This window comes from Mucilaginibacter sp. dw_454 (assembly GCF_018449775.1).
Taxonomy (GTDB): Bacteria; Bacteroidota; Bacteroidia; order Sphingobacteriales; family Sphingobacteriaceae; genus Mucilaginibacter.
In genome coordinates this window covers 921,853-1,572,097 of the sequence record NZ_JAAVVB010000001.1, presented here as the reverse complement: position 1 = coordinate 1,572,097, position 650,245 = coordinate 921,853, and the positions used below count along the sequence as shown (strand labels likewise).

Genomic DNA, 650,245 nt, shown 5'->3' with positions numbered 1-650,245 from the left:
TGCCCGCGATGACGTGTTGGGGAAAGAGGGCAATCTAATTTAAGCTCACCGATCCGTCATCGTGAGCGAGGAACGAGCGTGACGATCTCTTACCGCGCGATTAAAGATAGCGCGCCGGAGATCGCCACGCTATGTTCGCGATGACGTGTTGGGGAAAGATGGCAATGCAATTTAAGCTCACCGATCCGTCATCGTGAGCGAGGAACGAGCGTGACTGATCTCTTAATTATCGAAAAAGACACCCGAAAATGTGGGATAACCGGGATCTTTATATCCCTCATAGAAAAAGCGCGTCAGTCGAAATTGAACGTGTCCGGTTAGTGTGTAGTTGAGGTAAACACCACTGTCAAAGTTTGAAATCACATTAGATTGCAATACCTTCTTCGTGTTCGGGTCTATGACATCAACCAGCATTTGCCGGTGTTGATGCTGCCAATCTAAAATATAAAGGGTTACCTTTTTCTGTAAGTGACGACTTAAGTTTATATCAATAAGTTCATGAAGTATAGCTGTATTACCTGCAGCGACACGGTTATATTTTTTCGGAGACGTATACAGGGCGCGATCGTCTGCCGGCATTGAGGCCCAGGTTTCTAAATTACTGCCGATGTATCTGAGGTTTATTTGCGATGTTAACCTGCGCTGTCCGCCGGCTATATCATAACCCTTTTTGCCGTAGCTGCCAACCCAATTGCCTTTGGTTTTTCTATCCGCACCGTTAAAAGCTACCATTCCTGAAACGGGGAGCTGATAAATAGTGCGGATATGATTTATAGCTGTTCCATGAGGCACTATACTCAGGCAATCGCCGGCATTCATTTTTAAAGTTATGGAATGATCTTTTATAGATCTGCTTGTTTCTTGAAGTAAAACGGTGTCGGGCTTAATTAAATAAATATCTGCGGTGCCAACCTTGTTCCAGCTTTTAGGAAACACCCAGGTACGCATTTTCCCACTTAGCGAGTAACACATTATTTCAGGATGATCAAGCCAGTAAACCGGCATAAAAACATCATAGCCTGATTTGATGAGATGCCCGTTCTGTGTGATAGTTTGCAGGCTGTCTTTATAACTGCTTACGATATTATCAGAAAAATAGGCTGTATAAGCGTCCTTGTCGACCGTGTATTTTTCGCGCAGCAAACGGTTGAGGTTAAAGTAGGCGAGGGTATGATGCGCAAACTCGCGCTGCGCCCTTTCCGGAAAGTGTTGAAATTGGATATCTTCAAATTGCACACTGCTGCCAAAAACCTGCAGAGTCGGTTTGATATCTAACCGTTGCCCTAATAATTTGTCATGCGCAATATCGCGGCCGCCGCACATTAAATAGGGCGGTATTTCCATGGGATTAATGCCTAAAGAGTATTCACCCCAATCCCAGGTAATGCCTTGCGATAAATACCCATACAATTGCTTGTCACCATACTCGGCAATTAGCTGAATGCTGTACTTGTTTTTTAAATAAAGCGCTATTTTTTTGATGATGTTGCGCTGCCCGTCGCTGGTGTGGTTGAAATATGGGCTAGCCGGATATTGCGTGATGTTATCAAAATAGAGTACGCCGGTTTCTTGTAACTGCGGAAAGGCTTTGATTAATGCATCAATCCGTTGTTTGCCAATACCGGTATTCCATTCGTTTACCAGATCGACAAAATAGCTTTGCCTGCCCCACCATTTTTGCCCTTTTACGAAAGACCCGTCCTTATCTTTGCAGATAAGATTATTTTTGGCGTATAGGTTCCATTCGGGGCTTTCCATATAAGCATCAAACGGGTTAACGTGAAAGGTACAATGGGTATGATATTTAGCCGCCTCTCTCATCAGCCAGTCTAGTGCCGGTTTTCCTTTTAGTCTGCCCGGTGCAAAAAGTGTGCTGTCTGCCGGTAACCACCAGGGATATTGATGGTCATGCCCATCTTGCTGATAACCCCCGAATATTACGATTTTGGGTAGCCCGCGGGTAATGTTATCCAATTGCCTGATATATTTTAATACAGCACTCAGGTCGAGATTAGATACCTGATCGGGCGTGGCACAGCGCAACATCACCTTGTAGGTCATGGTTTGCGATAGGTCTTTACCAAAAGGATATGCCGTCGGAAGTTCCTGCGCAGAAATCGCGTTAGCTAATAGTAATGAGGCCAGAAGGGTAAATAAGTATCTCATAGAAAAGCCTATCTAAATTAAGTCTTTTTAGGAAATGTTTTTAATGTGTTTTTTTACTGCCCAGGCCCTTGAAGGTATTGCAACAATAAGTGTTTTAAAGGGATTTTAAATGTTTATAAGAAAGTTGTTGGTGATAACACCAACAACGGCGGGGATGCGACAAATAGAAAGTGTTTAGATGTTTCACTCCATTTGGTCAAAGAGTCAAATAAGTTATTTAATTAACTTATTTTAAGGCAATTACATGATTTATGGAGCTTTTAGGGCTTGTTTCATTTTGTTTCACTAAATTTTCGCAAATATCTGTATGATAGATATTTACAATAAAATGATGTTTCATCTGTTACACATCCGCGTGAAACAAAACAGCGCTATTAACCAGTGCTTATTGAGGCAAAATGGTATTGCGGTTGCGTAGCCAATGATCGGCAATAACCAGGGCGGCCATAGCTTCAACAATAGGCACCGCGCGCGGTACTACACAAGGGTCATGGCGGCCTTTGCCCGAGATCTCGGCAGCATTGCCTTCGCTATCGATAGTAGCCTGGTTTTGCATGATGGTGGCAACCGGTTTAAAGGCTACTTTAAAATCAATAGGCATGCCATTGCTGATACCGCCTTGTATGCCACCCGAGTAGTTGGTAATGGTACTGATGTCACCCAAGTGCGACTTAACAAAGATGTCGTTATGCTCAGAGCCACGCATTTCGCTACCTTCAAAACCCGAGCCGAACTCGAAGCCATGTACCGCATTAATGCTTAGCATCGCTTTGCCTAAATCGGCGTGCAGCTTATCAAACACAGGCTCGCCTAAACCAACGGGGCAGTTCAATATATGGCAGCTTACCTTGCCGCCTACAGTATCGCCATCCTTACGGACAGAGTCGATAAAGTCTATCATTTCTTCGGCTGTCGCCGGATCGGCGCAACGTACAATGTTTTGCTCACGGTCGTCGATAAACTGTTGGGCGCTTTTGATCTCCACGTTTGGTGCGTTGATCTTGCCTACGCTGCTCACGTGTGCTACAATCTCGATACCCTGGGTCTTCAACAGCAATTTCGCCAATGCTCCGGCTGCTACGCGAGCCGCAGTCTCACGAGCTGATGAACGGCCGCCGCCACGGTGGTCGCGAATACCGTACTTAGTGTGATAGGTATAGTCGGCATGCGAGGGACGGAACACATCTGTATTGTGGCTGTAATCCTTACTGCGCTGGTCCTCATTCGGGATCAGCATCATGATAGGAGTACCGGTAGTCTTACCTTCAAACACACCTGAAAGGATGCGCACGGTGTCGCTCTCCTTACGCTGTGTGGTGATCTTAGATTGGCCGGGCTTGCGTTTATCCAGCTCAGACTGTATATAGTCAAGGTCAACCGGTAACTGCGACGGGCAACCGTCAATAATTACGCCTATAGCCTCGCCATGCGATTCGCCAAATGTGGTTATCCTGAATAATTGTCCGAATGAATTGCCTGCCATCTCTTAATGAGTGAGTTGTGAATGAGTGAATAAAGATTACATCGTCGCTAACAACAAGCACGACGACGCAATCCTTTTGTTTTTATATGTCTTTTACTTCAAAGCCTATCTTTTCCAGATCGGTCCAGAAAGCCGGGTATGATTTCTCTACCACCGGGGCGTCTTCAATTTCCAATTCAGGAATGATCAATGCCAACGGCGCAAAGGCCATAGCCATACGATGATCGTCATACGTATGGATGAACATGCGTTCGGGGATAAACTTGCCGCTACAGTCAAGGGTGTAGGTTTCGTTCTCCTCGATCAGCTTAACGCCCATCTTGGCAAGCTCGTTCTGTAAAGCTGCTATACGGTCGGTTTCTTTGATCTTCAACGTCTCCAGACCGGTAAAGCTTGCTTCATGACCCAGTGCAGCACACACCACAACAATGGTTTGCGCCAGGTCAGGGCATTTCTTTAAATCGAATTGCTTACGAACTATCGGTTTCTGCTCTTTTACCAGATGTACACCACCATCTCTAAATTGAGAGGTGATACCGAAGTTAGCCATGATCTCGGTGATCACGCTATCGCCTTGTAAGCTGTATGGGGTTAAGCCGTGCAAAAACAGATCAGCTTTATCGGCCAATGCAGCTATTGAATACCAGTATGAGGCAGCGCTCCAATCAGGCTCAACCGGTAAAACGGTTTCCTTAAACTCCTGGTTAGGTATGCTGATCACGTTGCCATTCCATTCGTGCTTTATACCTGCTTGTTCCAGCATACCCAGGGTCATTTCTACATAAGGGCGAGAGGTTAGATCTCCTTCAATATGTACTTCCAGACCCATTGGCAGTTTAGGTGCTATCAGCAACAAAGCAGTAATATACTGGCTGCTGATATTGCCTTTAATGCTGATTTTATCGGTACTCTGCTGAATGTTGCCTTTGATACGGATAGGAGGGTAACCATCGTTCTCCTCATAACTGATCTCGGCTCCTAGCGTGCGCAAAGCATCAACCAAAATACCTATCGGGCGTTGTTTCATGCGCTCGCTGCCAGTTAGTACTACCTCTTCGTCTTGCAACGTATAGTAAGCCGTTAAAAAGCGCATAGCGGTACCGGCAGGGCCAATATTTACTACCTTATGTTCAACATGGTGCGTAATAGGCTGCGATTCATAACCTACAGTTTGCAGCGTTATACCTAATACCTTTTGTAAGGTAACGGTGTCGGCTGCGTCTGAGATGTTTTCAACACGCACCCTGGCGCCACTTAAAGCTTCAATCACCAGCGCACGATTGCACTCGCTTTTTGAGCCGGTTAAGTGAATCTCGCCTATGGCTTGCTTGTCCTTCTTAGTAAGCAGAATATTCTGACTCATTGTTTGATTAAACGTGGGTAAGTTTCTCTGCTTGCTGACCTGCTGCCTGACCTTCGTTCATGATCTCAGTTTGCTTGCGGATAGACTCTGTGTGCAATAACTCTAATAATCTTTCGGTAAAGTCTGGGCTTAATTTAAGCGCTTTACCGTAGTTAATGCGTTTGTTTAAGATCTCGTCCCAACGGTTAACCTGTAAAATGGTGATGTTGTTGTCTTTTTTGTATTTACCAATTTGCTCGGCAATTTGCATACGCTCAGCAATTTTCTGGATCAACAGGTCATCAATTTTGTCGATGTTGTTACGTAGCTCGGTCAGTTTGTCGTTAACCTGCGCGTTAGTGGTTTCGGGTTTACGTAAAGTAAGGTGATCGATTAAATCAACTAATGCAGCCGGAGTTACTTGCTGTTTAGCATCTGTCCAGGCAACGCTTGGGTCAATGTGCGACTCGATCATCAAACCTTGCATATCCAAATCCAAAGCTTTTTGAGACACATAGCCAATCAGGTCACGGTTACCAGAAATGTGGCTCGGATCGCAAATTAATGGCAAGTGTGGTGCTAAAGTTTTCAGGTGGATAGCGATATCCCACATTGGCTCATTACGGAACGCTGATTTTTCGTAAGATGAGAAACCGCGGTGGATAGCGGCCAATTTAGTAATACCTGCGTTATTGATACGCTCGATAGCACCAATCCATAATGAAATATCAGGGTTAACCGGGTTTTTAATCATTACGGGTACGTCAACACCTTTTAAAGCGTCAGCAATTTCTTGTACGGTAAAAGGGTTAGCGGTTGAACGGGCACCTACCCATAAAATATCAACGCCTGCAGCTAAAGCTTCTTCAACATGTTTTGCAGTTGCAACTTCAACAGCGGTTGGTAAACCGGTTTCGGCCTTAGCGCGTTTTAACCACTCTAAGCCAATGCTGCCAATACCTTCAAACTCGCCCGGACGGGTACGTGGTTTCCATATACCAGCACGTAATGCAGTAACGCGCCCCGTGTTTTTTAATAAATGAGCGGTAGCTACTAACTGATCTTCAGTTTCTGCGCTGCATGGGCCTGCAATTAATAGTGGCTCTTTAGTTGCTGTTATCCAAGAATTTAATGGTTGGATGTTTAAATTAAGTTTCATTTTGTTGTTGTTATAATATCTTGACTTATTTAGTGTTTTTTGCCAGCTTTTTGATGCTGATATATTTACGCTCGGGTTTTGAGGGCGATGTTTTTACGATTTGTTCTGGCGTTGGTTCTTCTTCATGGCGTTTATATTCGCCCAGGATGTTAAAGTTGTGGGTGTATTTTAAGATCTGCTTTACCGCGCTGTCGTATTGCTTGGTTTCTTCCCATTCCACGTCTACATAAAAATTGTATTCGTTACGTTTACCTAATACCGGCATTGATTGGATCTTACTCATGTTAACGCCCTGATTGGCAAATATGTTAAGAACCTTAGCCAAGGCACCCACCTGGTTACTCACCTGGAAACATAATGAAGCTTTATTGGCCGGCGCTTTTACTACGTTTTCGTGCGCAGTTAAGATCAAAAAGCGGGTAAAGTTTTTCTTGTTGGATTCGATGCGGCGCTCGATGATATCCAGCCCGTAAAGTTTTGCAGCTAAGGTATTGGCTATAGCGACAGTGTCGGTCAGTTTCTCATCTGCGATGCGTTTGGCACAGGCTGCCGTATCTACACTCTCTACAATTTTCAGGTGCGGAAACTCGTCAAAGAAATCAATACACTGGCGAATGGCGATAGGGTGCGAGGTTACGTACTTGATCTGCTCGAATGTTACACCCGGCAAAGCCATCAAATGCAGTTGGATAGGCAAGTAGATCTCGCCAATTACCGGAAAGTTATAGTTTAATAACAAGGAGTAGTTTGGTAATATACTGCCTGCAATGCTATTCTCTATCGCCATTACCACATAATCGGCCTGGTTATTTTCCAGCGCGTCAAATGTCTGTTTAAAAGAGTTACATTCAATAGTCTGGATGTTTTCTCCAAAGTATTTCAAGGCGGCCTCTTCGTGGAACGAAGCGCGGATGCCTTGTATGGCAACTCTTGGTTTTTCTTTCTTCATAATGCTATTAAAGCAAAAAGTCCCGGTTTTTTATGCCGGGACTTTTCAGTTTCTTTATATGTTGTTAATGCATATCAGTCCCGGCTCTCACTGTTAAAGTAAAAGTAGTAGCCATAAAAATATGCAGCGTTTAATTTCATGTGTTTGTTAATTCTGCCGTAAAAATAGAACTAATAATCTACTTTGTCAATAGAATATTTTAATTATTTGAAAATAATTGGGTCGAAACAAATTTTATACGGCGAATTTGATTTTTGTGATAGTTTATTTGGTTTAGGCTGCCGCAGATCCGGACCGTGGCATATGTTTTAGTTTATTAGTTTCCATTAGTCGCCGCTGCTCGGCCAACTTGCGCTGCATAACCCGCGCGGTTTGCGTGCTGCCGTCATGGCTCCATCCGGGTGGATAAAAAAAGTATCTCAATTTGTTTTTAAAGCCCGGCGCATGTTTAACATCGTGCAGCAAAGCTTTCCATTCGTGAAACAGCACATTTACCGGCCCCATATCATCGGGTTGATGGGTTAACCCATATTTGATCTCCTCCTTTTCATCCTCATCTTTAAATGTGCCGAACAGCCTGTCCCAAATAATAAATACCATCCCCATGTTTTTATCCAGGTAAGGCAGGTTTGATGCGTGATGAACGCGGTGCTGAGATGGCGTTACAAAAACATAACTGTACCACTTAGGCAAGTTAATTTTATATTGGGTATGAACCAGGTTGCCGTAAAGTTGGGTTACTAAATAAGCAAACAATATATCTAAAGCTGTGAAACCTATTAAAGCCAACGGAAGGTAGAAAAATACGCGGTACAGCGGTTCAAATACTGTAGACCGAAAGCCGGTAGTCAAATTAAAATGATCTGAAGAGTGATGCGTAACGTGCATAGCCCAAAACACACGGCAATAATGCCCGGTGTAGTGCAATATCCAATACAAAAGATCCTGCACAACAATCAGTGTAAACCAGTAAATTATAGTGTTTGTTATTTGAAATAATCTGAAATGATAAACAAAATCCAGTATAAAGAAAGTGCTGGTTTTAACACCAAGATTAATCAGGAAGGCCAGCGATGTAAGGTAGATGTTGATAAAGGTATCGCGCGTTTGATAGTATTTGCGGTCTTCCCGATAGCTTAACGCCAATTCTACCAGCGTTAATATCGCCAATAAACTTACCAGAATTACTACCGCTTTATCGCGCAGATCTAAATGCCACATTAATCACGACAATGCCGGATATAGCGACGTTGTCGTGATTAATAACAGTAAACAGGAATTTACGTTTTTATTTTTTTTACTTTGGATGAATGTAAGGCGCTATAAATTAGCGTAGTAATTTAAGCCTTCAATTAACTCTTCTTCGGTACAGATGTTATCAATAACAAACTGACCAATCTTGCTTAATAATGTGCAGTTGATCTTGCCGTTTTGGTTCTTTTTATCCTTCAGCATATATTCTATAAGGGTTGCAGTATCAATTCCTTTCAGCTCATATCTTGGATAAAGATCCATCAGTACTTCAGTGATCTCGGCTAATTCAGCCGCGCTAAGGCCTATTTTTTTATGCGATAAATAAGCTTCGCAGATCATGCCGATAGCAATAGCTTCGCCATGTGACAAAGAATTCTCATCATTAATCAAAGAATATGTTTCAACCGCGTGACCAATGGTATGGCCAAAGTTTAATGATTTGCGGATATTCTTTTCATGCGGATCTTCAAGTACTACTTTGTTTTTGATAGCTACCGATTTGTAAACCAACGCGGCTGAAGGGATTGTAAGATCGCTCGCCTTCAGTTCATTCCAGTAAGCAGCATCGCAGATCAGGCCATGTTTAAGCATTTCAGCGGTACCCGAAAGGATTTGACGAGCAGGAAGAGTTTTTAAAAATTCGTCCTCAATAAATACCGCTTTTGGCTGGGTAAAGGTGCCTATGATGTTTTTAATGCTGTCAATATCGATACCTGTTTTACCGCCTACCGAAGCATCAACCTGCGAAAGCAGGGTAGTAGGTACGTGTACAAAGTCAATACCGCGTTTAAAGGTCGAGGCAGCAAAGCCGCCCAGGTCACTAATTACGCCACCGCCCAGGTTAATTAATAAACTTTGACGATCGGCACCAAAATCAATCAGCATTTTCCAAACGCCTATGCAAAAATCAATGTCTTTACTTTCTTCGCCGGCGTTTATCTCAATAATATCAAAGTTTTCAGGATTGCCCAGACGCTCTCTTAATAAAGGCAGGCAATGTTGAGCGGTATTTTCATCGGTTAAAACAAAAAAACGCGAGTAATGTCCGTTTTCAATGAAACTGGCTAAATGGCCCAGGCTGTTTTCAAAATATATATTGTAATTATTGCTCTCTAGGGTATCCATAACATCAATTGTGCAGATATCGGTATTTAATACTGTACTCATAAATTAAATTATTTTTATTGTGTTACCGGCAAATTCAACTATGTCGCCTTTTTTTACTTTCAGACGTTTTCTATAATCAACCTCGCCATTGTATTTTACTTCGCCCTGATCCACAACTATTTGTGCCTCGCCGCCGGTTGCAACCAGGTGTGTAGCCTTTAATAATTGGATCATCGGGATGTAATCGCCGGTAACTTTAAACTCTATCATCAGGCGGCAAAAATAAACTATTCGCAGAATATTGAGTTATGTTCCTATCATTTTATAATTTTGTAGCACGCTAATGATTCATGGCTAACCGTGTTATTGGTTTTGCGAGTGGCAAAAACGTGAATCGTCAAATATAACTATGACTCAAAAACACAGCTTGTCTTTTGAGAATACGGAGATTGCTTTCCGTCATTCGTCAAATGCTGATCTAAAACGTGCCTACTGGCTTTTCAAAATCATCAACGTTAATTTCCTGGTGCAAGTTGGCCCGCCAATTACCAATTTTGCGGTAAAGATTGGTTTGCCTATCAAAGGTTTGATCAAAGCCACCATCTTCAGCCATTTTTGCGGTGGCGAAACTATCCGCGAATGCGAACATACCATTAAGACTTTAGAGCGCGGTGGGGTAGGCACTATCCTGGATTATTCTGTAGAAGGCGAAGATGATGAGCATGTTTTTGATGAAACCTGCGAAGAGATTATCCGCACCATAAAACGTGCAAATAAAGATAAAGCAATTCCCATCACGGTATTTAAAGTAACCGGCGTAGGTCGTTTCGGATTGCTGGAAAAACTAGATGCTAAACAAAAGCTGAGTTCGGCCGAAAAAGAAGAATGGGAAAAAGTTAAAAATCGCGTTTTGGCGATATGTGAAAAAGCGCATTCGGTAGGTGTACCGGTAATGATCGATGCCGAAGAAACCTGGATACAGGATACCATTGATATGCTGGCGCTGGATATGATGCGTCAATTCAATACAGAAAAAGCAATTATTTATAATACTTATCAGCTTTATCGCCACGATAAACTGGCATCAATCAAAAGCGATACCGAAGTAGCTATCAAAGAGAAGTTTATACTGGGAGCCAAGCTGGTACGTGGTGCATATATGGAAAAGGAGCGTAAACGTGCCGAAGAAAAAGGCTATCCATCGCCCATACAACCTACCAAAGAAGCCAGCGACCGCGACTTTAACCAGGCTTTAAATTATTGTACCGATCACATAGATCAAATAGCTTTTGTAGCCGGTACCCATAACGAAGACAGCTGCCGGTTATTGACCGAATTGATGGACTCCAAAAAAATTGACCATAAACATCCGCACGTTTATTTTGCACAACTGCTGGGTATGAGCGATAACCTAAGCTTTAATCTGGCCGATGCTGATTATCACGTAGCTAAATATGTTCCGTACGGGCCGATAAAAGCGGTGTTACCATATCTGTTTCGCCGTGCGCAGGAGAATACTGCCATTGCCGGCCAAATGAGCCGTGAGTTAGGCCTGATTGTTAAAGAAAGAAAACGCCGCAAGATCTAAGTTAAAAACGAATTACATCTGTATCAGCCGGCGTATAACCGAGTAATCGGCTTATGGTTAATATTTGTCCTTTGTGATGAAATTCGTGCGTAATAGTGTGCGTAAATAGCTGTAAAGGAGTAACGGTTATTTGCTCTGTGTATCGGGGCAAGGTTTCTGTCATTGACTTTGTGTAATCTGCCCTATAGCGTTCTAAGAAATCTGCAACAATTTGATCTATTTGTTTAAAGATGTCTTGTATTTCGGCTATGTTTTTGATGGATATACTGTCAAAAAAAGGCATATCGCTACTTTTATCCAATTGAGTTAGCCAATGCACGTAAGTGTTGGCACAATGCCCCATCAATCGAAGGACAGTATTGTCATTAAATTCAGGCACCCTTTTTTGTAAATCAGCCTCGGAGATCGTTTTACAATAATCCAAAAGCGCACCACGTGCACCTTTTATTTCTTCGTACTGAGCGGCTAACAACTGTTGCATATTACAGTAAGCCGTTAGTTTTAAAATAATCCTGGATATTGTCTGGCGCAGTCATCAGGTAGGTTTGCAGGCCCAATTTTTTGGCCGTTTCCAGATGCTGCGGGCTGTCGTCTATAAATAAAGTCTCGGTAGGATTAAGGTTGTTTTCGTGTAAAACCTGTTCAAATATCTCGGCATCAGGCTTGCGTTTACCCATCAGGTGAGAATAATAAGTTTTCTCAAATAAACCAGAGTTGTCATCTATATTGTATTCGCGCTTCAAATAATCATGCACATAGTCATAATGGATAGCGTTGATATTGCTGAGCAGGAAGGTGCGATATTTATGATTTAATTGCAGCAGTAATTCATGGTTTCCTTTGGGGATACCGACGAAAATTGCGTTCCAGGCATCGTCAATTTGTTGATCTGTTAGCTCTGGTTTGTGAGTTAACTCACGTATGCGGTCGCGAAAAACTGACGGTGTGATCTCGCCACGTTCCAGAGCGTTAAATACATCGTCTTGTTTACGATGTCCGTAAAACTCGTCGGCATTGTCAATGCCCAGGGCTTTCCATGCATCGGCCACTTGTTGGAAATTTATGTAGAAAATTACGTTGCCGTAATCAAAAATGATGTTCTTTATTGGGTTCATATACCTTCAGTGATTGCTTTCATTTTAGCCAGTCCGGTTTTGGCTACTTGTAAGGCGTCTTGTTTATAATAGGTTTCGTTAAATACTTCGAGTGATAGCACAATAGGTTTTTCGGGGTTTTTGATTAGCTGTAGCATTTGTTTTAAAGGTGCTATGCCATCACCCGGATAAACCCTATCGGGCTCAGATATTTTGTTGGGGGAGATACCTGTGGGGTAATCATTGATATGAAACACCTCGATAGCACTCTTGCCTACAAATGGAAGGCTCTCCAAACTCGATTCGCCTTTGTAGATATGAAACGCGTCTAGCAATATCAACGCATTTTTATGGCCGCTGGCTGCGGCCACATATAGCACCTGACTTATGGTTTTAAGATTATGCGATCCTCCCCACATCTCAGCCATAGGAATAACACCGCTACGATTACCCAGCTCAAGAATAGCGCGGTATCTTTCCGTTATAACATCCAGGTCAATAACTGGCAGGCCCGTGGCGCCTGACGGAGGAGCAGCAATACGATGACAGCCGATTTTGGCTAATAAATCCATCTGCCGTTCTAATTGTGACAGGGCGTCTTTGCGCTTTTCTTCGTCATCAACAATCCATTCTGCGAAGCCAATGGCATTTTCAACGGTTACACCCAAACCCTCAATGACTTTTTTAGCTTCGATGGTTGAGCCGCCATTTTGTAAAAACACCTGGAAGGTATCTAACCAAATCTCGACGGATGTGAAACCGGCGGCTGCAGCAGTTTGAATTTCTTTGATAAATCCCAGCTTTTGCCCGCGAATGGTGCTCATATTCAATGAATACTTAAACGCCTGATTAGGTTTCTTAGAAACGTTCATGCCCGAAGTTTTGCTGTTAAGCAGGGCGGCACCTGCTGTTAACCCTAAAGTTTGCAAGGCCCGCCTGCGGTTTTGTGAAGATTGATTCATGTTGGCAAATAGTGCTTTTGGCTGTACTGTCACCAAAAATATGCTATTTAAATTAAAATAAGCCTTTGCAAATGTTTGCGAAAAATTGTAACATTGCAGCCTGAAATTTAACAAGATTTCTGCGCGCCTATAGCTCAGTTGGTTAGAGTAGAAGACTCATAATCTTTTGGTCCCTGGTTCGAGCCCAGGTGGGCGCACGGGTAAATTAAGCAGCTACATTGAAAATGTAGCTGCTTTTTTCGTTTGGTACGAAATAGGTATGGCTTTCAAGGATTCATAATCGGGTAGTTTTTTCTGGTGAAATTTAGCAGACAATTTTCGTCCTATCGATCATTTTATATTCGATTACTGATTAATTTCTACAATAACACCCATCCATGAATTACCGCTTTTATGAAATAAATTACTTGATTGTTCTCACAAAGAACCCTTGTTAAAATAATGTAGATTTGTGAAAACTTAACATTTATTTAAAAATACATTTTTGATGAAGGTCAAAGACGAAATTACGGACAAATTTAATGTGGCTATGCTTAGCCTGGTTCAAGCTATTAAAAGAGAAACGGAAAACTGTGGGAAAGCTTGCGGCGGGCTTAATGAAAAAGAGCTGGTTATTGTGTATTTAGTAGGTCAAAAGGAAAGTATAAAAATGAGTGAGATTGCTGCAAATATCGATGCCCCTATGAGTACACTTACAAACATAGTAGACAAACTTGTAGAAAAAAAAATCCTATCAAGAGGACATTCCAGCGAAGATAGACGTGTCATAAATGTATTTCTGGATTCTATGGGAAAAACGGCCTATAAAACAATTATTAATCAGAATAAAAAATTGTCCGAAAGTTTCTTATCGCAATTTGATGACAAAACACAAGGCCTTGTTATAAAGCACATACACGTTTTGGCTTCTTCTTTAAATAATACATAAAAGTTTTTTTGTTTAATTGTTTCGATATTCGTAATATTGTAATGTCGAACTAAAAAGATGGCCCCAAAACGGGCCTTTTTTTAGTCTCATTAGTTCCATATTGGTAATATTCTAATATGGTATTAATTTACTGTGGCTCGTATTACCGTAATTAAATTAAACACAATTATATACGATTACTTCAAAAGGATAAAAAATGAACGATAGCATATTAATAACCGGAGCAAATGCTGGACTTGGGAAAGAAGCTGCCCGACAGTTAGCATTAAAAAAAGAAACAAAAAAAGTAATTCTTTTCTGCAGAAATCAAGTGAAAGCCGAGGCTGCAAAAAAGGACCTTGAGGCGCAAACTGGGAGAGAGATTTTTGAAATAATTATTGGAGATGTTTCGGATGCAAATTCCGTAAGAAAAGCAGTAGAAAAAATAAAGGAACCTATTGATGCAGTGATATTAAATGCGGGTGGAGTAATTGGCAAAACGGCTTCGAAAATTACTCCCTCCGGTATGAATGAGTTAGCTGCTACAAATATTTTAGGTAATGTAATTTTAGTGGAAGAATTAATCAAACGTGATTTATTAAAAAAAGCAGTACTATCAGTAAGTGCGGAAGCTGTACCCGGCGTAACGATGCTCGGAATGAAACCGGTTGCCATGAAGACTTCTTCTGCAGATGATTTTGCTGCTGTTTTTGATGGATCATATTTTGGTGAAAAGTTTGAAGCAATTCAAGCATACGGATATGTCAAATATGCATTGACAATGTGGACCTTATCAATGGCGAGAAAATATCCTGACCTTAAATTTGTTGTCATGAGTCCCGGGAACACCGGCGGTACCAATGCACCAGATAGTTTGCCTCCGGCAATGAAATTTATGTTGAAGTATTTGATGATGCCTATTGTATTTCCATTGCTTGGAGAAATGGTGCATACGTTGGAAGTAGGTGCAAAACGCTTTGTAGATGGCATTTCGGATGAGCGATTCAAAAGTGGCGTTTTTTATGCAAGTAAAGAAGGTAAATTATCAGGAGAGGTGGTTGACCAAAGCACTTTTTACACTGATTTGAAAAATACTTCATTTCAGGACAATGCGGATGCGGCAATTCACCGTTTCATAAAATAAGATTGAAGAAAATCAAATCCAAAGATCAACAGCAACTTTGATTTCGATAAGGCTATGCCAAAAGACCCGTCTTTATTTTATTCATGAGCATACGGATCGGGATAGCCTGGTATTAGGCACACATTTCAGTACACCAAGCGGAGGGTATATGGCCAGAGATGGTGATACATGGCGCTTTGTTCAAAAACAAAAAAAACAAATATGCAAATTAGAAGAATCATCACAGGAGAAGCTAAAATTGGCGTGGCTACCACGATAGATACCATCGACACAGAAACAATTGACTTCGTTACCAATATTTGGGGATTTGACAGGGTTCCCAACCTGCCGCTAAGGTCAGAAGAAGTACTGGGTGAATATAAAAAAATGGGGATGTTTGGCCCGCTTGGCGGTATCAGAGTAGATCTCTATACGCTTCCCCCTGAAACGGGAGACGGCCCCGCGGAACTTAGAGGTGCAAATAGCATTGACATGGGAACACCGGGAATGGTTCTCGGGAAAGAAGGTGACGGAATGCACCGCACCGACAGCATTGATTTTTCCATCGTAATCGATGGCGAACCGACCGTTGCGTATCCCGGCGAAGATGGACAGGTACACGAACTTACGTTAAAAACCGGCGATTTGATAGTACACAACGGCACCTTCCATAGCTGGCATAATCGCTCTGCAAAAGATTTTACTATTCTTTTTGTGGTACTCGCCGCTGAGCGTAAGACGGCTTGAAAACTATGAAAAAACATAAAGGCAGAGTTGGTGTCATTAAGTCAGTACTCATCGCAAAGAATTGAAGTCAAGGTTGAATTGAGTAAGGCCTGCACCAGGGAATTAATTGATGGCGGTACCATCGTCGTACAATTTAATAATGGTGGAAATGTCACCTTTTTGCATTGTATATACCCCGTTATTGGCTGAAGCGAAGAACCAATTATTAGAGAAACCGTACATGGTCGCGATGGCGAGGCGGTCGCCCTTGCTAACGCTTAATTGTTCCGAAACATTGCCTGATTGCTGATTTGAGGCAATAATACGTTTGTCGTTGGGTTGGGTAATACATAAACAGCTTTAATACCTGGCTTGCCTCTCAGCTAACAGTGGGTCCACTGTTTAATCAAAAAAAACAATTTAAAAGCAGAAAAGCCATCATTAACGATGGCTTTTCGTATGATAAAATAAGTATCAATTTTTCTTGATGAATTTAGCCAGGTATTTACCGGCATCGGCGTATGATTCTGTGATCCTGGTTCCGGCATCGTAATCATCACCACCAAAGGTACGGCCCGGTGCTTTTTCTATCGAAATAGTTGCTATCACTTTACTTGGATCAGCAGTTTCAACAATCGTTGCTTCTCCATTAATCTCGGCGTTATGGCGGCTGATGTAAACGTTGTATCCAGCTTCGGTAAATGAGGTGTGGAAGATAATGGTGTACTTAGCATCTTTCTTCTCAGACATCAAGCTGTACTTCAAGAACAGGTCGATGAATTTAGGCTCATAGCGCGCTGAGCGGTCGTTTACCCATGCTTCGGCCCATCTGTCGCCCTTGCCATCTTGTTTTGCATTGTATTCTGCTTTTTTCTTGTCTATGTAGTCTTGTCCGTTCTCGAACTTGCCAATAGCCATATTGTCGTAAGTAAATTTAAAAGCAACTGACGATTCATTTTTTAAAGGTGATGGGTCGCCGTCAACAAGCTTTATTTTTTGAGCATTAGCCACTGTGGCGAAAGAAAGGAAGGCAAGCATTGCTGCCCCGGTAATTAACATTTTCATTTATGATTTTGGGGTTTAGATAAAACACTTAAATATATATAATTTTTTAAAACCAAAGTGTTTATGAATCAAAATATGCGACATATATCGTAGTGACCTTACCAATCCCGACATTAATAGATCCTTAATTCCTGGTGTAATAGTTATCAATAACAATATCGATATCGCCGCTTTTCTGTGTATAATGCAGCGTCAAGTTATTCGAATCGAGTTTTGTTATCGTCATTACTAAGGCACCCGTTTGGGTGTTTTCTGAAGTGAGAATCAGATCAGATCCTGATAGAATATAAGTGTAATTACTTGCTGCAATCCAATAAGGAATAGCCACACCGCTTCTTGGATCAATGCTGGCAGCTGCATAAATAGTTGCTTTATTGTCTTGCGTAAATTCAATGCTGTCATAAGCATTCAGATAAGGCGCGGTAGTTGTAGGGGTTGACGTTAGGGTCTCATCGGTTACAACGCCGTTAACGGTTTGTACAGTGTGCAGTTTTACTTCCTTCCATTTGCCCAATAAATTATTTTTAGATACGGTAAGGCCACCGTCTAAACGCGAACCTGGTCCTGATTTCTGGCAGGCTGATAAGCCGAAAACAAATGCCGCAATAATTGCTAGTGTGTAGTGCTGTTTCATAACTTGTAATGTTTTTTTTAGTAATACGAGTCTGCAATAGATAGTGCTACATCAGGTAGAAATTATTTAAGGTTACAAAAAGGAAAAGCCCCGCCAAAGCAAAGTTACTTCTAGTCTAAATCAATATAAACCAGTTGATTATAAATATTAAGTTTAAGCAAATGGTAACCGCCGGATTTTAAATTTGCTATCCACCTACGTATAGAGGGTATTCGGTTTTTGCTTTTCGGCTTTTACTGATATCGATCTGCTGCGTAATGAATTTTTCATCCGCAGAGGTAACTCCTGACAAATTTCCCGTCCCGGGCTTAGTTATCCAGCCGTTGCCACCCCATTGAAAATTATTGTCACCGTATCCAGACCGGTTTGAGCTTAAACAATAGGCGCCTGAGATAACAGAAAGCGTTTGTGCACACCGAAGCCATTGAGTGACTGATCCCAGACCTGTAGCCCGCGGACACAACAGAATATCAATCCCTTGTTTACCATATTGCCGGGCATATTCTGTGAACCACATTTCTGTACATAACAAAACTCCAATATTTATCCCGCCAATTTCCAGTATTTCAAAGATCTTGTCCGGGTCGGCATTAAACCAGGTTTCTTCCCAAAAATGGTCTTCTTCCGGAAAAAAGCATTTTGTGTGAAGTTTATGATGACCAACACCACGCTCATACACATAAGCAGTATTGAAGAGTTTATCAGCGTTAATGACGGGTTTGGAATAGACAGTGTAGGTTACTTTAAGCTGCTCTATTTCTTTAAGCCAGCGTTCGTGTTTATTTACGCTTTGTTTTTTTGCAGCTTCGGTAACTTCTTTTTCGGAAGCTATCCACTTACAAAACGGCATTTCGGGCAATAGCAATAAATCTGGCTTATAAGTTTTAAGGTGGATCTTAAGTTTGCTCCAGTCTTCGATAAATTGAAGCTCATTATCGCTTAGTTCGCATATGGTTACTTTCATCATATGTGCGTTTAATACAGCAATTGTTCAAAAAAGGCCCCAATGTTATTCGCCTCGTCATTAAAATGGATCTCCAGGATCCAGTGCCTGTCGTTACCCTGCGGATCTTTAGCAAACATATCCTGATGATTGTCCGGGTGGATATCCAATCCTAAATCATCCGGGCCAAGTTGTTCATGCGGATAGGGGCCTACAATATGCCCCGCTATCCCGCCGCCAAAAGTATAGCCATACTGGGCAGCCATATTATTAATGTAACTGTAAAATTCAGACCCGGTAAGGCGGGTTTGCTTGCTGTACCATGCATTTGCCAATTGCCAGGCATCCTCTACATCCTCTTTGAGTTTAAGCATTGCGGGGTTGTCTCCAAGAACATAAGATCTGCCCAGATCAGCTTCCCAACCATTAACTATAGGTCCAAAATCAAGTATCACCATATCATTGTGTTGGATAACCGCATCCGGCGGATTGCCGCCATAAGGCTGCATCGTATTTATACCGGCACGGACAATTTTTTTATGCCAGAATTCTTCTATATCAAAAACTTCGCTGGCAACTTTAACCACTTCATCATTGAGCTGTTTTTCTGTTTTTCCGGGGACAATCAATTGCAATCCTTCGATGGTTTTAAATAGTTCTTTCGCCTTATTTTCGGCGTCTGTTAGGTTTTGTCTGGTATTATTCATGGATGGATTTTAGGCAATATGATCAGGTGTCTTTTAGCAAAGAAAACGAATGCTATTAATAATAAAAAATACTTAATTTGTATTGATTTATATCAAAATATACATAAATGGATACCCGGACATTAGAGAATTTTATCAAGCTTGCCGAAACGTTGCACTTTACCAAAACCTCTGAGCAGGTGTTTATGGCACAGCCCGCATTGAGCAGGCAGATCAGTCAGTTAGAAAAATCTATAGGAGCAGAGCTATTTAAAAGGAATAAGCGTAACGTGTCGCTCACAAAGGCAGGTGTTTATTTTAAACAGGCAGCACAACAAACACTCGATCAGTTAAATTATGCCACCAACCGGGCAAAGCAAATTCACAACGGAGAAGCAGGAGAGATCAGGATAGGATATACCCATTCTATTGTACAATCTATTTTGCCGAGGATTATCAAAGAGCTGCGTGCCGAATTCCCTGATGTGAAAACCGTTCTACGCGAGATGAATAACTATGAGCAATACCGTGATCTAGCCGAACAAAAAATTGATATAGGTTTTGCCACTAACCCTATTGTTCCTGAAAATCTAAAAAGCAAGGTGTTTTTTAAGGATGTTTTTGTCGTTGTACTGCCGGTAGGCCATCCCTTGTTAAAGGCTTCGTCTTTTAATATTAATGCCTTGGCAAACGAAGCATTTATTTTGCCCCATGAGGTAGACAGCAGCGATTATTTGTATGCTATAGAATCTATTTGCCTTGACGCGGGATTTTTGCCTAATGTCGTTCATCATACCTCATCAGTAAGTTCGGCACTAAAGTTGGTCGAAGCGGGTTTAGGTGTAACTATTGAGCCTAAAGCTTCCCTGGCTGGCCAAAGTCTGGCTATCAGATATGTGGAGTTGGATAACATTCCGCAGAAAGTGCATTCAACCATATTGTGGAACGACAATACCCAGACCGACCACCTACCCATTTTAAACCTGATCAAGAAGATCATTAATATCTAAACTGCTATTAAGCGCAAATGTAAAGGGGTGACATCGCGGCCTCTGGCACATCCACCATATTCAGACAAAATACATCAGACTACCTTTTTATTTAACCAAATCAATTTAAATCATTGTAAAAAAAATTTCATTAAAAATTATATTTTTGTACTAACTTATCCTGTTTGAAATGTTGACCTAAACGGAGCCTATGCGCAAAATTTACTCTATTATTTATGCAATAATAATTGCCTTTATATTTCTTGCAAATAACGTTTACGCCCAGGCGCCTGTATTTACTTACCCGGATACGTTGAGGTTTAGTACTGGCCAGACCATAAATCCGCCGATAGCCCCTACTGGTGTTTCAGGGCTTCAGCCATCTACCACAAACTATTCGCTTACCAGTAATTTAGCAGGTAGTGGTTTTTATGGACATAAAGATACGCTAGCTGCCTTCGCTTCATTTACAAATCCGGTAGGGATAGCTAAATTTAATGGTATTATTTACGTTGCCGATGCTAATTCAAATTGCATACGCAAAATCCAAAATGGCCTAGTAACTACTTTCGCCGGCTCTGTAAACGGAGATAAAGGCGGCAAAAACGGACAGGATACCGCCGCAAGATTTAATTATCCTACCAGTGTAGCCGTTGATGCAGATGGGAATGTTTACGTAACAGATTTTTTGAATAGCCTGATCAGAAAAATAACACCACAGGGCTTTGTCAGTACTTTTGCGGGCGATCAAAATAACGGATACCTGGATGCGAGGGGGAAAACGGCAAAATTCAATTTACCTTATGCTATCTGCACAGACGTTAATAATAACTATTTATGGGTTGCCGATACCTACAACCAACGGATCAGAAAAATATCGCTATCAGATACTACGGTTACTACAGCCGCAGGAACCTATGCTATAGGCGCAAAGGATGGCTCGACAGATTCGGCGACCTTTAACGTGCCGAAGGGAATTACCATGGATAGATCGGGCATGCTGTATATTACGGAAGAAGCCAATAATACGGTTCGTAAATTTAATCCTTCAACGCGGATGGTTAGCACTTTTGCAAAAAGCACGCTGGTTAAGCCTATAGGGGTAGCTGTCGATATTATTGGCAACGTTTACGTGTCGTGCGAAGAGAAGTTTGGAATATATAAATTTGGCCCTGACGGCAAACTAGCAGATTCAACACGGTATCCCGCATTCTCAGGAGGCAATTTAAAGGGTTATGCCGACGGTACAGATACTTTAGCTAAGTATAGTGGCAATATGGGGTTGTTTTTCGATCAGCAGCCAAACAACCTTATAGTGAGCGATCCCGGGTCAGATCATATAAGGCAGGTTTCTCTTAACGGCTATAGCATTTATCCGCGACTCCCGGATGGACTAATCTTTAACAATGGGGCAATATCAGGTACGCCTACCACTATCTCGCCGGCAAAAAATTATATCATTGACGGCTATAGCGTCCCTTCCAAAGGTAGTTTTACTACAAACCTGGCCGTGGTTGCCGGCCAACAGGTTATTACATTTAACCCTCCGCCGGCCTATACTTATGGGGATAAAGATACTGTCGTGACTGTCACCAGTAATTCTGCTGCACAGATCATTTTGAGCAGCGATAACCCTAAAGTGGCTACGATTGTTAAAAATAAAATTCATATTGTAGGCGCAGGTGTTACCAATATAACCGCCAGTCAACCGGCAAATGCCAACTTCGCAGCTGCTACCCCGGTAACGCAACCGCTAACAATAAACAAAGCCAAATTATCAGCGTCCGTATATCGTTATTACAAAACACTGGGAAAAGATAACCCGAATTTCACCATTTATTACTACGGATATGTTAATGGTGATACCACGTCGGTTTTGAAAACATTGCCAACTGCAACTACAACTGCAGTAACCGATTCGCCTTTAGGCGATTATCCGATTACGGTAAGTGGCGGCTCTGCAGACAATTATAGTTTTACGTATAACCCCGGCACTTTAACTGTTATCCCTACACCGGTAATAACATCCACCGGTGCCACCTCTATTGCCAAAGGCGACTCTGTATTGCTTACAATTACCCCATCAAGCGGATACGCTTTGCAGTGGTATTTTAACGGATCGGCTATTAAGGAAGCTACGTCTGCTACTTATTACGCCAAGGAGGTGGGTACTTACACGGCGTCGATATCCATCAATGGCTATACATTTACTTCGCTGTATATCCCGCTAAATGTTCAATTGGTATTACCTGCTGATAACTTTTCGATAAAAGCAACCAGCGTATCTTGTAAAGGCGATAACGATGGTTCTATAGCAATAACGGCTAAGCAATCACTCAAATACGAAGCTACGGTAACAATTAACGGCGTAACTACGCAATATCCTTTTACAAACAGTTGGGCCTTGAACAACCTATCGCCGGGAAACTATTCTGTTTGTATAGGCGTTGACAACGAGTTGTTTAATCAATGTTACCAACTAACGGTTACAGAGCCTAAAGATCTCTCAGTTTATTCAGTCGTTAATAAATCATCCAATACCATCAATCTGCAGTTGGACGGCGGTTCATCGTTCAATATCAATTTAAACGATAAGATATATACCACCGACAAGAATGAGATAAGCTTGCCACTAGTAGCAGGGATTAACAAACTGGTGATAACTACCGATAAACTGTGCCAGGGGGTGATCGAAAAAAATATTGATATGACCGGCATTACCGCGCCTTATCCAAATCCGTTTACAGATATTTTAAATGTAAATGTAGGCAGCGGTTTGGTTAGCAACCTTAAAGTAGATGTAGTAAACGTAATTAACGGAAAATCGGTTTATACAGACCTGTTAACCAATAAATCAGGCGTATTGCAGTTTGACCTGTCGGGTATAGCCGGTGGAGTATATTACTTCAATCTGAATTTAGATAACAGAAAGCTGGGCTATAAAATCATCAAGAAATAATGAAAAAGATTATAGGGCTATTGCTCATAACTGCAATGATTGCCGGCTGCAAAAAAAGCACTACCAACCCAGGTGGTGGTAATGGCTCTGGCACAGGTAATGGACCGGGGGCTGCTACTTTGCTAACGCCGGCTAAAGATGAAATCTGCACCACTGGATCAGTAGTTTCTGATACGGTGAGTACGATCTCTTTTACCTGGAACGCTGTGGCCAAAGCTAATACTTACGATTTGACCATCACAAACCTGCTGACGCAGAAAGCTACTACTCAAACGATTTCGAGCACACAGGCCACCGCAAATTTAAGCAGGAATACACCTTACTCATGGTATGTAACTTCAAAGATATCGGGTAAATCAGGCTCCTCTAAAAGCGATGTTTGGAAGTTTTATAACGCGGGCAGCGGTATAGTTACCTACGCACCGTATCCGGCCCAGATAGTAGCACCAACCTATGGCCAGATCATGACCAATGCCGGCGGTAAAGTGAGCCTGAAATGGACCGGAAGTGTAGCCAGTGGAAAACTGGTTGGTTACAATGTTTATTTCGGCCCTTCAAACAATCCAGACTTGTTCAGAGCTAATATCACCGATAATTTTTTGAATGATATTTCAGTAAGCGCAAATACTACTTACTACTGGCACATAATTACCGTCGACTCCAACGGCAATAGTTCAGACTCTGGGTTATATAATTTCTTTGTACAATAAGCATTAGTGATTACACTTTATTTTGGATTAACAATGTCCATCCCGAAGGCTTGCGCGGCTTTTTGATTTTTGAAATCCTCAAATAATCAATATAGCGTCTAAAAGTCTCATAATCTTCTTCCCTGCGCTATAACTGTCGACAGTTGTTACCATATGGTCTATGCTTTTGTCTGTTTGGTCTATTGCGTTTTTTAAGATCAATCTATATCATCTTCTTTGTTTAGACAAAACTTCGGCAATAATAAATGTTTTGGAAAACGTGCTGGTTCTGGGAGTACTCGTGGTTTGTGTTGTTGCCCGGTTTCTGTTGGTCAACCGTAAGGATAAGTTGTCTTGAGGCTTAACACCGGCAGACAAATTGAATGTGATTACCGATAGAAATAATCCGCTGTATGAGAAATAATAATGTGATAGTCATTGAGAATACATTAACCACTTCGGGTCGCGGTATGACCCAAAAACGACGTTTACTTTGCCAGGCTTTCTTTTTATTGGACGACCCCACCGATGCAGAATCTTTCTGGATACATTTAAAAACTGCGGGGATAGCGGTTAGCCGGGCGCAGGTTTATAAAACCTTAAGTTTGTTGGCCGATTACGGTTTTGCAGAACGCCGGCGCGATGACCAGAAAAGAGTTAATTACTTTAAACCGGTTTAAAAGCCATCAGCTCCAGTTGCTGATGAATTTATTAAACGCCTCGCGATACTGCTCAGAAACCGGGATCATCATTTTTTCTATATAGACCGCGTTACGGGTGACAGCAGTAATTTTGTCTAACGATACAATATACGATTTGTGTATCCGCAAAAACTTGCCCTGCGGCAGTTTTTCTTCCAAAGCTTTCAAGGTGATAAGCGACAATAAGCTTTTATCCGTATCAGCTAAATGAAACTTGGCGTAGTCTTTTAATCCCTCGATATACAAAATGTTATTACAAGCGATTTTTACCGTCTGAAACTCCACTTTCAGGTAAATGTAATCCTCAATTGCAGGTGTCGTTATATTTTGGATTATAGCCTTTGGTTGGCTTAGCTTAAGCGCTTTATTGGCGGCCCGCATAAAATCCTCATAACTAAAAGGCTTTAGTAAATAATCAATTACATCAAGCTTATAACCTTCAAGGGCAAATTGCTCAAATGCGGTAGTAAATACGATCATTGGTGCTTTACCTGCGTTACGCCCGGATAAAATACGCGCCAATTCGATGCCGCTTAAGTCGGGCATTTGTACGTCAAGGAATAATACATCAACTTCATTCTCGCCCAGGTAGCGCAGTGTTTCAATGGCATTATTGAACCTGGCCGATAAGTTCAAGAATGGCGTTTGCCCTATGTAATGGCATAAAAGGTCGAGTGCCGGTGGTTCATCGTCCACCGCTATACATTTTAGCGTCATGATTTTAATATTAATCTAACCTCAAATTCGGCCAAATTGTTGACGCCCGTTGTTAATTCATACCTCCCAGGATATAGAAGATCAAGGCGACGGGTGGTATTTGCAATGCCTATGCCATTGCTTTCATCCTCGCTGGCGCGTTTGTTTTGATAGATGGTGTTTTTTACCAGCAATTCAATTAGTCCCTGCTGTTGCGTTATGCGGATGAGGATTGAACCCTCATCTATGCCGCTAACCCCATGTTTAAAAGCGTTTTCAACAAAAGGTAAAAATAGCATGGGTGCAACAGTTTCATTCCCCGTTTGCTGTGGCAACTCCAATTGTATGCTGGTTTTATTGCTAATTCGCAATTTCATCAGCTCAGTGTATTCGCTGATGAAAGCAATCTCTTTGGCTAAAGGCGCTTGTCCGCCTGCCGCTTCGTACAGCACATAACGCATCATTTTTGAAAGATTGGTAATAGCTGTACGAGCTACGTTCCCGTCAGATAATGTGTAAGCGTAAATATTATTAAGTGTATTAAAGAAAAAGTGCGGATTAATTTGCGCCTTCAATATGGCTAATTCGGCGCTTATCTTTTCCTGCTCAAGCCGTTGGCGCAATGCCACTTCCTGCTGCCATTTTTGTATAAAACTGATGGTGATACCAAGACCAACCATTAAAGTATTTATGCCAGGTACAAAGATATCAAAAAAAACCCCATGCGGTGGATGTCCCCCGTGGTTAAAAGGGGGCATGCCCGGCCGATGCGGTAAGACAGAAAAAAAAGCGTTTAAGTTAAATACAGATGTAATCAGGCTGTTGAGTGATGTTACTGCGCCAATAAGAAAGACAGCCGATGTCCCATACCACAAAACTTGCTCTTTAAATAGCAAACGCGGTATTAATACATATAGGTTAATGTAAAATACTACTATCAGAATAATAAATAAAACGGTTTGCCTGATCCAAAAGCTTTTGGGAATGTGCTCGCCCCAGTCTGATGGATGATTATACAGTACGCCCACCGCCAGGATAAGCCAGCAAAGTAAATGAACCAGTATAAAGACATTGTTTTTTCGGAATAAACCCATAAAGGCTAATTAGTATACAAGGATAAAGATAAGTATTGAGACCATATCAGTATATCGGCAACATGCCAGGCCTGATCGACTATTCTCAAGTTTTAACCGACCAAAACATATCTGTACGGTTTAAGTGCTCAAACACAGGCAATAACACTTAATCGTCGACAGGTTTTTACAAATGGTCTATCGCTTTTTTTTAGGTAGAATAAGCATTGTTTATTTGAGCTATCATATTTTATAACATGTACAAACTCAATCAATACATAACCATAGTAATGCTTTTGTTCGCCCCGACAGCGTTGGCACAGCAAGCACATACCATCACCGGATTGGTTAAAGATACCACGGGCGTAACGGTTCCCGGAGCTACTGTTACCTTGTTAACGGGTAAGGATAGTGTTTCGTTAGGTACCAATGCTAATGGTGGCTTTACCATTAAGGGCGTGCCTGTAAATAGTTTTACTTTGCATGTTTACGCTATTGGTTATGCCGGATATACATTTAATTACAATGTCAATGCAGCCGAAGCAGCCATCACACTTGAGCCAATAGTATTGCATATCGATTCGAAATTGTTGAACACGGTACAGATCACTGGCGTCAACCCTGTAAAACTTAAAGAAGACACGATAGAATTTAATGCCAGTGCTTACAAAGTGCAGGATGGTGCACCGGTAGAGGATGTGCTTAAAAAACTCCCCGGTGTTGATGTCGACAAAGATGGCAATGTAACCGCCCAGGGTAAAACGGTAACCAAGGTGCGTGTAAACGGTAAAGATTTTTTTAATGGCGATGTTAAAACCGCCACACAGAATCTGCCTGCCAACATTGTGCAAAATATCCAGATCATTGACGACTATGGCGATCAGGCCAACCTAACCGGTCTCAAAACCGGCGACCCCGAAAAGGTGCTGAACATTACCATTCGTGCAGATAAAAACTACGGCTACTTTGGCCAGGTAAATGCAGGCGATGGTGCCGACGCGCAAAATAGCATCCTTGGTAAAAATGAAGCTAACCGATATATAGCATCCGGTACCTTATTTAAATTTAATGGCAATCAGCAATTGGCGGTGCTTACTAATTTTAATAATGCCAATGTTAACCTGTTCTCGTTTGGCGGCGGCGGCCCCAGAGGTGGGGGTCCCGGTGGGGGTGGTGGGCCTGGCGGTGGTGGCCCGGGCGGGCCTGGTAATACATCCAATAATAACGGTATTACTACCAATCGTTCGGCTGGTTTAAACTATCGTGATCAATGGGGTAAAAAGATCTCGGTTTATGGCAGCTACAGTTTTTCGGACAATACGGTCAACACTATTAGTTCAACCATTCAGAATAACACCTCACTAACCTCGCCAAGTATTAATAACTACAGCAGCAATCAAACAGACAGTAAACTGAATCATCGTTTTAATTTCAATATGGAGTATAAAATTGATGATTATAACTATTTGAAAGTATCGCCTACGTTTAGTTATACAGGGGTAAACACCAGTCAATATCAGACCAGCTTGTTAACGCGTGATAATGCACTGATCAGCAATTATAACCTCAATGCTACACTCAATTCCACATCGCCAACAGTTGGTACAAATGTGCTTTACAATCACAAATTTGGCACTACCGGGCGTAATGTCACGGTCAATTTAAGCGGTGGATCTACCTCGCTTACACAAACGCAGAATCCTATATATACTTATCTAACCGGTGCTCAAAGCGCGCCGGCCAATCAGCTGATTCAGACTAATGTTAAACTGGATAGTGTGGGTGCGGCGCTGTCATACATGGAACCATTGAGCAAACGATCATTTATCGAACTAAACTATGCCTACCATTACGGTCATACTACATCAGATAAAACAACAGATACACTTACTGCCGGCGGCACACGCAACCGCTATGACTTGTTAAGCAATGATTATGCCTTTGATTTTATTACTAACAAGGTTGGGCTTAACTATCGCTTTATCGAGAAAAAATATAACTATACGCTGGGTGTAGGTATACAGCCAGCGTTATTGAGCGGGCATTCTGCAACTACAGGGGTAGATACCAGGGTTACCACAGTAAACTTTGCACCGACGGCACGCTTTGTTTATAACATGTCGCGCAGCCAGTCGTTCACGTTTAATTACAGCGGCGCAAGTAACCAGCCCACTTATAGTGAACTGCAGCCGGTTACTGATTTTTCCAATAGCCTTTACCCTATACAGGGCAATCCAAATCTGAAACCTGAGTTTAATAACAACTTGAACATTAGGTATAATCAGTTTGATTTTGAGTCGGGTAACGTATTATTTGCCAACCTTGGGTTTACGCAAACCGATAATAAGATTGTAGCCAACACCATCACTTACCCACAAGTATACACCCCCGATAGTAAATTAGCCGGTACCATCCTCACCAAATATCAAAATGCGGTGGGGTATTATATGGCTTCGGGTAATTATTTCTATGCTAAACCATGGGAAGAGCGCAGATACACTTTATTCTTTAATGGCAATGTTAACTACAGCAACAACATATCTTATATCAGTAACGTGGCGCCTGATAACTACGGGCTATCGACAGAAAAAAACTTAGCCAAAAGCCTGAGTCTAACCCAGGGGCTTAAATTTCGAACCGACATAACCAACGTGATTGACGCCGAGCTGAATGGCAGTTATGGGGTTACCCGCACCAATAATTCACTTACGCAAAATAACATCGATAACAATTTCCGTACGGCGACCTTAGGCGCCAACGGTAAAAACTATTTTGGCACCTGGACATTGAGTTATGATTATACTAAAACGCTGTACTATGGCTATACAGGTTCTACTAATCCCAATATCCTGAATGCCTATGTCGAAAAGAAATTCCTGAAACAGAATATTGCAGCTTTGCGCTTGTCGGCGTTTGATATGTTTAACCAAAATACCGGTTTTACAACCAGCCAAAGTGGAAGTTATATTACTCAAACACAAAGTAACCGCCTTGGCCGTTATTTCTTACTGACGTTTACGCTTCGGCTGCAAAAGTTTGCGGGACAAAAGCCGAATCCTGATGGTTTCCGCGGACCTGGTGGTCCGGGCGGCCCTCCGCCGGGTGGCGGCTTTGGCGGCGGACCGGGATAAAATCAAAAAGATTTATTCATACAGGATTGATGATTTATTAATGTGAATATCGCATAATTGCTTTTGAGAATGCATACACTCCTTGCAAAAAGAGATTGTTGCTTTATTTATCTTAACTACAGGCTATTATCTTGTTTTGGTTGTTCCAGAAGTAATAATGGTTTAATGAGAGCAAAATCATGTCAATCAATAAAATCTTATTTACAACCGGCCTGATACTGTTTAGCTACGGCTTTTTGAAGGCCCAGGATCTACCAGCAATTGAGCAGCATCGCGTAAAATTGCCTAACGGTTGGTCGCTTACACCAGTAGGTAAAAGTTTGCCACTTGGCGACCTGCCTTTAAATATCGCGGTAAGCAAAAACCGAAAATACGCTGCTGTTACCAATAACGGAGAAAGCACCCAGACCATCCAGTTGTTGGACGCGCAAAATGATACCCAATTGGATAGTGTGGTTATCAGCAAAGCCTGGGGCGGTTTAGTTTTTAGTGCTGATGAAAAATCGCTTTACGCGTCAGGTGGAGATAATAATTGGATCATCCGCTACGCGATAACCAACAACAAACTCATCTCGGCCGATACCATTAAACTTGGGCCGGCCTGGACAAAAAAAGTTAATTCGTTGATCTCGCCAACAGGTTTGGCGCTCGATGATAAAAAAGGCATCCTCTACGTAGTTACCAAGCAAGATAACAGCCTGTACCTGATAGACCTGAAAACCAAAAGTATTCAGCAAAAAATTGATTTAGGAACAGAAGCTTATACATGCTTGCTGTCGCCAGATCAATCTAAATTATATATCAGCCTTTGGGGTGCTGATAAGGTAGCGGTTTTTGATACCAAAGAGAATAAACTGGTCAACGCTATCGCTGTAGGCGATAACCCCAATGATCTTTGCCTTTCTCACAACGGAAGGTTCCTGTACGTTGCCAATGCTAATGATAACACGGTTTCTGTGATTGACTTGCCGAATGCTAAAGTGTTAGAGACGCTAAACACTGCTGTGCGCCCAACGATGTTGAGCGGTACTACTAGTAATTCGGTTGCTTTAAGTAAAGATGATAAGACGCTTTACATTGCCAATGCCGACAATAATTGCCTCGCTGTTTTTAATGTCAGTAAACCGGGAGCAAGCCAATCGCTGGGTTTTGTGCCTACGGGTTGGTACCCAAGTGTGGTGCGCATGATTGGTAATAAACTATATGTAGCCAATGGTAAAGGTTTTTCATCACTTCCTAACCCGCATGGGCCTAACCCGGTTGATAAAAAACAGATCGTATTACTACATGGTGGCGACCCGGGTAAGTCTGCACCGGCGCAATACATCGGCGGTGGTTTATTAATGGGGACCTTAAGTATCATTCAGGTGCCAACAGACAAAGAGCTTGCACTTTATTCGCAAGCTGTTTATCACAACACACCTTTTCGTACCGAGCAGGAAATGACGGCTGGCGGTGAAGCCAATAATCCTATTCCTGGTAAGGTGGGTGATGCATCACCGATCAAACACGTTTTCTATATCATCCAGGAAAACCGTACTTATGACCAGGTCCTGTCAGACATCCCGAAAGGAAATGGCGATACCAGCCTGTTGTTGTTTGGCAGAAACATTACACCCAACCACCATGCATTGGCCGAGAACTTTGTTTTGCTGGATAATTTTTATGTAGATGGCGAGGTAAGTGCCGACGGACATAACTGGAGCATGGGCGCCTATGCTACCGATTATATGGAGAAAAACTGGCCTACCAGCTACGGCGGCCGTGGCCCCGGGGCCACGGGAGAAACCAGCCGCAATAAACTGTATATCTGGGATCAGGCCGATCGTTTTAAAGTAAGTTTTCGTACTTATGGCGAGTTTGTAAATGCTAATAACACGGCGCAGATACCGGTGCTGAAAGACCATTTTCCTAAATCATACCCAACTCATGACCTGCGCGACCCGGATACCATGCGTTACCACGCCTGGGAGCACGATTTCGATTCGCTGATGAGCAAAAACACGGTGCCGCAACTGATGACTATCCGTATGCTGTCTGACCATACTGAGGGCACCACCGCAGGCCGCCCGACACCTTTTGCGCACGTAGCTGATAACGACCTGGCAGTTGGTATGCTGATTGATCACTTAAGCCACACGCCACTGTGGGAAAATAGTGTGGTATTTGTAGTGGAGGATGATGCGCAAAATGGCCCCGACCATGTGGATGCGCACCGCTCGCCCGCTTATATTGCTGGTGGATTGGTGAAGCGTAATTTTGTAGATCATACCATGTATTCTACCTCGTCGGTATTGCGCACCATTGAGTTGATATTAGGCTTACCACCAATGACACAATATGATGCCGCTGCAACGCCCATGTGGAATAGTTTTACCAGTAAGCTGGATGCTGCGCCATTTAAAAGTTTCCCATCTAACATTAATTTAAAAGAAGTTAATCCCAAAGGGACTAAGCTGGCAGCAATGGCCAAAGGTTTGGATTTCTCGGGTGTTGACAAGGTGCCTGATCAGATCATGAACTCCATGCTATGGAAAGCTATCAGAGGCGAAAATTCGACAGTACCGACTCCCGTTAGGGCTGCTTTTGTTAAAGCTGTACAGAAAGCCGATGATGACGACTAGCCGAACCTAATAACTATAAACGAATGCCCGGTACCAACCAGGCATTTGTTGTTTATGACCAATATTTACTTAACCGACCCGAGAGCCAAACGGTTTGTATCGATCTATTGAGCGTATTCTTTCAATATATAAACCCAGGCTTTTTTACCGGAGCTAAGTGTGACCGCAACACGTGCATAGTCATCTACCTCATAAGCATCGGCTTTAAGTAATTCCGCGGGCGTGATTTCAAATACCACGCCTTCGACCTTATCCTCACGATTAGCTGAAGGAATAGCCACGGGATGAAAACGCTGCTCGCTTTGCGCTAAAACGGCCTCGTCGGTAATCTCAACCTGAGACAAGCTATAACCAATCAACGCATCTTTATCGCCTTTTAAAATCCGGCCGAAAGAGCTTAACTGAACTTTTTCTAATTGAAGCGTGCCATACGAAAAGAGAAATTCTGTCATGGGTTTATTGATTCTACGTTGGTATAGCGAAAATATACAGTATTCAATAATCATTATCAATTTACTTCATAAATTTTGGAAAAGGATTTGTTTTAACGGTGATTTGATCTATCTTTGAATCATCAGATGATATGATGAATAATATAATCACCAAACGATCGCTTGCTGACGAGGTCGCTTCGAAGTTACAACAGCAAATCTTACTGGGAAAGTACAAGCCAAACGAAAAACTCCCTATAGAGCCTGAGTTGATGAAAAGCTTTGGCGTTGGCCGCTCCTCTATCCGCGAAGCGATAAAAATATTGGTAAACCAGGGCTTGTTACGTGTACAGCAAGGGCTGGGTACTTTTGTCGAAGGGAATGGTAACAGCCGGGAGCCGCTTAATCTGCGTCTAAAACGGGCAGATATGGAAGAGCTGGATGAAGTGCGCCAGCTGTTGGAGATGAAAATTGCCGAAAAGGCGGCAACTAACCGCACAGAGGAGGACATTGAGAAGATTGGCCATTGGCTGAAAATTCGTAAAGCAAACGCCGTAGCCGGGCAGCTGGAAGCCTGTATTGAAGCTGACATTGAGTTTCACACCGCTATTGCCGAAGCATCAAAAAACGAAGTATTGGCCGATTTATACAAGGCGGTTTCTGTACACGTAAAGAATGGTTTTTATGCCATTTATAATGATACATCGATCTTTAAAGACTCGCAAGCCTTACACGAGCAAATGCTGAAATGTATTATTAACGGCGATGCAAAAAAAGCCTGGCACACTGCCGCACGGATTATCGGCCACGTATCACAATAAGCATAACAATTTAATCCTTATCTCTGATAAGACTATTACTATGAAAACAACCACTATAGACCCACAAGTTAAAACCGTCGCGAAGCAAACCGTTTACAGCATCTTGTTTACCATTAGCTTTACGCACTTGCTTAACGATATGATGCAGTCGGTTATTCCGGCTATCTATCCGCTCATTAAACAAAACTTCCACCTTACGTTTACACAGGTTGGGTTAATCACTTTTACTTTTCAGCTAACTGCATCGTTGTTACAGCCTTTTGTTGGTCAATACACAGATAAAACGCCGCGGCCTTATTCGCTAACCATTGGCATGGCTTTTACATTGTTAGGGTTAGTTGCGGTATCATTAGCCACTAGTTTTTATACTATACTTCTTTCGGTTAGTTTAATTGGCTTGGGGTCGTCGGTTTTTCATCCGGAGTCATCGCGCGTTGCGCATTTGGCGTCGGGTGGCAAAAAAGGTTTGGCGCAATCTATATTTCAATTAGGCGGTAATGCCGGTAGCGCTATTGGTCCATTATTAGCCGCGTTGGTTGTAATGCCTTACGGGCAAAAAAATATCATGTGGTTTGCGCTTGCTGCTGTACTGGCAATGTTGGTGTTGTGGCGCGTGGGTAACTGGTACAAAGGGCACCTGGCGTTAAGAGCTAAGAGTCCGGTTGCTAACGTTGGCAGCTTGCATCCATCGCTTTCTAAGAAAAAGGTTATTTGGGCCATGGCCATTTTGCTGGCGTTGATATTCTCCAAATATTTTTACCTGGCCAGCATGACCAGTTATTTTACATTTTATTTAATTGGCAAGTTCCATTTATCGGTGCAGCAATCGCAGCTATACCTGTTTGCCTTCCTGGCTGCGGTGGCTGCGGGTACTGTACTGGGTGGCCCACTTGGCGACCGCTTTGGACGCAAATATGTAATTTGGTTCTCCATATTAGGTGCAGCGCCGTTTACGTTAATGCTGCCCTATGTAGGGCTGTTTTGGACCGGTATACTGGCGGTTATTATCGGCCTGATCATCTCCTCAGCATTTTCGGCTATTTTGGTTTATGCTACCGAGCTGGTGCCTGGTAAAGTAGGGATGATTTCGGGACTATTCTTTGGTTTTGCTTTTGGCATGGGCGGGCTTGGCTCGGCTTTATTAGGCAAACTAGCGGATATGACGAGTATTGATTATGTATACAAAGTCTGCGCGTTTTTACCGCTGATAGGTATTGTGACCGGCTTGTTGCCCAATATAGAACCGAAGAGGACTAAGCAGTAAATTGAACAGCCGGGCCTTCCTTTTTATTGGTCCGGCTTAAAACTCGTCGGCCGTCGACCGGCTCTCGGCAAATGGTGAACTATATAATTTCATTATTTTTTCTGTGAGATGGATGGTAAATGTCCATTCGGAGGTTTGATCGGGCTTGTAGGTCCTTACATCTTCACAACCGAAAGTAAAGCTAATGTCCAACACTATTCTGAAACTGCCTTTGTGAGTGGTTGTGTCGTATTTTATTCTGTCGAATACCATGCTCGTAACATCGGGAGATCCGCCCCATTTAAATTCGCGCTGCAATTCGTAGGCTAGTTTCTGGTAATTGTCTGTAGCTGGTTGAAACAGTTCGCCTAATAACTGGTCGATATTGACGTCGGTGTGATTTAACAGATTTACCTGGTTATTATTAAGTGCGATGTCCAGCGTTTCCATGCTTTAAAGGTCGATGATTTTTACCTCTTAAAACAATGCCTGCCGCCTAATAGTTGGATACTTTGAGTATAATATCGATTTAAAAAGTAAATTTGGCTAAGCAACCACTACCGCAATGAATTATCAGCAATTACTGGAAGACGTAAGGGAATATGTCTTAAACTATTTTAAGACGCATCATGACGACGATTTGCTGTATCACGATTTGCAGCACACCAAAGACGTGGTAAGCTCGGCTACCATGATAGCCAACCATTACCAGCTAAGTGATGAGGACTTCTTTATAGTGCTTGCTGCAGCCTGGTTTCATGATACCGGTTACTTTGTTGATAAAGCCGGGCATGAAGCTGCCGGCGCCAATAACGCTGCCGAATTCTTAAAAACTAAAGGTGTTGACGCAGCGGTTATTGAGAAAATAGATGGCTGTATACTGGCTACCAAAATGCCACAGTCGCCAAAAGGATTATTACAGGAGATATTGTGCGATGCTGACCTGTATCACTTAGGTACCAACAACTTTTTAGATAAAAGTAAAGAACTGCGTAAAGAGATAGAGAAGGGTAAACAGATAGAGATTGATAAAACCGTATGGCGTCAAAAAAATATAGAGCTGCTCGAATCGCATACGTATTTTACAGATTATGCCCGGCTCTTGCTGGCGGATAAACAAGAAAAGAATCTGCGTAAGCTTAAAGAAAAACAAGATGAGGTGATAATCGGCGCGACCGAAGAGCCGCAAAAAGAAACCCCTCAAAAAGAAGAGAAGCCGGAAGAACAGAAAGTCGGAAAAGAAGAAAAAAAGAAGAAAAAGGAAAAGCCTGACAAAGGTATCGAAACCATGTTCCGGATTACGTCGGGCAATAACCAGAAATTAAGTAGTATGGCAGACAATAAGGCACATATCCTGATCACGGTTAATTCGATTATCCTTTCGGCCATTATCAGTTTAGTGTTGCGCAGGTTGGAAGAAAATGGTTTCCTGGCTATCCCAAGCTTTATATTACTGGCTATCAGCGTAGCGTCAATGACCTTTTCTATATTAGCTACGCGCCCTAACATACCGGCGGGCACTTTTACTCAGCAGGATATTGATGACAAAAAGGTAAACCTGCTGTTTTTCGGCAACTTTTATAAAATGGACCTGCAGCAATACACGGCAGGTATGTTAAAAGTGATGGACGACAGCAATTTTCTATACGGAACGCTCATTAAAGATGTGTATTCGCAGGGAGTGGTGTTGGGAAAGAAATATCGGCTGCTGCACATAGCTTATAATATTTTCATGTTCGGGTTGATTATTGCTGTGGTGGCGTTTATCGTTTCGTCCGTATTTCATGACCGTGGGGCTGTTGTAAAACACTAATATGGCTTATTCTTATTCTGACAGAGATTTAAGCTGGTTAACCTTTAATGGCCGGATACTTGAATTGGCCTCAAAGGCTGATACACCCCTAATGGAGCGTATTAACTTCCTGGCTATATTCTCATCTAATCTTGATGAGTTTTATCGCGTGCGCATGCCCGTATTGCAGGCTATGGACAAGTTGGGCAAGCTCAATGCACCCAATAAAGCGGTTGACGATGTGCTTGAAGAGGCACAAGAGTTGATCATAGCGCAGCAACAGCAATATGGTGAAGTTTTATCGGGGCAGGTTGTGCCGGCTTTAAAGGAGCATAATGTTCACCTGCTGGTTAATCAGTCTTTGCCTAAAGCTTTAACAGATAAGGTAGAAGACTATTATTTTGCGCAGGTAATGGCTTTTCTAAACCCCGTTGAACTTAAGGCAGACAAAGAATTCTTCCCCGAAAACAATGAACTGTATTTTCTGGTGATATTGGATGACGCTGAAGGCAAAGAAAGACTGATGGTGGTTAACATTCCGTCAGACGAATTGCCGAGATTTTATAAGATCGAAGAAAAGGACAGCACCTATGTGTTATTTATAGATGATATTATCCGGTATAATTTGGATAAGCTGTTTGCAGGCAAAAGTGTAAAGGGCTGTTATTCGTTCAAGATTACACGCGACGCCGAAATGGATTTAAAGGATGAGTATCCCGGCGATCTGTCTGTACAAATTGAAAAACAATTGCTAAAGCGTGATCTGGGCATTGCCACCCGTTTCCTTCATCAGCCGGGTATACCTTTGCGGGTATTGCATGCCATTTGCGATAACTGGAACATTGAATCGTCAAGCCTGGTAGAAGGTGGCAATTATCATAATTTGAAAGATCTGTTCACGTTCCCGGTTAATCTGCCTGGTGAGCGGTATGAAAAATGGCCATCGATACATAATCGCCTGGATGCTAATGAATCTATATTTGATCAGATAGAACAGAAAGATCTGATTATTAATACGCCTTATCAATCTTACAACACCATCCTGCGTTTCTTCAACACTGCTGCGTTAGACGACAATGTCGAGGAAATCTACATCACGGTTTACCGCGTCGCTCACGATTCGCGCATTGCCAATGCTTTGATCAACGCAGCATCCGCAGGAAAAAAAGTGACAGTGATGATTGAGCTTAAAGCTCGCTTTGATGAAGCTAATAATATCAAATGGGCCAATCGCCTAAAAGCTGCCGGCGCTACTATTATTTATAGTGTTACCGCGTTGAAAGTACATGCTAAAGTAGCGTTGGTAAAGCGTAAAGTAAATGGCCGCTCCAAATACTACGGTTTATTGGCCACCGGTAATTTTAATGAAAACACCGCGGCCTTTTACACCGACCATATCCTGATTACCGCTAATAAGGACCTGCTGCGCGAAGTAGAAATGTTGTTTATTTTCCTGGCACGCCGCGAAAAGCCATCGTCGCCTGATTTGATCAGGTTTGAGCATCTGTTGGTGGCCCAGTTTAACTTGCAGCAACGTTTTCTGGAAATGATAGACCGGGAGATAGAAAATGCTAAAAAAGGCCTGCCGGCATCTATCATCATCAAGCTCAATAACCTGGAGGAGCATGTGCTTATTAATAAGCTTTATGATGCCTCGCAGGCGGGTGTAAAGGTTTCAATGTTGGTACGTAGCATTTGCTGCCTTATACCAGGAGTTGAGGGCATGAGCGAGAATATCACCATCAAACGAATTGTAGACCGCTACCTGGAGCATGGGCGCGCTTTTATATTTCATAACAATGGTAACCCCGAGGTATATTTAGGTTCGGCAGATTGGATGAATCGAAATATCTACCGCCGTATTGAGGTTTGTTTTCCCGTGTACGATGGGCAAATTAAACAGCAAATAACAGGTATCATTAACCTGCAATTGCAAGACAACGTACAAGCGGTTATGCTTGACGAACATATTCGCAACATACCCGTTAAAATAACAAAGCCTGTTGTGCAATCACAGCAAGCTATTTATCAATATTTAAGTAAACTGGCATGAAAAACACACGCGGGATCATTCTGATATTATCGGTATTGTTAACAGTGTTTGTGGCCTTGTCCTGTATTGATAAAAGGACTTTTACTAGTCCGCCTGGGTATGACTTGAACAATCCCGTTAAATATTTCATGACCGATAATTTGACGGAGATCTCTGGAATTGCCTTTCGTCACGGCAAACCCGATTCTATTTATGCTGAGCAGGACGAAGAAGGCAAAGTGTACTACTTCAAATTGGGCGATAAAAAGCCTGCTCACTCCAGGTTTGGCAAGCCAGGCGATTTTGAGGATATCGCTATTTTGAATGACCAGGTTGTTATGCTGCGCAGTGATGGCGTGCTATTTGTGTTTCCGTTTAACCAGGTGCGCAGCGCAGAAATATTAGCTGTGCAAAAATTAAACGATATACTGCCAACAGGCGAGTATGAAGGTTTATTTGCAGACGAAAGATCAAATCAGCTCTATGTGCTTTGTAAGCATTGCAATGTAGATAACACCAGGAAAACCAATACCGGTTACATATTTAGGGTAGCTCATGATGGTTCTGTCAAGCAATCGGGACAATTTGTTGTCAGCGTGAAAGATATCGAGGCTAAATTAGATGGCAGTAAGATCGCTTTTCATCCATCGGCTTTCGCTAAAAATCAAAATACCAATGAGTGGTATATTGTGTCATCGGTTAATAAAATAATTGTGGTGACAGATGCAAATTTCAAAGTGAAAAATGTTTACCCGATAGATCCGGCGCTGTTTATACAGCCCGAAGGCATCGCCTTTGATAACCAGAATAATCTTTATATTAGTAATGAGGGAAGTAAGACTGCGGCGGGGACTATCTATAAATTTAACTACAAAAAATAGCCTATGCGCCTGTACAGATACTTTATTGCTATTTTCATTACCGCATTATCATTGCAATCTTTCGCACAAAAAAGAACAGATAGTATAACCATTGCTGTCGATCCTGATTACGCCAAGGTAACCAAGACCCATAAATTTTTATTGGGCGATAATTACCGCCAGCTTTGGGCCACACCGGTCACCATGAAAATTTTCCGCCTTGAAAAAGAAAAAGGCGGATTGAAGATCTTACAGCCCGGTGGTGGTATGCAAACCAAATCACTGCGTCTGCAAGATTCAAGCGGGCAGGAGTGGGTATTGCGCACGGTGCAAAAATTTCCTGCCCGTGTATTGCCGAAAACGCTGCGAGAAACCATAGCCAAAGACATTGTGCAGGATCAGATCACGGCCGAGCATCCTTTTGGCTCGCTAACGGTGCCCGCACTTGCCGAAGCTTTGGGTGTACCGCACGCTCATCCCCAGATTGTTTATGTGCCTGATGACCCTGCGCTGGGTAAGTATCGGAAAGACTATGCAAACCAGGTGTTTTTATTTGAAGAGCGCGAGCCGTTGGATGCCAGTAAAACAGATAACACCGACAAGGCGCAAGATAAATTACAAGATGATAATGATAATAGGGTAGACCAAAAACTGGTGCTGCGTGCCAGATTGTTAGATATGTTGCTGGGCGATTGGGACAGGCACGAAGACCAATGGCGCTGGCAACGCGATAAAACCGACACCGGCATTGTTTACAAGCCTGTGCCGCGCGATAGAGATCAGGTTTATTATTATTCAACAGGATTACTGCCCTGGGTGGTTTCAAGATATTTGCTGATGGCTAAATTTCAGGACTATCATGAGCGTATTCGCTCTATTAATCGCTGGAATCTGAATGCGCGTAACTTCGATCGTTACTTTTTAAATGGGCTTAATCAGCAGGATTGGGAAGAACAGATAGCTTATGTGCAGAAAACTTTAACAGACGATTTGATTGATAAAGCCATGCGCCAAATGCCTCCGGTTATGTATCGCGAGAGCGGCCAGGTGATTAAACGTAAGCTAATTGCACGTAGAAATGTGTTGATGGAGCAAGGTTTAAAATACTATCGTTTCTTGTCAGGCACAGTATCGATAAGCACTTCAGAAAAGCATGAAAACTTTAGCATTACCAACTTACCGGGCGGGCAGGTAGCCGTTAAGGTCAATAAGATCAAAAAAACGGGTAAAGAAGAACAGACTATTTATGAACGCACTTTTGACCCAAGTGTAACTAAAGAGATCAGGCTGTATGGCATGGGTGGCCCTGATGTGTTTAATATTCATGGTGCAGCGCATTCGCCCATAACCGTCAGGATGATTGGCGATGATAAGAAGGATGAGTTTGTTGCCGATAAAGACATCAAAGGAAAAGGTAACCGCTATATCTATGATGTCCCTAAAATAAAAACAGATTTGCCTAAGGGCCAGGCACGTATCAATATTTCTGGCGATACTTCAGTGACTAATTTTCATCGCCTGGGTTATAAATACAATTTTTTAGAGCCTTTGCCACTAATTAGCTATAGTAAGGATTATGGGGTGGTACTAATTGCCAATTTGGTTTATGAAAAACAAGGGTTTGGTAAAGAGCCTTATGCGTTTCGGCAGACACTGAAAATTAGCTATGGCTTTGGAGTAAGCTCGTTGGCGCTAAACTATACCGGCGATTTTAAACAGGTTATACAAAAAAACGACCTGATAATTAATGTGCTGAGCAAAGGGCCTAATTATAACAGCTATTTCTTTGGAGTTGGCAATAATACCCAGTTTATAGATGCGGGCGATAAACGCATAGAATACTATCGGAATGTTTACAACTATTTAAATGCCGACGTTAGGTTAAAGCATAAGTATGACGATTGGACTGTAACCGCAGGCGTAGCCGGTCAATATTATAATGGCGATAACGGCGATAACAATGGCCGTTATTTGAGTGATTACGGCGCTGTACATCCGGCAGAAAACGTTTTTGCAGGCCAGGGTAATGCCGGCCTGGTAGCTGGTTTTAGCTTTGACACCCGCGACAAAGGCAGCATCACCCCGCACCGCGGTGTTTACTGGAACACCAATTTTACTGCCATGAAGGCGCTTAACCCCAATGCGAGCGATTACGGGCAGGTGCAATCAGAGTTTAGCTTTTTGCTTAACCCCGGACGTGACTCTGTACTGGTATTTGGGGATAGGGTTGGTGGCGGCACTACTTTGGGCAACGCGGCCTTTTATCAGCAATTAAAATTAGGTGGTAGCGATAATTTGCGTGGTTTTTACACCTGGCGCTTTACCGGCAAGACGATGCTGTTTAATAACTTCGAGGTACGTTTGAAACTGGCAGACTTTGCATCATATCTTTTACCCGGTACACTCGGACTGATTGGTTTTGACGATGTGGGTAGGGTATGGACACCGGGCGAAATATCCAATATCTGGCACAACGGCGCAGGTGGCGGTTTTTATTTTCAGCCCGCGCAATTAATCTCGATACAGGGTGTGGTAGGTTTCTCTAACGAAGGGGTATACCCTTACATTTCTGCCGGTTTTAGGTTTTAGGCAAATGCTTGTATAGTTTGCTGTAGTCTATTGTATGGTCTTTTTGAATGTCTCGTGTATGGATCAAACCTACACGCAGTGCTTTCAATCCGGCTACGCCTTGCAACTCTTCTACCTCAAAATGCTCTACGTCATCATTTAAAACGCCTGCATTTTGCAGTATGGAGATGTAGTGTTCGTATTCCTTTCGTTCTTCAGCTTTAGCGTATACTATAGTTATTTTACCCTGTTTGGTAATACGTTCGCGAGTGCCTTTGATCATGGCTTTATCAATACGCTTTTTAATTACCTCGTAACGGATATTGTAGGCACCATCTACATCAAAATGTTTTTCATGCATCCTGAACCGGATAGCAAGCGGCGTGCTGAATACCAGGATCAGTGACGTTACACCCAATTGGTAAGGCAGCATGCTTTTTAAATTATACTGCTCAACTTCCATTTCGGCTATTACCCGTAATTGCCATAAACGAAGGCGGTGCAAATCACTCGGCGTAAAAGGCCTGCTTGGAGCTATGGTTTGGCCGATATAGATATTATGCTCAACCCCATCAGTTTTAAAGCGTTCATAGTAATGGGGGTAAAACTCCTGGATCTCTGCCTGGCGCATATCAATAATAGTGGCCAGTTTTTGGTTGATCAACGACAAGGTTTTATCGTAGTTGCGACGATAATTATGATAGTCGCCGGTAAAAGTGTCTGTCTGGCTAAAATACTTCTCAATCTTGCTCTTGAGTTTTGGCGTGCCCTTAATCTCTTTTAATATAGGGTGGATATTCTCTTCAATATAATGTTGTATAAACTGCTCTGTATCTGCCCTGAAATTGGTTTTTAAATCGATAACAAAGTTTTTCAGATCGTCCAGCTTCTCATTTTTCACCGGCTTTTTATCAGCTTTGGCCAATGATGTCAGTATCGATATCAGCTCGTTTAACTGATTGGTTAAATCATTACAAACACTCAAATTACGGGTGGCCGATGACTCGCTGATATCTACTTGCCCATACAACGGAAACACCTCTTTAAACTTTATTTCTTTAAGTTGATAGGTTAAACCCTTGCCGGCACATTCAAGAAAGTTTTGCGCCTCACGTCTGAATTTCCAGTAAACGCTGGGATGCAGGGTAGTATAATGTTGCTGAATAACGGACCGAACCCTATCCTGCAATTCATGCATCTTCCGGTCTATAGTATCAACCAAAAACGGCATTACTATATCCAATTTATTGGCGGTTACACTATTCAACTCACGTATCCGTGGCGACACCAGCTCTATGATGCCCAACAAAACATTGTCTTTAACTACAGGAGCCAATATAAAGCTGTTGATGCCTTGCTTTTTTAAATGCTCGCCCAGCGAGTTGCCGCGCTCCTGTTTAATATACTTAGACACATCACTAACCGCGAAGTAGGTATGATCTTTAACAATGCATTCGTAGGATTCGCCGCAAAGCAAGCGCTCTCCGTCATGAGCTTCCTGGTAAGGCACCAAAAAGCTGTGAATCCCTGGTCCGAATCGTGAATTAACAAACTTGCCCTCGTTAGTATCATATAGCGTAAAACCCATGCGCATATCAGCAATACCATACATCGACCTGAAAACGGTAATCAGATTTTCTTTGATATCCGGACTTGTATAACTGCCCAGTAAATTGCTTTTTAAGGTAGATAACGCATTTTCAACAGTAACATCAATCAACGTCATCAATCCAAAACCTTTGACAACGTAGCTGTTCACCGGAAATTTCTCTTTCCAAAGGTCTACATTATCATAATTGTCCATTAATTCATCAATGTCTGCCTTAGATAATTTCGGTGCTTTGTCTGTAGTTAAAACTTCTAAAAAATCGCCGTTATACAAAATGCGGTAATGGCGCATCACACCATCGGCCGTTGGGATGTCGTAAAACATCGGTCGGGTAAAATCAAGCTTAGTGCCGTAAAGCCGGTTAAGAATAATGCAGCAGCTTAATATATAGAGATGTGTGTCGTCAAAATCGCGAATAGCAAATTGAAATTCGGCTCCAGCATCGGCTAATATCTTTTTAAAGCGAGCCGTTTGATTAAAGCTCAGCCCCATATACGGAATGCTTACTGCTTTAATTTCATTATTAGCTAAAGCCTGGGGGAAGAGGTCTGACAGCAGATCGGCGATCAAATCTGCATTATGCGTAATTTGTTGTATGCTGGTGATGCCTTTATCTAATTCAGGATGTTTTTCTATACGAGCCAGTAATTCCTTTGCGCGCTCTGCCTTGTAACCCTTATCGGTAATTACAGCTTGCTTCAAGCCTTCAACAACTTTATAGAAAGAAAGCTCGAGACTGAAAGGTTTATCGGTGTACTGGGTAAACATATATAGTTAATATAAGGCTAATTTATTACAATATATAACGTTGTGGTAATACTGCCGGTTTTTCTGACAATTTGATGTTGACATTTTTACATTCAACTTTATAATGTCTATTTAGCTTTCAAGAACGACATAGACAAAGCCGAACCTACGCCAAAAGCCGCCCCGGCGGCAACATCACTAGGGTAGTGCACCCCCAAATACATCCGTGAATAACTAACAGAACCGGCCCACAAAAACGCCGGCGCAATAACATACCATTTAGGGTAAGCCATGGATAATGCCGTAGCCGTAGCTATAGTAGTAGACGCATGCCCCGAAGGAAACGAAGTACTACCCGCACGGTACACCGGTACGATATTGATGTTTTGAATAAAGGGCCGCGGGCGCTTTACAATATGCTTGAGCAAAAGCATTACACCGTACGAAAGCGCCGTGCTGCTGGCTACGAATGCTGCATTTTCTCGCATGCCTTTGTCGTTGTTAATGGTACCTGCAACCAGTAGTCCGGCAGGTACGCCAATATCGCCATATCTATAAGTGTTTGATAGGAACAAGAAGATACCTGTTTTTTCGGGCGTGCGCTGGTTTTGGATATCAATCATGATATCATCATCCGTTTTTTGGATCCATTGCGCAAAACAGGCACTAGTGCTTGCCAGCAGTAACAACGTAACAATAAATGATTGGATGACCCGTATCGGCATAATTTTATTTAACTATAAACCCGAATTTTTTATACACAGCTTTAGCCTCGGGGCTGATCATAAAATCAAGAAAATCTTTGGCGGCTTGCTGGTGCGGCGCAGTTTTTAATGAGGCCGCTACGTAATTGGCGATAACATTGTCGCTGGCCGGTATCTCAACCAAATCAATAGGGTGGCCAATCATCTGCTGATAATAAACCTCGGTATACCAAACAGGGCCTGCGTCGCTGTTGTCGTATAAAATGCGCATCGGCGTTTCGCGGTGGTGTATTTTGGTTAGATAAGTGCTGCCATCTTTTACTTTGTCTTCCATAATAGCATCCTGCAATTGCTTGCCGCCCGCCTTATTGTAAGCCTCCATGATTTGTGCGCCGATGCCTTCGGTTTGTAAGTTAGGCATGCTTACGCGAACGTCTTTTTTACCCAGATCGGCCAAACCTTTTATTTGTTTGGGATTATCTTTTTTTACCATGATGGCCAGTTTATTACTGGCATAAGGCTCGGTGCGGCTAAACATATCCGGTGTTTTTTCTATTGCACTTTTACCTGCAGTATAAATATCCGGTTTTAAAGTGATGCGCATATTGCCGATAGCAACGCTACCTACCTCAATTTGTTTGGCCAGGATGCCCGGCGGCAAGGTTTCGGCAAATACGCGCTGATACTGCGGATATTTAGCTTTAAAAGCAGCCAACAATTGGTCGACTGCCATAAACTGGTTACCGGCAAAGAAAATTACCAGTTGCGGGTCATTAATATCTCCATAAAGATCAGGCACATTATCAATGCCTTGAACAGTAAATTGCAATTTACTATCGGGTGGGGTATTCCACGGTGGGTCGAAACTATGATCCTGCGCATTGGCAGTAATTACAGTAATTAATAAAAGCAGGCCAAGGGTGGCTGTTAGTTTTAGTTTATACATAGATATTGAATTATAGAATAACCAAATGTAGGGATCAAAACAGATAAATAGGGAAGAAATACCCTGGTATTTAATGCTGATGTATTTTACGCCAATATATTATTGGATTAACTGATTTATTCTATCTGAATTTCAATTATTAAATAATTAATGCCAAAATCATTTATAATTTAGACAATAACATAAAATATTATAAGGCGGCAATCTGCTTTCTTTGATAATTAACCAATGTATAGCTAACCGTTAGCTAACCGTCTTTTAATCAAAGCACAAGCATTTATATTAAATTTATGATATCAAAAAAACTATCATTAGTACTGGCTCTGTTTTTAATAAGTTTTTCGACAACATTTGCTCAAAATGGCGGTGTAGCCGAAGTAAATACTAAAAGCGAACATTTAAAGAAACTACAGCAGCAATTTATTGATCTGCGTTTCGGCATGTTTATCCATTTTAACATACCTACCTATGAGGATGCCGATTGGCCTGATCCGGAGGCGTCGCCGTCGGACTTTAACCCAACCAAATTAGATTGCGACCAGTGGGCAAAAGCGGCGAAATCTGCCAACATGACTTACGGTTGTTTAACCACAAAACACCATAGCGGTTTCTGTATTTGGGACACCAAAAGTACCGCTTATAACGTGATGAATAGTCCGTTACATCGCGATGTGGTAAAGGAATATGTTGACGCTTTCAGAAAGAACGGCCTGAAGGTGATGCTGTATTACTCTATATTAGACACACACCACAAACTGCGCCCTAACCAGATCCAGCCGAGCCATATAGAAATGGTTAAACAGCAAATTACCGAGTTGTTGACCAAATATGGCAAGATAGAAGCTCTGATCATTGACGGATGGGATGCACCATGGTCAAGAATTTCTTATGACGATGTGCCTTTTGAAGATATTTACAACCTGGTTAAAAAGCTACAGCCTGATTGTTTGTTAATGGACCTTAACGGCGCAAAATATCCAAAACTGGGTTTATACTATACAGACATCAAAACTTACGAAATGGGTGCGGGTCAGCGTATGGAAGCGGGCAGCAACACCATGCCTGCCTTAGCTTGCTTGCCTATTCAAAGCGCATGGTTCTGGAAAACAGATTTCCCGACCACTCCTGTTAAAACTGCCGCCAGCCTGGTTAATGATTATCTGAATAAATTAAATAGCGATCGTTGTAACTTCATCCTGAACGTAGCGCCAAACCGCGATGGTCAGTTTGACGCCAACGCCATTGCCGAGTTAAAAGAGATTGGTAAGATCTGGAGAAACGAAGGCCCTTTGGCTGCGCTACCTGATAACGAAGCACCTATCATTTCATCGAACCTTGCCAAAAATATGCCGGCAAACTCAAGCTGGAGCGATGATAGCGAGATCTCTGATTTTGCAAATGACGATAACTTTGGCAGTTCATGGGTGTCTAACCCACGCGTTAAAGAACCATGGTATGAGGTAAGCTTTAAACGCGAAACCGCACTGAATACTATTGTTATTGCCGAACACAGGTCAAACATCAACAAATATCTGTTAGAGTATTACGCCGACGGTTCATGGAAACCTATTTTAGAAGGTAACAAAACCAATAATATTAAGATACACCGTTTTACCCGTATCTGGGCCAATAAGGTTAGGATAAAAATATTGGGTTCAGAAAAACAACCTTCAATAGCCGAGTTCGAAGTATATAACGAGCAACGTTAATTTAATGTTAACCAGCTGGTCTGGTATTAAATAAAAAAGTAACAGGTTAAAAGTGAATAACAATTACGTTATTTGCTTTTAACCTGTTTTGTTTACAAGGCTATTTGAACCAAATGCGAATTTTTTGTTGTATTATTATTTTGCTGGCATCGCTAAGTGTTAGCGCCCAGGAAAGAAAGATTCCTGCCGGTGACGCCGGGAAACAAATCAGATATGGGGAGGATCTGATAGCACATACAGCATATTATCTTGGCCCTAAAGGTAAAGTGGGTCATTTGGCTAACGGGATGAATTGCCAGAATTGCCATAATAACGCAGGTACCAAATTTTACGGATTGAATCTGAAAGCCACTGCGGCAAATTATCCGCAATATATGCCGCGCACCAGTAGCGTACTATCCATTGCCGGCCGCATTAACGGATGTATGCAACGCAGTTTAAACGGTAAACCCTTAGATACCACCAGCCATGAAATGAAAGCAATGATAGCCTACATTAAATGGTTAGGATATGGCGTACCCAAAGGTCAAAAACCTGAAGGAAGCAGCGTTTTAAAGCTGACTTATATGGATAAAGCTGCCGACCCGGTTATGGGCCAGGGCGTATTTGTAAAAAAATGCCAGGTTTGCCATGGTACAAATGGACTGGGGCAACTGGCCGCTGATAAGATAGCTTACACTTTCCCGCCGCTTTGGGGTATGGATAGTTATAATGATGGTGCCGGTTTGTACCGCATCACTACTTTTGCAGCCTTTGTAAAGAGCAATATGCCATTTGGTACCACGTACAAAAAACCGCAGTTAACTGACGAAGAAGCCTGGGACGTTGCCGCCTTTATCAATTCGCAGCCGCGGCCGCATTTTGATCAAAGTGCCGATTGGAAAGACTTTACTAAAAAGCCGATCGATTTTCCGTTTGGGCCGTACGCAGATAGTTTTGGTGAGCGGCAACATAAATTTGGCCCATATCAGCCTATTGCAGACGCGCAAAAATTAAACACAAAAAAATCATAACTTTAAATTATAAAACATCAATTATGAAAATTGTATTCAAATACTTTCTTGTTCTGGCAGTTGTTGCTTTGGTAAAGCCGGCACTCGCTCAAAAAACCGACGCTGATTTTAAAGGAGCCACCGCCGATAAAGCGCATTATAAAGCGCTATATTTTGTTGACGATACCGCATCTGCAAAAATTAAAATGACTTTGCGTAATATCGATAACGCACTGGAGGATCCGCGCATTAAGGGGAAAGTAGAGGTTGAATTGGTTGCATTTGCAGGTGGTTACACTATGTTCCTGAAATCTAACCCATACGAAAAAGCTTTGTTAGCGCTGCAAAAAAAAGGTGTGATACTGGCAGAATGCAGCAATACCATCAGAGAGCGTAATATTGATAAAAGCACTTTGTTTGATTTTATAGGTTATGTACCAAGTGGTAACGGCGAGATCATTATCCGTGGTAATGATGGCTGGGCGATAGTGCATCCATAAAACAAAACGTTTATGAAGAAATTAGTTTTATTGGCTGCGCTTTTAACAAGTGCGGCCTTTGTTTTTGCACAAGATATCAAAGGGAACTACGCCATCAAGAATGTACAGACCGGTATGCTGCTGCGCGTAAAAGACGCCAACTCAAAAAACGGCACGCCACTGGTGGCCTATTATCCCGAAAATTGGAAATGCATGACCTGGAGCTTTAAAAAAACCGAAGTCAATACTTACCAGTTGCAAAACCTGTTAACCAATAAAACTTTTCAGCCTATTGGATCTGTAGCAGCTAATACGGCTTTTGATGAACAACCGCTGGTCCCCGGCGATGGTAAACAGCAATATGAATTTATTGCGGTTAAGAAAGATACCTATATGATTAAATTAAAAGGAACCGATTTGTATGTAACGCCTGCAGATGGCAAAGGTTCGGTTAACTCAGCTATTGTTTTGGCATCCAAACGTAATACTCCCGACCAACTTTGGAATATTTATGAGCAGGCGCCTACCATGTAATAAAACACCGTGGATTAGTAAGTATACCAAAACCCTCTCTTCGCCTTCGGCGTAAAGAGGGTTATTAAATGGGCGTTACCTCAATAAATCAAAACTCAGAATGACTAAAGGTTTTTTGAATCTTCCGAACATCTATGCTCTACTCATCAGTTTTTCTCACTGATTTATTTCTAATAAAGATCAAGGCCATCAAGGCTCCCAAATAACCAAGCCCGGCAGATATCTGCATAATATTGGCGTAAGCGTCAATAAACCCCTGGTGATAATATTGGGTAACCTGTTGTTTATTGGCGACAACCGCAGCAGGCACTTTAGCATTACCCAGATTATTAGCTTGTTGCACTATGAGCTGTTTGTCTTTTGCATTGAAGGGCGACTTTTGCAAATCGCGCTGTAAAGCACCCGAGAAAAACAGTACCGCTAATGCCCCAAATATCGCGTTAGCAAAAACGCCCGAAATACGTGTCATAGCATTATTGATGCCCGATGCCGTACCCGAAAAATGATCATTTACCGATGCCATAACTGCCGCAGTTAATGGGGCCACAGTAAATGACATCCCCAAACCTAAAACAATCACGCCCGGGAAAAAAGTAGTCCAATAGTCTGACGGCCCTGTAGTTTGTTTTACGAATGATAGGATAAGTAAACCGGTACCGGCTAAGGCCGGCCCCCCAATCAAAAACAATCTTGGGCCGTGCCTGTCTGCTAAACCACCGGCAAAACGTGCTATGGTAATCATCAATACGGTAAAAGGCAAAAACGTTAGGCCTGATTGTAACTGACTATAACCCTGCACCTGTACCAAATTGAGCGAAAGGAACAACATACCGGCACCTAAACCGGCATACAGAAAAAATGTCAATAAATTGGCTCCGCTAAATGTGCTGTTTTGAAATAGCTTCAATGGCATCATTGGGTTAGTGCTTTTTATTTCGATGATAATAAATATCACTAGAAATGCCAGCCCGGTTATTAATGAGCCATAAGCTTGCACATTGGCCAGGCCAACTGCCGGTACCCGCAAAAACCCAAATGTTATTAAGGCTAACGCCAAAGCTATAGTAATTGCTCCCGGGAAATCAAGATTGCCTTTGCTGTCCTCGTCCTTGATCTCATGTACCTTAAAAGTCAGCATAACCAGCGCTAAAACGCCAATAGGTACATTAATAAAGAAGATATAGCGCCACAATCCTGCATCGGCTAAGGCTCCACCTAAAATTGGCCCGCCCATGGTTACCACCGTTGTAAAAGCCGACCACGTGCCAATAGCTTTCCCGCGTTCTTTAGCATTAATGGACGATGAGATGAGTGATAAGCTGCCAGGGATCATTAACGCGCCGCCAATGCCTTGCAACACCCGGCAAATTACCAACATTAAGACATTGTTTGATAAACCGCAAGCCGCTGATCCCAAAATGAAAATAAAAATGCCAACCATGAAGATTTTCTTGCGGCCTAGTTTGTCGCCCATAGCACCGCCAATTAAAATCAAAGAAGCCAGCATGAGCAAGTAGGCGTTAAGAATCCAAAACAGATCAGCACCGCTTGCTCTTAACCCTTGTTGTAAAGCAGGCATTACCACGTTAAGCGCCGTTGCATCGATAAACGCCATAGACGATGCCAATATGGTCGACGCCATGATCCATTTGCCTGCCGGGCTTTTTAATGCTACTGTTGCCATAGTGTTGTAACAGGCTAGTTTTTAATTAAGTTTAGCCCGCAGAGAATAAAAAAAGCGAACTTTTTGTCGGTCCGCTTATATAAAGTTAATGCTTTTTAATGTTTGTACTGCCGCAACTCTGTTTTTAAATCGTGTATCTGCTCCTGGGCCTGCCTGTTTTCCAGGAAATAATAAATAGCGGCAATCAAAAATATCTTGCCTAATATAAAGACGCCCGCAAATACCCAACGCCAGGCTTTATGTAATCGCATCTGATTAGAGAAAGCCTCAATCTCTATAAACTGATTACTGCGGTCATTATCAAATCTGCGGTAGTCGCTTTCACGATGCCTGGTAGCCGGGGCCGGATCTTCCGTTTCAATTAATGCGTTTATCTCATCTTCAATACGGGTAAGCATACCTGGTGGCGGCACCATAGCCATGTTTTGAGCTACGCGCTCAAAATCGGTTTCTATTTGAAACAGTGCATCGGCTATTTCGGGATATTGATTTTTTAGCCGAAGCAACTGGTGGGTTTCTTCTGCCGAAGCCGAACCTAATACATACGACTCCAAAACGCCGCTCTCTATGTATTCTTTAATGTTCATGCGATTTCCTTATAATAGCAAAAGCCTCTTTTAATAATTGTTTAATATGTTTTTCGGGCCGGTTTATTTCTTCGGCAAGCTGCGTAGTGGTTTTGTTGCTGTAATAAATATTGCAGAAAACCAGCTTTTGCTCATCGGTCATGCGGTCAAGATATAGATTAGGTAGCGTTGCCGGTGTATCGCCGGCAGGAACTTCGTAACCATCTATAGCTTTATGAAATGCAGTTAATTCGTTTTTTGCAAAACGCTGTAATTGGCACCATATGTTAATTTCATCCCAGTTAACGTCATTGAAATTTTTGGCTATGCTGCTAAAAGTTTTTACCAGGTAGTCTTCGGCTATTTTATGGTCTTTTACCACCTCAAAAATATAGCCTAATAACATACCTGCATAAGCATCATATAAAGTATGTGTACTTAGCGGTTTTGCTCGTAATAAAGCGTGATTCTGTTTCACCATTCTAAATTTCTTATATAGAAATCCGCCCAAAAGTTTCCATAGGTAAACAGAACTATAAAAGTATAAAAACTTGCGCTAATTTGATGAAAGATTTTTTGCGCACTTTACTTGACTGTTTAAGGGTTGTTGCATGTCGAAAAAATAGCTCATCAAATAGATTTTTGTCTTTAAACAGATAAGCGTTAACTTGCATTTATAAACCTGCCCTGGCTTAAACCTCTATCATTCTGCACTATTTTAAATATTCGCTTATGAGAAACCAATTTTATTTAATCCTGATTGCTGTGTTATTAAGCCCCCCTTTATATGCGCAAAATAAAGTTCGATTTATTAAACATATTATCACCAAAGATTTTATATCGGAAGGTGTTGCTGTTGGCGACGTTAACCACGACGGTAAATTGGATATTATTGCAGGCACTTGTTGGTTCGAGGCGCCAAATTGGACGCGTCATGAAATTGCGCTGACACCAGTCTTGAAGCCGGGAACAGAATATAGCAACTCGTTTTTAGATTATAGTATAGATGTAAACCTGGATGGCTGGGTAGATCAGGTGGTGGTTGGCTATCCCGGTACACCGGCGTACTGGTATGAAAATCCGAAAGGGAAATCCGGATACTGGCAAAAGCACAACATTATGGATAAAGTAGGGGTGGGGAATGAGTCGCCTAATTTTGTGGATGTAGACGGCGACGGACGGGTAGATATTTTATGTGCCGATATCAATGCCAAACAAATAGTTTGGCTAAGTGCGCCAACTAAAAAAGGAGATACTACCTGGGCGCGTTATCCCATAAGTGCAATTAATGCGCCGGCGACAGACCGCTACTCGCATGGCTTGGGTTTGGGCGATATTAATAAGGATGGCCGCAAAGATGTGATTGTAAAAGAAGGCTGGTGGGAAGCTCCTGTCGATCGTAAACAACCCAACTGGGTGTTTCACCCCGCTAACTTTGGCGAAGATTGTTCTGAGATGTATGTGATGGATGTAGATGGTGATGGGCTAAATGACGTAATAAGTGCCTCGGCGCATAAGTATGGTATCTGGTGGTATCAGCAGGGCAAAGATGAGCAAGGCAACACAACGTGGACAAAGCACGAGATTGATAAATCGTTTTCAGAAACACATGGGGTTGCTTTGGTGGATATTAACAATGACGGTCATCCGGACATTGTAACCGGAAAACGCTGGTTTGCCCATAATGACACAGATACAGGCTCGCATGAATCTGCTGTTTTATACTGGTTTGAGTTTACACCGGGTAAAGCGCCTTACTTCATCGCCCACCAAATAGATAACGATTCTGGTGTTGGCTTGCACGTTGTTGTGCAGGATATGAATAAGGATAAGCTGAATGACATTGTGATATCTAATAAAAAAGGTGTATTTTATTTCGAAAACACACGTTAATTAATAAATCCGCCTTTTATGACCTTGACCCGTAAAAAAGCTTACCGCCGCATTGAGATAGTCCGCATCATCATGATCTTGGTTGGCATTGCCAGTGCAGCCTTTGGGTTGAAAGGATTCTTAATCCCTAACGAGTTTATAGATGGCGGTGTTACCGGGATATCTCTGCTCATAAGCTCGATAACCGGCTGGCCCATTTCTATACTGATCTTAGTGATTAATATTCCGTTTGTCTTTTTAGGCTATAAAAAGATAGATAAGTTATTCGCGCTCAAAACATCGATAGCTATTATATTATTGTCGCTAGTGTTATACTTCGTCAGCTTCCCGATGGTTACGCATGATAAATTACTCACTGCAGTTTTCGGGGGATTGTTTTTAGGCACAGGCATTGGCCTGGCTATGCGTGGCGGCAGCGTGATTGACGGTACCGAGCTGTTAGCTGTTTATATTAACCCAAGATCGCCTTTATCAATAGGGCAGATCATCCTGGTGATCAACATCTTTATTTTTGGCATTGCCGCTTTCTTTTTAGGTATTGAGTCGGCCTTGTATTCTATCTTGACTTACCTGGCGGCTACGCAAACTATCAATTACATAGTACAGGGTTTTGACGAGTTTACCTCGGTCACTATCGTGTCGCCCAAAAGCGAGCTGATTAAAAACGTCATTATGCGACACCTGCATAGGGGCGTTACGGTGTACAAAGGCGAGCGCGGTTTTGGCAAAACAGAGATTGGAGAGAAAAACGTAGACATTATCGTCACCGTTATCACGCGGTTAGAGGTGCAGCGCCTGGTTGCCAGTGTGCAGCAGATCGACCCAACGGCTTTCATCGTAACCAACTCTGTTTCGGAAGTGAAAGGTGGATTGATTAAACGTCGTGCATTAGATCACTAAAACGCCCATTTTATTGCAATTTTCATAATAAAAATTTGGCATAGGTGGTTTTTAACTATGATTCGCGGCGTTTTAAATAATTTCGATGTATTTTATCAAAAATAAGTCTATTTTTCGGATATTTTGTCAGTATTTGGCAGCTATGTCAGTCAGATGACAAATTGGCGTAAAATATTTTTTATTTTATTAAGACAATATCATGAAAGTGTTTAACATCGATTTTTTGCGCGAAATTGAAAAATAGTTCGTTTTTTTTGATGTTTTATCACTCGAAGAGCGCAATTTATCGTTTTTAGCCTCTCGAAAATCACAAAAAATGGAAATGTCAGTGTTTTTTAGACCGTTTTCTACTTTTTAGTCAAAAAATATTTTTTTGTTTTTCTTACACCCTGATATTTTTATTCCCGGTTTTAAAAGGCAGACAATATTTTGACAAACTTTAATAATTATTAGTGATTTTTTTAAATAGATGATTTCAAAATTCTGGTTTTTGAGGTCGAAACAGTCGATTTTTTTTGTGGCATATTTTGTGACCAAGAGCCGGTATAAAAGAATGCAGTCGCCTCAATAAAGTCGGTTGTTTTCTGGAAAAGACATTTAATCATTTAACAAACATTAAACACAAATCATTATGTTAGTAGTACTAGAAGTTGTCGCATTAATCGCTGCTATTATTGTTCCTTTGGCTTACCAAGCTAAAAAAGCTGAGTCAAGAAGAGCAAACTAATAAAGTACGGTTTACCGTCCTAAAACAAAAAGGGATAGCGCGCATGCTATCCCTTTTTGTTTGCCTTATATTTTGGGTAACAATTGTAATACAGATTGGATAGCTGAAATATAAAAAACGGCGTTTTAGTACTAAAATGCTGTGTTTTATACCGGAGAACGCATATTTTAATTAAAATATTAAATTTTTACTTGCATTTGTGCCATCGATTGCACAACTTTGATTGTCTATTGACAATGTAGTCTTATTGATTACCTTTGTTAAGCGTCTGTTTATAGCTGAGGGGGTTAAACTTCTTTAGACTTTAACAGTCGTATTTAAACAAGTAATCAATTTTACACATACACACAATACCACAATGAAGAAGATCGCAATCTTAACTACCCTTGTATTTGCAATGTTTGCTGCAAACTCATCATTTGCGCAAACTGTTGTAAAGAAAACTACTAAAAAAACTACCGTAGTTAAAAAAACCACCCCTGCAGCCGGCAAAGTTAGCGCCGCCACATTGGAAGAAGGAAAACAATTATTAGCAAAAAACGATTGTTTAAGCTGCCATAAAGAAGATGTTAAAATTGTAGGCCCCGCTTACAAAGACGTAGCAAAAAAATATCCTGCAACTGCAGTTAATTACGAAAAATTAACGCAGAAAGTAATTGCCGGCGGTAGTGGTGTTTGGGGCGATGTGCCAATGGCTGCTCACCCATCTGTACCACCAGCTGACGTTAAAAAAATGGTACAATATATTTTATCGCTTAAATAGGCTAAAATATTACCTCAGGTTACTGATACGTGAGTAACCCATAACAGAGCATACCAGCCGGTATAGCAATCCATATTGTTAATATAGATTACTATACCGGCTTTTTAATTTATAACCAGTTATACCTAAACAAAATATTATAAAAATGCTTGTTAATGCCTTGTTTAAGGTGGTTATAGGCTATGCTATGTTAGAGTTTTAATGTTTAACCCTTAATTATGAAGAAAAATTACAAAGGTATTTTAATTGTTGTATCGGCTGCGGCGGTATTGTTTTACACTTGTAAATCGGTACAAAAGTATGTTGCCCAGTACCCGGTACAGCGCGATGCTTCGGGCAGGATTTTGGTTGATATGCATCCTGATCCAACTCCAAAATCTCCGATTGAGGAGATGAAACGTATCTACGTACCACCGGGTTATCACTTGCAACTGGTAGCCAGCGAACCGATGGTAAGCCAGCCTGTAGCCATTGCCTGGGATGGCGACGGCCGCATGTATGTTGCCGAATTAAATACCTACATGCTCGACGTTAATGGCAGCCATGAGCATGAACGCACCTGTAAGATCAAACTATTAGAAGATACTAACGGCGACGGCGTCATGGATAAAATGACCGTATTTGCCGATAGCCTGATGCTGCCGCGTACTTTACAGCCGCTGGATCATGGCCGTTTACTGGTTAGCCAAACCTGGACAAACAGCGTATTCTGTTTTCAGGATACCAATGGCGACGGCGTGGCCGACAAAAAATGGCTGGCTTATGAGAATAATGGCACCAACACCAATAACCTGGAGCACCAAAAAAGTGGTTTGATCTGGAACCTGGACAACCGACTGTATTTAACTTACGACCCAGTGAGATACACTGTAAAGGGCGATAAGGTTATTCCGGATACCTTAATTGAAGGGACTGCCGGCCAATGGGGTATGGGCAATGATGATTATGGTCGTTTATTCTATTCATCTGCTGGTGGCGAAGATCCTGCTTACATGTATCAACAAAATGTGCATTACGGCCAGTTTGATTTTAATGACAGATATGATGCTGATTTTGTACCGGTTTGGCCAATTGTTACTACGCCAGATGTGCAAGGTGGTTTCGGTCGCCTGCGTTTTCCGGATAGTACGCTGAATCACTTTACTGCAAGTAATGGTCAGTCTATTTATCGCGGCGATAAATTACCTGCCGATATGCGCGGTGACCTATTTATCTGCGAGCCGGTGGGTCGTTTGATTCGCAGAGCAAAAGTCAATGACAACAATGGCAAGATCACCATCCGCAACGCTTACGATAAATCGGAGTTTTTAGCTTCTACGGATCTTAACTTCCGCCCGGTTAATACCATTACTGGTCCCGATGGCTGTATGTACATCGTAGATATGTATCACGGTATTATCCAGGAGAGTGAATGGACTAAAGCCGACAGCTACCTGCGTCCAAAAATCCAGCAAAAAGGATTGCAAAATAACGTTGGTCGCGGCCGGATCTTCCGCCTGGTGCATGACGATTTTAAATTAGACAAAGAAAAACCACACCTGCTGGAAGAAACCAGCGCGCAACTGGTTGATCATTTAAACAGCATGAACGGCTGGTACAGAGATAACGCGCAAAAGCTATTAGTGCTTAGAGGCGATAAATCTGTCGTGCCTGCTTTAAGAACTTTAGCCGTAAATGGCGGTCAGCTGGCACGTATTCATGCTTTATGGACAATGAATGGGTTAGATGCGATGGACGAAGAAACCTTTGCTATCGCCCTGAAAGATAAAGACCCCGAAGTGCGTAAAACCACCGTTTGGATAGGCGAGGACTTCATGAAAAAAGATAGCCACGCTATTGATCTGCTGGAAAAAATGAACAACGACCCAAGTGCCGATGTACGTTTCCAACTATTGTTGACCATGCGCTTTGTTAATTCAGACAAATCAAAAGCTATCATAGCCGGGCTGATCAAAAATTATCCGGATGACCCGGCATTGCAGGGATCGCAACGGGTTTATGAAAATAAGATCAGGGCGAGAGCAGAACAACTGGCGCGTGAGAAAATGATGAGCGAGCAGGGTGCCAGGCTGGTGACACAAGGTGCAGTGATATTTAAACAATTGTGCTTTACCTGTCATGGCAACGATGGTAAAGGTATCCGCACCGGAGGGCAGGCATTTACTGCCCCGCCACTGGCAGGGAATCCTGACGTAAACGGTAACTCGCCGGATAGAATTATCAGGGTGCTGTTATATGGTTTACAGGGCCCTATCAGGGGTACTACCTATAACGATGCTATGCCGGCGTTGGGCAGCAATACTAACGAGTATATAGCATCGGTATTAAGTTATATTCGTAGCGATTTTGGTAACAAAGGCAATATTGTACTGCCAACCGACGTGCAAAAGGTAAGAGATGCCACCGCAGGCAGAACCAAAAGCTATACCATGGACGAGCTGATGAATACCAGATCGGTGTTAGGAAGGTAGTTATTTATCAATACATTGTAAAAGGGAGTTGTATATATACAATTCCCTTTTTTTATGAGTTATAATTGAACACAATTATCACAATAACTTGTTAGACAATCATGAATACCGAAGAACTTAAACAAACAGCCGACGCGCTGATGGCAGGCGACAAAGGCTTACTGGCAATGGACGAAAGTCTGAACACTTGCAATAAACGCTTTAAAGAAGCAGGTCTCCCCCAAACAGAAGAATATCGGCGCAAATATCGCCAGCTAATTGTTACCACGCCTGGTTTGGCAGAGAGCATTAGCGGGGCCATTTTGTTTGACGAAACCATTTATCAATCTACTGATGATGGGGTTTTGTTTATAGATGTATTAAAGAAAGCGGGTATTATTCCCGGTATTAAGGTGGATGAAGGTACCACTGCCATGCCAGGCTCGCCTGACGAAAAAATAACTAATGGTTTGGAGGGACTAGATATCAGGCTTAACAACTACTATGGCCTGGGCGCCCGTTTTGCCAAATGGCGCGCAGTAATGACCATCGGTAAAAATTTACCTACAGAAGCTAACATACAAGCTAATACAGAGGCGCTGGCAAAATATGCCCGCCTGTGCCAGGAGGATGATATCGTACCAATAGTTGAACCCGAGGTTTTAATGGACGGCGATCATACCATTGAGCGTTGTTATGAGGTAACGGAAAATGCTATCAAAGAGTTGTTCAAGCAGTTAGAAAAACAAGGCGTATATCTGCCAGGCCTGATCTTGAAACCAAATATGGTTATTGCCGGTAAAGACAATCACCATAAAAATAGTACCGACGAGGTTGCCAGCGCGACGGTTAAATGTTTACTGGCTAATGTGCCGCATGAGGTTGCCGGCGTAGCTTTTTTATCAGGCGGACAAACACCGCAGGAAGCTACCAGACATTTGCACGAGATGCACGTAAAGTTTGGTAAAGAATTGCCATGGCCGTTAACCTTCTCATTTGCCCGCGCCATACAACAACCCGCTTTGGACATCTGGAAAGGCAAAGACAAAAATGTAAAAGCCGCACAGGATATGTTAGCTTTTAGAGCCAGTATGGATAGCGCAGCCCGTGCCGGCCGTTATAGTGTTGATTTGGATAGATACCCCGTATTATGAAAAAACTGATTGTATTTGACCTGGATGGCACGCTGGCCGAAAGTAAAGCGGCTATCGACAAGGAAATGATAAAAATATTGAATGCCCTGATTGATGTTACCAAAGTAGCCATCATATCGGGTGGAGATTGGCCGCAGTTTGAAAAACAGGTGCTGTCGCATTTAACTAACAAAAAGAAGTTTAAAAACCTGTCGATATTGCCTACCTGTGGTACTAAATACTATCAATATAAATCTGGCTGGAAAAAAATATATTCTGAGGATTTTACAGCTGGCGAAAAGAAAAAGATCATTAGCTGCTTAAATGCTGCGGTAGAGGATCAAGGGTTTAAGCCCGAAAAAACCTGGGGTGAACAAATTGAAGATCGCGGCAGCCAGATCACTTATTCTGCCCTGGGGCAAGAAGCCCCGCTGGACGCCAAGAAAAAATGGGACCCTGGTTTTGCAAAACGTAAAAAAATCCAGGCTGTATTAGCCAAAACTATTCCGGAGTTTTCGGTAAACCTCGGCGGTACAACATCGGTAGATATTACCAAACCGGGTATTGACAAGGCCTACGGTATTAAAAAGCTACGCGAGATCCTTGACATTAAGAAAAAGGAAATGATTTTTATTGGCGATGCAATATTCCCGGGCGGTAATGATTATCCTGCTATGGAAGCTGGTGTAGCGTCTATTTGTATTAAAGATCCCAACGAAACCAAACGGGTTATTCAAGGTATTATAGCTTGCCTGGATAAGACCGGCAAATACGATAATGCCTTTTAATCGATAATTCAAACAATCTGATAGTTTCAAACTTTATACAGAAACAGCATACCTATGACTAACAGACTCATTGGCATATTCTTGATCGCAATAGGCATTATCATGATAGCCTGGACCGGATTTACCTATACCAAAAAAGAAAAAGTGCTTGACGCAGGCCCCATTCAAATATCTGCTGATAAGCAGCACACTGTAAACTGGCCACCTTATTTGGGTGGCATTTTAATAGTTGGCGGCATTGTTGTAATTGCTACTGCTAAAAAATCAAACTAATTTCTGAGATGGTAAAGGTTAAAAAAGAAGGGGTGTTGCTTAGTACTACAGATTTTGAGTTTGAAAATGAAGGGGTACTGAATCCGGCGGTTGTGCGCGAGGGCGATACGCTGCACTTATTATATCGCGCGGTGCGCAAAGGAAATTTCTCGAGTATAGGTTATGCCAAACTGGAAGGGCCGCTAAAGGTTGTCGACCGGATGATCTCGCCGCTGCTGGCTCCGGATAACGACTACGAAAAGCATGGTATGGAGGACCCGCGCCTGGTTAAGATTGATGATACCTACTATTTATCCTACATAGCTTTTGATGGTAAAGACGCATTAGGTGCGCTTGCTACTTCTAAAGATCTGGTACATTTTGAAAAGAAAGGTATCATTGTGCCGCAGTTGAAGTGCGGGGAGTTTGATGACCTGGCTAAACAAAACAATAATGATATTATATCCCGTTATCGCCAGGACTATAGTTCCCCGGATACTATTATTATGGATAAGGATGTTGTCTTTTTCCCACGACGGATTAATGGTAAACTAACCTTTATGCATCGCATTAAACCCGATATCCAGTTGGTATCGGTTGATAGCCTGGATGAACTGACCGAAGAATTTTGGGATGATTATGTGACTAATCTGGGAGAAAATGTAATGCTCACGCCAAAAAACCTACATGAACTAAGTTATGTAGGAGCAGGTTGTCCGCCTGTTGAAACTGAGCATGGTTGGCTGGTTATTTATCACGGGGTACAGCATTTTGATACCGGTTACCAATATAATGCTTGTGCGGCCCTGTTTGATCTGGATGATCCACGCAAGGAAATAGCACGCTTGCCGTATGCTTTATTTCAGCCAGATCAACCTTTTGAATTGGCCGGCGATGTAGATAATGTTTGTTTCCCTACAGGGACAGCGGTGTTTGACGATACCCTGTACATTTACTATGGCGCCGGCGATGATGTGATTGCCACGGCTTCGGTTAGTTTAAAGGAATTGGCTGATGAATTACTGACCTTTAAGCCTACGCAAACGATAGCGTAAATTACCGCGTTTAAAGTTGATAGAACAGGTTATAAAAAGTATAATTGCCTTACGCAAATTATAACCTGATGAAGGACTTTCTCGACGATGACTTTTTGCTGGAAAGCAAAACTGCCCAAAAGCTATATCATGACTATGCCAAATCAATGCCTATCATTGATTACCATTGCCATTTACCGCCCGACGAGATAGCTGCCGATAAACAATTTGCCAACCTTACCCGCATCTGGCTAAACGGCGACCATTATAAATGGCGCGCCATGCGCGCCAATGGCGTCAATGAAGCCTACATTACCGGAGACAAAAGCGATTGGGAAAAGTTTGAGAAATGGGCCGCCACGGTACCTTACACTTTGCGTAATCCCCTTTATCATTGGACACACCTGGAGTTGCAACGTTATTTTGGAATTAAGGAGATCCTGTCGCCAACCACAGCCAGAAAGATCTACGACGAGTGTGCTGAAAAACTGCAGTCGCCGGAGTATAGTGTGCGTGGTTTGCTGAAGAAGTTTAAAGTTGAGGTAGTGGGTACAACTGATGATCCGCTGGATAGCCTGGAGCATCACCAAAAAATCAAGCAGGATGATTTTGGGGTAAAGGTACTGCCATCGTTCAGACCGGATAAGGCCATGAATCCGGATAATTTGGAAACCCTAAACGCTTACATCAATCAACTTGAAAAAGTAACCAATATAAAAATTGATGACTATGACAGTTACCTGTCGGCCTTAAAAAATCGCCATGATTATTTCGCGGCCAATGGCAGCAAATTATCAGACCATGGTTTGGATCATATATATGCTGTTGACTATACTGAAAATGAAATTAACTGCATTTTCTTAAAAATAAGAGCAAATACCCCACTTTTAAATGAAGAAAACCTGAAATTTAGGTCGGCATTGTTATATCAATTCGCATTATGGGATCATGAAAAGGGCTGGGTGCAGCAATACCATCTGGGTGCCCTGCGCAACAACAATACCCGCGGCCTGGCAACCTTAGGTCCGGATACCGGCTGGGATTCTATTGGCGATTTTAACCATGGCAAGGCGTTATCAAGGTTTTTAGATAAGCTTGATACTGATAACCGCCTGGCTAAGACCATCATCTACAACAGCAACCCTGTGAACAATGATCTGTTCGCAGCGATGACCGGTAATTTTAATGACGGGTCGGTAGCAGGGAAGATCCAATTTGGCTCAGGCTGGTGGTTTATGGATCAAAAAAACGGGATGATAGATCAGATTAACTCGCTGTCTAACATAGGTTTACTGAGCAGGATGGTGGGTATGCTGACGGATTCGCGCAGCTTTATGTCGTTTCCAAGGCATGAATATTTCCGCAGGATCTTGTGCAATTTATTGGCGACAGACATTGAGAATGGCGAATTACCAAATGATCTGGAGTGGACCGGTAAGATAATCCAGGATATCTGCTATAATAATGCTCGTGAGTATTTTGGGTTTTACGAGTAAAATTAAACGGGGATTTTAACTACCAGCTTCTTAATCAGCTCTTTGCCAATCATCGGGGCATGGACATCTTCAGGAAAAAAAATCACGAATTGACCGTTATTTAGCGAGAAGTAGGTATCGGGCTCGTCGCTGTAAAACATATAGTCTTTCTCAGGATTATAAGGAACTTCGATAACCTGGCAGTCGGCACGCGGTTTCCAACCCATGGTTTCGTTACCGTGTATTAGTACCTGAATATCAATGTTTTGATTGTGGCACTCAAACGTTTTGGTTGTGGCTTCCACTTTTTTACCCTGGTCATTCGATATAATTACGCGGATACCATCAGCTAATTCAATTACACCATTTTCAAGCGCAGTTAGGTTAGTCGAATTAAGATATTCAAAAGCAGTTTGAAAACTTCTGTGCAGGTTATAATAACGCTGTGCGTTTCGTAAAGTATCGATGATCATGGTGTTATCGTTGTATTTTTCCCGATCGGTTTCCCTTAACTAAATCCTCAACTTCGGCTAGGGTGGCATGGTTCATATCGCCGGGGATAGTGTGTTTTAGCGCTGATGCTGCCACGCCAAATTCGGCGGCATCACTTGGTTTCATCCCTTTAATAAGGCCATAAATCAGTCCGCTGGCAAATGAATCACCCGCACCTACACGGTCCACAATGCGTACGTCATATTGCGCAGTTCGGTAAAGTTCGTTGCCATCGTAGATCAGGGCGCTGATGCTGTTATCAGATGCACTATGGCTCTCGCGCAAGCCTGAAGCGATGTATTTAAATCCGTATTTCTCTTTCAGCTGTTTAAAGACGGTAAGGTAATCCGCTGATTTTAGTTCATCCAGGTTAACGTCCGTATCGCCGGAATGGAAACCCAATGTAGCGTCAGGGCCTATACAAACGTCAACATATTGACACAGTTCACTTAGTACCTCGCGGGCTTTTTCTGTACTCCATAGTTTTTTACGGTAGTTCAGATCCAAACTGGTGGTGATACCTTTCGCTTTGGCGGCTTTTAAGGCAGCCAGCGTTAAAGCTGCCGTACTGTTGCTCAAAGCAGGAGTAATCCCCGAAGTATGGAACCATGCCGCATCAGTAAATATCTCATTAAAATCAAAATCGCTTGCCTCAGCTTCGGTAATCGAAGCATCGGCACGATCATAAATAACTTGCGATGATCGCATGGAAACGCCTGGTTCCAGAAAATAAAGACCTAAACGTTTACCACCACGGGCCATGAATTGTGTGTCAACACCATACCTACGCAAATGATTAAGTGCAGCTTGCCCCAATGCATTATCCGGTAATTTGCTGAAGAATATCCCTTGCATGCCATAGTTGCAAAGCGCCGCCGCTACATTAGCTTCGCCGCCACCGTAGGTGATATCAAAGCTTTCGGTTTGTACAAAACGTTTGTTGCCGGGTGTCGACAACCGCATCATGATCTCGCCGAAGGTTACAATTTTTTTTGACATCGAATAGGTAATTGGTATAACGGTATACAGCCAAATGTACACTAAAGCAAATTAATTAAGAAAGCTTTTGCTCTAAAATCAGCGACATCGTTTGCATGACAATTGTCACCTGTTTTGATTATTCTTTTCTACTTTTACACCATGGACAAAAAAGCCAGCATATTAAAGCTGATACCCGAGCAAGGCATCCTCCCGCTATATTTTAATAAGGATGAAGACGTAAGTGTGAATGTATTGCACGCCTTATATGCAGCCGGTATTAAAACAATCGAATACACTAACCGCGGCGAGGCTGCCTTGAAAAATTTTGCTAAACTACGCCAGGTTTGCGATAATGAGTTGAACGGAATGTATTTAGGTGTGGGTACGATAAAGAATGGTACCAGCGCAAAGGCTTTTATTGATGCAGGTGCTGATTATATCATTAGTCCGGGTTTAGTGGAAGACGCGATTGAAGTGGCAGATAAAAACAACGTACTATGGCTGCCGGGGTGTATGACACCAACCGAAATAATCAAAGCCGAGCAATTAGGTGCTAAAATTATCAAGTTATTTCCCGGCAATATTCTGGGTCCGGCATTTATGTCGAGCATTAAAACGTTGTTTCCTAACTTAATATTTATGCCTACCGGTGGTGTTGAATTAACGGCCGAAAGTATTGGCGGCTGGTTCAAAGCAGGTGTTTGTGCTGTAGGTATGGGTAGCCAGTTAATCAGTAACGCGGTTATGGATGGCGGAAAATATGCAGAATTAACCGAAGCCACTAAACAGGCGATAGCAATAGTAAATTCAAGCAGATAAGCAGATGTCGGAACAAGCTAATAACCCACTGCACGGCAAAACGTTAGAGACGATATTGACTGACTTGGTAGCCAAATATGGCTGGCCTGAGTTGGGCTATCGTATCCGCATTAATTGTTTTTTGGAAGATCCAAGTATATCGTCAAGCCTTAAGTTTTTGAGGAAAACGCCCTGGGCCAGGAAGAAGGTGGAAGACTTGTATGTGAGGGGGAAATAAACGGAACTAATCTGTCATTCTGAGCGAAGCGAAGAATCTTATACGAGCGAAATAGCAAATTATACAAGATCCTTCGCTGTGCTCAGGATGACAAGTTGGAAAAAATTAAACTTTTTTAGGCGGCAATTCAAAAGCTACTGCTTCATGCTCAAAATGTCCTCTGTGAGAACCATCGCAGAATGGTTTATTAGCTGAAAGACCGCAGCGGCAAATAGAAACTACAGTACGGCCTTGTAAGCCGTAGTTATTGCCTTGCATATCTACAATCTCAAAATCGCCTTCTATCTTTACTGATCCGTTATTATTAATGGTAAGTTTTGTGCTCATATCAATATTTGTGTTTCAACAAATATAATTGATGTGAACGGGGTTCCATCAACAGATTGTTATTCAGAATCTATCTTAGTTTGTTGGTAAGATTTTGTTTTACAGTACTATACCACTCGTCTTTCAATATACTAAGAATGATCGAATCGCGGCGGGTACCATCGGCAAGCGGCATATGGTTCCTGATCACACCTTCTACCGTACATCCGATACTTTTCATGGCAGCTTTGCTGCGTTCATTTCTGTTGTCTGCCCTGAACTCTACACGTTCTGCGCCCAATGTTTCAAATGCAAAAGTTAAAAGCAGTAGTTTACAGTGTTTATTTACCCCGGTACCACGAAAGTCTTTACCGTACCAGGTGTAGCCCAGTTGCAAAGCATCATTCTTTACCTGGATATCATAAAAACGGGTGCTTCCTGCATAACGATTTGTGGTTTTGTCGAAAACAACAAAAGGGTATTCCTTGCCGGCGGCGCGTTCAGCCAACGCCTCATCGATATAAGTCTTTAAAGCCGCTTCGCCTGCGGCAGATTTTGACGAGTAGTCCCAAGTCTCGGGTTCGTTGAGCGAGATGGGTAAAAGGTGAAAATAGTCCTCTTTTTGTAGCGGTTTCAGTTGTATAACGTCATCTTCAAGTATATAGTCTTGATTTTGGTCGAAATTCAGGCCCATTTTTATTTTTTTAAAATTTAAAAGATTTTATTGTCACAATCGTCTTTAATCTCATTGATATTTAAGACAATTGCACAATATTTGAACAAAGAAACACAGATGCCACCAGAAAAACCTCAAACCGATCAAAAAAAACCGCCTGGCATTTTTAGCCTGCTTAAACCATACGGCGGTTTGGTAGCTTTGCTTTTACTCTTTGCCTTGCTCAGTAATAGTATAAACTTGTTGTTACCTAAAATAATATCGAAAGGCATTGATGCTTACACGCACCATGCTTTTGATATCAGGCACATAGTGATGGAATTTAGCGGTGCCATAGTGCTAATCTTTATATTTGCTTACCTGCAAAGCATCATTCAAACCTACGCTTCAGAGCGTGTGGCGCGCGACTTACGTACCCGTCTGTCCGACAAAATATCCCGCCAAAGTCATGCTTTTATTGAGCAGGCAAATTCGTCGAAACTGTTAACCAATTTAACTGCCGATACTGACTCTATTAAAATGTTCGTATCGCAAGCTATTGTGTCTATAGCTTCGTCGGCATTTATCATTATTGGCGCAAGTATTTTGTTATTGAGTATCAATTGGAAGCTGGCACTGACGGTTATTGCCATCATCCCAATAATAGGCGGTACATTTTTTTACGTGTTGAAAAAAGTAAGGGCGCTGTTTATTGAGAGCCGCCAGGTTATTGACTGGTTGAATAAGATCATCAATGAAAGTATCTTAGGTGCGGCATTGATTCGTGTTATTAACTCACAACAATTAGAAACCACTAAGTTCTTAGAAGCTAATACCAGGGCTCGCGATTTTGGCTTGTCTATTCTTAAATTATTCTCCGGCTTGATCCCTATTATTACTTTCACAGCCAACTTATCGGTGTTGTGTATACTGACCTTGGGTGGGCATTACGTTATTAACGGCTCGATGAGCTTAGGCGACTTTGCCGCTTTTAACAGTTATCTGTCGATGTTGATTTTCCCGATACTCATTATAGGCTTTATGAGCAATATCATAGCACAAGCAACCGCATCGTATACCCGTATCAGTATGATCCTAAACGCGCCCGATATGAAAGACGATGGTACTATAACTAGTTCAATAAAAGGGGACATTGAGGTAAAAGACATCACCATCAAATACGGACAAAAACCGGTATTGAAAGAGGTATCGTTATCTATTAAAGCCGGAACAAAAATTGCCATCATTGGCCCCACCGCAGCAGGTAAAACTCAATTGCTTTATTTACTTACCGGCTTGATCAATGCCGATAGCGGATCGGTGGAGTTTGATGGTAAAACCATCGGCAGTTACAATAGCGAAGCATTTCACAGCCAGGTAGGTTTTGTGTTTCAGGATAGTATCATATTTAATATGAGCATCCGTGAGAATATCGCGTTTAGCGATACCGTAACAAATGAATCGTTAGAAAAAGCTATTGAAACGGCCGAGTTAAAAGATTTTATAGGCAGCTTACCAGACGGGTTGAGCACCATAGTTTCAGAGCGTGGTTCTAGTTTATCGGGCGGCCAAAAACAGCGTATTATGCTGGCAAGGGCTCTTGCCGTAAATCCAAAAGTTTTATTGTTGGATGATTTTACCGCGCGTGTTGACGCTAATACAGAGAAAAAGATACTGGCCAATGTGCAGCTCAATTATCCAGATCTGACATTACTATCGGTAACGCAAAAAATTGCTGCTATTGAGCATTATGACCAGGTTGTACTTTTAATGCAGGGCGAGATCATTGCCCATGGCTCACATCAACACTTGATGGAAACCAGCCCGGAGTATGTGCAAATTTTTAATTCACAACAAAGCACCAGCAACTATGAATTATAATTTGAACAAACTCACAGGGCAGGCCGAGAAATCATCGAACTTATCTGCACTGAAAAAGTTGCTGCAACTGATTTCGCATGAGCGGCCGACATTAATGTTGGCTACCGTAATTATATTAATTAACTCTACGCTCAATTTACTGGGCCCGCTTATTATTGGCCGCACCATAGACCATTATGTGATGCCTAAACACTACCAGGGCGTTATATACTGGGCATCTGTACTATTGTGTATGTATCTGGTGGCTTTATTGACCAGTTACCTGCAAACCAAAATGATGGGCGGTGTAGGGCAGCGTATGTTGTTTACCTTACGGAATGCAATTTTCAACAAGCTGCAGCTATTGCCGGTTGATTTCTTTAACCAAAATAAGGCCGGCGATCTGATATCGCGTGTAAATAACGACACTGATAAGCTGAACCAGTTTTTCTCGCAGTCGCTGGTGCAATTCATCGGTAGTATTGCTACCATGACCGGGGCAGGTGTATTTTTGCTGCTCATCCATATCCAACTGGGCCTGGCCGCAATAGCACCTATGGGTTTGATATTGATCTTTACCATGTTGGTATCGCCCTGGGTAAAACGCACCAACGCCAAGAGTTTAAAAAGCGTGGGTGGCATGAGTGCCGAGATCCAGGAAAGCCTGAATAATTTCAAGGTGATCATCGCCTTTAATCGTAGGGATTATTTCAGACAGCGGTTCGACACTGCCAATCAGGATAATTATAAAACCGCCATCAGCGCGGGCTTGGCCAACAATATATTCATGCCGGTTTATAGTTTGGGCGCCAGTATGGCACAATTGATTGTGCTGGTTTACGGCGTTTATTTGATTGGTAATGATTTTTCTGTTGGCTTATTGATCGCTTATTTGTCTTACGTAACACTTTTTTATAATCCATTAAGGCAATTGGCCGCGCTTTGGGCCAACTTTCAGACCGCAATGGCAGCATGGGACAGGATCTCGCAGATACTGGGTTTAGATTCTAACCTGGTTAATATTGAAGACAATCATGCCGGCGATGCCGAAACCTTATTAGAATTTAAAAATGTGCATTTTGGCTATGCTGACGACAATGAGATCTTACACAATGTAAGCTTTAAAATGGAGCGTGGCAAAACGTACGCGCTGGTTGGCCCAACAGGCGGCGGTAAAACTACTACAGCATCGCTGATTGCGCGTTTATACGATCCAAATAGAGGTGAAGTGCTCTTAAATGGTAAGGATATCAGAAGTTATGATGCGATGGAACGTTCTAAAAAGATCGGTTTTATTTTGCAGGAACCATTCCTATTTACGGGTACCGTGCGTGAGAATATTTTGTATGGTAACGAGGCTTATAAAGAATATACCAATGAGCAGATGAAACAGGTTATTCATGACGCTAACCTGGGTACTTTGTTGGCTATTTTTGAGAATGGTTTAGATACGCCGGTTACATCAGGAGGCGATAGCATTAGTTTAGGACAAAAGCAGTTGATTGCTTTTATGCGAGCCGTATTACGTAACCCTGAATTGTTAATATTGGACGAAGCCACAGCAAACATCGATACTATAACAGAAAAGCTTTTGGGCGACATTTTGAATAAACTACCGGAAACTACGACCCGTGTAATTATAGCGCACCGTCTAAATACTATTGAAAACGCAGACGAAATTTATTTCGTTAACTCGGGCGAGGTGAGTCGAGCCGGTTCGTTAAACGACGCAATGGATATGCTGCTGAAGGGTAAACGGGTTAGCTAACTAAATCGCCTATTTCTGTTTTAGTGAGATTTTTTGGTAGTGTAACCATAAACTTAGAACCAATGTTTGGTGACGATTGAACCTGTATGGTGCCGTTGTGTTTTTCGATAATACCAAACACTATGGATAAACCAAGACCTGTGCCTTCGCCAACATTTTTTGTAGTATAGAATGGCTCAAAAATACGTTGCTTAACCTCGTTAGTCATACCTATACCCGTATCCATGATCTCGATGGTGATGTGATCCGGAAAATCGTGGGTATAGATGGTAATGCTTTCATTACGGTGCTCTGTTTTCGCAACAATTGCTTGTATACTGTTATTAATCAGGTTAAGCAAAGCCTGGTTGATCTTGCCCGAGTAACAATTTAACAGTTCAAGGTTATTTAATACCGGTTTAACCTCGATATAGTAGGGTATGGCACTGCGCAGAATAACCAATGTGCTTAATATAGCGGTATTGATATTGGTTGGTGTTAATGCAAGTTCATCTATACGGCTAAAGGTGCGCAAACTTTGTACAATCTCTGCGGTTCGGTTAGCGCCCTCTTCAATGCCATTCAGTAATGAATGTATCTCTTCCTTCAAGAAATCAGAGTTAATTTTATGTTTGAATTTTTTTGCATCAACAAGTAATGCTTTATTATCAGGATCATTGGCTGCTGTCTCGAATTTGCCCAGTAATTCAATCAGTTCATCAAGGTCAAGCCGTAACGGATTAACATTGGCACTTACGAAGTTGATAGGATTGTTGATCTCGTGAGCCACGCCTGCGGTCAGCACACCTAATGAAGCCATCTTCTCCGTTTCCACCAATTGGATTTGCGCCGATTTTAGATTATCTATAGTAACAGATAAACTCTGGTTAGTTTGGATCAGTTCCTGCGTTCGGTCTTTTACTTTATTTTCAAGAAAAATATTCTGTTCGGTTATTAAACGTTCGTTTTCTTTGGCAATGGCCAGCGCTGCAAGTTGAGATTCGGTATTTTGACGGCGGTAAAAATTGATCTGATCGGCCAATGCAACCGAGAATAATATCAGCTCGGTAATGGCGCTATAAACAACAATATTTGCTGTGAAATAATTATAAGGTACTATACCGTAATTGCGCGATATGGAGATAAGGATAGCCAGCAAAAACAGCCCCCAACCCATTATGAAAAACTTAGCCGGATTAAATCCTTTAGCGTATAAAATGGCAACCAATATAATTAAACTAATAGAGGTCATAAAAATCGCCACTGTGATTAGGTTGTAAGCGATCTGAGTATATCCGTAAAGCGTGGCTAGTAGCGGCAAGGTATATAACACATACAGAAACTGATAAAAGCGGTAGTATGGCCGCTTAACGTTAACCTTAAATCGCAAAAATTTGCCGGCAAACATCAACAATGAATAGCCAAAGCATATGCGCATTATAGGTGTTATATAGTTTTTTAACAATTCCAGGTTATCAGAGAATAAGTTATTACCAAACCCTAAGAGTAAAGCTTGCGTCGCCCCCAAAAACACGATGTAAACACTGTAATATAAGTAGTTTTTGTCGCCTACAATTACAAACAGCATCAGGTTGTATAGCGCCATGATGGTGAACATGCCCATTATTGCGCCATTCACAAGGTTTTCAATTCCCCGGCGGGTGATAAACAGATCAGCACTGCTTAATTGGATAGGGATAACTGTAGTGGCAACACTCTTTACGCGGGCAAATAAGGTAATGGATGAGTCGGGTTCAAGCGGCGCATTAACCAGCGTTATACTTTGCGCCAGCAAATTCGAATTGTTTCCGGGATCTTTTGATGACAAGTGCCTTAGGTGGTGGGATACAATTTTATTACTGTCAACCGTAGTTTCTACGAAATACACGTCAAACTCGTCTATTACAGTTTTACTAATGGTAATTGGAATATTTGATTGACTGCTACCGTTTTTTATAGTAAACTTTAGCCAGGTAATAGGTTTGGTATATTCTAACCGGGGAAACTGATCTTTAAGTCGGTGAAAATTATGGTTATTAATGATGTCTCTGGCCAGGATTTTATTAGATGGATCTTCTAATTCCAGGAAATAGCGGTTAGTTAAGTATCGGCTTTCATCGTCGTGTATGACTAATGTGTCAGTTTTTTGTGCAAAAGCGCTAACAATTTGCATTAGACAACAACAGATTAATAATATTTTTTTCATTTTTACAAATACGACCGATTCAGGTATTTTAAAATAAAAATGCGCAGAAATTCAATATCTCGTGCATCTTTAAACTAAATTATAAACAATCTAAAAACCGATAAACTTTATTATGGCAATAGGTGTACTTTACATTGACGACGAAGTTAATAATTTAAACAGTTTTAAAGCCGCCTTCAGGCGCGATTTTGAAATATTCACAGCCAGCTCGGCTAAAGAAGGACGCAAAATATTGGATAGCCAGGAAATAGGCGTGATCATCACAGACCAGCGCATGCCCGGAATGACGGGTATCGAATTTTTAGAGTCTATATTGCCAATTTATCCGGACACCATCCGCATTTTGTTAACAGGTTTTTCTGATATTAATGCCGTTATGGATGCTATTAACCGCGGCCAGGTTTATAAATATCTGGTAAAACCATGGCAAAATGACGAGCTTAAAATGTATATAGAAAACGCATTAGAGATTTATAATCTGCGTAAAGAAAATAAAGAACTTGCACGCAAATTACATGCAGCTTATGCAGAGCTTGACGCTTTCGGAAAACCACGGGCCTAAATAAGGCAACCGCCATAGTGATTGCTAACGTATATTTACATACCAATACAGCTAAATATACGTTAGCTAGAAAATCATATACAAATTGAAGAAGGCATTTTATAAAATAGTAATCCTCCTGTTGCTAATAGTAAATGCCAATACGTATGCTCAAAGTAATAAAGGCACCGAGTTTTGGACCGCTTTTATGGCACATAACAACGGTGTAACTTCCTCGGCGCCTGCCGAAATGGTGTTGTATATAACTTCAGACATTTCGACCAGCGGTTCGGTTGAAATAGGAGGGGCGCCGTTTAAAACCTTTACTGTAACAGCCAACCAGGTAACTTTTGTTCAAATACCTACCACTGCCTATATGAATGGCTTTGGTAAATTTACCAATACAGGTATACATATTACTTCGGTAGCGCCTATAGCGGTTTATGCACATATATATGCCATGAACGCATCAGGCGCAACTTTGCTCTTGCCGGTTAACGCTATGGGTAAGGATTATCTATCGCTTAATTACACGCAAATATCAAATGCCCCCCCGACAAATCCCGCGTATTCAACTTTTGATATCATAGCTACCGAGGATAATACGACTGTGGCTATCACGCCCGCTGCCCCCCTTTTAGATGGCAGCGCCGCTAATGTTACTTTTAACATAAGCCTGAATAAAGGCCAGGTTTACCAGGTATTAGCTAATACAGATCTTACCGGCAGCAAAATACAATCCAAAAGTACCAACACAGGCACCTGTAAAAAAATAGCCGTTTTTTCGGGTAGTACCCGTATCGGTATTGGCTGCGATTATAACATCGGAAATAATTTTAGTTCTGATAATTTATTTCAGCAGGTTTATCCAACCTCAACCTGGGGTAAGAACTATATTGCTGCACCGTTAAAGGCACGCCCATATGATGTTTACCGGATTATTTTAAGCGACCTGGCTACCAACGTAACTTTAAATGGTAACCCAATACCGCTAACCTCTTTTACCAACGGTTTGTATTATGAGTTTCAGTCGACAATTGCCAATAATATTTCTGCAGATAAACCTATCCAGGTGGTTCAATACTCGCCTACGCAAAATCAACAGCTGAATTGTACAGTTGGTAACGGCGATATTGGCGATCCGGAGATGATATATCTAAGCCCTATCGAGCAGGGTCTTACGCATGTAACATTTTATGCTACCGGATATTATAAAATACTGCAAAGCTATGTAAATGTGATAATGCCTACGACCGGGGTTTCGTCTTTTAAGCTGGATGGGGTCGATTATTCCAGAAATTTCGTTCCTATACCAAACTCAACTTATTCATATGCGCAGCTTGCCATTAGCTCGGGCCCGCAATCAAACGGTAATACAGCGTCAGTTACTTCAGGTACACATAATTTAGATGCCGCTGTGCCCTTTAATGCTATTGCATATGGTTTCGGCAGTACAGAATCATACGGTTACGCCGCGGGTGCAAACTTGCAAGACTTTACAGAATCTGTTAGTCTGGAGAATCCTTTAAACGCTACCGTAGCTCAAGCAGCTGGGTGTAGCAATGTTAGCTATAAAGCTCAGGTTACTATTCCCTATCCAACTACAAGCATTGCCTGGTATATTGATGGTGTGAATGTATTTACAGATAACAACCCGGTTATAAAATCTACTACAACAGGTAAGGACAATAAGCCTTTATATGTGTATGAATATAGCGCTCCTGTAAATTTTACCGTGGGCAATCACACAATTAAGGCAACAGTTTTTGATCCTGTGGCTGACGTGTGCGGATCTAATCAGGATATCGAAAATGATTTTACTGTTACCGCGCCCCCCCCTGCAGATTTTATAGTAGCGCCTACCGATTGCCTGGGCGATTCGACAGCGTTTAAAGACAATACCACGTATGCCAGCGGCGAAACAGCCAGCGCCTGGTTGTGGGATTTTGGTGATAATACAACCTCTTCTTTACAAAATCCTTTGCATAAGTATGCCTCGGTTGGAGATTACCCTGTGCGCTTGACGGTTACAGACAACAACGGCTGTACTGATATTTCGGCACCTAAAAATGTACACGTAATAACCAAGCCGGTTGCGAATTTTAATCCGTCATCGCCTGATTGCCCGGGGCAGACAATCACCTTTACCAATACCTCGACTGCAGCAGACGGTACCATTACTACGGCTGTTTGGGATTTTGGAGATAAGACACCAATAACTACAACAAACACACAGCCTGTCACTCATACTTATGCGACGCCCGGCAACTATATGGTTAAACTAGTGGTAACTACTGATGTCGGTTGTACCAGCGATACGCTGAGTAAAACTGTAACCGTAAATCCGCTGCCCGTTGCTAGTTTTACGGTCCCTGATGTTTGCCTGGGCGATGGTTTTGCCAGCTTTATTGACAGCAGTTCAATAGCAGACCATACTGAGACCGATTTCACTTATCTGTGGGATTTTGGCGATCCAAATTCGTCTGTGACTAATAATCAATCGACTTTAAAAAATCCAAAACACGCTTACCTTACCGTAGGGAAATATACCGCTACACTTACTGTAACATCAAAATACGGCTGCTCAGCCACAGCACAAAACACATTTACGGTAAATGGATCAAATCCAAAAGCTGTATTTGCGCCTGAAAGCACCTGTAGCGGAGACGATATTGTGTTTGATGATCGGTCTATAGTTGACGCCTATAACATTACCAAAGTAGTTTGGTATTTTGATATAAAGGGACAGCCTAATGTGGCTGAAACCTATGCGGACGCCGCTATTCATGCAGATCATAAGTACACACACAAGTATCCTGCATTTAACACTCCAGCTCAACAGCCTATTGATGTTGCATTGGTGGTATATTCGGGTCAAACCTGTAAAGACTCCTTAATACAAACTGTTTATCTTAATGCAAAGCCCCTGATAGGTCTATCAGCTAATAATAACACCATCAACACAGCCAGCGTTACGCCAGACACCGTTACGATGTGTTATGCCGATACACCAATACAGATAACAGAAAACAAAGGAGTATATACAGGTACAGGTGTATTTAGCGGTGCAGGTATTTCGTCTTCCGGTTTGTTTGATCCGCAAAAGGCTGGCGTGGGTAACTCGACAATTAACTATTTATTTACTGCATCGTCTACAGGTTGTACCGATTCTTTAACCTTTGTCGCCAGGGTAAACCCTACTCCTGTAATTAACTTACCCACTGCATACACAATGCTTGAAGGAACAGAACTTACCCTAAGGCCGGTGGTTACTATTGCCGGCACGGGCAACCTAACTTATAAGTGGACACCGCTTACCGGCCTCAGTGCCGATAATGTTGCTACTCCTATAGCTAATCCGTCAACTGATACTCAATATGCACTAACTGTTACATCAGATAAAGGTTGCTCTACTACAATACAAACCACTGTAAAGGTTTTAAAGCTGCCGATTGTGCCCAATGCGTTTACACCCAATGGTGATGGTATTAACGATACCTGGGAGATTAAATACCTGGATACTTATCCAAATGCCACTGTTGAAGTGTTTAACCGTTATGGCACCAAAGTATATTACTCTAACGGTTATGGCGTGCCCTGGAATGGTAAATCCAATGGAGGTGATTTACCCGTAGGTACTTATTATTATATTATAAACCCTAACAGTGGCCGTAAACCTTTAACCGGTTATTTAAGTATTATAAGATAAGTGGCTGTTAAATGATTGTTGCGTTACTTTGAATGTTTACAATCTTAACTTTATAGAGAATTTAATCAGTTTGGACTTAATAACAATTATTAAAGTGTTTAGATATGCATTTAGCCCACGGCTTTATGTCACTGCACTTTGTTTGCTGTTGAGTTTTAAGGTAGTATGGGCACAAAATCTTCAAACCAGTCAAATTGTAGATAATGGCAGCCCTACAATTGCTATTCAATTTTCAAGCGGCGGTTGTTCTTATCAATGGACCAATGATAACCCCCAAATAGGCTTGGGCGCAAATGGATTGGGTGACATACCATCTTTTACTGCAGTAAATACCGGGACCAAACCTATTGTCGCTCACATAGTTGCACATTCAACGTCTGATGGCTTTGCTTATATCGCCAATTCTGGCTCAGATAATGTTACGGTAATCAATACTTCAACTCACGCATTCGTTGCCGATATTTCTGTCGGCAACCAGCCCTGGGGGGTATCAGTTAGCAATGATGGCAGAAGGGTTTACGTGGTAAATTCTAACAATAGTTCAGGGAGGGCTCCGGCTGGCTCTGTTTCTGTCATAGACGCTACGAGTAACAAAGTTATTTCAACCTTTTCTGTCGGCAGTAACGCAGTATCGGTAGTAGCAAATCCAAATGGCAAGTGGGCTTACGTTACCAATGAAAGCAGTAATAGTATTTCTGTAATTGATGTGGTAAACGATGTCGTCATGTCTTCTATAGTGGGAATTATTACCCCAACCGGAATAGCTATAAACAGCAATGGTACGCGCCTTTATGTCACCGCCGAGAGTAACACCGCAACGAGTATTTTATATGTGATTGATACTTCAAATAACCAGGTGATACAAACAGTTCAGATTAGTTTGAGGCCAACGGGTATAGCAGTAAGCCCGGACGGAAGTAAGATATACATTACCAATGGCAATAGAAGCTCTATATCTGTTGTTGACGCTGCAACTTATACTGTTAATACTGTTGCCGTTAATTTTAGCCCCTATGCCTTAGCGGTTTCGCCGGCAGGTGATAAGGTTTATGTGACCCATCCAAGTTCAAATCAAATTTCAATAGTTAATACCGCAGATAATTCATTTCACACCATAATACTGCCGTGTAGCCCTAATGGAATATCTGTAAGTCCGAATGGTAAAGAGGTTTATGTAGCTTGTCAAAATCCTGACAATGTATATGTAATCGACACACAAACCGAAACCATATTGCCCCCAATAGCAACCACCGGCTCATCGGCCATTTCAATCGGCAATTTTGTATCTGCGGGGATAGGTTGCAGTACAGTTCCTATCTCGTTTGATATAACAGTGAATCCATCACCCAATATTAATGATCCTGGAACGGTTGCCGCTTCGTCTGCTCATTACGGTGCATCGTCAACCTCGCAGGTAATTAATGTGTCGGGTAATGGCCTAAAAGCTGGCATTACCGTTACCGCGCCACCAGGTTTTGAAGTTAGTAAAGATGACATTACCTTCACCTCGACTTTGTTGGTCGGTGCCGCAGGCGACACAACTGCAACTCAGGTTTTTGTACGCCTTAAAGGTAATGTTGACGTAGCAATCTACAATGGGAATATTCAACTGACGAGCCCCGGCGCAACGGCTATTAATGTACCTGTCGAAGGTACTGTGCTCACTACGCAATTAAATATTACTGCTGATAATAAAACCAAATTTTTGGGCGATCCAATTCCTGTTTTAACGGCCAGTTATACCGGTTTTGTAAATGGCGATACCCCGGCTAAATTATCTACCCTGCCGCAAATAACTACTACTGCAGTAGCTTCTTCACCCATAGGTAAGTATCCTATCACTGTGAGCGGCGCTATTGATAAAAATTACATAATAGTTTATCTTCCTGGTGTACTCGAGGTTGTTACCGGAGATATTAGCACGCCCAATGCATTTACGCCGAATGGAGATGGTATTAATGATACCTGGGATATTAAAAATCTTAATTTATATACCTCATGCACGGTAGAGGTATTGAATAGATACGGGCAGAAAGTATTCTACACCACCGGCTACCCTAAACCCTGGAATGGCACTGAAAATGGCGGCGACTTACCTGTGGGTACTTATTATTATATCATTAAATTAAAGCCAGACTCGCGCCCGCTAACTGGTTATTTAAGTATTATTCGATGATATTGTTATAAATCGATATAAAATAGTAGTATTTGTTTTGCGGTAATTAAGTAAATTAGAGGCTCTTTATAGACCTTGAGATACAACTTAAACTGCGGCGCTTGTAAGTGGTTAAGGGGCTTTGTGCTTTTTGCCGTGACCGCGTTGTGTTTGTTTTTGCCGGTAAAGTTAGCGGCGCAGAGTGGCCAGACAGTAGTGAATGGGAGTTTTACCACAACCATTAAGATGCCTGCCACGGGCTGCAGTTTTCAATGGAGCCACAAAAATACATCAATAGGTTTAGCACAGGCACAAGGTACCGGCGACATCTTGCCTTTTAAAGCTATCAACAATACAGCCAGACCTATTATTGACACTGTGACTATTACCAGTATACCTGAACATCAGTTTGCTTATGTAGGCAACTCGGCAGCACAAACACTCTCAGTTATAAACCTGGTTGACAATAGTATTGTGACCACATTGCCAATTAACTCGAATGTTTATGGTACGGTTATAACTCCCGATGACAAAACGGTTTACACCGCCAGCGAAGACCTGGACTTTATCACAGTGTTCGACGCTGTTCATAATGTAGTAGACCATACCATTAGTTTACCAAAACCTCCGGGAGCAGGGCCTGCTACCCCGGCCGCAGCCTGGGGTATAGCGCTTAGTAAAGACGATAAATACCTATATGCGACAAATACCACCGGACATTGCTGGTATGCCATCAATCTACAAACTGAACAGGTTACAGTACTAACTCCTATACCTTATGGTTTTACAAGTAGTACAAACCAGAATATTGGCGATATTTATACCTTACTGGTAAGTGATGATGGTACTAAGATTTATAGCAACTTAGGCGTTTATGATATTGCCACAAACGCAATCGTAGATACTACGGGGCTTTGGAATGGCTATGATATGGTTTATAGTCCGGATCATTCAAAAATCTATACTACAAACCGGCCTGATGCAATCCAGGCGGGGTTAGATATCGTTAACAACGTACGCGTTTATGACGTGGCGTCGCGAACTTATTCTACCTTTCAAATAAACGCTAAAGGAGGTTTCGGTAATTTGGCTATAAGCCCGGATGGTAAAACGCTATATGCAGACAACTTTTTTTACGATAATGTTTCTGTGATAGACTTGACAAGTCAGTCGCTTAAAGGTAATATTTCAACCGGTGACGCTCATAGAGGTATTGCGGCGGGCCTGGGAGGAAGTAGATTTTATGTGATTAACGCAAATGGTGGCGTTGTTGTTTTTGACACCAAAACCTTACAGATTACCGGAAAAAAGATTCTGGCAGGCGGAACTAAACTTGGTTTTGGAAAGTTTACTACTACCGGAACTTGTTATGGCGAACCAACTACTTATATTATTACTGTCGAACCAACCCCACCAACCATAAACGCATCAGGAACCTTGCCCATGATGCAGACGGTTTATGGCACGCCATCGGTTTCGGCAAGTATCACCGTTTCTGGTACAAATGTATCCGAAGGTGTTTTAGTTAGCCCACCTGATGGTTTTGAAGTAAGCATTGACAACACAGTCTTTAGCAATACTATCACGGTAAACCCAATTGGGGATGGTGTCCCGCCGACACAGATCTATATACGCCTTAAGGCCAATTCGCCCGCAAAAGATTATCCGCCGGGTGATGTAGTAATAAGTAGTGCCGGCAATGTAACAGGGAGTGTGAGAATTGCTACGGCACCAAGCCAGATTGCCCCGGCGCAACTTGCTATTTCGTCAAAAAATATCAATAAAACCTACGGTAAAATATTAACCGTTAATGCAGACAGTACTAATTTTGTAGCTGTCGGCCTTCAAAATGGCGATGTGGTGAGTTTTATTACGATGACTTTTGCTAGCGGTGGTGCGGCGACAGATCCGGTGAGAACTTACCCTGGTTCGGCAAGCCCATCTGCTGCGTCTGGCACCACCTTTCTGGCAAGTAACTATATAATCACGTACAAAAATAGTGACCTGGCAGTTGTGCCGGCGCCCTTAACTATAATTGCCGATAATAAGAGCCGTGTTTATGACGACCCCAATCCGCCGCTTACCTTAACTTATAAAGGCTTTGTAAACGGTGAAGATGCCAGCCAGTTAAGTACTTTGCCCTCGCTTACCACACCAGCTACCATTTTATCGGCGGTAGGTAAATATCCTATTATTGCCGCAGGGGCCATAGCTGCTAACTATGTCATGGCCTACGTTGAAGGTGTGTTTACAATAATGCCCCGCCCGCTTATTTTAACAAATGCTATCACCCCTAACAGCGACGGTATAAACGACACCTGGGAAATTAAAGCAATAGGTCAATATCCCAACTGTGTGGTAGAGATCATGAATCGCTATGGGCAACAGGTGTTTTATTCGGTAGGGTATGGCAAGCCCTGGGATGGTAGATTTAAGGGGAATACATTGCCTGCGGGTACATATTATTATGTGATAAGCCTTGGTAAGGGCCTCAAACCCGTATCTGGCTATTTGGCGCTGATAAAATAGCTTGTGGTTGTAAATGGAAAAAGCCAGGAACAAATATTTATTTACTGTGATATAGGAGATTAAGGCAGAAAGATTATATTCGTTAATTAATTATAGTTTTATAAAATAAAATCTATTTTAAACCAGTTATTTATCGATAATTATTGATTAATCGGTAGAGATTTGTGTGTAATACGTGGCCTGAATTTTCGATGAAGAGAAATCTACTTTTATTGGTGTTTTTTATAGTCACAATTGAAACGGCTACTGCACAACAATTGCCGCAATATACCCAATACGTATTCAATAATATTTTATTAAATCCGGCAGTTACGGGTATAGAAAATTATACCGACGCCAAACTAGGTTATCGTGCCCAGTGGACAGGCTTAAACGGTGCACCAGTAACCAGTTTTTTATCTGTAAATGCACCTATCGGCACTGATTTCACCGAGGGTGACGCAACCTCATTTCCAGGTGGGGGAGGCGTTAATCCATCAAGCAGGCTTTACACACAAAATTACCAGGCTTCGGCACCGCATCATGGCATTGGCTTTACATTGGTTACAGACAAAGCCGGCCCAATTACCCAAACAAACATAGCGGTAGATTATGCTTATCATATCGGCTTAGCGCCGCGTTTAAATCTTGCTTTGGGTGTTGCTGCGGGCTTTAATCATGTAAGTTTAAATACCTCAGAAATAACGTTAGCTACTCCACTCGATCCTGCGATAGCCAATGGCAATAACAGCCAATGGAAACCTGATTTGGGCATAGGTACCTGGTTATATGCTGCTGATTTTTATGTGGGTTTATCTGTGCAGCAATTGCTAAAGCAAAACCTGTATTTCAGTACATCTACTACACAGCTTGATGTGAGTAAAACTGTGCCGCATTACTTTCTCACAGCAGGTACCAAGGTTTATTTATCTGATGATATAACATTGTTGCCTTCCTTTCTGATTAAAGAAATCCAGCCTGTACCATTAACTTATGATCTTAACTTAAAAGCTTCGTTTCAGGATAAGTTCTGGTTAGGTGGATCATACCGCCATAACGATTCATTCGGTATCCTTGCCGGTTTTAACCTGAGCTCATTTATCAACGTGGGTTATTCATATGATATTACTACTTCGTCATTAAACACAGTAAGTAACGGCACTCATGAAATTGTGATTGGTTTGTTACTTAATAACAGATATAAAGTTACTTGCCCTCAACACTGATTTTAATATAGAGCCAAGAGTTTAGAAACAAGAATTAAGATAAAGTAAAAGCCCTTTAGTGTTAACTAAAGGGCTTTGTTATTTATGAAAATACAGCCTCTTGATTCTCGACTCTTAAACCTACAGTTCTTTCCTCAGCCTTGCTACAGGGATATTCATCTGCTCACGGTATTTGGCTACCGTACGGCGGGCTATGTTGTAGCCGGCATCTTTCAGTATCTCGGTTAGTTTTTCGTCGGCCAGGGGATGGCGTTTGTCTTCTTTTCCAATGTGCTCTTCAAGGATCTTCTTAACCTCTTTATTTGATACTTCTTCGCCGCTTTCGGTTTGGATAGCTTCAGAGAAGAAAGACTTTAAAAGGTAGGTGCCATGCTCTGTTTGAACGTACTTTGAATTTGCAACGCGCGATACTGTCGAAATATCCATGCCTATCTTATCGGCAATGTCTTTCAATATCATCGGTTTTAAGTTCTTGTCATCGCCGGTTAAAAAGAAATCGTACTGGTAATGCATAATGGCATTCATGGTCTTCAGCAGGGTTTGCTGGCGCTGCTTAATAGCATCGATAAACCACTTTGCCGAGTCGAGCTTTTGCTTTACAAACTGTACTGCTTCTTTTAACTTTTTATCTTTTTGCGATGCTTTATCGTAGTGCTGAAACATCTCCTGGTATGAGCGGCTTACACGCAGCTCAGGAGCATTCTTTGAATTCAAAGTTAATATCAGTACACCATCGCTATTCTTGATATGGAAATCAGGAATAACCTGCATCTGCTTGGTATTTACTTCATTCGAGTCACCCGGTTTCGGGTTAAGCTTCAGGATCTCATTCACCACACCACGCAATTCAATCGAGGTCATGTTTAATGATTTTTCCAGTTTGTCGTAGTGCTTGCGGGTAAACTCTTCCAGGTAATGCTCAACTACCAAAATAGCTTTGACGATAATAGGATCATTAATGTCCTTGCGGCGCAGTTGTATTAGCAGGCATTCCTGCAGGCTGCGTGCGCCAATGCCGGGAGGGTCAAAGCTTTGAATCAGCTTTAGCATATCCTCAACCTCCTCATCCTCGGCCATTACGTTTTGCGAAAATGCCAGGTCGTCGGTAAGTGATGTAATAGGGCGGCGCAGATAACCATCGTCATCCAAACTGCCTATAATCTGGTTGGCTATTTTGAAGTCTTTGTCAGACATGGGTAACATATCTAACTGAGCCTGCAGCATCTCGAAAAACGAGCTTTGTACGGCAAAAGGTATCTCTTTACGATCGTCCTCGTCCTCGCCATTCTGGTCATAGCGCGATCCGTAGTCGTTTACGTTATCTTCCTGCAGGTAATCGTCAATATTAAACTCATCTGCCTCGCCGCGTTCCTCATCGTTATTGTAATTGTCTTCGTCGGGGTCGCGGTCGGGATATTGTTCTTCGGGTTCGTTAAGGTTGGTTAAGCTCAAATCCTCCAAAGCCGGGTTCTCTTCCAGCTCTTCTTTAATCCGTGTATCTAAAGACACGGTAGGCACCTGCAGCAGCTTGATAAATTGTATCTGCTGGGGCGATAGCTTTTGTAGTAGTTTTTGTTGAAGGTTTTGTTTAAGCATAAATCAGATACAGGGCAAATCTACATCAATTACCCATAAATTAAAACTGTTTATTATGAAAGCGGTTTTACCATAAATACCTAAAAGCAACATTTGTTTGGACGAGTCAATAATTTTATGATAACTTTAACTTATAACTTTAAAACTATGGCTATTGTAAAAGAATTTAAAGAGTTTGCCATGCGTGGCAACGTGGTTGACCTGGCAGTTGCTGTTGTAATTGGTGCTGCTTTTGGCAAGATTGTAAGCTCACTGGTTGATGATATCATCACCCCGGCTATACTTAAACCTGCCCTGACCGCAGCACATTTGACCAACCTGTCTCAATTGGTAATACCCGGCACGGCTATTAAGTACGGTAACTTCCTGTCGCAGTGTATATCATTCATCATAGTGGCGATTGCCTTGTTTGCCATAATTCTGGCTATTAATGCCACTAAGAAGAAAGAAGAAGTTGCCCCGGTATCCGCACCTGAACCAACAAAAGAAGAACTATTACTTACAGAGATACGCGACTTGTTAGCGAAGAAATAATAAAGAACCACCGGTGTGGTGATCCACGCGAGAATGTGGATCAATTGGATCAGATTTAAAAGACAAATATCTGACAATTAGATAATTGAATAAAAATTATTAATAGTTGGATCACTTTGGATCAGTTTTTATGACTTTTAAGTCATTTTTGGATCACTTGATTTCTGCCTTTTCAACGATGCTTAAATTTTTTTTAACAACATTTAAGAGATTTTTAAAAAGCAATCAAAACTTATCAACGTGCCGCTGATAAGTTTTTTTAAAACTCTGTTTGAAAAACTAAAAAATTACGCTACATTTGCGCTCTTGTTTTTTAAAAACAAATAGAATAAAAAGTCATGAAAAGAACGTTCCAGCCTTCTCAAAGAAAAAGAAGAAATAAACACGGTTTCCGTGAGCGCATGTCAACAGCTAACGGCAGAAGAATATTAGCTGCAAGAAGAGCTAAAGGCAGAAAAAGACTAACAGTGTCAAGCGAAGGTCGCCACAAAGCATAGATATTTGGTTACTTGCTCTCTTGTTTTTCAAGGGGTTTGAACCTGTTTTAACTTACGGTTCATAATTAGTAGCTATGTACACCTTTACAAAAGAAGAACGGTTATGCAATAAAAGGCTCATTGATGGGCTTTTTCATGGCGGTTCTTCTTTTTTATGTTACCCCTTCAAAGCCTCCTGGCAGGCTGCAACGCAGCCGCAAAAGTTTCCCGTACAAATAGTTTTCTCAGTTTCAAAAAGGCGATTTAAACACGCGGTTGATCGTAATCTGATCAAACGCCGCATACGCGAAGCTTACCGTTTAAATAAACAAGCTCAACTTTATACTCCGCTTATTGATGCCGGCAAGCAAATTATATTATCGGTAGGTTATATTGGCAAAGAAATTGCCGATTATGATTTGATGGAAAAGAAAATGCTGAAACTTTTAATTCAGCTTAGTACTGATGTGATAAAATGAATGCATTGATACGCTCATTCAAGGCGCTTATAGGTGCTTTCTTTGTTTTGCTGATACGCATCTATCAATATTTTATATCGCCGCTTACAGGGGCTTCTTGCCGTTATACGCCAACCTGCTCGCAATATGGGGTAGAGGCTATAAAAAAACATGGTGCCTTTAAAGGCGGATGGTTAACTTTGAAACGCATTGCCAGCTGTAATCCCTGGGGTGGGCACGGTCATGATCCGGTGCCTTAAGTACAATTTATAAAATGAGTATTATTCTTCAAATAGAAACTGCGACAACCGTTTGCTCCGTATCGTTAGCAAAAAATGGCGAGACTATAGCCGTAAAGCAATTAAATGAGCGTAATATCCACGCCGGGGTAATTACTTTGTTTGTAGAGGAATTGGTAAGTAGTAGCGGTTTAACGTATGCCCATATTGATGCGGTTGCCGTAAGCAGTGGACCGGGATCTTACACGGGTTTACGCATAGGGGTATCTACAGCTAAAGGGCTTTGTTTTGCGTTAGATAAGCCTTTGATTGCGATAGAGACCCTGGAGTCGATGGCCCATGGTATATTAGCCGAAACCTGCGTTGCCCCTGATGTTTTGCTATGCCCCATGATTGATGCGCGCCGGATGGAAGTTTATACCGCTTTATTTGATGCTAACGGAAGCGTAGTGAAACCAACATCGGCAGAAATAATTGACGAGCATAGTTTTAGCGAACAATTATTAGCGCACAAAATATTGTTTTTTGGAGATGGCGCCGAGAAATGCCGGTCAACTTTGGGCGATAATCCTAACGCGATATTCAATACTGAATTTTCAAACTCTGCCACTTACCTTAACAACAAAGCGCTACAAAAATATGCTGCCGCGCAATTTGAAGATATGGCCTACTTCGAGCCATTTTACCTGAAAGATTTCCTGGTAACGCAAAAAAAGGTTTAGTAGTTAGGGTCTTTTTTGCCGAACATACCATCCCAGATCTTGCCAAAAAATCCTTTATCGCCGGCCGGGCCTATTCTGCTCGAGTTCATCCTGCGCTCTATTAGTTGTCCAAATTTAAATGACACACCAATATAGAAGTCTAAACCCGTAAAACTCGTTGCCGGTGTTTTGAGTTGAGATTTATTATCTAAAGTTCCTTGGGTAGCTGTATGAATAAAATTTACTGTACTTAGCAAACGCTCGCTACCTATAAAAAATTCAGAATTTTCAGACTTGCTCATGTATTGAAAACCCAGGTTGGCCGCCTTTAACTCGTCATAAGTTGTAGTAAGCGCTATGCTGCGGGTACCAAATTGCAGCGGCGCAACCAGGGCCGCCGTAAAGCCATTATAAAAAAGCTCTTTAGAACCTATTAGTGTTGGCGAAAATTTGAGATAGCCATCGTCATTAAGCCACCATGTTTTGTTAATGCTTAATTCCAGCAATCCATTGGTAGGGCTAACAAAGCTCTTATTTTTGTTGGAGCCGGTGGTTAAGCTGTCAAGACTATGTGTAATAATGTCTTCGCGTTGGGCACTCGAAAAGTTATTGATTAAGGTGCTGCCGCTAAAAGTGGAAATGTACGATTTACCTGACCAACGTATAAAGCCAAGATTCTTGATGTTGCCCTGCCATTTAAAACCGCTTTCATCTAAATAAGTGGTGCCAATACTAACTGATGCGCCCGGATTAGTTAAAAACGGGAAAGCTTTTTCTGCAGTTGATTCGCCTTTTTGATTACTTGCATAATTGGTGCCCGATAAATATAACATTGCCTGATCTGCGTTCTTATTAAATGTAACACTCGACTGATCTATGTCGATTTTACGATAGGCGAGACCCGCCAGCGCGCTAAATTTAAAACCGATTGCCAAACGCCTGGTAACTTGCTCGCGGTAAGTGAAACTTAGCTGATGATAAGCCTGGTAACTTAAATTATCATTGAATACATTGGCATAACTGTTGGCCGGAAAATTGGTAGTCCCATTAAAAAAGGCTATAGATTCGTCAGTAGCAGTACCACGCGCTTCTGCCCGGGTATTTAGTGATACCCCCATTTCCTGGTCGCCGTCTTCGCTGGTAAAAACCTTTAACATAATGGTGTAAACATTGGCGTTAACGTTAAAACGGTTGTAAGCGTGCTGGCCTGTTACCAGGTTAGCGGTATTATAATAGTTATTGAACAAGCGGGTCTTTAAAGCTTCCTGGCCATTGCCGGTAAGTAACAGATTAGCATCGAAGTTTGGTATAAGAAAGTTAAAAGCAAACTGCTTTGTTGTGTCAGGGATAAAAGCGCGTTGCGACGGATTCTCGAACGAATCGTATAATGAACCTGTATTGTATTGTGCAAACCGTTGCCCAAAAACCTTAATCGTAGCTAGAAAAAGGAGGCAGACAAGTAGACTTTTTTTCATTTAATATTAATAAGCTAACAGGGGGTATACTTTTTTAAAGATAAAACTCCAAATCAATTTAAGCTAAAATAAAATCAATTTTTGTTTTAGAGTTAAATATGTAACCAGGTATGATTATTTTACTGTTTTTGTAGCAACGGAGTCGGGTTGATTCAAACTCATGCAAAAGCTGGTGTAAAAGTTTTTGTTTGACGAAATTAACTGATATGATGCTCCGTAAAAATTCTTCCAGCCGGTTTCGTCGGTTTTAAAGTCGTGATAGAAATCATCAGCCAGGTCGCGCTCCAAAATAGGTTGCGCGTTTTTAAAGTTGATGTACCAGCTAACATTACTACGCTCGGCCAGCAAATCGGCAAACTGATTGTATTGCTTAGATTTACTTTGTAGTTTTTGGTTGAAGTAGTAATCGTGATAACTGCTCAGTTCTGATTGGCTGTTAGCTAAAACAAGATAGTTGTCTACCACCATAAACCAGGGGCGATTAAAAAGGCTAAATGCATCGCCCAACAAAAAGAAAGGTAGCTTGCGGTAGTTAACCTGGCCAATTTCGTCGGTAGTCATGGTGCTGATATTCTTCATTATGGGTTTAAAGGCCGAGCCATCTTTTAAACTCACAATGGCATATTTCTCCATGTATTTGGTAGTTACTACAGCAAATTCCTGACCTAAAGATTGGTTGAACTCCGTAATTAAATTAACACCTGTCTCAGACTTAATCCTTGCGAAGATGGAGTCCTTCTCGGTTTGCATTTTGGCTTTGGTGTACCAGGCAGACAAATCAGACTTAAACTTTATTGGATCTGACATCGAAAAGCAAATGCTATAAGCCGTAGTCGAGGGGAAGATATCTTTCAAATTATTGGCGACAGGTTGCTGGTTAGTAAACAGGTTAAGGTAACTGGTTGGCTGGTCGGTTTCAATATTCGAAAAACCGGTAAATAGCAAAGCATCACTTTTGAAATTTAAATTGAGGGCTGCCAGGGCCGGAAACAGCTTAAAGCATTTAAAAATATCAGTATTCTGATTATTAAACAACACCGCAAAAAATGGATTTAAATTGTGGTAATTGATATATAAATTAGCCAATGAGTTAGTGTTTTGCTGTTCAGGCAGGGCCATGAAAGCTTTATTGTCTTTCGGGGCGATGTATTTTGCGCTCAGTTCAATTAAGTCCTTGGAGAAACTGCCTGTGTAGATACCGTCCTCCTTGTTCAATAAATAAAAACGTTTTTTCAAAATGGAGGAGTAGATCACATAACCTTTTTTGCCATTAAAAGTGGTAGGCGTAACCACCAGGCCTTTGTTGGTTTTAACGGTTAATTGATCAATATCGTCGGGATTGAAATTCTTGATAGCTGCGGTAGTAATGAGCAAGCCGATTGATTTATCGGCCATGGGATGCAGCGAGATAAAAGCATTTTGCCCGTTAAAGAATTTTTGTAGTACCGGGTCCTTAAATAGCTGGTCGTGCAGGGTATCCAGTTCGCCCAATTGTTCATGGCCAATAACGGCAGCAAATAGCTTGTTGCCGTTAAAAATATCATAAAAGCTGTCGTCGTTATTAAACTCAAAAACCAGCGCCGCGTTGTCCGGAATGGTACGCATGGTTTGGGTGGTATGCAACCCCGGTGTATTTAAATTCCTGAAATAAACGACTGTGATGCCGGCCGTTGCCAGTACCAAAAGTGTTGTGATAACAATTAGTCGCTTCATTGTAATTAGATTACGGTGCAAGTTAGATTTTTAGCACCATCCATTCAAGTAATAGTTTCAATTGGTTAACTTAGCCTTCTGAATAATATGAATAAATCTATCGTTATTACCGCAGCATTATTCGGCATGATTGCCGTGATAGCCGGCGCCTTTGGGGCACACGGATTGAAAACAATGATAGCTCCCGATCAACTGCAGATCTGGCACACCGCGGTGGAGTATAATTTTTACCACGTTTTTGCTTTATTATTCTTATCGGTACTGGCTAAAAATAAAACCAGTTGGACAACAGCTGCCTATTATTTGTTTACGTTTGGTATTGTCTTTTTTTCAGGATCATTATACCTGTTAGCCTGTCGGGATATTTTAAATTTAAAGGCCAGCGTTATTGGCCCTATAACACCGATTGGTGGTTTGTTATTTATAGGCGGATGGGCATCGCTTGCTGTTGCCGCTTCTAAGAGTAAATAATGATGCTTGAATTTACCGAGGGCCAACATATAGACAGGAAGACGCTTTTTGTTGAAGTAGTTTTGCCGCTGGCGATAGCTAAAAACTATACCTATAGGGTGCCGTACGAGCTGAATAATGTAATTGCTATCGGCAAGCGTGTGGTAGTGCAGTTTGGTAAAAGCAAGTTGTATACGGCCGTAGTATCAGCTATTAACGAGTATCCGCCAGAAAAATATGAAGCCAAATATTTATTGGAGATATTAGACGATCGACCGGTGGTGACCAATCATCAACTGCAATTCTGGAAGTGGCTGGGCGATTATTACATGTGTTACGATGGCGAGGTGATGAACGCAGCCCTGCCATCGGCCCTTAAACTTGCCAGTGAAACTAGGATTGTGCTCAATAAAGAATTTGAGTATGATAAATCTATATTGCACGACAAGGAATTTTTGATTGTTGAAGCTTTAGAGATCCAGCCTGAACTGACCATTAGCGATATCTCTAAACTGCTAAGCCAAAAAACGGTAATGCCGTTGCTGAAAGGTTTATTCGAAAAGAATATCATCAATATATCTGAAGAAGTAAGCGACCGTTATAAACCACGCAAACGCACTTTTCTGACTCTTAATCCGGTTTATCAAAACCAGGAAAACCTGAAAGAGCTATTTGGTATATTAGAAAAGCGGGCACCCAAACAAGCCGACGCGGTTTTGGCCTACATGAAACTGGCCCGTCACCAAAAAACCATTTCCAAAAATGAACTGGTAGAAGAGAGCGGCGCCGGCGCATCGAGCATTAATTCTCTGATAGAAAAAGAAGTATTTATAGCCGAAGAGCGCAATGTAAGTCGCCTTTTTTATGAGGAAGAATTTCTGGATGCCAATTTTAAATTAAGCGAACACCAGCAAACGACTTTAGATACCGTTAAAGCGCAGTTTACGCAAAAGGATGTGGTGTTGCTACATGGTGTTACTTCGTCTGGCAAAACACAGATCTATATCAGGCTAATTGAACAGGCTATAGCGCAGGGAAAACAAGTGTTATACCTGTTGCCGGAGATTGCACTGACTACTCACGTTATAGAAAGATTGCGCCAATATTTCGGAGCCAATATAGGTGTCTATCACTCACGGTTTAATGATAACGAGCGGGTAGAAGTTTGGCAAAAGGTATTGAACAATGAGTATAAAGTAGTGCTCGGCGCACGCTCGTCAGTGTTTTTGCCATTTGCTGATCTGGGTTTAATTATTGTAGACGAGGAGCACGAGACGTCCTACAAACAATTTGACCCGGCTCCGCGCTATAATGCGCGCGATGCGGCAATCTTCCTGGCTAATTTGCATGGGGGTAAAGTGCTATTAGGGTCGGCTACTCCATCTTTTGAAAGCTACTTTAATGCACGTACACACAAGTATGGCTTTGCTGAATTAACCGAACGCTATGGCGGTGTAGAACTGCCGACTATTGAGGTAGTAAGCATAGCAGAAGAAACAAAGAAGAAAACTATCCAATCACATTTTACCAGCGTTTTAATGGCCGATATGCAGACCGCACTCGCCAATAAAGAGCAGGTGATCCTGTTTCAAAACCGCAGGGGCTATGCGCCAGTGCTTTTATGCAAGATCTGCGCCTACACGCCAAAGTGTATCAACTGCGATGTTAGCCTTACCTTTCATAAACATACCGGCAAGCTGCATTGCCATTATTGCGGCTATAAGGAAGACTCGCCTTCTATTTGCCCGGCTTGTGGCTCAACACAATTGGAATATCGTGGTTTTGGTACCGAGAAGGTAGAAGATGAATTGAGCCTGCTTTTGCCTGAGGCACGTCTGGCACGCATGGACCTGGATACCACGCGTTCGCGTAACTCGCTTCAAAATATTCTGAATGACCTGGAAGAGAAGAAGATTGATGTGCTAATAGGCACCCAAATGGTAGCCAAAGGACTTGACTTTGCAGATGTGACTGTCATCGGTATCATTAGCGCTGATAGCCTGCTTAAATATCCAGACTATCGTGCCAACGAGCGTAGTTTCCAGATGTTGGCCCAGGTTAGCGGCAGGGCAGGGCGTCGCGGCAAGCAAGGGAAGGTGGTTATTCAAACTTACGACCCTACACACCGGGTGATCAAACAGGTAATAGAAAACAACTATAGCGACCTTTATTTTACCGAGATGGAAGAGCGAAAGGCTTTTCATTATCCGCCATTTTACCGTATCATCAACCTGGATATAAAACACAAGGACCCAGAGATCTTATATAACCAGGCCACCTACCTGGGCAAAGAATTGCGCCAGCATTTTGGTGAGGACCGGGTTGTTGGTCCGCAGGTACCGTTGGTTAGCCGGATCCGCAATTACTATATTCAGTCCATCATGCTCAAGTTTGAAAAAGATGGGGTATCTATTAATAAGGTTAAGACAACTATTCGCGATATCATCACCCAGTTTCAGACTACAAAGTTGAGCAAGGGTAGTATCGTGCAGCCTGATGTGGACCCGTACTAAAGTGCTATTAACTGAGCCTCGAAAATAGGTGCAAAACGAAATTCATTCACACTATGCGAGTTGTATAAGATTTCTCCTCGTAACTCGTTGAATTAACAAAAATCACCGAATTTTAGTATAATTTAGTGCCAGTAAATCGTGTCATGGCATATAAATACGTTGATAATTACCGCGAGCAAGGCGCCCGCAAAAAACTGGTCGAGGAGTTAAGAAAAAAGGGGATTGAAGACGAGCCTGTTTTACAAGCCATAAGCAAAGTTACACGCCATTATTTTTTTGATGAAACTTTCTGGAACCAGGCTTACAAAGACATCGCCTTCCCAATAGGCGAGGGGCAAACTATCTCGCAGCCCTACACGGTAGCTTATCAAACAGAATTGCTCCATATTAAAAAAGGTGATAAGGTATTGGAGATTGGTACCGGTTGTGGTTATCAAACTTGTGTGCTGATGGAAGTAGGCGCCAAGGTTTTTACTATCGAGCGCCAGGAGAAACTTTTTGAACGCACCCGAAGTCTACTACCCCGAATGGGCTACAAGGCTCATTTCTTTTTAGGCGACGGCTCAAAAGGTATCGCCAGCCATGCGCCTTACGACAAGATCATTGTTACCGCAGGTGCACCTACGGTGCCTGAAACATTATTGGGCCAATTAAATATAGGTGGTACACTGGTTATTCCGGTAGGCGACGAAAAATCGCAACAAATGGTAACCATTCTTAAAACAAGCGCACATGATTATGAGCGCCATGTATTAGATACTTTTAGGTTTGTACCTTTGGTGGGGGAACGGGCCTGGTAGAAAAACCCTAAATACCAGATTTGTCATTCTTCGCTATGCTCAGAATGACAAGTAATTTTTAGGAAATCCGAAATTCGATATCAAATTACCTTTTCAACGCCCTGTCAATCTCCACTTTAGTGTCGCGCTCTTTAAGGGTTTCGCGTTTATCGAAAGTCTTTTTACCCTGTGCCAGCGCTATCTCTAGTTTAGCAAAGCCGCGTTCGCTGATGAAAATTGCTAATGGCACAATGGTCAGTCCTTTCTCTTCACCTCGGGTTAGTAGCTTTTTAAGCTCTTTTTTGTTGAGAAGCAGCACGCGGTCGCGCTTGGCTTCGTGGTTGTAAAATGAGCCGAAAGTATATTCAGAAATATGTAGGTTGCGCACATAAAGTTGCCCGCTGATGAACGTGCAAAACGCGTCATTAAGGTTGGCTTTACCACTACGGATTGATTTGATCTCAGTCCCCAGCAGTTTTAGCCCGGCAGTATATTTGTCCAGGATAGTATATTCAAAATATGCTTTTTTATTCTTGATGTAAATCTTTTCTTCGGCCATTGCGGTGCAAATTTACGCAAAATGCATTTATTTCTGCGCCTTAACTACCAGTACCGGGATATTAACCATATGGCGTACTTTGTTTACGGTAGTGCCAAATATTAAATCCTTTAAAGCTTTGTGGCCATGCGAACCCATCACCATAAAATCAATTTGTTGGCTTTTAACAATGTCGGCAATTGCGCTTGCAGCAGTACCGTAGCCAATTTTTGCTTCGGCTTTATATCCTAATTTATGTATAGCGGCTACATATTGGTCCAAATTGTCTACGTCGCTTTGGGTTTCGTGGTCCATAGCCTGGTCGCCATAGTAGCGTGCTCCGGCAGTTTCAACCACATGGATCAATATATAATTAGCCTTCTTGCCACCCTGCATAATGGCGTGCCGAATGGCATTGGTGTCGTTTTCAGAAAAATCGATGCTAACGCCAATGGTATTGTAAACCACCGCTTCCAGGTTGTCTATTTCGCTCGCTATACCATGCGGTATGTAAGTGGGCACATCAGCATGTTTGAACAATAGTGGACGCAGGAAAACATATAACAACAACAATGCTATACCAATTACTACAGGTATCACCAATACGTACATCCAAAAAGCAGTATCAGGCGAAATCGCCGCCCATTCTTTTATCTGCTCGTAAATCAGTTTAACATTCAGTGCGATAATTAGCCCCGCAGCTAACCAGGCGAAGAATTTGACTTGAGTGCTGATGGCAAAGCTGCCCATCTTTTTCTTGTCAGATGTAAAATGAATCAATGGGATAACCGCGAAACCTAACTGTAAGCTCAAAACCACCTGACTTAAAATTAGTAGGTTACTCAAGCCATCCTGCCCCGCGTAAATAATGGTGAATACAGCCGGTACAATAGCCAATACACGGGTTAACAACCGGCGTAACCAAGGCTCAATGCGCAGGTTGATATGCCCCTCCATGATGATCTGGCCTGCAAGCGTACCTGTAATGGTCGAGCTTTGCCCTGCGGCTATCAGCGCAATAGCGAATAATACCGGAGCCGTGCGGCCAAAAATATGTTCGAGCAATTTGTAGGCGTCCTGTATCTCAGCAATATGAAAATAGCCATTCTTGAAAAACGCACTTGCCGCCAGGATCAATATAGCAGCGTTTACCAGAAAGGCCAGGTTAAGCGCTATTACGGTATCGAATAAATTGAACCGGATAGCGGTTTTTAAACCTTTATCTGTCCGCGTAATTTGTCGGGTTTGTACCAGGGACGAGTGCAGGTAAAGATTATGCGGCATAACTGTCGCACCAATAATGCCTATGGCTATATATAAGGAGTTGCCTGTTAAATTATGCGGAATAAAACCTAAAGCAACCTCTTTCACGTCGGGGGTTACTATAAACATCTCCACCAGGAAAGATAAGCCAACAATAAAAATCATTGATATGATAAACCCTTCCAGTTTACGCATGCCTTTATTCATCAGGAAGAGCATGAGTAACGTATCGGTAATAGTTAAGGATACCCCCCATATTAACGGCAGATGGAACAGCAGGTTTAAACCAATGGCCATGCCAATGATCTCGGCCAGGTCGCACGCGATAATTGCTATCTGCGCCAATATATAAAGACACAGGTTGACAAAACGCGGGTAAGTGATCTTTGATGCCTGCGCCAAATCCAGTCCGCGCACAATGCCTAAACGTGCCGATAGCGATTGTAGTAATAAAGCAATGAGGTTTGAGGCGAAAAGCACCCAGATCAGTTTATAACCAAAAGCACTGCCGCCGGCAATATCCGTGGCCCAATTGCCGGGGTCCATGTAACCAACGCTAACCAGGTAAGCCGGGCCTATAAAAGCCAGGATCTTTTTCCAACCGGTTTTATTTTCGGTAGATACCGAGCCGTGCACATTTCCTAATGATTCGTTAAATCCGCCGCTCATATCGCTACCAGTAAATTTTTAGCCACATCGCGGCTTATGTGAATGGCGATTGTTTCAACTTGTAATATCATAGAGTTATCGTATGCTATAATGTCTGTAATTTTTATTTTTTTGCCGATGATGAGCTGTTGTTTGTCCAGGTACTGTAAAAAACCGGGCGAATGGTCGCGCACTCCTGAAATAATACCCGCCTCGTTTAATTTTAAAGATGCCACCGGTATTAATTCATGCTTTTTAAAATTTCCGTCGCGGTCTGGTATCGGGTCGCCATGCGGATCATGTTTCGGATAATCCATAAACTTATCCAGGCGATCAACCAGCTCTACCGACGAAATGTGTTCCAACTCTTCGGCCATCTCATGTACCTCATCCCACTTAAAATTTAGCTTTTCTACCAAAAAGTATTCCCAAAGTCGGTGACGGCGAATAATTTGTAAAGCGATTTTTTCGCCAACGGCAGTAAGCGTAACTCCCTGATACCGCTCATAGTTGATCAGCTCCTTATCGGCCAACTTTTTCAACATATCTGTAACCGATGCTGCTTTGGTGCATAGTGCTGCAGCTATCTGGTTGGTACTCACGTTTAAATCATTTAACGAGAGGTGATAAATGGCTTTTAAATAATTTTCTTCGGCTAGTGTATTCATTTAAACAAATCTAATCGTTTTTTTAGACTTGTCTAAAAATTTGGAAATAAAAAATAATATTTTACGATTATTGTTTTGGAAAAATATAATTTTGTATTTTGTTTAAAATTATCGACGTAGTTATGGCTGCAGAACTGGACAGGATTGACCTGCAAATACTTAAAACCTTACAAGAGAACGGAAGAATCACTAATCTTCAGCTTTCGACAGAGATCGGATTATCGCCGGCGCCAACGCTTGAACGCGTGCGTAAACTGGAAAATGCCGAATATATAAAGAGCTATCATGCTCTGGTAGACGAGGAAAAACTTGGCCTGGGCATTAAAACCTTTATACAGATATCGCTTGATTTTCATCAGAAAGATACCATCCACACTTTTATTGCCGAGATAAAAAAGATCAAGGAAGTAACCGAGTGCCACCACGTAACCGGCCAGTGCGACTTTTTACTGAAAGTTTATGTGCGCGACATTAAATCGTATGAGCAACTGATCATGGAAAAGATCAGCCGCATCAGTGTGGTTAAAACTTTCCAAACGATGATGATCATGTCGACCAGTAAAAAAGAACCTATAGTGCCGTTGGAATACTAATTAGTGCCAGGTGAATGTGTTAGGGTGATATGAACAATTTGTTATATTAATGTGATTAACGCCAAGTTGATTTACCAATGTGTTATATTAGTATGATTATTTTTTACCTAAATAATAAAGCAATGCAAATCAAGAAAATTGTAGTCAGAATAGTTTTAGCTTGTATCATCATTTCGGCTTTAGAACACTGGCCAGATATTAAACAAGGCGTAGTTGCCGGTTTTAATGATGGCCTTTCATCAGCTAGTAAATAATCAGCATCAATTCAAAACATTCATTAACCACTCATTAAACTAATGTATCTGCCAGTCAATCGGTTTTTCACCGTGCTCTTTCAGGTAGGTATTGGTTTTTGAAAACGGTTTAGAGCCAAAGAACCCGCCATGGCTAACAGCCATAGGTGAGGGGTGCGTTGATTTGATGACCAAATGTTTGCTGTTATCTATCAGTGTCGCTTTTGATTGCGCGTAAGCTCCCCATAGGATAAACACTACGTGTTCCTTTTTGTCTGATATGGTTTTGATAACCGTGTCTGTAAATTGTTCCCAACCTTTTTTCTGGTGAGAGCCGGCATTGGCAGCCTGCACGGTTAATGTAGCGTTCAATAGTAACACGCCTTGTTCGGCCCATTCGGTCAGATCGCCGGTTTGAGGTATAGTAAAGCCGGGAATATCTGTGGCCAGCTCTTTGTAAATGTTTTGTAGCGATGGAGGTGTACGGATACCTTTTTGCACAGAAAAAGATAAACCGTGTGCCTGGTTGGCGCCATGATATGGGTCTTGTCCCAATATCACCACTTTAACTTCATCAAATGGCGTTTTAGCAAAAGCGTTAAAAATATCTGAGTTTTTTGGGTAGATGATTTTGCCGGTCTGCTTTTCGTCTTTTAAAAATTGACGCAGCTTAAGCATGTAATCTTTATCAAATTCGGTATGTAAAACCTTAAGCCATGATGGCTCTAAATCAATTGCCATAAATATTTCTGAAATGTTGATTAAGAGTACAAATAAACGGATATTTGCAATCAATTTATAGGATAACAAATTATGTCAAATATAGTTCGGCTAATTATAGCCTGCGTTTTTTTGGGTGGTGCGGTTGCACTTTGCGCCTTTGGTTTTTGGGGTTGGGGGATTTTGGTGTTGTTGCTCGGCGGTATCATCCTGTTATCGTTCTTCTTTAATGAGAATATGATCATTGCCCAATACTTCTTGCGTAAAGAGCAATCAGACAAAGCAGAAGCATGGTTAGGTAAAGTAAACGATTACGAAAAGCAATTACATAAAAATCAGCATGGCTATTATAATTTACTTATCGGTTTGATCGAGTCGCGCAAAGCACCGTTAAAATCAGAAAAATATTTTAAGAAAGCATTGCAGCTGGGCATGACCATGTCGCACAATACCGCATTGGCTAAAATAAGCCTGGCAGGTATAGCAATGGCTAAGCGTAATAAGCGCGAAGCAACTATGTACTTACAGGAGGCTACAAAAGACGATAAGAATAAACTGCTGACGGAACAGATTAAAATGATGAAACAGCAGATGGCCCAAATGGACAAACAGGTAATTAAGGGCGGATATCGCCAACAATTCTAAGGAATAAAATAATAGGCTTTAAAACAATTGTTTTAAAGCCTATTTGTCGTCAAGCGAACTGAAATAATCAGGTTCTGACTGGTGGCTCTGATTATAGCTGATGTTTCTGTCGGGCGTCGAGAAGCTATCTTCTGAAGGATTAGCAACTTCAACAATCTTCAATAAACTTCTGATAAATGACAAGTTGAAATTTGACCTGTTCAATTTTATCAAGTATTCGCTTTCTGTAATTTCTAATATTGAATTAGTCATGACTCTTGCATATAATGTGTGTATGTAAATGTACGTAACACATCAAATGCCAAAGTTTCCAGCATTTTATTATTATATTAAAGAATTGTTAATAACGATTGTGGAAAATCGTTAATTGAACGTAGAAACGCAATATTTTGCGCCTTTTTGCTGTCTTGCCATTTTAGACGCAAGATATTGCGTCTCTACATTATGCTATTCAAACCAAGCCATAACAACCTCTTTGGCCGGCATGGTAATTTCAAGTTTTAGCTTTTTACGCATACCCCCCAAATCATTAAATACCTTGTTCGGATTTGCAGCCTTTAATTCATCAACCGTATTGAAGCCCATTTTATTTAATACCTGCACCCATTCGGCCGGTACGCCAATTTTTACAAAGTCATCGGCTGTTGCTACTTTGGCTTTCTTTTCAGGGCGCATTTGTGGGAAGAATAATACTTCTTGTATCGTACTCTGGTTAGTCAATAACATTACCAAACGGTCTATCCCGATACCTAAACCCGATGTTGGCGGCATACCATATTCTAAGGCACGTAAAAAGTCGTCATCCATCGCCATAGCTTCGTCATCACCACGGCCAGCCAGGATCAATTGTTCCTCTAGCCGTTCACGTTGATCAATGGGGTCATTTAACTCTGAATAAGCGTTGGCAATTTCTTTGCCATTTACAAATAATTCAAAGCGTTCAACCAAACCGTCTTTAGTACGATGCTTTTTAGCCAGCGGCGTCATTTCGATAGGGTAGTCGGTAATGAAGGTTGGCTGGATCAGGTTAGCTTCTACCTTAGCGCTGAAGATCTCGTCGATCAGCTTGCCTTTTCCCATTGTGGTATCAACCTCAATTTTAAGATCATTACAAACCTCGCGTAGGCCGGTTTCATCCATTGCCGAAACATCTATGCCTGTATATTTTTGGATGGACTCATACATGCTCAAACGAGTGTATGGGCCTGCAAAGTTGATCTCGTTAGCCCCTACCTGTACAGCGGCAATACCATGTACGGCACGAGCCACTTGCTCCAGGCAGTCTTCAACCATAGCCATCATCCAGATATAATCTTTATAGGCTACGTATATTTCCATAGCGGTAAACTCCGGGTTATGCGTACGGTCCATGCCCTCGTTACGGAACATTTTGCCAAACTCATAAACACCGTCAAAACCGGCTACTATTAAACGTTTTAAATATAACTCGTTAGCGATACGCAAAAATAGCGGCATATCCAACGTGTTATGGTGCGTAGCAAACGGACGCGCCGCCGCGCCACCATGCACAGGTTGCAAAATCGGCGTTTCTACTTCCATCCAGCCTTGTGCGTTAAAGTAATTGCGCATAGCGCTAATCACTTTTGATCTTTTAATAAAGATCTGTTTGTATTCCGGGTTAACTGTTAAATCAACATAGCGCTGACGGTAACGCATTTCAGGGTCAGTAAATCCATCGTGGATATTACCGTCCTCATCGCGTTTAACAACAGGTAGCGGCTTTAATGATTTTGAAAGAATAGTCAACTCTTGTACGTGTACAGAGATCTCGCCAGTTTGAGTCAAGAAAACGTAGCCTTTAATGCCCATGTAGTCGCCAATATCCAGCAATTTTTTAAATACGGTATTGTATAAGGTTTTATCCTCGTCAGGGCAAATATCGTCTCGTTTGATGTAGACCTGCATCCGGCCTGTGCTGTCCTGAATTTCGGCAAATGATGCACTGCCCATAATACGGCGGGTCATGATCCGGCCGGCAATAGTTACCTGTTTATAAGTATCCGGGTTAGCTGCGAAATTATCGGTTATGTCCTGCGCAAAATCAGTAACCTTAAATTCCTCGGCAGGATATGGATCAATGCCCAGGGCACGTAATTGTTGTAATGATTCGCGGCGTATAATTTCCTGTTCGGATAGTGCAATACTCATGTTTTTGTAACGATATTTTATTGAAGCTGCAAAAATAGGATTTTTTTGGGTTGCGCGTTAGGATAAGCTTAACATTTACCGAGATAGCTTACAGGACAGACACAGACAGTTAGACTTAAGAATGTATTTATCTTGCCCCACCAATTATTACCAACCCAATGAACCGAATACTTTTTACGATTGTTTTTGTAGCGCTATGCGTTGTTAATGTTAAAGCACAGGATGCTTTACTAGCCGGATTTAAAAACCCGCCACCCTCTGCCAGGGCACGTACCTGGTGGCACTGGATAGACGGTAACATCACTAAACAAGGCATCACCGCCGACCTGGAAGCCATGAAACGCGTGGGTATCCAGGAAGCACAGATCTTTAACGTAGGACAGGGATATCCCGATGGCCCGGCGACTTACATGACCCCAAAATGGCTGGAGCTTTTTAAGTTCGCTGTTACAGAAGCGCACCGGTTGGGGATGCAGTTGGCATTTCACAATGGTCCGGGTTGGTCATCAAGCGGAGGGCCGTGGGTAAAACCTGAAAATGCTATGCAGACTGTAGTTTATAGTCAAATTTTGGTTCAGGGAGGCAGCGCTATTCATCAGGTGTTGACGCAGCCGGCAACTAAGTTTAACTATTATAAAGACATTGCTGTGCTGGCTTTCCCGACCCCTAAAAGCAATAAGAGGATAGACTTGCTGCCAATTAAATCCTTATCGGGCAATGACTTTAAAACACATTTAGACCCGAGTGATAAGATAATTGCTGTAGACGCAATCATCAGCAAAAAAGACATAATTGACTTGACATCTAAAATGTCGTCAGACGGCACATTAAACTGGACAGCCCCCGCCGGCGATTGGACGATCATCCGTTTTGGCCATACGCCAAATGGAAATGAAAATCACCCTTCAGAAAAAGGGGGAGCAGGACTCGAAATTGACAAAATGAGCCGCAAAGCAGCTGATGCTTACTGGGCCGACGGTATAAAACCTATTCTGGATTATGTCGGTCCACTGGTTGGCAATACGTTGAATAACTGTTTGATAGATAGCTATGAAGTGGGTTGCAATAACTGGACAGAAGGTTTTAATACCGAGTTTAAAAAGCGCCGGGGTTATGATTGTCTGAGCTATTTACCTGCGCTGGCTGGTTACTATGTAGAGAGTGGCGAAGTATCTGAGCGTTTTCTGTGGGATTTCCGCCGAACGATTGGCGACTTGTTTGCTGATAACTACTACGGCTACTTTGCCCAACTGTGCCATAAAAATAAAATGAAGTTTTCTACCGAGCCCTATGGCGGCCCTTACGAATCAATGCAGGTAGGCGCGCCGGCCGATGTGGTAATGGGCGAGTTCTGGCTACCGGGTGGCGATTATGCGGAGTCGGCAAGAATGGCGGCGTCTGTAGCGCACGTTAATGGCAACTCCATTGTAGGTGCAGAATCATTTACCAGCATTGGTGGATGGATCAACCACCCCGCAACCATGAAGCCACTCGGCGATAAAATGTGGACAGAAGGCATTAACCGCTTTATCTTTCACAGCTATCCGCTTCAACCTTATAATATTGCGCCCGGCGTCACCTTTCATCAATGGGGTGTAGAAATGAGCCGCCTGAATACCTGGTGGGAGCAAAGTAAAGCCTATATGAGCTACCTGGGCCGATCACAGTTTTTATTGCAACAGGGAAGAAGCACGGCCGATGTTTTGGTTTTCAACGATGAATCTTCGCCCAACGATGCTATTTTAAGAAACGATATTAAAAGACTGGGCTATGATTATGACCAGATTGGTCCCGACGAGTTAGCTCGACTTACGGTTAAGAATGGCAAGATTTATAATCATGCCGGGTTAGCCTACCGTTTATTAGTGCTACCTAAAAGCATGTGGGCAAGGCCGCAATTGCTAATCAAGCTTAAAGATTTGGTTGCTTCCGGTGCAACCATCATCGGCTCTAAACCTACTAAATCGCCAAGTTTGCAAGGTTACCCTGCCAGCGACGCACAAGTTACCCAGCTTGCTGATGAATTATGGAGCGGTAAGATCTCGACCGATCTCTCAGTAGCCCATGCACTTGCCAAGCAACATTTAGTTCCTGATTTTTCTGGTGGCATTACAGGGTCTGATCTTAATTTCATCCACCGCACGGTTGGTAATGACGATATTTACTTTATTTCTAATCCACAAACTAATACAAGAGAAGAAGTGTGCAGATTCAGGGTGTCGGGAAAGAAACCTCAACTTTGGAATTCGGAGACCGGTAAAGTTGAAGATGTTTTAGTTTGGCGAAAGGGGGCAGGCAATACCACGGATATCCCGATGTCTTTTAATACTAACGGATCTGTTTTTGTGATCTTTCGTGGTGCGAAGGCCCCATCATCATATCATATCGCTAACGCGAAAATTACGTTAGACCGTCCACAGCAACAGCCTTTGCCTGATTTGCATATTATTAAAGCAGAGTACGGCACCTTTCTGCCGGAGGGAATTGCTGACGTGACTGATACCTTGACTAAAGCTGCTAAAAATGACGGACTTCATATAGTAGCTAATAATGCCCTTTCGTCCGGCGACCCTGCTTTTGGATCAGTAAAAGAGTTACGGATGGATTATGAGTTAGGCGGCCAGCGGCATCAATTAAGTGTTTTAGAAAATCAGCATTTGGATTTGCCATTTAACGGCCAGCAATTTAAGTTGATCAGGGCGCTTTATGGCAGATTCTTACCTGACATGATAGGCGTGCCACCAAAATATCCAATTTATGATGTCACCGGCAAAGTGAATGACCTGGTTTTGGCAAATACATTGGTGTTTGCTGTTAACGACCAGTTGTTTGATACTCCGCCTGCTGAGAAGGGAATTAAGCACGAGTTGCACATGGCTTATTATGCCAATGGAGAAACAAAGACCGTTGTGGCAAAGACGGGAAATATCGCTCATTTAGAAAGAGATATTCCGCAACCAAAACTGGATTATAACAATGGTACACCTGAATGGGTTACGCCATATGCCGGCAAAGTAACTTACAAAACCGCCGGGGGATCAAATAAGACGGCAGCAGTTGCATTTGTGCCGCAGCCTATCGAACTGTCTGGCCCCTGGGAGTTGACCTTCCCTAAAAATACAGGCGCTCCGGCAAAAGCTACTTTTCCTAAGCTTATTTCATGGCCAACTTCCGACGACGAGGGTATCAAATATTTTTCGGGAACAGCGACTTATAAAAAGCAATTCATTTTAACTGCAGATGCATTTAAGACAGGTAATTCACTCGAGTTAGATCTGGGCAGCGTAAGTGTTATAGCCGAAGTAATTGTAAACGGAAAGAACTTGGGTGTGTTATGGAAAATCCCTTTCAGGATTGATTTGACAGGTGCGGTACATGCCGGTAAAAATGATATCGAGATCAGCGTGACCAACTTATGGAGAAACCGACTAGTGGGAGATGCAAAGATGCCTTCGGATGTAAAATATAATGGATCTGTTATAGCTGAGTGGCCTAACTGGGTAGACAGTACAGGGAAGCGTGATTCTAAACGCACCACCTTTGTCACGTTTAATCATTGGGATGAAAAGTCACCTTTGCAGCAATCAGGATTAATAGGTCCGGTTATAATAAGGTCATATCAGCATGTGAAATTGACGAAGTAAAGATCTTTAAGCTAACTTTGGGTAATGTATTTTACCGAAACAGAGGCTATAATAGCTAAACATGGTTTGGTGCCCGATTTAATTACCGGCAGCACCATGTTTAGCATTAACAAGGCGCATTGCAGTGTGATGTATAAGCGCACTGATTTTTTGGTGCCGCATCGTAAAGATTATTATTTCTGGGCCTTTGTAAAGGATGGCGCTAATAAGCATTGGATAGACGATAAACAATACACACTTAAGCCGGATACTTTTTATTTTACCATACCACACCAGGTACATTTAAAAGAAGATGCTAAGCCGTTTACGGGCATTGTGCTTGGTTTTACAGATGAATTTCTGTCGCTCGAAGAAAACTCGATGCTGCGCCAGTTGCCTGTTATTCAGAATCCGGATAATGGTCATGAGCTAAATTTGAGCGATGCTGATGTGGCCTTTATAGGCGACATGCTGGAAAAGATCTATATCGAAAACGCCAACAATAATAACTGGCAACACAGCATGTTGATGAGTTACATGCGGGTATTGATGATCTACCTAAGCCGCCTGTATGTAGAGCAATTTAGTAACATAGATACGGCGCCTGAACGTGTCTTACTGAAAAAGTATTTGAGCAAAATTGAAGAAAATTATATTCAGTATCATGAAGTTACCGCTTATGCCGATATGCTCAATATATCTGCCGGGCATTTAAGCGAGGTGGTGAAGGAGCAAAGTGGTAAGTCGGCCATTACACATATTCATGACCGGCTCATCATGGAAGCCAAACGTTTACTTTTTCACACCGATTCTTCAATTAAAGAAATAGCTTTTGCGTTAGGATTTGAGGATGCATCCTACTTTAACCGTTTCTTCAAACGCATCGTAAATGATACGCCGGTGGCTTACCGTACCACTGTCCGCGAAATGTACCATTGAAACCTTTAGGAGTGCAGTTGTGTTGATTTTAGGTAAGATACTTTTGTATCAAATAAAACACGAAATGAAAAAAGTACTCATAACAGGAGCCAATAAAAGCATTGGCTTTGAAACCGCCAGACAATTATTACAAAAAGGATATTTTGTTTACCTGGGCAGCCGCAGCCTTGAAAACGGCGTGGAAGCCGTAGCTAAACTAAAGGCCGAAGGTTTGAATAATGTGGAACCCATCCAGATCGATGTAGGCAATCTGGAATCGGTAATTAATGCCGCCAGCCAAATTAAAGAATTGGATGTTCTGATTAACAACGCCGGTATTTTAGGTGGTATGCAGCAAACACCATCTACCACGCCTTTATCAACCATTAGAGAAGTTTTTGATACTAATTTCTTTGGTGCGATAAGCGTTGTTCAAGCCTTTATAGATAAGCTGAAAGAATCGCCTGAACCAAGAATTGTAAATGTAACATCAGGTCTGGGGTCATTAACCTTACACAGTAACCTGAATTGGAAATATTACAATGTTAAGGGCGCGGCTTATGGTCCGTCTAAAACAGCGCTGAACGCCTATACGGTACATTTGGCTTATGAACTGCGCGATACCACTTTTAAAGTAAACGCTGTTGATCCCGGCTATACTAAAACCGACTTTAACCATCATAACGGCCCCGGATCTGTTGAAGACGCAGCCGCCATTGTAGTGAAATACGCAACTATTGGTGCCGATGGTCCTACCGGAAAATACTTTAGTAACGATATAGAGGCTACTAATCAGGAAAGCCCCTGGTAGTATTTTTATACTGCGTTCTGTTTGATACCTTTGTGGTATGAACGTTAAGGTTATTGCCTTTGATGCTGACGATACACTTTGGGTAAATGAGCCCTATTTCAGGCAGTCTGAAGAAGCTTTTTGCACGTTGCTGGAAGAATATCTTCCACGCCACGAACTGGAGCGAGAGCTGCTTAAAATTGAAATAGCCAACCTGGGGTTGTATGGCTACGGCATCAAAGGCTTTATACTTTCTATGATTGAAACGGCTATGACCGTTACCAATAACATGATATCGACCAAAACCATTGGCGAGATCATTGATTTGGGTAAACAGATGCTGAACCAGCCCATAGAGTTATTGGATGGAGTAGAGGATGTTCTTAAAACGCTGAAAGGCAAATATCGCCTGGTGGTTGCCACCAAAGGCGACTTGCTTGATCAAGAACGTAAACTACGCAAATCAAATCTAACCGGTTATTTTCACCATGTAGAAGTAATGTCTGAAAAGGACGATGCCAATTACCTCAAACTCATCAAACATCTTGACATCCGCCCCAGCGAACTGCTTATGGTGGGTAATTCGTTAAAAAGCGATGTACTGCCCGTACTCAACATTGGCGGCTATGCCATTCACGTACCATACCACATTACCTGGGCCCACGAAGAAATTGAGCAAAGTATTGATAGTGGGATGTTTAGAAGTGTAGAAAGTATTAAGGATATTCTGGGGTTTGTATAGCTACCGCGCTAACAGACTGTCTAACACTCTGGTTTTCTTTAAAGTGTCAATAAAGTTTTGAGTAAAGTACTGCGAGCCACCGCGGTTTAGATGAACGGTGTTGTAAAAATATTTTTGGTTATAACTTATTGGGTGATTACTATAGTCAAAAAACGGGATACGATACTTAGTTACTAATGATTTGAAAACCGACATTATCTCGGCCCGGTTTTTAACCAAAGTTCTACCGCCTATGTACTCTGGCGTATTTACAAAAATCAACTTAATGTTACGCCTTCTGCAATCAATAATAAACTGATCAAAGTTTTTTACCATATCGCTGTCAATGCCAAATTTAAAATTAGCCATTTTTACCTTTTCAGCTGCCAGGTCTTGCTCCCATGTCCCATCGGTTGCGCGGTAGCCTTTTATTCTGGCGACATGCTCCGGTCGTCTGTGCCTAAATATTGAAATAGCATTCCTAAGAACATCATGCTGGCCGTAATATCTTTTAAAAGGTATTACAAAGTCAGCAGCATCGTAAGGCGATTTATGTTTGCAGACTTGCATCATGTCCCAATCCCAAAGCATATAGGGCAATATTTGAGTTGGCATAAACATATAATTTATTTTGTTAAACATAGCCAGGTCTATCGATTGTATAATAACCTTCGGCTGCCGGTTATATTTCAATAGCACTTTGCATCGCAGGCCCTGTATGTCAAAGTTGTTGCCATCATCACCAATATTATAAACCGATGTGTTGAGTTCACGGCTCATCTTATCGGCATCAAAGTGCACCAGCGCCCTTGAACTGCCGTTTATAATGATGTCAGAATTTATCCGGCCGTTATAAATATCATTCCACACCGGAATCTCATCAGCTGCAAATGTTAAACTCTTTTTTAGGTTAGTACTAATAAACACATCAAGCAAGATGCCCGTTATTAAAGGCAGCGCCAGGAAGATTATCAAATTGCGTAGGTACTTTCTCATTTAAAATTGAAAGTAAATGAAGTTTTGCCCCGTGGTCGAAAAAAAGAATACGGTAAAAATTATAAAATAATAAAATGCCCACTGTGCGGCACGTGGCCAGGTCTTAACTATGGCTAATCCGTAATCATATGTTCTGCTTTTCCATTCTAATACCAGCATCCCAATAATGAAAATAGTAAAAGAATACGACAACCTTATCGGTTTTTCAAGCAATGAGGTCGTAAATAACCGATGAATAAATTGGACTGCATTGGCAATAGAATCAGACCTGAAAAAGATAAACGAAAATGCAACCAGGCAAAACGTTAGCAATATGTTTTTAAACTCAACTAATGATGGCCAATTTTTTACACCCGGTTTTTTTGTTTTATTAACAGTACCATTTAAAACAAGCGGAATGAAATATAGGCCGTGCAACAAACCAAATATGATAAAGGTCCAATTGGCGCCATGCCATGCGCCTATTACCGTCAAATTGATTAAAACGCTCAAAATTAAACCAACTTTACCATAATCTCTAAAATGAATGCTTAGCGGAGTGAAGACATATTCTGTGAACCATTTGGTTAATGATATGTGCCACCTACGCCAAAAATCGGCAATGTTTTGAGCGAAAAAAGGAAAGTTAAAATTTTGAGTTACTTTAAATCCAAGCAGGCGCGCTAAGCCAATAGCAATATCAGAGTAGCCTGAAAAATCGGCATATATCTGAATGGGGTATAATATTGCCGCTATTAATAACGTGCTGCTATTACTGGCGAAATAAGTTTTATAAATGCCATCTGTGTAGAAGGCTATATTATCGGCAATGGCAGACTTTTTAAACAAGCCCCATAATATTTGCCGCGTTGCATCAACCGCTTCTGTATATATGAAATTTCTTTTTGCCGCTAGCTGAGGAATGAGCGTTTTGGCTTTGTCAATAGGGCCGGCAAGCAGGCAGGGAAAGAAAGCAATGAAGGAAAAGAAGATGACCCAGTTTTCAGTTGGTTCAAGTTTGCCTTTGCCAATGTCAAGAATGTAATTTAAAGCCCTGAATGTGTAAAAGCTTATACCAAGTGGTAATAGGATATTTAATGTATGGGGATCTGCATGAAGGCCAATTTTGGACAATATGGCAACAGCAGATTCAATGAAGAAGTTTACATATTTAAAAAAAAGCAGGGAGCCAACATTGGCAATTATACCAATGTTTATATAGACTTTTTTCAAGCGCGGAGAAGAGGCTCTGTAAGCATATTTGCCCACCAGAAAATTAACCAGTGAGCTGCCAGCTAAAAGTGCTAAAAAGCGCCAGTCCCACCAGCAATAAAATACATAACTGGCAAAAAGCAGCAATAGGTTTTGCAGCCGCAAATTGTTCTTAAACGCCAACCAGTACAGTAGGAAGAAAGTAGCAAAAAATGCAAGGAAAATTGAAGAAGTGAATAGCATCTTTTACCTCGGGCAATATTAAAGTTGATTGTACAAATTACATATTTTAAGACTTCGTCCGCCTATCTGCCGCGCGTAATTAGTCGGCTTCTGCTTCTCCTGCATACATGTCATCAATAAAACCGGCGTATTTTTTTTCTATGACTTTGCGTTTTGGTTTCATAGTAGGGGTGATCTCGCCATCGTCCATACTGAAAGGCTTACGCTTTACCTTGAAGTTTTTGATGCGCTCGAATTTGGCCAATTCATTAGATAGTTTACGAATATCCTGGTTCAGCCAATCGCGTACGTCTTTATTATCAATAAACGGATCTGTCTCCTCAAAGAAATCTTCTGTAAAGCCAAATTGCTCTTGCAGCGCCTCTTTTGCCGGGATAATAATGGCGGTGATGTATTCGCGTTTATCGCCCAATAAAAACACGCCTTCAATTTTAGGGCTTTTCAAGTAGGTGTTCTCTACCGGAGTAGGGTAGATGTTTTTACCATATGCATTAACCAGCATGTTTTTTAATCGATCGGTGATTTGCAGGTTGCCTTTAAAGTATCGACCGATATCCCCGGTGTGCAGCCAGCCGTCTTTGTCGATAGTAGCGGCTGTCTCTTCGGGTTTGTTTAAATAGCCTTTCATTACGCAGTGACCGCGTACAATAATTTCGCCCTCTTCTGATTGAAAGCTTTCTTTGAAGGATTCGTGCGTTTGTATGGTGTAAATTTCTTTAGTATCGACATTTTGTATAGCCACCTCGATACCCGGCACAATACGGCCAACAGTACCGTAAATCTGACGATGAACTTCTGTTACCGACATTACCGGCGATGTCTCAGTCAGGCCAAAGCCTTCCAATACTTTAATGCCCAGATCGCCAAAAAACTCGCCGATATTTTTAGGTAAAGCGCCACCGCCTGATAACATGATCTTTAAATTACCACCGGTACGTTCTTTTATCTTGCTAAACACCAGTTTCTCTGCAAGTGCATGTTGCGCATTCAATATCGGACCTGATTTTTTGCCGTCTTCGTTGGCTATGCGATGTTTCTTTCCAATCTCTAAGGCCCATAAAAAGATCTTGGGTTTTAGCCCGCCGCCACTGGTGCCATTTTTCATGGCGCGATCATGGATGCGCTCTAATAGGCGAGGGACACAGTTCATGACATTTGGCTTAACCTCGCCCATGTTTTTGGCTAATAGCTCCAGGCTTTGCGCAAAAGCAATTTTAGAACCCGCATATAAGCACACATGGTAAGTTGCAGTACGCTCAAAAACATGCGATAATGGCAGGAAGGACAGGAAAGTGTCTGTCTTCTCGATAATCGGGATCTGAATTAAACAAACTTTTACGTTTTCTACCAAATTATGATGCGTTAACATCACGCCCTTGGGCGTACCGGTGGTACCTGACGTATAGATCAAACAAGAAAGATCAGATGGTAAAATAGCTTCACGCGCGCTGTTAATGGCAGATTGATGTTTGCCAACCAATGTGCCGCCAATTTGAATCAACTCTTTAAATCCAATTACGCCGGCATTAAGGGCCTGTTTCTCTAAATATTTTTCAAAATCATCAAAAGCTGGGATAATTCGAATCAGATCGGGGCAGTTATTGGCCACTTTTAATACTTTCCTAAACAGGAAGGGATTACCGCAAATGATGGTGCGCGCACCTGAGTCATTCAAAATATATTCAATCTCGGTTTCTGAGAGCGTAGGATAGATAGAAGTATTTACCCCACCCACTTGCTGCAGTGCCTGGTCATAATAAATATAATCAGGACCGTTCTCCATGATTAGGGCCAATCGGTCGCCTTTTTGTATGCCGATATCAATAAACCAGGCCGAAATTGCGTCTATCTTTTCCAACGCTTCGCGGTAAGTAATATCAATCCAGTTATCACCAACTTTATGGCTCAAAAACGTGTTGGTATCCGGGTGGATGTTTTGTACTATATAACGGATTAAACTGGGTACGGTGCTGCGCTCGGTAGCTGATGTCATTGTATTATATTGATTGATTGCTGTAGCAAAACTACTTTATTTTTTCAAATGGAAAAGCACTCAATCAGTTTGTGATTCTTCGCTATGCTCAGAATTATAAATACGTACAAACAGAAAAGGCGCTGATTCAGCGCCTTTTCTGTTTGTACAGTATAATAGCCTATACCGAGAAACTCTCGCCGCAACCGCAGGTGCGTGTTGCATTAGGATTATGGAAGTTAAAGCCTTTACCGTTTAATCCGTCAGAAAAATCAAGCTCAGTACCTGCCAGGTACAAGAATGACTTCATGTCCAAAGCCATGCGTACACCTTTGTCCTCGAAAAATTGGTCGCCCTTTTTTTCTTCGTTATCAAAGTCAAGATTATAAGATAACCCCGAGCATCCGCCGCCCTGTACAGAAACCCTCAGGAAATAAGAGGCATCAAGCCCCGTATCGCGCATAAGGTCTTCTACTTTACTTTTCGCTTTATCAGTTACAGTTACCATTTTTTGTTAGAATCAAGAGTCGAGATACAAGAATCAAGACAGGAAAATAAAAATCAAGATTAAAAAACAAGCCAAATCTCTTGGCTCTTGAATCTTGATTCTTGTCTCTATTTAGTGGTGCGATTTTTCGCTTTCTATTGCTTCCATGCCATTTTTAACACGGAAATCATTGATCGCTGCTTTAATTGCATCCTCTGCCAAAACAGAGCAGTGAATTTTTACCGGTGGCAATGCTAATTCTTCAACAATATCCATGTTGTCAATTTTCATTGCGTCATCAATAGTTTTACCTTTTAACCATTCGGTTGCCAAGGATGAAGAAGCAATAGCCGAACCGCAGCCAAAAGTTTTAAATTTAGCATCGGTGATGATGTTGTCATCGCCAACCTCAATTTGCAAACGCATTACGTCGCCGCACTCTGGGGCGCCAACCAGGCCGGTACCTACCTTATGACTAGCTTTGTCTAAGGTACCAACGTTACGTGGGTTGGTGTAATGATCAATTACTTTATCTGAATATGCCATTTCTTGTGTTGTTTAATATTTGTTTTACGTAGTACGTTTAACGTTATACGTGTTTTTTTTATAATTTATTCAACGTAAAACGTATAACGTCCTACGTATAACTTATTTAGTGTTCTGCCCACTCAATTGAGTCCAGGTCAATGCCCTCTTTAAACATCTCCCAAAGCGGCGACAAATCACGCAGGTGGTTCACTGCAGTTTTAGTCACCTCAACAGCGTAGTCAACTTCTTCTTCGGTAGTAAATCTGCCTAAACCAAAACGTATCGAAGAGTGTGCCAAATCATCAGACAAGCCTAAGCTTTTTAATACATATGATGGTTCTAATGACGCTGATGTACAAGCAGATCCTGATGATACCGCTAAATCTTTCATCGCCATCATCAAACCTTCGCCTTCAACATATTTAAAGCTGATGTTGGCTACATGTGGTAAGCGGTGTTCAACATTGCCGTTTACGTAGCTTTCCTCTAAAACGGTTAATGCTGCTTGCAGTTTATCACGAAGTGCAGATAAGCGTTTTGCTTCGCTTTCCATTTCCTGGCCGCAAAGTTCGCAAGCTTTACCTAAACCAACAATACCCGGAACGTTCAACGTACCAGAACGCATACCGCGCTCATGGCCGCCACCGTCCATTTGGGCAGTAACTTTAACACGTGGTCCTTTACGGCGTACGTATAATGCGCCAACGCCTTTTGGTCCGTATATTTTATGTGCCGATAAAGCTAACAGGTCAATGCCATCAGCGTTAACATCAACAGGTATCTTACCAACTGCCTGTACAGCATCAGTCATAAACAAAGCGCCGTATTTGTGGGCAATGGCCGATATTTCTTTGATAGGTTGTATAACACCAATCTCGTTATTACCATACATTACAGAAACCAGGATGGTTTCGTTAGTCATGGCAGCTTCTAAAACAGCAAGATCAACCAAGCCGTCTTCTTTAACCGGCAAGTAAGTAACCTTGCCACCTAATTTCTCAACGTGTTTACAAGCGTCTAAAACAGCTTTATGCTCGGTAACCGTAGTAATGATGTGGTTGCCTTTTTCTTTATACATCTCAAACACGCCTTTGATAGCCAGGTTGTCTGACTCGGTAGCGCCTGATGTAAAGATGATCTCTTTCTCGCTTGCGCCAATCAATTTGGCCACTTGCTCGCGGGCGTAGTCAACACCTTCTTCTGCTACCCAGCCAAACGGATGGTTACGGCTGGCGGCATTACCAAACTTTGTAGTAAAGTAAGGCAACATAGCTTCCAGTACCCTTGGGTCCATTGGTGTTGTAGCGTTATTATCGAGATAAATTGGGATGTTCATATCTAAATGTATTAATAGTACAAAGATATGCAAACATTTTTATTTAAGATCACCTAACATAGGGTTAAACCGTCATCTTAAACTAATAATTTGAGCTTTTCATGATTTGTGAAATACATTTTCAAATTATGTACGTTATTTCAATAAAAACGGACGCCTCCGGCTTTTTTAATAAACAGTTCGCCTTATTCTTAAAATTATCGTAATTTTAAGTCGTCACGCTAATGATAATGGCAACAATAAAACAAACTACCTAAGTGTATGGATATCAGCTATAATAAAGATATTGGCACAAAACAAAAAGCCCTTGCCATCAACCTCGACCCCGAAATATACGGCTCATTTGCCGAAATAGGCGCCGGACAAGAGGTAGCCGCCAACTTTTTCAAAGCCGGAGCATCATCAGGAACCATTGCTAAAACTATGTCGGCTTATGATATGACCGTGTCTGACGCCATATACGGAGAGCTCAAAGTTAAACGCTATGTAAGCGAATCCAGGCTCATGGCTATGCTTGAGCATGAATATGGCCTGGTTATAGAAAGGCTTGCTAAGCAACGCGGCGACAATACAACTTTTTTCGCTTTCTCTGACACGGTATCTACCCTTAACTATCATAAAACTAATGAGGCTCATGGTTGGATGGGGCTGCGTTTCCAACTGGAACCAAACGGCGCTTTTAACGATGTGATTATCCACGTTAAATTGTTGGATAACGACAGTAACCAGCAACAGCAAGCTGTTGGGGTATTGGGTACCAACTTGATTTATGCCTGCTTTTACTATCACGCTACGCCAAATATCTTTCTACTGTCGTTGATGGACGAACTTTCAAAAGACAGGATCCAGATTGATATGATCCGTTTTGAAGGACCAAATTTTGAGAAGGTGGATAACCGTTTGATGAGCTTGCATTTGGTGAAGTATGGTTTCTCTGACGCGGCACTTTTTGGACCCGATGGCGAAAATCAGCAACCATCAGAAGCATTATATAAAAAGCACATTGTGGTTATCCGCGGCCGGTTCCGCCCGCTGATAAATGTACATACAGATATGTTGAACACCGGCGTTAAGCAGTTTAAAGCCGAAGCCGATGTAGACAAAAAGAATGTAGCGGTAATTTGCGAGCTAACCCTTCAGGCACTGAAAGAGCGTAATGCCGACGAGAGCGCCGAGATTGACGAAAAAGATTTCCTGGATAGGGTAGATATTCTTTGCTCATTGGGGCAAACGGTATTGATCTCTAACTTTCACGAATATTATAAATTGGTGGCTTACCTTTCAAAGATCACCCCGCTTAAAATGGGGGTGGTATTAGGCTATCCCAACTTAGAATACATTTTCTCTGAAGAACATTACAAAGACTTGCCGGGTGGTATTTTAGAATCATTCGCTACACTGTTTAGTCGTAACGTCAAGCTGTTTATTTACCCTACCTTGCGTAATGGTGTAATTATGAACTGCCTGCGCTTTTATCCGCCACCGCATTTAATAGACTTATACCGATACCTGATCGCTAATAACAAGATAGAAGATATCAGCAATTACAACGAAACCAACCTGCACGTACAGACCGACATTGTATTGCAACTTATCAAGCAAGGTGTCACCGGTTGGGAGCAGTATGTACCTGCCGAGGTTGCAGAGATCATCAGAAAACGTTGCCTGTTTGGTTATCCATGCGAGGTGCCGACTGATCATCAGTTGGAAGAGCCAAAAGACGAAAAAGCGATAAATTAACTGTCATTGCGAGCGAAGCGCGGCAATCGCGAATTTTGCATATTTGCTTTGCCTCCCTGCGATTGCCACGCTTCGCTCGCAATTGACAACCTGGTTTTTATATATTTGGTCATGAACAAAATTGAACATATAGGCATTGCCGTTCGCGACCTAAAAGCCGCAGGCGACCTGTATGAACAATTACTGAATACCAAAATCTACAAAACCGAAGAGGTAGCAACCGAAAGCGTCAAAACTGCATTCCTCCAGACCGGACCTAATAAAATAGAACTGCTTGAGGCGTTATCTGCAGATAGTCCCATTGCTAAATTCATCGACAAAAAAGGCGAAGGCATACACCACATTGCTTTTGAGGTAGACGATATCAAAGCCGAAATGGCGCGACTAAAAGCCCTGGGTTTTGTTTTATTAAGCGATGCGCCTAAACCGGGTGCAGACAATAAACTGGTTTGTTTTGTGCATCCAAAGAGCGCAGGTGGGGTTTTGGTGGAGTTGGTGCAGGAAATTAGATAACAGCAAGCACCTGCGTTAGTGATAGCAGCGGATACCGGCCTCGAGCCTAAGGCCTTGCGGCGTATAAGCGGATAGCACGGTCCGCCTAAAGGCGGAAACGCCATAATCTAAAACTAATAAGCCAACCCATAATCAATTATTTTTGATATTCTTCACCCCTTGTTAATAAAAAAATAAAATCCCCTTTTTACTTTTGAATTTTATCACTACATTTGCACCTCTTTTATAAGAAAGAAGAAGAGAATTAACACGATGAAAAAAGATCTGCATCCATCAAACTATAGATTAGTTGTATTTAAAGACATGTCAAACGACTATTCTTTTATCACTAAATCATGCATCGACACCCGCGAAACTGTAAAGTGGGAAGACGGTAACGAATATCCATTGGTAAAATTAGAGATTTCTCATACGTCACACCCTTTCTATACCGGTAAAATGAAACTGGTTGATACTGCGGGTCGTATTGATAAATTCCGTACTCGTTACAACAAGAACTAATAGCTTGTTGATAAAATATTTACAAGTCCCGGCTTTGCAGTCGGGACTTTTTTTATTTTTGCGCCATGGCAATCATCCTTTTTGACGATAACGCACATCAAAGTCTTCTGCCGTTAACTTATACCCGCCCCGTAGCCGACCTGCGTATTGGGATATTAACTATTGCCGAGAAGTGGGCGAAATACTTAAATGCCGACTATTCCTTCCAGACGCAAGCTTATTTGCAAGCTAAGTTTAAACTTAAAATTGGTGTTGATGATTTGTATATCAACGGCGCGGTTTGCCCTGATGAAGCTTTGTTAGAAGCTATTAGCGGGTTAAAAACCGGAGATGCATTGAAGCAAGGCGATTTTCTGATTGCTGCAAGAGCGCCTATTGATAGTGATTTTAGCTCGGTTATTAACCATGATCCCTTCTTTATCAGTCTAAAGCATCCCGAAGATATTTTTAGCAAGAACGATATTGAGTTGCGTAAGGATTTTAGGTTACTTACCAAAGGCCGCACCAGCGCTACAATAAGCAGCACTAATACCATTTTAGGCACAGATTTCTTCGCCGAAGATAGCGCTACCGCGGAATGTTCCACTTTTAACACCACTAACGGCCCAATTTATTTAGGCGAAAACACCAGTGTTTGGGAAGGTACCCATATCCGTGGTTCTTTTGCGCTGTGCAATAACTCACAGATAAAGATGGGCGCCAAAATTTACGGCGGTACCACCATCGGGCCGTTTTGCCGTGTGGGTGGCGAGATCAGCAATTCGGTGATCTGGGGTTATTCCTCAAAGGGCCATGAAGGCTATTTAGGTAACTCTGTACTGGGCGAATGGTGCAATATAGGTGCCGATAGCAACAACTCCAACCTTAAAAATAATTACGCCGAAGTAAAACTGTGGGATTATACCACGCAACGTTTCCGTAAAACTGGCCTGCAATTTTGCGGCTTGATCATGGCCGACCACGCTAAATGCGGCATCAACACCATGTTTAATACAGGTACGGTAGTAGGCGTAAGCGCTAATGTGTTTGGCGCAGGTTATCCGCGTAATTTTATACCTGATTTTGCCTGGGGCGGCGCGCAGGGTTTTGAAACATATTCTTTAAAAAAGATGTTCGAAACCGAAATGCTGGTTTACCCTCGTCGTGAAGATCGTGTGTTTGACGAAGTGGAGCAGGAAATAGTGAGAGCGATATTTGAATTGACAGCGCCTTATAGAGGCGTATTTTAGTTAAGTTCATGGATCATGGATAATAGTTCATGGTCATTATATAAGTTAAAAATTATTAAACAATCATGGACCATTAACTATGGACCATGAACCAATAACAATCCATCATGAGAAAAAAAATTGTTGCCGGAAACTGGAAAATGAATCTGGATTATAACGAAGGATTATCCTTGTTTTCTGAAGTTGTAAATATGGTTAAAGACGAAGCTACCGGTACACAGGAAGTTGTAGTTTGCAGTCCGTTTATTCACCTGCATAGCCTGGTGCAACTGGCTAAAGGTTCGGCAAAAGTATCAATAGGTGCACAAAATGCGCACCAGGCAGAAAGCGGTGCTTATACAGGCGAAGTATCTGCTAAACAAATTAAATCTGTAGGTGCTGCTTACGTTATTTTAGGCCACTCAGAGCGTCGCCAGTATTTTGGGGAAACCAATGCGCTGTTGGCTAAAAAAACCGACACAGCGTTAGCTAATGACCTGAAACCAATCTTCTGCATCGGCGAGACTTTACAAAAGCGCGAAGCAAACCAGTATTTCGATATTATCAAATCGCAATTAGTTGAAGGCGTATTTCATTTGGATGCTGTACAATTCAGCAAACTGGTATTAGCTTACGAACCTGTTTGGGCCATTGGTACAGGCGTAACTGCAACTTCGGACCAGGCACAAGAGATTCATGCTTTTATCCGTAAGGAGATCGCTGCTAAATATGACCAATTGGTTGCCGATGCTACGACTATTCTTTATGGTGGTAGCTGTAATCCTAAAAACGCACACGAATTATTTGCTCAGCCTGATATTGACGGCGGCCTGATTGGCGGCGCATCATTAAAATCTCGAGATTTTACAGATATAATTAAAGCTTTTAACTAAAAGCGTTGTTATAGGGGGTAAGTATGTTTAAATATTTGGTTAAAATAATACTGCCCCCTTTATTTGCCTTCTGGTCATTCGCCGTATTGATCAAATTCAGCCCGTACTTTCACCATGTAGATACAGGGAGCCTGGGTGAAGACTCTATCGACGGATTAATATCCTACTATAAAATATTTGCGCCCGGGCAAATTGCTATTGCCTTACTTACCCAGATATTGATTGGTGTGCCGTTATGGCGTAAGATTGTGGCTAGCCGTGCAGCCGCTATCAGTATATTTTCTGTTTTGGTAATAGTTTGTGCGATATTTGCTTTTGGATTGGCCCGGATCATTTGGGACCCGGCGACCGGAAAAAGGCAGCTTATTGACATTGGTTGCTTTATGACTGCTGTGCAATTATATTACTGGACAGTTGACTTTTTGATATTGTACCTGTTAGACTGGAAATTAATCAGCGATCGGAAAGCGGAGTCTAAAAGTAAAACCGAAAAAGAATCATGAATTATTACGAAGTACTTTTCACTACCATACCTACCGAAGATTATCAGCAGGACCTTTTAATTAATGCCCTGGGCGATATTGGTTTTGATACTTTTGAGGAAACCGAACTTGGATTTAAGGCTTATATCCCCGAAATAAATTTCAATAAAGATCAACTGGAGGAGACTTTGGAGCCGTATGTTGATATGTTTACTTTTAGCTATGAGGTAACACTTATCCCCCAAAAAAACTGGAACGAGGTATGGGAAAGTAACTTTGAACCAATAGCCATTGGTGACAAAGTTTTTGTACGCGCTACTTTTCATGAGCCACGCCCGCAGTTTGATTATGAAATAGTGATAGACCCTAAAATGGCTTTTGGCACAGGCCATCATCAAACTACGGCAATGGTTTTGCAATTGATGCTAGAGAATGGCTTCGTTGGCAAAAAGGTGTTAGACATGGGTTGCGGTACCGGGATACTGGCTATCATGGCTGCTAAATTGGGCGCTGCGGATATTATGGCCATTGACTATGATCAGATATGTTATGACAGCACCATTGAGAATGCACAATTAAATAATGTAGCTAACATCACCGCTGGCTGCGGATCAAAAGAGGCCATCCCAAATGAGTTGTACGACACGATTCTGGCTAATATCAACCGCAATATTTTGATAGATCAAATGCCACGTTATGCAGAGGTATTGAAGCCTGAAGGCGAGATCTATTTTAGCGGATTTTATGAAACACCGGATTTGGATATCATTACAGAAGAAGCTCGTAAACACGGCCTGAAATACATTACCCATAAAAAAGACAGTGAATGGGTGGCGGCTAAATTTGTAAAATAACCTACCCTGTCATGCCGAACTTGTTTCGGCATCCCACGCGCTAAGTAATCGAGGTTGTTATTCCTGTATGATGGATGCCGAAACAAGTTCGGCATGACTTTAACTATCCTTTTGGTCACAAGTCTACACAAGTTGACTGATAGCAAAACTCTATTTATATTTATGTGTTTTATTTGACACAGTACAATCGATTACCAATTACCTTTGTATTGTTATTGACTTTATTACCTAAATGGTCAAAACGACATATAAATTAAATTTCTACTGCTATGAGAACCTATCTTGTACCTATCGACTTTTCGCAAGCCTCTATAAATGCTGCCGAATTTGCCGCAAAACTGAGCGAACAAACTCTTGTTGAACACATTGTTTTATTAAACGCCTACTACGTATCGCCTCTTGAAACTATGCTGCCTAACCCGGATATGGTGCAGCTAATGGAAGAAGAGGTTGAGCATGAGGTGGCAGATCGGATCAAAAAGCTAGAGCATTTAAAGCATAAGTTGAAGGCGCAGGTAAGGGAGGGGGTAGAGATAAGCGTTCACTTAAATCGTTCGCACTTGCTGCGTGCAGTGGTAGAGAATGTCAGTGTTAAAAATGCGGACCTGGTAATTCTGGGAAGTAAAGGCAATACCAGTAAAACAGATACCAAAATTGGTGGCCACGTAATCAGTATCTCTAAAGCCAGCCCTGTGCCGGTAATAGTAGTACCGCCACAATATCATTTTGAAACAATAACCAGGGTAGTAGTTGCGTGCGACTTCGATAAGGTTAAAGAAACTGTCCCATTAGACTCGTTGAAACGCTTACTGGATAAAAAGAAGTTTGAGCTGCTGGTAGTTAATATTGACAAAGAATCAAAACATCTATCTGGCGATGCTGGGCGTAAAGCCGAAGAGACGGCTTTGTATCAAATGTTAAAGCCATATCAACCCACATACAGTTATGTAAATAACCCCAATATCATTAGCGGCATTCTGCATTTCGCTACAGATAATGATGCGCAATTGGTGATTGCACTACCCCATAAGTACAGTTTCTTCCAATCATTATTGCATGATAGCGTGTCGCAGCAATTGGCCGAAAGTGCGGCTGTGCCGGTGCTTTTATTGAAAGAATAAATCTTTGATAAGACAAGCGTTTTTGCGTTTATTTGCATCATGAGGGTACATTTTATAGCTATAGGTGGTGCGGCCATGCACAACCTGGCCATTGCGCTGCATAAAAACGGATTTGAAGTGACGGGTTCTGACGATGTGTTGTTCGAGCCATCTGTATCGCGTTTGGCTAAGTATGGCATTTTACCAAAAGAGAATGGCTGGTATCCCGAAAAAATAACTAAGGATCTGGATGCTATCATCCTGGGTATGCATGCGCGCATAGATAACCCGGAATTGGTGAAAGCGCAAGAACTCGGCATTAAAGTGTATTCATATCCTGAATACGTTTATGAGCAATCTAAAGATAAGCTACGGGTAGTGATAGGTGGCAGCCACGGCAAAACCACTATCACCTCGATGATCCTGCATGCGTTGCAAGAAGCCGGAAAAGATTTTGATTACCTGGTAGGGGCGCAACTGGAAGGTTTTGAAACGATGGTTAAGCTCACCAAAGATGCACCAATAATGGTTATAGAGGGCGATGAATACTTAGCTTCGCCGATAGACAGACGACCGAAGTTTCACTTATATAAGGCAAATATTGGTGTGATTAGTGGGATAGCCTGGGATCATATCAATGTGTTCCCAACTTTCAAAAGTTATATAGATCAGTTTAAAATATTTATTGAGACCATACAATCCGGTGGTACTTTAATTTATAGTAAAACCGACGCTGTTTTAGATGAGGTTGTGGCCGATGATAGCTCAAATGTTCATAAAGAACCTTACAGCTTACCTGAATTTACGATAGAAAACGGCGTTACAACTATCTTGTCGGACGGTAATAAATACGAGCTTCAGGTTTTTGGCGAACACAACCTGCTCAACATGCAGGCAGCACGCCTGGTATGCGAAAAATTGGGTATTAGTAAGGCTGATTTTTACCAGTCTATCACCACTTTTAAAGGGGCAGCACGCCGCCTGGAGTTGGTTGGCAAGAGTGATACGGCTACTATTTTTAAAGACTTTGCACATTCGCCATCTAAACTTGAAGCTACTATTCACGCGGTAAAAGCGCAATTTCCAGACAGGAAATTGATTGCTTGTATAGAGTTGCATACCTTCAGCAGTTTAAATAAAGATTTCCTTGCAGAATATGCCGGTACAATGGACGAGGCCGATGAGGCTATTGTGTTTATTGACAAGAAAACATTCGAGCAAAAGAAAATGGAGCCTTACCGGGCAAAGGTGGTAAAAGAGGCTTTTGCTAAAGCTAATTTGACGTTTTTTAACGATCCGAAATTGCTTTTGGCGCAATTAGAAAGCGCCAAATTAAGTAACGCGAGCTTGCTGATGATGAGCTCCGGCAACTTTGGAGGCATTGATTTACTTGAACTTAAAAATAAAATATTACTATAATTGTTGTAAATAAAAAAATATTAGTAACTTTATTAACTATTGAGAAATCCTTACCCCCAAAACGTTAGACCCTAAATGAAGTCACTAGGAAAAAAAATCAGACTACTACGTCACCAGAAAGCCTGGAGCCAGGAGGACGTTGCAAAAAGATTAGATATTTCTATCCCTGCTTTTTCTAAAATAGAAACCGGCATTACTGATATTAACTTATCGCGCTTAGAGCAAATTTCAAATTTGTTTGAAATGTCTGTAGTTCAATTGCTTACTTTTAACGATCATGAGCAAGAACAAAAATTTGTTAATGAGCTTGATGTGGTTAATAAGAAGTTGACAGACAGAGAGATAGAAATAATCGAATTGCAGAAAAAAGTTATTGAACTTTTTGAAGAATTAAGACACAATAAGGCTACAGCATAAGCTGTCAAACCTTAATAGCTGTATATAAAAAAGGCTTATGAATACAACCTGTAGTTGTGTCTGTAAGCCTTTTTGTCATTTATTATTCTGAACTCCCTCTTCAAAAATGTAACGCATAGTTAAATGACGATGCGCAAAAGTAGCCCCCATTGATTGATGCAGAGCCAACATTTTGTCATTAAAATCGCCTACCCACGATAGTTCCATCACCTCATATTGTTTACGAGGTAGAACATAGTCTTTTAACTTGGTGAAAATTGCAGACTCTAAGCCATGGTTTTGCAGGTGCTGTTTTGTGCCCATAACAATGGCGCGCATACGTTTCACACCTTTCCAACGGTAGTATAAAAATTTAAGTTTGCCTATCAGGTTTAGCTTACCTTTAAGCGATTTGATCATCTGGTTGGCATCTGGCAGTACCACTAAAAACGAAGCAGGTTCGCCATTTACATAGGCAAACCAAATCAATTTTTCGTCCATAATGGCTTTCATTTTAGTAAAGCTTTCCAGTACGGTATTGTAATTAATAGGTACAAAGTTTTCAAAATCTCTCCAGGCGTCGTTATAGATCTCAATAAAATCAGCTGCAAATTTTTCTATTTCTGAGGCTTTAAGATGTTTAAATTCATATCCCGGCTTCTGCGCAACCCATCTGGCAATTTTTTCAAAACGATCTGGAAAAGGTACAGCAGCATACAAGTGATTGGTGATCTGTTCATACATCACTTTGAAACCATAATCGTCAAAAAACTTTTTGTAATAGGGCGGATGATAATTCATTCCGTATGACGGTTGCGAAAATCCTTCAGACAACAATCCCCAGAAAGTATCATTCTCGCCAAAATTAATCGGACCATCCATTGCCTGCATCCCCTTCTCTTTGAGCCAGTTTTTAGCGGTATTAAACAATAAAAAAGCTGCTTTTTCATTTTCAATACACTCAAAAAAACCAATGCCGCCGGTAGGTTGTTCGTAATTGAACGCTTTTTTTTCGTTAATAAAAGCTGCTATGCGGCCAATCAATTTTCCATTATCATCTTTCAAAATCCAGCGGGTACATTTGCCAAATTGGTGAAAGTTATTTTTCTGCGGATCAAAAACGGCCTCAATATCATTATCTAATGGACAAACCCAGTTATCTTCATTTTGATAGATAACGCGGGCTACATCCAAAAAATATTTTTTAGATGCTTTGTCTTTAACTTCTGTAAGTGTCATGCAGGAATATAAAAAAAGCACCCAAGAAATGGTTCCGGGTGCTTTTGTAAGTTGTTATATATCAATTAATTAATAATCGTCATCGTCATCATCGTCATCACCATAATTTTCAAAGCCCAGGTCATCTAAAGGGCCATCAAAATCTTCGTCTTCATCAACAACCTTTTTCTTAGGCGTTGTTTCCAAATCATCATCATCGTCTTCTGCATCCGTTGATTTTGGAATGTTCTTGTCTGCATTTTTTCTTGGCGCTCCCATGGGGTGAAAATGTTTTTATAAATAAATTTAGGATAATGCTTAAACTAAGTTAAATTTTTGTTACTAATGCTATTGGTTAACAATAGTAAAAATAACTAAAAATCATTTTTAAAGAAAAAACATTTAATTTTTTATTCCTGCTGCTCACCAATAGTCGATGAGTTGTCTGTAAGTTCTTTTATATGAGGTAATTCGGCTATATTGTTTATTCCAAAATAGTCCATAAAAAGGGCGCTGGTACCATATAATATTGGTTTACCTACCGCGTCCGACTTCCCATTTATTGCGATTAACTCCTTTTCGAGCAGTTTTTGTATGGAATAGTCGCAGTTTACACCACGGATTTGCTCTACATCGGTTTTAGTAACAGGCTGCTTGTAGGCAATGATGGCAAGGGTCTCCAATGCGGCTTGGCTCAATTTCTTTTTAGAGCGTTGTAATTGCAATAAACTTATTACCGGATGATAACTTTTTTTAGTTAAAAACTGGTAACCATTGTTGATATGTACCAGTTCTATAGCAAAATTATCCCCTGCATATTTCTGTTTGATATTTGCTATACATGCATCTACCTCAGGTTGCCCAAAATCGCGCTCAAAAGTAGCCTGAAGGCAATATAATATCTCTTCAACACGTATGCTTTGCTCTGAAGCAAAAACAAGCGCCTCTATATATAATTCAGGATTTTCCATTGGAAGGTAAAGTTAATATTCCCGTAACGTGTAACAACTTTATTTTATAAATCATCGCAATCTGATCTTATCTACTCCAATCACAAATTAAGTTAGAAGCTAGTTAATCGTTTTAGGAATTTATTTTTTTACATGGCATGCTTGTTGTAACCGCAGTGCTGTAACCGAAATTATAAAAATATCAATTATTCGACGAATTATTAATAGAGTTTCAATAATTCCTGTCAGGAATGATAAGATTTTGAAAAAATGAAAACCAAGGCAAGCAAGGCTGGCGTAGGTTAAAAAAGAAGACCGATAAACTAAACACTTCGATAAACAGAAAACACTTCTAAAAAATTATTTATGAAAACAGAAAATCAACTTGAAAGTGCTAACGTGAATATGGCCCGTCGGTCGTTCTTACGTTACGCAGGAGCTGGTGTAGCCGCTGTAGGCGTGTTAACCGCAGCTTCTTGTAGCAAGAACCATGATTACATCCCGCCAAACACAACTGCTGGCGTTGATCTTGGTGCAACCGGCGATTTAGCTATCTTAAACTATGCTTACGCACTTGAGCAATTAGAGGCGGCATTTTATATTAACGTCGCCGCGCATATGTACACCGGCGCTTCTGCCGACGAAATTGCGTTGCTGACAGACATTCGTGACCATGAGGTTGCTCACCGCGAGTTCTTTAAAACCGCTTTAGGTACCAATGCTATCAAAGCACTTACTCCAAACTTTAGTGCTATTGATTTCAGTAGTCGCGCAAAAGTTTTGGCAGCTGCTCAAGCTTTTGAAGACACAGGGGTAGCCGCTTACAATGGTGCGGGTTACCTGATTAAAGACGCAGGCTATTTATTGTTAGCCGGCAAAATTGTTTCGGTTGAGGCTCGTCATGCTTCGTATATCCGCAACCTGGTTAACCCGGGTAGCTTTGCAGATACCACTATACTTGATGCAAACGGCATGGACGTAGCAAAAACTATTGCCCAGGTATTGCCAATTGCAAACACTTACCTTACTACCAAAGTAAGCGCATCTAATTATGGTTACGTAGCATCTTAAAAACAGACAGTCATGAATTTACTTGGAATAATAGAAGAAATAGAAAAAGCTGATCCTGAATTTCAGGACAGAATAAGCCCGCGTCGTGCGGCTATAAAAAATATCACAAGCTTTGGTTCAAAAGTAGCTGTTGCTGCCATGCCATTTGCTTTTAGCACATTATTAAAAAAGGCTTATGGTCAAACTGCCACGCCTTCTGTAAATGATGTATTAAACTATGCTTTAAAATTAGAGTTTCTTGAATCTGCATTTTACAATGCCGGTGTTGCTTCAAACATTAGTTTCTCTGCATCAGAAAAAGCTTATTTAGTTACCATTCAGGGTCACGAAAATGCACACGTTAGTTTTTTGCAGAGCGTTTTAGGTTCTGCAGCAGTTGCACAAAGCACACAAGGTACCAATGGTACTTATGACTTCACCGCAGGTGGGACTTTTGGAAATGTGTTAACTAACGCAGATACTTATTTTGCAGTAGCTCAAGCTTTTGAAGATACTGGTGTACGTGCTTATAAAGGCCAGGCTGGTTTCTTATTAGGCAATAAAGTAGTATTAACCGCTGCGCTGGACATTCACTCAGTTGAAGCACGTCACGCATCGGCCATTCGCCAGGTACGTAGAGCCAGAGGTTCAGCTACAACTAAACCATGGATTGTTGGCGCTAATGATACCGGTATTGCTGCTGTAAATGGCAACTATGCGGGCGAGGATAACGTTGTACAAGGTGGTGTAACTATAACTAACTTGGCGGGCGTAAGTGGTAATGTATCGTTAAATGCAGCTACTGCCTGCTTTGACGAGCCATTAACTTCTGCACAGGTTGTTGCTTTAGTTGCTCCGTTTGGCGTTAAGTAAACAATAAATATTAATCCTATGATTAAAGCGCGCCGGCATTGCCGGTGCGCTTTTTTGTTTGGATGTTATTACATTTATAGGCGATATGAAAAGTACATCCTATAAATCAGGTCCTTTCTTTACGTTATTATTAGGCCTGGTGATATTTGGCCTAACAGTGAACGGCCAAACAACGCATACCCTTACCGGCAACAGTGGTAAAAGCATTGAAGCTTATGGCATTAAGCAAGAGATTATGGGTACCTGGATGGGCCGCAATACCTGGAAAGATATTGCAGATGCTAACTGGGTGTGGGCCAAAGAAAGTGGTGTGCCGGCATGGCGCACTGATCATTTTGACCGGCCCATTGATGTCGGCGTACCACTAATTCCGACAGACGGTAAAGGCGATTATAATAGCTATTTAAAAGAAATTATCTCAGGGTCGCAAGATAGTACGTTTCTGTCATTGGGAAAAAAACTGGCAAAATACGGCCCCAGTTTAGTTTACGCCCGTTTATGGTGGGAATTTAACATGAGCCCCGTAAAGCAGGATGCCAGCCTATTTATAGCTGCCTGGCGCAGAGCCGTGCCTTTAATAAAGCAAGGTTTTACAATAGGTGCAGTTAAAGGCCAGTCTGTAAATATAGTATGGTGCGTAAACGCCGGTACGCCCAATCCGCTGCCATTTTACCCGGGGGATGATGTGGTTGATGTTATAGGATCAGACACTTACGGACAGATTTGGGGCGATACTGATCCGACAGAAGAACAAATGCTGAATAAAATTGAGAATGGCCTGTATATGTTGAAATGGCAAGCTAACTTTGCTAATCAGCATAAAAAACCAACCTGTATAGGCGAATTTGGAAACGTCGCTTCAAAAGGTAATAAAACTAACGAATTACACGGAGTAGGCGACAGTCCGCAATATATTGATGCTATTTACGACTGGATAAAGACCTGCAAATATGGCTGCCAATATGTTTGCTACTTTAATTTACCCGACGGAGGAGTAGGGCAAACGCTTGATCAAACACCACTCGCGCTAAAAGAATTAAAGCTCAGAGCCGGAAAGCCGGATTGAATCAACCTTTAATAATTAATTACCTGTTCTTCTAATTGCGCAGGCGTATCACGCCATTCGTATTTTTGGGTACGTAATTGTGGCTCAAATCCCGCAGCGCGGATGGAGTCCTGGATACCTTTAGCCGTAAAACGGTGCGGTGCACCTGCTGCGGACACTACATTTTCCTCGATCATGATCGAGCCAAAATCATTAGCGCCGGCATTCAAACAAATCTGTGCAACTTGTTTACCAACTGTTAGCCATGAAGCCTGGATGTTCTTAATATTAGGCAACATAATTCGGCTTAAAGCAATCATACGGATATACTCATCGCCGGTAACATTATTAGTAATACCACGAACTTTACGCAATAAGGTACCATCATCCTGGAATGGCCACGGAATAAAGGCTATGAATCCATGATTACCTTCCGGTTTTTCTGATTGTACCTGGCGGATCCAAACTAAATGCTCAAAACGCTCTTCCAAAGTTTCTACGTGTCCAAACATCATGGTTGCCGATGTAGGCAGGTTAAGTTTGTGCGCAGCACGCATAACGTCCAGCCATTCCTGACCGCCACATTTTCCTTTTGAAATCAGTCGGCGGACACGGTCGTTCAATATCTCGGCACCTGCCCCCGGTAGTGAGTCTAAGCCCGAAGTTTGCATAGCACGCAATACATCAATATGGCTCATGTTTTCCAGCTTTGCCACGTGTGCAATCTCCGGCGGACCTAAAGAGTGTAGTTTTAATTTAGGATACAGATCTTTTAATTGCTTAAACAGATTAGTATAAAATTGCAAACCCAGATCAGGATGGTGACCGCCCTGTAATAAAAGCTGATCGCCGCCTAAACGGAAAGTTTCTTCGATCTTGGTTTTATATGTTTCGATATCGGTAATGTAGCTGTCCTCGTGGCCGGGGCGACGAAAGAAATTACAAAACTTACAATTGGCTATGCAAACATTGGTAGTATTAACATTACGGTCTATCTGCCAGGTTACTTTGCCATGGGGCACCTGCTTTTTACGCAACTCGTTCGCCACATACATCAAATCGGCAGTGGGCGCGTTGTGATACAGGTAAACACCCTCTTCAATACTCAAAAATTCAAACCGCGAAGCGCGCTGTAACAGATCGGCAGTATTCATACAACAAATATAGGTATTATGTAGGTAAACGTTTATGGATTACCCCGGAGGAACATCTTCTGTTTGTAAAAAAAGAGGCATTTAAACTTACGAAGTTTTTAAAACTTCGTAAGTTTAATAAGTAGCTGATTCTATGCTAGCACTTTCCCCTTTTCCAACTTTAAAACCTTCGTCACACTATCCGGTATTTCATGCTGATAATGGGTTACATAAATCAATGTAACTTCACTTAATCCGCAAATCGTATCCACCAGATTTTTAAAATGCTGCTGCTGATGCGCGTCCATTCCCTGGCAAGGCTCATCAAATATTAATAAAGGTGGGTTTTTAATTAATGCCCTGGCCAGTAAGCATAAACGCTGGGCGCTGGCCGGTATGTTTTTTAACAGCGTACGTGCATATTTATCAATCTCCAAAGCTTTCATCCAACGCAAAGCAACTTCGGCCCGTTCTTTATTGCTTGGGCGAAATAAGCCTAAAGTGTCATAATACCCTGATTCGATTACCTGCAAACAGCTATTGTCAGTAGGGAAATACTGATGCAGCTCGGGCGATACAAAGCCTATTTTCTTCTTGATATCCCAAATGCTTTCGCCGCTGCCACGTTTTTTGTCAAATAGCAAAATATCGTTGGCATATGCTTGCGGGTTATCGCCATTAATTAAGCTTAATAAGGTTGATTTGCCGGCACCGTTATGGCCCAACAATGCCCAGCGCTCGCCGGGATTAACATGCCAGTCAACATCGTTCAAGATCAAATTATCGCCATACTTAACATTTACGTTTTTCATGGCGATGATTTGCCGGTAGTGAGCAGATGTTTTATGATCGCTCAATAGCGATTTAAGTTCTGCTTTGTCAATATGGTCATCCTCCTGCAACCCTACCAGTTGCGGCGTGAAATTAGCTTTGACAACGCTGTGTATAATAGCACAGTTTTTTAACACGGCTACGTTAGTAATAGCATCCGGTATTTCATAGGGCGATGTGGCCATAATAACCGTAATACCCGACTCGGTTATCTCCCGAATAATATCATTAAACTCCTGCCTGGTTTGCACGTCAAGCCCGGTTAGGGGGCTATCCAATAACAACAGCGCAGGGTTTTTCATTAGCGCGGCGGCTATGCGCAGGCGTTTTGTTTCGCCATTGGATAATTTGATCAACTGTTTTTTACTTAACTGATCGAGCTTTAACGTTGTTACTATTTTATCGAAATGCCAGTACAAGTTTGGTTGTGGGGCAGGTTTAATAGTATGCAGGTATTCTTCAACAGTTAAAGCGTCCTCACTATCCATAGAATTGTAGCGTTGCTGGTAGTAAAAGTCGCCGGTATTGCTCAGATTTTTAAAATGGTGCTTAGCCTCCACCATCGCCATTAATTTATGATGAGTGAGGCGATCCGGGTTGTCGGGTTGATTTTGCAGATAATCCTCGAAAAAATGATACCGCACCTCGCCACCCGTAGCATTTAAATTGCCGGCAATGGTTTGCAGTAAGGCACTTTTACCGGAGCCGCTTTCGCCAACCAAAGCCCAGTGTTGGCCTTTGTCGACAGTAAAGTTCAGATCGTTAAACAATACATTATTTAAAAACCTTACAGTAACATGATTGGCAGAATAGATAGGTAATGTCATGGCTGGTAAAATTAGCCATACATATTAATAAGGGCAATTTATCAGGTAATATTTAAGCAATTTTCTGTTTACTAACCGTGGTTCAGGCAATCTTTTAATCGCTCCAAAACAAACTAAAGCAATTACATATTGTATATACTTTACAAACATTTAACCTATGAAAAAAATTAACATTTTACTTGTCCTGCTGGCAATGGTTGTCTTGAGCGGATGTTCTGTAATTACCGGAATTTTTAAAGCCGGTGTATTTGTTGGCATATTAGCCGTTGTGGTGGTGGTTGGTATAATTATCTGGATATTTTCTATGCTTTTTGGCGGTGGAAAATAATTTACTTTTTTTGAAATAATATTTCTTAGTTATTGATTCTTGGCCCGCTTTTGGTTATACACCATTTACATAAATACCAAAAGAAAATGGAAAACAATAAAGCAACTATCGAAACATTAAATGACCTTGTTCAGATCAACAACGATAGAATTAAAGGTTATGAGAACGCAATTAAAGAAACCAAAGAAGGCGGTAATGAGTCTGATTTGATTTCTGTATTTGAGAATAAAATTTTAGAAAGCCAGCAATTAAAATCAACGCTGACAGAAGAGATTCAGGTATTAGGTGGTGATGAAGCTCAAGATACCTCGATTAGCGGTACCATACACCGTACCTGGCTGGAAGTTAAGGCAGCTTTTACCGGGCATAGCGAGAAAAGTATTTTGGAAGAATGCGAGTTTGGCGAAGATGCTATCAAGAAGGCTTACCAATCGGCAATAGATGAAGAAAATCTACCCGCTTATATTCGCGATATTTTAAATGATCAAAAAGCTATTATTGATCAGTCACATGATGAGATCAAAGCCTTGCGAGATTCTGTTGAGCAACACTAAACAGCGAAAACGCTATTAAACAAAAAAGCCTCCTGAAAATCGGGAGGCTTTTTTGTTTTCTGTAAAAAAGATTACAGTAAAAAAGACTACATTTTTTTAGTAGTATCTTTTTTAGTAGTGTCTGTTTTAACAGTAGTATCTTTTTTAGAAGTGTCAGTTTTAACTGTAGTGTCAGTTTTAACTGAATCAGTAGTAGCAGTGCTTGAACCTTTGCAAGCAACGAAAGAAGCCATAACTAAAGCGATAGCTGCGAATTTGAATGAATTTTTCATGTTAATTTTTTAAAAAGTGACTATATAGTTTTTCTATTAATACAATAAACAGTAAAAGGTAACCCACTATTTGCAAAATAATTGGTTACCCTTTGCTAAAAAACTAATAATCAGCTATAAATACTGCAAAAATTATTTTTTAATGGTGTCTTTCTTTACTGCTGTTGTGGCTGGTTTTGCGGTATCTTGCTTGGCAGAATCAACTTTTACCAGGTCTGGTTTGGTTGAATCAACCTTCGTCGAATCAGGTCCTGAAGCATTGGTAGCTTTTGGCGGGGTGCATGCAATTAGACCAGCAGCGATAACTATTATCACGGCTCCGGTTTTTAATAAGTTTTTCATTTTGTAGGTTTTAAAATGTTTGTACAGATTAATACCTTAAATCATAAAAAGGTAACCCGGCATAGCCCTGCAACAAAAAAAAGGACAACCAAACGGCTGTCCTTTTTTATTTTAATATTATATTAATGAGTTATTTTTTCTTCTTAGTCTCAGTAGACTGCGAGGTGGTAGTGGTGGTGGTAGTTTTTACGCTAGTGTCCTTTTTTAAAGAATCCGGTGTCATAGAATTTGTATCCTTTTTGGTAGTGTCGGTTGTTTTAACGCTGGTCGATGAATCGGTCTTTACTGAGTCGACATTGGCAGAACCTTTACCTTTACAAGCTGCGAATGATAATGTTATGGCCAAAGCCAGCAATCCGTTTTTTACTGTGTTTTTCATGATCGTTCAATTATTTGTGAGTATCAAATTAAAATATTTAAGGTAATATACACATTAAGTATGCCAATTGATTATTTGCTTAATGTTTAACAGCTTGCAAATGAAAACGTTAATATATTAACCGCTAATTAAAGGGTAAATAGTAAAGCGCTATGCGTATTATTATTTATTTTTAGATTTTGTTATCGTAATGGGTTACTATTTGGCGATAATGGTATTAAGTAATGAATATACAGAGTGAGTAAACAGCTAAAAGATTCAACGCCTACAGACAGCGAAGTTATTCTTGGTATTTTAAATAATTCGGAAGCGGCACTAAAAAAGTTATATACAGCCTACTTTCCGATGGTATTGCAGCTTATTATTAATAATAACGGTAATGCAGACGATGCCAAGGATATTTATCAGGAGGCGATAATAGTTCTTTATAATAAGGTAAAAGCAGGCGATTTTGAGTTGAGCAGTAAGTTGAAGACTTACATTTATTCAATATGCCGCAGGCTTTGGTTAAAAAGGCTAACCCAAATTAACCGCTATGGTGGCGATATTCGTGATTTTCAGGAATTTTTGCCAATAGAGGAAGAAGAGGTTGAGCAACATAACGACCGTAATATACAGTTTACCAAAATGGAGAGCGCGCTAAAGCTTTTGGGCGAACCCTGCAAAACCATTATGGAAGACTTTTATATACATGACAGATCAATGCAGGATATCTGCGAACGTTTTGGTTATACTAATGCAGACAACGCCAAAACGCAAAAATATAAGTGCCTGCAAAGGCTGAAGAAATTGTTTTTTCAGCAAAAGTAAGAAGGAGTAAGAAAATGAGTGATAATCAGCTTTTAGAAACAATTGAACGATACCTTAACGGCGAAATGAAAGCCGATGAGCGTAAGAAATTTGAATTGCTGCGGAAAGAAGATGCCGGGGTAGACAGTAAGGTTGTCGAACACAAGCTTTTTGTAAGCCTGCTAAAGCAATATGGCGAACGTGTTGAACTGGAAAGCCGCTTAAATGCTATCCATGACGAGATTGATGTCCATACTTTGAAAGAAGACCTGATGATCCACCCGATGTGGGTTGTACAGTTTTGGCGCCAGCACCATTCAAAAATATCGGTTGCAGCTTCAATCGGTATTATTGCATTTTTATCGGCAATGTGGTTTAGCGGTAAGTTGAATAATAATACCAATTCAGAAATTGTTGGCCTGAAAAATAAGGTGAACAGGCTAGAGGGTTCAATCAATATTCAGAGCCGTTCTATTAACGCCATCAAGTCTGAAAAAAATAAAACAACAACTGATAAATACACTACCAGCGCTACCGGTTTTGCTATTACATCTGACGGTTTGATTGCTACCAATTATCACGTAGTTGAAGGCGCTGATGCTGTATCTGTACAAAATGCCGACGGTACTACTTACAAAGCCGAGGTATTGTATACTGAACCACAACATGATATAGCGATTTTGAAAATTACCGATAAGACATTCACCAAATTAGGGGCTTTACCATACACATTTAAAAGAGCAGACGGCACGATGGCCGAGCAGATCTCGACCTATGGGTATCCTGGTGGATATGCGGCTTATTTGCCTGGTTCATTGTCGTCATTGTACGGCGAAAACGGCGACACGCTGCATTATAAAATTACTATGCCTATTAACTTTGGTAATAGCGGTGGCCCACTTTGGGACAGTAAAGGCAATATAATTGGTATTACAGATTCAAAAGAAGCACATTCTGAAGGCGAGCATTTTGCCATCAAAGCAAAATACTTAATGGATGCGGTTAAAAACATCCCTGCCGATTCGCTGGAAGATAAAGTAGTGTTAAACAAAAAGAATACACTAGCCGGTTTATCTGAACCGCAAAAAACAGCAAAAACCAAGAACTTTGTATTTATGGTTAAGGTTTATTAACCGGTAAATATACCATCTACCTATGGACGAGAAAAGGCGCTTAATAGCGCCTTTCTTGTTTTATAAGTTTTCTGTCTTTGCGAGCGAAGCGTGGCAATCGTACGCTGCAAAGTTCGCGATTGCCACGCTTCGCTCGCAATGACAATGTGATTTTACCTATCCACCTCACCCAACACAAAATCAATACTACCCACAATAGCAATTAAGTCGGCTATCATAACCCCTTTGGCTATTTCTGGTAATACAGACAAATTATTAAAGCTAGGCGCACGTACTTTAGCCCGGAAGGGTACTTCTGAACGTGGATCGGTATGCATAAAGTAAAAGCCTAATTCGCCTTTAGCACCTTCGCAACGCACATAGTAATCTTGTGGTTTTGATGTGAGTTTTCGTGGTAATTTAGCACGGGGGTCAAAATCAGCAGTGCGTTTTAATTCATTTTGGAGGCGATCCAGGCATTGCTCCATGATCTTGATAGATTGCGCTATCTCGTCTATCCGTACTTTATATCGATCCCAGCAATCACCAACGGTACCCATTTCGCCTTTGCCTACCGGGATCTCAAAATCCAGTTCGGGGTAAACAGAGTAGCCATCAATACGACGCAAATCCCATTTTAAACCTGAGCCACGCAACATTGGGCCGGAGCAGCCGTAATTAATAGCGACATCGCGAGGCAGCACCCCGACATTGGCAGTACGGCTTATAAAGATTTGGTTATCGGTAAGCAACTGATTTAACTCAACCATCTTAGGTTTAAAGTAGTCTATAAACTCACGGCAGCGCTCTTCGAAGCCAACAGGCAAATCATAAAACAATCCGCCAACCCATATATAGTTGTACAGCATGCGTGAGCCCGAAGCCCATTCCAGCATACCCATGATATGTTCGCGGTCTTTAAATAACCATAGGAAAGGCGTGAAGGCCCCGATATCGATGCCATAAGTACCCACAGCGATTAGGTGCGAAGCAATACGGTTCATCTCGCAAACCAATACGCGGATATATTCTACTCTTTTTGGAATGTCTTTATCAATACCCAACATGCGCTCAACGCCCATTACCCAGGCATGGCTGTTATTCATAGAAGCCAGGTAATCCAGCCGGTCTGTAAATGGAATGGTTTGCTGGTAAGTCAATGACTCGGCATGTTTCTCGAAACAGCGATGCAGGTAACCCATATGCGGGATAACCTCTTTAACAATCTCGCCATCGGTAATCAACTCCAGCCGTAAAACACCATGCGTAGACGGGTGCTGCGGCCCCATATTCAAGACCATGTCCTCAACGCTTGCGTTGGCTATTTTCTGGTGGTAATTGTCTAATGCAGTGTTCAATGTTATTCTTATTTGTCATTGCGAGGAGAAACGACGAAGCAATCGCAAGGATGCAATATTTGCGATTGCCACGCTACGCTCGCAATGACATTTTAATCAAAAATCAATCTTAATACCCTTATAATATTCTGCTGTTTTGTAATCTTTTCTCAATGGATAGCCTTCCCAGTCATCGGGCAATAAAATGCGACGAAGATCAGGATGTCCCTCAAAGAATATCCCGACCAGGTCATAAGCTTCACGTTCATGCCAGTCGGCCGTACGGTAAACGGATGTTATGCTTTTAAATACAGGTTCAGCTTCTTCGCGGTTGTGCGCTTTGCTGATCTTTAACGTTAACTGTAATTGATACGGCATAGATGCCAGGTGATAAACTACACCAAAGCGACCGTCCTCAACTCCGTAATCAACCCCTGTTAAACACGAAAGGAAATCAAAGTAAGTGGTCGGATTATTACGCACTTCCAGGCAGACATCAACAATACTGTCGGGGGCTATCAGCAACGCGGGTTGCAAACCGCCGGTTTCTTCGCCTTCAATAACGTCGGCGCCAAACTTGTCAATCAGTAATTGTTTAATCTCTGCAAACATCATGGCGCTAACCTAACTTTTTTCCAGGTTTTGTTATCAATTTTTTTGTAGACAATACGGTCATGTAAGCGGCTGCGACGGCCCTGCCAAAACTCAATCAAACGTGGCTTTAATACATAGCCACCCCAGTAAGATGGTTTAGGCACTTCTTTGTCGGTATATTCCGCCTCCAGTTCGCTCATTTTGCTTTCCAGTTCATCACGACTTGGTATTTCCTGGCTTTGCGGCGATGCTAATGCACCAATCTGGCTCAGTTTAGGGCGTGAATGAAAATATTTATCAGATTGCTCTTTGCTCAATTTTTCAATAATGCCTTCAATACGCACCTGGCGCTCCAGCTCTACCCAATGAAACACAATGGCAGCGTTAGGATTCTTACCTAACTCTTTACCTTTACGACTCAGGTAATTGGTATAAAAAGCAAAACCGTTATCATCAAAACCTTTTAATAAAACTATACGGGCAGAAGGGCGGCCATCTGCTGTAGCTGTTGCCAGTGTCATGGCATTTGGCTCTGGTACTTTAGCTTCAACAGCCTCGTTAAACCACTTATCAAACTGCTTTATAGGGTCGGCTTTGGTATCATTTTCCGATAGGGTAGCAGCGCTGTAGTCCTGTCGTAAGTTTTGTAATTCTTCTTTATTCATCTACTGCAAACTTACAAATTAATTATACCGTAAATAGTTAATATTGTATTTCGTAATTGCAGGTTGAACATATTTTACTTTAACTTGTTAATTAAATTATAACCTAAGAATACGTCTATGTTAAATTCTATCGCAGCCGCCGCAGGGCGGTTACTCATATCGGAGCCATTTATGATGGACCCTAACTTTAAACGCTCCGTTATCCTGCTCACAGAATATGCAGAAAGTGGCGCCATGGGCTTTATCTTGAATCATCAAAGCGAGTATATGCTGGGCGACGTGCTGCCGGATATTTCTTATTCAGAAATCCCAGTTTACGTAGGCGGGCCTGTGGCAGCTAATACTTTACATTTTATACATTGTGTACCTGATAAGATAGAGGGTGGAATAGAAATTTGTGAGGGTGTTTTTTGGGGTGGCGATTTTGAAACAATAAAAGAGCTGATCAATACCTACCAGTTAAACGAAAACGAGGTTAAGTTTTTTATGGGATATTCAGGCTGGACGCCAAGCCAATTAGATGAAGAGTTAAAAGAAAACAGCTGGATAGTTGCCGAACGATGCAGCGCAGAAACGCTATTTGTAGGCAGCGAGCATAATATGTGGAAAGAGGTGGTAATTAGCTTAGGTAACCGTTATGCGCATATTGCTAACTTTCCTGAAAATCCGCAACTGAATTAAATTTGTTAGTGATTACCGGTCGGGGCACCTATAACAATATTTTCATTTTTAGTTTTGCCGGTATCAAGTCTTATTGGTCTCGGAGTGCGTTTAATCGGGATATAAGGTATCTTTATATTGTATTCAACCATTTTCTTATTGGCATCTGTTAAACTTGCCATCGGGCTCAGATGGTTGTTTACCAAAACTTTAGCCAGCATATCTATGCCACGCCCGGCGCCATACATATCGTCCGGCCTCGTTTGATTAGCGTTTTGTTTCAATTGAGATACCCATTCGTCGGTCACCTTTTGTACCATAGGTTTGTCTGCGTCTAATAAGTCAGGGTATTTTATCAATTGGTCAAATTTTTGTTTAGCATACCAGGTAGAAAAGTATTTGCCGGAAAAAGAGGTGTCGGGAAATGCAGATTTGATTTCATCTAATGACTTATATCGGTCGGTAAGGTCTGACCATACATATAGATAATCGTTTTTAGCAAAACGTAAAGCAAATACATCAAAAACAGGCCGTCTGGCGCTTTTTATATAGATAAGAAAATAATCACCTTTTTTTTCTTCGGAAACGATCTTGAAAGAGTGATGGTCTTCAGTATTTGAGGATTTACTTTTAAAAAAAGTAATAGAATCAGCAGTTACCGTTACCTCAGAAACCCATCTGTTGGATGAAGGCGTATAATAATGAACATTTTTAAGTGGTACGGATAGCTTTTGTGCTAAGCAAATATTAACACTAAACAAAGCCAGTATCAGTAAAAGTAGCTTGCTCATGATTTGATGTTTATTTTCCGGTCTTCATCTCTTCTGCCGATTCTTCTACTTTTTTCTTCAAGCTTTCTTTAAAAGCGATGAGGTTTTTAACCACTTGCTCGTCAGCGGTTGAAATGATCTGCGCAGCCAATATACCTGCATTTTTAGCCGCATTTAAAGCTACGGTAGCAACCGGAATGCCATTGGGCATTTGCAGGATAGACAGGATAGAATCCCAACCATCAATAGAATTGCTTGATTTAACCGGCACACCAATAACCGGTAAATGCGTTAACGAGGCTACCATACCCGGTAAATGTGCCGCACCACCTGCACCGGCGATGATCACCTTAATTCCACGGCCTGCAGCTTCGCGGGCGTAAGTAAACATACGGTCGGGCGTACGGTGGGCCGACACGACTGTGATTTCGTAATCGACACCTAATTCATTTAACACGTCGGCGGCATCCTGCATAACCGGAAGATCCGATTTGCTGCCCATGATGATTCCTATTTTGGGTTGGCTCATAATTTTATTGTCTGTTGTCATTGCGAGGAGGAACGACGAAGCAATCGCAAGGATGCAATATTCGCGGTTGCCGCGCTACGCTCGCAATGACATAGTTTATTAACTAACGACTTTCAACGTATTCTGCACATAACGTGCCTTTTCTATCGCCTTATCTCTGTCACTATCCACCACCGTCACATGACCCATTTTACGAAAAGGCTTAGTAAGCGCCTTGCCATATAAATGTACATATACACCAGGGCATTTTAATATTTTTTCAATTCCCTGGTAAACGGCCGGGCCTTCGTAGCCAGGTTCGCCCAATACGTTGACCATTACGGCATTGCCAATACAAGAGGTATCGCCCAAAGGTTGGTTAAAGATAGCACGCAAGTGCTGTTCAAATTGTGATACTACATTCCCTTCAATGCTTTGGTGGCCGCTATTGTGCGGACGTGGCGCTAACTCATTTACCAATATCTTTCCATCTTTAGTCAAGAACATTTCTACGGCCAGTATACCAATGATCTTCAGATCCTCAGCTATTTTTCGCGCTATCTGCTCTGCTTCTGCTTGTATTTCTGCGGATAGGGTAGACGGCGAGATCAAAAACTCCACCAGGTTAACCTGCGGATTGAATTCCATTTCCACCAATGGGAAAGTAGCAACTTCGCCATTTTCGTTGCGGGCCACAATTACACTGATCTCTTTTTCAAAATCAATCAAATGTTCTATCAGGCTTGGTTCGGTGAAGGCGTTAGCCAATGTATTTTCATCAGCCACTTTATAAACACCACGGCCATCGTAGCCATCGCGTCTTAACTTTTGGATATATGGATAAGTAAAACCGCTTTGTTTTAACTCATCAATCGAACCAATAACTTTAAATGGTGCAGTCGGGATATCGTTCTCTTTGAAAAACTGCTTTTGCAGGCCCTTATCTTGTATCAGTCGAATGATTCTCGGTTGGGGATAAATCAATACGCCTTCGCGTTCCAGTTGCTCTAAAGCGTCTACATTAACCTTTTCAATCTCTATAGTCAGTAAATCCACCTTCTTGCCGAATTTGTAAACGGTTTCATAGTCGCCTAACGAGCCAACTACAAATTCATCACATAATTTGCGGCAAGGAGCCTCGCGGTCAGGATCAAGTATTTTAACCGTGACGTTGTAATTAATGGCTTGCTGAATGAGCATACGGCCGAGTTGTCCGCCGCCTAAAATTCCGAGTTTAAGATCTCCGTAAAATGCTTTCATTTTGTAAATGCAAGTTTACCCCAAATTCTTCAAAAATGAATAATGAATTTTGGTTTTGTGAGCGGAGTGGTTATAAGTACAAAGTAAACTGCAGGTAGATGATAGTTATAGAATCTTTAATTTCTTAGCTGCCACCAGCACCACCGGCAATCCAAAACAAATCATCAAAACTATTGCATTGATAATGATGCTTGACGGTTTGCTGGGAAACTTACCGATATGGCTCATCGGTACCACAATTAAATTCATAATTATCCAGGTAAACGTGCCGTACAGTGCGGCCAACACATATTTATTTTTAATTACCGATATACAGGCGGGATAAGCGATGTAAAATATAGCAGTAAACAAATAAGCGAAGCAATAATGAAACAAAATACCAAACACAATCATTTCAGGTCCGCCGGCAAAAGCTGCTTTGCCAAACAATGCGCTCGAAATATATCTGAAAATAACCTCCGGACCCAGCTTTAAGTTAAGCAATATAGCCGATGTAGCGTCCAGGGTGCCGGTTAACAGGCCAAGCCAGAGTATGGTTGTTAAAGCGTTGCTTTTGAGTGGTTTAGTTGAGGTCATAAATCAAATATAAAAATATTTGATTTGTTTAGCCTGCTATTAAATGTTCAGCCTCAATCTTTTTTTGCAGTTCAATAATGGCACCTATCAGCGCCTCTGGACGTGGAGGACAGCCTTGCACGTAAATATCTACCGGGATAACCCGGTCGACACCTTTCACTACATGATACCCATGCTGCCAGTAAGGGCCGCCACAATTAGAGCATGAACCCATAGAGATGACATATTTAGGCTCGGGCATTTGTTCGTATAATCGTTTAATACGTTCGGCCATTTTAAAAGTAACGGTACCGGCAATGATGATCACATCGGCCTGGCGAGCCGAAGGGCGTGGAAACACACCTAATCGGTCCATATCGTAAGTCGAAGCATAAGACCCCATCATTTCTATAGCGCAGCAAGCAATGCCAAAACCCATGGGCCATAATGATGATAAACGCGACCAGTTTAACAAGTCGTTTAGCTTGGTAACCATTACGCTACCACCTTCGCTATTGATATCGTTACTCATCGACTGGTTTTTTAAAGGTTGGCTTGAACATCGGTTTACGTATCGGTACTGTTTCTGTAGAAGCAGTTACCGGTGTGGTGGCTGCTGCAGTTTGCAACAAAGGCTCAGCTGAAAACGCTTTTACTTTAAATACGCTTTGGCTGGCGTTTAATTGATCATATAACGATGCAGGAATGCTGGTATTTGTTGTTGGTACCGTCGGTTTTGGTTTGATCCAGTCCAGATCGCCTTTTACCCAAACGTAAACCAAGCCCAATATCAGGATGCCTAAAAATATAAACATTTCGATTAATGAGAACCAGCCCCAACGCGCATCTGCAGCTATCAATTTGTGGTTTCCAAACACAGTAGCCCATGGAAAAACGAATACCATCTCTACATCAAACAACAAAAACACCAACGCAATTACGTAAAAGCGGGAGTTGAATGGTAGCCAGGCGCTACCGGTTGGTTCTTCACCGCATTCGTATGAGGTTAGCTTTTCAGAGGTCGGATTGTGAGGGGCGATCAACCTGTTCATGAAAAACATCAGGCCAACGAAGATTATTCCTGTAATTAGGAATATAAGTATCTTGCCAAATTCTGATATTTGCGGAACATCAACCATGGCAGCAAATTTAATAAAACAAACAGATTTTGATGCCATAATTATTGGCGGCGGCGCTTGCGGGCTAATGTGCGCGGTACAAGCCGGTTTTTTAGGCAAGCGCACACTCTTATTGGAGAAGAACGAAAAGGTAGGCGCTAAGATTTTAATAAGCGGCGGTGGACGGTGTAATTATACTAATCTATACGCTTCGCCAAAGCAGTTTATCTCACAAAATGAACACTTTAGCAAGAGTGCATTTGCGCAGTGGACTGTAGACGATACCATCAGTTTCTTTGAGACGTATGGCATTATCGGCAAAGAAAAAACGCTGGGTCAGTTATTTCCGCAAAGCGATAAAGCAAAAGATGTAGTCAATGTTTTTACAGAACTATGTCATGACCTGGGTCAGGAGATTCGCACAGACGCTGATGTTAAAAGTATAGAGCAAACTCCCGATGGCTTCGCGGTTACTTATGAATGCAATGGAAAAGCAGTCACTCTAAATACTCCAAAGGTTGTGATTGCGGCAGGCGGACTGCCCATACAGAAAATGGGCGCCACTGATTTCGGCCTACGTATTGCCCGTAAATTTGGATTGAAAATAGTGGATACTGCGCCGGCCTTAGTGCCGCTCACCATCACCGGTAAAGACCAGCAATGGTATGAACAGCTATCTGGCAATAGTATCTTCTGCCGGGTTTGGAACGACAGAGCCAGTTTTGAGGAGAATATTTTGTTTACTCATTGGGGTTTAAGCGGACCGGCTATCCTCCAAATATCATCTTACTGGCGGCCTGGCGAGTCGATTTTTATTGATTTATTGCCCAATCAAAATATCATTGAATTAATCCAAATAGAGCGCGAAGAAAATGGCAAAAAGACTTTGTTGAATTTTCTCGCAGGATCGTACACCCGGAAATTTGCAGAAGCCCTAAATGGTTATTTGCCGGTAGAGAAAAACCTGGCATCCTTAAGCAAGGCGGATTTGGAAGCCATCAACAACCTGATCCATCATTTTAAAGTTAAGCCAGCCGGCGACAAAGGTTATGACAAAGCGGAAGTAATGCGTGGTGGTGTATCGACCGGCGAACTCTCGTCAAAATCTTTAGAAGCCAAACAAGTGCCTGGCTTGTTTTTTGGCGGCGAGTGTGTTGATATTACAGGTTGGTTGGGTGGATATAATTTCCAATGGGCCTGGGCCAGCGGTTTCGTTATCGCTCAGAATATTTAAATTTTAATGTTCTATGTGAAATGTCAAATGGAACATTACTTTTGTAACAGGTTTGTTACTATTGTGGTAAAATGACCTTTCCGGTAGCCTTATGCTGGTTTTACACGCAACCTTTTACAATAACATATTTAACTAATACCGGTGTTAACCGGTTATTACAAGACAGGGCCACTGATGTTTTTCCCCAAACTCATCAGAAATGGCTTATCATTATTAATGATTAGGCCAGGCCCGCCTTGTAATACTTAAATTAGATTATTGGTAATGAGTTTTTAATACACGATAGCCGCAAGTACGCTTCTGAAAAATATAACCTGTCTAATATTTTGAAATAATTGTAATATTGTCGACTGTGAGCAACAAGAAAGTTATCTATTTAACGGGCTACCAATGGCTTTGGGTACTGTACATAGCAGTAGCTGCCTACACCTGCGTTTTTAAATATTCGCGTGGGATAGATAATAACTACAAAATTTTCAGAGCGTCTTATTTCCACGCTCGGCAAGAAAAAGATATGTATGCAAGCTATCCGCAAGAGTACGGCGATCTGTATTATTATGGGCCGGTTTTCCCGCTGGTTATTGCGCCATCGGCTTTGTTGCCGCATGCCTGGGGCTTTTTGTTGTGGGAGGTAGCTAATGCTGTGGCATTGCTACTCGCTATTAATTTATTGCCATTTACTACACGACAGAAAAGCCAACTGCTATTGCTCTGCGCTATCGAATATGCCAACTCAGTGTTTTACATGCAGTTTAATCCGGCCATAACTGCTATGATATTGCTCAGTTTTACATTGGTTGAGCGCGGGAAAGACCAATGGGCAACTTTGTTTATTGTGTTGGGTTTTATGATTAAGCTCTATCCAATAATAGGGCTTACGTTCTTCTTGTTCTCGCGCAATAAAGGCAAGTTTGTATTGTGGACAGCTATTTGGTCTATAGTTTTATTCGTCGCTCCGCTGATTTTATATAGCCCGGGTTATATGATCAATTCTTACCATCAGTGGCTGGTGGCGGTGCACAGCAAAGTTGGTTTAAATGCCTATTTTGACTCGCCGCAGGATATTTGCGTAATGGGTGTGGTACGAAGATTAACCCACAATATCAACATACCTAACGGTCCGTTTTTGGTTGCCGGGGCTTTGCTGTTTCTTACCCCGCTATTAAGATTTAGCCAATACAAGTCATTTAAATTCCGTGCTCAAATATTAGCATCTGCTTTAATTTTGGTAGTGATATTCAGTACCGGTGCCGAGCATCCAACTTACATTATAGCCGTTACAGGTGTATTTATCTGGATGCTGATACAAGACAAACCGTATTCAACCACAAATATCATTTTACTGGTACTGGTACTTGTTATAACCGGGCTGGGGTTAACAGATGCCGTACCGAAGTTCATTCGTGAGCCTTATATCGCTAAATACTCTATGAAAGCCTGGCCGGTAATTGTGATCTGGGTGAAGATAGTTTATGAGTTGCTGTTCAATAACTTCGTAGCCGAGAAATCAAAGATCGATCAGCAATACGAACGTTTAAAGAATAAAGACTGGTTAGTGAGTATCAGCTGATCCTATTTCTGCGCATCCCCTGCAATCACTTGATTATAATAAGCTATTAACTTATCCATATCGTGCGGACCAAATTTCTTGGTTTGGATCTTCTCCACCACATCAGGCTCGTCGCCCATGATTTCACTCATTACATCGATGAAGTTTTGCTCGGTAATGGGTTTCATGCCTGCAGTATTGGCGCCAAAATAATATACGGATTTACCGCTTTTTCCATGACCACCACCGCCAATAGGAATAGATATACCACCGCCAAGCCCACCACCGAAGCCGCCTGTGCCGCCGCCGCCGGCTACACCTAAACCAATGCCCGGTTGAAAGCCCGACCCGCCACCACTACCCGCGCCGCCTTTGGCCTCGAATAAGCGCAATGGACCATCTACAGCTACACGTACAAAATCAAGATCGTTCTTGGCCCAGCCCATTGGTGGGGCTGCTGCCACAATAAAGCTATCGCGGCTTGCTACAAACGATCGCAGATCACTGGCGCTAAGCTTGATTGTTTCGGCTTTGGCATCTTCTTTATATTCAATAAAGCCTTCATCTTTTATTGGCCCTTTGCCACCCGGGTTGATGCGGATTAATCCGGCATTTTTCGTTCCTTTAACATCGTAAAAGTAGCCTGGTTGCCACGATTGTGATTTTGCTGTTATACACAACAGCATACAGCATAAAATGATTAAAATTGGGCGCTTCATAGATATAAAACACAAATAACGCAATTTTACGACATTTAATATGACTACTGTTGATTTACGCAGCGATACCGTTACCAAACCCACACCGGGGATGCTGGAGGCCATGTTTAGCGCCAAAGTAGGTGACGACGTTTTCGGTGAGGATGAAACCATAAACGCATTGGAGGAGAAAGCTGCCGCTCTATTCGGTATGGAAGCCGGCATCTTCTGCCCATCAGGCACCATGACTAACCAGATAGCCATTAAGTGCTTTACCCAGCCCTTAGACGAGCTGATTGCCGACCAAACCGCACACGTGTACCGCTACGAGGGTGGAGGCATTGCATTCAACTCGGGTGTATCGACAAGGTTACTAAATGGCTATCGGGGGATACTGACTGCTGACATGATCGAACCCGAGATCAACGCCGAAAACATACACTACCCGCATACCAGCCTGGTGGTATTAGAGAATACGGTAAACAAAGGCGGCGGCGCCTGCTACACTTTAGAACAGATTAATCCCATTGCCAACCTTTGCCAACAGCGCGGGCTCAAGCTCCACCTGGACGGTGCCCGCATCTTCAATGCGCTGACTGCTACCGGCGATAAAGCCGCCGACTACGGCCAATACTTTAACGGTATCTCGGTATGCTTATCTAAGGGCTTGGGTGCACCTGTAGGCTCGGTGCTGTTAGCCGATAAAGAAACCATCAAATACGCACGCCGTATCCGCAAGGTATTGGGTGGTGGCATGAGGCAGGCGGGTTTCCTGGCTGCTGCGGGGATCTACGCGTTAGATCATCATATAGAACGGTTAAAGATAGACCATGCTCACGCCCAGATCCTGGCCGAAGCTTTGGCTAACTCGGCGGCAGTGACTAACGTGTTGCCGGTCGAAACCAACATTATCCTATTCGATACCATTGAGCCTGCCGGGGCGGTGCTAAGCAAACTGGCCGCCCACCGTATCCAGGCTATGTCGACAGATAAGCACCGCATCCGTTTTGTGCTGCATTTGGATGTGCACCCCGAACAAGTGGAACATGTGGTTAACGTTATTGCCACATTGTAGAGACGCAATATTTTGCGCCTCCGCCCAGGCCATCTCAAAAGCCCTGCGCTGTTTCGCGCGTATATGCAACAGAGATAAAAAGTGAAACAAGGTTTTGATGCAATTGATTGACAATAAGCATTTTAAGTAATTTTAGTGAAACAGAATGAAACAATAAAAATGACTTTTAAGTCTGATTTTGTTTCACTGCTGAAACGGAAACACAACGGTCTTAAATAAAAAAGAGACGCAAAATATTGCGTCTCTACAAACATTCGTACGGCAGTCTTCCGTCAACCAATGACTATTTAACCAGCCTGTCGCCCATTTGCCTTTCAACCATCCAGCCCGGATATTCTTTAGGTAAAGCGCTTATTTCGTCGATTTTTTTCAGTTCATCAGCAGATAATTCAAGCTTAATTGATTTTAAATTATCGTTTAACTGATCAATGGTCTTAGCACCAATAATGGTACTGGTAATGCCTTTTTGCAAACGCACCCAGGCTAAAGCCACCTGCGCTACCGACGCATTATGAGCCTTGCCGACATCGCCCAAAACGTCAATAATATCATACGCCTTCTCCTTGTTTATCGGCGGGAAGTCGAATTTATCACGGCGCGAATCGCCTGCGCTTTCGTTGTTACGGGTATATTTTCCTGACAAGAAACCGCCAGCCAACGGGCTCCATGGAAAAATAGCCAGGTTTTGATCTTCGGCCAAAGGCACAATTTCGCGCTCAATATCACGTCCCGACAGGGAATAAAAATATTGCAAACCTACAAACTTGTTCCAGCCATGTTTTTCTGAGATACCCAGGGCCTTCATGACCATCCAGGCAGGCCAGTTGCAAATAGCAACATAACGCACCTTGCCGGTTAGTACAATATCATTCAGCGCGCGTACGGTTTCTTCAATTGGTGTAAACAAGTCGACACCGTGAACATACAATAAATCAATATGATCCAGCTTCAAACGTTTTAAACTGGCATCAACCGATTGGAAAATGTTAAAACGGCTCAGGCCCACATCATTTACATCTTTACTCATGCGCCCACGCACCTTGGTGGCAATTACCAGGTTGTTCCGGTTAAGCCCAAGGTCAATAATGGATTGTCCCAACAGTTCTTCCGATTTGCCGTACGAGTAAACGTTGGCCGTATCAATAAAGTTAATGCCGGCATCAACTACTGTTTTCATCATTTGGTTAGCCTCGTCTTGCTGCACTCGGCCAATATTGCCCCAAATGCCTTCTTCGCTGCCGCCAAAGGTCATGGTGCCAAAACATATTTCAGAAACCAGCACGCCGGTATTGCCTAAAAAATTGTATTTCATAAAAGTAGATTGGTTTGTTGTGAGTTAAACCATAAAATTGAGCATTGTATTTAAATAAAAGCGTCAGGGTAGGGTAAAAAGGCTGGTTAGTCAGTATTATTTCTGTGATGATTGTAGAGACGCAAAATATGGCGTCTTAACGTTCGAAATTTATTACCCGTCGCTTCGAAGACGCAAAATATTGCGTCTCTGCGTTTAGAAAATTATGGCGTTCCCGCTGGTAGAAGCGGGCCAGGCTGTACATTCATACGCCTGCAAGGCCTTAGTCACAGGCCGGTATCCATTTCCATCCTTAACGCGGGGGACTCACCCCGCCAACGCTACGCTGGGCGACCCTCTCTTCGCCTTTGGCGGAAAGAGGGTGGTAAATTTGAAATATTGAACAATGTAGATAGACTTACGAAGTTTTTGAAACTTCGTAAGTCTTCTTCACCCTCTTTACCGCTTGCGGAAGAGAGGGTGATCCAGCGAAGCGCAGATTGGGCGAGTCCTACGCGCCAGGTAAAAGCCCTGCTTAAACTACAAAATTGAACGAGTTTTATTTTAAGTGATTTTTATTATTTGGGCATTTTTTTATTGATCAAACTGTAACGCTTTATAACTTTTTACGTCCTGTTTTCATAAATAAACCGATAACCCGCCCCACGGGCGTTAAAAACCACCATCATGATCAAAAACTACTTAAAAATTGCATGGCGCAATGTTATCAAACATAAAGGTTATGCAGCTATCAACATTATAGGTTTGTCTGTTGGTGTATGCTCATGCATTGTTATATACCTCATAACCAGTTTTGAATTTAGTTATGATAGGTTTCACCCGGATAATAACCGTATTTATCACCTGGTAGCAAGTGAGCGCGACCAGCAGGGGCATCTGGATTATATAGGAGGGATGATGAATCCACTACCGGCTACTATGCGCACCGAATTGACGGGTTTTGAAACTGTAGCTACATTTCACAATTATTACGCCGGCGTTGTTGTGCCAAACGGTAGTAACGAGCCAAAGAGATTTTCTGAAGCAAAACGCGGCGAGCAAACATCGCCCATTATTATTACCGGGCCGCAATATTTTAATATTTTTCAATACCAGTGGCTGCAGGGTAATCCTGGCACTGCGTTAACCGAACCTTTTAGCGTAGTGCTTTCTGAGCATGAGGCGCGGCGCTATTTTGGCAATCAGCCGCTCGAAAATATCATCGGCAAGGTCATTTTTTATAAAGACGTTTACCTGAATGATTCTTTACGCGTAAGTGTAACAGGCATTGTAAAAGATTGGGAGAAAAATACCGATCTTGGTTTTAAAGATTTTATTTCATTGGCTAGTGTAAATCATAGCTTTTTAAAGGACGAGATCAGGCTTGATCATTGGGGTAACTGGAACCCAAACGGACAGGCTTTTGTAAAGCTGGCGAAAGGTGTGACTGCCGCACAGATAGAAAAGCAATTTCCTGCATTTGTTACCAGGCATGTACCGCCGTATCCCGGCCATCAGGACATTTTATCACTCCAGCCTTTGGCCGATCTGCATTTTAACAGTCTTTACCGTGATCTTTATTCGCGTAAGGCTAGTTTGCCGGTTCTGTATGGTTTAATGGCGATAGCTGTGATTATCCTCATTATTGCTGCCATCAATTTTATTAACCTGGCTACCGCCCAATCATTAAACCGTGCCAAAGAGGTAGGTGTACGTAAAGTGCTGGGGAGTAGCCGCGCAAGCCTGTTTGTTCAATTCTTTACAGAAACGTTGATCATAACTTTTGCTGCAGTTGTGGTATCTGCACTGATGGTTTTTCCAATCATTGCATTGTTTGGCCATATTATCCCGGCAGGTGTATCGTTTAGCCTGTTCAAACCTTCGGTGCTGATCTTTTTGTTCCTCATTACCATAATTACCGCATTGCTCGCGGGTTTTTATCCTGCTCATGTATTGGCTTCCTATAGCCCGGTATCGAGTCTTAAAGGTCAGGCCAGTTCCGGCTCGGGGCAAACGGGTTTTCTTAGAAAAAGCCTTATCGTGTTTCAGTTTACGGTATCTATGATTTTTATTGTTTGTACCGTAATTATTGGCAGGCAAATGCATTTTATACTGAACAAAGATCTTGGTTTTAATAAAGATGCCATTATTACTTACCACACCCGTTTTAATAGCCCCGCCAACCAACTGGAGGTATTTATGCAGAAAATTAAGCAGATACCTGGCGTGCAGCAAGTAAGCGTACATACAGAAACGCCGGGCGCAAAAGATCATTCGCATACCCATATCGATCTGGCCGATTTACAGGTGCCCGCTTCGTATGAACTGGGAGACGCTAACTATATATCGCTATTTGGACTTAAACTGGTTGCCGGGCGCAACATTATGCCGTCTGACACCATTGCGGAGTTTTTAATAAACGAAAAAGCGGCCCAGGCGATGGGCTTTAACAACCCCGCGAAAGCTATCGGTAAAATGGTAGCTACTGGTATAAATGATAAAAAGGGGCGTATAGTAGGTGTGCTGAAAGATTTTAATGCTACCTCATTGCACGAGGCCATAATACCCTTCTTTTTTACCTCCGACAGGCAAAGCGAACACGCTGTCAGTATACAGATCAGTGGTACAGGTGCAATTAATAATTTCACCACAGCTATAGAAAAAATAAATAGCGACTGGAAAAACGTTTACAATGGCGAACCGGCAGACTATAGTTTTTTTGACGATACCATTGCGGCACTTTACGCTACTGAACAAAAAACCTCGCAACTGATAAATACAGCCATGACTGTTGCCGTTCTTATTTCATGCCTTGGCCTGCTTGGTTTGGCCGCGTTTACAGCAAAGCAACGTGTTAAAGAGATTGGTATTCGTAAGGTATTAGGCGCCACTGCGGCCAACATAGCGCTATTACTAACCAAAGATTTTTTGCGCCCCGTTATCTTGTCCATTCTGGTAGCCTCGCCCTTGGCATATTACTTTATGTACCGCTGGCTGGAGGGTTTTGCCTACCGGATAAATATCAGCATATGGATGTTTGTCTCTGCGGGCTTTGGCGCAATTGTAATAGCTATTATCACGGTTAGTTTTCAATCTGTTAAGGCGGCTATTGCCAATCCCGCGCAGAGTTTAAAAGAGAAATAAGTGTTTAATTATAACATTAGCTTAGACTTACGAAGTTTTTAAAACTTCGTAAGTCTGTTTCGTGCTGATAAAAATAACCCTCTTTCCGCCAAAGGCGAAGAGAGGGTCGCCTAGCGTAGCGTCGGCGGGGTGAGTCCCTACGCGCCAAGTAAAAGCCTTGCCTCAAAGCAACTTATCACCGGCAATTTCCGTAATTTAGTGCATTGATTAAACCTGTTACAATTGCACAAAAAACTACTCGTCCTGGTATTGGGACTAACGGCTATTGCCCTTAAATCCGCCCATGCGCAAGGCGATGGATTTATTCAGAAAAACAGGCTGGGTTTTGTTACCGGTATAGGTAACCAATACCTTGGCCAATTGGTAGGTGGCGGCAGTAAAGGCTTTAACGTGGCCAATAATTACTACTACCACGTTACTTTTTATGAGCTGGAGTATTATCGCACCCTAAAAAAGAAAAGATCAACAGAATGGGATATTTTGGTGCAGCCGCAATACAATACTAACCGGTATGGCATGTACCCAACTTCGGTATCGGCCGATTTTTTGAGTGGTTATGAATATGGAATAAACCTGGGTTTACTGTACCGGAAGAACTTGACCAGTCTGCCTCTTAACGTGTATGCGTCGTTAAGCACTGGCCCGCATTATGCATCGGGCACGCCGCACAGGCAAATGAGCGGCTTTTTGTTCTCTGACAATCTTTTTGCCGGAGCCAATTTGAAACTCTACAGAAATATTTATGCCGATGTACGATTGGGTTTGAGGCACATGAGTAATGCGGGCACCAGGCTGCCTAACGCGGGTGTAAATACGCTGGCGTTGAAAGAAGGGTTTGTGGTAGGGTTTTGAGAGAAGTCCCGTGTAATCCACAGGTATAATCAATTCATTTCTTTCAAAATTCCATCAATTACAGCTGGGTCTACATTCTGTGCTTTGGCTATTTCTGCAAGTAATTTAGTTTGCGCCTTTGTTGTTTTTGTTCTTGCAGATAGGTTGTTAATTATAAAGAAGGCTAAAAAGAGCAAGATAGTAGGTGCCATTATAGCAAACATTTGCAATGAAGGATTCATGGTTGGTAAGATTTAAGTGAACAGAGTAGCTCTGTATTTATCGGCTAATCTACTCATCTTATTCCAGATAATTTGAGTTAGTTAATGTCGCGCGGAGCACTCACCCCGCCGACGCTGCGCTGGGTAACCCTCTCTTCCGCAAGCGGGAAAGAGGGTTGGCAGTATAAAAATATCGAACATCGAATTTTAAATAACGAATGATGAAGGGAGTTACTTCGATATTCGACATTCAGAATTCATTATTCGATATTGAAAAAAGACCCTCTTTCCGCCGAAGGTGAAGAGAGGGTGGTCGAGCGAAGCAAAGACCGGGTGAGTCCCCCACCAGAAAGGTTGTCGATCCCTCAAACTAATCTTCTGCATATCCGTTGTTACCCCCATGGACAGATTGGTAAAAAAGCTCGAAAAAATTGGCCGCGACCCCGAGGTTACTGCAAAAGCTGTGGGACTACGTTATGTAGCCGACTCAACACCCGGCTACACCCGCAAAAAAGCGGGCAGCGGCTGGACCTATGTTGACGCGAAGGGCAAGACAGTTAAAGACAAAGAACTCATAACCCGGTTTAATAAACTGGTGATACCACCGGCTTATACCAATGTCTGGATTGCACCTTTCGAGAATGCACACCTGCAATTTACAGGCACAGATGCCGCAGGCCGCAAACAATACCGCTACCATGCCGAATGGAACAAAATCCGCAATCAATCCAAATACCATCGGTTGCAAGCTTTCGCCTCGCATTTGCCGGATATCCGTAAACAAGTAGACAAGGACCTGTCGCGGCATGATCTTGACCATGAAAAAGTAGTAGCGTTAGTAGTACGATTAATGGAGCTAACCAGCATTAGGGTTGGAAACGAAGCGTATAAAAAATTATATGGTTCTTTCGGGCTAACTACGCTGCAAGACCGCCATGTAAAAATTGAAGGATCGAAGCTCAATTTTGAGTTTAAAGGCAAGAAAGGGGTGTTCCATAAAATCTCGCTGCAAAGCCGTAAACTGGCCCGCTTGGTAAAACAATGCCGTGATATCCCCGGTAAGGAATTGTTTCAATATTATAACCACGATGGTAGCCGCTGTTCAATAGGCTCTGGCGATATCAATACTTATTTAAAGGACATCACCGGTGAAGATTTTACCGCCAAAGATTTCAGAACCTGGGCGGGCAGCGTGAGTGCTCTGTACGCATTCAAAGAAGCAGGCGAGTTTGATACGATAACCGAGTGTAAAAAGAAGATAGTAAGCGTGCTGGATGAAGTTGCCATTAACCTGGGTAATACCCGCACAGTCTGCAAGAAATATTATGTGCACCCCACCATCATTAAAAGTTATGAAGAGGGACACTTGTTCAATTATATTAAGGAATTGGATGAAGATAAAGACGTTAAAGCCGCCGAATTGAATTTGGCCGAAAAGGCATTATTGGAGATTTTAGATAAAGAGAAATTAGCAGAAGCAAGCTAGATATACATACTTGTCATTGCGAGCGGAGCGCGGCAATCGCAAGAATGCAAAGTTCGCGATTGCCGCGCTCCGCTCGCAATGACATAAGAATTTATTTACTGCGCTTTCTTCGTCGTAATAGACAAATCCCGCTTTGCGGTATCTTTCGATGCTCTGTTAATGTCGATAATTTGAATCTTTTCTAAGATAGAAGGCTGCAGTTTTTTTAAGTCATCTGCTGTTGCGTCTTTGCCGTTAATCATCACTTTACGGATCATCACAGGCGGATGCACCACGGCACCGTCCGGGAATCCATCAGCATGAATCATCAGTCTACTTTTATCGTCATCGGCGCTGGCTCCACGTCGCTTAAAGGTTACGTATGTAGGCATCTTCGCGGCAGAATCAAGATGCCTCGTCGGCCAGTCGCCGGGGAAACCTTCATCATGGTCCTTGTCACTTTTTAGCCTGATAGCAAAGATCCGTTTACCTGGCTGTTTGTCGGGTTGATAATTAGCAACAACTTTAATGGTGTCTATATTTAGGTTAGGCTTTAATGCTTTAAATTCTTCCCCGGTTATGTGCCGTCCATTTATAATATAGGCGGTAGGCCGTCCGGACGACTGGCTAACTTCAAACGTTTGGTTCCTTTTAGCGGTCGAATCGTTTTTAAATTGAATAGTCATTCCCAAAGGTCCTTGCCCGGCGGTATCTGTAACTTGAACAATCAATTTATGAATTAATTTCTTTTTAACTTTTTCTGCAGGCCTGGTGGCAACCAAAGTCACCATGTTATGTACTGACGTACTGATGGTTTTATAGGCAACCTTACTCTTTTTAACAATCTCTGCCTTTGTCACGCCAAAAATGCCCAGACAAATCAAAACGGCTGGTACCAGCAAAGCATAACGCGTAAGGTTTATGTTTGATGAACGCCGGGCATTCATCATCCTGATCCGTTTTTTTAGCGTCGAGAAATTAAAATGATTAGTGATGTTGGGCGAGGTATTGGCGCCCAGACTTACGTTTAACAAGCTATATTGATAGGCTTTGCTATCGATGCCTTTTTGCAAAATCTTACGGTCGGTTATAAACTCTATATTTTCGCTTACGGCTTTTTTCATCAGCCAAATTCCCGGATTGAACCAGTAAAATATAACGCTGATCTCGGCCAGTAAAATATCAAGGGTATGCCATTCATTGACGTGGATCTGTTCGTGCTGCAGGATGCTTTTCAAGTCGCCTGTTTCAATGTTATCCGGGTTAATGAATATGCTTTGCCAAAAAGAGAAGGGACTGATATTGGCTGCCGTTATTCGTACTTTATATTGCTGCACCGTACCAGGTTTTGATGAACGATAGACCTTATAAAGTGATATCAGCTGAATTAATAATCGCGCAGCAAAAATAGCGGCTCCTGCCCAAAATATCATAGCTGCCCAATGCCAGTACACTGCGTGCCCGGCCAGTTTTTCGGCAGGAGCTTTCCAGTTTAGGGCCACCTGCTGTGCAGGTATGGCCAGCCTCTTAAAAGGCTGTAAGAGCTTATTAATATCAATAAAAGGATAAGCCGATGAAAACAAGATACCCAACACCAAATAAAAGCGGTTAAGCGTATAGAAAGTAAGCTTGCGCAGCACCAGGTAATAGCCCAGGCAAAAAATGAGTAGCGCAATATTTATTTTAAGCAAGAAAACAAATAAGGCAGGCATGGCGCTCAGGATTTAGGATTTTCGATGAGGTTGATGATCTCTTTCAGCTCGCTGGCGCTGATCTTTTTGTCTTTAACAAAAAAGGCCACCAAATTTTTATAAGAGTTTTCGAAGTAATCGTTCACAAAGCCATTCATGAAACGCTTTTTATATTCTTCTTCTTTAATGGCCGCTTTATAACGGAAAGAATTACCTATCTTTTTGCTGGTGACAAACTCCTTACGCTCCAGGTTTTTGACGGTTGACGCCAGGGTGGTGTAAGGAGGTTTTGGTTCGGCCATCGCATCTAAAAAATCTTTGATATAACCCTCGCTGCATTGCCATACCGCTTGCATAGCTTCTTCTTCCTGAACTGATAATTTCTCCATGAGTTTACGATGTTTTCGTAAATCTACGAATCATTCGTAATTAAACAAATTTATTTTGACAGATGTAGCCAACAAATGGGTTAATTAACATATTTTAACGCCATGGCTATAACAACTACCGTAATAACCGGCGCAACATCGGGCATTGGCGAGGCTACTGCCTTTGCGCTGGCAGAGAAAAAGCATGCTTTATATCTGCTGGTACGCGATATAAAAAAAGGAGAGGAGCTCAAGCAGCGTATTACCACTACTACAGGTAATCAGGCTATTAATGTTGTTTACTGCGATTTGACTGACCTGGCATCAGTAGCCGCTGCGGCTACTGAGTTAAAGGCCAAACTATTTAATATCCAGGTGCTGATCAATAACGCCGGCGGTATGTTCAGCGATTTTGAGTTGACTAAAGACGGCTTTGAAAAAACGTTTCAATCCAATCATCTAGGGCACTTCTTACTCACCACGCAACTGCTGCCACTTTTGGAAAAGGGGCATGCCCGCATTATCAATGTAAGCTCAGACATGCATAAAATGAGCAAGTCTGATTTTGATAACCTGCAAAAAGAAGAAAAATACTCCAGCGCGAAAGCTTATGCCAATAGCAAGCTGTTTAATATTTATTTCACCAAATCACTGGCAGAACGGTATGGCACTAAAGGGATAACCGCCTTTGCCTTGCATCCGGGCGTGGTTAAGACAAACTTCAATGCTAAGATAACGGGTATCTGGAAATTGATTTTTTCGATTGTTACGCCCTTTATGATCACGCCCGGAAAAGGTGCGCAAACCTCTATCTATTTGGCCACCGCACCTAAGTTAGATTCAAAAAGCGGAACTTATTTTGTTAAGCAAAAACAAGTTAAACCTGCCTCTGTTGCTAATGATGAGACGGCGCGCAATAAGCTATGGGATTTAAGCGAGCAATTCATAGCTAAATTTAAAGCCTGATTGGTAAATATTTGTTGGAACATTCAAAACTATCCCCTACTTTAGTGACTTAAATATGACAAACATGCATTTTAACAAAAAACTACTGATACCCATTGTATTGATCTCAGGTGTAATTTCCCTGGCATCGATGACGCTTGTTAATAAACAACCTATTCAAGAGCGCGTTGACCCACCGGTTACTAATTTGAAAGTATTGCCAAAACACTTAACTTTTAAACAGGTAGATCATATTATGGATAACTGGGCAGCGTCATTAGGGGTTAGATGCGGCTTTTGTCATGAACCAAATGCAAACGGTAAAGGCATGGACTTTGCCAGCGACAAAAAACCAGAGAAACAAATGGCCCGCGAAATGTACCAGATGGCAGCCAAGCTGAATAAAAAATATTTTAAAGGCGAGAAAGACTCTATAGGTGTAGCTAAATTGGGTAGTGTAAACTGTTACACTTGTCACCAGGGTGTTGCACATTTAGAAGCAGCAACCTGGCCTGTACGTAAACACAATATGATGCCTCCTCCGGGAGCGCCAAAACCGCAAGGCACGTCGGACAGCACGAAACACTAAGCATTATAAAAAATTAAAGCCTTACAGCTAATCTGTAAGGCTTTTTTGTTTGATAATTATTTTGTGAATGAATATCCTGTATTGATAAGGGCTTGATCTGCGCGCGATGGCTGACGACTATTAGCCTCGCGGCAAGTATTTGTACCGGGCGATAGCATCATATAACACTTGGTGCAAATAATAAATGCAATAAAAACTGCTACTATAAGCAACTGAAAATCTTCTTTGGTTTTGATTTTTGTATCCAGCCAAAGTAGGAAGCCTGGTTTTTTATACATGTTAGGTGTACATTAGGTTTAGGTATTTAACGAATATAATGCATTAAGGTTTTTGCTGTGAACAGAATATTAAATAAATATTACCAAAATCATAAAACCAGGGGTTGTTAAAATTTATAATGATTAAGTGAGCGTTTAATCAAATCTGTTACATTTGTTAGGGATGCAAAAAATATTGATAGCCAATCGTGGCGAAATAGCTTTACGGGTAATGCGCTCTGCGCGCGAAATGGGCATAAAAACCGTTGCAGTTTATTCGGCTGCTGACAGGGATGCTCTTCATGTGCGTTATGCCGATGAAGCTGTTTTTATTGGTGAAGCGCCATCTAACCAGTCATACCTGGTAGGGCAGAAGATCATTGATGCCTGCAAACTTACCGGCGCCGAAGGCATACATCCCGGCTATGGTTTTTTAAGCGAAAACGCCGCCTTTGCACGCCAGGTGCGTGAAGCCGGTCTGATCCTGATCGGTCCATCGCCCGAGGCTATGGAGGTTATGGGTAATAAGCTTTCGGCCAAAGCAGCGGCCATGAAATACAACATACCGATGGTGCCGGGCACCGAGGAAGCTATTACAGACATCGGCGAAGCAAAAAAACGTGCGGTGGAAGTTGGCTTTCCTATCCTGATCAAAGCTGCAGCAGGCGGCGGGGGTAAGGGCATGCGCATAGTTGATACCGTGGCCGATTTTGAAGAACAAATGCAGCTGGCCGTATCAGAAGCCACATCGGCTTTTGGCGATGGTTCTGTTTTTATTGAGCGATATGTATCGTCGCCCAAACATATTGAGATCCAGGTGCTGGGCGATACGCACGGCAATATTGTGCACCTGTTCGAGCGCGATTGCTCGGTGCAGCGTCGCCACCAAAAGGTGATTGAAGAAGCGCCGTCAAGCGTATTAACACCAGCAATCCGCGAAGCCATGGGTAAGTGCGCCGTTGACGTAGCACGGTCTGTAAATTACACCGGCGCCGGAACAGTTGAATTTATCATGGACGATCAGCTCAATTTTTATTTCCTGGAAATGAACACTCGCTTACAGGTAGAGCACCCGGTAACTGAGCTGATAACCGGCATAGACCTGGTAAAGGAGCAAATTAAAATCGCCCGCGGCGAAGCCATCCAATTTAAACAAGAAGATCTGACCATCATTGGCCACGCGGTTGAGCTGCGTGTTTATGCCGAGGACCCTGCTAATAATTTCCTGCCGGATATTGGTACGCTTCAAACTTACGTAACACCAAAAGGGCCTGGCATACGTGTTGACGATGGCTTTGAACAAGGCATGGAGATCCCGATCTATTACGACCCGATGATAGCCAAACTGATTGCTTACGGCAGCACCCGCGAGGAAGCTATTGAACGCATGATCCGCGCCATCGACGAATACCATATCACCGGCATCACTACTACATTAGGTTTCGGCAAGTTTGTAATGGAGCACGAAGCTTTCAGAACCGGTAATTTTGATACCCACTTTGTAAAGAAATATTTTACGCCCGAAGTACTCCAGCAGGATAACAAAGATGAGGCGATGATTGCTGCGTTAGTGATGCAGCAATTGTTAAACGCTACCAAAACCACCTTAGATAATGCGCCCGACGCATCTTCAAACTGGGTGAAAAACCGAAGCAAATTTCAGAACTGAAATATTCTTTTCGACTCGCAATATATAGATATTGGGCCATCCTCAGATACTTTTATGGACAGACCAAATTTAGATGCAGATAAGGAAGCTTGACTCCTCCCACCTCCCTGATGCGTTGGGTCATTGTGGTCTATTTTAATTATATCCCCACAAGATATAATGTTTCCAGATTTTGAAATAGTCGTTAATCCATCTGACGACAAAATTCCTAATAACAAATGTTTCTTAGAAATATTATTAATGTTCTTATTTACAAAGGTTTCACGTAGCGCTTTGCCTAGTTTGGTGTTGTCAATTTTACCAATAACTTCTGGTAAATTATTCTCATTCCTTGGAATCAAAATTACTGAACCTAATCTCAATTCTGATAAAGCTATAATATAGTTTATCAAAATTTTAGAATTTTGCTGATCTATATCAAACGATTTAAGAATATCTTCAATGATTGAAAAGTCTTGTATTCTCCAATGATTCTCACTCCATTTAAGAGTAGTATTATTAGGCAATATAATCTTGACATCGTTATTAATTCCCACGTAAGATATCCATCTTCTAGATGCTACGCTTTTATCAACCAAACTGTCGATATGTTGATGATTAAGTCTTTCGACTATGTTATATTTTTTAGGATCTTTTAAAGATAATATCCCTTGTACTGCTAGATGATTATCCACTACAAAAAAACTGTTTTTGCCGTCAACATACCTGTAGGATGCAGGACTGTCGAAAAAATCTGGTGTAACTTCAAACTTATCACCAAATTCTTCAAAATCAAAAACTTCCGTATCGAGTCTTTTTAAATAGGTAATTATTTCGTTTGTGTATATAAAGCCCGACGTACATATTCCTTTTTCATATCTCTTGAATGTCAAGTTCTGAAGTAAGAAAATTATATTGGCGATAGTGCTATAACGCTTTGATAGCTTTCTCCTCAAGTACTTTGCGATCAATAGAGTTTCAAATGAAAGTTTAATCGCTAACCTCAATTGCGAATTCACAAAATCTGATTCATCATCGTCATAAAAACTTTGAAGAATTTCTGGTACTTGTTTCAATAAAGTAATTTCATTTGAGGTGAATTTTAGGTCTCGTTGGGCAATAACAAGATAAATGAAATTGTCGCCATCTTTAATTGACTTAAACCAAATTAAAAAATCATTTTTGTGGTTAATGTATCCTGCTTTTTTTTCGATATTCCCCCTATAATTGTACTGTTCTACTAACTCAGATGAAGTAAGTCTTATGCTTTTTGTGCTACTGTAAGGAAAAATATTTTTTAAAGAAATTTCTATGCCTTCAAGCTTTTGATTTTTCATTTTGATGAGTTATAGATCAATTATAATCATTTTAAAATGAAAATTAATTCGTCGATCAAAGCAATTTGAGCAGTATTGATCTTTAGTTTGGCACCATCAATACTAAACCAACCTGCCCGATCAATCTCCGGAAAACTGGCCATTTTACCAGATTTTGGCGGCCACTCCATTTCAAATAAATTACTGGTGATCGTGTCGGCATCAATATCACCTTCAGCCGCCCAGGCATGCACGGTCTTACCGCTTTTTTGTTTGATGGGCGATAGTTTGATAAATTTCTCTGCCTGTAGTTGCCCACCAGTTTCTTCGGCAAATTCGCGTTTGGCTGCATTCAGCGGATCTTCGTCGGTTAAGAATTCGCCTTTGGGTATCGACCAATAACCATCGTCCTTATTCTTAAAAAATGGTCCGCCCGGATGAACCAGGAAAATCTCGATCTGTTTATTTATGTTGCGGTATAGTAAAATTCCCGCGCTTTGGTTAGAGATATGCATACGTGATTAGATAAACCTTATTTAATATATTTAGTTTTGTAATGCAATCTATCAAGCAATATGTTTACAGGAATCATAGAAACACTGGGTAAAATTACCCATTTACACGCCGATCAGGGCAATCTGCACATCACGGTCGAGTCGGCGATATCAAATGAGTTAAAAATCGATCAATCTGTGGCGCATAACGGCGTTTGCCTGACCGTTGTAGCCGTGGAGGATGGTAAGCATACCGTTACAGCTATTGAAGAAACCCTGAATAAAACCAGTCTGGGCCATTTAAAAGAAGGCGAACCAGTTAACCTGGAACGCTGCATGCAAATGAATGCACGCCTGGATGGGCACATTGTACAGGGCCACGTAGATCAAACAGCCACCTGCACCCAATTTAAAGCGCTTGAGGGTAGTTGGGAGTATACTTTTGAATATGAAGCCGCCATTGGCAACGTAACGGTTGAAAAAGGCTCTATTTGCGTTAATGGTATCAGCCTTACTGTGGTTAACTCGCAAGCCAATAGTTTTTCGGTAGCTATCATTCCATACACCTACGAGCACACCAATTTGCATAATGTGCGTGTGGGTACCGTTGTGAATCTTGAATTTGATATTATTGGGAAGTACGTTGCAAGGTTGATGAATAGATAGACTGGTTAGATTAGGAGGCTCCTATGGAGCCGGGACAGTATATGCTTTTACTACAAACAGTATGCTCCTACGGAGCACTTATGGAGAAATTGGACGTTTATCATTTAATCTACAGCTATTGGCTCCATAGGAGCCTCGTGTTTGTAGAAAAATAATCACAAATAATTTGCTCCATAGGAGCACCCTAACTCACATACCGCCCAATCCAGCAATCCGCTGACTGGCATAATCTAAATAAGCCTGTTCGTTTCTACCCGGTTTGGTTGCCACATATTTTTTGAAGTACTTTAGTGCATTATGGTGGTCCTTTAACTTGATATCATACAGCGTCGCCATAAAATAATAAGTAAGCGGACTATCATTATACAACAATGCTTTTTGATAAGCTGCCAAAGCTTTCTTTAACTGGCCAATGGTTTCGTAACTATCGGCCATCTCACTATAATAAATAGCGGTAGACGGCGAGATGCTTAGTTTTACAGCTTTACCAAAATACAGGATCGCGTTTTTCTGGTCTTTTAATTCTTTGTAACAGGCGGCGGTGAAATAGCAAGTTGTTTCATCCTGATTAGTCTCTGGTAAAGCCAAAAATGTTTCTATGCCGCACTCATATTGTTTAAGCTGATAATAAGCTATGCCTAGTTTAGTTACGGTAGATACGGCTGCATCGCCCAATTGCAATAACTGTTCGCCGGTTTTAACGCAGGCTGTCCATTTTTTTTGTGCCGAATTTAAGCGAAGCAAACTTTGTAGTAGGTAAACATTCTCCGGGTCGGCAGCTAATGCCTGGTTAACTACTTTTTCGGCAGGTGGCAATGAATCCAGTTTGACGTAAAGATCACTGAGGTCTGACGCCACATCAAATTCAGTAGGGTCTAGCTTATTGGCTTTTTTAAGGTAGTTTAATTGTGCAGCTATAGCTGCTCTACCGGCGCTTATTGTAGCCAGCTGTTTATAAGCCTGAAAATTGGTACTGTCCTTTAAAATGTATTTTTGGTAGTAAATAGCCGCTTTTGCCGAGTTACCGCGGCGCAGGCTAATCCCCGCGATATTATATAATGCAGACAAGCTAGTGGTATCGGTATCATAAACCCGTTGATAGTAGTTTTCAGCATTGGGCAGCTTGCCAGCCATGGATGCAGTATAGGCCAAATTAGCAAGTTCTTTAGTGTTGGTTACAGGTTCGGCATAAACGGTCTTTAAATAGCTTAAAGCCTCATTAAACTGCTGATTCTGGTAGTATTGTAGTAGCAAGTCGTTATCTGTTTTGCGGGCTTGCTGAGCCTGCGCAAAAAGGCTTATCGACAGAAAAAATAATAGGACAAATAGCGTAGATTTCATGTAACTAATTTATTAGTTTATTAAACTAAAGTATTAGTTATAAATCATAAATCCAAATTCGGAACGGTTTTTGGTTGATGTTATCAAATAAACATAAAAACTTAACCTATGGATACGTTAAAAAAATTTGGATTGATGGAAAAGATCGTTCATGAATTGGAAGATCTTAAAAATAGCCAACAGGCAATTATTACAAAGCTTACCAAAATAGAAGTGGACAATATTGATCTTGGCGATAAGCGTTTGGAAAAGGAGCTGCCAGACATGCATCAGCGTGTATCAGACAACCTGGATACAATTGCAGGGCTGCTGGAAGATTTTGCTTCGCAAACCGACACCTTCAGCAATAAAAACAATATCACTGCCCTGAAAGAGCAGGAAGCTTTAAAAGCTTAACTAAAAAGGCCCCATAATTTATGGGGCCTTTTGTTTTTATCTAAAGTACTGTAAAATAACCTATATAGGTTATTGTTTTGTAGTGGGCTATGGTTAGCTCTAACCTGGCGCTACCATCCAGCTCCAGGTAGTAAACATACTTTTCAATTTTGCTGCTATCCTGCGGCTTAATGGTGATAACTGCATTACCTTTTTTCTTTTCTTTCGCTTCATAAGTATATGCAGTTGCCGAAAATTTAGTAGGATTCTCCTCAGTGCTATTTACAATGTTATTGGTTTCAACTCCTTCTGAACTAGACTTGCCAAAGTAGGGCAGGTAAGACACCACAGAATCTGGGGTCAACAATGCCGAATACACTGCGCTTAAAGTCATACGATTGGCCTTGGTTGGCGCAGAACTCATCAAGCCGCCGCTGCGATTTTCCTCTGCACTCAACTCGGCAGTTGTAGCTTTAAAGCGAAATTTCTTGTCATCGGCCATTTTTTTGATATCAGCGGCCGAAAATGGTTGTTGTTGGGCTTGTGCGATGTTGATACCTGTAACAACGAGTAATAATAGTAGTAAGCGTAAGCGTTTCATGTTTAAGATTTAGTTAACTGACGCAAAATACAATGCCTGGTTTATTTATCAAAAAAAAAGCCCCATAATTTATGGAGCCTTTTTTTCTATTGTGCACTAAAAGTGCCTGCGTATTTTATAACCTTATAATTATCTATTGTGCCCTCTAACTTAGCTGTGCCGTTAGTACTCAAAACAAAAACATAACTGGTAAGTTTTCCGGTTTTGGGCGTGATTTTTACAGTTACGTCGCCATTTTTCTTTTGTTTTGTCGAATAATCATAGCCGGCACTGGTAGATTTTGTCGGTGCGTCAAGCGTTACCTGTGAGCTGGTTGCCTGGTCGGTTACTGTTTCCGTCTTGTCATAATAAGGCAAATATGACGTTACAGAATCCGGCTTTACAGATACTGTAAAACCGTCTGCCAATACTTTATGAAGGTCTTCTGTCTTGTCAGAAGTAACAGCACTGGTGGTGCCACTAATATCCGGTGGTAAATTAGCCTCTTTAGCAATAAATTTAAATTTCTTGTCGTCGGCTATTTTTTTGACATCTGCGGCAGAAAGGGTTTGCGCATAAGTAACATTGATGCCGGCTATTACGAATAATAGTAATAATAAATGTTTCATGGTTTTAGATCTAAAGGGGTTTATAATTACAATTCTATAAAATTACAAATCAAGTTGACTATCTGTTTGTAAATTTATTGTTATTTTTATTAGAAACGAGTAATCACAAGATAGTTATGACCTTACCCGAAATAATGACCGATCTGCAACAACATGGCAGCGAAAGTATTAAAAAGATATTATTAAAGCATGGTGTTAAAGAGCCGTTCTTTGGTGTAAAGGTTGAGCATTTAAAAACTATCCAGAAAAAAGTAAAAACCAATTACCAACTCGCTAAGGACCTGTATGCCACCGGTAATGCCGACGCCATGTATTTAGCAGGCTTAATTGCTGATGATAAGCAAATGAGCCAAACCGACCTGCAAACGTGGGTGCAAGGAGCTACGTCAAATAATATTGCCGATTACACCGTGCCCTGGGTAGCTGCCGAAGGTAATTATGGGTATGAGTTAGCTTTGGGCTGGATAGACAGCGACGAAGAGTACATCGCATCGGCGGGATGGTTTACGTTAACTAACCTGGTAACGCTGAAGCCTGATAGCGAATTGGACGTTGAAGGACTTAGAAGTTTATTAAACAGGGTAGAAGCTACCATTCACACCTCGCCCAATCGCATACGTTCGGGGATGAATTTATTTGTGATATGTGTTGGCAGCTATGTAAACCCATTAAGCGACGAAGCTATTGCGATTGCAAAAAGAATAGGCCCCGTTACGATTATTAAAGAGGGTACAGCTTGCAAAGTACCTTTTGCGCCTGATTACATTGAGAAAACTAAAGCCAGGGGGAGTTTAAGTAAAAAGAAAAAAACGGTAAAGTGTTAACGCCTTACCGTTTCCAGATATCTTTTTAAGCAGCTATTAATCTACTTTATCATTAATGCTTTTGCCCTTCATGGCTGTGTTAATAGCCTGATCCATTAAACGCTCGGCAAAGGGGCGGGTAAACTCGTTTACTTCGTCAATTTGTTTCAGTATCGCATCTTTATCGCCGTTGGCTAATATATCTTTCAAATCAGCAATGTACTGTTGGGTTGCGGTAACTTCATCAGCCGATAAGTAACTTCCATTCTTAGCCAAAAAACGCTCGATAGTGTATACCATTTGCTCGCCTTCGGTACGTGCCTCTATCAGCATGCGCGCATTTACATCGTCTTTAGCGTGAGTAATGCTGTCCATCAGCATTTGCTCAACCTGGTCGTCGGTGATGCCATAGGTTGGTTTTACATCAACCTCTTGTTTAACACCCGAGCGTAACTCAATAGCCTGTATCTTTAATATACCGTCGGCATTCAGCAAAAAGTTAATATCTACTTTAGGGAAGCCGGCCGGCATAGCGGGGATTCCCTTTAGTTCAAATTCGGCCAGTTTACGGTTTTCTTTGATCAGGTCGCGCTCGCCCTGGTAAACGGCAATCTTCATGTTTACCTGGCCATCTTTCGAGGTAGTATATTGTCTGCCAGCCTTGGTAGGCACTTTACTATTACGTGGGATGATGACATCCATTAAACCACCCATAGTTTCAATACCTAAAGAAAGCGGGGTAACATCCAGCAACAAAATATCTTTACGGTTGCCGGCTAAAATATCAGCCTGGATAGCAGCGCCTAAAGCCACCACCTCGTCCGGATTCACATCATCGTGCACGGGACGTTTAAAGAAACCGGCCACCATTTTTTTAACCAACGCGGTACGGGTTGAGCCGCCTACCATTACAACCTCATCAATCTGATCGATGGTTAGTTTGGCATCGCGTAGCGCATTTTCGCAGGCGGTTATGGTTTGCTGTACCTTAGGTAATATTAGTTGCTCAAAGGTATCGCGGTCAAGCGTACACCAAATATCACCCAGTTGCTCATTGAATAAGCTTTGGTGACTGAGTGCTTTCTTAGCTTCTTCAGCTTTTAAACGCAACGCCTGGGCCAATTCGTGATTAGCGATCAGTTGGGCCTTGTCCAGTTTGTTTTTCTCTATCCAGTAATCCACAATAGCGCGGTCAAAATCATCGCCGCCTAAAAAGGTATCGCCATTGGTTGACAGTACTTCAAAAATGCCGTTTTGGATTTGCAGGATGGATACATCGAACGTACCGCCCCCCAAATCATATACTGCAATAGTCTTAGTTTCTTCCGGATTTAAGCCGATGCCGTAAGCCAGACTGGCAGCGGTAGGCTCGTTTACTATGCGTAAAACATCCAATCCGGCCAGTTTACCTGCATCGCGGGTAGCCTGTCGCTGCGAGTCGTTAAAATAGGCAGGCACTGTAATTACCGCACGGTTAACCGGGGTTTTCAAAGCATGCTCGGCGCGGGCTTTTAATTCTTTCAAGATCAAACCCGATAATTCAATAGGCGTATAAAATTTATCGCCCACATTGATCTTCACCAGGCTTTCGCTATCATCATCAATAACTTTATAGCTAAAAAAGTCTTTGTAGTTTTCAATATCTTTATAGCTACGGCCCAATAATCTTTTAACAGAGAATATGGTGTTTTGCGGATCTGTTATCAAAAAATCTTTAGCTTCATTACCTACGGTAACATCGCCGGTAGGCCCAAAATGTACTATTGATGGTACCAGTACACCCTTGCCTGCATCATTAATTACTTGCGCATCTTTATCCGGATTTATAAAGGCCACCAACGAGTTGGTAGTACCCAGGTCAATACCTACAATGATCTCTTCTTTTTGCAAAGAGCCGGTTGCCAGATTGATAGAAATTTTAGCCATTACTTATTATAATAAATAAAGGGCAAATGTAGTTAGTTTTGATGCACAGTATGTCATGTTATTGTGAATTGAATATTTGTTTATTACTTTGCTCAACATTCGCGTTAATGCTGATTATAAAAACCAATCCGAAAATACTTTTACTGACAATACTACTGAGCGTGGCTACGCTTGCCCGTGCCCAGGAGTTTGGCGGTAATCCGCCATCTATCAGATGGAAGCAGGTAAATACACCGGCTGCCAAAGTTATCTTTCCTGCGGGGATGGATTCTATCGGATCAAGGGTGGCAGATATCATCAGCCGGATCAATCCTGCAGTGAAGCCTACCATTGGTTATAAACAAAGGCAGGTAAGCATACTGCTGCAAAATCAAACCACAGTGTCCAACGCTTATGTGGGTTTAGCGCCTTTTAGAAGCGAGTTTTATTTAACACCCGATCAGAATAGTTTCGAGATAGGCAGCTTGCCCTGGGCAGATCAGCTGGCTATCCACGAATTCAGGCATGTGCAGCAATACAACAACTTTAATGTGGGCCTGTCAAAAGCGCTGCACACCGTGTTTGGCGAAGGCGGCCAGGCCTTGGGTAATGACATAGCAATACCCAACTGGTTTTTTGAGGGCGATGCTGTTTTTAACGAAACCCATGTAAGCCAGCAGGGCAGGGGCCGCATACCTTATTTTTATAACGGTTATCGTGCGTTGTGGGCCGCTGATAAAAATTATAGCTGGATGAAGTTGCGTAATGGGTCATTGGTTGATTACATACCCGACTGGTACCCCATGGGCTACATGATGGTATCCTACGGCCGCGAAAAATACGGCGACGACTTTTGGAAAAATGTAACACATGACGCTGCATCATATCGTGGGCTTTTCTTCCCGATGCAAAATGGTATTAAGCGCTATTCAGGTCAAAATTTTGACCAGTTTACCAAAGCGGGTTTTGATCACTTTAAATCCATTTATGATAAAGATGAGCAGAACAAAGATAACAGCCCTTACGCCAGCCAGGAGTATCCCGCTTTTGTTGATGATAACACCATTGTCTATGTTAAAAGTACTTTCAAAGATCTAACACAATTTGTTATTAGCACCAATGGTGTTGAACGTAAGATCGGTACCCGCGCCGTATCGCTGGATAACTATTTTGATTACAGTAATGGTAAAATTGTTTATCCGTCGTTGCGCTCAGATGTACGTTGGGGATATCGTGATTTTAGCGAGTTGCGCTTATTAGATGTAAAAACCGGCGAGGAAAAGGTGCTAACACACCGCAGCAAATACTTCTCGCCGTCGTTGAATAAAGACGGCAGCCAGGTTGTTGCAGTTAAGGTAGATCCGTATGGTTCAAACAAGCTAGAGATACTGAGCGCTGAGGATGGTAAAGTGATTGCGGCTATTCCTAACCCGAAAAACTATTTCTTTACTTATCCAAAGTTTTACAACGAGACTCAGCTTGTAGCGCCCATTCGCGATACACAGGGTAAAATGAGCCTGGGGTTGATAGATATTAAGTCGGGAGATATTAAACCGCTATTGGCCTTTTCTTTCCAGCCTATAGCATTTCCAACCGTGCGCGGCGATATGGTTTATTTCTCGGCTACTTCCGGGGTTAACGACCGTTTGTTTGCGATGAACGTTACCACCGGAAAACTATATGCCACAGATCAAACCGGGTTGAATAAATACCAGCCAACAGTTACTGATAACAAACTTGCCTGGGTAGAATTTACGGCCTATGGCTATAAAATTAAGCAAGCAGATAATGCAACCGGCAAATGGACCGCTATAGAGACAAACAAGATCCCTGGTGGATTATCGGCATTTAATATCTCAAGTTTAGCGCGAGATACTTCTGCTGATTTATTACCAACTATCCCGAATAAACCGCAGCCGGTTACCAATTACAACAAGGCTTATCATTTATTCAATTTTCACAGCCTGACGCCTGATTTTAGTGACCCGAACTATACCGTAACGTTAGAAGGGGAGAACGTGTTGAACACTTTTCAATCTGAGATTGCGTTTAATTATAACCGCGACGAAGGCTATAAAGAATTTGGTTTCGCCGCTGCCTATGGTGGGTTGTATCCTTATATTATTGGTGGATTTGATTACACGCTTGATCGCCGTGCGTTTTATCAAGGCGTTAATATCTTTTGGAATGAAAGCGATGTGTATGCCGGCTTACAGCTGCCGCTTAATTTTAGCTCGGGCAGAAATCTGACCGGCTTAACATTTTCGTCATCGGTGCACTTTGCGGCTACTTCTTTCCAGGATACTTACCAGAAAATATTTGATATTTCTTATAGTTATTTAGATAACTCCATCATCTTTAACAATCACATCCAACAAGCACAGCAAAATATCTATCCTCGTTTTGGCGAGACTATATCATTAAACTATAAAGCCGCAATAAGTAGTTTAACTGCTACCCAAGCCACCGCGGTAGGAACTTTATACCTGCCGGGCTTGTCTACCAATCATAACCTGATCTTAACTGGTGCGTACCAGATCAAAGGGCAGGAAAACGTGATTAGTTACTCTAATGATTTTCCGTTTAGCCGGGGCTATACTGCCGAGAATTTGCATAAAATGGATAAAGCAGGCGCAGATTATCATTTCCCTATAGCGTATCCGGATGCAGGCGTAGCCAATACGGTTTATTTTATGCGGATAAGAGGTGATGTGTTTTTTGATTATACCCGGGGCAATTTTTACGTGAGTAACACTGCTTTGCAAAGCGCAGATTTTAAATCAGTAGGCGGAACTTTGTATTTTGATACTAAATGGTTTAATCAGCAATCGCTCACTTTTGGCGTACGCTACAGCCATTTGCTGGACCGTGATTTGTTTGGCGGTGCCGGACCTAACGTGGTGGAGCTAGTTTTACCGGTGACTTTCTTTTAACGATTTAACGCTTCGTTTACTTTTGCAATAACACTCCTTACGCGCTCTGCATCAGTAACCTCTATAGCATATTCGTCGCCAATGGTGCTACCCATGATAATATGGTCATTAGCGTATTGCATTTTGCTTTGAACGCGCGATTGTAGTGTGCCATGGATTTCGTGCACGCCGGTAAAAAGAACCAGGTCGGCGGCGTTTATTTCTGTTAAGCCGCTGCCTGCCATAATGGAGATACGGCCATTGGCTTGTTTAACCAATTCTGCAATGGTGCGAGATCCTTCTACGGCTGTACTTTTACCACCCGAGGTTAAGATTCGCTCAAAACCCAATTCAATGATATCTTCTAGCGCTTGCGAATAATCGGCACACATATCAAACGCGCGGTGAAAGGTTGCACCAAGGCCTGCTTTTGTCGCCATTTGTACTAATGTCCGGTTACGTTCCTTATCTACGGTTCCATCGGCTTTCAATATTCCCGTTACAATGCCATCGCAGCCCGCATTAATGCAGTATTGCACGTCAGTTATCATCGTTTCAAACTCTATATCATCGTACAAAAAATCAGCGCCACGCGGACGGATCAATATATATAATTTGATGTTTAACAATTTGCGTGCTACGGTAATTTGCCCGGGCGAGGGGGTTGTACCTCCGGCATACAGGTTATCGCATAATTCAACACGTACAGCGCCGCCTTCCTGGGCAGCTAATGCCGAAGTAATTGAATTAGCACATACTTCAAGAGCGACCATGATAAATTGGGGGTTAATTACCAGGTAAATATAAATTATTGGTAAAATACTAATCTTTTACCGTTTCGTAAAAATATTTTCCCGGGATGATCAAATCTTGTTTGTTGGCATCGCAAACGGCAAAAGTAAAACCTTTATGCAGTGCGTAAGCGCCATATTCGCCTTTTTTGTTGATGGCTAAAAATCCAACCTGTATCTCTTTTACCGTGTCCGGTTTCCGTTTAATAATACGATGGCAAGCTTCTTTACAAGCATCCTGCGGGCTATAGCCCTGGCGCATCAGTTCAACCACCAGAAAGCTGCCTACATTGCGGATCACTTCTTCGCCTACACCAGTTGATGTAGCGCCGCCAACTTCGTTGTCTACATACAGCCCCGCACCAATAATAGGGCTGTCGCCAACCCGGCCATGCATTTTCCAGGCCATACCGCTGGTAGTACAAGCGCCTGATATATTCCCTTTAGCATCAATAGCCAGCATGCCTATGGTATCGTGATTAGACTTACCGCCCGGCATCTCGTTTTCTATATTCATTACCGGCTTATACTCATGTTTTACCAGCCATTTCTTCCAGGCTTTTTCTGATTCCGGTGTCAATAATTTTTCTTTTTTAAAGCCTTGCTCAATAGCAAATTGCCTGGCGCCGTCGCCCACCAGTAAAACATGTGGCGTTTTTTCCATTACCGCACGCGCTACCGATATGGGGTGTGCTATATCTTCCATACCGGCTACGGCTCCACAATTGCCCTGCTCATCCATAATGCAAGCATCAAGGGTAACATGCCCGTCTCTGTCAGGATAACCGGCGCGGCCCACGCTGTGGTTTTTCATATCAGCCTCGGGGATTCTTGCACCGGCTTCAACAGCATCTAATGACCGGCCACCTTTTGATAAAATTTTCCAGGCTCCCTGGTTAGCGGCTACACCAAAATCCCAGGTTGATATTACGATAGGAAAGTTCGCAGCTGCAGATTTGCTTAAAACCTTTTTAGCTATAGCTGATGCTGACAGCGCGGTTAATGATGCGCTAATGGATGATACTTTGATGAATTTTCGGCGGTTGTACATTTAGGCAATATAAAAAATAGGATTTAAAGTTTTAGAGTTACAATAAAGGCTAAGGCAGAGGCTAATCTGCGTCTTTGTCCTGAGATAGGATCTCCCGGCATTTTTCCAGATCGCGCTCAAATACTTTTATTTTGTAAGCGCCCAGGGCATCGGTATATAAAGGATAAATGTTTGTGGCGTTTTCGTCCATAAAGCATTGTATACCGGCGGTTTGCAGTTTGCCTAATGCAAACTCTGCCTGCATAAAGTCCATGAAGGTATCCAGCGTTACTATTTTGTCTTCCATTGGTGAGGTTATATTTATCCCAATATAAGCAGGATTTTTGATTTGACGATGTATAGCATTGCTGCTCTGCTCAAAGTTGGTCGGAAATTAAACTACGCCGTTAGCTTTTTCCTCGCCCTGTTTAAAATTTGCGCCACAGTGTTTGCAGATCCACGTTCTTTCCAGATAGACCGGGTACGCACCAAGAAATAACGTAGAAATAGCGATAGAAAGCCAATTACGGGTAGCCGGAGCCGGGCCGTAAAAAACATCAGTCGACTGGCAAACAGGGCAGGTGGTGAGCGAAACATTTTCAACAGCTATAACTTCCTCGCCCAGCACTTGCCGGCACAATTCAAGGTCATGCTCAAATACTTTGATCTTAATGCCGCCCATGGCCTGGTTGTAAAATGGATTGGCAGACATCACGTTGTCATCGGCAATAAAACATTGGATGTCGTTAGCTTTCAGGCGACCGAGGATGATTTCAGCCTCCATTAAATCGTAATAAGAGCTTAAGGTTACTATCTTATCTTGCATAGGTATGAGATAATTTATCCAAATGTACGCAGGTTTTTTTAATTTGGCATTATGAACCGCATCGACCGTATATCTGCTATTTTGATCCAACTACAATCGCGTAGAGTGGTAAAAGCGTCTGATATTGCCGAGCGTTTTAATATCAGCCTGCGTACGGTTTACCGCGATGTGAAGACTTTGGAAGAAGCAGGTATACCCTTGATAGGCGAGGCCGGCGTAGGCTACTCCATCATGGATGGCTATCGTTTACCGCCGGTTATGTTTACTAAAGAAGAGGCTACAGCCTTTTTGACCGCCGAGAAATTTGTAGAAACTTTAACCGATGCCTCCACCGCCGCGCAATATAAATCGGCCATGTATAAAGTGCGCGCTATACTTAAGACTGCCGAGAAGGATATGCTGGAAAGTATGGACGGCAGGATAGAGGTAGTAAAAAGTATGAACATGCCCGAAATGGCAGGGGCAGATCACATTCAGCCTATTTTGCAGGCTATCTCGCAGAAAAAAGTATTGTCGCTTAATTATTTTGCCCAGCATAGCCAGGAACATACCAAACGCTTTGTAGAACCTGTAGGGATATTTTTTATGAGCGGGGCCTGGCACTTGATTGCCTATTGCCGTTTACGAAAAGCTTATCGCGATTTTAGGATAGACCGTGTTAAAAACCTGGCCACTATTGATGAACATTATACCGACGAGCATCCATCGCTAAAAGATTACATCGCCCAAAAAACAAAAGAGAAAGAATTGGATGCCGTAGTGATTTTGGTTGATAAAGACATTCATTCGCACCTGGAAAGCCAAAAATATTATAGTGGTTTTATCTCTGAAAAGCGAATTGGAGACACTATAGAAATGACTTTCTTAACCGCCTCGATGGAGGGTTTTGCCCACTGGTACATGATGTTTGGCGAAAGCGCCGAGATTATTTCGCCCGATAGCCTGCACGACCGCGTGCGCGAGATCACCGAAAAACTAATGCAGCGCAATTTTTCTATAAGCTACTGACATAGGGCTGTCAATAAGGGCACTAATTTTGTGTTATTAAACATTAATAGCATGGAAACAAATACCCGATATTGGATAACCGTAGTATCAAAAGATCATTTAGTTAATGGCATTGCCGGTGGCTTTATGCAAGCTAACCATGGCAAGGCTGGTCCGCTTAAGCGCATACAGAAGAACGACTGGATTATATTTTATTCTCCTAAACAAACTTACGCAGGCAGTGTACCCTGCCAGGCATTTACGGCAATTGGCCGCGCTGTTGACGACGACGTTTATCAGCATAAAATGAGCGAAGATTTTGTGCCCTACAGGCGCAATGTAGAGTTTTATCAATGCCGGGATACGCCCATTGCACCATTAGTAAACGACCTTGATTTTATCACCAATAAAAAATCATGGGGATATCCTTTCCGTGTAGGCTTTTTCGAGATACAGGCAGATGATTTTGAACTGATTAGGTTCGAGATGATTAAATACCCGTTGGCAACACTAAATAATAATCAAATTATAATTAAATCAACCTGTTATGACAAACATCAATTTGAAAACATCGCTCGTTATTAACGCCCCGGCGGCATTGGTTTGGAAAGCATTAACCGACCCTGAAATTGTTAAACAATACTTTTTTGGAACTCACCAGCAATCAGACTGGCAAGTTGGGAGCGATATTACCTGGACCGGCGAATGGGAAGGAAAAACCTATCAGGATCATGGTAAGATTCTGGAAATTACTCCCGGAAGCTACGTGAAATACAGTTATTGGAGTACCATGAGCGGTACCGAAGACAAGCCCGAAAACTATCAGTTTGTTAGTTACAAACTAGGTGAAAACGAGCGCGTCACCACATTAGAAATAAGCCAGGAAAATGTGAAAGACGAAGCTGCTAAAGAGCACTCAGAATCTAACTGGCAATATATTTTTGGTAAAATGAAAGAAATGGTAGAGGGTGGTGAAGTGAAGTAATAAAGTTATCATTGCGAGCGTAGCGTGGCAATCGCACGGAGAAAAGCTTAAACGCGTGCGATTGCCACGCTACGCTCGCAATGACAATAGATTAGCTACCGCTCAAAACTCAAACGCTTACCACTAATATCACTCACCAATTTACCATCGCTCCAGGCCAGGTTGCCTGATACAATGGTATGTTTAACTGATGAGCGGAAAGTAGTCCCCTCAAACGGACTCCAGCCGCATTTGTAAAGGATGTTGTCTTTTTGAACCTGCCACGGTTTATTTAAGTCGGCCAATACGAGGTCGGCAAAATAGCCCTCGCGAATGAAGCCGCGTTTCTCTATCTGAAAGCAGGTGGCAACATTATGCGCCATCTTTTCGGCAATCTGCTCTAACGTTATTTTGCCGTGATGGTACAACTCCAGCATAGCTACCAACGCATGTTGCACCAATGGTCCGCCGGATGGGGCTTGCAGGTAGGGGAGTGCCTTTTCTTCAATGGTATGCGGAGCGTGGTCTGTGGCAATAACATCAATGCGGCCGTCTAATACCGCTTTTAAAATACCATCGCGGTCATGCTCAGTTTTCACCGCCGGGTTCCATTTAATCAGGTTGCCTTTGGTTTCATAATCTTTATTGCTGAACCATAAGTGATGCACGCAAGCCTCGGCAGTAATGCGTTTATCTTTTAATGGCGTAGTGTTTTCAAAAAGATGTGTTTCTTTTTCGGTAGATATATGCAGAATATGCAGGCGTGTATTATACTTTTTCGCTAACGCGACAGCCATTGATGACGATAAATAACAGGCTTCCTCACTGCGAATTTTTGGGTGTAATCGTACCGGGATATTATCGCCCAGTAATTGCTTAAAATGCGCCAGGTTGCTTTGGATGGTCGCTTCGTCCTCACAATGAGTGGCAATCAACATGGGTGATTGCGAGAACAAATGTTCTAAAGTAACCGGATTATCAACCAGCATATTCCCGGTTGATGAGCCCATGAAAACTTTGATACCACAGACATTTTTTTCGTCGGTACGCAAAACTTCATCCAGGTTGTTGTTAGATGCACCCATGAAGAAAGAGTAATTAGCGAGCGAGTTTTGTGCGGCTATCTGGTATTTATCTTCCAGTAATTCTTGGGTCAGTGCATTAGGCACCGTATTGGGCATCTCCATAAAAGAAGTAATGCCCCCCGCCACCGCCGCACGAGATTCGGAATGAATATTAGCCTTATGTGTCAGCCCCGGCTCGCGGAAATGAACCTGGTCGTCAATAGCGCCGGGGAACAGATATAGCCCCTCGGCATTGATCACTTTATCGGCTTGTGCATCAATATTTGGCGCTATCTTTTCGATTAGGCCATCCTTTACCAATATGTCGGCTACAAATTGCTTATGCTCGTTAACTATAGTTGCTGCTTTGATGAGGATGGATGCCATGTTACAAATATATAAATGCTCTACCTTTTATCTAACTCAAAAATATCCGGATACGCTAATGCCGCTTTCAAAATAAAATTCAAAGAGTCAGTTACCCAGATTTCGCCATTGATGGCCATCTTCAAAACCTCGGGAGCGGGTTTGGTTATGATCTGTATGTCTTCGGTAGTGTCCAATTTTTGTGTTGAATTAAACTCAGCATCAAACAAAATAAAACCATAGGTTACCTGGTTAAGCTTAGTGGGGTTGTTGGCAATCTTTCCTAAAGAGATCAATTGATCGGTAGATGCTTTAACGCCGGTCTCTTCTTCCAACTCGTTTACTGCCGACTCTAATATGGATTTGTTTTTTTGCTGTATACCACCGGGCAGCTCAATCAGCACCTGCCCCAGAGCGTGTTTGTACTGTTTTACCAATATCACTTCTTTGTTTTTAGTTACTGCAAGCACCTGTGCTACGTCTCCCAGGGGAGAGTAATAATAGTCGTCAATAATAGTACCGTTAGCCAGTTTAACGGTATGCTTTACCAGCGGGAACCATGGACTTGGTGATATATCTTCTTCTTTAATTAAGGTCCATTTTTGTATTTCTCTATCTGCCTGCATCGGGGTAAAAATAGAGGTTTTGTAATCAATATTGCTATAGTAAAAAAGCTTTCGGCTTTAACCTTTCGCCTTTCGCCTCAAAGAAACCTATCTTTGCGGCATGGCAGCAACCTTTGAGGATTTTAAATTTAACCGGCAAATTTTAAATGCCATTGCCGATGCCGGCTACACCGAACCCACGCCCGTACAGCTAAAAGCTATGCCGCCAATTTTGAACGGGCAGGATGTTATGGGTATTGCGCAAACAGGTACCGGTAAAACCGCGGCCTATGTATTACCTATCATAATGCGGCTAAAATATGCACAGGGCGACCACGCCCGTGCGCTTATTATAGCGCCAACCCGCGAGCTGGCGATGCAGATTGAGGAGAATGTAAAAGCGTACGCTAAATATACTGATTTGCGTATGGTTTCTGTTTACGGTGGCCTTGGCCCTAAAACACAGATAGAAAATATCAACAAGGGTGTAGATATCATTGTGGCAACGCCGGGCCGTTTCATGGACATCTATTTGGCAGGCCATATCGTTACTAAAACTTTACAGGTATTAGTTCTGGATGAGGCGGACAAGATGATGGATATGGGCTTTATGCCGCAAATCAATCGCATACTGGAAGTAGTACCTGTTAAAAGACAGAACCTGCTGTTCTCTGCTACGATGTCTGATAAGATACATCAGTTATCGGGTAATTTTTTGGAGTTTCCTACGGTGATAGAAGTTACCCCGCAGGCTACTCCGGCACAGACTGTTGAGCAGAAGGTTTTTCATGTACCCAACATGAAAACCAAGATCAATCTGCTGCGCGAATTATTGAAAGATGAAGGCGACATTACTAAGCTAATGATATTCTGCAAAACCCGCACCGCGGCAGAGGACGTTTACAAATTTTTGTTACGCAAATTTGGTGAGGGCGAGGTGAGAGTATTACACGCAAATAAAGGGCAAAACACGCGCATTAACTCCATGAACGCCTTTAAGAATGATGACGTAAAGATTCTTGTAGCAACCGACGTGGCATCGCGCGGTATTGATGTGAGTGATGTAAGCCACGTGATAAACTTTGATGTGCCTGTAGTCATTGAAGACTATGTGCACCGTATTGGTCGCACCGGCAGGGCATTGCAATCGGGCACTGCTATCACTTTTTGTAATCCGGCTGAGGAATATTACCTCAATAAAATACAGAAGTTGATTCGCCAGACTATCCCTGTTTTCGCTATTCCTGCAGAAGTTTTTATAGAAGAAACACCGTACGAAGAACGCCAGGATCAGGCCAAAGAGGTCGATATGCAAAAACGCCGCGATGACCCCGACTTTAAAGGTGCCTTCCATGAAAAGAAAACTTTGAATCAGCGCAAGAAATTTGATGCCGAAAAAGCAAAGCGCGTAGGGCAGGTAGGTCAGGTTAAAAAATTTAAACCTAGAAATTTTAAAAAGAAACATTAAAATACAACAGCTTGTCATTTCGAGCGGCAGCGAGAAATCTATACATATGCTGATTACTGTTCTGTGTATAGATCTCTCCCTACGATCGAGATGACAAATAGAATAGAGATTTCAATCATAATGAAAATAAAAATTACCCCGCTAAATTTTGCCACTGCCTTTTTCCTGTTTCTTTGCGTATATACCTGGATATACGGTGCGGCCGTTACCGGCCTGAAATATCCGCATTTGAGTGGCGCCATCAGTCTTATTTTTCTGCTATTTGCTTTTGTAGTGTCATTTATGGATATAATGTTCCGTAATTTCTTTCCAGACACCAAAAAGTTATGGCTCATTGAGCTAAGCTTTATAACTTTGGCCGCTATAATATTTTTAATTGTTAAATAACATTCAATGAAAACCGCCGAGATAAAAGTTACCGTACAACTTGACGACAATAACGTTCCTGAAAGCTTGCTTTGGGAATCAACAGATTCTGACAACAAAGAGGCGGTGCCTGTAAAATCAATGATGCTGGCCCTTTGGGATCATAACTATAAAAATGCTATGCGTATTGATCTTTGGACAAAAGACATGTCTGTCGACGAAATGAAGATTTTCTTCTTTCAAACCCTGATGACCATGGGCGACAGCTTTTTGCGCGCTACGGGCGAGAAAAATATCATCGAGGACCTGCGCGACTATTGCGACCACTTCGCCGAGAAAATGCAAATCCCAAGAACCTAATATTACGCTATGCGCTTACCCTCATTAGTATCGTTTATAGGCTTTGTGCTATTAATGGCCGGTACCTGGTGCCCGTTATTGCGCCCGTTCCATTTGTTTAATATGGATGTATATGACCTTAACCGTCCGTATGGTATGGTTATCCTGTTGATCTCTGTAGTAGGCATTTTAGGAGTGATACTAACCCGCGTACAGTTGGTGCGCTTAACCGGCTGGATTTCGTTAGTGTTGGTGTTCGCATTATTTGTAGCAGCTTACCTGAAAGTGCATACCAGCTTTAGTTTTTTGCCCTTCAAATCTATAGCCGGTTTTTTAACCAGCCAGATCAAATTTAAGTGGGGATGGTATTTATTATTCGTCGGTCCGATTCTTGCTCTGGCCGGTTCAATGGTGAAAACCTCAAAATATTCGCGTTAGCTCTAATTGTTAATAAACAGCGTCAACAATAATCAAATTGCGCTGTTTTAACATCTTTGGCTTTTAAATCAGCAAAACTTTTTTTACATATTTGTAAACCAAACTATCTATAGATGCTCAAATTGTCTTTTAGGAACCAGGTATTGGCCGGCTTTGGCGTTTCCATAATACTGGTATTTGTTGTCGGATTTTTATCCTTTAATAGCATCACTCAGTTAGAGGATGATACCGTAATGGTTGATCATACTCAAAAGGTGATCAAGACATCCAATAATTTATTGCAAATGTTAATAGATGCCGAAACCGGCATGCGTGGCTTTGCAGCAACCGCTAAGCCGACCTTTTTAGAGCCATATAATGCGGCTTTACCTAACATTCATACAGACCTGGAAGACCTGCGTAGTTTAATTCCGGATAATTCTATACAGGTAAAAAGGGTAGAAGCGCTAACCCAACTGGTAAACTCACAACTGAATGTGTTGAAAGACAATATTGAATTGCGTAATACCAAGGGTTTAGATTACATGGTGCAAAACAGTACACTGGCTGCCGGGAAACATAATATGGATTCTATTCGCCGGGTGCTGACCCAAGTGGAAGAAACAGAGAATATTCTGCTTGCCACGCGCAAGGCCAGCTCTGAGAAGGCATCAACCAACGCAATTGTTTTTATTGCAGTAGGTTGCGCAATATTCCTGGTGATTATTTTAATGCTGTTTTACTATATCCAGAAAACATTTGCCGAGCAGAAAAAGATCGAAGACGAAATAAAAATCACCAACATAGAGCTGGAAAATGTATTGGCCGAAAACGAGTCTCAAAACTGGCTGCTAACAGGTACCGGTTTATTGAATGAGAAAATGCAGGGCCAGCAAAGCGAAAAAGAGTTGACCGAAAATATTTTAGCAGAGGTAGCAAATTATACGCGCGCATTAACCGGAACCATTTATTTATATAATGATAAAGAAACACGCCTGGATTTATACGCCACTTATGCTTTCTCTAATTTAACGTTTATAAAAAATACCGTAGCATTGGGCGAAGGTTGGATAGGAGAGGTTGCGCGTAGCGGTAAGTCGGTAGTAGTGAAGGGGAAACTTAACGATAAACTGGAACTGCAGTCGTCTATATTATTAGATGGTAACATAGAAAGTTTTATCCTGCCGTTCTTTTTCGACAAAAAATTGAAAGGCGTGATGGAGGTTGGCTATCGCGATGGAATTAACGACCAGATCAAAGATTACCTGACATTGATTGGTAACGACATCGGCATCTCTGTAAATACCGCACAGGCCCGTACTATCATGCATGAACTGTTTGAAGAAACACAACAGCAAGCAGAAGAATTGGCTGCGCAACAAGAAGAAATGCGCGTTACTAATGAAGAACTGATGAACAAAACGGAAATGTTGGAAGCATCAGAAGAAGAATTGCGTGTACAACAAGAAGAGTTGCGTACCATCAATACCGAACTGGAAGAAAAAGCCAGTTTACTGGAAGAAAAGAACCAGGCTATTGAAGAGGCCCGCGCGGCCATCAATGCCAAGGTAGAAGAGCTTGAAACTACCGGTAAATATAAATCAGAGTTTTTGGCTAACATGAGCCATGAGCTGCGGACACCGTTGAATAGCATCCTGGTGTTGGCGCGGATTTTAAAAGACAATAAACCGGCTAATCTATCAGAAGATCAGATTAAATATGCCAGCGTAATATTTAACGCAGGTAACGATTTGCTGACACTGATTAACGATATTCTGGACTTGTCTAAAATAGAATCGGGCAAGCTGGATATGCAGAACGAGGATATTAAAATTTCAGAGATCCTTGCCGATATGGAAAGCCTGTTTGCCGAAGTTGCAGCTCATAAACAGATTCGCTTTACTACCAGTATTCAAAACTCGCCAGAAACTATCTTTACCGATAAAGTAAGAGTTGAGCAAGTGATTAAGAACTTGTTATCAAATGCGTTTAAATTTACGCCGGAGCACGGTGCCATCGCTATTAACGTTGAGCCTGGCAGATCTCCCGAGACGATTAGCTTCGCTATAAAAGATACCGGTATTGGTATCCCTGCTGATAAACAAAAGATCATTTTTGAAGCTTTCCAACAAGCAGACGGATCCACCAGTCGCAAGTATGGAGGCACAGGTTTAGGCTTATCTATCAGCCGCGAACTGGCAGCATTGCTAGGTGGTGCTATTACTTTAAGAAGTAAGCAGGGCGAGGGCAGCGAGTTTATCCTGACCATCCCGCTACAGGCTAAAGCTGTGGAAGTTGCTGGAGATGACACCGTTCCGACTGTTGAAGGTTTTAAACCTACACCTACCTTTAAACCACTACCTAAAGCGGTGAAGAAACATGACCGGGACCCGTTAGTGGTTATTGTGGAGGACGATAAGAACTTCGCTACCATTCTGCAAGATTACTCGCGGGATCATGGTTATAAATCAGTGATTGTAAACGAAGGAACCAATGCGGTGCAAATTATTAAAGAGAATCTGCCCGATGCGGTGATATTAGATATTATGCTGCCCGGCAAAGACGGTTGGCAGATACTAAAAGAACTGAAACAGGATACTGAAACTGCCGATATCCCGGTTCACTTAATGTCGGCGGGCGACGCTACCGCTAACCGCGTGCGTAAAGAAGGTGCCATCAGCTTCCTGAAAAAGCCGATAGATACCGGTACGTTGGATAAATTATTTGGCGATATCATGGCCAATAGCGGTACTCAATTTAAACAGATATTATTGGTTGAAGATCATAAAGCGCAAAGCCAGGCTTTGAAAGACATGATGCAAGCTAATGGTATTACGGTAGATCAGGCTTTTGATGGCGAGTCGGCTTTCCGCATGCTGCATAATAATGATTACCAATGCGTAATTCTGGACCTTAATTTGCCTGATATTTCCGGATTGGATTTATTGGATAAAATTAAAGAGGTTGAGCGTTTTTCATCATTGCCGGTAATTGTCAATACTGCTATGGAGTTAGACAAAACATCAGTTAGCCGTTTGATGAAATATGCAAATGCAATGGTGGTTAAAACAAATAAATCGTCTGATAGGTTAATTGACGAAGTGAATCTGTTTTTAAATAAAATTAGTACTACAAGCCCTCAACAGGGAAATACAACAGCGAAGATTATGTCTAAAGGCAGCGAAGGAGTTAAAGGCAAAAAAGTATTAATAGTTGATGATGATATGCGTAATATTTTTGCATTAAGCAGTGCTTTGCAGAGTTACGATATGGTTGTTGAAATTGCCAACGATGGTGAAGAGGCTTTAGAAAAACTGCATGAAATACCTGATGTTGATATTGTACTAATGGATATCATGATGCCTAAAATGGATGGTTATGAAGCCACCCGTGCTATACGCAAACAAGGTAAATGGGCGCGCTTGCCGGTTATTGCTTTAACCGCAAAAGCCATGAAGGACGATAGAGAGAAATGTATTGAGGCTGGAGCTAACGACTATATAACCAAACCGGTTGATATGGACCGTTTAATAGCTTTAATGCAATTATGGTTAGATAAGTAATATGCATGTTGCCGCCGAGACTATAACTACCCCACAAATAACCGAGATCATAGACCTGGTAAAGAAAATTTACGGCTTTGATTTTAGCAGTTATACCAAGGCCTCGTTAAAGCGCAGGGTTACACGCATTATGCAGTTAAAGAGGCTGCAGTTTTACGACCTGAAACATGTATTGGTAAATGATAAGGGTTTCTTTCAGCATTTTCTGGAAGAAGTTACGGTGAACGTTACCGAAATGTTTCGTGATCCATCGTTTTACCGGGCTTTTAATGAACAGGTAATTCCCTATTTATCATCATATCAACACACTAAGATCTGGTGTGCCGGCTGCTCATCCGGCGAAGAAGCTTATTCATTAGCCATATTGCTGAATCAGGCCGGCCTCCGCAAAAAAGCATTTATCTACGGTACTGATATCAATACCGAATGCCTGAAAGAGGCCCGGAAAGGTATTTATAGCCTGCGTAAAATAAAAAGCTACGCAGAAAACTACCAGATGGCGGGTTTGGCAGGGTCAATAACAGATCACTTCACTATTATGTATGATGCAGCATCAATACATGCCGAATTGAAACAAAATACTTTATTTTCCGTACATAACCTGGTATCAGATAATGTGTTTAACGAGTTTCAACTGATAAGTTGCCGTAACGTATTTATCTATTTTGAAATAGAATTACAGGAAAGGATTCTTGATCTTTTTTATAAAAGCCTTGCCCCGCTTGGTTTTTTATGTTTAGGTTCAAAAGAAACTATCCGTTCTGACAGTTTCAGGAAAAAGTTTAAGGTTATCAACCAAAAAGAAAATATATACCAAAAAATTGGCTCTTGACCCATATATCATAGAACGCTGGCGCAAATCTGATTTGTTGTTGCTGGGTGGCTCTGCAGGTTCGTTTAAGCCGATTTACAGCGCTGTAAAAGCGTTTCCCAAAAACCTCGATAAAGCAGTACTGATTGTCATCCACCGAAAAAAAAATTTTTTTAGCGAAATAGAAAAACTGTTTGCAGAAAGTAGCCGTATGTCACTCAGGGAAGTTAGTGACAAAGACGTAATTAAGAACAATACAGTTTACATTGCGCCGGCAAACTACCATACCCTAATTGAGAAAGACAGATCTTTTAGTTTAGACGTGTCTGATGCTGTATGGTATTCAAAACCATCAATTGATGTAGCTTTCGATAGCGCTTCTGATATATATTGCGAAAAATGTACTGCGGTGCTGTTTTCAGGAGCTAACCCGGATGGAGCAGAAGGATTGTTTAAATTGCGCAAAAACGGAGCGCTTACTATAGCGCAAAATCCGTTGGAGGCTGAAATGCCTGAAATGCCGCAATCTGCAATTAACATGGAAGCTGCGCAGTACGTGCTGAATACTAAAGAAATACTGGAACTTTTTCAACTATAATTTTTTTCAAGACCCCTAACTGATTATAATGCCGACCCCCATTAATGTTCTTATAGTTGATGACCGCCAGGAGAATATCATAGCGCTTGAGGCACTGTTGGATCGAAACGATATTAAGATATTTTCTACTACATCTCCTAATGATGCGCTTAAAATAGCTTGGGAAAACAATATTGCCATAGCTTTAGTTGATGTTCAAATGCCAGAAATGGACGGCTTTGAGTTTGTGGAGATGTTGAAATCAAACCCGCGTACCAAAGATATCCTGGTGTTGTTTGTTACCGCAATATCAAAAGAAACCCGCTATGCTGTAAAAGGATTAGGTGTAGGTGCAGTAGATTATTTATATAAACCGCTTGATCCGTATATAACATCGGCCAAGGTTGACTCATTTATACAGCTGGCCCGTGCGCAGGCAGACTTAAAGTTGAAAAACGAAGAGCTGGAAAATTATGCCATGGTGGTTAAAAACTCGGCTGATATTATTTGTACGGTTGATGCTGAAACTTTGCGCATAAAAACTATTAATCCTGCCGTGGAAACTATTTTAGGCTACCGGCAGACGGAGCTTATCGGTAAAAGTATTGTCGACCGTGTAGTTGACGAAGATAGAGCGACTTTTCGTAAACGACTTGGCGATATCCTTAAAGAAAACTTAACCATGTCGGTTTTAGATTGCCAGTTTGCAACGTTTTCTAAAAATCCTATCTCGGTTGAGTGTCGCGTGGCTTATCGCAACAAAATGTTGTTTTTTAATATCAACGATGTCTCACCGCAAAAAAGTTACGAAAACCAGCTGATTAAATCTAAGGAAGCGGCCGAAATTGGAAAAAAAGCTAAAGAAACGTTCCTGGCTAACATGAGCCATGAGCTACGTACGCCCATCAATGGTATTATAGGTATAACATCGCTCCTGCGTAAAACGCCGCTTACAGATCAGCAAAACGGTATGGTAGATATGTTGGATGTATCGTCGCAATCTTTGTTGGGGGTAATTAACGACGTTTTAGATATCTCTAAAATAGATGCTGGTAAATTCAGCATCATCCGCTCTCCAAAGAAAATCAGAGACCTGGTACAGTCTGCTTACAGGTTGCTGAAGTTTAAAGCAGACGAAGAGCACATTGAATTTTTCTTGCACGTAGATAACGAGATTCCGGAATACCTGATAGTCGACTCATTAAGGTTAAATCAAATCTTAATGAATTTACTGAGTAACGCCATCAAGTTTACCAAACGTGGTCATGTAAAGTTAAATGTGACACAATTAGCTAAAGAATCAGATAAAGTTAAGCTGCAATTTATTGTTGAAGATACAGGCATAGGCATACCCAAACATCGCCTTAATGATATTTTTGAATCATTTGAACAGGCTGACGATGATACGGCTAACAAATATGGCGGCACAGGCCTGGGTTTGGCTATTGTTAAAAAATTGATTGAGTTAAAAGGCGGCGAACTAACCGTCGACAGCCGCATCGGGAAGGGTAGCATATTTACGTTTACCAACTGGTATACCGTTGCTGCTAAGCCTGCAGAAGAGGCGGTAAAGAAGGCCACAAGCGAACTTGCACCATTTGAAGGTATTAGTATTTTGGTAGCTGAAGATAACCTGGTAAACCAATTTATGCTTTCAAAAATACTTAACGACTGGAAAGTAAAAGTTGAAATGGTGAATAACGGCCATAAGGTTTTGGATAAGCTTAAAGAAAATAACTACGACCTGATATTGATGGATACCCACATGCCTGAAATGAATGGTTACCAGGCAGCCCGCAAAATCAGGATTGATTTTGAAGAGCCTAAGCGCAGTATCCCAATCATTTCGCTATCGGCGGCTACGTTTGATCATGAACAACAAGAGGCTTTGGCATCAGGTATGAACGATGTGTTGTCGAAACCCTTCGTCCCGGCGCAGCTACATGAAAAAATGGAAAGATTATTGAGCCGAATCTAAAGCTAAAATTCAAGCCTGGTCTGGCCAATACCGGCTACTTTAGCTTCGTGCTCCAGTAGCCATTTTTTACGCCACAGTCCGCCTGCATAGCCGGTAAGGCTTCCGTTCGATCCGATTACACGGTGACAGGGTACAACTACCCACAGATTGTTCCGGCCATTGGCAGCTGCAATAGCACGTATGGCCAATGGGCTGTTCATGCGTAAAGATTGCTCGTTGTAGCTGATGGTTTTGCCGTATTCAATCTTTAATAATTCCTGCCAAACCTGCTGTTGGAAATCAGACCCGGACTGTTTTATCGGCAGGTCAAAATCACGCCGCGTGCCCGCAAAATATTCATCAAACTGCTTTGCAATTTCTTGAAGTAGAGGCGATGATGGTTCTGTAGCTTCGCGCTCCTCATCCAAAATATGTACCCGGCTAATAAAACCATCGTCCTCTGCAATCATGGCAATGCCTACCGGCGTTTTGTAATACATTACTGGCATACGGTAAATTTAAGGCTCTTTTTCGCTAATCGGCAATTTAAGACGCGCTAATTACTATTTTTACACCGATGAAACTTTTTGACCAAACGTGGGAGCTTTTTAAAAAAGAAGTAGTGCTGGAGTGGCGTTCAAAATACGCTTTCAACGGTGTATTGCTTTACGTGGTTTCAACAGTGTTTATTTGCTACATCTCATTTACGCTTACACCGGGCTTCGAAAAAAGCGATGGTTATAAAGTTGTATGGAATGTTTTATTCTGGATCATTATTTTGTTTGCATCCGTAAATGCTATAGCCAAAAGTTTTTTGCAGGAAAGTAAGAGCCGGTTGCTTTATTATTATTCCATAGCCAGCCCGCAAGCCATCATTTTATCAAAAACTATTTACAATATTTTACTGATGTCATTGCTCAGCATCCTGGCGCTGATAGTATATCTGCTGTTCTTCACCAATACCATCGGCGATCCGCTGTTTTACTTCCTGGTGGTAATATTGGGTAGTTTAAGTTTTTCGACAGTATTTACTATGATATCGGCCATTGCGTCAAAAGCAGGTAATAACGGCACACTGATGGCTATATTAAGTTTTCCGGTTATCATCCCCGTTATTTTGATTTTGATCCGCCTGAGTAAACATGCTATGGATGGCCTTGATCGTAGTTCAAGTTATGGCGATATAGGCGCGCTGTGTGCCATTAATGTCATTGTTATGGCAACAGCTTTGCTACTGTTTCCGTTTTTATGGCGAGATTGATAATACCTTACGCTACCATGCGTTAATTACATTTTAAAACTAGCTGATGAAATTGTTGAGGATATTTTTGTTGATGATGATGCCCGCTATAAGCTGGGCGCAAAGTGTTACTATTACCGGTAAAATAACAGCTGCAGATACCAAAGCTGCGGTAGCAGGCGCGAGCGTGTTTTTAAGCAACTCGTCATTCGGTACCTCAACCACCAAAGATGGTACCTTTATTTTGAACGGCTTAAAGCAGGGGCAGTATAACCTGGTAGTTAGCTCTGTAGGGTATGAAGATCAGGTACAGGTGGTATCTATCAATGATGCGGCAGTTACTTTGAATGTTGAACTCCAGCCAAAAGTAAATGAACTGAAAGAGGTTACTATATCCACCATGTCAAAGTCAGACAAAAGGGAAGCCCTTGAACAGTTTAAGCAAGACTTTATTGGTACCGATGCCAATGCTGCCGACTGTAAAATATTGAACCCTGATGTGTTAAATTTTGCTTATCATCAAAATAAAACTGTACTGGAAGCTTATGCAGACCAATTCCTGGTGATAGAGAATCATGCGTTAGGCTATCGAATAAAATTTCTGCTTAAAAATTTCAGAAGCGAGTTGCAGTTGGGAAATGTAGCCTATGCCGGCAGCCAGGTTTTTGAAGAAATGAAAGCCAGCAAATGGCAGCAAAAGAAATGGCAGCAAAAACGCGATGAAGCCTATTACGGCTCGGCCATGCATTTTTATAGATCGTTATTTAAGGATAGCCTGGAAGAAGGCGGTTATCGGATTTATAATCTATCGCGCGACGTAAATGAATTTAGGCCGACAGATAGCGAGATTGAGGCGCATATAGCCAAAGCAAGACAGCTGAGTCCGGATTCGCTGAAATTTTGGAACGCAGCAGCCCGGAGTTCGCGCTATGCCAATCAAAAATTTCACGGCCGGTTTAACGTAAAGGATATTCTGAAATCAACCGTCAATCCAAACTTAAAGGAGTTGACATTCCCCAACCATCTGTACGTGGTTTACACCAAAAAATGGGAGGTGAATTATTATAAAGAAGTTTACCGCAGCCCCGGCGATTTGAACTATCAGACCACTATTGTGAGTTTGATCAATGATAACCGTTCTGTAATGATCGACAAAAACGGAACTGTAGTTGGCAAGAGCCCGTCGTATGAAGGATCGTGGTCGCAAGCGCGCCTGTCGGTGTTGTTACCGGTAGATTATACACCCTATAGCACCCAAGACCAGTTCCTGGAAAGCCAGACATTAAAACGAGATTAAAATCGCGGGTATTTAACATATTTTAATACCCACCTGCAATATAATTTAACTGTAAATGTTTTAATTAGCGGTTTAAAGCCACAGTACAGTTTCCTATGCGATTTTTACGTTTACTGCTTTTTTGTTTTTTACTTCCCGTTGCTGCGTTGGCGCAAGACATAACCATTAGCGGTAAGGTGGTAACCAAGGCGTCAAAATCGCCGGTACAACGTGCCAGTGTGTTTTTAAGCAACTCATCTTTCGGTACTATTTCAGGGCCTGATGGCTCGTACGAGCTTACTCGTCTAAGGCCCGGGCAGTATACCCTGGTAGTTACTGCCGTAGGCTTTGAAGATTTTACCAAAAAGATACAGGTGGGCGAGGAGCCGGTTACAGTTGAGGTAGAATTAGAACCCAAAGTAATTCAGCTGCGCGAGGTTATCATTTCAACCACAGCCAAAGCCGATTGGCGACGCAATTTTGAACAGTTTAAAAAGGATTTTATAGGAGCCGACGCCAATGCCAAATTGTGTACTATACTAAATCCTGAAGCACTTTATTTTACTTATCATAAAAGAGCATTAACCCTTGAGGCCGAGACCGACAGGTTCCTGGTAATTGATAACCTGGCGCTGGGCTATCGCGTAAAATTTTTATTGAAAGGTTTTAAGAGTGATGGTATTGCCGAGATCATCACTTATGGCGGTGAGCGTTTGTTTGAGGAGTTGCCCGGATCAAAAGCGCAGAAAAAAATATGGGATAAGGCTCGCGATGATTCATATTATGGTTCGGCTATGCATTTTTATCGTTCGCTATATACCGATAAACTGGCCGAAGAGGGGTTTGAATTACATCATTTAACCCGCTATCTAAATCCGGACCGCCCTACTGATGAAGTACTGCGCCAACGGATAAGCAGGTTTAAAGATCTGCGTAAAATAGATTCGGCTAACCATTATATCGAGCTGGCCAATATGTCTAAGTATTATATGGACAAGCTCACCCAAACACCATATGCTTCATTTGAGCTGCTGCGCACCACCCAAACACCGGGAATTTTTGCCATTACCTGCCCAAATTATTTGTATGTAATGTATACTAAAAAACGCGATGAGACTAACTATAAAGATATTTTCCGTCCGTTGGATATGCCTAACTATGAGACCAGTGTGATAACATTTACCAGTACTCCGCCTGTTGCTTATTTCGACAAGAACGGTATTGTAGTTAATGGCGAACCTCTTTATGAAGGCACCTGGAGCCAAAGTCGTCTATCGCAACTTTTGCCGGTTGACTACGTGCCTACCGAAAAACGTTAGTATCGTTTGACACTATTTGGTTTCTCAACGCAAATAATACTACATTTGCCCTACCGATCAATATGAAATTTATATACCAAACCTGGTGGAAAGTACTGGCAGTTTTACTGGTTCTTTCAACGCTTATAACCGGCCTGATATTACCTGTACCCAGGTTACCGATTTTGCATGAAACAATACGTAATCTTTATTTTCACGTGCCCATGTGGATGGGTATGCTTTCGGTGTTTACCATATCGGTATACTTTAGCATAAAATATTTAAAGACAGGCAAAGAAGAGTACGACCTTGCTGCAGTTGAGTGCGTGAATACCGGTTTAGCGTTTTTTACCTTAGGATTGCTAACTGGTATGCTTTGGGCCAAATATGCCTGGGGCGAGTTTTGGAGTGGCGACCCCAAACAAAACAGTGCTGCTATTGCCTTTTTATTGTATTGTGCTTATCTGGTTTTAAGAAACTCGATTGATGAAGAGCAAAAACGCGCTAAGATCTCGGCTATCTATAACATCTTCGCTTTCCCGGTAATGATAGTGCTGATATTTGTTTTGCCGAGACTTACAGATTCATTGCATCCCGGCAGTGGCGGTAATCCTGCTTTTGGAAGGTATGATTTGGATAACGGCATGAAGGTGGCTTTTTACCCCGCTATGTTGGGATGGAGTTTTATAGCCATTTGGATAGCTACTTTGCGTTACCGCATCCGTTTAATTGAGAATAAGAGAAACAACATAAACTAATGAAAAGATCACTCATCGTCATATTATTCCTGCTGTCATTTGTAAGCGCATTCGCGCAGCAACCTAATCAAATTGAAATGGCTGACACATTCCGCAGCTCCGGAAAAATTTATGTGGTTATAGCTACCATAGTCATAATTTTCATCGGATTAGCCATCTATTTATTCTCTATCGATCGCCGATTGAAAAAAATAGAAAAAGATAAATAACTGTTGAAAACAAGCTATTGTTGTTTAAACATAGTTTTTGTACTATTGTTAAAATAGGTATACGGTACACGTATATAATAAATTGCGATTTTGATAAAATATATCTCAAATTTGCGTCGTTTATTAACAAATTCATATTTCATCAACAATACTTATGGCTACAAATAATTCAGCCGCTAATCAGGACACACACTTCTTTGCCGATGTATGCAGCAACTTCGATTATGCAGCACAGTTTACTACGCACGACGCCGGTTTATTAGACCAAATCAAATCATGTAACAGTGTTTACCGTTTCCGCTTCCCTATCCGTCGCGGCAATGGTTTTGAAGTGATCGATGCATGGCGTGTAGAGCACTCTCATCATCAATCGCCAACTAAAGGCGGTATCCGCTACAGCGAAATGGTGAACGAGGACGAGGTGATGGCGCTTGCCGCACTAATGACCTACAAATGCGCTATTGTTAACGTACCCTTTGGCGGCGCAAAAGGCGGTATCAAAATCAATCCTAAAAATTATACCGTCCAGGAATTGGAGAATATTACCCGCCGTTACACGGTGGAGCTAATCAAGAAAAACTTTATAGGCCCCAGCATTGATGTACCTGCGCCAGATTACGGCAGCGGCGAACGCGAAATGAGCTGGATTGCTGATACCTATGCCACCATGAATCCGGGCCAATTGGATGCTATGGGTGCCGTAACCGGTAAACCAATAGCACTACACGGTATAGCCGGCCGTCGCGAAGCTACAGGCAGGGGAGTAGCTATTGCTGCCCGTGAATGTGTAACGGTTGCAGAGGATATGCAAAAAATAGGTTTAACACCAGGCATATCTGGTAAAAGGGTAATTGTACAGGGCCTGGGTAATGTGGGCTATTATTCTGCTAAGTTTTTGGGCGAGTTTGGCGCTACGATAGTAGGGCTATGCGAGTTTGAAGGCGCTATTTACAATGAGGATGGCCTGGACGTTGAGGCCGTTTTTCAACACCGTAAATCAACAGGTTCTATCCTGGGGTATGCAGGCGCTAAGAAAGAGTTTAAAAACACCATGGAAGGCTTGGAACAGCCTTGCGATATCCTTGTACCGGCGGCTTTAGAGAACCAGCTTACCGTAGCTAACATCCGCAACATCAAAGCAAAAATTATTGTTGAAGGTGCAAACGGCCCAACCAGCCCGGAAGCCGAAACCATATTTTACGAAATGGGCGGTATTGTAGTGCCGGATATGTATGCAAACGCGGGCGGTGTAACCGTATCTTATTTCGAGTGGTTAAAGAACCTGTCTCACGTGGCATTTGGCCGCATTAACCGCAGGTTTGAAGAAAATACCAATCTTAATATGGTAAACATGGTTGAGGGCCTTACAGGGGTTGCTTTAACGCCTATACAGCGCGCTACCATAGTTAAAGGTGCATCTGAGTTAGAACTGGTTAACTCGGGCTTAGAGGATACCATGATCCGCTCATACCATGAGATCCGCGAAATATATAGAAACAATGAAAAGATTGACGGTATGCGCACCGCAGCTTTAGTTGGGGTGATTAATAAAATTGCAGTGTCATATCAGAATCTGGGTATTTGGCCGTAAGCCAGCCCAAAGAAAATAATGCAAAGGCAGGCCAATTTGGTCTGCCTTTTTTTGTTGGATGATATAGCATTCTGTAAATTAACAGGTTGATGTTTGCTAAGGCAACGATTTTTTGTTGGCCCACGTAATCATGATAATGATTACAACCTAAGATTTACGGATCTTTTTATTTAAAACCAGTGTTTAAACCCCTGCTGCTGATATTATTGCTGCTCAGTGCGCGTGCCTTCGCTCAATTACCACCTAACGTGGGCTTTGAAGACGGCTCTTTTAATGGCTGGATCTGTGAAGACGGGACGGTAGATGCCAACGGCGAACTGCACTTAAGCAGTCATGGCCCTATACGTACCCGGCACACGTTGTTTAGCAAGGCAAACGACTCTGGTAAACTGGATAGATATGGCGGTTTCCCTGTTCTGTGCCCAAACGGCAGCAACTATTCTATGCGGCTGGGAAACGATAGCGTAAACGCGCAATGCGAAGCCATAAGTTTTACTTTTAAGGTTCCCGATTCTGCAAATTTGGTGCCTTATGTGGTTACGTTTAACTATGCCGTAGTACTACAAAATCCAAATCATATGTCGTTCCAGCAACCCCGGTTTGTAGCGCATATATTTGACGAACAGGATAAAGTGTATATACCTTGCCCGGCGTTTGATTTTATAGCTGCCGATACCTTGCCCGGATTTAAACTGTCCAAAGTTCCTGCGGCAAACAGCAGGAGTGCAGGAACAGACTCCGCAACCATTTATTATAAAGATTGGTCGGCAGTTACCATCAATTTGCATGGTTATGCGGGCAAGTTTATGACTTTGCAGTTTACCACCCAGGATTGCGTGGAAGGGGGGCATTTTGGCTACGCTTATCTTGATATTGATGAAGGTTTGTCTACCGGCCCAATCACCGGAAATACCTATTGCGATTCAACCCAACCCGTAGTTCTACAAGGCCCCCGCGGATTTGCAGATTATCAATGGCTTACCGGCGATCTGTCCAAATCATTAGGAAGCGGCCCGCTTTTAAGTATTTACCCGCCGCCGCCAGATAATACGCAGTACGCGGTAAGAATAATTCCTTTCCCCGGCCAGGGCTGCGATGATATTTTGTATACCACTGTGAATCAGATTCATGACGGCTTGACTTTAAAAACTGTAGATACACTATATGGTTGTCCCGAAACAGGAGTAGATCTTACTCCGCAGGCAGTAACGGCAGGCAGTAGTCCGGGGTTTACATTAAACTATTTTACTGAAATATCAGAGAAGACCCACGTGCGCGACTCGACCAAAGTGGTTTTGCCCGGCAACTATTACATTCGTGGTACCACGCCCAATGGCTGCCCGCATACTGCACAGGTATATGTTAAATTAACGGCGCCTGTACTAAACACTACCGACCCGGCGCCGGCACGTTATCCTGCCACTGTCGATCTTACATCAACATTTGCAGCTCAGCACAATAATACTTACACCTATTTTAAAGATCCGGACGCTACCATCCCGCTAAATAACTACACAAAAATTAGCCAAAGTGGCAGCTATTACATTAAAGCAATAAGTGATATGGGCTGCGAAATAGTGAAAGGCGTAAATGTGCAAGTGTTGCCGCCGCTGCCTTATGTGGTTACGGCCCCCAATGTCTTTACACCCAATAACGACGGTGTTAATGATGTTTTTAGTTTGCATATAGAGGGTTTTGTGCAGTTTAACAGTCTGAATATATACAACAGGTACGGGCAACTCATGCACCTCTCCAAATCAAAAGCCGATTTATGGGACGGTAATTTTAACGGCAAGCCCCTTCCGGCAGGTACTTATTATTGGTTGTTTGACGGACTAGACACGTATTATAATCAAAAGATCACCAAAAGCGGATCAATATCCATAATCCGGTAATTGTTTAGATAGATTCTAAATAGTATATATCGATAGTAATAAACGTTATTACCTGTACGTTTTGTATTTTTGCACAATTAAGTTCAAGAAGATAAACCGTAAATGAAAAAAACATCCATATTTGGTCTTGTCGTTATCGCAATTGCAATTGCGGTAATTATTAGTGTTTACTCAAATTCAAGTACTTACGGCTCATTTAAAGATGCGCAAAATACCACAAGCGAGCTGCACGTTGTAGGCCACCTGAATAAATCAAAGCAGTTGATCTATGACGCAACTAAAGACGCTAACTATTTTTCTTTTTACATGAAAGATAATAAGGGACAGGAGTGTAAAGTGGTTTTCATAGGTAGTAAACCACAGGATTTTGAACGCTCAGAGCAAATTGTTTTAACCGGCCAGATGAAAGGCAGTGAGTTTCACGCAAATCATATTTTAATGAAATGTCCGTCGAAATACAAAAACGACCAAGTAGATATTACCGAGGCCAAAAGTAAGCAGGCCAGCATATAACATAAACTCACTTAATGGATACAGCTTTTAAAGGCGAACACCTTTTACCGGGCCACCTTGGCCAGTTCTTTACAATTTTGGCATTTGGCTCGGCCCTGTTTGCGGCAATAAGCTATTATTTTGCAGCTACCAATCCTACCGATACTTCATGGAAACGCCTGGGCCGTATAGGTACCATTACTAACATGTTTTCGGTAATTGGCATTGGCACTTGCTTATACTACGTTATCTTAAATCACCTTTTTGAGTATAATTATGCTTCAGAGCACTCGTCGCGTGCTTTGCCTATCCACTTCATCATTTCAAGTTTTTGGGATGGGCAGGAAGGGAGTTTCTGGTTATGGAACTTCTGGCAAGGCGTTATAAGCTGCGTTTTGGTTCGGAAAGCAAAATCATGGGAAGCACCGGTGTTAACCGTTATTGCGTTATCGCAAGCCGTGTTAGCTACTATGCTGATAGGCGTAGACATCTTCGGTGCACGCATTGGTTCGTCACCATTTATTTTATTGCGTGAAGCTATTGATCTTAAGAGTGCACCAATTTTTATCGGAAATCCGGAAGCATACCACCATTACCTGGCTTATATTAAAGATGGTAACGGCATGAACCCCCTGTTGGAGAACTATTGGATGGTCATACATCCGCCAACGCTGTTCCTGGGTTTTGCATCAATGGTGGTACCATTTGCTTACGCGATTGCCGGTCTTTGGCAAAAACGTTATAAAGAATGGGTATCTGCCGCGCTTCCGTACGCTTTATTTGCAATGATGATATTGGGTACCGGCATTATCATGGGTGCGTTCTGGGCCTACGAGTCTTTAAGCTTTGGCGGTTTCTGGGCTTGGGACCCGGTAGAGAATGCTTCGATTATCCCCTGGTTAATATTAGTTGGCGCAGTGCACGTAATGATCGTTTACAAAAATACCGGCCATTCCTATATTACTACAACTATTTTGGTATTAGCCAGCTTTGTGTTGGTATTATATGCTTCATTCCTTACCCGCAGTGGTATTTTAGGCGACACCTCTGTACACGCTTTTACCGATGCCGGTTTGTTCTGGCATCTGGTGGCCGACGTAGTAATCTTTTTGGTAATAGCAGTTGTTTTGCTGGTGATACGCTGGAAAGAGTTGCCTAAGACCACCAAAGACGAAGAAACCTATTCCCGCGAATTCTGGATGTTTGTGGGTGCTATATTTTTGTGCCTGTCGTGTTTCCACCTGGTGGTGGTGTCATCTATCCCGGTATGGAATGCCATATTCGGCACCAAACTGGCTCCGCCGACTGATCCGGTAAAACATTATAACATTGTACAAGCCTCGTTTGCGGTGGTGGTTACATTGTTAACCGGTTTCACCCAATTCCTGAAATATAAAAAGACCGACAGCGTAAAATTCTTTATATCTACGCTGGTTTACCTGGTAATAGCCGTATTGATTACTATACCGGTTATCTATTTTACCGGCGCTATCAAACTACAGTTTGTATTTATAATGATCATGGTTGGCGCTATTTATTCCATCCTGGCTAACGGTAAAGTATTAATTGATGCTTTAAAAGGTAAGTTTAAACTGGCAGGCTCGGCAGTAGCGCATATTGGTTTTGGCTTAATTATGGTTGGTGCTTTGATCTCGGCCGGAACGAGCGAAATAATCTCTGTAAATAATACCGGCGAGCAGTTTACAGAAGAGTTTGTGCGGGCAAAAAATAATCCACGCGAGAACCTGCTGATGTATAAAAACACCCCCATCAAAATGGGTAAGTATACAGTAACTTATGTAGGCGACTCGGTATCCGCTCCTGATCATTTCTTCAAGGTTGATTACAAGGTGGTTGATGCAAGCGGTAAGGTTACAGAACATTTTATACTGAAACCAAACGCGCAAGCCAACCCCAAAATGGGGTTGATCGCATCGCCGGATACCAAGCATTATTTGTTTAGCGATTTATATACCCATATTACCTGGTCGAACAATATTTCTGTTGATGACGCATCAGCCGCCGATGGGCATACCGAAGCCGACGATGATAAAAAATACGAAGCGCCGATTCCTTACGAGGTTAAGGTTGGCGATACCCTTCATTTTAGAGAAGGCTATGCAATACTAACCAGCCTTGGTAAAGTGGATAAAGTACAAGATATCGCTCTGACTGATAAAGACGTTGCAATTGGTGCTAAATTGAAGGTAGTATCGCACGATAAAACTTACGAGGTAGAGCCTGTTTATATGATCCGCAGCAATAACGCGTTTGATTTTGCCCGCAAGGTTGACGATGCTGGCGTGAAATTCCGTTTTAGCCAGGTATTGCCTAAAAAAGGTAAAGTAGAGATCACCGTTTTCCAACAGCCTGAAAGCGCCAAAAAATGGATTGTAATGCGTGCCATACAGTTCCCTGATATTAACTTCCTGTGGTCTGGTACCATTATTATGGTGATAGGTATTTTACTGTCGATATTTAGAAGGAATAAGGAGTTGAAAGTAAACTAAGTTTGTCATTGCGAGCAAAGCGAAGCAATCGCGAACTTTGCATCACCGAATTGCTTACTTGAGATTGCCACGCTACGCTCGCAATGACAGCAATAAATAAGGTCTATGCGCATCACCATCATCGGTTCAGGCAATGTAGCCACACACCTGGCTGCCGCGTTTAAAAACGCGGGACACCGGATTGTGCAGGTATACAGCCGCGATGCGCAGCATGCGGCACTACTCGCTTATCACGTAAAAGCTGAACCTGTTAGTGACCTTACTCAAATTGATCCCGAAACAGACCTGTTTGTTATCTCTATAAAAGACGACGCTATTGGCCCGGTTGCCGAACAATTGGCATCGTACAACAAACTGATGGTACACACCTCCGGCGCTACCCATATGTATGCTTTACAAGCGTACGCTGAAAATGTGGGTGTATTCTATCCCCTGCAAACCTTTAGCAAGACCCGCGAGATAGATTTCAGGGATGTGCCCTTGTGTATTGAAGCAGCTAATGCAGACATCGCCAAAGAACTAACCGAACTGGCGCAAACCATCAGCAATAACGTTTACACTGTCGATAGTGCTCAGCGTAAAATATTGCACCTGGCGGCGGTATTCGCCTGCAACTTTCCTAACTATTTATATAACATCGCGCAGCAATTATTGGCGCAGCATGATTTGGATTTTAATCTCATCCGTCCGTTAATTCTGGAAACTGCCGAGAAGGCGATGACTTCATTGCCCGGCAATGTACAGACCGGCCCTGCGGTACGTAATGACCAAACTACCATGGATAATCACCTGGCTTTGCTGCAAAATCAACCTGATTTACAGCAGCTATATACTTTGTTAAGTCAGGGTATTATCAAAATGGATATTGACCCGCCCGCAGACAAGTAATTTTGTTACTTTTGCGCAAATGAATATTTTTAAAGTAAAGATAAACTTTGAAGAGGCGGGCCATGAATCGGTTGAACTGCCGATAGCCGAAGGCGAGTCTGTATTGGATGTTTGCCTTGATAATGGCATTGAACTGCAGCACAATTGTGGAGGCGTTTGCGGATGCAGTACCTGCCATATCTACGTGAATAAAGGCGGAGACAACGTGCAGGAGATATCTGACAAAGAAGAAGATTTTATTGACCGTGCAGTTAATCCGCATATTAACTCAAGATTGGGTTGCCAATGCGTTATGATTGATGGTAACATCGAAATCACATTGCCGGATCAAACACAGTTTTTGGGTCACTAGTAGGTTGTACGTACTACGTTATACGTTGTACGTTTCTTTTATAAAATTTATATAACGTACTACGTAAAACGTATAACGTAAAACAAAAATAATGACAGACGATAAATTTGCACTTCCGATACACTGGAACGATCATGAGGACATTGCCATGTCGCTTTACGAGAAATTTGGTGATGACTTTGGCGAGTCGAAAATATACCGCATCCGTTTTACAGATCTGTTAGAATGGATACTGACGCTGCCAAACTTTGCCGGCACCCGCGAGCAATCAACCGAAGGCCACCTGGAGCAAATCCAATCGGCCTGGGTTTATGAGTGGCGCGATAATCAATAATAATCTTTGTAATTACCTTTAAAATTGGTGTAATCCTTCCAATGGAAACATTTCTAAGCAAGTTAAAAGATATTACCACCTTTATTTTTGATGTAGACGGTGTGTTGACCGACGGCTCTGTGTTTGTAACAGAAACCGGCGAGCAAAGCCGCGCTTTTAATATTAAAGACGGGTATGCTTTGCAGTTGGCTGTTAAATGTGGTTATAACGTTTGTGCCATATCTGGCAGCCGCTCAAAAACTGCTATCTATCGCTTAAATAGCCTGGGTATTAAGGATGTGTTTATTGGTGCACACGATAAGGTAAGCAAGTTTAAAGATTACCTGGAATCAAAACATATCCTGCCAAACAATGTGCTTTACATGGGTGATGATATTCCCGATCTGGGTGTCATGAAATTGGTGGGCCTACCCGTTTGCCCTGCCGATGCCTGCGAAGAGATTAAAGCAGTTAGCCAATATGTATCTCCGTTTGGTGGCGGTAAAGGCTGCGCCCGCGACATCATTGAAAAAGTGCTGAAAGTTCAGGACAAATGGATGAGCGCGGAGTCTTATAGCTGGTAGTTAATAAGCTATCACCGCACTCATAGCCAGGTCCGTGCCAAAGGGCATAAAGTAAGTATAAGGTTTCCATTCCCGTTTAAAATTCTGTGCCCATATGTTTAACGTTGGCCCGGTGGTTGCTGCTATGCCTATAAGGGGATGATAATTAAGCTCGCGTGTTTGCTTACCTTCCTGATCAACACTTACACTGTAACCTGCATTGTAAAAATCGCGCATCCACTCAACCGCTACAAAAAAAGTTTTATGCGGTACTACTATTTTATATTTTTTCAGGTCTACGGTTATTTGGCTGCCTACTATTTTGCTAATCTCTATCGTTTTGTTGCAAAGGTCATGGCCGGGGCCATGTGTAATTGGATCGATGTCGTATATGCGCATCCTGAATTTAACCTTGTCCAGGTGAACAGATGGCATCCAGGTATAATCTGTTGTATCCATTGCAAAAGCAAGCCTGTTCAGCTTAACGCTTTTTAAAACTACGCCGGGCTTACTTGCATAAAATTGCTGGGCTAACTGCAAATATTCAAATTTTGCTGTGGTAGTGTTTACGCCGGCAAAATGTACTATATCTCTTTTCAGGTAATCGTTAAGCAGCGTGTCGGCATTATATTTTATTGATGTATTAGTTGATGCATCTTCATGCCTGGCTAAACGGATGGTATCCCTTCCGTTTAATTGCTCTAACAGCAGTTTTTCTGGTCTGTAGTTTTGCGCATAAAATATTACGGTGTCGCGCAGTACAGCCAAATCGCCAGGAATGATAAATATGCCATCTTTTTCGGTATTGATAGATAGCTTCGCTCTGACTAAAGTTACTGATGCAGATGGCACCGGCTTGCCACTCAAACTATCTACTATTTGAAACTTGTTCATTTTTTGCTGAGCAGTAACTCTTAAAGTTAGCAGGCAGATTATCGCCGTTAAAATATTTTTCATGGCTGGCTGTTAATACTGGATGGTTGCCGATAGCGCAAGTTCGTTTTTATAAATCTGCCTGTCCAGTTGCCATTGGTTATTAATCCTGGTGTATAACAAAGCGTGCACCCTGGTGTCATCTTCATTATCATAACCTATTAAAAATGGTTGATAGCTTATGTGATACTCGGACACATCATTCAATAGCTGGAAACCTCGTTTTGTTGTTTTAGCAACTTTGGGGGCTCTGTTTACTTCAATGATCTCGTTGTAGGGATTTATTAGCCATTCAATAGCTATAAAAAAGTCTTTGGACGGAATTCTTACTTTATCATTAGTAAGGTCAATGTTCACCCATAACGCGTTGTCGGTAAGCGATATGGTTTTGGTAAATATGATCTTGCCCGGTGCATGGGTCAGGCTGTCCTGCGTCATAATATGCAGCAGAAAAGTGGTGAACTTGTTACGAACCGAATAGCTTGGACTAGTGGGCAAGTCCTGTCGCCCAAGGCTGATATTTAATAAGAGTACATTATCTTTAGGTGCCTTAAATAATTTTGCCAGGACCGTGGTTGTTTTAACCACTTCGGTACTGTGATGATAAAACCTTGCGCTAACAGGCTTTAAATCAGCATAGCCAAATTTGTCTAATACAATATTTTTAAGTTTCCTTTTATTAGTTATATCAACTTCATTAAGCCGGGTGTTACTAGCCTCAAGCGCAATAAACATTTGCGATTGATAAGCCGAAACCGGCAATTTAATTGTTTTATAACCGACGGAGCTAAACTGTAAGGTATCATCGGGTAAAGGCTTTTCTGACGATAGTTCGAAATAGCCCTGTGCGTTGGTTGCTGTACCGATTTTTTCTTTTAAAAGTAATACGTTGACGTTAGGTATCCAATCCTCGGTTATCTTGTTAATAACCTGCCCGTCGTATACCTTTTGGGCGAAAGATAACGCAGGTAAAAGTAAGATTACAACTAATAAAATGTGACGATAGGTTAGGCTTACCATAACACTAAGCTATTTGTAATCCATCAGTCCAACAATGACTTATAAGTAAGGAATTATAATGAATTTTAATTCCGGTTATTTGCTTTTGGCTCTCGGTAAAACGGCTTATTTTAGTGGCGTATACGTATTGATATCAAATGAAAAACTTTCCACCCATTATATTAGCCTCCAAATCGCCACGCAGGCAAGAACTGTTAAAGTTAATGGATCTTGATTTTAAGATCGTATTGAAGGAAGTCGACGAATCTTACCCTGATAATTTAACACCCGAGGAGATTGCGGTTTACATAGCCCAAAAAAAAGCTACCGCTTTTGACGAATCGGTAAGCGAAGATGAATTAGTGCTTACTGCCGATACGATTGTAAGTATTGATGGCCATATTTTGGGTAAACCCGAATCAGAACAACATGCTATTGAAATGCTGCAAATGCTGTCGGGTAAAGTGCACCAGGTTATAACCGGGGTTTGCCTGTTTTACAAGCAACAATACCATAGTTTTTATGATGTGTCTGATGTTACCTTTAGGACGCTTACAGACGAAGAGATTATTAACTACGTAACCAAATACAAACCCATGGACAAAGCCGGCTCGTACGGTATCCAGGAATGGTTAGGGGTAACGTCCATCGTAAAGATTAATGGCTCATACACCAATGTAGTTGGCTTACCAACTGAGAAGTTGTACCAAGCGCTATTGAAAATGCAGGATTAATTATTGTCTATCCCAAAAAATCAGGTGATCCAAAAAAGACACATAAGTCAGGAAAAGTGATCCAAACTGATCCAACTATTAAAATAGTTTTCTTTTAATCTTTTGATTTTTAATTGGTTGTGTTTTTAAGGTGATCCAAGTGATCCACACACTCGCGTGGATCACTCGATGGCCATCACTCCACTTTTAAAGTGTTATTCTTCCTGTCCATATCAGGCAAAGCATTGTCCGGATCTATCGTAACCGATTCGGCAGCGCTGGTGGTATTGATAGTGAACGTAGTTGCCTTGTTCTGTAACCACGTTTCAACCGGCAGGTACATGCGTTGCTTGCTGCCATTCTTTAGCTTCACTTCAACCGTAAATGGCATAGCCATAGGTTCTTTATTGACTATGGTGACTTCAACGCCATTCTCCGGGCCGCCATTAGCATAATGCGCTTTGGTGATAGCCAGGTCTAAACTATAGTTATTGTAGTACCAACCGCGCCAAAACCAGCCCAGGTCCTCACCGGCGCCGTTCTCTATAGAGCGGAAGAAGTCATCGGGGCGTGGATGCTTATAGGCCCATTGATGGATATAGTTCTTGAATGCATAATCAAACCGCTCTTTGCCGATGATCTGCTCACGTAGCAAAATCAAACCAAAGGCAGGCTTAAAGTAAGTTATAGGGTGGCGATACTTCTCGGAAATGGCGTCAGGTGCGGTCATAATAGTGGGCGCTTCCGGGTCGCTGATGATGGGTGCGATTTCATCTGCGGGGTAACCACCGCCCGGCGCGTACTCACTGTCGCGTTTAGGGGCATATTCGCCTTTATTAAAGGCATCAGAGGCGTATACATCAATAAACGTATTAAAACCTTCGTCCATCCAGGCGTAACGACGCTCATTGCTGCCCACAATCATCGGGAACCAGTTATGGCCAATCTCATGCGCGGTTACCCAGAATAACTCCTTGCTTTTGTCGGTAATGCCATCAAACAATATCCCCGGGTACTCCATGCCACCGGCAATACCGGCCTCGTTAACCGCACAGGGGTAAGGGTAGGTAAACCATTTGGCCGAGAAGTACTCGATAGCGCCTTTCAAATACTCAGTCGATCTGCCCCATGCGTCGGTACCTGCGCTCTCAACCGGGTAAACAGACATAGAGAGCGACTTCTTGCCACCCGGCAGGTTTATCCTTGCTGCGTCCCACACGTAGGCCTTAGAGGCTCCAAATGCCACATCGCGGGTGTTAGACATCTTGAAGTGCCAGGTCAATGTGCCTTTATTTACCGGTCGCGATGAAGCTTGTGTAACCTCCTCAGGTGTGCGGATCATAATGGTTTTATCACTGTTATGGGCAGCGTTGTAGCGGCTCAGTTGTTTGGCGGTTAACACCTCAGTGGGATTTACCAATTCGCCAGATCCGGCTACGATCATATCAGAGGGCACAGTAACACTATAGTCAATATCGCCATACTCGCAGTAAAACTCGCCACTACCTAAGAAGGGTAAGGTGTCCCAGCCTTGCGAATCGTCATAAACACACATGCGCGGGAACCACTGTGCGATCTCGTAGATCTTGCCGTTTTTAGTGTCTGTGTAGTCTGTCCGGCTGCCAAATGCACCAGGTATGGTATAATGATATTTGATGAGCAGGTTGATCTTACCACCGTAAGCAGCAAGCGCTATTGGCAGGCGGATCTGCATGCGGGTATCTGTAACTACATAGTTAGCTATCTCGGTTTTGCCGTTTAGCACAATACTAACCGACTCTAATTGATAGCCGGTAGTATGATCGGCAGCCTTTGGCTGATTACCGGTGACGAAGTTAGAGCGTGCGTCTTTCTTATAAGTGTTCTGATCCAGTTGTAGCCATAGGTATTGTAAATTGTCTGGGCTGTTGTTGGTATAGGTAACATTCTCTGTGGCAGATAGTGTTTTACTTACTGTATCGATATTGGCTTTGAGCAGGTAATCGGCACGGTTTTGCCAGTACTTAGGGCCGGGTTCGCCATTAACCGAATGGAACTCATTACCCTTTTCGGTATGGAACGCAGGTGCGAATAAATTGGATGGGATATAGTTAGATGCTTCAGCATCTGTATTGTGTTCTTTCTTTTGCGCTTGCGCTATAACAGCGAACAATAGGGCAGTGCCTGCTAACAGGGGTTTGAGTTTCATGCGTATCAGTTAAGGATAGCAAGATACAAAAATTAGGCGCCTGCTTAAAGCGTTTATTACTGCGAGTCCATCATTTCGGCCAAAACACCTTCTTTCAACGAATAAGTGGACATACAAGCATTTTGAATACCCAGCCGCTGAATAATAAAGCGCGTAATCAAAGATGCAACCACAATCATATCCACACGGATAGGAACAATGCCTTCGTTATTTTTTCTATCATCGTGCGATGATGTGATCAACGTTTCAATTAGCGTCAGCAAGTCGTCTGTTTCAAAATCGTAATTTTTAAGCTGAAGGTCGAAACTGCCGCCTTTTTTGCGTTCGGTTAATTCGGCAAAAGTCTCAAATGCGCCTGATGAGCCAATTAGCGCGCTTACCGGGTATTTTGCGGCCACGGCAATTAGTGTTGTTAAATGTTCTTCAAGATAGGAGTTTAGCGCATGGATGGAATCCTGTGGGATAGGGTCGGTACGATGGAACTTGTCCATCAGTCTTGCTGCCCCAATTTCAAAGCTTTGCTTCCAAAGAATGCTATACTGGTTGCCCAAAATAAACTCGACGCTGCCGCCACCAATATCCATAATCAGTGTTGTTTGGCCAGACATGCCGCCAGCCAACTTTACACCTCTGTAAATATATTCTGCTTCCTGTTCGCCGTCAATCAATTCTATATTGATGCCGGTTTTATCAGCTACGTCATCAATAAATTGCTGTCCATTAGATGCATTGCGCAATGCCGAGGTTGCTATGGCTTTTACATCTTGAATGTTGTACTTGCGGATCTCAGTATGAAACTTCTGCATAGAAGCTATCCCGCGATCGTACGAGGCTTGCTGGATAATCCCTTTGTTGATACCGCCCTCGCCCAGTTTTACCGAATCATGTTGGTGTACCAGAGCTTCATAATCAGACGCGCTGCCTTCGGCAATTAAGAGGTGGAATGTGTTGGTGCCGAGGTCCATCACGGCGATGCGTTTGCTCATTGGGCTTAGTTAAATGTTTTTCAGCTTAAAAATACCAAACTATAAACGTTATCGAACCTAAAATGTGTGGCTGCGAAGTAAATATTTATTAATCAAAATTGGTATGTTTATGAGCCAATTATCCCGTTTATGAAAATAAGATCGTTTTTGCTGCTTGTTGCTTTTTGCTTCGCGATGAATGCTTTAGCTCAAAAGCGCACTAAGCCGGTTAACATTATTTTTGACAGCGACATTGGCCCAGATTATGATGATGTAGGCGCGATAACAATTTTACATGCATTGGCAGATAAAGGAGAAGCCAATATTCTGGCTACCATGGCAAGTAATCGTTATGAAGGTATCGCTGCAGTATTGAATGTATTTAACACGTACTTTAAACGCCCCGATCTGCCCATTGGCGTAGCCGGACAAAAGGCCGTAAACGCACGCGACGGCCAGCATTGGACAGATACTATACTAGCCAGATATCCGCATACAATAAAAACCAATGCCGATGCCTGGGATGCCGTCAAGCTTTACCGTAAAATCCTTGCCGCGCAACCCGACCATAGCGTTACCATAGTAACCATAGGCTTTTTAACCAATATCTCTGATTTGTTAAATTCATCTGCTGATGAGTATTCTAAACTGAGTGGCAAAGAGCTTATTCAGAAAAAGGTAAAACAATTGGTAAGTATGGCCGGCCGGTTTCCATCCGGGAATGAGTTTAACGTGATCATGGATGCCCCGGCCGCTAATAACGTTTTTCAAAACATCGACATTTCAATAATATATAGTGGATTTGAGATAGGAGAGAAGATTAAAGTGGGCTTGCCGCTGATAAACGATGCGTCGATTAAAAACAGTCCGGTAAAAGATGTATTCAGTATAGCCATGTCGAAATCAAAAGACGATGCCGGTGGCCGCATGAGTTGGGATGAAACCGCTGTATTGGTCGCCATTAAAGGTTCAGAACCTTATTATGATCTTTACCCGGGAAAAATGGCACCACTTGCTGCTGACGGTAAAAATACTTGGGATGATAATGGTAAAGGGCAGGCGTATCTGACCGAGAAAATAGATCATCAGCAAGTGCAGGATTTGATTAATCAGTTGATTATGCATCAGCCTAAGAAATAATCCGTATAAACAAAAAAGGCTCAGAATTCTACAATCATGAGCCTTTAACCTTTTTGCTTTCGCCTTTCAGCTTTTATTCAAAATATTCTTTCATCCGCTCAAAGAAACTCTTTTCGTTTTTGCCCGGGTTGGGCTTAAAGTTAGGCGAATTTTGCAGTTTCTCTAACAGCGCACGTTCTTCGTTGCTTAGTGCTTTTGGCGTCCAGATGTTGATGTGGATCAATTGATCGCCACGATGATAGGAGTTAACCTCTGGTACACCTTTGCCTTTTAAGCGCAGTATTTTACCGCCTTGCGTTCCGGGATCTATTTTGATCTTGGCTTTACCGTCGATAGTCGGTACTTCAACGCTGGTACCTAAGGCTGCATCAATAAAGGTAATGTGCAGATCATAAATCACGTTGTTACCGTCACGTTTTAAAGTTTCATGCGGGATCTCTTCGATCAGAATGATCAGATCGCCTGGCATGCCACCACGTGGGGCAGCGTTACCCTTTCCGCTCATGCTCAGTTGCATGCCTTCGCTTACACCGGCAGGTACGTTTATGCTGATGGTTTCTTCGCCGCGTACAACGCCGTCGCCATGGCAAACACTACATTTAGAGGTGATCACACTGCCTTCGCCATTACAGGTAGGGCAGGTGCTGGTAGTTTGCATCTGGCCCAGGATGGTGTTGGTTACACGCCTAACGGCGCCCTGTCCACCGCAGGTTTTACAGGTTTGGAAAGATGATTTATCCTTAGCGCCACTGCCGTCGCAGGTTTTACAGATGATCTGTTTGTTAACCTTTATTTTCTTTTCGGTGCCGTTGGCAATTTCTTCCAATGTCAGTTTTACTTTGATGCGCAAATTGCTGCCACGTGCCACTCTGCGGCCACCGCTCTGGCGACCGCCGCCGCCACCAAAGAAACCATCAAACGGACTGCCACCGCCAAAAATGTCGCCAAACTGACTGAATATGTCTTCCATATTCATGCCTGCGCCACCATAACCAGCACCACCACTATTTGCAGAATGCGCATTAGCTGCATGGCCAAACTGGTTGTAACGCTGACGTTTTTCCGGATTACTTAAAACCTCGTAAGCTTCGGCCGCTTCCTTAAATTTTTCTTCAGCCTCTTTATCGCCCTCGTTTTTATCCGGGTGATACTTAATGGCCATTTTACGATAGGCTTTCTTGATCTCGTCGGCATCTGCACCTTTTGCTACGCCCAGGACATCATAATAATCTCTTTTTGACATTTTTATTTTAATGAGTGAATTAGTGATTGAGAGAATTAGTGAATGTCACTGATGCTCATCACTATTGTCAGTTTTACTATATATCGAAAATGAATGACGCGAATTTTTATTCACTCAATCACTCATTCCATCATTCAATAATTAATTACGCTCCTACAATTACCTTAGCAAAGCGGATAACTTTATCGTTAAGATAATAACCTTTTTCCATTTCATCAATCACCTTACCCTTCAAGTCTTCGGTAGGGGCAGGTATGTTGGTGATGGCTTCGTGCAGGTCGGCATCAAACGGGGTTCCTATTGATTCCATCGCTTGTAAACCTTTTTGAGTAAGCGTGTTCTTTAACTTATTTTGTATCAGGATAACGCCCTCTCTTACCGGTGCAACTTCGGTTGCATTCTCGGTAGCTTTCAGTGCACGTTCAAAATCGTCCAGCACAGGTAATAATGCAGTAATTACATCTTTTCCCTCAGTTTTGCGGGCTTCTTCACGCTCTTTGATGGTGCGGCGTCTAAAGTTATCAAACTCGGCATACAAGCGCAGGTATTTATCATTAGCTAATGACAATTCTTCTTTCAAAAGGTCCTCTGCCGATTTTTCATCGATAGCGGTTTGTGCTCCTTCAGCAGATTCATTGTCAATATTATTTATATCCTCCGCGTTTTCCGGAGATTCGGTCTTTTTTTTCTTCAACATATCGTTAAAATTCATAGCTAATAGTGCCAATCAAGTACCTTGCCATTGCCGCAAAGGCGACAAGCTGACAGCGAAATAATTTTTTTCTTGAAGTTATGGCATAAAAGCCGCAGCTCTGACACTGACAGCTGTTTGTTGCCAATAAAGGTGATAGCCTACGCTATCTGCGCATCCTCCAAAACCTTACCATTCTCGCATTTAATAATGCGCGATGGGAAAGTACGGATGATGTGATAATCGTGCGTTGCAACCACTACCGCAGTGCCCGATTGACTGATCTGTTTCAGCAGCAGTACAATTTCTTCAGAAGTATCCGGATCAAGATTACCGGTAGGCTCATCGGCCAGTATTATTTCAGGATCATTCAACAGCGCACGGGCGATAACCACACGTTGCTGCTCGCCGCCTGATATTTCGTGTGGCATTTTTTTAAGTTTTGAACGCAGTCCAACTTTTTCCAGCACGTCCAATGTACGTTCTGCAATTAACTTAGGGTCTGTCCAACCTGTGGCGCGCATTACAAATTGTAAATTTTGCTCAATGGTACGATCTGTTAATAGTTGAAAATCCTGGAAAACGATCCCTAGCTTGCGACGCAAAAACGGAATATCCTTATCAACAAGTCTGTCTAGCTCATAACCGCAGGCATGGCCGGTGCCCGATCTAACAGGCAAATCGCCATAAATAACTTTTAGTAAACTACTTTTACCAGAACCGGTTTGGCCAATAAGCCATACAAAATCACCCTTGTCTATATGCAGGTTAACGTGCGATAGCACCAGGTGTTTTTGTTGAAATATATCAACATTATTGAGTTTAATAATGGAGTTTCCTATCATGGTTTTATATATCTAATTTCAAGATCTGTCCAAAAGGCAGGTCTTTAATAACGTTCATTATATATTCGGCTTTGTCTGTTAACCCAACCTTGTCTAATGACTTTTCAGGGCGATCTACTCTAAAGTAAGCCAACAGCGTAAATTTGTCATCGCGAAGCTGTACATAATCAGGTATTTTGGCAACGCCTTTAACTTTTATAATATACATTTTGTTAGCTGAAAGCTTAAGGCATAAAGCCGAAAGTTTACCGCATCAAATTTATCTTTTTTTAAACTTAAACGCTTACAATTTCCAAAATAAGCTTTTAGCTTTGGTCTTTAAGCTTTGAGCTTAGTAAGGAAATCCATCGTATCTATACCGTCTGCATAATCCCAAAGTTTGGGTTGCTGACTTTGCCCAACTTCAACAACCTGACTATCTACCTGCAATGTCGCTTTGCTAACAACACATTGTATGTTTTCGCTTTGCGTATTAATTAATTGCTCAACATCGGCAAGATTATCGTAGTAATTATAAAATACCACTGCCAATGGCGATGCGATGGCATCGTTCTCTTTTAGTAATAAAAAACCGTTATCTAAATGCTGTTCGCTGCCTACAAGGTAAATGGATTTATTGTAGCCGTAATTGTTGGCGTATTTATTATGATTCCCGATATCATTATAAGACTCAATTGCTTCAAAAAAAGTAGCAATGTTATAATCCTTAGGGAATAATAATTTTGATACGTTACGGCATCCTAAGCCAAAATAATCGAAAATGTCATGCCCTAATTGATGCAACTCTTCGGTAGTTTCGGCCCCGGTAAGCACCGCCAGGCTGTTTCGGTTTTTTCTGATGATGTTTGGTACTTTGCCAAAATAATAATCAAAATAACGCGATGTATTATTACTGCCGGTAGCTATCACTGCGTCAAATTCTGTTAATCGTTCAACAAAACTAAAGCGGTTGGCAAAACTACCATCAATAGCAACTAACTTGTTTAATACCGCTTTAATTAAGCGGGCATCTTGCGATGATGACTTAATTAGCGCCTCATTGCCGGTAGCCAAAACACACAGTACGTCATGAAAACCAACTAAAGGGATATTGCCTGCCAGTATCAGCCCGATTTTTTTTGGCGATGTGTTTTTAGTGAGATCGTATTTATGGAGCCAGGTGGTCAGGTCGGCTTCATTTAAACTTTGACCAATGGATTTAACGGCCTGCTCCACGTTTTCGGGCGTGAACCATGGATTGTGGATATGTTCGGTTTGAATAAGGTGATTGAGTTCTTGGTCAGGATTTTGTAGTTGCCTGCCCAACTCGGTAAGGGTATTGATTAGTTGTGCTATTTTGATTTTTGACATATATATGGTAAGTAATCAAACTCTCGATTTCTTTTTTTGTTATATTTGCAAGAATTTGTTAATAAGACAAAGGTAATTGAGAATATAAGATTATTTTAAAAATATGGCTATTATAATCACCGACGAATGCATTAACTGTGGGGCCTGCGAACCAGAGTGCCCAAATAATGCTATTTACGATGCTGGTGCAGCCTGGCGTTTTTCTGACGGTACAGGTTTAAGAGGTGTTATTGATTTTGGCGATGGTGTTACTTTAAACGCTGAAGAAACACAAGCTGCTTTGTCTGACGATATTTATTATATAGTACCCGATAAATGTACCGAGTGTGTTGGTTTTCATGACGAACCACAATGTGCCGCTGTTTGCCCGGTTGATTGCTGTGTAGACGACGAAAATGTGCGCGAAAGCCGTGAAGAATTGTTAGCCAAAAAGGATTGGCTGCATATCAACGAATAATATTTCCTCAGTAATATTTACTGATAAAAGGGGATACATGAATAATGTGTTCCCTTTTTTTATTGTGAAACATTTAACCAAACTTTGCGTACAAACACGCTCATATAACCTTAAAATGGAATACGGAATTTGCAATTTAGCTGTTGTACCCTTACGCGCTGAGCCTAATGAGCGTAGTGAGCAAGTATCGCAGGTTTTATTTGGCGAAGCATTTGAGATTTTGGAGTGGAAGGAGGGGTGGGCCCAAATTGTTACCGCTGCCGATGATTATAAAGGATGGATAAATCGCTTACAGTTTATTATGCTGGGCCATTTAAATTATCAGCATTTACAACAACATCAACCAAAATTAACCTATAAAGCAATTACCCAAGCCTGGAAAATCAAAGATAACAGTGTTTTATACCTGCCTGCCGGAAGCTCGCTTTCGTTTTTAAATGGTACTACTTGCTACCTCGAAAAAGAGAAATTTGAGATCATTGGGCAGATAGGCCAGAACGAAAGTATTGACCTGGTGGCTAAATCATTCATCAACTCGCCTTACTTATGGGGCGGGCGCACGCATTTTGGCATAGATTGCTCTGGGTTTACACAGACGGTGTTTAAGCTTAAGGGCTATCAGTTAAAGCGGGATGCCAGTATGCAAGCAGAACAAGGTAAGCTTGTCGAATCATTATCGTCGGCCCTGGTAGGAGATCTGGCTTTCTTTGAAAATGAGAAAGGTAAAATAACTCATGTGGGTATGCTGCTTAACCGCGAGCATATTATTCATGCTTCAGGCAAGGTTAAGATCGATTTAATTGACGAAAAAGGTATTTATTCGGAAGAACAAAGCCGTTACACTCATAAACTGGCTTCTATAAAGCGGATTTTTTAACAAATCCGCTTTTGTTTTTTTACAGCTTAACAAACTTGGTTTGTCCCTGTAGTTTATTATCTGTCAGGTTTACTATTTGTATCACATAAGTTCCCGGCAAAAAGTCTGATATGTTGGTTTGTAAATATGAGCTTGATGATTTCATCTGCTTAATCAATCTGCCTGAGCTGTTTGATATCATGATACTATAGGAGTTGTTTTCAACATCGTCACCACTCATCTTGATGCTTATTGTAGTGGTGGCTGGGTTTGGATAAATGGAGATGTTGCCGGCCAACGTACTTGTTACAGCCTCAGCATAATTTAAACTCAAAATACTTGAATAACTAATGGTGTTTAGCACCAAATCTTGCAACTTAACTTTGTAATAGTTAATTCCTTTGTCAGGTGTAATATCTGTATAAGCATAATCGCCACTGCCATTTGATGAAAGCTGACCAATTTGGTTAAAGCTTTTTCCATCTACACTTTTCTCGATCGAAAATGTAAATGTTGTGCCCTCGTTTTCGGTACGCCAGCTAACTTGTGCACCCTGTATTGTTTTGACTGCAGTAACGCTTAAAGTATGCATCATAGCCGCCGGGTTTAACCGTACCAAAACGCTAAAACGACCGCTGCCGAAAGTAGCAGCGTTACTTTTATCTATGTCAAAATCGTAATTGCTGTTATGCTTCAAGTCTAATGAGTCTTTGGTGAAACTATCCATCAGCCATATATCATATGCGTTTGGCATGTTTTGAATGTTTTCCAGGTTTAAATGATATCGGCCACTGGCAGTTGCATCTACTAATAAACGCATCTGTTGCTGGCCGGCAGTTGGCAACTTAATCCGTTTGATAGATGTTGCAACACTATCGCTTGACATAATCGATAAACTTACCTGGGCACCATTGCCATTCAGGTCTTCGGCATCATCAGCATCGCTAAACGCGGCGGGAGTGTTATTGTTGAAAACCAACACTGCGTTATCTGTGTTAATGCTGTCTTTTGCCAGTTTAAAACTTAACATGGAAAGCGCAGGAGTTGAATTCGCGCTTGTTGAAGCGCTGGAAAAAGCCTGCATGTTATTCGCGGGCGCACTCATAATATGGTTAATATTTGTCGATAGCGGTTGAGTGCCGGTTTTTGCGGTTTCTCTGAAAGATAATGAGCGGCCCCGGGTATTGGCTTTAATGAAAAAGCCCTGGCCGCTGGCTATCATGTTAGTGGCATCGCCATTACCTACGCTAGTGCCGGGTTTTATCGTCGAAATAGTATCTGCCGAGGTGGATATTGTTTTAGACTGCATATAAGTTTCATATTGCTTATTGGTTGGGTTATATACCCAGATCTTTCCAACAGTATCAATAGGGGCCGGAAAACCTCCTCCGTAAATCGACGAATTGGTGCCCTGCCTGTTAAATTTCTCAAAATTTATCGTTGAAGGGTAAGGGTTGCCAACAAACACAAATCCACGAATGGCCGAATTGTTTACGTTAGACGCAGATGTAAAAGAAAACCCCGACGGGCTGCTGTACCATTGTGTCACGTCAATGGCGCCCGTATTTAATTGCCCGGTTTGCGTAAAAATAACATCTTCCGGGTAGTCATAAGGCGCGACTGTTTTCGAGCCGGTTTGTGTGGTGTTATTAGTTTTGTTCCCTCTAAAGAAAAACAGAAAACCATTGCCCACGGGTAGCTGTAAGGTAGTGTCGACGGTGTTGGTTATATTTAGCCTTGTTTGTGTGCCGATAACATTGGCGGTATTTATATTGGCTATACCTTTCCAATTGCCGGTGGTGAAATTGGTACTGCTGGTGGAGATATCCTCACGATATAAATATAAAGTTGGGTTTCCTGTAATATTAAATCCACCGCCTGCAGCGCCCGAAACATAGGCGCTATCCAATAAATATCGTAAATCAAAATATTTAACTCCTCCGCTGGTAACCGTATAAACCGGCGACGACATTAAACGATAGCCACGCTTTGAAAGGTCTGTGGGGCTGCTGCCCTTAATAAAGCGTTGTGATTTAACATTGCCGGTTATCGAGGCGGTGCGGGGCATTGCCGCTACGCTAGCTGTACCGGCCGAGGTCGACATGAGTGTTAAAAGGCCATTGGTTGTTAACGACGTTGATGAGCTCATGGTCAAAATCCCGGTACTGCCAACCGCAAAGTTACCGGTTGCTATATTTTTAGTACCTGTGCCTTGAAATACCACGTTGTTGAAAATAACCCCGGTACCGCCGTGCGACCCATTGTCTGTTAATGATTGTGCGCCGGTTGCTCTGAAACGTACGGTACCGCTATTACTGGTAGCATCAATAAAAGCGCCCGACGACACCCAATTGCCCCCTACATCCACATAGCCGGATTGTACTGTTTTAGGGCTCGCGCCGCTGATAGTTAGGTGTTGATAAAGGCTGGGTAAAGTATCTAGCTTCGATGTAGTGGTAGAGTATATGGTTTGTGTGGCAGTGCTTATGTTGCCATTGTATATGGTATAACACGCGCCCGCACCTGACCCGTAAAAATCAATAAACCCACCGGCGGCTACGCTTACTGAACCGCCAATACTAAGAGTGCATATTGTACCGGCCGTTGTATTGACTGCCGGGTTAACCAACAACTGCGCCGAATTAGCTACCGCCGGGAAACTCTTTGTAATTATCAATACCGTTGTAGTGAATGCGCCATCATTAACATAATTTGAATTAGTTGTTGAGATGTTTCCGGTAACACTTAAGGTGCCGTTAAGTAAATTTAGCAGTACATTATTGACGTTTGCTATAGGATTGCTGTTAACAATACCAGTGGCTGATGTAGTGTTAAATGTCAGATTGCCGCCAATGATAAAGCTTTGCAAAGCAAGATTTATCGTTGTAAGATTAGTTATGTTAGCACCAAGAAGAAAAGAAGGCGCAGAAGGTGCTGTGCTGTCGCCGGCTAAAAAAGATCCCATACAATTAATGGTGCCTAAGCCAAGGATATTTATAGCTGCAGTAGAGTTATTGTATTCAATTGTAATGTTACCTGTTACCGTTAAGGTATAACCGCTGTTGACAACAAGTCCACCATTAGTGGTAGCAACGCCGAATATTAAATTTCCTATTGAAGGGTTAAAAACGGTGGCTGTGACGGTGCTATTATCGATAATTGGATAGTTAGCTGCAGTATATGCGTTTACTCCAATTTGTACAATATCTCCAGCTGCTGGCACACCATTATCCCAATTTGCTAAGTTGAACCAGTTATGTACATCGGTGCCGCCTAAGAGTCCGCTACCGGTACCAGTCCAGTTGGTGGTTTTAGCCTTACTCTGTAATGTCATCAACAAAATAGCCAGTGCCAAAATCAAAAATCCTCTCATGTCGTACAACTAGGTAAAATTATTTATTATGAAGTAAATTTATTTCACTCCTTTTGGTTGTACGGTAATTTATTTATTAATGTTTACATTTTAAAAAGATGAACAAGAGTGAACAGAATGAGTTGTGCAGAACATAATAAATGCCTGTAAATCAACTATTAAGAATAGGAAATTTAAGTATTGCTTAAAAAGCTATATCCCAGATAATGACGCGTTTATCGTCACCGGTAGAAAGGAGTTGGCTGTTATGCCAGGTTAGTTTATTAACTGAAAGGAAATGTGTTTCGTAACCTTTTTCACGACTGATAACTTTGTATAATTTGAAATCATCGGCCCCCCAAAGCTTGATGGTTTTGTCCATACTAGCCGTAGCAAAGTAAGGCCTGTCGGGGTGAAAGGATATGTGGTTTACGGCAAAGAGATGTGCCGGTATATTCGTTATTAATTCGAAAGTGGTAGTGTCCCAAATCTTAACCTGGGCATCGCGAGATCCGGTAACCAGGTAACTACCATCTGGCGAATACTGTGTTGAAAAGACAGCCATAGAATGTCCGCTCAAAGTGCCGATATGCGTGTAGTCTTCGAGATCGTATACTTGAATGTTGCTATCGCGGCAACCAAAAGCTACCTGTTTTTCATTTGGCGATATACTGATGGCACGCACGGTATCCGCAGAAATTTTGATGGTATGAACCAATTGCAGTGTATCCATATTCCAAATGGATACACTGCCATCCTCTGATGCAACAAGCAATTCTTTTTTACTATTTACCGATTTAATATCGAACACCGGTTTGCGATGATGCCTTAACCCGGGTAATAATTGCTGTTTGATGAAGTCGAATATCAGCACCTCTCCATTGCGCAAGCCGGTAAACATGAACGGATAATCTTCAGGGCAATGAATTGCGTAAACAGAAGAAATTACCGGAAACATTACTTTGATGAATGAGTTAGTCTTCAAACTCCACTCAACAACTCCTTTATCATTTCCGCCGGTAAACAAAATATCCGGTTTTTGCGATAAAGTTAAAGCGAAAATAGGGTTGCTGTGTCCGGTAAGTTCGGCGGCTTTCTGTACGGTAATCATCGGCGCAAATATAAAATAAAAAGCCCTCCGATGATCCGGAAGGCTCTTTGATGATTGGTTGTTTGATAATTAATTTTGAGTTGAAAATTTAATATGCTGGCCTAAATAGCCACCTTTTGCGGTAGTAAGGCCACTGTCAAGATGAAAAACGTCTGATTTAGTAATTGTACCGCCATAAGCATTTTTAGATCTGTAGGTGTGCGCTATCTCGTACTCACCGTGATATTCTTGAGGATATGACTGCCCATCAACTATTTTAACTGTGTCTTTTAGCTTTAATAATTGACTAAAGCTTACACTTTCATAACTGTCAGGGTCTTTAAGGCTGTCTTTTACAGCTTGTGCCACAGCCGCATGAGCCCGGTCTTCTTTGGTCGGCTTGTGGCATGCGATTGCAAACATGCCAATAACTGCAATAAGGAATAAATATTTCATAGTGTTTATTTTTTGGTTAAGTCAAGTTACAAAAAAAATAAACACAACAACTTATTTATGTCTTTGCTCTAAATTTTTAGCTATAGTTTCTAAGTTTAAATTTTTCTCGCGCAGTAAAACCAAAAGATGAAACACTAAATCAGATGCTTCATTGATCAGATCGGTTTCTGTTTCAGCAAGAGCAGCTATCACAGTTTCAACACCTTCTTCACCGACTTTTTGGGCGATTTTGTTCAGGCCTTTTTTGCGCAGCTTGTTCACGTACGATCCTTCTACAGGGTTTGCATAACGATCGGCAATAATATTTTCCAGCTCCAGGATGAAATTCTGGTTGTATTCGGTATTGAAACAAGTCCGTGAACCGGTATGACAGGTGGGGCCGTCAGGTTTTACCTTGATCAGCAAAGTGTCATTGTCGCAATCAATATCTATAGATTTAACGTGCAAAAAGTTATTGCTGGTTTCCCCCTTGGTCCACAGGCGTTGTTTTGAACGCGAGAAGAAAGTTACAATATTATCCTGAACGGTTTTATTGTAAGCCTCCTGGTTCATGTAACCCAGCATTAAAACCTCCAGGGTTTGTTCGTCTTGTATAACAACCGGCACTAAGCCGTCTGTTTTGTTAAAGTCTATATTCATATAGTTTATTATATTGTCATTGCGAGGAGGTACGACGAAGCAATCGCGAACTTTCTCATTGCGATTGCCACGCTACGCCCGCAATGACAGGTTTTTGTTATTCTAACTCAATCTAACCTCAATCCCCCGATTCTGCAAAATACCTTTCAAATCAGGAATCAAAATCTCTCCATAATGAAATACCGATGCAGCTAAAGCAGCATCTACGTTAGTGCGCTCAAATACATCAACAAAATGTTCAACAGAACCTGCACCGCCCGAGGCGATAACCGGAATATTCACCGCATCATTAACAATCTTTAACAAGCTATTATCAAAGCCAGCCTTGGTACCGTCGTGATCCATTGAGGTTAATAATATTTCACCTGCGCCGCGGCTCTCGGCTTCTTTGATCCAGTTTAAAGTTTCTTTTTCTGTTGGGATGCGGCCACCGTTTAAATGAACGATGTTTTTGCCATTATTCAAACGGGTATCTACAGCTATTACCACAAACTGTACACCAAAAGCTTTAGCCAATTCATCAATTAAAGCCGGGTTGCGCACCGCTGCCGAGTTAATCGAGATCTTATCTGCACCTGCGTTTAGAAGCGCGTCGGCATCGGCAATCTCATTGATTCCGCCGCCTATGGTAAACGGTATGCTAATCTGCCTGGCTACCGACTTTACTAGCTCCACCATCGTTTTACGGCGCTCGTGCGTAGCCGTAATATCTAGAAAAACCAACTCGTCGGCTCCCTGGCGCGAATAGTTCCAGGCTAGTTCCACCGGGTCGCCGGCATCGCGCAGATCTACGAAGTTTACGCCTTTTACCGTGCGGCCGTCTTTAACGTCTAAGCAGGGTATGATTCTTTTACTTAACATAAATCTTTAACAATACGTCATTGCGAGGAACGAAGCAATCTCTACAACAGACAGTCATTGTGCACATTGATTAGCGAATGCAGAGATTGCTTCGTTCCTCGCAATGACGGTTTAATATTTAATTTTATATAGACATTAATGATTCCAAATTCCAATTCTTAACTTCCTCAATCGTAATCCGACCCTCATAAATAGCTTTACCCACTACTACTGACTCAACTTTAAGTTTAGCAAGTTCATCAATATCTGCCATAGAACTTACGCCGCCTGAAGCAATTAATTTAATAAACGGCGAATGATCAAGCAACTTGGCATACAACTCTACACCTGCACCGCCCAGTTTCCCGTCTTTATTAATATCGGTACATAAAAAACGGAAAAAACCTAATCCAAGGCAGCGGTCAACATAGTCCATCAGCTTAATCGGCGAGCTTTCCATCCAGCCTGAGTATTTGATTACTTCGTCCAGTACATCGATAGCGATTACCACGTTGTCTGAACATTTATCCCGACCGCAAATAGCTTTGCTCAATTCGTCCAGAAACATTGGGTTGGTGATTGCCTGGGTACCTACAATAACGCGGGCCACGCCTGCACCAATCAGCTCTTTTACTTTTTCAATGCTACGGATACCGCCGCCATACTGCACCTGCATATCTGTTTTGCGGATCACATCAAACAGATATTCCTGGTTCGAGAAGTCGTTTTTGGCGCCATTCAGATCTATAATGTGAATCAGATTGGTGCCGTTAGACTGGTAACGCTCTATCATCTCCTCCAGCGTAACATCATAACTGGTTACTTGCTGATAGTCGCCTTCGCGAAGGCGAACTACTTTTTTGTCAAGGATATCTATAGCAGGGATTATATACATGTCTTTATATTTTTGAGAAATTTTTTAATAATACTTCACCATAATTGCCTGACTTTTCCGGGTGAAACTGCACCCCATAAAAATTGTCCTGCCAAATTGATGCCGAAAATTTCGTACTGTAGTCTGTCGCAGCTAAAGTATAAACATCGTCATACTCAATAAAGTATGAATGTACAAAGTAAAAATGTGAACCAACCGGGATATCTGTAAATAGCAGATTATCTTTTTGTGAAAAAACTCTGTTCCATCCGGTATGTGGTACTTTATGTTCGGGATCGGCGGTGAATTTTAAGGTTTTAATAGGGAAGATGCCCAACATATCTGAGTCGCCTTCTTCAGAATAAGAAGTTAATAGCTGCATGCCCACGCAGATACCTAAAGTAGGTTTGTTTTGGGCTTTAATAGCCGGTACCAAACCTGATGCAGTTAATTTATCCATAGCCGCACCTGCATGACCAACGCCCGGGATAATAAAATGGTCATATTGCGCCATATCGGCTTCGGTAAACACCATGCCGTAGGGAATCTCCAGCCTGTCTAAGGCCGAAGTAAGTGAGAATATATTGCCTGCGCCGTAGCGGATTATTCCAATCATTTTCTATCAATTTGTTGTCATTGCGAGCGATAGCGTGGCAATCGCAAGGAGAAAGGTTAAACGCGTACAATTGCTTCGTCGTTTCTCCTCGCAATGACAAATCTGTTACAACATCCCTTTTGTTGAAGGTAAGACCATTTTATTGGCATCCCGTTTAACGGCCATTTTTATGGCCTTTGCGAAAGCTTTAAAAATGGCTTCAATTTTATGATGCTCGTTCTGCCCTTCGGCTTTTACATTCAGGTTTGCTTTTGCCGCGTCGCTGAATGATTTGAAGAAATGGTAGAACATTTCGGTTGGTACATCGCCAACTTTTTCGCGTTTAAACTCGGCATCCCAAACTAGCCAGTTGCGGCCGCCAAAATCAATGGCCACCTGTGCCAGGCAATCGTCCATTGGCAAGCAAAAGCCGTAACGTTCTATACCTTTTTTATTACCTAAGGCAGAAGCAAATACTTCACCCAAAGCTATACCGGTATCTTCTATAGTATGGTGCTCATCTATATGCAAATCGCCTTTAGTGGTAATTTCCAGGTCGACGCTGCCGTGACGTGCAATCTGATCTAACATGTGATCAAAAAAGTGCAGACCGGTAGATACTTTAGCTTCACCGGTGCCGTCCAGGTTTATTTTTACGTAGATGTCGGTTTCTTTAGTGACGCGTTTGCCTTCAAAAACGCGCTCACCCAATTTTAGAAACTCATAGATCTTTTTCCAGTCCGTTGTTTCTAAAGCAACCACACCTTCAATATCTGTATTGTTTTGTGCTTCATTACCACCCAGGTTAGCGTGATTATTCAACCAGATAGCTTTCGCACCTAAGTTCTTAGCCAGTAGCACATCATTTTTACGATCGCCGATGGTAAAAGAATCCTTTAGATCATATTTCTCCGTATCGAAGTATTGCGTCAACAAAGCAGTGCCTGGTTTACGGGTAGGGGCGTTATCCTTAGCCCAGGTACGATCTATAACGATGTTCGAGAATTTTACGCCCTCGTTCTCAAATGTCTTTAATATAAAGTTATGTACCGGCCAAAATGTGTCCTCGGGATACGCCGCTGTGCCCAAACCGTCCTGGTTTGTAACCATGACAAGTTCGTAGTCCAACTCAGTTGCAATCTTTGACATATACTCAATAGCACCTTGATAAAATTCAAGTTTTTCAAATGAGTCTATTTGCTCATCGGCAGGCTCCTTGATCAGGGTGCCATCTCGGTCGACAAAAAGTATTTTGATCAGATTGCTCATTTGTATTGCTTTAAAGTATCAATCAAGATTTCGTTTTCGGCAGGTGTGCCAACCGTAATGCGAAGGCTGCCCTCGCAAAGATCAATTTTTGAACGGTCGCGCACAATTATGCCTCGTTGCACTAGGAAATTGTAAATGCCTTTTGGGTCGGTAGTTTTTACCAGGATAAAGTTGGCATCGCTTGGATAGATATCTAAGACGATATCAAGGTCTTTTAAGCTCAATACCAGTCTATCGCGTTGAGCTAAAGTTTCTTTGATCCAACCATTAACCTGATCCACATTCGCCAAAGCTTTTAAAGCCAGTTGTTGCGATGCTTCATTGATATTATAAGGTGGTTTAACTTTATTCATCACCTCAATGATCTCTTCGCTGGCGAAAGCCATGCCTACACGTAAACCCGCTAAACCCCAGGCTTTTGAAAGCGTTTGCAGTACCACCAAATTTGAATATTCCGTTAACTCCTGTATAAATGTTTTCTGGCGACTGAAGTTGATATAAGCTTCGTCAACCACCACTAAACCATCAAAATTAGCCAGCAGTGTTTCTATATCATCGCGGTTGATAGAGTTACCGGTAGGGTTATTGGGCGAGCAGATAAAGATGAGCTTGGTATGTTCGTCTATGGCTTCTGATATAGCATCCAGATTTAGTTGATACTCTCTGGTTAACGGCACTTTTTTAGTTTGAATATCATTGATATTGGCCGATACCTCGTACATGCCATAAGTTGGCGGTACCAGGATGACATTATCAACTCCCGGGTTACAAAAGCTGCGGAACAGAATGTCAATAGCTTCGTCGCTGCCGTTGCCTAAAAAAATGTTGCGTGCCGGTACACCCTTGATCTCGCTTAAACGCATTTTTACGTTGTATTGCAACGGATCGGGATAGCGGTTGTATTGATCTTCCAGCGGCGAACCGAACGCGTTCTCGTTAGCGTCCAGGTACACACTGGCCTCGCCCTGAAACTCATCGCGTGCCGAAGAGTAAGGGGTGAGGTTTTTTATATTTTCTCTGAGTATGTTATTGATGTTGAACATTGTTGTTTACTTTTAATTTCCACCCCGTCATTGCGAGGGACGAAGCAATCTCTACACATGCTTATCGGCTTTGCAAATTCACCACTTGCCGCTTCAGAGATTGCCACGCTACGCTCGCAATGACGTGGCGGCGGGCTTATTATTTATCCTTTTAACCTTACACTAACCGCATTTTTATGCGCATGCAAACCTTCCATGTCAGCCAGTATCTCTACGTACGGACCGATATTTTGAATCCCCTCAGGTGTAATAAACTGAAACGTAATTTTCTTCACAAATGAATCTACCGATACACCCGAATAAGCACGAGAATATGAGCTGGTTGGGAGGGTGTGATTAGTGCCTGATGCATAGTCGCCTGCGCTCTCCGGAGTTAAATTTCCGAGGAAAACAGAGCCCGCATTAATTATTTCAGGAGCGATATGCTCCCAGTCTTTAATAGCCAAAATCAAGTGCTCTGGTGCATAGGCGTTGCTAAACGCCATAGCTTCGGCAATTGATTTAGTGATAACCACATACGAGTTAGCCAATGCCTGACGTACAATTTCTGCACGGGGCAATACCGCGGTTTGTTTTTCAACTTCGGCTAAAGTCGCTTCAACAATATGTGCCGATGTAGTAACCAGAATAGATTGGCTATCAATACCGTGCTCTGCCTGCGCCAATAAATCGGCAGCAACAAATTCCGGACGTGAAGTTTCATCGGCAATTACCAATACTTCCGACGGGCCTGCGGGCATATCAATAGCTGTAGTAGTGGTTGACTGAATAATAGTTTTAGCCTTGGTTACGAACTGGTTACCCGGCCCAAAAATTTTATCAACTCTGCTGATGGTTTGTGTGCCATAAGCCATGGCTGCTATTGCCTGAGCACCACCCACCATGTATATCTTATCGATACCTAATATCAAGGCCACGTAAGCTATGAAGGCGTTTACTTTGCCGTTTTTTTGCGGCGGCGAACAAACCACAATTTCGTGGCAGCCCGCTATTCTAGCCGGTACACCCAACATCAGGAAAGTACTCGGTAAAACTGCAGTTCCGCCAGGTATGTACAAACCTACTTTTTCAATCGGCCTCAATTCGCGCCAGCAGGTAACGCCGGGCATGGTTTCTACCTTGTCTTCGGCTTTTAATTGGGTTTGATGGAATTTATAAATGTTAGCATAAGCGATATCTAACGCGGCCTTTTGCTCCGGGGCTATTGCAGATGCAATTTCCTCCAGCTCGGCTCTGTCCAGGTAAAGCTTATTCAGGGTTACCTTGTCAAATTTTTCGGCATAGTCAAATAGTGCCCGGTCGCCATGCTGTTGTACGGTTGCCAGCACTTCTTCAACTATCGTGCGAATCTCATTAGCCGGGTCAACGTTGCGTTGTACCAGTTTGGCTATGGATTCTTTATCAAGATTTGAATAATTGTATATCCTCATAAAGCCCCCTCTAAATCTCCTCCGCCAGTTGGCGGAGAGACTTTTGATTTTGCGGTTTACCAACTCCTCTATTAAGCCCTCCTTACCGGGTAGGGTTTGGGTAGGGTTGGCCTATAATATTATCTTCTCAATCGGCATTACTACAATGCCTTGCGCGCCGGCTTGTTTAAGCTGGCTTATCCTATCCCAAAAATCGCGCTCCGGGATTACGGTATGTACAGCAACCCAACCTTCTTCGGCTAATGGCAGTACCGATGGGCTTTTAACACCCGGTAGCAAAGCCAATACGCCCGGCAGATTGTTTTTCTCAACGTTCAGCACAACGTACTTAGTTTCCTTAGCACGTAATACCGATTGAATGCGTTGAATCAATTCCTGTACCAAGTCATTGTTTTCGCTACCTTTCGAGCCTATTAAGATAGCCTCTGATGCCATTACATCGGCAAAAGGTTTCAATCCGTTGCTTTTTAAAGTGCCGCCGGTTGACACCAGATCGCAAATCGCATCGCTCAAACCTAAGCCCGGAGAGATCTCTACCGAACCAGAAATGGTGCGGATATCTGCATGGATATTTTGTTTTTGCAAGAATTTACCCAGGATAACCGGGTAGGTAGTAGCTATAGAGCGGCCTTCCAGATCGCCTAATTCTTTAATATCGCTATTGTTTGTTATCGCGATTTTTAGTGAGCATTTGCCAAAGCCTAAGCGTTGCAGATAACTTACAGTCACCTCTGTTTCTTCAATCACGTTTTCGCCAACTATGCCCAGATCGGCAATGCCGTCTTGTACATATTCAGGAATATCGTCATCGCGCAGAAAAAGAATTTCTAACGGAAAATTAGAAACAGGAGATATCAGCGAGCTTTTGTAATTTTCGAAATTAAGGCCGCAATTTTTTAACAATTCAACGGACTTTTCGTTGAGTCGACCCGATTTTTGGATCGCTATTTTAAGTGTTTTCACAAAAAGGTTTGTTTAAGAAACTATAATAAAAATTATAAACGGGGGTTGTTATTTCGCGTAGAAACATACATTATCTTACATCACCAAACGGTGATGATGCAATTGAAGATGATGTAAGTTGTTAAGTCCCATTTTTATATAGTATAACTATAGATAAGCGATGCAAATATAGGCAGTTGTTTGTAAAATCAAAATTATATAGCAAATCGGTAGACTATTGCCTAATGATTTACGTTCTCGCCTGTATACTCATACACCGCTCCATCCGGATAGCTATACAGTAATTTAAGTTTTTCTTGCTTTTGGATATCATTGATATTCAAAAGCTCTTTGTTATTATCCAGGGCTTTGAACCATATATAATAATAATGCTTCACCTTAAAAAAGTCATCAATAGTTTTCTTGAAGAAATGATGCGGCACCAACGTTGATGACATCCCTGTAAAGAAATAGACCGCCTCATTAGCATCACTATAAATAGGTACGCCTTCTTTAAAAATATGTTTATGCGCAATTAATGATTCAATAAAAGGTGATTTATTCCAGCTGTCGTCAGAGTAACCCGGCACACCATAATCCATCTCGTCGTCATAACGCTGGTAATCTATCTGGTAAGTGAAATACTCAAAAGCAAGCATCGCCACAATAGCTAAGCCGGATAACACGTATTTTGACTTACCCTTAACCCTTTGCAAAACATCAGGCACCCAACTGGTACAGGATATCACTAAAGGAATAAACATGGGCGAAAGCAACCTGCTGTTCAACGTTTCAAAGCGCGAAAACGTAGCGATAAGGATGATAAATAAACCGTAAACAACCGTATAGACTATAATGATATTCTCATAACTGTTTATTTGCCCCTTGATGGTTTTAAATATCAGGATGCCGATCAATGAGAATAGAATAAAAATCGTGATCGGTATGGCATAATGATCGGCAAAAGTGCCTAAAGCGCCCCAGTCATTAAACACCGTACCCACATAGTACATGTTTTCGCTTAGTGGGGTGATAGATGGTTCGCGGGTGCCCGTGCTTAGTCCGGCGGAAAGGCGGTTATGTACCAGGTTGATCACCACAAATGATATCGACAGAAGGCAGAATAAAGCTATGTGTTTAATCTTTCTTTTAGTCGGCAGTTTGGTGTCTAACAATAGCATTAGCGCACCGGTGCCTATCAGCGTAATGCCGGCGTAACGGGTGATACAGGCCAATGCTGCTACCAATGCAGTAAGCAGTAGCCTGGTAGTTGTTTGTTTTTGCAGGTAATGGTGATAGTTCAAGATAAACAACATCACCAGAAAAATAAACAATGTCTCCGACCATAAAAAACTATAGATCTGCAACAAGGCAGGGCTTAATATAATAGCTGCTAAGATCAACCATTTGTAGATCCTTGAATGCGTGATGAACTTAGCAAGCATCCAGCCGGTAATTAATATAACCCCGGCAAATAGACACGAGTTAATTACACTCCCCGCCGTAAACGGATCAACCCGGGTAATAAACTGTATCACCGCCAAAAAAAACGGATAAAACACAGGGAAGAAAACCAAAGGTGTTTCGTTAAACGTCATGAGCGACCAGTGAGCCTGGATATTGGTGGCCGTACTGGCGTACATGATCGAATCGGGCGAAATACCAACCCCGCTGTATTTTGTAAACAGATGAATTGCGTAAAAGCCGATAGCCGCGGCTATTATGGTGTCCAGATGTCTGAGTAAGCGGGATTGTTGCATAGTTTTTCTATCGTTTTCTTGTCATTGCGAGCGTAGCGCGGCAATCGTGAATATTGCATCCTTGTGATTGCTTCGTCATTCCTCCTCGCAATAACAAAAATGGAGGTGTTTTTAGTCTATCAAATCCAGCACTGTACTAATCGGCTGGTCACTATCTATTAATATGCCTTTTACACCTGCGGCGGTACCTGCTTCCACATCACGCTCACGGTCTCCTATAAAATAAGATTGCGCCGGATCAAGATCATATTTCTCTATGCCTTGCAACAATAATCCCGGTTTTGGTTTACGGCAATCGCAGTCGCCGGTAAAGTTGGGGTGGTGCGGGCAGTAAAAAAAGTCTGTTAGTTCAACACCATGTTCGTGGTAAGTTTCTTTTAATAGTTTGTGCATTTTGGCTAACTCGTCCTCGGTATACCAACCTTTGGCCAGGCCTCCCTGGTTAGTTGCTACTAATAACAAATAGCCTTTATCCTGCAATGTTTTTAAGGCATCAAAATTATCAAGGATATGAAAGTCCTCTACCCGGCGTACGTAGTCGCCCATTTCGCGATTCAAAACTCCATCACGATCTAAAAACACAGCTTTATTTTTTGCAGACATTAATTCTAAATTTCGGGCTAAATTACAAAATGAAAATTTAATGGTTTTGTTTGTGGTCAACACACATAGCCGGTATTATAAATGATGCCTTGTTAATGATGTAATAACATCGGCTATCAATAGCTCTTTCAAACTGTCTTTCACTAAAATAGCGGATATACTATTTTGACCCTCTTTATAATCTCTAATTAAAGAATAAAATAACGAATAAAACCAATAAAGCCTAATTACATTTTGTTATACACTGATAAATGAAATGCTATTTTGTTTACCGCAGCGTTTAATTACTATTTAAAGTGTATATGATATAGGTCATTCAATTTGCGATATTTTAACTGAAATAATCCGTTTTTTATTAAATTCAAAATTAATATACATATTATCTGTCACTTTTTACTATAATCCCAAAAATTAATAATTATATCGCAAAAAAACTTTTGATTTTGTAATTTCGTGGTTACAACACTTATAAACCCGTTTGTATAGCGATGGATCAGAACGATAGCACAGGACAGGGTCTTTACAGGCCGGAATTTGAACACGACTCTTGCGGAACCGGTTTTATTACCAATATAGATGGTCATAAAACCTACCAGATAATTGATGACGCCTTAACCATGTTAGAGAACATGGAACACCGCGGCGCCTGCGGTTGCGACCCCGATTCGGGCGACGGTGCAGGTATATTGATTCAAATACCGCATGAGTTTTTTATGGAGGAATGCTCTAACCTGGAGATAAGCCTGCCTGAGCCTGGAGAATATGGCGTGGGTATGATTTTTTTCCCTAAAGAGTCGCCGCTTAAAAAAGCTTGCCGCATGGCAATTGATAATGCCATCGAAAAATTAGGTCTGCATAAATTAGGTTATCGTAAATTAACCGTTGATAACACTGTAATTGGTGAAACAGCGCGCAGTGCCGAACCGGATGTTGAGCAGGTTTTTATTGCCCGCCCACACCATATTACTACTGATGAAGATTTTGAACGTAAACTTTACGTTTTAAGAAGATACATTAACAAAACCATTACCGAAACTATTCCGGGTGCACGTAACGATTTCTATTTTCCGTCGTTATCATGCAAAACCATTATCTATAAAGGCCAGTTAACTACTTTCCAGGTTCGCCAGTATTATGCAGATCTGAATGATCCGCGCATGGCGTCCGGTATGGCAGTTATTCACTCTCGCTTCTCAACCAATACTTTCCCATCATGGAAACTGGCTCAGCCTTTCCGTATGATTGCGCATAATGGCGAGATCAATACCTTAACGGGTAACTTAAACTGGTTCTACTCAGGCTTAAAATCATACGCTTCTTCTTATTTTACTAATGAGGAGATGGAAATGTTATTACCTGTGGTAGATAACAATCAGTCAGACTCTGCCTGTTTAGATAATATTATAGAGATACTACAACATACCGGCCGCTCATTACCACACGTAATGATGATGCTGATACCTGAAGCCTGGGACGGCAACGAGCAAATGGACCCGGTTAAAAAAGCATTCTACGAGTTTCACGCAACTTTGATGGAGCCATGGGATGGACCTGCCGCGGTTAGTTTTACCGATGGCAAACTGGTAGGCGCCGTTTTAGACAGAAATGGTTTGCGCCCGTTACGTTACACTATAACTAATGATGGCCGTGTTATAGCCGCTTCAGAAACAGGTGTTTTAAAGATCGATGAGTCAACTGTGGTAAGTAAGGGCCGTTTACAGCCGGGTAAAATGTTGTTGATTGACACAGAGCACGGTGTTATTATTACCGACGAAGAAATTAAACAACAAGTAGCCTCACGCCAGCCTTATGACCGTTGGTTGGAGAACTACAAAATAAAACTGGAAGACCTGCAAGAGCCGCGTTTAGCATTTGCTAACCTGAGTCCTGATTCGGTTTTCCGTTACCAGCAGGTATTTGGTTATACCCGCGAGGATATCGATACCATTATCAAGCCAATGGCTTTAGATGGTAAAGAGCCAATTGGCTCTATGGGTACCGATGTGCCTTTAGCTATCCTGTCAGACAAACCGCAGCATTTATCAAGTTACTTTAAGCAATTCTTTGCGCAGGTAACCAATCCGCCTATCGACCCGATTCGTGAGCGTATGGTAATGAGCCTGGCTACCTTTATAGGTAACAACGGTAATTTGCTGGATGAGGATAAAATGCACTGCCATTGTGTGACGTTGAAACACCCGATCCTTAAAAATCATCAGCTAGAAAAACTGCGCAGTATTGATACCGGTATGTTCCATGCCAAGACGCTGCAAACTTATTTTAATGCCGATGGTAACCCGGGTTCATTACAAAAAGGTATAGAGCGTATTTGCCGTTATGCAGAAGATGCAGTTGCAGATGGTTTTGAAGTATTAATTCTTTCTGACCGTGCATTAGATTCTGAGCATGCGCCAATTCCATCATTATTAGCAGTATCGGCCGTACATCACCACTTAATTAAAAAAGGATTACGTGGTGCGGTAGGTATTGTTGCCGAAGCCGGCGACGTTTGGGAAGTACACCATTTTGCATGTCTACTGGCATTTGGTGCTACAGCCATTAACCCGTACATGGCCCAGGCTACCATTGAAACTTTAAAAGACGGCGGTATTTTAGATACCCAGCTGGATAAGAAATACTTGTTAAAAAACTATGTAAAATCTGTGAATGATGGTTTGTTGAAGATCTTCTCAAAAATGGGTATCTCTACTTTACAATCATACCACGGGTCGCAAGTATTTGAGATTTTAGGCTTAAACAAAGCTGTAGTTGATAAATACTTCTGCGGCGCTGTTACCCGTATAGGCGGTTTGGGCCTGGATGAGATAGCTCGCGAAGCATTATGTAAACATAAAATTGGTTTCGGCGCTCAAGCCGAAAATCGTTTATTGCCGGAAGGTGGTATTTACCAGTGGAAACGCCGTGGCGAAGAACACTTGTTTAACCCAACTACCGTGCACTTATTACAGCACGCTACCCGTAGTAACGATTATAACACTTATAAAAACTATGCTAAAGCCATTAATGAGCAAAGCGAGAAACATTATACCATACGTGGCCTGTTAGATTTTGCGCACCATCGCGAAGCAATATCTATTGATGAGGTTGAGCCGGCAGAAAACATCATGAAGCGTTTTGCTACCGGTGCCATGTCATTTGGTTCGATATCGCACGAGGCGCACAGTACCATGGCTATTGCTATGAACCGTATTGGCGGCCGTAGTAACACCGGCGAGGGTGGTGAAGACGAAATGCGTTACATCCCGCTTCCAAATGGCGATTCAATGCGCTCTTCAATTAAACAAGTGGCATCGGGCCGTTTTGGGGTAACCTCAAATTACCTGACCAATGCCGACGAGTTACAGATAAAAATGGCGCAAGGTGCTAAACCTGGCGAAGGTGGACAGCTGCCGGGCCATAAGGTAGACGATTGGATCGCAAGAACCCGTCACTCAACCCCAGGTGTAGGTTTGATCTCTCCGCCGCCGCACCACGATATTTATTCTATCGAGGATTTGGCCCAGCTGATCTTCGACCTTAAAAATGCTAACCGCCAGGCACGTATCAACGTTAAGTTAGTATCAAAAGCGGGTGTAGGTACCATTGCTGCGGGTGTTGCTAAAGCACATGCCGATGTAATTTTGATCGCCGGCTATGACGGTGGCACAGGCGCATCGCCTATAAGCTCGGTAAAACATGCCGGCTTACCTTGGGAACTTGGTTTGGCCGAAGCACATCAAACACTGGTACGCAACAAATTACGTAGTCGTGTGGTATTACAAACAGACGGTCAGTTAAAAACCGGTCGAGATTTGGCTATTGCTGCTTTAATGGGAGCAGAGGAGTGGGGTGTAGCTACTGCGGCACTGGTTGCAGGCGGTTGTATCATGATGCGTAAGTGTCACTTAAATACCTGCCCGGTAGGTGTTGCTACGCAAGACGAAGAATTAAGAAAGTTATTTACAGGTAAACCAGAACATATTGTAAACCTGTTCAAATTCATGGCCGAAGAACTTCGTGAGATCATGGCCGAGTTAGGTTTCCGTACTATCAATGAAATGGTAGGTCGTGTTCAGTTCCTGAAAGTAAAAGATGGCTTAAAAAACTGGAAAGCTAAGAAAGTTGATCTTTCAGGTATACTGCATCCGGTTACCAACGCTAAAGATATGACGCTGTACAACAGCGAATCTCAGGATCATGGCATGGATGCTATTATCGATTGGAAATTATGGGAAGATGCAAAACCAGCATTAGCCGATAAAACCCCGGTATTTGGTGCTTACGATGTAATTAATACAGATCGTACTATTGGTGCCTTGTTATCAAACGAGATTTCTAAGATATACGGCTCGGCCGGATTACCTGATAATACCATCAACTATAAATTCAAAGGCTCTGCCGGACAAAGCTTTGGCGCTTTTGCTGCCAAAGGTATTTCTTTCGAACTGGAAGGCGAGGGTAATGACTATGTAGGTAAAGGTTTATCTGGTGCGCAGCTGGCTGTTTATCCGGCTACCGAAGCTAAGTTTGTGGCCGAGGATAATATTATCATTGGTAACGTTGCGCTTTATGGCGCTACCGCCGGCGAACTGTTTGTTAACGGCATGGCAGGCGAGCGTTTCGCGGTGCGCAACTCGGGAGCTACTACCGTTGTTGAGGGTATTGGCGACCACGGTTGCGAGTACATGACCGGCGGCCGTGCATTGATCTTAGGAAAAACCGGGCGTAACTTTGCTGCAGGTATGAGCGGCGGTATAGCCTGGGTGTATGACGTTGACGGAAGCTTTGAAGAGAATTGCAACAAAGAAATGGTTGATCTTGACCCGCTTTCTACAAAAGACGAGGAAGAGATTCTGACCTTATTGCGTAAGCACGTTGCTTTAACCAAAAGTAAACTGGCTCAAAACATCGTTAAAAACTGGAATGAAGCATCAACCAAGTTTATCAAGGTGTTCCCGAGAGAGTATAAAAAAGTAATTGAGAAATTAGAATATCAAACTATCAGCAAATAATTTAGATGGGAAAAGTAACAGGATTTCAGGAGTATGACAGGAAAATGCCTGAAAAATTAGCGCCTGCAGAACGTGTAAAAAACTACAACGAATTTGAGAGTTTGTATACTGACGAGGAGTTAAATAAACAATCTGCCCGCTGCATGGATTGCGGTATTCCGTTTTGCCACTCAGGTTGCCCGTTGGGCAACATTATCCCTGAGTTTAACGACGCTGTATACAACAAGAAATGGGAAGAAGCGTATCAGATCTTATCGTCGACTAATAATTTCCCTGAATTTACCGGCCGGATCTGTCCGGCTCCTTGCGAGTCGGCTTGTGTACTGGGTATTCACAGACCACCGGTGGCTATCGAGGAGATCGAAAAACATATCATCGAAATAGCTTATCAAAAAAATCTGGTTAAACCGACTGCTCCATTAGTGAAAAGCGGTAAAAAGGTTGCAGTGGTTGGTTCTGGGCCTGCTGGTTTGGCTGCTGCTGCTCAGTTGGTAAAAGCCGGTCACGAGGTAACTGTTTTTGAACGCGATGATAAAGTTGGCGGCTTATTACGTTACGGTATCCCTGACTTTAAGCTGGAAAAAACGGTGATAGATCGTCGTTTAGAAGTAATGGAAAAAGATGGCGTTATATTTAAAACCAACGTTGAAGTAGGTAAAGACATAGCTGCTGATGAACTTGTACGTAACCACGACGCAGTAGTTTTGGCAGGAGGATCAACCATTCCCCGCGATCTGCCTATCCCGGGCCGTGAACTTAAAGGTATCCACTTCGCGATGGATTTTCTGAAACAACAAAATAAACGTGTAGGTAACTCGCCAATTAAAGTTGAAGAGATCATAGCTACAGGCAAAGATGTAGTGGTTATCGGCGGTGGCGACACCGGTTCTGACTGCGTAGGTACCTCAAATCGCCAGAAAGCAAACTCCATTAAACAGTTTGAGGTGATGTTTCAACCGCCAGAGAAACGTACACCACACATGCCTTGGCCAACATACCCTATGGTATTGAAAACTACAACCTCGCACGAGGAAGGTGTTGAGCGCCATTGGGGTATCAATACTAAAGAATTTTTAGGCGACGAAAGCGGTAACCTGCGTGCTTTACGGATAGCTGATGTTAGCTGGGAAACTGATTTCTTAGGTCGACCGGTTAAATTTGCAGAAGTTGAAGGTTCTGAGCGCGAAATACCCTGCCAACGGGTATTCCTGGCAATGGGCTTCCTGAATCCGCAATACGTAGGTATGTTGGAAAGCCTGGGTGTAGAGGTTGATGCACGTAAAAACGTGAATGCTAAAGAAGGCGTTTACCGCACCAACGTAAGCAAAGTATTTGCAGCAGGCGATATGCGCCGCGGGCAATCACTGGTTGTTTGGGCTATATCAGAAGGCCGCGAATGCGCCCGCAAGGTTGACGAGTTCCTGATGGGGCATTCAAACCTGGAAAGCAAAGATTCTGTAAATCAGTTTGAACAGGTGTTTACGGTGTAAAGCTTATCAAGTAATAATAAAAGCCCCGCTGAAAATCAGTGGGGCTTTTTGTTTGACAAGTGGTCTAGTAACGGGCAAATATAAAAAAAGCCGTCATTGCGAGCGTAGCGTGGCAATCTCTACACGATAGGTGGCAAAGCGTTCAGAGATCGTCACGCTCGTACCTCGCTCACGATGACGGAGGGACTATGATTCACTTCTCACTCGGATTCTTCTTCCCCTCATTCAATTTCTCCACCATCTTCACTAACCGTTCCTGCTGCGTTTTTTCTTGTTTGGCAGATAAGATCCAAAGCACATATTCCTTTTTATTGCTGTAGGACAGGTTTTGGTAAAAATCCATAGCAATGCGTTCTTTTTCCAGGGTATCAGATATAATAGGCGGGAGTTTTACATGTTTATTATCGACATCGATATATTCGGCAAACTCATTATTGCGGATGTTATCATTACGGCCTTCCGAAGTTTTAATCAAAGCCTCAGGGCGAAAACGCAGGCTGGTCCACAAGTTATCAATCGCTGCCGACGCTACGGGTTTTAGTCCGTAGGGTTTGGTTACTTGCCAGCCACTCATCATTTCTAAATCTGTAGTAATGCCCTTGTTCTTTTTCGGGTAAATCACCCATAAAACGGCATCGTGCTTTAAAGAGGGCATTACGATTTTTAGGGTTTCCGTAAGTTCCGCCGTGTCTTTTACAAATAGTTGCGTACCGTCAAAGGTTCCTTCCGGCTTAAACAAAAGTTCAATCCCATCAGGCAAAGGTTCCAGCCGGCTCAAATAAGTATCCGGGGCGTTGAATAGCAGCCAGCGAGTGCCGGCTTTCATTTGTAGTTTTTTGGCGAGTGGACTCATTGGTTGATAGATAATAGTTCATGGTTTATAGTGACATAATGGCTATGAACCATGAACCAACAACTATGAACCAATAGCCAATTTAGCAAAGAAATCCCACAACACAATACCCGCCGAAACCACAATATTAAATGAATGCTTGGTGCCAAACTGTGGGATCTCAATACAGGTATCAATGATCTCCATCACCTCGTCGCTCACCCCATTAACCTCGTTACCGAAAATTAAGGCATACTTAGCATTTTTATCTGGTGTAAATCCGTTGAGCATTACGCTGTCCTCCGCCTGCTCAATGGCAATGATCTGGTAGCCATCTGCACGAAGTTTTTTAATAGCTTTTACAGCATCTTCATGATAGCTCCAGTTAATAGATGCTGTAGCGCCCAAGGCTGTCTTCTCAATCTCGCGATGCGGAGGCTGAGCAGTAATGCCACATAAAATAACTTGTTCTACTGCAAAACCATCCGAAGTACGAAATATCGAACCAATGTTGTGCATGCTGCGCACACTGTCCAGCACCACGGCCACAGGCAATTTATCCTGAGCTTTAAACTCTGATACCGAGGCACGGTTAAGTTCGTCTAATTTTAGTTTACGCACGTTGCGGTAGAGATTGGTGATTAGTGATCGGAGATTAGTTTTGTGCGATGTGTTTGTTATAGACTTACGAAGTCTCCAAAGACTTCGTAAGTCTGATCAGGCATGCTATTAAGCTTCGCTGGTAACTAACAAAGTTCCTACACCATCGCCAATTAATGATTGATATACAGATGGTGCGTAGCCAATTTTATCAGTGTAAAAAACTTCTAATTCTTTGCTGAAAGCATCGAATGCGTTTGCTTTAACCAAAGCAATGGCGCAACCACCGAAACCGGCGCCGGTCATACGTGCTCCGGCTACGTTAGGGTTGGTTTTAGCATATTCTACTACCGCGTCAAGCTCTTTACCGCTAACCTCGTATAAATCACGCAATGAATCGTGCGAGCCGTACATGAGCTTGCCAAACTCGGCCAGGTTGTTAGCTGCTAAAGCGTCGGCCGCCAATTTAACACGATCATTTTCTTCAACAACGTGCTGTGCGCGTTTCCGAACAACCTCGTCGGTGATCAAGTGTTTATATTTAGCAAAAGTCGCCGAGTCGATGTCGCACAAGTAATCAATGCTCAGCTCTTTGTTTAAGTCTTTCAAAGCGGTTTGACACTCTTCAACACGCTCATTGTATTTGGATTCAACCAGTTTGCGCGATTTATTGGTATTGATAATAGCCAGCACATGATTACCAAGATTGCTATTTACAATATCATATTCCAACGTATCGCAGTTCAGCACTATGGCTTTATCTTTTTCGCCAAAGGCTACTGCAAACTGATCCATGATACCACAGTTCAGACCCATAAAGTTATTTTCGACCGACTTAGCGATTTTCACCAACGTCAACTTATCATAACCGGCATTAAATAACTCGTTCAACGCAAAGCTGGTAACTACTTCAATAGAAGCAGATGAAGACAGGCCCGCGCCGATAGGGATATCGCCAAAAAATAACATATCCAACCCTGTGATTTTATGACTATCACGGGTAAAATGTTCTATTACACCCAGCGGGAAATTGAACCAGCCGTCGCCGTCTTTTTGGTAGCTGTCTTGAACCGGCACGGTTGGGTTCTCATCAAAATTTAAACTTCTGAAACGAAATACATTATCTTCATTCGGGCTGATTAACAAATAGGTGCCAAATGTAATGGCCGCAGGCATTACAAGGCCGCCATTGTAATCAATATGCTCGCCGATAAGATTTACCCTGCCCGGTGAGAAATAGGCGTGTTGAGCCTCTTTATGATATATTTCGTTAAATTTTTGTTGAAGTTGATGTTTCATTTTCAGGCATTTTAATTGGTTTGGCAAATATTGTAAATATTACACTATTAGTCTTAATATTGATGGTAATAATTGTCAAAATATTAAACAGATTTAACATCGGCTTGTTCCATTAATTATACATAAACTAAATCTCAAAACCATGAACCAATACCTGATTACCGCATACGATCATACCGACGAAGGCGCTTTTGAGCGCCGAATGGGCGTACGCCCGCATCATCTTGATGGTGTCCGCGAACTAATAGCAACAAATAATTACCTAATAGGCGGCGCTATGCTTAACGAAGAAGGGAAAATGATAGGCTCGACCATGATACTACAATTTGAAAACGAAGAAGAGCTGGATGCCTGGCAACAAGGCGAGCCATACATCACCCAAAAGATCTGGGAATCGGTAGATATTAAGCCATTTAAAGTGGCTCAGGTTTAATTATTCTACCTAAGAACCTTGTTGATTTTAGGTTGTAACACTACCTCTATTAAATAAGCAAGGCCCAAGAGCAGTATTATTTTAAAAGGTAGCTCTATAGCCAACGGCAGGTGAAGGTTTGACTGCACCAAAATAGGATAGTGGAGTATGTAAATACTATAAGAAATGGGTGCAATCAGAGCAAACGGCTTCAAGACCCGGAGTACTTGTTTTAAGACCGATGTAAAATAAACAGATAGCAGCATACACAGAAATGCAAAGCCAAAATGCCTTAATACCAGGTAAGGATATACGCCTGGTTGGATGAAATGTTGTTGCCTATAGTTGTAAAAAGCCGGCACGGCCAATAATAGAATGACCATTGCGTAATAAAAGAACAACGTTTTTACCTGTGACTTGCCGGTGCCATTTATAAAATATATGGCCAATTCAAGCCCGCTCCACCAAATCATAAAATAGGCAAACACCAAAAAGATATGGTTAGGGAAAAGTACATAGATCAGCAAGTTTAATATGGAAACCATACCGACAATATGAGCTCTATTTGCGCGCTTAGCAATAATGGGGAATATAAGCGGGAACAGTAAGTAAAACACCCATTCATAAGAAAGCGACCATAAAGGTGTATTACCTAAAAAAGGCTCGACTATATTGCCGGGTTTACCAAGCCCGAAATCTTGCAGCATGAATAAATTACCCAATAATTCTTTGATCGAAAAGTAGCCGCCAACTAGCACCACAGAAACAAGCATGGCGCAAATCAACGGGAAATAGATTCTTCTGAAACGTTTGATAAAATATTCGCGAAGTGTTTCGTTTTTCTTTTCGAACGAATAAAAAATCACAAAGCCGGATAAAATAAAGAAAATGATCACAGCCTCCTGCCCAAACTTAAATAGTACCCCCAGGTACGCAGGTGTATTTTTTAAACTCAGGACGCAATGTCCAACAGCTACATAAAAGCTTGCAAAACCTCTGAGAGATTCTAGTATGGTTATTTTCTTCACTTAAAATGATAGCGAATAGCTAATGTACCTATTTCCCGATAAATATAAAGTCCATAAAAAAAGCCCCGCAATGCGCAGAGCTTTTTTTCATGTTATTTTTTTGATATTGTCCCGGTGGATAGATTGACTATGTAAGAGGTACGGTCTAAGATTATAAGCGCCTTGTTATTACCTTCGAAAGTTATATTGCCACTGTAAGTAAATGTCCCTTTTTTTGTATTGCCGTTTATACTTACAGTACCCGTGCCGTTGTCAATAATAGCTTGCGTGGCCGGGGTGAATTTTGCTATAACAATATTATTTAAATTGATGTTAATGATGGTTGTGCCATTAAGTGTGGTATCTGCCTTTAATTTGAATGTGCCGGTAGAACTGTATTGCACGTTCATGGTATAATTGGGCGATGTTTTGATTAATCCGGTTACGTTAGTAACGGATGTTATAGCCGTTGTAGTCAACAATTTATCATTCTCATAAAATCCGGTAAACGATAAGTCGCTGGTGACATTGTCCGGGTGATGATTGTCGTCGCAATTAAGCTGACTTATAATTTTATGTTTGAAATAGTAAGTGGTAGCGGCGTTAGGCAAACTTTTGCGTATAACCGAATCAATACGCGCTACACCACAACCTTTATTGGATATATAAGCTAATTGAGAATAATTTGAAATATCATTTGAAAAAGCTGCAAAACCATCAGATCCGGATGAAAGCGCCCCACTAATCATCTGTGCTGATTCCTCGCTGCTGATTGGTTGGGGTATAGGCGGAGGTGTTTTTGCCTCTTTTTTACAAGCTATAACGCCTATACAAAGAATTATAATTATGAATTTAAGGGGGTTGTTCATAATACCGGTGCCGAATATTCTTTAAAGCTAAATATTTTTTCAGTTAAATGCTATGTAATGAAGCGAATTTTTGACTGCATCGATCAACAAAAAAAGGGATAACAAGATGCTATCCCTTTTTTATCCGAAATATCTCTATTAAGCAGGCGATATGGTATCCAGCTCCTTAATATCATTATCAGATAATTGAATATTCGTTGTTTTCATATTTTCTTCCAGGTGTTCAACGCTTGATGTGCCCGGAATTAACAGGATGTTATCTGCATGGTTCAATAACCAGCTTAAAGCAACCTGGTGTACTGTGGCTCCATACTTGTCAGCTACAGTTTTCAGCTTATCCTGGGCAGCTACGTTACCTGCATTTAGCGGAAACCATGGTATAAATGCTATGCCTTGTTCTTTACAATAATTGAGCACCGGCTCCCATTTACGGTTGTCAACGCTGTACATGTTTTGTACCGATACTACATCAAAATAATTCTGAGCATCTTTAATATCCTCGACACTTACTTCAGATAAGCCAATGTGTTTTACCTTGCCGGTTTGCTGTGCTTCCTGTAAAAACTCGAAGGTTAGTTCGGCCGGTACTTTAGGGTCTATGCGGTGCAGTTGGTAAAGATCTATTTGATCAAGCTTTAATCGCTTTAAACTTCCATCCAAAGCTTTCCTTAAATGATCAGGATGCCCATTTACCGGCCATTGATCGGGTCCGGTACGCTCTAGTCCGCCTTTGGTGGCTATGACCAATCCATTAGCGTAAGGATGCAAAGCCTCGGCAATTAGCTCTTCCGAAACATTTGGGCCGTAGCTGTCAGCGGTATCAATAAAGTTTACACCTAGTTCAACAGCGCGTTTCAACACGCGAATAGATTCGTCATGATCTTTTGGTGGACCCCAGATACCCTTGCCGGTGATGCGCATAGCGCCATATCCAAGGCGATTAACGGTTAAATCGCCACCTATTGTAAGTGTTTTGTTGTAAGACATAGCTTTTACTTTGTTGTTAGTTAGATAACAGCCAAGTTAGATGAATGGTTTTTGCAAATGCTGGGTTAAGCGTCATTTTAGATGACAACCATATAAAATAAAAAACTGTCATTGCGAGCGGAGCGTGGCAATCGCAAGGAAGCAATATTCGCGATTGCCACGCTTCGCTCGCAATGACAGATAGAATGAATTATGTTACCTCACCGTATACCGATACACCGTACGCCCTATATTCCCTTTATCGTCAATGCCCTCAACAATAGCGCGGTAGGTACCGGTGCCGTCGGCGTTAAAAAAGTCAAATTTGGCGGTGCCGGTATCTTTATCAGTTACCAGTTTAGGGTTCCAATAAATGGTGGTGCGTAAATCGCCACCCAGTACACCGGTTTTAGTGGCATCATACTTTGGCGAGTAAAATTCGCGGGTCATGTAATATCCCTTAGGGGTAAAGTTTACAGCGCTGTATTGCGGGGTTAGCAACTCCTGCAATAATTTTTTATCCAATGGTTTTTTCTCTGCTTTTTTACTGCTGATAACTAGTACACCGGCAGTGTTATCCATTCTGTTCAACCCGCTCAAACCATCGTTATTATAAATTTCTATCTGGTCAATAGTAGCCGGATCAACGCTTTGCAACCTTAAATAATCGGTTACATTGCCATCCAGGTATATGGCCACCTCTGTTTTGTTACCTGTATTGTAGTTACGCGTGATGTAGAATTTATCATTATCCCAGGTTATGCCCGGCAGCTGGCCCTTTATACAGTCGTAAAGGGTAGGGCAGCCTGAAAGGCGAGAACCATCAAAAACATGATCAGGAATAGCACCCAATCCTATTAAAAATGGAAAATCGGCATGACTCTGTTTTTTTGGTTCCGTTTTTTCTTTAATCACCACCTCTTTCAAGTTGTGCGAGTTGTCGTTTATTCTTTTGTCGTTGAGCAGGTAATTGGTCATCGCCGTATCGATATTTGCTATCTCATCCGGTGCGGTAACGCTTGGTACTGGTGGCTGCGGGGTAACATTGTTTACAATAATCAGCATGTTATTGCCATTGGTATTGCCGCGTGCATTAACTACAGCTTTTGCCGAATCCGGGAAGTAAAGTTTTGGTATAATAAACTCGCCATCTCTATTAGTATTTACGGTTGATGATATCCGCATATTCTGTATGTAGAAGTTTACGATACCATTAGGTACCGGCATACCGGATGCGGTACGAAGCGTGCCTGAAACTGCGATACCATCTTCGGGCGAGTATTTAATGGTTGGCGTTTTGTTAGCTAAAATATCGCTAAAGGTAACACGGCGATAACCTTGGGTAAGCATTAGCACATCCAGGTCGGCGGCGGTTTTAGCGCTGGTATTGGTAAAATAATAATTTGGCTTCTCTATATATCCTTTTAACTCAGACGTTAGTAATAGGTTAGTTAAAATGGTGGTTTCGGCAGTTTCATTGTATGGAACCTTGGTGTCATCAATTACCGTTACCGAAAGGTTTGCCAGGGCCGGAGTACCCGCAGGTGTTTTAGCCGTAACATTAAAAGGCACCTGATCGCGGGTACCATAAGTGGTTTTTGGCGTGCTCAGACTTATCTTTAACTGATCATTACGTTGTATAAAAAGCACCCGCTCGGTTAAAGCATCGCTACCCAAAAATACAGTGAATTTAGCTACACCAGATGGAAACTTTGATTTTGGTATGGTAATGTCATACGTTTTACTGGCTAACGCCGTTTGCCCGGCATAACATACCACCTGGCCCGATTGCCCTAACAAGGTAAGGCGCTTATTTCTATTGATAGCAAAAAAGGCGTCGCTGACGTTCATCGTCACGATAACTTTTTCCGGATCGGTGTTGTTAATGCCTATGCCCATCCCATTGTCTTTTACGGCCGGTAAATCATAAACGGTTTGTTGCCCACCAGGGAAAACTACATTGGCTTTATAGGTTTTGCCCGATGCCGGGGTGAACTCAAATACGCCCATACCTAAGTGCTGGGTAGTTAAACTGGCTACGGTTGCGCCACTGTTATCAGTAACTGTCCCGGTAATATCTATGCCTAACCCATCAGGTTTTACAGCTTTAAAACCTACTTTTGATTTGATACCGTTAATCAGATTTCCGCCTTCCGGAAAAAATTGCACATCAACAGGCGAGGCTGTGTTTCTAAGCGTGAATGACCGGTTAATGGTGTTGTTATTGATATCAAGATCAGCAAATAAAGTAGCCGTTTTCAGGTCTGATATTTTATTAGTAGTAAAACTCACGTTGATATTGCCCTTAGCGTCGGTGATGCCTCTGCCTTTAGCTATATTATCATCCTCGGTGTTGCTTTGTGCGCGCCAGCTAAATTTACGCCCTGCATAATCACGATTATCAACCGTAGTATAATGTATCACCGCGTCAATCTTTGCTGAACCATTTTTTAGTATCTGACTGGAAAGTTGAATGGTGCTGTAGACATTTTTATCTATCTTATCCATCAAAGTGCCCACCGGTATAGTTTTATTAAAATAATACTCGGGGTCGAAATTGCGCATCCAGTTAGTGTAAGCCTGTACGTGGTAATTACCTTCTTTAAAACTTTGCTGAAGTAATTTAATGTCGCCATAACCCATGCCATCGGTAACAGGTAATTTCATGCGTTGTACTACCGAATCGCGGGCATTTAAAACGTCTACATAAACAACCTTGCTCAGTGCGGTTGGCAAATGTTTGTTTTTGGTCATGTCATCATTTATGGTAACATCCATGGTAATATAAGCTTTAAACCAAATGGTGTCGCCAACAGCGTAGTATGGTTTATCAAAATGCAGGTAAACTTTCTCGAAGGGATAGTCGCCGTTATATTTTATGGTTTTGGTAACGATGGTTTGCGCACTTATAGTATCAGATTGTGAAAAGGCCGACAGGCTAATGGCAATAAATGAAAATAGTAGTGTAGTAAATTTTTTAAGATTCATTACTGTGTTTCAAGGTATGTAAAAGATGGATAAATATATCTATTTATGCACTAGTATAGCAAGGCATATGCTACTTTAACATTTTTTTACAATTGGTAGTATAAAGGGCGTTAGTTTGTATTGTAACAAACGCATTATATAGCTGTTATTGCCACAACAAAATAAAAATATGGGAATTGAAATTGAACGTAAGTTTTTGGTTGATCATAAAAAATGGCAAGCGCTCAATAAGCCCGCCGGCACGAAATTACGACAGGGTTATATAGTTGACGATCAGACCAGGACCGTACGCTTACGTATAGCTGGTGATAACGCCTGGCTAACCTTTAAAGGCGGTACCCAGGGAATAAGCCGCACCGAATATGAATATGATATACCAGTAGGTGACGCTGCAGAATTATTTGAGCAGTTTGTAAAATCAGGCCTTGAAAAAACGCGTTATTGCATAACCTATGCAGACAAACTTTGGGAGGTTGATGTTTTTGAAGGCGATAACAACGGCTTAATAGTAGCCGAAATAGAATTGGATAGTGAAGATGAGCAATTTGAACTACCGCCCTGGATAGGCGAAGAGGTAAGCGACGATCCGAGGTATTACAACTCGAGCTTGTCTGTACGGCCTTTCAAAACCTGGTAAAATAAATAAGGCAGCCTCGTAGATACGGGACTGCCTTATTTATTTACAACGGCCTTAGCCGGTTGTTTTTTTACCAGCCACTGCCTTTTTTAGCAGCGCCGCTAGCGATATGACCTTCAGCCGTAGCTTTGCTCATAATTGCAGCCATTTTGTTGCCTGCCGCGTCAGCGCCGGTAGCAATGTATCTGCCAGATTTTACGTCAATAGTAGGATCTACCATTGGTACGTTTTTAGTTTTGGTTTTTACTGAATAAGCGGTAATGCCGCCACTTGTAGGTGTTGCCATGATAAGTTTTTAATTGTTTAAAAAAGTTAACCTTTGTTAGGTGTGAATTGTTTCCACAAACATAGTTTACTTTTATTAAGTAGTATATAAATGTTAAAAAAAATTATAGTCTAAAATGTTGATAAGTGGCCATTTTAAGGCCTTTTTTCTGTTTTTGTGGAAAACTTATTAAGCTCATTGCTATTGACAGACCCTTTTTTTAGCCAATACTTGATTATAGAAGTAAAAGTTAAATATTTAACTTAGTGTAAACAAATCATACAATTACAACTTACAGCTATATATGGGCAGAAGAGACAGCAGCATTACATACCTTATACTAGGCTTATATGCATTAATGATTAACTGGTACTACAACCACTCCATCATATTATTAATACTGTGCTACATTTTCTGGCCGGTGTATTTAATATATGAGCTGCTAACAGGCGGCCTGTCACATGGCATGTGGAAACACATACCGTGGAGCTACTTTAATTAAATATTAGCCTACTGGTATTTACAAAGGTATGAGACCTGGCCTTCTGCCTTTACTTTGAATGATGTATTGGCAGCAACCTTAAATGATTGGCCATTGGTGTAGCTTTTCCATTTTGTTTCTCCCGGCAACAGGGCAATGAGTTCGCCTTCAATTACGGTCATGGTTTCAGGGGTGGCAGTGCCAAATTCGTACTCGCCGGTTTCAATTACGCCGATGGTAGATTTACCGTCAGCAGCAGTATAAGCAAGCGACTTAACCGCGCCGCCAAAATATTCGTTTACGTTTATCATTGTCTTGATTTTTTGTGGCCGAAGATGATAAAAATAAAAATATCGGCATCCGAAAAATTAAAATAATTCGGTGTGCCGATATTGAATTTCAATAAGCTTAAACTACTTTATAGCGCCAAATGCCGCGAAGTAAGAGTTTTTGTGCAAAATCTCTATACTTTTAAAGCCTACCTTTTTTAACAAGTCGGTTTGGAAATTGATGGAGCGTGGAGTATCCTCATGCGCCACATAGTCCAATACCTTTTGGCGATACTCCGGCCCGCCAAGCGTATCCAGGTAATCGCTGTAGCGTTTATAGAATAGCTCCTCCAGTGGCTTTGTGTCGTGAGTGATTAAATCAGAGATCCAGAAACTGCCACCCGGGCGCAAAGCTTGATATATTTTGGTAAACACATGCTCCCAATCGGCATCGTCGCGTAAATGATGTAACGTAGCGGCAGCCAAAACAATATCCAGGCTATTATCGGCCAAATTTAAATTACGCATATCATCCTGGATGATGGTAACCTGTCCGTTAGTTTGTGGCTTAACCCGTTGTTGGGCGCGCTCCAGCATGGGGAGGCTTAAATCGTTCAAAGTGCAGTTTAAGTTGCTAACTTTAGATAACATCTTTAACGTATAGTTACCGGCGCCGCAGCCAATGTCCAACAGGTCTGTAGCATTAGGGTTTACATATTTGGCAGCCTCTGTGCAAAGTTCTAAAGTTAGCGGAGCATCAATGGTGGTGGCCTGGCCGGTCTCTAAATTCGAGAAACGCTCTACATCATTATCAAAACGTGTTCTGATCTCGTCGTTGGTAGATTTTTTAGAATAATCAATACTCATAGGTTGTGTTATTAGTTTGTGATTTGTCAAAGCTATCCGTTTTTACAATATTTGAAAAATATCAATTTTATCAATTATTGATATCTATAAAGTATCATTGAGTATGGAAATCAGACACCTGCAATATTTTAAAGCCGTAGCCCAGCACCTGCATTTCAGAAACGCGGCTGCCAGCCTGTTTATTTCGCAACCCCCGCTAAGCAGGCAAATCAAGGAGCTGGAAGATGAGCTTGGTGTGCAGCTGTTTGCGCGAAATAACAAACGCGTTGCATTGACCGAGGCCGGGAAATATTTCCTTTCATCAGTTGATTCAATCTTTGCTCAATTAGAAGAAAGCAAGAACATGGCCCGCCAAATACACCGGGCTGCTGATAGTGGCGAACTCAAAATTGGTTACATTAGCTCAGTGTACCAACCTTACCTGGCCGAAATATTGAAAGCCTTACGTATCGAGTTTCCTTACATCAAAACCAACCTGTATGAACGCCCCACCGTTAAACAGATAGAAGCATTGGAACAAGGACAACTGGACGTGGGTATTTTACGGGCGCCGGTACAATCAGAACACCTAATGGTTAAGACTTTGTTTTTTGATCCGTTTATGGTAGTTATCCCGGCAACAGGCAGTAAAAAATACAACCGGCAAGAGTTAACAGAATTCTTGAAAGACAAGCCTTTCATCTTTTTTAATAAGGAATACGCGCCCCAGTATCACAGCAAATTGGTTGAAATATGCCACAGGATGGGGTTTAAACCCGAAATTACACACGAGGTTAATAATGTTCACTCTATAGTACAACTGGTAGAAGCCGGATTGGGGGTATCTATTTTGCCATCGTCGCTTAAACAGCAGTATGCCAATTTACAGCTCACATTTATAAATTTAACCGATATACCTGTAAACAGCGAGGTGGTTTTAGCCTATAAAAAATCAAACCTCAGCAGTGCGCTTAAATGGTTTATTCAAAATTACCAGGGAAAATAATGTTACCGGCGTATGGTGCGTATAAACATCATTACAGCTATAAATATTACTGCAAGGTAAACTAGTTTCATAGATTTATAAAGGCCGATAATTGCCGGCCAACAAAAATAAAAAAGCCCGGTAATGCTACCGGGCTTTACTGTTATAAAAAATTAGTTATTTCTGTAATAATACGGTGGCCTGCAAATCGGCCTGTAGGGTGCCAGATAAATAAATGGTGTAAATATGGCCGGCTTCGATAGCAGTTGTTATATGTATTAGTTCTGTAGTAGTACCGGTAGAAAGCGCCGAAAAGGTAGTGGCCGGATCGGCATTAAAATAATCTGAATTTACCGCAAGCGATAATTTACTGGCCAGAGTGGCGCCACCAGCAACTGCAAAATCAACAGCAGTTGGCACACCTGGGTTTAAATTGATAAACCGCACACGTGCCTTGCCTGTTGCGGGCGCACTTAAATCGTCTTGCATGGCTACAGTAGTTCCGCCAAAATAAAATATGCTGTAATATAAGCCGGGCTGCGGTGTAATGGTAAACGCGGTTAAATTAACACCGTTCGAAGCTGTTTTAAAAGCAGCCGGATGATCGCCGCTGCTCACAGAAACGTAAGCAGAACTTTGCGTATAAGCCAGGGGCGTTGTAGTTTCTTTAGTAGCATCTACGTAAAAATCAAAAGGCGAGTCGGCCTCTGATGCATTGGTTACTTGTACATAAGAAGTACCGGTAACTTCATTTTTTTTACTGCATGACGTTGCGCCCAATAACAAAAATGCTAAGGCAGAAAATAACTTGGTGGTTGTTTTAAAAGTCAAAGTTTTGTTCATAATTGGATAATAAAAGGCAATTATACAAAGATTAGCTATGTTTTAAGTTTATATTTTATAGCAGGATTTTATTAAACGATGATAAAGTGTAACAGAAATGCCCGCTATAATGGCTTATAACGGGCATTCTTTATCAATATTGCGTATAGTTCTGTATCAAAACGTGATAAGAGAGCGTGGCTGGTGTTGCACCCGAAATATATACGGTATAAACACGGGTAGCTTCTACTGTCATAGGGATGCTTAAAGCTACCGCTGGTGTGCCTGCCAGGTATACCGAAAACCTGGTATTTGCATTGACACTGCTATAAGCCGAAGCTGTTTTGTAAGCCAGGCCGCTAACCATTTTGGCCGAGTCTGTTATGCCAATATCAACCGCCGAATTTATGCCGGAACTTAGGTTAACAAAGCGGATTCTTGCTTTAGCCGAATCTGGAGTAGTACGGTCATCGGGTATTACAAGAGTCGATTTATCATCAACATAAAATGCAGTGTAATACTTTCCGGCAACACTGGTTAACGTAGCCGAACTATTTACGCCGCCACTACCGGTACTTTTAAATGACAACTGATTGGTGCCTGCTTTTACGCCAACGTATTCTGTAGATGCCGTGTAAGGCAAAGGGCTGGTAGTGAGTTTATTGTTGTCGGCATAAAAATTCAGCGAGTCAGAACCTTCGGCGGCATTTACAGCCAACACAAAGGCTGAAGCAGTCGGGGCGGCGGCACTATCGTCTTTTTTAGAACAAGAGTTTAGGCAAGCTGCAAATAATAACGCAGCAGAGGCCAATAACAGTTTTGGGGCAGTGTAATTGATGTTTGTTTTCATAGTAATTTAATGTTAGATAGATTTTACAGATAACATTAAATATAGCTGCGGGTTTTATAAATTATTTTTAGACGATAATTTTATGCTTGTTGCGATAAAATAACTTGCTTTAAAGAACTAGTAATGAGCTTTTTCTAATTTCATCGAAACATAAGCGGGCCAATTCTATTATTGATTGAAATGGCAACGATTAAGAAAACTATTTACGCAGCGCTTTTGGCCAACTTGTTAATAGCTGTTACCAAATTTGTTGCCGGTACTATAAGCCGCAGCGCGGCTATGATGGCCGAGGGCGTACATTCGGCAGTCGACACCGTAAACCAATTACTGTTGTTGCTGGGGATTAGCCTGAGTAAGAAAAAGCCGGACAAGTATCATCCGCTGGGTTATGGTAAAGAGCTGTATTTCTGGTCGTTTGTGGTATCGATATTGATATTTGGTTTGGGCGGTGGTTTATCCATATACCAGGGTGTTACCCATATTTTGCAACCGGTTGCCCTGGGCGATCCTAAGTGGAGCTACATTGTATTAGCTATATCCGTTGTTTTTGAAGGGACGTCACTAATTATAGCTGCTATTGAGTTTAATAAGCTGCGCGATGGACAAACCTGGTGGGATGCCATCATCAACAGTAAAGACCCATCAACTTTTTTGGTTTTGTTTGAGGATAGCGCGGCGGTAATTGGTTTATCCATAGCGGCCCTGTTTTTATACCTGAGCCATCATCTGCATAAACCTTATTTAGATGGCGTAGCTTCACTTTTGATTGGTATTATATTAGTCATAGTGTCTTTAATTCTTGCGCGCGAAAGCCGCAGCCTGCTGATGGGTGAGGGGATCAGGAAGAACACAAAGAAGCGAATACATGAAATTGTAGAGCGTGACCCGGCAGTAATGGACTTGATGCACCTGATGTCCACCTATCAGTCGCCCGACGAAATCCTGATGATGCTGATCATTGCTTTTAAGCCTGACCTGGACACAGCCGAGATCAATGAAGCCATAGACCGCATTCGCGAGCAGATCAAACAAGAATTTGGCCGTATTCGTTTTGTAATTATTCAGCCTGATGTTTTTGAGGATGAGGTTAATCCGGATGTGCAGAATTATATATAACGTGTGCTTGCGCTAAGTTGTCTCGCTGGGTATTACCTTGCTTTTGGGTATCTTAACAAAAGCCGTCATTGCGCGGCCACTACGCAATCTCTACAACAGACAGTCATCGTGCACATTGATTAGCAAGTGTAGAGATTGCTTCGTTCCTCGCAATGACGCGTGGTTGATTAGCGCTAAATATCCCCGCCGTTGTTCGGGTTGTCACCACAGGTGTTAGGAAGACTCAAAAAAAACCTTTTGTCATTCTGAACGGAGTGAAGAATCTTATATAATTGGTAGGCACCACTATACTTTACGGCGTTTATATCGCACGTATAAGATTTTTCGCTATGCTCAAAATGACAAAAATAGATCTTCCGAACACCTGTGGTGTTGGCACTAACAACATAAAACGCTTAAACATCAGCCAACTCAACCCAAACCGGCGCATGATCGCTTGTTTTCTCCCAACCACGCACATGCTTATCAACCCCGGCGGCCAGCAAACGTTTATCAACTTCAGGACTCAATAAAAAATGATCAATCCTTAATCCGGCGTTACGGCCGTAGGCATTCCTGAAGTAATCAAAAAAAGTATAAATGATTTCATTGGGATAGAGCTTGCGCAGTGCATCGGTCCACCCTTGCGCTACCAGGCGATGGAAGGCCTCGCGTGTTTCAGGGCGAAAGAGGGCATCGTCCAGCCAGCGCTCGGGTTTGTAAACGTCCAGTTCAGTCGGCATTACGTTATAGTCGCCCGTTAATACTACCGGGATACCGCGGGCCAGCAAACCTTCCGCATGGCTGATGAATCGCTCGAACCATTGTAATTTATAATCGAACTTTGGCCCGGGAGCAGGGTTGCCATTAGGTAAATACAAACAGCCTATGACAATGTCGTTTACCAACGCTTCAATATAACGGCTATGCAGATCTTCCGGGTCGCCGGGCAAACCGCGTTTCAATTCTTTGATTTCGCCTTTGGCTAAAACAGCCACGCCGTTCCAGCTTTTCTGGCCATGCCATATGGCGTTATATCCCGCATCAATAATAGCTTGCTCCGGAAATTTCTCTTGCGGAGCTTTCAGTTCCTGCAGGCAAACCACATCGGGTTGCGTTTCTTCTAACCAGCGTAATAATACCGGCAGGCGGCCATTTACACCGTTAACATTGTAGGTAGCTATTTTCATGATTTAAACTTATAAAAATAACTCTACGTGTTCAAGTTTGTTTCACCAGATAAAATTGGCACGATAAAATTGAAACAAAAAATGACTTTTAAGTATTTTTTAGTGTTTCATTTTGTTTCACTTATTTTTATTAACTATTTAATAGTCAATATTTTAAGCGGAAATACTGTTTCACTTGTTTCATTTGGCATACACTCACGTGAAACAACACTATCCACATAGCTGTAAATTTTCAACAATCCTGCTAAAGCCGGGCTAATGCTTTAACTTTACCCATCACTTAAAAAGGAGTAAACCGCTTGTCAAAGATCGCTACCAAAGAAACACCCTTAATGCAGCAGTATAATACCATTAAGGCCAAGTACCCTGGCGCTTTGCTGCTGTTTCGCGTTGGCGACTTCTACGAGACCTTTGGCGAGGACGCCATTAAGGCTGCAGGCATTCTGGGTATCACCCTGACCCGCAGAGCCAATGGCGCTGCTACGCATATTGAATTAGCAGGCTTCCCGCATCATTCGCTGGATACCTACTTGCCTAAATTGGTGCGCGCCGGGCAGCGGGTAGCTATTTGTGACCAACTGGAAGATCCCAAGAGCACCAAGACCATCGTAAAACGTGGGGTCACCGAATTGGTTACGCCGGGTGTAGCTACTAACGACAACATCCTTAATCAAAAGAGCAATAACTACCTGGCATCGCTGTATTACGAGAAAAGCAGCATCGGCATAGCGTTGATTGATATTTCGACAGGTGAGTTCTTAACCGCCCAGGGAAATAGCGACTATATAGACAAACTATTACAAGGCTTTACACCAAGCGAGGTGATCTACCCTAAAAGCCGCCAATCCGAGTTTAAAGACGATCACGGTGACCGGTACTACACCTATACCTTAGATGAGTGGCCATATAGTGGCGATTACGCTTATGAGACCTTGTTGAAGCACTTCGGCGTTAAATCGTTAAAAGGCTTTGGTATTGATAAGTTGAACCTGGGCATTGTAGCTGCCGGTGTGGCATTGCATTATCTGAACGAGACAGAACACCGCAATCTGCAGCATATCTCAGCTATCAGCAGGATAGAAGAGGACAGATACCTATGGCTGGATCGTTTTAGTGTCCGCAACCTGGAACTGATAGGCTCGGCCAATGAGAATGCACATACGCTGGTTGACGTATTGGATCAAACCTGCTCACCCATGGGTGCGCGCTTGCTGCGTCGATGGATAGTGATGCCGCTTAAAGAGCTTAAACCTATCAACGATCGCTTAGGCGTAGTTGAATATCTGATCAACGAGGAAGAGCTGCGTGAGGACCTGCAGCAACACATCCGCCAGATTGGTGACCTGGAGCGCCTGATCTCAAAGATTGGCCTGCAGAAGGCTAACCCACGCGAGGTTTGCCAGTTGAAGAAGGCTTTGATAGCTATTGAAACTATTAAGAAACTATGTGAGGGGTCAGGTAGTCAACCATTAAAAGCTATTGGCGAACAGTTGAATCCATGCACAACCATCTCTGACAAGATAGCCCGCGAACTGCATCCTGAGCCGCCGGTAATGCTGGTTAAAGGTTCTGTAATGAACGATGGAATCAGCGAAGAGCTGGACAGGCTGCGTAAGATAGCCTTCGGCGGTAAGGGCTACCTGATAGAGATTCAAAAACGCGAAGCGGAGAGCACGGGTATACCATCGTTGAAAGTATCGTTCAATAATGTGTTTGGCTATTATTTGGAGGTTACCCATAGTCATAGGGAAAAGGTACCAAGCGACTGGATCCGCAAGCAAACACTGGTTAACGCCGAGCGCTACATTACCCCCGAACTTAAGGAATACGAAGAACAGATCCTAGGCGCTGAAGAGAAGATCCTGGCTTTAGAAACCAAGCTATATAACGACCTGCTTTATGCCCTTGCCGAGTATATCAAGCCCATTCAGTTGAATGCGCAGCTGGTAGCCCGATTGGATGTGTTACTGAATTTCGCTACCATATCTATTAAAAACTACTATGTTAAGCCTGAAATCAACGAGAGCAGGATCATCGATATTAAAGGCGGACGTCACCCGGTAATAGAGAAGACATTGCCGCAGGGCGAGGACTATATCACTAATGATGTTTTCCTGGATTCTGAAACACAACAAATCATCATCATCACCGGCCCCAATATGGCGGGTAAGTCGGCTCTGTTAAGGCAGACCGGTTTGATAGTTCTCATGGGGCAGATGGGTTGTTTCGTGCCGGCTAAATCGGCATCGATAGGCTTAGTGGACAAGATCTTTACCAGGGTAGGAGCATCGGATAACTTGTCATCGGGCGAATCGACTTTTATGGTGGAGATGAATGAAACGGCGAGTATCCTCAATAACTTGTCAGACCGCAGTTTGATCTTACTGGATGAGATTGGCCGCGGTACATCAACCTATGATGGGATCTCTATTGCCTGGTCAATAGCTGAATATCTGCATAATCATCCTACAGCAAAAGCCAAGACGCTGTTTGCTACCCACTACCATGAGCTGAATGAGTTAAGCAATACCTTCAACCGCATCAAGAACTTTAACGTTACAGTTAAGGAGATTGGCCATCAAATCATCTTCTTGCGTAAGCTGGTGCCGGGTGGCAGCGAGCATAGTTTTGGTATCCACGTGGCTAAGTTAGCAGGTATGCCACCCAAAGTGTTGAGCCGCGCTAATGAAATACTCAGGAAACTGGAAAACGAACGCACTGGTGGCGAGCATATCAAAGAAAGTATCCGCAAAGTGCAAAAGCAGGCCGTGCAGATGCAAATGTTCAGTATCGACGATCCGGTATTGGTGAAAATCAGAGATAACCTGAATAACCTCGACGTAAACACCCTAACCCCGGTAGAGGCTCTGATGAAGCTTGACGAGATCCAACGTTTGATCAAAGGCTAGTCGTTTCGTGCGTCCAAATGTGGATATGTTAACAATATGCACAATCAGCATGGCCTTATGCCGTTTAAATTTACGGTATGAATGCAAACGGCTACCTAAAACATAGTTTTATTCTGATCATCAGCAGCCTGGTGCTTTCAGCGTGCCATGCCAAAAAAGCGGTATTGAAAGGTGAACCCGGGGAGATCGTCCAACCTCAAGCAAGCATAGCCGATAAGTACTCTCAATTGATGGGGGTAAAGAAAGATGATATCACCAATGGTCGCCTTTACAATTTCGTCGAACTATGGGCCGGCGTTCCTTATAAATTTGGCGGACTTGATAAGGACGGTGTTGATTGTTCGGGCCTGGCTTTATTGCTTGAAAAAGAGGTGTATGGCATTACTTTGCCCCGCATTACCTGGCAGCAGGTGGCAATAATCAAACGCAAATATGAAGAGGACTTAAAAGAGGGTGATCTGGTGTTTTTTGATTTCGACGGTAAACAGTTTAGCCATGTAGGCGTATATTTGCAGAATGGTTACATGGTTCATGCCAGTTCAACCAAAGGAGTGATTGTGGTGCCTTTGCATGGAGCTATGTACAAATATTTCTCGCGCGCAGGGTCTATTAATGTTGATTCATTAAACCAAGTGTCTGCTCAAAAGGTTGATTAATCAGACTCTTCTTTTTTCCTGGCCTCTGCTTCTTTGCGCTTTTTAATAGTATTTCTGGTTGTTGGTATTTTAAACCTGTTATTTTTGGCGTAATTATACAGATGAGACATAACAAGGCCGCGGTTGCTGCTTTGGGGATAGTAATGTTGCTTTAACTTATCCATAATAAAACCAAATATCCCACCCACAATCATTGGTGTTATAAAAGGTAGTTTAAAGAAATTAAGAAAGCCCAAAACCACTAAAAAAGCAGGAGCCAGAAATAGGCTTATTTGGGTTACCTTCCATTCCAGTTCATTTTCGAGATTAGAAGTGTGTACGCACAACTGCTCGCGATTACGCAGCAGATACCAGGCTATTAGTGAGTGTATAAATACTGTTAATAAAAACACAGCTATATAGAGCTCAAACCCCCATGCGCTTTGCACAGGAAGCGATGTGAAATCTTTAAATTGACCCAAGGTAAACTCGCTAAGCCATGTTGAGATAGCAAAAGGGAATAAGGTTATTGAAAAAAGAAAAGCAAGATTGAGTACCAATAAATTGCGGTCATAATCTTTTAAATAGCGGAAGAGCTTTAAATGCGCCATCCAAAACCGACCTACCAGCATAAAAGTAATGAAATAAGCAATCAAGCGTATAGCGATCTGTTTAAAAGCATAATATGAGCTGCGTAGATCAGCATTCTTTAAACCTTCAGGCAACTTGATATCCAACACCATAATAGTAAGGATAATAGCAAATACGGCATCGGTAAACAAGATGACCCTCTCCAATTGAAATTCTTTCTTTATTTCTTCTTCCTCGTTTATGTGCATAAGCTAAATATAAAATGATAATTTTGTACCCAATATGTCAAAGCAGGACTACTCTTTCTGGACAAAATACAAAAGATTTGCGGGCACCGAAATTTTACTTTACGTAATTATGGTGTTGGGCATTATATTAGGGATATGGATCTTTAGTTAGTTTTTTTAACTAATGATACGCTATAGTTGTCAGACTCAGCAACCTCCCTGAAAAAATCGACAAACTCATCATACGTTTCTTTACTGTAAATACCGTCAATGACTTTTATTTTGCGCTTATAATGAAGCTGATTATTATTGAGTGTAACAGTGGCATCGTAAGTACAAAAAGGTTTGCTCAAATGAATATCAAGCGGATTTTTTTCAAACTTATAACCTTTAGGTAAATTAAAAACAATATCATCCTCATCAACAGAACCTTCGTTAATATAAACCGGGGTCGAGCGATTTCTTAGTTCACGGAAATCGCTTCTAAACCTGTTTGCCGGATTTACCAGGAAACTTAAACTATTGCTATTTAACGCTGCATACTCGTGCGCCGAAAATTTAAGATCTTCTATAATACTGGGTTGAATTGATTTATGTTCATTGAAAGTTAAGCTCTCAATTTCCATGTCGTTGATAGGATACAGATGTTTGATCTCTTTTGACCGTTCAAGTGGTGAGCTGTTAATCATATATACACGATTGTCGTATTGTTCACCATCAAAAACTGTTTGCATAGTGCCCTCCAGGTCTCCGGTCTCATCAATCTTAAGCTCTGCTTTACAGACCTGACTATTCAAGTCTGCCTGATATTTGGGTGTGTGTAGTAGTTTGCCTCCCTCTGGTGTGCATGCCAACACCAGTCGGTCGTCAGTAAACTTGCTCAAAAATCCGAAAGGGATCTGCTGACTAGTGCACTCAAGCCAGGTTGTGTCATTTTTAAAAGGGAGGCATAAAATAATATGATCGCCCTGGTTCATGCTGGCAAAATCAGGCATCATGCTCACTTTGGGTTCGCCTGCTTCAACAACGCAGTACCATGAATCTATACCCGCTGCCTTTAACATGGCTTGAGTATAATTTACCAATGCTTTACAATCGCCATAATTTAGGCGGTCTACATCTGCAGCAAGCATGGGTTGATATCCGCCTATACCGACTTGTATACTTACATAACGAGTTTTACCCTGCATATACTCGTACACTTTTTTGGCTTTTTCTTTTGGATCTGTCATACCAGCAGTCAGAGCCTTCACGTGTGCCAAGGTGGTTTCTGGTAGTTCTTCACGCCCGGTTAAGAGCTTTTCGTAGATCCATTTGCCTAAACTTTCCCAATCAGCATAGCTTCCGGTTATCCCGTTATAAAAAAAGTCTTGTGCAGCAATATTTACGCTGCTTAAATAGGTGTTTTTATCGGGGCTGAAAGGCTCTTTTCTAATTGCCTTTAAATTAGCTACTTCCCATATGTACGTTTTTAACCCGTTTTCTGCATCAATATGTACTTTTTGAGGCATGTTTAATTCTTTATACCGAATATTTAAATCAGAATTACACATTAGTTTGAATGAACTTTTTTGAACAGACAAACCGTTTCCTTCATTTGGTTGCCAGCCCGCAATATTAAGCGACTGTTTTGAACGCAACTCATATTCGTAGGCAATAGTGTAGGGATAGTCAGTAATTGAAGGTTGATAATATTTCATCCTGGTATCCTCATATAACGAAATATCGTCTATTGCAGCTACGTCTTCTAAGTTACTGGTGCTTAGTTTACCTGTTACAGCCCCAAAGCTATTGTAAATTACGCCCTTAAAATCGCGCAGACTTTCATTTTTATCGGTAGTCCAGGCCAGATTTACCAAATCGTCGCCATTTTTATTTAATACCGTGATGGCACCTTTAACATGCCTGATAACATTGCTGGCAGATTTTATCTCCACCGTAGTTTGCTGGTCTCTTATCACAGCGCTTGCATAAGGCAAAAGTTCTTTCGGTATCAAAGAAACATCATAGTTGGCTTGTGCCTGGGCAAAAACACTAAACAAACACAGTGCAAAAAATAACAACACTTGTTTCATATCTTTTTCTTAAATATCATTTCAGTTTTTTCTGAAAGGATCATTTTATTATATAATTCTTTTAAATACGGATATTCTAAAGAGCCATATACAGATTTGGTAAATTTGGTGACATGAGATAACGAAAAGGAGTTATCGCTTTCTGTATAATCAACCGCAAAAGCGCCACCTGCCGCAGGCAAAGCAAATTGTTCATCCTTTGGCGGGTTTTCAATGGTATAACCCTCCGGTAAATGCAGGTTTAATATAATTCTGTCTTCTGACGGCATTCCCCAGTCAACAGAATAACTTCTTTCTTTTAGTTTAAAAGGGTTGGTTGTTATCTTGTTGAATATAAACGGGTTGAAGCTTAGTTTTTGATGATCGAGACTTTTATAAGCATCTATTTCAACTTCGTAAACTTCACTTATGGGCTTATCTAAGCTATCAACATTCGTAACATCTGCTTTTTTTATTTTGATCTTGGTCCATCGGTTATCCAAATCTTCGACATACTCATCAATTGAATTGAATTTTTTGATCGCTTTTCGTGTAATGTAAGCCTGGTAGCCTCTGGAGTAACGGGTAATTGTGCCGGTTAGTTTGCCATTATCTGTCAAAGTTAAGTTCAAAATTGTTGTAGAACTTTGAATACTTGGCGCTTTTATTTCCATCCAGTAAGAAGGCTTATTAATTGGCATTACCCGTCCCTGATCGTTTAAACAACGCAGTGGCAGCATTCCAAAAGATAGTAGCGGGTCTGTAGCGTCTAGTAAATAAGTTTTGTTTCCGATATCTGCCCTTACTATAACATAATTAAACTCAGTAATAACGGGATAAAATTTGTTAATGACCCCATGCGCCCGGGTGGATATCAATACCGGCTCTGCATTTATACCCGCCGACCATAATGCAGATACCAACGCCAGGTTAACGTCGCCCGAGTTGCCGGTATGTTTCTCGAGTGCGTCTCGCAAGCCTGTTGTGCCGAAATCGTCAGCCTCATTCCATTTTATGCTTTTTTGAATGTAGGCGTATATTTTTTTCGCTTTGTCCATACTGTCTGTAACGCCTTGAATTATCGGGAGTATTCGTTCTTTCAGAAGATCCTTATGCTTTATCTGGCCCCCGAAATAATCGTTGTGTTTTAATATATCGTCTACGTCTTTCCATTCTTTGGCAATTTTGTTGTGCGCTCCGTTGCTGGGGTCTGTAAATTCATTTAACTCAAAACGTAAAGCTGCTATGAAATTACGAGGAGATGTCATATAATCTTCCACAATAAAAGCCGGAATATTGCTCATGCCGTAAACAAAATGAGAGCAATCTGCTTTGGATCCAAAAATGTTCATGCATTCCTGGTCTATAGTTCCTTCCTTTTTATCGAAATCGAGTGCGCCTACTTTCAAAGCGCTAAACGCCCAAAAACCAGGGATATGGGTTTCATAAACCGACTTTATTTTGGGGATATCGCTTTGAAAGAGCCACTCATGGAAATTCTGAAAATACGGGCTGGTTACTGTGTATTTATATTCAATAACACAGCCTTTGTGAAGCGCCGGCATAGTAAACTTAACTAATGTATGGTTTGTTGTTTCCTTAATAGTGAATATTTGTGCAGGTGTAAGTTCTGCAGACTGCATTCTGCCGGCGTCGTCTTTGTACACGGTTACACCTTGTATATCAGTAATATCTTCTTCTTCACTTTTACCAATGTACAGAGGCACTTGTACGTTACCCTTATCAAAACCCTCGTTATCAAAAAGCTTTATTTTGATATGATAGGTATATACCAACCGCACATTGCTATTATTCACAAAAACCAGTGCAGCGTCGCCATGCTCATTTAATACAACAGCATGTGCAGACGAATCTCTGGCATAGGCAGGCATATTCAATTCTGCCAGAGAGACATTGTTATAGGTAAAATCTTGAGCATGAGTTATATTTAAAAACAAGGTAGTAAAGAGTAGTAGTAGCAATAGCCTTTTGGTGATGTTGGTCATTTCGGTTGTTTAATAACCGAAAGATAAATTTTTTTTAGCGAAAGAAATATTACAGATATAAATTTATTCTGTCGTTTTTTTTAGACTTTTGCAACCTGAACTACGCTGATAAATAAATCATGAAATTAAACTTAAAGCGCCCATTGGCTTTCTTTGATCTGGAAGCTACCGGTATAAATATTGGTGTCGATCGTATTGTCGAGATATCAATAATCAAATTGCATCCGGATGGGAGCGAAGAGGTTAAAACTTGGCGCGTAAATCCGGAAATGCCTATTCCTTTGGAGTCGTCTTTGATACATGGCATATATGATGAGCATATTCAAAATGAAAGCACCTTTGGAGCGTTGGCACCTTTAGTGGCTGAGTTTTTAGCAAATAGTGATTTGGCCGGTTTCAATTCCAATAAATTTGATATACCCATGTTGATGGAAGAATTCCTACGCGTAGGGGTTGACTTTGATTTGGATGATCGTAAGTTTGTAGATGTGCAAAACATCTTTCACCAAATGGAGCAGCGCACACTAAAGGCGGCTTACCAGTTTTATTGCCAGAAAGATATCATTAATGCACATTCTGCAGAATCAGATACTCGTGCAACCATGGAGGTGTTGTTAGCACAGGTTGAGCGTTACGAAAATAAAGAGTGGGAAGATAAAAAGGGAAACCGCAGCATACCGGTGGTTAACCATGTAGAAGGTTTACATAAATTCACTAACCTTAATCGCCCGGTAGATTTTGCCGGACGTATGGCCTTTAATGATGCAGGCGAAGAGGTGTTTAATTTCGGCAAACATAAAGGCAAGCGCGTCGAGGATGTGTTTAACATCGAACCAAGTTATTATTCATGGATGATGCAGGGCGATTTCCCTTTGTATACTAAACGCAAACTGGAAAGTATTTACAAACGCTGGAACGATAAGCGCAAAACAGAGCGTCAACAACAACCGGCACAGCCTAAACCGGCCGTACCTGCACCAAAAGCCGAAGAAGCTAAACCGACGCAACAAAAGCCTTATCAAAAACTGAATAATCAGCAACAGTTATTCAAGAAACCAGAAGAACCCGCCAAGCCGGTTAATGAAGATATGTTAAAACTATTGGCCGATAAGTTCAAGAAAGGATAAAAAGCGATCAATCTATCCTTTTCAGAAAATCGATATTTCTTTTCAGGCCGTTAAACTTGGTACGTTTAACGGCCGAGTTTTTAAACACTTTTTGGAAAACGTCTTCGGTGATTTCCCGAAGGTCATTATTATTCAGACCAAGGAGTTCCGGGTGAGGGTTAAATGCCGGCTCGCTGTGGATCACCGAGAATTTGTTCCATGGGCAAACGTCCTGGCAGATATCACAGCCAAACATCCAGTTATTCATTTTGCCCTTAAATTCCTGCGGTAGCTCATCTTTAAGCTCGATGGTAAGATAAGAGATACATCGGCTGCCATCAACCACGTAAGGGCCTACAATGGCATCTGTAGGGCAGGCATCAATACAGCGGGTGCAGGTGCCGCAATGGTCGGCGGTGGGTTCAACGTCGTATTCTAATTCAATATCTACAATCAGTTCTGCTAAAAAGAAAAACGAACCTGTTTTTTGATTAATGAGATTGCTGTTTTTACCTATCCAGCCCAGACCGGCTTTTTTGGCCCAGGCTTTATCCAGCACAGGGGCCGAGTCTACAAATGCCCGGCCGCCAACTTCGCCTATTTTTTCATTAATAGTGTCTAATAGTTGCTTCAGCTTGTCTTTGATGACAGTATGATAATCCTGCCCGTAAGCGTATTTGGATATTTTGGGTGCAGATGGATCGAGCTGTGCATTTTCGGTATAGTAGTTTAATCCCATGGAGATTACCGACTTGGCGCCATCCACAAGTAAGCGAGGGTCAAGGCGTTTATCGAAATGGTTCTCCATGTAGCGCATCTTACCATGCATGTTTTTATTGAGCCATGACTCCAATCGGGGAGCTTCATCCTCCAGAAATTCTGCTTTTGCGATGCCACAAAACAGAAAGCCTAGTTTTTTGGCTTCGTCTTTGATAAGTTTACTATATGCCGATTTGCTTTGCTGCATCGCTACAAAGATAATACAAATACAAACAGGCTATTGCATCAGAATAAAACGTCGATTTAAGTAAACACTACGTTATGGAAACCACCGAAATTAAAAACCCAAAAGACGAGCAGATCACCAATGCGGACTCTGCTGTAACCAATAAAGACGGAGACAATGATCTGGAACAAGGTACACCGTCTCACAGTGAGCAGGATGTTGATGAGCAACCGACAACATTTGATCTGTCTACAGAAAATAATGGCGACCCAACCGTTCAAAAGCCCGAAGATGAAGATCCCTCAAATAAAGGTAAAGGACCGAAAGGGGAGAATTTATAATCCGAATAAATCAGATTTGTCATCCTGCGCATAGCGAAGGATCTTATACACGCAATAATTGAGCATAGTCAGGTTGTCATTCTATAAGATTCTTCGCTATGCTCAAAATGACAAAAAACAAAAGCCGCTTAGATATCTAAGCGGCTTTTGTTTTTTCATATAACAGATTAAAAACTGGTTCTAACAGCTTTAGCCAATGTTTTTGTGCTCCAGTAGCCACTGTCTAAAATCCTTCTAATAGTCATCAACGGATCATTAGGGTCACGTTTCTCAGCTAATTGGAAAGCTATTTTAAAGCCGCGTTTGTGCAGTTCAGGAAAGCCCGATTTATTCCAGATACCAAACGGATAAGCAAAGTAGTCAATCTTTTTACCGGTGATCTCTTCCAGTTTCTTGGTTGGCTTATCCAGTTGGATTACCCAATCGTCCTTTTTAGGATTTGGGTCATGCTTGTACTTACTGGTCATGTGGTGATCCCAGGTGTGGCTACCAATGACGTTACCGGCATCAGACAATGCTTTAACCTGCTCTTTAGTCATATAATGCGGGCGACCTAATGATACGGTCATCACAAAATAAACTGCTTTAAAACCATATTTTTTCAACTCAGGCGCTGCGATGGTGTACTGATCTTCATCAGTATCATCGAAAGTCAACATGATTGGCTTTTTTGGCAAAGCTGCGCCTGTAGTTAGGTAGGCATATAACTGATCTGGCAAGATGGTGTGATAACCGCTATCGGCCAACATTTTGATATGCTCTTTGAAAGCAGCTATTTGAACGATATAATCTTTAGCGTTCTTAGAGTCTTTCGGGCGCCAGTCGCGTATTTGATGCCAACATACCACAGGCACTTGCTTGCGCGCCATGATAGCCGCATTGTTTTGCGCGTTAACGCCCAGGTTAAATAGTAAACAGAAGGATAGTAAAGCAATAATTTGTTTGAACATTGGCCAGGGTATTAAATGAAATAAAAAAGACTTACGAAGTGATGTAACCCCGTAAGCCTATAGTTTGTTTTTATTAAGGTTGCAAAACTATGCGCTTGCCCTCCTGGATAGATCTTTTAGCGGCATCCAGTATTTCCATGGCAATCATGTTGTACGGCAATGATGCCTGATCTCCTTCGCCAGAGATTTCGCCTCTTAGTACGGCAGTTAGGTAAACCAATGGATCATTGTTTGGAGCTGGGATAGGTTTAGCCTCGTGTATTAAAGTGAATTTAGTTTCCTCTTTAGGGGTTCTAAGCTGAACACGTTGGCCATTAAAGGCATGGATAACACCTGTTTCGCCCCATACTTCCATATCTTTGATGTTAAGTGCCCAGTTCCATGATGCTTCAATAGAAGCAGTAGCAGTAGGGTATTCAACTAATATAGTAGCATCATCTTCAACTTTAGGATAAACCTGTGGTTTGTAATGTTTAGCGATGGCCGTTACCGCAATAGGGCGCTGGCCGTGCATTAACCACGTAGCCAGATCGGCACCATAGCAACCAAAATCGTTTAGCGCGCCTGCTCCGTTTAAAACCGGGTCAGTTAACCAGGCCAAAAATTCAGGACTGCAGCCAATCTCTTTCGGTCCGCTGTGGCCATCTCGAATAACCATACGGCGAATTTTGCCAATGCTATCCTGGCCAACCATATCATGAATGTATTGGAATGACGGATACCAGGTGGTTTCATAATTAACCAATACTTTGATTTTGTATTTGTTAGCCAGAACCTCAATACGTTTTGCCTGTTCTAATGTAGCCGCCAAAGGCTTCTCAACCATTACCGGGATATGCAATGGCGCGCAAACTTCAACAATATCAACATGCTTAGCAACCGCGTTATAACCCAACATTACGTCAGGCTTAGTTGCTTTGATCATTTTGTGTACATCATTGAAGTAAAGCGAGTCGGGCAGTTTATAACGTTTTTTATATTTCTCCCATAGCTCACGGCTTGGCTCGTAAACGCCTACTACGTTAGCTTTGCCGCTTTTCATATAGTTGAAAAAGCCCAGGATGTGGTCGTGGTTTAAGCCGTAGATGCCTAGTCTTAAACGTTTATCTTGCGCATTGGCACTTATAGCCAACGTGGCTAATAATCCTAATAAAACAACCTTATTTAAAAGGCCTGAAATTCTATTTCTCATTTGACATTGAATAAGGGAAGCTTGAAGGTTTTGTTCCTCTTTGCATGTTAGGTTTATCAGACATTACGTAGTTTAAAACGGCGCCTTTTGATAAATCAGCATGATTAAGGTAGTTTAAGTCGTATGGTTTGCCGTTAACAGTAAGCGATTGTACATAAATGTTTTGATCGCTATTGTTAGGTGCATTGATCACAATTTTCTTTCCATTATCTAGAGTTACAATCATGTTTTTAAACAACGGTGTACCTAAAGCGTATTGCGAACTGGTAGGGCAAACAGAGTAGAAGCCCATAGCAGAAAATATGTACCATGCAGAAGTTTGACCGTTGTCCTCGTCTCCGCAATAGCCATCAGGTGTAGCTTTGTATAATTTAGCCATAGCGTCACGCACGTGGAATTGAGTTTTCCAAGGCTCACCGGCCCAATCATATAAGTAAAGCATATGCTGGATAGGTTGGTTACCATGAGCATACTGGCCCATGTTCATGATCTGCATCTCGCGAATTTCATGGATAACACCGCCATAATAGCTGTCATCAAAAACAGGTGGAATGATGAAGATCGAATCCAGTTTAGTTACAAACTGCTTGCGACCGCCTTCCAGGTTAATCATACCCTGGATATCGTGTAAAGCTGCCCAGCTGTAGTGCCATGCATTACCCTCAGTAAAGGCATCGCCCCATTTCAACGGGTTGAACGGTTTAACCCATGATCCGTCTTTGTTTCTGCCTTGCATTAAACCAATATCCTTGTTATAAACGTTACGGAAGTTTTGGCTTCTTTTTTTGTAGATATCAATCTCTGAAGCTGGTTTGCCTAAAGCTTTACCTAATTTGTAAATGGCAAAGTCATCATAAGCGTACTCTAAAGTACGGGCAGCGTTTTCGTTGATTTTAACATCATAAGGTACATAACCTAAAGTATTATAGTACTCAACACCGCGACGACCGGTGGCGTTCGGGCCTTCGTTGTTTGCACCATGTTTAACGGCTTCCCAAAGGGTGTTGATATCGTAACCACGCAAACCTTTCAGGTAAGCATCAGCAACGATAGAAGCAGAGTTATTACCAATCATACAATCAGAATAACCCGGGCTTGACCACTCGGGCAACCAGCCGCCTTCTTTGTAATCGTTTACTAAACCAGCCTGCATTTGCTGGTCAATTGAAGGGTAAACCAGGTTCAGGAATGGATATAAAGCTCTGAAAGTATCCCAAAAACCGGTACCGGCAAATTTATACCCTGGCATTACTTCGCCGTTTTGCGCGCTCCAGTGAACTATTTTGTTTGATGCATCAATCTCGTACATTTTATTCGGGAAGAACAACATGCGGTACAGAGATGAGTAGAAGGTACGAACCTGGTCTATCGAACCGCCAGACACCGCAATTTTGCTTAAGGTTTTGTTCCAGATGGCACGGCCTTTTAGAGCGGTTTCTTCAAAGCTATCATGACCTATCTCTCTTTTTAAGTTTGTTTCGGCTTGTTCTAAGCTGATGAAAGATGAAGCAACTTTTAAATGAACAACCTCACCTCTTTTGGTTGCGAAACCTATAGCAGCTAAAGCATGCTTAACATTGACTTCCAAGCCTGGTTGTAAAGTAGTGATTTCCTCACGGTTTCTGCCTTTACGTTCGCCCTCAGTCCCGCTGTAGGTGCGTGACAGCGTGAATGGTTTATCAATGTAGATAACAAAGTAATTTTTAAAGTTTTTCAAATCATTACTAGAGTTTTGAGTTGAATAACCCACGATTTTGTTTTCTTCAGGGATAATTTTGATATAAGAACCATTGTTGAAAGCATCAACCACAACAAAGGAGCTGTCGCATTTAGGGAAAGTAATTTTAAACTGTGCAGCACGCTCGGTAGGAGCAACCTCGGTAGTTACATCATGATCAGCTAAATAAACGCTGTAATAGTATGGTTTTGAAATCTCCGCTTTGTGAGAGAACCAGCTGGCGCGCTCATTTTGACCAACAACCAGGTGTTTGGTTACCGGCATGATAGAGAACATACCATAATCATTCATCCATGGTGAAGGCTGGTGCGTTTGTTTGAACCCTTGAATTTTGTGAGCATCGTAAGTATAAGCCCAGCCATCGCCGTTAGGGCCGGTTTGCGGACTCCAGAAGTTCATGCCCCATGGCAACGCAGTACAAGGGTAAGTGTTGCCGTTTGAAAGGTCGGGCCTTGAATCGGTACCCATCAGCGGGTTAACCCAATCAACCGGGTTGGTTACAGTACCAACCTGTTGGGCAAAAGCGTGACCGCAAACCAATACTAAAGCTAAAAGAAATATACGTTTCATAATTTGGTTTAATAGTTTAAACTATGGTGTTTATTATTTGTAATTTGAGTGTTAACAGATTAATTGTGATGGCAATAGTAGCAATAAAAACTTAAAATAAGGAAGGATTTCCCCCTAGTTTTATTTTGCCTAAATGCTTGTAAGCGCTTTCGGTGGCTTCGCGTCCACGGGCAGTTCTCATCAGGAACCCTTCCTGTATCAAAAATGGTTCATAAACCTCTTCTATGGTGCCTTCATCCTCGCCAACAGCGGTGGCAATAGTTTTCAAACCAACCGGGCCGCCTTTAAATTTATCAATAATGGTGGTGAGGATTTTATTATCCATTTCGTCCAAACCGTGCTCATCAACATTTAAGGCATTTAGTGCGTATTTTGCTATAGCCGTATCAATATTGCCATCGCCTTTTATTTGGGCAAAATCGCGGGTACGGCGCAACAATGCATTGGCTATACGCGGCGTGCCACGGCTACGGCGTGCAATTTCATAAGCGCCTTCATCACTTATCGGCGTTTTTAATATAGATGCTGATCTGAGTACAATCGTGGTTAACAATTTTGCATCATAGTACTCCAGACGTGAGTTGATACCAAAACGGGCACGTAATGGTGCCGTTAACAACCCTGAGCGGGTAGTAGCGCCAACTAAGGTGAATGGATTAAGCGAGATCTGTACCGAGCGTGCATTAGGCCCGCTTTCCAGCATGATGTCGATCTTGAAATCCTCCATAGCAGAATACAAGTATTCTTCAACCAGCGGACTTAAGCGATGGATCTCGTCGATGAATAAAATATCGCCCGTTTCCAGGTTAGTTAGTAAACCGGCCAAATCGCCTGGTTTATCCAGTACCGGGCCTGAGGTTATCTTAATTCCAACGCCCATCTCATTAGCAATGATATGCGATAAGGTAGTCTTACCCAGGCCTGGAGGGCCGTGTAGCAAAACGTGATCAAGCGCTTCGCCGCGTTGGCGGGCGGCCTGTACAAATATTCTTAAGTTCTCTAGTATTTTAAACTGGCCGGTAAAGTCTTCAAAAGCCTGCGGGCGTAATACTTTCTCAATATCACGCTCGGCTGGCGACAGGCGTTCACCGTCAGGATCAAGATTTTCATTCATTAGTGTAAAATTAGAAATTTTACGGAGATTGGATGTTGGTAGTTAGAGATTAGTTATTGCGAAACGGCTAACTAATCATCCCTCGGGATATTTTCTGAACATCGCGTTAAAGCGCATAGTCAACACGCCAAGGATAGCTTCTTTAAAAATGCCTTTCGACATTTTGGATGTTCCTGCCGTTCGGTCAGTAAATATGATAGGCACCTCGGTAACCTGGAACCCATGTTTTACCGCAGTATATTTCATTTCTATCTGAAAGGCATACCCTACAAACTTAACCTTGTTTAACTCAATGGTCTCCAGAACCTTACGCTTGTAACACATAAAGCCTGCTGTAAAGTCCTGTATGTTTACACCGGTGATAAAACGTACGTATACTGACGCGAAGTAGCTCATCAGCACACGGCTCATTGGCCAGTTAACCACGTTTACGCCTTTAATATAGCGTGAACCAACGGCAACATCGGCGCCTTGAATACAAGCTTCACGCAGACGGATCAGATCTTCCGGGTTATGCGAAAAATCAGCATCCATCTCAAAAATATAATCATAGTTGTGCTCAATTGCCCAGCCAAAACCATGGATATAGGCCGTGCCAAGTCCTTGTTTACCTTCGCGTTCAACTAAAAAAAGATTGTCGGGATAGGTGTTTTGCAAACTTTTAACAATAAGCTGGGTCCCATCGGGCGAGCCATCGTCAATAATAAGTACATGAAAATCAAACGGTAAAGAAAATACTTTGCGAATCATTCGCTCAATGTTTTCCTTTTCGTTATAGGTAGGTATGATGACTATGCTATCGGGCACGTATAAAAATGTGTTTTTCTTATTTAAATAGTCTGCTAAAATAGATTATCTGACACAAAAAAGAGCAGGCAATATTAAATTAATTACCCGCTCTTCTGTAAAGCATGTTAAATATTTTTGTGTTACAGGTTATTAGTCTGCGCAATAACTTCGTCTACTTCGGCTTCCGGGTGTTCAATATAGCTACGCTCTTTTAAACGCGGAGCTATAAATAAATAGATAACTAAAAATGCCGTGCAAATCCCAACAAATAACCAATAATAGCTGGCTCCATGGAACTGGGCGAAAAATCCGCCTGAAGCAATGTTACCGTTTATCAATGCATCAAATAGATTACCGGCAGCTACTGTTAATAACCAGATGGCACTCATTGTGCCTTTCATTGATTTTGGCGCCTGGGTATAAGCATATTCCAAACCGGTGATAGAAACCAACACCTCGGCTGCCGACAGTACTACGTAAGCGAAAATCTGCCACCATACAGATGGGTGTTGACCAGCATCAACACCCTGTTGTACAAAGGCGATGATTACAAATGACAAAGCAGTTAAAGCTAAACCAGCACCTAAACGGCGTAACGGTGTTGTTTTAATGCCGATTCTATCTAAAAAAGGATAGATGAAATAAGTAAACAGTGGGATAAACGATAAAAGGAAGATAGGATTAGCTGTTTGAACCTGGCCTGCCAATACAGTAAAGCTGGTAAAGCCTAAGTTGATATGCCTGTCTAACTTTTCGGCCTGTAAAACCCACTCAGATAAGTTCTGATCCCACATGGCCCAAAATATCGGCGCGAAAATAAATACTGCCATTACACGGTAAACAGCTTTTACACCTTCAACTTTTTCTGAGTTATACTCGCCTTTAGCTGCATCTAACCATGATTGGCCTTTTTGTTTTTTACTTTGATTAAATAGCGCATACACCGAAATAAAAACAAAGTTATTTTTATTGACACCTCCCGGTGGAACGCGTACGTATTTTTTGCGACCTAAAAAGAAAATAATAGTAGCTAAAGCCATTAACAAGCCCGGAATACCGAATGCCCATTTTGGACCCCAAACCTCGTAAACCCATGGGATTAATACAGTAGAGATTACTGAACCGGCATTAATGCTAAAATAAAACCAGCCGTACACTTTTGATAGTAAAACCTGATTTGATTTATCAAACTGATCGCCAACGTTAGCTGATACGCAAGACTTAATACCACCGGCACCAATAGCAATCAAAATCAGGCCCATGATAAAACCATTCAGGTTTTTATCAAAGAGTGCCAGGCAAAGGTGGCCGATACAATATACTATAGAAATGTAAAGGATAATACGATATTTCCCGGTAAACCAGTCGGCCACTAAACCACCAATAAATGGCAGCGTATAGGCCAGCGTTACGAAAAAGTGCGTGCTTTGGTTAGCTTTTGCTTCGGCTACAGTTTGCAGCGCCGGATTAAGCGTTGGATTGAAAAATTGGGCAACTAAAAATGTGGCAAGGATAGAACGCATGCCGTAAAAGCTAAAGCGCTCTGCGGCCTCATTTCCAATGATATACGGAATACTTCGCGGATATTTCGCTTCCGTAGTAACAGCAGCAGCTGTTAATGTTGTTTCAGACATAAGATCAGTTTAATTTGGTCTAAAATACTATTATTCTATTAAATAAAAATTATAGGCAGAAGTATTATTGATTTTGCAGATTACTGCACCTTCTTTTTAATGGGTTGTGTAGTTTTAGGTCTTTGGGTTAGTTTAGGGTCTACGTAGGTTTCGTCCTGCTCGTTAGGTACGTTACGCATATCCAGATTATCCTGGTACACCCATTCGCCCTCTTTTAATTTATAGCCGTTGTAGCTCAAATCGGGGCCATATGTTTCTGGTTTATCTTTAGATTTTTTATCAGGCGCAACCAGGTTATCAAAAACAATTAAGTGTTGAGACGGAATATACCTTAGCAGCATAGACGTTTGTCTTGCGTATTGAAATACCACACGCTTACGTTTTTTGCCATTGCCATTAAATACCGGCATGCCAAATACAGGTTTATCATTCTGGAATGAAAGCACCTCTATTACTTTTTTGGTCGATTTATCGTTATTGCCTTTCCAGCCCAGCATCACGTAATATGGGCGAGGGGCACTCACCGGGATAATAGTATAGTATTGTGCGCCAAACCAGGTATGAACATCGCTCACGGTATCTTCTGCATTTTTGATTAGCGGCGTATAATCTTCCAGACCATATAGCTTTAGTGGGCCGGATGTTTTCATTTGTATGGCACCATAAAAACGATAGCTGCCATCGTCGTTAGCGACATGCCAACTAAAAAATCTGAATTTATCGTCGGGCGATTTGGTGAGGGTTATGGTCTTAACAGAATCAAAAGGAAAATCAAATGAGTGAGGAACCTTAAGCGCGGTAACCAACGTTTTGATAAACTGGTAATTGGCGTTTTTTCGGGCGAGGTCATTACCGTCATTAATAAAAGTGTTCCCTAAATGTTTTAAGCTATCCTGGTAAAAACTGAGTTGTTTTATGCCTTCTGCGTCTATCTGTTGTGCAAAGACCCTGGTAGCCAAGGCTATCAGAAAAAATGCGAGGATCGATCTTCTTATCACCATCAAAATATTAATACCAGGTGCCGTAAATATATGCGATTTTATCCTTTAACGTAAATTTTCGATAACAATTGCACTTGCCCCGCCGCCTCCGTTACAGATGCCGGCAGCGCCGTATTTACCTTTGTTTTGATCGAGTACACTCAGTAAGGTAACCACAATTCGAGCACCAGACGCTCCAAGCGGATGCCCCAAAGAGACTGCGCCGCCGTTAACATTTACTTTTGCAGGAGCTAACTTTAACTCACGATTATTGGCTATAGACACTACCGAAAAAGCTTCATTGATCTCATAAAAATCAATATCGCTGCCTGACAGTCCCGCGCGATGTAGCGCCAGCGGAATAGCTTTTGATGGGGCTGTGGTAAACCATTCGGGTGCCAGTTGTGCATCGGCATAACTGATTATTTTAGCCAGAGGCTTGATACCTAACTCATCAGCTTTTTCGCGGCTCATTAATACCAGTGCCGCAGCGCCATCATTTAAGCTTGAAGCATTGGCGGCGGTAACTGTACCATCTTTTTGAAATACGGGTTTTAGCGTGGGGATCTTATCGAATTTAACCGTGGCCGGTTCTTCATCGTCATTAACTAAAGTAACCTCGCCTTTTTTGTTTTTGATTTCGACAGGCGTTATCTCCGCCACGAACTTGCCGCTGCTTTGCGAGGCGATTGATCTTTTATAAGATTCGATAGCATAAGCGTCCTGATCTTCGCGACTGATATTGCATTCGGTAGCACAAAGTTCGGCTGCCGAACCCATGTGGTAGTTGTTGTAAACGTCCCAAAGGCCATCTTCGACTAAACCATCAATTAATAAGTCATTACCTAATTTATACCCGGTGCGGGCTTTTGCAAGATAGTAGGGCACGTTGCTCATGCTCTCCATGCCGCCGGCAACTACTATATCGTTTTGGCCAGTGGCAATGCTTTGCGCGGCCAGCATAATGGCTTTCATGCCTGATGCACAAACTTTATTAACGGTAGTTGCAGGTAAATAGGGCAGGCCTGCAAATATGGCTGCCTGCGTTGCCGGTGCCTGGCCCAAATTGGCCGACAGCACATTTCCCATAAATACTTCCTGAACTTGCTCCGGCTTTAAGCCTGATTTTTGAACGGCTGACTGAATAGCTATGGCACCTAATTGTGTCGCACTAAAACTGGCTAGCGCTCCACCAAAACTGCCGATAGGTGTACGTGTGGCTGATACGATTACTACTTCTCTCATAAAATAGATTTGATAGTGCAAATCTACTTATTTTATTTCGACAAATGCTATGCTTGCATAGTATTTGTTAGACCTCTTTTTTCTTCTTAGCCGGTTTTTTACGGGCAAGCAAAGCCTGTTGCAGCAGGTATTCGATCTGGCCGTTGGTGCTTCTAAATTCATCAGCGGCCCAGGTTTCAATCTCCTTCAGCATATCGGGGTTTACCCTTAATATAAATGCTTTCTTTTCGGCCATAATTAAATACCTGCAGAGGCTGCCTGTGCTTGTTTGATCAATATAAAGTTTACACCTATTAACGTTAGCAGCGCTAATGGCAGTTTGGTTTTAACGGCATTTGGATCAAATTTTATTTTGAATGGTTTATGCAGCCTGCCGCAATTGTTTATCTCGATATAGTCTCCATTTTGGTCGTCGGTCCAGAACATCTTTCTTGAAAAAAAACCTTTGCCCTTTTTTAGTAATGTAGTCAGGCCGTTATTCATCTCTAAGGCAACGCGAGTTTCCCAGCCGTTTTTCTTGTAACTGCCTATGACTTCGCCATTGTTTTGATTGATGATCTCGACTGTTTTGCCAAAAAAGCCTTTAGGTTTTACCATAAACTTAGCATCGGCGGTTTCAATATTTTTAGTTCTTGTAAATGCGCCGGCGCAACTTATGCGGCCATAGTCAAACTGGCCATCGGTTAAAGTGTAAACGGGCTTGAACCAACCTTTACGTGCTACATAAAGCTCGGTGGTTCTCAGCATATCAATGTCTCTGTAATTGCTCATAATTTAAAATGATTAACGTGCCGCACGGCGGCCTCTTCTATAAACAGAAAGGTGCATCCCCAAAAATATTAATAAAGGAATAACTGTAGCGGGCGCCTGGGTTTGCTCTATATAAACGTCGTTATCTAACCCAAACGGAAAGTTATTTTCCAAGGTGATCAACCTTCCATACCCCTCAGCCTCCCAAATATATTGTCGCGAAAAAATGGATGGACGACGGAATATGGATCTAAAACCACTTTTTAAATTCAAAGTATAAATACGGCTAAAAAACTCCCGCTCTGCCAGGCCTATCATAGCTCCTGTTTCGTCCATAATGCTAATGGTCTTCGAGAAAAACAAATGGCTATCAAACAGCCATTTATGCGCTGCGGTGTAAGCCGTAGCCTGGCGCCGGGTAAACCACCGGTAACTTAATGCGCCGTATAGTCCGTTGCCATCTGTAAGTTCGTAATCGGGGTTAAATAAGCCTTGTCTTACAAATCGTAAGTGTGGGGTATCTTTAATACATAGTTCTTTAAACATGGCTTAGTGATATAATGTACCGGTGTTAACTATTGGGCTCACGCTTCTGTCGCCACATAATACAACCAGTAAATTACTTACCATGGCTGCTTTGCGTTCTTCGTCCAGTTCTACAATATCTTTTTCTGATAGTTTATTCAGCGCCATTTCAACCATGCCCACTGCACCTTCAACAATTAAGCGGCGGGCCGATATAATGGCCGATGCCTGTTGTCTTTGTAGCATGGTATGCGCAATCTCAGGCGCATAGGCCAGATGAGAAATGCGGGCCTCCAAAACTTCTATACCTGCACGATCAAGGCGTTCATTTAATTCTTTCTCTAATAATACACTAACCTGCTCGGCGCCGCCGCGCAGCGTGATGCTGGCGCTTTCGTCTTCAATATGATCATATGGGAAAGTATTTGCCAGGTGACGTACGGCCGCTTCGCTTTGGATGTTTACATATTGCAGATAATTTTCTACCGCGAACATTGCGCTTGCTGTGTTTTTTATCTGCCAAACTATAACCGCGGCAATCTCAATGGGATTGCCTACAGCGTCGTTTACTTTTAACTGCTGGCCATTAAGGTTAAATGCTTTTAATGACACCTTCTTTTTAGCGGTGAACGGGTTAACCCAGAAAAAGCCGTCTTCTTTAACAGTGCCTACATATTTACCAAACAGGGTAAGCACTTTGGCTTCGTTAGGGTTTACAATGATTAGCCCGGGAAGTACTAATATAAAATCTATCAAACCTAAAATAACCGCAGTGGCGGGCATCTGCGATACGCCGCAATAAGCGGTTATTGTTAATAAAATTAAAAAGGTTACTAAGGTTAAATAACCTGATGGCGGGTTAATAATTTTTTCAGTATTCATGACAGTTTTTGATTTTAAAATGATATCACAAAGATATCAAAACAGTTTTCATAAAAACAATAAAAAAGAAGGATAGTATAAAATATATTATTTTTGAAGCTTAATTCAATAAATGGCCACGCTATCATCCTCACGCCAAAAGGCATTATTGCGCAAATACGCCCGTAACGTTAAGTTTTTAATGATGGTGGTGAGTACCTGCCTGATAGTTTATTCGCTGCCAAAACAGGCCAAGTTTACCTACGAAATTGAGAAAGGGCGTATCTGGAATCAGAAAGACCTGATCTCGCCTTATAATTTTGCCATTTTAAAAACGCCTGCCGAAATACAGAACGATCACAAAAACGCGCTGGCCAGCACCACACAATTATATCAGCTAGATACCAACCTGGCGCAACGGCAATTAGACGGATTGAAAAATGATTTCGAGTTTAAATGGCGGAATGCAGGAATAAATGAAAATAAAAAATCTGCCTATATGCAGGTAGGTCAAAGCTTGTTAAAGCAGATTTATGACAGAGGCGTTGTTTCTCTTAATTCCAAATACCAGCAAACACAGGCTTATTCGCTCACTATATTGCAGGGAAATGTTTCCACAGAAAAAAACACGGCCGATCTTTTTACTAAAGAATCTGCATTAGCTTTCTGTAACCAGGTATTGAACAGGCGCACCGACATCGACAAGACCTTTCTGCTTGATTTACTGCAAAATCGCATACAAAGCAATATTATTTATGATGACAAGCTAACTGCGCGATTAGAGACAGAGGTGTTAGAAAATATTTCGCTTACGCGTGGCATGGTGCAGAAAGGTGATGTAATCATAGCCAAAGGATCGGTGGTGAACGATGATGTCTATCAAAAACTAATATCTTATAAAAAAGCATTTGAAGACAACGCCCGCATTAACGGTAATCCCAGACTAGTATTAGCTGGTCAGTTTCTTTTGGTTGCGATAACTATAGCGTTGCTGATGATCTTTCTTTACTTGTTCAGGAAAGATATCTATGCCGATAACCGGCTGGTAAGTTTGATTTTGCTGGTAATAACTGCCATGCTGTTTACACTTTCCATGGCTATAAAGCTACAGCTACCCAATTTGTATTATATACCTTATTGTATCGTACCTATCATCATCCGGATACTGTTTGATACACGTTTGGCGCTGAACATTCATATGCTGGTGGTGCTGATTGCCGGTTTCTTTGTACCTAATAGTTTTGAGTTTGCCTACTTTGAGATAACAGCGGGCATGGTATCCATCTACAGCATAAAAAACCTGGTTCGCCGCGAGCAGTTCCTGATTTCTGCAGTCATTATCACATTTACCTACTTTGTTTCTTTCCTAGGGATACAGTTGATCAAAGAAGGTAGTTTGGTTGATATTGATTGGGTGAATTTTATTCCGTTTGTGGTGAGCGTGCTGCTTACTTTATTAGCTTATCCTTTAATTTATTTGTTTGAAAAGATCTTTGCTATCACATCTGATATTACCCTTATCGAACTAACAAACACCAACGCGCCGCTACTGCGCGAAATGGCTTTTTCCGCTCCCGGAACATTCCAGCACTCGTTGCAGGTAGCTAATTTGGCTGAAAATGCTATTTATGCCATTGGTGGTAATGCATTATTGGTTAGGGCAGGAGCATTGTATCATGATATCGGTAAAATGGAGAACCCATTATTTTTCGTGGAGAACCAGAACTCGGGCTTTAACCCGCATGATAAGGTTACTTACGAGGAAAGTGCACAGATCATCATCCGCCACGTATCTAAAGGGATTGAGATGGCGCAGAAGGCCAATATTCCCGAAATAGTAATCGACTTTATACGTACCCACCACGGCAACACCAGGGTAGATTATTTCTATCAATCATTTCTGAAAAATTTCCCTGAAAAAATAGTTAATGAGAACACTTTTAGGTACCCGGGGCCTATTCCTTTCTCGAAAGAAGCCGGTGTTTTGATGCTGGCCGACTCGGTAGAGGCTGCTTCTCGCTCATTAAAAGCGCCCGACGAAAAATCGATCAGCGCCCTGGTAGATCGTATTGTGAAATATAAACTGGATCAGAACCAATTGAAAGACTGCGATATAACCCTAAAAGATATCGAAACCATTAAAGCCATTTTTAAGCGCATGCTAATGAGTATTTACCACGTGCGAATAGATTATTAATTTTTTTTTGATGGCATAACCTAATTACTATATTTGCAGTCCCTGAAAAAAGGGATATTTCTTTTAAAAACACGGTGAGGTGCCTGAGAGGCCGAAAGGATCAGTTTGCTAAACTGACGTACGGGAAACTGTACCGAGGGTTCGAATCCCTCCCTCACCGCCAGGAAATATTTTAAATTAGAAAAGCCCGTAATTCAAAAATTACGGGCTTTTCTGTTTCGTTATTTCTAATAAAACTTTGGCAGCGGATTAAGTTTTACATTTTGCCTTTGATGCCAATAAGGATATATCGGATCACGGTCACTGGCTGCGTCCAGTTTTTTAATCTGATCGGTGGTTAAATTCCATCCAACAGCAGCCAGGTTTTGCTTTAACTGCTCTTCATTGCGGGCACCAATTATCAGGTTGACAACCGTAGGGCGTTGTAGTAGCCAGTTTAATGATACCTGTGCAACGGTTTTGCCTGTTTCTTCGGCTACTTCATCCAGGGCGTCTACGATATTGTATAGATGATCAAAATCTGTCGCTGGTCCATGCGAACCACCCTGACTTAATCGATTATCCTGAGGCAATTCAACACCCCGTCTGAATTTTCCGCTTAACCGGCCTGATGATAAGGGACTCCAAACAATGGTACTCACCTGTTCTTTTTCGCCAAGTGGCATTAGTTCCCATTCAAATTCTCTGTCCAATAAGGAATAATAAGCCTGATGTGCCACGTAACGCGCCCAACCATACCTTTCTGAGACTGACAAAGATTTCATTAAATGCCAGCCCGAGAAATTAGAACAAGCTATATAGCGTATTTTTCCAGCGCTGATTAAGTCGTCAAGTGCATGCAATGTTTCTTCAACTGGTGTATTACCGTCAAAACCGTGCATATGGTAAATGTCAATATGATCAACACCCAACCTGCGTAAGCTATTCTCGCATTCTTTAACAAGATTGTAGCGCGAAGAGCCAACATCATTGGGATTGTCACTCATAGGGAAGGTAGCCTTGGTTGATATCAGAACTTTATCATGCAATCCCTTTATGGCCTGACCCAAAATTTCTTCAGAAACACCGCGTGAGTATACATTGGCTGTATCAAAAAGTGTTACACCTGCGTCAAGGCAAAGGTTTACAAGGCGTGTTGCTTCGTTAACATCTGTACTACCCCAGGCTTTAAAAAACTCGTTGCCGCCCCCAAAAGTAGCCGTGCCGAAACTTAGTACCGGTACAAAAAAACCCGAGGCGCCTAGTTGTCTGTATTCCATAGTTTTTTGTTTTTTAGTTATAAAGCAAATGTAAGGGCCGGGTAACTAGTCGTTTTCATAGTAGTGTCATTTATTGTTCACTGTGTTAGATCTGAATCATGGTTTAAAAAGAAATAATTTAAGATGCATTATGAGGTTATAGAATACCAAAAATTAGTAGTTTCGCCCTTTTAGGCATTTATGTTGACAGTAGAAAAAATCGGCGGTACCTCCATGAGCGCATTAAGCCAGGTACTTGACAATATTGTTTTTTATGGCCGCTCGGGCGACGCACTTTATAACCGAGTGTTTGTGGTTTCTGCCTTTTCTGGCGTGACCAATGTGTTGTTAGAAAACAAGAAAACAAAAGCACCCGGTGTATATCAAAAATTGGCGGATGGCGCAGATTACCGCACTACTTTGCTGGACGTTGCAACTTTTTTAAAAGAGCTTAACACCAATTATAGCGAGCTTGGGCTGGACGTAGTTAAAGCAGACGAAGTAGTAGACCGCACTATTGCTGAAATACTACGTTACCTTGATAGTGCCACCACCATGCTGGCCTCGGGTTATTTAAATGAAGGTATATTATTGGCAGTAAGAGAAATATTGGCTTCGATAGGAGAGAGCCATTCGGCTTACGTTTTAGCCGATATATTGACAAAGCGTGGTGTTAATACGCATCTGATAGACCTGGCCGGGTTGCAAGACAATAGGGTGATGACTATTAATGAGCGCATTACCGATGCATTTGCAGGCATTGATTTGGCTTCGTCTGTTTGTATCGTCACCGGCTATGCTAAGGGAACAGAAGGAATTATGCGCGAATTTGACCGTGGGTATTCTGAAGTGACCTTTAGTAAAATTGCCGAGATACTGCGACCACAGGAAGCTATTATTCATAAAGAATATCACCTATCTACTGCCGACCCTGGCCTGGTAGGTATTGAAAATGTTAAACCTGTAGGCAATACTAATTATGATATTGCAGATCAGCTGGCAGACGTGGGAATGGAAGCTATTCATCCTAAAGCGGCTAAGCCGTTGGAAATGGCAGGCGTTCAGCTACGCATCAAAAATACCTTTGAACCCGCGCATCCCGGTACTTTAATCAGTAAAGGTTATATCTCAAAAGTTAAAAGGGTAGAGGTAATTACGGGGACCGACCAGCAATTATTAATTGATATTTACGATCCTTTAATGACCGGCAATGTAGGCAGCGATTTAAAGATCATGCAGTGTTTTTTTGATCATGATACCAGTTATACCTTTAAAGTCACCAGCGCTAACAGCATCAGCATTGTTATTTGGGAAAATGACCTAAAACCAGAACTAATTGACGATTTGAAACAATACTTTGAAAAAGTAACTACAGAACCCGTAGCCATGGTTTGTTTATTGGGTACCAATATGGATCAACCGGGCTTACTGGCTAAAGCTACTGCCGCATTAGCTAAAGCTGATATCAATATCGTAAGTGCCGGCATTGCCAAAGGTAAAGTGAATATCCAGTTTTTGATCGCAAGGGAAGATTTTCAAAAAGCTATCATCTCCTTAAATAAAGAGATTGGCTAAAATCAACAGGTTTAAACAGCGCTTCATTATTGCTATATTGTCGAAGCGTTTCTGGCTCAATGCAAAAGTTTATAAACTGTAACAATATAAGCCGGGAGTGCGAAATAATACGATGACGAGATTAAAGAATGTAAATAAGAGCTGGTTAATTACGCTGCTGCTGGTTATTGCAGCAACGCTTACCAGTAAGGCACAGTTAAATCCGTTTCAGTCGTTTTATTTTCAAAATCCATATCTGTATAACCCCGCCGCGGCAGGCATGTCGCCAGAGTTGAACATTGACATGGGCTACCGGCAGCAATGGAGCGGTTTTCCGGGGACGCCAAAAACCGGCGTATTTACGGCAGATTTTCAACCTACAGAAAGAGTGGGTTTAGGCGTTAATGTAAATGACGATCAGGCTGGTCTCATGAGGCAGACACGCGCTATGATTACTTACGCCTATCATTTGCCATTAGGCGAAAATAGCCAGCAGCTACACTTTGGACTATCGGTAGGGGTTAATGATGGCAGGATAAACTACGCGGCGGTTAACGGCGATGTAACCGACAGCCAGATAGCCCAATATAATCAATTAAAGGCTTATGTAGATGGCGATTTTGGTTTGGCTTATACAAATAACAAGTTGTATATAGGCGCTGCCATACCTAATCTTAAATCGGCTTTCTTTAAAACCTCTGATACGCGTTTTGATGCCGATAGATTACTGTTTGTAGCAGTTTCCAGTTATAAAATTCCGCTACAGGGAGATAATAGTAGTTTTATGCTGGAACCTTTGGCCGGTTACAGAATTGTAAAAGATTACAACGGTATTTTCGATGCAGGCTTTAACTTTAGCGTGAATAATTATGGCTTATACCTGCAAAGCATTTATCATACCAGCAAAAGCCTGGGTATAGGTTTTGGATTAGATCAAGGCTCTTATGCCATTAACTTAGCCTATAATCTTGAGACTGGTGGCCTGTCGCAATATACTGAGGGCGAATTTGAATTAGGGTTAAAAGTCAGGCTGTTCAAAAAAGAATAGCCTTTAACGGTCATCGTATCCACCGGGCTTCTTAAGATTTTAAAACTACATCCTTATTTTTCTCCATTTCGTCGACTAAAACGGCCTTAGCGTCTATACTTCAAAATTTAATCGTTTACAAATAGTAGGTTCGCACAATCAAGTCAAGACATTGACTCTGTGATAAGGTTTAGGTTTGCTCCGGGTAGTGGTACCCGGAGCTTTTTTTTGCCTGTTAGTTATTGATAATCTGCGCTGTTAAATTTCTGATCTAGCCACGCTATATGGGCGGTAAGAAACGTTTTTAAGTAATTCACCTCATCCTGGTAGGACATGCCTACATATACTTCTAAGTAAGATTGATGGCCAATAATTTGCCACTTTGTAAAGTTTTTTACCTCAGAAACTGCCAGTTGGTTGGCAAGTGCATCAACAACAGTAGGTAATGTGGAAACCTTACCTTTCATTTGATTCCACCGGCTCCTGATTTTTTGCCTGAAAGTTTGATCCAGCATTAGGCGGTTTATCCAGGTTTGAGGGCCGAATGCCGAGGTTAGCATCAATCCGTTTACCTGATCGCCCAAGCGATTATCATTATTTGCAGCCTTATCGTAATCCCAATTAGGGCCGGTATAAATATGATCGTCATTACGCTTTTTAAATAGATAGGTACTTCTGAATACGTCAGGGTTACCAATAATCTCACTTACCAGGTAATAGTCTACATATGTATCTACATCAAAATATTTGCAATAGCCATTTGTTGGGTCGGCAAAATTATCGGCAAACATAGCGTCTTCCAGTTTCTGGAAATGATTGCTGATATAATCCTTTTGCTGCTGGTTGATAACATCATCATCCGGATACTCAATATCAAACCCCATTTGCCTTGTGGTATAAAAGTATACCGGCGAGCCGTTGGCAAACAGATCCTCCTCAATCATATAGCCGCCAGAAAGATCCGGAAGTGTGGTAGTAGTGGCATCCTGATCTTCTACATCCACCAATCCCGGCCCCTGTTTAACTTCCTGCGTGATTTGATAATTGCCGCGATATTCGCCATTCAAATAAAGCTCTACAAATCTTGACGCAGGCGTAAACTGGCGTCCAAATGTTCTGCTTAAGGTAAATGCCAACTCATTTCGCATTAAGCTCTTGTCGGCATAATTAGCCAGTAGTATCCAGTTTTTACCTTCGGGCATCCCCAGCATACTGGTTTTTTTATCAAGCTTTAGTTTATAAGGTTTTTTAGGCATGTCAAACCAGGTTGAATTACCGTGGCCCTTTATTTGGGTTTTGCCGTTATAGCCCACCTTGGTAAAATTGCTCACCACCTTTACTGTTCCGGTGATATAGTCGTCTTTACTGGTTATAGCTGCGCCGCCGTCTGTGGTAATGTAGATGGAAGATATACCATTGTCGGTTACTTTAACAACGTAGCTTCTGCTGCTTTTATCCGCAGCCGTAACTGTGTAAGTAAGTGGTGTAGTAAAGTTATTTGTTGTGATATTGCTTTCTTGTATAGTGCCATTTATGGTTACCTGAGCACCCGTAAAGCTAAATTGCGGGATCAATGCGTTTACATTAGCAGTGCTGGCGAAAACAGGCGCATAAATAGTGTCACCTTTGATTTCGCCCACAACATCATCTGTGAATACGTGGTTGTAAGCAACCTTGAAAATGAATGAGGTAATTTCTTTATCTGAAGATAGGACAGCCGCAGGGGCGGTTGTTTTGATTTTGTTCTGATCTTTTTTACATGATGCAGACGCCGCCAGCGCTAATGCAATTGCAATAACTTGAGCATAGCTTTTGGCTTGCCTCAGTAACAAAGAAATGGACATAGTTTTATAATTGGTAATACAAGATACGCAGTATTTTGATATTTCTTAACATTAAGATAATATAGAGCGGTCGAAAATTCGACTTTTAAACGAAATATAGAGAACAAAAAAAGCATGATTACCTAAATAATCATGCTTTTTAAATATGGTGTTATTACCCGTTATTGTTTTGATTTCAATGCTTGAGCGATTGCCTTTTGGGCCAGTGGTTCCATTACTTTATAACCTGCAAGCGTAGGGTGCACGCCGTCTTTAGACAACTCGGTTGGTAAGCCACGATTAGCGTCGGCCATTGCCGTAAAGTAGTCCAGGTAAACAAAGTTATTTTTTGCTGCATAGTCTTTTAATAAGTCATTTAGTGCCTTTACTTTCTCTTTAGGGTCGATAGACGGTCTCCACGGGAAAGCAGCAGCAGGTGTTACTGATGATAAGATTACTTTGATTTTGTTAGCACGAGCCAGTTCTGCCATGGATACAATGTTGCCAAATATCTCATCCAGCTTTTCAGGGCCGTTGTTCTCGGCGATATCATTAATACCCGCCAATATAACCACTGCGTCAGGTTTAAGGTTGATTACATCCTCGCGGAATCTTACCAGCATCTGGCCGGTAGTTTGCCCGCTGATACCGCGGTCTATATAGTTATTGCTTTTGAAAAAGGTCGAATCGTTGTTAACCCAAAAGTCGGTGATCGAGTCGCCCATATAAACAACACGTTTTGAGCCTTTCACAGGCTCTGGTACCTGGCTATTGGCCTGCTCATAACGCCGAATACCCGGCCAGTCTTTGTTTTGTGCCATGGCAGATGCCGACAGCAGTAACAGTGTAGGTATAATTAGTTTGGTTTTCATGTTGCCAATTTAAATAATAAATTTTGAGATATGCAAAGCCTTGCCTTTCAGTAGCTCAACGTGCTTTTACAATTAGTGTGTTCAATTAAGTATAAATGAGTAGTTTTATTGGCTGAAAGATGGAACTTAGAACTGTAAATGTTATCAGATATGTTACACCGTTGCGCGAGGGTGGCTCGTTACCTGCCATTGCCGAAGCGGATGACGAATTTCTGTACGTGCTGAAATTTCGTGGAGCGGGACAAGGGGTAAAAGCATTAATTGCCGAGCTGATTGGCGGCGAACTTTCGCGGGTTCTCGGGTTAAAGATCCCTGAGCTGGTATTTGCTAACCTGGATGAAGCCTTCGGCCGTACTGAGCCAGATGAAGAGATCCAGGATTTGTTAAAAGCGAGCGTTGGTTTGAATTTAGCCTTGCATTATCTTTCGGGCGCCATTACTTTCGATCCGGCAGTTACAAAGGTTGATACCAAGCTGGCATCGCAAATAGTTTGGCTGGATTGCCTGTTAACTAACGTGGACCGTACACCACGTAATACCAATATGCTGATGTGGCATAATGAGTTATGGTTAATAGATCATGGCGCGGCATTATACTTTCACCACTCGTGGGATAATTGGAAAGAGCAAGCTGTGCGCCCGTTTGTACAAGTGAAGGATCATGTACTATTGATGTCGGCAACCGAATTGGAAACAGTTGATATCGAGTTTAAAGCCATTATCAATGAAAAATTAATTCGCGATATCACCGCTTTGATACCCGACGAATGGTTAGGCGAGGATGCGGAAACTGCTGCTGAACGTCGGGAAGTTTATGTGCAATTCTTATTGCTGCGGATAGCATCGTCACAGAATTTTATAAATGAAACAAATCATGCCAGGGAAACACGTTTTTGAGTACGCCGTAGTACGCGTTGTGCCCAGGGTTGAACGCGAAGAGTTTATGAATGTAGGCGTAGTGCTATATTGCAAGAAGCTTAATTTTTTACAAGCCATTATCACCGTAAATGAGCAGCGCATTTGCTGTTTCACTAATCATGACGAGGCTCAAAATATAAAAGCAAATTTACGTGCTTTTGAATTGATCTGCCATGGAAACGCAGAAGGCGGACCGATAGCTCAATTAGATGAAGCCTCGCGTTTTAGATGGTTAACAGCAACGCGTAGTACGGTAGTTCAAGCCTCTAAAGTACACCCGGGACTAAGCGCAGACCCTCAGCAAACTCTGGTCAAGTTACACGAGCAGCTGGTACTTTAATTTTTTTATCATTCTGAACATAGCGAAGAATCTATAAACTATGCAAATGCCGCTCGGCAGATTCTTCGCTATGCTCAGAATGACTGGTGTTATTATTTAGCCACTCTGACCTTAATTACCAACTTCTTCACTTTATCATACCCATCCACATGGATGCCCGGTCTGTGAGCGTTTTGCGGAAACATGATATATAATGTGCTCGGATCTTCGATATAATATTCGCCCTTAATGCTATTGACATCATAATTTTCGACGTCTTTAGTATCGTCATAAGGGTTGGTCACTTTGGCCATTGCGGGGTTCATCACACCTATCTTTTCGCGTCCGCTAATTACCAGGTGCAGGTCGATATATTTATGATGCGCTTCCCAACCTGTTTTGTCCAGATCTTTCGTTGGGCCATCAGCTACTGTAGCAAAAACGTTATCACCGTCTATAATATGCTTGCCAATTGAAAGTGTATCCAGCTTAGTATTGGTAATAAAAGCAAAAGCTTCATCCCAATATTTTTTATTGGCCTGATATTGTTTGGTAAATTCTACATTATCCAGTCCCGCATATAGTTTGAGCTTAAATCCACTTCTCCACTCGCCTTTATTAACCCAGGCTTTGGCTTTACTTTCGCTCATCTGTGCAGATGCATGAGTATTGATAAAGCATACGAGAACTAAAAAGGCAATAATAATCTTGCTGATTGATTTCATATCGATATAATTTGGTACGCAATAGTGCGCAGGTATAATCGGCTTGTTATTCAATATTACAAGTATTTGGTCGTAAATCCAGCCACTCACTTAAAAAAGTAGCTCCCTGCATCGATTGCGTAAAAATATAGTGGTATCAGGTTTTTTATTAAGCTATTAATTGTAAAATTGCCATTGTAACCAAAATCTAAATATCTTGAGATCTATCTACGCTGTACATCCGGAGGATTTTAAATCTTATCCAACCGCCAAAATGCGCGAGCGCTTTTTGCTGGATGATATTGTAAAGCCTAATCAAATCAATTGCGTTTATACACATTATGATCGGATGATTGTGGGTGGTGCTAGTCCGGTAGATCAAAAATTAGAGTTGCCCAATTATCCAAACCTAAAAGCTGATTACTTTTTACAGCGCCGAGAAATGGGCATTATTAACGTCGGGGGCGATGGCGAGGTTACTGTAGACGGAACAACTCATCAGGTAAATAAATTAGATTGTTTGTACATAGGCAAAGACGCGAAAAGTGTGCAGTTTGCAAGTATAGATAAAAACAAATCTGCGGTGTTTTATATCCTTTCGTGTCCCGCGCATGCCAACTATCCAACCATACTGATGAGCCATGCCGAAGCCGTTAAAGTCGAAGCCGGTCATTCATCGACAGCCAATAAGCGCACAATTAACAAATACATTCATGCCGATGGCATTCAAAGCTGCCAACTGGTAATGGGCCTAACTATGTTAGCTGAAGGCAGCGTTTGGAATACCATGCCCCCTCATGTTCATGATAGACGTATGGAAGCCTATTTTTACTTTGACATTCCCGATGGGCAGCGCGTATTTCATTACATGGGCGAAAGTGACGAGACGCTGCATATCATCTTGAAAAATTATGATGCAGTGGTTTCTCCGCCCTGGAGTATTCATTCAGGCAGTGGCACTGCCAGCTATAGTTTTATATGGGGCATGGCCGGCGAGAACCTGGATTATACCGACATGGACCTGATTAACATTACTGATTTAAAATAACATATACTGTGAAAAACAACTTCTCATTAAAAGATAAAGTAATTGTAGTTACCGGTGGCACCGGCATTTTAGGTAAAGCCTTTGTAGAAGGCATTGCCACCGCAGGTGGTACTGTGGGGATATTGGGCCGCAATGAACAGGTAGCTGAAGAACGTGCTGCAGCCATCAACGCAAACGGCGGCAAAGCTATCGCCCTAATTGCTGATGCGCTCGATGAAGACGCCCTGGTTGCTGCAAAAGATAGAGTAATCGCTGCTTATGGCCGCATAGATGGTTTGGTAAATGCGGCTGGAGGTAATATGCCTGAAGGTGTTATACTGCCAGATCAGGATATTTTTAAAATGAACCTGGCCGGTATGCGTAAAGTGACCGAACTCAACCTTTGGGGAACTATTGTACCTACTCAAATATTCGGCGAGGCTATTGTTCAAACTGCCGGTAAAGGAAGCATCGTCAACATATCGTCCATGAACTCGAAACGCGCAGTTACCCGGGTTTTAGGCTATAACATGGGTAAAGCGGCAATGGATTGCTATAACCAATGGTTTGCGGTTGAGCTGGCTAACCGTTACGGCGATGCCATCCGGATGAACGCTTTAGCTCCCGGTTTCTTCCTAACTGAGCAAAATCGGAACCTGCTGACAAAGCCTGAAGGGGGCTATACAGACAGAGGAGAGCGTGTGATTAGGAATACTCCTTTTAAACGTTTTGGTGACCCTGAGGAACTTATTGGTGCTCTGGTATGGTTGTTAAGTGATGCATCTAAGTTCGTAACCGGATCAATGATTACGGTTGACGGTGGATTTTCGATTTTTAGCGGAGTATAATACCACCCCTTAAATATATGTACTATATTGTACCGGCTTAGGCCAAACCATTATAACCAATTATGAAAACAACTCCGCCTGGTAATTATCGCTGGATAATTTGCGCCTTGTTATTTTTTGCTACGACTATTAATTACCTTGACCGGCAGATTATAGGCTTGCTTAAACCTGTGCTGTCCGAGAAATTTCATTGGTCTGAAATTGATTACAAAAATATTGTCAAAGCTTTCCAGGCTTCCTACGCCATTGGTTTGCTATTGTTTGGTCGTGTGGTTGATAAGATTGGTACTAAACTGGGCTATACCGTTTCTATTGTCATTTGGAGTGTAGCCGCTATGATGCACGCCTTGGTAAAGACTACATTAGGCTTCGGCGTTGTACGCGCCGGTTTAGGTTTAGGCGAGGCAGGTAATTTCCCGTCGGCAATTAAAGTAGTGGCCGAGTGGTTCCCCAAAAAGGAGCGGGCAACAGCTACAGGCATATTTAACTCGGGCGCTAATATTGGTGCAGTGGTGGCGCCTATTATGGTGCCGTTTATTTTAGGCGTTTATGGCTGGCAAATGGCGTTTATAATCACTGGAGCTATAGGCTTTATCTGGCTTATTTTTTGGCTGATATTTTATGAGATCCCAACCCGGCAAAAAAAGCTATCGGCCGAAGAGTTCGAATTTATCCATAGCGATATTGATGAAGTAATTGCGCCGTCTGCAGAAGAAAAACCGGTAGCGTGGAAACAATTACTAAAATTTAAACAAACCTGGGTTTTTATATTCGGCAAAATGCTAACCGATCCTGTTTGGTGGTTCTTTTTGTTCTGGTTGCCATCTTATTTTCAGAGCACGTTTAAATTAGATTTAAGTAAGCCCAGCTTGCCGCTCGTTATTGTTTATTCGGCGTCAACGATCGGTAGTATCGGTGGTGGCTATCTTTCATCTTACTTTATTAAAAAGGGCTGGCCGGTGTTTAAAGCACGTAAAGTGGCCATGTTAATATTTGCGTTATGTGTGGTACCCATTGTTTTTGCAAGGTATGCGATGACCATATGGCAAGCCGTAGCGCTTATTAGCCTTGCTGTGGCAGCTCATCAAGCCTGGAGTGCTAACATCTTCACTACGGCTTCAGATATGTTCCCTAAAAGAGCTATAAGCTCTATAGTGGGTATTGGTAGTATGGCAGGTGCGCTAGGAGGCTTTTTCTTTCCAGACTTTATTGGCTACATCCTGCAGAGCAATAAAGATGCAGGGCATATCCTGGTTGGCTATAACATTATTTTTGCAACCTGCGGAGGTGCCTACTTGCTGGCCTGGGCCATTATGCATTTCCTGGTGCCTAAAATGGAGCGGGTTAACTTAGCCAAATAAGTATGAGAAGGTTAGTGGTTTTAATAACGCTATTTTTTTTGCAGATCGCTCCGGCAACGTTTGCACAGACGGTAACACTCGATTATTACTTTAACCACGAAACACACAAAACCAACAAAGGTACAGAGCGCTTTCATTACTTATGGACTGACGATAAGGACTCGGGCTTTAGTATTTGGGGCGATATTTTTAAGGCGGATGGTTTTAAACTGGATACCTTAAGCGTTGCACCAACTATTGATAATCTGCGCAACACTGCTGTATATATCATTGTTGATCCGGATACAAAAAAAGAAACCGCCAAGCCCAATTATATTCAAAATAAAGACGCTGACGAAATTGCTGCATGGGTAAAAACGGGCGGTGTTTTGGTGCTAATGGCTAATGACAGTGCCAATGTCGAACTACCTCATTTTAACATCTTGACAGCTAAATTTGGCCTGCATTTTAACAATGACCTGCAAAATCATGTGGTAGATGACAAACATTTTAGCGATGGTATAGGTTTACCGGTAGATAAAACCATATTCCCATCGGCACCAAAACTGTTTTTAAAAGATGTATGCAGCATTGGTGTAACTAACCCCGATGCTAAAGCTGTAATTAAATCGGCTGATGGAAAAGCTGATATCGCTGTAATAGTTAAATACGGAAAAGGGGTAGTATTTGCCGTTGGCGATCCGTGGCTATACAACGAATATACAAATGGGCGATTACCATCAGCCTATGAAAATGACGTGGCGGCAAAAGAATTTACTACCTGGCTCAAGAAACAAACCAAAAGATAATCAATTATTAACAACTTAAATTAACAACATGAAATTACAATTTATTGCGGGCCTGTTACCTGTTGTGCTTGTAGCGGCGGCATGTAACTCGTCGTCAACAAAATCAACCGTGGACAGTGTTAAAACCGATTCAGTAGCAAAAACAGATACTTCTACTAAAAAGACGGCTTTTTATGTCATTAAAAACAAGAATAATGTAAAGGCTGTATTTACCAATTACGGTGGGCGTATAGTTAGTTTGTTTGTGCCGGATAAAAAAGGAAACACTATAGACGTGGTAACCGGCTTTAAAACGGTGGACGAGTACAGAAAATCAACCGAGCCTTACTTTGGTGCTACTATTGGCAGATACGGCAACCGTATTGCTAAAGGCAAGTTTACGCTAGACGGCAAACCGGTAACGCTAACCATTAATAATGGCCCTAACACGCTGCATGGTGGCAAAGCAGGTTTCCAGAATGTGGTATTTGATGCCAAACAGCTTGATGATCACACTATCCAGTTTAGCTATCTTGCTAAAGACATGGAAGGTGGCTTCCCCGGTAACCTGAATGTGAAGGTTACTTACAGCATCAATGATCAAGACGAACTGCATATGGACTACGAAGCTACAACCGATAAAACTACGGTATGTAACCTCACCAATCATGCTTTCTTTAATCTGAATGGGGAGGGTAGTGGTACCATCTTAAATCACCTGGTACAGATCATGGCGGAAAAATATACCCCGGTTGACTCGACGCTGATCCCGACAGGTAAATTGGAACCGGTAGCTGGTACTCCGTTTGATTTTACCAAACCTACCACCATAGGCGCACGCATTAATACCGTTAACGAGCAATTGAAAAACGGTAAAGGTTATGATCATAACTTTGTTTTAAGCGGCACACAGGCCGGCAAATTTAGCCACGCAGCTACTGTAGTAGGCGACAAAAGCGGCATTGTTATGGATGTGTTCACACAAGAGCCGGGTTTACAGTTTTACAGTGGTAACTTTATGTTGAGTAAAAACACTTTTAAAGGCGGTAAGAAAGACGATTTCAGAACTGCTTTTGCTATGGAAACTCAGCATTTTCCTGATTCACCAAACGAGCCATCGTTCCCTACCACAACCTTAAAACCGGGCGAGACTTATAAGACATCGTCATACTACAAATTTTCTGTTGTGAAATAACCGAAATTTTGACAATAAAAGCGAAGGCCTGCTCCGACAATCGGGGCAGGCCTTCGCTTTTATATGCTCAGCAGTAAATATTACTGGTAAATAAAACTACCATCGCCTCGTCGTTGCATATTCTTGCCATTTTGTTGTGGCCGGCCTCCCCATTTTTGCAGGTTAAGACGCAGACCAACCAGGAAGTAACGACTGTTTGTATTGGATATAGTACTGATCTGCCCTCCAGCTATAGGTTGTTGCAAGATGAAGTTATTTTGATGAAACACATCAAATACATCAAAGGTAAACACCAGGTTTCTTTTTTCAAGGAATTCTTTCTGAAAGCCCATGTTAACTACAAAAGGGTTGGTGCTGTTTTTAACACCAGATACAAAATTTTTACTGGCGCTATAGTTGATCTGGTAGGTCTGTTTGAAATAAAACTTGCCATCAATAGCCAATCTGGCGGTTGAATATTGTGTACCCAGGGCCTCGTCTATTGAGCTAAAACCACGTGTTAAGGTATAGCCTACATAAGGGTTTACTTCGATATTGTCATTCGGATTTATCCTTGGGCCAAAACGGTTGTCAAATGACCAGGTGTCCTGGTGGAAAACCTGGTTGTTTTCTTCGGCAGTTGCATGGTTGTAATTTACACTTCCGTTCAAAGCCAGGTTGTATCTCCTGTCATCCAGCTGTTTCGAGATACTATAGCCGGTGCCCCATGCATAAGAACCGTCCAGGTTAAGATATTGCACCAAGGTATAATAGTTCTTAGGGTCGGTTGGGATTTGAAGACGCAGGTTGTTAGTAGCAATTTTATGCGTGTATAGATTCAGATATCCATTAAGGCTGATGTTAAACCTCGAATTTGCCAGATAATTATTGTACGATCCGTTCAGCGAGTGGTTAAAGCCAGGATCAAGATTAGGATTACCTACAATAACATTTAATGGATTAGACCGGTCTGTAAATGGCTGGATCTGGCTAAAATCAGGATCTATGTTGGCGCCGTTATAATTTAATTGGATACGTTGTGTGCGAGACCATGAATAAGAAAAGCGGAATGCCGGTATAACTTTAAAGCTATGACGCGACGTAGATGCGTTTTCAAAAGTATTGTCATTAAGCTTGGTGCCGGTAAGCTGATAGTCTATAGCTGTAGCTCCGATAGACATATTGACCTTCTTGCCATCCAAACGGTAATTAGCTGTATACCTTGACTGGGTTATGGAGAAATTATATTGATTGCCTAAATCTGGTCTTGGAATTAAATTACCCAGAGGATCCACCTCGGTCTGGGTAGAGATTGCAGAGTTGGCAGAATTTGACCAGCTCCCGCTGAACTCCAATAAAGACACCAAACTCAAAGGTTCGGTATAAGTAGCAGAACTCGAAACTGATGTGTTTTCATTATGCCGGTTAATTAATAAATGGACTGTCGAGTCTTCCAGAGGCAAATGGTTGTTTAAAGTGCTGTCTGCGTAATAACGATAGTATTTGTTGGTATTACTGTTAGATGAGTTGTCGCTATGCGAAACGTTGAAGTTAACAGAAATGTTTCTCTTCGGCTTTCTGAATAAGTGAACGTATAGCGCACTGGTACCATAATTCTTGCCTGAATTAGTATTGCTGCTAACACCGCCACTAAAAACATGGCGAAAATTGGTTACACCTTCTGAATTACTGTAATCATCAATCTCATTACGCTGATAGTTGTTTGAACTAGATGAATTTGATACACCAAAAGATGGATTTACCTGGACAAAGTTCAAACTATCAGCCTGTATATCTATTTGAAAGTGTCCGTTTTGGCCATTGCTGGTGCTGGTATTGCTACCCTGTTGATCGAAATATTGCGGTCCCCCAAACAAACTATCACTCTTTGCTGTGACAAAATTACCAAATTGATGATTGATGGAATTATTGTTACTATACCAATACCCGTAGCTGGTATTTACCTGCACCTTCTTGCTTAATTGGTCGCGATAGCTTACAGAAGGCGAACCGCTGTCGGTAGTGCCCGGGTTACCGCCACCAATGCCGTCGACTGTGCTTTTGGCATTGCCAATTACACTCATTACCTGGTTGCCGTCAATTCGTTCGACAGACAAATTTGCATTGTAACGGCCGTTATTGCCGTACTGATCTGTGGTGCGCCCGGTTATGCCGACTGACCTGTCTGGCTTTGTTGTAATGTTCAGTATCTTTTCAGGCAATCCTGTCTTGATACCCGTACGTGCCGCTTGCTCGCCGTAATCGTCAACGATCTGTATTTTCTCAACGATGTCGGCCGGCAGGTTCTTGATGGCTTGGGCCACACTACCACCGGCAAACTCTTTACCATTTAGTTTCGCTCTTACTACTGCTTCGCCCTGGTGAATTAGAGAGCCGTCAGAACCAACTTCCATGCCCTCCATTTTTTTGAGTAATTCATCGATCGTAGAATTTGCCCTTACTTTATAGTCAGACGCGCGATATTCAACAGTATCTGTTTTGTATGTTACGCTGGGTGTGCCGTTAATTTTTACTTCATTAAGTTGATTGGTTTCGTCTTTTAAAGTGATGGGGTCTAAGACAATTTTTTTGGCAATATCGCTATTGAGGTATTTCTTTATAAAAGTAACCGAACCTATACTAGATACCGTTAGGCTAAATGTAGCCCGCTTAACATCTCTGATAACAAATACACCATCCTCATTTGTAGAAGTTTTTATCGTATCAACCGCCGATTTTAAAGTAATTAACGCACCCGGAAGCGTTTCGCCTTTCTCGTCTTTCACCACGCCACTTACTTCGCGGGTAGGCAAAGGAGGGGGCAAAGGCTTAGTTTGGGCCGATGATTTGCCGTAAACAGATAGTATAATAGTAAGTAGCAGTAGAAATTTCTTCATATTAAATTAGTAGGTATAAGTTTTAGTTCTGGAGTAATTATGGCTTAGCCAAAGTGTATTTACCCCAAAAATCAGTAGGTGTAAGCATGTCCTCGTAATCGATATTGGTACCGCCTCCCTGACCACCACGACCGCCGCCGCCTCTGCCACCACGACCACCGCCGCCACCACCAAACCCGCCACCGTTTGGTAAAGGCAAACCGTTAAGTACAATGTGGTAAGCAAATTCTTTTGACTGATCTGCCGACAGGCCCAAAGCCTTAAGCGGAATAGCTATTTCGATGGTAATGGCATCAGCACTGTCATAACCAACCGCCGATTTGATGCTGTATTCGTTGTAGATCGAAATCAGGGTATCGGTAATATCTTTAAAACCCAATACCTTGATCTCTTTTGCTGCGTCGATAAATTGCTTATGTGCATCGGCCAGCATGGCTTTTTTTGCAGAGTCTGTTAAGTTAGATCTGTCGCCGCCAAAGCCGCCGCGCCTGTTACCACGGCCGCCGCCACCTGCACGGTTTACTACGGGGTAGGTAAGGCTATATGCGTTTTTGTCGTTCTTTTTGTCGGCAGTATTAATCAGAATATTGATACCACCGGCCTGTATTTTGGCTATATTGGTAATATCGCTTGATTTAGCTATCAGATATAAATATTTATCGTCGTTAGCCAAAGTGTAGTATAATTTAACGGCTTTGTTATAAGCCTGAAAGTTATCCTTCCACTCAGAAATATTGCCGTCAACTTTAACTCCGGGAGCGGCTAAAACACTGCCTTCCTGAACGGTTTTTAATTTATCCTGTGCATGTAACTGAATAGCAGTTAAAACGGCAAAAAATGATAGCAGAACAATCTTTTTCATATTTATCCCTATTTAATATAGGTTTAACGGCGAAATTACGCCGAAGTTTAATCAATATCACAATGTCATATAAATGTTGCTTAACATGTCATATGATTGTTGCACAAACCCTTGTTAAAACAGGTATATACATGATGTAAGAAATATAACCTTTTGATTTAGTGGAAGGTTAGAAAAAAGTCGAAAATCTTTTTAAAAAAGATTTGCAGGGGTGATTTTTAATCCTACCTTTGCAACCCCGATCGGGATGTAGCGTAGCCCGGTATCGCGCCACATTTGGGATGTGGAGGCCGCAGGTTCGAATCCTGCCATCCCGACTAAAAGCGATACCAAAGCAAAAGCCCTTAAATCTGATGATTTAAGGGCTTTTTGTTTATATCAGAATTTTGATGTGCACACTTAAAAATCAATACGATAAGTTAATACCGGCAGAATGCCGATCCATTTGTCTTTTTCTACAATACGTTTGCTGGGATTATAAAATAAACCGGTATTGTTTTGCCGATTAAGCAGATTCTGGATATCCAATAGCAGATAGTGCGCTACTTTTTTTCCATTGATACGATAGCTTGCCGAGAAATCTACCCGTATATAAGGGTCGGCTGTTAGTGTGTTGATTTTGGTCTCGTCGATAACCTGCTCGTCTAAACGCAGTGATTCTGCCAGGTTAATAGGCGAATATTTGCGGCCGCCGGCTAAAATTACTTTACCATTCAACCCAAACAAATTCTTTTTGTCTTTACTTACTGCCCATTCTTTACCTGCAACCGCGTTAACAACCACATGACTGTCAAAAGTTGTATGGAACTCCTGGCCGCTCAAGCTTTTGAATTTAGAATCGAAAAGAGATGTGGTGGCCATAAAATAATAACCTTTGCTCAACGATTTCTCCAATGAAAACTCTATGCCATAGTTTTTACCGGTACCTTTATTTACCAATGATGTATAATCTGCTGCACCAATGCCTGTATCATCAAGTACATTAAGTAGTGAGAAGTTACTATTCGGATCTGAGGAAACGGGAACGTCATACAAATGCTGGTAATAGACCTCGGTTTTAAACTTTAGATGTCCTGAAAAAAATTTCTCATAGCCTATCACCGCTTGTTCTGATTTAGTAGGACGCAAGCCACTATTGGTAACAACTGATGAGTTAGGCAGTGTAGCAAAATAATAAGACAATGATTCTAAACGGCTATAAGCACCTGCCGCTAAAGATAGATTTTGGGTGTTACCTAACTGGTAATTTAACCCTAAACATGGCTCGAACGACCAACTATTACTTAAACTAAAGTAATTAGTGTGTGCGCCGGCATTTAATGTTAAACCGTTGTCAAAATCGTACTTGTCTTCTATAAATGCGTCGAAGGTATGGGCGTTACCACTTTGGTTGAGCAATTGCTGCAATGATCGGGTTTCTTGTTTATATTCCTGGTCGTACAGGTTATAGTTAAGATAACTGGCATTTATACCTACGCGTATATTGCTGGCATCTGTGGCGTGATAGTTTAAAGTGCCCGCATATCTTATGGTGCTGTTGATATAAGTAGCGTTCTGCACCGTACTTGGTTGGTAAGCATGGGTTAAGGTATCGCTAAGCTCGCGGCTCTGGTCGCGGCTGTAAGATATGATGTTAGTAAGATATAGTTTACTGTTAGCAATATAAACGTGTTTAAGCCCTGCGCTGCCGGCGCCATATTTGCTCAGGAAATCGTCGCCATCGCTGCGTTCCTTCCACTTTGTAAAGTCGTGTTTGGCGTTTACATCAACAGAGCTTAATCCACCAATACCAAATATCGAGAAAGTACCGGCCGATTGGGTGGGAAATACAAAGTTAAAGGAGAGATCCTGATACTTAGGCACACCGTCTGAACCAAGTAATCCCGTTTTTTGAAGTAGATCCAACGAAGAGTACCTATAACTAATTAAATATGAAGCACTGCCCCCTTTTTTAAACGGCCCTTCTGTTGTTATGCCTGCGCCTAAAAGACCTATACTTAAAGAGGTTTCATTCTTATCGGTATTGCCTTTTCTGAATTTAAGGTCGAAAACGCCCGATGTGGCGTTACTATATTCCGCAGGCATAGCCCCGGTATAAAAATCTGAGGTACTAAGCAACGCAGAGTTGAGCATACTGATACTGCCGCCCGCAGCGCCCGCATTGCTGAAATGATTGGGATTAATAATTTCAATTCCCTCCAGCCGCCATTGCAGGCTTTTTGGCGAATTACCCCGCACCACAATTTCATTGTTGTCGCCACCGGCCACCACGCCGGCAAAACTTTGCGCCATACGTGCCGGATCAAAAAAGCCGCCTGCGTAACGATTAGTTTCTTCGGGCGAGAAAGACCGCGCGCTGCTCAAGGCCATATTATTAACAGGGCGTTTGTCTCTGCCCGCACCGACGGAAACTTCGTGCAATTGTTTGCTTTGAGGTTCCAGTTCAACGTTTACCTCGGTCTCCTTGCCGGTAGTTACAAGTACTTCGGTCAATACCACCGTTTGATAGCCTGGGTACGATACTTCCAGGATATGCCGCCCCACGGGCACATCAGATATTTTATATACACCCTCGACATTTGTAGTGCTGGCTTTTATCGGATCGACAGAACTTATTTTAACGGTGACGCCGGGCATTGCCAGCTTCGTGCTTTTATCGGTAACAATACCTTTAATGGTTTGTGTAAAGCCCGGGGAAGCCAGCGTTTGATTTTGTGTGAAACCTCTTAAAGGCTGAATGAAAATGAGTAATAATGCGAGATATACAAACTGTTTCATGTGTTATTTTTCACATAAGACACGCTTGTTATGATTGACCCTGAGTAGAAAAGGAAAAAACTAAATCAGCTGCAATCAACAGTAAGAAAACGGAGGATTATTTATCAGATCATTTTGCGGGCTGATAATCTTTCCAAAGCCATTCCAGCGCCTCGGGCAGTGTTTGCTTTCTTACTTTACCATCAACATGCCCGGCGTTACGGGCAAAAATAAACTGGTATTGATAGTTTTTATCAGCAAGCACTTTTGCCATATTTTCATTTGCCAAAACCCAGTCATGCATATCATCGCGCATGATGTTTGGGTTGTAAAGGTCCTGATCGCCTACCTCCATCCAGATCCGCAAGGGTTTTGGGCGAGTGTTAGGGATAATGCTGTCATGAAAGCCCCAGGCACCATGGGGTGTTTTCTTGTTGTAGGGCCATTGCTGGTTAATGTAGGTACCAGAATAGGTAAGCACGCGATGATACCACCCGGGATGATACCATGCCATGATCAACGCGCATGACCCGCCAGAACTGCCTCCCATGGTTGCACGGCCATTAGGATCTTTAGTTAGCTTAACCTGGCATTTACTTTCTACCAGTGGCAATATTTCTTTTTCTACAAATTCTGCATATACGCCATTCATCGTATCGTATTCCAACCCTCTTTCGCTGCCTTGTGCATCGCCGCTGCCGTTACCTATAGAAATGGCAATCATTGCCGGTACTTTGCCTTCAGCAATCAAATTGTCCAATACCGTAAAAAGTAAATTGTCCGGGCCATCGGCACCAATTATGAAGGGTGCCGCATTGCCGGTAACATATTGTTTTGGAACGTACACGGCTATCTGACGAGTGTACGACGCGGGGTGGCTGGTAGTAACGATTAGTTTAGCAGGTTCGGTCGGATCTGGTGTGCCAAACGTTTTAGGTTCGCGGGCAATGCCGGGGTAAATTTTGCTGTCCTTTGAATCTACAGTAAAGCGATATATAGTACCCTGCGGTACATTTGGCTGAATAATTGACTCTGGTGCCGGATCATGTTTGGGGCCAATAATAAAGTTTCCGTTGGTGCTGGGTGAAGGATTGGTTCCGTCCGCTAATTCCGTCGCCGATACATAACCTGGCGTGTGCGGGTCGCGAATTGGTATCTGGGCCATAACTGGATTTATACACAACAGCATTTGAAACAACACGCCCAACAATAGGGTGCGATTAATTAGGTTAGTTGATTTCATTTATTTCGGTTTTAAAAAGATGCTGGTTACATCGTTTTTTAAATTTAGTATTTATGAGCGCATCTAACAAATTAATCCTCAAGCGTTCTTGTTAATTATCCTCTTCGGGTGTTTCTTTTAATTCATCTTCTTTTTTGCCTTTACCCAAATGTATTTTAGGATTATCCTGTGTGCCGGTAATATTCATGGGGATGCCTATAATACCTAATGGCGGCAACCCGAGCCTGAATTGAATATTGATATTTTTAGCAAAATCTACCTGCCCGCTAAACCTTACCCGGAAGCCGGCTACCCGTATTTTGGTTTGCTCAATAGTAATGATGTTATTGGCAATAGTAGTTTTAATATCTATTTGCGATACGCCGGGGTTGTTAGCAATGCTATCGTGTTTGGTTTGGCTGCCAATAGCATTAAGCATTTTAAAGCCATGCATTTTTATAGCTTTTGCCGATAGAACGCCACCACCTTTTAACGACGAATATACAGGCTGCATATTGCTGTTTAATTGCCCGCTTAGCTTGTAATCTAATGACACCAAACCTTCGGCATTACCAGCTGCAGATGCCATATCATGAAATAGCTTTACCTGGTTATAAGCCTTTTTGATATCAAAATCTTTGGCATTGATATGGTACGTAAAAAATGCTTTTTTGGGTGAGATGCTGGTATAATCCGCATCCATACTAACAGGCGCACCAATAAGGTTAAACCCGGTTTGTTTTAGGCTGATGCTTCCATTGTTGATAATCATCTGTCCTTTGGAATTATTGATCACTAAGCCATTATATTTTACCGCCTTTACATCGGCAGTAAAGCTGAGATTCAGGTTTTTGGGCACGATGATTACGCCTGATGGTGAGCTGGCCGAGGTATGATTAACAGGTTTAGTTGTTGGCGAAGGGCTGGCAAAAGCCATAAAATCGTCAACCGTAATTTGATTGCTGGTTAATTTAAAATCGCCTTTGAGGGTTGACGAGGGTTTCGTGGCGTAATCAATAACGTTAGATAGTGCGCCATTTAAAACTATTTGCGAGCTGCCATAGTTGGCAGTAAAACTATCAAATTGCATTTTATCCTGGTTAAAGCTAAACGCGCCTTTTGTTATTAAAAACGGTTTCGGGAAAAGCTCAGATGTTAACGCGATATTATTTACAGTTAAGGAACCCGAGTTAGACAGCTTATCATACCGGCCTGCCTGCGCATCGCTTTGTTTTCCTTTTAATGCCAGGTTAGCGGCAATGGTTCCCCTTGCATTATAACCTTTAACAGCAAATACTTTGTAAATTTTACCAATGTTTATTGTTCCCTGCGAGGTAACGGCATACTCCAGATCATTAAAGTTTTGTAGCCGCGCCTTTAATGAAAAAGGTTCGCCCTCAAACCTGAATGATATCGGTTTTATAAAAACCTTTAAGCCACTTAACGATGCAGTATTGTTGGTTATCGCTGTGCTAACCTGTATGTTTTCAATTGGGTGCGGGTAGTATTTAGTTTTTATCGAGCCATTTTTTAGCAGGATATTGGCGACTACAGCCGGATACTTCTTGTGAGTCGGGAGATATTTCCCTTTAACTTTTACGTCAGCATCCAGATCTCCTTTTAAATCAATGCTATCAACAGGATAAAATTGGCGCAGCTCGGCTAAATGAAACTTTGCTTGTAGCCGCGCATCTACCGGCATATTGGCAGCATTAGCCAATTTAAAATAGCCTTTTATATAGTTATCCAAGGCGGTGGCGTTGATATTATCCATGGCCACGCTGATATGTTTATAATTGTTATCCGGACAATTGGCCGTTAGGTTAAAGCTAATGTTATTGATAGACTGGGGCAAATTGGCATATTTAAAATAACCGTTCTTAAATGACGATTGGATCGAAAATTTTGGAATGCTGGTAATAACCGTGTCTATCTTTTTGCGGAGCCCAGTTTTTGTTATACCCGTTGCATATTTACCTTGGGCCAGTAAATGCAGGGCGTATCTACCTTTAACGCTAAAGGGTTTAATACCCATGGCGCTGTTCCATTTTTCCAGATCAATTTCTGTATTTACTTTGGCATAAATAACAGGCTCTTTAATACCCTTTACCCGTATAACCGAACTGAAGTAATCTTTGCCAATGTTAAAGTAGCTCGAATCTATACTCACATATAAGCTATCCGGATTAAGCCCCGGCACCTTTGCCTGGAAATTAAGGAACAAATGACTAATAGGCGAAGCCGATTTTTTATAAGAGATAAAGCCATTACGGACTTTTAAACTCATAAGTAAATTAGGTTTCAAGTTATCTTTGACAACGTATTTGCCCGTAAGCGCAATTTTTATATTGCCATCCCCATCTACATCTGTTTGCTCTAATAGTTTTTGATAGGCTGCCGGTATAGCGGTTACAATATCACCAAGATCGCTTTGGTGCGAATCGATCTTAAAGTCCATATCGTAACCATCCTTAATAAATGCAAATCGACCGGTAAACTGCACCGGTAGCTGGTTTATCATCAGGTTGTTTTTCTGGAAAATAAACTCCAGCGATTTGGTGTTGATCTTGGTTACCAGGTCGGCATTTACCTTTTTGGATATGATATAGGGCTGTTTGGCATAAATAAAATCAAGCGACTGTATATCGGTATGCGTATGCAAATCAAAAATATCTTTGGTAAGATCGCCACTGCCGCTATAATTAAAACCAGAGGCAATGACTTTCATTGGTAATGATTCGTCATTGTAAACCAATCTGCTTTTTTCAACCAAAATCTGATCAATACCTAACGATGTCTGCCCGGTATCGGCCGCTGCGATATTTTGTTGTTTTTTCGCTTTGTAAACATTGTAATTTGCCTTGCCGGCGCTATCAACCTGTATATTAATGAGTGCCTGGTCAAGATATATTTTGTTGATGTTTATTTTGCTGTGTAACAATGAGGAAAGGTCGATACCCAGAGAAAGCTCTTTGGCTGATATTAATGTGTCTTTCTCAAACGGTGCGCTCCCTTTTAAATTAACATCATATAGCGTCAAGGTAAGTAGTGGAAAGCGTTTAAAAAAAGACAAATGCGTGCCCGAAAAAGAAATATGGCCGTTGATGCTATCATTGGCCCAACTTTGAATCTTTTTTGTAAAGGTTTGCGGGAAAAGGTAAGGTAACAAAAACATGAGCAGCAGTAGGCTACCTATGATAATGCCAGAAATTTTCAGCGTTTTTAATAGTATTCGTTTAACAGAGAATTGCATCGGCTACAAGGTTGGTTAATAGCCCAAAATTAAGAAAATTTAGCTTAGCCTTAGGTGTGCCTTGCCCATAATGAATCAGTGAGTCATCAACTTTCTCATTTTGCCTACTAAATTCCTCATTTATGCTACAAGTAGCCATTGGCATCTGCTCACCTTTGTGGTGTTATTTATTTAAAATATACAATCATGACACAACAAAATAATTCAAGTAGCAGTAAGGTTTGGTTCATCACCGGAGCTTCCCGAGGCTTTGGCCGCGTTTGGGCAGAGGCCGCGTTAAAACGTGGCGATAAAGTTGCAGCAACCGCACGGCAGCTAAGCAGTATAGCTGATCTTAATGAAAGGTATGGTGAAAACGTATTAACCTTAGCCTTAGACGTCACTAATGCCGAACAAGCAAGAGCGGCTGTCGAACATGCTCATGTCCATTTTGGAAGGCTTGATATTGTATTGAATAATGCAGGCTATTCATTAGTGGGTACTATTGAAGAAGCGAGTGCGGTTGATGTCCGGGCGCTTTACGAAACCAATATTTTCGGCACCCTGGCCGTTATACAAGCAGCGTTGCCATTATTGAGAGAGCAAGGCGGGGGGCACATCCTGGGTACATCTAGTGGTCTTGGCCACGTAACAATGCCCGTTATTGGCTATTACGCTTCTTCTAAGTGGGCGTTCGAAGCTATTCACGAAGCATTGGCTGCAGAGGTTGCGCAATTTGGTATCAAAGTAACTATTATTGAACCCGGCGCTTACGCTACCGAATTCGGCAGTCAAGATTCTTTAAAATTTGCACCGGGTCTTGAAATTTACGAAGATTTTAAAACGCAGTTTGTTAATCGTTTAAGAGATTTAGAGCGGGGGGATCCGGATGCAACACCTCAGGCACTATTCCAAATTGTTGATGCTGAGAATCCGCCGTTACGGTTTAATTTAGGAAAACATAACTTAGACTGGGTGCGCTCGGCTTACAACGAGCGTTTAGCAATCTGGGAAGCTTGGCAAGCCGTGTCAGAATCGGCACAAGGCGAACCAAAGTAATCTGTCGGTAAAACAATTAATGATAACCGGTAAATTAAACTTTATCGGTTATTATTGTAATGAAGCATTATGAAAAAAGACGAAAATAGTCCCCCGAAATTCGAATCGTTATCAGACGCTCATCGGGCATTTGGTTTCCCCAAACCGCTACATCCTTTGATCAGTTTGATCTCCGATAGGAGCGAGCGGCTGGAGATAACCCGGCCAAAGGGGCGCCATGTACTTAATTTCTATAAAATATCGTATCGTCCAAAGTTTAGCGGCAAATTAAAGTATGGGCAAGATTATTACGACTTTGATGAAGGTGGGTTGTTGTTTGCAGCTCCTAATCAAATAGTTGGCGGTAATAGCGAAGAGGATGAAGTAGACTGCTCACAGGTTACACTATTAATTCATCCGGATTTTTTGTTGAATTATCCTTTGGCTAAAAAGATCAAACAATATGGCTTTTTCTCATATGCCGCTAACGAAGCCCTGCATCTTTCAGAAAATGAAAAAGCCACTATTATGTCTATTTTCAAGATCATTGAAGATGAATTGAATAGCAGGATAGATGATTTTAGCCAGGATATTGTTATATCACAGATAGAATTATTACTCAATTATGCCAACCGGTTTTATAAACGCCAATTTATTACCCGTAAGTCCGTAAGCAGCGGTTTGTTGCAAGAATTAGAGGAGATTTTAAACCAGTATTTTGGAGATGAAAAATCGCTAAGCCAGGGAACCCCAACGGTTCAATACCTGTCAGAACATCTGAATATTTCTCCAAGTTATTTAAGCGATATGCTGCGTTCGTTAACCGGGCAAAATGCACAGCAGCATATCCATAACCGGTTGATTGAAAAAGCGAAAGAACAATTGTCTACAACTGGTTTGTCCGTAAGCGAAATTGCTTATCAATTAGGCTTTGAGCATCCGCAATCATTCAGTAAGTTGTTTAAGACAAAGACAAATTTCTCGCCGTTAGAATTTCGTCGATCTTTTAACTGACAGTGTCGAAATTTTTATTGAATAATTGTAAAAATGACCGCTAAAGAAACGCATTCATTCAATGATATGTTACCTTTAGGCATTATAAAGAAAATAACATGAATACTGAAAAAGCCATTTTAGCAGGCGGTTGCTTTTGGGGAGTAGAAGAATTAATTAGACATCAACCAGGCGTAATATCTACCGTGGTAGGATATACCGGTGGCGATGTTAAAAACGCTACTTACCGTAATCACGGAACACATGCAGAGGGGATAGAAATTGTTTTTGATCCTGAACAATTATCTTATCGTAAACTTCTGGAATATTTTTTCCAGATCCATGACCCAACTACCAGGAACAGACAAGGTAATGATATCGGCACCTCTTATCGCTCGGCTATTTTTTATTTAAGTGATAACCAACGCGAAACAGCTCAAGCTCTGATAGCAGAAATGGATGCCTCCGGCGTGTGGCCAGGCAAAATCGTAACAGAAGTTGTGCCGGCGGGCGATTTTTGGAGTGCAGAAGTTGAGCACCAGGATTATTTGCAAAAAAATCCATACGGGTATACTTGTCACTTTGAAAGACCTGACTGGAAACTATAACTGCCGGGCTTTCTTCGTAACTCTAAGTGCAAGCAGTTGAAAGCGAGCTAACGTTTGGGGTACGCGTTTAACGGGCGTAAGCAAATAACGAAACCATCAGCGAGTACTTTAATCGGATGAATCCGTAGCCTACACACTTTTTATCCTTGCGATAATTTGTACCTTGGACCTACCAAGTCCAATCTAGATGAAGCCTGTTTTCGTGTTTGTTATTTTAGTTCTATTTGTCCCGGCGATTGCTTTTGGTAAATCGCCGGCTACAAAAATTAAAGATCTTAAATGTGAATATCTTTCAAACCCTACGGCAATTGAAAGCCAGCACCCTATACTTAGCTGGCAATTGGTTTCGGCTGGTAATGATGTAAACCAAAAAGCTTATCGAATTATAGTCGCCAGCAGCAATGCTTTATTATCGCTAAATATTGGCGACTATTGGGATAGTAAAGTCGTGCATTCCTCTAACTCTACCCAGGTTACTTATCAGGGCAGAGCGCTGCCATCCAGAAAAAAACTATATTGGAAAGTAATGATCTGGGACAACAAGAATGTCGCGTCCAACTGGAGTACGACTGTCTCATGGTCGATGGGCCTGTTACAAGCAGCCGACTGGAAAGCCAAATGGATCGGCGCTATGACAGATCCTTGCCCTGATTCGGCTATAACCTTTCCCGCGCCTTATTTTCGCAAAGAATTTATTGTCGGCAAAAAAATAAAACAAGCAACGGTTTATGTGAGTGGCTTAGGTTTTTATGAATTATACATTAACGGCAAAAAGATAGGCGACCAGGTACTGGCTCCTGCAGTCACCAATTACGATCAGCGATCGCTTAAAAAACTGCTTTACCCTTACAACGACCAATCTACCCCGCGGGTACTGTACAACACCTTTGATGTTACAGAAAACATTATCCAACAAAATAACGTCGTTAGCATATTGCTGGGTAACGGCTGGTACAATCAGCGCGACCGTACCGTTGAGGGTAGAATGTGGTACGATGTGCCAAAGCTAATCTTTCAATTGGAAATCCAATATGACGATGGAACTACCCGCATTATATCTTCTGATGACAGTTGGAAAACCAACACCGGGCCACTAATAAAAGACGGTATTTTTACTGGTGAAAAGTATGACGCCCGGTTAGCGCTTGGTAATTGGGACAAACCGGGTTATAATGATACTAAATGGCAATCGGCTATAATAGTTAGGCCTCCTGTTGGTGCTTTGCATCCGCAACTGGCGCCTTTTGATAAAATTGCACGCACCTTAAAGCCAACTTTCGACGGTAAGTTACACGATTCTGTTTACCTATATCATTTAGATGAAACGGTTGCAGGATGGGCATCTGTTAATGTTAGTGGTGCCGCAGGCGGCCACATCAAAATACGCTATGTAAGTGAAGAAGGCGATGATTATGGGCAGTATGATAGTTACACGTTAAAAGGGCAGGGAACAGAAACCTGGGAACCCAAATTTACCTGGCATGCTTTTAGAAAAATAGAGATCACAGCTAAAAATGTGATTCTTGACGCCGAAAGCGTCGAGGTGAAAGATGTACATACGGATGTGTCGCAAAATGGAAGTTTTGAATGTTCAAATCCGTTCTTCAATAAAATCAACGAGGCTTATTTAAGGACACAAAAGGCAAACCTGCACGGCAGCCTGAGCAGTGATTGTCCGCACCGTGAAAGATTAGGCTATACAGGCGATGGGCAAGTGGCTATGGAAAGCGCACTGTTATCGTTTAACATGCCGCAGTTTTACCGCAAATGGTTTAATGATATGGACGATGCCCGGAATAAAAAGACCGGCTTTGTTACACATACCGCGCCGTTTGCGGGCGGCGGTGGCGGCCCTGCCTGGGGATCGGCCTATGTAATTATGCCGTGGTTGTACTTTTCTTATTATGGCGATACCGCAGTATTAAGGCAGCACTACGCTGGCATGAAACAATGGGTGGAGTATCTGCAAACCCGGACCGATAAGAATGGCATGATATCGCACGAAGAACCAAAAGGCTGGTGTCTTGGCGATTGGTGTACGCCAGACCATATACAGCTTCCTGAACCTTTGGTTAATACCGCATATTTCTATCACGTTGTTGATTTGATGAGCAAGGTTGCTGCGGTATTAGGGAAAGATAACGACCGAGCAAAATTTGAGAATCTTGCCCGGCAGATTCAAGCAAATTTTAATAAAGCCTGGTATAACACCTCAACCAAAACTTATTGGGAGGGCCGGCAGGGTGCAGATGTATTCGCCCTTGCTTTTGGATTGGTGCCAAAGGAGAATTATAACCTGGTTTTTAACTCATTGCTTAATCACCTTCAAAAAATCAATTATCATTTTGATACCGGCATCCTGGCGACGCCGCTATTGTTAAAAGTGCTGTCAGAAAATGATCGCGACGATATTGCCTACAAAATAATGAATCAAAAAGATGCACCGGGTTTTGGTTATCTGCTGGATAGTAAAAACAGTACGTTATGGGAGTCATGGAATGGGAGCGGATCGCATACCCACCCCATGTTTGGTAGTGTGGTGGAATGGTTTTACACAGCCCTCGGAGGAATTAAACCTGATGAAAACGGCGCCGGCTTTAAACATTTTATTATTGAACCGCATATTATTAAAGATCTTTCTTATTGTAAATCTTCTTACAATAGCTTATTCGGTAAAATACGTTCAGAATGGCATTTGAATAAAAACGGCAATTTAGAGATACTGATTGAAGTACCACAAAATACATCTGCTAGTTTTATTTTCCCAAATCATAAAACGAAGATAAAAGATAGGGCTGGCATGACTATTTTAGGTAGATCCGCTGAATTACAGGCAGGGCTTTATCAATTTGAGGTGCTATAAAACTGACAATCTCATGCAAAAGTTCGTAAAATACATTGTTCTGTCTTTATTATTTCAGGTAATACTGCCAAGATCGTCATTTTCGCAAAAATGGGCAGGGCCAACGTTTAAAGAATTTTCTGGTGTGAATAAAATGGATGCCAGTGATCCGTTCTTTTCTAACGGCATTGTTGGTTGGGAGCGTCCGTTTGGTATTTTTATTAATAAGATTCAGCCGTCGCGCGGCGTGTGGAATGCCAATTATGTGGCTAAGTTCCAAAAAGAGGCTCTTGATTTACAGAAAACTGGTTCGGCATTTTTACCTGAACTGCTTTATATGGGTTGGGCTGGACAAGATCTGCACAACACCGACCGTAGCGCCCCCGCTGTTGAATCTGACTGGACAGATTACGTAGCTTATGTGGTAGATAACTTACATAAAGCGCCTTATAACCTGCAATATTTTCAGATCTGGAACGAGGCCGTACCAAGCCCAAAAGGATGGGATGTTGATTTTACCGAAAAAGGATTTTTCTACGACGGTAATTTTGATGATTATATCAACAAGATCCATTTACCGGCATCTAAAATTATCCGCGATGCAGGTGGCAAAGTGGTGTATGGCGGTTATCCCGGCTGCAAATATACTTCGCCCGAAAATTTTGTTAAGATCATGAACCACTATAATGCCTGGGGTAATGTTGATGTGATTGATCTGCATTATTTTCATTGGTGGGATCTGGACTATATCCGCAAGGCAGCTATTGCCGCTGGTTATCCAAACCTGGCTTACTGGCAAACAGAGTGGGGTTATACCACTAATCCTATAGCTATTTCGTCCGAGTATCCCTTCGCGATTTACTGGGCACTTACCAGCGGCCTTTGGAATGCTCCGGATAAGTTTAAATACTTTTATTACAGCGGTTATTATACTCCTGACGCGGGCGACGAAATACCGGCACACAAAAAAGGCCTGTATGACGGTAAAACACTTACTGCTCATGGGCTAATCCTTAAAAACATGGCTCAGCTTCTTGGCGGCGGTATTTTATCTGCAATTACAGGTTTAAAGGCAACCGGCTTGTCAGGTAAACACAGTTCAGTAGTAGGATTTAAAGTGGGTGCCTTAAAAGCTACCATAGCTATCGGACTTGACTCTGCCGACTATGCAGCTTCCAATACGACGACACTTTCTATACCAATCCCCAAGTCAAAAATCGTAAAAGCCGAGCGGGTAGATTTGGATGGCAGTAACATTGTTGATATAACCGGCGCGCTTAAGGCTAAAGATACCACGCACAGCAATCTAATCGTCTCCACCAAAGAAATACCCGGTTCAAATGCCGATAAGTGGAACGCAGGCGCGCACGGCGAATCTGATCTTGCGGTCTTTTACGTAAGATTAACTATTGCAGGTAGTTATAGTAAAAAATAATACTTCATGAAGCAAATCTTCTGCTTTACTACTTCCTTGATTATCATCTAATAAATTCTATTATATCGTTGATTTTCAATTACATAGGTTAACGAAATTGTTACTTGCTATTCATTTAGTTTTTTCCACTTTTGTGTCTCCCCTATTTGAGCAACCGGTCTTCTCATACATTTTGGCATTCCGGCTAAAACTATCACAATCGCATTTTATCACATTGACATCCTTTACCGGGTGTGGAATATCTTTTTTTTATGGGAATAATCCGCCGCTCTTTATCAGCATTCGGACTGCTTTTTTTCGCATTGACCACTTATGCCCAAAATGGGGGCACCGGGACACCTGCAAACGGTGAGGTCCGGGATACTACTTATAAGATAGGTGGAGAAGTCTTATCACTCAGACAATGTATCGACTATGCTATGCTGCATCAGCCGGCATTAAATAAATCATTGATCAGTACGCAAATTGCAGGAGAAACCAATGCAGTTAATTTAGCGCCATGGCTACCGCAAGTTAGCGCCAGCGGGAGTTTGATACATTACATTCAACAACCGGGCAATGGTGCTGTCGTTGCCAGTACCGGCAGTACTACGGGCACCACCACAACCGCGTCATCAACCCGTACAAGCATAAGCAATTCATTTGTACCGGGTGTTCAGGTATCGCAAGCCATATTTAGCCCCGAGCTTTTATATGCTTCGCACACCGCTCCGTTGCTGCTTCAGGCGTCTAAACAGGTTACAGATAGTACTAAGATCTTCCTGGTTACATCGGTAACAAAATCATTTTATAATCTTTTACTGACGCTGCAACAAATTGGTGTGTTAAAAGAAGATACAGCGCGCTTAGGTAAAAACGTAACAGATGCCTACCATCAGTACAAAGGCGGTATTGTAGATGAAACAGATTACGAGGAAGCTAGTATTTCGCTTAACAACTCCAAAGCCCAATTAAAAGAAGCGCAGGAAAATATTATCCCGCAATATGCGGCTCTAAAGCAGCTAATTGGTTACCCGGTTAATCAGCAATTTAATGTTGCTTTTGATACGCTGCGTATGAAAAGCGATATCAACATGGATACGCTACAGCAATTACAGTTTGAAAAACGCATAGAGTTTCAACAATTAAATACGCAAAAGGCTTTGCAAGATCAATTGCTACATTATTACAATACACAATATTTACCAACGCTGTCTGCTTTTTTTAACTATAATTTAGAGTTTCAGAATAATCGCGCCAGCGACCTGTTTCAAAACTCGTACCCAAGCTCATTAGTCGGGCTGTCATTTAGCATACCTATTTTTACAGGTTTTGCGCGCGTACATAATGTAAAAAAGGCCCAATTACAAGAACAACTGATTGACTGGGATAGGATAGATCTGAAATCGCAGATCAACAAAGAGTATACAACCGCTCTAGCTACTTATAAAAGCAATCGCTATAATTTAGAGTTGTTACAGAAAAACGTAACCATGGCTTCGCGCACGTACTTTGTAGTGACCTTACAGTATAAACAAGGTATTGTGCCTTACCTGAATGTTATAACTGCCGAATCTAATTTGGTAACCTCAAAAGTAAATTACATCAACGCATTGTTCCAGGTGCTGTCAAGTAAAATAGACCTGGAAAAATCGATGGGAAACATCACCTATTAATCCACCGCAACAACAACCGCTTCTCCATGAATAGAGCCCAATTAAGTATCGTTTTTATCAGCTGCATTGCTTTGGCAGCATGTAGTAAAAAGCAGGCGCCGGATAACCCCGAGATACCTGTTAATTTGATGAAAGTTAAAGCAAAACGTGTTTTTTATTTTGATAAGTATCCGTCAACCACGGCAGCTTTAAGCCAGGTAGCGTTATTACCGCAGGTACAGGGTGCTATTACCGGGATCTATTTTATTGAGGGCAGCCATGTAAGCAAAGGGCAAAAATTGTATGAGATAGATAAACGAATTTACCAGGCAGCCTACGATCAGGCTGTGGCCAACTTACAAGTGGTTAAGGGCAACCTGGATCAGGCTAAGCAAGATGCTGATAGGTATGAGTATCTTAATAAATATAACGCGGTAGCTAAACAACAGTATGATCATGCCATGATCACCTATCAAAACGCCAAAAACCAGGTAACCGCGTCAGAAGAGATGGTTAAAACCGCTAAAACAAATTTAAACTACGCAGTTGTTTATGCGCCTTTTAGTGGCACCATTGGTTTTAGCCAGGTTAAATTAGGGAATGTGGTATCAACAGGTTCAACGGTGTTAAATACAATATCTACAGAAGACCCAATGGCAGTCGATTTTGTGATCAACGAAAAACAATTACCTCATTTTGAACAATTACAAAGCGGCAAGGGTAAAAATGTAGACTCATTATTTACCATCATGCTGCCTGATAACTCTTTGTATCCGGCAATCGGAAAAATTTCGGTGATTGATCGTGCGGTTGACTCGCAAACCGGGTCTATCAGGGTGCGTTTAGTATTCCCGAATCCTAAAAATGTATTAAGAGCCGGTATGAGTTGCGTTGTACGGGTTCATAATCAGGACACAGAACCACAATTAGTGGTGCCTAATAAAGCGGTTGTAGAGCAAATGGGAGAATACTTTGTATTTATAGCTAAAGACACCATTATCAGTAATCCTAAAGCTAAAACAGATACCGGCAGAACTAAGAAAGAGCTGGTGGCGCTGCAAAGAAAAGTGATGCCGGGCCAAACCATTGGCGGCAACGTGGTAATTAAAAGTGGTATTAGCGAAGGCGACAAACTAGTAGTGGATGGTGTGCAGTCGCTTCATGACGGTTCACAGATAACTACAAAGAACAAAGTTGCACCGGGTGCTGGTGGTAAAGGTGGTAAATAATTTAACATAGGCGGATAGCTTTTTTGATGATGATAATGTATGATTGCTAATACCTTTATAAAACGGCCCATAACCGCCATTGTAATATCTATTGTATTGGTTATAACCGGTACGGTGTGTATACTGCTTTTACCTATAGATCAATATCCGGATATAACGCCACCTGTTGTACAGGTTAATGGCCAGTTTACCGGCGCCGACGCCCAAACCGTTGAGCAAACCGTAGCTACGCCCATAGAAGAACAGGTTAACGGTACGCCGGGCATGGAATACATGCAAAGCAATAGCACCAATAACGGCTTGATGAGCATGAACGTTACCTTTAAAATAGGTACCGACATTGACGTTGCCGCGCTTGACGTGCAGAACCGGGTGAGTATCGCCACCCCTTTATTACCGGCAGTAGTAAGCCGGTTGGGTTTAACAGTACGTGCCGTAAACCCCAGCATGCTCATGATGGTGGCTATTTATGCACCAAAAAGCACGCATAATATTACGTTTTTAGATAACTACACTAATATATTTATTCAGGATGCTTTATTAAGGGTACCCGGGGTTGGCAGCATCAATCGATTTACTGATGATTTTAGTATGCGGATCTGGATGGACCCACAAAAAATGGCCTCTTACAGTTTAACACCATCGGATGTTATTGCGGCTTTGAATGCACAAAACGTCCAGGTAGCCGCAGGTACGGCAGGTGTGCCGCCACAAGCCAGCAGCCAAACTTATGAGTTGGGTATATTGGTGAACGGCAGGCTCAGTAAAGTGTCTGAATTTCAAAATATCATCGTTAAAACTATCCCATCAACCGGTGCTTTAGTGTATCTGAAAGACGTTGCGCGGGTTGAGTTAGGCAAGTTCACCTTCTCCAGTAATTCGTTTGTCGACGGACACAGGGCTTCTTACCTGCAAATTTACCAGGCGCCGGGTAGTAACGCGTTGGAAACTGCCAAAGGTATTTATGACGAATTAGCCAAGCTAAAGGAAACCTTCCCCGCCGACGTGGAATACAGTGTGCCGTTTGAATCGGTAACGGTAGTGAAAGTTTCTATGCAGGATGTGGTGGGTACTTTATTAAAGACATTGGGTTTGGTAGCATTAGTAGTGTTCGTGTTCCTGCAAACCTGGCGATCTACTTTGATCCCGGTATTAGCTATCCCGGTATCCATTTTTGGTACGTTTTGTTTCTTTGTGCCGTTAGGCTTCACCATAAACACACTAACTATGTTCGGTTTTGTGCTGGCGATAGGTATCGTGGTGGACGATGCCATTATTGTGGTTGAGGCGGTACAGCATTATATAGATCATGATAACATGTCGCCCAAAGAGGCTACGTATCAGGCTATGAAGGATATTTCGGCGCCTGTTATTGCGATTGCGCTGATTTTGGCCGCGGTGTTTGTGCCGGTAGGTTTTATTCCAGGTATCGTAGGGCGTTTATATCAGCAGTTCGCTATCACCATTGCTATTTCGGTGATGATCTCTGCGTTTATTGCGCTGTCATTAACGCCGGCTTTGTGTACACTGCTCCTAAAACCAACAGATCCAAATCGTAAACAAAACTTCCTGGACAAAGGCTTTGCGAAATTTAATGCCTGGTTTGACCGTATTACGGCACGTTATACCGAAGGCGTAAGAAAAAGTATTAAGGCCTCTAAATATGTGGTGATATTACTGCTCTGTCTTTGTATTGGCACTTACTTTTTGTTCCAGGGCAAGCCTTCTGGTTTCATCCCGTCAGAAGATGATGGAAACCTATACGTAACGTTCCAGTTGCCACCGGCTTCATCAACCGCAGCATCTGTTGATGTAATGGCGAAACTAATGAAGGTGGTTTCTACAACTCCGGGGGTAGCTCACTATGCAGCGCTGTCGGGTTTAAATGTGGTAACTAATGCCAGCAACTCTAATAACGGTACTATATACTGTCAGCTAGCACCCTGGGACGAACGCGGTACCACGAGCGAGCAAGTGCCTGGTATTATTGGTGTGTTGCAAAAAAGGATCAAAGACGCAGGTATCAACAATGCCGATGTTGAGGTGATTCAACCATCACCTTTACCGGGTGTTGGATCAACCGTAGGTTTTAGCATGCAAATTGAGCAGCGCAGCACAACGGATGATGTTCACGCTTTTGAAAAGGTGGTCAATAAGTTTGTCGCGGCAGCAAATAAAAATCCGGCCATCACTAAAGCTTTTAGCTTTTTTACCGCGCATACGCCCAACTTTAATTTGAATGTTGACAGGGAGAAGTGCGAAAAAATGGGCGTAAATGTTGCCGATGTATTCACAACCATTCAGGCTTACATGGGTAGTTTATATATTAATGATTTTACCACCTACAACCGTACTTTCCACGTGGTGGTGCAGGCTGATACCGCGTTCCGCACCGATATCTCCGAGATGAATAAGTATTACGTGCGCAACCAGGCCGGAACAATGGTGCCACTGGGTACGCTCATCAGTTATACGCCAACCGAGGCTGCGCCGCTGATATCCCACTTTAACATTTTCCGTACGGCCGAGATTGATGGTTCGTCTGCCGCAGGCTATAGCAGTACAGATGCGCTAAAAGCCCTGCAAGAGGTAGCTGCCAAAAACCTGCCTGAAGGCTATACCTACGAGTTTTCGGGGTTAAGTTATGAAGAGGTAAAAGCCGGATCAACGACGATATACATATTCTTATTCTCCATCACCTTTGTGTTTTTATTCCTGGCTGCTTTGTACGAGAGTTGGTCCGTGCCATTCTCCGTATTATTAGCTGTACCGGTAGGCGCCTTCGGGGCGATATTGGCGCTATTCTGTGTGCCGAGTTTAACTAATAACGTTTATGCGCAGATAGGTTTGATCACACTGATCGGTCTCGCGGCTAAAAACGCGATCTTGATTGTAGAATTTGCCAAAGTGCGGGTAGACCGGGGTGAAGACCTGATCAAATCTACACTCGACGCGGTAAGTCTGCGTCTGCGCCCAATCATCATGACTTCGCTGGCTTTTATATTAGGGGTGTTACCGCTGGTTCTGGCAACAGGTGCCGGTGCAGTAGCTCGTAGAACCATAGGTTTTACCGTATTGGGTGGTATGCTGGCCGCTTCTACGCTGGCGATATTTATTGTGCCGGTATTGTATGTGATCATTACCAGGTTATCATACGGAAAAGAGAAATTAGAATATCTCAAAAAACATCATCACCAATTGATGGACAAAGAAAAGAAAATTGAAGCGCAGAATATAGATCCTGAGTTGGAATATGAATTGAAGAAATCGCGTGAAATGGGCAAAGCCGGAGAATAAATATGATCGCTAATACATTTATAAAACGGCCGGTAACTGCAATCGTCATATCTGTTGTACTTAGTATATCAGGTATCATTTGCCTGGTTAATTTGGCTGTCGACCAGTATCCTAATATATCGCCGCCAAGTGTATCGGTAAATGGCTCATATACCGGTGCAGATGCGCAGACTGTCGAACAAACTGTGGCTACGCCTATTGAAGAGCAGGTTAACGGTACACCGGGTATGGAGTACATGCAAAGCACCAGCACCAATAGTGGCGGTATGAGTATCCGGGTGACATTTAATATCGGTACCAACGTACATATTGCTGCGCTAAACGTACAAAACCGTGTTGGCATTGCTTCGCCTTTATTGCCCTCTGTGGTGAGTAAATTAGGCTTAACAGTGCGTGCCAGTAACCCAGATCAGTTGATGTTGGTGGCTATATATTCGCCAAAGAAAACGCATGGTATAACCTTTTTAGATAACTATACCAGCACCTTTATTGAGGATGCCATTTTGCGCGTTCCGGGCGTGGGGGACGTGAGTGCACGTACAGATAACTTTAGTATGCGTGTCTGGATGAATCCGGATAAGATGGCTTCGTACAGCTTAACACCTGCTGATGTTGTTACGGCACTTAACTCGCAAAACGTATATGTTGCTGCAGGTTCCGTAGGTGCGCCGCCGCAACCATCGTCGCAGGCTTTTGAGACCGGTATTCTGGTAAACGGTATGTTAAACAAGCCGAAGGAATATGAAGACATTATTGTCAAAACTATCCCCGCTACCGGGCAAATAGTTCATTTAAAAGATGTGGCCAGGGTTGAGTTAGGTAAATTTACTTTTTCAAGTAATGCATTTGTAGATGGCAATCGTGCCTCAACTATTCAGATCTATCAATCGCCCGGAAGTAACGCCTTGCAAACGGCGGACAATGTTTACAAAGCACTGGCCCAATTAAAAAAATCCTTTCCTGCTGATGTCGATTATGTAGTGCCGTTCGAGTCGGTAACTATCATCAAGGTATCTATGGACGAGGTGGTGGGGACGCTGTTAAAAGCGTTGGGTCTGGTTGCTGTGGTTGTGTTTTTGTTCCTGCAAAACTGGCGTTCAACACTTATTCCGATTCTGGCTATCCCGGTATCTATTCTGGCAACATTTTGCTTGTTCATTCCGCTTGGTTTTACCATTAACACACTAACCATGTTTGGTTTTGTGCTGGCCATAGGTATTGTGGTTGATGATGCCATCATTGTCGTCGAGGCGGTGCAGCATTATATTGATGATAAAGGTATGTCGCCCAAAGAGGCTACTTACCATGCTATGAAAGAGATTTCCGCACCGGTTATTGCTATTGCGCTCATTTTAGCGTCGGTGTTTGTGCCGGTTGGTTTTATACCGGGGATTGTGGGGCGGTTGTACCAACAGTTTGCTATCACAATAGCTATATCGGTGATGTTCTCGGCGTTTATTGCGTTGTCATTAACACCAGCTCTTTGTACTTTGCTATTGCGCCCAAGCAAACCTTTCAACGAAAAATCTAACTGGCTGGATAAGTTTTTCCACTGGTTTAATGGTTTGTTTGACAAACTAACGGCTCGCTATACCAATGGGGTAAGAAAAAGTATCAAAGGGGCCAGATTCATTGTTATTATATTGGTTTGTATCTGCGCGGGTACTTACATCCTGTTTAAATTAAAACCTTCAGGATTTGTGCCTGCAGAAGATGGCGGGCGTTTGTACGTAACCTATCAGCTGCCAGAGTCGTCTGCAACCATACAATCGGTTAATGTAATGAGTAAGCTGATGAAGATTGTGGCCTCAACACCCGGCATACAGCATTACACCGCAATTTCAGGCTTTAATATTCTGAATGGTGGCGCCAACTCAAATAACGGCTCTATGTTTTGTATGCTAACGCCATGGGATGATCGTAAAACGCCACAAACCCGGGTGCCTGGCATCATGGACGTTATCAAAAAACGGATTGCAAAAGCAGGTATAAAAAATGCCAACGTTGTTGTGGCCCAGCCACCGCCGTTAAGAGGTATTGGACAGGCTGCAGGTTTCAGTATGCAAGTTGAAGAGGGGAGCTCGACCGATGATATTTATGCTTTTGAAAAAGCGGTAAAAAAGTTCGTAGCGGCATTAAAGGCAAATCCGGCAACAGCAACTGCTTATAGCTATTTTTCTGCGCATACCCCAAGTTATGAACTGAATGTAGACCGTGCCAAGTGCGAAAAATTAGGTGTTAATATTTCTGATGTGTTTTCGACCATGCAGGCTTACATGGGCAGTTTATTTACCAATAACTTTACGCTTTATAACCGTACCTATCACGTAGTGGTACAGGCCGATACCGCTTACCGTGCATTAATATCCAATATGGATAAATACTATGTGCGTAACTCGGCAGGGGAGATGTTGCCATTAAGTGCTGTTATTAGTTATAAACCCACCGTTGCCGCCCCACTGATTACGCACTTTAACTTGTTCCGTTCGGCACAGGTTGACGGCGCCATACCGACGGGCTATAGCAGCGGCGAAGCTATAGACGCTATAAAGCAAATTGCTGCTAAAACGCTGCCGCGCGGTTATACTTATGAGTTTTCGGGACTAAGTTATGAGGAAATTAAGGCAGGATCCATTACGGTTTATATTTTCCTTTTCTCCATCATATTTGTGTTCTTGTTCCTGGCGGCATTGTATGAGAGTTGGTCGGTGCCTTTTTCTGTAATGCTCGCAGTGCCTATTAGTGCTTTTGGCGCCATAGTAGCGCTCACGGCAGCGCCAGGCATTACCAATAACGTTTACGCGCAGATAGGGCTTATTACACTCATCGGCCTCTCTGCCAAAAATGCTATTCTGATTGTGGAATTTGCCAAGCTGCGGGTAGACAGGGGAGAAGAGCTTATCAAATCAACCCTTGAAGCTGTTCGCTTGCGTTTGCGGCCAATTGTAATGACCTCGATGGCATTTATACTTGGTGTATTGCCACTGGCTCTGGCAACCGGTGCGGGCGCCGAATCGCGGAATACCATCGGGGTAACAGTTTTGGGTGGGATGATCGCGTCGTCTACTATATCTATTTTTATTGTGCCGGTGTTGTTTGTATTGTTTACCCGTTTCTCGTACGGTAAAAAACAATTGGCCTACTTGCAGGCGCATCATGAAGAATTGATGGAAAAAGCAAAACGTGTTGAAGAACAAAATATCGACCCTGAATTAGAGTATGATATAGCCCAGGCTAAAGCAGATAATGAGGCTGCTAAAAGCAAACATGCCGGTAAATAATAAAACCCCTGTTTATCATAGCTTATGAAACATGTGCAATTGATCTCGCAGAAATTAAATCAGATTAATAATCTGTATAAAAAGATTTTGGTCAAAGAGTTATCGGCTATGGACCTTGATCAGCATTTCGAAGTGCTATTGATATTGGCTACCCATGACGAACCGCTTACGCAGAATAAGCTGGCCAGTCTTTTACAAAAAGATAAATCGCGCATAGTAAACATTATTGTTTACCTGGAGCAACGTAACATGGTTTATACCGTGCGTAATCCGGCCGACAGGCGTGAGCATTACGTTTACCTATCATCATCGGCCCGGGATTCTGTGCAACATATTACACATACCATTGAAAAGATAAACCACTTAGCCGAGGCAGGTATTGATTATGAAAAACTATCTGCTTTTTTTGAGGTGTCTGAACTAATGCAAGAAAATTTACAGAAAGTAAATGCCGGTCGTTAACGAGTAAATGCCCATTAATTATTTTACTATCGGTAGCGAAAAATAGAAAGTTGAGCCTTTGCCACTTTCGCTTTCAACCCATATTTCTCCATCATGCCTGTGAATGATCTCCGCGCTTAAATAAAGCCCTATCCCAAAGCCGGATATATGCTGTGTGTGCGATGTTTTTACCCGGTAATACCGATCAAAAACTTTCGGCAGATCATCAGCTTTAATACCCATTCCCTGGTCTTTAATGCTCACATGTACCTGGTTACCCAATAAAAGACATTTTACCGATATCTCTTTACCTCTGGGCGAGTATTTAACTGCATTACTTAACAGGTTAGAAATTACCGACCCAATTTTGTCGCGGTCGGCATGTATTACCACATCGTTGCCAACTAATAGTTCTATCGAGTGCGAGGATACCGTTAACTCGTGTTCGGCAACAACTTCTTTTAATAACTTCTCTAAATGAAAATCCGTCTTTTCAATCAGTATTTTTCCTGATTCCAGGCGTGATATATTTAAAAAGCCATTGATCAGGCCATTCATTTTTTTGACCTGTGTATTGGCCTTGGTCATAGCATCTTTCAAAAAACTATCGTTGCTATGTTTTAGTTTTAGCCCCGCTACCTGTATAATGGCGCTAAGCGATGTAAGCGGCGTTTTTAACTCGTGACTAGCCATCCCAATAAAACCATCTTTTTGCTGCTGTAGCTGTTTGCCAACCTCCAATTCAGCTTCCAGCCGTTTTTTAATATCTAATAACTCTGCTTCGCTTTGCTCTATTTTTTGACGTGCTAATACCTGTTCGGTTACATTTACAGAAATAGCCAGTATCCCTAAAATAGCGCCGTTATTATTTATGTAAGGCTGATATACAAAGTTTTGATAGACAATATCTTCTTTACCATACCGCATCAGCGTAACAGGTTGTTCACTCGCCATGAATGGTACACCTGTTTGATATACGGTTTTCATTACTTGCTCCAGGCCCTGTTCGCGGGCATCAGGCAACGCATCAAAAACGGGTTTGTTAATTACATCAGCATAAGACTTACCCCAAATTTCAACCATGGCATCATTCGCCAATTCAATGATATGATTTGGGCCGGTTAAAAGACACATCGCAACAGGTGCCTGCGCTATCATATCGCGGAAGTTCTCTTCGCTTTGTTCAACTTTATGTTTGGCGATGTTTAGGTCGGTAACATCGGCAGCGGTATTCATCACACCATAAACCCGGCCATCGCCATCAAACAATGGGGTAAAACTATAATTGAAATAGACGGGTTGTAAAACGCCATCCACCACTAGATCTACACGCTGGTTTCTTGCATGAAATGGTTTTCCGGTGTCATATACAGTTGTCAGCTTCTCGTAAATGCCCTGGGTATCTAATTCAGGCAGCAAGTCCATGTAGCTATAGCCAATCACATTTTCTCCCTTTCCCCAAACCTCAAGCATGGTCTGATTAGCTAACGCGATCTTCATTTCGCTACCCAAATAAACGCTGATGGGAAATGGCGCGCTTTCAACTATTGCACGCACTTGCTGTTCACTAACCGATAGCTTGTCCACGGTTTCTGATAACTCTTCATTGGTAGCTGCAAGTTCTTCGTTAACAGAAGCAAGCTCTTCATTAGCTGCAGCAAGCTCCTCATTGGTCGAAGCCAGTTCTTCATTAGCCGCAGCAAGATCCTCGTTAATTACTTGCAGTTCTTCTTCATTGGCTTCTAATAAGCGTCGTGACACAACTTTTTCCGTTACGTCGTTAGACATTACCAAAACGCCAATGCGTTGCCCCTTATTGTCTGTTAAAGGCTGATAACTGTAGTCAACATAAGTAGTGCTGATCGTCCCATCAGGCAGCTCCAAATTTACTTCGCCTTCATTTACAACAACGGTTTCGCCGGTTGCCAGTACATGCCTCAGTTGCCCGGGAAAGGGTTGATCGACTAGCTCGGGCAATACCTCTAACAGTGGTTTGCCAAAAGTTTGTGCCTTTGTTTTTTTCCAGTAGGCAAGGTTACTTGGATTAGTGCGTTCAATAACAAGGTCAGGGCCAATCAGTATAGTTATGGCTGCAGGTAAGAGATCTATCACCTGGTCCAGTTTCGCTTCGCTATCCTCAGTTTTCCTTCGCTCTAAAACCGACTCTGTTACGTCAAAGCCAATAGTTATCACGCCATTAATATTACCATCCGCATCATAAAGCGGCTCATAGACAAAATTAACGAAAACGGTTTCCAATCCACTATTTCGCGATAGCTCAACAGCTAGTTCGCTGGCGGCAAAACTATTGCCATTTATATAAACATCATCTAATAAAGCTTGTATTCCCTGCTCCTTTAGCTCGGGCATTGCCGCCAATATCGGCTTCTGATTTACCTCATCAGTTTTGCGGCCCCATAGTTCAAGCGCCCGGTTATTTACTGTTTCAACTACGTAATCCGTGCCGCGAAATATAGCCATAGCAACAGGCGCCTGGCTAATAACCGAACGCAGGCTACTTTCGGTTTCTCTTAATTTATTTTGATTTTGAGCATTCAATGCCAAAGCATCTCTAAGCTCCTCGTTTACGTCGCTTAAAGTGTTTAAAGCGCCAATTTTTGCTGTGGTTTCCACGCAAACAACCAATATGCCGGCTACAACGCCATTATCGTCTTTAATAGGGCTATAAGAAAAATCGAAATAACAATCTTCGGTTCGGCCATTTCTATCTAACGGCACCATGAAATTAGGAAAGCCAAACGTTTGCCCGTCCATAACGCCGGCAAACATGGGTCCAATGGTATCCCAAATCTCTGCATAAGTTACTTTGGCACTTTCGCCTACAGCCTGCGGATGCTTGGTTTCGCCGTTGATGGGCCGAAACTGATCATTGTAAAGCTGTAAATACTCTTGCCCCCAGCAAATAAGCACCGGTAAAGCAGAGCTGAACATCATGCTCACCGAATATTTTAAAGCTGAGGGCCAGCTTTCGGGTTGTCCTAAAAGATGCGTTGACCAATCAATAGACCGGATCAATTCTCCCATCTCGCCGCCGCCTTGTAAAAAATAGGGTATAGATTGGTTAGCGTTATTTACAGGCATAGTAAATGGCAATCATTGTTAGTGGCTTAAAGATAGATGTTATTCAGCAAAAATGTAAACCCCAATTCGTTAGTAATTGTTTGAAGTAAAACACCGCTTTTTATTAATGTTATGCAACTGATTTGACCCAAGGCCATTTTAGAAAAAAAAGAAATAATTTATACTTACTACTTTAGCGGGTATGGAAATTGTCTCGCATACTAAAAATGGCATTCAGGTAGCTGAAGTTGTATCCAATGAAATTATTATTGCTACTATCGACGATGGAGGGCAACTACTCAATGATCTATACTACCAGGGCTTTGATTATATTATAATCCTGGCATCGCAACTTAATCCTGATTTTTTTGAATTGAAAACGGGCATGGCTGGAGAGATCCTTCAAAAATTTTCAAACAGACGTGTCAGACTAGCGATTGTGGGCGACTTCGATAACCTGGAGAGCAAAAGCATGAGGGACTTTATTTTTGAAAGTAATAAAGGCAAGCTCATCAGTTTTGTTGATTCTGTAGATAGCGCTTTGCGCCGATAAGCTACTTCGACAATAGCATATTGTATCTTTATTGATATTTTTTTGGTAACAAAGGTTTATTTGCTTTGATTTGTGCAATCGATTACCAAATAAACCGAAATGAAATGTAAATTACTCGCATTGTGCTTGTTAGTACTTGCTGCTGTAAATAGCTATGGCCAAAACAAACACAGTAAAACGACCTTATACCCTTCTTATAAAGGTTTAATCATGGCGGGCTACCAGGGATGGTTCAGGGCCGCCGGTGATGGCAGTAATCAAAAAAACTATGTTTATGGTACTGACGGCAATTCGGGCATAGACATGTGGCCTGATGTAACCGAGTATGAAAAGACCTACGATACACCGTTTAAATTAGCTAACGGACAAGCTGCCAAATTTTTCAGCTCAGCAGATAAAAGTACTGTCGATCTGCATTTTAAATGGATGCAGCAATATGGTGTAGATGGTGTATTTGTGCAGCGTTTTTTTGGCAATGCTAAAAAAGAAAATCATACGCCAAATGGTACGGTGGTAATTCGTAACGCATTCGAGGCCGCATCAAAATACAAACGCGCCATAGCTGTGATGTACGATCTGTCTGGATTGGCAGCATCGGGCGAAGATTGCTCGGCTATTATTGAAGATTGGAAATACCTGGTTGATGAATTAAAAGTAACTAACCAGGAAGGTGCAAAAACTTACCTGCACGAAAATGGCAAACCTGTGATTGCTATTTGGGGTGTTGGATTTCCTGATCGTCCCTATAACACGCGTAACATTGGTTTAGAACGCCTAATTGATTTCCTGAAAAATGATCCGGTTTATGGCGGCTGTGCCGTGATGTTGGGCGTACCTAATTCATGGCGCACCTTGCGTGCCGATTGTTTACCTGACCCATACCTGCATGATATTATTAAGCAATGCGATATTGTGCTGCCATGGAGCGTGCAACGTTATTCGCCGCTGTTGCATAACGATATGGATCGCTATCGCGACGACATAATTGATGATATGAAATGGTGCCGCGAAAATAATGTTGAATATGTGCCTTGTGTTTATCCTGGCTTTAGCTGGCATAATTTAAGCCGACGCGAATTTCCTGATGATGTTAAACCCGTAGGTTCCATTCCCCGCGAGGGCGGACGCTTTTATTGGCAGATGTTATCTACCGCAATGAAAGCGGGCGCGCAAATGATCTACGTGGCTATGTTTGATGAAGTTAACGAGGGAACTGCTATATTTAAGGTAACCGATAATCCGCCGGTAACAGCGCCAGGTTCTCAAACTCAATTTGTAAATTTAGATGGTAAGCCATCTGACCTATATTTGAAGCTAACCGGCGAAGCCTCGAAGATGTTGCGCAAGGAAAAGCCTCTGGTTTTTAAAACTCCTCAATTTGACACCAATTAAAATCTATAAATATGAAAGTAAGATCAATGAATTTTAAAAGTGTTTTTAATGCGATTGGCCTGTTGGCTATTTGCATTTTGCTGAATACCACCACCGCGTTAGCCAAACCTAAACCAAAGATCCTGGTGTTTAGTAAAACAAAGGGTTTTCACCATTCATCTATAGCTGTGGGCAATACCGCGATTATAAAGTTAGGTGCCGAAAATAATTTCGATATGGATACCACCACCGATGCCTCAAAGTTCACTTTAGATAACCTGAAGCAATACTCGGCTATTGTTTTCCTGAGCACCACAGGTTTGAGTAACCAGTTATTTACCGAAGACCAAAAAACTGCCCTCATGAAATATATGGAGCAGGGTGGGGGCTACATGGGCATTCATGCTGCTACTGATTGCTGTTACGACTGGCAATGGTATGGAAATATGTCTGGCGCTTACTTTAAGGGGCATCCTGCACAACAGGATGCTGTTATAGATGTGGTTGATGCTTCAACCATTGCTACCAGTTTTTTACCAAAAGAATGGAAACGCAAAGACGAGTGGTATTCGTTTAAATGGATGGCTACTGATTTGCATGTAATATTAAAGATTGACGAAAGCAGTTATCAACAACCTAATCTGCAAATGGGCGATCACCCGATGGCATGGTACCATACTTATGATGGCGGCCGGGCTTTCTACACCGAACTGGGCCATACCGACGAATCATATGCTGATCCACTGTATTTGAAGCATATTCTGGGTGGGATACAGTATGCAGCGGGTATTAAGAAAATTAATAAATAAGGTAATTGGGTCTTTTTACTCCGTTACGTCATTGCGAGCGTAGCGTGGCAATCTCTTTAAAAGCGACAATAATCGCTTTGCCAGAGATCGTCACGCTCGTACCTAGCTCACGATGACGAGGTGAGGAACACCCCAGAACCGTATGTAGAGACGCAATATTTTGCGTCTCTTTTTGCATATGCTATTTATAATTGGACGGATCAACATCAATAGCCGACGGAGGCGCATCCTGAACCCTGGCACCCCAGGCCTTGTTAGGGCGATCACCCATTTGCAGAACCAAGGTGCCGCCGTTTAACAGGTCAGTATGTTTAAACCAGGGTTTATCCAGTATCTTTCCATTTAATGTGGCTTTTTGGATGTACACGTTGGTTTTAGAATTGTTAACGGCTTTAATAGTAAATGTTTTCCCTGAAGGCAGCTTGATGCTTGTTTGATTAAAGCTAGGGCTGCCGATATTATAGACCGGGATGCCTGGTGTAACCGGGAAGAATCCCATCATAGACAAAACAACAAGGGATGTAGTGCCGCCGCCATCCTCATCACCGGGAATGCCGAATACGTTATCCGGGTACCAGGTATCCATTAACATACGGATGCGTTTCTGCGTTTTCCAGGGAGCGCCAAGGTAGTTGTACAGGTAGGGGATATGATAGCTCGGCTCGTTACCCATCACAAACTGCCCCACCAAGCCAGAAGCATCCGGCTGATTCAGCCAGAACAGGAACTTAGGCAAGCTGAGATCTTCTCTAAAAAGCTGATCGAGTTTGGCTTCCGCTTTAGGGCGCCCACCCATCTTTTCAAACAAACCTTTCAGATCATGCTTAGGTGTCCAGTTATAGGTGTATGAGTTGTTTTCGGTTACATACTCGCGACCCAGTAGTTTGGTGTTGTACGGATAGATCCAGTTACCTTCTTTATCCTTTGGCCAAACGAACCCCTCTTTTGCATTATAAACATTGGCATAATTGCCGGCACGTTTCAAAAACAAAGCTTTATCCTGCGGGTAACCAGCCGGCGTAGCCAGTTGCGCTATCTCCCAATCACATATACTCCATTCTAAAGTTATTGAGACGCCCTCATTGCCACGGCCCTCCCACCATTTATCCATATCTACGCCGTCTTTGCTGCCGCGCTCTTCGGGATGCGTGGAGTAGAGGTAGCCATGGGTATTATAAAACGAATCAATAGCGGTTGCCGGGCCATTTCTCCAAGGCAGCAGTGTGCCCTGCAAAGAGTTCTTCTTCAAACCTTCATAAGCGGTCTTTACATCAAAGCGCAAACCTTTGCTCCAGGCATCGGCCATCCATGAGGCTGCGTGGTTACCGGTCATGGCAGGCCAGTCGCCCGTTGCCAGCGCAAAAGCCGGCATCCAGCCGCTTTGTTGGTACATGGTGATGTAGGAGTTGATCTTCTGTGTCTCTTTCTTAGGGTCGAGAATAGTATGTAGCGGCTCGTCGGCTATATACATGTCCCAAATCCAGTTATCTACAAAGAACGGCTCTTTGCTTTGGTGAATCTTGTGGTCGTACGCGCTGTAGTACTGTCCGTATTCATTGATATCCACCATACGTTCGTAGGTACGGTAAAACGAGGTGTAGAACGTCCGCTTTTGCGCTGTGGTGCCGCCCTGTACGCTGATCTGATTGAGCTTCTGGTTCCAGATAGTTTTCGCTTTCTCTTTGACAAGGTTAAAATCCCAGTCAGGTATTTCTGTGTAAAGGTTGGCTTTAGCATGTTCAATGCTGATGTAAGAAATGGCATATTTAAACTTTACCGCCTTGCTGTCAAATTTAGCCAGCAGATGTTTCTTCTCGCTATCATTCTGATAAATGATCTTGCTGATATCCTGATTGGCTTCCGCGTAAAAATAAGCCTTAAAGCCAGATATGTCCTCGGTACCGGTAATCACTCTTTTGTCTTGTTGCTCAACCACGCCCGAGCCACCGTTTAAGCCTATCCGCAGGTAATTATTCTCATCGCCGCTAAACGTAGCTTGGAAGAACCCGCTTTTGGCCGATGTTGTAAATTCTAATACCGTTCCATTATCTTCTTCTTCAGCCTGGTAATAATAGGGCGTTGATTTTTCTGAAGCAATGGTAAAACGTTTACTCCAAAAGCTATCATCGGGTTTACCCTTTAAAGGCAGAAACGAAAATGCATACTCTGTACGATGGGACACCACGCAAAGTGGGAAGAACATGATCTGGTCGTCTAGTTGATCTTGCTTGAACGGGAAGATTCGCAGCATAGAGTTAGGCAGATGCACGGTTTGCCGCGTAGGCTGTAATACAATGCCCGAACCACCGATGGTTGGATCAACATAATCTAAAGGAGATAATGAACTTACTTTCTTTTGCTGCGCGATGGCGCTCATCGACAGAAATAAAATGGCAGATGCTGCTAGTAGATACTTCTTCATCATCTTACCATTTATTATTTAAGTAAAGCGAGTTACCATCACTTGGCGGGGTGTCGTCAGCGGCGGCTCCCCAACTTTTGTTAGGACGGCTGCCCATTTTGAAATTGATGGTTGCGCCGTTAACCAGATCAGTGTGGGTAAACCACGGCTTATTCAATACTGCTCCATTCAGTGTTGCGCTTAGGATATACTTATTATCAGCCGAACTATTTGCCGCGTTAATGGTAAATACTTTGCCATTCGGCAGGTTGATGGTCACCTTAGTAAAAACAGGGCTGCCCACATTATAAACCGGGATACCTGCCGTAACCGGAAAGAAGCCCATCATAGAAAACACCACGAAAGAGGTCATGCCGCCACCGTCTTCATCGCCGGGAATGCCAAATAGGTTGTCGGTATACCAGGTATTCAGTAACATACGGATGCGTTTCTGGGTTTTCCATGGTGCACCCATGTAATTATAAAGGTAGGGGATATGGAAGCTAGGCTCGTTACCCATCACAAATTGTCCAACCAAGCCTGAAGCATCCGGCTGCGTTTTCCAGAAAATGAATTTGGCTGTGCCTAAATCCTCACGGAATAGCTGGTCAAGTTTGGCCTCGGCTTGTTTGGTGCCACCCATTAAGTTAAATAAGCCTTTAAAATCGTGCTTAACCACCCAGTTATAGGTATAGGCATTGTTTTCGGTAAAAAACTCTCGACCGGCAGATTTTGGGTCCATATTTTCTATCCACTTGCCATCTTTATCCTTGGCCCACATAAAGCCTTTGTCTTTCCTGAAAACGTTTTGATAGTTCTTTGATCGCGATAGGAAAAGCTTTTCGTCGTCAGGCTTATTCAATTCAGCCGCCAGGCGACCTATGTTCCAGTCGCTATAACTATTCTCTAAAGTAACGGATACCGCCTGTCGCTTCTCCCAAACGTTCTCTACCTGTGGTACGGTTTCAGGCTCGCCATAATGCAGGCCGGGCATGTAGCCGTGTTTGTTATAAAATGAATCAAGTACGGTGGCCGGACCATTATTCCAGGGCAGGAGCGTAGCGTCAAGCGAATTTTTACGCAAACTTTCATAAGCGGTCTTCAAATCAAAATTACGCAGGCCTTTAAACCAGGCATCAGCCATCCATGAGGCGGCGTGGTTACCGGTCATGGCCGGCCAATCGCCAAATATTAATGCAAACGATGGCATCCAACCACTTTGTTGGTACATATCGATATATGAATTAATCTTGTCTTGCTCTTTGTCTGGGTCAAGTATCATATGCAGGGGACCCAAAGCAATATAAGTATCCCAGATCCAGTTGTCCACAAAAAATGGCCGGTTGCTTTGATGCACCTGGTGATCATAAGCGCTATAATATTTACCGTGCTCATTGATATCTACCATCCGCTCATAACAGCGATAAAGCGAGGTATAGAAAACGCGCTTTTGAGCTAAAGTGCCACCTTCAACATTAATTTGAGACATTACTTTGTTCCACTCATTATAAGCAGTAGTTTTTACCTTGTTAAAATCCCAGCCGGGAATTTCGGCATGCAAGTTTTCTTTGGCTTGTTCGATGCTGATGTAAGAAATAGCATATTTAAATCTAACATGCTGTGATACTTTAATGAGCACATTTTTGGTTTTGTTTATAGCTTCGGTCAGGTCGCCATCTGTCTCTGCATAGAAATAAGCTTTCATCCCTCTAAAAACTTCCGAACCAGTTAGTTTGCGCCTGTCGGCCAAAGTAATTTGTCCATCCTCATTCAAAATGCCCATGCGCAGATAATTGTCTGTACTCTTTTTGAAAGAGATTTTGAAAAAGCCGCTTTTCTCAGATGGCGTAAACTCTATTAAATTGCCTTCATCTCCCAATTCTGATTTATAGTAATATGGTGTAAGTGTTTCGTAGTTATATACTTGCTTCTTATCCCAAAGAGCATTTGGATTGCCTCCGCTTATTGGCATAAAACTGAATAAAGAAACCACGCGATGCGATGCTATGGTTAAAGGAAAATACGAGATCTGATCATCCAATGCATCATGCCTAACCGGGAATACCCTGATAAGTTGATTAGGTAACTGTACAGTAGGTCTGGTAGGCTCCAGTATCAATCCCACTCCGCCAATAGATGGATCGACGTAACTCAGGTTTGATTTTTTTTGCTGTGCGATCACACCTGTATTCAGCAATAATAAACAGGCAAAAACTGCTTTAAAGTTTTTCATCTGGTATTTTTTAATTTTAGGATAATTGGTAAGAGCTTGCCGCCCGGCAGACTTGATTTAAGATTAAGTCCGCCATAAATATAGAACAAAAATTATTATCTTGTATATACAACTTAAAGCTCGAGGGCTTATTCTTATTATTGAAGATACAATTAAATCTGTAAGCGTACATCTTTATTAACCAGTATTATGTTGTCTTTTTGGCGATGTTGAGTAATACTATTTGTAGGTGATTTATAACGTTACAAAACTCAAATGCCAATATTGTATCAAAATTGGCTATTTAAGGAGAGTTTTCTATCAGCCATTGTTCTTTCTTTGTATTAACATTATAAACCAATCTTATAATCCTTATTTAAACGATGAAAAAGTTACTTTTTATCCTGGCTGCCGCTTTGGTGGCGTTTAACTGCCGCGCACAGCAAGGCGAAAAATTTAATGGCCTGGATATGAACCTGGGCAATTTGTCAAAAGTATCAGACGCACAATCGCGCTCTATCAGTCCTGAAAATTTTACCGGCGAAAAAGGTAAAGGTGGCATGGCCGACCCTGAAAAAGATAAAGGCAAACGCAATGTGGCCAACGCGTCAGGCGCAGCCCGCGAATTGGGCCAGGGATGGAAAGTTAACCCATACATATTAATTAAACCAGGCGAAACCATCACAATTGCCGAAATGGAAGGCCCGGGTGCTATTCAACATATCTGGATGACACCAACCGGTAACTGGCGTTTGTCTATCGTACGTATTTATTGGGATGACGAAACTACGCCGTCTGTCGAAGCTCCGGTTGGTGCATTCTTTGGCATGGGTTGGAACCAGTATGCACCTATAAATTCGTTACCGGTGACAGTAAACCCAGGCAGCGCATTTAACTGCTATTGGAAAATGCCTTTCCGCAAAAAATGTAAAATTACTATGCAGAATATGGACGACCGCGAGATGAGCCTGTATTATTCTGTAAACTATACCTTAACTAAAGTTGGTGCTGACGAAGCTTACTTCCATGCTCAATTCAGAAAATCTACACCAAATGATCATTCTGTTTATACCATTTTAGATGGTGTAAAAGGCAAAGGTCAGTATGTAGGCGTTTACATGGGTTTTGATATCAATAACAACGGCTGGTGGGGCGAAGGCGAGATCAAGTTTTACCTGGATGGCGACTCTAAATTTGCGACTATAGTAGGTACAGGTACCGAGGATTATTTCTGTGGATCATACGATTTCGATACTCGTCGCCGCTTACCAACGAGCAACGAGGAGGTTAATTATACCGAATTTTCTACTGCGTACACAGGTTTACCGCAGGTAATCAGGGGCGATGGCCATTACAATATCAGGCAGCGTTTTGGCTTATATCGTTGGCACATCCAGGACCCTATTCGTTTTGACAAAGACTTGAAAGTTACTATCCAGGACCTGGGTTGGAAATCCGGCGGGAGATATTTACAACAGCACTCTGATATTATTTCGGTTGCGTTCTGGTATCAACAAGGTCCAAATGGAGAAATTCCGAAACTGCCATCAAAAGACGAGTTAGAGATCAACTAATCATCAACTCCAAAATTTAGCTGATATGAAAAACGGATCAGGTCGCCGCGGATTTCTAAGGAATTTAGGTGTTGGCGGGGCAGCGGCATTTTTGCCGATTGGCCGCTTGAAAGCCGCGGAGAAAACCTCGACAGAAGAAAAGTCCTTGCCCGTTGTTCTGCCAGGAAAACGTGCGTACAATACGCCCTATAACGGAATGCATTTAAATCGCGTAGCATTCCCGATTGGAGGTATAGGTGCTGGTATGTTCTGTTTGGAAGGTACAGGTGCTATATCGCACATGTCGGTACGTAATAATCCGGATGTGTTTAATGAGCCGGCGATGTTCGCGGCCATTAGTATTAAAGGGCTGGTTAACGGAGCCAAAGTTTTAGAGGCCAAAGTTCCTGCCTGGAAAAAATTTGGTAATCATGATGCCGGTTTAGGTGGTACTGGTGGTGCTACATGGGGATTGGCTCGTTTTGAGTCGGCTGAGTTTAACGCACGATTCCCATTTGCTGATATTACTTTGATTGATAAGGATATTCCTTTACACGTCGACATAAAAGGCTGGAGTCCTTTTGTTCCACCTGATGCGGACAGTGCGAGTTTACCTGTTGGCGGATTAGAATATCACTTTAAAAATAACAGTGGTAAAACGCAAGATTGTGTCTTCTCTTACAGCAGCCGCAACTTTATGGAGCAACCGGATACCAAAAACTCCATTAAATCTATAAAGAACGGTTTCGCGCTTTCAGCTGACGGCACCCAAAAAGATCCACAAAAACAGGGCGATTTTGCTATTTGCACCAATGACCCGGCAACACTTGTTGACCATTGTTGGTTCAGGGGAGGATGGTTCGATGGCTTGACGATGGCCTGGAAATCTATTCAAAACAGTGAGCTAAAAAACAATCCGCCGGTAGGCGCTAATGCACCGGGTGCATCGTTGTTTGTACCATTTAGCCTGAAGCCAGGGGAGGAGAAGACCATTCACTTGATGATGGCTTGGTATGTGCCCAATACCAAACTACGTATGGGCGAGGTTGACCCATCGGATAGAGCGCGGGTTGATGCCGATCCGCTTTTGCAATTCCATAAACCCTGGTATAGCAGCAAATTCAAAAATATTGAAGATGTAGCTGAATATTGGACTGATAATTACAGCGATCTCCGCAAAAAGACCAAACTATTCACGGATACATTCTATAAAAGCACCTTACCGCCAGAGGTTACCGAAGCAATTGCCGCAAACCTAACCATATTAAAATCGCCCACAGTAATGCGTCAGTATGATGGAAGGTTTTGGAACTGGGAGGGAACCGGCGATAACTGGGGAAGTTGCCATGGCTCATGCACCCACGTGTGGAACTACGCGCAGGCGGTTTCGCATTTGTTTCCGTCCTTAGAGCGCAGCTTGCGCGATACTGAATTTTATGAAAGTCAGAATGAAGAAGGACACCAGATGTTTCGCTCAAACCTACCCATAACCAAGGTGGTACACAACTTTCACGCAGCATCGGATGGGCAACTCGGCGGTATTATGAAAGTACATCGCGAATGGCGCATCAGTGGCGATACAGAATGGTTGAAGTCGATCTATCCGAAAGTACAAGCCAGCCTGGATTACTGTAGCAAAACCTGGGACCCGAAAGGAAACGGCGTTGTACAGGAACCACACCACAATACTTACGATATTGAGTTTTGGGGGCCAACAGGCTTTGCAACAAGTTTTTATTTAGGCGCACTAAACGCATTTATTACCATGAGTAAAGCTTTAGGTAAAGATGTGTCTGGATACGAGACGTTGTACGCGAAAGGTAAAAAGTACATGGAAAGCGAGCTGTACAACGGCGAGTATTTCCAACAAAAAATAGAATGGAAAGAGTTACAGGCTCCTGATCCCGCTAAAGCACAATCATATGCTACCGGGTATCAGCCAGAGGCTAAAATAATATTGGAGAAAGAAGGTCCTAAATATCAATATGGCACTGGTGTGTTATCTGACGGTGTAATGGGTGGATGGCTATCAAGAATGTGCGGTTTAGGTGATCCATTGGATCAGCAAAAAACCAGGAACCATTTAACATCCGTACATCGCTATAATTTTAAAACCAGTCTGCACGAACATTCCAATCCGCAGCGGCCTACTTATGCTATTGGCGATGAAGGCGGTTTACTGCTTTGTTCATGGCCAAAAGGCGGCATGCTTTCGTTGCCATTTGTATACAGCAACGAGGTATGGACTGGCATTGAGTACCAGGTTGCATCGCATTTAATGTTGATGGGCGAAGTTCAAAAAGGCCTGGATATTGTACGTGCTTGTCGTGATAGATACAATGGCGAAGTACGAAATCCATTTAATGAGTACGAATGCGGTCACTGGTACGCACGGGCTATGTCAAGTTATGGCATGATCGAGGGGCTTACCGGCGTACGCTATGACGCGATAGATAAGGAACTGCATATCGATTCACGGATTGGTGATTTTACGAGCTTTCTTTCAACAGCAACAGGTTTTGGTACGGTGACATTGAAAGCAGGTGTGCCGCGTTTGGATGTGGCTTATGGTAAAATCCCGGTGAATAAAGTCATTGTTTCGGGCATGACAAAAAACTTGGGATAATATCCCTTTAATACTTATGAAAATTACAGGAAAACAAATTATTGGATACTCAAATGCCGACGGTGCTACGGACAATTTTAAAAGTTCGATAGCGATGAAAGATAATTCAGGTCAGTACATGTTTAGTGAAGCGACAGCCGCTAATATAGATGAAGCTGCAAAGAAAGCTGATGCTGCATTCAGAACGTATAAATTACTGCCAGTTGCCGATAGAGTTAATTTCTTGGAGGCCATAGCTGCCGAGATCAATAACATCCGCGAAACGCTGGTGCCTGTCGCTATGCAGGAAACACACTTGCCCCAGCCACGTTTAAATGGCGAAATAGACAGAACTATAGGGCAGATTAACCTATTCGCGAACTTGTTAAAAGAAGGCTCATGGGTAAACGCGATAATTGATAAAGCAATGCCCGAACGCCAGCCTTTGCCGAAACCGCAGATTTGCCAGATGCAACGTCCTTTGGGGCCGGTCGCCGTTTTCGGTGCAAGTAATTTTCCATTCGCTTTCTCGGTTGCTGGTGGCGATACCATATCGGCTTTAGCAGCCGGATGTCCGGTGGTTTACAAAGCGCATTTTGGCCACCCGGTGACGTCAGAGCTGGTAGGCAACTGTATTATCGAGGCTGCAAAAAAAACAGGTATGCCTGATGGCGTTTTCTCCTTGATCCAAGGCAAAACAATTGAAAGTGGCCAGGCACTAGTTAAGCATCCGTTAATCAAGGCACTTGGTTTTACGGGATCATTACGCGGTGGCAGAGCTTTGTTCGATCTGGCTGCACAACGGCCGGAACCGATCCCAGTTTATGCCGAAATGGGTAGTGTAAACCCCGTGTTTTTATTGCCTGGAAAACTGAACGAAGACCCGGAAAGCTTAGCCAAATCTTTGGTGGCGTCTAACACGTTAGGCGTAGGACAATTCTGTACCAATCCCGGTATTATTTTAATGGTTAAAAGTGAGAGCGCAGATAAATTCTTAACGCAATATGCTGAATCATTATCTGGCGCGAATGGCGGTTTAATGCTAACCGATGCTATCTACGGTGCCTATTGTAAGAGTATCACTGAATTAGAATCCTTTCCATCGCTAAAATTATTGGGTAAAGGAATAGCTGATGCCAATCAGGCCACACCGCAGGCATTTACAGTTTCCGGTACTGATTTTCTAAAAGATCAATCCTTGTTTGAAGAACATTTTGGCCCGATGGCTCTGCTTGTAATAGCCGATAATGTCCTGCAATTATTAACCATAGCAGGGAATATTCCGGGTCAACTGACTACTAGTGTTTGGGCCAACGCCAACGACGTATCGGCTCACAAAGAATTATTTGATATCCTGGAGGAAAAAGTCGGCCGCGTGATGATCAACAATGTCCCAACAGGGGTAGAAGTTACGCACGCTATGCAACACGGCGGGCCTTATCCGGCAACCACCGACAGCCGTACCACGTCTGTCGGGTCACAGGCTATTTATCGTTTTGTTAGGCCGGTGAGTTATCAGAATTTTCCGCAAGAATTACTACCGCCGGAGTTACAGAATGGTAATCCATTGAATATTTGGCGTAAGGTAGACGGGCAATTGACTAAAGAGGTACTAGCTTAAATTTTAATGATGCAAACTACAACTTTAAAAATACATCCTAAAGATAATATCGAAGTGGCGTTGGTTGATTTGAAGGCCGGGGACATGATATTATCAGAAGATAAGCAGATTGCTTTGCTAGGTGATGTAGCCGCTAAACATAAATTTGCACTGCAGGATCTTAACCCGGGCGATGATGTGTTAATGTATGGTGTATTGGTAGGTAGAGCCGTATTGCCGATAACAACCGGCGAACCGGTAACTACCCAAAATATAAAACATGCCTCGGGCGACTACGAACTACGCGAGCGCAAGACGGACTGGCTGATGCCTGATCTGTCTGCCTGGAAGGACCGTACTTTTATGGGCTACCATCGTGCTGATGGTTCGGTTGGCGTAGCCAATCACTGGTTGGTGATTCCATTGGTTTTTTGCGAGAACAGGAATGTACAGGTTATACAAGATGCTTTTGCGAAGGAATTAGGTTATCAAACGGATACTTCGCCGGAGCGTGACCATATAAAACAATTGGTAGAATTATACCGATCAGGAAAAAATGCGGATGAAATTTTGGCCGCGGATCTGAACGGTGTTGCTAGTTTGAAAGCTAAAGATCAAAAGTTGTTTTCCAATGTTGATGGCATCAAATTTCTGAATCATTCTTTGGGCTGCGCAGGGATAAAAGAAGATACGCGCGGACTATGCGGTTTATTAGCCGGATACATTACGCATGCTAATGTGGCCGGCGCTACCGTGCTAAGCCTTGGTTGCCAAAATGCGCAGATCGACATGTTGAAAGAAGAAATCTATAAACGTGATCCTTCTTTCTCCAAGCCGTTGTACCTGTTAGAGCAACAACAAATAGGGAGTGAAACCGAATTGCTGAATCAGGCTATTAAAAAGACGTTTACAGGCTTAATCGAAGCCAACAAAAATACCCGTAAATCAGCACCGCTAAGTAAGCTTTGTGTAGGATTGGAATGTGGCGGCTCGGATGGTTTTTCGGGGATCTCAGCTAATCCATCATTGGGCCATGTGTCTGATATTATAGTAGGACTGGGCGGATCGGTAATTCTTTCTGAGTTTCCTGAATTATGTGGTGTTGAGCAAGAATTAAGTGATCGATGTATTGACGATGAAACAGCAGGCAGATTTATCCACCTGATGCGTTCTTACTATGATAAAGCTAAGGCTTTGGGTTCAGGCTTTGATTCAAATCCGTCTGCAGGCAATGTGCGCGATGGTTTGATAACGGACGCGATTAAATCAGCAGGTGCAGCAAAAAAAGGTGGTACATCGCCAGTGGCAGATGTGTTGGATTATCCCGAAAAGGTTAGAAAACCGGGCTTAACACTATTGTGTACGCCGGGCAGTGATGTGGAATCGACCACTGCCGAAGTTGGCTCGGGTGCAACCATCGTGGTATTTACTACGGGATTAGGAACGCCTACCGGTAATCCTATTACGCCGGTTGTTAAGGTATCTACTAATACTAAACTATACAACAAAATGACCGATATCATCGATATAGACGCTGGTACTGTGATTAGTGGCGATGAAAGTATAAATGAGGCTGGCGAGCGCATTTTGGAACATATTATCCGTGTAGCCAGCGGCGAAGAAAAGGCTAAGGCAGTAACGGGCGGTCACGACGATTTTATACCATGGAAAAGAGGTATTTCTCTTTAAAATAAACCAATACGCATGAAACTATACAAAACAACAAAAGGGATTTTTTTACAAAACGACGGATCAGTTTATAAATTGGATTACCAATGGGATGAACTGATTAACCGCGACGGACTGTATACGTTTTTGGCCGCAGTATATCATTTGGCCACAAAAGTTACCAATGCTAATTGGCAGGATGGTTTATTGCCGCCGATAGAAAACCAGGAGATTTGGGCAGCAGGAGTAACCTACCTGCAAAGCCGCGATGCAAGGGTAGAAGAGTCTCAATCATCAGGTGGGTCTGATCTATACAAGCGAGTTTATGATGCTGAGCGCCCGGAAATCTTTTTTAAGTCAACAGCGGCGCGTACGGTTGGTCATGGTCAATTGATCAGTATTCGTAAAGATTCAACCTGGAACGTGCCAGAGCCGGAGCTTACACTTTTCATTAACAGCAACGGCGATATTCAGGGTTATACTGTTGGTAACGATATGAGCTCACGCAGTATTGAAGGCGAGAATGCCCTTTATCTGCCGCAGGCGAAAACTTATGATAAAAGCGCAGGTATTGGGCCATGTTTAACTGTAATGGCTACAGCAATAAGCAAGGAGACAATTATAAGTATTACTATAAAGCGTGATGATGTGACGGTTTATTCAGACAATACGCCATTGTCAAGAATGAAGCGTTCGCTCGAAGAATTAGCCGGCTTTCTGTTCAGAGAGTTGAGTTTCCCTAACGGCGCTTTCCTCATGACGGGTACATGCCTGGTGCCACCTAATGATTTTACATTGGCTCCGGGCGATGTTGTTGAGATAACTATCGATGGTATCGGGACTTTGAGCAACACGGTCGCCTATAATTAATTGCCAAATTTTAATAATCACCATATAAATCAAAAATGATGAGCAGTATTTTGAAATTGAACCATGCAGTAATCGCCGTTGTTGCACTTTTAGCGTCTTGTCAGTCAAACACAAAAAAAGAAACCGCAAGCAGCGACACTACGGCTAAATACGCCAAAGGAACTTACGGCTATGATCTTGATTTCCTGAAAAAGAACGATAGTGTAATAGTGTTAAAAAGTGCAGATGGAGCGGCGCAAATTATAGTTTCGGCAAAATACCAGGCCAAGGTATTTACGTCGACTGCCGATGGTTTGAATGGACGCAGCTTTGGTTGGATCAACTACAAAACCTTTAAAGCAGATACCGATTCTCACATGAACGCTTACGGCAGCGAAAACCGTTTATGGTTGGGCCCCGAGGGTGGTAAATTTTCCTTATTCTTTAAACCCGGTGCCAAGATGGCTTTCCCGGATTGGCATACACCTAAAGCTTTTGATACCGAAAGTTGGAAAGTGGTATCTGCCAATGATAAAAAGGTGGCTATGAGTAAGGATATGGATCTGTTGAACTATGCAGGTACCCAGCTGAAAATTAAAGTCGACCGTGATATTACTCTGCTGGATAATGCAGCTATTGAAAGTGCTTTAGGCATCAAACTAGCACCCGAAACAAAAGCGGTAGGTTTCCAGGCGGATAATACGCTAACTAATACCAGCAAAATAGAGTGGACACAAACAACCGGCGCACCATGTATGTGGAATCTGGACATGTTTACACCATCGCCTAAAGTGGTGATCATTATTCCTTACAACAACGCCAAAACCGAGAAGGTAGCAACCACAGATTACTTCGGGCAGATACCTGCGGATAGAATAGTCTACAAAAACAATGTGTTGTTTTTTAAAGCTGATGGCAAATCGCGCGGTAAATTGGGTATCACACCAAAAAGGGCCATGCCCGTTATTGGTAGCTATGATGCTACTAACAATGTACTAACCATCGCTAAATTTGATATAGACAATAACGGGCTGTTCCTGAACCAGGAATGGCGTACAGACCGTGCCCCGTTAAGTGGTGATGCCGTGAATGCTTATAATGATGGTCCGCTTGCTGATGGTACCCAGATGGGGCCGTTTTATGAAATTGAGAGTGTGTCGCCAGCGGCATTTCTAAAACCGGGCGGTAAGTTACAGCATCAACACAAAGTATTCCATTTTACCGGTGATAAAGTGGCTTTGAATTCAATTGCACTAAAAGTGTTAGGTGTAACATTAGCCGATGTAGAATCTGTGTTTAAATAACACAGATTCTATTTACAAATGCATAACGTGCACTGTATACGATTTGGCGTACTGTAATGGTGTGATTTTTAATAGTGATTTGAATTGCCTGTTAAAGTTGGAGAGGTTATTGAATCCGCATTCATAACAGATCTGCGATACTGATTTTTGATTCTCTATGAGCAATTTACAGGCATAGCCTATTCGGATCTCCAGTAAGAATTGCCAGTAGGTTTTAAGTGTGCGCGTTTTAAAATAACGACAAAAGGAGTTGGGGCTTAGGCTCGCGGCTTCGGCAGCTTCTTTGATAGAGATGTTGTTTTTGAAGTTATTGAAGGTATAAGTGTAGATCAGGTTGATCTTGTCTGTGGTGGTGAGATCATATGTTTTGTTAAAACCGGGAGTTGCCAGAAGCGTGTATTCGCCGCTGCGGCTAACCACGTCTAATATCCCCAGCAAAAACTCAATACGTTTAGGGCCGGTTACGTACAGGTTGTCTTCCATAGCTTTGATCACATAATCGCGGGTGATGCCTGTTATCTGAATACCACGTTTGGATAGATCGAGCATCTCTTTAATTAATCGTAATTCAGGCAATTGCATGAATCCCACTCCCCAGAAATCATCCCTGAAGTGTATGGCTATGGCTTCAATATTCAGTGTCGGGATGTTCTTAAAGTAGATAGAATCGCTGCGCCACATGTGAGGTAAATTTGAACCGAGCAGAATCAGATCCCCGTCTTCAAATGGAGCCATGCTGTCGCCAACCAGCCTGATGCCTGTACCCTTCCGGATATAGGTAAGCTCAATTTCAGGGTGATAATGCCAGTGATTGTACAAGAAAGGATAAATGTCTTCCCTTATGCTAAACGAGTTATTACCACTGTCAACTTTCCTTAATATCGGTTTCATATGAACAATTGTTTAGTTACCATCCGGATGAAACAGTTGCGGCCACCACACTGCATAAAATGAATGCTGTGTTCCGTTGCCGGCCGATGCATAGTCACATAAAGTAATATCGACAGGTCCCTTTGGCACTTCAGTATATGACTCAGGAATGAACCTGGCTTTGCACAACAGCAGGATGTCATCGTTGGTATTATCAGGTAAGTTGGTAAGATCAATATATCCGTTCTTGTCGGCCACCGGCCTTAAAACAGCAGTTAGTGCTGTGCTTTCAAAACGAGTATCCCGAGCTAAAACCAACGGCCCCCGTACAATAGCAGCACTTTGGAAGGAAGTGCCTGTTTGAACTACACGGCCACGCATATCCACCTCTAAAGTGATCTTGTCGCCGGTTTTCCAGGTACGCTTGATTTTAGCGTATGAGCCTGGCTGCAACCCATTTATCTCGGTACCGTTTACAATGAGTTTGCTTTTAGCGCTCCAGGCAGGGATACGGGTACTGATAGTCATATCTTCCGGCTTTGGCAGGTTAATATCGATATTAACTACGCCTGTTTTTGGATAGTCGGTATGTTGTGTCAAAGTAACGGCTTGTCCTTTAGGCGATGTTAACTTATAGCTACCATCAGCAAAATAATTGACTTGTAAGCCGCCTGCCGTTTCCATTGCCATAAACAACGGGATAGCGAACAAACCTCGCGGGCCGCTGGCTATGCAGCAATTTAGTCCCATACCACATTGCTCGCTGCCAGGCAAGCGCTCACCATTAAGCGGCGTGTATTTGGCCCACTCGGCACCATGTTGGCTCATTGATCCTAATAGCGCGTTATAGTAAGTGCGTTCGGCTTCGTCGGCGTATTTGGCTTCGCCGGTAAGACGGAGCAGTTGTTGGGTGAGTTTGAGCCAGGTTATCGTAACACAGGTTTCCTGGAAATGGTTGATTGGCGTGTTCTCCAACGCTTTGCCGCCAAACCACATTTCGGTAGATGCACCTGAGCCTACAATATCTATTTCGGTTCTTTTAATGTTGGCCCAGGTGTCTTCAACTGCATGCTTATAAGTTTCGTTACCTGTGATGCGGTATAGCTCCAGCAAACCTTCATAGCACGACATCATTTCATATGCCTTTTGTCCCTGCTCCGGGCTGTACCAATTTTTAGGCTTTGGGAAGCGCTGAGCCACGTTGATATTAGCCTTACTAATCAAATGCGGACCTTCGGGCGTTTCCCATTGACGGACGATCTCCTGTGCGAAGTCCAGATACTTCTTATTACCCGTATGATTATACAGCAAGCAGATCGGCTCTAGCACCGATGATGCAGCCATTCCCCTATAATTACCTTTGGTTACGATGATGCCGTCCTTCTTATTGAGGTCGTCGATCAGGTTATCAGCTATCCGGCTGGCGGCTGTGAGGCTCTTTTTGTCTTTGGTGAGGTCGTAGTAAGCTAACAGACCCAGCATGCAGTACTTGCGTCCCCAGATATCCCAGCCCTCAAGGCGATGTTCGGCAGCGTAGTTGCCTATGTAGCCATCAGATGTTTGCGTAGCCAGCAGACCCGCGACCGCATGATTCATCGTTGCCTTTAACCTGGGATCGGGATTGTATTTATAGGCCAATGCAAGCGAAGTAAACCACTTGCCCCAAAACTCGCTTTGCCATAGGGTGGTTTCGGTGCGGTTCTCCAGCTTGAAGGGTGCTATGAGTCGGTCTACATCCTGGGCCAGCAGGCGATTATCTATATCTTCGCTTAGTTTAGTAGCCAGGAATCCGTTTAGATGCACCGATTCGGCGGGCGAAAGCGCGTCTGTAATAGCAGGTTTTACAACCTGTCCGAAGCTGTTGAAACTAAAGCATAGCCAACACCATATCGCACCAAATAATACCTTTGACCTGTACATAGCTAATTATTGATTGGTTAACTTAGGTAATGCAAATATTACCGCTAAATTTATCATTATTATAGATAATGAGCTAATTTAAGTCAATATTTGGTAGCCAATTAATCAACCCAAACTATGAAAGGTACACTATTTATCATCCTATTGCTGGCTTGCTGCTTATCAGTGTATGCCCAGCAGCCGGCAGATAATAACCATATTCGCGGTCGCTTTCAGGTAGGCGATGTTACTACCGACCCCGGCGTGCACGACCCTGTAATGGCTAAAGAAGGCGATACCTATTACGTTTACTATACCGGTGGTGGCATACAGGTTTGGGCATCGAAGGATATGAAGACCTGGACTAAGCTACCCTCCGTCTTCTCGGTAGCGCCGGCCTGGGTGGCGCAGCGGCTGCCAAGCTTTAAAGGATTGGGCTTCTGGGCGCCAGACCTGAGCTTTCATAACGGCCAGTGGTATCTGTACTATGCTACTTCCATATTTGGCAAGAACACCTCGGTGATAGGCATTGCCACCAACAAGACCCTCGACCCCAAATCTAAAGACTATAAATGGGTGGATGGCGGCATGGTCATACAATCGGTAACCGGGCGTGATGACTGGAACGCCATAGACCCCAATCTGGCTATTGACGAGAATGGTACTGCATGGCTGGTCTTTGGTTCGCACTGGGACGGTTTGAAGCTGGTTAGGCTAAACCCCGATCTGAAGACTATTGCCGAACCACAAGAGTGGCACACTATAGCCAGCCGACCGCGTGATTACAAATACACGGACGCTGAAGCGGGAAACGGTGAGATAGAGGCGCCATTCATATTCAAGAAAGGCGACTATTACTACCTCTTTGCTTCATGGGATGCCTGTTGCTCGGGGATACATAGCACTTATAACATTAGGATCGGCCGCTCAAAGAAGATAACCGGGCCATACCTGGATAAGGACGGCGTGGACATGGCAAAGGGTGGCGGCAGCCTGGTTTTGGGCGGCGATACGGGAGTTAACAAAACCTTCTATGCCCGGGGGCATAACTCGGTAGAGACATTTGATGGTGTGGATTACATGGCGTACCATGCCTATACAACCACCTACGAACGACTGGAAATTAACCAACTCGACTGGGTAGATGGCTGGCCGGTAGTGAAAAAATAGGCTCTTTGGCAGTCTGTGTTTTGTTTCACGTGTGTGTGCAACAGATGAAACAAGTGAAACAATATATTTAGATAAAATATTGATATTTAAATAGTTGTAATTTTTTAGTGAAACAGAATGAAACAGTAAAAATGACTTTTAGGTCTTTTTTTGTTTCACATACTCGCTCAAACTTACACACACTCCGCCACGTCATCCTGAGCGTAGCGTGAGGATATCTATACAAGCGATCCGGAGATCGTCACGCTCGTACCTCGCTCACGATGACGTGGCGGGGAGAACGGCACACTTATTCCTCATCAGCTGATTATTTTAACATAAAACGCCGTTAAAAACATTTAACGGCGTTTTATTTCTATAATAAGCTATTAATTCTATTTTACTTTTTCAAAGTTAACCCAAGCTACGCCGATATCGCCTTTGGCCGTGCGCGACGATTTGACGAATACAAAGTATAAGTCATGCTTGCCTTGCGGTGCACTTATTGGGGTGCTTTGTGCTACGTAGCTTTTTGGATCGGCAGTTGGCGTAAAGTCGAAGGTGCTGATCAACGCACCGTCGGCCGAGTCTGCATGAACTTCAATTTTACCCTCCAGCCCTTTTGAGCGATAATAATAGGTCAATTGACCGATATCTTTCAGGTCAGCGTCTTTTAACATAAAGTAAGCATTGTTTTGCGATGCAAAAACGCCATTGTCCACATGTTCAATATTGTCGAATTTATCGGCAGTTTGCGTTAATACTTTAGCCGGGCGAAGTACTATCGACTCGGTAGTGGTCAACGGTGTAATAGCGCCGCCTTTATCGGTGTACGATGCAGTCAGGATATATCTGCCGCCATCATGGTTAGCCACGTGATCTTTCAATGCTACGTTGCCTACGGTAGGTAACGAGGTTTCGGCTTTAACGTCGCTCAACGTTAGAATGTATTTTACGATTTCAGAAGCATCGTCTTTGCTCAATTGCGGGTGCGCACTCATGGCATGTTCGCCCCAATTGCCATTACCGCCTTTAATGATTTTGTTTGATAGCTTATCTACCGCATCCTTGTCGTCTTTATAACGTTTTGCCACATCAACAAACGCAGGCCCCAATACTTTAGTATTAACTGCGTGACAGGCTTTACAATCGCTTTTAGCCATTAAAGATTTACCATAGTTATATGTAGGGGCGATGTGTTGGTGACCCATCAGATTCTGGCCATTCTCCACACGGGCTATATAGTTCAAATTAACTTTCGCACGTTTCAGGTCTATCACTTTGTCCTCGCGATCTTTAATTGCTACGTTATAGTCCAGCGTTTGCTCGCCGGGGAAGAAGAAACTGCTGTTTTCTGTGGTCGTAATAGCAACATCCGGTAAGGTATTGCCTACTTTAATGATCTTGCTATCGGTCGAGCTGGTACCTGCAGCATCGGTAACTTTTAAAGTGATCTTATAAACACCATTCTTGCGGAACGTGTAAACCGGTTTTTCGGCAGTCGAGAATACGGTTTTGCCGTTTAAGATCCATTTGTAACGCAGTTTATCGCCCGAATCATAATCAAAACTTTTCTGATCAAGCGCAACTTTATAAGGGATCAAACCAATGGTATCCTGTGTGGCTATCTTAGCTACGGGCGGTCGGTTTCCTCCATTATAATCTACACGCACCAGGCGGGCATCCGGGTTATCCAGTCCGTAGGCCGAACCATACTCTAATACATAGAAGGAGCCATCCGGTCCAAATTTCATATCAATTGGTCTGCGGAAATCGCCATTGCTTTCCATCAACTGGTCCAGGTTTTTAAAACTCAGATCATCATTCATACGCACACCGAAGATCCAGCTGCGCATATAATCGCCCACAAATAAAACTTTGTCATAATAAGCGGGGAACTTTGTTTTTGATTGCAAAGCCGGGTTGTAATGATAAACCGGGCCGCCAATGATACAGCGTCCGCCTTTACCCAATTCAGGAAATTCGGGCGAAGTATCGTAAGGAAACCAAACCAAAGCTTTTTGTGCCGGAGGCAAAATATTTAAGCCGGTGTTGTTTGGCGATGCATTTTCGGGTGCGTTAACGTCATACAGATCGCCGACTACTTTGGTAGTGAAATCGTATTTATTGTAGGGTTTATTGTCGCCCACAAAATAGGGCCAGCCATAGTTACCGGCTTTTTTGGCCTGGTTAATTTCGTCATAGCCACGCGGACCCTGTTTGCCATTATCGCCGGCATCCGGGCCAACTTCGCCCCAATAAAGGGTAGAGGTGGCTTTGTCTACCGAGATTCGGTATGGATTGCGGCAACCCATTACAAAAATTTCGGGACGGGTTTGAGCTGTTCCTTTCGGAAATAAATTACCCGCCGGAATGGTGTAAGTACCATTGGCTTCAGGGTGGATGCGCAACACTTTACCGCGAAGATCATTGGTGTTACCTGCCGAGCGCTCTGCGTCAAAGGTCTGGCGGTTTGCACGACGATCAATAGGGGCATAGCCTTCCGACTCGAACGGAACGGTGTTGTCGCCTGTTGACAGGTATAAATTTTTGTTTTTATCCCAATCTATACCACCGCCAGAGTGTGCGCTGACCTCGGCATCTAACGGAACATCCAGCAAATCTTTTTCAGACTCCAGGTTAAGTACATTGGTTTTGCTGATGGTAAAACGCGAAAGCCGGTTAACCAAACCATCGCCTTTAGCAGTTGAGTAATAAAAATAGATATAGCTGTTGGTGGAAAAATCAGGATCAATGGTCATACCCAGCATTCCCTGTAAAATCTTGTCTACCGCCTTAACATCAAACTTGCGCACTAATGTGGTTTGTTTGTTTGACGGGGTGTAAACGTAAAAATTACCCGCGCGCTCCACAAAGAATACCCGGCCATCCTGTGCCACGGCCAGTTCCATTGGCTCGTTCAAATCGTTAGACAGGATGGTTTTTACAAAGCGATTATCTTCCGGCTTTTTCAAAGCTGCGACGCTGGTTCTCGTCGTCTTTTTGTTGGCCGGCTTGCCGGGATGAACAGTATCAAAGGCAAATAGTCCTGCCGAAACGGAAGCTGCTAAACAAGCGGTAATTGCCGCTTTAAAGTATTTTACATTACGCATGAAAGATTTCTTTTTAGGTTGAACAGATCAACTTAGGTTATTATTTACAAGTCTAACATTTTAGCTGTTAACATGCTATTAAAGTTTGCGTAATATTTTCAACACAGGCAGGGTGGGGGCTGTCGTGTGGTTTGCGCGGCGAAGACTCACCCGGTCTACGCTTCGCTGGACCACCCTCTCTTCCGCAAGCGGCAAAGAGGGTAAATCTTCTGTTTGTCATCCTGAACAAAGTGAAGGATCCTATACGCTCTGATAAGATTCTTCGCTACGCTCAGAATGACAATTTCTTTTTATTAAACAACCCTCTTTCCGCCAAAGGCGAAGAGAGGGTCGACGAGTGAAACGACGTCGGGGTGAGTCCGCGCGGACAGGTTAACTTATTATTTATACGAACTCAATTTATACTGAAACGTCAGCATAAAATAGCGTCTTAAAATCTGTTGCTCTGAGGTAATAAGAGAATTGTTAGACGCGTATCTGTAAATACTAACGTTTTGGTCAAAAAGGTCATAAACCGATAATTTAAACTGCCCGCGATCTTTCTTTAAGAACATAAACGTTGTGGCCAGATCTACAATATTGCTTGATTGCTGGAAGCCCTGGCCTACCTGTGGGCGATAGTTGTAACTATACTTAGCATCAAAAATAAAATGAGCGGGCCAGCTCAGGCTCAGATCTGTGCCAACAGTGTGCGTTAACAAATTAACAGCTGCGTAATTAACCCCCTTATATTGGGTTGACTGAATGCCGAACTGATAATTGGTATTAAAAGAAAGCAGTGAACTGTAATTGAAATTTACGGTTGGCGAGGCACTAAAATTATAATTGGTTTGTGTCCCCTTATCTGTATTTAATATAAAGTCTGACCTGCGAATATCACCGTTAAAATTAGTGTTAAAATTAATTTGCCATTTTTGTCGCTGCTTAAACTGCTTGCTAAAACCAAACCCAAAATCACTTCGCACGCTACTACCTTCGTTTAAGGTAGTGCTTGAATTAACACCCACGCTGTCTATGGTGGTTTTTGTTATCCGCACATTATCAGCTAAATAAAGATTACCATAAAAATTGAAACCCACTTGCTTATCATTATAATAATGGTAATAGTTTACGTGCATCTCGCTCACTTTATTGGCCTGTAAATTGGGGTTGCCGGTAACCCGGTAAAACGCATTATAAACCCTGGTAGTAGGTAGCAGGTCGTCTATAGTAGGCAGGTCATAAGATTGGCTGTACCGGGCAGAGAAACCTTTAATGTTTAACTCGAAGGATGGAAATAGCAGCTGATATTTTTTGTTGATGTTGCGTACCGTATCAATATTAAAGAAATTGGTTACGTTCTGGATCTCCAGATCTATCGCAGCTTTGATATTAATATCGTCTGTAAATTTATAAGTAAATATCGGTTTGATATTTTGCACAAACCAGTGCCTAACCAGGTTTTTACTTAGCGTGTCATTAAACAAACTGTATTGCCCACTGCCCGGGTTTTTCTCAAAAACATTGGCTCTGCCGGCTATGACCAGGTATCTGGTGTTGGTATTTAATTCGACAATAATTTTTTTAGTTATTGGATGATAGAAACCAACTGTTAAACCAAAAGTATTGTTTACGCTACCGTCATCTTCATGCCTGTCTAACAATTGCGATGGAACGGACGAAACGAACGATCTGATATCCTGTAAAGAGTAGTTGTAGGGGCTGTCGTGGCTCAATGTTAATGAATGATTGACAGTTATGGACGTACCTTTATGCCCCAATTTGCGGTAAAACATAAAGTTATGGTTAAAGTTGTTACCGCTTGAATTGCTGGTTTGGCTGCTGTTACTAAAATTTATTGACCCTTGTAAATTAGCCGAATTGCCGGTGTAAATATAGGAGGATGGGTTTGTTTGAAAACTAAAATTTGGCGTATACAATATACGCATGTTAGTGTCAGGCTTCCAATCTATTGCGGCAGTTAAAGCTTGTTTCCTGCTGTCATAATTGGCGGTGCCCTCTCCCTTGTTATCAATTACGGTCTGATCTGTGGTTTGCAACACTTCGTTTTTAGCGTTGTATAAAGTATTGGTACCGGTATAAAAGTAGGTTAGGTTCATGCGCAGCTTGGTACCATAATCGTTATTAATATTTACGCCTCCAGAGATAACGCTTTGGATACCACCGCCCCAGTTTTGCCCGCCAAAAGTGCCATCATTAACCTGCCCGCCCTGCGAGCGGCCAAAACCACCCATGGTATACAATTCGTCATTAGAAAAGCCGGTTGAGTTAAGGTTGTTTGACAAGCCTATTAAACTAACCTGCAGCGTGTCACGAAAGTTGCTTAAAATGCCGCCTATTTCGTGCCTGTCGCGCGTGCCCACGCCACCATAAACTTTTCCCAGCGTACTTCTTTTGATCTTGCTTTTCATTTTAAGGTTAATCACCTTACCAACTTCGCGGTCGCTTAATCTATGGTCGGGGTCGTCTTCGCGGTCATCGTAAATCTGGATCTTGTCCAGCATGTCGGCATCCAGGTTTTTGGTAGCTACTTTGGTGTCGTTACCAAAAAAACGCTTGCCATCAATCAATAGCCTGTTTACACTTTTGCCGTTAAACATAATGCTGCCGTCGGCATTAACCTGTACACCAGGCAGCAAGCGCAGCAGATCCTCAACCACGGCATTGGGCCGGGTTTTAAAAGCTTCGGCAGTAAATTCGATGGTATCTTTTTTAACAGCGACGGCTGTGCGCTCGCCTTTTATTACTATCTCTTTTAAACTTCTGGGGTTTAGGCTTATTTGCCCCAGATCTGTTATAACGTTCGATTGAAGTTTGAGCGTTTTTCTAAATGTACCATATTGCATGATCGAGATTACCACCCTGTTGCTGATATCAATAGGTAAAGAGGTCAATTTAAAAGAGCCGTCTTTTTGGCTCAAGGTGTATGACACTAACGAAGTGTCTTTAGAATTGACTACGGCAATAGTGGCATGTTCAATAGGTGCTTTAGATACTGAGTCAATGATCAAGCCCTTAATGGAGCCGCGCTGTGCCAATGCTGAAAAAGAAAACAGCACCAGTAATAGCACTGAAAAAGAAAGTTTGCTCATAAGGTAACATCCGCACAAAACGGATTTAGGTAAATGTGTTAAGGTATTTGTTTAATGGTGAGCTAAAAGTATTTAATAAGATCGACAAAACCGCGTTAAAATATGTTAAAACGCGGTTTTAGGTGTTAAATCACTAACCAAAGAGTTTGTCATCTCGAATGACAGTGAGAGATCCATACACATGCTAAGCAATCGTGAATGTCGATGTATAGATTTCTCACTGTCGTTCGAAATGACATGTTTATTTGGGGACTTTCTATCTCTTAATAGTACTGATCTTATAAGAAAACGTCAACAGAAAATAGCGTTTCAATATTTCATTTTCGCCGCTGGTAATAGCATTGTTTGAAGCATACCGGTAAACCGATGTGTTTTGATTCAAAAGATCATAAACGGATAATTTAAACTGTGCACGGTTTTGTTTCAGGAACATCACCGTTTCTGCCAGGTTTAATACGTTTGAGCTTTTTGAAAAACCATCAGGGATCTGCGGATTATACCGGTACTGATATTGCGCGTCGAAAATTAGACCTTTGGGCCAGTTTATCGAGGTTATGGTAGTTACGTTGTGAGACAAAGTATTTACCGATGCATAATCTACACCTTTGTATTGAGTTATTTGATCGTTGATACGATATACCAGGTTTAAATTAACGATTGATTTGTAACTAACACCGATGTTTTGCGCGTCGCTGATATAATAATCATGCTGGGTGCCGTTATCGCCGTTAAAATAAAATGATTGCTGGCTGTAAGAAGCAAACATCGAATTGTATAAACTAAATTGCCAGATCTTTGATTTTTTGAATTGCTTGCCTTTGCCTGCATTGCCGTTTATGTACCAGCCTCCGTTTTTATTGGTGTAGGTGGATGTGACGAAACCGTTATCGTCTTTAGTAGATACCTGGACAATGTTATTGGTATTAACCGAAGCGTTAAGCCTTAAATTGGTATACGTTTGCTTATCGGCAACATAATTAAAATAGTTAAAGTTTAAATGATGCTCATGCATTGGCGTTAAATTCGGATTCCCCGTAACGGTAGACAACTGGCTGATTTGTTGCGTTATAGGCTGGATTTGGCCAACCGTAGGCGGCATAGCCATTTCGTAGTAACCGAAAGAGTAATGGTCGGCATCATACCTTACTGACGGGAACAGGTAATTATATTGGTTAGACGAATTTGGCGTGCTTGAATGATAGTTATCGTTAATGTTTTGCAGTTCCAGATCAAGGCCTACTTTAAGCGTTGAGTGTTTAAAGGTATATTTCAGCGTGTTTCTGAAATTTTCTATAAAATGATTTCTGACGATGTTGCTGCTTTGATCATCCAGGAAATCATCATAGTTACCTGCCGGGTCCTTGTCATAGGTTGATAATTTGCTTGCTGTTTGATAATAACGGGATTGTGCAAACATCTCGTCACTTATTCTATGGCTAAACGGATAGTTTAAGGTTACTGAAAGATCATTAACATAATAGTTGCCAATGGTAGTAGAATACCTGTCAAGTAATGAAGACGGAACCGCGGATACAAAAGACTCTAAATCATTATAGTTAAAATCATCAGACCCTGAGTTTTTAAAATCTAAAGTGTGAACTATCGTGATGGACGAGCCAGGCTTTTTAAGCTTATTATAATAGATCAGGTAATCTGTAAACTCATTGATCTGGCTGATGCTTGAGGTTTTGGTAAACAGGTTACTTATCTGAGGCGTCTGGGTATTGAATGAATTGGTTATTCCGTTGGCATCGCTACTGGTAGGTGAGATATCCAACTTGAAATTGAGCCTGAGGCTATGCGAGGTATCCGGTTTCCATTCTATCAAACCGCTGGTAGAATGTCTGTCTTGCCGCAACTGGCTGATATTGTTGTTCTGAGTAGTTAATACCGTTTGATCAAGGTTTTGATCGTTGCGCGTTTTGATGTTATAATCCTTTACATAATTGTAGTATAAATACGACAGGTTTACTTTAAATTTTTCGCCGTAATCGTTATTGATATTGATCCCCGCCGATCGCATGCGCTCTATACCGCCATCTCCGTTGCCGCCAAATGTACCGTCGTATTGCGCGCTGCCTCCAGATCGGCTAAACCCCCCGGCACCGGATAGTTCGGCCTGCGAAAAGCCCGTCCGGGTTAAGTTATTGGTCAGGCCCAAAACGCTTACCTGTAAGGTATCTCTAAAATTGCCGATCAAACCACCTGCCTCATACCGCCCGCGCGTGCCTTCGCCGGCGTAAACCCTGCCAATAGTACTTTTCTTAACCTTCTTTTTCATTTTTAGGTTAATGATCTTGCCAACTTCCAAATCTGTTAATTTATGGTCTGGGTCCTCTTCGCGGTCGTCGTATACCTGTACTTTATCTACCAGCTCGGCATCCAGATTTTTGGTGGCGATGGTAGGGTCGGAGCCAAAGAAGCGCTTGCCGTCAATTAAAACTTTACTTACCTCTTTGCCGTTAACCAAAATGGTACCATCTACGTTAACCTGCACACCCGGAAGTAATTTTAGCAGGTCTTCAACAACGGCATTTGGCCGGGTTTTAAAAGCCTCGGTATTAAATTCTAAAGTGTCTTTTTTGATGATGATCGGCGTTCGTTCGCCTTTAACCACTACCTCTCTTAGCGTCCTGATGTTTAAGAATATTGCCCCCATGTTTTTGACTTCGTTAGGCTTAAATAGGATAGATTGCCTGAAAGTACCATAGCCCATGGCCGATATGATCAATCTGGTCTCTATGCCTGATGGCAGGCCCGAAAGCTTAAAATCGCCGTTTCCTAGCGTTAGCGTGTAAGAGATTAACGATGTGTCTTTGGCGTTGACTATCGCTACAGTGGCATGTTCTATCGGCGCTTTTGAGACAGAATCGATGATTTTTCCGCTGACAGATGATTTGTTTTGAGCAACTGCTGTAAATGAGGAGATTAAAAGGAGGGTACAAACAAATAGTTTGCTTATACTAAACGTAAAGGTAGTACGCATTAATTGTGAGGTTTAGAACTGGTTAACAATTGTGATTTGGCTAAACTAAAGAAATAGTTTTTAATATTTACTATCGAAAATGTTAAATAATGCAAATTAGTTGCTTTTTTATTTCACCGGCAAAAGAAGCTATTAGTCTGGTTGCTGGCTACTCAAATCGCGATTTGACTATTGTTTGTAAGTAACATTTTTAACATAATAAAATACAAGTCACACTATCGCTATATTTGAATACAAACCAATTAGCTTGTATTATATTTTTCAGGTTTACTCTTAAGTCGTAAAATCCTGATGAATGTTACATTTTACTGAAGACTTTATTTTATGAGAAACCAGGCAAAAAACATTTTCAATGTAGTGGTAATGATTTTACTTGCCGCCACTGCAAGCAAAGCGCAAACCGTTCCCGACAACACAAAATACGTTAATACTTTCGTCGGCACCGAGGCAGTGTCCGACTATAAATTGTTGGGTTATGTGCCGCCTAAAAACTGGCGGCCATGGTCGGGGTTAACTTTTCCGGGTAGTTCCTTACCAAACGCTATGGTGCAGGTTAGCCCCATGACAAAGTATCAGCCGGCGGGAGCAGGGTATGAATACGAAGATTCCACCATCGTATCGTTCACCCATACTAACAAGGGCCATTGGAACTTTGGCAATGTACCTGTGTTGCCTATGTCAAAGCCGGGAGAGGTGTTTGGCTCCAAATTCTCTCATAAAAATGAAAGCTCATCGCCGGGGTATTACCAGGTTTACTTGGATGATTATGGCGTGAATGTACAACTTACATCGACTTTAAGATGTGCCTACTATAAATTCGACTATAAAGACAGTCATGATAGGCAAATCTTATTCGATCTTTCAAAAGCACTGAGTCGTGTTAGCAGCTGGGAAATATCCCAGGATGGCAATCATGCGGTTAAAGGTTTTCAGGGAGGCGAGAATATCTATTTCTATGCAGTGTTCAGCTCGGAGATCAAGAGTTTACAAACTACCCATAAAACGGTTACTCATACAACTGAAAGAGGCACTACTACTAACAATGCCGCGGGGGAAGCCATTGTTCACTTATCAGATGATGGGAAACAGCCTGTTTACCTAAAGATCGGTTTCTCATTTGTAAGTACCGATAACGCCAAAATGAACCTGGAAAAAGAGGTTGGCGCTAAATCATTCGATAGGGTCAGGAAAGCAGCGCACGATACCTGGCAAAACCTGCTGTCGACTATACAGGTAAAAGGTGGCACAACCAAACAAAAAACCATGCTGTACTCATGCCTGTACCGCTCTTTCCTGTGGCCGGTTTTGCGCAGCGATGTTAATGGCGATTTTACAGACATAGACCATAAGGTAGTAAATACAGGTATTAACTATTATACTGAACCATCGCTTTGGGACACCTATCGCAATAAAGACGTGCTGTTGGAACTGGTATCGCCAAACGTTACGTTAAATGTGATCAAGTCATTAGAAGACAAGGGCGATAAAACTGGTTATATCCCAACCTTTTTTCATGGCGATCATGGCGCGTCGTCAATAGCCGGCGCTTACCTGCGTGGGATAGATGGCTTTGATATTAAGGACACTTACAAGATCTTACTAAACAACGCCAATACGCCGCCGACTGCTTCAAGCCGTGGCGGAAGACAGTATTTGGACGAGTATCTGCAAAAAGGCTATATCTCTGATCCCGAAATTGAGCATGCGATAGAAACCGCTAAAGGCAGGGCCGGGGTATCTAAAACCTTAGAGTATTCGTATGATGATTACTCCATAGCACAGATCGCCAAGAAACTAGGTGATACCGCCAATTACCGCATCCTGATGGCTCGTTCTAAAAACTATAAAAACGTATTCGATAAGTCGACTAATTTTATGCGCGGCCGTACACCTGACGGCGGTTGGATCCAAAATTTTAATCCCCAATATCCTTACTACGAATGGCAGTTTCGTGAGGCCAATGCCTGGCAGGTATCGTTCTTTGCACCGCATGACATGCCGGGTTTAATTGCGCTGTATGGCGGACCGAAACAATTTGAAGCTAAACTGGATTCGTTTTTCACCACACCGTGGAATCCGCATTACATTGCCCGTAACGTAGAAACCTTTATTGGGCAATATTGCCAGGGTAACCAGCCCGACCATGAAGCGCCGTTTTCTTATACGTTGATAGGCAAGCCCGCTAAAACCCAACAGGTGTTGGATAACATCATGAACAATCTGTATGGTATGGGTCCGCGCGGTATAGAGCTGGCCGGTATGGATGATGCGGGCGAGATGTCGGCGTGGTTTGTGTTTAGCTCGTTGGGGCTGTATCCGTTGTCGCCAACCGATCCTAAATATCTCGTTACCGCGCCGCTGTTTGACGAAGTTAAATGGCGAACCAGTAACGGCAAGTATATCACTATATCAAAACCCGGAAAGGGCAGGGGGATTACTTCTATTAAAGTAAATGGTAAGGTTAATAAAGGTTATTACGTATCGCATGATTTGTTTAAGAATGGTGGGACGGTGTTGATTGCGACTAAGTAAAATATATCAATTACTGTCATTGCGAGCGATAGCGCGGCAATCGCGAACTTTACTCATCACGTCGTTTTAAGCGAGTTACGAGCGTGACGATCTCCGGGGCGCTTCATTAGCTTACCGCTCGTTTAGCGCTCAATTGCCGCTAAGGCTGTTACTTTTCCTTGATGAAAAGTAACCAAAAATCAAGTCACACGCAAGGCTTCTTTGCGCTCTTGGCCTTTGCCCTGCAAATCAGGTAAAACCTGGGCAGGGGCCTGTTGCCGCCGGTTATCGCACCTGGGCCTGCGCTTCAGGCAACATTCCCGACAGCCCTGCAGCCGCACAAGGCCACCATTGTTTTACCCGCTTTCACCTGAAGCTCTGCGTCTGACGTCCCGGTGCTATTGAAGATACTGCTAACATTGTAGACTCAAAAAAGCGCGCAATGGCCTGTCAGCAAACCGGGCCTGGGAGTCTGGCCTTGTGGAGGGAAGGTTTTTGCTGACTTTATTTATTCACTGTGTTTATTTTTGGTGTGAATGAGATCGCTACGCTTAGTATTTGGTTCTTTTTCATCTAAGGAAAAAGAACTAGGCCCAGCGGCCATGGGCGCTATAAAAGCGATTAGCGTCCAGTGCAGCTAGCTTATTATCAATGAAAGTCCTCCAAGCTCTGCTTCCCCCTAAAACTATAAAACAAATAAAACAGCGCGGGCAAAATAAACAAACTACCAATAAGCAGTGCGATACCTAGAGTATCAATCGTACCAGCAGTGGCATGATCAGAAAGCACCGATAAGTTCCGGCCATTCTTACCCATAATAAAATTAGGATAATGCGTATACCCAACCGATAGCAGAATCATACTTACCTGGAATGCGGCAAAGATCCGGGGTAGTTGTTTGTGGCCCCGGCTTACGGTTATCCAAAGCAATACTAAAGAAACAGAGGCTGCGATAACCGCAGTTAAACTCACCCGGTTCCCAAAAATCCAATGCGCCATATGGATATTCAATGTTTCGGCGGCCAGGAAAACCAGTCCGCCGCAAAAGAAAGCAATAGCATTTAGCACTTTAGCTTTTTTGATAAAGCGTTTTACATCAAATTCATCAGTCGCTTCGCCTATGAGGTAGATCGCCGCCAGGAACCCGCAGAGCGCGACGGTAAATAAACCAACCGCAATAGAGAAATAATTAAACCAGCTATAAACGTACGCCGTTAAAAAGTCAGTTGCCGCAAAATCAATTTGCCGCGATATGGCACTGCCTGCAATGATCCCCAAAAACAAAGGCGTTAAAAAGCTGGAATAGACAAAAATATTATTGTACAAAGCTTGCGTACGCTCGCCTTTTATCGCGTCGTAATTACGGAAGGCAAATGCCGTCCCCCGAGCAATTATTCCCATCAACATAGCCAATAACGGGATATGCAAGTAAGTACACATGTTGCTGTAGATGTCAGGAAAACCCACGAACAGAATTACTACTGCAATAATGAGCCACATGTGGTTCGCTTCCCAAATAGGGCCGATGGCCTGGTACATGGTAGCGCGGGTGCGGTGCTTGTTATTATCCGATGTGAAAAGCTCTATGATCCCCGCGCCAAAATCGGCACCGCCCAATAAAAAGTAAAGCAGTATGGCGAAGAATAAGAAGAGTATGACTACAGTCAGCATATCGGCACTAATTATTTTTTAACATCATAAATTTCGGGCACCATTTTAATTTGTCTTTGCAGTAAAAATATAACCGCCAGGCTCAGCGTAAAGTAGACAAAGCTAAACAGGTAAAACGAGTATTGGATACCTGGCATCGGTGTAACGGCATCAGCAGTACGCATCACATCCTGGATGATCCAGGGCTGGCGGCCAACTTCGGTAACCGTCCATCCCGCTTCTAAAGCAATAAATCCCAGAGGTGTGGCATAAATAAACAATTTAAGGAACCAACTTTTATTAAACCACTCGCGCTTTTTCCATACAGCAATGAAATACAAGATACCGATGAGCATCATCACCATACCAAAGCCAACCATAATCTGGAAAGCGTAATGCGTAACGGGTACGTTAGGTTGATCTTTAACCGGGATCTGATCGAGCCCCTTAACCTCCTGTTTAAAATTATCATGCACCAGAAAGCTTAATACACCAGGTAACTCTACACCATAATTTACTTTTTTGGCAACGGTATCCGGTATGCCACCAATTACCAACGGCGCATAGGTCTGCGTGTGAAAATAGGCCTCCATAGCGGCCAATTTTGCCGGTTGACGACGTGCAGCATGCTTGGCAGATATATCGCCGCTTAAGGGCTGTAAAATGGCGGCCACTGCGCCAAACACAATGGCTATCCTGAAAGCCTTGGTATGAAATTCTACATTTTGTTTCCGATAGATCATTAAGGCGTGGATACCCGCTACTGCAAAACCGGTTGCCGAGAAAGCTGCTATCGTCATGTGCAGGGCTTCAGAAAACCAGGCGCCGTTAAACATGGCTTTCATGGGGCTGATATTAAGGTATTGGCCATTCATATAATCAAACCCCGACGGGCTGTTCATCCAGGAATTTGCAGATACCACCAATATGCCCGATAAGATGCCGCTTACACCCACCATTACGCCGGTTGCCCAGTGAAACCATTTGTTAAAGCGGTTCCAGCCGTAAAGAAAGAACCCTAAGGCTATCGCCTCAATAAAAAATGCGACGCCTTCCAACGAAAATGGCATACCAAATATCGGCCCGGCATGGATCATAAACCTGGGCCAAAGCAATCCCAGTTCGAATGACAACATGGTGCCCGACACGGCGCCGGTGGCGAAGAAAATAGCCACGCCCTTGCTCCAGGCCTGGGTTACGTTTTTATAAACCGGGTTTTGGGTTTTGATGTATTTATAATGCGATATGGCCATAAAAACCGGCATCACCATACCTATACAAGAGTAGATGATGTGAAAACCCAGCGAAAGGGCCATTTGCGATCTGGCGGCTAAAAAGTCATTCATGTTTTTGCGATAAACAAGATGCTCAAAGATAAAGGCTTATCGATAACAGATATTAAATAACAAAAAAATATCTGTTATACATATTGATTTTAAATTGATAATAAGTGAGATAGGATATTTGTGTGTGGGGTAACTTTGCTGATTTTGCTGATGAGTATACATAAGTTGTCATTGCGAGCGAGGGACGAGCGTGGCAATCGCAAGGATGCAATATTCGCGATTGCCACGCTACGCTCGCAATGACAAATAATTAAAGGGACAGCAAAGACCGGGTGAGTCCCTGCTGTAACCTTTTCTCACGTTTGGTGTCTAAACCTTTGATTATCCACGCTTAAAAATTATCTTTAGCTTTTGCACATTTATTCAACAACATGAAATTCAACAAAGCCTTTTTTCTGATGCTGTTAACGGGTGCCGCGTTAACAGGTCGCGCACAGACAACAGACACAACCCATTCAAAGTACGATCAGCATAAAGTATTTACGCCGCTGTTTTACCAGCAAAATGGTAACCAGTTTCGTACCGCTGGCGGTGCGCCAAGCGCAAAATACTGGCAAAACCGTGCCGACTATAAAATAAACGTAACATTGGATACCGTAAAGCATCGTGTTAGCGGTTCGGTAAATATTACTTATACCAATAACAGCCCTGACGGCTTGCCGTTTTTATGGTTACAGGTAGATCAGAATATCTACCGCGAAGATTCTCGCGCACAAGCTACCAGCCCTGTTACGGGCGGCAGGTTTGTTAATGCAACCCATACACAAGGCGATGAGATCAAAGGCGTATACGTGATAACTAACGGTAAGGCCGAGAAGGTAGATTACCTAGTTACCGACACGCGCTTGCAAATCAAACTGAAAGACTCGCTGAAAGCCAATGGCAAAAAAATCGATATTAAGATTGATTACGGTTTTGATGTACCCGAGTATGGTACCGACCGTATGGGCCGTATAAAAACCAAAAACGGCTGGGTATATGAAATTGCACAATGGTACCCGCGCATGGAAGTTTATGACGACATCACCGGTTGGAACACTATTCCGTACATGGGCGCGTCTGAGTTTTACTTAGAGTACGGCGATATCGACTATACAGTAACCGCGCCTGCGGGATTAATTGTCGGAGGTTCGGGCATACTTTTAAACCCAACCGAAGTATTATCGGCAACTGCTTTAAAAAGATTAGCAGAGGCTCGCAACAGTGATAAAACAGTAAGCATTCGCGATTCAATTGATATCGCCAGCAAAACGTCGTACCCAAACAGGCCTACTTTAACCTGGCATTTCTTGTGTAAAAACACTCGCGATGTAGCTTGGGCAGCGTCAAAAGCATTTATTTGGGACGCGGCGCGTATAAACTTGCCTAGTGGTAAAAAAGCCCTGGCTCAATCCATTTATCCTATAGAGGTTACTGGCCAAAAAGCCTGGAGCCGTTCAACCGAATATGTTAAAAATTGTATCGAACTATACTCGCAGGAGTGGTTTGAATATACTTACCCGGTAGCTACCAATGTGGCGGGTATTGTAGGTGGTATGGAGTATCCGGGTATTGTTTTCTGCGGATGGAAAGCGCAAACCGGCGAACTGTGGGAAGTAACCAACCATGAGTTTGGTCACAACTGGTTCCCGATGATTGTAGGATCGAACGAACGTAAATACGCCTGGATGGATGAGGGTTTTAATACTTTCATTAATAAGGTAGATACCAAAGTATTTAATAATGGTGAATACTTTGAAAAACAGGACGTACAACGCGAAGCCCCGGGTATGTTTACTCCTGATGCAGACCCAATCATGACTACACCGGATGTTATCCAGCCGGATTACCTGGGTTATGCAGCTTACGAAAAACCTGCACTGGGTCTGAAAATATTGCGCGACCAGATTTTGGGCCAGGAACGGTTTGATTATGCTTTCAAAACCTACATTAAACGCTGGGCTTTTAAACACCCAACGCCGTGGGATTTCTTCCATACGATGGACAATGCATCGGGCGAGGACCTGAGCTGGTTCTGGAACGAATGGTTCATGGGCACTAAATCGCTTGATCAATCGGTGAAAGCTATTGATTATAACGATGGAGATCCTTCAAAAGGATCGTTGATCACGATTGAAAACCTGGGCGAAATGGCGCTGCCGGTAACTGCCTTGATTAAAGAAGAAAATGGTAAGACCAGCACCGTGAAACTTCCTGCCGAGATTTGGCAGCGCGGTGGCACCTGGACGTTCCCATACAATTCAACTTCAAAAATATTGGTGGTGACACTTGATCCTGATCATGAATTGCCGGATACTAATCCTGAAAATAACTCGCTTACCGGTCAAACCGTAGACAAGAGTGTAACGGCAGCGTCTGTAATTAAAAATTATATTGATGCCATAGGCGGCGCTGATAAAGTGAAAGCTATTAAAGATCTGAGCATTGGCGCGACAACTACGTTACAAGGCACTACCTTACAGATAACTAATAAATTTAAAGGCCCTGATAAATTTGATTTTGCCGCTATCGCACCGGCCTATAATAACTTTATGCTGATCCGCGTAAAAGGTAACACAGATAGCGTGAGTTTGGTACAACAAAACAATGCCGTTCCTACACCGAAGGATTATCAGCATTTATTGGTTTACCGTTTTGGTTTCTTCCGCGAATTGAATTATGACAAACAAGGTTATGCCTTGTCTTTGGATAGCAGGGTACATGTAGTTGGCGATAAACTGGCTTACCTGGTAATTGCTACACAGCCCGATGGTGTAAAAGTGGACGAGTTCTTTGATACCAAAACTGGTTTGAAAATAAAACAGGTAACTGAGTCGCCAAATGCATCAGCTGCAGAATTTGATGATTATCGTGAAGTATCGGGTGTTAAAATCCCTTATGAAACTAAGACATTGTTATTAGGTTCGCCTGTCGACATGAAAGTAACCAATGCAACAGCAAATACCGGTTTATCTAACGACGATTTTAAATAGTCTTCAGATATACTGATGGAATTTACAGTAAAAAGGGGCCGCTACACGCGGCCCCTTTTTTTGTTATAAAATGTTTAATTTTAACTAAAACTAAAACCGGTTATGAAAGATACACGTCGCGAATTTTTACAGAAAGTTGGGGTGTCGGCTGTTGCCTTGCAGTTGGCTTCGGTTACCACCTGGGCCAAAAATGCGAAGGCAGAGCCTGTTTATGATGGCCCTGTCCTTCGCGTAGCTATTTTAGGCTTAGGCTCTTACGCTACACGTGTTGCCGAGGCTATGCAAGGCTGTACTAAAGCCAAATTAGTGGGGCTGATCAGCGGTACGCCCGATAAATTGGCCAAATGGCAGGCTAAGTATAATATCCCGGCAAAAAACTGCTACAACTACCAAAACTTCGATGATATTAAACATAACCCGGATATAGACGCGGTGTATGTCATTACACCCAACGCGCTCCATCCTGATTTTGTGATTCGTACGGCTAAAGCAGGCAAGCACGCCATTAGCGAGAAACCAATGGCGGCCAACGTTCAGCAAGCCGAGTCGATGATAGCCGCCTGCAAGCAAGCAGGAGTGAAGCTATTGGTAGGTTACCGCATGCACTTTGAACCGAAGACGCTGGAGGTGATCCGCATGCGGAAGGAAGGCGAACTAGGCAAAATTCAATTCTTCCAGGGCCTGTGCGGTTTCAGAATAGGCGACCCGAAACAATGGCGTTTAAATAAAGAGTTATCGGGCGGCGGTTCAATGATGGATATTGGTATCTATGCCGTTAACGGTTCGCGCTACATGACCGGCGAAGAACCGATTTGGGTGACTGCGCAGGAAACTAAAACAGATCCCGTAAAATTTAAAGATGGTATAGATGAAACTATCCAGTTTCAATTTGGCTTTCCAAGCGGCGCCACGGCCTCTTGCCTATCAACCTATATGCAGAATAACCTGGATAAGTTTTTCCTGAACGGCGAACATGGCTATGCCGAAATGCAGCCCTCAACTAATTACGGCCCGATCATGGGGCATACTAACCAGGGCGAGCTGACACAACCCACCACTGTGCATCAGGCCGTGCAAATGGACGAATTTTCGGAAATTATTTTTCATGATAAACAACCACCTGTGCCGGTAGATGGTTATGAAGCGATAAAAGATTTGAAGATTATAGCCGCAGTTTATGAAGCTGCTAAAACAGGCAAAAAAGTGAGTATAAGTGTGTAGTTGTTTTGTTGCGATGACACAGTAAATTTTTGATAACATTTTTTCGGCAGATGCGTTTAAAATATAACTATCACCTATAAAGCTTATGATACTATTTGCATACGCGGGCAACATGAACGTGGAGAAGTTTGCAAAGACAGTTCCCTCTGCAAAGAAAATTGGTATTGCCAAATTGCCCGGTTATAATTTTGCTTTTAACAGCACCGGCGAAGATGAGTCGGCCAAGGCAAATGTGGTAAAGTCGTTTGATCTGGATGCTATGGTATGGGGTTTGCTGATTGAACTGGATGACGAAGAGCGCTCCAACTTTCATGACCCCACCTGGAGTTCGGTATTGAAACTGGAACCTGTGCTTTGTTTTGATTTGGCAGATAACATTTACCACGCCGAGGTTTTTGTAACGCAACCGCATGCCATCACCACCCATTTATTGCCTTATGACTGGTATCACACCAAAATATTAAAACTGGCTATAGCTGCAGGTTTACCCGAACCGTACATCGCCCAGATAAAAATAATGCCTTGCAAGGTAGATGCAGATGAGAAACGCCGTGAGCGGCGGTTAAAGAATTTATAAAACAAGAAAGGCTGTATCATTGATACAGCCTTTCTTGTTAAGGGATATTGTAGCTTAGATTAGGTTGCTGTCTGCTAATACCTGGTTCATGGCGCGTACCGCGTCGGCGCTTTTGTTAAAGCTGGCTTGCTCGTCGTCGGTTAATTTAAAGTCGACGATTTTTTCCCATCCGTTTTTGCCTAATACAACCGGCACAACTAATGAAATATCTTTTTGGCCGTACTCGCCATCTAACGCAACACCGCAAGAAATCAGTTTTTTCTGGTCGCGTACAATAGACTCAACCATAAAGGCAGTACCTGCACCCGGTGCGTACCATGCAGAAGTTCCAATCAGTTTAGTTAAAGTGGCACCGCCAACCATGGTATCGGCTACCACTTTATCTTGTTGTTCTTTGCTCAGGAATTGTGTAACCGGGATGCTGTTCCAGGTAGCATGATTGATCAATGGGATCATGGTTGTATCACCGTGGCCACCTATAACTACCGCGTTCAGATCGGCAGGAGAGCAGCCTAATTCCTGGCTCAGGTAATATTTAAACCGTGCAGAGTCTAACGCGCCGCCCATGCCAATAACTTTATTTTTAGGCAAGCCTGATGATTTTAAAGTTAAATAGTTCATGGTATCCATTGGGTTTGAAACCACAATGATGATGGTATTTGGCGAGTGTTTTAAAATATTCTCGGTAACGCTTTTTACAATACCTGCGTTTACACCAATCAGTTCTTCGCGGGTCATGCCTGGTTTACGTGGCAGGCCTGATGTAATGACAACTACTTCAGAATCGGCAGTGGCAGCGTAATCATTGGTAACGCCTTTTATTTTGGTATCAAACTCCAGCAGGGCAGAGGTTTGCATCATATCGATAGCTTTACCTTCGGCAAAACCTTCGCGGATATCCAACAAAATTAATTCTTCGGCTAATTCTTTTCTTGCGATGTTATCCGCACATGTAGCGCCAACGGCTCCGGCACCAACAACTGTTATTTTCATAGTATTTAATTTATATGAGATGGGATTCAAAAATCGAACGCAATTTTAAGAAAAAAATATAAAACATCGTCGTAACAATGTTAAAATGCGGTTAGCTGCAGGTTATTATTAAATTTTTAATTAATAAATGATGTTTTTACTAAATCAACTTATAAACAGGACGGGATATTATTTAAAAGGCTAATTTTTTAAATAAATAGGCAAAATGTGATTATTTGTATTTTTTATGACAATGTTTTAATGTTTTTGATGTAGATAAATGATTTTTATGTAACAATTTTCATTTTTTTAAACTTTTTTTGATAAAATTTGTAAAAAAGCGAATTAATAATATAAATTTGCTCAACAAACGTAATCGTTGCGATTAAAATCAAATTCTGAATCAAACTTTATAAAATTAATTTAAAACATGGCAACTAAACTCGAGTACATTTGGCTTGACGGATACAAACCAACCCAAAGCCTGCGTAGCAAAACAAAAATCGTTAAAAGTTTTAGCGGTAAAGTAGAAGATCTTGAAAACTGGAGCTTTGACGGTTCATCAACTGAGCAAGCACCTGGTGGTTCTTCTGATTGTATCTTAAAACCTGTTTTTACTTGTCCTGATCCGCAAAGAAAAGACGCGTACTTAGTAATGTGCGAAGTATTGGATTCAAAAGGTCAGCCACATGAGTCAAACGGCCGTGCTTTAATTCAGGATGATGATAACGATTTCTGGTTTGGTTTCGAGCAAGAATATTTCCTGTGGGATCCTAATACCAACAAACCGCTTGGTTTCCCGGCTGCTGGTTACCCTGCACCACAAGGCCCTTACTACTGTTCAGTAGGTGCTAACAATGCATACGGTCGTGAGATTGTTGAAGAACATTTAGACGTATGTTTAGAAGCAGGCTTAAATGTTGAAGGTATCAATGCTGAAGTTGCTGCCGGTCAGTGGGAATTCCAGATTTTTGCTAAAGGTGCTAAAGAAGCTGGTGACCAAATCTGGGTTGCACGTTATTTATTAGAAAGAATAGGCGAGAAATTTGGTGTGTCAATCAACTGGCATTGCAAACCGCTTGGTCAATTAGACTGGAACGGTTCTGGTATGCACGCTAACTTCTCAAATACATTATTACGTACTGCTAACAGCGAAGCTAAATTTAAAGCTGTTTGCGAGGCCTTCCGCCCTGCAGTTGCTGAGTGTATAGCTGTTTATGGTGCTGATAACGATCAGCGCTTAACCGGTAAACACGAAACCGCTTCAATTCATGACTTTAGCTATGGTGTATCTGACCGTGGCGCTTCTATCCGTATCCCACTTTATGCAGTTGACCACAACTGGAGCGGTTACCTGGAAGATCGTCGTCCAAACTCTGCTGCAGATCCATATAAAGTTGCTGCAGTAATTATCAAAACTGTAAAAACTGCTAAAGTTTAATTTTAGCTAAACAGATATAGAAAGCGATGGGTGTAAGGCTCATCGCTTTTTTTGTTTTAAGGTTTTTGTCATTGCGAGCGCAGCGTGGCAATCGCACGCGTTAAAACTGTCCTCCTTGCGATTGCCGCGCTACGCTCGCAATGACAGACTTATTATTTTGTTTTTAGATAATCTAAATAATCTCCCGACTCAATCAAATATAACCCCTCTACAGACCGGTTATACAAATAAATCCAACAGAGTATCACGCCTTGCTCTGTTTCTATTGGCAAAGCTTCCCGCACAAATAGGTAAGGCAGCTCTTCGCCTTCGCCGTAACCTTCGTAGGGGTCAAGATATTTCAAAACCGCATCGGCATCATGCAAACGGTAAACTGTCCCTGAAATATCGTAGTTATTTTCCTCTTCGATCACCAGGGCAGGGTAATGCCCCACGTCATATAACTTGCCCTTTATTTTACCCGGACAATAAAAGGTGGAGTTGCCGGTTAGATACCTGGCAAACTCATTATCAGCAATTAACAGAGTGCCATAAACAAACAATAAATCATTTGTCATTTTTATATTCAGTTTTTTGGGATACGATAGTTATCTTGCTTAAAATTGTTTGATCTTTTACCTACCATGAACGAACAGCAGCTAACAGCCTACATACACGAAAACAATATACAAAAAATAAAATATGCCTTTGCCGATATCGACGGGATTTTACGCGGAAAGATCATCCACACCAAAAAATTCCTCGATGGCCTGCAAAGTGGCTATGGCTTTTGTGATGTAGTATTTGGCTGGGACAGCGCAGATGTTTGTTATGACGATGTAAAAGTGACGGGTTGGCACACTGGCTACCCGGATAAAGCTTGCCATGTTGATTTGTCGACTTTCCGTACAGTGCCGTGGCAAGATAATATTCCTTTTTTTCTGGGTGATTTTAGTGATGCAGATGGTAATGGATTGGCCGCTTGCCCAAGATCATTGTTAAAACGCATTACCAAAGAATGTGCGGACCTTGGTTTTTACCCCGAGTTTGCACAAGAGTTTGAGTGGTTTAATTTCAGAGAGACGTCGCAATCTTTACAAGATAAACATTTTGCTAACCTGCAACCCTTAACGCCGGGTATGTTTGGTTACTCTATACTTCGCCTGTCAGAAAATAGTGCTTTTTGCGATGACCTGGTAAGCCTGCTTGATAAATTTAATATCCCGCTGGAGGGCTTCCATACCGAAACCGGCCCTGGTGTTTATGAAGCGGCATTAATGCATACCCATGTTATTGAAGCTGCCGACAGAGCTGTTTTATTCAAAACTGCTGTCAAAGAGATAGCCTATAAGCATGGCATCATCGCTAATTTTATGGCCAAATGGAACGAGAGCCTGCCCGGTTGCGGCGGACACGTACATCAAAGCCTTTGGAATAAAGATCAAACCGACAACTTGTTTTATGATGCTAACGATGTTAATAAAATGAGCGAGTTGCATAAGCAATATCTGGCCGGCCAGCTTTATTGTTTGCCACATATATTGCCCATGTATGCGCCTACCATTAATAGCTATAAACGCCTGATTGAAGGCGCCTGGGCACCTACTACCATTACCTGGTCGGTAGAGAATCGTACGACGGCTTTTCGCGTAGTGAACTCGTCAAAAGGATATACCCGTTTAGAAACCCGTATACCGGGTGCTGACACCAACCCTTATTTGGTGATGGCGGCCGCGTTAGCCTCGGGCTTGTACGGTATTAAAAATAAATTGAAGCTAGACGTTCCGCAGACAGTAGGCAACGGCTATCAGAATAAAACTAACGGAACCATTCAGCCTAATTTGTACGAGGCTGCTACTGACATGCAAAAATCGGCCATAGCCAAAGAAATTTTAGGTGCCGATTTTGTTGAGCATTTTACGCAAACCCGTTTGTGGGAATGGCGCCAATTTGCCAAAAGCGTTACCGATTGGGAACTGAAAAGATATTTTGAGATAATATAAACCATTATATTTTTTCATTTGCTTTTCGCTGGCCATCTGTATAAAATAAAAATGTGGCGCTTTGTAATTCATTTCTGTTATATCTTTGCCGTCCGTTGATTTTATAAACCAGATGGACTATTCTTTTATAATTACAAAAGCCTGGGAAGGGTATGATGCTTCAAAACGAATAAAAAGTATTGAAGATATCAGTGCGATGGTGTCGACAAACCGGGTTTTCAGGGTAACGTTTGACGATGATGATATCATTATAGCCAAGCTGTCGCTTTTTGGTAAATACGAGCATTTTAAAGAAGATCATCGCATAATCCATGCGTTATCTAACAACTTACTATATCCGTTCGAGAATTTTTTGGCTAAATCGCTGCTTAAAAATAACCGGGTCTATATATTCCGTTACAAACATGGCAAGGACGATGCATGGGTGGTGTTTTATAATCCAACCCGCATTATGAACCGTATGCCGCGCCGTTTGGACGAGGAGCACATCCGCAAACTGGGCCAGCAGGTAGGTAAGTTTCATAAAGCCTGTGGTCGTATAAAAAATGTTTTGCCTAAATCGTCAAAAACGCTGCGCACCGATATATACTCGCTGATGCACCAGTTGGAGATCAACGAAAAAGATTTCGGCACAGCCATGCAGGTTGATTTTCTAAAATATCATTGTGAGACGTTTCTGCGTAATCGCTCTAAATACAATATGAGCTCGTTCGAGATCATTCCGGTGTTTATCGATTGGAACATCGGCAATTTCTCGGTAGACCAAAACTTGAATCTGTACTCACGCTGGGACTACGACTGGTTCAGGATGAGCTACCGGATATTGGACTTTTATTTCCTGAGCAGGGTAGTGTCTGATATCGGCGACCGGACGGTGTTTAGTTACGGTATCAATACCCTGATGGAAGATCGTTTTATTATCTTTCTCAAGGAATATCATCAGGTAAACCCTTTAACAGCTAACGAGGTCAGATTTTTGAAAGAGGCATATCGGTTTTTTATCTTAAATTATGTGATCAAAGAAGGCAGTCATTTTTTTAGTGGGCAATATACGCGTAAGCTACAAGCCGAAGCTTTTGATAACTACCTGCCGTCGGTAGACAGAGATTTTAATGCCGATAAAATAATTGATGCTTTGAACTTAAAATAATCACCCCAACTGGTTAAATGGAACGTATCGAGAACTTTAAGACTATTATAGATAAGTATAACGTTATTTTTTTCGATGCATTTGGGGTACTTAAAAACTATCACGGGCTGGTTCCTGATATTGCAAATACCTTCGAGTATTTGAAGGAGCAAGGCAAAGAATACTACATCGTTACCAATGATGCTTCGCGCAGCCCGGTGCAATTGGCCGGCTCATATCATAAGGCGGGTTTACATGCTATAACGCCTGATAGAATCATATCCTCAGGTATGTTAACTAAGGAATATCTGTATTTGAAAGTATATGATGGTATTGTGGCTTACCTGGGTACCGAGAACTCGGCACATTATATTGAAAGTTTAGGTTTGCACCCTATGCCGGTGAGGGACGTTAACGAAAGTAACATCGATCAGGTAAACGCACTTTTGTTTTTGGACGACGAAGGTTTTGACTGGGCAAACGACCTGAATATTGCTCTTAATTTACTAAGAAAACGTACCATACCGGCTATCGTAGCTAATACTGACGATACTTACCCGGACACTGCAAGCAATGTGTCAATCGCGATAGGCGGTTTGGCCAATATGCTGGAGTCTATCGTAGGTAAAAGTTTTATCAGATTTGGTAAGCCCGATTCGCAGATGTTTATGTTTGCTTATGATTTGATTCGTGAATATCGCCCCATCAGTAAAAAAGAGATAGTAATGGTTGGCGATACCCTGCACACTGATATTTTGGGTGGCAACAAATTTGGCTTAGATACCGTATTGGTGCTTTCTGGAAACACGTTACCGCAGGACGCTGATAACCGTATAGCAGCAACGGGCATCGTCCCGACTTATATCTGTGATACAGCGGTGGTGAAAAAAGATATTTAGCATACAACAATGGTTTACAATCCTACAGCTATAAAGATACCTGATGCATCGAACTTTAACCGCGAGGTAGAAGGACGGCCGGTTAAGCTCTATTATCTAAAAAACAATGCAGACATGCAGGTTGTGGTGAGCAATTTTGGCGCTCACTTAATAGGTGCCTGGCTGCCCGACAAATATGGTAAGCTAACCAGCGTTATTTTAGGTTTTGATAATTTTGAAGGGTTAGCTTCTCAGACAAGTTATTACGGATCTACTGTCGGCCGTTATGCTAATAGAATAGCCAAAGGCAAATTTACTTTAGATGGGCAGAAATATAGCTTACCCATCAACAACGGGCCTAATAGTCTGCATGGCGGAGTAGATAATTTCAGCGTAAGGGTATGGGATGCCCTACAAGTTGACGATCAAACTGTCGAACTGGAATTGGTTTCTAAAGATGGCGAAGAAGGATATGCCGGCAATCTAAAAGTCAAATTGTCCTACACGTTGACTGATAGCAACGAGATTGTTATCAGTTATGAAGCCACTACCGATAAAACCACTGTTGTCAACTTAACCAATCACTCGTATTTTAATTTGAATGGTGAGGGTAATGGCGATGTATTAAATCATTTAATGCAGATAGCGGCCGACAAGTACACGCCGGTTGATAATAGCTGCATCCCTACCGGCGAAATAGCATGGGTAAAAGACACTCCGCTGGATTTTAGCCAACCTGAGCGGATTGGTAAACGCATCAGCGCAGATCATCCTCAAATAAAAATTGGTTATGGTTACGATCATAATTACGTCCTAAATAATCACGAAGCGCATTTGCCGGTAGCTACAGTTATCGGCGACCAAACCGGCATTAAACTGGAAGTATTTACAGATCAACCCGGAATGCAATTTTATTCTGGCAATTATATGTCCGGGGCCAGCGCATTAAGAGGTGGCTTTATAGATACGCCGCGCACTGGGTTTGCTTTGGAAACGCAGCATTTCCCCGATTCTCCGAATCGACCTGATTTCCCGTCGACGGTGTTAAAACCCGGCGAGGTTTACCAAACTCAAACTATCTACAAACTTTCTGTATAGGCTGTCATCTTTTTAAATCAAATAAAGGGCTGATGTGTTAACTTTATATCTTCACAAAAAAAGATATAATTGCTGGTAGATAATCACGGTAGAAAAATTAGTTACATGCGCCTGGCGGTGACTGACAAATGCAATTTGCGTTGCTTTTATTGTATGCCCGAGGATGGTCTTGACTGGCTGTCGCGAACCGAACTGATGAGCTATGAAGAAATGCAGCGCGCTTGCGACCTGCTGGTAAATATGGGTATCGATAAGATTCGTATAACCGGCGGCGAGCCTTTTGTGCGTAAGGATATCATGCAATTGCTTACCGGCATTTCCCAAATCAACGGCTTAAAAGAACTGAGCATTACCACCAATGGTGTGTTAACCGCACCCCATGTTGCGGAGATGAAGGCTATGGGGATAAGATCAGTTAACCTGAGTTTGGATACTTTAGATGCAGGCCGCTTTTTTGCCATTACCCGTCGCGATGAATTTGCCGCTGTGATGAATACGCTGGATGAATTGCTGAAGCACGATTTTGAAGTGAAAATAAACTCCGTAGTGATGGACGGCAAGAATACGCAGGATATCCTGCCGATGGTGGCCTTAACCAAAGATCTACCGGTTAGCGTGCGTTTTATTGAAGAAATGCCCTTTAACGGCGATGGCCATGCTTACAAGGGATTACAATGGGATTATTTACGGATCTTGAACGAGATTGAAACCCATTATCCAACGATACAGAAGTTGGACGATGATCTTTATTCTACCTCGTATAATTATCAAATTCAGGGTCATAAAGGAAGTGTGGGCATTATAGCAGCTTATTCGCGCACCTTTTGTGGTAGCTGCAATCGCATAAGGATTACGCCACAGGGGACTTTGAAAAATTGTCTTTATGATGACGGTATATTGAACATTAAAGATCTGATGCGAAGTGGAATTACCGACGCAGAATTGAGGAAGAATTTACTAAATGCCTTTAGTCACCGCGCAGCAGATGGTTGGGAGGCAGAGCGCTTGCGACATGAGCAAACTAATGTTCATGAATCAATGGCCACCATTGGCGGATAAAAAATACACACATATGATCACGGTTCAACAAGCCGAAAAACTGATATTGGAGAATACCCGCGATTATGGGGCTGAGATAGTTTTGTTTGACGAAGCTTTAGGGCGGGTGCTGGCCGAAGAAATCAAAACCGACCGCGACTTGCCTCCTTTCAATCGGGTAACGATGGATGGTATAGCTATTAAACATGCTGCTATCGCCCAAAACATAAAAACCTTTAAGATCAAAGCCACCCAAGCCGCCGGCAACGCGCCTATCGAAATTAATGCTGACGACGAGTGTATTGAGATAATGACAGGGGCTGCATTGCCTGAATCGTTAGATACAGTAATTCGTTATGAAGATGTGGAGATAAAAGACGGCGTAGCGACTTTATTGACTGACAACATCGCCCAAGGTCAAAACCTGCATTTAAAAGGTACGGATAAATTAAAGGGCGAAGTAATTCTAAAACCCGGAACGATGATAACTCCGGCTATTATTAGCCTGGTAGCATCGGTAGGAGAAACAGAGCTGCGTGTTAAACGTATTCCAAGAGTAGTCATTCTTTCTTCCGGAGATGAGTTGGTGGAAGTTTCCGCTACACCATCGCCATACCAGATCAGGCGGTCAAATAGCTACATGCTGCAAGCAATATTAGCAAAGCAGGGCATTAAAGGTGCGGTCAGGCATATTCCTGATAATGAAGAAATCATCAAACAACAACTGGGTTTGTGCTTGCAGAATTATGATGTGATCTTGTTGAGTGGGGGTATTTCCATGGGGAAGTTTGATTACATCCCAAAGGCATTGAAAGATTTGCAGGTAGAGCAGGTGTTTCATAAAGTACAACAGCGTCCGGGCAAACCGTTTTGGTTTGGCAAGCACGAAAACGGGGTGGTAGTATTTGCTTTTCCGGGTAATCCGGCTGCGTCGTTTATGTGTATGCAGCGGTACTTTATCCCGTGGTTAAATGCTTCGTTAGGTATCCAACCTAAAGAGCCGATGTACGGCGTATTGGGCGAGGATTTTACTTTTGAACCAGCGTTAGAATACTATTTACAGGTTAAATTGAATTACAGTAATAGCGGTCAGTTAATTGCTACGCCCTTAGCTGGAAATGGTTCGGGCGATTTTGCTAACTTAGCAGAAACAGAAGCTTTTATGGAGCTGCCGCCAGATAAAGCAGAATTTAAAAAAGGCGAGGTATACAAAATATGGCCCTTTGTCTGATCGTATATCGCAAACAAAATAGTAACCAGTGATGACAAACAATATCGAAGAAAAATCTACTCAAACGTTTTCTCATTTAGATAAAATGGGTAAGGCAACTATGGTTGATGTTTCTGAAAAGATGGCGACCAAACGCACTGCCATCGCGCAGAGTATTGTATACTTGCCTGATTCGGTTTTGGCTCAGCTGACAGATGGTGACCTACAAACCAAAAAGGGTTCGGTGTTTCAAACGGCTATCATCGCCGGTATTATGGCGGCTAAGAAAACGGGTGATCTGATTCCGCTTTGTCATCCGCTGGGATTGGATAATTGCCAAATCGATATTCAAGTCGACAATAATAATGAGGTTGTAATTAATTGCACAGCAACAATCACCGCTAAAACCGGCATCGAGATGGAAGCGCTGGTAGGGGCTAGTATATCGGCCTTGACCATTTACGACATGTGTAAGGCGCTGAGCCATGACATTGTGATTAAAGAAACAAAGCTGATTGAAAAAACAGGAGGTAAACGTGATTTCAAAAGAGCATAAAAAACACGCTAAGCTGGCACGTCCGGACATCGGTCATTTTAGCCGGAATGAGTGGGCTATTTTAGGTGCGCCGTGTATCAATATTAAACTGCTGGCAGCAGATGTGATTGCCGCGCTGTCGCCGCAATACAAATGCGCTTATGCGGATAGCACACATAATGATGAAGAGGTTTTACCGCCCGGTCGACTGGCAAATGGAGCGACCTTAGAATATACCGATCAGATCAATAATCACCAGTTCAACTTTGATTTAGGACTAAAATCCATCAATTTCAGGCAGCAATTTGCCGATGCCGACCTGGTGCTGGTGAATGGCAACCATCAGCCGGCCAAAGCGCAAGTCGTCATCATATATCAAAATAAAATGGCCTCGCTGCAAAAGCGGGTTTCGCAATTGACAAATGTAGAGTTAGTCTTGCTGGCTGACTCATCGGTTGAAATATTCGACTTTATTAAAGAAGCTGTTCCTAACTGGGAGCAATTGCCTGTTTACCGGTTGGATGAAACAGATAAGATTATCGACTTTTTCAAGACCAAAATGCAGGAAGCCAAACCTGTTTTAAACGGATTGGTACTGGCGGGCGGCCAAAGCCTGCGTATGGGTACCGATAAGGGAAAACTGAACTGGTACGGCAAAGAACAACGATATTATATGGCCGACTTGTTAAAGCAGCACTGCGATGATGTCTTTATTTCCTGCCGTTCAGATCAGCATACAGAAATAACGGCCGACTATAAAACACTACCTGATACATTTACAGATCTGGGGCCTTTTGGTGCGATCTTGTCTGCATTTCGCGAAAAGCCGGATAGTGGGTGGTTGGTTGTAGCCTGCGATATGCCTTTGCTGGACGCTGATGTCTTTAATCATTTAATAAGCAATCGGGATATTTCGAAATTGGCGACAGCTTATGAGAGCGCTACCGACGGTTTTCCTGAACCATTGATCACTATTTGGGAGCCGAAAAGTTACCCGGTATTACTGGCTTTCCTTGCGCAGGGTTATTCTTGCCCGCGTAAAGTTTTAATCAATAGCGATACGCACCTGCTTAAACCAGTAAATGCTGAGGTATTGACCAATGTTAACACTGCCGAGGATTACGAAAAAATTAAACGACAGATTCACCAGAAAATAGCTGCCACACAAGAATGAATGACGATTGGTTAAGATACAGTTGCCAGGTGGCTTTACCGGGCTTTGGTGAGGTTGGGCAACAGCGTTTGCAGCAGGCTAAGGTGTTGGTGATAGGCGCGGGAGGATTGGGTTGTCCGGTTGCGCAATACCTTGCAGCCGCGGGTATTGGCAATTTGGGGATAGCTGATTTTGATGTAGTGTCGCTAACCAATTTGCACAGGCAGATCTTATTTATGCCGGATGACGCAGGCAAAAAGAAGGCGGTAATTGCTGCCGAGAAGCTGCAAAGACAAAATCCACAGGTAAAAGTGATTGCGCTCGATGTGCAAATCAATTCAGGAAATGTAATGGAGATTATTCAGCCCTACGATTTAGTGGTTGACTGTACCGATAACTTCGAAACCCGCTACCTGGTTAATGATGCTTGTGTGATAGCCGGTAAACCGATAGTGTACGGCGCTATTTATCAGTTTGAAGGGCAGGCAGCGGTTTGGAATATTACCAGTGCCGGCGGTAGTAAATCGCCTAATTATCGTGATCTGTTTCCTCAGGTTGACGCTACTCAAATACCCAATTGCGCCGATGGCGGAGTTATACCAACGCTTGCGGGAATTATTGGCTGTATTCAGGCCAATGAAGTGATTAAATATATTACCCAAACTGGTGATTTGCTGGTCGGAAAAGTGATGATATTTGACGCGCTGAGTTTGCAAAGCCGTATTATTAAAATTGGTAAAATTACAAATACCAATATTCAATCACTGGTTCAGACAACAGCAGCTGAAACCCTAACGGTGGCCGATGTTAAACAAAGATTGGCGGATAATACTTTAGAATTGGTTGATGTCCGGACCGACCAGGAGCGTGACGAGATCCATATAGGCGGTATACATTTTGAAGTGGATGAGATCGACGAAAATATGGATTACCTCACCAATCCAAAAGTTAAAGTATTGTACTGTTCATCGGGTAAAAGGAGCGGTGACGCTGTAAAGCAGATCAAACAAAAAGCACCTGATGCCAAAGTATATTCATTAGCAGGTGGTTTAAAAGCCTGGTTCGAATATAAAGATTAGGGATGCGCTGCTACCCAAACTTCGCCATCTTCAAAAATCTCTTTTTTCCAGATAGGTACTGTTTGTTTTAGGGTATCGATGATATAACGGCATGCTTCAAAAGCGGCGTCGCGATGTGCCGCTGCTACGGCGATAATAACCGGGATTTCGCCAATTTGTAAAACGCCTGTTCGATGATGGATCAGTATTCTTTGTGCCGGCCATTTCTCAAAAGCTTGTTGGGCTATCTTTTCCAATTCGCTGATGGCCATTTTCTCGTAAGCCTCAAATTCTAAACGCAGAATAGCTTTTCCTTTAGTGGCATTGCGTACAGTACCAATAAAAATATCAATGCCACCGCACTCTGGCGACATTACCCAGCCAATGCACTCTTGCGCATTTAACGTAATCGGTAATATTTGGATATTGGTATTCATAGTTTAACCGCCGCTTACGGGTGGGATAATAGCAATCTCGTCGCGCTCATGCACCGTGTCCCCGTCAAGCGCGTATTCGTTATTAACGGCTACCATATAGGTGGCCAGTTTTTTTAGCCGGGGATATTGTTTTTCCAGTAGATATTTCAGGTTTGAAACCGTCGCGTCATTGGTCATTTCTACCTTGACAGCTGAGGCCTCAAAAATATCTTTAGCAATGCCAAATGCCAGTATATTGATCTTCATAATATATAAACGCAAATATGCGAGAAAGATTTGTTAGAAAGGAAACAATAAAAATTAGCAGTTGTTAAATATTTATGTCTTCAAAATCAACCATAAAGCTCCCGGTAACCAAAGTGTACGCTACGCTCTGCACTGATATGGCTGATGAGTTAGCGGTTGAAGAGCCGTTAGAAATTCGTTTAGTACACGGCGCGCCGCCTGAGCGTCGCATCCAGAATATATCAGTAACTATGCGCACCCCCGGCAATGACCCGGAATTGGCAGCCGGTTTTTTGTTTACAGAGGGCATTATTTCCAAAGTTAGTGATATCGACCAAATCAATCATACTGCTACGGTTTGTTCAGAAAACCGCGAGAATGTAATAACCGTGACTTTAAAAGAAGATATCGTTCCTCAGCTTAAAAATATGGAGCGTAATTTTTACACTACCTCTAGCTGTGGTGTCTGCGGTAAAGGATCTATCGATGCCATCCGTACGGTTAGTATTTATGGGGATGTAGAGGATCATATCCTCATCGATTCAGAAATATTACATAGTCTGCCAGACACCTTATCACATCATCAAGATGTTTTTTCTATAACCGGCGGCTTGCATGCTTGCGCTTTATTTAGCACATCTGGCAATTTGCTCATGGTACGCGAAGACGTGGGGCGTCACAACGCTTTGGATAAACTAATTGGCACGGCTCTAAATCATGGCTTATTGCCGCTAACTGATAACGTATTGCTCTTAAGCGGGCGTGCAAGTTTTGAGTTGGTACAAAAGGCAGCCATGGCCGGCATTTGCGTCATTGCTGCGGTTGGTGCGCCGTCAAGCCTCGCCGTTGAGTTGGCAACTGAGTTTAACATTACGCTCATTGGTTTTCTGCGGAATCATCGCTTTAATATTTATACAGCGCCACATCGTGTGGTGTTACAATCTAATAAAATTGCTAATTCGCCTTTTAAACATATACATAACCATTAAATATCTACCCCTATGAATACATATGTCCTTAAAATTATGATCATGCAGCAGTCTGGCACCGATAAATTCGGTTATCAAAACGAAGACGGCGAGTTGCAGTTATTTATAGAAGAGGAACTGTCTAATCCTAATACAGCCGCAGGCAAGGCCGAGGTATCCAGAAAATAATATGAGTAAGATAAAAGATCTTCCATCGGCAGAGAATCCTGAAGAGTTAACGGATTTAAAAGTAACCGACCCCAAAACCTGGGCCGCCGGTATCCCGGCCGTTGTGGCCGCTATGGACGATGTTTTAAAAGAAGCTGGCCCCGTGCGCGGAATGGAGGCTTTGTACCATATGAACAAAAAGGGCGGCTTTGATTGCTCAAGCTGTGCCTGGCCAGATCCGGATGATGACCGGTCGCCCATAGCAGAATATTGCGAGAACGGCGCTAAAGCACTGGCCGAAGAAGCCACCACTAAAAAGTTGACCGGCGAATTTTTCGCGCAAAATACAGTGGCTGATCTTGCTAAGCTAAATGATTACGAGATAGGCAAAAAAGGCCGTATTGCAGAGCCGGTTTACTTGCCCAAAGGCGGCACCCATTATCAACCTATTAGCTGGGATGATGCTTTTAAAAAGATAGCCCAACATTTAAATGGTTTGGATTCACCAAATGAAGCCGCGTTCTATACCTCGGGTCGTACCAGTAATGAAGCTTCGTTTACCTACCAACTGTTTGTGCGGGAGTTTGGTACCAATAACATGCCCGATTGCTCTAATATGTGTCACGAATCTACCAGCGTTGCACTGGCGGAGATGATCGGGATAGGGAAGGGCACTGTTACGCTGAATGATTTTTACGAGACAGATGTGATCATTATCATGGGTCAAAACCCCGGCACTAATCACCCACGGATGCTGACCGCTTTGGAGAAGGCAAAAGATAACGGCTCAAAGATCATCGCTATTAACCCATTGATGGAAGCAGGACTGATGGGGTTCCGAAATCCGCAACAAGTAAAAGGCGTGCTGGGCATAACCACGCAACTGGCTGATGTATATCTCCAGATAAAAATAAATGGCGATATGGCTGCACTAATGGCTATTGAAAAGCTTTTGTATGACGAAGAAGTAAAGGCACCGGGTACTGTTTTCGACCAGGAGTTTATTAAATATAACACCATAGGCTATACTGATTTATTGCATCATGTTCAGCAACATGATGTGAAGGCTTTGGCTTTAGCAGCAGGGGTGCCAATAAGGCAATTACGAGAAGCTGCCGATCTGCTTAAAAATAAAAAGCGCATCATCATCTGTTGGGCCATGGGTATTACTCAACACCAAAATGGCGTGGCTACCATCAAAGAGATTCTGAACCTCACTTTACTGAAGGGCGCTATCGGCAAACCAGGCGCGGGTTTGTGCCCGGTGCGTGGTCATAGTAACGTGCAAGGAAATCGTACCATGATGATCTGGGATAAACCCAAGCCCGAGCAATTGGATGCTTTGAAGAAGTTCTACGGGTTCGAGCCACCGCGCGAGCATGGTTATGACGTGGTTGAAAGTATTACTGCCATGAACGAAGGCAAGCTGAAAGTTTTCTTTGCTATGGGCGGTAATTTTTTATCGGCTACGCCGGATACTACTTATACTGCCGAAGGGATGCGAAAAATGAAGTTGACTGTCAATGTGTCGACTAAGTTAAACCGCGGTCACCTGGTACATGGCGAGGAATCTTTGATACTGCCTACACTGGCCCGAAGTGATAAAGATATAGTGGGTGGCGAGGAGCAATTCATCAGTTGCGAAAACTCGATGGGGGTGATGCAGATGTCTAAAGGCATCCTCGACCCGGTATCAGATAGATTATTGAACGAAAATACCATTGTATGCCGGCTGGCTAAAGCTACGCTTGGTGAACGGTCGGTCATTGACTGGGATAAGTTCGAGAAAAGTTATGATGCTATCCGCGATGATATTGAAAAAGTTATCCCGGGTTTTGATGACTATAACAAACGTGTCCGCAAGCCAGGCGGATTTTATCTGCCCAACGCGCCACGCATCGGCAAGTTCAAAACCGAAAAATATGGAGATAAGGTAGCGTTTACCATTAACCAATTGCCCAACCATCAATTGGCTGATGGTGAATATATGATGACCACCATTCGTAGTCACGACCAATTTAATACCACCATTTATGGTATGGAAGACCGTTACCGCGGTATCCATAATGAGCGCCGGGTGATCTTTATGAACCGTAAAGACATCCGCGAAGCGGGATTTAAAGAAGGCGAGTTGGTAGATCTGTACAATACCCATGGCGATAAAGAGCGCGTAGCCCGATTGTTTATTGTAGTACCTTACAACATCCCCGAAAAAAATACGGCTACCTATTACCCCGAAACCAATGTACTGGTACCTATTGACAGCGTTGCTAAACAAAGCAATACGCCTACCTCAAAACTGGTGTTTATTAAAATCAAAAAGCATCAGCCAAAAGTTAACTGAGTTTGCCGGTATTGGCTAAATAAAAATTTATTGCTGATTATCAGGCAAATATAAAATATTCTAATAAAGTATATTAAATATATAGACTTAATAGTATATTTGTATTGTAATTGAAAAATAGCGATATGAAAAGCACACAAACAACACTGCAAATTTTCATCCTTTCTGACCGACAGACCAGGGGATTGCGAATGTGTTGTTACTAATCATCGTATCCTACATCTATCAAAACATAAATTATTAATTTTCAATTCAGTACAAAATGTCATCAACTACCAATAAATATCCGTTTTTCGATCTGTCAGAGTTAAATATCGAAAACGAGTTTAATCATACCTATGAAAAGTTAAAACCGGTTAAAACGGGTAATTTGATACCGGATGTAAATTTGGTGACAGATTATAAACGCTGGCGTAACTTTTACAATGGCGCACCTACAAACGGCCCGGTTTCATTAAAACATTTATATGGCCGGCCGCTTACTATAGCGTTTTACTCAACCCATTGGGGCGATAGGGGTATCGAGCAGTTAAAAAGATTGAATGAGATCCAGAACGAGATCAAGGCTAACGGTGGTAATTTATTGGTGTTAACCGATGGTGCTGATCGTGAAGCATTGGCCAGGATTACCTGGGAGCATAGTTTAACGCTTAATTTCTATTATGATAACGATAATAAGATAGCAAGTAAATTCAGAGTTTATTCAGAAAAAGATCCAACCTGGAATACTTACGCAGGTATTGACTTCAATATTCCATTGCTATCGGTTTATGTGATTGATACCGAAAGACATATTACGTATCACTATATAGACCGCGATTTGGAAACTAATTTCAGAACGGACGATTTGTTGACAGCGATCTATGAGTCGTCATTAGCTAACGTCCGCAAAAAATCCGCATAACAAAAAGAGACTATTTGGTTTGGTTTACAGTTGAAAAGTAAAGCCGCTCATCGCAAGGATAAGCGGCTCTTTTCATTTTAGTACCTGCGGTAGTGACGTACACCATGTGAATAATAGTAATGACGTCTATGAACATGTCTGCCGTGTGCTACTACCACAACTCTGCCTCGCGGCGGCGGTGGCGGCCCTCCTAAATGGAGGTTTATGTGTGGCAGCGGCGGATGCGGCGGACGTGGTGGCGGAGGCGGTAGCCTGATCTGCGCCTGTGCTACTGCAAACATAGCCGCTGTAAATAGCGCAACTAATAATACCTTGATTGTTTTCATAATGTTGTGATTGTTAGATAATGCCAATTAAAGGATTGTTTAATCTTATAACTACAAATAACACAAACAGTTTTAAAAAACCAGAGAGTTAAAATAAACGTTGTTTGGTTTAATTGGTTATAAATTAAATTCTACCTATGCGCTACCTGCTTTTTATGTTGCTATCATTTGGATTTTTTAAAGCATCTGCCCGGTATCCCGGCAAGCTGATAAAAGGGGATATGATGGTTGACAACAACAAACGATCTTTTTTAACTTACATACCAACCAGTGTGGTTGATAAACCGGCATTGGTCATTTCATTGCATGGTGGTTTCGCCAGCCCTAAAGGTATGTTTCGCCTGGCCAACTTCAAGCCGGTGGCCGAACGCGAAAAATTTATTGTGGTTTGCCCGGCTTCAAAGCATTTTTGGCATGATGGGGCTGATCTGCATGGTATTGATGATGTAAAGTTTATTGATCAACTGATCAGCTATATGATTAAGACTTACCATGTTGACCCGGATAGAGTATACATTACCGGGATCTCGAACGGTGGCTTCATGACCACCCGCCTGATTTGCCAATTACATAATCGCTTCGCCGCCGCTGCAGTTGTGGCAGCTACGCTGGATGTTGGCGCAGGTTATGATCTGGAAAAGCCGATACCTGTAATTTACATGCATGGTACAACAGACCCTATTGTATCTTTTAACGGCGGAAAGGTGTTTGGCCGAGCTATTTATTCGCATAAAGCTGTCGTTGATAAATGGATAACTATGGATAATTGCAGTAAAGAACCACAAGTAACTAATATTCCTGACAAGGCAGGCGACGGTACCAGCATCCTTAAAGAAGAATACATCAATCATACCACAGGCTTTAAAGTGATAAGCTATACCATTAACAACGGTGGCCACACCTGGCCGGATGGCAGGCAGTATCTCCCCAAATTTATCATCGGCAAAACAACCCGTAACCTGAACGCCTGCGACGAGATCTGGAACTTTTTTAAGCAGTATAAGCTAGCTCAGCAATAGAGTGTCATGCTGAGGCACTCGAAGCATGAGGGCAAAGGCCTAAACGTATACCACCCCGCGCTCACCCTTCGAGAGCCTCAGGGTGACAGCCCATCTTTGTTACGTTCGAAATGACAAACGCGTAATTTTTCGTTTCTTTGCTATCTATGAGCATTACTATCGGCGCCGATAACTTAAAAGCCATCCAGGAGCAAAAGCTGCAAGAACTACTGAAGCATGTAAGTCTAAATTCTCCTTTTTATCGCGAGCTGTTTGTTCAGCACCAGATCGACATTAACAGCATTAAAACACTGGACGATCTAAAACGCATCCCTACCACGCATAAAGAAGACCTGCAGCAACGCAATAACGATTTTATCTGCGTGCCCCAAGATCAGATTATTGAATATGCGTCAACATCAGGTACTTTGGGTAGCCCGGTTACAATTGGGCTTACAGAAAATGATCTGAACCGCTTGACATTAAACGAATACAACTCTTTTATTTGTGCCGATGGTAGTAGTGAAGATATATACCAGTTGATGCTGACGCTTGACAGGCAGTTTATGGCGGGGATAGCTTATTACTCAGGTCTGCGTAAGTTAGGGGCGGGCATCATTCGCCTCGGTCCGGGAGTCCCCTCGCTGCAATTAGAGACCATACAGCGATTAAAGCCTACAGCGATAGTAGCAGTGCCATCATTTATTTTAAAGCTGATACAAGCCGCAAAAGACCATAATATCGATCTTAGTCAAACGTCGGTAAAGAAAGCTATCTGTATAGGCGAGAATATCCGCAATACCGATTTCTCCTTAAATATTCTGGGTAAAAAAATCACAGAGGCCTGGGATATCAAATTGTACTCCACTTACGCTTCGACAGAAATGCAAACCGCATTTACGGAATGCACCGAAGGTCATGGCGGCCACCTGCAAGCCGAGCTGGTAATACTTGAACTTTTAGACGAGGATAACAATCCTGTGCAGGCAAACACTCCAGGCGAAATAACCATAACCACGCTGGGTGTTGAAGGTATGCCGCTACTACGTTACAAAACAGGCGACATCTGCATGTATTTTGACGAACCATGCGCCTGCGGCCGCAACACGCTTCGCTTATCGCCTATCATTGGCCGCAAAAAGCAGATGATCAAATTTAAAGGTACTACGCTTTATCCACCAGCTATGTTTGATCTTTTAAATGAGATGGAAGAGGTGTTGGATTATGTGGTCGAAGTTTACTCGAACGAGATAGGGATGGATGAAGTGCTATTACATCTGCTGCCATTGGATAATAGCAAAGCCAGCGACAACCGTATCCGTGCGTACTTGCAGGCCAGATTAAGGGTTAGTCCGCATGTTAGTTATGTCAGTGCCGAGCAGATCCAAAAAATGCAGTTCCCGGAAGGAATGCGTAAGCCGGTGAAGTTTATTGATAAGCGGGTGTAACCCGCCTTGTCATGCTGAGCATAGCCAAGGATCTTATACGCCACGCCTATAAAATTTGATAAGATTCTTGGCTATGCTCAGCATGACAATTTTGTTTATCTAAATCAAATGCCGCTCTTAAAACCAATCAAACTCTTTTTGATATAGATCCTTACCTCATAATCCGTCATCTTCTTAATAACATAGGCAGTCGGCCGGTATCTCTCCATAAAGTCTGACAGAGAATCATCTTTTAAATTGGTTATTTGAGTAACCAGTGTTTTATTGAAGCGGCTATCTATGTACTTATCGTTCTCGTCTTTAACTAGCGTTTTCTTGAATTTGTACTCCCTGCTGTGCTTATAGGTAATAGCGCGCACCAATTGCGACGGGATAATGGCAATCCCCGGTAAGGGTATTAGCCCGGGAGTAATACCAACTTTCACAACATCGCTAAACTTTGGCGCTGCCGAATTGAAGCTTTTTGCGAACTCTCTGCGTGTTGCCAATGAGTCTGCCAGCCGATCTCTTTGTCCCGAGATATTTACTTCTTTCAATTGAATGGCCTGCTTATCTAAAGCGATGATTAAAGTAGCATTGGCCGTTGGTATAGGGATTTGATATAATTTATAACCTTGCATAGTTACATGTATAGTATCGCCAGGTATTTTAACGGCTATAGTAAATTGCCCATGAAAGTCGCTCAGTACGGTTGCTTTTGACGAGGTGATTAGTGCCCCGCTGATTAATCTGCCGCTTTGTTTGTCGGTTATGATGCCGTTTATTTGCTGGCCGTAAGCGTCAACGCAAATAAATAAAGCCACTATAGCTAAAAGGCTGCGCATGCGTTATAAGGTTTGATAGTCAAATCCTTACAAACATAAACAGGCGCCGGTGTTTTTAAAATGGCTTTAACATCTTTTAACTTACCGATCCGTTCTCTCAATCGTTATACTCATCCTTACCCCAACTGATTACCAACCGCTGATAACTAACCACTATTTTATATATTTGTCATCCATGAACGGCAAACTATTAAGCTGGATCTGGGTTTAAGAGATTGTTTATTAATATTAGCCTATGATAACTGTTGGACAGGATGTCCTTTCTTTAGCAGACTTTAACGATATCGTGTTTAACCATAAACCGGTTACTTTATCACCCTCAGCTTTAACAAATATTGAAACCAACTTTAAGTTCCTTCAGAACTTTTCGTCTAATAAACTAATTTACGGCATTAATACCGGTTTTGGCCCTATGGCGCAATACAAGGTGAGCGAAGAGAATTTACTGCAACTGCAGTATAATTTGATCCGCAGCCATAGCTCGGGCAGCGGTAATTTGTTAAGCCCGTTACAGGCTAAAGCATTAATGATAGCCCGTCTGAATAGTCTGATCCAGGGATTTTCTGGGGTGCATACCGATATAGTTGAATTACTGCAAGAACTGATCAACCAAAATGTAACCCCTTGTGTATTTGATCATGGTGGTGTAGGCGCAAGCGGCGATTTGGTGCAATTGGCACATCTGGGCCTGGTATTGATAGGCGAGGGTGAAGTGATTTATGAAGGAAGCATTCAACCAACTGCCGACGTTTTCAAAAGACTAAACATAAAGCCATTGTCAATCCATATACGTGAGGGTTTGGCTACTATCAACGGTACCTCGGCTATGACGGGTATTGGTATGGTTAACGTTATCCAGGCGCATAAACTGCTGGAATGGTCGGCTATGTTTTCGGCTATGACTAATGAGATCGTGCAGGCTTATGACGATCATTATTCGCACGAGCTGAATATTGTTAAACATCATAAAGGTCAAAATAAAATTGCTGCCATGTTGCGCGATATTTTATCAGGCAGTAAAATGATCCGTAGCCGTACAGACCATTTATACCACCCGGGCAATATCGATCAGGAAGTATTTGAAGATAAAGTGCAGGAATACTATTCATTACGCTGTGTAACTCAAGTACTAGGTCCTATCCTGGACACCATCTCGCAGGCAGAAGAAGTATTGGTGAACGAGTTAAATTCGGTTAATGATAACCCGGTCATTGATCACGTAAATCAAAACGTATTCCACGGAGGTAATTTTCACGGTGACTATGTGTCGCTGGAAATGGATAAACTGAAGATTGCAATCACCAAGCTGTCAATGCTTTCTGAGCGTCAGTTAAATTACCTGCTAAACGATAAGCTGAACTTAAAATTCCCGCCGTTTGTAAACCTGGGTGTATTAGGTTTTAACTTTGGGATGCAGGGCGTGCAGTTCACCGCTACATCCACTGTAGCCGAGAATCAGACACTGTCGTTCCCGATGTATGTGCACAGTATCCCTAACAATAATGATAACCAGGATATTGTGAGCATGGGCTGTAATGCAGCTTTAATGACATCAAGGGTGATAGATAATTCGTTCAGTGTATTGGCCATTCAGTTAATGACCATTTTGCAGGCTATTGATTACCTGAATTGCCAGGATAAGCTGGCATCTGCTACGCTGGCTGTTTATAAAGAAGTTAGAGCTATCTTCCCTAAGTTTATTGAGGATGCGCCGAGGTATAAGGATATAGAGAAAGTAAAGCAATTTTTGGCCGCCGGCAAACCGAAGGTGGGCTAATTAACGTTGGTTTATATTCATGATAGCAGGAGAAAGTATATTATCGTTAATTCCTCAGAAACCGCCGTTTGTAATGGTGGGCGAATTACTGTTTGCTGACGATAATATAACCCGCACCAATTTTACTATAACGGCTGATAATTTGTTTGTGATTAACGGCGAGTTTAGCGAAGCCGGCCTGATGGAAAACATGGCGCAAACCGCCGCTGCCGGCTCGGGTAATATGGCGCGTATAGAAAACCGCCCGGTAGCTAATGGGTATATAGGCCAGGTTAAAAACTTTGAGATTTACAGCTTGCCAAAAGTCGGGGACGTGTTATTTACTGAAGTGAAGACAGAGGTACAGGTTTTTGATGCAGGTATAGTATCAGGCAAAATATGGTGTAACGATGTGGAGGTAGCGCAATGCGAAATGAAAATATTCATCAATCAATAATGCCTGCGGTATATATCGTTGCCGATAATATTTATTCGCCGATAGGCACCACTACTAGCCAAAACTTCGAGCGAATTAAACAAGGCATTTCGGGGATACAAAAACATTCAAATAAAACTATTTCTGATACTGATTTTCAGGCTTCTTTGTTTAACTATAAAGAAAATGAAGAATTTAACACATTGTCAAACAGTAAGTTTGAGCGTTTACTTATAGCATCTGTAGAAGCGGCCTTGAAAGACGCTGGCGTTGATGTCACCAGTGAAAAAACAATCCTTATCGTATCTACAACCAAAGGAAATGTCAGTTTACTGGAAACTAATCCCAATGATGCCGGTCTAAAAAATCGGGTCGCTTTACATACATCAGCTAAAATTGTTGCTCGTCATTTCGGTTTTGTCAATCAGCCTTTGGTGGTTTCAAATGCCTGCATCTCGGGCATCATGGCGATATTAACCGGAGTCCGTTTGTTGCAATCGGGCAGATATGAAACCGCCGTTGTGGTTGGGGCAGATGAGATCAGTAAGTTTGTATTGTCGGGTTTTCAGTCATTCAATGCTATTAGCGAAGAGCCTTGTAAACCGTTTGATCAAAACCGCACCGGGATAACGCTTGGTGAAGGAGCTGCTACCATCGTATTGTCTACCGACGTTAAATACGCCGATAGGATCAAGGTTTTAGGCGGGGCTGTATCAAACGATGCCAATCATATTTCGGCGCCTTCACGGACAGGGGAAGAGCTTTCTGAAGCAATTGACCGGACGCTAAGCATGGCCGGATTAAAGCCGGAAGATATAGACCTCATATCGGCACACGGCACAGCAACCAGCTACAATGATGAAATGGAGGCTAAGGCCATTGCCCTGGCTGGGCTTGAAACCGTGCCAACAAATAGTTTAAAAGGTTATTATGGTCACACCCTGGGGGCGGCAGGATTAATAGAATCAATCATTTCTATTCAATCGATCAAACAAAATATCATACTGCCTACTTTAGGTTTTGAAACATTGGGAGTGAGCAACCCTATAAATATCTGCACTACCTTAACCACCAAAAGAATGAAGACCTGCCTAAAAACAGCTTCGGGTTTTGGTGGATGTAATGCAGTAGTTTTGTTCAGTAAATAAGTAATTTAATTACTGCCATACTGGCATTTTATAAAATATAAGTGATTTATAATCAAATATTTAAATACTTGCATATAAATAATTACATAACATCAAATGTTACCATCTCTAAAAACGTGGTTTATCACAATGAGCGCCCTGTTTTTGAAAACAGTGGTGTTGAGTTACCGGCGTTTTTATTATCAGTTTACCAGCATTTTGAGCTTGCTTATTCTAAGTTTCACAAAATGGATAGCCTGAGTAAACTGGGTTGGCTGGCTACCGAAGTTTTGCTAAAGGACGCCGGCATCAAACAATACCAGCCGCAGCAGGTTGGTTTGGTATTGAGCAATGCCAATGCAAGTTTGGATAGCGATCAAAAGTATATGCAGAGTGTGGCTGACATTCCGAGCCCGGCATTGTTTGTTTACACCTTGCCAAATATCATGATTGGCGAGATCTGCATCCGTAACAATTTTAAAGGCGAAGACGCATTTTTTATATTTGAAAAGTTTGATGCAGCATTTATTGAGCAGTACGTAGCTCAGCTGCTTGATACCAACGTTTTAGAAGCCTGCATTTGCGGTTGGGTTGATGTGCTGAATGACGATTATAAATCGGTATTGTTTTTAGTTGAGAAAGCTGAAAAAGCCGGGGCAATTCCTTTCTCTGCAAAGAACCTGGATACCATATTTGATAACCTGATAATTGATAAGATATAAATGAGTTCACCGGTGTATGTTGCAGGAGTAGGAGTTATTACCGCGATAGGTAATAATGTTGCCGAACATCTGGCCGCTTTCCAAAATTACGAGGCGGGCATGGGCGATATTACCTTGTTCAACACCAGGCATAAAGGTATACTACCTGTAGCCGAGGTTAAGCTGGACAACGAAACCCTGGCAGCAATGGCCGGAATCTCTCCCAAGCTAAGTCGCACTAAAATGTTGGGCCTGATAGCCGCCCGCGAAGCATTGAATGATGCAGCGATTCCTGACCTTTCTCAATTGCGTACGGGTTTTGTGTCGGCTAATACGGTTGGCGGTATGGATAAAAGCGAAGATTTTTTTGTCGACTTCCTGGCGGATAACAACAAGGGTAAACTGCGTAATGTGTTTGACCACGAATGTGGCAGCATTACAGAAATTGTTGCTGATGAATTAGGCATCACTGATTACCTGACTACCATCAGCACCGCCTGTTCGTCATCTGCTAACGCGATATTTTATGGGGCAAGATTAATCAGGAATGATATTTTGGATGTGGTGATTGCCGGCGGTTGCGATGCCTTGGCTAAATTCACACTGAATGGTTTTAATACGCTGATGATCCTGGATAAAGAATATTGCCGCCCTTTTGACGATACCCGCGAAGGGCTAAACCTGGGGGAAGGTGCAGGCTACGTGGTAATGGTATCAGACAAAGTAGCTAAAACGCTAAATAAGCCGCTCTACTGTACTTTAAGTGGTTATAACAACAGTAATGACGCTTACCATCAAACGGCCTCTTCACCGGATGGTACAGGCTCTTATATGGCTATGCAGGGCGCTTTGAACAAGGCCGGTTTGCAAACCACAGATATCAGCTATATTAATTTACATGGAACCGGTACTCCAAACAACGATAGCGCTGAGGGAACAGCAATAAAACGCCTGTTTGAACCAAACTACCCGCCAATGAGTTCCACCAAATCATTTACCGGGCATACATTGGGTGCCAGCGGTGGGGTTGAGGCTGTATTTTCAGTTTTGTCTGTTAAACATGGTTTGATCTATCCTAATCTTCGTTTTAAAACACAGATGCAGGAGCTACCTTTCAAACCCGAAACTGAATACCTGAAATACCAGCCACTGAAAAATGTGTTATCAAATTCGTTTGGTTTTGGCGGCAATTGTACATCGTTAATATTTTCGGCTGTTTAATTTATGAAGGCCTATATCCGCTCGACAGCCGCAATAACCGCTCAGAAAACATTTGGCGATGTTCCGTTTTTAACGGAATTAACCGAATATAACGGTACACGTTTAACCGCCATCGAACCCGATTATAAAGAATACGTCGACCCTAAAATGGCACGCCGTATGAGCCGTATGGTTAAAATGGGTATTACTGCAGCGTTACAATGCCTGCAGGATGGACAAATAGAGATGCCTGACGCAATTATTACCGGCACAGCTTTAGGCTGCCAGGAAGATACAATAGCTTTTCTAACCAGAATTATTGAGTTAGATGAAGAAATGCTGCCACCCACAGCATTCATTCAATCAACACATAATACCGTAACGGCGCAGATAGCTTTATCGTTAAAGTGCCACGGCTATAACAATACCTTTGTTCACAAAGGGGTATCTTTTGAAAGCAGCCTGCTGGATGCCATGATGCTTTTGAATGAAGGCGACGCTAATCAAGTCCTGGTGGGTGGCACCGAAGAAATGACTGACACCGCTTTCAAGGTTTTGACCCGTTTAGGATTGTATAAACGCTGGCCATTGTCAAATGCCGATCTTTACAAAACCAGATCAAACGGTACTATTGGCGGCGAAGGGTCTATATTCTTTTTACTAAATCACCAACCATCGCCGGACAACCTGGCGGAATTAATAGCTACAAAAACGTTTTATAAACCTAAAACCACAGCCGATGTTGAATTAAACATCAGGGAGTTTTTAACTGTTAACGCGATAAACATTGAAGAGATCGATCTGGTTATTACCGGGAAAAATGGAGATACTAAAAACGATGAGGTTTACGAAAATGTGATACCTAACTTCTTTGCCAATAATTCAATGGCTAAGTATAAGCATCTGTGCGGAGAATACCCGGTATCTACATCATTTGCGTTATGGCTAGCTGCAAACATTGTTAAAAGGGGCGAAGTGCCTGCCTTGGTTGCTGATGGTGAAATAAAGATTTCATCGCCTAAAAAAATATTGATCTATAATCACTACCAAAACAGTTATCATTCATTGATGCTGGTATCTGCCTGTTAATTCAATTATGCTTAAAGAACCCCTGCTTAAAATACAATCGCTAATACATCATGAGGGCCGGATAGACGCCGAACTACAAGTAGATCGGCACAGCGAAATATTGGCAGTTCACTTTCCAGGCCAGCCTGTTGTGCCCGGCGCTTGTATGCTGCAAATTGTAAAAGAGATCCTGGCCGATACCCTGAAAACTGAGTTACGTTTGGTGCGTGCCGACAACATTAAGTTTCTTTCGTTGGTTGAGCCATCTGTCAGTATACTACAGCTAAACATTACTTACAAGCAAACCGACAACGATTTTAGAGTAACTGCATCGTTGTTTAATGGCGAAACAACTTATATGAAATTGCAGGGGATTTTTACGCTGAGATAGTCCAAGACGCAAAATATTGCGTCTCTACACGGAGCGAGCACGTTCGCATAAATTATCAATAAACAAAAAGAGACGCTATTTGCGTCTCTCTATAAATCATTTTAGAATATCTCTACTTAGTTCTGTGTTCGATGATATAATCGGCCATGGTATCAATATCAACCAAAGCTTTGCGGCCCTCTTTTGGATCGCGTATGTCTATACCGTATTCTTTTTTAAGTAGAACGATTAGTTCTAACGAGTCGATAGAATCTAAGCCTAAACCGTCACCAAACAACAGATCTTTGTCCCTGATATCGGCAGGCGTAAGGTCGGTCAGGTTTAAAAACTGTATGATCTGTGCTTTTAGTTGTTCTTTTAAGGCTTCTTTTTCCATAAGGTAATTATATCAAATTTTTTCGTTTCAATCCTAAATAAGTTACTATTTGGATAATTACGGTAATAATAAACAAAGAGCCGATATTGTTTAGCACATCGCTTAATTTACCGTTTTGTAAAAATAAACTGTAGTAAGCCTCAAGGCACCAGTGCATGGGCGAGATGTTGGTCAGCGTTTTAGCAATGCCCTGCATAGCAAAGCTCGGCACCATTAAACCACCGATACAAGCCAGTATCACGATAGAGATAGCCCCAAAACCATTAGATTGCTCTTGCGTATTGGCAAACACGCCAACGCAGATAGAATAACTAACCGCACACCAGCCACAAACCAACGTCACCAGGAACAAGGCAAACAGATCTGATGGTAGGTTAAGCGGCGGCAAGCCGATTACCGGAAAAAAACAGATCCCGATAGAAAATATAATGACAGCTTGTATAAGCGTTACCACTAAATAGGTGAGTTGTTTAGATAGTAAACCTACCAGGTAATTAGTAGGCAAGGTTTTCAGACGAATAAAGCTACCACTTACTTTTTCCCTAACCACACTACCACCCAATGACATGATCACGAAGAACATAGCAAAGATTGTCCAGGCAGGCACGTTATGCTGCGATGCATTTGGCGTAGTACGGGTGCCGTCTTTTGAGGTTGGCAGCATATTGATGGTAGTGCTGCTATTCAACATCTCATTTTCCAGGCTTTTAGGCAATTCTTTTTCGTTCGAGTCATAATAAAGCGTCCGCAGCGTTTGGCGCGTCTGTACAATCTGTAAAGCGCTTTGGATAGCGCCCTGGATGGAGAATCGAAGTTGTTCCTGCAAGACAGGGTTGTAATATAAGTTTAAGGCGCTCAGACTCACCGCTGGTTTAGGTGTGCCGGCTTTAACACTATCTGCCTGGCCGCTAAAGGCCGCCATGGCTTTGTCAGAAGCATTTTTAGCTTTTTCATTAACTACCTTCGAAAAATCGGAAGGGATAACCACACCCAGTAAAGCGTCTTTACTCTCCATGTCGCTTGCTATGGCGGCGGCCTTGTCTTTGCTAGTTTGTGTCACGGTAAACATGCCTATCTTATTGACAGATTCGATAAACTGCGTACTTGCCTTACCTGTATCTGTATTGCAGATTACGATAGGTAACTTGTTCTTATTGACCAGTTGAAAAGTGCTGTTTTGAATGCTGGTAACCACAACCACCAAAATGATCGGCATCACGAACATCAACGAGATGCCCACCTTGTCGCGCAACAGGATACGAATGTCTTTTTTGATGGAGATCCAGAGTTTAAACATTAGTTGCGGTAGGCTTTGCCCGTTAGATTAATGAATAATTCCTCTAGACTTTCGTGGTTATGCGCCTTTAACACATCATCAATATGTCCCTGGGTAATGATCTTACCTTCGTCAATCATGGCAATCTCCTCACATAAATCTTCAGCCTCATTTAATTGGTGCGATGTATAGATAAGCGTTGTGCCGGTTTTATTGAGTTCCAACAAATAGTTAATAATAGCCGTACGGGTCTGCACATCTACGCCAACAGTTGGTTCATCTAAAAACAAAACCTGCGGGTTATGGACAACACCAATAGCCAGGTTTACTCTGCGCTTCATCCCGCCCGAGAATTTCTCCACTGGTTTGTTGCGAACATCCTCTAAACCCAAAATCTGTAAAAGCTCGTTTGTGCGGTCGGTAATTTCTTTTTGGGACAGCCCGGCCCAGGCACCAAAGAATTCCAGGTTTTCGGCAGGGGAGAGCTCATGGTAAAAGGAGAAGTCTTGTGGTACAAAACCGAAAAGCTTATTTACTTCTTTGTTTTGTTCGCCGGTTTCTTTACCCAATAGTTTGATGCTGCCATCGGTTACTGATAATACGCCGGTCATGAGATTCATTAAGGTGGTTTTACCCGCACCGTTTGGCCCGAACAGCCCGAAGCGGGTGCCCTTTGCAACCTGCAAATTCAGATCAGCAAACGACACCTTATCGTTATCCGGATAACGAAAGCCCATGTGTTCTATATTGATAGCCAACGCACCGGTTATTGCCATTTTATATTTTTTAGTGCCACAAAGGCTTTTCTTTCTATCTCTGCAATTTGCAACAGGTAATCACCCATCACATTAAAATCTTCCTGACTGCCCAGGCGGCCTTTGTATATGCCTGCAGCCTGGATAGCGCCCTCCCTCCATAAATCGCCGGAAGCGGTAAATTGTGCTGAGATCCCTAACAGATCATCATTAGGGATATAGGCATGTGCCTCTTGCAAAAAAGCACCGTAAATATATCTAAAACCACCGCCGCCTGTACCAATTTCTTCCTGCATACGCACCAGTTGTGCCAGGTATGAACCAGCTTCTTTTTGTCCTAGCTTATTACGCCATTTTTTGATCTTCTTGCCCGTATACGTAATTCCGTTTACCCCGGCTACCGGCCCCATTAGTGGCGATATCATGTTAAATACATTCCTTTTAATGCCGCTTTTAATAGCCGAAACCATCTGCTCGTCGGTAACCGGTTTGCTTTCCTTGGGATAATATAATTGTCCGTTAGGAGCAAGAGCACCTTTGGCAAATCGCACGCGTTCAAGTTCATAGGCAGACATTATGTTTGTACCTTCCATTACGGGGTCGCTCACCATATAGTTGCCATCCTCGGTACCAAAAACAATCAAGTTGTGGGCATTAAAGTGGAAGCGGTATTCTTTTGGAAAATATGGCAGATAATAAACACCCACTTGGCAACCTACCGGGTTGCCCTCGGCCAAACAATCATTCAAGAATTTTTCAGCCGCTTCTTTCGAACTAAACTTTTTACGGACAATCGGGATATCTAACGCCTTGCAAACTCTTTTAAAGATTAAGCCCGGCATACTGCGGAACGCTATTACCGGCCCGTTATTTATTTTGAGGAAGGGAATGTAGACAAAGAATAAACCCGCGCCAATGCCAAAGGCCAAAGGCTCGGTAATTTGCTTAACTCCGCTATTTTTTAACAAGCCTACGGTTACGCCGTTTTCGCAGTGCGCGGCCTGTATGTGGTTAAAGTCAAGCTTCATTAATAGTCATGGTTTTTAAATCGGCCAGGCTCAGGTTGAATGCCTCAGCATACTTTTTTAGTTTTTGTTCGGGCAGGCTATTAAAAACATCGGGTTTTAAGTGCCGTTTTACCTGCCATTGCCAAAAGCCTGTATAGCCGGCCAGTATTTCTATATCCATCAAAGATTTTTCCATGAAGAACAGGATAGGGCTGGCCTCTTTATTTAATACTTTTTGTTTTGCTGTCGCGATGCGTTCTTCGACGTTTTGCCAGGCCGTATCCAGCGCGGTTGTTTTAACGTCCCAGCCGTTACTCAATTCGGTGGTGTATTTGCCATTCTCGTCAGTAGCGTAGCAAACCTCTTTGGTTATTTTGCCCAAAGCGCCTAGGTCCTGCGGAACGTCTTCTTTTTTCATTGTTAAACCACTGTTAACATCGCGTACATATAAGAGAAACGCGAACTTTCAGGAACCAACAATAAGATCTTTTCACCTTTTTTCAAGCGGCCGCTATGGAACAATTCATCTATCATCAAATAAACTGACGCCGCACCCACATTACCTACGGTATATAAGTTGATGAACCATTTTTCGTAAGGGATGCCGCCGCCGTAGATCTCCACCAGATCATAAATTTTACTGCGAAAGAAATTACTGGAGATATGCGGTAAAAAATGGTCGATGTCTTTAGCGGACAATCCTTTTTTATCAAAGATCTCTTTTATCTTTTTACCACCAAGCGGTACGATATTGTCGCTCAATAAATTAATATCCTGCTTAACACTGAAGATTGACTTGGTCATGATCTCTTCCGGCGTATAGTCCATAAAACCTTTCAGGGTTCCATCAGGCTGCTTATCGGCACCCATGTACATACAGGTTTCCATTTCGTTGGCGTATGAAACACCTTCAATCCAGTCTATCCGTAAGCTCAGGCCTTCTTGATTAGGTTCGTCGCTTAATTGAAATGCCGATGCGCCATCAGACAACATCCAGCGTAAAAAATCTTTTTGAAAAGCGATGAACGGATTATCGGTCAGCTCTTTTAGTTTCTGTGCTTCTTCTTCAAATACGTCAGACACCAACAAACCCGAAAAACGTTCAGAACCCGTAGCAACAGCAGATTTGATCTCGCCTGCTTTAATGGCGAGATAGGCAAATTTTAATGAATGCATACCCGCGCAGCAAACGCCTGATGGCGATACGACTTCAATAGGGCCAATCTCTGGCAACCAACCGTGCGTCATTACGCCATGCGACGGCATCATTTGGTCTGGAGATGAGGTACCGCATGAAAGCAGTTCTACCTCATCCATTTTTTTAGGATTGTTCTTAAATAATTCTTTAACTGCCAGGGCAGTCATTTGGGCATTGGTATGTGTTGGTTTGCCACCTTTGCTCAAAGCATAGTACCGGTTGGTAATACCATTATTGCGTAGTACAATGCTTTTTGATTTAGACGGTTTGTCGTTAATGTAGCCCAGGTACAATTCCATGTCCTCGTTAGGTACAGGCTCGTTAGGGAGAAATTTAGATGTATTAGTAATATAAACGGACATACCGGTTAATTTAAATTTAAATAATATTGTTTCTTAGCCTTAATACGTTTAGGCGAAGTGAATCTGAATAAAATACCATCCAGGGTTATCAATATAGGGGCACCCACAAAAAAAGCAATTAACAGGTAATATTTATAAGCCCTTATCCAGGGTAATTTATTTTTTCTTTTAGCTATAAAATTAGCCCAGGCCTTAAAGATCTTGCTGGCCGTACTTTCAATAATCATGAGGTTATAATTCAATACCACAGCTTTATTAGCGTCAAGTTCTGCTTGCAGTCCGTCCCAGTTGTTATCCAGTAAATGAGGGATAACACTTTCGCCAAAAACCCTGGTGTGTTTTATATCCGCATCTGAAACACCGGGAGGGGGGAAAATGTTTAGATAACTGTCTTTTTTTCCATGCAGCATCCAATGGAAAATAGTTACGAAACTTACCGGATTAGGGTGAGTGTCGACCAAAGCAATGTTACCCACCATGTTGGCTTCCGCAGCGCGTAGTAATTTTTTAACCCTTACAAATGCGCTAAGCCACATATTACGTGCGCCGGTAGCGGTGATAACGGGCGTATCTTTCAACACTTCCCTCATCTGTTCGGTCTGCATCAGCGAGTTGAACGGTATGCTGGGAGATAAGAACCAGGCTTGATAACCCAATACAATCAAATCATATTTTTTCTCTTTCAATTTGAAAGGTTGCAGTTCCGCCGGAACATCCAGTTGGCAATCAGGCATCACACTAAAAAAAGTATCGGCTGTCCAGGGGAAGTTAGGCTCATTAACTAAACGTACCCGCACCTTTTCAACCTCAATACCTTCATCAATCAATGGTTGCGTAAAGTTGTCAATGATTTCGCCCAACTGGCCCGACTGCGAATAATATATAGCTAATACCTTTTTACTCATTAGTACAGGGTTAGTTAAGATCGCTTGCTATTAGCACTTTCGATTTTTTCGAATAGTCCTTTATGGCGTTTTGTACTGCGGGTGATAAGTTTTTATAAGCCTTTATAATGATCTGTTTGTCCGCTTCAATATCCTTATTGTACTTAACTATTTTAGGGGCGTGTTCCTGGATAGCTAAACGAAGAAAGTGGTATTCGACATTATCTTTATCTGCCGATATAGCCGGATCAAACTTGATACGGCCGGCCTTGAAAAATTTTAAACGTTGCGAGGGTAGCTTAACTAAACTGGCTTTGCGCATAAGCAGCGCACCGGTGTAGCCCTCTTTTTCTGGCGATGAAGAGTTGACCACTATATCCATCTCTTTTTCAACTTCATCTAAATTACCCCGGTCCATCACCTCGTAAAAGGCAGCTTTATCCAGTTTTTGCTGTATGTTTTTACTCAGAACAACCGCACCCGGCAACAGTAGCAGCAAGGCAAATATTATTCTTGTTTTCATATTTAGTTTATTCGATGTCAGTTGTCACAAATATAGCCAATAATACCATTTTGCCTAATTAAGTGTGCGGCACAAGCTATAAAATTCCAAGAATTCCGTTACTTTTAGACTTTGATATTTACGAAAGTTAAGTGTATTCTAACAATAAACAATTTGACAATAGCTGGGCGCTCATTTTAGGCGGATCAAGCGGGTTTGGACTGGCAGCGGTAGAGAAATTGACAAGCCATGGCATGAATGTGGCGGTGCTTTATCGTGAAACTGCCGCCGCTGAAAGAGCATTAAAAGAGCGGTTTGCCGAGTTAGCATTCGATAATCAAGTAAACATTACCGCACACAATATTAATGCGCTCGACAACGCTGCGCGAATTGCGTTTGTTGAAGAGTTTTCACAAAATAAAAAAGGTAAGGTTAAGCTGCTGTTGCATTCAATCGCCCGCGGCAATTTAAAGCCGTTGATTAATGAGGGTGAAAAAGAAGCTTTAACGCAACAGGATATTCAATTAACCACCTACGCAATGGCCACTAGTATGCTGGATTGGACGAAGGAATTGATTGCTGCCGGCTTATTTCATACTGATGGACGTATCATTGGCTTAACCAGCGAAGGCTCAGATAAATATTGGGAAGGCTATGCCGCGGTAGCTATCGCCAAGGCATCGCTGGAGAGTTTGACTACTTATATGGCCGTCGAACTGGCAAAATATGGTTTGAAAACTAACCTGATTTTAGCTGGAATTACAGCTACGCCATCGTTAAAACGTATACCTGACAGCGAACGGTTAATTCAACATGCCATTGCCAGAAATCCATCCGGAAGAATTACAAAACCAGAAGACGTTGCAAACGTTATATACCTGCTTTGTACAGATGAGGCTGCCTGGATAAACGGCACAATAATACGGGTTGATGGTGGCGAGAATTGCAGGTAACCCCTCCCAACCCTCCCCGAGGGGGAGGACTTTGAATTAATGGTTATTATTGTTGAATTTTTAAAAAGTCTCCCCTTTGGGGAGATTTAGAGGGGTTAAATGAACGATATATTAAAATATTTACCTTACAAATCTTCTTTCCTGTTTGTTGATAATATTACCGCGCTGGACGAAAACGGCGTAACCGGTAATCATACGCTCAAACCGGACGCTTTTTTTTATGAGGATCATTTTCCGGATAATCCTGTTACTCCTGGTGTAATCATCACAGAGGTCATGGCGCAGATTGGTTTGGTGGTTTTGGGTATTTATTTAATGTTGGACGGAAAACCTCATGAAGGCGCGGTGATGCATGCGGATTCATTCCCTTTATTAACGTCAACCAATGTTGATTTTTTTAAAATGGTATTGCCCGGCGAAAAGGTGACTGTAAATTCAAAAAAACAATATTTTCGTTTTGGTAAGTTGAAATGTTTGGTAGAGATGCATAACGCGGATGGCGATTTGGTGGCAAAAGGCGTATTTTCAGGCATCATAAAAAATGCCGTTAAATTATAGATTTAAGAATGGGTAACCGCGTTGTAATTACAGGACTGGGCGTAGTAGCGCCAAACGGGCTGAATATTCCTGATTTTTTGCATGCTATACAAAATGGTATATCTGGCATCCGTTTCGTCCCAGAATATGAGGACTTGAAATTTAATTGCCAGGTTAGCGGTACCCCCGAGTTTGAGTGGGAGCAGTTGCGTAACTATATCAGCGAAACCAGCCTGTATGGTTTAAAGGGTAAGGGTATAGCCTATGGCATTAAAGCAGCTTTAGATGCCTGGATGGATGCCGGTAATGAGATCATTAGCCAGGATACCCTTTGGGAAACAGGCTGCGTATTTGGCAGCAGTGTTGCCGATACCGATGTGATTAAAAACGCTATCAATAGGGTCGATGCCCGCGAATCGAAGAAATTAGGCTCGCGTGTGGTGGAACAAATTATGAATAGTGGTGTTACTGCCTATATATCTGGCCGTTTGGGATTAGGAAATAAGATCATTAATAACTCTGCGGCCTGTGCTACCGGTACGCAATCTATATTAATGGGTTATGAGTACATCAAGTTCGGCATGGCCAAACGTATGGTAGTGGGTAGCTGTGAGTTTGTAGACCGTTATGTTTTTGGCGGATTTGATTCTATGCGCGTATTGTCGCGTAAATATAATGATCAGCCAGCGCGCGCATCACGACCAATGAGTGCTACTGCCGGTGGTTTTGTTCCCGGTTCGGGAGCGGGAGCATTGATTTTAGAAGATCTGGATTTTGCATTAGCCAGGGGCGCTAAAATTTATGGCGAATTAAAAGGCGGCTCAACTAACTCTGGTGGACAGAAAAACGGCGGCAGTATGACAGCGCCGGGTCCGGAAGGAGTAATACGTTGTATTCGTGAAGCGATAACTGACGCAAATATCGACGCCAGCGAAATAGATCTGGTAAGCGGCCATTTGACAGCCACCATTGCCGATAGACTGGAAGTTCAGAACTGGGTAAAGGCTTTAGGGCGTGAAGGAGATGATTTTCCGATGGTAAATTCGTTGAAGTCGATGGTGGGGCATTCATTGAGTGCCGCCGGCTCTATTGAAACAGTTGCGGCAGTTTTGCAATTAAAACATAACTTTGTACACCCTAATTTGAATTTAGAAGACCCAATTCCGGAAATTTTAGATATAATTGGGGAAAAGAATTTGCCTACAACAAGAGTAGACAAGGAGATTAATACTGTTGCAAAAGCCAATTTTGGTTTTGGTGATGTTAACAGTTGCTTAATAATCTCGAAATATAAGAACGACTGATGGATAGAAAAGAGATTTTAATTGAATTAAAAAAAGTACTGACCCCTTACACAGAAAACAAAGAAATGCTGGACGGGATCAATGAGCAAACAGACCTAATAAAAGATTTGAAAATCAACTCGGCTAACCTGGTTGATATCATTATAGATGCCGAAGCCCAATACAATATTGAGATAGATTTTGATGCTGCCGAGAAAATGTACAACGTTGGGAATTGTATTGATGTAATTTCCGAAAAAATCAATAAGCCTGCGTGATAAGCGCGGGCAATGATATTGTCGCATTAAAAGCTGTTGATCAACAGCGAACTCAGAGTCACGCATTCTACTCTAAATTCATCACCCCTGCAGAGTTTGGCCTTCATAATCTCGACGAAATTACTTTAGTGAATTTTGTCTGGTTGCTTTGGTCTGCAAAAGAGTCTGCCTATAAATATTTGAAGCGTAATAATCCTGATTTGATATTTGCTCCGGCTAAACTGACCGTGCAAAAATTAAGCATCCTTAATACTTCAAAAAAAGGGGAGAATGCACATCACCTTTATAAGGGCGAAATCGGGGAGGGAGACATGGTGCTACCTTTTCTTTCAACAATAAATGACGATTTTATTGCCACCGTTATTGATCAAGGCGATGTGCAATGGGCGGTTAAACAGATTGATAATTCTGATCATAAAAGCCAATCAAAAGCCGTCAGAAGCTTTTTATTAGACGGTTTAAAAATTTCTGACGTTTTAATCGAGAAGCATCCGGCCGGCTATCCTATTTTGATAAAAGATGGGCGGGAATTAGACATTGCCGTTTCCTTTGCCCATCATGATAGTTACATATCCTATTGCTATCAAATTCCGAAATAAAAATTAATTCTGCATTTTTACGGCATGCTACCTGTTTCTATTCGCCACTATTTGTTATTTGTTCCAATTGCTGTCGGTTTCTGTGCCTGCAAACTGGATGATCCTATCCAAAACAAAATATCATTTGAAAAGGTAAAGGGCATTAACTATACCGAGGTTCGCCGCAGCTTTGATAGTGGTTTGATATTTAATAAAGATGGCTACCAACTGGCGACTATCTGGAGAGTGATGTTCTTTTCGGACACGGCAGCCAATGTTTATAATCCCGATAAAAAGATCTTCCTGAAATTTAACGTGACACTGGATCATGACTCGATATTTAATATATCAGGTACGTGGTTAAAAGCGATGCATGTAAGCAAGGATAGCCTGGTATTCCAGGTATTGAAGGTTGAAGGTAAAACAGTTTATTATGTTAAATCGAACGTGTATATGACTTTATATGCGGATAAATACATCGCCGACAAACACACTACGGTAGAAGAGTTACGTAAACCTTTAAAACGTGATAGTGCCTACATTATCAAACGTACCGCCGCGATCGATCTCAAACCTGATAGCTTTTTTGCGGCACGGCAACCGGTAAAATTCATTAGTACAACCACACGCGCCACGGTGGTAAAAGAGACTGTAGATGCAGATGCGATGAATAAATGGGATAATTCGGAAGAATATATGTTCCCGGAGTACACTGTCCGCATCAATAAAGCCTATGAAAATTTTTCTTATTCCATCTGGGCCACGGTTGATACCCAAGGGCAGATCCGTTATCAGAAATCTATGACTTATGTGTTTCCGGAGTTTGTTAAATCAACAGATCACACCATACGGGCTATTCTGGATGGTTATATCAAAGCATATTTTAAGGTAATTCCCGGCACTACGCTAGGTATTGTGCATAACAGCGCTATAGCGCTCAACATTATCGGTACAAAAAAATAAAAGCGGAAAGGCTTTTGGCCCTCCCGCTTTCAAAAAAAAACTACAATTAATTATTTCTTTACTGCAGGTTTTGCAGGTGCCTTTGCAGCTGGTTTAACCGGCGCTTTTGCAGCTATCGGTTTAGCAGCGGGTGCTTTTGTGGCGGGCTTCGCAACTGCTTTGGTTGCAGGCTTAGCAGCCGGTTTAGCAACAGGTGCAGCCTTAACAGCTGCAGTTGGCGTTTTAGCTACGCTAACCGGAGCGGCCTTTTTAACAGGCGCTTTAGCAGTTTTGTCGTTGGTTGCTTTTGATAATTTCTTAGCCAAAGTTTTAGCTGCTTTTTCTATAGCTTTTTCTGCTTTTTTGAAGCCAGGGCCAATTTCGCCTACAATGGTTTTTATTTGAGCTGCAATTTTATTACTTAATTCGTTCTTCAAAGCCTTTTTGGCTTTTTTTACGTCGGAGCTGGTTTTGGTTTTTTTCATATGCTGGTACGAAGTCTATAAATTATATTGATTTTGATTTTGCAAAGTTAAGTTAATACAATATGTGTTTAATATTATCTTTATGTTAACAAATATTTGAATATTAAGGTGTTAATTAATTTTACTTAACTTAAGTGTATTGAATATCAATTACTTAATTAAGGTTTAAAAGTTTACAATCATACCCACTTGCTTGCCGTCAAACGTAACCGGGTTCTTCAATAAAAACGTCTTAGTTTATTTCCTGTCTTCCGCTCTGACATATATATGGTAGCATCGAAAAGTAATAGAAAGGCGCCTTGCATTATAATTGCAGAGCCATAACCTTTTGATTGATCGGAGTTTTTCATATTACCGCGATGCTTTAGATAAATCCCCGTACCTATATAAACCAAATCCAAACCACCATTTATCAGGAAGATGTTTTCAATCTTACGTTGTTCGGCCAGGCTTTCCTGTGTTGTGTAGGTTTTGTTCTTATCATGAATGGTACCTACATAACCAGCTAACGCCACGCCCAAGTTAGCCAAATTCCAGATAGTGTTCATCTGGTGAAAGTATTTGGTAGTTCCATTAGCGGTAGCCCAGCCAATGCCGCCAACAGTGATATTTGCCGCCGCCCAGCTCCCCAATAGCTGCATACCTGTATTTTTGATATGGTTACGATCAAAATTTAGCATTTGCAGACTGTCTTGCGCAAAACAGTTAAAGCTGATGACAATAAATGCCAATAGCAGGAGTTTTTTCATCATATGATAAACTTTGAATAAATAGCTTTGTTTGTTATTAATTTTAAGTAAAGTTAGTGTTAGTTAAATGTTGTTAACAAAATTATTGTTGGTAAAATAGCTTTTAACAGATTATTTGCTTAGTTTTGAAGTGTTAAATTAACTGTATCAGAATATAATTCGCTAAACCAGTAATTTTGCCAATTAAGGTAAGGCTATTGGATATTATTTATCTCATAAAGAATACTCAAATGACTATTGGCGTTCCAAAGGAAATTAAAAACAACGAAAACCGTGTAGCCCTAACCCCTGCGGGTGTTGAAGCATTAGTTGCTGCCGGCCACAAAGTATCAGTACAAAAAACAGCAGGCGAGGGTTCAGGCTTTACCGATGCAAGCTACGCAAAAGCCGGCGCAAATTTAGTTGACACTGCTGCCGAAGCCTGGAGCGCCGAAATGGTGATGAAGGTTAAAGAACCTATCGAAATTGAGTTTCAGTATTTCCGTGAGGATTTGGTATTATTTACCTATTTACACCTGGCTGCTGAGCCCAAGTTAACTGATGCTTTATTAAAAAGTAAAATTACCGCAATAGCTTACGAAACCATTCAATTACCAAATGGGCAATTGCCATTGCTTACCCCAATGAGCGAGGTAGCCGGTAGAATGTCTGTACAGGTAGGGGCCAACTTTTTAGAGAAACCTAACGGTGGTAAAGGTGTATTATTAAGTGGTGTGCCGGGTGTGCGCCGCGCTAAGGTTGCTATTATTGGTGGTGGGATTGCTGGTACCAACGCCGCAAAGATTGCCGTAGGCTTAGGTGCCGAGGTAACTATCATTGATAATAACCTGCACAGACTGCGTGAACTAGATGACATTTTTGGTTACCAGGTATCTACACTGGCGTCAAATGCTACTACGATAGCCGATACGGTTAAAAACTCTGACCTGGTAATTGGCGCTGTATTAATCCCGGGTGCTAAATCGCCCAAATTGGTTACAGCGGCTATGGTTGCCGAAATGGAGCCGGGATCAGTAATTGTCGACATAGCGATTGACCAGGGCGGTATGTTTGAAACTGCCGACCACGCTACAACTCATGATAACCCTGTGTATGTAAAACATGGTGTGTTACATTACTCGGTAGGTAATATGCCGGGTGCAGTAGCGCATACTTCAACCTTTGCCTTAACCAATGCTACTTTAGGTTATGCTTTACAGATAGCCAATAAAGGTTATGCAAAAGCATTTGCTGATAATCCGGCTTTATTGAAAGGCTTAAATATTTACAAAGGTACGGTAGCTTACAAAGCCGTTGCCGATGCCTACAAATATGATTTTGTTGAAGCTGAATTTTAAAAATTAACATTTTTGATAATAAAAAAGGCCGCGGTGTAAAATGCGGCCTTTTTTGTGTCTGTTTTTTTGAACAACGAGAGACTAAGTTGTAAGCTCAATAACATTGGCGCCAACTTTCGAAAAATACCATATTTTCAATTGGATCACAGTAATAGGTCAATCGACTACCTGTCGTTTCAATCTATTTCAAAAAACCTTGCAAATTTTTTAATTTTTGAGCTTAATCTTTTAGTCTATGATCAGTGTGTCCAGTTGTTAATATTTGAACCTAACTGTGATGAATTTGGGACATTGTTAAAATATAAAACTTTTTAGTTTAATGTTTTCCTACATAAATCAACTCATTTATAGGTATTTGTGCTGTGCATAACGCCAATTTCAATTCGGCATCTTTTTTGGTTAAAATAAATGTTGACCAAAAGAAAAACGTTATGTTAATCATTATATCACAAATAATATTATTGTTAGTAGCCGTTGCTTTGCCGCTTAGACACAAAAGAATTCGCTTAAGGAAAAATCAACCCAGAGCTTTCTACCGAATAGATACTGACACCACACATGCAAATTACGCCGTTAACGAGTTCGGATTCCTTGAAAAGATAAACCGTGTTAGTCCGGCTAATCAAAAGCCTGAGATGGAGAATTGAAGGTGACGCTGTGCCTAAATGGTTAAGTTATTCATAGGCTCGATATTAGGAATCTGCCATTTGTATATCACGATTATTTTGCGGTAATTCGATATACCAATTCGCAATCCTAATAATCGTTTAAATGAACCACCTTTCTACTACAGACTACGTTGTATTTCTTATTTATTTTATTGTAGTGTCGGGCTACGGGTATTGGGTTTACCGCAGTAAAAAAAGCGCAAACGTTGATACCAAAGATTACTTCCTGGCGCAGGGATCATTAACGTGGTGGGCCATCGGTGCTTCCATCATCGCTTCAAACATATCTTCAGAACATTTTATAGCGATGTCTGGCTCCGGTTTTGCCATGGGGTTGGCTATCTCCAGTTATGAATGGATGGCGGCGGCTACACTCATCATTGTAGCGGTTTTTTTTCTGCCCATCTATATCAAAAACAAAATATATACTATGCCGCAGTTTTTATCTACCCGGTATAATGATACTGTGAGTGGCGTTATGGCTGTGTTTTGGTTGCTGATCTACATTTTCGTTAATCTAACGTCAATATTTTTTTTAGGTGCGCTGGCCATCGAAACTATAACCGGGATATCTTTTAATATATGCGTTATCGCGTTAGCTATTTTCTCGGCTATTATCACTCTAGGTGGGATGAAGGTAATTGGCTACACCGACGTTATCCAGGTATTTGTATTGGTGATGGGCGGATTGGTAACTTGTTACATGGCGCTTCATTTGGTATCGGATAAGTTAGGTGCAAAGACTGTACTGGGTGCACTGCCCATCTTAAGAGATCAGGCTTCAGATCACTTTCATATGATATTTCACAAAGGGGATAAGTATTATGATGACCTGCCTGGTGTAGCCGTGTTAGCGGGTGGTTTATGGATCAATAATTTAAACTACTGGGGTTGTAATCAATACATTGTACAGCGCGCTTTAGGCGCCGATTTAAAGACGGGCCGCAGCGGTTTGATCTTCGCCGCTTTTCTCAAATTGTTGATCCCCGTAATCGTTGTTATTCCGGGTATAGCGGCTTATGTACTTTATCAGCACGGCTACTTCCATACTGAGATGCTTGATAATGGCGTGTTGAAACCAGATCATGCTTACCCTACGTTAATGAATCTTTTACCATCCGGATTAAAAGGCCTTGCCTTCGCCGCGCTTACTGCAGCTATAGTTGCATCGCTGGCAGGTAAGAGCAACAGTATCGCCACCATCTTTACGCTGGATGTATTCAAAAAGCACATCGATAAAAATGCCAGCGAACGCAAGCTGGTTAACGTAGGACGCATTACCGTCGTTGTTGCATCTATCATAGCCATGAGCATAGCGCCAACGTTGCGCACGTTCGATCAGGTATATCAGTTTATACAAGAGTATGTAGGTTTTATATCGCCGGGTATCTTTACTATATTTTTCCTGGGCTTTTTCTGGAAACGTACTACTTCAAGGGCTGCCTTGATCACTGCTATTATCACTATCCCGCTTTCTGTGATATTTAAATATCTGCCACAAATAAGTGGTGGGTATTTTGAGCCGATTCCTTTTCTGCACCGCATGACCTGGGTTTTTGCTATTGTAATGGTGCTCACAATTGTCGTAACTTTATTAGACCCGCAGAGTAAGCATAACAAACAAGCGTTGGAAGTTGACAGCAGTATGTTTAAGGTAACGCCCGGTTTCATTGTTGCTTCAATTGCTATATGCGGTATACTAACCGCTCTTTATACTGTATTTTGGTAAACCAATTAAAACAAAACAGATATGGAAAATCTAAATGAAAAAGACCATTCGCCACTTGCGAATTTGGATGTTTGGGAAGATGATGTTTTGCAAAGATATCCCGAGACGGGGCCGACTAAAAAGAAAGAAGAGTTTAGAAATTATGATTCGCCCGAAATTGATGGCGTGCGTGAGTTTTATCGTCTCAATCATAAATACCAGACTTACGATAACGTACTAGCCAAAAAATCTAATTTTTTAAAGTTTGATAAAATGGAAATGCCATGGTGGAAAGCCATGGAATATTTGAATACGCTGGTTGATGATTCTGACCCTGATATCTCCTTAGACCAACTTCAGCATCTATTGCAAACCGCCGAAGCCATTCGTGCTGACGGTTATCCGGATTGGTTCATTTTAACCGGATTTATACATGACTTAGGCAAAGTGCTTTGCCTGTTTGGCGAGCCGCAATGGAACGTGGTAGGAGATACCTTCCCGGTTGGTTGTGCTTTTTCTGACAAGATAGTCTATCCTGAATTTTTTGCCGCTAACCCGGATATCTACGACGAACGTTTTAATACCAAATATGGCGTTTACTCACACAAATGCGGATTAGACAAGGTGCAAATGTCTTGGGGGCATGATGAGTACCTGTATCAGATCACCAAAGACCATTTGCCTGAGCCTGCGCTGTACATGATTCGGTATCATTCTTTCTACTCGCAACACCGTGAACATGCTTATGAGCATTTACTGGATGCGCACGACAGGGATATGTTTGAGTGGGTAGATAAATTTAATCCTTACGATCTATACTCAAAAAGCCCCAAGGTGCCAGTGGTGTCAGAATTGAAACCTTACTACGAGGACTTAATAGCCAAATACCTGCCGGCTACGGTGAAATTATAAAATTGTAACAAAGAGCCTTTCAGCAATGAAGGGCTCTTTGTGTTTTAATACGTGTTATCTATGAAACTGAAAATCCGTCTCTCTTTCTTATTGGTTTTGTTTGTATTGGCTGCAAATGCACAAAACAAGCCGCGCGATCTCTATTCAGACACCTGGGTAGCAACAGATGCGCTTGGCAGAATCATGCCGACGATTGATTTGGTAGGCCCGGTTAAAAAAGATCATAAAAGGGTAGTAGGTATATTTTATATTACCTGGCACAGCGATAACCTGTCTAAAATGAAATCCCCATATTCTGCTGATGTAAGTAAGGTGCTGGCGGCAGATTCAAACGCACGGTTGGACGCTAAAAATCCGCAATGGAAAGAAGGTTCCTATCACTGGGGTGAGCCGGAGATGGGATACTTTTTAAGTCGCGATGAATATGTTATCCGTAAGGATATGTCGATGTTAAGTGACGCTGGTGTTGATGTTTTGATATTCGACGTAACCAACGCCGTACGCTACTGGGACGAATGGGACACCATTTTTACCGTGATGGAGAAGATGAAAGCTGAAGGTAACAAAGTGCCGCAGATTTGCTTTTGGGCATTTAACGGGCCGGTTATCACCGTAGTGCAGGACCTGTATGATAAGATCTATAAAATCAATAAGTATAAAGATCTTTGGTTTTATTGGGATGGAAAGCCTTTGCTATTATACAACGCTACGCCACAAACCAAGGATGCTACCGGCAATGTACAGGCAAATCCAAATCCACATTATGACGAAGCAGCATTAACCGATAAAAGCAACCCCCACTATGGCAATAAAGATTACACTCAAAAGCTTTACACCGACTATACGCAAGAGGTTAAAAACTTTTTCACTGCTCGCGGCATGTGGTGGGGCTATTATAAATGGGGCGGTAAACGCTATGTAGGCACCGAGGATCATTGGAGCTTTGGTTTTGATCTGGGTGATAAGAAAGTACGCAATCTACCGCCTGATAGTTTGATGGCCACGCACAATGGTCATCGCGAAGAAATGGCGGTAACACCGGCACAGCACCCGGCAAGTATGGTAGGTAAATCATGGTCGCGGGCTAACCAGGAGCCTCAATTGAACGGACATGATCTACCGGTAACTACTTATGTTCCCTGGTTAAAAAAGACAGTAGTAAATCCCCAAGGTTACGGCATATATTTTCAGGAACGTTGGGATGAAGCGTTGAAAGCTGATCCGGAGTTTCTGTACCTGAACGATTGGAACGAATGGACCGCAGGCAAGTATCAGCCGGAGGCAGGCCAGACTTTCGACTTTATGCGACGCAAGAATTCTTATTTTTTTGTCGATCAATACAATGCAGAGTTTAACCGCAGCATTCAACCCATGAAGGGAGGTTATACCGACAATTATTATATGCAAATGGCCGAGAATATCAGAAGGTATAAAGGTGCCCGGCCCGTGCCTGAATTGAAGGGTTTAACCCATATCAGGATCGATGGGGATTTTAATGATTGGGACGCTATTAAGACCGAATATCGGGATACCAGGGGAGATGTGGCTCATCGTGATTATAACGGCTATGGTGGCTTGCATTACCGTGATACATCGGGCCGTAATGATATCGTAACTTGTAAGGTAGCCGTAGCTAATGACGATATTTATTTTTATGCTGAAACGGATCAGCGCCTAACTCCATCAACCGGAAAAAACTGGATGCTGTTATTGATTGATGCTGATAAAAACTCAAACACAGGCTGGTACGGCTATGACTTTATGGTCAATAAGAAGGTCATCGATGCCAAAACAACCACGCTAATGCGTTACGACGCCAAAGCTCCGGGCGACCATTGGGTAACCGCAGCCAAGGTTGATTATCGCTACGCGGGGAATAAGTTAGAAGTAGCTATCCCTAGGTCATTGCTCAAGCTAGTCGGTAAGACACTGACTTTTGATTATCATTGGTGCGATAATCCGGAGGATTTGATCGATCCGATCTCACTAAGTACCAGTGGCGACAGTGCGCCTAACCGCAGGTTTAATTACCGGGTGATCTGGAAAAATTGATTGGAAGAATAAAGACGAGACAACCGGGGCTTTTAAACTTGCGTAATGCTTACAGAGAGATTTCCCAAACATTAAAACTTAACCACAGTTATTTACAAAACATCTAATAACACACAACATGAAACTTAAATTCATCCTGACCCTACTTGTATCAATAGGGTTATTATCTGCAAAAGCGCAACGCCCTGCACCCGATCATGAAACTACCAAAGGCGGCGAGCTAACCATCCAGCCCATTAACCATGCTACTATGGCGCTAACTTATCAGCATAAAACTATTGTTACAGACCCTGTTGGTGGCGCCGATGCTTTTAAAGGCATTGAGGCACCCGATATGATCATCATTACCGATATTCACCCTGATCACCTGGATCCTAAAACTATCGAAGCGATCAACACCAAACACGCTGTAATAGTTGTTCCGCAAGCTGTTGCTGATAAGTTGCCGGCTGCCGATAAAACTAACCTGGTCATTTTAAAAAATGGCGAGAGCGCTGCTAAACTGGGTATCTCCATTGCTGCTATCCCAATGTACAACTTGCCGGAGTCACCAACTGCGTTTCATACTAAGGGTAGAGGCAATGGTTACGTACTAACTATTGGCAGCAAGAAGGTTTATATCTCTGGGGACACGTCGGACATTCCGGAGATGCGCGCATTGAAGGGTATTGACATTGCCTTTGTTTGTATGAACCTGCCGTATACCATGGATGTGAAGACCGCAGCCAGTGGCGTATTGGCATTTAAACCAAAGATAGTTTACCCATATCACTACAAGGGGCAGGACATCAACGAGTTTAAGAAACTGGTAAATGCCGGCAATAAGAATATCGAAGTAAGATTGAGAGATTGGTACGCTAAATAAGACATTCATTGTATAGCTATATGACAAAGACCCGGCATCTGCCGGGTTTTTTGTTTTTAAATAATCGGCAGGTAATGCCACGTTAATATTTTATCTTGTCCTTTGATTTAAAAATCAAAACTGATTATGGAAAGAAGATCGGCTCTGAAGAATCTGGGGGGCTTATTACTGGTGCCATCGTTAACTCTTGGCGCCACCAAGGCTAAACCTAAGCGTGTTTTACGGGTGGCACATATTACAGATGTACACCTGAAAGACAAGTTTGATGCACCTGCAAAGTTTGCCAAATGCCTGCACCACTTGCAGCAGCAAAACCCTAAACCAGATCTGATCCTGAATGGCGGCGACCTGGTGTTTGATATGAATAAAGAGAACCTGAGCACCATCGACGCGCAATGGAATTTGGTGACTAACCTTTATAAATCTGAATGCAGCATACCTACGCACCCTTGCCTGGGTAATCATGATATATGGTGGAGCGAGAATAGCAAAGGGCAGGCTACCTACGGTAAACAATATGCGCTTGATCGCTTAAAGCTGGCTAAGCCTTATTATAGCTTCACTCAGGCAGGCTGGAAGTTTATTGTTTTGGACAGCGTCCACCTGGATATTGACGGCACTTGGTACATTGGTAAACTGGGCGACGAGCAGTTTGCCTGGCTGGAGAGCGAACTAAAAGCAACCGACCCTAACACGCCGATATTGATCATGTCGCATATCCCTATCCTGACAGCTACCAATTTAGTGGACGACGGCGTCGTGAACCGCTGGGTAATGTATGGTGGCGATATGCATACTGATGCCGCTCAGCTTATTCGCCTGTTCTATCAGCATCCCGATGTAAAGCTATGCCTGAGCGGCCATATCCACTTGCGCGAGCGTTTGTTGTATAATAACGTAACCTATATCTGTAACGGTGCCGTAAGCGGAGCGTGGTGGGAGGGTAACAAGCACGAAACTGCGCCCGGCTATGGGTTGATCGACCTTTATGCTGATGGTAGCTTTGAAGAGCAATACATAAATTATCTGGGATAAGTATCCAAGTGATCCACGAGAGAATGTGGATCAATTGGATCACCGTAAAAATTCAAATATTTGATAATCAAATAACTATGAGTAAACTACTTTAATAGTGGATCACTTTGGATCACTTTTTCTGACTTTTAAGTCTTTTTTGGATCGCCCCGATTCTTGTGGAATATCCGGAAATATCGCCCCAAATAAATTTCACAAAGACTTGTCACTGTAACAACGTTGGTACTTAAAGCATGATATGTTAACTTGTGCTTTAAGCTAAATTTACTTTCCGCAAGCAAATTCGTGATATGGAAAACCGTAGAGAATTTTTAAAGAAGGCCGGCCTTTTATCGGGTGGTGCCGCTATGATCAATATGCTGCCGCCTGTTATTCAGAAGGCGATGGCGATTAACCCGGCGCCAGGCAGTACTTTTTATGATGCCGAGCATATCGTTTTCCTGATGCAGGAAAATCGTGCATTCGATCATCAGTTGGGCATGCTGCAAGGGGTGCGTGGTTTTAATGATCCGCGGGCCATTAATCTGCCTGATAAAAATAAAGTTTGGTTACAAACAGATGAGCACGGAAATACCTATGGGCCGTTCCACCTGGACAGAAAACAAACCAAAATAGCCTGGATGGGTTCGTTGCCGCACAACTGGGCCAACCAGACTGATGCCATGAACATGGGCAAGTATGACAACTGGTTAAAGGTTAAAAAATCTGGTAATAAGGATTATCGCAATATGCCTTTAACCCTTGGCTATGGCGACCGCTCTGATTTTCCGTTTTATTATTCACTCGCGGATGCTTTTACCGTGTGCGATCAGAATTTTTGCTCCAGTATTACCGGTACGCATTCTAATCGCCATTACTGGATGACCGGAACCGTGCGCGAAAAGAATACACCCGATGGTCTTGCACACTTATGGAACATTACCCAATATAATTACCCGGAACTGAAATGGAAAACCTATCCGGAGCAGTTGGAAGAAAACGGCATATCCTGGAAAGTTTATCAGAATGAACTAACCATGGCCTATCCGTTAAAAGGTCAGAAAGAGGCTTTGTTAGGTAATTTCGGTACGAACGTGCTGGAATACTTCGACCAGTATAATGTACGCTTACACGAGGGTGGTTTAGCAGGTTTGCAGGATGGTAAAGAAGATCTGCAAAAGCAAATAGCCGAGTTGGAACAACGGACAGGCGATCCGAGAGCCTCGCAAAAAGCCATTGCCGCCAGAAGGCTGCTGGCCAGCGTAGAGGCTGCACAACAAAAATACACGCAGGAGAAATTTGACAGCCTGCCTGAGCAAAGTAAAAACATTCATACCAAGGCATTTAGCATCAATAGCGCCGACCCTGATTTTCATGACCTGGAAACGCTGCAATATAATGATAACGGCACTGAGCGTAGTTTAAACGCCCCTAAAGGTGATGTTTTCCATCAGTTTAGAGAAGATGTTAAAAACGATAAGTTGCCTACGGTTTCATGGTTGATGCCGCCGGGTAACTTCTCTGATCATCCGGGCGAGCCATGGTTTGGCCCTTGGTACGTAAGTGAAGCAATGGAGATATTGTTGGAGAATCCAGAAGTTTGGAAAAAGACGATTTTTATTTTGACTTACGATGAGAATGACGGTTTCTTTGACCACGTTCCGCCGTTTATAGTTCCTGATCCTTATAAAAATGATGCGGGCAAGGTTTCTAAAGATATCGATGCGAAACTGGATTTTGTGCTGCGCAATCAGCAACATAATCCTTCTGAAGATCCTAAAAATATCCGCGAGGCATCGATGGGTTTAGGTTACCGTGTACCAATGATCATCTGCTCGCCATGGACGCGTGGTGGTTTTGTTAACTCGGAGGTTTTTGACCATACCTCATCGCTGCAATTCATCGAAAACTTTATTGAGAAAAAGACCGGCAAAAAAATCGCCGGAGAGAACATTACCCAATGGCGCCGTACCATTTGCGGCGATCTGACTTCGGCTTTCAGGCCATACAATGGCGAAAAAATAGAAAAACCGGTGTTTTTGGATAAGGATAAGTTTATGGAGGACATTCACCAGGCTCAATTTAAACAGGTGCCTGATAACTTCAAGAAACTAAACAGCGACGAGATAGCAAAGATCAATACAGATCACCGTAATTCGCCCGATTTCCCTCAGCAGGAAAAAGGAATACGCCCGGCTTGTGCTTTGCCTTACGAACTGTATACAGACGGTCAGTTTAATAAAGCTAAAAATGCATACGAGCTAACCTTCAAAGCGGGTAACAATGTCTTCGGTAAAAAAGCTGCCGGCTCGGCATTTAAGGTCTATGCCATGAATCCTTTTAAAGGCGAAACATTACGTGCCTGGGATTATAGCGCGTCTGCCGGTGATACGCTACAGGACGAATGGACATTGAATGATTTTGAGAATGGAAATTACCATTTACGCGTATACGGACCCAATGGCTTTTACCGTGAGTTAATGGGTAACGGCAATAACCCGCTCATTACCGTTAGTTGCGATTATGAACGCAGGGCTTTTAAGTTAACCGGTAATGTAATTGTAAAAGTAACCAATCATGACAGTCAGCCTCATACGGTTTTGTTAACAGACAACAGTTATGGTACCACAGAGCAAACCAAAACAGTTGCGCAAGGTGGAAGCATCATATTTTCGCAAAACCTGGAAAAATCATTTAACTGGTATGACGTCAGCCTAAAGGTAAACGGACATAACGATTTTGAAGAGCGCTTTGCAGGTAGGGTAGAGACAGGGTCGGTTACAAAGACAGACCCATTAATGGGTGGGGTGGTTTAAATCACTGATACAACCACTTAAAAGCGTTAAATATAGCGGGGTGCCCTATGGTAGCATGATCTTCCTGGGGCAGATAATCAAAATAGATCGCTACGTTTTTGCCTGGTAAGTTTTTGAGTTTTTCGGCAAGCAGATTGGCGTCTACCTCCATGATATGCGGCTGTTCACTTGGGCTTAGGCCCTCCTTGCCAACTCCGATATAAACCCGAATAGGTTTTTGTATCGATGCTGCTTTTAACGAAAGGAGAGAGCCATTATCCCACCAAAGGCTGGGACTGATGATAAGGTAATGATCAAATAGCGGCGGATTTTTCAGTAAAATCTCAGTAGCCAATAAACCGCCTAGTGACTCGCCGATTAACGTTTTTTGTTTGTTTACCGGGTAATTTTTTTGGATGTACGGTTGAAGTTCTTTTTCTAAAAATGCTATAAAATTACCTGAATGTCCTGCTTTTGGATAAGTAGTTTTCTCTTTTTTAACTGAAGTAGGGTAAGTGAAATCCCGCAGCCTGTCTACGTTAACAATGCCTACTACGATGGATTTAGGTACGCGTTTTATCCACGGGAAACTATCAAACTGAACCAAACCCGTCACGTGGATAAAATCTTCATCCAAGCCACCATCTAACAAATAGATTACTGAATAACGAGTTGTGTCTCCGGAATGATAACCTTCGGGCAGGTAGATATTCAATCTACGGGTTTCGCCTAGTTCTTTTGAATATAGTTGTACTGTTTCGCCCAAAGTTATTGGGGTGTGTTGCGCATAGGTAAAGTTGGCTATGAAGAATAACAGAATGGTCAATAATGGGCGGTTCATTTAACAAATATAAAAACCTTAAAAATAAAAAAGCCCATTCTCAAAAGAGAAAGGGCTATGAGCGAAAGACGAGATTCGAACTCGCGACCCCGACCTTGGCAAGGTCGTGCTCTACCAACTGAGCTACTTTCGCGTTGGGGTTGCAAATATAGGGAGATTTATATTTTGTGCAAGTGGAAAATGTATTTCGATTGATCGTTCTATAATTGCCTGACTTTTGTCGCAAAACGACCTATCTAAGTCTCGTTTGTACATCTTGATTTCCAATGTACTACACTACCTTTGACATATCAAGCTCAACAAAATGACAAACGAAGAAAAGATTAGAACGCTCATTGAAAATTGGGCGCTGGCCGTAAGAAACAAAGATATCGACGGAATACTGGCATATCACGCTGACGATATAGTGATGTATGATGTACCTGCGCCTTTCCAGTCGGTTGGGACAGAGGCTTACCGTAAAACATGGGATATTTTTTTCAAGTATACCAAACCAGGAGTATTTGATATCGATGAGTTGCATATTATCGCAGACGAGCATATTGCATTTTGTTATGCGACTATGAAATGTTCAGACAGTGCTGATACCGGGGACTATGTTGAATTGCCATTCAGATTGACCATCGGCCTGAAAAAAATAGTCGACCAGTGGATAATCATTCACGAACATCACTCTATACCTGCGAATTAATTTACTCAACTTTTGGGTAAATTCTTCTGCGTTATGGGGAATGTGTTTCTCTTTTAAGGATAAAGTCCATGCCTGTTAACTAAAAGCTTTAGTTGGATTGCTTTTTGATTAACCGTCGTTGTGGTTATACTATGCGGGTGGCATAGTCAACCAACGAATACGACTGTGAAACCGATCTGCACAATTATACTTCTGCTGCTATTAACAAGCTGTGTAAAAACCGGTATTGCACCGGCTTCTTCAAAACCCAGCACACCAACTATCACAGCCGACTCCTTAAGCGTTAACACCATTACCCCCCACGCTGACACAATAAATACTTACGATTGGTATAACGGTACAAAAGGCACCGCTTTAATACAGGTTACCTGTACCGACTGTAACGCCATAGCAACTATTGGTAATACTACTGCACCATTTTTATTTAATGCGCAAGGGGTGGGGCGGCTTAAATACACCCCGTCACCAGGTTTGTCTATTTACATAGCAGTATGTCCGAGCAACGCCAAAGCATTTAAAGCTGAGATTTTTGACGCGGCAAATGCTGCATTATATAGTTATACTGGTGTGGGCGGGAATTGGAGTGATACTTTTGTTATTCAATAAATAGCGTACAGCCCTAACCTGTTTAGTTAGCTTTCCCGTGCTGTTATCGACGTTGTCACCCAAATACGATACACGTGCAAATTTGTCCTGATAATTGTAGAGCGGATTTTGGCAAAATATGAAGAGAAAAATTCAGATAATAAATGTGACGAATAACTGTAGTTTTCCTTTTGAACACCACAATTTTTAGTTTAATAAATGTTATTGGATTTGAATTTTTCTACATTTTCATTGCGGCCATATCATCATTACCATTTTTAAAGATCGCCTCACTATTCAATAAATATACACCATTGGTTACGACAACATCACCCGCATTTAAACCCCATAGTACCTGCACATAACTTTGGTTTCCCGAACCCGGTTTGATCATTTTGGGTGAAAAGCTGCCGTCTGAATTTTTGACCCATACCTTGCTGCCTTTGCTATCGGTCAGGATAGCAGAAGCCGGTACAGCTAAAGAACGGACACCGTTTCCGCCAATGGAAATATAAGCCAGCATACCTGGCCGGATCAATCCCTGCGGATTGGGGATGCTTACCCTTATTAAATCCACTTTGGAGGCTTCAGATAATTCGGGGTTGACAAATTCTATTTTACCATTGATCAATGCGCCGTTTAAATCAGGAAAAGAAACACTTACCAGGTCATTTTCTTTATAGATCCCGGCATCACTGGCGTACAATTGTGCTTCTATCCACAAATTATTTAGCGCCTGTGTTTTTAATATAGTCATACCCTCAGTTACATAATCACCTTCGTGAACCGAAATATCGCTAACCGTGCCACCAACTTTACTCAATACGGTTGTCGTGGCCGATACTTTGCCAGAAGCAGCCAGGTTTTTAATCTGTGCAGGAGACAAACCCCATAACTGTAGCTTATTTTCAGCCGAACTGATCAGTTGGCCGTAATCTACATCAGGGTTATGCAACACCTTTTGTTGCTGTTTGGCCAATAGGTATTCCTTTTCGGCTTCCTGCAAATCTTCACTATAAATGGAATAAACAGGTTGTCCTACGGCTATTTTTTCGCCGACTGTCCTTACAAATAATTGCTGTACCCGCCCGGCTATTCTTGCACTTAATTCGGCTGCCGTATTTTCATTGGTAGTTACCGTGCCAGTCAGCGTTTTTTCGTTGCCGGTATTTTCATTTCTAACGGTATCTGTTTGGATATTCGCTAACTGAAGCTGAGTTGCCGTTAGAGTTATCTTATCGGAATTGATGCCGCTTGTACCCGTAAGTTCCACCTTAATTAGTTTCATGCCGCAAATGGGGCAATTGCCGGGCTTTTCCTCATGAACCTGGGGGTGCATAGAGCAGGTATAATAAGCTTTACTTTGCTTTATGGCTACCTGCTGCGGCTTTTGCTTGCAGGCAGCAATCCCTAAAATTAAGAGTAGTACTAATATTTTCAATTTATTCATGGCTTTGCGTTTTAATAAAGCTTTCGCTGTCTGTTAAATATTGGGCGTTCGATGCCAGGCTATCGGTACCAGCTAAACCCTTTGTAATTTGTATTTGTGTGCCATTTACTAAACCTGTATTAACCTGGTGTGCCTGGTAGACCGCGCCCTTTTTTAGCCATACGATTTGTGTCCGGCCCAAATCAACCAATGCAGATCGCGGTATCCATAGCCCCTTTGTTCGCCCGGTTTGTATTTCGGCTTTGACCAGGCTGTTTACTTTCAAGGTATGCTCCATATTGTCTACATAAACCCGGATACTCGTTGTCTTATCACCATCCTGTAAAACAGGTTCTATAAAATTAACCTTTCCATTTAGTATTTTTCCCGGCATATCCGGTAGGGTGATTTTTACCGGCTGGTTTAATTTTAAAGCGGCGATACCAGACCGGTCAATTTTGATGATGGCCCAAAGCTTATGCGGGTTAACTACATTAAATAAAGTTTGTCCTTTTTCAACATACATACCCTCTTTGATCGCTAAGGGCAGGTTATTGGCAAAATCCGAAGCGGCCTTTTGATCTGAACTGCCACCCATCTGGCTGTGCGCTACATCATGCACGTGGCCGTCATAAGGGCTGTAAACTGGCAGGCTGTAAAACGGCTTCCCTGTTTTAATTAGCCGGTTGATCTGTTCACCCGTCATTCCTTGTAACATTAATTTTTGCATGGCCGCATTGAATAAGGCGGTTTCCCGGATTGAATTTTTGCTGATAAAAATTAAGTCTTGCTGCGCGGTAACAAGTTCCGGACTATAAACATCAAAGATACGCTGCCCCTGACGTATCTCCTGGAAAGCATATTTGATATAAAGCTTTTCAATACGCCCTGAAAAACGGGATGCGATGTTGTTAAATGTCCGTGTGTCAAAATCCAGAAAGCCATCTGCAGAGATACTGGCTGTTATTTCCTTTTGTTCAGGTACAATAGCTTTAACCGTGGAAATAACCGAAGAATTAACCGGCTGTAAAACGGTATTCAAACTAATGCCCGCGCCCTCACTGGCCTGGCCTGATTTTTTAACAAGTGTCATGCCGCAAATGGGGCAGCTACCCGGATGATCTTCCAGTATCTGCGGGTGCATGGGGCAGGTATATCTTACCCCGCTTTTTGCCTGAACGGCAATAGGCGCTGGTTTTGGGCTCGAGCAGGCGCTGAGGACTGCGATAAATGTCACCAGGATAACTTTAATTGCTTTCATATTCCCTTTCATAAACTACCTGTAAGGTTAACAATTCCTGCAAGCGGTCTAAAGCTTCCATACGCACCATTTGTAAACTTTTGATGCCATCCAAAACGGAAGGTAAGTCCCCGGTATTTTGGTCGTATGCCAGCAAGGCCGTTTTATAACCGTTTTGCAAAGCAGGTATGATGTTTTGATCGTAGTTTTTTAACTGCCTTTTCTTACTGCTCATATCTGTTCGCAATCCAGCCAGTTTACCTTGTGCCTGGTTTAGTATATCCAGCTTCTTTTGCTGTAGTTCTTCCACTTCGTAGCGGATGCCTTTCAGATTGGCCTTGTATTCTTTTGAGGCCCAGGGAACAATGGGGATCGTTACGGAACCCATCAAAATATATTGATTGGCATACCCGCCATAGCTTTGCATATGCGCCGCCTGTATCCCAAAATCAGGTTTGCGTTTGGCATACTCCATTTGTGCATTTAACTGCTGCAAGTTGATATTCCGGTTAATCCCTTTAATATCGCTTCGGGCATTGGCAAGGGTAGAAGTGTCTGTCATAACTGTTTCGTATTCCTTTAATACATAGCTGGTATCTACCAAAAAGGCCGTCTGCTTATCTCGGTTCATTAAGGTGTTTAGCGTAATATTCTTTTGGTCGATCTCATTCTTGATTTGCTCACGGGTATTATCCAGTTCAAATAATTCTGCTTTGGCCTTATAAATATTGGGCAATTTTTCCTTGCCATAGGTCAGCCGGATATTGGCATCTTTGAGCATGTATTCCAGCAGGCCTTGCGTATGCTGTAACAGCGCCAGTTTTTTTTCCAATACCACACGTTCGTAATAGTATTGCTTAGCCTGGGCGATGAGTTGATTTTTAAGGTAGTTCTTATCTTCCTTTGTTACGTTTGATAAGCCTTTCATATAATCTTCTTTAGCCTTTAGTTTGGCCGGGTTAGTAAACATTTGTTCTGCCTGTATCATAAATGCACCGCCATTTGGACTAAGTTGATAAGGAACCTGGTACTGGCCGGCGCTTAGCTTTGGCACATCCAAACTTTTCGCCCCGGTTGCGTAGGCATCCTGGGCGCGGGCCTTTGCATCAAACGCCATTAAAGCAGGGTTAGCGCCAACACGGGCTAAAACGCTGTCTAAAGGCAGGCGCTGTGCTTTGGCAAAACTAGCCACGCATAGCATTGCTGTTAATATAATCTGATATTTTTTCATTATTCCTTTACCTCCAATACTTCCAGCTTACCATGTTTTTTGAGTTCGTACTCTTTCACCATCAAAAAGATGAGCGGTGTAACTAATAAAATATGGGTGGAAGAAGTTAATACTCCGCCTATCATCGGCAGTACAATAGGCAGCATTACATCACTGCCTGTGCCGGTTGCCCATAGCACCGGCACCAAACCAAACAGGGCGACACAAACCGTCATGAGTTTTGGCCGCAAGCGTTTTACGGCGCCGTTAATTACATAAACACGTAAATCTTCTTTTGTAATCGTTTTTCTTGAATTACCCTTTAAAGCGACTAACTGATGCATGGCATCGTTCAGGTAGATAACCATCACTATACCCGTTTCTACAGCGATACCGAATAAGGCGATAAAACCGACCGCAACGGCAACTGATAAATGCACCCCGAAGAAATAAACCATATACGCACCGCCTATTAAAGCAAACGGTATAGAGATGAGGCTGAAAAATGCTTCGCGGATAGAATGAAATGCGAAATATAAACAGATGAATATGATGATGAGTACAATGGGCAGGATCAGTTTTAAAGTTCTTTCCGCCCTAATCAGGTTTTCATATTGGCCGCTCCATTCCACATAATAGCCTTTTGGCAATGTTTTAATCATGCTGCTGATCCTGTCCTGCGCCTCCTTAACCGTACTGCCCAAATCACGGTTGCGAACATTAAATAATACTGTTCCCCGTAACAAAGCATTTTCTGACTGTATCATGGCCGGGCCATCACTGATCTTGATATCGGCAACCGATGATAAGGGTATGGGGCCGTTGTTAGTTGTTTGCACTAAGGTGCCTTTGATCGCATCCAGGTTATTCCGGTAATCTTGTGCGAAACGCACATTTATACTAAATCGCTGCCTGCCCTCAATGGTTTTGGTTAGGTTCATACCGCCCAAAGCGCTTTCTACCACTTCGTTTACATCATCCACGCTTAAACCGTAACGGCCAATGGCATCCTTATTTACCTGAATATCCAAGTACTTGCCGCCTGTTATCGGGTCAACATATAGGTCTTTTACCCCGTTTATTCCTTGCAAGGACATTTTCATTTGGGTAGCTAAAGCATTGATCGTATCCAGATTTTGGCCGTAAACTTTCAATCCTACATCGGTACGGATACCTGTGGATAACATATTAATGCGGTTAATGATCGGCTGTGTCCAACCATTCACTACGCCGGGTATTTGCAGCTTGGCGTTCAACTCATTGATAATATCTTCCTTCCTGATACCCTTGCGCCATTCGTCTTTTGGTTTCAACAGGATAATGGTTTCCGTCATACTAATGGGCGAATTATCCGTAGCCGTATTCGCCCGGCCCGCTTTACCTAAAACACTTTTTACTTCGGGTATGCTTTTGATGATCTTATCCTGTACCTGCAATAACTGTTTGGCCTGGGCATTGGATACATCCGGTTGGGTAACAGGCATAAACAGGATAGTTCCTTCATCCAACGGCGGCATAAACTCACTGCCTAAAGAAAGCAGTAGGGGTATGCTGATCAATAAGGCAACGATATTAATGACGATGGTAGTTTTACGCCAGGTCACACACCAGTTAAGTATAGGCCGGTATATTTTTTCCAGTCCCCGGTTAAGTGGGTTATGGTCGTCTGTGCGTAGTTTCCCTTTTAGGAAAAAAGAGATCAGCACCGGTGCCAGCGTTACCGCAAGGATGGCATCAATGGCCAGTATAAACGTTTTTGTCCAGGCTAATGGCCCAAACAGCTTGCCTTCTTGTCCTTCCAGTAAAAACACCGGCAGGAAGGAAGCGACAATAATGAGTGTTGAGAAGAACACGCCACGGCCAACCTGCTTGCAGGATGCCTCTATGATTTTAATTCGTTCTGCTGTGGTCATGGCTTTTCTTTTTGTTGTGCTATAGATAAGTTCCTATGCGAGTTTTCAACCATGACGATGCCATTATCTACAATGACGCCAATGGCTAAAGCAATGCCCGTTAATGACATGATATTTGAACTGATACCAAAAGCGTTAAGCAAAATAAAGCTGGCTGCTATGGTAATGGGTATTTGAATAATAATGCTTAAAGCACTGCGCCAGCTAAATAAGAACAGGATAACGATAATGGATACCGTTATCATTTCTTCGATGAGCGTGTGCTTGACCGAATTAACCGCACTTTCGATGAGTTCGCTACGGTCATAAGCAATATTAAAGCTAACACCAGCAGGCAGACCTTTTTGAATATCTGCCATTTTATCCTTGACGGCATGGATCACCTTATCCGCATTTTCGCCAAAGCGCACCACTACGATGCCACCGACCGCTTCGCCGTCACCGTTGCGGTCAAAGATGCCCAGGCGCTCATCGCCGCCCATTTGTACGGCAGCCACATTTTTTATTTTAACCGGAATGGAGTTAATTACCGCAATTGGTATATTTTCGACATCGCCTAAACTTTTGATATAACCCAGGCCGCGAACAATATAGCCGGTGCCGTTCATTTCAAACTTGCGCCCGCCGACATCATTGTTATTGCTCTTAACTGCTTTCAGTACCTGCGCTAAGGGTATGTTATAATAATTAAGCTTATGCGGGTCGATGGTGACCTGGTATTGTTTTTCAAAGCCGCCAAACGAAGCTACTTCACTGACACCGGGAACGGTTTGCAGGCCCAATTTTACATACCAATCCTGTAAGGCACGTTGCTCACCCAAATCCATGCCCTTGGCATCTAAAGTGTACCATAACACGTGGCCTACACCTGTACCATCCGGGCCCAATGTTGGCGTGATGCTCTCGGGCAATAAACGTTGTGCATAGTTCAACCGTTCCAGTACCCGGCTTCGCGCCCAATACAGATCGGCTTTATCATCAAAAACGATATAAATAAAGCTCATTCCAAACATGGAAGTCGCCCGAATGGCTTTTACTTTGGGGATGCCTTGCAGGTTGCTCACCAACGGGTAGGTTACCTGGTCTTCCATGATCTGCGGGCTGCGCCCTTGCCATTCGGTAAATACGATCACCTGATTATCCGACAAATCGGGTATGGCATCAATCGGGTTTTCTTTAACCGCGTAAGCGCCCCAGGCAAATAGGGCAATAGCGGTCAGCAGCACGATATACCTGTTTTTTAACGACAGGCTAATAAGTTGATTAATCATCTTAATGTGTTTAATCAGCCCCCACCATTGACAGGGGCTGATAGGTTTTACATTTTCATGGGTTCAGCTTTCTTCTTCACCGGCTTTTTTTCGACCAGCGTCATACCACATTTTGGGCATTTGCCTGGTTTGTCGCTAATCACTTCCGGGTGCATGGTACAAGTGTATTGTATTTTTGCAACAGGTTTTACCTTTTTTGTTTTGGTAGTATCAGAAACGGGATTGGTTGAATGCGCAGCAAAAACTGTCGCGGCAGAAAACAGGATGGCAACAGCCATCAGCATTACTTTTTTCATGTTGTTAAAAATTGAAAATGAATAAATAACATAGGCAAAAACCTATGCGTGAATTATGAATTAAGATGGATTACAGAGGAAAATATAGCCGATACAGAAATGTTGGCTATAAACTACAGGTCAGATCCTGTAGGCGCAGTTTAAAGTATAGATCGGTATAGCAGGGTTCCCCGGCGGGGCATTGGCCTGATAACCAGTGGGACTATCTTGTTCGGTAAGAATGCTAACCGTAGCCTGGTAAGCAGGTATCGGTAATATAGCAAGAATGGACGGACTTAAAACGGTAGTATTGAACGTAACATGGCTATCTTTTATCTTGAAGCTTTTGGTTTCGTGCTTGCAGCAATTATCCTTATCGGTATGATCTGCCGAAGCATAGGCCAGCGTAACTGAAGTGAGTTTACCGCAGCAATAAAAACGGTTTACCCCGATACCCACAAGGGATAAGAGATAAATGACCGTTAGAAATAGGAGCGTGGTGCGTTTCACAAATCGAAGATAAGTATTAATTAAAAATAATTTTTCATGCAAGCTCCAGGTGCCAATATTTTACTTTCAATAGACATTCGTTGATCGCAACCACTACCGCACTCACGGTCAGTATAGGTCTGAAGGTAGCTAATAGAAAACCCCCTTCACAATTACGCAAAGAGGGTTTCGTTATTTTTACAGTAAAGTTGAGTAGTACTCAGCTTTTTTGTACTCAGAGCGGGAATCGAACCCGCACTCCTTTAACGGGAACAGGATTTTAAGTCCTGCGTGTCTACCAGTTCCACCATCTGAGCAGGTGTATAACCTTTTAACAATTAATCCCTTTCATTGCTGAAAGGGATTAGAGCGAAAGACGAGATTCGAACTCGCGACCCCGACCTTGGCAAGGTCGTGCTCTACCAACTGAGCTACTTTCGCATTGGTATATTTCTTTCCGTTTGGGCTTTAGCATTGCTGCTTTTTGCGTTGCGGAGTGCAAATATAGACAGAAAACAGCGGGATGCAAGATTTTTTTGAATATTTTTATAACTCGCTGGCTTTCAAAACATCCGCTATGATATCACTTTCATAACCACGCCCCATAGCGTATTGCTGAAGTTTGTAGCTGCGTTTAAATGCATCTTTTTCGGCTGTCGTTTTCGCTTTTTTGGCTAAAATATTAGTTAGCATATCGATATAGGCATCGGCATCTATTAATGTGAGCGCTTTTTTTATCAACACATCGGGCACGCGTTTAAACTTAAGTCCTTGTTTGATCTTGATCTTTCCCCAACCTTTTTGACGAAACTTACCCACCGCATAAGCTTTAGCAAAGCGTTCCTCATTTAAAAAACCGGCAGAAATCAATTCCGATATAGTAGCCTCGACCGCGTCTGGCCACAAACCCCAATCGTATAACTTATCCCGCACTTCCTGCTGTGCGCGCTCCTGGTAGGCACAGTAATGTTCGGCTTTGGCGAGGGCTTCTTTTGGGTCGGATATTTTTTTCTTTTGAGGGGTGTCCATCTAAAACCAAAGTTGTTAAAAATTCTTCTATTGACAGAAATATAAGCAATTTAGTACCCATGCTAAGCAATCAATACGCAATTACAGAAGTTAAGCAAATCATTAATGCCGATGGAGAGATCATCAGCGACGATATGGTCAGTATCCTATTGACAGATAGCCGCAAGATCAATACCGGCTCAGAAGGCCTTTTTTTTGCCTTGAGCGGACGGCGCAATGGTCACGAGTTTATTGCCGAGGCCTTTGCCGCCGGGGTACGTAATTTTGTGGTAAAAGAAGGTCCGGAGATCAAACTCCCCGGTGCCAATTTTTTGATTGTTTATGATGTATTGGAAGCCCTGCAAACTCTAACCCGTCATCACCGAGAACGTTTTAATTTACAGGTGATTGGCATTACCGGCAGCAACGGCAAAACCATAGTAAAAGAATGGTTGTACCAGTTAATGGCTGCCGATAAAAATATCGTACGTAACCCTAAAAGCTATAATTCGCAAATTGGTGTACCGCTATCGGTTTGGCAGATCAATGAGAAAAGCGATCTGGGCATATTCGAAGCCGGGATCTCATTACCCGGCGAGATGGACAGACTTGAAGCCATTATCAAACCAGGCATCGGCGTGTTAACCCACTTAGGTACAGCGCACGACGAAGGTTTTGAAAATACTCGTGCAAAAGTTTTGGAAAAACTGAGGCTCTTTAAACATTGCTCGCTGCTGATCCACAACTACGATCAGTTGATCGACTACCCAAAGGACATCCCGGCAACTACGCGCTTTACCTGGAGCCGCAACTTTAAACAGGTAGACCTGTATGTTTTCAGCGAGACCATTATCAAGAAAAATTACTACCTGCGTGCGCAATACAAAGGAGAAGAGATTGAGTGCTTGATACCATTCCTCGATCAGGCATCGGTCGAAAATGCCATCATTTGCTGGGCAACATTGCTGGCTCTTGGTTATTCGCCTGCCGATACGGATAAACGCCTGGAGCGCCTGAATCCGGTAAGCATGCGTCTGGAGTTAAAGACGGGTATTAATGATTGCTCAGTAATTGACGATACCTATAACTCTGATATCCATTCCCTGGAGATAGCGCTCGACTTTCTAAATCAGCAAAATCAGCATAACAAAAAGACGCTGATCTTATCAGAAATCTACCAGTCGGGTTTGCAGGAAGATGCGTTGTATAAGCAGGTTGCTACATTGGTCAAATCAAAGAAAGTTGACAAGTTTATTGGTGTAGGCAAGGCCCTGGTAAAGCATCAGGATTACTTTGATATCTCCGAAAAATACTTTTATGCCGATACTACAGAACTGCTCAATAATCTGCTAACCGTAGGCTTTAAGAGCGAAACGATATTAATCAAAGGATCACGGAGTTTTGAGTTTGAGCGGGTGAGCCGTGCGCTGGTACAAAAAACGCATGAAACGGTGATGGAGATTAACCTTAACGCCATGCTCAATAACCTGAACTATTATAAGTCACAGCTAAAACCCGGGGTTAAGCTAATGGCGATGGTCAAAGCTTTTAGTTATGGCAGCGGCACTTTCGAGTTGGCTAATGTATTGCAATATAATAAGGTGGATTATCTGGCGGTGGCTTATACTGATGAAGGCGTCGGTCTGCGTCAGGCGGGTATCAGCATGCCTATTATGGTGATGAACGCCGAGCAATCGGCTTTTGATAAATTAACCGAATATAAGTTAGAACCTGTGTTATATAGCTTTGGTTTGTATGACGACTTTATCAAATACGTACAGCAAAACGATATTGTAAATTACCCCGTGCATTTAAAAGTCGATACAGGTATGCGTCGCCTGGGTTTTGAGCCTTTGGATGTTGAGCTGCTTTGCGATTTATTAGAAGAGAATAAGTTTGTGCGAATTGTATCTATTTATTCGCATCTCGCAGCAAGCGAGGCATCGGAGCATGATGAATTTACACAGAGCCAAATTGATAAATTTGAAAAAGCGACTAAAGAGATTGAAGATTGCCTTGGCTATAGCGTGATCAAGCATATCTTAAACACATCCGGTATAACCCGCTGGCATGCAGCGCAGTTTGATATGGTGAGACTGGGCATAGGACTGTATGGTATCGACGCTGCTGTTCCGGCTGACAATGCAGCGTTGCAGCCTATCACTACTTTAAAAACAAGCGTGTCGCAGGTGAAAAAGATCGTCGCGGGAGAGACTGTGGGCTATGGTCGTAAAGGCGTGATGCAGCGCGACGGTAGAATAGCCACCGTACGTATTGGTTATGCCGACGGCTATTTGCGTGCGTTTGGTAATGGAGTAGGCAAAATGTATGTTAATGGCGTGATGGCGCCAACAATAGGCAACATAGCCATGGATATGTGTATGATTGATGTAACCGATACCGACGCCAAAGAGGGGGATGAGGTGGTTGTTTTTAACGACCAGCATCGCATTGAAGATTTGGCAACCCAGATTGGCACCATTCCGTATGAAATATTAACTAATATTTCGCAGCGCGTAAAAAGGGTGTATTTTTACGAATAAGATTTTTGCTGCTCATTATGAAAAGTTTAGCCCGTGCCCTCTTAAATTATTTCTTTAAAGGATTGATCGTCGTAGTGCCGATCGGGGCGGCGGCGTTTTTGATTTTCTGGGCGGTATCAAGCATTGATGGTGCGCTGAATCTTAGCGATGTTTTATGGACAGATAGCCACGGCAAGCCCTTACATATTCCTGGCTTAGGCATCCTCAATGTATTGGTAATTATTATGATTGCCGGTATTTTGGTTACCAATGTCATTACCGATCCTATTAAACGCTGGACAAAACGCTGGCTTAACCGTTTGCCTTTCTTTAATTTTCTTTATTCATCCATAAAAGATCTGACAGAAGCTTTTGTAGGCGACGAAAAGAAATTCAGCGAAGCGGTTATTGTTGAAGTGAATGAATTTGGCTTAAAAAAGATTGGCTTCCTGGTGCAAAAAGATCTGAATAGCTTGGGCCTGCCGGGCGAGGTTGCTGTTTATTTTCCATATTCATACTCGTTTGCGGGGCAGGTGGTTATTGTGGCTAAAGATAAAGTTAAGCCGATTGATAAAAACGCTGCCGATATGATGAAGTTTGTAATATCAGGTGGTGTGAGTGGGCTTGACTGATTTTGCTTTTTTAACCGGCTTCCTGAAATTTTTTATAGCCAAAAAAACACTGATCAGCATCAATACAGCTGCCAGTAAATATGGCGCACCCGGAAAATAAGCATCAGAGCCTTTTTTGGTAAAGAAGAAAAATACATAACTAAACACAAGCGGCCCGATGATAAGGCTGATGCTGTTTAAAATGGCAAATGCTCCCTGTAATTCACCTTGCTCATTTTTAGCTACTTCATCGCTGGCTATGCTTTGTAAAGCAGGGCCAGACAAACCGCCGAGACAATAAGGTATCATACACAAATAAAGCATCCATCCTTTACCGGCTATTGCAATTAGCGCTAAACCAATAGCGTAAAATATTAATCCTGCTATTATATTTTTTTTCTGGCCGAATTTAGGTATCGTATATCGTATCAAGCCTGCCTGTATCCCGAATAAAACCAAACCGATAAATAATCCCAGTGTACCTACACTTGCCGGTGTCCAGTCAAATTTTTCGTAAATAAAAGTTGATAACAAGTACTCAACAGCCTTTTGAGCTATATAAATAATAGCTGTAGCAGTTAATAAACCTGCAAGAGCAGGTTCTTTTTTATAAATGCGTTGTAAAGATAGGAGTGGGTTGGCACGGTTCCATTCAAATTTTCTCCTGTTTTCCTTAGATAGTGATTCGGGCAGCACAAATAATCCGTATAAAGCATTACCTAAAGCAAAAGCGGCTGCGGCCATAAAGGGTAACCTGATATTGATGGCAAAAAGATACGCTCCTAAAGCAATTCCGAATATCAACCCGATGGCTGAAGCTGCACCAACAAGGCCGAAATTAGCCGTGCGTTTATTGCCGGTGCTGATATCGGCAATATAAGCAGTCGCAGTAGACGTGCTTGCACCACAAATACCCGCTATGATACGGCCAACAAATAGCCAGGCTATCGTAGGTGCAAAGGCCATAACCGCATAATCCAGGCCGAATCCAAATAAAGAGATCAGTAAAATTGGCCGGCGGCCGTAACGGTCACTAAGGTTACCCATGATGCTGGCAAATATCAGCTGCATAGAAGCATAAACAAAAGTAAGCCAGCCAATATACTCGGAAGCCTTGTTCACATTGATGTGGCCCAGGGTTTGAAGCAATTTAGGTAATACAGGGATAATGATGCCCAACCCCAGTACATCAACAAAAATGGTAATGAAAATAAAACCCAGCGCTGCCGACCGTTTAGTTGTTGTTACGTTTTTAGTTAATTTCTTTAAAGGTGATAGCTTGTCGGGCATAGATGTGTTTTAGTACGAATTAGAAGTTTGTATAACCAATAAATTTAATTTGTGTTTCTTTTAAAACTTCTCACTGCTAGCAGCACACTTAACAACATTAAAAATGAACCTAGTATAAACGGGGCACCAGGCAAATACAACGGCGTACCAGCCTTGGTAAACTTATAAAAAAGATAGGTCATTATCCATGGTCCAAATATGGCGCTTAAGCTTGCCAGGCTGGTCAATGCACCCTGTAGTTCGCCTTGTTCGTTGGCCGGTACCTGCTCTGTCATAATCCCCTGTAATGCCGGGCCGGCAATGCCTCCTAAGGCATACGGAATCATAAAGGCAAACATCATCCAGCCTTTAGTAGCGAAGGCAAATAACAGCAAACCTATAGCGTAAAAAGATAAACCGATCCATATACTGCGTTGCTGCCCCAATTTAGGTATGGCTATACGGATTAATCCGCCCTGAACTGCAGCTATTGTTAGTCCTACAAAACCTAAAGAATAACCTACCCAGGCCTCGTTCCATTTAAACTTGGTCATGGTGTAAAACGTCCAAACACTCTGTACAGACTGCGCTGCAAAGTATACCAGGAATAACGATGCTGCTAATCCTAATACGGCGGGATATTTGTTTAACTGCAATAATGAACCTAGCGGATTAGCGCGTCGTAACTCAAACGGGCGACGATGTGCTTTATCTAACGATTCGGGCAATACAAAATAGCCGTAAGTTGCATTTAATAATGCTAAAACTGCTGCCGCAATAAATGGCAGATGCGTGCTGTATTTGCCCAAGATCCCACCAATTACCGGGCCTACAATAAATCCCAAACCAAAAGCAACGCCAATCATCCCGAAATTTTGTGCGCGTTTTTCTGGCGTACTCACGTCGGCAATATAAGCCGATGCAGTAGTAAAGCTGGCGCCCGTTATGCCGGCAATAGCCCGGCCTAAAAACAGCCAGCCAATGCTTGGCGCAAAAGCTAAAAACATATAATCAATACCGAACCCTAGTAATGAACCTAACAAAACCGGGCGACGGCCATACTTATCGCTTAAATTACCCAGCACCGGTGCAAATATAAATTGCATAACAGCATAGGCTAACGTAAGCAAACCAGCATAGCGCGAGGCATCGCTTAAGTTACCATGAATAAGTGTTTGGATGAGTTTAGGTAATACCGGGATAATGATCCCTAAGCCAGTTACGTCAATCAATAAGGTTACAAAAATAAAGCCCAAAGCGGCTTGCTTTTTTGATTTTACAGGTTGGTCCATCTTTGCAAAATAAATAAAACTATGCTGAAAAGCCTGTTAAATAATTATTAAATCTTTTTGCGGGCGATAATATGTTTTGTGTAAATTAGTGTTTATAAACTCCTTATCTCATTAAACCTATGAAAAAGTTAAGCGTACTAATAGTTGGCGCAAGTTTATTTTGCATGCAGCAGGTAATAGCGCAAAGTACCCCGGAATTGATTACTAATCAGCCTGCACCGGTTTTTCAGCTGAAAGATATGGAAGGGAAGACTGTTTCCTTAGACGATTATAAAGGCAAAGTAGTAGTGGTCGATTTTTGGGCCACCTGGTGTGGGCCGTGCAAAATGTCGTTTCCGGGCATGCAAATGGCTTTGGATAGGTATAAAGATGATAAAGACGTGCAATTTTTATTTATAGATACCCGTGAAAAAACGGCAGATTATAAAGATCTGGCTAAAAGCTTCCTGGCTGAAAATCATTATACCTTTAAGGTGATTTTTGATGAGAACGGTGCCGATGGTGTTCAAAACAAGTTTATAAAAATCTATAAAGTCCCCGGTATCCCCACTAAGTTTATTATTGATCGTGACGGGATAGTGAGGTTTGAGCGGATTGGCTATATGTCTGGCATGAGCAACGAAGACCTGGCTAATGAAGTGGCCGAAATGATTGAGAAAGCTAAAAAGCCTGCAGAAGCAGAAGGTGATACAACGGCTAAAGGTAAATAAATACACCTAATATTAACCAAAAGCGTCATTGCAGATAATCCAATGACGCTTTTTGGTTGTGCCAACTTGCTTAGAAATTCGGTTTCAATACATATTTCTCGTAGAAACGGAAGATATGCTCAACAGCTTCTTCGGCAGTATCAACTACGCGATATAAATTCAAATCATCTGGATGGATATTATGTTCCTGGTTCAACATTTTCTCGGTGATCCAGTTAAATAAACCGCTCCAGTATTCAACGCCAACAAATACAATAGGGAAGCGGGCTATCTTACCGGTTTGAATCAGGGTGATTGCTTCAAATGATTCATCCAGCGTTCCGAAACCACCGGGTAATACGATAAAGCCTTGCGAATATTTCATGAACATTACCTTGCGGATGAAGAAGTAATCAAACTCCAATACCTTATCGCGGTCGATGTATTTGTTGTGGAACTGCTCAAACGGTAATTCAATATTTAAACCTACAGATTTGCCACCGGCTTCGTAGGCTCCTTTATTGGCAGCTTCCATGATACCCGGTCCACCGCCTGATATTACGCCATAACCACGCTCTGTAAGCAAGCGGGCGGTGTCTTCTGCCAGTTTATAGTAAGGGTTATCGTTCTTAGTACGTGCCGATCCGAAGATAGAAACACATGGACCTATCTTGGCCAGTTTCTCAAAGCCGTCTACAAACTCGGCCATTATTTTAAATATCTGCCAGGAATCGGTTACTTTAATTTCCTGCCAGTCTTTATTATCAAACGCGTGTCTTATTTTTTCTTCACCAGTCATTATCTTATCTTAAAAGTATTATAATTAAGCAATTGCTGCTTTTGTTTTAGTTGTTGATGTAAGCAGTAATCCTGCAAATGTAATTAATCCGTTCACCAGGATAAGCTCATTGTCAAATGTGTATCCAAAAAGTTGCGCCGAGTGTGTACTCAGGTAAAAGCATATCGCCGGAGATATAACGCAAATGAATGGCACAAGCTTATCTCTAACCTGTCTGCCACCCCAAAATATCCCGAACGAATAAAGACCCAGTAAAGGCCCGTAAGTGTAGGATGCAACTTTAAATATCGCGCTAACTACTGCATCATTGTTTATCGCGTTAAAAACAATGATGGTTAAAAACATCGCGCCAGAAAAAGCTATGTGGACGTAATGTCGTACGTTTACCATTTTTTTACTATTAACATCTTTGCCCTTGTTAAAGTTCAGGAAATCTACACAAAACGAGGTGGTTAAAGCTGTCAGGGCCGAGTCGGTTGTGGCAAAGGTAGCAGCTGTTAATCCTAACATAAAAACAATAGCCGGCACAATACCCAGATATTTTAGAGCGATGGTTGGATATAAGTAATCTGTTTTAACAGGTACGGTAATGCCATTTTTGGTAGCATACAAATAGAGCAATGCACCTACACTCAAAAAGAAAATATTAATCACCACAAAAACAGCAGTAAAGCTGAACATATTCTTTTGCGCTTCGCGGATGTTCGACAAGCTTAGATTTTTCTGCATCAGGTCCTGATCAAGCCCGGTCATGCCCACCGTAATGAACAAACCACCAATAAACTGCTTGGTTATGTGGAAATGACTCGTCATGAAATTGTTAAAGAAAAAGATCTTGGAGTAGCTGCTGTTTTTGATTGCGTCGGCCGCTTCAAAAACATTCATATGCATACTGCGACAAATGAAGAATATCGACAGGAAAACAGAAGACACCAGGAACAGTGTTTGCAAGCTATCAGTGATGATAATGGTTTTCAAGCCACCTCTAAAGGTATAGGCCCATATCAGCAGTAAACAAATTAGAACCGTAACCGCGAAGGGGATACCGTAGCTATCAAAAATAAACCGCTGCAAAACAATTACTACCAGATACAATCTAAACGCAGAACCAATTATCCGGCTGATCAAGAAAATGCCCGCGGCAGTTTTATAACTCCAGGTGCCTAAAGCGTGTTCAATATAGCTGTAAATAGAAGTCAGCTTCATGCGGTAATACAATGGCAATAGTACCGTGGCTATGATGATAAATCCTGCTGCATTACCCAATATAAATTGAAAATACTCAAACTGATCACCACTTGGAGCGCCAACCTTACCCGGAACGGATATAAATGTTACCCCACTTAAAGCAGTTCCAATCATCCCGAAGGCTACAAGGTACCATTTAGAGTTACGGTTAGCTACAAAGAAGGTATCATTGTCTGATGATTTGCGCGACGTGAGCCACGATATAACCAATAACACGAGGAAATAACCAATAATGAAGGATAATAATACTCCTGGTGACATTTATTTAAGTTTACATCCCCACGCGTCATTGCGAGGAACGAAGCAATCTCTACACTTGCTATTCGAATCTATTAACTAATTGCGCAGAGATTGCTTCGTTCCTCGCAATGACGATTTGTGTAGGCAATCGCAAATGTATTACGGCGATTTACCTATTATTTTTTAAATTCGCAATATGAACTTTTCGTCGAAGCTGTTGGAGAATGCGGTAGCAGAATTTGCAAAATTACCGGGTGTGGGTCAGAAAACGGCTTTGCGTTTGGTGCTGCACCTGCTTAACCAGGACAAGGAAGAAGTACAAAAGTTTAGCAGCGCTATAACCAAATTGCGTAACGAGATCCGCTTTTGCGAAACCTGCCATAATATTTCCGACCTGCCAGTTTGCGAAATTTGCTCGTCGCACAAGCGCGATCATAGCCTGATCTGTGTAGTTGAGGATACGCGCGATGTGATGGCTATTGAAAACACCAGTCAGTATAACGGCGTATATCATGTGTTAGGTGGGTTAATTTCGCCAATGGATGGCGTAGGCCCATCTGATTTGCAGGTAGATTCATTAGTTGAGCGCTTAAAAAATGATGAAGTTAAAGAAGTTATCTTCGCGTTAAGCGCTACCATGGAAGGCGACACTACCATTTTCTATCTGCACAAAAGATTAAAACAATTCAACATTAGTATCTCAACAATAGCCCGTGGCATAGCCTTTGGAGGAGAATTGGAGTACGTAGACGAGATCACCTTAGGTCGGTCTATTGCTACACGTGTTCCGTATGAAAATTCTTTATCCAGGTAAGTATGAAACTATCGGTAATTGTAGTTAATCACAACCGCTGTGATTTGCTGAAACTTGCGCTAAATTCTTTAATTAAAGCCACCAATGGCCTTGATTGTGAGTTGATTATAGTTGACAATGCATCGACAGATAACTCTGTTGAAATGCTTCATGCTGATTACCCGGATATCAGATTGGTTGCCAATACCATAAACGAAGGCGTGGCAAAAGCTGGTAATCAGGGCATTGAGGTGTCCAGAGGAGAGTATATTTTACTGGTCAATGCGGATACTATTTGCGGCAAAGATACTTTAGCTAAAGTGTTGGAGTTTATGGATCTGCATAAAGATGCCAGTGGATTAAGCGTCAGAATGTTAGGTGCACAGGGAAGCTTCATTCCCGAGTCAAATAGAGGTTTGACAAAATCGTGGATAACTTTCTTTAAACTAATAGGTTTCGCCAAGAATTTTCAAAAGACCCGTCTTTCAGACCGTAATCATAAAGCCTGGGTAGAAGAGTTTCAAACTTCTGAGATTGATATCCTGAATGATGGCTTTATGCTGATCCGTAAATCTGTTTTGAGCGATGTTGGTTTATTTGACGAACGCTTTATACAATACGGACATAATATCGATTTGTCATACCGTATGCGTTTAGCCGGCTTCAAAAATTTCTACTTCCCAAAAACATATATCATTAACTTAAAAAGCGGTGATACCCCTAAATTTAGCTGGCACTACATAAAGAATTTTTATGGCGCTATGCTTATCTTCGCGGCCAAGTACCTGTTCAGATTGCCTGAAATAACTATAGAAGGCATGCAGGTTTACCCGGCTGCTTATGAAGTTGAACAATAAGATCGTTATTATAACCGGCGCCTCATCAGGCATAGGTAAATCATTAGCTCATGAATTTGCCCGTAGAGGTGCTAACCTGGTGTTGGCTGCAAGGCAATACGTTACTTTGTGCGAGCTGGCACAAGAGTTGCAGGATAAATACCAGATCAAAGCCCTCGCTGTGCAATGCGACGTTACTGTCGAGAATGATTGCGCCCATCTGGTCAATCAAGCTAAATTAACTTTCGGAAAAATTGACATCCTGATCAATAACGCGGGTATCTCTATGCGTGCCTTATTTAAGGATGTAGATGTACAGGTGTTAAAAACCTTAATGGACGTTAATTTTTGGGGTATGGTGTATTGCACCAAATACGCCTTGCCTGAAATTATCCAAACACAGGGATCAATAGTGGGTGTATCATCTATAGCCGGCTACAAAGGTTTGCCGGGCCGCACCGGTTACTCGGCATCTAAATTTGCCATGAATGGTTTCCTGGATTCATTAAGAGTGGAGAACTTAAAGACCGGCGTTCACGTAATGACGGCCTGCCCGGGTTTTACTGCTTCAAACATCCGCAACACGGCTTTAAATAAAGACGGTAACCAACAGGGCGAGAGTTCTTTACATGAGGAGAAAATGATGACCTCTGAAGAAGTTGCAAAAATAATTGCCGATGGGGTAGAGAAACGCGGGCGTACACTCATCATGACCGGGCAGGGCAAATTGACTGTATTGCTTAGCAAAATTATCCCGGCTATTTTAGATAAGCTGGTGTATAATGTGTTTACCAAAGAGAAAGATCCGCTGTTGAAATAGTTTATAACTCTATCAGCTCGTGATCATCTATCTTATCCAAATTCAACAGTAGTTTACCTTCTTCATCACGGTCGAACGCCGGTTTAAATTTGGCGCCCCAAACCATTTCATCATGCATGTATGAGGTTCGGGAGTGCACCGTTTGCGAAAAGGTATCGTCAAAAGCTTTTAGCAATACTGCAAAGGTGGCGCCTGTTTCTTTCAGGTTTTCCAGTGTAATATCTCTCAAGGGGCTATTATCATCCAGCGGGTGTACTATAGTCCAGCTTAGGGTGAGGATACTTACTTTCTTGCGTTCCAGATCCAGGGATACAAAGCGGCGTTCAAGTTTGCCGTTCACATCTTCGTTATAAGAGAAGATCAACTCCATATTCAGGTCTATCAACGTATTGCGGCGCAAGTTGGTTAGTCTGAACATCAAAGCTTTACCTCCCTGATAAGGCGCCACTAATAAATGTTGACTGTATTTGATCTTGGCCGATGGTTTTGAAAAACGCCCGTATAATAAACCTGTAGCTAAAGCGAAAGCCAATAAACCCATCATCGATTCAAAAGCTGCAACCGTATTCGCAGCCATACCATGCGGACTAATATGCCCATAACCTACAGTAGATATAGTTTGCGCCGAGAAGAAGAACGCATCCATGAATTGATGAAAAAAATCGGCGCCAGAAGTGCCATCCAAAGTGCCAGGCCCAAGCGATACATAGATAAAAGCAAATCCGATGTTGGCTATTAAGTACCCTGTAAGCACTATCAGCCAAAACTTAAACCAGTTCATAGTGATTAAAGAATGGTAAGTATTGGCGGTATTAAAAAAAGGCAAACCTTTACGATTTACGTTGATAGACCCATCCTGGTTAATAAGGCGCTGGTTAACAACGGCCTTGGTGCCAAAGCCAAGATCATCTTCCGGGTTAAATTTGCTTTTGTGTATCACCATTTTTTGTTAGTAAGGGGTTGATTAAACAACTTTTTGTAAAAATATTATTCTGCTTGCTTTTAGAAAAAACTATTTCCATATTTGCGCCGTAATGATTGCTAAAATTTCAAATAACTGGTGGTGGCTTAACGATTAAATCGTAAGGCAAACTCCTGTTATAAAAAAATAATATTTAAAAAGGGTTGCCGTGTGGTAACCCTTTTTTGTTATAAGCTTTTACGGTCATTAACCAATAAAATCCCACACGGGGCAAATATGAAACAAATACTTAATCATCTTTTCGAAAACAAAACCCTCACCCGCGAGCAGGCTAAAGATATCCTGACGCTTATCTCGCAGGGCATGTACAACAATTCGCAGATCACGGCTTTCATGACGGCTTACTGTATGCGTACCATTACGGTTACCGAGTTGGAAGGCTTCAGAGATGCTATGTTAGAACTATGCCTGTCGGTTGACTTGGGTACTGACGAACTGATTGACCTTTGCGGCACCGGTGGCGATGGTAAAGATACTTTTAATATCTCAACTCTGGCTTCGTTTGTTGTTGCCGGGGCGGGGTACCAGGTAGCTAAACACGGTAACTACGGTGTGTCTTCAGGTTGCGGGTCGTCAAATGTAATGGAGTATTTAGGCTATCAATTTACTAATGATATCGATAAGCTGAAAAGAAACCTGGACGAGGCTAACATCTGCTTTTTGCACGCGCCTTTGTTTCACCCGGCTATGAAGACCGTAGCGCCTATCCGCCGGGAACTGGGCGTGAAAACCTTCTTCAATATGTTGGGTCCAATGGTTAATCCGGCGAAGCCGAAAAATCAATTAGTGGGTGTTTATAATTTAGAGCTGGCGCGGATGTATGCTTACCTATACCAACGCTCTGATAAAAAATATACCATTCTGAATGCGTTGGAAGGTTATGACGAGATTTCATTAACCTGCGATTTCAAAACTTTTACCCCGCAAGGTGAAAAAGTAAACAGAATTAAAGAACTGGGATTTGAGAGAGTAGATCCCCTGGCTATAGCAGGCGGCTCTACTGTTGATGAATCGGCAGGTATATTTATGCAAGTATTGACTGGCGAAGCTACCACTGCGCAAAGCAATGTGGTGCTGGCTAATGCGGCGTTGGCCATTCAAACCATTAACCCGCAGAAAATATTTGCTGATTGTTTTTATGAAGCCGAGGAAGCTTTGCTGAGCAAAAAAGCGCTGCAGAGTTTTAAAGCCCTTATAGGTAACTAAGATGAAAATAAAGGTTTGCGGATTAAAATATTCTGATAATATTAAAGCCGTTGAGGAACTGGGCCCGCATTACATGGGCTTTATCTTCTATAACCGCACGCCGCGTTTTGTGGCCGATATTGACGCAGATGTTTTGACTGCTATTCCATCATCAATCATAAAAACCGGTGTTTTTGTTAATGAAAGCGTGGAGCGGATCGATGAACTGATAGAGCAATATGATTTTGGCGCTGTGCAGTTACATGGCAGTGAGTTGCCGGAATTTGTTGCCCACTTTAAGGACAAGGTGCAGGTACTAAAAGCTTTTGGGTTGAATGAGGGTTTCGACTTTGAAGTGCTGAAGGGTTATGTGGGTAAAGTTGACTACTTTTTGTTCGATACAAAAACTGATATACATGGCGGCTCGGGCAAAACCTTTAACTGGGACATCCTGAATAAATATAAACTAGACGTACCATTTTTTTTAAGCGGCGGTTTAGGTTTAGATAATTTGGATCAGATCAGTAAGATCACGCATCCGCAGTTTTATGGGGTAGACCTGAATAGTAAATTTGAGCTTGAACCCGGGTTAAAAGATATAGACAAACTAAAACAGGCTTTTAGCCTGTTCAAACAAGATAACACGCATGAAATACGGAGTTAACGAACAAGGATATTATGGCGATTTTGGTGGCGCTTACGTGCCCGAAATGTTGTACCCAAATGTTGAAGAGTTAAGGCAGCAATATTTAACAATCCTGAATGATCCGGATTTTAAAGCCGAGTTTAATCAGCTTTTAAAAGATTATGTAGGCAGGCCCTCGCCGTTGTATTATGCCAAGCGCTATTCCGAAAAATACGGCGCTAATATTTTCTTAAAGCGCGAAGATCTGAATCATACTGGTTCGCATAAAATTAATAACGCTATTGGCCAGATCTTATTAGCTCAGCGTTTAGGTAAAAAACGGATTATCGCGGAAACAGGTGCCGGTCAGCATGGTGTGGCTACGGCTACTGTCTGTGCGCTTAAAGGCATCGAATGCGTAGTCTATATGGGCGAGGTGGACATGGAGCGCCAGGCGCCTAATGTGGCCCGTATGAAAATGCTGGGCGCAAAAGTGGTTCCGGCCATGTCTGGCAGCAGAACGCTTAAAGATGCCACTAATGAGGCGCTACGCGATTGGATAGCTAACCCGGTTGATACGCATTATATTATTGGTTCTGTAGTAGGGCCATATCCTTACCCCGATATGGTGGCACGCTTTCAATCCATCATATCGTTCGAAACAAAAAAACAATTGTTTGAGCATACCGGTAAAGAATTACCAGAATATGTAATGGCTTGTGTTGGTGGCGGCAGTAATGCTATGGGTATGTTTTATCATTTTTTGGACGATGAAAGTGTGAGACTTATAGCTGTTGAAGCTGCAGGCAAAGGGGTTAATAGCGGGCATTCTGCGGCAACAACTTTCCTGGGCAAGGAAGGTGTGTTACATGGTAGCCGCACGATTTTGATGCAAACAGAGGATGGACAAGTGGTTGAACCTTATTCTATCTCAGCAGGGTTGGATTATCCGGGCATTGGCCCGCAACATGCGCACTTGTACAAAATTAAACGAGCCGAATATGCCAGTGTTACCGATGACGAAGCTTTGCAAGCCGGTTTATTGTGTTGCCAATTAGAAGGGATTATTCCGGCTATTGAGTCTGCTCACGCTTTAGCTCAATTAGAGAAAATGAAATTTAAAAAGGACGATAATGTGGTGATTTGCCTTTCAGGACGAGGCGATAAGGATTTGAACACTTATATTAAATATTTTAATTACTAAATAGTCCATGGTTCATGGGTGATGGTTCATAGCAACTTGTCACCATGAACTATGAGCTATGAACCATCAAATAATATGAACAGGCTTAACCAACTTTTTGCTACCAAAGGGAATAATTTACTGTCGATATATTATACGGCAGGGTATCCAGAACTGAATTCGACGCTGGATATAGCCGAAGCTTTAGAGAAAGCTGGTGTTGATTTTCTGGAAATAGGGTTCCCTTATTCAGACCCTGTAGCGGATGGGCCAACCATTCAAAATAGCTCACAACAAGCGCTGGATAGTGGCATGACGTTGAAGGTTTTGTTCGAACAGCTAAAAGATCTGCGGAAACGCATTAGTATTCCAATTTTATTAATGGGTTATGTTAACCCGATAATGCAGTACGGTGTGGAGCGTTTTTGCAAACAAGCCGCAGAGGTAGGAGTAGACGGTGTTATTGTGCCAGACCTGCCTATTTATGAATATGAAACTATATATGCTAAGTATTTTAAGGGCAATAACCTAAGCAATATATTCCTGATTACGCCACAAACTTCACCGGATCGGATCAGCAAGATTGATGATTTGAGTAATAGCTTTATTTACCTTTTATCGTCGTCGTCAATAACCGGGGGGAGCTTAAATGTGTCTGATAGCATTGAAGCTTATTACACCCGTGTTAAAGCTATGAACTTAAAAAATCCAACTATCATTGGTTTCGGCATCTCTGACAACGCAACGTTTACCAAAGCTTGCCAGTATGCCAACGGCGCCATAGTCGGCAGTAAATTCGTCAAGTTATTGGAAGAAGATAACTATCTGGAAAAGATTCCGGCATTTGTGCAATCAATCCGCCCGATTTACTAAAAATTTCCAAGATGTTTGCTTATTAAATCAAGTGAATTTAACCTTTAGATATTTTTAAAAATATTTCTGGATTTTTTTGCTCTATAGTATAACTCCGCTTTAGAGTATCAGTATTTTATTTATTTTTCTACTCAATAGTTCCATGATAGAGCTTTTGGACCATTGGAAAATAAAGAAATACTCCGTTCATGATTTTTTCTGCCCTGAGAAACAAACTCAAAGACACATCCATAGCGCGCAAATTGTATTTTACAATAAGCATCATGGCAGTGTTGGTGTCCATCGAGTTAAGCACGCTGTGGTTCTCGGTAAATACGTTGTCTGCGGTACGGTCTTACGTAGAAGGCGAGGGTCTGTGGTCTAAGGCTCAAAAAGATGCCGTATATCATCTGCGGATCTATACTTTCTCTCATGATGAAAAAGACTACCAGGATTTTCTTGATTTTTTAAAAGTTCCGCTTGGCGACAGAAAAGCGCGGTTGGAATTAGCCAAACCAGAGCCAGACTTTGCGACAGCCCGCCAGGGTTTTATTGAGGGGCGCAATCACCCAGATGATGTAGACGGTATGATTAAACTCATCAGGCGCTTTCATGATGTTTATTACATTCATAGGGCCTTTGTTATTTGGGGCCAGGCCGAAAGCAAAATGGAGCAGCTCATCCCATTAGGCGAAAAGCTTCATGTAATGATCAGTTCGAAATCTGCTTCGCAAGCAGATATTAACAAAGTATTAACGCAAACCGAGTTTATCAATCGCAAACTAACTAAACTGGAAGACGATTTTTCGTTTACGCTGGGCGAGGGATCGCGCTGGTTAGAGAATATAGTATTACGTATACTGTTGGCATTGTCTTTAACTATCGGTACTACCAGTATTTTGATAACAGTATCCGTTAGTCGCGGTATTGAAAAAGGACTAAAAGCCATTATAGACGGGGCGGCTTTGATACGAAAGGGTTTATTTGGTACCCGCGTTCAGGTATATTCAAAAGACGAAATTGGTGTGTTAGCCACAGCTTTTAATGAAATGACCATCACTCTCGAATATAACATGATGGACTTGAAAAATGCCGAGGATAACTTAATCAAAGAGCGCGACAGGGCAGAGGCATCAGAGAAAGTGAAACAGCTCTTTCTGGCTAACATGAGCCATGAAATACGCACACCTATGAATGCCATTCTGGGTTTTGCCAGGCTGCTGGAAGAGGCGCTTACCGATAAAGAGTTACTGGAGTATATTCATATCATCATCAAATCCGGCGATGATTTGCTGGTGATTCTGAATGATATCCTTGACTTTTCGCGCATAGAAGCCGGCAAAGTTAATTTTGAACAACAGCCATTTAGTTTGAAATCTACTGTAGATTCTATTTTGCTCATGATGGAATCAAAAGCGCAGCAGAAGAATCTCAGGATCAAGTCAAATATTGATCAAGTCATCCCCAAAATACTAATAGGCGACTCGGTAAGGCTAAGTCAAATTATGCTAAATCTGGTATCAAATGCTATTAAGTTTTCTGATAATGGCGAGATTGATATTGCGATAACCATGGTAGATGAAAACAGCCAAAATTTAATAATCGACTTTGTGATCAAAGATACCGGCATAGGTATCCCATTGGAGATGCAGGGTAAAATCTTTGAGAGTTTTGAACAGGCTACTACGGATACTATAAGGAAATTTGGTGGTACCGGGCTAGGATTAAGCATAGCCAAGCAGCTAGTAGAAATGCAGGATGGTAAGATATTCGTAAAAAGCGAACCTAACAAGGGGTCTGAATTTTATTTTAGGTTACCGTTTTTGAAAGAAAAATCACGTATCTCCAAAAATAACGTAGCCGTTAATAATGGCGGCATTTTAGAAAAAAGTGGAAAAGGTGTTAAAGTGTTAGTGGTTGAGGATAATACCATTAATCAAATGTTGATAGTAAAGGTTTTGCAAAAACGCGATTTTGAAATAGATGTTGCCGAAAACGGAGTTGTAGCGCTTAACAGATATAAAAACAAAGATTACAATATTATACTAATGGACCTGCAAATGCCAGAAATGGACGGTTATGAAACAACCCGTCGTATCAGAAGCATGGAAGCCCCTAAAAAAGATACACCAATTATGGCTATGACGGCCCATACTATAAAAGGCGAACGAGAACGTTGTTTAGCAATAGGGATGAATGACTACGTTCCAAAGCCATTTAACGTTGCCGAGTTGTTGGAAAAGATATTTGAACTGGTTAAATAAGTATCATAAATACATCTCAAGCTCACCTTTACCTTCGCGAATGATTTCGAAATCGCCAGCGGTACAATCAACCACTGTTGATGCCACGTTATCTCCATAACCACCGTCAATTACTATATCTACCAGGTCCTGGTATTTTTCGTAGATCAATTCGGGGTCGGTTGAATATTCAATAATATCATCCTCATCGCGAATAGAAGTTGATACAATTGGATTGCCTAGTTCTTTTACAATACAGCGGGCTATATCATTGTCTGGAACACGGATACCTACCGTTTTTTTGTTGGAGCTTAAAAGCTTGGGTACGTTATGACTGGCATTAAATATGAAGGTAAACGGCCCTGGCAATGCCTTTTTTAATACCCTGAAGGTAGTATTATCAATGGGTTTAATGTAATCTGATATATGGCTCAGATCGTAACAGATGAAAGAAAAATTAGCCTTCTCGGGTTTAATGTTCCTGATCTTACAAATAGCTTCAATTGCCCTATGGTTAGTAATGTCGCAACCTAAACCATAAACGGTATCAGTAGGGTAGATAATGAGTCCGCCTTTACGCAGCACTTCCACAACCTGCTCAATGGCTTTAGGGTTTGGATTTTCAGGGTAGATTTTCAGTAACATATTCAGTAAAGATAAAGAAAGTCAAACTGTCACAAATAATTTAGGGCTGACAGTTTAACCATCAACCCTAATAAATATAAATCGTTTGAGAAACGTTAGGAGTTGGCGACTAATTAACTAATCTCCAATCACTAATCTCTAACTTATGCTTGTTTAGCAAATTGAACGTTGATGATCAATTTAATGTCCTCGCCTAAAACGATAGAGCCAGCTTCGGTTACACCATCCCAGGTTAAACCGAAATCTTTACGATTGATTTTGCCTGTTACTTCAAAACCAGCTTTAGTGTTACCATAAAAATCTGCAGCAGAACCACCGTGCTCAGCGTCAAGTGTTACAGATTTGGTAATGCCTTTTATAGTTAAATCACCAACTAATGTTGAACCGTCGTATGAAGTTGATTTGAAAGTAATTTTTGGAAATTGCGCCGCATCAAAGAAGTCGCCGGCTTTTAAATGCTCATCGCGTTGTGATTGATTCGTATCTAAGCTATCTACGTCAAGAGAAAAGTTAGCTGAAGCACCAGTGAAATCGTCGTTTTCTGTTTCCAGGTCGCCTTCAAAAGTTCTGAATGAACCGGTTACAGTAGAAATAACTAAGTGTTTTACTTTAAATTGTACTTCTGAGTGCATTGGGTCTAAAACCCATTTTGTTGTTGCCATGATTTTGATTGTTTTAAATTATGAGACAAATATAAATACAATAGATGTTTAAACATGTAATTAAATTGTAATTATTCTGTCTTTTTAAATTGGTTCTTATTTTAAACTGCTTTAGGGGGGGCTTTGTTTGGACAAGATATAACAAAAAAGGGGCGTAATGCCCCTTTTTGAATAATATAACAGTGAGTTGATGTTAGGCTAAAACTTGCTTAACAATCTCTGCAGCTTCTTTTAACTGTATGGCAGAAAATACTTTCAAGCCCGAATTATCAATCAGTTCTTTAGCTTCTTTAGCGTTAGTGCCTTGTAAACGTACAATGATTGGAACCGGGATATTACCTATTTCTTTGTAAGCGTCAATAACGCCTTGCGCTACACGGTCGCAACGAACAATACCGCCGAAGATGTTAATCAGGATAGCTTTTACGTTTGGATCGCTCAGGATGATGTTAAAACCCGCTTTAACAGTTTGTGCATTAGCAGTACCGCCAACATCCAAAAAGTTAGCAGGCTCGCCGCCGGCCAATTTAATAATATCCATGGTAGCCATAGCTAAACCAGCACCGTTAACCATACAGCCCACGTTACCATCAAGCTTTACATAGTTAAGGTTTGATTTACCGGCTTCAACCTCGGTCGGGTCTTCCTCATTAGTATCGCGCATTACTGCGTAATCCGGGTGACGATATAAGGCATTATCATCCAGGTTAACTTTAGCATCAACGGCCAATATCTTATTGTCGGATGTTTTTAATACCGGGTTAATCTCAAACATAGATGAATCGGTAGCATCATATGCTTTATATAACGCGGCGATAAATTTGGTCATGTCTTTAAATGCGTCACCCGATAAGCCCAGGTTAAATGCAATTTTTCGGGTTTGAAAACCCTGCAGACCAACTTTAGGATCAATTTCTTCTTTAAAGATCAAGTGTGGAGTGTGCTCGGCAACTTCTTCGATATCCATACCACCTTCAGTAGAATACATGATGATATTACGGCCCTTAGCACGATCAAGCAATACACTGATGTAAAATTCTTTGGTTTCGCTTTCGCCGGGATAATAAACATCCTGCGCAACTAATATTTTACGTACCAGTTTACCTTCAGGGCCGGTTTGTGGGGTAATTAGTTGCATACCTAAAATGTCGGTAGCTCTTTGTTTAACCTCGTCCAAATTTTTGGCCAGCTTAACGCCTCCGCCTTTACCACGGCCACCCGCATGTATTTGTGCTTTAACTACAACCCAGCTTGAGTTGTAATCTTCCTTTAATTTTTGGGCCGCTTCAACAGCTTGTTCTGGAGTGTCGGCAACAATGCCTTCCTGAACCCTAACACCAAAACTTTTTAATATCTGTTTTCCCTGGTATTCGTGAATATTCATATATAGTTTCTTCGAAGATTTGCGGTAAATCTACAGATTTTGTTTTGAATGTTGGTGTATAGTAACCAGAGATTAGCGATTAGTTTTACGTTGGTTTGATAAAAATTATGATACAATCGATAATAGGGCTTGATTTGATAATCGTTAACAACAAAAACGTCATTAATCACTAATCTCTGATCTCTAATTACTATTTTTACCGCATGCTCAAAGCAACAGCAATCAATAAATCGTACGGCCAGCTTCAAATATTAAAAGGGGTTGATTTCGAGGTGCAAAAAGGGGAGATAGTTACTATTGTGGGTGCCTCTGGCGCTGGCAAAAGCACGTTACTTAATATCCTGGGTACATTGGATAAACCTGATACAGGGCAATTGTTTATTAATGACGTAGAGTTAAATCGCTTGAGCAATAAAAGTTTAAGCAATTTTCGCAACCGCGAAATCGGCTTTATATTCCAATTTCACCACTTGCTTGCCGAGTTTGATGCGCTGGAAAATGTATGTATTCCGGCCTTTATTGCAGGAACCCCGCGGCAGGAAGCAGCGGACAAGGCAACCGAGCTTTTAGAGTTATTAGGGCTTGGTCATCGTCTCCACCATAAACCCAACACACTTTCTGGCGGTGAACAGCAACGTGTAGCGGTAGCACGGGCATTGATTAATAACCCTGCATTAATATTTGCTGATGAACCATCAGGTAATTTGGACTCAACAAATGCGCGCGAACTGCATGAGCTATTTGGTAAGCTGCGCGATGAGTTTAATCAAACCTTTGTAATTGTAACACATAATGAGGATCTAGCCAATATATCAGACCGTAAGGTGGTGATGATGGATGGCTTAATAGTGCAATAATTTGAGCATTCTGATAACGTCGGCTATGTCGGCCGGGGCGCATAGCCTTAAAAATCAACTAGGCGATAACGAGATTGTTTTGGGCGATTATCATGATCTGCCCCAATTTATGTTATCGTCAGGTAATTTAATTCAATTACCAAATCCGCAATCTGTATCATATCCCCACCAAATGCTTGCTCTTTGTCTGGACAACTCTATTGATGTAGTCTACGTACTTGATAATGAAGAAGCCGATCAATTAATTGAAGCAAAACAATTGTTTGCCGAGTACGAAATACAAATTATTACCAATGAAATATAACGAGTTAGACCAGCATAAAACCGCTTTTATTTTTGAATTGGATAATGTGATCTACCCTGAAAAAGATTACCTGTTTCAGGTATATTACTTGTTTGCCAGCATGATAGAATATACAGAGTTGTTTGATGCTAAGGTAATGACAGATCTGATGGTAAATACGTTTCTTACAGAAGGCAAAGAAAAAATATTTGACAAGCTAAAAGAGAAATTTGCGATAGATGAAAAATACCGAATAAACTTTCAGCAGCTGATGCTGACGGCTAAACTTCCGCTCAAATTGTTAATCTATCAAGCTGTGCTTGATTTGTTGCAGGATATTGTGGTCGATCGCAAAAAAATCTTTATTGTAACCAATGGTAACCCAGCATTACAATTAAATAAGATCAAACAAACTGAGTGGCATGGCTTAGAAAAATATTTAATTTGTTATTTTGCGGAAGAAACGTCGCCTATGCCTGAACCCGATGTTATTCATCAATTGTTAAAAGACCACAAATTAGAACGAAGAGAGATAGTAATGATCGGTGAATCAGAGGATAGTAAACGCTGTGCCGAAGCCGCCGGCGTTGATTATTTTAACGTAGGTGAAATTATATAAAGGTTTAAATACAACAACATTAACCATTGTAGCGTTTTAAAAAATAATATTAGCGAACATGAAAAAAACAATACTGGCAGTATTATTAGCGTCAGCATTTTTTGCGGCTTGTAAAAAAGATAAAAACAATAATGGCGGTGGGCCGCCAAAAACCGGATCGACATTGGATTTTATTAAAGATTCGGTGTATTTGTACGCCAAAGAAGATTATTACTGGTATAGTACTATCCCGGCTTACAATTCTTTTAACCCCAGGTCTTTCACTGGGAGTACTGACCTTGCAGCGTTAACCAATGAAGTAAATGCTATTTCTCAAACCAACAGCTTTGAATATTACGCACCCTCTCCGGGAGAGGCGAAATATTCTTTTATTGACCAAGGTGAGGTATCAACCGAACTGAACGGAACCAATAGCAATTTTGGGTTCAGTCCGCTTTATAATGATGTGAATGATTTACGCGTGAAATATGTTTACACGGGGTCGCCTGCGGATCTGGCCGGTGTGAAACGTGGTTATAAAATTGTTACCATAAACGGAAATTCTTCTTTTAGTTACGATGGAGCCACCGGTACCAATACTAACTTTGTAATTAATGCGCTGTTAAACAGCAGCACTGTCACCATGACCTTGCAAAAGCCTGATCTTTCAACGCTTCAGGTTACATTAAACGCCGCCGATTACACTACTAACCCGGTAATTACTTACAAAGCTATACCGCTTACAAATGGTAAGGTAGTAGGATATATGGTTTTTAACACCTTTACATCTGACGATAATGCCGACCCGAAATTAGATCAGGCTTTTAATTACTTCCAATCACAGGGGGTAACAGATCTGGTGGTAGATCTACGTTATAATGGTGGCGGTTTTGTTTCAACAGCCGAATATATTGACAATTACATTGTGCCTGCTGCTAAAAACAACACTACTATGTACAGCTATTATTTCAATGATATCTTAGCTAACAATAAAGAAACTCTTTTAGCTCACCAGGTTAGGCGCGACCCAACTTCAAACCAATTGTATAACCTGGCACAGATCAATTACTCGGTAGCTTCAAACACCGAGAAATTTACCAAGAAAGGCTCACTTAATTTAAGTCGTGTATTTTTTATTGTCACTGGCTCAACCGCATCAGCGGCCGAGTTAACTATTAACAACTTGCGGCCGCATTTAGATGTGCAGTTAATAGGCACCACAACTTATGGTAAGCCGGTTGGCTTCTTTGATATCGATATTAATAAATACCAACTTTATATTCCTGAGTTTTCAACCAAAAATTCGGCAGCCCAAGGCGATTATTATTCTGGCATGACGCCTGGAACGAGCGATTTCCCCGGGATAAAAGACTATGACGATGTAACCAAAGAATTTGGTGACACCACCGAAACTTTGTTGCACCACGCAATTACCTATGTAAACAAGGGTACTTATAGTTATACAGCACAAAAAGTACAGGGATTAGGCGCACAAAAAACTTTCTCGATAGATCAGGCTAACAATGCAGCCATGGCGCTGGACGGCAAGAAGTTTAAAGGGATGGTTTATAACAAAAAGAAATAAAAGAAAATTTCAATCGGAATGGGGGACTTAGGTCCCCTTTTTTGTTTGCAGGCAGTTAATCTGCTAGCTCGCGCAAATCAACCGGTACAACTCGTGAAATACCTTGTTCAACCATAGTTACGCCGTAAATAACATCGGTGCTGGCAATAGTTCGTTTATTGTGCGACACAATGATGAACTGTGACTCCTGAGAAAACTTGCGGATGATATTATTGAACTTATCAATATTGGTATCGTCCAATGGCGCATCAACCTCGTCAAAAATACAGAATGGCGCAGGCTTTAACAGATAAAGCGAGAATAGGATAGCGGTAGCTGTTAAAGTTTTTTCACCGCCTGATAGTTGATTAATTGATAACGGGCGTTTGCCTTTAGGCTTAGCAATAATATCAATGTCCGACTCCAAAGGATGCCCCGGGTCTAACAAGATCAAATCGCATGAATCTTCTTCGTTAAACAACGAGCGGAATACTTTGATAAAATTCTCGCGAACCTGGGTAAAGGCAAACATAAATTTTTCGCGCGCAGTATCATCAATCTCCTGTATGGTAGCCATTAATGATGCTTTGGCTTCGCCCAAATCTTTCTTTTGATTTTGGATGAATTCATAGCGCTCATTCATTTCTTTATACGCCTCGACAGCCATAGGGTTAATAGCGCCAAAATCATCCAACTGATTTTTGAGTTTATCGGTACGGTCGCGTAGTTGCTGTTCATTTTCATCGCCGGCAATTTCTGTCTCGGGCAGATCATTGATATCTACATTAAACTCTACCGATAGGCGTTCCTTTAAAGCATTAAGTTCGATGCGCAAATTATTACGTTTATCTTTCAGCTCATTTTCAATAACCTCAGCCTGGTCTTTTTTACGACGCAGGGTGGTTATAGCTTCTTCCGTTTCGGTTATCTTACCGCGTAGTTTATAATATTCCTGCTCCGCCTCCTGCGTGGCCTTTTCCAGCTCTTCCTTTTGGCTATACATTTCCAGTAGGCCATCGTCCGAGGTATCTGATTGTTGCAGATTTTCTTGTATAGCTGCTTTTACCTTTTCCAGCTCGCTTGCGTTTTGTTTAATTCGGCCCTCCAAACTATCTTGTTGGGTGAAACGGTAGTCGAGATCTTTATTAAGACCGGATACCTTATTTTGTTGTTGATGAAAACGAATATTCTCCTGGTTATACGCGTTTGACTGGACATTAACCATTTCGTTCAATTCATTAAACTCACCTTGTTTTTCGGTCAATAAATCAGCCTGGCGTTCTTTCTTTTCTTTTAATTCAACCAACAAAGGCTGTAGCGTTGCCATTTCTTCTTTTATGCCGGCTATTTTTTGGGCAATATCGTCCTTGCGGTTAAGGCTGTTTTCAATGAAAGTTTCGTATTGTTCCTGGCGGGTTTTTACGGTAATTAATTCGGTGTTCAAGAGATTGAGTTCGGCCTGCTTCTGGGCAATATCTTGCGCCTTACCGGCAGCTTTAAGCGATGCCGATTGCGTCTGTAATTCGTTCGATCGTGTTTTAAGCTCGAATAATTCCAGCTCCAATTTTTTGATCTCTTTAGCCAGATTCTCCAGATTTTTTGCGCGACCAATTCGTTTGCCTTCAAACAAACCAACCGATCCACCAGCCATAGTATATCTCGACTTGTTGAATTTGCCGCTTTGCGCTATCAATACCAAGCCTTCGGAAAGGGTGGTGTTATTGAGGTCGTTTTCATCATTAACCAGGTAAACATTCTTTAGCAAATGATCTACCAATGGCTGGTATTTTTTATCAACTTCAACCACGTTAAGTGCAGGTATACGGCCGCTAACATCTTCTTCTTTAAAGGGTAACGAAACAGGCTCGGCATAATTGCCCAGAATAAAAAACTGAGCCCTCCCTCGTGATGAATTGCTGAGCAAATTAACTGCCTTAATGGCTTCATCATAAGTGTCCACTACATAGTGGTTCATTAAAGGCTCCAGGTAATTTTCAATAGCTATGCGATACTGTTCACGGCAAAAAAGCACATCGCTAAACAACGGCACATTCTTTGCCCATTCATGATTGTTTTTCAGGAAACGAATAGATTCGGGGAAACCTTCCAGATTATCCACCAAGCTTTTGGTTAGGTTATATTCGTTTTGCTTGGCATCCAGCTTGCGGCTTTCGGTAATGATGGTTTCTTTAACCATTTCCGCTTCGCTCTCAATAGTACCTAGCCGTTCCTGTAATTCGTTTTCGCGCTTTACTTCCTGCTCATGTTCGCCTTGTAAAGTTTCAACGCGACTTTGCAAATCAGCAACTACATCATTAAAATGCGAAAGCTCAACCTTCTTATTGGTAGCATCTTCCATATTGCGCTGACTTTCCTGCTCCAATGCTTGTTCCTGTATTTGCAGGATATCGATATCTTTCTCGGCTTTATAAGCTTGGTTTTGCAGATTGTTATTGGTAGTCACCAATTCATTCAACGAGTTGCGCGCGCTTGATTGCTGTAAACGCAATTCATCCACCATTAATTTTAGGTCGGCTACCTTGGTGCTTATGGTATCCAGGTTTTCTTCTTCCTGGGCTTTTTCTTCGTTAAGGCGTTTAATATTGTAGAGGACGTGATTAAGCTGATTACGATCGCGTTCCAGTTCTTCGGTTAAACGACTCTCTTTATCTTGTTGAAATTTTAGGTGTTCGTTCTTAATCTTCTTCTCGCTCTCATAAGCGCGAATTTTAGATACAAATTCGTTAGTAGCCTTTTGTTGTACCGATAGATTTTTCTCTTTGGTTATACTATCCAGTTTTTCCTGCTGCAAAGCGGCTTCCAGCGTATCCATTTGCGTTACTACACCAGATTTTTCTTCGCGCTGTTTCAGTTCCTGATCCTCAATGGTAGCTAACGAAGTACCAAAAGCTGCAATCTTGAACGATGCCAGTTTAATGCTCAGTGTTTTATATTCATCTTTAAGCCGGTAATAGCGCTCGGTTTTCTTAGCCTGATTCTCAAGCATTTTCAGGTTTTTCTGAATCTCGAATAACAAGTCCTCTACACGCTCTAAATCGGCTTCGGTTTCTTTCAGTTTATTGAAAGTCTGTTTTTTGCGCAGTTTATATTTAGAAATGCCCGAAGCCTCCTCAAATAAGTTGCGGCGCGAACCCTCTTTATTAGAGATGATCTCTTCGATCATTCTTAGCTCGATAATGGCGTATGAGTCTGAACCTATGCCGGTATCCAGGAAAAGGTCGGTAATGTCCTTTAAACGGCATTGTACGTCATTAAGCCTATATTCGCTATCGCCGCTGCGATAAAGTTTACGCGTAAGTGTAACCTGCGAATAATCAGTAGGGAGGATGTTTTTGGTGTTGTCGAAAGTAAGTGATACCTCCGCCAGGTTGGCGGCTTTACGGCTTTTGGTGCCGTTAAAGATTACGTTATCCATCTTCTCCGAGCGCAGCATTCGGGTACTCTGCTCACCCAATACCCAACGTATGGCATCGACCACGTTCGACTTACCGCAACCATTGGGCCCAACAATAGCTGTAACACCCTCATTAAAATTAATGGTGATCTTATCGCCAAAGCTCTTAAAGCCCTTGATTTCTAACTGTGTAAGTTGCATTTAAACCTAGTATCCCTGCGTAAATTCGAGAGTTCAAAATAATCATAAAATTTTGAATTAACCAAGGGAGCTTAAAGCTAAAAGACAAAAGCAAAAAGCTTTATTCGCCGGTAAAATTTACAGCTATTCAAAACAAAAAAATAGCTTTATGCTTTTAGCTTTAATCTTTTAGCTCAACAATATGAAAATAGCAGTATTTGGCGCAAGCGGCCGCATTGGCAGCCGCATAGTTCAGGAAGCATTAAACAGGGGGCATGATGTCACCGCCATAGTTCGTCATCCGCAAGATTATACCTTGCTCCACGATCATCTTAAAGTAGCCAAGGGCAATTTGTTCGATAGACAAGATGTAGAAACCGGTGCCTTTGACCAAGATGCTGTAGTGTGCGCTTATAGCAACACACGCGGCGCACCAGCATCAACTATAGCCGAGCTGCCGATACCGCTGATAAAAGGCTTAAAACAGGCTCAGGTTAAACGATTGATCGTGGTAGGTGGTGCAGGGAGTTTGGAAGTAGCGCCTGGAACTCAATTGGTAGATACACCCAATTTTCCGGTTGAGTATAAATCAGTCTCTTTGGCACATCGCGATGCGTTGAAATTATATCAAAATGAAAAAGAGCTGGATTGGACCTACATTAGCCCCGCCGCAGAAATAGCGCCCGGCGAACGTACCGGAAAATTCAGGTTAGGTGGAACTAAGTTATTAAGTGATGAGGCCGGCAAAAGTTTTATAACCATGGAAGACTACGCGATTGCGGTGGTAGATGAAATTGAAAACCCAACGCATATCAGAGAACAGATGACGGTGGCTTATTAAGCGATAGAACATTGTCATTGCGAGGAGGAACGACGAAGCAATCGCACGCTGCAAGTTCGCGATTGCCGCGCTACGCTCGCAATGACATAAAATTAAAGGTAAATCTCGCCCTTCAAATAAGTAACGGCTTTGCCGCTCATCAAAACACGTTCGCCTTGTAGCTCACACCATAGTTCGCCTTTACGAGCTGATATCTGGTAGGCGTGCAATTTGTTTTTGCCCAGCACTTTCGCCCAATAAGGAATCAAATTACAATGTGCTGAGCCAGTAACCGGATCTTCCGGAATACCCGCGCCGGGAGCAAAAAAACGTGATACAAAATCAACATCCTTGCCACGTGCAGTCACAATTACACCAACGGTGTCCAGTTTAGATAAGGCATAAAAATCAGGATTAATCTCACTTATCTCATGTTCAGAATCATAAACTACAAAGAAATCTCTTGAGCGGTAAATGCCTATCGGCGGGATGCCGCCTAATGCTTCCACCAGCCCGTTGGGTTCTTCTATAGCAATAGGAGGGCGAGATGGGAAGTCTAAGGTGTATTTATCTTTGGTGCGTGTTACAGTAAGTGTGCCCGATTTAACGGTTTCAAAATGGATTACGTCGCCGGCAAACCCCAACTCGGTAAATAAAATATGTGCCGATGCCAAAGTAGCATGGCCGCAAAGATCTATCTCATATTCGGGGGTGAACCAGCGTAATAAATAGCCTGTTTGGTTCTTTACAAAAAATGCAGTCTCGGCGAGATTATTCTCGGCGGCAATTTTTTGCATCAATTCGTCTGGCAGCCATTCGGTAAGGGGACAAACAGCAGCAGGGTTTCCGCCAAAAAGCTGATCGGTAAAGGCATCGGCCTGGTAAATAGGGATAGTCATGATCTTATCTATTTGATTGATACCACTAAGGTAGCGGTAAGTTACCAAATCGTCAACGTAGCGGAGCAATTTCTCGGTAGGAGAGGTGTAAAAACAAAAAAGCCTCCGATGAATTACCGGAAGCTTTTTTGTTAGGTTTGGTTAACCTAAGTATGATTTCAGAATTTTACTTCTGCTGGTATGTCTTAAACGTTGCAGTGCTTTGTCTTTAATTTGACGAACACGCTCGCGGGTTAAGTTAAATTTTTCACCGATTTCTTCTAATGAAAGCGGGTGATTTGTGCCTAAACCAAAGAACAATACAATGATCTCGCGCTCACGCTCAGTCAAGGTAGATAATGAACGTTTGATCTCTTCTGATAAAGACTCGTTAATTAATATAGAATCGGTATTTGGCTCAGAGTTTTCTAATACGTCTAACAGTGTATTTTCTTCACCTTGTACAAAGGGCGCATCCATGGATACGTGACGACCTGAATTGCTAAGGGTGTCAGATATTTTATCAACGGTAGTTTCAAGCATATCAGCTAACTCTTCCGGAGAAGGTTCGCGTTCATATTCTTGTTCTAGTTTTGAAAATGCTTTGCTGATCTTGCTTAATGAACCTACCTGGTTTAAAGGTAAACGCACTATACGAGATTGCTCTGCTATAGCCTGTAATATTGATTGACGGATCCACCAAACGGCGTATGAAATGAATTTGAAACCTTTAGTTTCGTCAAAGCGTTTCGCAGCTTTAATCAAACCAAGGTTGCCCTCGTTTATTAAATCGCCCAACGTAAGGCCCTGATTTTGGTATTGTTTTGCAACCGATACAACAAAACGGAGGTTGGTTTTAGTTAAACGCTCTAAAGCTGCCTGGTCGCCCTCTCTGATTTTTTGTGCTAAAATTACTTCTTCTTCGGCTGTTATTAGGTCAACTTTACCAATTTCGTGAAGGTATTTATCAAGTGATTGAGATTCACGGTTGGTAATGGATTGTGTTATTTTGAGTTGTCTCATTTATTTAATTAACCTCGATTCGTAGTTTGAGAATTGAACGTGCAAAGGTACAAAAAAGTTTGCCTATATTTTAGTATAAAAAAAAGAATATATATTATTCATTTTCAGCTATTAATTGCATGGTTTTTGTGGTGTGGTTTATACATCATTTAACTTAAAAGTTTCTCCCAAACGTATTCCTTTCTCGGTTTGCTGAAGTGTACAACACTCGTTAAGAGCATCGTGTTCAAGGAACAATATATAATTTTTATTTAAAGCTTCCTCTAAAAATAGTTTTTTTTCTTGCAAAGTTTGTAGTGGAAACATATCATAAGCCATAACATAGGGCAGAGGTAAATGCCCTACAGATGGCAGCAGATCTGCCATATATAATATTTGTTTGCCTTTGTGATTTATTAACGGTAACATCATTGATTCGGTATGTCCGTAAACATATTTTACAGCTATATCTTCACTGAATTTTATATTTTGGTAAGTGTCAATAAACTTTAGCTGCCCGCTTTCCTGTATCGGCAATATGTTTTCTTTTAAAAATGATGCTTTCTCACGTGCGTTAGGGTTCACTGCCCAGTCCCAGTGCTTCTCGTTGCTCCAATAGGCTGCATTTTTAAATGCAGGCACCAGTTTGTCGCTTTGTCTAACAATGGCCCCGCCAACATGATCAAAATGCAGGTGCGTTAAAAACACATCAGTTATATCGTCGCGATGAAACCCAAGCTTTGCAAGCGAGCTATCCATCGTCGCATCGCCATGTAAATAATAGTGGCTAAAAAATTTTTCGTCCTGCTTGTTGCCAATGCCAGTGTCTATCAAAGTAAGTCGTTTACCATCCTCAATCAACAAACAGCGCATGGCCCAGGTGCAAAGATTATTGGCATCTGCCGGGTTGGTTTTGCTCCAGATAGTTTTAGGTACCACACCGAACATAGCGCCGCCATCAAGTTTGAAAAATCCGGTATCTATAGAGTAGAGGTTCATTTGGTTAATTCAAAAGTAAAAATTAAAAAGTCAAAACTGTAGTGTAGGTCGAACGAAAGTTTAAATCCAAAAATATTATAATAAAAAAGCCGGCTGCTGATAGGTGACCGGCTTTTTGAATTTTTACTTTTAATTTGTTTAGTTACAAGTGGATGCATTCGCCGTAAGCTTCGGCAGCAGCTTCCATGATGGCCTCGCTCATGGTAGGATGAGGGTGTACGGTTTTAATGATGTCGTGACCGGTAGTTTCCAATTTACGGGCAGTTACTGCTTCTGCAATCATTTCGGTAACATTATTACCAATCATGTGCGCGCCTAAAAACTCGCCGTATTTCGCATCAAATATCAATTTAACAAAACCATCTTTAGCGCCAGATGCACTTGCTTTGCCTGATGCAGAGAATGGAAACTTGCCTACTTTAATTTCGTAACCTGCCTCTTTCGCAGCTTTTTCGGTATAACCAACAGATGCAATTTCCGGGCTGCAGTATGTGCAACCGGGGATGTTATTATAGTCAAGCGGTTCTGGTTTAAGGCCCGCAATTTTTTCGACACAAATAATACCTTCTGCTGACGCTACGTGAGCTAGCGCCTGACCCTTAACAATATCGCCGATAGCGTAAACCCCCTCAACGTTGGTGCGATAGAAATCATCAACCACAACTTTGCCACGATCTGTTGTTACGCCATTTTCTTCCAGGCCAATACCTTCTATATTGGTTGAGATACCTACAGCCGACAGAACGATCTCTGCTTCCAGAATTTCAGTGCCGGTGGCAGTTTTTACTGTTACTTTACAACCTTCGCCGCTGGTATCAACCGATTCAACGTTAGAGCCGGTCATGATATTGATACCTTGCTTTTTAAGGATACGGCCCAGTGTTTTTGATACCTCCTCATCCTCCAACGGTACTACATTATCAAGATATTCAACAACAGTAACTTTGGTGCCAATTGAGTTATAGAAGTAGGCAAACTCAATACCTATAGCGCCCGAGCCAACAACAATCATAGTGGCAGGTTTTTTAGGCAAGATCATAGCCTGGCGGTAACCGATAACTTTTTTGAAATCTTGCTTAAGGTTTGGCAATTCGCGCGAGCGACCGCCTGTAGCCAATATAATGTGTTTGGCTTTATATTCTTTTACACCATCGTTGGTTCTTACTTCAACAACGCCCTTACTTTTTAATTTTCCCGTGCCGGTTATAACGTCAATCTTGTTTTTCTTCATTAAAAACTGAACGCCTTTGCTCATGCCATCTGCAACTCCACGGCTTCTTTTAATAACAGATTCAAAATCCACTTCGCCACCGCTAACATTAATGCCATATTCTTTAGCATGATTAAGATATTCAAAAACCTGCGCACTCTTTAAAAGAGCTTTGGTTGGGATACACCCCCAGTTAAGGCAAATGCCGCCCAATGATTCTTTTTCAACTACCGCGGTTTTTAAACCAAGCTGGGAAGCGCGGATTGCAGCAACATAGCCGCCCGGGCCAGACCCTATAACAATTACATCGTAGTCCATAGTGTAGTTAATTCTTGTTTTATTTTTTTAGAAAGCCAAAGCTAAGTAAAAGCGCTGAAAGCTGAAAACTGCATCGTTTTATTTACATCATTTAAGTGCCATATAACAACTATAAACCCTATAAATTATATAGGTTAACTGTAAAGAAATTGTTAATCAGGCAATTGTGATTTTTGAACTCATTGTATCAAGTAATTTACATTCGAGGTAATAAATTCTTAAAATGTTGATAAATAAATAAAAAAACGCCTTAATTGTTAACATGGAGTTAACATATTGAATGATATCAAGCGATATATTTGTCCCTGCAATTTTTTAGTTAAAACAAATTCAAAAACAAAAACAACGTATGAGGAAGCTTTTACTTATTCTATTCATCTGCCTCTTTACTTCAGGCGCAGTCCTGGCACAGAACGGCAGGGTGGTAACAGGCAAGTTGCTTGATGCACAAACCAAGGAGCCACTGATTGGCGCCTCTGTAATTATTAAAGGTACCACCAATGGTACAACTACATCGCTTGACGGTACCTTCAAAATACGTGTGCCCGAGGGGAGCCAGGTATTGGTTCTTAGCTATGTCAGCTATCTCACCCAAGAGGTAACAGTAGAATCTGGGAGTCAGAACGTTGGCGAAATATCACTTAAAACCAACGATGGCGCGATGAAAGAGGTTACTATCATCGGCGATAAAGCTATTGACAGGAAGACACCTATCGCAGTTTCAACTATTGGCCAGGTAACTATCGAAGAAAAAGGCGCAGGCCTTGAGTTTCCGGAATTATTGACCAGCACACCTGGTGTTATGGCAACGAAAACCGGCGGTGGTTATGGCGATTCGAGGATCAGTATCCGGGGTTTCCAAAACAACAACGTAGCGATGTTGCTTAATGGTATGCCTGCAAATGACCCTGAAACTGGTCACCTTTACTGGAGCGATTATGCTGGTATAGTAGACGTAACTACATCAATGCAAGTACAACGTGGTCTTGGTGCTTCTAAAGTAGCCGTTCCATCATTAGGTGGTACTATCAATATTACTACCCGTAGTACAGACGTTAAAGAAGAAGGAACTGTATCACAAACTATTGGTAATAATGGTGCTTCAAAAACCGCATTATATTATTCAACCGGTTTGAGTGATAAGGGATGGGCCAGTTCAATATTGCTTTCTAAAGCACAAGGCCAAATGTATGCTGAAGGTTTGAATTATTCTGGTTACAGCTATTTCTTTAACCTTTCCAAGATCATATCTCCAAACCAAACGCTGTCATTAACCGTTATGGGTGCGACCCAATCTCACGGCCAACGTTACTCATTTTTACCTATTCAAACATATCGTTCTGCTCCACAAGGCATCAAATATAACCCGGATTGGGGCTATTTGAATGGCCAGTACGTAAGCGGTGAGGCTAACAATTATAATAAGCCTATCGCTATGCTGAATTATAACTGGAATATCAGCGATAATTCACAGTTTGCATCTACTCTGTATGGATCTTATGGTCAAGGTAATGCAACCTATCTTAGCAATGGTACAATAACTGCTAAGGCACCGACAGCTACTACACCTCTTGTAGTTACCTCAAATCAACCACGTACCGGTGATCCGATCTATTCGCCAATTGATTTTAATGCGATTGAAAGAGCAAACGCGGCAAGCGTTAACGGTGCTTCTAGCGCCTGGTTGTTGGCCAACTCTAACGATCACAAATGGGTAGGGGATCTTTCTACCTTCAAACACAAATTTGGTAATAACATAGACCTGTTGGCAGGTGCAGATTTAAGATATTATACCGTTGAGCATTACTATAAAGTTGCCGACCTGTTGGGTGGTAACTATATTACTGATGCTGCGAACGTTAACGGCACCAGTAATTTAATTACTACCGGCGAGAAATATAATCGTGATTACCGTTACAATATCGCTTCAGAAGGTTTATTCTTACAAACTGAATACACCAAAGATGATTTATCAGCTTTTGTTTCGGTAGCAGGTACCAACACAGGTGATAAAAAGATTGACTATTTTGATTTCAAAACTGGTAGTGCTGCTGCGTCAACCAAGTGGGTTAATTTCCTGGGTTACCAAGCTAAAGGCGGCGCTAACTATAATCTGGACAGCCATAATAATGTTTTCGCAAACGTAGGTTACCTGGAAAGAGCTCCTTTGGTGGCAACGATATTTACGGCTGCTACAGGTCCGTCGGCAAATCAAATTAACGATAATTCTAAACCCGAGAAATTGCTTAGTTATGAGGTGGGCTATGGCTTTAGAAGCTCAGAATTTACAGCAAATATTAACCTGTATCGTTCAACCTACAAAGATCGTTCTTATGTAACTTCTCAAACCAACCCGGATGCCTCAGTTACCTCCATTAACGTAACCGGTATAAATGAATTACACCAGGGTATAGAGTTTGATGGTGTTTATCGCCCTATAAAAGAAATTAACATTAAAGGTATGTTGTCTCTTGGCGATTGGTATTATACCAACAATACCGGTCAGGCTAGCGCACAAAGCGACGTTGCCGGAAGTAAAGTAGTTACTGCCAGCGCACTTTTGCTTAAAGGCATTAAAGTAGGCGACGCCGCTCAGACCACCGCCTATTTAGGTATAGATGGTCAGGTATTACCTAAATTAAAATTGGGTGTTGATTGGAACTATTATGGTAACTACAATGCTTCTTTTAACTATATAAATATTACCAATGCAAATTTACATCCGTGGGAAGTACCTAACTACTACCTTTTCAACGTAAACGCGGTGTACAGATTTAAATTTGCCGGATGCGATGCATCTTTAATCGGTAACGTTTACAATTTATTGAATACTACCTATATTTCTGATGCTTATGATCCGAATGCGAGCGGCAATCCTAACGTTTTAGCAGGAGGCAGTGCCGGTGTTTACTATGGCTTTGGCAGAACATATGCTATTGGTGTAAAAGTTAAGTTTTAAGACAATTTAAAATATTATTATGAAAAAGATTTTTAATTATGTGATGGCGTTTGCTGCTGCTGCTACTGTATTTAGCGCATGCAAGCCTATGGACAAAACCTATAGCGAGCTAGGTCCAATTCCTCCTCCAACGGTTAAAACCGTTACCCCACCAACAATAGCATCAATTACACTTGGTGCTACTGATTATTCAAAACTGTCGCCTGCTATTGGTGCAAGCACTCAAGACTTCTTTGCAGGTACTGCAGCAGCTTTTGCTAATATTCCAACCATTTTAACCGCAGAGTTTCCGGCTGCAGTAACTGGCTCGCAAATTACAGTAACTTACGCCACATCGCCAGTAGTGCCAACGCTTAAGCTGGCAGATTCATTAAACGCCGATGTAGCTCACACGTTACAAACAACACCTACAAACGATTACGTTTTTCCGGCTGTTGCTGGCACTAGTATTACAGCAAATAACTTTAGTGACTTTACTGCCACAGCTGTACTTAACTATTTGGCTTATACATATAAAACCTATCAAACGCCATTACAAAATAACTCTATCCGTGTACTTACTTACGTGTATTTTGAAAGCGGTGCCACACCATCAAGCGGCACTACAGTAACCAATGCGTTTTTATTTACGACTGCCAATGGTTGGCAAAAAATCTATTGTGTTAGCCCTGCTCAGTATGCATCTGTTAACCGCGGTACCAATAACTGGTTCCTGGCAAGTGACGTTGCAAGCAGCACCACTTTGCCTTCGTACTTTAACGCTTTCTTAAAAGCCGATGCTTCTGTAATGGCGTCAATTCATGTCGGTGACGTTATTAATGTAAGTTACAAATATCTTACGACCTATCAGCGCGTAATGCCTATGGCTTATGACGGTACTAATTTTGTTGTTTCAAATACCACTGCAACAAACCTGTTTACGCTTTCTAACGGTATTTGGACCGGTCAGCTTGATAACACCGTAAACTATACCCTGGCCGCTGGTGATTATGCTAAAATTGGTGACAATGCTGCCACTGATCCTGGAGTATTAGCAGGTGCTACAGCTATTAAAAACATGGTTTCTAACACTGACTTTACATTGAATAGCGCCACCGCTACCAGCCGTTGGTCTGATACACAAATTGCTAATAGTTTGATATTTATCTTGAAAACTAATTATACTGCTCCATCTGCTAACCAAAAATTCCTGGTTACGTTTAAAGCATATAGTCAATATACCACTGAAACTTATACGTTTATCTACGATGCTACAAAAACCGCGTTTGTATATCAGCCGGCATCGGATCCTGCAAAATACACCCTTACAGGTGACGACTATGCAGCTATAGGGGCGGACAATAGCACTGGCGCAACACCAGCTGCAATGACTAACTTAGGCAGCTTTGGTGACTTCAGCTTGTCTGGCGCCAGCGCATGGAGTCAGCCACAAATCAACGCAGGTATTGCTAACGTACTTAAAACAAGATATGGTACTACTGCTACTGCTGGCCAGGCCGTTGCTGTAACTTATGCTTATTACAGTGGCTCTAACCAGTTAACTAGCCTTACCTTTAAATTTGATGGCACTAAATGGGCTACTCAATAATTTTTAAAGATTAAACTACTTTTATAAAAAAGGCCTCCTGTTCTACTTAGGAGGCCTTTTTTTTGTGAGCGTAAAATCTCAAACGCTATGTCTGACAAACATAAGACACCGGTTATATAAGAGGCAACCAGTGAGCGTGATTAATTATAAAGGGGATTAAAAAGTATATAAAACAAAAGCCGCCAACTTATCGGGCGGCTTTTATCTTATAAAAAGAATGTCGTTTAAAATCTATCCTTCGTAAAAATCTGCTAATGCTCCAAAATAGTTGTCATTCCAGCCATCCACCATATCTTCATAAGCTTCGTCAGGGATGTTTGTATGCCTTAATTCTACTGAGGTTCCTGCTTTATCGGAGTGCAGTTTAATGGTAACTATCGACTCTTCCGGCTGACCCTCAAAATACCATTGCTGTACGATTTTTTTATCGGTTTCAAACTCAATGTTTTTGCCTACAATGGCACCATCCCACATCGAAAATTCTGAGCCCTGTTCTGTCGACATTTCAGCTGGTTCGCCTGTCCATAATTGGATGGTTAACGGATTGGTAAGCGCCAGGTAAACAGACTCTGGCGATTCTGGTATGATATAGTATTTTTTATAATCTTTCACCTGCGCAAGTTAGGCATTTACCGGGCCAATTGGCAATACTGTTTTGCCATAAACCTCATTTAGTATTTGTGCAATACCCGTATAAATAGCAGATGCGCCGCAAATAATACCTTCAAAACCGGCTAATTTGCTGATGCTTTTATTACCTGTAGCGTCGCCAATGGCCAATAAAGCAAATAATATAACCAATGAGCCGAAGACAACCTGCAGGGCCCTGTTTAATTTAAGGGTGCCAAAAAACAGCAACAGGGTAAATAAACCCCATATTGCCAGATAGGAGGCCATAGCTATTTCGTTCGGAGCGGCAACCCAACCTAATTTAGGCATCACAATCAGGCCTACTAATGACAGCCAGAAGAAACCGTATGATGTAAAAGCAGTTAACCCAAAGGTATTGTTCTTTTTAGCTTCAATAACACCGGCAATTACCTGCGCCAGTCCGCCATAAAAAATACCCATCGCCAGTATCATTGAGTTCATTTCAAAAACTCCGGCATTGTGAAGGTTTAGCAAAACGGTAGTCATCCCAAAGGCGCATAGCCCCAGCGGTGCAGGATTGGCAATGCCATCCTTAACAGGTGCAATAGTTGTCATAAAGTACTTGGTTTTAATTGGTTTGTTAATGCAATTTAAACCATTTATAATCATTTGCAAATATTAAAACCGATTTTTGGGTTTGACGTTTAACCATCAACATGCAGAAACTAGTATTGATAAGACACGGCGAAAGTATTTGGAACCAGGAAAACAGATTTACAGGCTGGACGGATGTTGATCTGGATGCCGAAGGATATGAACAAGCCAGACAAGCAGGGCAAATCCTTAAAAAGTATGGCTATAATTTTGATGCTGGCTACACCTCGGTTTTAAAACGATCCATTAAAACACTGCATATCATATTAGAAGAGTTGGACCATTTATGGATACCTATACACAAGTCGTGGCGCCTAAATGAGCGTTTTTACGGCTCACTGCAAGGTTTGAATAAACAAGGCGCCATAGACAGATACGGCGCTGACCAGGTACAACGCTGGCGTCGCGACCCAAATGAAGACCCGCCGCCGATAGCCAAAACAGATGCACGTTATCCTGGTCATGATCTTCGCTATAAAGACCTTACTGAAGCGCAACTGCCGGTTACAGAAAACCTGAGCCAAACAATGGATAGAGTGTTACCCATTTGGAACGATGAGATTATACCCGCTTTGAAAGATCAGCAGAAAATTATTATCTGCGCGCACGGCAATAGTTTGCGCGCATTAATAAAATACATTGACAATCTTAATGATGCGGATGTAACCAAACTAGAAATACCTACGGCCGTACCATTAGTATATGAGTTGGATGAGCAGCTTAATCGGGTTAAACATTATTATTTGCGAGATAAGTAACTTGTTTGTTACGATGTGTTAGGGCGTTTGTAATGTGACGATGGCGAATTACTTTAGCAAGCTTAAGCTGCATACGTCAAATGAAAAAACTAACCGCCTTATTATTCCTTATTTTTTCGTTGCTTACTGTTTCCTTATTTGCCCAAAGTAGCGATGAGCGTGCTGTTGCAGGTCAGGTAGAGGCTTTACGTAAAGCCATGATAGCAGGGGATAAAGCCGTTTTAAACGATGTTTTAGCCGATCAGCTAAGTTACGGACAGTTTTTTGGGCCTGTAAACAATAAGGGCCAGTTTATTGACGCGCTGGTAAGCGGCCAGATAGCATTCACCCGTATTGATTTGAAAGATCAGCGTATAGTTGTGGACGGCAACACAGCGGTTGTGCGACACAAGTTTATAGCCGATACTAACGATAAGGGTAAAATAAACAATATTACTATTGGGGTTATGCAGGTCTGGAAAAAGATCAATAACAAATGGCAGCTTTATGCCCGCCAGGGTTATAAATTATAAATCTCTTACTTAATCCTCGCTTTTATACAAATCGCCCGCCTTTACTGCTGAAAGTTTAATGCCTTTTATCATGGCAGAGCTGAAGCCGTTATGCTCCATCTCATTTAATCCGGCAATGGTACAGCCTTTTGGCGATGTAACCTTATCAATTTCCTGTTCGGGGTGAGATCGTAATTGTAACAGAAGGTTAGCCGCGCCTTTGGCTGTTTGAGCGGCCATTTTAAGCGCATCATGCGCATGAAAACCAATTTCTGTGCCTCCTTGTGACGCTGCCCTAACTGAACGTAGAAAGAAGGCAATACCACAAGCACAAAGCGCTGTAGCTGCCGTCATTAATTCTTCGTTGATCTGGATAGTGACACCAACAGTATCAAATAGTGATTTTACCAGATTTACATTCTTGGTGCTGCCATTATCCGTGGCTATGCAAGTCATAGAATCGCCAATAGCGATGGCTGTATTAGGCATAGCGCGGATAACCTGCACATTCATTTCCAGTTGCTCACGAATGTCATTGCAACTAACGCCGGATATAACCGAAACTAAAAATTGTTTCTCTGATTTTATAGCCGGTTTAATCTCTTCCAGTAATTTATTTAGCTGTTGGGGTAGTACCGCAAGAATAACGATGTCAGCCTTTTTTGCGGCTTTTACATTTTGGTTGGTAACCTGGTAGCCCGCGGCCGCATAGTCGTCCAGCGCGTCAAGGTTGCGGCGTGTTAATGTTATTTGAGCAGGTTTGCAGATACCTGATTTTACCAGGCCCTTGGCTAATGATAAACCTATATTTCCGCTGCCTAAAATAGCGATATGTTGTTGCGAATTCATATTGTCTTGCTTAATCGTGTTCCAAATGGCTTACCGCTTTTCAGTTCGCCCAGATCGTTTGAGTGGCCAATTACCACGGCCTTAACACCACAAGCTATTGCTGTAAAAGCGTTCTCGAGTTTAGGCAGCATGCCACTGTGAATAATTTGTTTTGTTTTTAATTCCTCGTACCTAACCGGGTCAATATCTCTGATGATGGAGTCGTCATCATTAACGTCCATCAATACACCCTTTTTCTCAAAGCAATATATTAGTGTTGTATCAAATGATGACGATAACGAAACCGCTAAAGCAGAGGCAATAGTATCGGCATTGGTATTTAAAAGCTGGCCCTCGCCATCGTGTGTTAAAGCACAGAAAGCAGGAGTGAAGCCCGCTTCCAGCAACCGGCCAATTCCTTCGGCATCAACCGAGTTATCATCGATATCGCCCACAAAGCCATAATCAATAGTTTTTACCGGGCGCTTTTTGGTGCGAATAAAATTACCATCGGCTCCGGTTAATCCGATAGCATTAGTGCCGAAACGCTGTAGTTGTGCGACGATGTTTTTGTTGATCAGCCCTCCATAAACCATGGTAACTACACGCAGAGTTTCTATATCAGTTATCCGGCGGCCATCAACCAGTTTGGCCTCAATTCCAAGGGTTTCTGAAAGTTGAGTTGCTACTTTACCACCTCCATGTACCAATATTTTATATCCGTCGAACTCGGTAAAATCCTTCAAAAAATGGTGTAGATTTTCTGAATTATCTATAACATTTCCGCCAATTTTAATAATATGTAAGGATTTCATGCTCAAATAGTCATAATTCGATACAAAATTAACGAATTATTGGGCAAAAAGCCGCTTATCTGATAAGTTTTCAGTCAAAAAAAAGACAGTTATAACTAAAAATGGTAAAAACATTGGGTAAGTCATATAAATCACCCTGTTTACATGAGCTATATCAGATGGTTTTATTTTGCCAAAAAGTCATTGATAATTTTGAATTCTTTCTCTGGCTCTTCTATCTGCGGGTTATGTCCTGATCTCTCAAATAGTACAAACTGCGCTTGCGGGCAATACTCTTTAAACTTAATCGCCATCCATGGTACTGCAACGCGGTCATAACGGCCTGTTACTATCAGTACCGGCATTTTCAGGTCTTTTAATTGTTTCCGATAGTCGAATGTGCCAATGTCGCTGCCTACAATAAAATCGCCATCCTTACCAACCATCTGGTAGTAAAGTTTAGCATTATAAGCGTTAGGGTAGGGTTTGCTTCCACGTGTGGCAAATTTGTCCGGATTATAGGCATACAAAAATCCGTAAGGTACCTTGCTATAAGCCTCCTGGTGTATTGGGTCGCTTGATACTGCTCCCTGCTCACGGATTTTCATCAGCTCATCCCAAACCTCTGGGTAGCTGTTTTTAATCTCGCGGTTTGAGCTGTCGTCATTTTCCTGCCACATCACAAAACTGTGAAAGGTATCCGCCAATATCAGGTGACTTAGATGTTCGCCATATTTAACGGCGTAGCCTTGAGCCACCACGCCACCGTAAGAGTGTCCCAGGATGGTTATTTTATCCAGCTTTAGTGCCTTACGTAAACCTTCCAGGTCTTCAATATCCCGCGCCAAAGTATACTCGGACACTTTTTTTGCTGTGTCTGATTTACCTCGTCCAAAGGCATCAAAATATATTAGCTGATGATGACCGTCGGCCAGTGGGTCAAAGCTGCGCAAACCAACGTGTGCACCACCAGGGCCACCGGAAATGAAGATGATAGGGTCGCCTTCGCCAACCGTTACCACCCATAATTTGGCACCATTAATGTTAAGGTATTTGCCATCGGTCCAGCTGTCAACTTTTTTAATTTGACCTTGAACGAATGCTGCCATAAATAGCAGCGGTAAAGTGTAAAGAAAAATTTTTTTCATGCCGATTTTACATAAGAGCTAAAAATAACAAATACACTTTACATATTTTAGCAAGCACTTAATCATTTAGCACGAGTCTGTCATCTTTATATATGGAGCAAGAAAATAAAAGTAAGCCAAGGGTAGTTATTATCGGCGGTGGTTTTGGCGGATTACAATTAGCAAAGAAGTTAAAGAACGCCCCTGTTGAGGTGCTGATGCTTGATAAACATAATTACCACACGTTTCAACCGTTGCTTTACCAGGTGGCTATGGGTGCTATCCCGGCTGATTCTATTGCGTTTCCTATCCGCAGGATATTTACTTATCAGGATAACTTTAGCTTCAATTTGGCTAATGTCGAGAAGATAAATCCAGAATCGAATACTATCAATACCAGCATAGGTGATGTCCATTATGATTATTTGGTGATAGCCACCGGATCAAACACTAATTTTTTTGGTAACAAAGATCTGGAAACCTGCACCATGCCGATGAAGAATGTACCCGAAGCACTTAATCTTCGCGGATTAACATTGCAGCATTTGGAAAAGGCGTTAATCACTCAAGATAAAGCCGAACGCGACGCGCTAATGACTTTTGTGGTAGTTGGCGGCGGGCCTACCGGTGTTGAACTGGCCGGTGCCTTAGGTGAAATGCGTCACCTGATATTAGAAAAAGATTACCACGGGCTGAGTAAGCAGGATATGAAAGTTTACCTGGTGGAGGGTAAAGACCGGTTACTGGCTGCCATGTCTGACGGTGCATCGCGCAAAGCCAAGCAGTTTTTGGCTGCTAACGATGTAATTATATACAATAGCGTTCACGTTCAAAGCTACAATGGGCATACCTTGAAAATTGATGACGGCATGGTGCTGCAAACGCGTAATGTATTTTGGGCGGCAGGTGTTATGGGAGAGGTGCCCGAAGGCATGCAGAATGTCAAACTGGCGCGCGGTTCGCGTATTGAAACAGATGATATTAACCGTGTAAAAGGCTATGAAAACATATTCGCCATAGGCGATGTGTCGGCAATTATTAGCGAAGAATATCCTAATGGACATCCCGGTGTTGCGCCGGCAGCAATACAGCAGGGTGCCTGGCTGGCTAAAAACTTAACGCACCTGGTTAACAATCAACCAACCGAGCCATTTGTATATCGTGATAAAGGTACGCTGGCTACCATTGGCCGCAACAAAGCCGTGGCAGATTTAGGTAAATTACATTTCCAGGGATTTTTTGCGTGGTTGTTGTGGGGCTTTGTACATATTCTGTCGCTGGCGGGTTTTTCTAACAAGAGTTCGGTTATTTTAACCTGGATGATTAACTACTTTACCAAGAATAGCGATAACAGGCTCATTATACGTAGTTTTAACCGTGCCACCCGAACGGTGGAGCCTGAAAAATAAACCTGTTAATTGCCGGTAGCCTAATGGATTTGTTTTCGATTATTGCTTTATTAGTTATTGTAAGCGCTTTTTACTCTTACATCAACGCCCGTTTTGTTAAACTGCCTGGCACCATTGGCATTGTAACCATAGCCGTTGTAGCGTCCATTATCACCATTTTTATTGATAGTGTTGATCCCAACACAGCCCATTATTTGACATTGCTGGCAAAGCACATTAATTTCTCAAGTACGGTGCTCAATATTATGTTGGGTTTTCTGCTCTTCTCCAGCTCATTTACACTAAATACACGTCGGCTTAAAAAAGAGATGCGACCGGTATTTATACTGAGTACTATCGGTGTAATTATTTCTACGGTGGTTTTCGGTTGGTTATTTTATTGGATCACTAACCTCTTCGGTATCCACATACCATTAGTTTATTGCTTATTGTTTGGTGCACTGATCTCACCTACAGACCCGGTAGCAGTTGGCGCCATTATCAAAAACTCAAGATTGCCCGTTAATTTGGAGACTATCATATCAGGCGAGTCGTTGTTTAACGATGGGATAGGATTGGTGTTGTTTATCACTATATTGGAATTTATCGACTCTGGTAATGATAAACTGGATTTGGCAAAAACAGTAGTACTATTTGTAAAAGAGGTTTTTGGCGGGATAATTTTAGGCGCATTCCTGGGCTTTATCGCTTTCAGGCTGATGAAAAGTATTACCGATTTTCAAACTATTGTATTGGTATCGGTAGCGTTGGTAATGAGTATATCTGTTGTTGCCGCTTATATGCATTTTTCTATCCCGCTGGCTGTAGTTACTGCTGGACTGTTTGCAGGAAATCGGAGTATTAATCTTGATAGTTCTGAGCATTCGCACCAGTCGCTTGAAAAATTTTGGGAGTTGATTGATGAAATGCTGAATACTATTCTTTTTGTGATGATAGGTTTGCAGATGATCAATTTACCCTACCTGAACAATTATTGGCTGATAGGTAGTATCGGCATAGCTGCTATACTGATAGCGCGATGGATCAGCATTTTAACTCCGTTGGTGTTCTTTAAGAAAATTGTACACACCAACCTTAAAAACATCAACATACTTACCTGGGCAGGTTTGCGGGGTGGTATCTCTATAGCTTTGGCGCTATCATTACCTTATAGCCCTTACCGACACGTTATATTGGCTGCCAGCTATTTTATCGTTATATTTTCGGTAATTGTGCAGGGGCTGACGTTGAACCGTGTGATTGCCGCGTCTATACCCGAAGAGAAAGCTACTTAGACATGTAGTCGGCAATAGCTTTAGCTGCCCAATCCTGACTAGCGCTTAGATCTGCGATGATGCGCTCTTTCTCTATATCGCTTCTGTTCTGGCTCAATTTTTTCTTACCCTGTAGTTCTGTAACTATGATTTCAAAACCGGTGATGCCTTTCATCATCTTTAATTTATAATCTTCCGACAATCCGTTCCATTGTTTCAGGTAATCATCTTCATAAAAGCGAATGGTCTGCTCGAGTAGCTTTGCTTTTTCTTCCGCACTTTCAATTAATGTTGCTTTGCCATACGCATGTACCGAAATGTAATTCCACGTTGGTACACTTCGCTCACTCTCGTAATGTTTGGGTGAGATATAGGCGTGTGGTTCGGTAAAGATAACCAAGGGATTGCCATCAAGCAATTCTTTAACCTGCGGATTGATTTTAGCGAAATGCGAAGTCAGGATGATCTGCTCATCGCGCAGCGAAACAACAAAAGGCAAATGTGTTGCCGATGGAATCCCGTTCTTTACCGTAACAATAGTAGCAAAACTATAGTGTTGCATAAAACTAACGGCTTCCTGCTTATCATCCAATAAATTGATCTTAGGGGTATACATAGCGCTATTGCAACCGCTCCAGCATCTGCTTTAATACAGCTTGCGCAGCCCATACACGATTAGCAGCCTCATGTACAACAATTGAGCTTGGGCCGTCTAAAACCTCGGCAGACAGCTCCAAATCGCGGCGTACAGGCAGGCAATGCATTACTTTAGCTTTGTTGGTGATCTTTAGTCTGTCGTTAGTAAGCATCCAGTCTTCGTTACCTCCAAATATTTGCCCATAAGGCTCAAAAGCCGACCAGTTTTTTACGTAAATAAAATCTGCATCTGCAAGGGCTTCGTCTTGACTTTGGGTGATTGTAGCGCCGTGAGTAAAATCAGTACTCAATTCATAACCGGCAGGGTGCGCGATCACAAAATCAACGTCGGCTTTACACATCCATTCGGCAAATGAATTTGGTACTGCCTGAGGTAATGGTTTTATGTGCGGAGCCCAGGTTAACACCACTTTTGGGCGCTGACGGGTCTTTAATTCTTCAATAGTAATCAAATCGGCCAGGCTTTGTAAAGGGTGGCGGGTGGCTGATTCCAAACTCACCACCGGAACACCGCAAAACTCAACAAACTTATTAAAGATCACTTCGGTATAATCTTCTTCACGGTCGGTCAAGCCCGGAAAAGAACGTACACCCAATATATCAACATACTGACCCATAACACCGGCAGCCTCGCGGATATGCTCGACAGTCGCGCCGTTCATTACCACATTATCGCGCAGCTCTAAGGCCCAGCCTTCTTTATCGATGTTTAACACCATGACATTCATGCCCAGGTTAAGAGCAGCTTTTTGGGTGCTCATGCGGGTACGTAAGCTTGGATTAAGAAATACCAATCCTAAAGTTTTGTTTTTACCCAGATGCTGATGCGCGTACGGGTTCTTTTTAAGTTCCAGGCCCTCGGCAACAAGTGCGTTTATATCGGTTACGTCGTTTACGGAAGAAAATAGTTTCATGGTCTCAATATATCGTTTGTCATTTCGAAACGTAGTGAGAAATCTTATGCAAGCGACTTGATATAAGATTTCTCCCGTTGGACGAAATGACAGTATTTATTTCTTATTTCAATACAGCATTAAAAGCCTCTAAAAATTGATCAGCATGTGCTTTAGTTAAATTTAAAGCAGGCAACAGCCTGATCACATTTGGTTTAGCTTCGCCGGTAAAGATATGATGTTTAAATAATAAGTCTTTTTTAGCATTAGCATATTCAGCAGGTAAATCAATGCCGATCATTAAACCACGTCCTCTAACTTCGGTAACCTGTTTAAACTTCTTTAACTCTTCAATTAAATAACCACCCACTTCAGCAGCGTTTTGCATCAAGTTATGTTGTTCAATAACTTCCAACACAGCTAAAGCCGCCGCGCAAGCTAAATGATTACCGCCAAAAGTAGTACCCAGCATGCCGTAGACAGCATGGAATTTTGGAGCGATGCTGATTGCACCAATGGGGAAGCCATTGCCCATGCCCTTAGCCATGGTGTAAATGTCTGCATCAACACCAGCAAAATCGTGCGAATAGAACTTACCTGTACGGCCGTAACCGCATTGTACCGAATCTGCAATAAATACCGCGTTATGTGTGTCGCAGAGCGATCTGATCTTTTGCAGGAAGCTTTCCGGCGCAACCTGTATGCCGCCTACGCCTTGAATACCTTCAATAATTACTGATGAGATATCATCATGATCAGCAAAAGCTTGTTCTAAAGCAGCCTCATCAGCCCACGGTAACCTAATCACATTATCTGTTTCATTAATCGGGGCTACTATCTTTGGATTATCAGTAACCGCAACCGCCAGAGAAGTACGGCCGTGAAAAGCGCCTGTGAAGGCTATTACCTTCTTTTTGCCATTATAAAACGATGCCAGTTTCAATGCATTCTCATCGGCTTCTGCACCGGAGTTGATCAAGAATAACTGGTAGTTTTCTTTACCCGATACATGGCCTAGCTTCTCGGCTAGCTCTTTTTGGATTGGTATCTCTATAGAGTTTGAATAGAAGCCTAATTGGTGTAATTGGTCTTCCAGTCTTTTTACGTAATGAGGGTGAGTATGGCCGATAGATATTACAGCGTGACCACCATATAGGTCCAGATATTCTTGTCCTTTATCATCATAAACCAGGCTTCCCCGGCCTTTTACTATGTTGATGGGATTGATAGGATATACGTCGAACGGTTTCATATTATTAATTGTTAAAATTTAGATAATTAGTGAATAAAGGTTCCGCTGTGGCTGTCGGTTTAAAATCCGGTCGCCTTAAGTCGAAGACCTGCGCGCTCATCTAAGCCAAACATTAAGTTCATGTTTTGAACCGCTTGACCAGATGCGCCTTTCAGTAAATTATCTAACATGCTGATAATGAAAAGCTTATTATCATATTTTTTAACTTGTAAAAAAACCTTATTGGTGTTAACCACCTGTTTTAGGTCGATGTTATGGCTGGTTACATGCGTAAACGGGTGACCGGCATAAAAATCCTCATACAGTTTTAAAGCTTCAGCCTCGGTCAAATCACTATCCATGTAAATAGAAGCAAAAATACCACGGGTAAAATCGCCCCGGTAAGGCACAAAGCTTATGGGCTGCGCGAAAGCAGGCTGTAATTGCTTTAAAGATTCGCCAATCTCATTCAAATGCTGGTGACCGAAAACTTTATAAACCGATAGGTTATCATTTCTCCAGGTAAAGTGCGAAGTAGGAGCAAGACTTTGTCCAGCGCCTGTAGATCCCGTAGTTGCCGAAATATGAACTTCTTTATCCAATTTGCTTATCGAGGCTAATGGCAATAATCCCAACTGAATAGTAGTTGCAAAACAACCCGGATTAGCCACGTTTTGTGCCGATTTGATAGCGTCTCTGTTTAACTCAGGCAAACCATAAACAAAGGTTTTACTTCCTAGTTGAGCGTTAGCATTTAACCTGAAATCCTGGCTCAGGTCGATAATTTTAACATTATCCGGGATAGGATTTGCATCTAAAAACTTCTTAGCATCGCCATGACCTACACAAAGAAAAAGCACATCGATATCAGTCGACAACTCGCCAGTGAATTTTTGCTCGGTATCGCCAAATAAATCGGTATGTACTTCGTATAAATAATTGCCGGCGTTGCTGTTGCTATGTACAAAAGCTATTTCAACATCGGGATGGTTTACCAAAATCCGCAGCATTTCGCCGCCGGTATAACCCGCTCCACCTATAATGCCTGCTTTTACTTTATTTGATTTCAATTCTGTCATTTTTTGTCGATGGATAAGAATATACTAAAAATTCCAGGTCCGTATGCTGATGATTGGCTATTGAATGTTGCTGCATGGGGTCAATCTGAATAGCCTGCTGTTCTCTTAGTTCGATGACCTCACCGTCAACAGTGAATTTCGCCCTGCCGTTCATGATGTAGAAAAACTGGGTCGCCTGCTCATGATAATGCAACTTTTCGGCAGTATCTGGCGGCATCAGCTCTTGTTTAACCGATAAGGCGTCCGTATCCACAAAGATCCATCCGTGGCAATCATCGCCCCAGGTATAATGTTCTAAACATTCGCTCTTTGAGAATATCGTGTTCATCTATTCGCCGCCGTTAACTTTGTGATAGATCATCACCTGGTTACCAAATATTTTGGAGAAGCCTTTAACATCCTCGCCGCTCCAGGCATTGTTCATCTCACCATAGCTACCAAATTTGTTCGACATCAAATCATGATCAGATTCAATACCTATAATTTGGAACCTGTAAGGCTGCAATTCAATAAATACTTTACCACTAACCTGTTTTTGCGTATCAGTAAGGAAGGCTTCCATATTACGCATAATAGGATCATGGAATTGACCCTCATGTAGCCAGTTGCCGTAGAACATAGACAATTGATCTTTCCAGGTTAACTGCCATTTGGTTAGCGTATGCTTCTCTAAAGTATGATGCGCTTTAATAATGATCATTGGCGCTGCAGCCTCAAAACCCACGCGGCCCTTTATACCTATGATGGTGTCGCCGACATGAATATCTCTACCTACACCATAAGGCTGGGCAATAGCTTGCAGTTCTTGAATAATCTGGGTAGGGCTATTATATTTTTTACCGTCAAGCGCAATCAGTTCACCTTTTTCAAAAGTTAGTTCGATATTTCTTTTTTCGGTAGCTGTTACTTGTGTAGGCCATGCCTCTTCAGGCATGCCTAAGTTTGAGGTTAAGGTTTCTTTACCACCAACCGATGTGCCCCAGATACCTTTGTTGATTGAGTATTTGGCTTTCTCAAAGTTCATCTCCACACCATGTTTTTTCAAGTATTCAATTTCTGCCTCGCGACTCAATTTCAAATCACGGATAGGAGTGATGATACCTACATTAGGGATCAGAATATTAAAGATCATATCAAACCTAACCTGGTCATTACCGGCCCCGGTGCTACCATGAGCAACAAACTCGGCACCGATTTCTTTGGCATAATTGGCAATGGCAGTAGCCTGACTAACACGTTCGGCACTTACAGATAATGGATAAGTGTTGTTTTTTAATACGTTGCCATAAATTAAGTAGCGTACGCAGGTATTGTAAAAGTTTTCGGTTTCGTCAACCACATGGTGTGAGGTAACCCCCATTTCGTAAGCACGTTTTTCAACCAGAGCCAACTCTTCGTCGCTAAAACCGCCGGTGTTTACAATAACCGAATGCACTTCATAACCCAAATCGCGGGTTAAGTATATACAACAAAATGAGGTGTCTAAACCTCCGCTATACGCTAAAACTACTTTTTTCTTTTCCATATATAAGCTGAAAGCAGAAAGCAAAAAGACCAAAGCTTTTTACTCTCTTATTTTTTTAATCAAGCCAATTAACATGGCTTTTACTTCGTTAATAAGATTATTAGTATTGTTAAATAATTCCTCGTCTATGTAAGATAAATCCTTGCATAAAAGACAGCAGTATTCTAATTCATGAGCAGATCCTAGCGCCATATCTAAAAAATGAGCGAAATCCTTCTCAGTAAATCTGCCACTTCCCTCCACAACATTTAATGGAATTGAATATGCTGCACGTTTTGTCTGACTTAGCATATCAAACTGCTCACTTTTGGGAAATTTAGGCAGCAGGTTCAAGTACACAAACAAATTTAGGTTATGTGCTTTTTTCCAAACTTCTAATTTCCTAAAATCTCTCATCAGTTTTTAGCTTTCTGCTTTTAGCTTTAGTCTTTTAGCTTATTAATGTTGACCGAAGCTTTTTATAGCGCTTTCTATCCGTTCGAACAGTGTCGCTTTCTTAGTCATTTTCTCCAGATTCTCTTGCTTTTGCAACTCAGCATCTTTAGCCTTCTCAACCGGGTCGAACAACATAGCGGTACACATGCAATTTTTACGTTCCTTCATGGTCAGGATATCGTAGTTGACGCAACTCCTGCAGCCTTTCCAGAAATCTTCGTCCTGGGTTAATTCTGAATAAGTAACTGGCTCGTAGCCCAATTCAGAGTTAATCTTCATAACAGCTAACCCCGTGGTTAAGCCAAATAGCTTTGCCTCAGGATATTTGGTGCGCGAAAGTTCAAATATTTTATGCTTAATAGCCTTAGCCAAGCCTGCTTTTCTAAACTGGGGTGCTACGATCAGGCCCGAGTTGGCCACGAAATCGCCATGGCTCCAGGTTTCTATGTAGCAAAATCCGGCCCAGGTGCCGTCTTTATGTAGCGCTATTACCGCCTTGCCCTCCAGCATTTTGCTGGCGACATATTCTGGTGTACGTTGTGCTATACCGGTACCACGTGCCTTTGCCGACTCAGCCATCTCATCGGTAATGAGCGGGGCGTAGTCTACATGCTGTGCTGTAGCAACCTGTATATCGAAATCTTGTATAGTCATTGTAAATAGAAAAAATTACCGTTAAAAATTGGCCTGAGCCTTTAGTAATTAATGATTTTTTTGATGAAGAAGTTTTAAATAACTTCTGTAGACGGGCAATAGAAGTGCCGGTAATTAAACCCGTGGCATATACAGCCTTCGTCGTGATGGGATAAATAAAACAGCCAGAACCAAAGCAGCGGCAACCGGAGCAGAACATGCTCTAACAGTGGGCTTATTTAAGGTTTGCAGTATCATTTTGATAGATTGTTGCTTTATTTAAAATTTGATGCAAAAGTTTGCATTAATTTTTATTTATGCAAGGAAAATTTGATTTAATGACGTGATACTGTTAGTCTGGAGTCAAAAGCTGGTAATCTGCGGTTTTTTAACTTAGGACTGAGGGCTTTATACCCGGCGCCTAGATACAATATCATCTACAATCATATCAGCATGAATGCGCGAGTTTTCTATGAACCATAAATGCGTATCTAACCCGCCGCAAACTACACCGGCTAAATACAGGCCCGGCAGGTTGGTTTCCATGGTATCAGGATTGTATTGAGGGATGAATTTATCGTCAGATAAAATCAATCCCCATTTTTTTAACTGATCAAAATTTGGCTTGTAACCGGTCATCGCCATCACAAAATCATTAGGAATAGTAACCAGGCCATCTGGTGTTTCAATGTCCACGTCGTGTTCGCGAACAGCCTTAAGGTTTGAATTAAAATAGGCTTTAATGCTGCCTTCTTTAATGCGGTTAATAATGTCGGGCCGCACCCAGTATTTTACCCTATGGCTGATCTCACCGCCACGAATAACCAACGTAACGTCAGCACCTTTACGATAAGTCTCCAAGGCCACATCAATAGCCGAGTTACTTGAACCTACCACAACTACTTTCTGCATGGCAAAAAAGTGAGGGTCTTTGTAGTAATGTTTTACTTTAGGCAGGTCTTCGCCAGGAATATCCAGATTTACGGCGACATCATAAAATCCGGTGGATATAATAACGCGTTTAGCCTGGTAAGTGTCTTTGTTGGTAACGATGGTGTAACCTTCACCGTCGCGTGTTAAAGCCGTTACATCTTCAAATAAATTGATAGGCAAATTATTCGATGTTGCTACACGGCGATAATACTCCAAAGCCTCGGCACGTGTAGGTTTATTGCTGATGGTTACAAAAGGTATGTTGCCAATCTCCAATTTCTCTGAAGTAGAGAAAAATGTCATAGTAGCGGGGTAGTTGTATAACGAGTTTACCAGGCAGCCTTTTTCAATAATTATGAAACTTAAACCTGCCTTTTGCGCTTTTAAACCGCAAGCTATACCAATTGGGCCACCGCCGATAATAAGTAGATCGAGCATTATAATTGAACTTTATGCAATTATAATGAGATTTAAAGTATTATGTGTGGTCGTATAAATATTAGCTGCCCGATTACGGAATAATGAATTTCGAATGACTAACGCAATGGGTTGGTTTAGGCAAACTAAACTAATACGCCGTGCCGAAACGGTGTTAAACCATAATGAACAAACAGTCAATCAAAAATATAAGGGTCCGTGGCTGCTGCCAAACGGAAATTTATTACATCGGCCATGACCATGATAGTCACTGGCGCGATGGTCACGATACATTTTTTGACTATTGATTCTGTTGGTTTGTAATTCGGCATTATCGGTTTCAGTCTTGCCAGACTGAAATACCATAGTAGATTTCTTCTTCATGGTTAACCCTCCGAAATTTATTGTGAAACAAATAATTGCTGATTAAATTTAAACACAAATCGGCTGATTTGCAAGTGTTTTGTAAAAAAAAAGGCACAAAAAATGGGTAAGCTACTTTTATCGCGCCGCTCAACTCTCTACCCTTGCTGCGTTCCCACCCTGGGGGAGTTCAAGAGGAGCTGGCCGTAAAAGACTTACCCGCCGCAAATATAGAAAAATGTTACTGCCGGGGTTAAAAAATTGTTAAAAAACGAATATGGGCGGTGTTTGGTACCTGTAAATATTCGCAATCATCTGTAGGCTTGCGCTTTAGGAAAATATCTTTTTTTGGCTGATAGTTTATTATTGCGGAGAAAGCAACCCAAAAAGCTTTTTTACAGTATTTACCATAACGTATTGACCAATCAATTGCTCATGCTTAAGCAAATTATTGAAGCCGAAAACGAATTAGATAAGCTGTTACCTACGCGCAGACTGGAAACCGCGCCGCCGGCGGATTTGCTTTATGTTACATTGCAATGGTCAGAATTGGTATGGCGAGAGGCTGAAGGATTGGGGCCGATGAAGCTTAGCGAAACACAAATAGCGAGCGGTTTAGCGCTACGCCATCGCCCGGTTTTTGTTTGCGGTGTGCATAGAAGCGGTACGACATTGGTGCAAAACCTGTTAGATGGACATCCGCAGTTAACCGTTTTACCATCAGAGGGTACTTTTTATACTAACCTTGAACTTAAATTAAAACGGTTGCCAACCAACCAATGGCCGCAATACCTGGGTACAGAATGGTTGCGTCGTTTGGTTAACCCTATTAACCAACCTCCTTACTGGCTTTTGGGTAAAACTGATGAAATAACATCACCTTATATTGATTTTGCGCGATATGTACTGGCATGGTGGCAGCAATTGTCGCATGCTGAAGGTACGCAATGGCCGCACTCCGCTATTATATTGGCCTATGCGTCTTGCATTAATAAGTTAACTGCCGCGGCATGGGTAGATAAAACGCCAACCAACGAACGTTTTCTAAATCGCATCTGGGCAGAATTTCCTGAAGCTAAAATTGTGCATGTAGTACGTGAGCCTATCGCTACTCTAACCTCGCGCAAGGCGATGGAGCCCGGCGTTACCTTACGCAATGCTTTGCGATACCTGAATATCTCATACCAGGTAGCTGCTGACACTGCGATTGTTAATGATCTAAGATTTTTTTTGTTGCGATATGAGTCGCTTTGCGATAACCCGGATGAAACTATAAGAAAGTTAGCCGATTTTCTAAACATTGATGAGACTCCGCAATTAAAACAGGCAACAACTGCAGGTATGCCGACACAGGCCAATAGCTCTTTTAAAAAAAATGCTTCATCAGGAGCAATTCTAAAATCAATCGACCATACTCAACAAGACCTTCTTACACCAACAGACAAAAATATGATTGCTGTTTATGTAGGCGATAAGGCGAAGCTACTTGGTTACCAAACTAATAAGATTAGTGGCCTAAACAAAGTTTATATGCAGTTTAAACAGCTGTTTTTTAAATAACCAACTGGCGATATGATCTTACAATTTTGCGGATTATCAGGCAGCGGCAAAACTACTATCGCAACTGCGGTGCAGCATTTATTGCAGCAGCATGGTATAACTTGTGAAGTTGTTGATGGCGACATATACCGTAAAAGTATCTGTGCCAATCTGGGTTTCTCCAAGGCCGATCGGAATGAGAATATCAGGCGTCTGGCTGCTGTTGCTTCTGTTCTTTCATTGGATAATATCATAACCATTATTTCGGCCATTAATCCCTATGAAGATGTGCGTCATGAAATAAAAGCCCGCTACTCCGATGTAAAAACGGTTTATATCGAATGTAGCCTTAACGTACTCTTGCAACGTGATACCAAAAAGCTTTACCGGCGTGCCATGTTGCCCTTCAATCATCCCGATAGGGTAAATAACCTGACAGGGGTTAATGATATTTTTGAAATGCCTCAAAACCCAGATCTAATACTCAAAACAGATCAGGAAACCATCGATGTATCTGCGAAAAAGTTATTCGATTTTATTCTTTCTGAACTAAAATAAACTGGTTTGATGGCTATTTAAAGGTTTTAAAAGCGACGGCTTTGGCGGTGCCATGCTGTACTGAACCTTGCCTTCAAATGGCAACTCGGTATAGGGTTCCCACTTAGCAAAACTCACGAATGATTCTCGCTGTAGTACGGTCAATGCGTTAACAGTAAAGGTTTCCTTCCATTCAAGCTGCTTGAAATATGGCCAAATTTTGTCAAAATCAGCTAACGGTATATTGCGGCATATGGTAATATGAGGCACATTAAACTCTTTGATTTTGAGGTGTTGTTTCAGCATCTTGAACCAATGGCTAGTTTCTGGCGAACTTACTATCCTCGCATAAATTGTTCGATAATCTTTACCATGCACAAAGTAATCAAAGCCGCCAATGGTCAAGGTAACCGGGGGGATAAGACATAGCCGCTGCCTAAACTCGCGAATGCCGGGTTCGGTTAAAAATGTTTTCTGTCGCTGCATTTTGTTTACAGAGATATGCGCGATGGAATATTCGCTGTCATAACTACCAATTACATCGGCGGCATAATGTTTATGCTCGCGCACTATAGCTTTCACCCGCTCAGGCGGAGAAAGCAACATAAAGAAATCCAGGTAACCCTTCATTGCCAAAAATTTTAGTGGGAAACAATATTACTAATATTATTAGCAATTGTGCAAATTAATTTTAATTTTGTGCTATGGAAAGTAAGCGATGGATTGTACATATTGATCTTGATTCCTTTTTTGTATCGGTTGAGCGGAAATTTGATCCAAGTCTGATTGGTAAGCCGGTTCTGATTGGTGGCTCGGCGGATAGAGGCGTGGTAGCATCCTGCAGTTATGAGGCGCGTAAGTTTGGTATCCATTCGGCCATGCCCATGAAACAAGCCATGAAATTGTGCCCGCATGCTACCGTTATTCGAGGCAGCCACGGTCGTTATAGCGAGGCATCGCGCGAGGTTACGCAGATCATTCATGACAGTGTGCCGCTTTATCAAAAAACATCCATCGACGAGTTTTACATCGATCTCACCGGGATGGATCGCTTCCATAATTGTTACCAATTAGCTACTGATTTGCGCGCGCGTATTACCCGCGAAACAGGTTTGCCGATATCGTTCGGCATGGCATCTTGCAAAACGGTAGCTAAAATGGCTACCAACGCGGCTAAACCAAACGGACAGTTGATGATTGAACACGGCAAGGAAAAAGAATTTATGGCGCCCATGTCTATTCGTAAAATACCGATGCTGGGCGAGAAGACCTGCCAGAAACTTTATCAATTCGGCATCGAAAAAATTGGCGACCTGCAGCGCGTGGAACTTAAATTCCTGGAAACGGTTTTCGGCAAGCACGGTCGTTATATCTGGGAGCGGGCCAACGCTATTGACGACAGTGAGATCGTACCTCATGGCGACCGTAAATCCATATCGACAGAAAATACATTTGAAACAGATGTGATTGATAAGAAAACATTGGAAACTGTTTTAGTATCGATGACTGAAGAATTAGCCTATAAATTGCGTAAGGAGAACAAAGTAACTTCATGCCTGGCTATTAAGATCCGCTACGCTAATTTTGAGACGCATACCGTTCAGGAAAAAATAGCTTTAACTGCTGCCGAGCATATTCTTATCCCCGGCGTTAAAAACCTCCTAAAAAAAGCTTGGAATGGCCATCGGCCAATCCGGTTGATCGGTGTTAAGCTAAGTAACATAAGCCCGGGCAGTTACCAGATCAATTTGTTTGAAGATAACGAGGAGCGCATAAAATTGTACCAGGCCATGGATAAGATTAACTTTAAATTTGGCGAGAAAACCGTTTGTCGCGCCGCGGGTATGGCAATAGGCACCCGTAATTTCAATCCATTTCTGCGCGACTAGTTTTACCGTTTTGATTTGCGCCGGTTTTTCAGTACTTTAAGCCTGTAATAACTGGTTAAACAACGGTCGCATGTCAACAATCGGTACAGAACAACTTAAGCGGGTTTTAAAGCCCATACATTTATGGGCCATTGGTGTTGGCCTGGTTATATCGGGCGAGTACTTTGGTTGGAACCTAGGCTGGGGTGTCGCGGGTACTATCGGCTTACTCATTGCCACATTGCTGGTAACCGTAATGTACATCACTTTCATATTCAGCTATACAGAACTAACCGCTGCAATACCACATGCCGGCGGCGCATTTGCCTATGCCTATAGAGCGATGGGGCCCTTTGGCGGCTTGATAGCCGGTTATGCTACTTTGATTGATTTCCTGCTTGCTACGCCTGCTATTGCAGTCTCGCTGGGTGCTTATTTACATTTTCTATATCCTCCAATACCTGTAATGCAATCGGCTATGTTGTTTAACACGGCGTTTATGATATTGAATATTTCTGGCGTGAAGGAGTCGGCGGCTTTTTCTGTGTTTATTACTTTGCTGGCTGTGGCTGAGTTGTTGTTATATCTAGGTATCGTCGGTCCGCATTTTAAGATGGTTAATTATTTGACTAACCCAATGCCCTTTGGCTGGAGCGGTGTATTTGCCGCCTTACCATTTGCCGTTTGGTTTTATTTGGCAATAGAAGGTATGGCGATGGTGGTAGAAGAAGTTAAAGACCCCAAGAGAAATATCCCCAAAGGATACATCGCAACAATAATAACTTTAGTACTGTTAGCTTTAAGTGTAATGATCATCACCGGCGGTATTACTAACTGGAAATTATTAAGCAGTCTGGATTACCCTTTACCCGAAGCCATCGGCATAGTGCTGGGCAAGGGCAGCGGTTTAACTAAGATCTTTGCCAGCATAGGCTTATTCGGACTGATAGCCTCATTACATGGTACCATACTGGCATCATCAAGGCAGGTGTTTGCCATGGCACGCAGCGGATATTTACCAAGGGGCTTAGCCCAAATTAATCATCGTTTCAAAACGCCGCATTGGTCGGTTATTGTGGGTGGATTGATCAGCTTTGTTGCGATCTACATAGGTACCACAGCGCAGATCATTATTTTATCCGTGTTAGGCGCGGTAGTAATGTACATGTTCAGCATGACCAGCCTGTTTATATTGCGAAAAAAAGAACCAGACCTGGAGCGTCCATTTATAGCGCCGTTTTATCCGGCCTTCCCAGCAATAGCCTTGCTAATCTCCACAATATGTTTACTCGCCATAATATATTTTAACCTTATGGTAAGTGTGATATTCTTCGCATTGCTGGCTATAATTGTTGTTATCTTTATGCTGCTGGGTAAGCATAAAACACGGATCACCGATGATGTATTGCTGATGCAGGCCGAAGCAATTTCAACTATCAACTAATGTACCGGCACACCTTAAAAGGCAAAGTTTACAGATTTGAAAATCTGAAGATGCTTTTGGCCAAAGCTTCGCCATATCGATCGGGCGACGAGCTGGCTGGTATCTGTGCGTCGAGTTATGAAGAACGCGTTGCCGCACAGATAACTTTGGCTGATGTGCCTTTAAAGAATTTTTTAAACGAAGCTATAATTCCTTATGAACAGGATGAGATAACTCGCCTAATCATCGATACGCACGATCCTGTAGCTTTTGAGCCCATTAGCCATTTAACCGTTGGCGATTTTTGCGACTGGTTATTGAGCGATCATACTACCTGCAATACTATGCAACAGATCAATGCCGGTATCACACCGGAAATGGCTGCCGCGGTATCAAAACTAATGCGCAACCAGGATTTGATCGCGATAGCAAAAAAATGTGAGGCAGTAACTAAGTTCAGAAACACCATTGGCCTAAAGGGACATTTTTCCACCCGATTGCAGCCTAATCACCCAACGGATGACCCAAAAGGCGTTGCTGCCAGCATTATCGACGGATTGTTATTAGGCAGTGGCGATGCCGTTATCGGTATTAATCCAGCGACGGATAGCCCGGCTGCCGTGGCTAATTTATTGCAGTTGATCGATAATATTCGCCAGCAATTTGATATCCCGACACAATCGTGCGTGTTAAGCCATATCACCACAACGCTGCAATTGATTAATGAAAATGCGCCTGTTGATCTTTGCTTCCAGTCTATAGCCGGTACAGAAAAAACAAATTCAAGCTTTGGTATTGATTTGGCTTTGCTGGACGAGGCTTATCAGGCTACGCTATCTTTAAATCGTGGTACTGTTGGCAATAATGTCATGTATTTTGAGACGGGGCAGGGCAGTTCGCTTTCGGCAAATGCGCACTTTGGTGTCGATCAGCAAACTTGCGAGGCCCGTGCCTACGCCGTGGCGCGCAGGTACAAACCCTTTTTAGTAAATACCGTGGTTGGCTTCATTGGCCCCGAATATTTGTATGACGGCAAGCAGATCATTCGCGCGGCGCTCGAAGATCATTTTTGTGGCAAGCTGCTGGGCTTGCCTATGGGGGTTGATGTTTGTTATACCAACCATGCCGAGGCCGATCAGGATGATATGGATAATTTATTGACGCTGCTGGGTGTGGCAGGTTGCAATTTTGTGATGGGGATTCCGGGATCGGACGATATTATGCTAAACTATCAATCCACTTCGTTCCATGATGCTTTATATTTGCGGAAAGTTCTAGGACTGCGTCCGGCACCCGAATTTGAAAGTTGGCTAATCAAACAGGGGATAACCGACGATCAGGGAAACCTGCTTTCTGTAGCAGATGGACACGGACTGTTAAACAGGGGCATGCCATGAAAAAGGTGATCAAATCTTCCGATCCGTTGATAGCTCTGCAGGAATTTACCGCAGCGCGGATAGCTATTGGCCGTGCAGGTACCAGCATTCCCTTAAAGCAATCGCTGGAATTTAAGCTGGCCCACGCACATGCCCGCGATGCAGTTTATTCGTCTTTAAACGTCGATGGATTAATAGCCGATTTAAAGCAGTTTGACTTGCCGGTAATCCATCTGCATAGCCAGGCCGGCTACCGTGAACAATATTTGCAAAGGCCAGATCTGGGTAGAAAGCTTGATGAAAAATCAGTCGAGCAATTGAAAGAATATCATCAGCCTACAGATATATCGATTATCATAGCTGATGGCCTATCGGCTGCCGCCATAAACACTAACGTTATTGGATTATTGAAAGCATTGATTCCCCTGTTTCAATCGGTCGATTTTAAACTGGCAGACATTGTATTGGTTGAAGAGGGCAGGGTAGCTATCGCTGACGAGATTGCAGCGGCAATGAATGCCAAACTATCTTTAATATTAATTGGCGAACGCCCCGGATTAAGCTCTACCGATAGTATCGGGGCCTATTTAACTTATCAGCCTAAACCCGGATTAACTGACGAATCGCGCAACTGCGTATCCAACATCCGCCCTGACGGGCTTAATTATAAGCAAGCTTCCAAAAAAATCTTCTATTTAATTCAAGAAGCGTTTAGCAGAAAACTATCCGGCGTGGCCCTAAAAGACAACGCGGGCTTACTGCATGAGTAAACCCGCGTTATAAATTAGCGAAGGCTTGTTTAGCTTTTCTTTACTTCTATTGCTTCTACATGCCCGTTGAATGATATAGGCTCTTTGTTAAGCGAGGTTACTCTTAGTGAAGCATAGCCGTCTGATCCAACAGACAGTTGTAAATAACGTACATCTTTTACACCCGGCGGATTTTGTTCTTTTGGAGTCAGGGTTATTTCCCAGGTGTTTTTCTTGTTAACTACTTTATTGGTGAAATTAGCGGTGGTTAGTTTGATACCGCCATCCGTAGGGTCGCGCGGTGGGGCATAGGCTCTGCCAAAAAACGGTAGCCATACCTCCAGTTTATTCGGCGTAACAGTTACATCATAATCGCTGGTTAAATTGCGCGAAGGTATGCCGTTTGGTATTACATAATCGGCTTTAAAAACATAACTGCCCGAGTTAATCAATCGCGTTATCTCTGCAATTTTTGCAGCTTTCTTTTCGGCTTTTGTTGGTTTTTGCGCAAAAGCAGGACTTAATCCGACGGCGCAAATAAGTGTGACGCAAAACAATTTTAAGTTTTTCATAACGAGGTATTTAAAGGTTAACAGGTTTATAACGAATGAGTTTCGCTACTTTGTATAAAATTAAGTAATCGCAATGTAAGAATCGCTGACTTATAGGTCATAAACTTTCTATCGGAGGTTGACTTAAAACAAAAACGCCGCTGACAATTAAGCAAGCGGCGTTTTTGTTTTAAAGCCCTCTCTACTGGAGAGGATTTAAGATCGGTGTTATATCAAATTCACACTGCGATTTACAAACTCGGTTAAATCTGCACCGGTTAATAAACCTTGCGAAAGCAGCGCCAAATCAAAGGCTTGTTTAGCCAATTGTGATTGTAACTCTTCGCTTTCGTCCTGCAAAATGCGGCTTACCAGTTTGTGGTTACCGTTAACTACTACTTTATAGTTATCTGGCATGCTGCCATAAAAACCCATACCGCCGCCCATGGCTGCCATATCTTTCATACGGCGCATAAACTCGTCCATCGTAACTGTTACGGGTAACTCTTCCGGGTGTAGGCTTTCCACTTCAACCTTGTAAGCAGGGCGATTGATAGATTTATCAAAAATAGCCTTTACCTTTTCAATTTGATCGGCTGTCAATACAGTTTCCGGAGCGTCATCCTTTTTGATCAGCTTATCAGCGACATCAGCGTCAACACGTTTCAATGATGTTTTTTCAAGCTTTTGTTCCAGGTGACTAACAAAGTGCGTATCAATAGGAGAGTCCATTAACAACACATCATAACCTTTTCTGTTGGCTGATTGGATAAATGAATCTTGTTTTGAAGGATCGTTGGTATAGATGTAAACCAGTTGTCCGTCTTTATCAGTTTGCACGCCTTCAACCTTGTCCTTGTATTCAGTTAAAGTAAAATTCTCTTTAGCGGTGTTAGTCAACAAAACAAAGTCTTTAGCTTTATCATAAAACTTGTCTTCGCTCACCATACCGTATTTCACAAACAGGCCAATATCGGTCCATTTATCTTCGTAAGCTTTACGGTCGCTTTTAAATAGCTCAGCTAGCTTGTCAGCCACTTTTTTGGTGATATAGCTATTAATTTTCTTTACATTACTATCGGCCTGTAAGAAGCTCCTGGATACGTTAAGTGGAATATCAGGTGAGTCTATAATACCGTGTAACAGCATCAGGAACTCCGGAACGATATCCTTAACCTCGTCGGTAATAAATACCTGGCGGGAGAATAATTTGATCTTGTTGCGTTGTATCTCGAAGTCCTTTTTTAGCTTCGGGAAATACAGCACACCTGTTAAGTTAAAAGGATAATCAACATTAAGGTGGATCCAGAACAACGGATCTTCGCTAAACGGATATAACTCTTTGTAGAAAGCCAGGTAATCTTCATCTTTTAACTCAGCTGGTGCCTTTGTCCAGATAGGGTTGGTATCATTGATAATGTTATCAAGCTCTACCGAAATGTATTTTGATTTACCTTCTTCGTCAACGCCATCCTCAACAGATTCTGTTTTAGTACCAAATTTAATTGGCACCGGCAGAAAGCGACAATATTTGTCCAGAATTTCCTGTAAGCGGTTTTTGCTTAAAAACTCTTCAGACTCGCTGTTAATATGCAGGGTAATCTCTGTACCACGCTCGGCTAAGCTGCCTTCGCTTATTTCAAACTCGGTGCTGCCATCGCAGGTCCAGTGTGCTGGTTCTGCACCTTCCTGATAAGATAAAGTTTCAATTTCAACCCTATCGGCCACCATAAAAGCAGAGTAGAAGCCCAAGCCAAAGCGACCAATGATCTCATTGGCATCTTTAGCTTCTTTGAATTTCTCCATAAACTCGGTAGCGCCAGAGAATGCTATCTGGTTAATGTATTTCTTGATCTCATTGGCAGTCATACCTAAACCGTTGTCAGAGATGGTAATGGTTTTCTTTTCCTCGTCGAAAGCAACTTCTACGCGCAAGTCGCCTAAATCGCCGTTATACTGGCCAAGCGATGCCAGTCGTTTTATTTTTTGAGTAGCATCGATAGCGTTTGATACCAGCTCGCGCAAAAATATCTCGGTATCAGAGTACAGGAATTTTTTAATTATCGGAAAAATGTTTTCGGTGTGAATCGAAATGGTTCCTTTTTCTTGCATAATTTTATAATTGATTTTTGGATTAATTTATTTGATAACCCTGCACATCAATGAGCGTTCCAAAGGAGAAGTTTTGTCAAATTGTCAGTAGAGGGTAAGCTATTTGCTTACCTCCAAACCTATTTATCGTTTTTATTCACAGCGACGTTGTCGTGCGTAGTTTCGCCTTTTTTGGCTTTAATGATATATTCCATCACGTCGTAATCTGACGCGTGTTCGATGAATTCAAAGCTCGGGCGATTGTCTATCATGAAATTTTCAAGCTGCTTTCCTTCATACCCGGTTATTTTAGCTACCAGCCCTTTAGTAAAGCGAGTATCGATAATGTCATCGTGATAATCTCTGAGCAAGGTTTTTTGCAGATGGCGCGCATTTTTTATCTCTTTACTAAAATGATTAGAAAATGGGTTCATCATCAGACTCAGGCTCAACGCCATCCAATTACTTTTATCGCCAATGCGATAAATTTGGTAGTATTCGTCCTGTTTCTCCTGAAACTTATCCAATGGACTCATCGAACGTTCCCAAATCGTCACCTCGTCCAGTAAAGTTGGTAAAGGTTTAAGCGCAATCAATAACTCATTTTGATCTTTATAGATAACAGTATCTGTTTTAAATCCTTCATAATCTGTTAAAAGAGTATCGCCTTTCTTCACCGGCATGATAAAATTACCGCTAGCACCACTCATAGACATACGCTTTGAATGCAGATTGGTAATTATAGCGCCGTCCACAGGTTTAGCATTATTAGTGACAGTACCAGGGATAATTTGTGCAAACGCACAGTTTACACTCAGTAAACTAAACACTGTTAAAAAATAGCGCAGGTATGAATGGATAGATGAAGGTAGGTGGCTCATGTTGAAAGGTTTATGTAAGTCTAATTTACATAATTTAAAACCTTATTTGGTTTTGTTTAACTAATATTTTACAATAGAAAGCTGCCTGAAGCCTTGTTAAGCAAGTTTAGTCAAAAAAAATCAACCAATATTAGCTACAAAAATCCTCGACAAATCCTTTAATCGCTCAATCGTGCCCATGTCGGTAATGGTGCCGTCTGTAGCAATCCTGGATCTGACAAATTGAATCAACAAATTGGTTTCGTCAGAAAGTTTGGCAGTCAAAACCCCCAAAGTAAGCAGGAGCGAGGCATGCGCATACTCGCCACCTAACGAAGCAGTAATTAAAGCAACAGGTTTATCAACCAAAGTACTGCTTGATACCAGCCAGTCCAGCATGTTCTTTAACGAGCCGGGCACACCAAAAGCATACTCAGGGGTGCAAATAATTACCCCGTCTGTATTGCTTAATAATCGACGCAAGGTGGCTACAGAAGCAGGCGGGCTATCAGTATCTAAGCCGGGGTCGAAGGCCGGGATATTTGCCATGTCGTCATAAATTGTGTAATTGGTATCATCAGGTGTAATGGAACTCAAATAGCTTAAGATGGCATGATTTGACGAGCCTTGGCGCAGGCTTCCGGATATGGCTAAAATATTCTTCATTGTGTGGCACAAGTTATCATATCCGCACTAAATTGGCAATATGCCCCATCTTTCAAACGGAACATCGAAATGTTAAAATCTAATGGCAGTATGTTGACTAATACCTATTGCCGCCCATCGTTTTATATCTTATTTTTGTGCTTCATTTTTAATTCGATGTCTGAAAACTTAGAACACGTTAAATGCCTGATCATTGGTTCAGGTCCTGCCGGATATACCGCGGCCATATACGCATCGCGTGCCGATTTGAAACCTGTGATGTACACAGGTATGCTGGCAGGCGGTCAGCTTACCCAAACTACTGATGTTGAGAACTTCCCGGGTTACCCGGAAGGTATCATGGGCCCTGAAATGATGGAAGATTTTCGTCAGCAAGCTGAAAGGCTGGGTACTGATATCCGTTTTGGTTACGTAAGCTCTGTTGACTTTTCGAGTCTGCCACACAAAGTAGTGGTTGATGAAAGTAAAACCATACTGGCCGACACGGTGATCATATCAACCGGTGCATCTGCTAAATGGTTAGGGCTGGAGTCTGAGCAAAAATACAGCGGTTTTGGTGTATCTGCCTGCGCCGTTTGCGACGGTTTCTTCTTTAAAGGTCAGGACGTTGCCATAGTAGGTGCCGGTGATACCGCTGCTGAAGAAGCAACTTACCTGGCTAAGCTAACTAACAAGGTTTATATGATTGTGCGTCGCGAAGAGTTCCGCGCGTCTAAAGCAATGATGCACCGTGTGTTGAATACACCTAACATCGAGGTGTTATACAGTACCGAAACAAAAGAGATCTTAGGCGATGGCCAAAGTGTGAACGGCGTACTGGTAACTAACAATAAAACCGGCGAAGACAGGAAACTGGACGTTACCGGTTTCTTCGTAGCAATTGGTCACTCACCCAACACAGACATATTTAAAGGTTGGATAGATATGGACGAAACCGGCTATATCAAAACCAAACCGGGATCTACTCAAACTAACATTGAAGGTGTATTTTGCTGTGGCGATGCGCAGGATCATATTTACCGCCAGGCGGTTACCGCTGCCGGCACCGGCTGTATGGCCGCCATTGATGCCGAACGTTACCTTGCTGCTAAAGAGCACGTGGTTACTGCATAATAATTGCCTAACCGAAAATATAAAGGGTTGTCTATACAGGCAGCCCTTTTTTGTGGCATATTTTTTACAAGATACACTGCAATTTATTTTCAAAATCTGCTAACTTCACCACCTTTAAATTATTGGTCAAACTATAATTATGTATAAAAAACTAATTCTGTTGCTGGTTGCTGTTGTTGGATTTGCTGTCGCGATACAAGCTCAGGACCTTAATCCAAATCTCGGAATCATTCCGGCCCCGGTATCTGTCAAAAAATCAACGGGTACTTTTGTGTTAAGTCAGGAAACCACTCTGTTGGCCGATTCGGTAGATAATAAAGCAGTAGTATTTTTAGCCGATTATTTAAAAAACAGTGCCATGTTACACATCGCTGTTAAACAAAACAGTGGGGCAACTGTGGCTAATAGCTTGGTACTAACCAGCGCAGGCACAGATGGCCTGCCTGCCGAAGGTTATCGGTTAACCATTACCCCAACAAATATTACTATTGCGGGTAAAGGCGCAGGGTTGTTTTACGGGATACAAACTTTAATCCAATTGATCCCTGCTGACAGAGGCGCCACAGCGAAATTGCCGTGTGTTCAAATAGAAGATTATCCTCGTTTTGGTTACCGCGGTTTGATGCTGGACGTTTGCCGCCATTTCTTTAACGCGACTTTTGTTAAGAAATACATTGACCTGATGGCTGCTTATAAGTTCAATACCTTCCATTGGCATTTAACTGATGATCAGGGCTGGCGAATAGAGATTAAGAAATATCCCAAATTAACAGAGATCGGCAGTCATCGCCCTGCTACCGTTATTGGCAACTATCATGATCGTACACCACAGCAATATGATGATACCCCGGTTGATGGCTATTATACTCAGGATGAGATCCGCGATGTAATTAAATATGCCGCTGATAGATACATAACCATTATACCTGAAATTGAAATGCCGGGCCACGCTATGGCTGCTTTAGCTTCATATCCTGAACTGGGTTGCGAACCTACTTCGGGCTATCAGGTACAAGGAACCTGGGGCGTTTTCAGGGACGTGTATTGTCCCTCAGATAAAACATTTGGCTTCCTGGAAGATGTACTGACTGAGGTTATGGATCTTTTCCCGAGCAAATACATTCACATTGGTGGCGATGAAGCCCCTAAAGATGTTTGGAAACAATCAGAATTTTGTCAAAAGCTAATCAAGAGGTTGAAATTGAAAGATGAGCATGGCTTGCAAAGCTATTTTATTCAACGCATAGAAAAATTTGTCAATTCAAAAGGTCGCAGCATTATTGGCTGGGATGAGATATTGGAGGGTGGCCTTGCGCCCAATGCCACCGTAATGAGCTGGAGAGGCGAGCAGGGCGGTATCGAAGCAGCTAAACAAAATCACAACGTAATTATGACCCCTGGTAGCGGTGGCTTATATCTGGATGCCGCGCAAGGCAAACTGGGAACAGAGCCAGTCGGCATTGGCGGCTTCGCACCCTTAGACAAAACCTATCGTTACGACCCAACACCTGAAGAGTTAAATGCCGACCAAAAAAAGCATATCCTGGGTGTGCAAGGTAATTTGTGGACAGAATATATCCCTACCGAAAATAAAGTTGAATACATGTTGCTGCCGCGTATGTTTGCCGTGTCAGAGGTAGCCTGGACATCGCTGGCTAACAAAAACTTTAAAGATTTTTCTGAAAACCGTTTGCCTAATCATTTGGCCTGGTTAGATAAAAATGGCTTTGATTACCGTGTGCCTACAGCCATCGGCGCTAAAGATTCGGTTGGATTTGGCAGCACCATGACCGTTAGTCTAAAATCGCCTGTAACCGGCGCTAAGGTTTATTATACCATTGATGGTTATACGCCACGCGAAACAGATATTGAATATACATTGCCGAAGACTTATAATGTTCCTATCGACCAATATCGTGAGCTGCAAACTATTGTAATTACGCCAACCGGCAAACGTAGTGTTGTTACCAAAATGACCATTTATAACAAAGCACCGCTGCCGGCAGTACCGTTCTCGGGGACAACGCCGGGTTTACGTTACGAATTGATCCCGGGCGAATATGCCAGCACTAACGACTTTAAGTTATCTGCAGATGGCGCAGATTCACTGATTGCTAAGAGCTTCAATATCAATCAGTTTAGAAAAGTCACAGGTTTTGCCATAATATATAACGGTTATGTGCGTATTGATAGTGATGGTGTTTATGGATTTTCGACTTCGTCTGATGATGGGTCGACTTTATTAATCGATAATCAACTGGTAGTTGATAACGATGGCAAACACCCTATAAGTGCTAAAAACGGCGCCATAGCTTTACAAAAAGGCTATCATAAATTTACCTTAAAATATTTCAATGTAGGTATAACCGGCGGGCTAAAAGTATTTATTACCCTGCCGGGTAAACCTACCGGCGAATTAGGTTCTGACCTATTGTTTAACTAAAATAATTATGAGTTTCAGGTCTTATATTTTTATGTTGATGGGATGTGCGCTGATTGTCAGCTGCACACACGAAGAGAAAAAGGCTCCGGTTAATTACACGCCTAAGACACCCACTTTGATGGAGCCGTTTAAGTTTCATAAACTGATCGAAGTATCGCCGGGTAATTATTATGATGTTTTAAGTTGGGGGCGCGGTGGAGCAGATACCAGCTCGCTTTTGATCCTGCATTCAGATTCTGTTACCAAAACTTATACCACTACCACTGCCGATATTAACGGTCAAATTGTTGATGCCTACAACTCTGATATGGATATAGACGGACATCCCGAAATATTGATCCAGGCCAAGCGTAAGGATACTATCAACTTTACCACCATGTATGCCTACGAGTTTTACGAGAAGAAAGTTCAGAAACTTGATTTCCCTAAACTAACCAGCTCACAACGCAAAGGTTATCGTGGTAATGATAATTTTTATATTACAGAAGGTAAATTGATGCGAGACTTCCCAATTTACGAAGGGAGTGGTGCATCAGCCAAAAAAACCGGTGCCGAGCGTAAGTTTGAATATACACTTAGTAACAATAACTTTAATGTTAAACAGCTAAGTAAAGATTCAACTTCGGTTAAAGACAAACAAACAGTTACCCGGGTAACTCAACCCGTTGAAAAGAAATCGACAGAAAATAAAAAATCGGAAACCAAAAAGAGCGCTAAGAAACATCATCACAAGGAAGAAGTCGTTCATAAAAAGAAAAAGAAACACCATCGCCGTCACCATAGCGAAAGTGATGACGACAGCAACTAAACCGTTCTTAGCATACCTAGCGTTAGAGATGCGTGTTGCATTGGAAATCATTGCTAAAATGTATGGCGATTGTTAGCCCGAATTTCGCACATTTGTATAAAGCACCTATCGAACTAAATAATGCATTTTTTATATCCGGCTTTTTTATTTGCATTAGTATCGCTGGCTATACCGGTCCTGGTTCATTTGTTCAATTTCAGGCGCTATCAAAGGGTCTATTTTAGCAATGTACAATTCCTGAAAGAAATCCAGGAGCAGCAATCATCGCGTCGTAACCTAAAAGAGCGATTGATACTTGTTTCACGTTTATTGGCGTTAACTTTTCTTGTTTTGGCCTTTGCGCGTCCGTACCTATCCAATCATAATAATGCTAACGCCGGCGCGCAACGTATAGTGAGTATTTTTGTAGATAACTCATATTCTATGCAAACCCTAAACCGCGAGGGCTCTTTATTAGACGAGGGTAAACGCCACGCTAAAGAGATTGCATCCGCTTATTCAATGAATGATAAGTTCCAGTTATTGACCCAGGACTTTGAGGGCAAACATCAACGTTTATTAAGTCGTGAGGAGTTTAATGATGCGGTGGATGCGGTGCAGATCAGTCCGCGGAGTAGAAGTTTACAACAGATTATAGATCGCCAGCAAAACCTGTTGAATATGCAACCTGGCGCCAGCCGGTCTATTGATATTATATCCGATTTCCAAAAAAACATTTCAAATGGGCAACCTTTAAAAGTTGATACAGGGGTGCATATAAGTCTGGTGCAATTAAGCGCCAACACACCCGCCAATGTAGCAGTCGATTCGGTTTGGTTGTTAAGCGCCATTCATCGCCCCGGCGAAGTTGAAAAACTGGTGGTGAGACTGCATAATTATGCGAATGAAAACTCTACTAAAATTCCGCTTAAACTGGCTATCAATGGCGAACAAAAAGCTTTAGGCGGCTTTACCATCAGCGCGCGTGCAGTACAGAATGATACGCTGAATTTCTCCGGTCTTAAACCTGGTTGGCAACGTGGCGAGATTAGTTTGCAAGACAACCCGGTTACTTTCGATAATCAGTTTTATTTCAGCTTCAATGTGAAGCAGCAAATGCAAGTACTATTGATTGATGGTGGCACCGCTAATCCCTATTTAAAAGCACTTTTTGGCACTGATCAATTCTTTAGCGCCACCCGTACAACTGATGGTAATGTCGATTATGCGGGGCTGAGTACTTACCCATTAATTGTTTTGGGCGACATTAAAACAATATCTACCGGATTATCGCAACAGCTAAAAGTATATGTTAACAAAGGCGGCACACTGGTTGTATTCCCCGCAGTTGATGCCGATTTGACTAGTTACAAGTCTTTTCTACAACAGATGGGCGCAGGGTATCCTGAAAAATTACTTACAGAAAATATAAAAGTATCATCGCTTAATTTACAGAATCCTGTATTTAAAAATATATTCGAGGATTTTCCTCAAAACCCAGATCTGCCGATTGTAAAGCAGTATTATCAATTAAGTACTACTTCAGGCAGCGATGAAAGTATTATGCAACTGCAGGGTGGCGGAAAGTTCTGGGCCGGCTATCGCAGTAGTAAAGGAAAAGTATATGTATCTGCGGTTCCGCTAAGCGAAGATTTTAGCAATTTGCCGCGCCATGCTTTATTTGTGCCGATAATGTTCAGGATTGCTTTATTAAGTGGCCACGACCAGCCTTTGTTTTATACATTGGGACATGATGAGACTATAGAGGCGCCGCCTGTTCAATCGTCAGACAAACAGCTGCTGAAATTGGTAAAAGGTAAACAAAGCATTATTCCTGATGTAAAACAACAGGAGGGAAGTACGCTGCTTTATGTGTCAGACCAATTGCAGGAAACTGGTCTCTATGATTTAAAAAAGCAGGATAGCACGGCTTCTATAATGGCATTTAATGATAACAGAAGCGAGTCGGATTTAAGTTATTATACCGCACATGAACTGGATAAAATATTGGGTGATAGAGGGAGTGTGATAGGGCCAACCCGCGGTACAGTAAAAGATATCGTGGCTCAAGCAGATTTTGGTGTGCAATTATGGAAACTTTGTATAATTTTGGCATTGATTTTTCTCGCTATCGAAATACTGCTTACCCGCTATATAACTATCAAAAGCGGGGCTGATAAACAGATTTTGCAGCAAGAGAGATCGACCTCAATCCACACATAAAGCAGCACAAATGAATTTGCTTATCAAATCCGCTACTATTGTTGACCCTAACTCACCGTTTAACAAACAAGTTGCTGATATTTTAATAACAAACGGTACCATCACAGAAATTGCTAAAGACATTAAAACCGATGTCGAAGTTTTCGATGCAAGAGGTAAACAAGTTTCGCCGGGTTTTTTTGATTTGAACTGCAATATCGGCGAACTGGGACTGGAAACTAAAGAAGATCTAAAAACAGGGACAGCCGCTGCAGCTGCAGGTGGTTTCACCGGCATAGCTTTAATGCCTAATTCGCAACCGCCGGTGCACTCAAAAGCCGAAGTTGAATACCTGTTTAACCGAGCTAAAAATAACTTGGTGGATGTTTACCCGTTGGGCACGCTATCACATAAACGGGAGGGTAAAGATCTGGCCGAAATGTACGATATGTACCAAAGTGGCGCAAAAGCCTTTACAGATGGCAACCGCCCGGTGCAGGATGCCGGTTTGATGGAACGTGCACTGCTATATACCAAAGGCTTTGAAGCTGTAGTGTTTTCTTATCCTGAGGATACAGCCATCGCCGGTAAGGCTAAAGTTAATGAAGGCGAAATGAGCACGCTGCTGGGCATGAAAGGCATTCCGTCTTTAGCAGAAGAGTTAATGATTGCCCGCGACCTTTACCTGGCCGAGTATACTGATTCAAAGATCCATTTTAGTACCATATCAACCGTTCGATCTGTAGAACTGATCCGGGAAGCCAAGAAGAAAGGCTTGAAGGTAACCTGCGACGTGGCCGCCCATCATCTGACATTAACCGATGAGGCCCTGGCAGGCTTTGATAGCCAATATAAAGTAAAACCACCACTACGTACCCGCACAGATGTTGATGCGCTTTTAAATGGCTTAAAAGACGATACTATAGATGCTATAGTATCGCAACATACCCCGCACGAGATAGAATTTAAAGACGTGGAGTTTGAAGTGGCTGAATTTGGTATCATCGGTTTTCAAACCGCATTTTCGTTGGCTGTTAGTGCCGGATTGGATACCGCATTAATCGTTGCAAAGCTGGCAATTAATCCCAGAATCATATTGGAAGTCGAGGTGCCTGCTATAGCGGTTGGCCAAAAAGCTAACCTGGTGGTTTTTGATAGCAATGCAGAATGGAATTTCAATAAAACAAATAACCTGTCTAAATCAAGTAATTCGCCTTATATAGATCAAAATCTGCAAGGGGAAATTATGTTAACCTGTAACAATAATCAAGTATATAAATCAAATACAAAATGATCGATCCTAAAATAGAAAGAGCATTAGGCGCAGCGCTGCAGTCTTTTTCAAAATATAGCGACAGCGATGCTGCAAAAACAGAAGGCGAGTTTAAATCTGTATTTGGTTTAGACGACGACTTTTTAACCAAGATTGACGCGCTTGACGCGGTTTTTGATAACCACCCTGAACTGGAAGTTTTGCGCGAAGTGTTTTTCGATCTGCTGATGATCAACTTCTTTAGCGCTGACGTTAAGAAATTAGAAGAGGATTACCTGGATAGCCCCGAGTGGGAAGATATTGAAGAACAAACGCTGGATAGAGGCACAGAATTATTAAACCTGCTGCTTTATCTGAATGAGTGCGAAGATGAAGAGATCGAACCTGAGTTGGAAGATTACCTGAAGGAATTTTTGTTGGTTGATGAAGATGAGTTCCAGGATGAATACCGCATTTATGAACCAGTGATTGCACACCAGATATTGATGGAAAGCCCGGTAAACGAAATTGCCGCGGTTGCAGATAAGTTACCGGAAGACTCAGAGCTTAAAGAGTTGTTTTATCCCATGATGTGCTTTTTCCAGAACCCGCAGCCAACTACCGACGAAAAAAGTATTGTAGCAGATAGTGCGGTTGATACAGCGTTTGATATGGCGGTATACAGTATACTAGAATCATTTGTTTAACCTAAATAGATCCAATCATGAATGACATTCAGAGTAAAGCTACCATCGGCAAATTAGGCCTTAGGTACGGGCTTTTAATAGGTATAATTTCAATAGTTTTAATGGTTGTCTTCAGAATTATTGATCCGCTGATGGCATTTACTAATTTGTGGATACAATTGCTAAACAGTGCCATAGGTATAGCGTTGCTTGTGGTGTTTGGTATGGAGATTAGGAAAGCATTGGGTGGCTACTGGAGCTTTGGCGAAGCATTTAGAGGGTTAATGACGATGTCTTTACTCATTATAATTTTAACGATTGTTTACGGCTTTGTGCTGTTTAAGTTCGTCGATCCGGATATGCCTACCAAGATCAACGATGCCACAGAGGCTGTAATGTCTCAACGTTTGGCTAAAATGGGAATGGATCAGGACAAAATTGATCAAACTACCAAGATCTTTGAAAATGGTGAATTTAAGGCTAAAATGGCACCAACTTTTAAAAATGAAGCTACCGGCTTTGGTTTTAGTTTATTGTTTTATGCTATTATCAACCTAATCATAGCTGCTTGCATTAGAAAGAATAGACCTTTGGCATTTCTAAACACTGATGAACTCGACGAAACACCTGCGATAGACCCTACAGTTTAACTATATAAACATTAATAAATAAAGAAGCCGCTCCGGATATCCCGAGCGGCTTCTTTATTTATATTTAGGTTATTTTTCTAGTATCAATTACGGTTTGTGTTTCATTATCTGTCTCATAATATCGTTTCCGAACACAAACACCATCAGGGTTATAATCAATACAAATCCAACAATCTGCGCACGCTCCAGGAATTTATCACTCAGCGGTTTGCCTTTTATCATTTCAATCACCAGAAATACAGCATGGCCACCGTCAAGCGCGGGTATGGGTAATAAATTGGTAAAGGCCAGCGCCATTGATAAAAAGCCTACCATCGACCAAAAACGTATCCAGTCTATATGTGTACCAAACATGGTTGCCATAACAACCGGCCCGCCAACTACTTTGTTAAATTTAGCCTCGCCTTTAAATACTTTGCCAATAGCTTTTACATTGGTCGAGAACATGTCCCAGGCTTTGTTGGCACCCACCGGTAATGAGCCCATCAATCCGTAATTAACGTGCAGTTCTTTAGGCAAATCAAATTTGGGGATGATACCCAATTTGCCTGTTTTGTTGATCGTAGTGGTTAACGATTTTACCTCGTTGTGGCGTTTTATTTCTAATGTTACAGGTTTATCAATGTTAGCTTTCAATGCAGTTTGCAACTGATCAAAGAATTGAATGCGGATGCCATTAATAGCAGTTATGCTGTCGCCTTGAATCAGCCCAGCCTGGAATGCGCTGCTGTTTTTAGCTACAGAGTCTACAGCAAACTTAGTACGCGGCAATAGGCTGATGAATTGCTCCATTCCATTCTGGCCATAATCTGCAATGTCATTAATAATGTTTGCAGGTACAGTCAAATCCATTACTTTATCACCCCGCTGTACAGTAAGTACAGTGTGATCCAGTATCACCTTCATTTTGGTCATCAGGTCTTCGAAATGGTCAACAGGTTTCCCGTTTACCGCTATCACTTTATCACCTGCCTGTAGGCCCATTTTCTGGCCTACAACTCCCGGCACAATACCGTATTTGATACTTGAGTTGGGCACGTAATTCTCGCCCAAACGCGCAGCAAGCATCCAAAAAATAAAGATGCCTAATACAACATTTACAAAAATACCACCCAGCATTACAATTAAACGCTGCCAGGCCGGTTTTGAACGGAATTCCCATGGCTGCGGCGGGCCTTCCATCTGCTCGGTGTCCATAGATTCGTCTATCATTCCGGCAATTTTTACGTAACCGCCTAATGGTAACCAGCCTATACCGTATTCAACATCTTTGTATGTAAATTTAAAGAGGCTAAAACCCCAGGCATCAAAAAACAGGTAGAACTTATCTACCTTAATACCAAACGCTCTTGCAGCTAAAAAGTGGCCCAGCTCATGCAAAATCACCAAAATCGAAAGTCCCAGTAGCAACTGGCCAACCATTATTACTATACTCATTCTTTATATTACGTTGTATGCCTTATGAGGCATTTGTTTTATTAAATTTTGCGCAAATATGCGTGTTTCTTTGTCAGTATTCAAATAATCATCAAGCGTAGGGTGGGTTTGAAAATTCATGCGCTGCATACAATTCTCAATAACATCACTCATAGCTAAAAAGCTTAGGCTGTCGGCTAAAAACCCTGCAACAGCAACCTCGTTTGCTGCATTAACAATGCATGGCATATTACCGGCTTTATTTAAGGCGGTATAGGCAAAACCTAAATTACGAAATGTCTCCAGATCAGGTTTTTCGAAGGTTAGGGTAGGATAGTCGATAAAACTAAATCGCTTAAAATTATTTTTTAGGCGATCAGGATATGCCAGTGCATATTGAATCGGTAGTTTCATATCCGGCAAACCCATCTGTGCTTTAAGCGAGCCATCCTCAAATTGAACCAGTGAATGTACAATAGATTGCGGATGCACGATCACATCAATCTGTTCTGCATCCAAATCAAACAACCATTTAGCTTCTATAACTTCCAGCCCCTTATTCATCAGCGTAGCCGAGTCAATAGTGATCTTAGCACCCATTACCCAGTTAGGGTGTTTAAGTGCATGTTCGCGGGTTACATTAGCCAGGAAATCAGAAGTTTTGCCCCGGAAGGGTCCACCAGAGGCTGTAAGGATGATTTTTTCAATAGGGTTGTTCTCCTCGCCAACCAAACATTGATATATAGCCGAGTGTTCAGAATCTACCGGTAGTATTTTTACGTTGTGCCTTTTGGCCAAACTGTTGATCAATTCGCCGGCAACAACCAGGGTTTCTTTATTGGCTAAGGCGATGGTTTTACCGGCTGTGATAGCCGATATCGTCGGCTCCAATCCCGCAAAACCTACCATGGCAGTTAAAACGATATCAATCTGCGGATCGGTTACTATATCTGCAATAGCTTTAATACCGGCTAATACTTTAGTGCTTGTATTTGCCAAAGCATTTTTAACCTCTGCATATTTGCTTTCGTCGCAAATAATGGCATAAGCAGGTTTAAACTTTAATGTTTGTTCAATTAACAAGAAAGCGTTATTATTTGCTGTTAGTACGTAAGCTTTAAACAGCGAAGGATTTTCGCCTATCACTTCTAAAGTTTGCGTACCTACACTTCCTGTTGAGCCAAGGATGGCTATATTTTTTATACTGTTAATCAATTCTATAAATTTATCAGCCCCCTCTAAATCTCCCCGGTAAGGGAGACTTTAATAATATTTTTTTAAGCCCTCCCTACCGGGGAGGGTTGGGTGGGGCTATATATTCCTTCAATCCGTCTGCAATCTTTCTGTCGTTGGCCAGACGGGGCACCTTATTTTGTCCGCCAAGCTTTCCCTGCGATCTCATATAACTGATAAACGCATCTTTTTTTAAGCTTTGGACAATCAAAGGTTGCAAAATGTTACCATCAATTAGGTCAAAGTAATAAATATTTTTTGATTGCAGGGCTTTGTCAACTTTTAAAGCAAAAGCTTTAAGGTCCTTCGGTTCTGCTCCAAATTCAACAAACCATTCATGGTAAGGTAGTTCGCCCTTTGGCGGAGTTACCTGGGGCGCCACTGTAAATTCAACCACATCAATACCTTCCTGGTTAGCCACGCTCATTAATGCATGTTCTACCTCTTCGCCAATAACATGTTCTCCAAACGCAGAAATGTAATGTTTAATACGGCCGGTAACTAATATTTTATAAGGGTTTTTGGAGATGAACTTTACGGTATCCCCAATACTGTATCCCCATAAGCCGGCATTGGTATTTAGTATCAATGCATAATTTTTATCCAACTCTACATCTTCTAAGCCGATACGTGTTGGATTTTCATTGAAGTATTCATCTGTAGGGATAAATTCATAAAAAATGCCTGAGTTAACCAATAACAATAATCCTTTTTCTTTTTGAGAATCCTGGAAGGCGATAAAACCTTCAGAAGCAGGGTAGGTTTCGATAGTATCGATAGGGAAACCGATGCTATCCTCTATACGCGCACGGTACGGTTCATAGTTAACCCCGCCATAAACAAATAGCTTGAAGTTGGGGAAAATATCTTTTATTTTTTTACCTCCCGATACGGTTGATAATCTATCAAAATACATCTGGCACCAGGGCGGTATGCCCGATATCAGGCGCATATCTTCATTGACAGTTTCGGTTACAATAGCGTCCACCTTTTCTTCCCAATCATCAATACAATTGATTTCATAACTGGGTAGCCTGTTTTTTTGCAGATAAGCGGGTACATGGTGCGCTACAATACCTGATAGGCGACCGGTTGGTATATCGGCTTTCCCTGCCAAAATGGGGCTTCCTTGCAGAAATATCATTTTGCCATTCAGGAAATCGGCCTTACCTGTTTCATGGATATAGGCAAGCAAAGCATTACGCGCAGCTTTAATGTGCTCAGGCATGCTTTCTTTGCTGATAGGGATATATTTTACGCCCGAGGTTGTGCCTGATGTTTTAGTGAGATAGGTTGGTTTACCTGGCCAAAGTACATTCTCTTCGCCATTGGATACACGGGTTATGTAGCTGCTTAATTCTTCGTAGTCGCGAATTGGTACGTGCCTTTTAAAGTCTGCATAAGTATTGATCTTGTCAAAATCATGATCCTTGCCAAAAGCTGTATCTTTGGCCTGATCAATTAAAGTTTCGAAAGTTTTTTGCTGTAGCGATACCGCGTCTTTACGAATGCGATCGAGATCTTTATTAACCCACGCCGCAAATGCTTTACTCAATATGGCTTTTAAACCCATAGCTTAATTGGTCTCGGCAATGTCGTCGTCTATATCCTGGTGGCTGTAAACCAGCTTACGATAGGTTACTGCTAATATAATATTTACAAATGGGTAAGTAAATATAATGGCAATTGAGATAACAGGGTAGTAACGCGAAAGGGTGGCAGGTAATGCTATTAAAACCAAAATAATGATCAGCATAGTCAGAACTTTAAAAAAATACCCTCGGGTAAGGTCAATACTTTGTTTAAGAGATTCAAAAGCACCCGACTGGTCATCGACCACAAACGTGATAAAAAACATAATACGCAGGGCTATATAGAGCGCAAATCCGGCTGCTATATCTTCTAATAAAGTTTGCAGATTTGGATAAGCATTAAACCATTCCATAGCAAAGTGAAAGGTGGTAACAATAAAAGCTATGAAGAAAACTACAATAAGATAACTCACAATACTTTTAAATGCAGGCAGCACCTGGTTAAATTCAAACTCGTAATATTCACTGTCAATTACCGTGAATATCAATTTATATAGGCCTAGCGTTGTGTAAGCCTGTACAAATATCATAATAAAAGATACCGCCATAGCGCCAGCAAATGAGTCGGCAGATATGATGTATTCGGTCACAACTCCTAAAACAGAAAGCAGCAGGAATGATATAAATGAGTAAACAATTATAGTTACGAAGTTTTTCTTGAAAATAACCCATGCAGCTCTCGTTGTTTCTGCGACCGAAAAAGGATGATACATATTATTTTACCACTGTTTTAATATAAGCCTGCGCCAGATATCCTGCATAAAACCCAGCCCGTAAGCTGTAAGCTGAATGAATGATGCTATTACGCTCAAAAATGCAATTTTTACCGACTTATTTTTAATGAGCGAATGAAAAAATATTAACAAAATAATAAGCGCGGCTATGATATCACATAAAACAGCAATTGACCACCCGAAAATGTTTGCGATAAGTGTGAATATAACACACAGCGTAAACATAGCGGGAAAGAAATGAACTGCCTTAAGCTCGTTAGGGAAGAACTTATAAACATTAATACGCGCCCTACCGAAGAAATGTAGTTGTTTATAAAACTGTAAAAAATTAGTACGGCGCTTATGATATACCTTGGCTCGCGGAATCAGTCCGATTTTGTATCCCATGTTATGGATGCGAATGCTGTATTCAATATCCTCGCCTGAGCGAGTGATAATAAAGCCTCCTGCTTTTTCCCAAACCTGGCGCGAAATACCCATGTTAAAGCTGCGCGGATGAAATTGACCCAAACTCTTTTTGTTGCCACGGATACCACCTGTGGTAAACGGCGAGGTCATGGCATAGCTGATAGCTTTCTGAGTAGGGGTGAACGATTCGTGCGCCGCATCGGGGCCACCGTAGGCATCCAACCAATTTTCGTTGAGCGAATTGTTTACTATTTCCAGGTAATCTTCAGGAATCAAGCAGTCTGAATCAAAAATAATAAAGTAGTCGCCTTTAGCGCGTTCAAACGCATAGTTACGGGCAAAGCCTTGACCTGCATTCTCTTTTACAAAATATCTTACGTTTAATGAACCTTCGAAGCTTTTTACAACGGCCTCAGCATCGTCTTTTGATCCATCTTCAATGATTAGTACCTCGAAGTTTTTATAGGTCTGCATGGTTAAAGTTTCAAGCAGCTCTTTTATCTCTTGCGGTCGATTATATAAAGGAATTATGATGGAAAAAAACATGTTGTTTTGATGTGCAGATGTGCGGATATGCAAATGTGCAGATTACTTATTTATTTAATTTATCGATGTTAAAAATGCTCACTAAGCGGTATGCATCTGCACATCTGCACATCTGCATATTTGCACATCTAAATGCTGTCTTCTATCTGGTATTTGTTACGCTCAGGGGCTGCGCGAGCTACCAATTCGGCAACAAAACCGGTCAGAAACATTTGCGACCCGATAATGATAGCTACCAGTGCAAAATAGAACAAAGGTTTGGCAGTTATTTCGCGCGATATTTTAATGTGATTTGCAAGATCATATAACTTATCGCCAACTAACCAAAAAGCACAAATAGAGCCTGCCAGGAAGCACAACGCACCCAGCGATCCAAAAAAATGCATAGGGCGTTTGCCAAATTTACCTACAAAGAATATTGACAGTAAATCAAGTAACCCATTTATAAAACGGCTCATACCAAATTTGGTAGTCCCGTATTTACGGGCACGATGCTCAACAACCTGCTCGCCAATTTTAGTGAAGCCAGCCCATTTTGCTATTACCGGAATATAACGATGCATCTCGCCATAAACTTCTATGTTTTTTACGACGTTTTTACGATATGATTTAAGGCCGCAGTTAAAATCATGCAGGTTATTAATACCCGACATTTTGCGCGTGGCCCAGTTAAATATTTTAGTAGGTATAGTTTTGCTTAACGGATCATAGCGTTTAGCTTTCCAACCCGATATCAGATCGTATTTTTCTTCAACAATACGGCGGTAAAGTTCAGGGATTTCGTCCGGGCTGTCCTGTAAATCAGCATCCATGGTAATGATCACATCGCCTTCGGCAGCGTCAAAACCAACGTTTAAAGCGGCAGATTTACCATAATTACGGCGAAACTTAATGCCTTTTATAAAAGGGTTATTTAAGCGCAGTTTATTGATCATTTCCCACGAGCCGTCTGTACTGCCATCATCAATTAAAATGATCTCGTACATAAAACTCTTTTCGTCCATCACGCGGCTTATCCAAGAGGTAAGCTCAGGCAACGATTCAACTTCGTTATATAAAGGTATTACTACTGATATATCCATTTAATAGGTGATAGGGTTGGGGCCAAGCCGTTTTAAACCCATGCAAAAATAGAAAAAATGAGGAATGATTTATATCCGCCCATTCAATTATATAACAAAGGCTTTTCGCGCTGCGATTCGTGCAGCAGATCATCTAAATTAAACTCGGCTACCCAGCTATTTTGGGTCGAACTAAAACGGATAACGGCTTTAACGGCCAGGTCGTCGCGCTTTTTATCGTCATAGTCAATATCCCATAAAATAGCTTCCATTCCTTCATGTAATTTGATAGATCTATCGTTATTCTGATAAAGTGAGCCTTTTGTTTGCAAAGTAACACCTTTAGCGTAACGTTTATTAAAATCGACTCGTAAATAAGCGCTAAGCTGATCTGCGGGTGGATTGTTTTTATTAAAGATATAACAGATCATACTACCCGTAAGCATTACCGCCATACTGGCTAGCCACAACCAGTAACCAGGCTGATAGCCGGTAATGTTTGATTGTACGTTGGGTTTGATATCCGATATTTCGGTGGCTAATAAAAATGAAGCAGCTAATAATGTCCCTATTAAACTGAAAATAAATGATCTTTTAGGATGCCGACTAATTTGCGACCAGGCTGCCCACAGTGCAGGATTTGCATACCAGGTTAAGCCGGCTATACTCATGATACCACCAATAGCGCCCATAGCCACCAATGATAAGCCCGACCAATGATCGCCGCAGAAACCAGAAACACAATACCCTTGCTGCGTTAACGACACCGCGTACAGACTTATACTAACAACCAAAGTAAATTTAGACAGGCTGAGATAAGACCGGTTTTTCATGCGTCCACAAAATAAATAGTTACCTTTATATTATGCAATCTAAATTAGTTTTTAAATGTTTTTTGGCGATGAGTATAGTTTGTGGTTTACTGGTTAGTTCTGGCTATAACTCAAAAAACAACTACGTAGTGCAGGTTGACGTGGAAGATTTATTAAATGCCCGTCCGGTTACTACGTTCACCAATGGCAAGCTGGTGCACTGGACAAAAGGAGTAGACCGGGATAACGGTTTTTTAACTACATCTGCGGCTAAGTTTAATGGCGAGGCAGCTCCAAAGGCTTTGCCCGATAATCCACTTATTCCCGCTAATAGTCACCATCCGGAAATCCTTCTTCACTATGATAATGACGATGCCAAAGGTTATCAAGCCAGGTTATTAGATACTAATGCTCTTACAATTACTATGCTAAAAGGTAAATATAAGGATTTGTATATCTGCCTAACCAGCGCCTATGGGAAATCAAAACTACAGTATGAGCTTATTTATAATGACGGCGCAGATGTAAAAAATATTATCGTACCCGATTGGGCGACTGATGTGCCGGACAACGATCCGGACTTTAGCTATGTTGTTCACGACTTGGCCAAGTGGAGCAATACAGCGTCGCAGACAGAACCTAATCATCATAATATCCACGCACTGAATGTGCATCCAAACCCAACACGTGTTCTTAAGGAGGTAAGAATAAAAAATCAATCAAAAACTTACCTACTGTTTTGGGCAGCTACCGGCATTTGAGTTTAACATATATTAACGCTTTTGTTAATGTGTGTTAAAGTTTTATCAATCAATGAAATAAGCGGTATTTTAGATCACATTCAAAATAAACCCTATCACAATGGCAATGAGCTTGCCGGTATGGATAAGTGAGGTTGCCGGCTAGCTAATTGCACAACAACAAAAGGATTTGCAAATTAATCGAACTGATTTTGCAGGCGGGTGAGCCGCTCTATGATCAGGTTGAGTTTTTCCTGTTCGTTTTTTACAAACTGTACTCTGATATAGAAAGTCGAGAAACAAATGATTCCTACATACACGCTATATGCCAGGGCTTTAAACATTGCAGAGTGGCTCTGCAACACTTCTATAAAGTACAAGAATAAGCCGGTACTCATTAACAATACATAGATATAATATAGACGGCCGTATAGCTTTGCGCGATTTCTTTGGTATTCTTTTAAATCCTGTAGATAAGCCGCTGGGTTAATGGTGACATCCTGTTTACTGATGATGCGGTAATCTCTAAGCATTACTAACAGGAATAATATGACAGTGATAAGTACAATAGCTATACCAAGGTAAGTAGCCCATGAGTTAAATACAAAAAACAACATTATAGCCGATAGTCCTGCAACAGTTATCAACATAATGGTGATGTTCCAAAACAGTTTTCTGCTTAGCCCGCTAATTCCCTTCTTTACCTGTTTCAGCATATCATCTACAGAAAGCTGATCCTTCTTTGGCTGTTCCTGCCAAACCGACATTAAATGATCAAAGTCTTTCATACTGATTATATAGCTCCGTCAATTTTTGTTTAATGCGGAAAATCTTCACCCGCAAATTACCTTCTGATATACCCGATATATCTGCTATCTCCGGATAGGGCATTTCATCAAGCACCATCGTTATAATAATTCTTTCAGACTCCTCTAACTTAGAAATACATTTGTATAATAAAGCTACCTGTTCATTTTTTTCAGAAACCTCTTCCATTTTAGTTTCTGCTATATGCGGCGTAAGCTCGTCTTTAGCCTGGCGCTTCTCTGATCTAAGATACGTTAAACAGGTATTTACCGCAATGCGATAAATCCAGGTTGATATCATGGCCTGGTTTCTGAATTTGTCCAGGTTTTGCCAAACTTTTAAAAAAGTTTCTTGTAATAGGTCGTTCGCAGCATCATCGTCCCCCGTATAGCCATAGCACAAATGGAATATCTTTTTTGAGTTAGCCTCAAAAATTTGTTTAAAGACAATTTCCTTATGCGCCACAGTAATAGGTAAGTTTTGTATTAAGACGCAAAGATAACGGCTTTGTTACAACAAGTAGCTGCTCTTATTAAACCAACTTAACTTTTTTTCTGCGTCATCCAACATGGCGTTATACTCATTAGTGAAATCTAACTGTAAATCTTCATGTAGTTTACCTATTGATGTACGGATCTTTTCCACCTGGCGTATCAGTATTAACCGCAAGGGTTTGTATGAAGTTTTCCGATCGGCATATTGAATATAATTGGCGCAAAAATTAAGCAGCAATTCAATTTCAGCGTCTTTTGAAGCTGAAAACTTAGTGTACTTGCCAATTAACCTTAATATTTTACGCAGATATTTAGCTGCTTCATAACTACGCACGGGTAGTTGACTAAACATAAACCCAGCTTCGGCTTTTACCTTCTCTACAAACTCCGTCTGATTGTTGGATTCAAACAGTAAATAAGCTAGTAATTCTTTGTTCTCTTTTTTATGGCGCGCCAGCCTGAGACATAGCTCGGCTATTTGCAAGCCCGATAAATGCTGCAGCTCTTTCTTGATATCCTGTAGGCCATAGTTGGCTGTACTCATGTTTGTAATTTATAGTTTAGCAAAATAGTAAATAGTCGTAGCTTCGCACTGTATATTAGTAAATGAAAAAAAGCAAGCTTACGCTTTATATTTTTATCGCACTTATTTTAGGTGTAATTGTTGGTTACATTTATAATGTATCGGTAGTTGCAACATACAATAACAAAATCAATGCCGCCGAAACCAGTATCAAAGCTATTGACAATAAACTAATAGCTGTAAAAGATACCTCGTCTATACTCTACAAAGATCTTAAAATACAACGTGTTGCACACGCTAAAATCCGTAAAACCAATGATACTATACGGGAAGACAAAGTGGAATATTTTACCATTTTGAGTGATATTTTTCTACGGTTGATCAAAATGATTGTCGCGCCATTAGTGTTTACCACACTGGTTGTTGGGGTGGCAAAGGTAGACGATATTAAGGCAGTAGGCCGCATTGGCATGAAAACGTTACTTTGGTTTTTTAGCGCCACCATAGTATCGTTATTACTGGGGATGTTGCTGGTTAACTTTTTTGAACCTGGTAGGGAAATGCATTTGATGTTGCCTGACAGTCATTTAGGTACCGACATCCAAAAGACCGCTTTGTCATTAAGAGATTTTGTTGGGCACGTATTTCCGAGAAGCTTTTTCGAGTCGATGTCAAATAATGAGATACTACAAATTGTGGTGTTCGCTTTGTTTTTTGGTGTTGCGACAGCATCAATCGGCGAAAAACGAGAGATCGTCATTAAAGCCTTTGACGCCATAGCGCAGGTTATTCTTAAAATTACAAGTTATGTGATGATGCTGGCGCCGTTAGCTGTATTTGGCGCTATTACAGCTATTGTTTCCAAACAGGGGCTTGGTGTGTTGTCAACTTATGCGGTGTTTATTGGCGAGTTCTATTTCTCGCTGACTTTGCTTTGGTGTATTATCATTATAGCGGGTTTCGTTGTGTTAAAATCGAGGGTATTTAACCTGCTCGCTAATATTAAAGATGCCGTATTGGTTGCATTTAGCACCTCAACCAGCGAGGCGGCTTATCCGCGAATATTGATTGAAATGGAACGCTTTGGCTGCAGCAATAAAATAGTAAGTTTTGTATTGCCGCTAGGCTACTCGTTTAACCTGGACGGCTCAATGATGTATATGACTTTTGCCTCTTTGTTCCTGGCGCAGTCATACAGCGTTCACCTTTCAACCGTGCAACAGCTTACCATGTTGTTTACTTTGATGTTGACCAGTAAGGGCGTTGCAGGGGTGCCGCGCGCATCGCTGGCCGTGGTTGCGGGCACCATCGCCATGTTCAATATTCCGGAGGCGGGTTTAGCCTTGTTAATAGGTATTGATCCGCTGCTTGATATGGGCAGATCTGCAACTAATGTGTTGGGTAATGCTATGGCCACGGCGGTAGTAAGTAAATGGGAGGGAGAATTGACGACCGAGCCATTTTTAATGAGTGATTTAGTGAATGAGCGATTGAGTGAGTGAATGATGAATTAGTTTTTTAATTTTGCCGGAATTACCATCATAAAAAGATTAACTCAAAAATCATTCATCCGTCCCCATGGCTTATATAGGCTTTAAACTTTCTGATTCAAAAAGAATATTCCTGGCGCTAAGCGTTATTTTACCATGCTTGTTTTATTGCCTGTATTATTACCATCATATGCTAAAAAATGCACCATACAGATTCACAGAATTCGAGTCGATAAGCATTCAATATGGCGACCGGGACAGTTTGCTAAATAAATATGATTCAAAGACTGGCGATTATCAATATTTAAACAATCGCGACTCGTTAGTAAAAATGCATTTGCATTTAAACCAGAAAGACCTGCTTTATCTGCACCGCAAAGCAGCCGACCTTGGTTTCTGGGATTTTCCTTCCGACGAAACGGGCGACAGCGTGAAAACTAATCCTAAACCTGTGCGCTATATTATAGAGTTTAAATATAAGCGCAAAAGTAAAAAGGTAGTGTATGACGCCAATTTTGTAGGAGACATCAGATTGATAGATGCCAATCAGGGTGTAATCAAAGAAATATTGCAGGTATTGAACGACGAGGAGCAGAATCAGAAAAAATAGACACTATGAAAAATGTATTAGTATTTTTTCTCTGTTTAATGGCTTTTCCATCAATCGCGCAGCAGCTTACTTACACTCAATTCAAACAAGACGCATCGTCAGCAATTAATCTGCAGCCTGAGTATGGCGGTCTTGCTAAAACAAAAGAGCAAACAGAAGAGGATAATACCTTTATTAAAGCCGCCCTTTCACAATACCCGACGCGTTTAAAAGCATCGGCCCACATGGTAGAGCTTGGTTTTAAATATCTTTATCAGGGAGATATAGAAACTGCAATGAAACGTTTTAACCAGGCGTGGTTGCTTGAGCCTAAAAACGAAAATGTCTATTGGGGATATGGCGCTGTGTATTTTACTTTCGGGGATAATGACGAGGCGCTAAGGCAATTAGATAAAGGGCTTACTATAAATCCAGAAAGTTCTAATCTTTTAACAGATAAAGCTACTATCTACACATCTTATTTTTTTGGTACAAAAGAAATGCATTACCTTGATGATGCTATTAACCTTTTTATCAAATCATATAATATCGATCCTAATAATCAAAACACGCTATTCAAATTATCTGCTGCTTATTTTTATAAGCAGGATTGCACTAATGCCAAAAGGTACTATGATGAATGCATGAAGTTGGGTGGCCAACCCATACCCAAAGGATATAGCGATGATTTGCAAAAGCAATGCGGAAAGTAATTATTACTTGCATTGTTTTATTTAAATAAATATGCTATATTTGCACCTCGAATTTTAAAACAATAATTAACAAACCATGTACGCAATAGTAAGTATAGCAGGACAGCAATTTAAAGTTGCTAAAGACCAGCAGATCTTTGTACACAGATTACAAGGTGATGAAGGCGCTAGTATTGAATTTGGCAATGTGTTGTTAGCAGAAAACGAAGGCAAATTCAAATTAGGAACTGATTTGACAAGTGCTAAAGTATCGGCTACGATCCTGTCTCATTTAAAAGGTGATAAAGTAATAATCTTCAAAAAGAAAAGAAGAAAAGGTTACAAAAAGAAAAACGGTCACCGTCAGCAATTTACCAAGATCCAGATCACCGGTATTACTTTATAATCAGATTTTTAAAACGATTGGTTTTATGCCGATCATAAAAATATAAGAGAATGGCACACAAAAAAGGGGCCGGTAGTTCAAGAAACGGCCGCGAATCGCATAGCAAACGTTTAGGTATCAAGATTTTCGGTGGTCAGCCTGCTATTGCTGGTAACATCATCGTTCGTCAACGTGGTACAAAACACAATCCGGGCCTTAACGTAGGTATCGGTAAAGATCATACATTATTTGCTTTAGTAGCAGGAGAAGTGGTTTTCAAAAAGAAAGCAGACAACCGTTCATACGTATCTGTAGTTCCTTTCCAAACTGCTCCTGTAATTGAAGATGCTGCACCAGCTCCAAAAGCTAAAGCAGCAGCTAAACCTATTGTTGAAAAAGCACCTGAAGTCGTTGCAGAAACTGCAGCAGCTCCGGTAGCTGAAGAAACAGCAGCTCCAAAAGCAAAAAAAGCAGCAGCTCCTAAAAAGAAAGCTGCCGATGCTGAAGAAGCAACAGAAGCTGCTGAGTAATCAGTAAGCACTTAAAATATAAAAGCCCGTATCAATGATGCGGGCTTTTTTTGTGGTGAAGACTTACGAAGTTTCAAAAACTTCGTAAGTCTGTTCTAAACGGTTACGCCTGCACCGGCATTTCGCCCATCTCTAACACCAAAGTACCGCCGTCAAGCAATTCCTGGTGAGAAAACCAAAGTTTATCCAACTTCTTACCATTCATTGATGCCGACTGTATATATTTCTTCGTCTTGGATGATCCTTTGGCTATTAAGGTAAAGGTTTTGCCATTATGCAAATCGATTGTGATCTTACTAAATAGCGGACTCGTGATGGTATACATCGGTGAGCCGGGCTGTATCGGGAAAAATCCCATGGCAGAAAATACAACAACCGATGACATAGAACCCCCATCCTCGTCACCCGCTACTCCAAGCACATTGTCTTTAAAATAAACGTCCAGGATAAAACGCGTCCATTTTTGAGTCTTCCACGGATTATTGGTATAGTTGAATAGGTATGGTATTTGGAATGCGCACTGGTTACCCATAGAGAACTGACCAATCAACGATGTCATGTCTGGAAACTTATCGTAAAACGCCGCGCGACTAGTGCCCAAACCTTCACGAAAAAGCTGATCAAGCTCATGTTCAAACTTATCTTTGCCGCCCATCAGTTCAATCAAACCTGGAATATCATGTTGTACACCCCATTTGTAAGTGTAGCCATTGTTCTCGTTATAGTAAGACTGTCCCTGCATTTTTGGGTCGATGTCAACCCACTCACCCTTGTCATCCTTAGGCATAAATAACATTTTGTCATTGCTCCAAAGGTTTTTATAGTTATTCGCTTTTGGGAGATACCTTTTATAAACTTCGTTATCGCCCAATTCTTTAGCCAACTGTGCTACCGCCCAATCATTATAGCTGGCTGCCAGTGTTACCGCGACCGCCGAACGTGCACTATGGTGTGCTTTGGCAAAAGGGTCCGTCTCCGCCTCGCCAACGTGCAGAGCAGAGTAATAGCCTTTTTCGTGATAAAAGTCTTCCAGCGCCCCTTTGGGGCCGTTTGTAGAGGCCAGCATAGTAGCTTGCTCAGCATTCTTCAGCATTCCTTCCAAAGCTTTCTTAGCATCGAAGTTTCGGATGCCCTTTCGATAACCATCTAAAAACATGACAGAAGAGTAGAAACCAAACATGCCGGGTCTGTCGCCATATACTTTTGGATACTCGGGAACCCAGCCACTTTGCTCATACATGTTAACGTACGATTGAAGCATGTCGCCCTCTTGCTCCGGGTTCAATATCGCGCGCAGCGGATGTTGGGCTATATAATCTCCCCAGGTATAGTCTTCGGTATACATGGCGCGCTTGTCGCTGTGCACCTTGTCGTCATAACCGCTAAAATATTTACCGCCCTCGTTGATGTCGACCATTCGTACATAAGTGCGGTATAGCGCGGTATAGAAAGTGCGTCGCTGACCTATAGTACCACCTTCGACTTTTATTTGGTCGATAGTTTTTTTCCAAATGGCTTTACCTTTTGCTGCTAGTTGATCGAAAGTTATGTCGGCTATTTCATTTTGATAATTCTGTTTGGCCTGTTCAACACTGATGAACGATACCGCGAAGCGAAACTCAATCTGATCCGGATCTGATTTAGAATAGCTCATCGCTATCTTTTGTCCATCCATCATTTTCGGCGTTGCTAATGCGCCTTGCACCGTGTATTTACCCCAATCTTTATCGCCTTCTGACTTTGAGCTTATTCCATGGCCTGAAAACACGCCGTACATATAAGCTTTGCCTTTTTGCGCATGGATAGCATCGTTTACAAATTCGGTTCCGGTTACTGTGTTACCTTCGATATCATATAAGCCGCTAGCATAACAATGGGTAAGCAACACGTGCTTCTCAATGCCTTTCGGAAAAGTAAACCGATAGATGCCGCCTTTGGCACTAACCGTATTTTCAACGCGGATACCTTTTTCAATCAACATAGTTGAATAATACCATGGCCGCGTGATCTCCATGTCGTGATCGTATGTTAACCGGTCATTCCAGGCTGAATTGTCTAATTGCCCTTTAGCCGGGCGAACAGAAAAGATAGTTTGTGGGGTGATAACGTTTAATGACAATAAGGGAAACCCGGTAATCTGATCATCCAGATAATCCTGACGCCTGGGATGCGTACGTACCATTTGATTAGGCAAATGTACCACCGGCCTGTTTGTATTTAATAGCGGGGCTATATTGCCTATAATTGGGTCGATGTATTCCAGGAAATCATCCTCGGCTGGAGACGCAGGTACCGGATCAGTAATTTTATCTGCCGATGCCTTTAATTGTGTTGGGATAACTGTGGCGGCGGCTATGATGCCACCAGCTTGCATAAACTTACGGCGAGATAAGCCGTCCTTTGGTTTTTCCTTCATGGTATAGAATATCTTTTAACCTTTTATCGCTTCGCGGATGGCTCGGCCGGCCGCATCGATCAGGTCTAATTTCATTTCAGAATATTTACGGGATATAATCACGCCATTGGCGCCGGCCTTATAAGCAGCCATAGTAGCCTGGTAGACATCATCCGGAGATTGTTTACGACTGTTTTTACCTACCGGGATGCCGATATCGATACCGGGCAGGATCAAACATTTACCTTTCGACCCAATAAGCGCTCTTTGCGTTTCACGATATACATAATCAGGCGACAGGCCTGCCTTTGGCAGATCATCATAAGAAGCCTCACTTAAACTATAACCCAGTAAATGATTGTTGAACCGCATCAATTCTTCGAAAGGAATATCCTTAAACATAGTAGAATGGATATTTTTGATAAAGTGCTGATAACGCTCGCCGCCGCAATTGTTGTAAACTACAATTTTTAGGAAATCCACACGTTTAGCCAGATCTTCATAATCGCGGGTAGCACGGAAGAACGGATTGAACGAATTAACGTGCTCAATATGCAAACCTACTAACTGCTTTTTGCCCAAAGCTTTTACTGCTTTGTAAACGTCGTCTACAATCTGGTGCTTGCCAAAATCAAATAATCTATCCCAGGCGACAATTTCCGGATATTCCAGCATGATACGCTGGAACTCCACATAATATCCATCGCTGGGGCGTTGATCGGCCTGGCAGGCTTTGGCAAACTCATCCAGTTTATGATAACCTTCTTTGGTACGTTCAAAGTTAATACCCCGCGCTTTGGCCGCGGCTTGGTGATATTCGCAAAAACAAGTGGAGCGCGATGGATCTACAGTACCCACCAAATGACTGGCACCCAAAGCATTTAACAGTGGGCCACTGCGCTCATTAAAGAATACAATACCATCCAAATCATAACTGGTACATGTATCGGTGGCCAGATCTGTCCAAAAAGCACGTATGTTTGGATTAAACAGGCAAGTGGTTTTTGCCTTACGGCCCACCAGATCTACCTCGTGGCATTGATCAATCCCCGGTATATCGTCGCGCCATTGATCTTCGATGGTAGAAAATACTTCCATGCCACGTTTGTGTGCGCCTTTTACAACTTCGGCCACTAAATCGCGACTGCCATATTCCGGCGAACGGGTATCTTTTAAAACTGTATTTTGATAATATTTAGCGTGGGGGATAGCATAATTACCTCCATGGTAGTTTTTATCGGCTTCCTGGGGTCCATGATCGGGAAAAGGCTGACCAGCAACTTGCCTGCCTGATAGGCCATCGCCATAGGTAAAAGTATTCAGGAATATAGTGTTGATTGCTCCACGTTTTTGCAAAGTATCCAAAACGTGATCAATACCCTCATCGGCAAATGAAGCCATGCCAACCTGTATGCCGTTGATGAATTCTTTGGTAGAAGGTGAAGCAATTGCCGACGAGATCTTAATAAGCGGACTGCTGGCCACTGCCAGACTAAGTAGAGCGCCATTTTTTAAGAACACACGTCGTGAATTGTTGCCCGCAATACTATTGCCGGGCGACAGCTTTTTGGCTTTCATACATTAGGTTATATTGGATTACCTAAATATGCTGATTATAATCGGCATGAAGGAATTAACCGGCTGTAAAAAAGCTGATACTAAAATAGAAAGCGGACTTGTTATTTTTTTGACAGTAAAGCAAAGTTTATCGGAAGTGCATAACGTACACAAATCGGCTTGTAATTCTGGGTGCCAGGCTTCCATTTTGGCATTCCTTTTATTACTCTGACCGCTTCTGTGTCTAATAGAGGTGACAGGTGCCGAACTATCCTCACATCAGTTATTTCGCCGTTTTTTTCAACAATAAAATCCAGGATCGCTCGTCCTTGTATATTATTTTTTCTTGCAGTTGCCGGGTAATGTATATTGTCTGACAGATACGCTGCTAACGCTTTGCTACCACCCAGATATTCAGGTGCTGTCTCCATCGGCTCGCCAAAAAACTTGTTAGTGTCTGGGTTGTGATTACCGCTGTTAATTTGTGCGTTGGTTATACAATATGAAAATGTAAGAAAAACTATTGAAATTAAGTATTTCATACCTCGGTACCTAATATTCGCGCACCATCAAACTGTCTGCAAAATCTCGCAGATACTGTTTGTTTTCTTCAGGAAGATTGATCTTTTCTAAAGCTTCAAACGCACGGTCTGCATATTCATGCATGGTGGTTTCGGCGTGTTGTTTTACCTGAACGGCATTGTAGATACTGGTTACTGCTTCAACTTTCTCGTGGTTGTCGAAATTTTTCGTGTCGATCCATTTGTGCAGGTCAGCTGTTTGCTGTTGATCGGCCAGTTCTAACGACTTGATTAATAAGTAGGTTTTTTTGTTGGAGATAATATCACCACCAACCTGTTTGCCAAATTTTTCAGGCGAACCGTATACATCCAGTATATCATCCTGCAGTTGGAAGGCCAGACCCAGATTCTCGCCAAACTCTGCAATTAGTTCGGCATCTTTCATATCCGCACCGCCTAAAATAGAACCTATTTTTAAAGCACCACCTAGTACTACAGCCGTCTTTAGTTTGATCATGTAGATATACTCGTCGATTTTTACATTGTTACGATTCTCAAAATCCATATCCAGTTGCTGGCCCTCGCACACCCCAACGGCGGTGGTGTTAAATATATCGAGAATAACACGTAGTAATCTGTCCTCAACCTGCATCATCAGCTTATAGCCTTCAATCAACATCACATCTCCTGATAGGATGGCAGCATTCTGGTTCCAACGCTCATGTACGGTAGTTTTACCACGACGCAGCGGTGCATTGTCCATAATGTCATCGTGCATCAAAGTGAAGTTATGAAATACCTCGATAGCCAAAGCAGGCGGCAAGGCTTTTTCCACATCGCCACCAAACAGATCGCAAGCCATTAAAAGCAGCGCAGGGCGCATGCGTTTACCACCCATGCTCAGTATATAGTAAATAGGCTCGTATAGCTCGGCAGGGTATGGCGGGTATTTAAGCTCGGTAACGGCGTTATCAATTAACAGCTGCAGATCTTGTAGTTCTCTCATGTGTGGTGTATGGTGAATGGTTGATAAGGTGGGTGGTTACACCGTTTTTAACTTAATCAACTCAATCCAACTTAATCAACTATATACTAATCTTGTACTAACGAAAAATCAATTTGTTTTTTGGTAAGGTCGACGTTTTTGACTTTGATCTTTACCTCATCGCCTAAACGGTAAACTTTCTTTTTACGTTGGCCAATGATCTGGTAATTTTTCTCGTCTAAAGTATAAAAATCATCAGAGATATCACGCAGGCGAATCATGCCCTCGCATTTATTTTCAATAATTTCCACATACATACCCCATTCGGTAACACCAGAGATAACACCACTGTAAATTGTGCCAATCTGATCCTTTAAAAACTCAGCCTGTTTGTATTTAACTGAAGCTCGTTCAGCATCGGCAGCACGTTTTTCCATTTGCGATGCATGTTGACACATTTTCTCATAATGATCTGCATTTACAGATTGCCCGCCATCTAAATAATGCTGCAATAAACGGTGTACCATCACATCGGGGTAACGGCGGATAGGCGAGGTAAAGTGTGTATAATGATCAAATGCTAAGCCGTAGTGACTACTGCTTTTAGTGGTATAAATAGCTTTAGCCATCGACCGGATAGCCAAATGTGTCAATACATTTTGTTCTTTTTTGCCCTCTACATCTTCCATTAAATGGTTTAATGATTTAGCAGTTTCTTTGTCTGATTTGGTGTTGATCTTATAGCCAAATCTTGCAGCAAAAGTGGCAAAACTGGCCAATGCATCAGGTTTTGGCGAGTCATGCGCGCGGTAAACAAAAGTATATTTTTGCTTGCCCTTGCCTTTTTTGCTTACAAACTCGGCTACCTTGCGGTTAGCCAGGAGCATAAAATCTTCAATTAGTTTATGAGCATCTTTACGTTCTTTAACGTAAACACCAGTCGGGCGGCCTTTTTCGTCTAGTATAAACTTAACTTCGGTAGTTTCAAAGCTGATAGCGCCATTCTTAAACTTACGATCTCGCAGGATATAAGCCAGCTCATTCAGTTTCAGTATTTCGTATTTATAATCGCCTTCTTTGGTTTCTATAACCTCCTGTACTTCCTCATAAGTGAAACGGCGGTTAGAATGGATTACTGTTTTACCAAACCATTCGTTCACGATGTTGGCTTTTTCATCTAACTCAAAAATAGCGGCGAAGCATAACTTGTCCTCGTTGGGGCGTAGTGAGCATAAACCGTTCGATAAACGCTCCGGTAGCATCGGTATCACACGGTCTACGAGGTAAACCGAAGTGCCGCGATCGAACGCTTCTTTATCTAAAGCAGAATCAGGGATGATATAGTGTGATACATCGGCAATGTGCACGCCAACTTCATAATTACCATTCTCTAATATTTTAAATGATATAGCGTCGTCAAAGTCCTTGGCATCAAAAGGGTCAATGGTAAATGTGGTGATATCACGGCAGTCTCTGCGTTTAGCAATTTCCTGCGGCGTAATATCCGCTGATATAGATTCGGCATCATGTTCAACCTCAGCAGGGAACGATAACGGGAAACCATATTCAGCCAGGATGGCGTTCATCTCAGTATCGTTATCACCTTGTACACCCAGGATATGCTTGATACGGCCAACCGGATTTTTAGCCTGCGCGGGCCAGTCGGTAATTTCCGCTACCGCTTTGATGCCATTTTTTGCACCATTCAATTCACCCATTGGGATGAAAATGTCGTGCATCATTTTACGATCATCGGGAATAAAAAACGCGTAACGGTCTGACAGTTTGACGATACCCGTAAACTCCATTTTGGCGCGATTAATGATTTCAATAACCTCTCCCTCTTTGCGGCTGCCTTTGCTTTTGGCATAAACGTAAACTTTAACACGGTCTCCGTTCAATGCGTTGCGTAGTTTACGTGGAGCAACATATATATCACTTTCATCAACATCATCTGTAACAATAAAAGCCGAGCCGTCATTTGTAAGATCAACTATACCTTCAACAAATGTTTTTAGTTCAATAAGTTGGAATTTACCTGGCGATACTTCTTTCAAAACTTGTTTGAAAGCTTCGTCTTCTAATATATCGAGTATTGTATTTCTTGCTTCCGGGTCGCGTATGTTCAGTATTGACGATACTTGCTTGTAGTTAAGTGGGGTATTGCCGTTTTGCTCAAAAATATCAAGTACCATTTGGGTAAGTACCTGGTTAATAGATGAACTTTTTTTCTTTTTGTTTGACATGCAAATAAATGTATTTATGCGAAGATACGGGAATATGTTCCAACTTGCGATTTTTGGCTGTTCAGTTCTGAAATCAAAACGTCATAATTTGCACCCTTGTTTTAAAACTGCGGAATGGCGTCAATTAGCCGCTTAGTATATTCGTTTTGCGGATGATTATAGATCTGATAGGGATCACCAAATTCGACGATCTCCCCCTTGTTCATTACCATCATACGGTCGGAGATGTGTTTAATAACAGATAGATCATGCGAGATGAAAATATAGGTAAGATTAAGCTCTTGTTGTAACTCGCGAATCAGATTCAAAACCTGTGCCTGTACCGAAACATCAAGTGCCGACACCGACTCATCGCAAATAATAAACTTAGGCTGCAAAGCCAGCGCACGCGCTATAACCACACGTTGCCGCTGCCCGCCTGAGAATTCATGCGGATATCGATCAAAGTGTTCCGGTAACAGACTAACACGCTCCAGTAACTGTAATACATGCTGCTTACGCTGCGTATCATTGTTATATAACTGATGAACCTGCAAGGGCTCCATGATAGATTGCCCAACGGTAAGCCTTGGATTTAAAGAGGAGTAGGGGTCCTGGAATATGATCTGAATATCGCGACGTATGGCGCGCAAGCCTGATTTATCCAGATCGCGAAGATTGATACCTTCAAAATCAATGCTGCCCGAGGTTGGTTCTATCAATCTTAAAATACTTCGCCCAAGTGTCGTTTTACCACAGCCAGATTCACCTACTAGTCCCAAAGTTTCGCCGGGGTAAACTTCAAAACTAACATGGTTTACAGCCTTAACTACATTTTTTGATTGGCCGAAAATGCCGTCTCTTAAAGGAAACCACGTACTCAGGTTATCTACTTTAAGTAATGGTGCCTGGCTATATATATTTTTATGGCGATCAGCGAGTTCGTCTTTTGTATATTGATATGCTTTACGAATGTTTTCGATAGTGTCATTGCTATTCATAAAGTCGGCGATAATTGGTAGTTTTTTTAAATGCAGCTTTACTGACGGACGGCAAGCCAGCAGACCTTTTGTATAAGGATGTTTTGGATGTTTAAAGATCTGTTTAACACCGCCTTGTTCAACCACTTCGCCTTTGTACATCACCAGCACGCGGTCGGCTATTTCATTGATCACACCCAAATCATGCGAGATAAAGATCAGGCTCATACCACGTTCAGTTTTCAGCTTTTTTAATAGCTCGATGATGGTTTTTTGTACAGTGACGTCCAGAGCAGTAGTCGGCTCATCGGCTATTAAGATCTCCGGATCGCAGGATAGCGCCATCGCTATCATTACCCGCTGCTTTTGTCCGCCGGAAATTTGATGCGGATAACTGTCAAATATTTCTTCAGGGCGGGGGAGTTGTACCTCTTTAAATAAGTTGATGGTTTGTGTACGGGCTTTAGCTTTTGATAATCCCAAATGTAACTGTACCGCTTCAGCTACCTGGAAACCGCAGGTTAGCACCGGGTTTAAGGAAGTCATAGGTTCTTGAAAGATCATAGCAATCCTGTTACCCCTGAATGCGCGCATTTCGTCATCAGAAAGATCTGGTATACTAATATCGTCAAGCATTATATTGCCTTTGACGATTGAGATGCTTTTATCCAGCAATCGCATCAACGCCATTGAGGTGACAGATTTCCCAGAGCCTGATTCGCCTACTATGCCAACGGTTTCACCCTCGGCCAGCTGAAAAGAAATGTCCTTTACGGCATCAAACAGGCCGTTAGCTGTTTTGAATTGAATACTTAGTTGGTCTACGATTAACATGTTAGCCTACTATGGTGATATTTTCGTCGGCTATTAATGCTTCGCCACGATAGCGCCTCAATAATTGCGCAGTGGCGATAACGTCTTTTTGGCAATAAGTGCAAATGCGTTCTAATTGATTATCCTTCCAATAAACCGAGCCTACCATACTACCATCTATATCGTCTTTTGGGGTAGGGATATTAAATATCGCGGTAAGCAGACTCAACGAGGTATAGCTTTTATAATCGCCAAATTTCCAAAGCTCCATGGTATCCAGATGGGCAATCTCCCAGGGCTTTTTGCCGGCGATATCTAACTGTTTTGGAAGCGGCAGTCCGTTCACTAACATACGACGACATAAGTACGGGAAGTCAAACTCCTTACCGTTATGTGCAACTAAAACCAAATTTTGCGGCTGCCCATTCAACATCTGCGAAAATTTTTCTAATAGTTCTTTTTCATCATGCCCGGCAAATGATTTAATGCGCATACCACGCGTCGATCCACCGGTAAAAACACCGACAGAAATACAGATGATCTTTCCAAACTCGGCCCAGATACCTGCGCTTTCGTAGAAATCCTCGGCCGCTTCTTCTTTTCGCAGTCGTTGGGTTTTGAGGTCCCAAAGCTTTTTGAAATTATCGGGTAATTCGTCGTGCGTGGCGTATTGTGGCACGGTCTCGATATCCAACACCAATAAATTACTCAGATCGTATTGTTCAAGCATCGGCTGTGTGTTATAAACAGCCAATATAATGATTGGAGCGGGAAACGGTATAATTTAATCTATCTGCTGACGAACGATTGACATGATGGTGCCGGCACCTGCATCAATAATTAGTCAGATCTATAGGCAGATTTAAGCTATAAATTTCAAGGCCGTGCTATTGTTTTGGATAGCCGATGCGATTTTTTCAATCAAATCTTTTTCCAAAAACGGTTTCAAGACCACGTCGTTTACACCGGTCGCCAAATAAATATCCCGGTCTTCTTTCATTACGTTAGCCGTAAGCGCCATAATGATGATTTTCGATTTTACAGGATCAGAAAAATGGCGAATTTGTCCGGTAAGCTGCAACCCGTCCATCACCGGCATCTGTATATCAGTAAGCACCATGTCATAGTTGTTAATTTTGAACAAATCCAACGCCTCCTGGCCATCGTAAGCCACATCGCATTTGATGTTCCACTTTTTAAGGATGGTTTTAGCCAACAAAACGTTAAGCTTATTATCATCAGCAAGCAGTATGTTTTTGTCTCTAACCAGGTCTATAAGCAAGTCACTATTGAAGTTCGATTCCGTATAGCAATCAACATCTTCTAACTGTTTAAACGGCAGTTCAAAACTAAATACAGAACCCTGCCCCGACGCACTGGTAACAGTGATGCTACCGCCTTGTAATTCAATGATCTTTTTACAGATAGCCAAACCAAGTCCAGTGCCTTTATGACGGGTAGCTTTTTGTGCCTCTGCAACCTGCGAAAATTCATCAAAAACATGCGGTAAATGATTTTTATCAATACCGATGCCTGTATCGACCACTCGCACTTTAAGTATGAAGTTATTGCCAAGAGTAAGCTCAACCTTTGCTTGGATGGTAACTTTGCCCTGACGGGTAAACTTTATGGCATTACCGGTCAGGTTCATCAATACCTGTTTTAAACGCATTTTATCACCTTCGCAGCAAATAGTGTCGTCAATGTTGGTCAGGTTTTCCAGCCCGATGCCTTTTTTCATAGCATGTATGGTCATGGTAGAATAAACTTCTGAAATAACCTGGTTGAGCATGAAAGGCGCACTTTCAAAATTCATTTTGCCGGTTTCATATTTCGAAAAATCCAGGATCTCATTTACCAGATCCAAAATCATTTCTGACGAATTACGAATAGCTGCCACCTGTTCTTTTTGAGATGGCGGTAAATCTTCCTGGCTCAATTGTTCAGAAAAACCGATAACCGAGTTTAAAGGGGTACGAATCTCGTGGCTCATACCCGCAAGAAACTTGCTTTTAAGTTGTGCATACTTTTCGGCGCTATTGCTGTAATCAATAATATCCTGCTCATTGCGGAAGATCTTCCAGATGTTGTAAAACACCGCAATCAGCACTAAAACAAGTAAAATAAAACTAACCAAAGCTCCACGGCTGAAATCAGAAAAAACATCACCTAAATTTTCGCGTAGTTCAGCTTTACTATGATTGATGTAGGCCTGCTCAATTGCTTTATAACCTTTCAAACTGGCAATAATCTCCTGGGCAAGGTTATTGTTTAACTGCAAAATTTGCTGTTCGCCTTTTACCAGTTTTTTGTTGGCCGCATTAATTTTTTTAGAATAATTATAAGCTGTTTTGCCGGATTGTATAGTGGCTTTAGAAATTTTTTGAGAATAAATAACCGTGTCTTTGGCTACGATAACGGTCTTGGCTTTTTCGGGTTCTTTTTTACGGGAAAGCGAGGCTATAACTCTACCAAAAAACTTCTTTTTAGCTTGTACTGTAGGCGCTATTTTAACTGTATCAATAGTTGTTACATGGTGTGCCACCAGTTCTGGTTTTGCCGTCTGGATATGATTGAGCGATTGATTTACCTTTTCTGATCTTTTAATAAGATAGTTTGTTTGCAGGCGCAATTTGATGAAATCGTTAGTTTTTATGATTTTATCCTGCACCAATCGCTTAAATTTATCTGGATCGGTTACCTCTTGTTTCCCAAATTTGATCTTATCTATGGTCGCCAGCACCTTGTTCATATCGGCAGATGAACTTCTTAAATAGGTTTTGTCTCCCGTGATAGTATAAAGTCGGCTGCTATTATCAGCGCTGTACAAGCGATAAATACAGGTATCAATCAACGCAGAATTTTCGCGCGATGTGATTACATTTTCGATGTTGCCGCGTAACAGTTGGGCTTTTTTATAACGTAAATACAAATACTCGGTGCCGCCAAAAAGTAAGCTTATCAATGCAATAATCAGGACATAACGTAAAATTGGTATCTTTCTGGCACGTACTATCATTCAGGGTTGTAGATGTTATTCATTTTTGTTCACTGTAGATACTGTGTTAACGTCAACTCACAAAAAAGGTTGCTATTAACGTATTCCAATAGGTTGTATAGCGGTTTTATTACAATTAAAATGTTTGTTAGTCGGGATAGAGTCATAAACTAATGCTTATCAAAAGCTCATTTAACCGTTAAACGATATTTAGTATATTTGCGGCCGCAAATGAATAAGAAAGTAGCATTTTATACACTGGGCTGTAAACTGAATTACTCAGAGACCTCGACGCTGGGCCGCTTGTTTAGTAATGCGGGTTATGATACCGTCGATTTTACTGATACGCCAGATGTATATGTGATTAACACCTGTTCTGTTACCGACAATGCCGATAAAAAGTGCAAGCGGGTAGTGAAGGAGGCTCTAAAAATATCGCCAGGTGCTTATGTAACTATTGTAGGCTGTTATGCACAGCTAAAACCCAAAGAAATTTCAGAAATACCTGGTGTTGACATGGTTTTAGGCGCTGCTGAGAAATTTCAAATCATTGAGCATATTACTGATCTCACCAAAAAAGAAAAGGCGATAGTTTATAATCAGCCTGTGTCGGCAGCTAATGAGTTTGTGCCCGCTTACTCTTTTGGTGATCGCACCCGTACTTTTCTTAAGGTTCAAGATGGGTGTGATTATTCGTGCTCATTCTGTACTATTCCATTGGCACGTGGTGCCAGTAGGAGCGATACTATTGAAAGCGTTATTCAACAGGCCAAGCAGATTGCCGAATCTGGCGTCAAAGAAATTGTGCTAACGGGTGTTAACCTGGGCGATTTTGGTATCATTAACGGCAAACGCGAAACAAAGTTTTTCGATTTGGTAAAAGCTTTAGACGAGGTTGAAGGCATTGACCGCATTCGTATATCATCCATCGAACCCAATTTGCTGACTGACGAGATCATTGCTTTTGTGGCGCAATCAAAACGTTTTGTGCCACATTTTCATATTCCGCTGCAATCGGGTTCTGATAAAATATTAGGGCTAATGCGTCGCCGCTACAAACGCGAACTGTATACAGATCGCGTAGCAAAAATTAAAGAATTAATGCCCGATTGCTGTATAGGTGTAGACGTGATAGTAGGTTTTCCTGGTGAAACCCGAGAAGATTTCATCGACACTTATAATTTCTTAAACGACTTAAATATCTCTTACCTGCACGTATTTACTTATTCTGAACGCGCCAATACCCTTGCTGCCGAGATGAAAGGAACCGTGCCCGGCTCAACCCGTGCCGACAGAAGTAAGATGCTGCATATCCTTTCTGATAAAAAACGCCGTGCCTTTTATGAGAGCCAACTAGGTAGAACAGAGGAGGTTTTGTTTGAAGGTGATATAAAAGAAGGTTTCATGCACGGTTTTACCAGAAATTACGTTAAAGTTAAAACCAAATTCGATCCGGTGTTGGTTAACGAACTTAAAACGGTTTGTTTAACAAATATATCGTCTGACGGTGATGTTGAAATAACCGAAGGCGCGGAAATATTGGTACATTAAACCTATATTCGCAGCAAAATAATTAGCTATGTTTCCAAGCTTAAGTTCTCTAATCCAATATCTATTCGGCATAGATATACCACTTCCCGTACAAACTTTTGGCTTCTTTGTGGCGCTGGCTTTTGTGGCCGCCTATTGGGCCTTTGTGCAGGAATTTAAGCGTAAAGAGAAACTTGGCATCATTCATTCATTCGAAAAAACAGTAACCTTCGGTAAACCTATAACTGCAACCGAATTGTTGGCTAACGGGTTATTTGGTTTTATACTAGGATTTAAACTGGTAGATATGGTATTTAACTACCACGCCATGATTGACGATCCGCAAACTTTTCTTTTATCCTCTCGCGGTAATTTTATAGGCGGTATAGTTTTAGCCGCAGTATTTGCTTATTGGGCGTATGCCGAAAATAAGAAACAATTACTACCCACACCAGAAACTCGCGTAGTTAAGGTACACCCTTACGAGTTAATGGGTAACATACTTTTATGGGCTGCGATTTTTGGCTTTGCAGGTGCTAAAATTTTTAACGCTTTAGAGAACTGGGGCGACTTTATGAAAGACCCGGTTGGGATGCTTATAGGCTTCAGCGGACTTACTTTTTACGGTGGATTAATTTGTGGCGGTGCGGCAGTTCTTTACATTGCTCATAAACATAATATCAAACCATTAACCATGCTGGATATTGGCGGCCCGGGTATGATGCTGGCATACGGTGTTGGCCGTATTGGCTGCCAGATGTCTGGCGATGGTGATTGGGGGATACCTAACCTTAAACCCAAACCGGGCTTTTTAAGCTGGATGCCAGATTGGATGTGGTCTTTCAATTTCCCGCATAACGTAAGCATGGAAGGTAATCATATTCCGGCCTGCGTTGGCAAGTTTTGTAATGTATTAGCCCAGCCTGTATACCCAACTTCTTTTTATGAATCGGTGGTTTGTATACTGTTGTTCTTCTTTTTATGGGCTATTCGCGATAAGATTAAAACAGCGGGCGTTATGTTTGGTATTTACTTGATATTGAATGGGTTGGAGCGTTTCCTGATAGAATTGATCCGTGTAAATACCCGTTATAATGTTGCTGGCATATCGTTTACACAGGCCGAGCTCATATCTCTTTGCTTGTTTTTAGGTGGGATAGCCTTGGTAGTAAATGGTCTGAACCACCAAAAAAAAGCAGCCGTTAAGCATGGCTAAACAATCAACCGCAAAAAAAATATTTCAAAATCAGGTTGTCCGGTTTATATTCTCTGCCGGAATGGGGTTTGTGGTTGACATAGGCGCATTTTACATGCTATATCACAAATTTTTGGAGCAACCTAAATACACTGTTTTTAATTACAGCTTTGATAATTATACATTATCGTTGGCTATTTCATTCTTTTTAGGTGTAGTGGTAAATTTCTTAATCACTAAATTTATTGTTTTTAGTGAGTCGAAATCATCGCCGGCTAAACAGTTTTTCAGGTTTGTGGGAGTGGCCATTGTTGGCTTTTTTGCAAATCTTACGTTATTAGATGTCTTTGTGCGATCGTTACATATGTATCCGCCTGTGGCGCGTATTACAGCGGCGTTGAGCTTGTTCTTCGCCAGCTTCTTTATCCATAAGTTTTTTTCATTTAGCCTATCATTAAGACATCAACATGCAGCTGGAGCAGATAGCGAAGCAAGTAATTGAGCTTTCAAAAAAAGCCGGCGATTTTATCCGCCAGGAAAGAAAAACTTTTAATAGCGACAAGATAGAGTATAAGGGACTAAACGACCTGGTCTCATACGTCGACAAAACAGCTGAAGGTATTATCGTGGCCGGACTGGAAAAGATCTTGCCTGAGTCGGGCTTTATCACTGAAGAAAAAACGAGCAGCAAAATAGCCGAGCAATACAATTGGATCATAGACCCCTTGGATGGCACCACCAATTTTATTCATGGTGTGCCGGTTTTCTCCGTAAGTATTGCACTTAAAGAGTATGATGAATTAGTACTGGGTGTAGTTTACGAGATTAACCAGGACGAATGCTTTTATGGCTGGAAAGGTTCGCCGGCATATCTGAATGGTAAAGAAATTAAAGTTAGCCAGGCGCCCAAAATAGCTGACAGCCTGATAGCTACAGGCTTTCCATATTACAACTTTGAGAAGCAAGCGCAATACATGGATCTGTTAACTCATTTGATGAAAAACTGTCATGGTATTCGTCGTCTGGGATCAGCAGCGACAGATCTGGCTTATACTGCTGCCGGGCGTTTTGATGCTTTTTATGAATATAATCTCAATTCGTGGGATGTAGCAGCTGGTATCGTAATTGTAAAACAAGCCGGTGGATATGTAGTAAACTTTAGCGGTGGAGATGAGGTGATGGATTCGCGTGAGTTACTGGCAACCAATGGCAGAATTACTGATGAAATGCTGGAAGTGATCAAACAGCATTTTGCCTAAAAGAAAACAAACAGTAACAAAAAAAGAATTGTATGCTAAATACAATCCTTTTCGTTTTTATCATAAAAACTAGTCTCTGATCACTAATCTCCAATTACAACGCTTCCGATACTACTTCAGTAACCTCAGGCACCATGCGTTTTAACAAGTTCTCAATACCCGCTTTCAAAGTAATAGTTGACGATGGGCAACCGCTGCATGAACCACGCAGCTCTACAGTTACCACGCCTTCATCAAACGAACGGTAAGATATAGCGCCGCCATCTTGCTCAACAGCAGGGCGTACGTAATCATTCAATATTTGCTGAATCTTGATCTCAATTTCTGTGCCTTCAAAATCTACATCATCTTTTTGCTCTTCAATCTGAACTTTGATCTCAGATTCAACTGCGCCTTTAACAAACTCTTTTAGTATCGGCTCAATATCCGGCCACTCGCTGCCTTCGGTTTTGGTAACCGTAACAAAATTGCTGGCAAAAAACACGCCGTTTACAAACGAAAACTTGTAAAGCTCTTTTGCAAAAGGTGAATTGTCTGCGCTCTCTCTGGTAGCGTAATCGGCACTGCCATTGATCAGCAACTTGTTCACAATGAACTTCATAGTTGCCGGGTTTGGCGTTGATTCGGTATATACGTTGATATTCATCTTGATGTCTTCTTATTTAGAACAAAGTTAAATAGCTTTTTGATTATTGTATCATCCTAAATTAGTTATGACCTGTAGGTGACGTTGATAATACGGTTAGATTCCTGTATAGTTGCTTGGGCTGATACGTTTAATCTCTTCTTTAACGCTATCACTTACTTTTAAAGTATCTACAAACTCCGCAATGGTCTGCGCATTAACCTGCGTATTGGTACGTGTCAACTCTTTCAAAGCCTCATATGGGTTTGGGTAACCCTCGCGCCGCAAAATGGTCTGTATCGCCTCAGCAACTACCGCCCAATTAGCTTCCAGGTGTGCGTTTAATGCGTTTTCGTTCAATAATAATTTACCGAGGCCTTTCACTGTTGATTTAATGGCGATCAGCGTATGCGCCACCGGTACACCGATATTGCGCAACACAGTTGAATCAGTTAGATCGCGCTGCAATCTTGATATAGGCAACTTCGCAGCCAGGTGCTCAAATACTGCGTTTGCCAATCCTAAGTTACCCTCCGAATTTTCAAAATCTATCGGGTTGACTTTATGCGGCATGGCCGATGATCCTATTTCGCCAGCTTTAATTTGCTGTTTGAAATAGTTCATCGAAATGTAGGTCCACATATCGCGATCCAAATCAATCAATATATTATTGATCCTTTTCAAGGCATCGCATTGCGCAGCAAAATTGTCGTAATGCTCAATTTGAGTAGTGAACTGCGAGCGGCTCAACCCCAAAATATTATTTACAAAATTATTGCCGAATGCTTTCCACTCAATTTCCGGGTAACCTACATGGTGTGCATTAAAGTTACCGGTAGCGCCGCCAAACTTGGCAGACGTTGGAACTTGTTTTAGCAGAATCAATTGGTTTTCTAATCGCTCCACAAAAACCTGGATCTCTTTACCTAAACGGGTAGGCGAGGCTGGCTGACCGTGCGTGTGTGCCAGCATAGGTATCTGCTCCCAATCACCCGCGTATTTTTTAAGAAGATTCACCAGCTCTTCAAGTGCCGGATAATAAACTTCATCCAATGCTAACTTGAACGAATAAGGGATAGCAGTATTATTAATATCCTGCGAAGTCAATCCAAAATGAATAAACTCTTTGTATTCCTCTAAGCCCAGGTCATCAAATTTTTGCTTGATGAAATATTCCACCGCTTTAACATCATGGTTAGTTATTTTCTCAATATCCTTGATGCTTTGGGCGTCGGCTTCGGTAAAATTTTTATAAATGTCGCGTAACTTTTCTTCCAGATTTTTATCAAAACTCTGTAGTTGAGGCAATGGATGCTGGCATAAAGCTATAAAGTATTCAATCTCTACAAACACCCTGTACTTGATCAAAGCATATTCCGAAAAGTAAGCGCCAAGATCAGCGGTGGTTTTACGGTAGCGGCCATCAATAGGTGAAATTGCAGAAAGTGGTGTGAGTGTCATGAGTGGTTATTGATTTTCTGCAAAGGTAACAAAATCGGTAATAAGCCCCCTCTAAATCTCCCCCGGAAGGGGAGACTTTTTGAATTGGCTTTTAAAAGCCCTCCCTACCGGGGAGGGTTAGGAAGGGCTAGACAGATGTGGAAAATATTTTTTTGTTGGAAACTTTGTAATCTAAAAATGTTTCCATAGTTTTGACCAATCAAGTCAATGGGTCAAAGAGAAAGAATAATACAAGGCGGAGAGGAGCTGTTTTTAACGGCCGGGATAAAGAGTGTAACGATGGATGATATTGCTAAACATTTGGGCATGTCTAAAAAAACCATCTATCAGTTCTTTAAGGATAAGAATGAGTTAGTGATAGCTTTAGTTAAAAAGAAGCTGCAGGAAGATGAAGATCAGATGTGCGTGTTGATCAGCAACGCTGGTAATGTCATCGAGGAAATGATCAACATGATGAAATGCTCTGAGGAGATTTTTTCAAGGATTAACCCTATAGTGATACACGACCTGCAGAAATATCACCCTGAAGCGTGGCAACAGTTCCAGGATTTTAAAGCAGGGGTGATAGTTCACACTTTAGAAGAACTGCTAACGAAAGGAATCCAGCAAGGCTATATAAGGCCGGATATTGATGTGAAGATCATGGCGCGTATGCGGGTAATGCAGGTAGAAATGGGTTTTAACAATAGCATCTTCCCGATAGCGGAGTTTAGCCCATGGAAGGTACAGTATCAACTGCTTGAGCATTTTAACTTCGGTATATGCACACTTAAAGGCTATAAATTATTAGATGAATACAAAAATGTAATCGCACAATAAAATTTCCTGTTGACATAGGGTTGTCAAAACCGGGAACTTACTTTGAAACAAAGAGAAATTAATAACAAATAAATCACAACACAATTACATCATATGAGATATATATTTCTAACCGCGTCGCTAATTTGCAGCATAGTCTTTTCAGGCTTTGCGCAACAGGCCCCGCCGCCCAATACACCGGTAAGCTATAGCTTAGCCGATTGTATTAACTACGCTTACCAACACCAGGATTCTGTAAAAAATGCAGCCCTTGATGTTAAAAGCGCAGAGTATAAAGTAAAAGAAACTATTGGCACAGGCTTGCCGCAGGTAAACGGCTCAATTAGTTTTCAGGACTTTCTGCAAACTCCCGCATCGGTGGGCCCAAACCTAACAGGTGTTTTTACCGGCGGAACAATTGATCCGAATGCACCTTTAATCAAGTTTCCGTTTGGTGCTGTAAAATATAATAACACTTATGGTGTTTCGCTGAGTCAGCTTGTATTTAGCGGAACCTTTCTGGTGGGCTTAAAAGCTGTAAAGACCTATAAGGAACTGTATATACGGAGCCTGACGCGATCAAAAATTGAAACCAACGTTCAAGTAACTAAAGCTTATTACCAGGCGTTGGTATCTGGCGAGCAAATTAAATTGCTGGATGCTAATATCGCGCAGCTAAAACAAACTCTAGATCAAACTACAGCGCAAAACAAACAAGGTTTTGTAGAGAAAATAGACGTTGATCGTTTAGATGTACAATACAATAACCTGGTAACCAATAGAGACAATGCAGAGCGCGCATTGATACTTAGTGTGGAAATGTTGAAATTTCAGATGGGTATGCCGATAGAACAGGATTTAACGCTGACTGATAAACTCTCTGACGTTAACATCACTCAAGCTGCGCAGGCAGATGTCACCGATACCAGCTTTATTCATAACCGTATAGAGTACAAGTTACTGCAAACCAACATTCTCCTTAATCAATTGGATGTTAAAAGTAAAAAAGCGGCTTATTTACCGTCGGTAGCTTTAAATGGAGCATATAACCAGGTGTTCCAGGAAAACCACACCAGGTTTTTATACAATAACGCTTATCCTAACAGCTTTATCGGTTTAAATGTAAACATCCCGATTTTTAGCGGCGGTCAGCGTGTAAATCAATTAAGACAGTCGGAAATCAGTGTGATGAAAGCACAAAACGATTTAGACAATGCGGCTAATGGCTTTAAGCTACAGGCAAACGCCGCCCGCATTACTTACGAAAATAGCGTTCACTCGCTTGACAACCAAAAACGCAGCCGCGAACTGGCACAAGAAGTTTTAAGAGTTTCTAAAATAAAGTATAGCCAGGGTGTAGGCTCAAATATCGAGGTAACTCAGGCTCAAACAGATTTGGAAAGCGCAGATAATCAATATATACAAGCATTATACAATGCTTTAATAAGCAAGGTAGATCTTGACAAAGCATATGCACGCATTAACTAAAACTAAACTCACCATAAACATGAAAAAATACATATATATACCGGCTTTATTGTTGTTAGCTGCTTGCTCGCAGAAGCCTAAAGATAAAAACGCAGAATTAGCCGACCTGAAAAAACAACAGGCCGATATTAACTCAAAGATCGCTGCATTGCAGGCATCAGCTGGCGTCAGCCAGGATTCTTCAAAGAGTGCTGACATTAGCGTTTATAAAATTGCGGAAACCAAATTTACCCACTACGTTGATATACAAGGTAAAATTGACGCTAAAGATAATGTAACAGCTTACCCGCAGTCGCCGGGTGTTATTACCAAGATCTATGTAGCGCCGGGCCAGCATGTAAGCAAAGGCCAACTATTAGTACAGCTGGATAATAGTGTATTAAGAGAAAATATAGAGCAGGCCCAATCGCAGGCTACTTTGGCTAAAACTTTGTTTGAGCGTCAAAAAAACCTGTGGGATCAAAAAATTGGTACAGAAGTGCAGTTTTTGCAAGCTCAAACCCAAATGCAAAGCGCTCAAAAGCAGGTTGATGGACTACGTCAGCAAGCTGATTTGTATCGCATCATATCGCCAATTAACGGTACCATTGACCAAATGGATCTGAAACTGGGTCAGGTTGCGCAGCCGGGTACAACAGGTATCCGCATTGTGAATGCTGATGTTTTGAAAGTTAAAGCTGATGTTCCTGAATCATACGCCAGCCGTGTTAATCAAGGTGATAATGTGAAAATTGTTGTACCCGATGGTAATGACTCTTTGAGCGCAAAGCTAACCTTTGCGGCTAAAGCTATCGACCCAACCTCACGTAGTTTTGCCATAGAAATTGCTTTACCTGTACGTAAAACTTTACGCCCTAACATGACAGCTATTATTAAAATAGCCGATTATAATAATAGCAAAGCAATCGTAATCCCATTAAATGCTATTCAAAAATCAGAGCAGGGTGATTACGTTTATGTTAATGATAACGGTGCAGCCAAACGTAAAAACATTAAAGTTGGCATTGCCTATGGCAGCCAGGCCGAAATCTTATCGGGTTTAACTGCGGGCGATCAACTGATCACTGCCGGCGCTTCTGATCTGAATGATGGCGACAAAGTAAATGTGTTACAGTCTGGTAATTAAATCACTTAAATAATTTGATCTATAATGAAAGATCTTAACAAAGAATTTGGGCCATCTAGCTGGGCCATTGATAATAAAACCGCCATATATGTATTGATATTTTTAATATCGGTACTAGGTTTTGTCAGCTATAATAATCTGCCTAAGGAGAATTTTCCGGATATAGCGCAGTCAAAGGTTTTTGTGAGCACGCCATACATCGGCCAGTCGCCGCAAAATATAGAGTTGCTGGTAACCAGGCAATTAGAAAAGCAGTTGAAATCGCTTAAAGGTCTAAAAAAGGTAACCTCAAACTCAAAACAAAACATGTCTGTAATAACGGCTGAATTTAACGCCGATGTTAAGATCAGAGATGCAAAGATTGATGTAAAGGAAGCCGTTGATAAAGCAAAACAAGATTTGCCGCAAAACGATGCTAACCTTAAAGAGTCGATTATATCTGATATCAACGTTGCTGATATTCCTATCCTTTATGTAAATATATCCGGCGATTACGACTTGAAAAAGTTGAAAGAATATGCCGATAACTTAAAGGACGAGATTGAAAGCTATAAAGAAATATCGCGTGTTGAAGAAGTAGGAGCGTTGACACCTGAAATTCAGATCAATGTCGATATGAATAAAATGGCAGCAGTACAACTAAGCTTTAATGATATTACCCAGGCAATTGGTAATGAAAATATCATCGCATCTGCAGGTAATGTTACAACTGATGGTATCCGCCGTAGTATCGACATAAAGAAAGATTACAAAAGTGCTGATGAAGTAGCCGAAATGATTGTCAGAAACCCTAAAGGGCAATCAATATACTTGCGCGATATTGCCGATATTAAAGACTCGTTTTTAGAGCAGGAAAGCTACGCGCGTTTAAAAACAAACGATAGTAAAGATTTTAAAAATGTTATTACCCTTAACGTAAGTAAACGTACGGGCGAAAATTTGATTGAGGCTTCTGATAAAATTAACAGCTTAATTTCGCAGAAATTAAAAACACAGTTTCCTAAAGGTTTAAAGATAACAGTAACCGGCGATCAGTCAGACAAAACACGTACCACGCTGAATGACTTGATTAACACTATTGTTATTGGGTTTATTCTGGTTACCATTATCCTGATGTTTTTTATGGGTAGTACCAACGCCATATTTGTGGCGCTATCTGTACCACTATCGTGTTTTATAGCATTCCTGGTAATGCCAGCTATTGGGTTTACATTAAACATGATCGTGCTATTCTCCTTCTTACTCGCATTGGGTATTGTGGTAGATGATGCAATTGTGGTAATAGAAAATACGCACCGGATCTTTGCCAACGGAGCTGTGCCTATTAAACAAGCTGCTAAGATGGCCGCCGGCGAAGTGTTTTTACCTGTATTTTCTGGTACTATGACTACGCTTGCACCATTTGTGCCGTTAGCATTTTGGAATAGCTTGATTGGGCATTTTATGTTCTTCCTACCAATTACGTTGATTATAACGTTGCTGGCTTCGCTGGTTGTTGCCTACCTGTTTAACCCTGTATTTGCAGTTGACTTTATGAAACCGCACGTTGAGGGCGAGCACGATCATCCAAAATTTGATAAAAAAACAAGGCGTTCTTTAATCTACCTGGTAATAGCTACTGTAGTTGGTTATTTGATAAACTTTGGTTTTGGTAATTTCATGGTGCTAATTATAGCGCTGTACCTACTTAACCATTTTGTTTTGTTAAGAACGATAGATAGCTTCCAAAACAACTTATGGCCACGCTTTAAAGACTGGTATGCCAGATGGTTGGAGCGTGCCGTTAAAGCTCCATGGGTAGTATTAGGTGGGACAGTAGCATTATTTATATTTACCATATTTTTCCTTGTGGCAAGATCGCCTAAGGTTGAGTTTTTCCCGGCAGGCGACCCTAACTTTGCCTTTGTGTATGTAACCATGCCTATTGGTACCGACCAGGCTTATACCAACGAGGTAACCAAGAAACTGGAGAAACGTGTTGCGGACGCAGTTGAACCTGACAAGGACATCGTATCGTCTATCATATCAAACGTTACAGCCAGCGTTGCCGACCCAAGTGATGAAGATCAGGGCGATTACGAAAACAAGAGTAAAATAACCGTTGCCTTTGTTGAATTTGGTAAACGTAATGGTAAGGATACCAAAGCGGTATTAGCCAATGTGCGTAAGGCAGTTGATGGCGTAATTCCGGGTGCAAAAATCGCGGTAGCGCAAGAAAATGGCGGCCCACCGGTACAGAAAGATATTAGTATTGAAATTGCCGGCGATAATATTGACACGCTGGTAAAGACAGCTAATCATTTAAAAAGTTATTTAGCTAAACAGAATATAGCCGGTATTGAGGGCCTGATTGCCGACGTGCAGACTGACAAACCCGAAATTGTGTTTGATGTTGATCGTGAGCGTGCAAACCGTGAGGGCATAAACACTGGTCAGATCACACAGACTTTGGCTACAGCTGTATTTGGCGCCAAAGCCGGTGATTTCAGAAATACTCGTGAGGACGACTACCAGATAAAAGTACGTGCCCTTGAAAGCCAGCGCAGCAATCTGGATGCTTTAAAGAACTTAAAGATTACTTACCGCGATCTTGCTACCGGTGGCGCTATACGCCAGGTACCTATATCTGCATTTACAGACGTTAGGTACACCACAACATATAGTAATATCAAACACAAACAGCAAAGACGTGTATTAACTTTAGGGTCGAACGTCATTAAGCCAAATAATATCAATGAGGTTAACGCCAATATTTTAAGAGCGATAAACAATTTCAAAAAACCGGCTAACGTTACTATCAAAATGGGCGGTGGCCAGGAAGATCAGGCAGAAGCTATGAACTTCTTACTGGGCGCTTTAGCTACGTCGTTTGGTTTGATTCTGATCATCCTGATGATTCAGTTTAACTCTACCGGTAAAACGTTGATTATATTGAGCGAAATTTTGTTCAGTATTATAGGTGTACTATTAGGTGTGAGCATCTTCAAAATGACCATATCTATTGTAATGACCGGTGTCGGTATTATTGCTCTTGCGGGTGTGGTAGTACGTAACGGTATATTACTGGTAGAGTTTACAGATATGCTGATGGAACAAGGCGCAAGTATACACGATGCTGTTGTTGAAGCGGGCCATACCCGTATGACACCGGTGTTGTTGACGGCAACCTCAGCCATATTAGGTTTAATACCTTTAGCGGTAGGCTTTAATATTGACTTCGTGGGACTGTTTACCCATTTTAAACCACATATTCACTTCGGTGGCGATAACGTGGCGTTTTGGGGGCCTTTGGCATGGACAATGATATTTGGTTTAGGTTTCGCAACCATCATTACCCTGATATTAGTGCCATGTATGTATTTGATCCGTTACAGAATTAAAGCAAGATTCACCAAAAAAGAATCGCATGAAACACCTGCCGAGATAGCAGGATAATATAAATTATCAAACAAGAATGCCCCGCGAAAACGGGGCATTCTTGTTTGTATTATATTCTGATTTAATAAACCTGCCATTTAGGAATGATTATTGCCATTTGTACATAAACAAACGCTACCATGAATTTAAAAATCGAAAAACCGCTGTGGCAGGTGTTAGGTATAGGCTTACTGGCAGGGATGCGTTCGGCCTCGGCGCCAGCTATCACCAGTTATATATTAAGTCACCATAAATCAAAAGTATTTGGTAAATCAAGATTGGGTTTCCTGCAGTCAAACACTGTCGCTAATGGTTTAAAATATATGGCCCTGGCCGAGTTTATAGGCGATAAGCTACCGACCGCACCCGATCGTATTAAACCGGTGGTATTATCTGCGCGATGTATCTCTGGAGCTTTAGCAGGAGCGGGGATATTAAAAGCAGCCGGAGGTAACGCCTGGGTAGGAGCCTTAATAGGTGGGACGGCAGCCGTGGCTTCTACCTTTGGCAGTTTTTTCTTACGTAAAGCTACTGTGAAAACCTCTGGAATTATTGACCCAATAATCGGTGCGTTAGAAGATGCGTTGGTGGTGGGCGCGGGTGTAGGTATCGCACGTTTGGGGTAATCGATTGCGCAAAATCATAATCTAATTGTAATTTGTGTATCAATTTTGTGCGTTTAAACACTTAGAAGGGTTCTTGTGAGTTATTAATCTAGAATATTTGATAATTTTGTTTAAATAGTCAGTTTTTGTAACAGGAGTTATAATGAGTACAGTAGTCGATCAACAAGACATTAAACGCGAAAAAATTTTAGAAGCGGCTTATCAGCGGTTTTTACATTATGGCTATTCAAAAACCACAATGAACGAAATAGCAGGCGACTTGTCTTTATCCAAAGCCTTGCTATATTATTATTTCCCCGACAAGAGTCAGTTGTATATAGCTGTGATGCGCAAGCTGGCGGGCGAATACATACAAAATCTTGAAAGTGAACTTAATCAGGCTAACAGTCTCAGAGACGCATTTGCAGCACAGGTTGATATCCACCATAATTTTATCGTTAAAAATTATAATTTTTTTGACTTCTTCAGAGTAAATGAGCAGAATTTGCCCGATACCATTTGGGAGATCATTGCTGAAATACGTAACAGCGAATTGACCTTGTTAAGTGCAGCTATTCGTATAGAAGAACAAAAAGGGCACATTAAACCCGTTGAAAGCCCGGAGCAGATTGTAGACCTATTGATTGATGCTTTGCACGGTGTGAGAGTAAGCGCGGTGGCGCACAAAAAGGTAATGTTCCCACAAAAAGAACACCTGGAAGAGATTCATACCAAGCGTTTGTTACTGCTTGACATTTTTATAAAGGGGTTAATGTATTGATCTTTTTGGCGACTGTCACCCAGCCGTAAAAAAGAAGGTTTTCAAGTTTAAACGCTTAGTTTATTGGTAACTTTGACTAAAGTTTTTAGTTAGCAAATAAGTATATCAATATATATTATTAAGGATACTTCTAAAGTTAAGAGGTGATTGTTTTAGAGTGATTAAGCAGGTTGGGATGTAAATTTCAGCCTGCTTTTTTAATTTATAGGCAGCTGGTATTAGTGTTGAGAAATATCAATCAAGCTCCAGTTTTTCTGTTTATCTACCTGGCCACCGTTATATTTTAGGATTATTTTAAATTCGGTATTCACTTTTTCGCCGCCATCGGTGCTTGATTCAACTGATGATTGGATCACATATACAGAATCTGATTGTTTGCCAAACTGATACTTATCATCATTAAATTTTACGCTCGAAGATTTTAAGGTGGGCTGAATAAATAATTTCGCCATAGCATAGGCATCATCACTTCCTGGCATCCCTTTCATAAATTCTGGCTTTAGCGTACCGGTTAAGAAAATTTTTGCTACCACAGCTATCACTATAGCTATAAGCACCAAAAATATAAACAACGCTTTATTGCCACTATGTTTTTTGGCCGCTCTTTCTTTTAAATATTGTTCAGTTTTTTTGGAAGTAGGAGTTTGCGTCATGCTTAATTAGGGGTGTTAAAATAATGCCTTAAAGTTAAGTATAAAACCTATATAAACAACCATTCTCAGCTAATGTCCACTAAAAGTCCATGGCAAATATTGACTGTTTTATCCAAAAAACAGATACGAAATCAATATTGCTGTCACTATGCCAAAGAAATCAGAAATGAGCATAGCTGGCACTGCATACCGGGTCTTTTTAATACCCACGGCACCAAAATAAAGCGCTACAATGTAAAAAGTAGTATCGGCCGTGCCATACAAAACGCTGGACAGGTGCCCTATAAAGCTATCGGCCCCGTGAGTTTTTAAATTATCCAACATCATAGCCCGCGCGCCCGAACCGCTGAGCGGTCGCAGGAATGCGATCGGCAAGACATCAGTAAAACGGGTATCAATATTAAAATGACCGAAGATCCATTTAAAGCCATCGCCTAAATAACCAACGGCGCCGCTAATGCGGAATATGCTTACAGCGGCCAAAAGCGCTACCAGGTAGGGGATTATTTTGATAGAGATATCAAAGCTTTCTTTAGCACCTTCAATAAAAGTTTCAAATACATTTATTTTCTTACGCATCCCACCCAAAATAAACAGTACCGGCAAACCAAATAGGGTGAGATTGCTAAATACTTTTGAGACTTCGCTAATTTGGCTTTTGGTTAGATAAACACTAAAATACCAAACTACGGCACCAATAAAAAGGGTAATTCCCCCAAGCCAGGCTAAAATGACTTTGTCAAAAAGGTTGATCTTTTGTTTGATACTCACAACGATCAAACCCGCCAATGTAGCGACATAGGTAGCGATAATGCAGGGTATGAAAATATCGCTTGGGTCTTTTGAATGATAGATTGCACGCTGTGCAATAATGGCGATGGGCAATAAAGTTAACCCCGAGGCGTGTAGCACCAGGAACATAATCTGTGAGTTAGAAGCCGTGTCTTTATCTTGATTCAGCTCTTGCAAACCGCTCATGGCTTTTAAGCCAAATGGAGTAGCAGCGTTGTCCAGGCCCAACAGGTTAGCTGCATAGTTCATCATCATTTGGCCAACTGCCGGATGATCTTTGGGTACTTCTGGAAACAAACGGTTAAAAAATGGCCCAACAATGCGCGACAGGAAGTTAATTGCACCCGCTTTCTCTGCAATCTTCAAGATCCCAAGATAAAAAGCCATTATACCAACCAGCGGCAAGGCGATATCCATTACGGCTGATTTTGTAGAATCAAACGTACCATCTACCATCATCCTGAAAATATCGGTATCGCCTAAAAATATCAGCTTAAACAAGCCAATAATAAATGATATAATAAATAGGGCAATCCAGATATAATTTAAAGCCATGCGCAGATTTTTTTTATGCTGATGTGAAAATATGGAATTTTGGTTTGATAAGCACTTTTGTTTGCGCAATTTTAAATCTTCAACGTATCTGCAATCATGGAAAATACCATCCAGGCCCTGGCCACAGTAATTGAGGATTTGTTAACCCGTGATTTGCAAGCCATTGATTGGGATACTAAACCCGGGCCGGATAAATGGTCGCGCAAGGAGATTATGGGCCATTTAATAGATAGCGCACAGATCAATTTACAACGTTTTGTAAGATGTACCTACCAGGAAGGCTTTAAGCTGGTGTACGACCAGGTAGAGTGGGTGGCAGCCCAATGTTACCAGGACGAAGATATCAATGAAATACTGGAGCTCTGGCGTTTGCTCAACTTCCAGATTATCCGCGTCTGGAAAAATTATCCAGCAGATAGATTAACTGCCCGATGCGATAATGGCAAATATGAAGTAACAATGCACACCGTGGATTGGCTGGCAGCTGACTATGTAGAGCACATGAAAAATCATTTGGTGAATGTATACTAATACCTGTGTCATTTTTAAGACTTGCAGAGGATTGGAAGCATCGGATAATTAAATCAACCAAGCCTATGAGAATGCGGGTTAATTTGACTTTTAGGTTAATAATTTAAATAGCTTAACTGCTATCTTTAGCGCTATGGCAACCATTCCAATGCACCTACTTCAGGATCGGGCCGAAATAGGTGTAGAAATAGATTATTTTAAGCCCGGCGATAAAGCAGACGAGGTGGAAACACTTGGCGCGCATCGTGATGATCATTATATTTTCTTTTTGGTAGAATCTGGCTCGGCGGAGTTGATGATTGATTTCGAGGTAAAGCAATTTACTCCGGGTACTTTATATTTCGTGTTGCCAGGTCAGGTGCATCATCGCATTAGTGCGGAGATGGCTTATGGTTGGTTTTTAGCTATCGATACAGGCTTGCTCACTAATGAACAAAGGCAGGTTTTTGAACAAAGGCTAACCTTACAACAAACTATCCCATTAAATGAAATCGACCTGGCCGGCTATCAGCAGGTATTGAAATCGTTATTTGGTCATTATAGTAATAACGAGGATCAACCATTTTACCGGCAAGTGCTGTATTCTTTTATTCAGGCTTTTACCGGGATGGTAGCGGCACAATATAAAATACAGGAGCGGGGCGAGGGACAGGTTAATCGCAAACAACAGTTGACGCAGGAATTTAAGGCCCTGCTTAGCATCCATCTAAAGGATATTAAAAGCCCGTCGGTTTATGCCGATAAGCTTAACGTTTCGCAGGTATATTTGAACGAAGCTTTAAAACATACTACCGGCATGCCGGTTAGCTACTGGATAACCCAAGAAGTTATGTTGGAAGCTAAACGACTGCTCTTTTATACAGATTTGAATGTCAAAGAAATTGCCTACGAATTAGGTTATGAAGATCACGCTTATTTCTCGCGGTTATTTAAGCAAAACGGCGGTGTTACGCCTTTGGGTTTTCGGGGTCAATACCGCGAATAGTCCAATATTTACCTTGAGGTCTTTATTGATTATGGGTTAATGTTGCCGTTTCTTTGTATTGTTCAAAACACAACAACATGGAAACATCCACTATTAAACGTTTTAAAGCTGCTGCCAGCCGGATGACAGAAGACCGGATTTTGCATGCCGGCCATGTACTTGAAGTACGCCCCTGGGACGGCGGCACAATAACCGAAATTGACCTGCATTTGCCTACGGTAGATATGCACACCTGGCAAGCCGTACCATACATCAAATTTAAAGTAGCTAATTTTACTTACCGCGATTATACGCCGTTTGGCTGGGACGCCGAAACCTCTACCTGCTCTTTACTAATAGACACAGGTCACAACGGCCCAGGTAGCTTGTGGGCGCGTAAATTGCAGGCCAATGAAAAAGTACAATATTTAAAAATCGACTCAACCCGCCAGATACCACATGCTACCGACCTGGTAGTAGGATTAGGTGACAGCACTAGTTTAGCACATTTGTTAGCCTTACAACAACTGACGTTGCCAATTAGCCGCTTCGCAGGTGCTGCGTTTTTGCCAGATCGTACACAGAAAAAGTTGTTCGGCGAATATTTTCGTTCACCATTGCAAATATTGAGCAATTTAGGCGAGGTAGAAGAGTGGGTAGCAGAACAAGGCTATTGCATAGAACATTCTCATTTTTACCTTACGGGACACGAAGGATTGGTTACCAAATTAAGGCAGCGGTTAAAAACTATCGGGCATCAGCAAATCAGGGTAAAAGGGTTTTGGTCTTGATATAAATTATAGGTTTATGTGATAAAAAAATTATATTTATCACATAAACCTACAACCATGAAATACCTTATCGCATCGGTTCTACTTGCTGCAACAACTTCATTATCTGCACAAACTAATTCGGCCCAAAACCTGGTAATCGTTAAAAGTAAAGTCACAACAGTTACATTGCCTAACAGTGTTACCACAGCAGCAGAGTTTAAATCGTCAATGGGTGGGCGTGGCACCATGACAAAAAAAAATGATATAACCTACATCACCTATTGCCAAAATAGTGGCGACTCCATAGCAATACGAACCGGCAATCATATGGATACGACGAATTACCGGGCCGGAGTTTCAAAGAAAGATAACGTAATAACTATAACCCATCCAAATGCTCAGCAGTCCACTATCACTGAAGATGGCGATCTGATTATGATTAAGGCAGCGGGCGGAAATGTTGCTGTGTTTCATAAAGCTTCGTCACCTTCGCAGAATGATGGAACGGTCGGCGGTAACCAATACCTTATTTCGTATAATAAAAACACAACTGACGTGAAAGCTGTAAACGGTTCTGGTTTTAAGTTTGAGCGTAAAGGAAACGTTGCTATTATAAAAACCGGAGAAGACGATTATTCGGTTATGATAACTACCGGAAAATCATCTATTGTAATAAACTCAAGAGGCGTTTATTCATTAGTGATCAACGACGATAACAGAATTTCGGTGATGCCATCTAAAGGCTTCCAATCATTCGTGTACAATGAAGGAGCAACTTCGCGGGTTATTTGGGCCAATGGCGAATCGCAAACAGTTAACAATTATGGCGGTTTGAGTTTAATTACGCCAAAAGATAGCGGGGCGGATGCGATGTTTAATTATGGAAAAGTAGAAACCAATAATGACGCTGACGGCGGAAAGTTTACTAAGATAACCATCGACAATAAAAAATAAGGAATAGTATTATAGTGCTTTTTTTATACTTTTATCCGGCTAAGATATTATCACACATGAGATTATACATTAAACTGTCCTTAATTGCATCCGCAACAATATTTTTAGCTGGTTGTAAATTAGATGATCCTGATTTTAAAGATCCTGCCAATTATGTTAATGGTGTGGTTGCTGTTGGCAAAACAGGTAGCACAGGGGCAACGGGCGCTACCGGTACAACTGGTGTTACAGGTTCGACGGGTACCACAGGTGCAACAGGAGCTACTGGATCGACAGGAGGAACGGTAACAACCGGAACGGATGCACAACTTTCTACTCCCGGAATATATTATTTAAAAGGTTCGTTAAATGGAGCGACATTGGACTGGGAATTGACTCCCGGCGGATATGGTGGATGGTATCCTGGAGACGACGAGTCAACGATTGAATATCCTGATGGATCTGTAATTGGCGGTGTTAGTGGCACGCTGCAAAGTTTCACTGTTTCAGCCCCATCAATAAGCATTAGCTTTGGTACTATAAGTTATACTACGAATACAGATAAGCATGCCTATTTTTATGGTTTTTTTGGCGGTAGCGCAATTTCTAATTGGTCGTACGTTACAGACTATACTGATGTTAGTGTAAAAGGTGTGCAAATTGGATACGCTGACGGTGTTGGAAATGCCTATTTTACCAATAAAGGCGATCAAACCGGAAGTAATTTTAGTGTTGTAAGCATTGAAACAGAACCCGCAAAAGGAACGGATTTGGAAAGTGTAAAAATTAAAGTAACCTTTAGCTGTACACTTTATGATAATAAAGGTGTCTTACCTCCAATGCATTTAACGAATGCCGAAGCTGTAATTAACATTAGTAACAATCTTTAAGCTACCGCCAATAATCCTTAAAAACAAGCTTATTTCATTAGTGAGAAATCGATTGCAATTCGACGTATTTTTTGTTTCTTTACGTTGAATCAAAATACCAATTCAGTAAAACTTATTTCATGATGAAAGCTAAACACTTATTAGCCCTTGCGGGAGTAATAGGTATATGCTCTGCAGGCTATGCAGCCGGCGGACCGAAACCTAAAAAAGCTCCCGGAAAAGAGCCAGTCGACTTTGTTAATCCAAATATTGGTAATATCAGCCATATGCTGGTGCCAACCTATCCAACCACGCATTTGCCTAACAGTATGATGCGCATCTTTCCGGTACGTCACGATTATACAACCAACCGCATTGGCGGTTTACCCTTGATCGTAACGCACCACCGTGAGGAATCCAGCTTTAATTTTTATCCATATCAGGGTAACGAAGGTGGTATTAAACCAACCATGACATTTAGTTATGACCAGGAAAAAGTTACCCCATATCGTTATAAAGAATATTTAGACGAAGCAAATATTGGTGCAGACTTTGCGCCGTCGCACCAAAGTGCAGTTTACAGCATTACGTTCGATAAATCTGGCGCGCCTTACCTGGTATTTAACTGCCGTCGCGGTGAGATCAAAGCCAGCGGTAAAGTTATCAGCGGGCACCAGGATCTGGGCGATCATACCTCTGTTTATATCTATGCTGTTACTGATGTTTCGCCTTTAAAAGCAGGTAGAGCCGACCGTGAAGGTGGTGTCAACTGGAGTGGCCCGGCATCATCTTCATTAGTGGTGTCTTATCCCGAAGGAACCAAAAAAATAGGCATGCGTTATGGCATATCATACATTAGCGAAGAACAAGCCAGGAAAAATCTTGATCGCGAGATACATAATTTCGATGTCGATGCTGTAGCTACTGAGGGTCGCAAAATCTGGAACGAAGCGTTGGGAAAGATCGCTGTCTCGGGCGCATCAGACAGAGAAACCACCGTATTCTATACCTCATTATATCGCACGTTTGAGCGCCCCATTGTCATCAGTGAAGACGGTCGCTATTTCTCGGCATCTGATGGTAAAGTGCACAGTGACGAAGGCCATCCTTTTGCAACAGACGATTGGACTTGGGATACTTATCGTGCAGCGCACCCACTGCGTGTGTTAATTAACAAACCGCTTGAAAATAATATCCTGAATTCATACATCCTGATGTCTGAGCAAACCGGCAAAGGCTGGTTCCCAACTTTTCCTGGTGTTAGCGGCGAGCAGCACTGCATGAACTCAAATCACGGTATTGCAAGTGTTGCAGATGCCTATGCTAAAGGTTTGCGTGGTTTTGATTTAGCTCGTGCTTATGCGGCTTGTAAAGCATCTATCGAAACTAAATCACTATTACCATGGTCGTATATACCATCGGGCGAACTGGACGATTTTTATAAAAAGAATGGTTATCTGCCTGCATTAAAACCAGGCGAGAAAGAAACTGTCCAAGGTGTTAACGGCTGGGAAAAACGCCAGCCTATTGCGGTTACCTTGGGTACATCGTTTGATGAATGGTGTCTGTCGCAAATAGCGCAGGATCTGGGTAAAACCGAAGATGCCAACCATTACCTTAAAGCATCGTACAACTATCGTAACGTATTTAACCCAAAAACTGGCTTTTTCCATCCAAAAGATAAAGACGGAAACTTTATTGAACCATTGGATTACCGTATGGATGGAGGCCCAGGTGCGCGCCAATATTACGATGAAAACAATGGTTACGAATACCGTTGGGACGTACAGCACAACATAGGCGACCTGGTTAAGATGGTAGGAGGTAACCAAAAGTTTGTTGATGCCCTTGAAGATATGTTTAATACCGACTATCCGGGCGCAAGATGGGATTTCTACGCGCAGTTGCCAGATCATACTGGTAACGTAGGTATGTTCTCTATGGCAAATGAGCCCGGTTTTCATATTCCTTACTTATACAATTATGCAGGTGCACCGTGGCGCACCCAAAAACGTATTCGCTCCTTATTAGATTTTTGGTACCGTAACGATTTAATGGGCATACCTGGCGATGAAGACGGCGGCGGTATGACCGCTTTCGTAGTATTTAGCGAGATGGGCTTTTACCCGGTTACGCCTGGATCTCCAACTTATAACATTGGCAGCCCTTGCTTTCCCTATGTAAAAATGAATGTAGGTAACGGCAAATATTTTGAGATTAAAGCACAGAACGCTTCATTTACCAATAAATACATTCAATCAGCTAAATTAAATGGCAAGGTGCTTAACCAGCCGTGGTTTAACCATAGCGACATCGCCAATGGTGGTGTGTTGGAATTGGTAATGGGGCCGGTTGCTAATAAAACCTGGGGTGTTAATTCACCGCCGCCATCGGCTGCGCCCATGCCTCAATAGACAATACTTTATCTTATAATAATGCGCTTTCAGGGAAACCGGGAAGCGCTTTTTATTTGTGGCGATTTTATGTTTTATAATGATATATCTACCTAAATAATAAGTAACAATTTTATATAGATAACCTTTGTTTTGAATTTAAACGGATTGTTATTTATAGATAAGGGCAAACATTTTTAGGTTTTAGGCGTTTATGAGTTAAATTATTTAATAACCTTAAATACCATGAAAACTAAAATCATATTACCCCTGCTATTGGTAGCCGCGGCACTTATGCAAAGTTGTGTAAGTAATAAAAAATACGCCGAGCTACAAACCAATTACAATAACTTGCAAACAAAGCAAACGGAGTTAAAACAAAGTTATGACCTTACGCAGCGCGAGTTGGAAGGTTCAAAAACAAGAGTTAAAAGCTTAGAAGAACAAATTGAATCTGAAAAAGCAAACCGTGCTGCTTTACAGGACGCGTTGAATAAATGTTTAGCCGGTAACAATCAGGGCAACGTGAACATTGCTAAATTGGCCGATCAGATCAGCGCATCAAACAATTATATTAAAGAGTTGATTGCTGCTAAAGGAAAAAGCGACTCTTTGAATATGGTGCTAACCAATAACTTAACCCGCTCATTAAGTCAGGCAGAAATGAAAGACGTTGATGTACAGGTATTGAAAGGCGTTGTTTATATATCATTGTCTGACAATATGTTGTACAATTCAGGCAGTTATGAGATATCAGACCGTGCCGGCGAGACTTTGAGCAAAATTGCCAAGATCATCAAAGATTACGCCGATTACGATGTATTAATTGAAGGTAATACGGATAATGTGCCAATTAAACAGCAAAACATTCGTAACAACTGGGATTTAAGTGCGTTGAGGGCCTCGTCTGTGGTACAAGCCTTGCAAAACACTTACGCTGTTGATCCTAAGCGTTTAACAGCGGGTGGACGCGGTGAGTATAACCCCGTTGCCGATAACAGCACTGACGACGGTAAAATGAAAAACAGGCGCACCCAAATTATCATTACCCCTAAGCTCGATCAGTTTATGGACCTGATAGGTAAACCTGTGCAAAAATAAGCGCTGTAATAATGTTATTACTAAAATGCCTTTGCTTAACAGCAGGGGCATTTTTTGCTTAAAAGCAGGGTTTATTTTCTATATTGGCGGCACCAACCAATATTTAAGAATGAATTTATTTTTACCCGTTAAATTTTTCTCAAAGAAAAATATGGCCCGCCTTTTTGTGATGGCGGGCACTATGTGCTATACCACTGCTTCACAAGCTCAAACCATTGAAGCACTGAAATGTGAATACTTAATAAATCCTTTGGGCATTGATGCGGTACATCCGCGGTTTACGTGGCTGATGAATGATCCACACCACGGTGCCTCGCAAAGTGCTTACCAGTTGTTGGTGGGTACAGATTCTGCAGCGATAGCAACGGGCAATGCTGATGCCTGGCAAACGCAACAGATTTCATCAGGAAATAACCTGGTTAGTTATGCTGGCAAAACTCTACAACCTTTCACCAAATATTTTTGGCGCGTCTCTGTTTGGGACGAAAAAGGAAAGCTTACTTCATCGCCCATAGCTAATTTTGAGACCGGTTTGATTGAAAAAAGCAACTGGAAGGGTACCTGGATAAGCGATAACAAAGGCCCTGAAGTGAAGCCTGCACCATATTTTAGGAATGAGTTTGAGTTGGGTAAAAAAATAAAATCTGCACGGGCTTATATCGCCGTTGGCGGATTATATGAATTGTATATCAACGGGCAAAAAGTAGGTAACCATCGTTTGGACCCCATGTATACCCGTTTTGACCGCCGTACGCTGTATGTTACTTATGATGTGACATCTCAACTGCAAACCGGCAAAAACGCTGTTGGCGTGTTGTTAGGTAACGGCTGGTACAACATGCAAAGCACCGCCGTGTGGGATTTCCATAAATCGCCCTGGCGCAATCGTCCGACATTTTGTTTAGATCTGCGCGTGACTTATGAAGACGGCACAGTACAAACCATTACCTCTGACAGAAGCTGGAAATCATCTTCAAGCCCAATTACCTTTAACAGCATTTATACCGCAGAGCATTATGATGCCCGGCTGGAGCAACCGGGATGGAATACCGTTGGCTTTACAGAAGGCAAAAATTGGCGCGGCACCATCATTCGCCCTGCGCCGTCGGCAAATATCGTATCACAGGCTATGCAGCCAATCCGCGCTATCGAAACTATCCCCGCTGTGGATATGAAGAAATTTGACGATCATACCTACCTGTTTAATATCGGCCGCAATATTGCCGGTGTAAGTAAGATCACCGTTAGTGGTGAGGCCGGAACAATTATCCGCCTAAAACATGCCGAGAAATTAGGTAAAGACGGCCATGCAGACCAATCAAACATCGATGTGCATTACCGCCCAACGGATGACCAGGATCCTTTTGCTACAGATATCTTTATCTTGAGCGGAAAAGGTGAGGAGACCTTCATGCCGCGCTTTAATTATAAAGGTTTTCAATATGTAGAGGTAAGCAGTGATAAGCCCATTAGCTTAAAAAAAGAAAGTCTGATCGCTTATTTTATGCATAGCGATGTTGCCCCTATGGGTACCATCAACTCATCAAATACTACGCTGAACAAGATTTGGGCAGCCACGAACGTATCTTATCTGTCAAATTTTTATGGTTATCCGACTGACTGCCCGCAACGCGAAAAAAATGGCTGGACAGGCGATGCGCACATAGCCAGCGAGACCGGTTTATATGGTTTTGACGGTATCACCGTTTACGAAAAATGGATGGCCGATCATCGCGACGAGCAACAGCCAAACGGTGTGTTATCATCCATCATTCCATCAAATGGTTGGGGATACGAGTGGGGTAACGGACCCGATTGGACAAGTACTGTGGCCATAATTCCGTGGAACCTTTACCAGTTTTATGGCGACAGCAAAACGCTGAATGATAACTATGATGCTATTAAACGCTACGTAAACCATATCGACGAGTTATACCCAACCGGTTTAACCACCTGGGGACTGGGGGACTGGGTGCCGGTAAAATCGGTTTCGCCGGTTGAGTTTGTATCGAGCATTTACTATTATACAGATGCTAACATCCTGGCAAAAGCGGCCAAATTGTTCGGCCACACAGAGGATGAAGTCAAATACAGCGCAATAGCATTGAAAATCAAAAATGCTATCAACACCAAATATTTAAATACTGCTAGCGGTATTTATGATAAAGGCTATCAAACCGAATTAAGCATGCCATTATACTGGGGTATAGCCCCTGATGAGCTAAAAGCCAAAGTAGCCGCCAACCTGGCCGAGCGTGTTAAGCAAGATAATAATCACCTTGATGCCGGTATATTGGGCGCTAAAGCTATTTTAGGCGCGCTGAGTGACAATGGTTATGCCGAGGTGGCTTATTCCATAGCCTCGCAAGAAACCTACCCGTCATGGGGCTGGTGGATTAAAAATGGCGCTACTACACTTTATGAGAACTGGGATGTGTTTGCCAAAAGCGATTTATCTTTAAACCACATTATGTTTGGCGAGATAGGAGCATGGTACTACAAAGGCATAGGCGGTATCAGGATTGACCCTAATAGTCCTGGTTTTAAAAATGTGTTGTTGAGTCCGGCTTTTGTAACCGGCTTAGATCATTTTGAATCTGAACATACCGGCCCTTATGGCAAGATAGTATCTAACTGGAAACGCAAAGGAAAGTCTGTTTTTTATTCAGTTATTATTCCGGCTAACTCAACAGCTACTGTAGTATTCCCGATAGGTAAGAAAGTTTATTTAGATAAAAAGGAAGTTACTACAACTGACGGTCTGCAGATTGTTTCCGGCAGTTATGAGTTTACGGTGAAGTGATAAACAAAAAAGAAAAGCTCTGAGTAAAATTCAGAGCTTTTCTTTTAATAAATATGTCATCCTGAAACAAGTTCAGCATGACTTTGCTACAGTTACCCGTGCTTTTTCTTCTTGTTCATAGCAGCCTTTTTGCTGGCGCTAAAATTATAATCTTTGCTGTTAGATGCTTTCTTTTCGTGAAAGGCTGAGCCAACCTCATTTTCTTCTTTTTTTGCCGATTGCTTAGGTTCGGTTCTCGCTTTCGACTCGTTCACTATTACCAAATCTTCCGGCAGGGCAGAAGCTTCCATTTTATTGCCGGTAGCGTGCTCAATCTTTTTAACCAGACTTAGTTCCATGTCGGTTGCAAATGTTAAAGCAATAGTTTCATTGTTGTCATTAGTGTTGGTTACCCGATTAACGTAAGTATCGGTTTCTTGTGGAATATCAAAATGTATCAGAAAAGGGATACTACTCAAGTCTACCTCATCGTTATTTTCAGTAACTACCAGCATAACACGGGCATCGGCGTTAGATTTAAACTCTTCGACCGTTTTATAACCGTTCACATCAAAAAATTTAGGGTTTAAAAACCCAACCGCATCATCCATTCGGCGATGCAGGCTTTGATATACTTTCTCGGCGGTAGCCTGATTATTTACAAACACTGCAGTTTTGGTAAAAACCTCTTCATCATTCATGAACAAGTTAAGCAGGTTTTGTTTGGTTAAAAAGTTTGGTACATTGTACAACAGTTGATGATGAATGGCTAATTCTGTTTCTTCCAACTCATCAATCTCAACAATAGCCGGAGCTTTCATGAAAGGCTCGATCATCTTTTCTACGCGGCTATGCATCACATCGGTAAATACCAAATGCTGTGCTTTGGTAATACTATTGGCCAGTTCGGCAATGGGTAGCTGCATGCCCTTTTTGATCATGCGGTCGGCATCATCAACTATAAACAACTCCATTTTATTAAGGTTCAGTCCCAGTTTTAGGTAGATTGCCCTCGCTCTATCCGGCGTAGCCACTACAATATCGGCACCTTCGGCCAGCGCGTCCATTTGTGCCTCTATGCCAGGTGTTACATAAAGCCCAACGATGGCTATGGATTTGTTTTTATTCAGGCGATCAAACATTTCTATAACGGCCAAAACGTCTTCTTTCTCAGGCACCAGGATCAATACTTTTGGTACACCCTCTGGCGCATGGTTAAAGCGGGTTAGGGTAGAGAGTATATAGGTTGTGGTTTTGCCGGCACCTTCGGGCGCAACACCAACAACATCCTGCCCACCAATGATGCGGTTCAGCGTTTTTTGCTGAATATCCTTAGGTGTATTGTAGCCCAATTCTGCCACAGATTTTAATAATTGTTTACTCAGCTTTAATTTTTCGAACCCTGCCATAATGCGTTATTAGTATCGCGCAAAAATACCTTTATAATTTTACAAACCCCAATTGAATCAATTTGCTTAAAAGTTTACTCTAAATAAGAATATTTAACTGTAAATTGCAGCTAAGAAGACGTTGCGGTTAAGGATTAATTGCTATTTTAGTTTTTAATTAATAAACATGGGTCCCCTGCTTAAACAAGTGCTTCCCCTTGCGCTATCCCGTTTCTTTGGGCTGATCATCTTTTTGTTTTTTTTTATTCCGGATAGTTACGCGCTCACGGATATCCTCCCCATAAATAATTTTAACACCCACCCATTTGATACCATTGGCCACATTACGCCCGAGCAAAGAGTATATATTGCCACTGATATATATAAAAGAAATTTAAGGCACGTTCCTGAAACGGTAGCAATGGCCCGGTTAAATGAATTAACCAACATAGCCCGGCAGTTAGATGATAAAGCACTGGAAAGTGTTGTGTTTGATTTAAAAGCCGATTATTACGCCGTAAACCTTAGGTTTAACCCCCATAGCGTAAACCTATACAAGCAAGCCATTGATTTTGCTACCGAAAATAAATTGCCGTTATATGCTGCTATCTATCTACAGCACGAGGGGATGTTTTTTTACAATCTAAAGCATAACACTACGGCGTGTTATTATTTTTTAAAGGCGCAGGAGGCTTTCAGGGCAGTAGGCTTTGAAAAGGCGCCTAATATGAGCGCTTATTTTAGCCAGGTAGCAGAATTTTACTACCACCTTGGCGACTATCCCAATGCCGAGATACAATTACAAAACGCGCTAAAATATCCTATAAAACACGCAAGGGATAGGATTGGAATGATTAATACATTGGGCTTAATTCGTCGTAGCGGCAAACAATATCGCCAGGCACTTGAATATTTTCAGCGTGTTTTAGATTTAGCGAAAACAAGTAAAGACACTGTTTGGGTAGGTATTGCTACCGGTAATATTGGTTCGATTTATTTTAACCTGGGTGAGTATGATAAAGCAGCGCCGTTTATCCAAACTGATTATGAGCAATCGTTAAAATATGGCGAAAAGAATAATGCGACTATCGCGCTGCTGCGCCTGGTTAAAATTAACCTCTTGAAAAACAATGTGACCCGATGCTTGAAGCAATTGGATACTGCCGAACTGCTGATCAAGAATAGTGCAACATCTGTGCTAAACATCAAGACCGATATTTACGATCTGAAAGCACAGTGTTATGATAAGTTAGGGCAGCCCGCCGCAGCCTTGGTTTTTCGCCGGAAATATGAATTAACAAAAGACAGCCTGGCCGTTCAAAATAATATCGCGGCGGTCGAGGTGGTGAAAATGCAGTACGTTGTCGGCAAGCAACAAGCAGAAGACAATCGTCTGAAGGCCCAGGCCCGTGAACGTGACGGCGTATTTGTGATCCTGTTTTTGCTCATTGTTATTTTACTGTTATTATTTAGCAGGCAAGCGCTGAAAGCCCGTAACGATAAAGAATTACTACAATCTGAAAAACGGAGGTTAGATGAGGAGCTTAAATACACCGATATGAAGCTGCAAACCTACACCGAACACATTCGTAAAAACAACAAACTGATTGATAGATTCAGAGAGCAGATAGATCAGCTTAAAAACAAAAATGCAGACAGTTCGGTAGTTGAACACTTAGAAAAATTAATGCAGGCTCATATTATGACCGATGCCAACTGGCAGGAGTTTAAAAAGATCTTTGTGAAAGTATACCCTGATTATCTGTTCAACGTGAAGAAAAACTTTATGAGTTTATCTGAAACCGATGTGCGACTGCTTACCCTCATTAAGCTACAGTGTACCAACAAAGAAATGGCTAATATGCTGGGTATTACTGCCGAGGGTATAAAAAAAGCCAAACAACGCCTTCGGAAAAAAATGAAATTGAATAACAATATCAGTATTGAAGAGGCTATTTCTATTCTTTAACATCTGTTATTGTCCACCCGATGTACACGCTTTTGTCCCCTATTTGTATACCCCGGATATTATCATTTTTAGCCAACCGCTAGTTAAATTTGAATCAACTATTGATTAAACCCATACATTAACCCGAAAGTTTATAGGTTATTTAATTATTGACAAAAGACCCCTGTTATGGAACCGATTAAAGAACGGAAAAAATGCACCAAATGCGGTAAGGGCGAATTGGATACCCGTATACCGAGAAGTTTTTTTGTTAAAACATTTTTATTTTGGTTGCCTTTAAAAAGATACAGATGTAATATATGCTGGGCAAAAACATACGTATATGGATCGGTGTGGCATGATACTGGCGCGGAATTGAGCGAAATGGTATAGTTGTTGCGCTAATACTGCAACATTAAATCTAAAATATCATGAAGACACAGGATTTTAAACACGGCAACGGTCTGGGATCGTCAACCACCGACCGTGCGTTTAACGACCAAAATGAGAAGTTGAAAGAAAGAGGTATTAGCAATGCTGGGGGGCAGCGCTCATTCCAGACATCAAGCAAAGACAGCGCACATAAGGCGCAAAAAAGAAAACCACTATTATAGTGATATAGCCCCCGACAATATCGGGGGCTTTTTTATGTATAGTGTTTTAGCTATAATCCATACTTTTGTGGCATATGAAAAAATTGCTCATCTTGTGCCTGGTAGTACTTACCGCTTGCCACTCAAAACCAAAAACACCTTTCCAAATTCTGAAATCTGTTAAAATAAAAGACGGTGTTAAACTGGATGTACAGGTTAATAGTCGTATCAGTAAACAAGAGATGATTGATATTACGGCCTATATCAAAAGCGACAGCTCACAATATAATAACTTGCAGGTTGATTTTATTTTACCGGGTAACAGTTATCAAAATAAAGGTGGCGTTAATATATATGCTACTGCTGCCTATCATGATAAAACAATTGTATCGCCCGCTGATACCGTGGCAGATAAAGACAAAAACTTCCTCAGTTTTGAGTTTGTAGGTTTTAGTCCTGCTAAAGCCAAACAGTTATTGGAACTTGATCCAAAAGAGCTAAGCGGTAAGCAGCTCATAGGCAAATTTATTGACGATAATACCAAAACCATCACCATGATTGCCCAAGACAAACATGAAGATAACCAACTATATATATTGGAACTGGATAGTGCAGGCAAGGTAGTATCGGCCATTGCACCTATGGAAGTGACTGTTAAAGGCGTGCATAAAATGGTAGTTACCCAGCAAGGCGATTACATGGTGCTTAAAGATAGTATCTTAACCATGTACAGCATTGCCGATTATGACAAACCTTTCCGCAGTATCAAGCAGGACTTATAGCTTATTTTGAAGACGGTGCAGCGGTAGCCGGTTTGGCAACTGGTGTAGGTTTATTCATAGCAAAGCGTTTACCTATTACAGCCAGTTGATCGTCGTTCAGTTTTGAGGTTGATTTTAGTAGTCCTAAAAAGTAAGCCACTTCACTATCTTCGGCAGGGCAGCCCATGCTTTCGCCGGGAGCATCCAATGAAGCACCTGCCGGGCGCACTTGGCTGTCGGCCAATAATTTTCCTTTAGCATCCAATATCACCCAAAATGGTAATCCGCTTTTCTCGCCTTTAAAAACTTTAAGTTGGTCACGGGCGCCGGGATTTTCCAGGCCAATCTTGTTAGGTTGCTCCAAAACATCCAGATGCGCAATTATGTAATTGTCATCAAATAACTTTTTGCAGGTTGGATCTTCAATACTGGCATCCATTTTTTTGCACCAGCCGCACCATGAAGCATGGAACATCAATAACACTTTTTTATGTTCTTTTTTGGCTTGTGAGTATGCCTGATTCAATACAACATTGCTGGCAGGGGGCGTATCCTGCGCAAAGGTTGACAGATTAAAGGCTAATAATATTGCAGCTATTAATAACAGATGCTTTTTCATAGTATGTTAATGTTAGATAGATTACAAGGTAGCCTTATATTCGATCATTTCAAAACCAGCTGAGCTGTATTACGACTAATCTGTTCCAGCAAAACGGTTTTACCAATAGTAAGTTCTTTAATATTTCCGGTTGAATAATGTCTTACGGTAAGTAGGGTTAAGTCGTTGTTGTACTTTGTTTTATAGTCTTTATTTAAATCTTTTAACAGCGTTTCAAAACGTTCGTCTTTCAAATCAAAACAAACGCTGAAACTAAGTGCCGAGGTTTGCATCACATTGATCTTGACATGGTTTTTAGCAAATCTTCCAAAAATATCGCTCAGGTGGTCTTCGCTAATAAATGAATAATCTTTAGTAGCGATTGATAGCAATACCTGTTTTTGTTTGATGATGATAACCGGCTTTTCAAAAACAGTCGAAGCTGTTTCTTTTATCACGGTGCCTGGCGCGTCAGGATTGCCGAAAGGTTTTACCAGTAAAGGTATCCTGGAATTTTGCAGTGGCTTAATGGTTTTTGGGTGGATAACCGTAGCGCCATAGTAAGTCATTTCAATGGCTTCGGTATAGGTAAGTTCATCAAACTTTACGGTATCATTAAACAATTTCGGATCGGCATTTAAGATCCCGGGCACGTCTTTCCAGGTGGTGACAGATTCTGCACCCAGGCATGCAGCAAATATCGAAGCTGTATAATCAGACCCCTCACGACCCAAAGTGGTAGTAAAATTCTCAGACGTTCCGCCCAAAAATCCTTGTGTAACTACAAAGTTGTGTTCTAGCAGAGCAGGGATGCTTAATTGAATGCTTTCACGTGTTTTATCCCATTGTACCATGCCTTCACGGTAAGTATTATCGGTATGGATATAACCGCGCACATCCAGCCATTGGCTTTTTAAACCTTCGTGGTTAAGATAAGCAGCTACAATTCGGGTTGATACCAGTTCACCAACCGATACGATCTGATCATAGGTGAAATCAAAGTCGTCGTGCGGTTCGTCTTCTATCATCCAGTCAATCTCCACAAAGGTATTAGCAACCTCATCAAACACCGGGTGATTGGCTTCGAAAAGTTCGCTCATGATCTCAAAATGGTACTGTTTAATGCGCTCATAAATAGCGTGCAGGTCATCAGCCTGGTTGACATAGGCTTTGGTCAAATCCTCTAAAGCATTAGTGGTTTTACCCATGGCAGATACCACGATAAGCAGTTGCTCATTTTTATAGTTGCCAACTACTTTGGCCAGGTTAATTATACCGGCAGCATCTTTAACAGAAGCGCCTCCGAATTTAAAAACAAGCATTTATTTAATATATTGAGTGATAACCGTGTTGGGTTTTAATAATGATTTGATCTTAGCATAGGGGATAAACAAGGTAGTTTGCCCGGCTGCATAAGGTTTAATTTCGTATTGATTGTACAAGAACTTAATACCAATCGGTGTGATGGAATAATTTTCATTCAACGCAAACTTGTCGTCTTTGAAAAAATAATCGTTAGCCAGGGTAGCAGTAGGACCCAGCTTCTCTTCTTTTCTGAAAATTGTATCGGCAATGGCCGTTAGTTTGCCGCCGTAGCCTTGTGTCAATACGTCATTTAACTTAATATCTTTATTAGTCTTAGTATTCCAGTTAATAAAAGTGGTAATACTGCTGCCATGAGCGCCACCTTGAAAATTATAACCGCTCACTTCAAGTGTGGTCAGGCTGGAGTCTTGTCTGATAATTTTAACATGACTATCCAGCGTGAAAAACATAACGGTTCTTGGGTCCTGTTTTTTAACAGACTCATAAGATGCGATGAAATCCTTTGCCCATTGTTGCAAATTAGTTGGACGCTTTTCACCACCAAATAAATCCAGCAAGCGGGCAGAAACTGTGTCATTCAAAACAGCCTGGCCCGTAAATATCGGATAGTTAATCTTTGCCACCGAGCAGCCTGTATCCGGTTTATTGCCGCAATCTGCCGCGCGCTCTTTGATAGTTTTATAGGTATACGCCAAAGTATCCAGATTGATATGTGCTTTCACACTTTTACCCGGCCCAAAGTTACAACCGCCCAATGCAAGTGCTGTCCCTAAAAGCAATAAATACGCTTGTTTCATAGCTTAGTAATTTAGAAGTTGGTCTTTAGATAATGCGGCGTTTAACCAACCGGCTTCAATGGCCGCATTATATTTAGCATAAAAATTCAGCGCAGGCTCATTCCAATCAAGCACTTGCCATACCATCCCCGCAAACCCCATTTCTTTAGCTTCTATAATCAACTGGTCGAACAATAATTTGCCGATACCTCTGCCGCGCATAGGCTCTGTAACTATAAAGTCTTCCAGGTACATACGGCAACCCTTCCAGGTTGAAAAGCGGATATAGTATAATGCAAAACCAACAATCAAACCATCAACCTCGGCCACATATGCTTTCCATACCGGGCGGTCGCCAAAACCGGCCCGCTCGAATTCTTCTATTGTAACAGTTACTTCTTGCGGTGCTTTTTCGTAAAGGGCCAGTTCGTTAACCAGTTCCAGCAGGCGTACACAATCCTCTTTTACGGCGACTCTTAAGTGAAACTCCATTAATTATTTTTCCAATGTTTAATAACCCGGCCGCCAAAAATAGTACTTCCAACGCGTATCATAGTGCTGCCTTCTTCTATAGCAAGTTCATAATCTGCCGACATTCCCATAGATATCACATTAAAGCTTTCTTCTTTTCTAAAGAAACTCTGTTTTAGTCCCTCAAAAAATACTTTCAACTCCTGGAACTCATCTCTTATTTGTTTCTCCATATCGGTGTTAGTAGCGATACCCATTAGGCCGCGAATTTTAACATTTTTCAATTCCGCAAATTCATCAGAACGCAAAAGCTCTATAGCTTCATCAAAGCCCAGGCCAAATTTAGTTTCCTCGTCGGCAATGTAAATCTGCAACAGACAATCAATCACCCGGTTATTTTTCAGCGCTTGTTTATTAATCTCTTGCAAAAGTTTAATACTATCGACAGATTCAATCATGCTGATAAATGGTGCAATGTATTTAACCTTATTGGTTTGCAGGTGGCCTATTTGGTGCCATTGAATGTCTTTAGGCAACTGCTCCTGTTTTTCCACCATCTCTTGTACCATGTTTTCGCCAAATAAACGCTGGCCCGCGTCATAGGCTTCCTGTATCTCTGCAACCGATTTTGTTTTTGAAACTGCCACCAGCGATACCTTTTTGGGTACAGTTTGCGTTTTTAGGGTTTTGATATTATCTGCAATGCTCATTAATCCGTAATTTTGTCAATTAAATCGCTAAATTAAAGAATGCGTAAACATATTATCTTGTTTTTTTCAGCTTTGCTTTTTTTGTTTTCCTGTGAGGGCAACAAAGACACCAAAGGTATCATCGACCGCGATGAAATGGTAAAGCTATTAGTAGATGTACATCTGGTTGATGGTAGCCTCGCCGCCCAGCCTAACGGCGATAGTCTTTATCGCCAGGGAACCGGCAGATACGTTTATGTATTTAAAATGCATCATACAGATTCAGCACAATTTAAAAAGAGTGTGGCCTATTATGTCAGGCAACCTGAAGTAGTGCAGAAAATGTATGACGACGTTATTAAAATACTGCAGGCAAAGTCAGATTCTGTTAACGCTATAATAGCCAAGGATAACGCAGCTACACGTAAACACATGGAGAAACAACTACAGAATGATACAAAAAGAGCAAAGGATTCGATAGCTGCGGAAGTGAAAAAGATGAAGTTGAAGATGAGGATAGATTCTGCTAAGCGGGCCACGCTGTTAAAAAGCACAAAGACCTTAAAAAAGAAGCTTAAACCCCATTATATAAAGTAATGCTTTACCCCGAAAATAGTATCGATAAGCTGGGTTTTACCGAGGTAAAGGAATTAATTAAAACACATTGCCTGAGTGTAATGGGGCAGCAGATGGTTGATCGGATCCAGGTAATGAGTAATTACGATCAGATCAGTAAGTTTTTAAGCCAGGCCCACGAGTTTAAAAATATCCTGCAAAATGATGCGGCATTACCTATTCAACATTTTTATGATATAAAAGCCCTGGCCAATAAAGTGCGCTTGGAAGGTGCTTTCTTAAGCGAGGAAGAATTTTTCCAGGTATATGCGTCATTAACTACCGTTTTTGCGGTAATAGCCTATTTCAATGAGCGCGAGGGCCAGTATCCAAACCTGGAAGCGCTATTTGAGCATTTACCGATAGAGAAGGCTATCATCCGTAAAATTGAACAGGTAATTGATACTAAAGGGAAAATAAAACTCAATGCCTCGCGCGAGCTGGCCGAGATATCTGCAGGCATAGCCAAAGCCGAGCAAGAGGCCCGCCGCAAAATAGACCAGATCTTTAAAAGTGCAAGCGCAAACAACTGGACGGCCGATGGTTCTTTGACCATTCGTGATGGCCGCTTGTGTATCCCGTTACTGGCAGAGAATAAACGCAAACTGAAAGGCTTCGTTCATGACGAGTCGGCTTCAGGACAAACCGTATATATTGAGCCGGAAGAGGTTTTTACGTTAAATAACCGCATCCGCGATTTGGAATTTGAACGCCGTCGTGAGATTGTTAAAATTCTAACCGCACTTACAGATGAATTAAGACCGTATGTGCCGCTTTTATTATCATACCATAGCCTTTTAACTAAATTAGACTTCGTGCGCGCCAAAGCCCTGTTTGCTATTGATATTGAGGGCGAATTACCACAGGTAGTAAACGAGCCAAGGCTAAAGTTAATTAATGCTCGCCATCCATTACTTTTCTTGAATTTTAAGAAAGAACATAAAACAGTAGTGCCATTAAACCTGCAGATTGATGAAGGTGCCCGTATCATTGTTGTATCGGGACCTAACGCCGGTGGTAAATCTGTCTGTATGAAAACGGTGGGACTGTTGCAGCTCATGGTACAAGCCGGCTTATTGATCCCTGCCGATGAAGCCAGCATAGTAGGCGTGTTCAAACAGTTTTTTGTTGACATTGGTGATGACCAGTCTATAGAAAGTGATCTGAGTACCTATAGCGCACATCTCTCCAAAATGAAAAAATTTGTAGAGAATGCCAATGGCAAATCATTGATACTGATTGATGAGTTTGGTACAGGTACCGATCCGCAATTTGGCGGGCCTATTGCAGAAGCTGTACTAGAATCGCTTAATCACAAAAAAGTAAGGGGTATGGTAACCACCCACTATTCCAACCTTAAAATATTTGCCGGTAATACCGAGGGGCTTGAAAATGCGTCGATGCTGTTCAATAACGTAGAAATGCAGCCCTTGTATATACTGGAAGTTGGTAAGCCCGGTAGTTCGTACGCTTTCGAGATCGCCCAAAAAATAGGCTTGCCGCAGCAGGTGTTAAATCTTGCTAAAACTAAAATAAGCGCTGAGCAAAAAAGCGTAGATACATTACTGGTTGGCTTGGAACGCGAAAAGAAAGAGATTTTTGATACCCGCTTAAAATTAGACAAACAGCAGCGTCAGGTTGACGCTTTATTGGCTGAGAACGAAAAACTAAAAAGCTATCTCGAAGAGAATAAAAAGGTATTAATCCGCGAAGCGAAAGACGAAGCTAAAAACATCATCCTCAACGCCAATAAACTGGTAGAGAATACCATCGCCGAAATAAAGAGCAATAACGCGGATAAAGAAAAGACCCGCGATCTGCGCGAAAATCTGAATCGTGAGTTACAGAAAAATACCGCTAAGCCAGAAGTCCCTAAAAAACAAACGACTGATGAAGAGCTAAAACCAGGCGACTGGGTGAAATTGACCGATTCTGAAACCACCGGCCAGGTAATAGAAATTGTAAAAGACAGTGTGATCATTGCCATTGGCGATTTGCGTACCGTAGCCAAACGTAAACGGGTGCAAAAGGTATCGAAAGCAACAGTGCCAAAAGAAGTTAGGCGCAGCCTATCGGCGAATACCGGCGATATAGCCAGTTTTAGTCCGGAGATTGATGTGCGCGGCATGCGTACAGAAGACGCACTGGCAGCTATTGAAAGATTGTTTGATCGCGCGGTTATGATGGGTTATGGAAGCCTGAAAATTCTTCATGGAAAAGGGGACGGTATCCTCCGAAAAATGATCCGTCAATATCTCAAAAAATACGACCAGGTGGAGCGCATGGAAGATGAACATGCAGATAGAGGTGGTGATGGTATTACTTATGTTTATTTGAGATAATGGAAAGTAACCCTCTTTCCGCCGAAGGCGAAGAGAGGGTGGTCGAGCGAAGCAAAGACCGGGTGAGTCCTCGAAGCGGCTTAATCAACCTATCAACAGCAACTCACCCCGACATCGCTGCGCTTGTCGACCCTCTCTTCCGCAAGCGGGAAAGAGGGTTAGAATTCGTTACTCCCCAACCTTTTGCTGATCAGGCAATTCACCCGGCCCCGGGATGTTTGGCTTATCATGGCTCTCACCATCATTATCGGCGGTGCCTTCATTATAAACCTGTTTTTCTCCCGGTTTAAAATTGTTGCTTTCGGTGTGCTCCTCTGCCGGCTCGGTGCGTTTAAAGTATGCGTTGCTATACCCCGCATTTTGCGACGGATTGTTTTTATCATCGCCCGATGAAGTAACATTGTTTGACCCAAAGTTCTGACCGCCCATTGGCTGCCCTTCGCGTACGGGTCTTGTGTCGTCGTAAGGTGTCAGCTCTTTTTCTTTACTATTTTCATCATCCACCCGGTAAGTATTGGGCTGGCCTTGCTCAGCTCCGCTGTCTTTTTCGTCCTGTGATTTATCTTCGCTTGATAACATAATCTTTGTTTAATGGTTATATAAATAGTAATACCGCTGTTTGGCGAATTGTTTTTATGTATTATGATTTTGTAGATTTAGAGAATCAATTATAACTGATGAATAAAGTTTTTAATAATGCCGACGACGCTATCAGCGACGTGCATAACGGTGCGATGCTTTTATTGGGCGGTTTTGGCCTGTGCGGTCTGCCCGAAAACTGTATTGCCGCGCTGGTTAAAAAAGGAGTGAAGGACTTAACTTGTGTGTCTAACAATGCCGGGGTAGATGATTTCGGTATAGGCTTAATGCTGAAACAACACCAGGTAAAAAAAATGATTGCATCCTACGTAGGCGAGAACGCCGAGTTTGAGCGACAACTGTTAAGCGGCGAACTGGAAGTTGAACTAATACCGCAAGGTACGTTAGCTACGCGATGTATGGCTGCAGGCTATGGTATGCCTGCTATTTTTACCCCGGCGGGGATAGGTACCGAGGTAGCCATAGGTAAAGAGATCCGAAATTTTAACGGTAAAGACTATTTAATGGAGATGGCCTTTGATGCCGACTTCGCCATTGTTAAGGCCTGGAAAGGTGATACTATGGGTAACCTGATCTACCGCGCTACGGCGCGCAATTTTAACCCGGCAATGGCTATGGCGGGTAAGATTACCGTTGCTGAAGTTGAAGAACTGGTTGAGCCTGGAGAATTAGACCCGGATCATATTCATACTCCCGGAATATATGTGCATCGGATATTCCAGGGAGTGAATTATGAAAAACGAATTGAGCAACGTACCGTACGAAAATTTGAAGATTAACAACCTACTGTCATTGCGAGCGTAGCGTGGCAATCGCGAATAATGCATCCTTGCGATTGCCACGCTCGTTCCTCGCTCGCAATGACATTAATAAAAGAACTATGTTAGATAAAATCGGAATAGCGAAACGCATCGCTAAAGAAATAAAAGACGGCTATTATGTAAATCTTGGGATAGGAATTCCCACACTGGTTGCTAATTATATTCCGAAAAATATGGATGTGGTGTTACAGTCAGAAAATGGTTTACTGGGTATGGGCCCCTTTCCTTTTGAAGGCGAAGAAGATCCGGATTTGATAAACGCAGGTAAACAAACCATTACCATGTTACCGGGTTCGGCAGTGTTTGATTCGGCCATGAGTTTTGGGATGATTCGTGCGCGTAAGGTTAATCTAACTATCCTGGGCGCTATGGAGGTGTCAGAAAATGGCGACATCGCTAACTGGAAGATCCCTGGTAAAATGGTGAAAGGCATGGGCGGCGCAATGGATTTAGTGGCATCCGCAGAAAATATTATTGTAGCTATGCAGCACATCAACAAAGCCGGCGAATCAAAGCTATTACCTCAATGCACCTTGCCTTTAACCGGCATCAATTGCGTTAAAAAAATAGTGACCGAATTGGCAGTGTTGGACATATTACCAAGTGGTGGTTTTAAACTCATAGAACGCGCACCCGGCATATCCGTAGAAGAAATAAAACAAGCTACAGCCGGCAAATTGATTATTGAAGGGGATATACCTGAGATGGTGATTGATTAACTGAAAAGTTTATCTCTCAACTCTTGTGAAATCTCATCGGTTACAGCCTGTATGCCTTCGGCGGCATTAGCGTTGTTGATGATAACTTTATGGCAACCGTTTCTGTACGGCAGCAAGAATTCTTTATAAGCAGGAACCACGTGGTTTTCCCATTTATACATCACATCGTCGTGCGAGTAACCGCGCTCCTGTAGATCGCGCTTTAAGCGGCGTTCAAGGGCTACAGCTTCATCGGCATCAATAAATATGCGCATGTCCAACAGCTCTTCGATAGGCTTAAAGTGGAAAATAAATAAGCCTTCAATGATTAAAATAGGGGCTGGTTTGATCTCCAGCATCTGCGGAACTATGTTTGGGTTGTTGAAGGTGTATTCTTCTTTGTAAATAACCTCGCCAGCTATTAACGTCTTGATGTCTTTTTCAAACTGTTCGGCATTAATCGTCGACGGCTTGTCAAAATCATATAGCTTATTTTCCTCGGGCGTCATGTTATGCGCAACGGGGAAATAATAATCATCCTGCGAAACCAGGCAAACCTCGTCGGCCGAGAAATGATCTAAAAAGCGCTTTAAAAAAAAAGTCTTACCAGAGCCGCTTCCGCCGGCAATGCCTATGATATAAGGTTTATTCATTCGGGCTGCCGTAGCTGATGTTTACGCGGATACGTTTGTCTAAAGCACCAATAGATTCGGCTACGTTTTTAGTCATCACCAAAATAACATCTTTGGTTGATTCACTATCATTTAAACGACCTACAACTTTAGCAAAAGTAGTACGGCCAGTCATTGGGTTGGTTATTTTAATTACAGTGCCAATAGGAGCAGTACGGTGCAGAACCAATTTTTTATTGGGGTCAAGGCTGGTATCGTCTATCCAGGTGGCAACCCCTTTTTCGGTTTTTTCAAACAAACCGTAGCGGTTTGCATTAAGCTTTCTTTCGGCACTATCCTGGCTGCTTACGTAAGTGGTCGAGTCGCGTTTAGCAACAGGATGTGGTGCTTCCACTGGTGCAGCGGTTTCAGGAGTGCTTGGTTTTACCTGTAAGATCTGACCGGGGGTAACCGTAGTAGAGCTTAAATTATTGAGCTTGGTTAATTCTTCAACAGTCGAGCCAAAGCGTTTGGCGATAGAATAAAGGGTTTCGCCTGCTGATACTTTGTATTGTTGCGCTGCGGTGCCCTCATTTGCCGGAGCTTGGCTTGGCTGCTGAGCGGCTTGCTGTTGTTGTACAGCAGTCGGCGGTGCCGGTAATGGTTTGCTTTGTTGCACCGGCGCAGGTTTGGTGTTTTCTAAAAACGACCTGTCGGTTGGTACTTTGATGATGCCGCCAATTTTAAGTGGAGCATTGTTATTAAACTTAATAATGTCGCCGGGTTTTACATTGTAACGGCGGCCTATAGAGTAATAGTTATCTTTTGGATCTAATTTATGTAAGATTACTTTTTTGCCATCCAGGTTCTCTACACCAACGGAATCGGTTAGTCTGTTTTTAGCGAAAAGTGAAGTAGAAGATATTATTAGGGTGGTTAGAAATAATAACGTTTTTAATTTCATAATAAATTCTTATTCAGTAATTTATAAGGGCACTACTTTTAGTTCTGCCTTGTTTTTAATATAAACCAGCCAGTTTCTATACAGGATAAACGACTCGGGCTGCATTTTTTGTATATCTGTATTTAATAAATCTTCATAAACCAGGGCCGCTCCATCCATAATGTACAAATGCTGCTGCAGCTGCACGCCGGTTAAAGTGTGCAAAGATACAATTCTGAATTTATTGTAGTGAAGCGATTGTACAATGTTTCCATGAACCTCAGAAACCGGTAAATTGTCTACGCCAGATGGCAACGCAGACTGTGGAAATTGAACACGGTTTTCAGCCTCAGTATCAATATCCATACTAAATGGTCTGAGCATGGCACCCGTCTTCACATCAATCAAAAATAATTTCTTTGGCTGTATCTGTGTGTTAAATACCACCGGTCCGGTTGTCGACAAATGGTCAAACGCATAAGTGTAATTGCTCCAAAGTACCTGTGCGTTTTCATCAATCGCCGTTAGGCCCTTATGTACCGGCGTGTTGTCAGACTGATAATTATGAAGCAGTAAAACCCCATCGTAAGATGCTTCTATGCCGGTAAGCCAGCGTTCTTCGGAGGTGTAATCTTCAAAATTTATTTTACTGTTAACCAGATTAATAGAACTAAAGGAAACTTGCTTATCGGCGGTGCGGGTTTCAAGAAATATGGTGTCGCTTAAACTGTCAATTTCCAGCCGCCAGATTGTACCGCTGAGCTGTTGATTGATGGATGATAATAGCATAGTCATAAGGCTACAAATATGCTATTTAATATCGACAGGCTCTTTTGGTTTTATGTTTTCGTCGCTAGTATTTTACGCCAATAGTTAGAAATATGTTATTGTTAACTGCATTCACAGCCGCAGCGGGAGTGGTGGGGCCAATATCGTATTGCATTACATTTTGCGATCCTTTTATATTCATAACGGCAGCATCTACATAATAATTTCCTAAATGATAGCCCAGACCGCCCGTAACCATCTTAGTGCTTGCGCCACCTTTAAGTGGATTGCCTTGTATGCCGTAGCCGCCGCGTAAAAAGAATGCGTCCACAATTTTGATTTCGGCACCGGCATGCAGGTTTACTGCCGATTGGTAATTGGCTTTGATAATGCCGTTGTCATAACTGCTGGTATAATTGGCGTCGGCATTATCGCTGATGTGGGTTGTGGTATAGTCCTCATATTCAATATCGCCGGTTATAAAACCAATATTCCCCAAAAATATCGACATACCGCCGGCAAATTTAAACGGTGTGCGCATGTCGTAGGTTAGCGCGTACTCAACAGGCCCGTTATTAAAACTGGCCCCTGGATTCAGGGTATTGCTTAAACCTTCGTTAAAAGAGTCATTGATATTATAAAAAGTAGGCGTAGTGATAGTTGCGCCCACGCGCACACTTTCAATGATCTTGTAAAGAATACCGACCTTAATATTATAACCCTCGCCTTTAGTATTTTGAAATTGACTGTAAGTTGAATTATAGCCACTGGTAACCGGCGTAGACCCATTTAATACAGTCGCGCTGCCCGTTTCATTAAAGCTGGTATTAGTATTATAACGTAGTTCGCTTATGCCCAGGCCAATACCAACATATAACTTATTGTTGTAATTGGCACCCATTGATATATCATAGCTGCTTTCGCCGCCTGTTCTGGTTATAAATCCGGCTTGTTGTACCCCGGGAAAGGCATTGCTTTTATAGGTAAAATTGGTGCCTGTACCGTAAGCGTCGATTAATTTTTGCCCGGCTGCCCAGGCTTGCAGGCTACCATCGGTAAGCCCTTGGTTATTAGCTAAGCTGGCATAGTAGTCAGTGATAGAATTAGCGTTGTTTTTTGCACCGTATTGCACTTTTTCGTAAAAGTTATTGGTACGATTATATGCCGCCCCCCAATTTAAACTCAGCCAACCTTTACCGTTGTTGCCGCCACCGTTTTTTGGTAACTGATTATAAAAAACCACAGCTGCGTTGCTCATATTGATATTGCCGCGACTGGCAGAACCGGGTTGACCGATATAAGTTGCTTTATTAGTATAATCGTCGAATTCGGGCGTAATGCTTAATTCTGAATGGGTGAAAAAGCCTATCCCGGCAGGATTGCCGCTAATGGATGTCATGTCGCCACCAACAGCTACATTGGCGTTACCAATACCTTTAATGCGTGACGTAGAACCTGTTTGAGTGGTAGAAAATCGCACTGCATCCTTTGCATATTGGGCAAAACTGCTTTGGCTAACTGCCGAAAGTGCAATTAAAAAAAGTATAGATCTTAACTTCATATATGTGCTTTATGGCCTTACCGGTCTGCCGCCGCCGCCACTACTTGAGCTACCGCCACTTGAACTACTACCAGAACTTGCGCTGCTGCTTGATGATCTTTGTGGGGCCGATGGTGCATCTGCTGTACTCTGTTGTGTAAAAGAAGGTCTCGGCGCCTGGCTTTCAGGACGTACCGGGCGATTGGTGCCGGCTACATTGACTGTGTTATTAGCAGTAGAATTTGTGCCAGGACGACCAGGATAAACGGCATTGCTACCACCCGGACGCGCTCCTGAGAATGCAGGAGTTAGTATGCCGGGCGCTGTGGCACTTCCCCTGGTAAATATCGGCCCTGAACCTATATTTGCCGTACCATTATTGTTGCGTCCAAACAACTGATTGCCATAACGACCATTTGTTCTTACAAATACCGGCCCGCCATTACTGTCGTTTGAATGTGAGTGCCATCTTTTATGAGTAGTACGGGTACCGCCTCCGGAAACGAAGCCAGAATAAGCTAAACCATATCCAAAGTCATCATAGCCATCAAAATCTCCATAACCAAAATCATAAGCCGAGTAAACGCCTAAATCATCGTAGTAGGAGTCGTCCGCATAGGCATCATCGGCATAAACCGTTTTAGAGGTATCCTGGTATGAAGATGTTGTATAAGGCTCATAACTATAATCGAAGTCATCGGTATAGCTAAAAGGTGAGGCATAGCTAAAACGATTGATGCGAGAGGTATAGTCGCCATAGTAATAATAATCATCATTTCTGGCGTATGTTGCTTCAGGCTGCGGAATGTATTGCGGGTCGACATAACTTACGCTTGCTTTTGCCTGTGTATAATAAACATCATCGCCCAGAGCTTTGGTTTTTGAAACTTCATTCAAAGTAGCGCAGGAACTCAATGCCAAGGCACTGATCAAAATAATTCCCCTAAGCAGGTTCCGTTTCATAATAGGTTTGGTTATGCAGATTAGACTATTATTTGATGCCATAGTTTAATTTGACACGCTTATAACGTATAAATTTATAAATTTGACCTCAAATCTAAGTAATTAAATAGTCAAAATATATTCCACAAACAAATGAGTAAAGGCGTTATTAGTAAAGATGAAGATTATTCGCAATGGTATAACGATCTGGTTATAAAAGCCGATATGGCTGAGTATTCGCCGGTTAGAGGCTGTATGATCATTAAGCCGTACGGATATTCTATCTGGGAGAAAATGCAAGCTGTATTAGACAAGATGTTTAAAGATACCGGCCATAGTAATGCTTATTTCCCTTTATTAATCCCTAAATCATTCTTCTCTAAAGAAGCCAGTCATGTTGAGGGCTTTGCTAAAGAGTGTGCTGTGGTTACGCATTATCGTTTAAAAAATGACGGTAATGGTAATATTGTTGTTGATGAAGATGCCAAACTGGAAGAGGAATTGATTATCCGCCCAACATCAGAAACCATTATCTGGAATACTTACCGTGGCTGGATCCAATCATACCGCGATCTGCCTATCCTGGTAAACCAATGGGCCAACGTAATGCGCTGGGAAATGCGTACGCGTTTATTTTTACGTACCAGCGAATTTTTATGGCAGGAGGGACATACAGCACACGCAACATCTGAAGAAGCGGTAGCAGAAACAGAACAAATGCTGGAGGTTTATGCCGATTTTGTAGAGAACTTTTTGGCGCTGCCGGTAGTAAAAGGCCGCAAAACACCTAATGAACGTTTCGCGGGTGCATTAGATACTTATTGTATTGAAGCTTTAATGCAGGATGGTAAAGCTTTACAGGCCGGTACTTCGCACTTTTTAGGTCAGAATTTCGCTAAAGCCTTTGATGTGAAATTCACTAATAAAGAAAATAAATTAGATTACGTCTGGGCGACATCCTGGGGTGTTTCAACCCGTTTGATCGGCGCACTGATCATGGCTCATTCTGATGATGCCGGTTTAGTATTGCCACCAAAACTGGCGCCTATACAGGTAGTTGTTGTGCCGATCTATAAGCATGACGAAGAGCTGGAGAACATAACGGCCTACGTAAATGAATTGAGTAAAACTTTAAAAGCTAAAGACATATCGGTTAAGTTCGACAAGCGCGATACACACCGCCCGGGAGCGAAATTTGCAGAGTACGAGCTGAAAGGCGTACCATTGCGCGTTGCTATTGGCAGTCGCGATATGCAGAACGGAACAGTTGAGTTGGCCCGTCGTGATACCAAAACTAAAGAAACAGTAAACCAGGACGGACTGGCTGAAAAGATAGAAGCGCTATTAGAAGAAATCCAAACCAACATCTACCAAAAGGCTTTCAACTTCCGTTCTGAAAATACGATCGAGGTTGATACTTACGAAGAATTTAAGCGCCTGCTGGATGAAAAACCGGGCTTCCTTTCGGCGCATTGGGACGGCACATCAGAAACTGAACAACGCATTAAAGACGAAACCAAGGCTACTATACGTTGTATCCCTTTGGATAATAAGCAGGAAGAGGGTAAGTGTATTTTGACAGGGAAACCGAGTACACAGCGGGTGTTATTTGCAAGAGCATATTAAGGTTAGTCCATAGTCCATGGTCGATAGTCCATAGATTATGCATGTCTATTTTATTACTATGGTCCATTGACTATCGACTATGGACCGTGCTGAAAGCACACCATGAAATTCGCAACAAAAGCCATACACGCAGGCCAGGAGCCTGACCCATCAACCGGCGCGGTGATGACGCCGATATACCAGACATCTACCTACTGGCAGAAATCGCCGGGCGATCATCAGGGTTTCGAATATTCGCGTGGCACCAATCCAACCCGTAAGGCTTTAGAGAGCTGCCTGGCGGCTTTGGAAAATGCTAAATATGGTTTGGCCTTTTCGAGTGGTATGGGTGCAACTGATGCCGTGATGAAATTGCTTTTGCCGGGCGATGAAGTAATTACCGGCGACGATCTTTACGGCGGTTCATACCGCATGTTCACTAAGATTTTTGCCAACTACGGTATCAAGTTCCATTTTCTGAATTTATCTGATCCGGAGATCATCCGCGAGCATACCAATGCTAACACCAAATTGATCTGGATAGAAACACCGACTAACCCGACGATGCAGATCGTCGATATTGCGGCGGTTACTAAAATCGGCAAAGAAAAAGGTTTGCTAACTGTGGTTGACAATACATTCGCTTCCCCGTATCTACAAAACCCTATGGATTTAGGTGCCGATGTGGTAATGCATTCCGTAACCAAGTACATTGGCGGCCACAGCGACGTAGTGATGGGTGCCTTGATGCTGAACGATGAGGATTTGTACAAACGCCTGTGGTTTATCTATAACTCCTGCGGCGCCACTCCCGGACCGATGGACAGTTTCCTGGTGCTACGCGGCATTAAAACGCTTCACTTGCGCATGAAAGCGCATTGCGAGAACGGTCGTATTATTGCGGAGTTCCTGAAAACGCATCCAAAGGTAGATAAGATCTATTGGCCGGGTTTTACCGACCATCCAAACCATGAGATCGCCAAAAAACAAATGCGCGATTTTGGTGGTATGATATCAATCACGCTGAAAGGCGCTGATTTAAAGGAGACTTTTAGAATAGCTTCGTCATTTAAGGTATTTACACTGGCCGAGTCGCTGGGCGGGGTGGAGTCGCTGATCAATCACCCGGTTACGATGACGCATGCTTCGATACCTAAGGACGCGCGAGAGAAAGTCGGGGTAGTGGATAATCTGTTGCGCCTGAGTATTGGGGTTGAGGATGTGGAAGATTTGCTGGATGATTTGAAGCAGGCGCTTTCTTAACATATTTGTCATTGCGAGCGAGGAACGAGCGTGGCAATCGCGAACTTTACTTATTAAAGCCTTTCTCCGTGCGATTGCCACGCTACGCTCGCAATGACAGAACGAAAACATGCAAAACAACCTCAAATCCTTCCTCGACGCCAAAGTGGCCCAATATAACCAACCAGGTTTTATTGCTAACGACCCGGTATGCATCCCGCATATGTTTAGCAAAAAGCAGGACATAGAGATTATGGGTTTCTGGGCAGCGACATTAGCCTGGGGCCAGCGACCGACAATCATCAAAAAATGTAAGGAACTAATTGCTTTAATGGATGGCGTACCTCATGATTTTATAATGAATCATGAAGAGATCGACCTGAAAAAGCTGCTCTATTTCAAGCATCGCACTTTTAATGATATTGATACGCTTTACTTTATAGCTTTTTTTAGGTATCACTATGAAAACTTTGAATCGTTGGAAGCTGCTTTTATTCCAACCAAAACTGTCATCCTGAGCGATGGCGAAGGACCTGCCGATGAACCAATTGAGACGTACCTTAACCATTTTAGAAAGTACTTTTTCTCCTTACCCGATTTTCCGCATCGCACCAAGAAACATGTATCGTCGCCATCGCAAAAGTCAACCTGCAAGCGTTTGAATATGTTTTTGCGTTGGATGGTACGTAAGGACGATAATGGAGTTGACTTTGGCATCTGGAACCAAATCAAACCATCAGACCTAATTATGCCTTGCGATTTACACGTCGATAGGGTTGCCCGCCACCTCAAACTCATCACCCGCAAACAAACCGACTGGAAAACGGCGATTGAGTTAACGCAACGGTTAAGAGATTTTGATCCTTCAGACCCGGTTAAATATGATTTCGCTTTATTTGGTTTAGGGATAGAAGAGCGTTGGGGTAGTGACGCTATTTTGCCTATCTTGTAGTTTAATAATTCGTTTTGTCATTGCGAGCGTAGCGTGGCAATCGCGAACCAAGCATGCGTGCGATTGCCACGCTCGTTCCTCGCTCGCAATGACAAATTTTAACAATAATGCAAGACGACAAAACTATTCCTCATTTACTCGCCGGTAAGTCGGCACATAGCTTAATGCTTTATGCCCATTTCGTTTCAGAATTTAAAAAAATAGGTGATATCACCGTCCAACCCACCAAAACCATGATTGGTATCTCAAACGCAAACAAGCGTATTGCCTGGGTAACGCAGCTAGGTAAGAATTTTATTCACGTGGTATTTCCGTTCAAGCAACCTTACTATGATAACGTATGCTTTCAAAAAGTGGGGCAGGTGCCTGGGCAACAACAATTCAATCACCACTTAAGGGTGTTGAGTATTGAAGATATTAATGAGGAGGTTTTTGATTTTATGCGATTGGCGTATTACGAGGAGAAGTTCTAGTAAAGTTGGGCATAACCAAAGAGGTTCAACTACGCCTCTTCCTTAAAATACACCTTATAATAGTTCATTGCCCTATCATCGTCGAAGCCTTTCTCAATCAACTTATTATCACCGTGGATATAAATGTGAAAGTTCTTGTCAAGCTTTAGTACGCTTTTATAGATCCGTGATTGCTTCTTGACGGCATTGTCCGAGATCTCAAAAGTATCGCCGATGCGGGTATCAAACTCATCCTCATACTGGCTTTTGAAAGTCTTGAATGATTCAATGGCTTTTGGGTTACTGATCACTTCATCGGCAAACTCATCCATGTCAAAGGTTTCTTTTTCCTTGAAATATTTCATCGAGCGATTCAATAAGTCTATCTTATCCGCCTTGGTCATGTCAAACTCGTCGTCTATCTTTTCGGTTACGAAGTTTTTATAGATGCCCAAAACGTTGCTGGTTTGGTTATAGCTGTCATTGCGGATCTTCAATTGCAGGAAATCATCTTTCCAATAAACAGCCGCATCCTGGCCACGATTGGCAGTATCAACCACAACTACTTTATAACCATTCTCTTTTTCTATGTTAAAGATGAGCACGCCCTTGTCCAATTTATTAATGTTGATAGCGTTATCCTCATAATCAACTGCGAAGCCGCCTTTTTCAGGGTAAACTTTTAGATAAGTTTCTTTATTTTCTGACTTAAAAACGCCTACTGCGTCCAGCGTATTGCCTTCAATCTGCACATCTTTAAAATAGGCCACATAGAATTCGCCCGCTTTAATATTGGGGTGATTGGCTACATTGTACAGGTGCTTCGCCAATTGTTCAGACATCGCATGAAACTTCTCTTTATCCTCAAATATCTGCGAAACAAAATTGTGCACCTCGTTCAGCGCCAGGTCGCCGCTGCTGTGCATCAGGTGATAAACTTCTACCGACTTTTGGAAAGGCGACAAGAAATACTGTTTCAACAGGCTGGAGATCAACTCATCTTTTAATTCAAGTGGATGATCTGACAGTGCGTACATTTCGCTTTGAGCCTGGTTGCCAACGTGATGTACAGAAATTTTATCTAAATAAGCTTCGAATGCGGTTACCATAATTGACGCGCAATTTACTTTTTTAATTTAGTATGCTTGCCATAATTTGCGACCTTTGCGCACAATGACAAATACCGAAGAAACTATTGTTGCTTTAGCCACACCATCGGGCACGGGCGCTATCGGGGTGATCCGTTTATCAGGCCCGGATGCTATTACCATTGCTAACAGCGTGTTTAAGGGTAAGGATTTAACCCAGCAGCCATCGCACACTATCCATTTTGGCAATATCGTAGATGAAGATTTTATATTGGACGAGGTTTTGATATCGCTATTTGTCGGCCCTAAATCTTATACCCGCGAAAATGTGATTGAAATCTCTTGTCATGGGTCTAATTACATCATTGAATCAATCATTAAGCTGCTCCTTAAAAAAGGAGCCAGGCTAGCCAAAGCAGGGGAATTTACGCTGCGTGCTTTTCTGAACGGCCAAATGGACCTATCGCAAGCAGAAGCAGTGGCAGATTTGATTGCATCAAACTCAAAAGCATCGCAGCAAGTGGCCTTACAACAATTGCGCGGTGGCTTTAGTAGCCAGTTACAAGGTCTTCGTGATCAATTAGTACAGTTTGCATCCTTAATTGAATTGGAGCTTGATTTTGCCGAAGAAGATGTAGAATTTGCTAATCGCGATCAGTTAAAACGATTAATTCACGATATCATTAAAGTAATTAGCGCCCTCATCCAATCATTTGAGTTAGGTAACGCTATTAAACAAGGTATCAACACTGTAATTGCAGGCAGGCCAAATGCCGGTAAATCGACCCTGTTAAATGCTTTGTTAAACGAGGAGCGAGCTATCGTAAGCCATATCCCCGGTACTACCCGTGATACCATTGAAGAAGTGCTAAACATCAATGGCATTAACTTCCGCCTGATAGATACTGCCGGCATACGCGAAGCTACCGATGCCATAGAAAAGATAGGCGTGGAGCGCACCATGGAAAAGATTGCACAGTCTGCCCTGGTGGTCTATGTTTACGATGCAGCGACATTGACATCCGAAGAATTAAAAAACGATATTGCCAGCCTGGAGCGGGAGGGCGTAACCATACTCCCTATAGCTAATAAAGCGGACTTGCTTTCGCTCGATGTTGTAGAAGAACTTAACGAATCAGGCACACTAACGATATCGGCCAAAGAAAAGACCAGCATTAATGAACTGCATTCAAAAATATACCACTCAGCCGTTAAAGACCAACTCGACGGCAACGAAACACTGGTAACTAACATCCGCCACCTGGAGGCCCTGCAAAGAACGGAAACGGCGCTGGCCAACGTATTACGTGGTATAGACACAGTTACTTCAGATTTCCTGTCGATGGATATTAAACAGGCACTGCATTACCTGGGCGAGATTACCGGTGCTGTAACTACGGACGATTTACTGGATAATATATTTAGTAAGTTCTGTATCGGAAAGTAGTCGATATAACTAATTGATAATCAATTAGTTATGGAATAAAAACAAAAAGTAAAATTCTTCATTTTTATTTCTTAAATACCATGTTATCAGGCGTTTACAAATAAAACCAATCAGTATATTTTTGCTTTTTGTTACTATTAGAAAGTAATTTTGTTGCTTTTTTGGTTCCCAAATCATCTTTTGTTCCTCATTTTTAGAGTATTTATTAATCGTTGTAACTATCGGTAACTAAATAGCAATAAACGATTACCTGGCTTAATGGCTGCCATAATTAACTTGCGTTCAGTCGAATTAAGAATTCTTTTTTTTGTTTCTAACTGGACTTTGCCGCCCTGTTTCAACGCAGAAGTTCGCAATTCTTCCTTATACTTTGTTAAGATTTTGGGATGGAGCTTTGAAAATTCGTAAAGAAAATCAACATTCAAAGGATATTTGTCTTTAAGATCACCTATTCTAACGATTACAGAGCCATTTTTCATTACAGTGGCTAATGCGTCGCCCGCATGCTCGTGTTCAGCCCTTAAAAACTCCAAAACAAAATTTCGATAATATTTATCTTTACTTAATTCTGGGTCTCGCCTAACGCTATGGATGGGCAGCAAGATCTTGGCTCTCCCATTAATGACCGGTAGGTCAGCATAATAGCTTATAAAATTGAAGTTTTCAAAATCAAAAGCGTTATTTACGGCAACCCTGCTTACCGGTATTTGATGTTTTGCACATTGTTTTTGAGTAAATTCAATAAGCTTCTTCTTTAGAATATTTGCAGTAATATCAGAAATTTTATCGCGACTTATGCCAGGAATCAACAACGCACAGTCAGCAATATCTTTTATATCCCCTGATTTAGCAGCCTCGCTTGATTCAAAAGCTGATTGAATTTCTAATGCCTGCATCTTACCAATACCCCAGCCGCTTGGTTCGTTAGCTGAGTATCCTAATGCTATTTCATCCACCTCATGCAGGGCATTGAGCAATTTAGCCACTGTCTTTTTATCCCCTCTATTAATACTGTCCAAAAGATACTGGAAGTAAGTTGCAATTTGATCTTCGCACTCTTTTGACCAAGTATCCCTCATCGCCGAAAGTCCGAATGGGTCGAGAAATAAGGGAATATCCTGGTAGGCGTAGATGTCTAAAAAATCATATCTGCCATCAGCTAATTTAAAATATTCACTAAATTTTTGGGGTGTTATTCTTTCTACTTTCATGATCAGGTTTATCATTCAAATATAGGCCACAAGTTAAAGGTATGCTATGTTATTTCCTAACAATCAGTCATTTGCCAACACTTATGTATCCAACTTAAGTTATGGGAAAGCTTTTAAAGGTGCAGTTATTTGTATCTATTATATAAATACGCGATATTTATAGTTATAAATCTTATGCATTCAATATTTCATCAAATAAGATGATCAAATTCAACAATTATACCGCATGAAAAATAGTGACAACTCATTGTCAGAAAATTTAATTAAAGATTGTTCACGTATTGGCTATTCTGCTATGTCATCGTGGATGAAGGAAAATGAAGTTGAAATGTCGGCGGCCGATAATTTTTTAGATGCAATTGCATTGACAATTGCTGACGGTAAATTATCAGTTGAACAGCTTAATACTGCGATTGCTGAACTCGATGAGAACAGTGACAAGAAGATTTTTTTGATGCGTTTAATGAATCTACCTGAATTAACCGGAAAGAAGGAAATCTTAAAAGAGTTATTTATCAAACACAGAATTGCCCCTTCCGATAAAAAATGGGTGAATGGCCTAGTAACTTCTAACCAACCAACCTTTATTTATCTATTTTGGGACGAAGATATTATCAAATTAAAATATTCCGAGATCCAGTATGATATTGAGATGGATATTGAAAATGATAAAATCGTCAGAACTGCGAAACGAGTAAATGTTATCTATCTTATTGATCCCAAGGATGGCTTTGTTCAAGTACGGTGTGATAGTGCTAAGATGCTTCACCAACATAAGAATGATGCAGGCAAAGCAACAGATAGCTCTTTTGAACAATATTATAAAAACTTATTGGCTGAATTGTTTCCGACACTTGTTTTCCAGGATATGAATTTGAATCGGCTGGCCAATCATATCGCTAATAATGAGTTAAGCAAATTCAGAATCACAAAAGGGGTAACTACTATTACCAATAATGCAAAACAGACATTTGCTACATCTTCTACTCAAGCAGATATTCGTAACTTACCGGAATATGCCGGGGCAGCGGCTACAGGATCAGAAACTTGGTTATCCGAGGATCTGGTAGGGTATTGGGTTTCGAAGGAATCCGAGGGCGCCTTGAAAAAAGATCTTTTTATGCGGATTTACCGCAAATATTCTCAAATTAGGGTGCAACGCGGATGTTTGGCCAAAGAGCTTGATTATGGAATTAGCAAGATTAGAGAAATACAAAACTCAATTTAGGCTCTTCAAAAGTGCTATTGATTCTATGCAGTCTTATTTACAGAAAGTAAATAGGCAGGCAAAGGATGCAGTTATAATCACGCCTCATAATTTGTCTGCGGTTTTAAATATACCCGAAACCGACGCTTTTTTTTTATTGTCCTTAGCCGAAAAGGAAAATATCCTCCATAAGAAATATAAGGTTTTTGCAACAGCTGGCAATGATTTTTTAGGCGATTTTGACGACACGCATAGCATTCCCGAAGAGATTACTGATCCTGAGGGAAACAGCTTTGATCGGGATCATTATTACGTTGATATCACTTACGAGCTTGAAAAATGAGCAAGCCGTTAAAATTTAGTTATAATGGAGGGCTCGCAACAGAAGTTGATATTGTAGCCGAAGCTTTCAAAAGGGTAGAAAGTTTACCCGCTGATGTCAGAACAGAGTATATTAATCAGATAAAACAAACCTTTTCCAATTATCGAATGAGAAGTAAATTTCAAACTATTTTTTTACCCATTATTGGTGTTGTTTTTTTGGTGGGGATACTTTATCTCGCCTATTTTACACCTTTTCCTACCGCATTCCAATCTGGTGTATTTTGGTTGGTTTTATCTTTGGGCGCTGCTGGTTTCGCTTCGTTAATTCCCGGTTTCATAGAATTCAAATATCAAAAATTTCTTCGTGCGGGCGGAGCGTTGGCAGTTTTTTGTTTAATGTACTTTTTTTCTCCCGACATCATCAACAAAACCAATCAATCAGTGCAAAATAAGATCGAGCTGCAGGTTGTTCAAGACGACGGCAAAGTTGTTCAATCAATCGCCCCAGATTTTGATATGAACAGTCGGGTGCCGCTCTATAAAGCAATTTCCGAATCTGTAAATAATTATTATGGGAGTAGTTTTGGACCGGAGCACTATACTTTATATAGAGCCTCAGATGGAAAAGTTTATACCGCCGAGACATGCAATCAATTAAGAGAGTTTAAAATTTTGGTTATTCCTAACGCGGTTGTAGCCCATTTTAAAAACAAACGTGAAGCCTATTTAAAATTCGTTAATAAAGGCAATGCCGTGATAAAATAGACATAGCTCAAGAAGTTACGCGAAAGTTGTTAGCGATAAGTTGTTAATTATCATTACCTTCAATATCATCCTAATTCCTGAATGTGTCACGCGCTAAGATCATAATTCCTATTGTCAATCAGCAGCTGATGGACTTCGATAATCCGCCGCCGCCATTGGTCGAGTGGCCGGATCAGTATTTGTTTCCGTTGAATTTAAAAGAGGGGAATTTTAAACGCACGGTACTGGCGGTGGTAGAGGCGGATATTGCGGCCAGTGAATCATATTTGGTGGTGACGGGGTTTACATCTTTGGCGCATATTATTGAATTGTTTGGTGGGCGGGTTAGTTTTGATCGGTTGCGGGAGGTGCGCATCGCACTGGGTTTTGAACCGGAATTGCGGGAACGGAAGTTGTGGAAGCGTGCGGAGTTAGATCAGGATGTGAAGGAGTATTGGGCCGGACAGCATTATTCCTTGCTGAATGGTGGCGTAGTGATTAAAGTGATAGAATTGATCAAAGCAGATAAAATCTGTTTTCGTTTATCAGATAAATTGCATGCTAAGATTTATGTAGGTGAACAGCATGTTGTACTGGGTTCGGCGAACTTCAGCCGAAACGGCCTAACCATCCAGCGAGAAGCTAATATAAGACTGGCGAATGATCCGCTGAAGCCAGTCGAACAGCAACAATACGGACAGGTCAAACAGATCGCAGAGAATTTTTATCTGCTAGCCAAGTCTTATAACGAGACGATTATCGAACTGTTGAAGAATTTACTGAAGCTGGTGACCTGGGAGGAGGCGTTGGCGCGAGCCATCGCCGAATTATTGGACAAGCCCTGGCTGAATGACATCCCGGAACTGTATAATAAACTTAACAGCTTGAAATTATGGCCATCCCAGCGGCTGGGTTTGGGCCAGGCGATGTATATTTTGCAAACACAGGGTTGTATACTGGTCGCTGATCCGACGGGTTCAGGTAAGACCAAAATGATCAGTACCCTGCAATTAGTGCTTTATCATTGGCTGTGGGAAACCGGGCGGCGGAATAAATCTTACGCGGTGACCATTTGCCCACCGTTAGTAAAAGACAGTTGGCACAAGGAATTTGTGGATATTGAATTTTCGCAAAGTGGTCAAATTTCCATGGGGGCTCTGAGTTATACTAAAGGAGACAGTCATGGTACGCATTTAAAAGAGATCCGTAACGCCAATATTTTGGTTGTAGACGAAGCGCATAACTTTTTAAATCTGCATTCCTATCGCAGTATGAGTGTGGCAGAACATACATCCGATAATATCATCCTGGCGACGGCAACGCCGATCAATAAGCGCCCCAAAGATCTCATGCGCCTGATTGAATTGCTTGGAGTAGATAATCTGGGTGATCAGGAACTGGAGGATTTTAAAGCCTTAAAAAAACAGCGGCATATTAAAAGCAATTCCCCCGAATTTGGCGCACTCAAAACATACATCGAGAAGTTCATCGTCCGGCGAACGAAATCTCAGCTCAATAAACTGATCGAACGAGAACCCCACTTATATGTAAACCGCGAAGGAAAACAATGCCGTTACCCGGAAAATGCACCTGAGATCTATAAGACTGGTGAAACAGTTCAAGACCGGCGTATTGCCGCCGAGGTCAATACACTGGCCGGCAAGTTGAACGGACTGATTTATTTGCAGGCCATCATCAAACCCGATGACCTGGAAACTAAAGACGAAGCTTATTATATTGAGGTACGTTTAAGGGCAGCTAAAGCGCTGTCGAAATACAATATCCAGGCTAAAATGCGCTCTTCAAAAGCCGCCTTGCTGGAACATGTCAAAGGAACGGAGGCCGCGCTGACAGAATATGATTTCAAATCGGCCAAAGATAAATCCGGCAATGTGATCGGGATATTGCGCAAGCTAAGGGAAAAGTTACCTAAAAACCAGCTTAAACCCGTTTGCCCGGCATGGCTGACCGATTTGGCGGCATATCAGCAGGTCTGCGATGAAGAGATCGGTATTTATGAAAGGATCGCCCAGCTTTCTATCAATTTGAGTCCCGCCCGTGAATTAAAAAAGGTTGGGGAATTATTAAAACTTTTCAAAGAGCATAAGCTGGTGCTGGCTTTCGACAGTACGGTGCTGACACTCGATTTTTTGAGTAAACTTATTGAGCTGCATCACTCCAACCATGTAATCACCCATCATGTGGTGACGGGAGCCTCCTCTAAAACTACCGTAAAAAATATCTTGAAAAAATTCGACTTGGGTTCCACCAGCGAAAATGTACTGGCACTTTGCTCCGATTCGATGTCGGAAGGGGTAAATCTGCAGCAGGCCTCCGCCCTGATGTTCTTAGATATGCCCAGTGTCCTTCGTATTGCGGAACAACGCATCGGCCGTATCGACCGATTGGATAGCCCTCATGATAAGGTCAAAGTCTACTGGCCGCTGGATAGTATCGAATTCGCCTTGCGCTCCGATGAGCGCTGGATCAAGACTTCTTTTGACACCGAAAGCCTGATCGGGTCCAACTTTACCATCCCCGATGAGATCATGGACAAGCATATGGAAAAGGTGATCAAGCCGGACGAAATGATTAAAGCGATCAAGGAAAATAAAGACCAAGAATATTTGTGGGCCGGTGTACAGGATGCGTTTACCAGTGTACACGAATTGTATGAAGGGAAAAATACACTGATCGACCTTAAAACGTATGAGACCTGGAAGGATGTAGATGCCAGCGTCAAAGTCAAACTCAGCATAGGGCGTTCTGAAAAACCCTGGATATTCCTGGCAGTAAAAGGGACAAAAGCCATTTCGCCACGCTGGTATTTTGTGGATGACAATCAAAAGATATCTATTGAATTGGGCGAAGTTTGTCAACAATTACGTTCCCATATCAACGGCACCAAACATTGGGAAATGAAATGGTCGGATGATGTCCAGCCGGAACTGGACCGATACATCAAGCTGTTGTTGCGAAATGAGATCAATATTCTACCCAGCAAACGCAAACGGGCCATTGAAGTGGCCAAAGTAATTTTAGAACGGGAACTGAAACAGGCTGCTAAAAATATACCGCGCCGTAAACTCATCCGGGATATCCTGGAAATGTTCGATCCTAAAATTGTCAATACCGAGGATAATATCGACTATTATCATTTTTCCCAGCAATGGCTGGATATTTTTACGCCTATTCTGGCAGAAAAAAAACGGAAACAGGGTAAGAGGGATAGAAAGGTTTTATCCCTGTTAGATCTTAAAAACGATAAATCCATTGAACTTAGCGATGAGATGTTGGCAAAAATACTAAATCATGCGCCTTTGATCGTCAATATGTGGAGCCGGGTCGCCTCCTGCATCATCGGTTTGCCCGAGAACTAATTATGGACAAGATACCGGTATCCAAAGCCAACCGCATCCGCAAGAAATTTATCCATCCACAACAACGACTACCAAATCCCCGAAAAATGCCAGCAAACTATTAACCAGCACTTCGCCACCCGTAACCAACATTTCCTCGAAAAACCCAAACACACCGGCCATAAAATATGGGGCCAGAAAACTACCACTTCCGTATTCAAAGACACCTACCATTGATTCTGTCCGAATCGACGTTTTTATGAAATGTTGTTACTTATTGGTAACTAAAAAATTCATAACTATCTGATAATCAATATTGTTTATTTTCCTGTTAGAAAGTGAGCAAAAAAAGTCATTAACATCTTGATTATCAATAAAATAATGCTTATCTTATTTTTTGTTACTATTTTGTAACTCAAATCTCATAACTATCTAATAATCAACGACACATAACTTTCTATATCGGCAAATAAGCCCAACGATAACGCGTCAAATAATCGAATTTATTATCTGCAAAATACAATAACACTATATTGCACCTCGCTTAATCTCAAATGCAAATGATCCGGAGTTTATATTCATTTTTAATAGTTCTGATTTTATCAGGTTATTGTTTTATAGCCAACGCACAATCTAACGATCATATTTTTCCGGCGTCGGCAATTGCTAAACCTTATATTGACTTTGATAGTAAGGGCTTTTTAGTTAATGGTAAACGCACTTTTATTGTGTCGGCAGGGTTGGAGTATGCACGTATTCCGCACCAGCTTTGGTATGATCGGCTTTTACGGATTAAACGGGCGGGCTTTAATTGCATTGAGATCTACACCATGTGGAATTTCCACGAACCACAGGAAGGAAAGTTTGACTTTAGCGGCGACCATGACCTGGACGCTTTTCTTAAAATAGTAAAAAACCTTGGCCTATATGCCATAGTAAGGGTAGGCCCGTATTACTGCGCCGAGTGGGATAATGGCGGCTACCCTATATGGCTTAAATTTAAAAAGGGTGTAAGCGTACGTGAGGACAATAAATCTTTTGAGCAATATGTCGATCGTTTTTTTGATCACTTATTGCCCGTGGTATTTAAAAACCAGATCAATAATGGCGGCTCGGTAATATTGGTACAGTTAGAAAATGAGCACCCGAAAAGCTGGGGCGATATAGTTGTTGACGGCTATTTCAAGAACCTGCAAACAAAGGCTTTGCAATTAGGGCTGCAGGTTCCATATTTTTTTAGTGGCCTGCATCATGGCAGTGATCCTGCCGGCGACGGTAAACTGGACGATGATAAAAGGCCAAATCCTTGGATGTCGACTGAGTTTTGGAGCGTGTGGTACTCGCAATACGGTGCAAAACCAGGTGACGCGGAATTGTATGACAGGCGCACCTGGAAAATCATATCGCGCGGCGGCAATGGCTATAATTATTATATGGCGCATGGCGGCTCAAACTTTGGCTATACCAATAATGACGAGGACGCCGCATCGTATGATTATGGCGCGGCTATAGGCCAGGCCGGCGATTTGCGCCCGATGTATTATGCTTTTAAACGCGCCGCCTGGTTTGCACGCAGTTTTGAGAATGTGCTTGAAAATAGCACAAATGCATCATTAGCATACCCGAATGCAGCTACGGATAGCACTTTAAAAGTTACAGCCCGAACAAGCCCGGCAGGTGATATCATTTACCTGGATAATCCGGGTGCAAAAGAAATCAACACGACCTTAAATATCAGCGGTGCCGAAGAACTTACAGCGGGTAAAAAATTCACGGTCAAACCCAAAGAAATCTACCCGCTAATTCACAACTTTAAACTGAACAACGATGTGACACTTAACTGGGCGCTTACCCGTGTGTTCGCTATTGTAAAACAGAGTAATACCACTACTATTATCATTGACGCCGAAGAAAAGTCGCCGGTGTTGTTGCAATTTGGTGTAAAAAATGGTGCTACGTCTAAATCGCCCGAAATAAAAATAAGCAATGGTATAGCCACTATTAATGAAACTATGTCATCGGCAGAAAAACCGTTGGTTTATACATTCAATACAGGCAGCCAAACCATTCGTGTGCTAGCCATGAACAGACAGCAAACCGATAAAACGTGGATTACAGAAATTGCCAATAAAAACTACATCATTAGCGGGTTAGCTTATTTTGGCGATGCGACGATAAAGGATCAGCACCTTCATATAACTACAGAAGCTCCTTTAAACCAAACCGGGCCACAAGCGGGAGTCGTGTATACAGCCAATGCATCGATTCCGTTTAACACAGGTGAGGTAGCTGACAAAGTAGTTAAGAATATTGCCCTGAATAATTGGGAATATAAAAGCGGTGCTACATCAGCGGCAGTAAATGTAAATACAACGAGTTGGCTTAAATCAACAGACGCGCAGCCTATGGGTGCAGACGGCGATGTTACGGCAGATGCATGGTACAGAACTACAATTGACGCACCAACTGAAGGAAAATATACCCTGCAAATAAAAGGCAACGGCAGGGGGCAAGCCTTTGTCGATGGTAAACCGGCTGCAACATGGTGGTTAAATAAAAATGAGGTATCATTCAACCTGAAAAAAGGAAAACATGTGCTGGCCATTTTTACGGCGCACGATGGACGGGATAAACTGGTGTCATATATTGGGCCTATAGACAAAATTGACAGCAAAGGCGTATCTGGCAGCGCTGTTATTAAAAAGGGCGGACCGTTTATCATAGGACTTAACGATTGGTACTTTGCCAAAGCAACGCAAAAGAGCGATGTTAAATTGGGGCCAATAGCAGAAGATGCGGCCTACAAAAAGTATAAAATTGGTACAGATGCCTTTAATAGGAAAGAGGGTTACGGCTGGTTTAAAACGATCGTTCCTCAACAACCTGCCGGCACCCAAAAATTAACCGTGTTTTTTAAGAGTGTTGATGAAAACGCCACCGTATTTATTAATGGTAAAGAGCTGGCGCATCATGAAGGCTGGGATCAGCCGTTTGAAGTAACTATTAATGATGCTGAAGCTTTGAAAAGCCCTATAAACCTGAGTGTGTTTATTGAAAACCATTCAAACGAGGGTGGGATAGACCAACCTGTAAAAATCAATGCTATAGGCGATGCTACTGCGGTAAGCGGTTGGGCACTGAAGGGTGGTCCCGGCGATCCGCTGGCAACCACAGGGTGGGCGAAACTGGCACAAGACAAACAAACAAATGGTCCTGTTTTTTATCGTACCACATTCAGCGTAACACAGGCGAAAGACCGCACGTTGATATGGCGCTTTAATCCTGAAGGATTGGGCCACGGGTCAGTTTGGGTTAACGGGCATAATTTAGGACGATACCCCGAAAAACTGGATATGAAAAGCTTATACATTCCAGAATGCTGGCTAAACACAGGTATGAATCAATTGGTAGTTTATGATGAAGACGGCCGACCAATCAGCAAAACGCAGGTTGTTACGGAACCTGATGCTAACAGGAGTATAACTGCCATTACAGCAAAGCTTAACTGAGTATCTTTATATGATTACAACGGCTCGGCATGAAAAAGATCTTTCTTTTTATAATAGTACTGGCAGGTATGCATGTCTACGCGCAAAACCCGCAAGCTAAAACAGCTAACGGTATACTACAAGGTGTTACCGGGGCTAGTGGTGTTGTCTCTTATAAAGGCATTCCATTTGCGCAGCCGCCTGTTGGCAATCTGCGTTGGAAAGAACCGCAAGCACCGCTTAACTGGAAAGGCATTCGTGAGGCCAATCATTTTGGCCCGCGTGCCATGCAGAGGGTTATTTACAGCGACATGATGTTTAGAAGCAATGGAAAAAGCGAAGATTGTTTATATCTGAACGTATGGACTCCGGCTAAATCAACCAATCAAAAATTAGCCGTGCTGGTTTATTTTTATGGCGGAGGATTTGGTGCCGGCGATGGCTCTGAATATCGTTATGACGGCGAGGCTCTTGCAAAAAAAGGGATTATCATGGTTACGGTTAATTATCGATTAGGAATATTTGGTTTCCTGGCGCATCCTGAGCTCGCTGCCGAATCTGCACATCATTCTTCAGGAAACTATGGTTTGATGGATCAACACGCGGCCTTGGTTTGGGTGAAGAAAAATATAGCTGCTTTTGGTGGCGACCCCGATAAAGTAACTATTGGTGGTGAATCGGCAGGTTCAATGTCCGTATGTGCGCAGATGGCTTCACCATTGTCAAAAGATCTTTTCAGAGGCGCAATAGGCGAAAGCGGATCATCGTTAGGGAACTGGTCGCCGACTCCGCTGGCTGATGCCGAACAAATAGGAGTTAAGTTTGCTGTTTCTATCGGTGCCAGATCCTTAACAGATTTACGTAAGTTACCTGCCGACTCTTTGCTTAAAATGTCAGCACGAGAAGATTTTCCTATCACTGTTGATGGTTATTTCCTGCCCGAATCGCCACAGGCTATTTTTAATGCGGGTAAACAGATGGATATACCGCTTTTAGCTGGTTGGAACTCAGCTGAGTCAGGTCCGGATGGTGTGTTAGGCAGATTAGATCCAACTCTAGACAATTATAAATCTTCAATACAAAAATTATATGGCGACCGCGCTTCTGATATATTAAACGTTTATGCTCCTGTTACAGATGCCGACGTTGCGCAAGCCGCTACTGATCTGGCAACGGACCGTTTTGCTTATGGCACCTGGAAATTTATCGATTTGCAAACCAAAACGCATAACAAGCCCGTCTATCGCTACTTTTTTACCCGTAAGCGTCCTGTAATGGTTAGTGCAGCTGCCGGTACGGTAGATCGATCGATGGGTGCCGCCCATGCTTCAGAAATTGAATTTGCATTGGGCAACCTATCTACCAATAAAGTTTATGCCTGGACATCTGATGACTATAAAATATCGGAAACCATGCAGAACTACTTTGCTGATTTTGTTAAAACAAGTAATCCTAACGGGCCTGGCTTACCTGTCTGGGAAAGTCTGAAAAACGACAACACAAGAGTGATGATATTCAAAGAGAATAGTAAATCACAACCGGACGTCAACGCGAAAAGATACATGGTAATGGATAGTTTCTTTAATAAATAGAAATATCAACGGCTTATCCGTTTAGGGGTGATCTTTCGCAACCGCAATACCATAATTTATGGGCTTCGCTTTTACCTGTAATTTCCTCAAGCCCCATAGTTTAAATAATCAACGAAAAAAGCGGCTATCACTAAAGGCAATTAGTTTTGTCAATAGATCAGCCAAACAACAGTCAAGGAAGAGAGATACGTTGTTTAGTTTGAATTATGTAACTTTGCCCCATGGCACGTACAGAAACACTCGAGGACTTTTATATACACAAATTTAATTGGCTACCTGATAATTTAAGTCAGGATATTGGGCACTTTAACGTTTTTCGAACTGAAGATTGTTATATGCCCGGAGCCAGGCCGGTGCAATACAGCCGCCGGGATTTTTATAAAATGAGCCTGTTTCGCGGCAAAGGCGTTATCCATTACGCAGATAAAAGCATCGAAATGGATGGGTCGGCATTGGTATTTTTTAACCCGGTTGTACCCTATACTTTTGAAAATCTGAATGACATACATTCAGGCAGATTCTGTATTTATAAGGAATCTTTCTTTACCGAAACATTACGTAATAGCATACATGAATTCCCGATGTTCGCACCGGGTGCTAATCCTGTGTATGTACTTGATGAGCAACAAGACGCCTATGTATTTGCCATATTTGAAAAGATGCTGGCCGAACTTAATTCGGATTATATTTTTAAATATGATTTACTGCGCAATTACATCATTGAACTGATACACTACGCGCTGAAAATACAACCGTCTAACAGGTTGTACCAGCACCCCGATGCTAATTCTCGTATCACGGCTATCTTTACCGAGCTGTTAGAGAGACAGTTCCCTATTGAATCGCCATCGCAGCGATTTGGCCTGCGCTCTGCAAAAGATTTTGCCGATCAGTTGGCTGTGCATGTAAACCATCTTAACCGCGCAGTGCGCCAAACAACCGGAAAAACTACAACCGACCATATCATGGAACGCCTGGCAGGCGAGGCCCGGGCGTTACTGCGCCATACCAACTGGAACGTATCTGAGATTAGTTATTGCCTGGGTTTTGAGGCACCTACCCATTTTAATAACTTTTTCAAAAAACAAACCAGTACAACTCCTTCTGCATTCAGAATTGTTTGAATTTCGTAATAATTGGTTTGATTAACGTAAACGCTTGCCTGTCGTTTCACCATACCTTTGTTTCATCTAAAACAAACAAAATATGGACAACATCAAAACTTGGTTTATTACAGGCGCTTCTAAAGGATTTGGTTTAAGCCTGGTAAAACAATTACTACAAGCAGGTCAAAACGTTGCTGCAACCTCGCGCGATATAAATGAACTGATAAAAGCAGTCGGCATAACTGCATCTAATTTCTTGCCACTGAAGGTGGAGCTTGGAGATGAAGACAGCGTTGGGTATGCGCTCTATCAAACTAAATGTGCTTTTAAAAGTATTGACGTAGTAATCAACAATGCTGGCTACGGCATTGGCGGCAGTATTGAAGAACTAACCGATCGGGAAACCCGCGATAACTTTGAAATAAATGTATTTGGTACCCTGAATGTTATCAGAATGGCGATGCCTTATATGCGTCATCAGCAATCAGGCCATATCATCAACATTTCTTCTATAGCCGGTATTACCGCTACCAGCGGGTGGTCAATATATGCTGCTACCAAGTTTTCGGTAGTTGGCCTGTCAGAAGTGCTGGCTCAGGACGTGGCTGAATTTGGCGTAAAGGTTACAGTAGTTGCTCCGGGCGCATTCCGTACCAATTTTCTAACTGCCGATTCTATCAACATCGCCCAGCATACCATTCCGGAATATTCGGCAATGCACCGTGCACAGGAAACACTTTTGAAAAAAGACGGCAAACAAAGCGGCGATCCGGAAAAAGCGGCTGCAGCCATTATCGAAGTAGTCCAAATGGAAAACCCGCCACTTTACCTGTTGCTGGGCGAGGACGCTTACGACCGCGCCATCGCAAAACTGGATAGGCTCAAAAACGAATACCTGCTTAATGAAGAGCTTTCTAAAGCCATGGCCTACAATGGCTAATCAATAAGCAAAAAACTAATCCTACATCCATCTATCATAAAAAGCGGGCTACTATTGTGCCCGCTTTTTTATTTAAGTACCGGTATACTCCTTAACCATCGCCACGAATGTTGAAGTAATTGTTAAAATTTAACATATTTTAACAATTAAGACCCATTTTTAGTTGGCATAAAACTGAATTGCTTTTTAAGTTTGCCTACCTAAAATTAAAAGTTATTTAATGGAAGAATCAATCAATACAACAGGGGCTGTGGCCGGCGGTTCGTCGTATTCGACAGATATCAGGGCTATCAATGAAATGATACAGCGCGAGAGCGCTTTTGTCGATCTGTTAAAGATGGAGATGGACAAAGTTATAGTGGGCCAGAAATACATGGTGGAGCGTTTGCTTATTGGTTTACTGGCTGATGGCCATATCCTTTTAGAAGGGGTGCCCGGGCTGGCAAAGACCTTAGCCATCAATACATTGGCAAAAGCTATCCAGGCAGATTTTAGCCGGATACAATTTACGCCGGATTTATTACCTGCCGATTTAATCGGTACGATGATCTACAACCAAAAAAAGGAAGAGTTCATAGTGCGCCAGGGGCCGATATTCTCCAACTTTATTTTGGCCGATGAGATAAACCGTGCACCGGCGAAAGTTCAGAGTGCATTACTTGAAGCGATGCAGGAGCGCCAGGTAACTATTGGCGATAATACATTCCCGCTGCCAAATCCTTTTCTGGTTTTAGCTACGCAAAACCCGATTGAGCAGGAGGGAACCTACCCGCTGCCCGAAGCACAGGTTGACCGTTTTATGCTGAAAGTAGTTATCGGCTACCCTAATAAAGAGGACGAGAAGCAAATTGTACGTGCTAACATAGCGCCACAAGGCATGTTAAAGCCAAACGCTATCATTAAGCCCGAAGAGATTGTTCGTGCCCGTAAAGTGGTGCGTGAAGTTTATATGGACGAGAAAATTGAGCAATACATTATCGACATTGTTTTCGCCACGCGTTATCCAGATCAATACAAATTGGCAAGTTATAAAAATTTGATCAGCTACGGCGCTTCGCCGCGTGCCAGTATCAATCTGGCGTTGGCTTCAAAAGCATATGCCTTTATTAAACGCCGTGGTTACGTGATACCGGAGGATGTTCGTGCAGTTTGCCATGATGTGTTGAGGCACCGCATTGGTTTAACCTACGAAGCCGAGGCCGAGAACATGACCACCGAGGATATCATCACCGGAATTTTAAACGCAGTAGAGGTACCGTAGGGAGAATCAAGAGTCAAGAATCAAGAGACAAGAGAATAAATAGTTCGAATGTCCTTCTTGATATTGACTCTTGATTCTTGGCTCTTGATTCTAAAAAAATGGCTAGAGACACGCAGGAATTATTAAAAAAGGTACGAAAGATAGAGATCAAAACCCGTGGACTGAGCAACCACATATTCTCGGGCGAGTATCACTCTGCTTTTAAGGGCCGTGGTATGGCCTTTAGCGAGGTGCGCGAGTACCAGGTGGGTGATGAGATCAGAACCATAGACTGGAACGTTACAGCGCGCTTTAATCACCCCTACGTTAAGGTTTTTGATGAGGAACGTGAGTTAACCGTTATGTTATTAATGGATGTGAGCGGATCTGAAAACTTTGGTACCATTAATCAGCAGAAACAGGACCTGGCTACCGAGCTTTGCGCGGTGCTGGCTTTTTCGGCCATACAGAATAACGATAAGGTCGGTGTGATTTTCTTTAGTGATAAGATCGAAAAATTTATTCCGCCTAAAAAGGGCCGCAGTCATATCCTGATGATCATTCGTGAGTTGATAGACTTTAAGCCCGAAAATAAAGGTACCGACGTTGGTGTAGCTTTGAAATACTTTACATCGGCCATTAAAAAGAAATGTACGGCTTTTATTATTTCAGATTTTATTAGTCCGGCATTCGAAAACGAGTTGAAGATCGCCAATAAAAAACATGATGTGATTGCTTTAAGGCTGTACGATAAGCACGAAGAAGAATTTCCTGATCTGGGTTTGATCCCTGTTCGTGACGAAGAGTCGGGCCAGTTAATGTGGGTAAATACCAGCGATAAAGAGGTACGCGCCGCCTTTAAAACCGACGCTATTAAACGTACCGAACAACTCAAGGATACCTTTAGCCGTTCAGGAGTAGACACCACCTCAATCGGTACCCACGAAACCTATGTAAAACCTTTAATGACATTATTTAAAAAACGGGAGAAGAAAAGGTGAGCATGATAAAAAGATTGTTTTTTAATTATACGCTGCTTGCTGTAGTTTTAATTTGTGGGATAAAAAGTGCCTCGGCGCAAGGTATCCTGGTTGATGCACGCCTGCAGGATTATACCATCAAATTAGGCGATCAAACCAAATTGTTCCTGGTGGTTACGCAGGCGGCAAAAGCGCATGTGGATTTTCCTAAGCTTGGTGACACCATTACCAGCACGGTACAGATAGTAAGCGCTAATAAACCGGACACAGTTGTCGATCAGAAAAATAAAAACATGATCACAATTACCCAGGCGTACATAATTACCAGCTTTGACGCCGGAGTACACACTATGCCTGCTTTTAATTTTATCACGCATGGCAGTATCGTAAAAAGCAACGAATTAACTATTCAGGTGCAAAGCGTAAAAATTGATACCACAAAATCAATTTATGATATCAAGAAGCCGGTAATTGTTACCTATACAATTGTTGATTGGGTACATGATCACCTGGTTTGGATTATAGGCGGCTTGATCTTAATAGCGTTAATTGTTGGGCTGATTTACTATTTGCGTAATAAACCTAAAATTGAGCCTGTAATAAAAATAACTAAGCCGGTGATTCCGCCACATACCATCGCTATTGAGAAATTGAAAGAATTGCAGGCCAAAAAACTTTGGCAGCAGGACGAGGTGAAGCTATATTATATTGAACTGACCGATATTTTACGCGAATACCTGGAGCAACGATATGACGTAAGGACGCACGAGCAAACTACGGATGAGATCTTGTATTCTTTAAAATCATGTGAAATAGCCGCCGATAATCGTGCAGAGCTGCAACGCATACTGACAACTGCCGACTTGGTAAAATTCGCCAAAGAAAAGCCTACTCCTGTAGATAACGAGGCTGCTATAGAAAAGGCATTGGCTTTTGTTCAAAAAACACAGCAAACTACCCAGCCAAAAGAAACCGAAGGAGGTGCAGATGGCGCTGTTTAAGAACATCGAATTTGCCCACCCGTTTTTCTTTTGGTTCTTGCTGCTTATCCCGGTAATGGTGGCCTGGTATATTTGGCGGCAAAAACAGCTTTACGGGTATCTGAATGTATCCACCGTTAAAGGATTTTCTGCGCCGGTTAAGAGTGTAGTGCCTAAACTAAGACATTTAGAAATAGTGTTGAGATCGTTGGCATTAATAGCACTAATTGTTGGGTTGGCCCGTCCCCAAAGCTCATTGAGCTGGCAAAATACCACTACCGAAGGTATCGATATTATCATTGCCTCAGATATCTCCGGCAGCATGCTGGCAGCCGATTTTCAGCCTAATCGTTTAGAAGCCGGTAAAAATATCGCTATAGATTTTATTAAGAATCGTCCTAACGATCGTATCGGCCTGGTTATTTTCAGTGGCGAAAGCTTTACGCAATGCCCACTTACTATTGATCATACAGTATTGGTCAACCTATATAACGATATTCATTACGGGATGATTAATGACGGCACTGCCATAGGTATGGGACTTGCCACTGCCGTAAACCGTTTAAAAGACAGCGAAGCTAAAAGCAAGGTGGTGATTTTACTGACTGACGGATCAAACAACATGGGTTCTATTCCGCCTATAACTGCTGCGCAAATTGCCAAACAGTTTAACGTAAGGGTTTATACCGTAGGCATTGGCACACATGGTTATGCCCCTTACCCGGTACAAACACCAATGGGTATCCAATATCAAAAAATGCTGGTAGATGTTGACGAGCCGACTTTGCAAAAGATCGCTGATATAACCGGAGGCAAATATTTCCGCGCTACAGATAACGAAAAATTGAAGAGCATTTACGAACAGATTGACCGCTTAGAGAAAGCCAAAATAGACGTTACTGAGTATAACAAGAAGACAGAAATGTTTTTGCCGTTTGCACTACTGGCGCTGCTGTTTCTGGCCTTAGAGTTTATTGTTAAAAACACGTTACTGAAAGGAGCACTAACCTAATGTTACGTTTTGCACATACAGAATATTTATGGGCGCTGGCTGCTATCCCGGTGTTTATCCTGCTGTTTATTTGGGTAAGCCGCTGGAAAAGTAAAGTGCTGAAAGCCTTCGGCGATAGAAACGTGGTGAACAACATTGTGGCCGATGTTTCATTCAGCGCTCCGCGTTTAAAATTCATCCTGTTTATCATAGCTTTTGGCTTTTTAGTAGTAGGCATTGCCGATCCGCAGATTGGATCGAAGATGGTAGAAGAAAAGCGCAAAGGCGCAGATTTGATGATACTGCTTGATGTATCAAATAGTATGCTTTCGCAGGATATGCAGCCTAACCGTTTAGAGAACGCCAAACAAGCCATCGCGCAGCTAATAGATAACCTGCATAGCGATAGAATAGGCATTGTAGTATTTGCCGGCGAAGCTTATGTACAGTTGCCTATTACTACAGATTACTCGGCAGCAAAACTATTTTTAAATACCATCAATACCAGCATGGTACCCACACAGGGTACTGCTATCGGTTCAGCTATTGATCTGGGCATGAAGTCGTTCGATTTTAACGATGGTACCGGCAAATCCATGATCATTATAACCGATGGCGAAAACCATGAGGACGATGCTGTGGCGGCAGCAAAAAACGCTTTGGATAAGGATGTCACAGTTAACGTTATTGGCATGGGCTCTGAAGAAGGCGCTGCTATACCAATTTACCAGGGTAATAAGCAGGTTGGTTTCCATGTGGATAGTGCCGGCCATACGGTAATCAGTAAGCTAGACGAAAGCATGGGTAAGGAGATAGCCGAGGCGGGTAATGGAACCTATGTACGTGCTACTAATGCAAATAGCGGCATCAATATAGTGATGGCGCAGATAGAAAAAGTACAGCGCAAAACTTATGATGCCAAATCATTTAAAGATTTTGAAGACAGGTTTCAATATTTCCTTGCGGCAGCTTTGCTATGCCTGCTGATAGAGTTTTTTATTACTAATCGTAAAAGTTTAAGATTAAGCAAGGTGAAACTATTTGAAGTAAAGAACCCATGAAGCAGTTATTGATAATTGTGATATTTTTAGGCTCGGGGTTGCAGCTGTTTGCTCAACAGGAGCGGAGCTATGTAAAAAAAGGTAATGAGCTTTATCAGCAAAAAAAATATAAAGAGGCTGAAGAGGCTTACCGTGAGGCTGTCGCCAAAAAAGAGCAAAATGTGCCCGGCAATTTTAACTTAGGCGACGCACTTTATAAACAAAAGCAGTATGATAAAGCTGCCGATCAATTTAAAAAGATTGCCGATGCCGGCGGCGATAAAAATGTGGTAGCGCACGCCTACCATAACCTGGGCAATTCCATGCTGCAAAACCAAAAGCTGGAAGAAAGTGTAGATGCCTATAAAAAATCTTTACTGAACAACCCTAAGGATGAGGAAACCCGTTATAACCTGGCTTATGCGCAAGAAAAGTTAAAAAAACAACAGCAGCAACAACAAAAAGACGGTAAGAATAACAAAGACAATAAAGATCAAAAGCAGAACCAGGATAAAAACAACCAGGACAAGAAGAACAACGACGATAAAAAAAATCAGGATAAAAAGGACCAGCAAAAGCAGGATAAGCAGCAACAATCTAATCCTAATAATATCTCGAAAGAAGATGCACAGCGCATGCTGGACGCTTTGAATAACGACGAAAAACAAACACAGGATAAGTTAAAAGGCAAAAAGGCTCGCGGTACTGCTGGTCGTCCGGCAAAAGACTGGTAGATACATACAGGTCAATGTCGTTAAGTTGAGATTTTGTCATCTCGAACGATTTGAGAGATCTATACACGGACCGGTAACGCACCTGTCATCTATAGATTTTTCCCTCGTACCTCGGTCGAATTTATTTAACTTAACAACATTGATATAAAGCCGTAACGGCTTGAGATAAATGAAGATAAAACATTACATATTAACCCTTTTGTTATTTGCGGCCGCGCCGGTTTTTGCGCAGGATGGCAAATTTGTAGCCACCGCAAGTCAAACCACGGTTAGCACCGGCGAGCAATTTCAGATTACGTTTAGCATAAGTGGAGAGGGCAACAATTTCAACCCGCCGGATCTGGTTGATTTTCAATTGCTAAGCGGGCCGAACGTTTCTAACAGTATGGAGTTTATTAATGGTAAGGCAACTTCCAGTTCTTCGGTGAGTTATATATTGGCGCCTATGCGTGTGGGAACTTTCACCATCGGGTCTGCATCGGTTGTAGTTAACGGCAAAAAATTGAGCTCCAACCCAATAAAGATAACAGTGATTAAACGTAAAGCCACTCAGCAAAACAATGGTGGAAACGTAACCGGGGCTGATCAAACCCAGGGCAATAACGTAGACCTCTCTAAGCTGCTATTTTTACGTTCGGATATTGATAAGAACAATGTGTACCAGGGGCAGCCTATTGTGTTAACCTACCGCATTTTTACGCGGGTTGACATTTTACAAAATCAAACCAATAAAATGCCTGATTTGACGGGTTTTTGGAATGAGGATGTAAAGCAAACACAACCGGCTCAGTTCCGTATAGGTACGTACAAAGGCGAACGTTACAATATAGCCGATTTAAAACAGATCATTTTGTTCCCGGAACATGCCGGTAATATTACGATCGATCCGTTTGAAATGACTTTTTTGGCCCGTGTGCAATCGTCGCCGCGCGATTTTATGGATCAGTTTTTTGGCGGCAACACCCAGGAAATTAATTATCCGGCCAAAAGCTTACCTGTTGTGGTACACGTAAAACCATTGCCCGAAGCGGGAAAACCCACCGGTTTTGCCGGTGCAGTTGGCAAGTTTAATATTGAAGCATCAATAGATAAAGATCATTTGAAAGCTAACGAGCCTATCAACTATAAGATCAAAATATCCGGTTTTGGCAATATCAAATTACTGAAAGATTTGAGTCCGAATTTTCCGGCTGATTTTGAAAAATATGATCCAAAGATCACCGATACGGTGACACAGAATGCCTATGGTTCGGCGGGCAATCGCATTTATAATTACTTGATCATCCCGCGTCATAAAGGCGATTATACGATTGACCCGGTTAAGTTTTCTTACTTTAATCCAGCCACTGGTCGTTACGTAAGCTTGACTACCCGGGGTTTCAAAATTAAGGTCGAAAAAGGTCTGCATGAAGAGAATGTAACCGCCATATCTGGTGATAACCAGGAAGACGTTAAGCTGCTCAGCAAAGATATCCGCTACATTAAAACCGGAAGCCCTGAGTTACGCGATACCGGCGAAGGCTTCTTTGGCTCTGCAGGTTTTTACCTATTGTTATTATTAGGGCCGCTTTTGTGCGTTGGTGCATTTGCTTATCGTAACCAAATGCGCAGAAATAATGCCGATATAGTCAATGTAAAAAGTCGCCGTGCAGGTAAAGTGGCCGCAAAACATCTGGCTATTGCTAATAAAGAACTGCAAACCAACAATACGCACGCATTTTATGAGGCTGTATTTAAAGGCTTGTACGGTTATTTGAGCGACAAACTGAATATCTCTTATGCCGATCTTGATAGAGAGACTATAGCGGCTGCTTTAAGAGCCAGGTCAGTTAAAGAAGAAACAACGAACGAATTGCTTGATACCCTGGATCTGTGCGAGATGGCGCGTTATGCACCGGTAACGCACATATCGGCACAACAGGTATTTGATAAAGCAAAAGGATCAATTAATGCTATAGAAGATGAAATTTAACCGGATCAAACTAACACTTTGTTTTTTGGCGACTTTTTGCTTGCCGGCGTTATTATTTGCGAACAAACAACCACTTTTTGAAAAAGCTAACGAGCTTTACAGCAAGGGACAGTATAAGGAAGCCACCGAAACTTACCAGCGCATCCTGGAAACCGGACAAGAGTCTGCATCGGTTTATTTTAACCTGGGCAATTGCAGTTACAAAGAGGGTGACATTCCACAGGCGCTATTATATTTCGAGAAGGCGCATAGGCTGGCACCCGGCGACGATGATATTAACTTTAACATTCGCCTGGCTACCTCAAAGACGGTAGACAAGATAGATGAAGCGCCTGAGTTTTTTGTAAGCCGATGGTGGAAAGGGTTTATTCTAAATTATTCGGCCGATGGTTTGGCGACGACCGCTATTATATTGACATTGATTGGCTCGGCATTACTGATCTGGTATTTCTTTGCGTTAGCGGCAGGAGCGAAGCGGTTTGCTTTCTTTAGCTCGATATTTTTCTTTTTTGTGGCGATCTGTGCCATCATCATAGCCTGCAGCCAGGCAAATTATTTTGATAATAATAAACAAGCCATTGTGTTTACTTCGTCGGTAAACGTCAAAACCAGTCCTGCCGAGGCCGTATCGACCACTTTTGTGTTACACGATGGTACCAAAGTAAACATAATGGGCAATAACAACGGCTGGATCAGGATCAAGATTGCTAATGGTAACGAAGGCTGGATCAAAGAAGGGGATGTTAAGGAGATTTAAACTAAAGTAGGGGGTGTCACCCTGAGGCACTCGAAGGGTGAGCGTTGGGAATTACGTACGTTCATTAGCCTTGCGCTCATGCTTCGAGTGCCTCAGCATGACAGCCTTTTTATTGGTGTTTTTTACCAATCAATTAAAAAACAAAGCGCTTTTAACGGTTATTTAATGTTTTTTAGTGTGTTTGAAGGCATACAGAAAATGAAAGGCCAGTGAAACAAAAAAATACCTAAAAGTCATTTTTACTGTTTCATTTTGTTTCACTGTAAATATTCAAAAATCTGATTATTAATTACTTAAATAAATATTGTGTTTCACTTGTTTCATCTGTTACACACGCACGTGAAACAAAACAGATTGACCCTACATCACTTGATCAGATAGGGCCGAATAGCCTTCTCCCAGATATCATAACCCAGCTGTTTCATATGCAGGTTATCGCCGAGGTATAGCTCGGGGCGCAACTTGCCGTTATCTAACATCAGCGGGTACACATCCACAAATACGATATTCTTCTCTTTGGCAATGAAGTCCTTCATCATCTGGTTAAACTTCAGTTCTTCAGGCATGATCTTCACGCGCGAAGGACTTGGTTTCATCCCGATATAGATGATCGGGACCGTTGGCAGCTGAGCTCTTATACCGGCGTATAGCTTCATAGTTCGGCTATAAACGGTATCTGCAGTGGCCGGCGCTTTACCGTCGACCATGTCATTTTCACCCACATAGATCACCAGTTGTTTGGGTTTGTATTTAAATACCAGATCGTTCAGCCAATAAATGATGTCATTAGTTTCAGCACCGCCAATGCCACGGTTTAATGCATTGTATGGTGCAAAGGCCCACTGCGCGTCGTCCCATTTACGGATAGACGAGCTGCCCACAAACAAAAGCGGGTTCTTAGGTGCAGCAAACATGCCATCGTACTTCTTGATAACCTGTACATCATCCCAATAAGCCGGTTTAGGGCTGGGTGTTGACTGAGCGAAAGTCGCAGTAATACATAAACTCAGGATAGCAGTTGCTATAAAGCTTTTCTTCATGGTATAGTCGTAAATTTGCGCAATGGTTAGTCACGCTGTTCATAATAGGTTTATTCACCAGCGTCAAAATGCTGACGAAGCTTCTCTTCTTCCAGGTCAAGCAGTTCTAACTGGTGTTTGACTAAGGTATCGCTTATATTCTCTTTTTTATTGAGTGTAAGTAACAATTTACGTTGTTCGCGCAGCAGGCGGGCCATCACTTTGCGGTAGTCTTTATAGAAGTCGCTGGCACGGGCTATGTTATCGTCCTTCTCCCAATCTTTCAACAACTCCATATCTGTGGCATAACGCAAGTGGACGGACTTAATCATGCCGTTGGTTTTAGTGAACTCGGCAAACTCCTCGTCCAGGATCTTAAGCGACAAGTACGACAGCTTCTTTCGAACCAACTGGCGTTGCTGCTCGACGGACACATCAGTATAATCCGGATCAGGCATGTTAACCAGTTTCACCAGCGCTGGCAGGGTTAGTCCTTGTAATACTAAAGTAGCCAAGATAACGCTGAATGTGATAAACAAGATCATGTCCCGGTTAGGAAAAGGATGGCCCGGGCTTAACACTATCGGGATACTTAGCGCTGCAGCTAATGATACCACGCCGCGCATACCAGTCCATCCTAACAGAATAGGAGCTTTCCAACCGGGATGCGGGTCGGCCACAGTAATGACCTTAGACATAACCATGGTTATGATGGTAGCGCCAAATGTGCAAATAAACCTGGTCACAATCAAAACGCCTATAATGATAGCACTATACTTTATGGCCGGCGCTAAGCCGTTCGGCCCTAAATCTTTAACAATTACAGGGAACTCCAAGCCAATGAGGATAAACACAATACCGTTAAGTACAAAAGCAACGGCCTCCCAAACATTTACACCCTGTAGCCTGCTGCGATGCGATAAGAACTGCTGCTGCCTTGCCGATAAGAACAAACCGCCACTCACTACCGCTAATACACCCGAGAAATGAAACTGTTCGGCAGCCATATACATGACATATGGCGTTATAAAGGTTAATATCACATCCATATTGTTAGAGGTAGGCAGCCAACGGTGTATAGCGTAAAACAACAAGGCCACGGCTATACCAATAACTACTCCCATTACAATCACTAACACAAAATCGACAGCAGCATCTCTGAATACAAAGCTGCCCGTAAGTACTGCCGCCAGGGCAAACCTAAACACCACTAAGCTTGATGCGTCGTTAGTTAAGCTCTCACCCTCAACAATAGTGACAAAGCGTTTGGGTACTTTGACATTTTTCAAGATTGCACTGGCTGATACTGCGTCGGGAGGAGAGATGATCCCACCCAATAAGAAGCCGGTAGCCAAGGTAAAACCCGGTATAAATCGCGCAGCAAAGAAAGCTATCACACAAGATGTCAGAATTACCACAGGCAAAGCAAAGCTGGTGATAACCCGCCGCCATTTCCAAAAGTCTTTCCAGGATGTGTTCCAGGCAGCCTCATAAAGCAACGGCGGCAAAAAGATCACAAAGATCAATTCGGGTTTGATCTCAACTCCGCGTAGAAAGGGTACAAAGCCCAGCGGTAACCCCACCAATACCAATACAATAGGATAGGCCACTTTTATCTTTTGGGCCAGCATCACACTAAAAAGAACAATAGCCAGCAGGCATGAGTACTGTATTACGGCGTTGTGCATGGCAATAAAAATACAACAAACCATACAAAAGCGACAAAATGCCGGATAACTATTTGTAAATAATAATTTAAATTAAAGTTGACTATACAAGTAAAAAAAGCTGATATTTATCTTTATAAATCACATCTTTGTGATCAAGCCAATTAAATATTAACCAATTTTAGATTGCTTATTTAAATCAATATCATGCAACACAATTACCTGCTAAAACGCGTCCCATTAAAGGTGTTTTTATGGGCACTCTGTATCCCTTTTTTTGCTTCGGCACAAGACAGAGGACTACAGCAACAAATCTCGCTGAATGACCTTTCGGCATTTAAAAATCCAAGCGCCAACTGGTCAATAGCCGGTTCAGCCATGGCTGATTTCAATAAACAAGAGATCATGACCAAAAAAGACGGTCAGGGTGTCTTGGTGAGCATCCCTGGTAAAGGGAAGAATGAAGACATCTTCACAAATATGGAGCATGGCGACATCGACCTGAGCGTAGACTTCATCATGCCAAAAGGATCAAACTCTGGCATTTACCTGCAAGGACGTTATGAAATACAATTATTGGATAGCTGGGGCAAACAAGCCTTAACCAGTGGCGACCTAGGCGCCGTTTATGAGCGTTGGGACGAAACCCGCCCTGCCGGCCAGTTTGGTTATGACGGTGTGGCACCGCGTATTAACGTGAGCCGTGCACCGGGCCTTTGGCAAAATATCCGCATACAATTCCAGGCGCCAAAATTTGATGGATCGGGTAAAAAGATAGCCAATGCACGTGTAGTTCGTATTATCCTGAACGGCGTAGTTATCATAGAGAATGCCGAATTACAAGCACCAACCCGCGGATCAGCATTTGCCAATGAAGCTGCTACCGGTCCGCTGCGTTTGCAAGGCGATCATGGCCCGGTGGCTTTCAGAAATTTCCGTTACAGCAATCATGTAAGTACTATGAGTGTTGACGGCAGCCGCCAGGTTTGGGATGCGAATGATAAACCGGTCTCTGTTGATGTTAAAGGCGAGCCTGTGGTGTTTCGAAGCTTTGTCGATATTCCAGGTAAAAGAGTTACACATTCTGCCAGTGTTGGCCTGTTAAACAACATTAGCTATGGTTTTGATTTGGAACTGGGTACCATATACCAAATTTGGAAAGGTGGATTCTTAGACGCTTCACCTATGTGGTTATCTCGTGGTGACGGTAATGCACGTGCTATTGGTAGCGTAATTAACTTAAGTGACAAACCTGCTTTGGCTTTAATTCATGAGGACAACCAGGCTTGGCCAGACACTTTGGAGAAAGGCATCTTCCGTCAAAAAGGCTATGAATTAGACGAAGCCGGCGTACCAACCTTTACCTACATTTTTGATGGCATCAAAATCAATGATAAAACCACCAGCGACGACGGGAAAATGCTGACACGCAAAATAAGCGTTGATGGGCTTGCAGCACCAAAAGATCTGTTTACACGCGTAGCCGACGCCAAGGATATTACCGACTTAGGTAATGGCTTGTATAGTGTTGACGACTTTACCTATTATGTGCAACTGGATAAGGGTGTAAAACCGGTTATCCGCAATTCTGCAAAAGGTAAAGAGATGCTGCTGCCAATAAAAAACACGGACAAGGGCTCATCTACTCAGTATTCATTGATCTGGTAATTCAATAAAATCATTCAAAATGAAAGCTATTTTTAAAAATATATTACTTACAGTAGTGGCTGGTTTAAGCTGTACTGTAGTTCTCGCGCAAAACGTACCTGTAGAGAAAGATTACTATCGCATTGTCAGTGTTCCGGCACCTGAAGGAGTAGAATTGGAGGTTGGCGGTTTGGCCTTGATGCCTAACGGCGATTTGGGTGTATCAACCCGTCGTGGTGATGTTTGGATTATCTCAAATCCTTATCAGTTAAATGGTAGCTTGCCTTACTATAAAAAGTTTGCCAGCGGCATGCATGAGGTTTTAGGCCTGGCTTACGTTAAAGGCGATTTTTATTGCGTGCAACGCGGCGAATTAACTCACCTGATTGACAAAAATGGTGATGGCAAGGCTGATGTTTATGAAACCGTTTACTCATGGCCTGTATCTGGTAACTACCACGAGTATTCGTACGGGCCGGTAGTGATGCCTAACGGTAACATGATGGTTAACTTGAACGTAGGTTTTGATGATGAGTGGTGGAGAGGTAAAAGTTTAGTGCCATGGAGGGCGTGGTCTTTAGAAATCACTCCTGATGGCGAAATGCACCCGTATGCTACCGGTTTCCGTTCTCCTGCCGGCCAGGGTTTGATTGATGGTAAATATTTCTATGCCGAAAACCAGGGCGACTGGGTAGGTTCGGGCTATATTATGCAGCTAGATCGTGGTGATTTTGCCATGCACCCTGCAGGTTTGCGTTGGGCTGCCGATCCGTCATCGCCGGTAAAAGTGCGTCTCGAAGATATTTACTCACGTGTTAATCCTCGTTTTAATGACCCTGAAGGTAAAATTGAAGATCGTGACCCTAATCGTCCTTACAAAACGTTAGCCGAAGTAGCTGGCGAGATTAAAAAGGGATATAAAACCCCTGCTGTTTGGATTCCGCACGGTACGTTAGGTAACTCAACGTCGTCAATGGTTCAGATCCCTGATAACGATAGCTTCGGCCCGTTTGCAGGTCAGGTTTTGGTGGGCGATCAGGCACAAAGCCGTATCAACCGTGTCTTCCTGGAGCAGGTTAAAGGACAATACCAGGGCGCGGCAATCCCGTTCCGTGAGGGTTTTGAATCAGGTGTATTAAGATTAGCCTGGGGTGCTGATAATTCATTGTTTGTTGGTCAAACCAGTCGTGGTTGGGGGTCAACCGGACAAAAAGAATTTGGCTTAGAGCGTTTGGTATGGGCAAAAACAACCCCTTTCGAAATGAAAGCTGTAAGAGCAATGCCGGATGGTTTCGAGATTGAGTTTACCAAGCCGGTTAATAAAAAAGCCGCTGCCGATCCGGACAATTATACCATCACTGGTTTTACTTATAAATATCACCCGGTATATGGTAGTGCTACTATTCGTGAAAAAGTTCATATAGTAAACGCTGCTATTGTTTCTGAAGATGGTTTAAAAGTTAGATTAGTAGCAGATAGTCTTCGCGAAAAATATATTCACGAAATAAAGGTTGATAAAGCAGTAACTTCTGCCGATAATAGTGTTAGTTTATTGCACCCGGTTGCTTATTACACATTAAATAACATCCCTGATGGAGAAAAGCTAAATGTACCTAAACGCCATCCAAAAATGGATCATGATATGGCAGGCATGAACATGGATATGGGTAAAGCAAAACCATCAACTGCTAAAGCAGCACCATCAAATGGCGTTGCGCTTAAGAAGAACCAAACCACTAAACCGGCTTCATGGACTACGATTGATCAAACTGTAGCCATCGGCACAAAACCGGGTTTGAAGTTTGACAAAACAGAGTTTACTTTAAAAGCTGGCAGCAAGGTTAAATTAACCTTTACCAATAACGATGACATGCCGCACAACTTCGTAGTTGTTGCACAGGGTGATGCCATTGCGGTAGGTGATTTGGGTACTAAATTAGGATTACAGGCTGTTAAGTTGAATTACATAGCTAATACGCCAAAGATATTGTTCAATGCTACTTTGGTTGGCCCGGGTTCGTCTCAAACGATATACTTTGTAGCACCTAAACCCGGTAAATACACTTATGTATGTACCGTGCCGGGACACTATTTTGTAATGCAAGGCACACTGACTGTAGAATAACATACAGCAATAACTGAAATGTAACAATGGTGATAATGACTCAGGTCGTTATCACCATTGTTGTTTTAAGGCTTATTAATTAAGTAACTTAGTTTAACCGATTTACCTAATAATGGTACCTGAGATAAAACGATCTGCCATATTATATTGCTTATTAGCCTTTTTGCCCTTTATCGTATTGGGGCAAAATAACCATCCTTTAAAAAAAGAGTTTGCTTTTGGACACGCTACACCGGAGAGCATGGGCATGTCGCCTCAAAAACTGGAAGCCTATAAAAACGTATTAATGACCAAGGGCACGCACAAGCTACTCATCATTAAAGACGATAAAATTGTTTGTGAGGCTTATGCTAAAGGGTGGAGCGATAAAGAACAAACCAGTGGCACGGCATCGTTAGCCAAGGCTTTAGTTAGCGGCATGTCTTTAAATGCGGCAATTGCCGATGGTTATATCAGTGCCGACGCGCCTGCTTGTTTATATATACCTGCCTGGCGTAAATCAGACGTAAAATCAACAATAACTGTCAGGCAGTTAGATACGCACACCTCGGGTTTGGATGATTCTGAAGGCACGGATGAAGAAGAGGCCGCGCTGATTAAACAGCACAAAGACCGCCACATGGATTTGCCTGGATGGAAAGGCATGTTCTGGCGAAAAAAACCGGATCCGTTCACCCTGTCGCGCGATAGCGCCAAGGTGCTTTTTAAACCCGGCGCAGGCTCTCAATACAGTAACCCCGGCATCGCTATGCTCAATTATGCGGTTACTAAGAGTTTGCAGCAATCGCCTTATAAAGATATCGCCACGTTTTTAGATAAACGTGTTTTTAGTCGTATCGGCATAAAAAAAGGCAGCTATTCTTTAGGATACAATACCATATATAAGTTGGATAGTATGAACCTGGTAGCTGGTTGGGGTGGTGCCGCTTTTACCGCTGATGCGGTTGCACGTATCGGTCGCTTGGTGTTGCGGCGTGGCAACTGGCAGGGCCAACAGATCATTGATTCAACAGTAATTAAACAGGCATTGGGGATTAAAGGAGTAAGTGACCTCTCGGTATTAACCAATATCCCAGGCCGTGGCGAATCTACAAATGATATTGGGCCAACGGCTGCTTTAGGTTGGTTTACTAACCATGACGGTATATTTAAATCATTACCCCGCGACGCTTTTTTTGGAGCAGGTGCAGGCGAACAACTGTTAATCGTAATACCGAGTTTAAAAATGATATTTGTTAGGATGGGGACGCCGATCAATCCTAATTTCAGCGGCAAAAGTTATTGGAAGTTTGTGGAGAACGAAGTGTTTAACCCGCTGATAGATGCCGTTGATGAAGCACCATATCCAAAAAGCAATTTCATCACTTCGGCTACTTTTGCACCGGCAAATGAGGTTATCCGTCTGGCTGAAGGCGGAGATTGCTGGCCCTCAACCTGGGGCGATGACAATTTGATGTATACGGCCTACGGCGACGGCAACGGTTTTAAACCTTATACGGATATCAAGTTGAGTATGGGCCTGGCTAAAGTGTCGGGTACGCCGCCAAATATATCCGGTGTAAATATTCGTACCCCATCGGGCGAGCGGGTTGGGCATGGCGCTGCCGGGTATAAGGCCAGTGGTATGATTATGGTACGCGGCAGGCTGTATATGTGGGTGCGTAATACTAACAACGCGCAGTTGGCTTATTCGGCAGATCACGGCAAAACCTGGACCTGGGCCGACTGGAAACTGGATGTAAGTTTTGGCTGCCCTAATTTTGTGAACTACGGTAAAAATAATGCAGGCGCAAAAGATGATTACGTCTACACGTATTCCATTGACGATGCCAGTGCCTATAAATATGCAGATCAAATGGTGATGACCCGGGTAAACAAAAACCTTATTTTAAATTGGCGTAGCTACCAATACTTTGCGGGATACAATAGTACTGGTAAGCCTATTTGGTCTGAAGATGTTCGCAAAAGAAAACCTATCTATGTAAACCCCGGGAAAACATACCGCTCAGGCATGACTTATGATGCTCCACTGAAACGTTACCTATGGTGTCAAACAATTCCATTATCTGGCGATAAAGAGGAGCAGGGGCCAAGATTTAAAGGTGGCTTAGGAATCTTTGAGTCGCGCAACCCGTGGGGACCCTGGAAAACTGTTTATTATACCCGCGAATGGGATATGGGGCCGGGCGAATCGGGCAGTTTGCCTGCCAATTGGATAAGCAAAAATGGCAAAACGCTGTACTATTTATTCTCAGGCAATGACAGTTTCTCTGTCAGGAAGCTAACACTCACAACAAAGTTACCTTAAGGCCCCGCACCGTATTCGTTTCAACATCGGTGTTGTTATAAATTTGTGCAAACTATTAGCCCATGTTACGAATTAAACTTGTTCTTGTCTTCGTTTTAGCCTCTGCCTATTGTATGGCGGTAACTGCTCAGCAAATCGTTCCTTTTGGAAAAAACAATCAGTTAATAGTTAATGCCAATACCGGCACTTTCACTGTAAAGTATAACGGCAAATTGATTTTGGTAAATGCCGCAGCAGCTTACGCTAACGGTAATGATCAATATCAAACTAAAGATTATGTCAAACATACGGTTACAATACAGCCGCTTCGCGACCTATTGGGCAGCGGCAAGTTGTTAATTATTAGATCAACCAGGCAAAATGCGCCTGTGATGAAGCAATTGTTTTATTGCTATACTAACAGAGACTTTGTTGTTACCGAATTAGAAATTGATGGCCACGACTTAAGCTCGAACTATATGGCGCCGGTTATTGCCAACCAGGCTAATTTATATGCCGGCAGTAACTTGCGAACATTATTTGTGCCTTTTGATAATGACACTTTCATCAGATATCAGTCTAAAAATCTGAGTGATGAGGTTACTACCAGCTCAGAAGTTGGAGTAATTTACAATGACGCTTCACGGAAAGGACTGGTGATTGGATCTTTACAACACGACAACTGGAAAAGCGGCATTAAAAGTTTAGGTGCTAATGGAGTAATCAGTCGGCTAGAGGTATTTGGTGGATTGAATGAATTAGCTATAACCCGCGACTCGATGGCTCATGGCTCGTTGAATGGAGAGGTAATCAAATCGCCCAAGATGTTTATCGGTTATTTTGCAGACTGGCGCAAAGGGCTGGAAACCTATGCACGTACTAATAGCATTGTAGATGGACGCTATGTTAAGCCATGGAGTAAAGCCACGCCGATAGGCTGGAATAGCTGGGGTGTGATTGGCGTACATCTAAATTATCAAAACGCGACGGGAGTTGCAGACTTTTTTGACAAACAAATTCCTAAATTCCGTAATGAAGACGGTACCGCGTATATAGACCTTGATTCTTTTTGGGACAATATGGTACACGGCGGCTTTAGTGGCGATTTTTCAAAACTGAAAGACTTTGTAAATTATTGCAAAGAGCGAAACCTGCAACCCGGTGTATATTGGGCTCCTTTTACCGACTGGGGTAAGAACCCTGACCGTACAGCAGAAGGCAGTAATTATAAATATGCTGACATGTGGACTAAAACCAGTAAAGGTTATCATGATCTGGATGGCGGCCGCGCGCTCGACCCAACCCATCCTGGTACCCAAGCGCGTATTGCTTATGTTTTAGGTAAATTAAAAGAAACCGGCTTCAAAATGATCAAGATTGACTTTCTGGGTCATGGCGCGGTAGAATCTACTCATTTTTATGATCCTAACGTTACCACAGGCATGCAAGCCTTTAGGGTAGGGATGGAGACTATAAATAAAGTATTAGATAACTCCATGCTGCTATATGCTGCTATATCGCCATCTTTAGCCACTGCCAGATATGTGCACATGCGCCGCATTGCCTGCGATTCATTTCATTCGATAAAAGATGCAGAGTACACCTTAAACAGCGTAACCTACGGTTGGTGGCAAACTTATATTTACGATTATGTTGATGCAGATCACGCCGTGTTTGAAAAAGAAAATGCAGGCGCTAACCGGGCCCGGCTTATCTCCGCACTAATTACAGGTTCGGTTATTTTAGGGGATGATTACAGTAAAACAGCCGACTGGCAAGCACAAGTTAAAGAATGGCTGCAAGCGCCTCAATTAAAACAATTCCTCAAAAGTGGCAAAGCCTTTATGCCGGTTGAATCTGGCATAGATAATGCTGCCGCTCAGCAATTTATCCGCAAAGATGATAACTCCATTTACCTGGCTGTATTTAACTATAAGAAACAGGCTGCTAATATTGTAATAGACGCCGATAGACTGAGGCTTATGCCGGGGAAGAAATACAAGTTGACTGAGGTTTTAGGAGGTGAAAATGTTAATCTTACAAAAAATACCGCCATTTCATTTACCCAAGAGGGCGCTTATTTATATAAAATTACAGTCAATTAAGTACGATTGCTAATAAATAGGCGATCTGCAAGACAGATCACCTATTTCCTTATGGTGATTGTTTCTAAAAAGAGCTTGAGGTTTAATCCGCTATCACGGGTTAATTTATTAAAATCATAATTGATCTGTCGGTATAACTCCGGCGCAGAGTTTTGAAGCATCGGGCTTTTTAATAATATGGATAATATATACAGTTTTGCAAATTTATAGCCAAACTGTGCGGCAATATTATTAACCTGTTTTATCTCTGTTGCTATTTGGATTTCTTTACCTGCGTTTACTAAAGTCTTAATTTTCAAACTATGAAATACCATTCGCATATAAGAAGTGGCCAACGTATGGCATTTTTTATAATTTATTGATATATCTTCATATATTTCCGAAACCTTCTCCAGCTCACCCATCACAAAATAAGAGCTGGCTTCAATTGTTTTAATAAAAAACCTGTACTGTGAACTATGATTGTCCGACATCTCGGCACAATAATTATGATTTAAAAACTTAATAAATCTAAGCTGCTTAAGTGGATTATTGCTTAGCGCCAACGTATGTAGCCCTAGCAGAAAAAGCATGTCGTTGGTTGCCGTACATTTAAAATTAACTATTTCTCCCGGAGAACTAAAAGACAGCTTAGTGAGATCGGTAAGGGCCTCTGTTTTAATAATTCCATATTTTAAATGATAAAAAATAGCATCCAGGCAGGTTAACGGATTTACCGGGAACGTCTCAAAATCGGCTTTAGGAAAAGCTTTTAGTTTGGCCAGATTTACCTCCAATTCGTTCAAATCAAGCTGCATGGCAGCTATTATGGCCAAAGCTGAGTGAATAAGTATTTTGTTTTTATTGGATAATTCAAACCTAAGTAAAACCTGCAAGAACTTCTTATAATCAGAACTAACTAACTCCAGCCCAAAAAAATAATCGAATAGTTTTTCGCTAAAAGAGTGTTTGAAGTATTGAGTTAAAGCGTCATTTCTGCCGGACGATGAATGCTCACTTTCTAAAACTTCGCCAAGGAACGTAATGATTTCTGATTTCTCGTTCGTGTTTAAATGCACATCAATAATATTCTCTACGCTTTTAAGCTGCCCGGTTTTTATTGCATGTATTAAACACCATTTAAGCACATTTACCTTACGCGGACTCAGCGTAAATAGCTCGTTAATGGTTTTAATCAGGTCGGCATCTAATAGGTTACTGTTATCGTAAAGCAACGTTTTGGCAATACTGTGCTCCATAAACTCATTATTACCAAATAATATATCCGTGTTAAATTGGTGGATGCTGCTCGTATTAACCTCGCGCACAAAACCCACGCTCAATAACTCCTGGTAGGCATGCGGATATTTCTTTAAAATGTTTGCAACCTTTAATTTATTGATTTGGTAATGCTCATTTCTTATATCTAACTCCTCTACCAGCCCCTTTATCAATAACATTTTTTCGGCAGAGTATTGACCCAGGTAAACCTTTTTCAGAATGAAAGTAGAAATTGTTTCATAGAAGCTAAGATGGTCTATGTTGTTTTGTAAAAAATTGTCTTTATGCTGTTGGTAATAAAATTGGAAATATAATGGGTGATTAAAATTTTCAACCACATTAAGCGATATAAAATCTTCAATACCCGGCTTTATCTGATGACACAGTAATTTTATTTCCTGAACGCTAAACAATGGTACATTTATACAATTATCGTCTTTTTTAAAACCGGTATACCAACCGCCTGTACCAATATCAAATTCATGACGATTGTTTATCCAGGTTGCTGTCCGGGCAGTAAGTACCAGTTTAAACCAGTCATGGCTTTGATAAAAAGAAAAAATATCTACTAATTGATTCATGATCACTCTAAAGTGATCGCCTTTAAACATATGCTCATCAAAACCATCGATGATAAGATAAAATTTGCTCTTGCCGCGTTGTTTAACATCCATTAAAACGTTGATGTCGTTTTCTACATGGTAGCCAAGCAGCGCCAACATCCAGTCATGGATATCGCGACCGCTCATTAAAGCACTCATGATGGCATTACTGCTAAATAACAAAATGATATCATTAACGTCATTAAGCGCGTCTACTTCAAATTTCTTTTCAACCCATTGACAAAGCGCAATTGTTTTGCCATAGCCGGCAGGCGCAGTCAAAACAGTGCCGGTATGTTCTGAATTAATAAATTCTTCAAAATGATGATCGATAAATTCGCGATCAATGGTTTGATTATAAGGAATACCTGATTTGTTTTTTAGAGCCTGTAAAGTAAAATTGGTTATTTTACTTGCGTTCTGCTGTATCAATCTCCAGCTTAATTCTTTCGTAGTTGCAGCAGATGCCTTTTGGTCTTGTTTTTCACAAAAGTCATCCCATCCCTTAAAATTGCAAAAACGAGCCAGCACATTTAATGTAAATAGGGAAGGGTTGTATTTGCTATAAGCAAATCCGTAAATACGTTTAAATGTGGTTTCGCTGATACGATTACCGTTTTTTTTGTAAACCCTATCAGACAATGCGCGACACTCTGACGGCAAAATATTAGCAATGCCAGCATTAACTAATAGCAGTTTTTTTAGTTCTTCATATTTTGGCAGTGAAATTTTACTCATCTATAATTTCCTCCCATATAATTAGTTTGCTATTGATAACACTAATTTAATGCATTGATTTACAGTAAAATCTTTCGATATGGTATTTGGTGAAATCATTTTTCCCGTCTCGTATTGAAATGCAATTGATTGTAGCTTGCTCTCAAGTTTTTCACAGTCGGCATTATTATTAATCCCTAAACTAAATAGCGATGCAAAACCATTTAAGTTATAAGGTCTAATAGTTGGCAAACCACAAATGTTTAAAATCTCTGATTTAACATGATTGGTGATATATACTTTATCCATGGGGTTATAACTACTAAATTAATAAACGCTTATTACTTATCGCATTTATCATTTATAACCGTTATATATCTACGTAATATCCTGGTGTTTTAAATTTGCACTTAGGTTGAATAATTTCTTTATAGTAAATATTATCTCTTATTATTTCTCTTTGATTAACGACAACTAATCTTTTCTACCCATTATTGTTCACTTTTTCCATTTCAAGTATAAATACGTGTTTTTAAAATCAGGTATTTATACGTGGTTTTATTAAACCGGAATTACATAAAAACCGTACTTAATGGCAAATAAAACTAACCCGGCGGTATTTCTACATCCCGTTTTTGTTAATAAGTTTATTCTATGTCCTTCAATAGTTCGTGAGCTTAGATACATACTTTGAGCAATCTCGGCATTACTGTACTCTTTACAAATGTATTCAAGAACCTGTTTTTCGCGATTTGTTAATTTTACCGGCAAGTTGGCTATTGTTTGTTGGACAGCATTTTTTTTGTTAGCGTTATCCTGTATAGCTTTTAAAACACTTTTATTGAAATAAAAGCCTGTTTTATATACAGACTGTATAGCCATTATCAGCTCTTCCTTATCGCAATTTTTCTCCAGATAGGCTGATGCTTTAGCATGGATCATCTGTGCAATTAAAGAGGGATTAATATGCACAGATAAGATGATAACCTTTATTTGCGGAAATTGTTCATGCAAAATCTCGTTTAATTCTATGCCGTTCATGCCAGGCATGTCCATATCAATAATAGCTACATGTGGTTGATTGTTAACTATATATGGTATTTTATCCACAAATGAATTGCCGCTTTCAAAATCGCCCAATAAATTAAACTCCTCTACACTGCTAATTAATAATGCAAGGCTTTGTCTGAACAGATTTTGATCGTCAACAATAAATACGGGGATCTTATTCATACAACTGGTGAACTCAAGTTAAAGGATAATTGATTTGTATCCGGAATCCATTTCCGGGCGAGGTAGTGATATGGTAGCTCGCGTTAATTACAGTGAGCCTGCTTTCAATATTATGCATACCAATACCGTTACTTACCAGCTTGGTTTCTGCGCCCACGCCATTGTCACTATAATCAATTACCAGCAAATTATCGTCAGCTTTAAATTTAAGGCCCGCTTTACCAGCCCTGGCGTGTTTGATTGTGTTATTAAGCAGCTCTTCCAAAACCCGATACAATGCGGTAGACACAGGTAATGATAGATTTTCAAGTACATCCTTAGCATCATTAACAAAATCAATCATTAATTTGCCTGTCTGGTTAATGATTGTGCATTGCTCTTCAATGGCAAAAGCTAATCCGTAATAAGTTAATGCAGTAGGCGATAAGTTATGTGAGATATGTCGCACATCGTTCATCATTTTATCAATTATGTCTTTGCTTGATCTTATAAATTTAAGATGTGCGTCATCAACCACAGACGGTTTAAACATATCGATAATCAACCTTAAACTTGATATGGCGGCACCAACATCGTCATGTAAATCGCGCCCTATACGTTTACGCTCTTCCTCCTGCGATTCGATCACTACCTGGAGCAATTCCTTTTGATGAATTAACTCGGCTTGTTGCAGCATTTGGCGCTGTTGCAGCAACTTATTTTGATTACGAATATAGATCAGTATAAATGAAACTACCATCAGTACAGTGCCCGCGGTAGCTATAAGCACTAATACAAAGATATTATCGGTTGTTTTCTGCATTTATAGAAGGCTATGGAAAATAATATATTTTCTAATAATAAAACTGCGTTATACGATGTCCAGGCAATAAAATTTACAAATAACCCTTCGGTGAGCAATTGGTTAGCAAATGCAAAAACAAAAAAAGTGCATGAGTAAAATATCAATAAAGCAATATTTACCCAATTGTCTGGCAAATCGCCAAAACGATAAGAGTTTTCGGTGCTGCTTTGTTTAAGTAAATAAATAACCGCATAAATGATAATAATTATAGCCTCCAATGAGCGTGTGTAACTGTTAAACTGGCTATGTCCTTTTTGTATGTAAAAGAAGTTAAAAATGCACAATGCGGTAAAAATCAATACAAGGTAAGGGAATAATTTACTCATTAGTCCCTTTACACTTACACTGTAAAAATATGATACAAAACAGAATTCAAAAACCTGATATATATGAAAGGCAAAAAGATTCGATTTACCCAGATTAGCAAGTAAGGTGTTAATTGAGACAGAAACAAGAGAGGTAATAAGAAAGTAAAATACGGTTTTTGATGACCTGTCTAATATTTTATAACTAAGCAGACCTATAAAAATGGGTATTAAACAACTGAAACCAGCAACATAACTGCCCAGTATTAAATAAAAAAGCATACGGATGTGTATTAACAGCTTCTAAAATATCATTTAAAGCTTAATAAATACACATCCGTTGAAAAAATTAACTTTCTAAATTACCAGCTGGTGGTGTTGGCGGTGTAGGACATACCGGCGGACACGGAACTGTAGTATCATAAACATTACTTTCTCCCGTTTCACGATTTAGCTTTTCGTCGCCATTTACTATTGGTACAAGTAATATTTGGCTTGTTGCTGGATTCGTCGCATCATTTAAGCCGATATAAACTCTTACGTTCTCTGCATCAGGATTATTGATTAAGAGATTTTTATACGCTGCAATTGGTACCAGGTAAGACCTGACGTTGAATTTCTGCCCTGAAGTAGCTATATAACTCTGCCAGTTTACTACCATTTGTTTTGCCTGATCTACAGGGATTGTTCCTTCTGAAGTGTCGTTTGTGCTCATGAATTTTGTTGTGTGTTAAACATTACCGTAATAATAAGCAATAACGCGTGTTCATTTTTTTGACACTCGCCAATTGTATAAAATGAACAGAAATGAACAGATGAAATTGAAGAACATAAACAAAACCTGGCTGTTAAACTAGATTGTACAACAACGCCAATTTGTGATAAAAAACTGAATGGTTAAGAAATATAGCGACGCTGATTTACGGTCTATTCACTAATGATATGCACCTCGGTTCGCCTGTTAATCTGATGTTGTTCTTCTGTGCAAAACTCGCCTTTGGTGCAGTTATTTAAGAGTTGAGTATCGCCATAACCTTTAGGCACAAGCCTGCGTCTGTCTATACCTAATCTCACCAAATAAGCCACTGCGGATGCTGCACGTCTTTGAGATAAAATCATATTATATTTAGATGGGGCACGAGAGTCAGTATGTGAACTGATTTCCAGGCGGATGCTGGGACGTTGTTTTAACACAGCGGCCAATCTTCTTAATTCGGCAGCTGCATCCGGGCGGATATCAGCCTTGTTAACATCATAGTAAATATTATTCAGAATAATGCCTTCACCTTTTTTCATGGTTAACAAAGCAGTTACCGGTTGCGGTGAAGGAACCTTTAAATTTGCATTGATATCTTTACCGGTCAGGCCCGGTTTTTTGTCGACAATAACCTCAGGAGGTGCAACATAACCAAAGCTGTAAATGTCGTCATTGCCTTGTCCGCCTTCCCGATTTGATGAGAAGTAGCCGCTCAAGCTATCTTTCGTTAAAAAATAAAAATCGTCACTGGTACTATTTACAGGATATTTCAGGTTAACGGGTTTGCTCCAGGTAGCTTTATTACCCTTTGCTTTGAAAATGTCTAAACCGCCCATGCCGGGTAATCCGTTCGAGGCAAAATACAGACTATTGCCGCTTATGCTAGGAAAAGACTCATCATCTTTGGTGTTGATCATTTTACCGCAGTTCACAGGCTGATCCCACGTGCCATCGCTTTGTTTTACGCAGTACCAGATATCGGTTTTGCCCTCACCGCCAGGCATATCAGAAGTAAAATAAATGATATTGCCGTCTTTCGATAATGCAGCATTCCCTACCGAATACTCGGTTAGATTATTATATGGGAAGCTTTTAAACGCGGCCCACTGTCCCTTTACCTTAGTAGCCATAATAAGCTCCAGACGGCGGGTATATAACTTCTCTGTATAATCCGGTGTCTTTACATCTGTAGGCAGCTTTTTGCTTGGTACAGTAGTTGTTATAGTGATATAAGCCGTGTCTCCAGAATTGGTGAAAATCATAGGGCCTACGTGATATTTAGTATCAAAAAATGGGCTTCCTTTGGTTTTCAGCGCAAACGGTGTCACCATGCTACCGTCAGTGCGATAAACATTAAAGTAGCCATCGCCATTTCTATAATAGGTATCTTTTCTGTTATTACTGATTTTTCTGTCGGAGGTAAACACCATATCGGTTTTACCAAAATAATTTAGCCCCCAATCAGAATATTTACTGTTTAGCTTTTGTTCGTTTTTAATAGTAAACGCAATCGACGGATTTTTCTTCCATTTCTCGGCCGAATCGCAACTGGCCAATTTAAAAGGCAGTTGCTCGTGGTTTTCTGATTGATAGTAAACTTTATATTCGTCGCGGGCTTGTTTAAACTTTTCATTACGCAGCAATATTTCTGCATAATAAAAATGATCTATAACGGCTGCTTCGCCATAGCCGATGGCTTTTTGATACCATATCTCGGCGTTGTTATAATCGCCCATTAAACGGTAACAATCGGCAACACGCTCAACAATAAATCCATCTGTACTTGATTTACCCGCCAGGCGCAAATATATTTTTAAAGCATTAAAATACTCGTAACGCTGAAAAAGATTATCAGCCAATTGTTTGGTGTCTGGTTGTTCCTGCGCTTTAACGCCGGTTACCAGGATAATCAGAAAGAGGAGTAGAGTAGCTATTCTTTTCATAAACCGGGATTTAAAAATAGCGTGGGCTTAATATTCTGCCTTTTGCACGGGCAAAACTATAGGTTAATGAAATTTCATGCGACGCTACAGGGTACCCTGGTATTTTACTGGAGCCAAAATCATAAGAATAACCAAAGCGAAAAAGCGGAGTAATATTTACACCAACCATGGCAGTTATAGCATCCATGCGCTGCAAATCGCTTTGCAAATTAGGTTTGTTAAATATGGGTACGGCCGAACTGTATGACGCGCCGGCCCAAAGTACATCACTAAATAAGAAATTAGTTGCCACGTTTACATTGGTGGGGCCTTTAAAATCTTCTTTGATCAAAAATGACGGCTTCCAGTCAATTACAGGAGATATTGGCACCATAACGCCAGCTGTTAAATAGTAAGTACGTGTTTCTTCTATAAATACGGAGTTTGGGTCGGGGTAAGCATTTGGTATTAAATTAAGACCCGAAACGCCTACGTAAAAAGAAGGTGTATAGAAATAAACGCCTGCTCTAAAATCTGGCGCCAGTTTGTTTTGTATAGCTGCAGATATGGTTGGATCTGACGAGTCGGAGTTGTTAAATTTGGTGCCGTCAATATTATATAATATAGCGCCTACACCTACACCAAAGCAAAGTCGTTCAGAATCCTCGTTATTTAAACGAATACGATAAGAATAATTAGCATAAACTGATGAATTGTTCTCCGGCCCCAATCTGTCATTAGTAATCAACAATCCCAAAGCAACATTTTTATTTTCCGGATCGGTTATACCATCAACAGATAGCGTATTAGTAATGGGCGCACCGTCAACACCGGCCCATTGTAAACGGCTGCTGGCGTTAATAGTCCAGTTATCTTTATAACCCGCATAAGCAGGGTTTACAGCCAAACCATTAAACAAATATTGACTTAATTGTATGGTTTGCTGTGCAAGGCTTTTTATAGTAGTAAACGCCAGTAACAGCAACAGCAGGATATATTTCTTCATCGTCACCTTCATCATCAATGTTTTAAATATATCCAGCCTTTAAATAGGGTGAAAGTGCCGTTAGCCTCTTTGCGATTAATTAAATAGAAATAGGTACCATCTGCCAAGCCCTGGCCAGCCCAGTTATTGCTATAATGGTTAGAATGGAAAACTTCATTGCCCCATCTATTATAAATATCTACTGTGCTACCCGGATAGAGACCTATATCAGGTACTATAAACGTATCATTTTTACCATCACCATTAGGGGTGACAACTTTCGGCGGCGACAGTTCTTTCGAAGTAACATTTACGGTTACCGTATCTGCACAGCTATTGGCATTCGTAAACACAAATTTATATGCACCTATTTCGGTTAAACCTGATATAGTTGTTTTTTCGCTCGCCGGCGCGTTAATGTTGGCAATAACCGGCAAAACGCCAATTTGTGCCCAGGTACCGGTTTGGTTTGCAGTTATGGTTGCGATTGTGTTTTTTTCGACCGTTTGATCTGCACCCGCACTGGGTTGGGGTAAAAAGGTGGCGGTACTATCTACCTTAATATTGTTACAACCAACGCCGGATGGCGCAGAGTCGCATTCATCAAAAGGATTAGTAGGAATAACCGAATTGGGATTGGTAGCATCTGGGTCGGTAACATCCGCAGGTCGTAATATCGTAGCGTCGACAATAAATTTTCCTGACGGCGCTTTGGTTACCACGCCGGTAAGCGTAAACGTCCTGGTTGAACCATTAGTCATATTAACCTGTGCTGTATAGTTATTAAACTTTGCATCCGTTGTGTCTGAAACAAGTACGGTAGTACCTGTAGTTGTTTGGCTGGTAACTTTTACGTTTGACAACTCTGCAGGGTAATAGAAACCAAATGCAGCGCCTGTTACATCACTTGGGCCATTATTCTTTACAACTGCGGTGTAACTTACCGTCTGGCCGATACAACCGGTTGAGATGTCCGAGTTCAGGCTTACAACCTCCAGATCAGCTTCGCGAACTGCAAATGTAATCGGGGCATTGATGGGTGCGCTGGTTACGTATGCCCAGGTATCTATACTCTTGTTATCACCAAAATCGCTGTCAGAATTTGTTACAGTTGTGGCACCCCATTTGTGACCGTTTGTGAGGCTACTTATACCAGTTAAATTTGTAATAGGAGAGGACGGTGTACCGGATAACGTAATATCACTGTCGTCCCAATAAACATTATTACCATCGGCGGTTGGGTTTGTGGTACGCGTCAGTTTAATTCCGTTGACGTTTCTTTCAACGTCAAAAAATGGAAAGTGCACTTCGGCACTATGTAATAGTAAAGAGAGATTGGCATTAAAAGTGGCATTACCTGCAGATAGTTTATTTCCTGCGCCGTCGAGTCCATCCCAACTAATCGAATTTGTGCCTATTATAGCTACGCCGGTAAGTTTTCGATCAACAGCATCGGTTAATATCCCATTATTATTGGCATCAATGGTTAATGTATAAGTACCTGTTGATGTGCTGTTAAAGCTAAAAGTCCCACCCAATGGCGATGTCCCGGTTTTACCCTCGGTGCCCTCTGTACCGGTAAATTTAATCTGACTTACACTGGGTACAAACGGTGCATTAATTAGCCAGGTAGAGCCTCCGCCTGGTGTTTTGGCAGTGGCAGGTAAATCTGCAGCTGGTGTGTTAAAAAATATTTTGTGGGTAATGTCAGACTGTGTGTCTGTATCCCGGGGATCTTGAATCACCGGAGACCCAATGCTATTTAAGCTTTTATAACTTGGCGCTCCACTGCCTGTTCTAAAACCTTTATTGTTCACAAAAAATGAAAATCCGTTGCCTGCCTGTCCGTTATTATCTAGCGTGTATTGGTATCCGTCTTTAGTAAGAATATGAAATATACCATTAAAACCTACGTTGAACGTGCTTAATATTCCGCAAAAGATATTGGTGAAAACGCGGCCGGGCACGGTAACATTTGTTGCAGTACGAACAGTTATATCAAACGCGGCTATATAAGGGCCAGATGGTTGAGACCAGTCGGCACTTGCAGGGATAGCAACCGGGGCCGATTCAACACTTCCATCATTACCTGGAGCTATAAAGTCTATCTCCCAGATACCTTCCTGTGCCGAGGTAACAGTGCGGGTATAGGGCTTGTAACCGCCTGCATTAGGCAGGGCGCCGGCAAGTTCCTGTGCATGATTGGCAATTAGTCCTATAGTCGTTGAAGTGCCGCTGGTATATGTTGTACCATCAGGTGCTCTCAGATTAATAGTACCCAAATTTATACCCTGCGCGCTTGAACCTATATTTAATATTTCGCCGGCTTTAACGTACACCTTGGTTGTACCCAGCGTCGGGAAAGGGAAAGATGTTGTTTGCGTGGTACTTGACGATAAATAAGCCCGCCCGCCGCCGTTAGAGTTTAGTTCTTTACTGCCCTCTGCCCAAATAAACTGGGGCAACAATGTAAGTAATAGCAGGTAGCAAGCTATTTGCCATTTATTATGACGAAAACCTGTGTATAAGTGGCTGAAAAAGAAGTAGAAAGTTCTCAAATACTATTGCCCTATTTAATGATTAGGCTTTGCCTATAAATTTAAAGATAAATTCGTACAATATGCAATAGAAAATTTATCAACAAAAGGAGTATTTATACACCATAATTATATAAAAAAAGCCGCTGGTTCATCACCAGCGGCTTTTTAACTCACATACTATTATCTCCAATAACCTCTGTGCCACGCATATCCGCGGGCACCATGAGCCCAACTACCTCTAACCCAAACACGTCCGGCGCGTGGACGGGCCCAGTGACCGCCTATATAATTGTAGCGACCGCCTGTCCAAACCCATTCACCGTCAATCCAAACTGCGCCTGCATAAGGCGCTGCCGAGCGCACGTAATAAGGCTCAACGGGGTGATTTGTTACGTAATACTCACCGGCGCATGATGTTAATAGGCTACCGGTTAAGGCTAATAATATTCCAACTTTTGCTAATGTTTTCATCGATCAATGTTTTTTATATTATTGACAATTATTGAACCAGAAAGTTTAATTATAGCTTTATAAACCTATCAGCTATCATCAATTCTTTGCTGCCTGGCGTATATTGGTAAAAGCCTTTTCCTGTTTTTATACCAAGTTGTTTTGCAGAAACCATGTCCACCAAAAGGGGGCATGGTATATACTTATCATTTTTAAAGCCATTGTACAAAACCTGCATAATGGCCAGGCAAACATCCAGCCCAATAAAATCGGCTAATTGCAGCGGCCCCATAGGATGGGCCATACCCAACTTCATTACATTATCAATTTCTTCAACTCCGGATACACCTTCAAACAAAGCAAAAATTGCTTCATTTATCATTGGCATTAAAATTCGGTTAGCTACAAAGCCCGGCGCATCATTTACCTCCACAGGGATTTTATCCAACTGTCGCGATAGCTGCATGATGGTTGCAGTAACTTTTGTTGAGGTTTTAGCGCCCTTAATAACCTCGACCAGTTTCATCAATGGCACCGGATTCATAAAATGCATACCGATAACGTTTTCTGGCTTTTTTGTAACCGATGCTATGGTAGTTATGGCTATAGATGAGGTATTGGTTGCCAGGATAGTATTATCTGCGCAGAAATTACTAAGTTGTTTAAACAGGTTAAGTTTAATTTCCTGGTTTTCTGTAGCCGCCTCAATTACCAGTTCTGCACCTTTAACACCTGTTTTTAAGTCGTTATAAATATGTATCCGACTTAAGGTTTCTTTTTTCTCAAGATCCGTAATAATTTCTTTTTTGATTTGTTTATCCAAATTAGCACTTATAGTTTGCAGGCCGCGCTCCAACACGCGCTCATCAATATCAATTAATGAAACCTCGAAGCCATATTGCGCGAAAGTGTGCGCAATGCCATTACCCATAGTGCCCGAACCTATTACCGCTATCTTTTTCATATCTGTTTATAGCTTTACTTTTACGCCGGCAATGCCTTCTTTACTAAGATCTTGAATATCCGGAATTGATAACGCCGGACATTGCGCATAGTTTTTAATCACTTCTTCAGAAGATTCATTGGGTTCGCCATTAAATATAACAGCTATGACCGGGATATTTCTATTGCGCAACGCCTCTAACGAAAGCAATGTATGATTAATGCTCCCCAAATAATGTTTTACTACTAATATTACTTCGGCCCCCAACTGCTGGATCAGGTCAATCATCAAAAAGTTATTATTTAAAGGCACCATCAACCCTCCGGCTCCTTCAATAATTAAAGTATTGTCAGTTTGAGGAATTTTTATCGTTGTAGGATCTATCTCAATACCATCCAACACAGCAGATTTATGCGGCGAAAAGGGTTGGGTTAACCTATAACTTTCAGGATGAAAAATAGATTGCGTATTAGATACCAGGCTTTGTACCTTCAAGGTATCGCTATTATCTAAATCGCCGGATTGTATTGGTTTCCAGTAGTCGGCCTTGAGGCTTTCAACCAAAATAGCCGATACAACGGTTTTACCAATGCCCGTGCCTACGCCGGTTATAAATAGTGGTTTATTCATTAAGCAGATGGTTTATTTGGTTTGCCAATAATGTTATTTCATCAGCGGTATTATAAGCATGCAGGCAAATTCTTATCCGTTCGCTGCCCTCAGCAACAGTCGGGCTTAATATCGCTCTTACGTCAAAGCCCTTGGCCTGCAAATGCGCAGCTGTGGCCTTTGCCTTGTCATTATTTTTTAAAAGGATGCATTGTATAGCGCTGTCACTGTCAATCAGTGCGTACTCACTACCGCTTTTTGTAGCAATAGTTTTCTTAAACAATTCAATTACCTTATTTAATTCATCTATCTGTAGATCTGACGTTTGCAATAGCCTAAAAGCAGACTTAGCAGTTGCCAGCTGATGAAAAGGAGCTGCTGTAGTATAAATGAATGACCGTGCGTAATTGATTAAATATTGTCGCAATAAATTAGTACCCAACACAATAGCGCCATGACATCCAAGGCCTTTACCAAATGTTATTACGCGGGCAAACACCCTGTCTTGTAAGCCAAGATTAGATACAATTCCTGTTTTGTATAAGCCAACGGCATGCGCTTCGTCGACAATTAAATTAGCCTGGTATTTTTCGGTTAAGGCCAGCATCGCTTCCAATTTTGGTGAATCTCCATCCATAGAAAATATACTTTCTGTAACTACATAGATTAAACCTTTGGCGTTTTGCAACTTGGTTTCCAATGATGCCAGGTCATTATGTTTAAAAGTATAGCGATTGGCATGGCTTAATCGCGCACCATCAATCAAAGAAGCATGAATCAATTCATCAGTAATAATGGTGTCTCCGCGTTGTGGGAGCGAAGAAAGCAACCCTAAATTAGCATCGTAACCCGAATTAAAGAGTAATCCCGCCTCAGCTCCGAATAAATCGGCGATTTCCTGCTCCAGATCTTCGGTGTAAACTGTATTGCCCGATATCAATCTAGAACCGGTAGCTCCATTCAAATGCGGGTGATTTTCAATTTCTTCCGCTAACATATGCTGTAACACAGCAGAGCGGGCAAAGCCCAGATAATCGTTCGAGCAAAAATCTACCAGGTTATTTTCGGGCTTTAATGAACGGTAACCGCCATCTTGCCGGCGTTGGTCAAGCCTGGTTTTAATATAGTTTTCTGCTGCGTTCAAAAGTTAAAATTTCAGCTAAAATAAAGAAAGCCCCGGTTTGTCGGAGCTTTCTTTATGTAAAAATGAGTTTTATTAGTTGCCGCCTTGCATACGCGCTTTCATTTGCGCTGCACGAGCGTCAACCATTTTTTGATAAGCTGCAGCCTGATCTGCAGTTAAAATAGCTTTGATCTTGGCGTCAGTTATCGGCTGTGCTTTCATCATACCAGCCATCATAGTTGGTCTGTCGCCATTTGCAGCCTGTCTGATGCTGTCGCGTTGTTTCCCGGCTGCTTCATATACAGCTAATATTTTAGTGCTTTGGTCGTCTGTAATACCTGCAATATGTGCTTTTAAGGTATCTGTTTGAGATTTTGGCGTCATGCGCATGCGGCCACCGCCTTGTGCAAAGCTAACTGCGCTAATGCCTAAAACTAAGGCGAATACTAATGCTAATTTTTTCATTTTGGTTTGATTTTTATTTGGTGATATCTAAAGATAGTACGGTTAACCCTGCATATCCCTATGTGTAACTTAATTGTTGCTATAACAATTTTGATTATGTTAAACAAAAAAGAGCGGCCGTTGCCGCTCTTTTTTGTATGCTATAGAAGTTAGTTGCCGTTTTGTCGGGCAGCTTGTGCCGCAGCCTGATCTGCTAATTGTTTCTTAAACTTATCTGCCTGATCAGGAGTCAATAACGCCAGGATCTTATCATTGGTTGATTTTCTTAACGCGTTCATCTGTGGTCTAACCGAAGCTCTGTCACCATTACTTGCAGTTCTTAAACTATCCTGAACTTTAGCCTGAGCAGTGTAAAGCGCTGTAACTTTAGCAACCTGGTCATCAGTAAGCGATAATTTTTCTTTTAGTCTGCTGGTCATTTGAGTTGGGTTTCCACCTCTTCTGCCGCCACCTCCGCCGTTTCCGCCATCCTGCGCGAAACTAACTGCGCTAACGCCCAATACAAAAGCGCATACTAATAATAACTTTTTCATTTTCTTCTAGATTTAATTTTTGGTGTTATGATAAAGATAAATGAATAAAGTTTAACTGAGAGTATGTAACTTAATTGTTGCCTTCCAACTTAGAGATTGATCTTTGCATGTGCGCCATCATATTTGTGAGGCTTTCCATGGTAGGTTCAGGAGCGGGGATAGGCAGGTGAGTTGATATATAAGCCTTAGCCTTCCAAACTTCTAAAACGTCTTCGCCATTAATTTCATAAGGTTCATAAACCGGGTTGTCCGATACAAGTTTCAGTTTTTTATTATCCTTAAACTTATTGCCAATGCGTTTATAAACTACACCGTCATTTTTTGATATAACAACATAAGTTTCATTCGTTTTTATATCGCCCCAGTTTTCGACATACTCACCTATAATAGTAGTACCCGATACCAGCGGTAACATCGAGTCGCCTTTTATTTCAAAACCACGATAGGTACCTTGTTTAAACATAGGTAAATAAAGTTTTGGTAATTGAGCTACGTACTCCGGGTCGGCATAGCCATTCATGTAACCGGCGCTGGCCTTTAAAGGCACCATTTCAATATTCTCGTTATCTTCTTTATCTACAGAGATACTAAGCACGCGTAAGCCACCTGCATTCGGCTTCGGTTTTGCTAAAAACTTCTCATCAATCGGCTCATTTATAAAATCATCAACAGTAATTTCAAAGAAATTTGCTATTATTTTTAGCAAATCGTATTTGGGTTCGGCTCTTTCTTCTTCGTAAGCGCCTACCAGTGATCTCTTTATACCTACCTGATCAGCAAACTGTTGCTGTGTTAAACCCTTATTTTTCCTTAGGAATTTAATATTTGATGAAATTTTTGTCATAAAATTTGGATTTACTAAAATTGTTAGTATTTTTATGCTCATAAAATTAGTAATTATTTTTCAAACAGCAAATTTTATTATCAAATGAAACGCTTTATTTATATCATCACCGACAGAAACCGCAACAACTTACATGTAGGCCTTTGTTCAGATCTATTAAAAACCGTAAAATTTTACGAGGATATGCCTACTTTATTTTTCGACAGCGCTAAACAATTAAACCGGTTGGTTTATTTCGAGGAAATCAATTCTGAAGAAATGGCTATGGAGCGCTTTAAAACCGTAAGCACATTCACCAGGCCACAAAAAGAAAAAATGATCAGACCTGTAAATCCTAACTGGATAGATCTGACCATTGGTTTAAACTTTGAAAGCGGATTACGCAACAAAACGCAACTACGTCCATCAGTAAGTGCGCGCCGTAACTTTGCTATTTCTTAATAAACTTTAGCGCGCCCGAGTTCATGCAATATCGTTTACCGCCTCTGTCTGCAGGGCCGTCGTCAAATACGTGGCCCAGGTGTAAGCCGGTGCTGCGCTCAATAACCTCGTCGCGGGTTTCGCCGAAGCTATTGTCGGTTACTATTTTTATCTTTTTCATGTCCACCGGCTTAACAAAGCTAGGCCAGCCGGTGCCGCTGTCATACTTATCATCCGACGAAAATAGCACCTCGCCGGTAGCAGCACTTACGTAGACACCTTTTTGATGGTTATCGTAGTATTCGTTGTGGTAGGGTGGTTCGGTGCCACTTTCAACCATAATGTGATAAGCATTGGGGCTTAATACTTTTTTCCACTCTGCAGCAGGTTTGCTCAGTCGTTTAGCATTGGTTTGACCATCACTATTTTGACATCCTATTGCGCTTATTATAAATAGTAATGCTATTGCTAAAATTGATCTTTTCATTTCGGTAGTTATTTAGATTATAAATAAACTACGGAAATATAGTTCACTAGGTTTGTCAGCCTATTGCTAACTTATATTTCTTTGAATTTAGGGAAAAGTACGGCTGTTACAAAATGCATCACGCCGTTATCTTGTTGGATATCAAACTTGCTGATTACACTTTGTCCGCCTTGCTCGTCAATCAATACAATATTTCTATTTGCGTCCAACTTTGCCATTAGCTTATTTCCGGTTAGTGTAGTAAAAGTGGCGGTACCTTTATTAGCATTTATTTGATTGATGATATCTTTCGCCTTCAATACGCCGGGTATAACATGGTAACTAAGCATGGCAATTAAATCTGGCTCCCGGGTACTCATCAGCAACGAATCGAGCCTACCGGGAGAAATTTTTGCGAAAGCAGCATTATCTGGTGCAAACACCGTTAGCGGGCCACGGCTGCGAATGGTTTCAACAAAATGGCCAATATTTATAACCCGGTAAAAACTTGAAAACTCAGGCGAAATACGGATGTTTCCTTCCGCATCAATTGTTTTTACCATTTTCGAGCCTTCGTTATTAATTAACACCGGCTGCGTATATTTTACGCTTTTGGCCGACGTATCAACTTTCGTTATAGTTTGAGCAAATGCCCCTAAGCTGCCCATTAAAAGTATTACAGTAAAAATCAAATTTCTCATTACCCTTATAACCCTAAACATAGCTTAATGTTTAATAATTACCATCCCGGCGTAAATCCTAATCCAAACACAGGTTTGGTAACGTCATTACGGTTAAACGGAACAGCCAAATAAGGCTCCAATACAAAGTAGCCAAATACATTAACACGTAAAGATATACCGGTACTTAATGCCGGCACATGTTGGTTTGTGTTGTAAACGCCATTGCCATTTGCATCGGTACCAGTTCTATCCGGCGCCATTTGGAATTTTACCTGGTTACCCTGGTTCCAGGCTAAACCTGCATCAAAGAAGAAGTTTAGCTCTGAGAAGAAAAATTTCGACTTGATAGTCGATAGTTTCTCCGGGCCGGTAAATGGCAAACGAACCTCGAAGTTGGCTATAGCAGTGCGCGTACCCGATAATTGATCAATAGTAAAGCCATTGCTTGGTTTGCCATTGCCATTATAAAAGGTCTGAGCCTCATAACCTCTGATGAGGAATGGATAGCCGATATACAGCGGATATAAGCCATTAGAATTACCCAAACGGGCATAACCATATAAACGCGCTGCAAAAGTAAATGGAGCTGCACGTACGTATTTGCGTACATCAACGGTAGGTGCAAAAAATTGATAGGTACCAAAGTCGTATTCGGCTTCTACACGATAACGGAAACCATTAAGCGGGGAAGCAACACCGAAAAAGGAATTATCGCCAACCAAGGCCGTATTAACATTAAATACTGTAAATGGCCTTAATTGCGTACCGTTGTTAGTTTGGTCGGCATTATAATCTGCGTTAGATATATGGTTTTTAGTATAACTCACCACATTACCCGTAGTGTCATACAATGTACTGTATCTATCTACCCGATAATAGTATTGAGATGCACCGGTACCAAATTCGACCCGGGTTGATTTAGAAAGCGGGTAGGAGGTAAACACCGACGCCTGGTCCTGGAAAATGCGGATAATGTCGTAACGCTCATCAGTAACCGGTATGTTTTTACCGTTGACGTTTTGCGTGGTAGCGACAACGCTGTAATTAGCAAACTGATAAGGGATGTGCGAAATGCCACCACCAAAATTCCAGCGGCCGGTTTGGTTAATATATTCCACCTGTCCGCCAAAATCATAGATCTCACCATTGATAGCTAAACCAGCGTAGATTTGGTTTCGGCCCAGGATGTCACTAAACACGCCTTGTACGCCGCTGGCTAATCCGGTTCCGAATGAACTTACTGAGGCGCCAATACCACTGCTAGCCAGGTAATCTAACTTAAATTTGGGTTTATATGGTTGATTTTTAATAGAATCTGCCGGTATTTTTTGATAGGCCAGGTAATTGTTCAGGTTGGAGTTAATTAAGTCGACCCCAACGCCACGCATGGGTGGCAACATAGCTGCATCAAAGTTAGTATGACCCGGCTCAACTGTTACCGGCGTAAAGTCGGTTGCCTTAGCATTATACAGCGAATATTTTTGAGCGCGATAATAAGAGTAAACAATATCATTATTGGCCGAGATGCTTAAGGCCGGCGAAAACTCCGTGATACCGCAAATGCCGGTGAATAGATCAGTCATCTGTTCTAACTTGCCGGTGGCGATGGTATAACGGTACATGTTGCGGAAACCATCCCTATTTGACAAAAAGTAAATCTGAGTGCCGTCCGAAGAATATTGCGGATTCAAATTATTGGCCTTATTAAATACCGGTATATCTGTTGTTTTGCCGGTAGCCAGATCATATTCGGCTAAATTGAAAGTAATATCCTGCGACAATGTTTTATCATAAGTCCCGCGATCACTCGAAAAAACAATTTTTTTACCATCGCGAGAAAAGCTTGGCTGATAATCTGAATATTTATCGTTGGTTAGCTGGCTAACTTTTTTTGTGCCGAAGTTGTACAGGTACAAATCACCTTGACCCTCTGATAATCCCTGAAAAACGATTTGACTGCCATCCGGCGACCAGGATAGGTTACTAAATTGCTCAGCTTTACCCATAGATAGGTCCTGCAATATTCGGCCACTCGGCACTTCTACCACCAACATACGGTTGCGGCCTTTGTTAAATACGCTAAACGCAAATTTCTTTCCATCCGGCGACCAGGTACCTGCCGACTCGATGAAATTAAACTCATCAATATGAGTGTTAGACACTTTACTGGTTAGCTTTTTAATAACTGTACCGGTTTTAGCATCGGCCAGGAAAAGATCAATCGTAAACAGATTTTTCTCAGATAAAAAGGCCAGATATTTACCGTCCGGGCTTATGGCAGGTGCCACATTCATCTTACCCGAATTTTTGTCGTCAATTACTAACTGGCCAACAGGTTTCTGTACGGTGTCTTTCAGAAAAGGCTTATAAGTAGCCTCAATAGAATTTTTCCAGAGCTTGGAAAGTGTTTTATCATCATAACCAAAAGTGCGCCTTACACCATAAGCCAGGCCAAAGCGAGCCGTGTTTTTAAAGAAAGGCGTAATGATCGTATCACCATAAGTTGAACCGATAAAGCTCCAGAAAGCTTCACCATAACGGTAGGGGAAGTACTTATTACTCTCGGTAAGATCTTTAACCGTTGGGATATCATGGTTCAGGTAAGCATCACGCATCCACATCGCGGTGTACGAATCGTTTTTACCGAGTGAAAGATATTCGGCCATACCTTCAATCATCCAAAGCGGCAGATTATTGATATTCTCGTAGGTGTTATCCTCGTGTCCCAATAGGATATGATACTGAAAAGCATGCACCAACTCGTGACCAATTACGTGACGGGTCATCTGGTTGTTTTCCATTACCGGCATAACCACCCTGTTTTTTAAGCCCTCGGTAATACCGCCGGTACCCACGTCTATCTCACCGTCAATAGCAGTAGTTTGCTGAAAATCGGGATGATTAGCGTAAAGGATAATTGGATTAGCCTTACGAAAAGTATCCCTGAAAACCTGCTGATGAAGCGTATACCACAGTTCGGCCTCTTGCGCAAAACGCTTGATCATACTATCATTTTTTATATAATAATATAACTCGAAATGCGGGGTTTTATAAACTTTGAACTTAAGGTTCTTGTATCGTACTTTATTTTGACCAAAATACTGCGCATTTGCTACCACACTACAAAGCAGCATGCCAATTAAGCCAATGAGCACGAACCAACGTTTAGTCGATTTATATATAGGGGAGTAGCTCTTATTCATGAATGTATACCTCGCCGCTAAATTAATAAATAGACGTTAATTATTTGTTACTGGTTAGTTCCTGTAGGGTTTGCATCCGGAGGTAAGCCTCCCGGTGGGTTTAATGTATCTATGGGTGCGGTTAAACTATCCGTAGCCGTAGTGTCTGTTTTAATATGGGGCGACGGGCAATCGTAACTTTTAGTAATCTTAACCCATGGCCTTGGAAACGGCCCGTAAGTATAGCCCGATTCCTTATCAGCATAAACACGCTGCATAAAACTGCCAAAAATAGGTAGTGCAGTATGCGAGCCTTCGCCGCTTTCTGAAGTGGTAAAGTGTACGCTTCTGTCGTCTGCGCCAACCCAAATGCCGGTCACCAGGTCTTTAGTAATACCCATATACCAGCCATCCACATAGTCTGACGAAGTACCTGTTTTACCGCCAATCTGATTGTCTTTTTTCCAAAGACCGGGATATTCCCATAAAGCCTGCGATGTACCGCCCGGTTCTTCCATACCACCTCTAAACATATATAACATTAACCAGGCTACCTCCTGGCTAATTACCTGCTCTGTCTTTACGGCAAACTCCTGGATAACGTTGCCATCATGGTCAGTTATCTTTGTCACCAACAGTGGATCGATCTTCTGGCCTTTGTTCAGGAAAGTACTGTAAGCACGCACCATCTCATAAACAGAAACATCGTTTGACCCAAGGGAAACCGAAGGAACAGCTTTTAAGGGACTTTCAATACCAACCTTGTGCGCATATTCCACAATCTTATCCCAACCAACTTTTTCTGTTAATTGAGCGGTAATAGAGTTTACAGATTTACCCATGGCCCAACGCAATGACATTTCCTGGTAGCTAAACTTAAAATCGGCATTATTTGGCGCCCAAACTTGTTCTTTACCGCCATCGGTATATTTAATAGAAACCGGTTGATCTGTAAATTTATCGCAAGGGGTGTAGCCATTATCCAATGCTGTTAAATAAGCAAATGGCTTAAAGGTTGAACCTGCCTGGCGTTTAGCCTGGTTTACGTGGTCGTAATTAAAGTATTTATGGTTGATACCGCCTACCCAAACTTTAATTTTGCCGCTTGATGGCTCGATGGTCATCATACCGGTGTTCAATATACGTGCGTAGTATTTAATGGAGTCGACAGTAGAAAAGGTGGTATCTTGCTCGCCTTTCCAGGTAAATACCTTCATGCGCTTGGGCGTTTCAAAGTAATGTTTTACTTGGATAGTATCGCCGTGATATTTCGCCAATAGCATTTTGTAAATGGGCAGCTTTTGCTCATTTTTTAGTATAAAATCTTTGATCTCATTACCTTTCGAATCGCGCCATGGGTTTTTCTTACCCCAGATGCTATAAAAACGTTTTTGCAGCATCTGCATTTTTTCGGCAACCGCTTCTTCCGCATATTCCTGCAAGCGGGAATCAATGGTAGTATAGATCTTTAAGCCATCTTCGTATAGATCATAATCATTGTCCTTACACCATTTCTTTAACCAACGCTCAACCGCTTCGCGGATATACGAATCACCATGCGAGTCATCCTCAACATAGCTTAAGTTAAGGCCTAATGGCAAGGCTGAATATTTGTCAAAATCGGCTTTGCTTAAATAACTAGCTTTTGCCATTTGGCTTAATACCGTATTACGGCGCTCGACAGCTCTATCGGGGTTATTAATGGGATTATAAGTTGATGTACCTTTAAGCATTCCAATTAGCGTGGCAGCTTCAGATGGCGTTACCTCATTAGGCGTTTTATCAAAGAATTTTAAAGTAGCTGTTTTTATACCGAAGGAGTTGTTGCCAAACGGAACGGTATTCAGATATAAAGTCAGAATTTCTTGTTTGCTATAGATATGCTCAATCTTGTAAGCAGTTAACCATTCCTTACATTTCGATATCAAGGTGCGTACCACTGGTATATGCCGTAAAAAGCCCTGTGATTTACGTTTACGCGTAGCAAACAGGTTTTTAGCTAATTGCTGCGTAATAGTACTACCGCCGCGTTTATCGCCTTTGGCGGTGGAAAGAATACTGGTGACGAACGAATAAAAATCAACACCGCCATGCTTGTAAAAACGGACATCTTCGGTAGCTACCAGCGCGTTGATAACGCTTGGTGAGATCTCTTTAAACTCGACAGGCGAACGGTTCTCGTGATAATATTCGCCAAGCAACTTTCCGTCGGCAGCATAAACCTGCGAACCAACAGACATGCTCGGGCTTTTAATATCCGTCATATCCGGCGAGTAACCGAAGAGCCACAAAAAGTTTAGCTCGATAGCGCAAAAGAAGATGATTATAGCGTAGACAAAGATGACAAAGTATCTCAGGTATTGGTTTTTTATCCGTCTGAACATTCGGTAAAGATGTAAATTTATTGGCTCAAAATTATAGCCGGTTTTTAAATAGGTAACAACGCAATTTTAACCTTTAAATTTTAGGAGAGGAGTAGCCACTGCCAAAATTTAAAGCTTTATTTTTTGGTAGCGCGGGCAAATTTATTAAACGCCAGCGTTTTTTCAATCCAACTATCAAATTCTTTTTTTGTTTTGATGATGTCGGGGCTCACATACACAAAGTCTTTCAGCACTTTACCGTTACGAATCATGCCGCGCACGCCATTCAGTTCCAAAGCCTCTTTATATTCTGGCCCTATGCGGCAAAATAATTCGTCGGCGCTGGCGCAAACACACATCTTGCCATTCACCATAAAACATAAGCCGCGAAACATTTTCTTCTCTTCGACATCCTCAATCCCATGATCGACAAGAGACTCACGGATTCGGTTAGCTAAATTTTCATTATAAGCCATGCTTAAAAGACGTTAGTAATGCGCTTCTGTTACAAAACTTGATTTGCCGTTTTTTACGGCGATAGCTTTGATGGTCATTTTTGATATCACAGGTATGGTTTTGCTGTATATTGTTGATGACGTGTTCGGTGTCGAACCATCTATGGTATAATAAAGTACATCCGCATCCAGGTCATTACTTTTGATCTCTGCTTGTGTGGGCGGAGCAAAAGTTTTAAGCAGAGTGATAGTTGGATTGGGCACAATCAGATTATCCGTAATCGCTGAAGTAGATTTCTCCAAATCCTGCATAAACATTTTGTTAGCTAATCTGCCCGTAAAAACCTCAAACTCGCCGCCGTTGGCAATATCATCATAAGTTAAATACAGCTTGTTATAGACTTTTTTATTAAGGTTGATGCCTTGCAAATAGATATTATTGCGTGCCACCGAAGTGCCCGAATTTAAAATGGTAAACTTTTTACCGTTTTCTAAATTTATCACTGCGCTTTCAAACTGCGGTAAACCAATCTGGAACTGTTGCTGGCTGGGCGCAATATTATAGATCCCCAAAGCACTCATGACATACCAGGCCGACATCTGCCCGCAATCATCATTACCGGCAAGTCCGTCGGGTTTGTCAGTGTACTGCTCGCTCATGATCTTGTTGACAAAGAACTGCGTTTTATCGGCATCGTCAGTAAAATTAAACAGATAGGCCATGTGGTGGCTTGGCTCATTACCATGCGCATACTGGCCAATCAGTCCGCTAACATCCGGTTGTTCGATGCCGGTTAATGGGGCAGTAGTAGTAAACAGTTCGTTCAACTTGGCGCTAAAACTTGCTTTGCCGCCCATGCGGGTAATCAAGCCATTAACGTCCTGTGGCGCAAGGAAAGAGTATTGCCAGGCATTACCTTCAACATAGTTATGGCTAATCTCATTAGGGTCGAAAGGGGTAAGCCAGGCTCCGTTGATGCGAGGCCGCACAAACCCGGTTTCTTTATCCTGTACATTCTTCCAATATTGTGCCCGTTGAATGTATTCATTATAGTCGACCGGCTTATTCAGCATTTTGGCAAATTGGGCAATACACCAATCGTCGTAAGCATATTCTAATGTTTTTGATACGGATTCTTTATCGTTATCGGCTAAATCAGCGCCGTTTTTGCGGTATATGTCAAGACCAAATTGATTTCTGTTAACGGATGCTTTCATGGCATCCAAAGCTTTCTCTGCATTAAAATCGCGGATACCTTTAGCATAAGCATCAACAATAACGGGGATGGAGTGGTTACCGATCATACAATATGTTTCATTAGAAGCCAGCGACCAGATAGGCAGCAATCCTTGCTGATCATACATAGCCAGGAAAGTTTTGATAAAATCAAGCGTACGCTTTTTGTCGATCAACGCCATCAACGGATGCTCGGCCCGAAAGGTGTCCCACAAAGAAAATACGGTATAATAAGTAAAGCCATCGGCTGTGTGTATTTTCTGATCCATTCCACGATACTGACCATCAACATCGCTATAAATATTAGGCGATAACATGGTGTGGTACAAAGCGGTATAAAATATAGTTCTTTTGATTTTGCCATAATCAACCGGTGCCTGTTTTTTACCCGAACGTCTTCCATAGCCATTCATCGCCTCTGCCGACATTTGCTCTTCTTCTTTTACTTCCGGCGAACCACCTTCAACCTCAATTTTTGCTAAGGCCTCAATCCACTGGTTTTTTGCCGCTTTTTGTACCTTTTTGAAATCAAAATCAGGCATTTCGGCATTTAAATTTTTCAAGGCGCCATCGGCACTAACCGCAGAGATACCAACTTTAGAAATTACCTGCCCCGGGTTATCAAACCGGATATACAATTTAAGATTCTTACCCTTAGCTTTTTTCAAACCTTCCTGCAGCTGGTCATTAATCGCTATGCCATAAGATTTAAAGGGTTTAGAGAACTTAGCGTAAAAATACACGTGCTGATCGCTGGCCCAGCTTCTTGATTCGCGGTAACCACGAATCTCATGATCATTAATGATCTCAACCCATGAGTTCAGTACTTCATCGCGGTGTTTAAGATCGATAATAATATTAGCTTGACTGGTTGAGGGATAGTGGTACCGATGCATGCCTGCACGGGTGGAAGCCGTTAGCTCTACATCAATAGCATATTTATCCAGCGTGGTTTTGTAGTAGCCTGGCGATGCAAACTCATTTTTCTTTTTAAAACCTGAACTGTAATCGGTGTTTTTAAACTGTGGTTTGCCGGTAGTAGGCATAAACAGGATATCGCAATAATCGGCAATACCGGTACCGCTCAAGTGCGTATGCGAAAACCCATAAACAACAGAGTCTGTATAATGATAACCCGAACAGCCGTCCCAACCCTCTAAACGGGTATCAGGGCTTAGCTGAACCATACCAAATGGCACTACTGCGCCAGGGTAGGTGTGTCCGTGTCCGCCGGTACCAATAAAAGGGTTTACATAGCCTGTATAATCTTTTTTCTTTTGTGCCGATGCAGTAAGGCTAAAAGCCAAAATAGCCAATATTGCGGCGCGAGAAATCTTTATCAATTTTAGATCAAATTAGTTTAAGCTGCAAAATAAGAAAGTTTGCAGTTTTATTGGCAGGATGATGCGTTAAATAAGGTTAAATGGTAAATTTTGGCTAAAGCCAACGGCAATGAATGAAAACAATGGTTTGAAATTAGTCAATTCATTGCCGTCCCATTTATGGGACGGAGATATCGGTTGTTCCAAAAGGCTTTAGCCAAACCGATACAATCCAGGCGAAGATTAAATAAGGTTAAAATCGTCGGCATCCTTTAAAAAAGGCATGGCGCGGCGGGTTTTAATAACCTCATCGCCGATGATGGTGAAGGTGTAGACGTCTTCCTCATCGCGTTTATAATAAACAACGTTGCCGTTGGGGTCTATACAGGTCGAGTCGCCAGAGTGATAAACTTCATTGCCATCGTGCCCAACACGGTTAACGCCTATTACATAACTTTGATTCTCAACCGCGCGTGCTGGTATCAACGTACGCCAATGCAACGCGCGGCGCTCTGGCCAGTTAGCCACAATCAACAGTAAGTCATAAGCCGCATCCACATTACGCAGCCATACAGGGAAACGCAGGTCATAGCAAATAACCGGACAGATTTTCCAGCCTTTCAGTTCTACGATCAATTTTTTAGTGCCTGCTGTATAAGTTTGATGTTCTTTACCTAAGGCGAACAAGTGTCGTTTATCGTAATAGTTACAAGTGCCGTTGGGTTGCATCCAAATTAAACGGTTGTAGTACTTGCCAGCTTCGGTTATAATCAGGCTGCCGGTAACCACGCAATCATATTGCTGGGCTATTTTGTGCATCCACTGCATGGATTTACCACCCATTGTCTCAGCTAATGCCTCTGCATTCATGGTAAAGCCTGTGTTAAACATCTCAGGCAGAATGATCAGGTCAGTTTTCTCACGGATGCTGCCCAATCGCAGTGCTATGTTTTGTAAATTCTGATCTATCTTTTCCCAAAATAAGTAACCTTGAAATACAGTGATTTTTAAATTTTCCATAGCAGATTTGAGTTCGGCAATAATGGTTAACTAATACGCGATATTTTTCATTAAAGTTTAAAATCTAACAATCTATTAACGGCGTCATCCAACGTTTCTTGCTTTTTGGCGAAACAAAATCTTAAAACTTTATGGTCTGTACCGCGGGTATAAAACACCGAAGTGGGTATACAGGCAACGCCCGCCTCTCTGGTTAAGCGCATTGCGAAGTCCACGTCAGACTCATTGTTTAGATGACCGTACTTAACCGATTGAAAATAAGACCCATATGAAGGCAGTAATTCAAATTGAGTTTGCGCTAATCCTTGTCTGAAATAGTCTCTTTTTTGCTGAAAAAAGTCTGGTAAAGAGCGGTAAGTATTCTCGTCTTTTAAATACTGGGCCATAGCGTGTTGCATAGCCGAGTTAACGCTAAAAACCAGGAACTGATGCACCTTTCTAAACTCATTCATCAGGTACTCCGGCGCAAGGACATATCCAACCTTCCAGCCGGTGGCATGAAATAATTTCCCAAATGAGGCTACAATAAAGCTGCGTTCCTTCAATTCGGGGTAGCGAGCCATGCTGTGATGTACTTCTCCGTCATAAATCAGGTGCTCATAAACCTCATCGCTTAAAATTAAAATGTCCTGATTATGTACAATGGCACTTAATTGTTCAATATCTTCCTGGTGTAAAATGGTAGCGGTAGGGTTATGAGGGGAGTTTAAAATGATGAGCTTGGTACGATTAGTGATCAGTTTTTTCACCATGCCCCAATCAATACGGTAATTGTTGGTCGGTTCTAGCTCTAACGATTTAACAATACCGCCCATCACTTTAATGGCGGGAGCATAGCAATCAAATGCAGGTTCGAACACGATCACTTCGTCGTTTGGATGAATAACAGCGCTGATGGCTGTAAAAATAGCCTGTGTGCCACCGGCAGTAATGGTAATTTCCGTATCAGGATCATAAGCCGCACCGTGCAGTTTTTGCACTTTATTAGCTATTTCATCGCGCAGCGCTTTAACACCGGCCATTGGCGCATATTGATTATGACCCTCCTTCATGGCTTGATTAACAAGCTCAATCAGTTCAGGCGAACAGTCATAATCAGGAAATCCCTGCGACAAATTGATGGCGCCAACCTGCGCTGCCAGGGCAGACATGGTAGTAAAAATGGTAGTACCGACCTGGGGTAATTTAGATACAATAGAAGTCATAGCCTGCTAAAGTAGCGAAAACTAATTTAGTTGGATTTTTAAATAAACAATAATGACGCTATCTTTAAGCATTATCTGCCTGTATAAATGACACCTAAAAAGACCTTATTAGCTTTAGTCGCTGCATTTTCATTTTTACCATTGATTGGTTTTTCGCAATTAAGCGGTCATGAAAATGAAGTGATCTCAAAATTTAGCGACCATTTAAAAAATGACGTTGCCTGGGATAATTTAAATGGCAGCATATCGGCGGCTGTCATAAAAGATAACAAAGTGATATGGGCAAAAGCTTTTGGCTATGCCGATAAGGACAGGAATATTTTGGCAGATACCGGCACCGTTTATCGCATCGGTTCCATCACCAAAACTTTTACGGCTACCTTGTTAATGCTATTGGTTGAAGATAAAAAGATCAGCCTGGATGACTATGTTGAAAAATACGTACCTGAGATAACTGATATAAAGGGTTACTCCAGCAAGCATAAGATCACTATCAGGCAGTTGGCATCGCACACCTCAGGAATTAAACGCGACCCTGAACCAGATTCCTTTTATATAGGCGACCCATCTCAATGGGAACGAATGCTAATGCGTTGTATTCCCAGATCAAGCCTGGCCTTTACACCAGGCGATAAGTTTTTGTATTCAAATGTAGGTTATGCTTTTTTAGGATTGGCTTTAGAAAGAGCCGGCGGCGAGCCTTATATCGATATGTTACAGCGCAGGATCATAGAACCACTACAAATGCACGACACATTCCTTTTGGTGCCCGACAATAAAGTAAAAAATATGGCCGTGGGTTTAAGTAACATGTCGGGCGCCGTAGATCTTAGCGTACCTTTTAAACAACAAATTGGAATGGGCTATGGCTTGCCGGCCGGTTCACTCTATTCAACACCTACTGATCTGGCTAAATTTGTAACCTCATTCATAACCAGGCCGCAAATATTAAACAAGGCGAGTATCAGGAAAATGGAGGATATATCCAGTGTAAGCGATTACTATGGTTTAGGTTTAATGATCCGTTCTGGCATCAATCAAAACTTAATAGAACATGATGGCTACGTGCCGGGCTATACCGCACAGTTTATGGTTAACCTTGATTCAAAGTACTCGGTTATCATTATGCGTAACTATAATCAGGGTAGTACCGATTTGAATAAAGTGGCCAGAAAATTACTGTTAGATTTATAATCACCTATGAAACGCCTTTTAATAACCTTCGTTTTTGTATCCGCTCTTTGCCCGCTGATTTGTTTTGCACAATTAACTAATCATGAAAATGAAGTAATATCCAGGTTGAGCGCACGCTTAAAAACCGATGTCGAATTTGATAATCTGGGCGGCAGCATATCTGCCGTTATTACAAAGGATAATAAAGTAATATGGGCAAATGCTTTTGGCTATGCTGACAGGGACAAAAAGATGCTTGCAGATACAGTTACCATATACCGGATAGGTTCCATCACCAAAACTTTTACGGCGACATTGTTGATGCTATTGGTCGAAGAAAACAAGATCAGCCTGGACGATGAAGTTGAAAAGTACGTACCCGAAGTTAAAGGACTGATTGGTTATAGTGATAAGCATAAAATTACCATCAGGCAACTGGCATCGCACACTTCGGGCCTTAAACGTGAGCCTGATTTAGGTAATGCTAACATAGGCAGTATAGACCAATGGCAGCAAAAGGTTCTGGAATGCATACCACATACCAGTTTTGCTTCTAAACCCGGTAGTGACTTTTTATATTCAAACATCGGCTTTGCCATATTAGGGCTGACTCTGGAAAGAGCGGCCGGCGAGCCATATATTAAAATGGTGCAGCAAAGAATTATAGAGCCGCTGTACATGAAAGATACTTTCTTTTCTGTGCCCGATGATAAGCGATCAAGACTTGCCGAGGGTTTAGATAATCAATCGGGTACGGTAAATACCCGGGTACCATTTAGAGAACATTCGGGTAGGGGTTACCGGGTTCCAAATGGCGCCTTATATTCAACACCGACTGACCTGGCAAAATTTGTTACATCTTTTATAGTTCAACCGACCTTACTTAGCAAGGCCAGTATTAAAAAAATGGAGGATATACCTTATGTTAGTAAACAATATGGGCTGGGGCTTACCGTACATTCGGGCATGAACAGAAATACGATTGGTCACGACGGGTCGACCGCTGGTTACACCTCGCAATTCATTATCAATTTAGATTCAAAGTATGCCATTATACTAATGCGTAATTATAACCAGGGCAGTACAGATTTGAATAAAATGGCCTATGATGTAATTAGAGATTTATTTTAAACAGGGTGATCCAAAAAAGACTTAAAAGTCAGGAAAAGTGATCCAAACTGATCCAACTATTAAAATAGTTTAACATAAATAGTTAACTACTAAACAGTTTTGATTTTAAGGTGATCCAACTAATCCATTTGATCCACACACGCACGTGGATCACTTAATAGGATTATGACTCAAATATTGAGGTAGGTATTTCTCAACATTCCAAGCTTTACCTAACTTAGTGCAATGAAAAAGTATCTGCCACTCATTTTATTAACCATACTTGCATCAGCCTGTAAATCAACCAAACCCAATAACGGGCCGGTAGTAGGTTTTGTCGATGCTTTTGAAGATGCCACTATAGCGCAAGCCAGGGTAGGCTTTACCGATGCCTTAAAGAAAGAAGGCTTCAGCGAAGAAAAGAAGACCGTACAGATAGAATACCGCAATGCACAAGGCAGCATCCCAACATTAACCCAGATCGTCAATTACTTTGTATCAGAGCAAGTAGACCTGCTGGCTACCTGCACAACCCTATCATCAGTAACTGCAGTGCAAAACACCAAAACCATCCCAATCTTTGAAATGGTATCGCCAACACCCGAGCGTATGAAGGTTGTTGGAGCCGATGGCAAAGCGCCGGCCAACCTGTTTGGCGCGGTTGAGGATCTGCAATACATTGATACGTCGTTCAGCATCATCCCAAAACTGCTAAAACCAAAAGGAACTAAGCTGGTAATCGGCATGATCTATAACGAAGCCGAGCCACAGTCTGCCGATGCTATGCAGCGTATTAAATCATTGGCAAATAAGCTGAATGTAACACTGATTGCCCTGCCACTTAACACCTCTGCAGATGCGCAACTGGTTACGCAGGCTTTATTGGCTAAGAACATCGACGCATTCTTTGCCAACCCGGATAATACGGTATTTGCGTCGTTTGAGACCATATTGAAAAATTGCAATGCCGCCAATGTACCCATCTTTACCAGCGAAGCAGGTTTAGTACAACGAGGCGCCGTAGCAGCCTTTGGTGCCGATATTTACCAATGGGGTTACCAAGCCGGCGAGCAGGCCGCACAATACCTAAAAACACATAAAACCGATGGCCTGAAACCAGAGATGGTGAAGATCCGCAAACGGGTTTATAACCCGGCGGCAGTTAAAAAGTATAACATTGCCATACCTTCAAATTTCGAAGCCGTAAAATAATGAGCTTTTACCTCACCGCCTTATTACAGGGGCTTTGCTTTTCGGGTATTGCACTGGGTATTTATATCTCCATGAAGATCTTTAATATCCCGGATATAACTACCGATGGTAGCTATACACTGGGCGGCGTAGTAACTGCTATTTTGCTAACGCGACATTTGCCGGGCTATATGATTCTACCCGCGGTTATCGTGGCCGGTGGGGTAGCAGGGGCAATCACCGGACTGATTCATACTAAGCTAAAGATTAACCCTTTGTTGGCCGGCATTTTGGTGATGACAGCTTTGTATTCGGTTAACTTAACCTTTATGGGCCGATCTAATCTACCTTTGATTGGCACCTCATCAATATTTACATCATTGCACGTACTAAACGACCCAAATCAAAATACAGCAATAATGCTGCTGATATTTGTAGCTATCACTACATTGCTAATCGGCTATCTCCTTAAAACAGATTTTGGTATAGCCATGCGCGCCACAGGCAACAGCGAATCTATGATCCGTGCCCTCGGCGTAGATACGGATAGGATGAAAATTATTGGTCTGGCACTGGCAAACGCACTTACAGCGGTGAGTGGTTATCTCATCACCCAGTATCAGGGCTTTGCCGACATGAATATGGGGATAGGTATTGTGATAGTAGGGTTGGGCTCGGTAATTATAGCTGAAACTTTGATTGGCTGGCTGCACATTACCTCAGTTTGGACGAGTCTGATTTTGGTATTGGCAGGCGCTGTTATATTCCAGCTTGTTTTAGCTTTAACTTTGAGCATTGGTGTAGACGCTAATTTATTAAAGCTGGTAACTGCAGTTTTCGTATTATTGATTGTAAGTTTACCGCGATTAAATCGTATTAAAGAATAAATAACCTAAAAATGAGATTTAGAAATTGCCCCATCGTAGTTATAGCATTGTTTGTTTTTACAACATGCTTTTGTTTTGGTATGCGCGTTCAGGCCGCATCACAATACTATTATCAGATTAAGATCTATCATTTTAAAACACAGGCTCAGGAAAGCCGACTGGATGCTTATTTTCAAAACGCCTATCTGCCAGCCTTGCACAAAGCCGGGGTTAAAAATGTGGGTGTGTTTAAAGTCTTAAAGCAGGATAGCCTGGATAAGAAGATCTATGTATATGTACCTTACAAAACCTGGGAGGCGCTTGAAACTACCGATCAGAAATTGATGGGCGATAAAACCTACCTGGATGCCGGTAAAGATTATCTGGACGCTCAGTTCGACAATCCTTGCTACACCCGTATGGAAACTATCGTACTCAAAGCATTTCCGGGCGCTCCAGAACCAAACGTACCCAACCTTACAGCAAAAAAGTCAGACCGCATCTATGAGCTACGCAGCTACGAAAGCGCTAGTGAAAAGTACAATGCAAGCAAAGTGAAAATGTTTAACATAGGTGATGAGATTGGCATTTTTAAGGGTTATAACTTCAACGCTATATTTTATGCCGAAGTAATTGCCGGCAGCCATATGCCTAACCTGATGTATATGACAACCTTTAACGGCCTGCAGGATAACAAAGACAAATGGAAGTTATTTTTTGACGATGAGCGTTTTAAAGCCTTAGGTAAAATGCCTGAATATCAAAAAAATGTATCTAAAGCCGAGAGTTTGTTTTTATACCCTACTGATTATTCTGATTATTAAAACAGGGATTCTTTCAAATAAAAAAGGCTACCTAATACCAGGTAGCCTTTTTATTATGTTGCAATTTTTAGTTAACTGACGGCTTGCTGCTGGTAGCTGTAACCGACTGCAGATTAGCTGTGACATTCTTACTTGTCACTGCTAAAGTTTTAACCTTATTCAATTTTGTTGTCTGATCTGGACGGCCTGCATAGCTAGCTAAACATGCCATCTCGGTGATACCCGACAGGAAAATAAAAAGTAGTAGAATTCCTGTTAATACGGGTAAAAAAAGTGAAGGTGACTTTTCTTTTTGCATTGTTAGTTTAATTAATTGTGGGGTATTAAATAGTTATTGGTGCCCGAATATATATACTTAAAAATCATTTGCAACATTTCTGTTACATTTTTACGATTATTTTTTTCGATTTGTCACAGTGCCTAAATAATTTATTTTTTTGTTATACGAGATATGTTAACACAATGTTTAACCAATGAGAATCATTTTTATCAATAGTTAATAATAGTTGAGTTTTTTTATTTAAATATCAAATAGTCAATAACTTATAATTAAACACAAAAGTTGTAAAGCTTTAAAAATACCGCAGATCATTTTAAATGATTTTACTATTTTGTGGCAAACAATCATTATGCGACCAATAAATGTAAACATGGGTAAAGGGCGGCTGGAAGCTTTTAGCGATGGCGTGATCGCTATCATTATCACTATTATGGTGTTAGAAATGAAAGTACCGCACGGTTATGAGCTATCAGACCTTAAAGAACTATGGCCCGTGTTTCTAAACTATATTATCAGCTTTATTTATGTCGGAATATATTGGAATAACCACCACCATATGCTCCATGCCGTACGCTCTATTAATGGATCGGTGCTTTGGGCAAATACGCATTTGCTTTTTTGGCTGTCGATGGTACCTTTTGTAACCGACTGGATGGGCGAAAGCTCTTTCAGTAAGCTTTGGCCGGTTGTAATGTATGGTGTGGTATTGTTGATGAATTCTATTGCCTACGCAATATTGGTAGTTGTGTTACTTAAGCATGAAGGCCAAACCTCACCACTTGCCATTGCCGTGGGTAATGATCAAAAAGGTAAAATATCTATCTTTTTTTACGTAATAGGGATTGCATGTGCATGGATAAGCCCCTACATAAGTTTTGCATTTTATGTGCTTGTAGCTTTGATGTGGCTTATACCTGATAGGCGTATCGAAAAGAAATTAGCTGCTGACCAGCACACCGGATAAGCCTGACTATTGTTGAAACGAAACGTAAAAGCAGGTACCTTTTCCTAATTCGCTCTCTACCCATATTTTACCGCCGTTGCGTTCTACAAACTCTTTACAAAGCATCAAGCCTATACTGTTGCCTTTTTCGCTTTCAGTGCCCTGAATGCTTCTGTTACCGGGTTCAAATATTTGGGCTTGCAATGATTTGTCTACACCAATGCCATTATCCTTTATAGCAATGGTCGAGTAACCGGCAGGCTCGCCAACAAGTGCTGATATTTCTACAAAACCGTCGGTATGCGTAAATTTAACCGCATTAGCCAACAGGTTTCTGATCACAAATTCAACGTGCGAGCTATCTGCACAAATAATAACCTCACCAGGCGTGTTATCAATCAGTTTTATTTTCTTTTGGTCGGCTGTTTCCTGGTTCAGATGCAGGCTTTGTACTATCAGATCTTTCACATTAAAATGCACTTTTTCATGTATAGCACCTTTAAGCTGCGTTTGCCCCCATATTAACAACTTATCCATCACATCTAAGGTAGATTGGCTATGTTGTTTTAGTCTTGGTATAAAAATTTTAATCTCTGCCATATCTACATCATCCTCCAAAACACTTAACAGATTAACAATGGTTGCAATAGGAGAGCGTAAATCATGACTGATAATAGAAAAAAGTTTGTCTTTAAAGTTATTTAAGCTTTTTAATTCCTCTTGTTGATGTAGTAATTGAGTATTTAGATCCTTAGTTTGAGAATAGAATAAAACGACAATTATTAGAACAATAATTGCGCATATGGCTACGGCTAATATAATTCCTGTTTGCAGCTTACTACGGGCGGCGCTTAGCTGCAAGTCCTTGACTTTTATTTTTGAATTGACTAACTCATTATTAGCAATAAGATCAGCTATATCCTTCGAGTTTTTTAATGTAAAAAGACTATCCTTCAATGCGTCGCGCTTCTCAAGCGTTTCTGAGGTTGCTTTATAATTGCCCTGTTGTTTGTAAACTTCTATTAGCCCAGCATAAGCATCCAGTCTTACATGGTGCTGTTGTATTTTTTGGGTAATCAACAAAGCCTGTTTAAGTAAAATTAATGCAGTATCAGGCTTGGTAGTTGTTTTTAACGATGCCAGGTTAACCAATGTGGTGGCTTCAGCTTCGGCTAAATTTAGTTTACGCGCTATTGCCAAAGCCTCATTTTGATAGTCGAACGCTTTTTTAGTATTACCTAATTGCTGATAAGCATCGCCTACATTTCCAAATATCATAGCCATAAGCTCAGGTTCGCTCGTATGGGCTTTTTTAACGCTGTTTAGAAAATATTGAAGAGCCTCCTTCATTTGCCCTTTCTTAGCGTAGATGATGCCTATATTATTCAATATATATGACTCAGAATTAGACGGAGGCAATTGCGTATTTAGCTTTAACGCGGACTCTTGATATTCAAGCGCCTTGTCTAAGTTATTGATCTGTTCGTTCAGTGCACCTAGTTTCAAATACGATTGCACCAGGCCGTGAACATCATTCCGGGCTTGATTTATTTTTAATGCCGCTAAAAAATTCTGCGCCGACTCTTTATAGCCTGCTGTCTTCGCGAACACGATACCCAGGCTATTATGAACAACCACCAGGCCTTGCTGGTAATTTATCTTTTCAAAAATGGATAGAGCTGTTTTAAGGTGAAATTTAGCTGAATCTATTTTACCTAAAGCGATATCAATAGCCCCTAATTGGCCATGCATTAAACCAACGCCCATAGGATAACTAAGTGTTGAAGCAAAAGCCAGGCCTTGCTTTGCAAAAAAAACAGCCGAATCCGGCTTTTCATTACGGTAAGCAACAATAAGCGCTTTGTAAATATTTATTCTACTGGTATCGGCGGGCGAATGTTTTAAACGAACTAATAATGAAGCTGTTGACGGTGGTTGAGCGAACGATTTCAGGCACATGAACAGGGTCAGGGCGGTTAAAATCAATCGTTTCAAGTTTAAGGCTTTCGTCATCTTACAAATTGCCTTCAAGATAGAAAAACATTCGCCAATAAATTAAACGAAAAACAAAATTAAAGTTGGTGGGACAATTAGAAATTTAAACTATACCGCGTTGACACACGCAGGTAGGGATAGTTTTGATCGATGTCTGCAAATTTTTGGTATCGACCATGCAAAGCAAAATAACCCGACTCGATGCTAAAGGCCAATTTCTTTACTACGTTTAACGTCACCTCGCTAGCTACTGTATGTAAAAAATGGTGTGAGGGCTGTCCGTTTACTGTGACCGTATAACCACCCCGGTAATTTATTCCGTAGGTTAATATATCTAATAAGGTTAACTGGCCACCGCCGCTAAATGCAACCCCGGGCCCGTAATCATAATCCCGTCCATGTGGTTGAATAAAATATGGGTCGGGGATAGCCGACAATAGGATAGGGCCTGCTCCAAAATTTGTGGTGATCTTCGTCTTTTTGGTAATATCGTATTCTGATAAAAAGTTAGCTTTCACACTTTCTCCGCCATAAAAAAATGCAGAGTTATGCAGGAAATCATAATTAGCAGAAAGCACCAGCAAGTGTTGTAATTTTTCGTTCGATTTGATTTCCCAACCCGCTAACGATCCGTATACGCTAACCATATTAACTAAAGAGCTATCATCCTTGCCAACCTCAACATTTACAGTGATGTTACTAAATGGTGTATTATAGTCTTTGTAGGGCGTACCGTACAGTAATTTAATGTGGCCGTACCAGCCATAATTACTGTTGTGCAAAATGTTTGAATTATTACGATTAAACGTTCGCCCGCCTACGTCAATTTCTGTAGAAATATCTGACGAATCTCGTTTTGAGTTTTTTACCGGTTTGCCCCACTTACCATCTAAAATTCGGGTAAGCCCATTTGATGGATTGATGATCAATGCAAAAACTTCGCTGGCTTGACGCCCAAAGCCGGTTTGTGTTGTATTAGTTATCTTGTCGGCCATCCGATGCGTCATTTCGCCCAACACAACTCCGCCGAAAGTAGTGTTAATAAAATCGTTAATAGCGGGAGGTTGATTTTCGGCGGTACTTTCCCAGAGATAACTTCCTACAGCAGCAGCCGGTACAGATTGCCAAAAGGTATAACCATTTGACCGAAAAGTGTTATAAAATATACTTCCGTGAAACGGGTGCCCAAATTGATTGGTAGTAAAAGGGTCATCATCCCAGGTCCAACTGGTAGGGTTATAATTGTGGCCTACAGATTTCCAGGTAATCTGTGCATAATCTGCTTTTTTCAAGTACCTATCCCACATAAATGGCAATATCTCGGCCATACCAAGTTCAATAGCTGAACGGGTAAAATGATGCGGATTGTTTCTTGTACGTGCCGGCTTAGGAGGCAATGTGTCTTTAATCGTTTTTTGCTGATAGGTGACATCGGCCTGTGCAGCAGCATTTTCGGTAGAGAAAATCGCGACAGCAAATATTGAAAAAGCGGCTAAGTTTAACAGTTTTTTACAGCAAGTTTTTAAAAAGAAAGAGGTAACAGTCATCTTATAAGCAAACGGAAAAATAAATTACTGTTATTAGAAAGTTAAGATTAAAAGAATTGTTTTACGAGATATAAATAAAGCGCAAAGTTTATATATTTGCGCAGGTAATTTTTTGATAAAGACATGAAAAAGACTTTAGGATTAATCATAACATTAATAGGTATAGTAATAGTAGCAGGATCGTTTGTTTTGACGCCAGATCATGCACTTAATGCTGCTGACTCGGGAAGTGGAATCAGTGCATCTGCAGGTTTAGCTTACGGTGGGTTTGTAACTTTCGGTATAGGTATTGTACTTTACATATCATCGCTACCACTGGCAGGCGAGAAACGTCAGCAACAAAGACAATCTTAATTTAAAAAGACATAAAATAGAAAAGGCCCGATGAGAAATCATTGGGCCTTTGTGTTTTATAATAATGTTATTTCTTAACGGAAAACTGATAAACAGTTTCCGACCTGAAAGTTTCACCAGGTCTTAATATTACACTGGCAAATTTAGGTTGATTAGGCGAATCAGGATAGTGCTGTGTTTCCAGACAGAATGCGCCATGTTTGGTAAAAGGTTTTCCGCCTTTGCCGCGTAGCTTTTCATTTAAAGCATTGCCTGTATAAAATACAACGCCAGGCTCGGTAGTGTAGGTTTTCATTATGCGGCCGCTGGCGGGTTCATATGCCACGGCTGCTAAAGCCAGTTTGCCTGATTGATTACGTAACGCATAGGTTAAATCATAACCATCGCCGTTATTAAAATCCTGGATACGTTTACCAATCGATTGCGGCGAAGTGAAATCAAAAGGAGTGCCTTTTACAGCCAACAAATTACCATCGGGGATACCACCTTTACCTGTTTCCAGATATTGGCTGGCAAAAAACTGGACCTCGGTATTTAATACTTTATCTTCCTTACCGCCCGATAAATTAAAATAGGAATGACTGGTGAGTACAACAGGGGTGGGCTGGTCGGTAGTAACGGTATAGTTTATCTTAAGTTCGTTAGCATTGGTAAGCGTGTAAAGTACCGTCAGATTCAGATTGCCCGGGAAACCTTCCTCGCCGTTTTTGCTCAGATACGTTACTTTAAGCGATACCTCTTTTTTGCCGGGTACTTCTTCAATGTTCCAAATCTTCTTGTTGGTGCCCATCACTTCGCCATTTTTGCTGGTGATGACGTTGTATTCTTTACCGTCTACAATGAATCGGTTATTAGCAATACGATTGGTAACACGCCCGCGAATGGCGCCCATACGTGCGTTGTCTTTGCTGATGTACTGTTTTAATGAATCAAAGCCCAATACCACATCGCCCATGTGGCCATCCTTATCCGGCGTAATGATATCGGTGATGGTAGCGCCATAGTTAATCACTTTAACCTGCATGCCTTTGCTGTTCTGCAACGTATACTGCCAGATCTTCTGACCATCGGCTTCGCCAAAAAATATTTTGCTGATGCGCTGGGCAGTTACGCCATAAAACGCGCAGAGAGCCAGGAGCAAAGCAGCAAGCTTTTTCATTTATTTAGTCGAAAACTTATAAATAGTCTCCGATTTAAAAGTCTCGCCCGGTCTCAAGATCACATTGGGGAAATTAGAATGATTAGGAGAATCAGGATAATGCATGGTTTCTAAACACAACGCGCCCCATTTATTGAAATGTTGCCCGTTACGACCAATTATTCGTTCGCTAAAATGGTTACCGGTGTATACCACTAAACCTGGTTCTGTAGTAAAAACCTGCATCACGCGGCCGCTTACAGGCTCATATGCTGTGGCCGCCAAAGCTATTTTGCCAGACTTATTTCGCAATGCATAGCTTAGGTCGTAACCGTTACCGGCTGCTGCAATGTTTTTACCAACAGCTGTAGGTTGAGTAAAATCAAAAGGGGTGCCTTTTACGTCGAGCAGTTTGCCGCTGGGCATCACGTCTTTGTCGGCCTCCAGGTATTGGTCGGCAAGAATAGTTAATTGCCAGTCGGACACATTTTCTGTAGTGCCGGATAAATTAAAATAAGTATGATTAGTGAGCACTACCGGCGTAGCTTTATCAGTTGTTGCCGAATAGTTAAGCTTTAATTCGTTGTTATTAGTAAGGGTATAGATCACGGTAACGTTCAGATTGCCGGGATAGCCCATCTCACCATCTTTACTAAAATAGGTTAGTTTTAATGCTACTTCTTTACCGGGTATTTCTACGATGTTCCATATCTGCTTATCAAAGCCTTTAGGGCCACCATGTATGTTTGATGCTAAAACGTATTCTGTACCGTCAAGTGTAAACCTTTTATTGGAAATACGATTAGCTACACGGCCCACCATGGCGCCCAGCAACGCGTTATCGCGGCCCATGTACTGTTTTAATGAGTCGAAACCTAAAACCACATCGCCAAGTTTTTTATCCCTGTCAGGGGTCAGTATATCAGTTATAGTAGCCCCGTAATTGATTACTTTAATCTGCATACCATTACTATTGGTTAAAGTGTATTGGTAGATCTGCTTACCTTCCGCCTCGCCGTAAAGTATTTTGGTGATGGATGGCTTGCTTATTGGGTGAGGTTTAGCATACGCCACAATAATCAATAAACAAGCAGCGATAGAAACAAGTACTTTCTTCATCAGGTATAAAATTGGTTCAATAAAAATACAAACTTACTCGGTAGGCAGGCCTAATAATTTAGCCGGATTTTTCCGGGCGACCAGATCAATGTCATGCTCGCTTAGCCCATTAGCTTTTAGCGCGATGATATAAGCCCGCATACCATCAGGATGCAGCGGGTTACCTGGCTGTCCAAGATCAGAATCAATAATACAATGTTCTGCACCTATGGCTTTGATGGCGTTTACACAAGTTATAACTGCTTTTTCATCGCCTAAATTCTTATTGCCTTTTTTGGCCAGGTAAGCCTGCCAGCAAAATTCAATAACGGCACCCATCGCTGCCATTTGTTTCATTTGCTCAACGGTTGCGCCTAAAAGCATGGCATGGGTAACTATGATCTTTTTAATTCCCGCTTGTGTGGCGGCTGATATCAATATCATTGATTCGGCAGGGGTGGAATGGCCCGTTTCCAGGATCAGGTCGTTCTTAGCAATAACTTCGTAAACTTCTGCTATTTCGGGTACTGGTTTACCGTCTTTAACCACACTTACAAACTTGCGTGGCCCCGGGCCATGTTCGAAATTATTCTCGGCGTCAACGGTAGGCAGCCAAACCACTTTGCCGCGGTGCCCTTCCATAGCCGCCATGCGGCGTACCGCTTCGGCATTCAAAC

Annotated in this window: 572 protein-coding genes, 6 tRNA genes and 1 other RNA gene (1 of these 579 cut by a window edge); 297 read left to right on the top strand and 282 right to left on the bottom strand. The window is 42.0% G+C overall.

The features are described from left to right. Positions 1 to 222: 222 nt before the first annotated feature. The 8 genes from HB679_RS07070 to HB679_RS07035 form a co-directional block, all read right to left on the bottom strand. The gene (locus tag HB679_RS07070) at positions 223 to 2,166 is read right to left on the bottom strand and encodes an endo-alpha-N-acetylgalactosaminidase family protein (RefSeq protein WP_214071224.1); all 1,944 of its coding nucleotides are present in this window, start codon (positions 2,164 to 2,166) and stop codon (positions 223 to 225) included. Positions 2,167 to 2,551: 385 nt separating this feature from the next. Then, complete coding sequence (aroC, locus tag HB679_RS07065; protein WP_214071223.1) at positions 2,552 to 3,649, bottom strand: chorismate synthase; 1,098 nt, start codon at positions 3,647 to 3,649, stop codon at positions 2,552 to 2,554. Positions 3,650 to 3,731: 82 nt separating this feature from the next. Next, positions 3,732 to 5,012, bottom strand: a complete 1,281-nt coding sequence (gene aroA, locus HB679_RS07060) for a 3-phosphoshikimate 1-carboxyvinyltransferase (RefSeq protein WP_214071222.1) — start codon at positions 5,010 to 5,012, stop codon at positions 3,732 to 3,734. A 7-nt stretch (positions 5,013 to 5,019) separates the two neighbouring features. Then, positions 5,020 to 6,150, bottom strand: a complete 1,131-nt coding sequence (locus HB679_RS07055) for a bifunctional 3-deoxy-7-phosphoheptulonate synthase/chorismate mutase type II (RefSeq protein ID WP_214071221.1) — start codon at positions 6,148 to 6,150, stop codon at positions 5,020 to 5,022. Positions 6,151 to 6,175: 25 nt separating this feature from the next. After that, complete coding sequence (locus HB679_RS07050; RefSeq protein ID WP_214071220.1) at positions 6,176 to 7,099, bottom strand: prephenate dehydratase; 924 nt, start codon at positions 7,097 to 7,099, stop codon at positions 6,176 to 6,178. A 273-nt stretch (positions 7,100 to 7,372) separates the two neighbouring features. After that, positions 7,373 to 8,320 (bottom strand): sterol desaturase family protein, encoded by a 948-nt coding sequence (locus HB679_RS07045; RefSeq protein ID WP_214071219.1) that lies wholly within the window; start codon positions 8,318 to 8,320, stop codon positions 7,373 to 7,375. A gap of 99 nt (positions 8,321 to 8,419) precedes the next feature. After that, complete coding sequence (aroB, locus tag HB679_RS07040; protein ID WP_346345135.1) at positions 8,420 to 9,520, bottom strand: 3-dehydroquinate synthase; 1,101 nt, start codon at positions 9,518 to 9,520, stop codon at positions 8,420 to 8,422. A 3-nt stretch (positions 9,521 to 9,523) separates the two neighbouring features. Continuing rightward, positions 9,524 to 9,730 (bottom strand): RNA-binding S4 domain-containing protein, encoded by a 207-nt coding sequence (locus HB679_RS07035; protein WP_214071218.1) that lies wholly within the window; start codon positions 9,728 to 9,730, stop codon positions 9,524 to 9,526. Between the two features lie 139 nt (positions 9,731 to 9,869). Here HB679_RS07035 and HB679_RS07030 point away from each other — a divergent pair, with 139 nt between their 5' ends. Further along, a complete protein-coding gene (locus HB679_RS07030) occupies positions 9,870 to 11,048 on the top strand; it encodes a proline dehydrogenase family protein (protein WP_214071217.1) in 1,179 nt (392 codons plus the stop codon). Position 11,049: 1 nt separating this feature from the next. On the opposite strand, the gene HB679_RS07025 is transcribed toward HB679_RS07030, so the two are convergent. The 3 genes from HB679_RS07025 to HB679_RS07015 are packed head-to-tail and all read right to left on the bottom strand — an operon-like array spanning position 11,050 to position 13,104. Next, positions 11,050 to 11,529: a DinB family protein gene (locus HB679_RS07025; RefSeq protein WP_214071216.1), complete on the bottom strand. Its 480-nt coding sequence runs from the start codon at positions 11,527 to 11,529 to the stop codon at positions 11,050 to 11,052. A 1-nt stretch (position 11,530) separates the two neighbouring features. Then, positions 11,531 to 12,163: an HAD family phosphatase gene (locus HB679_RS07020; protein ID WP_214071215.1), complete on the bottom strand. Its 633-nt coding sequence runs from the start codon at positions 12,161 to 12,163 to the stop codon at positions 11,531 to 11,533. Then, positions 12,160 to 13,104 carry a sugar phosphate isomerase/epimerase family protein gene (locus HB679_RS07015; protein ID WP_214071214.1) on the bottom strand — a complete coding sequence of 315 codons (945 nt, stop codon included), beginning with the start codon at positions 13,102 to 13,104 and terminating at the stop codon, positions 12,160 to 12,162. Before HB679_RS07015 ends, HB679_RS07020 begins: the two co-directional genes overlap by 4 nt. Before the next feature lie 123 nt (positions 13,105 to 13,227). On the opposite strand from HB679_RS07015, the gene HB679_RS07010 reads away from it, so the two are divergent. From HB679_RS07010 to HB679_RS06995, 4 genes are all read left to right on the top strand, one after another. Then, positions 13,228 to 13,301 (top strand) — tRNA-Ile (locus tag HB679_RS07010). Positions 13,302 to 13,591: 290 nt separating this feature from the next. Further along, on the top strand, positions 13,592 to 14,032 hold the full coding sequence (locus HB679_RS07005; RefSeq protein WP_214071213.1) for a MarR family transcriptional regulator: 441 nt from the start codon (positions 13,592 to 13,594) through the stop codon (positions 14,030 to 14,032). A gap of 196 nt (positions 14,033 to 14,228) precedes the next feature. After that, positions 14,229 to 15,155 (top strand): SDR family NAD(P)-dependent oxidoreductase, encoded by a 927-nt coding sequence (locus HB679_RS07000; RefSeq protein WP_214071212.1) that lies wholly within the window; start codon positions 14,229 to 14,231, stop codon positions 15,153 to 15,155. 201 nt (positions 15,156 to 15,356) lie between these two features. Continuing rightward, a complete protein-coding gene (locus tag HB679_RS06995; protein WP_214071211.1) occupies positions 15,357 to 15,881 on the top strand; it encodes a hypothetical protein in 525 nt (174 codons plus the stop codon). 453 nt (positions 15,882 to 16,334) lie between these two features. On the opposite strand, the gene HB679_RS06985 is transcribed toward HB679_RS06995, so the two are convergent. The 4 genes from HB679_RS06985 to HB679_RS06970 all read right to left on the bottom strand — a co-directional run bounded on the left by HB679_RS06985 (position 16,335) and on the right by HB679_RS06970 (position 19,209). Continuing rightward, the gene (locus HB679_RS06985; RefSeq protein WP_214071210.1) at positions 16,335 to 16,925 is read right to left on the bottom strand and encodes a hypothetical protein; all 591 of its coding nucleotides are present in this window, start codon (positions 16,923 to 16,925) and stop codon (positions 16,335 to 16,337) included. A gap of 124 nt (positions 16,926 to 17,049) precedes the next feature. Next, positions 17,050 to 17,559, bottom strand: coding sequence for a hypothetical protein (locus tag HB679_RS06980; RefSeq protein ID WP_214071209.1), 510 nt, complete (start codon positions 17,557 to 17,559; stop codon positions 17,050 to 17,052). 187 nt (positions 17,560 to 17,746) lie between these two features. After that, on the bottom strand, positions 17,747 to 18,523 hold the full coding sequence (locus HB679_RS06975) for a carbon-nitrogen hydrolase family protein (protein WP_214071208.1): 777 nt from the start codon (positions 18,521 to 18,523) through the stop codon (positions 17,747 to 17,749). An 11-nt stretch (positions 18,524 to 18,534) separates the two neighbouring features. Then, the gene (locus HB679_RS06970; protein WP_214071207.1) at positions 18,535 to 19,209 is read right to left on the bottom strand and encodes a M24 family metallopeptidase; all 675 of its coding nucleotides are present in this window, start codon (positions 19,207 to 19,209) and stop codon (positions 18,535 to 18,537) included. Positions 19,210 to 19,316: 107 nt separating this feature from the next. Between HB679_RS06970 and HB679_RS06965 the strand changes: the two genes are divergently transcribed. The 4 genes from HB679_RS06965 to HB679_RS06950 all read left to right on the top strand — a co-directional run bounded on the left by HB679_RS06965 (position 19,317) and on the right by HB679_RS06950 (position 24,505). Next, positions 19,317 to 20,198 (top strand): LysR substrate-binding domain-containing protein, encoded by an 882-nt coding sequence (locus HB679_RS06965; protein WP_214071206.1) that lies wholly within the window; start codon positions 19,317 to 19,319, stop codon positions 20,196 to 20,198. A gap of 190 nt (positions 20,199 to 20,388) precedes the next feature. Continuing rightward, positions 20,389 to 23,136, top strand: coding sequence for an MBG domain-containing protein (locus HB679_RS06960; RefSeq protein WP_214071205.1), 2,748 nt, complete (start codon positions 20,389 to 20,391; stop codon positions 23,134 to 23,136). Next, entirely contained in the window at positions 23,136 to 23,846 is a 711-nt protein-coding gene (locus HB679_RS06955) for a hypothetical protein (RefSeq protein WP_214071204.1), read from the top strand. Before HB679_RS06960 ends, HB679_RS06955 begins: the two co-directional genes overlap by 1 nt. Positions 23,847 to 24,238: 392 nt before the next feature. Continuing rightward, complete coding sequence (locus tag HB679_RS06950; RefSeq protein ID WP_214071203.1) at positions 24,239 to 24,505, top strand: hypothetical protein; 267 nt, start codon at positions 24,239 to 24,241, stop codon at positions 24,503 to 24,505. A gap of 6 nt (positions 24,506 to 24,511) precedes the next feature. Here HB679_RS06950 and HB679_RS06945 read toward each other — a convergent pair whose 3' ends face one another. Together HB679_RS06945 and HB679_RS06940 are read right to left on the bottom strand one after the other, a co-directional pair. Then, positions 24,512 to 25,243 (bottom strand): LytTR family DNA-binding domain-containing protein, encoded by a 732-nt coding sequence (locus tag HB679_RS06945; RefSeq protein ID WP_214071202.1) that lies wholly within the window; start codon positions 25,241 to 25,243, stop codon positions 24,512 to 24,514. After that, the gene (locus HB679_RS06940) at positions 25,240 to 26,316 is read right to left on the bottom strand and encodes a histidine kinase (protein WP_214071201.1); all 1,077 of its coding nucleotides are present in this window, start codon (positions 26,314 to 26,316) and stop codon (positions 25,240 to 25,242) included. Before HB679_RS06940 ends, HB679_RS06945 begins: the two co-directional genes overlap by 4 nt. A gap of 236 nt (positions 26,317 to 26,552) precedes the next feature. Here HB679_RS06940 and HB679_RS06935 point away from each other — a divergent pair, with 236 nt between their 5' ends. Both HB679_RS06935 and HB679_RS06930 read left to right on the top strand, forming a co-directional pair. After that, a complete protein-coding gene (locus tag HB679_RS06935; RefSeq protein WP_214071200.1) occupies positions 26,553 to 29,426 on the top strand; it encodes a TonB-dependent receptor in 2,874 nt (957 codons plus the stop codon). Positions 29,427 to 29,605: 179 nt separating this feature from the next. Next, on the top strand, positions 29,606 to 32,050 hold the full coding sequence (locus tag HB679_RS06930) for a bifunctional YncE family protein/alkaline phosphatase family protein (RefSeq protein ID WP_214071199.1): 2,445 nt from the start codon (positions 29,606 to 29,608) through the stop codon (positions 32,048 to 32,050). 104 nt (positions 32,051 to 32,154) lie between these two features. Here HB679_RS06930 and HB679_RS06925 read toward each other — a convergent pair whose 3' ends face one another. After that, positions 32,155 to 32,502: a gamma-glutamylcyclotransferase family protein gene (locus tag HB679_RS06925; protein WP_214071198.1), complete on the bottom strand. Its 348-nt coding sequence runs from the start codon at positions 32,500 to 32,502 to the stop codon at positions 32,155 to 32,157. A gap of 131 nt (positions 32,503 to 32,633) precedes the next feature. Here HB679_RS06925 and HB679_RS06920 point away from each other — a divergent pair, with 131 nt between their 5' ends. Together HB679_RS06920 and HB679_RS06915 are read left to right on the top strand one after the other, a co-directional pair. Next, entirely contained in the window at positions 32,634 to 33,302 is a 669-nt protein-coding gene (locus HB679_RS06920; protein ID WP_255547545.1) for a FadR/GntR family transcriptional regulator, read from the top strand. A 40-nt stretch (positions 33,303 to 33,342) separates the two neighbouring features. Beyond that, positions 33,343 to 34,566 carry an MFS transporter gene (locus HB679_RS06915; RefSeq protein WP_214071197.1) on the top strand — a complete coding sequence of 408 codons (1,224 nt, stop codon included), beginning with the start codon at positions 33,343 to 33,345 and terminating at the stop codon, positions 34,564 to 34,566. Between the two features lie 36 nt (positions 34,567 to 34,602). On the opposite strand, the gene HB679_RS06910 is transcribed toward HB679_RS06915, so the two are convergent. Further along, positions 34,603 to 34,995 carry a hypothetical protein gene (locus HB679_RS06910; RefSeq protein ID WP_214071196.1) on the bottom strand — a complete coding sequence of 131 codons (393 nt, stop codon included), beginning with the start codon at positions 34,993 to 34,995 and terminating at the stop codon, positions 34,603 to 34,605. 115 nt (positions 34,996 to 35,110) lie between these two features. On the opposite strand from HB679_RS06910, the gene HB679_RS06905 reads away from it, so the two are divergent. The 4 genes from HB679_RS06905 to HB679_RS06890 are packed head-to-tail and all read left to right on the top strand — an operon-like array spanning position 35,111 to position 41,818. Then, complete coding sequence (locus HB679_RS06905) at positions 35,111 to 36,358, top strand: Pycsar system effector family protein (RefSeq protein WP_214071195.1); 1,248 nt, start codon at positions 35,111 to 35,113, stop codon at positions 36,356 to 36,358. Position 36,359: 1 nt separating this feature from the next. After that, positions 36,360 to 38,390 carry a polyphosphate kinase 1 gene (gene ppk1 / locus HB679_RS06900; protein WP_214071194.1) on the top strand — a complete coding sequence of 677 codons (2,031 nt, stop codon included), beginning with the start codon at positions 36,360 to 36,362 and terminating at the stop codon, positions 38,388 to 38,390. Beyond that, on the top strand, positions 38,387 to 39,250 hold the full coding sequence (locus HB679_RS06895) for an SdiA-regulated family protein (protein WP_214071193.1): 864 nt from the start codon (positions 38,387 to 38,389) through the stop codon (positions 39,248 to 39,250). The genes ppk1 and HB679_RS06895 overlap by 4 nt, the downstream gene beginning before the upstream one ends. A gap of 3 nt (positions 39,251 to 39,253) precedes the next feature. Continuing rightward, entirely contained in the window at positions 39,254 to 41,818 is a 2,565-nt protein-coding gene (locus tag HB679_RS06890; protein WP_214071192.1) for a hypothetical protein, read from the top strand. Here HB679_RS06890 and HB679_RS06885 read toward each other — a convergent pair. From HB679_RS06885 to HB679_RS06875, 3 genes are all read right to left on the bottom strand, one after another. Continuing rightward, the gene (locus HB679_RS06885) at positions 41,808 to 44,174 is read right to left on the bottom strand and encodes a GAF domain-containing protein (RefSeq protein WP_214071191.1); all 2,367 of its coding nucleotides are present in this window, start codon (positions 44,172 to 44,174) and stop codon (positions 41,808 to 41,810) included. The genes HB679_RS06890 and HB679_RS06885 overlap by 11 nt on opposite strands. Before the next feature lie 107 nt (positions 44,175 to 44,281). Next, positions 44,282 to 44,878, bottom strand: a complete 597-nt coding sequence (locus HB679_RS06880; RefSeq protein ID WP_214071190.1) for a phosphatase PAP2 family protein — start codon at positions 44,876 to 44,878, stop codon at positions 44,282 to 44,284. Between the two features lie 4 nt (positions 44,879 to 44,882). Continuing rightward, positions 44,883 to 45,803 carry a substrate-binding domain-containing protein gene (locus tag HB679_RS06875; protein ID WP_214071189.1) on the bottom strand — a complete coding sequence of 307 codons (921 nt, stop codon included), beginning with the start codon at positions 45,801 to 45,803 and terminating at the stop codon, positions 44,883 to 44,885. Positions 45,804 to 46,093: 290 nt separating this feature from the next. On the opposite strand from HB679_RS06875, the gene HB679_RS06870 reads away from it, so the two are divergent. From HB679_RS06870 to HB679_RS06855, 4 genes are all read left to right on the top strand, one after another. Continuing rightward, positions 46,094 to 47,512, top strand: coding sequence for an alpha-L-fucosidase (locus tag HB679_RS06870; RefSeq protein WP_214071188.1), 1,419 nt, complete (start codon positions 46,094 to 46,096; stop codon positions 47,510 to 47,512). Positions 47,513 to 47,625: 113 nt separating this feature from the next. Next, positions 47,626 to 48,525, top strand: coding sequence for a c-type cytochrome (locus HB679_RS06865; protein ID WP_214071187.1), 900 nt, complete (start codon positions 47,626 to 47,628; stop codon positions 48,523 to 48,525). A 23-nt stretch (positions 48,526 to 48,548) separates the two neighbouring features. Continuing rightward, complete coding sequence (locus tag HB679_RS06860) at positions 48,549 to 49,004, top strand: DsrE family protein (protein ID WP_218625288.1); 456 nt, start codon at positions 48,549 to 48,551, stop codon at positions 49,002 to 49,004. 12 nt (positions 49,005 to 49,016) lie between these two features. Further along, positions 49,017 to 49,517, top strand: coding sequence for an RICIN domain-containing protein (locus HB679_RS06855; protein ID WP_214071186.1), 501 nt, complete (start codon positions 49,017 to 49,019; stop codon positions 49,515 to 49,517). 139 nt (positions 49,518 to 49,656) lie between these two features. On the opposite strand, the gene HB679_RS06850 is transcribed toward HB679_RS06855, so the two are convergent. From HB679_RS06850 to HB679_RS06840, 3 genes are all read right to left on the bottom strand, one after another. Then, positions 49,657 to 51,201, bottom strand: coding sequence for an MFS transporter (locus HB679_RS06850; protein ID WP_214071185.1), 1,545 nt, complete (start codon positions 51,199 to 51,201; stop codon positions 49,657 to 49,659). A 95-nt stretch (positions 51,202 to 51,296) separates the two neighbouring features. Then, positions 51,297 to 51,788 (bottom strand): hypothetical protein, encoded by a 492-nt coding sequence (locus HB679_RS06845; protein WP_214071184.1) that lies wholly within the window; start codon positions 51,786 to 51,788, stop codon positions 51,297 to 51,299. Then, positions 51,778 to 52,248 carry a sigma factor-like helix-turn-helix DNA-binding protein gene (locus tag HB679_RS06840; protein ID WP_214071183.1) on the bottom strand — a complete coding sequence of 157 codons (471 nt, stop codon included), beginning with the start codon at positions 52,246 to 52,248 and terminating at the stop codon, positions 51,778 to 51,780. Before HB679_RS06840 ends, HB679_RS06845 begins: the two co-directional genes overlap by 11 nt. A gap of 251 nt (positions 52,249 to 52,499) precedes the next feature. On the opposite strand from HB679_RS06840, the gene HB679_RS06835 reads away from it, so the two are divergent. The 9 genes from HB679_RS06835 to uxaC all read left to right on the top strand — a co-directional run bounded on the left by HB679_RS06835 (position 52,500) and on the right by uxaC (position 63,203). Further along, a complete protein-coding gene (locus HB679_RS06835) occupies positions 52,500 to 53,660 on the top strand; it encodes a VCBS repeat-containing protein (protein ID WP_214071182.1) in 1,161 nt (386 codons plus the stop codon). An 18-nt stretch (positions 53,661 to 53,678) separates the two neighbouring features. Beyond that, positions 53,679 to 54,560 (top strand): YitT family protein, encoded by an 882-nt coding sequence (locus HB679_RS06830; protein WP_214071181.1) that lies wholly within the window; start codon positions 53,679 to 53,681, stop codon positions 54,558 to 54,560. A gap of 1,085 nt (positions 54,561 to 55,645) precedes the next feature. Continuing rightward, positions 55,646 to 56,050, top strand: a complete 405-nt coding sequence (locus HB679_RS06825) for a c-type cytochrome (RefSeq protein WP_255547544.1) — start codon at positions 55,646 to 55,648, stop codon at positions 56,048 to 56,050. 218 nt (positions 56,051 to 56,268) lie between these two features. Further along, the gene (locus HB679_RS06820) at positions 56,269 to 58,521 is read left to right on the top strand and encodes a c-type cytochrome (protein WP_214071180.1); all 2,253 of its coding nucleotides are present in this window, start codon (positions 56,269 to 56,271) and stop codon (positions 58,519 to 58,521) included. A 101-nt stretch (positions 58,522 to 58,622) separates the two neighbouring features. Beyond that, positions 58,623 to 59,654, top strand: coding sequence for a class I fructose-bisphosphate aldolase (locus HB679_RS06815; protein ID WP_214071179.1), 1,032 nt, complete (start codon positions 58,623 to 58,625; stop codon positions 59,652 to 59,654). After that, the gene (locus HB679_RS06810) at positions 59,651 to 60,421 is read left to right on the top strand and encodes an HAD-IIB family hydrolase (protein WP_214071178.1); all 771 of its coding nucleotides are present in this window, start codon (positions 59,651 to 59,653) and stop codon (positions 60,419 to 60,421) included. Before HB679_RS06815 ends, HB679_RS06810 begins: the two co-directional genes overlap by 4 nt. 54 nt (positions 60,422 to 60,475) lie before the next feature. Continuing rightward, entirely contained in the window at positions 60,476 to 60,694 is a 219-nt protein-coding gene (locus HB679_RS06805) for a hypothetical protein (protein ID WP_214071177.1), read from the top strand. A gap of 8 nt (positions 60,695 to 60,702) precedes the next feature. Continuing rightward, on the top strand, positions 60,703 to 61,728 hold the full coding sequence (locus tag HB679_RS06800; RefSeq protein ID WP_214071176.1) for a hypothetical protein: 1,026 nt from the start codon (positions 60,703 to 60,705) through the stop codon (positions 61,726 to 61,728). 68 nt (positions 61,729 to 61,796) lie between these two features. Beyond that, positions 61,797 to 63,203 (top strand): glucuronate isomerase, encoded by a 1,407-nt coding sequence (gene uxaC / locus HB679_RS06795; protein WP_214071175.1) that lies wholly within the window; start codon positions 61,797 to 61,799, stop codon positions 63,201 to 63,203. A 2-nt stretch (positions 63,204 to 63,205) separates the two neighbouring features. On the opposite strand, the gene HB679_RS06790 is transcribed toward uxaC, so the two are convergent. Beyond that, entirely contained in the window at positions 63,206 to 63,655 is a 450-nt protein-coding gene (locus HB679_RS06790; protein ID WP_214071174.1) for a YhcH/YjgK/YiaL family protein, read from the bottom strand. 4 nt (positions 63,656 to 63,659) lie between these two features. Continuing rightward, the gene (locus HB679_RS06785) at positions 63,660 to 64,673 is read right to left on the bottom strand and encodes a sugar kinase (protein WP_214071173.1); all 1,014 of its coding nucleotides are present in this window, start codon (positions 64,671 to 64,673) and stop codon (positions 63,660 to 63,662) included. 141 nt (positions 64,674 to 64,814) lie between these two features. Here HB679_RS06785 and HB679_RS06780 point away from each other — a divergent pair, with 141 nt between their 5' ends. Further along, positions 64,815 to 65,474 carry a bifunctional 4-hydroxy-2-oxoglutarate aldolase/2-dehydro-3-deoxy-phosphogluconate aldolase gene (locus tag HB679_RS06780; RefSeq protein WP_214071172.1) on the top strand — a complete coding sequence of 220 codons (660 nt, stop codon included), beginning with the start codon at positions 64,815 to 64,817 and terminating at the stop codon, positions 65,472 to 65,474. A gap of 4 nt (positions 65,475 to 65,478) precedes the next feature. Then, positions 65,479 to 65,691 (top strand): VF530 family protein, encoded by a 213-nt coding sequence (locus HB679_RS06775; RefSeq protein ID WP_214071171.1) that lies wholly within the window; start codon positions 65,479 to 65,481, stop codon positions 65,689 to 65,691. A gap of 105 nt (positions 65,692 to 65,796) precedes the next feature. Here HB679_RS06775 and HB679_RS06770 read toward each other — a convergent pair whose 3' ends face one another. Together HB679_RS06770 and HB679_RS06765 are read right to left on the bottom strand one after the other, a co-directional pair. Beyond that, positions 65,797 to 66,018, bottom strand: coding sequence for a CDGSH iron-sulfur domain-containing protein (locus tag HB679_RS06770; RefSeq protein WP_214071170.1), 222 nt, complete (start codon positions 66,016 to 66,018; stop codon positions 65,797 to 65,799). A 70-nt stretch (positions 66,019 to 66,088) separates the two neighbouring features. Then, positions 66,089 to 66,691, bottom strand: a complete 603-nt coding sequence (locus HB679_RS06765) for a GNAT family protein (protein ID WP_214071169.1) — start codon at positions 66,689 to 66,691, stop codon at positions 66,089 to 66,091. 81 nt (positions 66,692 to 66,772) lie between these two features. On the opposite strand from HB679_RS06765, the gene HB679_RS06760 reads away from it, so the two are divergent. Both HB679_RS06760 and HB679_RS06755 read left to right on the top strand, forming a co-directional pair. After that, entirely contained in the window at positions 66,773 to 68,533 is a 1,761-nt protein-coding gene (locus HB679_RS06760; RefSeq protein ID WP_255547543.1) for an ABC transporter ATP-binding protein, read from the top strand. Beyond that, positions 68,523 to 70,280: an ABC transporter ATP-binding protein gene (locus HB679_RS06755; RefSeq protein ID WP_214071168.1), complete on the top strand. Its 1,758-nt coding sequence runs from the start codon at positions 68,523 to 68,525 to the stop codon at positions 70,278 to 70,280. The genes HB679_RS06760 and HB679_RS06755 overlap by 11 nt, the downstream gene beginning before the upstream one ends. Here HB679_RS06755 and HB679_RS06750 read toward each other — a convergent pair. Next, positions 70,273 to 72,432: a 7TM diverse intracellular signaling domain-containing protein gene (locus HB679_RS06750; RefSeq protein ID WP_214071167.1), complete on the bottom strand. Its 2,160-nt coding sequence runs from the start codon at positions 72,430 to 72,432 to the stop codon at positions 70,273 to 70,275. The two genes, HB679_RS06755 and HB679_RS06750, sit on opposite strands and share 8 nt — an antisense overlap. Positions 72,433 to 72,577: 145 nt before the next feature. On the opposite strand from HB679_RS06750, the gene HB679_RS06745 reads away from it, so the two are divergent. The 5 genes from HB679_RS06745 to HB679_RS06725 all read left to right on the top strand — a co-directional run bounded on the left by HB679_RS06745 (position 72,578) and on the right by HB679_RS06725 (position 82,604). Beyond that, a complete protein-coding gene (locus tag HB679_RS06745; protein ID WP_214071166.1) occupies positions 72,578 to 73,027 on the top strand; it encodes a response regulator in 450 nt (149 codons plus the stop codon). An 85-nt stretch (positions 73,028 to 73,112) separates the two neighbouring features. After that, positions 73,113 to 76,715 (top strand): PKD domain-containing protein, encoded by a 3,603-nt coding sequence (locus HB679_RS06740; RefSeq protein ID WP_214071165.1) that lies wholly within the window; start codon positions 73,113 to 73,115, stop codon positions 76,713 to 76,715. A gap of 148 nt (positions 76,716 to 76,863) precedes the next feature. Beyond that, on the top strand, positions 76,864 to 78,891 hold the full coding sequence (locus tag HB679_RS06735) for a gliding motility-associated C-terminal domain-containing protein (RefSeq protein WP_214071164.1): 2,028 nt from the start codon (positions 76,864 to 76,866) through the stop codon (positions 78,889 to 78,891). 75 nt (positions 78,892 to 78,966) lie between these two features. Beyond that, positions 78,967 to 81,399, top strand: a complete 2,433-nt coding sequence (locus tag HB679_RS06730) for a gliding motility-associated C-terminal domain-containing protein (RefSeq protein ID WP_214071163.1) — start codon at positions 78,967 to 78,969, stop codon at positions 81,397 to 81,399. Between the two features lie 191 nt (positions 81,400 to 81,590). Next, positions 81,591 to 82,604, top strand: coding sequence for a type IX secretion system membrane protein PorP/SprF (locus HB679_RS06725; RefSeq protein ID WP_214071162.1), 1,014 nt, complete (start codon positions 81,591 to 81,593; stop codon positions 82,602 to 82,604). 120 nt (positions 82,605 to 82,724) lie between these two features. Here HB679_RS06725 and rpoN read toward each other — a convergent pair whose 3' ends face one another. Then, a complete protein-coding gene (gene rpoN / locus HB679_RS06720; protein WP_214071161.1) occupies positions 82,725 to 84,200 on the bottom strand; it encodes an RNA polymerase factor sigma-54 in 1,476 nt (491 codons plus the stop codon). A 147-nt stretch (positions 84,201 to 84,347) separates the two neighbouring features. On the opposite strand from rpoN, the gene mscL reads away from it, so the two are divergent. The 5 genes from mscL to tsaB all read left to right on the top strand — a co-directional run bounded on the left by mscL (position 84,348) and on the right by tsaB (position 86,629). Then, positions 84,348 to 84,734, top strand: a complete 387-nt coding sequence (gene mscL, locus HB679_RS06715; RefSeq protein ID WP_214071160.1) for a large conductance mechanosensitive channel protein MscL — start codon at positions 84,348 to 84,350, stop codon at positions 84,732 to 84,734. A 338-nt stretch (positions 84,735 to 85,072) separates the two neighbouring features. Further along, on the top strand, positions 85,073 to 85,231 hold the full coding sequence (gene rpmH / locus HB679_RS06710) for a 50S ribosomal protein L34 (protein ID WP_214071159.1): 159 nt from the start codon (positions 85,073 to 85,075) through the stop codon (positions 85,229 to 85,231). Between the two features lie 74 nt (positions 85,232 to 85,305). Beyond that, positions 85,306 to 85,689, top strand: a complete 384-nt coding sequence (locus HB679_RS06705; protein WP_214071158.1) for a ribonuclease P protein component — start codon at positions 85,306 to 85,308, stop codon at positions 85,687 to 85,689. Beyond that, on the top strand, positions 85,686 to 85,928 hold the full coding sequence (gene yidD / locus HB679_RS06700; RefSeq protein WP_214071157.1) for a membrane protein insertion efficiency factor YidD: 243 nt from the start codon (positions 85,686 to 85,688) through the stop codon (positions 85,926 to 85,928). The genes HB679_RS06705 and yidD overlap by 4 nt, the downstream gene beginning before the upstream one ends. Before the next feature lie 14 nt (positions 85,929 to 85,942). Continuing rightward, a complete protein-coding gene (gene tsaB / locus HB679_RS06695) occupies positions 85,943 to 86,629 on the top strand; it encodes a tRNA (adenosine(37)-N6)-threonylcarbamoyltransferase complex dimerization subunit type 1 TsaB (protein WP_214071156.1) in 687 nt (228 codons plus the stop codon). Here the strand turns inward: tsaB and HB679_RS06690 are convergent. Together HB679_RS06690 and HB679_RS06685 are read right to left on the bottom strand one after the other, a co-directional pair. After that, positions 86,626 to 88,083, bottom strand: coding sequence for a DUF5723 family protein (locus HB679_RS06690; RefSeq protein WP_214071155.1), 1,458 nt, complete (start codon positions 88,081 to 88,083; stop codon positions 86,626 to 86,628). The genes tsaB and HB679_RS06690 overlap by 4 nt on opposite strands. Before the next feature lie 114 nt (positions 88,084 to 88,197). After that, complete coding sequence (locus HB679_RS06685) at positions 88,198 to 89,796, bottom strand: hypothetical protein (RefSeq protein ID WP_214071154.1); 1,599 nt, start codon at positions 89,794 to 89,796, stop codon at positions 88,198 to 88,200. Between the two features lie 87 nt (positions 89,797 to 89,883). On the opposite strand from HB679_RS06685, the gene HB679_RS06680 reads away from it, so the two are divergent. The 3 genes from HB679_RS06680 (at position 89,884) to HB679_RS06670 (ending at position 93,559) form a co-directional block, all read left to right on the top strand. After that, the gene (locus HB679_RS06680; RefSeq protein ID WP_214071153.1) at positions 89,884 to 90,267 is read left to right on the top strand and encodes a DUF423 domain-containing protein; all 384 of its coding nucleotides are present in this window, start codon (positions 89,884 to 89,886) and stop codon (positions 90,265 to 90,267) included. Beyond that, positions 90,267 to 92,759 carry a primosomal protein N' gene (gene priA, locus HB679_RS06675; RefSeq protein ID WP_346345134.1) on the top strand — a complete coding sequence of 831 codons (2,493 nt, stop codon included), beginning with the start codon at positions 90,267 to 90,269 and terminating at the stop codon, positions 92,757 to 92,759. The genes HB679_RS06680 and priA overlap by 1 nt, the downstream gene beginning before the upstream one ends. 143 nt (positions 92,760 to 92,902) lie before the next feature. Next, positions 92,903 to 93,559, top strand: coding sequence for a protein-L-isoaspartate(D-aspartate) O-methyltransferase (locus HB679_RS06670; protein ID WP_214071152.1), 657 nt, complete (start codon positions 92,903 to 92,905; stop codon positions 93,557 to 93,559). Positions 93,560 to 93,644: 85 nt separating this feature from the next. Here HB679_RS06670 and smpB read toward each other — a convergent pair whose 3' ends face one another. The 3 genes from smpB to HB679_RS06655 are packed head-to-tail and all read right to left on the bottom strand — an operon-like array spanning position 93,645 to position 96,655. After that, positions 93,645 to 94,097, bottom strand: a complete 453-nt coding sequence (gene smpB, locus HB679_RS06665; protein WP_214071151.1) for an SsrA-binding protein SmpB — start codon at positions 94,095 to 94,097, stop codon at positions 93,645 to 93,647. Between the two features lie 27 nt (positions 94,098 to 94,124). Then, positions 94,125 to 96,008 (bottom strand): Nramp family divalent metal transporter, encoded by a 1,884-nt coding sequence (locus tag HB679_RS06660; protein ID WP_214071150.1) that lies wholly within the window; start codon positions 96,006 to 96,008, stop codon positions 94,125 to 94,127. Beyond that, on the bottom strand, positions 96,005 to 96,655 hold the full coding sequence (locus HB679_RS06655) for a metal-dependent transcriptional regulator (RefSeq protein ID WP_214071149.1): 651 nt from the start codon (positions 96,653 to 96,655) through the stop codon (positions 96,005 to 96,007). Before HB679_RS06655 ends, HB679_RS06660 begins: the two co-directional genes overlap by 4 nt. Before the next feature lie 122 nt (positions 96,656 to 96,777). On the opposite strand from HB679_RS06655, the gene HB679_RS06650 reads away from it, so the two are divergent. Together HB679_RS06650 and HB679_RS20585 are read left to right on the top strand one after the other, a co-directional pair. Then, positions 96,778 to 97,248, top strand: coding sequence for an Lrp/AsnC family transcriptional regulator (locus HB679_RS06650; protein WP_214071259.1), 471 nt, complete (start codon positions 96,778 to 96,780; stop codon positions 97,246 to 97,248). A 122-nt stretch (positions 97,249 to 97,370) separates the two neighbouring features. Beyond that, on the top strand, positions 97,371 to 97,502 hold the full coding sequence (locus HB679_RS20585) for a hypothetical protein (protein ID WP_255547542.1): 132 nt from the start codon (positions 97,371 to 97,373) through the stop codon (positions 97,500 to 97,502). Positions 97,503 to 97,541: 39 nt separating this feature from the next. Here HB679_RS20585 and ung read toward each other — a convergent pair whose 3' ends face one another. Then, on the bottom strand, positions 97,542 to 98,222 hold the full coding sequence (gene ung, locus HB679_RS06645) for a uracil-DNA glycosylase (protein ID WP_214071148.1): 681 nt from the start codon (positions 98,220 to 98,222) through the stop codon (positions 97,542 to 97,544). A 72-nt stretch (positions 98,223 to 98,294) separates the two neighbouring features. Here ung and HB679_RS06640 point away from each other — a divergent pair, with 72 nt between their 5' ends. Then, the gene (locus HB679_RS06640) at positions 98,295 to 98,846 is read left to right on the top strand and encodes a DUF2892 domain-containing protein (protein ID WP_214071147.1); all 552 of its coding nucleotides are present in this window, start codon (positions 98,295 to 98,297) and stop codon (positions 98,844 to 98,846) included. A 39-nt stretch (positions 98,847 to 98,885) separates the two neighbouring features. Here the strand turns inward: HB679_RS06640 and HB679_RS06635 are convergent, their stop codons facing one another. Then, positions 98,886 to 99,098, bottom strand: a complete 213-nt coding sequence (locus HB679_RS06635) for a hypothetical protein (RefSeq protein WP_214071146.1) — start codon at positions 99,096 to 99,098, stop codon at positions 98,886 to 98,888. 195 nt (positions 99,099 to 99,293) lie between these two features. After that, complete coding sequence (gene lysS, locus HB679_RS06630) at positions 99,294 to 101,015, bottom strand: lysine--tRNA ligase (RefSeq protein WP_214071145.1); 1,722 nt, start codon at positions 101,013 to 101,015, stop codon at positions 99,294 to 99,296. 158 nt (positions 101,016 to 101,173) lie between these two features. Between lysS and HB679_RS06625 the strand changes: the two genes are divergently transcribed. The 4 genes from HB679_RS06625 to HB679_RS06610 all read left to right on the top strand — a co-directional run bounded on the left by HB679_RS06625 (position 101,174) and on the right by HB679_RS06610 (position 107,088). Continuing rightward, positions 101,174 to 104,659 (top strand): glycosyl hydrolase, encoded by a 3,486-nt coding sequence (locus tag HB679_RS06625; RefSeq protein ID WP_214071144.1) that lies wholly within the window; start codon positions 101,174 to 101,176, stop codon positions 104,657 to 104,659. A 24-nt stretch (positions 104,660 to 104,683) separates the two neighbouring features. Then, positions 104,684 to 105,577 carry a helix-turn-helix domain-containing protein gene (locus tag HB679_RS06620; protein ID WP_214071143.1) on the top strand — a complete coding sequence of 298 codons (894 nt, stop codon included), beginning with the start codon at positions 104,684 to 104,686 and terminating at the stop codon, positions 105,575 to 105,577. A gap of 64 nt (positions 105,578 to 105,641) precedes the next feature. Then, positions 105,642 to 106,367 carry an SDR family oxidoreductase gene (locus HB679_RS06615; protein ID WP_214071142.1) on the top strand — a complete coding sequence of 242 codons (726 nt, stop codon included), beginning with the start codon at positions 105,642 to 105,644 and terminating at the stop codon, positions 106,365 to 106,367. A gap of 37 nt (positions 106,368 to 106,404) precedes the next feature. Then, the gene (locus HB679_RS06610; protein ID WP_214071141.1) at positions 106,405 to 107,088 is read left to right on the top strand and encodes an HAD family hydrolase; all 684 of its coding nucleotides are present in this window, start codon (positions 106,405 to 106,407) and stop codon (positions 107,086 to 107,088) included. Here the strand turns inward: HB679_RS06610 and HB679_RS06605 are convergent, their stop codons facing one another. The 6 genes from HB679_RS06605 to HB679_RS06580 form a co-directional block, all read right to left on the bottom strand. Next, entirely contained in the window at positions 107,089 to 108,063 is a 975-nt protein-coding gene (locus HB679_RS06605; protein WP_214071140.1) for a hypothetical protein, read from the bottom strand. After that, complete coding sequence (locus HB679_RS06600; RefSeq protein ID WP_214071139.1) at positions 108,064 to 109,497, bottom strand: MBOAT family O-acyltransferase; 1,434 nt, start codon at positions 109,495 to 109,497, stop codon at positions 108,064 to 108,066. It abuts the gene before it with no gap. 79 nt (positions 109,498 to 109,576) lie between these two features. Further along, on the bottom strand, positions 109,577 to 111,490 hold the full coding sequence (locus HB679_RS06595) for a long-chain fatty acid--CoA ligase (protein ID WP_214071138.1): 1,914 nt from the start codon (positions 111,488 to 111,490) through the stop codon (positions 109,577 to 109,579). Positions 111,491 to 111,650: 160 nt separating this feature from the next. Further along, entirely contained in the window at positions 111,651 to 111,977 is a 327-nt protein-coding gene (locus tag HB679_RS06590) for an iron-sulfur cluster assembly accessory protein (RefSeq protein ID WP_214071137.1), read from the bottom strand. A 111-nt stretch (positions 111,978 to 112,088) separates the two neighbouring features. Beyond that, positions 112,089 to 112,502, bottom strand: coding sequence for a Fe-S cluster assembly scaffold IscU (gene iscU, locus HB679_RS06585; protein ID WP_214071136.1), 414 nt, complete (start codon positions 112,500 to 112,502; stop codon positions 112,089 to 112,091). 106 nt (positions 112,503 to 112,608) lie between these two features. Then, a complete protein-coding gene (locus tag HB679_RS06580) occupies positions 112,609 to 113,820 on the bottom strand; it encodes an IscS subfamily cysteine desulfurase (RefSeq protein ID WP_214071135.1) in 1,212 nt (403 codons plus the stop codon). Positions 113,821 to 114,081: 261 nt separating this feature from the next. On the opposite strand from HB679_RS06580, the gene HB679_RS06575 reads away from it, so the two are divergent. The 10 genes from HB679_RS06575 to HB679_RS06530 all read left to right on the top strand — a co-directional run bounded on the left by HB679_RS06575 (position 114,082) and on the right by HB679_RS06530 (position 122,947). Beyond that, on the top strand, positions 114,082 to 115,560 hold the full coding sequence (locus HB679_RS06575; protein WP_214071134.1) for a TonB-dependent receptor: 1,479 nt from the start codon (positions 114,082 to 114,084) through the stop codon (positions 115,558 to 115,560). 111 nt (positions 115,561 to 115,671) lie between these two features. After that, positions 115,672 to 116,073: a methylmalonyl-CoA epimerase gene (mce, locus tag HB679_RS06570; RefSeq protein ID WP_214071133.1), complete on the top strand. Its 402-nt coding sequence runs from the start codon at positions 115,672 to 115,674 to the stop codon at positions 116,071 to 116,073. Positions 116,074 to 116,325: 252 nt separating this feature from the next. After that, positions 116,326 to 116,574, top strand: coding sequence for a type B 50S ribosomal protein L31 (locus HB679_RS06565; protein WP_144249605.1), 249 nt, complete (start codon positions 116,326 to 116,328; stop codon positions 116,572 to 116,574). Between the two features lie 65 nt (positions 116,575 to 116,639). Beyond that, entirely contained in the window at positions 116,640 to 117,803 is a 1,164-nt protein-coding gene (locus tag HB679_RS06560) for a GlmU family protein (protein ID WP_214071132.1), read from the top strand. Between the two features lie 107 nt (positions 117,804 to 117,910). After that, positions 117,911 to 118,675 carry a triose-phosphate isomerase gene (gene tpiA / locus HB679_RS06555; protein WP_214071131.1) on the top strand — a complete coding sequence of 255 codons (765 nt, stop codon included), beginning with the start codon at positions 117,911 to 117,913 and terminating at the stop codon, positions 118,673 to 118,675. 23 nt (positions 118,676 to 118,698) lie between these two features. Continuing rightward, positions 118,699 to 119,178 carry a hypothetical protein gene (locus HB679_RS06550; RefSeq protein ID WP_214071130.1) on the top strand — a complete coding sequence of 160 codons (480 nt, stop codon included), beginning with the start codon at positions 118,699 to 118,701 and terminating at the stop codon, positions 119,176 to 119,178. Further along, a complete protein-coding gene (prmA, locus tag HB679_RS06545; protein WP_214071129.1) occupies positions 119,175 to 120,011 on the top strand; it encodes a 50S ribosomal protein L11 methyltransferase in 837 nt (278 codons plus the stop codon). Before HB679_RS06550 ends, prmA begins: the two co-directional genes overlap by 4 nt. Positions 120,012 to 120,280: 269 nt before the next feature. Next, positions 120,281 to 121,132, top strand: coding sequence for a universal stress protein (locus tag HB679_RS06540; protein ID WP_214071128.1), 852 nt, complete (start codon positions 120,281 to 120,283; stop codon positions 121,130 to 121,132). A 39-nt stretch (positions 121,133 to 121,171) separates the two neighbouring features. Further along, the gene (locus HB679_RS06535) at positions 121,172 to 122,530 is read left to right on the top strand and encodes a Mur ligase family protein (protein ID WP_214071127.1); all 1,359 of its coding nucleotides are present in this window, start codon (positions 121,172 to 121,174) and stop codon (positions 122,528 to 122,530) included. A gap of 75 nt (positions 122,531 to 122,605) precedes the next feature. After that, positions 122,606 to 122,947: a helix-turn-helix transcriptional regulator gene (locus HB679_RS06530; RefSeq protein ID WP_214071126.1), complete on the top strand. Its 342-nt coding sequence runs from the start codon at positions 122,606 to 122,608 to the stop codon at positions 122,945 to 122,947. Between the two features lie 75 nt (positions 122,948 to 123,022). Here the strand turns inward: HB679_RS06530 and HB679_RS06525 are convergent, their stop codons facing one another. The 3 genes from HB679_RS06525 to scpB all read right to left on the bottom strand — a co-directional run bounded on the left by HB679_RS06525 (position 123,023) and on the right by scpB (position 125,115). After that, positions 123,023 to 124,165 (bottom strand): GNAT family N-acetyltransferase, encoded by a 1,143-nt coding sequence (locus HB679_RS06525; protein ID WP_214071125.1) that lies wholly within the window; start codon positions 124,163 to 124,165, stop codon positions 123,023 to 123,025. Positions 124,166 to 124,234: 69 nt separating this feature from the next. Beyond that, positions 124,235 to 124,423, bottom strand: coding sequence for a hypothetical protein (locus HB679_RS06520; RefSeq protein ID WP_214071124.1), 189 nt, complete (start codon positions 124,421 to 124,423; stop codon positions 124,235 to 124,237). A 131-nt stretch (positions 124,424 to 124,554) separates the two neighbouring features. After that, complete coding sequence (scpB, locus tag HB679_RS06515) at positions 124,555 to 125,115, bottom strand: SMC-Scp complex subunit ScpB (protein ID WP_214071123.1); 561 nt, start codon at positions 125,113 to 125,115, stop codon at positions 124,555 to 124,557. 345 nt (positions 125,116 to 125,460) lie between these two features. Here scpB and HB679_RS06510 point away from each other — a divergent pair, with 345 nt between their 5' ends. The 3 genes from HB679_RS06510 to HB679_RS06500 all read left to right on the top strand — a co-directional run bounded on the left by HB679_RS06510 (position 125,461) and on the right by HB679_RS06500 (position 128,083). Next, positions 125,461 to 126,165, top strand: coding sequence for a ferritin-like domain-containing protein (locus tag HB679_RS06510; protein WP_214071122.1), 705 nt, complete (start codon positions 125,461 to 125,463; stop codon positions 126,163 to 126,165). A gap of 12 nt (positions 126,166 to 126,177) precedes the next feature. Further along, the gene (locus HB679_RS06505; protein ID WP_214071121.1) at positions 126,178 to 127,017 is read left to right on the top strand and encodes a ferritin-like domain-containing protein; all 840 of its coding nucleotides are present in this window, start codon (positions 126,178 to 126,180) and stop codon (positions 127,015 to 127,017) included. Positions 127,018 to 127,102: 85 nt separating this feature from the next. Beyond that, a complete protein-coding gene (locus HB679_RS06500) occupies positions 127,103 to 128,083 on the top strand; it encodes a glycosyl hydrolase (RefSeq protein WP_214071120.1) in 981 nt (326 codons plus the stop codon). Positions 128,084 to 128,091: 8 nt separating this feature from the next. Here HB679_RS06500 and mqnC read toward each other — a convergent pair whose 3' ends face one another. Together mqnC and HB679_RS06490 are read right to left on the bottom strand one after the other, a co-directional pair. Further along, positions 128,092 to 129,216, bottom strand: a complete 1,125-nt coding sequence (mqnC, locus tag HB679_RS06495) for a cyclic dehypoxanthinyl futalosine synthase (protein WP_214071119.1) — start codon at positions 129,214 to 129,216, stop codon at positions 128,092 to 128,094. A 131-nt stretch (positions 129,217 to 129,347) separates the two neighbouring features. Further along, entirely contained in the window at positions 129,348 to 130,853 is a 1,506-nt protein-coding gene (locus HB679_RS06490) for an ATP-binding cassette domain-containing protein (RefSeq protein ID WP_214071118.1), read from the bottom strand. Positions 130,854 to 131,010: 157 nt separating this feature from the next. Between HB679_RS06490 and HB679_RS06485 the strand changes: the two genes are divergently transcribed. Beyond that, positions 131,011 to 131,181: a lipoprotein gene (locus HB679_RS06485; RefSeq protein WP_214071117.1), complete on the top strand. Its 171-nt coding sequence runs from the start codon at positions 131,011 to 131,013 to the stop codon at positions 131,179 to 131,181. An 86-nt stretch (positions 131,182 to 131,267) separates the two neighbouring features. Then, positions 131,268 to 131,735, top strand: a complete 468-nt coding sequence (locus tag HB679_RS06480) for a PA2169 family four-helix-bundle protein (RefSeq protein WP_214071116.1) — start codon at positions 131,268 to 131,270, stop codon at positions 131,733 to 131,735. Between the two features lie 86 nt (positions 131,736 to 131,821). Here HB679_RS06480 and HB679_RS06475 read toward each other — a convergent pair whose 3' ends face one another. From HB679_RS06475 to HB679_RS06465, 3 genes are all read right to left on the bottom strand, one after another. After that, positions 131,822 to 132,007 carry a hypothetical protein gene (locus HB679_RS06475; RefSeq protein ID WP_214071115.1) on the bottom strand — a complete coding sequence of 62 codons (186 nt, stop codon included), beginning with the start codon at positions 132,005 to 132,007 and terminating at the stop codon, positions 131,822 to 131,824. A gap of 132 nt (positions 132,008 to 132,139) precedes the next feature. After that, entirely contained in the window at positions 132,140 to 132,349 is a 210-nt protein-coding gene (locus HB679_RS06470; protein WP_214071114.1) for a hypothetical protein, read from the bottom strand. A 130-nt stretch (positions 132,350 to 132,479) separates the two neighbouring features. Next, positions 132,480 to 132,728 (bottom strand): hypothetical protein, encoded by a 249-nt coding sequence (locus HB679_RS06465; RefSeq protein WP_214071113.1) that lies wholly within the window; start codon positions 132,726 to 132,728, stop codon positions 132,480 to 132,482. A 237-nt stretch (positions 132,729 to 132,965) separates the two neighbouring features. On the opposite strand from HB679_RS06465, the gene HB679_RS06460 reads away from it, so the two are divergent. Further along, positions 132,966 to 133,538 (top strand): sigma-70 family RNA polymerase sigma factor, encoded by a 573-nt coding sequence (locus HB679_RS06460; RefSeq protein ID WP_214071112.1) that lies wholly within the window; start codon positions 132,966 to 132,968, stop codon positions 133,536 to 133,538. Between the two features lie 14 nt (positions 133,539 to 133,552). Then, a complete protein-coding gene (locus HB679_RS06455; RefSeq protein ID WP_214071111.1) occupies positions 133,553 to 134,650 on the top strand; it encodes a serine protease in 1,098 nt (365 codons plus the stop codon). Between the two features lie 152 nt (positions 134,651 to 134,802). Here the strand turns inward: HB679_RS06455 and HB679_RS06450 are convergent, their stop codons facing one another. From HB679_RS06450 to pdxH, 3 genes are all read right to left on the bottom strand, one after another. Continuing rightward, complete coding sequence (locus tag HB679_RS06450) at positions 134,803 to 135,930, bottom strand: NADH-quinone oxidoreductase subunit D (RefSeq protein ID WP_255547556.1); 1,128 nt, start codon at positions 135,928 to 135,930, stop codon at positions 134,803 to 134,805. 153 nt (positions 135,931 to 136,083) lie between these two features. Beyond that, a complete protein-coding gene (locus tag HB679_RS06445; protein ID WP_214071109.1) occupies positions 136,084 to 136,581 on the bottom strand; it encodes an NADH-quinone oxidoreductase subunit C in 498 nt (165 codons plus the stop codon). Then, positions 136,578 to 137,225 (bottom strand): pyridoxamine 5'-phosphate oxidase, encoded by a 648-nt coding sequence (gene pdxH, locus HB679_RS06440; RefSeq protein ID WP_214071108.1) that lies wholly within the window; start codon positions 137,223 to 137,225, stop codon positions 136,578 to 136,580. Before pdxH ends, HB679_RS06445 begins: the two co-directional genes overlap by 4 nt. Positions 137,226 to 137,342: 117 nt before the next feature. On the opposite strand from pdxH, the gene HB679_RS06435 reads away from it, so the two are divergent. Next, entirely contained in the window at positions 137,343 to 137,906 is a 564-nt protein-coding gene (locus HB679_RS06435) for a YqgE/AlgH family protein (protein WP_214071107.1), read from the top strand. Positions 137,907 to 137,911: 5 nt separating this feature from the next. Here the strand turns inward: HB679_RS06435 and HB679_RS06430 are convergent, their stop codons facing one another. From HB679_RS06430 to HB679_RS06405, 6 genes are all read right to left on the bottom strand, one after another. Then, positions 137,912 to 138,676: a hypothetical protein gene (locus tag HB679_RS06430; RefSeq protein WP_214071106.1), complete on the bottom strand. Its 765-nt coding sequence runs from the start codon at positions 138,674 to 138,676 to the stop codon at positions 137,912 to 137,914. Between the two features lie 10 nt (positions 138,677 to 138,686). After that, the gene (purE, locus tag HB679_RS06425; protein ID WP_214071105.1) at positions 138,687 to 139,205 is read right to left on the bottom strand and encodes a 5-(carboxyamino)imidazole ribonucleotide mutase; all 519 of its coding nucleotides are present in this window, start codon (positions 139,203 to 139,205) and stop codon (positions 138,687 to 138,689) included. A gap of 78 nt (positions 139,206 to 139,283) precedes the next feature. Then, positions 139,284 to 140,423, bottom strand: coding sequence for a 5-(carboxyamino)imidazole ribonucleotide synthase (locus tag HB679_RS06420; RefSeq protein ID WP_214071104.1), 1,140 nt, complete (start codon positions 140,421 to 140,423; stop codon positions 139,284 to 139,286). A gap of 105 nt (positions 140,424 to 140,528) precedes the next feature. Next, a complete protein-coding gene (locus HB679_RS06415) occupies positions 140,529 to 140,999 on the bottom strand; it encodes a hypothetical protein (protein ID WP_214071103.1) in 471 nt (156 codons plus the stop codon). A gap of 28 nt (positions 141,000 to 141,027) precedes the next feature. After that, a complete protein-coding gene (gene nuoB / locus HB679_RS06410) occupies positions 141,028 to 141,510 on the bottom strand; it encodes an NADH-quinone oxidoreductase subunit NuoB (protein ID WP_214071102.1) in 483 nt (160 codons plus the stop codon). Further along, positions 141,503 to 142,156, bottom strand: a complete 654-nt coding sequence (locus HB679_RS06405) for an NADH-quinone oxidoreductase subunit A (protein ID WP_255547541.1) — start codon at positions 142,154 to 142,156, stop codon at positions 141,503 to 141,505. Before HB679_RS06405 ends, nuoB begins: the two co-directional genes overlap by 8 nt. On the opposite strand from HB679_RS06405, the gene HB679_RS06400 reads away from it, so the two are divergent. Together HB679_RS06400 and HB679_RS06395 are read left to right on the top strand one after the other, a co-directional pair. Next, positions 142,116 to 143,330, top strand: coding sequence for an NAD(P)/FAD-dependent oxidoreductase (locus HB679_RS06400; protein ID WP_214071101.1), 1,215 nt, complete (start codon positions 142,116 to 142,118; stop codon positions 143,328 to 143,330). The two genes, HB679_RS06405 and HB679_RS06400, sit on opposite strands and share 41 nt — an antisense overlap. A gap of 352 nt (positions 143,331 to 143,682) precedes the next feature. Then, positions 143,683 to 144,900: a glycosyltransferase family 87 protein gene (locus HB679_RS06395; protein ID WP_214071100.1), complete on the top strand. Its 1,218-nt coding sequence runs from the start codon at positions 143,683 to 143,685 to the stop codon at positions 144,898 to 144,900. 2 nt (positions 144,901 to 144,902) lie between these two features. Here the strand turns inward: HB679_RS06395 and HB679_RS06390 are convergent, their stop codons facing one another. Then, a complete protein-coding gene (locus tag HB679_RS06390; protein WP_214071099.1) occupies positions 144,903 to 145,598 on the bottom strand; it encodes a hypothetical protein in 696 nt (231 codons plus the stop codon). A gap of 40 nt (positions 145,599 to 145,638) precedes the next feature. Between HB679_RS06390 and HB679_RS06385 the strand changes: the two genes are divergently transcribed. Beyond that, the gene (locus HB679_RS06385) at positions 145,639 to 146,652 is read left to right on the top strand and encodes a GntG family PLP-dependent aldolase (protein WP_214071098.1); all 1,014 of its coding nucleotides are present in this window, start codon (positions 145,639 to 145,641) and stop codon (positions 146,650 to 146,652) included. A 283-nt stretch (positions 146,653 to 146,935) separates the two neighbouring features. On the opposite strand, the gene HB679_RS06380 is transcribed toward HB679_RS06385, so the two are convergent. After that, positions 146,936 to 147,964: an aldo/keto reductase gene (locus tag HB679_RS06380; RefSeq protein WP_214071097.1), complete on the bottom strand. Its 1,029-nt coding sequence runs from the start codon at positions 147,962 to 147,964 to the stop codon at positions 146,936 to 146,938. Positions 147,965 to 148,630: 666 nt separating this feature from the next. On the opposite strand from HB679_RS06380, the gene HB679_RS06375 reads away from it, so the two are divergent. Both HB679_RS06375 and HB679_RS06370 read left to right on the top strand, forming a co-directional pair. After that, positions 148,631 to 151,087 carry an ABC transporter permease gene (locus HB679_RS06375; protein WP_214071096.1) on the top strand — a complete coding sequence of 819 codons (2,457 nt, stop codon included), beginning with the start codon at positions 148,631 to 148,633 and terminating at the stop codon, positions 151,085 to 151,087. 222 nt (positions 151,088 to 151,309) lie between these two features. Further along, positions 151,310 to 151,939: an acyloxyacyl hydrolase gene (locus HB679_RS06370; protein WP_214071095.1), complete on the top strand. Its 630-nt coding sequence runs from the start codon at positions 151,310 to 151,312 to the stop codon at positions 151,937 to 151,939. Positions 151,940 to 151,968: 29 nt separating this feature from the next. On the opposite strand, the gene HB679_RS06365 is transcribed toward HB679_RS06370, so the two are convergent. Then, entirely contained in the window at positions 151,969 to 152,160 is a 192-nt protein-coding gene (locus tag HB679_RS06365; RefSeq protein WP_214071094.1) for a hypothetical protein, read from the bottom strand. Positions 152,161 to 152,539: 379 nt separating this feature from the next. On the opposite strand from HB679_RS06365, the gene HB679_RS06360 reads away from it, so the two are divergent. Then, the gene (locus HB679_RS06360; protein ID WP_214071093.1) at positions 152,540 to 153,625 is read left to right on the top strand and encodes a DNA topoisomerase IB; all 1,086 of its coding nucleotides are present in this window, start codon (positions 152,540 to 152,542) and stop codon (positions 153,623 to 153,625) included. 95 nt (positions 153,626 to 153,720) lie between these two features. Here HB679_RS06360 and HB679_RS06355 read toward each other — a convergent pair whose 3' ends face one another. Together HB679_RS06355 and HB679_RS06350 are read right to left on the bottom strand one after the other, a co-directional pair. Continuing rightward, positions 153,721 to 155,316, bottom strand: a complete 1,596-nt coding sequence (locus HB679_RS06355; protein WP_214071092.1) for a M56 family metallopeptidase — start codon at positions 155,314 to 155,316, stop codon at positions 153,721 to 153,723. Between the two features lie 5 nt (positions 155,317 to 155,321). Further along, complete coding sequence (locus tag HB679_RS06350) at positions 155,322 to 155,684, bottom strand: BlaI/MecI/CopY family transcriptional regulator (RefSeq protein ID WP_214071091.1); 363 nt, start codon at positions 155,682 to 155,684, stop codon at positions 155,322 to 155,324. Positions 155,685 to 155,786: 102 nt separating this feature from the next. Here HB679_RS06350 and HB679_RS06345 point away from each other — a divergent pair, with 102 nt between their 5' ends. Together HB679_RS06345 and HB679_RS06340 are read left to right on the top strand one after the other, a co-directional pair. After that, on the top strand, positions 155,787 to 156,629 hold the full coding sequence (locus HB679_RS06345; RefSeq protein WP_214071090.1) for an SDR family oxidoreductase: 843 nt from the start codon (positions 155,787 to 155,789) through the stop codon (positions 156,627 to 156,629). Between the two features lie 64 nt (positions 156,630 to 156,693). Beyond that, the gene (locus tag HB679_RS06340; RefSeq protein WP_214071089.1) at positions 156,694 to 157,197 is read left to right on the top strand and encodes a c-type cytochrome; all 504 of its coding nucleotides are present in this window, start codon (positions 156,694 to 156,696) and stop codon (positions 157,195 to 157,197) included. A gap of 56 nt (positions 157,198 to 157,253) precedes the next feature. Here the strand turns inward: HB679_RS06340 and HB679_RS06335 are convergent, their stop codons facing one another. Further along, positions 157,254 to 157,475, bottom strand: a complete 222-nt coding sequence (locus HB679_RS06335; RefSeq protein ID WP_214071088.1) for a hypothetical protein — start codon at positions 157,473 to 157,475, stop codon at positions 157,254 to 157,256. 163 nt (positions 157,476 to 157,638) lie between these two features. On the opposite strand from HB679_RS06335, the gene accC reads away from it, so the two are divergent. Beyond that, on the top strand, positions 157,639 to 159,123 hold the full coding sequence (gene accC, locus HB679_RS06330) for an acetyl-CoA carboxylase biotin carboxylase subunit (protein ID WP_214071087.1): 1,485 nt from the start codon (positions 157,639 to 157,641) through the stop codon (positions 159,121 to 159,123). Here the strand turns inward: accC and HB679_RS06325 are convergent. Both HB679_RS06325 and HB679_RS06320 read right to left on the bottom strand, forming a co-directional pair. Beyond that, entirely contained in the window at positions 159,114 to 160,439 is a 1,326-nt protein-coding gene (locus tag HB679_RS06325; protein WP_214071086.1) for a hypothetical protein, read from the bottom strand. The two genes, accC and HB679_RS06325, sit on opposite strands and share 10 nt — an antisense overlap. Before the next feature lie 26 nt (positions 160,440 to 160,465). Beyond that, positions 160,466 to 160,933 carry an NUDIX domain-containing protein gene (locus tag HB679_RS06320; RefSeq protein ID WP_214071085.1) on the bottom strand — a complete coding sequence of 156 codons (468 nt, stop codon included), beginning with the start codon at positions 160,931 to 160,933 and terminating at the stop codon, positions 160,466 to 160,468. A 60-nt stretch (positions 160,934 to 160,993) separates the two neighbouring features. Between HB679_RS06320 and HB679_RS06315 the strand changes: the two genes are divergently transcribed. Beyond that, on the top strand, positions 160,994 to 161,578 hold the full coding sequence (locus tag HB679_RS06315) for a riboflavin synthase (protein ID WP_214071084.1): 585 nt from the start codon (positions 160,994 to 160,996) through the stop codon (positions 161,576 to 161,578). A 189-nt stretch (positions 161,579 to 161,767) separates the two neighbouring features. Here HB679_RS06315 and HB679_RS06310 read toward each other — a convergent pair whose 3' ends face one another. Beyond that, positions 161,768 to 162,919, bottom strand: a complete 1,152-nt coding sequence (locus HB679_RS06310; RefSeq protein WP_214071083.1) for a tetratricopeptide repeat protein — start codon at positions 162,917 to 162,919, stop codon at positions 161,768 to 161,770. Positions 162,920 to 163,027: 108 nt separating this feature from the next. On the opposite strand from HB679_RS06310, the gene HB679_RS06305 reads away from it, so the two are divergent. Further along, on the top strand, positions 163,028 to 163,315 hold the full coding sequence (locus HB679_RS06305) for a hypothetical protein (protein ID WP_214071082.1): 288 nt from the start codon (positions 163,028 to 163,030) through the stop codon (positions 163,313 to 163,315). Between the two features lie 40 nt (positions 163,316 to 163,355). Here HB679_RS06305 and HB679_RS06300 read toward each other — a convergent pair whose 3' ends face one another. Together HB679_RS06300 and HB679_RS06295 are read right to left on the bottom strand one after the other, a co-directional pair. Then, a complete protein-coding gene (locus HB679_RS06300) occupies positions 163,356 to 163,895 on the bottom strand; it encodes a DUF4251 domain-containing protein (protein ID WP_214071081.1) in 540 nt (179 codons plus the stop codon). 86 nt (positions 163,896 to 163,981) lie between these two features. Continuing rightward, positions 163,982 to 164,503 carry a DUF4251 domain-containing protein gene (locus tag HB679_RS06295; RefSeq protein ID WP_214071080.1) on the bottom strand — a complete coding sequence of 174 codons (522 nt, stop codon included), beginning with the start codon at positions 164,501 to 164,503 and terminating at the stop codon, positions 163,982 to 163,984. A 116-nt stretch (positions 164,504 to 164,619) separates the two neighbouring features. Between HB679_RS06295 and HB679_RS06290 the strand changes: the two genes are divergently transcribed. Continuing rightward, a complete protein-coding gene (locus HB679_RS06290; protein ID WP_214071079.1) occupies positions 164,620 to 165,327 on the top strand; it encodes a DNA alkylation repair protein in 708 nt (235 codons plus the stop codon). A 36-nt stretch (positions 165,328 to 165,363) separates the two neighbouring features. Here the strand turns inward: HB679_RS06290 and hscA are convergent, their stop codons facing one another. Next, on the bottom strand, positions 165,364 to 167,232 hold the full coding sequence (gene hscA, locus HB679_RS06285) for a Fe-S protein assembly chaperone HscA (RefSeq protein WP_214071078.1): 1,869 nt from the start codon (positions 167,230 to 167,232) through the stop codon (positions 165,364 to 165,366). 107 nt (positions 167,233 to 167,339) lie between these two features. On the opposite strand from hscA, the gene HB679_RS06280 reads away from it, so the two are divergent. Further along, the gene (locus HB679_RS06280) at positions 167,340 to 170,144 is read left to right on the top strand and encodes a hypothetical protein (RefSeq protein ID WP_214071077.1); all 2,805 of its coding nucleotides are present in this window, start codon (positions 167,340 to 167,342) and stop codon (positions 170,142 to 170,144) included. Here the strand turns inward: HB679_RS06280 and HB679_RS06275 are convergent. The 4 genes from HB679_RS06275 to HB679_RS06260 all read right to left on the bottom strand — a co-directional run bounded on the left by HB679_RS06275 (position 170,141) and on the right by HB679_RS06260 (position 172,770). Then, on the bottom strand, positions 170,141 to 170,896 hold the full coding sequence (locus HB679_RS06275; RefSeq protein ID WP_214071076.1) for a copper homeostasis protein CutC: 756 nt from the start codon (positions 170,894 to 170,896) through the stop codon (positions 170,141 to 170,143). The genes HB679_RS06280 and HB679_RS06275 overlap by 4 nt on opposite strands. A gap of 49 nt (positions 170,897 to 170,945) precedes the next feature. Next, positions 170,946 to 171,965 (bottom strand): N(4)-(beta-N-acetylglucosaminyl)-L-asparaginase, encoded by a 1,020-nt coding sequence (locus tag HB679_RS06270; RefSeq protein WP_214071075.1) that lies wholly within the window; start codon positions 171,963 to 171,965, stop codon positions 170,946 to 170,948. A 61-nt stretch (positions 171,966 to 172,026) separates the two neighbouring features. Further along, positions 172,027 to 172,251 carry a DUF2007 domain-containing protein gene (locus HB679_RS06265; protein ID WP_214071074.1) on the bottom strand — a complete coding sequence of 75 codons (225 nt, stop codon included), beginning with the start codon at positions 172,249 to 172,251 and terminating at the stop codon, positions 172,027 to 172,029. An 87-nt stretch (positions 172,252 to 172,338) separates the two neighbouring features. Then, complete coding sequence (locus HB679_RS06260; RefSeq protein WP_214071073.1) at positions 172,339 to 172,770, bottom strand: DUF2007 domain-containing protein; 432 nt, start codon at positions 172,768 to 172,770, stop codon at positions 172,339 to 172,341. Positions 172,771 to 172,821: 51 nt separating this feature from the next. Here HB679_RS06260 and HB679_RS06255 point away from each other — a divergent pair, with 51 nt between their 5' ends. From HB679_RS06255 to HB679_RS06245, 3 genes are read left to right on the top strand one after another with little or no spacing between them, the layout of a single operon-like run. Next, complete coding sequence (locus HB679_RS06255) at positions 172,822 to 173,778, top strand: YafY family protein (RefSeq protein ID WP_214071072.1); 957 nt, start codon at positions 172,822 to 172,824, stop codon at positions 173,776 to 173,778. 51 nt (positions 173,779 to 173,829) lie between these two features. After that, entirely contained in the window at positions 173,830 to 174,342 is a 513-nt protein-coding gene (locus tag HB679_RS06250) for an EVE domain-containing protein (RefSeq protein WP_214071071.1), read from the top strand. Further along, positions 174,305 to 174,742, top strand: a complete 438-nt coding sequence (locus HB679_RS06245; RefSeq protein WP_214071070.1) for an SRPBCC family protein — start codon at positions 174,305 to 174,307, stop codon at positions 174,740 to 174,742. Before HB679_RS06250 ends, HB679_RS06245 begins: the two co-directional genes overlap by 38 nt. A gap of 95 nt (positions 174,743 to 174,837) precedes the next feature. Here HB679_RS06245 and HB679_RS06240 read toward each other — a convergent pair whose 3' ends face one another. Both HB679_RS06240 and HB679_RS06235 read right to left on the bottom strand, forming a co-directional pair. Further along, positions 174,838 to 176,172, bottom strand: coding sequence for a dihydroorotase (locus tag HB679_RS06240; RefSeq protein ID WP_214071069.1), 1,335 nt, complete (start codon positions 176,170 to 176,172; stop codon positions 174,838 to 174,840). 20 nt (positions 176,173 to 176,192) lie between these two features. Further along, positions 176,193 to 176,777 (bottom strand): NUDIX hydrolase, encoded by a 585-nt coding sequence (locus tag HB679_RS06235; protein WP_214071068.1) that lies wholly within the window; start codon positions 176,775 to 176,777, stop codon positions 176,193 to 176,195. Positions 176,778 to 176,877: 100 nt separating this feature from the next. On the opposite strand from HB679_RS06235, the gene HB679_RS06230 reads away from it, so the two are divergent. The 8 genes from HB679_RS06230 to HB679_RS06195 all read left to right on the top strand — a co-directional run bounded on the left by HB679_RS06230 (position 176,878) and on the right by HB679_RS06195 (position 186,275). Beyond that, positions 176,878 to 178,224, top strand: coding sequence for a DEAD/DEAH box helicase (locus HB679_RS06230; protein WP_214071067.1), 1,347 nt, complete (start codon positions 176,878 to 176,880; stop codon positions 178,222 to 178,224). A 120-nt stretch (positions 178,225 to 178,344) separates the two neighbouring features. Continuing rightward, positions 178,345 to 178,611 (top strand): hypothetical protein, encoded by a 267-nt coding sequence (locus tag HB679_RS06225; RefSeq protein ID WP_214071066.1) that lies wholly within the window; start codon positions 178,345 to 178,347, stop codon positions 178,609 to 178,611. A gap of 6 nt (positions 178,612 to 178,617) precedes the next feature. Beyond that, the gene (gene gldC, locus HB679_RS06220) at positions 178,618 to 178,950 is read left to right on the top strand and encodes a gliding motility protein GldC (protein WP_214071065.1); all 333 of its coding nucleotides are present in this window, start codon (positions 178,618 to 178,620) and stop codon (positions 178,948 to 178,950) included. Positions 178,951 to 178,959: 9 nt separating this feature from the next. Continuing rightward, positions 178,960 to 179,367: a hypothetical protein gene (locus HB679_RS06215; protein WP_214071064.1), complete on the top strand. Its 408-nt coding sequence runs from the start codon at positions 178,960 to 178,962 to the stop codon at positions 179,365 to 179,367. Between the two features lie 113 nt (positions 179,368 to 179,480). Continuing rightward, the gene (locus tag HB679_RS06210; RefSeq protein ID WP_214071063.1) at positions 179,481 to 182,909 is read left to right on the top strand and encodes a response regulator; all 3,429 of its coding nucleotides are present in this window, start codon (positions 179,481 to 179,483) and stop codon (positions 182,907 to 182,909) included. Position 182,910: 1 nt separating this feature from the next. Next, positions 182,911 to 183,741, top strand: coding sequence for a protein-glutamate O-methyltransferase CheR (locus HB679_RS06205; RefSeq protein ID WP_214071062.1), 831 nt, complete (start codon positions 182,911 to 182,913; stop codon positions 183,739 to 183,741). Then, positions 183,731 to 184,318 (top strand): chemotaxis protein CheB, encoded by a 588-nt coding sequence (locus tag HB679_RS06200; RefSeq protein WP_214071061.1) that lies wholly within the window; start codon positions 183,731 to 183,733, stop codon positions 184,316 to 184,318. The genes HB679_RS06205 and HB679_RS06200 overlap by 11 nt, the downstream gene beginning before the upstream one ends. 28 nt (positions 184,319 to 184,346) lie before the next feature. Next, on the top strand, positions 184,347 to 186,275 hold the full coding sequence (locus HB679_RS06195) for a response regulator (RefSeq protein WP_214071060.1): 1,929 nt from the start codon (positions 184,347 to 184,349) through the stop codon (positions 186,273 to 186,275). Positions 186,276 to 186,277: 2 nt separating this feature from the next. Here the strand turns inward: HB679_RS06195 and HB679_RS06190 are convergent, their stop codons facing one another. Then, a complete protein-coding gene (locus HB679_RS06190) occupies positions 186,278 to 186,763 on the bottom strand; it encodes a methylated-DNA--[protein]-cysteine S-methyltransferase (RefSeq protein ID WP_214071059.1) in 486 nt (161 codons plus the stop codon). 68 nt (positions 186,764 to 186,831) lie between these two features. Here HB679_RS06190 and HB679_RS06185 point away from each other — a divergent pair, with 68 nt between their 5' ends. The 13 genes from HB679_RS06185 (at position 186,832) to HB679_RS06125 (ending at position 199,660) form a co-directional block, all read left to right on the top strand. After that, positions 186,832 to 187,515 carry a heme exporter protein CcmB gene (locus tag HB679_RS06185; RefSeq protein ID WP_214071058.1) on the top strand — a complete coding sequence of 228 codons (684 nt, stop codon included), beginning with the start codon at positions 186,832 to 186,834 and terminating at the stop codon, positions 187,513 to 187,515. Between the two features lie 46 nt (positions 187,516 to 187,561). Then, positions 187,562 to 188,791 (top strand): carboxypeptidase-like regulatory domain-containing protein, encoded by a 1,230-nt coding sequence (locus tag HB679_RS06180; RefSeq protein WP_214071057.1) that lies wholly within the window; start codon positions 187,562 to 187,564, stop codon positions 188,789 to 188,791. Positions 188,792 to 188,886: 95 nt separating this feature from the next. Further along, a complete protein-coding gene (locus tag HB679_RS06175) occupies positions 188,887 to 190,089 on the top strand; it encodes a carboxypeptidase-like regulatory domain-containing protein (RefSeq protein ID WP_214071056.1) in 1,203 nt (400 codons plus the stop codon). Positions 190,090 to 190,160: 71 nt separating this feature from the next. Then, positions 190,161 to 190,826 carry a cytochrome c biogenesis protein CcsA gene (ccsA, locus tag HB679_RS06170; RefSeq protein ID WP_346345138.1) on the top strand — a complete coding sequence of 222 codons (666 nt, stop codon included), beginning with the start codon at positions 190,161 to 190,163 and terminating at the stop codon, positions 190,824 to 190,826. After that, positions 190,826 to 191,035 carry a CcmD family protein gene (locus HB679_RS06165; protein ID WP_214071054.1) on the top strand — a complete coding sequence of 70 codons (210 nt, stop codon included), beginning with the start codon at positions 190,826 to 190,828 and terminating at the stop codon, positions 191,033 to 191,035. Before ccsA (HB679_RS06170) ends, HB679_RS06165 begins: the two co-directional genes overlap by 1 nt. A 154-nt stretch (positions 191,036 to 191,189) precedes the next feature. Beyond that, positions 191,190 to 192,626, top strand: a complete 1,437-nt coding sequence (locus HB679_RS06160) for a Glu/Leu/Phe/Val dehydrogenase (RefSeq protein WP_214071053.1) — start codon at positions 191,190 to 191,192, stop codon at positions 192,624 to 192,626. Positions 192,627 to 192,805: 179 nt separating this feature from the next. Then, the gene (locus HB679_RS20700) at positions 192,806 to 194,521 is read left to right on the top strand and encodes a gliding motility-associated C-terminal domain-containing protein (protein ID WP_214071052.1); all 1,716 of its coding nucleotides are present in this window, start codon (positions 192,806 to 192,808) and stop codon (positions 194,519 to 194,521) included. Positions 194,522 to 194,623: 102 nt separating this feature from the next. Next, a complete protein-coding gene (locus HB679_RS06150) occupies positions 194,624 to 195,034 on the top strand; it encodes a cytochrome c maturation protein CcmE (protein ID WP_214071051.1) in 411 nt (136 codons plus the stop codon). A gap of 14 nt (positions 195,035 to 195,048) precedes the next feature. Continuing rightward, a complete protein-coding gene (ccsA, locus tag HB679_RS06145) occupies positions 195,049 to 197,523 on the top strand; it encodes a cytochrome c biogenesis protein CcsA (RefSeq protein WP_214071050.1) in 2,475 nt (824 codons plus the stop codon). A gap of 105 nt (positions 197,524 to 197,628) precedes the next feature. Then, positions 197,629 to 198,411 carry a Rossmann-like and DUF2520 domain-containing protein gene (locus HB679_RS06140; RefSeq protein ID WP_214071049.1) on the top strand — a complete coding sequence of 261 codons (783 nt, stop codon included), beginning with the start codon at positions 197,629 to 197,631 and terminating at the stop codon, positions 198,409 to 198,411. Between the two features lie 19 nt (positions 198,412 to 198,430). Continuing rightward, positions 198,431 to 198,763, top strand: a complete 333-nt coding sequence (locus tag HB679_RS06135; RefSeq protein ID WP_214071048.1) for a 2Fe-2S iron-sulfur cluster-binding protein — start codon at positions 198,431 to 198,433, stop codon at positions 198,761 to 198,763. A 91-nt stretch (positions 198,764 to 198,854) separates the two neighbouring features. Further along, positions 198,855 to 199,097, top strand: a complete 243-nt coding sequence (gene iscX, locus HB679_RS06130) for a Fe-S cluster assembly protein IscX (RefSeq protein ID WP_214071047.1) — start codon at positions 198,855 to 198,857, stop codon at positions 199,095 to 199,097. 41 nt (positions 199,098 to 199,138) lie between these two features. Continuing rightward, complete coding sequence (locus HB679_RS06125) at positions 199,139 to 199,660, top strand: HAD-IIIA family hydrolase (RefSeq protein WP_214071046.1); 522 nt, start codon at positions 199,139 to 199,141, stop codon at positions 199,658 to 199,660. On the opposite strand, the gene HB679_RS06120 is transcribed toward HB679_RS06125, so the two are convergent. Both HB679_RS06120 and HB679_RS06115 read right to left on the bottom strand, forming a co-directional pair. Continuing rightward, positions 199,661 to 200,596: a hypothetical protein gene (locus HB679_RS06120; RefSeq protein ID WP_214071045.1), complete on the bottom strand. Its 936-nt coding sequence runs from the start codon at positions 200,594 to 200,596 to the stop codon at positions 199,661 to 199,663. Positions 200,597 to 200,605: 9 nt separating this feature from the next. Then, positions 200,606 to 201,592 carry a carboxypeptidase-like regulatory domain-containing protein gene (locus HB679_RS06115; RefSeq protein ID WP_214071044.1) on the bottom strand — a complete coding sequence of 329 codons (987 nt, stop codon included), beginning with the start codon at positions 201,590 to 201,592 and terminating at the stop codon, positions 200,606 to 200,608. Positions 201,593 to 201,729: 137 nt separating this feature from the next. On the opposite strand from HB679_RS06115, the gene HB679_RS06110 reads away from it, so the two are divergent. Beyond that, positions 201,730 to 202,305 (top strand): Maf family nucleotide pyrophosphatase, encoded by a 576-nt coding sequence (locus HB679_RS06110; RefSeq protein ID WP_214071043.1) that lies wholly within the window; start codon positions 201,730 to 201,732, stop codon positions 202,303 to 202,305. A 175-nt stretch (positions 202,306 to 202,480) separates the two neighbouring features. On the opposite strand, the gene HB679_RS06105 is transcribed toward HB679_RS06110, so the two are convergent. Beyond that, positions 202,481 to 204,472, bottom strand: a complete 1,992-nt coding sequence (locus HB679_RS06105) for a M1 family metallopeptidase (RefSeq protein WP_214071042.1) — start codon at positions 204,470 to 204,472, stop codon at positions 202,481 to 202,483. A 56-nt stretch (positions 204,473 to 204,528) separates the two neighbouring features. Further along, positions 204,529 to 205,458: an exopolyphosphatase gene (locus HB679_RS06100; RefSeq protein WP_214071041.1), complete on the bottom strand. Its 930-nt coding sequence runs from the start codon at positions 205,456 to 205,458 to the stop codon at positions 204,529 to 204,531. 129 nt (positions 205,459 to 205,587) lie between these two features. Here HB679_RS06100 and HB679_RS06095 point away from each other — a divergent pair, with 129 nt between their 5' ends. Then, a complete protein-coding gene (locus HB679_RS06095; RefSeq protein ID WP_214071040.1) occupies positions 205,588 to 206,577 on the top strand; it encodes a nucleoside hydrolase in 990 nt (329 codons plus the stop codon). Between the two features lie 73 nt (positions 206,578 to 206,650). Here the strand turns inward: HB679_RS06095 and dnaJ are convergent, their stop codons facing one another. The 5 genes from dnaJ to HB679_RS06070 form a co-directional block, all read right to left on the bottom strand. Then, positions 206,651 to 207,820 carry a molecular chaperone DnaJ gene (gene dnaJ, locus HB679_RS06090; protein WP_214071039.1) on the bottom strand — a complete coding sequence of 390 codons (1,170 nt, stop codon included), beginning with the start codon at positions 207,818 to 207,820 and terminating at the stop codon, positions 206,651 to 206,653. A gap of 145 nt (positions 207,821 to 207,965) precedes the next feature. Beyond that, a complete protein-coding gene (locus HB679_RS06085) occupies positions 207,966 to 208,532 on the bottom strand; it encodes a nucleotide exchange factor GrpE (protein WP_255547540.1) in 567 nt (188 codons plus the stop codon). Between the two features lie 140 nt (positions 208,533 to 208,672). Next, the gene (locus HB679_RS06080; RefSeq protein ID WP_214071038.1) at positions 208,673 to 209,356 is read right to left on the bottom strand and encodes an ATP-binding cassette domain-containing protein; all 684 of its coding nucleotides are present in this window, start codon (positions 209,354 to 209,356) and stop codon (positions 208,673 to 208,675) included. Positions 209,357 to 209,360: 4 nt separating this feature from the next. Then, a complete protein-coding gene (locus HB679_RS06075; RefSeq protein WP_214071037.1) occupies positions 209,361 to 209,564 on the bottom strand; it encodes a fructose-6-phosphate aldolase in 204 nt (67 codons plus the stop codon). Between the two features lie 110 nt (positions 209,565 to 209,674). After that, positions 209,675 to 210,706 (bottom strand): acyl-CoA reductase, encoded by a 1,032-nt coding sequence (locus tag HB679_RS06070; protein WP_214071036.1) that lies wholly within the window; start codon positions 210,704 to 210,706, stop codon positions 209,675 to 209,677. Between the two features lie 103 nt (positions 210,707 to 210,809). Here HB679_RS06070 and HB679_RS06065 point away from each other — a divergent pair, with 103 nt between their 5' ends. Both HB679_RS06065 and HB679_RS06060 read left to right on the top strand, forming a co-directional pair. Next, complete coding sequence (locus HB679_RS06065) at positions 210,810 to 211,163, top strand: 4Fe-4S dicluster domain-containing protein (protein ID WP_214071035.1); 354 nt, start codon at positions 210,810 to 210,812, stop codon at positions 211,161 to 211,163. A gap of 115 nt (positions 211,164 to 211,278) precedes the next feature. After that, positions 211,279 to 212,040, top strand: a complete 762-nt coding sequence (locus tag HB679_RS06060) for a C40 family peptidase (RefSeq protein WP_255547539.1) — start codon at positions 211,279 to 211,281, stop codon at positions 212,038 to 212,040. Between the two features lie 19 nt (positions 212,041 to 212,059). Here HB679_RS06060 and HB679_RS06055 read toward each other — a convergent pair whose 3' ends face one another. The 13 genes from HB679_RS06055 to HB679_RS05995 form a co-directional block, all read right to left on the bottom strand. Next, the gene (locus tag HB679_RS06055; RefSeq protein WP_214071033.1) at positions 212,060 to 215,392 is read right to left on the bottom strand and encodes a T9SS type A sorting domain-containing protein; all 3,333 of its coding nucleotides are present in this window, start codon (positions 215,390 to 215,392) and stop codon (positions 212,060 to 212,062) included. 184 nt (positions 215,393 to 215,576) lie between these two features. Beyond that, the gene (locus HB679_RS06050; protein ID WP_214071032.1) at positions 215,577 to 216,482 is read right to left on the bottom strand and encodes a WD40 repeat domain-containing protein; all 906 of its coding nucleotides are present in this window, start codon (positions 216,480 to 216,482) and stop codon (positions 215,577 to 215,579) included. A 69-nt stretch (positions 216,483 to 216,551) separates the two neighbouring features. Beyond that, positions 216,552 to 216,917, bottom strand: a complete 366-nt coding sequence (locus HB679_RS06045; protein ID WP_214071031.1) for a hypothetical protein — start codon at positions 216,915 to 216,917, stop codon at positions 216,552 to 216,554. A 51-nt stretch (positions 216,918 to 216,968) separates the two neighbouring features. Continuing rightward, positions 216,969 to 217,556, bottom strand: a complete 588-nt coding sequence (hisIE, locus tag HB679_RS06040; protein ID WP_214071030.1) for a bifunctional phosphoribosyl-AMP cyclohydrolase/phosphoribosyl-ATP diphosphatase HisIE — start codon at positions 217,554 to 217,556, stop codon at positions 216,969 to 216,971. Between the two features lie 102 nt (positions 217,557 to 217,658). Further along, on the bottom strand, positions 217,659 to 218,417 hold the full coding sequence (gene hisF, locus HB679_RS06035; protein ID WP_214071029.1) for an imidazole glycerol phosphate synthase subunit HisF: 759 nt from the start codon (positions 218,415 to 218,417) through the stop codon (positions 217,659 to 217,661). A 124-nt stretch (positions 218,418 to 218,541) separates the two neighbouring features. Beyond that, positions 218,542 to 219,291 carry a 1-(5-phosphoribosyl)-5-[(5-phosphoribosylamino)methylideneamino] imidazole-4-carboxamide isomerase gene (locus tag HB679_RS06030; RefSeq protein WP_214071028.1) on the bottom strand — a complete coding sequence of 250 codons (750 nt, stop codon included), beginning with the start codon at positions 219,289 to 219,291 and terminating at the stop codon, positions 218,542 to 218,544. A gap of 4 nt (positions 219,292 to 219,295) precedes the next feature. Beyond that, the gene (gene hisH / locus HB679_RS06025) at positions 219,296 to 219,886 is read right to left on the bottom strand and encodes an imidazole glycerol phosphate synthase subunit HisH (protein WP_214071027.1); all 591 of its coding nucleotides are present in this window, start codon (positions 219,884 to 219,886) and stop codon (positions 219,296 to 219,298) included. Between the two features lie 105 nt (positions 219,887 to 219,991). Next, on the bottom strand, positions 219,992 to 221,134 hold the full coding sequence (gene hisB / locus HB679_RS06020; RefSeq protein ID WP_214071026.1) for a bifunctional histidinol-phosphatase/imidazoleglycerol-phosphate dehydratase HisB: 1,143 nt from the start codon (positions 221,132 to 221,134) through the stop codon (positions 219,992 to 219,994). Further along, the gene (gene hisC, locus HB679_RS06015) at positions 221,131 to 222,177 is read right to left on the bottom strand and encodes a histidinol-phosphate transaminase (RefSeq protein ID WP_214071025.1); all 1,047 of its coding nucleotides are present in this window, start codon (positions 222,175 to 222,177) and stop codon (positions 221,131 to 221,133) included. The genes hisB and hisC overlap by 4 nt, the downstream gene beginning before the upstream one ends. A gap of 143 nt (positions 222,178 to 222,320) precedes the next feature. After that, entirely contained in the window at positions 222,321 to 223,607 is a 1,287-nt protein-coding gene (gene hisD, locus HB679_RS06010; RefSeq protein ID WP_214071024.1) for a histidinol dehydrogenase, read from the bottom strand. A gap of 111 nt (positions 223,608 to 223,718) precedes the next feature. Next, the gene (hisG, locus tag HB679_RS06005) at positions 223,719 to 224,570 is read right to left on the bottom strand and encodes an ATP phosphoribosyltransferase (RefSeq protein ID WP_214071023.1); all 852 of its coding nucleotides are present in this window, start codon (positions 224,568 to 224,570) and stop codon (positions 223,719 to 223,721) included. 221 nt (positions 224,571 to 224,791) lie between these two features. Then, positions 224,792 to 226,309, bottom strand: a complete 1,518-nt coding sequence (locus HB679_RS06000) for a hypothetical protein (protein WP_214071022.1) — start codon at positions 226,307 to 226,309, stop codon at positions 224,792 to 224,794. 111 nt (positions 226,310 to 226,420) lie between these two features. Next, positions 226,421 to 226,912, bottom strand: a complete 492-nt coding sequence (locus HB679_RS05995) for an HAD family hydrolase (protein WP_214071021.1) — start codon at positions 226,910 to 226,912, stop codon at positions 226,421 to 226,423. Between the two features lie 488 nt (positions 226,913 to 227,400). On the opposite strand from HB679_RS05995, the gene gltB reads away from it, so the two are divergent. After that, positions 227,401 to 231,924: a glutamate synthase large subunit gene (gltB, locus tag HB679_RS05990; RefSeq protein ID WP_214071020.1), complete on the top strand. Its 4,524-nt coding sequence runs from the start codon at positions 227,401 to 227,403 to the stop codon at positions 231,922 to 231,924. 5 nt (positions 231,925 to 231,929) lie between these two features. After that, positions 231,930 to 233,414: a glutamate synthase subunit beta gene (locus tag HB679_RS05985; RefSeq protein WP_214071019.1), complete on the top strand. Its 1,485-nt coding sequence runs from the start codon at positions 231,930 to 231,932 to the stop codon at positions 233,412 to 233,414. Positions 233,415 to 233,607: 193 nt separating this feature from the next. Here the strand turns inward: HB679_RS05985 and HB679_RS05980 are convergent, their stop codons facing one another. The 3 genes from HB679_RS05980 to HB679_RS05970 form a co-directional block, all read right to left on the bottom strand. Further along, positions 233,608 to 234,267 carry a YdeI/OmpD-associated family protein gene (locus tag HB679_RS05980; protein ID WP_214071018.1) on the bottom strand — a complete coding sequence of 220 codons (660 nt, stop codon included), beginning with the start codon at positions 234,265 to 234,267 and terminating at the stop codon, positions 233,608 to 233,610. Positions 234,268 to 234,330: 63 nt separating this feature from the next. Further along, positions 234,331 to 234,867 carry an RNA methyltransferase gene (locus tag HB679_RS05975; protein ID WP_214071017.1) on the bottom strand — a complete coding sequence of 179 codons (537 nt, stop codon included), beginning with the start codon at positions 234,865 to 234,867 and terminating at the stop codon, positions 234,331 to 234,333. Positions 234,868 to 234,975: 108 nt separating this feature from the next. Then, the gene (locus tag HB679_RS05970; RefSeq protein WP_214071016.1) at positions 234,976 to 236,145 is read right to left on the bottom strand and encodes a galactokinase; all 1,170 of its coding nucleotides are present in this window, start codon (positions 236,143 to 236,145) and stop codon (positions 234,976 to 234,978) included. A gap of 142 nt (positions 236,146 to 236,287) precedes the next feature. Here HB679_RS05970 and HB679_RS05965 point away from each other — a divergent pair, with 142 nt between their 5' ends. Further along, entirely contained in the window at positions 236,288 to 236,578 is a 291-nt protein-coding gene (locus HB679_RS05965) for a YciI family protein (protein ID WP_214071015.1), read from the top strand. A 5-nt stretch (positions 236,579 to 236,583) separates the two neighbouring features. Here the strand turns inward: HB679_RS05965 and HB679_RS05960 are convergent, their stop codons facing one another. The 4 genes from HB679_RS05960 to HB679_RS05945 all read right to left on the bottom strand — a co-directional run bounded on the left by HB679_RS05960 (position 236,584) and on the right by HB679_RS05945 (position 242,387). Further along, positions 236,584 to 237,585: an acyltransferase gene (locus tag HB679_RS05960; RefSeq protein WP_214071014.1), complete on the bottom strand. Its 1,002-nt coding sequence runs from the start codon at positions 237,583 to 237,585 to the stop codon at positions 236,584 to 236,586. A gap of 92 nt (positions 237,586 to 237,677) precedes the next feature. Then, positions 237,678 to 238,433, bottom strand: coding sequence for a hypothetical protein (locus HB679_RS05955; protein WP_214071013.1), 756 nt, complete (start codon positions 238,431 to 238,433; stop codon positions 237,678 to 237,680). A 138-nt stretch (positions 238,434 to 238,571) separates the two neighbouring features. Further along, positions 238,572 to 239,420, bottom strand: coding sequence for an aldo/keto reductase (locus HB679_RS05950; RefSeq protein WP_214071012.1), 849 nt, complete (start codon positions 239,418 to 239,420; stop codon positions 238,572 to 238,574). A 195-nt stretch (positions 239,421 to 239,615) separates the two neighbouring features. Continuing rightward, positions 239,616 to 242,387, bottom strand: a complete 2,772-nt coding sequence (locus HB679_RS05945) for a carboxypeptidase regulatory-like domain-containing protein (RefSeq protein WP_214071011.1) — start codon at positions 242,385 to 242,387, stop codon at positions 239,616 to 239,618. A gap of 169 nt (positions 242,388 to 242,556) precedes the next feature. Here HB679_RS05945 and HB679_RS05940 point away from each other — a divergent pair, with 169 nt between their 5' ends. Then, entirely contained in the window at positions 242,557 to 243,024 is a 468-nt protein-coding gene (locus HB679_RS05940) for a CYTH domain-containing protein (protein ID WP_214071010.1), read from the top strand. Between the two features lie 70 nt (positions 243,025 to 243,094). On the opposite strand, the gene HB679_RS05935 is transcribed toward HB679_RS05940, so the two are convergent. After that, on the bottom strand, positions 243,095 to 243,310 hold the full coding sequence (locus tag HB679_RS05935; protein WP_214071009.1) for a hypothetical protein: 216 nt from the start codon (positions 243,308 to 243,310) through the stop codon (positions 243,095 to 243,097). Between the two features lie 283 nt (positions 243,311 to 243,593). On the opposite strand from HB679_RS05935, the gene HB679_RS05930 reads away from it, so the two are divergent. Next, the gene (locus HB679_RS05930) at positions 243,594 to 243,791 is read left to right on the top strand and encodes a hypothetical protein (RefSeq protein ID WP_214071008.1); all 198 of its coding nucleotides are present in this window, start codon (positions 243,594 to 243,596) and stop codon (positions 243,789 to 243,791) included. Positions 243,792 to 243,799: 8 nt separating this feature from the next. Here HB679_RS05930 and HB679_RS05925 read toward each other — a convergent pair whose 3' ends face one another. Together HB679_RS05925 and HB679_RS05920 are read right to left on the bottom strand one after the other, a co-directional pair. Then, positions 243,800 to 244,081: a pyrimidine/purine nucleoside phosphorylase gene (locus tag HB679_RS05925; protein WP_214071007.1), complete on the bottom strand. Its 282-nt coding sequence runs from the start codon at positions 244,079 to 244,081 to the stop codon at positions 243,800 to 243,802. Between the two features lie 102 nt (positions 244,082 to 244,183). Beyond that, the gene (locus tag HB679_RS05920) at positions 244,184 to 244,906 is read right to left on the bottom strand and encodes a class I SAM-dependent methyltransferase (RefSeq protein WP_214071006.1); all 723 of its coding nucleotides are present in this window, start codon (positions 244,904 to 244,906) and stop codon (positions 244,184 to 244,186) included. Positions 244,907 to 245,009: 103 nt separating this feature from the next. Between HB679_RS05920 and HB679_RS05915 the strand changes: the two genes are divergently transcribed. Beyond that, on the top strand, positions 245,010 to 245,891 hold the full coding sequence (locus HB679_RS05915; RefSeq protein WP_214071005.1) for a LysR family transcriptional regulator: 882 nt from the start codon (positions 245,010 to 245,012) through the stop codon (positions 245,889 to 245,891). A gap of 156 nt (positions 245,892 to 246,047) precedes the next feature. Here HB679_RS05915 and HB679_RS05910 read toward each other — a convergent pair whose 3' ends face one another. Further along, entirely contained in the window at positions 246,048 to 246,713 is a 666-nt protein-coding gene (locus tag HB679_RS05910; protein ID WP_214071004.1) for a DUF4397 domain-containing protein, read from the bottom strand. 133 nt (positions 246,714 to 246,846) lie between these two features. Further along, entirely contained in the window at positions 246,847 to 247,542 is a 696-nt protein-coding gene (locus tag HB679_RS05905) for a DUF4397 domain-containing protein (RefSeq protein WP_214071003.1), read from the bottom strand. Positions 247,543 to 247,722: 180 nt separating this feature from the next. Between HB679_RS05905 and HB679_RS05900 the strand changes: the two genes are divergently transcribed. Next, positions 247,723 to 248,658 carry a cation diffusion facilitator family transporter gene (locus HB679_RS05900; protein WP_214071002.1) on the top strand — a complete coding sequence of 312 codons (936 nt, stop codon included), beginning with the start codon at positions 247,723 to 247,725 and terminating at the stop codon, positions 248,656 to 248,658. Positions 248,659 to 249,053: 395 nt separating this feature from the next. Here HB679_RS05900 and xth read toward each other — a convergent pair whose 3' ends face one another. Further along, a complete protein-coding gene (gene xth, locus HB679_RS05895; protein ID WP_214071001.1) occupies positions 249,054 to 249,827 on the bottom strand; it encodes an exodeoxyribonuclease III in 774 nt (257 codons plus the stop codon). Between the two features lie 299 nt (positions 249,828 to 250,126). On the opposite strand from xth, the gene mutS reads away from it, so the two are divergent. Continuing rightward, positions 250,127 to 252,736, top strand: a complete 2,610-nt coding sequence (gene mutS, locus HB679_RS05890) for a DNA mismatch repair protein MutS (protein WP_214071000.1) — start codon at positions 250,127 to 250,129, stop codon at positions 252,734 to 252,736. A 77-nt stretch (positions 252,737 to 252,813) separates the two neighbouring features. Then, positions 252,814 to 253,392, top strand: coding sequence for a C40 family peptidase (locus HB679_RS05885; RefSeq protein WP_214070999.1), 579 nt, complete (start codon positions 252,814 to 252,816; stop codon positions 253,390 to 253,392). Here HB679_RS05885 and HB679_RS05880 read toward each other — a convergent pair. From HB679_RS05880 to HB679_RS05870, 3 genes are all read right to left on the bottom strand, one after another. Further along, complete coding sequence (locus HB679_RS05880) at positions 253,389 to 254,210, bottom strand: TMEM175 family protein (RefSeq protein ID WP_214070998.1); 822 nt, start codon at positions 254,208 to 254,210, stop codon at positions 253,389 to 253,391. The genes HB679_RS05885 and HB679_RS05880 overlap by 4 nt on opposite strands. Positions 254,211 to 254,353: 143 nt before the next feature. Then, positions 254,354 to 256,264 (bottom strand): DUF3857 domain-containing protein, encoded by a 1,911-nt coding sequence (locus HB679_RS05875; protein WP_214070997.1) that lies wholly within the window; start codon positions 256,262 to 256,264, stop codon positions 254,354 to 254,356. Then, a complete protein-coding gene (locus HB679_RS05870; protein ID WP_214070996.1) occupies positions 256,261 to 258,249 on the bottom strand; it encodes a DUF3857 domain-containing protein in 1,989 nt (662 codons plus the stop codon). The genes HB679_RS05875 and HB679_RS05870 overlap by 4 nt, the downstream gene beginning before the upstream one ends. Positions 258,250 to 258,368: 119 nt before the next feature. On the opposite strand from HB679_RS05870, the gene HB679_RS05865 reads away from it, so the two are divergent. After that, a complete protein-coding gene (locus HB679_RS05865; RefSeq protein ID WP_214070995.1) occupies positions 258,369 to 259,376 on the top strand; it encodes a 3'-5' exonuclease in 1,008 nt (335 codons plus the stop codon). A gap of 7 nt (positions 259,377 to 259,383) precedes the next feature. Here HB679_RS05865 and queG read toward each other — a convergent pair whose 3' ends face one another. Further along, positions 259,384 to 260,322 carry a tRNA epoxyqueuosine(34) reductase QueG gene (queG, locus tag HB679_RS05860; protein ID WP_214070994.1) on the bottom strand — a complete coding sequence of 313 codons (939 nt, stop codon included), beginning with the start codon at positions 260,320 to 260,322 and terminating at the stop codon, positions 259,384 to 259,386. A 74-nt stretch (positions 260,323 to 260,396) separates the two neighbouring features. On the opposite strand from queG, the gene HB679_RS05855 reads away from it, so the two are divergent. Further along, positions 260,397 to 260,642, top strand: coding sequence for a hypothetical protein (locus HB679_RS05855; RefSeq protein ID WP_214070993.1), 246 nt, complete (start codon positions 260,397 to 260,399; stop codon positions 260,640 to 260,642). 167 nt (positions 260,643 to 260,809) lie between these two features. Here the strand turns inward: HB679_RS05855 and HB679_RS05850 are convergent, their stop codons facing one another. The 12 genes from HB679_RS05850 to HB679_RS05795 all read right to left on the bottom strand — a co-directional run bounded on the left by HB679_RS05850 (position 260,810) and on the right by HB679_RS05795 (position 273,011). Next, a complete protein-coding gene (locus HB679_RS05850; RefSeq protein ID WP_214070992.1) occupies positions 260,810 to 261,592 on the bottom strand; it encodes a polysaccharide deacetylase family protein in 783 nt (260 codons plus the stop codon). Between the two features lie 73 nt (positions 261,593 to 261,665). Beyond that, complete coding sequence (locus tag HB679_RS05845) at positions 261,666 to 262,784, bottom strand: Gfo/Idh/MocA family oxidoreductase (protein ID WP_214070991.1); 1,119 nt, start codon at positions 262,782 to 262,784, stop codon at positions 261,666 to 261,668. Next, on the bottom strand, positions 262,774 to 265,092 hold the full coding sequence (locus HB679_RS05840; protein WP_214070990.1) for a GH92 family glycosyl hydrolase: 2,319 nt from the start codon (positions 265,090 to 265,092) through the stop codon (positions 262,774 to 262,776). The genes HB679_RS05845 and HB679_RS05840 overlap by 11 nt, the downstream gene beginning before the upstream one ends. Before the next feature lie 91 nt (positions 265,093 to 265,183). After that, a complete protein-coding gene (gene ruvB, locus HB679_RS05835; RefSeq protein ID WP_214070989.1) occupies positions 265,184 to 266,206 on the bottom strand; it encodes a Holliday junction branch migration DNA helicase RuvB in 1,023 nt (340 codons plus the stop codon). A gap of 75 nt (positions 266,207 to 266,281) precedes the next feature. Then, positions 266,282 to 267,013: a glycosyltransferase gene (locus HB679_RS05830; protein WP_214070988.1), complete on the bottom strand. Its 732-nt coding sequence runs from the start codon at positions 267,011 to 267,013 to the stop codon at positions 266,282 to 266,284. 122 nt (positions 267,014 to 267,135) lie between these two features. Then, on the bottom strand, positions 267,136 to 268,629 hold the full coding sequence (locus HB679_RS05825; protein ID WP_214070987.1) for a POT family MFS transporter: 1,494 nt from the start codon (positions 268,627 to 268,629) through the stop codon (positions 267,136 to 267,138). 80 nt (positions 268,630 to 268,709) lie between these two features. Beyond that, positions 268,710 to 269,630 carry a hypothetical protein gene (locus tag HB679_RS05820; RefSeq protein WP_214070986.1) on the bottom strand — a complete coding sequence of 307 codons (921 nt, stop codon included), beginning with the start codon at positions 269,628 to 269,630 and terminating at the stop codon, positions 268,710 to 268,712. Between the two features lie 45 nt (positions 269,631 to 269,675). After that, a complete protein-coding gene (locus HB679_RS05815; RefSeq protein WP_214070985.1) occupies positions 269,676 to 270,854 on the bottom strand; it encodes an acetyl-CoA C-acyltransferase in 1,179 nt (392 codons plus the stop codon). Positions 270,855 to 270,921: 67 nt separating this feature from the next. Further along, the gene (locus HB679_RS05810) at positions 270,922 to 271,089 is read right to left on the bottom strand and encodes an Arc family DNA binding domain-containing protein (RefSeq protein ID WP_214070984.1); all 168 of its coding nucleotides are present in this window, start codon (positions 271,087 to 271,089) and stop codon (positions 270,922 to 270,924) included. A gap of 2 nt (positions 271,090 to 271,091) precedes the next feature. Continuing rightward, complete coding sequence (locus HB679_RS05805) at positions 271,092 to 271,625, bottom strand: hypothetical protein (RefSeq protein ID WP_214070983.1); 534 nt, start codon at positions 271,623 to 271,625, stop codon at positions 271,092 to 271,094. A 12-nt stretch (positions 271,626 to 271,637) separates the two neighbouring features. After that, positions 271,638 to 272,150: a hypothetical protein gene (locus tag HB679_RS05800; RefSeq protein ID WP_214070982.1), complete on the bottom strand. Its 513-nt coding sequence runs from the start codon at positions 272,148 to 272,150 to the stop codon at positions 271,638 to 271,640. A 3-nt stretch (positions 272,151 to 272,153) separates the two neighbouring features. Next, positions 272,154 to 273,011: an SPFH domain-containing protein gene (locus HB679_RS05795; protein ID WP_214070981.1), complete on the bottom strand. Its 858-nt coding sequence runs from the start codon at positions 273,009 to 273,011 to the stop codon at positions 272,154 to 272,156. A gap of 112 nt (positions 273,012 to 273,123) precedes the next feature. Between HB679_RS05795 and HB679_RS05790 the strand changes: the two genes are divergently transcribed. Then, positions 273,124 to 275,187: an HDIG domain-containing metalloprotein gene (locus HB679_RS05790; protein ID WP_214070980.1), complete on the top strand. Its 2,064-nt coding sequence runs from the start codon at positions 273,124 to 273,126 to the stop codon at positions 275,185 to 275,187. Positions 275,188 to 275,260: 73 nt separating this feature from the next. Continuing rightward, positions 275,261 to 275,350, top strand: a tRNA-Ser gene (locus HB679_RS05785). A 64-nt stretch (positions 275,351 to 275,414) separates the two neighbouring features. Here the strand turns inward: HB679_RS05785 and HB679_RS05780 are convergent. Further along, positions 275,415 to 276,446, bottom strand: coding sequence for an aldo/keto reductase (locus HB679_RS05780; protein WP_214070979.1), 1,032 nt, complete (start codon positions 276,444 to 276,446; stop codon positions 275,415 to 275,417). Between the two features lie 180 nt (positions 276,447 to 276,626). On the opposite strand from HB679_RS05780, the gene HB679_RS05775 reads away from it, so the two are divergent. Both HB679_RS05775 and HB679_RS05770 read left to right on the top strand, forming a co-directional pair. Then, positions 276,627 to 278,000 carry an aspartate kinase gene (locus HB679_RS05775; protein WP_214070978.1) on the top strand — a complete coding sequence of 458 codons (1,374 nt, stop codon included), beginning with the start codon at positions 276,627 to 276,629 and terminating at the stop codon, positions 277,998 to 278,000. A gap of 112 nt (positions 278,001 to 278,112) precedes the next feature. After that, a complete protein-coding gene (locus HB679_RS05770; RefSeq protein ID WP_214070977.1) occupies positions 278,113 to 279,027 on the top strand; it encodes a PorP/SprF family type IX secretion system membrane protein in 915 nt (304 codons plus the stop codon). A gap of 218 nt (positions 279,028 to 279,245) precedes the next feature. On the opposite strand, the gene HB679_RS05765 is transcribed toward HB679_RS05770, so the two are convergent. Both HB679_RS05765 and HB679_RS05760 read right to left on the bottom strand, forming a co-directional pair. Further along, positions 279,246 to 280,850: a CotH kinase family protein gene (locus HB679_RS05765; RefSeq protein WP_214070976.1), complete on the bottom strand. Its 1,605-nt coding sequence runs from the start codon at positions 280,848 to 280,850 to the stop codon at positions 279,246 to 279,248. A 161-nt stretch (positions 280,851 to 281,011) separates the two neighbouring features. Further along, a complete protein-coding gene (locus HB679_RS05760) occupies positions 281,012 to 281,701 on the bottom strand; it encodes an SGNH/GDSL hydrolase family protein (RefSeq protein ID WP_214070975.1) in 690 nt (229 codons plus the stop codon). 119 nt (positions 281,702 to 281,820) lie between these two features. Here HB679_RS05760 and HB679_RS05755 point away from each other — a divergent pair, with 119 nt between their 5' ends. Then, complete coding sequence (locus HB679_RS05755) at positions 281,821 to 282,597, top strand: HipA family kinase (RefSeq protein ID WP_214070974.1); 777 nt, start codon at positions 281,821 to 281,823, stop codon at positions 282,595 to 282,597. After that, entirely contained in the window at positions 282,575 to 282,958 is a 384-nt protein-coding gene (locus HB679_RS05750; protein ID WP_214070973.1) for a DUF3037 domain-containing protein, read from the top strand. The genes HB679_RS05755 and HB679_RS05750 overlap by 23 nt, the downstream gene beginning before the upstream one ends. Positions 282,959 to 283,050: 92 nt before the next feature. On the opposite strand, the gene HB679_RS05745 is transcribed toward HB679_RS05750, so the two are convergent. After that, positions 283,051 to 283,662: a YhcH/YjgK/YiaL family protein gene (locus tag HB679_RS05745; RefSeq protein WP_214070972.1), complete on the bottom strand. Its 612-nt coding sequence runs from the start codon at positions 283,660 to 283,662 to the stop codon at positions 283,051 to 283,053. A gap of 196 nt (positions 283,663 to 283,858) precedes the next feature. On the opposite strand from HB679_RS05745, the gene kduI reads away from it, so the two are divergent. The 5 genes from kduI to HB679_RS05720 all read left to right on the top strand — a co-directional run bounded on the left by kduI (position 283,859) and on the right by HB679_RS05720 (position 288,839). After that, entirely contained in the window at positions 283,859 to 284,689 is an 831-nt protein-coding gene (gene kduI, locus HB679_RS05740; RefSeq protein ID WP_255547538.1) for a 5-dehydro-4-deoxy-D-glucuronate isomerase, read from the top strand. A gap of 8 nt (positions 284,690 to 284,697) precedes the next feature. Continuing rightward, the gene (locus tag HB679_RS05735) at positions 284,698 to 285,516 is read left to right on the top strand and encodes an SDR family oxidoreductase (protein ID WP_346345133.1); all 819 of its coding nucleotides are present in this window, start codon (positions 284,698 to 284,700) and stop codon (positions 285,514 to 285,516) included. 62 nt (positions 285,517 to 285,578) lie between these two features. Continuing rightward, on the top strand, positions 285,579 to 286,877 hold the full coding sequence (locus HB679_RS05730) for an MFS transporter (protein ID WP_214070971.1): 1,299 nt from the start codon (positions 285,579 to 285,581) through the stop codon (positions 286,875 to 286,877). Between the two features lie 2 nt (positions 286,878 to 286,879). Further along, positions 286,880 to 287,665: a hypothetical protein gene (locus HB679_RS05725; protein WP_214070970.1), complete on the top strand. Its 786-nt coding sequence runs from the start codon at positions 286,880 to 286,882 to the stop codon at positions 287,663 to 287,665. A 28-nt stretch (positions 287,666 to 287,693) separates the two neighbouring features. After that, complete coding sequence (locus HB679_RS05720; RefSeq protein WP_214070969.1) at positions 287,694 to 288,839, top strand: aldose epimerase family protein; 1,146 nt, start codon at positions 287,694 to 287,696, stop codon at positions 288,837 to 288,839. Positions 288,840 to 288,919: 80 nt separating this feature from the next. On the opposite strand, the gene HB679_RS05715 is transcribed toward HB679_RS05720, so the two are convergent. Continuing rightward, positions 288,920 to 291,715 carry an outer membrane beta-barrel protein gene (locus HB679_RS05715; RefSeq protein WP_214070968.1) on the bottom strand — a complete coding sequence of 932 codons (2,796 nt, stop codon included), beginning with the start codon at positions 291,713 to 291,715 and terminating at the stop codon, positions 288,920 to 288,922. Positions 291,716 to 291,752: 37 nt separating this feature from the next. Further along, entirely contained in the window at positions 291,753 to 292,577 is an 825-nt protein-coding gene (locus HB679_RS05710; RefSeq protein ID WP_214070967.1) for a hypothetical protein, read from the bottom strand. 243 nt (positions 292,578 to 292,820) lie between these two features. Between HB679_RS05710 and HB679_RS05705 the strand changes: the two genes are divergently transcribed. Then, positions 292,821 to 292,894: transfer RNA gene (locus HB679_RS05705), tRNA-Pro, on the top strand. An 82-nt stretch (positions 292,895 to 292,976) separates the two neighbouring features. On the opposite strand, the gene HB679_RS05700 is transcribed toward HB679_RS05705, so the two are convergent. From HB679_RS05700 to HB679_RS05690, 3 genes are all read right to left on the bottom strand, one after another. Next, the gene (locus HB679_RS05700; RefSeq protein WP_214070966.1) at positions 292,977 to 295,355 is read right to left on the bottom strand and encodes a TonB-dependent receptor; all 2,379 of its coding nucleotides are present in this window, start codon (positions 295,353 to 295,355) and stop codon (positions 292,977 to 292,979) included. A gap of 109 nt (positions 295,356 to 295,464) precedes the next feature. Next, entirely contained in the window at positions 295,465 to 296,577 is a 1,113-nt protein-coding gene (locus HB679_RS05695; protein ID WP_214070965.1) for an alpha/beta hydrolase-fold protein, read from the bottom strand. Positions 296,578 to 296,668: 91 nt separating this feature from the next. Beyond that, the gene (locus HB679_RS05690; protein WP_214070964.1) at positions 296,669 to 299,809 is read right to left on the bottom strand and encodes an AsmA family protein; all 3,141 of its coding nucleotides are present in this window, start codon (positions 299,807 to 299,809) and stop codon (positions 296,669 to 296,671) included. A 186-nt stretch (positions 299,810 to 299,995) separates the two neighbouring features. On the opposite strand from HB679_RS05690, the gene HB679_RS05685 reads away from it, so the two are divergent. The 10 genes from HB679_RS05685 (at position 299,996) to HB679_RS05640 (ending at position 316,607) form a co-directional block, all read left to right on the top strand. After that, complete coding sequence (locus HB679_RS05685; RefSeq protein ID WP_214070963.1) at positions 299,996 to 300,847, top strand: SDR family NAD(P)-dependent oxidoreductase; 852 nt, start codon at positions 299,996 to 299,998, stop codon at positions 300,845 to 300,847. 69 nt (positions 300,848 to 300,916) lie between these two features. After that, a complete protein-coding gene (locus HB679_RS05680) occupies positions 300,917 to 301,840 on the top strand; it encodes a response regulator transcription factor (RefSeq protein WP_214070962.1) in 924 nt (307 codons plus the stop codon). Positions 301,841 to 301,938: 98 nt separating this feature from the next. Beyond that, positions 301,939 to 302,427, top strand: coding sequence for a peptide-methionine (S)-S-oxide reductase MsrA (msrA, locus tag HB679_RS05675; protein WP_214070961.1), 489 nt, complete (start codon positions 301,939 to 301,941; stop codon positions 302,425 to 302,427). 187 nt (positions 302,428 to 302,614) lie between these two features. Further along, complete coding sequence (locus tag HB679_RS05670) at positions 302,615 to 305,290, top strand: family 78 glycoside hydrolase catalytic domain (protein WP_214070960.1); 2,676 nt, start codon at positions 302,615 to 302,617, stop codon at positions 305,288 to 305,290. Positions 305,291 to 305,303: 13 nt separating this feature from the next. After that, positions 305,304 to 306,704, top strand: coding sequence for a hypothetical protein (locus tag HB679_RS05665; RefSeq protein WP_214070959.1), 1,401 nt, complete (start codon positions 305,304 to 305,306; stop codon positions 306,702 to 306,704). Between the two features lie 251 nt (positions 306,705 to 306,955). Beyond that, positions 306,956 to 308,359, top strand: coding sequence for a TolC family protein (locus HB679_RS05660; protein WP_214070958.1), 1,404 nt, complete (start codon positions 306,956 to 306,958; stop codon positions 308,357 to 308,359). Positions 308,360 to 308,385: 26 nt separating this feature from the next. Continuing rightward, on the top strand, positions 308,386 to 309,567 hold the full coding sequence (locus tag HB679_RS05655) for an efflux RND transporter periplasmic adaptor subunit (protein WP_214070957.1): 1,182 nt from the start codon (positions 308,386 to 308,388) through the stop codon (positions 309,565 to 309,567). Positions 309,568 to 309,606: 39 nt separating this feature from the next. After that, a complete protein-coding gene (locus HB679_RS05650) occupies positions 309,607 to 312,864 on the top strand; it encodes an efflux RND transporter permease subunit (protein WP_214070956.1) in 3,258 nt (1,085 codons plus the stop codon). A 2-nt stretch (positions 312,865 to 312,866) separates the two neighbouring features. Further along, the gene (locus HB679_RS05645; protein ID WP_214070955.1) at positions 312,867 to 316,145 is read left to right on the top strand and encodes an efflux RND transporter permease subunit; all 3,279 of its coding nucleotides are present in this window, start codon (positions 312,867 to 312,869) and stop codon (positions 316,143 to 316,145) included. 24 nt (positions 316,146 to 316,169) lie between these two features. Continuing rightward, on the top strand, positions 316,170 to 316,607 hold the full coding sequence (locus HB679_RS05640; protein ID WP_214070954.1) for a MarR family transcriptional regulator: 438 nt from the start codon (positions 316,170 to 316,172) through the stop codon (positions 316,605 to 316,607). An 18-nt stretch (positions 316,608 to 316,625) separates the two neighbouring features. Here HB679_RS05640 and HB679_RS05635 read toward each other — a convergent pair whose 3' ends face one another. After that, the gene (locus HB679_RS05635) at positions 316,626 to 319,688 is read right to left on the bottom strand and encodes a PAS domain-containing protein (protein ID WP_214070953.1); all 3,063 of its coding nucleotides are present in this window, start codon (positions 319,686 to 319,688) and stop codon (positions 316,626 to 316,628) included. Positions 319,689 to 319,869: 181 nt separating this feature from the next. On the opposite strand from HB679_RS05635, the gene HB679_RS05630 reads away from it, so the two are divergent. From HB679_RS05630 to HB679_RS05620, 3 genes are all read left to right on the top strand, one after another. After that, entirely contained in the window at positions 319,870 to 320,220 is a 351-nt protein-coding gene (locus HB679_RS05630) for a DUF4180 domain-containing protein (RefSeq protein WP_214070952.1), read from the top strand. 99 nt (positions 320,221 to 320,319) lie between these two features. Beyond that, positions 320,320 to 321,612, top strand: coding sequence for a glycoside hydrolase family 71/99-like protein (locus HB679_RS05625; protein WP_214070951.1), 1,293 nt, complete (start codon positions 320,320 to 320,322; stop codon positions 321,610 to 321,612). Positions 321,613 to 321,623: 11 nt separating this feature from the next. After that, a complete protein-coding gene (locus HB679_RS05620) occupies positions 321,624 to 322,400 on the top strand; it encodes a ThuA domain-containing protein (RefSeq protein ID WP_214070950.1) in 777 nt (258 codons plus the stop codon). Positions 322,401 to 322,581: 181 nt separating this feature from the next. Here the strand turns inward: HB679_RS05620 and HB679_RS05615 are convergent, their stop codons facing one another. Together HB679_RS05615 and HB679_RS05610 are read right to left on the bottom strand one after the other, a co-directional pair. Beyond that, a complete protein-coding gene (locus HB679_RS05615) occupies positions 322,582 to 324,822 on the bottom strand; it encodes a GH92 family glycosyl hydrolase (RefSeq protein WP_214070949.1) in 2,241 nt (746 codons plus the stop codon). Positions 324,823 to 324,826: 4 nt separating this feature from the next. Then, positions 324,827 to 327,034: a GH92 family glycosyl hydrolase gene (locus HB679_RS05610; protein ID WP_214070948.1), complete on the bottom strand. Its 2,208-nt coding sequence runs from the start codon at positions 327,032 to 327,034 to the stop codon at positions 324,827 to 324,829. Between the two features lie 362 nt (positions 327,035 to 327,396). Between HB679_RS05610 and HB679_RS05605 the strand changes: the two genes are divergently transcribed. From HB679_RS05605 to HB679_RS05580, 6 genes are read left to right on the top strand one after another with little or no spacing between them, the layout of a single operon-like run. After that, positions 327,397 to 328,587, top strand: a complete 1,191-nt coding sequence (locus HB679_RS05605; RefSeq protein WP_214070947.1) for a glycoside hydrolase family 172 protein — start codon at positions 327,397 to 327,399, stop codon at positions 328,585 to 328,587. Between the two features lie 25 nt (positions 328,588 to 328,612). Continuing rightward, positions 328,613 to 331,192 (top strand): GH116 family glycosyl hydrolase, encoded by a 2,580-nt coding sequence (locus HB679_RS05600; RefSeq protein ID WP_214070946.1) that lies wholly within the window; start codon positions 328,613 to 328,615, stop codon positions 331,190 to 331,192. A gap of 16 nt (positions 331,193 to 331,208) precedes the next feature. Then, positions 331,209 to 332,792 carry an aldehyde dehydrogenase (NADP(+)) gene (locus HB679_RS05595; RefSeq protein ID WP_214070945.1) on the top strand — a complete coding sequence of 528 codons (1,584 nt, stop codon included), beginning with the start codon at positions 331,209 to 331,211 and terminating at the stop codon, positions 332,790 to 332,792. Between the two features lie 9 nt (positions 332,793 to 332,801). Continuing rightward, complete coding sequence (locus HB679_RS05590) at positions 332,802 to 334,460, top strand: altronate dehydratase family protein (RefSeq protein WP_214071254.1); 1,659 nt, start codon at positions 332,802 to 332,804, stop codon at positions 334,458 to 334,460. A 15-nt stretch (positions 334,461 to 334,475) separates the two neighbouring features. Beyond that, entirely contained in the window at positions 334,476 to 335,309 is an 834-nt protein-coding gene (locus HB679_RS05585; RefSeq protein WP_214070944.1) for a fumarylacetoacetate hydrolase family protein, read from the top strand. Positions 335,310 to 335,344: 35 nt separating this feature from the next. Beyond that, positions 335,345 to 336,592 carry a DUF6786 family protein gene (locus HB679_RS05580; protein WP_214070943.1) on the top strand — a complete coding sequence of 416 codons (1,248 nt, stop codon included), beginning with the start codon at positions 335,345 to 335,347 and terminating at the stop codon, positions 336,590 to 336,592. A gap of 12 nt (positions 336,593 to 336,604) precedes the next feature. On the opposite strand, the gene HB679_RS05575 is transcribed toward HB679_RS05580, so the two are convergent. Both HB679_RS05575 and HB679_RS05570 read right to left on the bottom strand, forming a co-directional pair. After that, complete coding sequence (locus HB679_RS05575) at positions 336,605 to 337,483, bottom strand: AraC family transcriptional regulator (RefSeq protein WP_214070942.1); 879 nt, start codon at positions 337,481 to 337,483, stop codon at positions 336,605 to 336,607. Between the two features lie 12 nt (positions 337,484 to 337,495). Then, positions 337,496 to 339,382: a beta-L-arabinofuranosidase domain-containing protein gene (locus tag HB679_RS05570; RefSeq protein ID WP_214070941.1), complete on the bottom strand. Its 1,887-nt coding sequence runs from the start codon at positions 339,380 to 339,382 to the stop codon at positions 337,496 to 337,498. A gap of 117 nt (positions 339,383 to 339,499) precedes the next feature. Between HB679_RS05570 and HB679_RS05565 the strand changes: the two genes are divergently transcribed. Next, positions 339,500 to 340,531, top strand: coding sequence for an arabinan endo-1,5-alpha-L-arabinosidase (locus HB679_RS05565; protein WP_214070940.1), 1,032 nt, complete (start codon positions 339,500 to 339,502; stop codon positions 340,529 to 340,531). Between the two features lie 374 nt (positions 340,532 to 340,905). On the opposite strand, the gene HB679_RS05560 is transcribed toward HB679_RS05565, so the two are convergent. The 3 genes from HB679_RS05560 to HB679_RS05550 form a co-directional block, all read right to left on the bottom strand. Next, positions 340,906 to 343,623, bottom strand: coding sequence for a PQQ-dependent sugar dehydrogenase (locus HB679_RS05560; RefSeq protein ID WP_214070939.1), 2,718 nt, complete (start codon positions 343,621 to 343,623; stop codon positions 340,906 to 340,908). A 380-nt stretch (positions 343,624 to 344,003) separates the two neighbouring features. Further along, positions 344,004 to 346,715, bottom strand: a complete 2,712-nt coding sequence (locus HB679_RS05555) for a TonB-dependent receptor (protein WP_214070938.1) — start codon at positions 346,713 to 346,715, stop codon at positions 344,004 to 344,006. Positions 346,716 to 346,971: 256 nt separating this feature from the next. Then, positions 346,972 to 349,701: a TonB-dependent receptor gene (locus HB679_RS05550; protein WP_214070937.1), complete on the bottom strand. Its 2,730-nt coding sequence runs from the start codon at positions 349,699 to 349,701 to the stop codon at positions 346,972 to 346,974. Positions 349,702 to 350,025: 324 nt separating this feature from the next. On the opposite strand from HB679_RS05550, the gene HB679_RS05545 reads away from it, so the two are divergent. Further along, positions 350,026 to 352,233, top strand: coding sequence for a GH92 family glycosyl hydrolase (locus tag HB679_RS05545; RefSeq protein ID WP_214070936.1), 2,208 nt, complete (start codon positions 350,026 to 350,028; stop codon positions 352,231 to 352,233). 627 nt (positions 352,234 to 352,860) lie between these two features. Here the strand turns inward: HB679_RS05545 and HB679_RS05540 are convergent. Next, entirely contained in the window at positions 352,861 to 353,883 is a 1,023-nt protein-coding gene (locus HB679_RS05540) for a cytochrome d ubiquinol oxidase subunit II (RefSeq protein ID WP_214070935.1), read from the bottom strand. Between the two features lie 11 nt (positions 353,884 to 353,894). Beyond that, positions 353,895 to 355,208, bottom strand: coding sequence for a cytochrome ubiquinol oxidase subunit I (locus HB679_RS05535; protein WP_214070934.1), 1,314 nt, complete (start codon positions 355,206 to 355,208; stop codon positions 353,895 to 353,897). 371 nt (positions 355,209 to 355,579) lie between these two features. Between HB679_RS05535 and HB679_RS05530 the strand changes: the two genes are divergently transcribed. From HB679_RS05530 to HB679_RS05520, 3 genes are all read left to right on the top strand, one after another. After that, positions 355,580 to 358,180, top strand: a complete 2,601-nt coding sequence (locus HB679_RS05530) for a M1 family metallopeptidase (RefSeq protein WP_214070933.1) — start codon at positions 355,580 to 355,582, stop codon at positions 358,178 to 358,180. A 102-nt stretch (positions 358,181 to 358,282) separates the two neighbouring features. Continuing rightward, the gene (locus tag HB679_RS05525) at positions 358,283 to 359,401 is read left to right on the top strand and encodes a Gfo/Idh/MocA family oxidoreductase (RefSeq protein WP_214070932.1); all 1,119 of its coding nucleotides are present in this window, start codon (positions 358,283 to 358,285) and stop codon (positions 359,399 to 359,401) included. Between the two features lie 85 nt (positions 359,402 to 359,486). Beyond that, positions 359,487 to 359,978: a gamma-glutamylcyclotransferase family protein gene (locus HB679_RS05520; protein WP_214070931.1), complete on the top strand. Its 492-nt coding sequence runs from the start codon at positions 359,487 to 359,489 to the stop codon at positions 359,976 to 359,978. 54 nt (positions 359,979 to 360,032) lie between these two features. Here HB679_RS05520 and mdh read toward each other — a convergent pair whose 3' ends face one another. After that, on the bottom strand, positions 360,033 to 360,971 hold the full coding sequence (gene mdh, locus HB679_RS05515; protein ID WP_214070930.1) for a malate dehydrogenase: 939 nt from the start codon (positions 360,969 to 360,971) through the stop codon (positions 360,033 to 360,035). A 409-nt stretch (positions 360,972 to 361,380) separates the two neighbouring features. Between mdh and HB679_RS05510 the strand changes: the two genes are divergently transcribed. After that, positions 361,381 to 362,391, top strand: coding sequence for a glutamine synthetase beta-grasp domain-containing protein (locus tag HB679_RS05510; protein WP_214070929.1), 1,011 nt, complete (start codon positions 361,381 to 361,383; stop codon positions 362,389 to 362,391). 152 nt (positions 362,392 to 362,543) lie between these two features. On the opposite strand, the gene HB679_RS05505 is transcribed toward HB679_RS05510, so the two are convergent. Continuing rightward, positions 362,544 to 362,948 carry a gamma-glutamylcyclotransferase family protein gene (locus tag HB679_RS05505; RefSeq protein ID WP_214070928.1) on the bottom strand — a complete coding sequence of 135 codons (405 nt, stop codon included), beginning with the start codon at positions 362,946 to 362,948 and terminating at the stop codon, positions 362,544 to 362,546. A gap of 66 nt (positions 362,949 to 363,014) precedes the next feature. Between HB679_RS05505 and HB679_RS05500 the strand changes: the two genes are divergently transcribed. The 9 genes from HB679_RS05500 to HB679_RS05460 all read left to right on the top strand — a co-directional run bounded on the left by HB679_RS05500 (position 363,015) and on the right by HB679_RS05460 (position 372,493). Further along, positions 363,015 to 364,373 (top strand): glutamine synthetase family protein, encoded by a 1,359-nt coding sequence (locus HB679_RS05500; protein ID WP_214070927.1) that lies wholly within the window; start codon positions 363,015 to 363,017, stop codon positions 364,371 to 364,373. Between the two features lie 112 nt (positions 364,374 to 364,485). Beyond that, a complete protein-coding gene (locus HB679_RS05495; RefSeq protein WP_214070926.1) occupies positions 364,486 to 365,523 on the top strand; it encodes a hypothetical protein in 1,038 nt (345 codons plus the stop codon). Between the two features lie 17 nt (positions 365,524 to 365,540). After that, positions 365,541 to 366,401 carry an HAD-IIA family hydrolase gene (locus HB679_RS05490; RefSeq protein ID WP_214070925.1) on the top strand — a complete coding sequence of 287 codons (861 nt, stop codon included), beginning with the start codon at positions 365,541 to 365,543 and terminating at the stop codon, positions 366,399 to 366,401. Positions 366,402 to 366,410: 9 nt separating this feature from the next. Continuing rightward, positions 366,411 to 367,478 (top strand): aldose epimerase family protein, encoded by a 1,068-nt coding sequence (locus HB679_RS05485; RefSeq protein WP_214070924.1) that lies wholly within the window; start codon positions 366,411 to 366,413, stop codon positions 367,476 to 367,478. A gap of 105 nt (positions 367,479 to 367,583) precedes the next feature. Next, positions 367,584 to 368,537, top strand: coding sequence for a GTP 3',8-cyclase MoaA (gene moaA, locus HB679_RS05480; protein ID WP_255547553.1), 954 nt, complete (start codon positions 367,584 to 367,586; stop codon positions 368,535 to 368,537). Next, the gene (locus HB679_RS05475; RefSeq protein ID WP_214070922.1) at positions 368,491 to 369,747 is read left to right on the top strand and encodes a molybdopterin molybdotransferase MoeA; all 1,257 of its coding nucleotides are present in this window, start codon (positions 368,491 to 368,493) and stop codon (positions 369,745 to 369,747) included. Before moaA ends, HB679_RS05475 begins: the two co-directional genes overlap by 47 nt. A 31-nt stretch (positions 369,748 to 369,778) precedes the next feature. Then, entirely contained in the window at positions 369,779 to 370,282 is a 504-nt protein-coding gene (moaC, locus tag HB679_RS05470; protein WP_214070921.1) for a cyclic pyranopterin monophosphate synthase MoaC, read from the top strand. Beyond that, positions 370,242 to 371,435, top strand: a complete 1,194-nt coding sequence (locus HB679_RS05465; RefSeq protein WP_214070920.1) for an NTP transferase domain-containing protein — start codon at positions 370,242 to 370,244, stop codon at positions 371,433 to 371,435. The genes moaC and HB679_RS05465 overlap by 41 nt, the downstream gene beginning before the upstream one ends. Continuing rightward, complete coding sequence (locus HB679_RS05460; protein ID WP_214070919.1) at positions 371,432 to 372,493, top strand: HesA/MoeB/ThiF family protein; 1,062 nt, start codon at positions 371,432 to 371,434, stop codon at positions 372,491 to 372,493. The genes HB679_RS05465 and HB679_RS05460 overlap by 4 nt, the downstream gene beginning before the upstream one ends. Here the strand turns inward: HB679_RS05460 and HB679_RS05455 are convergent. Continuing rightward, positions 372,490 to 372,909: a molybdenum cofactor biosynthesis protein MoaE gene (locus HB679_RS05455; protein WP_214070918.1), complete on the bottom strand. Its 420-nt coding sequence runs from the start codon at positions 372,907 to 372,909 to the stop codon at positions 372,490 to 372,492. The genes HB679_RS05460 and HB679_RS05455 overlap by 4 nt on opposite strands. Before the next feature lie 3 nt (positions 372,910 to 372,912). After that, a complete protein-coding gene (locus tag HB679_RS05450) occupies positions 372,913 to 373,155 on the bottom strand; it encodes a MoaD/ThiS family protein (protein ID WP_214070917.1) in 243 nt (80 codons plus the stop codon). A 74-nt stretch (positions 373,156 to 373,229) separates the two neighbouring features. Here HB679_RS05450 and fdhD point away from each other — a divergent pair, with 74 nt between their 5' ends. From fdhD to HB679_RS05430, 4 genes are all read left to right on the top strand, one after another. Continuing rightward, entirely contained in the window at positions 373,230 to 374,123 is an 894-nt protein-coding gene (gene fdhD / locus HB679_RS05445) for a formate dehydrogenase accessory sulfurtransferase FdhD (protein ID WP_214070916.1), read from the top strand. Positions 374,124 to 374,135: 12 nt separating this feature from the next. Next, positions 374,136 to 374,291, top strand: coding sequence for a hypothetical protein (locus tag HB679_RS05440; protein ID WP_214070915.1), 156 nt, complete (start codon positions 374,136 to 374,138; stop codon positions 374,289 to 374,291). Position 374,292: 1 nt separating this feature from the next. Beyond that, positions 374,293 to 376,614, top strand: a complete 2,322-nt coding sequence (locus tag HB679_RS05435; RefSeq protein WP_214070914.1) for an FdhF/YdeP family oxidoreductase — start codon at positions 374,293 to 374,295, stop codon at positions 376,612 to 376,614. A 262-nt stretch (positions 376,615 to 376,876) separates the two neighbouring features. Next, positions 376,877 to 377,518 (top strand): redoxin domain-containing protein, encoded by a 642-nt coding sequence (locus tag HB679_RS05430; protein ID WP_214070913.1) that lies wholly within the window; start codon positions 376,877 to 376,879, stop codon positions 377,516 to 377,518. A 77-nt stretch (positions 377,519 to 377,595) separates the two neighbouring features. Here HB679_RS05430 and HB679_RS05425 read toward each other — a convergent pair whose 3' ends face one another. Next, complete coding sequence (locus HB679_RS05425; RefSeq protein ID WP_214070912.1) at positions 377,596 to 377,844, bottom strand: hypothetical protein; 249 nt, start codon at positions 377,842 to 377,844, stop codon at positions 377,596 to 377,598. Between the two features lie 137 nt (positions 377,845 to 377,981). On the opposite strand from HB679_RS05425, the gene HB679_RS05420 reads away from it, so the two are divergent. Continuing rightward, positions 377,982 to 378,863, top strand: a complete 882-nt coding sequence (locus HB679_RS05420) for a prolyl oligopeptidase family serine peptidase (protein WP_214070911.1) — start codon at positions 377,982 to 377,984, stop codon at positions 378,861 to 378,863. A 146-nt stretch (positions 378,864 to 379,009) separates the two neighbouring features. After that, positions 379,010 to 380,290, top strand: a complete 1,281-nt coding sequence (locus HB679_RS05415; protein ID WP_214070910.1) for an AMP-binding protein — start codon at positions 379,010 to 379,012, stop codon at positions 380,288 to 380,290. A 104-nt stretch (positions 380,291 to 380,394) separates the two neighbouring features. On the opposite strand, the gene HB679_RS05410 is transcribed toward HB679_RS05415, so the two are convergent. Further along, the gene (locus HB679_RS05410; protein WP_214070909.1) at positions 380,395 to 381,114 is read right to left on the bottom strand and encodes a hypothetical protein; all 720 of its coding nucleotides are present in this window, start codon (positions 381,112 to 381,114) and stop codon (positions 380,395 to 380,397) included. Between the two features lie 235 nt (positions 381,115 to 381,349). Here HB679_RS05410 and HB679_RS05405 point away from each other — a divergent pair, with 235 nt between their 5' ends. The 7 genes from HB679_RS05405 (at position 381,350) to HB679_RS05375 (ending at position 387,793) form a co-directional block, all read left to right on the top strand. Further along, positions 381,350 to 382,891: an aromatic amino acid ammonia-lyase gene (locus HB679_RS05405; RefSeq protein ID WP_214070908.1), complete on the top strand. Its 1,542-nt coding sequence runs from the start codon at positions 381,350 to 381,352 to the stop codon at positions 382,889 to 382,891. A 19-nt stretch (positions 382,892 to 382,910) separates the two neighbouring features. Then, the gene (locus HB679_RS05400; protein WP_218625287.1) at positions 382,911 to 383,327 is read left to right on the top strand and encodes a 3-hydroxyacyl-ACP dehydratase; all 417 of its coding nucleotides are present in this window, start codon (positions 382,911 to 382,913) and stop codon (positions 383,325 to 383,327) included. Then, positions 383,327 to 384,454 carry a beta-ketoacyl synthase N-terminal-like domain-containing protein gene (locus tag HB679_RS05395; RefSeq protein ID WP_214070907.1) on the top strand — a complete coding sequence of 376 codons (1,128 nt, stop codon included), beginning with the start codon at positions 383,327 to 383,329 and terminating at the stop codon, positions 384,452 to 384,454. Before HB679_RS05400 ends, HB679_RS05395 begins: the two co-directional genes overlap by 1 nt. Before the next feature lie 68 nt (positions 384,455 to 384,522). Further along, positions 384,523 to 385,155 (top strand): hypothetical protein, encoded by a 633-nt coding sequence (locus tag HB679_RS05390; RefSeq protein ID WP_214070906.1) that lies wholly within the window; start codon positions 384,523 to 384,525, stop codon positions 385,153 to 385,155. Beyond that, positions 385,156 to 386,355: a beta-ketoacyl-[acyl-carrier-protein] synthase family protein gene (locus HB679_RS05385; RefSeq protein WP_214070905.1), complete on the top strand. Its 1,200-nt coding sequence runs from the start codon at positions 385,156 to 385,158 to the stop codon at positions 386,353 to 386,355. 3 nt (positions 386,356 to 386,358) lie between these two features. Beyond that, the gene (locus HB679_RS05380; RefSeq protein ID WP_214070904.1) at positions 386,359 to 387,423 is read left to right on the top strand and encodes a beta-ketoacyl synthase chain length factor; all 1,065 of its coding nucleotides are present in this window, start codon (positions 386,359 to 386,361) and stop codon (positions 387,421 to 387,423) included. Positions 387,424 to 387,430: 7 nt separating this feature from the next. Further along, a complete protein-coding gene (locus tag HB679_RS05375) occupies positions 387,431 to 387,793 on the top strand; it encodes a hypothetical protein (protein WP_214070903.1) in 363 nt (120 codons plus the stop codon). Between the two features lie 112 nt (positions 387,794 to 387,905). On the opposite strand, the gene HB679_RS05370 is transcribed toward HB679_RS05375, so the two are convergent. The 8 genes from HB679_RS05370 to HB679_RS05335 are packed head-to-tail and all read right to left on the bottom strand — an operon-like array spanning position 387,906 to position 394,174. Beyond that, entirely contained in the window at positions 387,906 to 388,169 is a 264-nt protein-coding gene (locus tag HB679_RS05370; protein ID WP_214070902.1) for a phosphopantetheine-binding protein, read from the bottom strand. Positions 388,170 to 388,176: 7 nt separating this feature from the next. Then, positions 388,177 to 389,466 carry an ABC transporter permease gene (locus HB679_RS05365; RefSeq protein ID WP_214070901.1) on the bottom strand — a complete coding sequence of 430 codons (1,290 nt, stop codon included), beginning with the start codon at positions 389,464 to 389,466 and terminating at the stop codon, positions 388,177 to 388,179. Continuing rightward, positions 389,466 to 390,221, bottom strand: a complete 756-nt coding sequence (locus tag HB679_RS05360; protein ID WP_214070900.1) for an ABC transporter ATP-binding protein — start codon at positions 390,219 to 390,221, stop codon at positions 389,466 to 389,468. Before HB679_RS05360 ends, HB679_RS05365 begins: the two co-directional genes overlap by 1 nt. Then, positions 390,212 to 391,228, bottom strand: a complete 1,017-nt coding sequence (locus HB679_RS05355) for a BtrH N-terminal domain-containing protein (RefSeq protein WP_214070899.1) — start codon at positions 391,226 to 391,228, stop codon at positions 390,212 to 390,214. The genes HB679_RS05360 and HB679_RS05355 overlap by 10 nt, the downstream gene beginning before the upstream one ends. Continuing rightward, positions 391,218 to 391,625, bottom strand: coding sequence for a hypothetical protein (locus HB679_RS05350; RefSeq protein ID WP_214070898.1), 408 nt, complete (start codon positions 391,623 to 391,625; stop codon positions 391,218 to 391,220). The genes HB679_RS05355 and HB679_RS05350 overlap by 11 nt, the downstream gene beginning before the upstream one ends. Before the next feature lie 2 nt (positions 391,626 to 391,627). Beyond that, complete coding sequence (locus tag HB679_RS05345) at positions 391,628 to 392,767, bottom strand: beta-ketoacyl-ACP synthase III (protein ID WP_214070897.1); 1,140 nt, start codon at positions 392,765 to 392,767, stop codon at positions 391,628 to 391,630. Positions 392,768 to 392,772: 5 nt separating this feature from the next. Next, entirely contained in the window at positions 392,773 to 393,672 is a 900-nt protein-coding gene (locus HB679_RS05340; protein ID WP_214070896.1) for a hypothetical protein, read from the bottom strand. Positions 393,673 to 393,682: 10 nt separating this feature from the next. Beyond that, the gene (locus HB679_RS05335; protein ID WP_214070895.1) at positions 393,683 to 394,174 is read right to left on the bottom strand and encodes a hypothetical protein; all 492 of its coding nucleotides are present in this window, start codon (positions 394,172 to 394,174) and stop codon (positions 393,683 to 393,685) included. A 131-nt stretch (positions 394,175 to 394,305) separates the two neighbouring features. Between HB679_RS05335 and HB679_RS05330 the strand changes: the two genes are divergently transcribed. The 6 genes from HB679_RS05330 to HB679_RS05305 all read left to right on the top strand — a co-directional run bounded on the left by HB679_RS05330 (position 394,306) and on the right by HB679_RS05305 (position 398,745). After that, complete coding sequence (locus HB679_RS05330) at positions 394,306 to 395,106, top strand: SDR family oxidoreductase (protein ID WP_214070894.1); 801 nt, start codon at positions 394,306 to 394,308, stop codon at positions 395,104 to 395,106. Between the two features lie 99 nt (positions 395,107 to 395,205). Further along, entirely contained in the window at positions 395,206 to 395,664 is a 459-nt protein-coding gene (locus HB679_RS05325; RefSeq protein ID WP_214070893.1) for a 3-hydroxyacyl-ACP dehydratase FabZ family protein, read from the top strand. 8 nt (positions 395,665 to 395,672) lie between these two features. Then, positions 395,673 to 396,947: a beta-ketoacyl-[acyl-carrier-protein] synthase family protein gene (locus HB679_RS05320; RefSeq protein WP_214070892.1), complete on the top strand. Its 1,275-nt coding sequence runs from the start codon at positions 395,673 to 395,675 to the stop codon at positions 396,945 to 396,947. Further along, positions 396,947 to 397,204 carry an acyl carrier protein gene (locus HB679_RS05315; RefSeq protein WP_214070891.1) on the top strand — a complete coding sequence of 86 codons (258 nt, stop codon included), beginning with the start codon at positions 396,947 to 396,949 and terminating at the stop codon, positions 397,202 to 397,204. The genes HB679_RS05320 and HB679_RS05315 overlap by 1 nt, the downstream gene beginning before the upstream one ends. Further along, positions 397,201 to 397,803 (top strand): 4'-phosphopantetheinyl transferase superfamily protein, encoded by a 603-nt coding sequence (locus HB679_RS05310; RefSeq protein WP_214070890.1) that lies wholly within the window; start codon positions 397,201 to 397,203, stop codon positions 397,801 to 397,803. The genes HB679_RS05315 and HB679_RS05310 overlap by 4 nt, the downstream gene beginning before the upstream one ends. Before the next feature lie 24 nt (positions 397,804 to 397,827). Then, positions 397,828 to 398,745, top strand: coding sequence for a hypothetical protein (locus HB679_RS05305; RefSeq protein WP_214070889.1), 918 nt, complete (start codon positions 397,828 to 397,830; stop codon positions 398,743 to 398,745). Between the two features lie 50 nt (positions 398,746 to 398,795). On the opposite strand, the gene HB679_RS05300 is transcribed toward HB679_RS05305, so the two are convergent. Together HB679_RS05300 and HB679_RS05295 are read right to left on the bottom strand one after the other, a co-directional pair. After that, complete coding sequence (locus HB679_RS05300; protein ID WP_214070888.1) at positions 398,796 to 399,209, bottom strand: hypothetical protein; 414 nt, start codon at positions 399,207 to 399,209, stop codon at positions 398,796 to 398,798. Between the two features lie 218 nt (positions 399,210 to 399,427). Beyond that, a complete protein-coding gene (locus HB679_RS05295) occupies positions 399,428 to 399,961 on the bottom strand; it encodes a hypothetical protein (protein ID WP_214070887.1) in 534 nt (177 codons plus the stop codon). A gap of 227 nt (positions 399,962 to 400,188) precedes the next feature. On the opposite strand from HB679_RS05295, the gene ald reads away from it, so the two are divergent. The 7 genes from ald to HB679_RS05260 all read left to right on the top strand — a co-directional run bounded on the left by ald (position 400,189) and on the right by HB679_RS05260 (position 411,330). Next, positions 400,189 to 401,295 (top strand): alanine dehydrogenase, encoded by a 1,107-nt coding sequence (gene ald, locus HB679_RS05290; protein ID WP_214070886.1) that lies wholly within the window; start codon positions 400,189 to 400,191, stop codon positions 401,293 to 401,295. 771 nt (positions 401,296 to 402,066) lie between these two features. After that, a complete protein-coding gene (locus HB679_RS05285; protein WP_214070885.1) occupies positions 402,067 to 403,692 on the top strand; it encodes a sodium/sugar symporter in 1,626 nt (541 codons plus the stop codon). Between the two features lie 21 nt (positions 403,693 to 403,713). Next, positions 403,714 to 404,583, top strand: a complete 870-nt coding sequence (locus HB679_RS05280; RefSeq protein ID WP_214070884.1) for an inositol oxygenase family protein — start codon at positions 403,714 to 403,716, stop codon at positions 404,581 to 404,583. Between the two features lie 60 nt (positions 404,584 to 404,643). Then, complete coding sequence (locus tag HB679_RS05275) at positions 404,644 to 406,635, top strand: hypothetical protein (RefSeq protein WP_214070883.1); 1,992 nt, start codon at positions 404,644 to 404,646, stop codon at positions 406,633 to 406,635. Between the two features lie 118 nt (positions 406,636 to 406,753). Further along, positions 406,754 to 407,500: an MBL fold metallo-hydrolase gene (locus tag HB679_RS05270; protein WP_214070882.1), complete on the top strand. Its 747-nt coding sequence runs from the start codon at positions 406,754 to 406,756 to the stop codon at positions 407,498 to 407,500. A 126-nt stretch (positions 407,501 to 407,626) separates the two neighbouring features. Beyond that, complete coding sequence (locus tag HB679_RS05265; RefSeq protein ID WP_214070881.1) at positions 407,627 to 408,535, top strand: metallophosphoesterase; 909 nt, start codon at positions 407,627 to 407,629, stop codon at positions 408,533 to 408,535. 290 nt (positions 408,536 to 408,825) lie between these two features. Further along, positions 408,826 to 411,330 (top strand): phospholipase C, phosphocholine-specific, encoded by a 2,505-nt coding sequence (locus HB679_RS05260; protein ID WP_214070880.1) that lies wholly within the window; start codon positions 408,826 to 408,828, stop codon positions 411,328 to 411,330. Position 411,331: 1 nt separating this feature from the next. Here HB679_RS05260 and HB679_RS05255 read toward each other — a convergent pair whose 3' ends face one another. Together HB679_RS05255 and HB679_RS05250 are read right to left on the bottom strand one after the other, a co-directional pair. Beyond that, positions 411,332 to 412,150 (bottom strand): alpha/beta hydrolase-fold protein, encoded by an 819-nt coding sequence (locus HB679_RS05255; protein ID WP_214070879.1) that lies wholly within the window; start codon positions 412,148 to 412,150, stop codon positions 411,332 to 411,334. Positions 412,151 to 412,210: 60 nt separating this feature from the next. Next, positions 412,211 to 412,283 (bottom strand) — tRNA-Gly (locus HB679_RS05250). Between the two features lie 171 nt (positions 412,284 to 412,454). Here HB679_RS05250 and HB679_RS05245 point away from each other — a divergent pair. Beyond that, positions 412,455 to 412,841, top strand: a complete 387-nt coding sequence (locus tag HB679_RS05245) for a nuclear transport factor 2 family protein (protein ID WP_214070878.1) — start codon at positions 412,455 to 412,457, stop codon at positions 412,839 to 412,841. A 165-nt stretch (positions 412,842 to 413,006) separates the two neighbouring features. Beyond that, a complete protein-coding gene (locus HB679_RS05240; RefSeq protein ID WP_214070877.1) occupies positions 413,007 to 413,447 on the top strand; it encodes a hypothetical protein in 441 nt (146 codons plus the stop codon). A gap of 220 nt (positions 413,448 to 413,667) precedes the next feature. On the opposite strand, the gene HB679_RS05235 is transcribed toward HB679_RS05240, so the two are convergent. From HB679_RS05235 to HB679_RS05190, 10 genes are all read right to left on the bottom strand, one after another. Then, positions 413,668 to 414,876, bottom strand: a complete 1,209-nt coding sequence (locus HB679_RS05235) for an efflux RND transporter periplasmic adaptor subunit (RefSeq protein ID WP_214070876.1) — start codon at positions 414,874 to 414,876, stop codon at positions 413,668 to 413,670. Continuing rightward, positions 414,869 to 416,116: an HlyD family efflux transporter periplasmic adaptor subunit gene (locus tag HB679_RS05230; RefSeq protein ID WP_214070875.1), complete on the bottom strand. Its 1,248-nt coding sequence runs from the start codon at positions 416,114 to 416,116 to the stop codon at positions 414,869 to 414,871. The genes HB679_RS05235 and HB679_RS05230 overlap by 8 nt, the downstream gene beginning before the upstream one ends. Continuing rightward, the gene (locus tag HB679_RS05225) at positions 416,103 to 417,326 is read right to left on the bottom strand and encodes a TolC family protein (RefSeq protein WP_214070874.1); all 1,224 of its coding nucleotides are present in this window, start codon (positions 417,324 to 417,326) and stop codon (positions 416,103 to 416,105) included. Before HB679_RS05225 ends, HB679_RS05230 begins: the two co-directional genes overlap by 14 nt. Continuing rightward, positions 417,326 to 419,218 (bottom strand): efflux RND transporter permease subunit, encoded by a 1,893-nt coding sequence (locus tag HB679_RS05220; RefSeq protein ID WP_214070873.1) that lies wholly within the window; start codon positions 419,216 to 419,218, stop codon positions 417,326 to 417,328. Before HB679_RS05220 ends, HB679_RS05225 begins: the two co-directional genes overlap by 1 nt. Next, entirely contained in the window at positions 419,215 to 420,489 is a 1,275-nt protein-coding gene (locus HB679_RS05215; RefSeq protein ID WP_214070872.1) for an efflux RND transporter permease subunit, read from the bottom strand. The genes HB679_RS05220 and HB679_RS05215 overlap by 4 nt, the downstream gene beginning before the upstream one ends. A gap of 47 nt (positions 420,490 to 420,536) precedes the next feature. Beyond that, positions 420,537 to 420,785, bottom strand: a complete 249-nt coding sequence (locus HB679_RS05210) for a heavy metal-binding domain-containing protein (protein WP_255547536.1) — start codon at positions 420,783 to 420,785, stop codon at positions 420,537 to 420,539. A gap of 120 nt (positions 420,786 to 420,905) precedes the next feature. Next, a complete protein-coding gene (locus tag HB679_RS05205) occupies positions 420,906 to 421,223 on the bottom strand; it encodes a hypothetical protein (RefSeq protein WP_214070871.1) in 318 nt (105 codons plus the stop codon). A 262-nt stretch (positions 421,224 to 421,485) separates the two neighbouring features. Next, positions 421,486 to 421,570, bottom strand: a tRNA-Leu gene (locus HB679_RS05200). 51 nt (positions 421,571 to 421,621) lie between these two features. After that, positions 421,622 to 421,694 (bottom strand) — tRNA-Gly (locus HB679_RS05195). A 105-nt stretch (positions 421,695 to 421,799) separates the two neighbouring features. Continuing rightward, positions 421,800 to 422,282 (bottom strand): RecX family transcriptional regulator, encoded by a 483-nt coding sequence (locus HB679_RS05190; RefSeq protein WP_214070870.1) that lies wholly within the window; start codon positions 422,280 to 422,282, stop codon positions 421,800 to 421,802. Positions 422,283 to 422,341: 59 nt separating this feature from the next. On the opposite strand from HB679_RS05190, the gene HB679_RS05185 reads away from it, so the two are divergent. Together HB679_RS05185 and HB679_RS05180 are read left to right on the top strand one after the other, a co-directional pair. After that, positions 422,342 to 424,804 carry a bifunctional UDP-N-acetylmuramoyl-tripeptide:D-alanyl-D-alanine ligase/alanine racemase gene (locus tag HB679_RS05185; RefSeq protein WP_214070869.1) on the top strand — a complete coding sequence of 821 codons (2,463 nt, stop codon included), beginning with the start codon at positions 422,342 to 422,344 and terminating at the stop codon, positions 424,802 to 424,804. Between the two features lie 17 nt (positions 424,805 to 424,821). Beyond that, positions 424,822 to 425,415, top strand: coding sequence for a DUF502 domain-containing protein (locus HB679_RS05180; protein ID WP_214070868.1), 594 nt, complete (start codon positions 424,822 to 424,824; stop codon positions 425,413 to 425,415). On the opposite strand, the gene HB679_RS05175 is transcribed toward HB679_RS05180, so the two are convergent. After that, a complete protein-coding gene (locus HB679_RS05175) occupies positions 425,389 to 426,684 on the bottom strand; it encodes a TCR/Tet family MFS transporter (protein ID WP_214070867.1) in 1,296 nt (431 codons plus the stop codon). The genes HB679_RS05180 and HB679_RS05175 overlap by 27 nt on opposite strands. 44 nt (positions 426,685 to 426,728) lie before the next feature. Then, positions 426,729 to 427,955 (bottom strand): TCR/Tet family MFS transporter, encoded by a 1,227-nt coding sequence (locus tag HB679_RS05170; RefSeq protein ID WP_214070866.1) that lies wholly within the window; start codon positions 427,953 to 427,955, stop codon positions 426,729 to 426,731. Between the two features lie 119 nt (positions 427,956 to 428,074). On the opposite strand from HB679_RS05170, the gene HB679_RS05165 reads away from it, so the two are divergent. Continuing rightward, positions 428,075 to 428,665 carry a TlpA disulfide reductase family protein gene (locus HB679_RS05165; protein ID WP_214070865.1) on the top strand — a complete coding sequence of 197 codons (591 nt, stop codon included), beginning with the start codon at positions 428,075 to 428,077 and terminating at the stop codon, positions 428,663 to 428,665. A gap of 70 nt (positions 428,666 to 428,735) precedes the next feature. On the opposite strand, the gene HB679_RS05160 is transcribed toward HB679_RS05165, so the two are convergent. Together HB679_RS05160 and HB679_RS05155 are read right to left on the bottom strand one after the other, a co-directional pair. After that, the gene (locus HB679_RS05160) at positions 428,736 to 429,443 is read right to left on the bottom strand and encodes a TIGR00730 family Rossman fold protein (RefSeq protein ID WP_214070864.1); all 708 of its coding nucleotides are present in this window, start codon (positions 429,441 to 429,443) and stop codon (positions 428,736 to 428,738) included. Between the two features lie 24 nt (positions 429,444 to 429,467). Next, on the bottom strand, positions 429,468 to 430,952 hold the full coding sequence (locus HB679_RS05155; protein ID WP_214070863.1) for a sodium:solute symporter: 1,485 nt from the start codon (positions 430,950 to 430,952) through the stop codon (positions 429,468 to 429,470). A gap of 175 nt (positions 430,953 to 431,127) precedes the next feature. On the opposite strand from HB679_RS05155, the gene recR reads away from it, so the two are divergent. From recR to HB679_RS05140, 3 genes are read left to right on the top strand one after another with little or no spacing between them, the layout of a single operon-like run. Further along, positions 431,128 to 431,745, top strand: coding sequence for a recombination mediator RecR (gene recR / locus HB679_RS05150; RefSeq protein WP_214070862.1), 618 nt, complete (start codon positions 431,128 to 431,130; stop codon positions 431,743 to 431,745). 2 nt (positions 431,746 to 431,747) lie between these two features. Then, on the top strand, positions 431,748 to 432,581 hold the full coding sequence (locus HB679_RS05145; RefSeq protein ID WP_214070861.1) for a glycosyltransferase family 2 protein: 834 nt from the start codon (positions 431,748 to 431,750) through the stop codon (positions 432,579 to 432,581). Beyond that, positions 432,565 to 433,380 (top strand): SDR family oxidoreductase, encoded by an 816-nt coding sequence (locus tag HB679_RS05140; RefSeq protein WP_214070860.1) that lies wholly within the window; start codon positions 432,565 to 432,567, stop codon positions 433,378 to 433,380. Before HB679_RS05145 ends, HB679_RS05140 begins: the two co-directional genes overlap by 17 nt. Before the next feature lies 1 nt (position 433,381). Here HB679_RS05140 and HB679_RS05135 read toward each other — a convergent pair whose 3' ends face one another. Next, positions 433,382 to 434,323, bottom strand: a complete 942-nt coding sequence (locus tag HB679_RS05135; protein ID WP_214070859.1) for an ion channel — start codon at positions 434,321 to 434,323, stop codon at positions 433,382 to 433,384. A gap of 255 nt (positions 434,324 to 434,578) precedes the next feature. Between HB679_RS05135 and trpD the strand changes: the two genes are divergently transcribed. The 5 genes from trpD (at position 434,579) to HB679_RS05110 (ending at position 440,471) form a co-directional block, all read left to right on the top strand. After that, positions 434,579 to 435,568 (top strand): anthranilate phosphoribosyltransferase, encoded by a 990-nt coding sequence (gene trpD / locus HB679_RS05130; protein WP_214070858.1) that lies wholly within the window; start codon positions 434,579 to 434,581, stop codon positions 435,566 to 435,568. A 1-nt stretch (position 435,569) separates the two neighbouring features. Next, positions 435,570 to 436,211 carry a phosphoribosylanthranilate isomerase gene (locus HB679_RS05125; RefSeq protein WP_214070857.1) on the top strand — a complete coding sequence of 214 codons (642 nt, stop codon included), beginning with the start codon at positions 435,570 to 435,572 and terminating at the stop codon, positions 436,209 to 436,211. After that, positions 436,195 to 437,376, top strand: a complete 1,182-nt coding sequence (trpB, locus tag HB679_RS05120; protein ID WP_214070856.1) for a tryptophan synthase subunit beta — start codon at positions 436,195 to 436,197, stop codon at positions 437,374 to 437,376. Before HB679_RS05125 ends, trpB begins: the two co-directional genes overlap by 17 nt. Before the next feature lie 75 nt (positions 437,377 to 437,451). Beyond that, entirely contained in the window at positions 437,452 to 438,228 is a 777-nt protein-coding gene (gene trpA, locus HB679_RS05115) for a tryptophan synthase subunit alpha (protein WP_214070855.1), read from the top strand. 263 nt (positions 438,229 to 438,491) lie between these two features. Further along, entirely contained in the window at positions 438,492 to 440,471 is a 1,980-nt protein-coding gene (locus HB679_RS05110) for a response regulator (protein WP_214070854.1), read from the top strand. Positions 440,472 to 440,474: 3 nt separating this feature from the next. Here the strand turns inward: HB679_RS05110 and HB679_RS05105 are convergent, their stop codons facing one another. From HB679_RS05105 to sucC, 3 genes are all read right to left on the bottom strand, one after another. Beyond that, entirely contained in the window at positions 440,475 to 441,095 is a 621-nt protein-coding gene (locus HB679_RS05105; RefSeq protein WP_214070853.1) for an L-threonylcarbamoyladenylate synthase, read from the bottom strand. Positions 441,096 to 441,238: 143 nt separating this feature from the next. Beyond that, positions 441,239 to 441,757 (bottom strand): YceI family protein, encoded by a 519-nt coding sequence (locus HB679_RS05100; protein WP_214070852.1) that lies wholly within the window; start codon positions 441,755 to 441,757, stop codon positions 441,239 to 441,241. 193 nt (positions 441,758 to 441,950) lie between these two features. Continuing rightward, complete coding sequence (gene sucC / locus HB679_RS05095; protein WP_214070851.1) at positions 441,951 to 443,141, bottom strand: ADP-forming succinate--CoA ligase subunit beta; 1,191 nt, start codon at positions 443,139 to 443,141, stop codon at positions 441,951 to 441,953. 203 nt (positions 443,142 to 443,344) lie between these two features. Between sucC and HB679_RS05090 the strand changes: the two genes are divergently transcribed. The 4 genes from HB679_RS05090 to HB679_RS05075 are packed head-to-tail and all read left to right on the top strand — an operon-like array spanning position 443,345 to position 446,464. Next, positions 443,345 to 443,998 (top strand): ABC transporter ATP-binding protein, encoded by a 654-nt coding sequence (locus tag HB679_RS05090; RefSeq protein WP_214070850.1) that lies wholly within the window; start codon positions 443,345 to 443,347, stop codon positions 443,996 to 443,998. Between the two features lies 1 nt (position 443,999). Beyond that, positions 444,000 to 444,302 carry a hypothetical protein gene (locus HB679_RS05085; protein WP_214070849.1) on the top strand — a complete coding sequence of 101 codons (303 nt, stop codon included), beginning with the start codon at positions 444,000 to 444,002 and terminating at the stop codon, positions 444,300 to 444,302. Then, complete coding sequence (locus HB679_RS05080; protein WP_214070848.1) at positions 444,292 to 444,900, top strand: HAD hydrolase-like protein; 609 nt, start codon at positions 444,292 to 444,294, stop codon at positions 444,898 to 444,900. Before HB679_RS05085 ends, HB679_RS05080 begins: the two co-directional genes overlap by 11 nt. A 58-nt stretch (positions 444,901 to 444,958) precedes the next feature. After that, on the top strand, positions 444,959 to 446,464 hold the full coding sequence (locus tag HB679_RS05075) for a S41 family peptidase (RefSeq protein WP_214070847.1): 1,506 nt from the start codon (positions 444,959 to 444,961) through the stop codon (positions 446,462 to 446,464). A gap of 55 nt (positions 446,465 to 446,519) precedes the next feature. Here HB679_RS05075 and smc read toward each other — a convergent pair whose 3' ends face one another. After that, positions 446,520 to 450,059, bottom strand: coding sequence for a chromosome segregation protein SMC (smc, locus tag HB679_RS05070; RefSeq protein ID WP_214070846.1), 3,540 nt, complete (start codon positions 450,057 to 450,059; stop codon positions 446,520 to 446,522). A gap of 181 nt (positions 450,060 to 450,240) precedes the next feature. On the opposite strand from smc, the gene HB679_RS05065 reads away from it, so the two are divergent. Then, positions 450,241 to 450,879: an NAD(P)-dependent oxidoreductase gene (locus HB679_RS05065; protein ID WP_214070845.1), complete on the top strand. Its 639-nt coding sequence runs from the start codon at positions 450,241 to 450,243 to the stop codon at positions 450,877 to 450,879. A 92-nt stretch (positions 450,880 to 450,971) separates the two neighbouring features. Here HB679_RS05065 and HB679_RS05060 read toward each other — a convergent pair whose 3' ends face one another. The 4 genes from HB679_RS05060 to lpdA all read right to left on the bottom strand — a co-directional run bounded on the left by HB679_RS05060 (position 450,972) and on the right by lpdA (position 455,265). Further along, complete coding sequence (locus HB679_RS05060; protein ID WP_214070844.1) at positions 450,972 to 451,757, bottom strand: PhzF family phenazine biosynthesis protein; 786 nt, start codon at positions 451,755 to 451,757, stop codon at positions 450,972 to 450,974. A gap of 141 nt (positions 451,758 to 451,898) precedes the next feature. Then, positions 451,899 to 452,759 (bottom strand): RNA polymerase sigma factor RpoD/SigA, encoded by an 861-nt coding sequence (locus HB679_RS05055; RefSeq protein WP_144250350.1) that lies wholly within the window; start codon positions 452,757 to 452,759, stop codon positions 451,899 to 451,901. Positions 452,760 to 452,897: 138 nt separating this feature from the next. Continuing rightward, on the bottom strand, positions 452,898 to 453,737 hold the full coding sequence (locus tag HB679_RS05050) for an MBL fold metallo-hydrolase (RefSeq protein ID WP_214070843.1): 840 nt from the start codon (positions 453,735 to 453,737) through the stop codon (positions 452,898 to 452,900). A 142-nt stretch (positions 453,738 to 453,879) separates the two neighbouring features. After that, complete coding sequence (lpdA, locus tag HB679_RS05045; RefSeq protein ID WP_214070842.1) at positions 453,880 to 455,265, bottom strand: dihydrolipoyl dehydrogenase; 1,386 nt, start codon at positions 455,263 to 455,265, stop codon at positions 453,880 to 453,882. A gap of 349 nt (positions 455,266 to 455,614) precedes the next feature. Between lpdA and HB679_RS05040 the strand changes: the two genes are divergently transcribed. Both HB679_RS05040 and HB679_RS05035 read left to right on the top strand, forming a co-directional pair. Beyond that, a complete protein-coding gene (locus tag HB679_RS05040) occupies positions 455,615 to 458,224 on the top strand; it encodes a TonB-dependent receptor (protein WP_214070841.1) in 2,610 nt (869 codons plus the stop codon). A 19-nt stretch (positions 458,225 to 458,243) separates the two neighbouring features. Then, complete coding sequence (locus HB679_RS05035) at positions 458,244 to 459,812, top strand: hypothetical protein (protein ID WP_214070840.1); 1,569 nt, start codon at positions 458,244 to 458,246, stop codon at positions 459,810 to 459,812. Positions 459,813 to 460,043: 231 nt separating this feature from the next. Here the strand turns inward: HB679_RS05035 and HB679_RS05030 are convergent, their stop codons facing one another. Both HB679_RS05030 and HB679_RS05025 read right to left on the bottom strand, forming a co-directional pair. After that, positions 460,044 to 460,424 (bottom strand): SRPBCC domain-containing protein, encoded by a 381-nt coding sequence (locus HB679_RS05030; protein WP_214070839.1) that lies wholly within the window; start codon positions 460,422 to 460,424, stop codon positions 460,044 to 460,046. Between the two features lie 9 nt (positions 460,425 to 460,433). Further along, positions 460,434 to 461,018, bottom strand: a complete 585-nt coding sequence (locus HB679_RS05025) for an acetate uptake transporter (protein ID WP_214070838.1) — start codon at positions 461,016 to 461,018, stop codon at positions 460,434 to 460,436. Positions 461,019 to 461,119: 101 nt separating this feature from the next. On the opposite strand from HB679_RS05025, the gene gpmA reads away from it, so the two are divergent. Both gpmA and HB679_RS05015 read left to right on the top strand, forming a co-directional pair. Further along, positions 461,120 to 461,815: a 2,3-diphosphoglycerate-dependent phosphoglycerate mutase gene (gpmA, locus tag HB679_RS05020; RefSeq protein ID WP_214070837.1), complete on the top strand. Its 696-nt coding sequence runs from the start codon at positions 461,120 to 461,122 to the stop codon at positions 461,813 to 461,815. 80 nt (positions 461,816 to 461,895) lie between these two features. Continuing rightward, positions 461,896 to 462,327, top strand: coding sequence for a nuclear transport factor 2 family protein (locus tag HB679_RS05015; RefSeq protein WP_214070836.1), 432 nt, complete (start codon positions 461,896 to 461,898; stop codon positions 462,325 to 462,327). A gap of 9 nt (positions 462,328 to 462,336) precedes the next feature. On the opposite strand, the gene proC is transcribed toward HB679_RS05015, so the two are convergent. The 3 genes from proC to HB679_RS05000 all read right to left on the bottom strand — a co-directional run bounded on the left by proC (position 462,337) and on the right by HB679_RS05000 (position 465,076). After that, on the bottom strand, positions 462,337 to 463,155 hold the full coding sequence (proC, locus tag HB679_RS05010; RefSeq protein WP_214070835.1) for a pyrroline-5-carboxylate reductase: 819 nt from the start codon (positions 463,153 to 463,155) through the stop codon (positions 462,337 to 462,339). Further along, positions 463,152 to 463,949, bottom strand: coding sequence for an acetylglutamate kinase (gene argB / locus HB679_RS05005; protein WP_214070834.1), 798 nt, complete (start codon positions 463,947 to 463,949; stop codon positions 463,152 to 463,154). The genes proC and argB overlap by 4 nt, the downstream gene beginning before the upstream one ends. A 164-nt stretch (positions 463,950 to 464,113) precedes the next feature. Further along, entirely contained in the window at positions 464,114 to 465,076 is a 963-nt protein-coding gene (locus HB679_RS05000; protein ID WP_214070833.1) for an alpha/beta hydrolase, read from the bottom strand. Between the two features lie 92 nt (positions 465,077 to 465,168). Here HB679_RS05000 and HB679_RS04995 point away from each other — a divergent pair, with 92 nt between their 5' ends. Together HB679_RS04995 and HB679_RS04990 are read left to right on the top strand one after the other, a co-directional pair. Next, on the top strand, positions 465,169 to 466,464 hold the full coding sequence (locus HB679_RS04995) for an NAD(P)/FAD-dependent oxidoreductase (RefSeq protein WP_214070832.1): 1,296 nt from the start codon (positions 465,169 to 465,171) through the stop codon (positions 466,462 to 466,464). Between the two features lie 23 nt (positions 466,465 to 466,487). Continuing rightward, positions 466,488 to 467,738, top strand: a complete 1,251-nt coding sequence (locus HB679_RS04990; protein ID WP_214070831.1) for a sodium:proton antiporter — start codon at positions 466,488 to 466,490, stop codon at positions 467,736 to 467,738. Here HB679_RS04990 and HB679_RS04985 read toward each other — a convergent pair. The 11 genes from HB679_RS04985 to ffs form a co-directional block, all read right to left on the bottom strand. Next, a complete protein-coding gene (locus tag HB679_RS04985) occupies positions 467,731 to 468,333 on the bottom strand; it encodes an FMN-binding negative transcriptional regulator (protein WP_214070830.1) in 603 nt (200 codons plus the stop codon). The two genes, HB679_RS04990 and HB679_RS04985, sit on opposite strands and share 8 nt — an antisense overlap. A 4-nt stretch (positions 468,334 to 468,337) precedes the next feature. Then, complete coding sequence (locus HB679_RS04980; protein WP_214070829.1) at positions 468,338 to 469,288, bottom strand: acetylornithine carbamoyltransferase; 951 nt, start codon at positions 469,286 to 469,288, stop codon at positions 468,338 to 468,340. Positions 469,289 to 469,391: 103 nt separating this feature from the next. After that, the gene (locus tag HB679_RS04975) at positions 469,392 to 470,519 is read right to left on the bottom strand and encodes an aminotransferase class III-fold pyridoxal phosphate-dependent enzyme (RefSeq protein ID WP_214070828.1); all 1,128 of its coding nucleotides are present in this window, start codon (positions 470,517 to 470,519) and stop codon (positions 469,392 to 469,394) included. Positions 470,520 to 470,578: 59 nt separating this feature from the next. Continuing rightward, positions 470,579 to 471,577: an N-acetyl-gamma-glutamyl-phosphate reductase gene (gene argC / locus HB679_RS04970; protein ID WP_214070827.1), complete on the bottom strand. Its 999-nt coding sequence runs from the start codon at positions 471,575 to 471,577 to the stop codon at positions 470,579 to 470,581. Further along, complete coding sequence (locus HB679_RS04965; protein ID WP_214070826.1) at positions 471,555 to 471,905, bottom strand: cupin domain-containing protein; 351 nt, start codon at positions 471,903 to 471,905, stop codon at positions 471,555 to 471,557. Before HB679_RS04965 ends, argC begins: the two co-directional genes overlap by 23 nt. Then, complete coding sequence (argG, locus tag HB679_RS04960) at positions 471,906 to 473,102, bottom strand: argininosuccinate synthase (RefSeq protein WP_214070825.1); 1,197 nt, start codon at positions 473,100 to 473,102, stop codon at positions 471,906 to 471,908. It lies immediately after the preceding gene. 39 nt (positions 473,103 to 473,141) lie between these two features. Then, entirely contained in the window at positions 473,142 to 473,498 is a 357-nt protein-coding gene (locus HB679_RS04955) for a four helix bundle protein (protein ID WP_214070824.1), read from the bottom strand. 42 nt (positions 473,499 to 473,540) lie between these two features. Continuing rightward, positions 473,541 to 474,191: a GNAT family N-acetyltransferase gene (locus HB679_RS04950; RefSeq protein WP_214070823.1), complete on the bottom strand. Its 651-nt coding sequence runs from the start codon at positions 474,189 to 474,191 to the stop codon at positions 473,541 to 473,543. A 387-nt stretch (positions 474,192 to 474,578) separates the two neighbouring features. Beyond that, the gene (locus HB679_RS04945; protein WP_214070822.1) at positions 474,579 to 475,541 is read right to left on the bottom strand and encodes a YpdA family putative bacillithiol disulfide reductase; all 963 of its coding nucleotides are present in this window, start codon (positions 475,539 to 475,541) and stop codon (positions 474,579 to 474,581) included. A gap of 180 nt (positions 475,542 to 475,721) precedes the next feature. Continuing rightward, on the bottom strand, positions 475,722 to 475,904 hold the full coding sequence (locus HB679_RS04940) for a hypothetical protein (RefSeq protein WP_214070821.1): 183 nt from the start codon (positions 475,902 to 475,904) through the stop codon (positions 475,722 to 475,724). 101 nt (positions 475,905 to 476,005) lie between these two features. Next, positions 476,006 to 476,104: signal recognition particle sRNA small type (ffs, locus tag HB679_RS04935), an RNA gene on the bottom strand. Positions 476,105 to 476,318: 214 nt separating this feature from the next. Between ffs and HB679_RS04930 the strand changes: the two genes are divergently transcribed. Both HB679_RS04930 and cysC read left to right on the top strand, forming a co-directional pair. After that, the gene (locus HB679_RS04930; protein ID WP_214070820.1) at positions 476,319 to 477,443 is read left to right on the top strand and encodes a sulfotransferase; all 1,125 of its coding nucleotides are present in this window, start codon (positions 476,319 to 476,321) and stop codon (positions 477,441 to 477,443) included. Between the two features lie 12 nt (positions 477,444 to 477,455). Further along, positions 477,456 to 477,980: an adenylyl-sulfate kinase gene (gene cysC, locus HB679_RS04925; protein ID WP_214070819.1), complete on the top strand. Its 525-nt coding sequence runs from the start codon at positions 477,456 to 477,458 to the stop codon at positions 477,978 to 477,980. Here the strand turns inward: cysC and HB679_RS04920 are convergent. Next, on the bottom strand, positions 477,972 to 478,589 hold the full coding sequence (locus tag HB679_RS04920; protein WP_214070818.1) for a 2'-5' RNA ligase family protein: 618 nt from the start codon (positions 478,587 to 478,589) through the stop codon (positions 477,972 to 477,974). The two genes, cysC and HB679_RS04920, sit on opposite strands and share 9 nt — an antisense overlap. A gap of 74 nt (positions 478,590 to 478,663) precedes the next feature. Here HB679_RS04920 and dinB point away from each other — a divergent pair, with 74 nt between their 5' ends. From dinB to eutC, 4 genes are all read left to right on the top strand, one after another. Then, entirely contained in the window at positions 478,664 to 479,848 is a 1,185-nt protein-coding gene (gene dinB, locus HB679_RS04915) for a DNA polymerase IV (protein WP_214070817.1), read from the top strand. Positions 479,849 to 479,918: 70 nt separating this feature from the next. Further along, on the top strand, positions 479,919 to 481,271 hold the full coding sequence (eat, locus tag HB679_RS04910) for an ethanolamine permease (RefSeq protein ID WP_214070816.1): 1,353 nt from the start codon (positions 479,919 to 479,921) through the stop codon (positions 481,269 to 481,271). Then, a complete protein-coding gene (locus HB679_RS04905; RefSeq protein WP_214070815.1) occupies positions 481,271 to 482,647 on the top strand; it encodes an ethanolamine ammonia-lyase subunit EutB in 1,377 nt (458 codons plus the stop codon). Before eat ends, HB679_RS04905 begins: the two co-directional genes overlap by 1 nt. Then, on the top strand, positions 482,644 to 483,396 hold the full coding sequence (gene eutC / locus HB679_RS04900) for an ethanolamine ammonia-lyase subunit EutC (RefSeq protein WP_214070814.1): 753 nt from the start codon (positions 482,644 to 482,646) through the stop codon (positions 483,394 to 483,396). The genes HB679_RS04905 and eutC overlap by 4 nt, the downstream gene beginning before the upstream one ends. Before the next feature lie 29 nt (positions 483,397 to 483,425). On the opposite strand, the gene HB679_RS04895 is transcribed toward eutC, so the two are convergent. From HB679_RS04895 to HB679_RS04880, 4 genes are all read right to left on the bottom strand, one after another. Then, positions 483,426 to 483,947 (bottom strand): DUF4251 domain-containing protein, encoded by a 522-nt coding sequence (locus HB679_RS04895; RefSeq protein WP_214070813.1) that lies wholly within the window; start codon positions 483,945 to 483,947, stop codon positions 483,426 to 483,428. 207 nt (positions 483,948 to 484,154) lie between these two features. Next, entirely contained in the window at positions 484,155 to 486,038 is a 1,884-nt protein-coding gene (htpG, locus tag HB679_RS04890) for a molecular chaperone HtpG (protein WP_214070812.1), read from the bottom strand. A gap of 119 nt (positions 486,039 to 486,157) precedes the next feature. Then, positions 486,158 to 486,898, bottom strand: a complete 741-nt coding sequence (locus HB679_RS04885; RefSeq protein ID WP_214070811.1) for a hypothetical protein — start codon at positions 486,896 to 486,898, stop codon at positions 486,158 to 486,160. Between the two features lie 120 nt (positions 486,899 to 487,018). Next, the gene (locus tag HB679_RS04880; protein WP_214070810.1) at positions 487,019 to 487,543 is read right to left on the bottom strand and encodes an NADPH-dependent FMN reductase; all 525 of its coding nucleotides are present in this window, start codon (positions 487,541 to 487,543) and stop codon (positions 487,019 to 487,021) included. A gap of 156 nt (positions 487,544 to 487,699) precedes the next feature. On the opposite strand from HB679_RS04880, the gene trxB reads away from it, so the two are divergent. From trxB to HB679_RS04845, 7 genes are all read left to right on the top strand, one after another. Further along, positions 487,700 to 488,656, top strand: coding sequence for a thioredoxin-disulfide reductase (trxB, locus tag HB679_RS04875; protein ID WP_214070809.1), 957 nt, complete (start codon positions 487,700 to 487,702; stop codon positions 488,654 to 488,656). Between the two features lie 139 nt (positions 488,657 to 488,795). Then, positions 488,796 to 491,099, top strand: a complete 2,304-nt coding sequence (locus HB679_RS04870; protein WP_214070808.1) for a family 20 glycosylhydrolase — start codon at positions 488,796 to 488,798, stop codon at positions 491,097 to 491,099. A 7-nt stretch (positions 491,100 to 491,106) separates the two neighbouring features. Further along, positions 491,107 to 491,907 (top strand): hypothetical protein, encoded by an 801-nt coding sequence (locus HB679_RS04865; RefSeq protein ID WP_214070807.1) that lies wholly within the window; start codon positions 491,107 to 491,109, stop codon positions 491,905 to 491,907. A 120-nt stretch (positions 491,908 to 492,027) separates the two neighbouring features. After that, the gene (locus tag HB679_RS04860; protein ID WP_214070806.1) at positions 492,028 to 494,109 is read left to right on the top strand and encodes a BatA domain-containing protein; all 2,082 of its coding nucleotides are present in this window, start codon (positions 492,028 to 492,030) and stop codon (positions 494,107 to 494,109) included. Positions 494,110 to 494,119: 10 nt separating this feature from the next. Next, positions 494,120 to 495,382, top strand: coding sequence for a dihydroorotase (locus HB679_RS04855; protein ID WP_214070805.1), 1,263 nt, complete (start codon positions 494,120 to 494,122; stop codon positions 495,380 to 495,382). Then, the gene (locus tag HB679_RS04850; protein WP_214070804.1) at positions 495,379 to 496,047 is read left to right on the top strand and encodes a hypothetical protein; all 669 of its coding nucleotides are present in this window, start codon (positions 495,379 to 495,381) and stop codon (positions 496,045 to 496,047) included. The genes HB679_RS04855 and HB679_RS04850 overlap by 4 nt, the downstream gene beginning before the upstream one ends. Positions 496,048 to 496,064: 17 nt before the next feature. Further along, positions 496,065 to 496,676: a DUF4199 domain-containing protein gene (locus tag HB679_RS04845; protein WP_214070803.1), complete on the top strand. Its 612-nt coding sequence runs from the start codon at positions 496,065 to 496,067 to the stop codon at positions 496,674 to 496,676. 87 nt (positions 496,677 to 496,763) lie between these two features. On the opposite strand, the gene rseP is transcribed toward HB679_RS04845, so the two are convergent. The 7 genes from rseP to HB679_RS04810 all read right to left on the bottom strand — a co-directional run bounded on the left by rseP (position 496,764) and on the right by HB679_RS04810 (position 504,499). Next, positions 496,764 to 498,113 carry an RIP metalloprotease RseP gene (gene rseP / locus HB679_RS04840; RefSeq protein WP_214070802.1) on the bottom strand — a complete coding sequence of 450 codons (1,350 nt, stop codon included), beginning with the start codon at positions 498,111 to 498,113 and terminating at the stop codon, positions 496,764 to 496,766. Between the two features lie 3 nt (positions 498,114 to 498,116). Beyond that, positions 498,117 to 499,307 (bottom strand): 1-deoxy-D-xylulose-5-phosphate reductoisomerase, encoded by a 1,191-nt coding sequence (locus HB679_RS04835; RefSeq protein ID WP_218625286.1) that lies wholly within the window; start codon positions 499,305 to 499,307, stop codon positions 498,117 to 498,119. Positions 499,308 to 499,380: 73 nt separating this feature from the next. Next, positions 499,381 to 500,898: a GH3 auxin-responsive promoter family protein gene (locus HB679_RS04830; RefSeq protein ID WP_214070801.1), complete on the bottom strand. Its 1,518-nt coding sequence runs from the start codon at positions 500,896 to 500,898 to the stop codon at positions 499,381 to 499,383. A 3-nt stretch (positions 500,899 to 500,901) separates the two neighbouring features. Beyond that, on the bottom strand, positions 500,902 to 501,630 hold the full coding sequence (locus HB679_RS04825) for a hypothetical protein (protein WP_214070800.1): 729 nt from the start codon (positions 501,628 to 501,630) through the stop codon (positions 500,902 to 500,904). Positions 501,631 to 501,636: 6 nt separating this feature from the next. Further along, a complete protein-coding gene (locus tag HB679_RS04820; RefSeq protein WP_214070799.1) occupies positions 501,637 to 502,605 on the bottom strand; it encodes a glycosyltransferase in 969 nt (322 codons plus the stop codon). 128 nt (positions 502,606 to 502,733) lie between these two features. Next, entirely contained in the window at positions 502,734 to 503,687 is a 954-nt protein-coding gene (locus tag HB679_RS04815; RefSeq protein ID WP_214070798.1) for a glycosyltransferase family 2 protein, read from the bottom strand. A gap of 83 nt (positions 503,688 to 503,770) precedes the next feature. Further along, a complete protein-coding gene (locus tag HB679_RS04810) occupies positions 503,771 to 504,499 on the bottom strand; it encodes a hypothetical protein (protein WP_214070797.1) in 729 nt (242 codons plus the stop codon). Between the two features lie 32 nt (positions 504,500 to 504,531). Here HB679_RS04810 and HB679_RS04805 point away from each other — a divergent pair, with 32 nt between their 5' ends. Then, on the top strand, positions 504,532 to 505,239 hold the full coding sequence (locus HB679_RS04805) for a hypothetical protein (RefSeq protein WP_214070796.1): 708 nt from the start codon (positions 504,532 to 504,534) through the stop codon (positions 505,237 to 505,239). Between the two features lie 176 nt (positions 505,240 to 505,415). Here the strand turns inward: HB679_RS04805 and HB679_RS04800 are convergent, their stop codons facing one another. Genes HB679_RS04800 through HB679_RS04790 form a run of 3 tightly spaced genes read right to left on the bottom strand, consistent with a single transcriptional unit; the run spans position 505,416 to position 507,063 of the window. Then, on the bottom strand, positions 505,416 to 506,006 hold the full coding sequence (locus HB679_RS04800; protein ID WP_214070795.1) for a hypothetical protein: 591 nt from the start codon (positions 506,004 to 506,006) through the stop codon (positions 505,416 to 505,418). Continuing rightward, positions 505,993 to 506,490 carry a sigma-70 family RNA polymerase sigma factor gene (locus HB679_RS04795; protein ID WP_214070794.1) on the bottom strand — a complete coding sequence of 166 codons (498 nt, stop codon included), beginning with the start codon at positions 506,488 to 506,490 and terminating at the stop codon, positions 505,993 to 505,995. Before HB679_RS04795 ends, HB679_RS04800 begins: the two co-directional genes overlap by 14 nt. Before the next feature lie 45 nt (positions 506,491 to 506,535). Beyond that, positions 506,536 to 507,063 (bottom strand): hypothetical protein, encoded by a 528-nt coding sequence (locus HB679_RS04790; protein WP_214070793.1) that lies wholly within the window; start codon positions 507,061 to 507,063, stop codon positions 506,536 to 506,538. A 62-nt stretch (positions 507,064 to 507,125) separates the two neighbouring features. On the opposite strand from HB679_RS04790, the gene HB679_RS04785 reads away from it, so the two are divergent. From HB679_RS04785 to rpmA, 5 genes are all read left to right on the top strand, one after another. Next, positions 507,126 to 508,544, top strand: a complete 1,419-nt coding sequence (locus tag HB679_RS04785) for a dicarboxylate/amino acid:cation symporter (protein ID WP_214070792.1) — start codon at positions 507,126 to 507,128, stop codon at positions 508,542 to 508,544. A gap of 76 nt (positions 508,545 to 508,620) precedes the next feature. Beyond that, positions 508,621 to 509,142 carry a hypothetical protein gene (locus tag HB679_RS04780; RefSeq protein ID WP_214070791.1) on the top strand — a complete coding sequence of 174 codons (522 nt, stop codon included), beginning with the start codon at positions 508,621 to 508,623 and terminating at the stop codon, positions 509,140 to 509,142. Between the two features lie 5 nt (positions 509,143 to 509,147). Beyond that, entirely contained in the window at positions 509,148 to 509,834 is a 687-nt protein-coding gene (locus HB679_RS04775; RefSeq protein WP_214070790.1) for a tetratricopeptide repeat protein, read from the top strand. A 76-nt stretch (positions 509,835 to 509,910) separates the two neighbouring features. Continuing rightward, positions 509,911 to 510,219, top strand: a complete 309-nt coding sequence (rplU, locus tag HB679_RS04770) for a 50S ribosomal protein L21 (protein WP_214070789.1) — start codon at positions 509,911 to 509,913, stop codon at positions 510,217 to 510,219. A 50-nt stretch (positions 510,220 to 510,269) separates the two neighbouring features. Beyond that, positions 510,270 to 510,728 (top strand): 50S ribosomal protein L27, encoded by a 459-nt coding sequence (gene rpmA, locus HB679_RS04765; RefSeq protein WP_214070788.1) that lies wholly within the window; start codon positions 510,270 to 510,272, stop codon positions 510,726 to 510,728. A gap of 103 nt (positions 510,729 to 510,831) precedes the next feature. On the opposite strand, the gene HB679_RS04760 is transcribed toward rpmA, so the two are convergent. The 8 genes from HB679_RS04760 to HB679_RS04725 form a co-directional block, all read right to left on the bottom strand. Then, a complete protein-coding gene (locus HB679_RS04760; RefSeq protein WP_214070787.1) occupies positions 510,832 to 513,144 on the bottom strand; it encodes a GH92 family glycosyl hydrolase in 2,313 nt (770 codons plus the stop codon). Positions 513,145 to 513,159: 15 nt separating this feature from the next. Next, on the bottom strand, positions 513,160 to 514,701 hold the full coding sequence (locus HB679_RS04755) for a hypothetical protein (protein WP_214070786.1): 1,542 nt from the start codon (positions 514,699 to 514,701) through the stop codon (positions 513,160 to 513,162). 101 nt (positions 514,702 to 514,802) lie between these two features. Then, entirely contained in the window at positions 514,803 to 515,222 is a 420-nt protein-coding gene (locus HB679_RS04750) for an energy transducer TonB (protein ID WP_214070785.1), read from the bottom strand. A gap of 10 nt (positions 515,223 to 515,232) precedes the next feature. Next, a complete protein-coding gene (locus HB679_RS04745; protein WP_214070784.1) occupies positions 515,233 to 516,207 on the bottom strand; it encodes a polyprenyl synthetase family protein in 975 nt (324 codons plus the stop codon). A gap of 86 nt (positions 516,208 to 516,293) precedes the next feature. Then, entirely contained in the window at positions 516,294 to 518,432 is a 2,139-nt protein-coding gene (rnr, locus tag HB679_RS04740; RefSeq protein ID WP_214070783.1) for a ribonuclease R, read from the bottom strand. A gap of 101 nt (positions 518,433 to 518,533) precedes the next feature. Continuing rightward, positions 518,534 to 520,225, bottom strand: coding sequence for an ABC transporter ATP-binding protein (locus HB679_RS04735; RefSeq protein WP_214070782.1), 1,692 nt, complete (start codon positions 520,223 to 520,225; stop codon positions 518,534 to 518,536). A 1-nt stretch (position 520,226) separates the two neighbouring features. Further along, positions 520,227 to 520,934 carry a 3'-5' exonuclease gene (locus HB679_RS04730; protein ID WP_214070781.1) on the bottom strand — a complete coding sequence of 236 codons (708 nt, stop codon included), beginning with the start codon at positions 520,932 to 520,934 and terminating at the stop codon, positions 520,227 to 520,229. Positions 520,935 to 521,066: 132 nt separating this feature from the next. After that, positions 521,067 to 523,223 carry an ATP-binding protein gene (locus HB679_RS04725; RefSeq protein ID WP_214070780.1) on the bottom strand — a complete coding sequence of 719 codons (2,157 nt, stop codon included), beginning with the start codon at positions 523,221 to 523,223 and terminating at the stop codon, positions 521,067 to 521,069. Between the two features lie 210 nt (positions 523,224 to 523,433). Between HB679_RS04725 and mtaB the strand changes: the two genes are divergently transcribed. From mtaB to HB679_RS04705, 4 genes are read left to right on the top strand one after another with little or no spacing between them, the layout of a single operon-like run. Next, positions 523,434 to 524,753, top strand: a complete 1,320-nt coding sequence (gene mtaB, locus HB679_RS04720) for a tRNA (N(6)-L-threonylcarbamoyladenosine(37)-C(2))-methylthiotransferase MtaB (RefSeq protein WP_214070779.1) — start codon at positions 523,434 to 523,436, stop codon at positions 524,751 to 524,753. A gap of 28 nt (positions 524,754 to 524,781) precedes the next feature. Continuing rightward, positions 524,782 to 525,948, top strand: coding sequence for a prolipoprotein diacylglyceryl transferase family protein (locus HB679_RS04715; protein ID WP_214070778.1), 1,167 nt, complete (start codon positions 524,782 to 524,784; stop codon positions 525,946 to 525,948). Then, positions 525,941 to 526,429: a GtrA family protein gene (locus HB679_RS04710; RefSeq protein ID WP_214070777.1), complete on the top strand. Its 489-nt coding sequence runs from the start codon at positions 525,941 to 525,943 to the stop codon at positions 526,427 to 526,429. The genes HB679_RS04715 and HB679_RS04710 overlap by 8 nt, the downstream gene beginning before the upstream one ends. Continuing rightward, positions 526,395 to 527,186, top strand: a complete 792-nt coding sequence (locus HB679_RS04705) for an inositol monophosphatase family protein (protein WP_214070776.1) — start codon at positions 526,395 to 526,397, stop codon at positions 527,184 to 527,186. The genes HB679_RS04710 and HB679_RS04705 overlap by 35 nt, the downstream gene beginning before the upstream one ends. A 94-nt stretch (positions 527,187 to 527,280) precedes the next feature. On the opposite strand, the gene HB679_RS04700 is transcribed toward HB679_RS04705, so the two are convergent. Beyond that, a complete protein-coding gene (locus tag HB679_RS04700) occupies positions 527,281 to 527,832 on the bottom strand; it encodes a NifU family protein (protein ID WP_214070775.1) in 552 nt (183 codons plus the stop codon). A 96-nt stretch (positions 527,833 to 527,928) separates the two neighbouring features. Continuing rightward, a complete protein-coding gene (gene purB / locus HB679_RS04695) occupies positions 527,929 to 529,272 on the bottom strand; it encodes an adenylosuccinate lyase (RefSeq protein WP_214070774.1) in 1,344 nt (447 codons plus the stop codon). 207 nt (positions 529,273 to 529,479) lie between these two features. Here purB and HB679_RS04690 point away from each other — a divergent pair, with 207 nt between their 5' ends. The 6 genes from HB679_RS04690 to HB679_RS04665 all read left to right on the top strand — a co-directional run bounded on the left by HB679_RS04690 (position 529,480) and on the right by HB679_RS04665 (position 537,487). Next, positions 529,480 to 530,091, top strand: coding sequence for a TetR/AcrR family transcriptional regulator (locus tag HB679_RS04690; protein WP_214070773.1), 612 nt, complete (start codon positions 529,480 to 529,482; stop codon positions 530,089 to 530,091). Between the two features lie 93 nt (positions 530,092 to 530,184). Continuing rightward, positions 530,185 to 531,558: a TolC family protein gene (locus HB679_RS04685; protein ID WP_214070772.1), complete on the top strand. Its 1,374-nt coding sequence runs from the start codon at positions 530,185 to 530,187 to the stop codon at positions 531,556 to 531,558. Positions 531,559 to 531,577: 19 nt separating this feature from the next. After that, a complete protein-coding gene (locus tag HB679_RS04680; protein ID WP_214070771.1) occupies positions 531,578 to 532,684 on the top strand; it encodes an efflux RND transporter periplasmic adaptor subunit in 1,107 nt (368 codons plus the stop codon). A gap of 24 nt (positions 532,685 to 532,708) precedes the next feature. After that, a complete protein-coding gene (locus HB679_RS04675; RefSeq protein ID WP_214070770.1) occupies positions 532,709 to 536,119 on the top strand; it encodes an efflux RND transporter permease subunit in 3,411 nt (1,136 codons plus the stop codon). Between the two features lie 122 nt (positions 536,120 to 536,241). Further along, on the top strand, positions 536,242 to 536,727 hold the full coding sequence (locus HB679_RS04670; RefSeq protein WP_214070769.1) for a DUF4126 family protein: 486 nt from the start codon (positions 536,242 to 536,244) through the stop codon (positions 536,725 to 536,727). A gap of 142 nt (positions 536,728 to 536,869) precedes the next feature. Next, positions 536,870 to 537,487: a TetR/AcrR family transcriptional regulator gene (locus HB679_RS04665; RefSeq protein ID WP_214070768.1), complete on the top strand. Its 618-nt coding sequence runs from the start codon at positions 536,870 to 536,872 to the stop codon at positions 537,485 to 537,487. Between the two features lie 218 nt (positions 537,488 to 537,705). On the opposite strand, the gene HB679_RS04660 is transcribed toward HB679_RS04665, so the two are convergent. Together HB679_RS04660 and HB679_RS04655 are read right to left on the bottom strand one after the other, a co-directional pair. After that, positions 537,706 to 538,140, bottom strand: coding sequence for a hypothetical protein (locus tag HB679_RS04660; protein ID WP_214070767.1), 435 nt, complete (start codon positions 538,138 to 538,140; stop codon positions 537,706 to 537,708). Between the two features lie 108 nt (positions 538,141 to 538,248). After that, the gene (locus HB679_RS04655) at positions 538,249 to 539,487 is read right to left on the bottom strand and encodes a nucleoside recognition domain-containing protein (protein WP_214070766.1); all 1,239 of its coding nucleotides are present in this window, start codon (positions 539,485 to 539,487) and stop codon (positions 538,249 to 538,251) included. A gap of 96 nt (positions 539,488 to 539,583) precedes the next feature. Between HB679_RS04655 and HB679_RS04650 the strand changes: the two genes are divergently transcribed. From HB679_RS04650 to HB679_RS04615, 8 genes are all read left to right on the top strand, one after another. Further along, on the top strand, positions 539,584 to 540,018 hold the full coding sequence (locus HB679_RS04650) for a DinB family protein (RefSeq protein WP_214070765.1): 435 nt from the start codon (positions 539,584 to 539,586) through the stop codon (positions 540,016 to 540,018). A 133-nt stretch (positions 540,019 to 540,151) separates the two neighbouring features. Then, positions 540,152 to 541,003: a helix-turn-helix transcriptional regulator gene (locus HB679_RS04645; RefSeq protein ID WP_214070764.1), complete on the top strand. Its 852-nt coding sequence runs from the start codon at positions 540,152 to 540,154 to the stop codon at positions 541,001 to 541,003. A 77-nt stretch (positions 541,004 to 541,080) separates the two neighbouring features. Beyond that, the gene (locus HB679_RS04640) at positions 541,081 to 541,773 is read left to right on the top strand and encodes a hypothetical protein (RefSeq protein WP_214070763.1); all 693 of its coding nucleotides are present in this window, start codon (positions 541,081 to 541,083) and stop codon (positions 541,771 to 541,773) included. Between the two features lie 57 nt (positions 541,774 to 541,830). Next, a complete protein-coding gene (locus HB679_RS04635; protein WP_214070762.1) occupies positions 541,831 to 542,709 on the top strand; it encodes a hypothetical protein in 879 nt (292 codons plus the stop codon). A gap of 56 nt (positions 542,710 to 542,765) precedes the next feature. After that, positions 542,766 to 543,578, top strand: a complete 813-nt coding sequence (locus tag HB679_RS04630; RefSeq protein ID WP_214070761.1) for a hypothetical protein — start codon at positions 542,766 to 542,768, stop codon at positions 543,576 to 543,578. A gap of 119 nt (positions 543,579 to 543,697) precedes the next feature. Next, positions 543,698 to 545,971 carry a GH92 family glycosyl hydrolase gene (locus HB679_RS04625; protein WP_214070760.1) on the top strand — a complete coding sequence of 758 codons (2,274 nt, stop codon included), beginning with the start codon at positions 543,698 to 543,700 and terminating at the stop codon, positions 545,969 to 545,971. 225 nt (positions 545,972 to 546,196) lie between these two features. Beyond that, a complete protein-coding gene (locus HB679_RS04620; RefSeq protein WP_214070759.1) occupies positions 546,197 to 547,051 on the top strand; it encodes an OmpA family protein in 855 nt (284 codons plus the stop codon). Between the two features lie 109 nt (positions 547,052 to 547,160). Next, a complete protein-coding gene (locus HB679_RS04615; RefSeq protein WP_214070758.1) occupies positions 547,161 to 549,854 on the top strand; it encodes an alpha-L-rhamnosidase in 2,694 nt (897 codons plus the stop codon). Positions 549,855 to 549,946: 92 nt separating this feature from the next. On the opposite strand, the gene HB679_RS04610 is transcribed toward HB679_RS04615, so the two are convergent. Then, on the bottom strand, positions 549,947 to 551,242 hold the full coding sequence (locus HB679_RS04610) for a DEAD/DEAH box helicase (protein ID WP_214070757.1): 1,296 nt from the start codon (positions 551,240 to 551,242) through the stop codon (positions 549,947 to 549,949). 166 nt (positions 551,243 to 551,408) lie between these two features. Between HB679_RS04610 and HB679_RS04605 the strand changes: the two genes are divergently transcribed. From HB679_RS04605 to HB679_RS04595, 3 genes are all read left to right on the top strand, one after another. Next, on the top strand, positions 551,409 to 553,190 hold the full coding sequence (locus HB679_RS04605) for a tetratricopeptide repeat protein (RefSeq protein ID WP_214070756.1): 1,782 nt from the start codon (positions 551,409 to 551,411) through the stop codon (positions 553,188 to 553,190). A 410-nt stretch (positions 553,191 to 553,600) separates the two neighbouring features. Then, entirely contained in the window at positions 553,601 to 553,783 is a 183-nt protein-coding gene (locus HB679_RS04600) for a hypothetical protein (protein ID WP_214070755.1), read from the top strand. A gap of 74 nt (positions 553,784 to 553,857) precedes the next feature. Beyond that, complete coding sequence (locus HB679_RS04595) at positions 553,858 to 554,544, top strand: hypothetical protein (RefSeq protein WP_214070754.1); 687 nt, start codon at positions 553,858 to 553,860, stop codon at positions 554,542 to 554,544. 1 nt (position 554,545) lies between these two features. Here HB679_RS04595 and HB679_RS04590 read toward each other — a convergent pair whose 3' ends face one another. From HB679_RS04590 to HB679_RS04570, 5 genes are read right to left on the bottom strand one after another with little or no spacing between them, the layout of a single operon-like run. Further along, on the bottom strand, positions 554,546 to 555,142 hold the full coding sequence (locus HB679_RS04590; protein ID WP_214070753.1) for a thioredoxin family protein: 597 nt from the start codon (positions 555,140 to 555,142) through the stop codon (positions 554,546 to 554,548). 44 nt (positions 555,143 to 555,186) lie between these two features. Further along, positions 555,187 to 556,443 (bottom strand): aspartate kinase, encoded by a 1,257-nt coding sequence (locus HB679_RS04585; RefSeq protein WP_214070752.1) that lies wholly within the window; start codon positions 556,441 to 556,443, stop codon positions 555,187 to 555,189. Beyond that, a complete protein-coding gene (locus tag HB679_RS04580) occupies positions 556,444 to 557,244 on the bottom strand; it encodes a DUF3298 and DUF4163 domain-containing protein (RefSeq protein ID WP_214070751.1) in 801 nt (266 codons plus the stop codon). Positions 557,245 to 557,247: 3 nt separating this feature from the next. Continuing rightward, entirely contained in the window at positions 557,248 to 557,715 is a 468-nt protein-coding gene (locus HB679_RS04575; RefSeq protein ID WP_214070750.1) for a GNAT family N-acetyltransferase, read from the bottom strand. Then, on the bottom strand, positions 557,715 to 558,404 hold the full coding sequence (locus tag HB679_RS04570; protein ID WP_214070749.1) for a YggS family pyridoxal phosphate-dependent enzyme: 690 nt from the start codon (positions 558,402 to 558,404) through the stop codon (positions 557,715 to 557,717). The genes HB679_RS04575 and HB679_RS04570 overlap by 1 nt, the downstream gene beginning before the upstream one ends. 39 nt (positions 558,405 to 558,443) lie before the next feature. Here HB679_RS04570 and HB679_RS04565 point away from each other — a divergent pair, with 39 nt between their 5' ends. Beyond that, positions 558,444 to 558,980 (top strand): DUF4296 domain-containing protein, encoded by a 537-nt coding sequence (locus HB679_RS04565; RefSeq protein WP_214070748.1) that lies wholly within the window; start codon positions 558,444 to 558,446, stop codon positions 558,978 to 558,980. Further along, positions 558,980 to 561,340: an endonuclease MutS2 gene (locus tag HB679_RS04560; RefSeq protein WP_214070747.1), complete on the top strand. Its 2,361-nt coding sequence runs from the start codon at positions 558,980 to 558,982 to the stop codon at positions 561,338 to 561,340. The genes HB679_RS04565 and HB679_RS04560 overlap by 1 nt, the downstream gene beginning before the upstream one ends. Positions 561,341 to 561,508: 168 nt before the next feature. Here the strand turns inward: HB679_RS04560 and HB679_RS04555 are convergent, their stop codons facing one another. Further along, a complete protein-coding gene (locus HB679_RS04555; RefSeq protein ID WP_214070746.1) occupies positions 561,509 to 561,919 on the bottom strand; it encodes a hypothetical protein in 411 nt (136 codons plus the stop codon). A 95-nt stretch (positions 561,920 to 562,014) separates the two neighbouring features. On the opposite strand from HB679_RS04555, the gene HB679_RS04550 reads away from it, so the two are divergent. Together HB679_RS04550 and HB679_RS04545 are read left to right on the top strand one after the other, a co-directional pair. Next, complete coding sequence (locus tag HB679_RS04550) at positions 562,015 to 562,719, top strand: CoA transferase subunit A (protein WP_214071250.1); 705 nt, start codon at positions 562,015 to 562,017, stop codon at positions 562,717 to 562,719. Positions 562,720 to 562,820: 101 nt separating this feature from the next. Next, complete coding sequence (locus HB679_RS04545; protein WP_214070745.1) at positions 562,821 to 563,480, top strand: 3-oxoacid CoA-transferase subunit B; 660 nt, start codon at positions 562,821 to 562,823, stop codon at positions 563,478 to 563,480. Here HB679_RS04545 and HB679_RS04540 read toward each other — a convergent pair. Genes HB679_RS04540 through HB679_RS04520 form a run of 5 tightly spaced genes read right to left on the bottom strand, consistent with a single transcriptional unit; the run spans position 563,477 to position 568,284 of the window. Next, the gene (locus tag HB679_RS04540) at positions 563,477 to 564,112 is read right to left on the bottom strand and encodes a uridine kinase (RefSeq protein ID WP_214070744.1); all 636 of its coding nucleotides are present in this window, start codon (positions 564,110 to 564,112) and stop codon (positions 563,477 to 563,479) included. The two genes, HB679_RS04545 and HB679_RS04540, sit on opposite strands and share 4 nt — an antisense overlap. Further along, entirely contained in the window at positions 564,105 to 565,034 is a 930-nt protein-coding gene (locus HB679_RS04535) for a LysM peptidoglycan-binding domain-containing protein (RefSeq protein ID WP_214070743.1), read from the bottom strand. Before HB679_RS04535 ends, HB679_RS04540 begins: the two co-directional genes overlap by 8 nt. Positions 565,035 to 565,055: 21 nt before the next feature. Beyond that, a complete protein-coding gene (locus HB679_RS04530; protein WP_214070742.1) occupies positions 565,056 to 565,808 on the bottom strand; it encodes a DUF4905 domain-containing protein in 753 nt (250 codons plus the stop codon). Positions 565,809 to 565,866: 58 nt separating this feature from the next. Beyond that, entirely contained in the window at positions 565,867 to 567,342 is a 1,476-nt protein-coding gene (locus HB679_RS04525) for a hypothetical protein (RefSeq protein WP_214070741.1), read from the bottom strand. A gap of 9 nt (positions 567,343 to 567,351) precedes the next feature. After that, the gene (locus HB679_RS04520) at positions 567,352 to 568,284 is read right to left on the bottom strand and encodes a hypothetical protein (protein WP_214070740.1); all 933 of its coding nucleotides are present in this window, start codon (positions 568,282 to 568,284) and stop codon (positions 567,352 to 567,354) included. Positions 568,285 to 568,416: 132 nt separating this feature from the next. Between HB679_RS04520 and proS the strand changes: the two genes are divergently transcribed. From proS to HB679_RS04500, 4 genes are all read left to right on the top strand, one after another. Beyond that, a complete protein-coding gene (gene proS / locus HB679_RS04515) occupies positions 568,417 to 569,889 on the top strand; it encodes a proline--tRNA ligase (RefSeq protein WP_214070739.1) in 1,473 nt (490 codons plus the stop codon). A gap of 102 nt (positions 569,890 to 569,991) precedes the next feature. Further along, positions 569,992 to 571,131 carry a cystathionine gamma-synthase gene (locus HB679_RS04510; RefSeq protein ID WP_214070738.1) on the top strand — a complete coding sequence of 380 codons (1,140 nt, stop codon included), beginning with the start codon at positions 569,992 to 569,994 and terminating at the stop codon, positions 571,129 to 571,131. Between the two features lie 109 nt (positions 571,132 to 571,240). Beyond that, entirely contained in the window at positions 571,241 to 572,062 is an 822-nt protein-coding gene (locus tag HB679_RS04505; RefSeq protein ID WP_214070737.1) for a TIGR02757 family protein, read from the top strand. 107 nt (positions 572,063 to 572,169) lie between these two features. Beyond that, a complete protein-coding gene (locus HB679_RS04500; RefSeq protein WP_214070736.1) occupies positions 572,170 to 572,535 on the top strand; it encodes a DUF5655 domain-containing protein in 366 nt (121 codons plus the stop codon). Between the two features lie 29 nt (positions 572,536 to 572,564). Here HB679_RS04500 and HB679_RS04495 read toward each other — a convergent pair whose 3' ends face one another. After that, positions 572,565 to 573,623, bottom strand: coding sequence for a nucleoid-associated protein (locus tag HB679_RS04495; RefSeq protein ID WP_214070735.1), 1,059 nt, complete (start codon positions 573,621 to 573,623; stop codon positions 572,565 to 572,567). Positions 573,624 to 573,687: 64 nt separating this feature from the next. Between HB679_RS04495 and mnmE the strand changes: the two genes are divergently transcribed. Then, positions 573,688 to 575,049 (top strand): tRNA uridine-5-carboxymethylaminomethyl(34) synthesis GTPase MnmE, encoded by a 1,362-nt coding sequence (gene mnmE, locus HB679_RS04490; protein WP_214070734.1) that lies wholly within the window; start codon positions 573,688 to 573,690, stop codon positions 575,047 to 575,049. Between the two features lie 218 nt (positions 575,050 to 575,267). On the opposite strand, the gene HB679_RS04485 is transcribed toward mnmE, so the two are convergent. Then, a complete protein-coding gene (locus tag HB679_RS04485; protein ID WP_214070733.1) occupies positions 575,268 to 576,260 on the bottom strand; it encodes a hypothetical protein in 993 nt (330 codons plus the stop codon). A 226-nt stretch (positions 576,261 to 576,486) separates the two neighbouring features. On the opposite strand from HB679_RS04485, the gene HB679_RS04480 reads away from it, so the two are divergent. The 4 genes from HB679_RS04480 to HB679_RS04465 all read left to right on the top strand — a co-directional run bounded on the left by HB679_RS04480 (position 576,487) and on the right by HB679_RS04465 (position 581,915). After that, complete coding sequence (locus HB679_RS04480; protein ID WP_214070732.1) at positions 576,487 to 577,488, top strand: hypothetical protein; 1,002 nt, start codon at positions 576,487 to 576,489, stop codon at positions 577,486 to 577,488. Beyond that, the gene (locus tag HB679_RS04475; RefSeq protein ID WP_214070731.1) at positions 577,448 to 577,810 is read left to right on the top strand and encodes a hypothetical protein; all 363 of its coding nucleotides are present in this window, start codon (positions 577,448 to 577,450) and stop codon (positions 577,808 to 577,810) included. The genes HB679_RS04480 and HB679_RS04475 overlap by 41 nt, the downstream gene beginning before the upstream one ends. Then, entirely contained in the window at positions 577,807 to 578,556 is a 750-nt protein-coding gene (locus HB679_RS04470) for a hypothetical protein (RefSeq protein ID WP_214070730.1), read from the top strand. Before HB679_RS04475 ends, HB679_RS04470 begins: the two co-directional genes overlap by 4 nt. A 128-nt stretch (positions 578,557 to 578,684) precedes the next feature. Continuing rightward, the gene (locus HB679_RS04465) at positions 578,685 to 581,915 is read left to right on the top strand and encodes an SNF2-related protein (RefSeq protein WP_214070729.1); all 3,231 of its coding nucleotides are present in this window, start codon (positions 578,685 to 578,687) and stop codon (positions 581,913 to 581,915) included. Positions 581,916 to 581,963: 48 nt separating this feature from the next. Here HB679_RS04465 and HB679_RS04460 read toward each other — a convergent pair whose 3' ends face one another. Next, positions 581,964 to 582,128 (bottom strand): hypothetical protein, encoded by a 165-nt coding sequence (locus HB679_RS04460; protein WP_214070728.1) that lies wholly within the window; start codon positions 582,126 to 582,128, stop codon positions 581,964 to 581,966. Positions 582,129 to 582,454: 326 nt separating this feature from the next. On the opposite strand from HB679_RS04460, the gene HB679_RS04455 reads away from it, so the two are divergent. The 12 genes from HB679_RS04455 (at position 582,455) to HB679_RS04400 (ending at position 597,714) form a co-directional block, all read left to right on the top strand. Beyond that, the gene (locus HB679_RS04455; RefSeq protein WP_214070727.1) at positions 582,455 to 585,403 is read left to right on the top strand and encodes a beta-galactosidase; all 2,949 of its coding nucleotides are present in this window, start codon (positions 582,455 to 582,457) and stop codon (positions 585,401 to 585,403) included. A 29-nt stretch (positions 585,404 to 585,432) separates the two neighbouring features. Continuing rightward, positions 585,433 to 586,974 carry a carboxylesterase family protein gene (locus tag HB679_RS04450; protein ID WP_214070726.1) on the top strand — a complete coding sequence of 514 codons (1,542 nt, stop codon included), beginning with the start codon at positions 585,433 to 585,435 and terminating at the stop codon, positions 586,972 to 586,974. A gap of 221 nt (positions 586,975 to 587,195) precedes the next feature. Next, positions 587,196 to 588,098 carry an AraC family transcriptional regulator gene (locus tag HB679_RS04445; protein ID WP_214070725.1) on the top strand — a complete coding sequence of 301 codons (903 nt, stop codon included), beginning with the start codon at positions 587,196 to 587,198 and terminating at the stop codon, positions 588,096 to 588,098. A gap of 82 nt (positions 588,099 to 588,180) precedes the next feature. Further along, a complete protein-coding gene (locus HB679_RS04440; protein ID WP_214070724.1) occupies positions 588,181 to 589,020 on the top strand; it encodes an SDR family NAD(P)-dependent oxidoreductase in 840 nt (279 codons plus the stop codon). 337 nt (positions 589,021 to 589,357) lie between these two features. Further along, the gene (locus HB679_RS04435) at positions 589,358 to 590,281 is read left to right on the top strand and encodes a MoxR family ATPase (RefSeq protein ID WP_346345137.1); all 924 of its coding nucleotides are present in this window, start codon (positions 589,358 to 589,360) and stop codon (positions 590,279 to 590,281) included. A 98-nt stretch (positions 590,282 to 590,379) separates the two neighbouring features. Further along, positions 590,380 to 591,261, top strand: a complete 882-nt coding sequence (locus tag HB679_RS04430; protein WP_214070722.1) for a DUF58 domain-containing protein — start codon at positions 590,380 to 590,382, stop codon at positions 591,259 to 591,261. A gap of 2 nt (positions 591,262 to 591,263) precedes the next feature. Continuing rightward, positions 591,264 to 592,241 carry a hypothetical protein gene (locus tag HB679_RS04425; protein WP_214070721.1) on the top strand — a complete coding sequence of 326 codons (978 nt, stop codon included), beginning with the start codon at positions 591,264 to 591,266 and terminating at the stop codon, positions 592,239 to 592,241. After that, entirely contained in the window at positions 592,174 to 593,232 is a 1,059-nt protein-coding gene (locus HB679_RS04420) for a VWA domain-containing protein (protein WP_255547535.1), read from the top strand. The genes HB679_RS04425 and HB679_RS04420 overlap by 68 nt, the downstream gene beginning before the upstream one ends. Continuing rightward, complete coding sequence (locus tag HB679_RS04415) at positions 593,232 to 594,272, top strand: VWA domain-containing protein (RefSeq protein WP_214070720.1); 1,041 nt, start codon at positions 593,232 to 593,234, stop codon at positions 594,270 to 594,272. Before HB679_RS04420 ends, HB679_RS04415 begins: the two co-directional genes overlap by 1 nt. After that, positions 594,269 to 594,985, top strand: coding sequence for a tetratricopeptide repeat protein (locus tag HB679_RS04410; RefSeq protein ID WP_214070719.1), 717 nt, complete (start codon positions 594,269 to 594,271; stop codon positions 594,983 to 594,985). The genes HB679_RS04415 and HB679_RS04410 overlap by 4 nt, the downstream gene beginning before the upstream one ends. A gap of 169 nt (positions 594,986 to 595,154) precedes the next feature. Continuing rightward, complete coding sequence (locus tag HB679_RS04405) at positions 595,155 to 596,957, top strand: BatD family protein (RefSeq protein ID WP_214070718.1); 1,803 nt, start codon at positions 595,155 to 595,157, stop codon at positions 596,955 to 596,957. After that, the gene (locus HB679_RS04400; RefSeq protein WP_214070717.1) at positions 596,947 to 597,714 is read left to right on the top strand and encodes a tetratricopeptide repeat protein; all 768 of its coding nucleotides are present in this window, start codon (positions 596,947 to 596,949) and stop codon (positions 597,712 to 597,714) included. Before HB679_RS04405 ends, HB679_RS04400 begins: the two co-directional genes overlap by 11 nt. A 365-nt stretch (positions 597,715 to 598,079) precedes the next feature. On the opposite strand, the gene HB679_RS04395 is transcribed toward HB679_RS04400, so the two are convergent. Then, on the bottom strand, positions 598,080 to 598,754 hold the full coding sequence (locus HB679_RS04395; protein ID WP_214070716.1) for a GDSL-type esterase/lipase family protein: 675 nt from the start codon (positions 598,752 to 598,754) through the stop codon (positions 598,080 to 598,082). 50 nt (positions 598,755 to 598,804) lie between these two features. Beyond that, positions 598,805 to 600,421 carry a Na+/H+ antiporter gene (locus HB679_RS04390; RefSeq protein WP_214070715.1) on the bottom strand — a complete coding sequence of 539 codons (1,617 nt, stop codon included), beginning with the start codon at positions 600,419 to 600,421 and terminating at the stop codon, positions 598,805 to 598,807. Positions 600,422 to 600,607: 186 nt separating this feature from the next. Here HB679_RS04390 and HB679_RS04385 point away from each other — a divergent pair, with 186 nt between their 5' ends. From HB679_RS04385 to HB679_RS04370, 4 genes are all read left to right on the top strand, one after another. Further along, positions 600,608 to 602,068: a DUF1080 domain-containing protein gene (locus tag HB679_RS04385; RefSeq protein WP_214070714.1), complete on the top strand. Its 1,461-nt coding sequence runs from the start codon at positions 600,608 to 600,610 to the stop codon at positions 602,066 to 602,068. 19 nt (positions 602,069 to 602,087) lie between these two features. Next, positions 602,088 to 604,172 carry a plastocyanin/azurin family copper-binding protein gene (locus HB679_RS04380; protein ID WP_214070713.1) on the top strand — a complete coding sequence of 695 codons (2,085 nt, stop codon included), beginning with the start codon at positions 602,088 to 602,090 and terminating at the stop codon, positions 604,170 to 604,172. 112 nt (positions 604,173 to 604,284) lie between these two features. Then, the gene (locus HB679_RS04375) at positions 604,285 to 606,480 is read left to right on the top strand and encodes a serine hydrolase (RefSeq protein ID WP_214070712.1); all 2,196 of its coding nucleotides are present in this window, start codon (positions 604,285 to 604,287) and stop codon (positions 606,478 to 606,480) included. 113 nt (positions 606,481 to 606,593) lie between these two features. Then, positions 606,594 to 608,564: an alpha-galactosidase gene (locus tag HB679_RS04370; protein WP_214070711.1), complete on the top strand. Its 1,971-nt coding sequence runs from the start codon at positions 606,594 to 606,596 to the stop codon at positions 608,562 to 608,564. A 41-nt stretch (positions 608,565 to 608,605) separates the two neighbouring features. Here HB679_RS04370 and HB679_RS04365 read toward each other — a convergent pair whose 3' ends face one another. The 16 genes from HB679_RS04365 to HB679_RS04290 form a co-directional block, all read right to left on the bottom strand. Continuing rightward, positions 608,606 to 611,164 carry a hypothetical protein gene (locus HB679_RS04365; protein ID WP_214070710.1) on the bottom strand — a complete coding sequence of 853 codons (2,559 nt, stop codon included), beginning with the start codon at positions 611,162 to 611,164 and terminating at the stop codon, positions 608,606 to 608,608. Between the two features lie 21 nt (positions 611,165 to 611,185). After that, positions 611,186 to 611,452 carry a hypothetical protein gene (locus HB679_RS04360; protein ID WP_214070709.1) on the bottom strand — a complete coding sequence of 89 codons (267 nt, stop codon included), beginning with the start codon at positions 611,450 to 611,452 and terminating at the stop codon, positions 611,186 to 611,188. Positions 611,453 to 611,704: 252 nt separating this feature from the next. Beyond that, positions 611,705 to 612,376 (bottom strand): response regulator transcription factor, encoded by a 672-nt coding sequence (locus tag HB679_RS04355; protein ID WP_214070708.1) that lies wholly within the window; start codon positions 612,374 to 612,376, stop codon positions 611,705 to 611,707. A 13-nt stretch (positions 612,377 to 612,389) separates the two neighbouring features. Continuing rightward, positions 612,390 to 613,178, bottom strand: a complete 789-nt coding sequence (locus HB679_RS04350) for a histidine kinase (RefSeq protein ID WP_214070707.1) — start codon at positions 613,176 to 613,178, stop codon at positions 612,390 to 612,392. Beyond that, positions 613,145 to 613,546, bottom strand: coding sequence for a hypothetical protein (locus HB679_RS04345; RefSeq protein WP_214070706.1), 402 nt, complete (start codon positions 613,544 to 613,546; stop codon positions 613,145 to 613,147). The genes HB679_RS04350 and HB679_RS04345 overlap by 34 nt, the downstream gene beginning before the upstream one ends. A 328-nt stretch (positions 613,547 to 613,874) precedes the next feature. Further along, entirely contained in the window at positions 613,875 to 614,240 is a 366-nt protein-coding gene (locus tag HB679_RS04340; RefSeq protein WP_214070705.1) for a hypothetical protein, read from the bottom strand. Between the two features lie 212 nt (positions 614,241 to 614,452). Continuing rightward, the gene (locus tag HB679_RS04335; RefSeq protein ID WP_214070704.1) at positions 614,453 to 616,225 is read right to left on the bottom strand and encodes an OmpA family protein; all 1,773 of its coding nucleotides are present in this window, start codon (positions 616,223 to 616,225) and stop codon (positions 614,453 to 614,455) included. Positions 616,226 to 616,235: 10 nt separating this feature from the next. Next, positions 616,236 to 617,225, bottom strand: a complete 990-nt coding sequence (locus tag HB679_RS04330; protein WP_255547534.1) for a type IX secretion system membrane protein PorP/SprF — start codon at positions 617,223 to 617,225, stop codon at positions 616,236 to 616,238. Further along, complete coding sequence (locus HB679_RS04325) at positions 617,225 to 619,747, bottom strand: gliding motility-associated C-terminal domain-containing protein (RefSeq protein WP_214070703.1); 2,523 nt, start codon at positions 619,745 to 619,747, stop codon at positions 617,225 to 617,227. Before HB679_RS04325 ends, HB679_RS04330 begins: the two co-directional genes overlap by 1 nt. A 162-nt stretch (positions 619,748 to 619,909) precedes the next feature. Further along, the gene (locus tag HB679_RS04320) at positions 619,910 to 620,200 is read right to left on the bottom strand and encodes a YXWGXW repeat-containing protein (RefSeq protein ID WP_214070702.1); all 291 of its coding nucleotides are present in this window, start codon (positions 620,198 to 620,200) and stop codon (positions 619,910 to 619,912) included. A 49-nt stretch (positions 620,201 to 620,249) separates the two neighbouring features. Next, a complete protein-coding gene (locus HB679_RS04315) occupies positions 620,250 to 621,143 on the bottom strand; it encodes a 3-hydroxybutyryl-CoA dehydrogenase (RefSeq protein WP_214070701.1) in 894 nt (297 codons plus the stop codon). Between the two features lie 6 nt (positions 621,144 to 621,149). Continuing rightward, positions 621,150 to 621,752, bottom strand: a complete 603-nt coding sequence (bioD, locus tag HB679_RS04310) for a dethiobiotin synthase (RefSeq protein WP_214070700.1) — start codon at positions 621,750 to 621,752, stop codon at positions 621,150 to 621,152. Next, positions 621,745 to 622,875, bottom strand: coding sequence for an 8-amino-7-oxononanoate synthase (locus tag HB679_RS04305; protein WP_214070699.1), 1,131 nt, complete (start codon positions 622,873 to 622,875; stop codon positions 621,745 to 621,747). Before HB679_RS04305 ends, bioD begins: the two co-directional genes overlap by 8 nt. Positions 622,876 to 622,947: 72 nt before the next feature. Continuing rightward, positions 622,948 to 623,319: a hypothetical protein gene (locus tag HB679_RS04300; RefSeq protein WP_214070698.1), complete on the bottom strand. Its 372-nt coding sequence runs from the start codon at positions 623,317 to 623,319 to the stop codon at positions 622,948 to 622,950. 149 nt (positions 623,320 to 623,468) lie between these two features. Next, the gene (locus HB679_RS04295; protein WP_214070697.1) at positions 623,469 to 623,852 is read right to left on the bottom strand and encodes a hypothetical protein; all 384 of its coding nucleotides are present in this window, start codon (positions 623,850 to 623,852) and stop codon (positions 623,469 to 623,471) included. Positions 623,853 to 623,922: 70 nt separating this feature from the next. After that, positions 623,923 to 624,696, bottom strand: coding sequence for an XRE family transcriptional regulator (locus HB679_RS04290; RefSeq protein ID WP_214070696.1), 774 nt, complete (start codon positions 624,694 to 624,696; stop codon positions 623,923 to 623,925). Between the two features lie 84 nt (positions 624,697 to 624,780). On the opposite strand from HB679_RS04290, the gene HB679_RS04285 reads away from it, so the two are divergent. Next, positions 624,781 to 625,137 (top strand): GIY-YIG nuclease family protein, encoded by a 357-nt coding sequence (locus HB679_RS04285; RefSeq protein WP_214070695.1) that lies wholly within the window; start codon positions 624,781 to 624,783, stop codon positions 625,135 to 625,137. On the opposite strand, the gene msrB is transcribed toward HB679_RS04285, so the two are convergent. The 8 genes from msrB to HB679_RS04245 all read right to left on the bottom strand — a co-directional run bounded on the left by msrB (position 625,127) and on the right by HB679_RS04245 (position 637,049). Next, on the bottom strand, positions 625,127 to 625,603 hold the full coding sequence (gene msrB, locus HB679_RS04280; protein ID WP_214070694.1) for a peptide-methionine (R)-S-oxide reductase MsrB: 477 nt from the start codon (positions 625,601 to 625,603) through the stop codon (positions 625,127 to 625,129). The genes HB679_RS04285 and msrB overlap by 11 nt on opposite strands. A gap of 71 nt (positions 625,604 to 625,674) precedes the next feature. Continuing rightward, positions 625,675 to 626,283 carry a fasciclin domain-containing protein gene (locus tag HB679_RS04275; RefSeq protein ID WP_214070693.1) on the bottom strand — a complete coding sequence of 203 codons (609 nt, stop codon included), beginning with the start codon at positions 626,281 to 626,283 and terminating at the stop codon, positions 625,675 to 625,677. 38 nt (positions 626,284 to 626,321) lie between these two features. Beyond that, positions 626,322 to 629,468, bottom strand: coding sequence for a DPP IV N-terminal domain-containing protein (locus HB679_RS04270; RefSeq protein WP_214070692.1), 3,147 nt, complete (start codon positions 629,466 to 629,468; stop codon positions 626,322 to 626,324). Positions 629,469 to 629,515: 47 nt separating this feature from the next. Continuing rightward, a complete protein-coding gene (locus tag HB679_RS04265; protein WP_214070691.1) occupies positions 629,516 to 631,831 on the bottom strand; it encodes a transglycosylase domain-containing protein in 2,316 nt (771 codons plus the stop codon). A 116-nt stretch (positions 631,832 to 631,947) separates the two neighbouring features. Then, the gene (locus HB679_RS04260; RefSeq protein WP_214070690.1) at positions 631,948 to 632,286 is read right to left on the bottom strand and encodes a TfoX/Sxy family protein; all 339 of its coding nucleotides are present in this window, start codon (positions 632,284 to 632,286) and stop codon (positions 631,948 to 631,950) included. 12 nt (positions 632,287 to 632,298) lie between these two features. Then, positions 632,299 to 634,845 carry a GH92 family glycosyl hydrolase gene (locus HB679_RS04255; protein WP_214070689.1) on the bottom strand — a complete coding sequence of 849 codons (2,547 nt, stop codon included), beginning with the start codon at positions 634,843 to 634,845 and terminating at the stop codon, positions 632,299 to 632,301. A 222-nt stretch (positions 634,846 to 635,067) separates the two neighbouring features. Continuing rightward, a complete protein-coding gene (locus HB679_RS04250; RefSeq protein WP_214070688.1) occupies positions 635,068 to 635,844 on the bottom strand; it encodes an amidohydrolase in 777 nt (258 codons plus the stop codon). A gap of 50 nt (positions 635,845 to 635,894) precedes the next feature. Further along, a complete protein-coding gene (locus HB679_RS04245; RefSeq protein ID WP_214070687.1) occupies positions 635,895 to 637,049 on the bottom strand; it encodes a methionine aminotransferase in 1,155 nt (384 codons plus the stop codon). 87 nt (positions 637,050 to 637,136) lie between these two features. On the opposite strand from HB679_RS04245, the gene HB679_RS04240 reads away from it, so the two are divergent. The 5 genes from HB679_RS04240 (at position 637,137) to HB679_RS04220 (ending at position 642,213) form a co-directional block, all read left to right on the top strand. Continuing rightward, a complete protein-coding gene (locus tag HB679_RS04240; RefSeq protein WP_214070686.1) occupies positions 637,137 to 638,243 on the top strand; it encodes a serine hydrolase domain-containing protein in 1,107 nt (368 codons plus the stop codon). Between the two features lie 6 nt (positions 638,244 to 638,249). Further along, the gene (locus tag HB679_RS04235; RefSeq protein ID WP_214070685.1) at positions 638,250 to 639,353 is read left to right on the top strand and encodes a serine hydrolase domain-containing protein; all 1,104 of its coding nucleotides are present in this window, start codon (positions 638,250 to 638,252) and stop codon (positions 639,351 to 639,353) included. Between the two features lie 225 nt (positions 639,354 to 639,578). Beyond that, the gene (locus HB679_RS04230) at positions 639,579 to 640,544 is read left to right on the top strand and encodes an ABC transporter substrate-binding protein (protein WP_214070684.1); all 966 of its coding nucleotides are present in this window, start codon (positions 639,579 to 639,581) and stop codon (positions 640,542 to 640,544) included. Beyond that, entirely contained in the window at positions 640,544 to 641,410 is an 867-nt protein-coding gene (locus HB679_RS04225; protein WP_214070683.1) for an ABC transporter permease, read from the top strand. The genes HB679_RS04230 and HB679_RS04225 overlap by 1 nt, the downstream gene beginning before the upstream one ends. Positions 641,411 to 641,421: 11 nt before the next feature. After that, positions 641,422 to 642,213 carry an NIPSNAP family protein gene (locus tag HB679_RS04220; protein ID WP_214070682.1) on the top strand — a complete coding sequence of 264 codons (792 nt, stop codon included), beginning with the start codon at positions 641,422 to 641,424 and terminating at the stop codon, positions 642,211 to 642,213. 67 nt (positions 642,214 to 642,280) lie between these two features. Here the strand turns inward: HB679_RS04220 and HB679_RS04215 are convergent, their stop codons facing one another. Continuing rightward, positions 642,281 to 642,511 carry a hypothetical protein gene (locus HB679_RS04215; protein ID WP_214070681.1) on the bottom strand — a complete coding sequence of 77 codons (231 nt, stop codon included), beginning with the start codon at positions 642,509 to 642,511 and terminating at the stop codon, positions 642,281 to 642,283. 331 nt (positions 642,512 to 642,842) lie between these two features. Between HB679_RS04215 and HB679_RS04210 the strand changes: the two genes are divergently transcribed. Then, positions 642,843 to 643,457 carry a TMEM175 family protein gene (locus HB679_RS04210; RefSeq protein ID WP_255547533.1) on the top strand — a complete coding sequence of 205 codons (615 nt, stop codon included), beginning with the start codon at positions 642,843 to 642,845 and terminating at the stop codon, positions 643,455 to 643,457. A gap of 6 nt (positions 643,458 to 643,463) precedes the next feature. Here the strand turns inward: HB679_RS04210 and HB679_RS04205 are convergent, their stop codons facing one another. Beyond that, positions 643,464 to 645,449 (bottom strand): tetratricopeptide repeat protein, encoded by a 1,986-nt coding sequence (locus HB679_RS04205; RefSeq protein WP_214070680.1) that lies wholly within the window; start codon positions 645,447 to 645,449, stop codon positions 643,464 to 643,466. Between the two features lie 77 nt (positions 645,450 to 645,526). Then, positions 645,527 to 646,978 (bottom strand): DUF3943 domain-containing protein, encoded by a 1,452-nt coding sequence (locus HB679_RS04200; RefSeq protein ID WP_214070679.1) that lies wholly within the window; start codon positions 646,976 to 646,978, stop codon positions 645,527 to 645,529. 123 nt (positions 646,979 to 647,101) lie between these two features. Between HB679_RS04200 and HB679_RS04195 the strand changes: the two genes are divergently transcribed. Further along, positions 647,102 to 647,332: a hypothetical protein gene (locus HB679_RS04195; RefSeq protein WP_214070678.1), complete on the top strand. Its 231-nt coding sequence runs from the start codon at positions 647,102 to 647,104 to the stop codon at positions 647,330 to 647,332. Between the two features lie 67 nt (positions 647,333 to 647,399). On the opposite strand, the gene HB679_RS04190 is transcribed toward HB679_RS04195, so the two are convergent. The 3 genes in view from HB679_RS04190 to HB679_RS04180 are tightly spaced (at most 33 nt apart) and all read right to left on the bottom strand, a layout consistent with a single transcriptional unit that may run on beyond the window. Continuing rightward, positions 647,400 to 648,491, bottom strand: a complete 1,092-nt coding sequence (locus tag HB679_RS04190; RefSeq protein WP_214070677.1) for an aldose epimerase family protein — start codon at positions 648,489 to 648,491, stop codon at positions 647,400 to 647,402. Next, positions 648,492 to 649,589, bottom strand: coding sequence for an aldose epimerase family protein (locus tag HB679_RS04185; protein WP_214070676.1), 1,098 nt, complete (start codon positions 649,587 to 649,589; stop codon positions 648,492 to 648,494). It abuts the gene before it with no gap. Between the two features lie 33 nt (positions 649,590 to 649,622). Further along, positions 649,623 to 650,245, bottom strand: the 3' portion of a protein-coding gene (locus tag HB679_RS04180) for a DUF6282 family protein (RefSeq protein WP_214070675.1). 313 nt of this gene lie beyond the right edge of the window; 623 of the gene's 936 nt are visible here — the last part of the coding sequence; the start codon falls outside the window, past its right edge; its stop codon occupies positions 649,623 to 649,625.

Excerpts from the sequence above, each read along its gene's own strand:
- HB679_RS07070 (WP_214071224.1), bottom strand. The coding sequence starts at position 2,166 with ATGAGATACTTATTTACCCTTCTGGCCTCATTACTATTAGCTAACGCG.
- aroC (WP_214071223.1), bottom strand. The coding sequence starts at position 3,649 with ATGGCAGGCAATTCATTCGGACAATTATTCAGGATAACCACATTTGGC.
- aroA (WP_214071222.1), bottom strand. The coding sequence starts at position 5,012 with ATGAGTCAGAATATTCTGCTTACTAAGAAGGACAAGCAAGCCATAGGC.
- HB679_RS07055 (WP_214071221.1), bottom strand. The coding sequence starts at position 6,150 with ATGAAACTTAATTTAAACATCCAACCATTAAATTCTTGGATAACAGCA.
- HB679_RS07050 (WP_214071220.1), bottom strand. The coding sequence starts at position 7,099 with ATGAAGAAAGAAAAACCAAGAGTTGCCATACAAGGCATCCGCGCTTCG.
- HB679_RS07045 (WP_214071219.1), bottom strand. The coding sequence starts at position 8,320 with ATGTGGCATTTAGATCTGCGCGATAAAGCGGTAGTAATTCTGGTAAGT.
- aroB (WP_346345135.1), bottom strand. The coding sequence starts at position 9,520 with ATGAGTACAGTATTAAATACCGATATCTGCACAATTGATGTTATGGAT.
- HB679_RS07035 (WP_214071218.1), bottom strand. The coding sequence starts at position 9,730 with ATGATAGAGTTTAAAGTTACCGGCGATTACATCCCGATGATCCAATTA.
- HB679_RS07030 (WP_214071217.1), top strand. The coding sequence starts at position 9,870 with ATGACTCAAAAACACAGCTTGTCTTTTGAGAATACGGAGATTGCTTTC.
- HB679_RS07025 (WP_214071216.1), bottom strand. The coding sequence starts at position 11,529 with ATGCAACAGTTGTTAGCCGCTCAGTACGAAGAAATAAAAGGTGCACGT.
- HB679_RS07020 (WP_214071215.1), bottom strand. The coding sequence starts at position 12,163 with ATGAACCCAATAAAGAACATCATTTTTGATTACGGCAACGTAATTTTC.
- HB679_RS07015 (WP_214071214.1), bottom strand. The coding sequence starts at position 13,104 with ATGAATCAATCTTCACAAAACCGCAGGCGGGCCTTGCAAACTTTAGGG.
- HB679_RS07005 (WP_214071213.1), top strand. The coding sequence starts at position 13,592 with ATGAAGGTCAAAGACGAAATTACGGACAAATTTAATGTGGCTATGCTT.
- HB679_RS07000 (WP_214071212.1), top strand. The coding sequence starts at position 14,229 with ATGAACGATAGCATATTAATAACCGGAGCAAATGCTGGACTTGGGAAA.
- HB679_RS06995 (WP_214071211.1), top strand. The coding sequence starts at position 15,357 with ATGCAAATTAGAAGAATCATCACAGGAGAAGCTAAAATTGGCGTGGCT.
- HB679_RS06985 (WP_214071210.1), bottom strand. The coding sequence starts at position 16,925 with ATGAAAATGTTAATTACCGGGGCAGCAATGCTTGCCTTCCTTTCTTTC.
- HB679_RS06980 (WP_214071209.1), bottom strand. The coding sequence starts at position 17,559 with ATGAAACAGCACTACACACTAGCAATTATTGCGGCATTTGTTTTCGGC.
- HB679_RS06975 (WP_214071208.1), bottom strand. The coding sequence starts at position 18,523 with ATGAAAGTAACCATATGCGAACTAAGCGATAATGAGCTTCAATTTATC.
- HB679_RS06970 (WP_214071207.1), bottom strand. The coding sequence starts at position 19,209 with ATGAATAATACCAGACAAAACCTAACAGACGCCGAAAATAAGGCGAAA.
- HB679_RS06965 (WP_214071206.1), top strand. The coding sequence starts at position 19,317 with ATGGATACCCGGACATTAGAGAATTTTATCAAGCTTGCCGAAACGTTG.
- HB679_RS06960 (WP_214071205.1), top strand. The coding sequence starts at position 20,389 with ATGCGCAAAATTTACTCTATTATTTATGCAATAATAATTGCCTTTATA.
- HB679_RS06955 (WP_214071204.1), top strand. The coding sequence starts at position 23,136 with ATGAAAAAGATTATAGGGCTATTGCTCATAACTGCAATGATTGCCGGC.
- HB679_RS06950 (WP_214071203.1), top strand. The coding sequence starts at position 24,239 with ATGAGAAATAATAATGTGATAGTCATTGAGAATACATTAACCACTTCG.
- HB679_RS06945 (WP_214071202.1), bottom strand. The coding sequence starts at position 25,243 with ATGACGCTAAAATGTATAGCGGTGGACGATGAACCACCGGCACTCGAC.
- HB679_RS06940 (WP_214071201.1), bottom strand. The coding sequence starts at position 26,316 with ATGGGTTTATTCCGAAAAAACAATGTCTTTATACTGGTTCATTTACTT.
- HB679_RS06935 (WP_214071200.1), top strand. The coding sequence starts at position 26,553 with ATGTACAAACTCAATCAATACATAACCATAGTAATGCTTTTGTTCGCC.
- HB679_RS06930 (WP_214071199.1), top strand. The coding sequence starts at position 29,606 with ATGTCAATCAATAAAATCTTATTTACAACCGGCCTGATACTGTTTAGC.
- HB679_RS06925 (WP_214071198.1), bottom strand. The coding sequence starts at position 32,502 with ATGACAGAATTTCTCTTTTCGTATGGCACGCTTCAATTAGAAAAAGTT.
- HB679_RS06920 (WP_255547545.1), top strand. The coding sequence starts at position 32,634 with ATGATGAATAATATAATCACCAAACGATCGCTTGCTGACGAGGTCGCT.
- HB679_RS06915 (WP_214071197.1), top strand. The coding sequence starts at position 33,343 with ATGAAAACAACCACTATAGACCCACAAGTTAAAACCGTCGCGAAGCAA.
- HB679_RS06910 (WP_214071196.1), bottom strand. The coding sequence starts at position 34,995 with ATGGAAACGCTGGACATCGCACTTAATAATAACCAGGTAAATCTGTTA.
- HB679_RS06905 (WP_214071195.1), top strand. The coding sequence starts at position 35,111 with ATGAATTATCAGCAATTACTGGAAGACGTAAGGGAATATGTCTTAAAC.
- ppk1 (WP_214071194.1), top strand. The coding sequence starts at position 36,360 with ATGGCTTATTCTTATTCTGACAGAGATTTAAGCTGGTTAACCTTTAAT.
- HB679_RS06895 (WP_214071193.1), top strand. The coding sequence starts at position 38,387 with ATGAAAAACACACGCGGGATCATTCTGATATTATCGGTATTGTTAACA.
- HB679_RS06890 (WP_214071192.1), top strand. The coding sequence starts at position 39,254 with ATGCGCCTGTACAGATACTTTATTGCTATTTTCATTACCGCATTATCA.
- HB679_RS06885 (WP_214071191.1), bottom strand. The coding sequence starts at position 44,174 with ATGTTTACCCAGTACACCGATAAACCTTTCAGTCTCGAGCTTTCTTTC.
- HB679_RS06880 (WP_214071190.1), bottom strand. The coding sequence starts at position 44,878 with ATGCCGATACGGGTCATCCAATCATTTATTGTTACGTTGTTACTGCTG.
- HB679_RS06875 (WP_214071189.1), bottom strand. The coding sequence starts at position 45,803 with ATGTATAAACTAAAACTAACAGCCACCCTTGGCCTGCTTTTATTAATT.
- HB679_RS06870 (WP_214071188.1), top strand. The coding sequence starts at position 46,094 with ATGATATCAAAAAAACTATCATTAGTACTGGCTCTGTTTTTAATAAGT.
- HB679_RS06865 (WP_214071187.1), top strand. The coding sequence starts at position 47,626 with ATGCGAATTTTTTGTTGTATTATTATTTTGCTGGCATCGCTAAGTGTT.
- HB679_RS06860 (WP_218625288.1), top strand. The coding sequence starts at position 48,549 with ATGAAAATTGTATTCAAATACTTTCTTGTTCTGGCAGTTGTTGCTTTG.
- HB679_RS06855 (WP_214071186.1), top strand. The coding sequence starts at position 49,017 with ATGAAGAAATTAGTTTTATTGGCTGCGCTTTTAACAAGTGCGGCCTTT.
- HB679_RS06850 (WP_214071185.1), bottom strand. The coding sequence starts at position 51,201 with ATGGCAACAGTAGCATTAAAAAGCCCGGCAGGCAAATGGATCATGGCG.
- HB679_RS06845 (WP_214071184.1), bottom strand. The coding sequence starts at position 51,788 with ATGAACATTAAAGAATACATAGAGAGCGGCGTTTTGGAGTCGTATGTA.
- HB679_RS06840 (WP_214071183.1), bottom strand. The coding sequence starts at position 52,248 with ATGGTGAAACAGAATCACGCTTTATTACGAGCAAAACCGCTAAGTACA.
- HB679_RS06835 (WP_214071182.1), top strand. The coding sequence starts at position 52,500 with ATGAGAAACCAATTTTATTTAATCCTGATTGCTGTGTTATTAAGCCCC.
- HB679_RS06830 (WP_214071181.1), top strand. The coding sequence starts at position 53,679 with ATGACCTTGACCCGTAAAAAAGCTTACCGCCGCATTGAGATAGTCCGC.
- HB679_RS06825 (WP_255547544.1), top strand. The coding sequence starts at position 55,646 with ATGAAGAAGATCGCAATCTTAACTACCCTTGTATTTGCAATGTTTGCT.
- HB679_RS06820 (WP_214071180.1), top strand. The coding sequence starts at position 56,269 with ATGAAGAAAAATTACAAAGGTATTTTAATTGTTGTATCGGCTGCGGCG.
- HB679_RS06815 (WP_214071179.1), top strand. The coding sequence starts at position 58,623 with ATGAATACCGAAGAACTTAAACAAACAGCCGACGCGCTGATGGCAGGC.
- HB679_RS06810 (WP_214071178.1), top strand. The coding sequence starts at position 59,651 with ATGAAAAAACTGATTGTATTTGACCTGGATGGCACGCTGGCCGAAAGT.
- HB679_RS06805 (WP_214071177.1), top strand. The coding sequence starts at position 60,476 with ATGACTAACAGACTCATTGGCATATTCTTGATCGCAATAGGCATTATC.
- HB679_RS06800 (WP_214071176.1), top strand. The coding sequence starts at position 60,703 with ATGGTAAAGGTTAAAAAAGAAGGGGTGTTGCTTAGTACTACAGATTTT.
- uxaC (WP_214071175.1), top strand. The coding sequence starts at position 61,797 with ATGAAGGACTTTCTCGACGATGACTTTTTGCTGGAAAGCAAAACTGCC.
- HB679_RS06790 (WP_214071174.1), bottom strand. The coding sequence starts at position 63,655 with ATGATCATCGATACTTTACGAAACGCACAGCGTTATTATAACCTGCAC.
- HB679_RS06785 (WP_214071173.1), bottom strand. The coding sequence starts at position 64,673 with ATGTCAAAAAAAATTGTAACCTTCGGCGAGATCATGATGCGGTTGTCG.
- HB679_RS06780 (WP_214071172.1), top strand. The coding sequence starts at position 64,815 with ATGGACAAAAAAGCCAGCATATTAAAGCTGATACCCGAGCAAGGCATC.
- HB679_RS06775 (WP_214071171.1), top strand. The coding sequence starts at position 65,479 with ATGTCGGAACAAGCTAATAACCCACTGCACGGCAAAACGTTAGAGACG.
- HB679_RS06770 (WP_214071170.1), bottom strand. The coding sequence starts at position 66,018 with ATGAGCACAAAACTTACCATTAATAATAACGGATCAGTAAAGATAGAA.
- HB679_RS06765 (WP_214071169.1), bottom strand. The coding sequence starts at position 66,691 with ATGGGCCTGAATTTCGACCAAAATCAAGACTATATACTTGAAGATGAC.
- HB679_RS06755 (WP_214071168.1), top strand. The coding sequence starts at position 68,523 with ATGAATTATAATTTGAACAAACTCACAGGGCAGGCCGAGAAATCATCG.
- HB679_RS06750 (WP_214071167.1), bottom strand. The coding sequence starts at position 72,432 with ATGCAAATTGTTAGCGCTTTTGCACAAAAAACTGACACATTAGTCATA.
- HB679_RS06745 (WP_214071166.1), top strand. The coding sequence starts at position 72,578 with ATGGCAATAGGTGTACTTTACATTGACGACGAAGTTAATAATTTAAAC.
- HB679_RS06725 (WP_214071162.1), top strand. The coding sequence starts at position 81,591 with ATGAAGAGAAATCTACTTTTATTGGTGTTTTTTATAGTCACAATTGAA.
- rpoN (WP_214071161.1), bottom strand. The coding sequence starts at position 84,200 with ATGCTTAAACAAAACCTTCAACAAAAACTACTACAAAAGCTATCGCCC.
- mscL (WP_214071160.1), top strand. The coding sequence starts at position 84,348 with ATGGCTATTGTAAAAGAATTTAAAGAGTTTGCCATGCGTGGCAACGTG.
- rpmH (WP_214071159.1), top strand. The coding sequence starts at position 85,073 with ATGAAAAGAACGTTCCAGCCTTCTCAAAGAAAAAGAAGAAATAAACAC.
- HB679_RS06705 (WP_214071158.1), top strand. The coding sequence starts at position 85,306 with ATGTACACCTTTACAAAAGAAGAACGGTTATGCAATAAAAGGCTCATT.
- yidD (WP_214071157.1), top strand. The coding sequence starts at position 85,686 with ATGAATGCATTGATACGCTCATTCAAGGCGCTTATAGGTGCTTTCTTT.
- tsaB (WP_214071156.1), top strand. The coding sequence starts at position 85,943 with ATGAGTATTATTCTTCAAATAGAAACTGCGACAACCGTTTGCTCCGTA.
- HB679_RS06690 (WP_214071155.1), bottom strand. The coding sequence starts at position 88,083 with ATGAAAAAAAGTCTACTTGTCTGCCTCCTTTTTCTAGCTACGATTAAG.
- HB679_RS06685 (WP_214071154.1), bottom strand. The coding sequence starts at position 89,796 with ATGAAGCGACTAATTGTTATCACAACACTTTTGGTACTGGCAACGGCC.
- HB679_RS06680 (WP_214071153.1), top strand. The coding sequence starts at position 89,884 with ATGAATAAATCTATCGTTATTACCGCAGCATTATTCGGCATGATTGCC.
- priA (WP_346345134.1), top strand. The coding sequence starts at position 90,267 with ATGATGCTTGAATTTACCGAGGGCCAACATATAGACAGGAAGACGCTT.
- HB679_RS06670 (WP_214071152.1), top strand. The coding sequence starts at position 92,903 with ATGGCATATAAATACGTTGATAATTACCGCGAGCAAGGCGCCCGCAAA.
- smpB (WP_214071151.1), bottom strand. The coding sequence starts at position 94,097 with ATGGCCGAAGAAAAGATTTACATCAAGAATAAAAAAGCATATTTTGAA.
- HB679_RS06660 (WP_214071150.1), bottom strand. The coding sequence starts at position 96,008 with ATGAGCGGCGGATTTAACGAATCATTAGGAAATGTGCACGGCTCGGTA.
- HB679_RS06655 (WP_214071149.1), bottom strand. The coding sequence starts at position 96,655 with ATGAATACACTAGCCGAAGAAAATTATTTAAAAGCCATTTATCACCTC.
- HB679_RS06650 (WP_214071259.1), top strand. The coding sequence starts at position 96,778 with ATGGCTGCAGAACTGGACAGGATTGACCTGCAAATACTTAAAACCTTA.
- HB679_RS20585 (WP_255547542.1), top strand. The coding sequence starts at position 97,371 with ATGCAAATCAAGAAAATTGTAGTCAGAATAGTTTTAGCTTGTATCATC.
- ung (WP_214071148.1), bottom strand. The coding sequence starts at position 98,222 with ATGGCAATTGATTTAGAGCCATCATGGCTTAAGGTTTTACATACCGAA.
- HB679_RS06640 (WP_214071147.1), top strand. The coding sequence starts at position 98,295 with ATGTCAAATATAGTTCGGCTAATTATAGCCTGCGTTTTTTTGGGTGGT.
- HB679_RS06635 (WP_214071146.1), bottom strand. The coding sequence starts at position 99,098 with ATGACTAATTCAATATTAGAAATTACAGAAAGCGAATACTTGATAAAA.
- lysS (WP_214071145.1), bottom strand. The coding sequence starts at position 101,015 with ATGAGTATTGCACTATCCGAACAGGAAATTATACGCCGCGAATCATTA.
- HB679_RS06625 (WP_214071144.1), top strand. The coding sequence starts at position 101,174 with ATGAACCGAATACTTTTTACGATTGTTTTTGTAGCGCTATGCGTTGTT.
- HB679_RS06620 (WP_214071143.1), top strand. The coding sequence starts at position 104,684 with ATGTATTTTACCGAAACAGAGGCTATAATAGCTAAACATGGTTTGGTG.
- HB679_RS06615 (WP_214071142.1), top strand. The coding sequence starts at position 105,642 with ATGAAAAAAGTACTCATAACAGGAGCCAATAAAAGCATTGGCTTTGAA.
- HB679_RS06610 (WP_214071141.1), top strand. The coding sequence starts at position 106,405 with ATGAACGTTAAGGTTATTGCCTTTGATGCTGACGATACACTTTGGGTA.
- HB679_RS06605 (WP_214071140.1), bottom strand. The coding sequence starts at position 108,063 with ATGAGAAAGTACCTACGCAATTTGATAATCTTCCTGGCGCTGCCTTTA.
- HB679_RS06600 (WP_214071139.1), bottom strand. The coding sequence starts at position 109,497 with ATGCTATTCACTTCTTCAATTTTCCTTGCATTTTTTGCTACTTTCTTC.
- HB679_RS06595 (WP_214071138.1), bottom strand. The coding sequence starts at position 111,490 with ATGACATCAGCTACCGAGCGCAGCACCGTACCCAGTTTAATCCGTTAT.
- HB679_RS06590 (WP_214071137.1), bottom strand. The coding sequence starts at position 111,977 with ATGGTAACTGTAACTGATAAAGCGAAAAGTAAAGTAGAAGACCTTATG.
- iscU (WP_214071136.1), bottom strand. The coding sequence starts at position 112,502 with ATGGCATATTCAGATAAAGTAATTGATCATTACACCAACCCACGTAAC.
- HB679_RS06580 (WP_214071135.1), bottom strand. The coding sequence starts at position 113,820 with ATGAACATCCCAATTTATCTCGATAATAACGCTACAACACCAATGGAC.
- HB679_RS06575 (WP_214071134.1), top strand. The coding sequence starts at position 114,082 with ATGGATATCAGCTATAATAAAGATATTGGCACAAAACAAAAAGCCCTT.
- mce (WP_214071133.1), top strand. The coding sequence starts at position 115,672 with ATGAACAAAATTGAACATATAGGCATTGCCGTTCGCGACCTAAAAGCC.
- HB679_RS06565 (WP_144249605.1), top strand. The coding sequence starts at position 116,326 with ATGAAAAAAGATCTGCATCCATCAAACTATAGATTAGTTGTATTTAAA.
- HB679_RS06560 (WP_214071132.1), top strand. The coding sequence starts at position 116,640 with ATGGCAATCATCCTTTTTGACGATAACGCACATCAAAGTCTTCTGCCG.
- tpiA (WP_214071131.1), top strand. The coding sequence starts at position 117,911 with ATGAGAAAAAAAATTGTTGCCGGAAACTGGAAAATGAATCTGGATTAT.
- HB679_RS06550 (WP_214071130.1), top strand. The coding sequence starts at position 118,699 with ATGTTTAAATATTTGGTTAAAATAATACTGCCCCCTTTATTTGCCTTC.
- prmA (WP_214071129.1), top strand. The coding sequence starts at position 119,175 with ATGAATTATTACGAAGTACTTTTCACTACCATACCTACCGAAGATTAT.
- HB679_RS06540 (WP_214071128.1), top strand. The coding sequence starts at position 120,281 with ATGAGAACCTATCTTGTACCTATCGACTTTTCGCAAGCCTCTATAAAT.
- HB679_RS06535 (WP_214071127.1), top strand. The coding sequence starts at position 121,172 with ATGAGGGTACATTTTATAGCTATAGGTGGTGCGGCCATGCACAACCTG.
- HB679_RS06530 (WP_214071126.1), top strand. The coding sequence starts at position 122,606 with ATGAAGTCACTAGGAAAAAAAATCAGACTACTACGTCACCAGAAAGCC.
- HB679_RS06525 (WP_214071125.1), bottom strand. The coding sequence starts at position 124,165 with ATGACACTTACAGAAGTTAAAGACAAAGCATCTAAAAAATATTTTTTG.
- HB679_RS06520 (WP_214071124.1), bottom strand. The coding sequence starts at position 124,423 with ATGGGAGCGCCAAGAAAAAATGCAGACAAGAACATTCCAAAATCAACG.
- scpB (WP_214071123.1), bottom strand. The coding sequence starts at position 125,115 with ATGGAAAATCCTGAATTATATATAGAGGCGCTTGTTTTTGCTTCAGAG.
- HB679_RS06510 (WP_214071122.1), top strand. The coding sequence starts at position 125,461 with ATGAAAACAGAAAATCAACTTGAAAGTGCTAACGTGAATATGGCCCGT.
- HB679_RS06505 (WP_214071121.1), top strand. The coding sequence starts at position 126,178 with ATGAATTTACTTGGAATAATAGAAGAAATAGAAAAAGCTGATCCTGAA.
- HB679_RS06500 (WP_214071120.1), top strand. The coding sequence starts at position 127,103 with ATGAAAAGTACATCCTATAAATCAGGTCCTTTCTTTACGTTATTATTA.
- mqnC (WP_214071119.1), bottom strand. The coding sequence starts at position 129,216 with ATGAATACTGCCGATCTGTTACAGCGCGCTTCGCGGTTTGAATTTTTG.
- HB679_RS06490 (WP_214071118.1), bottom strand. The coding sequence starts at position 130,853 with ATGACATTACCTATCTATTCTGCCAATCATGTTACTGTAAGGTTTTTA.
- HB679_RS06485 (WP_214071117.1), top strand. The coding sequence starts at position 131,011 with ATGAAAAAAATTAACATTTTACTTGTCCTGCTGGCAATGGTTGTCTTG.
- HB679_RS06480 (WP_214071116.1), top strand. The coding sequence starts at position 131,268 with ATGGAAAACAATAAAGCAACTATCGAAACATTAAATGACCTTGTTCAG.
- HB679_RS06475 (WP_214071115.1), bottom strand. The coding sequence starts at position 132,007 with ATGAAAAATTCATTCAAATTCGCAGCTATCGCTTTAGTTATGGCTTCT.
- HB679_RS06470 (WP_214071114.1), bottom strand. The coding sequence starts at position 132,349 with ATGAAAAACTTATTAAAAACCGGAGCCGTGATAATAGTTATCGCTGCT.
- HB679_RS06465 (WP_214071113.1), bottom strand. The coding sequence starts at position 132,728 with ATGAAAAACACAGTAAAAAACGGATTGCTGGCTTTGGCCATAACATTA.
- HB679_RS06455 (WP_214071111.1), top strand. The coding sequence starts at position 133,553 with ATGAGTGATAATCAGCTTTTAGAAACAATTGAACGATACCTTAACGGC.
- HB679_RS06450 (WP_255547556.1), bottom strand. The coding sequence starts at position 135,930 with ATGGTCTTGAATATGGGGCCGCAGCACCCGTCTACGCATGGTGTTTTA.
- HB679_RS06445 (WP_214071109.1), bottom strand. The coding sequence starts at position 136,581 with ATGATGTTTGCAGAGATTAAACAATTACTGATTGACAAGTTTGGCGCC.
- pdxH (WP_214071108.1), bottom strand. The coding sequence starts at position 137,225 with ATGAATAAAGAAGAATTACAAAACTTACGACAGGACTACAGCGCTGCT.
- HB679_RS06435 (WP_214071107.1), top strand. The coding sequence starts at position 137,343 with ATGTTAAATTCTATCGCAGCCGCCGCAGGGCGGTTACTCATATCGGAG.
- HB679_RS06430 (WP_214071106.1), bottom strand. The coding sequence starts at position 138,676 with ATGAGCAAGCTACTTTTACTGATACTGGCTTTGTTTAGTGTTAATATT.
- purE (WP_214071105.1), bottom strand. The coding sequence starts at position 139,205 with ATGACAACAGACAATAAAATTATGAGCCAACCCAAAATAGGAATCATC.
- HB679_RS06420 (WP_214071104.1), bottom strand. The coding sequence starts at position 140,423 with ATGAAAGCATTTTACGGAGATCTTAAACTCGGAATTTTAGGCGGCGGA.
- HB679_RS06415 (WP_214071103.1), bottom strand. The coding sequence starts at position 140,999 with ATGACCTCAACTAAACCACTCAAAAGCAACGCTTTAACAACCATACTC.
- nuoB (WP_214071102.1), bottom strand. The coding sequence starts at position 141,510 with ATGAGTAACGATATCAATAGCGAAGGTGGTAGCGTAATGGTTACCAAG.
- HB679_RS06400 (WP_214071101.1), top strand. The coding sequence starts at position 142,116 with ATGGCAGCAAATTTAATAAAACAAACAGATTTTGATGCCATAATTATT.
- HB679_RS06405 (WP_255547541.1), bottom strand. The coding sequence starts at position 142,156 with ATGGCATCAAAATCTGTTTGTTTTATTAAATTTGCTGCCATGGTTGAT.
- HB679_RS06390 (WP_214071099.1), bottom strand. The coding sequence starts at position 145,598 with ATGAAGCGCCCAATTTTAATCATTTTATGCTGTATGCTGTTGTGTATA.
- HB679_RS06385 (WP_214071098.1), top strand. The coding sequence starts at position 145,639 with ATGACTACTGTTGATTTACGCAGCGATACCGTTACCAAACCCACACCG.
- HB679_RS06380 (WP_214071097.1), bottom strand. The coding sequence starts at position 147,964 with ATGAAATACAATTTTTTAGGCAATACCGGCGTGCTGGTTTCTGAAATA.
- HB679_RS06375 (WP_214071096.1), top strand. The coding sequence starts at position 148,631 with ATGATCAAAAACTACTTAAAAATTGCATGGCGCAATGTTATCAAACAT.
- HB679_RS06365 (WP_214071094.1), bottom strand. The coding sequence starts at position 152,160 with ATGAATCCTTCATTGCAAATGTTTGCTATAATGGCACCTACTATCTTG.
- HB679_RS06360 (WP_214071093.1), top strand. The coding sequence starts at position 152,540 with ATGGACAGATTGGTAAAAAAGCTCGAAAAAATTGGCCGCGACCCCGAG.
- HB679_RS06355 (WP_214071092.1), bottom strand. The coding sequence starts at position 155,316 with ATGCCTGCCTTATTTGTTTTCTTGCTTAAAATAAATATTGCGCTACTC.
- HB679_RS06350 (WP_214071091.1), bottom strand. The coding sequence starts at position 155,684 with ATGGAGAAATTATCAGTTCAGGAAGAAGAAGCTATGCAAGCGGTATGG.
- HB679_RS06345 (WP_214071090.1), top strand. The coding sequence starts at position 155,787 with ATGGCTATAACAACTACCGTAATAACCGGCGCAACATCGGGCATTGGC.
- HB679_RS06340 (WP_214071089.1), top strand. The coding sequence starts at position 156,694 with ATGCATTTTAACAAAAAACTACTGATACCCATTGTATTGATCTCAGGT.
- HB679_RS06335 (WP_214071088.1), bottom strand. The coding sequence starts at position 157,475 with ATGTATAAAAAACCAGGCTTCCTACTTTGGCTGGATACAAAAATCAAA.
- accC (WP_214071087.1), top strand. The coding sequence starts at position 157,639 with ATGCAAAAAATATTGATAGCCAATCGTGGCGAAATAGCTTTACGGGTA.
- HB679_RS06325 (WP_214071086.1), bottom strand. The coding sequence starts at position 160,439 with ATGAAAAATCAAAAGCTTGAAGGCATAGAAATTTCTTTAAAAAATATT.
- HB679_RS06320 (WP_214071085.1), bottom strand. The coding sequence starts at position 160,933 with ATGCATATCTCTAACCAAAGCGCGGGAATTTTACTATACCGCAACATA.
- HB679_RS06315 (WP_214071084.1), top strand. The coding sequence starts at position 160,994 with ATGTTTACAGGAATCATAGAAACACTGGGTAAAATTACCCATTTACAC.
- HB679_RS06310 (WP_214071083.1), bottom strand. The coding sequence starts at position 162,919 with ATGAAATCTACGCTATTTGTCCTATTATTTTTTCTGTCGATAAGCCTT.
- HB679_RS06305 (WP_214071082.1), top strand. The coding sequence starts at position 163,028 with ATGGATACGTTAAAAAAATTTGGATTGATGGAAAAGATCGTTCATGAA.
- HB679_RS06300 (WP_214071081.1), bottom strand. The coding sequence starts at position 163,895 with ATGAAACGCTTACGCTTACTACTATTATTACTCGTTGTTACAGGTATC.
- HB679_RS06295 (WP_214071080.1), bottom strand. The coding sequence starts at position 164,503 with ATGAAACATTTATTATTACTATTATTCGTAATAGCCGGCATCAATGTT.
- HB679_RS06290 (WP_214071079.1), top strand. The coding sequence starts at position 164,620 with ATGACCTTACCCGAAATAATGACCGATCTGCAACAACATGGCAGCGAA.
- hscA (WP_214071078.1), bottom strand. The coding sequence starts at position 167,232 with ATGGCTAAAATTTCTATCAATCTGGCAACCGGCTCTTTGCAAAAAGAA.
- HB679_RS06280 (WP_214071077.1), top strand. The coding sequence starts at position 167,340 with ATGCTGATTATAAAAACCAATCCGAAAATACTTTTACTGACAATACTA.
- HB679_RS06275 (WP_214071076.1), bottom strand. The coding sequence starts at position 170,896 with ATGGTCGCTCTTGAAGTATGTGCTAATTCAATTACTTCGGCATTAGCT.
- HB679_RS06270 (WP_214071075.1), bottom strand. The coding sequence starts at position 171,965 with ATGTACAACCGCCGAAAATTCATCAAAGTATCATCCATTAGCGCATCA.
- HB679_RS06265 (WP_214071074.1), bottom strand. The coding sequence starts at position 172,251 with ATGGAAGACAAAATAGTAACGCTGGATACCTTCATGGACTTTATGCAG.
- HB679_RS06260 (WP_214071073.1), bottom strand. The coding sequence starts at position 172,770 with ATGCAAGATAAGATAGTAACCTTAAGCTCTTATTACGATTTAATGGAG.
- HB679_RS06255 (WP_214071072.1), top strand. The coding sequence starts at position 172,822 with ATGAACCGCATCGACCGTATATCTGCTATTTTGATCCAACTACAATCG.
- HB679_RS06250 (WP_214071071.1), top strand. The coding sequence starts at position 173,830 with ATGGAAACAAATACCCGATATTGGATAACCGTAGTATCAAAAGATCAT.
- HB679_RS06245 (WP_214071070.1), top strand. The coding sequence starts at position 174,305 with ATGACAAACATCAATTTGAAAACATCGCTCGTTATTAACGCCCCGGCG.
- HB679_RS06240 (WP_214071069.1), bottom strand. The coding sequence starts at position 176,172 with ATGGCATCCATCCTCATCAAAGCAGCAACTATAGTTAACGAGCATAAG.
- HB679_RS06235 (WP_214071068.1), bottom strand. The coding sequence starts at position 176,777 with ATGCAGGCAGATAGAGAAATACAAAAATGGACCTTAATTAAAGAAGAA.
- HB679_RS06230 (WP_214071067.1), top strand. The coding sequence starts at position 176,878 with ATGGCAGCAACCTTTGAGGATTTTAAATTTAACCGGCAAATTTTAAAT.
- HB679_RS06225 (WP_214071066.1), top strand. The coding sequence starts at position 178,345 with ATGAAAATAAAAATTACCCCGCTAAATTTTGCCACTGCCTTTTTCCTG.
- gldC (WP_214071065.1), top strand. The coding sequence starts at position 178,618 with ATGAAAACCGCCGAGATAAAAGTTACCGTACAACTTGACGACAATAAC.
- HB679_RS06215 (WP_214071064.1), top strand. The coding sequence starts at position 178,960 with ATGCGCTTACCCTCATTAGTATCGTTTATAGGCTTTGTGCTATTAATG.
- HB679_RS06210 (WP_214071063.1), top strand. The coding sequence starts at position 179,481 with ATGCTCAAATTGTCTTTTAGGAACCAGGTATTGGCCGGCTTTGGCGTT.
- HB679_RS06205 (WP_214071062.1), top strand. The coding sequence starts at position 182,911 with ATGCATGTTGCCGCCGAGACTATAACTACCCCACAAATAACCGAGATC.
- HB679_RS06195 (WP_214071060.1), top strand. The coding sequence starts at position 184,347 with ATGCCGACCCCCATTAATGTTCTTATAGTTGATGACCGCCAGGAGAAT.
- HB679_RS06190 (WP_214071059.1), bottom strand. The coding sequence starts at position 186,763 with ATGCCAGTAATGTATTACAAAACGCCGGTAGGCATTGCCATGATTGCA.
- HB679_RS06185 (WP_214071058.1), top strand. The coding sequence starts at position 186,832 with ATGAAACTTTTTGACCAAACGTGGGAGCTTTTTAAAAAAGAAGTAGTG.
- HB679_RS06180 (WP_214071057.1), top strand. The coding sequence starts at position 187,562 with ATGAAATTGTTGAGGATATTTTTGTTGATGATGATGCCCGCTATAAGC.
- HB679_RS06175 (WP_214071056.1), top strand. The coding sequence starts at position 188,887 with ATGCGATTTTTACGTTTACTGCTTTTTTGTTTTTTACTTCCCGTTGCT.
- HB679_RS06165 (WP_214071054.1), top strand. The coding sequence starts at position 190,826 with ATGAAAAGATCACTCATCGTCATATTATTCCTGCTGTCATTTGTAAGC.
- HB679_RS06160 (WP_214071053.1), top strand. The coding sequence starts at position 191,190 with ATGGCTACAAATAATTCAGCCGCTAATCAGGACACACACTTCTTTGCC.
- HB679_RS06150 (WP_214071051.1), top strand. The coding sequence starts at position 194,624 with ATGAAAAAAACATCCATATTTGGTCTTGTCGTTATCGCAATTGCAATT.
- ccsA (WP_214071050.1), top strand. The coding sequence starts at position 195,049 with ATGGATACAGCTTTTAAAGGCGAACACCTTTTACCGGGCCACCTTGGC.
- HB679_RS06140 (WP_214071049.1), top strand. The coding sequence starts at position 197,629 with ATGCGCATCACCATCATCGGTTCAGGCAATGTAGCCACACACCTGGCT.
- HB679_RS06135 (WP_214071048.1), top strand. The coding sequence starts at position 198,431 with ATGAATATTTTTAAAGTAAAGATAAACTTTGAAGAGGCGGGCCATGAA.
- iscX (WP_214071047.1), top strand. The coding sequence starts at position 198,855 with ATGACAGACGATAAATTTGCACTTCCGATACACTGGAACGATCATGAG.
- HB679_RS06125 (WP_214071046.1), top strand. The coding sequence starts at position 199,139 with ATGGAAACATTTCTAAGCAAGTTAAAAGATATTACCACCTTTATTTTT.
- HB679_RS06120 (WP_214071045.1), bottom strand. The coding sequence starts at position 200,596 with ATGAAAAATATTTTAACGGCGATAATCTGCCTGCTAACTTTAAGAGTT.
- HB679_RS06115 (WP_214071044.1), bottom strand. The coding sequence starts at position 201,592 with ATGGTAAGCCTAACCTATCGTCACATTTTATTAGTTGTAATCTTACTT.
- HB679_RS06110 (WP_214071043.1), top strand. The coding sequence starts at position 201,730 with ATGAAAAACTTTCCACCCATTATATTAGCCTCCAAATCGCCACGCAGG.
- HB679_RS06105 (WP_214071042.1), bottom strand. The coding sequence starts at position 204,472 with ATGAAACTCAAACCCCTGTTAGCAGGCACTGCCCTATTGTTCGCTGTT.
- HB679_RS06100 (WP_214071041.1), bottom strand. The coding sequence starts at position 205,458 with ATGAGCAAACGCATCGCCGTGATGGACCTCGGCACCAACACATTCCAC.
- HB679_RS06095 (WP_214071040.1), top strand. The coding sequence starts at position 205,588 with ATGAAAATAAGATCGTTTTTGCTGCTTGTTGCTTTTTGCTTCGCGATG.
- dnaJ (WP_214071039.1), bottom strand. The coding sequence starts at position 207,820 with ATGTCAAAAAGAGATTATTATGATGTCCTGGGCGTAGCAAAAGGTGCA.
- HB679_RS06085 (WP_255547540.1), bottom strand. The coding sequence starts at position 208,532 with ATGAATTTTAACGATATGTTGAAGAAAAAAAAGACCGAATCTCCGGAA.
- HB679_RS06080 (WP_214071038.1), bottom strand. The coding sequence starts at position 209,356 with ATGATAGGAAACTCCATTATTAAACTCAATAATGTTGATATATTTCAA.
- HB679_RS06075 (WP_214071037.1), bottom strand. The coding sequence starts at position 209,564 with ATGTATATTATAAAAGTTAAAGGCGTTGCCAAAATACCTGATTATGTA.
- HB679_RS06070 (WP_214071036.1), bottom strand. The coding sequence starts at position 210,706 with ATGTCAAAAATCAAAATAGCACAACTAATCAATACCCTTACCGAGTTG.
- HB679_RS06065 (WP_214071035.1), top strand. The coding sequence starts at position 210,810 with ATGGCTATTATAATCACCGACGAATGCATTAACTGTGGGGCCTGCGAA.
- HB679_RS06060 (WP_255547539.1), top strand. The coding sequence starts at position 211,279 with ATGGAATACGGAATTTGCAATTTAGCTGTTGTACCCTTACGCGCTGAG.
- HB679_RS06055 (WP_214071033.1), bottom strand. The coding sequence starts at position 215,392 with ATGAGAGGATTTTTGATTTTGGCACTGGCTATTTTGTTGATGACATTA.
- HB679_RS06050 (WP_214071032.1), bottom strand. The coding sequence starts at position 216,482 with ATGATTACCGTACAGAAAGCCGCCGAACTTACCGGACACAGCAACCCT.
- HB679_RS06045 (WP_214071031.1), bottom strand. The coding sequence starts at position 216,917 with ATGAAATATTTATTCCTTATTGCAGTTATTGGCATGTTTGCAATCGCA.
- hisIE (WP_214071030.1), bottom strand. The coding sequence starts at position 217,556 with ATGAATATAGACTTTAACAAAACAGACGGCTTAGTGCCGGTTGTTATA.
- hisF (WP_214071029.1), bottom strand. The coding sequence starts at position 218,417 with ATGTTAAGTAAAAGAATCATACCCTGCTTAGACGTTAAAGACGGCCGC.
- HB679_RS06030 (WP_214071028.1), bottom strand. The coding sequence starts at position 219,291 with ATGTATATAATCCCTGCTATAGATATCCTTGACAAAAAAGTAGTTCGC.
- hisH (WP_214071027.1), bottom strand. The coding sequence starts at position 219,886 with ATGATTGGAATAATCCGCTACGGCGCAGGCAATATATTCTCACTTACT.
- hisB (WP_214071026.1), bottom strand. The coding sequence starts at position 221,134 with ATGAGCAATCTGATCAAAATACTTTTTGTCGACCGAGATGGCACCCTG.
- hisC (WP_214071025.1), bottom strand. The coding sequence starts at position 222,177 with ATGTTCAACATCAATAACATACTCAGAGAAAATATAAAAAACCTCACC.
- hisD (WP_214071024.1), bottom strand. The coding sequence starts at position 223,607 with ATGAGGATATACAATTATTCAAATCTTGATAAAGAATCCATAGCCAAA.
- HB679_RS06000 (WP_214071022.1), bottom strand. The coding sequence starts at position 226,309 with ATGCAACAATCCCGCTTACTCAGACATCTGGACACCATAATAGCCGCG.
- HB679_RS05995 (WP_214071021.1), bottom strand. The coding sequence starts at position 226,912 with ATGTCTGCAAAAAATAAAGCTGTGTTTTTAGATCGTGATGGAGTTTTG.
- gltB (WP_214071020.1), top strand. The coding sequence starts at position 227,401 with ATGGATCAGAACGATAGCACAGGACAGGGTCTTTACAGGCCGGAATTT.
- HB679_RS05985 (WP_214071019.1), top strand. The coding sequence starts at position 231,930 with ATGGGAAAAGTAACAGGATTTCAGGAGTATGACAGGAAAATGCCTGAA.
- HB679_RS05980 (WP_214071018.1), bottom strand. The coding sequence starts at position 234,267 with ATGAGTCCACTCGCCAAAAAACTACAAATGAAAGCCGGCACTCGCTGG.
- HB679_RS05970 (WP_214071016.1), bottom strand. The coding sequence starts at position 236,145 with ATGAAACATCAACTTCAACAAAAATTTAACGAAATATATCATAAAGAG.
- HB679_RS05965 (WP_214071015.1), top strand. The coding sequence starts at position 236,288 with ATGAACCAATACCTGATTACCGCATACGATCATACCGACGAAGGCGCT.
- HB679_RS05955 (WP_214071013.1), bottom strand. The coding sequence starts at position 238,433 with ATGAACAACCCCCTTAAATTCATAATTATAATTCTTTGTATAGGCGTT.
- HB679_RS05950 (WP_214071012.1), bottom strand. The coding sequence starts at position 239,420 with ATGTCTTACAACAAAACACTTACAATAGGTGGCGATTTAACCGTTAAT.
- HB679_RS05945 (WP_214071011.1), bottom strand. The coding sequence starts at position 242,387 with ATGAATCTTAAAAAATTTACTACACTACTATTTTCATTTATTGCCATT.
- HB679_RS05940 (WP_214071010.1), top strand. The coding sequence starts at position 242,557 with ATGGGAATTGAAATTGAACGTAAGTTTTTGGTTGATCATAAAAAATGG.
- HB679_RS05935 (WP_214071009.1), bottom strand. The coding sequence starts at position 243,310 with ATGGCAACACCTACAAGTGGCGGCATTACCGCTTATTCAGTAAAAACC.
- HB679_RS05930 (WP_214071008.1), top strand. The coding sequence starts at position 243,594 with ATGGGCAGAAGAGACAGCAGCATTACATACCTTATACTAGGCTTATAT.
- HB679_RS05925 (WP_214071007.1), bottom strand. The coding sequence starts at position 244,081 with ATGATAAACGTAAACGAATATTTTGGCGGCGCGGTTAAGTCGCTTGCT.
- HB679_RS05920 (WP_214071006.1), bottom strand. The coding sequence starts at position 244,906 with ATGAGTATTGATTATTCTAAAAAATCTACCAACGACGAGATCAGAACA.
- HB679_RS05915 (WP_214071005.1), top strand. The coding sequence starts at position 245,010 with ATGGAAATCAGACACCTGCAATATTTTAAAGCCGTAGCCCAGCACCTG.
- HB679_RS05910 (WP_214071004.1), bottom strand. The coding sequence starts at position 246,713 with ATGAACAAAACTTTGACTTTTAAAACAACCACCAAGTTATTTTCTGCC.
- HB679_RS05905 (WP_214071003.1), bottom strand. The coding sequence starts at position 247,542 with ATGAAAACAAACATCAATTACACTGCCCCAAAACTGTTATTGGCCTCT.
- HB679_RS05900 (WP_214071002.1), top strand. The coding sequence starts at position 247,723 with ATGGCAACGATTAAGAAAACTATTTACGCAGCGCTTTTGGCCAACTTG.
- xth (WP_214071001.1), bottom strand. The coding sequence starts at position 249,827 with ATGAAAATAGCTACCTACAATGTTAACGGTGTAAATGGCCGCCTGCCG.
- HB679_RS05885 (WP_214070999.1), top strand. The coding sequence starts at position 252,814 with ATGAATGCAAACGGCTACCTAAAACATAGTTTTATTCTGATCATCAGC.
- HB679_RS05880 (WP_214070998.1), bottom strand. The coding sequence starts at position 254,210 with ATGCACATAAACGAGGAAGAAGAAATAAAGAAAGAATTTCAATTGGAG.
- HB679_RS05875 (WP_214070997.1), bottom strand. The coding sequence starts at position 256,264 with ATGAAACAAGTGTTGTTATTTTTTGCACTGTGTTTGTTTAGTGTTTTT.
- HB679_RS05870 (WP_214070996.1), bottom strand. The coding sequence starts at position 258,249 with ATGACCAACATCACCAAAAGGCTATTGCTACTACTACTCTTTACTACC.
- HB679_RS05865 (WP_214070995.1), top strand. The coding sequence starts at position 258,369 with ATGAAATTAAACTTAAAGCGCCCATTGGCTTTCTTTGATCTGGAAGCT.
- queG (WP_214070994.1), bottom strand. The coding sequence starts at position 260,322 with ATGCAGCAAAGCAAATCGGCATATAGTAAACTTATCAAAGACGAAGCC.
- HB679_RS05855 (WP_214070993.1), top strand. The coding sequence starts at position 260,397 with ATGGAAACCACCGAAATTAAAAACCCAAAAGACGAGCAGATCACCAAT.
- HB679_RS05850 (WP_214070992.1), bottom strand. The coding sequence starts at position 261,592 with ATGTTCAAACAAATTATTGCTTTACTATCCTTCTGTTTACTATTTAAC.
- HB679_RS05845 (WP_214070991.1), bottom strand. The coding sequence starts at position 262,784 with ATGAGAAATAGAATTTCAGGCCTTTTAAATAAGGTTGTTTTATTAGGA.
- HB679_RS05840 (WP_214070990.1), bottom strand. The coding sequence starts at position 265,092 with ATGAAACGTATATTTCTTTTAGCTTTAGTATTGGTTTGCGGTCACGCT.
- ruvB (WP_214070989.1), bottom strand. The coding sequence starts at position 266,206 with ATGAATGAAAATCTTGATCCTGACGGTGAACGCCTGTCGCCAGCCGAG.
- HB679_RS05825 (WP_214070987.1), bottom strand. The coding sequence starts at position 268,629 with ATGTCTGAAACAACATTAACAGCTGCTGCTGTTACTACGGAAGCGAAA.
- HB679_RS05820 (WP_214070986.1), bottom strand. The coding sequence starts at position 269,630 with ATGGTGATAAGAAGATCGATCCTCGCATTTTTTCTGATAGCCTTGGCT.
- HB679_RS05815 (WP_214070985.1), bottom strand. The coding sequence starts at position 270,854 with ATGAGAGAAGTAGTAATCGTATCAGCCACACGTACACCTATCGGCAGT.
- HB679_RS05810 (WP_214070984.1), bottom strand. The coding sequence starts at position 271,089 with ATGGCCGAAAAGAAAGCATTTATATTAAGGGTAAACCCCGATATGCTG.
- HB679_RS05805 (WP_214070983.1), bottom strand. The coding sequence starts at position 271,625 with ATGAGCAATTACAGAGACATTGATATGCTGAGAACCACCGAGCTTTAT.
- HB679_RS05800 (WP_214070982.1), bottom strand. The coding sequence starts at position 272,150 with ATGTTTAAAGAACTATGTATTAAAGATACCCCACACTTACGATTTGTA.
- HB679_RS05795 (WP_214070981.1), bottom strand. The coding sequence starts at position 273,011 with ATGAATACTGAAAAAATTATTAACCCGCCATCAGGTTATTTAACCTTA.
- HB679_RS05790 (WP_214070980.1), top strand. The coding sequence starts at position 273,124 with ATGGCCACGCTATCATCCTCACGCCAAAAGGCATTATTGCGCAAATAC.
- HB679_RS05780 (WP_214070979.1), bottom strand. The coding sequence starts at position 276,446 with ATGGAATACAGACAACTAGGCGCCTCGGGTTTTTTTGTACCGGTACTA.
- HB679_RS05775 (WP_214070978.1), top strand. The coding sequence starts at position 276,627 with ATGTTGACAGTAGAAAAAATCGGCGGTACCTCCATGAGCGCATTAAGC.
- HB679_RS05770 (WP_214070977.1), top strand. The coding sequence starts at position 278,113 with ATGACGAGATTAAAGAATGTAAATAAGAGCTGGTTAATTACGCTGCTG.
- HB679_RS05765 (WP_214070976.1), bottom strand. The coding sequence starts at position 280,850 with ATGTCCATTTCTTTGTTACTGAGGCAAGCCAAAAGCTATGCTCAAGTT.
- HB679_RS05760 (WP_214070975.1), bottom strand. The coding sequence starts at position 281,701 with ATGAAAACCAAACTAATTATACCTACACTGTTACTGCTGTCGGCATCT.
- HB679_RS05755 (WP_214070974.1), top strand. The coding sequence starts at position 281,821 with ATGGAACTTAGAACTGTAAATGTTATCAGATATGTTACACCGTTGCGC.
- HB679_RS05750 (WP_214070973.1), top strand. The coding sequence starts at position 282,575 with ATGCCAGGGAAACACGTTTTTGAGTACGCCGTAGTACGCGTTGTGCCC.
- HB679_RS05745 (WP_214070972.1), bottom strand. The coding sequence starts at position 283,662 with ATGAAATCAATCAGCAAGATTATTATTGCCTTTTTAGTTCTCGTATGC.
- HB679_RS05730 (WP_214070971.1), top strand. The coding sequence starts at position 285,579 with ATGAAAACAACTCCGCCTGGTAATTATCGCTGGATAATTTGCGCCTTG.
- HB679_RS05725 (WP_214070970.1), top strand. The coding sequence starts at position 286,880 with ATGAGAAGGTTAGTGGTTTTAATAACGCTATTTTTTTTGCAGATCGCT.
- HB679_RS05720 (WP_214070969.1), top strand. The coding sequence starts at position 287,694 with ATGAAATTACAATTTATTGCGGGCCTGTTACCTGTTGTGCTTGTAGCG.
- HB679_RS05715 (WP_214070968.1), bottom strand. The coding sequence starts at position 291,715 with ATGAAGAAATTTCTACTGCTACTTACTATTATACTATCTGTTTACGGC.
- HB679_RS05710 (WP_214070967.1), bottom strand. The coding sequence starts at position 292,577 with ATGAAAAAGATTGTTCTGCTATCATTTTTTGCCGTTTTAACTGCTATT.
- HB679_RS05700 (WP_214070966.1), bottom strand. The coding sequence starts at position 295,355 with ATGAAACAGTTTGTATATCTCGCATTATTACTCATTTTCATTCAGCCT.
- HB679_RS05695 (WP_214070965.1), bottom strand. The coding sequence starts at position 296,577 with ATGAAATCAACTAACCTAATTAATCGCACCCTATTGTTGGGCGTGTTG.
- HB679_RS05690 (WP_214070964.1), bottom strand. The coding sequence starts at position 299,809 with ATGCAATTCTCTGTTAAACGAATACTATTAAAAACGCTGAAAATTTCT.
- HB679_RS05685 (WP_214070963.1), top strand. The coding sequence starts at position 299,996 with ATGACACAACAAAATAATTCAAGTAGCAGTAAGGTTTGGTTCATCACC.
- HB679_RS05680 (WP_214070962.1), top strand. The coding sequence starts at position 300,917 with ATGAAAAAAGACGAAAATAGTCCCCCGAAATTCGAATCGTTATCAGAC.
- msrA (WP_214070961.1), top strand. The coding sequence starts at position 301,939 with ATGAATACTGAAAAAGCCATTTTAGCAGGCGGTTGCTTTTGGGGAGTA.
- HB679_RS05670 (WP_214070960.1), top strand. The coding sequence starts at position 302,615 with ATGAAGCCTGTTTTCGTGTTTGTTATTTTAGTTCTATTTGTCCCGGCG.
- HB679_RS05665 (WP_214070959.1), top strand. The coding sequence starts at position 305,304 with ATGCAAAAGTTCGTAAAATACATTGTTCTGTCTTTATTATTTCAGGTA.
- HB679_RS05660 (WP_214070958.1), top strand. The coding sequence starts at position 306,956 with ATGGGAATAATCCGCCGCTCTTTATCAGCATTCGGACTGCTTTTTTTC.
- HB679_RS05655 (WP_214070957.1), top strand. The coding sequence starts at position 308,386 with ATGAATAGAGCCCAATTAAGTATCGTTTTTATCAGCTGCATTGCTTTG.
- HB679_RS05650 (WP_214070956.1), top strand. The coding sequence starts at position 309,607 with ATGATTGCTAATACCTTTATAAAACGGCCCATAACCGCCATTGTAATA.
- HB679_RS05645 (WP_214070955.1), top strand. The coding sequence starts at position 312,867 with ATGATCGCTAATACATTTATAAAACGGCCGGTAACTGCAATCGTCATA.
- HB679_RS05640 (WP_214070954.1), top strand. The coding sequence starts at position 316,170 with ATGAAACATGTGCAATTGATCTCGCAGAAATTAAATCAGATTAATAAT.
- HB679_RS05635 (WP_214070953.1), bottom strand. The coding sequence starts at position 319,688 with ATGCCTGTAAATAACGCTAACCAATCTATACCCTATTTTTTACAAGGC.
- HB679_RS05630 (WP_214070952.1), top strand. The coding sequence starts at position 319,870 with ATGGAAATTGTCTCGCATACTAAAAATGGCATTCAGGTAGCTGAAGTT.
- HB679_RS05625 (WP_214070951.1), top strand. The coding sequence starts at position 320,320 with ATGAAATGTAAATTACTCGCATTGTGCTTGTTAGTACTTGCTGCTGTA.
- HB679_RS05620 (WP_214070950.1), top strand. The coding sequence starts at position 321,624 with ATGAAAGTAAGATCAATGAATTTTAAAAGTGTTTTTAATGCGATTGGC.
- HB679_RS05615 (WP_214070949.1), bottom strand. The coding sequence starts at position 324,822 with ATGAAGAAGTATCTACTAGCAGCATCTGCCATTTTATTTCTGTCGATG.
- HB679_RS05610 (WP_214070948.1), bottom strand. The coding sequence starts at position 327,034 with ATGAAAAACTTTAAAGCAGTTTTTGCCTGTTTATTATTGCTGAATACA.
- HB679_RS05605 (WP_214070947.1), top strand. The coding sequence starts at position 327,397 with ATGAAAAAGTTACTTTTTATCCTGGCTGCCGCTTTGGTGGCGTTTAAC.
- HB679_RS05600 (WP_214070946.1), top strand. The coding sequence starts at position 328,613 with ATGAAAAACGGATCAGGTCGCCGCGGATTTCTAAGGAATTTAGGTGTT.
- HB679_RS05595 (WP_214070945.1), top strand. The coding sequence starts at position 331,209 with ATGAAAATTACAGGAAAACAAATTATTGGATACTCAAATGCCGACGGT.
- HB679_RS05590 (WP_214071254.1), top strand. The coding sequence starts at position 332,802 with ATGCAAACTACAACTTTAAAAATACATCCTAAAGATAATATCGAAGTG.
- HB679_RS05585 (WP_214070944.1), top strand. The coding sequence starts at position 334,476 with ATGAAACTATACAAAACAACAAAAGGGATTTTTTTACAAAACGACGGA.
- HB679_RS05580 (WP_214070943.1), top strand. The coding sequence starts at position 335,345 with ATGATGAGCAGTATTTTGAAATTGAACCATGCAGTAATCGCCGTTGTT.
- HB679_RS05575 (WP_214070942.1), bottom strand. The coding sequence starts at position 337,483 with ATGAAACCGATATTAAGGAAAGTTGACAGTGGTAATAACTCGTTTAGC.
- HB679_RS05570 (WP_214070941.1), bottom strand. The coding sequence starts at position 339,382 with ATGTACAGGTCAAAGGTATTATTTGGTGCGATATGGTGTTGGCTATGC.
- HB679_RS05565 (WP_214070940.1), top strand. The coding sequence starts at position 339,500 with ATGAAAGGTACACTATTTATCATCCTATTGCTGGCTTGCTGCTTATCA.
- HB679_RS05560 (WP_214070939.1), bottom strand. The coding sequence starts at position 343,623 with ATGCGTAATGTAAAATACTTTAAAGCGGCAATTACCGCTTGTTTAGCA.
- HB679_RS05555 (WP_214070938.1), bottom strand. The coding sequence starts at position 346,715 with ATGAGCAAACTTTCTTTTTCAGTGCTATTACTGGTGCTGTTTTCTTTT.
- HB679_RS05550 (WP_214070937.1), bottom strand. The coding sequence starts at position 349,701 with ATGCGTACTACCTTTACGTTTAGTATAAGCAAACTATTTGTTTGTACC.
- HB679_RS05545 (WP_214070936.1), top strand. The coding sequence starts at position 350,026 with ATGAGAAACCAGGCAAAAAACATTTTCAATGTAGTGGTAATGATTTTA.
- HB679_RS05540 (WP_214070935.1), bottom strand. The coding sequence starts at position 353,883 with ATGCTGACTGTAGTCATACTCTTCTTATTCTTCGCCATACTGCTTTAC.
- HB679_RS05535 (WP_214070934.1), bottom strand. The coding sequence starts at position 355,208 with ATGAATGACTTTTTAGCCGCCAGATCGCAAATGGCCCTTTCGCTGGGT.
- HB679_RS05530 (WP_214070933.1), top strand. The coding sequence starts at position 355,580 with ATGAAATTCAACAAAGCCTTTTTTCTGATGCTGTTAACGGGTGCCGCG.
- HB679_RS05525 (WP_214070932.1), top strand. The coding sequence starts at position 358,283 with ATGAAAGATACACGTCGCGAATTTTTACAGAAAGTTGGGGTGTCGGCT.
- HB679_RS05520 (WP_214070931.1), top strand. The coding sequence starts at position 359,487 with ATGATACTATTTGCATACGCGGGCAACATGAACGTGGAGAAGTTTGCA.
- mdh (WP_214070930.1), bottom strand. The coding sequence starts at position 360,971 with ATGAAAATAACAGTTGTTGGTGCCGGAGCCGTTGGCGCTACATGTGCG.
- HB679_RS05510 (WP_214070929.1), top strand. The coding sequence starts at position 361,381 with ATGGCAACTAAACTCGAGTACATTTGGCTTGACGGATACAAACCAACC.
- HB679_RS05505 (WP_214070928.1), bottom strand. The coding sequence starts at position 362,948 with ATGACAAATGATTTATTGTTTGTTTATGGCACTCTGTTAATTGCTGAT.
- HB679_RS05500 (WP_214070927.1), top strand. The coding sequence starts at position 363,015 with ATGAACGAACAGCAGCTAACAGCCTACATACACGAAAACAATATACAA.
- HB679_RS05495 (WP_214070926.1), top strand. The coding sequence starts at position 364,486 with ATGGACTATTCTTTTATAATTACAAAAGCCTGGGAAGGGTATGATGCT.
- HB679_RS05490 (WP_214070925.1), top strand. The coding sequence starts at position 365,541 with ATGGAACGTATCGAGAACTTTAAGACTATTATAGATAAGTATAACGTT.
- HB679_RS05485 (WP_214070924.1), top strand. The coding sequence starts at position 366,411 with ATGGTTTACAATCCTACAGCTATAAAGATACCTGATGCATCGAACTTT.
- moaA (WP_255547553.1), top strand. The coding sequence starts at position 367,584 with ATGCGCCTGGCGGTGACTGACAAATGCAATTTGCGTTGCTTTTATTGT.
- HB679_RS05475 (WP_214070922.1), top strand. The coding sequence starts at position 368,491 with ATGAGCAAACTAATGTTCATGAATCAATGGCCACCATTGGCGGATAAA.
- moaC (WP_214070921.1), top strand. The coding sequence starts at position 369,779 with ATGACAAACAATATCGAAGAAAAATCTACTCAAACGTTTTCTCATTTA.
- HB679_RS05460 (WP_214070919.1), top strand. The coding sequence starts at position 371,432 with ATGAATGACGATTGGTTAAGATACAGTTGCCAGGTGGCTTTACCGGGC.
- HB679_RS05455 (WP_214070918.1), bottom strand. The coding sequence starts at position 372,909 with ATGAATACCAATATCCAAATATTACCGATTACGTTAAATGCGCAAGAG.
- HB679_RS05450 (WP_214070917.1), bottom strand. The coding sequence starts at position 373,155 with ATGAAGATCAATATACTGGCATTTGGCATTGCTAAAGATATTTTTGAG.
- fdhD (WP_214070916.1), top strand. The coding sequence starts at position 373,230 with ATGTCTTCAAAATCAACCATAAAGCTCCCGGTAACCAAAGTGTACGCT.
- HB679_RS05440 (WP_214070915.1), top strand. The coding sequence starts at position 374,136 with ATGAATACATATGTCCTTAAAATTATGATCATGCAGCAGTCTGGCACC.
- HB679_RS05435 (WP_214070914.1), top strand. The coding sequence starts at position 374,293 with ATGAGTAAGATAAAAGATCTTCCATCGGCAGAGAATCCTGAAGAGTTA.
- HB679_RS05430 (WP_214070913.1), top strand. The coding sequence starts at position 376,877 with ATGTCATCAACTACCAATAAATATCCGTTTTTCGATCTGTCAGAGTTA.
- HB679_RS05425 (WP_214070912.1), bottom strand. The coding sequence starts at position 377,844 with ATGAAAACAATCAAGGTATTATTAGTTGCGCTATTTACAGCGGCTATG.
- HB679_RS05420 (WP_214070911.1), top strand. The coding sequence starts at position 377,982 with ATGCGCTACCTGCTTTTTATGTTGCTATCATTTGGATTTTTTAAAGCA.
- HB679_RS05415 (WP_214070910.1), top strand. The coding sequence starts at position 379,010 with ATGAGCATTACTATCGGCGCCGATAACTTAAAAGCCATCCAGGAGCAA.
- HB679_RS05410 (WP_214070909.1), bottom strand. The coding sequence starts at position 381,114 with ATGCGCAGCCTTTTAGCTATAGTGGCTTTATTTATTTGCGTTGACGCT.
- HB679_RS05405 (WP_214070908.1), top strand. The coding sequence starts at position 381,350 with ATGATAACTGTTGGACAGGATGTCCTTTCTTTAGCAGACTTTAACGAT.
- HB679_RS05400 (WP_218625287.1), top strand. The coding sequence starts at position 382,911 with ATGATAGCAGGAGAAAGTATATTATCGTTAATTCCTCAGAAACCGCCG.
- HB679_RS05395 (WP_214070907.1), top strand. The coding sequence starts at position 383,327 with ATGCCTGCGGTATATATCGTTGCCGATAATATTTATTCGCCGATAGGC.
- HB679_RS05385 (WP_214070905.1), top strand. The coding sequence starts at position 385,156 with ATGAGTTCACCGGTGTATGTTGCAGGAGTAGGAGTTATTACCGCGATA.
- HB679_RS05380 (WP_214070904.1), top strand. The coding sequence starts at position 386,359 with ATGAAGGCCTATATCCGCTCGACAGCCGCAATAACCGCTCAGAAAACA.
- HB679_RS05375 (WP_214070903.1), top strand. The coding sequence starts at position 387,431 with ATGCTTAAAGAACCCCTGCTTAAAATACAATCGCTAATACATCATGAG.
- HB679_RS05370 (WP_214070902.1), bottom strand. The coding sequence starts at position 388,169 with ATGGAAAAAGAAGCCTTAAAAGAACAACTAAAAGCACAGATCATACAG.
- HB679_RS05365 (WP_214070901.1), bottom strand. The coding sequence starts at position 389,466 with ATGTTTAAACTCTGGATCTCCATCAAAAAAGACATTCGTATCCTGTTG.
- HB679_RS05360 (WP_214070900.1), bottom strand. The coding sequence starts at position 390,221 with ATGGCAATAACCGGTGCGTTGGCTATCAATATAGAACACATGGGCTTT.
- HB679_RS05355 (WP_214070899.1), bottom strand. The coding sequence starts at position 391,228 with ATGAAGCTTGACTTTAACCACATACAGGCCGCGCACTGCGAAAACGGC.
- HB679_RS05350 (WP_214070898.1), bottom strand. The coding sequence starts at position 391,625 with ATGAAAAAAGAAGACGTTCCGCAGGACCTAGGCGCTTTGGGCAAAATA.
- HB679_RS05345 (WP_214070897.1), bottom strand. The coding sequence starts at position 392,767 with ATGTCCGTTTATATTACTAATACATCTAAATTTCTCCCTAACGAGCCT.
- HB679_RS05340 (WP_214070896.1), bottom strand. The coding sequence starts at position 393,672 with ATGAGTAAAAAGGTATTAGCTATATATTATTCGCAGTCGGGCCAGTTG.
- HB679_RS05335 (WP_214070895.1), bottom strand. The coding sequence starts at position 394,174 with ATGAAAACAAGAATAATATTTGCCTTGCTGCTACTGTTGCCGGGTGCG.
- HB679_RS05325 (WP_214070893.1), top strand. The coding sequence starts at position 395,206 with ATGAACGATATATTAAAATATTTACCTTACAAATCTTCTTTCCTGTTT.
- HB679_RS05320 (WP_214070892.1), top strand. The coding sequence starts at position 395,673 with ATGGGTAACCGCGTTGTAATTACAGGACTGGGCGTAGTAGCGCCAAAC.
- HB679_RS05315 (WP_214070891.1), top strand. The coding sequence starts at position 396,947 with ATGGATAGAAAAGAGATTTTAATTGAATTAAAAAAAGTACTGACCCCT.
- HB679_RS05305 (WP_214070889.1), top strand. The coding sequence starts at position 397,828 with ATGCTACCTGTTTCTATTCGCCACTATTTGTTATTTGTTCCAATTGCT.
- HB679_RS05300 (WP_214070888.1), bottom strand. The coding sequence starts at position 399,209 with ATGAAAAAAACCAAAACCAGCTCCGACGTAAAAAAAGCCAAAAAGGCT.
- HB679_RS05295 (WP_214070887.1), bottom strand. The coding sequence starts at position 399,961 with ATGATGAAAAAACTCCTGCTATTGGCATTTATTGTCATCAGCTTTAAC.
- ald (WP_214070886.1), top strand. The coding sequence starts at position 400,189 with ATGACTATTGGCGTTCCAAAGGAAATTAAAAACAACGAAAACCGTGTA.
- HB679_RS05285 (WP_214070885.1), top strand. The coding sequence starts at position 402,067 with ATGAACCACCTTTCTACTACAGACTACGTTGTATTTCTTATTTATTTT.
- HB679_RS05280 (WP_214070884.1), top strand. The coding sequence starts at position 403,714 with ATGGAAAATCTAAATGAAAAAGACCATTCGCCACTTGCGAATTTGGAT.
- HB679_RS05275 (WP_214070883.1), top strand. The coding sequence starts at position 404,644 with ATGAAACTGAAAATCCGTCTCTCTTTCTTATTGGTTTTGTTTGTATTG.
- HB679_RS05270 (WP_214070882.1), top strand. The coding sequence starts at position 406,754 with ATGAAACTTAAATTCATCCTGACCCTACTTGTATCAATAGGGTTATTA.
- HB679_RS05265 (WP_214070881.1), top strand. The coding sequence starts at position 407,627 with ATGGAAAGAAGATCGGCTCTGAAGAATCTGGGGGGCTTATTACTGGTG.
- HB679_RS05260 (WP_214070880.1), top strand. The coding sequence starts at position 408,826 with ATGGAAAACCGTAGAGAATTTTTAAAGAAGGCCGGCCTTTTATCGGGT.
- HB679_RS05255 (WP_214070879.1), bottom strand. The coding sequence starts at position 412,150 with ATGAACCGCCCATTATTGACCATTCTGTTATTCTTCATAGCCAACTTT.
- HB679_RS05245 (WP_214070878.1), top strand. The coding sequence starts at position 412,455 with ATGACAAACGAAGAAAAGATTAGAACGCTCATTGAAAATTGGGCGCTG.
- HB679_RS05235 (WP_214070876.1), bottom strand. The coding sequence starts at position 414,876 with ATGAATAAATTGAAAATATTAGTACTACTCTTAATTTTAGGGATTGCT.
- HB679_RS05230 (WP_214070875.1), bottom strand. The coding sequence starts at position 416,116 with ATGAAAGCAATTAAAGTTATCCTGGTGACATTTATCGCAGTCCTCAGC.
- HB679_RS05225 (WP_214070874.1), bottom strand. The coding sequence starts at position 417,326 with ATGAAAAAATATCAGATTATATTAACAGCAATGCTATGCGTGGCTAGT.
- HB679_RS05220 (WP_214070873.1), bottom strand. The coding sequence starts at position 419,218 with ATGACCACAGCAGAACGAATTAAAATCATAGAGGCATCCTGCAAGCAG.
- HB679_RS05215 (WP_214070872.1), bottom strand. The coding sequence starts at position 420,489 with ATGATTAATCAACTTATTAGCCTGTCGTTAAAAAACAGGTATATCGTG.
- HB679_RS05210 (WP_255547536.1), bottom strand. The coding sequence starts at position 420,785 with ATGAAAAAAGTAATGCTGATGGCTGTTGCCATCCTGTTTTCTGCCGCG.
- HB679_RS05190 (WP_214070870.1), bottom strand. The coding sequence starts at position 422,282 with ATGGACACCCCTCAAAAGAAAAAAATATCCGACCCAAAAGAAGCCCTC.
- HB679_RS05185 (WP_214070869.1), top strand. The coding sequence starts at position 422,342 with ATGCTAAGCAATCAATACGCAATTACAGAAGTTAAGCAAATCATTAAT.
- HB679_RS05180 (WP_214070868.1), top strand. The coding sequence starts at position 424,822 with ATGAAAAGTTTAGCCCGTGCCCTCTTAAATTATTTCTTTAAAGGATTG.
- HB679_RS05175 (WP_214070867.1), bottom strand. The coding sequence starts at position 426,684 with ATGCCCGACAAGCTATCACCTTTAAAGAAATTAACTAAAAACGTAACA.
- HB679_RS05170 (WP_214070866.1), bottom strand. The coding sequence starts at position 427,955 with ATGGACCAACCTGTAAAATCAAAAAAGCAAGCCGCTTTGGGCTTTATT.
- HB679_RS05165 (WP_214070865.1), top strand. The coding sequence starts at position 428,075 with ATGAAAAAGTTAAGCGTACTAATAGTTGGCGCAAGTTTATTTTGCATG.
- HB679_RS05160 (WP_214070864.1), bottom strand. The coding sequence starts at position 429,443 with ATGACTGGTGAAGAAAAAATAAGACACGCGTTTGATAATAAAGACTGG.
- HB679_RS05155 (WP_214070863.1), bottom strand. The coding sequence starts at position 430,952 with ATGTCACCAGGAGTATTATTATCCTTCATTATTGGTTATTTCCTCGTG.
- recR (WP_214070862.1), top strand. The coding sequence starts at position 431,128 with ATGAACTTTTCGTCGAAGCTGTTGGAGAATGCGGTAGCAGAATTTGCA.
- HB679_RS05145 (WP_214070861.1), top strand. The coding sequence starts at position 431,748 with ATGAAACTATCGGTAATTGTAGTTAATCACAACCGCTGTGATTTGCTG.
- HB679_RS05140 (WP_214070860.1), top strand. The coding sequence starts at position 432,565 with ATGAAGTTGAACAATAAGATCGTTATTATAACCGGCGCCTCATCAGGC.
- HB679_RS05135 (WP_214070859.1), bottom strand. The coding sequence starts at position 434,323 with ATGGTGATACACAAAAGCAAATTTAACCCGGAAGATGATCTTGGCTTT.
- trpD (WP_214070858.1), top strand. The coding sequence starts at position 434,579 with ATGAAACAAATACTTAATCATCTTTTCGAAAACAAAACCCTCACCCGC.
- HB679_RS05125 (WP_214070857.1), top strand. The coding sequence starts at position 435,570 with ATGAAAATAAAGGTTTGCGGATTAAAATATTCTGATAATATTAAAGCC.
- trpB (WP_214070856.1), top strand. The coding sequence starts at position 436,195 with ATGAAATACGGAGTTAACGAACAAGGATATTATGGCGATTTTGGTGGC.
- trpA (WP_214070855.1), top strand. The coding sequence starts at position 437,452 with ATGAACAGGCTTAACCAACTTTTTGCTACCAAAGGGAATAATTTACTG.
- HB679_RS05110 (WP_214070854.1), top strand. The coding sequence starts at position 438,492 with ATGGCAGTGTTGGTGTCCATCGAGTTAAGCACGCTGTGGTTCTCGGTA.
- HB679_RS05105 (WP_214070853.1), bottom strand. The coding sequence starts at position 441,095 with ATGTTACTGAAAATCTACCCTGAAAATCCAAACCCTAAAGCCATTGAG.
- HB679_RS05100 (WP_214070852.1), bottom strand. The coding sequence starts at position 441,757 with ATGGCAACAACAAAATGGGTTTTAGACCCAATGCACTCAGAAGTACAA.
- sucC (WP_214070851.1), bottom strand. The coding sequence starts at position 443,141 with ATGAATATTCACGAATACCAGGGAAAACAGATATTAAAAAGTTTTGGT.
- HB679_RS05090 (WP_214070850.1), top strand. The coding sequence starts at position 443,345 with ATGCTCAAAGCAACAGCAATCAATAAATCGTACGGCCAGCTTCAAATA.
- HB679_RS05080 (WP_214070848.1), top strand. The coding sequence starts at position 444,292 with ATGAAATATAACGAGTTAGACCAGCATAAAACCGCTTTTATTTTTGAA.
- HB679_RS05075 (WP_214070847.1), top strand. The coding sequence starts at position 444,959 with ATGAAAAAAACAATACTGGCAGTATTATTAGCGTCAGCATTTTTTGCG.
- smc (WP_214070846.1), bottom strand. The coding sequence starts at position 450,059 with ATGCAACTTACACAGTTAGAAATCAAGGGCTTTAAGAGCTTTGGCGAT.
- HB679_RS05065 (WP_214070845.1), top strand. The coding sequence starts at position 450,241 with ATGAAAATAGCAGTATTTGGCGCAAGCGGCCGCATTGGCAGCCGCATA.
- HB679_RS05060 (WP_214070844.1), bottom strand. The coding sequence starts at position 451,757 with ATGACTATCCCTATTTACCAGGCCGATGCCTTTACCGATCAGCTTTTT.
- HB679_RS05055 (WP_144250350.1), bottom strand. The coding sequence starts at position 452,759 with ATGAGACAACTCAAAATAACACAATCCATTACCAACCGTGAATCTCAA.
- HB679_RS05050 (WP_214070843.1), bottom strand. The coding sequence starts at position 453,737 with ATGAACCTCTACTCTATAGATACCGGATTTTTCAAACTTGATGGCGGC.
- lpdA (WP_214070842.1), bottom strand. The coding sequence starts at position 455,265 with ATGGACTACGATGTAATTGTTATAGGGTCTGGCCCGGGCGGCTATGTT.
- HB679_RS05040 (WP_214070841.1), top strand. The coding sequence starts at position 455,615 with ATGAGGAAGCTTTTACTTATTCTATTCATCTGCCTCTTTACTTCAGGC.
- HB679_RS05035 (WP_214070840.1), top strand. The coding sequence starts at position 458,244 with ATGAAAAAGATTTTTAATTATGTGATGGCGTTTGCTGCTGCTGCTACT.
- HB679_RS05025 (WP_214070838.1), bottom strand. The coding sequence starts at position 461,018 with ATGACAACTATTGCACCTGTTAAGGATGGCATTGCCAATCCTGCACCG.
- gpmA (WP_214070837.1), top strand. The coding sequence starts at position 461,120 with ATGCAGAAACTAGTATTGATAAGACACGGCGAAAGTATTTGGAACCAG.
- HB679_RS05015 (WP_214070836.1), top strand. The coding sequence starts at position 461,896 with ATGAAAAAACTAACCGCCTTATTATTCCTTATTTTTTCGTTGCTTACT.
- proC (WP_214070835.1), bottom strand. The coding sequence starts at position 463,155 with ATGAATTCGCAACAACATATCGCTATTTTAGGCAGCGGAAATATAGGT.
- argB (WP_214070834.1), bottom strand. The coding sequence starts at position 463,949 with ATGAAATCCTTACATATTATTAAAATTGGCGGAAATGTTATAGATAAT.
- HB679_RS05000 (WP_214070833.1), bottom strand. The coding sequence starts at position 465,076 with ATGAAAAAAATTTTTCTTTACACTTTACCGCTGCTATTTATGGCAGCA.
- HB679_RS04995 (WP_214070832.1), top strand. The coding sequence starts at position 465,169 with ATGGAGCAAGAAAATAAAAGTAAGCCAAGGGTAGTTATTATCGGCGGT.
- HB679_RS04990 (WP_214070831.1), top strand. The coding sequence starts at position 466,488 with ATGGATTTGTTTTCGATTATTGCTTTATTAGTTATTGTAAGCGCTTTT.
- HB679_RS04985 (WP_214070830.1), bottom strand. The coding sequence starts at position 468,333 with ATGTATACCCCTAAGATCAATTTATTGGATGATAAGCAGGAAGCCGTT.
- HB679_RS04980 (WP_214070829.1), bottom strand. The coding sequence starts at position 469,288 with ATGAAACTATTTTCTTCCGTAAACGACGTAACCGATATAAACGCACTT.
- HB679_RS04975 (WP_214070828.1), bottom strand. The coding sequence starts at position 470,519 with ATGAAACCGTTCGACGTATATCCTATCAATCCCATCAACATAGTAAAA.
- argC (WP_214070827.1), bottom strand. The coding sequence starts at position 471,577 with ATGACAGAATTGAAATCAAATAAAGTAAAAGCAGGCATTATAGGTGGA.
- HB679_RS04965 (WP_214070826.1), bottom strand. The coding sequence starts at position 471,905 with ATGAACACGATATTCTCAAAGAGCGAATGTTTAGAACATTATACCTGG.
- argG (WP_214070825.1), bottom strand. The coding sequence starts at position 473,102 with ATGGAAAAGAAAAAAGTAGTTTTAGCGTATAGCGGAGGTTTAGACACC.
- HB679_RS04955 (WP_214070824.1), bottom strand. The coding sequence starts at position 473,498 with ATGAGAGATTTTAGGAAATTAGAAGTTTGGAAAAAAGCACATAACCTA.
- HB679_RS04950 (WP_214070823.1), bottom strand. The coding sequence starts at position 474,191 with ATGACTATACAAGATTTCGATATACAGGTTGCTACAGCACAGCATGTA.
- HB679_RS04945 (WP_214070822.1), bottom strand. The coding sequence starts at position 475,541 with ATGCTCGATCTACTTATTATCGGCGGTGGCCCAATTGGTATAGCTTGC.
- HB679_RS04940 (WP_214070821.1), bottom strand. The coding sequence starts at position 475,904 with ATGAAGAAGAAATCTACTATGGTATTTCAGTCTGGCAAGACTGAAACC.
- HB679_RS04930 (WP_214070820.1), top strand. The coding sequence starts at position 476,319 with ATGCTTAAGCAAATTATTGAAGCCGAAAACGAATTAGATAAGCTGTTA.
- cysC (WP_214070819.1), top strand. The coding sequence starts at position 477,456 with ATGATCTTACAATTTTGCGGATTATCAGGCAGCGGCAAAACTACTATC.
- HB679_RS04920 (WP_214070818.1), bottom strand. The coding sequence starts at position 478,589 with ATGAAGGGTTACCTGGATTTCTTTATGTTGCTTTCTCCGCCTGAGCGG.
- dinB (WP_214070817.1), top strand. The coding sequence starts at position 478,664 with ATGGAAAGTAAGCGATGGATTGTACATATTGATCTTGATTCCTTTTTT.
- eat (WP_214070816.1), top strand. The coding sequence starts at position 479,919 with ATGTCAACAATCGGTACAGAACAACTTAAGCGGGTTTTAAAGCCCATA.
- HB679_RS04905 (WP_214070815.1), top strand. The coding sequence starts at position 481,271 with ATGTACCGGCACACCTTAAAAGGCAAAGTTTACAGATTTGAAAATCTG.
- eutC (WP_214070814.1), top strand. The coding sequence starts at position 482,644 with ATGAAAAAGGTGATCAAATCTTCCGATCCGTTGATAGCTCTGCAGGAA.
- HB679_RS04895 (WP_214070813.1), bottom strand. The coding sequence starts at position 483,947 with ATGAAAAACTTAAAATTGTTTTGCGTCACACTTATTTGCGCCGTCGGA.
- htpG (WP_214070812.1), bottom strand. The coding sequence starts at position 486,038 with ATGCAAGAAAAAGGAACCATTTCGATTCACACCGAAAACATTTTTCCG.
- HB679_RS04885 (WP_214070811.1), bottom strand. The coding sequence starts at position 486,898 with ATGAGCCACCTACCTTCATCTATCCATTCATACCTGCGCTATTTTTTA.
- HB679_RS04880 (WP_214070810.1), bottom strand. The coding sequence starts at position 487,543 with ATGAAGAATATTTTAGCCATATCCGGAAGCCTGCGCCAAGGCTCGTCA.
- trxB (WP_214070809.1), top strand. The coding sequence starts at position 487,700 with ATGTCTGAAAACTTAGAACACGTTAAATGCCTGATCATTGGTTCAGGT.
- HB679_RS04870 (WP_214070808.1), top strand. The coding sequence starts at position 488,796 with ATGTATAAAAAACTAATTCTGTTGCTGGTTGCTGTTGTTGGATTTGCT.
- HB679_RS04865 (WP_214070807.1), top strand. The coding sequence starts at position 491,107 with ATGAGTTTCAGGTCTTATATTTTTATGTTGATGGGATGTGCGCTGATT.
- HB679_RS04860 (WP_214070806.1), top strand. The coding sequence starts at position 492,028 with ATGCATTTTTTATATCCGGCTTTTTTATTTGCATTAGTATCGCTGGCT.
- HB679_RS04855 (WP_214070805.1), top strand. The coding sequence starts at position 494,120 with ATGAATTTGCTTATCAAATCCGCTACTATTGTTGACCCTAACTCACCG.
- HB679_RS04850 (WP_214070804.1), top strand. The coding sequence starts at position 495,379 with ATGATCGATCCTAAAATAGAAAGAGCATTAGGCGCAGCGCTGCAGTCT.
- HB679_RS04845 (WP_214070803.1), top strand. The coding sequence starts at position 496,065 with ATGAATGACATTCAGAGTAAAGCTACCATCGGCAAATTAGGCCTTAGG.
- rseP (WP_214070802.1), bottom strand. The coding sequence starts at position 498,113 with ATGAGTATAGTAATAATGGTTGGCCAGTTGCTACTGGGACTTTCGATT.
- HB679_RS04830 (WP_214070801.1), bottom strand. The coding sequence starts at position 500,898 with ATGGGTTTAAAAGCCATATTGAGTAAAGCATTTGCGGCGTGGGTTAAT.
- HB679_RS04825 (WP_214070800.1), bottom strand. The coding sequence starts at position 501,630 with ATGTATCATCCTTTTTCGGTCGCAGAAACAACGAGAGCTGCATGGGTT.
- HB679_RS04820 (WP_214070799.1), bottom strand. The coding sequence starts at position 502,605 with ATGTTTTTTTCCATCATAATTCCTTTATATAATCGACCGCAAGAGATA.
- HB679_RS04815 (WP_214070798.1), bottom strand. The coding sequence starts at position 503,687 with ATGGATATATCAGTAGTAATACCTTTATATAACGAAGTTGAATCGTTG.
- HB679_RS04810 (WP_214070797.1), bottom strand. The coding sequence starts at position 504,499 with ATGAAAAACCGGTCTTATCTCAGCCTGTCTAAATTTACTTTGGTTGTT.
- HB679_RS04805 (WP_214070796.1), top strand. The coding sequence starts at position 504,532 with ATGCAATCTAAATTAGTTTTTAAATGTTTTTTGGCGATGAGTATAGTT.
- HB679_RS04800 (WP_214070795.1), bottom strand. The coding sequence starts at position 506,006 with ATGAAAGACTTTGATCATTTAATGTCGGTTTGGCAGGAACAGCCAAAG.
- HB679_RS04790 (WP_214070793.1), bottom strand. The coding sequence starts at position 507,063 with ATGAGTACAGCCAACTATGGCCTACAGGATATCAAGAAAGAGCTGCAG.
- HB679_RS04785 (WP_214070792.1), top strand. The coding sequence starts at position 507,126 with ATGAAAAAAAGCAAGCTTACGCTTTATATTTTTATCGCACTTATTTTA.
- HB679_RS04780 (WP_214070791.1), top strand. The coding sequence starts at position 508,621 with ATGGCTTATATAGGCTTTAAACTTTCTGATTCAAAAAGAATATTCCTG.
- HB679_RS04775 (WP_214070790.1), top strand. The coding sequence starts at position 509,148 with ATGAAAAATGTATTAGTATTTTTTCTCTGTTTAATGGCTTTTCCATCA.
- rplU (WP_214070789.1), top strand. The coding sequence starts at position 509,911 with ATGTACGCAATAGTAAGTATAGCAGGACAGCAATTTAAAGTTGCTAAA.
- rpmA (WP_214070788.1), top strand. The coding sequence starts at position 510,270 with ATGGCACACAAAAAAGGGGCCGGTAGTTCAAGAAACGGCCGCGAATCG.
- HB679_RS04760 (WP_214070787.1), bottom strand. The coding sequence starts at position 513,144 with ATGAAGGAAAAACCAAAGGACGGCTTATCTCGCCGTAAGTTTATGCAA.
- HB679_RS04755 (WP_214070786.1), bottom strand. The coding sequence starts at position 514,701 with ATGAAAGCCAAAAAGCTGTCGCCCGGCAATAGTATTGCGGGCAACAAT.
- HB679_RS04750 (WP_214070785.1), bottom strand. The coding sequence starts at position 515,222 with ATGAAATACTTAATTTCAATAGTTTTTCTTACATTTTCATATTGTATA.
- HB679_RS04745 (WP_214070784.1), bottom strand. The coding sequence starts at position 516,207 with ATGAGAGAACTACAAGATCTGCAGCTGTTAATTGATAACGCCGTTACC.
- rnr (WP_214070783.1), bottom strand. The coding sequence starts at position 518,432 with ATGTCAAACAAAAAGAAAAAAAGTTCATCTATTAACCAGGTACTTACC.
- HB679_RS04735 (WP_214070782.1), bottom strand. The coding sequence starts at position 520,225 with ATGTTAATCGTAGACCAACTAAGTATTCAATTCAAAACAGCTAACGGC.
- HB679_RS04730 (WP_214070781.1), bottom strand. The coding sequence starts at position 520,934 with ATGCTTGAACAATACGATCTGAGTAATTTATTGGTGTTGGATATCGAG.
- HB679_RS04725 (WP_214070780.1), bottom strand. The coding sequence starts at position 523,223 with ATGATAGTACGTGCCAGAAAGATACCAATTTTACGTTATGTCCTGATT.
- mtaB (WP_214070779.1), top strand. The coding sequence starts at position 523,434 with ATGAATAAGAAAGTAGCATTTTATACACTGGGCTGTAAACTGAATTAC.
- HB679_RS04715 (WP_214070778.1), top strand. The coding sequence starts at position 524,782 with ATGTTTCCAAGCTTAAGTTCTCTAATCCAATATCTATTCGGCATAGAT.
- HB679_RS04710 (WP_214070777.1), top strand. The coding sequence starts at position 525,941 with ATGGCTAAACAATCAACCGCAAAAAAAATATTTCAAAATCAGGTTGTC.
- HB679_RS04705 (WP_214070776.1), top strand. The coding sequence starts at position 526,395 with ATGCAGCTGGAGCAGATAGCGAAGCAAGTAATTGAGCTTTCAAAAAAA.
- HB679_RS04700 (WP_214070775.1), bottom strand. The coding sequence starts at position 527,832 with ATGAATATCAACGTATATACCGAATCAACGCCAAACCCGGCAACTATG.
- purB (WP_214070774.1), bottom strand. The coding sequence starts at position 529,272 with ATGACACTCACACCACTTTCTGCAATTTCACCTATTGATGGCCGCTAC.
- HB679_RS04690 (WP_214070773.1), top strand. The coding sequence starts at position 529,480 with ATGGGTCAAAGAGAAAGAATAATACAAGGCGGAGAGGAGCTGTTTTTA.
- HB679_RS04685 (WP_214070772.1), top strand. The coding sequence starts at position 530,185 with ATGAGATATATATTTCTAACCGCGTCGCTAATTTGCAGCATAGTCTTT.
- HB679_RS04680 (WP_214070771.1), top strand. The coding sequence starts at position 531,578 with ATGAAAAAATACATATATATACCGGCTTTATTGTTGTTAGCTGCTTGC.
- HB679_RS04675 (WP_214070770.1), top strand. The coding sequence starts at position 532,709 with ATGAAAGATCTTAACAAAGAATTTGGGCCATCTAGCTGGGCCATTGAT.
- HB679_RS04670 (WP_214070769.1), top strand. The coding sequence starts at position 536,242 with ATGAATTTAAAAATCGAAAAACCGCTGTGGCAGGTGTTAGGTATAGGC.
- HB679_RS04665 (WP_214070768.1), top strand. The coding sequence starts at position 536,870 with ATGAGTACAGTAGTCGATCAACAAGACATTAAACGCGAAAAAATTTTA.
- HB679_RS04660 (WP_214070767.1), bottom strand. The coding sequence starts at position 538,140 with ATGACGCAAACTCCTACTTCCAAAAAAACTGAACAATATTTAAAAGAA.
- HB679_RS04655 (WP_214070766.1), bottom strand. The coding sequence starts at position 539,487 with ATGGCTTTAAATTATATCTGGATTGCCCTATTTATTATATCATTTATT.
- HB679_RS04650 (WP_214070765.1), top strand. The coding sequence starts at position 539,584 with ATGGAAAATACCATCCAGGCCCTGGCCACAGTAATTGAGGATTTGTTA.
- HB679_RS04645 (WP_214070764.1), top strand. The coding sequence starts at position 540,152 with ATGGCAACCATTCCAATGCACCTACTTCAGGATCGGGCCGAAATAGGT.
- HB679_RS04640 (WP_214070763.1), top strand. The coding sequence starts at position 541,081 with ATGGAAACATCCACTATTAAACGTTTTAAAGCTGCTGCCAGCCGGATG.
- HB679_RS04635 (WP_214070762.1), top strand. The coding sequence starts at position 541,831 with ATGAAATACCTTATCGCATCGGTTCTACTTGCTGCAACAACTTCATTA.
- HB679_RS04630 (WP_214070761.1), top strand. The coding sequence starts at position 542,766 with ATGAGATTATACATTAAACTGTCCTTAATTGCATCCGCAACAATATTT.
- HB679_RS04625 (WP_214070760.1), top strand. The coding sequence starts at position 543,698 with ATGATGAAAGCTAAACACTTATTAGCCCTTGCGGGAGTAATAGGTATA.
- HB679_RS04620 (WP_214070759.1), top strand. The coding sequence starts at position 546,197 with ATGAAAACTAAAATCATATTACCCCTGCTATTGGTAGCCGCGGCACTT.
- HB679_RS04615 (WP_214070758.1), top strand. The coding sequence starts at position 547,161 with ATGAATTTATTTTTACCCGTTAAATTTTTCTCAAAGAAAAATATGGCC.
- HB679_RS04610 (WP_214070757.1), bottom strand. The coding sequence starts at position 551,242 with ATGGCAGGGTTCGAAAAATTAAAGCTGAGTAAACAATTATTAAAATCT.
- HB679_RS04605 (WP_214070756.1), top strand. The coding sequence starts at position 551,409 with ATGGGTCCCCTGCTTAAACAAGTGCTTCCCCTTGCGCTATCCCGTTTC.
- HB679_RS04600 (WP_214070755.1), top strand. The coding sequence starts at position 553,601 with ATGAAGACACAGGATTTTAAACACGGCAACGGTCTGGGATCGTCAACC.
- HB679_RS04595 (WP_214070754.1), top strand. The coding sequence starts at position 553,858 with ATGAAAAAATTGCTCATCTTGTGCCTGGTAGTACTTACCGCTTGCCAC.
- HB679_RS04590 (WP_214070753.1), bottom strand. The coding sequence starts at position 555,142 with ATGAAAAAGCATCTGTTATTAATAGCTGCAATATTATTAGCCTTTAAT.
- HB679_RS04585 (WP_214070752.1), bottom strand. The coding sequence starts at position 556,443 with ATGCTTGTTTTTAAATTCGGAGGCGCTTCTGTTAAAGATGCTGCCGGT.
- HB679_RS04580 (WP_214070751.1), bottom strand. The coding sequence starts at position 557,244 with ATGAAACAAGCGTATTTATTGCTTTTAGGGACAGCACTTGCATTGGGC.
- HB679_RS04575 (WP_214070750.1), bottom strand. The coding sequence starts at position 557,715 with ATGGAGTTTCACTTAAGAGTCGCCGTAAAAGAGGATTGTGTACGCCTG.
- HB679_RS04570 (WP_214070749.1), bottom strand. The coding sequence starts at position 558,404 with ATGAGCATTGCAGATAATATCAAAACCCTAAAAACGCAAACTGTACCC.
- HB679_RS04565 (WP_214070748.1), top strand. The coding sequence starts at position 558,444 with ATGCGTAAACATATTATCTTGTTTTTTTCAGCTTTGCTTTTTTTGTTT.
- HB679_RS04560 (WP_214070747.1), top strand. The coding sequence starts at position 558,980 with ATGCTTTACCCCGAAAATAGTATCGATAAGCTGGGTTTTACCGAGGTA.
- HB679_RS04555 (WP_214070746.1), bottom strand. The coding sequence starts at position 561,919 with ATGTTATCAAGCGAAGATAAATCACAGGACGAAAAAGACAGCGGAGCT.
- HB679_RS04545 (WP_214070745.1), top strand. The coding sequence starts at position 562,821 with ATGTTAGATAAAATCGGAATAGCGAAACGCATCGCTAAAGAAATAAAA.
- HB679_RS04540 (WP_214070744.1), bottom strand. The coding sequence starts at position 564,112 with ATGAATAAACCTTATATCATAGGCATTGCCGGCGGAAGCGGCTCTGGT.
- HB679_RS04535 (WP_214070743.1), bottom strand. The coding sequence starts at position 565,034 with ATGAAATTAAAAACGTTATTATTTCTAACCACCCTAATAATATCTTCT.
- HB679_RS04530 (WP_214070742.1), bottom strand. The coding sequence starts at position 565,808 with ATGACTATGCTATTATCATCCATCAATCAACAGCTCAGCGGTACAATC.
- HB679_RS04525 (WP_214070741.1), bottom strand. The coding sequence starts at position 567,342 with ATGAAGTTAAGATCTATACTTTTTTTAATTGCACTTTCGGCAGTTAGC.
- HB679_RS04520 (WP_214070740.1), bottom strand. The coding sequence starts at position 568,284 with ATGAAACGGAACCTGCTTAGGGGAATTATTTTGATCAGTGCCTTGGCA.
- proS (WP_214070739.1), top strand. The coding sequence starts at position 568,417 with ATGAGTAAAGGCGTTATTAGTAAAGATGAAGATTATTCGCAATGGTAT.
- HB679_RS04510 (WP_214070738.1), top strand. The coding sequence starts at position 569,992 with ATGAAATTCGCAACAAAAGCCATACACGCAGGCCAGGAGCCTGACCCA.
- HB679_RS04505 (WP_214070737.1), top strand. The coding sequence starts at position 571,241 with ATGCAAAACAACCTCAAATCCTTCCTCGACGCCAAAGTGGCCCAATAT.
- HB679_RS04500 (WP_214070736.1), top strand. The coding sequence starts at position 572,170 with ATGCAAGACGACAAAACTATTCCTCATTTACTCGCCGGTAAGTCGGCA.
- HB679_RS04495 (WP_214070735.1), bottom strand. The coding sequence starts at position 573,623 with ATGGTAACCGCATTCGAAGCTTATTTAGATAAAATTTCTGTACATCAC.
- mnmE (WP_214070734.1), top strand. The coding sequence starts at position 573,688 with ATGACAAATACCGAAGAAACTATTGTTGCTTTAGCCACACCATCGGGC.
- HB679_RS04485 (WP_214070733.1), bottom strand. The coding sequence starts at position 576,260 with ATGAAAGTAGAAAGAATAACACCCCAAAAATTTAGTGAATATTTTAAA.
- HB679_RS04480 (WP_214070732.1), top strand. The coding sequence starts at position 576,487 with ATGAAAAATAGTGACAACTCATTGTCAGAAAATTTAATTAAAGATTGT.
- HB679_RS04475 (WP_214070731.1), top strand. The coding sequence starts at position 577,448 with ATGGAATTAGCAAGATTAGAGAAATACAAAACTCAATTTAGGCTCTTC.
- HB679_RS04470 (WP_214070730.1), top strand. The coding sequence starts at position 577,807 with ATGAGCAAGCCGTTAAAATTTAGTTATAATGGAGGGCTCGCAACAGAA.
- HB679_RS04465 (WP_214070729.1), top strand. The coding sequence starts at position 578,685 with ATGGACTTCGATAATCCGCCGCCGCCATTGGTCGAGTGGCCGGATCAG.
- HB679_RS04460 (WP_214070728.1), bottom strand. The coding sequence starts at position 582,128 with ATGGTAGGTGTCTTTGAATACGGAAGTGGTAGTTTTCTGGCCCCATAT.
- HB679_RS04455 (WP_214070727.1), top strand. The coding sequence starts at position 582,455 with ATGATCCGGAGTTTATATTCATTTTTAATAGTTCTGATTTTATCAGGT.
- HB679_RS04450 (WP_214070726.1), top strand. The coding sequence starts at position 585,433 with ATGAAAAAGATCTTTCTTTTTATAATAGTACTGGCAGGTATGCATGTC.
- HB679_RS04445 (WP_214070725.1), top strand. The coding sequence starts at position 587,196 with ATGGCACGTACAGAAACACTCGAGGACTTTTATATACACAAATTTAAT.
- HB679_RS04440 (WP_214070724.1), top strand. The coding sequence starts at position 588,181 with ATGGACAACATCAAAACTTGGTTTATTACAGGCGCTTCTAAAGGATTT.
- HB679_RS04435 (WP_346345137.1), top strand. The coding sequence starts at position 589,358 with ATGGAGATGGACAAAGTTATAGTGGGCCAGAAATACATGGTGGAGCGT.
- HB679_RS04430 (WP_214070722.1), top strand. The coding sequence starts at position 590,380 with ATGGCTAGAGACACGCAGGAATTATTAAAAAAGGTACGAAAGATAGAG.
- HB679_RS04425 (WP_214070721.1), top strand. The coding sequence starts at position 591,264 with ATGATAAAAAGATTGTTTTTTAATTATACGCTGCTTGCTGTAGTTTTA.
- HB679_RS04415 (WP_214070720.1), top strand. The coding sequence starts at position 593,232 with ATGTTACGTTTTGCACATACAGAATATTTATGGGCGCTGGCTGCTATC.
- HB679_RS04410 (WP_214070719.1), top strand. The coding sequence starts at position 594,269 with ATGAAGCAGTTATTGATAATTGTGATATTTTTAGGCTCGGGGTTGCAG.
- HB679_RS04405 (WP_214070718.1), top strand. The coding sequence starts at position 595,155 with ATGAAGATAAAACATTACATATTAACCCTTTTGTTATTTGCGGCCGCG.
- HB679_RS04400 (WP_214070717.1), top strand. The coding sequence starts at position 596,947 with ATGAAATTTAACCGGATCAAACTAACACTTTGTTTTTTGGCGACTTTT.
- HB679_RS04395 (WP_214070716.1), bottom strand. The coding sequence starts at position 598,754 with ATGAAGAAAAGCTTTATAGCAACTGCTATCCTGAGTTTATGTATTACT.
- HB679_RS04390 (WP_214070715.1), bottom strand. The coding sequence starts at position 600,421 with ATGCACAACGCCGTAATACAGTACTCATGCCTGCTGGCTATTGTTCTT.
- HB679_RS04385 (WP_214070714.1), top strand. The coding sequence starts at position 600,608 with ATGCAACACAATTACCTGCTAAAACGCGTCCCATTAAAGGTGTTTTTA.
- HB679_RS04380 (WP_214070713.1), top strand. The coding sequence starts at position 602,088 with ATGAAAGCTATTTTTAAAAATATATTACTTACAGTAGTGGCTGGTTTA.
- HB679_RS04375 (WP_214070712.1), top strand. The coding sequence starts at position 604,285 with ATGGTACCTGAGATAAAACGATCTGCCATATTATATTGCTTATTAGCC.
- HB679_RS04370 (WP_214070711.1), top strand. The coding sequence starts at position 606,594 with ATGGCGGTAACTGCTCAGCAAATCGTTCCTTTTGGAAAAAACAATCAG.
- HB679_RS04365 (WP_214070710.1), bottom strand. The coding sequence starts at position 611,164 with ATGAGTAAAATTTCACTGCCAAAATATGAAGAACTAAAAAAACTGCTA.
- HB679_RS04360 (WP_214070709.1), bottom strand. The coding sequence starts at position 611,452 with ATGGATAAAGTATATATCACCAATCATGTTAAATCAGAGATTTTAAAC.
- HB679_RS04355 (WP_214070708.1), bottom strand. The coding sequence starts at position 612,376 with ATGAATAAGATCCCCGTATTTATTGTTGACGATCAAAATCTGTTCAGA.
- HB679_RS04350 (WP_214070707.1), bottom strand. The coding sequence starts at position 613,178 with ATGCAGAAAACAACCGATAATATCTTTGTATTAGTGCTTATAGCTACC.
- HB679_RS04345 (WP_214070706.1), bottom strand. The coding sequence starts at position 613,546 with ATGAGTAAATTATTCCCTTACCTTGTATTGATTTTTACCGCATTGTGC.
- HB679_RS04340 (WP_214070705.1), bottom strand. The coding sequence starts at position 614,240 with ATGAGCACAAACGACACTTCAGAAGGAACAATCCCTGTAGATCAGGCA.
- HB679_RS04335 (WP_214070704.1), bottom strand. The coding sequence starts at position 616,225 with ATGAAAAGAATAGCTACTCTACTCCTCTTTCTGATTATCCTGGTAACC.
- HB679_RS04330 (WP_255547534.1), bottom strand. The coding sequence starts at position 617,225 with ATGATGAAGGTGACGATGAAGAAATATATCCTGCTGTTGCTGTTACTG.
- HB679_RS04320 (WP_214070702.1), bottom strand. The coding sequence starts at position 620,200 with ATGAAAACATTAGCAAAAGTTGGAATATTATTAGCCTTAACCGGTAGC.
- HB679_RS04315 (WP_214070701.1), bottom strand. The coding sequence starts at position 621,143 with ATGAAAAAGATAGCGGTAATAGGTTCGGGCACTATGGGTAATGGCATT.
- bioD (WP_214070700.1), bottom strand. The coding sequence starts at position 621,752 with ATGAATAAACCACTATTTATAACCGGCGTAGGCACGGGCATTGGTAAA.
- HB679_RS04300 (WP_214070698.1), bottom strand. The coding sequence starts at position 623,319 with ATGAAAAAATTAGCATTAGTATTCGCCTTAGTTTTAGGCATTAGCGCA.
- HB679_RS04295 (WP_214070697.1), bottom strand. The coding sequence starts at position 623,852 with ATGAAAAAGTTATTATTAGTATGCGCTTTTGTATTGGGCGTTAGCGCA.
- HB679_RS04290 (WP_214070696.1), bottom strand. The coding sequence starts at position 624,696 with ATGACAAAAATTTCATCAAATATTAAATTCCTAAGGAAAAATAAGGGT.
- HB679_RS04285 (WP_214070695.1), top strand. The coding sequence starts at position 624,781 with ATGAAACGCTTTATTTATATCATCACCGACAGAAACCGCAACAACTTA.
- msrB (WP_214070694.1), bottom strand. The coding sequence starts at position 625,603 with ATGAAAAGATCAATTTTAGCAATAGCATTACTATTTATAATAAGCGCA.
- HB679_RS04275 (WP_214070693.1), bottom strand. The coding sequence starts at position 626,283 with ATGAGAAATTTGATTTTTACTGTAATACTTTTAATGGGCAGCTTAGGG.
- HB679_RS04270 (WP_214070692.1), bottom strand. The coding sequence starts at position 629,468 with ATGAATAAGAGCTACTCCCCTATATATAAATCGACTAAACGTTGGTTC.
- HB679_RS04265 (WP_214070691.1), bottom strand. The coding sequence starts at position 631,831 with ATGTTCAGACGGATAAAAAACCAATACCTGAGATACTTTGTCATCTTT.
- HB679_RS04260 (WP_214070690.1), bottom strand. The coding sequence starts at position 632,286 with ATGGCTTATAATGAAAATTTAGCTAACCGAATCCGTGAGTCTCTTGTC.
- HB679_RS04250 (WP_214070688.1), bottom strand. The coding sequence starts at position 635,844 with ATGGAAAATTTAAAAATCACTGTATTTCAAGGTTACTTATTTTGGGAA.
- HB679_RS04245 (WP_214070687.1), bottom strand. The coding sequence starts at position 637,049 with ATGACTTCTATTGTATCTAAATTACCCCAGGTCGGTACTACCATTTTT.
- HB679_RS04240 (WP_214070686.1), top strand. The coding sequence starts at position 637,137 with ATGACACCTAAAAAGACCTTATTAGCTTTAGTCGCTGCATTTTCATTT.
- HB679_RS04235 (WP_214070685.1), top strand. The coding sequence starts at position 638,250 with ATGAAACGCCTTTTAATAACCTTCGTTTTTGTATCCGCTCTTTGCCCG.
- HB679_RS04230 (WP_214070684.1), top strand. The coding sequence starts at position 639,579 with ATGAAAAAGTATCTGCCACTCATTTTATTAACCATACTTGCATCAGCC.
- HB679_RS04225 (WP_214070683.1), top strand. The coding sequence starts at position 640,544 with ATGAGCTTTTACCTCACCGCCTTATTACAGGGGCTTTGCTTTTCGGGT.
- HB679_RS04220 (WP_214070682.1), top strand. The coding sequence starts at position 641,422 with ATGAGATTTAGAAATTGCCCCATCGTAGTTATAGCATTGTTTGTTTTT.
- HB679_RS04215 (WP_214070681.1), bottom strand. The coding sequence starts at position 642,511 with ATGCAAAAAGAAAAGTCACCTTCACTTTTTTTACCCGTATTAACAGGA.
- HB679_RS04210 (WP_255547533.1), top strand. The coding sequence starts at position 642,843 with ATGCGACCAATAAATGTAAACATGGGTAAAGGGCGGCTGGAAGCTTTT.
- HB679_RS04205 (WP_214070680.1), bottom strand. The coding sequence starts at position 645,449 with ATGACGAAAGCCTTAAACTTGAAACGATTGATTTTAACCGCCCTGACC.
- HB679_RS04200 (WP_214070679.1), bottom strand. The coding sequence starts at position 646,978 with ATGACTGTTACCTCTTTCTTTTTAAAAACTTGCTGTAAAAAACTGTTA.
- HB679_RS04195 (WP_214070678.1), top strand. The coding sequence starts at position 647,102 with ATGAAAAAGACTTTAGGATTAATCATAACATTAATAGGTATAGTAATA.
- HB679_RS04190 (WP_214070677.1), bottom strand. The coding sequence starts at position 648,491 with ATGAAAAAGCTTGCTGCTTTGCTCCTGGCTCTCTGCGCGTTTTATGGC.
- HB679_RS04185 (WP_214070676.1), bottom strand. The coding sequence starts at position 649,589 with ATGAAGAAAGTACTTGTTTCTATCGCTGCTTGTTTATTGATTATTGTG.